Here is a 922,746-nt window from a genome sequence, read left to right as displayed (position 1 = left end):
AGTACGGCGTCACATGAATTTGTTCACACGTGGAACGTTAAAGCATACCGTCCAGACGGCCTAGTGCCATACGATTATATTGCACCTAATTATTCTGAATTACTGTGGATCTCAGAGGGTTCAACGAGCTATTTCCAAGATCAGTTATTACTTCGTGCTGAAATAATGCAACCAAAAGAGTTTTTCAAAAAGCTCGCCAAGCGTATTGAACGCCATATGCAAACACCAGGAAAAGAAGCGCAAACCGTTGCACAAGCTAGTTTCGATAGCTGGATTAATATGCGTGGTGATCATGGCCGTAACTTCTCAACGAATATTTATTCGGAAGGCTTTTTAGTATCTTGGTTATTAGACTTTAATTTATTAAAAGAAACCGACCTGAAAGCTAGTTACCGTGATGTTCACAGCGAGCTTTATAAAAAATATAAAACGCCACACGGCTTTACTAAAGCAGACGTATTAAACATTCTGAATGGCTTAACAGGTGAGTCTTATCAAGCTTGGTGGACAAAAAATGTTGAAGGCCCACTTAATATTAATTTTGAATCATTGCTTGCTCAAGCCGGTTTAAAAATGCATTACGGTAAAAAAGCGAAAGACACTGCTTACACAGGTATTAGCACTAAAAATGTAAATGGCTTTTCTACAGTGACGATGGTGAAAAAAGATTCCCCTGCGTGGAAGGCTGGGCTTACCAGTGATGATGTGATTATTGCAGTGGACGGGTTAAAGCTAGCGGGAGGAGACTTTAAAAAACGTATTAAAGATTTCAACAAGCATGAGCAAGTTAGCTTAACCTATTTTAGAAATGACGAGTTACGTAAAGCAACTATTAAGCTTGAAACAGTGAAAGACAAGCCGCTTAGCGTCGACGTGATTGAAAACCCAACGGAGCAACAAAAAGCAACGTTTAAAGCGTGGTTAGGTATCGATTACCCAGAAAAGAAAGCACAGACGAAATAACGCTATTTTCGACAGTGAAATAAAAGGGAGCATGTTAATGCTCCCTTTTTCTTTGACTTGAATCTATTTACTGCCTATTAGTGCGTACAGCCCAAGGCGGTGTTAAATGAACATTTGAACGGAAAGGATTGATATCCAACCCTCCACGACGTGTGTAGCGTGCATAGACACTTAGCTTCTCAGGTTTACAGTGCTGCATGATATCGGCATAAATTCGCTCAACGCATTGTTCATGAAACTCGTTATGCATACGAAAACTAATTAAGTATTTTAGCAAACTCTCGTGATTAATCGCTGCGCCTGTGTACTCTATAACCACTGAGCCCCAATCAGGCTGGCTGGTGATCAAGCAATTAGATTTGAGTAAATGGCTATGTACGGTCTCAGTAATCACAGAATTGTTGCTGGTAATCGCGCTTGTAGTCGCATCTGCTAGATAATCAGGCTGTAAGTCATACTGATCTATTTCAATATCCAGTTCGTCAATACACTTACCGGGTAAAACATTAAGCTTAAACGTGCTAATGTCATCTGGCTGGTGGATGGCTACTGTTACCGCACCTTCAACCAATGCACTTAAATCTTTTTCTAATATGCCTTTCACTTCATCAGCAGAATTAAAGCGGCTTTGGTTAAAGCTATTTAAATACAATTTGAATGATTTAGATTCGACAATGTTGGCTGTAGCTGCGCTATAACTAAACGTTGCTAAAGCAACTTGAGGTTTGCCCTTAACGTTTAACCAAGAGAGCTCGTAACCATGCCAAATATCGGTGCCTTGCATGTTGGAAAGATATTGGGCGGCAAGTTGGTCACGATTAAGCTTACGTGGAACTGGGTATAGTAGCGTTGGGTCATAATTCGATTTATATTCGGTGGTTTTTCCTAACGCTATATTTTGTAAGTTAGATTGGTAATGTTGGTCTGTCATAACTTGTGCTGTAACCTAAGTTTAATAAGGTTTAATATGCGCAACATTGTAGCGTAAAAATAATAGAGAATGTAAAGATGACAGTAAAAAAGGCGCTTACCGACTTTTATAACCGATACGAACAAATGTGCAAAAAAGAAATTGGTCATTGGCAGCAAGTGCAACAAGATAAAGACTGGCCGTCACCCTGCGAGATAGCGGGGACGGAAAAAGTGAATCTTATCCAATGGAAACCCGTGGAACAAACAAGTGCTAATGATTTTTCAAACATCGAATCGGCGCTTGGGTTTACTCTTCATCAGGATATAAAAGACTTTTACGGTAGTTTTTACGCTGATAACGTGAATGCAAAACATGAACGCGGTGAAATGAATTTACTAGGTGTGTGGAGCGATAAAGACGTTGAGCGTTTGCAGCAAAATGTTATCGGCCATTTAATGATGAAAGATAAACTAAAGCAGTCACTTACCGTATTTATTGGCTTAACCGATGAAGACGACTTAATTTTAAGTGTTGATAATGAAACTGGCGCGGTAGTGCTGGAATATGTTGGGAAAGAGCCACATCAAACCGTGGCAAGCTCTTTGGCAGAGTTTATTGATGACTTAGAGCCCGTATTGTAAGTTCGAGTAATTATAGAGTAATTGGAGTACTTGTGAACAACGCTATAAGGAAAAAAATTGATAAGTTACTGGTAGTTAGAGTTTGGGGGTATCACGGTATGCCCTCAGAAATAATTAGTGGACTAGACGCTTTACTAGCAGAATATAGTATTAGTGAGCTAGTATCTGAACTCGAATCTTTGTTACCAGATTATCGCAGTGCAGCAAAAGTTAAAGGGTCTTCAGGCATGGCTGCTGAACTTCAAATGATAACTGGTGTCAGGCTGATTTACCTTGAAGAAAGTCTTAAATACATTAGATCATTCTTATAAGCATAAACCCTCCGCTGCTTGCGAAGGGTTATTATTTATTTCAAATAAAGTTAATCGATTTTGGCAAGTATCATCGTCGTGGATGCTTGGCAATCACTTGCAGTCGTTTTGCTTTTATAGCGAAACCCAGCCTTCGCGAGTCGCAACCATTAATGGCTGAGTGCATGGCGTACATGCTGAATAATTTAAGGCTTGAAATTTTCATCATCTACATCCCACTGACTTATGCCGATGTGAAGAATGGAGTAACATTCGTTACACAGGTTTTTAAATAGCTCATCAATATGTAACATGACAATTCCTCTAAACAAAGGGTTGTTATTATTACTGCTTTACCGTGTTTAGGATCTTTGGATCCATTAAACACTCAATGATAGAAAAGCAAATTAAATGCCATTTTCTAACTCACTGATTTTTATAACCGCACGCCTTTAAATGAGTAAACAAAAGATAAAATGAGTGCTACTTTGGTGCAGCTGCGCACCAAGTTATAGCAATCCATCGTCTTATTTGGATGTGGTTGGTATTAGGGAATAATTAAAAGTGAGAGTTAATAGTAACTGTCACCTTTTAGTAAAAAATAAAGCATACTTTTGTCACATTCATCCGCTACCTTCTCCCGGCATTAAAAATACTGATTATCTGAGGTCGTTATGGCTGTTCGATCAGTAACACAATAAACCGCAAATAATATCGAGAGCACTTATGATTCAATGTAATTTACGTCCTAGCTTACTTGCTGTTGCTTGTAGTGTGGCATTAATGAGTTCAATACCTAGTTTGGCAAGTGATGATAATAATGTGTTTTCAGGGCGTATTACTGATTCAAGCCAGAGAGTGTATTTTGAAGGGGCAAAAGTTGAAATTGTTGAACTAAAGCGCTCAGCTGTGACTGAGCGAGATGGTTCGTTTCGCTTTGATAATTTACCAGCAGGTGATTACACCGTGATTATTCACTATGTTGGCGTGCCTGCAACAACTAAGCAAATTACAGTAACCAACGAAAAGCCAGCGATTAAAAATTACGTAATCGCTAGTACTCAATCAGATATTGAAAATCTTGTGGTTTATGGCCAGCGAGGCGGTCAGGCGGGAGCATTTAGCCGTCAGAAAAACGCATTAAATCAACTTTCTGTGGTCAGCAGTGATGCGATTGGCCAATTGCCTGATCAAAATGCCGCTGAAGCATTGCAACGCTTGCCCGGGTTATTTATTCAACGTGACCAAGGCGAAGGGCGATTTGTAGGTATTCGTGGTATTGATCCAAATTTAAATAATGTAACGATTAACGGCTTAAATGTTCCCTCGCCAGAGGCAGGTGTAAGAAGTGTTGCAATGGATGTATTGCCGAGTGAGTTAATCAGCAGTTTGGAAGTGAGCAAAACGGTAACACCCGATATGGATGCGAGTGCGGTGGGCGGTTCTATTGAAGTGAAAAGCCTTAGCGCGTTTGACCGACAAGCACAAAGTTATAGCTTTACCTCGCAAGTTTCTCATAATGTGTTGTTTGACGAGTCTAGCCCTAAATTGTCAGCAGGCTACAGCGATATATATGAATTAAATAATGGCGTTGAACTAGGCGTAGCAACCGCACTTTCATGGTTCAACCGCAAGTTTGGTTCACACAATACAGAAACGGATGGTGGCTGGTCTCATTATCAATTTGAAGACAGCATTACAGGGCAAGATGTTGAAGTATTTGGCGCAGTAGAGGTTGAACAGCGCATTTATAACATTGAACGTGAGCGTTTAGGCTTTGCCTTAAATTTTGACTTGCGCCCATCATTCGATGATAAATTTTACTTACGAACGCTATATAGCGAATTTTCTGATGATGAATACCGATTAAGAAATGAGTATAAATTTGATAAAGGGGCGATTGATAGCAGCTCGTTAAGCATTAATAACGCTAGCTTTGTAAATGCGGAGATGGATCGTGATACGAAAGACCGCTATGAAGTACAGAAAATTGTTTCAATAGTCGCAGGGGCGGAACACCAAATAGATGACTATTTGATGGAGTACAGTGTAGGGTACTCTAAAGCGAGTGAAAGTGAGCCAAACCGTATTGATGCAAGCTTTAGAGGAAAAAATTTACATGTGGGTTATCAAAATACTCGTACCTACCCCTTACTAGTCCAGTCGAATGATGCCCATTCACTTCAACAGTTTAAGCTAGACGAAATTACTCAGGAAGATAATTTAACCGAAGATGAAGAGGCGAGTATTCGTTTTGATCTCACGAAAGAGTTTATTTGGCAAAATTACAACATGCAGTGGAAAGCTGGTGCAAAGTATCGCCACCGTGAGAAATTCAATAATGCAAGTTTGACGGTATTTGATGGCAGCTTTGATCTGAATGACAGTGATGTACTTGCTTCTGCATTTGGTACCGCTAATCAAGAATATAATTTAGGTGATTTTGGCCCAGGTCTATCGCGTGAATTAATACGTCAATATATCAATAATAATAGCGCCATGTTTGACATTAATGTGCAAGAATCCAGCATTGAAAGTGCAGGCGCATCATACGACAGTAATGAGCATATTTTCGCGCTGTATGGCATGCTTTCGGCTGACATTAATCGTTGGCACTTTGTGGCAGGCGTAAGGTTTGAAGATACAGAGTTTGAAACCAATGGCAATCAAGTCGAGCTATTAGTTGATGATGTAAACGATGCTCAAAGTGTGAATATCAACCAATGGGTTGTTAAGCAAGAATATCATCACATTTTACCTAGTTTAAATATTAAGTATGACTTTTCAGATAGTTTACTAGCACGCTTTGCTTATACCGAAACCCTAGCGCGACCAAGCTTTTCTGATTCAGCTGCTTCACAGTTAATAGAAACGGAAGTAACCAGTGAGGAGGGAATTGTTGAAACAGAGCGCAAAGCGGAAGTTGGAAATCCTCAATTAGCAGCGTATGAGTCGAATAATATTGACCTATCACTTGAGTACTATCCTGAGCACATAGGCGTTATTTCAGCAGGTATTTTTTACAAAGATATTGATAACTTCATTGTCAAAAAAGAAGTGCAAGATAATGGACAATGGTCTGGCTTTAAAGAAGTGATTCAACCTGTTAATGGAGCAAACACCAGTTTAACGGGGGTGGAGCTAGCTTGGCATAAAACATTTGAATCAGGATTAATGCTGGGACTGAATGGCACGTTTGTGGATGCTGAAGATACCTTACCCAACCAGTCTGATACTGTTGCTAATATGCTATTAGGGTTTGAAAATAATACCGTGAGTTTGAGGCTAAGTGCGACGTATAAAAGTAAAAGCTTCATGTTTGAAGATAATAATGCAGGGGTGTATGAAGATTCACACACACAAATAGATTTCAGTAGTAAGTACTATTTTTCTGACACCATTCAACTCTACTTTAATGCGGTTAACGTAACGAATGAACCATACCGCGTGTTTCACGGTGCGCGCCAGTACAGTTATCAGTACGAAGAATATGGACGCGCTTTTGAATTAGGCTTTTCGATTAACTCATTATAATTAAGTGTTACTGGCAATGAAAAAAATAGAATGTTTTAACGGTAGTCGTTTCAAAATGACGGGATTAACGTGTGTCATGGTGCTCATTGCGGGTTGCAGTCAATCCATAGTACCTAATAGCTTTCAATCTCTACCTCAGGGGCAGTCTCATCTTATACATGCCACAACCATGCCTGACAGTGAGCAGTCGATATCATTTCTAGCATTTGGTGATGGTGGTTATAGTGTTGATTACCCAAAGAAAAAAGTGCTTGAAAATCCTAAAAGTAAGGAACAATTCTTAAGAAGTGAGTTGCAAGAGTGGCTTGAAGATCACCGGCCTGAAGATGAATTTGATCATGCTCCTATTCATATTTATCAAGACTCTGGCATTGCCACTGAAAAAAGCGGGGCGATACCTGTTGGTAAAGCCATGGCGCAATGGTGTAAGTCCAACCCATGCGACTTTGCAATTCAGTTAGGTGACAATATTTATCCAGATGGTGCTGATGCTGATGACGGTAAAGATGATCAAAAAAGGATGAACGATCTAATCTTATCGCCTTTATTACCGTTGTTCGAGCAAGCGCCTGAGCTAGTGGTATATTCAGCCCTTGGTAATCACGACTGGAAGTCTTCACGTAAAGGTGTGGCTAAGCAAATAGAATGGATGAACAAGCAGCCAAACTTTACAATTGGTGAGCAAGGCTATTACAGCTACACAATTGGGCAAGCTGAAAATAGCGTAGAGTTTTTTGTATTAGACACCAATATGCTGTTAGCAGGACAGCGCTACTATGAAGTACCGCTAAATCCTGATGGTAGTGAGGGAGAGTTAGCAGTCGCTATACAAAATGGCACCGCTGAGTTAGAGGATATTGAGTTGCATGAAGCCCCCGTGAGTAGGGAAGATGAAAAGCAACTAATGTGGCTAAAACAAGGGTTAGCGAGCTCAACGGCGAAGTGGAAAATAGTTTATGGCCACCATATTTTGTGGTCTATCGGGGGGACTAAATATGCTGAAGGGCATGTGCTTCGCAAACTACTTATGCCGACACTTTGTCATTATGCTGATGCTTACATTGCGGGGCATGAGCACGATTTAGAATTATTGACGGATGATTGCTCTCAAGTACATACAGATAATCAAGCGCCTCTACTTAAAAGTAATAGGCCACCTTTACCACTGATCATCAGTGGTGCCGCTTCTAAAATGCGGGGTAAGCATACGCCATTTGCTGAACAGCAAGAGAAGAAATATCCGGAATATGAACTCATTTGGTCTAAGAGTTTTGTTTGGGGCTTTGCACACATTGTGCTGCACAATCAAACCAACGAAATGCGCGTGAGCTATATTACAACGCCGCATCGACCTGATGATGCCAGTGAATATGGCTCGGTTAAGTTTGAACAAAGTTTTTCATTTAAACACAGAAGTGCATGGCAATAGCCATGCACTTGAGCCTATGAAAAATGTCTTAATACATTTACAGTTACTGAAAATCCCACGAGATATTAGAAAGTAATTTACAGTTATCACATTTAAAATCGAAAATACCATGCAGCGGTTCAGGTAATTTCCATTCGCTGTTACATGAAGGGCATAAACGGTGGTGTTCAGACTCTTTGCTTTCACCACCAACGCGATATAAATAGTAATAAACAGGGATCCCCGTTAGGCATTTAATGCGCTTGCATAAATCTTGTCCTTTACGAAATAGATCTGTATTTAAATTAGAAAGTTCATTTAATGCGGCAAACTCAACTTTGTTAGCGCCATTCATTTGTATTTGGTCGCACGCTTCCCAGTCTTCCTGCCATTTTAATAGTCGTTTATGATCACCGTTAGCAATAGGTGGAATACGATACAATGGCACAGGTGAAAAGTGCTCACCACATCGAAGCGGCGAACAGGTATGTACAAAGGTAGTGTACAAAATCATAAACTCGGGTGGCGTACAGGGATCGGTATGATCAGACTGTAATTCCACACCAATCACTTTAATTTTTGGTGCAAGCACTCCCGCAGTATTTAACCCATTGATAGTATGATTAACGATGGCGCTATTATTATCAACATGCAGCGAGTCTTGTTCTGGGCATACTACGCGCGTTACAAATACACCTTCTTGCATGGCGGTATTAAATTCACGTCCTAAAATCTGGCCATTATTACGTAAGGCATCAAAATACGCACGAATAGCCGTCTCAACCGCGTTGATGGTGGTATCTTCAAAACACTCAAAATTTAGCTCTACAACATACATCTTAGTTTTTGCCCTTCAATAACATGAGTACTTGATCTAATTTAGCCTCGAGGCTGCTGACTTGCTGTTGTAATTCAACAACAGTTTTTCTTGTGTGTGCGAGTTCAATAGCTAGTTGTTGGCTATCAGGTGTGGGCTTTTCTTCATTCTGTTGACTACTTTCAATTACATCGTCTTTCATATTGAGTAACTGTTCTGGTGGGGTTGCTTTCCATGCTTTAAGTACTTGAATGATAAAGGGTAAGGGCATAGGTTTGGATAAGCGTGTTTTAATTAGCGCCGTAGTGGGTTCGACTCCTTTCGCTTTTAATTGGTTAGCAATTGCAAAAATTTGTTGTTCTATGTTCGCCATATTAAATTGAACCTTAAGACAATAAAGTAGCCATTTACACTAAATTTTAGCTTAAAATGCTTATTAATATAAGTATTAAAAAATGCATGTTTATTTTTATTTAATTAAATCAGTCGGTTACAATTATTTCAATATTGGTCTTAACTTTGCTTTAACTCTTAGCATTACTCAAATAAGAAGTAAGATAAATATAAGGAATAACAATGAAAAAGTATCCCGCTCTATTGCTTTCACTACCACTCGTATTCTCACTTTCAGGCTGTGTTGTTGCGGTTAATGATGACTTTAGAGGCGATCATCATTCTTCTTGGGAGGAAACTCAAGAATCTAATCGTAAAGTTATTGCAGGTTTAAATGGCAATGAGTCAGTTGAACAAATTCAAGACAAATTAGGTGTTGCAGACTTTAGTGAGCTTCATGAATACCAAGGAAATACAGTAAAAGTACTTTTCTACCGTACTCACAAGCATAAATCAGACGGTAGAACGACTAAAGAAGAGTGTACACCATTAGTATTTAAAGAAGGGCGTTTAGTAGGCTGGGGAGAGAAAGCGTACAGCCGCCTATAATGATTTAGCGACAATTTCTAATTTATAACTCCCAATCCCGGACCATACCCCATTTTACGAAAGTAAATGGGGTATTTTTTATCTTTGGATTAGTTTTTCAACAAACAAACCCATTGCTTAACGCAGCATGGTGTCTAGGGTGTCTACACTTTCAGCCCAGTCTGCATCTTCCAGTTTGCTTTCACGCAAAAATGCAGCTTGAGATGGATTCCAAAAACTGGCGTCTTCAATGGCCACCCCATTAGGTAAGCGGTGGTTTTTACAAAATTCTTTGATCGAATCCGCATCGTGCTCCATTCCTAACTGTTGAAATAAGTGAGGAATATCGTGCGTAAATGTATCCATAATTAGTCACCTCGGCGGTTATTTATATTCGTTATGTAAATAGACATGAGGCCAGTTGGCTCAATCTTCAATGCTTTGTGTATATTATAGAACCTAATTTGATGCTTGTTTAAGTTTTATACAATTGCTAAGGTGGTTTTACATTAAGTGTTTCGAAGGAATGTTTATATGAGTCTGTCGGTCAATGAAAATGCGAATGAAAATAGTGATTCAAGTGCGTTGTCTAGTGATGTGTTAATGGGGTTAACACCGGCGAACGGTGAGATTAAAGCCATGTATTTGATGCCAGAAGACATGCGATTAGCGGCGTCATTGTTGTATCAGGCATATCATGACGACCCTTTGTTTATGAGTATTTTCAATGCAAATGAAATTGATTATGAAAAAAGGCTCCGTATTGCCATACGTGAAGAACTTAATACATTCTGTGCTGATCAGCAGCCTATAGTGGGGTTATTTTCAGGCGAACACTTACTTGGCGTAGCGTGTTTGATAGAGCCAGACGCAGGTTTTGGTGCAGAACGGTTTTGGCACTGGCGACTAAAAATGCTGTTGACCGCTGGCGTAGTAAGTACGCGTCAGATGATTGAAAAAGAAAAGCGAATTAAAGATGCGCTCAATTATGACAATTACCATCTGTTAGCATTCATTGCCGTTCATCCCCAGCATCAACACCATGGTTTGGGCCATTATTTAATGCGCGCGGTTGATAATGTTGTTGATCAGCATAAAGATACACAAGGAATTGGCGTACTAGTAACGATAGAAAGTAATAAGCGCTTTTTTAATGATGATATGTATCAAGAAGTAGATACATTAACGATTGGTGATGTGCAGGGCACATTAATGTTTCGTGAAAAACAGCGTTAGATAACTTAGATGTGATTGAACATAGCAGCAAATAGAAATAACAAAACTGAATGCTATTGGCTGCTATATCGATAAATCTTACATTACAGTGATTTATACGCTGGCATTTGAATATCAGCCAGTTGCTTACCAATTAAAATTATTTGTCCTTCGTATCTAGACTCTCCATCGCCACTAAACTCAAAATTGAATTCTGTTTTAAGTGTTAATGTACCGCGTTTATTTCTTGTAAACCCACGCTTAACTAATGCGATAGAGATGAATTGAACTTGACGCTGTTGGCAATGCTGCTGAGCAAAGTTTCTAGCAATTTCAGCTAATGAGCGTTGATACCAGAACGCCCAAATAATTAACAAAGCAAAAAGCAGTAAAAAAATATGTTCAAGCAGCACTGATGCTTACCTCACTGTGAAGTTACTGAATGGTAACGTAAACCTAGTTATCAAGGTGAGTACTCTTTTACTCGCCGATCTGCCGTCTTTAGGAGCGCGCAACCCCGTGTAGGTACGACTTAGCGAAAAAGTTGACCAACCATTTCTGTTAATTTTGGTGATTTGTGCTCAACGCGTAAAGCGCGCAAAAGCCACGGTCTTACTGTTGGTATTGCGACTAAGTCAGCCACTAAGCCTTGAAATATCACAAAGCCCTGTTCATTTGTTGCAAGCTGCTCTAAATAGGTAAGTGTTAATTCCTCATCAACTAATACTGACCACATTCTTCCGGCAATTACGCTTAGCACATCTATCTGATTGGCTAGTTGGCTGTTTAAAATAGCGCTCACTGCTTGTGATTTAATGCCAGATGCACTGCTGTTAGATAACATGCGCAGATAGGTAATTAAATCTTGGCTCTCATTATTAATAATGGCGGTATTAATTTTTTCAAGTAGTAGCTCAGCAAACTCGGTTGAAATGTTTGCGCTTTCTAGCATGGCTGCAAGTGGTGCTTTTACATCATAAGGGATCTCGTCAATGGCATCACGAATGATGGCTTCATTATTTTCAAAGCTTAGTCGTTGCGATATATCAGCTAAGCCTTGTAAGCCAACACCTTGCCAGTTTTCCCATCCCAGTACACCTGATAAATAATCACGTGTATGCTCGTAATATTGCGAAGCAGGTTGCTTTAACTCTACTTTTACTATGGCATTAAACAACGCGAGCTTATTCTGATTTGGCGTAAATACATACGGGTTGTTATTCAGCTCTTCGCCAGTTTGCGCTTCGTTAATAAAGTTTTTTCCCAATGACTCAAGTACCATCGTGGCAAAATGATTGCGTGCGGCTTGATTCAGTTTACTTTGCTCGTCCAATGGCATTTTTAAGAACCAAATAAAAGGAGCCTTAATTTGCTCTTTTTGCCAAAAAAGTACAGCAAAAAATGCATGCTGTTGAATTGGGTACGGATAAGGAATACTGGTATCTTCAATTGCTAAGAAATCTTTGCTCGTGATTTTCTGAACTTTTCTACCCATGTCGAAAATTCGCCAATTTGCACCAGCAGCGTTAAGTAGTTCGGAAATAGTAGAAATCGAGTCAGTCATAACATCTCTTATTAAAAATTGTGTTCGGTATTGTTAGGTTACCAGTGCTGGCAAATAGTTATGCTCTGCAAGGATATGGTTTGCTAAACATAATTGGGGCTGCATTATAAGGTGGTTTTGATTATGATCCAAATATCTACTTCTTTATCTGTGACCGACTATGAAACACCAACAAACAGCGAACTTATTAATTCAGCTTACGGAAGAACTTAACGCATTGAAATTGTGGCAATCAACGCCACCAACACAAGAGGCGTTACGCAGCCAGCAACCCTTCTGTTATGACACATTACGTTTTGAGCAATGGTTACAGTTTATTTTTATTCCGCGAATGACGATGTTAGTTGAGCAAAAGCAGCCATTACCAACAAGTATTGCGATAGCTCCTATGGCGGAAGAAACAGAGCACTTAAAGGAGTACAGTTCGCTTATTTTGATTTGTAGACAGTTTGATGAATTGTTAGGGAAATAAGATGACTGAACCTTTAATGCCAGCATCTGCAGATAGCTTAACGGAGATCTCTACGAGTAGTACAGAGCAGTTGGACATTCTTTATCAAGATGAATATTTAGTGGTGGTTGATAAACCTTCTGGGTTATTGGTGCATCGTTCCATGATTGATAAAAATGAAACGCGATTTGCTATGCAGATAGTTCGCGATCAAATTGGTCAATATGTTTATCCTGTGCACCGTTTGGATAAGCCAACTTCGGGCGTATTGGTGATGGCGCTATCATCAGAGATTGCGGCAAAGCTTTCACAGCAATTTGCTGAGCATACGGTGCAAAAGCGATACTTAGCCGTGGTGCGCGGCTTTGTTAACGGTAACGACGAAATAGATTATCCACTGGTTGAAATGCCAGATAAAATGACAGATAAGAAAGCGGCACAAGATAAGCCTGCTCAACCCGCGGTTACCCGTTACAACTGTTTGCAGCAATGTGAGCTACCAGTCGCTGTCGGCCGATATCCAAGTTCGCGTTATTCGTTGGTTGAACTGTTTCCTAAAACAGGAAGAAAACATCAACTCAGGCGACACATGAAGCATATCTTTCATCCAATCGTGGGGGATACCACGTACGGCGATGGCAAACATAATACTATGTTCCGTGAGCATTATGATTTAAGCCGCTTGCTGCTCATTGCCAAAGATATTGAATTTAATCACCCTGTAACAGGCGAGCGTGTAAAAGTGGCCGCATCCCTTGGCAGCGAGTGTGAAATGTTGTTTGAAAGGTTGGGGTGGAAGGACGTTGTTTAGACGCGCAGATAGTTAAATTTAGCCAGCACTAGGCTGGCTAAATGACAACGCTATCTATAAGTATTTACCAATTACTCTACACCACGAAGTAGCGCATTTACGCCAACTTTAGCACGCGTTTGCGCATCTACTTTTTTAACGATGATGGCGGCATAAAGACTATGAGTACCATCTTTAGACGGTAGTGAACCTGATACGACTACTGAGCCTGCTGGCACTCTGCCGTAATGAATTTGCCCTGTTTCACGGTCATATATCCGTGTGCTTTGGCTAATATAAACGCCCATTGATATTACAGAGCCTTCTTCAACAATCACGCCTTCTACAATTTCTGAACGTGCACCAATAAAGCAGTTATCTTCAATAATCGTTGGATTAGCTTGTAATGGCTCTAATACACCACCAATGCCAACACCACCCGATAAGTGAACATTTTTACCAATTTGCGCACACGAGCCAACAGTTGCCCATGTGTCTACCATGGTGCCTTCATCTACGAAAGCGCCGATGTTAGTGTACGATGGCATTAAGATAACGTTTTTAGCGATGTAAGCCCCTTTTCGTGCTACTGCTGGTGGGACAACGCGCATGCCTTCTTGTTGAAACTGTTCTGGCGTATAGTCACTAAATTTTAATGGTACTTTGTCCCAGTACTGGGTTTCTTCGCCGTTAATTTGCTTGTTTTCATTGAGTTTAAAGAACAGTAATACCGCTTTTTTTAACCACTGATGTACTACCCATTCGCCTGATATTTTTTCAGCGACACGAGCTTCACCGCTATCAAGCATGGTCATAACGTTATTTACGGCGTCGACCACTTCTTGGCTGGCAGTCTCTGCGGTAAATGAATTTCTGGTTTCAAATGCGTGTTCAATAATGTCTTTAATAGCTGACATGACTGTTCCTAATTGCTGTATTAATAATAGTTGGTTCAGATTATGTAATTTCTGATAGTTTGGAAAGGTGTGTAAGTACCGTTTCCTTTAAATGTTGCTTTTTTTCTTTAGTCAATGCTTTATCATTTTCATCTGAAAGCATGAAAATATCTTCTGCGCGTTCACCAATGGTGGTTATTTTGGCTGAATGTAATTGTAAGTTACATGCTAAAAATACTTCGCCAATTTCCGCCAGTAATCCTGGCATATCTAATGAAACAATTTCAACTAAGGTGCGGTTTTTAGCCGATGTACGAAGAAATTTAATTTTGGGTGGCACGTCAAATTGTTTTAGCTTGCGCGATAAACGATGTTTAATGTTTTTAACGGTATTTCTATTTTTTAACGCGCGCTGAATAATACTTTTTATACTATTGATGCGCGACTGGGAGGTAACGGCTTTACCATTCGGTTCTAAAATAACAAAGCTATCTAGGGCGTAGCCATCTTTCGTACGCATGATTTGTGCGTCAAAAATAGAAACTCGTTTACTTCTTAATGCGCTTACGACCGCAGCAAATAAGTCAGGCTGATCTTTGGTATAAACAAACACTAAGGTACCACCTTGGATAGGCATTTTGCTTACCCGTACCAGTGGAGTTTCTTTATCTGTATGTTTAATAATTTCACGTGTTTCCCACGATATTTTATTCGCAGGGTTCTTGGCGAAGTAATCCGCCTTTAAATTAGTCCAAACAGCATCAATATCACTTTCATCAAAACCACGCTCTAAAATGAGTGCTTTTGCATCTTGACGATTTTCTTTTGCTTTTAATCGTATGTCCATGGTGCGTTTTTCACCATGCATAAATGCAGTCGTTGTATATTGGTAAAGCTGTTTGAATAAACTGTTTTTCCAATCATTCCAAAGGTTGTCATTTGTTGCGCGAATATCGGCAACAGTTAACAGGTATAAATAGTCTAAATGTCGCTGATCTTTGACTTGATCAGCAAAGCCTTGAATAACTTCAGGATCTTGAATATCTTTGCGCTGTGCAGTAGTAGACATTAATAGGTGGTTTTGTACTAGCCATGCTATCAATTCACTGTCGGCTTCGCGCATTTTATGGCTACGACAAAACTCCATGGCATCAATGGCACCTAAGTCTGAATGATCGCCACCGCGGCCTTTTGCAATATCGTGAAAAATACCTGCTAAAAACAATAGCTCTGGTTTATTTAATTTTCGCGCAATTTCATGACATATCGGAAATTCGCTTTTAAACTCAGGAAGAAAGTAACGATATAAATACTTTACTAAACGGTGTGTGTGTTCATCCACGGTATACGCATGGAATAAGTCAAATTGCATTTGACCAACAATGTTTTTCCACAACGAAAAATAGGCAGATAAAATGCCATGTTGATGCATTAGGGTAAAAGCAGTTCCCATGCCGTTAGGGTGGCGAAATAACTTTAAAAATAAGAAGCGACATTCAGCATAATCCTGTAGGTCGCCTATCAGTCTTCGCCTCACTTGTCGCATTAAACGTAATGTGTCTGAATGAATTCCCTTAATGGAAGGATTATCGGCAATATGTAAGAACATCCATAGAATATTACCGCGCTTTAAAAAGGCACTGTCGTTAGTGACTTGTATCAAGTCGCCATAAATCATAAAGTTTTCATCAATGATTTTTTGCGTTTTGTTCTTTTTACTTTTTAATATTTCCATCTCAAAATGCTGGAGTAGCATTTTATTTAATTCTGCTGCGCGCATCATGATACGGAATAAGCGCTTCATCATGCGCTCAACAGATATTTTTCCATCGTCACCAAAGCCTAGTACTTTTGCAACTTCTGGCTGGTAATCAAATAACAAGCGGTTTTCCGCTCTACCTGCTGCCACATGAAGTGCGAAACGAATATTCCACAGGTTGTCTTGGCATTCTAATAGCTCTTGATATTCTTCTTGAGTTAAATAACCGTGCTCGATAAGTTGAGCAAAGGTGTTTACATTAAAATGCTTTTTTGCCACCCAGCCAATGGTTTGTAAATCACGTAGTCCGCCTGGGGTGGCTTTTAAGTTAGGCTCTAGGCTGTAAGCTGTGCCATGAAACTGTTCATGGCGTGTATTTTGTTCTTTTTTCTTGGCAATGAAAAAGCCTCTTGATGACCAAAAATCATCTTTGCTAATGGCATCTTTAAGTTGAGTATATTCATTTTTTGGACCACATATATGACGCATTTCCATCAAGTTTGTCGCGACTGTAACGTCTTTTTTGCCTTGATAGATGGTTTCTTTAACCGTGCGAACACTTTGCCCTACATCAAACTTAAAGTCCCATAATGTAGCTATTAACTTACCAATCTTTTCTTCGGCGCCTAAACTAGGTTCCGCGCTAGTCAGGATTAATAAATCGATATCTGAACGAGGGTGAAGTTCTGCGCGGCCATAACCACCAACAGCGGCAAGACAAAGTGTTGGTTCATTATCTAGTTCAAATATTTGCCAAAGCTTTTTAAGGAGTGTATCAACGAACTCAGAGCGGTCTTTTACTAATTCGGTTGTTGGGTATTCTTGAAAAGCATTACATAGCCAGTGATTAAATTGTGCGTTTGTTTCTTTTAGTTGGTCTATGGTGCTGTGTTGGTGAAGATCGAAAAGCAGTTGTTCTGGAATGGCCACAAAGAATCCTTACAATCTTAAATAATACCTAATTAATATAAGCAGATTAATAAAAGTTGAACGCCAGTCGGTTGTAGGTAGTTTAGGCTTAACAATTGCTAAAGCCTAAACTTACAAATCTAGGTTTTAACTGTGCGAAATAACTCTATCAATCGTGTCGTCACTACGCAAAGTTAATATTTCAACGCCATTTTCAGTTACTAATAGTGTATGCTCGAACTGTGCTGATAACGAGCGGTCTTTAGTGAGTACAGTCCAACCGTCTTTCATTAATTTACTATGCCGCTTACCCGCATTAACCATAGGCTCTATTGTTAAGCACATACCCGCTTCAAGCTTTAAGCCCTTACCCGGAGAGCCGTAGTGAACTACTTGAGGTTCTTCATGGAATTCTTTACCAATACCATGACCACAATATTCACGAACAATTGAATAGTTGTGTTTTTCTGCATGGGTTTGAATAATATGGCCAATATCGCCAAGCGTAGTACCTGGTTTAACTATGTTAATGGCTTTATATAAACACTCTTGAGTGACTTCTGTTAGGCGCTTTGCCAATATACTTGGTTCGCCAACATAAAACATACGGCTCGTGTCGCCATGGTAACCGTCTTTAATCACTGTAATATCAACGTTGATGATATCGCCTTTTTTTAACGCTTTATCGGCTGGTATGCCATGACAAATAACATGATTAACAGAGGTGCAGATAGACTTTGGAAAACCATGATAATTAAGCGGGGCAGGAATAGCTTGCTGCTCTTTAGTGATATAGTCATGACAAATTTGATCAAGCTGTTCTGTGGTAACACCTGGTTGAATGTGGGGTTCAATCATCTCTAGTACTTCGGCAGCTAATCGGCCAGCCACACGCATTTTTTCTATTTCTTCAGGTGTTTTAATAATTACGCTCATTTATTTCCTCATAACACTTGTTCAGCTGCTGCTAATGGTAACACGTTGTTTACCTGTATGTTGATAGCTAATTGCCATTACTAAAAATGAAATAGTATAAATTAATCATAAATAATAATCGTACAAAAATAGTACTGGTGCTTGAAATTAACTGCTTGAATATGATATAAAGCGCGCCGCGAATAGGTAAATCAAATTCTATTTTTGATTATCTAAATTCGCATAGTCGATAAACCGCACTTATTGCGGTGAAATTAAATTTTAATCACACATACATCGACACGTACGCCGGGGTGCTTATTTCTTCATCGTTAACGCTATTATTTTAGGGTTATAAGAAGTGAGTCGGCAGTATGGGATGTATGGAGGCATAACCCCAATTATAGAGGAATATAAAATGGCTCACGTATCTATGCGCGACATGCTTCAAGCTGGTGTTCACTTCGGTCACCAAACTCGTTACTGGAATCCTAAAATGAAACCTTTCATTTTTGGTGCTCGTAACCGTGTTCACATCATCAACCTTGAGCATACAGTTCCAATGTTCAATGATGCTTTAGACTTTGTTAAAAGCGTAGCTGCTAAGAAAGGTAAAGTATTATTTGTTGGTACTAAGCGTGCAGCATCTGAAGCGATTAAAGAAGCAGCGGTAAGCTGTGATCAGTTCTATGTTAATCACCGTTGGTTAGGTGGTATGTTGACTAACTGGAAAACAGTTCGTCAATCAATCAAGCGTTTAAAAGACCTTGAAGCACAAAGCCAAGACGGTACTTTTGAAAAGCTAACCAAAAAAGAAGCGCTTATGCGTACTCGTGAAATGGAAAAGCTTGAAAAAGGCCTTGGTGGTATTAAAAACATGGGCGGTCTTCCTGATGCAATCTTCGTGATTGGCGCAGACCACGAGCACATTGCGATTAAAGAAGCGAACAACCTAGGTATCCCAGTAATTGCTGTTGTTGATACTAACTCTGCACCAGACGGTGTTGATTATGTTGTTCCTGGTAACGATGACGCGATTCGTGCAATTCAACTTTATACTTCTGCAGTTGCAACGACAGTAAACGAAGGTCGTAACAACAACATCGAAGTTCAAGCTGAAGATGACTTTGTAGAAGCTGAATAATCAGTTTTTCAAACGTTGTAATATAACTGCATTAATTGATGTAGAAAATATGGGAGTGAAAGCTCCCTTATTCTTTAACCAAATTATACTTGAGGAAGATCACAATGGCTGTTACTGCTGCCCTAGTAAAAGAGCTACGCGAGCGCACTGGCGCTGGCATGATGGATTGTAAAAAAGCGTTAACTGAAACAAATGGTGACATTGACGCAGCAATCGAAAATATGCGTAAAAATGGTCAAGCGAAAGCTGCTAAAAAAGCTGGCAACGTTGCTGCTGAAGGTACAATCATCATCAAACAAGCTGATGGTGTTGCTGCTTTAGTTGAAGTGAACTGTCAAACAGACTTCGTTGCTAAAGACGACAATTTCCTAGCATTCGCTAATAAAGTTGCTGATGCTGCAATTGCTTCTAAAATGACTGTAGCTGACTTACAAGCACAGTTCGAAGAAGAGCGTGTACAGTTAGTAGCTAAAATTGGTGAAAACATTAATGTACGTCGTCTTCAATATGTTGAAGGTTCTTCTCTTGCTGCATACCGTCACGGTGAGCGTATTGGTGTTGTTGTTTCAGGTGAAGCTGATGCAGAAACACTTAAGCATGTAGCGATGCACGTTGCTGCTTCTCGTCCAGAGTATGTTAACCCTGAAGATGTACCAGCTGATATCGTAGAGAAAGAGCGTCAAGTTCAAATCGAAATTGCGATGAACGAAGGTAAACCAGCAGAAATCGCTGAAAAAATGGTTACTGGTCGCATGAAGAAGTTTACTGGTGAGATCTCTCTTACTGGTCAAGCATTCATCATGGAACCTAAGAAAACTGTTGGTGAAATTCTTAAAGAGAAAGGCGCATCAGTTTCTACGTTCGTACGTTTAGAAGTTGGTGAAGGCATCGAAAAGAAAGAAGAAGATTTCGCTGCTGAAGTTGCTGCACAAATCGCTGCGACTAAAGGTTAATTCTTTTTACGAAAAGAAGATGCTTGAGGCTTTGAATAGCCAATAAGATTCAATAAAATAACCGCGGTTTTTAACCTGCGGTTATTTTGTATCTCCAATACCTATTTATGTTGATTCGAGTATAAATAGGTATTGGCTTATACAATGTGTAAGCCAAGTAAACACAATCAGTCCTTCAATTACACAGAGAACATTATGAGTACAAATCCAAAACCGGCTTTTAGACGCATATTACTTAAACTTAGTGGTGAAGCATTAATGGGGGACGAAGGATTCGGTATTGATCCTAAAGTGCTAGACCGAATGGCTCAAGAAATAAAAGAGTTAATGGAGCTTGGCATTCAAGTAGGGCTAGTCATTGGCGGTGGTAACATCTTCCGCGGTGAAGGGCTAGAAAAAGCGGGTATGAACAGGGTGGTTGGTGACCATATGGGCATGCTTGCAACCGTAATGAATGGTCTAGCGATGAGAGATGCGCTTCATCGTGCATTTGTAAATGCACGTTTGATGTCTGCGGTACCATTAAATGGTGTTTGTGATAACTATAACTGGGCAGAAGCAATTAGCTTACTCAAGTCTGGCCGTGTGGTTATTTTAGCGGCAGGTACAGGCAACCCATTTTTTACTACAGACTCGGCAGCATGTTTACGCGGTATTGAGATTGAAGCTGATGCAGTATTAAAAGCGACTAAGGTTGATGGTGTGTTCTCTGCCGATCCAGTAACCAATCCGGATGCAACACTGCACCACAATATTACGTATAACAAAGTAATTGATGAAGAATTAAAGGTAATGGACTTGGCCGCATTTACGTTGGCGCGCGATCATTCATTACCAATCTGTGTATTTAATATGAACAAGCCGGGTGCACTTAAGCGCGTTGTAATGGGTGAGGAAGAAGGCACTCATATTAGCCACGCAGTTGCTGAATAATGCATTTTTTAGCGTAATTAGTAAGCGGTAACTTATTACGCTAGACGCAAAATATTAACGTATTTAAAAAGTTTAAAGACAAAAAAAGTATAGGAATCGTACTGTGATAAAAGAAATTCAAGAAGATGCGCAAAGTCGCATGGGAAAAAGCGTAGAAGCGCTAAAAAGCCAGCTATCAAAAATCCGTACAGGTCGTGCACACCCAAGCCTATTGGATGGTATAAAAGTATCTTACTATGGTGCTGATACACCATTGAATCAGGTTGCTAATGTAATCACTGAAGATTCTCGTACACTGGCTATCACTGTTTTTGATAAATCGTTAACGCCACTTGTTGAAAAAGCGATTTTAAGTTCTGATCTAGGCTTAAACCCTGCGTCAGCTGGCACAGTGATTCGTGTACCTTTACCGCCTTTAACTGAAGAACGTCGTAAAGACTTAGTTAAAATAGTTAAAGCAGAAGTTGAAAATGCACGTGTAGCGGTGCGTAATATTCGTCGTGATGCAAATGGCGATGTAAAACAGTTGCTTAAAGATAAAGAAGTGACTGAAGATGAAATGCGCCAGTCTGAAGAAGAAATTCAAAAGTTAACTGATGCTGCTATTAAGCGCATGGAAGAAGTGTTAGCTGATAAAGAAGCTGAGTTGATGGAAGTGTAACCTAGCATTGCTAGCGCGTACTTTTGGAAATTGATGAACTTACATTGAGTTCATATCGGTAACGGAAAGCATACAACGAATAAGTAAATTGCTTATTGATTTGTATGCTTTTTTTGTTTCCGTAAGAGTGATGTATATTTTTTAACTTATTCTTTAAATAACACCCCGCTGAAAAAAGGCCAGAATTACACTGTCTTAATAAAAGCGTGTGATTTTTTATTTCTCCTCATTTCCGCTAAACTCATAATTCCACGCTTGAACTTTGCCAGTTGGACTTCTCTCGGTTATACTACGCGGCGCTTTTTATAGGTGTTAGGTAGTTAAGGTGGATATTTGCTCTTAGCCTGTCTGTCCACCCAATACAGGTAATTATACTAAGGCTATTTTTATGTCGTTTGAAGAACAGGTTTTGGCACAGCAGTCGCTACCTAAACATGTTGCCATTATTATGGATGGAAATGGGCGCTGGGCTCAGCAACAAGGTAAACCACGCGTGTGGGGCCATAAAAATGGCGTTGAGTCAGTGCGCGAGTCTGTGCGTTTTTGCCATAAGTTGGGTATTCAGTCGCTAACCTTATTCGCTTTTAGTAGTGAAAACTGGCGACGTCCAGAAGAAGAAGTAAGTACTCTAATGGAGTTATTTATTTTTGTTTTGAGCAATGAAGTAAAAAAGTTACACAAAAACAATGTAAAGCTCAAAGTGGTTGGAGATAAAACCCAGTTTAGTAGTAAATTGCAGCAGAAGATTAAAGACGCTGAAGCTTTAACAGCTACGAACACAGGATTAACACTGAATATAGCGGCTAATTATGGCGGCCAGTGGGATATTGTTCAAGCTGCGCAACAAGCTGCGCAACAAGTTGCCGATGGCGTGATGTCGGTGCAGGATATTAATGAGTCTTCTTTTTCACAATTTATGAATTTATCAGACCAGCCTCAATTGGACTTGTTAATTAGAACAGGCGGTGACTACCGCATAAGCAACTTCCTATTATGGCAAGCTGCATACGCAGAATTGTATTTTACAGAAGTATTGTGGCCTGATTTTAATGAAGATGTATTTTCTGAAGCCGTTGCTACTTTTGTGTCACGTGAACGACGATTTGGTTGTACGGGTGGTCAAATAAAAGCACTGATGCAGCAAGAAAGTTAAGGAATAGCCTTTTGTTAAAACAACGAATTATTACAGCATTATTATTAGCTCCATTAGTTATTGCGGCTATTTTCTATTTGCCTCCTTTGTATTTTTCATTATTTATTGCTGTTGTCATCACGCTTGGAGCGTGGGAGTGGGGGCCATTTATGGGCTTCACAAGCAAGGTACAGCGTATCGCATTCTGTGTGCTGTTATTTGGAGTGATGGCAATAACACAATTTATGGTGCCCGCTGAAAACATTTGGGTGGGTGATAACCAACTTGCTATGCCCTACCAAGTGGGAGTGGTAACAGCCGCTGTGTGGTGGGCGCTATCGTTAGCATTTATTTTAATTTATCCTCGCGGTCAGCGTGTTTGGCGTAAAAATATTGCCGTTAAAGGTGCTTTTGGCTTGCTGACTTTGTTACCGGCATGGTTAGCAATAAATGCATTACGCCATATGAATTATGAGCAAGACGCATTTTTTGGTGCATGGATGATATGCATCGTATTAGGCATTGTTTGGGCAACCGACATTGGCGCTTACTTCTCTGGTAAGTCATTTGGAAAACACAAATTAATGCCTAATGTAAGTCCAAATAAAACAATGGAAGGCTTACTTGGCGGGGTGTTGTTTGCGGTGTTATTTGTATTAGCCATTTCTTATTATCATGATGTTTCTCATTCCCTATGGTTGGAATATGCCTTTTTTACGGCGATTATCGCGTTGGCGTCAGCGGTTGGTGACTTAAGTGAAAGTATGCTAAAGCGTGATGCTGGTATCAAAGATAGTGGTAAGTTACTACCTGGGCATGGTGGTGTGTTAGATCGCATTGATAGCTTAACAGCAGCGGCACCTGTGTTTATTGTTATCTATAGCTTTTGGGGATAACCATGCAATCACTTTGCATTTTAGGTGCAACCGGTTCAATAGGTAAAAGTACACTGGATGTTGTCCGCAAGAATCCTGATTTATATCGAGTGGAAAGTTTAACTGCCAACAGCAATATCAATGAGCTGTTGTTGCAAATTATTGAGTTTAAACCCACTCGTGTTGTTGTGGTTAATGAGAAGGCAGCAGATCAATTAAGCGTTAAATTAAAAGCACATACTGAAATAGATGCAGTTGATGTTTTGCACGGCGAACAAGCGTTATGCCAAGTGGCGCAAGACATGAATGTGGATATGGTAATGGCCGCGATTGTAGGTGCGGCAGGACTATTACCTACACTGGCCGCCGTTAGAGCGGGTAAAAAAGTGTTACTAGCTAATAAAGAGTCATTAGTCATGTCTGGTGAACTCTTTATGAATGAAGTAATTAGGCACAATGCAATCTTGCTGCCTATTGATAGTGAGCACAATGCAATTTTTCAGTGTATGCCTTTTGATGTTCAAAAAAGTGCATACCAGCATCATTTCGCCGACCAAGGCGTATCTAAAATTTTACTGACTGGCTCTGGTGGCCCTTTTTTAAATACTCCTATCTCTGACTTGTCTTGTGTGACACCTGAACAAGCTGTAGCCCATCCTAACTGGTCTATGGGACGAAAGATTTCAGTAGACTCGGCAACCATGATGAATAAAGGGCTAGAGTTTATTGAAGCTAAGTGGCTATTTAATGCAAGTGCTGAAGATATTGAAGTAGTGATCCATCCGCAAAGTGTTATTCACTCCATGGTGCAATATGTGGATGGCTCGGTGATTGCTCAAATGGGCAACCCAGATATGCGCACGCCTATTGCACATGCTATGGCCTTTCCTCAGCGAATTGACTCAGGTGTTAAGCCTCTTAACTTTTTTGAATGTAAAGATTTTACTTTTACTGAACCCGATTTTGCCCGTTATCCGTGCTTAGCACTTGCTATTGAAGCGTGTAATCAAGGGCAGGGCGCTACCACCGTGCTAAATGCAGCGAATGAAATAGCGGTAGAGGCGTTTTTAAATAACCAACTTGGTTTTACTGACATTGCTACGGTTGTTAAACACTCGATGACCGCTATCGGCTCACCCCGTGCTGAAAGTATTGATGATGTATTAGCAATTGATAATGCCGCACGCGTTGTTGCGAATGAGTGGCTGAACAGTAATAAGCGTCAAGGTTATATGAATGTTTGATTTTATTTGGAACTTAGCGTCTTTTGTTGTCGCACTTGGCTTATTAATTACTATTCATGAATATGGTCACTTTTGGGTGGCACGACGCAATGGAGTAAAAGTACTTCGCTTCTCTATTGGTTTTGGTAAGCCCATTTGGCGCAAGGTAGGGCGTACTGGGACAGAGTATGTGATTGCGTTAATTCCTCTAGGTGGTTACGTGCGTATGCTAGATCAGCGAGTTGATGATGTAGCGCCAGAAGATGAATCGGTATCCTTTAATAGTAAAAGTGTTTGGCAGAGAATGGCGATTGTTGCTGCCGGACCGTTTGCTAATTTTATATTTGCAGTTTTTGCGTTATGGCTGGTTTATTTAATTGGAATTCCAAGCGTTAAACCAGTTATTCAGAATGTTGAAGCTAACTCTATCGCTGCTGTTGCGGGTGTAGAGGGCGATCAACAAATTATTGCTGTTGATGGACAAAAAACGCCAGACTGGGGAGCAGTAAATTTAGCTTTTGTGGGCAAGATTGGTGAGCAAAGCTTAGAGTTGGAAACACGCTCAATTCATGACCAAATGACAAAAAAATATACATTAACACTTTCAAATTGGAACTTTGCGCCAGATAAGGAGTCTTCTTTATCGAGCTTAGGTATTACCCCTTATAGTGCAACAGTAACAACGATTGTTGATGGTATTTCTGATGACAGTGCTGCACAACGTGCAGGAATATTAGTTGGTGATGAAATACTGCGTATTGATGGCTTGTATATTGATACGTGGAAAGATGCAGTTCAAATTATTCAAAACAGCCCTAATAAAGCACTGATTATTGAGGTTAAGCGTAATAACGCTAATTTGTCATTAACGGTTACGCCTGATGGAAGGCAAACTAGTGATGGCTTTACTCAAGGCTTTTTGGGCGTTAGTCCCAAAGTATTACCACTGGCTGATGAATTTCGCATTAATTTGCAGTACGGCATAATTGAAAGCTTAATTAAAGGGGCTGAAAAAACATGGCAGCTAGTTGAACTAAGCTTCAATATGATTGGAAAGTTACTGGTCGGTGACGTTTCGGTTAAAAGTTTAAGTGGACCAATTTCAATAGCGCAAGGTGCTGGAGATAGCGCAGGATATGGCTTAGTATACTTTCTTAGCTTTTTAGCGTTAATCAGTGTAAATTTAGGCGTTATTAATTTATTACCGCTACCCATTTTGGATGGTGGACACTTATTTTATTATGTAATTGAACTTCTGCGTGGCAAACCTGTCTCTGAAAAGACGCAAGAAGCAGGATTTAAAATCGGTGCATTAGTATTATTTGCGTTAATGAGTATAGCTCTATTGAACGATATCTCACGCCTTGGATAACTCAGGAAGTAAAAACAAACAATGGCATTAAAGAATTTATTAATAGCTTCGACACTGGTAGGAGCAAGTATTGCTGCAACTACACCAGTTCATGCAGAAGAACGCTTTGTAGTTGATGATTTAGCAGTAAATGGTTTACAGCGAGTTACCTTAGGTGCTGCATTAACGTATATTCCATTTAGCATTGGTGATGAAGTTTCTGACTTCACTGTTTCTCAAACCGTTAAAGCCCTCTATCTGTCAGGTCACTTTGACGATATCGAAGTCTATAAAGATGGCAATAAAGTTATATTTGAAGTAACTGAACGCCCAACCATCAGCGATATTACGTTTGAAGGTAATGACGATATTAAAGATGAGCAACTTCAAGATAGTTTAAAAAATAATAATATCGTAGTCGGTGAGCCGCTAGATAAAACCCTTTTAACGGGGATAGAAAATGGCTTAATTGATTTTTTCCACGGTGTCGGTAAATATAACGCTAAAGTTGAAGCCGTAGTAACGTATCTACCACGTAATCGAGTTAGGCTTCAACTGGAGTTTGAAGAAGGCGAAGCTGCCTCTGTAAGGCAAATCAACATTGTCGGTAATGAACTTTTTTCAGATGAAGAGCTATTAAAGAATATTGAATCTCAGCAAGATTTGCCGTGGTGGAAATTCTTTTCAAGTGACCGTTATCAAAAACAAGCGCTTCAAGGTGATCTAGAAACTATTCGCAGCCATTACTTAGACCGCGGCTATTTGCGTTTCAATGTTGAATCTAATCAGGTATCGGTTAGTCCTGATAAAGAGTCTGTATATGTTACCTTTAACGTCTCTGAAGGCGAGCAGTATACCGTTAAGGGCTACGACTTTATTGGTGACTTATTAGGTAAAGAAGATTTTGTTAAAAAGTTCATCCCAATTAAAACAGATGAACTCTATAACGGTGCATTAGTAACTCATACTGAAGAGATGATTTCTAACTATTTAAGTAGCTTTGGTTACGCAAACTCTGAAGTTAGAACAATTCCAGAAATTGATGATGAGAAAAAAGAAGTCCATCTAACTATTTCGGTAAATCCAGGCAAACGCATTTATGTTAGACGCATAGATTTTGTAGGTAACGAAGCAACTGCAGATGAAGTACTACGTCGTGAAGTTAGGCAAATGGAAGGTGCTTGGTTATCTAATAATTCATTGGATTTATCTAAAAACTATCTACAACGCTTAAAGTACTTAGAAAAAATTGAATATGAAACACATCCTGTACCAGGGGAAGATGACTTGGTCGATGTTGTATTTGATGTGAAAGAACAACCTTCTGGCTCATTCCAAGCAGGTGTATCTTACGGTAGTTATAGTAAGTTAGCATTCCAAGCAGGTATTCAACATGATAACTTTTTAGGTACAGGTAACCGTGTTGGAATTAATTTAAATACCTATAGCGCAGCACAGAATATTAGTTTGTCTTATACAGACCCTTACTTTACGATGGATGGAATAAGCTTAGGTGGGAATATTTTTTATAGTAACTTTGATGCTGGTAGCGCTCAGTTAGTTAGGTATAAAAATAAATCTTATGGTATTGGTCTTACAACCAGCTTCCCTATATTTGAGTTTAATCGGTTGCAGTTTGGTGCCACCTTTAAGTCTAATGAAGTATCGCAACTGCAAGAATACGAGCAAATTAAGAACTATATAGCGCTATATTCAGATCCGAATGATCCGGATGGTGGGTTAGAATTTGACAATATAGAGCTTTTCGCAGGTTGGTCTCGTAGTACACTTAATAGAGGGCTGTTTCCTACCGCGGGTTCAAACCAAAGCTTGTCGATGGTTGTTTCAACACCAAATTCTGACAATAAGTTCTTTAAACTAAATTTTGACTCTCGCTTTTATTTCCCATTGACGAATGATCATAGTTGGTCATTATTAACTCGTTTAAAAATGGGCTATGGTAATGGTTACGGAGAAAAAAATGGTATTGAGTTAACATTACCATTTTCAGAAAACTTCCGTTTAGGTGGTAAAGAGGTTCGCGGTTTTGAAAATAATATTATAGGCCCTAGAGCGGTATATTTGTCTCCAACAGAAATTGGCGGTGGCGGAGATCCTATTAATGGAGGCGGTGTCATTGGTGTTGGCAATGACTTTGATAGCATAGGTGTATCGTTACGCTCAACGGGTGGTAACGCAATGGTTCATACTGGCTTAGAGCTTATCTTCCCAACACCTTTCTTATCTGAAGACTTTACTAATTCAGTAAGAACAAGTTTATTTGTTGATGTAGGTAACGTTTGGGATACTGAATTTGATTTAAATCGATTCAGCCACCTTTCGCAAACTGAGCAAGATAAGTTATCGGATTACTCTGACCCTGGTTTATATCGTGCTTCGGCGGGTTTATCTATTCAGTGGATATCACCGATGGGGCCGATGGCATTCAGTTTTGCTAAAACACTAAAAGAACAGACGGGTGATGAAACAGAAGTATTTAGTTTCAACATCGGAACAACATTCTAATTATAATAAATCTAATTTATACATGAAGGAGTTATACCTTGAAATCATTAGTTAAAAATACAGCAGTTGCTCTATTAGCATCATTAACGTTAGCTGGTACTGCACAAGCAGCTGATCAAAAAATCGCGACTGTGGATGTACAATCTATTTTCACTCAAATCCCTCAAGCGAAAGATATTCAAGAGACAATCAAAAACGAATTTGCTGAAAAGTTTACAGAAGTGAGCAAGCTAGAAAGTGATATCAAATTTAACTTAGAAAAGCTAAAGCGTGATGGTGCAACCATGAGCAACGCTCAACAAGAAGAGCTTAAAACTAAGATCACTAACTTACAGCAAGAATACCAAGCTAAAGGTAAGCCTCTGCAAGATGAACTACAGCGCCGTCAAGTTGAAGAGCGTAATAGATTGTTAGCGCTTATCAAGCAGGCAATTGATGCTGAAGCTCAAAACGGTAAATACGATCTTGTGCTTCACAAAAATGCGGTTGCATTTGTTAAAGGCGAAGCAGATATTTCGAGCAAAATTGTTGATCGTGTAAGTAAAATTAAGTAAAAATTTAATCAGCAGATAGGTAGGATAAATTAGTTATCTATGAAAATAACTTTATCTGAAATTGCTAAACTGTTGGGCGCTGAATTACAAGGCGACCCAACGGTTGTGATTGATAGCATAGCAACGCTACAAGCAGCAAATAAGAACCAAATAACGTTTCTCTCCAATAGTAAATATCGCAAATATCTTGATGACTCAAATGCAGCAGCTGTATTGCTTACCGAAAAAGATGTGCCTTATTGCTCAACTAACAAGCTAATTCTGGCTAACCCGTATGTTGGTTACGCTAAGCTTGCCCAGTTTTTAGATAATACACCGGATGCAGCCACAGACATTCACCCAACAGCGCAAATTTCTGACACTGCAACGATTGGTAGTGGTGTAAGTATTGGCGCTAACGCGGTTATTGAAGAAGGTGTACATTTAGCTGACGATGTTCAAATTGGAGCTGGATGCTTTATTGGTCGAAATGCTTCAATTGCCAAAAGTACCAAATTATGGGCGAACGTAACCGTTTATCACGAAGTCAGTATTGGTGAGCAATGCTTAGTACAATCTGGTGCAATAATTGGTGCGGATGGTTTTGGTTATGCGAATGATCAGGGCCAGTGGGTTAAAATACCCCAAGTTGGCAGTGTAGTCATTGGGAACCGAGTTGAAATTGGTGCTAACACCTGTATTGACCGAGGTGCGCTAGATAATACTGAAATAGCTGATGGCGTTATCATTGATAACTTATGTCAAATTGCACATAACGTTCATATTGGTGAAAACAGTGCAGTTGCAGGTATGACAGTCATTGCAGGCAGTGTTGTGATTGGCCGTAACTGTACGATTGCCGGTGCATCTGCAATTAATGGCCATATCGAAATCTGCGATGGGGTTCACATTAGTGGTATGTCTATGATTATTAAACCTATCACTGAGCCGGGCGTTTACTCTTCAGGTATACCAGCGTCTACCAATAGAGCTTGGCGCAAGAATGCGACACGTTTTGGTCAGCTTGATGAAATGCATAAACGTATTAAGCAGCTGGAAGCTGCATCTAAAGATGAAAAATAATAGGAAGTAAGCTGTGGCTAACGAACTAAACACAATAGATATTCAAGAGATTATGGCGTTGTTACCGCATCGCTATCCATTCTTACTTGTAGACAGAGTATTAGACTACAAAGAAGGTGAATATCTTCACGCTATTAAAAATGTGTCGGTAAATGAGCCGATGTTTACAGGACACTTTCCCGATAGGCCTATTTTTCCAGGCGTTCTCATTTTAGAAGCACTAGCGCAAGCCACTGGTTTATTAGGGTTTAAAACTGTGCAAGATACTTCTGATAACGAGCTATACTTATTCGCAGGTGTCGACAACGCTAGATTTAAACAACCTGTATTGCCAGGAGACACAATGCATTTGCACGTTGAGTTCTTAAAAGAACGCAGAGGCATTTGGAAGTTTAATGCAGAAGCTAAAGTAGATGGCAAAACGGTTTGCTCTGCGGAAATTATGTGTGCGAGAAGAGAGTTTAATTAGTGACAATATTTAGTGGAATTCATTCATCAGCAATTGTTGAGCAAGGTGCAAAAATTGGGCGTAACGTTGTTATTGGCCCATGGTGTTATGTTGGTAATGAAGTTGAAATCGGTGATGACACGGTTTTAGAGTCTCATGTTGTAGTGAAAGGACCCACTAAAATTGGTAAAAATAATCGTATTTTTCAATTTTCTTCAATTGGTGAAGAATGCCAAGATAAAAAATACAAAGGTGAGCGCACTGAATTGATTATTGGCGACAATAATATTTTCAGAGAATGCGTTACTATTCACCGTGGTACAGTACAAGATAGCAGTATTACAACGATTGGTAGTGATAACTTGTTTATGGCGTATGTACACATCGCGCATGACTGTATTGTTGGTGATCATAATATATTCGCAAATAACGCAACGATCGCAGGCCATGTTGAAGTAGGTGACTGGGCAATACTTGGTGGCTTTACTGGTGTGCATCAATTTTGTAAAGTTGGTTCGCACAGTTTCTGTGGGGTAGGTTCTGTAGTTGTAAAAGATGTTCCGCCTTATGTCATGGCCGCAGGGCAAAATGCAACACCTTTTGGGTTGAACTCGGAAGGGTTAAAGCGTCGAGGCTTTAGTAAAACTGCGATTACAGAAATTAAGCGTGCATACCGTACAGTCTACCGAAAAGGCTTAACGATTGACGAGGCTAAGCAAGAGCTACAAGAAAGTGCACAAGCGTATCCCGAAGTGAAAGCATTTATTGATTTTATAGCCGACTCTCCTAGAGGCATTATTCGCTAAACCATGACCACAAAAAAAATTACGATAGGAATTGTCGCCGGGGAACACTCCGGCGATATTTTAGGTGAAGGATTAATAAAAGCCCTAAAGCATCAATATCAAACAGAAATTGCAAATAGCAATGCGTTGCCAAATGAACAAGTGGAATTAGAGTTTGTTGGCATAGGTGGACCAAGGATGAATGCTCTAGGTTGCCGCTCATTGTTTGCTATGGAAGAGTTGGCGGTAATGGGTTTGGTTGAAGTGCTGTCAAGATTGCCACGTTTATTGTCAGTCAGAAAACAATTAGTAAAATATTTTACTGAAAACCCACCCGATGTGTTTATTGGTATAGATGCACCTGACTTTAATTTAGGCTTAGAGCTCAAATTAAAACAGCAGGGAATTAAGACCGTTCACTATGTGAGTCCATCTGTTTGGGCATGGCGACAAAAACGTATATTTAAAATTGCTGAAGCAACAAATTTGGTACTTGCACTATTGCCATTTGAAAAAGCATTCTACGATAAATACCAAGTGCCATGTGAGTTTGTAGGGCACACCCTTGCCGATGATATTCCTTTAATTCCAAACACATTAGCCTATCGCCATGAATTAAGCTTGCCAACAAAAGCACGCATACTTGCTGTTTTGCCGGGTAGTCGAGGTTCAGAAATCTCGATGTTAGCGTCGCCTTTTTTTGCAGCAATTGAACAGTTACAGCGTAACGATGCTGAGTTAGTGGTGGCCGTGCCTTGTGTTGATGAACATAAAAAAAGCATGGTGATGCAAATTCAACAACTAGTAGCACCATCCTTAAAGGTTCATTATTTTATTGGGCAGTCTCGAGAAGTGATGGGGGCAGCAGATGGTATCCTACTAGCTTCTGGTACAGCCACGCTTGAAGCAATGCTATTAAAGAAGCCAATGGTAGTGGCTTATAAATTTAAGTGGCTTTCTTTTCAAATTTTCAAGCGTTTAGTTAAAGCGCGCTTTTTCTCGTTGCCAAACTTGTTGGCAGATAAAGCATTAGTGCCAGAATTATTGCAAGATGAAGTGAATACCGAGCAACTTGTCTCATCAGTTAACCAGATGCTAAGTAGCGATAGCAGCGAATTAGTCACGCACTATACGCAGTTACATCAAACAATAAAGTTAGATGCGAGCAAAAAGTCTGCTGAGGCAGTTTACGCATTACTATCAAATAACTAGTCATCATACCCGTATTAGTGCTAGTGTCGTTTTATAAGAAGAAATAGATTTATGATGCCGTTTATCCGTAAACCGTATACCTTAATTGCTGGCGTTGACGAAGTGGGTCGAGGACCATTAGTTGGTGATGTTGTTACCGCTGCAGTTATTCTAGATCCGAATAATCCTATTATTGGGCTTGCTGACTCAAAAAAGATCAGTGAAAAGAAACGTGATTTACTGTACCCCGAAATAATAGAAAAAGCACTCGCTTGGTCTATTGGAAGAGCTTCTGTTGCTGAGATTGATGAGTTAAATATTTTACATGCAACTATGCTGGCGATGCAGCGAGCAGTGGCAGGGTTATCCATTAAACCTGAGTATGTGTATATTGATGGGAACCGTTGCCCCCAATTATCAGTGCCAAGTGAAGCTGTCATTAAAGGTGATAGCTTGGTCGCTGAAATAAGTGCCGCATCGATTATTGCGAAGGTTACTCGAGATAAAGAAATGGTAGAACTAGATAATCAATACCCTGATTATGGTTTTGCCAAGCATAAAGGCTATCCAACAAAAGAGCATCTAGCGCAATTAGTACAATTGGGCGCAACGCCTTTTCATCGTAAAAGCTTTAAGCCAGTTCAACAAGCACTAATCGCCACACAACAAGGGTAAAAAGTAATGCCAGATGACCCGCAATTTATTCACCTTCGTATCCATAGTGACTTTTCTATGGTGGATGGCGTCAGTAAAGTTAAGCCGATTGTTGCTAAAGTAAAAGAATGCAACATGCCTGCAATGGCTATTACTGATCAGATGAATATGTGCGGCCTGGTTAAATATTATGGTGCCGCGCACGGTTCAGGTATTAAGCCTATAATTGGTGCAGACATGTGGGTTCAGTCTGACGAGTTGGAAGGTGAGCAGTTCAGGCTAACACTTTTAGCGATGAATAATCAGGGTTATAAAAATATAACGCTGTTAATTTCTAAAGCATACGAACGCGGGCATGTTGAACATAGACCCGTTATTGATAAAGCATGGTTAGCCGAGCTAAATGAAGGGATTATCATTCTTTCAGGCGCTAAAGACGGTGATATTGGTATTGCGTTATTAAAGGGAAATAACCAACTTGCCGAACAGGTAGCTACTTTTTATCAGACTCATTTTGACAACCGCTTTTATTTGGAGTTAATCCGCACCAACCGAGCCAACGAAGAAGATTATTTACATCTTGCTGTTCAGTTTGCCGCCTATGCAAATTTACCTGTTGTAGCCACCAACGAAGTTGTTATTTTAAGCAAAGACGATTTTGAAGCACATGAAATTCGTGTGGCCATTCATGATGGGTATACGTTGGATGATCCGCGACGTCCTAAGCTTTATAGCGAAGAGCAGTACTTAAGAACCGAAGAAGAAATGTTGGCATTGTTTTCCGACATTCCCGAAGCCATTGCTAATACGGTAGAAATCGCTAAACGCTGTAATGTAACAGTGAGATTGGGCGAATACTTTTTACCTAACTTCCCAACAGGAAAATTATCAACCGAAGACTTTTTAGTTAAAGTTTCTGAGGAAGGGTTAGAAGAGCGTTTAGCGTTTTTGTTTCCAGATCCTGAAGAACGTGCAGATAAACGTGGTGAGTACGACGAACGTCTTAAAATTGAACTAGACGTAATTAACCAAATGGGTTTTCCCGGATACTTCTTAATCGTAATGGAGTTCATCCAGTGGAGTAAGGATAACGATGTTCCGGTAGGCCCTGGGCGAGGCTCAGGTGCAGGCTCATTAGTCGCTTACGCATTAAATATTACTGATTTGGATCCTCTTGAATTTGACTTACTATTCGAACGCTTTCTAAACCCTGAACGTGTATCGATGCCCGATTTTGATATCGATTTTTGCATGGATAACCGTGATAAAGTTATCGATCATGTGTCTAAATTATACGGGCGTGATGCGGTATCTCAAATAATCACATTCGGCACCATGGCGGCAAAAGCCGTTGTTCGAGATGTTGGGAGGGTACTTGGTCATCCCTATGGCTTTGTTGATCGCATTTCAAAATTGATCCCACCCACACCGGGAATGACCTTAGATAAGGCATTTGAAGAAGAGCCAGAATTACCCCACCTTTACAAACAAGACGAAGATGTGCGCGAGCTTATTGATATGTGTCGTAAGCTTGAAGGTTGTACACGTAATGCTGGTAAGCATGCAGGTGGTGTTGTTATTTCACCGACTACCATCACTGATTTCGCACCACTTTATTGTGACGATGAAGGACGACAGCCGGTTACGCAATTTGATAAAAATGATGTTGAAGAAGCAGGCTTAGTAAAATTCGACTTTTTAGGTTTACGTACACTCACTATCTTAAAGTGGGCGGTAGATATGGCCAACGAAAAGTTAGTGAAAGAAGGTAAAGCATTAATTGATATTAATGCAATTCCACTTGAAGACAGTCGCAGTTTTGACATGCTAAAACGAGCAGAAACAACAGCGGTTTTCCAGCTGGAATCAAGCGGTATGAAAAGCTTGATAAGTAAGTTATTACCTGACTGTTTTGAAGATATTATTGCACTAGTAGCACTGTTTCGACCAGGACCACTAGATTCAGGCATGGTAGATAACTTTGTTGACCGAAAACACGGTCGAGAAGAAGTCTCATATCCAGATGCCAATTATCAGCATGAATTATTAAAACCCGTCCTTGAGCCCACTTACGGCATTATTTTATACCAAGAGCAAGTAATGCAAATTGCGCAGGTATTAGCCGGTTATACACTTGGTGGTGCCGACATGTTGCGTCGTGCAATGGGTAAGAAAAAGCCCGAGGAAATGGCAAAGCAACGAACAACCTTTAAAGAAGGGGCTATCAATAACGATATTGACGGCGAACTATCAATGAAAATATTCGATTTGGTAGAGAAGTTCGCGGGTTATGGTTTTAACAAGTCACACTCGGCTGCTTATGCATTAGTTTCATTTCAAACACTATGGATGAAGTGCCATTATCCAGCTGAGTTTATGGCTGCTGTAATGTCAGCCGATATGGATAATACCGACAAAATAGTTACACTTATTGACGAATGTAACCGAATGAAATTAAAAATCATTCCGCCAGATGTAAATGCAGGGTTATATAAGTTTACCGTTAATGATAACGGTGAAATAGTATATGGTATTGGTGCCATTAAAGGTGTTGGTGAAGGCCCTGTAGAAGCCATTTTGGAAGCTAGAAAGAAGCACGGCAGTTTCAAAGACTTATTTGATTTTTGTGCGAAGGTCGACTTAAAGAAAATTAATAAGCGTGTGTTAGAAAAGCTGATTTTAGCGGGGGCGATGGATAAGCTAGGTATCTCACCTGAGCAAGGGCATCGTGCTACATTAATGGCAACAATTACTGATGCCATGCGTGCTGCCGACCAACATGCTAAAGCTGAACAAATGGGACAAAGCGATTTATTTGGTTTGCTAGCTTCTGAGTCAGAGCAAGTTGAGCAACCATTTAACGAAGTAGAAGCATGGGCCGATAAAAAATGGCTAGAAGGTGAACAAGAAACGCTAGGATTATACCTAACTGGCCACCCGATCAATGCTTATGAGCGCGAAATTCGCCATTATGCACCCGGAAGGCTAGTTGACTTAGAGCCTGGGCGAAGAGATCAGGTTGCTGTAGCGGTCGGTTTGGTCATTGGTGTGCGCGTTTTGGTAAATAAAAATAATAAAAAGTGGGCTTTAGTTACATTAGATGATAAAAGTGCACGTATCGATGTGCGTTTATTTCCTGCTGATTACGAAAAGTTTCAAGATTTGCTGCAAAAAGACAAAATCTTGGTGGTATCTGGACAGGTCAGCTTTGATAACTTTAGCGGTGGTAATACAATGACCGGCCGTGATGTAATAGACATAATAAGTGCTCGTGAAAAGTACTTAAAATCTATTAAGCTAAAGTTACATCAACAGAATTTAAATGAGCAGTTTTTATCTAAGTTGAAACTTGCATTACAGCCATTTCAACAAGGTGCAACGCCAATCCAAATTGATTATACGCGGGAAGACGCGCAAGCAGTGATCGACTTAGGAACTAAATGGCGAGTTACACCAACAGATGAACTGCTTTATGAGCTTAGGATGCTAAGCTCACAACAACTAGAATTAATATTTTAAAAAGCTGAGCGTAATTTAATGAGTTTGAACTATCTAGATTTTGAACAACCCATTGCTGATTTAGAAGCAAAAATTGAAGAATTAAAGAATGTTAATCGATCTGGTTCATTAGATCTTGGTTTAGAGCAAGAAATCAGTCAACTTAAAGAAAAAAGTGTTGAATTAACAACAAAAATCTTCTCTGATCTAGAAGCTTGGCAGGTTGCAAAAGTAGCTCGCCATCCCCTTCGTCCCTACACAAAAGATTACATTGATCGTATTTTTACAGAGTTTGATGAATTGGCAGGTGATCGCGCTTTCGCTAATGATCCAGCTATTATTGGTGGTGTTGCGCGTTTAGATGGTCAGCCAGTTATGGTTATTGGTCAGCAAAAAGGACGCGATACGGCAGAAAAAATTAAGCGCAATTTTGGTATGCCAAAACCAGAAGGGTATCGTAAAGCGTTACGCTTAATGGAAATGGCCGAGCGTTTTAAAATGCCAATTATTACTTTTATTGACACGCCTGGTGCTTATCCGGGTGTTGGCGCTGAAGAGCGCGGCCAAAGTGAAGCCATTGCACGTAATTTGAAAGTGATGTCGGCTTTAAAAGTGCCCACTATTTGTACTGTTATCGGTGAAGGCGGTTCAGGCGGTGCGTTGGCAATTGGCGTGGGTGACCGTGTTAACATGCTTCAATACAGTACATACTCTGTTATTTCTCCTGAAGGGTGCGCATCTATTTTATGGAAAAGTGCAGATAAAGCGGAATTAGCTGCTGAAGCAATGGGTATAACAGCACCACGCTTAAAAGAATTAGATCTTATTAATAGTATGATAGAGGAGCCATTAGGCGGTGCGCACAGAGATATGGATAAGATGGCACTTAACTTAAAGGCGATGATCAAAAAAGATCTTGCTGAGCTTGAAGAAATGTCGATAGACGATTTACTCGCTAGCCGCTATAAACGTATTATGTCGTTTGGTTATTGCTAAATAAGTTCTATTACTTATTTTCACTGCTAAAAATTTGTAATAACCGCCTTAGGGCGGTTTTTTATTGCTTATTATTTAATCCTATCTTCAGCGCTAGCATGACTAATAGGTATTTGCTAAAAAGGTATTTGCTAACATGCACCAGATTCACCAGCATATTGCTAATAAATTATTGTCACTTTCTCTTAGCCGGTACTCTGAAATAGTGATTGCTTACAGCGGTGGATTAGATTCAACGGTTTTATTACACGCGATAGCCCAATTACAAAAAAACCACAGCATATCAACCATTAGAGCGTTTCATGTCCACCATGGAATTAGTGAGTTTGCTGATTCATGGTTGCAGCATTGCCAAGCGTTTTCAGCTTCGCTTGATGTTAGCTTTTCGTATAAGCAAGTTAAACTAGTAAAGAAAAGTAGAACCAGCACAGAGCAACAAGCGCGTGAATTAAGATATCAAGCTATAAAAGAGACGTTAACTGGTCCCGCCATTGTGGTAACAGGACAGCATGCTGACGATCAAGTTGAAACCTTATTACTTCAACTTAAACGTGGTGCTGGGTTGAAGGGGTTATCAGGCATGCCAGAGTCGATGGCTTTTACTGAAGATGCATTATTGGTAAGACCGTTATTAGATATTTCACGGAAAGCGTTAGAAGCCTATGCACAATTTTACCAACTTTCTTGGGTAGAAGATGATAGTAATACTGACACTAACTACGATCGAAATTTTTTACGCCATAATGTACTGCCCATTTTAACTGAGCACTGGCAAGGTTTTCGTCACACCGTTACACGAAGTATGCGTCATATTGCACAAGCTGATGAATTGCTGGATGAGTATGTTCAGCAAGATTATAAGGCGGCGGTTGATGGGGCTGCGTTAAGTGTTATTAAGTTGCAGGAATACTCTGAAGTCAGGCAAAAATACGTACTTAGATACTGGTTTGCGCAACATAAACTTCAAATGCCGAGTGAGTCCATCCTGCAGCAAATAATTAAACAGTTTGTTTGTAATACTTCTGAAGTCTCTTCACAAAATACTAAACTTGGAAACGATGCGGTAGTGTCGTTTTCAGGGATACAGGTGCGCGGCTATAAAGGCTATTTATATTGTTTGCCTAAGCTGTTAGGAAAAAAAGATTACCAGTGCAACGTGGATACTTATCAAGCGTTATCAACTACGAGCAACAGTGATAACACTTGCACTGTATCTATTGATTCATCAACACTTTTACCTGCTCAATTAGGCCATATTAGTTTGTCCTTACCTGCAAACGTAAATTGTGCTGTAAAAGCACCGTACTTGTATGAACAAAAACAAAATCAACCACGTAATGATGAATGTGCGAGTAACTTTTACAATGAATTAGCACTACACTTTGTACTCAACACACTTAATGTAGCGCTACCCGGTCGTCGGTCTGAAATAATAGTCACTTTTCCTCATATATATGAAGATAAGGAATTGGTATTACCAAAAAAAATTAAAATTGCAGGACGCGAGCATGCTAAATCTTTAAAGCAAATATACAAGGAGTATAACGTTCCGCCGTGGTTACGGATGTATTTACCATGTGTATTCATTGATAACCAGCTGGCTGCTATTGCAGGTGTGTGTGTGGCTGAGGGCTATGACGCTAAGTTGTTTGACAGGGAAAGTGAATATGTTCTCGAGATAACGTGGCACAATAAATCAAGATCATGAATCGGCAGATAAGGAATAAATAATGACTAACCCTAGCGACATCACGCATCAAGATGTACTTAATTTTTGGTTTGAAGAGTTATCGGCAGAAGACTGGTTCAAAAAAAGTGACGAACTTGATCAAATCATTACGGCTAAATTTGCAACAACATTAAATAAAGCGAAAGCTGGGGAGCTGTTTGAGTGGCGTAGCACTGCAAAAGGTCGGTTGGCAGAAATCATTGTGTTAGATCAATTCTCACGCAATATTCATAGAGACACGCCGTTAGCATTCTCAGCTGACAGTTTAGCTCTTATCCTTGCGCAGGAAGCGCTATTACATGAATATGACAGGCAGCTAACTAATCAAGAAAAAGCATTTTTGTATATGCCGTTTATGCACAGTGAATCAAAAGCTATCCATAAAATTGCTGAGAAATTGTTTAATCAAGATGGTTTAGAGCATAACTATACTTTTGAATTAGAGCATAAAAAGATCATTGATAAATTTGGTCGTTATCCACACAGAAATAACATTTTAAAGCGCGAATCAACCCAGCAAGAGCTGGAATTTTTAAAACAGCACAATGGTTTTTAGTAGGTTAATGGTGTTTCCATTGTCTAAATAGGTAAACCCCCCTGAAATTTTCACAAATGGTTGAATTGCTGCTATTTTTAAAGTAACGCAATTTTAAGTGTAGAATTTGTGGATAAATCATCGCAAGAATTACTGCTTTCATTAAGTAGGCTTGTAAAAACTATGCATGACTCGGATTCGATTCATCGCATGTTAGTCAGTTTGCAAGCTGAAATTCGCTCTCAGTTACATTTCAATGATGTATGGCTTTATTTGTTTAAAGAAAGCGATCCTAACAAAATGGAGTTGATAGATTTTCGTGGTGAGCACAACGGTTCTCATGCTTTTTCTGATGAAAATAAATCTGAGAGATTTCAAGCCATTCAGACTGTCGATATAAAAGACGACAAATGGCTCGAAGAAGTATTTTCTAGTGACACTCCTGTTTTTACCGCTGACGCACGCACCGAGTCTAGGATGGATAAATCGGTAGTTGATAAGATGGGAATAGTTTCTTTGCTAAACGGACTAGTTTGCTTAGGACAAGAGCAGTTTGGTGTACTTTGCACAGGCTCGTTTGATGATGCAACGCCAATAACCTTGTCTAAAGAGCAACTATCTTACTTTTCTGTACTGACCAGTCTATTGGCCGTAAATATTAATCGTGTACAGAGTATTTATTTAACTGATGTTGACCCCTTAACCCAAATAAATAATAGAAAAGGGTTTGTAAAAGTTGCATCTAAACAACTAAAAATGGCTACTCGCGATAAGTGCAGTGTTGCTATTGTTGCCATAAATATAAAAAATTTTTCTAGTGTTAATGCTAAGTATGGCCACCACATTGGTGATCAAGTTCTAGTGCACTTTGCAGCAAAACTAAGCTCAATCATTCGGGATTCTGATGAAGCAGCGAGAGAAGCGGGGGACTGTTTTTTATTGTCATTGTATGGTGTAAGCGATGCGCTGTCGGTGCAGCACCTTATTAATAAAGTTCACTTTAATTGCAATAAAATTAACTTTGAAGGTGTTATGGTTCACTTAGAATTCGAAATAAACTTTGCCATGTTCCCCAATGATGATAAAGAACTTGAGGCACTAATCGAGCTAGCTACCAACCAAAATAACTCAAAATAACCACCTAAATACAAGCATACTTTTTTCTTTAGCTGTAATTCCATTTCAACGTTTAGACTTCCCATTCACTTTGTATTCAGCTTCATTTGTTACGCTTAAGTTATCGCTTTTAGCCGTAGGAGAATAAGCATGAGTATATACAAACATAGAAATATTACTGCAATTGCCGTGCTGGTAATGGGATTAATTGGGGTTGGGAATGTAACTGCAAAAGAGCAAGAGTCGCACATGCGAAAAGGAGCTGAAACAGCTAAGCATTCGCAACATGCTAAACACGCTCATCATGCTCATTCGCATAAAAAATATGTTCACGGTTCTGGCACTAATGCACATAAACACAAGCATCATAAAAGAAACCACCATAAAAAATATGATAGTAAAAAACACAAACATAAAAGACACATTGCAACACATGGTCATAGTTATAACTATTCAAAACACCATGTGAAAAAATATCGAGGTGGTTATAAATATCATGGCTATAACCACAGTCATATGTACCAGTATGATTATCCTTTTAGAAGTCAATATGTAAGCGAACGCCAATATACTTGGCATAAAAAGCATGCACACAAATGGCGTAAACGCCATCAGCATCATTATGGTCATTTACACTACCCACATTATGATAATCGCCACTATCCTAGCTGGGTGTATGCTTATCACAATGATTACATCATGAATCATTACCATGATCGTCATTGCCCACATTGGCATTTTAAATTGGATTGGCATGACATTGCATTCGGAGTCATTGTGCTTTCTATTTTTGATTAAGAGGGTATTGGTGGGCTAGTTTGACGGAAAAGCCTAATGGGGATTTGTGTCGCATTCATCTCAAATTCCCTTTATTATCAAGTCAAAATAATAAGAAACAATGGAAAGTTAAATGAATGCGGTTGTATTAGCTGTTTTATTAATGCTTGGGTTAAGTTTACTAAGAATTAATGTAGTAATCGCTTTAGTGTTAAGCGCAATAGTAGGTGGACTATATGGAGGTTTAAGCTTAGAAGATACAATAAAAGTATTTAGTGATGGCTTAGGAGGCGGTGCCACTATCGCGCTTAATTATGCAATGTTAGGGGCGTTTGCCGTTGCAATTTCAAAGTCTGGTATTACTGATGTTCTTGCAGCAAAAGTCATTTCAAAAATTAAATCAGATAGCACACCACATGAAATTATGTGGGTAAAAGCTGGACTATTAGCCGTAATACTCTGTGCCGCGGTCGCCTCTCAAAATGTTGTCCCAGTACACATTGCTTTTATTCCTATTCTTATTCCCCCTTTGCTGCATGTAATGGCGCAATTGCAATTAGATAGGCGATTAGTCGCGTGTGTGCTTACATTTGGATTAACTGCCACCTATATGCTGTTGCCAGTTGGGTTTGGTGGTATTTTCTTAAACGATATTTTATTTCAGAATTTAGTTGAAAACGGCGCTACAATTGAAAAAGCACAGTTGCCATTCGTAATGGCTATCCCTGTTTTTGGCATGTTCCTAGGTTTATTGGTCGCTATTTTTATTACCTATCGCAAATCACGAGAGTATTCGTTAGATAAAATTTTATCGATTGAACCTGAAACAAAAGAAATTAATGTATTTCATATTATGGTTGCTGTAGCAGCCATATTAGCTGCATTAGCAATTCAATTGTTTACCGGTTCTATAATATTGGGTTCGTTGTCAGGGCTCATTATCTTTGTGCTTTCTGGGGTAGTTAAATACAACGAAACACACGACACCTTTACAAAAGGTGTTTATATGATGGGCATGATTGGTTTTATCATGATAGCGGCATCGGGGTTTGCAGATGTCATGAAAGCGACTAATAGCATTGATAGCTTAGTGCTTGCAGTTAATAGTGTAATAGGTGACAGTAAGCTAATGGCGGCGCTATTGATGTTATTGACTGGTTTGTTAATCACCATGGGGATAGGTTCTTCGTTCTCAACAATTCCAATCATCGCATCTATTTATGTTCCTATGGCAATGAGTTTTGGCTTTACGCCATTAGCCGTTGCAGCGCTAGTAGGTACGGCTGGTGCGCTAGGAGATGCAGGTTCTCCGGCTTCTGATTCTACTTTAGGGCCAACATCGGGGTTAAATGTTGATGGCCAGCACGATCATATTTGGGACTCTGTTGTACCCACCTTTCTGCATTATAATATTCCATTAGTACTATTTGGTACGGCTGCAGCGTTAATTTTATAAGAAACTCGCTTACCGCCAAGACGCAAGTAGTAGTGCGTCTTGGCTTAAATTCATAGTGTATTTTGCAGCAAGAAATCTAAAATACACGTTTGATTTTTAATCAAAAAAAGAGGTAAAGATTTAAATTTTAACTAAGCTTATTGCTGTGGCCACATAAAAATTAAAAAGGTGATAAGCATGAATAATGGCGTTCGAACCCTCATACCTAGCCTCGTTATTGGTTTTGTGTTGACGTGCATGGTTGCTTGTAACCCACAGCAATCAAATAATCAGCAAGGTAATGAAGTAGACACTAAAGTTGAGCAGAGCAACCAAGCTGCGACAGCGCCAAAAGAGTCATCTAAAGCAACCAATAAACAGAATGATTGTCAGTTAACCGTGGGGTTTGATACGTGGGAACCCTACCAGTATGTTGATATTGATCGCGAAGTTAAGGGGCTTGATATTGAAATATTAAGGTTGGCAGCTGAAAAAATGGAGTGTGATTTGGCTTTTCATCAAGCAACTTGGGTTGAGCTTTTAGGGGAGCTTAGGTCGGGTGAAATTGATTTAGTTTTAGGCGCATCTAAAACTGCAGAGCGAGAAAACTTTGCCATCTTCTCAAGTCCTTACCGTGAAGAGTCGTTTTCGCTTTACGTTAGAAATGCAGATGATTTCAAATATCAACAGGCTGATATAAAAGAGTTTGTGGAAGCTGGGCATAAAGTTGGTTTAGTTGATCAATATTATTATGGTGATACTGTTGATGGTTTAATGGATGACGATAAACTCAGTTCATTATTTGTACCTGCAATGATGAGTGAAATAAACATCGCGCGTTTGTTAGACATGGACATTGACGGCGTGCTTGAAGATAGTTTCGTAGGTGCCTCAATTATTAGACGAAAAGGGCTAGGGCAATATATCACCAAGCACCAAATAACCATCAACACAGGCAGTGTTTATGTCATGTTTAGTAAAAAGTCAGTTAAGCCTGAAATTGTAAACGAGTTTAATAAAGCGCTGGATGAAATTAGAAATAGCGGAAAATTTGAAGAATTAACCGATCGTTATTCGATGAAACGTTAATAAAAATAAAGCTGATACAATTATGTACTAGCTTTATTCGCATGACGGATTAAGAGCTCCGCAACCTGCTGTTTTACAGCTCTTTTATCATCTTCAGCGACACCGAAGCGAATGGCAAGTTGTTGAATCTCTTCATCACTTAAATTAAATGATAAGCGCTGGCGGGTTTTATTCGACTTAACTTCAAGTTGCAGAATTTTCCGGATCATGTCTGAAGGAGTCAGCTCTTCATCAATCGCTTGTTTTTTTATCTTTTTCTGAACTTCACTACTTAAGTCGAACGCCATTTGCGTGGCTCGAATGGCCTGCTCTTGGCGTTTCCACTTGGCTTGTTTATCATTCACGCGTTGTTACCTGGGAATAGATCTACAATATCGTTAATAGGTCGCGAGATTGTTAGCGACACTTCAGTCTCACCGCCATCCCAGATTTCAATGTTTATGCTGTGGTTTTCATCTTCAGATTCAAGATGAATCACTTCACAAGGCTCACCGCTTTCATCTTGATAGCGAGGTAAGCTAAGATTACGGTAGTCTTTTTCATGGTAGTAACAAACGTAAGGCGCTTCAGATTGCTGATACGTATTAGCGAGGAAGCGTTCAAATTTTTCTGGTTTATTAGCCACTTTAATTTGAGTGAGACCATCTTCATCAAAGATACGTGCAAACTCATCTAAAGTGAAAATAGCGTCAACATCACTGCGTTGAATTTTGATAGAGAAGTTAGCAAATTCTTCACCGTCTTCACGCTCAATTTGTAGGAACGCTACGTTGCCTGATTCACTTTCAAGAACAAATTCGTATTCTGCACTGTGCTGATATTGATACGTTTGTACATCAGTAACTTTCAGTGTTTGTCCTTTAAGCCAAGAAGGGTAAGCAAAAGAATCAATAACCGTTAGCATGTCGTCAACTTTTAATTCGCTAGGATGAGTAAGCTGGCGCTCGGGCTTTTTTTTAGATTTGAAGAAGCCAAACATTTATCACCTGTTCATTAGTTTATTTATACCTAAGGTTATTACGGAGCCTATCACGTTAGGTATGTAGTCATAAAAACGAGAAAAGGAGGCTAAGCCTCCTTTATTATCATTGTGGTATTAATTTGCTTTTTTAGCTTTGATACGAGCAAGAATGTCGCTACTTTTTTGGTTTTGTGCACCAATACCGGCATCTGCAAGTTTCGCTTTTAAATCATCGCCATTTGTAGCAGCTTCAAGTTGCTTTGCCGCACCAAGTTGGTCTTGACGATCCTGTTGACGCTGTTTAATGCGTTCTAAAGATTGACGGGCATTAGTCATTGAGGAGTCGTTTGTATGTAATGTACTGTTAACTGCCATAGTGGCTTTTTGTACGCTCTCAGTCGTCTTTACCATTGTTAATTGACGCTGATTTTCTTTTATCGATTTTTCTGCTTCTTTAACCTGCTGTTTAAGCACTTCAATGTGGTTAGTAAAACCACTTAATACTTGTTCATGTTCAGCTTTTTCTGTTTCAAAATCGCCAATCTTTTCAGCAATTTCTAATGCTAAAGGCTCGTTACCTTTTTCCAGCGCTTGCTCAGCGTAAGTTTCATGCTCAGCAATGCTCTCATCAATTGCACTGATTTTGCGTTTAGTTTGCATTTCTTTTGCCATTACTTCAGTTAAGCTTTTTTTCGCTTTGTGAAGGGCGTTTTGTGCGTCAGCAATTTCTTGTTCAAATATACGGATGCCATTAGCGTCAACAATTGATTCGCCAACTTCTCTAGCACCACCACGTACCGCGGTAAATAATTTTTTTAAAATACTCATAATCTGGCTCCACTATTACTCATTTAAATAAGCGGTTACTGCTTCTAGCGCATCAATTGCATTGTCAGCTAAGGTAACCAGCTCGTGGGTTATTTCATCCAAAGAAGAACTAACAGCTAACGCACCAAAAATCGCGTATTGTGTATCGATTTTGGCAAAAGCACTTAAAGGAATTGGAACATTCAACTTTAATAAAGCTTCATTTAATTCATGGCGTAATTCTGCTTTAACTTCACTTTCGTCAAACAGGTAACTGATACACATTAATTGCTCTTCAGTGCGTGTGACAAAAATGGGTAATTCATCATTTCCCTCTACAATCACTTGCAGTACTTCTTGTTCACCAGGATTGGCAATTAAGAAAGATTCAAAGTTAGCTCCCTCAGTTTCGAAGTTTGCAAGTTTGATTGATAATTCGTTTAATTCCATCTTCTTTACCTTATTAACTTTGACATACTATGTCTGATTAAAGAATTACATGACTGACATATTATGTCAACCTGTAAAATTAATTTTTATATAACTCTGATTCTGCTTGCCACGCTTGACGGTAATAGTCGTATAGCACACCTGAGCCTAATCGATTGACTTCAATAACACTGTTGTTATCAAAAAAATTATTTGGAAAGGCAAATGCAGCCTTTAAATACGTTTGATTCAGCCAGTTATTGTTAATGGGCATTTCACTAACTTGTTCAATTCGTTTGCTTGCTGGCTGGCCTGCGCGTGTGGCGATAGTCCAGCCCCACTGGCCAAAAGATGGGATGTTTTGTTGGTACTGTTCAACATGCTTAAAACCAGCTTGTTTAACGGTTTTAGCAATGCTAATAAAAGCATTTTTGGCATGATAGGGAGAAGTAGACTGAACAACCAGTGCACCATCTGGGGCAAGTAACTGTCGAATGTGATTGTAGAAATAGTCGCTGTAAAGCTTGTTAAGATCTGGGTGGTTAGGATCTGGCAAATCAATAATGATGCTGTCAAATAGGCGGCCTTGATCAAGCATTTTTTCCACTTCCAAAAATGCATCGGCAATGATGATGTTTGCTCTAGGATCATTAAACGCGTCGCCGTTAAGTGTTGTTAACTTTGAAGAAATATACTTATGGTGTTCTTGGATTAAAGGGTGTGAAGCATTTTTCAATCCAAATAAGGATAATAACTGACCATCTAAATCAACAAGTGTTGCTTGTTGCACAGGCCACTTCAGCACATCTCTAAGTGCTAGGCCGTCACCACCGCCAATAATTAATACTTGCTCATGACGGTTGGCAGCCAGCATCGCGGGGTATACCAGCATAGTGTGGTAGATATGTTCATCGGCACTTGAAAACTGAAGCCGTCCATTTAGAAATAGGTCATTGATAGGAGCCGTTTGTGTTCTACTTAGTCGTTCAGTGAGAACTATGTGCTGATACTTAGTCGATTCGGAATATATCACTTTGTCTTTGTATAACACATTGCTTAGATCTTTCATCCAAGATGTCGCAAAAAATAAAAACAGAACAAATAAGCCGAATAACACTATGTGAGTCACAAGCAGTGATTTAGCAAATTTAACATGCTGATGGTAACGCGCTAAGAACACTAAGCCCGCGACAATATTAAAGAGTGCTGTCCAAGCCGCAGCTTGCATGATAGGTAAAGAAAGCATTATGGATACCCAAATAGCAGCTCCAATACCTGCACCAATGTAATCTGCACCATAAATAGTACCAGCATTATTTTCTAAAAATCGACCGTAAACATGTTGCCTAATTCTTGCTATAAGAGGAATTTCCATTCCAATTAGAATGCCTAATACGAAGCCAAAAACATAAGGTAAAAAGCGAGCCGCATCTTGAAGCTGTTCGAAAACATATCCATCAAGCGGGATACTTGTGGGTAAATTATAAAGATTGGAGAGTGTATGTGGCAGGGTATAAGTGAGCGCAATAATATTGGCAATAATTAAAATGCTGCTCATACCCAGAAATGCAATTAAACTTTCTAGCCATGCAAAGGCGGTAAAGGGATCTTTGAACCAACGTGCTAGAAAGGCACCAATCCCCATAGCAACAATCATGGTGCCAATCATGGCATAAATGGCGCTTTCTACAGCGCCTAATACTCTTCCCGCGTAATGCGAAAGTAAATATTCATAAATAAGGCCGCAACCAGCTAAGATTGCCATAACACTTATAAGCAGAATATCGTGGCCAAGCAAACGCAATTTGCTGGCCGCGATAGCTGGGGGCGTTGAGGTGGAGGTTGTCAAATCTTAGACACCTATAAAATATAAATTCTCGGAAAACTTAAGCGCCAAGTAAAGTCGCCATTGTTATGCCAATTGAAAATGAAACTGCTGCGGAAATGGTAGCTACGCCTATATTCTTTTGGCGATTAATTTCATCAGATATATCCGTACCAGAAAGAATCGCTTTTATCATGATTAAATGAAGCAGAATAAAAGCAGCTATGCTGATTAGGGCGGTAATTGACCAGTAAACAAGACTTGCAGTGATGTTGTCAGCGACGTAAGGGGCAATACCCGTCGCAGCAGTTAATGCTAATGCACTACCAATTAAAAAGCCTGCATAACGTATACCTACCGCAATATTATTGTCTGTAATTGCTTGTTGCAAGCAATCCCCATTGCGATTGGTTCGTCTAAATAAAAATATTCGGTACTGGCTCACTAGTAACAAGCAAAGATTACCGATAATAAAGGCGACTATTACAATAGGTAAGCCATGCCAGCCTTCAGTTAATACCCAAATTAGTGCTGAACGGATTACAATCGCTACACTGACTACATGCCCAAAGTCTACTAGTGCAGCAGTAATATTTTCCTTGATAATCTCATCGTGTAGGTTCACTTTTCTAAGTGTCACTTTATCTTGAAAAAAGTGACCAAACTTAATGAGGGCAATACCGATAAGACCATAACCGGCCATTTGTGTTGCTTCTTGTGCTAATGAATCTGCAAAGGCGCCGCTTGTAATGCCTGTTAATACGATGGCAAGCCCGGCTAAACCAGCTGCAAAACTTAATCCGAATGCAAAGTTATCTTTTTCTGTTATTTCGTCGTTAGCATGAAGGTTAGACACCCAACCTTTGATATATTTTAAGCTAACGAATAGGGCGACAATGATAATGAAATCAATTAATAATGCTTGAATCGACCAAGCCGTTAATCCAGTAATGTAATGCATGTTTAGACTCCGCTAATTATTCTTATTTGCCTCGGCTAATGCCGCGAGAAGTTCTACTTGAGCTATTGCGCACCGAGCCAGAGCTCGACTTTGAATAGTTACTCGCTTTAGAGTAACTACTACGCACAGCGGGTGGGGTGTGGCTACTGCGGCTCAATCCTGATGCACCTGTTTTAGTTTTAGCGTAAGGGCTGGTAAATTGTTTGCCTTGGCTTTTGTATGATTGGCGCGTCCTGTTTTCAATTTTATTTTGATGCTTATATTGTTTATAGCTAGTGTACCGCGAACGACCATAGTCGTTGTAATAACTATATTTACGACGCTTGCTCCACCTTCCGTACTCTATTCGATCAAAGATGTCATCAAATATACGGTACATGGCATACCACTGCCAAAAGCTAATACCACTTGAGCTAGTTTGCCATTCGCCATAATTAGGGTTGCCAACTAACTGGTTACCTATATCAGTAGCACTATTAGCTGCAGTTTCTGCTGCTTCACTGATGGCGCCAACTCGGGGCAAAGTGCCGTTAGAGAGGTCTGCTAATACATTTATAGGATCAGTTAAAGCATCAGCAAATACACTGATTTTTGCTGCACTTTTTACTAACTCAATTTGTCTAATCACTTCTTCACTTGGCATTTCAGGTGAAGGTGTTTTTAAATCGCTTAAACGTGAGAGTAGGTTTTGGTATAACGGTCCTTGCTTAGTCGCATCTTGTGTGATCACTTTTGCAATTTCACTTAATTGCGGATTTTGCTGACTCAGCGTTTTTCCATATTCAGTTAATAGCTTTGCATTATGGATTTGCTTCTTATCTAACGCATTACCTAAAGCGTTAACTTCAAGTGTTGCTTCTTCATGTAATAGTTTAATTGTTTGTTGTGTTCGCTCTTCTTTAGAGTCGCAGCCCAATAATAAGCTGAGCAAACAAAACAAACTAATCAGTTTCCAAGTTTTGATCTCTGACATTCATTGTCACCTGATTTGCAGCTGTTAATTTTTCGACATGCATTTTTACATAGCCATCTCGGATAACCAAGCGAGAAAGCTTAAATTTGCTTATAGCTTAGTAACAAAATAATAAATAATTTAGAGGGCTCGATTGTGTGGTAGAAACGAGTTCGTGCTTGCAAGGAAGGCTAATACAGGAAGCTTTTAAGAATGTAGCGATTTAAATTAGCTAACTTTCTTTACATTTATTCTTATTTTGTAACAAAGAACAATTGATAATAAGTATTATTTCTATAGTATAACGAGCAAAATTTCATCTATAAAATAACTATAAAGGAATATCTAGTATGCGTTTGAAATCGCTCACTCTTGCCTTGTCGGTGTCTTTGCTAGCTTCTTGTGGCGGAAGCTCGTCATCAGATAACTCTAATCCGCCTCCTATCACTCCAGAAAATAAAACAATCACAGGTAAAGTGATCGATGGTTATGTGCGTGGTGCAACAGTGTGGCTGGATTTTAATGGTAATGGCCAGTTTGACGAAGGCGAGCCAACGGCTGTGTCAGGTGACGCAGGTAATTACTTACTAGAGTTAACTGCAACTGAAGCTAAATGTGCTGCATACACAGCTGTATATGTAGATGTACCTGTAGGCGCTTACGATGAAGATCAAGGTGAAGTGACAGAAGCATATCAAATGTATCGTCCACCACTGTTTGCAGCGATTACTGACGATACATTACTCAATATTTCACCTTTAACTACCGTTTTATGGGAAGGCGTTAAGGCTGAGTTAGGAATAACTCCTGTAGAAAGTTGCACTGCGTTATTAAACGATCAAGAAAAGCGCGATAAAATGAAAGAGCGTTTATCTAATACTATTTATAACACTGTAAATAAGTACAATATTTCGTCTGAAAAAATATTTTCAGACTTCATTGCGGAAAATGATGCGGAAACGACACTGCTAGCTTTAGAAATTGTTAAGGGGCTTAAGCAGAGCTTTGCATATGCATCTTCACTTGAAACACAGTATCCAAATGCAACTGAAAGGCGAGTAGTTCATTATCAGGATACCCATGTTGCACTGCCAGACCCAAATGAGCATGTTTGGTTTAGAGATGTTCATATTTCGTATGGTGATGCAGGTTACTTAGGGCGAAAAGATCAAATGAATGACTCACTTACTCAAGTAATTCGTCCTATATATTATCGTGATGTTGTTGCAAAACCTTGGAATTCTGGAAGGATTGAAACTACTACAGATGTGCGTTTTATGGGAGGAGAAACAGATCAGTTTGATTGTAGTTTTTCTGAACAAGTACTTGTAAATAGCAATGGAGTAGAGTATTCAATATCTAACTCTTCAAAGAATTTACATTTAATTGATGATCATACTAACTGTCAACCTACAGAAGTTGGAAGCATAGGCTGGAGAAACTTTTCGGCTTACTATAATGAAGGTGGTAAGTCGTTCTTTACCTCAGTTTCTCAATGGCAAAGTTTAACACTACCTCACTGGATAGATCTTGCTAATAATGAAGAAGCTTTTGACACTCAAGAGTTAATCGATGAGCTTTCAGTAATGGGTTATAAATTTGATGAAGAAGTTCAGATCCCTTATAACAGCTGGTATAAGCGATATGACTTCTCTCAAGGCGATCAGTTAACACAAGTTACTAAGAATAATGAAGGCTTATGGGAAAGATTTATTCGTGCTAAAGACGGTACACATACTACAGAGTGCAGCTTTGATGGAGAAACCTGGGAAGCTTGCTTAGAAGATTAAAAAGTATTAATGCAAATTAATAGTGAATGAGCCATGGTGTTAATTTCGTCATGGCTTTTTTTATTTCTACAATTCAGAATTTAATACTTTAAATAGGTTTATAAAGAAAAGTGCTCTGCTAATATTTTCTTTGTAAATTCAGTTTTTAGATAAAAGCCTTTTGGTAGTGTTTGGATTACGGTGCCATCTTTACCAATTGCATTTGTTAAGGCTTTGGCATTTGCGCCTTTAGGGCGAAGCTGCATAACAGTACCAATTCGTGCCGTGATAGACTCCACTTCACCGGTAGCAATCATTTCCATAATTTCTTCCCAGTCTGCTTTTAAACTATTCATTTGCGCTTCAGAAGGGCTCCAGATAAAGGGCGTTGCGATTATGCGTTGTGATAAAGGAATAGTCTCATTGGCGTGTGTTTTGGTGACAATGGGTACCCATAAAATGCGCCTTAGTTTTTTATAAACATTGCTCTGATGCCACTTTAGCCCATTAACATTAATCAATGGGGTAATGCTGACGTAGGTTGTTTCTAGTGGTTTACCACTTGGAGTGATGGGTAAGGTTTTTAATTCAATACCTAATTGCGGGAAGTCTGGTTCTGGACGGGAGGCCGCACTTGCTCCAAGTGCATGTTCAAGCATTTGACCTAGCCAACCCTTGTCTTTAACTAAATTTTTTGGCGTTGCAGCATTAAATTGTTGAGCTAATTCAGCAATAGAGTGCCCTGCAATGCGATTACATCGTTCCAGTAATTCGTTTTCAGATTGTGGAGGTGTAGGCTTTTGTGAATAAGAGCTAGTCATTTATATTTGTGGTAACAATGTGCAAATTAGCAAATGAATATACGTATTCTATCATTGACAATGTTAAATCATAGGGAAATTGTTTATTCACAATTCGAGCAGTTATTACTTTTTAAACTGTGAATAAAGTTATGGTTAAAAATGATACAAGCAATGTTATCCACAAGTTTTATTTTTGCAACGCGGATTGGTATGAAGGTAAGTTATTGAATTTATTTGTCTATTTTTATTTTCTACATTTTGTGCTGTTGTATAACTAAATTAATTCGCTTTCCAGTTAAACTTTTAAACATATTTATCCACAGTCTGTGTGGATAGTCTAAGGTTGTACCTGAGTATAAAGTATTCATACAGAAAATTGTCGTTGCTCAAACTAAGCGAATATGGTTGAATCTTACCATTAAAGATTGTTTTGCTAGGATTTAACGTGATAGATGCCGAAGGCTTCAGAGCGAATGTCGGCATTGTAATCTGCAATAATCATGGACAAGTTTTTTGGGCTCGTCGGTTTGGTCAGCACTCTTGGCAGTTTCCACAAGGTGGGATAGATAAAGATGAAACGCCTGAGCAAACCATGTATCGCGAGCTTAAAGAAGAGGTGGGCTTAAATCGAGATGATGTTGAAATACTTTGCACAACCAAGCATTGGCTTCGATATAAGTTACCAAAACGCTTAATAAGAAGAGACAGCAGTCCTGTTTGTATAGGTCAAAAACAAAAGTGGTTTTTATTACGACTTACCTGTAAAGACAGTGACGTAAATTTGTTGGATACTAGCCATCCAGAGTTTGATGATTGGCGCTGGGTAAGTTATTGGTATCCTGTAAGACAAGTGGTTTCATTTAAGCGAGATGTTTACCGTAAAGTCATGAAAGAATTTGCACCGATTGCATTGCCATTTCAAAAGAAAGAAGGAAAGAGATTTAAACGATAAAGCAAATGTTGTAACACGAACAGCTTGGTAGCTAACGAGAGCGTGTGTTGCTTTAATATCTATTATGCTTACAACTTTGCGAAGAATCGTTCAGGAAGTAAATAGAGAACCTGAACTTAATACAGCATTAGAGAAAATGGTTTGCATGACTAGGCAAGCCATGGCGACTGAGTGCTGTTCAGTTTTTTTAGCTGATAATAGCCAGCAGCACTTTATGCTGATGGCCACTGATGGTTTAAGCCCGGATGCGGTTGGCCGGCTTACCGTTGGTTTTGCTGAAGGTGTTATAGGCTGGGTTGGTCAACGAGAAGAACCTATAAATCTAGCCGATGCATCCTCACATGAGCGGTTTAAAGCTGATCCCGAAGCGCACGAAGAGCAATATCGTGCGTTTTTAGGCGTGCCAATTATCCATCATAAAAAAGTGTTGGGTGTTATTACCTTACAACAATCAGAAGCGCGTGTATTTAGTGAAGATGAAGAGGCTTTTCTAGTTACATTATCTGCACAAATTGCATCTGTACTTGCTCACGTTGAAACCAAGAAACACCACTTTTCTGCCCCCAAACAATCTACTCATCAAGCAATTCATTTAAAAGCTGTGGCGGGTGCTGCTGGTGTAGCAATGGGGCAGGCCGTCATTTATTCGCCGCTGGTGGACTTTGATAGCATCTCGTTAAGTAAAATAGACAACATTGACGAAGAAATTGAGTGTTTTTATAAGGCTGTTGAATTAACTCGTAATGACTTTGAAGAAATGTCACGAAAATTGTCGGAGCACTTACCCTCTGATGCGCTGAATATTTTTGAGATATATCAGCAAATGCTTGACTCTGCCAGTATTGGGAAAGAAGTTATTGCACACATTAAAATGGGCTGGTGTGCAATGAGTGCGTTAAAAATTGTCGTGAATAAGTTTATTGATCAGTTTTCTTCAATGGAAGATGATTACATAAGGCAGCGGGCGACAGATGTGTGGGATTTAGGGTGCCAAGTACTAAAAAACCTACAAAAAAAGCATCATCATACAGAAGAGCACCTAAAAGTAGCTGAAGACGTTATCTTAATCGCAAATGAAGTGACAGCGTCAATGCTAGCCGACATCCCTCGTAAGAACTTAAAAGCCATTGTTTCTGTAAAAGGCTCAACCAATTCACATGCCGCTATTATGGCGCGTGGTATGGGGATCCCTGCTGTGCTTGGCGTAGAAGAGTTACCTTTAATGGACATTGAGGGTAAAACACTGGCAGTTGATGGCTATAACGGCTTTGTTTTAGTTTCACCACCTGACGCGGTAATCGGTGAGTATCAAAAGCTACTTGATGAAGAAGCGATGATGCAAACGCAGTTACTTGAAGAAGTACACTTACCATCAAACACTCTCGATAATGTAGCCTTCTCTCTTTTACTTAACAGTGGCTTAGGGCTTGAAGCTGAACATGGCCTTCACCTTCATGCTGCAGGTATTGGCTTGTATCGTACTGAGTTGCCTTTCATGTTGAAAGAGTACTTCCCTTCGGAAACGGAGCAAGCAACGCTGTATCGCCGCGCCTTAGAGTTGTATCCAAACGACCCTGTAACAATCCGCACCTTAGATATTGGTGGTGATAAGTCACTCCCTTATTTCCCTATCGTTGAGGATAATCCATTTCTTGGATGGCGTGGGATTAGAGTGACACTCGATCATCCAGAAATCTTTTTAGTGCAGATCAGGGCGTTGATAAAAGCAAATATAGGAAAAGGTAACCTTAAACTGATGCTACCCATGGTGGCTGATGTAGGAGAAGTAGATGAAGCTCTACGCTTCATTAAGCAAGCTTACTTTGAGGTAAATGAAGAGTATAAAGCCCAACATAACGTTAAAGACATTAACAAGCCGAGTATAGGCGTGATGTTAGAGGTGCCTGCAGCAGTCTTTCAATTACAGGAACTAGCCCAAAGAGTCGACTTCTTTTCAGTAGGCAGCAACGACTTGACCCAATATTTACTCGCGGTAGACAGAAATAATGCTCGGGTTGCATCGTTATATGACTCATTCCATCCCGCGGTGTTACGGGTGTTAGCGAAAATTGCAAACCAATCAGCGAATTTGCACACGCCTGTGAGTGTTTGTGGCGAGCTTGCAGGAGAACCTCGTGGTGCAATCTTATTACTTGCAATGGGATATCGAGACTTGAGTATGAACCCGCAAAATTTACTTAAAGTTAAATACGTCTTAAGGCACATTAGCGTTAGTACGATGACAGATATACTTGATCAATGTTTAAATGCATCTTCAGCACATAACGTTAAAGCTATTATGGATAAAGTACTACGAGCACATAAAATGTCGCACCTTATTCATGCAGGTGGTTAATACTCTATCATTTACCAGTTAATCATTTTTGTGACCTTAAAATTGATTGTATCTTTCACAGTCAGACTTGCTACAATAGCCGCCGTAAAATTTAAAGGCGATAAGTAATAATCTTTTAAAGTGTGCTCACCAACAGGGCGAGTAATGAAGGATTGTGCATAATATTCAATTACCAGTTTGACAGCTTGTAATTACTCATACTAATAAGAGATCAATACTAATGTTAGAAATGCTGTATGTTTTTCTACTGTGTGCCTGTCTTGGTGGTCTAGTAGGCGTCTTAGCAGGTTTATTAGGTATTGGTGGCGGGCTGTTGGTGGTCCCTTTTCTTATGTTTCTTTTACCTTATTTTGAGATAGCAACGCCAGAAAAAGCGGTGGTTGTTGCAATTGCCACTTCGCTAGCTACGATTATTTTTACTTCATACTCCTCTTGTTTAGCACATCATCGTAAAGATAATGTTCCTTGGGAATTTGCCCCGTGGATAATGTCTGGCGTGGCTCTCGGAGCTGCATTGGTTGGTGTGTTTGCCAGTCAGGTTAATGCAGAGTGGCTTAAAAATATTTTTGCTGTTGCGGTTGTGTTTATCGCAATTAGAATGGCAACAAGCAAAACAGTTATTCATACAGATAAAACATTGCCGCCAGGCCCTGTAATAGTATTAATAGGTACCGTGCTGGGCGGTATGAGTTCATTGGTGGGGATTGGCGGTGGTGCGCTAATTGTCCCAACGTTGAATTATTTTGGCGTAGACATTCGTCGAGCCATTGGCGCTGCTGCAGCGTGCGGGTTTGCTATTGCAATATTTGGTTCAGCTGGATTTATTTATAGTGGCTGGGAGCAAACTAACTGGCAAACAGGTTATTTGGGGTATGTATTCTTACCTGCGGTATTTGGAGTTATTATAACTTCAATGTTAACTGCACCGATCGGTGCAAGATTGGTACAAACGATGCCAATTAAGAAATTAAAACGAATTTTTGCGGTGTTACTGAGTATTATCGCGCTGAAGATGATTTTTAGTTAGGAGTTATTGTTTACATGGCGTTAGCTTTTCCACAAATAGATCCCATTATTTTTGAAATTGGTCCTCTTGCTGTTCGTTGGTACGGATTAATGTATTTGGTAGGCTTTGCAGCGGCCTTATTTTTAGCTAATAAAGCGGCTGAAAAATCCCAAAATGAATGGACCAAAGAGCAAGTCTCTGATTTATTATTTTTTGGCTTTTTGGGCGTTATTTTGGGGGGGCGTATCGGTTATGTTCTGTTTTATCAGTTTGAATATTTTCTGCAAGAACCGTTATATCTTCTCAAAGTATGGGAAGGCGGAATGTCTTTCCACGGTGGATTGTTAGGCGTCATAACCGCAATATATATTTTTGCAAGAAAAGAGAAAAAGCGATTTCTTGAAATTGGTGACTTTGTTGCGCCACTGATCCCTATTGGGTTAGGCGCTGGCCGTTTAGGCAACTTTATCAATGCTGAACTTTGGGGAAGAACAACCGACGTGCCATGGGCATTTATTTTTCCTGGGGCTGGGCCATTACCACGACATCCGTCGCAGCTTTATGAATTTTTATTAGAAGGTGTGGTGCTGTTTATAATTGTTTATCTTTTTGCTAAAAAAGACCGACCTGCAGGTACTGTGGGTGGATTGTTTTTAGTGGGATATGGTAGTTTCCGCTTCATTATTGAGTTTTTCCGAGAGCCTGATGCTCACCTAGGGTTATTTAGTGGTTGGGTGTCGATGGGACAATTATTGTCGTTACCAATGGTTATAGTTGGACTAGCACTGATAATTAATGGCTATAGAAATAGTAATAAACCTGTTTCTGTTTAAGTAAACGTCCAAGTAAGTAATTTGTAAAAAGTTAAATAAATAGTAGATGTTAGTATGAAGCAATACTTAGAGTTAATGCAGCATGTTATCGACAACGGTGACAAGAAAGAAGATCGAACTGGTACCGGCACTCGCAGTGTATTTGGTTATCAAATGCGATTTAATTTAGCCGATGGTTTTCCGTTAGTGACAACAAAAAAGTGTCATTTGCGCTCGATTATCCATGAACTGCTATGGTTCTTAAAAGGCGAAACGAATATTGCCTACTTAAATGAGAATGGCGTATCAATATGGAATGAGTGGGCAACGGATGATGGCGAGCTTGGCCCTGTTTATGGTAAGCAGTGGCGTAGCTGGGATGCCGGTGATGGAACGTCAATTGACCAAATAACCGAAGTAATTGAGCAAATTAAAGCTAACCCGGATTCAAGGCGCTTAATTGTAAGTGCGTGGAACCCGAGTGTACTGCCTGACTCATCTAAGTCTCCAAAAGAAAATGCGGCCAATGGTAAGCAGGCGCTACCTCCTTGTCATACCCTATTTCAGTTTTATGTAAGTAACAATAAGTTGTCTTGCCAGCTTTATCAGCGCAGTGCTGACATCTTTTTAGGTGTTCCATTTAATATTGCAAGCTATGCGTTGCTTACTATGATGATAGCGCAGGTATGTGATTTAGAGTTAGGCGAATTTGTTCATACTTTAGGTGATGCACATTTGTATAGTAATCACTTAGAACAGGCAAATGAGCAGTTAGGGCGCACACCGCACCCATTACCAAAAATGAAAATAAGCCCTCAAGTAAAACATATCTTAGAATTCAACTTTGATGATTTTGAGTTGATTGATTACCAATCTCATCCGCATATTAAAGCGCCAATAGCAATTTAAAGGAATAATCCATGACAATGAAAGCAGTAATCCCTGTGGCTGGACTTGGTACTAGAATGTTACCTGCCACCAAAGCAATCCCTAAAGAGATGTTACCAGTCGTTGATAAGCCGCTTATCCAGCATGTGGTTAATGAAGCCATTGCTGCAGGAATAAAAGAAATTGTGCTGGTGACTCATTCAAGTAAGAATTCAGTTGCAAACCACTTTGATAAAAGCTTTGAATTAGAAGCTACGCTAGAAAAACGCGTTAAGCGCCAACTTTTAGAAGAAGTGCAAGCGATTTGCCCGAAAGATGTGACAGTCATTAGCATCCGTCAAGGTGAAGCAAAGGGGTTAGGGCATGCAATCATGTGTGCGTATCCTATCATTCGCGACCATGCTTTTGCAGTGTTATTACCTGACGTATTGATTGACGAGTATCACAGTGACTTATCTAAAGAAAACCTTGCAGAAATGATGGCGCGCTACAACGAAGATCAGCACAGCCAAATTATGGTAGAGCAGGTGGCTCATCAAGACGTGAATAAGTTTGGTATTGTTGATATTAATGGCGATCAATTAGCGCCGGGTGACTCAACCAATATCAAGAAAGTGGTAGAAAAGCCCTCATTAGACGAAGCGCCAAGTGATTTGGCCGTTGTTGGCCGATATGTGTTAAGTGAAAAAATTTGGCCTTTGTTACAAAAAACGCCACCTGGTGCAGGTGACGAAATACAGCTAACCGATGCTATTGACATGCTATTAGAACAAGATCCGGTACAAGCGTATTATATGAAAGGAAAAAGCCATGATTGTGGTAGCAAGCTAGGCTATATGAAAGCAAACGTTGAATACGCGTTAAGACACAGCGAATTAAAAGAGGAGTTTGGTGAATACTTGTCGGAGCTGGCACAGGCCAAGCTAACACAGGTAAAAAGCTAACCACAATTAATGACTGGAAATCGTAGCATTAAGCATGCTGCGTTTCCTGCCCTTTAAAAATATAAGTTGGCACTGTTATTGCTGTTAAATTTGTATGTTGTAATTTAACGGTATTGAAAAATGAAAGTGTCATTTATTTTCCTATTACTGGCAAGTATTGCCGGGTGTTCATCGCTACCTATTTCTTTTTCGTCTTCAGAAAATGCTGAGCTGCCAAGAGAGCAATACACGCCTCGTTCAAGCAACTATTCCATTCATCACTATACTGAACAATTAGCTGAAAAGTTATTTATGTCGCTTTCAGACTTTAAACCCTATGGCAGAATCGCAGTCGGTACTTTTACACCTGTCGAAACATTGACACATTCGAACAATAAAAACAGTCCTGTACATTTGGTCGGCCTGCAATTGGAAGAAGGGCTAATGTCTTCTGCAACCCAGCGCGGATTTACGGTTATAGAATATAAAACGATGCCGATAATTAAGATGACAAAGTCGAGTGATTTAATGTTGTCAAGAAATGTGGCTGATTTGCAAGCGCAGCAGCACATTGATTACTTTCTAACAGGCACACTAACCCAACAAGAGCGAAGTATAGTCGTTAACGCTAGACTGATTAACATTGAAACGCGCGAAGTGATTGCAGCAGCAACACACTTTGTGCCTGCTAATATTTTTTGGGCTGAGGAAAAGGTAATCAGCCGCAATGGTGTAGTAAGCCGCACAGCTTACTAACGGAGGAAACATGAAGAAATTAACCCTGCTATTGCCCGCAATTATCTTATTGTCTGGGTGCAGCACCGTCGAACGTTGGATTGGAGCAGACGATTCACAACCAAAGAGAGTGATAGTGCAGGATAAGCATGATGTAGATCGATATCATGACCAAGCAAACTCTGTAAATGTGGTTGGTTTACAAAATCCTTCTACCAGCTCTGCAGCCAATGCTAAATTTCAAATGACGAATCAATTAAATATTCCTTATAAGCAAAATTACCAAGGGAATGGCGATAGAATAATGGCCATGGCAGCTTCAGGTCACAATATGCGCGCGCCATTGAATAAGAATATTAATCATTACGTTCGTGGCATTATGCATCGAATGGTGGAAAATTTGCAGTTCGTCAATGAGAAAACACCATTAGGCGTAACCAGTTTTGTGTTTCTTGATGGTGATTACCAGCATGCATCGTTACTGGGCAATCAAATATCTGAAAGCTTCATTCACGAGATCCATAAATTTGGTATACCGGTCATCGATTTTAAAACCACCAATTACATTCGGGTTACTCCTCAAGGTGACTTTATTTTTAGCCGTGATTTCTTGGAATTAGAATCTGAACTACCTATCGAGTACGTTGTGGCTGGCACACTTGTTAAATACCAAGCAGGGTATTTAGTGAATGCGCGTATTGTTGGTATTGATACCAAAGCGGTGGTTGCTTCAGCACAAGGGTTTATTCCAAGCTACGTGGCTAACGCATTATTCAGTACCAGTGCAAAAGATGGCGTGTCTTTAGTACAGTCTGAAGAGTAATACAGGGCTAATTTGGTAATTACAATTGAGGTATAAAGCTTGTGAAATTATCTAACATAATCATGCCTTTATTAAGCGTTGGCTTGTTACAGGGGTGCTTAGTGACTCCAGTAGTGGATACGCCGACTGTGTGCAAATTTGACGACGGTGAATACTATTATTGTGGTGCCACAGTAAGTAGTAGCGAAAGTACAATGGTGTCACAATCGTCAAGTACATCTAGTACGGTTACGTATGCTAGACCGCAGAACACTGCATATTACCAAGAAGGTAAAGAGTACGCTGAAATCAATCCAGATGAATATATGGTTGAAACAAACCATATGTTCTCGCCTAGCTTTCATCATAAGTATTTAAATGAATATGCAGAACAGTTGGCGATTAAACTAGTTGAGAATTTAAGAATGATGGATGCAACTTCTTCAGTTGCGGTTACCTCATTTGTTGATTTGGATCCTACTTTGAAAAATACCAATATTCTTGGTAACCAACTTGCCGAAAGCTTAATTCATGAAATTCAGCAGTTTGGAGTACTAGTTGTTGATTATAAAACGATGGGTAATATCCAGCTATCCGAGTCTGGCGACTTTGCATTTTCTCGGGTTCATCAAGAGTTAGATAATATTCAGAAAATTGACTATATATTGTCGGGTACACTGAGCTATGGTGCAAACGGTGTCATGGTTAATGCGCGAGTGGTTCACACAGAAATGAAAACGGTAATCGCCACAGCCAATAGTGTCATCCCATACTTTGTACTTTCATCACTTGGCCCTAGAGTCGTAGACTATAATCAATCAGAAGAATCAGATGAGACTCAATAACTCACTGCTTTAATTGAAATTAAGAGTTTACAATGCAAATTGTATAGGCTTAAACTAAGACCACTTTTAAGCTACGTTGGCCCCGTAGTTAAATGGATATAATAGGGACCTCCTAAGTCTTAGTTACAGGTTCGATTCCTGTCGGGGCCGCCACCAAATTAGGTTATTTGTTACTCTCAAAATTAGATACTAAGTTATCCGTGAGTGCTGTCACAGCATCAATGTCAACTTTTGCGGCTTTCCCTAACACATCGTATAAATGTTTTGGCGCTAAACCGTAACCCGGTCTTACACTCTTCACATTATCTAACGTGAATAACTCTCCCTTTTTAACTGACTTCGTTACATAAAGTGAACGACGAAACTGCAGGTTTTGCTGCTCAGCTGGTTTACATTCATATCCAGCGATGCCAAGTGCTTGCCAGCTTTGTTGTACATTTTCACATAACTGCTTTAACTCGCTTGGTTCAAGTGAAAAGGCTGCGTCAGGTCCACCGTCTTCACGTGATAGCGTAAAATGCTTTTCAACAATTGTCGCCCCTAATGCAACGGATGCCGTAGCGGCAACGGTGCCCATTGTATGATCAGAAAGTCCAACTGGCACGTTAAACGACTCAGCTAAATCTAGCAATGTTCGAAGATTGGCTTGCGAAACAGGAGTAGGGTAACCACTGATACAATGAAGTAGGGCAATCTGCTTATTGCCTGTTGAATGCGCAACAGCTAGAGCTTCAGCTATTTCTTCTTTGGTAGCCATGCCGGTAGACATAATCATTGGCTTACCTGTTTTCGCAACATATTCAATTAACGGAGTATCAATCACTTCAAACGAGGCAATTTTATAAGCAGGTGCATTTAATTCTTCTAAAAAATCAACAGCAGTAAAGTCGAATGGAGAGCTAAAAATGGTGATATTTAACTCTTTGGCTTTTTCAAATAGTGTCTTGTGCCATTCCCATGGCGTATGTGCCCATTCGTATAAGTCATGAAGGGTGTGACCTTGCCACAAACCTTCAGAAATTCGAAAATCTGGTTTATCCGACTTAAGAGTAATGGTATCAGCAGTATAGGTTTGCAGTTTAACTGCGTCAGCACCACAGGCTTTCGCTGTTTTAATTAGTTCTATCGCTCGATTTATATCTCCATTATGATTTCCCGACATTTCGGCTATTACGTAAGGAGAGTGATGACTGTCTATGATGCGGTTGTTAATTTTAAACATATTAATCTCTTATATCACCGAATTGTGGCTTTTGCTCGTTAAGTAAATGGGGGGGGGGCTTATATACCAATCTTTTTTTTCACATGTCTGGTATCCAGTACTCGCAAATATTTTTAAGGAAGCTGTATTTCGCGAGTCAATATAAGCTAATAATGTAGTAGTTAAATATCGTTCTCTGAGTAATAACAATGCTGATTTGCCCAGACCCTTGCCTTTATTGGCGGGCGAAATTGCGATTGATACTTCAGCTTTATCTAAATTGGCCTGTTCAAAATCAACTCTTACCATTCCCAATGCTTGATTGAGTTCGTCACTAAGAATATAAATTGCTCGTAGGGGATTGTGAAGTGATGCATGAAACCAAGCAATATGACTTTCTTTTGAGGGGATTTCAGTATTACGCGAAAATAGCCGTGTACTGGGGTCGCACTGCCATTGATAAAGAGTATCGCAATCATTTTGGCTGATTTTACGCAACTTAAGTAAATGTGGTGAAGGGAGCGCTTTTTTCGAGACGGCTTTAGATAACAACGCACTTGCTCTTTGACAGCCGTTACCGTCGCATAACTGTTTACTGTTATTATGCAGTTTAAGACGTATATCGGGTCGGGCGATTAAGTCATTTACAGTGTCTGTTATTTTTTTGGGGGTTATCTCGTCCCAGACTCCCAATACGATCGCAGCCTCCTTTTCTGCAAGTATATGGCCATTGTCCTGCTGGTTATCGGCGTCAATAATACAAACAGTTGGTATGCCTAACGCAGCACGTTCCCACGTCGACATGCCACATGCGCCTATAATCAAATCTTGCTTCGCCATGAGTGCTGCAATATTTGTTACATCAAGAAATAAAGCTGATTTACACTTTGTTTGCAGAAGTTGACGCTGAATAGCAGAAACAGTAGGGGAGGCTGAACTGAGCACAATCGACACACGTATATTGTGAGTAGCAGCAATATCATCCAATGCATCTAACGTAACACCGGAGAGGTTATGGCTATCCATGGCGCCAAAACTTAGCATAACGTTAGATATGGGTTTGGATGTATCAACTTTATGCGTTTTAAACGCATTAAACTGTTGATTTAATAAGGAGTATTGGGTGCCCAACATAAATTGACAGTGTGCTGGTGTTAATTTGGAATAATCACTTTTATTGCGGCTTACAGACTGATCAAGCAGACTGTCGCAGTGATGTGATCTATTTGCTAAGTCGTCTATCGTTAAAATATGTTTTACAAGCGGCTTAATAGGGCGGTACCAATCACTGTGTAAGTGATAATGATCAACTATGAGTAAAGGAATTATTTTGGCGTCTTGAGATTGAATAACTTCCAGTTGGTTTGCTGTGATTAGTCCATCGTTAATCTGTTTAAATTTCGCCGCTCGATTGTACTCATTTGAAGACAATGGATGAAGATTAAAGCCGTTTGCTTCCCAAAGTTCAGCAAGCTGAGGTGGTAATTCATATGAAATACACGCACACTGAAAGCCATGTTGCTTCAAGGATTGAGCAAGCGATAAGCAACGATAAAAATGACCTGCACCAAGTGCGCTGGAAGCGTCAAACCTAAAAATGGCATGCTGGCTGTTTATCATATTAATAAAAACCACGTAGTAACAGTTTGCCTAATAGTTCCGTTATCTAACTTTGAATACATCTTTAATTAATTCACCTTTAAAATACTTTTCAAAATTATCTTCTTGTTGCGCTTGTTGAATTACCGACAAGCTATGATGATAAGCGTTAGCTAATACTTTAATGTGCTTTTCTTTATGTGCGTAAGATAAATTATGTGTGCCTGCCATTAAGATGCCTTGCGATAGCATTTCTTGAATGAATAAGCTCTTAATTTGATTTGCACTAAAAGTTTCGTTCGCAGTGACTTGCAATAAGCTCCAGCAAGGGTAACCGCACAATGAAAAAGTGTTCGTCATATTCGTGTCAGCAATTATTTTTTGTACATTATCAAGTAATAACGAGCCAATATGATGAAGGTGTTCTGGAATGTTGTGCGTTTGCAGTTTGTTTATCGTGGCTTTGGTAGCTGCTAATGATAAAGTTTCACCTGCAAATGTGCCCGAGTAAAATATTTGCTCCATCAACGCCATGATTTCTTTTTTACCAGTAATGGCCGAAATTGGATAGCCGTTCCCCATACCTTTACCAAATGTCGCTAAGTCGGGGGTAACGCCAAACTGGGTTTGTGCCCCACCAATATTGAATCTGAAGCCTGTAATGGTTTCGTCAAACACTAATACAGCTTGATGTTTATCACATAAAGCTCTTACTTCTTCTAAAAAATTATTTTTAGGAGGAAAAAAGTTAACAGGCTCTAAAATGACAGCGGCAATTTTGTTGTGATGACGTTCAAAAATCGCTTCTAAAGAGGCGATGTCGTTGTATGAAAATGGGTGTGTTAATTCAGTTGTGGCATCTGGCACGCCTAAGTTGCGGCTTGTTGAACCAATGTACCAGTCTTGCCAGCCATGATACCCGCATACAGCAAGGTGATCTTTGCCAGTGTAAGCGCGTGAAAGCCTCACAGCTGCGGATGTGGCGTCAGTCCCGTTTTTCCCAAACCGTACCATTTCAGCGCAGGGAATAAGCGAAATAATTTGCTCGGCAACTTCGTGCTCTAAACGGTGGGGTAATGAAAATGATACTCCTGACTTTAATTGGGCAATCACGGCGTTATCAATTTCTTCGTCCTGATATCCAACAGACACCGCCAATAAGGCATTCATAAAATCTATATATTGATTCCCGTCAATGTCCCAAACTTCTGCACCTTTACCCTTATCAAGAAACAATGGTGCGACTCCAAAGGGCATCGAGTAATAACTTTTACTAAACGTTTGTGAAGCCATGGGAATGGTTTTAGCTGCGCTGTTAAAGAAGTCGATAGAATTTTGGTATCTATTGGTCATATTAGTTGTTCTCACGGTCTTCATTCAGTGACTTTTCTAGCCCTTCATTTCTCATAATATCTTGATTGATTGACTGCCAATGCGGATGTTTTTCTAGCAGCTTTAACACATCCTGATAGTTAAAATGAGGGTTAATAGGGTAGAGGGCTTCATAAATCAATGTAACAAGTTGGTAATCTTCTAACTCGTCAACGGTCCATCGATGATGTGACATATCTTTACTCGCACTTACATTGTGTAGCTTAAAGTTACCTTGGTTTCGTATATATAAAGTGACGTGTTCGCGTTCAGATTTTAACTTTGCTTCACGGTTGGCTCGTTTTAATGCATCAAAGGTAAATACTTCTACATCTAACCCGTCGGGTAATGTAGGAGGGCAACAATTTGAGGTGTAATCGCTACCGTTTTCTATGTGGTGTTGAATCACTTGATCAATTAACTCTGGGTCAATTAATGGGCAGTCACCTGTAATCCTCACTATATGATGCTCGCTATTACCTGATGACGTGCTATTTAAATCACCTAAGTACAGTTCGGCACAACCATAAAAGCGTTTTAACACGTCATTCAAATCACCACGATAACACGCAATATTTAAATGTTTACACAACTTTGCCAGCTCGTCATCACTTGCTTCAGTAGAGGTGGCAACAACTAACTGCTCAATTAGCTTAGCTTGGCTAACACGTTCAAGCTGGCGGGCAAGCATCGGCTCTCCCAGTAATGGTTTGAGTACTTTGTGTGGTAATCTTGATGATGATGTTCTGGCTTGTACAATGGCTAGAATCATAGTTCTGGTTCGCTTATATTACGTATAAATGTAAGTGCTAATTTAGAGTCCAATTTGAGGGGATGATTAACCCCTCGTCATGCTGTTTAAATTGCGATAGATCTAACTTAGTTTTTGTAACGTCAGATTTTCCGCTTGCTTTAACAATTTCTTCAAGTTGTGTGTGATTGCAACAGCCTACTATGGTGACATCAATATATTCTTGTTGTTGAAGGAATCCGATTGCTGCTTCAAGTGGCGTGATGTTGTGCGCCTTAAGCTGACTAAAGTAGGTATCTAATATCGTGTTATAGGGGGCAAAATAATTGGGCCTACTGCTATTTGGTGCCGACTCGTTGGTCATCAGTAGTAGCCCTTGTAAAAATGCGGAACGAGTGTGTATTTCAATACCCGCGCGATGTGCCGCACTCAATAAATTATTATCCAGAAAACGTTGATCAAATACATTTAGAGGTACTTGAATAATATCGATCTTAAAATGATCAAGAAGGTAGTGAAGTTGTTCGGGGTTATATAATGATACGCCTATTTTATTACATAACCCTTGTTGTTTAAGTTCTAACAACTGGTGATAAATTGCAAGACGAGCACTTGAAGGCGGTGATGTAAGGTTATGAATTGGCATTAATGCATTGGCATCATGAAGCATCACCGCATGGAGGTGGTCTTGCTGCAACCTGTCTAAGCTGGCTCTGATTTGTTCTACAAAATCTGGAGATGCGCTGGTTACAGGTGGAATTTTAGTGACAACTTTAAAATTGCTGGTGGAATGATTGGTACTCTGTAACACTTGCCCTAGTCGCTGCTCGCTGTCACCGTAAGCTATAGCTGTATCAAGCACATCAATGCCGTTGTTAGCGGCGTATTGTAATAAGTGAAGGATTTGTTCTTCACTAACTTTACCTTCAGTATTTGAAACGCCGTAATCTAAGCCAAATTGTACGGTACCTAAGCCTAATTGCATGTCTGAACCGCATTAATAACTTCTTTAATAACAATATCTTGTTGTTCTGTTGTTAACTTAGGATATAAGGGTAGGCTAATTGCTTGTGCCGCATGTGTTTCTGCGTTTGGAAACATTCCTGTTGTAAAGCCTAGCCGGGTGAAATATGGCTGAGTATGGATAGGAATGTAATGTAAATTAACCCCGATACCTGCTTGCCTTAACTGCTTAAAAATCAGCTCATGACAATGTTGTGGTACCTTAATTACAAACAAATGATAGGCACTGTAACAATCTTCAGAAACGGTTAAACAGTCAATATCGGCTTGGTTGAACGCGGTCATATAGCGTGCTGCAATGTGATTTCGACGCGTAACATATTCATCGATACGACTAATCTGAGACAGCCCCAACGCGGCTTGCAGCTCAGTCATTCGATAATTAAAGCCTAATGTGACTTGTTCATACACCCAAGGTGCTGGATTTGATGCTGCCATTATCGATTCGTCGCGAGTTACCCCATGGCTACGTAACAGCATTAACTTTTGATGCAGTTCGGGCTTGTTAGTGAGCGCCATACCACCTTCTGCTGTCGTCACAATTTTTACGGGATGAAAGCTAAATACCGTAATGTCTGAGTATTTACAGCTACCTATTTTGGTATTTTGATAGCGCCCACCAATGGCATGTGAGGCATCTTCTATAATGGCAATATTATATTGCTTAGCTAAACCGCTAATTGCGGCCATATCACAACTTTGTCCAGCAAAATGCACAGGAATAATAACTTTAGGTAAGCGATTATGTTTTGCCGCCTGTTCAAGTTTATTCGATAAGGTTTGGATACACATATTGCCTGTTGTTGAGTCAATATCAACAAAGTCGACTTCTGCGCCACAATATAAAGCGCAGTTAGCAGAGGCAACAAATGAGTTAGGGCTGGTCCACACAATGTCTTTTTCAGTTACGCCCAACGCAAGACAAGCAATGTGCAACGCCGATGTCGCACTGTTTACCGCCACCGCGTACTCAGCATCACAATATTTAGCGATGGTTGCTTCGAACTCTGGTACCCGCGCGCCTTGAGTGATTAAATCAGAGGTGAGCGCTTCCATTACGGCATCAATATCCGCTTGCGTGATATCCTGTTTACCGTAGGGGATCATGCCATTGCCTTGTTATTGAAATCAGAAATTTCATCAACAGATAAGAAGTGCGGGTTAGTATCAGAGCTATATTCAAATCCTTCTGTCACCAGTTGCGCTTCTTCTTTAATGGCATTCACCGTGTAGTCATTGCTTCGACTGCTAAAACTTATCGTAGGCGCAATAACGTAATGATCAGCATACTCAAAGGTATGATAAGACAACTCACCTGGGCACATCACTTCATGGAGCTTCTCTCCTGGTCGAATGCCGATGACCTTTTGTTTAAGATGAGGAGCCATCGCTGTCGCTAAGTCAGTGATCTTAATTGAAGGGATTTTTGGGACGAAAATTTCACCACCATACATACGTTCAAAATTCTTTAAAACGAAGTCGACGCCATCTTGTAAACTTATCCAAAAGCGAGTCATATTCTCATGAGTAATTGGAAGTTCTGTTGCGCCATTATCAATAAGGTTTTGGAAGAATGGAACGACTGACCCACGGGAGCCTACTACATTGCCGTAACGCACCACGGCAAATTGTGTGTTATGGCCGCCTGCAATATTATTGGCAGCAACAAAAATTTTATCGGACGCCAATTTAGTTGCGCCATATAAGTTTATTGGATTAGCTGCTTTATCAGTAGAAAGCGCAATTACGCGTTTAACATCATTGTTCAGAGCTGCATCTATTACATTTTCTGCACCATTAATATTGGTTTTAACACACTCCATTGGGTTATATTCAGCGGCTGGTACTTGCTTCATTGCTGCGGCATGAATAACGTAATCAACGCCTCGCATTGCTCTATTTAAGCGATCTCGATCTCTAACATCACCAATAAAATAGCGCATACAGTCTTGGTTGAACACTTGTTGCATCTCAAACTGCTTAAGCTCGTCGCGAGAAAAAATGATAATCTTTTTGGGATTGTATCGACTTAATAAGGTTTGGGTATATTTTTTACCGAATGACCCCGTTCCGCCAGTAATTAAGATGGTTTTATTGTCAAACATAAGTGCCTCTATCCAACACAGTGAGTATTACTGATCCCAGCAAAATATGTGCCTATCAATAATTAGAGTCGACTGAGTTAAGTATTGTCTTAAAAATGCATACTTTATTTCACAAATGAAAGTGTATGATGAAGGTATTAATGACCTCATTTTACTCATTCAGTAATGAAAAAAATAAGTAACTCAGTTAATTGTAATGCTTTGATAATATATCAACTTCTGTAATGGTGAAAGTTTGAAAGCGCTTTCACCACTAGCAGAAGGTTAATATGTATGAGAATTGTGCAAGTTAGCTCATTAAGCGGTAAATAACTGATATTCCTTTACCACTTTTGTATTGCTTTTATGCTTAAGGAGTTGCTGGCGTATTTCGTTTTTACGAGTCAAATACTTGACGAAAACAATGTTGAATTCTTCGTGCAGCGCTTCAAGTGTCGGCTTGTTTTCAATCAACCAATCTTGCTCGGTTGTTTCAAACAACACATGAAACAAATCTTTCTGCTCAGCAATTTTATCATTCACTTCTTCAACTGCATCTTCCGCTAACGCAGAAAGTAACTGTGCGTTAATGGCATCAATTTGTTGAACGATGTTTTCTGGCAGAGTAGGGAAAGTTGATACATTCATCATGGATTAACCGTTTACTGCTTTCTGGGTTAAAAACTCTTCCTTAACGTCGTGCGGGATAGCTTCCCAGCCTTCTTTAATATTTCGCATAATTTCAATAACTACATCTAATAGTTCAGTAGAGTTATTTAAATTAGCTTCTAATAACGTACGTTGTGCATAATCATAAAGATTGTAAAGGTTGTTAGAAACATCACCACCATCATTCATATTCAAGCTATCTTGTAATGCACCTACCAAAGTAATTGAGTCGGAAATTAATTTCCCCTTTTGCTCAGTGTCGTTACGCTCTATATGCGCTTTGGCACCTGATAACTTGCCGATGATGTTAGTTAATACAATTGTGATAAGCTCATACGGGTTAGCGTTTGCAGCCGCATTGATTTTCATTGCTTTGTATTTTTGAATTGATGCTCTAGACATAATGTTTAACTTCCTCAAACCATAATCAATATTTAAAGCAAAATTCGAGCCATATAATAACCCTATTGCTGTAAAACTAGGTGCTCGCCTCGTTAAAACCTAATGTTATTCTCAGTGAACATAAATAGTATCTGCATAAATCTGAAAATCTTTAGGCATTTTATGCAATAAAAATATAACTCTATGATCTTATAATAATTAAGTTGAATGATTTTTGTACTATTAAATATCCAAAGTAAAAAGTCTCAATGGTCCATGAATCAGTATCTATTTATTGATAAGTTACTTTCATTAACCTCTTTAAATATAGTTCTTTTCGGCATATGAAGACAGTTTTACCAAGTTAGCGGTTGGTTAAAATTTGAGCGGAAACTATACTTGTGATAAAATGCACAAGCTTTTCAGGGCTTGAGGTGAGTAATTCAATTTATTGCTATGGCTTTGGGCTGACTTTTAATGATTGAGACAGGAGCTAACAATGAAAATTGGTGGTAACAGTAATGCACCAGCATTAACGCAATTTCAGGAAAATCAGAAAAAGATTTTTCAACAATTGGCTTCTGGGCTAAGAATTAATCAAGCCAAAGATGATGCCGCAGGGTTACAAATAGCTAATAGGTTAACGTCTGAAGTTAATGGCTTGAATATGGCAATGCGTAACGCTAATGATGGCATTTCGTACGCACAAGTGGCCGAAGGGGCATTGTCGAGTGTGGGTGACGCAGTAGGGCGAATTGAGGAGCTTTCAATTCGAGCGGCTAATGGGTCATTATCTGCTTCTGATCGCAAAGCGATTCAGCAGGAAATTAGTCACTTACAAGAGCACGTTGGCGATGTTTATAAGAATACACGTTTTGGCGATCAGCAAATCTTCTCTGGTGGTTCATTATCTTTCCAAGTTGGTGCTCAAAGCGGTCAAACCGTTGACCTTGCAGTAGGTGGTGAAGGGGTTAGTGCGTTACAAAGTATTGATGTGAGTACCGCTGCTGGTGCACAAGAAGCTATTGAAATAGCACAAGCTGCCCGTGACGAAGTGAGCTCATCCAGAGCTAATTTAGGCGCATTCCAAAATCGCTTAGGCAGTACCATTAATAATTTGTCTCAAACAGCAATTAACACTGAAGAAGCAAGAAGCAGAATACAAGATACTGATTATGCGAGAGCTACGTCAGAGCTAGTTAATCAGCAAATTCAAGATCAAAGTGCGATTGCAATGCAGGCTCAAGCTAATGCAAATCAGGGGCAAATATTAGGGTTGTTAGATTTCTAATCCTCAACCTTCTCAATTTTCTTTGGGGCTAGTTGCTAGCCCCCCCCCTAAGCTCTTGGATGAGCTCATAAACGTATACAATTAACAGAGCTAGTAACATTGCTGCTACGATATACAAAATATTGATTTAAAGCAGGATATTATAGAAGTCGTATCTACCTGTGATGAGTTCGCTGATATTTCTTTCCCCTTTATACCCACTTTAAAATTTGTATGTTGTTATAGTAAGATTTATGTAAATTCGTGGCTCGTTACTTTACGAATTCAACATCCAATACATATCGATAAACCATAGCCAGTCAATAGTTAGTCAATTTTTTGAACAAACGTCAAAATACTGCCATAAATTTCTTGCTTAAATGGAATTGCGTTTTACAATTAAAAACATACTGTTAAGCACTTAGGTTGTACAATCTATGCAAAATATTCGTCGTGTAGTGATATTAGATGAAAACACAGCGAGGGCTGAAAGGCTGGCTGTCTCACTGTCTTTTATCGGCGAAAAAAATGAATGTATTTCAATTGATGAAGTTTCAACTGCGTGTGAACCAGCAAATGCTGTTACTGCGTTTGTGTTAGGCGCACTTACTTCTGGTGAGCATGCGCAGCTTATCCGTGAAAACCCTGAAGTTCCTTTTGTGGTAATAGGTGAAACGCTAAAAGAGTTAATGGAAATACCAAATGTTATTGGTATTCTAGGCGAGCCATTCAATTATGCCGTTGCAACACAGCTATTGCACGACTGCCAAGAGTATCGCCGACTTATTCCCACCCAAAAACATCGTAATGATGCTGCCAAATTCTCTGGTTTGATTGGCCATACCCCCTGTATGAAAGAGATCCGATTTTTGATTCAGCAGGTAGCTACTACCGACGCAAATGTATTGATTTTGGGGGATTCTGGAACAGGAAAAGAGGTTGTTGCGCGGAACATTCATTTATTGTCTAAACGCAGTAACGGCCCGTTTGTGCCTGTTAACTGTGGTGCAATACCGGGTGAGTTATTAGAAAGTGAATTATTCGGTCATGAAAAAGGGGCTTTTACAGGGGCTATTTCTGCGAGGAAAGGTAGGTTTGAACTAGCGCAAGGTGGCACACTCTTTTTAGACGAAATCGGTGATATGCCGCTGCAAATGCAAGTGAAGTTATTGCGTGTGCTGCAAGAGCGTATTTATGAGCGCGTAGGGGGCACAAAAGCGATCAATGCCGATGTCAGAATTTTGGCGGCAACGCATCGTAGTTTAGAGCAAATGATTGAAAGCGGGAAATTCAGAGAAGACCTTTATTACCGATTGAATGTATTCCCTATTGAAACGCCGTCGTTACAAGAGCGCGCTGACGATATCCCCATGTTAATTGATGAGCTATTAAAGCGTTTAGACTCTGAGATGACTCAGGCACTTAAGTTTACCGATCGCGCCCTAGAATCTTTAAAAATGCATCAATGGTCTGGTAACGTGCGCGAATTATCCAACTTAGTTGAGCGGATGGCGATAATGTATCCTAGCCAAGTCATTGATGTAACGGAACTACCAAGAAAATACCAGCACATAGATGTTGATGCCTATGTACCAGAATATCCAGATGAAATTGCTGAACATAATGCATTAATGGATTTATTCAGTGATGCTTCTGAAGATGAAATCGAAAATGAAAACATTAGTGATGTATCAGACGCAATAAATTTAGGGTTATTGCCACCAGAAGGTATTAACCTTAAAGAGCACCTTGCTGATTTAGAGGTTAGCTTTATCACTCAGGCGCTTGATCAACATGATTATGTGGTGGCGCGCGCAGCTGACGTACTAGGGTTGCGAAGAACAACATTAGTAGAGAAAATGAAAAAATATAATTTAGTAAAAGACGAGTAAGTAGTTTCTTACGCGTCTTTTTTGCTTAAAAAACCACCGTCAAACTCTAGTCACTTTAATTTTTACTATTTTTTTAGTGCTTAATCTTACTTCGTTTTACTCCGTAACTACCTGTTTAATTTAGTAAAACTCTACTTGGCATAAAACGTGTATTAGTCATGCTAGTTTAGATTTTTTAATGGTGTAGCGTTATGGCTTCAATACATGCTCTTAGGCAAGACTTTCAAGACCAAGAATTGTTTTCAAGTGACCTGCTAAGTAACTTAGCAATGGAATCCTACACTGGTGAATTAAATCAGTTACGTCAACAGTCCAGTTGGTTAAGCCATTTAGTAGACATTTTACCCGCCGGTGTCGTTGTGTTAGATGCAAGAGGTAGAGTAAAAGATGCTAACAAAGTAGCTCTTGAAATGTTGGGTGAGCCGCTTGAAGGTGAAAAGTGGACTGATGTGATTAAGCGTTCATTTCGTCCAAGAAGTGACGATGGGCACGAGGTTTCCCTTCATGACGGTCGTCGCGTTAAGTTGGCTATTACAGCATTAGCTCCTCAGCCGGGACAGCTCATATTAATGACTGACTTAACTGAAACGCGTATTTTACAAGAGCGTATAGCGCAAATGCAGCGCTTATCTAGTTTAGGTAAAATGGTTGCATCCCTAGCGCACCAAGTAAGAACGCCTCTTTCCGCTGCAATGCTTTATGCTGCGAATTTAGGTAATGAAAGACTAACACCTAATTCCCGTAAAACCTTTCAATGTAAGTTAACTGAGCGCTTGAATGACTTGGAGCATCAAGTTAATGACATGCTGCTGTTTGCTAAAAGTGGCAGTGAAAACCAAGTTGTAAAAGAAGTGTCTCTTCAAAACTTGCTTGCTGAAGTGCGTGCAGGCTCCGAAGCGATGGTATTGCAAAATAATGGCAAGCTTTATGTAGAGCTACCAGAGCCCGACATCCTAATTCTGGGCAATAAAGTATCCCTTGCCAGTGCAATTCAGAATCTTATTCATAATAGTATTCAGGTTATTGGTAATGGTGCAGAAATAAGTATTAGCGCATATCGTGCGGTATCAGAGAATGAAGTCGTTATTTCTGTAAGAGACAACGGGCCTGGTATTGCAGGGGATATACAAGAAAAAATATTCGAACCTTTTTACACCACTCGTAGCCAAGGAACCGGATTAGGCTTAGCGGTCGTTAAATCTGTATGTACGGCGCATCATGGTCGAGTGTCGATTAACGGTGCGTGTAATACAGGAGCTGAATTCTTATTACATATCCCAATTATTGCAGAACCGTCGAACAATTAGGGGGAAGCGCGATGACGAATAAAAGTGTTCTTGTTGTTGAAGATGATGCGGGTTTACGCGAAGCATTATTAGATACCTTAATGATTGCAGGTTATCAGTGTGAAGCAGCGTGTAGCGCTGAAGAAGCTATCTTAACCTTAAAAAAGTCGAACATTGGCATGGTGGTGAGTGATGTGCAAATGGGACAAATGTCAGGTTTGGATTTACTCAAAAGTATTAAGGTTAATTATCCTAATTTGCCTGTATTAATGATGACCGCCTACGCTTCAATCAACGATGCTGTGCAAGCAATGAAGGAAGGGGCAGTTGATTACATGGCTAAGCCATTTGCTCCTGAAGTGTTACTTAACTTAGTGAGTCGTTATGCTCCCGTTGACGAGCAGCCAGCTTATGAGCCTGTAGCCGCTGATGAAAAAAGCTTAGAGTTATTAAACTTAGCTAAACGCGTTGCAGCATCTGATGCCAGTGTTATGGTGACAGGGCCTAGTGGTTCGGGTAAAGAAGTACTTGCCAGATACATCCATGAAAACTCGGCAAGAAAAGAACAACCATACATTGCGATAAACTGTGCGGCAATTCCAGAGAATATGTTGGAATCGACCCTATTTGGCTATGAAAAAGGGGCTTTTACCGGCGCGGTGCAAGCCTGCCCGGGCAAATTTGAGCAAGCACAAGGCGGTACTATTTTACTTGATGAAATTACGGAAATGGATCTTAGCTTGCAAGCAAAATTGCTGCGTGTATTACAGGAAAAGGAAGTAGAACGGTTAGGTAGTCGAAAAACGATTAAGTTGGATGTGCGTGTTATTGCAACTAGTAATAGACAACTACGTGAAGCGGTTACAGATGGTATTTTCCGAGAAGATTTATATTATCGTTTGAATGTATTTCCGCTTAAGTGGCTTCCTTTGGCGCAACGCTCTGGTGACGTTATACCATTAGCTAAGCATTTAATTGAGCGCCATAGCGAAAAAATGGGAGAGGCTGCTCCTCAGTTATCTGAACTTGCTATGCGTAAGTTACAGCGTCACTCTTGGCCTGGCAATGTTCGAGAGCTAGATAATGTTATCCAACGCGCATTAATATTGCAGTCAAGCGGAAGCATTGACGAAACTGCAATCTTATTAGAAGAAGTGAATGCAGAGCTTATTTCTGACACCAGTTCAAGTAATGTCATTACGGGCACATCTAATTTTGATGTAAATGTTGACGTAACCTCGTTTAAAGATGGTTTACGTGAACAAGAACATCGCATTATTTTAGACACGCTAAATGAGTTTAATGGTAGTCGTAAAGATGTGGCTGAAAAGTTAGGTATGAGTCCAAGAACCTTAAGATATAAGTTAGCCAAAATGAGAGAGTCAGGAATGGAAGTCCCTGCATAACTTAGCAATTACAGCAATTGAGATACACTCTTTTGCTGTATTTTTGTGCACTTAAATCAAGTTAACCCCAACTCGGGATAAGAATTTGAAAATTTAAGGAACTAAATGCCTGCTCCACGATCAGATCTTTCGACCAAAAAAGAAAGTGACCAAAAAGGAACAGGCATGAATAAATTAGTTGAACTCTTCTGTGATGTCGATGATTTTTGCAAAGTATTTATTCCCGAATGGGAAAAGCAATTGATTGCAGACGGCACACAAAAACGTAAGCGTCGAAGTAGATTGACGATGAGTGAAGTCATGACAATTATTATTGGCTTCCACATGTCCCATTACCGAGATTTTAAAAATTATTACACTGGTCATGTCAGTCGCTTTTGTCGAGAAGAATTTCCACATTTGCTTAGTTATACACGCTTTTTAGAGCTAATGCCGCGAACAATAGTGCCAATGTGTGCGTACTTCACCTCACTTAAAGGTAAGCCTACAGGCATTGAGTTCATTGACTCCACTACTTTAACCGTTTGTCATAATATTCGAATTCCCAGACATAAAACATTTAATGGTATAGCAAGGCGAGGGAAATCGACGATGGGCTGGTTTTATGGTTTCAAACTTCACCTTATCGTTAATTATCGGGGAGAGATCGTTGCAGCCAAAGTCACCACAGGCAACGTTCATGATACTAAACCAGTCGAAGAGCTAGCTGCTGGTTTGACAGATAAATTGTACGGAGATAAAGGTTATCTCAGCAAAGCACTGGAAGCTTCGTTGTTTGAAAAAGGGGTGACATTAATTACTACCGTTCGCAAGAATATGAAAGCCAAAGCGATGTCGTTATGGGACAGAGCGATGCTATCTAAGCGATTTATTATTGAAACTATTAATGACCAATTAAAGAATATCTCCCAAATTGAACACTCCAGACATCGCAGTATGAATGGTTTTATGTTGAACTTAATGGCAGGATTAGTGGCTTACTGCCTTAAAGACAATAAGCCAAGCCTTAATTTAACTGACTCAGAGCTTAATTCTATGATCGTGGCTTAAACCGATCTGGGGTAAGTTATTCTATCTCAGCAAAACAACATCAACACCTGTAAACTTAGCTTTACTTTACCCTGAGTAAGGTATTAATTGCTAATTAGTTTACTATCTTGCAAATTTGCTTACGCTAAAATTCTGAATAGTTATTAATTTTTATAAAATAATAATTGAAATCACACTCCTCTAAACCCCTTGATATTCATGGCTTATGCTTACAAGTTAACTGTTTATTAACAAATGGTATATTGAATTTTGTATTTTTTGTTTGACTATAAATTAATCGAAATTAATATGGTGAAACAAATTGTTACTGAAATTAAAGTAATTAGTGTGTAAGTTTCAATTTACGTTAGGTGCTTGAAAGTTTACTTTTCTTCGCGTTACCCTACAAAAGTTATGTATCTCTCCAATTAATAATAAGTAGTAATAACTATGAAAATAATGCCAGAAAAAAAGAAAAATATAGATGCGTTATCTGCTAGAGAATATGAAATTATTGAGTTAATAGCGAAAGGCTTAAGCAATAAAGAAATTGCAGAGCTTTTATGCTTAAGTGTTCATACCGTAATGACACATACAAAGAACATTTTTAAGAAATTAAATGTTAAATCGCGCTATGAAGCGGCCTACGAACACCTCACAAGAACGCATTAGCGTAAATTGGTTTAGTTTACTCATCATACCCTACATCTAACTTCATCATAAATCTCTTGATTTAGGTTTCATAATTACGCTAGCAGCCTGAAGTGGTAATCACGTGTATTCATACCGCGTAACAATGCCGTGTAACAATACGCGTAATAAAACCGTGTTATAAGACCGTGTAATAAATCGATGTAACCTATTGCTCTATTTGCAGCTGTTTAAATCACGCCCTAATCCACTGCCAACACTTTTTCGACTTAAAGTAGTCCCTGTTTTAGGGATGGTAATTAAGTAACACAAAAATAAATTTTTGTTCATTTATTTGTAATATACCGGAAATTAGGTATATCCATATCAGTACCCAAATGTATATCCTAGTTCACATTAAAAACGTATAGAAAAGCGGCGAAGAATGATGAAGAAAGTTGCAATGTATTCTGGGGTAGCAGTTGCTGTTATTGCGGCTGTGTACTTTGTACAAACCAATTCTAATGCAAACTCAGGTGCTGAGTCAGTCGAGCAATCCGTTGAAAAGACAGCAACACCAGAGTCAATCGAGCCTGCCAATATTGCGGCTGATGATAAACGATTGCAGGCACTGGTTCAGCGTACACCTAATAAAGTCAATTCACCCAAAGATAAGAAAACTGAAGTGGCAGATGAACAAGAAGAGTTAGCCGATGGCCCGTCACCTTTTAGTTATTCGGAAGAGGCTGAAAAAGAACTTACCCGTCTAGGTAAGGTGCGTGAAGACCTAGAAGGTGAAGCGTTTATAGAGGTGGATCATGACGAAATCATTGCATTAAATGTTGGCGACACACTAAAAATAGAAATTCCTGAATTAGACATGTTTTATGACGTGAAAGTTGATTACGTAAGCAATGATGCATTTGGCAATAAGACGGTTGAAGCAGAATTGCCAAATTATGATGCGAGGTACAGCTCGGTGATCACGGTTGGAAAAGATGCCATTTACGCCAATATTTCTACTCCTCAGGGGCTTTACGTGATGGAAGGGAATGGCCGTTATGCATGGGTGGCAGAAACACAAGATCTTATAAAAGATGTCATTCCAGACAAAATTGGTGGTGAGTTTGATGAAGACCACGACCATACCGTTCATAAGCCTGTGAACGTGAGTGGTGATAGAAACAAATAAGTAAAGCTTGGGAGCTTGATTCTAAACACAGAGTTTTAAGTAGTACAAAAAGCAGTAAAAATAGCAAAAAGCTAAAAAAATAATAAAAACAACAAGAAAAACTAGGAAGGAAAACATTATGTTAAAGAAAATTGTAAAGCAATCAGTGCTAGGCCTCTCTGTTGCAGCTGCACTTAGTGCACCAGCTATGGCAAGAGATGTAGTTGTTGATGTTTATTACACACCGGCTGCCGAAGCGCGTAGTAATAATATTCAAACTGAAATTGCGAATATAATTGCAACATCGAACCGTAATTATCGTGATAATGACTTAGACATTAACTTAGTTCTTGCAGCGACACCATACAACATTGGTACTAACTATACTGCTAACCTTAGTGACTTAAGAAGCGTTTATAAGGCATCTAATATTCGTAACTGGCGTGACGAATTTAAAGCTGACTTTGTAGTGGTACTGGGTTCTAAAGAGTCATCTTGGCAAGGTACTACCTGTGGTATTGCGGGCGATATTTATGGCCTGAAAATATTCCCAGATCATGACAATTATGAAAGCTATGCATACAATATTACAGCGAATAACTGCGGTAATACTACGATGACATTTATGCATGAGCTTGGTCATAACATGGGCTTAGGGCATTCAGTTCGTCAAGGTGCAACTGGTGGCGTTTACTCTTGGGGTGTTGGTTACGGTGTTGATTATGAGTTCGCAACAATCATGGCATATCCGCACGAATTCAATACATCGAATCATCCGCCAATTTTCTCTGACCCAGACAGATCTTGTGGCAGCAATCCTTGTGGTGTAGCCAATGTGGCTGACTCACAACGTGCGCTTGATTTGGTAACAAATACGATTGCAAATTTCCGTTAGGTTATAAGCGACAGCATTTATACACCCTGGATATAAAGTTAAAGGCTAAAATGGGCAGATATTCTGCCCATTTTTTATGTGCAAAAAATGCGTTTATTCAATTTCCAGAAAGTCACGTAGCGCATTAAGCTTTTCTAACCCATCTTCAAATCCTAGCTGAATTAACCGTTGTGTGTATGGCTTTTCAAATAACAGATAGCTACCTAGCGATGACTCAGAATTTTCCTGAATGCCAATTGTTTTTAATAACATTTTCACTGCTAGTGGCAACTCATGAAAGTATTCACACGCTATTTGATTAAAGTTGTGGCTAGGGTTAATTAAAAAGTGATCAATCTTTTTTAACGGCGGTGACTTGTCATCCGGCAATAAACTTAACGTTTGATTTACTCGGCTTAGTCGTTCTATATCCGAATGTAATGTATCTGAAAATATGGTATCTAATAAGTGACCAGCAATGGTCGCGAAATCAGGTGGATGCGGATTTAAACCATAATATTTCGACCCGGGCGGTTGCTCTACACCAATGATAAGTATTTTATCTGCGCCTAAATGAATGGCAGGGCTGAGAGGTGAAAGTTGGTGAACCGAGCCGTCACCATAATAGTTCTGCTGTATACGTACTGATGGAAAAACGAGTGGAATAGCAGACGAAGCCATTAAGTGATTCATATTGACAGCTGACTTAATACCTATGCGTTTTTCTCGTCGCCAGTCGTGATTTTCTAACGATTGATAAAAAGAATACGAGTTACCGTCGTTATAACAAGAAGCGTTAATGGATAGCGCGGACAGGTAGCCGCCAACCAAATTTCTATCGATACGACCCAAATCTAGTATTTCAGTGAGTAAGGCCCTTAAAGGAGCATTATTGAATAGGCTGGTACTGCGTTTGTTAGCGTATTCAGCTTGAAACGAAGAAAAGAAATTATTAAGAAGATAGCGAAACGAGCTTACGCCATCGCACTTATATACTTGATTAGTCGTAAAGTTTTTCCATACCCATTCTAATTTTTTTACACCCAAACGAAAACATGAAGCGTAACAGGCGAGAGCGGTTGCATTAATTGCTCCAGCTGATGTGCCACAAATTATCTTAAATGGTACTTCTCGGTTGCGAGGTAGTGATGTCGCTAAGGCTTTCAGTACACCAATTTGGTAAGCCGCTCGAGCACCACCACCAGTTAACAACAAACCCATTTTTTTCGGGTTATTTAAGGGTTTTGACATCGTAATTCACTATCTAATTTATTTCACTGCTTACTACCTATTATTTGAAAACATAAATGATTACATAAATGCTAATTAGTTCGTTGGCAGTGAAAATAAAATAGGTTTATCATCGTTCTTATAGTTTATGTTGTAAAAAACGAACTAAGCAAGTTATTTATCAGCTCGATGCTTGATATCCCGTTTATATAAACATATTGAATATTAAAGGTTTTGTTAAATGTTAGGAGTCACCAATTAATGCAACGTCAACAAGGCAAGTCTAGTGTATTGATTTTAGGGTTAGTTATTGTGCTGGCCATTTTAGTTTATGCGTCTTGGCAACTATTTGAGAAAAAACAGCAACCTAACAACGTTGAACAAAATACAAGTAACAACTCAACTAACAACCCAAGTAATAATCAAAGTACCTTGGTGCCTAAGGTAAATGATGCATCACAGGCAGAGTCTACTGACACTGATGAGCCCTTTCACGCCGATGAGTTATCGGTTGATGAAGAAAATGGTATAGAAGCTACTGAGTATACTGAAGACGAAGAAGTAGCCGAAGGCTCTACGGAGCAGCACGAACTACCTCCGCTAGGAGAAAGTGACGAGGTTGTAATTGCTGACTTAAAAGATGCCTCCTTTTTTCAGGATGTATCGGCATTGGTGCAATCACAACATATTATACAGCGCTTAGTGGTGTTTACCGACAACTTAGTTAATGGCGATGTTATTAGAGAGTCAATGCCATTTGTTGCACCTTCGAGTCGCTTTTCAGTCATTGAAGAAGGGGAGCGAATTATTTTAGATCCAGAAAGTTTCCACCGTTACGATCCCTACGTAGCGTTGATGGAATCAATACCACCACAAGAGCTAGCTGAGTTGTATGAAAAATATCACCCATTATTAAACACTGCTTATGCAGAGATTGGTTATCCAGATAGCCCTTTTAAAGAAAAGTTAGTGAGTGCCATTGAAGAAGTGCTCGATACACCCATCATTGAAGGCGAGATAGAGTTAGTTACTCCCAAGGTGATGTATGAATTTAAGGATCCAGAACTAGAGTCACTGACACCACTTCAAAAGCAAGTTATTCGGCTTGGGCCAGACAATGCTCGTAAAATAAAAGAAATACTACAAGATTTACGTAACCACCTATTACAATAACGGAGCGGTATGATAGCGAGTGAAAATGACGCTTTATTTTCGCTCGCTGGCAGTAATAATAGAAAATAACGTTGTTTTTTGGGCATAGCAGCATTTTCCTCTTGATAATCAGAGAGCATTTAGTAATAATGCGCGCCGCTTGTATTGATTCATGTCGTTCTTGTTTAGCGAACTATGTTGAATTGAACAAGTACATTCTATGGTGACTCTATTGGTCCTCTCGCAATGATACTTTGTTAACCTGGTCAGGTCCGGAAGGAAGCAGCCACAGCAAACGACTCATGTGCCGAGATGTGGCTGATGGAGTCGCCACCCAAACTTCCTGTTCCTAATTACCTCATTTTATTAATTTAGCTTACAAAAGACTTGGTTACTTATTTATAATCGTTTTCTCAGTTTACACGTGTTTATTGAAGCTGCGTGCTTTAATAGCTAATGATTTTTATGGCTATGTTATTGAAGTGGTACGTCCACTTATTTTTAGTAAGCTACCTTTATTTAGTGGTATTTATACCGGTTAGCATGAAATATTCTAATGCATTAATTAGTTTTTCTTTTTAACTGTTAAATTTATATTCTCTGCGAATACCATATATCCAACACTTGTTTGAGTGTTTTTTGTTCAATTATTTCATTTTTATTTAACAAATGTGTGTATCAGTATATTTCATGTCCAACTTTTTAATGCCAAAAAAAGAGTTTCAAATCTTCGTGATTCAAGTAGTTTAATTCTCACGTTTGGCATTGCGCCGACAGCTGTACATTGCAGTTCAGCGGTAATAACTGTTTTAAAAATAATAAGAATCACTTCGCTAAATAAAAATAACAATAGGCGATAAGTGAACTAACTAGTTGAAGTTGGAGTTAACCAGTATATGAAAGTTTCAAAATTTGCATCATCTCTTGTTGCTGTTGCCATAGCGACAGCATTCACAGCACAAGCTGCTGACGACCGTTACATTGTTCAAGTAGAAAATAATAAAAAAGGCATTGTTAAAGCCCTTGCTAAACAGCTTGGTGCAGAAGTCAATGTAGACGCCAATGGCTTCTTTGCAGCTACATTCACTGGCAAGTCATTAAGTGAAGTCAAAGGGTTACTTAAAAACCCTCATATCAAGTTAATTGAAGAAGATATGAAGCGCTACCCTCTAAGCGTTTACAACGACGATGCTGGTAACCCAATGACACAGCAAGTGACACCTTATGCAGTATATCAATCACAAGCAAACCAGCTAACGTTTAATGCAAATGCAGGGATGAAGGTTTGCGTGATTGACTCTGGATTAGACAGCTCGAACAATGATTTTAATTGGGGAGCAATTACAGGTGATAACGACTCAGGCACAGGTAATTGGAATGAGCATGGTGGACCACATGGGACTCACGTTGCTGGTACTATAGGCGCAGCTGACAATAATGTAGGAGTTATTGGAATGGCGCCGGGCGTAGATATGCATATCATTAAAGTATTTAATGAAGCTGGTTGGGGTTATTCATCCGATTTAGCGCATGCAGCAGAAAAATGTTCGGCTGCTGGTGCTAACATCATAAATATGAGTCTAGGCGGGGGTGGTTCAAATAGTACTGAATCAAACGCTTTTCAAGCCTTTACAGATGCTGGTGGTTTAGTGCTAGCTGCAGCAGGTAATGATGGAAATAGTGTGCGTTCTTACCCTGCTGGCTACACATCTGTAATGATGGTTGGTGCAAATGATGCAGACAATAATATCGCCGACTTTTCTCAGTTCCCAAGCTGCCAATCAGGTAAAGGTAAAAATGCAGTCAATGACGAGCGAATTTGTGTAGAAGTGACAGCGGGTGGCGTGGATACATTGTCAACATATCCGGCTGGTTTAGCAACGTCAGCAAATTTATCAATTGACGGTGCTGCTATTGCCTCATCGGCAATGGAAAATGCTGGCTCAGCATCAGGTTCAACACACTATATGGGAACGGCTGAAAGCACAGATGCAGGAGCAAATGGTTCAGTTTGTGTTATCGACCGCGGCGCTATTTCATTCCACGATAAGGTCGCAAATTGTGAGGCATCTGGTGGTATCGGCGCCATTATTGTTAATAATGAAGCTGGTATGCTATATGCGACTTTAGGTGATACAAACACAACAAGCATTCCCGCAGTTGGTGCGGCTTTTGAAGACCGTGCAATGCTGTTAGCTTCAAACAGTGCAAGTATTGACATTGGCAGCAGCGACTTTGGCTTTATGAGTGGAACATCAATGGCAACTCCAGCGGTTGCGGGTTTAGCTGCCTTAGTTTGGTCAAATCATACTGGTTGTACTGGTACTGACATTCGTGATGCATTTAAAGCAACGGCTGAGGATTCGGGTGCTGCTGGAAAAGATGTGTATTTCGGCCATGGTATTGTGAAAGCAAAAGCAGCGAGTGATTACTTAACAACAAACGGTTGTTCTGGTGGTGAGCCTCCTGTAGGTGAGCTAAGTTTATCTGCAAATGGTTATAAATCGAAAGGCAAAAAGCATGTTGCTTTGTCTTGGGATGGTGCAACTACATCAAATGTAGATATTTTTAGAAACGGTTCATTAATTACATCTACAAGCAATGATGGCTCATACACAGATATAATGACGTCGAAAGGTGGCGGTTCATACACCTATCAAGTATGTGAATCTTCAAGCTCTGAATGTACTAATTCTGTGACTGTGACTTTTTAATAAGGCACATAGAATAAAAAAACTCTGATAAGTTTGGTGTAAAGCGTCATTCATTTTGAATGGCGCTTTTTTTGCTTTTAGCGATGCAATATTAATTCACCTATTACGACACATGAAATGATACTTGTTTTAAATGTGGTACTTTTAAATGTGTAATTTGGTTAACAGTTTCTTATCTTCTTCTGTTTAAAGCTACGAAGCCCTGCTTGCTCATACTACTTCAGTATCTATGAGCGCAAAGGAGCTTATAGCGATGGTGATTTATTTAATGTGCCCAATGTGATGCGTACCGAAAGGTGGTAACACCTTACAAAGACATAAGAGCAAATAAGTATTAAGCAAAGTGGTGAAGTTGAATAACAATATTCACCACTTTTCAAAGGGTTACTGATTAAGTAAGCTCAAATACAAGGGAATGATGTAAGCCTGATTTAACGGTAGGCTTCTCATTTTAATCATTAAGTTTCTATTGTATTTAGCCAGCTCAACCCAGCCTTGAAGTGAAACATTTGAAGGCGGTAAATTCCAATAATCAGCACAAAAGCTTTCCATTTTTTCTTTATCTGTTTGACTATCTAATGGGCCGTTATTGGTTTGGACATGATTGTTGATACAATATCCATTTAAGAACCAATCAAATTGCCGGATGTTTTGATTCCAAGTAACTTGGTCTAATGTATTTGCTAACAAAGCAAGATTCAAACAGCCATTACGATCACAATATAGTTCATTACTAGAGCTATTTAGCGCCAAAACAGTATCGACAGAGTGATTTAAGTCTGTAGAGTTGGTTACATGAAAAGGTTCATTAGTATTTCGCCAATAGCATGTTTCGCCCTCTGTTGTTCTACACGTTATATTTGCGGTTTCACCCGCAGTGAGCATCGTAAATGCATCCGATAATTGATAGCTGCTATTTTCATTCGCATTGTAAATATCAAAATTAGGGTAAGCAGTGCTAATCAACATGTCTTCGACAATGTTAGCTCTTGCAATAAAGTGTGGTACGTTTGATTTTTGAATAGCCATCCAACTACTTCCAAGCGTAGCAAGGTAGGCCTCATTACTCCATTTTTGCCATACTTGTTCTGCTATTAACTTTCTTACATTTTCAGCTCTGCAACGTATATTAAATGAGAAAGACGTACTGATAGTAGACAATTCGTTAATATAATCACTTGGTTTGTCAGTAGTGGCTGCAGGACAGTTCACAGTTTGAGCATGCTTTTTTAACAGCGTTTTGATTGCTTTAGAAATACCCGCAGTAGCTCGCCATTCATAGTGCCAATGGTTTGTATAGAACTCACCGTTATTATCGCTGTATGCAGGGCTGGTCCAACGATAATAAGGCTCGTTGCCGATTTTATTTTTATATCGGCATTGAGTGTATGGAGGCACTAGCTGTTTTTCTGCGAGATCACCGCAAGGCTCAAAATATGCCTCACTGGTATTAATTAAATACTCTGCTAACTGATCGGTTTGTAAGTTAGTTAAGTTGAATACGTCGCTCTGCTCATATAACTCACTGCGTGAAAATAAATTATGTATTTGAGAGTAATAGCTAGATAGGCGGTATCCTGCGTAAGGATCGGTATAATCATTATCCTCGATGGTGATACCTACTTTCAGTGGTTGACTAAGATAGGTAGAAACTGCGCTTAATAATGGTAAATCAGTTGCATTGATGATGAGTTTTTTTGTTGTTGAATTTGCGGTTGGGGAATGGCAAGAAATAGTAATCTCTTCGGATAAATAAGCGGGCATAATGCTAATTGAGTGAACATTACTTGTTTTACTAAATGTATTACTGCTATTTAGCTCACACGAAGTGTTTTCATTTTCGTTTGTTGTTAGTTCAATGGTCAGTAAACTAGGCTCTGATAATAAAATAGATGGATGACTAATTTCTGATACTGGTTGCACATCATCTGAGCTAAAAACTTCAACATCGTTATTAAACACCTTAAGTCTTTCAATGGTAGGTTGGCTATGACAAGTAATGACATTGAATTCGGCAGATGAAGTGACCGTGCCACCTTTACCCGTGCATGTAAGTTGAGTTAAACCATTCTGAACAAAGCCTGTGTCAATTTGTCTATTACCGGATAATCCAATTTGCTCCCCAGTAGCGTTGTGACAGTTTGTAGCGTTATGACTTATCCAGCTGAAAGATTGAGGTGAATTTAAACATGCTGTTTTGGGAGAAAGAGAGAGTGCTAATGTTGGTTTTTGATGAACTGTTAAATTAGCTACAACTGCATCGGAAGTACCTGCCAAACCAGTACATGTGATAGTTGTAGTTTGATTAGAGGTTCTATTGCTACCCACCCAGCTGCCACTGGTTGAGCGTGGCTGCCCGTTTACGTCACACGAAGTTGCATCTTCAGAATGCCATGTTAAGGTCGCACTTTCTCCATATGCAACCTCGGCTGGTGTCCAAGCAATACTTACGGTGGGCTTCTTTCTTACTGTCAATGTAGCGGTTTTTACTTCAGACTCTCCTGCTAAGCCTTTGCATTGCAATGATACATGTTGAGTACTAGTTCTGTTTTTACCTAGCCAGTTTCCGTTAGGTGCGCGCTCCTGCCCGTTTATTAAACAATATGTTGCATCAGTAGAGCTCCAGGACAATATTGCACTCTCACCATGTGCAACTTCGGAAGGTAGCCATTTAATATCAACTGTAGGTGGCTTTCTAACAGTGAGTTCTGCGGTTTGAGTGCTTGATGAGCCTGCGACACCAGTACATTTAAGGCTTACTGATTGGCTATTAACTCTATTTTTAGCAAGCCAGCTACCACTGGTTGCTCTGGATTGACCATTCATTAAGCATGTTGTGGCATCAGTTGAGTGCCAAGTTAGTAATGAGCTTTCTCCATGGGCTATTTCTGAAGGCTCCCACTTGATTGTTGCAGTTGGAAGTTTCCGTACTATTAATTGTGCCGTAGCGGATATGGCTGAACCGTTTACATCAAAACACTTTAAAGTGCTACTCAGGCTGTTAGTTCTATTATTTCCAACCCATGTTCCTCTTATTGCATTTGGCTTATCGTTAAGCTCACAGGTTGCGGCATTGCTTGAATTCCAAGTTAGCGTTGAGCTTTCACCGTGTTTTACTTCAGAAGGGTTCCATGAAATGGTTACGGTTAGCTCAGATGCATGTGCAGTATTTAAAGTTAAGGCGCTTACAAGAATTAACAATTTCTTTTTTATGTGTTTATTATTAGTAAGAAATAACACAGTAAATCTCCTGTGATCTGTGTAGTTAGTATTAAACGTAGGGGGTAACTTTAGTGTAACAGTAAGGTGCTAGCTGTTTGTTCCATAAAGCTTTTGCGCAGGATTAAACATAACCCAAGACGTTAGAATATATTTATCATTGGAAATAGGAATGGAGCCCTTGTGGGTATGTGTGAAGCTAGTAGGGAATATAACTAAACTCCCTGCTTCAGGTTTAACTGAGCGGTTTTGGAAGTAAAACTCTGTTCCGCCTCCTTCTTGTACATCATTAAGGTAGTACATGAAAACCAGTGTGCGGTGTAGGCTGTCTTGTTGCTTATCAACAGGGTGAGGAAAGTGTTCTGAATGCCAATGATGGTAACCACCTTGACCTTTTTTGTAATGCTGTAGATTTATATTACCTAGTCGGTATATGTGCTTAAGTAAATAAAGAATTTGATCATTAGGCATTTGTTGTACATGTTGATGGGTGATCTCAGTAACTTCTTTAGTGTTAGGATCCATGAAAGAGGCTGAAACGGCGCCAACCAACAAAAATGGGTACTTTCTTACATAGGGAATAAGACCTTTAAATGTTAGGTCCATAATAGCCGCACTTTCTTGTTGCCAATGCTCAGAAAGGTTGATCATTAAGTCGGTACTGTTCTTTTTCTTCAAGTCTATACCCTGTCCGGTGTGACCTGCGCCTTTTTCAGAAGAGTGATTAAACTTCTCGATGAGTAATTGGCAATACTGCTTATTCATCCATTCTGGATATACTTCAATAAAGTCAGTCATATTTGTTCTTATTATTAGATTTACCTATCGGTAGAGGTTATCAGATTACATCCGCAGCGGGAATATTATGTTGGATGAGGGCTGTAATAAAAATTGTTCATATACCTTATTCAAAGGATAAACTGGTCAAGTTCGACTACACTGAATTTTACATTTTTATGAAAATTTCATCTCGTGATATTCGCGCTGAGTCTGGAATTATATAAAACGCTGAATAGTAAATAATTATGAATAGTGCAGACGAACATTTAATATTTGATCAACTTCGTTTGTTTGGAGGCTATCAGGTTTATCCAAATGAAATAGGCTTTGTTGAGGTGTTAAGCTACATGGATTTAGAAATATGCCTCTCAGCTCATCCTAACTGGAAAAATATTAAAAAGCAGCCTCCATTGCTTGTATATGATTGCCCCGAGTTTTTTAACCACCCCGATTTAACGGATTATTTTTGTGAAAATTGCGATTCTGAACAACACAAAAATATGATTTGTCATGGTTTAAACGGACGTGAAGGAATAGATGATAACGGTCATAAACGACATTATCGTTTAGTTGTGTTTTCTGCTATTGATCCCTCTCAACCGATTGCCTTTGCGGCATTTGATGTAGATTTAAAAGAAGGAACCACCTCACCTGATGAGGAGTTACCTGTGAAAAATATTAATTGTCGCTGTGAGTTTTTATATGCCTACGTACTGAAGGAATATAGAAATTTAGGGGTAGGCGCTATGCTAGGGTACACCATGGGAAGCTTATTTTGGCAGCAAATATTATTTCTATTAAATCAAATAGAAGGTACAGAAAGTGCTGTTTGCCCGATGATCATGTCTGACAGCTTTACACGTGGTGGTGAAGAAATAATGAAAAACTTACTTCGTGAAGTGAAGATGTTCAGTAAAGCTGAACGTGCAGCGGGCATTATCGACCACCTAGGCAAACCACAAGTAATCGCTAATTAGGAGTTTCTCTTTTCGACCCATGCAATTTTGTTTTCAACCTTAGAAATTGCTTGTCGGCATCTACCTAAACGTTGGTGTAACGCCAATACTTCTTGTTTTAACGTGTCTGCCTCGGCACCGTTTGCGCTTTTTAGTCGTGCTTCCCGCATTTCTAGCATGTTCATTAAGCGCCGTTCATATTCATGATTCTGATTTAGCTCGGCGTAAAGTTCATGGCTTGGTTGCATAATGTGCTGAGCGGTTCTTTTAAGTTTTTGTTGATATCGTGCCTGCCGCGCTTTTTTATCAAATTGAATTTCTTTTAATTTTACTTCGTTTGATTTTACGGCCTGAACTAACGCACTGATTTGACTATCTAGCAGGTTTATATAATAAGTTAAATATTCAGACTGTCCTTTTTTGTACAACTTCTCCAAAAGCGCAAAGTTTTTGGCGGCTTCAATTGCATAATCTTGTAGCTTAGATGAACGCACTTTAAAAAGGGTTGCATCAAAGCGTATATGTTGTTCTTTAACAGAGCGGTTCTCATCGTTAAACTTATCAATGTACTCTGACTGTTCTTTAATAAGTGATAACTGATGCGCTAACTTTTGTAGCACGATGTTGAAGTTGTCAGAATGATACGATGAAAAGTGAGTGTTCATGAGCGCCTTGATAGCTTAAAGCCATGCTTGCCAAAGTAATTTTGCTGTAAGTAGCAATACTACACTAATAAATACAGGGCGAATAAACTTACTTCCCAATTTAATCGCGTAATGTGAGCCAATTAGTGCCCCCACCATTAAGCACAGTCCCATTGCTATACCCAGTGCGAAATGCACATGCCCTAAAAATATAAAGGCAGTTAATGAGCATATGTTGCTTACGAAGTTCATTGCCCTTGCCACGCCGCTACTAAGCAATAGGTTAATTTTATATAAAACGGTATTTGAGACAACCCAGAATGCCCCTGTTCCCGGGCCTGCGATTCCATCATAAAAGCCTAGTGTAACTGCCTGTGAGCATTGCTTAACTTTAAGGTTTGTGGATTGTTGTGGTAAATGTATATTGTGATCAGGTTTTACGCGGTTGAAGAGTGTATAAAGTGCTGTTGCCGCAATAACAACAGGTAACACTTTGTTAAGTAGTTCGGGAGATAAGTAATCTACCACCACAGTTCCTGCAATGGCACCAACGGCGGTGAAGACAATAGATAATCGCCAATATCTTAGGTTAAATAGTTTCTTTCTATAAAAGGTGAGGCTGGCAACAAATGAGCCGAATGTTGCAGCTAGCTTATTTGTCCCCAATGCAATATGTGCAGGTAGTCCAGCTGATAACAGCGCTGGGATTGTTAGCAGCCCGCCGCCGCCTGCAACGGCATCAATAAAACCAGCTGCAAATGCAACACTGCACAATAATATGAGTAATTCGATGGTTAACTCAATATCTAACATCAGTATTCTATTTCGCGCTTGAAAGGAGGCAGTGAATTTATTAAAGACTGGCCATATTGCTTGGTCACTAACCGCCTATCCAATACAACAACTCGGCCAGAGTCATCTTCTTGCCTTAGGAGCCTGCCACAACCTTGTACTAATTTTTTTGACGCTTCAGGTACTGAAATCGCTAAAAATGGGTTACCCCCACGTTGTTTAATATATTCATTTTGCGCCTCTTCAATTGGAGAGGTAGGAACTGCGAAAGGGATTTTTGTGATGATTAGATTTGTTAAATACTTCCCGGGCAAGTCCAGTCCTTCTGAAAAACTCTGTGTGCCAAACAATATACTTGGTGAATTACCATCACATTTTTGTTTGTGCAGTGTAAGTAAAGCGCCACGAGATGCTTCACCTTGAACAAGTAAGGAGAACCCCTTTTCACGTAATTGCTTAGCGACCTCTTTCATTTGCCAATAGGAGGCAAAGAGCACCAATGAAGCGTCTTGATCTTTTAAATAAAGTGGAACGGCCTTACCTAGCGCTTCCGTAAAGCTTGGATGAGATGGTTCAACGTTTATTTTTGGTATGACTAACTTTGCTTTATTTGGATAGTCGAACGGGCTATCAATTTTAATATATTGTGTGTTTTCTAATCCAAATAGTCCGGCCTGACGGGCATAATAATCAAACGAATTAAGTGCGGTTAGAGTTGCAGAACATAGTACTACGCCGTAGGCTTTGCTCCATAAGTGGTCTTGTAAGAAAAAGCCTACCTCAATAGGGGAGTTAGCAATGAGAAAGTCGTGTTTTGCATCTGCCGTGGCATTATCGCTAAAAGTAATTTGCTCTAACCAGCGGGCTTGTGGTGCCGACTTTTCTGATTGGGTTATACACAAGTCTCGCCATAATTTAGTAAAGCTTTCTAAGCGTTGAAGGTAAAAGCTTGACTCCGCCAACACGGGCTCAGCAATCCACGCCTTAACTAGCTGATCTTTAACCTCTTGTGTTAATGCGTCATGCAAACGATTAAGCGCTGAAAGGGCTTTGGTGGCTTCTTCTTTTAATGTTTCTATTGCGGGTAGTAAATGGGGGGGGAGTTCGCCGTTTTCGAAGCGGTGGTATTTTTCTTTAGTAAATAACTGCTGCTCATTAGAGTGTAGCCATTGCTGAATTTGCTTTAACCATTTGGCACTTTCTTCAGCACAATCAGTAAGCGATAGAGTATGCTTAATCAAGCTTTCTGAACCAACGGTAGTTGAAAAACGTTGCGCAAGCTTAGGTAATTTAGCAAGCCAATTAATACTACTTTTAACTAGCACTTGTGATGCACTAAAATCTCTTGCGACAGTAGGTAAATGATGCGCTTCATCAATAATAAAAATAGTGTTCTCAGTTTCAGGTAAAATTTTACCGCCACCTAACTCTAAATCTGCTAACAACAAGCTATGATTAGCAATAATAACGTCAACTTTATCTAAATTTTCTCTGCTTTGATGGTATGGACACATTTGATGTGCCGAAGAGCGCTTTGTGCAATGATATTTATCGCTTGCAATATGATGCCAAAAATCATCGGAGATTGGTTCATCAAGGTGATCTCTTTCACCATCCCATTTGCCCGACTGATATTGTTTAAGTAACTTTTTGTATGCGGGTTTATCTTTTTTTGAAGGGGCGCTAATAAGTAGCTGTTGAAAACTGAGCTGTTCCGCGTTATCACTGCAAATAGCTTCTAATTTTTCAACACAGACATATCGATTACGGCCTTTTAATAACTCAAAATTAAATGACAGCTTACTTTGTTCGGCGAAAAAAGGAAGATCTTTTTCAAACAATTGTTCTTGTAATGCAACCGTAGCAGTGGCAATAACTACTTGCTTATTTTTAGCTAATGCGTAAGGAATAGCGCCCAATAGATAGGCTAAACTTTTACCCGTTCCTGTTCCTGCTTCAATTACACATATTTTATTATGTTTGTGATATTCACCAGCTAGCGTTTTAGCAATTTCTGCAACTAGCTTATTTTGCCCAGGGCGAGCGCGATAATTTGTCAAATTGCTCGAAATATTTTGATGAATCCCGCGAATTTGTGTTTTTAAAAAATCTGAGAGCATATTTAAGAGTGAATATTCATAATAGAAAGCCTACTTAAACAACACTGTAATGTAGATAGGGCATAGCATCTAACTAGCAGTGGTCTATTGATGTAGGAAAAATAAAAAGTGCTGCGGATTATAGTGGGTTTATGTACAAAAGTCTTTGATTCGATTCTTGAGTAACATTTTCTTACATTATGTTAAGTTATTTTTATTAATTGTTTTGCTTTCAGTTAACTAGTGGTGTAGCGTACAAATTGTGTACAGTAAACATAGGGTTTTGTATAACCATTTTTAACGTGTGTATGTTATGCATACGAATACTAAACTGGCAGAAGTTGTACCTATTTAAGCAGTAAGGATATTGCCTCTTTTATACTAATAAAAGTAATCACATTATAGTGATCCAGGGTAAGCATCATGTTTAAAGTTAGTAAAACCTCCCGTGCTATAAAAAGCACACTCATTTTATGTTCGTTATCGATTGCGTCAACATCTGTTTTTGCTCAAGATACAAAAGCAAAAGATGAAGATATTGAACGTATCGAAATAACGGGCTCCAGTATTAAGCGTGCAGATATGGAAGGGGCACTTCCAGTTGCCACTATATCCAAAACTGAAATTTTAAATTCTGGCGCAGTTAGTGTTCCAGACCTAATTTCGCAAATTCCGGCTATGCAAGGATTTACTACCGCATCTGATTCGGTAGGTGGTGGAGGTGGTGGTATTCAAGATGCTTCGCTACGTGATCTTGGCAGTGAATATACACTTGTTTTGTTAAATGGTCGCAGAATGGCTTCTGCTGATTCAGGTGGCACAATAGACCTAAACTCGATACCTCTTGCTGCAATTGAGCGTATAGAAATACTTAAAGATGGCGCATCAGCACTTTACGGTTCAGATGCAATCGCTGGGGTAGTAAACTTCATTATGAAGAAAGACTATCAGGATACAGCTATATCAGCTCGATACGATAAACCACAAGAGTCAGGCGGCACTAGTTATAACTTCAGTGTCAGCACAGGGTTTGGTGATTTAGATACTGATGGATATAACTTTATTTTTTCTTATAGTCGCGACGATAGGGAACAGCTGAAGTCGTCAGATAGAGATTTTGCAGCGACGGGATTAGTACCTTTTACTTATCAAGATACAGATCTTATTTTCCAAAGAACCTCTGCAAATGCAATTCCTGGTAATGCATATTTAACGTTCAATAATTTAGATTCAAGAAGTTTTAACCCCTACCGTGAAGAAAATGGGCAGTGTGCAGATAAGAATGCGCCAGAAGGAACAACGTGTATTTATGACTTTACGGAAACACTAGAGATTTTCCCAGAATCAACTCGTGACAATGTTTTCACGCAAGTAGTTGCCGAGCTTAATGAAAATATGGAGGTATACTCAACCGTTTCTTGGTCGAAATTTGATATGATTTCGAGAATAGCGCCATATCCAACAGGTACGTTTAGTATTCCAATCGACTCCCAGCTCGTGCAAGAAAATATCATACCTCACCTGTCAGCTGAGGAAATTGCTGATTTAAATAAAGTAAATGTGCGCTGGAGAACTCGCCCTGGTGGTAACCGAACCGACTCTTGGGAAACGGTAGCTCGTAATATAACAACGGGGATTCGCGGTAATTTTGATGAGATAGATTACGACTTATCTTTTACTTATTCAGACAGTGAAAGAGATAACACGCGTATTACCGGTTATCCTCTAGAAGAGGAGTTGATGAGTCTACTTGAATCGGGGCAGGTAAACATTTTTGACACGCCTGAAAACCTATCGCCTGAGGCAAATCAAGCTATTGCTAACACTATGTATAGTGGACCGTGGGAAACGACGAAAACACGCTTGAAAGTACTTGAAGGTAAAGCTTCAATGCCTATTTATGAGTTAGATGCGGGAGAAGTTTATTTAGGCTTTGGGTTCGATTATCGTGAATCAGAATATGGTCGTAGCAACAGTGAAGCGAATGATGCAGAGATTATTCTATTTGAGTCAGCGTCTCCAGAGTTCGATTTATCCCGTGAAACATACGGTATGTTTGCCGAAACTGTGGTTCCTATTATTGAAGGGTTAGAGGTTACAGCCGCTGTTCGTTATGACAATATTGGTGAGATCACTGACACTAAAAGAGCTGGTGATCAAACGGTAGGTGAGGATAAAAGCGATACAACCTACAAGTTGAGCTTAGCTTATCGTCCAACAGATGCTTGGCTAATACGTGCTTCATTAGGAACTGGCTTTAAAGCTGCGACAATGAGACAAATCGCTGAACCGAGAATCGAGTTTGGTGTGACATCTTCAAGCTATGCCTGCCCGTTCTCGTCAAGTGACCCAATGGCGCAATTCTGCTTTGATGAGTTGATTCAATACGATGTATTCCGAGAAGGCTATGCCGCACTTCGTTCAGAAACATCAAAGCAACGTTCAGTAGGTTTTGTTTATTCGCCAGATACTGCATTTAGTATGAGTATTGATTGGTGGCAAGTAAATATGGAAGACCAAGTTACCAGACTTGAAGAAGGTCAGATATTTGGTGACCCTGTCACTTATCGCGATTTATTTACGACTAAAATAAACCAAGGAACAGGTGAAGAAGTACTCGCTATTATTCAAGCAGCGGTAAATATTGGTGAGTCAAATAACCAAGGTGTGGATTGGGCATTTAACTTAACTCAAGATTTTTCATTCGGTTCACTAAAATCAAGTGTTAACGGCACATATATGATTGAAAGTGAAAGCCTGCGTGTTGGTACAGATAACACTTTTGATACAAGCCTTGGCAGGTTTGGTGATAATAATGAAGTGACATTCAGAAATATTATTCAATTTAATAATACTCTGACCCATGATGACTTTTCACATAGCTTAAATATGAGCTATCGCAGTGGTTATGACGATCAATATCACGCTGGGGGCAGTACTCGAATTCGTTTAGCTGATAATATTAGCGAACGCTATGCTGGCGGTGTTCAATTATCAGTACCATCTTATATGACATTTAACTATTTAACTAAATATCACTTTGATGATCATCTTAAGCTAGGGTTTGGCATTAAAAACGTGTTTGATAAGCAACCGCCCTTGTCTTTAAGGACAGGTGGTGCAGGGCATCAGGTGGGGTATGACCCTCGTTATACTGATGTACTTGGACGTACTTTCTATTTAACAGCAGATTATTCTTTTTAATCTAGATAATCGCAGTTAAGCCTTTTCTGTTCTTACTTGTTTATAGCGCAAATGTTAAATGAGTAAGAACAGAGTTTCTTTATTAACTTTTGAGGAAAAACTTATAGATTACATTATTGAATAATTAGTCTCTCTTACTGGATTGTTATAAAAACGGATATTAGTGACAAAGATAGCGCTCATAAGTTCATTTATTTTTTAAAAAAATAACTTAGAGTGTTGACCGTTTGATTGCCATACGGTTAATATCAATGCTGATTTCTGGGGTATTACCCAATAGATGGATGTTCGAACGCCAAAAAGTTCGAAAATAAACTAATAATGAATCACAAAAAAAGTGGTCCAGGGAGAGAAAAATGTATACAAATTCAAAAGTAGCTAAGGCCATTCGTCTTGCTATGATCATGGGGGCAGCTTCAGCTACAGCGATGACTGCTAATGTATCTGCACAAGAAGCAGGTGCTGAAGAAGAAGTTGAGCGCATTCAGGTTACTGGTTCACGCATCATGCGTACCGATATGGAAGGTGCTAACCCTGTACAGGTTATTTCTCGTGAAGATATCAAAATTTCTGGTATCACAAACGTTGGTGACCTTCTTCAAGAAATTCCATCCGTTTCAGGTGCTGCTACAAACACTGCTGTTAACAACGGTGGTACAGGTGCGATTAATATTTCCCTTCGTGGTTTAGGTTCACAGTACACATTAGTACTACTTAACGGTCGTCGTATGCCAGCTTCTGGTTCAGGTGCTGATGATGCAGTTGACTTAAGCTCAATCCCGACAGCTGTAATTAAGCGCATCGAAATACTTAAAGATGGTGCTTCTGCGATTTATGGTTCTGATGCTATTGCAGGTGTTGTAAACATTGTAACTCATGACGATTTTGAAGGCGCTGAATTCAATGCAACTGTTGATCAGTCAACTCATGGCGCAGATGGTTACACTAGAACGTTAGACTTCACAGTCGGTACTTCTTCAGACAAAGGCTCTGCAACTGTTAGTGCATACTACACAGAGCAAGGTGAACAGTGGTCTGGTGATCGCGAATGGTCAATGTTTGAATTAGACCTTGACTCAGAAACCGGTGAGCTTAACAAAGGTGGTTCATCTGCTCCACCATGGGGTCGTTATAATGGTATCGACGGTGCTAATGGATGTGGTTCATTCACTCACGGTGCTGGTAGCGGTCCTGGTCAAAGTGATCCAACAGATTTCACAAACCCTACTGGTTACGAATGTTGGGATTGGGATGTAGATACATATAACTATGCGCCAGCTAACTATCATTTAACGCCTTCTGAGCGTTATGGTATTTTTGCTCAAGCAGATTATGAATTAAATGACAATGTTCGTTTCTTCACTGAAATCAGCTATACACACCGTGCTTCAGACACTTTACTTGCACCACTACCATTAGCACCACTTGCTTTCTTCGGTCAAAATGCACCTTACTCTGCTGACAACTATTACAACCAACAGTTTGGTCCTAAAGATGCGAACGGTAACACGGTAGAAATTGCTGATTGGCGTCGTCGTGTTGTTGAAACTGGTGGTCGTAAAACACAGTTCCGTTTAAATAACTCTCGTGCAGTAATGGGCTTTGATGGCGAAATTAATGATGCGCTTAGTTATGAAGTTTATTACCTTTACGGTATCAACGAAGCAAGCTTGCTACGTCAAGGTGGTGTAAACTTTGAAAAAGTAGTACAGGCTGTAGGCCCATCTTTCATGGATGACAACGGTAATGTTGTTTGTGGTACACCTGACGCTCCTATTGCTGGTTGTGTATCTTTAAACACATTCGGTATTCCTGGTACTGAAACTGAAATTACTAAAGAGATGCTAGACTTCATCTCATTTGAAGCACATGATGTGGGCGGAAACGAGCAGCAACTAATCTCTGCAAGTATCTTTGGTGATGCATTCGAAATGCCTGCTGGTACTGCTGGTTTTGCATTCGGTTTAGAGCACCGTACAGAAAAAGGCTGGGATTATCCTGATGCACTAATTGCACTAGGTATTACTTCTGGTTCTTCTCGTACTGCTACTGAAGGTGAGTACACAGTTGACGAAGCATATTTAGAAATGACTTTCCCAATTTTTGAAAGCTTTGATATAGATGCTGCTATTCGTTACTCTGACTATGATACGTTTGGTGATACAACTAACCACAAATTAGGCTTCAAATTTAGACCTCTTGAAGGCTTAATGTTCCGCGGTACTATGTCTACAGCATTCCGTGCACCATCAACATCTGATTTATTCGCCGGTAATTCTGACAACAGCCCAGAAGTTGCGGATCCATGTGCTGAGAACCCAACACAGTTCTGTTTAGCTGACGGTGTTCCAGCTGGTGGCTTCGAGCCAATTGGTGATCAGTTATCTTCAACTCGTGGTGGTAATCAAGATTTACAACCTGAAGAGTCTGATACGATTACTCTAGGTGTTGTATATAACCCAAGCTTTGCTGAAGGTTTATCACTTACTTTAGATTACTGGGATATTGAGCTAACTAACGCAATCAGTACTGTAGGTGAACAGATTATTCTTAATAACTGTGCATTTAGAGGTGTTGACTGTGACAAGATTACTCGTTTCACAAGTGGTCCATTAGCAGGTAACTCAATTGATATTGATGACCGTAATGTTAACGTAGGTGGTGTTGACTCATCTGGTTTTGACTTCAACATTCGTTACACAACTGATATCAGCTTTGGCCAATTAAAGATCAACTTAGATACTACTTACTATGATGAGTATGCTAAGACTCTTGCTGACGGTACGATTCAGTACCATGAAGGTCGTTACTTTGAAAATGCTGACGGTAACTTCCCTACATGGAAAACAAACCTTGATGTTGGTTTAGTGACTGATGATTGGTCTGCTAACTGGTCTATGCGTTACATTGACTCTGTTGAAGAGCAATTTGATCGTGTAGATGTAGGCGACACTGTATTTGAAGGTTTCAGAACTCAAGTAGACCCAACTGATGCTACTAAATTGTTAGTACTTCGTGATGTTGATTCTCAAATCATTCACGACATCAGATTTACTTACTACATGGATGAGCTTTCAGTATCATTCGGTGTAGATAACGTGTTTGATGAAGAACCTCCGTACGCAGCTACTGGTTTTAATGATAATACTGACCCACGTACTTACAACACTGTAGGCCGTCATATTTCATTAGCACTAGGTTTAAAGTTCTAATTTAGATAGTTAGCATTAACCAATTTAAACCCCATCAGTATTGATGGGGTTTTTTTGTACTCTTTCCTCTTATTCCTGCAATCAATATGCATTTACCTATTCGTTACTTGGTTACTTTCATCGCTATATATCACACTTAATTCTAGGTGTATCCCCCCAACGAGTGGTATATCGAGGTGACAAAAAATCTCTATTCATTGCCCAATATGCAGTGTTAGTTTCACTTCTGGCTTGAACAAGAAAAAGAGATACAAAAAAGGCTTCTGTAGATTAAATTTATCAATGCAGCACTCTTCTCAATTACCTGTCTTGGGGTTTTAAATTCCAATACTTTCTTAAAGCGGTTATTTAACTGGTTTGCTACGTCATCATACTTACTTTGAGAATGCTGAGTTAAACATGACATTTTGGGGAATTATAGTCTGATCAAGCTGTTAGTATTTTCGTTTAAATCTCTTTGCCAAGTGCTTTAAGGGTCACAAAAATAGACAGGCACGCCAGTTCTTTCCGTTCCTTCGGTATGTTTTGCTAATTCCATTCCTCTATTTCAAGCTAATGATGCCCTTAATTGTTTAGTATAAGCTCATTAAACTTATTGATAAGGGCCTCACTCAGTGAAAGATATAACGTCTTTTCCCTTTAGTTTTATATATGATTGTATAGCGTAACCTTCTATCAACTAAAGTGGCGATATGGTATTTTTGGAGCCGTAACTAAATCACTTTCCCAATGAATGCAGCTCCTCAGTAACTTAAAGCATGGTTGGTTATTTAAAGTCCCTCGTGTGTATATGAAAAATATATACGATATTACAATTTAGAAAGGCTTAATACACCTTATGGTGTTCTGTCGCTATAGAGCATGGAAGCTCTTTAAGAAAAGTGTCCTATTGGAGTTGGCCAGTTCATACTGAAATGATGCAGCTTTCTCAGCACAACCCTCTTATTTGGTGCATACGCGAGTAGGTCGCTTTGAGATGCGCAATGCTTCCCCAGTATTTGCTAGTTGATCTATCGCTTGATTAATTGATGCAAGATTTTTTTCCCAATTCTCACGCTTTTTACTTACTGCGAAATAGAGCGGGTTGTATTGCAGTGGAGGAGTCATGACTTTTATTTGCGAGTGTAAGCTTCTGTTTGCAGGTTCAGTACTATTTTTTAATATAAAGTCGAATACTTTTGCATCACCTACAATTAAATCGACTCGTTTGGCGGCGAGCTGTTGAGCCGATTGCAATTCATCATTAGCTAGGACTATATTAAAAAAACCTGTATCCATTAACGAGTCAAACTCTGGGGTATTTTGATAGCCTCTAACTACGCCTATCCAATTTCCTTTTAATGTTTTTAAATCGCCAGTAAATGTTTGAGAGCCAGTGGTTCTTTTTAAAAAGCTAACATTCCCGCCGGGAAAAGGCAGTGATAACGCTAGCCTATCTAACCGTTTGGCGTCAGTGAAAATATCTGAGGGAGCTGTGTCTTCAATAAAATATTCTGGGAACAAGATATCAACCTTTCCAGACTCTGCGAGTCGTACCGCTCTACTCCAAGGTAAAAACTCAACGGAGGCTCCCCAACCTAGGCTGTCAATGACGGCTAACGTATATTGAAATACCCAACCTCTATCACATAGCTTTTCGCTAATATACGGTGGCCAATCTAAGGTGGTTAAGGTAAGTTTCTTGGTGGCTCTAGGGTTTAATACGTAGCGATTTTGCTGTTTAAAGATCCGCTTTTGGATCATGTTTCCTTTGTTACGGTAGGTTAGGGTAATGTATTTGTTTTTATTAAGCAGTGAATTAAATTCGGCAGCGAAGGCGCTGTTTGGCAAAGAGGCAATACCCACAAAGGCTGTATTTACTATCATACCGCACAGGAAACTAAAGAAAGATAAGTGAGCCATCTTTTTAGTTATATTTACAATCCACATGCTACCTCCGTTAATACTTAACAATAAACCGCCTAAATAACTACACGTGTTTTATTTAAGGGGGACATTGTTGACGGCGTTCATCCGTATGTTTCCCAAATACATTTTTAGTACATAGGGATTGATTCTAGCACTATGTGTATAAAGACTTCTTGTGTTTAACATGTCAGCAGATTTTTAGTGTAATAGGCTTTAAACATAGTCAATAAACTCAATAATATTAAATCTACAGTCAGTCTTATGGTGCATTGCTTCTAATAATGAGTCAAGTTTAACTTATATAAGGTACAGGGCAAGAGCATTTTAATTTCCCCTTACAAGTAGTTCAGCTCTAAAATCATCATCTAATGCCGCCATTTTTAGCTTTCGCTTCATGCTGGCTTTTTTTGTTGTATCTGTTTTCACAATATTCAACGCCAATTTTCTAAATGCGCTCATGACTTCGGCTGCATTGCCCCGCCTAATACGTGAATCGTCTTCATGGAATGTCATATCTAGCGTCCAGTGTAAGCAGTTTTCAACGCCCCAGTGATTGCGAATTATGCCATTTAATCGCTCTGCATTTAGCCCCAATGAGCTGATGTAATAACGCGTTTCGGAAGTCATTTTATCTCCAATATGACGCTTAGACTCTACACTGACGACCGTTTGAATACTGCTCCAGTTTTCATTATCGGTTATCCAATTGTTATCAATTTCCAATTGGGTACACGTTCTTTCTTCTATTCGACCATGGCCGCTGTCAATGTGCTCATAAATACTATGAGCTGTGTTAACGAGTTTTTCTCTGTGGCACTTATGAAACCATGCTTGAACCTCTTCATTGAGTGTACTTTGATTGCCTTTTAGTGCAATGACGTAATCAGCACCTTTGGATTGAATTTTCTTTGTAATTGCGTGCTGACATCCCATGGCGTCTAACGTAACGGTTGCACCTTTTACATCAAGTAAATCCAGCAGCTTGGGGATAGCTGTTATCTCATTGGATTTATCATCTACTTTTTGTTGTCCTAGTACCAGACCATTGCCACAACTCCATGCACTGACCATATGCAACGGGTTCTTTCTGTCTTTGGTTGTGAAGCTTCTACGAGCGGTTTTTCCATCAATGGCGATAACTTCGCCATTCACTTGCTCGGCGATTTCATTTACCCAATTGATAAAGCTGGTTTGAATGGCTACAGGGTCTAAACGGCTCATTACTCGGGCTATGGTGTCATGCTTGGGAATACCATTTGCAAAGGGGAGATAACGCTTTAACCAGTCAACTTTTACATGTCCGAAATCTTCGATATCTTCCCAGCCTTCTGCGCCTGATAGCACGGCACAGATAGATAAAAATAAAATATCTATCAACTCATGCTTTTTACAACGGTCTATTCGCGGGTCTTCTATGATGGAAAAGTAAGTGATGAAGTTGTTGGTCATGCTAGGAAACCTGTAGTTATTATTTCCTGCTCTGATCATGAAAATATCATTTAGTTCAATTTATAATGATCTTGCCCTGATATAAGGTATGTAAAAGCAGTTGGTTATAGACTAAGAAGTTAAGCGTTTACGAACATTGCGAAGTACTTATACCTTATTGAGTAAGTAATAGGTGCATCCTGTTGTTATATAAAACTATAAACAAATTAGCATGCACCGGTGAATGGCTGGGTTATAAGCTACCGAGCGTAAACAACTTCTCCATCTAACAGAGTCAGCGTCACTTTGGTATTTTTAATCTGTGCTGCTGTTGAGTTGAATAAGTTTCTATCAAGCACAATTAAGTCTGCGCGTTTGCCAATTTCAATTGACCCCACAATATCATCTTGGCGCATGGCATACGCTGCGTTAATTGTATAAGCATTGATAGCTTGTTCAAGAGTGATGGCTTGTGGTGCGCGTGTAATCGCATTACTAATGCCTAAGAATGGATTGAAGTGGCTTACGTTCCAGTCACTGCTTAAGGTTAGTGTAGCGTTATGCTCTACTAGGCTTTTAATTGGTACTAAATCAGTTGAACGCTCCTCACCAATTAAATCAATGTTTTCGCTCCAATGTGCTGGGTTGGCGAAATCCCCAGCAACTTGTGCGTCAGCAATCACGTTTAACTGATTAAATCGTTCGTAATCTTGCGGATCGACAACTTCAACATGCGTGAGGCGGTGTCGCGCCTTTCCCTGTGAGGCATTTTCAATCGCATTTAACGCTTCAGTGATGCCGCGGTCGCCAATTGCATGAATATTAAAATCGAACCCTGTTGGCTCAAGTGCTTCAATGTACTTTTCCATACGTTGCTGAGTAAAGTAATTTACTCCATTGTTGTTCGGTGTGCCTAACCAGTTTTGGTGATAGGGTTCATGCATCGCTGCAGTGGTATTCACTAAGATGCCGTCCATGTAAAACTTAACTTGATTTACTTTGAGTAAGTTTGCTGAATCAGCTTGGTACAACGCCTTTATTTGGTTAATTTGCTCGGCATCGTCTTTTTCAGGATAAGCCCATAACCCTAAGCTTACGCGAAGCGTGAGTTCGTCATTATCTGCTACGCGCTGCCAAGTTTCTAAATGTCCTCGCTGCCAATAGGTTCGCGCATCGCTAATGGATGTAATGCCATGTTTATTCAGTTCTGGCATGGTGTATTCCACTAAACCTAAATAGTCTTTTTGTGCTGTGTTCGTTTGTTCGCGCATGGCAATTTCCATCACCATATTGCCTGCGTTGTCGTATAAAATGCCATTAGGGATGCCATTACTGTCTCTGCTTATCACGCCGCCGGTTGGATCGTCACTTTGTGCAGAAATACCCGCTAACTCCAGCGCTTTAGAATTTAGCCACATTGAGTGCGAAGTTTGTTCCATAATAATCACAGGGCGGTTGGGTACTGCATCGTCTAGTATGTCTCTTGGCGAGCGTTCCGCTTCTAATAGCGTCATAATGGAGTGGCCATAACCTATCAGCCACGTTGCATTTGGGTTTAGGTATGCTGCATCTGCAATTTCGTCAATATAGTTTTCAGCATTTGATTCATGTTCATTGAGGCTAAAGTGAGTGGCGTCAGAACCAGATTCTAGCGGATGAATATGTACATCGTGAATGCCTGGCATCATCATTTTACCATTAAGGTTTATCACTTCAGTGTTATTGCCAATGTATTGTTCGGCATGGCTATCATCACCCACATAAACAATTTTGCCGTTGTTAATCACCACGGCTGATGCCCACGGGGAATTTTTGTTCACTGTGTATACGTTACCGTTAGTAAACACCATAGTTGCTGCTTTTTTATCAATCAGTTCAGGTTGTTGGCCGTCGTTATCTACATCTGAACCAGTGCAACCAAACAAGCCTAACGATGCTGCTAATGTGCATGGAATTAACATTTTTATGCTCTCTTTCATCATTTGTTCCTCAACTTTGAAATGCAACATTACCAAATCGTAGGTAACCAAATGGTCACCAAGCTGATAAGCTTAAGCGTAATGGTTTGGGCAATATGCCCACATAACAGCAAAACGACATGATGTGATGATAGTATTATTTGTAGAAGATGACCGAGTTTTAGCGCTGCAAACGATCGATTTTTTAGCGTTGGAAGGAATTGAAATTGATTATGCGGATTCGGTGCAGCAAGCACTGTATTTAGGTAAGACCAATGAATACGACGCGGTTATTTTAGACATTAACTTACCTGACGGCAATGGCGTTGAACTTGCGAAAGAAATGCTAAATTTATTGCCCAATACCCCCATTATATTCTTAACAGGGCAAGATAATTTAAACGATAAACTTGCAGCGTTTTCCGCAGGCGCATTAGACTATTTAACCAAGCCGTTTGAATTAGCAGAACTAGTTATCAGATTGAAATTATTAAGCAAAAAAAAGCAATCACACACAGCGCTTTTTTGTATTGCAGACCTAACCGTTAATTTTTCAGAAAAAACAATTATTCGCGGCCAAAGAGTGATTACGTTATCGCCACAGCAATGGCGTTTATTAGCTTTGCTTGCTGATGCTAGCCCTGCATATGTATCGAAACAGAAAATTATTGAGCAAATTTGGCAGGATGCGAGTGATGTAACCAATGATATGTATAAATCTTTATTGCACAGACTAAGAAGCAACTTAACCCAAAAACACGAACCGTCTTTAATCGATATTGCTAAAAAACAAGGCGTCGCGTTGAAGGAGCCTGCTAATGTTTAGCAAAAATGTGACGAAACCGAATAAACAGAAATTAGTATCAATTTCATCGTATGTTGCATGGCGGCTTTATGCTGGTTTAAGTATTATCGCCATAGCGTGGTTTGCGCTAGCTAATATTAGTTATTACTTTGGTTTAGATGACACCACCGAGTTTTACTTGTTTCAAGATGCTGAACGCGCACATAGCTTATATCAGCAAAACTTGCCTACGGCATATTTAAATTCTGAAAATCAGAAAGTATTTTTTGATGCGTCCGACATACCTCTTTATATCCGCCAACATGCTGATTTTTCAATAAATGCTGTAAATAGCATGCAATTTTTAGATTTCCCTAGGCAGGATATTTATAGCTTAGTTTATCAGTATGATGATGCGTCACCCGTTATATATGTGCTTCATATATTTGATAAGCATGACTCAATTAACTTGATGCCGCTTTTTACATTAGTTGGTCTGTTAGCACTGGCAGCGATGTCGGTAGTTGTATTACTAGTAACTAAACGCATAAAACAACAGGCGGAGCTATTACAGTACAATATTGATAATTTAATGAATGTGCAATCTGAGCACGAGTTTATTAATTACACTCAAGATTCAGACAAGCTAAGGTTTTCCGAGTTTGCAAAGGCATCCAACGTGATAGCTACAACCTTGCGAAAAGAGCAGCAAGTGATTCAACGAGAAAAAGCGTTTTCGACGTTCTTAAGCCATGAGATACGCCAACCTTTATCGCGTATATCGACAGGATTATCTCGTTTAGATCAAATTGATGACTTACCTCTACTAAGTTTGCCGATTTTGAGTGAAATGAAGCAGGCGAGTGACGATATAAATCAGTTAAGTCATTCCATTTTACAACTTTGGCAAGCAAATGTTACTGCCAAAGAAAGCGTGAAATTATACGAAACGATAAATAGTGTGTTGAATAACGTAATGAGTAACATGCTAAGTAGGCAGTCGGCACTCAATAGTCATGCTAATCTTTCGTTGTCTTATGTGGATGATTTAAGCACTGGTCAAAGCGCTGGTCAAAGCACTGGTCAAAGCACTGGTCAAAGCACTGGCCAAAACCATACATATGCAGCTCAGCTTGTTACAACTCAACCAAAGTTAGTGGAATTATTGTTTAATTTATTGCTTAAAAACGCTGAACAATATGCCAACAGCTTCATCGAAATTAGATTAAGTGAGGCAAAACAATGCAATAACAGCATAATAGTGACGATAAGAAATGATAAATGCCCTGACGCTCAGCAGCCTACTCAACACGATAGTAGTTATGGTTTTGGTGTTGGGTTAGTGATGGCAGATAAAATTGGTGACAGTTTGGGCTGGAAAGTTACTCGTATAGCTGAGCCGCATTTATTTATTGTTACCGTGACCATACCCATGAGTGACACTACTCAACCTTTCAAGATATCTTCAACTTAAGGATATTTACCAACGAAATTTGCAAAACGATAGTGCATACACGAAACTTTATATGTATGTGCTTATGTTTCTATGAACTTATGTATCAGTGTTTCTTTCAATTAGCGCGCTCAATCGATAAGGCGAAATAATGAATAAATGGCTACTCGTTGGCATAATTACTCTCGCTTTAGCGGTATTCCTAGTGCAGTACACAGTAGTGAGCGAGCCCAAAGTGAACTTTGATGAAAGTGTAACTGATGAAGTAAATACAACGAAAAAGAATCAGCGAACTAGCACGACTAATATCAACGATCACCGTTATCCGTCTTACTCTGCGCCAGTTGTAGTTAAGAAAACGAAAATGGTTGCTAAAGTATCCCCAAAAAAAAGAAAACTTTCTAAAGCTGAATTAAAAAAGAAAATCGACCAATACAATGTAATTGATAAAGTAGAGCTAGTTGGCTGGCAAACAAATAGTGGTGTATCGCAGGCGCTGCTATTGGCCGATAGACGTAAATACACCGATGAATATGCGTCTATTTCACTGGAAGAAGGGGTCAGCATGCCTTTAGTGGGAGAGACGCTATCCTTGCCACTACCAGAAGGTGAAAGCTTACTGGCAAAAGTAGAAAAGACCTCTCTTAATGAAAGTGGTGAAAGCTCTTGGACGGGGTACAATATGCAAAATGGCCAGCGCTATCCCGTGGTTTTTACCCAAGCAGAAAACAACTCTTACGCAACCATTTCATCTCCTCGAGGTTCATATATATTGAGCGCCAGTAATAATAGTGGCGTTATTTATAAGGTGCCTACCGAAGAAGTGCTAAATACGTTTTATGAAAACGACCAGCTGGTACCCGAGCCACAACTACTTGAAAAAGTAAATGTGATCTCAGCGGCGGCTAAAACGAATGTTACAGCGATAGAATAAGCAGAGTAAAAAGGCTATTGGCAAATGAAAGCACTTTTCCCCAAAAGGTTAACAACAATGTTTAAAGCGCTAACCGCCATTTTTATAATACTGTTTGTGCAAGCTGCAAGTGCGGTAGAGCCAGAAATAAAAGCGGAACAAATTATTAGAAATGTTGCCGCAGAATATGGTGACGAGGCCGGAAAGCGCGTTGAAATATGGCGCAAAATGATTGCTTTGCATGAACAATTTACACCGTTGGAGCGGGTGAAAAAGGTAAACACCTTTTTCAATTATTTTATTAATGTAGATGATGCTGAAGTGTGGGGACAAGATGATTATTGGGCCACGCCAATAGAGTTTATTGGGCAATATGCAGGCGACAGCGAAGAGTTTAGCACCGCAAAATATTTTACCCTGCTAGAAATGGGCATTGAGGCGGATGCGTTAAAACTGGTGTTTGCTAAATCAAACAAAGCAAGTTCACAGAATAATCTACAGTTAGTGCTCGCTTATTATCCTTCACCGAATCAAATACCTTTTATTTTAGATAGCACCACCACCGCCCTAAAAAGAGCTAACGAACGGCCAGATATTGTGCCAATCCACAGTCTTGATGGAAAACAATTGTGGCAGACCCAACAAAAAACGGAAGGTAATATCAGTGATGAGCAGCAACGTGAACAAAGCTGGAAGTCGCTTGAATCACGATATAAATTAGACAAATTAGTGGACGTTGAACCCGCTACACAGCTAGATGTGTTGGTTTATTATAACCAAGCGTTAGAAGATGAATACAAAGGCAATGCGTTACCTCGTATTCGTCACTTAATGAGTGTTACTAATCAAATTTTTGCCACAAGTAATCTACCAGTAACGCTAAAAGTAGTCGGTACAAGAAAAGTTAATTACAGCAATCAAACCACGGCTTCTGAGGCGTTGAACCAAATAACGTTATTGCAAGGCGAGTTTACAGACCGAATTCAGCTGCAACTAAAATATGGCGCGGATTTAGTGGTGTTGATGCGGTCATACGAAGATAGCCAAGAAGGTTGTGCTGCATCTTGGTTAACAGGTTATCAAGACAGCACAGACTTTACCGATTATAAAGATTTTATGGTGGCCACCATTGCTGCAAATACCTGTGGCGATTACACACTGGCGCATGCTTTAGGTCACAATTTAGGTATTGCTCATTCGCGTAATCAAGATGGTAGAGGGCGTGCAACACCGTACGGGTTAGGCTACGGCGTTGAAAATGAATTTGTTACTGTGATGGCGTTCCATGGTGCTTATAACGTTGACTTTACAACAGGAAAGCTATACCAATTTTCGAATGCTGAGATGAACTGCAAAGACTTTACGTGTGGCGTGGCAGTGGGCGAAGCAGGAAGCGCGAATGCGGTAGCAGCAATGAAGATTTCGGCACCTAACATTGCCGACTTATACAAGCCAAGCGAATGCATGCTCGCAGAGCATGACAATATTAAAAATGACAATATAGAGCTGGGCTTAGCAGAGCTAACACTAGCTGAGAAACAAGCTGAGTATCGCGCTTTATTGGTTAATTCTCCCATTATGCAAACTACGCAAAACGCGAATTTATCAAAAGAAGCACGTATCAGCGCGGCAAAACAAGCTTACATGGATGCAAACAAGGCGGTTGCAGCAATATTAAGAAAGCTAGATGATGCACGAACAGCGCAATACGAAGCCTGTGATCCAAACGCTCAGAATAGCTAGGGCGTGTTGATCTTAATATAAACGCTAAATTTATAGGCTATAGTTAGTATACCTAAAGATGACGGTATTCCAGCCGTGTAACTCGTTAACCAGTAAATTCAAAACACTAAAAACATTATAATTTCAGAGGCATTATTTAACTTCTATGCGACTAATAAATAGAATTACCATTATTATCATTCTGTGCTTACTTGTTAATTTGATTGGCGTGTTATGGATTAACTATGCAACAACCAAAAGTTATTTATACAGTCAGTTAGAGTCAGACTTGCAGAACGCAGTAACGTCAGTATCTATGCGTATTGGGCCCTATTTAAACCCGCTAGATACTGAGATGATTAACGCGACAGTGAATGCCTACGGCAATAGTGGCTTTTACTTATCGGTAGAAGTGGATTTAAATGATCAGCCTAACATCGCATATACCCAACCTCTGAAAATAGATGGCGTACCCACTGCGTTTATTGAATTTGCACAATTTCCCATTGTTGAAGCATCCACCAGCTTAATGGACAACCAATGGCGGCAAGCAGGTACGCTTACCATTACAGGTAATCCTGCTTATGCATATCAACATTTATGGCAATCGATCATTAATACGATTGGCTGGTTTTTATTGTTAATAGTCTTAATTATTGCGCTTGCAGCAGTTGGCGTCGGGAAGATGTTAAAACCAGTTTATTTGGTTATTCGCCGAGTAAATCGGATCCGCAAGCATTACGTGGGGGATGAGATCCCGCTACCTAACATCAAAGAGTTTCGCTTTTTAGTGCAAGCCATCAATAACATGAGCGAACGGATCAAAACGCAATTTAATAAAGATGCCAGATTACATGAATCGTTAAAGCTGCAAGCACTGCAAGATCCTACCACCGGGTTAAGTAATCGCCATTATTTTAATAGCCATGTAACCAGTTGGTTGTCAGATAACCCTCACGGCTACTTAATGTTTATTGAAATAACAGGACTTGATCAAATTAATCAGCAATTAGGCTTCCATAAACGTGATGAAGTGGTTGTACGGTTGGGCGAGATTTTACGGGCAGTATGCAAAAATGAGCAACAGTACGTACTGTGCAGATTGTCACTTAACCAATTTGGCGTACTGGTTACCGACGCTGGCGAAGAAGACATAACCGTGCTCGCGCAAGAACTCATAAATGAGTTACATAACAGCGAAGTGGTTAACCTATTTGAAGATGATGATTTTGTAAAAGTGGCAGCCTGCGCAATCACTGAGCCATTATCACTTTCTAAAGCGCTTTCGCTGGTGGACAACGCATTGAACCAAGCTAAGCAATCGTCTGAACATTTCTTTGTTAAATCAGATAATAAAATTCCGATTTTTGAATTACCAAAAAGTGAGCTTAAGCTGTTATTAGAAAGCGCAGTAGATAACGACAAGGTAGACTTAGAGAAACAAGCAGTGAACTGCTTTGATGAAGATGCGCCAATTTATCATTTTGAAATATTTGCCAGGCTGCATGACGAAAAATTAGGCAAAATAAGTGCAGGGGCGTTTGTCTCAACACTTGAAGACAGTGGCATAGGACCAAGCTTTGACCGTAAAGTAATAGAGTTAGTTATGGCAAAGTTAAAAGCTTCGTCTAATACAAGGTATGCAATTAACCTGTCTAGCTGTGCAATTAATGATAACGGGTTTTTAACTTGGTTCGAAAAAATAATTCAAAATGACCAAGTTAAACAAAGCTTATGCTTTGAAATAACAGAAAATACAGCCATTTACTCCCATGAATCTGCATTACACCTAGCAAACGTATTGCATACACAGAAAATCCCATTTGGCGTTGATCATGTGGGTAAAAAGTTTGAGTCACTTAATTACTTACAATCGATTAAGCCGGATTATGTGAAAGTCGCGCCAATATACACCACCATGGCCGCAGTGGGAGATCACCGCGCCTACTTTACTGCATCCTTAGTGGCTGCAATCCATAATTTAAACATTCATGTCATCGCATCACATATTGAAAATAACGAACAATTAGCGCAGTTTATTCAATATCAGTTCGACGGCTACCAAGGGTTTATTAATACACCCACTTCATTTTAAGTGTATTTTTTTCGCAAACTTTTGGTGTTTTACATCCTCTAACAGTCGCGTTATAGTTTTTGTACTTGTGGCGTGCAATATTAAGTACGCCCAAAAATAATAACAATAAAGATGAAAGGAAACACAATGACTGAATCTAACGCAGGGGTATTTCAAATTACAGGCTGGAATGAAGAAGCCATCAAAGAAAGCCCAGACGGCGCAAAACAAACCTACGCAAAAATCACACAAAGCTACAGCGGCATATTTGAAGGTGATAGCGAATTGCATTATTTAATGTCGTATCAATCACCTTCTCAAGCAACGTTTGTAGGCCATGAACTATTAACCGGAACAATGAATGGTAAGTCAGGCTCTATCGTACTTCAGCACAGTGGTGTATTTGAAAACGGTAAAGCGAAAAGCGACTTTATTATTCTAAGCGGGTCGGGTAAAGGCGAGTTTATTGGGTTAGAAGGCCATGGTTCGTTTGAGTCAGGCGATAATGGCAAAGCTAATTATCACGTTAATATTAATTAATATTTTCCTGTAGTCATTTAAACGAGCACTTAGTTTTATAAGTGCTCGCTCAGCTGTATTTGCGCTGCAACACTTTACTCCCAACAATATTTGCTTAGGCAAACAACACTATGAAAACGCACTCAATCAACTTTTTCTTATTCAATCGCATCATTCCTACCTTATACAGAAATAAATAAATTATGATAATAATCAGATTCTTACCTATGTTGTTGGCATGAAGAGTAAATAAATTTTAGAAACGTCAAACTTTTTAGTTAACCACTGCGACAAAGTAAGTAAGAAAACAAACGCCGCTTTTTGAATGAATACAAAAAGCATCAAATAATCATAAATAAAACGAGCGAAACGTGTTTGCACAAACTGATGAAAAACTCATAAGCAAAGCGATTTCAGGAAATGAACGAGCGTGGTTAAAGCTAGTAAAACGATATGAAACAGCCATCTTTCATTATTGTTTGCGTATGGTAGGTAACCCCGATGACGCAACAGATCTAATGCAAGAAGTGTTTATTGGAATATGTCGCAATTTATCTTCATTTCGTGGTGACAGCAGCTTTAAAACGTGGGCGCTAAAAATTGCACATTTTAGAAGTGTGGAATATTACCGGCGCAAAAAAGAGTTTACTGATATTGATCAAATTGACGAACCTGCTGACGAGTCTGGCCGTAATATGCCCGATAAAATTTTGCATCAATGGCAAAATAATCAGCAGCTATTGCAGGCACTAAAGTGTCTGCCGTTTAATCAAAAAATTGTTATCGAGTTGAAGTTTTTTCAGCACCTAACGTGCGAACAAATTGCGCATAACTTAGGTATTTCAACAAATACAGTGAAATCAAGGCTGTATTCGGGGCTCGATAAATTAAAAGTATATTTGGAGGTGCATGATGAATTCTCACAAACAGCATGATGCAGAAACCCTTTTCAACCAATGGCTTGATGGGCAAACACTCACGGAAGATGAAAGAAATATCTTGCTAGAAGATGATGAATACGGCAAAGCTTATCAAGCAGGTAATTGGATGAATACTCAATCTGAATGTTACGACAACACACCTGTACCCAACTGGAATCGTGCCAGTACGTTTTCACACCGCCAACACAAGCCAACAGAAAGGCCATGGTGGCAAGCTAATATTTTAGCTTTATCGTCTATGACGATGTCGGCAGTGGCTATCATGCTGGTGTTATTAAATGTGCAAATCACTTCGTCAGATCAAGGTTTGTTAATTACGCTAGGTGACAATCAATCACACGTTGAAAAGCAATTAAACGATAGGCTAGAAGACTTTGCGGCCGAGCAACAAACTTCATTAGCGCGTTATATAGAATCAAGAGAACAGCTACAACAACAGCAAACCCTTCAGATGGTTAATTACCTAGTCGACACCTCGCGCAAAGAGCGCAAAGAAGAGCTTAACGACTTGGTTAGTTACATTAATGAACAAAGGTACGACGACCGACAAACATACAAACATCAAATTCAAACACTTAAGCATCAACTATATAACTCAAAACAAAAAGAAACGGCGACCCCATTTACCCAAACAAGTTTTGAGCAAGAATAACCAATTATTTGGAGCAACATGATTATGAACAACTGGATCACCACAACAATTGCAGCCGTAGTAATAGCCATAAGTACACCTGCTCAGGCTGCCAACTCAGGGTTTAAAAGCACTGAAGAGTTTGACAAGTTACGTAAAGAAATCGACATTATGTCAAACATTATTAACGCCACCGCCGAAGAGGTATACAGCAAAGAGCTTAGAATGCGCAGTGGAGACAGCCATTACCTAGCAGGGCAGGGCATTATATTTGAACTTAAAACGCGTGGTAGCCGCCATTTTCGTAAGGTATTTCATTACATAGACGACAACATGCCAGTTCCACCAATGCCGCCAGAAGACCTATTAGAAGACTTAGATCTCACTTCACTTGATATTGAAGTAAACGGGCAAAATGTAGGCAAAATAGCCGAAGAAGCCATCAAGTCGTCAGTGCATGCCTATGAAAGTGCGGTACAAGGCTTTTATGTAAGAAATGAAAAAGAACGTGAATTACGTGACGAGATCCGAGACTTAGACTCTGATATCAGAGACTTAGAACGCGATAAACGTGACTTAGAATTTGAACGTCGCCATGCTACCCATGAAAAAAAATCAAGCCTTGAAAAAGAGCTAAATAAAGTTGATAAAAAAATAGCTAAAATAAGAGAAAAGCGTAAAGAAATCGACAAACACCGCGCTAAGTTAATTGAGTCAATGAAAGAGAAAAAACAAACCTTATTGCAAGAATATAAGAGTACACAAAAGCAACTATTTTCAGCAGCAGAGCAAATGATCTCTGAAACATTGTGTAACTATGGTAATGGTTTGCGCTCGCTACCCAAAGATGAAAATGTGACGTTTGTACTCAAAGATGTATCGAAAGATCGTCATGGTGACAAGCAAGATAAAATTTATATTTTCAAAAATAGTGATATTCGTGAATGTGTTAGAGGAAAAATTGACGCAAACGAACTAGTATCTAAAGGTACGCACTATTTCTTCTAAAGAATAACGGCTTGGTGTGATGGCCATATTAAATAAGGCATCACATCAGGCTAAATAATAATATGTGGGTTAGTGTCATAAATATGTCGTAATACGACCCTAAACTTTAGATTAAAGCACCAGTTCCTTCCTAGCCTAGTTATTTATGTGCAGTCATTTATAAAAGCTTTTGCTTTAATAAGTGGTAAGTAACTAGGTTTTTTCTTTGCATTAAAATAATGCAAACATCTTGCATTTTTTGCTAATCAATACCATGTATGCTAAAAGATAAGTAAGTGGCAACAGTAACACTGTAATGAACAGACGCCGAACACATAACATCATTTTAGGTGAATAATGAGCTTTTGGAATTTTGGTAAAAACAGTAGCAAACAAAGCAGCCATCAAAAAGCGGATGCCAACAGCGACAATATTGATAATGTAAATATCAATAAAGATGGTATCGTAAGCTTAAATTTAACTAAAAAAGCAGTGCAAGAAAAAGTAAAAGCGCAGCTCGCGCAGCTTGAAAAATACGACTTGCAACTAAGAAACAATCATTAATTAAACCCATCCTAAATTTAATAGACTAAAAGGAATTTTATGGGCGCACTTGCGCTGGGTATAGTGCTGATTATTGGGTATTACTACCAAAGCAAACACCCGTACCGCCGCTTAGAGCTAGTAAGAAGCACTGGTTATCACATCTATTTTAAAGCAGGCCTTTCAGGCTTTTTATTTTTAGCCTTAGCATCATTAATTTGGGGCGTACTAGATTACGCAAACGTTCCCTCGCAAGTGCTTGAAGGTATTATCTATAAACACTCGTTAACAGCATCAGAAAAACATCAACACTGGGACTTAATTAAAGCCATTGGTATATTTATACTCATGTTTTTATTAAGCACATTACTTATAGCAATCAGCCATTTATTTAACACCAAACAAAAGTCGTTTAATCGCGTTACTAACGTAGCTCACGAACTAGAACTACTTATTATTAATGCAACCAAAGACGTAATGCCTGTAAGAATAGAATTAGATTGTGGCAAGTTATACGTAGGCATACCAGAAACGCCCAACCTTGAACACGGTGAAGTAAAATATATCACCATCTTACCTTTGCTAAGCGGCTATGTGGATGAACAAAAAAAGATAGTTTTTAACAACAACTACTATCGGCATTATCAAAACAACATCATCGACATGACCACAGAAACACACCCAGGCATTCAACTAGTAGAAGATATTGATAAAGAAATAGACGATAGCTATCCATCAATAGGTGACTTCTCGATAGTTATACCGGTAGACAGCGTTATAGTCGCAAGTCGATTTAGCATAGAGGCGTATATAAAATTTAGGCACGAAAGTGATACCCAACCCTCAGTAATTACTGGTAACCAGCAAGCTCAAGGTTAAAGTTAAGCTTTAAGGCCAAGGTAAGAATAAAACCTAGTAGCGATATACAAAAATACACAAAGTACATAAAAAAGCGCAAATGAATAGCCAATTAAGAGCTGCAATTCCTATGCGCTTTTTTAATGGGGTAAAAGCAACAACCAGTGTTACTTAACCGTAATAGTTATTTTTTTAGAATACACAGGGCGGTCGTGAGGAATATGGTGCTTATCACCCATAATTAACTGCAACGTATGCTTCCCTTTTGGTAACGTAACCGATGTTTCAGTTTGCCCACCACCAAAATGCTTAACGTTTCCGCCCATTGGTGCATCAAAGCTAGGTAACTCGCCATCAATAATTAAATGATGATGCCCCGTATGCTTTATATCAGCCCCAGCAGGCGCAACACCCATGCCTGATAGCCCAAACTTCACCGTAAACGTTTCTGATACCGTGTCACCATCTTGAGGAGTAATAAAATACACCTTAGCCTCAGCAGGCGCAGGCGACTTTTTAATATGGTTATGTTCAGAGTGCGCCATAACCGCAGTAGATGAAAGCGTTGCAGCTGCAACAAGCGCTAATGCACTTAGTTGTTTTAGCATTGTAATGTCCTCAAGATAGATTTAACGAAATAGTTGTAATAAAAAATAAATTGTATATCTTAATGTATGCATTAAAGGAACTGTATGACAGCAAGATAACTAAACCGCATTATGTAAAAAATATGTGAAACAGTCTATCGGAATTGCATCAGAGCATAATAAAAATCAAGGATGAGTAGTATGGACAACATTCTTAAATACCAATTTATTGAAGTACTTGCCCAATGGCAAGGTGGCGTGAATGCAAAGCATCTAGAAAAGCACTTTAAAATAAGTCGGCCAACCGCAGATCAAGTGTTTAAGAAGTATCAAGCCAATCACCCTAACAACTTTTATGAATTTTGTCGTAAATTAAATTTATACCCCACAAGTGATAACTTTCAGCCTCATTATACCCAAGGTGACTTAGCAGAATACGTTCGCTTTTTTGGTTCAGAACAACACATCACTTCACCAGCATCAGTAGAAGAACCCTATCTAACATTTTTACCAGCTCCCATAAGAAACGTTAATCCCAAACTTATTCGTAGCATCATCAAAGCCTGTAAAGAACAAAAAAGGCTAGATATAGGCTATTACTCCGTGACTAGCGGCATAACTGAAAGTCGTATCATTAGCCCACACACCATTGTTAACGACGGTATTCGCTGGCATGTAAGAGCATGGTGCGAACGCTCAAGTATGTTTAAAGATTTTGTGTTATCACGTTTTCATGACGACCCCGTATTTGAAGATACACCAGCAGCACACACCAAACAGCAAGACACGAATTGGAATAAAATTGTAGAGCTTGTTATTCAGCCTGATCCACGTTTACAGGCTAACCAACAGAAAGCGATTGAACTTGATTACAAAATGGAAGCGGGCAGGCTAGTGATCCCGTGTCGTGCAGCACTGATAAATTACTTAATACAACGTCTGCGTTTAGATCTTTACAAACAAAATCCCGAAGGCCAGCAAATAATTGTAGAGCCGCAGTGTTGGCAAGAGCTAGCGTCATATCGCTTGTAGCTTAATGATTACGGTTAGCGCGCCACATGCTGTAAAGAAATTTTACGTGGTTAAAAAGCCAGTATTGCTGCATAAGATAGAACCGCTACAGTAGCACATAAGATAAGTGATAAAACAAGGAATAATGAAATGGAAACAGTACTGATTATATTCTTAGGAATAATAATGCTGATACTTTTGATTGGAATTGTAGCGATAATTTCTAGTTTGTCTGTGCGAAACAAAGGGTTGGTTACACTATGCTTACTGTCAGAAGCAACAAATAAATCAGAGTTTGCCGAGCGTCAAGCTAACGACACTGTAGAAGGTGATACAGAATGAAAGATTTATCACCCTCAGATCTAAAAGCCATACTTCATTCCAAACGCGCAAACCTTTACTACCTTGAGTATTGCCGTGTTATGCAAAAGGATGGGCGCGTACTCTACTTAACAGAAGCCGAAAAAGAAAACCTCTACTACAACATACCAATAGCCAATACCACGGTTATTTTATTAGGAAATGGCACTTCAATTACTCAAGCTGCAATGCGCATGCTTTCACAAGCTGGCGTACTGGTAGGCTTTTGTGGTGGAGGCGGAACACCACTTTATATGGCAAATGAAATAGAGCACGCCATAGAGTGGATGACACCTCAAAGTGAATATCGCCCAACTGAATACTTACAAGGTTGGATGAGTTTTTGGTTTGATGATCAGCAACGACTGGCGGCAGCAAAACAGTTTCAAACAGCCAGATTAGAATATATTAAAACAGTTTGGACAAAAGATCGTGACTTAAAAGCTGATGGTTTTAACATCGAAGACAGTCTAATAGAAAAAGCATTTAGTACATTTAACAAGCGAACCACGCTAGCCTCTAAACCATCTGAATTACTCTTAACCGAAGCGCAGCTAACCAAAGTGCTATATAAATTTGCTGCGAATAATACCAGTCAAGACAACTTCAAGCGTCAACACAAAAGTACCAAGCAAAATAACATAGGCAAAGCGAACGACTTTTTAAACCATGGCAACTATTTAGCGTATGGTTTAGCAGCCACCACGCTTTGGGTATTGGGCATTCCACACGGTTTTGCCGTGATGCATGGAAAAAGCCGACGAGGAGCTTTGGTGTTCGACATTGCAGACTTAATAAAAGACGCCTTAGTACTACCATGGGCATTTATTTGCGCCAAAGAAAACGCAACCGAGCAAGAATTTAGACAACAAATACTTCAAGCATTTACCGATCACAAAGCCCTCGATTTTATGTTTAACCAAGTTAAAACAGTTGCCCTGCAAGGAAAGGCAGAAGAAGAGTGCAATACCGCAGAGGGCGAATCACAATGATGGTAACTTTTGTATCTCAATGCCAAAAGAATGCGTTACCAAAAACCAGAAGAGTCCTCGACGCATTTGCCAATAGGATAGGCGACAACACTTGGCAAACAGTTATTACCGAAGATGGCCTACTTACTGTAAAGAAAATGCTACGTCAAACAGCAAGCAAAAGCACAGCTGTGAGCTGTCATTGGATCCGTTCACGATCAAGAAGTCAATTTTTATGGGCTGTAGGGAATAAAAGTAAATTTAATCAAGAGGGTATTGTGGCAGTAAATAGCACAGAAAAAGATTTAATAAATGCAGACTATGAAAATGATTGGAAGTACATGCCATTAATAAAGTCACTAACTGCATTGGCTGCATTATTTCATGACTGGGGAAAAGCCTCAAAACTGTTTCAAGATAAACTTGCTGGAAAATCCAAACACAAGGGAGATCCCCTTAGGCATGAATGGATTTCATGTCTGCTATTTAATGCATTTGTAAAAGGCAATAAAAACATAAGTGATGATAAAGAGTGGTTGCAAAAAATTATAGAAGGTAACTTTGACGAAAATGAATTAGCACTGTCTGCCGCCAAGCAAGACTCAACACCATTGTTAAACTTGCCCAAAGCTGCATCACTTATTAGTTGGCTAATTGTATCTCACCATAGATTACCATTGCCTAAAAATACTCAGCAAGTTGAAGGGCGAACAAACAAAGACTTTTCCACTATGCTTAGAAGGGTTCTACAAACGTGGGGTTATGAAAATAAGCATGATGAAAAAGAGTACGAACGTCTTGTAATACAGTGTTTTAATTTTCCCAGAGGATTGTTGTCAGAGTCTAGCGCTTGGTTACGCAGTTTAAAGCAATGGGCAACCACATTAAGTCATAACTTACCCCTTTTAGATGAAGCAATGGCCGATGGAAGCTGGCGAGTTATCTTGCATCATGCTCGATTATCTTTGATGTTAGGCGATCACTATTATTCTTCAAAACAGAAAGCTAAAGATTGGCAAAGTGATTTAGGAGTCTATGCCAATACAGATCCTAAAACTAAAGCGCTAAAGCAACAACTAGATGAGCACTTAGTTAATGTAGCTGAGGTTGCGCTAAAGAACGTAAGATTATTGCCTGATTTTGAATCTAAACCAAATTCTGCAAAAAACATAGATGCATTAGATCGTAAAAATGACACGCCAAAAAACTTTAGATGGCAGGATAAGTCCGTATCAAAAATAAACCGCTGGAGAGAAAGTACAGAAAACAAAATAACAGGTTTTTTTGCAGTTAATATGGCGAGTACAGGCTGTGGTAAAACTATAGCAAACGCAAAAATAATGCGTGCACTATCTGATGATGCGCAAAGTTTACGTTATATTCTAGCGTTAGGTTTGCGGACGCTTACATTGCAAACAGGTGATGAGTACAGAAGCCGAATTGGGTTAACGGATGCAGAGTTTGGTGTATTAATTGGTTCAAAAGCAATTACTGAGTTACATCAAAAAGGTAAGCACAACAAAGCCACTCAAGAAAACACACTAAGCGAAGTAGGCTCAGAGTCATCAGAGTCACTATTAGATGAAGAGGTTAGTTGGAAAGGTGAGTTACCAGAAGAAGAATTAACCACAGTTTTAACTAGGGAAAAAGATAAAAAGTTACTCTACGCACCAGTGTTGGTTTGTACTATTGATCATATTATGGCTGCAACTGAAACCAAACGAGGCGGCAAGTACATACTCCCATGCTTACGCTTAATGTCTTCAGACTTAGTTATTGATGAAATCGATGACTTTACAGGAAATGACTTAATAGCGATTGGCCGTTTAATACATTTAGCAGGTATGCTTGGGCGAAAAGTCATGATCTCATCCGCAACCATCCCACCAGATCTCGCAGAAGGTTACTTTAATGCTTATCAAGAAGGTTGGAAAATATATGCATCTAGTAGAAATAAAAGTAAAGACATTGCCATTGCGTGGATTGATGAATTTTCAACCCAAATAAACACGATAGCACACTCAGAAAAAAGCATTGAAAACTTTAAGTCATCACATAATGAATTTATTGAAAATCGTGTAAAAAAGTTAATACAGGTAATTGTGAAGCGCAAGGCAAATATAGTGCCTTGTGACACACTAGCCGATACAGCAAAAAGCCAAGAGCAATATTTCTCAATCATTCAGCAAGAAATAATCAAGAAACACTACCAGCACAATACTCTAGATAGTAAAAGCAATATTAATGTGTCTTTTGGTGTTGTAAGAGTAGCGAATATCCCTCCATGCATAGCATTAACAAAATATTTATTAGAAACAAACTGGCCAAGTGATATAGAAGTTCGCTGTATGGCTTATCACAGCCAACAGGTTTTGTTATTGCGCCATGAACAAGAAAAACATTTAGACCAAGTATTAAAAAGAAAAGAGAAAGAGGGTAAAGACCCCGTCGCTTTTAGTAATGATGTTATTCGCCAGCACCTAGATATAGTTGCCAAAAGTCCACAAAAGAAAAACCTGATTTTTATCTTAGTTGCTACTCCAGTAGAAGAGGTTGGCCGTGATCATGACTTTGATTGGGCTGTAATTGAACCTTCTTCATATCGCTCAATTATTCAATTAGCAGGAAGGGTAAGAAGGCACCGAGATACATCCATTACAGAAAAGAATATTGCGCTAATGCAATACAATTTGAAAGGCTATCTGGAAAAAAGTGAACATGTTTTCAACCGCCCGGGTTATGAAAGTAAGCGAACGCCACTCGACACCCACGACTTACTTAACTTAGTTGATGAAAAGGAATTAAGTCATGCGGTAACGGCTATTCCTAGAATAAAGAAAAGTAATGATCCGAAGCCTAAATTAAAACTGGCAGATTTAGAGCACCTTGCTACAAGCATTTGGCTAACAAATTACACCAATAAAACCCCAAAAGGCTTGCAAGGATTCTTAACCGATTATTGGTGGCTAACAGCCTTGCCACAAAAATTAACACCATTTAGGCAAAGCGAGCCAAGCACAAAGTTATACCTAAAGGTGGATAAAGAGCAAAAGGTATTTCACGAAAGAGCTGATGAAAGCGGCTACTTACCAGTAGAGAATATATATGGGATTAGCCATGTAACGTTACCGAAACACATAACTGATCGGCTATGGCTATACCGAGATTATTTAGTATTAGTAAAAAATGAAGTTAGCGAAGAGTATAGCGAGCAGCAAGTGTCGGTCAGATACGGTGAAATAAACATAACAATGAGAGATAAAAATAATGAATTTGAATATAACGATAATAAATATGAATATGACGACCAGTTTGGCTTGGTAAAGGTGTAACTATGGAAACAGGTAAAACTGAACTAAGAAGAAATCTTGATAAATTAATAAAATTGAGATTGGAAATGCCCCCTAAGAAGGAAGTTAAAAATGGAAAAAGTGAGACTGATTATTTTAAAGCCCTAACCCATTTTCTTAAGAAATATCCAACAGGCTACCTTCCAAATGATAAAAAAGAATGTGATTCATCTTTGCTAATGGTTAGTACAAATTTTACTAGTGTTGTTAGCACGTATAAATATGAAAACACATTCAAATTTTATTGTGAAATAGAGCACCCTGTATTAGATGAGATAGCGAAGGATTTAAGTCTTAGCTCTACTGAAATGAGCGAGATTATGAGTCTTGCTAAGAGTTTTGAGGTGGAGAAGCTGGAGGCTTATTACCTTTTTAAAGATAATACTAAGCATGACAATTTAAATACTTTTTCTAGCGAGGGTTTAGTAGAGGTAATTGATAAAATCGCTGCGGATAGTAAACATGGAACAATTGTGACTCACCCTGCAAAAATGTCACAGCCATCGTGTAAATATCCGAGAATAAGTGTAGATGATTTTGAGTCGGCTAATGACGGCTTTATTAGGTCAGGTAATGCTGCCAGCTATTTTGATTTACATATAAATGCAAATAAATTGAAAGTATTCAAGTTTTTATCTTTAAGTGTTAATAGGTTACAAGTTATTGAGCATATAAAAAGAGGTAATGTTAAAGTTATTTCTGAAGCATTTAAGGTTGAGATTGAAAAAGCTGAGCAGTGGGTAGAGGACTTTCAACACTGCATTACTTCTCAAGTAAATAAAAGTCACCCGCTTATTAAACAGGTTTACTTTCCCGTTGCTACAGGTTACCACCAATTATCTTTACTGACCCCTGCGGGATTGGTTTTTAATCTAAAAAATAAGATCGAATGGATTAACAAGCGTTCTCCAAAAGCATATTTAGGTCGTCAGGCTCAAATAAACAACGTTAAGGTGCCATATAGTTACTCTTCGGTAATGAATTTGACTGTAACTAAACATGGAGGTGACCATCCAAAAAACATTAGTGGGCTGAACAATAAGTTTCAGAGTTATTACTTATTATTGTCGTCGCCACCTTCGTTTAAACATAGTGAAATAAGGGTGCCTAAAAAAAGTGTTTTTGGTGAAACGATAAGCCCATGGTATTGCCGAGAAATATTTTATGCAATACATAAAATCTTTCAAACACCATATGAGAGATCTCCCATTCCAAACAAGAATATGAGGAAAGGTGTATCTAACCATATTCAGAAGTATATCGATTTTATTATTAATCGTGTTTGGTCAATTAGACTACTACTTTCGGAGAGTGATATATCGATTAGTGCATCTCTGCCTAAGTATCAGCAAGTTTGGCTAGCACCAGAGCATCAGGAAGAAAGAGAAAAAACAGACGAGTGGTTAGATAAAGTAGTAAATGAAATAGCCATAAGCTTTATTAAAGGATATCAAAAAGTGCTTGGTAAACAGGCAGAAAAACTCGGCGATTCTGAGCTAGCTCATATTAAAAAAGTTGTTGGCGAAAATAAGGAAGCATTACGATGAGCCAAAAAAGGTTACTGGTATTACCGCATATAAAAGTTCACAACGCTAACGCCTTATCTAGCCCCTTTACCATTGGGTTTCCTGCTATGACAGCATGGCTAGGTTTTACACATGCTCTACAAAGAAAGTTGAACGCATCAGGTTATGAAGAGTTAGAGCTAACAAGCGTTGCTGTTATAAGCCATCATATGGATTTACAAACTTACAAAGGAAGCGACGATTTTGTTTCATCCATTGTAGGAACAGGAAACCCACTTGATAAAGATGGCACAAGATCCGCGTTTATAGAAGAAGCTCGTTGCCATTTAGATGTAACACTAGTAATTGAATACGATGAGCACGATAGCGAAATTTTTGAAGATGAAGTTGAAGCTTTCATACAATTAACGGAACAGCATTTACACACCATGAAGTTAGCTGGTGGCGATATATTAGATTTTAACCAGCCTCAGCTTCACTTTGTTGACGAGTACGAAACTGCTCAAATAAGAAAATTTACACGCTCACTCATGCCGGGTTACGCAATTATTGAACGTCGCGAATTAATGCAAGAGTCAATGCAAAATGGCAATGATGCATTAGCAGCTATGTTGGAATATTTGCAAGTTAACCATCAATGTGAACAAGACGATGATGACAATATAACTTGGACTAGTTACCGAAAAACCGCTGGTTGGATAGTGCCGATAGCAACAGGGTTTCATGGTATCAGTGAGTTAAGTGAAGCCAAAAATCAACGCGACCCAGACACCCCACACCGCTTTGCTGAAGCAATTGTAACGCTGGGCGAATTCAAGATGCCTTATCAAATAAAGTCACTCGATGACATGCTTTGGCATTACCACACTGACTTAGAAAATAATTTATACCTTTGCCAACAAAATAATAAAATTTAATTACACAGGGAGAAATAACATGGCTAAAAATGAAAACGCAGCATCAGTACTAGCATTTGAAAAAAAATTAGTACCTTCAGACGGTTATATGTATGGAACAACGTGGCAAGAGCGTGATCAGGTTTCAGCACTAAAATTAGTCGAAAAATCAGTACGTGGCACTATTTCTAACAGATTAAAACCTGCTACTCAAAAAGACCCCGCAAAGCTAAATGCAGAAGTAGAAAAAGCGAATTTACAACGAGTAGATGCTTGCTCACTAGCACCTGAACAAGACACATTAAAGCTTCATTTTACCTTAAAGGTGCTAGGAGGATTGCAGCAACCATCAGCATGTAATAATGCCAAATTTAAGCAAAGTTACAGTGCCGCTGTAAATGAATATGTAAGTAAAGAAGGGTTTAAAGAATTAGGTTTTCGCTATGCTACTAACTTAGCCAACGCTCGCTTCTTGTGGCGAAATCGTGTTGGTGCAGAGAACATAGAGGTCATTGTAAAAGCATTAAATAAAGGTGCAGAAGATGAATGGAAATTTGATGCCACTAAATTCAGCACCCGTCATTTCAACCATCAAGATAGCCAATTAACTGATCTTGGTGAGCGCATTTCAAACGCCTTGGCCAGCGACGACCAATTCTTAATGCTAGATATCACATGCTATGTGCAAGTAGGTAAAGCCCAAGAAGTTTACCCAAGTGAAGAGCTAGTGCTAGACAAAGGCAAAGGTAGCAAAAGCAAAATACTGTATTCAGTAAACGACATAGCGGCAATGCATTCACAAAAAATAGGCAATGCGCTTCGTTCCATTGATACTTGGTATCCAGAATATGAAAACCCAGAAACAACAGCAGGGGCCATCGCTATTGAGCCATATGGTGCGGTAACAAACTTAGGTAGGGCGTTTAGAACTCCCAAAGATAAGCAAGACTTTTACACATTTTTTGATAAGTGGGCAAGAGGTGCGCAACTTGAGCGTATTGAAGATGAGCATTATGTTATGGCTGTACTGGTTCGCGGTGGTGTATTCGGAGAAAGTGATAAATAGGCTTGCGTATGAAATATTACATAGACATTACTTTGCTGCCCGATCCTGAGACAGATCTCTATTTTTTGTGGCAAAAAGTATATCAACAAATCCATCTTGCCTTAGTTGAAAGCAAGCATAATGACAATGAAACATTAATTGCACTTAGCTTTCCAAAATATGTTTACTCGAAACATATTAAGCATCTAGGTAATAAATTAAGAATATTGGCAAATTTATCAGATGAGCTAGAAAAACTGGAGCTATCAACATGGTTAGAAAGGCTATCTGATTATGTACATATTACTACAGTAAGAAATGTGCCTGACGAAGTAACCGAGCATGTTTGTTTTACAAGAAAGCATATAAAAGGTGAAAAGCGCAGGCAAGACACTGTGGTGCAAAAAGCGCATTATCAATCCAAAAAATTTGGAATACCGTTTGATGAAGCGCTTCAATCAATTAAAAATAAGCATACTCTGGCTGACTCAACCCTGCCTTACATAAGAGTGGAAAGCCTATCTAACAATAAAGATAAGCCACCTGCTGAAAAAGCAACCTTTCCGCTTTTTATAGAAATGAAAAAACGAAACGTTGCAAAACAAGGAAGCTACTCATGTTATGGGTTAAGTTTTTCAAGTGAAGAAAAGCATGCAACAGTACCTTGGTTTTAATAACACACTTTATTTTGCAATAAATTACGTTGCAAAATAAAAATCCAAAAAATACCAAAAAAATAGCTCTTTAAAAAATAATAATAAAATCAATAGGCTGCAATAGCCGTTAAATTTTTGGTAAAAAAGCCAAAATAACCCCAAATGACTATTGCAGCTTACTTTTTTGATGATAATCTATTGTGAACTGTCACACAGGCAGCTTAGAAAAACTCATAACGTGCACGATTGGCGACTAAAGTGTGAACTGTCACACAGGCAGCTTAGAAAAACGCGCAATGGTTGGCGGTGCGGCTGCTGGCGTGAACTGCCACACAGGCAGCTTAGAAATTGATGCTCCACCTAACTTCCGAGCTATCCGCGTGAACTGCCACACAGGCAGCTTAGAAAGCCCAGGATGCTAGAGCGTTACGTCAACAGAAGTGAACTGCCACACAGGCAGCTTAGAAAGCTAAATTGGGCGATTGGGATTTAGAAGTTGAGTGAACTGCCACACAGGCAGCTTAGAAAGACTATTTCCAAAACCAACAAATTGATGCTTAGTGAACTGCCACACAGGCAGCTTAGAAAGCACTCGAAACTGACGACATTTGCATGCTAATGTGAACTGCCACACAGGCAGCTTAGAAAACAAACCATCATTAACAACAACATCGCTTTTAGTGAACTGCCACACAGGCAGCTTAGAAAGACCCGTTCGGATTAGAACAGGGCACAGACATGTGAACTGCCACACAGGCAGCTTAGAAAGCAATAAAAACAGTAAGATTAATTGCAAATTCGTGAACTGCCACACAGGCAGCTTAGAAAAATTCGTCTTGTTTTCGGCCTTCTTTCTTGGCGTGAACTGCCACACAGGCAGCTTAGAAATGCTCCATATCTTCATTATCAATAAGACCAGTGTGAACTGCCACACAGGCAGCTTAGAAAGCCCAGGATGCTAGAGCGTTACGTCAACAGAAGTGAACTGCCACACAGGCAGCTTAGAAAGTCTAACGTATAAATGAATTCAAGCATACGCGGTGAACTGCCACACAGGCAGCTTAGAAATGTCCAAGAGTCTACTGGTGCCTTTGCTGGCGGTGAACTGCCACACAGGCAGCTTAGAAAGATAGAAACGTAATTGCTGCACTTGTTATTGCGTGAACTGCCACACAGGCAGCTTAGAAAATTATTGAGCCGTGGTATAACCATCTTTCAGCGTGAACTGCCACACAGGCAGCTTAGAAAGCGCTACCGTCAGAATACGCCCTCAAACAACTGTGAACTGCCACACAGGCAGCTTAGAAATGTATTCTCCCATAAGTCCGACTGTTCCATATGTGAACTGCCACACAGGCAGCTTAGAAATTTAAGTGATTCTGATTACTCTGAAGCCGGAAGTGAACTGCCACACAGGCAGCTTAGAAAACTAAAATACGTAAGCTTATGCTTGAAAACCCGTGAACTGCCACACAGGCAGCTTAGAAAAATCGTTACAACACCTTTGCCACTGGTGTGCAGTGAACTGCCACACAGGCAGCTTAGAAAATAAAGCACCCTGTAATCAGGAACATTCTTTTGTGAACTGCCACACAGGCAGCTTAGAAAATCTTCACATATTATTGAGTCGGTATCACAATGTGAACTGCCACACAGGCAGCTTAGAAAAATGGGCAGGTGACATCTTTACGCAACTCCTTGTGAACTGCCACACAGGCAGCTTAGAAAATTTTTTCTAAATTGACCTTTTCTTGAGTTACGTGAACTGCCACACAGGCAGCTTAGAAACACCATCACATGTGCTTCCACACACTCAGTAGGTGAACTGCCACACAGGCAGCTTAGAAAATATCCCAATCCAGCTGGCTACCTCGTAGGCGGTGAACTGCCACACAGGCAGCTTAGAAATAGTGAACAAGTTCAGATTGAAGCTATTAAAGGTGAACTGCCACACAGGCAGCTTAGAAAAACAACGCTGTTTGTTGCGTGTTATACGCCCTGTGAACTGCCACACAGGCAGCTTAGAAAATTCGCATTCTGCATTCATGTTGTCATGCAGTGTGAACTGCCACACAGGCAGCTTAGAAAATTCGCATTCTGTATTCATTTTTCCATTGCTTGTGAACTGCCACACAGGCAGCTTAGAAAGCCAACCCGCCACTGGGTGGCTAAGCGTGAAAGTGAACTGCCACACAGGCAGCTTAGAAAAAAGTGATGACGGGTGAACAACATGCAGACAAGTGAACTGCCACACAGGCAGCTTAGAAAATGCCCAATTTGCCATAGCGCTGGTTTGACACGTGAACTGCCACACAGGCAGCTTAGAAACGCACAAAGAGCTCAAGCTTATTGAAATTACGTGTGAACTGCCACACAGGCAGCTTAGAAATTCCCTACCTTTATACTGCGCCTTCATTATTTGTGAACTGCCACACAGGCAGCTTAGAAATCTTGAAAGAACATTCCCTTCATCATCCAGATGTGAACTGCCACACAGGCAGCTTAGGTGACGAAGAACCGAAACAAAGTTTCGCAGTCTGAGGAAGTGAGGTCATGGATGACCGATGTGAGACGCTCCAAGGATGGATTAACGGCGTGGTTGGTGAATTGAATCACGTTCACTGCCACACAGGCAGCTTAGGTAACGAAGAACCGAAATACAGTTTCGCAGTCTGAGGAAATGAGGTCATGGATGGCCGATGTGAGACGTTCCAAGGATGGATTAGCGACGTGGCTGGAGAGTTAAAAGGGCATTGCTATGCTTGAAGAGCTAGCTATTTGGTAAGGAGGTATTTTGGATATTGAAATTATTTGGCGTGGGAAGTGGTTAAATATTGAAGGGTTTAATCACGCTAACAAAGTTACTCATTTTATTTATGGTGCTTTAGTGGGTGGTATAGCTATCTGTCTATTTAGCATATTTAATTTACCTGCACATAGTATTGCGATTGTTGCGTGTAGTTTGGTTGCTGTAGCTAAGGAACATTACGATATAAAGGTGAGGCATTTAACTTGGAGTAAGTGGGATGTGTTAGCGATTTTAGCGTTGCCGTTAGTTGCACTAATAACTAAGTAAATTGTTCATTAGCCTAGAATTTCAGGCACAAAAAAAGGCGTTGCAATGAACGCCTTTTTCTTAATTTGGTGGAGCTGGCGGGATTTGAACCCGCGTCCAGAAAGCCGCCGCCTTTGGTACTACATGCTTAGTCGTTCTTTAGGTTGACCAGTTAAGCGCCGAACGACAGGCTATCAACTGGCGAGTCCGATACTGTTTCGCGGTTCAGCCTCGAACAAGCTTCCCTCGCTATTCTGTTTATTGTGACCCTCAACACTCCAGCCAACAGAAAAAGCTTAGAGGTGACGGCTAGCATTAAGCTGCTAGTGCGAACGTTTCGTCGTTTGCAACTATAAGTTTGTGGTTTTTTTACGAGGCCAACCACATCCTCGACATGCACCTAAGGGTTTGTGAATCCTGTCGAATCCTAATCAGCCCCTTACAGTATTACTAACTTATGCTTTGCATAGGTTAGCTCGGGCATTCTATTGAAGTTAGACTTAAATAGCAATGGTTAGTTCGGGTATCTAGGGAATTGGTACAGCTTCTGGGACTATTTTTAAGCAAGTGGTTGAATATTCTTCAGTTTGGCAAGGCGAGCCAGCCCAATAGCGATAGGTTACTTGCTGTGAATTAACGCTAATGTGGCTCAAGTTTTGGGTTTGCCCTTCAGTATGATGCATACATACTGACATGGGGCCTTTTGTTGGCAGATGGCTGCGATGGTAAGCTAGGTGTTGCTCAATAGTTTGTGGGTTGGCTTGGGTATATTGTTTAATGCGTTGTCCTACTACACCTTCGCTACTTAGCGCCGAAGAGCTAACTATTTTTGGTAAGGGGCGGTGGTTGAGTGTTTTTCCATCCCAAATGTATTTATAGGCGTTACTTTGCAGGGCGCTGCTGTTAAGAATTAATAAATAACATGCTTGATAATCTAACCAGTTAATTGAGGCTAGCTTTTGTTCTAGTTGATTTTTTGGTGTATTTAAAATGTCTAAAACAAGTTGGCCGCGACTGATAAATTGAGCATTTTGCGGTGCATTGGTTGGTAGGTGTTGTTTGCTAATCGGTTGCTGCATGCTGGCATAGTGGTTAAGTAACCCTACAACTAACCCTTGTTCGTTTACACCTAGCCAAGTGCCGTTGCCGTCGGGATCTTTGGCGTAAATACTATTTATGTTATTGGCTGAGTCGGCGCTTGATGGGTAAACGGCGGGGGGTATGGCTTTACTGCGCGTGTTTCGTTCGTCTCGGTTAAAAAACAGTTCTAGCTGATCATCATGATAAAACCAACTCATTGTACACATAGAGCGATTCCTTAAGCGGTTTGATTGCTTTTCAAAATAACATACGAACGAGTGTAACAGTTATGGCGGTAAGTGTATAAAAAATAACAGGCAGGTATTGGGATAATAAAAAACGCGCTGGGTTAGCGCGCTTTGTGTTTCATTAGGCGTTCTTTGTCTCTTGCCCAGTCGCGGTCTTTTATGTCGGTGCGCTTATCGTGGGCTTTTTTACCTTTACCCAAATAAAACTCTACTTTTACCCAACATTTAGTCCAGTACATTGCTGTTGTTACTAATGTGAAGCCGTCACGTTCAACTGCGCCTACTAATCGGTTTAGTTCGCGTTTGTTGAGTAGCAATTTTCTGTCGCGCGTTGGGTCGCACACTACATGGGTAGAGGCACTATTAAGTGGTTGAATTTGTGCGTTAAGTAAAAACGCTTCACCATTTTTAAGGAATACGTAGGTGTCGGCAATATTAACTTTGCCTTCACGAATACTTTTTACTTCCCAACCTTGTAAGCTGATACCCGCTTCAAACTTGTCGGTAAGTGCATATTCGTGTCGCGCTTTTTTATTTAGCGCAATCGTATTACTGTTTGATTTGTTTTTTGATTTTTTCTTAGCCATAGCGGCAATATTATACGTATTGCAGATTAATTTGGTACGAGTTTTTTTAATTAATTTAGGATCAATTGTTTGTTAGACTGTGAAGGTGATAATTATGGGAAGTTTTTATGCCGCAGGTAAATAAAAGTGCGCTAGTTATGCATAGTGCAGAACAAATGTTTGATTTAGTTAATAACATTAACGCTTACCCAGAGTTTGTGCCTGACTGTGCTGATGCAAAGGTATTAGAGCAAAATGAAGAGTTTATAACAGCATCGCTAAAAATTGCGAAAGGTGGTTTAAGTAAGTGGTTTACAACTAAAAATACACTTTTACCTGAAAATAAAATTCAAATGCAATTAGTGGAAGGGCCTTTTAAGCGTTTGTCGGGCGGGTGGTCATTTGTGCCATTAGACAAAAATGCTTGCAAGGTAATACTAACGTTGGAATTTGAGTTTAAAAATCGATTAATTCAAATGGCGTTTGGTAAAGTATTTAATGAAGTGGCTAATAATATGGTGGCTGCTTTTATTAACCGCGCTAAAACCGTTTATGGTAATCAATCTTAGTGAAAAAGAATGAGCGATAGAATTAGTATTGAAGTGGCGTATGCTACGCCAGAAAAACAGTCAATTATTGATGTGAATATTGACCATGACTGTACCGTTGAACAAGCTATTTTACAGTCGGGTATTTTGGGAATGTACCCTGAAATTGATCTTAAAGAGAACAAAGTAGGGATTTGGAATAGAGCCGCTAAGCTGTCTGATCAACTACGTGAGGCTGATCGCATTGAAATATATCGACCATTAATTGCTGATCCTAAAGAGGTGAGAAAGCGTCGTGCTGAAAAAGCAAAGTTAGAGGGGCGCGCAGACAAGGTGACGGGCGGTCGAGTAAAAACAGGCTAGCTGTTAAGTAACGATAAATAAAAAAGCGGTTTATTAAACCGCTTTTCTGTATGGAGTCGTTAACTTGATGGAGTTGTTAACTTGGTCGTTCTAAAGCAACAGCTTCCCGTTATCGTGTAAATTAACTTATTGTCGTTAATAAGGTTTAGCTAACTAGCTGACTAACCATCAAGTGGTGTGTCGAAATCTTCATGTTTTTCAAAGTCACCAGAAATTTCTTTTAATGCATCGTTTTCGAAATGTATTACTAGCTCTTTACGAAATTTATTACCTTCACCAGTTTTCATCATGTACAGGTAATGCCACTTACTTTTGTCAAATGCATTTTCAGCCATTGGTGTACCTAATACATAAAGTACTTGCTCTTTGGTCATTCTAATTCGCAGTTTATCGACTTCTTTTTGCTCGATAAAATTGCCTTGTGGGATATTAATTCTATAAATCCAGTTTGAACAACCCGCTAATGATAGCGCGAAAAAAAACAGTATGACTTTTCGCAAATTCATCATAAATACTTTACCTAAGATATGGATACATCAAAAAAATGAACGAGGATAATACCCACTCTACAGCCGATGAGCAACAGCTAATCAGCTATTTGGGCATGTTGTTTCGTTCGCCTGCCTATATGACCTATCCAACGGCTAAAAGTTCTTCAGCATTTGCTAAACTGGTTTCAGAAATTGTTTCTCCGCCTAATAAACGGGCAATTTCGGTAATGCGTTCGGTTTGGCTTAGCGGCGTCATTGCTGTATGGGTATGGTTGTTTTTCACGTCTTTACGCACAAATAATTGTTGGTGCCCTTGGCTTGCTACTTGTGGTAAGTGAGTAATACACACTACTTGAGTGGACTCGCCAAGTAGTCTTAATAATTTACCAACAGACGCTGCGGTAGGGCCGCTTACACCTACGTCTACCTCATCAAAAATGAGTGTTGGGGTTGTGACTTTGGCGGCAATAATAACTTGAATGGCTAAGCTAATTCGAGAAAGCTCACCACCCGATGCCACTTTGCCTAACGGTTGTAGTGGTTGTCCTGGGTTGGTGGTTACATTAAAGTCAACCACATCTAAGCCTGCACGTTGGCCTTTTTCTTGATCAAGCTGGGTGATCACCATTTCAAACTTTCCGTTTGGCATACTAAGTTGTTGCATGCTTTTGCTAATAAGCTTGTTAAGCTTTTGCGCGTAATGTTGGCGGCTTTCGCTAAGTTGTTGGCATTGTACTAAATAGGCTTGATGCGCACTTTCTATTTGTTCGTCAAGTTCGTTTAGCCTGTCGGCATTGCCATTAATGGAGGCTAATTGCTCTGCAAGTTGTGCGTGATACTCTGGCAGCTGTTGCGGCGGAATATTGTGCTTTCGCGCTAAACTAACGGCGGCTGCCATACGTTCTTCAACGTCTTGTAATAGGCTTGGGTCTAGCTCAATATTATCGGAAAAGTGGCGTAATTCACGTGCCGCTTCTTCAACTTGAACAGATGCTTCAAATAATAAGTCGGCAATAGGTTTTAGATCGTTATCAAGGTCGCTTAATTTTGCTAGTTGCTGTGCAGCAGTATCAATAAGGTTATGTGCACTTTGTTGGTCATTGTCATAAATGGTATTTAAGCTAAGTAAACACTCGTCGAGTATTTCTTGTCCACCGCTTAGTTTTTTGTGTTGTTGCTCAATCTCTTCGTATTCATTAGGTTGTAAGTCGAACTCGTTTAACTCGCTTACCTGATACTCTAAAAGTTGGCGTTTAGCGTCGTCTTGGAGTTTTGCTTCTAGCAACTGAGAGCGTTCTTTTTTTAATTGCTGCCAATGGCTATAGGCATGGGCAGTGCTATTAAGTAATGGAGTGTGGGCCGCGTATTCGTCTAGCAAATTGCGTTGATGGTCTGACTTTAGTAACAGTTGATGAGCATGTTGCCCGTGAATAGAAACAAGTAACTGACCAAGTTGTTTTAGCTGGCTGACTGGCACGGGGCTACCATTGATATACCCCTTTGAGCGTCCTTCTTTTGAAATAACACGTCTAATAATGCATTCGTGTGTTGTGTTAGATTCGGCAGACGAGTTTGAGTCTGGTTCGGCGCATAATTCATGTTCTTTTAGCCATGTTTTAGCAACAGTTAATTGTGTGATATCAAAAATCGCACAAACTTCGGCTTTATCTGCACCTTGGCGAACCATACTTGCTTCAGCACGATCACCCAAACAAAGTGCGAGTGCGTCGATTGCGATAGATTTACCTGCGCCAGTTTCGCCGGTAATGGTGGTCATTCCGGCAGACCAGTCAACTTCTAAAGACTCTACAATGGCAAAGTTTCGAACGTTTAGAAAATTCAACATAACAAATAACTATTCAGTATTATTACCCAACCTATCTTTATTTTTGTGACCGCGGCGATTTAACATGCCATCAAGCAAGTTAGGTGTAGTATGATTTTTGATACTGTTAATTTATACAGTTATTTTGAATGGCGCAAGTGAATCGTTGAAATTTTATTAAGAAGCGTGTTGGTAATTAAGAAAAGCGCTATTTAACTTACAGCGATAAAGTTGAGATTCTGCGCACTTACACTAAGCGCGCACCCCAACCTAATTTACTGCGTAATACTTTGTAGTAGCTGTAATTTTTAGGGTGAATTAGGCGTAATGGCAAATCACATTTTTTAATAATAACTTCATCGCCGGGCATCACAGACAGTGTAACGTGGCTGTCGCAGCTTATTTGCAGGCTTTCGTCATTCTCCAGCGAAATTAACAGTTTAACTTCACTGTTAGCACTGACAACTAGTGGGCGACTACTTAAGGTGTGCGGAAACATAGGCACTAACGATAAAGTTTGTAATGACGGGTGAACGATGGGGCCGCCACCTGATAATGAATACGCGGTAGAGCCTGTTGGTGTTGCGACAATGAGACCGTCTGACCGTTGGCTATAAACAAATTCATTATCTATGTGTACTTCAAACTCAATCATGTGAGCCACTTTGTCGGCGTGAAGTACGGCTTCATTAACCGCAGTATTACTGCTTTTAATGGTTTGATGACGATGTACAGATACATCAAGCAAAAAGCGGTTTTCTTCTATATATTCACCCGCTAATACTTTTTTTAGTGGCTCTTGAAATGTGTGTGGATCTAAGTCGGTTAAAAAGCCTAAATTACCACGATTAACGCCAATTACTGCCACGTCAAAACGAGCTAATACTCTGGCAGCTCCAAGCATGTTGCCATCTCCGCCAACAACAATGGCAAGGTCACATTGCTCGCCAATTTCAACTAAATCTAAGGTAGCAATATCGTTAAGTTGAAGTTGTTGCGATGAGCGTTTTTCGATAGATACCTGATATTCCAGTTCGGTAAGAAATTGGTAAAGCTGGGTAATCGACTTTGTGGTGCCTTTGTGGTTTGGTTTGCCAATTAAAGCAATGTGTTTAAACGCAGATGTCATTATGATGTTTTAAGTGCTTGAAGATGATGATTATATTAATGGAGTATATCCATGAAATTGCAAAATGCACGGTTTTATTCAGGTTCCGTTAGCTTGCAATTGGTTAATAGTGCCCATATAAAATCGTTATCTATAAAATAGAAAAGAATGAATTAACGAATTTATGAGCGCTAAGCAAGAACGTATGCAGCTGATTATGCAGCTGCTAGTTGAGCATTATATTGAAGACGGTAACCCTGTGTCGTCGAAAAGCTTGGCCAATCAAAATGCCGTTAACTCGAGCCCTGCAACAGTAAGAAATATTATGATGGCGTTGGAGCAACAAGGTTTAATTGCTTCTCCGCATACGTCAGCAGGGCGGGTGCCTACTGCGCAAGGCTTACGTTTTTTTGTTGATCAATTACTGTCTATTAAACCAATAAACGCTGCGGTTGAGCATGAAATTAAACATGCGCTAGATGCTAGCTACTGCCCTAGTGAACTATGCCAACGTGCTAGCAAAGTGCTTGCAGAATTGTCTGACATGACAGGGTTAGTGTCGGTACCCACTCGCGATAATGTGAAATTGCGTCAAATTGAATTGATGCATTTATCTGACTTACGTATTTTATGTGTGTTGATTGAAGACGACGGCGAGATTAAAAACCGCATTATTGATGTATCTCGTCGCTTTACTTCACACGAGTTACAACTTGCTACACAGCTGCTTAATACTGCACTTGTTGGCGTGGACTTGGTGGAAGGGCGGCAGCGCCTAAGTGCAATGTTATGTTGCGTAACCAGCGGTGAAAAAGATCGTGCCAAAGAAGGCATTCACGAAATTGCGTCAAAGGTAGTGGCGGTGTCATTAACGGCATCGGATGACCTGGCACCTGAGCTTATTTATTCTCGTGGTAAAGAGCGCCTGCTGGAATTGCCAGGTACCAATAACGTGAATACGCTTCGAATGTTAATTAATTCATTACACCAAACTGGGCCAATTACCAACATGCTAGCGCGAGCTAAGGGAAATTCGGGTATTAGTTTGTTCATCGGTGAAGAGTGCGGCAGTGAGTTATTGCGTGGTTGTAGTGTAGTGGCAGCGCCATATTATCAACATAAACAAGCTATTGGCTCGGTAGGGATAATTGGTTCGGTGAGAATGAATTATCGTGCGTTAATCCCTGTGGTAGACGCTGTTGCAAGAAATTTAACCGCAGCCTTGAATCAAAATATTCCATCCCCATATTGAATGCAGTTAAGTTATATATTGCCTGTTTAAATCGCTTTGAAGCTGAGTATAATTGCAGGCAGTCGTTATTTATTTCCGGAGATGTTTGATGTCTGAAGCACAACAAGATATGCAACCAGAAGCAGAAGTTGAAAAAGAGTCAGTTGAAGGCCAAGAAGCTAACAACGATGCAGTAGAAAATGTAGCACTTGATGATGCTACCCTAAAACGTATTAACGATCTTGAACAGTCACTTGAAGCTGAAAAAGCAAAAGTAGTAGAACAGCAAGATGCCGTTATTCGTGCTAAAGCTGAAGTTGATAATATCCGCAGACGTGCTGCACAAGATGTTGAAAAAGCTAAAAAGTTTGCACTTGAAAAATTTGCCAGCGCTTTACTACCAGTAGTAGACAACATGGAACGTGCAGTTGAGTTTGCAGACCAAGAAAATGAAGCAATTAAACCTGTTATCGAAGGGGTAGAGCTAACTCGTAAGAGCTTTGCTGACGCGATTGAAAAGTTCGGCATCAAAGAAGTTAATCCACAAGGTGAAGCTTTCAACCCTGAATTGCATCAGGCAATGTCAATTCAGCCATCTGCTGACGTAGAGCCAAATACAGTGATTGCGGTTATGCAAAAAGGCTATGAATTAAACGGTCGATTAATTCGTCCAGCCATGGTGATGGTTTCTAAAGCCGCAGAGTAACGCAACGCTGATAAATATGTTGAAATGGGTAGCTTGGCTACCCATTTTTGTATCGACTTTATTATTCTGAAATTCGGTTAGTTGTGGCAGTGATGAGTTTAATGTCAGCTTTATGGCACTTTTTAGTAAAAAACTTAAAAAAAATTGCTACTCACTATTGAATTCGCTTTTGAATAACCCCACTAAAAAAGCAACTTTAGAATAAACTTTGAATTAGAGCAGTTGGAGACAATTCTCATGGGTAAAATTATTGGTATTGACCTTGGTACAACAAATTCTTGTGTATCAGTATTAGACGGCGATAAAGCTCGCGTAATTGAAAATGCTGAAGGGGATCGTACAACTCCTTCAATTATTGCTTACACAGAAGACGGCGAAACATTAGTTGGTCAGCCGGCTAAACGTCAGGCGGTAACTAACCCTCAAAATACTTTATTTGCTATTAAGCGCTTAATTGGTCGTCGCTTTGAAGACAAAGAAGTACAGCGTGATATCGACATCATGCCGTTTAAAATTGTTAAAGCTGACAATGGCGATGCATGGGTAGAAGCGAAAGGCGAAAAAATGGCGCCACCACAAGTTTCTGCTGAAGTATTGAAAAAAATGAAGAAAACAGCTGAAGATTTTCTTGGCGAAACAGTAACAGAAGCGGTTATTACTGTTCCTGCATACTTTAACGATTCACAGCGTCAAGCAACTAAAGATGCTGGTCGTATTGCTGGTCTTGATGTTAAGCGTATCATCAACGAACCAACAGCGGCTGCACTTGCTTACGGCATGGACAAGAAAAAAGGCGACAACGTTGTTGCAGTATATGACTTAGGTGGTGGTACGTTCGATATCTCAATTATTGAAATTGACGAAGTAGACGGCGAGCACACGTTTGAAGTATTAGCGACTAACGGTGACACGCACTTAGGTGGTGAAGACTTTGATAACAAAGTTATTAACTACTTAGTAGACGAATTTAAGAAAGAGCAAGGTGTTGATCTTAAGAACGACCCACTTGCTATGCAACGTGTTAAAGAAGCAGGTGAGAAAGCGAAAATTGAATTATCATCTGCGCAACAAACAGACGTAAACCTACCGTATGTGACGGCTGATGCATCTGGTCCTAAGCACATGAACATTAAACTAACGCGCGCTAAATTAGAGTCGCTAGTTGAAGACATGATTGCAGCGACACTAGAGCCAGTTAAGCAAGCGTTAGCAGATTCAGACTTATCAGTAAGTGACATTAACGATGTTATCTTAGTTGGTGGTCAAACACGTATGCCTAAAGTACAAGCGATGGTTACTGAGTTCTTCGGTAAAGAACCTCGTAAAGATGTAAACCCAGATGAAGCAGTTGCAATGGGTGCTGCAGTACAAGCTGGTGTACTTTCAGGTGATGTAACAGACGTTCTATTATTAGACGTATCTCCACTTTCTCTTGGTATTGAAACCATGGGCGGTGTGATGACGAAGGTAATCGAGAAGAACACTACGATTCCTACTAAGCAATCGCAAACGTTCTCAACAGCTGACGATAACCAAGCCGCGGTAACCATTCATGTGTTACAAGGTGAGCGTAAGCAAGCTAGCGCGAATAAGTCGTTAGGTCAGTTTAACCTTGAAGGTATTCGTCCTGCACAACGTGGTGTACCACAAATTGAAGTAACGTTTGATGTTGATGCTGACGGTATCTTACATGTATCTGCAAAAGACAAAGATACGGGTAAAGAGCAAAAAATTACAATTCAAGCTTCTTCTGGCCTTTCTGAAGATGAAATCGAAAGCATGGTTCGTGATGCAGAAGCAAATGCTGAAGAAGATAAGAAGTTTGAAGAGTTAGCACAAGCGCGCAACCAAGGTGACGCACTGGTGCATGCTACTCGTAAGCAAGTTGAAGAAGCAGGTGATGACTTACCAGCTGACGATAAAGCGAAAATTGAAACTGCAATTGGCGAATTAGAAACAGCCTTAAAAGCAGGTGATAAAGCTGAAATTGAAGCTAAATCTCAAGCATTAATGGAAGCATCACAAAAGCTAGTTGAAATGGCTCAAGCGAAAGCACAAGCAGGCCAAGCAGAAGCGGGTGCTCAACAAGCTGACGCTAACAACGCTGGCGATGATGATGTTGTTGATGCAGAGTTTGAAGAAGTTAAAGACGACAACAAGTAAACTCTTGTAAAATAATTAGCGCGGAGCAGTATGAATAGTACGCTCCGCGTTTTTTTAATTAAATTGGTTGTAAAAATAAAGATATGTCAAAACGCGATTACTACGAAATACTGGGTTTAAGCAAAGACGCTTCTGAGCGCGACATTAAAAAAGCGTACAAACGCCTTGCAATGAAACATCACCCTGATAGAAACCAGGGCGATACTGCCTCAGAAGAAGCGTTTAAAGAAGTTAAAGAAGCTTACGAAGTGCTAAGTGACGAGCAAAAACGCCAAGCATATGATCAATATGGACATGCAGCGTTTGATCAAGCTCGTGGTGGTGCAGGCGGCTTTGGTGGCGGCGGTGCAGACTTCGGTGATATTTTTGGTGATGTGTTTGGAGATATTTTTGGCGGCGGTGGCGGCGGACGCAGACAGTCTCGCGCACAACGTGGATCTGATTTACGTTACAACATGGAATTAACGCTTGAAGAAGCGGTTCGTGGTAAATCTGCTGAAATTAAAGTACCAACATGGGTTGCTTGTGAACCATGTGATGGTTCTGGTGCTAAAAAAGGCTCTAAACCATCGACCTGTGGTACTTGTCATGGTCAAGGCCAAGTTCAGATGCGTCAAGGATTCTTCGCTGTTCAGCAAGCGTGTCCAACGTGTCATGGTCGTGGTTCAGTGATTAAAGACCCATGTAACAAATGTCATGGTCAGGGCCGTGTAGAAAAAACTAAAACGCTGTCAGTTAAAATTCCAGCGGGTGTTGATACAGGTGATCGTATTCGACTTTCTGGTGAAGGTGAAGCCGGTCAACATGGTGCACCAGCCGGTGACTTATATGTTCAAGTACATGTAAAAGATCATGCTATTTTTGAACGTGACGGTAATAATCTTTATTGCGAAGTACCAACCAGCTTTACGCAAGCTGCATTGGGCGGCGAAATAGAAGTGCCAACATTAGATGGCCGTGCCAAGCTGAAGATCCCTTCTGAAACGCAAACTGGCAAAATGTTTAGAATGCGCGGTAAAGGGGTTAAGTCTGTACGCAGTGGCGTAACAGGTGACTTAATCTGTAAGGTTGTAGTAGAGACGCCAGTTAACTTAACTGAGAAGCAAAAAGACTTACTGCGCCAGTTAGACGATACGATGGGTGTTGGCGAAGAAGCGGCGAAATATCGTCCGAAAGAAAAAGGCTTTTTTGACGGCGTTAAAAAGTTTTTTGATGATTTGACGGGCTAATTAAGCGATAAGTCAATTTTATCTAGCAATTATGTGAATAATTCGTTATAAAGCCTGCTTTTAAAGTAGGCTTTTTTTATTTATATTTTGTAGGGGTTGTATATGGCTAATTGTGACGACAAACACTCACGTTTTTCTACCTATTTTATAAATTCAAAAGCGATCAGTTTAACCGCTTCAATCTTTCTCACTGTCACATCTTTAAACTGCAATGCGGCAGTTCAAAGTCGCGATATTACAGAAGATAATATTCGAACGGTAACAGAGCTAGGTGTCGCTCGGCTACAAAATGAATTTCACTCTGTAGCGGATAGACGCAAGCATTCACAGTATTTTTGTATCACTGCCCACTTATTTAATAAATTCTCCATGCCGGAAACACTGGGCCGTATTAATCAGTCTTGGTCAGAGCGGTTATTTGAATCACAAGTAGTGAACATTGCGACCACGTTACCAGACAACACCTTAGTAGCTTTTACTGGCAGCCTGTCGCAGTTATCTGGGCAAGACGAAATCGCGGGATTGTTAGCATTAGCATTGGCTGAAGCAAAGTTAGGCTATACAACGTCGCGCTTTTTAGCCCAAGATGAATTAATTCGGGCATTGTTAATAATAGATAATCGCAAAGAAGCATTACATAAAAGAGTGGAAGACGGCTTAATGCCTGCGCTTGGACTGGACTTTCTTGTTGATCAAACTGCGCCTTTAACAGCACAACAGCGAAGAAAAATTATTGAAGAAGCGTTGTTGATCATGGCAAGAACGGGATTTTACCCAAAAGCATTACTAAACGTTTTTAAGAAGCTAAATAAGGAAGAAGGTAGTACTTTTGCTAAAAGATTTCCGTCACCATCTTCGCAAATTAATTACACTCGTAAGTTCTTACCCGCTGCGATGAAACACTATAAGCAAGTAGAAAAAAATGAACGCGTACCTAGTTGTGAACGCTTATAACGTAAGCGTTCATTAGAGCCTATCTTAGCTTAACGTCTGAAAATGATAATTAAGCTAATCACTAACAGTATTAATACGTAATATGAGTTTGCTGCAACCGTTAAAGGAGACAAGTGAAAGGTTGCACCAAGCAGTAATATTTGCGCCCCGTACGGTACTACTCCCTGCGACACACATGAAAAAATATCCAGCAAGCTTGCACTACGTTTAGCAGGAATTTGTTCTTCTTCGGCAAGGCGTTTTGCAATCGCGCCAGTTACCACAATGGCAACTGTGTTATTGGCAATGCATAAATTAGTGACAAAGGCCAAGACACCTATCGCAAGCTGTTTAGCAGCACCTTTTGAGAGTGACGCAATTTTAGCTAATCCAAACTCTATTTTACTACTTATGTATGCAAGGCCTCCTTGCGTTCGAATAAACTCGCTTAAGCCTCCAATCAGCATGGATAACAAGAATATTTCTTGTACAGACGTAAAGCCTAAATACACATCGTTGGTGAAAGTATTTAAGGTGTAGTCGCTGGAGTACGCGCCTGCAATGCCCGCAAAAATAATACCTAACAGCAAGACAACAAATACGTTAACGCCTGCAAGTGCTAGCGCCAAAATTGCGAAATAGGGCAGCATGGCGAGTATTTCGAATGACTGCTTTTCAATATGTTCAATGTTCGGTGTTTGGTAGGCTAAATACAGTAAAGTAATGAATGCGGCAGGTAAGGCGAAAACGAGATTTTCTTTAAATTTATCACGCACCGTGGCGTTTTGGGTTTTGGTCGCTGCAATGGTGGTGTCTGAAATTATTGATAAGTTGTCGCCAAACATTGCTCCACTTAATACGACACCTGCAACTAACGGCATGTCAAGCTGTGCTGATTGTGCAAGTCCATAAGCAATGGGTGCGATTGCTCCTATGGTACCCATTGAAGTGCCCATTGCCGTTGCCACTGTCGCAGTAATGATAAATAAGCCCGGTAAAAGTAAGCTAACAGGGATAACGCTAATACCTGCATTCACTACGGCATCTACGCCACCCGTCGCCTTCGCTACCACTGAAAACGCGCCAGCAAACAAATAAATCATACACATGGTAATAATATTGCTGTGCCCAGCACCATGAATAAAGGTTTCGATAGATTTATTAAGGGTGTCTCGATTTAAGATAATAGCGAAAATGATAGCTGGGATGACGAGAATAGGCGCTGGTACTTGGTAAAAGGCATATTCAACACCTTGTAAGTGGAAATGTAAGCCTGTTCCCAAAAACAATGAGACAAACAGAATAAGTGGTAACAGCGATAATTTAGCCGTTTGTGTGTGAATAGTTTGCAAATGTGCCTCTTATGCATTTAACGGTACGATATATTAATGACACAAGTGCCAATAATTAGAATAACCCTAAGACGAGCTGATCTTTGGGCTAAATAGCAAAGTGCGCCATCATACACTTTGGATTTTTAAATGTATAGACGTCTAAACTATTTTGGTAATTTACAGGTTGCTTAATAACTATACACAAGAGTGATTTGTATACCCATTGAATAGGGCGAATCAATTGGTATTAACTTGTCGATATGTTAGCATCGCGTTTCTCAAATCTTCTTATTCCTCCTTACTAATTAGGAAAATTTATGTCTTTTGAAACAAATGAACAAAAAGCTTGTTATGGTATGGGCTTACAAGTTGGTATGCAATTACGCCAAAACATGTTTGATGGCTTTGATGTTGATGCTATAGCTGCAGGTATTGCCACTGCAATCAATAATGAAGAATCAAAAGTAAGCGACGAAGAAATCCAAGCTGCATTCCAAGAAATTTCTAGCAAAATTCAAGCTGAACGCGCTAAAGCGTCTGAGCACTTGAAAGTTGAAGGTGCAGAATTCTTAGCTGAAAATGCTAAAAAAGACGGTGTAACTGTGACTGAGTCAGGTCTTCAGTATGAAGTACTTACCGAAGGTACTGGTGAAAAGCCAACTGCTGAATCAACCGTTCGTACTCACTACCACGGTACATTCATTGACGGTAAAGTATTTGATTCAAGCTATGATCGCGGCCAACCAGCTGAATTCCCAGTAGGTGGAGTAATTAAAGGTTGGACTGAAGCATTACAAATGATGCCAGTAGGTTCAAAATGGCGTTTAGCGATTCCTTATGAATTAGCATACGGTGAACAAGGTTCTCAAGGCGCAATCCCGCCTTTCTCGACATTAGTTTTTGATGTTGAATTACTAGAAATTACTGGCTAGTTGACTTCGTCAGCACGCCATCGGTTTTAACACGTTTTAAAACCTATGTTTTGCAAATACTTTAAACGTGTCGTGCTGAGCAATTCATTGTTTGGCAGACACGTTTTTTTATACCTAAAATAGCGTTTTATATAAAGGATAACGCATGACAGATATAGGCATTTTTGGCGCAAATGGTCGTATGGGTAGAGCTTTAATTGAAGCGATTCAGAATGATGACAATGTTACTCTTGCCAGAGCGCTAGTGCGGGAAAGTTCGCAATGGGTTGGCATGGACGTTGGAGAAGTAATAGGAATGGGTCGACAAGGACTTGCGATTAGTGATAATCATCAGGCACTTGGTCGTGATTGTGACGTGATGATTGACTTTAGTCTTGCTGAGGGCATGTTAGCGCATTTGGCTTTATGCGTAGAGCACAAGTTACCTATGGTCATTGGCACTACTGGATTGTCTGAAGCGCAACTTTTGCAATTAGACGATGCAGCTAAATCCATTCCTATTGTTTTTGCAGCTAACTTTAGTGTTGGTGTGAATGTAATGCTAAGCCTGTTACAGCAAACAGCGAAAGTAATGGGCGATGAGGTTGATATTGAAATATGGGAAGCACACCACAGGTTTAAGCGGGACGCGCCCTCTGGCACTGCTATGAAAATGGGGCAAGTCATAGCGGACACGCTCGAAAGAGATTTAAAGCAGCATGCAATCTATGGTCGAGAAGGGGATACGGGTCCTCGTGATGCAAAGAGTATTGGTTTTGCAACTCTACGTGCTGGAGACATAGTTGGTGAACACACTGCTTTATTTGCAGATTTAGGCGAACGCCTCGAAATAACCCACAAAGCCAGTAGCCGACTTACCTTCGCGAAAGGTGCAATAAGGGCTGCGGCATGGTTAAAAGATAAACAGGCAGGACTTTATGATATGCAAAACGTACTTGGATTAGGTTAGAAAAGCACTGCTTTTACATGGTTTAAATTAAAAACAGGCTTAAGGTCTGTTTTTTTATGTTTTATTAAAAACAAATAGACGTTCGCATAAAATTAAACTAGAATGCACAGGTTTGCCTAATAGCAATTACATTCAGTAATGCTGTGTGTCGGCAACGCTCTCACAACAATATAGTGAATAGATAATATTTGGTGGATATTTTCTATTTTTGACTGTTTGGAGGTTCACTTGACCACAACCGCTTTATTGGTACTTGAAGATGGTACTGTTTTCCGCGGGACTGCTATTGGCGCTGAAGGTATTTCAGTGGGCGAAGTAGTCTTTAATACTTCAATGACAGGGTATCAGGAAATTCTAACCGACCCGTCCTATGCAGAACAAATCGTAACACTCACTTACCCCCATATTGGCAACACAGGCACTAATTTAGAAGACGAAGAAAATCCTCAAATATGGGCCAAAGGCCTAGTCATCAGAGACCTCCCCCTTCTTTCCAGTAACTTCCGTAATCAACTCGACCTCAACCAATATCTCAAACAAAAAAATATCCTAGGCATTGCCGATATTGATACTCGTAAGCTAACACGTATCTTAAGAGATAAAGGAGCACAAAACGGCTGTATTATTGCTGTTAATGCGTCAGGTGAGTTAGATGAAGCAAGTGCTTTAAGTCACGCAAAAGAGTTTGCAGGGCTTAAGGGAATGGACTTGGCAAAGGTTGTCTCTACGCAATCACAATATGACTGGAATGAAAGTTCATGGACATTAGGTGAAGGCTACAGCACGTTACAAGCTGATGACGAGAGATTTCACATCGTGGCGTATGATTTTGGTGTGAAGCGCAATATTTTACGAATGTTAGTTGACCGTGGTTGTAAAGTGACAGTTGTACCAGCGCAAACTGATGCTAAAACGGTGTTAGCGATGAACCCAGACGGTATATTTTTATCTAATGGTCCTGGCGATCCTGAGCCGTGTGATTATGCCATTTCAGCAATCACTGAGTTTCTAGAAACCGATATTCCAATTTTTGGTATTTGTTTAGGGCATCAGCTTTTAGCATTAGCAAGTGGTGCAAAAACAGTGAAAATGAAGTTCGGTCATCATGGTGGAAACCATCCTGTGCAAGACTTGGATACGAAAGTAGTGATGATTACAGCACAAAACCACGGTTTTGCTGTTGACGAAGATAGCTTGCCAAATACGTTACGCGCGACTCATAAGTCATTATTTGATGGCTCATTACAGGGTATTCATCGTACTGACAAGCCAGCCTTTAGTTTTCAGGGTCACCCTGAGGCAAGTCCTGGTCCACATGATGCCGCACCGCTATTTGATCACTTTATCGAGCTAATGCAAGCTCGCCGTTAATTGGATGAAAAGAGAGTAAGAGTCCGCTATGCCAAAACGTACAGACCTACAAAGCATTCTGATTTTAGGTGCCGGGCCGATAGTTATCGGTCAGGCGTGTGAATTTGACTACTCTGGCGTCCAAGCTTGTAAGGCGTTAAGAGAAGAGGGGTACCGAGTTATTCTTGTAAACTCTAACCCTGCCACCATTATGACCGATCCTGAAATGGCCGATGCAACTTATATTGAGCCAATACACTGGGAAGTGGTTGAGAAAATAATCGAAAAAGAAAAGCCTGATGCGGTTTTACCAACAATGGGTGGGCAAACGGCATTGAACTGTGCGCTTGATTTAGAGAAACACGGCGTATTAGAAAAGCATAATGTTGAAATGATTGGCGCGACTGCCGATGCGATTGATAAAGCGGAAGATCGTAATCGTTTTGATAAAGCCATGAAAGCGATAGGCTTAGAAACACCTCGTGCTGAAATTGCGCATACGCTAGATGAAGCGCATGATGTACTTTCACGTATCGGCTTTCCATGTATCATTCGCCCATCTTTTACTATGGGTGGTTCTGGTGGTGGTATTGCCTACAACCGTGAAGAATTTGATGAGATTTGTATTCGTGGCCTTGATTTATCTCCCACCAAAGAGTTACTCATTGACGAGTCTTTGATTGGCTGGAAAGAGTATGAAATGGAAGTGGTGCGCGATAAAAACGACAATTGTATTATTGTGTGCGCGATTGAAAACTTTGACCCTATGGGCGTTCACACAGGTGACTCTATTACTGTTGCGCCGGCTCAAACGTTAACCGACAAAGAATATCAGCTAATGCGTAATGCCTCGATGGCTGTGTTGCGCGAAATTGGTGTAGAAACGGGTGGTTCGAATGTTCAGTTTGGGGTAAACCCTGATGACGGTCGCATGGTCATTATTGAGATGAATCCAAGGGTGTCACGCTCATCTGCTCTTGCATCAAAAGCAACAGGCTTCCCAATTGCAAAAATTGCGGCGAAGCTTGCTGTTGGTTATACCCTTGATGAATTAGATAATGACATTACGGGTGGTGCTACACCTGCGTCGTTTGAGCCTACGTTAGATTACGTTGTTACTAAGCTTCCTCGATTTAACTTTGAAAAATTCTCAGGTTGTAATGACCGACTCACCACGCAAATGAAGTCTGTGGGTGAGGTGATGGCAATCGGCCGTAATCAACAAGAGTCGCTTCAAAAAGCGCTGCGTGGGCTTGAAGTTGGCGTATCAGGTTTTGAACCGATTGTTGATAAAGATGATCCAAACGCGCACGACAAAATTATCCATGAATTAAAAGAACCTGGTGCTGAACGTATTTGGTATCTTGCTGACGCATTCCGTCATGGTTTAGATTTAGAAGCAATTTTTAAGCTGACTAAAGTGGACCCGTGGTTCTTGGCACAAATTGAAGACATCATTCAGCTTGAATCAGAAATAGAAAAACGCGGCTTGTCTGGGCTTGATGAAACATTTTTACGTAGCTTAAAGCGTAAAGGTTTCGCCGATAAACGCATTGCTGATTTATTAGGTGTTGCAGAAAAAGAAGTGCGTAAGAAGCGCCACACTCTATCTATTTATCCAGTGTATAAGCGTGTAGATACATGTGCCGCAGAGTTTAGCTCAGATACTGCATATATGTATTCCAGCTATGATGAAGAGTGCGAAGCTAATCCATCTGATAAAGATAAAATAATGGTAATCGGTGGCGGTCCTAACCGTATTGGACAGGGTATTGAGTTTGACTACTGCTGTGTTCATGCAGCCCTTGCTATGCGTGAAGATGGTTACGAAACAATAATGTTAAACTGTAATCCCGAAACGGTATCTACAGATTACGATACGTCTGATCGCTTATACTTTGAACCAATTACGCTAGAAGACGTACTAGAAATAGTTCGCGTTGAAAAGCCAAAAGGTGTCATTGTGCAATATGGTGGTCAAACACCACTTAAATTAGCACGAGAGTTGGAAGCGAATGGAGTGCCAATTATTGGAACTTCACCTGACGCAATTGACCGCGCTGAAGATCGTGAACGTTTTCAGCACATGGTGCAGCGTCTTGATTTATTGCAACCTGAAAACGCGACAGTTACTTCGCTTGAAGAAGCTCTCGTTAAGTCTAAAGAAATTGGTTATCCAATGGTTGTTCGTCCTTCCTATGTACTTGGTGGACGCGCAATGGAAATTGTATACGACGAAGATGACTTAAAACGTTACATGACCGAAGCGGTGTCAGTTTCTAATGAAGCGCCAGTATTGTTAGATCGCTTCTTAGATGACGCGATTGAAATTGATGTGGATGCGGTTTGTGACGGTGAAAACGTGATCATTGGCGGTATTATGGAACACATTGAGCAAGCGGGTGTTCACTCAGGTGACTCGGCATGTTCATTACCACCACATAGCTTAAGCCAAGAAATTCAAGACAAAATGCGTGCACAAGTGAAGGCAATGGCCTTAGAGCTTGGTGTAGTTGGTTTAATGAATACCCAGTTTGCGGTAAAAGATGGCGAGATTTACCTTATTGAGGTTAATCCTCGTGCTGCCAGAACTATTCCATTTGTATCTAAAGCTACAGGTGTTGCATTAGCGAAAGTTGCAGCACGATGCATGGTTGGCAAGTCATTAGCTGAGCAAGGTGTTACTGAAGAAACGATTCCGCCTTATTATTCAGTAAAAGAAGTTGTGCTACCGTTTAATAAGTTTTTAGGCGTTGACCCGCTTCGTGGCCCTGAAATGCGCTCTACTGGTGAAGTTATGGGGGTTGGTAAAACCTTTATTGAAGCATTTGCCAAAGCGCAACTTGGTGCAAATATCGAAATACCTCGTAGTGGTAGGGCATTGCTGTCAGTAAGAGACAGTGATAAGGTGCGCGTTGTTGAACTTGCTAAACAACTTCGTGAAAACGGCTTTGAAATTGATGCTACTCGCGGTACATTTGACGTATTGAGCGAAGCAGGTATAGAAGTACGCAAAGTTAATAAAGTATTTGAGGGACGCCCTCATATACTCGATCGCATTAAAAATGGTGAATATAGCTATATTGTAAATACCACAGAGGGTCGTCAAGCGATTGAAGACTCTAAAGTATTACGTCGTGGTGCGTTACAATATAAGACTAATTACACTACAACCATTAACGCCGGCTTTGCTACATGTAAAGCACACCAAGCTGATGACAGAGGCTCGGTTGTATCGGTACAAGAATTACATAAACAGGTAGGTTAATGAGCAATCAAATTCCTATGACTTCTCACGGAGCAGATATGCTTCGTGAAGAGCTAATAGAATTGAAAACAGTTAAACGTCCTCAAATTGTTGAAGCAATTGCTGAAGCAAGAGAACACGGCGATTTAAAAGAAAATGCAGAATACCACGCGGCTCGCGAGCAGCAGGGGTTTTGTGAAGGGCGTATTCAAGAAATTGAAGCAAAATTATCAAACGCTCAAATTATAGATGTAACTAAAATGCCTAAAACAGGTAGAGTAATTTTTGGTGCAACAGTTGAGATTGTTAATATTGAAACTGATGAAGAAGTTACATACCGCATTGTAGGAGATGATGAAGCTGATATTAAAAGTAACTTGATATCGGTTAATTCACCAATTGCAAGAGGCTTAATAGGTAAGCAAGAAGGTGAAGAAGTATTAATTAATACTCCTAGCGGCGCTGTAGAGTTTGAAATCTTAAGCGTTGATTACGTTTAGTAACGTTGCCTAACCTTTTTAATAAAAAAACCTGCTAACGCAGGTTTTTTTATACTTGTAAATTCATCGCGGTTTAAATAAGCAAGGCTAACATAAATAATGTATTTACGAATTTATGCCAATGGCGTGATAACAAAAATAAATACCGATTAGCAACATCATCCCGGCCATAATAACTTCAAATTGGCGCTGATTAATTTTGTTCATAAATTGCTTTCCAAAATAAACCCCAACAAGCGCTCCTAATCCGATTGCGATACCAAGCCCACCAATACTTAAAGTAAACGCGCCGAAAATAATATAACCAATAACCTTTGTAAGCTGCATTACCAAAGAGTTGATTGACTTTGTCGCAACAATTGCCTCTTTCGATAACTGCTTTGCTGCAAGAAATGGGTTATAAACAGGCCCAGCACCACCTACGATTGCTGAAATAAAAGATACCAAACATGAAAGTGGTAAAAATGCCCAGTCGGGAATGGATAAAACGTGAGTTTTAAATTTAAACCAATATTGCAGTGCAGTGATAATGAGGAAAATGCCAATTAGCAGTTTTATATTTTCATTAGCTAGTTGAACAAAAATATAACTTCCAAGAATGGCTCCGAAAAGCGAACCAGCCACCATCCAGGCGCCAATGCGCCAATTGACATCGTTAATAAATAAAAAAGCGCGATACGGATTTGCAATAAATGAGCCTAAAGCAATGGCAGGAATAACCTGAGCAGGGGCAATAAATAATGGCAGGATGGGCAATAAAAGCATTACCGCGCCACCGGCTGCAACTGTGCCTAAGGACCAAGCAGCAATGGCGAGTAAAAAGAGTGAAAAATAAATCAAACTGTTATCCTGTTAAGGACGTAGTAGAATTATTTTCTAGGCAAAGAAACTTTATTTTCTTCTGACTGACGAAACAGTACTAAAATATGCCCAATTGTTTGTACTTTAATTGCATTGCTTTCGCGCACAATAGCATCAATAATTTGACTTTTTAGCTCTCTGTCGTCCGTTGGAATTTTAATTTTAATAAGCTCATGGTGATCTAATGCTTGATCAATCTCAGCCATTACGCCTTCAGTTAATCCGTTTGCACCTAGCAGTACAACTGGCTTTAACGTATGTGCAACGCTTTTTAAGTGTTGCTTTTGTTTGTTTGATAATTTGTCTAATTGGCTCATTGTTACAATTTTCTCGTAGACGGGTCTTGAATTGCGCGTATTCTAACGCCATTTAGACATCATTACTAACTTAAGTTTGGTTTTAAATGACAAAAAAGAAGCACACACCCAGCAGTAAACGCTGGTTGACAGAACATTTTGATGACCATTATGTACAAGAAGCAAAAAAACGAGGGCTTCGTTCTCGTGCTGTATTCAAATTGGAAGAGTTACAGCAAAAAGATAAACTTCTGAAACAAGGCATGACGGTTGTTGATCTAGGCGCTGCACCAGGTGGGTGGTCACAGTTAGCGACAGAGCTAGTAGGTATGGAAGGGCATGTTATTGCCTGTGATATTTTATCAATGGACCCGATCGCGGGCGTTGATTTTCTACAAGGTGACTTTCGCGAAGAAGCGGTATTAGATGCATTACTTGCGCGCATTGGCGGCAAAAATGTAGATGTGGTTTTATCTGATATGGCACCAAATATGAGCGGCACGGGTGGGGTTGATCAACCTCGAGCCATGTATTTAGTTGAGCTTGCACTTGATATGTGTAGTCACGTTTTGAAGAAAAATGGCAGTTTTGCTGTTAAAGTATTTCAGGGTGAAGGCTTTGATGAGTATATGAAACAAGTTAAAGAAGTGTTTAAAGTTGTTAAAACAAGAAAACCTGATTCTTCGCGTGCACGTTCAAGAGAAGTTTATATAGTAGCTACTGGATACAAGTTGTAGTAAATTACGTATTTGTTGAACATGTAATAAATTTAAAAGAACCCCCAATTTAGGAAAGAGGTTATTACCTTGAGTGATATGGCAAAAAATTTAATACTCTGGTTAGTGATAGCAGTTGTTTTGATGTCGGTGTTCCAGAGTTTTAGTCCAAGCGACTCCTCTGACAGGCAAGCGAGCTATACGAAGTTTCTGCAAGAGGTGAATCAAGGCCTCATTCGTGAAGTTAAAATTTCACGAGATGGAAAGATCACAGGAATAAAGCGCAGCGGCGAACGATTTGATACTTTTATTCCAACCCAATATGATCCTGACTTACTGAATGATTTATATAAACAGGGGGTTGAGACAACGGGCGAACCACCTGAAGAGCCAAGTATTTTAGCGTCTATCTTTATTTCATGGTTCCCAATGTTACTGCTTATTGGTGTATGGATTTTCTTCATGCGTCAAATGCAAGGCGGTGGCGGAAAAGGCGCGATGTCTTTCGGTAAGAGTAAAGCGCGCTTAATGAGTGAAGACCAAATTAAAACTACTTTTGTTGATGTGGCAGGGTGTGACGAAGCAAAAGAAGAAGTGCAAGAGCTTGTTGATTATCTTAAAGAACCTTCTAAATTCCAAAAGCTGGGCGGTAAAATTCCTAAAGGTGTACTAATGGTAGGCCCACCAGGAACAGGTAAAACGTTATTAGCGAAAGCGATTGCAGGTGAAGCAAAAGTACCTTTCTTTACAATTTCTGGTTCAGATTTTGTGGAAATGTTTGTCGGTGTAGGTGCTTCACGTGTTCGTGATATGTTCGAACAAGCGAAAAAAGCTGCACCATGTATTATTTTCATTGATGAAATAGATGCGGTAGGTCGTCAACGTGGTGCAGGTTTAGGTGGTGGTCACGATGAACGTGAGCAGACATTAAACCAAATGCTAGTTGAAATGGATGGTTTTGAAGGTAATGAGGGTATTATTGTTATTGCTGCAACTAACCGTCCTGATGTGTTAGACCCTGCGTTATTACGTCCAGGTCGTTTTGACCGTCAAGTAACCGTTGGCTTACCTGATGTACGTGGCCGTGAACAGATTTTAAAAGTGCATATGCGTAAAGTGCCATTAGGCGACGATGTTAAGGCGTCGGTAATTGCACGTGGTACACCAGGATTTTCAGGTGCTGATTTAGCCAACCTTGTTAATGAAGCTGCATTATTTGCTGCACGCTCAAACCGCCGTGTTGTTTCGATGGAAGAGTTTGATAAAGCAAAAGATAAAATTATGATGGGCGCTGAACGTAAGTCGATGGTGATGAACGAATCAGAAAAAGAAATGACTGCCTATCATGAAGCTGGACATGCCATTGTTGGCCGTATGGTTCCTGATCATGATCCTGTATACAAAGTATCAATTATTCCTCGTGGTCGCGCACTGGGTGTTACCATGTATTTACCAGAGCAAGATCGCGTCAGTCATTCAAAACAGCATTTAGAAAGTATGTTATCTAGCCTATATGGTGGTCGTATCGCTGAAGCTGTTATTTACGGTGCTGATAAAGTAACCACTGGTGCTTCTAATGATATTGAACGTGCAACTGAAATAGCGCGTAAAATGGTAACTCAGTGGGGTCTTTCAGACTCGATGGGACCAATGCTATATGCAGATGAAGAAGGCGAAGTGTTTTTAGGCCGTACAGCATCTAAGTCTAAATCAATGTCTGATGATACGGCAAAACAAATTGATGCAGAAATTAGAATGATAATCGATCGTAATTATCAGCGTGCAGAAACTATCTTGAATGAAAATATGGATATTCTTCATTCAATGAAAGATGCGTTAATGAAATATGAAACGATTGATGCGAAACAAATCGATCAATTAATGGAAAGAAAGCCTGTTTCTTCGCCGGAAGGATGGGATGATAATGACAAAGGTGCAGGTACGCCTTCAGCGCAGTCTGAAGATGAGTCTGAGCCAGGTGATTTGGATACCAATGGTAAGTCAGTTCACTAAATCTTAAATAACATTACTCTTTTAAAAGCCTCAGTGCAGTCATGCCCTGAGGCTTTCTTATATTTTATGAAGCAAATACATTTCAAAAACAAACAATTGAATTTATCCTCTCCAGTTGTGATGGGGATTTTAAATGTCACTCCAGATTCATTCTCTGATGGTGGCCAACACAATACAGTTGAGCTAGCAGTGAAACATGCAAAACGAATGCTAGAAGAAGGTGCTGAAGTTATTGATATTGGTGGTGAGTCAACTCGCCCAGGAGCACCAGCTGTTTCTCTTGAGGATGAATTAAAGCGAGTTATCCCTGTTATCGAAATACTTAAAAGAGAGTGTGACTGTATTATATCGATTGATACCAGCAAACCAGAAGTAATGAAAGCGGCGATCGATGCAGGTGCCGATATGATTAACGACGTATGCGGATTGCAGCTTGACGGTGCTAAGGAGATGGCTGCTGAATTGGCTGTGCCTGTTTGCATCATGCATATGCAAGGTACGCCCAGAACAATGCAAAAAGCGCCGCAGTATGAAGATGTCACAAGGGATATTATTCGTTTTTTTAAAGAGCGTATCTCCGCATGTTTAAAGGCAGGGATTAAACGAGAGATGTTATTATTAGATCCAGGGTTTGGTTTTGGTAAGTCCGTCTCTCATAACTATCAGTTATTAGCTACGCTGGCTAAATTTCATGAATTAGAACTACCGTTACTCATCGGACTATCAAGAAAGTCTATGATTGGGGCTGTAATTGCTCCTCAAAGTGATAGAATTAGCGGTAGTATCGCTGGTGCGGTGATTGCCGCCATGCATGGTGCACATATATTAAGAGTGCACGATGTTAAGCAAACGAAAGAAGCATTAGCTGTGGTGACTGCCACACTAAATGGAGTTAAAAGTGACTAAAAGAAAATATTTTGGCACCGATGGTGTTAGGGGCAAAGTAGGGCATTATCCGATCACGCCTGAATTTGCTTTAAAGTTAGGCTGGGCAGCTGGAAGAGTGCTGTCTGAAGCAGGAACTAAAAAAGTAATTATAGGTAAAGATACGCGTATTTCAGGCTATATGCTAGAAACCGCATTAGAGTCAGGCCTCATCGCAGCCGGTATCGATGTTCGACTATTAGGACCCATGCCAACACCCGCAGTTGCATATTTAACACGTACCTTCCGTGCTGAAGCTGGTATCGTTATTAGTGCTTCACATAATCCATTTTACGATAATGGCATTAAGTTTTTTTCTGCACATGGATTAAAGCTAGCAGATGACATTGAGCAGGCAATAGAAGCTGAAATCGACAAACCAATGACTTGTGTTGAGTCAGACAAGCTAGGCCGTGCTGTTCGCATTGAAGATGCCAGAGGTCGCTATATTGAGTATTGTAAAAGCCATTTTCCTAGCCACCTATCATTAAGTGGTTTAAAAATTGTGGTAGATTGCGCAAATGGCGCAACTTACCATATCGCACCAAATGTTTTTAGCGAATTAGGTGCCGAAGTTATTGATATCGCGGCTGAGCCAAACGGCACTAACATTAATGACGGTTGTGGTGCAACGCACACCGACTTTTTATGTAAAGCGGTAAAAGACACAGGCGCAGATTTAGGCATTGCTCTTGATGGCGATGGCGACCGACTCATGATGGTTGACCATAACGGTGAAGTGGTTGATGGTGATGAAGTCGTATTTATCATTGCAAGAGATGCGCTTAAAGCAGGTAAGCTTAAAGGTGGTGTTGTTGGCACTGTGATGAGTAACCTAGGGTTAGAAGTGGCGTTAAATAGCTTAGGCATTCCATTTTTAAGAAGTAAAGTTGGCGACCGATATGTAATGGAAATGCTACTTGATAATGGTTGGGTGATTGGCGGTGAAAGCTCGGGGCATGTACTCAATTTAGACTACAACACAACAGGTGATGGCATTATTTCAGCAATCCAAGTGCTATCGGCAATTCAAACCTCGGGAATGAGTTTAGCTGAATTACGCAAAGGCATGGTTAAATTTCCACAAACATTAATTAATGTTAAATACGCTCAAGATACCGATCCTCTAAATAGCGCATCGGTTAAAAGTGTTGTGAAAGAAGTTGAAACTGCTTTAGCTGATAAAGGCCGCGTATTACTTAGAAAATCAGGCACAGAGCCACTAATCAGAGTAATGGTAGAAGGGCAAGAAACTGATTTAGTTAAAGACAGCGCAGAGAAAATTGCACAGGCAGTTGAAAGCGTTTGTTAAAAAATCTTTCTTTAGACTTGTATAATTGGGCGATGTTAGATAATATCTCGCCCGCTTTTTAATGGAGTAATTTGATGGTCGATCGACGTTTTTTAGTTGCAGCTAACTGGAAATTAAACGGTAGCACGCAATTAGTTAATGAAATGACAGAAACTTTTAAAGAAAAAAGTTTTTCTAACGTTGATGTGGTATTTTTCCCATCCTATCCATATATAACATTATTTAATGAAAGCAATGTTAAGGTTGGCGCTCAAAATATATCGCTACATCAAAGTGGTGCATATACAGGTGAAGTGTCTGCTAACATGCTTGCTGATATAGCTTGCCAATATGTTATTTTAGGTCACTCTGAAAGACGAACAATATTTGGTGAAACTAACACTGAAATTAGTAATAAGTTTGCGTTGGCTCAACAGTGCAGCTTAATACCCATTTTATGTGTTGGTGAAACAGCAGAAGAAAATGAACGCGGAGAAACTGAAAAAGTCATTCGCGAGCAATTAAGTGCTGTTATTAATGAATGTGGTGTAGATGCATTTGCACAAGCTGTAATTGCATATGAACCTGTTTGGGCAATTGGTACTGGTAAAACAGCTACGCCTGAACAAGCACAAGCTGTACATGCATTTATTCGTGAATTTTTGGCTGAGTTATCGCCAGAAATCGCACAAGGTTTACAGATTTTATACGGTGGAAGCGTTAATGCTTCTAATAGTGAATCACTATTTAGTCAGCCAGATATTGATGGCGGATTAATTGGTGGTGCAAGTTTAAAGCCAGATGAATTTTATTTAATTTGTCAATCGGCGCAAGGAATAGAGTAGTTATGTACGAAATTTTATCCGTTTTATACTTGGTTGTTTCTATAGGGTTAGTTGGCTTAATTCTTATACAGCAAGGTAAAGGTGCCGACATGGGCGCGTCGTTTGGTGCAGGTGCATCAAACACATTATTTGGCGCGAGTGGTGCTGGCAACTTTTTAACGAAAACAACAACAGTTTTAGCAACATTATTTTTCTTGTTAAGCATGATTTTAGGTAGCTTAACATCTGGTCAAGTTAAGCAAACTGACGAGTGGGAAAATATTGATGCGCCAGCTGTAGAAACAATTAGTACTGAAGCTGCTGATGCCGATGTGCCAGCAGAAGATAGTGCGTCTGACGTACCAAATTAATCGAAAATTATAGTTTTATTGCGGATGTGGTGGAATTGGTAGACACGCCATCTTGAGGGGGTGGTGAGCTATGCTCGTGGGGGTTCAAGTCCCCCCATCCGCACCAAACTATTTTTCGAATATATTTAAAAGCTCCTATTTGGAGCTTTTTTCGTTTTTGGCCGTACCAAAGCGCTTGTTTCTTAGTTAGCTTTGTAAGTAAGCAAAACATACGATTGCAATTAATTGGTAATGTGTTTATAATTCACCCCACTGACGCGGGATGGAGCAGCCTGGTAGCTCGTCGGGCTCATAACCCGAAGGTCGTCGGTTCAAATCCGGCTCCCGCAACCAGATTTTTGGTATAGTTTAGATTAATAGTTATTGATTTAAACTATGCTTTACAATTCAGGGTTCAGATGTAACGCCCCGCTTTATACGGGGCGTTTTCGTATCTCTTTTCTGAACTTTTTACATCTGGGCCGTTATGGCCTTTTTTTATTTTTAGTGGAGGGCACTTTGGCGAAACTTGAACAGCAATTACACGAATTATTTGCTCCGAGTATTGAGGCATTAGGATTTGAGTTGTTGGGGATAGAATTCGTTAGAGCTGGAAAAAATTCAACTCTACGTATTTATATTGAAAGTGAAAATGGTATTACCGTTGATGATTGTGCAGCTGTCAGTCATCAAGTTAGCGGAATTATGGATGTAGAAGATCCTATTTCTACGGAATACTTTCTTGAAGTCTCTTCGCCAGGAGCCGATAGACCACTCTTTAATTTAGACCATTACAAAAAAGCCATTGATGAAACTATCACACTAAGATTGGTAGTTCCGCAAGATGGGCGTAGAAAATTTAAAGGGAAATTGTGTAGCGTGGAAAACGACGCAATAACAATGGAAGTTGATGGCAAAGAATATAACTTGATGATTAGCAATATTGATAAAGCTAACATCGTTCCAAATTTTTAAGTTTAATGGCAAGGAAATAGGAAACTCGAGGCACACGATATGGCAAAAGAAGTTTTATTAGTCGCTGAAGCAGTATCGAATGAAAAAGCTGTTCCTAGGGAAAAGATTTTTGAAGCACTAGAAATTGCATTGGCTACTGCAACAAAGAAAAAGCACGAAGGTGATATTGACGTTCGTGTTTCAATTGATCGTAAAACAGGTGATTACGAAACATTCCGTCGCTGGGAAGTTGTAGAAGATCGTGAAGAAGGACTAGAAAATCCTTATCGCGAAATAACGATAGAAGCGGCAAGAGTGGAAGAACCTGAAATTGAACTTGGTCAATTTGTAGAAGATGAAATCGAGTCAGTAAAGTTTGACCGAATTACTACACAAATGGCAAAGCAAGTTATCGTACAGAAAGTACGTGAAGCTGAGCGCGCTATGGTAGTGGATGCATACCAAGATCAGGTTGGTGAATTGATTACTGGTGTAGTTAAGAAAGCAAATCGTGATAGCACTATTCTTGATTTAGGTAATAACGCTGAAGCAATTATCTTCCGAGATGAAATGCTACCGCGTGAAAGCTATCGTCCAGGCGACCGTGTAAGAGGTTTATTGTACGCGGTTAAACCTGAAGCGAGAGGTTCACAATTATTTGTTAGCCGTACTCGTCCGGAAATGCTAATCGAATTATTCAGAATTGAAGTGCCTGAAATTGGCGAAGAAATGCTAGACATCATGTCAGCAGCTCGTGAACCAGGCTCACGAGCTAAAATCGCAGTTAAAAGTAACGATAAACGTATTGACCCTGTAGGCGCGTGTGTTGGTATGCGCGGTGCACGTGTTCAAGCCGTTTCTGGTGAATTAAGTGGCGAACGCATTGATATTGTACTTTATGACGATAACCCTGCGCAGTATGTAATTAACGCAATGGCTCCTGCTGAAGTAGCGTCCATTATTGTTGATGAAGATACCAATACAATGGACATTGCTATTGAAGAAGATCAACTAGCACAAGCCATTGGTCATAAAGGCCAAAATGTACGTTTAGCTAGCCAACTTACTGGTTGGGATCTAAACGTAATGACTGTAGATGAAATGAACAGTAAGCACGCTGAAGAAGCGGGTAAACTGGTTAAACTATTTACAGATAATTTAGATATTGATGAAGACTTCGCAGCAGTACTTGTAGAAGAAGGTTTCTCATCATTAGAAGAAGTTGCTTACGTACCAATGTCAGAGCTTTTAGAAGTAGACGGTATGGAAGAAGAGATTGTTGAAGAGTTACGTGAACGTGCTAAAGCAGCACTAACCACGCTTGCACTTGCAAATGAAGAATCTCTAGAGGGTGCACAACCATCAGAAGACTTACTTGCATTAGAAGGTTTAGACAGACATTTAGCTTTCGTACTGGCAAGTCGTGGTGTTGCAACGCTTGAAGACCTTGCAGAGCAAGGCGTAGACGATATCAGTGATATTGAAGAATTAACAGACGAAAAAGCCGGCGAACTAATCATGGCAGCGCGTAACATTTGCTGGTTCGGCGACGAAGATAACGAATAGGCAATCGGAGGTATTAATTAATATGGCAGAAGTAAGTGTAGAAAAACTCGCCGAAGACGTAGGCACGACGGTTGACCGACTCGTTACGCAATTTGAACAAGCTGGCATTGTTAAAAAGCCTGGTGATCAAGTTAATGAAGACGAAAAGTCTAAGCTATTAACTCACCTAAACAAAGCACACGGTGGTGAAGGTACTGAACCAAAGAAAATGACACTTCAGCGTAAAACTAAAAGTACGCTAAGTGTTGGTGGTGCTGGTAAGGGTAAAGCTGTTCAGGTTGAAGTTCGCAAAAAGCGTACTTACGTGAAAAAAAGCGTATTAGATGAAAAGCAACTTGAAGAACAAGCTGCTCAAGAAGCGCAGCGTTTAGCAGAAGAACAAGCAAAGCGTGAAGCTGAAGAAAAAGCTAAGCGCGAAGCTGAAGCAAAACGTAAAGCTGAAGAAAAAGCAAAACGTGACGCAGAAGAGAAAGCGAAGCGTGAGGCAGCAGCTAAAGATAAGCAAGAAACTCAGCCTGCTGAAGAAGTTCAAGAAGCTGACAATCTTACAGAAGAAGAAAAAGCACTAGCCGAAAAAATTCGTTTAGAGCAAGTGGAAGCGACTCGTAAAAAGACTGAAGAAGAAGCGCAACGTGCTATTGAAGAAGCTCGCCGTTTAGCAGAAGAAAATGCTAAGCGTTGGGAAGAAGAAGAAGCTAAGCGTAAATATGCTGAAGAGCACGAGAAAGAAGAAGATATTCACTTAACGACTTCTACTTACGCACGCCAAGCGGAAGATGAGCAAGATGTTCAAGAAGAAAAGCGCGCTCGTCGTAAAAAGAAAAAGAAAGGCCAAGAAGCTGAAGCAGTTAAGCCTAAAGGCAGAAAAGGTAAAATTAAAACACCTAGCAGCCTTCAGCATAGCTTCCAAAAGCCAGCTTCTCCGGTTGAGCGTGTTGTTAAGCTAAGCGAAACTATTACTGTTGCAGAGTTAGCGTCACGTATGGCAGTTAAAGCTGCTGAAGTTATCAAGACCATGATGAAAATGGGCGAAATGGTAACGATTAACCAAGTATTAGACCGTGACACAGCTGCATTAGTTTGTGAAGAGATGGGTCATAACGTTGAATTAGTGAACGAAAATGCACTAGAAGACGGCGTAATGTCAGATCGTAGCTCAACTGGTGAAGCAGTAACACGTGCTCCAGTAGTTACAGTAATGGGTCACGTTGACCACGGTAAAACATCATTACTTGATTATATCCGTGAAGCAAAAGTTGCATCTGGTGAAGCAGGTGGTATCACACAGCACATTGGTGCATATCACGTTGATACTGACAAGGGAATGATCACTTTCCTTGATACTCCAGGTCACGCCGCGTTTACATCAATGCGTGCTCGTGGTGCTAAAGCAACAGATATTGTTATCTTAGTAGTCGCAGCTGATGATGGTGTTATGCCACAAACGAAAGAAGCTGTACAACATGCTAAGGCAGCAGGTGTTCCACTGGTTGTTGCTGTAAACAAAATTGATAAAGAAGAAGCGGATCCTGATCGTGTTAAAAATGAGCTTGCTCAACATGATGTTATCCCTGAAGATTGGGGCGGTGATACGCAATTCTGTCATGTTTCAGCTAAATCTGGTGAAGGTATTGATAACTTACTAGATTCTGTGTTGCTTCAGTCTGAATTACTTGAGTTAACTGCAGTTCAAGATGCGATGGCTTCAGGTGTTGTGATTGAATCTCGTCTTGATAAAGGCCGTGGTCCAGTTGCTTCAGTACTTGTACAAGAAGGTACGTTACGCCAAGGCGATATCATCCTTTGTGGTCTTGAATACGGCCGTGTTCGTGCGATGCGAGACGAAAACGGTAAAGAGATTAAAGAAGCTGGTCCATCAATTCCTGTTGAGATTCTTGGTTTATCAGGTGTACCACAAGCGGGTGATGAAGCTACTGTTGTTAAAGACGAGAAAAAAGCACGTGAAGTTGCATTGTTTAGACAAGGTAAATTCCGTGATATTAAACTGGCTCGCCAACAGAAGTCTAAGCTAGAGAACATGTTTGCAAACATGACTGAAGGTGATGTTTCAGAAGTTAATGTTGTACTTAAATCTGATGTACAAGGTTCACTTGAAGCAATCTCTGATGCACTTGTGAAACTTTCAACAGACGAAGTTAAAGTTAAAATTGTTGGTAGCGGTGTAGGTGGAATTACTGAAACTGATGCAACATTAGCAGCTGCGTCTAACGCAATTGTTGTTGGCTTTAACGTACGTGCGGATGCTTCTGCTCGTAAAGTAATAGAATCAGAGTCTATCGATTTACGTTACTACAGCATCATTTACGACCTAATTGAAGAAGTTAAGCAAGCGATGACTGGTATGCTAGCGCCAGAATTTAAACAAGAAATCATGGGCTTAGCAGAAGTTCGTGACGTGTTTAAATCACCAAAACTAGGTGCAATTGCTGGTTGTATGGTTGTTGAAGGTTCAGTGAAACGTTCTAACCCAATTCGTGTACTACGTGACAATATTGTTATATACGAAGGTGAACTTGAATCATTACGTCGCTTTAAAGACGATGTGAGCGAAGTTCGTAACGGTATGGAATGTGGTATCGGTGTTAAGAACTACAACGATGTTAAAGTTGGCGATATGATCGAAGTATTTGAGATTATCGAAGTAAAACGTACTTTATAATTGTTACTTAAGCACTAACATATTAAAGGGGGCTAGTTTTTTGACTTGCCCCCTTAGTTATTTCTGGGTCTTTTGACCTGTATTACTTTAAAGAAAGTGAGACAGGTCAACAGATCCTTACCAGAAATCATGACGTTATCTGGTTTGAGAATAAAGATTAAATTGGAGTATTAAATGGCAAAAGAATTTTCACGTGTTGACCGTGTATCGCAACAAATTCAAAAAGAAGTTGCGCAAATATTACAACGAGAAATCAAAGATCCCCGCTTAGGAATGACAACAGTTTCTAGCGTTGATGTATCTCGTGATCTGTCGTATGCAAAAGTGTATGTGACTTTGTATGAGCAAGATCCTGAAAAAGTAAAAATATCAGTAGATATTTTAAATAAAGCAGCTGGTTTTGTGCGCTCTTTAATTGGTAAGCGCATTAAGTCTCGTATCGTACCTGATATTCGTTTTGTGTTTGACACGTCGTTAGTTGAAGGTATGCGCATTTCGAATCTAGTTGAGACAGTGGTTCAAGAAGATCAGCGCAAAAAAGAAGATAGTGGTGAGTCAGAGGCTGAATAATGGCTAGGCGTCGTAAAGGCCGTGCGATAAACGGTATTATTTTAATAGATAAACCTCAGGGAATTTCTTCAAACAATGCACTGCAAAAAGTGCGTTGGATTTTTGGCGCTCAAAAAGCGGGGCATACTGGTGCGTTGGACCCTTTAGCCACAGGTATGTTGCCTATTTGCTTAGGTGAAGCGACAAAATTTTCTCAGTTTTTACTCGATACAGATAAAGCTTACGATGTGGTTGCTAAATTTGGTGAGCGAACCACGACAAGCGACTCGGAAGGTGAGGTAGTAGAAACGCGCGATGTAACAATAACGAAAGATGACGTGCTAAGCAAAATGGAATCATTTAGAGGACCTATTAAACAGGTGCCTTCCATGTTTTCAGCGCTAAAATATCAAGGACAGCCGTTATATAAGTACGCTCGTGAAGGAATTGAAGTACCGCGTGAAGCGCGAGATATTAATATCTATGACTTTCGTTTGAACGAGTTCAATGGAGATACGGCAAGCTTTAGTGTGCATTGCAGTAAAGGAACTTACATTCGTAGCTTAATTGATGATCTTGGTGAAGCACTGGGCTGTGGTGCGCATGTTACAGTGTTACGTCGCACTAAAGTTGGGCATTATCCATACGAAAAAATGATGACCATTGAAGCACTAGAAGCATTACGTAACAAAGCAACCGATGAAGAGGTTGACTTAGGAACATACCTAGATGAGTTATTGCTTCCGATGGATGGCGCTGCATTTATGCTTGATCAAGTTGTTGTGCCAAACGAGGTGCTGACGCCATTTAGAAATGGTAATCCTGTCACTGCAACATTAACTGCAAGTACAGAATTGGTTCGTGTAAATGATGAAAGTGGTTTATTTTTGGGGGTCGCAGAATTAAAACATATGACGCTGTCACCAAAACGTCTAGTTAATTATGCAGCTGAGTAATAGGTTACTTGCATAATTTTGCTGCGCTGGTAGAATAGCGCGCTCTTTCGACCCGTATGCTGAATTAGTGATCGGCTACGGATTTAGTAAACTCATTACCATTTATGTTTAATAAATTGGTAAATATTTGGAGAATGTTATGTCACTAAGTACTGAAGCAAAAGCGAAAATTGTAGCTGAATACGCTGTAAAAGAAGGCGATACAGGTTCACCTGAAGTTCAAGTTGCACTTTTAACTGCTCAAATTAACCACTTACAAGGTCACTTTGCTGATCACAAACACGATTTCCACTCACGTCGTGGTCTTCTACGTATGGTTAGTACTCGTCGTAGTCTTTTAGATTATCTAAAAGGCAAAAACACTGAGCGTTATACTTCGCTAATCAAGCGTTTAGGTCTACGTCGTTAATTCGATAGTATACAAATTTTAAAAAGGAGGCTTATGCCTCCTTTTTTGCATCTGCACTTGGTAAAAGTGTATATAGGCTTTATACTAAGCGCGGATTTTACAAGAGAATCAATATTCAGTTGATATAAGCAACTGCTACTAAGAAATTAATGATTTTTTCGTTTGTTTTGTTGATATGTATAGGCCATACAGTCTCAACCTAATGATACAGTGCAAACTAAAAAATCTTTGATTTCACAGCTTTTCTTATATTCCTCTGTGTGTTGATAAAATTATTATTAATAAAATGAGGTATGATTGTGGAAGCAATTATCAAGTCCTTTCAATATGGACAACACACAGTAACACTAGAAACCGGTGTTATTGCTCGTCAAGCTTCAGCTGCTGTTTTAGCAAGCATTGAAGATACATCTGTATTAGTTACTGTTGTAGGTAAGAAAAACGCGGACTCTGGTCGCGACTTTTTCCCATTAACAGTAAATTATCAAGAGCGTACTTACGCTGCTGGTAAAATTCCTGGTGGTTTCTTAAAGCGTGAAGGTCGTCCTTCAGAAGAAGAAACACTAATTGCACGTCTTATTGACCGTCCAATTCGTCCACTTTTCCCTGATGGTTTCATGAATGAAGTGCAAGTAATTGCAACTGTTGTTTCTTCAAATCCAGAAATTAGCGCAGACATCGTTACTATGTTAGGTGTTTCTGCTGCACTTTCAATTTCAGGTATTCCATTCAATGGTCCTATTGGTGCTGCACGTGTTGGTTATACAAATGACAAATTTGTACTTAACCCATCTAAAACTGAATTAGAAGAAAGCCGTCTAGACCTTGTGGTTGCAGGTACTGACAACGCTGTACTTATGGTTGAGTCTGAAGCAGATATGCTTTCTGAAGATGTAATGCTAGGTGCAGTTGTTTACGGCCATGAACAAATGCAAGTTGCTATTGAAGCAATCAAAGAGTTTGCAAAAGAAGTAGCAACTCCGGTATGGGATTGGGCAGCGCCTGAAAAGAATGAGTCGTTAGCAACTCAAATTGCTGAACTTGCTGAAGCAGGCATGGGTGATGCGTATAACATTGCTGATAAAGTAGCACGTAAAGATGCAATATCAGAAGTTAAAGCTGCCGCTATTGAAAAACTGACTGAGTCACTAGCTGAAGATGAAGCACTAGATGAAAAAGAAGTTGGTGAACTATTAAGTAGTTTAGAGAAAAAAGTAGTACGTGGTCGTATTATTGAAGGTGAACCGCGTATCGATGGTCGTGATCCTGAAACAGTTCGTGCACTAAATGTATTAACTGGTTTGTTACCAAGAACTCACGGTTCTGCACTATTTACTCGTGGCGAGACGCAAGCAATTGTAACGGCTACGTTAGGTACAGAGCGTGACGGTCAAATGATTGATAGCTTAGCGGGTACTCATACAGATCGCTTCTTACTACATTATAACTTCCCTCCGTACTGTGTTGGTGAAACAGGTATGGTTGGCTCGCCAAAGCGTCGTGAAATTGGTCATGGTCGTTTAGCGAAACGTGGTGTTAAAGCGGTAATGCCTTCGCAAGAAGATTTCCCTTACACTATCCGTGTAGTATCTGAAATCACAGAATCTAACGGTTCTTCTTCAATGGCATCAGTATGTGGTACATCGTTAGCACTAATGGATGCAGGTGTTCCAATTAAAGCTTCTGTTGCTGGTATTGCAATGGGCCTTGTAAAAGAAGACGAAAAATTTGTTGTACTTTCAGACATCTTAGGTGATGAAGATCACTTAGGTGATATGGACTTTAAAGTTGCTGGTACTACTGACGGTATTACAGCACTTCAAATGGACATTAAGATTGAAGGTATCACTAAAGATATTATGCAAATTGCATTAAACCAAGCGAAAGGTGCGCGTTTGCATATCCTTAACGTGATGGATTCTGCGATTGGCGGCCACCGTGATGAGCTTTCTGAGTTTGCTCCACGTATCTATACAATGAAAATTGAACCTAAGAAAATTGCTGAAGTTATCGGTAAAGGTGGCGCTACTATCCGTCAACTTACTGAAGAAACGGGTACAACAATTGAAATTGAAGATGACGGCACGATTAAGATTGCTGCATCTGACGGTGGAAGTGCGAACGATGCTATTTCACGCATTGAAGCGTTAACTGCTGAGCTAGAAGTAGGCCGTATTTATGAAGGTAAAGTTGCACGTATCGTAGACTTTGGTGCATTTGTAAATGTATTACCTGGTAAAGATGGATTAGTACATATTTCACAAATCTCTCAAGAACGTGTGAACAATGTCACTGATCACTTATCTGAAGGCCAAATGGTTAAAGTGAAAGTGCTTGAGATTGATCGTCAAGGCCGTGTTCGTTTAAGCATTAAAGATGCTGTAGAACAAGCTGATGCTCAACCTGCTGAAGAAAAAGCTGAATAATTATTTAGCTAAATTCTGACTTTTAAAAAAGGGGCTATTTAGCCCCTTTTTGTATTCCCTTATTTATATGCTGTGTTTTGCATTGATAGGGCATTACATTTAGTTAAATAAAATCAGCCGCTCCGAAACACGCTATTTTCTTTTCACTTTTATTTTTATTCATTCGTATTCTGGCCACCCTTTGCTTCTCCGTTTGTAGCAGGCTTACTTTTGTGTTTTGTTGAGTCGTCTGGTCTATGTGATTCTTTAGCATCGGTTTGCTCGTTGGAAACGTTTTCTTTTAAGTCAGAACCATTATTTTGTTGCTGAATAGGCAGTGGTTCCTTGAAAGTGAGCGTGCGATAAGGAAACGGAATTTCAATGCCAGCTTCGTCTAAGGCTGCCTTGATTGCCCCAACCACTTCACTTTTAGATTTTCTATAGCCAAGTGGTGTCGGCGTTGCCCACCAAGCTACCTCAATGTCTATACTGCTGGCGCCAAATGCGTGTAGAAACACTTCTACAGGTTGGTCTGTTTTTACAGTTTCACAACTTTTAACGGCTTTCTCAATAACGGGAATGGCTGCATTTGCATCTTCATCGTAAGCAACACCAGTCATAATCGTAATACGACGAATGGTTTTGTTAGTAAGCACATAGACAGGGTTTTTGAATAAGAACGAATTTGGCATGACCACCAATTGTCCATCAGTCTTACGTACTTGAGACATTCTTACTGAAATATCCTCCACTTTGCCCATAATGCCTTCGCACTCGATAAAGTCGCCTTTTTCGAACGGATATTTCCACAGTAATAATATGCCAGCGAAAAAGTTCTCAAAAATTTCTTTAAATGCAAAACCAATTGCAACAGATGCGAGACCTAAACCTCCAAGTGCTTTAGCGGGTGTTAACCCCGGGAAGATAACCATAGCTGTTAACAAAAAGCCAAAGCCCCATACGGTGATTCTGGTTAGGCGTTGTAACAGTTCGCGTAATGAATTTCTCATGTCACTACGGCCTGCCATCTTATGTACAAATTTACCTATCAAAAAAGAAAATAGTGCGGTAAACATTAAAACAACAAGACCAGCAATGATATAAGGTATATGGGAAATAAAGTCGTGCAAGATACCTATCACGGTTTGTTCAAGTGTCTCGGTGGCTGACGAAAGGTCGAGTGCTTTTTCTATATCAGCCTGGGTGACTTCTTCTTCTTTTTGCTGAGCATAACTGGCTGTAGAAATAAAAAATAACAAACACGTAAACATGCGACTTAAGTTTGGCATTGCTTCACTCCTGAATTATTGTTTTAGATTAATGAGTGCCGTTGTTGTGTAAGTGTAGAATATATTTATAACTTTGAGAGACTTACCAAAAAGAATCCAAGCAGGTAGTAAGGTGTGCTCCTCATATAAAAGTTAGCAAAATTCCTTTATTACTCCTAAGCTTAATTCTGTTCGTAAATATTTTTTTATGTTCTAATAGCCTCTAAACGCTTATCAATTTTCTAAAGTTGTGAATTATGAAACTACAGCTCTGTTTGTATTTGTTTTTTTTCATTTTATGCCTATCTGGTTGCGCTAGTACGTCTTCAAAGTCAGTTGTAGTTAATAGCAAACCTTCGCTGGAACATGTGATTTTGGCTGAGCCATTATCAGTTAGCTATAAAAGTGAACTTACGTTAATTAAGTTAGGCGAAATATTACAACGCGCAGAGTTAACAGACGAACAACGTGCCAAGCTATATTATGACCGCGGAGTGATATACGACAGTATCGGTCTAAAGTCATTAGCTCGCTTAGACTTCAATCGTGCCATACGGCTTAAACCCGATCTTGCTGATGCGTATAACTTTATTGGGATCCACTTTACGCTTGCCGAAGATTTCGCTGAAGCTTATGAAGCATTCGATTCTACTTTGGAGTTACAACCAGATTTTTCATTTGCATACTTAAATCGTGGTATTTCATTATATTATGGCGGTCGCTTTAAACTAGCGGTTGATGACTTTGAAGCATTTTATGAACTTGACGAAGATGATCCATATCGTGCAGTTTGGCTTTATATTGCCGAGTATGAGGTTGATGTACTTGCTGCTAAAAATAGACTATCTTCAAGCCAAGAAAAAATTGATGAGTCGCAATGGGCTTATCAATTAACATCGCTATTTCTTGAAGAGATCACACCAGATCAATTTTTAAAAGGCCTGACAGAAGGCATCAGTACTAACCATGAGCTTGCAGATAGGCTTTGCGAAGCTTATTTTTATTTAGGCAAACTAAGCGCAATGAAAGGTGATACTGGTATTGCAGCTAATTTTTATAAATTATCATTAGCAACAAATGTATATGAGTATGTTGAGCATAAATATGCCAAGCTTGAGTTAAATAGAATGAGAGCCCAAAAAGCGAAGGAGCGTTCGACTCAAGAAAATGGTGGTAGTATTTAAACTGCTATGCAAACGACTATTTAAGTTCAGTATATTTTTAATATAGTAAAAGCTAATGTTTTTCCGATCTAACGTGTGTTGTATACGATTTTTGCTTGTTGTTTTTTTGGTGTCGTTCTTTTGTGAGAGCGCTTTGGCAGAAACAACACTTTCTGATGCCACTAATCAAACAAATCATCTTTCCTTAGTTGTTAGTGAGAAAGATCACAGTAGGCAAATAGAGACAATCAAGGTAGATAGTGTTGTAGCTAAAAAAGAGTCGAATAGCTTACTTCAACCAGCTTTTTGGGCGGATAATACACCGATTGACTCCATTCCTCCTTTTTTAACTACCCCTTCATTTGCCTTGTTAGAAAAACAACACGTACAGAGTTCAGCAAACTGTAAGATTACGCTTCAATTTATTGCGGCAACAAACGAAGATTTAGCCCACGCCAATTTATTAATAAAACAATTTAAACAACATCAGCAAGTTGGCACGTTGCCAGTATGTTTTAAACCCAGCTTGTTAGTGAAATCAAGTCAGATAGCTTGTAATAATAGACAAAAACAGCGAATACAATGCGATGCCGCAAAATTGGTAGATTTACAGATTGATAAAACGGTAAGCGTGGTGGTGGTGATTGCAGGCAAAGGCACTGCTAATTTCAATAATGGCATTATTTACCTAAACAATCAGGATGATATTCGCGTATTTATTCATGAGTTTGCACATGTGTTAGGTTTTAAAGATGAATATCCTTGGAGTAAAGAGCAGCAGCAGGAGTTGTGCGTAGGCAATTATCCTAAAGTGTTAGGCAGTAACGTAGTATGGATGCCTGAACACGTTGACTCGCGCATTAACCCGAACTTACTCACATTACCTTGGTTTAAATTTAAAAAAAATAACGACTACTACGTCACAGAAGCGTGTAACAGTGACGGCGGGTATGTGTTAAGGCCTGCAATGGATGTGAACTTTATGCGTTTTTACGAAGAAAGCATACCGCCAATGTACCTTAAAATAATGCAAGATAAGCTAGCACAAGGTATTAGTGATGTTATTCCGTACACGATTAGTATTGCGAAAGCCGTGAAAAAAACAGGCTACATTGCACCATATTTACATTGGTTAGAACGCTCAGCCGAGCTAGGTTTTAACCACGCACAATATTTATTAGCGCACGAAAAGGTTAATTTAGGTGAGTACAGTAAAGCGGTTTATTGGTTAACACAATCAGCTTCAGCGGGGTTTATTCCAGCACAGCTAAGTTTGGCGCATTTGTATATTGAAGGTCAGCAAGTAAAGCAAAACTTAGAAAAAGCATACCTTTGGTATCACAAAGCCGCACAAGCTGGCGATCCGTACGCGCAATACTTTGTGGGTAAAGCTTATGAAAACGGCTGGGGAATTGGCAAGGATTTAGAAGCTGCATTTGAATGGTATGAACAGGCGGCACTTAGACATAATGTGCTAGCAAGTTTTCACCTCGCACGATTTTATGACGAGGGTATTACGGTAGGCGTGAATAAAAAAGAAGCGCTTGAGTGGTATAAGCAAGCAAAAAAACTTGGCCACCCTTATGCTGAAGAACGATTGTTGCAGTTAGAGTATGAAATTAAATCGCAATAAAAAAGCCGGTAAATAACCGGCTTATTAGCTTAAAACTTTAATATTCGTCGTTATCAGGAAAGTTTAATTTAAGAGCTTCAATAGCATCTTCTTTTAAGTCGTTTAACCCAAGAATGCCATAACTCTCAATCATTATTTCGAGCGCTTGCTCAACATGTGGCGAATTAGGGTAATTCTCTAACACATATTTACCACGGTTAGCTGCTGCCAAATGCGCACCTCGATTGGTGTAATACTCAGCAATCATTAGTTCCCTGCGAGCTAATTTGTTTAATAAAAACGCCATACGTTTTTTTGCATCAGCTGCATACTTACTGTCAGGATATAGTTGAGTTACTTTTTGAAAGTCTTTAAATGACTCTCGAACAGTGGAAGCGTCACGGTCGGCACGGTCAATACCGAAGAATTCTTGAAACGCGTTTTCACTCGCTTCCATATTTACCACACCGCGCATATAGGTTACATAATCTAAATCAGGATGATTAGGATTCAAACGAACAAAACGATCAATGGTGGCGGTAGCTTGTGCAACGTCACCTACTTTGTAATACGCATATATCAAGTCTAGCTGAGCTTGTTTTGAAAACGGGCCAAAAGGGTAGCGAGAGTTAAGCGCAGTAAGTAATTGAATTGCTTTCGTATGTAAACCAGCTTCCAACGTTTCTTTTGCATCTTGATAAAGCGCTTGTGCAGAACGGTCTGGTATTTTTTGAATCTGTTCATCAGAACTTGAAGAGCATGCTGCTAATGCACCAGCCATGATAAGAATGGATAATTTCCTAAATTTAATCATAAATCTACTTTGGTCACTTCTATAATTATAATTAGCGCTGTATACAGTGTTGAAAAACAAGTATTATGCAGGTTTAAATTTAAACGTCGATTCATATTTAAGCGAATCGATTGTACTCCAGTCGCGACATGCATGCACTGACAAATTGTATTTATTTCTTTTGTTTTCACAATTATGGTCTTAATTAATGGCAGAACACATATCTTTATCTTCAGAAGTCTCCGAATCACAACTTGGTAAACGCTTAGACCAAGTTCTTGCAGAATTGTTCCCAGACTATTCACGCACTCGAATTAAAGAGTGGATCAAAGATAAGGCCGTTACCGTTGACGGCGTTGTTGTAGATAAGCCCCGAGAAAAAGTGATGGGTGGTGAAACCATCTGTATTGAAACCGTCATCGAAGAAGAAGTGCGCTGGGTGCCTCAGAATATCGAACTTGATATTGTTTACGAAGATGATGATATTTTAGTTATCAATAAGCCAGCAGGCTTGGTTGTACATCCTGGAGCTGGCACTCCTGATGGTACTGTGCTTAATGCGTTGCTACATAAATATCCAGACATTGCTAACGTACCACGAGCAGGAATAGTACACCGCTTGGATAAGGAAACGACCGGTTTAATGGTTATTGCGAAAACGATTCCGGCCCAAACTCATTTAGTAGCTGACTTACAAGAAAGGCTGATAACGCGTGAATATGAAGCTATTTGTAACGGCATCATGACCGCGGGCGGTACGGTAGAAAAGCCAATTGGCAGGCATCCAACAAAACGTACGCAAATGGCCATTAATGAGTTGGGTAAACCTGCTATTACTCATTATCGCGTTGCCGAGAAGTTCCGTCTTCATACTCGTTTAAGGTTAAGGCTGGAAACTGGGCGTACTCACCAAATTAGGGTGCATATGTCGCATTTAACACACCCTCTTGTTGGTGATCCGGTGTATGGTGGTAGACCAAGGCCACCAAAGAATGCGTCAGATGAGCTAAGAGAAACGCTAAAGCAGTTCAAACGTCAGGCATTACACGCGGCGATGCTAAAGTTACACCATCCTATTACTGGTGAAGAAATGGAATGGCACGCCCCAATTCCTGATGATATGGTGGCATTAACACTCGCACTGCGTGAAGACACTAAATTACATCTGGATGAGATGCTTGATTGATATCATTCAACCTAATTGGCCAGCACCTGCACAGATTAAGGCTTATGTCACTTCTCGTGCAGGCGGGCTGTCTGCTCCTCCTTATCAATCATTTAACTTAGCGCAGCACGTTGGTGATAACACCAGTCACGTAACTGCGAATAGAACACTTCTTCAAGAACAGTTAGACCTTCCGAGTAAGCCAATTTGGTTAAACCAAGTGCATGGCACTCACGTTATTCATATTTCCGAAGACTATTTAGCGACTTTTCAGGCCAATGCGCGCACACCTGAATTTGCTCCGGAGTGCGATGGAAGTCTTACGGCATTGGAAAATGTTGTATGTACCGTGCTTACCGCGGATTGCTTGCCGCTTTTATTTACGAACAAGCAGGGGACGCAAGTTGCCGCAGTGCATGCGGGGTGGCGAGGTTTAGGCGCTGGGATTATTGAACAAACGTTAGCATTATTTCACTGTGAACCTGCCGATATACTGGTATGGCTAGGGCCTGCTATTGGTGCTACAAAGTTTGAAGTAGGCCAAGATGTATATAAGTTTTTTATCGCTAAAAACCCACAAGACAGTAAAGCATTTAACATTGAAGGCAAAAAGTGGTTAGCAGACATCTACCAGCTAGCCAAACTTCGATTAAATCGTGCTGGAGTTACTGATATTTTTGGCGGAGAAGAATGCACTTTCACTGATCCTCGCTTTTTCTCTTACCGACGTGACGGTGTCACTGGCAGAATGGCTAGTTTAATTTGGATTGCTAGCTAAAAAACGTTAATACTCATCTAGTTAGTATTATATATTCCATGTTTCTGTTTGTTTTTACACGCCATTAATTGAAAAAACGTTATTAAGCACCTATTTAGAAGAAAGCAAACAGAAAAATTCTTTGAGGGTGAAGATATGCGATTAGACCGTCTTACTAGTAAATTTCAATTAGCAATATCAGATGCACAATCTTTGGCGCTGGGTCGCGATCATCAGTATATCGAGCCTGTGCATTTAATGAACGCATTGTTAGATCAAGAAGGCGGCAGCGTTCGCGTTTTACTTAATCAGGCAAATATTAATGTAACTGACTTGCGCTCTAAAATTTCGCAAGCATTGGACCGCATCGCCAAAGTAGAGGGAATTGGTGGTGATGTTCAGTTATCACCGCAAATGGTTAACCTATTCAACTTGTGTGATAAATACTCACAAAAACGGAAAGATAAATTTATTTCCAGTGAGATTTTTGTATTAGCAGCGTTAGAAGATAAAGGCGCATTGGGCGATATTCTGCGATTACTTGGTGCTGATAAAGCTAAAATTGAACAAGCAATTGAAACATTACGTGGCGGACAAAAAATCGAAGATCAAAATGCCGAGAATACTCGCCAAGCACTTGAAAAATACACCCTTGATTTAACCGCAAGAGCAGAGCAAGGGAAATTAGATCCGGTTATAGGCCGCGATGAAGAAATACGCAGAACGGTACAGGTATTACAGCGTAGAACGAAGAATAACCCAGTATTAATTGGTGAACCGGGCGTTGGTAAAACGGCTATTGTGGAAGGATTGGCACAACGTATTATTAATGGCGAAGTGCCAGAAGGCCTTAAAAATAAACGTGTGCTTTCCTTAGATATGGGAGCGCTGGTTGCTGGGGCCAAATACCGTGGTGAATTTGAAGAGCGATTAAAAGCGGTACTCAATGAGTTAGCAAAAGAAGAAGGCTCAGTCATTCTATTCATTGATGAAATTCATACCATGGTGGGGGCGGGTAAAACCGACGGCGCAATGGATGCCGGTAATATGTTAAAGCCTGCATTAGCTAGAGGAGAGCTACACTGTGTGGGAGCCACCACGCTTGACGAGTACCGAATGTACATTGAAAAAGATGCTGCATTAGAGCGTCGTTTTCAAAAAGTCCTTGTAGAAGAGCCAAATGTAGAAGACACCATTGCAATTTTACGAGGTTTAAAAGAGCGTTACGAAATTCATCATTCGGTAGATATTACTGATCCTGCTATCGTTGCTGCTGCGTCATTAAGCCACCGTTATATTAGTGATCGCCAACTACCCGACAAAGCCATTGACCTTATTGATGAAGCGGCATCAAGTATTCGTATGCAAATTGACTCTAAACCAGAGGCGCTTGACCGGTTAGAGCGACGCATCATTCAATTAAAGCTAGAAGATAACGCGCTTGATAAAGAAATCGATGAGGCTAGTAAAAAGCGTCGCGAGATTATCCGTCAAGATATGCGCGAACTTGATCAAAAGTACAATGAATTAGAAGAAGTTTGGCATGCTGAAAAAGCAGCATTGCAAGGCACGCAACACATTAAAGAAGAGCTTGAGCAAGCGCGCTTAGACTTAGATTTTGCCCGCCGTGCAGGTGATCTACAACGTATGTCAGAGTTACAGTATGGCCGTATCCCTGAGCTAGAAAAGAAATTAGATTTGGCATCGCAAGCTGAAATGCAAGACATGAGTTTGTTGCGAAATAAAGTCAGCGATAACGAAATTGCTGAAGTGTTATCACGCTGGACAGGTATTCCTGTTTCAAAAATGCTTGAAGGCGAGCGTGATAAGCTATTAAGAATGGAAGAAAATTTACACCAACGAGTGATCGGTCAAAAAGAAGCTGTAAATGCGGTTTCGAATGCGATTAGACGATCTCGTGCTGGCTTAGCAGATCCGAATAAACCGATTGGCTCGTTCTTATTTTTAGGCCCAACGGGAGTAGGTAAAACGGAATTAACTAAGGCACTAGCACATTATTTATTTGATACCGAAGAGGCGATGGTACGCATAGATATGTCGGAGTTTATGGAAAAACATTCCGTAGCGCGTTTGGTTGGAGCACCTCCGGGCTATGTAGGGTACGAAGAAGGGGGCTATCTAACGGAAGCAGTGAGAAGAAAGCCTTATTCAGTTATCTTGTTAGATGAAGTGGAAAAAGCGCATCCAGATGTATTTAATATTCTGCTACAGGTACTTGATGATGGCCGATTAACAGACGGAAAAGGGCGCACGGTAGATTTTAAAAATACGGTAATTATCATGACGTCTAACATTGGCTCAGCGCTTATCCAAGAGCATCACAGAGAGCAAAGTTATGATCAAATGAAAGATATGCTAATGGATAACTTAGCTCAGCATTTTAGGCCTGAGTTTATTAACCGCATTGACGATACCGTAGTGTTCCATCCACTCGATAACAGCCAAATTAAGTCTATTGCCTCGATTCAGTTAAAACACCTTGAGCAACGCTTAAAAGAGCAGGATTATACGCTTACTATTACAGATGCTGCGCTGGATAAATTGGCTAAAGCAGGGTTTGATCCCGTCTACGGTGCTAGGCCGTTAAAGCGTGCGGTACAACAAAATATTGAAAACACATTGGCTCAGGCTATTCTGTCTGGAAAAATTACTCCCGGGGCAACGATTAAAGTTGACGAAGTTGACGATGAGTTTAAGGTCAGCGCAAGTAAAGGCGTACAATAACGTACGCCGATAGGTTATCTGGGTAAGTGATGACTCCGCTGAGCGGAGTCATCTTATTCCGTTAATGCTGTACCACCACAAAACGTGCTCACTTGTCGTTTTGCCAGTGCACGTTGTTGCTTTACCTCTCTTGGAGAAAGTGTTTTATACTCACCGCGTTTATCTCTTATCTGTATTTCTTCATTACTGCTTAATAATTCGACGTTTAGTTTTGCACGTTGGCAAAATTGAGATGCCTTTTCAGAAAACTCTGCGGCGAGTGAGTTGCCACTGTTATCATTATTACTTGCTAAGTTAGATGACGATACAGCAGGGCTAATTCTTTCTTCTACCTCCATTTTTTTATATTCACCGCTAGCGGGCTTGGTTTGGCTAAAGTGAATCACACCTCTTTCGTCAACCCAACGATAAACAGTGGTACTGCTTGCGGATGCAAGTAGACTAGTTGTATAAACATAAACGAAGGTGCTAATAACAATGCATATAAATGTCTTTACATTTAACATAATGTCTCCAAACAGTGTTGAAAGACTTCATGACATTTACCTTTAAACCGCATGTAAAAGCCATGACGAATCAATCTTAAGCTATAATTCACTCACTAATTATAGAAGCTGCTGAAAAATTAAACGTATTTTTACGTAAACAGCTAAATCGTTTGGCTTGATTAACAGTGATGTGTGTTGAATTGGTTATTTAATACTGATGATTAAGACGAACACGTTTTAAGTCAAATAACTTAATGTGTTACAAATGTTTAGCTATACGATAGGTTTTGTGCATGCCTAAGCAAAATGTGCTATGGTTCGAGCTTCGTAAAATGCATGGATATTAAAATAAATTCAACTTTGAATGCTTAATATTCCAGAATAAATAGAATTTAATTGAGTTGTTGATAAAACTATATGACAGAACATAAAATCGCTGAAGCAGCAAAAAGAAAAGGCATTTATTTACTTCCCAACTTGTTAACTACGGCAGGGTTATTCTCGGGTTTTTATGCTGTAGTGTCATCCATGAATGGGCACTTTGAAGCGGCCGCTATTGCTATTTTTATTGCAATGATATTTGACGGATTAGATGGACGAGTCGCGCGGTTAACCAACACTCAGAGTGCTTTTGGCGCAGAATACGACTCAATGGCGGACATTGTATCATTTGGTATTGCCCCAGCATTAGTTGTTTATAACTGGGCACTGAGCGATATGGGAAAATTTGGTTGGTTAGCGTCTTTCTTATTTGTTGCTTGTGGTGCATTACGTTTAGCGCGCTTTAATACACAACTAGGTGTTGCAGATAAACGCTACTTCCAAGGTTTAGCTATTCCTTCAGCGGCATCTGTTATTGCTTCTTTAGTATGGGTGGGCGCTGATTATCAGATTAATGGCAAAGATTACGGGATTTTTGTCGGATTAATCACGATGTTCATTGCATTATTAATGGTAAGTAACTTCCGCTATAACTCATTTAAAGATGTAGACTGGCGCGGCAAAGTACCATTTTTAGCCGTACTGGTAATTGTTTTAGCGTTTGTTGTTATTGCGTATAGCCCAGCAGAGATTTTACTGGTTATTTTCTTACTTTACGCATTGTCTGGCCCAGTTATGACGGTACGTAGAGTGCGCAAATTAAAGCTTGAGCATTTTATAGGTGACAGTGATGATGCTGATTTTGATGAGCACGAGCAAGCAGCTGAAAAAGATAAAAAACAAAGCAACTCTGAGCAAACCGCTAAAGCGGATGGAGCGACCGAACAACCAAAAGCTCATGCTGATAATGAGAGCAATGATAAAAACTAGTTAATGATATAAAAAAAGCCCCAAGGGGCTTTTTTTATATTTGCTGCCTCATCCTAAATAAGGTTGTCACTTAAAGGTCACAGCTTTTTATTTAAAATGAAAAGTCAGCCGTTTCGAAGTAAATGTTCTTCTCAACCTTCACGTTATACTCTTCATCATTCAACGTTATTTTAAAAGTGTCACCTATCTTTGTTTGCTGTAAATAGTATTGAAAGTCTTCACCGCGAGTTTGTTTAGCTAGGCTAGATGTTACGAGCTTTACATGATTCTTTTGAAATGGAAAATGCATGAGGCCAGAGATTTTCAATATGTGATCACGATCGGGGCGAGCACCAATTTGGTACACCATATAACTATTCTGTTTATCACCAAAAACATAGTAATTCACACCCGAAATATCTGAGTCAATTTGAAGAGGGCGAAAGATAATCGCTTTATCTAATGTTAATTGAACATTAGGCCACTTGAGCACGCCGCCACGTTCAAAGTGCCCTTCATAAATATCTACTGTTATTGTGGTTAGCTTGGTTGTAGCGTGGCTAGCTGAAGACGCGTTGTGATGTGGAAATAATAAAGACAGGTTAAATATTTCAGGCTTTATGGTAATTAAGCCTTTGTAAGTTTTACGCCAAAGATTAATTGTTTCTGCTTCATCATTGTCCGACAGCTTAACAGGTAATATGATTTGGTAGTCATGTGGGAAATGATATAAGCCCAAATGGGAAACGTATAGCTGTTGTTCACCAAACATAACCATGCCGTGAGTACCCACTCGTGTTTGGTGCTTGTGCGATTTTATTTCAGGTATTTGGGCGTGTATTTGATTACTGCTTAAAGTGAAAAGGACGGCTAGTATAACGATTAAGCAGGCTAACTTAATGATAAGTTGTGATGGTTTTATTAATATAGAAATCATAGGTGGTATTCGCAGTGTTTATTTATGGACTTAATGTTTATGGAGAGCATGGGTTGAGTAATAGGTTTATTGGTTATCTATTTTATCTTTGATTACTTTTAAATACTCCATGCTCTTTTCATAATCAAAATCATCCAGCGCCTCTGCAAGATTACTTCTTAACGGCTCCTCAATAATGTCAGGAAGGCTATGAACGACACTAGCTATAAAACTATCGTTGATTAACTCATTGCTTTGAACTTTTTCGATAAGCAAGTCGAACTCTTCACGTTTGAAGGGCGCAGTTTTGGTTTTTTGCTGAGCTGTTTGTGAGGGCGCTTGGTCAATATAGTTTGAGAGCACATTAATCGTTTGGTCAATGATAGTATTTAACGTTGCCTCTTGGTTGGCGCTCAGTAAGGTGCCAAGCTTAATTTGGTTATTTAATTGTTCTGTAATTTGATGCAGGGCGATTAACCCCAAGTTCCCTGCAACTCCTTTTATATTGTGAAGCAGGCTATCGAGCTCTTTAATGTTTTTTTCAGCATTAAGAGTGCGTATAGTGCTGCTGCAATCAGAGTAATTCGATACGAACTTTGCGCATAACTGTTTTAATAAATTATCGTTGTTCATGGTTTGCTTTCTAGCAAAACTAATATTAAAAAGCGATTCACTGGGAGGCGTTGAGCGCTTTACAACAGTATCAGCGTGGTTTTTATTAACTCCTGCAGGCGGCGAGAAAGGGAGGACATGCTTTATTGTAATCGGTTTATTTTTAATTAGGCGTTGTAAAGTAGAGATGAGCTTGCGTTCACTAATTGGTTTGACTAAGTATTCGGTTACTCCAACAGCCATAGCTCTATTTATTTCATCTTGCTTACCTAAAACAGTAAGGGCAACGATTGGAACATCATACATTTTCAGCTCTGAGCGAATTTTTTCCGTTGCGTCATAACCGTTCATTACTGGTAACTTTAAATCCATAAGAATTAAGTCAACGTCATTATCTGCTAAATATTCGAGTGCTTGTTTGCCGTTTTCGATAATATGAAAATTAAGTTGATAACGAGACAGTATCCCTCCAGTCACTTTCTGATTAATTGCATTATCTTCAACGAGTAATATATTTATGCTTGAATGATTTAATTTCTTTTCATCACTCTCTACTGCTGCAACTGAACTTGAGCTGGGGGGGACTTCCTCTTTTCCTAAAGGGGGCTGTGTTAACGTCTGCTCTCGGGTAACTTTTTTGTTGACGAAATAAAAAATAAACACGGCCAAAAGAAACATGCATGACTCGGTTAACAAAAGTGTTACTTGCCGCTCCCTAAGTGTATTTGCAAAAGCGCTGAAATCTGTTTTCACTTCAAGTGCTAATTCTCGATTTGGAATGCTTATGGCTGCAGTCAAAATATGCTTATCAACGAGTGTGTAAATATTAGTGCTGCTTAGCTGTTGATTATCGTCAACAAGTTGATTGGTAAACTGCCATTGATAATCCATGGTCGAGGTTGGCAGAAAATAATCTGACTCTATCTCAACTACTAGCCAAGGGGCATTTTCATAAGCAAACTTGTTAATAGGTTGCCAATGAACAAAGTTTGATATTTTTACTTTATGGTTGCTCTGTTGAGCCGTGCTTGTATGAAGCCCCTCAGTGTATGCGTTATTTGCTAGTAGCGTTGAGCGTGGCCTTTTAGCGAGTTGACTGGTTGCTGGTGGACGAGGAGGAACAATACTTACCTGTAATAAGTGGTCTTGATAATAATTCTGTAGCTGCGTCTTTCCGCTTTTTGATAATGTTGGATTTAAGCCTTTAATATTGAACAGAGATGGTTGCTCAATAAACAGCGTAAGCATTTCTATTGATGCGGATGATTTCTCGGAAAATACCAGCAACCCTTGAGGTAACATTGCAGTTATATTGGCCATTTTTTCTTTTGTATACGCGTTTACACTGGCCTTGTAACCAAAGTAATTTGCTAAAACAAGAAATGCCAAGCCAGTAATAACCACAATTACATAGAGTGACAATTTATATGGCTTGTAACCAGGCAAGTTATTTACATCCTCATATTTAGTTTTATTCTTAATCAATAGATTAGCAATATCAGCCAAATAAGCACACAATTTAAATACTTATATTAAAAATAATTGCCTACAACTTTGATTGCATTTACATGCTGAACTCCAATAAACTAAAGCATAAGGTAATTAAAGGTTAGAGTTGACTATCCCGCATCTAAGGGGTTTTACTTACCTTATATAAGATATTCTATTTTATGTGATTGAAATTAAACTTAGCGCCCCAAGATACAGGTGCTACATCTTCAAGTTTTGCGTTGGAAACTAATTTGAAAACAGAATTAAAGCAAAACCTTACCTTTCTTTCTCACGCTGAAAATGTGTCTGTATTGAATGGAATTGGTCGCGGTATAGAGCGAGAGACATTACGTATTATCGACAGTGGCAGTTTGGCACAATCGCCGCACTCTTCTAAGTTAGGCTCAGCACTTACAAACAAGTATATCACTACAGATTATTCAGAATCATTACTCGAATTTATTACACCTGTAAGCTATAGCATTGATGACACGCTTGACCAATTAAAAGATATTCATAAATTTACAATAGATAATATTGGTGATGAGTACTTATGGCCTGTAAGCATGCCTTGCTTTATTTCAAATGAAGATGATATTGCGTTAGCAAATTACGGCACGTCTAACATTGGCAGAATGAAAACTACGTATCGACAAGGATTGAAAAATCGATACGGCAGTATGATGCAAGCGATTGCAGGTGTGCATTTTAATTTTTCAATGCCGGAATCATTCTGGGCTTCGCTTTATACAAAGCAGAACGAGGGCGCTAACTCTGAAGCCATTTCGTTACAAGATTTTATCTCTAAACGTTATCTGGCAGGTATCAGAAATTTTAAACGACAAGTATGGTTAATAAGCTATTTATTCGGCGCTTCTCCGGCACTTTGTAGTTCGTTTTTACAACAAGAACCTAAAAACATTAAATTCGAAAAGCTGGCTAACGGAACGATATATCTACCTTATGCGACCTCTTTAAGAATGAGTGACTTAGGTTATACCAATCATGCGCAAGCATCATTAAACGTTAGTTACAACAACATTGAAGAATATGTTAAGGGCTTACGAGCCGCGATTAATACGCCGTCTGAAGAGTATGCCAATATTGGAACCTATGAAAATGGTGTGTATAAGCAGCTTAATGCCAACGTACTTCAAATAGAAAATGAGTTTTACTCGCCTATAAGACCAAAGCGTAATGGTAAAAGTGGCGAAAAGCCAACCGATGCATTAGAAGATCGAGGCATTGAGTATATTGAGGTGAGAGCTTTAGATATTAATCCTTTTTCTGATGTTGGGATTAGTAAAGAGCAAATTCAGTTTTTAGATGTATTTTTGTTGTACTGCATATTGTTAGATAGCCCATCTATGGATGCGCAAGAGCAAGAGTATGCACAGCAAAATTTGAATAAGGTGGTTAATGAAGGCAGAAAGCCTGAGCTTTATTTAAACAGAAACGGCAAGAGTGTTTTAAAAGAAGATTGGGCGAATGAGATTTTTGAAGATTTACGCGATGTAGCCGAACTGCTAGACAATGCTTACGATACTCAAGATTATAGTGATGTAATTAGTAAGATGGCGACTTGGGTTAAGCAGCCTGAGTTAACGTTTTCAGGTCAGTTAATGAAATATCTTATCGATAATAATATTGATAATGGCTGCTATGCGCTTGATTTAGCAAAAAAATACCAAACAACATTAACATCAAATGGCTACCGTTTTTTTAGCGAAGAGCAATTACAGCAAGAGGCAACACGTTCTTTGCAAGCACAACAAGCGATTGAACAAGCCGATAGTATTTCTTTTGATACGTTCTTGCAGCAGTATTTTGCACGATAATAAATGAGGTACGCGATTGTTGAGCTAGGGCGTGTTGACCTTTCGAGGTCGAATTTTGTTCAATCTAAACGTTTTTTGATCGCGGCGTGACAAGTGTAGCTTGGTTATTCCAAGAGAGCGCGTCACAACAAAGAGCATAAAACGTTTAGATGAACCTAAAGGCAGCGCTTGTTTGTCATTTATACTGCGTTATCGCATGTGCGTGTAGAATAACTACACTTTACCTGCTCTGCCTTGTATAAATGATAAACAAACTGCTGCAAAAATAACCTCGAAAGGTCAACACGCCCTAGGATTTAACAATATTTATATTGCAGGCATGAAAAGGATCTCATTGGCTGCTTTTTGAAAAGCAAAAAAAACGCGACTCAGGCGAGTCGCGAAAATACAAAGGGTTCCAGGGATGAAAACAAATATTAAGAAAACCTTCATGTATTCAGACTAAGCCTTCTTAGAAAAGTTCAAATTATTTAAAACTTTATTAAAAAATATTTTCTTGGTAGGGTGAGCGAGTCAATTAAACGCTTTATTTAGGTTGTTATGTTCAAGCTACATTTTAAATCTCTTATTGTGTCTGCAATACTTACCTTTACACTTGTCGGGTGCTCTACCACACCACCTAAAGTTACGAGTAATCTTTGTAAGATCTTTTTCGAAAAGCGCGACTGGTATGATGCGGCTGTAGATATGAGAGAAAAGTGGGGGGTTCCAATTCAAGTCCCCATGAGCATGATGTACCAAGAAAGCTCGTTTAGAGACGATGCTCAGCCTCCTTTCGAATGGTTTTTAGGGTTTATTCCGCTGGGCCGAGCAAGTTCTGCGTACGGCTATTCTCAGGCAAAAACTATGACGTGGGCCGACTATAAAAAAGAAACTGGCAACAGCTGGGCTGATAGAGATGACTTTGATGATGCAATTGATTTTATGGGTTGGTTTATTTATAAAACACAAAAAATTAATGGCGTATCTAAGTGGGACGCATACACTCAGTACTTAAATTATCATGAAGGTTGGGGCGGTTATCGAAAGAAAACCTACCTAAAAAAGAAATGGCTAATAAAGGTTGCTAGAAAAGTAAAAGCGCGTGCATCTACCTATGGCGCTCAACTTAAAACGTGTGAGAAAGAACTAGAAAAAGGTTGGCTGTGGCGTTTGTTGTTTTAGTATTTGCTTCTAGGAAGGCTTGTTAATAAGCAGCATAGCAGGCAAGTATACATAGTATGTTAAGTATTTCCTGTGCTTAAGAATTCGTAGGTCTTAATGACTCCTAGTTTTTAATTACATCCAGTCCATACAAAGTCCATTTGCTTGGCAGTGTTTTCTGCAAGCGTTTTACTGTGTAGTTTGCTTACTAAATATAAGCTCATATCAATACCCGCAGTGATCCCCGCTGAAGTAATAACTTTGCCTTCATCTACCCACCTAACGCGTGGGATAACCTCTAAACGAGGAAACTGCTTACGCAGGGGCTCAATATCTTGCCAGTGAGTGGTTACTCTTTCGGTGGTGATGACTTTTGCTGCGGCTAGTATAAATGCACCTGTACAAACTGATGCAATAACTGAAATGTTTCTGGCTTGAGTGGCAATCCAGCTTAATATATTTAGCTTGTTCATTTCATCGTCATGTACGCCACCTGCAATAATAAGTACATCAAGTGTTGGGTGATCATCAATACTGTACTGGGGCGTTACACAGTAACCCGCTCGTGCCAAAACAGGTGCATTTGACTCACCAATTAAAAATACATTGAATGGATTGTTTTTACTAATCCTTGATGCAGTACTAAACACTTCAAAAGGTCCAGAAAAGTCTAATACTTCAGCTTGGTTATAAACATAAATACCCACATTCATATTGCACACCTACTCATCATCGGCAGAACAAATTCACTCTAATTAAGTTTACTCTAATAAGGTTGGGGAATGATGTAAAGCCGTGTTGGAACGTAACTGCTTGAGAACTAAGAGTTAAGGAGCAAGAAATAAGAGGTTCGGCTATATGAGAATTAGACTGCTCAAAATACAAGGTTCTTTTGAGCAGTCGTAACAATTAGGCGTGCGCTTTCTTTTTCTTTAACTTAGGTGAAATACGAGCGCTCTTCACTCGGTTACCCTGAACGTCGATGATTTCTATTGGATAGTCGGCTAAGCGAATACTTACTTTCGTTTGTGGTATATCTTCAAGATATTCTAAAATTAATCCGTTCAATGTCTTGGGTCCGTCAATAGGAAAATCCCAATTCATTTCTTTATTTAGATCGCGAATATTAACGCTACCATCTACCAAAAAGCTACCGTCTGGTTGAGGCTTAACCTCGTCACTTGGTGTCAGCTTCATCGTAGTGGTAAAGTCACCAACCACCTCTTCTAGAATATCTTCTAGCGTAACAAGCCCCTGAATATCACCATATTCATCAACAACAATACCTATACGCTCTTTAGACTGCTGAAATTTCAATAACTGTGTATTCAGCGAGGTGCCTTCAGGAATAATGTAAAGCTCTCGTACCGCACGTAATAAGCTGGACTTAGACAGTACATCTTTCATCAATAATCGTAATGCATCACGAGCGTGGATAATACCTACTGCATCGTCAATATTGTCACGATACAGAAGTAATCGAGTATGCTGCGCATTGGTTAACTGCTTAACAATGTATTTCCAATCATCATTCACATCGATACCGAAAATCTCATTTCTCGGTACCATAATGTCTTCTACTTTAATGGTGTCTAAATCTAATAAGCTGACTAACATATTTTGGTGACGATCAGGAATCAGTGCACCCGCTTCATTTACAACAGTACGCAGTTCTTCAGTGCTGAGATTGTGCTCATCAATTTCTTGCGGGCTCATACCTAATAGTTTCAAGAAACCATTGGTGATCCAGTTAATAACAATAACAACAGGAAATAAAAACTTAAGCAGTACAGTTAGCAGTAAAGAGCTAGGGAATGACACTTTTTCAGGATGAAGAGCGGCCAAGGTTTTAGGCGTAACTTCTGCAAAAATTAAAACAACAAGCGTTAGCGCAAAAGTAGCGATAGCTATACCGACGTCACCAAATAAACGCAAACCAATGATTGTCGCAATTGATGAGGCGGCAATATTAACTAAGTTGTTACCAATTAGTATTAAACCAATAAGGCGATCAGGTCGCTTTAGCAGTTTTGTAACGCGGATCGCGCCAGGGTGTTTTTCTTTAACAAGGTGCTTTAAGCGGTACTTGTTGATTGACATGATTCCGGTTTCTGAACCAGAAAAATACGCTGAAATAAAGATGAGTACGGCCAATACAATAAAGAGCGTACTCGTTGCTATGTCGTCCAATTACGGAATTCCTATTTTTTACAGTAATGATATTTAGTAACAAGCTGCGCGTTGAGTCAAGCGTAATAGCTTATTTCTTTGAGTTTAATAAGATAAATTGTGAATATACGGTTTATCCAATAACAACTTCCCTAATAAATCGACTACCAAAATAGGCCAACGTTAATATTGCTGCGCCAACAACTGTGCCCGTTACCGTGGAGCGACCACGCCAACCGCCAAATTTATGCCCCCAAATTACAGTAACAAATACTGCCCATGCCACTAACGATAATACCGTTTTATGCGCAATTTCTTTAGCAAACATATCATGTAAAAACCAAAAACCAGTTGCTAATGCAGTAGTAAGCAACAATGTACCCATTACAAGTAGCTTAAACTGTTGCTGCTCAACTTGCATAAGCGGTGGCAAATGGCTGTAGGCAATTCTAACATCACGAGACTTTAATTTGTGATTAATATACTGATACTGCACAGCGTACAAAGTGGCGATAACAAGTACACAATACGCTAAAAATGATAATGCGATATGCCCAATTAGCACCATGTTACCTGCTAATTGCATCACCATAATATTTTTTGGAAAGAATAAAGTGGTAAAAATGAGTAGCGAAGCAAAGCTATACACTGCTGGTAATAACAAGGTACTTCGCGCCTTTAATGAGCCTAACGTTGAGGCAATTACAATAAGCAAACAGGCTAGAGAGGCAACGTTGATTAAGCTTAAGTTTTGGCCAACATCGGTTACAACTTGATTAGCAAGTAAAATGGCATGAATACTAATAGAAGAAAATGCGCTTAAATAAACCCATTTCAGATTTGGGCCATCGGTATCAAATAATTTAAATATAACTAAGCCAGCTGAAAACAAATATAGGAGGCTAGTAATAACTGTAAAGGTAGCAGTCAATTCCATGTTCTACTCAAAAAAGTGTTTATTTTTCATCATGCAGTTTAAGTCGTGCTGCTTGAAATGCTAAATAGCCAATAAAGGCGAATACGCCAATATTAACAAGTTGCGCTCAATGCGCCAATGTAATTTACCTATCATTTTATAGTTAATTTTAACAAGGTGTTGCATTGCAATTGGTATACCTACTTGAATTGGTTATAATGTGCCACCACTTTTGCATCAACGCGAATTAATAGAAGTTTCATAGCATGTTTGAAAATTTATCTGAACGTTTAACAAAAACACTTAAAAATATCAGCGGACGCGGACGTCTAACTGAAGACAATATTAAAGAAACCCTGCGTGAAGTACGCATGGCGTTGCTTGAGGCTGACGTTGCACTGCCTGTGGTGCGAGAGTTTGTTAAAAAGGTAAAGGAACGTGCAGTAGGTGTTGAAGTAAGCAAAAGTTTAACACCCGGCCAAGTATTCGTAAAAATTGTTCAGCAAGAGCTTGAAAGTGCTATGGGTGAAGCTAACGAAGAGTTAGCATTAAACCAGCAGCCACCTGCAATTATTATGATGGCAGGTCTTCAAGGTGCTGGTAAAACAACCTCGGTGGGTAAGTTAGCTAAATTTTTAAAAGAAAGAAAAAAGAAATCAGTATTAGTTGTTAGTGCCGATATTTACCGTCCAGCAGCAATTAAACAGCTAGAAACCTTAGCAAATGATGTTGATGTAGAATTCTTCCCAAGTTCAACAGACCAAAACCCGGTTGACATTGCAAATGCTGCAATCGCTCATGCCCGTAAAAAATTCATTGACGTAGTTATGGTCGATACCGCTGGTCGATTACATGTTGATGAACAAATGATGGATGAAATTAAAGCGCTACACGCGGCGATTAATCCAATTGAAACATTATTTGTTGTTGATGCTATGACGGGGCAAGATGCAGCAAATACGGCTAAAGCCTTCAACGAAGCATTGCCACTTACTGGTGTTATTTTAACAAAAGCAGACGGTGACGCGCGAGGCGGTGCGGCACTATCTATTCGCCACATTACTGGTAAACCGATTAAATTTATTGGTATGGGTGAAAAAACCGATGCCTTAGAACCTTTCCACCCAGAACGAATTGCTTCACGTATTTTAGGCATGGGCGACGTGCTTTCTTTAATCGAGGAAGTGGAACGTAAAGTAGATAAAGACAAAGCCGCTAAAGTTGCACAAAAAGTGATGAAGGGGAAAGGCTTCACGCTAGAAGACTTTAGAGAGCAGCTAGTGCAAATGCGTTCTATGGGCGGCATGATGTCAATGTTAGAAAAGCTACCCGGCGCAGGCCAATTGCCAGATGCAGTGACTGGGCAAATGGGAGAAAAATCGTTTAACCAGATGGAAGCGATAATAAACTCGATGACAGTAAAAGAGCGTGAGCGTCCAGATCTAATTAAAGGGTCGCGTAAACGTCGTATTGCTGCTGGTTCTGGCACACAAATTCAAGATGTGAATAAGCTTTTAAAGCAGTTTACTCAAATGCAGAAGATGATGAAAAAAATGTCAGGCGGTGGCATGGCAAAAATGATGAAGCGTATGAAAGGCGCAATGCCCGGTGGTATGGGTGGCCTAGGTAACATGCTAGGTGGCGGAAAGTTTCCTAAATAATTACTAAGAAAAAGCACCACGTGTTTTGTAAATGTCCATGACATATAAAATATAATTTAAAGGCAGCAACCCCTTATCTTCATGCTGCCTTTTCCAATTCTATGATTTTTTCCTTCCTTATATACGTGAAGTAATCGCTGCTAACCGTATTTTTACTTGCTTTTTTGCCAAAAATACGTACAATTCGCGGGCTTCCAGTCTTAGCGGTTGTTAAGTAATTAATACAATTACCTCTGTCATCACTGGTTTTGGCTCGGAAGTGTGTATTAAACAAAACCTAAAATATTATATTTAGAGGATATTATGGTAACTATTCGTCTAGCACGCGGTGGTGCTAAAAAGCGCCCATTTTACCAAATCGTGGTTGCAGATAGCCGTAATTCTCGTGACGGTCGTTTCATCGAGAAAGTAGGTTTCTTCAACCCTGTAGCACAAGGTCAAGCTGAAAAGCTACGTTTAGACCTTGATCGCGTTGAGCATTGGGTGGGCCAAGGCGCATCAATGACTGATCGTGTTGCTAAATTGGTTAAAGATGCAAAAAAAGCAGCTTAATTATAAGCATGCAAAGAGGTTAGGATTAAATGACTATCAACACTGATAACAGTGGAGACAAAATTATTTTAGGCAAACTTGGTGCTCCTTATGGCATTAAAGGTTGGCTAAAAGTAACGTCCTATACCGATGATCCCGAAGGGATATTTAGCTACAACCCTTGGCTAATAAATAAAGAAGGGGCATGGCAGTCTTTAGAGATTGTTGATTGGCGTCGTCATAATAAAAGCCTTATTGTGCGATTAAGTAATGTTGAGGATAGAGATCAAGCTCAAGCAATGACTCATGTAGAAATTGCCGTAGATGCTGATGCTTTACCTGAACTTGAAGGTAATGATTTTTACTGGAAAGACTTAATTGGCATGAATGTTGTGAATGAAAAAGGTTACAACATGGGCAGCGTTATTGACTTAATGGAAACTGGCGCTAATGACGTATTAGTTGTAAAAGCTAATCGTCAAGATGCATTTGGGCAAAAAGAGCGTTTGCTTCCATTCTTAATGGATGACGTGATTAAAAACGTTGACCGTGAAGAAAAGCAAATTCTTGTTGATTGGGATCCTGGTTTTTAATCAGTGTCGGACCAACAACCAAAAAATGACTGTAAACTATGGATTGGCGCTGTAAGCTTATTTCCAGAAATGTTTTCAGCCATTACAGAGCAAGGTGTAACGGGAAGAGCGGTTCGTAACGGAACGATTGCCTTTAACTGCTGGAATCCTCGGGATTATGCGACTGATAAGTATAAAACCGTTGATGACCGACCTTACGGGGGCGGGCCTGGTATGTTAATGATGGTAGAGCCATTACGTAAAGCCATTCACGATGCAAAAATTGCTGCTGGACCAAATGCAAAAGTGATTTATATGTCTCCTCAAGGGAGAACATTAGATCAGGCAGGCGCAAGAGAGTTGGCAAAGCACCAACGATTAATTCTTGTTGCAGGCCGTTATGAAGGTATTGATGAACGCTTGATACAAAGCGAAATTGACGAAGAATGGTCAATTGGTGATTATGTATTAAGCGGTGGTGAACTACCTGCAATGACCCTAATTGATGCTGTAGCGCGATTAGTGCCAGGTGTGTTAGGACATCAGTTGTCGGCCGAGGAAGATTCGTTTTCTGATGGCTTGTTAGATTGTCCACACTACACAAGACCCGAATTATTAAATGGCGAAGGGGTGCCCTCAGTATTATTGAGTGGTAACCACGAAAAAATCAGACTATGGCGGCTGAAGCAGTCATTAGGAAGAACGTGGTTAAGGCGTCCTGAATTATTGAAAAACCTAGCTCTGACTGATGAGCAAGAAAAATTGTTGAATGAGTTCAAACAAGAGCACAAGCAACAAAACTAGGCTGTATTTTAGTTTACCTAGGTAAGAGAGATTAATATGTCAAAAGTAAGTCAAAATATCATTAAAGCAATAGAAGAAGAGCAACTAAAGCAAGACGTTCCTGCTTTCGGCGCTGGTGACACTGTTGTTGTAAAAGTAAAAGTTAAAGAAGGCGAGAAAGAGCGTCTACAGGCTTTCGAAGGTGTTGTAATCGCTAAGAAAAACCGTGGTCTTCACTCTTCTTTCACTGTACGTAAAATTTCAAACGGTGAAGGCGTTGAGCGTGTTTTCCAAACTCACAGCCCGTTAGTAGACAGCATTGACGTTAAACGTCGTGGTGATGTACGTCGCGCTAAGCTTTACTATTTACGCGAGCGTTCAGGTAAATCTGCACGTATTAAAGAAAAGCTTAACTAATACTTTTTTAGTTAGTTTTTTAAGAAAAGGTCAGCTTAGCTGGCCTTTTTTGTATCTGAAGTTTAAGTTTACTTAATCGAATTTAAATTTACTTAGCCTGAGCACTCATTTAAAAGTGCCAAAGGATACATCTGTGCACAGTGAAATATTAATAAGTTGTTTAGAGGATTACCTGTCGTTTAATTATGGTGACCATCAAGAGTTTGACGTGATTAAAGCGTTACAGCAGCCGCCATACAATATTTTTGCTGTAGATGCATTATCAGGTAGCGAGCAATTATTTAAGACCCATTTTGTGTTATACAATGCGCTATACCTGTTGGCTGACCGTTGGCGTGCAAGTGAATTTGCTACTATTGAACTGGCGCTAACAAAAATAACCGTTAAAGAATATCAAAAGGTTACTAATGATGTAGAGCAAAGTACGATGCATAAATTAATTGAAAAAAATTCAGTCAGAAGCTTTTATTTAGACTGGGAAAACTTTTCTTTAACTAAGGCTGACATTGACGATTTGTTGTCACAATTTTGGCAAAAGTTTTATCGGTACTCTAATAATCAAGAATGGTTAAGCAATACAGACTTGCACAATGCAGATTTAAACTTATTAGGGCTCAGTGTTCCTATTTCTCAACGTGACTTGAAAGCGAATTACAAAAAGCTAGCACATCAGCATCACCCAGACAAAAATGGAGATGCAGAATTGTTTAAGCAAATTCAGTCGGCTTATGTTCGAACATTAAAGCGTGTCTCTTTTTCTAATCACTTTACTTCATGATTTTCAAGTAGCTCCGTCGCATCCTCTACATTTAACGGGCGGCTAAACCAGTAGCCTTGTAATTCGTCACATTGAATGCTTTTTAAGTAATCTACGTGGGCTTGTTCTTCAACACCTTCGGCGATAAGTTGTACATCTAAGTTTTTTCCTAGATCCACAATAGTGCGAATAATGGCTTGATCAGCTTTGTTATTATGTGAATCTTTCACGAACGACTGATCTATTTTTAATTTATCGATTGGGAATTGTTTTAAATAGGCCAATGATGAATAACCAGTGCCGAAATCATCAATAGATAATTGAACGCCAATCGCTTTTAGTGCGTGAAGTTGCTCAATAACATCTTCTTCGTTATGCATAATGACACCTTCGGTAATTTCCAATTCCAAGTTGTGCGGTGGTAACTGATGCCGTTGTAAGGCATTTTTAACATGCTCAATAAAATCTGGATGCCTGAACTGCCGTGGGGAAATATTGACGGCAATCACTAATTTTGAATCGAATTGGTCGACCCATTGTGCAGCTACTTCACATGCGCGATTTAAAATCCACTCACCGAGTGAAATGATCAAGCCCGAATGCTCGGCAACGGGAATAAACTCAGCTGGCGAGATAAAGTTATTTTGATGCTGCCAACGGATCAAAGATTCAAAGCCAACGATTTTGTTATTTTTCAATGCGAGTTGTGGCTGGAAGAAAAGGGCTAACTCTTGGCTAGCGATTGCGGTTCTCAGTGAGTCGGTTAGGAAGACAGTTCGCTCGAGTTGTTGGCTAAATGAATGATCGAATACAATGCGATTGATGTGCTCAAGGGTAATTGCATGTTCAAGTGCCATTCGGCTGCGTTGTAACAACGTTGGTATCGATTCGCCGTGATCTGGGTAATAACTCACCCCCATGTCACATTCAATTAAAAAGTCCCCGTAGCGCGTTGAAATAGTGGATTCAAGGTGTTTTTCAATGCTGCTGTGAACATCGGGTGATGGATCTGTGCCTTCAAGCCAAGGTAAGTAGAAGGCAAATACTGACTCGCTTAGTTGATACGGAGCTTGTGAGCTATGTGGATGGTGAACATTACTTTGTTCGTGATTAAATATACTAGCTAAACACTTGGCAAACTGGGTTGAAACTTCACTCGCTGCTTTTAATCCGTTAGTGGATGTTAGTAAGTTGAATTGACGTATTTCGACTAAGCATAAAGAAAAGTGCTGTTCAGGTTTATCTGTTAGTTGATCGGATAAATCGAGCAGCAGTTTGTTCTTATTTTTCAAACCTGTTTCTTGAATATGAAATGCTTGGAATTGTAATTGGTTTTCGGCGACTTTACGTTCGGTAATATCTGTAATGTGTAAATCGTATTGATTGAGATCTTTTAACCAGTGAAGTTGACAAGAAAAGGTTTTAGTCATCATGATGTGTTCGAAACTAATCACATCTTCAGTTTTATTTGATTTATTTACAAAGAACTTTTCAATCATATTCAACACGCTTTTTTGTAATTCCTCATGCGACAACTTAAGCGCTTTTAGTAATGAATCTGTTGCTGGATTGAAGTAGGTAATTTGGCCAGCATCATTAATACTGATAATTGGATTTGGTGTTCGTTCGGCAAATTGTGCTAATCGATTCGCTTTTTCACTGGCAGATTGGTAAGCCAATAAATATCTGCCAACGATAAGTGCGAGTAGAAATATAATTAAGCTATAGCTGAACACAAAAAGGTTTGTGTTATTTAACTGAGTAACAACATCTTGATATTTTATTTCTACTTTGTGTGCTGTTTCATTTTCTAATGCTCCTAACATACGACTAATATTTTTGCGCGAATCAGTAATGTTGACGAGTAATTCTCTCGCGAGATCCCAGTCAGTCGCATTTGAATCCATATTAATGTGAAATTGTTTTACCAATTCCTGTAATTCAGTTTGTTCTGCCTTTATTTCTTGGTGAGGGAGTTGTCCATCCAGCAATTGAGAGAGTGTGACGGCTTGTTGTTTTATTTCTTGATTAATATTGGAAAAATTAATTGTATAAAGCTGGCTGTCTTGTGAAGCGTAGTATTCATATATGAGTCGTTCTTGTTCAGAGAGGTTGGCGCCCATCTCTCGAATTAAATTTAATGTAGGTAAATACTTATCAATAAACTGCAACGTATCACGTTTCACAGAAGTAGCATTACTGTATACCACGGAAAGTAGCCCAACCGTAAAAATGATGATGACAGCGTAAATAATTAATGCATTTCGCTTTAAAACTCTTGAGTTATTTTTTATCAATATATACCTACCTACAGCCACATAAAAACCAAAGCATCTTTTATACGCTTGGTTAAAGGCAAGTTTGTTGAGAGCAGCATCAGTGGATTTAACCAACATGATGAAAACAAATTTGGCTCACACTTAAAGATCTATACGTTTGAATAGACCTAGCAACGTTTAAAAAAATTCTACTTAACGGGAATAAAATCTTACTAAACAATTATCTACTAGTTTGGCTAAATTACCACCGAACGAATATAAGACAAAATGTTAGCTAACAACAATTTTACTGTTGAGTTTTATCCAATAACCGCGTAAATTCCATATTTGTAATTTAAAAATTACACTGTGTAAATATAAATGTACAAATGCTTATCGCTAACCATAAATTCAAGTAGGCAATACCAAATGGATCTCCCAATCAACAACCTTAACGTCGCGTCCGAACAAGTGCTCTCAACGCCAAGCAAAGTAAAAATGGCACTACCTATGTCACCTCAACATCGTCAGTTTATTCAGCAGTCTCGCAATACGATTGCCAATATCATTCATAAGAACGACCCAAGAATGCTTGTTATCAGTGGCCCATGTTCAATACATGATATTGAAGCTGCAAAAGACTATGCACTTAAACTCAAAAGTATTCAGCAGCAATACCAAGACAGCTTTTTAATTGTGATGCGTGTGTACTTCGAAAAACCAAGAACCACAGTGGGTTGGAAAGGGTTAATCAATGATCCGAATTTAGATGGTAGTTGTGATATTGAAACTGGGTTATATCAAGCAAGAGAGTTGTTGTTATGGTTAGCCGATCAAGAAATTGCGGTTGCAACTGAGGCCTTAGATCCGATTAGTCCGCAATATTTAATGGATTTAGTAAGTTGGGTAGCGGTAGGTGCAAGAACAACAGAGTCACAAACTCACCGTGAAATGGCAAGTGGCTTGTCTGCACCTGTCGGGTTTAAAAATGGTACTGATGGTAATACTGACGTGGCGATTAATGCGATGAAATCCGCATCTTCAGCACATCGTTTCATTGGTATTAATCAGTCAGGTCAAGTGAGTGTAATAAACACTGTGGGTAATAAGGATGCTCATATTATTCTACGTGGTGGCAAAACCGCGAATTATCACAGTGACGCAATTGCTTTGTGTGAAGCCGATTTATGTAAAGCTAACGTTACCCCTTCAATCATTGTTGACTGTAGTCATGCAAACTCAAACAAAGATTATACTCGTCAGCCATTGGTCGCATTAAATGTTGCAGATCAAATTGTTGCAGGCAACGATTCAATAGTTGGTCTAATGTTAGAAAGTCACTTGTGTGCTGGCAATCAGTCTATCCCTGAAGACAAAACAAAATTGCGATACGGTATTTCTATTACAGATGCTTGTATTGATTGGGATACGACAACCACGTTACTAGAAGCATTACACAAGAAATTAAAAGAGGCGCTTAATCGCAGGTGCAACAGTACTATGGAATTAGCTTCATGACCAATGAGACCGAGTTAAATAACTTAAGACATGCCATTGATGATATAGACAGTGAACTGGTTAAGTTATTAGCAACAAGAAATGCCATCACGACTAAAATAGGCGCCTTAAAAAGTCACACAGGTACGCCAATATATGTGCCTGAGCGTGAAACTGAATTAATATCTAAACGGCGCCAAGAGGCCGAGTTGTTAGGGGTATCGCCAGATTTAATTGAAGATGTACTACGTAGAATGATGCGAGAGTCATACGCCAGCCAAGTAAATGATTTTAAATGTATAAATGAATCAATTAAAAAAATAGTGGTAATTGGTGGTGGGCGTTCGTTAGGCCGAACCTTTGTATCGATGTTACTACGGTCAGGTTACCGAGTGGATGTGCTGGAAAAGAAAGATTGGCAGCAAGCTGACACCATTTTAGCTGATGCAAATTTGGTTATCGTAGCGGTACCGATCCATGTAACAGAACAAGTACTTTCAAAACTAACTAATTTACCTGAAAACTGCATTTTAGCCGATTTAACCAGCACTAAATCTAGTCCTTTGAAGAAAATGCTAGAAGTACACAAAGGGCCGGTTGTGGGATTGCACCCTATGTTTGGTGCTGACGTGACGTGCCTAGTAAAACAAATTGTGATTGTTTGTGAGGGGCGAGGCGATTGTGGCTGGTTGCTGCAACAGATTCGCACGTGGGGCGTAATGTTGCATGAAACTTCGGCGGAAGAGCACGATAAAGTGATGTCAATTATTCAATTAATGCGTCACTTTACCAGCTTTGTTTATGGTAATTACTTAAGAGAAGAAAACCCAAATTTAACCGAATTATTGGCGTGTAGTTCGCCTATTTATAGACTTGAGTTGGCAATGGTAGGGCGTCTATTCGCACAAAATGCAGAGTTATATGCTGATATTATCTTCTCGTCTCAAGGCGGGGTAAGCATGTTAAATAAGTATAAAAAACAACTCGAAAATGCACTGGGTTTTGTCGAGCGGAACGATAAACAAGGCTTTATTAATGCGTTTTATGAAACGCAGCAATGGTTTGGCGAGTATTCCAGCTTCTTTTTAAATGAGAGTAGAAATTTACTGTTAAAAGCACATGATGATAGAGCGTTTTTATAATCAAAACTGACGATTATTTTTTAGCATTAACGTATTCCGCGCCTCTAAGCATGGCTTCTATTAATTCGTTTGCAACAAATTTGGTTAATGCTTCGTTAGCACCAACTTGATGTGCTTGACCAACGCTTATTTGGCTTGAAAGTGATGTGTGTAAAATAATATAGGCTTGGCTGATGGCTGGGTTATCCCTTACCTCGAATGCTAATTCGTAACCATCAAGACCGGGCATTTCTATATCGCTGACAAGTATGTTGATTGCTCTGTTTTCTGCGGCTGCATTTGTCATTATTTCTAATGCTTCCGTACCGTTATCTGTAACAAAATAAGGAATATTGAGTCTATCTAATGCATCTGAAAGTTGTTTTCTTGCAACTAAAGAGTCGTCTACTAGTAAAATATTTAACGGTTTAATTAGTTCTCGTTGAATGTCGGTAAGAATCGCGGTAGTTACGCTAGGGTCGTCTGGAAATATTTTAGACAATAATAATTCAACATCAAGTACTTGAATTAATTTGTCTTGATAGGTTGTGACACCTGTTAAAAATGCATTCTTTCCTAAGCTTTCGCTAGGAGGCAGTATATCGCGCCAATTACATTCAATTATCTTTTCAATATTTTTAACTAAGAAGCCGATTTCCTTGCGTTGGCAGTCAGTGATAATAATGACACCTTGTTCTCGCTCTTCTTCTGTTAAGGGCGGGTAGCCTACAGCATAAGCCATATCGATAATGGGTAGGGTGTTTCCTCTTATCGTTGCTGCGCCGAGTACTTTGGGGTGTGAATTGGGGATATCGCTTAATTTAGTAAAAGGGACAATTTCTCTAACTTTAAGTGTGCCAATAGCAAACGTTTGTTGATTGGTTAAATTAAATAAAAGCATGCCTTGAGACTGACTAGCTTTGCTTTTCATTTCACACTCACCTTAGGTTATCTTTAATTATTAGGGTTAGAAGACCCCGTCTTATACGCTGAATATATTAAGAATAGTTTAATTCTAACTAAAATATAAACAAGACAACAAAAAGTATTTGTTTATAATAGAGGCGCTTGAATGATCTAAACATAGGTCAGTTGCTTTAAGCGTCTTAAATTAATAATTATAAAAATGGATGTAGTAAATGCTCATTGCGGTATTAGTTATCATTTTAATAATATTTATTACTTTGCTAACGTTAAATGTGATTGCGAAGAATAAAGAAAAACAAAAAATTGCTGAACACAAAGCGAATTTATCTCGCCAAGTTGGCGAAATACGAAGAGAATATAAAACACTATTAGTGCAATTAGTTAAGACTAATATCATTGATAGACATGACGAAGGTAAGCTTTATGCCATCGCGAATAATTACTTTGTATTCCAGCCCATCAATGAAGTTAACATCAAAAAATTTAAGCAGTGCATTGACTCTATCCTTATTGCTTTTGGGTTAACCAGTAATGTTGAATCTTTAGTTCAAGATCAAGCAACGATGGAAGTCACCAAGCCGTTATTAGTTGGATTTGCGCTAAAACTGCCTATGGGAGCACGTAACTTTACCGCTAGTTTCTACAATGAAACACTTCCTCGCTTAGTATTTGATTATTCTGATATTGTTGCCAACCGCTTACTCCGTTTTAATTCCAGCAACCCTAATGATGAATATTCACACCTTAGCCGCAGTGACGGTACGGTTGATGCGTCTCTTCCAGTAGATGAAAAAACTGAGCAAATACCAGAATTACAATTTGATGAAACTACTGGCGCTGCAGCGCCAAATACCGTAGGTAAAAAAGCGGTAACCGCTGCTAGCTCTAATTCAGTCACTAAACCAAAGCCAGTAAAAAAACGTGCGGTTTCTAGTAAAGGAACCAATACAGGTAAGGCGAGTAACGCCAATAAAGCCACTAGCGCTAAGGTGGATCCTTAGAGTAGAAAATGGCATTTAGCTACTTTCTACAACTACTTTCATTAACATGTTCAGCCCGAAATTCATTTAGCGGGCTGTTCAGTGATTTATGTTGATAGGGTGACAAACCTGCTCGATATGCTAGCGTTTAATTAGACTATAACTTAGGCTTCATTAGTTGAGGATATATTTACAGGTCTAATATTCTCACTGGGATAGCAACCTAGCACTTTAAGAAAAGGTGTTATTTGCGTAAGCTCTGAAAGAGCTACTTTCACATTTTCTGCATTAATGTTGGCTTCAACATCCACATAAAACATTTCTTCCCATGGATTACCGTTGATAGGGCGAGACTCTAATTTGCACATGTTTACATCGTGCTTTTTCAATACACTTAGTACATCAACTAAAGCACCGGGCTTTTGTTCTGTAGACATAATAAGTGTTGTTTTCGCTGGAATTTGATGCGCAACATTCACGGCCTTTCTGGCAACCACAATAAAGCGACTATGATTTTCTTTTTGATTAGCTAAGGCTTCCTCTAATACTGTTAGGCCATAACTTTTTCCTCCTTCCGCACTTCCTATAGCTGCAATGTTAGGAGCATTAAGCTTTTTGACTTGTTGAAATGCTGAGCTAGTACTGTCGCAATATTCAATATGCACATTAGGCAAGTTTCGTAAAAAGTGACTGCACTGGGCGAAAACTTGAGGGTGTCCGAAGAAAGTATCAACATTGTCTAACGTGGTGTCTGTTGCTGTTAATAAACAATGATTAATGGGATGAGTAAGCTCGCCAACAATACTTAATGTGGTATGTTGAAGAACATCGTACACTTCGTTAATACTGCCTGACGAGGTGTTTTCAATAGGCAGTATGGCGTATTCGGCTAATCCTTTTTCAACAGTTGTAATAATTTCATCAAAACTTTTGCAGCCTAGTTCCACTAATTTACCTGGGCGTCGACTAAAGTACTTTTGCATTGCAAGGTAGCTGTAAGAGCCTTGATTGCCTAAAAAAGCAACGCGATTAGTGGGAGCGCTGATATCAGGATTTTGATGGCGCTGTAGCAAGGCTTGTTGATGGAGTACAGAGTCTTCAATAATGACATGAAAAAGCTGCGTAACATAATGTGCATCGAGCCCTAACGATTTGCCGTAGCTAATTAAGTTAATTAACATTGCTTCTTCTCGTTCTAAGTCTCGTACAGCTTTTTTAGAATTTAATTTACTCTCTGCTACTAAATTAGCTATGCGGCGACGCTTAGCTAAGAGTACTAATATGTCGGAATCAATTTCGTTTATGTCATTTCTTAATGCGCTAAGGTGTTGCTCAGTATTCATCTGTTGTCCTTAAAAACAAAAAAGCCTCTCAAAATGAGAGGCTTTTAAAATTCGGGTGATTGAAAATTCAATGCATACGAATTACCCCTCTTTGCCTAAGCAAAAAAAGGTAATAAAAAATCGAAAAGTAAAAATAGATATCGTGTGCATGCTTCTACTGTAAAACTTTACTGCTTTCTGTCAAGTAATTAATGTGCTGCACGTTAATTATGTGTGGCTTTTAATGTCAGTGAGTATTGTGTTTCTGTTGGCAGAAACGGTGCTGGTATGGCTTTAACCCAATCATCGTGGCCTTTTCTATAATAAGGCGAAAGCGGGTGGCTCGACTGGCTTGTCGGCACCGTTAATATACCAAACTCTTCTTTCCCCGGCGCAACAGTCATACGTTGTGATGAGCCAAACGCCACCCCTTGAACTTTAGGCATAAAGGTATCACCACTTATTTGGCTTTGTGGCATATCTGTTAACCAACCCAATAATGGTAAGCTTTTACTCATCGGATGGCGAATATGGGTCCTGTTAACGGCTCCCCAATTCGCATTTTCTAAACTGCCATAGGTTGCGGTTAGCTTGGTGTGTACATTTAGAAGTGCATGCTCTAATAATGCAGTCCATGATTGGTATTTATTAGGTAGCCAAGATGTAGGTTGTTGATTCACAAGTAGCCAAATTGAGGGTTCTAATTGCCTTTTAAGCGGTGACAGTGTCAGCTGGTCATTATGGGCAAGTACGTGCTGTTGAATCGGTGCGAGCACTAAATTAAACACTTCATTTCTGAAGTGCTTTACAATGGTGTACCCCACGGAGTCGACAGACGCCCGTGCTTGCCAATTATGTAGATGAAGTTTTAGAGCCTCAAGATGATTATGTTTTATAAATGGCTCTGACAAAGCATGTTGCATAATCAGTGCATGCCAGCGTGCTAAAAATAGCGCGCGATCGTCTAGTTGAACTTCAAATGCTTGAAGTTCATTGAATGAATCTTGGTTAAATAGATTTTCTTTTATTTGCTTTGCTCTTGCGCCAAGCGCGTAGCCACCGTTACCAAGTTTATTGTAGTGACTGCCGCCAACGACTTTAGAATTTGCTGTCCATAAGCGCCTTTCAGGAGGATTAATCACATGAGGATATTTGTTCTCAGGTAGGTAGCCTTGCCAGCCCACATTTTTTTCTGTCCAATATTGGGGCGTTTCTGTTTCTGTTTCTGTTTCTGTTTCTGTTTCTGTTGATAGTTTAATGGGAATTGGCCCCATAATGGTCCATGCAATATTGCCTTGGGCATCACCAACCACTAAATTCTGTGCTGGCATACCTGCTGTTGCCGCTACTTCTAATGCATTATTTATAGATTGACTATTTTCAAGGTTGAGTAAATTAAAATTAATGCCTTCAACATCGTGAGCAACCCAGCGATAAGCGAGATCAGTACCGTTATGATCTTGCCCGATAATAGGTCCCCAAATGCTTGATTTAAAGGTAAAGTGTATTGGCTCGTTGCCTTTTACATTAATTACCTCTGTCATGTGCTGTATGTTTTTTATGCCGAAAGCTGTTTGATAAGTGTTATCGTCGACCCACTTTATTTTTACTAAATCGCTCCAGTCTCCATAACTATTGGTAAAGCCCCATGCAATGTGTTTGTTACTACCTACAACTATCGCTGGGGCACCCGGAAGGGTAAGCCCACTTACCCAAAGTTCGGCATTTGCATGCGGTTGACTTAAGTTACTTTTATTTTTATTTGATACAACTAACGTTGCTCTGAACCATGTATTCGGCACTGATATGTTCAAATGCATATCATTAGCCACGATGGCGGCACCGTGTGGTGTTAATTGCCCTGAAATTGCCCAATTATTTGAGCCATAAAGGTGCGGAGAATCAATATTATTTATAAAGCCAGCTTGTTCCGGCGGAGTTAGCGAGTTAATGTCAAATTTAGGAACTGAGCTTGGTGAGCTTGCTAAATAATTTGTGCTATCAATAGGGGCATCCCACTGACTCCCTTTGGGCGTTAAAAAGCGGAAAACAGATTTAGGTAATGTATCGTTTAAAATACCTAATAGTTGCTCTCGCTTACCTTCTTTATCTTGTAATTGCAGGTACATGCTGTAGATAGCCAGTAACGAGTCTTCGGCAAGCCATGGCTGTGGTGATTGTTGCAATAATAAGTACTCAAAAGGAGTGACAGTAAGCTTTAATAACCCATCATTAACGCCTTTAGCATACTGTTTCAAAATCGCTAAATGGGCGTCGTCTAAGTGTTTTAATGCGTGCTTCGCGCGTTTTCTAAACTGATGGATGCGAATGCTTTTATCATATTCAACGGCAATGCTACCAAAAATTTCAGAGATTTCTCCCGCAGCATTTCGACGAAGTAAATCCATCTGAAAAAATCGTTCTTGTGCGTGAACAAAACCCAGTGCATAGGAGGCGTCATGTCGGCTTTTAGCAGTAATAGTCACTACACCTTGTTTATCTCTTTCTACCAGTACATCGTTTGCTAACACTGGTGAAGGGATATTTCCTTCGATCATCGGTTTGCTTAGCGTAAGTGCTATAAATGTGCTCAAGGCTAATATAATGCTCAAGCTTATAATGAAGATAAGGCTGATTTTTATTTTATGCATACGTGCTTTCACATCCAATATTCGCATTCATTTTTTTAGCTGATGTTTGTAAAACGTAACGTCCCAGCATAAAAATTATGTTTTTAAAACACAACTAATCAGTACTTGGTGTTTATTTGAACACTTATTTTAGGGGAAGACTAACCTGAAAGAAGCGCACATCCTTAAAATATTCAGAGTAAACCTACAATATTGACTACACTTTGAAGATATTCTGGCCAAATATAAATTAAAAAATTGGGAGTTGTCAGTAAATGAAAAAACATTATGATAGAAGTTATAGCACTTTTTTATAAGTTCTTAATTATAAAGACGGTAATGGCAAGCATTGATTAAACAATACACAAAGGCTGATAGTGAATAAAGATGTAGTTTCATTTAAATTTGGTTTGAATTCGCTAACAGTTAGGCTTCCTATCATCATTTTTTTTACCTGTTTGTGTGTTGGCAGTATGGTGGTTTATTGGACTTATAACATACAAAAGCAGCAGCTCATTGCCCAAGAATTTGATGCACTGTCTTTTACTAATCAGCGGTATGCAAAACAAATAAATGCATTGTTTGAAGAAAAAGAGACAATTGCATTATCCGCAAATTTAATCGTGTCAGATGAGATTTTCGTAAATCCTAAAGTATCTAACTTTAATCATGCCAATATTATTAGCGGGGAGGATGGGGCTGTTCGCACCACGGATGGGTATTCTGGTGCATTTGTTCCATTCGTTAATTTTAATAATGAGGTAGAGCAGTACATCATTAAAAGTGAACATTTATGGCGAAAAATTGCACCGGTAATTACCCATTCATTTTTTAATTTTTATTTAATCACTAACGATAACTTTATTCGGATTGCCCCGGCTGACTGGGCAATAGAGCTTGAAACCGAACATCGATTTGCAGACGACATCTTTTATAGTATTGCAACGCCAGAAAATAACCCTAGCAAACAGCCGATATGGACCCCAGTATATTACGACGATATTTGGCAGAAGTGGATGACAAGTTTAATTGTGCCTATTTATAAAAAGGGAGAATTTAAAGGGGTAACAGGCAGTGATTTAATACTTGATAGTTTGTTTAATCGCTATAAGGATATAGGTGAAACCGAAAACGACAGGAATTTAATTTTATTCGACAAAAAGGGAAATATTTTACTACACCCAGATTTAGAAAAACGCATTTTAGGTCGGCAAGGAACACTTAATCAGCCAATGGACTCTAAGTTGATTGGTGGTAATGCGTTGCATCAGTTTATTGCTGAGTTTATTGAGCAAAAAGTAAATAAGCGAGTTAAAGCCTCTTTTGATAATGAACACGGCACAATCATGATTAGTTTACAGCCTTTGCGAACGGTAGACTGGTATGTTGGTGTATTTATTCCAGAGCACAAAGTGTTAGAGACCCTAGTTGAGTTTCGAAATAAGCGAATTGTGATATTTATCTTTGTTGCTATTTTATTATCCATTCTCCTTCAGCAAATTCTTTATCATCTTGGATTTAAGCGCATTAATAGGCTAGTAAATTACACTAAAAATTTTAGACGCGGCAAAGTCAGTAACCTTAGTCATATTCCTCCCGTTGCGCTTTCGAACAGTAATGATGAAATTGGAGTGTTAAGCCGTGCATTTCTTCGCATGGGAGATGATGTTAATGCGCTTATTGAAGGATTAAATAAACGTATTGCAGAGAAAGAAGAAGCAAAATCTGAAGCGAGGCGGCTGTCTAAAGCGGTGGCAAATGCGGGCAGTGGCATTTTTATAACGGATAAACACTTTAGAATTGAGTACGTGAATAAGAGCTTGCTGAATTTAACCGATAGTGAAGTGGATGACTTTGTTGGCGGGCCTGCAAGGCAGGTGATTGCGATGGATAGAGACATAACAGCCAACTTAATTGAGCATGATCTTCGTACGCGTTGCCATTGGTCGGGTGATTTATTACTTATTTCACGTAAAGACAAACCTAAGTGGGTGAGCATGTCGGTTGCGCCAATCAGAGATGAAAGGGGAGCTGTCACCAATTATGTGTACTCATTTCAAGACATCACTTTTATGAAAGAAAGCCAAAAGCAAATGGAGAAGCTGGCATATTTCGACACATTAACTGGACTCGTTAACAGAACCTACTTTAAAGCTGAACTGAAAAAAGCGATAGCAAGAGTGACACGTGGCAGCTATGCATTTTGTTTATTTTATTTCGACTTAGATGAATTTAAACGTATTAACGATACTTTAGGCCATGATGCAGGAGACCGATTGCTAGTTGAGGTGGCTAACCGACTAAAAATACGGTTACGACAAGACGACATTATTGCTCGGTTAGGCGGTGATGAATTCGCTATCTTGCTGAGTAACACTTCTAACGAACAAGATGCCGCTGAACTTGCTGATGTTGTTCAAAAGACGATTATCAAGCCTATTAAGCTTGGGGCTAATGAAGTGATTGTTAGTGCAAGTATCGGCATTACGATAGCAACCGATGGCGAGGTAGATGAAGATACTTTATTAAAGCAAGCTGACTTGGCAATGTATCAAGCTAAAGTTGATGGACGCTGCAACTTTCATTTCTTTAATGAGGCGCTTGATAAAGCGGCTAAAGAAAAGCTCATCATAGAAAATGAATTAAGGTTAGCCCTAAGCCGAAATGAATTAACACTTTATTATCAGCCACAAGTTGATGCTAGAACAAGTTCGACAGTGGGGTATGAAGCGCTGATCCGCTGGAACCACCCTGAAAAAGGCATGATATCACCGGATAGTTTTATTCCAGTGGCTGAAACAACAGGATTAATTGTGCCCTTAGGGCAGTGGGTAGTGGAAGAGGCTGCTAATTTTATACTGCGTAACTTAGCATCTAACCAAGCGGCGAAAGTGTCTATCAACTTATCTGCTAGACAATTTAAAGATGAAAGCCTAGTCCCCTTATTAATCAGTGTGATTGAACGGACCAACATTGAGCCACATCGCATTGGTTTAGAGATCACTGAAAGTATGTTAATGGGGAATATTGAAGCGGCTATTACGCAATTAAACGAGTTGAAGCAGTTAGGCTTTTCTATTTCAATTGATGATTTTGGTACTGGATACTCATCACTTAGTTACATTAAACAGCTCCCGGTCGACACCTTAAAAATAGATCGCTCGTTTATTAAAGACATACCTGAAGACAAGGATGATGAAGAGATCACTGCGGCTATTATTGCCATGGCGCAAAAATTGAATTTAGCGTTAGTTGCAGAAGGTGTTGAAACGAAAGAGCAAATAGATTTCTTATGTAAAAATAGTTGCTACGTGATGCAAGGATACTTTTACAGCAAGCCACTTACAGAAGAGCAATTAATTGCAACGTGGCATTATAAATAAAGTAGTGGAGTTATGGTTGAGTCAATGATCAACCATGTAGTTTGACAAATTTCTCAGCTAATTGATCCACCGTTTCAATATTATCTGGATCAACAATAATACAGTTAATAGGACAAACGCTGACACATGTTGGGTTATCGTAATGCCCAACACACTCTGTACACTTGTCTGGCTCAATCTCATATATCTTTTGCCCCATAGAAATGGCTTCATTGGGGCATTCTGGATCACACATATCACAATTAATGCAGCTGTCTAAAATCTTTAGTGCCATTAAAGGTTACCAGATAAGGTGGCGATTGATTTTTTACTACTCTCACTCTGTATGCTAGGTGTATCTAAATTCCGTAGCAAAATGGCAAAAGACAAATCTATATCCTCTGGCAGTGGAATATAAACGGTGTGACCAGAACCTTTTGCAACATCAGTGTCTTTGCCACTTTTATCTAACATTTTATTTAGAGTAAAACTAATATTGCCGTTTGGCGTCATTAACTCTAATTGATCGCCAACACTGAATTTATTTTTAACTTCAATTTCGACTAGACCGTTGTATTGGTTACGCTCAATAACGTCACCACAGAATTGCTGCTGATCACTTACCGAGTGGCCATAGTCATAGTTCTGATATTCTTGATGAGCATGACGTCTTAAGAAACCTTCGGTGTAGCCTCTATGCGCGAGGTTTTCTAACACTTTCATTAAACTTGCATCAAATGGCTTACCAGCAACAGCGTCATCAATTGCGCGACGATACACTTGAGCAGTTCGGGCGCAGTAATAATGGGACTTTGTTCGGCCTTCAATTTTTAATGAATGCACGCCCATTTTAGTTAAACGTTCAACATGCTGTACCGCACGAAGATCTTTCGAGTTCATTATGTAAGTGCCGTGTTCATCCTCAAATGCCGGCATTAACTCACCTGGCTTACCATCTTGTTCCAACATGAAAATGTTATCGGTTGGCTGGCCTTCACCTAGCGTAGGTATAACGTCATTAGGGGTGATTTTTTGAACAACATCACCCGTTTCATCTTCTTTCGCTTCTTTTACGTCGTAACTCCAACGGCAGGCGTTAGTGCAAGTGCCTTGATTAGGGTCGCGTTTGTTCATGTATCCTGATAATAAACAGCGGCCAGAGTAAGCCATGCATAAAGCACCATGAACAAACACTTCTAGTTCAGTTTCTGGACACAACTCACGTATTTCTTCTATTTCATTAAGTGATAATTCGCGCGATAAAATAACACGTTCAATACCTTGTTTTGCCCAAAACTTTACAGTGGCGTAATTGACGGCGTTCGCTTGTACCGACAAGTGAATTGGCATATCTGGAAAGGCTTCACGCACTAACATAATTAAGCCGGGATCTGACATGATAAGCGCGTCTGGCCCCATTTCAATTACAGGCTTAATATCTTTTAAATAAGTATTAATTTTGCCATTGTGGGGTGCGATATTACTAACCACATAAAACTTTTTATTTTGTTGATGTGCTTCTTTTATACCAATAGCGAGATTTTCTAAGTTAAATTCATTATTGCGAACACGTAAGCTATAACGAGGTTGCCCTGCGTATACGGCATCTGCACCATATGCAAAGGCATAACGCATGTTTTTAAGGCTGCCAGCAGGTGCAAGTAATTCCGGTTTAAGCCAAGCTTGTGCTTGCGTTTGTTGGATATTTTGTGTGTCTGACATAATTACCTCATGAACCTTAATCTGTTAACGCATTTGTGTTAGCTATAAATCGGACTATTGATAAATCTGTGGCATGACCGTTTAAGTTAAGCACTGAGTCTAGCTCTAAAAATAGCGGGTGCGCATTTTATAACCCTTACAGTGCAGGGTAAAGGGCTCTTTATCCTTTCATTTCTATTATGTTGATTTTGATCAAGTTATGTTTTTGAATTTTAGGTGGTTCACTCAAGCTAAAAATATAATTGTGGCTTGCATCAAGCTAGCGTATAATTCGCGCCCAGAATTTTTAGATTTCTTAATTAACTAGGTTGGTTAAGCGGTTTTTCATGTATGTATTGGAAATACGTTTAACAAACCATCAATTTTTGGAGCAGAAAAATGGCTTTACAGCGTACTTTTTCAATCATCAAACCTGACGCAGTTGCTAAAAACGTAATTGGCGCTATCTATAACCGTTTTGAAAGTGCTGGTCTTCGTATCGTAGCATCTAAAATGGTTCACCTTTCTCAAGAGCAAGCTGAAGGCTTTTACGCTGAGCACAAAGAACGTCCTTTCTTTGGCGCGTTAGTTGAGTTCATGACTTCTGGTCCAGTGATGGTTCAAGTTCTTGAAGGCGAAAATGCAGTACTTAAAAACCGTGAAATCATGGGTGCTACTAACCCTGCTGAAGCGTTAGCTGGTACTCTTCGTGCTGATTACGCTGAGTCAATTGACGAAAATGCAGTACACGGTTCAGATGCTCCTGAATCTGCTGCACGTGAAATTGCTTACTTCTTCACTGAAGAAGAGCTTTGCTCACGTACTCGTTAATCGCTAGCGATTAACGTTAAAAAAGGGGGCGAAGCCCCCTTTTTTAGTGCCAGTATTTATAGCAAATCTAACTAGGATTGGTAAAAATACAATTCAGTTGGTTATTTTTGTATAAATATTGTACAATTTGTCGCCATTTTTACCCTAGAGAGCTAATCAAGGGTAGGGTGAATAAATGTAATGCATTACTATCGTTTACAACACTAAGTGTTATTTTTTGTAAGTTGTTTGAGGAAATCCATGAGCGCCACTTCAAAGAAAATTAATCTTCTTGATCTAACTCGTTCGCAAATGCGCGAATTTTTCGAATCTATCGGAGAAAAGCCGTTCCGTGGCGATCAAGTAATGAAATGGATTTATCATTTTGGTCATGACAACTTTGACGAAATGAGCAACATTAACAAAAAGCTGAAAGAAAAGCTTCGCGCCATGTGTGAAATCAAAGCGCCTGAAATTTCTGTTAGACAAGACGCCTCCGACGGTACTAAAAAATACGCTTTACTGTTAGAAGGTGGTCAAGAAGTTGAAGCGGTTTGGATCCCTGAAAAAGATAGAGCCACACTTTGTGTCTCTTCTCAAGTAGGCTGTGCACTTGAATGTACTTTTTGCTCTACTGCTCAACAAGGCTTTAACCGTAATTTAAAAGTCTCAGAAATTATCGGCCAAGTTTGGCGCGTTGCGCGTGATATTGGGTTACATGGTGATAGTACTCGTCGCCCAGTTACAAACGTCGTAATGATGGGAATGGGTGAACCATTATTAAACTTAAATAATGTAGTCCCTGCTATGGAATTAATGATGGATGACTGGGGCTTTGGTTTATCTAAACGCCGCGTGACATTAAGCACATCGGGTGTTGTTCCAGCTCTGGATATTTTAAAAGAAAAAATTGACGTTGCCCTAGCCATTTCACTTCATGCGCCTAATAACGAGCTTAGAAACGAATTAGTTCCTATTAATAAGAAGTATGATATTGATACATTCTTAGCTGCCTGTCGTCGTTACATTGATGGTTCCAAAGCAAATAGCAGTGTAACCATTGAGTATGTGATGCTGTCTGGTATTAATGACTCAACCGATCAGGCTCACGAATTGGTGAAAGTGCTACGTGGTACGCCATCTAAAATAAATCTGATCCCGTTTAACCCTTACCCGGGTTCACCGTATGAGCGTTCTAGTAATAGCCGCATTGATCGTTTCTCTAAAGTGCTGCAGGACGCGGGACTTACGTGTATTGTAAGACGTACGCGAGGGGATGATATTGATGCTGCATGCGGACAATTAGTAGGTGATGTTATCGACCGTACTAAAAGATTAGTAAAAAAACAGATGAAAGGTGACGAGATTTCAGTGAAAATGGTGTAAGAGAAAATAATTACACAGTTTGGATTTATGTTACGTCTTGTTGTTACCACCTTATCACTTGCATTACTAAGCGGATGTGTTACTCAGACCTCGGTAAAGGGGTCTGAAAAACCGGTATTTCAAAGAAAGTTTGATCCGCAAGATGCTGCTCACACCCGTATCGCCTTAGGGTTGAATTATTTAAAAAACGGCGAGCCTTCTCAAGCTAAATACAATTTAGAAAAAGCCTTAACTTTTGCACCTAAAATGCCTGAAGTGCATATCAGCTTAGCTTACTATTATCAGATGGTGAATGAACATGGCTTAGCGATTAAGTCATATGAAAAAGCGATAGACTTAGATCCAAAAAATCCAGATACGCTAAATAATTACGGCGCTTTTTTGTGTAAAGTTGGTCAATATGAGAAAGCAGAAAAGCTTATGCTGCGTGCGATTAAAGTACCTAGCTATATTCGTGTTGCTGACACTTATGAAAACTTAGGATTATGCGCACTTGAGCATGATTTATACGATAAAGGTGAAGAATATTTAACGTTTTCCCTATCTCATAACCCATTCCGAGCTAACACTTTATTAAGTTTAGCGGCATTAGCGTATGCTAAGAGCGACTATGTTGCTGCCCGCACATATTTAGAGCGAATGGATAAAAACAATAAAATGAGTGCTCGTGGCTTGATGCTTAGGCATAAAGTAGAGCGGATCATGGGCAATGTGGATGCTGCTAAAACTTACGCTAGTATGTTAGTGAAACTATTTCCTGAGTCTTATGAAGCGCAGAGCTATATTAAAAATAGATTACACACGAGTGAGTTTGAGCGACTAAAAAATAGATACGAAGAGCATCGATTACAAGAGTTACTTAAGGCATCAACGATGCATGGTAATGCTGACCAAACGACTAATAAGAGTGAAAAGCGCGGTCAACCAAGTGCAGCTCCTAAAATTAAGATTGTAAAGAAAAAATCACCTGCGGCTTCTAGTGTAGAAATAAATACGCAGGCAACCTCTACTGTTCAAACTAGCATTGAGACAGCTCAAAATAAGCAAGGAAGTGATGAGGTTTTATCTAGACTAAGTGCTAAACCAACGATAAATAAAAGAGAAAGCCAGCAAGAAGATGCAGAACCTTTATTAGTTAATGGCTCTGTTTCTGATAGTGATACTGTTAAAGAGCAAGCTGTAAAGGATGTAACTGATGAAACGGCCAGTACTACCAGTACTAACAGTCAAGTGTTCGAACAGGTAGACGCATATGATGATCTTACTACGAACCAGATCATTGCTAGATTAAAGAAAGTTGAAGTGCCATTTCACCGTGTAGAAAAAGGCGATACCTTGTATCTTATTTCAATGAAATATAACATTCGCATGGAAAAGTTAATGGAGTGGAATGATTTAACCGAAAACGGGCCTTTGTTCGCAGACTCTAAAGTCTATCTTAAGAGCCCAAAGGTGTATCATGCTATTAAAGAGGGTGACACCCTATACGGGTTGGCGTTGAAGTATAAAGTTCGCTTAAGCAAGTTATTAAAATGGAATAAAATGAAAAAAGATGATCGTATAACGCTCGGTCAGAAAATAATAATCGTTAATCCGAGTAAATACTAATGAGTGAAGAGTTATCTGAAAATATTGAAGTTGTCACGCCAGGACAACTGTTACAAGAAGCGAGAGCAAGCAAAGGGCTGTCGCAGCAAGATGTAGCGGCTAAGCTTAATTTAAAGCCTGCAGTAATTGAAAATATTGAGTCAAACGAGTTTGAGAAATTAGGCTCACAAACCTTTGTTCGTGGATATATTAGAGCGTATGCAAAATTAGTTAATGTATCTGAAAGCGAAGTGTTTTCTGCATTTGAGCATTTCGATGTGGCTACAAAACAGTCTTCTGAAATGCAGTCATTTTCTAAACGTACTGAACGACTAAGTCATGACACAAAATTAATGTGGGTGAGCTATGTTGTTGGTTTTATTATTGTGGCCTCTTTCTTGGCTTGGTGGTGGCAAGAGCGTGACACATTGGCACTGCCGTCATTGGAAATATCGACAGGAGAGCCAGTTGGAGAAGCGGTTGAAGTAGCATTGCCAGCTGAATCATCGAACGATGCTGCTAACGCAGCAATAAACACGGATACCAGTAATAAAAAAAAAGTAGCGAGTAATGCTGAGGTACAACAAAGCAATAAAGCCGATACGTCCAATATACAAAATCCAGATGATCAGCAGACTACAGCTAAAGAAATAAGCAATACGAGTACATCTAGCGAAAGTGAAACATTAACGGCAAGTGATCTTGCTGCTGTTGCGCAAACTAGTAAAAACGCCGAAGGTGAGTGGGTGCAAGCAGAGCCGAGCAGATTAACCATGCTTTTTTCAAAGGATTGTTGGATAAATGTGGTGGACTCAACAGAAGACCGCATTGCTTACGGTACCAAAAAAGAAGGTTACGAAATGAATGTAAAAGGTATTGCACCTTTCCAAGTTACAGTATGTAGCCCGGGTGCTGTTATCATTCAGTTAGATGGTGAAGATGTTGATCTGTCTTCATTATCGCAAAATATTGCCGCAAATTTTGAAGTTCCAATAGAGTAAAATTATGTTTAGTGAATCTCCGATTCAGCGACGCAAGTCCAAACAAATAAAAGTAGGTAATGTACTTGTAGGTGGTGATGCACCTATTTCAGTTCAGTCAATGACGAATACATTAACTACCGATGTTGCTGCAACCGTAAAGCAAATTGAAGCAATTCAACAAGCGGGTGCCGATATTGTGCGCGTGTCGGTTCCTACAATGGATGCCGCAGAAGCATTTAAATTGATTAAGCAGCAAACATCTATTCCTTTAGTTGCTGATATTCATTTTGATTATCGGATAGCACTAAAAGTAGCGGAATACGGTGTTGATTGTTTAAGAATAAACCCAGGTAATATTGGTAACGAGCAACGCATTCGCTCAGTAGTCGATTGTGCCAAAGATAAAGGGATCCCAATTCGAATTGGCGTGAATGGCGGCTCTTTAGAGAAAGATATCCAAGAAAAATATCATGAACCTGTGCCTGAAGCACTGGTTGAGTCTGCAATGCGCCATGTGGATATATTGGATCGCATGAACTTTGACCAATTTAAAGTAAGTGTGAAAGCGTCGAATGTATTTTTGGCTGTCGGCTCATATCGACTTCTTGCTCAGCAAATTGAACAACCTTTACACCTTGGTATTACAGAGGCTGGTGGTTTTAGAAGCGGTGCAGTTAAGTCTGCGGTTGGCTTAGGTATGCTCTTAGCTGAAGGCATTGGTGATACGTTGCGCATTTCATTGGCCGCAGATCCAGTAGAAGAGGTTAAAGTTGGCTTTGATATTCTCAAGTCGTTAGGTATTCGTTCAAGAGGTATTAACTTTATTGCCTGCCCAAGCTGTTCAAGACAAGAGTTCGACGTAGTAAATACAATGAATGCGCTTGAAGAGCGCTTAGAAGATATCATCGACCCTATGACGGTATCGGTTATTGGCTGTGTTGTTAACGGACCAGGTGAAGCGTTAGTTTCTGATGTAGGTCTTGCAGGGGCAAAAACGAGAAGTGGGTTATACGTTAACGGTGAGCGACAAAAACTGCGTATAAATAACGATAATATTGTTGATGAATTAGAGTCTCAAGTACGTCAATATTTAAGCAACCGGATTAAAGTGACGAATCTTTAATTACCGAATGAAAAAGCGTGCGTTTTAATATGTCCTAGCATTCAATGCTTTTGAGCGTTAATCAACACCCTGTGCTTTATCAAATTAAGGTTAACGGCTATAATGCGCGCTATTTTGTCAACAATAGAAACAACTGGAAACTAAATCAGTGGTAAAACAAATTCAAGCAATTAGAGGAATGAACGATTGTCTGCCGACCCAAACGCCTGTTTGGCAAATGGCGGAATCGGTTATTCGTGAAACTGTAGCGTCCTACGGTTATTCAGAGATCCGTTTTCCAATTGTTGAAGTAACAGAACTTTTTAAACGCTCGATAGGCGAAGTTACTGATATTGTTGAAAAGGAAATGTACACATTTGAAGACCGCAATGGTGAGTCTTTAACGTTGCGTCCTGAAGGCACAGCTTGTTGTGTTCGTGCCGGAAACCAAAATGGATTGCTTTATAATCAAGAGCAACGTTTATGGTACATGGGGCCTATGTTTCGTCATGAACGTCCTCAAAAAGGGCGCTATCGTCAATTCCACCAGTTAGGTGTAGAAGCATTTGGTATTGCGGGTCCTGACATCGATGCTGAAATGATTTTAATGACCGCAAGAATGTGGAAACGTTTTGGTATTGCTGAGCATTTAACGCTAGAAATTAATAGCCTTGGCTCAAAAGAGTCTCGCGCTGCCTATCGTGATCTTCTGATTGCTTACCTAGAGCAACATAAAGAAAGTTTAGACGAAGACAGTCAGCGCAGAATGTATTCTAATCCATTACGTGTTTTGGACTCGAAGAACCCAGATGTTCAAGCCGTTCTGCAAGATGCGCCTAAGTTATCCGAACACTTAGATGAAGAGTCGAAACAACATTTTTCACAATTATGTGAACGATTAGATGAATTAGGTATCGAATACCTGGTTAATGAAAAGCTAGTGCGTGGTTTAGATTATTATAATCGTACTGTTTTTGAGTGGGTAACTAACTCGCTAGGTGCGCAAGGTACAGTATGTGCGGGTGGCCGATACGATGGTTTGGTTGAGCAGTTAGGTGGTAAAGCCACTACAGCAGTTGGTTTTGCGATGGGAATTGAACGCTTGATCTTATTGTTAGAAACATTAGAGGCGTCAAATGCTGATTTATCGCCAGCACAAGTATATGTGTGTGCGATGGGAGAGCAAGCAGCAAGTCATGCCAGTATTGTCGCAGAACAATTGAGAGACCAACTGCCGAGTGCGAAAATTATGTCACATTGTGGTGGTGGTAACTTTAAAAAGCAGATGAAGCGTGCAGATAAAAGCGGTGCTTCCTTTGCGTTAATTATTGGTGAAGATGAAATCGTTAATAAAACGGTTACTGTAAAGCACTTAAGAAAAGAACAAGAACAACAAAGCATTGCGTTAAACGCATTAGCTGACACTTTAAAAGAATGGTTGTAAGAGGAAGTCATGGAAATTTATAATTCAGAAGAGCAACAAGTTGAAGCGATTAAACGTTTTTGGAAAGAAAACGGTAATGCAATAATTTTAGGCGCAGCTATCGGTTTAGCGGGTATTTTTGGCTGGCGTCAATATTCAGCGATGCAAATTGAAAAAGCTGAAACTGCCTCTGACGGCTTCGCGCAAGTTATCGAGAAAAGTGCAGGTGATGCGGATGCGTTAGCTGATGCTAATGCATATATCGAAAAACATAAAGGCACACAGTACGCTGTTTTTGCTGCATTTATCTCGGCTAAAGAAGCGGTGGAAGCTAATAAACTTGAAGATGCAATAACACAGCTTAACTTTGCAGCTGAAAATGCAGGAAACGACAGTTTAAAAAGTATTGCGCTTACACGGTTAGCGCGTGTTCAAGCAGAGTTAGGTAACTTTGATGCAGCACTAAGTACTATTGCTAAAGTAAATACTACGGCGTTTAAAGCTCGCGCAGCAGAAATTAAAGGCGATATTTTAATTAAACAAGGTAACGTTGCCGACGCTCGCACTGCGTATCAAGCCGCCGCTGATGCTGGTGGTCTTGAAGGTAATGTAGTGCTACAGCAAAAAATCGATAACTTAGCTGCTCCAGTACAAGGATAATCTGTGATTCGTACTAGCCTTAAAGCCTTAGCCATTGCGTCAATGGCGCTGTATTTAAATGGGTGTGCAATTTTTGATGACGACGAAGATGAAGTCTCAGAAGTGGCGCCAATACCTCAATTCGAAATGCAATTTGAGCCAAAAGTTAATTGGCAAACTAGCATTGGCAGTGGTGTTAAGCACTATTTTAGCCGTTTAACCCCAGCGATTTATAAAGATACCGTGTTTGTTGCAAGCCGTGATGGGATCGTGAAAGCGTTAGATCTCGTAACGGGTGACGAAAAATGGCAACAAACACTAGGTGAGTCTGCTAGTTTTTGGGAAATAACAAGTAATAAATCGGCTCGTCTATCTGGTGGCGTCACCATCGCTTACGGCAATGTATACATTGGCTCTGAAAATGGCGAAATGTTTGCATTAAGTAGCGAAACTGGTGAGTTGCTATGGCATACCAAAGTAAAAGGTGAAGTGATTGCGCCTGTTGCTTTCGGTGAAGGACTTATCTTTGTCCATACAGCTGCAGGTAACATTATTGCGTTGCATCCTGATAATGGCGAGCAGCGTTGGATAGTTGAACAAGAGATCCCACCGTTATCATTACGTGGTTCTTCAGCACCGTTATTTAACAATGGTGGTGTGATTGTGGGCAGTGCAACTGGCAAAGTCTCTGCGGTTATCGCTAGTCAAGGTGTCACCGCTTGGGAAACGCCAATTGCCGAAGCAAAAGGCGCAACGGATTTAGCACGTTTAGTTGACGTTGATACACAACCAAAAGTAGTCGGCAATACCTTATTCAGTATTGCTTATAATGGTAACTTAGTTGCCCTTGAAATTCGCTCAGGCCGTGTAATGTGGAAGCGTGAATATGCCTCCTATGTCGACTTTACTTATGATTCATCGAATTTATATGTAACTGACAGTCAAGGTCATGTTTTTGCTATTGATGCACAAACAGGAATTGAAAAATGGAGCCAAACCGGACTATCTAATCGCGGTGTTACTGGACCTGAAGTGGTTAGCGATTATGTAGTGGTTGGTGACAATGAAGGGGTTGCCTACTTGATGGCAAAGGCGGATGGTAAGTTTGTCTCAAAAGTTGAGTTAGATGATTCAGGATTATTTGTTCCTGCAAAATCAGCAGGTAAGCAGATGATTTTATACACCAGAGATGGTGAAGTATCGGCGTTGTCAGTACCGTAACACGAGCTGCTTTTAGCGTTCGTTTTGTGGCGCCATAATATTTTCTGTGTGAAAGCGCTATTAAAAAGAGGCAATGTATATCATTGCCTCTTATGTTTTTGTAAAGTTTAATTTTTTCGTTTTTATAACGTTATTTCAAGTAGGTATTATTAGCCTGCTATTTTATTTGATTCTCGTAAATGCGGTGGTTGTCTTATACATGAATATGTTGTTTGCATAGACTAAGCTTGTAAGATACTTCACCGTTTTAAAACGCTATTTTTTGAGGTAATAAATGCTACCTGTTGTTGCACTGGTTGGCCGACCTAACGTTGGTAAATCTACATTATTTAACCGTTTAACACGGACTCGTGATGCACTTGTTGCAGACTTTCCAGGGCTAACTCGTGACCGCAAATACGGCCAAGCGAACTATGAAGGCTACGAGTTCATTTGTGTTGATACAGGTGGTATTGATGGTACTGAAGAAGGCATCGAGCAAGAAATGGCTGAACAATCGCTACTAGCGATTGAAGAAGCGGATGTCGTATTATTTTTAGTTGACGCGAGAGCCGGCTTAACCATTGCTGATGAAGCGATTGCGATGCATTTGCGTAAGCAAGAGAAAAAAGTGTTTGTTGTTTCAAATAAAACAGACGGTATCGATGGTACAGCAGCGTCTGGTGATTTTTATGCTTTAGCACTTGGTGAAGTTTATCAAATTGCTGCTGCACATGGCCGAGGCGTTGCGTCATTAATTGAGCATGCGTTAAAGCCTGTGATTGACGAAATGGCCGAGCAAGATGCTGAATTTGGTCAGGCTGTGCCAGATTATGAAGAATTAGAACATGTGCTTGAAGATGGTGAAGAGCCAGCTGAAGAAGATATTACCGACAGACCAATTAAAATGGCTATCATTGGTCGTCCAAATGTAGGTAAATCTACTTTAACGAATCGCATGTTGGGTGAAGAACGCGTTATCGTATACGATATGCCAGGCACAACCCGTGACTCTATTTATATCCCTATGACGCGTAATGATCGGGAATATGTGATCATTGATACTGCTGGGGTTAGAAAACGCAAAAAAGTAAACGAAACGGTAGAAAAATTTTCAGTGATTAAAACGTTGAAAGCGATTGAAGACGCAAACGTTGTTTTATTGGTAATTGATGCGCGAGAAGGAATTAGCGATCAAGATTTAAGCTTGCTTGGTTTCACACTCAATGCAGGTCGTTCATTAGTCATCGCGGTTAACAAATGGGATGGGCTGGAAGACTATGTAAAAGAACGTATTAAATCTGAACTTGATAGGCGTTTAGGGTTTGTTGATTTCGCCCGTATTCATTTCATATCAGCTTTACATGGCACTGGTGTTGGCCACTTATATGAGTCGGTAGAAGAGGCTTACACGTCTGCCACAAAGCGAGTTGGCACGTCTATGCTTACACGCATCATGGAAATGGCACAGGCGGATCATCAGCCGCCATTAGTTCGTGGTCGTAGAGTTAAATTAAAATACGCTCACGCTGGTGGTTATAACCCTCCAATTGTCGTTATTCATGGAAATCAGGTTAATGATTTACCAGACTCGTATAAGCGATACTTAACAAATTACTACCGAAAAGCGTTAAATGTAATGGGAACGCCGATTAAAGTTGAGTTTAGAGAAAGCGATAATCCATTTGCTGGTCGTACTAATAAATTAACCTTGTCACAAATGCGCAAACGTCAGCGCATGATGAAGTTCCATAAAAAGTCATAACGTTGCTGTTATATAACGACGTTAATTGTTAAATACAATTGCGCTGCAACCTTGATAAGTTTGTAGCGCTTTTTTTATATTTAAATTCATCTTTAAAGCGCTAGCTTAACTCTTTTACCTCACTGTAAATGACACCTTCAGAAAGTTGCGTTTTCAGCGTTTCACCTACTTTCACATCATTCGCTAGTTTGATAATTTTGCCTGATTTTGCATGACTCGTAATGCTGTAGCCTCTGCCTAATATTTTTAATGGGCTAAACGCGTCAAGCTGGCCTGCTTGTAATGCTAATGTATGCTTTTCTTTCTCAAGTTTACTGCTGATAGCATGTACTAAACGCTGATTTAATTGACTGACATTTGTGTGTTGCCGAGCAATAGCATGCTTAGGTGAGTGTTGTTCAAGGCGCTGTTGTAACTTAATTAACTGATGTTGGCGACTTGATAACAGTGATTGAATAGTGTGCTGCATTCGCATTGTTAGTTCGTCTAAGCGTTGTGATTGCTGTTGGAGTCTGCTTGCAGGGTGATTGTACGATAACTTTCCTTGCAGAAGGTGGAGTTGATACTGTTGCTGTTTAAGTGTATTTAGCATGGCATTACGTAGCTGTTTACGTTGGTAATTCAGTTGCTCAACTAACTCACTTTGGTCTGGGCTAACTAATTCTGCGGCGGCGGAAGGTGTGGCAGCACGAATATCTGCTACAAAGTCTGCAATTGTGGTGTCTATCTCATGTCCTACCGCACTGACCACTGGGAGCTGGCTTGCGTAAATTGCATGAGCTAACGCCTCATCATTGAAACACCATAAATCTTCTAATGACCCACCACCGCGACCTATTAATAATACATCTACTTCATTTCGAGTATTAGCAATATTGATGGAGTCTATCAGTTGTTTATTCGCATCAGAGCCTTGCACTGTACTGGGGTAAATAATAACTTCTAGCTGCGGCGCTCGTCGCTTTAGTACTGTTAAAATATCTTTAATTGCCGCTCCCGTTGGCGACGTAATAACACCTACTTTATGGATGTGTTTTGGTAATGACTTTTTATGAACCGCATTAAACAGTCCTTGCGCAGCTAATTTGGTTTTAAGTTGTTCAAATTGCTGCATGAGTAAGCCGTCGCCAGCAGGTTCCATTTGCTCAACAATAAACTGATAGTCACCGCGTGGCGTATACATGCTTACTCGGCCTTTTACCAATACTTGCTGGCCATTAGAGGGGATAAAACGCACGCTTCGGTTATTTCCCCTAAACATAGCTGATTTAACTTGCGCAGTATTGTCTTTTAATGAGAAATACCAGTGCCCAGATGCAGGTTGAACAAAATTAGAAATTTCGCCGATTAGCCAAATACCGTTAAATTCGTATTCAAGAATTGTTTTAACGCTGTTATTTAACCGTGAAACGGTAAAAATATCTTTTTGTAAAGCCATGCTGGTAGCCACTTGTATGCTGATAAGACCCAAATTATGTGTATGTACTTTATCATAACTTAGCGGCTAACTATGATTAGATTTTTAAATGAATAGTTTATCAAAATGAAAATAAAACTTGCTGACTACAGTAAAAGTAGATAGAATTCCGCGGCAACTTTTTACACGTTTTTTCACCCCTTAATGTGAGATGTTGCAATGTTGCGTATAGCTAAAGAAGCCCTTACTTTTGACGACGTACTTTTAGTACCAGGTCACTCTACTGTACTTCCCCATACAGCCAATTTACAAACGCGTTTAACGCAAAATATTAAGCTGAACATTCCCATGGTTTCTGCGTCTATGGACACAGTAACTGAGGCGCGTCTTGCAATCGCATTAGCGCAAGAAGGTGGTTTAGGTTTTATCCACAAAAACATGACAATTGAAGATCAAGCTGCACATGTTCGCCAAGTTAAAAAATACGAAAGTGGCGTAGTTTCAGATCCGGTAACCGTAACGCCAGATGTAACCATTGCAGATGTAGTTGCATTGGCAGAGCAGCATGGTTTTTCAGGTTTTCCTGTTGTAGACGCTGACAACCAACTCGTTGGCATTGTGACTGGTCGTGATATTCGCTTCGAATCAAATCTAAAGAAATCGATTACATCAGTGATGACGCCGAAAGATAAGTTAGTAACTGTGAACGAAAAATCAATTGGTGATAATGTGCTGGAATTGATGCACGAGCATCGAATTGAAAAAATCTTAGTGGTTGATGATGCTTTCAAACTAAAAGGCTTAATCACGGTAATGGATTACAAGAAAGCTGAGAACAAGCCAAATGCGTGTAAAGACTCTTTAGGGCGTTTGCGAGTAGGTGCTGCGGTTGGGGTAGGCGAAGGCACTGACGAGCGTATTGCTGCATTAGTAAATGCAGGTGTTGATATTCTTTTAATTGATACGTCGCATGGTCATTCTCAAGGCGTAATTGACAGAGTACGCGCAACGCGCAAGCAATACCCTGATCTTGATATCGTAGCAGGTAATGTTGCTACTGCTGAAGGTGCAAAAGCGTTGGCGGATGCTGGCGCGAATGCAGTAAAAGTTGGCATTGGCCCAGGTTCTATTTGTACAACGCGTATCGTAACAGGTTGCGGCGTTCCACAAATTACTGCTATTTCTGATGCTGTTGAAGGCCTAAAAGGAATGAATATTCCAGTAATTGCTGATGGTGGTATTCGTTTCTCAGGCGATATTGCTAAAGCATTAGTTGCCGGGGCAAGCTGTGTAATGGTTGGATCAATGCTAGCGGGTACTGAAGAGGCGCCAGGTGAAGTTGAACTGTATCAAGGCCGTTACTACAAATCATATCGTGGCATGGGGTCGTTAGGCGCAATGAATCAGTCACAAGGTTCTGCGGATCGTTATTTCCAAAGTTCGAAAAAAGCGGAAAAACTTGTACCTGAAGGTATTGAAGGGCGTGTTGCTTACAAAGGTCCTATTGCTAACATCATTCATCAACAGGTGGGGGGCTTACGCTCTGCAATGGGACTTACCGGCTCTGCAACCATTGAAGAACTAAATACGAAACCGCAATTTGTGCGAGTTACCTCTGCTGGCATGGGCGAGTCTCATGTTCACGATGTTCAAATTACGAAAGAAGCACCAAACTATCGAATGGGATAGTTTGTTTTTATAGCTAACGCTGGTTGTTACTAGACGACCAGCAACACTTCCTCGCTAGTTTAAAACTAGAATGTTGCCACTTATGAAGTTACGCACTAAGAGTTAACTTCATTAAAGAGAATTTACTGCTATGACAAAGAATATTCACGAACAACGTATTTTAATTTTGGATTTTGGTTCTCAATACACTCAGCTGATTGCGCGTCGCGTACGTGAAATAGGTGTGTATTGTGAGCTTTGGGCGTGGGACGTTACAGAAGAGCAAATTAAAGAATTTAATCCTAACGGTATTATTTTGTCTGGCGGACCAGAGTCAGTGCCTGAAGCCAATTCACCACGAGCGCCAGAATATGTATTTGAAGCCGGAGTGCCAGTTTTTGGTATTTGTTACGGTATGCAAACAATGGCACATCAATTAGGTGGCGCTGTTCAAGGTTCTGATAAGCGTGAATTTGGTTATGCACAAGTTGAATTAATTGAGCAGGCTGACTTATTCAAAAACATCGAAGATCATATTGCCGGTAATGGAAATGCATTACTAGATGTTTGGATGAGTCACGGAGACAAAGTATCTGCTATTCCTGAAGGGTTTAAAACGCTGGCTCGTACAGAGAGCTGCCCGTTTGCGGCAATGGCAAATGAAGATAAGCATTTTTATGGCGTACAGTTTCACCCAGAAGTAACTCACACTCGCCAAGGTATGCGTATGCTTGAGCACTTTGTACTTGATATATGTAAATGTGAAAAACTTTGGACTCCTGCGTCAATTATTGAAGATGCAGTGCAACGCATTAAAGAACAAGTGGGTGATGACGAAGTCATATTAGGTTTGTCTGGTGGGGTTGATTCATCCGTAACCGCAATGCTAATTCAGCGCGCAATTGGCGATAAGTTAACCTGTGTGTTCGTTGATAATGGCCTGCTACGCTTAAATGAAGCTGAGCAAGTTATTGATATGTTTGGCGATCATTTCGGTTTAAATATAATTCATATTGAAGGCGAAGAGCGCTTCTTAAGTGAGCTTAGCGGAATAGAAGACCCAGAAGCCAAGCGTAAAGTAATTGGCAAAGTGTTTGTTGAAATCTTTGATGAAGAGGCCAGTAAGCGTGTCAGTGCTAAATGGTTAGCGCAAGGTACTATTTATCCTGATGTGATTGAGTCTGCAGGCTCTGCTACGGGTAAAGCGCATGTTATAAAGTCTCACCACAATGTTGGGGGACTGCCTGAAGACATGGAACTTGGTTTGGTTGAGCCATTGCGTGAACTGTTTAAAGATGAAGTAAGAAAAATAGGTTTAGAGCTAGGCCTTCCTTATGACATGCTTTACCGCCATCCATTTCCTGGACCGGGACTTGGAGTGCGTGTATTAGGTGAAGTTAAAAAAGAGTACTGTGACTTATTAAGACGTGCAGATGCAATCTTCATTGAAGAATTACACAAAGCAGGAATGTATCACGACGTTAGTCAAGCGTTTGCAGTATTCTTACCTGTGCGCTCTGTTGGTGTAATGGGTGATGCACGAAAGTACGACTGGGTAATTTCGTTGCGCTGCGTTGAAACTATCGACTTTATGACGGCGCGTTGGTCACATTTACCATATGAACTGTTAGGACAAATCTCAAATCGTATTATTAATGAAATTGATGGGATTTCTCGTGTCGTTTACGACATTTCAGGTAAGCCACCTGCAACGATAGAGTGGGAATAGCCTGCTAAGTGAACCACTTTTAAACGAAATGTAATCATATTGGTTTCGATTGCATTTCGTTAATTACACCTAGTTTTATTTTATATGCTTGGTAATGTACGCGGCCTTGGCTATCTTTGATAGTACACAAACGCTACATAACGGTACTTTACCATGTCTTTGCTAATCAGATGCACATTGGTTTTTAGCTTGTTTATTTCTTATTTTTGCACCGCTAGCCCAATCCTTGTTACAAATCTAAGCTCAAACACCCCTCCTTCATTCTTCTATGCGGTAGATGGAACGCCTTTGACATCTAGTTCAGCTCCACTGAACTTTGTATCGCTATTAACTGCACCGTGGTCTGTTATCTTTTCAGTTACAGAAACTGCGTCAATTTTTGGTGCGGATAGTTTAAGAATATCTTACACCGCGTTTCATAACATCCCATTACACACTGGGGAGGGAAATGGCTCTGTATTTACTGGGGCATTTAACATTAATGGTGGGGATTATAAGGGGTAAGATAACTTACTGTTTGCACATACCGGTCGATTAGGTCATGGCAGGCACCAAAATAGATTTATTGCGGTGCTTAATATTACCTCGATAAATAGTGTAGGGGGTATTACAGATAACCCGCCCAACCAGCTTGCTTATCAATTCACTTTTTTAGGGAGTCACATTATATCTTCACCGCATGTGTGGCTTCTGTTTTTCATATCAGTTATCGGTCTAATTGCACACCATAAACGAGGACGGAAAAATCTATAGAATGAACAATAAATAGACGCTTGAATAAAAATGATAAATTTTTACTTTACCTAGTCTAAAGTTTCAGTATAATGCCAGCCCATGCAACAGGGGTGTAGTTCCAACTGGTAGAACAGCGGTCTCCAAAACCGATGGTTGCGGGTTCGAGTCCTGCCACCCCTGCCATTCTTATTTTTCCACTTAAGTCTCATTGTTAATTTAAATCCTTATTTAATATTATTGTGTTTTCTAATAAGCTTGTAATTTATATACCTGCATAAACCAGGATTGATTAATGGATGCTAGAAAGAGTTATTACTTATCTTTGATGGGAATTAACCAATACCAAAGACGAGATATTCCACAACCTAATATTCAGCATTTTGCAGAACCATTATCTAAGCCAGCACTTAAGTTAACGGCTGCCTGTACAAGTAACCCTGCTAGAAATATGAGTCAGCCTCTGCTGACGGTAAATGCGCTGCCGATTTCTAATAGCTTTAAAACAGATCTTTCTAGTTGCCTATTATTTTTCTCAAAAGAAAACGTAACAGAACAAGATAAAACGCAGATTGAAGATGAATTTTGCCAGCATATACAGTCAATATTAGCGAACACGCATAATCATCTTAAACCAGAGATGAAGAAGCAATTATGGCTGTCCTTGTCTAAACGTTTTGAGCATTAAATGTTGTTATTTTTTTGCAATGTTTAGCTTTGACCAGTCTTGAACGTCTACGGGATACGTTATTTTGATTCAAACCTTAATATTACCTACCACGCAGTTTAGAGCATTATCCGAAGAGGATACCGCCGCTGTGTTTCATATTGAACAACAATGTAATCCTCATCCTTGGAGTTTAGCTACTATTGCCGACACCTTGAGTGGTAAGCATGCTGAGCGAAAAATTAATACAGGAATATTTTCAGCTGAACAACTGGTTGGCTATTACGCCGTTGAAACTATTTGTGGTGAAGGCACATTGATGAATATTGGGGTGCTACCCGCAATGCAGGGTAAAGGGCTTGGTACACAGTTGATGCGGCACTTGCTTAAAAGTGCACATAATATGCGAGTACAGGAAATGTGGCTTGAAGTTAGGGCCAGTAATAAAACCGCGATTGCACTTTATGAGAGAATGCACTTTGAGCACGTGAGTGTACGCAAGGGGTATTACCCAGTTCCAAATTCACATAATAACCAGCGGGAAGATGCAGTTATTATGAAAAAGTTATTATAAAATTTATCAACTAGATGATCTGGCATTTACTCTCGTTATTGACAAGCAGCATAGCCATAAAAGCAATAAAATCTACCGCTAACACACCTAACATTCCCCCTCACTTACTGTTATAATCGCGCGCAATTTCGACGATTGAATTTAGGTAGCTAGATTAGGCATGTCAGCATTTTTAGAAGAAGTAAATAAACGACGCACGTTTGCGATTATCTCTCACCCCGATGCGGGTAAAACCACGATTACAGAAAAAGTATTATTGTTCGGACAAGCGCTGCAAAAAGCAGGCACCGTGAAGGGTAAAAAGTCTGGGCAGCATGCCAAATCTGACTGGATGGAAATGGAAAAAGAGCGTGGTATCTCTGTTACTACCTCAGTAATGCAATTTCCGTATGCTGACAAATTAGTTAACCTACTTGATACGCCTGGACACGAAGACTTCTCGGAAGACACTTATCGTACATTAACGGCGGTTGACTCGTGTTTAATGGTTATTGATGCAGCAAAAGGTGTTGAGGCCAGAACCATTAAGTTGATGGAAGTAACACGCCTTCGTACCACGCCTATCATCACTTTTATGAACAAATTAGACCGCGATATACGTGATCCACTTGAATTAATGGATGAAGTGGAAGATGTACTAAATATTGCATGTGCACCAGTAACATGGCCAATTGGCATGGGTAAAGAGTTTAAGGGTGTCTACCATATTCTACGTGATGAAGTGATTTTGTACCAGCAAAGTATGGGGCACACCATTCAAGATAGCCAAATTATTAAAGGCCTTGATAACCCTGAACTAGATAAAGCGATTCCTGATTATGCAGATCAGCTTCGTGAAGAAATGGAGTTAGTACTTGGTGCTGCTCATGAGTTCGACTTAGAACTATTTTTGGCGGGCGAATTAACACCAGTGTTCTTTGGTACTGCAATGGGTAACTTTGGTGTTGACCACATGCTAGACGGACTAGTTGACTGGGCTCCTAAGCCTCAATCTCGAGAAACGGATTTGCGTACTGTTGAAGCAGAAGAAAATAAGTTCAGTGGTTTTGTTTTCAAAATTCAGGCGAATATGGATCCTAAGCACCGCGACCGCATTGCATTTTTAAGAGTGTGCTCTGGAAAATACGAGCGAGGTATGAAAACCCGTCATGTGCGTATAGGGAAAGATGTAAAAATTGCTGATGCATTAACCTTTATGGCTGGTGATCGTGCGCATGTTGAAGAAGCCTATTCAGGTGACATAATTGGGTTACATAACCATGGCTCAATACAAATTGGAGATACGTTTACTGCTGGCGAAGATTTCAAATTTGCGGGCATCCCAAACTTTGCGCCAGAATTATTTAAACGCATTCGCCTGCGTGATCCACTAAAGCAAAAGCAATTACTTAAAGGTTTGGTGCAGTTATCTGAAGAAGGTGCGGTTCAAGTATTTAGACCGTTAGATAATAACGACCTAATTGTTGGGGCGGTAGGTGTACTGCAATTTGATGTGGTTGTACATCGCTTAAAAGCAGAATACAACGTAGATGCGTTGTACGATCATATTAATGTTCAAACTGCGCGCTGGGTACAATGTGACGACGTGAAAAAGTTTGAAGAGTTTAAACGTAAATGCAGTGCTAACCTTGCATTGGATGGTGGTGATAATCTTACCTATATTGCACCATCCATGGTTAACTTAAATTTATCAATGGAACGCTATCCTGAAGTAACTTTCGCTCACACACGTGAACACTAAACTTCAACATACATAGCCTGTAAATATAAAGTGATTGAATAAGACAGACACATGAATATTAAAAATATATTAACGGAAAAAGCAGTTGCAGCAATGGTTGCAGCAGGACTCCCAGCAGACACGAACCCGGCGCTAACACAAAGCACTCGTCCACAATTTGGTGATTATCAGATAAATGGCGCGATGGGTGCTGCCAAAAAACTGAAAACAAATCCAAGAGACATTGCACAAAAAATTATCGATAACCTCGATTTAGATGGCATTGCAGATAAATTAGAAATTGCCGGTCCTGGTTTTATCAACATTCATTTGTCGGCGCAATTTTTAGCAAATGCATTACACCGTGCAAAAGAAGATAAAAAATTAAGTGTCGCTGAGCATGCAAAGCCCGATACCGTAGTGGTTGACTATTCAGCGCCTAATCTAGCTAAAGAAATGCACGTAGGTCATTTACGTTCAAGTATTATTGGTGATGCGGTTGTACGAGCACTCGAATTCCGTGGTGACAATGTTATTCGTCAAAACCACATGGGAGATTGGGGAACGCAATTTGGCATGTTGTTAGCACATTTAAACGATAAGCTAGCAGCGAATGAAGTGGCTGAAACTGCTTTAGAAGATTTAGAAGACTTTTATCGTCAAGCCAAAGTGCGCTTTGACGATGAAGAAGGTTTTGCAGACCGCGCTCGTGAATATGTAGTTAAACTTCAAAGTGAAGATGCAGAGTGCATGAAACTGTGGCACCAATTTATTGATACTTCTATTAAGCACAGTGAAGAAATTTACCAACGTTTAGGTGTAACGTTAACTCGCGACGACATCATGGGCGAGAGTGCTTATAACCCAGACTTACCTAATGTGATTGCTGAATTAAAAGAGCAAAACATTGCGGTTGAAGATCAGGGCGCACAAGTTGTGTTTATTGATGAATTAGCAGATAAAGAAGGCAATCCTTCGGTATTTATCGTGCAAAAGTCAGGTGGTGGTTACTTATACTCAACAACCGACTTAGCTGCTATGCGTTACCGCTCATTTAAGCTTAATGCTGATCGAATTATTATCTTCACGGATGCTCGCCAATCATTACACTTTAAACAAGCAGAAATTGTAGGCCGTAAAGCTGGCTTCATCCGCCCAGAAACGACTTACGAGCATAGCCCGTTTGGTACTATGATGGGGCAAGATGGCAAGCCATTTAAAACACGCACAGGTGGTACAGTTAAGCTAAAAGACTTATTAGATGAGTCGATTGATCGTGCAGCTAAATTAGTGGCTGAACGTAGTAATGACTTTAGTGAAGCAGAGCAACAAGAAATTGCGCAAAAAGTGGGTATTGGTGCAGTTAAATACGCTGACCTGTCGAAAAACAGAACCAGCGACTACGTTTTTAACTGGGATACCATGCTTAGCTTTGAAGGTGCTACAGCCCCTTATTTACAGTATGCGTACACTCGTGTGTCTAGTATTTTTAGAAAAGCAGGTATTGAAGCCGCAAGTTTAACAGCCGACATTCAGATTGTTGAAGCGCAAGAAAAAGCACTAGCAATCAAGTTACTTCAATTTGAAGAAGTGCTTGATGTAATGATTGCAGACCGTACACCACATGTATTGTGTAGCTATTTATACGAATTAGCTAGCTTATACATGAGCTTTTATGAAGCGTGTCCAGTATTAAAAGATGGCGTAGAAGAAGCCGTAAAACAGAGCCGCTTACAGTTGTGTGACTTAGTTGCACGCAGCTTAGAAACTGGATTAAATCTACTAGGCATTGAAGTACTAGAACGCATGTAAATTTTAGTACGTTGTAATTTTTAATTCTAATTACTAATTACTAATGTGAAATACTACTAAGCCTGTTTATGTATTTGTTATTAATACAATATAAACAGGCTTTTTTATTACTCAAACTGCTACAATTGTCGTATTTGTAGCCATAAGCATAAATAAAATACTGATGATGAAATTAGACGATATAAGACGGCAATATAGTCAGCATGGGTTAGAGCGAGATATGTTGGCAGATGAGCCAGTTGTGCAGTTCGAACGTTGGTTACAAGACGCCATTGACGCAAAGCTGAGTGATCCTACTGCAATGACGATAGCCACGGTAGATGCGCAAGGTCAGCCGTCGCAGCGAATAGTATTACTAAAAAACGTAGATGAAAATGGATTCGTTTTTTATACCAATCTTGAAAGTAAGAAAGCGTCAGACTTAGCGGTAAACAATAAAATTAGCCTTCATTTTCCATGGCACTTTATTAATCGTCAGGTAATTGTATACGGCGAAGCAGAGCCGTTACCTGCTTCAACAGCATTAAAATATTTTCTTTCCCGCCCCAAAGAGAGCCAGTTAGCAGCATGGGCTTCAGCACAAAGTCGTCCAATATCGTCACGACAAGCACTATTAGAAAAGTTTACCGAGATGAAAAATCGATTTAAAGATGGCGATATTTCACTACCTAAATTTTGGGGAGGATACTTGGTCAAGCCTCATAAAATTGAATTCTGGCAGGGACGAGAAAATCGGCTGCATGATCGTTTTATCTACGCTAAGAATGACCAACAGCAATGGCAGGTACAGCGGCTAAATCCGTAATGCATACTGTAGCAAAGAGCGAGAGCTTGTTTACCCTTGTTCTTTGCTTATCCGGCAAACTAAAAACAGTCTAGTTCATGGCGTAATTCGCACAATCCGCGCAATTCACACAATTCACACAATTCGCCCAATCTGCGTAGTTGAATGGAACAATATGAAAATTAAAACAAAAATCTTGGTGCCAATAATACTCGCCAGTACTTTAGTTAGCTACTCAAAATCACCAATTGCTAACACATTCGACCCTGTTGCAGCATGGGAAGAACTTGAAAGCGTACTCAAACAGCAATATGCATACATAGATAAGCCAGATTTTAATGTGCAGCATATGTTCGATGAATTTAAGCACCGGATTAAAAGTGCAAAGAACAAAAAAGAATTTGCCGATATTAGCCAAATGTTTTTGCGCCACTTTCACGACCCGCATTTAAACTTAGGCCCTTACGATGAAAAAGATTTCAGCGTATTTCCAACAGGATCTGACATTAGAGCAACTTACCAAAACAATCGTTTTATTGTTGACGATATTAAAGCTGATTCTGCTGCGGATCTTGCTGGTATTCGTCCGGGTGCTGAAGTCGTCAGTATTGATAATTTGCCTGTAAAAAAGGCGGTTGAAAACATATTTGGTCAGGCCTTTAAACAACTAACGGTGACGCAAATTAACTATGGTGTTAACGTAAGTTTAGGTGGCTATAGAAATAAAGAACGGATAATAGAGTTAAAGCACCATGGTAAATTACAACCCTACCATTTGGCTGCAAGCTACAAATCAATCAATATGACGGCAAAAGGGCCAACCATCACCTATAAAAAGCTGAATGACCTTGGCTATATTCGATTTAATAACTCACTGGGTAATTCAAATACGGTTAGTGCCTTTAAAGAGGCAGTTACAAAGCTGTCAGAAACAAGCGCCTTGATAATAGATCTTCGCAATACGCCAAGCGGTGGAAATACAGGAGTCGCAGAACCGATATTAGGTCATTTTGTTAATGACAAGGCGGTGTATCAACTTTATCAAGTACAGGAAGGTGACGTTTTTTATAAAGATGCCAAACTTGAAAAAGCGTATGTTATGCCTACAACGCCGCATTATGCAAAGCCTTATGTTGTATTGGCTGGGCGCTGGACTGGTAGCATGGGAGAGGGGATGATTATTGGCTTTGATGCTATTGGTGCAGAAACCGTAGTTGGTGCGCCTATGGCTGATCTGTTAGGTGGTATTAAAACAGTTAAACTTAATAAAAGTGACACGTGGATTGAACTTGGCTTTGAGCGCCTTTACCACGTAAACAAAACATATCGAGAAGACTTTGAGCCACATATTCTATTAAGCCCAGCTGACAGAGACGCTAACGGAAACGATCCAGCTTTAGCTGTAGCCCAGCAGATGCTTAATGAAAAACTAAGGTAAACATTGTTAAATGCACTTTATCGACAGTCACTGCCACTTAGACTTTGCCACATTCGATGATGACAGAGTCAATGTGATTAAAAGAGCACGCGAATTAGGAATAGACAAGTTTGTTATTCCTGCCGTAAACCAACATAACTGGGATGCCGTGCTGAAATTAGCGGCCAGTGACGAAAGTATCTTTGCTGCATTAGGCTTCCACCCTTGGTTTTTAAGTGATGCGTTCGAAAAGGCACAAACGAAGGCTGATATTGTTGATGAACATATGCAGCAGCTTTTAGATAAGTTGTTGCAGAATAACGCGAATATAGTCGCTGTTGGTGAATGTGGGTTAGATAAAGTTGCAGCAAATAATGACGAGGAATATGCGTTGCAAATGCAGTTTTTTGAAGCGCAGTTAGCTTTAGCTGAGCGCTTGAATAAGCCTGTGATCATCCACCATAGAAAGTCACACCAAGACTTGATTCGATGTATAAAGCAAGCCCAGTTAGCTTGTGGAGGCGTCATTCACGCATTTTCTGGTAGCGAGCAAGATGCACAACAATACGTGAAACTTGGCTTTAAGCTTGGGGTTGGTGGCACAATTACTTATCAGCGAGCAAGCAAAACTAAGAAGGCATTCGCCTCTGTGCCATTGCAAAGTTTAATACTAGAAACAGACAGCCCGGATATGCCAGTAGCAGGCAAACAGGGCAAACGGAATGAGCCTGCTAACCTTATTCCTATTTTTAACGCGTTATGTGAAATCAGACCTGAAAAACCGGACTATATTGCTAAGCAGCTTTACGCTAACACCACTGATTTATTTAATTTACATTAAGAACGTAATGTATAACTTAAGCGCTAATTTAAGTCGCTCGACTCTTCAGCGTCGGTTTTTTGTAGCTGTCTAGATCTAACCGACAAACGACTGAATCGCGAAAAAGCCCTCGTTAATAGAAATCCCATACATCCCGCAAGTATCATCATTAACATGGTTTGCCGCATAAAGTTTTCGTGGAGCACGCTGGCTTCAAGCGTTGCGGTTTTTTCAATGTAAGTTACACGCAAAAATCCAAGCCTTTTGTCATTACTTTCAATGTCTACCACTACCGGCTTAAAGGTAAAATCTTGATAACTGTCGTCATCGTGATAGCGCTTTTTCGCGGTTATACTGTTTTCAGAACGATAGAGAATATCACCATGTTTGCCGTAGATCATAACATCTTCAATAAAGGGATTGTCAGCAAGCTTTTTCACTAAATGCACGATTGCTTTCTTATCTTCATTACTAATGAAATACGCAGCCATGTCTGCCGCTTGAGTAGCCATTGAGCGCGCAGCATTAACCGCAATATGTTGATAATTATTAATACCTTCAACTTTCGCATTTAACCATAAATTTAATAAGACAATTAAAATACAAATTGAAAACCCTAATTGCGCTAATTTACGATAAATGGATGTAGTTCTAATTGCGTTAATAATAGTTCCAAAATTAAAGAGTTAATGGGCTAAAAGTTTGCGAGTTTCTAACGTAGAATGCAATAGCTAAGTTCTATAAGTATTAACGGATTTTGATAACTTGTATAGGCCATTAGGAGTCGTCCTAATGCTTAATCGATAATAAAGAGAAGAATATTAATGAGCGCCACAGCATTTCAGGTAGATGTAACGAACACCGTAGCGTTAACAGCGTTAATGGATGAGCTTGCAGTACAGCAGCAGGCTGCATTTTTTAGCAATGAAAAATTTAGCCATACTTCCAGTAGGGGTGAAATCCCTACTGAGTATCACAAAATTTGCTTATTTGGCCGAGCATTAAATGCTGAAGAGCTACAAACGTGTTTAACGGTATGCTTATTTCCTTCTGTCACCTCTTTTTATTTTTCGTCAATTAAGCCCACTGACACGTTAGAAGCCGCATTCTGCTTTTATTTACGAGCCGATGAAAATGAAGCGACACTAAACAACATCTTTGAAAAGCTGACCAACAGCATTAATGATGTAGAAGTTATTTGCTATGCATCAGCACCGAGACTGAAAAAGCCCGGTTTATTAGTAATGGACATGGATAGCACCGCAATTGATATAGAATGTATCGATGAAATTGCTGTATTGGCGGGAGTGGGTGAACAAGTATCAAAGGTGACAGCCAGTGCAATGCGCGGAGAACTAGACTTTGCACAAAGCTTAATCCAACGAGTAGCAACGCTTAAAGGAACAGAGCAACACGTGTTACAGCAGGTATTAACTAACATGCCACTTATGGAAGGGGTGAAGTCGTTAGTCAATACTTTGAAGGCAAACGGTTGGAAAGTGGCAATCGCATCAGGTGGGTTTACTTTTTTTGCCAATGATTTAAAACACCAGTTAGGCTTAGATGCGGCGATTGCGAATGAGTTAGAAATAATAAATGGCGTTTTAACAGGAAAAGTAACGGGGCAGATTGTTGACGCAAACGTAAAGGCGCAAACAATAAAGCAACTCGCTCAGCAACATGGTATTCCACAAAGTCAAACGGTAGCAATGGGAGATGGTGCCAACGACTTAGTCATGATGAGTGCAGCACAGCTTGGCGTGGCATTTCATGCTAAACCTGCGGTGGTTGAAAAAGCAGATATTGCTTTTCATGACGGTGGGCTTGATCAACTACTCTATGTTTTGTCGTCATGATAAAACAACGCTCCTTATTTATTGATTGTTGTGATGATCATCAGCAGTCATATCAATTGCATTTAAGGCATATTGCACCCGAAGGAAAAGCTAGTTCACCTGTACTCATGGTGCATGGCGCGATAGAAAACGGCAAAATTTTTTACACCCATAAAGGTAAAGGGGTGGGCTGTTTTCTGGCAAGGCAAGGTTTTGACGTATATGTTCTTGACTTGAGGGGACGGGGGCAATCAACCCCAGCCATCTCAAGTAGCAATAAACATGGTCAATTCAATTCAATCGCGCAGCAAATTCCAATCGCCATGAATTATATCCATCAGCTGAACTCAAACCCTATACACCTAGTTGGGCACTCTTGGGGTGGCATTATGCTCACTTCTACATTAGTGCGCTATCCAGACCTGGCTAACATGGTAAGTACGAAATTGTTTTTTGGCACCAAGAGAAGTATTTCGGTAAGCCATTTAAAAAAACGTTTAATGATCGATGTGCTGTGGAATGGCGTTGCACCTTTATTAAGTAAAGTTATGGGGTATTTACCTGCAAAGCAATTACAGTTAGGTAGTGATAATGAAACGTATGACTACTTAAAAGAGTCAAGACCTTGGGTAAATGGTAAACCTTGGAAAGATGTCGTAGATGGGTTTGATTACGAGCAAGCGGCAATAGCACACCAAGACAGATTGTCTAACATTCCGGTATGGCATTTTGCTGCGGTAGATGACCATGTGCTTGGTCACCCAGTCGATGTTAAACGTTTTCAGCGTGAAGCGCAGCAAGAACATGGAAAGTATACTTTATTAGGAAAGGCGCAAGGTAATTTGGCTGATTATGATCATATAACCATGCTTACTCACCCGAAATGTGAACAAGATCATTTTCCACAGATAGCAAAATGGATGCTACAGTTATCTCATTAACGTATTTCTGCGAAAAGAAATGGGTACAAAATGAACGCATTTACAATCAATTTAAAAACACTGATAGCGTTAACCGTGGCTATTGGTATATCAATCACTGTCTACGCAAATAGCGCATTTGATAATGAAAAGATTAATGTTGAATGGAGCTTAGTGGCTGGAGAATACTTAGGGCCGAATGGTGACGCATATCGGCTTATTCCGGCAGGTAATAAATTGTATTATGTTTATAACAACGGACCGAAAAGAGTTTTAGAGCCGCTTGGTGACAATCAATTTAAACTGCAAAAAAGTCCATCTTGGTTAAAAGTAGATATTACAACTAAGCCTAAACAACTTATTTTTTACGCATCAGAAAACGCGGTTCCAGTTACCGCGTTTAATACAAACCGATTAAGGCCGTTATCTCAAGCTAGACCTAAATTCAATGCACCTTAATATTCTTACCTGTTGTTTATCGTCATTAATTTGGGAGTTTATATTTTAACCGCTATAGTTATTCTATACTTGAAAAGTAATTTTTATCAATTAATAGAGGAACATAGTAATGGCAAACGAAGGCTACCATGAACCAGTTGAAGAGCTGTCTGATGAAACGCGTGACATGCATCGCGCTATCATTTCGTTAATGGAAGAACTAGAAGCGGTTGATTGGTATAACCAACGTGTAGACGCTTGCAAAGACGACGAGTTAAAACAGATCTTAATTCATAACCGAGATGAAGAAAAAGAGCATGCCGCCATGGTGCTGGAATGGATCCGTCGTCGCGACAGTAAACTAAGTGAAGAAATGAAAGACTATTTATATACAGATAAGCCAATTGCCCATAAATAGTTAGTACTCATGATAATTGAAATAACGCATGCTTTTTTATCAAATATCTAAGGGTATTCCTACATTCACAACGTGCGTTATTACTTGCTTATTTTTACTTACCGCTATTTTTAATTAGCGTTGCTTTTAATTAGCGTTACCTTTAATGAGGGTTACTTGCCGTGGCACTTTTTAAACTTTTTCTCGCTGCCGCATGGGCAAATATCATTTCTACCTAATATTTTGCTTGGGCGTTCAAAAATTGTTCCCGAATGATATTTCCATTCGTTATTTTCAACAATAAAATCTGATAACTCATGCAACTGATGGTACTCATTACCGTAAAGATAATGAGCGATAAATTCAACTTGGCCAGTGGCATGGTTATTTAGCGCTATATCATCACTGTTAGTAATGTCGAGTTTGATGAACTCTACTTGTTTTGCCCATGCATCAATGTCATCAACAGTGTTATCAAGCTGGCTTTGCTTTGAGTAGGTTTGAAAAATATAATTGCTGTTGCACAGGGTATAGGCTGTAAACCGAGATCGCATTAATTGTTCAGGGGAGTGAGCTTTGCTTTTTCCCTCTATGATTGGGCCGCAGCAATTTTCAAATGGTTTTTCCGAGCAGCAAGGGCATAACGTCATTAGTGTAATTCTATTTAATAGTATTTAGCGTTATTTTCGATTTTATTTAGCGGTAATGCAAATAGCGTAGAGACAAATATTAATTGCCTTGAAACAAGAAGGGGAGTGACCCCTTCTTATTTTTAACATGAGTGAGCTGTTATAAAGTCATTGCGTATTTGAAGTTACTGAGTATTTAAAGCTACGTCAGGCTTGGTTGTTAGTCACCGCCAATCATATCGCCGATACCACCTAATACACTTCCTTCTCCTTGTCGGCTGCCGCCAGCTTTAGGTGCGTGTTCTAGAATTCTGTCAGCCAAACGAGAAAATGGTAAGCTTTGTACCCACACTTTCCCATGCCCGCGAAGGGTGGCCATAAATAAGCCTTCGCCACCAAAGAACATGCTTCGGAGTCCTTTAACGCGCTCAATATCGTAATCAATGCCTGCCGTGAATGCGACTAAGCACCCAGTGTCTAACCTAAGTGTTTCACCGTTAAGCTCTTTTTCAATGACTGTGCCACCAGCATGAAGGAAAGCCATGCCATCGCCTTGTAAGTGCTCTAAAATAAAACCTTCGCCGCCAAAAAATCCGCTGCCAAGTTTACGATTAAATGCGATATCTATTTTAGTGCCCAATGCTGCACATAAAAAAGAATCTTTTTGACAAGTGATTTCTTCGCCAATGGTAGCCATGTTAATTGGGACGATAGACCCCGGAAAGGGGGCGGCAAATGCAACTCGTTTCTTACCCATGCCTTGGTTGGTAAAATGAGTCATAAATAATGATTCGCCGGTGATCATACGTTTGCCAGCAGAGAACAGTTTGCTCATAAAGCCTTGGTTAACGTCTGAACCATCTCCCATTTTGGCTTCATAACTGATGCCATCTTCCATATAGTTCATAGCACCTGCTTCAGCAATAACCGTTTCAGCAGGGTCGAGCTCTATTTCTACCATTTGCATTGAATGGCCAATAATATCGTAATCAATTTCATGACAGCGCATAATAAATGTCCTTTGCTTTGTGATAATCCAATTTTAGATTATCGATATAATTAGCTAAGTGCAATTTGTAGAAAATAAATATTTGTAACTGAATATAGATAAGACACTGTTAGCGTTACATTAGGTTATAGATGTAACGCTAAATTGAAGTGATTTAACAATAAGAGGTGCAATAACGGTTAAGCTGACTCGGCTATTTCAGGCCTGAAAATCGCAGTAGGATTAATAATGAGGCTGTGGGCATTGCCTATTTTTACCATACCACGTAACATTTTCTTTGTGACTTCGTTCAGCTCGAACCCCGTATTCATTAGCTCATTAAGCGACTTTATTTCGTTATTATTAATCGTCACGCTATCTTCCACTTTATCCACCAACAAACCAATATATGGCGTTCTGCCATCTTTAGTAGTGAAAACAATAATTGGCTTATAGCTTTGTTCCACCTGCTCTTTGGCTGAGTCAAACAAGCGGTTTATTTGAGTAGCGTAGGTGGCTCTTACACGGTTAATGTCATCAAGGGCAGGTTGTATTTCTACATTTTTTTTATGATTAAGCGCAGGGGTTAATACTGCAAATAAGTTTTGAAACGGTTCTTCAAAGCGCTCTAAAATTGATTGTAAGTCTTCGTTATCAACGTCAAAGCTGTCCTTCCATTTCATAAACTCTGTTTGTTTCGGGTTAATAGCATGATTAAAGGGCAGGTCGTTTTTAATTGAGTTTTCTAGCGCGTTTAACCAATCAATATGTTCGTGTTCGAACGAACGGAATTTTTCAAATAGTGCTTCATTTGTTTCTTTAGTCGAGCAGTTATTCATAATAATTCCTAAATCGAATACCGGAGTAGGAATATCCATGAAATCTTTCACTCCCAAAAAGCTGTTATCAGGAGAAGGAATATTAGTAAGGTCGCTGTTATATCGTTCGGTTAACAGAATATCGAGAATATCAAACGCAACGTATTTATTGCCTACTTTGAAGTTTACTAAGTCCATGTTTTGCCCTAAACATTTGAATAAATTTGGTACAGCAGTCTTTAGAAGAGTATAGACGTAAACGCGTAAGTTGGAGTTTCAAGTTACAATAAAGCGCGTTTGATAAGGGCAGAATAAGAAAATGCCTTTACTCACATAAATAAGTAAAGGCAGATTGGATGTTAGTGAAGAATGCGAGCGCGAATTGTGCCTTCAATGTTTTTCAGTTCTTGCAGGGCAATTGCACTTTTCTCAGCGTCTAAATCAATAACCACATAACCAATGTGTTCACTGGTTTGAAGGTACTGCGCGGCGATGTTTATACCGTGTGCAGTAAACGCTTCATTAATTTTAGTAAGAATGCCTGGTTTATTTTCATGAATATGCAGAATGCGACTACGGCCTGCTTGTTCGGGTAACGATACTTCTGGGAAATTAACCGCAGATAAAGTGGAGCCATTATCACTATATTTAGCAAGTTTACCCGCCACCTCAATACCAATATTTTCTTGTGCTTCTTGGGTAGAGCCACCAACATGAGGTGTTAAAATTACATTATCAAACTCTCGTAAAGGCGAAATAAATTCTTCTGTATTTGATTTCGGCTCTACTGGGAATACATCAATGGCTGCGCCAGATAGGCGCTTATCGCGCAGTGCGTTAGCTAATGCGTCTATATCAATCACAGTGCCGCGCGATGCATTAATAAGAATTGCACCTTGCTTCATTAAAGCCAATTCAGCTTCACCAATCATATTCTTAGTTTGCGGCGTTTCTGGCACATGCAGAGTAATAACATCACTTTTTTTCAAAAGCTCAGTCATGGTTGACAGTTGGTTGGCATTGCCAAGTGGTAATTTAGTTTCAATGTCATAAAACAGCACGTTCATGCCAATATTTTCAGCCATAATGCCAAGCTGAGTGCCAATATGGCCATAACCAATAATACCTAACGTTTTGTTACGAGCTTCAAATGATCCCGCTGCTGACTTTTGCCACTCGCCTCGATGTGCCATTGCATTTTTTTCAGGAATGCCTCTAAACAATAATAAAATTTCGCCTAATACCAGTTCGGCTACAGAGCGGGTATTGGAAAACGGCGCATTGAATACGGGAATACCACGAATTTGCGTGGCCTCGAGATCTACTTGATTGGTGCCGATACAGAAACAACCAACCGCAACTAATTTCTCTGCGGCAGCAATCACATTTTCGGTGATTTGAGTTCTTGAGCGGATACCAAGAAAGTGAACATCTTTAATTTTTTCAATCAGTTCATCTTCAGGTAAAGAGGTTTTTATATATTCAATGTTGCTGTAACCATTGGCTTTTATTACTTCAATTGCGCTGTGATGAACGCCTTCAAGTAATAGTATTTTTATTTTTTCTTTCGCTAGAGAGATAACGCTCATTTTACTTCCTAAATAGCACAGTGAGTAGGGTTGTCATTTTTATTATGTTAACTAACGACGTTGTTAGCTGTGTATTATGTAAGCAGGTTTAGTATGAATAGCTCATACTAAGGCTGCTTTTAGTGATAATACTGCTCATTATGAGCGTGTTTGAGGCCCATTTGGTGTACCAACAATCACCACGTCTGCTCTACGGTGCGCAAACAAACCATTGCATACAACGCCAACAACGTTGTTTAATTCGGTTTCAAGGTGAAGCGTGCGATGAATCGACATATTATGCACGTCTAAAATAACATTACCGTTATCAGTGACTACGCCTTCACGGTATACTGGGTCGCCTTCAAGTTTAACGATTTGACGCGCAACATAACTGCGCGCCATTGGAATAACTTCCACAGGAAGAGGAAAGTTACCTAATACGTCAACTTCTTTGCTTTGATCAACAATACAAATAAACTTTTTAGCTACGGCGGCAACAATTTTTTCTCGTGTTAGTGCAGCTCCGCCGCCTTTTATCATTTCATTATTTGGGTTTATTTCGTCTGCACCGTCCACATAAATAGAGAGATCTGACACGCTATTTAAATCAAAAACTTCTATACCAAGGGCTTTCAATTTTTCAGTTGAAGCTTCAGAGCTTGAAACAGCGCCCGCTATTTTGTCTTTAATGGTGCCTAACGCATCGATAAAATGATTAACGGTGGAACCAGTACCTACACCAACAATGCTGTCGTCTTCTACATATTCTAATGCTGCCCAAGCTGCTGCTTTTTTCATTTCATCTTGCGTCATGTTTGCGACCTTATTTTTGATTGTTGTTTGAGTTTAGGGCATGCCCTAATTATGTATATAGCTATGTTTAAATTTGCACTCGTTTTTTCGATTATAACGAAATGTGAATATAGCGAAATGCTTAATTTAAGTAATTACTCTATTTTTAAAAATTAAATGCCGAGTCGGTGTAAGTATTTGTGAAATAGGTATATCCCAACTTTCAGTTGGAACATGATCTATTTCTTGGCAGTCGTGTGCTAAACCAATTACGTGGGTGTTTTGGCTTGTACCGTTTACCTGTGTTAATGCTGATAGCGTTCTATCATAAAATCCACCGCCCATTCCTAAACGGTTGCCTTGTTGGTCGAATGCGACCAAAGGCGTAAAAATAATATCGAAGTGATGAATAGGAAGAATATAGCGGCAATCAAGAGCAGGCTCTGCAATACCAAATCGATTGTGGGTCATTGGTGTAGTTGGAGTATATTGCTGAAAAATCAGATGACCTTTGCTAAAAGGATGGAGAATGGGTAAGTAGACGTGCTTATGTTGTTGCCATAATGCCTGAATAAGAGGGAGTGTATCTAGCTCACCATCATTAGCGGTGTAAATAGCGATATTCTTAGCAGTAGTAAACAAATCTATACAATTTACTTGCTCAACAAGCTGGTTTGCAGCTTGGATTTGCGCTTCTTTAGATAGTTGTTGTCGCCTAGCGCGAATTGATTTTCTAATATCTTGTCTAATCACGTTCAACTAATTTATCTGATTTTATTCACTAAATTCTAGCATAGGGAATACTTAGAATTAACGACTAATTTCAGCTAAATGCTTAGCTAAGTCAGTTTTGCAACATTAGTAACGCACTTCATTGCAGAGTGGTTAATCCATGCTATTTTTCTAATAAAGGTATCTACCTTGGGTGACCGTTATGAACAAGTACACTTGCAAAGGTAAAGAAGGAAGTTTTTACCAATTACATACTAACCAAACCGATCAAGGATGGACTATCGATATTACATTCGACATTGTTGATAATAATCATCTGCAAAATATCCACTTTTACAGTGAAAGTTACTTCCCATCGGAAGAAGACGCCATTAAAACAGGGCAACAGATTTACAATGAAGAAAGTAGGAAGTTGAAGTAGAAAGTTGAAGTAGGGGATAAGTTTTTAACCACTAAACTCAGTAAGAATTTGGGTAAAAATGCGATAACTTAGGGAAATACGTTATCGCATTATCCAAATTGTAACTGGCTAGATTGCACCAGCCATGAATGGTTTTACAAGTCAGACTATAAAGCTAACGCCAATTCTGTACCTTGTTTAATCGCACGTTTTGCATCTAGTTCAGAGGCAACATCAGCACCACCAATTAAGTGGCCTGAAGGGTGATTAATTTGTTCGGCTAAGGTTCTATTTGGCTCTTGGCCAGCACATATAATGACGTTATCAACGTCTAATAACTGATACTCCCCGTTCACGTTCACATGTAATCCAGCGTCATCAATTTTTAAATATTCACAACCTGCCAGCATCTGCACACCACGTTTTAATAAGCCTGCTTTATGTGCCCAACCTGAGGTTTTACCAAGGTTTGCGCCTACTTTAGTGGTTTTACGCTGTAGTAGATAAAGTTGACGGGCACTGCGGCTAAATGTTGGTTTCATACCTTCTACACCACCGCGCGCTTGCATGGTCATATCAATACCCCATTCGTTCATAAAGGTAGGAATGTGTTGGCTGGCTGACTGCCCTTCATGGGCAAGATATTCACATATATCAAAACCGATACCACCAGCGCCAATCACAGCCACTTTTTTACCTACGGTTGCGCCATTCATCACATCAATGTACGACAATACTTTTTCATGGTTAACACCTTCAATTTCAGGTGTACGAGGAGTAATACCAGTGGCGTAGATGACTTCATCAAACTCATTATCTTTAAACGTGTCGGCATTAACTGTGGTGTTCAGTTTCACGTCAATGTTATGAATTTCTAGCTGGCGTGCAAAGTAACGAAGCGTTTCGTAGAATTCTTCTTTGCCCGGTATGCGTTTAGCAATATTAAATTGTCCACCTATCTCTGATGCACTATCGAATAATGTAACACTGTGTCCGCGTTGTGCCGCGGTGACCGCGCTTGCTAAGCCAGCAGGGCCTGCACCAATTATCGCAACGCGCTTAGAGTGACTTGCTTGCGTAAGCGTTAATTCAGTTTCATGGCAAGCGTATGGGTTAACTAAGCAACTAGTTAGCTTTCCTTCAAATACATGATCTAAACAAGCTTGGTTACAGCCTATACAGGTATTAATTTCGTCACTTTTTTCTGCAAGGGCTTTGTTTACAAGGTGCGGATCTGCTAAAAACGGGCGAGCCATTGAAATCATATCTGCGTCACCTCGAGCAAGTACCTCTTCTGCTACTTCTGGCATATTAATACGGTTAGAGGTAACTAGCGGCACTGTAAGTGCTTCACGCATTTTTGCCGTTACCCAAGTGAATGCTGCACGTGGCACTTTTGTGATAATGGTCGGAATTCGCGCTTCATGCCACCCAATGCCCGTGTTGATAATGGTTGCGCCTGCTTTTTCAATTGCTGTACCAAGTGAGACAACTTCTTCGTATGAACTCCCTTGCTCAACCAAATCAAGCATAGATAAGCGGAAAATAATGATAAAGTGTTCACCAACCGCTTCACGTACTTGGTTAACAATTTCAACGGCTAATCGAGTGCGGTTCTCATACTCGCCACCCCAGCCATCGTCACGGTGGTTAGTGCGCTTAGCAATAAACTGGTTAATGAAATAACCTTCTGAACCCATAATCTCAACGCCATCGTAACCTGCTTCTTTGGCAAGCGAAGCGCTGTGTACAAAATCATTTATTTGTTGATTAATTTCTTCTTCAGAAAGTGCTTTAGGCTTTATTTGGTTAATCGGTGCTTGAATAGCTGATGGCGCGACTGCTTTAGGGTTGTATGCGTAACGTCCGGTATGAAGTATTTGCATACAAATTTTGCAGTCGTACTGGTGAACGGCGTCAGTAATTAATCTATGGTTTTCTACATCTTTAGTCGTTTGCATACACGCCGCGCCTACAAAGCCAGCGCCTTCCTCATTAGGGCTAATTCCTCCGGTTACAATTAAACCTACGCCGCCTTCTGCGCGTTGTCGGTAAAATTCAGCAATACGGGCAAAGCCATTAGGCACTTCTTCAAGTCCTAAGTGCATAGACCCCATCATGGCTCGGTTTTTTAATTGTGTAAATCCAAGATCTAACGGTTCAAACAAATGCGGATATTTAGAATGTGCTTGGCTCATAACGGTACCTAGTTGAAATTTAAATGTGATCCAGACGTTTTATTATTTTTGATGTTAATCTAGACGCTGTCTAGTTCTAAAATAACGTTGTATTTTGACACTGTCAAGATGCTTTGCTAGATTGTCGATGAATCTTAAGTTAGAAAATGTGGTAGTAAAGAAATTGTGGTAAAAGCTAAATACCATCATGGTGATTTAAATAAATCGTTGTTAGAAGCTGCAACTCAAATCATTAAAGAAAACGGTGTTGACTCACTGTCTATGCGAAAGCTAGCTGATAAGGTGGGTGTCTCGCGTACAGCGCCATATCATCACTTTAAAGATAAAAATGCTTTGCTTTGCGCTATTGCAGCGGCGGGTTTTAATAAACAAATAGCGTTGTTAAAACGGTATACAAAAACTGATGATACTGACAGCAGTGCCAGTGACAGCAATAACCAACAAAATAATAAGGCTGTGTTTGAAGAATATGTGATGGCGTATATAGAATTTGCCAACAAAAACTCTGCTACTTATGACTTAATGTTTGGTAAAGAAATTTGGAAGCTTGGTCAACCTAGTGATGCGTTGAAACATATTTCTAAACAAAGCTTTCAATCGTGGGTTCAGTGGATAGGGGACTTACAAAAAGCAAACGTACTCGCTAGTGAAGAGTCCGCTTTGCGGATGGCACAAGTCTGTTGGGCAACGTTACATGGTTTAAGTCGCTTACTTAACGATGGCGTATATGAGCAATCCCACGGGTTATCAGCAATGGCTAAAATTACCGCTAAAATGCTAACAACCGGACTTTCATCACACAATTAGAGTGATTATGTGCTGCAATTATTATTATGAGGTGCAACTTATAACCACACGAGTATAATTCGGCAGTCTTAACACCACATAAGTAAACGAGTTTTACAACTTAAGGAAACCTAATGTCAAAAGATGATAACGAGCAAATCTTATCTATTCCTCCAAGTACACTTGTGTTCAGTGAAGAGTTCGGCTGGGGAGAGACGTTTACGGGGATCACAGGAATTAACGAGCAAACAACAATAAGGTTTGCTCACGGCAGAGAATTAATAACCGCTAGAAAAATTATTGAAGAATTAATCCCTGCTGCTGAAAATCATCCAGATAAAGACAAGCAATAGCGTTGAACCAAGCCATCAACGAAAGCTAGCTGATGGCTAAGATAGATTGAAGACCGCTCCGTTTTGTTATTCCGGCTTTTCAGATATTTCTTTGATGGTGACAGAGCCTTGAGGGATGCGTTTATATTTATTTAAAAAAGAAAACACTTTAGTAGCGCCATATTGCTCGGCAAATAAAGTAATGTTTTTATCATTACATTCAACGGTATTCGCCACATAGACTCTGGTTAAGTTTAGTTTACTTATTTGGCGCATTAATTTACTTTTTTTATCTTTAGCAGCATTAACGCACAACTTCGTATCGTCGCTATTATCGGTCGGAATAAACTCATATATTGCGGCATTAGAATGCGCAGCGAATACTAGCGTAGCAGCTACAATTGCAGTATTTAAGATTTTCATAACGTATCTTCCTTTGCAGTGTGCTTTAGCACCAACTTAACTCTTTTAGTCAGTGCTCCCCAAGCGTAAGTGTGTTTGTTGATGGGTTATTAAAAGATAGTAGAAATTTATTTGGAGAAGCTTTAAACAAAGCAAGAAAGCGTATTTTTATTGTTACATTTTAATTCAAACACGTTTGGGGTTAGGCCTGAGCAAGGTATCAGTGAACAGAGCTAAAAAGAGGTGTAGTAGTGCATTGCACTAATAAAAAATGGTGTTCCCCGAGTGTGCCGCATGAAGCAGTTGCCCTTGAACCGTAGGTTCAAGGCGGAACTTACATCTAAGCCGTAGGCTTCCCGGTACATGCCAGGCTTGCACAATAGCAAAGAATATAAATCCCTGTTGTAAGTTTATCGGCTAGGGACTCGCTGCTAAATTGCAAACACCCCAGGGAACATAATACGTATTTAAATGATAACTTTTTTAAATCACACAAAGCACTTAAAAAGTTACATTTAAATATACATTATCTACGCTTCTTTCGCTTTCCTTTTGCCTTGTAATCAAAATGCTTTTTAGCTTCAGGCTTTTTAGAATCAGACTGTTTAGGTTCAGCGCTTTTATTTGTTGAGCTATTTGTGCCATTGGTTGCAACTGTGCCGGTATCAGGATTTTCAACCATAAAGCTACTTAAGTTGTTTTTGCCACTATTTTGATTAAGTCTCACAGCCTGAGCCAAGCTGTTGTTCATGTAGTGGTCTTCATCCATAAACTGCATTGAGTTGGCACTTTTATGGGATGCCTGTGGCACGCTTTGGTTATTTTTTTGCTGTTCTGTAGCGGTCGCTTCAACCGCGATAGCTTCATTTGGCTCGTTAATTGATTCACCGTCTTGAATGTTGATGTTGGTATTGATATCCGCATTCAACTGCGTGCTCGCACTTTTAACTTCAGCCAATTGTTCTTCAATGCTTTGCGTCATATGAGCCAACGCATCGAGTTTTTCAGACTTATCTGCTATTTCTACTGCTTGTTTCTCAACGGTTTGACTAAGCGAGTCATATTTAGACTGAAGTTCAAGCAGTTCATGACAAATATTAAAAGCGGTTAATACTAAGGCGTTTTCGTTTCCTTGAAGCTTAGAGTGCTTTTTAGCATCAAGCAATCTTTCTTCAAGCTTACTTGCTGTTTTAAACAGCTCATGTTCTTTGCCTTCGGGACAACGAAAGGTATATTGTTTTTCTAAAAGAGTAATAACTACTTGTTTATTTTGCATTATACCGCCTTAACTCTAAATTCCATTTAGTTGTTTACTGGCTTAACTGTAATAGAAAAGCTAAAAATTCACCTCTTTAACATGCACTTTATAAGTCCCTGAAAGTCCACCAAAAAAAGGATGCGCACTATAACGTTAGCGCCACCAGTATTCAAGAGATATTCAATGCATAAAGCAGCAAAATCATTAAATAAAAGGCGGTTGAATTTAACGTATTCATTTTTAGTGAGGGTCAATGCCATAAAAACAAGTCGTAATATAAAAATATACTGATAATTTATTTATTAACTTTTGTTTGGCGCTTTTATAATCGTTGTACTTTTAGTGATTTATAATATTAGAGTGTGTTAACTGGTATAGTGCGAAACCTAGTGATAGGATCAAACTAATGAATTTAAAAAGAGCGTAGAATCCATGTCTGATGACATTTATATCAACATAAAAAATCTTCAAAGTTTATTCGATCAGTTTGATATTTACGCCACCCCTTATGAAGTGCATGGCATTGTTACTGGCATGGTGTCGGGTGAAGTAGAAGAAACAGAGCAGGACGACGTACTTACATTATTAAGCGACTTAATTAATGATGGTCAAAATTTTGCGAAAGCATTAAAGCAACCTTTATATTCAATGTATCTGGAAACTAAAGATGGTTTATCAGATACCGATCTCCAGTTTATGCCATTACTTCCCGACGATGACGAGCCACTTTCAGACCGCATCGAAAGTTTAATTGGTTGGATTCAAGGCTTCTTAGTTGGCTTTGGCGTACGTAAAACAGATTTAAAAGATGCCTCTGATGATGTGCAAGAGGCACTTAATGACTTTGCTGAAATCACTCGAATGGATACGGATATGTCTGAAGAGGAAGAAGCAGAAGAAGCCTACTTTGAAATTGTTGAGTATGTGCGTGTATCGGCCTTACTATGCTTCACCGAATTTCATCAGCAAATGAAGTCAATAAAAGCTAAAAAACCTACCTTGCATTAATATGAGCAGTCCCATGATGTCATCAATTGCGATAACAGAATTTAAAGCGCGTCGTGAACGTGTATTAGCGCAAATGGAAGCAGGCGCGGTTGCATTGTTTCCGGCAGCCTCTGAAGTTACCCGTAGTCGTGATACTGAATTTCCTTTTCGTCAAGACAGTGACTTCCATTACTTAACAGGATTCCCTGAGCCAGACGCCATATTGGTATTGATAAAAGCAGACAACAATACTCCGAATAGCCAAAATCAGTCTATGCTATTTTGTTTGCCAAAAGATCCGGTTGCAGAAATATGGCAGGGAAGACGCTTCGGCCAAGAACAAGCCGCACAAAACTTCCTGTTCGACCAAGCCTATTCCCTTGATGAAGCTGAAAGGCAACTCATCGATATTTTAAATGGCGTTCAGCATATTTACTTTAGCCAAGGCAGTTACGCTGCATTTGATACGTTTATATTCGATTTACTGAGTAAATTACGTAGTAATCCTAAAAAAGGTTGGAAAGCGCCTCAGCAAATTACCGATGTCAGACATATCGTTCACGAAATGCGACTATTTAAATCGGACGCTGAAATAGCGGTAATGAGACAGGCCGGAGCCATCTCTTGTGAAGCACATAAACGCGCCATGCAATTTGTGCAGCCAGGCGCTACAGAGTTTCAAATTGAAGCGGAATTACATCATCACTATGCAATGAACGGAGCACGTTATCCGGCTTATGGCACTATTGCGGGTAGTGGTGACAACGCATGCATACTGCATTACACCGAAAATAACGCCGAGCTTCATGACGGCGACTTACTGTTAGTTGATTCAGGGTGCGAATTAGCAGGTTATGCCGCCGACATCACCAGAACGTATCCGGTTAATGGTCAATTTAGTAAAGAGCAAGCTGCGTTATATCAAATCGTGCTAGATGCACAATTAGCCGCGCTAGAATATACAAAGCCGGGCGGTACACTCAAGCAAGCCGCAGACGTTGTTAATCGCATTATTACGCAAGGCTTGGTGTCTTTGGGTATTTTGCAAGGCGATGTTGAAGCATTAATCGAACAAGCTCAGCATAAACGGTTTTATATGCATGGGTTAGGGCATTGGCTGGGGCTAGATGTACACGATGTTGGTGAATACAAAATTAATGATGTAGAGCGACCGTTCGAACCGGGCATGGTGTTAACCATTGAACCTGGTATCTACATTAGCCAAAGCGAAGCGGTTGACGACAAGTGGAAAGGAATTGGGATCCGTATAGAAGACAATATCCTTATTACAGAACACGGGTACGACAACCTCACTCAGGCAGTACCAAAAACTATCGCTGAAATAGAGGCCTTGATGAAAAAGGTTGATTAATATTAACAGCCTTTTATGGATTTGTTCGTACCATATAATTAACTCAGCATATTAATAAATATAAAACGGTTTAACAGTTAGCAATGAAATATGATCTCGTTATTGCAGGTGGTGGAATGGTAGGGGCGCTGCAAGCTTATGCTATTGCGCGGTCTTGTCCACAGTTGAATATAATGGTTATTGAGGCTGTTAAACCTGCCACTACCGAAACTGAGCAACGCCATCCAAGTTTTGACAACAGAGCGCTAGCGCTAGCCGACGAAACGGTAAACACTTTTAAACAACTGGATGTATGGCGCGAATTGAAAAAATACGCTCAGCCCATCGAGCATATACATATATCCGACAAAGGCCATATCGGAAAAACCTATTTATCTGCTGCCGAGTTTAATATTGATGCCCTAGGTTACGTTATCGAAGTTAATCAACTTGGACTACTATTCCCTCAATTAGCAGCAAGCCAACCAAATATTACATGGCAATGCCCAGACTCAATTGAAGCAATAGCGTCATCCCAGCAAGAGCAAGTACTTACATTAAGGTCAGGCGATGTTGTACGTACTCAATTACTTGTTGCCGCTGACGGTGCTCAGTCGAATGTACGGCAACTGCTAGGTGTGAATACCCAAGTAGAGGACTACCAGCAAACGGCTATCATCGCTAATATCGAAGTGGCGGGTGGTCATCATAATAAAGCGTATGAACGATTTACTGCGTCTGGACCTATTGCGTTATTACCGCTGACCGATAATCGATACTCATTAGTCTGGACCATTGATGCCACTACCCCAAGCGCCCATCAGTATTTGCTTGATTGCGATGAAACTACCTTTCTAGCTGAATTGCATAAGGTGTTTGGCTACCGCGCAGGACAATTAACTAAGGTAGGCAAACGAAGTGCTTATCCTCTTCAGTTAGTAAAAGCAGAGACGACAGCGGTTCATCGCACCGTGTTTTTAGGTAATGCATCGCATACGGTTCATCCTATAGCAGGACAGGGGTTCAACTTAGGCCTACGCGATATTACTACGCTAACAGAATTGGTTACTCAGGCTACACAGCATTCGGCTGAACTTGGCGACTACGCATTCATAAGATGTTACAGCCAGCAAAGACAAAAAGACATTACGCGCGTAATACAGTTAACCGATGGTCTGGTTCGCTTATTTTCCAATAGTTATAAAACGCTTGCCTTTGGTCGTACGCTAGGCTTATTCAGTATGCAAATGTTAAGTTGTTTAAAGCGTCCTATTGCGCATCAAGCGATGGGATGGAATCACACCACAGGCAGTGACGAGGATAAATTTTGATTTCAACCGATGTAATAATTGTTGGTGGCGGATGCGTAGGACTAACGTTGGCGGCTGCACTAGGTGAAAAGCAAATCAATTGTGTTGTGATAGATGCCCAACCGCTCCCGAACGATTTACCTAAACTGCCAGACACCAGAGTTAGTGCAATAAGCGCGGCAAGTGAAGCAATCTTTAAGCGCTTAGGTGTGTGGCCGCTAATTGAATCGCAACGGCTACAACCTTATCAGGGCATGAGCGTATGCGAGCAAGATAGCTTTGGGGCTATCGAATTCTCAGCACAAAGCATTCACCAGCCACGGCTCGGTCATATTATAGAAAATAACGTCATTCGCAGAGCGTTACTAACACGTTTAGCGTCACTCAACAGTGTCACCGTAATGTTTGAGCAGCAATGTAACAGTATTAATGTGGGTGAGCGTGAAGCCATGGTTGCGCTTCAAAACGGTTCGCCGATTATTGGCAAATTAATTGTAGCGGCGGATGGGGCAAATTCGTTTGTAAGAAAACAGTTTGATTTTCCGCTTACATTTTGGGACTACGATCACACCGCAATAGTTGCCACCGTTGCTACTGAATTACCGCACCAGTCGATTGCTCGGCAAATATTTTTGCCAACTGGACCATTGGCATTTTTACCACTGAATGACGCAGAATATGAGGCACAACCTGAAGCACAGTCTGAATCCCATTCAGCGCCACATCTTTGCTCTATTGTGTGGTCGACTTCGCATGAACATGCGCAAGCACTAACCGCAATGGAAGAGAGAGAATTCAACAAAGCATTAACTGCTGCGTTTAATAATCAGCTAGGATTGTGTAACGTTATTTCTGCCAGAACTGCAATTCCACTGCGCATGCGTTATAGCCAAGATTGGATTAAACCGCGTGTAGCATTAATGGGAGATGCTGCTCATACCATACACCCATTAGCTGGGTTGGGTATGAATTTAGGTTTAATGGATGCCGCTGCATTAGCGCAAACCATCATAAGCCAATTAGCCGCATCAAAAGACATTGGTGACGTAAGCGCTTTACGCAGTTACGAGCGTTGGCGAAAAGCGGAAGCGCAAACAGTTATAGCTGCAATGGAAGGGTTAAAGCGTTTATTTACCGGAACTAACCCATTGTTAAAGTTTGTTCGAAGTGTTGGGCTTTCTGCAACAGATAAGTTAACCCCCGTAAAACATCAAATTATTCAGAATGCAATGGGCTTGAAGGGCGACTTACCTGATTTAGCAAAGCCCCTTACAAGGCTGTCTCACGATAATCAGGATGTACATTAGGGCCAACAGGCCCTAGCAGTTGAACGCTTACTTCCGCTTTATTCGTCATTTTTATCATTCAGATAAGTAATGGTAATGTTGTTTAGGCGTTAATGATATTTTTAACTGGTTATACCAGTAGGAATTATTTGCTTAGCTCACTTATTAGATGTTTTGATATTAGTAAAACTAATGTGATATGGGTGTGACATCCCGATCACATAATGTATAATCCTGCACCATTATTCCTCTTTGTATCTTTTTCAAAGTGCTGAATCTCAAAAATAATAAGAGTAGTACTGAAAGAGTATTGAAAAAATAATTCTGAAGGTGTGCGATGACAAATCAAACCGTGTTACATGCTAAACATTTGGAAGCCGGCGCTAAAATGGTCGACTTTCATGGTTGGGAAATGCCAATCAACTACGGCTCTCAAATAGAAGAGCACCACGCTGTTAGGCAAGACGCAGGTATGTTTGACGTATCGCACATGACCATCGTTGATATTCAAGGCACTCAAGCCAAACCTTTCCTACGCCGTCTACTGGCAAACGATGTTGAAAAACTTAAAACAAGTGGCAAAGCGCTATACACAGGCATGCTTAATGATGACGGCGGTGTAATTGATGACTTAATCGTTTACCACTTTGATGAACAAAATTACCGTATTGTTGTTAACTCTGCCACGCGTGAAAAAGATTTAGCTTGGCTAACAAAGCAAAGTGCTGACTTTGACGTTGTCATTTCTGAGCGTTCAGACTTTGGCATGATTGCAGTGCAAGGGCCTAACGCTAAAGCAAAAGTAGCAAAGGTTTTAACTGAAGAACAGCAGCAAGCAGTTGCCGAAATGAAGCCGTTTTTTGGTGTTCAGACGGGCGACTTATTTATTGCTACCACAGGTTATACTGGCGAAGACGGTTACGAAATTATTATCCCTGAAGCCGACACCGCTAATTTCTGGCAAAAGCTATTAGATGCAGGCGTAGCACCAGCAGGTTTGGGCGCTCGTGACACTTTAAGGCTGGAAGCCGGCATGAACTTGTACGGTTTGGATATGGATGAAACCGTATCACCGTTAGCAGCTAACATGGGCTGGACAATTGCATGGCAACCGGAAGAGCGCGACTTCATTGGCCGCACTGCACTTGAACAGCAAAAAGCGCAGGGCACAGACAAACTAGTCGGCTTAGTGCTAGAAGAAAAAGGCGTACTGCGTAGCGGATTAAAAGTCATTGTAGACGGTGGCGAAGGCGTGATCACATCAGGCACATTTTCACCAACCTTGGGTCACAGCATTGCAATGGCGCGTGTGCCTGCAAGTGTGGGTGACACAGCGCAAGTTGAAATGCGTAAAAAATTGGTCACAGTAAAAGTGATTAAACCAAGTTTTGTTCGCCAAGGTAAAAAAGTATTCTAATATAGTAGTGGATAAACGTGTTTCATCTGTTTTTGCGTATTTAATTCTCATTAACTACTGAAGCAAAAAACTATCTAAACTGATAAGACCAATAATTAAAAAGCTCAACATAAATGGCTTCAACTATAGCTTCAACTATAAAAGTTAAGGAAAAAGAATAATGAGTAATATTCCTGAAGATTTAAAATATGCTACGTCACACGAATGGGTTCGTAATGAAGGCGACGGTACGTTTACAGTAGGTATTACTGAGCACGCACAAGAGTTGCTTGGTGATATGGTATTTGTTGAGCTTCCTGAAGTTGGTGATGATGTTGATGCTGGCGATGACTGTGCAGTGGCAGAGTCAGTAAAAGCAGCGTCTGATATTTATTCACCACTTAGCGGTGAAATAGTTGCAGTGAATGGCGATCTAGAAGATTCACCAGAAACGGTAAACTCAGACCCATACGGCGATGGCTGGTTATTCAAAGTTAAAGCATCGGATGACTCTGAGCTATCTAACTTACTGGATGCTGAAGGTTACCAAAACAGCATCGACGAAGACTAATTTTTAGTTGTTACTTTTTAAGCCTCGCAATAGTCGAGGCTTTATTTTTTATTGCGTGACTACTTTTTATCTCATGCCGATTTATTATGGTGTGGGAGTAATACGAAACCGCTGCGAACCGAACTTAAGCTACCAATAATTAGGCGTGTTAACCTTTCAAAGCTGAGTCATCGTGGCGCTAATGATTAATAAAATTTGTATCCTATTTGTGTAAGAGGTATCAAAACTAATGACTAATACTACAGTCAATTCACTAGAGCATCTTGAACAAAAACAAGATTTTATACAGCGCCACATAGGCCCTGATGCTGTGCAAACAGAAGCCATGTTAAATAGCATGGGGCTTAACAGTATGGATGAATTGATTTCACAAACTGTTCCAGAGTCAATCAAATTACCTCAGTCACTTAACATTGGCGACAGCCGAACAGAAGTAGACGCACTTAATTATTTAAAAAGTATCGCAAAAGAAAACAAAGTCTTTAAGTCATACATTGGTAACGGGTATCACCCAACATTAACGCCTAATGTAATTTTAAGAAACGTATTAGAAAATCCAGGTTGGTACACGGCATACACACCGTATCAGCCAGAAATTGCACAAGGTCGTTTAGAAGCGTTATTAAACTTTCAACAAATCACATTAGATTTAACCGGCATGGAGCTAGCCAGTGCGTCGTTACTAGACGAAGCCACTGCGGCGGCCGAAGCCATGGCGTTAGCTAAGCGTGTATCAAAAAACAAAAAAGCAAATACCTACTTTATTGCTGACGACGTGCACCCACAAACCATCGACGTAGTAAGAATGCGTGCAGAAATGTTTGGGTTTGACATAGTCGTTGGCAATAAAAATGAAATTGCCGACCGTGAAGATATATTTGGTGCCTTACTACAATACACATCAACTTCGGGCGAAATTAACAATATCGAACCCATTATAGCTGCAGCACAAGCCAACAAAGCCGTAGTTGCTATTGCGGCTGATATTATGAGCTTAATGTTATTAAAATCGCCGGGCTCAATGGGGGCAGATGTGGTACTAGGTTCAGCCCAGCGCTTTGGTGTACCAATGTGTTACGGTGGCCCTCATGCAGCATTTTTTGCCACGAAAGACAAACACAAACGCTCATTACCAGGTCGCATTATTGGTGTTTCAAAAGATCGCCGTGGCAATCCAGCATTACGCATGGCAATGCAAACGCGCGAGCAACATATTCGCCGCGAAAAAGCCAACTCTAACATTTGTACAGCGCAAGTATTACTCGCTAACATGGCATCGTTTTACGCGGTATACCACGGACCAGTTGGCCTTAAAACCATTGCACAGCGCATTCACCGTTTAACCGATATTTTAGCGTCAGGCTTACAAAAAAGTGGCGTGCAACTTATGCACGACACATGGTTTGATACCATTACGTTTAAAACGGATCATAAAGCCGACATCATTGCACGTGCAGAGCAGCATCAAGTGAACCTGCGCAGCGACATAGACGGTGCCATCTCTATTTCTTTAAGCGAAGCAACCACACGCCAAGACATTGCTGAGCTATTCGATATTATCTTAAACAAACAGCACGGTTTAGACGTAGAACAACTTGACGACGAAGTAATGGCAAATGGTACTAATGCCATACCAGAAGAGTTTGTAAGACAAGACGCAGTACTAACCCATGCAAACTTCAACAGCTATCACTCTGAAACAGACATGCTGCGCTATATTAAGCGTCTTGAGAATAAAGATTTAGCGTTAAATCACTCAATGATCTCGCTAGGCTCATGCACCATGAAGCTAAATGCAACCGCAGAGATGATCCCAATTACATGGCCAGAGTTTGCCAATATGCATCCTTTCTGCCCTAACGAGCAGGCAAAAGGTTATCACAAAATGATAAACGAACTGTCTGACTGGTTAATCGACATCACAGGGTATGATGCACTTTCTATGCAGCCTAATTCAGGTGCGCAAGGGGAATATGCAGGCCTAATCGCAATTCAAAAGTACCATGAAAGCCGTGGCGACTCGCACCGTAATATTTGCTTAATTCCTAGTTCTGCACACGGAACTAACCCAGCCTCAGCACAAATGGCAAGCATGAAAGTGGTCGTGGTAGAGTGCGATAAAAAAGGGAATATCGACATTGCCGACTTAACCGCAAAAGCAACCGAGCTAAAAGATCAGCTTTCGTGCTTAATGGTTACGTACCCATCTACGCATGGTGTATATGAAGAAACTATTCAGCAAATTTGTGACATCGTGCATGAAAATGGCGGCCAAGTGTATATGGACGGAGCCAACATGAATGCACAAGTGGGTATTACGTCACCGGGCTTTATTGGCTCTGACGTATCACACTTAAATCTACATAAAACATTCTGCATTCCACATGGTGGTGGTGGCCCGGGTATGGGGCCAATAGGTGTTAAATCGCACCTAGCGCCATTTTTACCAAACCACCCTGTTATGAAGCTTGAAGGCACAGGCGAAAACAACGGTGCAGTGTCAGCCGCACAATTTGGTAGCGCAGGCATACTGCCAATTTCATGGGCATACATTGCCATGATGGGCGACGACGGCCTAAAACAAGCAACGGAATACGCCATTCTTAACGCCAACTACTTAGCTAATCAACTAAGCCAACACTACCCAATTTTATACACAGGTAGAAATGGCCGCATAGCACACGAATGTATAGTTGACCTAAGACCGCTTAAAGAAGCCACAGGCATCACAGAAATGGACGTAGCAAAACGCTTAATGGACTACGGCTTCCACGCACCAACCATGTCGTTCCCAGTAGCGGGCACACTAATGATAGAGCCAACAGAAAGTGAATCTAAATTTGAAATCGACAGATTTATTGAAGCCATGGTTGCTATTCGTGGTGAAATTGCAAAAGTAGAGTCGGGCGAGTGGACACTAGACAACAATCCACTACATTTTGCACCACACACCCAGCAAGACGTACTAGATCCTGAATGGAACCGCGCATACGACAGACAATATGCTGCATTCCCAGTGGCATCCGTCGCCAACGACAAGTTCTGGCCAACCGTAAGCCGCATCGACGACGTATACGGCGACAGAAACCTAATATGCTCATGCCCAGCGGTGGAGAGCTATAGGGACGAGTAGGGTGTTGTTGTGATCATGTAATTAAGTGGGTTAACACAACTTTTCAAAAGGTGAGCATTTTGCTCACCTTTTTTGTTTTGACTATTAGATATATTATTCTTTACCTCAATGTAGTTGATTCGCGTTCATGACAAAGGTAAGAAGGAAAAATTGGTGCTAATCAGTTTGCGAGGATTTGAATGGCTAGCATTCTATATTGGTAAGATCAGACCTATGTTTGCATTCATTGGTTCTGGAAAGGCTCTATTCCTAGCTAACAATGGCAAACGCTATGTGCCGGGTAAATTGTCTGATATGGCCACACAGTATGTGAAGTTAGCATGGGTTGATCATACTGGCGCGTGTCATTTATACCGCTACAACACCGATGTTAGACAATGGTGCTGACCTTCGCCATATCCAAGAAATACTAGGCCATGCCAGTATCCTCACTACGCAACTTTACACTCATGTTAGCCGTAAGAAGTTATCTGAGGTTTATGAAGCAACTCATCCGTCTGCCGAAGGTGGTAGTGGGTTGTTTTAATCAGATAATTATCGCTTGATTTATTGTATATTATTATGCACTTAATTATTATGTAACATTAAAGTGAGTAGTAGCAAAATAACAAGGACGGGTGAGTGTGACAAAGAAAGATAAGAGAAGTGAACTGTTAAATTTTTTTCGTGAAAAAGAGAAAAATAAAACACATTTCACGTATGCAGAAGCTGCTGCTGAAACTGGATACAAATCTGACTCCATCAGCAAATTTGTTAGTGAGAACCTCAAGGGAAAGTACATATTTCAAAACAAAAGGCCCTATTGGTACAGCCAAGGGTTACTTTCCTTAAGTGATGATGATTTCTTCAGAATAACTTCTCAAAGCACACAAGCTAAGGTTCTTAGTGATGATGAAAAGCTATACCAAAAACTAATCAAAAGAAGCCTAAACGCCTTTACAGTTGCTTTGGAGGTTTATAACCGACCAAGCTTAGAAAATAGAGTTGAAGCCTTTGCTATTATGATGACTAATGCTTGGGAGCTTTTGCTTAAAGCGCAAATACTAAAGGCACAAGGGTTTGATTCACTATTTGAAGAAAATGGAAGAAGCATCCCTGTTGGACAAGCAATAGACTTTCGATATCCAAGTAAAAGTGCAGATAAGGATAATCTAAATCAACTAGTTTCATTAAGAAACGATGCAGTTCATTTACTTTTACCAGAAATACAGCCGCAATTGTCTAGGCTATTTCAAACATCAGTTTTGTTGTATCAAGAAGAGTTTGCTCATCAAGAGGGGTATGCTCCTCTTTCTGATCAAAGTGTAGGCATGTTGAGTTTAGTGATTGATGGTCCAGAACCAGATATGGCTATTTTAAAGGATGAATACGGTAAAAGAACTACTGATGAAGTAATAAAGTTTTTGAAGAAATTCACCAAACTTGAGCAAGAGCATGACTCTAATCGCTTCGCAATTAACATTGAATATAAGCTTGCCTTGACTAAAAAGCCGGGAGATGGTGACTTAACTTTTGGTGCTGGCCCAGATGGGACTCATACTGTTTTTGTGGATCGACCCAAAAACCTTAAATTAACACACCCTTTTTATGAGAAAGCTGCAATTCAAAGAATAAATGATGCGCAATCGACTCATTGTATTACTAGTTATTCGTTTAGAGCGGTAGTGAAAAAGCACAAAGTTAAGAGTAAACCGACTTTTTTCGATCATACAGATAGACCTAGATATTCAGAGTCATTTATTGATTGGTTTTTGAAGAACTTAACTCACCCCAATTGGCTAGAAAAATCATTGCCATCAAAAAGAGTGAAAAGCTAGTGATTACATTATTTTTGGGGGCAGGATTTTCTAAATGGGCATTTGATCTACCACTAGTCAACCAACTGTTTGATTTTGATATTGAACCAACAAATGAAACGGAAAATAGAAAGCTAGAATTATTGCAAAGTGACTGGAGCAAATGGAAAAACGAAAATCTCACTGCTACGGAAGAGCAATTTATCTATTGGTGTTTGCACAAGTCATCACACAGGCGTAGCAGAATTATTTGGTATGTGAATAGACGTTTAACAGAACCATTCATGACTAGAATCCAAGGTTCGTATACTTCAGCTATGTTCGATGAGCGAGTTGTTAGAGAAAATGAACAAATAATTAAGATTAAGGGTTTTATTAATTCTATCGCTAGCTTCGGATTAAGAGGAATACTAACTTGTAATTACGATACACTGGTCGAGTGTGCTTTAGGAACTAAAGGCTTTAATTATGGAGTTAAAGGAGAGCAACTATTTGGTAGAGGCTTAAATCCTCAATTTCCTTGGCAAAATGCACATGTAAATGTAACAGGTAATATACCTTTTGCTAAACTGCACGGCTCACTTTCTTGGGATTCAGATATCAAGTATACAAGTGGCAAACCCGGTAGAGCAGGCAAGGCTCTTATTGTTCCACCTGCACCAGAGAAAACACCACCACCAGAGTTAGCAAACGTATGGGCCTTAGGAGATCAAATATTATCAGATAGTAAAAGAATTATACTATTTGGTTTCGCATTTAATGCTTATGATTATGCACTTCTAAATTTTTTGAAAGAAAGTGGTGAAAATATAACACAGGTCTTGTTGATCGACCCGTATCCAAATGAAGATGCTGCTAAGAAACTTTGGCCTAAGGCAACCGTTAATACTTTAAACCCATTGAAGGACTTCAATATTAAAGAATATCTATAAGAAGCTAGTCAATGTATTAAGTGGAAGTATGTAGGATCGTAGTTCGTACATAATTTATATGTAGGCACGATACAATGATCCAGATGTATGTCGTTTCTATTCGAATCTCGTCATAGTGCAACCACTCACATACTTGAAAGCGGAGCTGGTATTCGTCAAATCCAAGTATATTTAGGCCATGCCGACATATCGAGCACAATGGTCTATACCCATGTAATCAACCCTGAGCTAGAAAGCGTATATGAGAAATCGCACCTTGCTGCAAATAGCCCTGGCTCAGGGAAAGGGTGGTCAGTTTCTTTGGGTGATCTTGGGTCGGAAATATAAAGGCCGAGCATTTTCATTTGCTTAATCGTTAAGCCATAGGCTATAGGGAAGTTGGTATCTAAGCGCGCTAAATGGCTTTCAAGTTGCTCTTTGCTATCACCTGAAATAGCAATTAAATCAACCCCTGTTTCAGCAAGTTTCTGTTTTACATCTTGTAGTTGGTTTAGGTATCGCGTACATAAAGGGCAATGTTGCCCTCTGTAAACTACTATCATTTTCCAGTCTAGGCCGTGTTCAGGCTGGGGTAAATTTTTAATATCGCCGTTTAGCAGCTTTGCTTCAATTTCAGGAAAGTCTGCCCCAGCATGCAGTTTATTCGTATACTCAGTACTCATTTTACTTCCTCTTAAAAGTGTTTGTTAATGTGCGCTTCAAAACGTTTAAAGTCGTTTTCAATATCTGCATTTTTCATGACGTCAAAGCATGCAAATGTCTCTAAAGGTTTCATGCCAAAGAACTTGAAGTTCATGTGCATTGGAAACAGTAAATCGTCAACTGATTTGCCGTTAAAGAACTCGTGTTCATCGTTAAATGCTTCTTCTGGTGCGTTGAATGTTAACGAAATCATATATTTAGTATTGGTTAATGTGCCGCCCATGCCATAGTTCTTTTTAGGTGCAGACTCATTCCGTCCGTCTCCATCACATAATGCGCCAGCCATACCAGCAGTATAGACCTCATCCATGTATTTTTTGAATGACCATGGTATTCCCATCCAGTTAACAGGGGTTTGCAAGATCACAATGTCTGCCCACTGGTGGTTTGCTAGTTCTTCTTCAACATTAATATCGTCTAACATAGTGACAATGCGTGTGCTATGTCCTTTTGCTGCTAATAAGCTTGCTGCTTTATCGACTAATGTTGCGTTAAGTTTGCCTTCAGAGAAGGGGTAATATTGGTGACCATTGATAATTAAAATATTGCTCATTGATATGTCTCCGTAGAAAGAATTTATTTTGGTTACTAATTGGTGGTATATTTTAGGTACCTTATATTGATATTCAATTAGTATACTTTTAGTAACCTAGTTTAAATGAGGCGGTCTTTTTGGAAAGTTTAATAAAAACAGATAGTAAAGGCAGGAAAAAAGTTTATAACGCCTGTATGGAACCATGCGCTATAGAAAAAGGCATGCGCCTTATTGGTGGAAAGTGGAAAGGATCAATCATTTACCATTTGAAAGATGAGCCTGTTAGGTTTAATGATTTAACGCGTATGCTGGGTGGTGCAACTAAGAAAATGGTAGACCAACGGCTGAAAGAGCTAGAAGAAGAGGGAATGGTAATAAGGAAGGTTATTAGCGATCGGCCTATTGCAGTAACTTATGAGCTAACGGATTTTGGTAAGTCGGCCTTATCTATTTTAGAGGCGCTTCGAAAATGGTCTGAGTCAAATGAAATCGAACTGAGTTCAAAATAACTGATTAACCACTTTGTTTTTTAGCGCTGCTATATTCTGCGCCAGAATAAATATCTGGCCACTAGCATTGAATTTTATTTTTTTAGCCTCACCTTCAGTACTTTATATCTTTTAACTTCGTTTTAATTCAATTAGGGCGTGTTGACCTTTCGAGTTCACTTTTGCAGCAGTTTGTTTGTCATTAAGACAAGGCAGAGCATGTAAAGTGTGGTTATTCCACACGCACATGCGATAACGCAGTATAAATGACAAACAAGCGCTGCCTTTGGGTTCATCTAAACGTTTCTTGCTCTTTGTTGTGACGCGCTCACTTGGAATAACCAAGCTACACTTGTCACGCCGCGATCAAAAAACGTTTAGATTGAACAAAATTTGACCTCAAAAGGTCAACATGCCTAACACGCCTAGTCTTACAAAGTACTTTTTAAGGGGAGAACACGTTTATGAATCATTTACCAAAAGCACTTATTTTAGCTGCATCAATTGCTGTAACAGGTTGTGCGAGTAATGCGAGCAATACGCAAAAAGGAGCAGGGATTGGTGCTGTTGTTGGTGCCGTGCTTGGAAAAGCAACGGGTGATCATGATAAAAGTCGTTACGCGTGGGGTGCGGTAGTGGGTGCAATTGCTGGTGGTGCAATTGGTAATTATATGGACAAACAAGAAGAAGAGTTTAACCGTGATTTAGCGGACTCAGGTGTAAAAGTAGTGCGTGATGGCGATGTATTAACGCTGCAAATGCCGGGCAATATTACGTTTAAGAGTAATAGTACGCAAATATCTGGTAACTTTTATCCAATTCTGAATGACGTGGCGCTTGTTTTAAACAGATATGAAAAAACCTATTTGGTGGTTGAAGGTAACACGGATAGCGTGGGCGCTGCTGAATACAATATGACCCTGTCGCAAAAGCGTGCAGACAGCATTGCTAGCTACTTACAAACACAAAATATTCATCCTAAGCGTTTAGCGACTGAAGCGAATGGTGAACATCAGCCTATTGCGTCAAACCAAACGGCAGAAGGGCGCAGCCAAAACCGCCGTGTTGAGTTAAAAATTATTCCAGTAACGGGTTAAGTTTAAATAACAACGCTGTATTAGGGCGTGATTACTTTTACTGTAAGTAATCACGCAACGTGATGTTAGATAAGTGATGTTCAATAAGTTATAAAAGTAGTAAAGAAGAATGGCTGTATTAGACATTTTAAAAGCACCAAACGAAAAACTCAGAGTGACTGCGAAAAAAGTGACGGATGTGGCGTCGGTACAATCTCTAATCGACGATATGTTAGACACTATGTATAGCACTGAAAGTGGTATTGGTTTGGCCGCCACGCAAGTTGGTAGAAGCGAAGCCATTATCATTATTGATATTTCTGATACAAGAGATAATCCGTTAATCCTTATTAACCCTGAAGTGGTTAGCGGGGAAAATATTGAAAAAGGACAGGAAGGTTGCCTCTCTGTTCCTGGGTATTATGCCGACGTCGAGCGCTTTACCAGTGTGGTTGTTAAAGGGTTAGATAGGGATGGTAACGAGGTGTTGATTGAAGACGACAGTTTTCTTGCTATTGTGATGCAGCACGAAATCGATCATTTAAAAGGTAAATTATTTATTGATTACCTTTCACCTTTGAAGCAAAAAATGGCGTTAAAAAAAGTTAAAAAAGCGGCAAGTTAAATCGCATTGAGTGATTGCACTGATGTTATAAAAATAGGCTGGAAAACCTGAGCGCTTTCCAGCCTATTTTTTATGTAGATATGTAAATTTTTAGCCAGCTTAAGCTTTTTTCACAAATTTGGCGGTTACCATCATTTCGCCAATGCCATCAACTTTGCAGTCAAGCTCGTGATCTTTTTTATCAAACACTCGTCTAACTAGTGCTTTAGTGCCAATTTTAATAACCTGCGAGCTGCCTTTAATTTTTAAATCTTTTATCACGGTTACTTTATCGCCGTCGGTAAGCAGTGCGCCATTCGCGTCTTTAACGTTAATGGTGTCGTCGTCTGCATCTGCAGGATTCCATTCATAAGCGCATTCTGGGCATATTAATTGAGACAGTTCTTGGTAAACATATTCTGATTGGCATTTGGGGCAATTTGGTAGTGTATCGCTCATTGTTTTTAGATCTTGATGATTAATAGGCGCTATTCTATCAGTCAAGCGGTTGTAATAAAATACAGGTGTTAAGCTTGGACGTACTGGCCTTTTACAGTGAGCATGCCTTTCTGTATTGGATGTCGAAAATATTCAATAATTATTGACTGCTCTCCTTTATCTTTCTGTTATCAATTAACAAGGAGATAAGAGATGAAACAACGAGCCGAATATTTTAAGCTTGCACCCGATGCGATGAACATTTTAATGACGCAAGAGACGTATTTGCGAAATAGATTTTCTGAGGCTAGCATTATTACCCTGCCAATATGGGAGTTAGTGAAACTCAGGATTTCGCAACTGAACCAGTGTGCATTTTGTGTTGATATGCATAGTAAAGAGGCGCTAAGCCGAGGTGAAACAATTGAGCGGCTTCTTGGAGTTTCAGCATGGCAAGATACGCCTTTATATTCCAAGATAGAACGAGCCGCGTTAGGTTGGGCTGAACATATCACTGCAGGTAAACCAGTGGATGACGCTACTTACGAGTCTATTGTAGATGTGCTAGGAGAGGAGGCAGTTATCGACTTAACTATTGCAATTAATGCTATAAATAGTTGGAACCGGATTGCTAAAACGTTTAAACCAGAGGTAGGTAGCTATTCACAATAATATTATTCAGCAAGGTTTTGATTTGCAGCTGTTCCATCCTGAACAGCCGCACTCTGCTTTTGTGCAGGGAGTGTGGTCGGTGACGGTTGCAGAAAGTTTGCCTAACCCTGTTGTTAAACCATTATATTCAGATGCAGGTAGCGGCGTGATATTTAATTTAAATGGCAATATCATGATGGGACAAACGCTGTTTTCTGAAGGCGTGATAATGCTGCCTGTAAGAAAACAAGCTGACGTCATCAGTTTACCACCGGGCGCTAAATTGGCAGGTATTCGATTTCATCCCGGCATAGGGTTTGGCGTGCTTGGCAAATGCTATGACCAGCCTGCGCTGTTGCAAAAAAAGGACGATACTTCTTTTGCTTTTTATTCATTATTGGAAACGTTAAGACAGCGGAATAACAATCACAGTCGCATTGCAGCATTGCGCCACTGGTTAGCGTTTAATATGAATTTTACAGATGTGATGCCCGTTGCGTTGGAAAAAGTGTTTTCAAGCATTGGACAGGAAACAAAGTTGGGACTAATTGGTCAACAGAGTAACCTGAGCCAAAGACAAATTGAAAGAGTGATTAAAACCCGCCTAGGCATGACGCCAAAACATTTTCAGCGAGTTTTAAGAATAAAGAAAACTATTCAGTTTTTACGTACGAATAAGCAGGCAGATTTGGCCGATGTAGCGGTTCAATTTGGTTTTAGCGATCAAGCGCATATGACAAGAGAATTCCGCAGTATTGCGGGCGCTACTCCTAGTCAAGTTCGCAGAGGCAGCGACTCTCATACGCCCTGATTCTCACACGCCCTAGCACCCTTGCTAACACTAGCCCTTCTTCATGAGTCATGAAGTTATTTCAGAGCTTGCTAAACAGCATTGATCACCATAATAGTTGTTTGAATAATTACAAACTTGTTTTTCTGGCTTGTTGTGTACTGAGCTGAACATAGATTTTATATTGCTAAAAAGTGTAGTCATATCGTTCTCCTAATTATAGGTGCTGTTACTTTGGAGTAAGATAATGACTGCGTTTTAACATTCAGTAAATTTGATTGTGTCGATAACATCATTCAACAAAATAGAACACTTAGCCTATCCCGAAGTAAGTTATTTACACTTTTTAGTAAGTTGTTCGGTAAAAATATTTTGTAGCAAAGTTAACTCTTTAGTTCTTACGTAATTTGGCCTAATAATAAGTGCGATGGTTCGATGTGGTCCCGGCTCGTTAAGGTGTACGGCGGTTAATTCAGATTCGTTATGAATTAACTGATCAAGCGCCATTTGCGGTACTAATGTTGTGCCTAGTTTTCCTGCTACCATTTGAATTAGCGTATGTAAGCTGGCTGAGTCAAAGTCGGTATCTTGCTTTTGGTTTTGTAGTTTACAGGCCGCTAATGCGTGGTCTTTTAAACAGTGGCCATCTTTTAATAGCATTAGCTTTTCAATTTCTAATTCTTCGCTGGTAATTTCTTGTGCTTTTTTAGGGCATTCGTCTTTATGGCATACCCAATAAAAGTCTTCCTGCCAAAAGTTAAAGCTCATTAAGCCATCAATGGGGTAAGGCAGTGCGAGTATGGCGGCGTCAATTTCGCCATTTCTTACTTTTTCAACCAGTACGTGTGACTGTTCTTCAATAATTCTTAATTTGAAGGTTGGAAACTGCTTTCTTACTTCAGGCAATACTTTTGGCAATAAATAAGGGCCGATGGTGGGAATTACGCCTATTGTCATTGGCGTGGCAAAGGGTTGTTGGTTTGACTGTGAAATTTGTAACAGCTCGTCTAGCTCTAGCTTCACTCTTTTAGCTTTGTTGAGGATGAGCTGACCGTCATTGGTGATTAGCACTTGTTTGTTATTACGTTCAAAAATAGTGACGCCCAATTGCTTTTCCAGTTCATTAATTGCGGTACTAAGGGCAGATTGCGAGACGTTGCATGCTTCAGCCGCTTTTTTAAAGTGGAGCGTTTTTTCAATGGCAAGTGCGTAGTGGAGTTGCTTTATTGAGATCATGCTATTAATCAGTTTTATTGAACGTATTTTATATTCTAATTAAAAATAGTTAATTATCTATACCTCAATAACGCTCGGCATCATCTTTCTGTTTTTTATTAGTTATAGTGAATCTTATGATTCAGTTTTTTAGAATATCAACATCAATTTAATCAAATTTACCAATAAACGTCTTACCTCTAATATACACCCATCGAAAGCAAACACGCTTTCTTACCCGTTTCACTTGAAGGTGTAGCGTTGTTGATAGCGCACTTCACCCCAATCACTGAGCTTTAAGCTTATGGGGACTGAGAAACTTATTGCCTAGCGGCATCTTCAATTGCATTGGGTATATAACACAACATTTTTTAAACAAGTGAGGAAATTAACATGGCTCAAATTGGCAAATCAATCCCAGAATTTAAAGCACAAGCATTCCACAACGGCGAGTTTGTTGAAGTAACGTCTGAGAGTGTGAAAGGTAAGTGGTCAATCTTTTTATTTTACCCAGCTGACTTTACGTTTGTATGTCCAACAGAATTAGAAGACATGGCAAACCAATATGAAGAATTACAAAAGTTAGGTGTTGAAGTATATGCAGTATCAACGGACACACACTTTTCGCACAAAGCATGGCACGACTCTTCAGACGCTATCGGAAAAATTAAATTTCCAATGCTTGGTGACCAAACTGGCACAATTACACGTGGCTTCGACGTAATGATTGAAGAAGATCATATGGCACATCGTGGTACTTTTTTAGCGGACCCTGACGGCATCATTCAAGTTGCACACATTCATGCTGGTGGTATTGGTCGTAGCGCTAAAGACATGGTTCGTAACGTAAAAGCGGCACAGTATGTACGTGAAAACGATGGCGAAGTATGTCCTGCAGCATGGGAACAAGGTGAAGCAACGTTAACACCAAGCTTAGATCTTGTAGGCAAAATCTAAGTTAACTAAGTACTTCTCTTAGTAATAGGGCGGAACCTAGCCAAACTGGTATCCGCCCATTATTCACCAGTAATCACTGTATTAGCTTTTTGACGTAAAAAAGGTAGCCCTATGTTAAGCAACGATATTTTAAATGCATTAAAAACTTACACCGAAAATATGACTAACAAGGTCTCATTAGTTTTACAGACTGGTGAGCATGATAAACGAACAGAGTTAACCACGTTTTTAACCCAAATTTGCTCGGTATCTGACAACCTTGAACTAGTTGAACGTGATGAAGGACTAAGAAATCCAATTACATTTTTCTTAGAAGTAGACGGTAACAACAACGGTATTCATTTTTCAGGTATACCCAGTGGCCATGAATTCAATTCATTAATTTTAGCGATTTTACAGTCGTCGGGTACGCAGCTAAAACTGGATAATACCTTGACGAAAATGGTACAGAAAATTCAAGAAGATTTACATTTTGAAGTGTTTATCTCATTAAGCTGTCATAACTGCCCTGATGTGGTTCAGTCATTAAATCAGTTCGCATTACTGAACGACAAAATTAGCAGTGAAATGATTGACGGTGGTTTATTTCAAGACTTAATTGAAGACCGTAACATTCAAGGTGTGCCTAGTGTTTATTTAAATGGCGAATTGTTTGCGAACGGTAAAATCGACACCGCGCAACTTGTAGATAAATTAGTGGCGCGTTTTCCCTATATTTTAGGCAGTGATGAACAAGAGCAGTTACCTCTGCAAGACGTTACGGTGATAGGCGCGGGGCCTGCAGGTGTTGCCTCGGCAATTTATGCTGCGCGAAAAGGCTTAAATGTCACTATGATTGCCGATCGAATTGGTGGTCAAGTGAAAGACACGGTAGGCATTGAAAACTTAATTTCAGTACCTAAAACAACGGGCACAGAGTTAACTGGCAATATGCAGGCTCATTTGAGTGATTACGATATTACGATTAAAGAATTTTTACGTGTCGAAAAAATAGAGAAAGATGCTAACAAAGCTGCAGCGCCAAAGAAGCTGCATTTATCGAGTGGTGAAGTAATAGAATCTAAAACGGTTATCATTGCGACAGGTGCCAAATGGCGTGAGCTAGGTGTGCCGGGCGAAAGAGAAAATATTGGCTCTGGCGTGGCATATTGCCCACACTGTGATGGTCCATTCTTCAAAGGCAAAGATGTTGCCGTAGTGGGAGGTGGTAACTCGGGTATAGAGGCTGCGCTTGATTTAGCGGGAATGGTTAATCATGTAACCGTATTTGAATTTTTATCTGAATTAAAAGCCGACAAAGTGCTGGTTGATAAAGCAGAAGCGCACGACAAAATCACGATTATTAAAAGCGCTGCAACCAAAGAAGTGATTGCAGAAAACGGTAAGGTTGTGGGTATCGCTTACGAAGATAGAAACACAGGCGAAGTAAAGCAGCAAAGTCTTTCGGGTATTTTTGTGCAAATCGGTTTAGTGCCAAACAGCGAATTTTTAAATGGCGTAGTTGAGCGCACTAAACATGGCGAAATAATTGTGGACGAACGCTGTAATACAACTGAGCCTGGTATTTTTGCCGCTGGCGATGTAACCACTGTGCCATACAAGCAAATTGTGATTGCAATGGGTGAAGGATCAAAGGCAGCATTATCAGCATTTGATCATATTATTCGTGAAAGCTAAATGCGCGATTAGCGTAAGTTTTTAAACTCAATGTACTGCTACACTGCCTATCGTTTTGGCGTTCGCTAAGAGGTAGGCAGTTAACTACTTCAATGGTGTACTTAAGCGTTTAGCTACACTAGCTTCTTAAAATATCCATACTAAATATCTTCCCTTCACTTTGTATCTAATGACTCGCCGTTCCCTGTTAGGGTGAATGCGATAACCTTGAATGAGTGGTTGAAAATTGACCATGGTTAATTTGTGCCCTATATATTATTAACGTAGCTATATTAGCGCACAGGTGCGAACAAGCTAAGTTGCTACTTGGAAGTAATTTGCAGTGTAATGATTAGGCTTCAAATAACTTACCGACAAATTGTGCAGGCATAAATTGTGAATGCATAGCAGACAGATGGATTGTCAGTTAGTTTTGAAATTGAATCAATTTATTAACTAACAATATAAGGATTTATATTATGACCGGTTTAGTGTCTATGGCGCAGCAATTTAGTGGACTACCCATTAAGTCGCTTATTGGTGCACCTTTAAAAGCATCAGCCGATGCCAATGGAATGATGGCAAGAACGCAAACACAATTTTTGTTAAGTACGTGTTTTGAAGGTGAAGATAATTCAAATCTTACACCTAAGATGATCACGTTTAATATGCAGCGAGCAGTGGTTACCGCCGATGGTGGGCAAGCCGATCCAGTAAATACCTCGTTTACAGTCCCGTTAATGACGATAATTCCACTCAACTCTTTAGCGGTTGATGATGTAACAGTGCATTTTGAAATGGAAGTGAAAAGTTCTAATTCTCACGATACTGAAACATCAGAGCAGCAAAAAACTTCTGCAAGTGCAGAAATAACAGCTAAATATAATGCAGGTTTTTTTTCTGTTGAAGTGCATGGTTCGGTTTCCAGCGAAAGTGAGTCAACATCTAAAGAAAGTCAGCATTATGAGTCGTCAAATCAGGCTAAGTATGTGATTGATGTGCATGCTGGACAGTTACCGCTGCCAAAAGGTGTGACAACAATTATTGATGCATTCACTAAAAATATTGATCCTATTATGCTTAAGCCTACAGGAAGTGATAAGTAATAACCTGCTCATTTTGTGGTGGGTTTATTGTTTGCCACGATAGTTTATTGAAGCAATGTGCAAGTGCCGTTGGTGCTTGCACCTAACTAAATATCAATAAGTAAAAAGAAGGTTAGTAATGATTAAGTTTCAAGCGCTTATGCAGGCAATTCAAGAAAGTATACACAGTGCTTCTCAGGCTGTTGAAGATGAGGGCAGAAAACATTTAGATGATTATTTTGATGAAATAGAGCACGAGGAACACGACAGTAATGGAAATAGAATAACCCACCGCCCCAAAATGGTGGCGATGGAATTTCCAAGTAGAACTCCCGACGGTATTGAAACGGTCGTTGCCAATATTCCGCTAATAACCTTATCCCCCATTAGTACGCAAAAAATTACGGAAGTGAAATTTACGGCGCATTTAGAAGTCACCACCGACGAAAATGATGAAGTGTATGTTGCTTTTCCAACGAATAAAAAAGGCGGCTTGTTTGGTAAACATAAAGATGAAACTAATGAAAATACCAAAATCGAAATTACATTAACCGGGGCAGAACCGCCCGAAGGGTTGCAGAAGGTAATAGAAGGATATGAACGTGCAATTCGAGCGCAAATACCCGGTTAGTTAGGGTCTTAATACTTAAGGAACGCCATGGAAAACGATAATGATAAGTCACCTATTGCTAGGCAGTTTAGTGGATTGCCTTTAAAGGCGTTAATAGGAGCCCCATTAAAAGCAACTGCTGATGCAAATGGAATGATGGCAAGGTCGCAAACACAGTTTGTTTTAAGTACATGCTTTAATCAATCCGATGAGGAGCCTGATATTCTTTCTCCTGTGATGGTTAAGTTCAAAATGGAAAGACAGGTTGTCGATGAAAGTGGTCAGCCAAGTGATAGTGTGGCGATGAATTTTACGGTGCCTTTAATGACGTTAATTCCCATTAATTCGTTAGCAGTTGAAAAGCTAAATGTGGCGTTTGAGATGGAGGTAAAAAGTTCGACCCAATGTAACTCGGAGTCGTCTGAAGATATAAAAAAAGCGGCAAATCAAAAAGTCGCTAATGACTATAAAGGACAACAATTTACGTCGGAGTTACACGGTACAATAGCGAGCAACTCAAGTACCAGTAGTTCAGCAAAGTACGAAGTAAGTATAGAGGCTGGACAGCTTCCGCTGCCTAAAGGGATTACGGCAATTATTGATGTATTTACCAAAGGCATTGCTCCGATGCCCACTAAGCACATTAACAAGCATTGAATAAGGAGTGTTTATGTCTTTTACTTCCACAATTAACTGTCCGGGCTGTGGTATGCCTATTATTTTTGATTCTCAGTTGTTGCTGTCAGGCTCAAGTTTTAGCTGTACAAATGAAGCATGCAATGTATCAATTTCTTTGTCACGGGAAGATCAAAATAAAGTGTCTTCAGCTTTCAACAAATTTGAATCGTTAAAACAAGAGTCTGAACGTGCGATTAAACACGCTCAAGATGAATGAGTATTTGAGGTCAACAAGCCCTAATGACATTGGTAATATTCTAACTTGTAACCTTGTTTATTTTCTTTGTAAGCGGCTTCTGCCAGTTCTTTTGCCGAACGAATAATGTTCATTAAGTCAATATCGTTATTTGGCAGCACGTTAAGCGCACCAATAGAGACATGGATATTGAGTTTATAAAGCTCGTCAGAAATGGAGTCTAAGTTGTCGTATATGCGTTGAATAATGGTATTAGTTCCATTTTCATTTAAATTAAATAGGCCTACAGCAAATTCGTTATCATGAAACCGAGATAATAAATCGGTGGCACGTAACACGCTTTTTTCTAATACTTTTGCGACAATTTGAAACCCCACTTTGCTATTTTCATCCAACGTTTTGATATGCGGATTAACAATGACGAATGACAACGCATCTTGTTCGCGCATTAATCGGTGCCACTCACGATTAAAAATTTCCATGAAATAGGCTTCGTTGTAAAGTCCGGTTAGGCTGTCTCTAAAAGCTGAATTTTGAAATGAATAAATCATAAGCATGCCGCTCAAAGTACTGGTAAAATAAGTATAGGCTAACTCACTGATATTACTAAAATTGAATATGAAAAAAATATTATCGCTCTCGCTATTAATTTTATTAGGCGGATGTGGGAAGAAAAATAACGATGACGTAAATAATTCAGCATCACACATTGAGCAAAAAACGGCTGCTGAGGCGTCTGCTTCTGCACAAATAAAGAGCGTGAAAACTGATTATTTGTCGCGCATTCATACCCATACTCGTTTTCATTCACCAGTGGCAGCTTTAAACGTTTTAAATGCTGATTTTAGTCAGCCGTCAAATTATGAGTGGCTACTGACAGATAAATACTCTGATCACTATTTAAAAAATAAACATGCGTTAAATGTGGATACGCAGGCCGTGTTAAATAGTGTTGATGTGGAGTCATTACCTGTTCAGCAAAAAACTGATTACTTATCACTTCGGTGGCGAACAGATATGGAGTTAATTTCTGAACGTTTTCCGTCTCGGTTTTTACCCATTGATGAATATTCTGGGGTCATTTCAGAGTTTGCGGCAGCGCTTAAGTTAGAGGGTGAGGAAGTATATACTTGCAATACGTTATCTAAAAAATATGCACTGGTACCGCAGTTAATTAAGCACACCATTACGCGACTTAAAGAAGGTCAATTTAACAGTATTTATTTAAGCGCTCATCAAGTAAAAAATATACTTAAGCAAGTAGCGTGGGTAACAGAACAAAATGTTGGCTGTGCGCAGTCGGATAGCATAAATAACGCATTGAATGAGTTAAACCTATTTCTTGAGCAAGAGTATTTAGCAAAAAGCAGAGCGCACGATGGGTTATGGCATTTACCTAATGGCAAATTGTGGTATCAACATAAATTAAATACGTACGCGGGTGGAGCGGTTGATATTGCGAAGTTACATCAATTTGCATTGTCGCAATTAAGTATTTTACAAAAGCCAGTGCAACAATTTAATAAAATTTCTAATCTTGGCAGCAGACCAACAGACGCGTTGGCATTGTATCGAGACTGCCACGCAATTAATGAAAACAAGCCGAAAGAAGCATCAAGTATTATTCCTGAAGAGTTAACGTGTGCTCAAACGCTTGCAGTAAAAATGTTACCTGCAATGATGTGTGTGGAACAGTTTAAACACAATGAAGAACAGCTGATGAATAGCTGTGAAATACCAGCGCTTATTACCTATCAGCGCTGGTTAGCTGCACTTGTGATTGATACAGGTATGCATCATTTGGGGTGGTCGAGTAAACAAGTGGCTTTGTTTAGTAAGCAACAAATGTTGACCGGCTCGAACACAAAGCTAACGGGTATTCGTGCATATCAATCGAGCGATATTTATGCACTACCCGCAGTAAATAGTGCACCTATCTCGACACTTTTTATGCTTAATGAATTATATGTAAAACATAAAAATAAATTTAATGAGGTACAGCTGTTTTTAGATTGGCTAAAGGAAAGCACTCCTCAGCCTATTAGTGCACTTGAAATAAAACTCACCGAATTAAAATAAAGTTAGCGGTAAGGCCAACGCTAGCCAAGGATCAGGCTAGCAATCGGTTTAGCAATTATTTCAGGCAGTACGCCAAACAGTACAAGTGCAACTGTTACAGATGTTAACCAAACGCCAGACAATAGCGATATACCACTGGGAGGGTTGGTAACAGTTTGTGTTTCAGGCGCTTCGGCGAATAAGCTGAAGATCACTCGCAAATAATAATAAAGACCAATAATACTGCCTAACACCATTGCACTGACTAACCACCAAGCCATTTGATTAATAGCAATATTTAACAAATAAAACTTACCAATAAATCCAATAGTTAGTGGCATACCCGCCATCGATAAAAATGCTAACACTAAAGCAATAGCCAGCCATGGCGAATGCCAAAATAGTCCTTGATATTGCGAGAGTGACTCAACGTCTTGCTGATGATGCATGGAAGAAAGTGCTGTCATAACACTAAAGGCGATAATGCTCGACGCTAAATATGCCAATAAGTAATAGCTCGACGCTTCAACAGTTAGGTAGCTGTTTAAGTTAATGGCCAAAATGGCTGCCACCAGCACATAGCCCATGTGCGCAATAGCAGAATATGCTAACAGCCGTTTTAAATTAGACTGTTTGAGCGCTAATAAGTTACCTATCACCATACTTAATACGGCGATGACGCTGAGTATAGAAAAAAGCACGGTTGCTGTATCTACGCTAACTATAATACGAAGCAGCGCGGCGAAAACGGCCGTTTTTGATACGGTGGCAATGTACATCGTAGCCGTGGCAGGCGCACCTTGATATACGTCGGGTGTCCACCAATGAAAGGGCACTAAAGATAATTTAAAGCCAACACCTACTAAAATTAATAGCATGCCAATGGCGACCATATAGTCACTTTGCGCTGTTAGCATTGTGGTAAGTTGTAAAGAACCTGAGCGAGCAAACAGCAGGGCTAAGCCCATAAGCATAAAAGCAGTGCCAACACCCGACATAATTAAATATTTGAATGCCGACTCCAGTGCTAGCGAACGTTGTCGGGCATAACCTAGCATTGCTAAGGCGGCGATACTAACCAGCTCAATACCCAGAAAAAATGATACGGCATGATTCGCACTCACCAATAAGCAACCGCCAAGTGAAGCCAGCAATAATAACAAATAAAACTCTTCATTTACTTCACGATGAACGCTGACTTCGTTGTTATGTTGGGGGGCGTCGGCATAGCGCTTGTGAAAAATAACAACGGAGATACTGGCAATAAGAATAAGCTGAATAAAAAAGGCAGCAAAGGTGTCCATTACAAAAATACCTGTAACAAACTTGGGAGATTGTGGCCAAACAAAGAATGTTAGCAAAGAAGTAATGAGCAATACGACGATGGTAGCTGTATAGGTAATATGATGAGAACGCTTAAACGCAATTTGTAGCATGACAAAAACAGCGGCGATCCCCAGAAAAATATGTGGAGAAAAAAGGAAGAGTTCATTAATCGTCATGTTGGCTTATCTCTTTTTTCATTAGGTTATGTTGCGTGTTTGCAATTGTTGAGGGCGTTGAGTTATTAGTTTGACTGGTGGCATTGTTGATTTGTTGTTTAGCGAGTAACAGGTTATCGTCATGCGTTTTTGATTTGTTATTTATTGCATAATGTATTTTCTGCATACTGGCTTCAGTTACATTAAAAATGATCTGAGGAAAAACGCCAAGCACAAACAATAAAATGACTAAACAGGAGAAGTAGCCCATTTCGGTTTTGCCAAGATCGGGAATAATGACATTTGGCTTTCCTTGGAATGCGCGCTGAAAAAGCTTTAATCCATAAATTGCCGAGCCGATCACGCCCAATGCAGCAATTGAGGTCGCAACAGGGTATGCACTAAAGCTACCGACCAGCGCCATAAATTCACCAACAAAGTTAGCAAGGCCGGGCAGGCCAACCGCAGCAGCCATAAAAATTAACAGCATGACCCCCATTTTTGGTGCCGAATGCCACATGCCGCCCATTGAAAATAATTCTCGGGTGTGAAGCCGATGTTGAATAGCGCCCGCCATTGAAAACAACGCCGCACTACTTACACCATGTGCCACCATGATGAAAAGGGCACCATCTAGCGCAACTTTATTAAAGCTAAATACCGCTAACAGAATAAATCCCATGTGGCTAATACTAGAATAGGCGACTAACCGTTTAAAATCGGTTTGTGCAAACGCCATCACGGCACCATAAATAATGCTTACCACTCCCATCGTGACCGCGTAGGGGGCAAAAATTTGTGCAGCCTCAGGAAATAAAGGCAGTACTAAGCGTAATAATCCATACGCACCTGTTTTTAATAGAATACCTGCAAGTAATACACTGCCCGCAGTGGGGGCTTGGGTATGCGCATCGGGCAGCCAAGTATGGAAAGGGACAGCAGGCAATTTAACGGCAAAGGCGACAAAAAAGCCTAGTAACAACCACATTTCGGTGTTGGCCGTAAGGCTTACTTGCTGTAGTTCGGTAAAGTTAAAGCTGTATTGACTTGTTTGCTGAAAATGGATGATAGCGAGCGCAATAATGGCAATTAGCATAAGTAAGCTACTTGCTTGTGTAAAAATGAAAAACTTAATGGCGGCATAGCGCCTGTTCTCATATCCCCATACTAAAATTAACGCCGTAATGGGCAGTAGCATCACTTCCCAAAAAAAGAAAAATAAGAATAAATCTGAGGCCAAAAATACCCCTACGATGCCGCTTAAACTAAACAGCAAATTAAAATAATAGAACCCCTGTTTTTCTTTAATTTGTTTACTTGAAATAAATACACACAACAGGGTGAGTAATAAAGTGAGTAAGATAAGTAGATAGCTAAGACCGTCTAACATTAAAGAGAAATGAATGTTGAACCGAGGAAACCATTGCATCGATGTTTCAAGCGGTGGACTGGTGAGTGGCTGATAACAAATAACGAGAACAAGTAACGACAGTAATGTGGTGGTGCCCGCTACCATTTTGGCAGCATGCTGGTGGTAATTATTCAGCGCCCACGCTAACGCACCGCCTAGCATGGGCAATGCAATGAGAACAATCATGGCTACTGAACTTATCTCGACGGTGTTGTTCGCTAATGTATTTACAGAATCCATAGCACCACTCCTAATAATAAAGCAAACCCACCCGCCATACTGGCAATATACCAACGCATCCGACCTGATTGAGTGAGTACGAGTAATTCATGCCACGTGATAGCAAACCAAGCGTTGAACGTATAAATTTGATCTACTATGTCGTTTTTATTTTTACTTGAAAGGAAATGAAAGGGTTTTACAAATAGGTAAGAATAAAGCCAATCGAACCCTAATCCGTTGGTAAAAAATGATTTTACGTTTGCATTGACGACGAATGGCTTATGTTCTGTTACACCAGAGGCGTTCGATTTTTTTCGTGGAAAATACATGACATAGGCGATAACAATGCCAACTAATGAAAAAGCGATGGCGGTAATGTGTAGCCAGCTAGGTGAGGTGGCGGCTTCAGGCAAGCCAAAAGTAGAGGCTAAATTAAGAGGAATAAGCCCACCAAAAACGGCCAATGCCGCTAACGGAAACAGTGGCAACTGAAAATGGCTCAGAACTGAAAAATCTTCCGGCTGCTCTTGTTCGTTGCTGGCTTCATCGTGTTCATTACCGTGCTTTTTCGCCATTTTTTCTTTTAGCGTTAGCGGCCGCTTTGGTTGACTTTCATCAACATAAGGTTGGCCAAATCCCACAATGAAAAATAACCTAAAGCTATAAATACCCGTTAGCATTGCACCAATAACGGCAAGCCACCATATTGTTGGCCCAGCTGTTTCGGCATGCCAAACTACATCTAAGATGGCTTCTTTACTAAAAAATCCAGACGTACCGGGAACTGCAGTTAATGCAATCAGTCCAACAAATAATAAGGTGCTAGTAAGTGGCAGGCGCTTTACAAGCCCGCCCATTTTATGAATGTTTTGTTCGTGATGCAGCGCCAAAATAATGCTGCCTGCAACTAAGAATAGTAGCGCCTTAAAAAACGCATGTGTCATTAAATGAAACGCTGAGCTTGCCCAACCACCAGCACCTAGCCCGACAAACATATAACCAATTTGACTCACTGTTGAATAGGCTAGAATACGCTTAATATCAGACTGCGCAATTGCGGCTAGCCCTGCAATAAGTAAGGTTAATACACCTACCCAACTCACTAGCATCATGGCAAAAGGAGACAGTTCATAAAGTGGATGCATACGAGCGATCAAATATACACCCGCCGTTACCATTGTGGCCGCATGGATTAATGCGCTAACTGGCGTTGGGCCTGCCATGGCATCAGGCAGCCATGTTTGTAGTGGCAGTTGTGCCGATTTACCCGCTGCGCCAAACAGTATTAACGCGCAAATCCAACCAAGCGTGGTATCGCCTGTTTGCCAGCGTTGATCAGCAAGTTGAATAATGTCGTTAATATTGAGTGTTTGTACTTCTTTAAATAACAACAATAAACCGATTAGTAGCGCAGTATCGCCTATACGAGTAACCACAAATGCTTTGGTTGCAGCTTTGGCGTTAGCTGGTTTCTGATACCAAAAGCCGATTAATAAGAAGCTACAAATACCAACGCCTTCCCACCCTAAATAAAGCAGCACTAAATTATTGCTCAGCACTAAAATAAGCATCGCGAATACAAACAGGTTCATATAAACAAAAAAGCGCGACAAGCTTTTATCGTTATACATATAAGCAGCGGCGTACCAGTGAATAACAAAGCCCACGCCCGTGACGATAGACGTCATCAACATTGAGAACGCATCAAGGTAAAGAGCAAAATCAATGGAGGTATTTTCTAACGGGATCCAACCACCTAAATTTAGAGTAAAGTTGGATGAAAAAGACGCGGTAAATTCTAATCCAATCAGCAAGGTTATTAACGCAGCAGTTCCAACCGAGCCAACACCTACTAAGGAAATAATAGGTTTTGTCAAATATCGACCCATTAAAGTCAGTATCAGTGCTCCCAATAGAGGCATGAGTGGTACAAGGTAAATCCAATTTAACCAAGTGTTTTCTAGCACGGTGTTATCAATCCCATTTGTGAGCATAACCTTGTACCTTTATCCTTTCATTTGTGCCAATTCATCTATATCTAAACGCGTGGAGCGTTTGTGTAGTTGAATGAGGAGGGCAAGCGCAATCCCAACTTCTGCTGCGGCTAATGTGATAATCATAATAAACATCACTTGTCCGTCGACACTTTGCCAATAGCTGCCAGCCACGATAAAAGCCAGTGCCGCACCATTAAGCATTATTTCTAATGCCATAAGCATAAACAGTACATTGCGCCTAGCGATAATACCGATTAGCCCCACTGAAAATAGTACGACTGAAAGTAATAAGCCTTGCTCGATTGGAATTGGCATCATGCTTAGCTCCTAATTGTTCGCAAATTTTTTAGTGGCTGATTTTTGCTGATTGTTATCAGCGTGTATCGCGGTCGGCGGTTGGGAAGATTGCTCTTTTTTGATGGCATTCTCTTCCATATTAGTCACCGTATTTACTTGTACCGGTTTAGCTAAGTGGTATGCGCCAACCAAGCCCGCTAATAATACAAACGAGGCAATTTCTACCGCCAAGACGTAAGGGCCAAATAACGCTATACCAACCATTTTGGCATCGATTAAATGTCGGGTAAGTGCAATATTGGTTTGAGAAGAACTGATCACATATACCAGCTCAAACAAAATGATGCTGGCTAAAATGGCTGGCCCAAACCAGCTGGCGGCATGAATTGATTGTTGCTCATGCTCAATATCTTCTTTTGTGAAGTTAAACATCATCACGGCAAACACAAATAGCACCATAATCGCCCCCGCATAAACAATGACTTCTAATGCAGCAGCAAAAGGCGCGCCCAATAAATAAAACGCAAATGCGAGTGCTAATAGCATCGTAATTAAATACAACATGGCATGAATGGCGTTGGCGCGGGTTATAACCATTACACTCGAGAAAATGGCAATGGTTGCAGTTAAGTAAAACAATATTTGGATCATGGCATTAAATCCTTAATATCGACGGGTTGCTTTTCTTGGTCTGCTTGGCCTTTGGCTTTATTGGCGATGGTGATCCCAGATTTATGATAAAAATTGTAATCGTGATATTTTCCTGGTCCGTCTATTAGTAAGTGTTCTTTTTCATACACTAAATTTGAACGGTCATATTCGCTTATTTCAACATCGGGGGTTAGCTGAATGGCATAGGTAGGACATGCTTCTTCGCACATGCCGCACAAAATACAGCGCGAGAAATTAATTCTAAAAAACTCTGCGCGCCATCGGCCATTTTCATCTTCGGTTTTTTGCAGTGCGATACAGTCAACAGGACAAGCGGCTGCACATAGATTACAGGCTACGCAGCGTTCTTCGCCATCGGGATCGCGGGTTAACACAATTCGCCCTCTGTAACGTGGCGCTAAATAAGGCTTTTTTTCGGGGTATTCTACGGTGTCAGCGTTTACAAACGTATGCTTTAGCACTAGCCACAACGTGCGGAACTGAGAAAAAAATATGTTGAAAACAAACTTAAGGTGTCTCATCTTTTCTCCTAATACTCCATGGCGATCAGCGCTGTGATCATTAAGTTAAGTAAGGCGATAGGGAGTAACACTTTCCAGCCAAACGCCATTAGCTGATCAAATCGAGGTCTAGGCAGCGCTGCACGGATTAAAATAATAAATAAAATAAGAAACACTGTTTTTAGAATAAACCACACCAGTGGCGGTAAAAACGGGCCAGACCAGCCGCCCAAAAACAGCACCACCGTGATAACAGATAACAATAGTAATGAGAGGTATTCACCTAAAAAGAACAGGGCAAACTTAATACCTGAATATTCGGTATGAAACCCTGCGGTCAATTCTGTTTCCGCCTCGGGTAAGTCGAACGGCAGGCGGTGGCTTTCAGCGATGCCTGCAATTAAAAAAATAATAAAGCCAAAAAATTGTGAGAATACGAACCAGCCGTCGCGTTGCGCTTCAACGATATCGCTTAAATTAAAACTACCAGCCAGTAACACCACACCCATTAACGAAATGCCTAAAAATACTTCATAGCTAATTGTTTGAGCGGCTGCACGCATTGCGCCTAACATGGCGTACTTATTATTTGATGCCCAGCCAGCCAAAATAACGGCGTACACTGAAAGTGAGGTCATGGCGATAAAAAAGAGTAACCCTACATTAAGATCAGAAATAACAAGCGAAGGAGAAAAAGGAATCACTGCAAAGCTCATTAACACAGTAACGGCAATGACGAGAGGTGCTATAACAAAAACGGGTTTGTCAGCAAATGAAGGGATCCAATCGTGCTTGGTAAGAATTTTTATTAAGTCGGCAACCGATTGTAAAATGCCAAATGGCCCCACACGGTTTGGTCCAAGTCGGTCTTGCCAAATACCTAACATGCGTCTTTCCACCCACACTAACATGGCGGCAGTGGGAATAAGTATGGCGAGCAAAACACCAATAAACAGTAACAGAGATAAGTCGATCATTGATTATCTCCCACATTTTTATTATCTCCAGCTTGATGAGGAGCAACCGCATTGAGCATTTTTGCTTTGAGTGCTGCATTTTCACTTCTTAAGTCGGGTTGTATCTCACCAAAAAAGTGAATCGGAATGTGTTCATCTTGTTGCTGTAATTGAGCAAGCATAACGGTTTTATCATCGGCAATGCTTTGGTTGATAGTCTGCAACTCTTTTTCAAATTCGCTGACTTGGTCAGACGTTGCCATTGTTAAAGCCGCAGGGTACTGCCAGTTTATGAGTCTGGAAAGGTTACTCGGCAGATGGGAGTAAACAGTAAGATAGTGAGGTAGAAACAGCAATGCGTGATGCGTAGGTATATGTTCACAGAATGCTAGCCGACAAGTAAAGGTGACTTCATCTTGAGAGATCGTAATATAGTGTGGGGCAGCGTCTGAAATGTATTGTTCGCACTGAGCCTTTGGTAGCCAAAGCGTTCTTGGAAGCGCGAGGCTAGCTAATTCTGGCGTGTACATACTTAACGTGTTACTGCCTATTGCACGTGATGTGGGTATTAATCGTACTTGCTCTGAGGTAGGCGTGCTGGGTTCAACAGATGGTCGCTCAGCTTGTGACGATAGCGCTTTAACTAGGCTGTTTTCTTGCCATGGCTTATTGTTTGAAGGTGAAAAAATATTAATGTGTTCGGCATCTATATCGTTCACAAACTTATGTACAGACTGATTAGAGTTCCAGCCTGCAGCCCACGTATAAGGCATTTTAATGTCTGAGGCTTGTAACTTAATAAGCTGCTCGGGCGTTAAACCTTCCATGGAAAAAGTAAAAGGTGAAGTTTTATCTTGAACAGGCTTAGGCTCTTGAACAGTTGTATTTGCTAACATGGCGGTTCGGCCGCTGGCCCGTGCAGTTTGTCTTGCTGTGCGATGTGGGTGAGAGGCATTTGAAATACCCGCTAAACGTGGAAATTCTTCTTCAATAAGTTGTTGTAATTCAGTCACATTTGAGACGTTTTGAAGGTTGGAGGTTTGCCAGCTATTTGCAATATTTACAAGCCACTTCCAGCTTTCATTAACTTGGTTTTGCGGCTGACAAACAGGATAAAATGGCTGTACGGCTCCTTGGTAATTAACTAGGTGGCCTTGCGATTCAGCAAATGTGGTTGCAGGTAATGCTAAATGGCTATGGGGAAGTAAATGAGCATTGTTGTGATCGATCAAAATGGTTGTGGGAGATTTTTCCAGTAATTGAGACGCTAAAGGTAATTCATTTAAATCGTTTTCTAGAACAATAAGTCCTGTTGGCTCTACTTTATTATCAGAGCTAATAGGAGTATTTGTTATTTGTTCTAAACACAATGTGTGCTCATCAATTAAAAGTCCGACCCCTAAACTATTGGCTTGTTCAGGAATAATACAGCTCAGTGCTTTATCACCCAACTGCTCAAGAATATGGCTTGTAGCTTTTAATAGCTCGGCGCTTTGTGAACTCCAGCCAGTAATGATTAATGGTCGCGATGCTTCTTTAAGTGCGTTAATTGCACGTTTGATAAAAGATTGATGGCTGGATGCTTGCGGCTGATTATCACCGTTAGCTTCACCAACTTCTGGATTTATGCGTTGAGCAATGGCGTTGGCTATTTGCTCGCTTTGCTCTGTAGTCGTTACTATATATGCAGCTTCTGTAGAAGCTTCAACAAGCGGTTGCTCGCCACTGCCAGTAATAAATAATGGCGTTTGGTTGTAGTGTTTAATTTGTTTGACGGCGGCATCCTGCCATGTTGGTAAATTAAGTGCTTGTGCCGCTTCTTCAGCTTTTGTGTTGAGTGCTTGTCTTACGGCTAGGTAAATACGTGGCGCGGTATTAAGAATGTCTTCCGATAGAATTAAGACTGCATCAGCCTGTTCAATTTCTTCAATAGAGGCTTGAGGGTATTGTTGGCAAATAGCCATATGCTGCACGAGTAATTGGTGTGTAACTTGAGGTAGGCCGCTGCAAAAATTCTTACTGCCTACTAGTTTTTTCAGCGCAAAATTACTTTCTAAACTCGCGCGTGATGAACCTATACCAGTATACCTGTATTGTGCGGCTTGTTTTACTTTAAGCTGTAACTGGTGATCATGCCATGTAAGAGGCTGGTTGTTTATGCTGATTGCTTGCCCTTGTACGTGAATTTGTTTTATGCGTTTTGGATGATTAACAAAGCCAAACCCAAAGCGCCCTTTGTCGCATATAAAGTAATGATTAATACTTGGGTTGTATCGATTAGTTATCCGTCGCAAAGCACCATATCGTTCGGCAATGCTGGTATTGCAGCCTACGCTACATAAGGTGCAAACAGAAGGGGCAGACTGTAAATCCCATTTTCTTGAATAGTGCTCGGTAAACGGTTTGTCGGTAAACACCCCTGTTGGGCAAACTTCGGCTAAGTTACCAGCAAATATATTGGTTAAGGCACCCTCTTGTAGCGGATTAGCCATAATCCCATCGTTATCAATAATGACTTTTTGTGTATCAACACGACCAAAATAGACATGATTTTTTGAACCAAATGCGGCTAAGTCACTCCCTCCCGCGTAATCTTGATAAAAGCGAACACAGCGATAACAAGTAATGCATCGATTCATTTCGTGTTTAATTAGTGGGCCTAAATATTGGTTATTAAAGGTGCGTTTGAAGCCTTGGTAGTTGCGTTGAGTATGACCTGTCATGACGGTCATATCTTGTAAATGGCATTCGCCGCCTTCACTGCATACAGGGCAGTCGTGTGGGTGATTGGTCATTAAACTGGCAATAACCTGCTCACGAAATTCTGACTCAGGTTTTGCGCTTAATGATACTCGCATGTTGTTTTCAACTGGCGTCATGCAAGCCACAATTAATCTGCCTTTAGTGTCTTTTACTTGTTCACCTTCATCATTTACTTTGTCGTGATATTGGGTCATGGCGCATTGACGGCAAGCACCGACAGAGCCAAGTTTGGGATGCCAACAAAAATAGGGTAAATCCATTTTCAGGGATAACACCGCTTGAAGCAGGTTTTGTCCTTCTTCAATGTTGTACTGCTTATCATCAATGGTAATGGTGATCACGCTATTGGCCTCCTGCATTTATATCTGCGCATGCGGAAGCCTGATTACCTGAAAGGCGGTTGGCTTGAATGCTTTGTAGATGTGGCTGTAAATGAGAATAAAGATGTGCTTCAGGATGCCCATTTGGGCAATAAGGGCAGCACTTTTTATCTATATGTGCGGTAAAGTCATCTTCAAAATACTTGAGGGCGCTTTGTAACGGTTCCACGGCACCGGGAGCCAGTGCGCAAAAGGTTTTACCAATCCACATAAAGTCGCACATTTTTTTCAGTTGGTCTAAATCGTCATAATGACCAAAACCCAATTCTAATCGCGTTAGTATTTCTACAGCCCAAGGCAATCCATCTCGACATGGCGTACACCAGCCACAAGATTCTTGCGCAAAAAATTGCAGCAGATTTCTTACCATTCCTACAGGGCATTGCTGATCATCCAGAACAATTAATCCCCCAGTGCCAAGGCGACTGCCAGCTTTAGAAATCGCGTTATAGGTCATTGGGGTGTCTAAGTGTTCGGGTAATAAAAAGTCGGTAGATGCGCCGCCGGGTAATAAACCTTTTAATTTGAGACCTTCTTGCATGCCGCCAGCGTGTTCATAAAGTACGTCGCGAATAGTTGGTCCCATAGGTAATTCCCATAGTCCGGGCTGTGTTACACGGCCGCAAGCGCCGTATATTTTGGTGCCCGCGTCTTCACTCTGGCTTAAGTCGATAAACCATTGTGCGCCGTGCTTTAAAATATGCGGTAAATTACACAGTGTCTCGCAATTGTTCACAATGGTAGGGCGGCCAAAAAGTCCAACAACTTGGGGGAAAGGCGGCTTGGCTCTGGGATTGGCGCGTTTGCCTTCTAATGCGTTAATCAGTGCGGTTTCTTCGCCACAAATATATCTGCCTGCGCTGGTATGAAGGTGCATATCTAAGCTGTAGTCAGTGCCTTTAATTTTTTTGCCTAGTAAACCCGCTTCATAGGCTTCTTGGATGGCGTGTTGTAGTCGCTTAGTTGCTAACGTGTACTCGCCACGCAGAAAAATAAAGGCTTTATTCGCGCCAATGGCGTAGGCGCCAATCATCAGTCCTTCAATTAATTGGTGCGGCGCGCCTTCCATAAGTAACCTGTCTTTAAATGTGCCTGGCTCCATTTCATCGGCATTACAGATGAAATATTTATTCGCTTTAGCTACAGCGTCATTAAATGGCACAAAGCTCCACTTCACGCCAGTAGGAAAGCCCGCTCCACCACGGCCTTTTAGTTGCGAATCTTTTACCAGTTGCTGTACTTCTTGTGGTGACATGGTATTAAGTGCTCGCTCAAAACCGCGATAGCCTCCTACTTGTTGATATTGCAAAATCGTTTGAGGTGCCTTTACATTAATATGTTCGGTAAGCGGCTGAGTATTAGATGAAGCAGTGGTAGATGAGTTTGCGCCATGGTTAGAGGTCATGATTTTCTCCTTGGCGCAAATTTGTGAGGATGTCGTCAAACTTTTGTGGTGTGACGTATTCCATTATTTCCCCGTTAATCATGATGGCTGGTGGTTTGTCGCAACTACCCAAACACACGTTTGTCAGTAACGTAAATTGCTCGTCAGGGGTTGTTTCGCCAAATTCAATCTTGAGTTGTTGCTTAATGTGCAGAATAAGTGCGTGGTAATCCGCTAACCAGCAAGCGATGCTATCGCATACATGAATAACGTATTTTCCGACTGGTTTGCGATAAATGTGGTTATAAAAGGTGGCGACGCTGTCGAGCTGGGCAGGTGAGATTTTGAGTAAGTCAGCAATAGCAAACAGGGTATCATCGCTTATCCAGCGACGTTGCTTTTGCACTATTTGCAAGGCATCAATTGCGGCAGCCGAGCGCAATTCATATAACGAGCACTCATGCTCTATTTCTGCTATTTCTTGCGCTGTTAAATAGTGTGCGTAACTAATATTAACCACATCAATTGTTTGGTTCATATAGTATCAGCTCCCTGTTTATTATCATTTTTTACGATTCAATCTCTCATACCACTTTGGGTTATCTATCTACATCGGCCATTACAAAGTCGATGCTGGCAATGGTGGCTATTAAGTCGGCGACCATTTGTCCTTTGGCAAGTTCTGGGATCATTTGTAAATGTGCAAATGAAGGCGTACGAATACGTGTTCGATAAGACATATTCGATTTATCGCTAATTAAAAAATAAGAATTGATACCTTTGGTTGCTTCTACTTCCACCATTCCTTCACCTTCAGGAATCACTGGTCCCCAAGTGACGCCCAGAAAATGAGGAATTAAGGTGTCGATGTCTTGCATGGTTCTATGTTTTGGCGGGGGCGTAGTCAGTGGATGGTCTGCCTTATAATCCCCTTCCGGCATGTTTAGCGCACATTGTTTGATAATACGTAAGCTCTGTCGCATTTCTTCTACGCGCACTTTGCAGCGATCGTAGCAGTCGCCATTTTGTCCTGTAGGAATATCAAACTCGAATTGATCGTATCCGCCGTATGGACGCTTTTTTCTTAAATCCCAATCAAGCCCTGTGGCGCGTAGGCCGGGACCTGTCACTCCCCATTTTATTGCTTGTTCTGTGTTGTATGCACCAATGCCAACAGTGCGGCATTTTAAGATTTCGTTTTGCATGACCATTTTTTCGTATTCATCAAGGCGAGGCGGTAAGTAATCGACATACTCTAAAATGAGTTTGTCCCAGCCTTTTGGTAAGTCTTGTGCTACGCCGCCAATACGGAACCAGCTTGGGTGCATTCTTGCTCCTGTGATGGCTTCGACAATGCCAAACAGTTTTTCCCGATCGACAAACATGTAAAAAATGGGAGACAGTGCACCTACGTCTTGTGCAAAGGTGCCGTAAAACAAAAGGTGGCTAAGAATGCGGAATATTTCGGCCATCATAATGCGAATAACTTTAACCCGTTCGGGGACTTTTATGCCTGCTAACTGTTCTACCGCCATAACATAAGGCAGGTTGTTCATTACGCCGCCGAGGTAGTCGATGCGATCGGTGTAAGGAATATAGCTATGCCAGTTTTGTCGTTCGGCCATTTTTTCTGCGCCGCGATGGTGGTAGCCAATATCAGGAATGGCATTGACAATTTCTTCTCCATCCAGTTGCAACATTACCCGAAATACACCGTGCACACTCGGGTGATTCGGACCCAGATTCAACCACATAAATTCATTTTCATTGTCAGATCTAGGTGTTAGTCCCCAGGCTTTGGGATTAAACTTTAAGGCGGCTTGTTCTTCATCTTGCACCGCGTCGGGCAAACTGAAAGGGGTCATTTCTGTTGCTCGAGCAGGATGGTCTTTGCATAAGGGGTGTCCTTGCCAAGTTGGTGGCATCATAATGCGGTGAAGGCAAGGGTGACCTTCGAACGTAATGCCAAATAAGTCCCACACTTCACGCTCATACCAATTGGCATTTGCCCAAATGTCGCTAATGGTTGGCAGTGTTTTGTTGTCGCTTTCGAGTGCGACTTTTAATCTGATATCTTTATTTCTGCCATAGCTGCGAAGTTGATAAACCATGGTGAAGTCTTTACGTGGCTGGTTAGTGCCATGTACGCGTCTGGTTTCATCTATGGCGGTAAGGTCGAACAAAAAATCAAAACCCAGCGACAGTTTGTATTTGAGTAATTGGCATAATGTTTTTAAGTCTGAACGTTCAATCCATAATGTTTCTATATTATCTGCGGTAATTTGTGGGTGAAGTAGTATTGTGGGAGCTAGCGCTTGAATTTCAGGCGAAATAGACTGTTGTTCAGGTGATATGTATGACGCACTTGCGCTATTGATCATTTCAGATTCTTTTTTAGAAATTGGCGCATTTGGTGGTGTCATTCATTTGATCCTTAATCTGTCCTTGTTAAATTTGATCTGGCGGTGTAAGTAACTGAGCCCGCATCCGCTCGGCATTTTTTATATCTCGCTGGCTGGCTGTTTTTATTACTTCAACATGGTCTTCACCTACCACCCAGCTTAGTGGTCGCTGTTCATTGCCGATTTTTTGTTGCAGTAGTAGCAGCCCTTCTAGTAGTACCTCTGGACGAGGAGGGCACCCCGGTACATACACATCAACAGGGAGAATTTTATCGACTCCTTGCACCACGCTGTAGATGTCGTACATGCCGCCAGAGTTAGCACAGCTGCCCATTGAAATAACCCATTTAGGCTCTAATAATTGGTCGTATAAACGACGTACTACAGGTGCCATTTTTCTAAATACAGTGCCAGAAATGACAATTAAGTCGGCTTCACGGGGCGTTGCTCTAATCACTTCAGCGCCAAATCGTGCAATATCGTGGCGGCTGGTAAAGCTGGTTGCCATTTCCACGTAGCAACACGACAACCCAAAGTTAAATGGCCAAATAGAATTTTTACGCCCCCAATTCACTAAGTCGTTAAGCTTAGTAAAAATCACGTTTTTCTTAATATGCTCTCGTTCTTCAGGAGAAAACGTTGCTAAACCGTCATCTGCGTTTGTAGCTTGTGTGTTTGGTTGAGCAGGGGTTAGATTCCAGTCCATTCGAATTCCTTTATGGTTTTTCAATGTTGTTAGAAGGCGTGGCTAATGACGATAGGGGGCTTTGTGGTGTTTGTTGCTGCGCTTGATGTTTGGACGCAGTGTGTGGTTGTTGAGATGCAGTAAGATAAGGTACATGTCCTTTACTGTGTCTGCGATTAACGTCGAGCGCGCCAATTTTCCATAAATAAACCAAGGCTGCTAATAATATTGCGATAAAAATGAATGCTTCGATTAATCCCAAGATCCCGGCTTCTTGAAATGCAATGACCCAGGCAAATAAGAAAACGGTTTCTAAATCGAAAATAACAAAAAAGATGGCGTATAAAAAAAAGTGATTAGAAAATTTAACACGTGCAGAGCCTAAAGACACGATGCCAGACTCGTAGGGGGTATCTGTTTCTCGGCCTTTGGTTTTTGGACCAATATAGTGCGACGCCACCATGACGCCGATTAATAAACCGGTTACGGAAATAAAATAAATTGCAATTGGCCATAGCTGGTGAAGTGATTGGTCTAACATAATGTTTCCCTAAATCAATAAACCGCTGACAACTAGCTAGTTACTGCATAAGCAAGTTAGCAACTAAACAACCCGCTCACTAATCAGTGTGTTCTTTGGCTGAGGTGGGTTGTGCTTTTATAATTATTAGTTTGATACCTGTTATAGATGAAAACGTTTCTTCTGTTGTTTTAGGTATGCGCGCATGTTTATCTACTTAATGTGTTAGTTTAAACCTTGTCTATAATTGTTGTTTCGTCAAATTCTTTTGTGCCAGTTACATGTCTAACAGTGAAGTAACATCTACTGTTAGTTTCATTTTTTCTTGAAGAATGTTTTCTTTTAAATTTTCGAAAAGTTCTTTTACTTCTGGAATATCTGCCGCTTCCATCATTTCTTCATAAAACTGTTCTAAATAGTTATCACACAAAGTCGCAACATCATGAACATGATCAACAGTTACCGTTGCGGGCGTAGAAATATTATCGAACATGTCTTGTTCATCTTCGTCATGACTATATTGAAAATAGGTTTCTAACGTATTTTCAGGCGCTTGCTCTATGTAATCCTTTATATGCTGTGCATGTTGCTGCTCATGATTACGAAGAGTTTGAATTAACATTTTTACTTTTTCGTTTTCAGCATTAGTGAGCATATCTTTATAAAGGTCGTGAACTCTGTGATGAAACTGAATATGGTGCTCTAAAACATCAGAAACGCGTTCAAAATTACTCATATTTATTAGTCTTTTATGTTTACGTTGAGTACTAAAACAAATAATAGATGCTTTTTTTGAAAATACTAAAAAGTAATCTGATAAAAATAATAATTTCAACCGCATACACACCAATATTTTGTGCTTCATTAATGGCTGAACGAGCGTAGTTAAAATCTACACTCGTTATTTTTGCTGAGATAGAGGATAATTCGCGTCTTCATTATATTAGGTGCTTAATTCATTTATGGTTAGTGTGCGTAGCGCGTTCGCAAAAGATGGCTGTTTGGCTGCTGAAATTGATGGCTTCTTACCTCGAGAACAGCAAATCTCTATGGCGAGTGCTGTTGAAGGCGTTATTGCTAACAAACAAACGTTGGTAGTAGAGGCGGGCACTGGAACGGGGAAAACATTTGCCTATTTGGTGCCTGCATTAATAAGTGATAAAAAAGTGATCGTTTCTACGGGAACGAAGAACTTGCAAGAGCAGCTTTTTCACCGCGATTTACCCACTATTAAGAAAGCGCTTAAATCGTCAAAACAGTTAGCGCTGTTAAAAGGTCGTGCCAATTATCTGTGCGAGTATCGACTTGAGCAACATTCTGCTCATGTGCCATTTCCGGATCCTGAATTGATATCCGATCTTCAAAAAGTGAAGTTGTGGTCGGCCGAAACCGAACAGGGAGATATCGGAGAGTTAACCAGTATTCCTGAGGATGCCCAAGTTTTTCCCTTTATCACCAGTACGGCAGACAACTGTTTAGGAAAAGATTGCCCTTATATTGAAGAGTGTTATTTAGTGAAGGCGCGAAAAACAGCAATGGATGCGGATGTTGTTGTTGTAAATCATCATCTATTTTTTGCAGACATGGCGCTGAAAGATACTGGTTTTGGCGAATTAATTCCTAATGCTGATGTGGTCATTTTTGATGAGGCGCACCAGATCCCAGAAATTGCGAGTGAGTATTTTGGTGAGTCACTGACCACGCGAATCATTTCTGATCTTTGCCGTGACATTGAAGTAGAGTTTAGAACAAACCTTAACGATGCACGGCAGTTAATGTTAGCTAGTGATCGATTAGCGCAAACAGCGATGGATTTTAGGTTATGTTTTCCAGCCGATCCTTCTCGAGGAAATTGGCGAGAATTAATTCATCAACATAATATCCAAACTATTATTAGCCGATTACAGTCAGATTTAGACTTTGTTTACGATGTATTAAAAATGAACTTGTCGAGAAGTGAAGTTATCGACAATTGTTTTGAGCGTGTATTACAAATTAAAACACAGCTTACAAAGCTGCTAGATACTGAAGCACTTGGTTTTTCATATTGGTATGAAACTACTAAACGAAATGTTGGATTGCATATCACGCCTTTGAGTATTGCTGAAAAGTTTGGCGGTTTTGTTACGGCATCTGACTCTACGTGGGTGTTTACCTCGGCTACTTTGTCGGTTGACAACTCTTTTTCACATTACACTTCAAACTTAGGTATTAATAGCGCCGAACGATTAATTCTTAACAGTCCTTTTAATTACCATGAACAAGCAATGCTGTGTGTGCCGCGTTATTTACCCGAGCCAAATCAGTTTCAAATGGAGCAAGCATTAATCAATTTAGCCAGAAAGGTGATTGCTGCGTCTAAAGGTCGGTGCTTTTTTCTATTTACTAGTCATCGGATGATGAATAAAATTGCAGCCGCGCTTGAAACTGAGATCAGCTTTCCAATGTTGGTACAAGGCACTACCAGTAAACGTGTATTGTTGGAGCAATTTTGCCAACTGAAAAATGCGGTTTTGTTGGCTACCGCCAGTTTTTGGGAAGGGGTTGATGTGCGCGGTGACGCTTTAAGCTGTGTAATTATCGACAAATTGCCTTTCGCTGCACCTGATGAACCATTATTACAAGCTCGGGTTGAGGATTGTCGTTTAAAAGGTGGCGAACCATTTTCTGAGGTACAAGTGCCACAAGCCGTCATTGCACTAAAGCAGGGGGTTGGCAGATTAATTAGAGATGTGACCGATAAAGGGGCGCTAATTATTTGCGACAACAGATTAGTTACACGACAATATGGACAGCAATTTATTGCAAGCTTGCCTGAAATGCAAAGAACACGGGACTTAGAAAAAGTACTCGCGTTTTTAAAACAGATTTAATATAAGAGTGAACAATGACAAATAAACTATTGGTTATAGATGCTGCTACTGAGGCCTGTTCGGTTGCATTACGTATTGGTGAAAATACTTTTACTCGTTACGAAGTATGTCCACAGCAACATAGTCAAAAGTTACTGCCTATGGTTGATAGTGTTCTTGCTGAAGCAAACGTAACCTTAAACGAGCTAGATGTGCTTGGTTTTGGTAGAGGACCGGGCAGTTTCACAGGTGTTCGCATCGGCGTAAGTGTTGCTCAAGGTCTTGCGTTCGGTGCAGACTTACCGGTTGCAGGGATCTCTAATTTACATGCCATGGCGCAAGCTGCTATTGCACGCCACCCAGAAGAAGTTGCAGATAGCGCTTATATTATTAGTGTTATTGATGCTCGCATGGGAGAGGTTTACATAGCCATATATCAAACTCAAAATGGCCTAGCACAATTGAAAGGCGAGGAGCGAGTATTAAAACCCGAGCAAGCGGCAGAGTTTATAAAGCAAGCAACACATGTTCAAGCTGGTGATGCGCCTAAGCAAAGTGATATTAAACTGGTAGGTGTTGGAAGCGGTTGGGCGCCATATGGAGAAATATTATCTCAAGATATTCATATATCCACCCTCTCAGAGGTAGAGTTTCCTAATGCAGAGTATATGTTACCGATTATTGAGCAAGAATTCGCAAATGGTAATATTGTCTCTGCCGAAGACGCTCAGCCAGTTTATGTGCGTGATACTGTTACATGGAAAAAGTTGCCGGGTAAAGAATAAACTGCATTACAGCGATTAGGTAAACAAGTTTTAGCTAGATTTCTAGGGAAGGGAATGTAAAGCATCACTTAGCCGATAAATAAGGGCTGTTAAAATAGCGTGATGCTTTTTCAACATCTACTATCTTTTCTTATACGTACTGATACTACTTGATTCGTATTTAAAGAAAATGAAATGCCAACACCCATTCAATTACCAATCCAAAAAACGGATAATGAAACAAAAAGCACAGTCAGTGTGAGTAAAGGCGCTATTATTATTGGCGCCTCCAGCGGTATTGCAAAAGCAGTTATTTCAAAATTAATCACAGGCCACGAATATAACGTCATTATTTGTATTAGCCAGTCAGATATTTCAAATTTTATTACAACCCTACAAATCAACAGTAATGTGAATAACACTGTTAAGTGTTTAATATGCGATTACTCAGACGCTGCAATGGCTAAGAGTATTCAGGAGTTAAAAGAAATAAATGTAAATTGGCAGCGCATCATAATATGTAATGGCATTCTGCATAATGTAATAACAGCAAAGGGGAGTGTGGCTCAATGCCCTGAAAAGTCACTGGAAGAGGTTGAGCGCGACGCTATGTTGGCTAACTTTGATGTAAACTCCGTGACTCCTACACTGTGGTTAAAACATCTTATTCAATTATTGAAAGGTGATTGGCCGTGCATGCTGGCAATACTTAGTGCAAGGGTTGGCAGTATAAGTGATAATCGGCTTGGCGGTTGGTACAGTTATCGAGCATCAAAAGCAGCATTAAATATGTGTATTAAAACTGCTGCGATTGAATATGCCCGCAAAGCAAGAAATGTGAAGTTGGTGGCATTTCATCCTGGCACGACTGACACTCAACTTTCCAAACCATTTCAATCCAACGTACCAAAAGATAAATTATTTACGACCAGTTATGTAGCAGAGCGACTATTAGATTTACTATCACAACTGTCTCCAGACGGAGAAGCGAGTTATCTGGATTGGAATCATCAATCTATTCATTGGTAGCAGACGACTTTAAAAGCCATCAAAATTATAAATCAACAACTTACAGGTTGTTTTGTATAACAAATAACCGAACAAACAAAAAAGATAAAAAAGTACTTGCGCTGTTTTTAAATCTCCCTATAATGCGCCTCCACACCAACGGGGAAGCAAGCAGCATTAGCCAAACCAAACGGTTTAACAAGAAGTAAATTCAAACGTTAAATCAGGTGTCAAGGTTAACCAGTTAATCGAATTTGAAAGAGCTAAGTTTTAAAAAACTCTTCAAAAAATAAATTAGATTAACTGCTTGACTTTGAAAACGGAAAGCGTAAAATGCGCATCCCGCTTCGAGCTAAACGGTAACAAGTTACCAACCAGCACCAAGCACTGTTCTTTAACAATTTGTAATCAATCATCTGTGTGAGCACTCACAATAGAGATTAGAATCTAAGAGCTTCGGCTCAATACGATACTTAAATCTCAATAGTTTTGTAGAGTGACTCAACAGTCAATATATACAGAATTCATTGAGCTGAAACTTCGGTTTCAACAAAACTTTTAATTGAAGAGTTTGATCATGGCTCAGATTGAACGCTGGCGGCAGGCCTAACACATGCAAGTCGAGCGGTAACATTTCTAGCTTGCTAGAAGATGACGAGCGGCGGACGGGTGAGTAATGCTTGGGTATATGCCTTAAGGTGGGGGACAACAGTTGGAAACGACTGCTAATACCGCATAATGTCTACGGACCAAAGTGGGGGACCTTCGGGCCTCACGCCTTAAGATTAGCCCAAGTGGGATTAGCTTGTTGGTGAGGTAATGGCTCACCAAGGCAACGATCCCTAGCTGGTCTGAGAGGATGATCAGCCACACTGGAACTGAGACACGGTCCAGACTCCTACGGGAGGCAGCAGTGGGGAATATTGGACAATGGGCGCAAGCCTGATCCAGCCATGCCGCGTGTGTGAAGAAGGCCTTCGGGTTGTAAAGCACTTTCAGCGAGGAGGAAAGGTTGTCAGTTAATAGCTGTCAGCTGTGACGTTACTCGCAGAAGAAGCACCGGCTAACTCCGTGCCAGCAGCCGCGGTAATACGGAGGGTGCGAGCGTTAATCGGAATTACTGGGCGTAAAGGGCACGCAGGCGGTTAATTAAGTCAGATGTGAAAGCCCCGGGCTCAACCCGGGAACTGCATTTGAAACTGGTTAACTAGAGTACGAGAGAGGAAAGTAGAATTTCAGGTGTAGCGGTGAAATGCGTAGAGATCTGAAGGAATACCGATGGCGAAGGCAGCTTTCTGGCTCGATACTGACGCTCATGTGCGAAAGCGTGGGGAGCAAACAGGATTAGATACCCTGGTAGTCCACGCCGTAAACGATGTCTACTAGCAGCTCGGTTCGTCAAGAACTGTTTTGCGCAGCTAACGCATTAAGTAGACCGCCTGGGGAGTACGGCCGCAAGGTTAAAACTCAAATGAATTGACGGGGGCCCGCACAAGCGGTGGAGCATGTGGTTTAATTCGATGCAACGCGAAGAACCTTACCATCCCTTGACATCCAGAGAACTTACTAGAGATAGTTTGGTGCCTTCGGGAACTCTGAGACAGGTGCTGCATGGCTGTCGTCAGCTCGTGTTGTGAGATGTTGGGTTAAGTCCCGCAACGAGCGCAACCCCTATCCTTAGTTGCTAGCAGGTAATGCTGAGAACTCTAAGGAGACTGCCGGTGATAAACCGGAGGAAGGTGGGGACGACGTCAAGTCATCATGGCCCTTACGGGATGGGCTACACACGTGCTACAATGGTAGATACAAAGGGCAGCAAGACCGCGAGGTGGAGCGAATCCCATAAAGTCTATCGTAGTCCGGATTGGAGTCTGCAACTCGACTCCATGAAGTCGGAATCGCTAGTAATCGTAGATCAGAATGCTACGGTGAATACGTTCCCGGGCCTTGTACACACCGCCCGTCACACCATGGGAGTGGGTTGCTCCAGAAGTGGTTAGCCTAACCTTCGGGAGGGCGATCACCACGGAGTGATTCATGACTGGGGTGAAGTCGTAACAAGGTAGCCCTAGGGGAACCTGGGGCTGGATCACCTCCTTACCAAAAGATTCGACGCTATTGTCGAGTGTTCACACAGATGATTAGATTACAAAATCAGAGCAAAGAACAATCCCTCCTTATCGGAATGGGTAAAATAGGCCTGTAGCTCAGCTGGTTAGAGCGCACCCCTGATAAGGGTGAGGTCGGCAGTTCAAGTCTGCCCAGGCCTACCAACTATTCTATTGAATCGCACTAATTCAAAAGTAAATGTTCTTATCAAGAATCTTTACTTTTGAGCTTCTGCTCAAAACTGCTCTTTAACAATGTGGAAAAGCTGATAATTAAATCCAGCGTATGAATAACTGAGCAACAGGCAACTGTTGATTCATACGCTAATGACGTAAATGTCACTCTATTTGGTGGTGTCGCAATTGCGATTATCAATCAATTACTCATAGAGCGTCGTTATTAATCATAACGACATTGTCCATCTTTGGACAAAACTAGCGCATACTAACACAAAGTTGGTCAAACAATTTTGGGTTGTATGGTTAAGTGACTAAGCGTACACGGTGGATGCCTAGGCAATTGGAGGCGATGAAGGACGTGTTAATCTGCGATAAGCGTGGTTAAGGTGATAAAAACCGTTATAGACCACGATTTCCGAATGGGGAAACCCACCTGCTTGCAGGTATCTTATAGTGAATACATAGCTATAAGAGGCAAACCCGGAGAACTGAAACATCTAAGTACCCGGAGGAAAAGAAATCAACCGAGATTTCGCTAGTAGCGGCGAGCGAACGCGAATTAGCCCTTAAGCAGCTTACAAGTCAGTGGAATGTGCTGGAAAGCACAGCGATACAGGGTGATAGCCCCGTACACGAAGACGAATTTGTTGTGAAATCGAGTAGGTCGGGACACGTGATATCTTGACTGAATATGGGGGGACCATCCTCCAAGGCTAAATACTCCCAATTGACCGATAGTGAACCAGTACCGTGAGGGAAAGGCGAAAAGAACCCCTGTGAGGGGAGTGAAATAGAACCTGAAACCGTGTACGTACAAGCAGTGGGAGCCGACTTGTTCGGTGACTGCGTACCTTTTGTATAATGGGTCAGCGACTTATATTTTGTAGCAAGGTTAACCGATTAGGGGAGCCGTAGGGAAACCGAGTCTTAACTGGGCGTCGAGTTGCAAGGTATAGACCCGAAACCCGGTGATCTAGCCATGGGCAGGTTGAGGGTGCAGTAACATGCACTGGAGGACCGAACCCACTAACGTTGAAAAGTTAGGGGATGACCTGTGGCTAGGAGTGAAAGGCTAATCAAACCGGGAGATAGCTGGTTCTCCCCGAAAACTATTTAGGTAGTGCCTCGAGCGGACACTTACGGGGGTAGAGCACTGTTTGGGCTAGGGGGTCATCCCGACTTACCAACCCCATGCAAACTCCGAATACCGTAAAGTGATACTCGGGAGACACACGGCGGGTGCTAACGTCCGTCGTGAAGAGGGAAACAACCCAGACCGCCAGCTAAGGTCCCAAAGTGTATGTTAAGTGGGAAACGATGTGGAAAGGCTCAGACAGCCAGGAGGTTGGCTTAGAAGCAGCCATCCTTTAAAGAAAGCGTAATAGCTCACTGGTCGAGTCGGTCTGCGCGGAAGATGTAACGGGGCTAAACATGCCACCGAAGCTGCGGATTCACCTTTTAGGTGAGTGGTAGGGGAGCGTTCTGTAAGCGGTTGAAGGTGAGTCGTAAGGCTTGCTGGACGTATCAGAAGTGCGAATGCTGACATGAGTAACGATAATGGGGGTGAAAAACCCCCACGCCGGAAGACCAAGGGTTCCTATCCCATGTTAATCAGGGTAGGGTGAGTCGACCCCTAAGGCGAGGCCGAGAGGCGTAGTCGATGGGAAACAGGTTAATATTCCTGTACTTGTTATTATTGCGACGGAGGGACGGAGAAGGCTAGGTGAGCGTGGCGTTGGTTGTCCACGTGAAAGTGAGTAGGCTGTCGGTTTAGGTAAATCCGGACTGACACTAGGCTGAGACACGAGACGACACTCTACGGAGTGGAAGTCATTGATGCCCTGCTTCCAGGAAAAGCTTCTAAGCTTCAGATAATAACGAATCGTACCCCAAACCGACACAGGTGGTCAGGTAGAGAATACTCAGGCGCTTGAGAGAACTCGGGTGAAGGAACTAGGCAAAATGGTACCGTAACTTCGGGAGAAGGTACGCCGCTGTCGGTGATTGGACTTGCTCCATAAGCTGACGGCGGTCGCAGAAAATTGGTGGCTGCAACTGTTTATTAAAAACACAGCACTGTGCTAAATCGAAAGATGACGTATACGGTGTGACACCTGCCCGGTGCCGGAAGGTTAATTGATTGGGTTAGCGTAAGCGAAGCTCATGATCGAAGCCCCGGTAAACGGCGGCCGTAACTATAACGGTCCTAAGGTAGCGAAATTCCTTGTCGGGTAAGTTCCGACCTGCACGAATGGTGTAATGATGGCCACGCTGTCTCCACCCGAGACTCAGTGAAATTGAAATCGCTGTGAAGATGCAGTGTACCCGCGGCTAGACGGAAAGACCCCGTGAACCTTTACTACAGCTTGACACTGAACATTGAGCCTACATGTGTAGGATAGGTGGGAGGCTTTGAAACCATGTCGCCAGATATGGTGGAGCCAATCTTGAAATACCACCCTTGTATGTTTGATGTTCTAACATTGCTCCATTATCTGGAGTGTGGACAGTGTCTGGTGGGTAGTTTGACTGGGGCGGTCTCCTCCCAAAGAGTAACGGAGGAGCACGAAGGTTGGCTAAGTACGGTCGGACATCGTACGGTTAGTGTAATGGTAGAAGCCAGCTTAACTGCGAGACAGACACGTCGAGCAGGTACGAAAGTAGGTCATAGTGATCCGGTGGTTCTGAATGGAAGGGCCATCGCTCAACGGATAAAAGGTACTCCGGGGATAACAGGCTGATACCGCCCAAGAGTTCATATCGACGGCGGTGTTTGGCACCTCGATGTCGGCTCATCACATCCTGGGGCTGAAGTCGGTCCCAAGGGTATGGCTGTTCGCCATTTAAAGTGGTACGCGAGCTGGGTTTAGAACGTCGTGAGACAGTTCGGTCCCTATCTGCCGTGGGCGTTGGATGATTGAGAGGGGCTGCTCCTAGTACGAGAGGACCGGAGTGGACGAACCTCTGGTGTTCGGGTTGTCACGCCAGTGGCATTGCCCGGTAGCTATGTTCGGAATCGATAACCGCTGAAAGCATCTAAGCGGGAAGCGAGCCTCGAGATGAGTCATCCCTAGAACTTTAAGTTCTCTAAAGGGTTGTTGAAGACTACAACGTTGATAGGCAAGGTGTGGAAGCGCTGTGAGGCGTTAAGCTAACTTGTACTAATTGCCCGTGAGGCTTAACCATACAACACCAAAGTTGTGTGAAGCGCTAACGAGATTGATTGATAGACATCAATTGAGTGACACTGATTTAATTATCACTGGAATTGTTATGACAATTTCCAGTATGACCTTCATTCATGGAGGCCTTGCTTTTCCAGTATTGTGGGATGAATTTATCAACTACATCCATGTAGTTGACCCTAACGGGCCGCACTAAAGTGCGTTAAATTTTGTTCCAAACAAAATTTTGCCTGGTGACAATAGCGTTGTGGAACCACCTGACTCCATTTCGAACTCAGAAGTGAAACGCAACAGCGGCGATGGTAGTGTGGGAGATCCCATGTGAGAGTAGCACATCACCAGGCTCCTTATTAAAGAAACCCGTTCACACTGTGAGCGGGTTTTTTGCTAAAGATAGTAAAAGAAGATATTAAAAATATTATTTTAACTATGTACGTTTTTTATAAGCGCATAATTAAAAAATATTTTAAAGTATTCGCCTGATGGCAATAGCGTTGTGGAACCACCTGACTCCATTTCGAACTCAGAAGTGAAACACAACAGCGGCGATGGTAGTGTGGGAGATCCCATGTGAGAGTAGCACACCGTCAGGCATTAAATTTGAAAGCCTTGCATATAGCAAGGCTTTTTTGTGTCTGATTTATTATCTGTAATAGCTAAGATGCAAGCTTTGTAGAAGAGCTAGGATAAAGGAAGAACACCTATTAACGATTCGCTTTTTCGCTTTATGAAGCTTTTCAAGTCTCCCTTATTTGCATCAACCCTTAATCAAATACGCAACGCTTAATCAAATACGACAGTTTTGTTCTGATGAATAATCACTCTATCTTGCAAGTGATTACGTAGCCCTCTCGATAATGCCGCTTTTTCACAGTCTTTTCCTTTACGCACCATGTCGTGCACACTATCACTGTGCGTAATGCGCATAACCTCTTGTTCGATAATAGGCCCAGCATCGAGCTCTGCGGTAACATAATGGCAGGTAGCACCAATTAGCTTAACGCCACGATTATACGCTTGATGATAAGGTTTAGCACCTATAAACGAGGGGAGAAAACTATGATGAATATTAATAATTCGGCCACTATAACGCGCACAAAAATCATTTGGAATTATTTGCATAAAACGGGCTAGCACAATCGTGTCGGCTTTGTATTGTTCAATCAAGCTTTCAACTTGCTCAAAAGATTGGCTTTTATCAGCTACATTAAAGTCTACGAAATGAAAAGGGATGTTGTACCATTGTGCGAACTTCTCAACTTCCTTATGGTTGGCAACCAAGCCGACGATTTCGCAATCAAGTTCATTACAGTGCCACCGATGCAGTAGATCCGCTATACAATGATCTTCTTTACTCGCTAATAACAGTACTTTTTGTTTTACTGAAGAGCAATTAAGGCTCCACTTCATATCATATTTGTCAGCCAGTGTTTTAAAGTCTGTTTGCAAGGATACTAAATCAGTGCTGATCGAGTTTGCGCATAGCTCATGACGCATAAAGAACCAGTTATTTTCTAAATCTGTATGATGACTAGCTTCAACGATTGAGGCATCTCTATCTGATAAGAATTGACTGACCACTGATACAAGGCCGACCTGATCTGGGCAAGAAATAGTTAAACGGTATGTGTTTTTCATGTCACTTTATTTTTATTTAATACGAGTTGGAATAGTAAACGTGAGTAAGTACAAGAAAGCAAGTATGTGTGTTTTCAAAAAGACATACAATAGAGTAAAAACACTAAAAATTTAAACTGGCAGAGTTTTTGCGGTGAAAAGTTGTAAAGTTAGTTTTAGATTGTGGCCTCTAACTATCGCTAGAGACCATATTTTCAAAGTAAGTATATTTGATAAGGTAATAATTCTAAAAGGTGAACTATGGATTGATAAACGCTTCTATCTGAGCGTGTATACCTTCAGCATCTAAACCCAGCTCTTGGTAAATCTCTTCCTGAGTTCCGTGCTTAATAAATACATCAGGCAAACCAATATTCAATACTTTAACAGCAAGCCCATGTTTAAGTATAAACTCGTTTACTGCACTACCAGCACCACCCATTATGGCGTTGTCTTCGACTGTAACTATTACATTATGCTTGTTAGCAAGCTGTGAAATGAGTTCTTCGTCAATTGGTTTTACAAAGCGCATATCTGCAACGGTCGCATCTAATCTATCAGCGGCTTCGAGGGAAGCACTGATAAATGTTCCAAAATTCAAGATAGCAATTTGGGTAGAGGCGTTAGTTAAACTTGACTCTTTAATAAGATTGCCTTTACCGACAGGTAAAGCTTGCATTTGAGAACTAATGCTTGCACCTGTACCCTTACCACGGGGGTAGCGAATAGCAGAAGGTTGATTTAATGTGTAGCCGGTATAAAGCATTTGGCGGCATTCATTTTCATTGGATGGACACATTATTACCATATTAGGGATGCAGCGCATAAAGCTGAGATCAAATGAGCCTTGATGGGTAGGACCATCTGCACCCACAACACCCGCTCTGTCAATAGCAAATATAACAGGCAAATTTTGTAATGCGACATCATGGATGAGCTGATCATACCCACGCTGTAGAAATGAAGAATATATTGCCACAACTGGCTTCAAACCCTCACAAGCTAAGCCTGCTGCAAGCGTGACTGCATGTTGCTCTGCGATTGCAACATCAACATATTGCTTAGGAAAAGCTTTAGAGAACTTAACCATGCCTGACCCTTCGCGCATAGCTGGTGTGATGCCGATTACCTTGTCATCTTGCTCGGCAATGTCACACAGCCAATCTCCAAATACTTGCGAGTAGGTTGGTGAAGTTGGCGCTGACTTCGGTAGTGGGATAATATCAGGGTTAAACTTAGGTACCGCATGGTAACCAATAGGATCTTTTTCTGCAGGCTCGTAACCTTTTCCTTTTTTCGTCACTATATGAAGTAACTGAGGGCCAGGTAAGCCACGCATATTTCTCAAGGTGTCGACTAGGCCATCAACATCGTGTCCGTCAATTGGACCTATATAGTTGAAACCTAATTCCTCAAAGAAAGTGCCTGGAACAACCATGCCTTTGATATGTTCTTCCATTCGGCTGGCGAGCTCTTTAATCGGTGGTAATCCGCTAAGTAACTTTTTACCGCCTTCACGCATACCAGTATAAAAGCTGCCAGATAAAATACGGGCGAAATGTTTGTTTAATGCGCCTACGTTTTCAGAAATAGACATTTCATTATCGTTTAAAATCACCAACATATTTGGGTTTATATCACCCGCGTGATTCATCGCTTCAAATGCCATGCCTGCTGTCATTGCGCCATCTCCGATGACAGCCGCCACTTTACGTGACTTTCCTTCTCGCTCTGCCGCCATTGCCATTGCAAGTGCTGCGCTGATTGATGTGCTAGAGTGACCAACACTAAACGTGTCATATTCACTTTCGTCGCGAAAAGGGAAAGGATGTAATCCATCCTTTTGACGAATAGTGTGCATTTTATCACGTCTACCAGTTAATAATTTATGCGGATAAGCTTGGTGGCCAACATCCCACACTACGCGGTCAAACGGCGTGTTATATACGTAATGAAGAGCAACCGTAAGTTCAACTGTACCTAATCCCGAGGCAAAGTGGCCACTAGTTTGGCTAACAGACTTGAGCAAATAACTTCTTAATTCGTTACATACATCTTGTAGTTGCTCTTGTGGACGAAGCCTAAGATCTTCTGGAACATTAATATGCTTAAGTAGTGAAAAGTCTTCCAGGTTTACGATTGTCATAATAGTTTAAAACTTTCTTTCAATAATGTAGTGCGCGAAATCACGCAGAATTGCGGTATTGTACGGTAAAGTTGATAAAGCGTGTAGTGCTTCATCAATTAATAAATGTGCTTTCTGTTTTGCGCCCTCTAAGCCAAGCAGTGCAGGGTAGGTCGATTTAGCTGCATTTATGTCAGAGCCTTGTGGTTTACCGAGTTCAGCAGTTGAACCAATAATATCCAAAATGTCATCCTGCACTTGAAACGCTAAACCAATATTGTTGCTATAAATCTTTAAGGCGTTAACTATTTCAGGGTTATCAATTGGGCTACACAAATAACCTAAATGAACGGCCGCAGAAATTAATGCGCCCGTTTTTAATTGGTGTATTTGTTCAAGTTTAGCTAACGATATATCGCAATCGGTCGCATTCAAGTCCATGGCTTGTCCACCGCACATACCAGCGTACCCAGCAGACTGAGCAAGAACCTGTATCATTTGTACAACTTTTTTTGAAGGAACAGCTTGATAATGCTTCGATGAAATAATGTCAAAAGAGAGACTCTGTATACTATCACCTGCCAAAATGGCGGTAGCTTCGTCAAATGCTTTATGACAGGTAGGGCGACCACGACGTAAGTCATCGTCATCCATTGAAGGCAAATCATCATGAATTAATGAATAGCAATGGATTAGCTCAATAGCGGCGGCTGGCGCATCAAGATCATTCAAAGATGCGCCCAACATTTGGCCTACTTCGTACACCAGAAATGGACGAATACGCTTACCGCCATTTGTTGAGCTATAACGCATTGCGGCTAAAAGCTGCTCGTCATTCACGTTGAGGAGCTTAAGTTGTTCACTCAACACGTTTTCGATGCGGGACTGGTAATTTTTCAACGCTTTACTTAATGGCACTTACGATGACTCGCTGCTTTCATTTTCAAAAGGTTGAAGTTGCTCATCGCCATTTTTCTCTAATAAGATGCTGACCTTTTGTTCGGCATCAGTTAATTTAGATTGGCTAGCTTGGGCAAGCTGAATACCACGCTCAAATTGTTTTAAAGACGCATCTAAGCTTAATTGATTTTGTTCCATTTGATTAACGATGTCTGATAACTCAGAAATTGCATCTTCAAATGACATGTTTTGCGGTTTTTTTGTAGCCATGAATTGTATCTCATATTGTGAGCGGCAACGTTACCTTAAGCGCGTAAAAGTATCAACGAAAATGCCGAGGAAGAACATAAAAATTTCGCTGATTATTTAAATCTGCATTTATTTTATTTGAATAAGTATTATCCTTAAGCTTAAGAAAACTAAAGGTTTGCCGATCTACTATTGTTAGTTAAGATAGTTGTATAAGAAAATATACACAATTTGCACGTAGGAGGAATTGTGGATTTAGCTACGTTAATAGGTATGCTAGGCGCCATCGGCTTTATTGTCATGGCGATGTTAATGGGTGGTGAGCTCGGCATGTTTGTCGATGTACCATCAGTGTTAATTGTGTTCGTTGGTTCATTATTTGTTGTTTTATCAAACTTTACTCTAGGCCAATTTATTGGTGCAGGTAAGGTTGCTGGTAAGGCATTTATGTTTAAAATTGAAACACCTGAAGAGCTTATCGAAAAAGCAGTAGAGTTAGCTGATGCGGCTAGGAAGGGAGGATTTTTAGCCCTTGAAGAGGCTGAAATCCCTAACGACTTTATGCAAAAAGGAGTCGACATGCTGGTCGACGGGCATGATGGAGAGGTGGTGCGTGCTACGCTTGAAAAAGATATTGGGCTAACAACCGCACGTCATGAAGCTGGAGCAGGATTCTTTAAATCGCTTGGTGACGTAGCGCCCGCAATGGGAATGATTGGTACGTTGATCGGCTTGGTGGCGATGCTATCTAATATGGACGACCCAAAAGCGATTGGCCCTGCTATGGCAGTGGCGCTATTAACCACGTTATACGGTGCGTTTTTGGCTAATGTTATCGCACTGCCGATTTCTGCAAAATTAAATGTACGTGTTGTCGAAGAAAAGTTAAACCAGCAATTGATATTAGATGCAATTTTAGGCATTCAAGATGGTCAAAACCCTAAAGTCATAGAAGGTGTTTTGAAAAACTATTTGGCCGAGTCTAAGCGCGCAACTGGCGAAGCGGAATAGCGAGGAAACGGTATGGAAGAAGAGTGCAAATGTCCCCCCGAGGGGTTACCCGCATGGATGGGGACTTTCGCGGACTTAATGTCATTGTTGATGTGCTTTTTTGTATTGCTATTAGCCATGTCTGAAATGGACGTGCTTAAATTTAAACAAATTGCAGGCTCAATGAAGTTTGCGTTTGGTGTGCAAAATAAGTTAGAAGTTAAAGACATCCCTAAGGGCACGAGCATTATTGCGCAAGAGTTTCGTCCTGGTAAACCCGATCCAACTCCCATCGAGATTATTCAACAGCAAACAGTAGAAATGACTCAGCAAATGCTTGAATTTACTGCCGGTGAAGAAGACTCTGCGGGAGGGCGACAAGAACAACGACAGGAAGAGCGTGGAGGACAGTCTCAAAGTACCGCAGAGGAAGACGCGCAAGAATCACCAAACGCCACACCACAAGAACAAGTAAATGAAATGGTTAAGAAAATTGCTCAGCAATTAGAGCAGCAGATTATTGACGGTGCGATTGAGCTGGAGTCTTTGGGTCAACAAATCATTATTCGCATTCGTGAAAACGGTTCTTTTCCATCAGGTTCTGCATTCCTACAGCCGCAATTTAAGCCAATAGTACAAAAAATTGCAACGCTGCTGAATGATGTACCAGGCGAGATCAAAGTGTCTGGTCATACTGACGATCAACAAATTTCATCAGAGTTATATTCTAATAATTGGGACTTGTCAGCCCAACGTGCGGTTACTGTCGCTACTGAAATGGAACAAGCGCCAAACTTTGATGGAGATAGGGTGGTCATTATGGCGCATGGTGACAGTCGTCCTTTGGTACCGAACGACAGCGCTGCGAACCGACGTAAAAATCGAAGAGTTGAAATATCCATTATGCAAGGTAAAGCGAAAGAAGCTGATCCTATTGATGCTACAAACTAAGAGTTGTATCGAACCACTTTTTTGAAAGGCCGCAAATGCGGCTTTTTTATTAATCTAGGCTATATTATCTAGTTATTAGCTCAGGTATAATCGCCGCAGTTTTTTGCCCCCGTTTTTAGCGAGTATTCATGAAGTTTATTGTTAAATTACACCCAGAGATTAGTATTAAAAGTAAGCCTGTAAGAAAGAGGTTTACTAAGTTACTTGAGTCCAATATTCAAATCGTACTTAGGTTAATTGATCCTGATGTAAAGGTAGTGAACCAATGGGATAAGCTTTCGGTATCAAGTGAGCTAATTGATGAAGAGTCTCGTTTAGCTTTTATTGACTCGTTAAAGCGTGTGCCCGGGATTGTACAGTTTCTTGAAGTTCAACAACGTGATTTCAAAGATTTACATGATATCTATCAGCACGTTTATGATGTTTACCATGAACAGTTAGAAGGTAAAACGTTTGCGGTTCGCTTTAAGCGCTCAGGTAAACATGACTTTACATCAAATGACGCTGAACGTTATGTGGGCGGTGGTTTAAACCAAAATATTGCCTCAGCAAAGGTGCAATTAACTAAGCCAGATATTACGGTAATGGCTGAAATAAAAGATGACAAGATCTTTGTTGTTAAAGCACTTCATAAAGCGATGGGCGGCTTTCCAATTCCTACGCAGGAAGATGTGTTATCGTTGATGTCAGGTGGTTTTGATTCAGGCGTTTCAACTTATTTAATGATCAGAAAAGGTGCCAGAACTCATTATTGTTTTTTCAATTTGGGCGGTGCCGCACATGAAATTGGTGTTAAGCAAGTTTCTTATTATTTATGGAATAAATACAGCCGAACTCATAAAGTAAAGTTTATTGCTGTCGATTTTGAACCCGTGGTAGCTGAAATTCTAGAAAATGTAGAAAACGGCCAAATGGGCGTTATTTTAAAGCGAATGATGATGCGAGCTGCTGCACAAGTTGCTGATAAATTAGGTATTCAAGCATTGGTTACAGGTGAAAGCTTAGGGCAGGTGTCTAGCCAGACACTAGCGAATTTAAACGTTATTGACCGTGTCACTGAGCAGTTGATTTTACGTCCGTTAATTCACATGGATAAGCAGGAAATTATTGATACTGCGCGTGAAATAGGGACTGAAGATTTTGCTAAAACGATGCCTGAATATTGTGGTGTTATTTCTAAAAAGCCAACAGTAAAAGCAGTACTTTCTAAAATTGAAAAAGAAGAAGCGAATTTTAACTTTGATATTTTAGATAATGTTGTTGAAAACGCTCGCATTATGGATATCAGAAAGATTGAAGAAGAAGCGCAGCAAGAAGTAAAAGAAGTGGAAATGGCTTCTGCTTTATCTTCTGATAGTGTGGTCGTTGATATTCGTTCGCCAGAAGAAGAAGATGAAAGCCCACTGGAGTTAGATCCTATTAAAGTTGTTCATATTCCATTCTATAAACTTGCGACTCAATTTGGTGACTTACCACAGGATAAGGAGTACTTCCTTTATTGTGATAGAGGTGTTATGAGCAAATTACAAGCGCTCCTTTTACATGAAAACGGTTACGCTAACGTAAAAGTTTACCGACCTTAATTTTCCAACTTTAGCCAAGCTTTTAACAATGAGAATTTAGAGCTTGGCTATTATTCATCGCTTAGATGTATTGGCTAATTAATTCTGTCGAGACAACTTTAAAACTTCATCAAGAAGGTACTGGTTGGTTGGCGTATGAATACCGTGCTTTTTTCCCATTGAAACGATATAGCCATTAATAAATGCAATTTCCGTGTTACGTTGCAGTTTAATATCTTGTCGCATTGACGATGAATTTGCAGCAGTAAGCTTTATCACCTCTTCTACAGCCGCTCTAGTCTCTTTTAGTGAAATGGTTACGCCTTCAGCGGATGCAGCCTGATACCACTCATCAATTATCGCTGATTTTATTGTTGAAAAAGATTCATGTTCAAGTTCACCATTTTTTATATCATTAATTGCTGTTAATGGATTAATGACGGCGTTAATGGCCAGCTTTCGCCATAAAATACACGCTAAATCTTCTTCAAAATGCACTGTCGGCATAGCATCGTTTAAGCAATGGGTAATTAGCTGTGCTCGACTTTTGTGATAAGAAGTTAAGTGCGCACAGCCTATAAAGGTTGTGCCTAATCCGGTATGTTGAATACAGTGGGGGGATGGCTTTAATGCGCCGTGACTGGTAGACGCGATTAACAAAGTTTGCTTGTTGGATATTAGTTTTGATATTTTTTCTACGGTACCCATGCCATTGTGGCTTAATACTATGGTTGAATTTGCGCTTAACCAAGGTTGAACTAGCATAAAGGCATTAACAGCATCGTAGGCCTTAGTCGGTATGATAAGGTTTTGTATTAAATCATCAGCGCCTTTTTTGAGTGATGGAATGGCTAAGTTTTTGATTGAAAATTCATGATGCTGGTTTTTTAAGTCGATAAACTGAAATTGGCTTCCTTCCAGAACTTTTTTTGTGAGTAGGTGAACCTTTGCGCCAGCTTGATGTAAGTGGTAAGCCCATAGATTGCCAACAGCGCCATTTCCTATAATGTGCCAACTATTGTGGTTTTTATCATCTAATTGGTAAGTCATGATGCTGTTTGGTGCTCTTTTGAGTTTTCTATGGTGTATTAGAAGGACGGATGTTTTTCCGTTGCGTAAGATAGACCAGCAATAAACCAACCGCAACACCTATCGCGTCCGCTATCAAGTCAGCCAAGCTTGCTTGTCTATATGCTGTCATCCCTTGTAAAACTTCAATCAGCGCACCATAACTAATCAATACTAAGATTGTTACTTGTTTACTAACAGCAAAGCTCTTAGCAAATAAGAACGTTAATATTGCGAACGTGCAAAGGTGGCCGATTTTATCAATATGCGGAAACAGTGCTTCTCCAGGCTCTCCTTTCATAAAAAAGGCGTAAGTCGCAATAATCAAAAAGAGTATAAAGCACCCGCGAAAAAAATTAATATTCACAAAATTACATCTATATAAATTCAAACGGCATGGATTGTAGCAAATAAGTCGTTATAATTCTTTATCTTGAAATTTTGAACTGGTTTTCATCAATTTATAGGAAATTAAATATGCCATCTTTTGATATCGTATCTGAAGTAGAAATGACAGAAGTAAAAAACGCAGTAGATAATGCTAACCGAGAACTGACAAAGCGTTTTGACTTTAAAGGTGTTCATGCAGAATTTAAATTAAAAGACGGTACTGTACAGGTAGAGTCGGAATCAGATTTTCAGGTTCAGCAAATGATTGAAATACTGCGTGCCACGGCAATGAAGCGTAATATTGACCCTACGGCATTAGAGTTAAAAGATACTGCTCATGTAGGCAAAACATTTTCACAGGAAGTTACGTTTAAACAAGGAATTGATCAAACGATTTCTAAAAAGATCGTTAAAGCCGTAAAAGACTCTAAAATAAAAGTGCAAGTTGCAATTCAGGGTGAAAAGCTACGTGTAACGGGTAAAAAAAGAGATGATTTGCAAGCAGTGATGCGTTTAGTTAAAGAAGGTGAGTTTGGTCAACCGTTTCAATTTGATAATTTTAGAGATTAGCATAAGCCCGTAGTAGCAATTTGATTAATTATTCAATGAGCTTATCTGTTGTTTTCCAGCTTATCTAGGGCCATCACTTCCATGTTGAACCAATGCTCTCGTAGCGTTTTTCAAAAATGAAAAGGCGAGACTAACTATAGTGATGGCAATAAACGTCTTATCTTTCTGGACGACACAAAATAACTTCTGCCGACTGTTCATTAATATTCACTACGCTTTGAGCTGTGGCATCTGCTACACGGTTACAATGGTTACGCGAAGGCGCTGATGCTGCAGAAAAAGAAATGGCAATAGTTGATGCTAATAATACAGTTGTAATCGTTAACTTTGTTAATGTTTTCATGTGAATTTACCTCTTACTTCAAATTCATAATTTATTTACTACGCACTTAAATGACATTAGATGTTTACTTAATTGCGTGATGCCAATATGAAAGCAGGTTGTGTGCCAAAAATAACAGCTGAATGAATAATTATTTAATTAATTGACATTGTTACTTGGGATAGCGAGTCAAACATTCTAACTTCACAGCGTTTGGGCATGTAAATAGGTTTTTAGGTAAGTGCTAATATTTTCTTTTAAGTGACAACGATCATTTTTAAAATAAAAAGCGGCAATAAATTGACAGTAATAGGCAAAGACTGTTGCTTCTTTAAACAGTGGCGAAAAAAAAAGATATGGGCTAGAATGTCGCCGCTTTTGGTCAAAGAATAGTAATATACGCGGCCGAAAAGTGCAGTAGCATCAAATAGCTACCGCAAAATAGCGTCATTGCTGAAATATAAAACAAAGCTTAATAATAAAAATAAAGTGTCAATAAGAATATTGGCCAACTTGCTTCGTAGTAGTTTAAGGAAGAACCATGCGCGTGTTATATGTTGCCTTTTTGTTCATTGTTTTCTCATCAGCCACTGCTGCCAGCCACATTCCTTATCTTCAGCGTTTATCAGTAGAGCATGGCCTGAGTCAAGGCAAGATAACTTCTATGTTACAGGATCATGAAGGCTTCTTATGGATCGGAACGCAAAATGGGCTTAACTTATATGACGGGCATGAAATACGTAAAATTAGTGGTCCGTTAAATGCTCTAGAAATTAGGCAAATAGATACACTGTATCAAGATGGGCATGATCGAATTTGGGTGGGAAGTACCCCGAATCGGAATTTTATTATCGACAAGGGCAAAGGCACAATTGAAGAAGTTGAAATCATTCACCCTCCAGATTATAACCCTTCTGATATATCATTTTTAGCAATTACTCCTCAGAAAAATGTGTTGAAGGAAGCACTTTGGATTGCCACTTCTGAAGCAATTTTTCAATCTGATGTAGTGTCAAATAAAGTACATTCATTTTTAAATCTTCGACATTTTTTAGTTGGCGGGCATATCATTAGAACTATTAAGCAAGTTGATAACGATTTGCTTGTTGGTACTTCTGCTGGACTCTTGAAGATAAACCTTCAAACTAAGCAAGTTAGAGAAATTGACTTTTTATCAGCTTTGAACCTCGCTGAAACGGAAGATGTGAATAAAACATTCCCGCTTAGAAAGAATGTGAAAGGGATACATATTACAAAACATAGCGGTATGATTCTAAGTACCGTTATGGGGCTGTATAAAATCCCGCTTGATGAAATGACAAAAGCTAACGTTCGTCATCATTACGGGAAAGACGCTGTTTCTCCGCCTGCAGCTAGAAAAGAGGTTTATGTTAATTTTCCTGCTGAACCGCCGATTAGGGTTAAAAGCAAGGTGCTTGAACCGAATCAAAATGTATGGCAAGTCATGGAGTTAAAGCCACAACACTACTTATTGGCTACAGACGACGGTTTATTTCAATTAATTAATCATGGAGAGAGTCAAAAGCTTTTCGCATATTCAGATCGCTATGGCGTGGCTACCAACAATCGTATAGCCAATATATTAAAAGATAAGTTGGGTAATATTTGGTTAGGCAGTGAAGATGATGGGATTTTTAGATGGAATACAGAAAAATCGTTATTCACAACTCACTTTATTACTTCAAATGCGCGTCAGTCATTAAGCCATAATGTTGTAACAGCAATTACAGAAAGCGCTTCTGGAAACTACTGGGTGGGTACTGTAAATGGATTCAATTTAGTAGATATAAAAACAGGAACAGTCAGCCAGTTTGAAGTTAATAAAGAGCCTCATCGTAGTGATAACTTTATACTTGATTTAGAGGAAGTGAAAAATACCCTATGGATTAAAACCTTAGAAGGAATATTTGAGTGGGATGTTGAAACAGGTAAAAAGCGATACTCTAAAATAAATGAGCATACGTTATTTAATGCAAATAATGATTTAGGCGATCTTTTCAAAATGTCCGACAATCAGCTTGGTATTGTGACTAGAAATGGTTTGTTTTTTTATGACACTCGAACACAGCGCTTGAAAAAAAGTGAGGTAAATAAATCGTTAGTTCAGTCAAATAATAAATTAATTAGCTATATAACACATGATCCTGAACGTAACGGTACAGTTTATTTATCTAAGCTAAGTCAAATAGTTAGGTACGACATTGTGCAGGACGAACTGACAGTCTTTCATCAACTACCTGAATCGGATGATGTTAGCACATTTCCTACAGATATGATTTTTACTGAAAATCATATCTGGGTTTCTTATAGTGGTTTTGGTATTTATGTGTTAGATAAGCAAACAGGTAAAGAAATAACGCAAATTACTCGTAAACATGGTTTACCAGATAATTCACCGCATAATTTGTATCACGATAAACATGGTTTTGTTTGGGTGCCAACAAACAACGGGCTTGCACGTATTAATAAAGATAACTTCCATGTGCGGGTATTTCGCATTCAAGATGGCTTAATGACCAATGAATTTAATGGTGATGCAGGAGCCGTTAGTCGCACAGGAGAATTTGCATTAGGTACTATTCGTGGAGTAGTACGCTTTCATCCAGATGATTTTGTTGAGTCGTACCTTGAAAGTGAAGATACACAGCTAAAAAGTTATATTACTCATGTTTCATTGCTTTCACGTCAACTGTTTGACACCGAGCTATTAGGGATCATCAACACACCCGTCATTGATCTTGAACATCAAGACTCCGGTTTAACCATTCAGTTTTCGGCTTTACATTTTAAAAACGCAAAAAATATAAAATACAAATATTGGGTTGATGGCCCCACTACTGTTGCACCTATCATTACGTCTAAGAGCGAGGTGGCATTACCTAAGTGGGAGCAAGGAGAATGGACCTTTTATGTTAGTGCGATAAACTATGAAACAGGAAAAGTATCTGCTCCGGCATCAATTAAATTTAACGTCAATCCGCCACCATATTTTACGGTGATGGCTTATTTAGCGTATTCCGTTATATTCATTTCACTTGTGTTATTAATAAACTGGTTAAGAAAGTCGAGAAAAAAAGCGATTAAACAAGCTAAGCAGCTTGCACTAAATGAAGCCAAACTAAAGCTAGCACTTGAAGAGCAGAAGTTGGCAGAAGAAAAACTTAGAAAATTAGCTAATTATGATCCATTAACAGGTTTACCTAATCGAGCGTTATTGATGGACAGGTTGGATCATGCAATGGCAAGAACTAATCGTAGCCAACGTTCATTTGCAGTATGTTTTATAGATCTTGACGGTTTTAAAAAGGTTAATGACGAACATGGGCATGGAATTGGTGATGGATTATTGGTGAAGGTCGCTAAACTTTTAAAGCTAGCTGTTCGAGAGCAAGATACCGTCGCTAGACTGGGAGGGGATGAGTTTGTTCTTATTCTTGAAGATATGCAGTCGCAGCATGATATTGAACGTATCGCAGGTGTGATTTTTGAAAGCATGGCGAAAATTAAAGATATTGACGGTTACCCTATTGTTATTTCACCTAGCATGGGAATTGCGATGTATCCTGAACAAGGCAAGAGCCGTTCTGAACTATTAAAGTATGCTGACACGGCAATGTATCAAGCTAAAGTGGCTGGTAAAAATGCATTTCGTTATTTTCATTTAGAAACCAGTTAAACTAGTGGGCATAGCAAATCGGGCTAAGACGAGAAAGTAGCTTTCGATTAGAATAACGATACAAAGGAAAGAAACATGAAAATATGGGTAGATGCAGACGCCTGTCCAGTTGCAATTAAAGAAATATTATTTCGGGCTGCATCAAGAAAGGCAGTCATGGTTACGTTAATTGCTAACCATAGTATGCGTGTGCCAAGCTCTCCATATATTCGATTTGTACAAGTTGAGTCTGGATTTGATAAAGCAGATGATGCAATTGTGGCTAGAGTCGGTGAGGGTGATTTAGTCATTACGAGCGACATACCCTTAGCCTCTGATGCAATTGATAAAGGAGCGCTAGCACTAAGTGTAAGAGGCGAGCTGTTTACGAAAGAGAACATTAAAGCTAGGTTAAACATTCGCGATTTTATGGATACTATGCGTTCATCTGGCGTGGAAATGGGTGGGCCACCACCACTCAGCCAAGCCGACAAACAGCAGTTTGCAAATCATCTAGACAGAATATTGGCAACTATTAAATCTTAATCTCATCACTTTCAAGGCTTATAAGTTGTATAAATGAATTATCACTTAATTAAGCGCCTTTGTTTAAGTTGTTGAATTATTTTTTCGTTACTAATACCAGAGCGTATCATGGTTTCTTCAGAAATATCGATGCCTTCGCCAACAGCGATAACGCCCCAAAGATCTTGCTCTAATACTTTTGCTTTATGGATAGCGTATTGACTCACGTATTGCAGTTCATTGGCAATATAGTCGGTATCAGGGCGACCAGTTCGAGAAATAAAAATCCTAAAGCAGAAAAATATATCCGACTCTATTGTATTTTTAATAAACTTTTCGCGGCTTGCTTTATCTTCAAAGTCACAATCATAATAAGCTAAAATTGCTTCATCAAATGTTCGCAAGTGCGGCCTAAAGCGCACATACACATCGTATGTTGCTGGTTTATCGCCACGAGACATGGCCTTTAAATCATCACTTAACCGTGTATTGATAACGTCATTTTTTTGAAATGGGTAGGTATTATATTCGTCATCAGCTGTTTTAAAACGCGATAGAATTTTATGTGCGTATGTTGGGTACTCTCCTTCACCTAACGCTTTTAACGTGTACCTTATACCTTTACGATTTATGAAAAAGGTAAGGTTAGCAAAGTTCTTTGCTCGGATGTTACGAATTGCATCTGATAAACCCGGCACCTTAGGTTCATGTTCTGCTTTAACCAGCTTTTTATGATTATGGCGAATCACTTTTTGGAAAAAGAGCTTACCGGCATGATCTTTGGTAATCACATAAGCACGTAAATTAACAATATTTCCTGCTTTACTTACCGCTACCACTTCATAAGGGATGCGCGTGAGCTTTAACTCACTGGTTATGCCTTGCATCTCCGGTAGGGCAACTAAAACCATGTCACCTTTTTTAAGTTGGGTAGGGCGATCAAGTTCTATTTGTAAGCCGTTAACAGAAAAGTCTCGGGTTGTGCCTGAAATATCACCCTCAGGTTGGTTCTGCAAAAGAATTTTCGTTTTGTATAAATATCTAAACTCTGTTCGCAAATTAATATATTGTGCATGCGTAACTTCAAAGTGAGTGTAACTTTTTAGCTTTTTATGGTGCCATCTATTTAGTTTACTCACTTGTTTTTTATCATAACTGATTGCGCCATATTGTTGCTGGCTAGCTTCAGTAGTTAGATCAGAGATAACAACAAGATATTTAGCGTCTTTTATATAAGCTTGTACCCGAGGTGAAGGTGGTTTGTTAAGACGCTTAATTTCTTCGCTAGTGGTATCAGGAAGCGACAATGGAATATGCGCATCATCAGGTGAAACCACGTGTACTTGAATGTTAAACACTCGCCAACCTTTTTTATGGGAGCCAAAGCCCAAAAATACAGGTTTTAATTCAGGCTCAGCAAGCAGCTCTAAAGCAGTGGCTGAGTAATGATGAATTTTACTATTTTGCGTATGCGTAAAACAGTACAGTGTAGTGGCAGATAAGTTACCTTTTTGGGCAAGAATATCTTCGATGCGTTGTGGCGTTAATATTTGCCTTAGAATGTTATTCTGATCTTCATTGGTAAAATAACGCAGTATATCAGTGCAATTTTCCGTACATAAAACGCTTGAAAGGGTTAACTGTTCATTTTTAGCTGTAATCACCGCAGCCATCGAAACAGTTCGAGGAAAATAGAACTGTTCGTAACCCTTAGTTAAAACCGCATTGAGTGTGTTATCTAAATTAATGCGATAACGGCGCTTGTTACCACGAATAAAGTTTTCTAAAAAAGTGTCTAGTTCTGCTTGATTAGAGGTCTCTAGCCGAGAAAGACGCACATACTGATGTTCACCGTCGGGCTCAATGCCAACAATTTTGTAATGAATATCTTCTTTTAAACTAAGCGAAAACTCTTGCTTTAAACCCACAAAGTATAAGACGACCTGTTGACCAAGCTCTACCGCGTATTTCTTTAGAATTTTCAGTTTGCAACCGGTAACAGATAAATCGACGCTTTTAGCTGAAATCGTATTTTTTTCATCAAGTTTTACGTCGATTGAAATGGTATAATTCATGCGCTCTTCAGAGCGAGAGCCGTAACTGGCAAAAACAATTTGTTGGGCGGGGTAATTACTAGAGCCTTGTCCTTTTCCTGAACTTTTGGGGCCTGCACCAGTGCTGTCGCTCTTTTGCATTACACGGAAATTATTGTCGGTATTCATGACTTCTTCATAAACACCCATGGTGTATCCGCCATAAAGCTTTAATGCACTTTCAAATGCATCAATTGCGATATCATCCATAAAATGCATACGATCATTGTGTTCGTATGTGATTACTTCTCCGTCAACTTTACCGCGTAAGTCAATAAAACGGCTGCAAGGCTGGGCTAACCGCTTAAGCTCCATCTTTACAAGTAAGGCTTTCGGTTTCGCTAATTTATTTGTCGCTTTTTTAAAGCGATTATCAAAATCGGCCAGCTTTAAGCTAGGCTTCAACTCTTCAATTAAGTCGCTATACGGTTCTAAATCAGGCGTAATCATATAAATAGTTAGTTTACCAGATGCGTTTTTATTTTTATCTAGTTAGTACTCTGTATTAAAATACAAAATTCGATAACAATACACCTTATCTATCAAATTTAATGATTTTGTTTTACAAAGCTGTATTTATTGCATTTTTAATAGCATGTTTGAAGATAAAAGCAACTTTTATGCCTGATTTAAAACAAAATTTTGACTGTAACTCATGGACTAAACATGGCAAAAACTAAAACTGCGTATGTATGCAACGATTGTGGTGCTGAATTTCCTCGTTGGCAAGGGCAGTGCACTGAGTGTGGGGCGTGGAATACCATATCTGAATTTAAAATAACCGCACCTTCGAATAGTCGTTCGGCAAGAAATGCAGGATATGCGGGAGCCGTTCAAGCGCAGGTACAAACGCTGGATAAAATTGATTTGCAAGATGTACCTCGCTTTTCTAGTGGATTTAAAGAGTTTGATCGCGTACTCGGTGGTGGCATTGTACCAGGCTCGGCAATTTTGATTGGTGGTTCACCAGGGGCGGGTAAAAGTACCCTGTTATTACAAACCATGTGCTTACTGGCTAACCAAATGAATGCCTTGTACATTACAGGTGAAGAATCACTTCAGCAAGTTGCTATGCGAGCCAAGCGACTTGGTTTGCCAACAGATAGACTACGTATGTTAGCGGAAACCAGTGTTGAAACGATTTGTTCGTTAGCGCAACAAGAAAAGCCTGGCATTATGGTTATTGATTCGATCCAAGTAATGCATGTTGCTGATGTGCAGTCAGCACCTGGAAGTGTGTCTCAAGTTCGTGAAACAGCTGCGTATTTAACGCGCTTTGCCAAGCAACATCATGTTGCCATTTTTATGGTAGGTCATGTAACTAAAGATGGCACATTAGCAGGACCAAAAGTGCTAGAGCACTGCATCGATTGTTCCATCATGCTTGAAGGTAGTACTGATAGCCGCTTTAGAACGTTACGAGGTACTAAAAATCGTTTCGGTGCAGTAAATGAGTTGGGTGTTTTTGGTATGACAGGCCATGGCCTAAAAGAAGTAAGCAACCCTTCTGCTATTTTTTTAAACCGTGCTGAAGAAATGTCATCAGGCTCCGTGGTGATGGTAATTTGGGAAGGGACGCGTCCTTTACTTGTTGAAATACAAGCGCTGGTTGATTATTCCCAACTTGCTAACCCTAGGCGTGTTGCCGTTGGGTTAGAACAAAATAGGTTAGCAATGCTATTAGCGGTGTTACATCGTCATGGTGGCTTACAAATGGGAGATCAAGATGTCTTTGTTAATGTTGTTGGCGGAGTAAAAGTAGCCGAAACCAGTGCCGATTTAGCACTACTTTTAGCACTGGTTTCAAGTTTCAAAAATCAAGCCTTAGAGCAGGATTTGGTTGTATTCGGCGAGGTTGGACTATCTGGCGAAATCCGTCCTGTACCAAGTGGACAAGAACGACTTAAAGAAGCGGTTAAACATGGTTTTAAACGCGCCATTGTACCGATTGCTAATGCGCCGAAAGAAGGCATTGAAGGTATGAAAATTATAGGCGTTAAAACACTTGCAGAGGCGCTTGAGGCTATATAGTAACGCCTTGATTTTAATGTTTCCAAATAGTTTGAATTTTGCACAATAAATCGGCCGCAATAAAAAATTTGCGGCTTTTTTATTTTCTTTAACCCCATCTTTATTTTCTACTCGTTATATTAGTGAAGGTCAATCAAGCGCTTGTCACCTTTTATCACTCAAGTTGTGCAGTGAATCTGATGCTCACATCCTTGAAAAATAATAACAGTTGTAGGTTTAGTGATGCCAAAACAGCATCAGTAAAGCCAGAATAAGGGGACAGATATGGAACATACCGCATCCGTAAATTACGCAATGCCATTTCGTGAAATAAACGCATCAAAGCCAATAAAGTTGTTAGGTTCATTAGTTATTGGCAGTGCGACAACTTTTGGTTTATTTGCATTTATGAGTTACTTGATTAGTGGGCCGCAGTCTCACGATCCGCAAGTAATAGAGTACCCAGAAGTAGAAATTTTTAATCAAGTAGAGGATACACCGGTTGATGAAAATGTAAGAAAGTTGCCGTCACCTCCGGAAATACCTGAAATGCCACCGCAAATTGAACAGTCGACAGTATCAGAAGCAACGTCGCCGAGTTTTGCGTTTGATGGTTTTGATTTAGATATAGGTACCGACTTGAAACTATCAAATGACTTAAGCGCTGGTGCTGATAATGAAGCGATGCCTATTGTTAGAATTGATCCTAAATATCCCATTGCGGCTGCTCGTGAAGGCATAGAAGGGTGGGTAGAGTTAAGCTTCACCATTTCGGGGGCAGGTACGGTTGAAAATGTAAAAGTAATAGAAGCATTACCAGATAGAATGTTTAATCGTGAGGCAATTCGTGCATTAAGAAAGTGGAAATATAAACCTAAAACGGTTGATGGTAAGTCTGTAGCATTACCTAATCAAAGAATTCGATTAGAGTTCTCTTTAAATTATTAAATAAAAAATGGTAGTAATAATTGTAAGCAAGGTTAAGGGAAAGTATTACACAAGGATGTATGCTACAAATAGCTATACAATTGAGAAATGAGTCAATGAGGAGAAATTGTATTAATCCTAAAAAAGTTCAGTATTCTCGAATAAGCATTAAGAAGTAATAAGGACGCTTATGGCAATATCGTTAGGTTTAAAACAGTGGCTCTTACCCGAGGCGTCAAATGAGCAGTTAATGGGTAAGTACTCAGAAACGGGTGAAGTAAAATGGCTTGAGCAGCTAGTTGAGCGTTGTGGCGATGATTTATTTCACTTTATTACCAGCCAGACAGATCGTGATATGGCAAAAGATATTTGCCAATTAACTTGGTTAAAAGTGATTGATAATCGTTCGATTTACAGCCAGTCAGGCTCATTCAAAGCATGGCTCTTTCAAATTTCAAGGTATTTACTAATTGATGAAATGCGCAGGCAGCGTCGTTGGCATATGGAAGAGTTAAATGAACATATTACTGAGCAGCAGGCGTTATTAAGCGTTGAAATTAACGTAAATGAGAGCAAAAGCATTCAAGCGGCATTCAACAAGGCGTTAGAAACGCTGCCATTTTTACAACGCGAAGCATTTATTTTGCAGCAAGAAGGCTTTAGTTTGCGTGATATAGCAAAAATAACCAGTGCTGAAATGGAAACGGTGAAAAGCCGTTTACGCTATGCCAAAGGTCAATTGAAAAAGCAATTAACATCATTGGATTTAAAGGAGTTGTAAGATGCAAGATAGCAAACGAAACTTGTCAATTGAGCAGTTATATCAACAACGAAAGTCATCTTATCAATTGCCAAATAGTGTAAAAAATCAAGTTAAGCAACAAGCTAAAAACCAACAAAGTAGTTGGTGGCAACGAATTAATTGGCATTTAAGCATGGCAAGTGTCTGTGCAGCTTCATTATTGGCAGTGCTGATATTGCGGGAAACACCGCCTGACGTCGTCATTGATGCAAACAAAGTTTATGTGATTAGCCACAGCCAAGATAATAACGATCATGTTACTTACTATCACCAAGTGGAGTTATATAACGACCTCTCACAGCAACCGCCTAGTGGCGATTCTCAAATCGCTTCTCATATTGAGAAACGAAACAAGGAAGTACGTGTGCTACTAGAGGCGCAACACGATCAACTTATATCACGTTTAAATACTGCAAAATATGCCCACCAAGATACTCTTAAATACAAAGGTTTGTTGAAGCAAACTAACGACGACTGGGTTATTGAAGTGTGCGATTTAGGTACGTTAAAGGTTGCAGAAGCCATTATTAAACAACTTAACTCAGATAAAAGCATATTGAATATGAGAGCCGGGCAAGCGATAGAGCTTGTGACAAATCAGCGAGGTTTTTTATTGGCAATAGCGCCTGCTTCACAGCACAACGTTGCAGCTTGTGGTGTTTCAGTGAGTTAGCATTTGTTGCTGCGGTAAAATGGATAGAAAAGGTCAGCACGTACTAGTATCTTTGGGTATACTCATTCCGTTAAATAATAAAAACGGAATAAAATTACTATGTTAAATCATGCAAAAGCAGCGCTGTTTACGCTTGCTTCGCTACTGTGCTTAACCACTAGTTATGTAACTAATGCAGAAGATAGCTATACCGATGCGAATCTGGAACAAGTTGAGTCTACTCACTTATACCTTGATCTATTTGTTAACTTTGACGAGAAAAGGTTAGAAGGTTTTGTTGAACATACGCTGGAATGGAGCGATAAAGCAAAGCCAAAACTTGTTGTTGATACAAGAGACCTAGTAATAAAAAGTACTTATGCACTACTTAACGGACAATGGCGAAGTGCTAAATTTGAGTTAGGCAAGGTGCATCCTGTTAAAGGTGCTCCGTTAACCATTTACTTGCCCGGCGCAGCTGAAAAAGTACGCATTCATTACCACTCCACGCCAAAAGCGTCTGGTTTACAATGGCTGACAAAAGCGCAAACGGCGGGGAAGCAATATCCATTTATGTTTAGCCAATCTCAAGCCATTCATGCGCGTAGCTGGATACCTGTACAAGATACACCTGCAATGCGTGTTACTTATAGCGCACGTATCGCTACGCCAAAGCCCCTATTAGCGGTAATGAGTGCTGACAATAGTGCAAACACAGAAAAAGATGGCGATTACCATTTCTCAATGCCTCAAGCCATCCCGCCTTATTTAATTGCTATTGGGGTAGGTGATTTAGAATATAAAGCCATGTCTAAGCAAACTGCAATTTATGCCGAATCATATATTTTAGATGATGCTGTGGCAGAGTTTAATGACACTCAAGAAATGATGGATCAAACAACTAATATATATGGCGATTATGCTTGGGGTCGTTATGACTTACTTGTTTTGCCACCTAGCTTTCCGTTTGGTGGAATGGAGAACCCACGTCTTTCCTTTATTACCCCTACGGTCATCGCTGGTGATAAAAGCCTTGTAAATTTAATTGCACATGAGTTAGCACATTCTTGGTCAGGTAATTTAGTAACGAATGCTACGTGGGAAGATCTTTGGCTGAACGAAGGATTTACCAGCTATGTTGAAAATAGAATTATGGAAGAAGTATTTGGTGAAGACCGCGCAGTAATGGAGCAAGCATTAGCTGCCGACAGTTTAAATGGTGATTTAGCGTCATTAGATAAAGATGATACACGTTTAAAGTTATCGCTAAACGGTCGCGATCCAGATGTTTCATTTAGTGAAATACCTTACGTAAAAGGGCAGCTATTTCTAATATACTTAGAACAGAAGTTTGGCCGTGATAAATTCGACCCATTTGTTAAACAATACTTTGATGATTATGCTTTTTTATCGTTAACTACTAAAGACTTCGTCAAGTATGTTAAAAAACATTTAACGCATAAATATCCGGGAATAGTGAGTGACGAAAAGCTACAAGAATGGATTTTTGGAACAGGTTTACCTGCTGATGCCCCTCAACCTAAGTCAGATGCCTTCAAAAAAGTTAAACAGAGCCAACATGCTTGGTTAGAAGGGAAAGCAGAATTATCCAGTTTATCTACTGAAAAGTGGACCGTTCACGAGTGGTTATATTTTATTAATGAATTGCCGAGAAATTTATCTGAAGAGCACATGCTGCAACTTGATCAATCATTTAATTTAACCAATTCAAAAAATGCTGAAATTGCATTTGCTTGGTTCAATTTAGCAATTGAAAATGGGTATCAAGCTATTAACCCGAAGTTAGATCAATACTTGTCTAGTATTGGACGTGGAAAACTTATTGTTCCTCTTTATAAGCGTTTATCCGAAGGTGAAAAAAGAGCATGGGCACACGAGGTATACAAGAAGGCAAGGCCGGGCTACCACCCATTGGCACAATCAAGAATTGATCCATTCTTCAAATAAATAATATTCCGCTTACCAAAACAGCGCTAGTATAATTTAGCGCTGTTTTTATTTGGATGACTTTCTTGGAATTACTACTCTTCGGTCATCCAGAAAAAGGTAATAGCAAGGCGTTTGTCACGCTTGTCTTTACCAAAATAACCACTGGCACTGTGAACCATATTTCCTTTAAATAAGATCAGGCGGTTAAACTGGTTTTCAATTTGGTGATCTTCATACCATGAATCAGGTGGCAAGCTGGTGGTTTTTAAAGCGTCTACAAGATTATGGTAAGGATGCTGAACTAAGTTTCCACCAGCCGCACCATTTGAATATCTCATGCGATAAAATGAAGTACCAGACTTGGGAGCAGGATTTTTGCTTAGATATAATACTGCGCCGTATTCGCATAGTTTTCGGTTATCAACATGTGGACGAGCATCCCCCTCCTCAGACCCAACTAAAATAGCAGTGTTACTATCCACCACAACATCGTTAGATTCAGCTACCCAGAGTTTAGATTTTTTGAGCTGCTGTTTTGCCCATTCTTCAACTTGGGCAAGTTCCTTTTTCTTTAATGCGTTTTTTGAACGCATGCCTGGCCATAACTCATTTGTATATGGCTTACCAAGCTTCCACTTACTTTTGTTAAAACACCTATTAGCAATTTCAATCGCTGTTTTTTGTGGAAAAAAGTCGTCACAAATCCAATAGTTAATTCCAAGCTCTGGCTTTTCGTAAGTTAAGGTTGGAGCATTATATGGAACACTAGGAAGGTCTAATTGATCTGAATATTGCGCATGCATTGTTTATGTTTTTACCTAAAATAAATAAGGTTTACTGAAGTCTACCCGTATATTACTAAATATTTAAGCAAAAAAAAGCCAGCGGGGAGCTGGCTGTCATCATAGTAGCACTGGCTGAGAGCCAGGCACATGATATAAAAAGGGATGACTAATTTATACTACCTCTACTAAGACCCCATAAAAGGTGAAAAAATTCCCTTAATTTATGTTTTATTTATTTCTAATAAAAATCAGGTGACTAGGACGTGTGTTAATCTTTATTGGTCGAATCTTGTTCAATCTAAACGTTTTTTTAAGCGCGTCACAAAAAAGAGCGAGAAACGTTTAGATGAACCCAAAGGCAGCGCTTGTCTGTCATTTATACTGCGTTATCGCACATATCCACACTTTACCTGCTCTGCCTTGTATAAATGACCTCGAAAGGCCAACACGCCCTAAAAGTAAAGTGCTTGGTCAATAGCAACGCAATATTGTTTAAAAGTGGCACATGATTAAAGAAAATCACCGCTAGTCTGAATAGACACACAAATAGATATACTATAATTTATTATCTGATAATTAAGAGGTTATTATTCTAGGGTGTGTTTACCGTTCACTAGGCCAATACACACTAATGTGAATGTTTGTATAAACAGTGCTGTTGAAAGTTCACGTTCTTTATTTTAAATATACTTTTTTAATTTTTTGAGCGAATTATAAAATTTTTTGAAAGAAATTTATTGCAGCTGGGGTCTTAAGTTACAAAAGGCAATCCATAAAAGGAAACAACATGAAAACGATTAAACAAACAAGCATCGCGGCAGCGGTTGGTGCAGTTGCAGTAAGTACAGTTGCGTTAACTTCTGTTAATGCTAATGCAAATCCATTTGAAGTAAATGAACTTGTTGCGGGTTACCAGTTAGATGCTGGTGAAGGCAAATGTGGTGAAGGTAAATGCGGCGAAGGCAAAAAAGCCAAGAAAGAAGGCAAATGTGGCGAAGGCAAGTGCGGTGAAGGTAAATGCGGCGGCGACAAAAAAGCCAAGAAAGAAGGTAAATGTGGCGAAGGCAAATGCGGTGAAGGTAAATGCGGCGGCGACAAAAAAGCCAAAAAAGAAGGTAAATGTGGCGAAGGCAAGTGCGGTGAAGGTAAATGCGGCGGCGACAAAAAAGCCAAAAAAGAAGGTAAATGTGGCGAAGGCAAGTGCGGTGAAGGTAAATGCGGCGGCGATAAAAAAGCCAAAAAAGAAGGTAAATGTGGTGAAGGCAAATGCGGTGGTGCTGCATAGTTAACAGCCTTTATCCCAAAGTATTAAGTTGTAGTGTGTTGGTTTAGTTAACTAACTCACGTAATAAAAGCCAGTTAATGTAATCGTTTAACTGGCTTTTATTTTACCTAACCTAAATGCTAGTGCGTTAAGTATTTAGGTTAGGTTTACCTGTCTTAAATGAGTAAAAGAATGTTAGAAGGTGTTTATGGATAAAGAACAGACACTTCATGGCGCTGGTCTGGGGTTACGAAGAGAAATGCTTGATGAGGTGTTGTCACATTCGCCAGATGTCGTCTCTTTTTATGAAGTGGCACCAGAAAACTGGATACCACTTGGGGGGAAGTACGCAAAGAAATTTAGACAGCTAACCGAGCAACATAGTTTTACCACTCATGGTTTAAGCTTATCGATTGGTAGCCCCGCCGCGTTAGATGTTGACTTTGTAAAACAAGTGAAAGCATTTTTAGATTTGCACAATATTAGTGTTTACAGTGAGCATTTAAGTTACTGCTCAGGTGAAGGGCACATGTATGATTTGATGCCGATACCGTTCACCGAAGATGCGGTAGCGCACGTTGTCAGCAGAGTTAAAACCGTACAAGACATAATTGAAAGGCCATTGGTACTTGAAAATGTATCTTATTATGCAGCGCCAGGACAACAGCTTTCAGAAATCGAATTTACCAATGCGGTACTTGAAGGGGCTGACTGCGAGCTATTACTCGATGTAAATAACATCTATGTCAACTCGATTAATCATGGATATGATGCTGAAACTTTTTTGGCGGCACTACCAACCCATCGAATTCGATATGGACATATAGCAGGTCATTATAATGAAGATGTTGATCTTATTGTTGATACACACGGTGCAGATGTGATCACGCCCGTTTGGCAGCTATTACAAAAAGCCTATGAAATTCATGGTGTTTTCCCTACGTTATTGGAAAGAGACTTTAATATTCCGCCACTCTCGGAGCTGGCTAAAGAAGTGAAATTAATTAAAAAGCAACAAAGTGAAGCAATGAGTAATCCGAAGGTATGTTATGGCTGAAACATCGTTTAAAGACGTTCAAGCAACATTTATGGCACACATTCGGGATCCTGAAAATATAGCGCCATTGGATGATATAGAGGATAGACGTTTAAATATTTACCGAGAGTTATTCTTCAATAATATTGAAGGGTTTGTTTCATCAGGCTTTCCGGTGCTAAAAAGTTTGTACAAAGAAGATGAGTGGTTGAGCTTGGTTAGAGCGTTTTTTATTTCTCATGATTGTAAATCGCCTTATTTTTTACATATCTCGAAAGAGTTTTTAGATTATATACTTGAGGAAAGAGCCCCAGAGAACGCTGAGTTTCCATTTATCCAAGAGCTTGCGCATTATGAGTGGATAGAGCTAGCATTAGCGACCGCAGAAGATGATGTTTCATTGCCGATTGAAGGGAATGTAGAACACACTCCATTAGCGCTATCTTCTTTGGCTTACTCATTAAGTTATCATTTCCCAGTTCATCAAATATCCATTGACTTCATCCCAACTGAACCGTTAGATGAACCTATTTACTTGGTTGTATACCGCGATGTAGGTGATGAAGTTCAGTTTTTACAAATTAATGGTATTACTGCAGTGTTACTTAGTTTTATTCAGCAGCAGCCAGGGATCCGATTTGCTGAACTTGTCACCAGAATTGATGCAATGTTTGAGCAATTAACGAAGCAGCAAATTGAAGCAGGGGCGCTGACCGTTTTACGACAGCTAGCCGACAAAAGAATTATTCGACAAAAAGCAGACGAATAAATGATCATTCAGTGCTATTTCAGCGATTAACTCGACTGCTCTGATCTTCTAATATTAAGCTTCACAATTATTAAAGCTCAGCTATAGTTATGAGTTAGATTCTGTTACAAAACAGAGCGCAATATGCATTTGTATTGTCTCAAGTGTAGTGTAATTTATAGTTGGATTTAGGCTGAAAAATCATATGCAGTCGATTTTTATGTAGTTAGCTTGAAAAGTTGTAATGCGATAATCCTGTTAAGCAGGTTATTGCGGGTACAGGTAATGTTAAGGTGAAACACATGAATCAACGTATTTTGTTGGTTGATGACAATATAAAAGTTCGTAGTAACTTGTTGTCTGAACTAACCAAGATGGACTATTTAGTTATAGAAGCCAGTGACGGCTTAGATGGATTAAAAAAAGCAAATCAATATGACGTAGATTGTTGTTTAATTGATTACAAAATGCCAATTATGGATGGAGTGATACTTTGTAAAAATCTTCGTAAACTCGCTAAATATAAACATACTCCCATTTATATAATGACCACAGAAAAAAATGAACAACTGATCAATCAAGCAAAAAAATATAATGTTCAAGTGGTCTTAGAAAAGCCTATCTCGTCAAGTTTGTTATTATCGGTTATTGGCGAAGGTCTTAACGATAAAATTGCTTAATAAGACATTGGGTAGTGTGTTTCAAGTAAATTTTCAAACAACATGACAAGGAAGTTTGCTCGCAATTTCACTTCCTAATGGTATCGGCGAGTGATCTTTGTCATAATGCGCGTTTTTACGAAATACACCACTCGAGATCCTTATCATGAGTAATGAACAACTTGAATTAATTAAAGCCAGTATTAAAGCCGTAGCTGACTATCCAAAGCCAGGTATCATGTTTAGAGACGTGACAAGTCTAATGCAAGATCCTGAAGCTTTCTCGTTAGTGATCAATCATTTTAAAGAAAAATATCAGGACCAAGGGTTTACTAAAATCATTGGAACTGAGGCGCGTGGCTTTATTTTCGGTGCACCGTTAGCATACGCAATGGGCGTTTCATTTGTGCCTGTTCGCAAGCCAGGTAAATTACCAAGAGAAACAATTGCAGAAAGCTATGCACTTGAATACGGTACAGATACACTAGAAATTCACACTGATGCACTTGAAGCAGGTGATAAAGTACTTTTAGTTGATGACCTATTAGCAACGGGTGGCACAATTGAAGCTACCGCTAAATTAGCAGAGCGACTGGGTGCAAAAGCTGAACATGCTGCATTTGTTGTATCGTTGCCAGATTTAGGTGGCGAGGCAAGACTTAAAAACTTAAATATAGATGTTCATGCGATAGTTGAGTACGAAGGCGACTAACGATGAGCTATCAGGTTTTAGCAAGAAAGTGGCGTCCTGCAAATTTTTCTGAATTAGTTGGTCAAGACCATGTAAAAATGGCGTTGACCAATGCGCTAGAACAAGAAAGATTACATCATGCTTACTTGTTCACTGGGACCAGAGGTGTTGGTAAAACAACTATAGCCCGTATTCTTGCTAAAAGCCTGAACTGTGAAAAAGGCATTACTGCAACACCTTGCGGACAATGCAATGTATGCAGTGATGTAGAGCGAGGTCGCTTTGTTGATTTAATTGAAATTGACGCGGCCTCGCGCACCAAAGTAGAAGATACCAGAGAAATTTTAGATAACGTTCAATATGCACCTACGCAGGGTAGATATAAAGTTTACCTTATTGATGAAGTGCACATGTTGTCTAAACACAGTTTTAATGCGTTACTAAAAACGTTAGAAGAGCCCCCGCAACACGTTAAGTTTTTATTGGCCACAACCGATCCTCAAAAACTCCCAATCACTATTTTATCGCGCTGTTTGCAATTTAATTTAAAGTCATTAACGCGCTCGCAAATTGCAGCACAGCTTACCTTTATTCTTGAGCAAGAAAATATTACTGCACAAGCAAGTGCACTGCAGTTATTAGCAAAAGCTGCGAAAGGAAGCATGCGAGATGCGCTGTCGTTAACCGACCAAGCAATTGCGCAATCCAATGCATCGTTAACTGATGATCAAGTTCATCAAATGTTAGGTACATTAGACGTTTCATGGGCTGTAAAATTACTACAAGCTATTTTTGAACAGCAAGTCGCGCAATTGTTTCAATACAAAAGTGATATGGAACTATTGGCGCCAGATTACGAAAGTATTCTTGATGATATTTTGAATTTGTTGCACTTAATTGCTTTAACGCAAGTACTACCTAGTGCAGCTGAACTTGAAGAAGAATACGAGGCGTTTGTTAAGCATGCAGCTGATACGGTAACGGCGGAAGATATCCAACTTTATTATCAAATTGTGCTCAATGGTAAGCGCGACTTGCCTTTTAGTGCTGACAATAAAGCTGGCTTTGAAATGGTCATGCTGCGGATTTTGTCATTCAAGCCTGTTAGTGGTGCTAGGCAGCAAGCGCAAGCTGCAACGGTGCAAACTACTCATCAAGCTGGTGGCCAATCAACAAATTATTCTGAGAAGAGCGCTCCTGAAATATCAGTGCCGCCAGTTTCTGAAGCATCGGTTGCTGAAACATCGGCTGTTGAAGCATCGGTGACAGTACAGCACACTGCCAGTGATCAAGATGAAAGTAGTCAAAACTTAGCGCAGCAGCAAGCTGAAATTATGCAGCAAGCCGAGTCAATGAAGGGGCACTCACTAGATAACGATTTATTAGGTAGCGATTCATTAGGAAACGATTCATTAGAAAAAGACTCATTCAGCAGCAATCCAACAGACGCCAACCTGTTACCTGAACAAGAAGCCCATTCTGCGGTGTCTGCACAGCCTGCGCCATTGACGGCAAACACAATTGAACACAGTGATCCACTCGCCGCCATACTAGCAACTAGAACAAATTCTAATGAACGTGCGTTTACGCAGGCGGATAGTGAAAAAAAGTTAAGTAAGCCGCCTGAGGCAACAAACAATGCTGAAGCTGCACCGCAAGCGACTGTCACGAACTATCAGCAAACGGATGAATCACCCTATTCAACTTTAGAGCAAGCTCAACAGCAAAGCCCTGTGCAAACCGCAGAGGTTGCAAATGCATCATCCATTCAGCACTCTGTTGAACAGCCTTTTGGTCAGCCTTCACGGTCTGCAGGCATTGAGCAAATTGATAATGCAAACCTTACTGGAGTTAGTCCATCAGATGAAAATAACACTGCCGTAGAAAAAAGCGCAGATGAAAATAGTAGTGAACTGGAAGCGCAAACAACGCCCGTAGCACCGCCTGAAGCTCCTCAATTAATTGCTTTATCTGAGCAGGGGTACACCGACCAAGTAAGAATCGCCTCACAAGTCGATCAGTGGGCTAATTTAGTAGATAGAACTGGTGTGACTGGGCGGGTTCGCCAAATTGCACTGCACTCTGTTTGTGAGCAAATTGATGATACATTTAAGCTTACACTCGCCAATGAGCAAAGCCACTTAGTAACTGAAAATTCGTATAATCAACTATTAGCCGCACTACAAAATACATTGCAACAAAATGTCATACTGCAAATTGAAAATACGCAAGAATTACTAAAAACCCCCTATAATATTCAAATAGAGATTGATCAATATAGGTTACGTCGCGCCAAAGAAATTATTTTTTCTGATCCTGTTGTTCAGTTTATGCAACAAGAGTTTGACGCACAGGTAAATGAAGATAGCATTAGACCGCTAAATTAGGTCTTGTAATTTAGGTTAACTGCCCATATCTTGAGGCTATTAATCGATTTATTTAGCATTATTAAAGAGAGTAAGATTATGTTTAAAGGTGGCATGGGCAACATCATGAAACAAGCCCAAAAAATGCAAGAGCAAATGCAAAAAGCCCAAGAAGATATCGCAAAACTAGAAGTAGTTGGTGAAGCGGGCGCTGGCATGGTTAAAGTAACAATGTTGGGTAATCACAATGTTCGCCGTGTTGAATTAGATGAAAGTCTAATGGAAGACGATAAAGACATGATTGAAGATCTATTAGCCGCAGCAGTTAACGACGCTGTCCGCCGTGTAGAACAAACTAATAAAGAAAAAATGGCAGAAGTAACGGGTGGCATGAATTTACCACCGGGTATGAAAATGCCATTCTAAATGCCTTTTTGAGGTATTAACTCAAGCAATTATTGAAAGCCACCCTAAGCATAAAAGGGTGGCTTTCTTTTTGTTGTGTTCAAGTGATATAAATAGCAGAAAATATTTCAAATTTCAGTTGAGTAGGTAATAAGATGAAATTTAGCCCATTAGTTTCAGAGTTAGTAGAGTCACTAAAATGTTTGCCGGGTGTAGGGCCAAAATCTGCTCAACGTATTGCTTTCCATCTTCTTGAAAGAAATCGGTTGGGCGGAGAAAAGTTAGGAAGTGCATTATTATCTGCAATGGAAAACGTTGGTCATTGTGAAAAATGCCGAACCTTTTCAGAGGAAGCGATATGTAGTATTTGCCAAAATCAGCGTCGCTTAGATAATGCGACATTATGTGTAGTAGAGTCACCTGCTGATGTTGTTGCCATAGAGCAAACAGGCCAGTTTACGGGTCGTTACTTTGTGCTTATGGGCAGGTTATCTCCGTTAGATGGCATTGGCCCTAAAGAAGTAGGGCTAGACGAGTTAGAGCATCAACTTGCCAGTGATCATATTAAAGAAGTCATCTTAGCAACAAACCCAACCGTTGAAGGTGAGGCAACCGCTCATTATATTGCTGAAATATGCGCTAAATATGATATTCAAGCCACTCGTATTGCTCATGGTGTACCTGTAGGTGGTGAATTAGAATATGTAGACGGTACTACGCTGTCACATGCATTTACTGGTAGAGCCGTCATCAATTCCAACCGAAATTAACATTACTTAGTTACAGTTAACCGTATTAAGGGACTATATATGCCAAAAGGACAAGGTAAATCTCAATCAAGTTTAGCTAGTTCAGTATCAAGTTTGTTTGCAAGTGTGCTTACCACTTATTTGTTGTTTGGGCTTGAAATAAATACCACTTATTTTGTTGGTGAAACAGATCTAGTTCTGCTGGCTGTACGGGGATTAACTTTTTCCGTCAGTTTTTATATCTTCCATAAGTTTTTCCGTTGGCTTTACTCAGCGTCACCCGACAAGAATTAGCGTGCTAACAAAGAAGAAGTTATGTAAGGTAGAAAGCCAGTTATTGTACCGTCATTTAGATCTTAATAATTTATTATACTAATAGGGATGTTCATGAATAAATCTAATAACCTTAGTAGCTTACTTGATGAGGCCGGTCAGTTTCACCCTTTATATGGTAAAGGACTTGCCACCCATTTGCCGATGGTATTAATAGCGTTAAACCGTTTAAATGCTTCGGATGCTAAATTAGCACGCACTTTTTCAAGTAGTATTCATGGGCTTGATCGTATCGGTAGTTTAGAAAATATAACGCCTGTTAAAGATATCTCCAATTACTTAGGTAGTAGCAAACAATTTAAAAGCTATCTTAGGTATTTCAAAAACGAACTAGCGTTAAAAGGAATGAACGCCGTATTAACTCAGTCATTGCCAGTTTTAATTCGTGGTCTTTCAGCGTCAGCTTTTCACTCACTTATTCGTTTAGCTTATGCCGTAGAAGCAAGTAATGAAAGTGAAGCGGCGATAGCACTCGCCTATTGGTGTGCTGAATATCAGCCCTTCGCTTTAAATGAATCATTTACGACTGAAACCTTGGAAGAGATACTTTTAAGAGTTGCTCCAATAGGTGTAAACCATGCGTTTTCGCCGGGAATAATTGTAGACAGAATGAATGAAATTGGTGAGTTGTTGAACCAGCAAAACATTGTGATCCAGCCTGAGCGCATTGATCTTGCTACGGTAAGAACGTTTGCATTAAATACCTTTTGCGCCCAAGATGACTTCACTCTTTTGCACACGGTTACGGGGTGTCACGCATTGTCTATGCTTTTGCCATATTTAGACAATGAAGAATTGGCCATACGCGAGTTATGGAAAGGAATATTGGTTGCGTATTTAAGCACAGGGCTGAGTTATGATCTGCCTGAAATAAAACCGATGAAAGAGAAAGTGGACTTTCAGCCATTAATTAATAAAGCGATATTATCAGACGACTCTCATGTCATTAAGCTCACATACACATGCTTCTGCGAATTCAAAAAACATGAAAACCCAGTTTACTATAAAGTTGCCAAAAGAGCGGTTGAGGGTAGTTAACTAAAATCACCGTGATTCTAGATTAGTTGCCTCATGTTGGCTTTTTCAGGCTCTCGAGAAAAATTTAAAGTGAATGTTGAAAATATTAAGCAAGTGCACACATTGGGTGCGAGTTCAGAGCGCTTATAAAATTTCTCAGTAAGTAGTTTGCCCCCTTTATTGTGATGCAAGGGGGCGATTACATCTTAATAGTCAGTTAATTGCTTAGGTGTCACTGAGTAAGGCAAACTTAAATCACCAGATAAAATATCGTGAACGGTATTCACCCGTAGTACAGGGCCAACGCCTGATAAATCCACATTCATTCCCGCAGTAACACTGTCAAAGTTAAATGTCGTTATATTATTTACCCTTTGAGTAGGTACAATAATCCGTAATAAATTATCTTGTGCAAACGCATGAAAGTTAGGTGAGTCGATATACATGGGCATTGGCGACGTTGGGGGCAAGTTTGCGGTATTTGCAGAAGGAACTGATAAGCCCGCCTGAGATTCTTCATCAGATACAAGAGCAACCCAGTGAGTATGATAAACCTTACCGTCATCTCCGTAATTATTGTTATTATTCTCGTCCCAAAGCGGTGTGTCGTCAAAGTCAGGATGTGTTGTCACTGCCAAGGCAAGAGTAGCACCTGAAATATTCTTAAAACCAACTTGCTCTGGTGAAAGGGTGGTTGGAAATACATAGCCCAGTACAGATGCACCGTCGACTTGCCCATTCGATGTTACCGTTTTTGTGGCGGCATTACCCTGCGTATAAATAGAAAATATTAAGCTGTCGATTTCTGCTACATAATCTACTGATGCATCATTAAGCTTTAACGTACCTTCATCACCAGCTACGGTTATATCAGGCCAATTGCTCTGAGGCATAGTTTCAGTGCCTGTAACTTCTAGTATGCTTGAAAAGCTATCATATATTCTTTCAACTTTTAGTAATGGCGCCTCACCATTCGCATCCACTTCTAAATATGCCGTTAACGCATTTGCAGTAAAACTATTACGGCGATTTATTGCATTAGCGGGCACAATGACATGTAACTTTTCTGTTTTTTCTAAAATAGTAAAACCGGGGGAGTCTAGGTACATCGGCATCGGTGAGGTTGGTGTTAATACATCTGTATCTTTTGCCTGCACAACAGCTAGCTTTTCAGTAGCAAGTTCATTTTGCTCAAGTACGACCCAGTGAGAGTGATAGAGCACGCCGTCATCGTCGTAAGCTTGGTTATTGTTTTCGTCCCAAAGCGGTGTGTCGTCAAAGTCTGGGTGGCTAGTTATAGCTAGTGCGACAGTACCTTCAACATGTTGATAGCCAATATCTGCAGGTGAAAGGTTAGTCGTGAATACATAACCAAGTACGGGGGCTCCATTTACTTGACCCGCGGGAGTAGGAACTACCGATGCTACGTTATCCATCGCTTCAATGGTAAACAAAAAAGAGTCTAATACTGGCTCGTATTTTACTGCTGCTGAACGTATTTCAAATGACGGGCTGATATAGTTATCGCCTGGCAAGCTTACAGGAGGCTGCATAACATTATTATGGCCTGTAAATGAATTTGAAGGGCTGTTATTACAAGCGCCTAATAACGCAATTAAAACGCTGGCACTGACCGCACGTATTGTAGTAACAAACATTGTTTTCTCCTTAATATTGTTTTGAGTCGAAACCATATTAATCTTATTATTTTAGGGTTGTCAAGCTTGTTCTTAGTCGATACTATTTGTTTATGAATACGATCAAGTTATACAAATCCGTTGAGCGACTTAGTGAGTTGCTTAAAGTAGGAGCAAGAAAAGCAGGAGCTGAACATGGTTTGCAACCTGTTCAGTTAGAGATTTTGCATTATCTTTCTACATGTAATAAATACTCTGACACGCCGATGGCGGTGACTGAGTATTTGGGGCAAACGAAAGGAACGGTTTCACAATCTATAAAAACATTGGTTTTAAAAGGTTTAGTTGAGAAGATTGCAGATGAGAATGATAAACGAACCACGCATTTAGCAGTGACGGCTACTGGAATAGCGCTACTTGGTGAAGTTATTCCAAGTGAGTTATTTGTAAATGCGTGTGATCAGCTCTCAGAAAGTAATAAAGAGCAGATTTCACAGGCTCTTAATACATTGCTGAAAGCAATCATTCAAACAAATAATATGAAAACGTTTGGTGTTTGCCATAGCTGTAAACACAATAGAAAGCTTGAGGACGGCAGTTATTATTGTAATTTGGTAAAAGTGCCTTTAACGTTAAATGACATATCACTAATTTGCAGAGAGCATGAAAACTAGCCATATTAAGCCGTATAACTGCTAGCGTTAATCGGCTAGTTTTGTGAGGTTATCAACGCTTGATGTATTCATCTGGCTTCAGTTTCAAGGTTGCAGGTTCGGCACTTAAATAAGTCTGGTTTAAACCTTCCTGTCATAATTAAATCGGCGCTACCTTGGCAACCCTCTCTTTCACAACTTGCTGGTGTCAGTTTGTTTACAATCCTAAAAACAGACATCCAAATTGCAACGGTAAGTATGGCACTAATAAAAAATATCATGATTGGAAATGGTATTTCATGACCGGTTAGCTCGTCTATTAACGTTTCAAAATATTCTATTAGCCTTAGTGCAAACGGTAAGGAAAGAATCATCAGCACTAATTTAACTCTACGATTTGTTCTTTGTTTTTTTAGATTTAGCATTAAGTTTATTTTTCTCGAATAAAATGATTTTTTACAAGGTAATCTAGATACCTTTCAGATTTAACATGCCTAAACTTTATGGGGGCCGACAATTCTGAAAACAAAGGTATACCGCCACCAAGCACTACTGGAATAGTCGTGATGATAAGTTTATCAATCATGTCTGCTTTTAAAAAGTGCTGAATAGTTGCGCCACCATCAATGTAAAGATTATTAAAGCCTTTTTCATTTAGCGTTTTAACGATGTTATTCGGTTCACCCTTAAGTAATGATACTTTATCTTGGTAAGCTTCAGGCACTGATGAAAGGCTATTGCTCAGTACAAAAACGGGTTTTGAGTATGGCCAATCGCAATCAAAGCTTAAAATCATTTCGAATGTGTTTCTTCCCATCACTAATGCATCTATTTCAGCCATAAATTGGCTAAAACCGAAGTCTGAACCATCAGGGTTTGGAAAGTCATGTAGCCAATCAATTTGGTTGTTTTTGTCGGCTATGTAGCCATCAAGGCTAGTGGCAATGTAAACGATGTTCGACATATAAGGCCTATACCTAATTAGCTGGTTGCTGGATGTAGAGTTGATTGTTAAACGAGTTGTAGAGCTAGTTGAATGTAAAAATGCCCTTACTAGATGAATAAGTAAGGGCATAAGTCAATTTACATGTTATTTGCTTGCAATATACTCGTCAACAAAGTCTTCAAGTACATTTAATGGTAATGCCCCGTTTTTCAAGATAACGTCGTGGAATTCACGAATATCAAACTTGTCGCCCATTTGCTTTTTCGCATTTTCACGCAGCTCTAAAATCTTCAGCATACCAATTTTATAAGCGGTTGCTTGCGAAGGCATTACAATGTGACGCTCAACCATTTTCACTGCATCTGGCTTTGGATTAGGCGTATTATTTACGTAATAATCAATGCCTTCTTCACGTGTCCATTTCATAGCGTGGATACCAGTATCAACCACTAAGCGGCACGCGCGCCATAGTTCCATTGCTAGTCTACCAAAGTCTGAGTATGGGTCTTCATATAAGCCAATTTCTTTAGGCACAAGCTCACTGTATAAGCCCCAGCCTTCAATGTATGCCGTGTAACCACCAAACTTTCTAAACTTAGGAATGCCTTCCAACTCTTGAGCAATAGCTAACTGCATATGATGTCCTGGAATACCTTCGTGGTAAGCAAGTGCTTCCATTTGATAGGTTGGCATGTCGCTCATGCGATACAGGTTGGCATAATAAATACCAGGACGGCTGCCGTCCATTGAAGGCGACTGATAAAAGGCTTTACCTGCTGACTTTTCACGGAACGCTTCTACTGCTTTAACCGTTAAATCGGCTTTTGGTTTAACAATAAAAAGTTCGTCTGAACGGGCTTTCATATTGTCAATCATCGCAGTGGCTTCACGCAAGTAACGTGCTTTACCTTCTTCGTTTTCAGGGTAGTAGAACTGTGAGTCGGTACGCATGAACTCGAAAAATGCTTGCAGGTCGCCTTTAAAGTCTACTTTTTTCATTATTTGGCGCATTTCATTATGAATACGCGCAACTTCTTTCAAGCCAATGTCATGAATTTCTTTTGCAGTTAACTCTGTTGTGGTTGTTCTTGCAAGGGCATTGTTATAGAACGCATCGCCTTCAGGAAACTTCCATGCACCGTCTTTATTGTCAGCTTTTTTCTCAATATTCTGAACACTAGCAATGAGTTTTTCGTAAGCAGGTTTAACGCTATCTACTAACGCTTTTTTGGCTTGGTTAATCAGCTCATCTTTTTTCGCTTGGTCAATTTCAAGCTTATTTACTTTGCTGCTGAAATCAGCTAGTAGTGTGCTTGCTTCACCTTTAGTAAATGGCGCACCTGTAATAATATTTTGGCTATCGCTAATAACATACGGGTAAACAAATTTTGGCGCAATAATGCCAACGTTGGCACGACGCTCTAGACCATCAATAACTTGATCAAAAAGCGTAGGGATGGCATTTAAACGGGCAATGTAGGCTTCCGCGTCTTTAACTTCTTCAATACCATGCTGGTTAATTAGCATTGATGGAATTTGTGAATGATAACCAAACATTTGATTTAGCGGGTAATCGTAATCGCGCCATTTGAAGTCAGCAATGTCATTCTTAAGCTGCTGCTTCATTAGCGTCAAGCTTACTTTTGTTTGAGCATCTAATTTAGATTCATCAATTTGATTAACTCTTTCTAAATTTTCAATCGCGATTTGGTGTTCTTTTTTCTCGTTTTCTTCTGAAAGATCGTCCCACTTATCATAGTCATCTTTAATGCCTAGGTAAGATTGATACATTGGGCTACGCATAACAGTTTCGTTAAAAAGCTGTTCGAATAACGCATTGGCTTTTTCTGACTCTGATTGCTTCACATTTTCTTTTGATGCTTTAGCTTCAGTAGCTTGGGCTGTTTGCGCTGACGTTGATGTGTTATCAACCGTCTCGTCGCCACAACCACTTAACAGTGCAGCAGATACAGCTAGTGCAGCAAGGCTTAATTTGGTAGACATGATTTACTCCATACAATCTAATAATTATTATTTTGAACACTGCAACATACTATCTGACCAAAGCCACTATATGAATTAAAAGAATGTAAGTTTTCTTATAAAAAAGCGATGTTGCAGTAAAGTTTTACATAAATAGCGCTAAAAGCGTGTTTAAATGCCAGCGGCCTTGTTGTGTTAAGGTCACTATGTTGTTGTTAACTGTGATTAACTGTTTGGTTTGAGCTTGTTCCAGTATAGAAGAAACATGGCTAGAAGGAAGGCCTGTATATTGCTCAAATTGATTAAGATCACAAGGTGAAAATAATCTAAAACGATTTAAGAAAAACTCAAATGGACGATCACTTTCTGCAATTTCTTGCTGTTCATACAAATAAGGCTTAGTTAAATCCATATAGCCTTTTGGGTGCTTAACTTTGCTCGTACGGATGATTTTATTTTGTTGCGGCAGGGTTATTTTGCCATGCGCGCCACATCCAATTCCAAGATAATCACCAAACTGCCAGTAGTTTAAATTATGCTTACACTGGTAATCTGGCTTACTGTATGCCGACACTTCATACTGCTCATAACCATTGGCGAGCAATAAAGCGTGGCCACGTTCTTGAATGTCCCATAAGGTGTCGTCTTTTGGTAACACGGGGGGCTGAGAATAAAACAGCGTATTTGGTTCTAGCGTAAGTTGATACCAAGACAAATGCGGTGGCGCTAAATCTATTGCGTGTTGCAAGTCAGATAGCGCATCATCAATAGATTGGTTTGGCAAGCCGTGCATTAAGTCAAGGTTAAAGCTGTTAAGCCCAATTTGATTCACCCACTTAGCCGCATCAATGGCTTGCTGCTTATCATGAATTCTACCTAGCGCAGACAACTTTTGTTCTTGAAAACTTTGAACTCCCAACGACATGCGAGTGATACCGGCTTGTTGAAATCCTTGAAACTTTTCTGTTTCCAATGTGCCAGGGTTAGCTTCCATGGTTATTTCAATATCTGACTCAAAAGGGATCAATGCTTGAACCCCATCAAGTAACGTTTTCATTGCTGCTTGGCTAAGTAATGAGGGCGTTCCTCCACCAATAAAAATGGAATACAGCTTTCTGTTTTGTACATATTTTAGATCTTGCTTTAAGTCATCCAAAACATGCTGAATATACGCTGATTCAGGAATGCTCTGGGTACCCTTATTTTTTAAACCATGTGAATTAAAGTCGCAATAAGGACATTTTTGAACACACCACGGAATATGGATATAAAGACTAAGCGGAGGAAGCGTTAACATAGCAGGCATTTGCTAATTACTTTCTTTAGCAAGTGCTGCTGTTTGTGCACGCAGCTTATTAAGTAATAGTTTTAGGGCTTGACCTCTGTGGCTAAGGCCATTTTTAACTTCAGGCGCTAATTCAGCAGACGTACATTGTTGGTCTTCTACCCAGAATACAGGATCATAACCAAATCCACTTAAACCACTAGGAGCTTGAGTAATTGTGCCTTCCCATGTGCCCTGACAGATTATTGGGGTTGGATCGTCGGCGTGGCGCATATAAACCAACACACATTGAAAACGTGCAGATCTGTTTTCGTTATTTTTAAGCTGTTCAAGGAGTTTTTCGATGTTATCTTGATCACTCGCATTACTGCCTGCATAACGCGCAGAGTAAATGCCAGGTGCGCCATTTAGTGCATCAACCTCGATACCAGAGTCATCTGCAATAGCGGGTAATCTAGTTATCTTCGCAGCATGACGTGCTTTAATAATGGCATTCTCAACGAAAGTAGTGCCCGTTTCTGGAACTTCAGGTACATCAAAATCACTTTGTGGAATAACGTTGATATTTAAAGAGAAAAGCATTTCGCCTAATTCTTTTACTTTACCTTTGTTGCCAGTGGCTAACACAATAGATTGCATGCTTGAGACCTTCTCGCATTAAATAATTTTTGAACTCAGCTATTTTAACTTAATTTGGATGAAATTAACGATTTTATGCGATTTAAATTGTTGCCTTGATAAACGTGATGGTGCGCAAGAGATAGCATGGGATAATCTTCAGGCGTATCGCCATAGGCATAAATTGTGTTGTATTGATGAAGAGGGAAGTGTTGTTGTATTCTTCGAGCTTTTTCTTCACCACAGCAGTCGGCGCCTAAATACTCTCCTGTATAAATTTCATCGTTCGTGTTTAAGTGTGCGGTTTCTAGCTGCGAACACAGTAGTTTTAGGTTATTGCGTTTACACCATACTTTTAGGTACACATCGAGTGAAGCAGATACAATAACTACAGTATCGTTTTGCTGTTTGTGTAGCTGCAGGCACTCGTAAATTTCTGGCCTAATAATGTGTGGAAATAAGTCATCAACATATTGTAATGCGGTTTCTTCCACAGTACTTGTTGATAGCCCTTTAAGTACGATAAAGGAGCTTTTTACGCGTGCGTGAGTGGCAGATATTAACCCTAACTTGTAGCAAAATAAAACAGGTATAACACATAGTTTTCGCCAAATGGTTTTGGCAGTATATGGACTGCTATTAAGTATGCGCTTAATAAATGTTGAGTACGTGTCAGTTGTTGTTAGCGTACCGTCGAAGTCGAATAACGCTAAGTTAGGTTTGTTCGACCTTGTCATCGTGATTTTAAATTGTCATCGAAATTTTAAAACGTTAAAAGCACTAACGTTATGAGTAGTTTATGTTTTTATAAAAATAACACGTATCTTCGTGGTTATTATTAGAGTCTACGGTGAAGTTAGGAATTGTCCCTGCGGCTATATAGCCAATTTTTTGATAGAGAATTGACGCAATGTCACCCACACGCGTATCCAATACTAATAAATACCTGTTTGAGCGTTGTGCGTATGACTCAAGCTCTATCATCAGAGCCTTAGCAACCCCTTTTCCTCTTGCGGTTGATAAAACCATCAGTTTTTCAACTTCTGCTCGGTGTCGCGCATTATCTTTAATGCAAAGACTTAATTGTACCGAACCAACCAACTGATTATCGATAATGGCAACTAATAAAATTTTATTACGTTGCTCGAGATCATTGGCAATGCTTTGCCAATATTTCATTGCGTCTTCTAAACTAAAGGGAAGGGTAAAGCCAATAGAGGCTCCTGTAGTAACACAATCAAATAATAAGTTGCTAAGTGGGGATAAGTAAAATTGAAGTTGTTTAGCGTTGCTGATTGTAATTATTTCCATTTATTCATACATCCTTTGTTACTACTATAGATAATCTAACAATATTAAATAGTTAATTAAAGTAGTATTCTCAAACAATCGTTGAAAAATAGGTTGTAGTGTTCACGCTCATATCGCTTGTTGACCTTTGGAAATAATCATAACGTCTTAGCTACGTTAGCATTAAGGGTAACACTACAAAAATGTGATGAGGTTGTCGAAAACAAGCGTCAACAAAACCTCATCGCATCATTATTTATCAGAAGACTTCAATTTAAGAACGTTTCTGTCTGACTTCTGCTTCTTTTTTGCATTAGGGTTTACATACATCTTTGAGGGTTTTGACTGTGTTTTTCTAACTTGCTCAGCTTGCTGGTTTTCATCAGTATTTTTAGCAGGTTTAGCTTTAAATTGCTGGTACGCAGATTGTGCAGCTTCATCTTCAGCTTGCTCACGAGACTTAGGCAAAGGAGATTTGCGGTATTTATGCTGAATCGCTTGTAAGAAGTTTCTTAACACCTGATCTTTGCAGTCACGATAATGTTTATGATCTGGTTTACGAAAAAACGCAGTTAATTCAGCTTTGCTCATTGAGAAATTGACTGAGGAAAGCATGGCGACAATATCTTCTGCTTTTAAATTGAGTGCAATCTTAAGTTTATTAAGAATGATATTATTCGTTAGTTTTTTTTCTACAGGACGTTGCTCACCATCTTGTTTTCCACGCTTTTCGTGTATTAAGCCAGTTAAAAAGTAAGCCAGCTGATTATCAGTGCAATTAACAAACTCAGGGTCGTCTTCTTTTTTTAGCCAACTTTTTAATTGTTGCTGAGTGACATCTCGCCCAGCAGAGGCAAATAAAGCAATCATTTTTTTGTCATTAAATTCGAAGCTAAATCGAAGGCGGCGTAATATATCGTTATTGTTCACTATGGTTCCTGAAGATAATTAGCGTAAGCTTAATTCGTTACCCATATAAATGAGGGTGTGATGAAAATTGCAGGCTGCATAATAGCAAAGTTTCAGGGTAAATGCTGTGCTCAGTTAAGTTGTCGAATTAAGTTTTGCGATAACGCGCTTCAAAACCACAAAAAATACCAAACGCAAGCAGTCCTGAACCTGTTAAACCTAACAACCATATACCGTAGGGTTGTGCTAATAATGTATCAAGCGCCTCTTTTAAGCCACCTGCATGGTTTGGATCATGCAAAATGGCAGCTTGTATAAAGAAGCCACCCACAATGCAGTACACCAAACCTCTCGCGCCAAAGCCTAATATGCCTACTTTTCGAGTGATATTTTTTTCGTGACTACTCATGTCATCAGTCACAAATTTATCCATAAAGTCGACTTTAAAGGCATGTTTACATTGTAAAAGTGCAAATATCACTATCACTCCACCAAGTGCGGCCACTAGCCACTGTCCCCAAGCTTCTTGCATTAATCTTCCTGCCATAGATTGGCTAGTACTCGAATTTTTATCATTGCTACCCAGCAACATGTTTACCGCCAATATACCGATTGAGGCATAAAGTAACCCAGAGATGAAATAGAAAGCCCGTGTAAAAATAGCTTTAGGTTTATTATTTTCTAAACCTTCTGGATTTAACAGTCCTTGTATCCAGCGCCATGATGTGTAACAAAATAAGCACGTTGCTAAAATAGTAAGAAGTAACCTTCCAAAAGGTTGGCTTAAAATTTCTTTAAATACATTCTCTTTTGACACATCCTCAGTGCTTGCCGAACCGTAGGCAGCCAGAATGGTGAATAATCCTAAAATGCTATAAACAACACACTTAGCGCCATACCCTGCTCGCGCCACGAAGGTGATCCAGCTTGCATTACTATTCAATATCGTTCGCCTTATGAAATTAAAACGTGTTGTTAAGAATGAATGAGGAAAGGTTAGTATAGCTAAGAAAGTTAGATGTCGTAGGGAAGTAGGCTAAAGGCTTATGTTTATAAAAAAAAGCACTTCAAAAATGAAGTGCTTTTTACGTTGGTTGGAAACCTAATAGACTATTTAGTTAAGGCTATTACGCTGCTTTAGAGTCAGACTTGCTGCTCTTTTTCTTGTCTTTACCAACTTGACCGCCTTTTAAGTAGTCAGACTCAAAGTCGTCTACATTAATAGAGCGTAAACGTCCTTCTTCAGCTCTGTGAAGAAGTGCAGCTTCTTTGTCGGTAATGATACCAGCAGCTAAACCTTTATCGGCTACTTCACCAAGACGGTAGAAAGGTAGCTTCTCACCAAGGCCCAGACAGATTTTGTCGAAAATTGGCTCTGACGCGATAATGTCGTCTAACGCTTGTTCTTGCATACCAATTGCGTTGTTATCTTCACGCGTTAGGTAGATATTGCGTGCTAACGCTGTACGCGCTTCAGAAGGCGTTTGCAAGAATCTAGCTACTTTGTGATCTAACGTATCAGCAGGCTTTTGCAGTGTTTTACCTAATGGGAATAACACTAATTTAAGGAACTTACCAACTAAGCGATTAGGGAAGTTTTCTGTTAGTTCATACAAGGCATCTTGTGCTTTATATAAGCTATCTTCAGCTGCCCATTGCATAAGCACCTTGTGCTCAGCTTGGCGGCCTTCATCATTAAAGCGCTTAAGTGTTGCAGATGTTAAGTAAAGTGCACTTAAAATATCGCCTAAACGTGCAGATACACGCTCTTTACGCTTAAGGTTGCCACCTAACGTTGCCATTGCAATGTCAGATGTAAATGCAAGTGCTGAACTAAAACGTGATGCTTGTTGATAATAACGTTTAGTTGAGTCGTTATAAGGCGCACCAATGAACTTAGCGTTTGTAAGCGACAACCAGAATGAACGGAAGAAGTTACTGATGCTAAATCCAATATGACCAAATAACGCACGATCAAAGGCTTTAACCGCTTCACGATCATCTTTAATTTTAGCTGCGTCTAATTCAGCTAATACATATGGATGACAACGAATAGCACCTTGACCATAAATAATCATATTTCTGGTAAGAATATTCGCACCTTCAACCGTAATAGCAACTGGCGCACCTTGGTAGCCACGAGCTAAATAGTTATTTGGGCCCATACAAATACCTTTACCGCCGTGAACGTCCATCGCGTCGATCATGGTTTCACGCATGCGCTCAGTCATGTGATATTTTACAATAGCTGAAATAACAGATGGTTTTTCACCAGCGTCTATTGCTGCTGTACCCATTGTTGTTGCTGCATCTGCAAGGTAGGCATACCCGCCAATGCGTGCGATTGGTTCTTCAATACCTTCCATTTTACCAATTGGAAGTTTGAATTGGCGACGAATGCGGCTGTATGCACCTGTTGCTAATGCCATTGCTTTAATGCCACCAGTACTGTTTGAAGGCAATGTAATTGCACGACCAACCGACAAACATTCAACTAGCATACGCCAGCCTTGACCTGCCATTTCTGTACCACCAATGATGTAATCAAGAGGCACAAAGATTTCTTCACCTTGAGTAGGACCATTTTGGAACGGTACGTTAAGCGGGAAGTGACGACGGCCAATTTTTACGCCTTTTGTGTCAGTAGGGATTAGAGCACAAGTAATGCCTAAATCTTCTTCATCACCAATTAGCTTTTCAGGGTCGTATAGTTTAAATGCAAGACCAAGTACAGTTGCTACAGGGGCAAGTGTTATATAACGCTTGTTCCATGTAAGCTTCATACCAAGTACTTCTTTACCTTCCCATTCACCTTTACATACAATACCAAAGTCAGGTATTGCGCCAGCATCTGAACCTGCTTCTGGGCTGGTTAATGCAAAACAAGGAATTTCTTTACCTTGGGCAAGGCGTGGTAAGTAATGATCTTGTTGTTCTTTGGTACCATAGTGCTGAAGTAGCTCACCAGGGCCTAAAGAGTTTGGTACACCTACAACACTTGCTGCAACGGTGCTTTTACTCGTAATTTTTTGTAATACTTGTGACTGTGCATAAGCAGAAAATTCAAGGCCACCAAACTCTTTTTTGATAATCATCGCAAAGAATTTATTGTCTTTGAGGTACTGCCAGATGTGATCAGGAAGATCCGCATGTTCATGAGTGATTTCCCACTCGTCTAGCATGCCACATAACTCTTCAACAGGGCCGTCTAGGAAAGCTTGCTCTTCAGAAGATAAACGAGGTGCTGTGTAATTGTGCATTTTCTGCCAATCTGGGTTGCCTCTAAATAAGTCGGCTTCCCACCAAGTTGTCCCAGCATCTAGTGCTTCTTGCTCTGTTTGAGACATCTCAGGCATGATTTTGCGATACATTTTAAGTAATGGCTTAGTCATGTATTGCTGACGAATATTTGTCAGGTTAAAAGGTACCATTATCGCTAAATACACTAACCAGCCAATGATGGAAACAACGTCAAATACGGTGCCTACAATCATTAAGATGGCAGTACAAATTGTAAATGTCGTTAGGTTAGAACGGTTATATGCCAAATATCCACAAATAAGGATGAAAGACAGAAACCAAATTGCTGTTATCATAATTTCTCCAGTTTTTAGAGGTCAGACCACTAGTAATAGAGTAGAATGAATTCTGTAAACTTTCAAGCTAAATAATCATTTGTACTATAGGTTTAACGAATTAAAATAAAATGTTCTTACGGGTTGCTTTTTATTTGCTCAACTTGAGTTTAAAGAACACACCTAAGTATTATTAATACGTTCAGTTAGGAAAAAAAGATGTGTGAATTGTTAGGAATGTCGGCCAATGTGCCAACAGATATTTGTTTTAGCTTTTCAGGCTTGCTTGAACGTGGTGGTAATACTGGCCCACATAAAGATGGGTGGGGAATTACCTTTTATGAAGGAAAGGGATGCCGCTCATTTAAAGATCCACTTCCTAGTTTTGAGTCTGAAATTGCAAAACTTGTGAAGTCTTATCCGATCAAAAGTTGCGCTGTAATTAGCCATATTCGGCAAGCGAATAGAGGACGAGTATGTTTAGAAAATACCCATCCCTTTACTCGAGAATTGTGGGGAAGAAGTTTTACCTATGCGCATAATGGTCAATTAACAGGTTATAAATCATTAACAACCAAACACTTCCACCCAATTGGTAACACCGACAGCGAGTTGGCTTTTTGCTGGCTATTAAGTGAAGTCAAAGAAAAGTACCCTACAAAACCTAAAAATATGAAGTCTGCATTTCGTTATATTGCAAAGCTGTGCAGTCAATTACAAGCAATGGGTGTTTTCAATATGTTACTGACTGACGGCGTGTACGTGCTAGCATATTGTTCAAATAATTTGCATTGGATAACTCGCAAAGCACCGTTCGGCAAAGCAACGTTAATCGATGCAGAAATGATGGTCGACTTTCAACAAGAAACAACCCCCAACGACATTGTTACAGTAATCGCGACACGGCCCTTAACTAACGACGAAGAGTGGCAAAAAATGAACTCAGGCGAGTCTATTTTATTTCGTCATGGAGAAGTGGTGTGACGATGATGTGAAGGGAAATGGGCATAGAATGGTTTACGGATAAGTATAGCGAAATCTAATAGCTTTAATACGCCTATACTAAGTTGGATTCTTGATAGTTGGTTATTCCCAGCAAGATGGGTAGACACAGTGTGAATATATTACAGTTAAGTGCATTGTTAAAGGAGGTTAGAGCGCACATAAAGAACATGGCTCAATTATTACTTTTTCATAAGTGCTAGTTGCCCAGAAAAAAAGAATAACTGTAAGTTTATGATATAAATCCCATTGGTCTGCATAAAAATTCAAAAAAATTAAAAAATAGCTAAACATTTTTCGTATTCCTTGGACTTATTAAATATAACAGCATCGTTGGGTGCTAATAGAATAATAATTATACGGAAGGAACGAAAACGTGGTTGCAATTGTTTCAGGTGACGCAGCAGGTCTATTTAATTCATCAATATCATCACTCGGCCAACAAGGGGCGGTAGGTCAAGCAGGCATTGGTCAAGCCAATGAACAAGTCTTTATTAATGCCATGACAGGTAACTTAATTGTTCAAGGGCGAGATGATAAATTATCAGCACTAGGTGCAGACTTTGGTGTATTACGTACATACAATAGCTTGGGTAGCATCAATGATAACAATGGTGACGATAACTGGCGTCTTGGTTTCTTAAGTTCAGTGACTGACTACACTGGTAGTTCAGTAAAGCGTGTGACGGCTGACGGCGCGGTGCAAACCTTTACTTATAACGCCATTGAGGGCGCGTACATCAGTACCGATGGTCGTGGTGCACACGACAAAATGGTACGAGATGGTGCAGACTGGGTATACACAGAAGGAACAAGTCTTGCCTCAATGCGATATGCCGCTGATGGCAAGCTTAAGAGTATTGTTGATAAAAATGGCAAAGGGCAACACTTTGTGTATGCCAATGGTCGCCTAGCAAAAGTACTGACAGATAATACGAACGGACAAACGACCACGACGTTTAATTATAATGCCGCACAGCAGCTGGAATCGATAACACTTAATAGTGATGATGCGACGACTCAGGCAGTATACAAGTATGAATATGATACACAAGGTCGCCTAGAGCATGTACGAGTTGACTTAACACCAGATAATGCAACAGACCAAAAAGAATATGTTACAAGCTACACCTACACCAGCAACACATCAGACCAATTAAAAACCTTAACGCAGTCAGATGGTACCACGCTAACCTTTCAATACTACAATAGCGGTAAAATTCATAAAGTGACTGATGGTGAGAACCATACAACGACTTACCGTTATTCTGATAATAGCTCTACTATCACTGTTGACGGTACAGAAATAAAACTAGGTTACGATGATGAAGGAAAGCTGCTTTCACGTACGGCAACTGTTAATGGACAAGAAGTTACAACAAAGTACAGCTATGACGCGAGTGATAACCTAGAGACTATTACTGACGGACTGGACAATACGGTAACGTTTGGTTATGACGCAATGGGTAATCAAATAAGTCAGCAAGACGCGCAAGGAAATCGTGTTGAGCGAAAATTTAATATTCATAACCAATTAATCATCGAAACGGTATTTGCTAAGCCAGATCCAGATGGTAATGGCGATGAAACAGCTAGTTTACCAGCATCAACTCGCTTTGTTTATAATGACAACCATCAGTTACGCTTTATGTTAACGCCAAGTGGTCAGGTGACAGAGTACCGTTATAACACGTTCGGTCAGCGTGTTTCACAGCATGTATATACCCAAGATAACTATAATACGAACGGGTTAGTGTATGAGCAAGTGCTAGCTGAGTCAGATCTTATAGAGTGGTTGGGAGAGCTTGGCTTATTTGGTGAGTATGATGTGCAGCTTATTGGGTATACCTACGATTTTAGAGGGCAATTACATACACAAACTCATTACACGGAAGTTGATGAAAGTGGTATTGGTGTTACAAGTACAGCAAGTACTAAGACCTTTACCTATGATATGTACGGTCGCTTACTTACAGAAACTACACCTGAATTACGCCAGTCAGTACTTAATTATGATGGACTTGGTCGTATAACGCAGAAGTTTGATACTGTATTGGCAAGTACAGCAATGGAGGAGAGAACGGCGTTAGAAAGTTATGTATATGACGACGCGACCCAAAAAATTACGGTAACACAAAATAATGGTTTGGTTACTACAACCAGTTACGACAAAGCAGGACGTGCAATAGAGGTATCAGCGGGCACTGCATCTGATACAGTCGCATTCAATCAAGTAGAATATATTTTTAATGCGCAGCAACAACAAGTGGCGCAACGCCACGCTAATGGTGCAGTTAGCTACACGTTATATGATAATGCAGGGCGACTAAAATACAGTGTAGACCGAGCAGGAGCAATTACTGAGTACACCTATAATGAAGCGAATCAACTTACGACTACTACAGCGTATGCCAACCTGATTACTACAAGTGGTTGGCTATCTGGTAATTCGCTAACAGAAGCTAACGGAAATATAACTGCGGTTACGGATATAGTAGCACACATAAGTGATAGTCAGCGTGACACATTGCAAGACAGAACATTGGCTAGTTATTACGATGATAGTGGACGTAAAACCTTTACCGTCGATGCAGATGGATACGCAACAGAATATCGCTATGACGGAGCGCACCGCTTAACCCATACTATTGAATATCACCGCCCTCAGGATGTAGTGGTGAATGAAAATGGCACGCCTCAAGTAGCACCAGGTGCTGATATGAGCGCGCGTGTATCACGCAATATTTATACGCCTGATGGTCAATTATGGGCCACGATAGATGGTGAAGGCTATGTTACAGAGTTTATCTACGATAAAGCAGGTCAGCAAACGGCGGTACTGGCGTATGCAAATAGAAAGCAGAATTTAACTTCTCGTAATATTATTGAGCAAAGTTGGTCAGAGTTGCAACCCAGCAGAAACTTCTCAAAAGATAGAGTGTCGCATTACCGTTATGACGGCCGTGGACAGCTAATCGCTACTGTGAACCCTGAAGGTAAACTAACACGAACTTCCTATCACAATGATGGTCAAGTTGATAAAGTTATTGAGTATGCAGAGCGTCATGTATCAATATCTATAGGTGGTAAAGTCACACTGCCGACAAATATCACTGTAAATGATCATGTTACTTCCCATACTTACAATGACCGTGGACAACTACACAGCAAAACACTTGCTCCTCAGAATATTCGTATTGACTACACCTATAATGAACAAGGTCAGTTAATCGGCACTACGACTGTTGATACTAATGATTTCGCTTCAGCACGCACCACGCTTATTAAACTTGATGAGTTGGGACGTGAGATAGGCCGACTTGACGGTGAGCGTAGTGATGGTGTGGAAAAAACCGCAACGGCGATAGCTGAGACGTTAGCGACGTTAGTAGGGCGAGACAATGTATACGACAGTCAAGGGCGTTTAGTAAGCTCATCAGATAATGAGGGGCAGATAACGTATTTTTATTACACTATGCGCGGCGAGCTGGCAGCTACGATTGATGGTTCAGGTAATACACAGCGCATAACATACAATGCGTTTGGTGAGCAAACAAGTGTGCGTAACTATGTCACACCAGTCAATGCGTTAAATACGTTATCAGGTGGTAATATAAGTGACATTGATTCGGTGCTTACATCGCTTTCCAGCACGCATGACAATGTAATAAACAACACATACACACACCGCGGGCAACTTGATATTACGACAGATAGTGCGGGTAGTTATGTAAACCGTGATTATAACGCATTTGGTGAAACAGTTACTTTAACCACCCAATTAACAGACACAACAACGCGCCTCGACACCTTTGGCTATGATAAGCGTGGTTTACATACTAGCACGTTAACAGATAAAGAAGGAGATGCGCTGACTACTGGTGTTACTTTTGATGCGTTTGGCAGAATAGAGTCTAGCACGGATCGCAATAACAATAGTACAACCTATATCTATGATGATAACGCAGGCCAAACGGTTACATCATATACGACAGCAAATGGTGTAGTGACCGAAAAAATTGAAGTGGATGTATTTGGGCGAACTGTTAGTGTTACGGATGCTTCACAACGTACTACTACAACTGAATACGATGATACAAAACGTAAAAAGTTAATAGTTAATGGTGCTGGCAACGGCACAAAGTTTATTTACAACGAACATGGCGAATTAACGGATATTATAAAAGGTGAAGTGGTTGACAACACGTTAACCAGTACTGATGAGCATATCCATTATAGTTATGATAAGAATGGCAATAAGTTAACTGAAGTTAAAGGATTTGGTAGTGAGCAAAGTATCACTACTACCTTCAAATACGATGACAATAACCGTTTAAAATCACGCATTGTAGATGAAGGTGGTATTAATTCAAATACCGATTATCTATATGACGCTAATGGTAATGTTATTAGCAAAACAGATGCTAAAGGACAGGTCACTCGCTATGCACATGATGGCTTAGGTCGTTTAGTATACCAATTGAATCCAGATAATAGTTTAGTTCAATCTCATTACGATACAGCTGGGCGCCGTGTGGCCAGTACGCGCTATATATCTAACATAAGCGATGTGTTTACAGGTGATAAAGCCACTGTTTCTATGACTATTTCTGATATAGATGCATGGAGTAAAGGAGATAAGCTTACTTCGTATAATAGCTATGATGACGCAGGGCGCTTGCGTTTTAGTATTGATGCGCAAGGTGGAGTAGTTGAAAATGTGTACAATGCTCGTGGCTTGGTAACTGAACGAATTCGTTATGCAACAACGAAGGTCTTAACAGATGAGCAAGTTACGGCATTATTAGTGGGTAACTTGAGCGATAGTGAATTAGCCGCGTTACGTCCAACGACTGATACTGATACTGATCAAATAACGGCTACGATATATGATGGTAATGGCCAAGCACTGTATAGTTTACAAAAGTTAGCTAATGGTCAGGCTTATGTAAAACAAAGTGAGTATGATGCAGCTGGACGCCTGATTAAAACACGTGCTTTTGATGGCCCTATTGAGTACAAAAATAATTATAGTTCAGAAGCAATTAAGAGCGTATTAAAAGAACTGCATAACAATACTGATAACCGTATAACGGAACTATTTTACGACAACGCAGGCCGCTTAAGGTTCACTATAGATGACCAAGGCGGTGTAATAGAGCATCGTTATAACTTAGCAGGGCAAGAAAGCGCGATGATTGCCCATGCCTCGGCATTGGCCTACGATCCTAACCTAAGTTACAGCCGTTTGGAAACCTTATACACTAATGCTACGGTTGCCGAAGCATCGCGCGAAACCTACACCTTTTACACTGCTGCTGGTCAAGTTGAAAAGATCATTGATGCTCAAGGACATATTGAGTCATGGACATACTTCGACAATGGTTTGAAGAAAAGTTACACCAATAAAAAGAATCAAACGTGGCACTATACATACGATGATGGTGGTCGTTTAACACGTGAAATTTCACCACAAGTCACGGCTTATTGGGCCGGAGTTACAGTTAACAGTGCTGAGCCGCATTTAGCTCGCCAAGTCACGGAGTTTGTGTATGACAGTACTGGAAACGTTAAATTACGTCATCAAGGATATACAACACAAGTTGACGATACTACTCAAAGTTGGTCGCAAGCTATACTCACTGGTATCCGCACAACTGAATTCAAATATGATGCTAGTGGTCGCCAGAGTGGCATTATTGAGCCTAATGCATCAAGCGCTGCGCCTGTACACTCAACAGTTACATATAATGCACTTGGTCAAGCAGTCGTTAACCTGATCACTACTCAGGATAGTGAAGGCAACGACAAGCATATCTATACTTACAAAGTTTACAACGCAGTTGGACAAGTTGCTTATGATGTTGATGCTGAAGGGTATGTAACAGGTTATCAATATGATGCTCAAGGCAATCAAACGCACTTAACTCGTTATGGACAGCGTTTAGAGACTACTAGCTTTACGCAGACAGGAGGTGAGCAAGCTGAGCCATGGTCTGCTGGTAGCGCAATAACGTTAGCGCAAATTGAAGGGCAGTTGTCACAATTAAGCAGTACTGACGTCAGAACAATTCATACTGAATACAATACATTAAATCAAAAAACCAGTGTTAAACAGCCGAGTATTACGTATTGGGAAGTCACCAGTACAGGGAGCGTGGTTGCAAAAACTGGACAGCCAGAAACCAAATATGAATATAACGCGTTTGGCGATGTGGTTGTTGAAAGTACACGTATTAATAGCCGAGAGAGTGCTGCTACCACGCATTATTATAATGATTTAGGGCAGCGCACACATACTGTTGATGCAGAAGGTTATGTTAGTAAGTGGTCTTACAATGAGTTTGGTGAAGTAGATAAATATACAGAGTATGCTCAACCCGTTACCTCGATAGATAAGCAAGTGATCCCGAATCCAGCGAAGCCGTCTGCTGCCCAAGCCCAAAACCGAACATGGGAATACCGCTATGATAATTTAGGGCGTAAGACACATGATATTCAAACAAACATCGTCTACCACACTCTAGACAATGAAGATATCGCGCAAGCAAAAAAAGTAGTTAAGCATGAAGGAAATACTGCAAAGAGTGTTATTGAGACAAAATACGATGCATTAGGCAACGTTGAGCAGCTTATTCAAAATGGGGTTGCAACGCTTACAGAATATGATGAATTAGGACGTGCTGTAGGCGTGCAACAGCAGGCAACAGTAATCGATGTTGATAAGCTTACATCAGAGTGGCAAAGTCAGAATACAGTCTTGCAATCGCAATATTACTATGATGCGTTTGGTAATGTAGTGCTGTCAATTTCGGGTACAGATGTTGACAATGATGGCCAGCTGCTTCATACCGAGAAAAATCGCATAACAAGCAATGTCTATAATAATAAAGACCAAGTTATTCGTAGTGTGGACGCTGAAGGCGCTACGACAACCTATGTTTACGATCATGCTGATAAGATAATAGAGCAAGCCGTCGGATTTGAAGTAGCAGAGCAGCAATATCATTACAAAGCACAAGTTGAAACTGAGCGCTCCGGTAGATATAGCCAACACGATGAATACAGATATCATGACTTGCCGTCATGGTTGACACTTAACAAAGACACTGGCTATTTAGAAGGTACAGCGCCCAATCAGGTTGATTTTACTGTTGTAGTTGAAGTACAGGATGAATATTTAAAAACGTTGTATCAAGAACGCTTTGCCGTGAAAGCTAACATTAATGAAGAGGTGAGCATAAGACCTGAGGGACAATGGCATTATGCCCCGCAAGATAAAACCACTGATTATGCCACTGTGCAATACCAGTATGACGACTTAGGGCAGCAAGTTGCCATCACACATTTACGTGAAGTTCAGGGTAAAGACGACAGGATTGAGCGCTTTCAAGCAATGCAATATAACGCATTTGGCGAAGTTGTTGCTAAAGGTGATCCACAAGACCCGCTATTTACTCCATCAGATCAACAACCATTACAAGAAAAGTATACTTACAACAGCGTTGGCAATCTAACGTCAGGTAATGGTGGTGATGGAGTGAAAAAAGTCTATCGTTATGACCTGCAAGGAAACCTTGTTTATCAATCGCACCCAGAGTCAGGTGCAACAGTAACCTTATACGATAAACTTGGTCGAGCTAAACAGCAGTATATGGCAACGTTTGCGGTTGATGGCGTAACGGTGAAGCCATCAATCCGTCAATCGTATGATCGCTGGGGCAACACAACGCAGTTTATTGACGCTAATAATAATACGACTAACTATGTGTATAACCACGCAAATAAATTAATTGAAGAAAAACGTCCATTAGTCAGCGTGATGAGTGAACACGGAAACGAATATGTAGTACGTCCTACATTCACTAACTTTTTTGACAAAAACGGACGTCTAATAGGGCGTTTAGATGCGAATCAAAATGATTCAAAGCAGACGAATGTTTTAAGCTATCGCCTTAATCAATATACGCAAAGTGGACAATTGGCAGCGAGCAAAGACGAAACAGACAATATAACTCGCGTAGGTTACAACGCTTTTGGAGAGCAAACAGCAAGTCAAAACGGAATTGGTTATATCACCACAAACAAGCTGAATAAACTAGGTAAAGTGATTGAGACGGGTGATATTAGAATTAATGAACAAGGACAACAGGTTTATACGTCGTTAAACCGTTATCAATATAACGAATTGGGACATAAAACCTCATACTGGGATGCAGCAGGAAACGAATATATATACCTATACAATACCTTAGGACAAATGACATATTCACGTACCCCAGGCGGAGTTGAGATGTCCTATGAATATGATAGTCGTGGTAATAGAGTTTTAGAGAGTTACGATGGTTTGGTGCTAAATAGTAATAGTGACAAGCACCGTAATGTTTGGCTGTATAACTATTTTGGACAAATCGATAACCTAAACGACTTAGGTGGCAATAAGGTCAAGCATAATTACATCAATGGTCAATTACGCACGCGTACTGTTGATTTAGGTGGTAACGGCATTAATGATCAAACAGTGACATACACCTATTATGACAATGGAATGGTGAAAAGTATTCATGATGATGACACAGGATCTATCACCAAGTTTAAGTATGATCAAACTGGAAAAACAATTGAAGAAGACCGTTATACTGAAAATGCCATCAGTGAGCAAAACCATGAAGTTACCACATTAAAATACGACAGTAATGGCCGTGTTAAACGCGTGATAGTGACTGATGCGCTGCAAGATGAAACGGTTGCAGTGATTGACTATACATACGACGCAATGGGTAACCGACGCAGCATGAACGTGGTTAATGGTTACACAGGAAATGTTACCTTAATAGGTGATGGTGCACCGATGTATAACCCTGACTTTGAAGGAGTAGCATACCCTCCAGTGTCCGTTGGAAGCAGTACCTATAGTGAAGAAATAGGGCTGGCAGAGCATATTTTTTATGATGCTGAAGGTGACGCGTTACAATACGACCTTGTCCCGTTTGTAGATCCTGCAAATCCTGACGTCAACTACCCAGTCCCTGACTGGATAGAGCTTGACTCAGCAGCATTAGCCGAGCAGCCTCCACGTATTGTGTTACGTATCAAGCCAGGTAAAACTGCTAACAGTGCTGGCACCTACACCTTTAGTATACGAGCTAGTGTCATTGATGGGCCGAGCGATCACTTTGTATTATTACCAATTAGTTTGCCAGTAATTGCTAATTTAGGGCCACGCTTTAAAGAAGGTAAAAACTTTGATGCGGTGCCTGATTTTACTATTAGTCAACCGTATGGACCGCACACGCTAGATTTGAACACATATATTGAAGATCCCGAAAAGCAAGCCTTAACGTTTAGTGCGGATTGGAGTGAGGGCTATACCGATTCAGAAAAAACTGCGTTATCAGAATGGTTTGAGTTTAAGGTAGATAAAAACGGTCGTTTAACATTAGCCACGAAAGCAGGGGCAGTTGTTCCAGAAAGTATGCTAGGCACACAACTTGATGTAACGATTAGTGCAAGCGATGGTGTTAAAAGTACGCCGTTTAATTTAGGTATTGCGGGGCCAGCCTCCACTTTTACCCTGCCAGAAGAGGGAATTAAGTTACAACAATATGATGGCTTTACGCTTGACTTAATGCAGTATTTAGACGGTATCACTGATGGCATTAGGTTTGAGGTAAAGGACAAAGAGGTTGGAAGCAGCAAGATTAGTCAATCAGGAGAGCCTAGCTTCAACTTGTTAAGTATCACAGAGGGAGCAATAGTAACCGATGTTGAGCGAGAAGTGCTTATCAATATATATCGTGATAACAATTCACAGCCAGAGCATTCGATTCCGACGACGATATTAATTGATGCGAAGCCGCAACCACCTGTATTTAGTCATGTAAAGCTATCGGGGTATGGAGACGGAGAGTTTAGCCTACCAGCGTTCACAGACCACAATGGGGATGAATTAATATATAGCATTATAGCAGAGCCAGAGGTTCAAGGGGCGGCTTTTAATATAGGGGTGTATCAACCAGAAACGAATACTTATTTAGTCTCATATACAGGAGCAGATAAACTCTCTAGGCAGGGCAAGCTATTGATCACTGCAACACAGAGTGGTAATGCTAATATGTATAGCTCACTCGAAATTGAGTATAGCAAAACATATAATCACCCGCCTGAAGCGAGTGATATTTCTCCTCAAAAAGGTATGGTCGGCGAGGAGTTTATTTTAGAACATTATTTTACAGATGTTGAATTCGATAATTTAACTGCCGAAGTAGTAGGACTTCCAAATGGTTTGGAGTACTCATTTGAACGTATATCGCTAGATGACCTCGATGATGAAAGCAGTGGTGGGACGTTTAAGCCTCCTTATGTTTTGACAATCAGTGGTTCACCGACGACTGTGGAAGTGAGTAATGTTATTGTTACAGTATCTGACTTGTATAGTCCAGTCCCCCTTGTCAAAGAATTTGAATTTGTTGTTGAGAAAAGTGACAAACCTATTGTGGTCTCATCAATTACAGTTAAAAGTGGTGAGAATGTTGCGTTATCTAGTTTAGTAACAGGAGGTAATTATTCGTCGGTTTGGGTGAAGGAAAACTCAGTATATGCAGAAGAGTATTTTTATAATGGAAGTTGGGACTCGAGACAGACGCGAGTGACAAACTGGCTTACATTGCACGATGACGACTCAATAACTGCAAACAACAGTTACGAAAGAGGTGAATTTACATTAATGGTGCAGCAAGGAAATAATGCACCGACGGAGCACAAAGTTAATATTGCGTATAATGAAAAGCCAGATGGAACAAGTGGCGGGTCAGTTTTTGTAGATAAAAATAAAACGAAGTACGGCATGAAAGTAGCGTTTAAGGATATTAATGAACTTGATACGCTAACTTATACATATAGGCTAAATAATGGGCCAGAACTAACAAAGTCACAACTTGAAAATAGTATTGATTGGCTGAGTATTAGTGAGTCAGAGAGTGTGGTTGCACCTAGTGTTGGCGGTGCAGGTCAGGGTTCGTCAAAGCTGGGTGAAGTACGATTTTCTAAAATAAGCAGTGCCCCTGTAGGTGTTTATAATTTTGCTGTATTTGCATCAGATGGTAAGAATGCGAAAGTACGTGCAAACATCGCTATTAATGTTGTTGAGCCTATAAGTGTTAAGTCATCAATTACAGTTAAAGGTGGTGAGAATGTTGCGTTATCTAGTTTAGTAACAGGAGGTAATTATTCGTCGGTTTGGGTGAAGGAAAACTCAGTATATGCAGAAGAGTATTTTTATAATGGAAGTTGGGACTCGAGACAGACGCGAGTGACAAACTGGCTTACATTGCACGATGACGACTCAATAACTGCAAACAACAGTTACGAAAGAGGTGAATTTACATTAATGGTGCAGCAAGGAAATAATGCACCGACGGAGCACAAAGTTAATATTGCGTATAATGAAAAGCCAGATGGAACAAGTGGCGGGTCAGTTTTTGTAGATAAAAATAAAACGAAGTACGGCATGAAAGTAGCGTTTAAGGATATTAATGAACTTGATACGCTAACTTATACATATAGGCTAAATAATGGGCCAGAACTAACAAAGTCACAACTTGAAAATAGTATTGATTGGCTGAGTATTAGTGAGTCAGAGAGTGTGGTTGCACCTAGTGTTGGCGGTGCAGGTCAGGGTTCGTCAAAGCTGGGTGAAGTACGATTTTCTAAAATAAGCAGTGCCCCTGTAGGTGTTTATAATTTTGCTGTATTTGCATCAGATGGTAAGAATGCGAAAGTACGTGCAAACATCGCTATTAATGTTGTTGAGCCTATAAGTGTTAAGTCATCAATTACAGTTAAAAGTGGTGAGAATGTTGCGTTATCTAGTTTAGTAACAGGAGGTAATTATTCGTCGGTTTGGGTGAAGGAAAACTCAGTATATGCAGAAGAGTATTTTTATAATGGAAGTTGGGACTCGAGACAGACGCGAGTGACAAACTGGCTTACATTGCACGATGACGACTCAATAACTGCAAACAACAGTTACGAAAGAGGTGAATTTACATTAATGGTGCAGCAAGGAAATAATGCACCGACGGAGCACAAAGTTAATATTGCGTATAATGAAAAGCCAGATGGAACAAGTGGCGGGTCAGTTTTTGTAGATAAAAATAAAACGAAGTACGGCATGAAAGTAGCGTTTAAGGATATTAATGAACTTGATACGCTAACTTATACATATAGGCTAAATAATGGGCCAGAACTAACAAAGTCACAACTTGAAAATAGTATTGATTGGCTGAGTATTAGTGAGTCAGAGAGTGTGGTTGCACCTAGTGTTGGCGGTGCAGGTCAGGGTTCGTCAAAGCTGGGTGAAGTACGATTTTCTAAAATAAGCAGTGCCCCTGTAGGTGTTTATAATTTTGCTGTATTTGCATCAGATGGTAAGAATGCGAAAGTACGTGCAAACATCGCTATTAATGTTGTTGAGCCTATAAGTGTTAAGTCATCAATTACAGTTAAAGGTGGTGAGAATGTTGCGTTATCTAGTTTAGTAACAGGAGGTAATTATTCGTCGGTTTGGGTGAAGGAAAACTCAGTATATGGCATGGTAGACTGGAGGAACAGCGAAGGAAGCTGGGATGAAAGAGAAGAGCGGGCAAACGACTGGTTTACACTACATGATGACGACTCAATCAATGTGAATAATAATTATGAGGAGGGAAGGTTCACATTAATGGTGCAGCAAGGCAATGATGCGCCAACAGAACATGAGATTACGATTAAATATAATGAAAAGCCGAACGCAATAGGTAGTGAACAAACAGTAGGCTTTTATACTGGTTATGGAATGCCGACAAAGTACTTTTTGTATACAGACATTAATCATCTTGATACCTTAACATTTACCTATACTGTGAATAATGGAGAAAAGCTAACGGAGTCTCAGTTAGAACAGAAACTCACATGGTTAAACGTTAATGAATCTTTCACTTATGATAATCCTACTAAGCCTGTAGGTAAGGCTAAAAGAAGTAAAGTAACGTTTTCTGGTGGCGGGAACGCGCAAGTTGGTGTGTACGTAATCGATATTTTTGCATCAGATGGTATAAACTCCGAAGTTATCAATACACTGACGATAAATGTGGGAAGAAAGCCAGCGCCACCGACTAATCCAGAGCCACCGACTAATCCAGAGCCACCGACTAATCCAGAGCCACCGACTAATCCAGAGCCACCGACTAATCCAGAGCCACCGACTAATCCGGAGGAACCTACTAATCCGGAGGAGCCGACTAATCCAGAGCCACCGACTAATCCAGAGCCACCGACTAATCCGGAGGAACCTACTAATCCGGAGGAGCCGACTAATCCGGAACCGCCGACGAATCCTGAACCCATCAATAATGCGCCAACAGTGAAGAAATATCCTAGTTTAGAAACTATTGCTAGTGGAGTAGAGAGAGCCATAAATCTTAGCGCGTACTTTGAAGATAATGATCCTGAAGATTATTTATCTTATGAATACTTGAGCGGTTCAAAAGGGAAGGTTTTTGGCTCTTATCTGGAGATTGTTAATAACGAAAGGTATACGAAAAAGCACCATGCATATGTAAAGGCTATTGATAGTAAAGGTAATGATTCTCCTACTCTAAGATTTGAATTTGAGCTTATAGGTTGGGATCGTGACGGTGGCCTTAATCCAAAGATGCTTTCTATGAATGCCCCTGTGACGGTTAGCGCTCGATCAGTGATAGAATCTACACCAAGCAGCATAACAAGTGCACAGCTAGCCAATACACAAGCTTCTGAAACTGTGATAACAGGTAGTTCAGGCACAGATAACTTTACCTATAAATTAGGTGATGGTGATGTAATTATTGATGATGCTGACGGTACTGATACATTAACGCTAGGAAATGGTATTACACCAGGCAATATAGCTGTTACAGCAGATAATGAAAATTTGTATATTACTTTATCAACCGGTGAAAAATTAACCTATAAAAACTGGCTTACAGGTAAAAACATTGCATTAGAGTACATAGTATTTTCTGATAATACACAGTGGACTCACCGTGATATTGGTCGTGTATTAACCATTGAGGGAACAGAAGAAAAGGATGTATGGGACTATACAGCGGCGTTTAATGAGCTTGGACATCGTGGAGGCAAAGGTGATGATGAATTAGGCGGCGGTGTATTTGACGATCGCTATTACTATAACTTAGGCGACGGCAGTGATTTGATCACAGATACAGCAGGCAATGACAGTATTATCTTTGGAGCAGGAATTACGCAAGACAACATTAACTTTACAGCGGATGATAGCCATTTATATATAAACTTGCCTGATGGTGAAACAATAGCGTTCGCTAACTGGTTTGATGGCAAGTACATCACGTTGGAAAGCATAGTGTTCAGTGATGGCACTAGCATGGATCGCCGTGATATTGGTCGTGAATTGCAACGTGTAGGAACAGATGGTAACGATATATTGGATCACAGTGGTGCATATAATGAATTAGGGTACCGAGGTGGGTTAGGCGACGATACCATTATCGGGGGGAGCTTTGCTGACCGCTATTATTATGATTTAGGTGATGGTAACGACATCATTAATGATATTAGAGACAATGACACCATCATATTTGGCACTGGAATTACAGCTGACAATATTCGTATTTATGCCAAAGGTGGTCCTGTAGGGGATATGTATATTGGCTTACCTGACGGCGCCATAATTACGATAAAAGACTGGTTTGTTGATGGTGCGACAGATATACGCATTGAAAATATCGAGTTTGCAGATGGAACTCATTGGAATCGCCATCATATTGGACAGCAGTTAGTTATTGAAGGCACTGCAGGAGATGACACATGGAGCTTTAACCAAGAAGGTATGAGTGCTTCAATGTATTTAGGGCATCGAGGAGGACTGGGTAACGATACACTCACAGGTGCGTTATACCATGACCGATACTACTACGCTAAGGGCGATGGCAACGACACTATTATTGATAGTGGGTCTGGTAATGCCATTTACTTTGACGATATCAATGCTGATGAAATAACCTACTACCGTGATGGTGATGATGCCGTGTTATTTGTTAATAGCACGAACAACATATTGCGAGTAAGTGATTGGTTTAGTGATGTTCAACATATGATGGACTTCATCCACTTTGCAGATGGCAGCCGTCACCGAGGGAGAGACTTAGCTAACTCTTTTGATGCGATGCCTAATAACTTTGCCCCATCAGCTAGACCAATTGCTGATTTGGTTAAAGCCATGAACACTCCTATTGACTATGAAGTAGGTGCGCATTTTGATGATGCAAACAACGATGCATTAACTTTAAGCGCTGCAGCGTTAATAGGAAATGACCAAACAGGATGGACGATAACAGAGCTACCTACAGGGTTAACTTTCGATGCAAGTACTGGGCGTCTAAATGGAACTGTTGCGACGCCTGGCGATTACACTATACAAATTAAAGCGTCAGATGGCATAGAGACGACTGCGCAGCAGTTTATGCTGACGGTGTTCGATCCAAATGTAGCACCTACTTATGAGGGAATGCATACTGCTACAGTCACAGCAGGTGACTTTGTGCGCATACCAGTAACCTTCGTAGATGCCAATAATGACGTATTAGATTACGATGTAAGCGCATTACCAGATTGGCTTACTCATGGCGTTAGCACACAAGAAATATACGGTTTTGCCCCGTTGAATGCACCAACGGAAAATATTGTGATTAATTTACGTGCGACAGACCCAAGTGGTGAGCAAGCCAGTGCGCAAATAACCCTAGCAGTAAATGCGTTAGCGGTAACACCTATTGAAACCGTGGCATTAACACACCAACAAACAGACTACGGTAAAGCTTTTAATTATAACGTAGCCAATGCATTTTCAGCGTTGGGGCAGGATATTGCCTATGAAGCACAAATACGCACTGCCAATGGCACATATCAACCTTTACCTGCGGAAAGTTGGCTAAGTATTAGCCATGATGGCATCATTAGTGGCACTCCTTCACAAGCAGACGTAACGGCAGGGCAGTATATTCAAATTACCGCTACAAATCCTAATGGCCAAACACAGCAAGGTGAATTTCGAATACGAGTTACTGGGCCGCAGGCCAAAGATGCAGGTGTGATAGAAGCAGTTAAAGCGGAAATGATAAGTATTGATGTAAAACAATACTTCAGTGGTTTAGGTGATGCTGCTCGCTATGGCGTAGTGATTGAACTGCCAGAGGCAAATGTTCCTGAAGAAGTTACGCCAAATGCGGCAACTAACTCGATGATGCATAGTATGGCAATGCCTTCCTCTATGTTAATGGCAGCCGCCAGTTCAAGTGATGATGCGCCAGAAATCGTCATTCCTGAATCACTAAATTGGTTACATTTTGATAGTGAAACAGGGTTATTAAGTGGAAGGCCGTCACAGGACTTTGCAGATAAGTTAAAAATTACCTTTATCGCTAAAGATGGTGATGTGGCATTGGAATCGAAAGGTGAAATTCAGATTGATGAGAAAGCCACACAAGACACCTACTGGTTTACTTATGATACTGCCAATCGCGTAGTGATTGACGGTGGCAACATGAAAGAAAATGGCACTATAGGCATAAGCCAACATGGCCAATACTTCGAGTATGACGCCGCAGGACGTGCAGATTTCATTATCAACGATAAAGGGTTTACCGCACAAGCGCTCAGCTATACCGCACAGGGTCACTTAGCAAGTATGCGCCAAACGTACTCGACTACTGCTGAGCACCAATATGGCCGTAACTTAGAAGTAGACTTGTTCGCCGAGCGTTATAATCGAAGTTGGAATGATATTGCGTGGTCGCGCCAAGTGCGTCACGAATACAATATCTTAGGCCAGAAGGCGTTAACGCTTAACTATTTTGCTCCGACATCGACGAGAACCTTGGAAGTGAGAGATGGCGACTGGAGCTATGACGTCACTTTTGACTTATCGGGCGAAGAAAAGTCAATACAGCGATTTGAGTATACGGTTGATGGTAACTTTGACAAAGTTAGCCAGAGTGGCTGGGTGCAAGCATCGTTAGAAGATGTATTAAAAGCGCAGTTCACAGCTCAAGGTACGCATCAGGTTATTGATGCCAACTTAACTGGTTTATTATCAGAGAGTACTAGTCATGGGTTAAATACATCAACTTATTTCTACGACGACGCAGGCCGTATGGACAGGATGAAATACAATAACTATAAAAGAACAGATACCAGTGACCATACAACGCCAAGCCAGTACATGCACACCTTTAGTTATACTTATACAGGTCGTCAGCAGTATTTAGAAAGTAGAGTGAGTGGGTCAAGTAACACCGAAGGATATAAACCGACAACTACTACCAGCTTCTATGACGCAAGCGGTAATCGTTATGCAATAGAAGAAAAATCAACAATAGAAGGTAGTAAAATCAGTGCGCGTTACTTTGATACATCAGCGGATGGTAAGTTAGTAAAGAAAGTATCGGGTACACAAAACAGAACACACTTAGGCGCATTGCCATCAGTACCGGTTGAAGGGCCGATTAACGGTGGTGGTACAACAAAACCAAATGGTGAAGAGACCCCAATCACCTTCCCAAATAATCCGCCAACCAACGTACCGGGATTACCGGAAGAACGGCCAACTGTAGCACATACCATTAGGTTTACAGAAAGCAAAAGTACGCATTGGGAAGGCGGTGAAAAAGAAATGCGTTCGACCACCAGTCACTATCTGCATGCAGGTGGTAATTACCTCGGTGAAATGAAAGAAAACGGCGAGGTCACAGTTAAGCAGGCACACTTTGAAGGGATATCAGCAAAAGCACCGGGTAGTGCTATGCGCCACCAAGTCACCACGGGTGAAACCTTACAAAGCATCGCGGTCGCGTACTACGGTAATCCAGACTATTGGTATATCATTGCCGATGTGAATGGTATTTCGCTAGAAGCAGGCGAGCCGTTAGTGGCAGGACAAACACTCACCATCCCAGAGCAAGCAAATAACGCCAACCGGTTTGATACCTTTACCGCGTATAATGTGGCGGAGCAGATAGGTGACACCACGCCAAGCTTACCGTTTGTGCCGCCACCGCCAGAGGCTGCGTGTAATATGGTGGCAACGATTATTGTTGTGATAGTGGCCATTGTAGTGTCAGTGGTGACATATGGTGCAGCAACACAAATGGGGATGGCCGCATGGCAAGCTGGCGCCGCGGCGGGTGCTGCGGGCAGTGTTGCTTCTCAGGGCACTGCTATTGCACTGGGTCAACAACAAGGTTTTGATTGGGGGCAAGTAGCGGTTGCCGCCTTTGCAGGTGGTGTTGGTGGTGCAGCAGCGCAAGGCATGGGAGCAGGTGGTACATCAGAGGGCATGTTTACAGTACTAGACAAAGGCAAAGCGGTATTAACACCAGTAGGGCGTGCAATCGCAGGTGCAGCAAGCAGTGTTGCCACAGCGGCAGGTAATGCTATGGTGGGTAAACCATCAGGGTTTAGTTGGGCGAATGTCGCAGCGTCAGCAGCATCGGCTGCATTTGGAGGGCGCATAGTAGGTTCAAATGGCTCAGGTAATATTGCAACAGATGTTGTTAACAATGTTGTAGGAAGTGCCGTGGGTTATGGTGTGAATCGCGCGTTTGGTGGTGACAGAAGTTGGAATGGCAAGGAAGTGCTTGCGGATGCCTTTGGCAATGCGATTGGGAACAGTATTGCCCAGTCAATTATTAAGTCACAACGTATAGCAGACCTTGAGCGTCAGGAAAAATTGGATAAAATGGGACAAGAGCTGTTCCAAAATTCAAGTGCAACTGTTAATAAGAATGTTGAAAATAGTTTGCGTATATCAAGATCAAAAGCTGCTAATCAAGTGGCTGAAAACCTAACTTCTCAAACTAATGCTATTACGCAAGGTATGGAAGACCTTCATAATACCTATAGTAATTACTCCATTGATTATGATGCAAATGTCCGTTCATCAGTTGCGGTTAGCTCGCTAGCTACGAAGAGTAATATTGCTTCTGTCACAAATGCTGCAATTAACCATGGTCAACAATTAGGTGCTGCTGAGCGTGTTCGCGGTCAACAATTCTTAAACGCTAATCTTGGTAGATATGCACAAGGCGATACAATAGCACGTATGGATATGGCGAAGTTCACTGCAGGGACAACGCAAGGTTGGCTCGTTGATATGAATGATGATGCTACTCGTTGGGCTTGGGCTAGTAACCAGACTGATGAGTTTGCTGAAGCTGTTAGAGTTGGTGCAGATTACGCAGCGGATATCGCCCTTCTCACCACGGGTGTTGGCGTAGTTGGACTTGGTGCAAAAGTTGCGTTTCAAGGCGTTAGAAATACTTTTAAAGGAGTACTAATTTCTGGCTATGGAGCTGGTTCTATTGCTTCTGGTTCGTCATATATCTACGGTGGGTATAATTTATCTGGAGCAGGTGTGAGTGTAATAGGTGATTCTATGCACGGGTTAATGAGTGATGGATCAGCCGCTTCGGTGTACGCTAATAAAGGTTGGGGGTATGCTAATCAGACAAGTGTACTATTGAGCACTGCGGTAAGACTAGTTGATCAAGGAGGGCTGGTAAGAGGTTCTGTAGCAATTAGCGCTTTCGACAAAACTATTGAAGGAAAGTATGTTTTTGGAATTTACAATGACGAAGCATCGTTTGTTCAGGGTAAACTACCAAATTTAGGTAAAGCATTTACTGCATCCATTTCTGGAGATGTTGGTTATAGTTCTAAGACATTCAAAAGTGATAACCTTAACTTTGCTGGTAGGTACGATCTAGATACGGGTGAATTTAGCCAAATTTATGAAACTGATGCACTTAAAAGTGATTTATTTAAGACTAGGTTTGGAAAATTCAAAGGTAGTGTTGGTGCTAGAACAACAAATGGGATGACTGTACCAGCAATAAATGCTGGTTGGGAATTTATGGGAATAACACTATCTGCTGAATGGCGAGGTAAGCCTTAAATGACTGAAGTAACATGCACTATGAATGTTGAAGTTTCAATAACTGTAAACAAAAAGCTATTTAGAAAAGATAGGGTATCTTTTGATACGAGCTTAAATGAAAGTTATGAAATAGGATTTAACAATGGATCTTTTTTAAAAAATGAAAATGAGTTTTTATACTCTTATCAAAAAGGTTCCATTTATCCTTATTACAAAGCTAAACCATGTAGTATTAAGACCTGTGGTGCTGTTAAAGAGTACCCTTTGATAGTAAAAATTCCTGGCTTTAGCGATATTGAAATTGATAAGCCTCAATGGAATAAATTGCGTTGGACAATTTCTATTCAAGAAAAAATAGTTGCAATTTTAATTTTGAAAACGTCAATTTGGCCGTTTAAAGAAGAGTATTTGTTACAAGTTGAAAAAGTGAACGAAACTAAGACGGATTTATTAATGTTTGTTTTATTACTCATGTACGATCGTATCAACGACTACACAGGGACTTAGACGGCCGTACGTCGGGTTAATTTGTCGGGTGGCGCTACGCTTAACCGACCTACGCTTAACGTTTATGGGGTGTAGGTTGGAAAAGCCGGAGGCGCCTTCCGACATATTGAATGACTAGGTATGTAATCACAACAATGTGAGCGGTTAATAATATCGCTCACGGCTGTTGTTGTTTACAGAGGTAATAGGGAAGAAAATGGCACTCTAGGCATAAGCCAACACGGCCAATACTTTGAGTATGACGCCGCAGGGCGTGCAGATTTCATTATCAACGATAAAGGGTTTACCGCACAAGCGCTCAGCTATACCGCACAGGGTCACTTAGCAAGTATGCGCCAAACGTACTCGACTACTGCTGAGCACCAATATGGCCGTAACTTAGAAGTAGACTTGTTCGCCGAGCGTTATAATCGAAGTTGGAATGATATTGCGTGGTCGCGCCAAGTGCGTCACGAATACAATATCTTAGGCCAGAAGGAGTTAACGCTTAACTATTTTGCTCCGACATCGACGAGAACCTTGGAAGTAAGAGATGGCGACTGGAGCTACGACGTCACTTTTGACTTATCGGGCGAAGAAAAGTCAATACAGCGATTTGAGTATACGGTTGATGGTAACTTTGACAAAGTTAGCCAGAGTGGCTGGGTGCAAGCATCGTTAGAAGATGTATTAAAAGCGCAGTTCACAGCTCAAGGTACGCATCAGGTTATTGATGCCAACTTAACTGGTTTATTATCAGAGAGTACTAGCCATGGATTAAATACATCAACTTATTTCTACGACGACGCAGGTCGTATGGAAAGGATGAAATACAATAACCATAAAAGAACAGATACCAGTGACCATACAACGCCAAGCCAGTACATGCACACCTTTAGTTATACTTATACAGGTCGTCAGCAGTATTTAGAAAGTAGAGTGAGTGGGTCAAGTAACACCGAAGGATATAAACCGACAACTACTACCAGCTTCTATGACGCAAGCGGTAATCGTTATGCAATAGAAGAAAAGTCAACAATAGAAGGTAGTAAAATCAGTGCGCGTTACTTTGATACATCAGCAGATGGTAAGTTAGTAAAGAAAGTATCGGGTACACAAAACAGAACACACTTAGGCGCATTGCCATCAGTACCGGTTGAAGGGCCGATTAACGGTGGTGGTACAACAAAACCAAATGGTGAAGAGACCCCAATCACCTTCCCAAATAATCCGCCAACCAACGTACCGGGATTACCGGAAGAACGGCCAACTGTAGCACATACCATTAGGTTTACAGAAAGCAAAAGTACGCATTGGGAAGACGGTGAAAAAGAAATGCGTTCGACCACCAGTCACTATCTGCATGCAGGTGGTAATTACCTCGGTGAAATGAAAGAAAACGGCGAGGTCACAGTTAAGCAGGCACACTTTGCAGGGATATCAGCAAAAGCACCGGGTAGTGCTATGCGCCACCAAGTCACCACGGGTGAAACCTTACAAAGCATCGCGGTCGCGTACTACGGTAATCCAGACTATTGGTATATCATTGCCGATGTGAATGGTATTTCGCTAGAAGCAGGCGAGCCGTTAGTGGCAGGACAAACACTCACCATCCCAGAGCAAGCAAATAACGCCAACCGGTTTGATACCTTTACCGCGTATAATGTGGCAGAGCAGATAGGTGATACCACGCCAAGCTTACCGTTTGTGCCGCCACCGCCAGAGGCTGCGTGTAATATGGTGGCCATGATAATTGTCATGGTTGTTACGGCCATTGCGACCGCAGGAGCAGGTTTAGCGATGGCGGGGACTGCATTGGGAGCGGGAGGCTCGTTTTCAGCGGTTGGAGCAGGGTTAGCGGCAGCAGCAGGGAGCGTAGCAGGTCAATTAACAGGAATGGCATTAGGTGTTCAGGAGGAGTTTAGTTGGGGACAAGTCGCGGTAGCTGGACTAAGTGCTGGAGTGACAAATGGTCTTGTGGGTGACTTGGGGACGGAGGCAGGCTATACAGCAAAGCTGATAGGAGAGCGAGCATTACGAGGCGCAGTGGAATATGGAACACAACACATAGCAAGTAAAATGGTAGGTGAACCATCTTCATTTAGCTGGGCTAATATGGCAGCAAGCGCCGCTAGTAGTGCAGTTATGCCTCCACCGTCTCGCTATGGAGAGCAAACAAACATCATGACAGATGTTGTTAAAAATATTGCAGGTTCAGGTGTTGCATATGCCACAAAGAAACTAGTAAATAATGAAGGTTCGTGGAATGGTAAACAGGTAGTTGCAGATGCCTTTGGCAATGCGATTGGGAATAGTATTGCAGCAGGAATGCAGCGAGAGCAAGCTAAGACCAATGAAGTAAAAGAAACGGTCGCTAAAGCTGTAGAGAATGGTGCAACACCACAGCAAGCCGTACAGCAAGTAGCTCAAAAAATAGCCTCTGAAAATGGTGGAAGCATTTCGGGTGGTACTGTCAGCATGGGTGGTAAGTCACTGGGTAATGGCACGGACTACAGCGTTACCAATGCTGAAGGCCAAACAGGTCACTTTGATTTATCGTCAGTGAGTACCGTTCAAGATGGCTATGACATGATTGGCTACCTGAGTGATCACCTCCGTGGCACTCCTAATATGGGCATGATGCTTGGCTCTGCGACAAGTCAAATAATTGGCCGTACTCAAACACACCACGATAATCAGATTAAGGCAATGCACCAACGACTAGATGCTTCTTGGGATGCAGCTGTAAGACGTGGTGAAGCTATGTACGACGCAGGTGTTAGAGCACGCCCTCAAATGGGGGTAGAGTTCAACCTAGAAGCTCACCTAGCAGCTGATAATGCTATGTGGGGAGCTGGTAAGGCTAGAGCTGCCGCGATTAGAAATGGCTGGGACTATACGAAGCAGGTAGTAAGTCATGCACTTGATCCTGATAACCTTGCAAATATTGGGTATCAAGCTCTAGATAAACATGCCGAAGGTGCGTTTTGGATTGGGGATAAAATAGTAACAGGCTTAGTTGATGCTACTACTTTAGTTACAGATCCGGGAGCAATATTCGACTTAGAAGCAAGAACTGATCAGGTAATAAAGCAAGGCTACTTACCTAAAGGCGAAAACTTATCCTATCGAATGGCAAATGAAATTTACGGTCGAGGATTAAATGACTTTATTCTTCGTGTTGATGGCAGAGTTGTAAAGCCAGTAGGGAGTGGGCTAACTATGGCAATGCCTTGGCCTGTGGATGACTTAAAAGTTTATGGTAGCGTCAGGAGTCCTGATGGAATAAAAATATTTGATGATAGCTATGACTTTATTGATGGTGCAACTGGAACGCTAGATCAGTATATTGACCCTAATAGGGATTTTATTCAAAAAGCAATTATTTACAGCAGAAATAAGCTAAATCATATTGCCTATCCACAGCACTCTCCCACAGGAAGTCCATACAAAATTCAGTTTACATATACAGATAACGATCTAATTTATGGTAGGAATAATTTTGCTCCTTGGAAGCCTGATATAGATCCATCTTATGCTCGACCTTATGCGTCATATTTGAATCAATAAGGCCAAGCAATGAAGAAGTTATTTATTATTATGTTTTTGTTTTTTACAGCCTTTTTAGTTTATGAGGAAGATCTTCGGTTTGGGCTGGGGTATGACTTTGAAGTAAATGATAGAATTACACGTCATGGCAAGGTTGTAGTAGAGCATAAAATTTTGGATACACGACTCGATAATGGATATTTGATTGGCATTAGGTTGCCAGCCCATGATATTGAGTGCCGTGGGGGATTGGTGAGAGCTTTGATAGATCAACCAACTTACTTTATTTTGAAGTTGGACGAAACCAAGGTTACTAGCTTTTTATCCAAAGAAGAATTTGAAAGTCGTATTAGCTCTTTAAATATCAAATTCGAAGATCCTCTTAAGTATGAGTTCTTCGGTAACATATTTAAAAACGCTAAAAGATTGGATAGTGATGATAAATATAGCCACTGCCTACGTGATAATAATTTAGATGGTTATCGCGTAGCTGCACTTTTTTAACTTACTTATCATGTTTAATTACGGCCGTACGTCGGATTAATTTGTCGGGTGTCGCTGCGCTTAACCGACTTACACTTGCTGTAGGTTGGAAAAGCCAGAGGCGCCTTCCGACATATTGAATGACTAGGTATGTAATCACAACAAGGTGAGCGGTTAATAATATCGCTCACGGCTGTTGTGATTGATGACGATAATAGGGGAGAAGATGGCACGATAGGTATCAGCCAACATGGCCAATACTTTGAGTATGACACAGCAGGGCGTGCCAATTTTATCATCAATGATAAAGGGTTAACGGCACAGCAACTTAGCTATACCGCAATAGGGTATTTAGATACGGTGCGCCAAACGTATTCGACTCACTCAGATGCAACGCGTGGCAGGAATACCACGGTTGCCTGTTTGCCGATACCACAGGAAAAGCTAACTAAGCTTGGAGTGGCATTAACTGGGCAAATAGCATTCGTCATGAACACGACCGAGTAGGACAAAAGTCACTGACGGTGAGTTTGTCAGTACCTAAAGAAGTCCTCAAGTTTATTTGAGCGTTACATTTTTGATTGATACAAAGATGACTTTGGCTTTAATATTCTCTGTAGTTAGCAGAATAAAATAATATGAAGAAAGAAAAGTTACCTGAAAAGTGGAGTGCTTGGTTGCAGCAAAATTTACGCCGAGGATGTTGCAATGAAGAGTTGGTTCAGATCCTATGCGGGAATGGCTTTGGTTTACAAATCATAAAGTCTGAGATGGGATGCATGTACCCAGCATACATAGATTTTAAAAAGATTTCGAATGCTGACATTGTGCATAACTCTAAGGCTGAACAAATAAAAACTGATAAAGCACAAATATATACACTTGAAAATTTTTTAATCTAGTGATGAGTGTAAACGTATTATCAAAGTAATGCAAAACACGCTTTATCCGTCTAAAGTTACAGTTTCTAATGGCGATGATAAATTTCGTACTAGTTTTACATGTGACTTGGGTGATCAACAACAGCCATTCATAGATGATTTAGATCAGCGTATTTCAGCGCAACTTGGTATTTCCGTAAATAATTCAGAAAGTATACAAGGGCAAAAGTATAATGTTGGGCAAGAATTTAAAGCTCATACTGATTATTTTGAGCCAGGCACTCTTGAGTATCAGAAGCATGCAAGCGCCATGGGACAGAGGGCATGGAGTTTTATGGTTTATCTAAATACGACAATTAAAGGTGGAGAAACATACTTTCCGAATTTAGGTGTAACAATAAAACCGAAAAAAGGAATGGCATTAATATGGAATAATTTACTTCCCGAGGGAGCGTGCAACCCTGCCACTTTACATCATGCAATGCCAGTAATTAGTGGCGATAAATATGTTGTGACTAAATGGTTTAGAACACGCTCAACTTGAGAAAGCTATTTGTAATATAACCACTGTAAATGACTTTATAAATTTACTGTTTTTTGTTCAAATACTTTCTTATGGTTTTCTTATGTGGACGTTAAAGCGCCTACAATTATAAATTATTGTGATGAGGGCTATAGCTAATAAAGTTGAAGGGATGTTACTTTTAATTCGGTAAACACTGATCTTTTTGGTTCATTTACGAATATAAACCAAATACTCAATGAAATCTCGTGCAATTGATAGTTTATAACGTGTGTAGCAGGTTATGTTGAGGACAAGTTAAGTTCCGCCCACTTTGGTATTGTGCTTCAGCTTAATTTCTATATTTCGTTCTTGGAATGATGAAATAATCAATCATGTATACACCACTATTTATTAGTAATAGTCTTCACATGTAGCCTTAATTCTTTCAAATCATTAATTATTTTTAAAATAGCGACTTATTAATTCCCAGCTATACTGTATAACGTTAGCAAAATAGTGGTTTGGGCTGCTGATGCTGATGAAAGCACTTAATAACAAAATGAGTAAGGTTTTCAGTACTATTACTTTTAATTTAGAAGAGAGACGTATCATGCAAAAATTGAAAAATAATATGCTAGTGTTTCGGCTGGTGTTAGTTTCAGCTGTGCTAATGGTTTTTTCTGGCTGCGCAACAATGGAAGGTGTAGGTAAAGATGTTGAGAGTGCAGGAGAAGAAATTCAGGAAGCCGCTCGCGATTAATCCGTTAATGCCGCTGATTAAGCGTTAATAATGCGGCCAAGGCTTTTAATAAATTGAATAAGAACAGCTAGCCTTGTTCTTTACTCTTATGTGCCAATGCTTGCGCATTGGCCTCCCAATGTTGACCGTCAAACTTCACAATTTTAATGTTAGCTGGCTTGGTATCTAAACAACGTACGTTTATATCAATACCATCTGGGTTCGATCTCGGTGTGTAGAATGGCTTTATTCCACAGACTTTACAAAATGTATGTTTTGCAATTCCGCTATTAAAGGTATAAGTGCTTAGACTTTCTCGTCCCTGTAACAAATTAAATTTTGATAAGGGAAGGATGAGGTGAAGGTATCCAGCCTTGTTGCAAATTGAACAGTTACAATCTTCAACCTCTACGGTATTTGGTGCCTCGATTTCGAATTTGACAGCCTGACAGTGACAGCTTCCTAAGAATTTCATTTTTGCCTTAACCTTAACCTTAACCTTAACTTTAACCATAAACTAACAAGTCAGAGCATAACAGCTGATTAAATATATTCAAATACGCATGCAAATAGTTAGCTATAGAGATAGAATTTAGCGACTACATTATTAGCGGTCAAAGAGGAGTACGGAATGGCTGGAACACAAGCCAATAATCCATTACATGGGGTTACATTAGAGAAAGTGGTTACCCAATTAGTTGAATATTACGGTTGGGACGGTTTAGCACAGCGTATTAATATCAACTGTTTTAAAAGTGACCCATCAATTAAATCATCGCTAAAGTTTTTGCGTAAAACACAATGGGCAAGAGACAAAGTAGAAAGTTTGTATATTGATACATTTGCTACACCTTCTCCTTGGGGAAACGCAATAAAGAGCTGAATATTGCGTTATAAGTTTGGTTAGGGTATTAATTATTCTGGGTGAGCAAGATGAGCCAGTTCACGATGTAGCATATCTTCATCACCGCTGTTTAATGCAATGAGCTTTCTTAAGTGGGTTGCGCTGTCTATATCCATCAGTTCGCACGCTAAACCTAAATGCTCATCTTCTATATGCGCTAACTTGGTATACATAGAGATATCAATATCAGAGCCTGCCAGTTTAAAAGTGAGCTGATACTTTTTGTGTTCATATTCTGACGACCAATCATCAGGTTTGGCAATGAGTGCACCTTGGAAGCATAAATCAATTAAGCTGGTATCCCAAGCTTCACTATCACCTTTTAGCTTAGCTGGCGTTGAAAAAACTACTCGTGTGAAATGTCGCTTGTTTTCCATTGTTTAACCTTATTTATTTTTATAAATGACACCTGATGTACTTATAATAGTTGGTAAAAATAAAAAAGGCAGTGATGTTCACCGCCTTTTTATTCATTACATGGTTATTTAACAATACGCTTGTATTTTATGCGGTGTGGTTCCGCTGCCGCAGCACCAAATGTTTTCTTTAACCACTCTTCATAATCTGAATAGTTACCCTCGAAGAAGTTTATTTGCCCTTCATCACGATAATCTAGAATATGCGTTGCAATTCTGTCTAAGAACCAACGGTCATGCGAAATTACCATTGCAGAACCCGGGAATTCAAGCAGTGCATTTTCAAGGGCGCGCAATGTCTCAACGTCTAAGTCATTGGTTGGCTCATCGAGAAGAATTAAGTTACCACCGGCTTTTAATAATTTAGCCAGATGAACACGGTTACGTTCACCCCCTGATAACTCACCAATGCGCTTTTGTTGATCTGTGCCTTTGAAGTTAAAACGACTTACATACGCTCGGCTAGGAATTTCAAAGTTGCCAATCGAAAGAATATCAGAGCCTTCAGAGATTTCTTGGAAAACCGTGTTGTTGTCGTCCATGCTGTCTCTAAATTGATCAACACTGGCAAGTTCAACTGTTTCGCCTAGCTCAACATTGCCTGAGTCAGGAGATTCTTGGCCAGACATCATTTTAAATAGTGTCGATTTACCTGCACCATTAGGGCCGATAATACCTACAATTGCGCCTTTTGGTACTGAAAAACTTAAATTGTCAATTAATACACGCTCACCGAATGCTTTTGAGATTTCATTAACTTCAACCACTCTATCACCTAAACGAGGCCCTGGTGGAATGAATAACTCATTGGTTTCATTGCGTTTTTGATAGTCACTATTTTGCAGCTCTTCAAAGCGAGCCATACGGGCTTTACTTTTAGCTTGGCGGCCTTTAGGGTTAGTACGTACCCACTCTAATTCTTGTTTAATTGAGCGTTGTAAGGCTTTTTCTGACTTCTCTTCTTGCTCTAAACGGGCTTCTTTTTGTTCTAACCATGAAGAGTAATTACCTTCCCATGGAATACCATGGCCTCGGTCAAGCTCTAAGATCCAGCCTGCAACATTATCTAAGAAATATCTATCGTGGGTAATGGCCACAACGGTGCCTTCGTAGTCGTGAAGGAAGCGCTCTAACCATGCTACTGACTCAGCATCTAAATGGTTTGTTGGTTCATCAAGTAGCAGCATGTCAGGCTTTTCTAATAATAAGCGACAAATCGCAACACGACGACGCTCACCACCAGATAAATGTTCTATTTTTTCTTCCCAAGCAGGCAGTCTTAGTGCGTCGGCTGCACGTTCTAGGGCATTATCTAGGTTATGACCATCTTTAGCTTGAATAATCGCTTCTAATTCACCCTGTTCTTTAGAAAGAGCGTCAAAATCGGCATTTTCATCAGCATAAGCTGCATATACTTCATCAAGGCGAGTAAGCGCATGCTTTACATCGGAAACCGCTTCTTCAACCGTTTCACGCACTGTTTTACTATTATCGAGTTTAGGTTCTTGAGGAAGGTAGCCAATTTTAATACCTGGCATAGGGCGTGCCTCACCCTCTATATCAGTATCAATTCCTGCCATAATGCGAAGAAGTGTAGACTTACCCGCGCCATTTAAACCTAATACGCCAATTTTAGCGCCAGGAAAAAATGAAAGAGAAATGTCTTTAAGAATGGTTCTCTTAGGTGGAACAACTTTGCTCACCCGAGACATAGTATAAATAAACTGAGCCATGAAAATGCTGCCTATTAGTTATTATTTGGTTAGTTGACCAGAATTCGTTAGGTTTAAAAAATCTATTATCGGTTATAAATGGAGTGTATTTCTACTTTTTCAATGGTTTTACTGGGCTTTATTATAACGTTATTGCCTCAATCTAATACTACTCAAAAAGCAAGTAAACTAAACAGTCAAATTACTGTAAATACATACTCTAATGGTGAATCGCGAGAAGGCAAGGGAAGTATTTTAGGTTAAAAAACAATCAACTTTTTTTGCTTTATATATTGAGTTTTTGCTCAAATTTTAGTTTAATACGCGCCCTGAATTTAGTTGTACGAATTTTGATAGTGTCCGTTCTGCCACGCATTCGCTAATTAAGAATAAAAATAAAGCTTTGCAGTCTACTTTGGATGAAACAAGTCTGTGCAGTTAAGTTAAATTTTTAGTTTTAGTGATTCGTTTGAGTGAGTAGTGTAGTAAATGGAAATTTGTTTTTCGATCGAGAACCTTGTTTATTTAAGAGCAGATAAACTTAACCAAGAACAAGGTTGCGGAACTGATACAACACAATTTGATAAAAATACACTACCAAAATTAGATTGGGTTGCGCCTATGCAAAGACGTAGGCTCAGCTCATTTGCCAAAATGGCATTGTTTTGTGCGCATAAGTCAGTCATGGATGAAGACGCAAATAAAACGTTAGACACCATTTTTTCTTCTCGTCATGGTGATCTTCATAAAACGTCTGCAATACTAGATGATATTGCCAATGAGCTAAGTCCGTCACCGACCGCATTTAGCTTATCTGTCCATAATGCTGTAGCAGGTTTATTTACGATTCTGACAAACAACACGAATGCGTCAAGTACCATTTCTGCTGGTAGTAACTCATTCTTTATGGCGATTGTTGACGCATATGCACGACTTAAAGCAAACAATATTAACGAAATTTTATTTGTTCACTGTGACCAAGTGCTGCCTGAGGTCTATACGGATTACGCAGACGAATTACAAATAGATCACGCGATAGCATTTAAAATGCGGTTATCACAACATTGCGATGCTTCGATAAAATTAGAAAAATTGACTGGTAAATTTAATGAATCAGTGGCATTACCAGAGCCTGACAACGGAAATTCATTACCTCAATCGTTACAGTTTTTAAATTGGTTGGAAGCTGAACAAGGTGAATTGGAAATACATACACACAAAACAACATGGAAGTTAAGTAAATGATGCAAAAGATAAATTATGTTTGGCGAGTATTCGCAACAGGACTGTGTTTTAGTGTTTTCGGGATAGGTGGTTTATTTTTGACGCTATTTGTTTTTCCGGTTCAGCGCTTGCTGTGTCGTCATGACCATGACCGAAAGGCGTTAGCGCGTAAAACCGTGCATTATTCGTTTAAATTCTTCATAGGGTTAATGCAACTAACTGGCGTATCTAACTTTATTATTGAAAGAAAAGAATATTTGCAACAACTCGATGGCCATTTAGTTATGGCAAATCATCCATCGTTAATAGATGTTGTCGTGCTGATTTCCATCATTCCTAATGCGGATTGTGTGGTTAAAGCGCACTTATTTAAGAACCCATTTATGCGTGGTGTGATCAAAAATACAGGTTATATCAGTAATGCAGATCCAGAAGGGTTGTTGGCTGACTGTAAGGCATCCCTTGAAGCTGGCAATAACTTAATTATTTTCCCTGAAGGTACAAGAACAACCCCAGGTGAAGAAATGCGTTTTCAACGTGGCGCGGCCAATATTGCCTTAAGGTGTAACGCTAAACTGACTTCTTTACTGATAAAAGTGCACCCAACAACGCTGACTAAAATGGAAAAGTGGTATCAAATTCCAGAGAAGCGTTTTGAGTTTAATTTACAAATAGCGGAAACAACACCCGCGCCAATCCAAGCTAACAGCGAGGTGTTTAGTAAGCAATCTCGAAGCTATACCCGCGAATTAGAAGCTTATTTTAACGAGGAGTTAGACAAAATATGAGCGAATTGAAGGCAGAGCTTAAGCAGTTAATTATCGAAACTCTTGATCTGGAAGATGTGACAGCGGCAGATATTGCTGATGATGAAGCATTATTCATTGACGGATTAGGGCTAGACAGTATCGACGCCCTCGAATTAGGGCTTGCCATCAAAAAAGCATATGACGTAAAAATTGATGCAAATTCAGATGAAACTAAAAAGCATTTTGAATCAGTTAATACGTTAGCCGCATTTATAGAAAACAACAAGTAGTATTTGGAAGACATCATGCAAACTAGAGACGAAATTTACAATACGTTATCAAACATATTAATTAATGACTTTGAGATCGAGTCTGAAGACTTATCGTTAGAAGCAAATCTCTATGAAGATCTTGACTTAGATAGTATTGATGCAGTTGATCTTGTTGTTAAATTGCGAGAAATAACGGGTAAGAAAATCGAACCTGAAGCCTTCAAGCAAGTAAGAACTGTGAATGATGTTGTTAACGAGTTAGAGAAGTTAGCAGCGTAGAAGTATTTACTGAAAGGTTACGTAAGTTGTTAAAAGTGTTTTTTGGTGTTTCGTTGGGTATCGCGACTTTGCTGTACCCTGTAATGGTTTTTGCGGGCATGCAATATTTTGAACCCGTATATGTTGCATTGGTGATGTTAATCATTGTGACACTGAAATTATTTAGTCAAAAAGCACTTTTGAAAAAACTACCATGGTTAAAATTAACGAGTGTGGTAGGGATAGCATGCTTGATATTTTCTATTTTTGAACAGTCTGCTAAAGGCATACTCTTTTACCCAGTGTTAATTAACTGCGCTATGCTGGCGGTATTTGGTTATTCACTTATTAAAAAGCCAACTGTAGTTGAAACGCTTGCTAGGTTGTCTGAGCCTGATTTGGATGAAAATGGGGTCAAATACACTGAAAAAGTAACAAAAGTATGGTGTTTATTTTTTAGCGTTAACGGTGGTATAGCTGCGATTACTGCGATGTATTACAGCTTAGAAGTATGGACGTTATATAATGGCTTGATTGCTTATATTGCAATGGGGCTGATGATGGGCGTTGAGTGGATAGTGCGCCAAGTTGTACGTAAGCGCAATGCAAATGCTGCAAGCGAACACGTAATTAGATCAAAACAAGGTGTAAGTGAAACTCATGGTTAATTTAGGCCAAGCACTTACCAATTTGCTTTTAGAAGATAAGCCACTATTTATTTGCGAAGATAAGCACTATACAGCTTCAACGTTTGCAAATGATATTTTTCAATATCAACAAAAAGTTAAAGACAAGATTATCCATAGTCACTTAAGCAGTCCTCTTAAAGCTTTGCTTTTTGAACCTGACTTGTACCAATTTGCTGTAAAGTTATTTGCACTTTCACATCTTAACGTGACTATTATTTTGCCGCCAAACGGGCAAGCCAAAACAATTCTAGAGTTGTCTGGGCAGGTTGACTTTTTGGTAGGTACATTTGATGAGTTATCGCACGCTGAACTGGCTTCAACGCAATATTTTGATGACTTCAATAGTAAATCTGTTACCCATCATAGACCGCTACAGCAACCGAATAGTAACTTTGCTTGGCCCGAGTCCAGCAAAATAATATTCGCCACGTCAGGATCTACAGGAACGTCAAAACTAATTGAAAAAGATTGGAGTGAGCTTAATAAAGAGCTCATTACTTTAACCAGTACTTTTTTGATGTCAAAAAGTGAAGCCGTACAAAATACGTTATTTTTAGCTACAGTTTCTCATCAACACATATACGGACTTTTATTTCGGTTACTTTGGCCTTTATCGGTAGCAGCCAAAATTGCCCCAACAATAACTTACCCTGAACACGCAATTAATTACCTGATTGATGCTGCTGAAGTTGTACTAATTTCTAGCCCTGCATTTTTAACTCGTTTAGCTCAAGATAATGTATTGCGCACTCATCAAGGCTGTTTACAGCAGATTTATTCTTCTGGTGGCCCGCTTGCAGATCCAGTTGCATTAGCGCTTTACGATCAACTTTCGATAGGGGTAACCCAAGTTTACGGTAGTACTGAAACAGGTGGGATTGCATATCGTTCGCTATCAAACGTAGCCGAAGTTGACTGGACGTTATTTAAAGGAATAGAAGTAGGTATTTCAGCTCAAAATCAGCAACTAATATTAAATTCTCCCTATATTAGCATTAACGATATGCTTTTAGAGGATAGGGGAGAAATAACAGATTCAAACCAACTGGTACTGCTTGGTCGAGCCGATAGAACGGTGAAATTAGAAGAGAAAAGAGTCAACCTCACTCAAATGGAGCGTTGGTGCAATGAGCATGATTGGGTAAAAACGACTAAAATTATTCAGTTAACAGGCAGGCGCAATATTCTTGCAGCGGTGATTGAGCTTGTAGATGATGCAACCGTTGAAAAAGAAAAAGCTGAGCCCCGTGCATTCAATAATGTATTTAAAGCACATTTATTAGATAAATTTGAAAGAGTTTGTTTGCCAAGGAAATGGCGGTATGTCTCTGAAATGCCTTACAATAGTCAAGGCAAATTACCTTATTCAGATTTGGAGAAAATGTTTGACTAAGCTAACGAAAGTTGAGCCACAGATTATTGGTAAATCACTAGAAGGTGATAACGCTCAATTAAGGTTAATGATCCCTGAAGATTTAGACTATTTTAATGGTCATTTTCCTAATGCCCCTATTTTGGCTGGCGTCGTTCAACTTGATTGGGCGGTAAAATACGGTATCGAGTCGTTAAATATGCCGGCATCAACAGTTAAAAACTTAGAAGTACTCAAGTTTCAGGTAGTTATTACGCCGGGTTTGAATGTGACGCTTTCTTTTACTCGAAAGTCAGATTTCAAATTTACTTTTAAGTATGAATCAGAAAAAGGTGTGCATGCATCAGGTCGCGTTGTACTAGAAGCATAAATATGTCGTATTGTTTTATTATCCCCAATTACAACCATGTGCACTGTATTGATCAAGTGATCAATGAGTTAGCTGAATTTAATTTTCCAATTGTGATGGTTAATGACGCAAGTTCAAACGAAGCAACGCAATTGTTTAATTCACTTGAGAATAAATATCAACGTTTGACGGTTATTCATCATAAAGAAAACCAAGGCAAAGGCGGTGCTGTTCAAACGGGTTTATTTTATGCTCATGAAAAAGGTTTTGATTATGCCATACAGGTAGATGCAGATGGCCAGCACTGCTTAGATGACATTCACCGTTTATTGAGTGAATCCAAAAAGCATCCTAATACGCTTATTAGTGGTAAGCCGGTATACGATGAAAGTGTGCCTAAGCACCGTTATTGGGCTCGTTATATCACGCATTTCTGGGTAATGGTTGAAACGCTATCACTTAAGCTTGCTGATACTATGTGCGGTTTTAGAGTCTATCCGGTAAAGCCTTGTGTTGAATTGTTTAACGATATTAATTTAGGTAAACGCATGGACTTTGATATAGAGGTTCTTGTGCGCTTATATTGGCGCGGTGTGTCTATTCGCTTTATTTCAACAAAAGTTATTTACCCTGAAAACGGCATTTCACACTTTAAAGCGCTTGAAGACAATGTTCGTATTTCTTGGATGCATACTCGCTTGTTTTTTGGCATGTTGTGGCGCTCTCCTATGTTGATCGGGCGAAATATTAAATCATGTCTGAAGTAAAGCAAAAGCAACATTGGTCTAAACTTGAAGAGCGTGGCTCTGTGATCGGTATGAAAATTTTATTTTCAATCTACCGTTTGTTAGGGCGTAAGGTGTTATGGATTTTTTTATTTCCTGTGGTGCTGTATTTACATGCTACAGGTTCATCCGCTCGTCAAGCATCGGTCACGTTTTTGTCTACCGTTAACCGCGTTCGGGGAAGTAACAAAACAGCAAGCTATTTAGATAGCTTAAAACACTTTTGTCGTTTTGCAGATTCTGCCTTTGATAAAATTGACGCATGGTTAGGGCGTATTAAGTTAACGGATATTGACTACAATAATTCTAATTTATTTTTATCGCTATTAGAAAAAAAGCAAGGTGCTGTATTTATAGGCTCTCATTTAGGTAACTTAGAAGTCTGCAGAGCATTAAGTCAAGGCCGTTATGCAACAACACTTAATGTGCTTGTGTTTACTCAGAACGCGGTAAAGTTTAATCAAATATTGGAAAGTGTTAACCCCTCGGTTTCATTAAATTTAATACAGGTTAATGATATTGGTCCTGGCTTAGCGATGACGCTGAAAGATAAAGTCGACCAAGGGGAAATAGTTGTTATCGTTGGTGATAGAACTAGTATTACAACGGGTGGAAGAGTTGTTTATGCTCCCTTTTTAGGCGAAGAAGCACCGTTCTCTCAGGGGCCTTTTATTTTAGCGTCTTTGTTAGATTGCCCGGTATATTGGTTGTTTTGTTTAAAACATAAAGGCCGTTTTAAAGTGATATTTGAGCATGTCGCCGACAAGTTGGTATTACCACGTAAAGAGCGTGCTAAAGCGTTACAAAATGTGGTGGAGCAATATGCAAGTCGATTAAGCTACTATGCTAGTCAGTATCCCTATCAGTGGTTTAATTTTTTTGATTTTTGGCACAAAGATGATCGTGTTTCAAGAAAGTAATTGGAGTAGTAAGTGAGTCAGCAAAAAACAGTTTTATTTGGTAGTCAACAGCTTACCATTGAGTCAATAGTAAGCATTGCCAAACAAAACACGCAGGTTGAATTAACCAAAGACGCCGAGTTTAAAGAGAAAATCGACTCAGCGATTAACTTTCTTGATACGTTACTAGAAGAAGACGGCGTTATATATGGTGTTACTACTGGCTACGGTGACTCAGTAACAGTTGATATTCCGTTAGAATTAGTCAAAGAGCTGCCATTACATTTAACTCGTTTTCATGGTTGTGGTCTAGGCGCTAACTTTTCTCCAATAGCGGGTCGTGCCATTTTAGCTACACGCTTAGCGTCATTGACGCAGGGGTATTCAGGCGTAAGCTGGGAATTGCTCAACTTATTAACTGACTTTATAAACAAGGATATTGTTCCTGTTATTCCTGAAGAGGGGTCGGTTGGTGCGAGCGGTGATTTAACGCCTTTGTCTTATGTTGCTGGCGCTATGGTAGGTGAGCGAGATGTTTACTATAAAGACCAAGTTAGAAGTAGTGCTGACGTAATGCAAGAGCTTGAATTAACGCCACTTACACTTCGCCCTAAGGAAGGGCTTGCGGTGATGAATGGCACGGCAGTAATGACAGCGATGGCATGTATGGCCTATGACCGTGCAGCTTATTTAGGGCAGCTTGCTAGTAGAATCACAGCGTTAACCAGTTTAGCGCTACAAGGGAATAGCCATCACTTTGATGAAATTTTATTTTCAGTAAAGCCACATAAAGGCCAACAGCAAGTTGCATCGTGGATCCGTCACGATTTGAATCACTATGAGCACCCGCGTAATGCAGATCGATTACAAGACCGATATTCTGTAAGGTGTGCACCTCATGTGATTGGTGTATTACAAGACAGCCTGCCATTCTACAGAACCACCATTGAAAATGAGCTAAATTCAGCCAATGACAATCCAATCATCGATGGTATTGGTGAGCATGTACTGCACGGTGGACACTTCTATGGTGGTCATATCGCTATGGTTATGGATAGCATGAAAACGGCTGTGGCAAATTTAGCAGATTTAGCCGACCGTCAAATAGCATCTTTGGTAGATACTCGTTATAACAATGGGTTGCCATCAAACTTGTCGAGCAGTTGTGATCAACGTCGCTATATTAATCATGGATTAAAAGCAGTACAAATAGGTGCGTCAGCTTACACGGCGGAAGCGCTCAAACATACAATGCCAGCCAGCGTGTTTTCTCGTTCAACAGAATGTCACAACCAAGACAAAGTAAGTATGGGAACCATCGCCTCTCGCGATGCGTTACGAGTGCTTGAACTCACCGAGCAAGTATTAGCCAGCACGCTGTTAGCTGCAGTACAAGGCGTAAGGATTAGAATCGCGAACAATGAGTTAGACCACGATACGTTATCAGACAATATTCAAGAAATGTACGATGATATTACGGGATATTTTGATGACTTAGTGGAAGATAGGCCGCTTGAGGGTGTACTTAGGCAAACTATTGCACATATTCAAAACAAGCGTTGGACTATTTATGAATAGTAAAAATTCCCTTTTATCGGCCAGTGCCATCATTGAGATACCGTTTCATGACTGTGATCCAATGAATATTGTGTGGCACGGTAATTACGCTAGGTATCTTGAAGTTGCTCGATGTGAATTATTACGAAAATTTCAATACGATTACTTAGATATGAATGAGTCAGGCTATTTATGGCCAATAGTTGATATGCGAATTAAGTATGTTGGCTCGGCAGTTTTTACTCAAAAAATCCGCATTGATGCTTATTTAAAGGAATATGAAACACGACTAAAAGTGGATTACATAATTAGCGACGCTGAGTCGAACAAGGTAATGACAAAAGCATATACGATTCAGGTTGCGGTTGATCAAAAAACGAAGGAAATGCTGTTTGCTAGCCCGCAAATTGTACTTGATAAAGTTCAGCGAGCAATGAATGGAGAGCCGCGTGCTGTTTAATTCGTTTCGTAACTGCTTGTTTTTAATTGTATTGTTAGTAATGAATTGCAATATTGCTGTTGCAGCATCGTTAGTGGTTGATCTTAATCAATCGCAGGCGATTTCAGCCGCACAAGCAAGTAAAAAATTGGCATTAGTGAACACGACAACAGCCAGCCGCGGAACATTTGTACAAAGCAAATATTTTCCAATTCTCAAAAAGCCCATTATTGCTTCAGGAGAGTTTTACTTAACTGATACTGCTTTTACATGGAAAACACTACAACCCGTTAAGTCAGCATTAATTTTTAAAAATAATCAATTGTGGGAACAGGTTGCAGATGGTGAACTCTCCGTTGTTAAAAATGCGGCTAACATGACGAGTATTTTACAAAATGCGATTTCAGGGAACTTTATAAAATTAACAAAGCAGTTTGAGTTTTATGAAATTAAAACACCGTTAGACACGGATGGAAAAAACACGAATGAAAAAAACACGGATGATGCTTGTGTTGTAATGCTTCCATTAATAGAGAGCTTAAAGCAAGGCATTACTCAATTTGTATTGTGTGGAAAAGGGCAAATAAACACGCTATCTTGGACCGATCCCTATAATAACCGAACAGACATACAGCTAAGTTATTTAACTCCTTCTGAAACAACCAAAATTAATGAGCAGTGATGTTAAAGGATTATCGTTTTTGGCTGGGAATTGGCCAGTTTATTGTTGTAGCGACATTATTACTATTAGCCATTGTGATCGGCAAGGTGAAATTTCAGGCGAATATTCTAGATTTATTACTTGAAACAAAATATTCAGCATTAGTTAATCACGCTGAACAGTACTTTTTTGAACAAGCTAAGTCGCGAGTTATCATATCGGTGCGAGGGGAGCAAGGCGAAAGTGCAGTCGCAGAGCTTGCTAAACACTTTAAACAAAAAGAGTGGATAGCACCCCGCACTAATGCTTTTGATCTTAATACGTTAGCGTTATTTTACGCAAACCATCAAGCCGCAGTACTTTCACCTAATTATCGTTTGTTACTCAACAATAATGACAGCTTGTTACCTTTGGTAATGCAAAAGCTGTCTCAAGCGGCTAACCCTTTTGTGGCCGCGACCTTTGATACTGATCCTAGTTTATTAACAGCCGACTTTATTGAACATAACATTTCAATGCTACCACCAATGCAGCCAGAAAGAGATTGGGTTGTAACAAACAGTGGCGACGAACAGGTATACCTGTTGTTTTTGCTTTTGCCAGCAAACGCCTCACAAATTAATAAAGCACATCAGTTTGCTACAGAAGTGCTTGATACTTTAAACATGACCAATATTAAGTTTCCTAATGCTCAGATTTTTTATTCTGGGATGACTTTTCATACGGCGGAGAATGTTACTAAAGCAAAATACGAGATGGCGGTGTTTGGCGGTATCAGCGTTACCGCTATGATATTGATTGTGCTATTGGTTTTTCGTTCTGGCTATCCTTTATTTGCGGTTATTTTTACTATCAGCAATGCTATTTTGTGTGGTTTTACAGCATTGGTTTGGAGTTTTAACAGTACACATGTGCTTAGTTTTGTATTTGGCGTAACGTTAATTGGCATTGCAATAGACTATTGTTTTCATGGCTTAACAGATTTAAAAAACCGCATTTCACCGAATCCAAATAAACATGTGCTAAATACGAACGTGCGTAACTCATTAATTATAGGTTTTTTAACAACTTCAGTTGGCTATTTAGTATTAATTGGGTCGCCTTTAGATGTAATGTCGCAAGTTGCAGTATTTGTAGTTGCAGGTTTAATAGGAGCACTAATAACAACATTATTCCTTTTACCAGCGACAATGCCATTACGTAAAAAATCAAGCGTTGAAAATAAGCCTGCTTTTCCGAATATTGTGCATGACTATGTTATACATTTTTCGACTTACGCCACCCAATTAGCCAAAAATAGGAAAATAATATTATTAGTAATGACAGTGGGACTGGCAGGCATAAACGCACTGAGTTCATTAACCTTTAATGACGATATTTCGTTACTAAGCTCGAGCAGCAGTCAGTTATTAGAGGCTGAAGTTAAACACCGTAAGTTAATGCATCAAGATCAGAGTATTCGTGTGTTCATTGAAGCATCAACCATTGAAGCGCTACTGCAAAGAGAAGAAGCATTTATTCACGATTTGAAAACAAACGCTAATAGTGCGGAAGTGTTAGGTGTAAGTCAGTGGTTACCTTCATTTAAACAGCAGAAACTAAACAGTGAGTTATTGTTAACTGCTTATCAAGCGGGAAGGTTTCAAGATGTTAATGAGGCATTAGGCGTAAACATTCATTTTGAACAGGTTAACCCTCTTTCACCTGAGACTTTTTTAAACTCGTCAGCTAAGGCGCTTATTCAAGACCGCTTATACCAACAAGATAACGGCTACGTTTCATTATTAACGATTAATCATGTTGGAGTACAGGAAGTTAAGAGTGTACTGCTTCAGCATCAGAAATATAGCTACTTACTGAACAAGTCAGAAGGGCTATCTCAAGCAATGCAGGTGTTTAGAACTCAGTTATTAGCGTGGACGCTCATTGCGAGTTTAGTGGTTCTGACCATTTTAAGTATTAAGTTTTCTTTGAAGGCGGGCGTAATTAGTGTGTTGATATTAGGCATTACGATAGTATCTGCACTTCAGGTATCTTTGTTTATTCAAGGTCATCTAAACGTATTTAACATACTAGGTATTATTTTAATTATAGCGTTAGCAATAGACTATTTAGTGTTTATACAATCTAGGCGTTTAAAGCTGTCGAATGTTGTTGCCATTACATTATCGGCCATTTCGTCAATATTAGTTTTTGGTATGTTGATATTTAGTCAGACACCTGCCGTTTTTAGTTTTGGATTGACGGTAATGTTGGGTGTAATAGGCATTTACTTACTATCGCCTTTGGCGGTTGAACAAGGCAAATAAGCCTTGGTTTTCATTGTTGGCAGTATTGGCAAGTATAATAGGGTAGTAAAAGAGCAAGGTTATGAAAAAAGAACAATATGATGTTGTAGTAATTGGTGCTGGACCTGCTGGCGCTGTTGCTGCCGCAATGTTGGTGCGTAAGGGAAGAAAAGTACTCATATTAGAAAAAATGCATTTTCCGCGCTTTTCTATTGGTGAAAGTTTATTACCACAGTGCATGGAGTTTTTACGTGAAGCGGGCTTGGAGGGTACGGTTGATCAACACGCTGCATCACTTGCCTTTCAATATAAAGACGGCGCTGCTTTTTACAAAAGTGGAGCATATACTGAGTTCGATTTCACAAAAAAATTCTCTAAAGGACGTGGCACAACGTTTCAAGTTAAGCGAGCTGATTTTGATAAATTACTAGCGGATGGCGCAGAAAAGGCAGGAGCAGAAATACGTTATGGACATCAGGTGAATGATGTTGATGTAAAAGTGCAACAACCTATACTCACCGTGGAAAATGAAGACGGAGTAGCTTATCAAGTTGAGTGTAAGTTTTTACTTGATGCGAGTGGCTTTGGTCGTGTTCTTCCTCGACTACTGGATCTAGAAACGCCTTCAAACTTCCCTATTAGGCAATCTTATTTTACGCACATTAAAGACAATATTGATGACCCAAGCTTCGATAGAAATAAAATACTTATTACCGTTCACCCAAAACATTCTGATATTTGGTATTGGTTGATACCATTTGACGATGGTACGGCAAGTGTTGGTGTGGTAGGTGAGCCAGAACAGTTTAATGACGATTACGGCTCAAACGATGAGTTATTAAACGCCTTTTTACGTCAATCACCTAATTTAGAAAAACTCCTTGCAAATGCAACACTGATAAACCCTGTACGCACAATAAAAGGCTATTCAGCCAACGTGAAGCGCTTGCAAGGTGGTAACTTTGCACTGTTAGGAAACGCAGGCGAGTTTCTTGACCCGGTGTTTTCTTCAGGGGTGACTATTGCGTTAAAATCTGCTTCGTTAATTGCGCCATTAGTAGATAAGTATTTGGACGGTGAGCAAGTAGATTTTGAAGCTGACTATTCAACGCCATTAAAAAAAGGTGTTAATTGTTTTAAGACGTTCGTGACAGCATGGTACGAAGGTGGCTTTCAAGATATTATTTTCTATCAGGATCAAGATGAAAAAATAAGAGAAATGATTTGCTCTATTTTGGCTGGGTACGCATGGGATGAAGAAAATCCTTATGTGGCACAAAGTGAAAGACGCTTTAAAGTATTGGTAGATATATGCCGTACAGAATAGCCATTGTTTTTTGCTTGATATTGATTACTGGCTGCGCGTCAAAAATACCAACTAATACGCAGTCAGTAAGTGTTGCATCGGATGTTAATTTGTCTTTATCCATGCCACAAATGTCTCAATTAACAAGCCTTAAAGAAAGCCAACAGCAGCTGATCACATTTAAAAGTAACAACCATAATAGAAGCATATTGGTAAATACTGAGTATGATCTATCAGGAATCAAGATGGTTGCAATGTCTCCACAAGGCATTCCGTTGTTTTCATTAAATTTTATAAAAGAACAACAAATACAATTACAACGCTATATACCCCTAGATGATCTTCGACCAGAGTATATAATGGCTGACTTTCAGCTTGTTCATTGGCCTGTAGAGTTACTGAACAAGCACTTAAATGGTGGCAAGATTGAAGAAAAGCACAATGGAAACGAACGAGTTATTATCCAAGACAGTAAAACAGTGATAAGAATTAAGTACAATAAGCATCACATAAATTTTGAACATCTTGAGCGTGGTTATACGTTCACGATTACACCAATTAAATGAACACGATGACTAATACCAGTAATGTTGTATTAATGTTGAAATATGAGAAATAGTCAATGGCAATAAATTTAAATGACTTAGGGATTGTTTGCGCTCTCGGTGAAGGAAAAACAGCGGTATTTGATTCATTGATCAACCACCCTGAAAAAGAATACCTGTTGCCAGACGAGCATATTGGTATTGGCGAGCAAACCTTTTATACAGGGCAGGTAAAAGTAAGCTTGCCTCAACTGAGTCATTTACCTAAACATTTACAAAGCCGCAATAATCAATTGTTGCTTAACGCATATGAGCAAATAAAAGATTCGGTTACACGCTTATCTAAAAACGTGCCTAATTCTCGTATTGCTGTTGTTATAGGTACCAGCACCTCAGGTATTTTAGAAGGAGAGCAAGCTCGCTCAGTACTGGCTAATTCACAAAAAATGCCAGACGAATATCACTATGCGACTCAAGAGATGGGCGCGCCCGCAGAGTTTATAGCTCACGTAATGCAAGCTGAAGGTCCTGTCTACAGCATTTCTACCGCATGTAGTTCTAGTGCTAAGGCACTCGTCAGCGCTAAAGCACTGATTGAAAGCGACTTAGCCGATATCGTTATCTGCGGCGGGGTTGATACATTAAGTCGCTTGCCCATAAATGGTTTTAAAGCTTTAGAGTCGACAGCAGAGGCGTATTGTAATCCGTTTTGCGAAGATCGCGATGGCATCAATATAGGTGAAGGTGCTGCACTATTTGTTATGAGCAAGCAAACGTCAGGCGTTGCACTGATCGCCGCAGGAGAAACATCAGACGCTTACCATGTTTCATCGCCTTCTCCAGAAGGGGAGGGAGCCTACGCTGCGATGGAAACAGCTCTAAATATTAGCGGTATCACTAAGAATGACATCGATTACGTTAATCTACATGGCACGGGCACAATAAAAAATGACGATATGGAAGCAAAGGCCATTTATAGGTTATTTGGTCAACGAGTTCCAGTAAGTTCAACTAAGCGATTTACTGGTCATACTCTGGGTGCTGCCGGTGCCATTGAGGCAGGGTTAACTTGGTTACTATTAAGTACTTTAAATAAAGATAATGCCATTCCTGTAAATAAGTGTGATTTATCCCGTGATAAATCGTTGTCCCCAATAAACCTAAGCCAAGGCCAGAAGCTAGATAAGCTTGTATACTGTATGACTAACTCGTTTGCTTTTGGCGGCAATAATATTAGTTTACTTCTCGGAAAAACTCAGTGAATCAATATAATATTGAACAGGTTATCTCTCATAGAGAGCCTATGATTTTAATTGATGGGATGGCGTCTTACACTCAGAAAAGTGCGGAGTGTTGGGTAGCTATTTGCCCGGAATCGCCATTTTACCAATCATCGTTATCTGGTGTACCAAGTTATATTGGAATCGAATATATGGCTCAAGCCATTGCGGCCTATGCCGGTGCAAATGCCCTTGATAACAATGAGCATGTAAAAATTGGCTTTCTGCTTGGTACTCGCAAATTTGAAACGCATACCAGTATATTCAAATTACATCAAAAATTAGTGATTAAAGTGGAAGAACTTTATCAAGAAGAGTCAGGGTTAAGTGTATTTGAATGCACGATTGAGCAAGAGCAAACCTTGCTTGCAAGCGCAAAAATAAATGTTTTTCAGCCAGAATCTCCAGAAAAATTTATAAAGGAACAGCAATGAGTAAGCGTATTTTAGTTACAGGATCTAGTCGTGGTATTGGCAAAGGGATTGCGCTTAAACTAGCAGAACAAGGCTATGATATTGCTGTGCATTGCCGTTCGGGTCTCGCGCAAGCAAAAGAAACAATTCAACAAATAGAGTCTGTTGGCCAAAAGGCGACACTTTTGCAGTTTGATGTGTGTGACAGAGAAACAGCTAAATCGCAAATTGAAAATGACATAGCAGAACACGGTGTGTATTACGGCGTTGTTTGTAATGCAGGTGTAACCCGCGACATGGCGTTTCCTGCGATGACTGGTGACGATTGGGATACAGTAGTAAAAACGGGATTAGAAGGTTTCTACAATGTTGTACACCCTGTGGTTATGCCTATGGTTCAGGCTAGAAAAGGAGGTCGCATAGTAACTATGGCATCGGTTTCTGGTTTAGCAGGAAATAGAGGGCAAGTTAACTACAGTGCTGCAAAAGCGGGAATTATTGGTGCAACTAAGGCGTTATCATTAGAGCTTGCGAAACGAAAAATAACGGTTAATTGCGTTGCTCCAGGATTGATTGAAACAGAAATGACCGATGACTTACCAATTGATGATATTTTAAAAATGGTGCCTTTGCGTAGAATGGGGTCGGTAACTGAAGTTGCTGGAACCGTTTCATTTTTGATGTCTGAAGATGCAGCATACATAACTAGGCAAGTCATTTCAGTAAATGGTGGATTAGTGTGATGAAACGGGTTGTCGTAACAGGAATGTCAGCAATTACCGCCTTAGGGGATGACTGGCAAACTTTTAGAGCCGCTTTAGAAAGTGGCAAAAATGCTGTTGTTCACATGGATAACTGGGACTACGTGGAAGGAATGAATACGCGTTTGGCTGCACCAGTAACGCATTTTGAAAAGCCTGCGCATTATAAACGAAAGAAAGTTCGCTCCATGGGGCGGGTGTCATTGATGGCAACCCGTACGACTGAACTCGCATTAGAACAAGCAGGGTTAATTGATCATCCAAGTTTAACGAATGGCAATACAGGCATATCTTTCGGTTCATCTATTGGTTCTACAGGGCCGATAATTCCATTTGGAAAAATGATGGAAACAGGCGCCATGGCAGGCGTAACCGCTACTAGCTATATCCAGATGATGGCACATACAGCACCTGTTAATGTAGGGGTTTATTTTGGCTTAAAGGGACGAACAATTACCACTAGCTCTGCTTGTACGTCTGGTTCGCAAGGAATAGGTTACGCGTACGAAGCAATAAAGTTTGGTAAACAAAAAGTGATGGTAGCTGGTGGTGCTGAAGAGCTTTGTATTTCGGAAGCCGCAGTATTTGATACGTTATATGCCACCAGCACTAAAAATGAGACACCCGAGCAAACGCCACGGCCTTTTGATAAAGACAGAGATGGACTCGTCATTGGAGAGGGGTCTTGTACTTTGATCTTGGAAGAGTTAGAGCATGCTCAAGCTCGTGGGGCAACAATTCTAGCTGAATTAGTAGGTTTTGGAACGAATGCCGACGGCGTACATGTTACTCAGCCCACCTCTGAAACGATGAGAGCCGCCTTGCAGTTGGCACTAGAAGATGCAAATTTAGATGCGAGCCAAATTGGCTACGTTAATGCTCACGGTACTGCAACGGATAAAGGCGATATAGCAGAATCTCAGGCAACCTATGACATACTAGGCACAAAACCAATTAGTTCATTGAAAAGCTATTTAGGGCATACCTTGGGTGCTTGTGGTTCTATTGAAGCGTGGGCTTGTATCAATATGATGCAAGACAACTGGTTTGCGCCAACGGCAAATTTAGAAAACGTGGATGAGGAATGTGCACCATTAGATTATATAAGTGGGGAAGGACGGCCTCTTTCAACTGATTATGTAATGAGTAATAATTTTGCGTTTGGTGGTATTAATACCTCTCTGATTTTTAAGCGTTGGTCGTCTAATCATTAAGTATGAAATGAAAGTACTATTTAACTTTTTTCAGCGTCAGTTAACAGCACTAACTATAGGACTTTTTGTTAGCTTGCTAACATTAACGCCCAATGCAGTTGCTTATCAATTAGATTTAGGGATGGGGGCATTCGCATTATCAATGCCCGATTATCTTGGATCAGATCAATCTGAAAGTTACTTATTACCCCTACCGTATTTTTATTATAAAGATGAAAATGTAAAAATTGATCGTAATGGTTTTACGGGAGAGCTTTGGCAAAGTGACAATTGGAGGTTGGACTTGTCGGCTTCTGCTGGTGTTCCAGTTAACAGTGACGATAATCAGCTTCGAAAAGGGATGCCAGATCTCGATTGGACATTTGAGGGTGGTGTTTCTTTAAAGTACTTTATCAATAATCAGAAAAACTTGAATAAGCAGCATTTTATGGCTTTATTTGCTCATAAAGTTATTGCTACTGATTTTACATATCTAGATGATGAAGGTTGGCGAGGAGGGCTAAATTGGTACCTTCAACAGCCTATTACGGTTTTAAACCAACCAAATATAAGCTGGGCGACGAGAGTAAACATCAATTTTGCTGACAAACAGTATTTGAATTACTTTTACGGTGTTACCCCGCAACAGCGACTGCCTTTCAGGCCATGTTATCAGGCTGAAGCTGGGTATGCAGGCAGCGACGTATCAACAGGATTAGTGTATAAAAATAAAAAACTATGGCTTGGCGGCTTTGTAAAGTATTACAATTTTTCTGGCTCTAAACAAATCGATAGCCCATTAATGGCTCAAAATCATAACTGGACTATTGGTATTGGTGCAATGTGGATTTTTTACTCAAAAAGGAATAATAACTATGAAGAATAAATCAGCAATTTTATTGGCTTTACTTGGTTCAATGGTAACCAGTCAAGCAATCGCTCGAGACTCAATTAATACCTATCCTGTAGAGTCATTACTCGCGTCAAGCAAAGCCAAAGAGGCTTTATTGTCAGACGTTTCACTTTATTTTGGCACACAAACATACCCAAAACCAATAGAGCAGTATGGTGAAGTGATGACAAATAAAAAGACTAATGCATTTATGAAATCTGACCGAGAAGCATGTGAGTGGGTAATGCTCTCGGCGTTAAAAGCATTGCAAGAAAGAGCAAAAAGAGAAGGAATGAATGCGGTAACTAATATTCAATCTTTCTACAAAAAAAGAGAGTTTGTTAGTGAATCAGAGTATGAATGCGGAGCGGGTAACATTATGGCGGGTGTAACGTTGAAGGGCACTTTGATAAAAGTCGACTCTTAATTGCCAGCAGAGTACTTTAACTACCTAAGGTAAATCTATTTTAGGTAGTTGAGCATGCTATTGATGAAATTTATTAATCTGCTTTCAAATTCTTGTACCTTAGAAACAATAATAGCTAATACTCAACAGGTTGTTTTGTGCAGGGTTATTAATGATACATTGCTTTTACAGCATCAAGACTGGTTGACGGAAAATGAGTTAAAGGTTTTAGATGCCCGTAAAGCTGAACTCGCTAAATCTCACTTCAGAATGAGCCGTTTCTTAATTAAAACATTTATTATGAATCAATATCACGTTTTAGACCTGAAGTGTTTAGAAGTGTTTTTTAATTCAGAGCAAAACGTACTTCAAGTTAAATGGCACCGTAAAGATTCTAAAGTACATGTATTTACTGATGTGTTCTCATTGAGTCACTCAGGAAAAATGCTAATGCTGGGTATTAACCATTGCCAGCCTGTTATTGGTGTTGATATTGAAAAGATTAATAGCAAAAGAGACGTACAAAAGATTAGCACTTCTTTTTTTCATGAACATGAATGGAGCCTAGCGTTAAATGATAGTTTCAATAATCATGGTATTAAAACAAAAGAAGATGTGTTTTATCAAAAGTGGACATTAAAAGAAGCAGTAGCGAAGGCATTAAACAAGCCATTAAGTGAGCTATTATCAAAAGATATAATCAAGTTCATTAATATTCATAACTTAAAGGCGTACAGCTGCAAATTTGTATGTAAAGACGCTAATGAGAGTTATATTTTAAGTGTGGCGATTAAGGAGCCACAAGACACGATAGAGCAGCAGGTAACACTTAGTTATTTGGCTAAATAAGCTAAATAAATCCAATACAAAACAATGTTAAGGCAGTTTTTTGTTAATAAACAAATATAGAAGTAGTCATCCATTGGTAAAGTGGTTTATTCATTTATCTATTACCCTTCCTGTTGTCTCATTTTTAATTGTTTCACTGCTTATCATTACTTTTATTTTTTGGCCACGAAATTTTGATACGTATTTTGATACGTATAACAAAGCTGAATTTCAGCAAGCCAGCCATTGGGTGATGGTATCCCACGGCTTAAATGATCTGGGCTCGGATTGGGATCGTCGGCTGACAACAATACTAAAGAATAAGTTTCCAAATGCTGCGATATTTGCATTAGATTGGCGCAGCCACGCTACTAATCCGCTTACATGCTCAATAAATGCGATGCGCATTGGTGGTGTAATAGCGCGTTTGGCTTTATCCAATACTCAACTTACGAAAATGCATTTAATAGGGCATAGTTGCGGTGCATTTGTTAATTACGGAACGTGTTTAGCGGTAAAAGCAATAAATAAAGATATCTATATTAAAACAACGTATTTAGATCCCGTTACTATTTATGGCGGAGTATTTTGGGACTATGGTGTTAAGGCGTTTGGCAGTTGTGCGGATGTCAGTGACACCTATTATGATACTAGAGACAGTGTTTACGGCAGCAATCAAGCTTTTCCATTAAGCTATTCACATGATGTGACTGCGGTAAATCAACATTATGAATATGATGCGTCGCCGCATTTGTGGCCAATTGAGTTTTACATTAAGGCGCTTGAAAATCAGTCGTTACCTTTGTACGAGATAAAACCAGAGCAACCGCAATCATTTATACTTGAAGCCATTAACCAATTACCACAAAGCACAAGCTTGGATGAAGCTCCAAAAAAGACTAATCAAACTCATTAATCGGCGCAAGTAAGATCACATCATCTTCCTGTACGTTACCTAGCAACATGTCGTCGATTGACGAGCCGATGGCGGAGTGCTGATGGCTTTGCTCGATACGGATTTTATATTGAGTTACGGTGTAGGCTGGTAACGTTTTAGATGAAGGTCCTTTACCATTGGTGCGGTGTGCCACAATAAACGTTTGTCCCGGCTCAACGCCATTTTCTTTACCTAAATTTACAACTACTTGATTGTCAATTACCTTTAAAATTTTACCCTCAAGTTGCTGGCATGCTAACTGTTCTTCAATATTGATTTGTAACTGGCTAGCTACGCGCTCAATTGCTTGACCGTAAGTGGAATGCCAAAATTTTGAGCTGTTGGTATTGATGCTTTCTTTCAGGTTAAAAGTCCAATCTGCACTTAGCGTTATTTGGTTACGATCAATGAGTTCTTTAGTAAAAGCGTCAAAAATAATGTATTCGACAGCAAAATAACGATCATATACATCATCACGCCAAAAGGTTAAGTCGCTGCTGACTTTGTCACCCATGGATACATCGGTTAAGGTGCCAAATAAAACGAATTGGCTATCACTACGTGCTGAAATTTGCTCTATTAGTGCATCATCTGCGGAAAAATATTCGCTGCGAAAGGCATCTAAATTTAGCTTTTTTTGATACCAAGGGCGAGCAACTAACTTAAAACTATCGCGTTCAATATTTTGCGTTAATTTTTTAGCAAAATCTTTTCCTAGATAATATAAGCCACCAATTTTCGCTTGTGCTTGATCTGATAAGTTAAACTGCGTAATTGCGATGCTTTTTTTAAAGTCAGAGGTTGTGCATTGATTCTGCTCTGAAGTGATATCTAATCGTATGGTAACCATCACAGAGTTGGCTGTATGCGTTTCATTAATCAGCTCGATAGACTGAACAGAGCCGCTAGACATAATTTTCATTGCGTTATTCGTCAAAACACCGTCACTGACTTCTTGAATACTATTCACTGTGGCGCCTGAAAACAACAAAGCATGTTTAACTGCGTCTTGAATTGCACGCTGTTGCGCATTGTCTTTGTCACCTCTTCTAATTTCTGCTTGTCCTACGGCTTCATACCACTCGGCAGACACGCTAGTGCTAATGAGTAGGCCTGTGGCTAATAGTAAGCCAAACAAAACGTTGTGTGTCATACTGCAATTCTCGTCATCAGTGTTTATAAGAATACTAGTCTAATATAAGCATGAATCATGCCTGCTTGAAATTAAATAATGAGTGCGGGCCTAATATTTGCGAGCTGGTATAGCTTTTGCTTTTATAAACATTATTACACTGTGCCCTAGTTATAAAGTGAAGGTTTTAATATGTTGTTATTTAAAAACAGGCTGCTGTCTATGTTTCCTACTAAAGAGCGGTTATGTAGGTGGAATGGTGCCACAGCAAAAGTATTAACGGCGGTTGTGTTAACAGTTGGCTTAAGCGGTTGTGCTCAATTTTTTGATAAACATATTGAGTGGGAATATGAAGAGCCAAAAAACTTTCCAATTATTAGAGCTGTGGGCTTCGCGCCTATAAGCCTTCAAAAAGGAGAGTCGCAACAATTAAAAGTGTTAATGGCGATTAGAGCCTCAAAATTAGATGCGTATAGAGAATTAGCTGAGCAAGTATACGGCCAGCAAATATCATCTAGTTCAAGTATGCAAAATTTAGTCAGTCGTAATGATAATCTGAAAACTAAGGTTAATGGATTGATTAAAGGGGCAAAAGTCATAAAAACTTACGCTGTGGGTGATACCTATGCCACAGAATTAGAGTTAGATATGAAACAGGTATATGAGCTTTATCGAGTTTCTAATAAAACTCGCAGAGTTAAGAAGGTTTCATTTTATTAAATGCGCGAAACGGGGAGGGGCGTTATGCTTTAATGCCTTTTCCTAATGTAGGAGACGAGCTATAGGCTGTGCCTTTTTTGCCGTAAGTTGTTGTTCCACTAGCACCAAATAGAATAGTTCTTAATTTATTGACGGCAATTTGACTTTGATTTGCAGCTAAGAAGTTAGCTTCATTTTGTGCTTTGCATTGTTCTAATAGTTCTTTAATCGTGTTAATTTTTTTATCTAACACTGGATTTTCTTTACGCTCGGCTGATAGGTTGGTTTGTGCTAACGTATTGTCAATATTAGTAATTTGTTTAAGCAGCTCTTCTTTTAATGCAACAAGATCAGTTAGTGCTTGATGATCACGTTCAGCAATTGCTGTCAGCTCTTTTTTCATCACTTCTAACAATTGCTCTAAGCAACTTTCTTGTTGAATTAATAATTCAAGCGACATTAAATTAATACCTCATACCAATATTATTTATTAAACTCTGCCTAATAAGCACAATGGCTACTAACGACCAAACAAGTCAATTTCATGACTAGCTATTTTATCGGCAAGTTTGTCAACATCAACTTGATAATGCCCTTCAGAAATAGCTTTTTTCACTTTTTGTACTTTCTGTTGATCAAACCCGCTCGAATTTTCAACTTTTTTCTGTAACTCTTTAAGCTGCTGCGCTTGCGGTGTAAGAGTAACAGCATCGCTAGTTGCTTTATTAGACTGCGTTTGTTGAACAGCGGTTTGAGTCGCCTTTTGCTCTGCATCGACCTTCTTCGATGATTGCTGATTACTTGTGTAATCAACCTTGGCGTTATTGCCTCTGTTTACTTCATTAACCATGATATTCACCACCCGTTTTTCTACCTGTCATATATATCGGCGTGACTAAAGAAAACTTTAACATAATTTCTAAAAATTTACTTGAACTTTACCTACAGAAGTTACAGTCGCTTTTATCTGTTTGTTTGAGCTAGTATTTTTAACTCTAATTAATGCACCTAAAGAACCGTCTTGCAGAGCAACACCCGATGTTTTGACGGCTAAACTACTCGATTTAGCAAGAATCGTTACGGCATCACCTTTACACACAAAACAAAGTGCTCCTAAGTCAATAATTTGATGCTGCGAAATAAATCGCTTTGCTTTAGAACCGATTAATGCAACCGGGTTATCGACAAATTTGTTGCGAACATAAGTTTTTTCTTTTGCAATGAGCTTAACGTCTGATTTAGTTATTACTTTTCCTTTAGGGATATTCATTGACGCGACAACAACATTAATTAATCGTTGGATTTTGACTTGAATATATAAGCTCCATCCTGGGATATCTGCGCACTTTACACTAACCATAGCATAACGTCTGAAAGATGAATTAGCGGGAACAGATAACTCGACAGGAGCGTTGCACTGCTTAGGTTCTATACGCGTGTCGAGTGGTACCGCAGTAAAGGAGATGAGTTGTTCATCAGAAGGTGAAATTAACTCTTTTACATAGTTTTCAGCCATTTGCTGAAGGCTAACTCGCGTTAACTTTGCATCGCTGGCATCATTAATTGCTAAACTTTCTGGCGTTGCTGCCGTTACCTTCAATACGCTTAATAGCGCTATAATAAGCAGTGTATTTTTAATAAAATTCAAATATTTCTCTCGTTTATTAAACATTTTCGCGGCGAATTTACTATGCTTTAGTTTGAAAAAAAATATAAACTGAAGCTTAACACAATACAGGTACTAAAATTGTACTTGATAAGGCGTCTAATTTATTAGTGTTTACCATCAAGCAATTTTTATACCGTATATAAATGTAGGAGCAAAACATGGCAGGGCTTTTAGATTCCGTAAACCAGCGAACTCAACTGGTTGGCCAAAACCGTTTAGAGCTACTGTTATTCAAGCTCGCAGGGCGACAACGTTTTGGCATTAATGTATTTAAAGTGCGTGAAGTACTGCAATGTCCGCCATTAACCTCACTTCCGAAACGTAATCAATATATTCGCGGTGTCGCCCATATTCGTGGTCAAACTATCTCAGTGATTGACTTAAGTATGGCTACAGGCGGCAAACCAATTGAAGACATTACTAATTGTTTTGTCATCATTGCTGAATATAACCGCTCAGTACAAGGTTTCTTAGTTAATTCAGTAGAACGAATAATTAATATTAACTGGGAATCAATTATGCCACCACCTCAAGGTACTGGCAGATATAGTTATTTAACTGCAGTTACAGAGGTAGATAAAGAGCTTGTTGAGATCCTTGATGTTGAAAAAATTCTTGATGAAATCTCTCCGATTGCAACTGAGATCAGTGAAGGTGTGATCACTGATGATGACCTGCAAAGTCATGTGGGTGAAAAAATTGTACTCATTGCAGATGACTCTGCAGTGGCGCGTAATCAAATTAAACGATCTCTTGAAACGCTAGGCTTAGATATGGAGTTGTGTAAAAACGGCAAAGAGGCCCTAGAGCGTTTAATTGAGTTAGGTGAGCAATGTGAAACGGATATTCGTGAAAAAGTAGCGTTACTGATATCTGATGTTGAAATGCCAGAGATGGATGGTTACACCTTAACGGCGGAAGTGAAAGCAAGACCTAATTTAGCACCTTTGCATGTAATACTTCATACCTCACTGAGTGGTGTTTTTAATCATGCGATGGTGGAGAAGGTTGGGGCTGACGATTTTATTGCAAAATTTAACCCAGACGAACTGGCAACGGCAGTAAATAAATGGGTGAAAGCAGACTAGCTTTTATATTGTTCACTAATTTTACGCACATATTTACAATGAATTATTTCAATGAGGCTAAGTAACAGTGCCAAATAAGACTCTTGCAGATCAAGAATATAAAATGTTCAGCGACTTTTTAGAGCAACAATGCGGTATCGTATTGGGGCAAAATAAACAGTATTTAGTAAAAAGTCGACTTGCCCCTTTAATGAGCCAGTTTGGAGTAGAAACACTCTCAGAGCTGGTTAATCGCACTTTAAAAGCGCATGAAAGGGAGTTACGGGCCACCGTTGTTGACGCAATGACAACAAATGAGACATTATGGTTCCGAGATACATACCCCTTTGATTTACTTAAAAATAGACTATTGCCAGAATTTGCTGCCGAAGGGAAAAAGTCTGTAAAAATATGGTCGGCTGCATCTTCATCTGGTCAGGAACCTTACTCAATAGCGATGACGGTTGATGAGTATAATAGTCAAAATCCTGGCACAAAATCGGTAAAAGCGAGTATTGTTGGTACAGATATTTCTAATAGCATGCTTGAGCATTGTAAAAGTGCTAAGTATGACTCACTTGCTATTGCGCGAGGGTTGTCAACTGAAAGAAAGTCAAAATACTTCCAAGACTGCGGCAATGGTTTGCTGCAAGTTAAAGACAATATTCGCCGTGCGATCACTTTTAGGCACCTAAACTTGCTTGATAATTACACGTTATTAGGTAAGTTCGATATTATTTTTTGCCGCAATGTGCTTATTTATTTCTCGCCAGAAGTAAAGTCTAGAATCATTGGTCAGTTCGCTAAATCATTGAACCCTAAGGGGTACTTATTCTTAGGTGCTTCTGAGTCAATGACTGGGCTCAGTGATGATTTTGACATGGTGCGCTGTAATCCAGGCATTATTTACCGCAAGAAAACATAAATTTTTAAAATACCTTAAAAGCTGGCGTACTGATTGCATTAATTAATCCAAACGATTTATCAAACCGATAGTTTGGAGCAGTTATGGCAATCAGTTTCGACAAAGCTTTTGGCATTCATCCCGATGCGCTTCTAGCGCGTTCACGCCGAGCAGAGCTATTATCCAGCAATATCGCTAATGCCGATACTCCTGGTTATAAAGCGAAAGATCTCGACTTTCAACAAGCCCTTGAACAAGCCAAATCCAACTATTCGACTAAGATGACTGCTACTCATCACAAGCATTTTGACTTGAAGTCATCTCATCAACCTGAAGTTAAGTACCGTGTGGCACATCAGCCAGATACAGGTGACGGCAACTCGGTTGATGTACAAATGGAACGAAACAAATTTGTTGAAAATGCAATGGAATACCAAGCTAGTTTGCGTTTTCTTAATGGCAAAATAAGTGGTTTAAAGAAAGCGCTCACTGGCGGCGGTGGCAAATAAGGTAGGAAATTATGAGTCTTTATAATGTATTTGATATAGCAGGAACAGGCATGAGCGCACAGTCTGTGCGACTAAATACCACTGCAAGTAATATGGCAAATGCGAACTCGGTTAGTAGTAGCATTGATCAAACATATCGCGCTAGACATCCGGTTTTTGCCGCTGAAATGACAAAAGCTGCCGGAGTGCATCAAGAAGGAGAATCTGTAGGAGTTAAGGTTCTCGGCATTGTTGAAAGTGATGCGCCACTGCAAAGGGAGTTTTCGCCTAATCATCCAATGGCTGACAAAGACGGCTTTATTTATAAACCGAATGTAAATGTGGTTGAAGAAATGGCTAATATGATTTCTGCAACGCGCAATTATCAAACTAATGTTCAAATTGCAGATGCTGCAAAGCAAATGCTAAGTAAAACCCTTTTGATGGGCCAACGCTAATTAACTGATAGGAGAGCATCGTGAATAGTGTATCCAATAACACCAGCAATTATGCCGATGGCTTACGATGGGAAGAAAAAAAGGTTGCTGAAGAAGAACGTAGCCAAACGCTTACTCAAGAAGATTTCTTCAAACTTTTGACAACACAACTGGCGCAGCAAGATCCGATGAAGCCAACTGATAATGATCAAATGATTGCTCAAATGACGAACTTCTCTATGGCAGAAGGTATATCAAACATGAGCGATAAATTTGATGAGTTTGTTGAGTCGTCTAATTCTAATAAAGCACTACAAGCATCAAGCTTAGTGGGTCAACGAGTTTTAATTAGCACGCCTTATGGTTTTAAGTCGGGTGGTGAAGGGTTAAAGGGTGAACTTGATGCGCCAAGCGGTGCGACAGATGTGATACTTCGTATTGAAGACAGTAAAGGTCAATTGATGAAAAGTATCCCTCTTGGTGCCCATCCCGCAGGAAAAATACCATTCGAGTGGGATGGTATTGCTGAAAATGAACAGCCAGTGCTTGATGGTATTTATAAAGTGAAGGCAACAGGGCTGGTTGCCGGAGAAAGTGTGGAGTTGCCAACACAAAACTATGCCCGAGTAAATAGCGTTACGTTAGGTTCAGGAGGACAAAATATGTCACTTAACCTAGAAGGCATGAATTCAATATCGCTAGATGATGTGCTAGCGCTATCAGACTAATAGATTTTCGCATAGGAGAGTTTCACTATGTCATTTAATATCGCACTAAGTGGCTTAAAAGCCGCCCAAAAAGATTTGGATGTAACGGCGAATAACATCGCTAACGTTAATACAATAGGTTTTAAAGAGTCTCGCGCAGAGTTTGCTGACGTATATTCAACCTCATTGTTTTCAAATGCCAAGACTCAAAATGGTGAAGGGGTGCTAACAAATGATGTTGCACAGCAATTCCATCAGGGCTCGTTGCAATTTACGTCAAATTCGTTAGATATGGCGATCACCGGGAATGGTTTCTTCCCGATGACAGACAACTTGTTATCTCGTGACTTTACATATACTCGTGCAGGTGCATTTAAGCTGAACGAGAATAACTATATTGTTGATTCGAACGGTAACTTCTTGCAAGGCTTCCCAGTTAATACTGACGGCTCTGTAAAATCCGTGAGTTTAAGTACCACTAACGCAATTGAAATTCCTGATACAGCTGGCTCGCCAAAAGCCACTGAAAACATTGATATGAGTTTCAACTTAGATAGTACTGCACTGCCAATTGACCCTTACGCGACACCTTTTGATCCGACTGACACCAATACGTTTACTGCATCTACTTCAACGGTTATCTATGACTCGTTAGGTAACAGTAGAATAGCGTCAATTTATTATGTAAAAGTCAATGATCCTGCAACAGTTCAAGCGGGTGCTCCGGGTGGCGCAGCACCATTTGCAGCAGGCTTTTATGACCCTGCTGCACCGTTAACCACACAAGGTTTAGGCGGTATGTCTGCGGCCAATCAGGCAAATGCAAATAGCTGGTTAATGTTTGCAACGGTGACTAATGATGCAGGGGAAGTGATTCCTGTGGATTTAGCGGATGATCCAGTTCTGAGCCCTCCAGGCTCACAGGGCTATACTTTCCAGTCTGCCGATAATGGAAACCCAGCATTACCTGTTCAGCAGCAGCGTGGTTTACTTCTGCAATTTGATTCATCGGGTACGCCTGTAACTGAAACCTTTCCAACGCCAACAGGTGAACCGTTAGGTGATGCGGCAGCGACACCTACACCACTACCTGCTCCGTTCAACGGTGCGCCATATTTAGGTGCTGGCGCTATTACTAATGGTGCCGAAGGAGATCAACGTTTTAATATTTCGATGACGAATCTAACGCAGTTTTCCTCGCCGTTTGAAATCACATCACTATCGCAAGATGGGCAAACAGTTGGTCGTTTAACGGGGATCTCAATAGGTACAGACGGCTTAATTGAAGCGAAATATTCAAATGGTGATTCGCAGCCTATCTCAAAAGTGGCGTTAGTGCGCTTTGCGAATGATCAAGGCTTAACACAGGTGGGTAACACTTCTTGGGTTGAAAGCCAAACGTCAGGTGAACCATTAGCAGGTGAGGCAGACTCAGGCACTTTTGGCTCTATTCGTTCGGGCACACTTGAGCAATCTAACGTAAACCTAACCGCAGAATTGGTAGACTTAATCACAGCACAACGTAACTACCAAGCAAACTCACGTGCACTAGAAGTTAACTCAACTATCACGCAAACCATTTTGCAAATTAGATAATGGTTTTGTAGTGTTTTTATACCACCCTCTAGGCTGCTTCGGCAGCCTTTTTTTATCTTCAAATCTCATTTAAACATGCTCATATAATAGACTGGCACTATCCTTGCTTTAATCAATATAAGTGTTATTTATCGTCAATAAGGTGAGTCATGGATAAGTTATTGTATGTTGCCATGTCTGGTGCGAAACAGAATTTAGTCGGTATTTCAATGAATGCCAATAATTTGGCGAATGTAAAAACCGTTGGATTTAAAGCTGACTTTGAACAAGCTAGAACCATGCAAGCGTTTGGCGAAGGGTTGCCAACTCGTGTATTTGCAATGGAAGAAAGACCAGGCTCAAGAATGCAAATGGGGGCAATACAAACAACAGACCGTGACTTAGACATTGCTGTAACGGGCAAAGGTTGGATTTCAGTTCAGGATAGCAAAGGTGAAGAGGCGTACACTAAAAGCGGTAACCTTAAAATTACGGCGAATGGTGAGCTAATTACGTCGCGAGGAAACCCGGTTATTGGAGAGGGTGGCCCGATTATTTTACCTATTCCAATTGAAAAAGTTGAAATTGGCAGTGATGGTTCTGTTGTCGTTAGGCCTCAAGGCGCCCCCGCCAATTTTTTGGAAACGGTTGACCGTATTAAGCTGATTGAAGCCGATGACAACCGCAACATGACGAAGATGAACGATGGGTTGTTCAGACCTAAAGGCGATTTAGTGGGAGATGATTGTGGCTTTTGTGACGCATCTCCAAACGTACGTATTATTAGCGGTGCACTTGAAATGAGCAATGTGAACCCTGTTGAAGAAATGGTGGCGATGATCTCTCATCATAGGCAATTTGAAATGCAAGTCAAAATGATGAGTAAAGCCGAAGAGAATGACGAACGTCACAACAACTTATTGAGAATTACCTAATAACAGTATTAATTAGCAATTGTTGAGTTGTGTTTTACTGCAACGCTTAACAACACTGATTGCTGAAACGAACACAGAGGAGAAGGATTATGCATCCGGCACTTTGGATAAGTAAAACGGGATTAGATGCCCAACAAACCGATACCTCGGTTATTTCAAATAATTTAGCGAACGCCAGTACGATAGGTTTTAAAAAGAGTCGAGCGGTATTTGAAGATTTGCTTTATCAAAACATCAATCAACCTGGTGGCCGTTCATCGGCAGATACCGAGTTACCATCTGGCTTAATGGTGGGAGCGGGAGCAAAAGTCGTTGCAACGCAAAAAACCTTTTCGCAAGGCAATATGATCACAACTGAAAACGCGATGGATTTGATGATCCAAGGACAAGGTTTTTTTGAGGTGTTGTTACCTGACGGTACGTTGTCTTATACCCGTAATGGTCAATTTACATCTGACGAAAATGGTCGAATTGTTACGCCAGGAGCTGGTTATCCGTTACAGCCAGAAATTATTATTCCTCAGGACGCACAATCAATCACAGTGTCACAAGAAGGCGAAGTGTCAGTGCGGGTGCGTGGTCAGGCTGAAAACCAAGTTATTGGCCAGATTACCATTTCTGATTTTATTAACCCAACGGGCTTAGAACCAATGGGACAAAACTTGTACTTAGAAACCGCAGTCAGCGGTGCGCCAGTACAAGGCAACCCCGGCGTTGAAGGGCTTGGTGTAATTGTTCAAGGGTCTTTAGAAACATCCAATGTAAACGTGACTGAAGAGCTCGTTAATTTGATTGAAACTCAGCGAGTTTATGAAATGAACTCGAAGGTAATTTCTGCCGTTGATCAAATGATGCAAAATTTAAATCAGCAGCTTTAATAGCCTTATTTTTACTTAGCTGCTTGCATGAAACCTATTTAGAGTGAGTTGTATTATGAAACTTTATATCACATTAATAGTTGGTTTGTTGACTACAGGATGCGTAAGTACGCAAACGACTGTAGAACGAGATGATCCTTACTTTATGCCAGTAGCACCAGAAGCACCTGTAGATAAAATAGTTGCTAACGGTTCGCTGTTTAATCCTGACACAAACAATGGCCTATATTCTGATAGAAAGGCACATCGGGTAGGTGACATTATCACGGTAGTGCTTGAAGAAAGCACGCAAGCCTCAAAAACAGCTAAAACTGAAAATAAGAAAACCACATCGGCAAGCCTAGATCCTATAGTGGGATTTGGCGGACAAAATGTGGCATTTAAAGGTGATGCAATTCAATTAGGTTTAGATTCAGACAACTCGTTCAAAGGTGATGCGAAATCTAACCAAAGCAATAGCTTAAGTGGCAACATTTCCGTTAATATTCTTCAGGTACTGCCTAATGGGAATTTAGTGATCCGAGGTGAAAAGTGGCTCACGCTTAACACAGGTGAAGAGTTCATTCGTGTTACAGGCTTAATTCGGCCGCAAGATATTACAGCGGATAACACCATTGAATCAACGCGCGTTGCTAATGCACGAATCGAATACAGTGGTAAAGGTGATATCGCAAATGCACAAACACCTGGATGGTTGGCCAGATTTTTTACCAGTACATGGTGGCCATTCTAAGATGATGAATTCTACTTTTATCATTACATTAATTTGCTCATGTTCTCGTAACCACATAATTAATGCCGCATTAGAGGTGTAAAATGAATATTTTAACAAAATTAATGCTATTAACAGCGGTGTTGCTAACTACATGCTACTCACCACTATCGAATGCGGAACGCATCAAAGATGTAGCGCAAGTACAAGGAGTTCGCTCTAACCAGTTGATTGGTTATGGTTTGGTAGTAGGTTTACCGGGCACGGGTGAGCAAAGTAAGTTTACTGAACAAAGCTTCAAAGCCATGTTGAACAATTTTGGCATTTCCTTACCCGCTGATTTAAAACCTAAAATTAAAAACGTTGCCGCTGTTGCGGTGCATGCTGAACTGCCACCATTTTTAAAACCGGGGCAAACGATTGATGTGACAGTTTCTTCGATAGGTAGTGCTGGTAGTTTACGCGGTGGAACATTATTACAAACCTTTTTAAAAGGCATAGATGGGCAAGTTTATGCGATAGCTCAAGGTAGCATGGTAGTGAGTGGCTTAGGTGCTGAAGGGGCAGATGGTTCTCGTATTTTAGTAAATACACCCACTGTAGGAAGAGTGCCAAACGGAGGCATAGTTGAACGAGCCGTTGCTAACCCATTCTCACAAGGTGATCATATTGTTTTTAACTTAAATCGCCCAGACTTTACGACGGCAAAAAGATTAGCGGAAACCATTAACACTTTAGTTGGTCCAAATACGGCTTTGCCACTTGATGCCGCCTCTGTCGAAGTTACTGCGCCACGTAATGTATCTCAACGAGTTGCTTATTTATCAGCATTAGAGAACTTAGAATTTAAACCTGCTGACAGCGCTGCAAGGATTATTGTTAATTCACGCACCGGCACAATAGTGATTGGTAAAAATGTGAAGCTTAAACCAGCAGCCATTACTCATGGTGGATTAACAGTAACGATTGCTGAGCAGCAGGTTGCGGAGCAGCCAGGAGCCTTTGCCCCTGATACCGCTGAAACGGTTGTTACCACACAGTCTATTTTAGACATTGCGCGTGATGATACGCGTGCTTTTGTATTTGATCCGGGCGCCAGTTTAGATGATTTAGTCAGAGCGATTAATGAAGTTGGCGCTGCTCCTGGCGATTTAATGGCAATATTAGAAGCGCTTAAAGAGGCAGGCGCAATTAGTGGTGAGCTTGTTGTTATTTAAGATGCACAAGCCTAATTATTGAGTCGTTCGGGTTAGTATTAAGTTGCTAGCCCAACGTGCTTTCTTGAACATCCCTTTTCATTTTTAAATTCATCATTGCGACAGTTATTATTAGTGACTTCATCCTTGTTGACAATGCTATTGTATGTGACTTAACGCTAGGATTTAAATGACAAATTCTACAGAAGCATTACTAAGTTAGCCTTCACATTAAACCTACTATTTGCTTGCCAGCTAGCTTCCCCTCTCATGGCTTAGCACTATAAATTTGTTAGTTGGCGCATATTTTGCATTTTGATGATTATGTAACCATAAATCTGTCAATAAATTTACGCGCAAACTATGAATAAACTTTCTAGCAGTCAAAATTATCATGACCTAAGTGGCTTAGATGAATTAAGAAAAGCGGCGCTTAGTGGTGATGATGATCGTGAGGCACTAAAGCAAGCGGCAAAACAATTTGAGTCGATTTTTACTCAAATGATGTTTAAAAGCATGCGCAAAGCCAATGCTGCGTTTGAAGACAGTAACAACCCGTTTAATGCAAGTAGCGTAAAATATTTTAGAGATATGCATGACCAGCAGTTAGCGCTGGAAATTTCTCAATCTGGTTCGTTAGGTTTAGCAGATATTATTGTGCAACAGCTTTCCCCAGAAAAAGGTAAATATATGCCGGGGAATGTACTTCGAAACGGCGATTTTTTGCCAAGAACTTCGACTGATGATGCAACCGAGCCTAAATCACTTCAACAAAATGCTAGTTTTTTAATTACTGACAGTAAGTCTGAAAATCAATTTGAGCGTAACTCGGAAAAGCTAAATGCAAACAACGCCAGTAATGATGTGGTGAGAAAACCGACTGAAACGACTGGCTCAGTATTCGAAACAACCGCCGAGTTTGTTGAAGGACTATGGGATAGTGCTAAAAAAGCGGCTGATAAAATAGGCTTAAATCCTGCTGTTATGCTTGCTCAAGCCGCGCTAGAAACAGGTTGGGGACGGCACGTAATCAATAAGTTAAATGGCGAAAGTTCTTTTAACTTTTTCAATATAAAAGCCAATAATAGTTGGCAAGGCGATAAAGCGCATAAAACCACATTAGAGTTTGAACAGGGCTTACCTGTTAAAAAATTTGCTGCATTTAGAGCGTACGACTCTATTGAGCAAAGTTTTGACGACTTTGTAAATCTAATTTCTTCTAAGAGTCGTTACCAAAAAGCACTCAACAACACCCAAGATGAAGTCACTTATCTAACCGAACTGCAAAGTGCAGGATACGCCACCGATCCCAATTATGCGTCAAAAATTATTGGCATCTTAAAAAGTGATACCTTCAGCAAAATGCTCAATGGCGTGGTTGGTGAATCGGCCTCTAACACAATACAGGGAGCTAAGAAATGAGTTTACTAGATATTGGCGTTTCTGGATTAAGAGTTGCTCAGCATGGATTAAGTACCACGGGTCACAATATCACAAATGTGAACACCGAAGGGTATAACAGGCAGCGCACCGAGCAAGAATCTACCATTGGTTTACCATTTGCGGGCACGTTATTAGGTAATGGCGCAAGATTAAAATCAATCACTCGCGCTTATAACGAATTTAACTATCGTGAAGTTCTCTATAACGAGTCTCAATATAACTACCATGAAACGATGCGATCTAATGCCGCAAGGATAGATGATTTATTAGCTGACTCGGATACAGGTATCACCAAAAACATTGAAGAAATGTTTGATGCGGTTAACGGCATTACTGAAGAACCGACTATTATTTCAGCTCGAAATGTAGGTATTAGTACGGCTGAATCCTTAGCAAAACGCTTTAATAATCTGCAAACGGAAATGGAGCAACAGCATTTAGGAAACATTAATGAAGAAATAGAGACGACAGTTGAAACCATTAATGAAATTACCACCAGAATTGCTGAATTAAATAACGAAATTACCGTGGCTAACAGCATTGGCGGCGAAGGCTTTCCTCCTAATGACTTATTGGATAAACGTGATTTATTAATTAAAGAATTAAGCGAAAAAATATCGGTAAATATTATCGATTTACCTGATGGTTCTATGAATATGACCATAGGCACCGGTATTACGTTAATTGCCGGAAATATTTCTGTGCCGCTGTCTGTTGTTCGCAATGAATTTGATGCATCTAAATTAGAAATTGGTGTTTCTGCAACTCCTGGCGCTAAAACTAAATCAATTATTACCCAAGAACTTAAAGGTGGCTCGTTAACAGGGTTATTTGATATACGTGATGAAGTGCTATTACCTGCCATCCGTGAAGTTGGCAAAATTGCAATCGCTTACGCTGATGCATTCAATCGACAACAGTCTATGGGGCGTGATTTTAACGGCGATATTGGTCAAAACATGTTTAAAGACGTTAATGATCCTCAAGTAGTGTTGGATCGCGTATTTAACTCTAACCAGAATAGTGTTCAAACCAATGTAGAAGTGTATATTCGGGATGCATCATCGCTCACAGGTGAAAACTACACCATGAAGTATGATGCTGGTAATATCACGATCAAAGATAGTGAAGGTAATACGGTTTCAGGCACACCTGTTGCTTTTCCGGGGGCGGGCACCCGACTATCAATTCCTGAAATTGGTATTGATATTGAGTTTCAAACTAATTTAGCGTCACCTGCAAATGACGGTGACGAATTTTTAATTCGTCCAACCTACAATGGCGCGCGTGATATTGAAAGCGTAATTACTGATCCTAAGAAAATAGCGGCGGCTGATAATTACCTTGAAACCAATGCCACGCTAAATCCAGACAATTTAAGTTTAGATTTATATGAAATTTCTAATGAGTTAAACCCTGCATTTCCAGGGCCTGTGAATGGTCCTCCATCTGCATTACCTGATCAATCAATACGTATAAATATAGATGCAGGTGCGAATACGTATGACATTACCGACCCTTTAGGCGCGTCTTTAATTGGTGGGCCTATCGCGATACCTGCTGACAAGATTCTTGAAGGGCCGGGATTACGCTTCAGAATTGATGGCGATATAACTGCAAATGCCAGTTTCACCGTGCGTCGTGCAGATAACGATGCCAATGATGACGCAAATACTAAACCGTTTGGTCCTGGTGATAATACCAATGCATTAGCCATGCTAAATCTGCAAAACACGAAAACGTTAGATGGTCAAAGTAATACGTTTTCTGAAAGCTACGCAGAACTAGTCACGTTCGTTGGTGTAGAAACCCAAACCCGCAAAATATCTACAGATTCATTCGAAACGTTACTTGAAAGTGCTACCGAACGAAATGCTGCTATTTCAGGAGTAAATCTTGATGAAGAGGCGGCTAACTTAATTAAATTTCAACAAGCGTATTCAGCCTCATCTCGCATTATTTCTACTGGTCGAGATATTTTTGAAACCTTATTACAGGCTGTTAGGTAGGTAAATCATGAGAATAGGAACAGCTAATTTTTTCGAACGAAATGTGTCGCAATTGCAAGAACGTCAGTTTGACTTAGACCGTGCTCAAGAAGAGCTCGCTTCAGGTAAGAAAGTCATTAATCCTTCGGATGATCCGGTAGCGTCAAATAGCATCATTAAATTAAAACGTGAAATTGAAACAAGTGACCGTTATTTGAAAGCACAGGATGCGGCTACCCGATTTAATAACGGTGAAGAAACGGCGCTTATTTCGATGACCAATATTTTGTGGCGTGTACAAGAGTTGATGACCCAGTCAATAAATGGTGCGCTAGATGAAGATGCAAGATTAGCTTTGCAGCTAGAGTTATCCTCTCGAATGCGCGAATTTGAAGGCTTAGCAAATGAGAAGAACGCCAATGGCGATTATATGTTCTCAGGCTTTCAAACACGCACAGAGCCTTATCAAAAAGACGGTTTTGGTTATCACCAATATCAAGGTGATGATGGGCAAAGAGATGTATTGATTGCAGCTAGCTATTTAGTAGGCGTCAATGATCCGGGATCTAATTTTATTGATAATGTTGAAGCATACTCGCCTGTATATGAGCCTGTTGGGCCTGCTGCTAGTGGGGCGCTAGTATCTACTGGGTTTGTAACGGATATCACAGAACACTCACGACCGGTTGCCCCATACGACAACTTTCAAATTCAATTTTCTGATCCTGGTACGGGGCTAGAGTGGCAAGTAGTCCAGTTTGACTCTACAGGCGTAGCAGTGCCTAACCCTGGCACAGATATAGTAGCAGGTCCTTATTCATATGCACCTGGTGATGACATTACCTTTCAAGGTATTACGGTTAAAACTGATCCACTCGCTTCGCCAGTGGCAGGTGACACTTTTAATATTCAAGAAAAAAATAATGATCAAACCACGAATATTCTTTGGATCATGCAACAAGCAGTTGATGCTTTGTCAGTCAGTGGCACTAACTACACTGCACAGGCAAATGTAGGTTCGGCAATAAATGTCACAGGTGGCAACATAGTGTCGCCTGATGATCATAATCTTGCAGATTTTGAAATATCTTTTCCTGCACCGGGTGAGATTCAAATTGATGAAGTGGATCGTTCTACGATTCCTGCCACGGTGATTAAAACACACTTACCAGCTCCACCTGCTACCAGTCAGCCTTATGATCCGCTAGGCACTGATTTAAGGTTTAACGGTATTGAGATCAGAGTTACAGGAGTGGAGATTGTTGGCGATACGCTCCGTCTTGATAGGCCTGAAAATACGCGTAGAAATGACCTTATCGGCAGCCTGATAGGCGATCTTAAAAACGGCATGACGAACATCGACAATGTGCGTTCAGATGTAGGGGCGCGGCTCAATGCTATTGCTAACGAAGACCAAGCTATTCAACGCTTTCAAGAAAATGTGAAAGAGACGCTTGCGGAATTAGAAGAGATAGATATCTACGAAGCCATAAAGAATATGGAGCTTTCTCGAACGGGTTTACAAGCCGCGCAGCAGTCATTTGCGAAAATACAAAACTTATCATTATTCGACTTTATTTAAATCACTTGGCATAAATTGTGCATTAAGTGTACTGAGATAAAATATACAGCGACATGATTTTGTCATTGAGGAGATAAATTATGGGTATGTTCATTAATACCAATGTGGCGTCCTTAAACGCGCAGCGGAATTTGAATGGTTCTACAGAAAGCTTAACAACATCGATGGAACGACTTTCATCGGGTTTACGCATTAACAGCGCAAAAGATGATGCTGCGGGTATGCAAATATCTAATAAGCTAACGTCACAAATCAACGGTTTGAACGTAGCGGTTAGAAATGCAAACGACGGTATATCGATGGCACAAACGGCAGAAGGTGCACTTCAAGAAAGTACCAATATTTTGCAACGTATGCGTGACCTTGCGGTACAAGCGGCGAATGGTACATATTCAGACGCTGACCGTAATGCACTTCAAGAAGAAATCGTTCAACTTCAAAATGAACTAGACCGAATTGCAACGACCACGACGTTTGGTGATCGTAAATTGTTGGACGGTACATTCGGCACCGAATCTTTCCAAGTCGGTGCGAATGCGTTTGAGACGATTAATGTGAGTGTGGGTTCATTCCAGACAGATGCGATAGGTAATGAAAGTTATGAGTTAATGGACTTAGACTCAAACTTTAACCTTTCTTCTCGCCAAGTTGATTACAATGACACTAGTTTAAATATATCTGTTGGTACTCAGTCGCATAGCGAATTTGACTCCAGTGTTGCAATTGGGCTTGGGCGTATGGCGATTACAAGCGCTTTGTCAGATACCGCAATTTCAGAGATTCACGTTGGTGCGTTGGGTATTCCATTAGCAGCAAATAGTGATGCTACTTTAAATATTGAAATTGAAGGCGAACTAGGTAAGTCGATTACCACACTAGAAAATAGGGATGGTAGTGCCTTTAAGGTTGAAGAAACAATTAACGCGACAACCTCTCAAACGGGTGTTAAAGCTGATGCGAGAAACGTTATTTCTTTAGATTTTTATAAAGGTGGTACGTCTGAAGCACTAAATGATGTAGGTGTATTTATCGATTCAGATTCGACAACGTCACCTGTGACAGAATTAACATTCTCATTTGAGTTACGTGGAAATAATGACGCACAAGGTGGTGTACCTGCATCAAAAGTATCATTTACCCTTACAAATACTGAAGAATTAAGTGCTGCGGTAAATGCGATAAACCAAGTAGCAAGTGAAACTGGTATATCAGCAACAATGACAGGCGATGGTCGTGTTGTGATGATCAGTGAGCAGGGCGACAATATACGTATTGAAAACTTGCAAGTATCAGGCCGAAATACTTCACAAGCAGTCATACGTGCGAATACTTACGATTATGATGGTGATGTAACAGACCGTGGTAGTGTAATTTCAGATGGTTTCTTGTTGTCTGGTAAAGTGGCATCGGCGATGTCTGATACTGCGGGTATTTATGCTGAATTCGTAGGCACAGTAAATATGAAGTCAACGGACGGCTTTAAAGTTGCTTTGCAGTCTGCTTATGATTCGGCAGGGTTACTGCAAGGTACTCATGAAAATCTAAGTCAGTTATCAAGACAAAACACGATTGATGAAATCGATATTGGTACTGCACTAGGTGCTCAAAAAGCAATTGACGTCATTGATGGCGCGATAGACTATATTGATAGCCAACGAGCAGGCTTAGGTGCAGTGCAAAACCGTCTATCATCAACAATTTCTAACTTAGAAAATGTCGTTGAGAATGCGTCAGCGTCAAGAAGTCGTATTCGTGATACAGACTTTGCGTTAGAAACAGCACGTTTAACTAAAAATCAAATTTTACAACAAGCGGGTACGTCAGTATTGGCGCAAGCTAACCAATTACCACAAGCAGCACTTTCGCTTCTTGGTGGCTAAAACGTCGCTTTCGTTTATTTTATCTCCTTTGGCACCCTCATTTCATTTATGGGGGTACCGCTTTATAAAGGGTACGCGTTACGAGCACTAGAAGAATATAGCTCTTACATTAATTAACACTCCACATTTTTGCTTACCTCGTATTGAATACCATCTGCAAATTTGTTTTTGACTCCCTTTCTATTTCCTTTTCTCTTTTTTGAATTTTTTATTCAAGTTTATCGATTAAGCGCCGTTATAACTCTTGTAGCAAATAAAATTAAATGTTGGATTAGAACTGAAAAATGCATCATTTTTTAATTTGTCGTGTAAAGCCATAGTGGCTTGTTTTAGTTGAAGGTTAAGTTGTTTTTTAACCGCATAAACTTTAGAAAAAAGTAAATTCTTAAAATTTTTTCTAAAGTTGGTTAAAAAACTGCCGTTAAATAATCATTAACGAATTAGTGTAAGAAAATTATTTCTACGAGAGGTGAGTCATTATGGCTATTACAGTAAAATCGAATCCTACATCGCTAAACGCTCAACGTAACTTGAGTAAAGCGCATAACTCGCAAACAACATCGATGGAACGTTTGTCATCTGGCTTACGTATCAATAGTGCGAAAGATGATGCTGCGGGTCTTCAAATTTCAAGCCGATTAACATCACAAATTAACGGCTTAAATGTAGCTGCACGAAATGCAAATGATGGTATTTCAATGGCACAAACCGCTGAGGGTGCACTACAAGAAAGTACAAATATCTTACAACGTATGCGTGACCTTTCGGTACAGGCTGCCAACGGTACATACTCAAACAGTGACCGTGAAGCACTACAAGAAGAAGTTGTGCAACTTAAAAATGAGCTTGACCGTATTGCTAATGCAACAACTTTTGGTGATAGAAAGCTATTAGATGGTTCATTTGGTACGGAAAGTTTCCAAGTGGGCGCGAATGCCTATGAAACAATTAATGTGAGTGTTGGCTCATTTAAAACAACTGATATGGGATCAAACTCGTACGAGCTTGTTCAGCTTGACTCTAGCTTTGATGTGAGCTCAAGACAAGTTAACTTTAACGACACAAGCTTAGATATTTCATTTGGTGCTGAAAGTGCGTCGGAGTTTGGTATAGGTGCTGCTATTGGTCTTGGTGGTATGTCAATCGTGAGTGCGATGTCTGACTCTGAAATTACTGATGTGCATATTGGTGCATTAGGTATGGCACTAGGGGCTAATAGCGATAATACGCTGAATATTGAAGTTGAAGGTGAGTTAGGTAAATCAATTACTACGCTGGAAAACCGAGATGGTAGCGCAGCAAGTGTTGCAGACTCAATTAATAATGTTGCTTCGCAAACTGGTGTCAGAGCAGATGCGCGTACAACAATTTCATTAGACTTCTATAAAGGTGGTACTGATGAAATTACCAATGATGTGGGTGTATTCATAGATTCTAACTCGACAACTTCACCAGTAACAGAATTAACGTTCTCGTTTGAATTACGTGGTCAAAATGACGCACAAAGTGATATTCCGGCATCGAAAGTATCATTTACATTAACGAACACAGAAGAGTTAAGTGCAGCGGTTAACGCGATTAACCAAGTGGCGAGTGAAACTGGTATTGCAGCATCTGTAACAGGTGACGGCCGACTTGTAATGGTTAATGAAAACGGTGATAACATCCGTATCGAAAACCTACAGGTATCAGGTCAAAATACATCGCAAGCAGTTATCCGTGCTAACACGTATAACTACGAAGGTGATGTAACTAAGCGTGATAACGTAGTTTCAGATGGCTTCTTACTTACAGGTAAAGTTGAATCTGCAATGTCTGACACGGCAGCTATATATGCCGAGTTTGGTGGCTCTGTAAACATGAAAGCGAACGAAGCATTTAAAGTTACATTGCAATCAGCGTTCGATTGTGCGGGTATTATGCAAGGTACACATGAAGCGCTATCTTCAATTTCTAACAAAGATGGTCTAGATGAAATTGATATCGGTACAGCTCAAGGTGCACAAAAAGCAATCGATGTTATCGATGGCGCATTGAAGTACATTGACAGTCAACGTGCTGGTCTAGGTGCGGTACAGAACCGTTTATCATCTACAATCTCTAACTTAGAGAACGTAGTTGAGAACGCAACAGCATCACGTGGCCGAATTCGTGACACTGACTTTGCTGCGGAAACTGCTAAACTTACTAAGTCGCAGATTCTTACTCAGGCAAGTACGTCAATCTTGGCACAGGCCAACCAGTTACCACAAGCAGCATTAAGTTTGCTTGGTTAACAAGGAAAGCGAAAAAACAATTGGCAATTAAAGGGACTCTTTGTAGGTCCCTTTTGCCGTTTAAATTGTCGGAGGCGTTATGAACATAGACACTTTAAAATTTAATGAAAATAGGGAGTTATCAACAGACCTTAATAGCTCAAAGGATGCTTCACAAGCTAAGACTTCGGTCAGTGCTCAAGAAGCTGATAAAGCTAATAAGGTAAGTGATATTAAGTCAGCGAAACAACAAGACGTTAGCCAGAGTCAATCTACTGATAAATCATTGATTGAACCTGAAAAGTTAGAAGTTGTGGCTCAACAATTGCAGGAGTTTGTGGGTAGTTTAAATAAATCTCTTAATTTTGTTGTTGATGAAGAATCTGGCAGAGACATTATTAAGGTTGTTGATAAAAATTCAGGTGAACTAATTCGCCAGATACCATCTGAAGAAGTATTACGCGTAGTTAATAACTTATCTAATGCTACAGGTAAGTTTTTAGATACGAGTATTTAACAAGCGAGGTGAACTATGGCTTCTTTATCTTCTCCCGGTGTTGGCACTGGGTTCGACGTAAGTGGAACTGTTACGCAGCTGGTTGAGGCTGAGCGTAAAGGGTTTGACGATCGTTATGAAGCTAGCCAAGTCAAATTCACCGAGCAAATTTCTGGCATTGGCAAGCTTAAGAGCGCAACTTCGGACTTAGAAGCGAATCTGTTTGATTTAAAATTGTCGACGACTTTTAGCAAGCGTAAAGTAACTTCAGATTCTACAAATTTTACTGCTACAGCAGGTTCTGCGGCCCTGCCAGCAGATTATGATGTAAGAGTGGATAGAATTGCAAAGTCACAAAAAATTACTACCCAAGCATTCGACCCATCAGTCGCTTTTGGAAAAGGCGATATTACGATTGGTTATGCGAACGGTGATAATGTCACCCTTTCAATATCTGATACTGACACCTTAGCCGAGATTCAGTCGAAAATTAATGAGGCATCAGAAACTGCTAAGTTGGGCATTACCGCTACAATGGTTACTGGTGACAATGGTACTCATTTAGTATTTAATTCTGAAAAATTTGGCGATGATAGTGTAATGCAAATAGTCATTGCTGATGATGATGGACTTAATCATGATGGTGCAGGCTTATCGCGTTTAGGCTTCTCATCTACTCAAACAACGGTGCAAACAGGCTTTACAGCTGGCGAAACGATGAACTCTAACGGTCAAATTACGTTGAACGTGGGTAGTGATAGTGCTGCGATTGCCGTGACAGCCACTGATACCATTGAAGATATGCGTGACAAGATTAATGCATCTGGCTTAGATGTAACGGCTAGTTTAGAAGATGATGGGGTTGGTGGTTTTAAATTGGTATTGGACACTGGCAAAGCCTATGGTGATCACCAAATCTCAATGACGATTGATACGGATGACGACGGTGATATTACTGACGGTAATGGTTTGTCACGTTTAGCGCATGATTATTCTCCAACTAATTATTCTGAGAACCAAGCTGCATCAAATGCACAAATCACCATTAACGGTGGTATTGCGGTGACAAGCTCATCAAATGTTTTTGCTGACGCGATAAAAGGTGTCGAAATTGTTGCAACTAAGGTTCACGATGCGGGTGAATCTGATGCAATAAAAGTAGAGCTAGACGAAGAAACAATAAAAGAAAAGCTGGTCGAGTTTGTTGAAAAATTTAACGGGGTGGTGGATGTTGTCAATGAGTTGACGGTTTCAACTGGTCAGGTTGACAGTGCAGGCCCACTTGTAGGTGATAGCACCCTTCGAACTATGATGAGTCATTTTAGAAATCGGCTAAGTGAATCTGTAGAAGTCGCTCCTCAGCAATTTCTCTCACTTTCAATGCTCGGTATTGAAACGCAAAAAGACGGTTCATTAAAGCTTGATCAAGAAAAGTTAGATAATCAAATATCGGCAAATTTTGACAAATTTGGTGAGTTGTTTGCTGGAGAAAATGGCCTAGGTAAGAGTTTACACAGTATCGTTAATGATTATGAAACCACGGAAGGTATCTTAGATACTAAAACCGACTCGATAAACAATTCAATTAAGCGTTTAGATGAAGAAAAAACATCTTTTGACCAAAAAATGATTAAGTATGAGCAGCGCTTATTACAGCAATTTAGCTCAATGGACTTACTCGTCGCTCAACTTAATTCAACGGGTGACTATCTAAAGGCCCAGTTAGATGCGCTTGCAGGTGTTAGCTCTAAAAAATAAATCAATAACCTCTTTTCTATAATATTTGACGAGTAAGCTATACTCGTCAATTCTCTCTTTGTTACCAAAACTAGAGTTATTTCTGGCGTGATTTTTGCTTTTAAAATAATTAGTGATTACTGCCAATATGAAGCGTAATTTTGCAAGAATTTTACTCAACATTTCCGTATGTCACTTTTTTGCCCTATATTTTAGGTGGAAGACTTGCATGAAAGTATTGGTTGTGTAACAAATTGATCTATATTTAAAATAATTATAACCATTGTTGATTTAAACAATGTGGGAGCTTAAATGAGTAACGAAGTAAATAAGAATATTCTAAGGAATATTCTCACTATTACCTTTCAGAAAAACCTTATTTTCTTTAAAGATCAGTTTCCTCATTTTTATGAAAAATTTAAAGATTATCGACCTGAAAAATTTGGGTTAGAGCTAGATGAAAGCGGAGCCTTGAATATTGGTGGACCCACTGGCTGGGTGTATAGCGAAGACCCCAAAGAGGTGAGTTTACAACAAGCAAAAGATTTTTTAGAGCAGCCCGTACGCAGCCTTTATCGTTTGCCTGCTTTGACCACCGAACAAGTTGATGAGCAGAACCCTTTAGGTTTTATTCATATGAACTATTTGCGTGAGGTTGCAGTATTAGGCCGAGCTCATATGATTACATCTTCAGACGGTGAGTTTGAGCATGTAGGACGTTATCCTTTTATGTCTCTTATTGGTGTGGGGCTGGGTTATCACCTTACTGAATTAATGCGAGTGAACATTGATCATCTGTACTTATATGAGCCTAATGAGGATATCTTTTTTGCATCAATGCATACATTCGATTATGAAAGTTTCGTTAGCCACTTCCAAGAAAGTGGAGGTAGCGTCACGATTCTAGTAAACCCGAATGTTGATAAATATATTGATGGTTTTTTAAAGTTATTGCATAAGTTTGGACAGTTCAAAGCTGGGATTTTACCTATATATAAGCACTATGATAGTGAAAAAACGGATGATGCATTAGGTAGATATTTTAAGAATCTTTCTTATGTATATGGGGGTTTTGGATTTACCGAAGATGAATTTATTTCGCTTAGTCATACTTCTCAAAACATTAAGGCAAAGCGTAACTATATACAGGAAGGAGCAACACTTAAATTGGGTGATGATATTCCTGTTTTTATATGTGGCGCCGGCCCATCGCTAGATAATGACATCGATTTTATAAAAGAAAATCAAGATAAAGCGATAGTTTTTTCTTGCGGCTCTTCTCTTGCTGCGTTACACAAGGCCGGTATTGTTCCTGACTATCATATTGAAATTGAGCGCACAGAGCCTGTTTACGATTGGTTGAAGCTGATAGATGATAAGGAATATCTATCAAAAATCACAATGGTCGCAATGCAAACCGTTTTTCCAAAAGCAATAGATGTATTTGGTGACAACATTATTTTTCTAAAGCCGAATGATGGGGGGACTGATCTACTAAGGGTTACGTATGGTGATGAATTAAAAATCGCACAAATATACTCTACAAATCCTACAGTAGTTAATGGTGCCTATGGCTTTAGTGATTATATCGGCTGTGGTGATACTTACTTTTTTGGTGCAGATATGGGCTATAAAGACCCGTCAAAGCATCACTCTAAAAACACAGGGTATTACTCTAAGTTTAAAGACTTGTTCGAAGATTTTGATACATCCGTAACACGTGATGCAAACTTTGGAGAGGACAAAGTTTACAGTAATCATACGTTTGATTGGGCTCGTTCAGCCATTGAGTTTAGGTTACGTAATCATCTTAGAGAAGAGAAACAGGTTTTTAACTGTTCAGATGGTGCAAAAATTAATGGAGCAGAACCTTTGCACGCTGAGGAGATTGTTTTAGAGAATGTACTGGATAAGGCTGCAATAAAAGACGAGCTGAAATCAATGTGTGTGGAAAACCCGTTCGATATTGAAAAATGGAACGAGTCGCTTGCAATACGGGGCGCATTTTCTGTGAAAATGTTTGATGACTTATTCGATAAACGTTATATGGAAGCAGACTTTGATTCCAATCAGATTATCGACATTTTGTCAGAGCAGCATAAAAAGCTCTTTAGTTATAATGGAACTAAAGAGATTTTTACTCTACGTTTGCTTAAGGGCAGTATGACTTATATGCAGACCTGTATTTTGGGGTTAATTTACTGTATTAAAACAGAGCAAGAACGACGCATTTTTATTAAAGCTGCCTTAAAAGTGTACATGGCTTATATGACTGAATTAAAAGAAATGTTTATTAATCAGTTTGGTCCTTTCAAAGAATTGCCAGAAGACGCATTTAATATTGAACGATCAACAGACGAAACAAAGTCTGATTAATTGGCGCCTCTTAATCAGGTGAACATGCACTAAGGGGAAATAATGCAAAAAGAAATATTTTTAGCATCTGAAGGAGATGCTTGGTACCAGAGAAATAAGGCTAGTTTTGAAAAGCTAGCTGATGACCAAGATCTTATTGCAGAATTTATAGCTGCTCAGGAGATTTCTCCTGAGCATGTGCTTGAAATTGGCTGTAGTGACGGACGAAGATTAAGTATTTTTAATAAAAAATTTAATACCACATGTAGCGGAATTGATGTTTCTACAGAAGCAATTAACGCGGGTAAAGTTAATTACCCTACGATTGATTTACAAGTAGGATCTGCTGATAAGCTAGCCTTTAATGATGAGCAATTCGATTTAGTAATAATTGGTTTTTGTTTGTACCTTTGTGATCGAAAAGACTTATTTCGTATTGCAGCTGAGGTCGATAGAGTGCTGAAGGATGGTGGATATGTCGTCATTCAAGATTTTCACACACCCTTTGCATATAAAAATAAATATTCACATTGCGATAATATATACAGCTATAAAATGGATTACAGCAAATTATTTAGTTGGAACCCTGCCTATACACTATTATCGTCAAATATTACTAGTCACAGTGGATTAGCTTTGAGGGTACAACCGGATGAACGTATAAGTATTAATTTGCTGTACAAAAGTATTGAAAATGCTTATCCAGATAAGCCAGCATTTTAGTTTTTATAAAAGTAAATAAGTATAAAGTTCAAATAACATTATAGGTGGAAATTTGGCTGAAAAAATCATAGTCAATGAGTTGGCAGAAAAAATAAATCCAGATATGCGATTCATCTCAAGTCATAAATGTAAAGGGAGTTCTCCTTCCAAGCCTGCATTTTTTTATCATATTCCTAGGTGTGCAGGTACCACATTCGAAATTTCAGTCAGCTCGGCTGTATTAGGTATGGAAATTGTTCTTGAAAAGGAACAGGAGAAAAAAGTAACGCTACCAAAAGTTATGCGTGTAGCTGGCATGGCACAATTAGAGAGCTTAGCGTTGCATAATCAACCATTTATTATGTATAGCGGAGTATTGCCTTACGGCTCGCACAAACTCATGGATAGAATTCCATGTGAACTGTACACCATTATTAGAGAGCCTTTTGAGCTTTTAGTGTCACGCTATATTTCAGAGTGCAAAAAGTCTAGTCAAGAAGTTAGTGAAGTCGGCTTTGTTGAATATTTTTCGCGCAGTGAAAATACAAATACTATGTGTAAACAGTTACACCCCAAAGCTTATCTATACGAATCACAGGATCATGAGTATCATGATGCGCAGGTAGTTATTGATAACTTAAAGCAAAATTTTACGGTTTACTCCACAGTAGACGATGTTATACCTATGATGGAATCGTTTTTATCGCGTTATTCATTGCCAAATGTTGTGGTAAATACACTGAAAAAGTCTGATATGACGGAGTTTAACACTGCTGTGACTGAACTTGACACTTTAAAAGGTAAAGTAAAAGCATTAAATGCAGATGATTACCTTTTATATGAGCATGTTGCTGCTGCACCAAAAATTCCTGAATTAGATAAAGTTGGCGAAGGCGTTGTGTCTGATGTGAGCTGTTTAATTTGGGACAATAGTACAGACGGTATGCCGGATATGCGTGCCCACCCAATGCAAACGCAAAAGGTTCTAGCCCATTTGTACGATGTTGCCACTCATGGCTTTAATCCGAAGCACCTTTACCAATTATCTATTGATGGGAAGTTTTAAACTAGCATATTCAAAGGTAGCTACTCAATTGCTTGGCTACCTTTATAGATGATTTAATTTAGACTTTTATCTGATCCAAATTACACTCTGCCAGTTGTTGTATTCACCAATTGTCATATTGTCTACCCCATTAGTAAAGTTTAGTAATGAATCAGCTCTCCCCCAAGTATCACCATAGGCAAAATAGTCGTAGCATAGACTGCCTGTTAAAGTAGAGTCATGTTTCATAATGCCAAGTTTCACAAAGTCGTTTTTGTGTAAACTTGTAGGACCAGGATCTTCTAAGCTATCGGTTCCATCGCAAGTACTTCTTACTTCTGTGTTTATATATATCGTATCTTTGTAAAGTTGGCCATTTCCTATAACTGTATTAACAGGAGAAGATTCTAAGTTGTAAGCTAAAGTTTGGTTGGCTACAGGGAGAGTTTGTCGAATGTCACCAATTTTTATTTCTGTTCCAGTAACAGTACCAAAAGACACATGCCATCCATTTGATAAAGCGCTAGTAGTTTGTTCGGGTGTTGGTGTGTATAAACCTAGTTCATTACGATTATTAAATATGGCAACGCGTGTCCAGCCGCCGCCATCACTTTCCATATCGCAATATGCTTCGAATTCCTCAATAGGTCCTGCAGCATCAGGGTCAAGTGTATATATCCCGCTTGGAATGCTAGAGTTATTATCTAATAATGCTTTACATGAAGTGCCAGATTCAACCTCGGGTACAGTTGGGCCTGTATATTCAGTATAGCTTCCAAAGTATTCAAGTTCATCAATTTGAACGAGGTTGGTAGAGTGACCAGTGACAGCTTTTAATCTGATATGTTTAGTAATTAGTGGCGTTGTCAACTCAAATTGACCACCTCCTTTAGTTAAAGATAATGTTTCGTGATTTGTAAAATAGAAGCCATCTGTAGAGGTTTGAATTATAACATCTTTAGGTGATCTAGCTTGATATGTAGAGCTCATTATGATGCTAAAGCCTGTTACGATAGCTAACTTCTCAAAGTCCACTTGAAGCCAAGGTTGATAATCAATATATGAAATCCATGTTCCTCTATTTAGCATAGTATCTGCATATTCGTTAACTTTAGTGCCACCGAAAACATAACCATCGAAAGCTGCTTCAGGGCTATCGTAAGAATAAGTAAGGCTTGCAGAATAGTTTGAAGCAGTTAAGTTATTAGTACCTATTAAGGCAATATTAGTGTTGCCTATAGGGAAGTTATCGTAGTATGAGGTATATCTAAGGGTCATGGGATCCCTATCATAGTGTGTAATGTCGTGTGCAAAGACAAAACTCTCAACCTCTAAAAGGTTAAGTACTTCTGGCATATGATTTGTTTCACTATCATATGATGTTTCTTCAGTCATGATTATGTGGCCGAATGTAGTATCTAGGCCAGAGCTATTAATAATTTCTGATTTCAGTCTATAAGAGATGTTACCAACTAGATGGTCAGCTATATAGCCAGCCCTTTCTGGTTGATAAATAGCTACATAACCAATAATTTCCGGAAGGTAAGTGTCACTCGTTTCTTCACCGAAAATAGTTGTTCTAAAAGAGTGACGTGTTACGCTGGAGGCTCTTGTTGCATAAGCAAAACTGTTGTTTTGCGTCTGGTTTGATAGAAAAATAGCTGGCTTGCTCGTGAATGGTTCGCTGAAGTATACGTCTAAACTCCCTTGGTTTTGATTTATGGTTCCCACCTCCCAAATACTTCCATCAGGCATAGTATAACGACCAGTTTCTAGAACTAGATATGGAATATCTTCGTAACTGTGCCCGCCGTCTAAATAAGGCCATTCCTTAAATTTTATTTCAAATGAGGTATTATCAATTTTGTTAATTGAAACTGTTCCAGGATCTTCATCTGCATATGTTGGAACACCAGCAATAATAACGGGATTAGTAAAAGAGCTAACACTAATGGTTTGGGGGTCAGAGTTAACATTTATTTTATTTAGCTCGATGGTTTGTGAATGTGCAGTTGTTGTCAATAAACATGCATAAGCGAAAGCAACATATTTTTTATTATTAAACATCATCCTCTCTTACCTCTTAAATGAAATAGCAACAGTTAATGCTTTAACTGTTGCTTAAAAGAAGTAATATTGTAGTTTGGTTTTTGTTTACTTCAAGTTAACGATAACTCTTGCCGTCTTATTAAAAGGCGATAAGGTTACGCGATTAGTTAATGCTGATATGTTTAGTATTGTTTATTTGTTACTTAACTCTAAGCTAGAAAGCCAATCAATAGCATCCTTTATCAATTGTGGGTGCTGTAAGGGCACTAAGTGATGGCCTGACTCTATGGGAATATATTGGCCTCCAGCGCTATTCACTACTTGTTTGCTCCACTCCGTACCTTCTTCCATCCATTGTGTTAAAACTTCTTCATAGTCTGGATTATCATCAATGCTTTGTTGTTCAAAGTCGCTGTCAATAACGCTCACAGGTATGCTGGTAATAAGTGGAAGATTGGCAACTAGGTTCAAGTCATCATGATAGTTGGCAATTTCTAATGCTCGGGTTTGTTGTCGGTCAACCAAAATACGTTGTTGCGATACTGCATCAAAATATGACCAGTCCATTAATGCGCTGCTTCCTTCATCAAGCAAACTTTCTACTTCAGTACGTTCGGCAATGATTTTATTTTGTGTGCGCTCAGTCCATCCACCTTCTGCTAAGTATGGCAATAGGTCGTTAAGCATTTCTCGGTAGTAAGTGACTGGAAAATCTTGGTACATTGCGATGGAGTGCGGAAGAAAGATGTCAGGGTCAATCCATAACATACCGGCTAGATTGATAGCATCATCTTGGCCGTATTTTTGTTCAAACAGGCTTGCAGTAATATTGGCACTGGAAAATGCGACTAATATCACATTATTCTCATTCAACTGTGTGAGCGTTTGATGCAGCACGTCGGTGAAGTGTGTATATGAGGTTGATTCGTTAAAAGTGCTCCACGCATTTCCTGGGCGGTCAATCGCAATAACTTTGTAGTCTTCAGCTAATATTGGCTGTAGTAATGAAAACCACGCACTGTCACTGTGATAGTTCTTGTTGGGGCCAGACAGTAAAACAATAGTTGGTTTTTCAGAACTGTCGCCCATGGTTCTGATATGTAATGTATTTTCACCTACTTTTATTAGCTCAGAGTGCTCAGGTAGCGCAGGTTGTTCGGCTGATTCAAAAAAGGATAAGATCTCATTTGATGTGTCAAATACTGAAAACTGCCACCGATGATCACCATGCAGAATAGAATACAGATTAGTTTTTACATTCCCGCTCCAGTATGCTGTTAGGCTTGTACCTTGGTTTATGTTTTTTTCTAATGGATTGGCTAGAGAACCATTTTTTTGCGCTAATAAATTAATTGCATCAGGTGATGAAATTAGTCCAAAATTTGGGTGCGCTAAGCCTTGGTAGGGCAACACATTATCTTGTTTTGCGTGCACCATCATATAGGATGTTGGCTGTTCAATATTGCATGACTCTGATAGTTGCACTGACATGGGTGAACCTACAGAAGCTAAAGCCTTAAACTTATGACTGCGATTACATAGTAAGTTTTGAATAAATAAGCCACCTTGTGAAAATCCAGCAGCGTAAATTTCACCTTCTTTTATTGAGTATTCATGACTAATGTTGTCGATTAAGTCATCAACAAAGGCTAAGTCATCAACACCTAATCGATGAGGTTTATTGCAGTTACACCCTTCGTTCCATTCAGTTTCTTTTGCATTTGGGTAAGCAACAATGTACTCGCTAGATAGCTGTTCAAAACGACTCATATTTTGCATTTCGCCGCCATTACCGCCAGAGCCATGAAAAGCAAAAAGTAATTTGTATTGATTAGTGGGTGAGTAATTATTGGGCAAACTTAAAATATAACTTCTATCTCCTAATGTTAATTCATGAGTTTCGTTACTAACATTATTGTTAGACGATGATTGATTACAGGCAGTTATCAACAGTACACTAGATATTGCTGCAATTTTTTTGACTAAGTTTGTTATTTTACAGATTGGTAGATTAAGCATAGCGCCTCCTTTTTTTTCTAGTAAATAACAAACATTTTTAGAAGCGAAGTCTGTTATGTGTTCTAATCATGATGTATACATGATTTATTTATTACTTATTAAAATACATAATAAAAACAATAGGTTGATTTGTGAGTAGTGTGGTTGTAAATAAGTGTTTAATCGATGATATTGAGTTTGATTCAGATAATTTAATGCTGAAGCGGGGAAATGAAACCCGCGTACTTGAGCCAAAAGTAAAAGCGTTACTCGACGTACTGCTAAGTGCAGAAGGCAACTTAGTTACCCGAGACCAACTTATTGAACGAGTTTGGCATGGGCGAGTTGTATCTGATAGTGCAATAAATCGAGCTGTATTATTGTTACGGCGGCATTTAGGTTTTTTTAATCAAGAAAAACAGTTTATTGAGACTCGGCAAAGAGTTGGATACCAGCTTAACGCTTCAGTCACTTTTACTTCAGCAGAACAGAATAAAGCCACTGCGGGTGAGGGTACTTCACACAAATTAGCTAATAATAACGAGCAGCCCTGTTCAGAAGCAGCACAACAAAAAGCGGCACAAGTACCTGAATTGGAAATTTGTACTCAAATAACGAATAAGCAATTTGTTGTAAGTAAAGCCGCACGTATTACTTTATTAAGTATTTTAATGATGGCCGTGCTGTTGGCGCTATTTTCACTATTGACCATGGAGCAACCGCAAAAAACGGAGTCTATTGATAAGCGCACTCGCGTTAGCTTCAGCGACATTGAATATAATATTAGTACTACTACAAATGCCGATAAGTTGCTGTTTGAAAGGTATGACGAAATAACAGGATATGCTCAGCTTTGGTTATTTAATGCGGGTAGTTCAAACAGTGAAGCGATTACTCATGAAAATGAATCAGCAACAAGCGGTAAAATTAGTCCAAATGGTGAGCAAGTCGTTTTCAAAAAAGTCACTAATGATACTTGTCGTGTAATATTGCTAGACTTGATCTCTAATGCTCGACAAACCTTATTTGATTGCCCAATGGATAACGTAACTACTTTTCAATGGCATCCTACTCAGCCATTGCTGATATACAGGCAACGGCAAAATAAAACAAAGCCTTATGCTATTTTCAGCTATCACCTTGAAACCAAACAAACTCGGCAACTTACATTACCTAACGACAATACCAATACACAGGGAGATTATGCATTTGCTATTCACCCCAATAATGAAACATTAGCGTTTGTAAGATATATAGACGCAAAGGAAGTAGAACTTAACTTAATAGATTTAAATACGCTTAGTGCTATTCACCAGCAATTACTGCCGCATAAACCTTCACACGTGCAATGGCACCCCAATGGTGAGCAAATATTAATGAGTGAAGGCGAAAAACTTCTGAGCTACGACATTAACAAACATCAACTAAGCGACTTTTTATTTGTAGGGGAGGCAATTCAGTCTTTCTCTGTAGTTAAAAATGGCGTAGACAAACTGCATTTATGGTTTAGCAATATTCATACAAATAGTCATATTCTTACGCAGAAATTTAGTGAAGATATCTCTCATGTATGGCAGCGAAGCTCGCAACTTGAACTCATGCCAAGAGTTAGCCCTGACGGAACAAAGAAAGCGTTTTTATCTAACCGCAATGGCGAGTTGCAAATTTGGATTGAGCACAATAATCAAGCTGAACCTTTAACTATTACATGGCCATTTGAATTGCACTTTGTTCGATATGAGTGGTCGTCAGATAATACCACGCTATTATTGGCCAATGACGGTGCAATGTATTTGATAGACACCCAAACTGAAACCTTAAAGGAAATAGCAGATAACAGTGCGCAGGCTTATGTAGCAAACTTTACTGATCAGATTGAAGACAAGCAACACATTATTTATAGCAGTACTAAAAGTGGGCAGTGGCAACTCTGGTCATTAGACTTAGCAAATTCGCAGCATACTCAACTTACCCAACGTGGCGGCTACAGTGGACGGATATTTAACGATAAATTAGTGTTCAGTAAATTTAATCAGCCCGGGCTCTATATTAAACCCCTTGGTGAAAAAGAAGAAGAAATGCTGATTGAAGACTTTGATATCGTTAACTGGTTAAATTGGCGCATCATTGAGAATGATGTTTTTTACTACAAACCTGAACAAGGTATTTGGCGCTACAATTTAATTAATAAGCAGGAAGATCAAGTGCTTAAGCACACGCCTAACTTTGTTCATCAGTATGACGTGAAGATGGAAAATAATAAGGCCAACGGCGATTATATTCTTTACGTACAACGTCAGCCTAGCAAGGGTGACATTATTCAATTGACATTGAATTAGATCATACCTAGTTTGTGTGGCTTACTGCCAATACAATTAGGGCTGATAAAACTCAGCCCTAATAACTAATTCGATTCAAGATTATCGATTAGTGCCAAGTTCCTTCTTGTTGTTGATCAGTATGGTTTAACCACACAGTACTATGCCCAGCTGCATCTTTTTCCGCTTTAAGAGACTGGTTGTCACGACTATTAGTAGGAACACTAAAGTGCCAGTTGTTACCTAGCATTTGGCACATTTGTTCTCCTTCATTCCAAGTGCCCGTTTGAGGTGATATTGACCAAGCTCCAGAAGATGCGTTTTCACACGCATGTAGATAGGTGTAGCCGCACTGCTGGTCGTCCCAACGGCCATTGCCCCATTGAACGGCACAATCTTGATCGCCAGCGTTATTAGGCTCTTGATTATCCCAGCTCCAGATACCTGCGGCTAAGCGACCGTCGTTAGGAGACATATCGTCAAGGTTTACAATGTTTGCGCCTTCTTTAAAAAAGCGAGTTACATCACTTGCATTGATTAGGTCGGCGCTACCACCAGTAAATACATCAGCAATACCGCCTACTGTTGTTCTGTCTTCCCAGATTCGGCCAATCTCGCCTAAACCTGTAAATGCGGTCGTTTTCCAGTTGGTATTATTAACACAGCCACCGTCACCCCACAGAATAACTTTTTTCCCTTGGGCAAGTACTTGTGCTTTTGTTAAGGTTGAAGGAATTGCGCCACAGCCGTTACTTCTGTATATCCACTGGCCAATTTTGTCATTAATTTGATCATAGGCTTTGTCATGGCGTCCGCTCATATGATCTTCTACATATAAAATAAGTACTTGGTTTTCGCTGTCGCTGCTATTTAACCAGTCTCGTACTTCGTTCAAACCTTCAGTAAAATACTTGTCATTAATGCTGCACACACCGTGGCACATTAGTAAACGCTTAGGGTATGAAAAAAGACTTTCCATTTTTGTTGTCCAATGCACGTCAATTTCTATAAAGCGTGCGCCAAGCCTCAATTGGTCATGAATGCTGTACTTTTGTTGAGGATCAAGATAGCGGCAACCCACAGAGAAATTACAACTCCGATACACTTCTGAGTTATAACTGTTATGGGTGCCTGGAATATTATTGTCGGCGATAGGGGCATCAAGATCGACTAAACGTTGTAAGGCTAATGCTTTGCCTTCCCAACTGTTTTTAAAGTCATTTACGCTGCCTGCGTGAGCTTGATTTGAAATACCAATAGAAGCTAATCCTACTGATGCGAACATGGTGGCTACTGCAATTTTTGTTATTTTTATCATGCTAATTTTATTATTTTTTTAAGCAGGTCATGATTGGGACTGCAGTAATCAGCGGCCTGAAGCTGTTTAACACCCTCCTAGTACCATCCGTGTTTTGGCAAGATATTCTGTGTATCTAAACCAATGTCCTCAATACTGCTGAGTAAAATCTATACAACATTGTTTCGTAAAGAAAGATGTATAGATGCCCGTAGTTACTAAAAGGTTAATATAGTGAAAATAAATGTAATTTATACCTGTTTCTCTTTTAGGGATAGCATTGTGGATGGCACATCTAGTTAGTTATTTAGTCAGTTAGTTAGTTAGGTAAGCTAGCTGCTGCACGCGCATCGACATGCGCTTGATAGCGCTCTTTTAATATACTCATATCATTAGGGAATTTTTTATACAAAGCCATGTAAAAAATAGACATAGTTTTGTCGTTTTTTAGTTTTTGTAAATAGTTATAAGCTTCATATGCGGAGTCAGTTCTGGAGCCTGAGCTAAGGCGCTTTAAGATTCTATTTATTTGACTAGTTAAGTTTGGCGCTAATTCACCGCCTTCTCTTTCCAGATCAATCATTAAAAGCATGACATGAACAATAGAAGGTACGCCATAGCTGGGGAACAAATCTAATGCACGGTCGATTGCTTCAATCGCTCTATGTTTGTAGGCAGTTGAATAAAACTCTTCATATAAAAACATATCGGCAATGGCAACGTGTGTCCATGTAAGGTACGAAAGCTCATAATCATGTTCATATTGAACACGCAATTTATCTAATTCTTCATATTTAAACAGGTCAAAATTTAAACCAAATAGTTCATCCAAGTATGCTTGGCTTAACGACTTGTCACCTAAAGCGAGTGCCTTGGGTAGTATCAAATTTAATTTAATTAATGCACTTTTATAATTTCTGTCTTGTCGTAATTCTTTTTTTATATCATCCAGCTTAGTTTGAAAGGCTGTAAGCTGCGCAAGGCGAATGTCATCTCGTATGGTTTGAATTTGTTTTTTGGTTTCTTGCTGAGCGGCTTCTTGCGCAATTCGATTAAAGTTCGCTTCAAACTTTGCTAATTCTTTTTCAAAGTTTGAATCCATGGTTTCATTTAGTTTTATAAATTTTTCATCAATAGTTCGAGTGGTTTGGTCGTGAATATTTTGAGTGACATTGGTAAATTGGGTAATCCCCATAAAAGATAGAATTAATATAATGACTGCCACCCAATTACGTAATGATTGTAATTTTTGATTTAATTCATGTGATACATCGCTAGATATTTTTTTTACAGTAATATTTTCAAACTCTTGCTTAGGAACGCGATAGTACGACTCTTCAATGTCTGACTTAAGTCGTTCTATCACTTCTTCAAGATGAGCAACCCTTTCTTTTTCTTCATTTTGTTCAATACTGCCTTGGCTATTGGGGTGATCGTCTTTTCGTCTATTTTGCTTGGGAGGGGTCTTTAGGGGTACATCTTCACTTGCCGTTTTTTTAGTAGGTTCGTCGTTATTCGCTTTCATGATACATTTTCCACGGCATTCGACTACGTGAACATTAGTATTAATTATAGTGCAAATATGGTGTCTACAGTTCTGCTACTTTAGGTATCACTAATTGGACTGGTTTGGGGTTTTAAATAAAATACTTTTTTGTTTGTCGGTCATTGCGTCTACTTTCTCAAACTGATCTTCAATGGCAAGCGCGCGCTTTACAGCAGCTCTAGTGCTTATAGAGTCAATCCATTGCTGTACATGAGGGTAATTATTGATGTTTATTTGCTGTCCTTCCCAATTCAACGCCCACGGAAATGCCGCCATATCTGCGATAGAATATTCATCGCACAAATAGTCTCGCCCTTTTAGCCTGTTATCTAACACACGATACAAACGTTTAGCTTCTTCAATATACCGATGTTTTGCGTAGGGAATATCTTCCGTGGCATATTCAACAAAGTGATGGTTTTGTCCTAGCATTGGCCCAAAACCGCCCATTTGCCACATTAGCCATTCAGTTACTTGAATACGTTTAAGCGGCTCAGAAGGAAAGAAATTACCTGTTTTCACCCCTAAATACATTAGGATGGCAGCAGATTCAAAAATATTAATTGGATGGCTGGCATACGCTGAATCTAAATCTACAATGGCAGGAATTTTATTATTAGGTGATATTTTTAGAAAATGTTCATTAAACTGATCACCCTCTAATATATTGATAGGTATGATTTTATAGGCAAGCCCACACTCTTCTAACATGATGGTTATTTTATGCCCATTTGGGGTGGGAAAATAATACAATTCAATCATAATAAACCACAACCCTTAACTGGTTAACTTAGGTAAAGTATAAATTAAATAATAGCTTCCATATCGGTTATCCAAAATAATAAGTATGAAAGAAGGAAATATATGTGAAAATTTTTTGGTTGGTGTTAGTGCTCAGTATGCCAATGATTCAAGCCGCAGCGGCTCAAGCAAAGCAGTCAGACTGGACGAGCCTGCCTCAGTCAGAACTAGTCTATATGCAATTAGATACAGGCTTGGTTGTTATTCATTTAAGCCAAAGTGTTGCGCCAAAACACGTTGCGCAGTTTTCCAGTTTAGTTAAAAGTAGATTTTACGATAATAGCTCGTTCTATCGTGTAATTGATGGATTTGTAGCTCAAGCGGGTAAAGCCGAAGAAAAATCGGATGTGCCTACATTGCCGCCAGAGTTTACTCGTACTATTCCAACCAAGTCAGACTTTATTTCAGTGCAATCCCCCGCATTTTTTGCTGATGAAGCAGGGTTCATTAATGCGTTTGCGGCAGGCAAAGATAATGAAACGAAAGAAGAATGGTTAATTCACTGCCCGGGGGCGCTAGCCATGGCAAGAGGCACAGCTCCGAATAGCGCAACGTCTGACTTTTATATAGTTATTGGCCAAGCACCACGCCACCTAGATAGAAATATGAGCATTTTTGGACGTGTAGTTTATGGCATGGAGCATGTTCAAAAAATTAAACGCGCCTCTTTAACGAGTGTGGTGTCACAAGGTGGGGTTATTAGTGACAAAGCAAAACAAACGAAAATTAAATGGGCTAAATTAGGTGATGAGCTGCCTAATACACAGCAATTAACACTGGCAGTACAAAATGTAGCTGCAACGCCATTCCAGCAGCGGCTTCAAGACGCAAAATCCTTAAAGCATGAATTTTATGTCTATCCGGGATCGTCGAATATAGACGTTTGTTATTACCAGCCTAAAATAAAGGTTGATAACATTTAAAACCAAGCAAAAGACTCAAGTAACTGGTTCGTTTGAAATAATTAGCATCCATACATGCGCTTTCAAATTGATGGGCTATGATTACAGAGTGCGGAAGAAATAATTGGGTACAGCCAGTTTAAGTAATAAACAGTAGGGAGTGTGCATGAATAAGCCTAAGAGTGACGTACTTGTAGTTGATGATGATAAAACAATTAGAGAGCTTATCAGTATCTCGTTAAGTGGTCAGTTTACAATTCACGAAGCGGAGACAGGCGAAAAAGCACTTGAAATGGTTAATACGCTAAACCCATTAGTTATATTGCTAGACATAAATTTAGACGGTGGTATGAATGGTAAAGAGGTGTGCGTAAAGTTAAAAGAAAATGAAAGCGAGACACATCCACCTGCTATCATCTTTATTTCCGCTGACGATAACGAAGAAACCATTTTAAAATGTTTTGAGGTTGGGGCAGATGACTTTATTGCAAAACCCTTCGATTTAGCAAAATTTGTGAAAAAGATTGAAGTGCTCTCTGTTCATCAATCGTTAGTTTGGAAATTAAAAAGCAGCGAAGACGAGCTCACCTCTCTAGTTGACACCTCATTCAAACAAGCAGCCAATTATGGCGCTGCCCTTAATTTAGTAAAATCAATGAACTTGTCTGACGATGAAGCGGAGTTAGGCAGGCTAGTATTCCAATATTTAAAAAGTAGTGGGCTAGCAAGCGCCATCATGTTCAACTCGGGCGACCAGCAAGTGTATTTCGACTCTAAAAATACGTATTGTAGTCCTATAGAACAACAGGTCTTTGAGTTAACCGCATCTAAAGGCAGACTGTTTAAATTTGGTAATCGAATGATGGTAAACGACAAGCATGTGTCGTTACTTATTAAAAACATGATGCCAGAGGAACATGCGGACTACGGCATATTTATCGACATCATAGCGGTGTTAATAGAAGCACTGGAAGCGAGGTTTGTTGGGCTAATTAACGAAAGGCGAATTAAAGCAGCGCAAGCATCGATAGTTGAACTTATTGATGATGTAAAAGTTAAAGTTGCCTACATGCAAGAATCGAAAAGAGAAATGCTAAATAAAATAGTGAGCGAAGTTAGCTTATCGTTTCACCAATTAGAGTTAACGGAAGTTCAAGAAGCATTTTTCAATGACCTGTTAGAAAAGTCCCTCACCGATAATGATGAAGACAGCAAAGTGTTTTATGACCTACGCGACAAATTACAACTGGCAGCTGAAAGCCTTCAAATAGAAGAGCGAGAAAAAATAGCAAAACCAAGCACATCAGGTTCAAGCGATGCAGGTCAAGATGTTGAATTATTTTAGCTTTTCAATAAGCTAGGGTGGCCTTAACTTACTAGCAAAGGTTTCGGGAAACTGCACCCAGAGCAATTGAAATTATAGCAATTGAAAAATACATCAAGGCGACAAGCCACTGAACCATTTGGGTTTAGATAAACTAAATGATTGCGTAAAAGCGTGCAGTCTACAATACTGCGTTTTTATGTAAAACGGGCATACAAAATAACATTATCTTAAACTTATCTAAGTACATCTCTACAGCATAATTATTGTTAATCGCCCTGAGTAGGAAAAACCGCATTAATTTTGTGTTGTTATTGCTACTGTATGAGTGTTCTTTATATCCTTAATCAGATATACAGCATAATAAGCACACCAAACGTAAGAGTTGAACGCTATTAATGAGTTTCAGAAGGGTAAAAAAGAATGGATAGCATAAGTTTTTTCGAACCTTATGGTGATATGTTGTTTTCTTTGGAGGACGTAAATGGTTTAAATAGGCGGATATGTGAAGGTGCTATAGAGGAAGCGTTAAAGCGATATTCACTATTAGTTGTATATGTTGAAAGGCCTTTTAACAATAGAGATGCTGTCCAGCTTGATTTGTCAACATTTAATAACACAGATGTACTTTTGTTTGATCAGTTTTCATGTGTATTTCATGCTGATTTGACTGAAGCGAATAAGGGAGTCCACACCATCTATAAGCTATTTGAAAACTATGAACACTTTTGTGTATTTTTCGCTGACGGCCGTACGTCGGATTAATTTGTCGGGTGGCGCTTCGCTTAACCGACCTACGTTTAACCAACCGACGCTTAACCCATGTATAAGGCTTTCTCCGCTACACTGCTATTGTGATTGATTTTTTATTTTCATTGATGAATATCACTTTGTTGTAGAATATTTTTTCTTTGCTATAGGCAACTTCATTAATAGTGCGTAAAATGCCCGCCAACGCATTCAAATACATTTTTGTTAATTCCAAACAGAGGAACGTATATGTTAACTCGTGACATGAATATTGCAGATTTTGATCCTGAATTATGGCAAGCGATGGAAGATGAGGTTACTCGTCAAGAAGAGCATATCGAGCTAATTGCATCGGAGAACTACACTAGTCCTAGGGTATTGCAAGCACAGGGCTCACAGTTAACAAACAAGTACGCTGAAGGTTATCCGCATAAACGTTACTATGGCGGGTGTGAGCATGTAGATATTGCTGAAGACTTAGCGATTGCGCGTGCAAAAGAATTATTTGGTGCGACTTACGCAAATGTGCAACCACATGCTGGTTCACAAGCGAATTCAGCGGTATTTCAAGCGTTATTAAACGCGGGTGATACGGTACTTGGAATGAGCTTGGCGCATGGAGGTCATTTAACACATGGTTCGCATGTAAACTTTTCAGGTAAGCTGTATAACGCTATCCAATATGGTCTAAGCGAAGAGACAGGCGAAATTGATTACGCTGAAGTAGAGCGTTTAGCACTTGAACATAAACCTAAAATGATTATTGCGGGTTTTTCTGCATATTCAGGTATTGTAGATTGGAAGAAATTCCGTGAAATAGCAGACAAAGTAGAGGCATACTTATTAGTTGATATGGCTCATGTTGCTGGTTTAGTTGCTGCTGGTCTTTATCCTAACCCTTTACCACATGCTCATGTTGTAACTACAACTACTCATAAGACTTTAGCTGGCCCGCGTGGCGGCTTAATTGTTTCGGCTTGTGATGATGAAGATATCTACAAAAAATTAAACAGCGCGGTATTCCCAGGTGGACAAGGCGGCCCGTTATGCCATGTAATTGCTGCTAAAGCTGTTGCGTTTAAAGAAGCATTGCAGCCAGAATTTAAAGACTACCAAGCACAAGTATTGAAAAACGCTAAAGCAATGGTAAGTGTTATGCAAGAACGTGGATATAAAATTGTATCTAATGGTACTGATAACCACTTATTCTTAGTTGACTTAATTGATAAAGATATTACTGGTAAAGATGCTGACGCTGCTCTTGGCCGTGCGTATATCACAGTGAATAAAAACTCGGTACCGAATGACCCACGCTCGCCATTTGTTACGTCTGGATTAAGACTAGGCACACCTGCAATTACACGTCGTGGCTTCAAAGAAGAACAAGCTGGTATGGTTGCAGGGTTTATTTGCGATGTAATTGATGGCTTGGTTAACCACCCTGATGATGAGTCAGTGGTTGAAGCAACTCGTGAAAAAGTAAAAGCATTATGTAGCGAGTTTCCTGTATACGCATAATTCGTAATACTATGTACAAGCATAACCATTAATATTTCGGCCGCATTAGCGGCCGTTTTTGCTTCAATTTGTAAAATAAAGTAATAAATAGAGAAACAGCGGATGCATTGCCCTTTTTGTAGTACGCACGAAACTAAAGTGATTGACTCTCGTTTGGTTGCAGATGGCCACCAAGTTAGGCGTCGTCGTGAATGTTCTGATTGTAAAGAGCGTTTTACCACCTTTGAAAGTGCTGAGCTTGTAATGCCTAAAGTGGTAAAACAAAACGGCTCGCGTGAACCATTTAATGAAGACAAGCTGCGCAATGGTATGCAAAGAGCGTTAGAAAAACGCCCAGTTGATACTGAAGCAATCGAGCTAGAGATTAATAAAATATTTGCCAAGTTAAGAGCCACTGGCGAGCGTGAAGTAGATAGTAAGTTAATTGGTCAATTCATTATGGAAGGGTTAAAAGAGCTAGATAAAGTGGCGTATGTGCGGTTTGCTTCGGTATATCGTTCATTTGAAGATGTGAAAGAGTTTGGTGAAGAAATTGCTAAGCTTGATCAGTAAAAGCTAATCAGTAAAAGCTAACCCGTAACAGAACTAGCAATATTAAATGAGCTAATATAATGCACTTTAATAAATTTGATTATGAAATGATGGTTCGTGCCATTCACCTTGCAAAGCAAGGGCAATTTACTACATCGCCCAATCCTAATGTTGGCTGCGTGATTGTAAAAAATAACCAGATAATCGGTGAGGGCGCGCACTTTTATGCGGGTGGCCCTCATGCGGAAGTTAATGCATTAAAACAAGCTATGGCGCAGGCGGAAGGTGCTACCTGTTACGTTACGCTTGAGCCATGTAGTCATTACGGCCGAACACCGCCATGCGCTAAAACATTGGTGGATGCCAAAGTAGCAAGAGTGGTGGTTGCAATGGTAGACCCTAATCCACAGGTCAGTGGTCGGGGATTGTCAATACTTACTGAGGCAGGCATAAGTGTTGATACTGGATTATTAACAGCGCAAGCGGAAGCGCTTAATCCGGGCTTTATCAAACGAATGAAAACAGGTTTACCGTTTTTAACGGCAAAATTAGCAATTAGTCTTGATGGTAAAGTGGCACTTGAAAACGGCCTTAGTAAATGGATCACAGGTCCAGAAGCCCGCAACGATGTTCAGTTACACCGTGCGCAATCGTGCGCAATTTTGTCAGGTGCTGATACTGTGCTTCAAGACGATGCTAAGTTAAACGTTCGTTGGCAAACACACCTCAAATTAAATGCTATTGATGAGCAGTTAAGAAGGCAGCCGGTTAGAATTATCATCGACAGCCAGCATCGCCTAACACCTGATTTAGCGTTATTTTCTGTATTAAGTAAAATCGTGTTGGTGCGTACTAAGCCTGATAATCAATCAACCTGTCAATCTAGTTACCAATGGCCTGAACATGTTGAAGAAGTTGAACTAGAAGCTAATTCGCAAGGAAAAGTAGATTTAACTGCGTTACTAACATGGTGTGGTGCTGCGGGGCTAAATAATGTTTGGCTTGAAGCGGGCGCTACGTTATGTGGGCAATTTATGCAGCAAAACTTAGTTGACGAGTTAATTTTATATCAAGCAACAAAGTTACTTGGCGATAAAGCCTTGGATATGCTTACACTTGCCCCCATAAGTGATATGGAAAACGTATTACACTTTTCAAAAACTGAATTAACACAAGTGGGGGATGATATGAAGTATCGCCTTATTCCTCAGTCCAAAAGATAAATTTAACACATTAAAAGGTTCACTGAATGTTTACAGGTATCATTGAAGCGGTTGGCTCGATTAACTCAATCCGTCAATATGGTGATGATTTTCGCGTAGAAGTTGCAACAGGTGAACTTGATTTAAGCGATGTTAATTTAGGCGATAGTATTGCCACAAACGGGGTGTGTTTAACCGTTGTGGCGTTTAATGAAAATACGTTTGAAGCTGATGTTTCTGTTGAAACCATTAATAAAACAGGCTTTGCACATTACAGTGCTGGACAAACTGTTAACTTAGAAAAAGCCCTTTTACCAACCACCAGACTTGGTGGCCACATTGTTAGTGGGCATGTTGATGGTGTTGCAAAAGTAGAAAAAATACAGAACTTAGGGCGGGCTGTAGAATATTGGTTGTCGGCTCCCTCCCATTTAACTAAATATATCGTTGAAAAAGGCTCCATCACTATAGATGGCATTAGCCTAACAGTGAATGATGTTGAGCAAACGCAATTTAAATTAACGATTGTGCCGCACACAGCGCAAGAAACAACAATTAGCCAATTAAAAGTGGGTAGCTTAGTTAACCTAGAAATCGATGTGATGGCTAGGTACGTTGAAAAGCTACTAACGCATAAAGAGCAGTCTTCAACAGAGCATAATAAGGATAATGTGACGATGGACTTATTATCTCGCTCTGGCTTTTTGAAATAAATTTTAAGAAAACTATTAAACATTTTACTCTACACAACTAAACGCAAATATAAGGTCTAAGATGTCACTCAATACCCCTGCAGAACTTATCGAAGATATCAAAAATGGAAAAATGGTTATCCTAATGGATGATGAAGACCGTGAGAATGAAGGTGATTTGATTATGGCGGCAGATTATGTCACGCCAGAAGCAATCAACTTTATGGCAACACATGGTCGAGGTCTTATTTGCCTTACACTGACTAAACAGCGCTGTCAGCAGTTAAATTTGCCATTAATGGTTGATGAAAATAATGCGCAATTTTCAACTAACTTTACGGTATCAATTGAAGCCGCAGAAGGGGTAACAACAGGTATTTCGGCAGCTGACCGTGCTCGCACTATTAAAGCTGCAGTGGCAAGAGATGCAAAACCCAGTGATGTTGTACAGCCAGGGCATATTTTCCCATTAAAAGCACAAGATGGTGGTGTATTAACACGCGCAGGGCATACGGAAGCTGGCTGCGATTTAGCTCGATTAGCTGGGCTTGAGCCAGCCGGTGTCATTGTAGAAATTTTAAATGATGACGGCACAATGGCGCGTCGTCCAGATTTAGAAAAATTTGCTGAAAAGCACGATATTAAAATGGGCACAATTGCCGATTTAATTGAATATCGTAACCATAACGAAACTACAATAGAAAAAGTGGCGCAGTGTAAATTGCCAACCGAGTTTGGTGATTTTGATTTAACAACGTTTAAAGACACCATTGATGGCCAAGTACATTTCGCATTGTCAAAAGGTGAAATAGAGCCTGAAAATGCGACCTTAGTGCGTGTACATTTACTAAATACATTCAGTGACTTATTATTATCAGACCGTTCAGTCAATCGTAGTTTCACACTGCAAAATGCCATGCAGCGTATTCAGAAAGATGACGGTGTGCTTGTGTTACTTGCAGAGCACGACACTACTGAAGATATTATTGCACGGGTTAAAGCGTTTGAAGCAGAAGATCAGGGCGTGGCTCAACCTCGCGCTAAGTGGTCTGGAACGTCAAGAAACGTAGGTGTTGGTTCGCAAATTTTGGCTCAACTTGGCGTTAAAAAAATGCGTTTGTTAAGTAGTCCTAAAAAATACCATGCGCTTTCAGGGTTTGGTTTAGAGTTAGTTGAATACGTTTCTGAATAAAAGAGTAGTGATGGTGATAGGCGTTATGTTAAAATGTGCGCCTTTTTGTAAGTCCGTTAAATACACCCGTATAATTAATAAGGTATCCAATGAAGGTAATTGAAGCAGGCATCAACGCTAAAGGTAAGAAATTCGCTATTGTTGTAGCACGTTTTAATAGTTTTATCGTAAATAGTTTGTTGGAAGGTGCAATTGACGAATTAAAGCGTATTGGTAGCGTTGCAGATGAAGATATTACTGTGATCCATGTACCGGGTGCTTACGAAATGCCAGTCGCAGCGCAGCGCGCGGCTAAATCAAATAAATATGATGGAATTATTGCGCTTGGTGCAGTAATTCGCGGTGGTACTCCGCATTTCGACTATGTTGCAGGTGAATGTAATAAAGGCTTAGCCCAAATCTCATTGCAATACGACATCCCAGTTACATTTGGTGTTTTAACTGTTGACTCAATTGAGCAAGCGATTGAACGCGCTGGCACAAAAATGGGTAATAAAGGTGCGGAAGCTGCATTAAGCGCACTTGAAATGGTAAATGTACTAGAACAAATTTAGTGGAGTAATGAATGAAACCTGCTGCTAGACGCAAAGCAAGATCATTGGCGGTTCAAGCCGTATATTCGTGGCAAGTTAGTGGTAATGCTATTGCTGATGTAGAGCATCAGTTATTACTTGAAACCGACACAAGTAAAGTAGATGTAGAGTATTTTAAAGATATTATTCGTGGTGTTTCTGTAAATGCCAATGAATTAGATGAATTTGTTAAGCCTCATTTAGATCGTCCATTTGACGATGTAGATCTTGTTGAAAAAGCGATTTTACGTGTGAGTGCGTATGAATTGAAATTTCGTCAAGATGTACCCTATAAAGTGGCCATTAATGAAGGTATTGAGTTAGCAAAATCGTTTGGCGCTGATGATAGCCACCGCTTTGTTAACGGTGTACTTGATAAAGCTGTTAGACGCATTAAGCGCTAAGTTAAAAATTATAGCCTGAATGAATAATTGTTATTAGTTCAATTATCAACAGGCTCGAAGGAGAGCCGACGTAAGTCGGCTTTTTTATGTATGAAAGAATTTGATGTAATTAGAACATATTTCACGAATCGTGGTGCGTCACGTAAAGACGTTGTTTTAAGAGCCGGAGATGATGCTGCTGTAGTCAAAGTAGCGGCAGGAAATCAGGTTGTTATTACGACAGATATGCTATGCGAAAATGTGCACTTTTTCTCTTCTACACCTGCTCGCGCAATTGGGCATCGTGCCGTTGCTGCAAATTTAAGTGATCTAGCAGCCATGGGCGCAACACCTGCTTGGATATCAATGGCGTTATCTATTCCTTCTGTTGACGAAGAATGGTTAAAAGAATTCTCAGACGGTGTTTTTGAAGTTGCAGAGTACTATAACGTTGAAGTGGTCGGCGGTGATACAACGCAAGGGCCACTAACGATAACCATTTGCGCAAAAGGATTAGTGCCAGATGATACGTATTTAACCCGTTGCGGAGCAAAGCCAGGCGACTGGATTTATGTCACGGGTAGTTTAGGCGATGCAGGGGTAGCGATTGAATCAATTAATGGCAAGGTAGAGATTGAGCCTAAGCACAAGAATTATTTGATGAACCGTTTTGAATACCCAACGCCTCGGGTTGCTGCAGGTGAAGCAATAAGAGGTATTGCCTCGTCTGCGATAGATGTATCTGATGGTATTACATCAGACCTGCAACATATACTAACGCGCTCTAAAGTAAGTGCTGAAATTGATGTAGAGAAGCTACCAATGTCTAAAGCATTACTAGAAACAGTTGGAGCTGAAGAAGCATTAAGATATGCTCTATCTTACGGAGATGATTACGAATTATTATTTACCGTTCCTGAAGATAAGAAAGGTGGTTTAGACATCAGCTTATCGCAATTTGGTTTAACCGCCACTTGCATAGGACAAATTAAAGGTGGCGATAGTAAACTACAGCTGACGCGTGGTGGCACCCCTTTTATTTTTAATCATTCTGGCTTTGAGCATTTTTCTCAGAAATAAGCAGGACTAATATGTCTAGAGACGCCATAAGAAATAAGTTTAACCTGTTCGATATTAATCACTTTTTAGCATTAGGCTTTGGCTCTGGCCTCTCTCGATTTGCACCAGGTACGGTGGGAACGATAGCTGCAATTCCACTTTTTTGGTTTGCAAGTGCACTTTCATTACAGTGGTATTTAGCAATAACCGCTGTAATGTGTGTTGTTGGTGTTTACATTTGTGGAAAATGTGCGTTTGACGTAGGTGTTCATGATCACCCCGCTATTGTGTGGGATGAGTTTGCAGGTTTCTTCGTAACGATGATTGCCGTACCAAGAGAGTGGCATTACATTTTAATTGGTTTTGCGTTATTCCGCTTTTTTGACATTATTAAGCCTTGGCCAATCGGCTTTTTAGATAGAAAAATGCGTGGCGGATTAGGGATCATGGTTGACGATATCCTTGCAGGTTTTTATGCCCTTGTTGTAATGCAAATAATTATTTACTACCAACTATAGTCAAAGTGCATGGGGGCCGTTCAAAGGTTGTTTAGACTCGCTTTACTGCTATTTTTATTTGCTTTTTATAAGCCGCTATTTGCATCGATTTATGATTATGATGTAAAGGAATGGAATACTTCTCATGGCTTATCCTCGCAATCGACTCGTGCTATTACCAAAGATGAATATGGCTATATTTGGGTTGGCACATTATATGGCTTAAATCGTTTCGACGGTGAGCGGTTTAAGTCATTTCAAAAGAGCCAATCAGTTCCTTTACCGAGTAATTGGGTTTCTGAGCTGTTTACTGATAACGATGGATACGTTTGGATTGGCACAAAAAATGGCTTGGCTGGTGTTGATCCTACAACGCAAGCATTCACGCAGTACGACATTACCGGTCATGTTACTGATATTTTACAAACCCCTTCTCATTCTTTATATGTCGCTGCTGAAGGCATCTATATTTTCAATGGCGGTACGTTTACCAAAGTAGACACCAATAATGCGTTAGTAAATCAATTAGCTTTGTCGCCATATGGTGTGTGGGCAGCAAGCGACTCTGATATTTTCTTATTACAAAACGGCATTATGGAAAAGTCGTTACCGCTGCCTGATTATTTAAAACATGCCATTATTCACGATTTGCTTTGGGATGGCTCAAGGTTACTGATTGCAACAGAGCGTGGTATCTACCAAATGTCGGTGAATGGCACGTTTACAGTTTTTCCGTTACCTACACTTGATAGAACAATCGTATATCGAATGATACGAGATAAGCACGATGCTTTGTGGGTTTCTGCAATGGGACAGCTATTTCATAAGGAGCCAAACAAAAATTGGCAAGTTGTACATAGTGAGCATTTGGGGCATGCCCCTTGGTTTACTGACTTGTATTTAGATGATGAAGGTGTCATGTGGTTAGCAAGTGCATCGGATGGCCTATGGCGGTCTGAAAAAGGCATTATTTCACGCCATCAGGTCAATCATTACTCAAGTGTTATCTCTAGAACATTGGCCGTTTCAAACGAAGGCTTACTTTGGGCCTCGACTCAGCAAGGGTTAGCTGTTCAAGATAAACATGGCTATTTTAACATTGTATTAGGGTATAAAATGTTAAATAGGCGCGTTGTGCACACCATTCATTTTGAGCCTGAACGCGTGGTGATGGGAACGGAAAATGGGGTCGCTATTTATCAAAATGGGAAAGTGCTAATCCCACCAAGTTTAACTGAAACGTTAGGCAAAGAGGTTCGGATTATTGAGCCAGATGAAAGCGGGTTTTGGATTGGCTCGAACCGTGGGTTAATGCGTTATCAAAATGAGACACTGTCAACACATACGCTTTCAAGCACATTGCCATCACAGCAAATTACGGCCGTGCGAGAAATTGATGAGCAATTGTGGGTAGGGACTAGCCAAGGATTAACAATTGAAGGTGATGCGCGTTTTAATGCGATTGAAGGTAATGAAAGTGTAAGCACTGCGTTTATTACCACTATTCAGCAATTGGATACGGGTGAGGTTGTTGTAGGTACGCTGGAAAATGGCATGTTCGTGCGTAACAACGATCAAGAGTGGATGCATTATGACGCTACAAATGGTTTGCCGTATGGCTCAATCATGGCAATGTATCAAGATAAGCAAAACAATCTATTATGGGTAAGTACATTAAAAGGCATCTACCGTATTGAATTTGCTCAACTCATCAAGCAAGTTGAGCATATAACCACACAGGAAATTCTTACCGAATTCGACAGGCAGTTAGGGGCAGAAGCTGGGCGATGTTGTAATGGGTTTGGCGATGGTAAAATTGTGCCATTTAACAATAGTTTGTGGTTACCTACAACGCGCGGTATTGTTGAGGTTGAACTATCTCAAAAGCAACGTATTTTACCTAAATTAAATCCACTGATTGAATCTGTAAATACTAAAGATCATTCCCAGTACATATTAACACGCACAAATATTCCTCTTGATGTTGAAGAGCGAGACATCAGAATCGCGTACACTGCAATCGACTATATTTCGGCACAAAATCACCAGTATCGCTATCGTATTTTGCCACTAAATAAAGAGTGGGTTTATGCGAATAAAAGGCGTGAAGCTATTTTTACCAACTTACCGTCAGGGCAATTTATTTTTGAGGTGCAGGCAAAAAGAAAAAGTGAAAAATGGAGTAACGCCGAAACATCTTCTTTAAGGATTAGTATAGATAATCGTTTCTCTGAAACGATATTTTATCGAATCATTATTATCCTGATGATTTTTTATGGACTATACCTATTTTTTAAAATTTTCAAACATCGTGAGCAAGTTAAAAATAAAAACCTGAAGCAATTGGTTGAAGTAAAAACCCGTGAGCTAAAAGAAATAAATACACAGTTAAATAATGCTAACTTACAGTTGCAAGAAAACAGCCAAAAAGACGAATTAAGCGGGTTGCGTAACAGGCAGTTTTTATTAGAACAATTACCGAAAGATATTGAGCATTTTCAGCGTAATCGTGAAGCGTTAATGAAAGAAGGTAAGAGTATTGCGGTACTTGTTATCGATATTGATCTATTTAAACATGTTAATGACACCCATGGCCCAGTGGCGGGTGATATGGTGTTACAGCAGTTTGCCGCACTACTTACCGCTGAAACACGTGGTTCGGACTATGTTGTTCGATGGGGTGGGGACGAATTTTTAGTCTTGTTACGTGATACGCAGGCAGAGAATGTAAAAGAGTTTGTTGGTCGTTTAAATACAAAAGTTGCTGAAGAACAATTTATGCTACCAAAAGGTGGAACGGTTAATATTACATGCTCTATTGGTTATGCATTTTATCCTTTACCAATGATCGGTGGGCAATTAGTTGACTGGGAAGTTGCACTTAACTTTGCAGATTTAGCGCTTTATAAAGTAAAAGAAGAAGGCCGTGATGGGTGGGGAATTATTGAATTTGATGAGCATTTAGACGCATTCGAATTTGAAGATAGCAAGCATTTAGAGCAGCAAACGAACGAGTTGGTCGCTAGTGGCATGATTAAATTTAATGTCCATTTAAGAGCGAAGCATGATTAGTACCAACGTCAGTAAACATATTTAACATACTCAATTTAGTCAGTATTGGTTTATAATGCCTCGAATTAGTTTTTATGCTTTTCTGCATAGCATTTAAATACACGCATCATAATTTAATCTAAATTCAGCAGGATTTAGATTCATTTAACATTTAAAGCATCGGTAGGTAGTTAATGAGAATCGCATTAGGCATTGAGTATGACGGTAATGCTTATTATGGCTGGCAAAGACAGCGCGAAGTGATAGGTGTTCAACAAGTGGTTGAGGAGGCTATTTCTAAAGTCGCAAATCATACGGTTGAAATATTTTGTGCTGGAAGAACTGATGCGGGTGTACATGCAACTAATCAGGTGGTGCACTTTGACACGACATCAATTCGCGATAATAAAGCATGGACAATGGGTGTGAATGCAAACCTGCCTGCGAATGTTGCGGTAAAGTGGGCGACAACTGTAGATGAAGATTTTCATGCGCGCTTTTCTGCCACAGCAAGGCGTTATCGCTATATCATCAGTAATACCAAGCTAAGGCCCGGTATTTTAGGCGCAGGTTTGAGCCATTACCATCAAACGTTAGATGTTGAAAAAATGCATCAAGCAGGGCAGCTTCTGTTAGGTGAGAATGACTTCACGTCCTTTCGTGCGGTTCAGTGTCAGTCAAAAACACCATTTAGAAACCTCATTCATTTAAATGTATCGCGCTTTTCTAGCTTTATTATTATTGATATTAAAGCCAACGCATTTTTACATCATATGGTAAGAAATATCACTGGTAGTTTATTGGAAATAGGGATGGGGAATAAGCCAATTAACTGGATTGCAGAGGTGCTTGCTGCTAAGGATCGTAACCAAGCGGCAGCAACAGCAAAAGCCGCTGGACTATATTTAGTTGAAGTTGATTACCCAGAAGAAATTACGCTACCTTACTCGCCAATTGGCCCATTATTTCTGCCAGATGAATAACCCATAGTCAGTTAGCGTATAAATTGAACGTAAAATGAACGAATATAGTGCTAAATTCGGATAACGTTTCATTTAACGCTAAACTACTAAGACCAGTTTTAAGTATAAATCTATTTACAGCTATGTTTTAATTAGCGGCTAAATTATTCTCTTTTCTAAGAGAATAAGCACAATAAACAACATTTTATTATATATATCTGATTTTTGATGTATGAAGCCTGTTTGAGAGACAAATATGAGCTGGATTGAAAAAATTCTACCAAAAACTAAATCATCACGACGTAGAAATATTCCCGAAGGGCTGTGGATTAAATGTCCGGGATGCGATGCAGCACTCTATAAAACCCAAGTAGATGAACACCATGGTGTTTGTCCTAAATGTGATTTCCACATGCGCCTAAGTGCACGAGATAGAATTAAGCACTTTTTAGATGCGGGCGAGCAAGTGGAGTTGGGTGAAGAGCTTGAGCCACAAGATTTATTAAAGTTTAAAGATTCAAAGCGCTACAAAGACAGAATCGCCGCAGCGCAAAAAGCAACAAATGAAAAAGATGCAATGGTAGTAATGAAGGGCTCGGTTAAAGGTGTGCCTGTTGTTGTTGCATCGTTTGAGTTTACTTTTATGGGCGGGTCGATGGCATCGGTAGTGGGTGCTCGGTTTGTAAAGGCTGTGCAAACGTGTTTAGAACATAACTTACCTCTTGTTTGTTTTTCAGCTAGTGGTGGTGCACGGATGCAGGAAGCGCTAATGTCGTTAATGCAAATGGCAAAAACAAGTGCTGCACTCGCTAAAATGTCTGAAAAAGGATTACCTTATGTGTCTGTATTAACAGATCCTACAATGGGTGGTGTATCGGCAAGCTTAGCGATGTTAGGTGACATCAATATTGGTGAGCCAAATGCACTGATTGGTTTTGCAGGCCCGCGTGTTATTGAACAAACGGTAAGAGAAAAACTCCCTGAAGGATTTCAACGTAGTGAATTCTTATTAGAACATGGCGCCATAGACATGATCATTGATCGTCGTCAAATGCGTGAGAAAATATCTGGCTTACTTGCAAAATTAATGAATTTGCCTTCTGTGTCTCAGGAGCATAGAATCGCATAATTAAATGCGAAATCATCAGTAGTGTAAATTTGTAAGTAAATGACAGAAATTAATCAAAGCCAATCATTCAATACGCTGGATGATTGGCTTTCTTATTTAGAGCGTATACACCCCAATGAAATAGAATTAGGCCTGTCACGAGTCAAGCATACAGCTAGTACTTGCGACTTACTTACTATTCCCAGCAAAATTATTTTAATTGCCGGTACAAACGGTAAAGGCACTACAGCGCGTTGTTTAGAATCCATTTTACTGGCTCATGGATATACTGTTGGTGTTTTTTCTTCGCCGCATATTCATACATATAACGAAAGAGTAAGAATTAATGGTGAAATGCTGCCCGATAATGAGCACATTTCAGCATTTCAAGGCATTGAAGATAAACGTGGCGAAACCAGCTTAACGTATTTTGAATTTGGTGCATTGGCTGCACTTTGGTTATTTAAAAAGCACGAAGTTGACTTTATATTGCTAGAAGTGGGGTTAGGTGGACGATTAGATGCAACAAATATTGTTGAGCCGGATGCAAGTGTGATCACAACGATTGGATTAGATCACACGGACTGGCTGGGAGACGATATTGAGCAAATAGGTTACGAAAAAGCAGGGGTATTTAGAGCAAATAAACCCGCAATTGTAGGTGCGCTTGCTGCGCCTAAATCGATTGTTAATTATGGTAATGACATTAATGCGCAATTGATTGAAGTGGAGCGTGATTATTCTTTTAAACTAACTTCAAGTGAAAATTGGCAGTATAACTATCACTTACAAGATGATACGAACGCGTCTGTTGAGTTTTTATCATTGCCCATGCCGAATATTCCCATTCAAAATGCCGCTACAGCCATTACGACTTTATTGTCACTTAACTTGACGTTAAATGAGCAGAAGTTAATTGAGTCAATATCCTCTCTTACAGTTGAAGGACGGATGCAACCGCTTCTTAAGCAACCTGCATTTTATGTGGATGTTGCTCATAATCCGCAATCAGCAGAATACTTAGCGACACAGTTAGATAAGATGCGAGCTAATAAAGGCAAGATCATCGCAGTTGTTGCGATGTTAAAAGATAAAGATATTGAATCGACTTTAGCGTGTTTACTCAATGTCATCGATGAATGGATTGTGGCGCCTCTGTCAGTACCACGTGGCGAAAAACAAACTCGGTTATTCGAATATTTATCAGAAAATACAGACACTAACATTCAACAAACTGCTAATCTAAAAGAAAGCTGTGAGCTTGCATTGCAAACTGCAAACAAAAACGATTTAATCATAGGGTTTGGCTCATTCTTTACTGTAGCTGAAATTATGTCTGAACTGGAGAATAGGGATATATGACACCTGAATTGCGTAATCGTTTGGTTGGTTTAATCATCATTTTTGCTTCGGGAATTATTTTTATACCCAATATCCTTGATGGTAAAAAAGAAACCTTTAAAGATGACTTTAAGACCATACCTGATAGGCCAGAGTTTAAATCTGTTGCAAAAATAAACCGTTTTCCTGAGCAAGAGTTTCAAGAAAAAATAGCACAAGTGAAAACGCCTATCGATACTGATGTGGCGCTTGATGATACATCGTCAGCAGATACGCCTGCCCAAAACACACCTGCGCAGGCACAAAAAGAAAAAACCGAATCAATTGAAATAACTAAGCCTGCCACTTCAGACTCTGCGGTTGTTAAAACTGGCGTAATTGCAAAAGCAAATACTCCTAAAGCTGAGCCAGCGCAGCCTGTTGTTTCTAAATCTAATAATGAAGCTTATGTTGTTCAACTAGGCAGCTTTAGACATAAAGCAAACGTTAAAACATTAGAAGATAAGTTACACAAAGCGGGTTACATTACTTTTACTCGGCCGATAAAAACACAGTCAGGTTGGTTAACAAAAGTATTTGTTGGCCCAGAGCTAAACGAAGTGAAGTTAACGGAAGAATTACCGCAATTAAAAGCACTTACAGGAGTGAGTGGTAAAGTGACTCGATACCAACCTGCAAAATAAACTGGTAAGAGGCGTGATGATTTTGATAGAATGCGCCTCAGTTTACTAACTGGCAATTTTTTAATGGTCTGGATAGATTTCGTCATCATTGGCATTATTGGGATCTCTACACTGGTAAGTATAGTGCGGGGATTTGTAAAAGAAGCTATATCTTTAGCAATATGGATATCTGCTTTTTTTGTCGCTAGCTATTTTTATGAAGACTTAAGCGTTTTACTCTCTAACATTGGAGAGCCTCTCCTTCGTAACGCGGTTTCAATCACTATTCTTTTTATCGCCACGCTTATTGTTGGCGGTCTTATCAATTACGTTATTGGTCAACTTGTTGAAAGAACCGGGTTGTCAGGTACTGATAGAGTGCTTGGTATTGTCTTCGGTGGCCTTCGTGGTGTGCTCATTATGAGCGCAATATTGTTTTTCCTAGATGTGTTCACTCCTGCACCCAAAGCAGCTTGGTGGCAATCATCGGTATTAATCCCAGAATTTGGTTTCATAATTGAATGGTTTTTTGATTTCTTAAAAGACCATTCAAGTTTTATACAACGAACATAAGATGGTCTAAGTGAGGAAGCATTCATGTGTGGCATTGTTGGTATTGTAGGAAAGTCGCCGGTTAATCAGGCATTATATGATGGATTAACGGTTTTACAGCACCGCGGCCAAGATGCCGCTGGGATTGTAACAATTGACCAAACTAATACCTTAAAGTTAAGAAAAGCTAACGGGTTAGTAAAAGACGTTTTTCATACAAGGCACATGAAGCGTTTACAAGGTAACGTAGGCATTGGTCATGTTCGTTATCCTACCGCAGGTAGCTCAAGTTCGTCGGAAGCTCAACCTTTTTACTCTAACTCTCCTTATGGCATCACACTCGCACATAACGGTAATCTTACAAATGCAGTTGAGTTAAAGCGACAGTTATTTGAAACCGCACGCCGTCATGTAAATACAACGTCAGATTCAGAAATTTTACTTAATATCTTGGCGCACGAGCTCACACTTAAAAGTGATGAAGTTTTATCGCCAGAAACTATTTTTGAAGCTGTTACACGCATGCACCGAAAGTTGAAAGGGGCTTATGCAGTTGTTTCTGTGATTATGAGCCACGGTATGTTGGCGTTTAGGGATCCTAATGGTATTCGCCCTTTAGTGTTTGGTAAACGTGAAACGTCGAGTGGTATTGAGTATATGGTTGCATCAGAGTCTGTAGCGTTAGACGCGAATGACTTTGAATTTGTTCGCGATGTAGCTCCCGGTGAAGCCATCTACGTGACATTGGACGGGCAATTACACACGAAGCAGTGTGCTGACCATCCTGCGTATTCTCCTTGTATTTTTGAATATGTTTACTTTGCTAGACCAGACTCAACCATCGATAAAATTTCAGTCTACGGTTCTCGCGTAAAGATGGGCGAGAAGCTTGGCGAAAAAGTCAGTAAAGAGTGGTCAAATGTAGACATTGATGTAGTAATACCTATTCCTGAGACATCATGTGATATTGCATTACAAATAGCGCAAACATTGGATTTACCATACCGCCAAGGCTTTGTTAAAAATCGCTATATTGGTAGAACGTTTATCATGCCCGGGCAAACAGAGCGTAAAAAGTCTGTTCGTCGTAAATTAAACGCAATTTCGGCTGAATTTAAAGGTAAAAATGTTCTATTAGTAGATGACTCGATTGTACGTGGTACAACATCGGGACAAATTATTGAAATGGCACGTGAAGCAGGGGCTAAGAAAGTGTATTTCGCGTCAGCGGCGCCTGAAATTCGTTTCCCTAATGTTTATGGAATTGACATGCCGTCAGCTAACGAATTAATTGCACACGGTAGAGATGTAGAGGCTATTAGCGATTTAATCGGTGCTGACGGACTTATTTTCCAGTCAATTGAAGACTTAGTTGCTGCTGTGGGGGAATGTAACCCTGAAATAAAGCGTTTCGAAACGTCGGTATTTAATGGTAATTATATTACGAATGATATTGATCAAGCGTACTTAAATCAGCTAGACGCGATACGAAATGACGCAGCCAAACACGCCAATCCTCAACCTATGGCCAATGGCTTAGAGCTTCATAACGACGAAAATTAAAATACGACGCTGATCTATTTTATTCGCGATTCTCTAAAAGCAGCAGGTTCTCTATGCTGCTTTTTTCTTTTATAGCCTGTCATTGTATCTAACTGTGTATCTAACTGTGTAACTGTACTTGTAACTGCACTTGTAGTTGCCTATGTAACTAGTTTACTTGCCTTGAGTCTGTTAAAAATAAGCGCTAACTTGTTGTTTTTTAAAAGTTTTTCTATTTTCATAGCTATTTTGAGAAATAGTTTTCTGAAAACACTAGAAAGTTCATAAAAAATTAGGCAGTCTGTAATAAATCATTGTCTAAAGTACATGAGTAAATAGCAGTTAGGAAATTTATGTTAATTCAGCGTCTCTACATTATTCTTGCCAGTATAATATTAAGCGGTTGTGCCGCCACCTATCCAGATAAAATAACCGTCTCACCTGATACACAGTTACTCGCTTACAATCAAATATCAGAAAATACACCAAAGCAGCTCGCACGATGGGGCGGGGTCATTGCGGATATAAAAAACGAAAAGAATAGAACAAGGCTGGAAGTCGCAAATTTTAAGTTGAAGTCATATGGTCGACCGATTGTAAATGATAATGTAGATGGTCGATTTTATGTATACACCGATCAATTTTTGGATCCGCTGGTATACAAAAAGGGACGTTCTGTAACGGTATTAGGAACTTATGAAGGGCTGACCGACGGAAAGATAGGAGAGTTTGAGTATAAGTTTCCTACATTAGTACAAGCTAAGGTGCATATTTGGAAGGAAATTAAAGAAGTTGAAATTGAGTATATAGACCCATGGCCATATTGGCACTATCCTTATTACCATCACAGAATGTACGGCCCAAAGTACAAAAAAATAAAAACACAACATAAGTCTAATAACGACAACAACATAAAAAATACAAAATAAAAGGGGTTGGCTTGTGAACTTAAGTAACCAAGTGTTCAATAGAAGTATATTCGCATTGCTCATTATTGGCTTATGTCAGACTTCAATTGCAGCGCAAGAAATTAATCAACTAGACGATATTTTAGCTAGCCCTATTCGCAGTGTTGATAACAAAGCGAGGGATATTTATCGTAACCCAGCTGAAACGCTGAGCTTTTTTGATATAAAACCAAATATGACAGTGATTGAGCTTTGGCCTGCTAGAGGTTGGTACACAGAAATTTTAGCCCCTTATTTGAAGCACGAAGGGCAACTAGTGTTGGCAGACTTAGCAAGCTATAACGGCACAGATAAGAAAAAAGCACATTGGTCAAAAATATCTCAACAACTGAAAACTAGAATTGATGATGATAGCGAGCATTTTGGTACTCCTAAACATGTACTTTTCGATCCACCTAAATCAGCTGACTTAGGTGAGAATTATGCTGACATGGTGCTGACATTTCGTAACATCCATAACTGGGATTCAGTGGGGGCGCTAGAAACGGTTTTCGATGCGTCTTTCAGGGCGTTAAAATCTGGCGGTATCATGGGCGTGGTAGAGCATCGAGCGGATACATTAGGCAAAAACGCCGCAGTGGCTGCGGAGGGATATACGGACCCTAATTATGTTATTGCTGTTGCTAATAAAGCAGGCTTTAAGCTGGTGGAGAGCTCAGAGATTAATGCTAACCCAAAAGATAGCAAAAACTACCCCAAAGGTGTTTATGCGTTGCCGCCTACCTTAGGCATGGGGCAAACTGACAGAGCAGAATATTTAGCGATTGGTGAAAGCGATCGAATGACTTTGAAGTTTATAAAACCGTAAACTGAACTACGAGATTGATTTTTTAGTGAAAGAAGTTTTTTATCAATTAACGCACCGAAAAATTGCGGCAATCGTATCAGGATCACCTGACAAGCCTGTTCTTTTGGCGCTGCATGGTTGGTTAGACAACGCAGGTAGTTTTGCTTTTATTCAAAATAAATTTCCTGATCATTTTTTTGTAGCGATTGACTTGCCTGGTCATGGTCATTCTGATCATAAATCGGCCGACGCCCATTATCACTTTTTGGACTGGGCAGAAGATATTTATCAATTAATTCAACATAATAACTGGCAAAATATCACTCTGATTGGTCACTCGATGGGAGGGATGATTAGCACTGTATTAGCGGCTTCATTTCCTGAGCTATTTATTAAACTGTGTAACATTGAAGCCGTGGGTGTATTGGTTACTCAACAAAGTAAAGTGCCTGAGCAAGTAAGGAAAGCGATTCTTAGTCGGCAAAAGCAAATATCTAGACAGAAAGTCACATATCCATCCGTTCAAGCTGCGATTAAAGCCAGAGTACTTCATGGCGATATTTCCGCTCAATCAGTTGAAAATATTGTAGTAAGAGGTTTGCTACAAATAAATACAGGCTATACTTGGCGAGCGGATAATCGTTTGCGTTCAGAGTCAATTATTCGATTAACAGAGCAACAAGCGGTTACTTTGGTTGAGGAAATTCAATGCCCAGTTCTTATTATCAAAGGTAGCAACGGCTATAAGATGGTGGAGCAAGGAATAGAACATTTTGGCAAGCACTATAAGTATATGACGTGTGAGGTGGTAGATGGTGGGCATCATTGTCATTTAGACTCGCCAGAGCAGACCGCCAAAGTAATTTTAGAGTTTGTGAATAAATAGTTAAAAAGCACTTGAATTAAATTGATGATTGAGCATCGCGCGTATTTGTGGGATTATTAGAGCAATAACTCAGTACCGCTTTAGCGTTTTTACGTCAAAAATGATGTGTGATTATTTTAAAAATTAGAATAAATATACGCTTGAGCATAGAAAATCTAAAAGTAAAAGGAGATTTGGGTGGAAAAAACGTGGCTTGAACATTACCCAAAAGGTGTCCCCACCGAAATAAACCCTGAGCACTATACAAGCTTGCTCGACATCATTGAGCAAAGCACCTCAACTTATCGTGATAGAGATGCCTATATTAATATGGGTAAGTCGATTACGTATGGCGAGTTAGATGAGAAAAGTAAGTGTTTCGCTGCGTATCTACAAAATGAATTAGGCTTAAAAAAAGGTGATCCTGTTGCCGTAATGATGCCAAATCTTCTGCAGTATCCAATTGCTATTTTAGGGGTACTAAGAGCAGGCTGCTCGGTTGTTAATGTAAACCCGCTTTATACACCAAGAGAGTTAGAGCACCAACTTACAGACTCAAATGCTAAAGCTATCGTAATAGTTTCTAATTTTGCTAATACTTTGGAAGAAGTGCTGGATAGAACACCAGTTAAACACGTAATTTTGACAAAAATGGGTGACAGACTTGGTTTTGTGAAAGGTGCGTTGGTCAACTTTGTGGTAAAACACGTTAAAAAGATGATTCCTGACTTCAGCTTGCCGAATGCGATTCCTTTTAACCAAACCTTAACCAAAGGTGCAAACTACACTTATACTCGCCCTGATATTTCAGGTGATGATATTGCATTCTTGCAATATACAGGTGGAACAACAGGAGTATCGAAGGGCGCGATGTTAACTCACCGAAATATGGTGGGTAATTTAGAACAAGTTAGCGCTTGGTTAGACAGCATGCTCATTAAAGGCGAAGAGTTAGTTGTTACAGCGCTACCGCTTTATCACATATTTGCGTTAACCGCTAACTGCCTCACATTCATGAAATATGGTGGTACAAACTTACTGATTACCAATCCTCGTGACATGCCTAATTTTGTGAAAGAGCTAGAGAAATATCCTTTTACTGCGTTAACGGGCGTAAATACGCTATTTAATGGGCTATTAAATACTCCTGGATTTGATGAGCTAGACTTCTCTAACTTAAAGTTTTCGTTAGGCGGCGGGATGGCTGTGCAGCGACCAGTCGCTGAACGCTGGCAAGAAGTTACAAAAACGCCTCTGTTAGAAGCGTATGGCTTAACAGAGTGTTGTCCTGCGGTAACTATCAACAGAACTACAGATACCGGCTACAACGGTAGTATTGGCATGCCAATTCCATCAACTAACATTAAGCTAATGGATGACAACGGTAATGAAGTTGCCGAAGGTGAGCCAGGTGAAATGTGGGTGTATGGACCACAGGTAATGAAAGGGTACTTAAACCGCAAAGAAGCAACCGACGAAGTGCTAAAAGATGGCTGGTTTGCTACTGGTGATGTGGCAAAATTTGAAGACGGATTGTTTTATATTGTTGACCGCAAGAAAGATATGATTATAGTATCTGGCTTCAACGTATTTCCAAATGAAATTGAAGAAGTTGTAGCCATGCACAGTGGCGTCGTTGAGGTTGCAGCTGTTGGTGTACCACATGACGTGTCAGGCGAAGTGGTAAAAGTATTCGTAACTCCAAAAGATGATTCAGTTTCCTCGGAAGATATTATTAACCACTGTCGAGAACACCTAACAGGGTATAAAGTACCAAAGTTAGTTGAGTTCAGAAGTGAGTTACCAAAAACAAACGTAGGTAAAATTTTACGCCGAGAATTGAAAGAGCAATAATTTTACGGCGTGTTGAATGCGTTAAAACATTGAAAGTCGGTACATAGTTACCGGCTTTTTTTTGCATCTAACAAATTGGGCAATACGCCCTAAACATTGTTTAGGAATAATTAATGTTAGATTTTCAGTTAATTGAAAATGTAGAGTCACTTAATGCGTTTTGCAAAAAAGCGAAACTAAAACCGGTATTAGCATTAGATACTGAGTTTGTAAGAACAAGAACGTTGTATCCTGAACTAGGGCTCATTCAGGCGTTTGATGGCGAGCAACTCGTCCTTATCGATCCCATTAAAGTTAGCGATTTGTCATCGTTTTGGCAGTTGCTAATTGAGCCTAGTATATTAAAAGTATTGCATTCATGCTCTGAGGATCTAGAAGTTATTAAGCATCAAGCCAATTTGATACCTTCACCAATGTTAGATACTCAAATTGCTGCGGCGTTTTTGGGGTATGGCGGTTCGGTAGGTTTTGCTGCCATGGTCAAAGAAGTGGTTGGTTTAGAGCTTGATAAAGGTGAATCGCGCACAGATTGGATTGCAAGACCATTGACGACTAAGCAATTGAATTACGCGGCTAATGATGCGTTCTATTTAATGCCAATTTACGAGCAGTTAGTTACAGAATTAAAAGCACGTAATTTATATCAGTATGCCCTAGATGAGTCTGCTTTGATGGGAGAAAAGCGAAATAATACAAAACCTTACGATAAGCTTTATACCGATATTAAAAATGCGTGGCAATTAAACCCTCATAGCCTTGCGGTATTGCGTGAATTGGCAGCATGGAGAAGAAAGCAGGCTGAGCGTAAAAATTTGGCGATTAATTTTATAGTTAAAGAACATAACTTATTTAATATTGCTAAACGTAAACCAAAAACAATGGCTGTACTACAAAGTATCCCGGGTATGCTGCCCAACGAAATTAAATTTCACGCAAATGCGATCCTAAAATGTGTCGCGGTAGGATGTGAAGTACCACCAGAAATGCGCCCAGAGCCTATTGAACGACTGATTGACTATCCTGACTATAAAAGCATGTTAAAACAATTACGTGAAGATATTAACGTTATAGCGAAGCGAGAGAGCATTCCAGAAGAAGTAATTGCCTCTAAGAAGCAAATCAATCAATTAATTTCTTATTTTTGGAAAGCGCAAGAAAATGAGCAAGATGCAAACAAGCCTGATTTGCTAATAGGTTGGCGAAAAGAGTTAGTTGCGCAAAAACTGCTTAAAACGCTTGGCCGAGAAGATGGCGAAGGGGAAGTAGGCCGTTAACGGTTATATCAATGATTTAGTTTGCTGCCGTATAACCTCAGAGTGTTTACGGCAGGTCACTAAAGTCTATACAACTGTAGTCTAAACAATTGTGAGGGAGGTATTCATCTCCCTCATTTACTTACTCATCTGGTAGCGTAACGTTTAGTTCAAGAACCGATAAATCATCATCTTTCTGTTCTAATTGAACGGACACTGAATCTGGGCTAATACCAGGTACATACTTGCTGATAACCTCTAAAATATCGCGTTTCATTTGAGGTAAGTAATCAGGGCCTGAACGTTGATTTCGCTCATGAGCAACAATGATTTGTAAACGCTCTTTGGCTAAAGAGGCAGTACTTTGTTTAGAAGAACGAAAATAATCTAAAAGTGACATCCTACCCTCCAAATAAACGTTTTAATATGCTCTTTTTCTCAACTGACAAAAACCTAAAGTCGATATCTTGTCCAAGTAAACGCTCAATAGCGTCTAGGTACGCTTGTCCAGCATCGCTGTCTTTGTCTAAGATAACGGGTTGTCCCGAGTTTGATGCATTTAACACAGCTTGAGACTCAGGAATTACACCTAGTAGCGGTATAGCTAAAATCTCTTTTACATCTTCTACGCCAAGCATTTCACCCTTTTCAACGCGCTCAGGGTTGTAGCGAGTTAGTAGTAAATGCTCATTAATCACTTCGCCTTTTTCGGCGCGTCTTGATTTACTCTGCAAGATACCAAGGATACGATCTGAATCACGAACAGAAGACACCTCAGGGTTTGTTACAACAATAGCTTCGTCAGCAAAATATAGCGCCATTTGAGCGCCCGCTTCAATACCAGCAGGTGAATCACATAAAATATAATCAAATTCTTCTGCTAACTCGTTAAGCACTTTTTCAACACCGTCTCGAGTTAGTGCATCTTTATCGCGGGTTTGTGATGCCGGTAAGATAAATAGATTTTCTACACGCTTGTCTTTAATCAATGCTTGCTTAAGGTTAGCTTCGCCATTAATTACGTTAACAAAGTCGTATACTACGCGGCGCTCGCAACCCATAATTAAATCTAAATTACGTAAACCAATATCAAAGTCTACAATTACTGTTTTTTTCCCCTTAAGGGCTAGACCTGTACCTATTGCAGCGCTAGAAGTTGTTTTACCAACGCCACCTTTACCTGATGTGATAACTACTATTTTAGCCATTGCCGTATCCTTTAGTCTAAATCTGAAATTGATAGCTTATCGTCTATCAATTGAATATAAACAGGCTTTTTCCAGTATTGGTCGTGTAGTGAATCACTTAGCCAATAGGTGCCCGATATTGAAACTAATTCTGCCTGTATATTGGAGCAAAAAATTCTTGCGCTTTTGTCACCTTGAGCACCAGCGATTGCTCGGCCCCTAAGTGTTCCATAAATATGTATATTGCCGTCTGCTATTACTTCTGCACCCGCACTAACAGCACCTTTTATAATTAAGTCGGTACCTTGGGCGTAAATTTGCTGTCCAGAACGCACGCTTTGCTCGACAACTTTAGCAGGTTGAAATACATTTTTTTCAACTACAACTTGTTCTACAACCGTATTTGTTTTTGCTTCGCTAGGGATGGGCTTAGACACCACTTTGTCTTTGCTGTAGGTTAATACGGCAAGTCCATTGTCTTTAGCGTCTTGCTTTTGAGCAGCAGTTCCCCCTGTAATACCAACTAGCACCATTTTTGTTGATGATACTAATTCTTTTATTGCGACAAAATCGATAGTGCTATTTTCTAATGTAGAAATATTAATAATGATGGGGGCGCGGTAAAAAAAGTTTGGTGCTTGAGCCAGTTTGTCCTCTAATGAGAGCTTTAAGCAGTCAAGATCGTAACTTTTCATATGTAAAACAGAGATAGTGAAAAGATTTCCTTTTAGCTCAAACGAAGCTTGAGACATATACTACGTAACCCCCTAATTCATGGCTTAACATGGTTGTTTTTATTATTATTTTACGAACAGATTAAAAAAACATCTACTCTCTGCAACGTTTCGTTGCATTTCTTATAAAAACTTCACCGTTGTAGGTGTGTAATTAAAGGGCTTCATGGTATAGTTTGCCATCTTTGAAGGCAAGAAAATAAAACGAGTGATTCGTGTTTTTACACGAGTATTTAGTATTTTCATATAAAGTAAAGATGCGATAGGTTAGTTATGTTGTGTGCCATTTATAAAAGTAGTGTTAAAGAAGAAACTTACCTCTACCTTCCCAAGAAAGACGATTTTTCTTCTGTCCCTGAAGCGTTACTTGACACGTTTGGAAAACCTATCTTTGTTATTATGCTCAATTTAGCAAAGAGAGAAACATTGGCTCAAGCTGATTTACCTAAGGTAAAACAAAAGCTTATTGATGACGGTTACTACCTACAAATTCCACCACCTAAAGAAAATTTATTAAAACAACACCTCGAAAATAACCAGCAACAAAAAGCAGGAAAATAACAATGTTGAAGATGTTGTCTTACGTTGTCGCTGCCATATCGTTGACTAGCCAAGTGGCCATTGCTTCAGAGCAAAAGCTATCTTTTAATGAATATGTGCAACAACTAAAAACTGAAGCGATAGAAAAAGGTTATGCTAAACCTTTAGTTGACGCTGCGTTTAAAAACGTAACTTATCGTAAGAAAGTAGTTAAAGCAGATAAAACGCAACCAGAATTTGTTCAAACGCTAGATACGTATTTGCCTAAACGAGTAAATAACTATGTAGTAAATAAAGCAAAAAAATTAGCAACTGAGAACAGAGAGTTATTAAAGCGCATATCAGACCATTATGGTGTTCAGCCACGTTTTATTGTTTCAATTTGGGCATTAGAAAGTAGTTTTGGTAAGCATCAGGGCAAAATTCCTGTGATTTCAGCACTGACTACGCTGGCTTATGATGGTCGTCGTGAAGCGTTATTTAAGAAAAACATCTATGCCGCATTAGATATTGCCACATCAGAAAAAATTAACATTCAAGACTTAAAAGGTTCTTGGGCGGGGGCGATGGGGCAAACGCAATTCATGCCAACCTCATATATGGCTTATGCGCAAGATTTTGATGGCGATGGCCGTAAAGATATTTGGCGTAGTAAAGCGGACGTGTTTGCGTCCATTGCAAATTATTTGAAAACTGAAGGTTGGGATAACTCATTAACATGGGGACGACAAGTTAAATTACCTAAAGAGTTTGATATGGCCCATGCGATTCCTCGTGGCACAAAGTCACGTAAAGATTGGCTAGAAAAATGGTCAAAGACTGAGCTGACGCTACCACAATGGAATGAGCTAGGTTTACGAAGGATGAACGGTAAGCCACTGCCAAATAGAGAAATTAAAGCTGCATTAGTATTTCCTGACGATAAAAACGGCAGAGCGTACTTAATTTATGATAACTATAAAACACTGATGCACTGGAACCGTTCATATTATTTCGCGACAACGATAGGCTATTTAGCAGATCGAATTAAAAACGGAATGCATTAGTTTTCTACTGGCTTATCTGTAGGCAGAAAAACCTATAGATAAGCTGAATAACTGCGCTTTTTCTTAAGCGGTGATCCTTACAACTTATCTTTATTTACTCATTTCAGCAATGCTTACGGAGTGTTGAATGCACGTTTATCATCATAAAAGTATTACCAATGAAGTTATTGAACTACCATCAGGGAAGGTGATCTGTATTGGACAGAATTATGTTGACCACATTGAAGAAATGAATAGTGTAACGGCTCCAGAAGCATTATTTTTTATTAAACCCACCACTTCTGTATGTTGTTTTAATTCCCCCATAAAAATACCTGTTGACCAAGGTGAATGCCACAATGAAGTTGAGATAACAGCACTTATAAGCAAGCCACTTAAGAATGCTTCCTTAGGTGAAGTTGAATCTGCAATATGGGGATTAGGTATTGGTTTGGATTTAACATTACGAGATGTACAAGCCAGATTAAAAAAATTAGGTAGACCATGGGAAGTGGCCAAGGGCTTTGACTTTTCAGCACCTTTAAGCCCTTTTGTACCATTCGAAGAGTTGAAAGTACACAATATTACACTCGACTCTATTGAGTTTGAATTACTTATCAATCAAACAGTTCGTCAAAAGTCGAATAGTAGTTTAATGATCAGGTCTATTTGCCAACAAATTAAAGAAATGAGTGAACACTTTACCTTATTGCCAGGTGATGTTGTGATGACTGGAACGCCAGCTGGTGTTGGGCCGCTGTATACTGGCGATAACGTTGTAATGAAACTGGCTAATAAATATGAATTTACTAGTCATGTTATAGCGGCAAACTAACTTCATAGATTTACATTTTAAAGATTTGATGCTCGGGTAGATTAACGCAGATTAGGTACCTAAACTCGTCAGTTTAGCATCGCATATATATACTCAATAAAGTAACGTTTTAAGTAGGTAGTAAAAATGACAAAACCTTTTTGGGAAGTAAAAAGCCTAGAAGAAATGACCGATCAAGAGTGGGAGTCACTATGTGATGGGTGTGCTAAATGTTGCCTACATAAATTTATTGAAGACGATGATGCAGAGTTGCAAACAACAACGCATATTTCAGAAAATGAAGATATGCATTTTACCAATATTGTTTGTCAGTACTTAAACACGAAATCTTGCGACTGCACCTGTTATTCCAAACGCACAAAGCTAGTGCCTGATTGCGTAAAGCTAACAAAAGATAATCTAAAAGATGTGTTTTACATGCCTCATAGTTGCGCATATAGACGATTACATGAAGGAAGAGGCTTAGCTTCTTGGCACCCATTGTTAAATGGCGGGAAAAAATCTGCAATGCACAAAGCGGGCATGTCGGTAAGAAATAAAGTCATTAAAGATAACGAAGTGTCGTTAGATGACTTTGAAGATTATATTGTGTTGTGGCCTTTGTCTGACATTGATTAAGGATGTTGGTTTAACCAACATCCTTATGCTAACGCAGTTAACGGTTTATTTTGGGCTTAACGACGTATTAAGTGGCGTTGACCCAATATTATCTTCTCTAAATTCCTTTACCCACATGTTTGTTGCCCCACATATTGCTACTGGCATCACAATTAAGTTCACAAACGGGATCATTGAAAAGAGGGTAGTGGTTATACCAAAGCCATAGCTAAGCCCTTTTCGTTGCGCAAGTTGTGATTTCATATGGTGGAAAGGCACTTTGTGATTATCAAACGAATAATCGCAATATTGTATTGCCATGTTCCACGCAATAAATAAAAACCAAATAAGCTGTCCTACCACGGGTATAAAAAACTGTAGAATAAAAAAGCCGATAGCACGTGGAATATAATAAGCCAGTTTTTGCCATTCACGACTTAATGTTCTTGGTACATCTTTGAGTATTTCAGTAAACCCTGCATCACTAATCATATGGCCTGTTAAATGTTGCTCAACCTTTTCGGCAAGTAGCCCATTAAACGGTGCTGCTATCCAGTTTGCAACCGCACTAAAAATATATGAAAACGCCATCAGAATGACAATGATAGCTAAGGGCCAAAGTAAAAAATGAATCCAACTTAACCAATCAGGAATATAGCTATCAAGCCATACAAATATTTGTTCTAACTGCAAAAATAAAAAATAAAATGCAGCTGCAAAAAGTATTAAATTGACAGATAGCGGGATAAGTACAAAACGCTTTAAGCCTTTTGTGGTAATTAAGGATAACCCCGAAATTAAATAAGACGCGCCACTTTGTTGCATAGTTTCTCTTATAAAAATTGTTAATGTGAGCAACCAGAATTCGGAATAAGCAATGCTGCTCATTGCTCCAAACTATTACCCCAAACTCTGATTAAGTAAATAAACAAAACGTTGAACATTGTGTTTGTCTACTCTGTTCTTCAAAGTACATTAATATATTACATAGCAAAATAGAGATACATTTAATCCTGAACAAAATTGTAACTTAAATACTTATTCATCATATTTTTATAATTTGATTTGCCTGAAACGTAATTTTTTACTTGAAAAAATGCTACTGCCCCCCATTTTACTTTTCAGCATATTTATTGTTTTGAGTTATTCGAAACAAGTTTAAGTTACATCAAGGTTGTTACAGGAGACGATTTATGTCTGAAGCGGCACATAAAGAAACACATGGCTTTCAAACGGAAGTAAAACAGTTATTACAATTAATGATCCACTCTTTGTACTCAAACAAAGAAATCTTTTTAAGAGAGCTTGTATCTAATGCGTCAGACGCGGCTGATAAACTTCGTTTTGAAGCATTATCAAATGGCGATCTTTATGAAAATGAATCAGATCTACACGTAAGAGTTAGCGTAAATAAAGACGCGGGCACCGTTACTATTTCAGATAATGGTATTGGTATGACACGCGACGAAGTGATTGAGCATTTAGGTACAATTGCTAAGTCGGGTACATCAGAGTTTTTCAAAAATTTATCGGGCGATCAGGCAAAAGACTCGCAACTTATCGGTCAATTTGGTGTTGGTTTTTACTCAGCGTTTATTGTGGCAGATAAAGTAACAGTAAGAACGCGTAAAGCGGGTGAAGACGCTAGTCGCGGTGTTGAATGGGAATCAATGGGGGAAGGCGATTTCTCAGTTGCGGATATTGAAAAAACTGGTCGCGGTACGGATATCATTTTACATATCCGTGAAGAAGAAAAAGAGTTTTTAGATGATTGGCGCTTACGCGGTATTGTAACCAAGTACTCTGATCACACCAGCATTCCAGTAGAAATGTTTGTTGAAGAAGTGCCTGAAAGTGAAGGCCCTGACGGCGAAAAAATTGAAGCAAAACCTGCACATTGGGAAGCAGTAAATAAAGCAACAGCGCTTTGGACACGTGAAAAGTCAGACATTTCTGAAGATGAATATAAAGAGTTCTACAAGCATGTAGGTCACGACTGGGAAGAGCCTCTGGTATGGAGCCACAACAAAGTTGAAGGTAAAACAGAATACACTAGCTTGTTATACATACCTGCACGTGCACCGTTTGACTTATGGAACCGTGATAAACAACACGGTTTGAAGCTTTACGTTCAACGCGTATTCATCATGGATGACGCAGAGCAGTTTATGCCTAGCTACCTGCGTTTCGTTAAAGGTGTGTTAGATTCAAACGATCTGCCATTGAACGTTTCTCGTGAAATTCTACAAGATAACAAAGTTACACAAGCTATTCGTAAAGGCTGTACAACGCGTGTATTAAAAACACTAGAGCGTATGGGTAAAAACGATGCTGAAAAATATCAAACATTCTGGAACGAGTTTGGTCAAGTTATTAAAGAAGGCCCAGCTGAAGACATGAGCAACAAAGAGCAAATCGCTAAATTAATGCGTTTTGCGAGTACTCATGAAGATAATGCGACTCAAAATGTTTCTTTAGAAGACTATGTTTCTCGTATGAAAGAGGGGCAAGATAAAATCTTCTATGTTGTTGCAGACAGTTTTGAAGCAGCTAAGAACAGCCCGCATTTAGAAGTTTTCCGTAAAAAAGGCATTGAAGTGTTATTAATGTCTGATCGTGTTGATGAGTGGATGATGAGCCACCTAACTGAGTTTGATGGTAAGTCATTCCAGTCTGTTACGCGTGGTGGTCTAGACCTTGGTGACTTAGAAGACGAAGAAGAGAAAAAAGCGAAAGAAGAAGTAGCTAAAGAATTTGAAGGCTTTGTCACTCGCGTTAAAGAAGCGCTTGGCGAAAAAGTGAAAGATGTTCGTGTTACAGATCGACTAACAAGCTCACCAGCATGTGTGGTAACAGATGACCACGACATGAGTTCGCAAATGATGAAGTTAATGGAGCAAGTAGGTCAAAGCGCACCGGAGCCAAAGCCTATTTTTGAAATTAACCCTGAGCATGCCATTGTTAAGCGTGTTGCAGATGAGCAAGATGAAGAACAATTTAAGCAATGGTCAGAAGTATTATTAGACCAAGCGTTATTAGCAGAGCGTGGTAGCTTAAAAGACCCAGCGTCTTTTGTGGCACGTTTAAATGGTTTAATGCTGCAATTAACTAAATAGTTAGCTATAAATTAATCAACCAAGTATAAAAAGGGGGCTAGCCCCCTTTTTTATTGCAGAAAATTTACATAGACCTTGTTATGCCTAGGTCAATATGTAAAGATTCAGCCAATTTGTTTTTACTTATTTTTCTCGAATCGTATAGGGGACATCGATATGCGCATTATTTTGCTAGGCGCACCTGGTGCAGGCAAGGGGACTCAAGCTCAATTTCTAATGCAAAAGTTTGGCATTCCACAAATTTCTACTGGTGATATGTTACGAGCTGCTATTAAAGAGGGTACTCCATTAGGCTTAGAAGCTAAGAAAGTGATGGATGCTGGTCAACTTGTTTCTGATGATATTATTATTGGTTTAGTAAAAGAGCGTGTTAAAAAGCCGGATTGTGAAAAGGGGTTCTTATTAGATGGTTTCCCAAGAACTATTCCTCAAGCTGATGCTATGAAAGAAAATGGCATTAATATTGACCATGTAATTGAATTTGATGTGCCAGACGATGTAATTGTAGAGCGTATGGGCGGACGTCGTGTTCACGCTGCATCTGGCAGGGTTTACCACACTGTTTATAATCCACCTGCTGTGGAAGGTAAAGATAATGAAACTGGCGAAGACTTGATGATTCGTGATGATGATCAAGAAGCGACAGTACGTAAACGTTTAGCTGTTTACCATGAGCAAACTAAGCCATTAGTCGCTTATTACCAGAATGAAGCGAAAAATGGTAACTGCACCTTTACTAATATGGACGGCACACAACCAGTTGAACAAGTTAGCCAAGCGTTATCTGAAATGTTTAACTAACCACTCATTGGTTGTTCAATTTTAAAATTAAATACCAGTTTTTATAACTGGTATTTTTTTATCTGAATATGACTACTTTTAAAGAGGATATTGTGTCTAAAGGTGGATTAAAAGTACTCGGTGATAATCATTCCAAAGCCATTGTTTTTCTACATAGCTCCCTTAGTTCGTCTGGTCAATGGGGCGCGCTATTAAATCAATTAAAAGATAATTATAAGTGCATATGTGTTGATTTATACGGTTATGGTAATGCGCCTGATGTCGTGGATGCTCAATCGTTTTCAATGCAAGAAGAAGTACAGCGTATACGTTCGTTTATAGAAAATGAGCACGTAACGACATTCAGTGTGATAGGACACTCCTATGGCGGTGCAGTAGGACTAGCATTAGCGCATGAACTGCACTTACAAGTTGAGCAGCTTATTTTATTCGAGCCAGTCGCGTTTAATTTATTGGATGAGTCTTCTTTAGAGTATGGTGAGGTATTGGCCTTGGTAGCCAATATGGCTAATGCTACACCTAAAGAGGCAGCGCGCTATTTTGTCGATTATTGGAATTTTTCAGGTTACTTCGATTCATTGCCAGTAAAAATTCAATTAATTTTTGAAGCGCAAGTTGGCAAGATTAAATGCGATTTTCAAGCGTTGACAGGAACACAATACACTCTTGCTGATTATGCGAGAACCTTAACAATGCCTTGCCATTTGTTACAAGGAAAGTTAAGTCGCAATTCAGCAAAACAAGTTGTAAGCACGTTAACACAACACTTAAAAAATACCTGGTTTACCGAAGTCAATGCAGGACACATGGCCCCCATAAGCCATGCGGACATGGTTAATCCCTATATTTTAGAAAGCCTATAGATCTATCTTACCTAAGCATGCTTCTCTGAATTGTGTTTTGCTTGATAGATTGATCAGTAGATTGATCAGTAGATTGATTAGTAGAGTTATATACACTACTAATCCAAGGGTTGCTGTATATAAAGCTCGGCAATGTGAAGCCGAGCTTCTATCTCAAGTGTTTAACTTTGCTTAAGTATTTCGATCATTCTTTCTGCGACTAAGGTGGATGATAAATGATTTTGGCCGGTAACTATTCGACCGTCGACTTCAACGTGTGGTGTATTTCGGTCTGAATGAATAAACTCGCCGCCCCTTTGTTCTATTGTTTCTTGAATTAAGAATGGAAACTCTTTGAAGTAAGCTTTGTTTGGGTTTTCAAAAGCGTCTGGATAACCTGATATGCGCTTGCCTGAGACTAAATATTCACCATCTTGGGTTTTCAGATTGACTATACCAGCAGTTCCGTGACAAACCGAAGATACAACTCCATTTTGTTGCTCGTAAATAGTCATTGTAATGTTTTGAATTGTTTTGTTGTTAGCGACACCATACATGGCGTTTCCACCACCCACATAATGCACCGCTCTGTAGCGTGATGGATCAATGTCTGAAGGCTTCTTTGTATGTCCAATCGCATACATAAAGTTGCTGTTATACAAATATTGCTTGTGAATGGCTTCGGAAGTATTGATGTAGGCAAGAGGAATTGCTCCGCCTTGTGGGCTAACAAAGTCGATAGTATAACCAGCCGCTTTAAAGGTATCGTATGCTTTCACTATTTCCGAAAAGCTGACCCCTGTAGGCAGATTAGAGTTACCATGAAAATGTGCATTAGACACAATAAATAGAATACGCTCGCCGTTATGATATGTTTGCTCACTGGCTGCGGTTTTACTGATCACTTTCCAGCCTGTAGCTAGCTTTTTCAATAAAAATAAATCTACATAGCGAGTCGACTTGCTAGGCAACAAAATTTCCACTTTGGCTGTGGCTATGCCTCCTTCAACGTCAATAGATAAAATCTCACCAATTCGACCGTTAAATTTGCCTTTATTTTTTGTTTTAAACCAAGATGCATACTCATTAACATCTACGGATTTTATTTTTTTGTTTTTATCTTCCAGTAATAATTTAGCTTGTTTTGAAAAAGCGTTTTTGATTTTTGACTGATCGTTAAATGAAGTGCCTTCAATATAATTTGATAATGTTTGTTCAATTTGTTGGATGTCGTGGCTTTGAGCTGACAAAGGTAAACTGAATATGCTCAAAGTGAGTGTGAGTAGTAGGGATAGTAAATAATTTTTCATAATTTTTCCTTAAGCTTAGTGTAATGCTAACCTAAGGAAAAAAAGCTTATAAAACATTAAATTATCATAATTTCGAACTACGGAATTATAATTTAGTAGTCTTGATTAAGCAGATAACTGTTGCTCTGAACGAAATCTTGCAGGCGTAGTTTGCTCAAATTTATTGAATGCAGAATAAAAGGTAGATTGAGAGTTATAACCTGATGCTTCAGCAATTACTTCTATCGTCATCGCGGGAGATGCTTTTAGCAGCTGTTTTGCCTCCTCAATTCGCCATTCATTTACATAATCATTAAATGACTTTTGCAAATTATCATTAATGAGTTGTGATAACTGAGGAACAGATATATGCATCTTTTTTGCTAATAATGGCAGAGTTAAATTTGAATTTTTATAAAGCTTTTCTTCGGACATCAACGTTGTTAAGCGTTTAATCAGCTCAGTTTGCAATGATTTATCTATTTTTTTGTTTGCGTAGGGTTTAGCTACTTTAGTCCGGTATTTTTTGGAATAGAACCATAACAGCACCGATACATACAAAATAAAGGAGAACGACAGCGCGCCAACAATGTAAGAGGTATATGAAGAAGTGAAATAAGAGAACCAAATTAACGCTGTGCCAACAAATACGTTAGTACTGAGCCACTCTTCTTTAGATAAAGGTGTTTGGTTACGTACCGATGCGAAAATTCTAGGCAATAACATGACTCCAGCAAGTAATATATAAGCTCCCCAACTTAGATTTATAACTCGGTAAAATAATCCCCACAACTCAGTATTAGATTGATATGGAAATAAGATGCCAGCGCTAATGGTCACTGCTAACAACAACCCTAAATGCCAAGTCCATTTAAATTTTAAGGTATATAATTTGCCAACATTGCTGGCTGTATAAAAGTAAAGAAAAGGGCCAATTAGAAAACAGGCTGACAAACCTAGTTGCAAAAACTGTTTGCCTATATTGGGGTCGAAATAAAACCAGATGGATTTAGAAATACGCATGCTAATCATGAAGATTAAGGCTGATAATAAGCGCTGTTGAATACTTTTGGGTTTTAAGAAAAACAAGTACGCAGCTAAAAGCAAACCATTAAATGCACCAAGCGCACTAAAAAAGAAAAGTAAGTGACCTGAAATAGTCATCAGTTATACCTTGTGTATTTGTTATTTCAATTTTTAAACGTCATTAGCAGCAAGTAGGTAACCTATTAAATTTAGGCTAGGTTAGCGTTCCCATTCTTGATATTTAAGGACAGAGCACTGCGATGTACGCGTTTTTAGCTCAATAATATAGAAAATAAATTGTAATAAAAGTCAGTTAGACATGGAGGCGATTTAAATCTAAGCCTGTAAAAATGACTTTAATGTTAGCCACTAATGTATTAATAAGGGTTATAGCGGTCAAGTTAATTGCTCAATGCTTACTGGCTTTGCCAATACCTTTTTAATTTATTGACTATAAGGCGAATTATTACGGGAAGTTTGAAGCTTTTTATAATCAACCATTTATACTTAAAAATGCGTACAACTCTTACGGTAGAGTTCATTAAGGAAAAGAATACTCGTTAGTCATCGTACTCTTAGAGTTATCCAGCGCTGTTCAAATATAAGGAGCCACTGATGGCTAATATTTCTCTCGATTCATTTATGACATATACACTTGGGATATTGGTATTTTTCGTTGGCGTAACGATTACCAAGCGAATCAAATTTTTAAGAGATTTTAATATTCCAGAGCCTGTAACAGGCGGCTTGCTGGCTTCGTTTTTAGTGTATGCGTATTTCAGTGCGACAGGCGGTGAAATTTCATTTGACCTGTCTACCAGAGATCAGCTTTTAGTATATTTCTTCACTGCTATAGGGTTAAACGCCAGAGTGACTGATTTAGCTGAGGGCGGCAAGCCATTATTGATACTTCTAGGTCTAACCTTATTATTCATTGTATTTCAAAATGTAATCGGTGTGATTAGTGCCTTAGTGCTGGGTTTGTCTTCACCTATCGGGGTTTTAGCTGGCTCGGCATCACTAATCGGTGGGCATGGTACGGTTATAGCGTGGGCACCCGATGTAGTTAATTTAGGCGTGTTAAACGCGTTAGAAATTGGCGTTGCATCTGCAACGTTGGGCTTAGTAGTGGCAAGCTTGATTGGTGGGCCAATCGCTAAGTTTCTTATCAATAAATATCAACTTTCAGGTCAAGAGGATGAAGTATCTACAGTTGGTATTGAGTTTGACAGAACGAAAACCGACAGCATTAACCATTTGGATTTTATGGTAGTAATATTGGTATTACATATCTGTATTATTATTGGTTATATGCTAAATAATTTTATTGCTGCGTTGGGGATTAAGCTACCACTGTTTGTTGCCTGTTTACTAACCGGGATCATTCTTTCTAATACAGTAGCTAAATTAATTCCCGAGCGCTATTGGCCAGCAAGAACGCCATCATTAGCAATAGTGTCAGACTATTCCCTAAGTATTTTCTTAACAATGTCGCTAATGAGCATGCAATTGTGGACCATTGCAAACCTTGCAGGGCCTTTACTAATCATTTTAACGATGCAAACAATTGGAGTGATTGCGTTTATTTTATTAGCAGTTTTTCCTTTAATGGGAAAAGGTTACCAAGCGGCAGTGATTAGTGCGGGATTTGGTGGGTTCGCATTAGGTGCGACACCTACGGCTGTAGCAAATATGACTGCGGTAACTAAAGCTAATGGCCCAGCCCCCACTGCTTTTCTCATTTTACCGTTGGTAGCAGCATTTTTTGTGGACCTTACTAATGCGTTTGTCATTCGTTTTTTCTTAAGTTTTTGAGTAAAAGAAAGTTGGTAAGTAGTAAGATTACATTGTCTGATTTGGAAATTGGGAAGGCACAAGTGACTAAACAAAGCGGAATACAGGCATAAAAATAGCCCCTTGATTGGAGGGGCTATGTTTTTGGGAGAACTAAACTAATAAATTAAGAATCAAACGAAAGTTGTTTAAGCTACTTTTTCTTCCGCTTTATTTTCTAATTTTTCATTGTTATCAAGTTTGCCTTCTAGCAATGGCTTTTGGTGGTTATTAGTTGAAATTTGAATTTTTCGCGGCTTTAATTGCTCAGGGATCTCGCGAATTAGTTCAACATGCAATAAACCATTTTCCAAATTAGCGCCTTCTACGCGAACATAGTCACCTAATTGGAATTTACGCTCGAAATTGCGTTCTGCAATACCTTGATGTAGAAAGTTTGTTTTACTTTTATTACTCGAAGACTCTTTGTTGCCTCGAATAATTAAATTATTTTCATGAGTTTCAATTTCTAGCTCATTCATAGAAAATCCAGCTACGGCAAGTGTTACGCGGTAGTTGTTTTCTTCTATCAACTCAATATTGTATGGAGGGTAGCTAGGTGACTTCTCTGCTCTTTGGGCACCTTCAAGCAATGACGCTAGGTGATCAAAACCAATAAATGAGCGGTGAAGTGGAGATAGATCGATATTACGCATTTTCATATCCTCTTTATTAAGCAATATGTATGTAGTTTCAACCTTTTTTAAAGCGATGAACTACTAAATTAATTATTAATGGAGTCGTTAGAAAGATGTTAGCTTTAACAACTTATCTACTTTCCTCCGATTCAGGCCCCTTGTTCGGCGGCCTGATTAATTAATATGGACAGGGAAAATGTTTTCAAGGGAAAGTAATGAAAAATATTTTAAATATTTTCTAATTTATTGATTATGTATAGTTTTTTATTTTTCAATTTTCTGCAATGCTTTTAATGCGGTAACATAGTCTGGATGATGAGATAGCTGCGCGACCACTTCTTTATAAGCTACGTTCCCTTCTTTGTTAATGATAAGTATCGAGCGCGCAAGTAATCCCATATCTTTAATCATAAGTCCATATTTAGCACCAAAGTCATGCCATACTGAATCAGATAAAACTTGTATTTTGTCTACTTTTTCATTTTGGCAAAACCGTTTTTGTGCGAATGGAAGATCAGCACTTATCGTAAGCATTACTACATCGTTAGGAAAATTAGCGACTTCTTCATTAAATCGTTTTGTTTGTAAAGAACAGACACCAGTATCTAGGCTTGGTACAACACTTAGGAGGATAGTTTTACCTTTAAAACTAGAAAGTTCAACGGGTGTAAAAGTACCATCTACCACTTTAAAGTTAGGTGCTTTATCACCTTCGTTTATCTGCTCACCTTGTAGAATTACATGTTTATTGCCTGCTTTGACTAACCCTTTAGTTTCGTCAATATCTTTACAATCAGCTACACTTAAAAAAGAGATAAAAGTAATCCCTAGAACGGTAGTTAAAAAAAGTGTTTTCCTTAAAATTTTCATCATTTTGCCTCTATTTTTGGATTGTAGTTGCCGAGATAGTTAAACATAGTCTAAATATTATGTGAGGAATCTTTTTTAGGATCTAATTTATTTCATACGATGTAAAGATTGGACTTCACTTTTTGCATAAAATGTCAGATAGTTAGGTTATAACCCAGTATTAAACTCATAGCGGTGAGGATGAAATTTACGCCATGTCGACACCTGTATTAATATGCGATGATTCAAACATGGCCCGCAAGCAAATGGCGCGATGCCTCCCAGAAAACTGGGACGTAGACGTAACATTTGCAGGTAATGGGCAAGAGGGGATGACAGCGCTTCGCGAAGGTAAAGGTGAGGTACTCTTCTTAGACTTGAACATGCCAGTGATGGATGGATATGAAGTATTGCAAGCCATCAAAGATGAGGGCATTAGCGTATTAGTTGTGGTTGTGTCGGGTGATATTCAACCCGAAGCCCGCGATAGGGTAATGAGTCTTGGCGCATTAGATTTTATCAAAAAGCCAATTGATAAAGAAAAGTTAGCCGAGCTACTCGAAAAGTATGGTGTTAAAAGTCAGGACGACATGAAAAAGCTAGCGCCAACCATTGAAGAGCAACTAGATCCAGATTTACGGGATGTATTCCAAGAGTTGACTAATGTTGCAATGGGGCAAGCAGGTGATTTATTAGCTCGTTTACTGAATGTATTTGTAAAGCTGCCCATTCCAAATGTAAACCTTATCGAAGTGAGTGAATTATCAATGGCGCTTCGTGCTGTTGAAGAAAATGATACAACCTCTGGCACCTGCCAAGGATTTATTGGTGGTGGCGTATCGGGTGAAGCACTACTCATTCTTAACGATTCCAGTTTTAAAGACATCGCCAAATTAATGCAATACCAAGGCGACTTAAGTGATGACGTAGAGCTTGAGTTGCTTATGGATATTTCAAACATTCTTACTGGTGCTGTACTTTCTGGCCTTGCTGTTCAATTAGATATGGGCTTTAGCCAAGGGCATCCAGTAGTGCTCGGTCAACACTGTAATGTGTCAGAATTAATTAAGGCTAATGCTGAAAGATGGAAAAAAACCTTAGCAATTGAAATAAGCTACGGTATTGAAAATTACGACATAACAGTAGATTTGTTATTAATGTTTACTGAAGATTCACTTAAAACACTTAAATATAAAGTTGAATATTTACTTGAAGATTAATTATGCCTAACGCTCAAATAGAAGTATCAGAAATTCACTGGTTGATGGAAATGTTCCAAACCGTTGATGTTGGTTTGGTGGTAATTGATCAAGAATATAAAATTCAAGTCTGGAATGGTTTTATGGAAAACCATAGTGGATTAAGGCCAAGCCAGGTACGTGAAGATGATATTTTTGAATTATTTACTGAACTGGATGAAGAGTGGTTTAGACATAAATCAGAGCCTGTATTCAAACTAAAAAATCGTGCTTTCACCATTTGGGAGCAGCGCCCCTACATATTTAAATTTAAAAACTATCGTCCTATCACAGGTAGCGCAGAATACATGTATCAGAACGCTACCTTTATCCCGCTAAGTGATGTTACAGGTGTGGTTCAGCATATCTGTATTATTATTTATGATGTGACTGACGTAGCGGTTAATAAGTTAGAACTTGAAAAAGCGAATACATTATTAGGTGAGCAAAGTAGAACCGATAGACTAACAAACCTTAATAACCGCGGTCATTGGGAAGAGTGTTTAAAAAGAGAGTTTAAGCGACTACGTCGTCGAGGTTCTAAGGGTAGCTCACTGCTTATGTTCGATATTGATCATTTTAAGAAAGTGAACGACGGCTACGGCCACTCTGCTGGTGATGCGGCCATTATCCACTGTGCAAATGTATTAAGAGCAAACTTGCGTGAAACAGACGTTGCTGGTCGTTATGGTGGGGAAGAATACGCAGTTATTCTCACAGATACGAATGCAGAGGATGCTAAAATTTTTGCAGAGCGTATTAGAAAAGCAATTGAAGAATCCGTTGTTAAATACGAAGAAAATGAAATCCGCTTTACAATCAGTCTAGGTATTGCTGAATACTCCGACTCCTTAGCAAATCACACTAAATGGATTGAAGCGTCTGATGAGGCTTTATATCAGTCTAAAGAAGGTGGCAGAAATCAGGTTAGTGTGTATCAGCACGCAAATGAATAACCCTGTTCATTTTCTAAAATAAACTATGTTCATATAGCTCAATATCAGTAAACACTTTGTTACCAATGACAGAGTGTTTCTTGTTGATTTTATAAGGTATAAATGTAAAATCCATGCGCTTAAATGTTATTTAATAATAAAACCTGTCAGGCTTAGCCTTGCTAATAAGGCAAACACAGTTTTGCAGATAACATTTTTATATTATCCATAAACTAACTTATGGATAGTTTATTTGCTTAGTAAAAGGATTATTATGTTTAAAAGAACTCTTCTTACAACACTTCTAGCTGTCACCTCTTTTTCGTCATCTGCAAATTGGGTTACGGGTGTTTCATATATCAGTTTCTCTCAAGATATAGAGGAAGTTACTGTAAGTGCTGATGATATTAACATGAGTTTGTTAGCTGCTACATTAGGTTATAAATTCTCAGTAGCTGAAAATTTTTATCTTATTCCTGAATTACGTTTGGGTACTGGTATCAGTGATGATAGCTTACGGGTACTTGGCGAAAATGTTGACTTAGAAATTGATAGTGTAAAAAGCGCAGCGTTAAAAGCGCAATACGAATTTTCAAATAATATTTATATTTTTGGCAGTTACACGCATGCATCTTTAGAATTATCTGCAACGTCTACTTCAGGGTTTAGTTCTTACTCATTTACGGAAGAAGGTAGTGATTCTGGCTTTGGTGTTGGAGCTGGATATAACTTTAGTGAAGACTTTGCTTTAGAAGTATCGCTTGAGTCTTATGATGATGATGTAGAGTTTGCTACTTTAAGCTTAAAATACACGTTTTAATTGATATAAAGCTCAGCTTAATGCTGAGCTTTATTGTAAAAGGTGCTTATGAAAAGCTTAAGCATCCCATGAAAGGCTTTCAACCAACTCTTGTTTAGTTGAGGCTAAATTCTCAGCCTTATTACCCACTATTACTATATGCTTACCATGCATTGAAACAACTTCACCATGATATTGGTTATCATTGAAGGTGTTTTGCGCTAATAACTTATCATGTTGAGGCACTACAAAAACGGTAATAGGCCCTGCTTTACCTTCTAAAATTAAATGCAAGCTTCTGATCCCTTTAAATGTACAAAAACTCGCAAACTTCATTTCGCCAATGCTTTGTAAAAATTTACCGCCATAACTTGCCAGTTTGGTATTCACTTTGGCTAAACTAACGCTGTAATCTGCATCAGCAGTGTGATCAAGTTCGTGGTAAATATGTGCAAGCGCATGATCGCCGATACCAGTCTCAGCAACACTGAAATTAATGCTATTAATGCCTAAGCCAAACGCAACTGCAACTGAAGCTGCCATGGCAAGAAAGGTATTGCGTTTTTTCTTGCTTTGTTTATGGTTCGTTAACGTTTGACGAAGAATTAATCTTTCCGCCAAATTTTCAGGCACATCGACATTTAAACTTTGCTCGATTTTTTTGTCTAAATGTTGAATGTCAGAAACAAACTGCTGTTTTTTAGGATCAGACATGATTTCTGCATTCATCTCTTCGGTAATACCTTTTGGATCTGCATATATTTGCCGACGGAATCCTAACTCATCCATTACTTTGCCCCTTTAATTCTTTATTTACTTCAAGCGCTTCTTTAAGCTGGTTTCTAGCTCTAAAGAGTCGAGTCATCACAGTGTTTTTGTTCAAAGACAGCATGTCTGCGATTTCGTCTCCAGAAAAACCTGCAACAACCTGTAACACCAGTGGTTCTCGGTACTCTTCTGGTAATTGCATAATTTGCTTTCGAATGAGCTGTTGCTCAATCTGTTCTTCCGTTGTAGCACTTATACAGTCCTCTAAGGGTTGATGCTCCATATCAACATAGTTAAACTGCTTGCGTTCAAAGCGGCGTGCATTTTCACGCCTTAAAATAGTGATCAACCAAGACTTAGCAGCCCCTTCCTCTTTTAAAGAGTCGAGCGCTTTCCAAGCGCGTAAAAACGCTTCTTGAACTAAATCCTCTGCTATTGTCGGGTCGTGACAAAGCCAATATGCATATCGATATAGCTCGGTATGATAGGCTTTGACTAACGCCTCGTATCGTTTTTGTTTATCTGCCATATTTGACAAGACCGAGGCGTTTGCATTTTTCTTTCCAAATAATGTCATTTTAGTTTTCTGGAATGGTAAGTAAAAACAGTTTAACGCTCAAAAGCAGTGTTTTCTAGTATGCAAAGTGTGGTGATTCGGCGGGAATGGGGGCATCTGGTATAGGCGTTGCGAATACATCCGTCAATATGTCTCATTCTGATAACCGAATTAAGAATGAGACATATTAGCGCTTGTTGACCTTTCGAGGTCGAATTTTGTTCAATCTAAACGCTTTTTGATCGCGGTGTGACAAATATAGCTTGGTTATTCCAAGTGAACTCGAAAGGTCAACACCCCTAACAAATATGGATTTAATAATATTAAGGGTTTAATGGTTCAAGCTGTATTGGGTGCGTAGTTTTGTGAGCAAGTGTAATGCTTTTTTCTTGTTGTAGTTGCTTTAGCAGCTTCATCATTTGTGCGCCATGCCATTCGTTTGACTCCAACTGCTTACTTGAGTACAACGCGTAGTTAAGTAAATTTAGCTGCTTCTCTAAGTCAGAAAAGAAATCACGTTGCTTACCCGTACTTGCTGTTTGCAATACTTTCTTTATATCTTCAACGCTTTGCACATTAAGTGGATGATAAACACAATTAAACCACGTTAACATTGCACGATAAAATGCGTTTGTATCGTCAGCTTTTACCGCAGATTGCATTTTATTCCAGTATGCTTTGCCGCTCGCAGGCGTTGACGGTTCAGCACCGCGTTTTTTTGGTATGTCAGCAGTGTGGTTTTGCTTGAGGTATTTTACATGAAGCAACCATGCTAAAAGAGTGAGCAGCCACAAGCCTAAGCTAAGCAGAGTTAACAGGTTAAACGAGACGTTTGGTTCAACCGAAAAGCTTGGTGTAGTCAGAGACTCAACAGAGTCAGTTACGTCACTATTTTGAGTTAAAGGTTGAGCGTCATTGGTGGCTAGCGTTTGATTTATTGCTTGGCCGGTAACAGTAATCGTTTTAGCGGGTAGGGTGGCATAGTTAATTTCTTTGGTAATCGTGTTGAACCAAGGCACAGATATTTCAGGAAGTGTGTACTCTCCAGACTGATTAGGAACAAATGCGGCTGACTCCACACGTTGAGATATGACTTTGCCATTTCTTTGCACTGATGTTGATTTGGCTTGGTCAGCATAAATTTTAATATTACCATCAGCCGTAAATGTGATTTCTGGCAGAATAGACTCGTTCACACCTACAGCGGTTAACGATACTGTGCGGGTAATCGGCTCTCCAACCTTGTACTCTGTCGCTATAGGTTGCCATTCTTCAGTAATGGTAACAAATTCACTGGGTAACCAATTTTCCGGATAGTTATCAGGAATAGGTTGAACTTCGATTTCAATATCATTACCTACGCGGCTAATAGGCTTGGTGCGGGTCATTGAGTTAAAGAATGAACGTCGGCGAGTGCTTTCCACTACCTCACCATTAAAAACCACGCCGCTAATGGTAAATGTGCCACTTTTTTGTGGTGTAATGGAATAGACTCGTTCAATCACGCGGTAGCGTTTTCCATTTACAATTTCGTTTGTTTCTTTATCTTTACCCACTTGGTTGATGGTAGCATCTGGCATAGCAGGTTCAGTAAGGCTGCCACTTTGCAAATCGGTTGCGATATACAGTTTTACTGTGTAGCTAATCATTTGCTGAACAAACACAGAGTCAATATCAACTTGGCTATCGATGAATAGTTCTTTATGTTGATTGTTAGCCTGTGCATTGGCTGCAATCACTTCTAATTCAATGGGCTGGCTGCTAATGCCATCAATCGTGAAGCTTGGTATTAGGATTTTTCCTGCCTGACGGGGTATTAGCAGGGTTGTCCATTTCGTGGTTCGTGACATGTCACCATTAATAATTTGCGTATGGCTGCTTACTGAAGTATTACCAACAATAAAGTCCTGCATTAATGGTCTGCTGTTAAAAGCTGTTGAGTCTAAGCTGTCGTCAGCTATTACCTCTAATACGATTGATTCATTCAAAATTGCGGGATTACGATCTACAGTGGCCGTTACACGCGTTGTAGCAAACACTGACTGTGAAAATGCAATCAATATAAAAATAAATACACTTAGTTTAGATGTTACCACTTTTTATCAGCTCCTCGATTAAACCCATTACGTCTGCGCTTTTGATGTTCTAGCTGCATTTTATTTCGCAGCAAAATAGCAGGATCATCATTTACTTTACGCATTAGCTGTTGAATGACTTGTTGTTGTTCTTTTTCTTCCGCAGATAACTCACTAGTCGGTTGGGCTGCGGCTGTTACAGATTCATTGTCTTTATTTTCAGCCGCTTTATCTTGCTCTTGTTGCATCATATTCTGTTGATCTGCATTTTCATTTTCGCGGGTGTCTTGTTCTTTATTTTGACTTAACGCGTCTTTGTTTTGGTCTTCAGGTTGATTTGATGATTCAGGAGAACGAGGCTGGGGACTGTCATTCTGTTGTTGATTAGCCTGCTCGTTTTCATTATTTTGAGCGTTGCTCGCATTATCTAGTTGCGACTGTTGCTCACTGTCAGATTGTTGTTCCGTGTTATTTTGTTGGTTTTGAGACTCGCTATTTTGTTTGGACTCTTGATTGCCCGCTTGCTCATTGTTTTGATTAGTGTTTTGATTAGCGTTTTTATCTGACTTATTACTCTGCTCTGACTGTTCGCCATCTTCTGAGCTATCATTACTGTCAGAGCTTTGGTTGTTATCATTATTCTGCTGCTGATTTTCCATCGCAGCTTTTATTTGCTCAATCACTTGCTTATTTTTCTTAGCTTCTTCGAAGTCGGGGTCAAGCTTCAGTGCCTCTTCATACGCATTGATGGCATCATCAAACTTATTAAGCTGCGCTAATGCATTACCTTGGTTATATAAACCCTCGGCACTATTGTCCTTTTTAAAATGCTCAAGCGCTTGCTCATAATCTCCGCTTTTATAGCTTGCTGCACCTTGCCATTTCGGGTCGTTAAACGTTTCAGCGGCTTGTTCAAATTGTTTGTTGTCGTAAAGCTGTTTAGCCTGTTGGTTCTGCGTTTGCCAAAGGTTGTCCCACCAATTTGCATACACAGGAGTGGGGCTGAGTGTGCCAATTAACAGCACAATAGCAAAGCCAGAAATAACGCCGCGTCTAAATGCATACGCTGCAAATGGTAAAATAATAAAAATGAGATATACGCCCATGTCTTGCCATTGATCGCCAAATTGATCTTCATTACTTTCTTTAGTGTCAGCATTCATTTTCTCTAGCTCAGGAATATTGGCTAATTTTTTTATGTCATTATCTGAAGACGACACTGAAACAAAATAACCGTTGGTAGAGCGTGCAAGCGCTCTAAGTTGGCTAGTATTTATTTTAGGAATTACAATGCTACCCGCGTTATCTTTTAATAGCTCACCATTTTCTAATGTGATTGGGGCACCTTCTTGCGTGCCAACACCTAAAATATTGAGTCGATGATTATATTTTTTAATAAAGCGTTGTATGTCGCTTAACTCTTGATAGTCAATGCCGTCAGTAATCAAATAAATATCACCTTGTGTATATCCGGCATTTCTAAATAGTTCATCCGCCTTGTTGAGCGCGACGATAGGGTTGCTTCCCTGTGCCGGCATTAACTCTGGTTTTAAGCTTGGAATAAGGCTAATGATATTTTTATAATCGGGCGTTAAAGGCGAGATCACAAAGGCGTCATTTGCATAAGCAATTAACCCGGCGTCACCATCAGTAAATGTGTTAATTAAGTCGATCGCTTTATAACGAGCGCGGGTAAGCCTATTTGGTGTTATATCTGTTGCTCGCATGGATAGCGACATATCCATAATTAAAAGTTTGGCAGCTTTAACCTGATAAACCGGTTGCGGTAACTTTTGCCAAGTAGGTCCTGCTAGCGCAATAGTAGCAATTAGCCAAGTAACATATAGCATCCATAGTGGGGCGTGATGTTTAGATTGACTGTTTGAATCAAGTAACACGTTTACTAAATGAGCAGGAATGATAGCCCGCCAATCTGAATGCTTTATTTTTACTTTATGCAAAAGCAGCATGATAAGCGCTAACGGAATTAATGCAAAAAGCCAGTCGGGGCGAATAAAATGAAACTGTTCCATATTTAGTTAGCTCCTTGTATTGAAGCTGTTTTATCAGGTGACTTACTTCTTTTCATTATTACATTGTTGAATAGTGCACTTAATGCCATTAATACTGAGAGTAACAAGGCTGTTGCTAAAGGCCAGTAAAATAGAGCTGTCAGCGGTCGCATTTGGATTGTATCTTTTGCGATTGGTTCTAACTCATCTAATTGTTGATATATTTGTGCCAAACCAGCGGTGTCTTTTGCTCGAAAATATTGACCACCAGTTTTACTTGCCAGTTCAGTTAATAAGTTTTCATCCAGCTCAGCTGAAGGATTTACACTACGATTGCCAAAAAAGCTTCTTACTTGCATTTCATCAGCGCCTACACCAATAGTATAAATGGTAATATCGTGTTCTTCGGCTAGAGTAAGTGCTTCTTCAGGCGTTAGATTACCTGCAGTGTTTTGCCCATCGGTAAGCAAAATTAATACTTTATTCGTTTCCTCTTTATCAGCGAAACGCTTAGTTGCTAAGCCTACGGCATCGCCAATTGCGGTTTTTTCACCTACTAAACCGATTACCGCTTCTTGTAGCATGGTTCGAACGGTTTCTCGGTCGTAAGTAAGCGGCGTTTGTAAATAGGCTGTGTCAGCAAATAAAATCAGTCCTAGTCTGTCGCCAACCCTCCTTGAAATAAAATCACCCAATACATTTTTAAGCATTGTTAAACGATTAACTTGGCTGCCATTTAAAACCATATCTTCAATATCCATACTGCCAGATAAGTCGACCGCCAACATTAAATCGCGCCCTTCGCTGGGTAGGGCAATAGGCTCGCCTAACCATTGTGGACGAGCCGCCGCCGTAATTAGCAATAACCAAATTAAGGCAGGAATAAACAACGAACGCTGTGAAGCGTTGTTCATGCTCACTGCTTGATTAGGACTATATCGCAGAGCAGGCATGTGCAACGCTGCTTTGGGTTGCTCATTCGTTGCGGGTATTAGCATTCGAACAATAAAGGGAAGTGGCAATAATATAAACGCCCAAATAAAAGCGAACTCAAACATTAACAACCTCCTGCTTTTGCGCTTTCATTACAGTAGAAGAGGGCGGTAAAGCGGTTTTAATCCATTGTTCAGCGTATTGTTTGAACGCGCTTGCTGGCGCTTTTTGAGCATTACTCTGTTGTGGTTGGTATTGCAATGTTAGCCATTCGGAATTAAATGTAAGTGGTTTACCTTTATATGAACGTGCCTGACTATCAAGAAATTGTTGCCACGACGCCCCATGTAAATGCGCGATATTTTCTCTCGGGAAATAGGCTAAACAGGCGCGTTTTAACAGCGCGTTTATTTGTTGCAGTGCCGTATCAGAAGAAATAGCAATACGGTTTAATTCAGCCAAAGCTAGTTTTTGCTGTCTATGTTTCGTTTGATGACGCTGATACAGCCAAACTGTAATCGCAATAAAAGATAGCACTAATGCCATTAATATCCACCATCCAATAGCGGGCGGAAACTGACTAATAGTTTCTGGTGTTTGAATATCGTGCAACTGCGAAAGCGCTTGTTGCATGGGATTTATATTACTGGAAGACGTTGGAGCACTCATCGATTAATCTTTCTTCTTAATTGAATCTCTAGTGGGCTTGCACTAGTAAAATGCTGTAAGCCAATTCTATGTTTCTTTAGTAATTGTTGTTGCCGAGTAAACGAGGCGGCTACTTCGTTTTCGTATGCACGCATTTGTTGTTGATTGCCTAAGTTAATCGCCACCTTTTTATCACCAGTATTAACAAGCAGTTCACCATTAAATTTACCACTTGGAAGTTGATGCTCCATCGGATCAGTAACTTCGCAAGCAATAAGGTCGCAATGCTGCTTTATTTGCGCCAAATTTTTTAAGGCATTTTCAGTTAAGTGATAGAAGTCTGAAATAACATAAACCAATGCGCCGGGTTTAGCGATGCGACGTAATCGTTGGCAAGCATCTTCAAATAAGTCAGCGTTATGGCTTTCAGGTGACCGACTTAATGCGTTAAGGCCGTGCTGATGTAATTCTATTAACCCATGAAGTAATTGCAGTACGGCTTGCGAGCGAGATTTAGGCTTAAATTCTAAATGTTGAAACTGATTAACAATTAAGCCGCCAATTTTATCACCCCGTTGTTTTGCGCTCCACGCGATGAGGGCGGTTAAATGTGCAGCTTGAACAGACTTAAGCAGTAGTTTAGAGCCAAAAAACATCGAAGAAGAGAGATCGCACAGAATAAAAACAGGGCGCTCCATCTCTTCTCTAAATAACTTGGTGTGAGTTTTTCCCGTTCGAGCCGTTACTCGCCAATCAATAGTGCGAATATCGTCGCCTGGTTGATAATGGCGCACCTCGTCAAACTCCATACCTCTACCTTTGCTTTTAGCAAGGTAGTTGCCAGCAAGTTTTGACTGAATGGCATGTTTGGGTTTTAGGTCAAGTAACTGGGTTTTACTTTGGTAGTACAGCAACTCTTTCAAGGTTAAATTAGCACCTTGGCAATGTGCAAATTGCTGCCATTGCTTTATCCACTGTTGCTGTTCTAGCTCATTATTTAATGCTTCAGTGCGAGATACATTTACTGACATAAAAACTCTCTGTAATCACACATATGCTTAATTATCGTAACACGTATTACTTTGGTCATTGTTACTCATCTTTATTGCTGAATGGGTGCAACTTTTTAATCTGTCGCCACATCAACTACGGAACAGCAACAAGCTCTAAAATGCGAGAAAGCACTGTATCTGGCGTGATACCGTCTGCTTCTGCTTCGTAAGTTAACAATAAGCGATGGCGTAGCACGTTATAAAATACTGCGTGTATATCTTCAGGCGCGACAAAATCACGACCCGACAACCATGCTTTTGCTCTGGCGCAGCGATCTAAAGAGATAGTTGCCCGTGGGCTAGCACCAAACCCAATCCATTTAGCCAAATTATCGTCGTATTTTTGTGGTTGGCGCGTAGCAATGATTAACTCAACCAAATACTCTTCTAATTGAGGTGCCAAGTGAATTTTTAACACTTCTTTTCTGGCTTCAATAATCGTTTCTTGAGAAATAGGCGTAAGTGATACTTTGTTTTCACCTATGGCTTCACCACGGGTTAGGCGTAAAATTTCAATTTCGGTTGCTGCATCTGGGTAATCAATATTCAAATGCATTAAAAAGCGATCTAATTGTGCTTCAGGCAGCGGGTAAGTGCCTTCTTGCTCAAGTGGGTTTTGCGTTGCCATTACTAGAAATAACTCGGGCAATGGATAGGTAGTTTTACCAACAGTCACTTGACGTTCAGCCATGGCTTCAAGTAAAGCAGATTGCACTTTGGCAGGCGCACGGTTAATTTCATCGGCCAAAATTAAATTATGAAACAATGGTCCTGATTGGAATTCGAATTGCCCCGTTTCTGGGCGATAAATGTCAGTACCAGTTAAGTCGGCTGGTAATAAATCGGGAGTAAACTGTATGCGGTGGAAATTTCCTTCAACACCGTAGGCAAGTGCATTAATAGCACGGGTTTTCGCAAGACCCGGAGGTCCCTCAACAAGTAAGTGACCATCGGCGAGTAAAGCAATGAGTATATTTTCGGTCAGAGCGTGCTGACCAATAACTTGAGAATCTAAATATTGTTTTAATTGTTCAAAATGCTTTGCTGTCATAAGGTTACAACTTCTCACAAAATTAATGTTTGAATCATGCACTAAATAGCGTTTTATGAGCTATAGATAAAAGTCGAGGTAATATAGTTCAATTTAATTTGAACTATAAAATTAGAAAATATTAGCTCCAATAAACGAGTAACCATTTAACGCCTATACTTATCCCAGAATATATAAGGACCGATTAGGTTAATAACAAGTGCTTAATGCTTGATTTTTACTTTATCTATTGAAAAAGCCTAATGTTTGTTTTCAAACTGTTATTTTGCAGTGTAGTGGCTTGGTTAAAATTGATATTCATCACAGGTTTGTTTTAATACCAAGGCGAAGAGATAAGGTTTATTAAATCGGATAAGTTGAATTTTTAAATTAAATAGATACAATCGATACTTAACAGGTCTGACCTCTAATATATTAAAAAGAGACGGTAAACAATGTCATCTAAAAAGATAGATTTAAAAACGGCTGGCGGTGAGCGTATTGCAGTCGTTGCAGGGTTGAGAACACCTTTTGCAAAACAAGCGACTTATTTCCACGGCGTTCCAGCTTTGGACATGGGTAAAATGGTTGTTAGCGAAATGATGATGCGCAGCGGCTTAGATCCTCAAGAAATCGACCAAGTTGTTTATGGTCAAGTTGTGCAAATGCCAGAAGCGCCAAATATTGCGCGTGAAATTGTGTTAGGTACTGGCATGAACGTTGGCACCGACGCGTACAGCGTTAGCCGTGCCTGTGCAACTAGCTTTCAAGCAGCAGCCAACGTGGTTGAATCTATCATGGCTGGCACTATAGACACTGGTATTGCTGGTGGCTCTGACTCTTCTTCAGTATTACCAATTGGTGTATCTAAAAAGTTAGGCCGCGCATTAGTCGATTTAAATAAAGCGCGCACGCTAGGGCAGCGCCTTAATATCATTAAGCGTTTAGGCTTAAAAGACATTATGCCAGTTCCTCCTGCTGTTGCAGAATACTCAACGGGGTTGAGTATGGGGCAAACCGCAGAGCAAATGGCTAAAACCCACAACATCTCTCGTAAAAGCCAAGATGAACTAGCGCATCGCTCGCATTCATTAGCAACCAAAGCGTGGGAAAGCGGCCTGATGGCTGATGAAGTAATGGTGGCTCATGCAGAACCATACAAAGATTTCCTGGAAATGGACAACAATATTAGAACGAATTCTACGGTTGAAGGTTATGCAAAGTTAAAACCTGTTTTTGATCGTAAACACGGTTCAGTAACAGCTGCAAATGCGACACCACTAACAGATGGCGCTTCTGCTGTTATTTTAATGCGTGAAGGCCGAGCAAAAGAGCTAGGTTTAACGCCACTGGGTTACATTAAGAGCTTCGCATTTTCTGCCATTGATGTGTGGGAAGACATGTTGATGGGGCCTTCTTATTCAACGCCAATCGCGTTAGCGCGCGCTGGAATGGAACTAAAAGACTTAGACTTAATTGAAATGCATGAAGCATTTGCTGCGCAAACATTGGCGAATATGAAAATGTTTGAAAGTAAAAAGTTTGCGCAAGAGAACTTAGGCCTTAGTAAAGCAATTGGTGAAATTGACATGGCTAAGTTTAACGTGAACGGCGGTTCATTAGCGTATGGACACCCATTTGCGGCAACTGGTACTCGCTTGATTACTCAAACAATAAATGAACTTCGTCGTCGCGGCGGTGGAGTTGGTCTAACTACAGCTTGTGCGGCAGGTGGCTTAGGCGCAGCAATGATTGTTGAGGTGGACTAATGGCTAACGAAAATAAAAAGGTAGAAGAAACTGTGAGTGCGTTTTCACTTGAAATAAGAGATGACAATATTGGCGTAGTAAGCATCGATGTTCCTAACGAAACGATGAACGTGCTTAAAGTAGAATTCGCTGATCAAATGGACGTTATTCTTAAATCCGTAAAGAAAAATAATAAGCTTGAAGGCTTAGTTATTATTAGCGGAAAAGATAACTCATTTGTGGCTGGTGCCGATGTAACTATGTTAGATAATTGCACAAGCGCAGAAGAAGCAGCAGAAATTGGCCGTACTGGTCAAAGAATGTTTGCCGAATTAGAAGGGTTAAAGATCCCTGTTGTTGCTGCTATTCATGGACCAGCACTTGGTGGTGGCTTAGAGCTAGCACTTGCCTGTCATAAACGTATTTGTACAGACGATAATAAAACAGTATTAGGTTTGCCTGAAGTGCAGCTAGGCTTATTGCCTGGTAGTGGCGGCACGCAGCGTTTACCTCGTCTAGTGGGCTTACAAAAAGCGCTAGACATGATGCTAACTGGTAAACAACTAAGAGCAAAACAAGCGAAAAAAGCAGGCTTAGTTGATGATGTAGTACCTCATTCAATCTTACTTGAAGCGGCAGTTAAGCTTGCTAAAAAAGGTAAGGGTGCAGAGCACACACCATCGTTAGACTTTATGGGTAAGTTGTTAGAGACAAACCCACTCGGTCGTAAAGTATTGTTTGATCAAGCAACTAAAAAGCTATTAAGCAAAACAAAAGGTAATTACCCAGCGCCAGAACGTATCGTTGAAGTTATTCAAGTAGGTGCTGAGGAAGGAATGCAAAAAGGGTTGGCATTAGAAGCTCAATACTTTGGTGAGCTATGTATGACGCCAGAGTCTAAAGCGCTACGCAGCATTTTCTTCGCAACCACTGAAATGAAAAAAGAAACCAGTGTGGATGGTGTTGAGCCAGTAAAAGTGAAAAAAGCGGGTGTATTAGGCGGTGGCTTAATGGGCGGCGGTATTTCATTTGTTACAGTAACTAAGGCTGGCGTGCCTACGCGTATTAAAGATATTAGTCATAAAGGTATTAGTGCAGCCTTTAAGTACACGTATAGCTTATTGAATAAAAAAGTTAAGCGTAAGTTTATGCGCAAATCAGAAATGCAAAAGCAAATGGCAATGCTAACAGGTGGATTAGACTACACTGCATTTAATGAAGTAGATATTGTTGTTGAAGCTGTATTTGAAGATTTATCCCTAAAACAGCAAATGGTTAAAGATGTTGAAGAAAACTGCAAAGAAACAACTGTTTTTGCAAGTAACACGTCTTCGTTACCAATTGGTCAAATTGCAGAAAAAGCTGAGCGCCCTGAAAATGTTATTGGCCTTCACTATTTCTCGCCTGTAGACAAAATGCCTTTAGTTGAAGTAATAGCACATGAAAAAACGTCAGCGCAAACCATTGCAACCACCATGGAATTTGCTAGAAAACAAGGCAAAACGCCGATTGTTGTTAAAGACTGTGCAGGCTTTTATGTAAACCGAATTTTGGCGCTATACATGAACGAAGCCGCAAACCTTTTATTAGAAGGTGAGCCAGTTGAAACGCTTGACAAAGCGCTTGTGAAATTTGGTTACCCAGTCGGCCCAATTACATTATTAGATGAAGTGGGTATTGATGTAGGTGCGAAAATCTCTCCTATCCTTGAAAAAGAATTAGGTGAGCGTTTTGAAGCGCCAACTGCATTCGACAAGCTTCAAGCTGATGATCGTAAAGGTAAGAAAAACGGTAAAGGTTTCTACATTTATGATAAAAAAGCGAAAAAAGGCAAGAAGCAAGTTGATGAGTCAGTATACTCAACTTTAGGTGTAACACCGGCTAACAAGCACAACCTTGAAGAGATTTCACAACGTTGCGTTGTTCAAATGTTAAACGAAGCGGCGCGTTGTCTTGACGAAGGCATTATTGCCAGCCCACGTGATGGTGATATTGGTGCAATTTTTGGTATTGGATTCCCTCCATTCCTTGGCGGTCCATTCAGATATATGGACAGCATGGGGATTGCAGCACTCGTTTCTCAACTTAAGTCATATCAGCAGCGCTATGGCGATCGTTTCGAGCCAGCAGAGCTACTTGTGAAAATGGCTGAAAATGGCAAAACGTTTTATTAAGCGCTAGCTAACAACCAAATAAGTATTTAAATTAAGGCAGCTTTTGAGCTGCCTTTTTTATTAACTTGCTTTAAGTTAGCACTTACATAGCAGCATAATGTTACATAAGGTGTTAAACATATTCCCATGACTGAGCAGCTAGGTGATGGATATAGTGCTAGATTTATTTAGGTAGTTATATGATTAAGCTAAGAAACTTAGAAAACACTGACCAAGAATTATTGGTGCAATATTTAAATAATGCACGAGTTACAAGGTATCTTTCATCAAGAATTCCGCAGCCCTATACGCAAGAAGATGCGCGTTGGTTTGTGAATGTTGGCAGTAAAGAAAATAGCATTGTAAAAGCAATTATTGTTGATGATGTATTTTGTGGGGTAATTGGCGCTTATACTCAGCAGCTTGAATATGCACACTCGGCTGAACTGGGCTTCTGGCTTGCTGAAAAGTACTGGGGGCGGGGAATAGCAACAAAAGCGATTATTCACTTTACAGATTTTATTTTTTCTTCAACCAAAATCACGCGATTGTATAATCCTGTGTCTGCTCCTAACAAAGCATCATTAAGAGCGATGGAGAAGGCCAGCTATTCATTAGAAGGGGTGCTTAAACAGTCGGTATGTAAGCACAAGGAACGTTTTGATGAATACCTGTATGCCAAAGTTACTGGTTAAAATGAATACGTTAATTCGGTGGTTGTACTTTATTTTTGATGTAAATACATAAGCCTAAAATGGGGCTAGGGCAATATAAAAAATAAGCAACTAGAATATGTCCGACTAAAAGCAGATAAAACAAAAAACACGCCATATAGAAGTAGAATGCCTTTTCTAGCGCCTATGGCAAAAAGCGCTACAGGCAGTACAAGCAAATAAACAAGTGTTAAAAAGATTTGAATTAAAAATATTCTGCTTGAGCCCTCACTACATGCACAAGCATTAGAGGGGAACGTTAATAAGCTTGCTGTAATAAACGCAAAAAATACTGCTTGGTTTCCTCTAGAGCCTCGGCTATTTTAGTTATCAATTACTTAGTCGCTTTTGGCTGTGTTTATCAAGCCTATTCGTGTGTTGGTAAGAAAATAAAGAGCATTGAAGTTGTACCAATTTGCCAAATGTTACGTTTAGTGTTTGAAAGCGACACTATGATTGAGCTATCAAGTTGCTGGAGATACCGAAGTTCAAAATCGATTCTAAAAGGTGCATTAGATATAGGCTTTTTTGCTTCACTAACAGAGTCTAAAGAGCAGCTAAATGAATTCGAAGCTGAAATGCTAGAGGCAGAACATGCCCATCTTAAACAATTGAATACTTTAGTTGGTAGAAAGCTACAAAAAATCGAATTTAATGATGGCTTTGTAGTGCTTGAACTATCAGGTAAAAGGTTAATAGAATGGTTTTGTCTTAGCAGTGAAAACCTGGGGTTTAGAGCGTTAGACACGTAAAGTTGAGTATGAGATTAATTTTAGTCTTATCTTTTTCTTATTTGGATGTGCAAAAGGAAGAGTTGACATATTGAATCAAGAGGGTGAGCTTCTGGGAACTTGCACTCTAATTTTGATTGGCATTGGCATTGGCATGGCGCACAGGACTCAGTTGACGATATCCTTTATATTTGCGCGAAAGATCATTTTGAAAATGGTAAAGAGATTTCTGATAGTTCAATATTCAACAATGATTATAGCTTGCCATTAATCGATGTGGACTAAAAATTAAATTGTGCATTTTTATAAATGCTCTCAACTTTTTTCATTTAAGACGCGACTTTATTTTTAGTTCAGTATAAACGGTTAGCTTTCAATTGTTGCATAGCAAGGAATTATAATGAATAAGTCGCCAGTAGCAGGTGAGGTGGCTTTGATTCTAGAAAGCATCATATACATTTCAGTCATTGTCTTTTTTTGACGCATTTTGCACCTCCCCTACTGGCGTTAGCTCTGTCGAAAGTTGCATACTTTGCGGACAATCAAGTAATTCTTTCCGTTATAAACTTAACTCCTCTTGCTTCTATATTCGGCTTAAGCTAAATCATGTGGTTATTTGATTAGGCAGTATTAATGTGAGCAAGGTGGTCAAACAGAGCAAAAACATGAACTCGCTTCGTGCATGAAGTGTTTTTGTATTGTCTTTAAAGTGAAATGATTCAAGGAAAGTCATGAGAGAAAAGTTACTTAAAATGATTGTTCTTATTGTGTTGAGCACTTCTATTTGCGTTGCTGCTAAGGAAGCAAAAACAAGTGTTCTATCTAAGAACATTAATACGTTAATAGAAGAGGAGATTGCAAGAAGCGGAACACCTTCACTTCAAGTTGCAATAGGCTATGAGTCCAAAGTCATTTATGAAAATGCGTTTGGTTTCAGTGATCTTGAAAATAAAGTTTTAGCGAGCACTGAAAGCAAATATAGAACAGCTTCTATAGCTAAGTGGTTTACTGCAACTTCTGCTATGGTACTAGTTGAAGACGGATTGCTCGATTTAGATAAGCCAATTCAAACATATTGTCCGCAATTCCCTAAGAAGAGATGGAAGATCACCACTCGACAGTTGTTAACCCATACCGCAGGCATTAGGGGATACTTAGATTTCCCAGAGCTTATAAAGAATAGCTCAGACCCAGTACAAGCAGATTTACTGAGGTATAAGTGGGTTCAAGAGCAGCTAAGTCAACATACTAGGTATGAAGGTGTCACTCAGCCGCTAGATCTTTTCAAGGATGACTTGCTTATATTTCAACCTGGAACGGATTGGTCCTACACGTCTTTCGGGTATCGAGTATTGGCGTGCGTGATGGAAGGGGCGTCAGGAAAGAAATTTCAATTGCTAATCGACGACTCAATTTTTAAAAAAGCAAATATGGGAAGTACAATTGCAGATGATGCTTGGGCAATCATTCCAAATAGAGTTTCACGGCCGTACGTCGGATTAGCTTGTCGGGTGGCGTTTTGTTTAACCAACTTACGCTTAGCACTCATGTGTTGTAGGTTGGAAAAGCCGCAGGCGCCTTCCGACTTTAAGATTACGGGCAATTACCCAATTTGATTTATGTGAATAATACTCTGATTTTAAACGCTTCACTTTAGTGGGGCGTTTTTTATGTTGTAATTTTGGGGGATTGAAGCCCGATTCCGATTGTTGTATTTGTATTAATGTCGGGTGACGCTTTGCTTACCCGACCTACGTTTAGCCGCACATTAGTGTAGCTTGAATAACCTGTAGGCATTTTTCTAACTGAATAAAATCATTTTTGAATAGTTATCAAAAAGTGAAAGTCATAAAGCTGTTTAGCTTAGTGTTATCGGCTATTATCCTGTTCAAAGGTGTTTAGTTGAATATCAAACTGTTCAACACCTTCTTTAACTTTAAGCAAACGAACCATAATATAATTTAAGCTGGGTGCAAACCATGCGATAGCTTGTTTATTTGTATTACCGTAATCGCGCATTACCTTAATGGCTTCAATTTGGCCGTAAGGTGTCGCAAGTAGCTCTTTTTCTTTTACCTCAAAGCTATATTGTTTTGGATTGCCTTTTTTATCGTAGACTAAATAGGATAACGATGTTTTGCCTGCTGCTAAGTCTCTGCTCATCTGAACGTGATAGCTCATTGAGTCGAAACAGTCTGGAGCGCAAGAAAGGGTTAAGGGAGAGTTTGATTTATTAGAGATAAGTTGATTCTTATCGTGTTTAAAGGTGAGTGAGTACTTTCTATCTGGGCCTGTGCCTTCTCGCTTCATTTTATACATGAGTGGCGTTAAGGAGTTGTTATCCACATTAAACTCTGATGATTCTTGGCGAATGTCGCTAAATATTAACCAATTTACATCACTGGTGTAGCTAAATTTATACTTATTATTATATGTAGGATCAGGTTTTAAATGATGTAAAGAGCGTTGTGCTGTGCCATGTTCGTCACCACCGCGGTAGACTTTATATTTTGCAATATAAGGTACTAACTCAGTTGCATACTTCGCCGTAGTAGCAGAAGCGTTTGTTATAGAACTAGCAATGACTAAAGCAATGGTTAACGCTCTTTTTAACATCTGAACACCTAATTCAATTATTCACTCGCATAACCTTGTTGAGGCAGCTTATTATTATCTAGTACGGCTGAATCATTTTGCATTAGCAGCCGATCTTGACAGAACCACTTTGTAACTAGCGGGTAAATACGGTGCTCTTGTTCGTGCACCCGCGCCGCTAGGTCTTCCGCAGTATCCCCATCAAAGATAGGTACCTTAGCTTGTAGTATTACAGGTCCGCCGTCAAGCTCTTCAGTGACAAAGTGTACAGAAACACCGTGCTCGCTATCTTTAGCGTCTAATGCTCGTTGGTGGGTATGTAATCCTTGGTACTTAGGTAATAATGAAGGGTGAATATTCAATAATTTGCCTTTGAATTTAGCAACAAATTCGGGCGTTAAAATACGCATAAATCCGGCTAAAATAATTAAATCAGGCTTTGTATTTTCAATAGCTTTTGCCAGCTCAGCATCGTATTGCTCACGAGTGTTATATGCTTTGTGGTCAAGAGACAGCGTTTCTATATTAGCTTGTTGTGCACGTGTTAGCCCATATGCATCAGGGCGATTAGAGATAACACACACGATTTTGCCATTAAAAAACGCATTTTGCTGAGCATCAATTAATGCTTGCAGGTTGCTACCACTGCCTGAAAGTAAAACAACTATTCGTTTGGGCGCATTACCGTGGTCGGCATGCGCATTAGTATCATTGTTTTCCATCAATTAACGCTCGTTAATGACAACTTGTTCTTCATCAGCGCTAGCAGATTGAATTTCACCAATATGCCAAGCTTTTTCGCCATTTTCAGTAAGGATAGACAGGCTTTGTTCTAACTTTTCTGCTGGAACTGCGATGATCATACCCACACCACAGTTAAAGGTGCGATACATCTCGTGTGTATCAATGTTGCCTTGCTCTTGTAGCCAGTTGAAGATTGTAGGCCACTGCCAAGACGATGCATTGATCACAGCTTTAGTATTTTCTGGCAATACGCGTGGTATGTTTTCCCAGAAACCACCACCCGTAATATGAGAAAGGGCGTGAACATCTACTTGCTGAGTTAACTCAAGTACTGATTTAACGTAAATCTTTGTTGGTGCTAATAAGTGCTCGCCTAATGTTTTACCTTCAAGTTCTTGATTAGTATCAGCATTACTTACTTCAAGCACTTTACGAATTAATGAATAACCATTTGAGTGAGGGCCTGATGAGCCTAGCGCTATAAGCTGATCGCCTGCTGCCACTTTTGAACCATCAATAACTCCTGACTTTTCAACAACGCCAACACAGAAGCCTGCCATGTCGTAATCGTCTTCTTGATACATCCCCGGCATTTCTGCCGTTTCACCACCAATTAAGGCACAGTTTGCTTGAATACAGCCTTCACCAATGCCAGAAACCACATCTGCTGCTGTATCAACATCCAGTTTTGCAGTGGCATAATAATCTAAGAAAAATAGTGGTTCGGCACCTTGTACGATTAGGTCGTTAACGCACATCGCGACTAAATCGATACCTACTGTGTCATGCTTTTTTAAATCTATTGCTAAGCGTAGCTTTGTGCCGACACCGTCGGTACCTGCTACAAGCACAGGCTCTTTGTACTTTGTTGGTAACTCGCAAAGTGCGCCAAAGCCGCCTAAGCCGCCCATTACTTCAGGACGTGTGGTTTTCTTTACCACACCTTTTATTCTTTCGACTAATGCATTACCTGCATCAATGTTAACGCCAGCGTCTTTGTAACTTAAGGTAGCTTTATTTTCGGTCACTTTAAACCTCGAGAGAATTAGAGTTGATGTACGTTTGAAGAAGGCGCTATTCTACTTGTTTAATTTTGCAAGTTAAATAGTAGGGGGGATGTTTGGGGTATGTTTTTGCAGCAGTTTACTTATATTTTATAGATGATTGCTTTAGGGCATCGCTGATTATGCGTGTTCCTGTAAAATTAATTGCACCAGCATCGAGCAACCCGGGCCAATCATTGTTTCTTTTGGGTAAACCAAAGATAAATGTCCGTGGCGCATACCACCCTTATCTAACGTTAATACTTTAAGTTCCTGCAATGAACACTTAGTGGCAATAACATGTTCTGGTAGCCAGCAAAAACCCAGCCCAGTTTTTAATATAGAAATAGCGTGTTCAAAGTTAGTGACAGTCCAACGTTTTTCAGACTTTAGCCATCCGCTTTTCTCAACGGGCTGTGTAGCCGTGTCTTTAATCACTATTTGCAGGTCTTGCGCTAGCATTTTGCTATCTATTTCAGACAAGCTTGCAAGTGGATGGTTTTTGCCGACAACAGGAACAAAGGTTACATTACATAAGGGTTCACTTAAGTAGCCTTTAGGTACGCTTGAGCTGATTACAATATCAGCTTGACCGGCGTGAATAATTTCTTCAGTACCAGTTAATACCGTGTCAATAATGGTAATGCGCGAGCCGCGACTTTCTGGGTAAAACTTAGTAAGTGCATTAAATAAATATGATTTTGGGTAAGCAAGCTCTACGGCGATAACTAACTCTGGTTCCCATCCTTGCTGTATGTTTTCAGCGAGCAATTCTAAATCGCTTATATCTTGGGTTAATATACGAGATCGTCTTAACATAACCTCGCCAGCACTGGTTAGGTAAGCTTTACGCCCTTTTACTTCCAAGAGCTGTACGTTAAGTTGTTGCTGCAATTTTGAAACGGCATGATTTAAAGAGGACTGACTTTTATTTAGCGCGTTTGCAGCTTGCGCATAGCCGCCAAAGTCGACTACAGCTTGCAGTATGCGCCACTGTTCCAACGTCGACTTTGGTCGATACATAGTCATAACTCACTTATTACAATTTAGCTATTAGCAATAATCACAGCGCGTAACGGCGCTGGATAACCTTCAATTGTTTTATTTTCATCGTTAGGATCTAAGAAATCTTCTAATGATTCATTTTCAAGCCAGTCGGTTTTGCGCTGCTCTGAGAAATCGGTTTTTTCAACACTGACTACCTTAATATTCTTAAAGCCAACTCGCTTCATCCAACCGGTAAGGGCGTCGGTACTTGGAATAAACCATACATTTCGCATCTTAGCGTAACGTTCGCCCGGTACCAGCACTTCGTTTGGGCCACCTTCTACAACAATAGTTTCTAACACCAGCTCGCCACCTGGCCTTAGTTGTTGTTTGAGCTGTTGTAAAAAGTCGATAGGTGAGCGGCGGTGATAAAGCACGCCCATTGAGAATACAGTATCAAAGGTTTTTAACTCTGGTAATTGTTCTACACCCAATGGTAGTAGGTGTACGCCATCATCTGGGTTAAAGTGTTTAATTGCATTAAATTGAGAGACAAACAGCTGTGTAGGGTCGACACCTACTACAAACTCGGCACCTGCGCCGCGCATCCGCCATAAGTGGTAGCCACTGCCACAACCAATATCGAGCACGTACCTGCCGTCTAACGGAGTAATATGTTGTTTTAAGCGATCCCATTTAAAATCTGAACGCCACTCGGTATCTACGTGAATACCATGAATGTGGTAAGGGCCTTTACGCCAAGGCATTAGTTTCTTCAATAAAGATGTAATTCGCTTTTGTTCGCCTTCAGATATATCGTTAGTAAGTCCAAATTCTACTTTGTCACTAATGTTGATCGTTGAAGGCTGTGTATTTGGTAAATTCTCTAATATGCGTTGCCACTTACCGTAATCTCCGTGAAGAGATTCTTTATACCAACTGTTTAATTGCTGAGGTAATGTTTCTAGCCAATGCGATAGTTTGTTTTTCGCAATCAGCGAATAAAAGTGATTAAAATGATTCATAAATTATTTGATTATCGCCATTGAACAGAAGTTGAAACATTGATACCAAGTGGTGAAATGACTGAAACCGATTTGTTGGAAACGTTCATAATGTACAGTGCGCGTGTCAGGCTTCATTACATTTTCAAGCGCAGAACGCTTTTGACTAATTTCTAGTTCGCTATAGCCATTAGCACGTTTAAAGTCATGATGAAGGTTGGTTAATAACCCATGACAAGTATCATCGTCTTCACGAAGCTTTTCAGAAATGATCAGCAAGCCACCTTTACGCATGCCGTCGTATATTTTTTGTAGTAGTGCCAAACGCTTTTCAGGCGAAATAAACTGTAAAGTAAAGTTCAGCACAACAATAGATGCATTTTCTATTTCTATATCGTTTATATCAGCATTGACCAGCTCAACATGAATGGGCGACTTGAAGCCTTGCAGGTGAAGTTTACAGCGCTCAAGCATCGCACTCGAATTGTCAACGGCGATGATATTGCTGTTAGACTCAGCAGGCAGTGCGCGCCTCATTGAAAGTGTTACTGCGCCTAATGAGCAGCCTAAATCATATAAATTTGAATTAGGTTGATGAAATTGCTCAGTTAATTTGCCAATAGTACTAATAATTGTTGAATATCCTGGCACTGAACGCTGGATCATATCGGGGAATACTTCTACGACGGTTTCGTCAAATGTGAAGTCTTTTAATTCAGAATGTGTTGCAGAATAAATGCTATCTTTACTCAATGTAATTACTCAAAAAGTAGATGTGGCTTCAATGTATTTTATTTTACATCATAGTGATAGCAACGTCTCCCCTAGTGCGCAATATATAACAGAGAATTAAATAGCAATTAAAATATAGTTAATGTTTGTGTATGATTGTAGAGGTTTCAATTCAATGAGAGGTAAATTGAAAAAATGAGGTTTAATTTTGCGCATAGTCTATTGTGGTCTTGGCTTTTCTATATGCTTTGCTACAGTATTGAAACCTCTGCTAATTCAGTTTCTCAAACGAATAATTCGTCGCATGAAAATACCAACAACGAGATTGTTTTTGTGGTTGGAAACGACTCCTTTCCCTATCAATATATGGACTCTCAGGGCAAAGCCGACGGCTTAATGATTGATATTTGGAAGTTATGGGCAAAAAAGAATAATCATTCAATTACATTTTTAGCTAAACCGTGGACAGAAACTTTAGATGCCATAAAAAATGAAGAAGCTGATGTTCACTCTGGTATAACAAAATTACCGTACCGTGAAGCATTCATGGAGTTTGGCGAACCCATTTTTAATATCGGCATGAGCGTGTTTATTCATAAGGATGTGGTTGGGGTAAAAACACTAGCCGACCTAGGGCCTTATAATGTTGGTATTGTGAACGGTTCTGCCCATCATGCGCGCTTTCAAAAACAGTTTCCCCACCTCTCACTAAAAGTGTATCAAAGCCGTGATGAAATGTACCAAGATGCGGTAATAGGTAATATTAAAGTGCTGACTGGTATGGAGCGTATTGCTACACGTCACCCTTTATTTGTGCAACTTTCAAAAGCATTTCCGCTATATAAAAAGCTTGAATATGATCAATTACCGCTAACATTTGCCGTAAAAAAGGGTAACAGCCAGTTGCGCAAAAAAATTGTTGAAGGGCTGAAGAATATTACGCCAATTGAAATGATTGCCATAGAGCGGAAATGGTTAGGTGTCGAGTCGGAAAAAGACACTTTGGTACTGGCATTAGCTCAAGGAAATAAGCCTTATATGGATGTGTCGGAAGAGGGTGCAGCAATTGGTTTATTAGTAGATATTTGGAAACTTTGGTCAGAAAAAACCAAACGAGATGTGCTGTTTCTGCCTGAGAGCATGTCCGGTGCTTTGAAATCGGTAGAGTCTGGTAAAGCAGACATTCATATCGGTTATCCAGAAAGTGAAAAAGTAACAACACGCATACCCAGGGCACATCACGTTTACACTGTGCTGTCTCGCTTCTTCTATCCCAAAAAAATTGGTGAAATAACAGCGCTTAATCAACTTAATGGCAAAACGATTGGTATGTATAGTACTGCACCTTATAAATTAGATTTTATTGAACAGTATCCACATATTAAAGTGCGTTATTTTACTTCTTCTGATGCAATGATTTCAGCAGCCGTGACGGGCGAAATAAGTGGTTATATTGCAGCAACTCAGGCGGCCATCGTAAAGCTACGAGATTTGAGTTTGCTCGATCAATTTAATTATTTAGATTCTGAAGAATTTGAAGCGAATATTTATGCGCTAGTCAACCCAGAGAAGCAAGCGTTAATTAGTCAAATTAAAGAAGGCTTTAGATTAATTGACAACCGGGAGCTTGTTGAAATTGAACAGCGTTGGTTAAGAGAAAATACAGGCCAGTATTTTACTAATAATCGTAAACGAATCGATTTAACCATTGCTGAAACCAACTGGATTAAAGAAAAAAAATCGATCACCGTTGGAGTGGTAGAAGACTGGCCTCCTATTGAGTTTGTCGACAATGGGATTGTAAAAGGGGTCACAGCAGATATTTTCGCCATTATCGAAAAGCAAACAGGTTTAAAAGTAAATTATAAGATTTTTGCTAATTGGGAGTCTGTACTACAAGCACTGACAGATAAAAGCATTGATATGGTAGGGAGTATTGCTAACACCCCAGAGCGAGAATCGTTTGCGAATTTTTCAATTGATTATTGGCCAACCCCTTGGTCAATAATTACCCTGATGGAAAGTGCGAAAACTAATGGTGTAGGTGATTTCAGCGGTAAAAAACTGGCGTTTATTAAAGACTACCAAGTAGTAGACAAAGTGAGAGAAAAATATCCGAACGTAAGTATAACCGTTGTAGAAGATTTAGAAGCAGGTATCAAGGAGCTGAAAAAAGGTAATGTAGATGGTGTGGTTGACACCTTAATCTCTACAGCGAGATACATACAAGATACTCGAACACCTGATTTAAAGCTTCATCTAGTGGAAGACTTACCTTCAGAGTCTGGCCATATAGGTATTAGAAACGACTGGCCTTTAGCACTAACAATCATAAATAAAGCATTGAGTACGATAACTAAAGACACAAAAAAAACGATTTTCAATAAATGGTTTGAAATTAAAATTGAGCAAGGTTTATCACAAAAAGAAGTGAAAGAAATTGCCTATAAGGTTGCCGCTGTGGTGGTTGTTTTCGTTGTTGTAGTGTTACTTTGGACTCGGAGTTTACAGCGTGAAATTAAGCGCAGAAGAATTGCTGAAGAAAAAATGAAGCACATGGCCACGCACGACAGCTTGACGGGCTTGCCTAATAGAAACCTGTTAAAAGATAGGCTTTCCACATCGTTAAAACAGCACGCGCGCCGAGAAGAAACATTGGCGGTATTGTTTGTCGATTTAGATGGCTTTAAACAAGTGAATGACTCACAGGGTCATGACGCTGGTGACGAGTTACTTATTCAAATTGCTAAACGACTAGCCCGTTGTGTGCGTAAATCTGACACGATTGCGCGCTTTGGCGGCGACGAATTTATCCTGCTACTTAATAACCTCAATCATGTTAATGAGGCTCAATTAGTTGCTGACAAGATATTAAACAGTATTGCCAAGCGCTTTAATCTGTCTAATGCTTCTGTTAAGGTCGGGGCTAGTATAGGTATTGCAGTTTACCCTATCAATGGCTTAACAAGCAGTGACTTAATCAAAAAGGCCGACGATGCAATGTATCAGGTGAAAGTACAAGGTAAAAATAACTTTGCCTTTGCTGATTGATTGGTACGGTAAACAACAGCTAAAACATCCGTGAATGGTCTACGAGTCTGAAACCACCCTTCATTACAGTTAATCTTAAAAACTAGCTGCATAGAAGGGTGACTTTGGCTATCAAATATATATAATTAGCCGTCATTTCGTAAGAGTAAGAGTCAGTATCAAGAAAGGCTCTAGCACAGATTATTTATACAGGAAAAGTAAATGCGAACCTTATATTGTGGGCACGTAAACGAAGCGCTAATAGGCGAAGAAATTGAATTATGCGGTTGGGTAAATCGTCGTCGTGATTTAGGCGGTGTTATTTTTATTGATTTGCGCGATAGAGAAGGCATTCTTCAAGTTGTTTTCGATCCTGATTTAGAAGAAGTTTTTAATACTGCCAACAGTTTGCGTAATGAATTTTGTGTACAAATTAAAGGCTTAGTGCGTGCTAGACCGGAAGGCCAAGTGAATAAAGACATGACTACAGGTGGTGTTGAAATTCTTGGTAAATCGTTAAATGTATTGAACCGTTCTGAGCCGTTACCGCTAGATTTTAATCAGAAAAATACGGAAGAGCATAGACTTAAATATCGCTACTTAGATTTACGTCGTCCTGAAATGGCTGAGCGCATTAAGTTTAGAGCAAAAGTAACCAGCGCGGTAAGAAGCTATCTTGAACAGCATGACTTTTTAGATATTGAAACTCCTATTCTTACTAAAGCCACGCCAGAAGGTGCACGCGACTATTTAGTTCCAAGCCGTACTCACAAAGGTGAGTTTTTTGCCTTACCACAGTCGCCTCAATTGTTTAAGCAGTTGCTAATGATGTCTGGTATGGATAAGTACTATCAGATAGTAAAATGTTTTAGAGATGAAGATTTGCGTGCTGATCGTCAGCCTGAATTTACTCAAATAGATATCGAAACGACCTTTATGTCTGCTGATCAAGTTATGGAAGTAACTGAAGGTATGATCAGTAAGCTATTTAAAGACTTATTAGATGTAGAGTTTCCTACGTTCCCTAAAATGACTTATGCAGAAGCAATGAAGCGTTACGGTTCAGACAAACCTGATTTACGTAACCCTCTAGAGTTAGTTGATGTAGCAGACCTTGTTAAAGATGTAGACTTTAAAGTGTTCTCAGGCCCTGCAAACGATCCTAAAGGTCGTGTTGCAGTTATTAAAGTACCTCAAGGTGCTGATAAGTTCTCGAGAAAGAATATTGATGAGTACGGTAAGTTTGTAGAAATTTACGGTGCGAAAGGGCTTGCATGGGTTAAAGTAAATGATGCAAGCGCAGGCTTAGCAGGCATGCAATCTCCAATTGCTAAATTCTTAAACGAAGAAACGGCTACTGCTTTAATTGAAAGAACAGGCGCTGAAACAGGCGATATTTTATTCTTTGGTGCAGATAAAGCGATGGTTGTTGCGGAAGCACTAGGCGCGCTACGCTTAAAAATTGGTGAAGACTTAGATTTAGTTGAAGATGGATGGCGTCCGCTTTGGGTTGTAGACTTCCCAATGTTTGAAGAGTTTGGTAACGGTTTAACACCGCTTCATCACCCGTTCACAGCACCAACAGGAATAAATGCAGAGCAATTAGAAGCTGCACCAGAATTGGCACTTTCTGATGCTTACGACATGGTTTTAAACGGTGTTGAATTAGGTGGCGGTTCGGTTCGTATACACGATCAACAAATGCAAGCTGCAGTGTTCCGCATTTTGGGCATTTCTGATGAAGAAGCAGAAGAAAAGTTTGGCTTCCTATTAGAAGCATTAAAGTTTGGTACGCCACCGCACGCTGGTTTAGCGTTTGGCTTAGATCGCTTAGTAATGCTAATGTGTGGCGCTACATCGATTCGTGATGTTATGGCGTTCCCTAAAACAACCACTGCTGCTTGTCCATTAACAAATGCGCCAAGTCCAGCAAATCCAACAGCTTTGGATGACTTAGCGATTAATGTGATTGCTCAAAAGAAGTCTGAAGAAGACGCGTAAAGCGAACCTACCTTAGGGGTATTGTGACTTGTTAGTCGCAATACCCCTTAAGTTATAACTTCTAAAGCAGTGGCACTACTGAACCCCGGGCTTAGTATTTATGCCTTATTCAATTAGTGCCATACATGCCTTGCCATACACCGCCAAGTTTGTTGAAATTTATAACTACCCAATCACACGTTTCAATTGAGGAAATTCTTATTGTCATTTTAGGTATTGATCCCGGCTCTCGCATTACAGGCTATGGCGTAATAAAGCAGGTGGGACATCGTTTTGAATATTTAGGCAGTGGCTGTATTCGTTTAACGGATGGTGAGCTGGCTGATCGATTAAACATCATCTTCAATGGCGTCAGTGAAATTATTTCTCAGTTTAAACCTCAAACATTTGCCATTGAGCAAGTATTTCTTGCCCACAATCCCGACTCTGCGTTAAAACTGGGGCAAGCCAGAGGGGCTGCGATAGTGGCCGCAACACAGCGCAACCTTCCTGTTTCAGAATATTCTGCACGACAAATAAAACAGTCTGTTGTTGGTACAGGCGCGGCAGATAAATCACAGGTTCAACACATGGTACAAGCTATTTTAAAATTACCTGCTAAACCGCAAGCTGACGCGGCTGATGCGTTAGCAGTTGCAATGTGCCATGGTAATACACAACAAAGTTTGCTTACAATGGCGGGCAAAGCAAAGAAAACGGTACGTGGGCGGTTGCGTTAAAAATTGCAACAGAGATTACCGTTTTTTCAGACTTATTCAAAAATAAAAATTAAGAGTACAGTGTAAATGATCGGAAGAATTCGAGGAATAGTGATAGAAAAGCAGGCGCCTGAAGTATTAATAGAGGCTGCAGGTGTTGGGTATGAAATACAAATGCCAATGACTAACTTCTATCAACTTCCAGACGTTGATCAAGAAGCTGTTATTTACACACACTTTGTGGTTAGAGAAGACGCTCAGCTTTTGTACGGGTTTATTAATAAAACGGAACGACATTTGTTTCGTTTACTCATAAAAGCCAACGGGGTAGGGCCAAAGTTAGGATTGGCAATTCTTTCCGGAATGTCGGCTGAACAATTCGTACAATGTGTTCAACATGACGACTCAACAGCGCTTGTGAAATTGCCAGGTATAGGCAAAAAAACAGCGGAACGACTCATTATTGAAATGCGCGACCGTATTAAAGATTGGGGCGTTGATATATCTGCAGATACCAGTAATAAGATATCTGGCACAATGCAAATAGAATCAACGTTCGTTATTAAAGACGATCCTTCAGACGATGCAATGAGTGCACTGGTATCACTTGGTTACACACAAAGCCAAGCGCAAAAGGCTGTTAAAGCTGTTTACAAAGAAAGCATGAATAGTGAAGAAACAATCAAGCTTGCGTTAAAAAGCATGCTTTAAGGTAAATAATTTATGATAGATGCTGACCGATTATTACAACCTTCTGCTGACTTTGAAGATGAGTCAATTGATCGCGCCATACGCCCTAAATCGTTAGCCGACTATAAAGGTCAAGATCATGTAAAAGAGCAAATGGCGATTTTTATTGAAGCGGCGCGCAAACGGAGTGAACCGCTTGATCATTTGCTTATATTTGGTCCACCAGGACTGGGGAAAACCACATTAGCAAATATTGTTGCGAATGAAATGGGTGTCAATATTAAAACGACGTCAGGCCCAGTATTGGAAAAAGCAGGCGACTTGGCCGCGTTACTCACAAACTTAGAACCCAATGATGTACTGTTTATAGATGAAATTCACCGCTTAAGCCCTGTTGTTGAAGAAGTGCTATACCCAGCTATGGAAGACTATCAACTAGATATTATGATTGGTGAAGGGCCAGCAGCGCGTTCTATTAAATTAGATTTGCCGCCATTTACGCTTATTGGTGCAACAACCAGAGCAGGTGCGTTAACGTCACCGCTACGCGACCGATTTGGTATCGTTCAACGCTTAGAGTTTTATAACAACCTAGATTTAGCGGATATTGTAGAGCGCTCTGCGCATTATTTAAATTTGGCATTGAATAAAGAAGGCGCATTTGAGATTGCTAAACGTTCTCGCGGCACACCTAGGATAGCGAATCGCTTGCTTCGTAGAGTAAGGGATTATGCAGAAGTTAAAGCGAATGGCAACGTTGATAAAGAAATAGCAGACAAAGCATTGGCTATGGTTGATGTAGATGAAGAGGGTTTCGACTACATGGACAAAAAGCTTTTGTTGGCCATTATTGAAAAATTTACAGGTGGTCCCGTAGGGTTAGAAAACCTTGCGGCTGCAATAGGGGAAGAAAAAGATACTATTGAAGATGTCATTGAACCGTTTTTAATTCAGCAAGGGTTTATTCAAAGAACGCCGCGCGGGAGAGTTGCCACGCAACGCGCATTTCAACACTTAGGCTTTAGCCACGACGAATAACATATTTCTGTATTAATAACAGTCAAACACTCATGCTTAGTAGGTGTGGGGGTTTTGTGCCTAAACGAGTTGCAATAAATTTTAGATAAAAAAAAACCCGTCAAATTGACGGGTTCAACAACAAGTTGAAGGAAGGAAGTTAAATCCAGGGAACTAAAGAAACTGTGGGATTAAGACAATTTCTTGGGTATTCTGCTATATCAGTTAAATCATCACTAAATAACTAAGTTTGCGCTAGCTCTGAATACGGACGCTATAATAGTGATAAACATGGTTACCTTCAAACAAGAAAAATTAGATATTCACATTAGTTTTAATAATGGTAAATATGTATTCCGTTCCTATAAGTGAGTTTTAATTGAAGATTAAATATAAATAACTCTTTATTTTTCATTTGTTTGCTATTTTTTATAAAATGCAAACACATTAGTTTAATCATTAGATCGGATTGTTAATGTGGTGCTTTATGCATGTTTATCTGCATATTTAGTTACAAGTTTTATTTTTCAATACCAAAAAATATTTATTAGACTCTATTTTATTCTTTAATTGTAAGTTAAATATGACTGAGGCATTGAAATATAAGGTTTGCGAACCTATCATTATAGAAAATAACAAGAACACTATTAAATTGGGTGGTTAATGCGCTTTAGTATCCCTATTCGTATTTATTATGAAGATACAGATGCAGGTGGCATTGTTTATTACGCTAATTATTTAAAGTTTTATGAACGTGCCAGAACAGAGTGGTTAAGGGATTTAGGCATTGAACAGGATGGCTTATTGGCGCAGAATATAGGCTTTGTTGTTAAACATGTTGAAGTAGATAACAAACTGCCTGCTAAGTTTAATGATGAAATCATCGTTTCTTGTGAAACAGAAAGTGTTAAGTCAGTATCTATAGTGTTTAAGCAACAAATTCATAATCAAGATGGACTTCTTATTAATAGTGCAAAGTTTAAAGTTGCTTGCGTCGATTTATATAAAATGAAACCCCTTGCTATTCCAAAGCAGATATTAGAGGTGTTAAAAAGTGTCAGCTGAATTATCGTTTTTAGATTTATTTATGCAAGCAAGTCTGCTTGTAAAACTTGTTATGTTAAGCTTATTGGGTGTTTCCGTTGCATCATGGGCAATGATTTTTCAGCGTAGTAAAGCGCTAAAAGAAGCTGAAGAAAACGCCAGAAAATTTGAAGATAAATTTTGGTCAGGCATCGATATTGCGAAGCTTTATAATGAAGTTTCGGCACGCACTAATTCTAATGATGGATTAGAGCACTTATTCAAATCTGGCTTTAAAGAGTTTGCGAGAAGCCGCAAAACCCAACTTAGTTTGGCCACACTTGATGGCACCCACCGTGCAATGCGAGTTGCCTTATCGAGAGAGATAGAAAAACTTGAAACACATTTACCTTTTTTGGCAACTGTAGGTTCTATTAGTCCGTATGTTGGGTTATTTGGTACGGTTTGGGGTATTATGAACTCCTTTATTGCTTTAGGCTCGGTACAACAGGCCACGCTTGCGATGGTCGCGCCAGGCATTGCAGAAGCGCTTATTGCAACTGCTATGGGGTTATTTGCAGCTATTCCAGCTGTTATTGCATATAACCGCTTCTCTCATAAAGTTGAAATTATAGAAGCTAGCTATGGCAACTTTATGGAAGAGTTCTCAAATATATTACACCGCCAAGTTACGCTTAAATCTGGTAACGAAGGCGTATAGTCATGTATCAACGTAAAAGGCGTAGGCCAGTATCAGAGATCAATGTCGTACCGTATATTGATGTAATGCTGGTATTACTGATAATTTTTATGGTGACCGCTCCACTCATAACTCAAGGAGTAAAAGTTGATCTGCCACAGGCAACCGCCGAACCACTTTCAGAAGATTCTAAACCGCCACTAATAGCATCTGTGAATGCGCAGGGTGAATACTTCTTATCAGTTGGGGATAATAAAGATCAAGTGTTACAACCAAGTGAGTTGGCGGTTTTGGTGAGAGCCAACCTTGAAGTTGAACCTGAAACTCCTGTTATTGTAAAAGGTGATAGAGCGGTACCATACGACAAAGTAGTTCAACTTATGGTGTTGCTGCAAAACGCTGGTGTTCCGTCAGTTGGTTTAATGACAGACTCTACAGAAGAATAATGTTAGTGAAAAATACGACTTACACTTTACCCTCAATTAAATCAATTGCTTTACATATTGCAATTGGTGTTCTACTTCTTGTAAGTGTTGACTTTTCAACACATGAAAAACCCAAACAAGCTAAGCAAGCGCCTGTAATAGAGGCGGTGACGATTGATCAAGCCGCACTTGAGTCTCAAATTAAAAAAGTTAAAGCACAAAAAGACGCTGCGCGAAGAAAAGAAGAACAACGGGTTAAGGATTTAGAAGAACGCGCTAAACGCGCACAACAACAGCGACAGCAACAAGAAAAGTCAATTTCTGATCTTGAAAAAGTAAAACAGAAAAAACAAGCTGAACGTAAACGCGCAGAAGAAGCAGCTGAAAAAGCGAAAAAGAAACAGCAACAAGAAAAAGCAAAAGCCGATAAGCTTGAAAAGCAAAGAAAGCAGAAAGAGTTAGAAAAACAGCGTGCCGAAAAAGAAGCTAAAGCAGCGGCTGAGAAGTTGCGTTTAGAAAAAGAAAGGGCACGTAAAGCGAAAGTTGAACGAGAGCGTAAAGAACGTGAAGCAAAAGAGCGCGCAGCGCAAGAAAAGTTAATGGCGGAGCAGCTAGCTAAAGAGCAGGCGGAACGACGTGCTGCAAGACGTAGCCAAGTAATGTCAGAGTTAGCTAAGTATCGAGCGTTAATCACGCAGCGTATACAGCAAAATCTAATCATTGATGAGTCAATGAAAGGAAAGCAGTGTCGTTTAAATATCAAACTTGCGTTTAATGGATTGGTTACACAAGTAAAAATATTAAGTGGTGATCGTATCACTTGTGATGCAGCACAACGCGCAATTTATAAAGCAGAAACTTTGCCTGTATCTAAAGATGCTGATATATATAACGAGCTAAAAGATATTAACTTAACGTTTGAACCTGAATTTTAATAATTGGTATAGGTACTTATGAAACAACTTTTTTTATTCTGTGCATTAATACTGTCTAATGTGGCAAATGCCACGTTAGAAATAGTAATTACAGAAGGCATTGATACGGCAAGACCCATCGCAATTGTGCCATTTAAATATGAAGGGAAAGGAAATGCGCCGCAGCGTATAACTGACGTAATAGCGGCTGATTTAAGAAGAAGTGGCAAGTTTAACCCTGTCTCTGAAATCAGTATGCCGCAATTCCCAGCTACAGACAGTGAAGTTGACTACTCTATGTGGGCATCTGAAGGTGTAGAGGCAATCGTAGTTGGTACTATTAAAGAATATTCATTAGATCGCTATTTAGTATCTTACGAAGTTATTGATGTGATCAGAGGCCAAATTACCGGTGGTCAGGCGCAAATGTTAAGTGGTGGTGAACTTATTCAAAGTGAAGACCATGTACTTGATAGTCGTCAAACGGTGATCTCTAGCCAGCAATTTAGACAATATGGTCATCGCATTAGTGATGTTGTATATGAAAAGCTGACGGGTGAGCGTGGCGCATTCTTAACGCGTATAGCGTACGTTATTGTACGAGATAACGATTCCTATCCTTATCAACTGGTTGTTGCAGACTATGACGGTGAAAACGAACAAGTTTTATTGCGTTCTAAAGAGCCGTTAATGTCACCTTCATGGTCGCCTGACGGCACTAAACTGGCTTATGTCACGTTCGAAAAGCGACAAGCACAAGTTATTATGCAAGACATTTATTCAGGCTCTCGTGAAGTTATTACGTCATATCCGGGAATAAATGGGGCGCCTAACTGGTCTCCTGATGGGAAGAAAATGGCGCTTGTTTTATCGAAAGACGGGAATCCAGAAATTTACGTTAAAGATCTGATTAATGGCAAATTAAGACGAATTACACGTCATCGCTCTATTGATACAGAGCCAAGTTGGTCTCCAGACGGCAAAAGATTGGTTTTTAGTTCCGAGCGGGGTGGTAAACCTCAGTTATATAGCGTAAATTTAAGTAATGGTAAAATAAAACGTTTAACTTTTGACGGAGATATGAACCTAGGTGGTGCAATTACACCTGATGGAAATCAGCTCGTTATGGTTAATCGTACGCGTGGTAATTACCACATTGCTAAAAAAGAATTTAATTCTAATGTGTTTCAAGTACTGACGAAAACACGCTTAGATGAATCACCAAGCATCGCGCCTAATGGTTCAATGATTATTTACAGTACATTACATCATGGCAAACAGGTTTTAGCATTGGTATCGATGGATGGTCGTTTTAAGGCAAGGTTGCCAGCTGCTAACGGGCAAGTTAAGTCGCCTGCATGGTCGCCATTTTTATAATAAATTCATTCATAATTTTGAGTTAAGAAAAATAAGGAAACCGAAGAATGCACCTAAACAAGATCTTTAAAGGGCTATTGGTCGCACTTCCCGTTCTTGCAATTACTGCATGTGGTTCTACAAGCTCTACGTCTGCTGGCGAAGGAGCAAGTACGAGTACTTCATCACAGCAAACTTCAACTGTTGAAAATGAGCAAAATACAACAGAAGTTGCTGTAATAGAACGTACAGCAACACCTGAAGAAGAAATGCGTAAAAAGTTTGAACAACTTCGCAGAGAGCACATTGTTTACTTTGACTTTGATAAAGCAACGGTAAGTGGCGAATTTGCTGAGTTACTTCAAGCACACGCTGACTTCTTGGTAAAGAACGACAGTGTTAAGGTGTTAATCGAAGGTCATGCAGACGAGCGTGGTACGCCAGAATACAACATTGCTTTAGGTGAGCGTCGTGCTAAAGCGGTTTCTCAGTACTTACAAAACTTAGGCGTAATGAATAGCCAAATCTCGATTGTTAGTTATGGCGAAGAGAAGCCTTTAGATAAGAGCCGTAGCGAAGCTGCATTTGCAAAAAATCGCCGTGCTGTATTAGTTTACTAATAGAATAAATATTACATATGAATAAAGTAGTATTAATTGTTGCCACTTTAATATGCGGGAGCTCCACTGTTGTGGCTGCTCCCGCTCCTGTTTCTGATGCAACGGGATCTAGCCTTGAAAAAAGACTAGAAACCATTGAGCGTATATTAACTGCTAGAAATAAAGCACAAATCCAACTTCAACAGCAAATTGACTTGATTCAAGATGAGGTTAATGAAGTTCGTGGTGTTACAGAGTTACATACGCACAAATTAGAGCAGCTATTAGAAAGGCAACGTGAACTTTATCAAGAAATTGATAAACGCGTATCTGCGGCTTATAGCCAACCGACCGTTAACTATCCTTCGCAACAAACACCTACTGTTGATAGTTCAGGCTACTCGGGGTCGATGAGCGAAAATGAAGCTTACGACCGAGCAGTGAATTTAGTTCTTAAAGATCGTAACTACGATCAAGCTATTCCTGAGTTTAAACAGTTCTTAAAAGCTTTCCCAAGTTCGGCTTATAGTCCAAATGCACATTATTGGTTAGGACAGCTTTTATTTAACAAGAATGAGTTAGCGGAAGCGAAAACACAGTTCGAACGTGTTGTTAGCGGCTACCCAGATTCTAATAAACGAAGTGATGCATTACTTAAGTTGGGTGCAGTAGCACAAAAGCTAGGAAAAAAAGCTGAAGCCAAAGCATATTTTGAAAGAGTTATCGCAGAATATCCTGAATCTACAGTTGCGGGTTTGGCTCAATCTCGCTTGAAAACATTACGATAAGTACGATTAATATACGACTTTAAGTGCTTTAGGTCGTTTATTGAACATGTAACGCTTAAATTAGTAATTAATCGCAACTTTAGGTTGCACTAAATTCTTAAATAAGTATTATATGCGCCCGCGGTGGGTCATTAGCTCAGCTGGTAGAGCAGTGGACTTTTAATCCATTGGTCGAAGGTTCAAATCCTTCATGACCCACCACCGCTATTTTTTATATTGGGTCATTAGCTCAGCTGGTAGAGCAGTGGACTTTTAATCCATTGGTCGAAGGTTCAAATCCTTCATGACCCACCACTTATTTTTAGGTGGGCAATATAAAAAGTAGAAACAACATTTGGGTCATTAGCTCAGCTGGTAGAGCAGTGGACTTTTAATCCATTGGTCGAAGGTTCAAATCCTTCATGACCCACCAATTTTTTGGTCAAATGTTGTAACGTAAATCTGTATTAAGTGGGTCATTAGCTCAGCTGGTAGAGCAGTGGACTTTTAATCCATTGGTCGAAGGTTCAAATCCTTCATGACCCACCACTTAATACAACCCTATTGGGGGTCATTAGCTCAGCTGGTAGAGCAGTGGACTTTTAATCCATTGGTCGAAGGTTCAAATCCTTCATGACCCACCATTTTATACAATCCCTTTGCGGGTCATTAGCTCAGCTGGTAGAGCAGTGGACTTTTAATCCATTGGTCGAAGGTTCAAATCCTTCATGACCCACCATTGTATTTGATAATCTCCCTCCCTTATATAACTTAGCTTTCAGCTAATTATGCGCTATAGCAAATTGCTATAAACCAATCTTCATATTTTATGGTCAAAGCATACAACTGGCGTATTAAATGGCGTATAATCCGCACCCTATTTTTTAAATTGAATGATAGTGAGATAAATGAGTCAGCTTCAAACAGTTTCAACAGACTTCGTTTTTCCTAAAAAACCAATGCCTTTGTCTGTAGAAGAAAAGGTAGCGTATAAGTCACGTATTAAAAAGTTATTGATTGAGCGTGATGCGGTATTAGTTGCCCATTATTATACGGATCCAGAAATTCAAGCACTTGCTGAAGAAACAGGTGGTTGTGTTGCCGACTCATTAGAAATGGCACGTTTTGGCAATAACCATAAGGCGAAAACATTAATTGTTGCTGGTGTAAAATTTATGGGGGAAACCGCAAAAATTTTAACACCCGAAAAAACAGTGCTTATGCCAGATTTAGAAGCTACATGCTCATTGGATTTAGGCTGCCCTGCGGACGAGTTCTCAGATTTTTGTGATCAACACCCTGATCATACCGTTGTTGTATACGCTAACACGTCAGCTGCGGTAAAAGCACGAGCTGACTGGGTTGTCACGTCGAGTGTGGCACTAGAAATTGTTGAACACTTAGACTCTGAAGATAAGAAAATTATCTGGGGACCAGATCGCCACCTAGGTGCTTATATTTCAAAACAAACGGGTGCTGAAATGCTAATGTGGCAAGGCGCTTGTATTGTGCATGATGAGTTTAAAGCAAAAGCACTCGTAGAATTAAAGCAACAACATCCTGATGCAGCTGTGTTAGTACACCCAGAGTCACCTGCTTCAGTGGTAGATCTTGCAGATGCGGTTGGCTCAACCAGTCAGCTGATCAAAGCCAGTGAAACAATGCCTAACAGTAAGTTTATTGTTGCAACTGATAAAGGCATTTTTTATAAGATGCAGCAAAAGCAACCAAATAAGACGTTTATTGAAGCCCCAACAGGCGGTAATGGTGCAACGTGTAGAAGTTGTGCGCATTGTCCTTGGATGGCTATGAACGGCTTACAAGCAATTGAAAAGTCATTACTTGATGCTGAAGGTCATGAAATTTTTGTAGATGCGGATTTAAGAGAAAAAGCACTCATTCCGTTACACAGAATGCTTAACTTTGCAGCAGAGAACAAGGTAACCGTAAAAGGTAACGCATAATATTACTACCTGTTCTTTTTAGCGCTTTTATATGAAAGTGAGTGAAAAGGCATGTTAAGGAGTAAATATTAAGCAACTAAGCTGGGTTACGCATAAAAAACTTGAAACCCAATAATTAATTACCTACTATACCTGCCGCTGTTAATGTTAATAGCGGCTCAGTTAGCGACACAGCTAATTGAATAATGCGGAGAGATGGCTGAGTGGCTGAAGGCGCACGCCTGGAAAGTGTGTTTAGGTTAATCCCTAACGAGGGTTCGAATCCCTCTCTCTCCGCCATTTTTATACTTATTTCACATCTTTATACTCATTCAGTAGCTCGCTCAGTAGCTCAATTCAAAAAACAGTAATTCAATTCAAATATAGTCGCCCATTAATCTCATTATCAATTCAAGCTTATTAATTTTCAAAGCATGCTCAGACGCAGAAAATTGGAGCTAAAGCATAAATCCTTAGCTCCAACATAGTGTACTACCTGTGTTTTAAGATATCGCTTCTTGTTTAGCGTCTTTAGTAGTGTCAACTTCTTGCGCTTCTGCTGAGTTACTTTCATGTTTTTCTTCAGAATCTAACAGCGTTGCTAGCCAATTTCCTTCATCACTGGCTTCAAGTGCAATTTTTACTATCATCGTTAGCGGCACACTTAACAGCATACCTACAGTGCCAAGTAACCAGCCCCAAAAGATTAATGATAAAAAGACGACAAGTGTAGAGAGGCCAACACCACGTCCCATATATCGAGGCTCAATCACGTTACCCATTAACGTATTAATTAAGATATAACCCAAACCAATAAAGCCTGCTTGTGCAGGACCCAATACAACCAGTGCAGTTAATACAGCTGGCACTGCCGCAAAGATAGAGCCAATATTAGGTATGTAGTTCATTAGGAAGGCGACCACCCCCCATAATAAAAAGTAATCCACGCCGAATGCCCACAGCATAATAGTGACAATGACGCCAGTAATTAGGCTGATGACGGTTTTAATTGCTAAGTAACGGTTGACTGAATGTAGGAAACGATCGATGTGTTGAAGCTTCATGGTTGGGTCGTCTAACGCAACATGAATTTTTTTAGGAATTGAGCTTGCTTCAAACAGCATAAAAATAACGGTTAGGATAATTAAAAAAAGATTAGCCATAACTCCGCCCAAACCGCTTAGCATTTTAGCGACCATAGACATGGCAATGCTTGGATCAAATAGCGACAATAACTGCTCTTTATTAATAAAAATATTAAACTCTGCCAGTTTGTTAACTATCCATGTTAATTCTTCACTTAACTTGGTTTTATAAGTCGGCATTTGCAGAGAAAAGTCATTAAATGATTGCCCAACCAAGCCTGCAATGGATAAACCGATAGTGAGTGCTAACAAGATTACAGTAAAAACGGCTAAGGATTTTGGAAGTTTAAGCCGCATTAGCCAAGACACTAATGGATTACAAATAATGGCAATAAAGACAGATAATAAAAACGGAACGATGATAGCGCTGGCTGCTTTAATCCCAGCAAGTATAATAATGAGGCAGGCACAAATAAGTAATGCCCTTAATACAGGTGATTGTTCTCTAAACATTTTCATTCCATTTTTGTTACTGCGAAGTTAGGCATTATAAATACTATAAGAACACTTTGTATAGCCATTACTTTTGGCGCTGAATTCATAGCCAGATGACAACGAATATGCGGCCACTATTCATAATGATATGGCATCAATGTTGATATCTGTTACAGTACAACATTATGGCAGTAAAGCTTTTAAGAGTGATTTAAGCTGGTAATTGGTAGGATAAATGGGGTAAATGCGTCTAAAGCAGATAAAACTTGCTGGTTTTAAGTCTTTTGTTGATCCAACAGCTATTCCTTTTCCAGATCAAATGACTGCAATTGTCGGTCCAAATGGCTGTGGAAAGTCCAATATCATTGATGCAGTACGTTGGGTATTGGGTGAAAGCTCGGCAAAAAATTTACGTGGCGATGCTATGACAGATGTTATTTTTAATGGGTCTACGCAGCGTAAGCCAGTATCACAAGCCAGTGTAGAATTGTTGTTTACTAACACCTTAGGAAAACTGGAAGGTAGTTTAGCAAATCGTAATGAAATTGCGATTAAACGACAGGTCACCAGTGAGTCAAAATCCACCTACTTTTTAAATGGCACTAAATGTAGACGGCGAGACATTACCGATATCTTCTTAGGCACAGGATTAGGGCCGCGCAGCTACGCGATAATCGAGCAAGGAATGATTTCTCGCTTGATAGAGTCTAAGCCACAAGATTTACGTGTATTTATTGAAGAAGCTGCGGGTATTTCTAAATATAAAGAACGACGCAGAGAAACCGAAAATAGAATACGACATACTCGTGATAACCTCGAACGCCTTGAAGATGTTAGAGAAGAGCTCTCTACTCAGCTAGATAAGCTTAAACGCCAAGCTGCTTCAGCAAAGCGCTACAAAGAATTAAAAGCGACAGAGCGTAAATATAAGTCTGAACTACTCGCACTAAAGTGGCAGCGTTACAACCAACAAGTGATGTTGCTTGAGCAACAATTAAAAGAAAGTGATGCAAGTATAGAGAAATGTATTGCCGACCAACGCGCTAGTGAAAAAACAGTCTTATCAATTAAAGCGCAGATTGAAGAAGTTAAAACCAAGCATGGTGAAGTGCAGCAATACTATTATCAAGTTGGTGCAGACTTAACACGTATTGAACAAAGTATTGAACATACAAAACATAAGAAGCGTTCACTTAATCAAGAAGCAATTCAGCTTAAAGAGTCGTTAGTGCAACTAACCGACTTCCAGCTTACTGAGCAAGCGCGCCATGAGGAGCTTGAAGCCCTGCTCAGTACTGCTGAGCCAGAGTTGGCCTTACATGAAGCCAGATTAGCGCAACTTCGTGAACAGTTGGAACAAACTCAAGCGCATTACGATCACAATCAACATCAATGGGAGCATGTGCTTCATAATACCTCGAAGCTCAAGCAGCAATTAACTCAGCATAACTCTGCTATCCAAACTAAACGAAATCAAATTAACCAAGTAAAAGAGCGTTTAGCAGAGCTACTTGCAGAGCAAGCCAGTTTGGATGTTGAGGCTGACTCATTAGTCATCGCGCAAAAGCTAGAAGCGCAAGAAAAAGTACATGATGATATTGAAGCATATACTCGTCTGAAAGCAGAGTTAGCGCAGCAATATACGGAATTACAAGAACAGCAGCAATTATGCGATAAAGAGCAACGCCAGCAGGAAAAGGGATTGTTAGATATTCAAGCTGAATTAAAGTTGCTTGAAGCATTTCAGCAGCAGTTTATTGAAAACTCGAATAATGAGTTATCTAATTGGTTAAACAAACAAAACCTTTCTACATCTTATTTGCTTGAGCAGATAACAGTTAAAGATGGGTGGCAAACCGCCGTTGAAGTTGCGCTAATGGGGGGCGCAACACAACAACAAGTCATTTTCGTAGATTCAAGTGAGCTGTTACTTAACGAAATGCCTGACGACTCTTATTTATTGGTGTGGCAGAACAACGCACAAGCTAATCTAAATAATAAAAGCTTAGCCTCAGTTATTGTTGACGGTTGCTACCCTAATTTCTTTAATTACATACAAATTGTTGATCAATCGGCAAGTGAGCGAGCGACTTTGCTCTCACCGGAATTTTCTAGTTGGATCACACCAGAAGGGATAATGGGAGGTGATAACTGGGTTAAGTCGGTAACCAAAGATAACCAATTAGGCTTTTTTAAACGCCAGGAAACAATAAACCAATTAAAAGAGTCGATTAAAACAAAGCAAACGTCACTAGAAAAAATTGATCAACAACTTAGCACGTTCAGCCAGCAAAATTGCATTTTGGCAGATAAGTTAGAAGATAGTACTAACAAGTTGCAGCAGGCACAGACGAGTTATGCGGGTTTAACGACAGAAGTAAACATGCTAAAGCAGCACTCGTTAAAATTAACAAATACCCATGAAAAATTAGGCCGCACAATACAAGAAAAGAATGCTGAATTAGATACACTCGCGCATAGCCTTCCAGAGCTAGAAGAGCAGAACGATGGCTTAAAGCAACAGCTATTAACAGCAGAGCAAGGGCATGAAGATATTGTGTTGAATAAAGAAAAATATTCGCAGCAACTTCAGTTGATAAATGCTCAACTACACACAGAACAAGCTGCTGTTACTCAATTAAAACTTTCAATGCAAGACTATCGCTCGCAGCTAAGTGCAAACGAGTTAGCAATTAATCGAACTAAAACGCAATTAGCGAGTCTTAACGAAAGATATACACTGATTAATGAACAACTTAACGAAAGTGAGCCGCCAATTGATGCCCTATTGGCAGAGCAGCAAGAAACGCTTTCAAAGCATTTACAAGCGGAAGAAGACGTAAAGTCTTATGCGATTAAAAGTGAGTCATTAGCACATGAAGTGTCGCATTTAGAAAAAGCGCAACATAATACATTAACGCAAGTTCAAGCTATGCGAGATAAGCAAGAAGAAACAAAGTTAAAGCGTGAAGGCGAATTAGTGCGGGCGAGTAACATACTTGAGCAAATAGATGAAATGCAACTACGTGTGAAAGACATTACTGATGCAATGGACGCCTCTGCCAATGAAGAGATATGGCAACAAAAGCTAGACAAAACCTTTGCGTCAATTAGTCGTTTAGGTGCAATAAATTTAGCGGCAATAGAAGAGTACGACGTACAAGCTGAAAGAAAAGCATATTTAGACGCACAAAATGACGACTTAACCTCTGCGTTGGAAATATTAGAAAGCGCAATAAGAAAGATAGATAAAGAGTCTCGCAGTAAATTTAAAGCTACGTTCGACGAAATTAATGACGGATTACAAGCGCTATTCCCAAAAGTATTTGGTGGCGGGGCAGCTTATTTAGCATTAACGGATAATGACTTGTTAGAGACTGGGGTGACAATTATGGCTAGGCCACCCGGCAAGAAAAACTCTACCATTCATTTACTATCGGGCGGTGAAAAAGCATTAACAGCGTTGTCTTTAGTTTTTTCAATTTTTAAATTAAATCCTGCGCCATTTTGTATGCTGGATGAAGTTGATGCACCGTTAGATGATGCGAATGTTGGGCGCTTTTGTAAATTGGTTAAAGAAATGTCAGATACAGTGCAATTTATATACATTAGCCATAATAAAGTGGCGATGGAAATGGCATCACACTTAACTGGTGTTACAATGCACGAGCCTGGCGTGTCTCGAATGGTAGCGGTAGATGTTGATGAAGCCGTAAAAATGGCAGATGCATCTTGAATTTCATAATTTGGTCGTTAATATTGAGCGGTTTACATGCTCTATGTTATACAGCGTGTATGAGCTGAAAAGATAACCGTTTTAGAATACTTAAAAGGCAAAAGGTCTTTTAATGAAGGTCTTCAGACCCCACATATAACAAGAATAAGTAAGTGCAAGAAGGCACTTAGAAAAAAGGTATTAAACATGAATATGGCTGAAGAATTAAGACTAGTACTTATTATTATTGGTGCTTTAGCAATTGGCGGACTCTTAGTTCATGGACTATGGACGGTAAGAAAGAACAATAAAGCCTCAAAATTAGATAATTCAACAATAAATGCTTATGAATCGGGTGACGAAAAGCAGAGCAATGATGCAAACGCTGAAGGGTTTGACCAATACGGTGTAGGCAAAGTTAAAGTGGTGAGTAAGGCGACTAGAGCGCCTGAAATGCCGGCAAGCGAAACACCAACAATCCATACAGGTGAGCACTCTCGTCAAGAGCCTAACTTTAATCACCAAGCCGTTGAGCCTAACATAGCTAATTCAGCAAGTTTTGAATTAAATGTAGAGCCGCGCGAGCAGTTTATTGAACCAAGCTTAAGTGTTGAGCAAGTTGATGCGCCGGTTTCTGAAAACGAGCCTTATTACTCTTCGCAGCACATGCATCAAGACACGTCACAAGATGCTTCTCATAATACAGCTCATACTATAATAACTAACAATAATGCCGATGCGTTTGAAGATAGCAAGGTAGAGACAGCCCCTGCGTTCACTGAGCAAGCTATTACTGAGCCAGTTAGCACGCAAGAGCAGTCTTTCTCGCATGATGAGAGTAGCCCAAACAGCAATGAAGAAGTTGAAGAAGAGCTCCAAGCGGAAGAAGTGTTAATCATTCATGTGGTAACACAAGACAAGATGATGCCAGGTGCTTCATTATTGCCCACGTTACTGACATTAGGTTTTAAATACTCAGATATGGGCTTATTCCATCGCCATCAAGATAATAGCGGTAACGGTCCAGTACTATTTAGCCTAGCAAATATGTACAACCCAGGTACATTTGACATAGATACGATGGAACAAGTAAGCACCCAAGGTGTAAGTTTGTTTATGACATTGCCTTGTGCGGGCGATGCCCTGCAAAATTTTAATATGATGCATAACGCGGCTAAAAAGTTAGCTGAAGATTATAACGCACAAATGTTAGATAACAGTAGAAGTGTACTTACCGTGCAAACTGTTAGACATTATGTGGAAAAGATTAGAGAGTTTGAACGCAAAAAACTCATTGCAGGTTAACCTCTTAAGCCAAGAGTCTCTCTAAACACTGATAAAATATTTAATTTGATAAACCTCTTTCGCATAAAGAGGTTTATTTTTGGAACTGGAATTATGCAAAACGACCCTCAAGCCCAAGCAGCCGCAACAATTACGTCACTCAAAAAACAGTTAAACGAGCATAACTATAATTATTATGTGTTAGATCAGCCAACGATTCCAGACGCTGAATATGATCGCTTATTCCATCAGTTGAAAGCCCTTGAGGCAGAGTATCCTTCACTTAAAACGGATGACTCACCCACACAAAAAGTTGGTGGGGCGGCGTTACGCAAATTTAGCCAAGTCACGCATGAAGTGCCTATGCTTTCACTAGATAACGCCTTTTCAGACGAAGAATTAAATGCGTTTAATAAACGTATTAAAGATAGATTAAAGCAATCTGAAACGTTGGACTTTTGTTGCGAGCCAAAACTTGATGGGTTGGCAGTTTCGCTATTATATAAAAACGGGCAATTAGTGCGTGGCGCAACAAGAGGTGATGGTGCCACTGGTGAAAACATCACTGAAAACGTTAAAACAATTAAGAATGTACCATTGAGTTTACGTGGTGAAGACTTCCCTGAAACGATAGAAATACGTGGTGAAGTTTTTATGCCATTGGATGGTTTTCATCGTTTTAACCAGTTGGCAGCAGAAAATAATGAAAAACAGTTTGTTAACCCAAGAAATGCCGCAGCAGGTAGCTTACGCCAGTTAGACTCTAAAATAACAGCCAGTAGGCCGTTAATGATGTACGCCTATTCTGTAGGGCTGGTCGAGAACGAAAAAAAACCACTGCCGGATACGCATTTCCAACGACTAATGCAATTAAAAGAATGGGGCATGCCAGTTTGCCCTGAAATTAAAGCCGTATCGGGCGTTGCAGAAATTATTGAGTACTACCAATCAATCATGCAGCGCCGCTCAACGTTAGGTTATGAAATTGACGGTGTGGTCAATAAGGTCAACCGCATTGATTTACAAAGTAAACTTGGCTTTGTAGCAAGAGCCCCGCGTTGGGCAATCGCCTATAAGTTTCCCGCACAAGAAGAGTTAACAACACTACAAGATGTAGAATTTCAAGTGGGTAGAACAGGCGCCATCACGCCTGTTGCCCGCTTACAGCCGGTATTTGTGGGCGGAGTCACAGTGAGTAATGCAACCTTACATAACCAAGACGAAATAAACCGTTTGGCGATAAAAATAGGTGATACTGTAATTATACGTCGAGCGGGTGATGTTATTCCGCAAATAGTGTCGGTAGTAGAAAGTAAGCGTGATGGGAGCGAAAAAGAGATCGCTTTTCCTGAAACTTGCCCAGTGTGCGATTCACAAGTTGAGCGAGTAGAAGGTGAGGCTGTTCTACGTTGTACAGGCGGCTTAATTTGCGCAGCGCAGCGTAAACAAGCCATTAAGCATTTTGCATCGCGCAAAGCATTTGATGTAGATGGGCTTGGCGACAAACTTGTGGAACAGTTGGTAGACGCGAACCTTATTCAAACACCCGCAGACTTATTTAAATTAACTGAAGAGCAGTTAACCAGCTTAGAGCGCATGGGGCAAAAGTCGGCAATTAATGTGCTTAATGCACTTGAAGCAGCTAAACAAACCACATTACCTCGTTTCCTATACGCTTTAGGAATTCGTGAGGTGGGTGAAGCTACAGCACAAAACTTAGCGCACCACTTTTTTACGCTAGACGCAATTAAAGCTGCATCAGTTGAGTCATTACAAGCGGTGCCAGATGTAGGCGAAATTGTTGCTAAGCATTTATTTTACTTCTTTAAAGAGCAGCACAACCTAGCGGTTATTGACGCGTTAATCGAGCAGGGCGTTAATTGGCCCGAAATCGAAAAAAAGGCAGCGTCTGAGCAACCCTTAACAGAGTTAACCTACGTCATCACTGGCACGTTATCAGCGTTATCGCGAAGCGATGCTAAAAACTACTTACAGTCATTAGGGGCAAAGGTTGCTGGCAGTGTGTCAGCCAAAACTAACTATTTGGTGGCAGGTGAAAAAGCAGGCTCTAAGTTAACTAAGGCACAAGATCTTGGTGTTGATGTATTAACAGAAGAAGAATTAATTACATTGCTTAATAATCACGGCATAACAGTGTAAACATACCAATGAATGAAGTATTAAATAGCTTATCAGCATTAATGGTTGAAATAGCCAAGTGGTTATCACCCTACATACAAGAAATAGCGTTAACAGCAGTAGCCAGCTTATTGGTTATATACGGTGATACCATCAACGGCATTATTAAAAAGCACATTCGTAATTTACATTTTGTTATGCGTACCCTGATATTTGTATTGGTATGTGCTTTTGGTTATGGCATGTTGACCGTGTTTTTAGCACCATTATTGGCTAGCCAACTAGTCCTTATACCAAAGCACATGTTGCCAGTGGTGATCTTACTGGTATTTATTTTTATAGGTATACTAGCTGAACGAAAGAAACACCTTTAACAGCGAACTAATAACCAAAAGAGCACGGCTAATGAAGTTGTACACACCAGATGATTTTGACAGCCAAGGCGCGTTAAAAGTACCAGTCGGCGTTTATTTACTACTTATTTTATTACTCAGAGCGTATGTGGTGTGGTTAGTGTCACTGACCCAGTTTAATACGCAACAAAAAGTGATTGATTGGGTTTATCCCAATCAAGAAAGCTTTTTTTTATCGCTTATCAGTGGTTTTTTTGCCTTGATTGTTTTTGTGGTGATGGTCTTAAGACGAAAAAGCAGTCCAGCGTTTTTAGGGGCAATTTGGCGTCGTGGCAAGGTGTTACTTATCACCTCTTTAACACTCGACTTGGTCGTACTAGGATATAAAGCATGGCAATCAAATTTATCTTATCAAATTGATATTGCTATATTCTTAGTAGCAAACTTATGGTGCTGGTTATACCTACTTCGTAGCAGGCAGGTAAGAGACAGTTTCAAAGACTGGCCGCAAGATGACAGTTCAAGTTAAGACAATTAACAGCTGGCGGAGTGCGTTTTTCATTATTTTAACCCGCTATTACTTGTCGTTTAACGGGATGTTATAAGCTGCTCAGGCGGTGCAGTTAATTTGGATTTATTATGGAAATCATTAGAAGTAAAGAGTTTACAGCAACACGTGCATGGGGTGCTAAAAACATCGCCAATATGAATGGAATTACAACTCGCTTGCATTGGACTGATAAGCCATACCAGTGGCACATTAACGATGGCGAAGAGGTTTTTGCTGTACTAGATGGCGTTGTTAAAATGTTTTATAAAGAAAACGGGGTCGAGCAATCTACAACTTTAAATACAGGTGATATTTTTTATGCTTCAGTTGGAACTGAACATGTCGCTCATCCAGTAGGTGCAGCAAGAATCTTAGTCGTGGAAGCAGAGGGTAGCGTATAGCACATATGAACGACTTACTCGTCAATAGGAAGGAATTACTTTAACTGATTTCTTAATGGCTCTGCCATCATTGCACAACGTCATTAACAACAGGTCTGCTGCAGTTATCGGCTATATATCACATGAAAAGGAAATTTATTTGTTAAAACTCAAATTTATAATTAGCTTGTGTGCTCTTTTATTTTCACTTCTCACCCACGCCAATTCAGATAACACAGAAATCAAAAAAGAGGTGCTAGCTTCATTTCAAAGCCTTGTTCAAGCATCTAAGGACTTGGATGCAACGCATTACTTTGAACACTTCAATACTCACAAATTTGTTGGCTTAAACAGTGATGGAACAAACTGGAACTCTATCGAAGACTTATCGCCAATAATCAATAATGGCTTCTCATCTATAAAGGAAGTCACGCTTCTCAAATTTACTAATGTGAAAATATCTGTCATAGATCAAAATACAGCCATATTAGGGCGTGTTGACCTTTCTAGGTCGAATTTTGTTCAATCTAAACGTTTTTTGATCGCGGCGTGACAAGTGTCGCTTGGTTATTCCAGGTAAGCGCGTCACAACAAAGAGCAAGAAACGTTTAGATGAACCCAAAGGCAGCGCTTGTTTGCCATTTATACTGCGTTATCGCAGTTGCGTGTGGAATAACCACACTTTACCTGCTCTGTCTTGTATAAATGACAAACAAACTGCTGCAAAAATGACCTCGAAAGGTCAACACGCCCTAGTCAATGAATATATTCAATCCATGAAGTTGCACGATGGAAGGATTGTTAATAGCGCGGGTGGTGGTGCCCAAGTTTGGTCAAAACAGAATGGGTCTTGGAAGATTGTTAGTGTTTCTGCCAGCAACAAGCCTTGAATCAGCATTTTAGGGGGACAACTAAACGCCCCCCTGATAGCTTTTACCCAAATGTTGCCCAAATTGGGGCGTGATCAGATGGTTTTTCAATACCGCGTAATTCGTAATCAATACCTACATCGTTACATTGTGCGGCAAGTGATGGGGTTGCCAAAATAACGTCTATACGTAAGCCTCGGTTGTCATCAAAGCCTTTTGAGCGGTAATCGAACCACGAAAATTTGTCGTTCACATTTGGGTGAGTTTCTCTAAACGTATCTTTAAAGCCCCAATCCATTAATGTGGCAAGCCATTGTCTCTCTTCAGGCTGAAAGCTACACTTTCCTGTTTTTAGCCAGCGCTTACGGTTTACTTCACCTATACCAATGTCTAAATCGATAGGGGATATATTAATGTCGCCCATAACAATTAGACTTTCATCGTTGGTGTGGTTGTCATTCAAGTGCTGCATTAAATCAGCATAAAACTGTCGTTTATATGGGAATTTGGTTTCATGGCTGATATTTTCCCCTTGCGGGAAGTAGCCATTTAATATTCTTACTGGTTTGCCATTATCATCTTCATAAGTCACCATAATCATACGGCGCTGCGACTCTTCCGTGTCGGTTGCAAAACCTCGCTGCACTGCTAATGGCTCTTTTTTACACAGCATGGCTACACCGTAATGTGCTTTTTGGCCATGGAAATAAACGTGATAACCCATGGCTTCCACGTCTTCTAAAGGGAACATCTCATCGTGCACTTTAATTTCTTGTAAGCCGATGACGTCGGGTTGATGTTTATCAATAACGGCTTTTAACTGGTGTAGTCGAGCACGTAGCCCGTTAATATTGAAGGAAATGACTTTCATGAATATTATTTCTAGTAATTTTGATATATATGGTTTGAGATTGTACTGCTAAATTAAGCTGATAGAGAAGCTATAATTTTACTTTTTGGTGCCAGCCGTTCGGATGATGCGGATGAATTAAATGAATGCTTTATGTTTTTCTTTTTGCGGATTGGGTTTCTTTTAACACTGAAGAAGAGTTGAATCATACTAGAGAGATAAATCACCATTGTGCAAATTATTAATGATTAACTAGTGTTAGCTTGATTGCTCGTAAAAACGATGACTATCGTTTTTACGAGCGGATTAATTGTTAATCTACTAAACCGTATTGGTCCGCTAAAATTTCGATAATCTCAGCTTTTGGATTTTCAGACAGTTGAATTTTTTCACCTGTAATTTTTTCTGCGATGTCCATATATGTTTTTGACACTTCCATCAGCACTTCTTGAGGTAACTCGTTATCTCTAGCCAGTGCTAAACGCTCATCCATGCGATTTTTGTTCAACAAAATATCTGGATCTGGGAAGTGGTTAAGTAGCATTTGGCGGAAACCTTCCTTAGAGTTTTCAACTACTTTGCCATCGCGGTAGGCTGGGCCATCCCAAATACGTGATGAATCTGGCGTGCCCACTTCATCCATGTAAATAAGTTTGTCGTTACCTTGCGCGTCTTTTACATAGCCAAATTCAAACTTAGTATCTACGAAAATTTGATCGATGCTGGCGAGTGCGTTACTAATCACATCGAAGCCTTCCTGAAGTAACTTTTCATAAAGGTTGATGTCTGATTTTTGTTTGAAGTTAAACGCTTCGTAGTTATCTTCAATATTTTGGCGCGTGATGTTTACATCATCCGCTTCTGGTACACCTGGAATACCTGTTAAAATGCCTTTTGTAGATGGAGTAATTAATAACTCTGGCAACTTGCTATCTTTTTCAAGTCCTTCAGGTAATTGTATACCACAAAAGTCACGCTCTCCTTTGGTGTACGCTCGCCACATTGAACCTGTAATGTATTGTCGGCATATTGCCTCAATCATTACGGGTTTTGCTTTTTGTACAATCCAAACAAAAGGGTGGGGAATATCAAGGATATGGCTGTCGGCTAAGCCTTGTTCACGGAATAGTTTAAACCAATGATTTGAAATGGCGTTTAACGAAGCGCCTTTGCCAGGTACGCCATTTAAACCGCCTTCGCCTTGCCAAATACAATCAAAAGCCGAAATACGGTCACTGATCACCATAATTGCCAGTGGTGAATCTTCCGACACGTCATAATTTTTTTCTTTTATTAAACGACGGCTATCGGCATCGGTTAACCAATATACAGAGCGAACTTTGCCGCTATGTACAGGTAGGTCGGTACGAATAGGAAGATTATCATTAACGGCTAACACTTTATCACTAAGACTCATTGCTATATTTCCTGTAGGGTAGTCATTATAGAGATTTGTTTGATAAGCGCGCGCAATTTTAACAGACAGATTTAGGCTAAACAATGCAAATCACTCCTAAGTACCAGTAAGTTGGTTGGACAAAACTTATGCACTTTTTTTGGCCTAGCTATTGAAAAATGTTTTTTAATAACTAAAATGACGAAGCGTCAAACTTTGACGATTAGTCATATTTTGATTAGTAGCCATAAGTAGGCAATAATGTGGCAAGTGTTTAGATTGATGAAACAAGTGGAATGAACTTCTGTAAGCGAGAAAAAAACCAAGACGAAAAATGTCTGATAGGAAAGTTAACAAGCAAACGTCAACAGACGATTGCTGATCGTGAACAGGAATTGCTCAAAATTGCTGAAGCTGTTATGGAACGCGAAGGGTTTGCTGGTTTAACAATGGATAAACTTGTTGCAGCATGCGATTACTCAAAAGGTACGGTTTACAATCACTTTAATAGCAAAGAAGATTTGCTGTGTGCACTGTGCATCAAAGGTTTGAAGCTTTCTTTGCAGTTATGCAAAAAAACATTGGCATTTGAAGGTAGTAGTCGTGAGCGCAGTTTAGCGGTTCATTATGCTTATCGGCTGCACAGTATTACTCATCCAACGCTGTTTTTTTGCATTCTTACTGCAAAAACACCTGCGGTTCGTGAAAAAGCGAGTGAACATCATTTAAAGCAGCAAGAGTTACTTGAGAAAGAAATGGCGCAGTTTTGCGAAGGTAGCTTTAAAGAAGCCGTTGAAAAGAAAGAGCTAAATATTTCTATGGGAATGGGCTTTAACAGCTATAATTTTGCTAATTGGGCAATGTCTTTTGGTAGTAATGCACTATTAATGGTGGCGAATGAAACTGAAACGCTTCGCACGTTAGATCATGATATGGCTATATTACATAACCTAAGTTTGTTGATGGATGGTATGGGATGGCGTCCTTTATCAAGCGAATGGGACTATTTGAATACTTGGCAACGTATTAAAGACGAAGTATTCGCAGAAGAGGTTGCAGCACTAAGTAGGTAGTTAGTGCTGTAAAAATTTTAACTTAAAATGACGATTCGTCATTAATGTGGGATGGAATCATGAAAAGGTTCTGGTTAGATGCAATTTTGCTTCGACCTTGGGTAACGTTGTTGCTTGGGATTATCTTCATCATGGCTGCCGGGTACGGTGGTGGTCAGCTGTATTTCCGCGGAGATTATAAAATATTTTTTGGGGAAGAAAATCCGCAGCTAATGGCATTTGAGCAAATGCAGCGCATATTTAATAAAAATGAAAATGCTAGCATTGTTATTGAACAAAAGTCTGGCAATATTTTTAATAAAGAAACCCTAACCATGATTAAAGAGATGACAGATGACGCATGGCAAACGCCACATTCATCGCGAGTCGATTCAATCGCAAATTATCAACACACATGGGCAGAAGACGACGACTTAATTGTTGAAGACTTAATTCTTGAGTCAGAGATGTTGGATGATGAAAGTATTGAGAGGGTAAAAGCGGTAGCGTTATCTGAGCCTAACCTTCTTCATAGAATGGTGTCAGAAAAAGGCCATGTGGCAGTCATCAATGTGACTGTACAATTACCTGATGCTGGTACTGCAGATGGTGCAGAAGATGCAACCAAAGCAGTAACGGATATTTCGGCTTACTTAACAGAGTTAACTGATGGTTACGCAGAAAAATATCCAGGCCATGCGTTTTATCATACCGGTATTGTCTTTATGAATAACTCCTTTGCCACCGAAGCAAAGAAGGATTCATCAACACTCGTTCCACTAATGTTTCTTGCCATTATTGTTATTTTGTGGATATTGCTACGTTCATTTACGGGAACACTATCAACCGTTATCGTCATCATCGGTACTATTGTTTCTACCATGGGAATATCAGGTTGGATGGGATATTTCCTAAGTACTGCAACGGTTAACGTACCAACCATGGTGATGACACTTGCAGTGGCAGACTGTGTGCATGTCATTTCTTCAATGCTTTATGCGCTGCGCCAAGGTAAATCCAAAGATGAAGCATTACGTTACAGTATGCAGCTAAATTTAATGCCTATCTTTATTACCAGTGCGACTACATCTATTGGCTTTTTAACCTTAAATTTTGCCAATGTACCAGTACTTGCCGATTTAGGTAATTTAACGGCTCTGGGTGTTATGCTCGCCTTTGTGTTTTCAGTTACCTTACTGCCTGCGCTATTAAAAGTATTACCAATGCGCACAAAAACACGCGTGCAAACTAAAGCAGATAACTTTGAACGCTTTGGTAATTGGGTAATTAATAATCACAAACGCTTATTGCCTATTTCAATTGTAGTGATGGTGATCACAATTAGTTTTACCTTCAATAATCAGATCAACGATATTGCGACAGAGTACTTTGATGAAAGTACAGCGTTTAGGCAGTCAACCGACTTCCAGCAGAATAACATCAGTGGTATGTCTACGGTTGATTTTGCATTGTATAGTGGTGATGCGTCTGGTCTAAATCGCCCTGCATTCTTAAAGACAGTTGACGGCTTTAGCGAATGGTTACGTACGCAACCTGAAGTAGACCACGTGAGCACCATCAGTGATACATTTAAACGATTAAATAAAAATATGCACGGTGATGATCAGACATATCATCGGTTACCTCAAGAGCAAGAATTGGCGGCGCAGTATTTACTACTGTACGAAATGTCGTTGCCTTATGGTTTAGATTTAAATAACCAGATTAATATTGATAAGTCAGCAACACGCTTAACAGTAACAATGCAGAATCAAGGAAGTAAAGAGTTTACAGAATTTGAACGCAGAGCTTTCAAGTGGTTTGAAGATAATGCACCAAGTATAAAAATGACTGCAGCAAGTCCAAATTTGATGTTTGCTCATATTGGTGAAGCAAATATGTCAAGCATGCTGAAAGGAACGTTATTCGCGCTTGTATTGATCTCTGGGCTATTAGTTTTTGCACTCCGTTCTTGGCGAATGGGAGCCATTAGCTTAATTCCAAATTTACTACCTGCTGGTATCGGCTTTGGTATCTGGGGCATTTACTCGGGGCAGATAAATATGGGCTTGTCGGTTGTATTAAGCATGGCGCTTGGGATTATTGTGGATGATACGGTTCACTTTTTAAGTAAGTATCGTTACGCTCGAGTTGAAGGTAAAACAGCTGAAGAAGGCATTAGGTATGCATTTGCAAGCGTAGGGCGCGCACTTTGGATTACTACATTAGTCCTTACCGTTGGTTTTATGATATTAGCCATGTCTGCATTTAAGCTAAACTCAGATATGGGGCTGTTAACAGCAATAATTATAGTGGCAGCACTGGTAGTTGATTTTCTATTTTTACCAGCGTTCTTAATGCTATTAGATAAAAAACAAAGTAAGCAGAGGAAAAAGAATGAAGTTTATGAAAGCGTTGCCTAGTGCTGCATTAATGGGTGCAATGGCACTGAGCACAATTACTATAGCTTTACCCAGTTATGCAGAAACCGCAGAAGAAAAGGGCTTAGCGATTGCAAAAGAGCGTAAAGCTCGAGACATTGGCTGGGGAGATTCAATTGCTGAATCTGAAATGATTCTACGTAATGCACAAGGTGACGAAACAGTACGAAAAATGCGTATTAAGTCGCTTGAAGTTGCAAATGACGGTGATAAAGCGCTGACAATATTCGACCAGCCCAGAGATGTAAAAGGAACGGCATTTTTAAGCTTTTCACACGCCTTAGAGCCTGACGAGCAATGGATGTATTTACCCGCATTAAAGCGTGTTAAGCGTATTTCTTCTCGCAATAAATCAGGCCCTTTTATGGGAAGTGAATTTGCTTTTGAAGATTTAAGCTCATTTGAAGTTGAGAAATATACCTATAAATATTTAAGAGACGAAAAAATTAACGGATTGGACACGTATGTGGTTGAAAGCGATCCTGTTGATAAATATTCAGGTTACAGCAAGATAGTTTCATGGATTGGAAAAGACCACTATCGTGCACAACGCATTGAATTTTACGATAGAAAAAATACGCTATTAAAAACGTTATCTTTTGATGATTACCAGCTTTATCTTGATAAGTATTGGCGTCCATTGAAAATGACTATGACCAATAATCAGAGTGGAAAAAGCACGGTTTATCTAACTAAAAACCTTCAGTTTAAAACGGGTTTAGACGATAAAGACTTTAATAAAGCGACGTTGAAGCGAGCAAAATGATCAAGTATACAGCTATAGCCTCGGCTGTGCTGTCAGCAACGGCATTTTCTGCCGTTGCCGATACTCAGTTTAATGGGCAAATTTCTACTGAATACCGTTATTTCTTACATGAAGGATTGTATCCGCAACAGTCTCAGAATCATGGATCAGTTGTGTTTGAACCAGAAATTTATCACAGCTGGAATAACGAAAATGACAGCATCACGTTTAAACCATTTTATCGCTGGGATGAACAGGATGATGAGCGTAGTCATGGTGATATAAGGGAGTTAATGTGGCTACATGTTGGTGAAGGTTGGGAGCTGCGCACCGGTATCGGTGCTGTGTTTTGGGGGCAAACCGAATCACAACACTTGGTGGATATTATCAATCAAACAGACGCAGTTGAAGCGATAGATGGTGAGGACAAATTAGGTCAGCCAATGATTAATCTTACCCTTGTTAAAGATTGGGGACTGCTAGATTTATTCATTTTACCTGGCTTCAGAGAGCGCACCTTTAGTGGCATGGAAGGGCGTTTTCGTATGCCTTATCCTGTTCAGCAAGATGATCCCATTTATGAGTCTGGTGCCGAACAAGAACATATCGATTTTGCGGCACGTTGGAGTCACTCTATTGGTGATTGGGAAGTGGGTCTTTCTTATTTTAACGGTACTGCTCGTGAACCGGAACTTTTGCTTCAAACTGTCAATAATGAGTTGGTTTTCACCCCTTATTATGCGCAAATGCAGCAGACAGGCGTTGACTTACTGTCGGTAGTTGATTCGTGGTTGTTTAAGTTTGAAGGTATTTATCGCGATGTTAACACTAGCTTGGTTGGCAATACCTTAACGGGTGGTGATAATTACTTTGCCATGACTGGAGGGTTTGAATACACCCGTGTTGGTGTGTTTGACAGTATTATTGATATTGGCTGGTTAATGGAATATCAGTATGACGAGCGAGGTGATAATGCGACTACAACGGGTCAAAACGATATCATGCTAGGCGCACGCTTTGTGTTTAACGACGCAGAAGGTACAGAAGTGTTAGTCGGATTTGTGCAAGATCTAGACTACAGTGACAGCCAGTCACTTTTCGTTGAAGCGTCAAGTAGAATTAGTGATAATTGGAAGTGGCGTGCAGACGCGTGGATACTATCACCTTCAAGCCCTAAAGAAGTATCTTATATGGTACGACAAGACGATTATGTGCAACTTAGTTTAGAGTTTTATTTTTAAATCGCTATCAAATAAAAAGTTAGTTGAATACTTTCATTATTCAGCTAACTTTTTACCTCTTATCTACCTTTCAATTTCTTCTATAAACAATGTTGGATTCAACCCATGTTTATTCGCTTGGTAAGAGTTAGCTATTTTGCTAGTGCCTTAACTTCTTCGTGTCGAAAGCAGCTTATCGAATGGTCATTTACCATGCCCATTGCTTGCATATGCGCGTACACGGTTGTAGACCCTAAGAACTTAAAGCCACGCTTCTTTAAGTCTTTCGCAAGAGCGTCAGAAATTTCGATTTTAGCTGGAAAATCTTCTAACGCATCAAAGGTAGTGACAATGGGTTTGTGTTCAACGAAGCCCCAAATATAGTTGCTAAATGATCCAAACTCTTTTTGAACCTCTAGAAAGCATGCTGCGTTATTGATGGCTGCTTCAATCTTTTTTCTATTTCTAACAATCCCTGCATCTTGCAAAAGTAACTCAACTTTATCTTGGTCAAAAGTTTTAACAATGTTTGGATCAAAATTAGCAAAGGCTTTGCGGTAGCCATCGCGTTTTTTAAGTATGGTGTACCAACTCAGCCCAGCTTGAGCAGACTCAAGCGTTAAAAACTCAAAAATCTTATTATCATCATAAATAGGCACGCCCCATTCTTCGTCGTGATACGCAACATAATCGGGCTTGCTGGTATCTAACCATGGGCATCGGCAAGTTGATGAAGCGTTATCTGACATAATGATCTTCCTAAGTGATAAGTGCGAAAATGAGATACTGTTAATCTTGCTAGGTTATTTTTGATCTTTTAATTTAGGTAACTTTAAACCTAATTCTCGACCTCTGTAACGTGCATAATAGGTGGCGCCAATAAACATACAGGTCGCAAAGAATATTTCGATAATATAAAGGTGGCGTTCTTCTGGTGATAACCAAATACCAGTTAAACCATGCATAAAGTAAATCATTACCACGAAGTTTGCCCACGCATAGGTGTATGGATTTCCCTTAATTAGGCCTTTTAATGGGAAAAATAATGGTAACCAGAACATGGCCAAAGACAGTGTTAGGCTAATATCTTTTGTCGGAAATAAATAGATATACCATAGAGGAATAAGTATAAATAAACCTATATAGCCTACTGCTGTTAATAATTGCAGCTTTTTTGTAATTGGGTGCATTGGCACATTGCGCATAGTTTGTAGTATTTCTGGTGATGTGTGTTGCATAATTTCTTGAAATATTCTCGATAAAAGTAATGTTGCGTAGTTACACTACGGATAATTTTTGCGCGATAGTAGCAATACGTTCACCTTGAGCTTTACATAAGCTATGTTCTTCTGGTGAAAGTGACGTTGAATTGCTTAGTCCAGATACATGGCTTGCACCATAAGGTGTACCACCACTATTGGTTGAGCTAAGTGCAGGCTCTGAATAGGGTAAACCAAGTAGCACCATACCGTGATGAATCAACGGTAAGCTTAGCGTGAGCAAAGTGACCTCATTGCCACCATGCATACTAGATGATGAAGTAAAAACACTGGCGGGTTTATCAATTAATTGCCCTTTGAGCCACTCAGTAGACGTTGTCTCCCAAAAAGCTTTCATTGGCGCGGCCATGGTGCCAAAACGTGACGGTGTACCCAAAACAATTCCGTGGCATTCATCAAGGTCTTGTTTAGTTACGTACAGGTGACCAAAGTCATTCTGTTGTTCGGAATAAACCGCACTGCTTGAAGATGACTGATTGAGTGACGGGACTGCTCTAATGTGTGCTGCTGAACCTGTAGACTCAACGCCTAATGCAATCGCATCTGCCATATTGGCAATAGAGCCCGTTCTTGAATAATAAAGTACCAGTATTTTTGTGGTCATTTTATAGTATTTCTAGCACTTGCTCAGGTGGACGTCCTAATTTTGCCTTATCGCCATTAACAACAATAGGGCGCTCAATTAGCTTAGGGTTATTGTGCATGGCGTTAATAAGCTGTGCTTCTGTTACGCTGTCATCGCCAAGATTCAGCGCTTTATATATATCTTCCTTGGTGCGCATTGCTTGACGTGCCGTTAACCCAAGTTTGGTTAATAGGGCTTTTATTTCTTCTTCACTTGGTGGTGTATCAAGATACTTGATAATTTCTGGAGTGATATTTTTATCTTCAAGCAGTTGTAATGTTTGACGACTTTTTGAACAACGAGGGTTGTGATAAATCTTAATAGTCATAGTGCGCTCTATATAGATAATTATTTTTTAAATAGGTTATTTAAAATGTTTGGCGTATTTTAAGTAAAATTTGTCGACTTAGAAAGCTATTGCCGCTTTAATTCGTTAAGCCGATGTCGCATTTGCTTAATGGTTGCTTCAATGCGTTTTATTTCTAACTCATCTTTTTTCTCATTAAGATAATTCAGCGCTATATTCAGCTGAGCAATTGCGTCTGGGTAGGCCGAGACCAATGCCAGTACATTCGCTTTGTATTCATGGTATTTTGCAAGATCTTTTGTTTCCGCATAGGTATCAGCTAATAAGCTGGTCGCGAGAAAGTGATCGGGAAAACGAATTAAAAAATACTTCAATAAACGGGCCGATAATTCTGGTTTGCCTGCTTTTAACGCCGCGCTTGCATAGTTTAATGTGATCACTTGGTTGTTCGGACGTAACTGGTATTCAGCTTCTAGCCTAGCGAGTACTTCATCATACTTTTTTTGTTGTACTAAAATATCGGTATATGTGTCTAAGAAAAATAAGTTTTTTGGGCTTTTCTCTAAGAGTTTTCTGATGATTTTCTCGGCATCTTCATTCTTTTTGGCATCTGAAAGGGCTAAGGCTAATCCGTAATAATTAACGATGTTTTCTGATGTGTTTAATTGTTGCTTAAAGTGCCTAACAGCATCGTCTGCAGACATTCCATAACGAACTAAGACTCGTGCTTTGGCAAAACCAAAGTTGGCACTTGAAGCGAAATCTTTTTTACCAAATTGCTCAGCCCTTAAACGGCTGTCTGATAAACGAGAGTCGGGTAATGGATGCGTTAACAAAAATGCAGGAGGTTTAGATACATGACGGAACTTATTTGCCATTTTAGACATAAACGAAGGTGTAGCATGAGGATCATAACCAGACTGATAAAGAATTTGCATACCAATTCGGTCGGCTTCTTTTTCATTTGAGCGAGTGAAATTAATGGATGCTTGCTGGCCTCCCGCCTGAGAAGCAGAAATAGCCGCAATACCAGCCTGAGGGTTAACTGCGGCAAGTAAAATACCGCCAATCATGCCAGCAAGTGTTAATGGCGTATTATTATTTCGGGCTTCAATACTTCGCGCTAAGTGACGTTGTGTAACGTGAGCAATTTCATGCCCTAATACTGAAGCTAATTCACTTTCAGTTTCGGTTAATTCGATTAAGCCGGTATGTATGCCAATGTGGCCGCCAAAGAATGCAAATGCATTAACAGAGCCGTCATTGACAATAAAAAATGTGAAAGGGAAGTTGACGCCATCCGAATGAGCAACTAATCGATTCCCTAATTCATTGATGTATTCAGTTAACACAGGATCATGTGTAATCGGTAATTGCGCGCGTGCTTGGCGCATAAAAAGCTTACCAAGGTTTTTTTCTTTTTCGATGGTTAGGGCGCTTACGCCACTTGCGCCTAAGTCGGGTAATTCTGTTCCGGCAGACTGTGCATTAACGAATGGTGCTTGAGAAAAAAAGGTAATACAGGCTGCAAGTGCTAAATATGTTATTTTTTTCATAGACTACTTATCTTTATTAGAAGTTTGCTGGCTACCTTGAAGTGTTGATAGTAACGCTTCATCATCATTTGCGAACTGTTGCTCTCTAAGTTGATACATTTTGTCTATTGTGACCCCAGTTACCTCTACAACGTTCACTTTATTTTTGAGGAAGTTAATAATGTCGTCTACCATTTTTTGCGCATACTGAATAAGAGCAAGGTCCGCATCGTCTCCACATTTAAAGTAGTAATCGATAAATTTATGTAATTGATTAACGCGGATAATCAGCTTCATGGAGTAGGGTTCCCAAACAGAGAACTCCATTAGGCGGTTATTTTTTACGTATTGGTCAATTTTTTTGTCTTTTGCGTATGGGTAGGCATACATTTCAAAGCCGCGTTCAGTAAAGGTTTGTTCAAGCGCAATGCGAGGTGGCGTTTCACAAACAATGTTGCCTTGATTATTAATGTGTCCGCCAAGTTTATTTATATTCCAATTGCGTTTATCCAGTATGCGTTTCACGGCATTATCAAATCCGTGTGTAAACAGTCCTTCAGATTCCGCAACAGACGATGCAACCATGTGGTAAAAGGGCGGTAGCTCACCCCATGTAATTTGTTTTTTATACCAATTAATATCTTTTAACTTGGGATCGGCGGGTAAAGACGCTCGATTGCTACTCATAAAATACATTTACCTATTCAATACGGTTCTAGCTAAAATATAACATCTTTGACTGAGGCGTGTTGATCTTTTCGGACTGTTTTTGCAGTGATTTATTAGCGAATGTGAGCATCACGTTTTATATATTTGCGCAATAACAGCATCGTGTATGTTAAACATTTACGCCAATAATGAAAATGACTTAAAAAGTTTAGAAACAATGAGATGCGGACATGAGATGTTAAATAGCTTACAATTGTTTGCCAACTAATCATTGTCACTGGATTAGGGCATGCCTTTTTAGCGTTGTGGCACATGATTACTTTTGAAAATAAATGTAATCGAATTTAACAATTAGTTTCGAATAATTAGTTATATGCAAGTAGAATTAGATGGAACCACTTTGTCTTGTCCGTTGCTATTTGTGAAGTTTAAGCAGTTAGTTAACAAAGCAAATATCGACGATACGATATTAATTAAACTGAACGACGAAGTAAGCATGCGTGACATTTTGCGCTATGCGAACAAAAATAGTTGGCAAACTGAGTCAATGAAGACCGAAAGGTATTGGCAATTAAAAATAATAGTAGGAAGCATTAATGATACACCTTCTGAAAAATTGGTATAAAGAAAAATTTTCAGACCCACATGCAGTAACACTTTTTTTTGTTATTTTAATTGTTGGATTGAGCTTTTATTTTGTAGGTGAATTAATAGTGCCTGTGCTGGTGGCTATTTCTATTGCATTTTTGCTTGAATGGCCAGTTTCAAAAGTAGCCAAATTAGGTGTTTCCAGAAGTATTGCCACGTGTTCAGTATTAGCCATATTTATAGGCGTGTTATCGACCGTAACAGTTGCGTTTTTACCATTAGTTTGGAATCAAGGTACTAACTTTTTAAAAGAAGCGCCGAAGATGCTCGAACAAGGTAAAGATTTCTTAAAATCATTACCTGAACAGTTTCCTAATTTAATTACAACCGAACAAGTGTACAGCTTGTTAGATACCCTTGATAATAGAATATTGACGTTCGGTGAAACAATTTTACAAGCTTCATTTGCTTCTCTAATTGATATTGTAGCGCTCGCGATTTATTTGGTGTTAGTGCCATTATTAGTGTTTTTTATGCTTAAAGATAAAGAAGACTTAGTGCACGGGTTTACTGGACTGCTGCCAAGAGACAGAATTTTAATTACTCAAGTTTGGCATGAAATGAACGAGCAAATCATCAACTATATTCGTGGGAAGGTGATAGAGATACTGATTATTGGTGTAACCACTTATGTTGTGTTTATATTATTTGACTTGCGATATGCAGCCTTGTTAGGTGTCCTAGTCGGTTTGTCGGTACTCATTCCTTATATTGGTGCTGCATTGGTTACCATTCCTGTTGCGATGGTGGCATTGTTTCAATTTGGTCTGTCGGCTGAATTCGGATATATCATGTTGGCCTACGGAATAATTCAGGCATTAGATGGAAACTTATTAGTGCCTATCTTATTTTCAGAAGCTGTAAACCTACATCCAGTGTACATTATTGTTGCGGTGCTGTTTTTTGGCGGCCTTTGGGGATTCTGGGGCGTGTTCTTTGCCATTCCATTAGCCTCGTTAGTTAAGGCAATACTTAACGCTTGGTCGAATAGAAGTCGTATTAACGAGCTGGAAGATGCGGCGGTAGTGAATAAGTAAATGCAAAATAAAACAGCTGGCAAGCCAGCTGTTTTATTAACTGAGTCATATTATGTTTAGTTGTAGTTGGAATTATGCATTCTCTTTTAAATAGTCAAGCACAACATCATGATGGTTTTTCGTTTTGAATTTATTAAATACATGCTTAATTTTGCCATCTTGGCCCACTAAAAAGCTTAAGCGATGAATACCATCGTATTCTTTACCCATAAACTTTTTTAAACCCCATACACCAAATTCATCTGCAACAGCGTGATCTTCATCTGACAACAAATCAAAGTTTAACTCATCTCTTTCAGTAAACTTTGTTAAGCGTTTCACCGCGTCAGGACTAATGCCGACAGCAATCGTGTTTAATTCAGACAGTTCTTTTTTAAAGTCTCTTAAATTTTGAGCTTGAACCGTACAACCTGGTGTCATCGCTTTTGGATAAAAGTACACTAATACTTGATGATTATTTATTAAGTCACTTAGGTTTACTAATTCGTCATTCTGATTTTTTAATGAAAATAAAGGTGCATTGTCACCGGCTTGAAGTGTATTCATCTCATTCCTCTTATTTTTGCACTTGTGCATCGTCAATCATACTTGGTGCATATTTCGCTATTAAAATGCCTGAGCGTAACTAAACCATTTTAATAGCAAAAAATTAAAGTGATGTAATTTTACCTGCAACGTTTAACGAATCGCATAATGCATCAAATTCATCTTCAATCGTTGATTGAGCGATATCTTCTTGTGAGTTAATTTCAATATTCGTAGTAGAAAAGCTTTCGTTTTCTGAAATGGTGTTTTGCGTATTTGACTTTAACGCCATGATGTTAATGCTATTCTCCGCAAGAAAAGCAGTTACCGCGCTCAATGTGCCAGGCTTGTCTTTTCCAGAAAACTCTATTTCATAACGAAACCCACTTTTAACCATTAACTGGCTAGAAGTACGCTTAGTTACAGTAAGTAATTCAAGTTCTACTCCTAGTGCGGGTATCATACTTTCAAGTCGACTGACTGCCGACATATCACCTGCCACAAACATAATTAGGGTAAACTCTGCCCCAAAAATTGCCATTCTGCTATCTAAAATGTTACAGCTGCATTCACTTACTAAAGAAGTAAGTTGGTTTACTATTCCTGAGCGGTCTGTTCCTACCGCAGTAATAACGAGTTGTTGATTTGTTTGAATTATCATTAGCTCAACGTAAGTTTAAAACATAAATAAAGCATTCGATTGTAGCACATCATGTTTAAAAATCACGCGGTTCAAAAGGCTAATAATTAACTGAAAAAAATAGTTAAAAGCGCTGTAAATATAATGATTTTGAATGTTTTTAACTTGTAATTTTTAATGGCGATTAGAGTGGTTTGTGTAAAAATGCCGCCAATATAACCTTCGACATCAGATGAATTGCATTTATTTGCTTTTCTTGTTTTTAAATAGTGCAGGCAGTAGTATGATCCGCCATAAAATTTAGGCAGTTCCTAATATTGAACGAGGTTCGGATTGTTTACAGGCAGCATAGTAGCATTAATTACTCCCATGAATGAGCATGGTCAAATTGACTATGAAACATTGAAGTCTCTTGTAGACTGGCATCTTGAATGTGGTACTAATGCTATTGTGGCAATGGGAACAACCGCGGAGTCGTGTACGCTAACGCAGTCAGAGCATATTAGTGTAGTAAAAACGATAGCTGAGCAGGTGGCGGGTAAAGTGCCTGTTATTGCGGGTAATGGCTTAAATAGCACCCAGCAAAGTATTGAGTTAACTCAAGCGTTAGATCAATTACCAATTGATGGCTTTTTAACGGTAACGCCTTATTACAATAAACCCACTCAAAAAGGGTTACAATTACATTTCGAAGCGATTGCAAATAGCACTGTAAAACCCATTCTTCTGTATAATGTGCCGGGAAGAACGGCATGTGATTTATTACCTGAAACAGTGGCTGCACTTTCACATATTGATAATATTGTTGGAATTAAAGAAGCAACGGGTGACAAGTCACGAGTAAGCCAGTTACAGTCATTAATAAATACACCTTTTACATTATTAAGCGGTGACGACGAAACAGCACTTGAATTCACAAAGTTAGGTGGACACGGTGTTATATCGGTTACTGCCAATGTAATGCCAGCAGAAATGGCAGCTATTTATCAATCTGCTTTAAACGGTGACTTTAGCCAAGCTGAAGCGTTAAATGAAAAACTAGAACGATTACACAACGCTTTATTTATTGAACCAAATCCAGTGCCTGTTAAATGGGCACTAAAAAAATTGAACAGAATCCCCAGCGATCAAGTGAGATTACCGTTACTCAAAATGGAATCTTCTCATCAAACTATTGTCATAGAGGCAATGGAATCTGCTCAAGTCATATAATAACAGGAGAATTTTGTGCAGCAGTACTTAAAAATCAGTGTGTTAGTAACCACATTAAGTGTACTTTATGGATGTAGCATCTTTACAACGCATGATGATGAATACGCATACACCAAGGCAGAAACAAGAGAAGGTATTAAAACTCCAGAAGGATTAGATTCGCCGATTATTCGTGAAGAGTACCAGTTACCAAAAAATCAATTTGAAGGTGAAATAGGCGAGTCGCTTGAGCTTTTAACTCCAGTTCAAATTATTCCAGTAGCAGAAGCCTCTCGTGTAGATGAAGGCGAAACTGCAGCAAAAGTTTGGATTGATAAGAAAAAAGAAATTAAAAACCTACAGAGCTTCATTTGGAATACGTTACATGAGTATTTAGAAGCTGAAAATATTGGTGTTGATAGAATACTAGAAGATCAAAAATCGCTAATTTCTGGCTGGGTATTAAAACAGGAAGAGTCAGGCTACTGGTTATGGAAGTCGCTTGACACTTCTGAAGGCAAACGCTTCGAATTTACCGTTGAGATGCTTCCACATGGTAGAACGGGTTCTGTTACCGCTAAACTACATGAGTACTTAGTGAATGATGGCGACGATTTAACCGCTGATGTGTCTGCAATTGCGCAAAAACGCGCGGAAGCAAATGCACTTAATAGCTTCTTAATTTATTTTGATTACAAATATAGAAAGCTGCAAAGTGAAGCCGCTGCTGATGGTAGCCGCGTTACATTAAATTTAGGTTTTGATAAAGACGGAAATGCCGCTTATATCTCTAAGTACAACGAAGCATCGGTATGGTCTCAAGTATTACCCGTTATTGAAGAGTTAGGCTTTACCGTTACAGACCTTAACGTTTCAAAACGTGTTTATTATGTAGACTACGAAGAACCTGAAGAGAGCTTCTGGGATAATTTGTGGGAAGACCGCGAAGATATAACGTTAAAGTTATTGCCTGCAAAATATATTATTAAGGTTGCAGCAATAGATGACGGCACTAGCATCACTATATTTGATGAAAATGAAAAGCCAGTTAATGAGCAAGTACTTGTTGATGGACATAATGCCTTTATTAAAGTCATTCGCGACCTAAATTTGGAATTATAATAAATACATAAACATAGCTAGATGGCTATATTTGCTAAGGGCTGGGAGAAGAAGTAAAGCGTTGTAATCTTTACTTCTTCTTGTTCAAAATAGTGCTTGCATAAGTTATTTATCCTCATATAATAACTTTATCAAGAGTCAGCACTGCTTTATATTTTCGCTATACGATTTACCTGCTGTGTTATTCGTTTTGGTTTTATAAATTGGCTGCGGTTCTTGAAGAAGGTTCAAAAAGAACAGATATATTTGTAATGTTATAGGAATGCACAATGTCTAACACAGTAAGCGGTACAGTTAAGTGGTTTAACGACGAAAAAGGTTTTGGTTTCATCGAGCAAGAAAACGGCCCTGACGTTTTCGTTCATTTCCGCGCTATTAACGGTACTGGTCGTAAGTCTTTAAAAGATGGTCAAAGCGTATCTTTTGAAGTGACTCAAGGTCAAAAAGGCCCTCAAGCTGAGAACGTAACTCCGCTATAAGCTAAAATTTATAATAAAAAAAAGCATTCTTATGAATGCTTTTTTTATGCCTGTGATTTAGTCACCTTAGTGATTCGATTACACTAACGGCATGATAAATCGTTAATGTGCTTCATCGTCTAAATCTAAATTGTCTTCGTATTCGTGTTCATCATCAAAGTCATCTTCGTCGTCTTGTAATACACCCCATCCATCAAGATAGCCGCGATTAGCTTCTACTAATTTTCGATATTCTTTTTCAAACTCTACAATAGACTCGTAACTTACACGCATAACTTTGGATATTTGTAATTCAATACCCTCGCTTTTTTCTTCGCCTTGAGTATAAGGGCGCGTTTCAATTTTTAAGTAGGGTTCGCCAGCTTCAAGTCGTTTCAAGAAAATTTGGGCAACTTTGTCTGCATCTTTCTCATTATGAAATACTGAAAAGAAATCAACTAAGTGATCGTCATCAAAGTTGAAATTGCTATCAGCCATTTCTTGTAATACTTCACCATTCTGATCTTGTGGAAAGTTCATACGCTTCTTACGTTAATAAAATGAATGTGCTGTATGATACCGAACCACTTTGCTGATTTGTAGTGTATTTTTAACTTATAAGGTGTGGCAATTGATTGAAGCTATGAGGTGATATAAAAAATGTGAAAGGGTGATTGTTGTTCAATCACCCATATCACTCATGAATAGTTGGTTAATTACTCGTAACTGCTTTCATGAATATCAAGCACAGCACGCCCAGAAGGGTCGATCACGCTGTTTAACTTTTCATCCCAAGCTAGCGCTTCAGGTGTGCTACACGCAACAGATTTCCCCCCAGGAACACAATGAGCTGCTGCTGTAGTAGGGAAGTGCTCTTCAAAAAGCTGACGGTAATAATATGCTTCCTTGGTTTGAGGAGTATTATGGGGAAATTTAAACTGTGCGGATGCTAGCATTTGATCACTAACTTCTTGTTCGGCAAGTTCGACTAAGTTGTCAATCCAGCTGTAACCGACACCATCTGAAAATTGCTCTTTTTGACGCCATAACACTTCGTCAGGAATGTAGCCATCAAATGCCTCACGTAAAATAGCTTTCTCAGGCTTACCATTACCACACATTTTGGCTTCGGGGTTGATGCTCATCGCTGTATCTAGGAATGCTTTATCTAAAAAGGGGACTCTTGCTTCAACGCCCCACGCAGACATCGACTTATTTGCACGTAAGCAATCAAACATATGCAAGCGATTTAATTTCCGCAACGTTTCTTCATGAAACTCCTTTGCATTAGGTGCTTTATGAAAATACAGATATCCGCCAAAAATCTCATCAGCGCCTTCACCGGATAAAACCATTTTTATGCCCATCGCTTTAATATGTCGAGCCATAAGGTACATAGGGGTTGATGCTCTAATGGTCGTTACATCATAAGTTTCAAGGTAATAAATAACATCTTTGATGGCATCTATTCCTTCTTGAACGGTGTAATGCACCTCATGATGAATAGTGCCAATGTCTTCGGCTACTTTTTTAGCATTAATTAAGTCGGGTGAGCCTGCTAAACCGACAGCAAAGGAGTGCAGTTGTGGCCACCAAGCTTTGCTCTGATCTTCGTCTTCCACTCTTTTGGCTGAAAACTTTTGGGCAATAGCTGAAATTACTGAGGAATCTAATCCTCCAGAAAGTAAAACACCATAAGGCACATCTGACATAAGATGACTTTTCACGGCTTTTTCTAACGCGTCTTTTATCAACTTTGGTGATGCAGGGTTTTGTTTTACATTTTCGTAATCCATCCAGTCTCTTTGATAATAAGCGACTATTTCTCCTACTTCACTGTCAAGATAATGGCCAGGTGGGAATTCTTGGATTTGTGTACACACTGGCGTCAATGCTTTCATTTCTGAGGCAACATAGGTGTTACCATGCTCATCATGACCATAGTAAAGCGGTATAATTCCGATGTGATCGCGTGCAACTAAATATTTATCTTTTTCCGCATCATACAGAACAAAGGCAAACATACCGTGTAGTCTATCAATGAATTTTGCTCCTTCTTGCTCGTATAGTGGCAAAATAACTTCACAGTCAGACGCTGTTTTAAATTGATAGTCGGTAGTCAGTGCTTGTTCTAAATTTTTATGATTATAAATTTCACCATTTACGGCTAATACATGATTTCGATTATTATTAATTAGTGGTTGAGCTCCGTTATTTATGTCAACGATCGCCAAGCGCTCATGAACAAGGATAGCCTTGTCATTATTCCACACACCAGACCAATCAGGGCCTCGATGTCTAAGTTTTTTGGAGAGCTCGAGCGCTTGCTTTCTAAGCGCTTTGACATCTGACTTGATGTCAAGAATTGCGAAAATTGAACACATGGTAATTTTAATCCTATTTTTGTTTTATTAATTCGAAATCACGTTCGAAATAACCTGTTGGCGACACGTTATTTCAACAAAGCGATATAAAGTAATAATCAGTCCAGTGAGGCGTTACGCACTAGATTGTGAGTAATTACTCTATTTCTGCTATTGAATCTGCCATGATTGAATAAAATTGCAAGTAAAATTTTGTGTTGATAAGCATTTGATGTGCTTTCGTTGATGCAGACTATAAATATTAAGGTTTTTTGCTTGCTGGCCGATAAATGATATGAGTAAGTCCCGAACGTAAAAAGGCTCCATAGTTATGGAGCCTTTTATTTTTTCATGAAACGAGGAATGTAATATACATGTGCTTGCTGTCCCTGACACTACTGCATATACAGGCTAATGGTGAAAAGAATGCACTTTTCTTAATTCAAAGATTGTTTCCTAACCTTATTATTATGCCTTTTTGCGCACAATAACCTCAAAGCCACATTCAGTATAAAAAATACACAGGCATGAAGCAAAATTAAATTGGAATACTTATATTACTTTTTGTGCGGATAAATAATAAGCCGTTAACTCAACATGTTAACGGCTTAGATAGGTATAAACTGAGATGGTATTAAGTTTGGAAATTATTTTTGACGGCTAAATTCGCTTCTTTCAGACCACTTTGGCCACTCTGAAGAATTTGCTACTGCGTTGCCAACATCAAAAAATAATTGAAGATCTTGAACTGCTCCTGATAAATCCCAGCTTTCACGATAATGGTCGCAAGGTTGGTGATAGCAACCACGCTGTATTAACGCCATTTTCTTACGGTATTTTGCCGTTTCTTCATCTAATGCTTCATGACCACCACCAGCATATAACGCCGGAATGCCTTTCTTAGCGAAGTTAAAGTGATCAGAGCGATAGTAGTAACCTGCAGATGGATTTTTACCTTGAGATAACGTTCTGTTTTGTTTAGCAGCAGCATGAGCTAATAAGTCATCTAGATTAGACTGTCCTTTACCAGTAACAGAAATATCCTTTGTTTTACCAAGAATATTTAAGCTGTCCATATTGATATTGGCTACTGTTTTATCTAGTGGCACAATTGGGTTATTGCTATAAAAGCGCGAGCCTAATAGACCTTGCTCTTCAGCCGTAACGGCAAGAAACGTTACAGAACGCTCAGGGCGGTTGCTCAACTTGCTATAGGCTTCCGCCATTTCCAACATGCCGCCAATACCCGTTGCGTTGTCATGTGCGCCGTTATAAATTTGATCGCCTTTTTTAGTTTCGTCTTTACCAATATGGTCCCAATGCGCAGTGTAAATTAGGTGCTCTTCAGGCTTCTTACTACCAGGAAGGGTCGCAATAAAGTTGTTACTCGTTGAGCGTTTAATTTTACTATTTACAGTTACGCTTGCAGATACACCAAGCGGTTGACTAAAGCTGCCTGCTTTTGCTTTTTCTTTGAGTTTTTCTAGGTCAAAGCCTGCTGTACTGAAAATATCTTGTGCGATTGCTTTTTTAACCCAGCCCTCAACAGCAACACGATCCATATTATTGTTTGGCGTTTCTAAACCGTATTGAGGTCCAGACCAACTATTCTCTACTACATTCCAGCCGTATGAAGCGGGTGCAGTTTCGTGAATAATTATTGCGCCAGCAGCACCTTGGCGGCTTGCTTCTTCATATTTGTAGTTCCAGCGACCGTAATAAGTCATCGCTTCACCAGTAAATAGATTTGCATCACCTGTTGCATAACCAGGGTCATTAACCAGAATTACAGCTGTTTTGCCTTTAATATTGGCGTTTTCGTAATCATTCCAGTTATATTCTGGTGCAACAATGCCGTAGCCAACAAAAACGAGTTCTGAGTTTTCGATTGCGGCTAACTCAGATACTCGGCTTGTGCCCATTACCATATCTTGCTTGTAGGTGTATTCTTTATCGCCAACTTTAAGCGTCATATTTGGGTCAGCAGTTATCTCTACCAAACTAACAGGCTGTAAAAAGCTATCGCCATTACCTGGTTTAAATCCTAACGCTTTGAATTCTTTAGTAAGATAGTCAAGAAGTATTTTCTCTCCTTTACCTGTTGGTAAGCGGCCTTCAAGTTCATCAGAACTAATAAATTTGATGTGTTCTGCCAACTCTTCAGCGGTAATTGATTGATATGCTTCGTCGTACGACTTGTCGATGCACCCTGTTAATAATAGTGTGGTAGCACTGAGGCTAGCACATGCAATTTTTTTTAATTTCATAGTTATATCTATTTATTATTTTGTTAAGCGGGGACTTTGCTGTGATTTTTGAATGGCAATGCCCTTAAATCTTCGCTAAAGATAAAAGTACAACGCATTATCACAGTCATTTACAATAGCAGGCAATGTTATATCAATTATTTGACTAAATATGAAGTTTATTGCTCCGAACTATTGGTCTACAGCGCTATTTCATCAATCTAAGCTGTTTTTAGACCTGAATGCGCTTTTTTTTCTTGATCAATATAACGACTGGCTAACGCCCAAACAACTCACTGAGTTATTACAACCTAATACAAAAACGCTAAGTGAGCATCACATTCAATTTGAGCCGCAACCCGAGGTTTGGACAGACTCTCGTTATTACGAAAAATACATTTACGAGACTGGAAATGTGCCAACACGGCCAGAAAACTGGCACGATATATTTGGCGCGTTGATTTGGTGTTTATTTCCTAATACCAAAGCGCTAATTAATAAGCTACATGTAGAGGATATTGATACGTATGGCATGAAAGCACGTACCGCTAAGCGTAATGCTATTACTTTACTGGATGAATGTGGTGTTATCTGTGCTGTATCTAGCGATCAGCATAAAGTTAAACAACATTTACAACAGCATCGGTGGCTTGAAGGGTTTTATGGTAATAAGTCAGAGTGGGGAAGCACAATCCAGCCATTTATGTTCGGGCATGCTAATTATGAAATGGGCACTAAACCATTTATTGGGCTAACAGGAAAGGTTTTGTTTGTTTCAGTAGAAGATACCTTTTGGCAACACTCCCGAAATATTCAGTATCAAATACTTGATAATCACTTAATGACATTAATTAATGAAAAAGATATTCTTGCCAGCAATAGCTCTTTCTCACCCATGCCGCTGTTAGGGATCCCTGGCTGGCATAGCGAAGTACAAGATGAACATTTTTATAAAAACACGAACTATTTTCGACCTAAAAAATCTCTTTAAGGAAGTAATATGATTGCAGTCAAAGCCTTAAAAAAAGGCTTTAAAAAATCGTCAGACAAAGAAAATAATATGGATCCAAGAATGGAAGGGGACATGTTTTGGTCTGTGAAAAACGTCAGTTTTGAATGTAATAAAGGTGAAGTGCTTGGGCTGTTGGGGCCAAATGGAGCCGGTAAAACAACAACCCTGAGAATGCTATCCACTGCACTTCAACCACATGAAGGTAGTATCGAAATTAATGGGGTAGATGTTGTATCTAAACCAATATTAGCAAGAAAAAAAATCGGCTTTTTATCAGGTTCAACAGGGCTATACGGTAAATTAACTGTTGATGAAAATATTCGATACTTTGCAAAGTTGCATGGTATGAAAAAAGAAAAAATCAATGAGCGTATTAAAGCACTTTATGACTTGCTTGAAATGCACTCATTTGCCAATAGAAAAGCAGAGCAATTATCCACTGGTATGACGCAAAAAGCATCTATTGCGCGTGCTGTTATTCATGAACCCGAAGTGGTTATTTTAGATGAACCTACAACGGGTTTAGATATTATGACGACAGAAACATTGCTTAGTTTTATTGAGTCATTGAAAGCGCTAAATATCCCTGTCATTTTCTCAACTCATCATTTAGGTGAAGTAGAGCGCCTTTGCGACAGGGTTGCTGTGATTAATGAAGGTGAAAGCTGTTTCTCAGGCACGTTAGCTGAATTTAAAGCGTTAAGTGAAAATCATGTCATCAGTGAAGCATTTATGTCTCTGATCCATGATAAGGCTCATAATATAAGTGATGAAATCAGCTCATCTGAACAAAATATCGAGATGGAAAAAGCAGTAGTAGGAGAGAATGCGTAATGTTTGAAGTATTCAAAAAAGAGTTACTTGAAATAACCAGAGACAGAAAGACGTTATTTTTTGTTATTGCATTACCAATGATAATTTTTCCAATTTTGTTCGGCCTAATGAGTTTTTTATTAGGCAAAGCACAATTAGATGCAGAGCAAAAAGTAAACACTTATGCCATTATCAGTGAAGCGAATTCTCAAGAATTTGTGGAGAAGATTTTTTACCATAAAAGCTTTAAAAAAGCAGAATTAGTGTTGGCAACAGAAGCGGAAGCTATTGAGGCTGTAAAAAGCGAAAAAGTAGATGTGGTCATCATCCTTCAGGATAATCTGTCTGAGTCTTTTGAGGCAGGAAAACAAGCTAAATGGAAAGTGATTTATAATGATTCGTCTTCAGTCAATTTTTTATACAAGAATATACAAGAAATTACGGACGAACTTTCTGAGGGCTTAAAAAATGCAAAACTAGAATCCTTAGGGATTACAGGGGAAGCAAAATTAGCACTCCTTAAGCCACTTGAGCTTGAAAAGATTGATACGGCAGACTTACGTGAAAACTTAGGCGAAAAGTTAGGTGCATTCATTCCTTATCTACTTATTCCATTATGCCTGATGGGAGCTACATATCCTGCGGTAGACTTAGGTGCAGGTGAGAAAGAGCGCGGTACATTAGAAACGTTACTTATCACACCAATTCCAAGAACTTCGTTAGTACTTGGTAAGTTTTTAACTGTATTAACTACGGCAATATTATGCGCCCTAATCACAATATTCAGTATGGGCTTTTGGGGATATGTTTTAGGTGCGGGTAGTAATGAAATCGTAACAGAGATTGTTGGTTCAATTGGTGTGTTGGAACTCTTGCTTATGTTTATTTTGCTGATCCCTGTTTCAGCAATTTTTGCGAGTATTGCGATCGCATTATCAATATACGCGAAAACATTCAAAGAGGGACAAAACTATATGGCTCCGCTTAGCTTTTTAGTTTTTGTGCCGCTAGTGGCTGCAATGATGCCTAATATGGAACTTACATTTTTAACGGCGTCTATTCCGATCACTAATATTGCACTTGCAATGAAAGAGCTATTGAAAGGAACGCTAGACTATACTTTATTCGGTATGATTTTAGCTTCAACAGTTGCTGTTGCAGGCGCACTACTTGCGTTTTGCGTGCACTGGTTCCAAAAAGAGTCAGTGCTGTTTCGCTAGAAAAATTAAGCAGCCACTACATATTGATGGTTAATAAAAAGCGCTTACCTTTTCTTTTGGCTAAGCGCTTTTTTAATTCACCAAATACTTTACTGTTATTTACGGCGCTATTTCTCTTTACTATTATCTTTTACTAATTCAGAAAGCGCTGCATCTGAGGTGGTTGTTGGTGCGATGACTAACAAACTTCCGTCATGATGTTGTTGTTTACGACGAGTTATTCGCCAAAGTGCATATAAACATATTAAAGCGGGAAATACCGATATCGTGTAAAAGTAATATTCATTACCAAAGTAGCTCATTACCATTGCCACTGTAGGAGCTCCAACTACCGCACCAGTACCACCCACTCTAACTAACGCGCTGCTAGCTCCAATCATTTGTTCGCGTTCTAAGTAATCGTTTGTATGAGCCATTCCCAATGAATATAGCGGCAGGATGCACGCCCCGAGTAATGCCATCATTAAATACAAATGCATTAAGTTTTCTGAATTTAAATTTGCTAGGTAATACATTGTTACAGACGCTAACGCAGCGAGTATTGCTATGATCACTCGTCGATCCAACTTATCTGAAATACGGCCAATAGGCCATTGAAGTAATACGCCACCTGTAACAAATGCGGCGATAAAAATCGCTATTTGATTGACGTCCATACCAAGCCGAGTGGCATAAACGGGTCCCATCCCGAAAATAGATGCATAACTACACTGTGATAAAAAAGCGATTAATATTCCTAATGGTGCTGTTTTGGTTAAAGCTGAAAATGCGACTTTTTGACCTGAACTAATCTTAGGTGCATCTGTTGCTGTCACTAACATTGGGATTAGGGCAGCACTGATAAGAATGGAGACTAACGTAAATTGCTCAAAACTTTGTGGAGATCCCACGTTTAATAAAAACTGACCGGCGCCAACACCTGTAAACATGGTCACCATGTAGATAGATAGTAATGTGCCTCTGTTCTTATTATCTGCTTTATCGTTTAGCCAGCTTTCAGCTACTACATAGATGGCTGAAAAAGCGAAACCAGAAATAAAGCGCATTAAAAACCACACAAAGTGATCAATAAATAACGCATGAATTAATATTGAGATAGAAGCGAGCGACGCAAGCGCCCCGAAGGCTCTTATATGTCCAACGCGCTTAATAACAATTGGTGCGCGAATAGAGCCAAGTAAAAATCCAAGAAAATACCCCGACATAACCCAGCCAATTGTAGCAGTAGAGAAGCCTTCATGTTCGGCTCTAATAGCAATAAGGCTACTTTGTACACCTACGCAGATGCCGACAATACACATGCCAACTAATAGCGTCCAGCAACTTACTAAAATACTTCTCATATTTATCCAAGTGTTTAAAAAAGCTCATTATGAAAGGTTTATTATATAGCAGTATCAAGTTATGAAACGTATAGAATTAAAATTGAATTTAAATAAAGTAAAAGGTTTACATATTTATTGTTTACTCTAATATATAAACATAAAAGTTTATATAAGGGTTTTTACATGAATAAGTATATGCAAGTCACTTTATTATTATTCGTTAGCTTTCTAAGTTGTGCAGGAATAGCGCTACCGTATCCTATTCTTGCTCCCATGTTTTTAAGTGAATCCTCCAGCGCGCTAAACTTATTTTTAGGGATTAGTCCTGAACTCTTATTGGGGCTGGCACTAGCGGTATATCCGCTAGGGATGCTTATAGGAAGCAGTATTCTGGGAGGGATGTCAGACCATTATGGCCGAAAAAAAGTATTAAGTTATTCACTGCTTTTCGCCAGTTTAGGTTACATGCTCACAGCATACGCAATTTGGAGTGAACATTATCCGCTGTTTATATTTGCTAGATTAGTAACCGGGTTTTGCGAAGGTAATATCGCAATAGCGAGAGCTATGGCATTAGATCTAGCAAATTATTTTGATAAAACACGCTTAATGTCATTAGTAAATGCGTCAGTATTTTCTGGTTGGTTGCTTGGTCCGCTTGCAGGTGGTTGGTTAGCTACTTACAGCAATATGACAGTGTTTAGTGTTGCAGCGATGGTTGTTGGCTTTTGTTTATTAGTTGTTGTGATATGCATTAAGGATACAACTCAGCAACGCTTCAAACCATCTACACCGTTTACGTGGGGAAAATTAAAAAAAAGCGGTTCACTATCTTTGTTAAAAACTAAATCTATTCGAAGAATATTTATTGTACAGTTTATCGTGACACTAGGCATTAATGCCTTCTATGAGTTTTATCCGGCTTGGTTAGTCAGTGAAAAGCAATTCTTGCCAATTGATATAGCTTTAATCACCGTTAGCATGAACATTTTTATGATAGTTTCTAGCTTATTTTTCGTTACGCTTATCAGTAAAAGGTTCGGGCAAGTTAAAACTATGATGCTCGCGCTTATTTCTCTATCAATAATGTTATTCATTATTCCATTAACCAACGGAAACGAAATGTATGTTTTCTTTGCGGTTACTGGCATTTTTATCGCGCTTTATAACGGCATCTTTCCTGTGTATATCACGGAAGGTGAAGAAGAGTCGCGAAATGGGGCGATGATGGGGTTATTAACATCTACATTCTGCCTTTCTAGTATGTTGATATCTATTTTCGGTAGTTTGTTACTATTCATCGATAGTGCTGCACCATTATATGTAGGGGCATTATTGTTACTTTTAGCGTCAGTGGCGCTTTTTGTACATAGTTATCCAGTATCAAAACGTCGAACGAATAAATCGGTTGCTACTCATTAATTTAAATATTCGATTTTATAGAATTATATGGTCAATTTAATTCAATTTATTTTCTATTTAATGAGTTTATAGTTATCCCATATTAAATGATTAGGAACTGAAATATGAAAACTGTTTTATTTTTAGATGCATCAATAAATGGTGAGTTAGGTAACTCAAGTAAACTAACTCAACTATTACGAACAAAAATTCAAGAAGAGATAGTAGAAGATCTCACCGTCATAAATAGAGATTTGACACAGCATCCCATTCCTCATCTTAGCCAAGCAGAAATGCGAGCCTGGATGACACCACATAGTGAGCGCACAATTGAGCAAGAAAAGCTTGCGAGTTTGTCAGATGAATTATTGAAAGAGGTAGAGCTTTCAGATTTAATCGTAGTTGGTATGCCTATGTATAATTTTGGTGTTCCATCAACATTCAAAAGTTATATTGACCGAATAGCGCGTGCCGGAAAAACGTTTAAATATACCGAGCAGGGGCCAGTAGGTTTATTAAAAAACAAAAAAGTCATTGTGATGGCTGCAAGAGGCGGAATATATCAGGGAACTGATAAAGACACGCAAACCAAATTCTTATCAGATGTTTTTGCGTTTATAGGGCTAACTGATATCGAATTTGTTTATGCTGAAGGATTGGCAATGGGGGAGAGTGTTTATAACGACGCTTTTGAGCAGGCAAAACAAAAAATAGATGAACTAGTTTTGCAAGTTGCGGTCTGAGCTTTAAGTTCAATGAAATAGATATTTATTGAATTTACATTGCTAGTGTCATCATCTTGGCCGATTTAGTATCATGCTATATCGGCCTTTTTTATGTCCTATTAAATTATTTAACCCTTTCTTATCGCTTCAAACGTTACTTATTGGAGTTCTTTCTTTTACATCGTATCGTGAGTGATGAATGCCTACAAGGCAAGCGTGTAGCTCATATACATGTGATTGCCAGTACTAAATCTGTAATATTTAAAATTTAATGTATATGTTACATAAATGTTTAATTTTGTGGGTTGGAAATAAAATAAAAAAATTAAGGGACAAATTTCGTTTGAATTATAAACAGAGCGTGATTCCTTGTGTTGACAGGAAAGTTACTTTTGTGTGATTATCCGGGGGATTATGCCGAAGTTTGGCTTAAAACATTAGCTAAGAAAAAGTGTAATACTCGTGATTGGCGAGAACATTAAACATTAAATTGGTTGGGAACTATGTCTGTTAGAATCAGAAAAAGTCTAGTTGCAACTGCACTAGTTGGTGCATTTGCACTTGTGGGAGGCAACGCCGTTGCAGATCCCCTGAACGAACTGCATAAAGCAGAAATAAAAATTCATAAAGCAGCTGCAAAATCGCAGTCTAAAATTAACGGAATATACGAGCAAACTCAGGAAATCGTTGCTGAGTATCGTGCTGTTGTTGATGAAATGGAAAACCTAAAGGTTTATAACGACCATGTAGCACGCTTAGTTGCTGATCAACAATCAGAAATTGACTCGTTAAACTCTCAAATTACTGAAATCGAAACTACGAAGAAAACAGTAATTCCTATGATGTATAAAATGATTGATACATTAGAGGAATTTGTGGAAGCTGATATTCCAATTCTTCAAGAAGAACGTGCAAGCCGCATCGAGTTACTACGTGAAACAATGTCTCGCGCTAAAGTAACCACTTCTGAAAAATACCGTCAAGTTCTTGAAGCTTACCAAATCGAAAAAGATTACGGTTCTATGCTTCGTGCATGGCAGGGTACACTAAACTACGAAGGCACAGACATCACAGTAGACTTCGTTCATTACGGTCGTGTCGCGTTTGTAGCTCAGTCTCTAGATCAAAAGAACTCTTGGGTATGGAATAATAATTCTCGTAGCTGGGAGAAATTAGATGAAGAATATAACCGTTCAGTGACACAAGCGATTAAGGTCGCTCGTAAGCAAGCTGCAGCTACACTTATTAAACTACCAATTTTAGCGGCGGAGTAATCAATAATGAAAAAGGTATTTAAAAGTATCGCTCTTGCAGCAACAATGACACTTTCTGCTGGTGTTGCATTAAATGCAAACGCAAATACAGCAACATTGGACAAATTATTAGAGCAAGTTAAAAAAGATCGTATCTCTGAAGGTAAGATCAATAAGAAGCGTGAACAAGAGTTCATGGCCGCTCGTGCAGACAAGCAAGCATTGCTTAAAAAGGCGAAAAGCGAGTTAGCTGCTGAACAAGCACGTGGCGAGCGTCTTAAAAATCAATTTGCACAAAACGAAGTAACACTTGCTAAAAAAGCAACAGAGCTTGAAAATGCAAAGGGTACTTTGGGTGAAATGTTTGGTGTTGTACGTCGTGCAGCAACTGACACTATGGGTTCAATTTCTGGCTCAATTATCAGTGCTCAATACCCTGGCCGTGATGACTTATTAGTTAAGTTAGCTGAAGCAAAAGAGCTTCCTACTACTAAAGAGCTAGAAGAGTTATGGATTGCACTACAAACAGAAATGACTGAATCAGCTAAAGTGGTATCTTTTGATACTGAAGTTGTTGGTTTAGACGGTGAAACATCTGTTCAACGTGTTACTCGTGTTGGTAACTTCAACTTAATGAATGACACTAACTACCTAATCTATAACATTGATACTAAACAGGTTCAGCCTTTAGGTCGTGAAGCAGATGGTCACTATCTTGCTGCGATCGAAAACTTCACTAGCTCTGCTTCTGGTGAAATGGCTCCATTATTCATTGATCCATCAATGGGTAACTTGTTAAGACTAAATACACAAAAAGCAACACTTGAAGATCGCTATCACGCTGGTGGTATTGTTGGTTACATCATTACTGGTGTACTTGCATTAGGTCTATTAATTGCTTTAGAGCGTTTAATTACGTTATCACTTATGGGCAGCAAAATGCGTTCTCAGCTTAAGAACACTGCTAACCCAAGCGACAATAACCCACTTGGACGTATTCTTAAGGTTTACCACAACAACAAGAACGCAGACGTTGAAAACTTAGAGTTGAAACTTGATGAAGCAATTCTTAAAGAGATCCCTAAAGTTGAACGTGGCGTTACAGTAATCAAGATTTTGGCAGCAATTGCTCCACTACTTGGTCTACTAGGTACGGTTGTTGGTATGATCGAAACGTTCCAACAAATCACATTATTCGGTACAGGTGACCCAAGAATCATGGCTGGTTCAATTTCAATGGCACTTGTTACAACTGCTCAAGGTCTAATTGCAGCACTACCATTGATTTTCGTTCACAGTATTGTTGCTGCTAAAAGCAAGTCAATTATGCATATCTTGGATGAGCAAAGTGCTGGAATCATCGCGTCTCACGCGGAGAAGGAGCAAGCATAATGTTATTCCTGATAGAAATATGGGAATCTGTCAGGGATTTTATTGCGACTGGGGGTGACGTACTTTATATCGTTGCCGCAGTATTGCTTATCATGTGGGTAATGATGATTGAGAAATACTGGTTTATAACAGGTGTATTTCCAGGCATTAAAAAAGACATTATTGCCAAGTGGGATGCACGTGAGGACACCACCTCATGGTACGCACATAAAATTCGAGAGTTTTGGATTTCCGAAGCATCTGAAAAGATAAACGAGCGCATGCTGTCAATTAAGACACTAGTTGCTATCTGTCCTCTAGTAGGATTACTAGGTACGGTAACAGGTATGATTCAAGTTTTTGAAATCATGGCTAACCAAGGTACAGGTAACCCACGCTTGATGGCTGAAGGTATATCAATGGCAACTATTCCAACTATGGCTGGAATGGTAGCGGCATTGTCGGGTGTATTTTTTAGTACACGCCTTGAAGCTAAAGCAAAACTAGCTAAAGAACATTTAGTTGATAGTCTGCCACATCATTAAAGAGAGATTATAATGGCTCGTAAACATAGACGTGAAGAAGAAGAAGCTGGCATTGACATGACGCCGATGCTTGACATCGTATTTATCATGTTGATCTTCTTTATAGTATCAACTTCGTTCTTGAAAGAAGCTGGTATAGAAGTAAACAAACCTAAGGCTGCACAAGCATCTAAAGCTAAATCTGCAAATATATTTATTGCAATCCATGAAAATGGTCAGATTTGGATGGACAAACGCATGGTTGATATTGAGCGTGTGGGTGCAAACTTAGAAAAAATGTTAGCTGAAACGCCAACAGAAGTTGTAGTTATTCAAGCTGATAAAGAAGCGAAACATGGCATTGTTGTAAAAGTCATGGACGCAATAAAAGCAGCAGGAATTGACAGGATTTCGATCGCAGCAAAGGATGATTAATATGGTCCGTTTTTTATTATCAATAATAATCGGAGCTGCGGTCACCTATGTACTGTTTGTCTTTATGGCATACTTAATTTCTGGAGGCGATAAACGCTTCCAGGAAAAAGTAGAAGACATTCGAGTAGAAATCTTGACTGCGCCTCCTAAGTCGGCGGTTCAAGAGCGTAGGCGTGTTCCACCACCACCGCCACCGCCACCTAAGCAGCCGCCTAAACCAGAGCAACCAGAGCCAGAAACTCAGGATGCCAACCCGAATGCAATGCAATTTAATATGCCTTCGGTAAATGTTGGTGGTACTAGTGCTGGTCTTTCAGGCCCTGGTGGTGCACTTGGTCGTGATGGTGATGCAACACCAATTGTTCGAATTGAGCCTAAATACCCAATTCAAGCAGCGCGTGATGGTAAAGAAGGTTGGGTTAAACTTCGCTTTACTATTAACGAGCTTGGTGGTGTAGAAGACGTTGAGGTGATTGAAGCAGAACCTAAGCGTATCTTTGACCGTGAAGCTAGACGTGCGCTGAAAAAGTGGAAATACAAGCCGAAAATTGTTGATGGCAAAGCTGAAAAGCAGCCTGGAATGACAGTACAGCTTGAATTTAAACTGAACAAAGGCTAAGAAGGAGAGACGAATGAAACAAATTTTTAAAGCGTCTGCCTTGGCTTTGGCATTGGCGACAACTGTGAATATGTCAGTTGTTTCTTATGCTCAAGCTGCTGATCAGCAAAAAATTGAAGAGCGAAAAAAGCGTAAATCTCAAGTATTAAGTCAGTCAGTTGGTCGTAAAGTTGCAAAAGCATTTGAGCTTTATTCTGCCGACCAAATTGATGAAGCAATTGCTTTATTACTTGAAGTTGATGCGAGCAAGCCATTTGATGCTGCATATATTTCTAGATTTTTAGGCAATATGTATGCAGGTCAAGAAGGTAAAGGTAAATTAGCAATTAAGCATTTGAAAAAAGCGGTTGCGCCAGATTTACTTAACTTTACTGAGCATGCTCAATCAGTTCGCTTGTTAGCTGATTTACACTCACAAGAAAAGCAGTATAAAGAAGCGATAAAAGCCTATTACGATTGGATGAACTTTACTGGCAAGGAAGATGAAAAAGTCTATATCCGAATTGCTAATGCTCATTATGAGCTTAAAGAACTTTCTAAAGTAATAGGCCCGGCTGACAAAGCGATTAAGCTGCAAACTAAGCCTAATGAAACACCTTATGTACTTAAAATGGCTTCGTTCTATGAGCGTAAAAAGTATAATGAGGCTGTAAAAGTCGTTGAAATGTTGGTTAAGCTATTTCCTGAAGACAAGCGTTGGTGGCCTCAGCTAGGTCAATTTTACTTGTTGATTGAAGATTACCAAAAAGCACTTTCAACGATGGAATTGGCTTATAAGCAGGGACACTTAGATAAAGAGTCACATATAAAAGTGTTGTCACAGTTATATGCGACAAATAGTATTCCTTATAAAGCAGCTGTTCTTCAAGAAAAATTCATGAACAACGGTGATTCTGCTTTAATCAAGCGTACTAAGCAGTCGGTGTCGACGTTAGCGAATAGCTGGCATGCTGCAAAAGAGACTAGAAAAGCTGCTCACTATTATGGTGAAGCTGCGAAGTTTGATAACGATGCTGAGCTTTATCGTAAGCAAGGTAGTTTATTAAACGAGTCTGAGCGTTATGCAGAAGCAATTCCTGTCTTCGAAAAAGCGTTGAAGCATGGCTCTAAAAAGCGCGGGCGCATATATTTAAGCATGGCAGAAGCATATTTCTACCAAGAAAAATATAAAGAAGCTCATGAAGCTATTAAGAATGCAATGAAAGATCCTTCTACTAAGCGTACAGCAAGAAGCTGGGCGTCTTATATTAAGGATACGGCTAAGCGTAAAGGTCAGTCGATTTAAATTGTTTTTCCATGAATAAAAGGCTCCGTTAGGAGCCTTTTTTGTATTTGGGGTATTTACACTGAGCTTTATATACTGCGAATGTGACTTCTTTGCCCGCGACTCTTAATGGATAACTGCTTTGTTTCTCCTTTCTTAGATACCCTTAACAGTTAAAGCTTTAATTTAAACCCTACATGGCTAGCTTCAAATCCAAGTTTTTCATAGAAGTTATGTGCTTTCGGACGGAGCTTATCGCACGTGAGTTGAACGAGACAGCACGATCTCTGCTGTGCTAACTGAATACAGTGATTTATTAATGCTTTTCCTATGTCGCTATTTCTTAATAGCTTATGAACTCTTACTCCTTCTATTTGGGCACGCCAAGCACCAACGTACGTTAAGTTAGGAATAAAAGTGAGTTGAACAACACCTAAGACGTTGTTGGGTTTACTTACGGTACATTTAGCAACCACTAATACGTTATTTTCATCCTTGGCGATGGCGTTGAATGCCTTAACATAATTCTCGTTAAGTGGGACAGATACATCTTCTCTTCGGCTTCCTAACTCATCATCACTTAGCATTAAGATAATTTGTGCTAAGTCTTCATTGGTCGCGGTGCAGAGCTGATATTCTGTATTGCTGATATTTTCGTTGTTTAATATGTGTGTGCTGATAATAAAGCCCTTAATCTGAGTTTGGTTCTTGAATGTGGCTCAGTATCAACGAGGTAACAGCTTTTTGCTAATTGTGCTATTCAATGCTGAATATATCGGTGCTGAATTAGGTTGTCATAACGATTTGCGTGAAATAAATAGAGGCACACTTAATGTGGAGTGCTTAAATTTAAATAGCGATTATGTAGGGGCTTATTAGCCAAATTAAGAGTGAAAGGCTCGTTATACTAGCATAGCGAGCCTTTATATAAATATTTACGTGGTTTGAAACTTAAAGTGAGTTGTACTAACTCTCAGCTTGTTCCAACTGTTTGATTTTATTCGATACTGCTTTAGGTGATCCCGTATTCTTTGCTAAATAAAAGTAAGCGGTAGGGATCACGTATAAAGTTAAAATTGTAGCAAAAGCGACACCACAGAATATTACTACACCAATAACCATTCTGCTTTCAGAGCCAGGGCCTGTTGCTAACATTAGGGGGACAGCACTCATTATTGTTGTAAAAGCCGTCATAATAATAGGGCGTAGTCGTTGAGATGCGGCTTGTCTTAGCGCATCTTTAAACTCATAACCTGCATCTCTAAGCTGGTTAGCAAATTCAACAATTAAAATACCATTCTTTGAGGCTAAACCTATTAACATCACGATGCCGATTTGACTGTAAATATTAATAGTCATGCCCATAAAGTATAAACCAGCCAATGCACCAACAAGCCCTAAAGGCACCGTCAGCATTATCACAAGAGGATGAACGAAGCTTTCAAATTGCGCTGCTAATACTAAAAATGTGACTAGTAATGCTAGAGCAAAAACGCCTGCCATAGCAGCACCAGTTTCACTATAGATTTGTGATTGCCCTTTGAAATCTATCGATATATTTCCTTGAATTTCTTCAGCCACAACTTTATTCAAAAAGGCGAGGGCATCACTCAGCGCGTAATTGTCTGCTAAGTTTGCTGAAATAGTGATACTTCGCATACGATTATAACGATTTAGACTTGATGCAGTGGCTTTCTCTGAAATTGATACAATGCTATCTAATGGTACTAGTTGACCGCTGGTGTCGGAGCGCAAATAAATATCGCTAATATCTTGAGGGCTACGGAATAATTCGTCTCGGCCTTCAAGAATTACATTGTATTCTTCACCACGGTCTAAAAATGTTGTTGCACGGCGTTGGCCAAGCATAGATTCAAGGGTACGGCCTACGTTGGTGTTACTTATGCCTAAGTCAGCGGCTCTTTCTTTATCAATGTTTAGAGAAAGCTGAGGCAATGTTTCTTTATAGTCATGATCAATACGAATTAATCCAGGGTTAGCTCTAGCTTTGGCGATAATAATGTCGCGCCAGTTAGCAAGCTCTTCATAAGTATTGCCTTGTATAACAAATTGAACTGGGCGACCTAAGCCTCTACCACCTATACCACTTCTCATTATGGCAAAGGCACGAATATCTGAAATGTCACTGAGCTTTTGGCTCACTTCCATCATGGCTTCTGTGGTAGGGCGTGTTCTATTTTCCCAGTCATCCATGCCTATGATAGCTATACCGCCACTTCCACCAAAACCAGGAACGCGCACGATTACTCGGTTAAATTCGCCGCTGTCAACGTAGGGCAGTAATACGTCTTCCATAAGCTCCATATTTTCTATGTTACTTTTGTAGCTTGCTCCTTGGGCGGTGTTCATTATGATAAAGAAGTTGCCTCGGTCCTCTTTAGGGGCTAACTCACTTGGTAGTAAGTTAAATAACCCGTATGCGACGGTTGCGCATAATGCCATGACGATAAACATGGTTACACCAGCATGAATATTCTTGTCTAGACTACGTTGGTAGCTATTTTCTAATTTATCAAAAGTATTATCTAACCAGTGGCCAATTTTGCTTTCTCGTTTTCTATAAACCAGAATTTTTGAGCACAACATAGGAGAGAGTGTAAGAGCAGTAATACTTGAAAAGGCGACGGCAGCAGCTACAGCGATAGCAAATTCAGTAAATAAACTGCCAATAGTACCTTGTAAGAAAACTAACGGTACAAACACAGAAATCAGCACAAGCGTTGTTGCAACGACAGCAAATCCTACTTCCCTTGCGCCCTTGTAGGCTGCTAATAGCGGTGGTTCGCCTTTCTCTATGCGCCTGTAAATGTTTTCGAGTACTACAATAGAATCGTCTACCACTAGTCCTATGGCTAGCACCATAGCGAGTAAGGTTAATAAATTAATTGAGAACCCTAATGCATAAAGCAGTGTAGAGGCTGAGATTAGCGCCACAGGCACTGTAATAGCAGGAATAAATGTAGCGCGAATATTACCTAGAAAAATATATATCACTAAAATAACCAGCGCCATAGCAATGGCGAGTGTTTGATACACTTCTTCAATGGATTTTGCTATAAAAATTGAAGAGTCATAACTGGGCTCAATAGTGGTACCTGATGGAAGGGTTAGTTTAATTTTTTCTAACTCAGCACGTGCATTTTGCACGACTTCAAGGGTGTTGGCTTTAGATTGCTTGATAATGCCAATACCTACCATGTTTTTTCCGTTACCTCTGAAGGTGGTTTCTTCGTCTTCTGAAGTGAGTTCAACATCAGCCACTTCACCTAAACGAACGAGGTAACCATTTTCACCACGTTTTATAACTAAGCGTTGGAAGTCGAATTCTGTTTTATAGCTGCGCTCCACCCTTACAGAAAAATCACGATCGATTGATTTAACATCACCTGCAGGTAATTCAACATTTTCTTTTCTTAATACTTGCTCAATGTCATTTACTGTCACGCCTCGGGCTGCCATTGCAGTGCGGTCTAACCATATTTTCATTGCATAATCACGGCCTCCACCAACTCTAACTCGGGCAATACCGTCAACAACCGAGAAGCGATCAACGATGTAGCGCTGAGCATAATCGGTTAGCTCAAGCGTGCTCATGGTTTGGCTGTTTAATACAAACCAAGCAATAACGTCTTCATCACTGTCGGCTTTAAATACCTCGGGTGGATCAGCTTGCTCGGGAAGGTTGTTTAGTGCTCTTGAAACACGTTCACGTACATCGTTAGCTGCGGCATCAATGTTTCTATCAACGTTAAATTCGATAGAAATTGAAGAACGACCGTTACGACTTTGTGAATTAATGTTCTTAATGCCTTCAATACCACTGATACGGTCTTCCAGCAATTGCGTTATTTTACTTTCTACTATTTCTGATGATGCTCCAGGGTATGAAGTATTAATGCTAACGATAGGGGGATCTATATCCGGATATTCACGTAATGGCAGCATTGAAAACGCAACAATACCAAATACAACAAGCAATAAATTAACTACGGTAGCAAAGACGGGACGCTTAACAGAAAGATCGGATAAAATCATGATTAAATTGTCCCTAGAATATTAACGTCGCTACCGTTACGTAACCGCAAACCACCTTTTGTGACAACTTTGTCACCTATGCTAACACCCGATAGGATCTCAACTAGTCCCGGTAGCCTTCGGCCAATTTCAACAGGTACTTTTTTGGCTTTATTGTCGGTATCGATGATAAAAACATATTGCTTGTCTTGTTGGGGGATAAGTGCACTTTCTTTGACAAGTATTGTTTCTTCAACGCTTTTTTCTACATTAATAGTGACGAGCATGCCCGGGCGAAGTTTGTACTCGGTATTGTTTATTTCAGCACGAACCTGTATTGAGCGAGTGATAGGGTCAACCCGAGAGTCAATGCCAGAGATAATGCCCTTAAAGCGTGTGTGTTGATAAGCTCTCGTTTCGGCTGCAATAACCTGATTGAGTTGTAAGTCAGGGATATATTTTTCCGGTAAATTAAAATCTACATGAATAATATCAATGTCATCTAATGTAGTGATGATGGTTCCAGAGGTTACATACGTGCCAGGTGACACTCGACGGAAGCCAAGTACACCATTGAAAGGTGCTGTGATGGTATTTTCTTTAAGCTTTGTTTTGGCAACACTAAGTTGTGCTTTTAATGCCTTAACTTTTGCTTCTTGTTCATCTAATAATGATTCTGACGTGGCATTATTTTTAGCCAAACCAGACAGCCGTTTTAATTGGCGTTTTGCTTCAGCAAGGTTAATTTGAAGCTCTTTCACGTTAGCTTGTTCTTCATCGCTTTTTAGTTGCACTAGAGTGTCGTCTTTTTTAATTAGCTGTCCGTCTTGAAAGTGAACAGAATCAATGTAATCTGAATTTGCAGCTTTTATTTCTACCGCTTCGTTGGCAATTGCTGTGCCTAATCCTTTGATTACATCGGTGTAGGGCGCTTTTTCGATGATGGTGATAGAAACAGGGGTTGCTTGACTTGGTCGTTGTTGGCTTTCTTGAGTATGAAAAGGTCCGAAAATATATATCGCAAGTGCGATTAATACAGATATAAGAATGAGTGCAAAAGCACTGGCGCGACCTCTATTTTTTTTTTGCATTATGAGTTCCTACTCTTGATCAACAACACGGTGCACTATGATAGTCTATTTCTACGTAATTATATGGTAGATGGTCTTAGATTTTAGGTAAGTTATCGATAAATGAAAGAAAAAAGTGGATGTCCTTATTGTAAACGTCTTCGTGCAATTGTCATTTGGGCAATATTAATGATGCTATTATATTTTGTGTATTTTAATTAACTTAGGGCAACCTAAGTAGTTGATATAGGGTTTAAGGCGTGAAATTACCGATTTATATTAGTGCAAATAGCACTAAAAATAGTATAACAACAATGCTGGTTTCTGGCGTTGCCCTTATTATATTTATTCTATATCTAAAACTAAAAAGTAGCCCATTTAACACAATAGATATTTTTATATTGCTTGCATGTTGTATTGGAATATTAATAGGGTATGTTAAAACGTTAGAGCCTGCTTATTCTATTAAGCTTGATGAGCACGATATGTCATACCAGCATCGATTTGGAACGTGGCAATTAGCTTATAATAATATTCGTCGATTGGGTATACCCCGTGTGCATCGTCAAGGAGAGTATGTTGCGCTATCGTATGTGGGAATTAATATTATTAATTATCAAAGCTTTTTACAGCAATTACACCCTAGGCTGGCTGTTAAACTTTTAATGGAACAAAAGAACCTAATTCAAACGGCATTGGTAAGTGAGTGTCCCGATGGTACTTGCCCTAGTGAATTAATATTTGATGATGAAAACTATACTACCTCGTGTGGGCATCAATATTCCGGTTTAATTGCCATGTTTGCTAATAGAATGACGCGTTTAAAATCCTTACTTGGATATGATCTTTACATACCCACAACTGCATTAGATAGAGAAGAAATGAAATTCATTCAGCTGATTACAGAAATTCGTGATGCAAATAGAGTCTAATTGGAATTTATCCTGTTTAAAGCATTGAAATTACTGGCAGCATGATATTTAATTAAACAAAGCGAATTTTAAAAAAATAAATCGGTAACATTATGAGTCTAGAAAAAAATTATTTGGTTAGTGGGCGTAATACGCTTATTCATAAAGTAAAAAAAATTGATCTTGTTCTAGTGAATGATGATGGTGATCCACCGGTTTTAGTAAGCCACAACGGCTTAACCAAATTTGATAAGCCTATCCCAAAAAACAGACGTGAAGCGAAAGAACAATATTTAGAAGTAGTACAGTTAACCACTCCTGAAATATTTGGCGACAGAAAAACGTTAGTGTTTATTCAAGCGCTAGATGGTAAAGAATATAAAATTGATTATTCCAAGGTAGGAACCCCCTTATTTATAGCTGTACATCAGGACAGTTTCCTATAGTTATGACGGAGCGATAAGCTCCGTTTTTTCCTTATCCCACCACCACTTATTCGTCATATCAAATTAATCGTGTTGATTTAGGTATATAAATTGAGAAACTAGGTTTACTTACCTTAGTATTGCTTAAAAATTTGCTGCTTGATTTTTAGCCATTTTCGCCGATAACTACGTATACTTTAATTAAACAACGAGTTAGTTTGAAAATTAATATGGCCACTGCTGTTAAGTTTTATCAGAAAGATAATGATATTGTTGCCTCTGTTACACTTCATGATATGGATGCTTCGGTAACGTCTGCTTCTATTACCAATGCATTAAAACAGTCTGACTTCAAACGTTGCCGTATTCACCAAGATGGTATTGCTACGCTTGTTGAAGCATGTAGCCATTATTTATCACAATTGCGAGAAGCCGAGCAAGAATTCAAAAGTAAGCGCTTCGAACAAGTTGTGGCCACCCAGCATGATGCCCAGCTAGAGATTATTTGTAGTGAAGATAATATGTTTGCCAAAGCACATATTATTACTGCTTATGGCGGTAAAAATATTACAGCAAAAAAAATCGTAAAGGCGGCACTAGAGAAAAAAATAGCGTTTGGGATAGATAAAGACCGTATCAAAGTTATTGCTGAGCAAGCCGCAAAGGCAAGCCCGGGAAGTAAAATTGAGCAGGTAATCGCAAAAGGTAAGCCGGTAAAAAACGGTAGAGATGCACGCATTATTTACCATGTAAAAAGTGCCGATGAGCGCGAACTTAAGCCTCAGGCTGTAAGCAAATATAGAGTAGATATGCGAGATTTGGGGACTATTGAGAGCGTAAAAGAAGGCGCTTTACTTGCGGAAAAACAGCTTATACAGCCCGGTAAACCAGGAATAACAGTACTTGGTGAAACGATAGAACCTACCGATGGTGAAGATTTTAATTTTGTAGCTGGTGAAGGGGCTGAAATATTACCTGATAATCCAAACAAAATATTTTCAACAATTGCGGGATTACCGAAAAAAATAGAAGGCGGTATAGCGGTTGATAAGATTTTTCAAATTGAAGATGTTGATGTTTCAACTGGGCATATCGAGTTTGATGGAAGCGTAATCATTAACAAAGACGTACATGAAGGAATGCGAGTTATCTCTACGGGTGACATTCATGTAATGGGATTAGTTGAGTCAGCTTATTTAGAAGCACAGGGCGATATTATAGTGAATAACGCCACAATTGGCCGTCAAGTTGAATTAAAAGGTGCCGTGGAACCCGAGTATTCTACCAAGTTAATTGCGAAAGGAAGTATTAAAATTGGGCATGGGCAATATGTCGCATTATTCGCAGGTAAAGATATTCTGGTTGAAAAACAGCTATTGCATAGTCTGGTAAAAGGCAATGTGGTAACGATAGGCCAAGGAGACAAACCTCAAGGTAAGTTAATTGGAGGGCGATTAATATTAGGTAAAAGTCTTACTGTTGGTGTGCTTGGTGCTGAATCTGGAAGTCGAATTGACATTTCACTAGATAGACACATTGATTGGCTAATTAATCAACAAGTACTTATAGATGACAAAATTGAATTTCATCAGTTAGTGATTTTAGATGTGAAAACGGCGATTAAGTACCTCAGTGAAAATTTACCACCTTCTTCAGATAAATCAGTGCTTTTAAAAGATGCAGTAGATAGCTTTGAACATCATTTTGCAACATTAAAGCAACTGGTTAGAAAGCGGAAATCTAATCTTGCCAAAATAGAAAACATTCCTAATTATTTATCCGTGACAATAAACCAAAAGTTATATCCAGGTATTCATGTGAGTTGTGCTGACGCGCGATTAAAAACTGACAACGAAACTGGCCCGTGTCGAATAGAATATCGATCAAAAGAACTGCAAATTAAACATTAACGATTATAGTTAGTTAGATACAGGTGAAAGAATTAAGGCTTTATGTGACTGATACTTTGATATGTACAACTAAATACGAGCGCTATGTCATGGTTTTAAAAGAGAGGCTCGTTACTATTTTACTGTGTTTGTTACTTGGCGGGTGCTTAGCGGGTGGTGATAATGATAATACCAATGTGAATACGCCACTAGTGTCAGTAAATGCAGGGGCAGACAAGACGGTCATTGAGTCACAATCTGTCACATTAAGTGCTGCTGCATCAGATGCAGAAGGTAGTTTTTCATGGCGACAAGTATCTGGTGATGTACTCAGTGAATTTCCTGCAACAACACAGTCAGTGACGTTTACAGCCCCTTCAGTGAAAACCGAAACAACGCTAACGTTTGAAGTTGAGTATAGTTCTGGTACTGGTATTCCTGCCAAAGATCAGATTTCGGTTATTGTTACACCGCTCAATCAGCCACCTTCTGCGTTAATAGTGATAACCAGTCATACAAATAGAAATGTAGTAGCGGGTGATGCTGTGACCCTTGACGCCAGTGGCTCTGTTGATCCTGACGAAGACGGCGTGATTGTCAGTTATGAATGGCAACAAATAGCTGGCGCTAAAAATGTAATCACAACTTCTGTACTTAACGAGCCTCAGTTATCTTTTTTGGCTCCTGTTGAAGCACAAACGGCAATTTACAGCTTTTCGGTTACGGTCATCGACGATGAAGGGGCGCAGTCAACGAATAGTATAAATCTTAATGTATTACCTAATACAACTCGTATTAGTGCCAATGCAGGGCAAGATAAAACAGTTGAAGAGTTTGATTTGGTAAGCCTTGATGCCTCTTTTAGCCAAGCTATTGATGAATTCTCTTGTTTCTGGCGGCAAACAGAAGGAGAAGCCGTCACTATAGAGTCGACAACAGAGTGCGTTACACATTTTGAAGCACCAAATGTTGACGATAGTGAAAAGCTAACGTTTGAGCTTCTAGTAAGTGATAACGACAATCGTCAAGCAACAGATAGCATAACCATTACTGTACGGAAACTGGCGCTTGGACTGATTAATGATTCGGGTGTTGTAACATGTTACAACGGGCAAACCACAATTGATTGCAATGAAGAATTAGGTAAAAAGCAAGATGGCGCGGTAGGAAGAGATGTATATGCCGACAAGTTAGATAAGGTAGGCGCAGGAACTCGCGCTTTTGACTTTATCAAGCTAGACGAAAACGGCAAAGAGGTGGTTGAAACGTCATCCGAGTATGCATGTGTGCGTGACAATGTAACAGGACTCATTTGGGAAGTTAAAGATCCTCCAACTGGCACCCCGCCGTCTACAAAGCTGCGTGCTGGTAACAATACCTACACATGGCAATACGGTGGCGATAATGGCGGGGTAGACGGCGCGCAGAGCGATCCACAAACAACTTGCCCAAGTACCGTAAATTGCGGTATTGAAAACTACCTAGCAGAAGTTAATACAACTAATTATTGTGGTGGAGCCAATTGGCGTTTAGCTACGCTGGATGAGTTAAGAGGCTTGATGGATTATTCACGTTTAGGACAACCGCATTTATTAGATGGTAATTTCTTTAGAAACATGCCACAGGCAGGCTCGTTAGGGCATTTGTATTATTGGAGTGATCAAACAAACGTCGATGGTGGCGCAAATATTACTGCTTGGGTTATTGATATGGCAACAGGGCACGATACCGCTATTAATAAATCTGATAAAGCCTACATAAGATTGGTAAGAACACCAGCCGGAGAAGCACCATGATCTCGAGAACTTCCACTGATTCAGCTTGGTTAAATGTGCTTCGCATGTGTTTTTTCTCTGTTTTGTTCATCGCTTGTAGGGGCGCACAGGCAGAGCAGCACTGTGATAGTGTGCCCGAAAATACCCCAGGTGACTCTTTTACGGTTAATACCGATGGCACTGTAACGCATAATACAACGGGCTTGATGTGGGCGCGTTGCGCGAGCGGGCAAACTTGGGATGAATCAAACCAAAGTTGCACAGGCATTGCTAATCAAGTCACTTGGGTTGCTGCACTAACACTAGCTAATACAACCACGTTTGCAGGTTATACAGACTGGCGACTGCCTAACATTAAAGAGTTAAGCTCAATTGTTGAGCGAATGTGCGTTGAGCCCTCCATCAACTTGTCACTTTTTCCGAACACGCCTTCAGAAAACTTTTGGACGTCAACAACATTAACGAATGAACCGACCAGAGCATGGAGTTTTGCTTTCTATAACGGTAAAAATAACTCGAAAGATAAGAGCGTTGACCTATTTTTGCGTTTTGTTAGGTTTGAAAAATAAGTATCTTTCATCACGCCCTGGTTAAGTTATCCCTATTATCGTGCCAAATCATCCGTTCATCTCAAATTAGCGTACTTATTCTGCAATTTGATATTTACTTAAAATGTTAAGGTCGCTTAATATGCGTGATTCCAGCTCGCATTATTCAGCGAATAATACTTTTTTGACTTTAAACAAGGCAGTTATGCAAGCAGCTTTTATTACATGCTTTTCGAAACTATCACTTTCTCTATTCATTTTATTGACTTTTTTCCCTTCAATGGCATTAGCAGGAAAGTGCGATGTTAGATTGAATTATGGATTATTAATCAATAATGATCACATTCGAGTAATGGTAAAAGATCGCACGCAATTACAAATAAATAATGACAAGCAGTTATTTATTAAAGGGGAATGGATTCACCTTAATGAAGAAGACACTGAGGTACTTAAGCAGTTTAGTTTGGGCTTACGCCGCGAAGTACCAGAAATAGTCAACATTGCAATGGAGGGAGTTGATATTGGACTTAGAGCAATTGACTATGTAGTAAAAGGGTTATCTGGTGGCCAGAGCGGAGCTGGCATAGATGAGCACTTTAAAGAAATTAAATTTAAATTAAAAAAGAAATTTAACCGCACGGGTGAGCATTTTTATATTGCACCTCAAGGATTAGATGAAGTTGCAGACTTTTTTGAAGATGAGCTTGGTGAAGAAATAAAAAATATTGTGACGCGCTCGTTAGGTTCCATCATGGTGGCAGTAGGAGAAGCGGTTAAAGCGGATAGAAACAGCCTTGAATCTAGAACAACTGATTTAAGTGAAAATATGGACAGAATCAATGACGATATTGCACGTTCATTACAAGCAAAGTCGAGGTTGCTGGAGAAGAAAGCAGAACAATTTTGTTGGCGATTAAAAGAGTTGGATAAATACGAAACCAAGCTGCAAGATCATGTGCCAAATTTAAAGTCGTTTGATATTGTCGGCGTAGAACTCGACAAAATGTATTAATGTTATCACTTAAGGGCACTCAGAATTCTGGACGTTCTCATTCTATATGGGCAGCCATTGCCACAATGTTTCTGCCTTGGTTTTGATATACCTCTAATTTATTCAAAATAGGTTGGGGGAGCTGAGCAACCTCTATTAATTTGAACCCAAGCGCGCTATAAAAGGTTACTAGCGAAGTGTAGGGAAATGTGTAGAACACTTGGCTCGTACTAACCATCAGTTCAGTTAGTAACGAATTAGCTACTCCATTTCCGCGGTATTTATCGTCCACATATACACCAACTAGTAGAGAATATTCAAAAATACGAGTAATACGCGCAGCAGCGATAACTTCATGATCATTGTTTCTTGCCACCCAAATATTGTCATTTCTTTTAGCTGTGCCTCTAGCGCCATGTTTTTTATAAAATTTATTCACTAATGTAGCCGAGAGCGGCGATAAGCATTCTATTTTGTATGATAAGGAATGATGTTTCTTCATTATTTGCTTCATATTTGTACTAAGTTACGGGTGCAATGAATATTCAGAGGGTGTTATAATAACGCCCCTTTTTATTTTGTAGTTAATGAAATATGCGCTTTCCTGGTAGTCGTAAACACAAACATTACTTTCCTGTTGATCAAAAACACCCTTTAACGAATAAGTTAACCGAAACGGTGCAGCTTAAACATCCGTACATTGTTGGGATTGATCAAACTATTGTAGATATTGAAGCAAAAGTAAGTGACGAACTACTAGAAAGGTTCAATTTAAAAAAAGGCCTTTCGCAAGTTGTAGAAACAGAAGTGGCGGAATCGCTATATGCTGAGCTTGAAAACAGTCAATTGATTACGGGTCAGCATGCTGGTGGTACGATTGGTAATACTATGCACAATTACTCGGTACTTGCTGATGATCGATCAATTCTGTATGGCGTAATGAGCGAAAATATTCGAATTGGCAGCTACGCATACCAATACTTGTGCAATACATCGTCACGAGTTGACTTGAATTATTTACAGCCGGTAGCAGGGCCAATAGGGCGTGGTTATACGCTGATTACGGATGATGGCGAGCGCACCTTCGCCATTAATGCTGGTTCAATGAACAAGCTTAAACCTAGCTTTATTGATGAGGCATTAATTAAAGAATCGTCGGCATTAGTAATAAGCGCTTACTTCACCAGAAGTGAAGAGTCAGATGGGCTAAAAGAAGCTACAATCCAAGCGGTTGAATATGCTAATCGTCACAATGTACCTGTGGTATTGACCATGGGCACGCGCTTTATGATTGATGAAAACCCAACATGGTGGCAAAATTTTGTTGCTAATCATGTTCAAGTGTTAGCAATGAATGAAGAAGAGGGAGAGGCACTTACAGGGCTATCTAATCCACTTCAAGCTGCTGATAAGGCACTGGATTGGGTGGACTTAGTATTATGCACAGCTGGCCCGTTAGGATTATATATGGCTGGCTATACTGATGAGCAGTATAAGCGTGAAACGGAAAAAGCACTTTTACCGGGAGCAATTGCAGAATTTAACCGTTATGAATACTCGCGTCCGATGCTTAAAGTAAAGTGTGTTAAGCCAATTAAGGTGTATTCACATGTTGCACCATATATGGGTGGACCAGACTCGATTAAGAACACTAATGGTGCTGGCGATGCAGCGTTATCAGCGCTATTGCATGATCTAACCGCAAACGTATATCATAGCGTTAATGTGCCAAGCTCAACTAAACATCATGCAGGTGCATTGTGTTATTCTTCTTTCTCGCAAATATGTAAATATGCAAACAGGGTGAGTTATGAGGTTTTGGCGCAACATTCGCCGAGGCTATCTAAAGGACTTCCTGAAAGAGAAGACAGTTTAGAAGAAACATATTGGGAATAATTGTTTCATAAGTATCGATAACTAAAGTTGCTTAGGGCGCTTAGGAAGTTAGCATGTGCCTTGGCAGCTGTTAGTGGTAGCAGTAGGTAGTATTTATGCGTAATAATTGTTCTTATGAGTGTGAAATCAAACACTCTGTTGTTTATGCAAAATTAATTGGTTCGTTTAACGAGCGTATCGCCAAACAATTATATAACGATGTTCAGCACAACTTATTGCCGCAATTGAAGGGGCAAGCTTTTGCCTACTTTGTAGATCTAACCGAATTTCAAGGTGCGACGCCCGAAGCGCACCTTATTAATAATCAAGTTAATCAATTATTAAACAATGCTGGTTTGGTTAACAAGGCGGTATTAGTCACTACTAATTTTCAGTTTGATGTAGCTGTTGTTATGTCGGATGCCTTGAAAGTGCAAAAAGCTTATACAAAAACCTTTATTAGCAAAGCGGAAGCTTTAGAATGGCTAGCTAGCAAAGGTTTTACAATAGACTCGTTAAACGTTGCCAGCTAGGTGTTGCCTAAAATAAGGTGCAGGGTAAATGCTCAACATTAACTTAATGCTAAGTTGAAAATCTTCCCAATATCTTCTTTTAGTTCGCCAGTAATATCGCCTAAAAAGCATACTTTTGCGTTTTCCGGAACACGCTGTAAAATCTCTTCAACTTGTTCTTTTATTGGGCCATTATCAACGTGCAACTCTTCCGCAAAATAATCTTGATTATTGCTGTTTACATTCGTCAATGCCTCAAAAGCACCTAGGCCTACTGGTGTGAATACAATTTCATTATCTTCAATAACACCGCCAGACAAACAACAAAACACACTTTTATCATCAAGTTGCGTTTTATATACGTGATATTGCACTTCACCATCGTGATCAATACCCAACATTTGTAGGATATCGTTATTGGTTTCGTCGCTTGCACTTACATTAGTGATTAGTTCTGATGAAAACGCCATGGTTCCTCCTGACAGACTTTTGACAATTTCAATTCAGATTTATTAAAGCAGATATCATGCCATTCTTAGGTAAGGCTAAGCTATATTGGTGGAAGTGAGGCAGCAATTAAACGCTATGAGGATTGATATAAAAAGAGCACACAAAATGCAGTGTGCTCGATTGTATTTATTAACTGGTTTGTTTGAATAGTTTATTTAATATACTGCTTTTAGGTTTCGGCTTGTGACAGGTTGTTGCTTCAAACCCATCTAAGCTTGGATAACTCGTTTGCTCATTTCTGTGCTTAAACTCACCTGAAGAAGGATTAAAGAAGTAGTCCTGCGCCCATAAGTCTGCATTTTCGATAGTTTGATTAATTGCGCTCACAATAGCGCGCGCTTCTTGGTCGCTTGTTGTTGGGTGCAATGAAACTCGTACCCAGCCAGGCTTTTCTGTTAAATCACCAGAATCAATCTGTTCAGTAATTTTTTTGGACATACTGGGATCTACTTGCAGCAAAATATGACCATAAGTGCCCGCGCATGAACAGCCACCGCGTGTTTGAATGCCAAAACGGTCGTTTAAAATTTTAACAATAAGGTTATGATGCATGCCCAACACATAAAATGAGACAATACATAAACGCTCTTGTGCTTTATCTTCTAGCATTAGCACCCGCTCATTTTTAGTAAGTTCACCCATAAGATATTGAGTAAGTTCATGCTCTCTGGCCGCTATTTTATCTGTTCCCATTGATTCTTTTACTTTGATTGCCAATGCAGTGCGAATACATTGTAAAAATCCGGGAGTGCCGCCGTCTTCTCGTACTTGAATATTATCGAAAAATTTATGTTCGCCCCACGGATTAGTCCAACTAACAGTGCCACCACCAGGATGATCGGGCACCTTATTCTTATATAAAGCGCGATTAAAAATCAGTACACCAGAACTAGCAGGCCCACCTAAAAACTTATGAGGTGAAAAGAAAATAGCGTCTAATTGTTGCTTTGGGTTTGCAGGATGCATGTTTATATCAACGTACGGAGCGGATGCTGCAAAATCCACAAAGCATACGCCACCATGTTCGTGCATTATTTCTGCAAGTTGATGGTAGGGCGTTTTTATACCCGTTACATTTGAACAAGCGGTAAACGACCCAATCTTAAACCTGCGATCGCTATATTGTTGTAATAATTCATCTAAATGATTAAGACAAGGCAGCCCTTTGTCATTAGCTTTCACTATCTCGAGTGTTACATCACATTCTGACCACGTAGTTTGATTGGAATGGTGCTCCATGTGAGTAATAAAAACGACCGGTTTTTCATTGTCTTCAAACGTTATCTGATCTTTCATTCGCTCTGGAATACGCAATCCCAAAATCCGCTGGAATTTATTAATAACAGCCGTCATACCTGCACCAGCACAAATTAGCACATCATTTTCACACGCATTTACGTGCTCTTTTATGGTTTGTTGCGCTTGATGATAAGTGTTGGTCATGGTGCAACCAAGAAGGTTTGTTTCTGTATGCGTATTGGCGACGTAGGGGCCAAGTTGATAACTGATAAATTCTTCTACAGGGCGGTATAACCTGCCACTTGCTGTCCAGTCAGCATAAATGATTGGACGAATTGCACCATTTAGCTCATGTGTAAGGTCAATGCCAATGATATTTTTTCGGTAAGGTGCAAAGTAGTTTTCCAATGACATAGTATAAAAACGCCTAAAAAATCAGTTAATATAATAAAAACTTATATTCCACAAAAGAATATCTAATAACTTCTGATTATAAATGGATGCAATAATATTGGAAGACATGTGAAGAAAAAATTATCCGCATTAAGTGGTAAAGAAGTGCTGTAAGCTGGCTAACGCTATTTCCCTTCCAAGCTGGCTTGACCACCTAGCTAAAAAAAACAAGTAGAATAAGCCTTCCAAATTAATGATAGTAATTGAAATATGTTTGTAGATAATTTTTATACATACACTGATAGAACCCTCAGCTTTACCAAAGAACAAGCGAGTTCGTTTGCCAAAGATATAGCGAATGACTTTAACCCTATTCACGATGTAGATGCTAAGCGCTTTTGTGTGCCGGGTGATTTACTGTTTTCTGTAACAGTGGCGCAAGGCGGGTTAAGCCAGAATATGGAATTTATTTTTGCCGGGCTGGTTGGTGGTGGCGTTAATCTTATTGTTGATGACTTTTCCGCAAAAGAGTTATCGATTAAAGATCAAAGCGATAAAACTTACCTTGTTGTAAAGCGCTCGGGTGAAATATGTAAAGATGAAGCTGCACTTAATGCCCTAATTAGAGAGTACGTCGCTTTTTCTGGCGAGAATTTTCCGCATATTTTAGTCCCGCTGATGAAACAAAAAGACGTAATGATAAATCCAGAACGTCCATTGGTTATTTATGAAAAAATGCTCATTAATTTAAACAACATGAAGTTAACGAATCCTAAGTTAACGTTGAGTAATACTGAGCTAGTCGTTGAGGGTAAACGCGGAAATGCTATTTTACAATTCACCATTACTGACACAATTGAAGGCGTTGAACAAATAGTTGGTACTGGAGAAAAGCACATGGTATTGAGTGGTTTGCGAGCATATCAACAAGAAGCAATAGATAGCATGGTTAACTTTTATAACAATAGAAAATGCCAACTAGCATAGCGTAAGTTTAGGCAAATACGCTTCACAGAACTCCGTTTTGAATATTTTAAAGTCTGAGATTGGTTTGAGTTTTATCGAGTTTGTCGCCATTAATTGAACAACTAAAGTAGACAACTAAGTATTTAATTCTATTATTATGAATAAGCACATAAAAAATAATTATTTCGCTTGAATCCGTTCATTGGACTTATTTCAAATTAGCACATTAGTAGCAATAATTGGGCTGTTGTTTCAGCTTTCTTTAGCGAAGAAAAGCCCGATTGTTAGTAAAGAATAATACTAAAGCTAAACATCATAAATTAAGAGTGAATTTCAGATGGGATTATTTGGAAACAAAGCAGAGTTAGAAGCACTTAAAGTAGAAGTTGCTGAACTTCGTAAACAGAACGAAGCTTTAGAGCGTACAATAGCGCAAAAAGATGAAGATATTGAGCTATTGTCTGAAGCTCCAGAAGTCTCTGATGATTCGTCCGAATTAATGCGATTTGAAAATCAGTATTTAAGAGACAGCCTTCATGATGTTAAATCAAGTTTAGACCGTTCGGTAGAGCGTGGCGCAGATACGCTCGATTCAACATCAACGGTACTTAATAACTTTGGTAACATCACTGATAATATCCATCGAATCGCGTCTGAATCTATGGCGCTAGAAGAGCTTGCTAAAAGCTCTGGCGCAACCGTATCTGAAATGACAGAGCGTGCCGAAGAAATAAGCTCTGTACTCACCTTAATTGAAGGCATAGCTGAACAAACTAATTTACTTGCATTAAACGCAGCCATTGAAGCTGCACGCGCAGGCGAACAAGGGCGTGGATTCGCAGTTGTTGCGGATGAAGTAAGAAGCTTAGCCACAAAAACTCAAGCAGCGATAAACGATACGCATAAATCGATTCAAGCAATGGTGGCGAATGTTAAGCAAGTAGCAAGTAATTCAGAGCAACTAATTGAAAACATCACCAACAATGCAGGGCAAATTCAATCCTTAGAGGATGAATTGTCAGGTATGAATAGCACTGTAAAGTCCTCGTTTAAAAATATAAAAGTATTAACAGATAACGACTTTATGACATCGATTAAGGTTGATCATTTGCAAATCAAAGTTGACGCTTACTTATCAGTCGGTGTTGGACAAACAGAGATGCAATATATTGATCATCATCAATGTGAATTAGGCCAGTGGTATTACAACGGTGAGGGCGGACGATTTTTTGCCAAATCCCCTAATTTTGGCAAGCTAGAGCAACCTCATCAACGCTTTCACAAAGCCACAAAAGATATACTCGATATCATTAACTCACAACAAACAGATTACAAGCAGCATGCAATGACCTCCCTCCAGCAAATGGAAAATGCCAGTAATGAAGTGTTTAATTATTTAGACAATATTTGGCGAGATAAGCATAAGTTGTAATTTTAGTACAGTGTTGCCTTTTTATTAAATGAATTTATCTAGGCTTTTATAATTAATTATGAGTCCAATTAGATAAAGTTAATAAAATATTTATTTTACTCTCGGTTTGGAGTTTTTAAAAAACCGAGAGTAAAATGATTAGCAGTTATTTATTAGCCAGTGCTGAAAGCTTAAACTTTCTAAGTATAGATACTAGCATTGCAAACATTATTAAGATATAACCAACGCCACCACCAGAACGAGCCTGTGCTTTATTAGCTTTCTCTTTGATACCGTTGTTAGTATCAGTATCAGTTTCTGTATCTTCGATTTGAACCGTAACAGTACCGTATGCGGTTCCACCCAAAATATCAGATACTTGATAATTAATGCTTGCTGTCGAAGCAGTGTCTACAGAAGTATACTCGATTTTATTATCAATTATTTTTACAGTGCCAATATCAGATGATGCCTGCTCTATTGTTAATTGAGCTCCCTCTGGATCAATATCATTTTCTAGCACATCGATAATGATTGAGCTATTAACTTGCATAGAAATGAAATCACTTTTTGCAATCGGCAACTGATTATAACTGTTAATGTTAATTAAAAAAGATTCAGCGTAAACCTTATAGTTGTGGGATTGTAGGCTAATGATTATATCTTGATAAGAGCCTACATCATTTATTGTTGGTTCTCCGTACATCTCACCAGTGCTCTCATCAAAGATAAGCCAGCTTGGCTTGTTCAATATGCTGAATCTCAACTCTTCGTCATCAGGCAACTCACCAATAATGCTAACTTTTTGTCTAAATGTATTTGACTCACCATCAGGGGTTAGATTAACTTCTAGCAGAGGAGGAACTGATATACTAAACGGAGTTGTTTTATGTTCAGAAATAATCTTAATATTTTTGTAAACTGTTTCATTGTATCCATCATTCACACCAACCGAAACATGCACGGGGTCTACATTATGGCTTGGTGATTGTCCGTAAAGCTCACCCGTGACTTTATTAAACTTCAACCACACTGGTTTATCATCACTCACTTCAAAAGTATGTGTATCTTCAGCATTTAGATCTCTAATTACAAACTTAATTGAGATTGGCTCATTAGCAGTGTATATCTTTACGGTGTCTCCATAAGAAATGCTGCTATGTATGTTATACATAATTTGAGGTGGTAAATTTCCTACGATGATTGAAAAAGGAGGTAGACATGATTCTAATTGGCCATCATTAACACAAATACTAATATCTGAATAGATACCGTTATCTTCTGTTTTAGGAGTCCCAATTAGCGTTCCTGTTTGTTTGTTGAATTCTAACCATTGAGGTTGATTGGCCACGGTAAAAGCCAAATTATCACCGTCTATATCAAAACTATTCGGCTCAAAAGTGTAGGTTTCATCAGTATTAATGAAGTGACGAGTTGGATTGTCACTCGTTATAGTTGGTACACTGTTCTCTATAGAGAGTTGCAACAACATTAATTCGTTTCCCTCATTAGGGAGCAATCCTTGAATAAATGCTATATTGTTACTATCGATATGTTCAATGCGGTAAACTTGAAAGTCATCTGAAAATTCAACTGTTTTTAACTCACTATTTAGCGAGTTGAAATATTTAAGTGATTTATTGTAACTTAGATACATCAACCCATTATGAATAACATGACGGATTTGAGTTCTGTGCGATATGTCAAACTCTATTACGTTTTCTAGAGCGGTATTCCAAGCAGTTAGAGTGCTATTGGAAGTATCTGAAATTGATACAATCATATTATTATAATTCGCAAAAATATCTTCATTATCTTCAGGTAAGTATAAGTAAGTCCATTCCCACGTCAAAAGGTTAAATACTCTACGGTTCAGCCACGACCCAACATACCCCATCATCGACTTGTAATAATCAATGATCATATTCTCACCAAATAGGGTTTCTTCACCAAACGTAGCGTATCCTGTATAAATAGGCGCGTCTATTGCCCCATATAGTTCTGATTCTTTATCTAAGTAAAGCGGGGTGATAAGGTCAGACCCTTTACTTAAACCAAAAGAAAGAGTTTCTAAGAAGGGGCGTGCAGCAGAAGTAATCGTTTTTTGTTCTAAATTTATTTGAAAATAGTCTTCTTCTACATTGGATGGGCTATATTCGTCAGAAAAGTAATAGAGCTTGTTATCATACACAACAAATATAGGGTTAATACCAACCTCCCCTGAAAATTCATCGGCCAGCCGCTTTATAGTGCCTAAAGAAGAATCAAAATACCATGGCTCTCTATTTCCGTCAGTATTTCTTATTGAAAATAAAAAGTAACCATCTATATATGCATAAGCGGATGGTTTGGCTATGGTATCTGTGTTAGTACTAGTGCGGGTAGGTGGCCACCAGCTTCCATACTCTGAATTAGTTTGTATTTTGGTTAGCATCGAAAGGTTTTCAGTTTCTTTTTCGAGTGACCAAAGTTGTTTACCATGAACTCCATCATTTGCTGTAAAAAGGTAATAGTCCTCTAATGAAAATAATAAAGTAACATCTGAACCATTAAATTCTTCTATGCTAATTTGTTGATTTATATTATAGAAACGGTGCGGCTCTCCATTTGGGTTTATGATTGTTCGTGGCTTTATATATAGATTAACAGTGCTATTATTGCTGATATTATAATCAGATAATGTTGATGTTGGTTCTAAATCTTCCCGATTATAGTGTAGCTTCAAGTCGGCTTGAATGAGGTTCTCTCTTAAGCTTACATCTTTTAAAATCTTGGAAATTTTGATGTTTGGTGAGTAATTAATGTTTAACTGAGTTTGATAATAGGTTTCAATTGTTAAAGCTGATGTTTGAAGACTAATGAAAAGTAAAAAAAGTATTCCAATCGTCGTCATTCTAGTGGGCATTAGAGTTTTCCTTACTGCGTAATGTACTTCTTTAATTAATTTGCAACATAGGTGCTACCTTTTTAATTGTAACATAAACTATAAGTGTAGTGGCATAGTTAATTTGGCCACCTACTAGGGCTGCTATCATTGCAACCATCTTACTATTGGGCGAGAGAAATATAAAAATGTGTCAATGAGGTAAAGCTTATTTCACTACAAAATGCTCACTAAAAGAGTATTATATATTTACCACTTATTGTTCAAATACTTTCTTATTGGATTTTCTATTATGTGGAAGGATAAAGCGCCTACAAATATACTTACTGCAAATAGGGTAATGGCGAGAAAGGTTGATGGATTGCCATTTTTAATTCCGTAGAAATAAAATACTTGCTGCCATAAATAGATGGAGTATGACCACATACCTAGCAGACGCAAAGCATTTATTTCAAGTGCCTTTTTTGCCAAAGCAGGTATTTTATCTAAATGATTGACAGTGAATGCTAATAAAAAAGGAGATATTAACCAGTATGCGAACCAAGGAGCATCAACTTCGTAACAAGCCATTGCGGCAAAAAAAGTAAGTAATGGTAGCCAAGAAGGTACATAGGCTGCGAAGCGGTCTCGTATCAAAAAGTACCCCGCTGAAAGCATTAAGTGACTGGCTGCAACTTCTGTTTTTAACTCATAGTTAGTCGGTGCAATGGTTGGATATTTTACATAAATAATGTGTAGGACAATACATCCCATACCTATCATGAGAATGGCAATATATTCTCGAGAACGTAATACAGAAATTAACGTTAATAAACTAAGTAGTACATAGCAATGTTCTTCAACATTAAGCGACCATAAATGACCGATAGGCAAGCCGGTTTCCCACAAACTTACATCAGTAGGAAGATAGCTTCTTAAGAAAGCTAAGGTATAAAAGTAATTATCATATTCATTAGATAAATCGAATAAGAATGCTGATAAATATATTGATGAAACAAATATAACAAATACTGGGAGGATTCTACTGATTCGCCTTTTATAGAAAGTATTTAGAGGGACTCTTTTTACAAATAATATATTTGACATCAACATACCAGATAAGACGAAAAATATATCGACACCTAATCTTCCAAATTCGCCGATTTGTGGCTGCATAAAATGACTAATTAACACAAAGAGAATAGCTAAGCCTCTCCAACCGTCTAGATAGTCAATTCTATTTAACTCTGATTTACCATGCTTTGAAGCATCTTTTAGTAAAGATTTAAGAAACAATTTACAGCCTGTTTAATTGAAAAAAGTTATGTTCGGGTCAATAGCGTCATAAATAAAGTTAATGAACACGCACAAGAATGGGGCGAAATAAACTGCCCCTGATCTGAGAGTTTTCGTACTGAGCTACTAAAAATCAAAAAGGTCGGATTCTAGCTATCATATACATTGAAAGTCAATCTCATTCGTAAAGTGTTATAAAAAAGGTGTAACTGTTCTGTCAGTATTTAACACTTTCTACTACACCATTTAACCTGAGTGGAGGACGTTCAAAATTCGCATTGTTATAGTTACCTTGGAGCTTTTACAGTTAAATGATAATCCTTTGTATGAATAAGCTTTTGATCCATATTATATATTTCTAACGTCCAAGTAGCAGACTCTTTAATATTCGCTAGTTTATAGCTAGTGCTCCAATCTCTTTTGGGTGAACCATATAGTAACGTGCTGCGATCAAATTCACGTTTGCCGTCTGGCGTTGTTTTAATCCAACGAATGGCCATAGCTGTAAAGTATTTATGTCTGTCAATGCCAGGGGTATCCACTTCAAATTTCAATCCAAATCGAGCTTTTTCATTCTCAGTCGCTGTTATATGGTGGCTAGAGTCAATTAATTGATACTCCCCTGGTGTGCCAAATCTTTCGCTTTCTTTAAAGTGGAAAAGTCCTGAACGAGTGTTTTCTAAGGTTACTTCTGTGTGGGTAATGTTAAACGACTTGATAGTAAACTGTTTGATTTTTTCTAGCTCTTCAGGAGTCAACTTTGCTTCTGCAAACACCCAGCTTAATGTTTCTTCTACACGATATTGTGCCTTACGTAAAAGGTGCTTGGAGTGCTTCTTATATTGATTCAGCTCCATCAATTCTAAGCAGCGAGATATGTTTTGATACTGGGGTGGAGCAATACAATAGAAACGAGCTAATCTTATATTATTTCTCGGAGTATCGTCGAGTGACTGAGCTTTTTTAAGATGTGTATAAGCTTTGCTCCAATCTTGGTTAACGTGCTCACCTTCCATATACATACGTCCTAATCGTGCATGTGCACCTGCATAGTCTAATTCTGCACTTTTACGATAAATAGAGATGGCTTTGTCCATGTCTTTTGTAACTTGATCTCCTCTATGGTAGTGAGCCGCAATGTTAAAGCTTGCTCTGCCATGATCATAGCTAGCAGCTTTTTGGTAGTATAAAAATGCTTGTTTTTCATCATTGTCGACCAAGTCATCAAAATGATAACCGTCTGCAATCGTAGCAAAGTCATTTGCGATCGCATGTTTTCCGTTTTCATCAAGCGTTTTTGGTTCCGGATAGGAAAGATTTAATGTGCGTATAAGGTAGTCATAAGTGATGGCAGCTTCATGCCTATCGCCTGACCATTTACTGTGTCCATGCCCTGTTTTTTGGTAAAATATTGTTTCCACGGGATGGCCCAGATTGTTTAGTATATATTTAAAGCGGTTAGAGTGTTCAAAGTCCGCAATGCGATCATCTCGACCTGCTATTAGTAAAATTGGAGCTTTTAGTTGATGAGCAATATAAACAGGAGATACATCTATCAACTTGTCTGAATTTTCACCAACAGTTTTTGCTATGAATTCTCGATATTCTTTGCCTGAGCGATAATTACTGGCATTAAACAGAAGGGGTAAGTCATATATTCCAAAGGTAGCAATTACACAGTCATATTTTGTTGGATGCTTGATAGCAAGCATTGTTGCTGAATACCCACCATAACTAGCGCCAATTGCACACATATGATCAAATTTATTGTGCTTAGTTACTTGTTCAACCGCTGTGGTTATGTCTTGCTCTATTAATTGCCCAAACTCACCAACACCGCGTTCTAGAAATGCTTTACCAAATCCAGCTGAACCTCTGAAATTAACTCGTAATACAGCGAACCCACGACTAGCAAAATACTGCACTTCTTTATTAAAGCGATCACTTTCCTGTACTCCTATTGGACCACCATGAGGCATAACTAGTAATGTTGAGTGATTAACCCCTTGTGGTAAGGTTAAGAATGCTTCAAGTTTAACATCATCGCTAGTTGTTACTTCAATACGCTCCGAAGGCGAGAAGACGTTGTCACTTAATTCTGGATATGAGTTTAATAGCCTGCGGGCATTATTTTTATTTTCATCAAATAATAAAAATTCTCCAGGCTCATCTGCTCCATTAACGTAAAGCAAGGTTTTTTTCTTATTGGCTGAAGAACCAAGGGAATATGCTTCCATATTAGGGAATGTTTTTGCCAAACGTTTTACGAAGCTTGCTTTGCCTTTGTCAAAATATGTTTTCTGATATAGTCCATGTTGGCGATAGCTAACATAATCTAGCTTTCCTTTTGAGGTGAAGCCAGCAGAAACAAGATCATAATCTGGATGTTGGTAGATAATTTCGCCAATTTTTTGAGTTTGAATATCGAACTCGCGAAGCACTATTTTATCTGTATTTTGGTTAGTAAGTATTGCTATTTTTTGTTCTGAAATGAAACCTAGTGGCTCTAAATAAAAATCAATATCTTTTAATATAAAAGCTGTTTTCCACTCACCACCTTGTATAGGGATGAATTTAACTGAGATACTACTATCATCTTTATCAAATTCAGCGGTCAGGACACGTTGAAAGTGTTGATCATAAAAATAGCTTTGAACATAGTTAGAGTCGTGTTCAATTTCTTGCGCATCACTGAAATCATCGTCAGCAAGTTTTGCAATATCAATAATGTAGAGATCATGAAATTTAGAATGTCGCCGCCTTTTTTTGGCAAACATCACTTTATTGGGTTGCTCTGGTAATGTGTCAACTAAATAGCCGTTGGTTTTAACTATCCTCATTTCAAATGTTTTTTCAGTTAATTTACCAATAATGCTTAAATTTCTATTACTTTCATCTACCACAACACTTAGAAATAATTGCGAATTATTAAGCCAGTGATAGTCTTTTAAGGTATTGTCATTACCAATAAGTACATTTGAAATAAGAGCACTGGTATCAGCATCATATATACTTAAGTAATGATCTTTTTCTCCGACACCATAGAATGACACAAGCTCACCGTTAGGTGATATTTTTAACATTCCATAATCTGGTGAAGTAAATACTTTTTCGGCTGAAATTGGCTGTGCTGCATATATACTTGCACTGATAAAGTATATAAATACAAAAATTGGTTTAAAAAACTTCATTCTTTAGTCCTTCTTTTGTGACTTTAGAAAGTTAAAGAAACGGTCTTGGCCAGGCCCACCATAAATCAATTCCCTGTTAGCTAAAATAGTAGGGAAACTACTTTCTAAAAACTCCAATGACTCAGAAGAGCGGTTGACTAATTCAACTGCAGTTATTGGATTCCAAAAGCCATGCTTAACGACTTCTAGGTGGCCGACATAGTTAATTTGACCGGATTTAACAGAGAATTGCCAATGTTCTTCATCATCTAAAAATAGCCGCCAGTAGTTATCAAGTTGAAGCTTATCTATAGTGTATTGACCCACTTCTAAATCAATTAGAATATAGTTTGTACCTTTTTTAATGTCTTGAGAGCTTAACTCTATATTTTGCGGGCCAGAAATTAGAATACTTTTAAGGTCTTGGTTTGTTTGTACGCCAATGAGTAAAAAGCCCATGTCCTCGGTTAGTGCTTTATCAGCGTCACTGTTCAATGAGGTAACTTTGGTCGCACATGCAGATAGAGCAAAAACTAAAATAAGAATAAGTTTTCTCATTAATTGTTCACTTTCTTTAATTCGTAAATACTAATTTTAACTTTTTTATGGCATTTGTGTACATAAATACGCTCGCCCATATGCTCATTTTTGCTAAGTATTAAATATTAAAGCCAGGGCAAGATCATTATAAATTGAACTAAATGATATTTTCATGATCAGAGCAGGAAATAATAACTACAGGTTTCCTAGCATGACCAACAACTTCATCACTTACTTTTCCATCATAGAAGACCCGCGAATAGACCGTTGTAAAAAGCATGAGTTGATAGATATTTTATTTTTATCTATCTGTGCCGTGCTATCAGGCGCAGAAGGCTGGGAAGATATCGAAGATTTCGGACATGTAAAAGTTGACTGGTTAAAGCGTTATCTCCCCTTTGCAAATGGTATTCCCAAGCATGACACCATAGCCCGAGTAATGAGCCGTTTAGACCCTGTAGCCATTCAAACCAGCTTTATCAATTGGGTAAATGAAATCGCCGAGCAAGTGAATGGCGAAGTTATCGCCATTGATGGAAAAACCGCTCGTAGAAGCTTCACAACCAAAGACAGAAAGAACCCGTTGCATATGGTCAGTGCATGGAGTTGTGGCAATGGTCTGGTACTAGGACAACAAAAAGTAGATGATAAATCCAATGAGATAACAGCTATCCCCAAGCTGCTGGATTTACTTGATGTAAAAGGTGCAACCGTTACGTTAGACGCCATGGGATGTCAGCACGCAATTACAAAGAAAATTCAATCCAAAGGTGCTGATTACGTCATTGCACTAAAAGGCAATCAAAGTACACTCAATGAAGAGGTTCAAGCATGGTTTCATAAGTGCCACAGAGAAAAACTCGTTAACACAGCTCATAGTATTTATGAGCACATTGACAGCGACCATGGTCGAATAGAAGAAAGAACGTGTACCCAATTTGAAATTGATAACAATTGGATAACCGATAATGAAAACTGGAGCAGTATTCAAACGGTCGTCAGTGTAGAGTCTAAGCGTCATATTGGAGATAAAATGACTTCCGAAACGCGTTATTACATCAGCTCATTGGGGCTAAATGCAGAGCGATTAAATGGCATAATTCGCAATCACTGGGGCGTTGAAAACTGCTTACACTGGACGCTAGATATGACATTCCATGAAGACGATTCACGTATTAGGCGGGGCAATGCAGCCGAAGTCATGAGCGCATTTAGAAAATTGGCGTTGAATATTGTGAAAACAGATACAACGAAAAAAGCCAGCATGAAGCGAAAGCTAAAAATGGCGGCATTAGATGATGATTTTAGAGCTGAACTACTTGTAAGGGGAAATTAAAATGCTCTTGCCCTGATATTAAAGCGTTAAGTACTGATTAATTTTCTTATAAGTAATTGAAATTTAACTGAACAGTATTGTGCTTTTGTAGACTAATTTTATAACACTTTATCTAGCTATTATTTGCACATAATAACGATAAGAAAAGCCATTAAAGTATTTTTAACTGATTTAGAATTTTGGTTAAGACAAACAAAATTGAGTCGGGTATAATCCGCGCCCTTAAAAATTGGATAGTTGTAATAAAGGATAAAAAAGATGAAATCTTTTTCTAAAAATAAAACTGTATTGGCGTTATTGTTATCAACTGCGTTTGCTTCTGGCCAAGTACATGCAGAGCAAGATAGTAGTGTTGAACACGATTTATCGGGCGAGTGGGGCTTTACTGTTACTGCGTCTGCTATTGGTATTGACTCTGAAGCTGCAGCTAAAGAAGGAATTAGTGATTCTGCGTATACCATTGGCCTAACGATGGATTACGTTAAAAATAGCTGGATCACAACATTTGGATTTGATTTAGCTGTATACGATGATGAGAATGAATTTAGTCAAGACGTTGTGGGCACTGGTTTGTACAATGATGGTGACCGTGAGACAAAATCATCATCAGCAAACGGCGCGATTTTCTCTATAGCAAGTGGTTATCAAAAACTTTATGGTGAAAACCAAGATACTGCTGTGAATATGCAGGCTGGCTTTAGCATTGTTGGGTTTTCAGAACGCTCTATTTCAACGTGTACAGATTGTCGCTCTGAAGATATTGATATCGACGGCGGAGCATTTGTGAAATTATCGGCTGTTAAAAGTGGCGAAAAGTTTAGTGTAGGTGCGTATATTCAGCAATATATTAGTGGTGACTTGGGAACTGCTGTTGGTGTACAAATCGGGTCACGATTCTAAGTGACTAAATACTTAAGCGTATTTATGAATAAGGCGGATTACTCCGCCTTATTCATTTTACCTTAACTTTTTTCTAATCTAGCAATCATGGCTTTAGCGACTGCTGCGGCTGATGCTGGGTTTTGGCCTGTGATTAGCCTATCTTGAGTGATGACGTGCTCAGTCCAAGGCTGCATTTTTGTAAACTTTTTAGCTTTTCTTGTTAGTGACTCTTCTAATAAAAATGGGATTTTATTGATGGTGTCGTAATCAATTTCTTCTTCTCGCGTAAATCCTGTTACTTCTTTATCGGCAAGAATTGATTCACCATTTGAAAGCTCTACTGGTAGCAATGCTGCTGGCCCATGACAAACAGCACCAATAGTTAAGCCTTTTTCATACAGTTGCGCGGTGATTTTTGCAGCGAGCTCATTATGAGCCAGATCGGTTAATAACCCAAAACCGCCGGGGAAATATATTGCATCATATGAATTCGTATTCATTTCAATATATATTTGAGTATTATCTAATTTTTCTTGTAAGGTCGGGTCTTGTAATAGTTTTTGAGTTATTGTGTCTTCTTCATCATCCTCACCATAAATTGGTGCTTCATTCCCCATAATAGACGCTAATTCGTAACTGTATCCTGCGTTTAGAAACTCATTTAATGCATGGGTTAATTCAGGTGCAAACGTACCATTTTTTTCGTTCGTGTCCCCTAGAGTATGTTGATTAGTCACCACTATGAGTATGTTTTTCATTGATCTTTCCTTATTTTACGAGAGTAAACGTTGATACGTAAAGTTCAGTATAGATGATCATTTAAAATGTATTGTTTATAAAATTCGTCGTTAACGTGTGATAGAAAAAATGGATTTATCCAAAATCACCTGTTGATGTTGTGGTCATGGTGTGAGCACGGTTTGATGTGATTTATTTGGCATTTTTTGCAAAATGTTGATGACTTCTGCGACTGCTTGAATGTAAGTATAAACATGGTGTTTTGTACTCCATTCTTTAATCAGTTTGGCTTACATATTAATGTAATAACGCTGTCGTTCGTGTATTTTATACTTTCAGTAGGGCATCAAGATGTTAGACTTGACGAAGTTGTGTATTTAGTTGATATACCTAACAATAATAAGTGCATTGATTACTTATGAGTTAGTAACTCGGTCTTTGGAATTACTTTGCTAATATGGGGTAGTTTAGACGGTTTCATTGGGTTACCTTCATTTTGATATTGTGCTGATGCAATTATCAGTAGCAATGTGATTTGATCAATGTTTGATGGCGTAATGGCTATTCGTTTACCTGAGATTTCAGGAAACACTTAAGGAGTGAAGCTTGTCGATGAATGATTTGAAAATAAATGTAGTGACGTTAGAGCAAGAGCACTATCCACAATTAAAAGCGCTAATGGATAGGGTATATCCAGATTTGGGAGGCGCTTGGGATCAGTCAACCATTGAGAAGTTGGTAGCAGACTTTCCGCAAGGGCAACTTGCTATAACAGATGGTGACGACCTTGTAGGTGCAGCGTTAACCGTGCGAGTAAGCTACGACAAATTTTCCATGCCACATTCGTATGATGACTTAATCTCAACCAGAAACACGATTAGAAATAATCAAAATGGAGATGCACTCTACGGATTAGATGTTTTTATACACCCAGATTATCGCGGCTATCGACTGGGCAGACGGTTGTACGATGCGCGCAAAGATGTCTGTAAAGAGCTAAATCTAAAAGGGATTTTAGCGGGCGGTAGGATAGTAAATTACCACAAGTACTCTGATGAACTAACACCGCAAGAATATATTGAACGAGTTAGAAGAAAAGAAGTATACGATCCAATACTTAGCTTTCAGTTATCGAATGATTTTGTAGTTAAGCGTTTATTAACCAAGTATTTGCCTGAAGATGAAAAATCAGAAGGCTATGCAACATTATTGGCTTGGCACAATATTTTATACACGCCAGAAGAAGAAGGGTATAACGCCACAAAAACGCAAATAAGAATTGGTGCGGTACAGTGGCAAATGCGCCGCGTAGAGTCGGTTGAAGATATGCTAAAGCAAGTAGAATACTTTGTGGATGCAATTTCGGGCTATCAAAGTGATTTTGCAGTGTTTCCAGAGTTTTTTAATGCGCCGTTAATGGGCTTAATTGATACTGTGCAAGCAACTGAAGCCATTCGCTATCTGGCCAGCTTTACCCAGCTATTTAAAGATGAAATGTCTCGTATGGCGGTGTCATATAATGTAAATATCATCACAGGCTCAATGCCGTTATTAGAGGAGGATCATTTATATAATGTGTCTTATATGTGCCACCGAAGTGGTGAAATTGAAGAGCAAAGAAAAATTCATATTACCCCGCATGAGAGAAATGACTGGGTGCTAGAAGGCGGTAACGAGCTTCGCTTATTTGATACAGATGCGGGTAAAGTGGGCATTCTAATTTGTTACGACAGCGAATTTCCTGAGTTAGGTCGACTACTTTCCTATGAAGATGTTGATGTGATTTTTGTACCGTTTTGGACCGATACTAAAAATGGCTACCTAAGAGTTCGACATTGTTCACATGCGCGAGCCATTGAAAATGAATGTTATGTGGTTATTTGTGGCAGTGTAGGTAATTTGCCAAGTGTTGATAATTTAGATGTGCAATATGCGCAATCAGCAGTGTTTTCTCCGTCTGATTTTGCTTTCTCGCATGATGCCGTTATGGCGGAAACCACGCCGAATACTGAAATGCTGATGTTTTGTGATTTAGATTTAGAAAAACTGAAACTGCTACGGAATGAGGGGTCAGTTACCAACAGAAAAGATCAGCGACCCGATTTGTACTCGTTAAAATGGAAAGGCAAACTGACCAAAGCTGACTAATACGCATGGAAATTGAGTTTTGCTGTATTACTTTTTAAACCAAAACTCAATTTCGTCTGTTTCTTCGTCAAAGAAAGCGGCATGTGGCTTGTGTGCAGGTACAAAATACCAATCCCCTACATTAAATTCATGTACTTCGTCGTCCATGATTAAATTAAGCTTTCCTTTTGTGATAACCCCATAATTATCTGTGTCGTGAGTATGCTCAGGGATTTTAGTGCCACTTGGGTAAGACGCAAATAATACGTCACACGCATTAGCTGCAAGTTTATAAGCGTCGAAACGTCCATCATATAAGGGCAAGGTTTTAATTTGCTCAGGGTAACTACCAGCCATAATGAGTCTTTTCCTATCATCCCTACAGACTGAAGAATATCTTCAATGCGGGACCAAAATTAATAATGTGCTTAAAAACTAAATGAAAATCACTTGTAAATCAATTATGATTTTTTCTATCAGTCTTTAGGCTCTGCTCGTTTGTGTTACCACTAGCAGGCCTTAACAAGCCTTTTACCTGTTTTTTAACAGGCTTATACTTGTAACTTTGGGAGTGCGGTCATGGAGCGGAACTTTTCTTTAAAAAATACATTCACTCAATGTGGATTAAATAAGCGGCTATCTAAATTATCACTAGTTGGTTTACTGGGGTTAACGCTTACAGGTCACTCTGCAATTGCTGAAGATATTCAGCGCTATCGTGTGATAACAAATAACGCAACGCAAGCGGCAAAGATATTACACTCTTTCCATCATGCGGTGGTGTCAGATACAAGTGCTAAAGCGTCAGCAACTAATATAATGCTAGAACTATCAAATGAAGAACATGACAAGCTAAAACGGCTAGGTGTAACGTTACTTCCTATTACTTTTACTCCCAAACATAATAACACTACCTTGCATCAGCAAGCTCAATCCTCAAATCATAGCAGCGATACACATGCACTGTCGGGCATACCTAACTTTTCATGTTACCCCACGGTTGAAGAAACTTACCAACAAGCGAGTGATCTTGCACAAACTTATCCTGATATTGCTAAGTGGCAGAAGATAGGAGAGTCATGGGTTAAACAAAATAGTGAAGATAACGCAGGGTATGATATCAATGTGCTTATACTTACAAAAAACAATAATAAGCCGAACAAGCCCACGCTTTTCATTCATAGTGCGATGCATGCGCGTGAATACACCACCGCAGCATTGACGCTCGAATTTGCTAAGAATTTAGCGAATGACTATGCCACTGATGCGGATGTAAATTGGCTGCTCAATGAGCATGAAGTTCATATTGTATTTATGATGAACCCAGATGGTCGTAAACAAGCGGAAACAGGTTTGTTCTGGCGTAAGAATGCTAATTCAAATTACTGTGCAAGTCAGCCAAACAGAGTAGGCGCAGATTTAAACCGCAACTTTAGTTTTTTATGGAATTCAACTGAAGGAGGTTCTAGTGGAGAAGGGTGCTCTAACACCTTTAGAGGTCCAGAGCCTGCATCAGAGCCTGAAACACAAGCCATTGAGGCATACATAAGACAGATCTTTCCAGATAGTCGAGGCCCAGCCTTAACAGATGCTGCACCAGAAGACACAGCTGGATTACATTTAGATATTCATAGTTTTGGTGGGATGGTGATTTGGCCGTGGGGGTTTGACTCTACTATTGCTCCAAATGGTGTTGCGTTACAAACACTGGGAAGAAAGCTGGCGGCATTTAATCATTATCAACCCTTTCAATCAGTAGGCTTATATCCTACTGACGGTACCGCTGATGACTTTACATATGGCGAACTTGGTGTAGCTACGTTTGCATTTGAGTTAGGCACGACTTTTTTTGAAAGCTGTGAGGTTTATGAGCAGCAGGTAAAACCAACAAACCTTGCTGCACTAAAGTATGCAGCAAAAGTCGCGGCGGCGCCTTATCTTAAACCGAAAGGGCCTGACTTATTAGATATGCGTTTAGAGGGTGCAGGTAAAATAGCCGTGCCGCCGGGTACGCAAGTTAAGTTGGTGGGATTGGCAACCGACACTCATTTCAACTATTTGGAAAATGAAACACAATTTGAGCCGACACATACTATACAGTCTGTTCAATACAGTATTAATGAATATCCCAATGCGGATGGTGCCGCTTTAACTAATATGCAGCCGGTAGATGGTGAACTGAACTCAGCTACCGAGCAGGTATTTTCAGTGATTGTTACAACTAATCTGGCAGCAGGTGATTACAACATTTACGCTCATGTTAAAGATTCACAAGGTGATGTTGGCGTGATGAGTGCGGTTAGATTAACGATTGACCCCGCAGCTCCGGCGGTCGTTAACCAAGCTCCAAATGCTGCGTACACCTATTCATGTAGTGATTTAAGTTGTGATTTTGATGCATATGAGAGTACAGATGATGATGGCATTGTAAAATATCAATGGGCCATTAATGGTCGCCATTATGAAGGTGAAAAGATTCGTTTCGATTATGCCATTACCGAAAACTATAACGTGTCGCTTACTGTTACAGATAAGTATGATATGACGAACACCGTAACAAAAGAGATTAATCTAGTTGGTAATACGCTACCCGTGGCAAGTTTTACCCACAGTTGCACGGACTTAGTGTGTGAATTTGATGCTACTAGCAGTACTGATGCTGATGGCTCAATTGTGGAGTATTTTTGGTTGATTGAAGGTCAAGTAATTGCCCAGCAAAAGTTCAGTCATACATTCTCTGCCGCAGGCACCTATCAAGTATCGCTGTCTGTTTATGACAATAGCCAAGGAGAAGGGCGATCGGCGAAATCTGTTACTGTTGGTGAACAGCCGTCAACAGACTTACCGAAGAAATCATCAGGTGGCGTACTTTGGCGCTTGCTAGGGTTATTAGGTGTAATCTCGCTGTTTAGATTAACAAACTCAAAACGCAGTCGTGTTTTACCCTTAACATCACGATAGAGTACATATTGGCGGCCAAAACTGGCCGCTTTCTTATGCTTTTATCACCGATAATACTGAAATGCCGTTTAGAGTAAATCAGTCAGAGCAATGCAATTTAGTACACTGTTTTAGCGATGCGTTTACTAAAATCAAAAATATGCTTTAACTGCGACAACAATTCCACTTCTATTTGATATTGTGCAATATTAGCGCTTGTATATTGTTTAAGTGCATTCATTTGTATAGTTTGCGCGAGCCTCAATTTTTCTTTAATACTTGGCTTTAATTTAATAATGGTGCGTGCTTGTTCTTCGTTATGCAGGTAAACCGAAGAGATGGCATCCTGAAATGCCTGACTAACTTGTTTATGCAACGAATGAATCACATTTAGAGACGCATCAGAAAAATGATGATGGTCAGCGCTTTTATTTCTACCCAGCAACACTAAGTTTGTTTCAATAATATCGCCAATGGATTCAATGGCGTTTGTCGCTTCAATTAAATTAAGTACCTGCTCAGTTTGTTTTTCAGATAGATCATTTTTACTTAACTTAGCTAAATAACTAATAATGGCCTGATGCAGTGCATCTACTTCATCATCTAAATGCTCGATAACGGACAATTTATCCACATCGTGATTAATTAATGCAGGCACAATTGCATTTAACATGTAACTGGTACGCTTTCCCATTCTTTTAATTTCTTTTTCTACTGCGGTAAGCGCCAGTGCTGGCGTATCTAATAGTATTTCCGACAAGTGTTTGGGCTGGGTGGCCTTGCCGTGTAAAACACGTTCCGCTTTATTGGGTATCAGCCGCTCAACTAGTTGTGTTATTTGCTTTGTAAAAGGAAGGAATAATAATGTGTTTGCGATATTAAAGATGGTATGCGCGTTAGCTATTTGTCTAGGCACGTGATTGTCAGATGACAAGTCATTAGAAAGCCACTGTACGGTATCAGCAAGCAGCGGAATAAAAGCTAGCCAAATTAATACCCCTCCCACATTAAATAGCACATGAACCACACTTGCCTGTATTGCTTCTTTCGGTTTACCTATAGAAGCAAGTAAAGCCGTAACACATGTACCGATGTTTGCACCTAGAATAAGCGCTATTCCTGCGGGTAAACTAATAAGCTGTTGGCTGGCCATTACAATAACAATGCCGGTGGTAGCAGATGATGACTGCACAAGTGCGGTGAATAGGGCGGAATAAAAAATAGCTAAGAGTGGGGCGTTTAATTGTTCTAAAAAGATTAATACTTCATTGGATTCTTTTAAAGGCTGCATGCCAGAAGACATGACCGACATACCATAAAAAATAAGGCCAACACCAAGAATAATCCTGCCGATACTAATCACTTTTTCTTGTTTGAAAAAAAACTGAAGAACAAACCCTATGGTGATTAAGGGCATTGCAATTTGCGACACTTTAAAAGCGATGATTTGTGCCGTGATAGTGGTACCAATATTCGCACCCATAATGATGCCAACAGACTGGCCTAAGGTCATCAGGTTAGCACTAATAAAGCCAACCACTAAAACAGTTGTGACAGAAGATGACTGTAAAACAGCCGTTACCAGTGCCCCTGTAGCGGCAGCTTTAGTTGGCGTTTTGGTTAATGAAGCAAGTAACTGCCGCATCTTATCGCCAGCCACTTTTTTCAGTGACTTTGCAAGAATATCCATGCCAAATAGAAAGAGAGCGAGTCCGCCAAGTAACTCAATAATCATCTTATGCCATGGCAATGTTGACGACCAACTATAGCCAGCAACATGTGAGTAAATAAAAAATAATGTAACAAAAACAAATAAAAGTAGGGCGGTAAGTAAAAAAATATTGGCGAACGGAAATAGTTTTATATGCTTTATTTGCATAAGCAGTTCCTTCTTACGTGATCACAATAAAGGGAATGTGATCTAAAAATGCTAAATTAAAGGAGAGAAATAATTCAGCTAACGACGATTAGTTGTTTTTTATTTAGTATAAAAAGCAAAGAGACATTTATAATTTTAGACGCTAAATAGACGTGTGGTTAATCAATTGAGCGGTTTTCTTCTAAGGCCATAAAATTAGTAATTAAAATTATGCTGGTAAGCGAATTGGTATTACTTAACATTTACGGTAAAATTCCCACCCTTTCTTAATTCACAGTAGAATTTGCTATGTCAATAAATTGGTTTCCGGGTCACATGCACAAAGCCCGTAAAGAAATCGCTGAAATCATGCCACAGGTTGATTTAATTATTGAAGTGCTTGATGCACGTATTCCTTCAACCAGCGAAAATCCGTTAGTGCCTGAATTACGTGGCGATACGCCAGTAATTAAAATTTTGAATAAAAGCGATTTAGCCGATCCAGAACAAACCAAAGCATGGCAAGCATATTTAGAGCGTGAAAAAGGGATTAAAGCAATTGCATTAACCCAAGATAATCCTGCACAAATTAAAGAGTTACTAACGTTATGCACGAGAGTTGTTCCGCACCGAAATGCGCAAGACAAGTTACTACGTGCATTAATTTGTGGTGTGCCAAATGTGGGTAAATCTACGTTAATCAATACACTTGCCGATAGAATAATTGCAAAAACAGGAAACGAAGCGGGTGTGACTAAAATGCAACAGCGTATTCGTTTGGAAAACAATATTGTGTTGCACGATACCCCTGGTTTTTTATGGCCAAAATTAGAACCAGAAGATTGTGGTTATCGTTTAGCCATCACTGGTGCAATTAAAGATACGGTTGTCGAATTTGAAGATGTTGCAATGTACGCAGCTGAATTTTTATTAGAGCACTATCCAGCACTTTTAATGAAAAGATATCAATTAGATGAGTTACCCCAATCTGAGATTGAGTTAATGGATGCTATTGCAGCGCGCAGAGGATGTTTGCGTAAAGGTGGCGTGGCAGACCTACATAAAGTGTCTGAAATTTTATTGAATGAATACCGTAGTGGTACTTTAGGTGAAATTACGCTTGAAACACCTGAAATGGTTGAGCAAGAGCTTGCTATTTTGGCAGAGCAAAAAGCCCTAAAAGCCGAGAAAGAAAAAGAGAACCCTAAAAAGAAAAAACGTCGTCGTAGATAGTTTGAGTCAATAATTAAGGTAATCAGTAAGAAAATTCAGCCGGGTGAGCATATTTAATGATAGAGAAAGGTTTTTTGCTTACTCGGCAAAGTAAAGACATAAACGGCAAAACTCAGTTAATATTCTGGCTTGTGACTGATCAAGGTCCTGTTAAAATACAAATCGACGGCGAGCGTCCAGTTTTTTTTATTGTTAACACATATGCGATACATGTGGAGCAATTATTATCTAATGCCAATATTCGCTACTCAGCGTCTTCATTACACTTAAACGATTTCAGCCATGAGCCCGTTACTGCATTTTATTTTCACTCTTTAAGCACATACTTTCGTGCGCAAGACGTCATTAAACAGGCTTCAATTGAGGTACTAGAAGGCGACATTCGGCTACAGGAACGTTTTTTAATGGAGCGCTTCATTTGTGGGTCGATGCTATTTTCTGGTGAACCATGTACCCAGTCGCAATACTTTGCGAAAGGCCTGAAACCTAACTATCACGAGTTTCGTAACCCAAAAGTTAAAGCTTACGACTACACCCCAAGTTTGTCGGTATTATCTATAGATATTGAATGTTCAATGTCGGGAACGCTCTATTCTATAGGCCTATATGGCATGATGGGCAGTGACAGCGAAACTAAGGTTCAAACCGTAATAATGGTGGGAGAGCCTCAACACGCCAGTGTGGATATTATTTGGGTAGCAAATGAACTTGAGTTATTAACTGAATTTGAACGGCAAATTCATCACATAAACCCTGATATTTTGATTGGTTGGAATGTTGTAAACTTCGACTTCAGATTACTCATTAAAAGAGCCGCACTACATAATCGCCAGTTAAAGCTGGGTCGAGATGGCAGTGCTGTTACATGGCGAGAGTCGCGAGCAGACGGTAATGTTGGCTTTGTAAATATTGCAGGCAGGGTAGTTGTAGATGGGATTGATGCGCTAAAGTCTGCGACATACCATTTCGAAAGCTTTAGTTTAGAATCTGTTGCGTCAACTTTGTTAGGCCGTGGGAAGCTAGTAGATGATGTGGAGAATATTCATAATCGCGGCGAAGCAATCACCCACGACTTTCTTCATAATAAACCCAAATTGGCTTCATACAACCTAGAAGATTGTAAATTAGTTTTTGATATATTTGAGCATACGCAAGTATTACCTTACTTAGTATTTCGTAGTCATTTAACTGGCCTACCACTTGATAAAATGGGAGGGTCGGTTGCAGCATTCACTCATCGATATTTACCCAAGCTACACCGTGCAGGATATGTTGCACCCAATTTACCTGCAGATGGCGGGTTAGCCAGCCCCGGCGGTTACGTAATGAATTCGATACCAGGTTTTTACCGCCATGTATTAGTGCTTGACTATAAAAGTCTTTACCCTTCAATTATCCGCACATTTAAGATAGATCCATTAGGGCTAATTGAAGGATTGAAGCGACCAGAAAACGCTATTGAGGGATTTCGTGGCGGTGTGTTCGATCGTGAAAAGCATTTTTTACCCGATATTATCAATGAACTATGGCAACAGCGTGATGAAGCCAAAAAGCTTAATGATGCACCCCGTTCGCAAGCAATAAAGATATTAATGAATTCATTTTATGGTGTGCTTGGCTCGGGAGGGTGCCGTTTCTACGACACTAGATTAGCTAGCTCTATTACTCTGCGAGGCCATCAAATAATGCAGCAAACAGCAAAGTGGATTGAGGCTGAAGGGTATAAAGTGATTTACGGTGATACAGATTCAACGTTTGTATTATTAGATGGCGATTATTCTGAAGAGCAAGCGGCCAGTGTAGGTAAGTCACTAGCAGATAACATAAACCGTCAGTGGGATACGACATTACAGGATGAATTTAGCGTTAATAACCATTTAGAAATTGAATTCGAATCACATTATAAGCGCTTCCTTATGCCGACTATACGTGGTTCTGAAGCCGGTAGTAAAAAGCGATACGCTGGGTTGATTGACAATGGTGAAGAAGAGAAGATTATTTTTAAAGGGCTTGAAACTGTAAGATCTGACTGGACGCCACTTGCCCGTGAATTTCAAACAACGTTATATCAAAAAGTATTTCACGACTTAGATCCTAGCGCTTACATTAATAAAATAGTGAAGCAAGTGATGGCGGGGGAATTGGATCACCTACTATTTTACCGTAAGCGATTGCGTAGAAAATTGTCTGAATATGTTAAAAACGTGCCTCCTCATGTTAAAGCTGCAAGAATGGCTGATGACATCAACTTAAAAAATAATTTATCTCAGCAGTATCAAAATAAAGGCTGGGTTAAGTACGTGATAACCTTAAACGGGCCAGAACCAGCCGAGTATGTGCAAAGTCAGATTGATTACCAGCACTATATTGATAAACAAATTAAACCCATTGCAGACGGTATTTTAGGGTTTATTGATATGAGCTTTGATGATATTAACAATGCCCAGATGGGACTTTTTTAGCGCTAGTTTTACTGACAATAGACAAGCTATTGACGCACAAAATTTCTTGAAAAGCGTTAAAACGAACCGTTCGAAGTTATGCACCTAATATTATTGATATATTTATTATTTGCAGCATTCATTATCTCGAATTTTGGTTAAATTAGTAGAATTATTATTGGCTAATATATGCACAAATATGTATAATCCGCCGCTCAAAATTTATCTGCAATTTGCAGAGTATCGCTAACAACGCAGCTGTTCGGTTGTTAAAAATTTTATAAAGTGCTTCGGTTAATGATTTTGTAAGGTAGTGTGGATGTTGTTCGTAGTTTTAGCGTTGTTGTTGTCTTCGTTGTATTTTTATGTTCAAGCTTTTAAGTCTGGATTATGTCAAAAAAAATGGGCGATAGCAGGGTTAGTATTCGGGCCAATTCTGTTGCCAATGTTTTCAATAAAAAAGCAAGTTCACTTTAGAAAGTCTGTTGGATTTGGCGCGGTATTATTGCGGGCATAACTACGGGCATAACAGCCGTTAAGTTAATTAACGGTTTCTATAGCAGGCTTTTTAGTGTGGTTGATTAACTTGATTGCAGCTGAATCACTTTCGCTTGCTTCTTCTGTGCTTTAGCATTTTGTTCAGCAAGTTTTTTTGCTTTAAGCTCGTTTTGCTTAATAACAAATGCTTCAAAATCTTTAGATGAAAGAGGCTTGCTGTAAAAATAGCCCTGAAGTACTTCGCAGTTTGCACCTTTTAAATAATTCAATTGTTTTTCACTTTCAACGCCTTCAGCCACCACATCTAAGTCAAGGTTATGAGCAATAGTAACAATGGTATTCACCATTGCTTGTCCTTGCTTGTTATCTACATCATCAATAAATGCTTTATCAATTTTTAATGTGTTAAGTGGAAATTGCTTCAAATAGGCAAGAGAAGAATAGCCGGTACCAAAGTCGTCCATTGCTAGATGAATACCGCGAGACCGAAGCTTTCTCATCATTTTGATGGCTTCGGTGGGTGAGTTCATTACTGTACCTTCAGTAATTTCTAATTCTAAGTGGCTTGAATGTAAGTTAGCTTCGTCAAGTACTTCATCTATTAGCTGGCATAAGTTTGGCTGTGAGAATTGTCGAGCCGATAAATTTACAGCAACCCTGCCATCAAATATGCCTGCGTCAATCCAACGCTTAACTTCTTGGCAAGACTTTCTAAGTACAACTTCACCAATCTCTACAATTTGCCCAGTTTCTTCTGCTACGGGTATAAAGGATGCTGGGCTAATTAAGCCGCTTTTAGGTGTAACAAAACGAACCAGTGCTTCCATGCCCATTAATTTACCAGTACGCAAGTCCATTTTTGGTTGATAGAAAACTGAAAAATAATCGTTCTTTAATCCATGACGTATTAAGTTTTCAATTTGTAAGCGCTTAACTGCTTGCTTATTCATTCGGTCGCTAAAAAAGAGGTATTTATTCCCATCTTTCTTGGCATGGTACATGGCGGTGTCTGCATTTTTTAGCAAACTTTCTGGCGACTGACCGTCTTCAGGAAATAATACAATGCCAATACTGCTGCTGATCACAAGTTCATGTGAATTTACAGGGAAAGGGCGATTAATGATTTTTAAGATGTCTTTAGCGGTAGACGTGATGGTGTGGATATCGTTTGTGTCTTCAAGTATAAGCGCAAATTCATCGCCGCCAAGGCGGTAAATGGAATCATGCTGTCGAGTTATGCTTTTTAATCGTTCTGCAATTCTACAAAGTAGATTATCACCCAGCTTATGGCCCAAAGAATCATTAATCTTTTTGAAATTGTCTAAGTCGAACACCATTAATGCATGTCGTTTATTTTTATTCACTAAGTTTTGCATATTAGTGTAAAACAAGTTGCGATTTGGTAGCCCTGTTAACTTATCGGTGGTCGAAATTCTTTTGAGTTCCGCTTCATTTGATTTTCGTGTTGAAATATCTGAAAAAACAGCAACGTAATGCAGTATTTGGTTATTATCACCCTTAATAACATCCATGGTGAGTTCTGCTTGGTACTTTTCACCGTTGGCGCGCTCTGCATCTATTTCGCCATACCAGCTTCCATGTTCGTGTAAACATTTAATCACTTTTGCAATGTATGTATTTGGATACTGTGAAAAGGCAAGCTTTTGCCCCAAAACGGCTTCACGATCTTTGCCAGTAATCCGAGTATAAGAAGGGTTTATTTCAATGATTTTTAAGCTGCGATCGTATATCACGATACCGTCTGAAATATTGTCGATACATTTTGCAAATAATGATAGGCGCTCTTGCGTTTCCTTCATTTGGCTGATGTCTTTTACCGTGCCCGTCATACGAACAGGGGAATGTCGGTTATCTGTTTCGACTACCTTGCCTCGGTCAAGCATCCAGCGCCATTCATTTTCTTCATTTTTAACACGATAGGTGACTTCAAAGAATTCTGTTTTTTCGTGTAAATGATCTTTCAGTGCTTCGGCTACGCGGTTTACGTCTTGTGGATGAATATGATTTTTATTGGGAGGAAATATGCCGCAAACATTTATCGTTGTATCCGCTTTTTTGATATTGTTAGATCGAACTAGTACGCCTTGCGCAATATTCCAATCCCACATTTGCTCACCGCTAGACCACAAAGACAGTCTTAATCTAGCTTCACTTTTTTCAATTTTTCCTTGGTACTTTCTCAGGCTAACAATACTGATATAGGCAAAGCAGAGCGCCAAACCAGAGGTAATTAATAATATGCCAATAATATAAGGGTTTTGCCACGAGATGAAGTCACTTAAAGAGCTCGCTTTTTCAGATGTTTGGGCGCTTACAAACGCAGGAAGTATCATCATAAAGATGAGTATGAGGGGATAACGCTTTTTTAACATGCTTTTATTCTTAACGTACTGCATAACGCTATATTATCAATAACTTCAACTAAAATAGGCAAAATACCAAGCTAGTAAAGTAATCTATCCCCAGTCCATAGTCAACGATTAGCTAACATCTTCAATCTCTGGTGATTCTATTTAACCATTACCGTTAACGATTAATCACAGGTAACATTTCACTGAGCTCACTTAATGTAACGGGTTGATAGTGCTTAAATGACTCAGTACCCAGTTCATCGCACGGCGAGGCTAATACAATACAATCGTTACCTTTTTGGAAAATATTTTTAGCAAATGCAGCGACTTGCTTTTGCGTTAATGCCTTTATAGCTTCAACGATTTCTTGTTTAGCATTGAAGTTTACGTCTTTATTCGTAATGGCCATCCAAAATCGTTGATTTTGCATCATTAGACTTTCATCTTTTTCCATTGCCTGTAGTTTTAAACCCTCAACAGCGTGTAGCCAGTCGTCTTCGTCAATATCAACAATCACCTTTTCAATATTTTTAAAATACGTTTCGCAAGCAGTTAATAACTGTGAGCTGGTAAAGTTAGGAGATTGAATATAAAACGCGATAGCAGGATAGCGATTCAATGGCAAATAACCAGCGCCAACCAGATATCCCACTTGTTGTTTGGTACGTAATTCTTGAAAAAAATGGGGGGACAAAATGTGATTAAGCATCATGTATTTTGCAATGGTGTCAGCATCATTATCAGGGCTTTGAAAATACACAACAAGTGCCGTATCTTGATGATCTAACGTTTGCTGGCTTATCAAGCTTCCCTTATTTTTAATCGCTAATAATGGCCGTTCTACTTCTTCACATAACTCGCACTGCTCAAATTGTTGTTTAATGGTTTTGATTAACTGCTGTGCATCAGACTCATGCCAGTTACCGTGCATAAATGCTTCAATATGAATATGGTCGAACAGTGTTCCTATAAATAAACAAAATTCGTTGAACTCAACTTCATCGATTATTTCAGCGAGTTCATGTGCACAAGGCTGGTTAGGTTGTAATGTCGAACTTAAACTATTAAATAACCGAGAAACGGGTTTGCTTTTATTACTATTTGCCCAATGCTTTTTAAGTTGATGTTTGATTTCATTAAATCGCATTTGGTTAGGTTGGTATGTCCGAATCGATGAGATCACCCGCTCAATCAATGCCGTTTGATTAAAGCTAAGACCAGAAGTGTGAATGCTTAAACCACCTTGATGAGCGTAAACATGGTAGTGCATACCAGCGAGCTCTGCAGGGTAAAGAGGCTCAATGATTGAATCAATGAACAGGTCAATCATTAAGCGCAACATGGCATTTGCTTTTAAATCTTTCACACCATTTGGGCAGTCTAGTGCAACAAACACGCTTCCCTTGGGCAATCTAAATTTAGTGTCTTGTTTAAACCAAAAGTTAAAATAGTCATGTGTATGCAGTAAATAAGGTAGCTCAGTGTCTTTTTCTATTTCCAATACTCTTGGGTTGGTTTGAATGTATGGATTTGGCTCAGGCAGTTGAAACTGTCCAGCGGGGCACCTTACGCTATCTAAATAAGTTAAATATTCTTCTGGTAAAGCTGTGACTGAATAAGGTGTGTGATACCACATAGCTTTTTTATTGCAGTCGGCATCGGGAGATATGGATATGATACGCAAGTTATCGGTAGAAAGGTATTTAAGCAGGTTTGCAACTTCATCTTCGTCAAACTCTTCCATGGCATAGTCACCATAAATGTAGTCTTGTTCAGGGTAATGTTGCATGTTCACGCTTAAATTACTCACCCAAGTAATAGGCTTGGTTTTTTCTTGGAACTCGAATGACTGCATAACCAAGGCTTTTTTGTCGTCATATAAATAGCTTGGTAGGTGGGTATTCTTCAAAAAATCGATATATTCGAAAATATGTTCAATGATTTCGTCTCTGTACGCTAAGCCTGCTTGTGTAAGATTAATGCTTATATTGAAATCTTTAAAGTTGCTACCGCTAATGCCTCCACCAGCGGATAAGCCATTAATCCAACCATGGCGCTTAAGCAAAGCCATTAACGAGTGGCTACCTTCATAGCCAATTAAATGAGAAATAAAACTTAAAGACTTGGTGCGATACATATGATCGATTGCAGGCATCGCAAAGCTAACAATTAGCTTATACATCGGTTTTTGTGGTTTTAGTTCAATCCCTAAGCGTAAATTTTCATCTAAGTATAAAGGAGCTTCAATGGGTGTTTTTTCTTTATTAGAGCCAGGAATTTGCTCAAATAGTGTTTTAATTGTGGCTTCGGTTTCTTCAATAGGGTGAGGTGTTAACACTGCAAGTGTCATTAAACCAGAGCTATAGTGCGATTGATAAAACGAAAGCAACTCATGACGTATACTTTCTTCCCTATCTTCTAGAGTTTCTGTGTTACCCACAGAAAATTTCGCAAATGGGTGAGCTGGATTGAGAGTTTCTTTGTGTACTTGGTAGATTCTGCGCCCATCATCTTTGAGCTTCATTTTATATTCAGCTTCGATTGAATGACGTTCTTTTTCGATTAATGCCTCACTAAGCAATGGGCAGATAAAAAAGTGTGCAAATCGGTCTAACGCGCCGTCGAAATGATGGTTATTTACGTCAAAAAAATAGCTGGTATGCTCTGTGCCCGTCCACGCATTGTGTGAGCCACCATGCTGGCTAACGAAGTGTGGAAACTCATTGGGATCAGGATATTTCTCAGTGCCTAAAAAAAGCATATGTTCTAGAAAGTGAGCCATACCTTGTCGATCTATCGGATCGTCAAAATGCCCAACATTGACGGTTAATGCAGCAGCAGATTTTTTGGCTGTAACGTCTTGAACAATAGTGACTTTAAGACCATTAGTAAGCGTCAGTGTTTTATATTTTTTTTCGTCATTGCTACTTGTGATCAAATAAACACCTATGATTATTTAAAATTCATTTATTAAGCGTAATATGCTTGATTTTTCGACTGAACATAACGCCAGTAATATGCTAACTATAGACGATAACCTATTAATTATTTATTGCTTTTTGAGTAATACAGGCAACTTAAGTTCAAACTTAAACATGAAATAGTGATAATAAAACTAACTTTGCAAATTGTAGTTCAAAAAAGTCCTCTTACTATTAATTTGCATTATAATTTTTAGTATATAGTGTAATTCCTTAGCGCTATAGAGGGATTTGATATAAGAAAGGCGTTCTGGTGCTAATACAAGTAATGGTAAGATACATACATGGTTTCTCGCGAAGTTAGGTGTGCGGGTATGATAGATATTTATATTATTCGACATGGTCAGGCTGAAGCGCACTGCTCAATAGATGCAGAGCGTAAGTTGACTGAACGCGGTGTTAATGAAACACGTAAAACGGCATCTTGGCTTGCAGGAAAGCTTTTAGCAAAGCAGCCTGTAACACCACTTTCTTTACTCAGTATTAATAGTCCTTACATCCGTGCCGCACAAACAGCTGAGATTATTGTAAATAGCCTTGAAGCTGAGCAGAAAGCGACTTCCATTAAGCAAATTGTTACTGACGATCTAATTCCAACGGCTAGTCCAGAATTAGCTTACGACTATATAACTGCGTTAGTTGATACCCATCAGGTAGACCATGTTATTGTGGTTAGCCACATGCCATTAGTTACCTTTTTAACAGAGTGTTTTACGTTGGGCGTAACGAGTCCGTTATTTATGACGGCAAGCTGTGCCCATGTCCGTTATGACATGGCTAACATGCGTGGTGTATTTGAAGAAATGGTATCACCAGACGATTTGTGAACCCGTGTGTAATGAGTAAGGCAGCAGTGGTAAAGAGACGTTATTGATTGAATTTGTTATCGAATGTCTTCGTTAACATCTAGCAGAACGAGCAACGCACCTTGTCCTCCCCACTCTAAAGGGGCTTGATGAAAAGCGAGTACATCGGGATGTTGCACTAGCCAATGTGGTACTTTTTGTTTAAGAATATACCCGCCTAAGCCATGAACAATACAAACACATTTCACATGTTGTTTTTTGGCTGCATAAATTAGACTAGTGATCTCCACTTTTGCATCATCTTTACGTAAACCATGTAAATCTAATATCAAGTCAGGATAAAAATCGCCACGTCTAAGTTGTTTTGCTAAATAGCTTGGCGCAGTTGGTTTAATATACTGCATCGGGCCATGTTGAGGTAATTCGGGTTCGAATTCGTCCGAAAAGTAAAAGTCAGCGTGAATGCGCTCACGTTTCGTGATGACTTGTTGCTTTTTCTGCTTGCTGCTAGTGGGTTTAGGGTGTATTTTGTCTTGCTCAATCTGGCGAGCGCCACTGAGTGTTTGTTTAAACAGGACAAGATCTTCGTTGGTCACAGAATTTTTCTTTTTCATGGCGGCAGTCTAATCAATTTAGCCGTAAAATAATAGGGTAGCATTTACTTTTTAAGCCGTATTTATAGGTTATATAAATATAGGCTTTAAATACAGCAACCCATAAAAACTCTCACGTACTTGGAGCATATTTTGGATAACCAAACTATTAATGAAGCAATTAATGATCTACATACAATAAGTGATTTTATACGTTGGTCTGTTAGTCGATTTAATGAAAGTGAGATTTATTATGGCCACGGTACAGATAATCCGTGGGATGAAGCATTGCAATTAGTAACGTTTGCATTGCATTTGCCATTTAATATAGATGATCAAGTAAAACAGTCTCGTTTAACAACGCAGGAAAAAGAAGCGGTAGTGAATATTATCGCTCGTCGAATCAACGAAAAAATTCCTGCGCCTTATATTACAAATCAAGCTAATTTTGCAGGTTTACCATTTTATGTTGATGAGCGCGTACTAGTACCACGCTCGCCGATTGCTGAGCTAATTGATACCCAGTTCTCACCGTGGTGGCCGTTCCATAAGCCAGTACAGCGCATTTTAGACTTATGTACAGGATCAGGTTGTATCGCTATCGCTTGCGCTTACGCATTTGAAGAGGCAGAAGTTGATGCCGTAGATATTAGTGAAGACGCGTTAGCAGTTGCAGAGCATAACATTCAAGAGCATCAACTGGACAATCGTGTTTATCCTATCCAGTCAGACGTTTTCGACAGCTTAGTAGGCGCTAAATACGACATTATTGTAAGTAACCCGCCGTATGTTGATGCAGAAGACATGGCGGATTTACCTGATGAATTCCATCATGAACCAGAGCTGGGCTTATCATCAGGGCATGATGGTCTAGATATTACACGAAGAATTTTAGCGCAAGCGCCTGATATGTTAAATGAAGGTGGAATATTGATTGTAGAAGTAGGCAATTCGATGGTGCATATGGAAGCTGCATTTCCTGAACTGCCCATAACTTGGATAGAGTTTGAGCATGGTGGTCATGGTGTATTCTTTATTACAGGTGAAGAATTGACTGCCTACAATGCAGCGCAGCAAGTAAAGACAAACGCTGAATTACCAAAAGAATAAGGAATAAATATGTCTGGAAATAGTATTGGCCGTTTATTTACCGTTTCTACTTTTGGTGAAAGTCACGGAGTCGCCCTTGGAGGTGTGATTGATGGTTGTCCGCCTGGATTAGTCATTTCAGAAGCAGATTTACAGCGCGATTTAGATCGCAGAAAGCCAGGACAGTCTCGTTATACTACAGCCCGCCGAGAAGCTGATGAAATTAAGATTTTATCTGGTGTCTTTGAAGGAAAGACCACAGGTACATCAATTGGGGTGTTAATAGAAAATACAGACCAACGCTCGCAAGACTATTCAAATATTAAAGATACGTTTCGTCCGGGTCATGCTGATTATACATATCAACAAAAATATGGCTTTAGAGATTACCGAGGTGGTGGCCGTTCATCAGCTAGAGAAACGGCAATTCGTGTAGCCGCTGGTGCCATTGCGAAGCAGTATTTAAAACAAGCGCACAATATAGAAATAGTCGGCTATTTGTCTCAGTTAGGGCCTATTACTGCAGAGACAATCGACTATTCACAAATTGAGCAGAACCCATTCTTTTTTCCTGATGAGAATAAGCTAACTGAATTAGATGAATATATGCGTCAGTTAAAAAAAGACGGTAACTCAATTGGCGCGAAAGTTTCAGTAGTTGCTAAAAATACTCCGGTTGGGCTGGGTGAACCCGTGTTTGACCGATTAGATGCTGAAATTGCACACTCTCTAATGAGTATAAATGCGGTTAAAGGTGTAGAAATTGGCGCTGGTTTTGATTGTATTACCCAGAAGGGCAGCGAGCATCGAGACATTATGACGCCAACAGGTTTCGAGTCGAATAATGCGGGTGGTATTCTAGGAGGAATATCTACTGGGCAAGACATAGTGGCGCATATCGCTTTAAAGCCTACATCCAGTATTAGTGTTGAAGGCGAGACGATTGATATTCATGGTCAGGCAACCAAGGTTATTACTAAAGGTCGCCATGATCCTTGTGTTGGAATTAGAGCCGTACCAATTGCGGAAGCCATGTTAGCTATTACGTTAATGGATCATTTACTAAGACATCGAGCTCAAAATATTGACGTGCGAAGCAATACACCTGATATTGCAAATATTAAATAGCCAAGCTAATGGGTTTTAGTATTGGGTGATGTTAAGGCGGTGTTTATTTGAATTTACAACCGCCTTTTTTGTTATTGCTAAAGCACTTACTTCCTAACAAATAGTTTTAACACTAGGTCGATCATTGACTTTTTGTATGGCGGAAAAACAAACTGGGTAGAAAAGAACTTCCCTTTACTGTGAATGCCACGGGCTTTGGAAAACGTTAAAAAGCCTTCATGACCATGATATTGACCCATTCCAGATGCACCAATACCGCCAGCAGGTAAATCTTCTTGTGCAAAGTGCACCAAGGTATCGTTTATTGTAACTCCACCAGAATGGGTTTGTTTAAGTAACTTTTGCTGATGCTGCTTCTCAAAACTCATAATGTACAGTGCTAATGGGCGAGGGCGCGCGCGAATATACGCAATTGCATCATCAAGATTGTCGTAAGGTAAAATCGGTAATATTGGACCAAATATTTCATCACGCATAATTTGCATATCGTCAGTACCATTTAGCACCAGCTGAAGAGGCATGCGTCTATTTTCGTAATCCTCGACAGGCTTTTCTGACATTGAAATAACATCTGCGCCTTTCTCTTTAGCTTCATTCAACCACTCCATTAATCGACTATATTGCTTGTCATTGACGATATGAGTGACGTCAGCTGTTTTATCGAAATCCGGATACAATTTAGCAAATCGTGCTTTAAGCTCGGTAACTAAGTCAGCAATCTTGTCTTTAGGGCATAAAATGTAATCTGGTGCCACACAGGTTTGACCTGCATTGACACACTTGCCAAATAAAATACGTTTAGCAGCTTCTTTTACCGGCATATCAGGCGCAATAACAGTCGGAGATTTTCCACCTAATTCAAGCGTAACAGGTGTTAAATTTTCAGCCGCTGCTTTCATTACATGTTTGCCTACGGTGGTAGAGCCCGTAAACAAGATATGATCAAAAGGAAGGGAAGAAAATTTTGCTGCCACATCGGCTTCGCCTTCGATGATTGCTACTTCGTTTTCATTAAAGCAGCGTGCAAGTATCACTTTTAATGTGGCATTTAAATGTGGAGTAAATTCAGACATTTTTATCATTACCCGATTACCCGCACCAATTGCGGTGATAAGCGGACAAAGTGATAAATAAATAGGGTAATTCCACGGTACAATAACGCCAACCACACCTAGTGGCTGATACATAATACGATTATTCCCTGGCTGGAATAACATGTGGGTTTTTCTGCTTTGTGGCTTCATCCATTTTTTTAAGTGCTTAATCGTATACTTAATGTCGCCAATGGTAGTCATCACTTCTAAAAAATAGGTTTCGTATTCTGAACGATGGCCAAAGTCTTTACTAACAGACTCAGCGAGTTGTTCTTTATATTCAAGTAACTGGTTTTTTAGCGCAGAAAGTTTGTTTATACGCTCTTCAAGCGAAGGGTAAGGATGACCATTGTATGCATCTTTTTGCTGGGAAAATATTTGCTGTAAAGTACTGCCAACACAATCTACATTAATTAAGTTATTTGGCTGGTGCGCAGAAGGTTGTGATGAAGAATGCATAATTATATTGCCTTATTATCCTATAAGTTGAGGTAAATACCGCACGCGTGTAAAGCTTACTGTAATAGTTTAAATGTGTTTTGCAATAGTTATAGGCCGTTAAAGTGAACAATGTTCACATTTGGTAAGGATAAATAGGCTGACGAACCGTGTTAAAAGACGTAAAATCGCTGCTTATTTTTTATTGGCGACACTATTTTTGTTGTATGCATCATTACTCTGACTTAATTACATTATTTGATAATACCTTTTATGAAAGCTTTAATACGCGCTTAATAAAGGGAGTCGACGAGCCCGTTTACTTACCTGCTAACAGTGAATGTTGTTATCATCAAATTGTGTTTGCACATGGTTTTTTTGCAAGTGCACTGCATGAAATTGCACATTGGTGCTTGGCGGGGGCGCAGCGCAGGTTACAAGAAGACTATGGTTACTGGTATAACGGTGATGGTAGAGACAGTGAACAGCAAGCTGCATTTGAAGCCGTTGAAATAAAACCTCAGGCAATAGAGTGGGCGCTTTCTGTGGCTGCAAATTTTAACTTTAACGTCTCTTGCGATAACTTAGATGGTGTTGAGCCAAATCGCAGTGCATTTCGTCATAAAGTGTTGCAGCAAGTAGATGAATACCTTGAGTTGGGTTTTCCGCCTCGTGCACAGCAGTTTATTAATGTGTTGGCTCGTTTTTATGGCACTGAGTTACCTCTTAATAAAAGTCATTTTGTAGCAAGTAAACGATTGGCTAATAAGGTTGAAGAGCAGGTTTATTAATAATGAATGAAACGGCAACTCGCAAATATAAGCTTGGCTTAATCATTAATCCTGTGGCTGGTGTAGGAGGCTCCGTTGGCTTGAAAGGAAGTGACGGTGAAGAAACGGTGGAAAAAGCACTTTTATTAGGCGCTAAGCCGCTAGCTAACCACCGCGCTGAAACCGCGCTGTCAGTTCTTTCATCGTTAAAACAGCAAATAGAGATTTATACCGTTAACGGCAATATGGGAGCAGAAACGGCTGAAAAGCTCGGTTTCGACACTCATATCGTATATCAAACGGCGTCGGATAAAACCACAGCCAATGACACAGAAGCCGCTGTTGCTGCTTTGTTGGCCCAAAACGTTGATCTAATTTTATTTACGGGCGGTGACGGCACCGCTAGAAATGTATGCAACGTGATGGATGAGGTGACGCCGGTGTTAGGCATTCCTGCAGGCTGTAAAATTCACTCTGGTGTTTATGCTATTACACCAAAAGCGGCTGGAAGAGTGGTGGAAATGCTTATGCAAGGTGAGTTGGTTACGCTTTCTTTAGCTGATGTGATGGACATTGATGAAGACGCTTTTCGTCAAGGTATTGTTAGAGCGCGTCGCTATGGTGAGATGCTTACAGTATCAGAATTGCAATACGTACAAGCGGTAAAGATGGGAGGCAAGGAGTCTGACGAGTTAGTGCTTGCGGATATCGCCGCGCAAGTGATTGATCAAATGGATGACGATTCTTATTATGTGGTTGGCTCAGGCTCTACAACCCAAGCCATAATGGATGAAATGGGTTTACCGAGTACCCTTCTAGGGGTAGATGTAGTGTTTCAACAAGAGCTTGTTGCAAGTGATGTAACTGCGAAACAGCTACTAGAATTTGCCCAGCAAAAGCCGACTAAGTTAATTATCACTTTGATTGGTGGGCAAGGGCATATATTTGGGCGTGGAAATCAGCAATTAAGCCCAGCGTTTATTAAATACATAGGTAAAGAAAATATTACTGTCGTTTGCACTAAATCCAAGTTAACTGGTTTAGGTGGACGAGCGCTAATTTCTGATACTGGTGACAGTGATCTTGATCACTGTTTATCGGGGTTAATTAAAGTCACCACTGGTTATAATGATATGGTTATGTATCCTGTCAGAACCGTAAATTAGTGCGTGCTGCTTATCACCTTTTAGCTTATATGCATGGACTAACGCTAAATTTATTACACGCTACGTTATACAAATATCGGCAAACTACTGAATTGCATGACATAGCTATTAAATTACTTTAAACATAGACAAGAAATAATTAAGAATATTTACATGAAATTAGAACAGTTTTTAGATAAAGCCAATCAATTCTTCGATGATATGGTGGTAAACGGTACCGACGATGAGCTTTTTGCAAGTGGCTACTTTCGAGGACACTTTGATTTGGCCTTGGCTGCGTTAGAAGTTGATAATATTGACTTTAATATTCCAGCACTCGATTCAAAAATTAATCAAAGTCTAGAGGTAGCGTTTAAAAATGGTGAGTTGGTTGAGGCCGATCAAGCATTAGTTAATAAAATGTGGGCTAATTTAAAGCAGGAAAGCTAACTTTTACAGGGTTGACATACCTAAACATCAACCCTGTAAGTAATGCTGATTAGATGAGCTTTGCGTGTTTAAACCGAATGATAAACATCAGTGCAAATACTACACTGTAGGCTGCAAACACAACAATCATCCATTGTGGCATCGAAAAGCCTAAAAATTGCCAATCGATACTGTCGCAACTACCTGTGGCTTCGAAAATAGAAGGTATCCAGTGGTGCAGTGGCATCCATGAAGGAAAATTAGGCTCAATCTCGCACGTGAAGAATGCAAATGGATTAGTATTGGTTTGCATTTCTACATGCTCAAGTGCGATAAGCGTTCCCCAAATAGCACTTACTCCCCAGCCGATAAAACCAGCTAGTCTAAATAAAATATTTTGAGGCGAGATTGCAGCAATAATAGCGGCGAACAAAACGCCAAATACAGCCGTACGTTGATAAATACACATGATGCAAGGTTCTAACCCCATGCCATATTGAAAATAGAGTGCAATTATTTCAAAGGCTAACGCAGTAACTGCTAGTATAATCCAAGGCCATCGTTGAGTAGGCCAATTACCAATATTACTCATTTCTTATTATTTACCTATTTGTTTGCTAAGGGCGTGGTTAAATTCTGTTAATTGCAATGCGCTCGTTGTCGAACCACGGCTTATAACATTATTTTAAACAGTATAATAAAACAAAACCGCGAAAAATCGCGGTTTTGTTTGTAACTTAATTTGAATTTTATTTAATGGCCTGAATTACCGCCTTTACTTGGTATTTCAGTGCTGTGTTCAATGTAATGGTTATCGTATAGGTATTGTGTACCATCAGTTAATCCATTATATGTGAAGAACAAGCCAACAATCGTTAATACAATAGTGTAAGGGAATGCCATATAAACCATTCGACCATAAGACAGCCTCAATAATGGTGCTAAAGACGATGTAAGCAAGAATAAAAATGCAGCTTGCCCGTTAGGTGTTGCAACACTTGGTAAGTTAGTACCCGTGTTGATTGCTACAGCAAGTAAGTCGAACTGATCACGTGTGATGCGTCCTTCTCTTAATGCAGTTGCTACTTCATTTATGTACACCGTTCCAACGAATACATTATCACTCACCATTGAAAGAACACCGTTAGCAGCAAAGAATAATACTAGCTGAGTTTTACCTTCAAAAGAGAGTACCCAGTTAATGACTGGAGCAAATAATTTTAAATCGATTATTACAGCAACAATAGCAAAGAACACACATAGTAAAGCGGTAAATGGTAATGCCTCTTCAAATGCTTTACCAATTTGATGTTCGTCAGTAATACCAGAAGCTGATGTAGCAAAGATAATAATTGTTAAACCGATTAGTCCTACTGTCGCAAGGTGCAAACCAAGTGCAACCATAAGCCATATAGCAATAATGCCTTGAACACCTAAGTTAACATAATCTCTACGGGTTCTTTTTTCGTCTTGGTATTGCTCATAATCACTTAAAATTTGCTTTACGGCTGCTGGCATTGTTACGCCATAAGAAAATACTTTCGTTTTCTCAAGTACAAACGTGGTAATAATACCGCAAATTACAATAGGAATGGTGATAGGTGACATACGAATGGCAAACTCTGCAAATTCCCAGCCCGCTGTTTTGGCAATCACTAGGTTTTGCGGCTCGCCTACCATGGTGCACACACCACCTAGCGCTGTACCAACTGCTGCATGCATTAGCAGGTTTCGTAAAAATGCGCGAAATTGCTCTAAGTCATCACGGTTAGGATGGGTAACAAGTTCATCATCGCCGTAGTCATGATCTACATGATAGTCTTTTCCGGACGCAACTTTATGATAAATAGAGTAAAACCCGAGCGTTACGCTGATGATTACAGCAATTACTGTTAACGCATCTAAAAATGCCGATAAAAATGCCGAGGCGGAGACAAATGCCAAAGACATAACGGTTTTTGACTTAATGCGGATCAACAATTTAGTAAATAGGTAAAGAAGCAAATCTTTCATGAAGTAAATACCAGCTACCATGAAAACAAGTAGTAATATTACGTCAAGGTTTGCGGCAATTTCATGCTCAACTTGGCCAGGTGTCGTCATGCCGATGGCCACGGCCTCAATAGCTAATAAACCTCCTGGTTGCAAAGGGTAACACTTTAACGCCATGGCTAAAGTGAAAATAAACTCTATAACTAACAACCAACCCGCAAAATATGGATTAATAGCAAATATGATAGGGTTAATAAGTAACAACACAATAATGGTTAATTTATACCATTCTGGTGAGTTGCCTAGAAAGTTCTTGTAAAAAGCGCCTAAAATAGATTGTTGCATATTAACGCTCGCTTCCTTCTTTTTATAGTATTTACTCATGACGTAGCTTGATAACAAGCCCAACATGAAATGTCTTGAGTGCCCAATTGTGCAAGTATTTACTGTAAAAATAAATACAAATTAAAATTTATGGCTTAAAAACACGAACATAGCGACTTAATTTTAGCTAAATATTCAATAAGTGGTAGTTATTGACACTACATAAATAAATATAAAATCTTGTTTCATTAAATTGCTCTGGTACAATCAGTTCTACTATAGATTTAATATATTCGTAATTTGACTACATTGACGTTCAGTTGCTGTTAATTACGAATGAAAGCGGAACGCATACATGAGTATTATAAAAGCACAAAGTCCTGCAGGCTTTGCCGAAGAGTATATTGTTGCTTCAATATGGAATGGCAAATTTGCACCAGGCTCTATTTTGCCTGCAGAAAGGGAATTATCTGAGCTTATCGGTGTAACTCGCACAACGTTGCGTGAAGTTCTACAGCGTTTGGCGCGTGATGGCTGGCTTACCATTCAACATGGCAAACCCACTAAAGTAAATAACTTCTGGGAAACGTCGGGTTTAAATATTTTAGAAACCTTGGCACGCCTTGACGAAGAGAAAATGCCAGAGTTGGTCGATCAGCTTTTATCTGCTAGAACAAATATTAGTGCTATCTATATTCGTGCTGCAATTAAAAATAATCCAGAAAAAATGATTGAAGCGCTTAAAAAATCTGAGTTAATTGAAGACGATGCAGATGCATTTGCTACGTTCGACTACCAACTAAACCATGAGTTAGCTGCTGCATCTGGCAACGCAATTTATGTATTAACCGTAAATGGATTTAAAGGGTTGTGGTCGAAGATTGCTGCTTACTATTTTACGTCTGAAGAAGCGCGTAAGCTGGCACGAGATTATTACTTAAGTTTAATTAAATTTGCTGAAACAAATAAGCACGACGAAGCGATTATTGCTGTACGTAAATACGGTATTGAAAGTGGCCGAGTTTGGATGGAAATGCGTAATAAGATGCCGTCAGATTTAATGGAATAAGTCCTTAAATAACCTTATTAAGACAGTGCATTTTAAAATAAAAAAGACTCTAAGCGAGTCTTTTTTATTTTTAGCAATTGTTTATCGGATCTTAAATCGATTTAAATATCTACGAAAAAGCGATTTTTACGCGGTAAGTAGTAATTGTCGTAATCAAGCGACACAATAACTTTTGTTGCTTTACCCACTATTTCATTTTTTGGAACAAATCCATACACCCTTGAGTCAGAACTTCTATCCCGATTATCGCCAAGTACTAAATATTGATCTTCGGGTACTGTCACCGATCCAAAGCTTGAAAACTGCACTCCAGTGTTTGTCATCGTTTGTATGTGGTGCGTTTTTTTAGGTAGTTGCTCAACCAGTGTTTGATAGTCAGTCCCTTCGCTGACCTTATCGTATTGTAAAGCTTTGCCGTTAATAATTATTTGGTTATTACGCATAGTGACAATATCGCCTGGAACGCCGATTACACGCTTAATCATCCGTGTGTCAGCAGCTTCAGATTCAAACACCACAATATCGCCTTGCTCAGGAGTTGCGTGCTCAGACAGTCTGATGTTTGTTAACGGTACACGTAAGCTATAGGCATTCTTTTCTACAAAAACGCGATCACCAATTTCAATGGTAGGGTACATGGATGCGGAGGGCACCATGTACCAGTCAGCAATTGCCGAACGTACACAAACAAAAGAAAATATGATTAGCAAAAAGCCCCAATTAGCTTTAAAAAAATCCTTTATCTTACTCATTGGTATGTTGCCTTAAAATTAACTAATAATATGTAATCTAACGTATTTTTAAGTTAAAGATAATGTAAAAATGTAAATGAATATTATTTATTTTAATAATAGCGGTTCATTGATTGGATGAAATTCAGCGTCAGAGTTGATAATCGTATCCGCCGTTAACTGAGTGACACCAAAAACATGTGTATTAACGCCATAGCGCTGGCGAATATGGTCAAGCAATAATGTAAAATCACCGTCTCCTGATAGCAGAATGACATTATCAACATCACGCGCTGCTTCCATGATATCGATAGTAATTCCCACATCCCAATCGCCTTTAGCAGAGCCGTCAGCTCGACTAATCATAGGCTTAAGTTTTACATTAAAACCAATATCTTTAAGTATCTGTTGAAAGCCCATTTGCTTTTTATCACCACGGTCTATTGCATAAGCATTAGCCGTTTCAATATTGTATTGTTCGCTTATATTTTGCCAGAACTTGCGGTAGTTAAAGTGACAACCATATTGTTGCTTAACGGTATAATAAATATTCTGAACATCTACAAAAATGGCAGCGGTTTGCATAGTAACCTATATGAACGTTTTATGAGGAGGGTGGCAAGTTAGCATTAAGTTCCGAAATCCGCTAGTAGTCGTAAGTATTTACTTTAAAATAAACGATATCCAAGTTATATGAGCAAGATAATAGACTATGTACACCAATCAGCAGTATCAAACAGCAAGAATGTCGCGCGATCCAAGATTTGATGGTGTGTTCTTTATTGCGGTTAAAACGACGGGGGTTTATTGTCGACCAATATGCCCGGCTAACGCTCCTAAAGAAGATAATGTAGAGTATTTTCAGTCTGCAATAGAAGCTTCTAAATGTGGATATCGTCCTTGTTTACGTTGTCGGCCTGACAGTGCTCCACAATCTAACCCTTGGTTAGGTACTGAAACAACGGTGAATAGAGCTATTTCAATTTTGCTCAGTGAGAATGAGCCTACCAGCATGGTCAGCTTGGCAGAGCGACTCGGTATTTCAGACCGTTATTTAAGAAAGTTATTTAACGAAAAAGTTGGTGTTACACCATTACAATTTCAAATTTATCATAACTTATTACTCGCCAAAAAATTACTTCACCAAACACAAATGCCGATAAGCGATATTGCGTTTGCGTGCGGCTTTAATAGCATCCGCCAATTTAACGCAAGTTTTAAGCAACACTTTCGGTTTCCGCCATCGCAAATCCGTAAAGCGCAGAATAAAGAGCAAGATGTTATTTCTGTGTCACTCGCATTTCGCCCACCTTATAATTGGCAAATACTCTCTGAATTTTTGCGAAAAAGAGCAATAGACAATGTAGAGGTTGTTACTGTTGATAGTTACAGTCGCACAGTGACAATCGATAACGAGAGTCACGGCTGGTTTTGCGCAACGTTCAATGAAGAACAAAATACATTTGATCTTGACATCAAAGTATCTGATCTGAAAATGCTAAAACCCATGATTGCAAATATTTCAAGGTGTCTAGACCTAAATGCAAATTTGCACATTATTGAGCCTCACCTTGTAAGGGCTGGAATTCCTGAAGAGCGATTAATTAAAGGATTGCGAGTACCGGGGATTTGGTCTTCATTCGAAGCGGGTATACGCGCAATACTAGGTCAGCAAGTCAGTGTAAAAGCCGCAAGAACATTAGTGCAGAAATTAGTGGATGCGCTAGGTGAAGATAACGTTTGTAACAGTGAGAGTGTCAATTTCCCCACGCCCAAAGCCATTGCTAGCTCAGATTTAGCTTTTTTACCAATGCCGCAAAGACGCAAAGAGACATTGATTAATTTTGCCAATTACATGCGTGATTCAGCGAATGAAAAAGGGGACTTAGGTCATTGGCTGTCATTGAAAGGTATTGGACCTTGGACGGTAGATTATGCCAAATTTCGTGGAGAGAACCATCCCGATATATGGCTTGATGGAGATTTAGGCATTAAAAAGGCAAATAATTTATTTAAAGGGAAGTTAGCGCCTGATAATGCAAGCCCTTGGCGGAGCTATTTAACTTTTCAGTTATGGCAGCATCTTTAACTATTTCAGCGCGCATTAGTTAAGTAATCAGAGTAGAAAGCAGCAGAGAAATCATAAGTTTGGAGGAAAAATGAATTTTATTTCACTACACACGCCCATTGGTGAGCTGACCATCATCGCGTCCAACCAAGGCGTCACAGAAGTTACGTTTGATTTTGAAGCGAGTAAAGTAACGGACAATTTTGTCAATAACCCAACTTCACAACGTCATTTACAGCAAGCGAAACAAGAGCTTGAAGAATACTTTACCGGCAAGAGAAAGCATTTTACCTTCACATTAGCTGCTAAAGGTACTGAATTTCAAAACAAAGTGTGGCAACAATTATCAGATATTCCATACGGTATTGTGCAAAGCTATAGCGATATAGCGCTAAAGTTGAACAACCCAAAAGGGGTGAGGGCAGTTGGAATGGCAAATGGCAAAAATCCAATCGCTATCGCCGTGCCATGCCATCGAGTAATTGGTAAAAACGGCACATTAACAGGATATGCGGGTGGCCTAAATCGTAAAGCGTGGCTGTTACAGCATGAACAAAAGCATAGGTAATGCAGCTTTAATATGTGTGTGATAGCACTAGACCTTTAGCTGCCTGATGCTAAATTTATATAGTGTTTTCAGTTTGGGTTTTAGTTTGTTCAATAAATTTTTGCATTTGAAGTTGCAGCTCACGAAATTGATCGTTAGCCAAAATAGCGACATTTAGGTGTAATGTTCTGTCTGCAATAAAATGCATGGCCATAAACCCTTCAGTAATGTACTCGACATCGTCGAATGCATCTCTAGGGTATTGATTTAATCCCGTTCCAAACTGCGAATAGGTAATAATGTGTTCATCAGTAATTTCAAGCAGGGGGCGATTCCAGCAAACAAGCAATGACAAGACATTGAGGACACCTAAAGTTAGGCAAGAAATGCCAATAAAGGCTTTATCGTTTAAAACAGCAAAAATACCTAAACTGAAAAATAATGGGATAACTGAATACCACACTAAAAAGCTTTTTCTGTTTCGTTCAAACTTAATACGAGTCATTACAAATCATCCAATGTAGTCATAATAATCGGTTTATTCTTATTAATTACCATTGTATGTTCAAATTGTGCTGACATATTTCCTGTTTCAGTCACTAATGTCCAACCATCATCAAGCGTCTGCGTATATTGTGTTTTTGTAGATAAAAATGGTTCTATTGTAATCACCATACCGTCTGTTAAACGTCGGGTATCTTTTTTATCAAAGTAATTAGGAATGAATTCTGGCGCTTCATGTAAGGAACGACCGACACCGTGACTACCAAGATCGCGAATAGTGGTAAAACCCGCTTCGGTTGCAACTTTTGTGATAGCTTTTCCAATTTGATTTATTTTCGTGCCAGCTCTGGCAACATTCATCGACTCATTTAGCGCTTTTTTTGTTGAATCTACTAACCATTGTTGTTCTTGCGAAAATGGCGGAACTAGAAAAGTATGGCCAGAATCGGCAAAATAACCATTAAGCTCAGCTGATACATCGATATTGACAATGTCGCCTTCTTTAATAACGCGATCTGATGGAATTCCGTGAGCTGCTTCTTCATTAATACTAATGCATGTATAAGCAGGAAATTGATAAACGAATTTAGGGGCTGAGCGTGCGCCGTGCTGCTCTAAAATTTTAGCGCCAATGTCATCAAGCTCTAATGTGGTAATGCCTGGTTTAACAGCTTTACCCATTTCATGGATAGCCAGTGCAACAATACGGCCTATTTTTTTTAGCCCAGTAAAATCATTTTCATTTTTGATGATCATATAAATCTTAAACTCTCAGTATTTGAAGCCGCGATTTTAATTGATCTGTGTGGTAGAAGCCAGTATGACCAACCAAGAATATATAGATAAAACGATGAAGTCCCCAACAATGTAGTTTGTAGTGATTAATAATGATTATGTGTTTTATGTAAACTATTGATAAATTATCAAAACTGAAAAAATGAGTACTTTTTAAGCATTTTTCATTAGTTTTACTTTCTCTAACTCGGAAATGTCTGTATAATTTCGCGCCTCAGTTGCATGAGGTAATGGATTTCAAATCCTAATTCGTTTGGGGAATGTATGCCCCGTAGTAGATAAATTAGCGATACTATAACGCCAGATGGTTTATTTTAAAGAATAAATAGAATCATTATGTGCTCGCAGTAATACGTTTTAATTTAAATTTGATTGATACCTTTTTACTTCTGTTTTTCAAACCAAGTGGAAAATGGCTAGTATCTTTGTTTTAGTATTTATGGGTTAGCAGTAGAAAAATGGAAGCTCTCAGACGTATTTTATTCCTACAAGGTCCTGTTGGTCCTTTTATCAAGTTATTGTCACAACATTTAATAAAAACGAAAAAGGTAATTGCGCACCAAATCACATTTAATGGTGGTGACGATTGGTTTGCAAATAAAAATATTGCCACTCCTTACACTGGTAAACCCAAAGAGTGGAACTCTTATCTATCTGCTTTTGTTGATAAGCACAATATTACAGACGTAATAGTTTTTGGTGATTGTCGTTTTTATCATCGTGAAGCGAAAAAAGTAGTAGAAAGAAAAAAGTTATCTTTTTGGGCATTCGAGGAAGGATATTTGCGACCGTCATATATCACTCTTGAAAAGGAAGGTGTAAATGGTAACTCACTTTTTGATGCAGAGGTGTTGCAATCATTTGAAGCAAATTCAAAAAGTGAAGTACAACCGCTTCAATTAAAGCATACATATATTAATATGGCGTATTGGGCGTCAGCGTATTATTTTTTCAAAAGTATTTTTTCGTTTAAATATAAGCACTATATTCATCATCGTCCATGGGAGGAAAGTGAAGAGTTATACAGCTGGATGATGTCTGGTGCAAAGAAATTAAAGTATAAAAATAACGACGCAAAACTTCTGAGTGCTGTAAAAAATGAATTGTCCGGACAGTATTTCTTAGCGCCATTGCAAGTAAGTGTAGATAGTCAAATACTGTTCCATTCTCCATTTAGATCTGTAGAGGAGTTTATTGGAGTAGTTGTAAAGTCGTTTGCGCACAACGCTAATGAAGGTGACTATTTAATATTGAAGCACCACCCTATGGATCGTGGATTTGTTAATTATACGAAGTATATTAAAAAGTTAAGTTATGCGTATGATGTCGTTGATCGAGTAATCTACTGCCATGATACACACTTACCTACACTTTTAAAAAATGCAAAGGGTACTATAACAGTTAATAGTACAGTTGGAATATCTTCATTACATCACTCAACGCCAACCAAGGTAATGGGGAAGGCGATATATGATATTAATGGTGTAACTAGTCAGAAGTCACTGGATGATTTTTGGCAATCATGTTGCAAACCATGCCCAACGACCTTTGCAAAGTTTAAAGCTTTTCTCTTGGAAAAAAGTCAAATACCGGGAAGTTTTTACCGGAACCCTAATATCACGTTACACGCAGTAACTGAAAAAATGTTCAATCAGTAAATTAATATAATAAGGATTCGATTAGCATGACTGATCTTAAACTTTCGCGCCTAGCTTTGGCGTTAACTTCGGCACTCGCGCTAAGCGCATGTGGTGGCGGTTCATCTAACACAAATGTAACGCCAGAACCAGTAACGCCGCCGGTAACACCACCTGTAACAGGCGGCGAAACAGTCAGCAAAACTCAAGTGACAGTATCAGGTTCAGTTGTTAAAGGGGTACTTGCAAATGCAAATGTGCAATTATTTGCACTTGATGATTTGGATAATGTACTTGCAGAAACTACTACAGATGAAAATGGTAATTACTCATTTGATTTTGAAACAGAGTATAAAGGTATTTTACTTGTTAAGGTTTCATCAAGTCTAGAAACATCAATGAGATGTGACTTTAGCGATTGTGGAACTACAGGTTTTGGTGACACAGTTACTAATCTACCAGGGTTAACGTTATCTACCCTTACTTATATTGATGATGCCGAAGAGGTAACTAATACAGCTCCTATTTCTGCACTTACAACACTAGCTTCTACAGTAGCAGATTCACTACTATCAAATACTCAAGCCAGCCTCTCATTAGAGGGATTTAATGCAATTCAAGCGGTTGCTTCACAGCAAGTACTAACAGGGTTAGGGTTAGAAAATGCAGTAAATGTTACAAGTTTATTTGATTTCATGCCTATAGATCTTACACGTATTTCTGATTTAACTTCTGAAGAAGCTAACAGTTTTGATTTAGCTAACCTGACACTATCTAGTTTCAACGCTTCAATCATGAGCGGAGCTTCAGACAGCGATGATGTTGCATCAGGCGTTAATCAATTAGTTAGTAATATTACCTCTTCGTTAGCAAGTTCAAATATTGAAGCACTTAACTCGAGTCTAAGCGAGCTTCGTAATGGTGTGACCTCTATTTTAAATAACCCTTTATTCGGGCAAGAATTTTTAGAGCTTCAAAATAATCTGGGTAATACTTCTGCCCCTATTTCAGCTGAGCAACTTACTTCTGGTGCTTTACACTCAGAAATAATTTCTTCTATAAATGAAAGTGTCGACACAACTAAATTAACTAATCTTAATAATGCAGCTGAATCAATCATTGGCATTATTGAAAATTCTGAAGGCGAATTATCAGAAGGTGAAATTTCTGAAATTGCATCAATAGTTAATGAAGCAACTGGCGGAGAAACTGGCGGAGAAACTGGCGGAGAAACTGGCGGAGAAACTGGCGGAGAAACTGGCGGAGAAACTGGCGGAGAAACTGGCGGAGAAACTGGCGGAGAAACTGGCGGAGAAACTGGCGGAGAAACTGGCGGAGAAACTGGCGGAGAAACTGGCGGAGAAACTGGCGGAGAAACTGGCGGAGAAACTGGCGGAGAAACTGGCGGAGAAACTGGCGGCGAAACTGGCGGAGAAACTGGCGGCGAAACTGGCGGCGAAACTGGCGGCGAAACTGGCGGCGAAACTGGCGGCGGAACTGGCGGCGGAACTAGCCCTGGTGCACCAACAGCAGCGGAAACAGCAATTAATGTAACAAATGATTTCTTTGGTGCGACAGGTATTTCAGTAGATGCGAACCGTTTAATTATTAAGGCTGCGAGTGATGCGCGTAAAGCAATTCAAGCAGCGTTGAAAACGTCACTGAATGTTGATGGTAATCAAAGCAATGGTACTGATTCAGATATTTTTACTTATGAAGTAAAAGATGCCAGCGGTAATTTAACCGGAGAGATTCTTTACGTTTACGTAACTGATGAAGCAGAGCAATCATTAAGCGGTTTGAATTTCAACGTTTCGCATAACTTTAAAGGTGTTGTGACTAACTTTGCAATCACAGACGCTAATGCAGCAAACATTATGTGTACTGCAAATGAGTCTGGCATGATGGATTCGAGCTCATGTGTTGATGAATCGTCAAACCCATTAGAAAACGGCGAGACAGCATTATCATTTACACTAGCATACGGATTCAACGGTAGCGGTAACGATGATGAGCCTGTATTAGAAAGTACATTATGGTTCAATGGATTAGCTTCAGGCGGTGTTGATGAGTCTGGAGATACTATTACAATTGGTTTTGGTAAAAACGGTGATACCTATTCTTCTGCGGAATTAGCAACGTATGCTAAACAAGTAAAAGATGCTGGCGGCGTGTTACGTGATATTACTTACCGCGATATAGATGTAAGCTTGCCAGATTCAATTATGAGCGCAAATCTACAAAATGTATCGATATACACTGGCGACTGGAACAAAAAAGCGGAAGGCTCTGCAACACTTACTATTAAGGTAAATGGTGATTATGCAAATGTTACTGACGCGCAAAATATTCTTAAGCAAGCTTCAGTTAAGTCAACTCTTAACTATTTAGCGGGTGCGTCTAATACTAATTACAACATCAACTCTACAGTGTTTATTAGTAAAGAGACTACAGAAAGCTCAACGAGAAAGCTTATTAGCAAAAATATCAACATTTTGCATACACCTAGTTCATATAACTTGCAGGTGTTTTCTAATAAAGCGTCTATGGCAGAAGAGTTAAATCAGCCAGTTTGGTGTGGTGACTGGAGTGGTTCAGCATCAATTAACGGTGCAGTACAAGGAACACTTGTTGATCTTGCTGAAACGTGTCCAACTGAAGCAAAAGATGTTAACTATGTATTGCGTATTGGCAATACAGACGTTAAACCAGCAAACCTTGCAGGTATGATGCAAGCGTTAAGTGAATACTTTGATTTACGTGATAATTAATCACTAAATTGAATACATAAGAAAAGGCCGTGAAGTCATCTTACGGCCTTTCTTTAACATGCAATCCGCAGAAATAATACCAATAAAAAGGCTGTTGCATCAGAGCGTTTTTATTTGTATTAATTTTTAGTTAAGTTTGAAGTTTATGAAGAACATTTTTTTTATCGCACTTTACATTACATCGGTGGTAAGTATGGATGTAACTGCGTCTAAATCCGAGTACACATTTTTTGTTAATGGATACTCAGATAACTACACGCCATCTGTACCTGTAGTCGATTTCTCGGGATCTTGGAAAGGGGCTAAAACATTTGAACGAGCGGATGTAGCATATACAAACAATTTGTTTCAAATAGGTGTTGCCAATTCAACGTATTCCTTTGCAGCTGTCTATCGTTACGATTATGCCTTATCTATGAATCCTGATGTTTCAGAATATCGTTTTAACAGACACAACTCGATTAAAGAAAATTTAGATCGAGATTTTATTGCTGACTTACATGAGCAGCGATTGACAACATATGGTTTTAGGCTTGGTTATACTTACGATAGACAGGCTAATTGGTCTGTAACAACTTACTTAAATGTTCTTCAATCGAATAAGTTTCAAGACAGGCTTATTTATGATGGAACAATACACGGTATTACCCAATTAGGAAATGCAAGCGCCAATTACCATTTTGATGAAGATACTTTATATAAGTTTTTAGATGTAGAAAGTGCGCCTTCTGGTTATGGCGGCTCTCTGGATATCGATTTTACATATTTCCTGACACCAGACTCAGCGTTGATAGTTAATATTAAAGATCTTTTTCACTTTATCACTTTTAAAAACTCACCTTACGCTATCGGAGAGTTTAATGTTAATCAAATGTATTATGATGAAAGTGATGTGCTACAGCAAACACCTGCTGTTAACTTTCAAACACATGAAAGTGCAGAAGGTGGCCATCAATTTACTCAGCATATGCCAACACGAGTTGCAGTAACATACGAACAACGTTTTTTTGAACATTATACTGCTAAATTAATATATAAAAGCAATGAGATATTTAATTCGATGGCCCTGATGGGAGCGTGGAATATAACTCCGGATGCTAATGTAGCCGTGAGCTACAATATTGATACTCAGGCAGTTGGGCTTCATACCGAATATCATAACTTTTATATCGATATTCTTTCTGATAATACCGATTATTCATACGCGAATAGCTTAAGCCTATTTGTTGGGCTGTCGTGGGGCTTCTAAAATGAGACTGTTTACTTTATTACTTTTTATACTAGTTGCGTTGCCTGGATGTGGTGGGAGTAGCAGTAATGATGCTGCCGAACCAGTAGTAGAAGGAAGTACGCTAGTGAATACACATTCATTAACTTTGACTATATTACCAAAATATATTTATCAGCCTGTTGAGGTAGCGATCACCGATATTAATAATGGTAGTGAATGGTTATCTAGTTTTACTGTGAATGCTGAAGATGCGATGAGCACTCATGTAATTAATGGCCTGCCTAGCGGTAATATGATTAAGGTTATTTTTAACCCTAAAAATGAGCTGATTAAATTGCGCTGCCCTTATATTAATGGGTGTTTTACAGAGAGTTTATCTAACAACTCTTTACTGCCTGTAGACTATGACTCACCGTATCAGACACGTATTAAATTGTCTGCAATTGTGCATTTAGATTCGGACAAAGCTTTAACAGTAAATGTAGTTAACGATTTAATTGCAAAAGTGTTTACAGAAAATAAGAATGAATTAAGCCCAGAGCTAAAACTTAAGCAAGCTCACACATTAGTAGCAAATACTCTAGGATTAATAGGCTATGATGGACTTGCTGCAAAAACGGTTAGAAATCGGTGGCTATCTGATGCCATCGATGCAGGTATTCTGTTTGACGATAAAGTGGCAAAATTGAATGCTACAAGTAGACTAAAGAATATTGGGGGACTCTTTAACTCTCAATTTTTTGATAACGAGTCTGTTTATCAACAACTTAACTCGACCTTATTTCAGGATGCGCTTTTATATTTACAAGAAGTTGCCATCACATATCCTTCAATCGTTGAAGATAGCATGAAAGTCGAGCTGGCTAAATTGAGAGCTTTTTTAAGTACAAAATCAATCTTTCCTGATAAGGGATACCTATCATCCCCAAATTCGTTAAGTTCGCCGCTTGATACGGCAAAGTCACAACTTCAAGACTTTAGAAGTTTATTGTATACCTTTGAAAATGATCCCGTTGCTTATGATCAAGTATCAGACTCCATTACGCAAGGCTATCAATTAGTTGAAACATTTTCTGATTCTATTTTAACTGAGCTGTTCAATGTCTTTAGCGATGTAATTAGCGAAGTACCGCTTGGAAGTAGTGATGGCAGTTATCAAGTAGGGCAATTAGAGGTTCAATATATAGATTCTCAATTAAGCTGGAAAGTATCTGGTATCTATAATCAACTAGAAATGGATGTGAGCATAAAGTTAGAGCGATTTTCTAACGATCCAATTACGGGAACTTCATTAACAGCAAAAATTAACGGTAATATTTTAAGTGGTGATGTTGCTACTCAGTTAAACAACACTAATTTTAACGTACAACTTAATCCTGCTGAAGATCTTTTTGGTACTGCTGATGGAACAGGCTTCATTAAGATCTTAGGTCACACTGAAATCGCTGACTTACAAAGTAAGTATGCTGGTGAGGTTAATGTACGTATAGATACTTTATCATTGGGAAGCGGAAGTACTTTTCAAGTATTAGAATCAGCTTATGTAAATGGCGATTTTTCAAGTAATGGGCAGGACCATAAGCTGGCTTTTGCGCTTGTTCATCCCAACATTTATGCTGAAAATAGCGACACTCTACTTTCTAATTCTTTGCAAATTGCTACTACTTACTCTGCTTCTGTGTATGGTTTAGGCGAGCCTGTGTTAACCTTCTATGCAAATCTTGATGACATCAAAGAGGGGCTTTCTACGTCTAAACTTGACTTGATTATTTATTTTGAAGGTCGGCTCTTACAACTGCTATTTTCAGGGAAGCCTACAAAGTTTAGTTATAGCGGCCTAAATCAAGATGGAGTTTCTTGGAATTTAAACTTTGCTAGAAATAATACAAATGGTGAGTTTTTGGTTAATGGTATACAAGTTGGTGAACCAAGAATGTTAAAGAATATTGCTGGCATCTTGTTTATAGATGGCAACTTTATTTCGGTCTTTTAGGTAAGACGAAGTGTTGATGTGTGTACACCTAATACACGGAATGAAACGGTAAAGCTGTTCAATAAATGCTTTATGTTTTTTTATTATTGAATCGTAACAATACACAAAGAAGTAACAATGGAATCTTTAAATAATTTTGCTCAATTTTCTGCTGCAACATCAATGTTATCTAATACAGTTGATCCAATTGAGGATTATAGTGTTTTATTAGCTAAACAGGCTATTGTGGATCAAAGTGTCCAAATTAGAGCGTTAGCTGAGCAAGTAGATAGCGATTTTGAAGCGGCTGCACACTGCATACATGAATCGAGAGGCCACCTGATTATCTGTGGAATGGGTAAGTCAGGACATATTGGTAAAAAACTAGCCGCTACTTTAGCGTCAACAGGCACGCCGTCATTCTTTGTTCACCCAGGAGAGGCATTTCATGGCGACTTAGGAATGATTACACCTGATAGTGTAGTTCTTCTTATTTCAAATAGCGGTGAAACAGATGAAGTATTAAAGTTGATACCGTCCTTAAAACACTTTGGTGTTAAGATAATTGCACTAACAGGTAATAAAAATAGCACATTATCTGTTAATGCTGATTTTACAATAAATGCTAAAGTGGATCGCGAGATATGCCCTAATAATCTTGCGCCAACCTCCTCAACAACAGCTGCACTAGTTATGGGTGACGCCTTAGCTGTTGCGCTTATTCATTTACGTAAATTTCAGCCTACAGACTTTGCCATGTTCCACCCTGGAGGTAGTTTAGGTCGTCGATTATTAACCAAAGTTAGTGATGTGATGATGAGTGATAATCTGCCTATTGTGTCACCACAAACTACGATTGAAGAAGCAATCTTAGTGATGACAAACTCTAAAATTGGCTTAGCAATTGTATTGGATGAAGAAAAATTATATGGCGTTGTAACAGATGGTGATTTGCGCCGTGCATTAAGTCAAAAACTCGATATAACATCATCTTTAGTGACTGAAATCATGTCAGAGCAGCCTATTACGATTATAGAGTCTGCCAAAGTGACTGACGCAGAAGAACTAATGCGAGAAAAACATATAAAACATTTATTAGTTACCAATGCTACAGAAAGTGTCGTTGGTGTAATGGAGTTTTATCAGTAAATGTCGCTAGTGGTACGCAGGTCGCCATTTAAAATAATGTGCGACTCTATACATGCTTTGCTGTTTCGTGAGATGAAGACTCGCTTTGGTCCAGGTAATTTTGGTTACTTATGGGCTTTGGCTGAGCCCATTGCGCAAGTAGCAGTGTTTGCAGTGATATTTACACTAATTGGCAGAACATCTATTGCAGATGTGCCAATTGCACTATTCCTAATTACGGGAATTTTGCCATATAGTTTTTTTGCAAAAGCGCTACCACAATTATCGGCTGCATTAGATGCGAACAAAGCATTATTAGCATATCGTCAGGTTACTGCAATAGATCCTGTTCTCGCGAGATTATTAATAGAAACAGTCACGTTTATTTTGGTGTATATCATTATTACTCTAGCAATGGCTTGGTTAGGGTTTTCTGTCATTCCTGATGATCCATTCCTACTGATTGTAGCTAGTGGTTTATTAGTTTGCTTAACACTAGGGCTGGGACTAATTGTTTCGACTATAGCGAGCTATTTAGCTTCAACATCAAAAATCCTCTCAATGCTGATGAAGCCGATGTTTTTTATTTCTGGCATCTTTTATAGCGCTACTATGGTACCGGAGTCATATTGGTATTTATTTAGTTGGAATCCGATTTTTCATGTTTTGGAGTTAAGTAGAGATGCATACTTCGCGAGTTACGAGACACCTGTAGGAAGTTTCGGATATTTAGCGATGCTTTCATTATGTGTCTTAAGTGCCGGTTTAGCATTGTTTCATTTGAATCGAGCGAGATTTATTACTTCATGATTCAGCTTAAAAATTTAAGTAAGTATTATCGTACCAAGCAAGGCCGACATTACGTTTTAAAAGATATTAACCTTACTATCCCAACAAATGTAAGCATAGGTGTTTTAGGTCCAAATGGTGCGGGTAAGTCGACACTAATCCGAATGTTGGGTGGGGCTGATATCCCTAATAAGGGCAGTATTTCTTCTAACAAGAACATCTCTTGGCCACTTGGTTTACAAGGTGGTTTACAAGGCTCTATGACTGCAAGAGAAAATGTAAGGTTTGTGGCGCGAATACACGGTTACGCTAATACGGGACCGATCGAGCAAAAAGTCAGTGACTTTGCCGAAATTGGTAAGTTTTTTGATGAACCAGTTAAACACTTTTCAAGTGGGATGCGTTCACGAGTTGCTTTTGGCTTAACAATGGCCTTTGACTCTGATTTTGATGTGTTATTAATTGACGAGCTAACTGCAGTAGGTGACGCAAATTTCAAACAGAAATGTGAAGACTTATTAATAGAAAAGTATAAAAAAACAAAAGTCATTATGGTTAACCATAGTTTGACTGAACTTCGAAAACACTGTGAAGCTGGCTTGTTGATTAAAGACCAAGATTTACTTTTTTTCAGTGAACTTGAAACTGCTATTGAAGAATATGAAAGCTATTATGTTAGACATTAATAAACCGAAATTAAAACGGAAATTAAATAAATTAAAGCGTGATCCTGCAAGGTTTGTTTTTGACTCAAAAGCTTATCTAAATGCGCGTCGTTCAGCTTATTACACATGGGCTAAACTTGGCTCGTTTGCGATAGTGGTCTTAGCTGCGATTTTAGTGATTATATATTATTTAGGAGTGGCATCACCTAGATATGTCAGTGTATCCCAATTTGTTGTTAAGCAAGGAAATTCTACTGATGTACCTGTGTTTGGACTTGCTTCACTTGGTAGTGCTTCGCCTTCAACGCGTGATGCATTAATCGTGAAAGAGTATATTCAATCTCGTGATATGGCACTTCAGCTAGATAAAGCACTGGCATTGAAGCGTCATTATGAAGATACTAAATACGATATAATTAGCCGCTTAGAACGCGATAGTTCTACAGAAGCATATTTAGATTTCTATAAAAAGCATATCAACATTAAATATGATGAAATGTCTGAAATCATCTCGGTTGAAGTTCAAACGTTTAATGCAGAGTACTCGTTACACGTGGCTGAAACGATTTTAAAAATCAGTGAGCAATTTATTAATAAGCTTGGGCAAAATATGGTCGAGGATCAGCTAAGGTTTGCTCAAGAAGAAGTACAGCGTGCTTATCAAGAATTTAAAAAGACACAGGCTGATGTTGTTAAATTTCAAGATGAAAATAATATTTTTAGCCCCGAACAACATAGCTCAGCGCTGGTTGGTGCTATTAATGAATTAGAATCAAAAATAATTGCGGCAGAAACTGAGCTTAAATCTTTAATGGCTTACATGCAGTCAGATTCATCAGCCGTTAAGTCAAAAAATATAGAGCTAAACTCATTAAATAAACAACTGGAAATACAAAAAGCACGACTGACTAGCCATGATCAGTCTTCATTAAATAAAATTCATGTTGATTATCAAGATTTAACACTAAACGCAAAGTTAGCTTCTGATTTATACCAAACTTCTCTTGTGAGTTTAGAGAAAATTAGAACGGAAGCATTCAGAAAACTAAAGCACTTTTTGATAATTGAGAATCCTGCTTTAGCCGAAGAAGACAAATACCCACGTCGACTTTACAACATTATTACGTTTTTGACCCTATTACTTGCTGTTTATGGAATAGCTCGTTTTGCTCATGCTGTTATTAAGGAGCACAGCTAATGTTAAGACAACTTTTTGGTTATATTTTATTTTGTATTTTTAGTGCGCAAACGCTTGCGAGCTTAAATATTCAGCCCAATGCTAGCGCTGAAACGAAAGAGTCAATACAGGACTCTTCCGTTAATAAATTTTATGGTAGCTGGTTATTTAATGGGGGCTTCAAACAAGCATCTTTTGCAGCAGTAAACCCGAACTATAAAATAGCTCAAGGTGATAAATTGTTAGTTCAAGTGTGGGGAGGCTTTAAATATCAATCTGAAGTAGTGGTAGACCCGCAAGGTAATATTATTATTCCTGAAGTTGGCCCAATAAAGCTGCAAGGTGTGACCAATACTGAACTAAACAAAGTATTTCTGAAAAGCATTAATCGTGTTTATAAAAAGAATGTTGAGAGTTACATCACGTTATTATCAACTCAAAAAGTTAAAGTGTTTCTTTCTGGTTTAGTTAAGCAGCCAGGCCTTTATGAAGGGCAAAGTGGCGACAGTATCTTAAGGTTTATTGACCAAGCTGGCGGCGTACGTACCGATATTGGTAGTCTACGCCAAATAGCAGTGAAGAGACATAATAAAACAATTCAAGCTATCGATCTGTATGATTTTATACAGAAAGGTGAAATGCCCTACCTACAACTGCAAGACGGTGACGTTATTTTTGTTGGGGTAAGACAAGGCACCGTGGCTATTGAAGGGGAAGTTGGTTTTGAAGGGAGCTATGAAGTAAAGCAATCGAATACACTTCTGAAGCCTATTTTACAATCAGTTGCACCTAAACAGTCTGCAACTCATGTCACGATTATTTCATCAAGTGACATAGCCGATAGTAAAGAAATAAATGTAAAGCAATTTAGCATTAACGAATTAGATGGCGTAACAGTAGCGCCAGATTCTTTAATTAAAGTAACCTCTCAGATGCGCCAATCTCAGCTATCAATCGAGTTAATTGGAGAACATCACTCTTCAACAGAACTAGTGATGCCTGTTGGTTCTAGGTTAATCGATGTAATTAATCAAGTTGAATTTACTCCGTTATCAAACCGTCAAGCAATCCAACTGTTTAGGCCCTCTGTTGCTGTTCGTCAAAAAGAAATGCTTAACTCGTCATTAAATGCTCTTGAACAAAGTGTGCTAACTGCTCGCAGTGAAACAAATGAAGCTGCGCAACTTCGTAAAAATGAAGCTGAAACAATTCTTATGTGGATTGAAAAAGCGCGTAAAGTTGAAACAAAAGGGCAGGTGCTATTAACCGATAACGCAGACTTATCAAGCATTTATCTTCAACAGGGAGACCGAATTGTTATACCTGCAAAACGAAACCTAGTAATGGTGCACGGTGAAGTGCTATTTCCAACAGCTGTAGCTTATCAGAATAATATGGATGCATCAGAGTTCATTAATCATGCAGGTGAAGCTTCTGGAGATATTGATGATATGAATATCTTACTTATGAAGCAAAATGGTGCACTTATAAACATTAATGAGCAACTCAATAATGAAATGTTAATTGAAGCGGGTGATGAAATATTTGTATTGGCAAAGCCAGATGAAAAGTCGTTCCAGTTAACAAAAGATATTTCGCAAGTTATATATCAAATTGCTGCATCAGCAGCGGTGATTTTGGCATTATGAATTTTTTAATAAATGCGCGTTCAACAGAAGTGTATATACAAGCAAGTAGCAACAAAGGACATATAGGGTAGCACATGGAGCAGTAGTTTTATAAATGAAGTTGTCGTCAACTAATGGCGAAGAGATTAGTTCATTAGTTTGAACTAGCAAATAATTTGCAGCAAAAAATTACAAATTAAATTTACAATTGGTTACATATGAAAATCCTTTACTATCTAGAGTCACTTGTTGAACAGCAAAACCCATTTTTTCGCGCCGGAGCATTAAAAAATACAATAAACCGCCAGGCTCAAAACTTATTAAAGTTTGGTCATGAGATTACAGTATTTACATCTAAGCATGTTTATGAAGAGTGTATAAATCAAGGAGTTGAATTTTCGGGATTGAACATAATTAAAGTAGATCTTCCTGAAATCTTGAGTGTTTATCGTAATGCAGAGCATTCTGCAAAGATAAATTATGAATGCCATGATAAGCAGAAGCTGAATGATCTGGCTTCTTTTTACGAAAACAAGCTGAATGGTTTTGTCCCTGAGTTAATAATCTCGTGGGAGTCACCTAACAATGTAATTAAAAACTTATTTTCTGACGTTCCTTGTTTGCATATGATGCCTGGCTTTTTTTCGAGAGTACCACTACCTGAGTTAACGCTACTCGACCCTTGTGGCTTTTTTAAAGATTCAGCTATGAGCATTTTTAAGGATGATATTCAAAATTATCAGGCTACAGCGAAAGAATTGAAGCTGGTAAAAGGTATAAGAGAGACCTATTTTGAGGGATATTTATCTTCGTACACCCCTTTCACGCGTCAATCTCTTGACCCTGAGAACAAATTTAGAAAGTTATTACTGCTTCCGTTACAAGTTTCAGGCTATTTTTCTTTCGATTTTCATACAGCACACCGAAATCAAATGGATTTTTTGATAAGTGTATTAGCTCAAGTGCCAGATGACGTGGGTGTCGTAGTAACCCAGTATGTTACTAGGCATACGAAAGATACCCCTATTAATAGTGATACAGTTGCATTTCTGAAAAGTAATTTTAGTAATTTCATATATGAACCCGTATTTGATTCCTTAGATGGCGTATCACAATACCTTTTACCATTAGTTGACGGTGTTATCTCTACTTCTTCAAGTATTGCATTTCAGGCTGCATTTATGCAGCTTCCAGTATATATGTATGGTAATAGCCATATTGAGGTTGTATCTGAGAGCTTTCAAACTCTGGTTGATTCAGACTTTGTGTTGAGTAAAAGAGATCAAGATCACGTACTTGCATTTATTCTATCTCGACTGATGCCGCTCACAATTAATACCTTGTATACAGGTGATTGGTTGCACAACTTTATTACGAGTTATTGCGTAAATTATTCTGACTTCTTGGCTACCAAAACACAAAGTTCAAATAAGATCTTCGAGCAGTTAGTCGCCAATCCAATCCATGCTGATTTTGATAAGTATTTAGTTGAATTTATTGAAGCAGCAAAGCCTCACGTAGCTATACGAAAATTAGTTGAAACGGGCTGTGAAAATACAAAGGCAATTGTAAAAAATAAAGAAGAGTGGTTTAAGCAAATCTCTAATCCTCATGTGAAAACAGTTTCATTTGATATTTTTGATACACTTCTTGTTAGACCCTTCGCAAAACCTGTAGATTTGTTTAGGTACATCGAGGATGAAGTTTGCGAACTTACTAACGGGATTGTGAATGAATTTACGCTAGTACGAGTAAAAGCAGAGCAAAACCTCAAGAAAAAGCTCCGAGAATATAACGAACAAGCTCTTGAAGAGGGTATCAATGAAGAAGATTTAACGTACGAGATTACAATTGACGAGATCTATCAAGAATTGGCAAATCTTGCACATTTAACTGACTTGTCGTTAATAAATGCTATCAAGAGTGTCGAAATTGAGGCGGAAGTTCAATTATTGTATCCAAGACCTTCTGGTATGGAACTATTTCGAATGGCAAAATCATTAGGTAAACAGGTGATTATCACTTCGGACATGTATCTTAGCCATAAGACGATTGAAAGAATTTTAGCTAAAAATAATATTCATGGGTATCAAGCGCTATTTGTTTCTTCAGAAATTGGATTAAAAAAGCATGAAGGTCATTTATATACATATTTAATGGATAAATTAGGTATATCCAATCCAAAAACTATCCTTCATATTGGTGATAATGTACACGGTGACATTAAAGCTGCAAGAGATAAAGAAATTAGAGCGTTACATACACCTAGAACTTTAGATTTATTTTATAAGAATAAACCTGCTAATAACTTGTTTTTTAAGAACAGAAATAAGGCATCTTTATCTGAATCTATAACTGTGGGTATGTGTGCTAATCGCATCTACGATGACCCGAAGTTCCCTTATTGGGGAGATACTTTTTATCATGGAAGTGTGTTCAACTTGGGGTATTTAGGCCTTGGATGTATGTTCTTTTCGTACACAAAATGGATTATTGAGCAAGCAATAGAAGATGGAATAACTGATTTATACTTCTTAGCGAGAGATGGAGAAATAATAAAAAAAGTCTATGATGAACTGTCTCCATATTACGAGAACGCGCCTAAATCACATTATTTGCTAGCATCACGAAGAAGTGCCAGGGTTGCTTCAATAAGAAATCAACAAGATTTGAGTGTTGTGGCTCGTTCAGCATTTTACAGCGGCACATTGCTATCATTTTTTGAAAATAAGTTAGGCTATAACCCTGAGCTGATACCTGAAGAGCTTCTGGAACTTCATGGGTTTAAAGAGCTTGGCTTGAATACCATAATTAATACTAATGAGCTCAAAGATAATTTATATAATTTAACAATGGCGCTGTCAGCTCAGATTGTTGATAGTGCAATGAGCGAAGGTGAGCTACTTCTTCAATATTTTGAAGATAAAGGTCTAAATGATTTAAATAAGAATGTTGCTGTAGTTGATATTGGGTATGCTGGCACAATGCAAGATGCCATGATCAAACTTCTTAATCGAGATATTGGGGGTTATTACTTAATGACCTTTGAGAGCGCATTAAAGTTAAAGAAGAAAGGCCAAATCATAAAAGCATTTGCTGGGGACTTTGTAAATCCTGCCCATTCTTTACATCCTATTTGTAGGTTAGGTCTGGCATTTGAAGTCGTCTTCTCAAATATAGATGGTTCATTTATTAAAATGGTTAAGAGTGGCCAATCTTATATGCCTGTATTTGAATCAACTGAAGGCGAGGACGTTAAGCGAGAGTTTATCCCTAAAATGCAATCAGGGATTGTTGCATTCGCTAAGGATGTTATGGATAAATTTGGCTCGTCTATTGAGGGGGTTTATTTTGATAACAGCTCATGTTTTTCTGTATGGTCGAATACTTTGACAAAACCAAGCGGCAGGGATACAGAATTATTTGAAGGAGTAACTTTTGACGATAACTTTGCGGGAGCAGGCTGGAGATACATGATACCTCCAAGACAAAATGGCCCATTATCAGATAAACTATTAAAGCAAACAGTTTGGCGTGCCGGAACAGAAGTTTTCTTTAGAATTCCATATGTTAAAAATCATAAGAATAAGCCAATTAATAATCCATTGGTGAAAGAAAATAAAGTGACTTTAGTTAAGGAACCAAACAAACTTCCTGGCAAAACAATGTCTTTAGTTATGAGGGCCGTGCTAAGGAATGAAAACAAATTAAGGAAGTTTAATAGAGATCCAGATGCATTTTTTTCTGATAGTAAAAATAAGACTTTTAGAAAGTTAGGTAAGTTTTATATTAAGCAATTTAATTAAGCTTCTTTCATCTCGGTAGCTTTCATAAGCTATCGAGATGAGTAATTTATAATTCGGATTATTTTTACAGAAGATAATAAATCAAAAAGTTTTCTAGATATCAAATTATTAAAATGCGTTTTTCATTGTTCGAAAAGCTTTAGTTATTACAATTAAATAATCTATTCTTGTCAGACTTAACTTAACATTCCAAGATTGCGCAACGCGTGCAAACAGGTGGTGAGCAGATTTTGCGTGAATTAAATTACGATAATATTGATTAAATCGTTTAATGAAATGCAGAGTCCATATCATGTTAAATAGTTTGCCCTGCGAATAGAGCCCCTATTTTTCGCGTGAAGGAGCTTAATTTGCTTGGTGTTGGGCAGGATAATCGCATTTTGCACTAATCCTGATAGATATTTTAAATAGTAAATAGCAGAGAACACATATGGCTATGTTCACTTGTTCAAAGGGTTTGTTAAATAGAAAGCGTATTGCAGTAGCCTGTCTTGAACAAGATCTAATGCTACACACGGCTTCATCTGAGGTTATGGAAGGTGATGTATTTGTAGGTTGGGGAAATAAGAAAACGGCGAAAATAACTAAATTACACGCACAGAAAGAAGGATGCGCCTTCTTACATTTAGAGGATGGCTTTATTGGTTACATAGGGCATCCTGAGAAGAAAGGTTTTCAGGTTTCATTGGTACGTGATGATTTTGGTATTTACTATGATGCACGAAGCGAATGTCGTTTAGAGTTATTGATAAAGCGTTCTCACAGTGATGCAGAGTTAAAACGCGCTGAGAAAATAGTACAGCAAGTAAAGCAGCATGGTATTACAAAGTACAATATATACCAGAATAATAAACTACCTTTATCTTTAGCAAAAAAAATAGATTCAATAAAAGCAGAAAAAATTCTCATAATTGATCAGGTTGCAGGGGATCTAGGTATCGAAGGAGCTGAGGCCACAGAGAATGACTTTTACGAAATGCTGTCTCAGGCAAGGTTAAACCACCCCAGTGCTCAGCTGTTAATAAGAACACATCCGGATACCCGCTTTGGCAAAAAAAAGGGCGTTTTATCTAAAGCGCTAAAAAAACTTCCGAAAAATTGCACTCTAATAAGTGAAGGGTGTCACCCTCATGCCTTAATAAATGAGGCAGATGTTGTATATACGGTTTCTTCTCAAATGGGCTTTGAAGCATTAATTTTAGGTAAACCAGTTTATTGCTTTGGAATGCCTTTTTATGCAGGATGGGGACTGACAACCGATGTTAAGAAAAACACGCGTAGAAAAAAAGCAGATTTATTGTCACTAGTAGCTGCTTCGCTAATTGATTACCCACTTTACTTTAATCCAGTAAGTGGAAAACGTTGCGAGATTGAAGATGTTATTGCGCTTATTGCTAAGCAGAAAAACACTAACGTATTGATAAAAAACTTGTATTTGGTTGGTTTTTCATCTTGGAAAAAAGCATTTATGACACGCTTTTGTGCCAATAGGGCGGAAAAGCTAATTTTTAAGAAAAAGCTACCACAGTCAGTATCTCCTAATGATCGAATTGCTGTTTGGGGAATGAAATATCCTGATCTTGAAAGCTGCATTCGCGTTGAAGATGGCTTTATTCGCTCATCAGGTTTAGGTTCTAATTTATGCCCTCCTTCTTCCTTATCTCTAGATGAAAATGGGATTTATTTTAATAGTCAGAAGCCAAGCGATCTAGAAGAGTTAATTCAAAGCATAAGTTTAACTGAACAACAGTGTGCTCGTGCTAAGGCATTGCTTTTTAGAATTAGAACATCAGGCGTAAGTAAATATAATGTTGGTTTAACAGCTAACTTTTGCCGACCCATTACATCAAATAAAGTCATTTTAGTTGTAGGACAAGTTGATGGAGATGCCTCAATTCAGTTTGGAAGTCCTCGTATTAAAAGTAACGAAGAGTTACTATTTGCAGTAAGGAAAGCGGAGCCTGATGCATTCATTATTTACAAACCCCATCCAGACGTAGTTTCAGGAAATCGTAATGGGAGCTTATCTGAAAAGTGCTTATCATCGTGTACTAATCTAATTGAATTTAATGTCTCTTTATATCAAATTTTTCCTCATATCGATGAAATTCATACAATGACCTCCTTAAGTGGATTTGAGGCATTAATTTTTGGCGTGGAGGTTCATACATGGGGGCAGCCATTTTATGCAGGTTGGGGGCTTACAAAAGATCATGTGCCAATTAATCGAAGAGAAAGTAATAAATCTCTTGAGGAGCTAGCTTACTGCTCACTTATTGAATACCCCAATTATATCGATTGGGACACGGGATTGAATGTAGAAGTAGAAGATTTAATAGATAAGTTAGCTAGCCAAGCAAGTAAAGAAATAGAAAGATTATCCCGAATTCAGCGTTGGCAGCTAAAGTCTAAATTGTTACTTAATACTCTGTTACTTAGGTTTAAGTATTAAAATGTTGATAAATAATAGCTTCTTTATTATTTCTATCTATATAAATCATACGCATTTTTGCGGGCGACATGCCTAGTATTTTAAGTTTTTTAGCAAGTGTATGTTCGTGTTTCATTAATTTAAACATGTGCTTCCAATAATAAAGCGTAATGGTGATAGGGTTTATCTTTGACATTTGAGTACGTACAGCTTGTTGTTCTTCTTTACCTGCTATGCCGTATTTACATGGGTTAGATAGTTTTTCAGCTGAGAAGGTGCCAAATAACCGATCCCAAATGATTAACACGCCACCAAAATTTTTATCGATATATTCTGGGTTAATGGCGTGATGTACACGATGATGGGAAGGTGTATTAAAAACAAAATTAAACCATGTTCGAGTTTCTGTATTAGCAGCTAGCTCTGTGTGCACAAAAAACTGATAACCTAAATTTAGGGCGACTATCATAAAGATTAATGTGGGTGGGTAGCCTAGAAGTGCTAAGGGCAACCAAAACATCCACATTCCGACCATAGGATAAATAAAGCTTTGTCTGAAGGCTGTTGAAAAATTCATGATTGTTGAACTGTGATGAACGATGTGCGCAGACCAAAGCCAATTAATTTTGTGAGAACAGCGGTGGAACCAATAATAAAGGAAGTCTTGAAAAACAAATCCCATCACCACCGTAAAAACAGTTAATTCTATATTTAGGAGCCTGTATTGATATATCCAAGCAAATATTGGCAATACGAGTAACACCGCGATGGCGTCAGCAAATTGATGCATTGCAGCTAATAACACATTGTTAATTGAATCGATTACATTGTAATTTTTAGGCAGCTTTTTATATTCAATAATAATGCATGCAAAGAAAATAGGGCTTAATGCGAGTAAGATAGCTTCTATAGGAATACTGGTAAGATTAAAATTATCCATCACTTTCTCCTACTTGTACCAACAGCTTGTTCTTGTTGGTGAATGTTCTCATGTTGATTTAGCCAAGCAGTTAAGCGTTTGAATGCTTTTTTAATCATATCGTTAAGTATTAACTTAAGCAGGAATGAAGGAAACCAGCGTGGTGCTTTGCAGCGTATGGTGTAATTAACTTTGCAACCTGAATTATTTTCAGTAAATACGATATCGCCTTGATGATCTGAAATAAGACACTCGCCAATAATACAGTAACGAATAAGGTTAGCCTGTACGGCCAAGACTTTTTCATTGAAAGTGAGCAGGGGAGTAGACACCTTTCTGATCAATCCTTCATGTTGCGCTTGAAGTGTTGATAGGTTGCTAGCATGTGGCTGTTTATTGTTAACGCTGGGTGCTGAAACAATGGAAAATTTAGCATCAAAAAACCTATCTAGTTGTTCATGCTCTAGGAATAGCGCCATTATGTGTTCTTTTGCTATGGGAAAACGATGTGAACGACTCACTTCAACCATTTTATTTTCTCATGTTGAGGTTGTGTGTAAGCTATAAGGTAATTTATTACCTGAAAATCTGCTTGTGTCATGGCGACATTAATTTGTCTTTACACGACAAAATAATCATTTATTATTTTATTATCTTTCTCCTATATTTGTTCAAATTCATGTTTCAGCAGCAAAGTGCCACAACCTCATACCTCTATTTTGTCAGTGTTTTTCATTACGTTTTTACTCAATATAGTGATTTTCAGTCATGGAGCGAGAAGCAAAAAGAAGATTGGACAAATGAGATAACAGCGCAAATACATTTACCCACATTTACCGCGCTACCAAAGACTGAGCGTATTAATCTTGATGCGTACAGCAAGTTATTGTCTGTACTCGCAACGGAGTTACATGATCCGCTGTTTGGATTTCATCTAGGAAAAGCGATACGCATAGCAGATTTTGGTATTTTAGGTTACTTAATTGAGTCGAGTGACAATCTAACAACGGCACTCAATGCGCTTTTAAAATATGATGCACTGGTTGCAAATATTGGTGAAATAAAGCTAAGCGAACTCGATGATGACATGGTGCTTACATGGCTACCATACTCGCCGAGTAATGAGCATGTTATTTTAAGAAATATGACAGCATGGGTGGCGTCTGTGCGGCAGCTATTAGGTCAGGTAGTGACGCCAACACGGTTAACCTTAACTTTTTCGTTGGATACCGAGCATAAGGCAATATTATCAAAATGGTTTGGCTGTGAAGTAGATATTAATTCATCTCACAATAGCCTTGTGTTCCCAGCATCTTATTTAGCGTATCGTTTTGATAAGAATAATCCCGACTTGCACAATTTATTGCAACATGAATCCGATAAGCAGCTAAAGCAGCTTGTGCATAAACAGCAGGCTAAATCAGAGCTGCTACATGAAAGAGTATGTGCAATATTGGCCATGAGTGATGAACTCGCTAATTGTACGTTACTACATGTAGCCGAGCATCTATCAATAACTCCAAGAACGCTACAACGGCATTTACGAGTATTAAATACTAATTTTAAAGTGCTATTAGATAAAGAGCGCAAAGCACGCTTTCCACGGCTAATTCATCAGTTTAGCCTGTCAGAGGTTGCGTTAAGTTTAGGTTTTAACGAGCAAAGTTCTTTAAGCCGAGCCTGTAGAAGGTGGTTTAATTGCTCTCCGCGAGAATTTAAATCTAAATCTGAATAAGAGAAGTAGAAGATTACGATCACGCTAAGCAGATTGTAGTGTGACCGTAAGAAATCTAGCTAGAATATCACTCCGATTAATGATTCATCTGCTCAGGAAATGAGGAGTTTTTGCAATATTCTAAAATAACAGCCACTTTGTTCGGTGTTATTTTTTTCAAACGACTAACTGCACCAACAATTTTGTCTTGTACGTCGTAAGGCATGTGCATACTTTCCATGTACATTTGTGCGTCCAGCAACTGATTGGAACTCAGTAGATCATTTAGCGTATCTACTTGATTTTGCATCAACGCGTTCATGTGAAACCTCTAAAGTAGGAAGTACGGTTTATACAACTTAGCAATAATATTTTAGTGGTTATATATCACTAATATCGCGCTAATTTGTTGCCCCTTGTTTTACTGCTCTATTTAAGTTTGACACAAAATAAAAGTCTTGTTAGATTTTAATGTTATTTAAATGTTGATATGTGGTTTTATTTGTGATAATGACTTGAAGCGCTAGAGTTGCTTAAACTGTTTTTTGATTTCATAGCCTTCATCAGTGACGATTGCCTCAAGTGTTTTTATACGGTCTTCTTGTTGTTGAATTTGCGTACTCAATTGATTTATTTGATGTTTAACGTTAGATATTTCACTTTCGTTACCTTGTTTGTACTTCAACTTACTTTTATACAAATCTTTAATCAAATAGTAACCTACACAAATTAATACAATAGAAATAATCAATACTTCGCGTGCCATAATCCCTTCCTTCACTTAGCCCTATTAGAGCGTACTTTAACCAATATAATTTATTATAGTTAATTATTAATGCGGTGTGTGTGGCGGTAAAACAAGTGCGAATAGTGATTAGTTTAGGCTGAGATAAAGAGTTGTAAGCTAATTTCAGATGTATAAAGGATGTTGTTCATTGATATTAGGGTAGGAACAACACCCTTAATTTGATTAAATCAATAACGAAGAGGTTATGATTCGTACTGGATTGGATCTTTCGCGTTATTTAACTTGAATGCTTCTAGGCGCTCTTGGCAAGCACCGCATTTGCCACACGCTTTTTCACGGCCGTTATAACAAGTCCATGTTTTACTGTAATCTAAATTCATTTTGATGCCGTCGGTTAAAATATCAATCTTAGATACGTTGAGGTAAGGGCTTACAATTTCAATTTCTTCATAGTTCGCAATTTTGCAAACATCATTCATTTTCTTAACGAATTCAGGCCTACAGTCAGGGTAAATCGCATGGTCGCCAGAATGCGCGCCATAAAAAACCTTGCTCGCTTTGATAGATACGGCGTAACCTACCGCGAGTGATAGCAAAATCATATTACGGTTAGGTACGATGGTTGTCTTCATCGACTCTTCTTCATAATGCCCTTCAGGTACATCAATCTCGTCGGTAAGCGCTGAGCCTGCAATAATTTGGTTAATAGCTGAAATATCAATAACTTTGTGATTAATTTTGTTTTCTTCGCACACGGTTGCGGCACATTCGAGCTCTTTCACATGTTTTTGGCCATAGTCGAATGATAAGGCATAAACTTCGTGACCTTCGTTTAAGGCTTTATTAAGAACGGTAAATGAATCCATCCCACCAGAATAAATTACAACAACTTTTTGCGGCATAAAAATGTATCTCTTGTATAATGCGAGGTTTGCATGAATGAGTGTAGCGTGATAATCGGGGCTGAGCTAGGATCTGTTGTTCTTTAACGTAACGGGTCACGTTCTATACTTAAAACATGTAATGACAGTCAGCTAATGATTATCTAAATTATTATATCAAAGCCGACCATTTTAACGCTGTATCAGAAAAAAGTATAGGTGAGTAAGGTTGTATAAAATAAACGAGATCTTTGAAACCATCCAAGGTGAGGCAAGCTACACAGGTACGCCTTCTTTATTTGTGAGATTACAAGGCTGCCCGGTTGGGTGCGCGTGGTGTGACACAAAACATACATGGGATGTGAATACAGAGTTTAAAGTAAACCTTACTGAAACTATGGAAAAATCAGCGGACTCAGAATGGTGGGCTGATGCAACGGCAGAAGATATTCTTGAACAATTCAAGCTTAAGAATTATACCGCAAAACATGTTGTTATTACGGGCGGTGAACCTTGTATGTACGACTTGAACCCGCTGTGTGAACTGCTTCATCAACATGGTTATACGACTCAAATAGAAACAAGCGGCACCTTTGAGGTTAAAGCGCCAGCCCAAACATGGGTAACAGTATCTCCTAAAATAAATATGAAAGGCGGTTATGAGATGCTTAAATCTGCAATGAAACGCGCAGATGAAATTAAACATCCAATTGCAATGGAAAAGCACGTAGAAGAGCTAGCTGACCTACTAGAGGTGTGCTTCACAGCAGAAGAGTTGAAAAGTAAGTTAATTTACTTACAGCCCATCAGTCAGAAGGCAAAAGCAACTAAGTTAGCAATTGAAACCTGTACACTACGAAACTGGCGTTTGTCTGTACAGTTACATAAATATTTGGGTATAAATTAATTTGATGAGTACATGAGTGCTCACAATCTTTGGGTTGTATTCAAAACAAGGCACGATAATAAGAATAAAAAAGGTAAACAATGGAAGAGCAGGTATCAGACTTCATTCATCGATACGCAGTTGCTTTTAGTCAATATAACGTAGGACAAATTATGGAGATGTTTTCTGTACCTTCGTTAATAATGACTAGTGGGGCAAATGTATCAATACATGACCAACAAACTTTACAAGAAAATACCGAATTTTTGCTTAGGCAATATAAAGATATTGGCATGGCATCAGTGTCGCCGACGATCACTCATCAGCTTACACTGGCTAATAAGCTGAGGTTTGTGTCAGTAAACTGGGTGTTTGAAAGTGTTGAGCAAAGTATTATTTTCAAATGCAAAACCTCATACACATTACAACAAGTTGATAAACAACTGAAAATTGCTGCTGTAATTTTGGATGATGAATTAGAGGCATATCATAAAGCCTCTCAACAACTTAGCTTAGCCTGTTAAGGTTGTATGGAGAATAAAAAATAATGAAAAGTTACAAAGGAAGTTGCTTGTGTAAGCAAGTTAAGTTTGAGCTAACGGGTGAGATTTCTAGCATTATTCATTGCCATTGCTCTAAGTGCCGCAAATCGAGCGGTACTGCCTATGCGACGAATGGCTTTATTAACCGTTCTGACTTAACCATCACTGAAGGGAAACAGCTTATTTCATTTTATGAAATGAGCCCGGGTAAAAAGCGTCATTTTTGCCAAGTTTGTGCGTCACCACTGTATAGTTCGAATGCTTCCGACACTAATCGATTACGTTTAAGATTAGGGGCGTTAGATACTGCAATATCTGAAAGACCTATTTCCCATAATTTTGTTTCGTCAAAGGCTGATTGGGATACAGTTGAGTCTAGCCTGCCTTGCTATGACGCACACGAGCCTAGCCGATAGGCTGTGTTAAATACTTTTTATAAAAAGCTCCGCCGCCGAAAAATACAATACGCGAGTGCAGTTTCTCAGCGGCTTTATTTGACTTAACGTTTAAACTTCGCAGGTGTCTGCCGTACCAGATGTATCTAATGAAAATTCTTCGCTGAGTACAGCTAATGCCTGCTCTGTAGAGAGCGGCCTTGAAAAGTAAAAGCCTTGTGCGTAATTACATTCAAGCTCGATTAAATAAGCTAAGTGCTGTTTATTCTCAATACCTTCTGCAACGGTTTCAATGCCTAATGTTTTAGATAAACTTACAATGGAGTCAATGATTGCATTACTTTGGCTATCGCCAATTTGCCATACAAAACTGCGATCTATTTTTAACTTTTGCACTGGAAGTTGATGTAAATATTTTAACGATGAATAGCCTGTGCCAAAGTCATCAAGTGAAATATCAATATTCATTTCATTCAGCCTATGGCATACCGACATGGCAGCGTCTATGTCATCCATTAAAACACTTTCAGTTAATTCAAACTCAATCGCTTGTGGTTCAACTTGATGCTGTTTCAGCGCATTTGAGATAAAGCCGATTAAATCATAATTCTGTAAATGCTTAGCCGATAAGTTTATAGAAACAGTGCAACTTGGCGCGAGCTTTTGCCACTTTTTTAATTCAGTCAACGCTTTATGAATCAATTGCTCGGTCAGTGGTATTATTAAACCAAGCTCTTCGGTCACGGGAATAAAATCTACCGGCGATACAAGAGTACCGTCAGCTTTAATCCATCTTGCAAGTGCTTCGAATCCTTTTATTTTACCTGTTTTCATATCAACCTGAGGTTGGTACATAAGGCTAAATTCATCGCGCTCTATTGCGTCGCGCACTTCATTTTCCAACGCTAACTTTTTATGAGCATTGGTATTCATGGCTGTTTCAAAGAATTGGAAGTTATTTCTGCCTTCGGTTTTAGCATGATACATAGCCACATCGGCATGTTTTAATAATTCGTTGATGTTATCGCCATCATCAGGGTAAATGGCAATACCAATGCTTGGAGATACCGAAATAGGGTGCTGAGAAATCATTCTTAACTTAGCCATTTCATCAATTATCTGCTGTGCAACACGGCTAATTGCTCCTGGCTCTTTGACTTCTTCTAAAACGAGTACAAATTCATCACCGCCAAGTCGGGCAACTGTGTCATCACGTCTTACCGCAGCCGACAACATTCTAGATACGTTAATGAGTAACTCATCACCTACGTCATGGCCTAACGTATCGTTTATTTGCTTAAACCTATCTAAATCTAGGAAAAATACGGCGAACTTGGAATTAGTTCTGATTGCATGTGTGATTGCATGTGCAACCCTATCTAACATGAGTGCTCTATTTGGTAAGCCTGTAAGCGGATCATAGTTGGCTAAACGTTTTAGTTTTTGCTCAGCAATTTTTTGCTCGCTAATATCTGTAATAGCAAATACATACTGCGTATTATTTCGCTCATCGGTAAAAGAGGTCGCATTTATCAATACAGGCAGGCTCAATCGGTGACGCCTTACGAGTACACCTTCACCTTCCCAATGCCCTTTATCGTGAAGTGCGCCAGTGATGTGCGCTAGGAAATTAGTTTTTCCTTCTGTGCTATGAATAAAGGTAGGTGATTGATTAATAATTTGATCGTGAGTGAAGCCTGTTGTCACGAAAAAGGCATTATTTGCAGCGATAACATTTAAAATCTTATTGGTAATAATCACCACATCACGTGTACTTTGGAATGCCTCACTAAACAGCGCTACTTTATCTTTGTCATCTTTTACTTCTGTGATATCTGTATATGTGCCAGTTACACGTTGAGCATCACCCGCTGAGCCTTCTTGCGATACTCGTGCTAAATCTCTATACCAAACCCAATTGTCGTGTTCGCCCTTCATTCGGTAGGTTAGGTCAAATACATCTGATTCACCACTGATGAATGTATTCCAGTTTTGTAAGAATAACGCCTGATCTTCAGGGTGAATAAAGGACAGCTTATAATTGAAAGGAACTTGTTCCTGTTTACTCTGAGAACTCACTCTAGGTTCAAACATTAGATTTTCATTGGCTTGCCAATCCCACAAGCCACTGTCACTCCCACTGAGAGCAAGTTGAAGGCGCTCCTCACTTCTTTTTAACACTTTATGCGCTTTAATAAGCTCTATTTGGCGCTTACGCTTTTGGCGATATACCAAGAAAATAGCGATAGATGCAATGGTGAAATATATGAGTAATGCCCACCATGACAAGAAGGGTGATGGATGCACTACTAGGAACAACTTTGTCGGAGGGGATTCCTTACCCGTTTCATAGTCAATAACACTTACATTAAAAGTTGTATTACCCGGTGACAGTTTTGGTAAGAACAATTCACTGGTTGAGACGACTGTGGGCGGCGTTTCAGTGTCCCCTTCAAGCCAATATTTATACTTCATTTTTTTGGGATAAGAATAACTTAAAGCCGAGAATTGGAGCTTTAATCCATAATCGTCATGGCGTATTTCTATGGTTTGTCCGCCTTGCCCACCAAATGAGGGACCTAAATCTCTTGATAGTAAAGAAATATTAGTTATATTTGTTTTTAGATTACTGTCTGTATTGCTTTTTAATAGGTCGGAAGGTGATACCTTAACCAACCCTTTAATACTGCCAAGTAACAGAGTACCGTTTTTAGTTTTTGTACTAGCTCCTCCATTAAACTCACTGGTCATTAATCCGTCTTTTGTACCGTAAGTTCTAACTTGGTAACTAGACGGATTAATTCTAATTAAGCCTGTATTGGATGTAGCCCAAATATACCCATTATCATCTACAAAAAGTTGATGTATGGAGTTATCAGGCAAGCCATTTAAACTCGTAATATGATTAAGTTCTTTACCCGTTTTATTATCAATAACGTAGACACCAAAGCCGCTGTAAGCAATCCATGTTTTAGTGCCGTCATTGACAGTATCTGTGGCAGTGGTGCGAGGCTTATCGGAAGGAGGTAGCTCATGTAGCGAGCTACGCGCACCGGTTTGTAAATCATACTTTATTACTTTGTCTACCATTGACACTAAAATTGTGTTTTCATCGTTATGATCTCGACCCACAGTTTTGACTAACATGTCGGTAATTTTTTCGCTTGGCGTGTCAGACTCTTTAGTTGTTATTTTGCCTGTATTGGTATCGAAGAATAGGATGTTGCCATCATTCAATATGAGCATGGTGTGTTCATCGACAAACTCAAGATCGTTCGCAACCTCTTGAAAAACGTCTTTTGCATTTTCAGGTATTAATAGCAGTTCTTCTTGTAACGTTTCAGTATTAAATCGCTTAATACCACCACCCGTAATCGCCCATACAGTATTACCTTGTATTTCTAAATCGATAACGGTTGAGTTACTAAAGCGTTCTTTTTTGTTTGGGTTCACCAGAAGTTGAGTTATTTTTCCTGTGCGAGTATTAATATGATTTAATCCGTTATCGGTGCCCACCCAGTAATTACCGTGTTGATCTTCCCGGCTAGCCCAAACCGTATTTTCACTTAATGAATAGTTTGGAATGCCCGACTGATAATAGAATGTAAAATGTCCTTCGTCAGGTTTTAACTTAAATACACCGTCATTCCTACTAGCTAGCCATATATTCCCTTCTTTATCCTTAATCATTGACTGAATATCGTCATCCGCTATTTGATAGACAGTTTCTGAAAGGCGGACAATATGTTCTAACTCTTGATTTTTATGTAATTTGTATAAGCCATCGTTCGTTGCTAACCAATAATGTTCTGATTCTTCAATTAATTTCCATATATTTAATTCAGGCACCAGTTCTTTTGCAAGGATACTTATAGAAGGAGTTGTAGACTGTGAGTTTACATTTGTAAGTAGCTGCTCGATAGCAACTTGATATAAACCAGCAACAGTGCCTAATAACAATGTACGATTGTCGGAAAGATAAAACCCCTTAACGTTTAAACTGTCTTCTGATGGCGGTGCTTTATCTTTAGTGAGTAAGGATAAGTAGTCGATATGAACGACTTCTTTGGTTGCAATAGAAACACGGTAAAGGCCATTACTGGTAGCGACAAATAAATAATCATCAATCTGGATGATTTTTCTAATAATATTGTTGTCGTTTAATATACTTTGGAATTCTGTAAAAAATTCAACACTATGCTGTGTAGCATTATAATAAAAGATAGCGGTAAGAGTCGCTAACCATAAGTCATCGCCTTTAGCGGGTTTAATATCACCAAAAGAAGAGTCCCAAATATCATAATCTGTAGGGAAAGGAGGATCAATTTCCTCTATCTCACCAGTTTGTTTATCGATGATAAAGTTACGATTTGGCGTTGAGCCTACCCAAATCCTATTTTTATTATCTTGATATAAACTGCTGATGCTTTGGATTTGCAGTATATTTTCAGGCCCGCTAACAAGCTGAATTCGATATCCATCAAATAGATTTAATCCTTGCTGAGTGCCTAACCATAAAAATCCCTCGTGATCCTGCAACATACTTTGGACTTCGCCTTGGCTTAGCCCTTCGTCAAGCGAGAGTTGTTCTAGTTTAACTGTTTCTTTTGCATGAATATTCAATACTACACAAAATAAAACAATTCCGAATAAATAACGCAAACCTTCACCTCTAAACAGGCTTAATTATTTAAGCTTCATAATTTTTGAGCGCTTATACTACATTAGAATAAAATCAAGTGCTACGTATTCATATTTTTAAAGGTGTTAACTAATTGGAGCACTTATTTACATATAGAAGCTTAACAATTAATAACTATAGACATTATGAAATATAGTTCATGAATGACAAGATGAGTGGGGGCATAGCATTTATATTTTTGGTTTGGCAATTCAGAGAAATAAATATTCAAATAATCTGTGTAAATATTAGGTAAAAGAAAAAATAAAGGAGTAAGAAGAAAGGAGAGGAGAAGGCTTTTTAAATTAATAAAACGCACAAAAAAGCCAGCAACGTGTGCTGGCTTGATTATTTTAGTGAATTACTTATATGTTCGCCATTTTAGCTTTACCTGTATGACGCTAACAATTTAGTAAAACTCATTGACTATGCTGGCTTATGAGGCTCCGATGATGCCTTATACTCCGCATGCATGGTACCTGCTTGTTTTGAAGCAATAGCAATATCTGCACGCTCACTGATTTCCATGGCACCAATCACTTCTTCAGTATTATTAGATGCAATTGAATGTGCTTTGGTCATTGGCGCATTGATACTGTGCTTATATCTATTACCCACACTTAATGTTGGCATAACAGATTTTTTGGCTGCCATGTCATCATTGTTTGTTAGATCAAGCTCGCTTTCTACTTCAACTTTAGCTTTTTCCTCAGTGCTGTCAGCATTTGCAGATATGGCATGTGCTTCTGCTTTTTGCTTGCTACTTTCTTTCTCTTGAGAGTCCACTAAAGTATTGTTCGCTTCGCTTTTAACAGTGGCATCTGTATCAGCAGCTACATTCGCATCTGTAAGTGATGTGTCCGAAGCTGCTTCAACACTTTCAGCCAAGTCAGCTTTAGACGTCACCGGCTGTTTACTGTCAGCCTGCTTATTACTATTAACGTCTTCAGTGGATGTCTGTTTTTCTGCCTTTGGTTTTGCATCAGCTGCAATTACATCATTTTTACTTACTGGCATATCAGCTTCATGAATAATTTGAGCAGAAGAAGATTTCGCATCAGTTGCATTTGTCGATGTATCGGTGGCAACTTGATGTTCGTTTAGGGCTTCTTGCGGCTCTTCAGATGAAGGCTTAGTGTCAGTAACAGATGTTTGCTTAGCCTCTTCAGCCGCACTATTTATATTGTCAAAGTTAAAATCACCCTCTGAATCATTATTACGCTTACGTTTTTGGCCTGCTGCTCTTAAATGACGAGGTGAGCGGCGGCTGCGTGTGCGACCTTCTTTTTTGTTTTCTGCAGTATCACTTACTTCATCAGTATGCTTTTCTGCATTTTTAAGCTCAGTGCTTTTTACCTCAACATTTTCGGCTTGCACATCGGCGTGCTTATTTGCTGTGTCAAAAGCTTTATCAGTAGCATTGCTCTGCTCTTGCTTTTTAGCTTGAGTTTCGCGCTTATGCTCTTTTTTAGCTTCTTGTTTGTTAGCCGCTTTTTTCTTCGGAGTTTGTTGAGCTATATCGCTTGCAGTATTGTCAACAGCATTGTTATTTGAAGCTAGCTCTTCAGGTTGTTCAGATACACGCACTTTCTTGCGCATATTTCTGCGTTGTCTGCGTTCTGCAACTTTTTGCTCTTTAGACTTATGATCTTTCTGCCTATTATCTTGAGACTTATTTCTATTCGTTTGATTTGAATGTGCGTCTCGTTGCGAATCGCGTTGATTATTTTGTTTACGATTATCGTTACGGCCATCTCTGTCATTCTGCTTACGAGCCTGAGCGGGACGTTTACGCTTATTTCTATCTTGATTAGGCCTTTGTTGCTTAGTTTTGGCAACAGGTTTAACTTCTTCTTCAGTGGCAAACAACGACTTTAACCAGCCTGTTACCTTAGTAAAAATTGAGTCTTCTTGTGTTGCCTTTTCTTTCGCCTTAGCAGGTGCTGGCGCAGGCGCTTTTGGTGTAACTACACCACTTAACACTGGCTGCTCTTTTTTTACTTCTTCTGTACGAATTTCAATTTTTTCTTGCGCTGGCTTAGCGACAAGGTTGTAACTAACGTCTTCAACCGTTTCATCTTTACGAATTCGGGTAACTTCGTAGTTAGGCGTATCAAGGTGTTGATTAGGAATAATCGTAACGGCAACATTGTGTCGATTCTCAATACGAGTTACACCAGAGCGCTTTTCATTTAATAGGTAGGTAGCTACAGACACTGGTACTTGTGCTTGAACGCTAGTTGTATGCTCTTTAATCGCTTCTTCTTCCATTAAACGAAGAATAGATAATGCGATAGACTCTGTGCCACGAACAGTGCCTTGTCCGTTACAACGAGGGCATGAATGCTGGCTTGCATCACCTAATGAAGGGCGAAGTCGTTGACGTGACATTTCTAATAAACCGAAACGAGAAATTTTGCCAATTTGCACTCTGGCGCGATCTTGCCTTACAGCATCTTTCAGTCTATTTTCCACTTCGCGTTGGTTGCGAATTGGCGTCATGTCAATAAAGTCGATAACAATTAAGCCGCCTAAATCACGTAGTCGCAATTGGCGTGCAATTTCATCAGCCGCTTCTAAATTAGTATTTAGCGCGGTTTCTTCAATGTCGCCGCCTTTAGTCGCTTTTGAAGAGTTAATATCAATCGATGTTAATGCTTCAGTAGGATCAATCACGATTGAACCGCCAGAAGGAAGGCGAACTTCGCGCTGGAATGCTGACTCTATTTGACTCTCAATTTGGTAGTGAGTAAATAACGGCACATCACCTTGATAAGTTTTAATACGATTAACGAAATCAGGTCGGAATCGTTCGATATTCGCACGCGCTTCTTCGAAAATTTTAGGGTTATCTATTAAAATTTCACCAATATCACGGCGCAAGTAATCGCGAATTGCTCTAAAGATAACGTTACTTTCTTGGTGGATAAGGAAAGGCGCCGGACCACGGTCTGCTGCTTCCTGAATGGCTTCCCAATGCTGCAACAGTGCTTTTAAGTCGTAAGCAAGCTCTTCATAAGATTTACCAACACCAGCAGTGCGTACAATTAGCCCCATGCCTTTAGGCAGGTCCAGTTGGCTTAGTGCAGCTTTTAGCTCAGTTCTTTCATCACCTTCAATACGACGAGAAATACCACCGGCTCTTGGGTTGTTTGGCATCAGCACTAAGTAACTACCAGCTAGGCTAATAAATGTTGTTAATGCTGCACCTTTTTGACCGCGCTCTTCTTTATCTACTTGAACAAGTACTTCTTGTCCTTCGTGAATAACATCTTTGATATTAGGGCGGCCGTCAAATGTATAACCTTCAGGAAAGTATACTTTTGCGATTTCTTTTAATGGAAGGAAACCATGACGCTCTGCTCCGTAATCAACGAAAGCAGCTTCAAGGCTAGGTTCAACGCGGGTAATTTTACCTTTGTATATATTGGCTTTTTTTTGTTCGTGACCAGGGCTTTCGATATCTAAATCGTAAAGGCGCTGACCGTCAACCAATGCAACACGCAATTCTTCAATTTGTGTCGCGTTAATTAACATACGCTTCATTATTTGTGACTCTTTACAGTATAAGCCACAACGACATTATGTGCTGCCTAGTTTTGCCAGATACCCTTTCAAAACATGTGCAGTCTCGCGACTGGGCAATAAAGGTGCTAATTGTTATGCATTAAAACGGTTTCGCTTTAATTTCTGGGTGTTCTATTCTGTTCTAATTCGTTATGGCTAAGTTATTTTTTTTGCTCTGTTTGGTACTGGTGAAAATGCCTTATTACTATTGAAAACTTATTACACACGTTTTCTCAAATTAAGATGCGTATTGAACCCGAAACAAATAAAAGATTGGAAAAATGATTTTTATCAGTATGATCATTCTCTCGGGTTTTTGCTACACTCTCACTCTTACGTATTTGCAGAGCACCATATTAATTACCTGTTTTTCAGGCTTAAAAAACGGGGAGTATTATCCCACTAATATAACTTTTTAAGCAACTAAAATTATTGTCCTAATTTACGAAAATTGCCAATGTCAAACAAAAAAGAAATTTCAGAAGATAAATCTACACAAAATAAAGTTCAATTTATTGATATAGAAGAAGATTATGCGGGCCAAAGAATAGATAACTATCTGAGAACATTTCTTAAAGGTGTGCCCAAAAGTAAAATTTATCGCATTATTCGTAAAGGTGAAGTTCGAGTTAATAAAAAACGGGTAAAGCCAGAGTACAAATTGCAATCAGGTGATGTAGTTAGAATACCGCCTGTTACTGTGTCTGAGTCACAAGATACTGCCCCTTCAAAAAATTTATCGATGGTATCTTCGTTGGAGTCACATATTTTATACGAAGATAAAGCCCTAATTGTATTAAATAAACCATCTGGAATGGCGGTACATGGTGGTAGTGGACTAAGTTTTGGGGTTATTGAGGCGCTAAGGTCGTTAAGGCCAGAGGCTAAACATTTAGAGTTAGTTCATAGACTAGATAGAGATACATCTGGCTGCTTAATGATTGCAAAAAAACGTTCGGTATTGAAACACTTACATGAACAGTTAAGAAGTAAAAAGGTACAGAAAAATTATTTAGCGCTCGTTCGAGGTGTTTGGCCTAAGTCAATAAAAGTAGTCACTGAGCCACTTCGTAAAAATACACTGAAATCAGGCGAACGAATCGTTATCGTTGACCATAAAGAGGGTAAAGCCTCTGAAACGCGTTTTAGAATTGAAAAACAATTTAAAGAAGCAACATTAATTGACGCCTTTCCTGTTACTGGCCGCACACATCAAATTCGAGTACACACTGCATGTGTGAATCATGCCATAGCATGTGATGACAAATATGGTGATGAGAATTTTGCGAAGCGAATGAATGCAATTGGCCTAAAACGTTTATTTTTACATGCTCATCAACTGCGATTTATCCATCCTGTCTCTGAAACTACTATGTCGGTAGAAGCGCCACTCGATGCGCAGCTAAAAAATGCACTAGAGAAATTATCTCAAGAGTAAACTGGAATCCTTGTTAACAAGGTTTAATTAAGCAGCTTTGTTTTGTTAAGAGTAAATGTAATGAAGTATAAATTGGTTATTTTTGATTGGGATGGCACTGTGATGGATTCGGTTGGACGAATTGTGTCATCAATGCAAAATGCTGCGCGTATAATTAATTGTGATGTACCCAGTGATCATGACGTTAAATCAATTATCGGTCTAAGCCTAGAAAAAGCGGTAGCGATATTATTCCCTCAACAAAGCGTTGAGCAGCATCAATCACTTATATTGCATTATCGTAAACAATATAAAGAAGATAATAGTGTGCCTACACCGTATTTTTCTGGTGTGGCGCATGTATTGAGTACGTTTAAACAGCAAGATGTATTACTTGCTGTTGCTACAGGGAAAGGGAGGCAAGGATTGGAGCGAGTTTGGGGTGACTACAAGGAGTACTTTTCTATTTCTCGATGTTCAGATGACGCTCAATCAAAGCCTCATCCTGAAATGATTGAGCAAATCTTAACAGCGCTAAATATTGAAAAAAGTGAAGCGGTGATGGTAGGTGACAGTATTCACGACTTGGCCATGGCTAACAGCGCTGGCGTGGATAGCATAGGAGTAACCTATGGTGTTCATAGTGAGCAAGAGCTTCAAGTATATAATCCAATTGCGGTGATTGATTCATTTGAAGAAATATTAACGGTGACTAAGTATTAGTATTCGTCTGGCTTATTGAGCAAGACGTTAAAGTCAAACTGCTGCAAAATATGATTCAAACGTATTAAAGGTAAGCCAATAAGTGCGTTTGGATCATCGCCTATCAGTTTTTCGAATAACGAAATACCCAGTCCTTCACACATAAAACTACCAGCACAATGGTAGGGTTTTTCTTTTAAAAGGTAATTGTTTATTTCACCTTCTAAAAGTGTTCTAAACTTTACCGTAAAAGGCTCCACTTCCGTAATTTTTTGTTGCGTAATACAGTTGATTACGGTTATTGCTGTTAGAAACGTAACTTGCTGTCCACTGAACATAGTTAGTTGTTTCACCGCTTTTTCATGGGTGTAGGGTTTTCCAATCGCATTATCGTTGAAAACAGCAATTTGATCTGAGCCAATAACCAATGTTGCTTCTTGTTGGTGACGCAGGGCAACATTTCTGGCTTTTTCAATAGACATGCGTTTTACAAAATGTTGTGCAGATTCATTAGGTTGCCCAATTTCCTCAACGTCAGGCTGTTCAGTTTTAAATTTAATTGCAAATTTTTCTAATAAAGCCTTACGATATGGTGAAGTAGAAGCTAAAATGATGGCCGGTTGCATAGCGTTTACTCTTATAATGATGAGATTGTTGTTATTTAGGTGGTAAATAGTAACGCATTTAAACTAAACCGTGGGTAGAACATGACTGGAGATCTAAAAAACAATGAAAATTACAAGATTTTCTTTGACTCTTCTGCTAGCGATCTATAAACTGCGCGCCTTATGCAAAAAGTAAATATTCCAACCACTATAGATCCGGTTCGGGCTGCTCAAAAACGATTGTCTTACGACGGTATCGTGCCTGTGCAGGAACTTAGCCGCTTAAGCGAATTATTCGTTGAGGCGGATGGTGATATTAAGGTAAAAGTTAATTGCAATATTGATGAACAAGGTCTTGTAGTTATTTCTGGCGAAGCGAGTTATAGCGGCAATGTTTTGTGTCAACGTTGTAATGAAAAAATGAAGCAGGATTTGGCAACAAACTTCTTTTATACGCCTTTAACCCAGCGTACTGAAGAAGAACAGATCCCAGAAGAATACGAGACATTTGCTCTTGATGACGCTGGTGAGATGATGCTAAGACAGGTGATTGAAGATGAGTTAATCATTGCCTTGCCAATTGTTCCTATGCACGACCCTGAGTCATGTGCATACCAAGGAACAATGAGCTGGGGTAAATTACCTGAAGCAGCGGAAAAACCAAATCCATTTGATGTATTAAAAGAACTTAAGCGAAAATAATTTAGGAGAAGGGTAAATGGCGGTACAAAAGAATCGTAAAACTCGTTCTAAGCGCGGCATGCGTCGTTCACACGATGCTATTAGTGGTCCAACTCTTTCTATCGATCCAACGTCTGGTGAAACGCATCGTCGTCACCACGTTACTGCGGATGGCTACTACAAAGGTCGTAAAGTACTAGCTCTTTAAGGCGGTAACTTTGTGCAGAACAATCTAACGATTTCGTTAGATATAATGGGGGGCGATTACGGCCCCCGTTCTACTATTCCTGCAGCTGTTGATGCTGTAAATATCTATTCTGAACTCACACTTATTCTTTGCGGTAATTCGCAACTTATCCAAACTGAGCTTAATAAGCTCGATGCTTTATCTCATCCTCGACTTCTGATTGAACATGCTGAACAAGTAGTTAATATGGATGAAAAGCCCGCATTTGCATTACGTTCAAAAACAGACTCATCCATGCGCGTTGCACTCAATTTAGTTGAACAGGGCAGGGCACAAGCTTGCGTTAGCTCAGGTAACACAGGTGCGTTATTTGCGATGGCATATTATGTCTTAAAAACGCTTTCAGGTGTAAAACGTCCTGCCTTAATAACGTCATTACCTACCACAACCAAAAAACCTGTTTATTTATTAGATTTAGGTGCAAATATTAGTTGTTGTTCAGAGACGCTTTTTCAATTTGCCTTTATGGGTTCAACCATGGTTGAGCACGTAGAAGATATTGAGCAACCACGTGTTGCATTACTTAATATTGGTGAAGAAGAAATAAAGGGCAACGATAAAATAAAAGCGACTGCTAAAATGCTAAGCAATGCAGAGCACATAAATTACGTTGGTTACATTGAAGGTAGTGATATATTTTCAGGTAAAGCGGATGTCGTTGTGTGTGAAGGCTTTGTCGGCAATGTAGCACTAAAAACCTGTGAAGGTATCTCTAACCTAATTATTACCAAAATAAAAAGAGCAATGCAGAAGTCTGTAGCAAGCAGAATATTAGCCTTTGTTCTCTTACCAGCGTTAAAAAAACTCTATAAAAGGGTGAACCCCGACCAGTATAACGGCGCAAGTTTGATAGGATTGCGCGGCATCGTAATTAAAAGCCACGGAAACGCGTCTCGAAGTGCATTTTTAAGTGCAATAGATGAGGCTGTACGTGAAGTGAAAAGACAAATTCCTGAAAAAATTAGCAACAAATTGGAACATGCTTTAATTACAGAAAAGTAGATATTTACTTTTTTAAGTAGTAGAGACTTTTTTTGCATAAAAATACAACTGTTAAACTGGCTTATACCTTGTTTTTATTTCTTTAGGCTTAATATCAAACAGAAGTCGCATTATATGTTTTTATCTAAGTCGTTATATTTAATAGACTTAGTTAAACGTCGAAAACTAAAAAATAAAAACAATTTCCAGTTGAGCTATTTAAGGTAAACAAATGAATCATTCCGCAATAATATTTCCAGGGCAAGGCTCACAAAGTGTGGGTATGTTGAAAGAACTACATGATGAGTACCAAGTTGTTCGTGATACCTTTACTGAAGCGTCTGACGTGTTAAATTACGATCTATGGCAATTAGTGAACAATGGCCCTGAAACAGAATTAAATGAAACACATCGAACGCAGCCTGCATTATTGACAGCAAGTACCGCTATTTGGCGGGTATTTGCGTCACTTACCGACAAGCGTCCTGCTTACCTAGCTGGGCACTCCTTAGGTGAATATTCTGCACTTGTGAATGCAGGTGTACTTAATTTTGCTGATGCAGTGCAACTTGTTGAGCAGCGTGGCAAATTTATGCAGCAAGCTGTACCAGCTGGTACTGGCAGTATGGCCGCTATCATTGGCTTGGATGATGATGCAATTAAACTTGCATGTGAAGAAGCCGCTCAAGGCGATGTTGTATCACCGGTGAACTATAACTCGCCAGGGCAGGTAGTTATTGCAGGTAATAAAGCAGCGGTAGAACGTGCTGGTGAAGCTTGTAAAGACGCAGGCGCAAAAAAAGTAATGCCCCTTAGTGTCAGCGTTCCTTCGCATTGTGCGCTAATGAAACCTGCGGCTGAGCAATTAGCTGAGATCCTTTCGTCAATTTCTATCAAACAATCTAATTTGCAAGTTATTAATAATGTTGATGTTTCAATAGAAAGCAATGAAGAACAAATAAAAGATGCGCTTGTTCGTCAATTATTCATGCCAGTTCGCTGGACTGAAGTAGTGCAATTTATGGCGAATAATGGCGTTACTGAACTATATGAATTTGGCCCTGGAAAAGTATTAACAGGGCTTACTAAGCGAATCGATCGATCGATTTCAGCTAAAGCTGTCAATGATATCGCATCCATCAATGCGTTAATTGGAGAATAATTATAATGAGCTTTATGAGTTTGGAAGGTAAAGTTGCACTAGTAACAGGAGCTAGCCGTGGTATTGGCAAAGCAGTAGCTGAAAAGTTAGTCAGCTTAGGTGCCACTGTAATTGGTACCGCAACATCAGAAAATGGCGCGGCAGCAATCAGTGATTATTTGGCAGATAATGGGAAAGGTTATGTGCTAAATGTTACTCAAGATGCTTCTATTGCAGCATTATTTGAAGCGATAAAAGAGCATCATGGGCAAATAGATATCTTGGTAAACAATGCTGGGATCACTCGCGACAATTTAATGATGCGTATGAAAGATGAAGAGTGGTCTGATATTTTAGATACTAACTTGTCATCGGTGTTTAAGCTAAGTAAAGCTGTTCTTCGTGGTATGATGAAGAAGCGCAACGGGCGAATTATTAATATTGGTTCGGTTGTCGCAACAATGGGGAATGCAGGGCAGGCTAATTACGCAGCTGCAAAAGCGGGTGTGATTGGCTTTTCAAAGTCACTAGGTCGTGAAGTTGCTTCTCGTGGTATTACTGTGAATGTAATAGCACCGGGATTTATCGATACTGATATGACAAAAGAGTTAAACGACGAGCAACGCGAAGCGATATTCTCGCAAGTGCCTGCTAACAGGTTAGGACAACCAGAAGAAATTGCGTCTACGGTAGCGTTTCTAGCGTCTGACGAAGCTGCATACATTACAGGTGAAACTATTCACGTGAATGGCGGCATGTATATGGTTTAATTTGCAGTTAAAGTTGCAAATAAGTTAAAACTAGTTCATAAATAACAGCGAAGTGTATTGATCAGGAGAGTTATCAGGTTTGACCACTAGCAAATTCATGCGCCTAAACTTGAAACCTCAAATTTGAAAGAATACACTACCCGCAAAATTCATAAAAGTGCGCGATTGCGTAGAGAAAAAGGAAAAAAAAATGAGCAATATCGAAGAACGTGTATCAAAAATCATTATTGAACAACTTGGCGTAAAAGAAGAAGAAGTAAAGTCAGAAGCTTCATTTGTTGATGATTTAGGTGCAGACTCTTTAGATACAGTTGAATTAGTAATGGCTCTAGAAGAAGAGTTTGATACTGAGATCCCTGATGAAGAAGCAGAGAAAATCACTACTGTTCAATCTGCTGTAGATTATATCAAAGCTCACGCTGAGTAATTCTATTTCAAGAATTTTGTAAGACAGGCAGCCTAGGCTGCCTTTCTTTTTCCTCTTTATTTTTTAGTTACCCCATATTTGGAGGAAGATGTGACTAAACGCCGAGTTGTTGTAACGGGAATGGGCCTTTTAACCCCTTTGGGTAATTCTGTAGATGCTACCTGGAACGCCTTAGTAAAAGGTGAAAGTGGGATCACTGATATTACGCACTTTGATGTATCTGAATACAACACAAAATTTGCAGGCCAAGTAAAAGACTTTAATGTCGAAGAGTACATGGCAAAAAAAGATGCAAAGAAAATGGATTTGTTTATCCAATATGGAGTAGCTGCTGGTGTTCAAGCAATCAAAGACTCTGGCCTAGAAATTACTGAAGCAAATGCACCTAGAATTGGCGCTGCAATAGGTTCAGGCATTGGTGGCTTAGGATTAATTGAAGAAAACCACGCTAAATTATTATCAAGCTCACCTCGTAAGTTATCTCCTTTTTTTGTTCCATCTACCATCATTAACATGATAGCGGGTCATCTTTCTATTATGTTCGGCTTGAAAGGCCCTAATATCTCAATCGTAACTGCGTGCACTTCGGGTGTTCATAATATCGGACATGCAGCAAGAATGATTGCGTATGGTGATGCCGATGCGATGGTGGCAGGAGGAGCAGAAAAGGCGTCTACTTGTTTGGGTATGGGCGGGTTTTCTGCTGCACGTGCGCTATCAACACGTAATGATGATCCACAATCGGCTAGCCGTCCTTGGGATAAAGACAGAGATGGATTTGTTTTAGGTGATGGTGCAGGCGTTATGGTGCTAGAAGAATATGAACACGCCAAAGCTCGCGGAGCAAAAATATACGCCGAATTAGCAGGCTTTGGGATGAGCGGTGATGCTTTTCATATGACGTCGCCTCCTGCTGATGGTGAAGGAGCCGCAACTGCGATGGAGAATGCCATTAAAGATGCGAACGTTGCCAAGGATAAAGTTGGCTATATCAACGCACATGGCACTTCAACTATGGCTGGTGATTTAGCTGAAACTGCAGCTGTAAAGCGAGTGTTTGGCGATCATGCTAAGGCGTTAGCTGTGAGTTCATCGAAATCCATGACAGGACATCTATTAGGTGCTGCAGGTGCTGTGGAGTCTATATTTACTACGTTAATGTTAAACCACTCCGTTATTACACCAACGATTAATTTAGATAACCCAGATGAAGGCTGTGATTTAGACTATGTCCCGCATGAAGCGCGTGATGCTAAATTAGAGTATGCACTATGTAATTCATTTGGTTTTGGTGGAACTAACGGCTCTATTTTATTCAAAAAGATATAAACATACTTTAAGTTTGATGCGTTCTTTGCGTATCTTACCGTTGAATAATTAGGTAATATTTAAGGTAGAACCTTATACAAGGCCTGATACTGATACATGAGCAGTGTAATTAGTATCAGGCTTTTTTGCATTCGTACTATACCTTCATAGTTAGCGCACTGAATATAATTGGAAGTGAAGATGGAAAAGTGGTGTGAAGATAATACTATTTCAACAACTAACCGCGCCTATCATTTTGGTGACGGCTGTTTTACCACGCTAGCTGTTAGGAACGGAAAGCCTGAACTATGGTCATATCATCTTCAGCGCTTGCAGCACGACTGTGGCAAGCTGCATATTTTATTTAATTTCTTTGAGCCCTTATCTGAACGGGTACGACAACTGAGTAAGGAAATACAGTTTGGTGGGCTAAAAATAATTATTAGTCGGGGAGAGGGCGGCAGAGGCTATTCAGTTAATGCTGTATCCGAACCCATTGTTACTATACACCCATTCGAGATCCCTTCGCATTATTCTGTTTGGCAGCAATCTGGCATAGCCTTGTCGGTTGTTGAATTAACATTGGGTCATGCACCAAGCTTAGCAGGCATTAAGCACTTAAATAGATTAGAACAAGTTTTAATTAAACAAGAGATTGAAAATAAAGGTGATTTTGATGGTGTTGTAAGTGATGTTTATGGCAATATCGTAGAAACAAGCATTGCAAATATTTTTTGGCTTAAAAAAAATCAGTGGTATACACCCGCTTTAACATTTGCCGGGGTAAATGGCGTAATGAAACAATTTATTTGTGACAATATTCCAGCACTCCATGATGTAAAAGAAGTGCTAGAGCCAATAACCACTTTGAGCGATGCTGATGCTGTATTTATTTCTAATTCATTAATGGCTGTAACACCGATCACTGAAATCGGTAGTTATTCATTTAATAAAGAATTAGTACTTCCCATTATTTCTCAGGTTAATGAGTACTTAAGTGATCAAACAGCTTAAATTTTTATTGTTTCTAGTCATAATTTCCATCTTCATGGTAGGAAGTTATACATTTCTTTATTTTCCAAAGCAAACACTGAGTCAATCTGGTTTATTTGAAATAAAGCAAGGTGAAAGCTTTAATCAAGTTTGTCGAAACTTAGTTAAACATCAGCACATATCAGCATGTGGGCCTTTAAAGTGGTATACCAAAATCCATAAAGATCTTCGAAAAATAAAGTTTGGGGTATATAAACTCGAACAAAGCGACACTGTGTTGCAATTACTTACAAAGCTTTCATCAGGTAAGCAATTTATGTTTGCTGTCACATTAGTAGAAGGCAAGACATTAAGGGAATGGTTAGCAACCTTAAAAGATGTACCTCAACTTAAGCATGACTTGCAGGGGCTGAGCTATCAAGGCATTGCTAATAAATTAAATATTGAGAGAGACAATCCTGAAGGGCTTTTTCTTCCTGAAACGTATCGTTTCTCAAAAGGCACTTCTGAAAGTGCAATATTAGAGTTGGCACACAATAGCCTTAACCTTAAGTTGGAAGAATTATGGCAGCGTCGTGCTGAGGACTTACCTTTAACGGATAAATACCAAGCGCTAATACTTGCTTCCATCATTGAAAAAGAAACAGCAGTAGCGAACGAACGCCCCGATATTTCAGCTGTATTTATTAATCGACTCAGAATGAAGATGCGCTTACAAACTGATCCTACCGTTATTTACGGTATTGGAGAAACTTTCAACGGTAATATCACAAAGGCTGATCTTAGGCGTAAAACACCTTACAATACATACCGTATAAAAGGGCTGCCTCCAACTCCAATAGCAATGCCAAGTGAAGCTTCTATTGAAGCTGCGTTAAACCCCTCTAGTGCAGACTATATATATTTTGTAAGCATGGGAAACGGCAAGCACTTTTTTTCTAAAACATTAGCAGAACACAACAAAGCTGTTCGCAAATATCAACTGAGAAACGAAAATTAATGTATTCAGGTAAGTTTATTGTAGTGGAAGGGCTCGAAGGAGCTGGTAAATCAAGCGCTATTAAAGTTATTGAGTCTTTCCTTACTCGTAATGGTAAGCCATTTATTAATACGAGAGAGCCTGGCGGAACGCCGCTTGCAGAAAAATTAAGAGAGTTAGTGATACAAACTTCTGAAGAGTTTTTAACCTCAGAAGCTGAGTTGATGATGATGTATGCAAGCAGAGTACAACTAATTCATAATGTGATTAAGCCACATTTAGAAAAAGGCACTTGGGTAATTGGAGATAGGCATGATCTGTCTTCGCAGGCCTATCAAGGTGGTGGTCGTCAATTATCTACACAATTACTGCAAACCTTGCGTGCAGCGGTTCTAGGTGATTTTAGACCAGACCTAACGTTATATATGGATATAGAACCAAGTATCGGGTTGAGCCGTGCGCGTGGAAGAGGTGAGTTAGACAGAATTGAACAAGAAGACGTGTCATTTTTTGAACGAACTCGTGCCCGTTACTTAGAAATTGCCAAGCAAGACGACTCAATTATTACAATCAATGCTGAACATGATATGAGTACAGTACACCAAAACATTCTTAACCAACTCGAGCAGTGGTTTGAACATAAATGCTAGCACCATGGCTGTTATCTTTCGCAGAACAAGTATTTGAAAACAGAAAAAATGGGCGGCTTCATCATGCGTTGCTATTTTATGGCACCAAAGGTGTTGGCAAAGCACCGCTTAGCCAGCAGATATCAGCACAATTGTTATGCAGCGCAGATTTATATTTAACACCTTGTGGCAATTGCCAGTCGTGTACATTATTTTCGGCAGGTAACCATCCAGATTTACTGATTATTGATGGTGCTGAAAAGTCTATTGGTGTAGATGAAGTACGCGCGATTACAGAGTTCATTAATAAAACATCCCAACTAAAAAACAACAAAGTAGTGCGCATAATTAATGCCGAAAAGATGAGTGAGTCAGCTGCAAATGCCTTACTCAAAAACCTTGAAGAGCCGTCTGCAAAAGTTTATTTAATTTTAACGTCTTCAGATATTAGCCAGCTATCAGCAACAATAACGAGTCGGTGTACCAAACATCGAATTAATATTACTGACAAAGCAAATGCAATTGAGTGGATAAAAAGCCAAGTAAATACAGCCAATTACAATGTAACTGAATTGCTGGCGCTAAGTGGCGATGCACCTTATAAAGTAATAGATTGGGCAGAGCAGGGACGAATTGAACTTATTTATCAGATCATTGAGCATATTAAACATTGGTTGAATGGATCAGAAAGCAATGAAAAGCTCCTAACGTTGCTCGCTCAGTTGCCGGATGGCGTTACCATTCTAATGAACCAATTATCGTTATACTTTTATCAACGTTTGACTGAACAGCATAATCAAACACAAGAGTTAGCGAATGAATCGTGTTATTTTGAATCATTTAGCAGTATTATAGAGCAATGTTTACAGTTTGTTAGAAACGAGCAGCATGCAGTTGGCTTGAATCATAATATGCAGTTGCGGTCCTTGCTTTATAAAATAGAAAGAACGTTATGTCGGGAGTAGAAGTTGGAAGAGATCCCAGTTGATTTTCAAGATTTGAAAGAACTTTACCGATGCTACATGCCATATTTAAAAAATGGCGGCATTTTTATCAAAACACTTAATAATTACTCAATGGGTCAATCTATTGCACTAGATGTGATGCTGCCAGACGCGTTAGAGTCAGAGCGTGTGTCAGGCAAAGTAGCTTGGATCACGCCTAACGGGGCGCAAAATTCGACTCCAGCTGGTGTAGGAATTGGTTTTATCGATGATAAAAATAATGTGAGGGATAAAATTGAAAAGCTGCTTGGCGGCATGCTTAATTCAGACGATCCTACCTATACTATGTAAATAACCCTCGGAAAAATATTGTGTTTATAGATTCTCATTGTCACCTAGATCGTCTTGATTATGATGATTTAGGTACTGATATTGCTGGCGTTATTGAAAATGCCGAACAAGCTGGTGTGTCACATTTTTTGTGTGTATCAGTAACGTTAGATGCTTTCCCTACGATGCTGGAAAAAATCTTACCTTATAAAAATGTATTTGCCTCTTGCGGTGTACACCCATTGGATCATAAAGAAGCATTCAACAGTGAAGAGCTCATCTCGCTTGCACAACACGACAAAGTAGTTGCAGTTGGCGAAACAGGGTTGGATTATTTTTATGCCAAGGAAACACAAAAAATCCAACAAGAAGCATTTGTGCAGCATATTGACGTCGCAAATAAGTTGAATAAGCCTTTAATTATCCATACCCGTGATGCGAGAGCTGATACCATTGCGATGATGCGTGAGCACCAAGCAGATAAATGTGGGGGTGTATTACACTGTTTTACAGAAAGCTGGGACATGGCAAAAGCTGCGTTAGACTTAGGTTTTTATATCTCTATTTCAGGTATTGCCACCTTTAGAAATGCAGCTGAATTAAGAGATGTGGTAAAAAAGATCCCGCTGGATAGGCTGTTAATAGAAACAGACTCGCCGTATTTAGCGCCCGTTCCTCATAGAGGTAAGCAAAACCAGCCTGCATATGTAAAACATGTATGTGAGTTTTTGGCTGATCATTTGAATATTGACTCGCGTGAGTTGGCGAAACAGACTTCAGATAACTTCTTTTCGCTGTTTCCTCTAGCACAGCGATAATGCTATTGGCAGAGCGTAACATGCTTACGCTCTGACTCATTTTTTAACTCTCACCTCTAAAATTTAAGCCTGCTATTCAGATATTTTTACAAACAATCTTTGCTTATTATCAATAATTTCAGTCTAATAGCGTCATGATTTTCTATGAATGAGAGACTGTAGTGGCTAACTCTCCCATTATATGTGGACCTTTTTTAAGACATTGCTCAATTGAATTTATTACGGTTTGGTTTGTAAGTCGTGTAAAGGCAGCTTATGTTCTTGAGTTAATTGATGAGCAAGACGATACTTTTAGTGATCATCAAGAATTTAATAGCATTTCTTTAGGTGAAGAGTTGCATATATGCAACATAAAAATGCATGTACCTAAACCGCTACACAATACGCCTGAATCTAAAACAAGGCAGTTCCATTACCAACTTTATTTACAACAAAATGAGCAATTAGAGTTAATTGATTTTTCGCAGCTTGCTTTTGATAATGACAACCAAGCATTACCTCGGGTAATGGTAAGCAAAAATGTACAGTTGTTATTACATGGCTCTTGTCGTAAACCTCATCATCCTAGTAAAGATACATTTGCTGCCATTGATAACGAGTGCAATGAACGGATTGGAAAAGCACAACGACTCCCTGACTATTTAATAATGTCAGGCGATCAAGTATATGGTGATGATGTAGCAGGGCCCATGCTTGTAGCAATTCATGCCTTGATTAAAAAACTTAAGTTTTATTCGGAAGCGTTACCAGAATCTGCTGAAGTAAGTTTAGATATGTTACTTGATAACCAATATCTGTACGGTAGACACTCGCTATTACCTCATTATGATTTTAAGAAATGGGCGTTCTTTAAAAAGTCTGAGCCTATCATTTCTTCCTTATATCGCCAAAATCATTTAATTACGTTGTCAGAATTTATTGCTTTGTACTTACTCACATGGTCTTCAGCATGCTGGGAATTAATATGGGATGATGTGTGTGATAAGGCGAAAGCGTTACCCAAAAGCTCACAATCACGATATAAATACGAGCTATCCATTATTGAGTCGTTTAAAAATGGCTTAGCCAGTGCACAAAGGGTAATGGCAAACGTCCCCTCAGTAATGATGTTTGACGATCACGATATTACCGATGACTGGAACCTCTCAGCGCAGTGGGAAAGTAGGGTATACGGGCACGCGCTAACTCGACAAGCAATAGCAAACGGATTAGCAGCCTACGCACTGTTTCAAGACTGGGGAAATCAAATTGATCAATTTAACCAAGATTGGTTAGTGCACTTTAAGGCACTCGAAAAGAAAAAAACGCTTACGTTAGCCGAAACATCTGATTTGCTGCTTGATTATGACAAGTGGCACTTTGAATTAAATACTCATCCTACAATTATAATGCTTGATACGCGTACCCATCGCTGGCGTTCAGAAGGGGCACTCAATAACCCATCCGGCTTAATGGATTGGGAAAGTTTATGTGAGTTAGAAGAGCAAATTACCAGCGAAGCTAAGTCAGTGATTATTGTGTCTCCTGCTCCCATACTTGGCGTTAAACTTATTGAAGTTATTCAAAAAGTATTTGCGATGGTAGGTAAAGAGCTGTTAGTGGACGTAGAGAATTGGATGGCTCATCCGGGAACCGCTAAAAAAATATTAAGCATGATGCTTAATACAAAATCACCCGATGAAATTATCGTATTGTCTGGCGACGTACATTATTCATTTTGTTTTTCTGCCAATGAACGATTAAAAAAAGATAACGGAAAAATTTGGCAATTAACGGCAAGTGGCATTAAGAATGAATTCCCAGCTGGCTTATTAAAGGTACTGGACAAGCTGAATCGCTTTTTATATGCAAGAAAGAGCTTTTTCAATTTATTTACCCGTCGAAGAAAGTTAGCAATTAAGCATCATAAAAGTACAGATAAAACTCATAGTAGGCTTTTTGGTACGGCGAATATTGGAATGATACACCTTCATCCAAATGGCACTTTGGCTAACTATACGTTGTTGCAGAATACAGGCGAAAAAACCAGGTTTATATTAGGAAAATAAGTTGAAACAACAGTGTTTTAGCAAATAAAAAGCGCCCAGAACGAATCCTCATTGTTCTGGGCTTAGGGGAATGGCTCATTGTTGAGCCGTGCGCTAACTTTTCTTTCAGCACCTAATATTTAGGGTGAAAACTAGTTAAAGTTTAGCCCACATTTAGAATATTGGTAATTTTTCATTAAAAAATATAAGTCTTATAAATCATAAGGTTACTATGCTTATACAAAATTACTAAGAATTTATTCACAGGTTTATACGTTTTTATGCGCATAAAATATTCTAGCGACCTTGGTATTTATCGACTCACCAGTAAATGATACTGAGATATAAATTATACGAAGATAAAGAGAAGCTTTGCGAAAAGTAAGGCTAGCAACGGAGTAGGGGTTACTATTGATGTGAATGGTAAGGTTATGGGAGAGATGTTTTTAACAGAATCTCATGCCAGTAGGCACTAGCATGAGATTAAAGTATTACACCAAAGTTATTTCAGGTGTTACTTATGGCCTTCAGCGATAATTTCTTTAGCCATTTCATCGGCAACTTCATGTGTAGAAATTTGCTCGTTATCAGAACGCTTAAAAATCTTTAAAAGCGTGTCGTAAATGCCATTTACTTTTGCAGTAGATTTGTCTGCACAGTAACCTTCAGGATCTTGTTCGAATGATACATTGATAATGCCACCCGCATTGATTACGTAATCTGGTGCGTACAAGATACCGTTTTGACGTAGTACTTCACCATGACGAGGTTCAGCAAGTTGGTTGTTTGCACAGCCTGCTACTACTTTCGCTTTTAATTGAGGGATAGTTTCGTCATTGATAGTTGCGCCTAATGCACATGGTGCGTAAATATCTACATCTTGAGCGTATATTTCATCTAAGCCAACTGCAGTTGCGCCAAACTCTGTTATTGCTTTATCAATTGCCGCTTGATTAATATCAGTAACAACTAATTTGGCACCTTCTTTGTGCAAATGCTCGCACAGGTATAAACCAACGCTACCCAGTCCTTGTACAGACACTTTAATGCCTTCAAGCGAATCAGAGCCAAATTTGTGTTTAGCTGCTGCTTTAAGGCCAAGATAAGTACCTAGCGCGGTGAAAGGAGCAGGGTTACCACTTTGACCTTCCAAACCAAACACATAGTCGGTCTCTTGGTTGACGATCATAATATCGCCAGTGGTGATGTTTACATCTTCTGCAGAGTAGTACTTACCGCTAAGAGATTGTAAAAATTGTCCGAACTTGCGGAATAACGCGTCTGACTTGATCGTTTTAGCATCACCAATAATGACTGATTTACCGCCGCCAAATGGTAAGCCTGCGATAGCGTTTTTATACGTCATGCCTTTAGATAAGCGAAGTACATCAACTAGTGCATCATCTTCGTTTGCATAGTTCCACAGTCTACAACCACCAACTGCTGGACCTAAGTTAGTATTATGAATTGCTATGATCGCCTTAAGGCCAGTTTCTTCATCAGAACAGTAAACAACTTGCTCGTGATTGTCGAAATCCACTTTATTAAAAACAGCCACTAATATTTCTCCGAATAAAATGAGGTGATGACAAGTATGTAGCGTATTTCATTATTGTTTAAATCTAACGCTAGATAGTCAAAACACGCCTGATTTTTAGCGCGGGCACTTTAGCACTTCAACTAAAGTATCTCCATCTTTTTCACGAAAAAGTTACTGGTCTTACCACGATTGTAAGATAGCACTTGCGATTTTGAACTCGACAGAATACATTTAGTCATCGATTTAAAGGTACATTATTAAGAGTAGTAAAAATGACAGAATTGAAGGATCAACAAACACAATCTCAAGCGCAAGATGTAGAGCAAAAAAGACAAGAGTGGTTACGCACACATTATCAAAAGGCAAATCAGTACCTTGCATCTAAAGGCGAAATCCCTGAAAGCGTGAAGTTGGCTGAAAGCCGCTATTTAGTGCCTTTTTTAGCTATCTGGAAAATTGCAGATAAAAAGAAGAGAGAGCATTGGGTACTATCTGGTGATTTGCCTACAGACCACATGGACGCGAAGAATGCACCAGATGCAAGAGAAGCATTAAGGTGTTTTGCGTTGAACTGGCAAATGAAAGCACAGCAAATTCTTAATACGGGTACAAAAGACGAAACCCAGCTTAAATACGCTAATATTTTAATTAGCCGTGCTGAAAGTATGTATGAGATGGTTGAAAAGAAAGAGTTGTGGCAACAACAAGCAAACGCTTAATGAATTTGCCTACAATACTTTACTGACACCTTATTAATAGGGCATATCAAGCGTTGCCTTGGTATGCCAGCTTCCATATAAACACTACCCGATGTACGAAAACCTTGCTGTATATAATTCTTTACATCGTCAAGTTCACAATTAACAGAAACCTGTTTGACACCAATTTTTTTAGCAATATCCATCAGCTTCTTTAATACAACTTCAGCAGCATCAGAATCGCGATGAGAGAGTACCACCGCGATCCGGCTAATTTCACCTTTTGGGCTTATTCTACCTGTTGCAATTGGTTTACCACTATCTTCAGTTAACAGCACATGCTCTGAAAGGGTATCGTCGTTATCAAATTCAATGGTCTTAGGAATTCGATACTCACAAACAAATACTTTTTCTCTAACTTCACACAACTGATCATGAGCTTGTTCCCAATTTACATGCTGTATTTTAAAAGTCATGTGCTTAACCTGCGTTCTATAGTGTTTAAACGGTTGCCTGTATATTGGTTACTCCACAAAAAACCATAAGCCTTCATTTAAAAGTGTAGTTAACAGTTCAACGTTTTCCAATTCATTTAATGAACTATTTATCATTTGCGTTGTCACTAGCTCGTTATCAGTTAACGCTTGAATTAAAGGCAGCTGATGTTTATCACATCTAAATAGGAATGATTGCACCGCAAGTACAACTTCATCGTTATCTAGGTAATAACTTATTCTAACACCGCCTGTACGTTTTATGGCAATATCTTGCTGCGCTAGTAGTTGTTGCACTTCATCTGCTTCGTATGCTGGTTCAGGTCTTTCAATGTCAAAATCATATTTTGGCTCAGTAATAAACTTAGCAAACCATTGTTTAAAGAAAGTTGGATCTTCCATGCTTTCCATCATTAAGGCTTGGACTTTTTTGAATACATCATTATCGATATTACCTGGTGATTCAGACACCGTTAACTCTGGATCTTGATAGCGCGTGAGGCCTTTCTCTTGGTCAATTATCAAGTCAACAAAGCTGCTAAGCATATCTTCTTGGTTTGGTGCTCTGAAGCCGATTGAGTAATTCATGCTAGGGATAATTGCGTAGCCTTCGTGCGGACACCCTGGCGGAATATATAAAATGTCACCAGGCTCTAAAATGGCATCGATAACAGGCTCAAACGACCCGACCTGAAGTAAGTCTTGATGAGGTGTATGTTGCTGCATTGCATGGTTTTGTGCACCCACTTTCCAGTGGCGTTTACCTTCACCTTGAACAATAAAAACATCGTATTGATCTAAGTGCGGGCCAACCCCGCCTTTAGGTGTGGAAAAGCTCACCATTAAATCATCAATTCGCCAATTAGGAATAAAACGGAATGGCTCCAATAATTGGGCAGCATGTTCATGCCATTGATCTACCGCTTGCACTAACAAGGTCCAATGCGTGTTGCCATATTGCTCAAAAGTTTCAAATGGCCCATGCTCAACATCCCACTTTGCTTCATTTTTTACGATTCGCGACTCTATAAACTCTTCAGCGGCTAGGCCAGCAAGTTCATCTGGAGAAATAGGATCGTCAAAGTCTTTAAACCCAGACTTAATCAGTAGCGGCTTTTTTTGCCAGTATTCAGATAAAAACTGTTGTGGCGTTAGTGAGTCAAAGCTTAAGTGGTACATAAAAAACACCTGAAAAATAATGTTGATACTTAGGGCAGGCCCTAGTGTAAAATGAGAAACAAAAAAAGGCGAAAGAATTTCTTTCGCCTTAATAAACTACATGTAGAAGCTACTATACTAGTCTAATTGTTCTACTAATTCGATAGCATTGCCAATGTAATTAGCAGGGGTTAATTGTTTTAACGCTTGTTTGGCGTGGTCAGGCATATCTAGGCCGTCAACAAATTCAGCCATAATCGCTTGATTAACACGTTTGCCACGAGTTAGTTCTTTTAGTTTTTCGTACGGCTTTTCAATACCAAAACGGCGCATAACAGTTTGGATTGGCTCTGCTAATAGCTCCCAGTTTTGATCAAGCTCATTTAATAAGCTTTCTTCATTTACCTGTAGCTTGCTGATCCCTTTAAGCGTCGCCTGATAAGCCACTGTTGAGTGCGCTACACCCACACCTAAGTTTCTAAGTACAGTAGAATCAGTTAAGTCGCGCTGCCATCTTGAAATAGGCAGTTTTGTTGCAAGGTGTGCAAAAATCGCATTTGCTAAACCTAAATTACCTTCTGAGTTTTCAAAGTCGATTGGATTTACTTTATGCGGCATCGTTGAAGAGCCGATTTCACCAGCAACCGTTTTTTGTTTGAAATGACCAAGTGCGATATAGCCCCAGATATCGCGATCAAAATCAATTAAGATTGTATTAAAGCGTGCTATGGCATCAAATAGTTCAGCAATATAGTCGTGCGGCTCAATTTGAGTGGTGTACGCATTCCAGCTTAGGCCTAAGCTGGTAACAAACTCTTCTGAATGCTGGTGCCAGTTATGCTCAGGATAAGCAGACAGATGAGCGTTGTAGTTGCCTACTGCACCGTTAATTTTACCAAGTATATCTACGCTGGCAATTTGGCTCCGCTGTTGCTTTAAGCGCGTATACACATTTGCCATTTCTTTACCCAACGTGGTGGGAGACGCTGGCTGGCCATGAGTTCTTGCCATCATTGGAACTGCTTTATGTTCTAACGCTAATGCTTTAATTTCAGCTAAAATTTTGTCGCAATACGGTAAAATCACCGACTCTCTTGCTTCCTTCAGCATTAGGCCGTGCGATAAATTGTTAATGTCTTCTGATGTGCAAGCAAAATGAATAAATTCATTAATCGCATTTAATTCATCGTGGTTGCTTACTTTTTCTTTCAAAAAGTATTCAACTGCTTTTACATCATGATTAGTCGTGCGTTCAATCTCTTTACAACGTGCGGCATCGGCTTCGCTAAAGTTTTCAACAATACTGTTTAATAGAGAGTTAGCGTCATCGCTAAAGGCAGGAACTTCTTTAATAGCAGGTGTGGCAGCAAGTTTTTGTAACCATCTTACTTCTACGGTTACGCGGTATTTGGTTAAACCAAATTCGCTAAATATGGAGCGTAATTCTATTGATTTACTGCCATAACGGCCATCAATCGGAGATATTGCAGTTAAAGCTGAAAGTTCCATGTGTTCTCCTGTATTGAGAGATATGCTTATTTTATAGGGTTAATTTAACTGATTTAGAATTTGTTTCCGCGAAAATAAAATGTGTCGGCGCTTACCGCCTAGTTGTCGCCAAAGTACTGCGGCACGAATGCCTGCTAGCAACAGTGCACGAATTTTATTTTGGTTATGCTTTTGCTGTAACAGAATGGGCTTACCGACCACCTGAATGCGTGCGCCTAAGGGACTAACTTGCTGTGAATAGATATCTGCTAGTGACGCCACGATATTATCATCAGTAATACTAAAGTGAGTAAGTTGACGTTCTACTTGGCTAAGTTTGTCGGCTAACGATTGTAGCGCATTTTTGTTTTTACTCAGCTTGCGCTCAAGTGCCAGTAAACCAACGATATATCTTGTAATTTCAATATCTTTTTGTTTACTGTTGCCAAGTTGCTCTCGAATCAGGTCGTAGCCTTTTTGTAATAAATATTTATTAGGATAAACATCAGCCGGTTTTTCTGGCGTTAATGCTAAAATGCTATTTAGCATCAATGAAAGGCTGTCATCGTCTATTTCGCCAGTGCGGGCTACTTGTTGCACCGATGAAGCGGCAAAGCAAACTGCCGCTAAGGCCATTAACCTATCGTTATTTTGTTGCGCCATAACTAGTGAATAACCTCATTAATTATTCCACCACCCAAACAAAATTCACCGTCATAGAACACGGCCGATTGTCCAGGCGTTACAGAGGATTGAGGCTCATCAAACAAGACGCGTACACAGCCGTCAGTACCCACAACCATAGTGCATGGAATATCTTCTTGACGATAACGTGTTTTTACGGTGCATTTTACTGTGCCAGAAGGACCTGTGCGATCTACCCAATGTAACTGTTCTGCCACTAAGCCATTAGAGAATAGGCGAGGGTGTTTACGGCCTTGCGCTACAATTAAAATATTATTGATAAGATCTTTTTCAACAACATACCAAGGTTCTTCACTAGCATTCGCTAGTCCACCAATTTGTAAGCCTTTACGTTGGCCAATGGTGTGATACATTAGTCCTTCGTGCTTACCAATGACTTCCCCGTCAACATTCTGAATGTCACCAGGCTGTGCAGGTAAATATTGCTGCAAAAAGTCTTTAAATTTGCGCTCGCCAATGAAACAAATGCCCGTGCTGTCTTTTTTGTCGTGTGTGATTAAGCCTTGTTCTTCGGCGATTTTGCGTACTTCTGGTTTTTCTAAACCGCCAACAGGAAACAGGGTTTGTGCAATGTGTTCTTCACCAATGGTATATAAAAAATAACTTTGGTCTTTGTTGTTGTCTAAACCGCGTACCATTTTCCAATGGCCATCAACTTCTTTGCGCTGAACATAGTGACCAGTCGCAATATAATCGGCCCCCAAGGCTTCAGCAGCAAATTCTAAAAACGCTTTAAACTTAATTTCCTTGTTACACATAATATCAGGATTCGGTGTGCGTCCTGCTTTATATTCAGCAAGAAAATATTCAAATACATTATCCCAATACTCGGCTGCAAAATTAACCGTATGAAGTTCAATGCCAAGCTTTTCACATACCGCTTCAGCATCTTTTAGATCTTCAGCAGCAGCGCAGTATTCATCTGTATCGTCTTCTTCCCAATTCTTCATAAACAAGCCTTCTACTTGGTAGCCTTGCTGTTGAAGTAGGTATGCAGAAACGGATGAGTCGACACCACCAGACATGCCGACAATTACTTTTATTTGACTATTATCTTTCATAAAGGATAAATATCTTACTTAAGCCATCGTTTATTGCTATTTACATTACTTGCACCCAATTGATTGAGTAAAAGTAGCAAATGCATAAACGTGAATGGTTACATGGAAATTTAGGGCGCGGATTATATCACGATGATATAAGTCGCTTAAGCTTTTTATTCATGACATAGATGATTTTGACATTTCAACGCAAGCTATATGTGTAAAGTTAATTAAATCTATGGATTGCAGTTAACGGCAACTTTTGTCCTGCTAAGTAATCGTCTATGCATTTTACAACTAGTGGGCTGCGTAAGGGTTTGGCCGATAGCTCTGAGTAGGTTAGCCAATGCGTATTGATTATGTCGCTATCACTTGGACCAAAGCCAGAAGGTTTAAATGCGGGCTCAAAAATAAAACAAAAGCGTAAATAGGTTGTGTTGTTACTTGGCGCTGTGTATTGATACACGCCTAATAAGTAGTCCGGTTGCAGTAAGTAACCTGTTTCTTCTTTTAACTCTCTTGAAACGGCGTCAAGGAGCGATTCGTTATGTTCTAAATGCCCAGCGGGTTGATTAAATACAATATCGCCAGTTTGCTTGTCTTTTTCTTCAACCAATAAATATTTATCTTCAAATTTTACAATTGCTGCAACCGTTGCATTTGGTTTAAACATGCAGGTATCTTCCTAAAAATTAATACACTTTGAATTCGCCATTCGCTATACCATTAAGGGTATATTGACCAATACTATAGCGTATGAGTCGCAGTGTGGGGTGACCGATATGTGCGGTCATGCGTCTAACTTGCCTGTTACGTCCTTCGGTTATTTTAATTGAGAGCCAGGTGGTGGGAATATTTTTTCGTTCACGGATAGGAGGGTTTCGTGGCCATACTATTTCAGGCTCATCAATAATGTTTACTTTAGCCGGCAGCGTTAGCCCATCTTTTAATTCAACACCACTGCGTAGTGCACCTAGGGCATCATCAGTTGGTATGCCTTCTACTTGAACCCAATATTCTTTTTCCGTTTTTTGGCTGGGGTTAGCTAATTTATGTTGAAGCTTGCCGTTATTAGTCAGTAATAGTAAACCTTCACTGTCTTTGTCTAAGCGGCCTGCCGCGTAAACGTTAGGAATATCAATGTAGTCAGCTAATGTGGCGCGTTTCGCATCGTCCGTAAATTGGCTTAATACGTCAAATGGCTTATTAAATAAGACGAGAATTTGCTTTTTAGGTTGCTGGGCTTGAGCAGGCTTCTTGTTGTGAAAAGATCGTTTAGCGTGAGATTTCCCTTCTTTATCAGTTGCTTTATATGTGCTCTTTCGTTGGCGTGATGTCACGAATTGTTTCCCATTTATATAAACCTAATCTTTTAGTCGAGTATTTTAAAGCGTAATGAATTTAGTTACTATGTCGCGCTGATAATAAATTTGGGTTTTATACTGCTATTACACAAACGCTATTACATTAACGGCGAATGTGGTTCGTACTGATTAAACCCAAGCCAAAGCAAACATGCCTAAATATTTTTCTGGGTAATATTGTAACTAAGTTAGGAAAACATATGTCAACTGATACTTCGAAGATCATTTATACCATCACTGATGAAGCGCCTGCGTTGGCGACTCATTCGTTCCTTCCTATTGTAAAAGCATATACATCGCCATGCGGTATTGACGTGGAAACGCGTGATATCTCGTTAGCTGGCCGTATTATTGCGAGCTTTCCTAAGTATTTAGAAAAAGAACAACGCATTAGTGATGATTTAGCTGAGTTAGGTGAATTAGCAAAAACACCTGAAGCGAATATCATTAAATTACCTAACATCAGTGCTTCTATTCCTCAATTAATTGCTACGATTAAAGAGCTTCAAGCAAAAGGTTACAACTTACCTAATTACCCTGAAGAGCCGCAAAACGAAGCGGAAGAATCAATTAAGCGTACGTACGACAAAATTAAAGGTAGTGCAGTAAACCCTGTATTACGTGAAGGTAACTCAGACCGCCGTGCACCAGTACCAGTAAAACAATATGCACGTAAGAATCCGCATTCTATGGGCGCATGGGCGAGTGACTCAAAGTCACACGTTGCGAGTATGTCTGAAGGTGATTTCTACGGTAGTGAACAATCTCACACTGTGGCAGAAGAAACGCAAGTTTCAATTGAATTTACAAACACGGCTGGTGCAACAAAAGTGTTAAAAGAGCACCTTAACCTGCAAAAAGGTGAAATTGTTGATGCATCAGTAATGAGCAAGTCAAAACTTGTGAGCTTTTTAGAAGCGCAAGTTGAAGATGCGAAAAAACAAGATGTGTTATTTTCATTACATATGAAAGCAACAATGATGAAAGTGTCGGATCCTATTATTTTCGGTCACGCTGTTAAGGTGTTCTATAAAGATGTATTTGAAAAACACGCAGCCGTTTTTGAACAACTAGGTGTAGATACTAATAACGGTATTGGTGATGTGTACAGCAAGCTTGACCGTTTACCAGAAGATAAAAAAGCAGAGATTGAAGCTGATTTAGCCGCGGTATACGACGCTCGTCCAGCAATGGCAATGGTGGATTCAGATAAAGGTATTACTAATTTACATGTACCTAGTGACATCATCATTGATGCTTCAATGCCTGCAATGATTAGAACATCTGGTCAAATGTGGGGTCCAGATGGAAAACAAAAAGATACTAAAGCAGTAATTCCAGACCGCTGTTATTCAGGCGTATACCAAGCAACGATCGATTTTTGTAAGAAAAACGGTGCGTTTGATCCTGCAACGATGGGTACAGTACCCAATGTTGGTTTAATGGCGCAAAAAGCAGAAGAGTACGGTTCACACGATAAAACGTTTGAAATGCCTGAAGCGGGCACTATTAAAGTGATCAATGCTAATGGCGACGTATTACTTCAGCACGATGTTGAGCAAGGTGATATTTGGAGAATGTGTCAGGTTAAAGACGCGCCAATTCAAGACTGGGTGAAACTAGCTGTTAATCGTGCTCGTGCGACAGGCGCACCAGCTGTATTCTGGTTAGACGAAAACCGTGCTCATGATGCTCAACTCATTGCTAAAGTTAATGAATACTTACCAACACATGATACAGATGGTTTAGATATTCGTATTATGGCACCTGTTCAAGCGACTGAATTTTCATTAGCGCGTATGAAAGAAGGCCAAGATACGATATCGGTAACGGGTAACGTACTTCGTGACTATTTAACAGATTTATTCCCAATTCTTGAGTTGGGCACAAGTGCTAAAATGCTATCTATTGTTCCACTAATGAATGGCGGTGGTTTGTTTGAGACTGGTGCTGGTGGCTCTGCGCCGAAGCATGTTCAACAGTTTGAAAAAGAAAACCACTTACGTTGGGATTCATTAGGTGAGTTTTTAGCGTTAGCTGCGTCTTTAGAGCATTACAGCAATGTAACAGGTAATGGTAAAGCTAAAATCTTAGCTGACACGCTTGACCAAGCAACGGCTAAGTTCTTAGAAAACAATAAGTCGCCTTCTCGTAAAGTAAAAGAGCTTGATAACCGTGGTAGCCATTTCTACCTAGCAATGTATTGGGCACAAGCACTTGCTGAGCAAGAGCAAGATTTAGACTTAAAAATGAACTTCTATAGTGTTGCTAAAGCATTCGCTAAAAACGAAGAGAAGATTGTTGATGAGTTAAATTCTGCGCAAGGTATTGCAATGGATATTGGTGGTTACTACAAGCCAGACAATGCACTAGCAGATGCTGCGATGCGTCCTAGTCAAACATTGAACTTTATCTTATCAATTCTACTTTAAGAATAAATTTCCTATCGTTAAGGCTAAGCATATGCTTAGCCTTTTTATATAACAGTCTCTTCTTCAATTTCACTACTGTCTTATCTTTTCTTGCAGTGCATGTTGATATAGCCACTATAGCTAACATGAATATAGCAAGCCAAAATATCTGTGTTACTTTTAAGTAAAGCAATTTCCCAGCTTCGTGATCTATCTATTTAGACGTGTTGTTAAGTGGCTAATTTAAGCAGCTATACCAACGAAAATTGGGTACGCCTCAAAAAAACGGTATAGCTATACGTAATTTTGCTACTTGGTTGTTTCAGCTCGCTAAAATCCACACTAAAGGAGAATTAACGATGACAAGTAAAGTTACCATTCCTGAAAATGGACAAGCCATTACCTACGAAAACGGCAAACTGAACGTGCCAAACAATCCAATTATTCCTTATATTGAAGGGGATGGAATTGGTATTGATGTAACCCCACCAATGATAAAAGTCGTCAATGCCGCCGTTGAAAAAGCTTATGGCCAAAGCAAAAAGCTTGAATGGATGGAAGTGTATGCTGGTGAAAAAGCCACTCAACACTATAACTCTGACACTTGGCTACCAGACGAAACAGTAGAACTTTTCAAAAAATACAAAGTAGGTATTAAAGGGCCTCTTACCACGCCAGTTGGTGGTGGTATTCGCTCGCTTAACGTTGCATTACGCCAAATTTTAGATCTTTACGTTTGCCAACGTCCAGTGCAATGGTTCACTGGTGTACCGAGTCCCGTTAAAAAGCCATGCGAAGTTGATATGGTGATTTTCAGGGAAAACTCTGAAGATATTTATGCTGGTATTGAGTTTCAAGCGGGCACGGATGACGCTGAAAAAGTGATTAACTTCCTAAAAGAAGAAATGGGCATTAATAAAATCCGTTTTTCTGAAAATTGTGGAATCGGGGTGAAGCCAGTATCAGAAGAAGGAACAAAAAGGTTAGTAAGAAAAGCGATTCAATATGCCATAGACAATAACCGTGAGTCGGTTACCTTTGTTCATAAAGGTAATATTATGAAATACACCGAAGGCGCGTTTAAAGACTGGGGATATCAGCTTGCTCGCGAAGAGTTTGGTGCTGACTTGCTTGATGGTGGGCCATGGTGCTCAATAACCAATCCTAAAACTGGTCAAGAAATTATTATTAAAGATGTGATTGCAGACGCTATGTTGCAACAAGTGCTACTTAGGCCCGCTGAATACAGTGTTATTGCTACATTAAACCTAAATGGTGATTATTTGTCAGATGCGCTTGCCGCTCAGGTCGGTGGGATTGGCATTGCACCAGGTGCTAATTTAAATGATGAAGTAGCAATATTTGAAGCGACGCATGGCACAGCACCTAAATACGCAGGGCAAAACAAAGTAAATCCGGGGTCAGTAATACTGTCGGCTGAAATGATGCTTCGCCATATAGGCTGGACAGAAGCAGCTGACTTAGTACTAAACGGAATGTCGGGCGCGATTAGTGCAAAGACGGTAACTTATGACTTTGAGCGTTTAATGGAAGGCGCTAAATTAGTCACCTGTTCGCAGTTTGGCGACGAAATAATAAAACATATGAACTAATCTTTATTAATGCACGATGGAGAAATAGCAAAGAATATTTCTCCATCGTTACTTTAATGGCTTAATAAGCCTTAAACAATGGAGATTAAAATGTCAGTAAAAGCAAAAGTATTATTAGTTGGTTGGGAGCCTGATGCAGTGGATTATAGTAAGTGGCCGGGTTTAACACCTCAAAAATTAAGAGCCGCGTTAGAAGGCGATAAAGATAAAATGAACGCGATGGGGTATGAAGCAAAGCTAGGGTTGATCACTGGTGAAGACGCGGCGACTGATGATTTGTCAGGCTTTTTATCAGAGAATGATTATGACTGTGTTTTAATTGGTGCGGGGGTACGCACCATTGACGAATATCTTTTGCTTTTTGAAAAGCTGATAAATACGATTCACAGTCAAGCTCCAAACGCTAAAATTTGCTTTAATACAGGCCCTTTTGATTCTGTCGACGCAGTACAAAGGTGGGTTTAGTTAATGACTAGGGTAGTGACTACAGTTGTTTTTTAACCCTGAAAGCCTTATTTTTGTATCGCTGCCCATTTTTATATCAAACGGTATATTAATCTAATAGCGAAGAAACTTGTGCTGAAGGAGGAATAATTCATGGAAAACACGTTAATTGCATTGGGGCTGCTGCAAGTAAGAGAGCTAGGCAGGTCAATGAGTCAATCAAGAACACTTTGCCTAGTGGTGTTATTTGGCATTCTGCTTTTCGGCGGGTTGATATTGTTTTTGATGTACATGGCAGGTTTACAAAAGTAATTTTAAGCCTGATGAACCTAGTATAAAAAGAGCAGACGCTTCATTTTCTTTTTTGTTTAAATTAAAAAAATCGTGTCGATTATTGGGCATTTCTCAATTGTGAGGGATATAAAATATCCTGCAGCAACAAATAATCTTTAAAGGCCAGTGCACCTTTATCCCTAACATAAAATAATTTCATTTTTATTAAAAAATACTTCTGATTAAATATCATTCAATTTTAATACATTAGAAGAAGTCAATTAAAATAGTACATTTTTTGATTTGATCTTGGTGAATACTCAATCTATTTAATATATGGGGCTTAGTAAAAGCCTCTAAGAATAACAAAATAATCTGAGGAAAATGCCTATGAAAAGACAAAAACGTGATCGTTCTGAAAGAGCACATTCTCAAGGATATAAAGCTGGACTCAGTGGTAAGCACAAAGATGCATGCCCATACCAAAACTTAGAAACGCGGATGAATTGGCTAGGAGGTTGGCGAGAAGCTAACCAAGATCGAAGTTTGGGGTTATTCAAATAACTAAATAAAAAAGTGACAAAGATTTGTTGGAGGAAGCCCCTTATTTCAAGGGGCTTTTAACGTTTTTCTAGGTCGAAACCTTTTAGCTTAGAACTGGCTAGTATCTTGGAAAAGGCCAACCTTTAAATCTTTAGCTACATAAATTTCTTTGCCGTCAACTTCTACACTACCGTCGGCTAAACCCATAAATAGTTTGCGCTTAATAACACGTTTAAAGTTGATTTTATAAGTCACTTTCTTTGCAGTAGGTAGTATTTGACCAGTAAATTTAACTTCACCTACACCTAATGCTCTGCCTTTGCCAGGCCCGCCACTCCAACCAAGAAAAAAACCAACGAGTTGCCACATAGCGTCTAAACCCAAGCAGCCTGGCATAACCGGATCTTCTTTAAAGTGGCAGTCAAAAAACCACAAATCTGGATGAATATCTAATTCAGCAATTACATAGCCTTTGCCAAATTCACCACCTTCTTCAGAAATTTCAACAATGCGATCCATCATTAGCATATTATCTGATGGTAGGCGGCTGTTACCTGGTCCAAATAGTTCACCATTACCACAAGCGATTAAGTCTTCTTTTTCGTAACTGCTTTTTTGTTCCATATTATTGGTCTCGAGGTCTCGTCTAAAATTTTAGTGGGCATAATTTAGCGTACACGTGTACGCCAAACAACTCCGAACAGTGAATTTTTTTATTAATTTTAGTTGTTAACAATATTCAGCTGTTCATAACTTAATTAGATTGTGCCTATTACTTGACTGTTTGAATAGTTTCTTGTTTAGTTTATTAAAATAATAAAAAAAAGAATAAATGTTATGGCACTAACACCTGCACAAAAACAAAAACGTTATCGTGATAAACAAAAAGGGGCGGGCAAAAAAGAGATTAGGGCGTACTTGTCGCCTGACGCGATTACCTGCTATGAAGATGTGCGTGAGCTCAGTGGTTGGGATGACTCCACGTTAGTCAGTAATGCAATTCGATTAATGTATGCGGCTAAGGCCTGCGGACAGGTTCAGTTACTTAATAATTGGTTAACTGAGCATAAAAAATAGCGGTTTAGCACGGTACACGGGTGGGTTTTGTGCGATGAGTGCAATATAATGTCGACATTAACGATTGTTTATTAATTTAGGTCACTTACTTTATGATTTTGTTTGTTGAAGATTTAACTGTCATCGATTTTTCTTATTTATGCCAGCAACGCGGTATGTTAGGTGAAAGTTGGATTGTTGATATTGAACTTGAAGGTGGCTTAGACGAGCAAAACATGGTGCTCGATTTTGGTAAAGTAAAAAAACAAATTAAAAATGTGATTGATGATACGGTTGATCATAAGCTCGCAATTCCTACTCAGTATGCTGGCTTTGAGCTGATAAATAACGGCCAAATGCAACAAGTTTATTTTGAATCACAAAAACATGGCATGATTGGACTAAGCTGTCCAAAAGATGCTTACGCGCTAATTGATGTGCCTGTTATTTCTAAAGACACCATCATTGATTACTTAAAAACTGTGCTTGAGCCTATTCTCCCTAGTAACGTGAAAAAGCTAACGCTTAACCTGCGTGAAGAAGTGATTAACGGATTTCATTATCAGTACAGCCATGGTTTAAAGAAACACGATGGTAATTGCCAGCGTATTGCGCATGGTCATCGTTCAAAAATTATGATTTTTGAAAATAGCTTGTTGTCTCCACGACTTAATAAATATTGGGCTAACCGTTGGGAAGATATTTATTTAGGTTCAGAAGAAGATTTGGTGGCAGAAAGTGAAAGTGCTTTAGATTTAGCTAAGTTTAGCAACACTGTGCATTGCTTTAAATATAATGCCATGCAAGGTGAATTTGAGTTAGTTATTGCAAAAGAGCACTGCGAAATTACTGACTGCGATACTACTGTTGAGTGTTTAGCACAATACATAGCAAACGACCTAAAACAACAAGATCCTGAAAGTGATTATAAAGTTAGGGCTTTTGAAGGGGTAGGTAAAGGTGCGATTGCTTATGCTTAATCAGCCTTTAATCCATCGTGCATTATGGCTAAGTATAATACTTAGCCTTTTTACATTTTTGATTAAACCCGTATTTGCTATTGAGTTATCGTTATCCGGAGATTACACCCAAGGGGGATTAATCATTGGCAAAACCGACGAAGGTAATACCGTTACATTTAATGGGCAACAATTGCAAATGTCTGCTAAAGGTGATTTTATTTTTGGCTTTGGTCGTGACGATAAGCTAGAGCATGTATTGGAAATTACGAACAGCGATAAAAAATCAGTTAAACATATGATTAATATTGCTAAGCGTGATTATAAAATTCAACGTATCGAAGGGGTTGCAAAAAAATACGTTAGCCCTCCACCAGAAGTACTTAGCAGAATTAAGCAAGACAATATTCAAATAGCCAATGCAAGAGCGGTGAGATCTGACCGGCTTGATTTTTTATCACCCATGTTAAAGCCTGTTAAAGGGCCTATCTCTGGTGTTTATGGAAGCCAGCGGTATTTTAATGGTGAACCTAAGCGCCCGCATTATGGATTAGATATAGCAGCTAAAACGGGCACACCAGTTGCGGCACCATTAGCTGGAAAAGTAACGTTAGCACATGCTGATATGTATTATTCTGGTGGCACTATTATTATCGACCATGGCTTAGGACTAACGTCAACCTACATACACCTGAGTGCGGTTGATGTAATGGAAAACCAAGAAATAAAGCAAGGGCAGGTTATTGGCAAAGTGGGTGCCACAGGCCGTGTTACAGGCCCGCATTTAGATTGGCGTTTTAACTGGTTAGATAAACGGCTCGACCCTGCATTATTAATGAATTAGGCCACCAAACGAAAATATTGCTAGGCCATTGTGGGATAATCGACATAACCTTCAGGGCCAGCGGTATAAATAGTGTTTTCATTTAATACATTTAACGGTGCGCTTGTTTTAAAGCGTGCCACCAAATCTGGGTTTGCAATAAATGGCCTACCGAATGATATTGCATCTACTCCACCTTCTATTATTGACTTATTCGCTTCAGAATAGTCATAACCCATATTTGAAATAAGGTTGCCTGAATAGTGCTCTAGCGCCGCGGTTAATATATCTGCCGTTTCAAGTGATAAAAAATCGCTTCGCATTAAGTGTAAATAAGCCAGATTGTATTTGCTTAGCTTTTTAGCGAGCCAAACCGTTAATGCTAGTGGGTCACTGTCATGCATACTATTGAAGCTATTGCTCGGTGATAAACGAATACCGACTTTGTCACTACCCCATATCGAGATAACTTTATCTAAAATGTTGGTTACGATGCGCGCCCTGTTTTCAATACTTCCACCATATAAATCGTTGCGTTTATTACTGCCATCTCTTAAGAAGGTGTCAAGCAGATAGCCGTTCGCCGCATGAACTTCCACGCCGTCGAACCCTGCGAGTTTTGCATTAATTGCTGCTTGTTCAAAACTAGACTCTACCTCCAAAATCTCTTCAACAGTGAGTGCTCGTGGGGTCGTGTACTCTTGTTCACCAAACGGTGTTCTGGCTTTCTCATTGGTAATTGGGATTGCACTAGGTGCGACGGGAGCTTTTCCATCGTTAAGTAAGGGATGGCATGTTCTGCCACCGTGCCATAATTGCATAACAATTTTGCCACCTTCTTTATGAACAGCATCAGTGATTTTTCTCCAACCTACGATTTGTTCATCTGAGTAAATACCCGGTTCATTGATGAATGCAGAGTGGCCTTGTTGTACCATTGTCGCTTCTGTGATGATCAACCCAGCTGTCGCTCTTTGCTGATAATACGTCTGCATTAAATTATTTGGTAGATGTTTGTCGTCCGCTCGCGAACGGGCTAATGGCGCCATAATTATGCGGTTATTAAGCGAAATACCTCCTAAATTGATAGGTGAAAAAAGAGGCTGTTTTTCGTTAGTTCTAGTGAGGGATGACATAGCTTTTCCTGCAGTGTGGGTTGAACAGACTTCAATTATTTATGGATAACGTTGAATGATTGAATAACGCTGAAAAAATGGAGAGTGAGACTCTCCATGATTTGCAGGTGTAAACGCTTGTCCTACCAAGGCTGGCTTTCTTCCATGTGGTAAAAACCACCTGTTGACGCACCTTCATCAAGCAGAGCTAATTGAACAATGGTTTTTGCGCCATCTTCAACAACCATAGGTGCATGCTCAGTACCTAAGTCTGTTTTTACCCAACCCGGATGTGCACTGTTAACTTTAATATTAGTGCCTGCTAATGCTTGGCTAAGCGTAATCGTAAATAAGTTAAGTGCAGCTTTTGAAGCATTGTATGCAAACGGTTTCACAGGTGCCCAATCAGAGTTAGTGTCGGCATTTACTGCTAATGAGCCAAGTATGCTGCTCACATTAACGATGCGGCCTTGTTCGCTCTTTTTAATAAGTGGCAGTAATTTTTGAGTTAAGGCAATTTGACCAAATAAATTTACGTCAAATGTTGTTTTAAGCTCATCCAAAGAAACGCTTTCACTGTTGTTTTGCACCCAGTCACCTTCAATAACAATGCCTGCATTATTAACAAGAATGTCTAAGTGGCCGTATTTAGTTGCAATATAGTCTGCTACAGCATCAATATCTTGTTGATTTGTAATATCAAGCTTTACTAAATCTTCAGGTGCATTTTCACCTTTCCAATTAGCAATAATGCCATTTAGTTGGCTAGTGTCGCGTCCGGCAAGGATAACTTTAATACCTTGAGCAGATAATTGTTTAGCTGTTTCAAGACCTAAACCGCGATTTGAACCAGTAATTAAAGCGATAGATTGTGTTGACATAGTTATTCTCCTGAATATTGAGTTGTCGAAAAAACAAGGTCATTCTATTATGTCTATAAATGCAAACAATTAGGCTTATGGAAAATGTATGTTCGTGAATTTGAAACAATAGATATGCGTACACTGCTAATATTCGTGACAGTGTGTGACACACTCAATATTACTAAAAGCGCGGAATCTATGGGGTTACCGAAGTCCACAGTCAGTAAAGAAATTTCAAAACTTGAAGCACATTTGAATGCGCAACTACTTGAGCGGTCAACAAGAAAAATTACAGTAACAGAGTCAGGTGACGTAGCTTGTGCGAAGGCACGGCAGTTGCTTAGTGACTTTAAAGCCCTCAAAGATGATATTCATATTATGGAAGATCAGGTTCAGGGTACTTTGCGCATTTCGGCTCCACCCGCGCTAGGTGAGTTTATTTCTAAGTCAGTTATTCCTCAGTTCTTAGCGCAATTTCCTAGGGTCACCATTGCATTAAAGCTGTCGTATTCATTTGAAGACTTGTTTAATGAAGGTATTGATCTGGCATTTCGTGTAGGACAAATAAGGGATGATAGATTAATCGCTCGTCAGTTAGGTGAGTCAACCAGAGTGTTAGTTGCGAGTCCCGAGTATATTTCAAATCATGCCAGCATTTTGGATCCAAATGATCTAATACACCATAACTGTATTCGTTTTCAATATAATCACTCAGATACCGAATGGAGCTTTGTGAGTACTGAAGATATGAGAGTAGTAAGCGTGAACGGCAACTTTTTTTGCGCGAATGTTCAAGCACTGAAGCAAGCTGCTATTCAGGCTGTTGGGATTGCACAGTTACCCATTAATAATATTCAAGATGAATTGAATAGCGGGAGTTTAGTACGCATTTTGCCAAGTTGGCATGTTCCGCCAATGGCAATTAATGCGGTTTATCGACTAGGGTTGAACAAACCTAAAAAGCTTCAGGCTTTTTTGGATTATTTATTTAGTAATCAAGCGCTGTTTGAGCTAGGGGTTTAAGAACGAGACGTTTACTATTTGAAGAATAATAAAAAAGCCCAGTATGATTATTTAATACCGGGCTATAAACTTAATTACACTGATTTATAAACACGCAGTTAGTAAGACCAATTAGAGGTTACACCTGAGTAAGTAGAATAGGCGTGAACCCCAACATGCCATGTACCTGCGGCTGGGTTGTTAATGGTACAGGTTTCTTCATTGCCACTTTTCCATGGGCGACAAACATAAGTACCAGACGACGTGGTAGGTGCAGAAGAACGGTTTAAGTATAAATCTGCGTCACCGCTACCGCCAGTAATGGTTACTTCAAGCTTGCTTGACCCTGCTGGAACATCAATAGTATATCGGCTCCAATTGTTCTGACTTGCCGAAAGGTTAGTTTCGCTGCCAGAACTGCCAGACGATCCTTCTGTATAAGCACCTGTTAAGCTAACACCACTAAATGTAGAGTAAGCGTTAAGTAACACATAGTATGTGCCATTTTGTGCCGAAGAAAATGAACAGCTTTCAGAGTTGCCATTTGTCCATGAACGACAGTCGTAATTAGAGGTGGTAGGTTGTGAGCCAAATTTAACATACATGTCCATATCGCCAGAGCCACCAGAAGAGTTAAATTGCACACTGGTTGCTGTAGACGGTACATCTAGCTCATACTTTATTGTGCTACCTTTGCTTGCTGAAAGGTTATTAACAGGAACGCCGTTTTCAAGCTTATTTCCAACAACAACGCCGCCTCTAAAAGCTGCCATTTCTGCTGCTGTATTGTTTAGTACGCGAGTGTTGTCGCTGCTTGACGCTGTACCTGTCGCTCTGCCTTGATGCGTTCTATTAGGATTTGACCAAAATAATTGGCGAGTACAACCAGAACTACAGTTATATGCCATTACCGTACGCCACTGCTGATTAGGGTCTTGGTAGCCATGACCATAGGCAAAAGGAGATGACGTAGGATCGTTTGCTGGGTCGTGACGCGCACCTTGAAGGTGGCCTAATTCGTGACCAAACGAGTAGTAACCAGTTGCACAGTCGTAATCCACAATTGCAAAGGCGCTGCTTGCGTTTGCGTAAATAGCATCAGCTTGACCGCAATAACCATTTACGTCGTTTACTAACACCACCATGTCAGCGCCGTATTGATCGCGCAGTGAGTGCACTTCATCCATGTAACCATCACTGGTGCCTGCTAAGCGGCTAAGATCGGTTGCTGAATTGCTTGCTTCGCTATAGTTCACTTGATATGAATGTACTAGTGCTACACTAGCATTAACACCGCTGGTAGAATAACCATTGTTTGTTTCGGTAATCGCTAAGTCAATTAATGCGTTAATGCCGCCTGACTGACTTGCAGCTGATGAGGTGTAAGCCACTAATACGTTAATAACAGGGTTTGCTTGTGTAGAAACATCGGGTAGGTTTTTACTTAGTGGACGACTGTCAGGATCTACATAACCGTCATGGTGATCTTGCGGCATTTTAGATTCGTTAATTTCTTCTACACGATGAATGTTATTTTCTGTAGGGCGAATACGGTAAAGTTTTCCATCGTAACGTACAGTACCCGTAATTTTCCCGTTGTTTTCAACTAAAATTGCCGAGTTCTGTTGGCGTTTAAGCACATCAGATATTCTGCTACCTAAAGAAGCATTCTCTAAAGCAGTGCCTTGCCAAATAAATGAACCAGACTTACTTTTACTCGTTTTTGTTTTAGTGAACTTAATTTTAAGCTTTTGGTTAAGCTGAATGTCTAGTGCTGCTGTGGATGAATCCAGCGCACCTTTATTCAAATTAAAATTACTAACGGATTCAATAAAGTCTTTTTTTATAAGACTATTCTTTAATTGTGCACTTGATGCTTCACCTGCAAATAGGTCTGTTGCTGCATGAGCAGGCAAACCTAATGCAAGTAATGCAGCACTTAAAAGACTAAGTTTTACTTTTTTCATTTTTATTTTCCTTCCAAAAAATCAAAGAAATACACACCACGTATATTGTGGAGTAGGTATTAACGTTTGATTGTTGTTTTAAAAATGAGTAATGCTCTATTTGTATTCAACTTTCGTTAGCTTTTTTATATTTTCGAAAGCATTTAATTATTTTTAAGCATTACTTATGTAGTTGCTTGTTATAAGAAAAAATAACAAGCTTTATAAACATAAACCCTATATTGAAAAAAGGTTAGAAAATAGATGAAAAAAATATGACAACAGCTAGGGCGTGTTGACCTTTCGAGGTCATTTTTGCAGCAGTTTGTTTGTCATTTATACAAGACAGAGCAGGTAAAGTGTGGTTATTCCACACGCAACTGCGATAACGCAGTATAAATGGCAAACAAGCGCTGCCTTTGGGTTCATCTAAACGTTTCTTGCTCTTTGTTGTGACGCGCTTACTTGGAATAACCAAGCGACACTTGTCACGCCGCGATCAAAAAACGTTTAGATTGAACAAAATTCGACCTAGAAAGGTCAACACGCCCTAGTATAGGTACAATTTTACTATGTTATTTATGCCGTTAATTTTAAATTAAAATAAGAAAGTATTACTCAGCTAATGAACAGCTTCTTTTCGTCATATAAAAGTTTGGTATAAATTAAATTTGTTATTAAGGATATATCTTCATGAAAATACTCACTTCTACTTTATTGTTAGTAGCAGGATTAGTTTTACCTTTGAACGCATTAGCGACAGATGAGCATCAGTATGACTCCCATACAGAGCAATATATTCAATCAGTTTATTGGCTATCTAAGCAGGGTGAGGGCGCTGTCGTTTATGCTAGGCATCAGGGCGCTACAACACTTAAACAAAAAATCGATAATGCCATTTTACTAGGGCGGTCTGTAAATCCGGCCAAAGCTGAATACGACCATTCAGACGAGCTTTTACTTATGATGCCAAGTTTAAATACTAAGCTGCATGTTTATTTGGTTGGTGATGGTATTATTTTTAATAAGAAAAAATACGTGATGGCTTCTTCAGATATTCAGAAGCTTAGAAAAATGAATCACTATAGAGTTGAGAAAGGGGATAGTATCTCTTCAAAACAGTTGTTATTAGCAAAGCAGCGTTTTGGCTTACCTCAGTAAAAGTATTCGTTTTAATAATGAGCGATATAAAAAACTCCGCATTAAAGCGGAGTTTTTTGAATGTTACTTATGTAAGTGTTGAAGCGAACTATATTTCGTAAGGTTCTATTTTATAGCCTAGTGCTTCTAATTTAGGTTTAAGTGTTTTAGCGTCACCAACAACAACCATAAACATAGAGTCAATATTTAAGTGCTTCTTAGCAAGCGCGTTAATTTCTTCTTTAGTGATTGTGTCTACTATTTCAGAGCGCTGCTTCACAAAGTCAGGCTTTAAGTCATATTCAAGAATTTGTGCTAAGAAGCCAAGCTTTGCTCTAGGTGTTTCATATTCAAGCGCATCACTTTGATTAATGGCATTGCGCATGAAGGCAAGCTCTTCATCAGTAATCCCTTCGCTTTGGTAGCGTGTTATTTCGTCAATAAATTCAATCAGTGATTTATCCGTCACATCAGCACGCACTTCAGCGGAAGCGATGTAAGCACCTTCATACTGATCGCCAGTAAAGTATGAACGAGCACCATAGGTGTACCCTTTATCTTCACGCAAATTTAAGTTAATGCGACTGTTAAATGCACCACCTAATGCAAAGTTCATTAACCCAGCTTTAAAGTATTCACCAGCAATGTCTTTAGTTAAGCTGCGTTTACCTATGCGGATAGCAGATTGTGCGGCATTATCTTTGTTAACTAAGTAGATTACTTTTGTTGGCTGAGTTTGTTCAGACAACGTTACCGTTAGCTCTGGGCCTTTACCTGCCCATTTAGTAAACGGCGTTAAGCTAGCCAGCAGTTCTTCTTTATTTAAATTAGAAACAGTAATAAGTTGCCCGTTGGTAGGTTTAAAATGCGTTTTGTAAAACTTAACAACATCTTCTACTTTGATATTAGCAACCGACGCTTCAGTACCAGACGAAGGAAGACCTTTTAAGGCACCTTTTTGAAGTAGTTGATTAAACGCGGTGCGCGCCAAATAACCAGCATCTTTTTTACCGTTTTTGATGCCTTCAATCGTGTTGTTTTTAACACGAGCAAAGTCCATTGGTAAAAAAGCAGGCTTCATTAGCTTTTCATTCACTAACATCAAAGTTTGCGTTAGGTTTTTTGAAAGCGCATTAACAGAAACGTTAATGTATTTTCCAGATGCATAAACCGATACACGACTACCTAACAGCTGTAGTGCTTTAGACATGTCTTCAGCTGAGCGCTCGGTAGTAGACTCATTTAGCATTGCGGCCAAAATGCTTGATAAACCTCTAAGTTCCTGTGTTTCGTACAAGTGCCCAGCAGGGATCTTGAAAAGTAGTGAAGTTGTTGGTGTTTCTAAGCTTTGCGTGCCTAGTACGGTAATGCCGTTCGCTAACTCATCTCTCCACATTTTTGGTACATCAACAGGCTTATTAGCTTTAGCAATTGGCATTTTACTGCGGTCGAAATTATCTTGTGCTGTTCTAACTTGTAAGCTTTCAGCTGTGGTTGCTTCTGATTCAGGAATATTGCGCGCAGGTGGCGTAAAGTTATCTTTTTTCGCAACAGCGGCTAACTGACCTTTTGGCACCACACTCATGATTACAGCATGTTTATCTTTAATGTAAGTGTTGTACACGCGCATGATGTCTGCTTTGGTCACGTTGGCATAACGCTTAATATCTTCTTCAATATAGTTAGGGTTTCCAGTGAAAGTTTGATTAGCAGCAAGCTGGCTAACTTTTCCACTTACACTCTGCAGGCCAAAGATAAAGTTAGCCTCCATTTTTGCTTTTGCTTTATTAAGGTCGTCGTCTTTTACACCACGAGACTCAAATTCTACTAAGGTGTCACGTATCACTTTTTCAATATCAGCTAACGACTTCCCGCTTGCAGGGTGTGGCAGGGCATATAAATCAAATGTACATGCTAACTCGGCACAAGGGTGGCTAACTGAAGCTTGCACAGCTAACTGATTCTTCACCAAATTTTTATAAAGTAAAGATGTTTTACCGCCACCTAAAATTTCGGCAAGGGTATCTAGTGGGGCTTCATCTTCATGACGAACGTAAACGGTAGGCATCGACATATATAGTAATGGCAGATGAACATTATCTTCCATTGAAATATAACGGTCGTTATCGAGTGTTACTAGTGGTTTGTCGGCATTGTTAACGTCTGGCCCTGTAGGAATAGAACCAAAGTATTTTTTAACTAATGCTAATGCCTCTTCTTCTGCAAAGTCGCCACCAATGGTAAGGGTAGCATTGTTTGGACCATACCAACGTAAGAAAAATGCTTTTAAATCATTTACATTAACGCGATTTAAATCTTCCATAAAACCAATAACTGGCCAGCTATATGGATGGTTTTCTGGGTAAAGTGCCATGCTCACACGTTCGTTTAAACGGCCGTATGGGCGGTTATCAACACGTTGACCACGTTCATTTTTTACCGTTTCGCGTTGTACTTCAAATTTTTCTTGAGTAACCGAGTCTAGCAAAAAGCCCATTCTGTCGGCTTCTAACCATAATACTTTTTCAAGTTGGTTTGCCGGTACGGTTTGATAGTAATTTGTACGGTCGGTATTGGTTGTGCCGTTCAGGCTACCGCCAGCTTCAGTCACAATTTTGAAGTGCTGTTCATCAGCAACATTATCTGAGCCTTGAAACATCATATGTTCAAAAAAGTGAGCAAATCCCGAGTTACCAATTTTTTCACGTGCAGAACCAACATGATAGGTGATGTCTACATGCACTAATGGATCGGAGGTGTCTTGGTGAAGAATAACGGTTAATCCATTCTCTAGTTCATACTTTTTATATGGAATGGTTGTTTTACCAGCTTCAGCTTTTACTTCTTCAATAAAAGTAACACCTTCAAGCGCGTTTTGTTGTTCTACTTTTTTAGATTGCGTTTCTTTAACTGTATCACTAGGTTGGCTACACGCCGCTAGTAACATGACCAGTAGTGAAGGGACGATTTTTTTCAAAATTGCTTCCTTTGATTTAGCTATAAAGTTGTATTCTTAATGCGAATTACATGAATATATAAGTGGTTTATTTTATTCAACCACGCAACTTGCACTACTTCAGTAAAATATTCAAGTACCTTGATAGTTAAGTGTTAACAATACGTATTAATTAAGCTACTGATGTATAAAGTTTAACCCTTGAACTCTGATTGTGGGATTAATCGAAAAATTTATGCTTAAATAAGAATTAAGTACATAGTATTAAAGCTAAGCTGGATTTGTTCTAGGCCAGTTGAATAGGCGTTTAGTGTTATTGTATGACGTATGGGATATTTTCATCACGAAGCGCAGTAATCCGTGTGCTAGTGTAACAAGTAGTATTAATGAATTAAGTCATGGCGAATAAGCAACACTCTTCAAGAATAAAATCTTATCGAACAGATCGTTTGTCTGAAATTCCAACGATGGCAAGTGCTATCTCTAAAAAAATCTCTTTATTTAAAGAGCAGCATCGAAATCTGGTTGAAGAGTCTCAGTCGTTTTTTGAAAACTATAAAGATGATAGAAAGCAGCTGTACAAGTTAAAAAAACGTATGGCGACTTATAATGAACACATTAATACCATTGAAGAATATAAAAAGAAAAATGGAAAGCTGCCAAAAGTAAAAGGGCAAGAGTCTACAGAAAAATTTTTACGTACTTTGTATAACAGTCACGATAAAGATAAAAAAGAATATAAAGAAACGATGCAGCGACTAAATGCTGAGCGTATTCATCGTTATGAAGGCTTGGATCACCTTGTAGACAATATGCTGGATTTATTAGACAGCAATAAAATATTTAGTCAGTTTTTAGGCACGATCGCACTTTCAACCCCGTTACCCGATGAAAAAGTACGTTGTGTGCGTAATGAAAAATTTAAGCCGATTTATATTGCAGCGTTAACCGTTGGATTATTTGATCAGATTCGCTGTAAAGTTGATTTTAACGTTGAATATTTAAATAGGCACTTATCTGAAATTTTCAACAATGACACGATTAAGCTAGGCTTACACGACCCAGCAATGCCAGCTGAAGTTAAAATTGCGTACCGTGAAGAGATTTTAAAGCCGCTTGCGAATGCTGCGCTTATTCAACACATAGGAAGCTATTCGCCGGAAGCGGAAGCAATTTTTGATGATGACAGATATCGTCAATTAACGTTGCATGAGCGCGAGCAATTAATTGAAGTTTTACATGCCAAATCTATGGATTACATGAAATACGCAATTGGCATACCGCCTAAGCGTTTTGATAATAAGGATGATAAACAGGCCTATATGGATTATGAGTCTGGAAAAATGCAATTTACCTTGTCCATTCTTAATAGTCTTTCTCAGCAGCAAAATGAGCTAGGCGATGTTTTGCGCATTCCTATGGTGTACTCGTCGTTTATGGTTTCTACCAAGCCGGACTTCGATTATGAAGAAATTTATGACGCGTATAACATTATTGCTAAAGGCGCTAAGCAACAACGATATCGACAAGATTATGCAGAACTCTTTTTAAATATGGTTGGGCGCTTTCCACTGGGAAGTGGCATATTTTTTATTTCGCAAGAGTCTGGCGTTATCGAACGTGGCATAGTGTCTTCTTTGTATCCGGAAGATGCAGATTCAGCAATTTGTAAGCAGATCACTAAAAATCAAATACAATCGTTAAGCCAAACGGAAGTGGTGGTGGATAAAAAAACCAATATTTACTTCAAAGAAGCAAGAAATCTGTCTGAATACGAGCCAGAGTACTTTAAGCAACGGTTTGAAGATGAATACACATGGAATGCGAATGCATTGTGGGAAGTGCAAGTACCAGCATTAACGTTTTGGAAAAAAGACGGGACGATAAAGTTTAATTCGTTAGAAGAACAAGAAGAGAGTTAATCCATGCTTTGGGCAGGAAAAGCCAACAAGCTTTAGTAGTGTTATAGTTGGAAAAGTGTTCAATTCTACCGTTTATGTACATAAAGTAATCGAACAAACTGAATTACTAAAAAAAATCACTTTTAACCGTTGACAGTTTTGCAGAAAACTTTAATAATGCGCCCCGTTGAAACGCAGCAGGGAACGAAAGTTACCTAAAGCTTAAAACAAAGTTTCAAAGTAGGGCGCCAATCTCTACTATAAAAAAAATTACTCGTTGCCCGGGTGGTGGAATTGGTAGACACAAGGGATTTAAAATCCCTCGTCTGTAAGGACGTGCCGGTTCAAGTCCGGCCCCGGGCACCATCTTAACGAGTAAACTGCTTGTAACACAACCAGATGTTACTTATGAAGCGTGTATAGCTCAGCTGGTAGAGCGCAACCTTGCCAAGGTTGAGGTCATGAGTTCGAACCTCATTACACGCTCCAAATTTCCTTTCCTTTATTATTTTATTCATAATATCTAAATTCTATTTTTATCTATTTAAATCACACAGTTTTATTTTGTCCTGTATTTTTTAATACCAATTAAATCGGTCTGACTTAACTGGTATCAATGTAGTGCCACAGTACTATATAGTTATTAGATGTCCGATTACTTAATATTAATACTTGTGTCGCTCTAAGCCTGTCATTCCTAAGATCTTTGCGGTGATCTCTTCAACAGATAAGTGTGTTGAATTGATATATTGAATTTTCTCTTTTTTATACAGCATTTCTACTTCTCTAAGTTCAATTCTACATTGTCTAATACTGGCATATCGGCTGTTCGCACGGCGCTCATGTCGGATAGCGGCAAGTCGTTCTGGGTTGATGGTCAGCCCAAAAAGTTTAGACTTATTTTCTTTTAGCACTTTAGGTAATTTAAGACTGTCCATGTCTTCGGCAATAAAGGGGTAATTTGCTGCTTTAATGCCATATTGCATTGCTAAATATAAGCTTGTTGGGGTTTTACCCGTTCTGCTGACACCAACTAAAATAATATCGGCCTCATCAAAGTGTGTGAGATTTTGCCCGTCATCATTTGCCATGGTGTAATTTATGGCTTCAATTCGGTTGTCGTAGGTTTTTTCATGAATACTGTGAGTTCTATGCGCTTTCGGCTTAGGCTCAATTTTTAACTCTGCCGCCATGGGTTCTGCAAAATGGTTTAAAAAGTCAAAACAGGCTCCTTCGCTCTCTCTAATAACCGTTGTTAGCTCCGGATCGACAAACGTATAAAAAACTAAAGGTCGTTCGCCTGTTGTTTTATAACGATCATTAATTTTCTCCTGAACACGGGTTGCAGCTTCCGTAGTTTCTACGAATGGAATGGTTATTGGCTCAAATTCGATAGGAAAAAGAGAAAGAAGGGCGTTGCCAAACACCTCTGATGTGATTGCAGTACCGTCGGAAATAAAATAAGCTGTTCTCACTAAAAACCTCGTAATGTTGTAATAAATTTACATAAAAAATTAGTGTTTTACCTTAATTTTTATAAAGTGTATGATTGCGCCGCTTTTTTGAAAAGCAATTTGTAACATTACAAATCGACAATTACAATTTGGAGAGCAAAGCCGTGCAAGAATACGTACTCTGGTATCAAGACTTAGGCATGGGAGATGTGAATCGCGTTGGTGGAAAAAACGCATCACTTGGTGAAATGATCTCAAACTTAGCAAACGCAGGCGTGGAAGTGCCGGGCGGATTTGCTACCACCTCTCACGCATTTAATGAATTTCTAGAGCAAAGTGGTTTGAATGAAAAAATTCACACCATTCTTGATACACTAGACGTCGACGATGTACAAAAACTTGCAGCAGCAGGTAAAGATATTCGTCAATGGATTATTGATACTCCTTTCCAGCCTGAACTAGATTCAGCAATCAGAACCGCCTACAGTGAATTACATGGCGATGCTTCTCAAGACATCTCTTTTGCCGTTCGTTCATCTGCTACCGCTGAAGACATGCCAGATGCTTCTTTTGCCGGACAACAAGAAACATTCTTGAATGTGCGTGGCATTGACGCAGTAATGGAAGCAGTAAAGCACGTATTTGCTTCACTATTTAACGACCGCGCTATTTCTTACCGTGTACACCAAGGTTACGATCACCGTGGTGTGGCATTATCTGCTGGTATTCAGCGTATGGTTCGTTCAGATTTAACCTCTTCAGGTGTTATGTTCTCTATTGATACCGAATCAGGATTTGAAGATGTTGTATTTATAACCTCTTCTTATGGCCTTGGTGAAATGGTCGTACAAGGTGCTGTTAACCCTGATGAGTTTTATGTGCATAAGCCTACGTTGGCAGCTAATAAGCCGTCTGTTGTGCGCAAAACATTAGGCAGCAAAGCAATCAAGATGATTTACTCTGACGATACGTCGCACGGTAAACAAGTTGAAATTATTGATTGTGATAGTACCGATTCGAATAAGTTTTCAATTACCAATGAAGAAGTTGAAGCACTTGCCAAGCAAGCTGTCATTATTGAGCAGCACTATGGCCGTCCAATGGATATTGAGTGGGCTAAAGATGGTGTTGATGGCAAGCTTTATATCGTTCAAGCCCGTCCTGAAACCGTGCGTAGTAATGAAGACTCCAACACGATGGAGCGTTTTCAGCTAAATGAACAGTCTTCAAAAATTATAGAAGGCCGTGCGATAGGGCATAAAATTGGTAGCGGAGTCGCTAAAGTACTCGCATCGATTGAAGATATGGACCAAGTGAAGCCAGGCGATGTATTAGTAACAGACATGACAGATCCTGACTGGGAACCTATCATGAAACGCGCGTCTGCAATTGTTACCAATCGTGGTGGTCGTACATGCCATGCTGCTATTATTGCGCGTGAGCTAGGTATTCCTGCGATTGTTGGCTGTGGTGATGCAACATCTAAAATTGCTGACGGTAGCAAAGTAACGGTATCGTGTGCAGAAGGTGATACAGGTTATGTTTATGAAGGTGAGCTTGCCTACGAAGTGATTTCTTCACGTGTAGATGAGATGCCAGAACTACCAATGAAGATAATGATGAACGTGGGTAACCCAGACAGAGCATTCGACTTTGCGCGTTTGCCGCATGCTGGTGTTGGTTTGGCGCGTTTAGAATTTATTATTAACCGTATGATTGGCGTGCATCCTAAGGCGTTAATCAACTATGACGCACAATCGGCTGACGTAAAAGCGGAAATAGACGAAATGATGGCGGGCTACGAGTCGCCAACAGAATTCTATGTGGCGAAATTGACTGAAGGTATTGCAACGCTGGGTTGTGCATTTGCGCCAGAAAAAGTGATTGTGCGTATGTCTGACTTTAAGTCAAACGAGTACGCAAATTTAGTAGGCGGCGAAGCTTACGAGCCTGAAGAAGAAAACCCAATGATTGGTTTCCGTGGTGCTTCACGTTATATTTCTGAAGACTTCAGAGATTGTTTTGCTATGGAATGTGAAGCAATTAAGCGTGTTAGAAATAACATGGGCATGACCAATATTGAAATTATGATTCCATTTGTTCGCACAGTAGGTGAAGCACGCCAAGTAATTGAATTACTTGAAGAGCAAGGCTTAAAGCGTGGTGAAAATGGTTTACGTATTATTATGATGTGTGAATTACCTTCAAACGCGTTACTTGCAGATGAGTTTTTAGAGTACTTTGACGGTTTCTCAATTGGGTCAAACGACTTAACTCAGCTAACGTTAGGTTTAGATAGAGATTCAGGCTTAATCGCCCACTTATTTGATGAGCGTGATCCTGCCATTAAAAAGCTGCTATCTATGGCTATTAAAACAGCGAAAGAAAAAGGCAAATATGTAGGTATTTGTGGTCAGGGTCCTAGCGACCATGAAGACTTTGCTGCATGGTTAGTGGAGCAGGGGATTGATACGGTTTCATTAAACCCAGATACCGTGTTAGAAACGTGGTTATATCTTGGTAAAAAATATCAAGCTTAACTATAGCGTTTGCTTATAGCACTTAAGCGTCGCGTATAACCGTAGCGCTTAACTATTCATTTTAAATAAAGGCTGTTCAAATATGAGCAGCCTTTTTACGTTGAGCTGCTATAATTCGCAGCTAATATGCCAATAAGAGTAAAAATTATGTCGTCATCTCCAAATATAGCCACTATGTCTGCGCAAGAGCGTTTTAATCATTTAGTTAATGTGTTCATTGAAACTAAAACCATCTGGATTTTAAAAGATGAGGTGGGCGCAGTAATGATGGTTGCTCAGGAAGAGGATTGCATTCCTGTGTGGAGCAATAAAGTAGATGCGCAAAATTGGGCGAAAGAAGAGTGGGAAGGGTGTGAGCCTATGTCTATATCTTTAGCGGACTGGGAAACAAAATGGACTGATGGCATGGCAGAAGATGAGCTAATGTTAGTTATTTGCCCAGACGATAAAGAGGAAGGATTGGTAATCTCGCCGTTTGAGCTAGAAGAAGCGCTAAATAAAAAGCGCTAATGGCTATTCAATACGTTGTTTTGAAATAAGTCTTTAATGTTGCAGCACGATCAAATGCGTGCTGCAAAGCTCCATAAGCCGATGTGCAATTTAAGCGTTTGAATCTACATGAGTGTTATTTAATATCTCAGTAATTATCGCTTTAATGCCATTGCCGCGCGAAGGGCTTAAGTGTTTCAATAATCCGGTATTTTCAAAAAAAGCAGTATGATCTGTGTTACCGATTTCGGTGCTTGTTTTGCCATTAAATAACGCCAAAATAATATAAATTAAACCACGAACAATTTTAGCATCTGAATCTACTATAAAAGTATGTGTGCCGTTGTTATGTTGGTGATACAGCCAAACGTTGCTTTCACAGCCTTTTACTTTAGCGTCTTCACGTTTGAATTCTTCTGGTAAGCGTGGAAGTAATTTTCCAAGAAGCATAATTTCACGATAGCGGCTTTCCCAAGATGTCGCTTGATTCAAACGTTCTAACACTTCATTAGCATCAAAGCCTTGATAGCCAGATGTTGGTATCGCTAAATTATTTGTTTCTGGCATTATCCTAAAAACTCCTTCACTTCTTTTAACGCTTGAATAAAACGATCAACATCTTCAATTGTGTTATATAAACTAAACGATGCCCTTACAGTGCCGTTAACTCCCATATATGCCATTAATGGCATAGCACAATGATGACCAGTGCGCAGTGCGATGCCTTTTTGATCCATAAGCACGCCAATATCTGAATGATGTTCGTCAGTTACATTAAATGAAATAACACCTACGTTATGTTTGGTATCGCCGTATATTTCAATACCTGCAAGCTGCTGTAATTGTGCGAGTGCGTAACGATAAATATGGTCTTCGTGGTTAATAATATCTTGGCGATTAAACTGTGTCAGAAACTTAAGCGCCTGCGATAATCCAATAACTCCCGCAATATTTGGCGTGCCAGCTTCAAATTTGAACGGTATTTCGTTAAAGCGCGTGCCACTAAAGGAAACATGCTCTATCATTTCGCCACCTGCTTGATAAGGAGGCATCGCACTTAGTAAAGCAGCTTTACCATAAAGAACGCCTGTACCCGTTGGGGCATAAAGCTTATGGCCTGAAAACACGTAAAAATCACAGTCCAGTGCTTGTACGTCTACAGGAACATGAGCAACAGCTTGTGCGCCATCAATTAATACGGTGGCGTTTACTGATTTCGCTAATTCAATAATTTCTTTAACGGGCTGAATGTTACCCAATACATTAGAAACATGACTTACAGCAACCAACTTGGGTTTTAAGGCGAGTAATTGTTTGTATTCTTCTAAATCAAATATTTGTTGTTGAGTTAAACCAACGACCTTTATGATTGCGCCAGTTTTTTCTGCCACTAATTGCCACGGCACAATATTAGCGTGGTGCTCTAATTGACTAAGGATTATTACGTCGCCTTCACTCAAGTTGGTCATTCCCCAACTTTGCGCCACTAAGTTTATGGCTTCGGTTGTGCCTTTCGTCCAAATAATTTCTTTACTGCTATTTGCATTAATAAAGTGTGCCACGGTTTCTCGGGCTGTTTCAAACTGCGCTGTTGCTAAGTCACTAAGGTGATGAGCACCACGGTGAACGTTTGCATTATTGTGTTCATAGTAGTGTTTAACAGCATCAACTACACATTGTGGCTTTTGTGTTGTGGCAGCGTTATCTAAATACACTAAGGGCTGTTCGTTGATGCGTTGATCAAGAATAGAAAAAGAGTTTGCTATGGTTTCAGGAGTAAAGGTATTCAAAGTTTATCTAGGCAACAATAAAATGGGCGTGAATAATCCAATTTTTTTAATGACGAAGCAAGTAAATTTGTATAAATTTTAGCGTAGCAGAATCAAAACGTATACCCAAAGCAATTGAAAAGGCAGCTAGGCGACAAGTAATCGACTCCTCAAGCGCTTAGACAAACTAAGTGATGAGTGTGAAAGCGTCGTCAATAACGCTGTATCTTCAGTTAGAGTGGGTATATAAAAATCTGAATAAAAAATAATTATAAAGGATTAACATGCGACCTCTTGAACAAGAATATCCCGTTAAGCAGTCTACTCATCCCACCTATTTTACGCACAATACTTACCTTGAAGAATACCAACAATCAATTGATAACAGCGATGCATTCTGGCTTAAAAAAGCCAATGAATTATTGACGTGGTATAAAGCACCTACCGAAGGGCAAGATGTTGACTACACCAAGGCGCACATTAATTGGTTTGCAGATGGTGAGCTAAATGTGTCGGTTAATTGTATCGATAGACACTTACCTGAAAAAGCGAATCAAACGGCCATGCTATTTGAAGGTGATGAACCCAACGACTCTTATCCTGTTACCTATCAAGCACTTTACGATAACGTGAATAAGTTCGCGAATGTATTAAAGCAACGAGGCGTAAAAAAAGGGGATAGAGTTTGTATTTACATGCCCATGATCCCTGAAGTGGGTTACGCCATGCTCGCTTGTGCACGTATAGGCGCGGTGCACTCCGTTGTGTTTGGCGGCTTTTCACCTGAGTCACTTAAGTCACGCATTTTAGACTCTGATTGCCAAGTGGTGATTACCGCGGATGAAGGAGTAAGAGGGGCGAAAGTCATTCCTTTAAAAGCGAATACAGATAAAGCAGTAGCGTCTTGCCCTAATGTTCATTCTGTGATCGTTGTTAAACGTACGGCTGGAAAGATTGATTGGCACGCACAGCGAGATTGCTGGTATCACGAGCTAATGGAAAGTGCTGCGGAATATTGTGAACCCGAGGTGATGAACGCTGAAGATCCATTATTTATATTATATACATCTGGCTCAACAGGTAAGCCAAAAGGCGTTTTGCATACTTCTGGTGGTTATTTGCTTTATGCATCAATCACTCATAAATACGTTTTTGACTATCAAGACGGTGAAGTGTACTGGTGCACAGCTGACGCTGGCTGGATAACAGGTCATTCATATATCTTTTACGGGCCATTGGCTAATGGGGCTACCACCTTGGTATTTGAAGGTGTACCAACGTATCCAGACGCTTCACGGTTTTGGCAAGTTATTGAAAAGCATAATGTAAATATATTTTACACCGCACCGACTGCTATTCGTGCACTAATGAGTCTTGGCGACGAGGCCGTACAAAAGCATGACCGTTCATCATTACGTTTACTAGGCACAGTGGGTGAACCTATCAACCCAGAGGCATGGCATTGGTATTACGAAGTGGTTGGAGATGGCCAGTGCCAAATTGTAGATACATGGTGGCAAACTGAAACTGGCGGCGTATTAATTACGCCATTACCCGGTGCAACCACTTTAAAGCCAGGTTCGGCAACACGTCCATTTTTTGGTATACAGCCTGCCCTTGTTGATAATGATGGAAACGAAATCGAAGGCGAGGGAGCTGGAAACCTAGTCATGAAACAATCATGGCCCGGACAAATGCGCGGCGTTTATGGCGATCACAAACGGTTTTATGACACTTATTTCTCACAGTTTAAAGGTTATTACACCACGGGTGATGGTGCAAAGCGCGACAAAGATGGTTATTACTGGATAACAGGCCGTGTTGATGATGTGCTCAACGTTAGTGGTCATCGGCTGGGTACAGCGGAAATTGAAAGTGCATTAGTATTACATCCCGCCGTTGCTGAAGCGGCTGTGGTTGGCTTTCCGCATGATGTAAAAGGAGAAGGGGTTTATGCCTATGTCACACTAATGGCAAGTGTTCCAGCTACAAGTGAGCTTGAACAAGAACTCACTCAATTTGTAGCAAAAGAAATAGGCGCGTTTGCTAAACCTGAAAAACTACAGTTTGCCTCGGCATTACCTAAAACGCGTTCAGGTAAAATAATGCGCCGTATTTTAAGAAAAATCGCGCAAGATGAACTAGAAAACTTAGGCGACACCAGTACACTGGCAGATCCAAGCGTCGTAGAGCAGCTTATTGCGGGTAAGCAGTGATTGATATGCATCTGAGGTAATTCTTTTATAACAAATTGCTAGTATTAACATCAAAGGGTTGTGGCTTGGTTAGTAAGGTTATTTTCCAAGCCCTTTTTGAATTTTTAACGGATTAAGAGTGTAGTTTTTTGAGTATTTCAATTACGCACAAATTTCTAAGAGTAACTAAGCCTTATTTGATTGGAGCAGGTGTAGATACATCATTATTCAGCGTAGAATTTGATGGCACAATTATTAAGCTCCTTTTGGAAGAGCGGGTTGTTTTTCATTCAGATGGAATAAACACTTTATATTTATGTGGCGAAAAGATGAAAATTGAGCGTCATACTGACGCAATGAATATAAGCCGCGTTTATTATAAGAATGAGCTATTTGTAGAATTTGATGAATATTATCGCTATAAAGGAAGCGCCTTTGGTGAAGAGTGCTTTCTAGTAAAACATAAAGATGCAACGTTTAAAGTGGTACGAAACCCATTCCGAATATTCTTACCTTTAAAGGTTACTTGTAAAGGTTTACCTTCTTTGCCCTTAACAACAACTTTTTCGCTTATGTGTCTTGTTTGGCAGTGGCATGAGTTTGATTTTCATTCTTAACTCCATAAAAATCATTAGCAGAGGTAGCGTTGATAGGCATAAAAAAATATGCGTAAAAATTTATGCTTATACATTGATATCATGCAGTCTCTACGGCCGTACGTCGGATTAATTTGTCGGGTGGCGCTTCGCTTAACCGACTTACGCGTTTTAAATTTGAATTACCTTCACTGTATGAGTGTTTGGGTGGAGTCTATTTATTGGTTTGGAGATAAGGAAATAATGGCATTTATAAAGTATTATCCACAAAGAACAACTGGTATAAAACATGAGCTGTATTTGGAGTCTGATATTCGACTTGATTACACAGTGATGATTCCAGAGTCAGGAACTCAGTTGGATGTTTATGAAAATGAAAAGTTAGTTGCTCAAATTGACGGAAATTGTATAAAAATTCAAAATCAACAAGTTCCAGAAAAAAAGTATGGAGTCTTTAATTGGGCTTGGGAATTCAAGCATCCACAGAAGATTGAGATTAGACCAGAGAATGATAATTTTTATTCAGATGGAGACGTGATTGGATTTGTATCTACTAAAGAGGCTTCAACAGGTATTCTAGATTTAATTTTTAATTTCAGAAATTCAGTTAGTGAAGAAGGGATTGTCAAATTAAATTATCAAGACCATAAACTGAATACTTTAATTGCGTTGTGCTTGTTGCTTGTTAAAGTTAGTAGAAGATTTCATACAATCTGAAATCAAATGATAACGGCCATACCTCGGATTGATTTGTCGGGTGGCGCTGCGCTTAACCGACCTACGCTTAACGTTTATGTAGTGTAGGTTGGAAAAGCCGAGGGCTCCTTCTAGCATGGTGTATGGTTTAATGTGTAGTGGTCAACTAAAACGCATTTAGGGGCAGCCAAAAGGTTGTTGATTGATAAATTCATTAGCTCTGCTCCTTTGGGCTTCCTTTTCTGCGAACTCTCACACATATCTGACGCGAAAATAACCAGTTTTCAATTGATATTTGTATAAAAATCAAACACACTGGACGTTGACTTCTTTTGATACCAAAAAATGAGCCTTGAAGAGCTTAATTGTGCGCAAAAATAATGTTGGGCGTACATTGCTATACAAATCATTCAACGTATTAGGACCATTCAATTTATAAGGGAATTGCAAGTGCGCATTTTTATTTTTTTATGTACGGTTTACGCAGTATGTTTTTCAAATAATAGTTTTTCAGACGAAACTCATGATGTCTATCAGGCTAAGGGAGATTTAGGGGCTCCCTCAATTGCTCATTTTGTAGTGCCATCTAAATATTTAGATGGAAATAAAGAAATTATTGTTTCATTGCCACATTCATATGTAGAAGCTAAGGATAGGCAAAAATTCCCGGTTGTGTTTGTTATGGATGCAGAGTTGATGTTTAACGCTATCGCTAGTCAGATTCACTTTCTTGGTTTGAATAGCCAAATGCCTGAAGCAATAGTAGTTGGGATCCCAAATGAGAGTGGAAAAAGACGTGACTTGTCTCCAGCAATTTTGAATTCGAATGGTAAACCCTATGGGTTTGGCGGAAATCAAGACAAGTATCTTAATTTTATTAAAGATGAAGTGTCTCAACTTATTTATAGTCAATTTTCAGCTGCTGAATTTAAGATATTAGTGGGATTGTCTCCCACAGGGCAGTTTGCTCTTCATAGTCTTTGGAAAGAACCTGGATTGTTTAATGCGCATATTGCTATAAACACCGCAAACTTTAAGGCGTTGGGTTATGGTGAGCACACCGTATTTGACAAAATTATTAACACTGTTAATAGCAACAAAGAATTGGGTGGGCACCTGTATATATCAATGCCGAAAAATGGCGGAGGCAGAAACCCTAAAATACTTGAAGGTTATGATTATTTAAGGAAAGAGTTAGCTCAATCAGATAATAAGCAGTTTAAGTTTAAACAAGAGTTAATTGATTATAACAGCTACGCAGCGGTTATACCTTCAGTAATGTCTGCATTTAATTTTATATTTCCGCCAAACTCATGGGATCCAAATTACGGCAACTTCTTTAGCGAAACGCCGGGTGAAACGTTAAAAAATCTAAAAACTTACTACAGTAATTTAAGCAATGAATACGGATTTGAAGCGTTTCCAAAAGGAGAGCGGTACTACAATAGAAATAGAATAAAAAGAATTGGTTACATGCTTTTAGCGAAAGGCAGAATTGACGAGGCTGTTACCCTATTTCAATACTGGGTTTCGTTATACCCAAATGCCGCCAATGCATATGACAGCCTTGCGGATGCTTATCAAAAGCTTGGTGACGGTGCTAAAGAAGAGTTTGCTAGAAATAAAGCAAAAGAAATTGCAAAAAGTAACAAGGACTTTAGAGCTAATCTTTTTTGAGTTAGCTGCATTTTCGCAAGATATAGCCTTGTTAAAAGCAACCTTAACGGCTAGCTCACACTAAGTATAGAAGCGCGCACAGCGTGTTATCGCAGACTGAACGAAATTTGGTAAGCGCAAATTCAGATAATATGTGGATTAGCATAAATAGTATGGTAGATACCAATATCAGAGAGGGTTACAATGTGACTACTCGTCACTCACTTTGCAATAAACTTTATTCCTGAATATGAGCAAGTCTAATAAAACACTAAATACATTTAATAAACTTAAACGGCTACCTTTTGGGAAAAAGATTTTCTCGTATGTTGTTAGCAAAGTTGCTCCCTATTTTTCTACCATTAACCCTCATATAACCACACTAACCCCTAATTATTGTGAGTGCTTGATTAAAAAGCAAAAGAAAGTATTTAACCACATACAAACGGTGCATGTTATAGCGATTTGTAATGGTTTAGAGATGGCTATGGGGGTGATGGCGGAAGCCTCAATTCCTCCAAGTCTTCGCTGGATCCCTAAAGGAATGTCGGTTGATTATACCGCTAAAGCTGGCAGTGATATTCGCTGCGTAGCAAGTGTATCAGCGGAAGACTGGAAACCAGGAGACATGCTAGTAAATGTTACTGCTTATGATGAAAACAGCATAGTAGTAGTTAAAGGCCATATTAAACTATGGATTTCTGAGAAGCCGATAAAAGAAACAGAATAAGGCTCAGAATACTGTTAGCTACTTAAGTTTTGTATTTATGGCTGTACCTTTAATTAGTTGATTCACGACTGTACATTGGATTATTTTTTAGGGTGGCGCTGTGCTTAACCGACTTACACTTTCCGTGGGTTAGAAAAGCCGTAAGCGCCTTCCGATATATTTATGGCTTAATAAATTCTATGTGAGGGTATAGCTAGCGAAAAGCAGTTACTATCATCGCGTCATTTTCTTCACAAACACCACCACGAATAAGGCGAGGGTGAAGCTGCCAGTAAAAGCTTCTACGGCGGCGATAATTCGGGAGGGACCGACGGGCGTTAAATCGCCGTAGCCTAATGTGGTGAAGGTGACGACGCTGAAATATAAGGCTGAGAAAAAGTCGGATACATTTGTGATGAAGTTACTGTTTATATCTAGTTGAATAATGGTGTCGCCGTATTTAATACCAAATAAAAAATATAAACAGGCGCAGATAAAAATGAGGCTGAGTGAAAACTTGATCACATTTAAAGGTTGTTCGCCGTAGCCGCAAAATAAGTCAACAAACTTTGAGAATAGCCGCTTACTTGTGTAGTGCGGATATTGATAGCGTCGCATGGTTAGTTCTTTGTGGATATATTTTCCGCCTAAACTAAATAAGCCTTGATGTTCTGCTGCTCGGCGAAGATCGCGGTAAATTTCTTCAGACTGTTCGAAATGATCAACGGCCTTTTCAATATCTCGATCTTTTAACGCTTGCTTGGCGACGGCTTCTTGCAGTAATTCATCTCCAATCTCTAAATTATCTATTTTAGAACCGATTAACTTAGTGCCTAACAAGTTAGTGTTTTTTAATTTGCAGCAGTGCAGGTTGGCGTCTCGTAAGTCGGCTTTCATTAGTGAGCCGTTTTCTAGCTTCATATTGAAAAGGTGTGCGCCGCGCATGTTGGCACGATAGAAGTCTGAATAGGATAGGTCGTAGCCATAAGCGTCTGTGCAACCGCGCTTTACCAAGTTTACATTTTCTAAATTAACTCGCTTTAATTTTAATCCATGCAATGACGCACCAGATTCTGCAAGCTTTTCGAGTTTTTCTTTTACATCTAGTCCTTGTTTGTCAAAGTTTGGGTCGTGCCAAAAGCAGTAGCCTGCACCTAGGTCTACTTCTTGACAGTTGGGGCCTGCCGGAGATTGATATTTGCACTTTTCCCTTTCTGACATGTTAAGACGTATCCAAAAAAGTTGTTTTAACCTAATTGAAATATAAAAGAATTTCTTATTTTGTCAAAATTGAAACTACACTTATTGGTTATATTGAGTCTGAATTTTTTGTTGCAAAATTAGGTCATTTTATATTTTACGATGAGGTAAGGGGAGAAGTATGGGGTTGTTAGTAAACGGCAAGTGGCAGGATAAGTGGTATGACACCAAGGAGAGCGGGGGAAAATTTGTTAGAGAAGACTCGCAGTTTAGACAAACTATTGTGCCTGCAAATGAGGTTAACAATAAAGATGAAGATTTTATTGCAGAAGCAAACAGGTACCACCTTTATGTATCGCTTGCATGCCCTTGGGCACATCGCACGTTGATTTTTAGAAAATTAAAAGGGCTTGAGAATATTATTGATGTGTCGGTGGTATCACCCGATATGCTGGAAAACGGCTGGGAATTTTCAGTTGAAAATAATCTGCCCGATCATCTTTTTCACTCCGATTATTTATACCAAGTGTATTTAAAGGCGGACAGTCAGTACTCTGGTCGCGTAACCGTGCCCATTTTGTGGGATAAAAAAACGGGGACGATAGTGTCTAATGAATCTGCTGACATTATCCGTATGTTTAATACTGCATTTAACGATGTTACGAACAATACTGTAGATTTTTACCCTGCACCAATAAAACAAGAAATAGATGAAATTAACGAGTTTGTGTATCACAACATTAATAATGGTGTGTACAAATGTGGCTTTGCAACTACGCAAGCTGCTTATGAAGAGGCATTTGATAAGTTGTTTTCAGCCTTAGATAAGGTGGAGGAAATGTTATCTAGCCATACTTATTTAGTGGAATCGACTTTAACAGAAGCCGACTGGCGATTGTTCACAACGTTAATTCGATTTGACGCCGTTTATGTTGGGCATTTTAAATGTAATAAGCAGCGCATTCAGGATTATCATCACATTTTTGAATATATGAAACGGCTTTATCAAACGCCAGGGATTAAAGAAACTGTTAATTTTGAGCACATTAAGCGGCACTATTACTATAGCCATAAAACGATTAATCCAACTCAAATAGTACCTAAAGGTCCGAGTTTTTCATTAGATGTAATGTTATAAACAGTATTACGAATACAAATAGCGAATGGTGAGTACCCATTACAAAACAATAAGCTATGTAACATTACCAGCTTAAAAAATAGTTTAAGATTAAAAATTGTACAACGGCTAAAAAGTGTGTAATCTAAATCTTGTTAGCAGGGATGCTAGCTAATTTTTGTCTTAACACAGTATTGATTAAGGTGAATTAGCTTCCTTCCCAGTTACATGTACCACAATGATCAACGATGATTTGCTAAATGCCAATTAGGAATACGAGTAATATTGTGCTCGTTGTTTGTAGCAGTGTGGCTAACCAGTAAATGTTGTCTCTGTTGAACTATTAAAAACAATAATAATCGGTGGAGAAAAAGCTGATGAAAATAGAACATAGTAACAACAGCCTTAGTAGTTTACGGAAGTCTGCGGTGAGTGTTGCCGTTGCAATGTTGGTAATGTCGAATGGCGTTGCTAATGCAGCAGGTGCAAATAAGCTTGTGGCAACCGGCACTGGAGTGACTGTTGTTAAACAAGTTTCTGCAGCAAGTGATAAAAAAGTTAAATCTAAAATTGAACAAGAAGAACAAATTTATATCGTTCGATTTAAAGAGCCTGCGTTAGCCCAATATACAGGTGGCATTAAGGGTATTGCGGCAACAAGCAATGCAATAACAGGCAAAACGAAACTAAATACTCGCAGTACGGCAAGCAAACAGTACAAAAACTTTTTAAAATCTCAACAAAAATCACACACAAAATCATTTGAAAATGCGTTAGGTCGAAACATTAAAGTAACGCATACCTACCAAAATGTATTTAATGGTATGGCCATTTCATTAACCAATGAAGAAGCCAAAGTTTTAGCAAAAAATAGCAATGTAGTTAGCATTGAAAGAGAAACTCACGAAATTCCATTAACTGATGTGGGGCCTGCATGGATGGGCGCTGAATCATTGTGGGAGTTTTTCGATTTTAATAGCAAGGAAATGGGCGGCACTAAAGGTGAAGGTGCAGTAGTTGCTATTTTAGATACAGGCATTAATCATGATCACCCGTCTTTTGCTGATGTGGGACATGATGGCTATGACCATTCAAACCCGTTAGGTGAAGGTAATTACATTCCTGGCAGTTACTGTGACACGGTAAATCCTGACTTCTGTAACGATAAGCTGATTGGCGCATGGGATATGGTGCAGTCTGGTGAAGATCCATCGTCACCAGAAGATAATGACGGTCACGGAAGTCATACGGCGGGTACGGTTGCTGGTAATGTGATTGACCCTGCAACGCTGAATGCGCCTACCACGTCGTTAAGTCGTAAGATTTCTGGTGTGGCACCACATGCAAACATTATCGCGTATGATGTATGTATTGATAGCTGCCCGGGTTCTGCGTTAATTGCAGCGGTAGAGCAGGTTGTTGAAGATGCAGCAGCGTTACCAAATGGTATTCAAGCACTTAACTATTCAATTTCAGGTGGTAACGACCCGTATAATTCATCGGTTGAATTAGCATTCTTAAACGTTACTGCGGCGGGTATATACGTAGCGGCTTCTGCTGGTAATGCTGGCCCGGGAGCGTCAACAACTGGCCATAACAGCCCATGGGTAAGTACTACGGCAGCAATGACTCATCCTAGAGGCATTATTAATACGTTAGGCGATATGGAAAGCGACGGTGCATCCTTAGGTAACTTAGTAGGCGCAGGCTTTACTACAGGTTATGGCCCGGCTTCCATTGTTTATGCGGGTGACTTTCCAACTAATAACGGCTCGCAAAACGATACCATTCCAGAGCAATGTTTAGATCCGTTCCCTGCTGGCCATTTCTCAGGTCAAATTGTGGTGTGTGACCGTGGTTCAATTGCGCGTACAGCGAAAGGGCAGCACGTACTTGCAGGCGGCGCTGGCGGATATGTGTTAGCGAATGCTGAAGCAAACGGTGAGTCAACATCAAGCGATGGTCACTTTTTACCAGGCGTACATTTAGGTTATACCGATGGCCAAACGCTGAAGAATTGGATTGCGAGCAACACTAATACTACCGCGACGATTCTGGGGTCAGAAGTAACAGAGCTGGACTCGAATGCAGATATTACAGCAGGATTTAGCTCAAGAGGGCCAAACCTTGCCATTGATATTCTTAAGCCAGATATTGCGGCACCGGGTGTAGACATCATGGCTGCTGTAAACAGCGGCGGTAATATTGATGCGCCGGAATTCGGGTTGTTATCAGGTACATCCATGTCTAGCCCGCACAATGCTGGAGCAGGTGCATTAATTAGCATGCTGACTGATTGGACACCATACGAAATTAAGTCAGTACTGATGATGACGGCAAAAAACACCATGCTTCGCAAAGATGACGGTGTAACGGCTACCGATCATTTTGATGTAGGCGCAGGGCGTATTCAGTTAGAAAAAGTACTAGATGCGGCATTGGTACTAAGCGAAACACCTGAAAACTTCTTAGCGGCTAATCCTGAAACGGGTGGTGATCCTAAAACATTGAACATTGCCAGTATGCAAAATAGCGAATGTGTCGGCACGTGTTCTTGGACGCGTACAGTGACTAATAAGTCTGACCGCCGTGGCACTTGGTTACTAAGTGGTGACAGTGACACCATGTCTATGAAAGTGGAGCCTAGAGTACTGCGTGTAAATGCTGGTGAAAGTAAAACAGTGACGGTTACTGTTGACACAACAACAGCGGCAGACGGTTGGAACTTTGGTGATTTAAACATGCGTGTTGTAGGCAGAAGTGACTCTAACCTGCATATGCCTGTTGTTGCTAAGCGTGCAACCAGCACAAGTGACATTTTATCTAAAACTGTTGATAAAGCGCATGCAGTTAAAGGTGATACGCTAAATTATGAAATTAAAGTAGCGAACACTAATATTGATGACGTCATTTCAATCATGGATATGCTGCCAGAAGATATCAGTTATGTTGATAACTCTTTAGTAACTTCAATTGAAGGTGGCACTGAAGTTAATCCAGCAGAGATGGACGACAATACGCTTTCGTGGAGTGTTCAATTAGAAAAAGGCAGCATTAGCCTTTCTCCTGCGGCAGCACCTTTTGGGTTTTTACCGTTAGCGAGTATTGGTGTTGAGCCATTCGAATGTCCTGCGTCAAGCTGTGACGAAGGTGCACACATTTTGAATGTACCTGCGTTTGACTTCAATGGTGAAACGTATACGCAAGTTATCTGGTCAATTAATGGTACGCTTGAAGTGGGTTCGGCTAGTGGTTCAGCTGCACCGTACTTAAATAAAGCGCTTCCAGATGAATCTACACCTAACAACCTAATTGCACCGTTCTGGACTGATTTAGATCTCAGTAATGGCGGCAGCTGGTATGTGGCGTCGGGCTTATCTGATGGCGTGCGTAACTTTACTGTATACGAGTGGTCAAACGCACCGCTATATGGTGAACCAGAATCAGCTTATTCATTCCAAATATGGGTTCAAGAAGGCACAGCGAATATCTGGATGGTTTATGACAACTTAACAGAATTACCTGCGGCACTTACTGTAGGTGTTGAAAATGACTCTGGCACCCAAGGAACTAGCTATTACTATAATGGTGAAGGTACAGCTCCGGTTCAAGGTGCTAGCTTAGGTATCGACAGTAGTGTTGGCGGAACAGCTACGCTGCAATTCCAAGCGGTACTAGATAAATGTAAATTAAGCACAGGTAAGAAAGTAGTGAATAAAGCAACGATGGAATATGGTAATAGTAGCGACAAGGCTATTGCAGTAACCACGTGTGACAATAAATAAAGTTAAGTAACTGTTTGAAAATATTATTAAAAGATAATATTCTAAATCGGTACTAACCTTACCAGTTTAAGTCTGCTGCTTATGTTTATCGTACATAGTACGGTGGGCATAAGTAGCAGATTTTTATTTTTCATCTTTTACGCTTTGACGAAATTTAATGTAGACAAGTGCCAGTATAATGCCTGCAATGGCACCATATAAATGTGCGTCTGTACCTACACTAACACCAATTAAATCTGCGACTTCTTCGCTGGCTCCCCAAATTTGCTCGTAACTAACTTTAAGTATGGTGCCAATAAGTAATAACCAACCGGTTCTTTCATGCTTTAAAATATCTAGCACCGCACCTAATGTAATCAACCCGTGTAATACACCCGACAACCCAACATACCAACGAATGTCTGCGGCGAAAAAATAAATACCAATAGCGACACTTAAGCTTAAGACAACAAAAACGATGAAAAAGTAACGTAACGAATAATACTGGCTATGTAATAGCCCGATAACGGCCAGTCCGGCACCATTCATAAGTAGGTGATTAGTATTAGAGTGCACTAAATTTGCAGTGAGAAAACGCCACCATTCATATTGCTTAATATCCACGCGGTCGTATTCTAGGTAAGCTTTTAATGGCTCAGATAACAAGTGTAGAACAATCATCATAACGAGTAGGGCAATAAACGGTGTTAATGGGTGGCGAGTTAAATTATTCACTTGTATCTCAGTTTCATTTGTTTAAGCGGCATTGTTTGCTTTTTGTTAAAAATAATCAATGCTTGTAGGGCACTGAGCTTTAATTTAAATCTTTTTGATATCAAGAGTTTTAAACTTTTTCTGTGCGTGTTTAAATGGAAATGTTTACTAACAATAAAATCCGATTAGTTTAATTTAGGTAGCCTGTTGTGTTAAAACAGATAAATTCAAATTCTCCAAGTTTATTAATCACTTCAATTTTTTGCTTGGCTTTCTTTTCGTCAGCAATCTGTTCATTTTCAGTAACGGCTGAGGAAAATCAAAAACAAAAAAATAGTCCTCATATTCATTCACCGCAAATTGAAGAACGCGAGCCCGAGGCTGCCAGCGGCTTTACCAAAAAGAAATCGGCATTAGGTAAAGAATTTATGGTGTCGGCTGCAAACCCTTATGCAGTGAAAGCCGGTTACAACATTATTAAACAAGGTGGTAGTGCGATTGACGCTGCCATTGCCATTCAACTTACGCTTACGTTAGTAGAGCCACAATCGTCAGGCATTGGTGGTGGCGCCTTTATCTTGCACTGGGATAATAAACTAAAAAAATTGACAAGTGTTGATGCCAGAGAGGTTGCCCCGCAAAAAGCGACACCTGACATGTTCATGACTGAATCAGGTAAGCCTCAACGTTGGATTGATGCGTTAGTTGGTGGGAAATCTGTAGGAGTGCCCGGTGTGCTTCGTGGTTTAGCGTTAGCTCATAAGAAACATGGTAAGTTAGCGTGGAATAAGCTTTTTCAATCTAGCATTAAATTAGCGGAAGAAGGTTTTATAGTGTCACCTCGTTTAGAAAAGTTGGTGGCAATGCAATATAACCCGGGCATGACACAACTTACAGAAACTAAAAATTACTTTTATCCTAATGGAAAAGGAATAAAAGCAGGTCAAAGGCTAACGAATAAACCATTAGCACAGTTATACAAAAAAATTGCCAATCAAGGTGTTATGGCTTTTTATCGCGGAGATAATGCAAAGGCGCTGGTAAAAGCGGTTCAACAAAGCCCTGTTAATGCAGGAACATTGGCACTGGCAGATTTAGCAGACTACAAAGCGAAAGAGCGTGAGCCTGTATGTGCGCCTTATAAAACCTATAAAGTTTGTGGCATGGGGCCGCCAAGTTCAGGTGGTGTTGCTGTGTTGCAAATTTTGCGCATGTTAGAGCCTTATAAACTTCATCAATACTCTCCAAATGATCCAAATGCAGTTCATTTATTTACGCAAGCTTCGCGTTTAGCATTTGCCGATCGTGCCAGATATATAGCAGACAGTGACTTTGTAAACGTGCCAACGCTTGCACTATTGGGTAAAAATTATCTGAAAAAGCGTTCCGCATTAATTTCGCTAGAGCAAGATATGGGCAAGGCGAATGCTGGCCAGCCGACTAAGAACATCGCGCTAGCAGACGATGACGCGATTGAAATGCCGTCAACCAGCCATATTTCTATTGTTGATACAGAAGGGCATGCAGTATCAATGACTACCAGTATTGAAATGGCATTCGGATCTGCGCTTATGGTTAATGGTTATTTGCTTAATAACCAATTAACAGACTTTTCTTTGTCACCATCAAAAGACGGAAAGTTAGTGGCTAATCGTGTTGAAGCTGGAAAGCGACCGCGCAGTTCAATGTCGCCAGTAATGGTGTTCGATGCGCAAAACAATCTTAAGCTTGTGATTGGTTCGCCCGGCGGCAGTCGTATTATTAATTATGTTGCGCAAACTATTGTTGCATATGTAGATTGGGGATTAGATATTCAATCGGCTATTAATTTAGGCCATGTTACCAATCGTAATAAGGTCACCACGCTGGAAAAAGGCAAAGACATTGCTTCATTAGAACCAGTTTTAACTGCAAAAGGCCATAAAGTTGTCGTTAGAGATTTAAACAGTGGCCTGCATGCGATTGCAATTGAAAATAATAAATTAATTGGCGCTGCTGATCCTCGCAGAGAAGGCGTTGCCCTAGGGAAATAAAATGACTGAAAAATTAATTACAACAACACGAGAAAATGGTGTTTTCACCATTACCATGAATCGCTTTGAAAAAAAGAATGCGTTATCACTTGAGATGTACCGCCAACTCATTCATGCCTATCAAACGTTTGAAGAAGATGACAGCTTGTTGGTTGCGGTAGTAAAAGGTAATCACGAATGTTTTAGTGCTGGAAATGACTTAAAAGACTTTCTAGCAGGTGGTGATTTAAATAAGTCTCACCCAACGATTGCTTTTATTTATCAAATGACCCGCATGACTAAGCCAATTATTGCAGCGGTTGCTGGCCCTGCGGTAGGTATAGGCACAACCATGCTTTTACATTGTGACTTAGTATATGCAGCAGAAAATGCGATTTTCCAATTACCGTTTTGCCAATTAGGATTATGCCCTGAAGCAGGTTCTAGTTACTTACTGTCACAACTTGCAGGTCATCAAAAAGCGTTTGAATTACTCGTTTTAGGTGAGCGCTTTGACGCACAAACTGCAAAAGAAATTGGTTTAGTTGCAAATGTAATGCACGTTGATAATGTGATTGAAGCTGCTGAGAACAGAGCAAAACAAATTGTAGCACTGCCTACAGACGCAGTTAAGCGCACTAAAATGCTATTAAACCGTGGCAAATATGAAAAGCTCCAACAAGTGCTAGACGATGAAGTGGCACATTTTTCTGATTTATTACAATCAGATGATTGCCAAACGATTTTAAATAAATTCTTCACTAAAAAATAAATGTGATGGGTTAATTGCGTATTGCAGAGCTCGGCTTTAGATCAATATAAGCAATAACATAACCATACTCTTTGTCGGTAAGCTTATTTTGGTTGTGTAAACTTTTTGCAAGTTTATATGACCATTGCTTATTGTCTGGTGGGTTAGGAATACGGGTATCTAAGTGTAGTAAGCGTTCATCTAACACCGTATACCCTTTGTTAGCCGCTTTTTTAGCGCAATAACTTAGCACATATTCAACGGCGTGCTTGTCTACACTGGGTTGCCAAGTATATTCGGTTTCACATGCTATTCTTTTTTCGCCTTTTGCATTCAAATATTCTAAATGGCCTGTAGTACAGCCATTCAATAATAAAATTAAAAATACAATTTTAAAAAGCGTTGTAGGCACGTGTGTTACTCCATGTGTGTATGTTATTTACGCATTATTTATATGGGTCATTAATGATTTTGCTTACAAACCATTGGTTTTTTGTCTTTGTTAGGTAAACGGTTCTTACGTCATCCACTTTGTTACCATGAATATGGCCTGAAAGCATAAACGATATTTCCGCTTTAGTACCAAACTCATTCCGCAAGCCGCTATCACTTTTGTTAATTGAAATTTCAACTTTATCTAGCGGTAAATTCAGCAGATTACGTTGTACTGCTCGGGTAGAGCCATAGTTTTTAATAATGCGTGAAAGTTTGTCTGTGCTAGCGGCCGCAGCGGCATCAAGATTATCATCAACATAAATCGAACTAAAAAATGAGGTGGCAACGTGCTCCGGACTGGCAGCTTCTTCATTTCCAGTGCTGGTATCACTGCATGCTATTAGCAGATAACTGAGTAAGAATATAAGAAATACTTTAGTATATTGAGTCATTATATTGCCTCGCCAAATAAAATAGACTGCAAAGTTAGGCTAGCTGATTTAAAAGAAATATCCGATATACCAGCGAGTTAAGTAACGGCTAGCTTTAGTGTGATAGCTTTTTTAAGAACTGTAAAGTTTAGGAAGGGAATAATTTAAGTTTGATGGAGTATTAGGGGCTGTTGAACTAAATCAAAGCTGTTATTGATTGAAACAAAAAACGCATAAACATCTTTGTTTATGCGTTTAAAACGTTTAACAATGTTTCAAAATAACGTGGATTACTGCACTAAATCTTGTTCAGTGAATTCATCTGCAAATAATGGGCTGCTTAAATAGCGCTCTGCCGAGCTTGGTAAAACAACCACAATATTCTTATCAGCAAATTCTGGCATGTCTGCAATACGATTTGCCGCCACAACCGCAGCACCAGAAGAAATACCAGCTAAGATGCCTTCTTCTTTCATTAAGCGGTGCGCCATTGCCATTGCATCGTCGTTGCTTACTTGTTCAACCTTATCAATCATTTCTAAATCAAGGTTGCCAGGAATAAAACCTGCACCAATACCTTGAATCTTATGAGGACCCGGCTTTAATTCTTCGCCAGCAAGTTTTTGACTAATTACAGGTGAGTCAGTTGGTTCAACAGCTACAGACGTTATTTGTTTGCCTTGCTCAAGTTTGATGTAACGACTAACACCTGTAATCGTGCCACCTGTACCAACACCAGCAACGAAGACATCAATGTTGCCATCCATATCTTTCCAAATTTCTGGACCGGTTGTTTCGAAGTGAATTTGCGGGTTTGCAGGGTTACTGAATTGTTGTAGTAATACATACTTTTCAGGATCAGATTCTTTAATCTCGTCCGCTTTTTCAATAGCGCCTTTCATGCCTTTAGCGCCATCAGTAAGTACTAAATTAGCACCTAGCGCTGTAAGCAACTTGCGGCGCTCTAAGCTCATTGTATTCGGCATAGTTAGCGTTAATGAGTAACCACGTGACGCAGCCACAAACGCTAATGCGATACCTGTATTACCAGAAGTTGGCTCTATAATTTCTTTCCCTTCAGTCAAAAGCCCTTTTTTCTCAGCGTCCCAGATCATATTCGCGCCAATACGACACTTAACACTAAAGCTAGGGTTGCGAGCTTCAACTTTTGCAAAAACATTACCTTTAGACACGCGGTTAAGTTTTACAAGCGGGGTTTGACCAATTGACATTGAATTGTCATTAAAAATATTTGCCATGATATTTTCCTAAATTCTGAAATAATGTAGGCTACGCGATTGGTGGTACGACCATTGAACATTAAAGACATGTTATGCGCAGTGGTATAGCGTTAAACTTATACTCAATACGACAAATAACGAACCACACAATCAAATTATTAACTGTAGCTTACCGTTATACTTAAAAATTAGAAGTACAGTTTTGCTATAACATATATGAATCTTATTTAAAGATGCCCCTTTTATTAATAAGGAAAACCTATGCAGTTTACAGGCACACAAAATTACATAGCATCAGATGATTTAAAACTCGCTGTTAATGCTGCCATTACTTTACAAAAACCGTTATTAATCAAAGGTGAGCCGGGTACTGGAAAAACGCAATTAGCACAAGAGCTAGCCGCAGCATTAGATACCAAATTGATACAATGGCATATCAAGTCGACCACTAAAGCACAACAAGGTTTATATGAGTATGATGCCGTATCACGCTTGCGCGACAGCCAACTAGGTGATGAGCGTGTTCATGATATTAGCAACTACATTGTTAAAGGTAAGTTGTGGGAAGCATTTGAACAGGAAAAACCGCCAGTACTGTTAATCGATGAAATTGATAAGGCGGATATCGAATTTCCAAATGACTTGTTACAAGAGCTCGATAAAATGGAGTTCTACGTGTATGAAACACAACAAACTGTTAAAGCAGTGCAACGTCCTATTGTGATTATTACGTCTAACAACGAAAAAGAATTACCCGATGCATTTTTGAGACGCTGTTTCTTCCATTACATTCGCTTTCCAAGCAAAGACGAAATGCAGCAAATTATTGAAGTTCATCACCCTCATGTTAAGCAAAACTTACTAACAGAAGCCATGGAAGTATTTTTTGAGTTGCGTGATGTTTCAGGCATTAAGAAAAAGCCGTCTACGTCAGAACTAATTGATTGGTTAAAACTATTAATGTCTGACGACATAAGCAAAGAGCAATTATTGAATAAGCAATCAGCAAAGGGGTCAGCTGTTATACCATTATTTGGAGCCTTACTGAAAAATGAACAAGACGTTCAATTGCTTGAAAAACTAGCATTTATGAGCCGCCGTGGACGCTAGAAGCTATGCTTATCGACTTTTTTATTACAGTAAAAAAACACAACGTACCTTGTTCGTTGCGCGAATTATTGGATCTTATAAACGCCATTAAGCAAGGTGTGGTATTTGCAGATATCGAAGCGTTTTACACACTCGCAAAACTCACCTTAGTGAAAGACGAAATTTATTACGATAAATTTGACGCAGCCTGTGCAGAATACTTTGACGGTATTGAAAGTATGGAGATTTTTCCTGAATCCTTTCCTGAAGATTGGTTACGTAAAGAATTTGAAAAACACCTAACAGAAGAAGAAAAACAGCAACTTGAAGCATTAGGTGGTCTTGACGAGTTAATGAAAACCCTTCAAGAGCGTTTAAAAGAGCAACATGAACGCCATGCTGGCGGTAATAAATGGATAGGCACCGGCGGAACGTCTCCATTCGGTGCGTACGGTTATAACCCAGAAGGAATAAGAATTGGTCAGGACGGCAGCAGAAATCGCCGAGCCGTAAAAGTGTGGGACAAACGCGAATTTAAGAATTTTGACCAAGACAGAGAGTTAGGTACACGGAACACCAAATTAGCGCTTAAAAAGCTGCGTAAATTTGCACGCGTAGGAGCCAGTGAAAAACTAGACATGAACGAAACTATCAGCGCCACTGCAAAAAACGCGGGGTTTTTAGACGTTCACATGGAACAAGAGCGCCACAACGCAGTAAAAGTGCTGATGTTTTTTGATGTGGGCGGCTCGATGGACGATCATATTCATGCCTGCGAAGAACTCTTTTCAGCAGCGCATACCGAATTTAAGCACATGGAGTTTTTTTACTTTCATAACTGTTTATATGAGCGCGTATGGCAAGACAACCAACGTAGATACCACGAAACCATTGATGTTGACGAGGTGATTAGAACTTACGGCAGAGATTACAAGGTTATTTTCGTTGGCGACGCAACCATGGGGCCTTACGAAATTATGTATCAAGGCGGCAGTGTAGAGCACTGGAACGATAAACCCGGCGTTGTGTGGATGAACAAAGTACTCAACCACTTTGATAAAGCCGTTTGGCTAAATCCGCAGCCTCAACAGTGGTGGGGATATCACCAATCAATACAAATAATGAACGAGATAATGAAGAACGGTATGTACCCATTAACCATAGATGGCATAGGGCAGGCAATAAAGTCGTTGAGTTGATGATGTCCCGATCGAATTTTTGTTTATAGATATCGTATTGCTGACCATTACAACTGCTGTTAATTATTGGAGGTAATTACGGCGTTGGAATGCTAATTATGAAGCATCGCCTAAATCTAGTAGAAAGTTAATAAGTCAATTATGTCAGTTACCTGTGAAAAGTGCGGGGTCGTACATATCGAAATTATCGCCGACGCTTTCGCGTTCCATAGCTCGACGGTAGAACCTTATATTTTTGTAATTTATCGTAAAATGCCGTATATCTTTCAGTTATTTTTGTGAAAGCTAAGGAAACTTCCGTTAACGGCTAAAGAAACCTATGAAAATAAATGCAGAACTTGTTTTAGAACTCAAAACAAAAAATATTGATCGCAAGAAGGGCGGACTATGGTTTCTGGTTTAAATTTGAGAGTCATTCAGCGCTATGAGTAAAATTCGGCTCCAGGAAGAAAAGCAAACTAAAACTTACCTTCGGTTAGATGATAAGATTGCACGAAAGTTTTCCGCTTCTCATATGAGTAATACAAAGTGGGTAAGACTGCTTAAAAATGTGGCATCTTTTGATGATAGCTATGAGTTGACTAACTTAGTTGAAAAGCTTATGGACATCGCCAAATTTCCGATCTCTAAAACTTCGACAGGATATAGAGTCAATGGATACTCGTAGTTATAATAAGCCAATTATGGCACTAGCTTTCAGCTAACCTACGATTAATTGGAGATCTGCACTTTTAGGGAGTTATTATGTCTATTGAAAGCCAAAGCGATGTCGTTATGGGACAGAGCGATGCTATCTAAGCGATTTATTATTGAAACTATTCATGACCAATTGAAGAATATTTCCCAAATTGAACACTCCAGACATCGCAGTATGAATGGTTTTATGTTGAATTTAATGGCAGGTTTAGTGGCTTACTGCCTTAAAGACAGTAAACCAAGCCTTAATTTAACTGACTCAGAGCTTAATTCTATGATCGCGGCTTAAACAGAACTGGGGTTAAGAAGCCACTTACACAGATTTTTTTACACTCTTATTAATGGGTAATCTGGCGCTGAATTCACTTCCTTTTCCGACCACACTTTTTACTGAAATATCACCGCCATGAGCTCGTGCAATCTGGCGGCACAAATACAGTCCTAATCCGACACCTTTATTTGAGCGGTGAATGATATGGCTGCCTTGCGTAAAAGGTTCAAAGATCTTTTCAAGATGCTCCGCTTCGATGCCTGCACCGAAATCGCGAACAGTGATTTCCACGTTCTGATTTTCCTCAAAACATTGAATGATAACCGGAGCTTCAGAACCGCTGTGTTTCAAAGCATTATCAATAAGATTCTTGACCAAAAACTTAAAGCGGCCCAAGTCAATTTGTACAGCGATTTCTGGAATGTGGTCTTTCACCCGAACCGGTGTTTCTTTGAAATAAGAATGCAAAATCGTATTGATCACATTGGGCAAAAAGTATGTGTCGATATTGAGCAAGGTTTCTGCGTTTTTAAGGCGTTCGCTTTCCAGTAGTTGCTCTACAATCTCATCCATTTTATCGACTTCATGGCCTAACTTTCTTGTGACTTCACCCTGTTCCAGTAACGCCAGTAACACCTTTATTCTAGCCATAGGAGAGCGCAACTCGTGACTAACTGAAAGTAACAACTCTGTTTTGGCAGAGAACAATTGTTCGAGACTTTCGGCCATTTTATTAAGTCCCCTTGTGAGTTTTCCAAGGTCGTTGTTTGGGTGTGATGCAATTCGATATTTCAGGTTTCCATGACTGATCTCAGTTGCACTGTTTATGGCACTGTTAATAGCTGATAGCTGCCCATTCAATAACCAGTAGCTCAGTAACAATACGACAAGTACAGCAAACCATGGCCAATAAATAATCCAATCGGGAAACACTATTAGATTGGCGATTTTTGATGTTACGGTAATGGTATAGCCGTCAAACTCCGTTGATAGAAAGTATCTGGAATCTAACTTTTTGAAATACAATTCACCAATACCAATGGCATCCTTTGTCAATTTCTCAGGTGAAGGTAAAGGGCTGCCCGTTAGCCATTTCTCAGTTCCATAGGTTATTTGAATCTCCACCCGGTTCTTTTTAGCTTCTGTAGTAAGAGCTTCAATATCAACGGGTTCTTTGACGAGCTCCTGCATCATGACTAGCAACGCTGCTTTTCTGTCAGAAACGATCTCCACCGCTTCTTGTTCAGAGATGGCAAAACTGCCTAAAATGATGAACCCCACTAGCAAAATTGTGGTGATGGTGAATAGTAGGAAAAAACGAGCGTATAAATTTAGATGTGTAATTATCATAAAGGTGTCGCAATAAAGGTGTAACCAACACCCCTTATGGTTTTAATAAATCTTGGAGAGGAGACTGAGTCATTGAGCTTTTGACGAAGTCTGCTCAGTAAAATATCCACTGAGCGCCCAAACAAATCCACTTCTACACCTTTCACCACACCGATAATTTGTTCACGATTGAATACTTTTCCGGGATTAGAAGCTAGCGCCTTTAACAAGTGGAACTCCATGCCCGATAAATGCACATTTTCACCATCCACTTTAACTATCTGTTGCGCGCTAAAGATAGCTAAACCGGCAAAAAACAAGACTCCCTGTTGTTCTGTTGAGCTTTGTTCCTGACTAAAACTGCGTCGCAATAACGCTTGCACTCTCGCAAGGAGTTCCGCAGGTTCAAATGGCTTAGGCAAATAATCGTCCACTCCAAGTTCAAAGCCATGTACTTTATCTTCGAGTCGCCCTCTGGCCGTTAACATAATGATAGGCAAAGTATAGGCTTGCCGAATTTGCTTGCACAATGTGAAGCCGTCAATACCTGGCATCATCACGTCTAACAGTACTAGTTTTGGAGACTCCAGCCCAATCAACTCATATCCTTGTTGTGGCTCATTTGCACAAATCAAGTCAAAGTGATGCTGCTGAAAAAACAGGGATAAATTTTCGGTAAGACTGCTATCATCGTCAATTATTAATAGTTTGGTCATCGTTCATTTTACTCTTTAGTTCAGTACCATACTGGGTCAAGCTAGGTCAAACCACAAACCCCCAAATGAGATTGTTACACTATGTTACCCTAAAGGCTTTCATAGTTAAGTAAGATCATTCTACTACATTTTGAGGAATGAACTTATGCAAACAATATTTGTACAAGGGAATCTGAACCCGACACACTCTGCCAGAATTATTGCCATAATGATGCTGTTGCAGATGGTTCTGGGGTTACTTCTAAATTTCTATTTTCTGAAACCTATTTTGGCCTACAACGGCGAAACCCTTGTTAGTGACCTCACTAGCATACTGGGGGGCGCAACGCTAGTTGCTTTAATGATCAGTACCATGAATTTGGCGTTTGGCTTATTAATACCAAAAAAGTCTATCAACCAGCACACCACACTGTTTATTACAATTGTTGTATTCGCCACTATTGGTATTACATTGTGCGCTTATGAATATGCAAAACTGTCTGAGTACGTCACTTATCTGGCCACCATTAATGTACCCAACAATGATATATCTGCGGAGACGTCAACCTTAGTGAGAACTATCCTGACTAGCGGAAGAAATGAAGCGCATTTTTTCTCCATTTTTATCTCCAGCTTCAGCTTATTGCTCTTCTACCTACTGCTGTTGCGCAATCAACTGCTCCCTGTTCTACTTTGCGGATTTGCGCTATTTTCTGTGATATTGCAACTGATCGCCGTTGCACATACGTTTTTCGAAGCGTCAATTCCTAACATTATTCAACTTCCTTTAGCCATAACTCAGATTATTGTTCCTTTTTATCTTTTGATTTGGGGCTTTAAAAAGCCATTGTATGAAGCGTCCACAGAAAACAAAACAGCACAATAACCACAGGAGCGGTACCTTATGATTTTCATCGCAATTCTTATTCATATCACGGCAGGTGTTGTTGTGTTATTGACAGGCTTCACTGCAATCCTGGCAAAAAAAGGCAACGCATTCCATAGGCAATTGGGCAATGTTTATGTTTTATCTATGCTAACTCTAGGCATCAGCGGCACAATCATTGCGGTAGTACGATATGTACCAATTTCAATCATGAACGGCTTGGTCCTTTGCTATTTTGTACTTTCGGCCATCAATGTCATTCGACAGCCAGATAATCAGATCAACCTTGCCGACCGGTTTCTGTTTGGCTTCGCTACACTACTGTTTCTGGGGCTCTTCGGGTTTGCATACCAAACAACGCTGATGCCTGATGGCAAACTGGGCGGGTTTGGTACAACGGCTTATGTGATATTTGGCAGTGTATTGGCTTTTTGCAGTGTCGCAGATTATCGCTATATCAAGCTCGGAGGATTGCAAGGCAAGGACAAATTGATACGTCATCTTTGGCGAATGTTTTTCCCTCTTTTTATGTCAACAGCCGCTTTTTTTCTGGGGCAGGCCATGCATATTCCCGAAGCAATAAGAACCATTGAGTTTTTACTTGCACCGGTTGTCTTTGTCATTTTGATTACCTTTTATTGGGTTTTCAATACTGCTTTAACCAATAAGAAAGGCAAGAACCCTACACACTCGACGGATTACTGAGTATCGATAATAATCGCACGAAGCGCGCGATCTATGATCATTCATTAAAGGCTATTTTTAATAGCTCAAGAAAGTCAACGTGCTCGCCCACTTTCAGTGGTTTTACGATAAAGTCAGGTTTTACATCTTCTACCACCTTTGCCAATCTTCGTAATGGCTCGTTTACATGCTCATACCCAAGTGACCATGTGCCGTAGCCCCAGGGAATAAACACGCGACACCCAAGATCTTGAGCAGCACGTATCGCATCTTCGGGAGATAGGTGCATTTTTCTTGCGGGCCCAGGGTAGGCTACAATTGGCATTAAGCAAACATCTATATCACCGATGTATTGTGCAATGTCCTGAAAAATTGGGCTGTAGCCTGTATCACCCGCAAAATAGATACGTGTGGTTCCATCATCAAATAGCCAACTCCCCCACAGGCTTTCATCATAATCAGAGAAACTGCGGTTTGAAGTGTGGTTTGCCGGTAAAAAATGGATAGTCGTATCATTGTGGCGGGTTTGAGTGAACCAATCCATTTCAGTAATGGAGCCTATATTAAAATTTGCATCATCTGCATTATCTAGCGGTAAATAAAGTCGAGTACCTTCACTAAATCCACTCAAAGTTGAGCTACTCAAGTGGTCATAGTGATTGTGAGAAATTACCACTCCGCTGACAAATGGCAACTGTGCACTTTTAATTGGAGCTGCGCCTAGTCTTTTAAGTGAATCGTCTAACTTGCTACCAAGCCAGCCGAAACCATCAAATTCCTCAAATACAGGATCAGTTACAAGAGCATCATTATTGCCCAATTGAATCAAAAAGCTAGCATGTCCTAACCACGTGACTCGGTTAATGTTTTTGGCTTCTATGTCTACATCGCGAAAAAGCATATCGTTGTACCTAAAACCTTCAGTTTTATTAATTCCTGAATAAGCGAATCCGAGTAATGATTTTTCTACCGCTTTCACTTCTTCCGGTTTTAAGAAGTTCATTCTATCGTAACGGTTGTGTGGTCCTTTACCTTGATAATTGGCAGGGTATATATTCCTATACCTTGAGTCAGCCTTGTTGTATCGAACGTTATCGATTTGTGTTATATCTGGCTGACAGCCGCAAATAAAAATTGTGGCGATCATAATAGCCATAGGACTTTTACTCGTTTTCATAAATAATAATACCTAATAAGTAGTAAAAATAGGGCTTGAACGATTGTGATAGGCTTAACAATCTCTTCTTATTACAAGGAGGATTAACAAAATAAACCTGAAGAGAGTAGAGGTTTTTTCAATTGTAACTTTCCTTAAACCTTCAAGCTTTCAGGGCCAGCTGTTTGCCAGCCCTTAAAGTCGGATATTACCCCTTCTCACAAATTGCATAGCCTGGTGGACAGCGCTTTGGTTCAAAGTTTTGCGTCCAAGATTCTAACTCATCAATAGAAATCAGGCGCAAGCTGCGAAAGTCAATCAAGTGTTCTACCCGAATATCGAGTTTTTTTATTGCATCATGGAATACCACCATATCTTTGAAGATGCGAGGCTTGCCTGTTTTTAAGTTAGTCTCATAGTGTTCATCTGCAATGACGAGTTTTTCTGACTCAAGATAACTGACCAAATAATGCTGAGAGTGAGCAGTAGCGATATCAAATAGCTTTAGGTCGGCTATTGTAAGAGGCTTTCTATCGGAGACTAGCGTCAGCTTCTCCTTTGCCAAGGGGCTGCTTAATGAGTCGATAACCAATTGCTGATGCGCTTCCGATACGACTAGAGTCGCGCCCATTTCCACAGCATTATTTAAACCTCTTAAATTGCCGCCATGATGATGAGTGACTACATAAAATTTTATTGCCTTTTCAGATCCAGTAAGTTCCTTGAACTGCTTATAGTTGGCCTGCAAGTGCTTTGCGCTACCTATAGCGATTAGATAGTCTTTATTCTCAATAAAAACCGTACGATCTCGTCCTTTTCCAGCTTGATAAACGCCATTAGCTACCATTTTAGCCGTAATTTTGTTTGTGTAGAACTCTTCTCCCCATGGTACAAAGTGTTCATAATGCTTGAACTCATTGTCTAAATCAGGGAGCATTTCAATATCTCGTTTAATCGAAACTAAATTTAGCTCACCATCAACGAGCAAATTCATATCTCGAGCGTAAGTAACCCCTTTTGACTGTTGATGATTAGAAAACACATACACCATTTGTCTGCCACTTGCGTGTAATCTAATTAACTTGCGGATTACACCAGCTTGTTTATCTATGTAGTATGTCAGTGTCCAGCCATGGTCGTTTTCGATGTTGAGCTTCTGGTGCACTCTACCTCGATAGGTTTCTTTGCCGGAAAAAGTGGCTCCTTGGCGATTCTCATTTAGCGATTTTGCATAAAGAGTGTCACTAGAGGATTCGGCGTAAAAACCACCAAAACTATCGAACTTAGCCCAGTTATGTACAGCGTATTTGCCATGCAAGATATCATAGGCTATTGCTTTATCTTCACTCACAATCCACTTCTCCAAATCTATTGTGGTGCGAGGAACGCGATAGGTCAGTAGGCTTTTACGTTTATTTTTAAAATCTATCGTTAATTCTTCATTAATACGCCATATTTCATGGATGTTGGGTACTTCGCTCTCCCCACGCCAAGGGCCTTTGTTGTAATCTATGATTTTGATACTGTTTGCTTGAGTTAGTTTTGTTCCGCCGTAAGCCTTTATCACTTTATCGACAATGTGATTCACATCGTTGGTATCAGCATACATTGGCTCACTAAATATAATTGAAAAAAATAGAAAACTTAATGCTTTAAATCTTGGGGTTAATAACACCTTATATATTTCCTTTATTTAGTTCGGAGCCCCAATAAGGAGCGTGAATTTTTTAATGTTTTTTTGATTAAATACTTTAAAAATGGTAGGTGTCGTAAAGCGCTACAGTTGCTGGCAAAGTGCGAACCTACGACCATTATTTTCAGGCTGAGAATACAATTTTATTTCTGTCTAGATCTCTTATATAGGCTGAATATTTTGGGCCGCGTACTCCCGGTTCTCCTTCGCAGCTGCCACCCAATTTAATAGCCTGTTCGTATAGTCGATTAACTTCTTCTTCAGAGCCCACGTTTATGCCAAACATAGTGCCGTTTCCATTGGTTGCAGGTAGACCATCAAATGGTATTGCTATAGCAAAAGCGAAACTCTCACATTGCCAATAGTTCATTCTGTCGGTTTTAAACGCCTGGGTGAGAGCTGTGCCTTCAAACAAAGCATCGTAGAATTCAATTGCCTGCTGCATGTTATTAGTACCAAGAACACAATAATCCAATTTCATTTTGTAATGACCTTAATTGTTGTTTAGATGAAAAAAATTATCTTGAAATTTGATGTTTGATATCAAGCATATATGTATAAAAATGATGTAAGGGTGTTTTAACCATTTGGCCTTTACATATGCATTTCTACTTAATGACCTCAAAATGTCGCTGTGAAGAACCAAATAGTTAGAGGTTAGCCAATAAATTCGCATCTTCGATAATTATCAGCTTTCCCAGCTAATTGTATTTTAGAGCTGAGCGTACTTGTTAAATTTATAAAGCACAATCAAGGGGTAAGCATTGTTACCTTATGTTACATTGCGAAAAGAGTTTTGGTTTACATTTAACTTCTGTGTTTTTAAATAGATTTAAATAGAGGCGTTATGAAACTTAAATATTTAATTGGTTTAACTTTTATAATCCCATTGTTGGGGCTGTTTTTCGTAATTTCATTTGCAACTGATTTATCCAGCTTTATTGTATCAACTACTAATTTTATTTGTTTGGCAGTTCTTTTTATCACTGTCTTAGATGTTTTATTTATGGCTTTTAAACATAGTAAAGTTAACCATAATGGCAGCTAATCTTTACTGGTTTGATTTGAAATCTGGCTTGAGTCAGCACGATATTATTCTCGGAGAATAATTGATTTATACAATGACATTAAGTGGGGTTGCCAGCAGTTGGTTAGGTTTTGTTCAGCTTAACTTTGTAGTGGCATTACAAACGCTTGTGAGTATCTAAGTCAATGAAAAGTATGTTATGTTTAGCCATGCCAGCCTATCTTTTTAGTTAATCAAGCACGAGTTATAGCGCTGGCTCTTAGCTAACCCACGATAATGCCGAGGCTAGGCTGTGTGGGGTTCAAAATATCGGAGCCAAGGAAAGTGTAATGGATGTAGTAAAAGTCTCTAAGAGTAATTATCAAGAACTGATCGAAATATGGGAGGCTTCAGTGCGAGCAACTCATGATTTCCTTCCCGAAGAAAATATTTCTGAACTTAAGCCACTTATTTTGCAGCAATACTTTGATGCAGTTGAGCTTAGTGCTGTTAAGCGCAGCGGTGAAATACAAGGGTTTATAGGTGTAGCAGACTCAAATATTGAGATGCTATTTGTAAAGCCTGAGTATTTTGGTATTGGTATCGGGCGGAAGCTTATAAAGTATGCATTAAATAATTTAGGTGCATTTAAAGTGGATGTAAACGAGCAGAATCCTAATGCTATTAGGTTTTACGAAAAAATGGATTTTAAACAAGTTGGACGCTCAGCGTTGGACGGCCAAGGTAATCCATTCCCACTAATACATATGATGTATAACGGATCACAAACGGGTTAAATTGATTTTTAACGCAGGCTTTGGTTCCGTTTTGCTACACCATTTAGTCCGTTTTAGCTGACTACTTAAAGTAGAATTAGCTTTTATATAGGAGATACATAATGAGCGAACAAATTTTACCGGATAATTTACCCGTTCCTGAAGATGATGGTGCATGTGATCACCTTGAAGGTATGCTTTTCCCGCCAATATCGCTTGAATCAACCAATGGACCTATTATGTTGGCAGGGCTACCTAAAACAACGGTAGTTTATATTTACCCTCGTTCATCTGCGGATTCAGTTGATCCTGAGGGATGGGATGCTATTCCTGGGGCGAGGGGATGTTCTCCACAAGGTTGTGCGTTTCGAGATCATCAATCTGAGCTTTCTGCTCTTGGGGCCAACGTATTCGGGCTTTCTACCCAAGATGTTCCATATTTGCAAAATGAAGTGGCTAGACTTCACCTACCTTTTCCGCTTATTGGTGATAGTGACCTTAGATTAAAAGAGACATTGAATCTTCCACTGTTAGAAATGAAGTTGAACGGTGTTAGTTTCTATAAACGAATTACGTTAATCATTAGGGAAGAGCGCATTGTTAAAGTGTTTTATCCGGTTTTTCCGCCTGATAAAAATGCTGAAAGCGTAATTGCATGGCTAAAAGAGAATTGATTTAGCGTCAATATATTATATAAAGCATTAAACGGTACATGTTTTTGGGCATATGCAGTTGACCATTACATGTAGTGACTTTTAGTACGTCGTAAATTTAAGGGGGCTTACAGAGTATTATATGGTAAAAATACGATGTGTTGCCTCCTGTAAGCTCAATGGGTATCAAGCTGCTCGAGACAATTGCTCACAGCTTGCTAAATTATGCTTTGCTACGACATCGTAATAAGCTTTTGCCAGCCTATAAAGAGTTAATATAAATAGAAAAAGGAATTAAACAGTGGGAATTAGTTCAACACAACTGAGTTATTTTGTAATTGGATTAGGGATATTTATGGCGGCTATTAGCTTTTATTTAGGCCGTAGAAAAACTGAAACACCTATTCTTGTGTCGGTAATAGGCTTTTTTACTGCAATTATTCCACCTATCGCGTTTATCTATTTGCTTATATTGCTTTTTAAGCGCGACTTACCAAAGACACAAAGCAATGGTTAGGTAATTTACGTAAAAAATTACGCAATCATCCATATGTTCAATCGCTGAATTATGCGTGCTGATTGTTATTTCAGTCTATGTGTTTGTGCTATTTACTGAGAACACTATGTTCAACAGAACTGGCTCGTTAAATAGGTTAATGCCTAAAAGTTTAAAAGCGCACAGGGAGTTAAATGTTGTTTAGTAGCCTGTCATCTCTACAAAGCCTTCACCTTGATGACTTCCACTAAACTGTACCATTCCTTCGAAATATGCGATACCAAAACGCATAATCTGCTGGGGATTAACAACGCTGATATCCACATTAATTTTATGATTGGGAAGGATGATAGAGAATTGTTGAGGGTAGGCGTGCGTTGTTGATTTATTATGGGTTGAATGCATTGTTTTAATATGAATGTCGCTCGTCTCTAGTACTTCTATCTTTCCATTACTATGCATAATTGAGCCATAAATATAATCGCTAATGTTTGATCGTAAACGATAAACCATCAGCGCTTTATTTTCGCTTAAACGCAAAGAAAACCAGTTCCAGCCTTGCTGATCTTCGGCAAGTAACCGTGACCCCCATTCACGATCAAACCAGGCTTTGCCTGTAACAATGCGCTCTTCTCCTTTCCATTCTATATGTCCAGTTACGTTTATGAATGGTTGGGAATAATAATAGCTAGCAATGTTTTCAACTGCGTGCTTTTTATTAAAACCATTGACCCCTTGAAGAAAATAAAAAGGCCTATCAGGATTAAGCTCTGTTCGAGTATTGGTGTTAAGTGATAATGATGCGCTCCATTTGGTATTGGAAGGCGTGGCATCAGACCCAAAGGATAAATTTGCTGGTAAGAATTGTTGGCTAGATTGCCATACCCAATCATCAATTTGAGCATAAAAAGAGGTGGATGAAGTATGGCTATTTTTCTTCGTGTTATTACTAATCACGACGTTGCCCAACTCTTTTCTTCCTAGCCGAAATGCGGATGAATGAGTGAATTTATCGGCCATGGCAGCATGTGCAAAATATAAATGGTGTTCACCAATGGCGGTTCTAAATAATGTCCATTGTAATGCCATCGCTTCTCCGTTTTTTGTTTTCAAATTCGCATTTAGGTACCACCATTCATGGTGGTATTGAAGCTTGGGGAAATGTGCTTCAGGAAATATAATTGGCTCGTTAGCGGATGGCAGCGTGAAGCGGTTATCGGGTTTTTCTTTAAGCCGAAATAATTGATCTTCTTTATTTGAATATTGATTGCCTACTTGTTCGCTACACGCTGCGGATAGTAATAGTGTGGTGAATAAAACGTATGTTAAAAAATGGCTAAGCGTGAAATTTACGTATGGTTTATTGCTGTTTGTTATCATCATCGTAGCTTTTTATGAAATGAGTATAATGGAATGAAAAGAGCGGGAATGACTAGAATGATGCCTATGCTGCTACTTGATAACATAGTCATTAAAAGTGTTCCTACATCATTTACTAATGGCATAGACCAGCCGAAAGAGGCGGGCAACACTTTGCTCACAAGCACCTCAGCTATAACCGTGGCTACAGGCCAACTTAATAGTACGGTACCAATCAGTAAAAGCATCCACTGAACGAACATGTGGCTAAACACGTTACGTTTACTATAGCCTAAGCGATATAAGGCGAGTAAATCAGGTTTTCTTGCTAGCTCTAAGCTTGTAACAGACAAAAATAAACCAAAGCATGCGATGCCTAGCAATACAGCGGAAGTGGCTTGCGTTAAGATAAACGTTTGATCAAATACCTCTAATGCTAACTTTTTAAGTTCACTAGACTGAAGAATACTCTCACTAATTAACCGGATATTTGGCTGGATATTTGACTGGGTATTTGACGGATTGTTAAGTGCATTATTAATGCGTTGCTGTAAGGCTAATGAAGTTATGGACTCTGATGCTTTTAAATAAATACCGTAGCTGGTTCCTCGCCAATTTATTTGGTGATGGTTAGTTTTAACTAAATAAGCGGAATGGCCGAGGTAGCCATACTGAAAATAAACACCTTTTACCTCGCACTCAATGGTTTGCTGGGCTTGGCTTAAAAAAATACGATAGATTTTTGGCTTTGATAGTTCAATGGCGTTACTTAATGCGAATTGTTCGTTAATAAAGCAAATTGGGATGTTGTTATTATTTTTGTCTAACTGAGCTTGTACGAACTCGGCTTCTACTTTTAATGCTTTAAAGCTAAGGGCATTAAATTGGTTAATAGACTTCATTCTTGCAATGCGTAATTGGGTATTTTTATAAGTAAACCAAGCATGCTGATATAAAATGACTTCTTCGATAAAGGCTTGTTGTTTAAGCCAAGCTTCAAGCCTATTTTCATCCAAACTCGAAGGTTGGGGGATGGAGCGGCTGCTTTGGTTTTTTGGTACGCTAATAATAAAGTCTTGAGACAGTTGCTGATCCAAATAGTCAACAAAAGCGGTATTAAAACTTTTCACCATAAGCCCAGCTGAAATGCTTGCAGTGAGTGCAAGGTAAAATGCAGCTAGTGGGACATATCGTCGATAGATTTGATTTTGCGCGTCTTTTATTAAATAGCCAATTTTAAAATTATTCCATGAGCTATTTAAGTGATTAAAAATAAGTAGTAAAGAATGAAAAGCCGTTATTAAAGCCAATAGAAATATTGGCAAAAAGGCGATGCTCGCAAGCAACAAAAAGCCATATTTCATCATTATCAAAAGCCAGTTTGATAACTGTACTTCTGAAGAAAAGCCGTGTGATAAGAATGATTCAGACCAAGATAAAGGCATAAGCCAATGTAGAAAAAGAAAAAACAGGGTTATAAGAACCAATCGACCTATAAACAACACGTTTGCACTGCGTTGACTTTTCATTGGTATGGACTTTAGCTGTGGCCGATTAATTAAACGTAATTGATGAAACAAAGCGGTAATGACCGCGCTGCTAGACAATAGAAATGCCCACAACAAATAGCGCCAATGCCACTCAAAATGTCCGGTAAGATGTAAATCGTAAATTTGAGATAAAGTGACACCTACAATGGGAAGACTAAATATAACAATTGCGGCAGCAAGTAAAATGCCCAATCCACACGCAAAGACAACAATAAAAGCACATTCAATCAATAGCGCGATACGAATTGTCACCAGCGGTACACCCAACAACCTAAGCTGATTAATTAATTGGTGGCGGTATTGCCATGCTTGCTGCCCAGCCTGATAGGCAATAAACAGGCTGACTAAAAAACCTAGCAATGCTAATGCCGTTAAATTTAAATGCAATGCATTTGCAAAACCTTTCTTTTCTTCCAGCTTCCAAGGTTCGTATAGCATTAAGTGGGAGGGAAGTTGATTTGCTAGCGTTTGTTTTCTTTCAGCCGACATGGCAGTAACAGTAAAATAGCTAAATGCATTGATAGGCTTAAAAAGCTGCCAAGCTAATGAAAAGTCGATTATAGCCATATCATGTTTTCTTAAATTCGCGTCGGTAATAATGCGGTAGGGGAGTTTTTCTCCACTTTTGAGTTGTAGGTAAGAGGTTTGCTGGTGTTCGATTGAGAGCTGCTGAGCGAGAGTTTGTGTAATTGATGCCATGTTTACGTTAAACACGTCTGGGTACAGAATACTTAATGCGAGCAGGTCGGTTGCATAAATGGCAAGCACGGTGTCGTTGTTTAATATCGTATTGACTTCTAGTACAGGAGAAACTTCTATAAAGCCTAACTGTCTTATTAATCTAAAGTCCTGCTTGGTTGCCTTCAATCCTTCTTTCGGGTAAATGTAAAAAGCAAAAGGAGGGCTCAGTAAATCGCTTGCTGACGCATATTGCTGCTTACTAGCATCATTTAACATCAGAATACTTATTAAGGTGCTGGTGGCGATAGCTAAACTAATAATAAAACTAAGATGAAGTAAAGGCTTTGTTGTGTACTCAGCATAATAAGCTCGTATAACCAAATTTATAATGCGATAAAAAGCCCGTGCATTCATTAGCTACTCGGTTGTTGTATAAGCATCATTGGGCGTTGGAGAACTTACGACACTTATTCCGTTACTATCAAGGTGGTATATGCGGTCTGCTTCTTGTGCGACTTTGTAGCTGTGCGAAACAATGATTAGAGTAGCAGCGTATTGTTTACATAAAGAGATTAATAGCTTAACGACCCTTTGGCTGTTTTTGTCGTCTAGGTTTCCGGTTGGCTCGTCTGCGAGTAATAGTTGCGGCTTTGCACTTAATGTTCTTGCAATCGCTACTCGTTGCATTTCACCACCGGATAACTCATCAGGCCGCTTTTTCAGTAATTGGCCAATACCTAACTGCTCGGCGAGCTCATTACACAAAGAGGCATTATATCTATCTGCTAACTTAGCGCTAAATGAAATGTTTTCCTCAACATTCAGCCCCGATAGCAAATTATAATTCTGAAAGATGATACCTAAATTTTCACGGCGTATTTGACTTAGCTGATCCTCATTCGCTTTTTCAAGTGCCACATCGGTTAAACAAATGCTTCCTTTCTGAATGGGCTCAAGTCCTGCAATTAAGTTGAGTAATGTGGTTTTTCCACAACCACTATCACCCATTAGTGAAATACATTCTCCCCGATTCACGCGCAAATTTAATTGGGAGAAAAGTTCTCGTGGCTGATCACCATCAACAACAGTATGACCAAGATCCTGAATGGTTAAGATCAAATTAGCTCCACAGTTGCTAAATCATTATTTAAATATATAAAACAGTATAAGCAAAAATAGGTAACTGCTATTGGCTTGAACAAATTTATTTTAGATGAGCGTGATAAAGTGTGAGTGAGGCGCTGTAAAATGAGTGCTTTATTTTCCGTCAATCCATCGTTTAACCACAATAGCTGTTTTTTCAGGATTTTGTTGTACTAATAATCGGACTAAATTGGTTACAGATTGCTTTTCATCAGCTAATAACTGGGTTGTTTTTTTAATTTGAGTAATTTTCTGTTTCCGGCTGGTCATGCTAAATCTCCCGTTATTGGTTGCTTTACGTTATAAAAAATATAGGTATGTTTAAAAATAAATATTTATTAATTTATCCTACACTTATGAAAGAAAATACAAACAAACACGTTCTTATATAAAAATTTGTACTATTTCTAATTCGGGACGACACCGTATGCTCAAAAGCTTAAGCCAAAAATATGATTCTGCAATTCACTCTGTATCAGCTCTTGAAGGTATTGCTCCGCTATTAATGCGACTTTACCTTGCTCCTATTATGATTCAAGCAGGTTGGAATAAATTAAGTAACTTTTCAGATACGGCAGCGTGGTTTGGTAATGCAGAGTGGGGCTTAGGTTTGCCTATGCCAGAATTAATGGCAGGTCTAGCTGCAACAACCGAATTTGTGGGCGGTTTTCTTATACTTATCGGCCTATTTACCCGACTGATTTCTATTCCATTAATGTTTACAATGTTAGTTGCAGCAGTAACCGTGCACCTAAAACACGGCTGGTTGGCCATAGCCGATGCATCAAGTTGGTTGGCAGACGGCACTATTTTTTACAATAAAAATATTATGGAAGCACCAGAAAAAGTGGAAGCGGCAAAATCCTTATTACAAGAGCATGGTAATTATGAGTGGCTTACTTCAAGTGGTAATTTTGTGATTTTAAATAACGGCATCGAGTTCGCAGCGACTTATTTTATTATGTTTTTAGCCTTATTTTTTTACGGTGGCGGAAAATTCACCAGTGTTGACTATTTTATGAAAAAACAAATAAAAAAATAAACACATTAACCACCTAATTTTCATCTCGAGATCTGTTAATCTATCGCCAAATAGATAATTTAGCAGGTCTCTTTTTTATGACAAATCATCCTACACTTTCAACCATGTCTGCACATGAACTTTTAACAAATCGTAAATCTTGCGCACGTTTAACGACGCCAGCACCTTCCAAAGCACAAATGAATATTATTCAAACGGCAGCGTTACGCGTACCTGATCACGCAGCGTTAAAACCATGGCAGTTTGTTATTTTTGAAGGTGATGAAGCACTCTCTGCGCTTGGCAAAATTTATGCGGATGCTGCATTAAAAACGGATCCGGAAGTTGAACCTGCCCAAATTGAGCGCGCAAAACAATTACCGCACCGAGCACCTATGGTTATTCTTTGTATAGCGAAATATGCAGAACATCCAAAGGTACCGCATTTTGAACAAATTATTTCAGCAGGGTGTACTGTAATGGCCATGCAACAAGCTGCATTTTCAATGGGGTTAGGTGCAATGTGGCGTACAGGCAGTTATGCAGAAAATCGCCACGTACACGATGCATTCAACTTAACCGAACAGGATCAAATAGTAGGCTTTTTATACTTAGGCACCCCCGTACACTCAGTACCAGACCGAACCGTGCCAGATTTTGAAGATTATTTTTCTTATTGGAAGAATTGTTAACTTAATTCGGTTTGATAAACTGCTCTTTATGCTTGTTCCATGCTTTTACCTCTAAAGAAAGGCAGCATCAAATTAGAAGTGGGCAGGTAAAAGTTTGTCCTAATATTTGCAGGTTTGGGTGCTTTTTTACACGGTAACTTACCTGCTGTATTAAGAACCGAAAGCTGTGTTCTTAACGAATAGCTATTAGTGAGTATAAATAGCTATTAGTGAGAATAAATAATACAAAGCCATCAACTACAGTTGAATAATTGATGGCTAAAACTGAGTTCACACTCATTACAGATGCTCAAATACAGCCAGCGTTGTTATCTTCTGCTAGTAAGTCTCAGTAATCCAAACAGACCAGCTGTAAAAATAAATACTGTGCTTGGTTCTGGTACTTTAAAGCTACTCGTACCGCCACTTGTACCAGAAAATTCCCAGCTAAGTAAGTCATGATTTGCGTTTGCACCACCTGTTGCAGATGTAAAGCCAGCATAAACCTGACTGGTGCCAAGAATTGATGGTAAGTCAGCTTGATAAGAGATTGCGGCTACCGTAGGTAAAATATCACTATCATTAAAATATACGTCTAACATGTCTGTGCTATTGTCGTAGTTTACCCATGCATACCACACTGTATCAGGTGAATCTAAGTTGCCCAGCCCAAGATCGTTAGTAGTTATAATTTTTTCTGAAACTACACTGCCATTAAAGTTGATCCCAATGTGTGAATCGCTAAAGTTATCAATAGGGCCATTGCTGTGGTTATCAAATTCTAAACCAAAACTATTGTTTAAACCTGAATAACCAATTCCGCCCCCACCAGAGCCAGCTTGGTTGCTGGTACTTTGTAGTGCGAAAACGATACCGTCGGCACCTCCACCATTTTGGCCATTAAAATTAAAAGAAAACTCAGTGGAAAAAGACCCTGCGTTTAGATCAATAAGTTGTGTAGAGAATACACTGCCTTTTTGACTATTTTGATTATTAGTTAATCTTAATTTGTTGTCGTGAATATGGGCATTGCCATTTAACGTCAAACCATCTATTGAGCTAAAGTCATCAAAAGTGATGACGGTGGCTTGTGCCGTACCTGCAATAAATAGTAATGCTGATGACGCAAACTTCGCTAACTTCATATTTCCTCTTTCGAACGTCTGAATGAATTGAAGAGGGAGAATAGCAAAGCATAGATTATGAAAACAAGCGTTTAAATTTTACGCTTTGAAATAAGCGTATGAGAAGTATATAAAATATTAGGCAAGCTTCTTTCTTAATTATTAAAAAAGACTATCAATAAAACTTTTTGGTCTGTATTCTTCGTTTTATGTTACCTTGCGCAACCACTTTGTTAATGATTGTTTTTATTTGAGTTAATAATGGTTTTTTTATGAAACTGATATTTAGTATTGAATCTAGAAGGCTTCACATTCAGTCGTCTTCATTCTCGTTTACAATACCAGCTACAAGTGGAAAGGGTATTTGTCAAAATAATGCTTCCAAATCTTGCCTAAAAGCTTCATGGGTTGGGTCAATTCCTTTAGGATTTTATTCAATCAGATCGTCTGATTTAAGTGACCCGAATATCGCTGGTGATTTGTATAGGAATTTTCGTCACGGTGACTGGGGGGATTGGCGAGTGAAGTTGACTCCTCGAAGCAGCACTAAAACTTTTGGTCGTTCTGGATTTTTTTTGCACGGAGGAAAAATCAAGGGGTCAGCAGGATGTATTGATATTGGAGGTGGAGTCACAGGCTCTAAGGAAACAGATTTAGTCAGAAAAATGCTGCTAGCTTCTGGCTCTGTAATACTTGAGGTTAGAGCATGAATAATTTTCAGAGGCTTTTTCTTCATTTTCTTTTTATACTTGCGTTAGCTGGCATTATGGTATTTGTGAATGAAATTGGAGGGAATCTTAATTATGGATTTTTATTCGTGTCAGGAATAAGCTTAGCCGGCTTCTATGCGCTGAGGCTAACTAACTTATTAATGATTTTTGGCTGCTGGCTAACTATATTTTCCTTGGACTACTACTTTACTATAAGGCTATTGCTATCGGCCAAAGGTTACGAAAGCTACTTATTTACAATCACTAATAGTGTAATGTTGACATTGTTTGCAGCTGTAGGTATTTGTTCGGCAAGCTTAATTAAATTGGTTAGAAAAAAGTGGTTGAATAACTAGTCGCATTGTACCTATAATCTGATGCAATGCGACTAGTTTATATAAGCAATAGGGTATTTAGTTGCTTATCGCTTGTCTGTAGTTCAATTGTCTTGGGAATTATTATAACGCTTCGATGTAATCAAGCACACTTTCAATATCAACTAACGTTTTATCGCCACTTCTACGGTTTTTGTGCTCAACTTGTTGGTTATCTAGGTTACGCTCACCGATTACGATTGTGTGTGGAATGCCAACTAACTCCATGTCATTGAACATGACGCCTGGGCGTTCTTTACGATCATCAAACAGTACATCAACGCCAGCAGCGACTAAGTCTTCATATAGCTTTTCTGCTACTTCTTGAATACGATGAGATTTATGCATATTCATTGGTACAATAGCTACTTTGAACGGAGCAATTGCTTCTGGCCATTTAATACCAAACTTGTCATGGTTCTGTTCAATTGCAGCGGCAACAATGCGCGATACACCAATACCGTAGCAACCCATAGTGAGTAAACGATTTTTACCGTTCTCATCCAGTACGCCCACTTTCATTGCTTCTGAGTATTTAGTTCCAAGTTGGAAAATATGTCCAACTTCAATACCGCGCTTAATGTTTACAGTGCCGTTACCACAAGGTGAAGGGTCGCCTTCAACAATGTTACGGATATCTACAACTTTGTAGTCTGTAACATCGCGATCCCAATTTACACCTGTTAAGTGTGTATCGTTTTTATTTGCACCACATACAAAGTCAGCCAAGTGAGCAGCAGCGCGATCAACATAAGTTTTAATTGATGAGTTTACTGGACCAATTGACCCTGCATTTGCACCTGTGGTTTTAAGAATATCTTCGTCTGAAGCCATTTCTAACGGAGTTTGCACACCAGCTAGTTTTTCTGCTTTTACATCGTTAAGCTCATGGTCGCCTCGAATTACTAATGCGATAACAGGGCGGGCTTCATTTTCTTCTGCTTCGCCATACACCATGAGTGTTTTCACGATGTTAGTACTATCAACTGATAAATGTTGAGCAACTTCATCAATGGTTTTTACATTAGGCGTGGCTACTTCTGCTAATTCTGCACTTGGGGCAGGGCGCTCGCCTACTGGAGCAAGGCACTCAGCTTTTTCGATATTAGCTGCGTAATCGCTATCAGAGCTAAATACAATAGCGTCTTCACCAGATTCAGCCAGTACGTGGAATTCATGTGAAAGACTACCACCAATAGAGCCTGTGTCTGCTAATACAGGGCGGAAGTCTAACCCTAAGCGTTCGAAAATATTGCAATAGGCTTGGTGCATTTTTGCGTATGTTTTTTCTAAACATTCATCCGTTAAATGAAATGAATACGCGTCTTTCATGGTGAATTCGCGTGCACGCATTACGCCAAAACGAGGGCGTACTTCGTCACGGAATTTTGTTTGAACTTGGAATAAGTTCATAGGCAACTGTTTATAGCTGCTGACTTCTTTTCTTACTAATTCAGAAATGATTTCTTCGTGTGTTGGGCCAAGCGCGAACGGACGTTGATGACGATCGTTTATTCTTAATAGCTCAGGTCCAAACTGTTCCCAACGGCCTGATTCTTCCCATAAGTCTGCTGGCTGTACTACTGGCATTAATACTTCTATAGCACCCGCTTTTGTCATTTCTTCGCGTACAATATTCTCAACTTTGCGTAATACTTTTAAGCCACTGGGTAACCATGTGTATAAACCTGCCGCAAGTTTACGAATCATACCTGCACGCAACATTAATTGGTGGCTTATAACTTCTGCATCAGAAGGTGTTTCTTTCAGTGTTGATAATAAATATTGACTAGTACGCATTATACTTGTTCCGCATTTCCATTTTATATTTAGGATTATCTGGAAGATTCCAGAGCGTTAAATTTTTAGCGGGCTATTCTATCAATGCCCGTTGTGATACTAAAGCGCTAATTTACGAGATACAACAATATCTAATACTTGTTGTTCATTCGTCATACCACCGATAGTTAAAAATGTCTCATTGTGATGAATTAACCCGCGGTGGTCCATGGTTCTAATTGAACGGTTGGTAACATATCGCCAGCTTTGGGTTTGTAAATTAAACAACCAAAAGGCATTGCTTGGTTGAGAGGGTGAACCGTTATAGCCAATACCATTATAGTTGTAGGGGTTAGTTGAACCACCGGTAAAAACAATATATTGATTTTTGCCAATTTCAGCGCCAGTTGCAGCCATTCTATATCTTGCTTTACCCGTTGGATGTGACATTAATCGCCAATCTATTTTAGTTGGATTGGTGTTATCAATAATGCCCATTCTACATTGAAGCGCAGCGCTAAACGTTCTGCGTTTAAACTTTTCTGGTACTACTTTTACACCGTCACATACCACCATTTTATTACCTACAATACCACCCGCATGACCAAATACCGGTTCGGCTAAGTAAGGCGAGGCCTGTGCCCACGTATTAGTATGTGTATCAAACAGTTGTACCAGATTTACGTTACCGTCATTGTGCCAGCCACTAATTAAGTAGATGTAACGGTCTTGATAAGGTAATGCAATACTATCGTCTACGGGAACGGGCATGTTTGCTAACTGGGTATATGTGTCAGTTTCTATATCGTATTGGTAAACGTCGGGTGTGGATATTTCACTATGGTCTTTCGCAACGGTATATCCACCAAATATATAGGCTTTGTCGTTAATGGATGTTGCTATACTGGCCAGCCTTCCTTTTATATTTAAACTGCTTGGGACAGGTGTTTTTTCTTGCCATGTTGGCTCCCCAATTTTTAATGCCCACACTTTATTGTGCACATCTTTATACGTTTTATTTTTCCCCAAGCCCATAAAGCTAATTAAATAACTGCCATTTTTGGTCGTCACTTTTGTTACAGCGTTATTTGAGACGGGCTCAGGCATTGATGGCCAAGCAATTTCATCCACATTTTTAGCAAACGAGTTTTGATTAATAAGACTCGTTATTAGCATCAAAAAACAAACAATAATTAATTTATTTATATTTAATAATTTCAGTAACATGATTATGGTTTGCCTCGACTGTCCACTTAACGTTAAATTCATACAAATCTACACCATAAGTTTGCTCGGTGGGCTTATTTTTTTTATAAGCCGGGCGTGGATCTTGTTTTAGTAGTTTTTCAATAAAGGTTTTAAGCACAGGATATTGGGCAATATTTTGTTCGCAGGCCTGAGTGGCTTGTTCCGAAAATGAAACGGTCATTCCTGTTTCTGGTCTTGTGTCAGCAAACCCACCGCTGGCTTCTACAATAGCATCGGAGTATGGAATATAGGGTTTAATGTCTATGATTGGTGTGTTATCTAACAAATCTACGCCGCCAATTTCTAAACTTAGTTTGCCTTTTGACGCATGAACGTCAATTAACTCAACCGCTGACATACCAATACCATTTGGACGAAATGAAGCCCGAGTGGCGAATACACCTTTACGTTCGTTTCCGCCAAGGCGAGGGGGTCTAACCATGTGTGACCAGCCTTTTTCGGTATTCTCATGAAAAATAAACATTAACCATAAATGACTGAACTCTTCAATTCCTCGTAAGGCGTCTCGGTTAATAAAAGGAGGAATAAATTCTAATACGGCTCTGGCTTCATTGATTAGCCTAGGTTGACGAGGGATTGAAAACTTTTGCTTATATGGAGAACGAATGTATCCAATGGGACTTATATTGTATTGCTGTTCCAAACTATTGAGCCTATATAATGTAGTAAAAATTAACTAATGAACAAAAATAGCGTAGTAAAAAGCATTTTAAATAGGAAGTTTATAAAATCCTACTAGTATTTGTATTAGATAACTGTATGGGTGGTTAAAATGCAACCAATCAACATGGATTGGATTATTGCTAAATAAATAAGACATTTAACGAGTAAAAGGTATTGAATTTATCTTAAAGATTCTTATATTTTTGCTCAAAATGACATTAGCGCGATTAAATGTGTAGTTTAATGGCACTTTTGTAGAGTCAAACAATCTAAGCCAAGTAAATAATAAAAACTAGATAGGTCTGATTTTAGAAGGAAAAGAAAAGTCATGATCAAAATAGATCAATTAACAAAGTACTTTGACGAATATTGCGCGGTCAAAGACCTTTCTTTTACGGTTAACGAAGGTGAAGTGATAGGGTTTTTAGGACCTAACGGTGCTGGAAAATCGACTACCATGAAAATGTTAACAGGATTTCTTGAAGCCAGCAGTGGAACGATAGAAATTTGTGGACTTAATATTGAACATCATAGCCTGCAAGTTAAACAACTAATAGGTTACTTGCCTGAGGGCGCGCCAGCATACGGTGATATGACACCGGCGCAGTTTTTAAACTTTATTGCAGATGTGAGGGGGTTAACTGGCGCGTTTAAAGCTGAGCGAATTAAAAAAGTCATCGCTGATGTTGAATTGCAGTCAGTATTACATAGGCCAATTGAAAACTTATCAAAAGGTTTCAAACGAAGAGTGGGTTTAGCGCAGGCAATTATTCACGACCCAAAAGTCTTAATTTTAGATGAACCGACAGACGGTTTAGATCCTAATCAAAAGCATCATGTGCGAAAGCTAATTCAAAACTTATCTAAAGATAAAATAGTGATTGTTTCAACCCACATACTTGAGGAAGTCACTGCGGTGTGTAATAGAGCCGTGATTATTGCCAGTGGTCAAAAGTTGTTTGACGGTACGCCAGAAGCATTGAGAAACCTTTCAAAATACCAGCATGCAGTGACTGTAGAGCTAGCCCACTTAAATCAAGATGTTGATTCCGTGCTTGCATTAGAGGGTGTTGAAAGTATTGAGCTGAACGGAGATAAATTAACAATATTTCCAGAAAAGGGTGCTGTTATTTTTCATCGTGTATTTGAGTTTATTCAAACAAATAATTGGCGAATTGAAACTATTTATGCAGAAAAAGGACGGCTGGATGATGTATTTAGAGATCTCACAGTAGACAAAAATCAGTTAGAAGAGGTGAGCTAAGATGTCGGTGAATATGACTCAAATTTTATGTAAGCGTGAGTTCGCTTCGTTTTTTGCTACGCCAGTAGCTTATGTGTTTATTGCCATCTTTTTAATAATGAGTGGCGTGTTCACATTTTACATGGGGAACTTTTATGAGCGAGGACAAGCTGACTTGTTACCGTTTTTTAATTTTCATCCTTGGTTATATCTATTTCTAGTTCCTGCAATGGCAATGCGAGCTTGGTCGGAAGAGCGCAAAAGTGGCACCATTGAATTATTGATGACATTGCCAGTGACAACCATGCAAGCAATGCTAGCTAAATTTTTGGCTGGATGGGCGATTCTTGGGCTGTCACTTGTGATGACATTTCCATTGTGGTTGACCGTGAACTATCTCGGCCATCCAGACAATGGTGTTATTTTAGCGGCGTACATTGGAAGTTGGTTAATGTCTGGGGCTTTGTTAGCAATAGGTATCTGTATGTCAGCGTTATCCAAAAGCCAAGTAGTCGCATTTATATTAGCAGTAGTAGTGAGCTTTCTTTTTGTGCTGGCTGGCACTGATATAGTACTTGAAGCGTTTAAAGGTTGGTTACCCAGTGTGCTGTTAGATACATTAGCGTCACTCAGCTTTTTAACCCATTTTGATAATATGGCGAAGGGAGTGATAGGACTAAAAGACGTTGGCTATTTTGCAATTCTAATTACCGCGTGGTTATACGCAGGTTTATTAATTATTGAACAACGAAAAGCAGATTAAAGCAGTAAGGGAATAGATTAATGAAAAATAAAATTTCCAACTCGTTAGCATTGTTCGTTATTTTTATTTTATTTTTAGCCGCAGTGTTAGTTAATAACGTACTGTTTGATAAAGCTAAAATAGATTTAACCGAAGATAATATTTATTCAATCAGCGAGGGCACAAAATCCTTATTAGGCGAGTTAAACGAGCCAATCAACTTATATTTTTTCTTTTCAGATAAAGCGTCAGAAGGCATTCCACAACTGCGTAACTATGCGGCCAGAGTAAAAGCGTTGTTGGAAGAATATCAACGCCATAGTGACGGTAACATTAGTATTAAAATTATCGATCCTGAGCCATTTTCTGAAGCAGAAGACAGAGCAGCTGAATTTGGATTGACGGCAGCTAATATTGGAGGACTTGGCGACAATTTATATTTTGGTTTAGGGGCGACAAACTCATTAGACGATCAAGAAATTATCGGTTTTTTTGACCCTCAACAAGAAGCGTTTCTTGAATATGAAATATCTAAGTTGATACATAAACTTAGCAATCCTGAACCCATTAAAGTAAGTATAATTTCGAGCCTTAATATTGAAGGTGGCCAGAACCCAATGACTGGCGGAATGGAACCGCCATGGGCTATTTATCAACAACTGGATCAACTGTATCAAACCGAGATTTTAGCTAATGATACAACTGTTATTCCGAAGTCTACCAACGTATTAATGTTGGTCCATCCAAAACAACTAAGTGAAGAATTGCTTTATGCGATTGATCAATATGTGCTTTCGGGTGGAAAAGTGGTGGCTTATTTAGATCCTCATGCTGAATCCGATATGGCAAATGGGATGGGGATGGCCAATAGCTCTGATATGAAGAAGCTGCTAGACGCATGGGGAATTGCATTTGACCCTTCAAAAGTAATACTTGACGCTGCAAAGGGGTTGGAAATTAGAATGCCAAGTGGTGGTGTAGGGCGTCACTTAGGTTTTATTGGTTTGCACCGTGAAAATATTGACGAAGAAGACGTTGTAACGGCGGGATTAGAATCGATTAACGGCGCATCGTTTGGTGTGCTATCTAAATTAAATAATGCAACAGCTCAATTTACAACGTTGTTAAGTAGCTCTAATTACGCAAGTACGTTTGATGCCAGCCTATATGCTATGCAAAGCCGTAATCCAGAACAGCTATTGAAAGCATTTAGCGCCCAAAATAGCGAATTTACGTTAGCAGCAAGAATAGAGGGAACAATAAACAGCGCATTTGATGCCGTTCCTGAAGGAATAGATAAAGCGGGGCATCTCACTGCTACAAAAAACGCACAAATTATTGTGGTGGCAGATACGGATATTTTGACAGATAGGTTTTGGGTAAATACACAGAACTTTTTTGGTTCAATGGTGCTCCAGCCCTTTGCAAACAACGGTGATTTTGCAACTAATCTCATTGAAAGCTTGGGTGGTACAAGTAGTCTTATTAGTGTGCGTGGACGAGGGCGTTACGCTCGCCCCTTTGATGTAGTTGAACAGTTAACGATAGAGGCTGAAGCAAAGTTCAGAGCAAAAGAGCAGGAACTAGAAGAAAGGCTAGCGAATGCAGAAAGACAGTTAAATGAACTTCAAGCACAACAAGCCGATGCTGGCATGCTTACATTAAGTGCGGAACAAGAAGCAGCAATCAACCAATTTATGGAAGAAAAGCTATCAATTCGCAAAGAATTAAGGGAAGTTCGCCATCAATTAGACAAAGATATCGAAAACTTGGGCAGTGTTTTAAAGTTTTTAAATATTGCTGTGGCGCCTTTGGTACTCATTTTATTGTTGGTTTTCATCGCTAGAAAAGCGCTAAGAAGACAATCAGCTCATCCTACAGAGTCTAAATAAGGAGACTGTAATGGGTTTCAATACATTTTTTAAGTTAATAATTTTAGCGCTATTGCTGGGAGCTTTAGGGCTGTTTCTGTCCATGCAGGATCAAGGAACATCACACTTTGAAGCTGAATATTTGGCCGCTGAAGTGGGAGTGTTGGGCGCTGAGCTAAGTGAAATTGAGCTAAGAAAAAATGATGAGTTAATAGTTAACGCTAAAAATCATAATGGTAATTGGCTCATCACTAATTTGAATGGCTACCCTGCTGATAGAGCAAAATTGTCAGCGTTTATAGGTCAGATTAAATCAGCAAAAAAAGTTGAAGCTAAAACAAGCGATCCTCAAAAACATAAATACTTAGGGCTAGCAAGTGTAGCGGATGATACCGAAAGTGCGGAAGGGGAAAATGGTACAGTGAACGATTTTCAGCCAACTCAAGTCAATTTAGTTAAGAGTGATACCCGTCAGAATAACCCTATGTTCTCAATTATTCTTGGAAACAAAGCTAAAGGAGGCAATGGCCAATATGCAAGGATACAAGACGATAATCAAACTTGGCTGATTGATCGGCAAATTACCACACCTACCCACGCTGAAGATTGGATTGTAAAAGCCCTTTTTACTTTTGAGCATGAACAAATTAAGCAAATTACGAGCATTCAATCCGAGTCCAATTCAAGCGTAATAAAGCCTAATGAGTTGACGGTTAGCAAGCAAAATGAAGCAGATAGTAATTTTGTGATGAACGATATGCCCGAAGGCCGAGTGCTTCAATACGAAGGGATACTCAATGCGTTAGCTAGAAGTATTGCAGAGCTGAGCATTGAAAGTGTCTTCCCTAAATTGAATAAGCAGAATGACGAACGTAATGCTCAGGCGACGGCCGTTAACTTAGATAGCTTAGAACCAGCAACACAGATAAATATAGAGCTATATAGTGGAAGGGAAGTATTACTTCTTTTATATAAAGGAATAGTTAACGAGTCCGATGGCATCGATAATGAACGTTATTTTGTTGCGGTTGAAGATAGCGATGAAGAAAGCAAATTAGCAAATTGGTATTATGAAATTAATAAGTTTACTTACGACCAATTAAACAAATCTTCGGAAGACTTTCTTGCTCCCGTCAATCAGAGTGAAACAGGCGATACAGCTGTTGAAGCGGCTGGTTAATAGAAACAGTCACGTATTTTACGCTTAGGCATATTGATGCGGGCTTAATGTAGGATCATCACAACAGCTCGCATTAATGTTACCTCTCATTAATGTTATTTAGGCTAGCGATTGCAGAGGCAGTTACACAGATTTCGTGACAGCCTCTATCTATTTCAAGCGAACAATTGCTAACTGGCTCCCCAATGTTATTAATCAATTATTGTATTTAGAAAGGAAAACGCCTGAAACAGATAGGGTTGCATCAGTATTAGAGGGATTTACTGTAAATAAAATTATACGATAATTGATTTTTCTATAAAAATTATCTAGTTATGTACACAAGAAAAGAGGCTTTTTTAAATTTGAAATTGAAGCTTTTCTAATGCAACTCACAAACAATGGGTATCTTAATGTATAGAATCCTTTCCATTTAGTATAAAAGTTAAAATATAAATTTCCCCTTTTTAGGTAAAACTATTTACTTCTTTTTGCCTTTTTATGATGCCAATAGGCATAAATCAAATTGTTACAAAACATGTATTATAAAATTTATGACGCAAACGGATGTCATAAGAATGACTATTACTGAATAAACTAGAAGAATATTGGGCACTGGTATAGATGTATGATTAGTCAGGATTTTTCTGGTTGAATAAGAATAATAAGATATAGATAGGGGATTAATTAGGGAAAATTTACGGAGCTGTAAAACACAAAGAACCTTCACAAGGAAGGTTCTAAATAAGTGTTTTCGCTCGGTTACAAAGCAGCTGGGCTACTTTTTAGGCTCTTCATGCTCACCATCAGATCTGATATTTGTTGCATGAAGACCCTTAGGACCTTCCTGCAAATCAAACTCTACTTCTTGCCCGGCCTTAAGGGTTTTGTATCCGTCCATTTCAATAGTTGAAAAATGTGCGAATATATCTTCGTCCCTGCCATCTTCTTTAATAAAACCAAAACCTTTTGCATTATTAAACCACTTAACTTTTCCGGTTGCCATACACCAACTTCCTTCTACACATGTAAAAAATGTTAACTTACTTTCGATGTTAACATGATGTTATCACACTAAATTAAAAATATTAACCTTACTTTTTTAACTGTAGATAAATTAGGCAGAGAGTCAAGCTTTTTTCCTTTGGAGGTAGTAATTTTATGTGTCTTTAATGTATATATAGAAATTGTTAATTTCGTATAGCTAGGTCTATATTTTAATAAAGCAGGAAATATTAAATTTTGGCTACAAAAGAAAGTACGATTGAGTCGGTAAAGCAAGAACTTAAACCGCCTCCAATGTATAAAGTAATATTAAATAATGATGACTACACACCAATGGACTTTGTAGTCGAAGTATTAACGCGTTTTTTTAATATGGATTTTGAGAAGGCCAATCAGATCATGTTGACGATTCATTATGAAGGAAAAGCAGTATGTGGTGTTTTCTCATCTGATATTGCTGAAACTAAAGTTGCGCAAGTAAATAAATATTCTCGAGACCACCAACATCCTTTGCTATGTTCGATGGAGCAAGCGTAAAAAGAATGTTTGGCTCTTATAAAAGGTCTAAGTTAGGAGTCTGCGATGTTAAACAAAGATTTAGAAGTCACACTTAATTCAGCGTTTCGTAATGCCAGAGAGCTTCGTCATGAGTTTATGACTGTAGAGCACTTGTTACTCGCATTAATTGATAATCCTAGTGCATCTACTGCACTCTCATCTTGTGGAGCTGACCTAGAGCAGTTGCGTGAAGAAGTAACGGCATATATTAAAGATACCACGCCAGTCATTCCTAATGATGACGCGGATAGAGAAACACAGCCAACACTTGGATTTCAGCGTGTACTACAGCGCGCTGTGTTTCATGTGCAATCGTCGGGACAGTCAGAAGTTAACGGTGCTAACGTGCTTGTCGCGATTTTTAGCGAACAAGAAGCACATGCAGTGTATCTGTTGAAAAAGCTAGATATTACACGATTGGACGTTGTTAATTTTATTTCACACGGTATATCGAAAATAGAATTCAATGAAAACCAAGACTCGGTTGATCAAAGCCAAACCGTCGATCAACAAGCAGAAGAGTCAGCCACGTTAAAAGGGTTTACAACGAATTTAAATGAACAAGCAGAGCTTGGTTTTATTGACCCGCTAGTGGGCAGAGATAAAGAAGTAGAGCGCACTGTACAAGTATTATGTAGAAGGAAGAAAAACAATCCACTGCTGGTTGGTGAGGCAGGTGTAGGTAAAACTGCTATTGCTGAGGGGTTGGCTTTTAAAATAATTAATGGCGACGTGCCAGACGTCATTGCGAACGCAACCATATATTCGCTAGATATGGGCGCATTGTTAGCAGGAACAAAATACCGCGGCGACTTTGAGAAACGTTTTAAATCTTTATTAAAAGAACTAGAACAAGAAGATGATGCGATCATGTTTATTGATGAAATTCATACCATCATTGGAGCAGGTGCAGCGTCGGGTGGTGTTATGGACGCCTCAAATTTGATTAAACCGCTATTATCAAGTGGACGATTACGCTGTATTGGTTCGACAACTTATCAAGAATTTAAAACGATTTTTGAAAAAGATCATGCTTTGGTGCGCCGATTCCAAAAAATTGATGTAGTTGAGCCATCTGTGGATGACACTACAAAAATTTTATTAGGGTTGAAAGAGAAGTACGAAAGCCACCATAATATTCGTTATACCAATAAAGCGATGCGAGCAGCCGCTGAACTTTCTGCTAAATATATCAACGAGCGTCATTTACCCGATAAGGCCATTGATGTAATTGATGAGGCTGGTGCAAGCCAGCGTTTAATGCCGCAAAGCCGCCGGAAGAAAACAATTAACGTAAGTGATATTGAGCAAATCATTTCTAAAATTGCTCGTATACCTGAGAAGTCCGTGTCAGCCTCTGACAAAGACGTTCTCAAAAACATGGACCGTAACCTTAAGTTAGTAGTATTTGGTCAAGACCCTGCGATTGAGGTGCTTACATCGGCAATTAGACTATCTCGTTCAGGTTTAGGGAGTGAAGGTAAACCGATTGGCTCATTTTTGTTTGCAGGACCAACTGGTGTAGGTAAAACAGAAGTGACTAAGCAGTTAGCGACGGTACTGGGACTTGAGCTTACTCGTTTTGATATGTCTGAATATATGGAACGCCATGCGGTCAGCCGTTTAATTGGTGCGCCTCCGGGCTATGTAGGCTATGAGCAAGGCGGTTTGCTTACTGATGCCGTGATTAAAAACCCTCATAGTGTGGTGCTGTTAGATGAAATTGAAAAAGCACATACTGATATCTTTAATATTCTGCTTCAAGTAATGGATCACGGTACGTTAACTGATAATAATGGTCGCAAAGCTGATTTTAGAAACGTAATTTTAGTGATGACCACAAATGCGGGTGTATTTGAAACAACGAAATCGTCTATTGGGTTTAAGCAGCAAGACCATAGTTATGATGCAATGGATGAAATTAACAAGACATTTTCTCCAGAATTTAGAAACCGCTTAGATAATATTATTTGGTTTAATCACCTTGATACCGAAATTATATTGCAAGTAGTAGATAAATTTATTGTAGAGCTGCAAGCACAGCTAGACAGCAAAGGTGTCTCTATGGAGCTGACTGAAGAAGCTAAGCAATGGCTGGCAGATAAAGGATATGACAAGGCGATGGGTGCAAGACCTATGTCTCGCTTGATTCAAGACAAATTGAAGAAGCCACTCGCTAATGAAGTGTTGTTCGGTAAATTAGCTACTGGTGGTAACGTTAAGATTGTTGTGGATAAAGATGAGATTAGCTTTGAATATGACGATGAAAAAGAGCTAGTTTCGTAGGGAGTAAATAAAGCCCTTCAGATACAAAAAACGCCCAGTTTAGCTGGGCGTTTTAGTAATGATTTATAGACAATTAACGGATTTAATTAACGGGCACGGAAAACAATGCGGCCTTTTGATAAATCGTAAGGTGTTAACTCTACAGTTACCTTATCACCCGTTAAAATTCGAATATAGTTCTTACGCATTTTACCTGAAATATGCGCAGTAACGACATGTCCGTTTTCTAATTCAACACGGAACATAGTATTTGGCAAGGTTTCCAAAATGGTTCCCTGCATTTCAATGACATCTTCTTTTGCCATTAATCGTATAACCTCATTTGTTAGCAAGATAAAAAGCAGCGCAGATTGTGCACAATTACGCCTTATATGTAAAGGTAAGTATAAACATTTATTCACAAATCGATGAATTAATGAGCAAACGGCATGGTTTGAGGGAAAATCAGAAGATTTTTACCACAACAATATGCGTTACAAAGCTACTCAAGCTGAATAAATAATTAGCTGAGTGTTGCTTAATATCGCCATTACTTAGTAAATATCTGCCAAGCATTACCAATAAATTGCTCGTTTGTTTTGAACTTATGCTTATAGTTCATGTTGTCACAATCATCTATTTGGTAACCAAGGTAGACGTGATTTTTACCGTTTAATTTCGCAACTTCCACTTGCTGCAAAATTAATAGGGTGCCGATAGAAAAATGTTCATAATCAGGATCAAAAAATGTATACACAGCAGAAAGTGCGTTAGGTAATAAATCGGTAACAGCCACTGCAATTAGTTTTTTGTCGTCATATAGCTCAATAAAAATAGACTGCAACCAATCACATGCAACAAAACTTTGGTATTGACTGTGGTTGGCAGGATACATACTGCCACCTTCATGCCGAGTATTGATGTACTTTTCGTAAAGCGGGTAGTAGGTTTTTCGTGGTTTGTGCGCTACTTTAAAACTGAAATCTTTAGCCTTTTTTAAAACGCGTTTTTGGTTTTTACTTGGACTGAATTGGTCAACGATAACGCGCAACGAGTGGCATTCGTGACAGTCAGAGCAATGAGGGCGGTATACTTGGTTACCGCTACGTCTAAACCCAAGCTCTAATAATTTATCAAAGTGGTTTGGATTAAGTTGAGTATCATCAATAACAACTAATAGCTGTTCAAACTGGTCGTCTAAATAACTACATACAAATGGTTTTGTTAGCGCGAGTCGGAGGTGTTTATAATCACTCATCATAAGTGGTCTAACTTAATGGTTAGCTGAGCAGGCGACTGTAACGTTAAGTGTTTATCTCGCACTTGCTCTAGTCGATATATAAAATCAGAACGAGACACTTCCTTGCTGCCCAATGTTGCTAAATGGCTTGTTTGCATTTGGCAGTCTATCATGGTGGCTCCAATTGATTGCAGCCATTGAACCAGCGCAACATAGGCAACTTTTGATGCGTTAGACATCAGGCTAAACATGGATTCGCCACAAAAACACCCGCCAATAAGTACGCCATATAAACCGCCCACAAGCATATTATTTTGCCAAATCTCAATGCTGTGTGCTTTGCCGTTTTGATGCAGCTGCGTATACGCGTTAATCATGTCTTGAGTGATCCACGTTTCATCTTGAGTGTCTCGCGGAGCGGCGCAGGCATGAATAACATCTTCAAAACAATGGTTTAAAGTAATTGTAAAAGGGGTTTTTCGAATGAGTTTTTTTAAACTACGACTTACGTGTAGTTCAGACAAGTCAAGAATAGCTCTAGGGTTTGGGCTCCACCACATGATAGGTTCGCCATCAGAGAACCAAGGAAAAATGCCGTAGTAGTAGGCGGTCATTAGCCGGTGTGGATTAAGATCTCCACCCACAGCAAGTAACCCATTTGGTTCAGCAAGCGCGTATTCCGGAGAAGGGAATAAATGCTTATCTGTAGGTAATTGATAAACGCATAACTCAGACAATCAACACCTCTAAAAACAAATGCCCCTGATGAATAGCTTAGGGGCATAATTCGTTTAAACTAACTTTAAGTATAACGATGGATACGCGATATAAAAAATTATTTAACGCAAATGGGCTATTTAACTAAGCCATCCATGTATCGCTCTGCGTCTAAAGCAGCCATACAGCCAGTGCCAGCTGAAGTTACTGCTTGGCGATAGATATGATCAGATACATCACCTGCTGCAAATACACCTTCTACACTAGTTGCAGTTGCATTACCTTGCAGACCGCTATTTACAATAATATAGCCATCTTTCATTTCTAATTGACCGTCGAAGATATCAGTATTCGGTTTATGGCCAATAGCAATGAATACACCCGCAACATCTAAGCTTGATATTTCATCTGACTGTGAATCTTTAAGCTTTATGCCCGTCACACCCATTTCATCGCCTACAACTTCATCTAAATTCTTATTTAGGTGAAGAACAATGTTACCGCTCTCAACTTTTTCCATCAGGCGGTTGGTTAGAATCTTTTCACTACGGAATGTTTCTCTGCGGTGTACTAAGTGAACTTCAGATGCAATGTTAGATAAGTACAGCGCTTCTTCAACGGCTGTGTTTCCGCCACCGACAACTGCAACTTTTTGATTGCGATAGAAGAACCCGTCACATGTTGCACACGCCGATACGCCACGACCCATAAATGCTTGCTCTGATTCCAAACCTAAGTATTTGGCTGATGCACCAGTACAAATAATTAACGCGTCACAAGTATATTTACCCGCATCGCCTTCAAGCGTATATGGCTTAGTTTTAAAATCCACAGTATGAATATGATCAAAGATGATTTCTGTATCAAATTTTTCTGCGTGCTCTTTCATGCGATCCATCAACGCAGGACCGGTTAAGTCATTTGCGTCGCCCGGCCAGTTTTCTACTTCAGTCGTTGTGGTTAATTGACCACCTTGCTGCATACCTGTTAACAGAACAGGCTTTAAATTAGCGCGCGCTGCGTACACAGCAGCAGTATAACCAGCAGGTCCAGAACCTAAAATTAATAATGGGATATGTCTTACGTCGCTCATGCGGTACTCCGAATATTTTTATGATAACTGAAAATATTTATCGTTATTAATAGTTTCATAAAAATGTCTGTTTTAGAGAAAATAACAAAGAAGTTATTGTATTGATTATTTTACTGAATATATATAGACAAGATTTAATTTAGCAAGCGCTATGTGTAAAGAAAAAAATACCGCTCTAAATAGAACGGTATTTTTTAGTAGCATTCTACTGCTTTAATTACAGTAAAAATAATGAAAGAGTAAACTGAAGATTAAGCTTGTAATGCTACTTCAGGCGCTACGTATTCATAACCTAATGCGTCAGAAACAGCTTGGTAGGTTACCTTGCCTTCATGTACGTTTAGACCATTTAACAAATGAGGGTTTTCTAGCATTGCTTGTTTAGGTCCTTTATTGGCTAAAGCAAGACCAAAAGGAAGTGTTGCATTATTTAATGCCATGGTAGATGTGCGAGCAACACCTCCTGGCATGTTAGCTACGCAGTAATGTACAACACCATCAACAACATAGGTAGGTTCTTGGTGAGTGGTCGCTTTTGATGTTTCAAAACATCCACCTTGGTCAATCGCAACATCTACTACTACAGCACCATCTTTCATATTTTTAAGATGTTCGCGTGTAAGCAACTTCGGCGCTGCTGCACCTGGAATAAGTACTGCGCCTATTACTAAGTCAGCCTGCTTTGAATATTGTTCGATGGCATCAACCGTTGAATATACTGTTTTCACTGTGCCGCCAAAAATATCATCTAATTCGCGCAAGCGTGGAATAGAGCGATCTAAAATTGTTACATCTGCACCCATACCGCGAGCCATTTTGGCAGCTTGCGTACCAACTACACCACCGCCGATAACAAGTACTTCAGCAGGAGCTACGCCAGGTACGCCACCAAGTAATGTACCGCTACCACCTTGCGCTTTTTCAAGGTGATGCGCACCAGCTTGAATAGACATTCGTCCAGCAACTTCACTCATAGGAGCAAGTAACGGAAGTCCACCGCGTGCATCAGTGACGGTTTCGTATGCAATACATGTTGCGCCAGAAGCAATAAGTAGTTCTGTTTGCACTGGATCTGGAGCCAAATGAAGGTAAGTGTAAAGTGTTTGACCCTTGCGAAGCATTTTACATTCGTTAGGTTGTGGTTCTTTTACCTTAACAATCATGTCTGCGCGAGCAAAAATTTCTTCTGGTGAAGCAATCATTTGTGCACCAGCTGAAATATATTGATCGTCAGAAAAGCCAATCGAGGTGCCAGCATTCGTTTGAACGATTACATCGTGGCCGTGAGCAATAAACTCTTTAACAGCTGCAGGCGTTAAACCAACACGATATTCATGATTTTTTATTTCTTTAGGTACACCAATTAACATCTTTTAGCCCTATCATTTTACTTGGCAATAAAAAACGCTAGTATATATACAAATAAATAGTTTTATTCACTTTAATAATCTAACTTTAAAGTGAATATTGTCGCTAATTAATAATAAGCAATATAAATCACTATTATGGCAAGTAAAGACGTCAGACCACTAGATCGAATTGATTTAAACATACTCAAAGAGTTGCAGAACGACGGCCGTTTAGCGAACGTTGAATTAGCAAAACGAGTTGGACTAAGTGCCACGCCTTGCCTAGAGCGTGTTAAGAAGCTTGAAAAAGAAGGTTTTATTAAAGGCTATACCGCAATTATCGATCCGCTAAAAATGGCCGGAGCCTTACTAGTATTTATAGAGATAACCTTAACGAAAACATCACCCGATGTATTTGAAGATTTTGCTAAAGCGGTGCAGGCGCTAGATGAAATACAAGAATGTCATTTGGTGTCGGGTAATTTTGATTTCTTATTAAAAACCCGCGTGGCAGATATGTCGGCATACCGAGCGCTATTAGGTGATACAGTTTTAACATTACCCTCAGTGAGTGGCAGCCGATCTTATGTAGTCATGGAAGAAGTAAAGCAATCTAATCGTGTTGCAATTAAACAAGGTTAGGGCGTGTTGACCTTTCGAGGTCATTTTTGCAGCTGCTTGTTTGTCATTTATACAAGGCAGAGCATGTAAAGTGTGGTTATTCTTGATAACTGCTCTTGTGTTATTCTAATGATGCCTACATCCATGTAGGCGCACACGCGCATGCGATATAAACGATAACGTAGTATAAATGACAAACAAGCGATGCCTTTGGGTTCATCTAAACGTTTCATGCTTTTTGTGGTGACGCGCTCACTTGGAATAATCAAGCTACACTTGTCACGCCGCGATCAAAAAATGTTTAGATTGAACAAAATTTGACCTGAAAAGGTCAGCACGCCCTAACACCCATAGTGATTGTAGCGACTTTTTTTGTTATTTTAGGGCCAATAAGTTGGTGCAGGTGTATTGTGTGCCACAGATAATATTTTTGTGTAGAGGATTACCATTTGAATTCAACAGAAAAGAATGAATCGACTTCCCTTAGCGGCTTACAGCGAGTTTTAGAAGCTGGCCTGATCATCACTTCGATTTTTTCTATTTTTATCTTAGTTGCTTTAGTGACATTTGATCCTGCCGATCCCGGTTGGTCTCAAACCGGCGCAACACACAAAATTGCTAATGCAGGTGGGGCTGCAGGTGCTTGGTTAGCAGATGCTTTGTTATTTACGTTTGGCTGGATAGCATTTCTTCTTCCCGTGGCAACTGCGTTTTTAGGTTGGTTGCTATTTAAACGATTTCATGACTTAGCCAGAATCGATTATTTAACACTCGGCCTAAAATTAATCGGCGTGATTCTTACTTTTGCCGGAGCGTCTGCAATTTGCAGCATTAACTTTAACGATATTTATTACTTTTCGTCCGGTGGGGTAGTGGGGGATATTATTAGTAGCGCGATGCTGCCTAATTTTAATTTTGTAGGTACAACACTCTTACTTTTATGCTTTTTAATGACTGGCTTGACGTTAACCACAGGAATTTCTTGGCTGGCCGTCGTTGATAAACTTGGTATGTTTGTGTCAAAAGCCGCAATTGCGCTTTATCAGTTACCTGCAACCCTTAAAGCACGAAAAGAGCAGCAAAGTGCAGATGAATTAGATGATCCATTATTTACAAAGCCAAAGCTTACAAAACCACAAGTTGACACTCCTCAAAGTGAGGGAAATACAACTCTTTCAAATAATGAGTCAGCATCAAAACAACAGGTTGATTTGAAAAACATCACCCTTGATAAAGAGAAATCTGAGTTTGTCGACTTTGACGATATTTTAGATCAGTCAATGTCGTTTACAGCGGTTGATGACGAGATATCGGACGACGATATTCGCTCAGCATTAACTGGTTTACAAGACACACAAAAACATAGTGCTACCGTTTCAGCAGAAACAACGATTGTTGATGAAAGTGGTTTTGATAGTTCATTCTTAGACGATGATTTACCCATTCCAAATAGCGGTAATTCAGGCGGAGATAATGCAACTGCAGGTCAGGCTAATAATGGTAGCGGAATAAGTGCGTCAACGCCTACAGCGAATGCACAAACTGAAATGGCACCGCTCCCTTCAATCGATTTACTTGATAGACCTGATAAACAAGAAAATCCAATTAGTCAGGAAGAGCTTGATCAAGTATCACGCTTGGTTGAATTGAAACTACTTGATTTTAACATTGAAGCTAAAGTAGCAGGCGTTTACCCAGGCCCTGTAATTACACGTTTTGAGCTTGATTTAGCGCCGGGAATAAAAGTAAGCAAGATTACGGCTTTATCAAAAGACTTAGCGCGCTCACTGTCAGCAATGAGTGTGCGTGTGGTTGAAGTAATACCAGGCAAAACGTACATTGGGCTTGAGTTGCCAAATAAACACAGAGAAATTGTTCGATTATCAGAGGTGATAGCCTGCAAAAACTTTGTTCAGTCTGCTTCTCCATTAACCATGGTGCTGGGTAAAGATATATCGGGGAAACCCGTGATTGTTGATTTAGCGAAAATGCCACACTTATTAGTTGCAGGTACTACAGGCTCAGGTAAGTCGGTGGGTGTAAATACCATGATATTAAGCTTGCTCTATAAATCTGGCCCTGAAGATGTTCGCTTAATTATGATTGACCCTAAAATGCTTGAATTGTCGGTATATGAAGGTATTCCTCACCTGTTAACGGAAGTGATAACCGACATGAAAGAGGCTGCAAATGGTTTGCGTTGGTGTGTTGGAGAAATGGAGCGCCGTTATAAATTAATGTCAGCGTTAGGCGTTAGAAATCTAAAAGGGTTTAATGCAAAAGTATCTGAAGCCAAAGCAAACGGTAGCCCAATCATTGATCCCTTATGGAAGCCAACCGACAGCTTGTCAGAAGAACCACCATTTTTAGATAAATTACCTGCAATTGTAGTTATCATCGATGAATTTGCTGACATGATGATGATCGTGGGTAAAAAAGTAGAAGAGCTTATTGCTCGTATCGCGCAAAAAGCACGTGCGGCAGGTATTCATTTAGTGTTAGCAACACAGCGACCGTCAGTGGACGTGATTACGGGATTAATAAAAGCAAATATTCCAACTCGTATGGCGTTCCAAGTGTCTTCAAAAATAGACTCCAGAACTATTCTAGATCAGCAAGGTGCTGAAAACTTGCTTGGACAGGGTGATATGTTGTATTTGCCACCAGGGTCGGGCGTGCCTACACGTGTGCATGGCGCGTTTGTTGATGATCATGAGGTTCATGCTGTAGTGAGTGATTGGAAGAAGCGTGGTGAACCAAATTACCTAGACGAAATCTTAAATGGTGAACCGACGGAAGAAACGTTACTGCCGGGCGAATCTTTAGAAGGTGAGGATAGCGAAACAGACGAATTTTATGATCAAGCTGTTGCCTTTGTAACTGAATCAAGAAGAGCGTCAGTGTCTGGTGTTCAACGCAAATTTAGAATCGGATATAACCGTGCTGCGCGCATTGTAGAGCAAATGCAAATGCAAGGTGTAGTCAGTGCACCAGGGCATAACGGTAACCGAGAAGTGCTTGCCCCGGCACCAGTGAAAGTAGATTAGTGAGTGTTAATTTAACATCACCGACGAAAAGAATAGTTGATAGGAAATTTAATGAATAAACGTTTGAAAATAATATTTAGTTTAGCGGGCTTGTTCAGTGTATTTGGCAATAATGGACTGGTATTCGCACATGAAAACAGTGAACATCAATCAACTACTCAACACGTAGAGTCGAGTAAAGAAAAAGTGGCAGGCTTCAAAAGCGTGTTATCTAAATTCCAGCACTTTTCGGCCGACTTTACTCAAACAGTGATTGATACAGAGGGTAAAACTGTCATGAGTGGGCATGGCAAAGTAAAAATAAAACAACCGAATAGGTTGCGATGGCATGCAATTGAGCCCGATGAGAATATATTGGTTTCTGATGGGAAGACATTGTATTTGCATAATGTGTTTCTAGAGCAAGTGAGTTTGTATCACACCAAAGATGCAATTAACTCGACGCCATTCGTATTATTGTCTGATCCTGACTCCCAGTATTGGACAGATTACAACATTGTAAGTACTGATAGCGGTTACCGCATCGTTGCAAAAAGTGAAAGCGCGCAAGTTAAAACATTATCTATTCTTCTTAATAAAGAGAAAATTAAAGGCTTTGAAGTCGAAGATGGTACTGGCCAATTGAGTAAGTTTCACTTTAACAACGTGAATACCACGGATGAAATTGCTGATAATGCATTTACATTTGATATGCCAGAAGATGTTGATATTGATGATCAACGAACTGCGTTAGTTAATCAATGATCTTTGTATGAGCATTTGACATTGAATTTAGATTTAGACTTTTCAAGCAATCAGTTTAAGCCACTTGCTGCTGCACTGCGTCCTTCTACTTTGGAGGAGTACAGCGGGCAAAAACATATTCTAGGTGAAGGAACCCCATTACACACAGCGATTAAAGCGGGGCACGCACATAGCCTGATTTTGTGGGGGCCTCCTGGAACAGGAAAAACCACCTTAGCTGAATTAATTGCTAAATATAGCAACGCTGAAATTGAGCGGCTGTCTGCTGTAACATCTGGTGTTAAAGAGATTAGAGAAGCCATTGCGAAAGCGCAAACAAATCAGCAAATGCTAAACAGGCAAACCGTTTTATTTGTTGATGAAGTGCATCGATTTAATAAAAGCCAACAAGATGGCTTTTTACCTTATATTGAAGACGGCACCATTATTTTTATTGGCGCAACAACCGAAAACCCTTCTTTTGAGCTTAATAGCGCTGTTTTATCTCGCGCTCGTGTATACGTATTAAAAAGTTTAACGCCAGAAGATCTTCAACCAGTACTAGTGCGTGCTTTTGATTTTTTAAAACAAAACAGAGCTACGCAAGTGCAAATGAGTAATGATGACCAAGTGTTGTTGTGTGAACTTGCACAAGGAGACGCTAGGCGTTTATTAAATTTATTAGAATTAGCTGTAGATTTAGCCCAGAGAACCGATAATAAGGTGCTCATTGATAAAGCGGTATTGCAACAAGTGGCACCTGCGAACATCGCCCAGTACGACAAGAATGGCGATAAATTTTACGATTTAATTTCTGCTTTTCACAAATCAGTGCGTGGCTCCTCACCCGATGCGGCTTTATATTGGTATGCCAGAATTTTAGCAGGAGGCGGAGATCCGCTATATGTTGCAAGACGTTTACTGGCGATAGCCACTGAAGATATTGGCAATGCCGACCCTAGAGCAATGACGATTGGTTTAAATGCGTGGGATATTTATCATAGAGTGGGTGCAAAAGAAGGCGAGCGCGCTATCGCACAAGCTGCCATTTATATGGCAAGTGCAGCGAAAAGTAACGCGGTGTATATGGCGTTTAGTCAAGCAAAGCAAGATGCGCAAAAGCACAATTATGAAGTGCCCAACCATTTACGCAATGCCCCTACAAAATTAATGTCTGAATTAGGTTTTGGAGCAGAATATCGTTATGCGCATGACGAAGTGAACGCGTTTGCAGCAGGCGAAAATTATTTTCCTCCGGAAATTTCTAACACTCAATATTACTATCCAAGTGATCGTGGCCTAGAGAAGCAAATAAAAGAAAAGTTAGCGTACTTGACGTCATTAAATCTGCAGAGCACAAAACAGCGATATGATTAAAACCTACCTATTTGTTGCCATTGGTGGTGCGGTTGGAGCCTCTTTACGCTTCTTTTTATCCAATTTAGTTTTAAATTGGCTCGGAAAGGGATTCCCTTTTGGCACTTTGCTCGTTAATATTCTCGGTTCATTTGTAATGGGCTTAATTTTCAGCCTCATTCAACATGAAATTGTAACCATAGTGCCATGGCGAACTTTGCTTGGCATCGGCTTTTTAGGAGCGTTAACAACGTTTTCCACCTTTTCATTAGACACTTTGTTGTTACTTCAGCAAGGTGATTGGTTTAAAGCCGGACTCAATATTGTGTTGAATGTCGTCATTTGTATTTTTGTTGCATGGATAGGCATGCAGAGCGTAACTTTCATTAAAGGCTAGAATAAAAATGTTAGATCCTAAGTATCTTCGTAACGAACTTGAAGAAACTGCTAAAAAGTTAGCAAACCGCGGCTTCGAATTAGATGTTAAAACATTAGTTGAATTAGAAGACAAGCGTAAATCGCTACAAGTAAAAACAGAAAGTCTACAGAACGAAAGAAATACTCGCTCCAAATCCATCGGTAAAGCAAAAGCAAGCGGTGAAGATATTCAGCCATTACTCGCTGAAGTTGGAAAGCTTGGTGATGAATTAGATGCAGCAAAACATGAGTTAGCAGAGTTATTAGATCAGATTAACGCAATTTCGTTAAGCATTCCAAACATGCCAGATGAGTCTGTACCAGTTGGTAAAGATGAAGATGAGAACGTAGAAATTTTAACGTGGGGTGAGCCGCGTACGTTCGACTTTGAAATTAAAGATCATGTTGATGTTGGTGAAGGTTTAAATAAAGAATTAGACTTCGAAACCGGCGTTAAATTAAGCGGCGCACGTTTTACTGTGATGAAGGGGCAAGTTGCAAAAATGCACCGCGCATTAGCGCAATTCATGCTTGACCTTCATACAGAAGAACATGGTTATACAGAAGCGTATGTACCATATTTGGTTAATTCTGAATCGCTACTTGGAACAGGGCAACTGCCTAAATTCGGTGAAGATTTATTCCATACTCAGCCTTTATCTGAAGGTAACCAAAATAAGTTATCATTAATTCCTACCGCTGAAGTGCCACTTACAAACTTTGCGCGTGATGTGATTTTTGATGAGAAAGAGCTACCTGTTAAATTAACGGCACATACACCTTGCTTTAGAAGTGAAGCGGGCTCATACGGCCGTGATACACGTGGTTTAATCCGTCAGCACCAATTTGATAAAGTAGAGTTAGTAAACTTAGTTAAACCAGAAGATGCTATGCAAGCGCTGGAAGATTTAACTCAAAGTGCAGAAAAAGTACTACAGTTATTAGAGTTACCTTACAGAAAAGTTATTTTGTGTACAGGTGATATGGGCTTTGGCGCAACTAAAACCTACGATTTAGAAGTGTGGTTACCAGCGCAAGATACTTATCGTGAAATTTCTTCTTGTAGTAATATGGGCGACTTCCAAGCACGTAGAATGCAGGCACGTTTTAAACGACAAGGCAGCAAAAAACCAGAGTTATTGCATACTCTTAACGGCTCAGGTTTAGCGGTAGGCAGAACATTAGTTGCTATTTTAGAAAACTACCAGCAAGCCGATGGTTCAGTTGAAGTTCCAGAAGCATTACGATCCTATATGGGTGGAATTACCCATATAGGCAAGTAACTTTATTAATAAACTAGTAAAGGGCGTGAATCTAACTGAGTAGAATAGATTCACGCTTTTAGTTTGAGGAGTGATAATGGCCAAGAAAAAAGATACGGATGCTAAAAAAGAGCAAGACGGAATAAAAGTAGCTCCCAAAACTAAAGATAATCCAGTTCATTCAGGCTTACGCACTTTATATTGGCTGTTAATTATCGCAATTTTTTCAGTTGTGTTATATATCGGCTTTGAAGCGTTTAAAGTGATATACGAAGGTACGAAAAATACTTAGCCGTTCTGTATTGTTCAATTTTAACAATACGGCGCTAATGATGCTGGTAAACATATGTCCTTCCGTTCTCTAGAGTGTAGATACCACTACCACTACCACTACCAGTACAAACTATCTACTTTAATCATGGGTAACCACTTGTGACATTTTTCAGCTTGCTAGCTCATTTATGTTTGTAGCGAAATAAGTTTCCAACCAATTGCATCCAGCTAAAGTAAATTAACAAACTTTTTTAGGTTTAGTAGTGAATTTTAATATGCGTGTTATGCATTAAAAGTTGTTAAATGAACCGAAATAAATAAAAAGCCACCTGTTTAGACCACCAAACGTAATTTTTTTAGTATACTTTCGCGCACGCCGTTTAATTTCATATTAAATGTCGTGAAAGTGCGTTAATTATAAAAATGAGAGTTGTGAGAGACATGCAAAAATTAAAAACACTAATTCATAGCGTATCTGCGGTATTGTTATTAGGTGCTAGTATACAAACCAGCACAGCGGCGACTGACGGTGGGTATTTTTCTGGCGATAAACAGGATTGTGAAATTTGGCGTGAAGTAGCCCCTTATAACTGGGCTAATACAACGCGTCGTACTAAATCGATGATTTTTTACTGTAACCGTGGTGCATACACTGTAACAAGCGTGAAGTTGAAAATAACTCGATTAAGCGATAACACAGTTGTGTTTAAAGAGAGAAGAAAACAAAATCTAACTGCTGGTTATGGCCATGGTTTTTATCCTGACTTAGGTGCAGACAACGGTAAAGAGTACAAAATGGAATTGGATTACACGTTTGTTAAACTTAAACATGGTAAGCCAGTTTGGAATAACAAAAAGACTAAGACGTGTACTAGAAAATTTACTCCAACAAACTCGAATTCAACTTATGGCGAAGTATTCTGGTCTATTAAGAGTGCAGGTACAACGCATAACAACAATGGCTGCCAAGGCGTTCGTTTTGACATTCATTAATTAATGTTTGGTATAGCTGATAGTATTACTATTAGCTATGCCTCTTGATAATAATTTTTCTACTTCTTGAACCCCCTTAAATCTACATGAGTAATAAGTTGTCTTTTAACTCCAGAATTTTTTATTTTTTATCTGGCTTCTTGATTGCCTTTATTTTGATAAACGGGCACTCACTTTTATTTAACCAAGTTGCTGAACATTCTCAGGTTGTTGCTGTGGTTGAGAAAGCTAAAATGGATTCTTTTAGTGATGCTCAAACGGATAAAGTGAATGCGGTAAAACATCAAAGCTCCTTGAGTACTATACCGAGGTCAAAATTACCTTCTAAGCAGCATAAGCAAGAGCCGATAAAAAAGTATGAAGAAGAACAAGTACATTCCGATAACGCTGAAAGCCATGAGGCGTTGTTAGCACTCGCTGAATATCTTGGAATTGAACAACCAGAGCTTAGTGGTTATCAAAATGAGGAGATTTCATTGATAATTGAGCAACATCTTACTACGCAATTATATAATGCCCAAGGTGACGTTTATGCTCAATTTGATGACATTGAAAGATATCTTGAAGAGAACACTTCGGCTATTTCACCTCAATTCTTTAAAGAAGTACTTGATATTGCAAGTCAACGTGATGAAATGAGCCACAGCTATGCGGTGTACACTATTGGTAAAGCAATAGAGAATTTTGAGGGTGATCAACAGCATATTAATGAATCGATTAATTATATTTCACAGGCAAAACATAGCAGCAGTGAATTAGTGAGGCTTACTGTATTACAATCCTTAAGTGTAGTAATTAACGATGTAGAAAAACTGCAAAAAGAGCTTAGTTATTTTGACAATGATAACTCTGAACTGGTCCAAGCAAAGTTAAAACTATTGCGTTTTGAGATGGACTTTATTGAGAGGAACAATTAGTTATATTGTTGTTTTTGAACACAACAACTTATTATGCCGTCTTGTTACATGATAATTGATTCCTTAACTTTTTGCTTTTTAGTTAATTCCTTTGAACAGGAACTATTCAAAAGCATCAAAATACACTTAATTTCATCTGTTTCTTTAATTACTTGACGATACGCATTAATTGGGCAGGTATCGCATTTTTAGATAAGTAATAAAAAGGAGAATATAACAGAGATTATATTCTCCAAACAATGAGCGATTTTTAGTATTTTAGCAGGGCTTAATAACTTTTGTCGCAATTTGCCTACTGCTTTTGAACAATAACTGAGTGCGATAGCTTAGTTTTAGCAGCAATACATAACTAAGTGGTACCAAAAATAGGCTTGTTAGAGTAGAAAAAAGCAGCCCGCCAATGATTGCAATGGCTAAAGGTGCATAAGCAGGGCCTTCACCACCCATTTGAGCAGAGCCCATTGCTAAAGGCACCATACCAAGAATAGTGGTAGAAACGGTCATTAATATTGGCCTAATGCGGCTGTTACAAGCGTCTAAAATGGCTTGTTTCATTTCCATACCTTGGTTTATAAATTGATTTATCCTGTCAATTAGCACTAGCCCATTATTTACTACAATCCCCATCAAAATGAGTATACCAATCATTCCCATTACAGACATTGGTGTGCCAGTAATTAGGAACGCCCAAAATACGCCTACAATTGAAAAGATGAGTGATGTAATGACCGCGGTAGGAAGAATTAGAGATTCGAATAAAGCAGCCATAACAATATAAATCATTGCTACTGCAAGAAGCATATTCGTATACATTACTGCTTGCGCTTCATCTTGTCTTTTAAAGCTACCATCTAGTGACCAGCTATAGCCGTGGGGTAGGGTCACCTGACTCATTAACTGCTCCAGAGCGTCACGAGCTTGTTCAATAGTAAAGTCTTCTCTAAGATTAGCCCCAATATCTAACCCAGTTTGCCTATCCATTCGTCTAATTTCATTTAGTTTTGGCACGATGTTAAACGTAGCGACTTTATCTAAAGTAATGACTGCGCCATTCTCTTTTAAGATAGGAATTTGTTTAAGAGTAGCTAAGGACTCTTTTACGGTTTTATCAAAGTTCAGCTTAACTCTAATTTCACCCATATCTGGATCGCGATAGGTGCGTAAATTCATTCCCCGTAAAGACATAGAAACTAATTGCGCAATCTCTTGCGTTGAGCGGTTAATGCGATGTGCAGCTGTACGATCAATAGTCACTTGAAGTTCTTTCTGATCGCTTGTCATATCGGTTCTCACATCTTCAAACCCATTTAAAGATTCGATTGATGGCACAAGGTTGTCAGCAATTTCCAGTAATACGTTGGTCGAATTTCCTGTTAGGGTCAGCCTAACGCCACCACCGTTTGAATTTCCCCATCCAAATTGAGGCTCAGCTCTAACTAGGGTAGGCCAATTAGCTTTTATTCTATCTTTAATCTCAGAAATACTAATATCTAGGTCTTTCTTAAGGTTAAGTGTCGACATACCAAAGTCGGGGCGGAAGTAGCTATAAACTGAATCAATATAAAACTCGTCTTGATTAGCGTATAAGTAGGTTTCCATGACTGAAATTGTTTTTTCTACTTCTTCAAGGGTGTAATTGCCATTAATGTTGTAGCTGAGGAAGAGCCTATCATTTGAGCCTGAAGCTTCTTCATCACCAGAGACTAAACTCATTGGAATAGCGATGGAAAACAGCATTGCAAACGCGATAGCGAGTGTTTTTTTCTGGTTATTTAGCACCCAATCTAACGACTTGTAATAGCCAGTATTTAAACGAGTATGTTTAGGTTCTTTAACTTTTATATTTGAAGGGGCAAACTTACTAAGTAATAGCGGGATTAATGTTTGTGCAATAATTAATGAAGCGAGCAGCGAGATACAAATTGCAATTGCCATGTGTTCTAAAAATATGGTTACATCAATTTTTTTACCAATAATGTTTGGTAAAAATACAATTGCGGTTGTGAGTGTGCCGCTTATAACAGCAAGACTTACATTATTTACGCCTTTTTTAGTGGCTATAACAGGATCAGAGGTATTAGTTCGCTCTTGCATTATGCTTTCAGTAATAACAACCGCATTATCAACTAGCATACCAATAGCTAGCATTAATCCCATTAACGAAAGTAAGTTTAAGCTATAGCCTAATAAATACATTGCGCCTAGGGTAATAAATATTGCGACTGGCACTGAGAGTACAACGATTAATGTGGTGGTTATATTTCGCAGAAATAAATACAACACAACAATTGATAAAAGCGCACCAATTAACCCAGCATCGATTAGGTTGGATAGTGATGTTGTTACACCGTCCGCGGTATTTTGCATTAGAAATAAATTGATGCCATTGAACTGAGGACTTTTACCAGCCTCGTCAATTACATCAATGACGTTTTGTGCAACAGACACAAGATTTGCACTAGACTCTTTAAAAATTTCTAAACCAACTGCATAAGTTTGATCTAAATGCCTGCCTTCTTCTAATTCAGGAAGTTGTAGACTAACTGTTGCAATATCTTTTAAGCGAACACCTTGCGCGACGATAATATCTTCAACTTCTTCAATACTCTGAAACTGTCCGACAGGTTTTACCTGAACCTTTCTATTGCTTTCATAAATGTGTCCCGCATTCATTGAAAAATTATACTCAGCCATTTTGGCAGCAAGGTCAGCTGTATTTATGTTATGGCTAGATACTTTTTCTGGGTTAAGCTCAATGGATATTTCGCGCTTATGAACGCCATACATTGTTACCCGTGAAACACCGGCTACGCGTTCGATAGGGCGTCTTAAGTTGCGCTCTAATAAGTCATAGGCAAGTGATAAGTCGCGATCACTGGATATACGTAACTGCAAAATTGGCATATCACTGGTGTTAAATTGAAATACTAAAACGCGCTCCACATCGTCAGGAAGTAAATGCCTGATGGCATCTACTTTTTCACGTGCTTCGATGCTTTTGGCGTTGATATTTTCATCCCAAGCAAACTCTAACCCTATTTCTGCACCGTTTTCTCTTGAGAACGAACGTAAACGCTTAATCCCGCTAATTGTGGCAAGTGCTTCCTCTACTGGCCGTGTGATCAGGCGTTCTACTTCAGCTGGAGTAGAGTTAGCGTACGGCACATTAATAAATAGCTCTGGAATATCAACGCCTGGCCACATTTCAAGTGGTAAAAGTTTGCTCGACACTAATCCGAGTAAGAGGGTTGATAAAAACACCATTGTTACGGTGATTGGTTTTCTTAAAGAAAAAGCGGCAAAAATACTACCAATAGATTCGTTTTCGCCACTCGCTTTATGTAATCCCTTATTGCTCATTAGCGGTTTCCTTGAATGTTTTTCTGTCGAATACGCTGTAAATTACAGGAATAAATACAAGCGTTAGTACAGTTGCGAAAAGTAAACCGAATATCACGGTGATGGCCATTGGTGCTCTCATCTCGCCACCTTCACCTAAGCTGATTGCTAATGGCAGTAGGCCTAGAACAGTTGTTAAAGTTGTCATGAGAATAGGGCGGAAGCGTGTTTCGGCAGCCATCTGAATAGCGCTTATTTTTTCCATACCGGAGGCTCTTAATTGGTTTATACGGTCGACCAATACAATCGCGTTATTAACAACAATACCAGTCAGCATAATTAAGCCGATGAAGACAATGACGCTCAAGTTAGTGCCAGTTAAAAATAAACCGAGTATTGAGCCCGCTGTCGCTAAAGGCACAGTAAACAAGATAAGTAATGGGTGTAGTAACGATTCAAATTGAGACGCCATCACGATATAAACCATAAATACAGCAAGTAATAATGCAAATTGCAGTGATTTAAATGAGTTCTCCATTTCTTCACTTTGCCCTGAGATTTTAGCGGTAAGTGAAAGGGGGGCAGGAAGGTTATTAAGCACTTCTTGGGCAACTATCATTGCATCTTTAAGATCTCCACCATTCAAGTTCGCGGTAACCAATGCCACTCTTTCTTGACTGATACGAGTTATTTCGCTTGGACCGACTGACATTTCAATGTCAGCAACTGCGCTTAACGGAATTGGCTGATTACTGCTTGGGTTAACAATTAAGTTCTTTATGTCTTGAACAGAATTACGTTCCTGTTCATCGATGCGCACCAAAATATCAATCTTTCGGTCATTCACGTTAAATTTACTAGACGATGTACCGTGAATTTTACCTGCAATATGCTTGGCAATTGCGGGCGCAGACAATCCCAGTTGTGAAATTCTTTCATGATCAAAGTGAATTTTTATTTCAGGTTGACCTGTGCGTAATGACATTTCGATATCTGTAAATTGCTGAGTTTTATTCAGCGCTTCCGAAATAGCTGTAGAATATTGTTTCAAGGCGTTTAAGTTATAGCCTCTTACTTCAATTTCTAATGGTGTTTTGAAACTGAATAATTCAGGTTTAGAAAATTGGCTTTGTACGCCTGCCATGTTTGCAAGACGAGCACGAATATGCGCCATAACTTCATTTTCATTTTGGCCTGTAGAACCGTCTTTCATGACAACATTCAAACGCCCCCAGTTATCACCACCTTGAGCAGGAGATGCGTTCATTAAGCTTCCTGTACCTGCTATTGAGAATGTTTTACTTACTAACTCGTGTGACTCGGTGTGCTTAGCTAAATTTTGTAATAAGTTATCTGTTTGATCCAAATGACTGCCAGGTGGTAGCGTGATCTCAACGATAAATTCGCCTTGTGACATACGTGGAATTAATTCCATGCCCACTTTATAGAGTGTGGAAAAGCTTAATGCAGTCACGATTAAGATTAAACTTGCTGCTATAGTGCGATGGTTTAATGAAGTACGTAGCAATGCTCGATAACGGCCTGCTAGAGCATTATAGAACTTGTCAAAAGCCCATAAAACGGGAGCAAGTAGTTTTGAAAGGATGTGACTTATTCCTCGATAAAGTGCAGTCACAACAACAATCAATGAGCCGGGTATATACTTAAAAATAAGATTAAATATTAATTTAAAAGGCAATAATAAAAAGTGTAAGGCTTTACGCACTCCGGTTTTTTTCTGTACTGGCTTCTCAACGGGCTTAATATAATCATCTACTACCGCAAGCTGTTCTCTTGCTTTTTTCGCAGAGAGCATAGGAATAACGGTTAGTGCAACAATAAGTGATGAAAGTAGAGAGAAAGTAACGGTTAAAGCTTGGTCACTAAATAGCTGTCCTGCAATACCCTCAACAAACACTAAAGGAAAGAACACGGCCATTGTTGTAAGTGTTGATGCTAGAATAGCGCCACTCACTTCTTTAGTGCCATCCACTGCGTTAGTTAAGCTTTCACCTGACTCTTCTTTTTTCCTCGCAATGTTTTCTAATACAACGATAGAGTTATCAACTAATAAACCAACAGCGAGGGCGATTCCACCTAAGCTCATGATGTTTAGCGAGATATCGTTACCATACATCAAATTAAAAGTAGCGATAACTGACACTGGAATAGAGATTGAAATGATGATGGTTGACCATACGTTTCTTAAAAAGAAATATAAAATAACCATTGCTAGTGCACCACCCATAATGGCAGCCGATTTTACTTCGCTAATTGCACCCGCAATGAATGTTGACTGGTCATATACTTCAATTAGCTGATGGCTATCAGGTAATGTACCTTGTAACTCATTAATACGGACTTTTACAGCATTAGCAACTGCAACCGTATTGGCGTCCCCTTCTTTATAAATGGCTATTTCAATGGCTTCAGCGCCGTTAATGCGTGTGATGGAGTCGCGCTCTTTAAATCTGTCGTGTACAGTTGCGATATCAGCAAGGCGAATGTTTTTTCCATCTTGGTGCGCGATAAAAACGTTTTCAATATCAGCAACCGTTTGAAACTGATTAATTGTTCTTACTAGGTATTCTTGATTTTCGCTTTTAACTTTACCACCTGATTGGTTTAGATTTTCTTCAGTTAAACGCTGGTTAATAGTTGCTAAAGAAATACCTAATTGGCTGGCTTTATGTTGATCAACTAAAACGTGTATTTGTTGTTCTAAGCCACCACCAAGTTTGACTGATGCAACCCCAATAACAGATTCAAGTTTGCGTTTAATCTCTTCTTCAGCAAACGTTCTTAATGTTTTTAGATCTGTGCTGCTGTTTTCCCCTAGCTGAAGTCCGAATCGCATAATAGGATCAAGTGAAGGGTTGAAGCGAAGTAAGAGTGGCTTTTTCACATCAAGGGGAAGCTGCATTACATCAAGCTTTTCACGTACTTCTAAACTCGCAAGGTCCATTTCCGTGCCCCATTCAAATTCTAGTACTACATCAGAACGTCCCGCTTTTGAAATAGACTGAACTTGACGAACGCCTTTTACTACACCAATTGTTTCCTCGATGGGTTTAGAGACTAACTGTTCTAATTCACGTGGTGCAGCACCTTCATAATCTGTTCTGATGGTGAGAGTAGGGTATGACAATTCAGGTAATAAATTCACTGAAAGTCTTGATAGTGATACAAGACCGAATAGGATGATCGCGGCGGTGAACATCCAAACGGTTACAGGGCGTTTTACTGCAATTTCTACTACTTTCATGGCAATAGTCCCTTATTAAAGTGTAGATACAATTTGTACTTTAGCTTGGTCTTTCAAGTTGTTATGGCCTGCTGTAACCACTTGTTGGCCTGTTGCAACACCGTTAATAACTTCGTAATAGCCACCTTCTTGGTAACCTATTTCTAGAATTTTCTTAGATACTTTGTTTTCTTCTACTATATACACGGTATGCTGATTATCCATTTCAATAACGGCAGTGCGTGGGATCCTTACTACGTTGGTATGCGTGTCATAGTTAATATCCACTTTTGCGAACATACCTGCTTTTAACGTGTGCTGAGGATTAGGGACTTTAAGTGTTACTTTGAATGTACCTGTTTGTGCATCGATAACTGGGCTTATACGCTCAATATACGCTTTTTGTGGTTGGCTGATTGCAGATAACTTTAACGTAGCATTTAGTTTAGGTTTTACAAATTGTAGTTGTTGCTCAGGAAGATGAATAATACCTTGAAGTTCGTCTAGGTTAACAATATGAAAAAGGCTATTTTCTTGGTATTGATTAATTAAATTACCTACCTTTGCATGACGCTTTGCAATAAATCCAGAGATAGGTGCTTTAATGCTGGTTTCTTCAACATCTAATTTAGCTATATTCAACTGAACTTTGGCCGCTTCTAATTGCCATTTTAATTGAGTGTATTGATCTGCGCTTACGTACTTTTTGCCGTGCACTTTTTCAATTCTGTTTAGTTCACTCTTAACTCTGTTATATTCAGCTTTTGCTTTTTGTAATTGTAATTCAAAACGGTTTGAATCTAGTTGAGCAATGATTTGTCCCTTTTCAACATAATCTGCTTCTTCAACAAAAATCTTTTCAACAATGCCTGAGACTTTACTAGTAACTTCGGTTTCTTCTTTGGCTTCAAGAATGGCTGTAGTTTGGTAGGTAGAACTGATATCGCCAGAATCAATAGTAGAGACTTCAATAGGAATACTAATTTCTTCTTTTTCTGGTTTAGTTTCTGCTGATGCAGTTGCTTCATCACAGCCTGTTAGGAGTATGCTGGAAAAAGCCACAGAAGAAATAAGAAAAAGCGACTTATGCGATGGTAAGTTTATGTTAAGCATGAGGTTATTCCATTAATTATAATTTTACTACATGGAGCAGGTGTTGTGCCAAGAGTGATAATGTATAGTAAATATATTAAATAACAATAAGTTATAACACTTTATTACAATTTACAGCATTCCATTTTATTGTTAATTGCACTAATTAAGTGTCGTTTTGACTAAATTATGAGGCTAAATGTACAGCGCTAGATTTACAAAGGGATTTGACAATTATTGATGTGAAGATAGATGAAGGAATTTTTTAAAAGTGACGCAATAAAAAAGGCAGCGGAGCTGCCTTTTAAAATTAACAAGATAAATACTTATTTGCGTTTTGCAATATCAACATAATCTCTAGACGTTTCACCAGTGTACAATTGGCGTGGACGACCAATTTTATGGCCTGCTTGACTAAGCATCTCATCCCAATGAGATATCCAACCTACAGTGCGGCTCATTGCAAAAATTACCGTGAACATGCTAGTTGGGATACCGATTGCTTTAAGGATAATACCCGAATAAAAATCTACATTTGGATATAGTTTTTTCTCAACAAAGTATTGATCTTCCAAGGCAATCTTTTCAAGCTCCATCGCTACATCTAGTAATGGATCTTTGATATTTAACTCTTTTAACACAGCATGACATGTTTCACGCATTACATTTGCGCGTGGGTCAAAGTTTTTGTATACGCGATGACCAAAGCCCATTAAACGGAATGGGTCAGCTTTATCTTTCGCTTTAGTAATGAATTCAGGAATACGATCAACTGAACCAATTTCCTCAAGCATGTTCAAGCAAGCTTCATTTGCGCCGCCGTGTGCTGGTCCCCATAAAGATGCAATACCTGCAGAGATACATGCATAAGGGTTAGCGCCAGAAGAGCCCGCTAATCTAACTGTAGAAGTAGATGCGTTTTGCTCATGGTCAGCATGAAGCATGAAAATCTTATCCATTGCTTTAGCAATAACTGGGCTTACTTTGTAGTTTTCTGCTGGTACAGAGAACATCATGTGTAAGAAGTTTGCAGAATAAGATAAGTCGTTACGTGGGTATACAAACGGTTGACCGATGCTGTACTTATATGCCATCGCTGCGATAGTAGGAAGTTTTGCGATTAGGCGATAAGCACTACGGTGACGTTGTGCAGGGTCATTAATATCTAAATCATCATGATAAAATGACGACATTGCACCAACAACACCACACAGCATTGCCATTGGATGTGCATCTACCAAGAAACCTTGGAAGAAGTGGGCAATTTTCTCGTGAACCATTGTATGGTTAGTAATAGTAGTAGTGAATTCTGCCATTTCATTTTCAGAAGGCAGCTCACCGTTTAGTAACAAGTAGCATAATTCTAAGTAGCTAGAATTATCTGCAAGCTGTTCTATAGGGTAGCCACGGTGTAATAACTCACCCTTGCCACCGTCAATGAATGTGATTTTTGACTCACATGACGCGGTCGCTAAAAAACCAGGGTCATAAGTAAAATATCCGCTAGCACCCAAGGTTCTTACGTCAATTACACTATTACCCGCAGTACCGTTAAGTATTGGCAACTCAAATGGCTCTTGACCATCAATCGTTATGGTCACCTTTTTGTCGGCCATACAGTTTTCTCCTTCATGTTCTGTCGAAAATTTAGTTTTATTAATATCAAACCGAATTATTTTAACTTATAAACGCCAGTAAAAGTCAATTTAAATGCAAAAATGATCCATATCTATTCTCAAATGCGTAATTATTGAGCGTTTGAATGAAAGCAAGCCTCTAAATTTAAACAAAAATTGTATTATTAATCCCGCGTATATATACTGTGAGGGGTTTAATACCAATTTAGTTATAAGAGAGTTTTCTTCAAGTAACCTGAATAAATTGGTTACAATTAAAACTTTCCGACTTAGGTGCTACTCATTAATAGAGTAGTTGATAATAACTATAAATAAAATAGCTCATTTAATGAGCTGATGGGCAAGCGACCGTGAAAAAACAGAGACCTGTCAACCTCGATCTAACAACCATTGATTTCCCTGCGTCCGCAAAGGCATCAATATTACATCGCATATCTGGCGTAGCCATGTTTTTCGCACTTATTTTTGTAGTGTGGGCTTGGGCTGAGTCTTTATCTTCTCCTGAAGGTTTTGATTATGTAAAAGAACTTCTAACTTCTTTCCTAGCTAAATTCATAGCGTGGGGCACTCTAATTGCTTTGAGTTATCACCTTCTTGGTGGCATTAGACATATCTTTATGGATATGGGGCATTTCGAAGAATTAGAGTCTGGCAGCAACAGTGCAAAACTAATTTTCGTAGTTTGGGTGCTAGTTGCAATCGCTTTAGCATATTGGATATTTGTTTAATACAGCAGGAGAATAACTATGCTTTTAAATCAAGCATCACTTAAAAGAAATGGTGTGCAAGATTTTGTGTCGTTACGTGCAACAGCTGTTGTATTAACGTTATATACAATTTTTATTGTCGGCTTCTTCCTTACAACTCCTACTGTAACGTACGAGAATTGGAGCGGATTGTTTTCGAATATTTTAGTAAAGGCCTTCACGTTATTGGCTTTGGCTTCTATTATGATACACGCCCGTATTGGACTATGGCAGGTATTAACTGATTATGTAGAATCTGCAGCGTTACGTAATGTTTTAAGCTTCCTAGTAAGCGTGGTTGCGTTTGGCTTTGTCGCTGTAGGCTTATTTGTTTTGTGGGGTGTGTAAGTGAAAATTACAGTACGTGAATTTGATGCCGTTGTAATTGGTGCAGGTGGTGCGGGTATGCGCGCTGCTTTGCAAATTTCTGAATCTGGCAAGTCTTGTGCACTTTTATCTAAAGTGTTTCCAACGCGTTCTCATACGGTTTCTGCTCAAGGCGGAATTACTGTAGCTTTAGGTAATGCCCATGAAGATAACTGGGAATGGCACATGTTTGATACCGTTAAAGGGTCAGACTACATTGGTGACCAAGACGCTATTGAATATATGTGTCAAACCGGCCCTGAAGCAATTATTGAATTAGAAAATATGGGCCTGCCTTTCTCTCGTACCGACGAAGGAAAGGTTTATCAGCGTCCATTTGGTGGCCAATCAAAAGAATTTGGTGGCGAGCAAGCTGCTCGTACCGCTGCAGCGGCCGACCGTACAGGTCATGCGTTGTTACATTTGTTGTATCAACAAAATGTAAAAAATAAAACAAAGGTTTTCAGTGAGTGGTATGCACTAGACTTGGTTAAGAACCAACAAGGTGAAATTACAGGTTGTACAGCAATCGACATTGAAACGGGTGAGCTAGTTTACTTCAAATCTAAAGCAACTGTACTTGCAACTGGTGGCGCTGGTCGTATATTTGCATCAACAACAAACGCCCACATTAATACGGGTGACGGTGTTGGTATGGCACTTCGCGCAGGTGTTCAAGTTCAAGACATGGAAATGTGGCAGTTCCATCCAACAGGTATTGCGGGTGCTGGTACACTAGTCACAGAAGGTTGTCGTGGTGAAGGTGGTTATCTTCTTAATAAAGATGGTGAGCGCTTTATGGAGCGTTATGCGCCAAACGCAAAAGACCTAGCTAGCCGTGATGTTGTTGCTCGCTCAATGATGACAGAAATCAGAGAAGGCAGAGGTTGTGAAGGTCCTTGGGGTCCTCACTTGAAATTGAAGCTAGATCACCTTGGTGAAGAAGTTTTAGAATCACGCTTGCCGGGTATTTGTGAACTTTCTCGAACGTTTGCTCATGTTGACCCAGTTAAGGAACCAATTCCAGTTATTCCAACTTGTCACTATATGATGGGTGGTATTCCAACTAATGTTGATGGCCAAGCGTTAACTGTTGATGCCAATGGCAATCAAAAGGTAGTGCCTGGATTATTCGCATGTGGTGAAATTGCATGTGTATCTGTGCACGGTGCAAACCGCTTAGGCGGTAACTCGTTACTTGACTTAGTGGTATTCGGCCGTGCTACTGGCCTGCATTTAGGTGAAGCCCTAGAACAGTCAGGTGCATCGCATAATTCTTCACAGTCAGACATTGATGAAGCGATGTCTCGATTTAATCGTTGGGAATCTTCTAAGCCTGGTCAAGGTGAGAATCCATTCGAGATCAGAAAAGAATTACAACAATGTATGCAGCTAAACTTCTCTGTATTCCGTGAAGGCGAAGCGATGGCTCAAGGGTTAAGCGAATTAAAAGAAATTCGTGAACGTTTGAAGCATGCTCGTTTAGATGATAAGAGTAGTGATTTCAATACACAACGTATTGAGTGCTTAGAATTAGATAACTTAATGGAAACTGCATACAGTACAGCAGTATCTGCTAACTATCGTACAGAAAGTCGTGGTGCACATAGCCGCTTTGACTTCCCAGATCGTGATGATGACCAATGGTTATGTCACTCTATTTATAGTCCTAGTGATGAATCTATGATGAAGCGCGATGTAAACATGAGCCCAGTTACTCGTGATGCATTCCCACCTAAAGCACGTACATATTAAGAGGAGCAGACGTAATGGCAACGATTAAATTTTCAATTTATCGCTACAACCCAGATGTGGACAATGCGCCTCGAATGCAAGATTATTCTTTAGAGATTGAAGGTGGTCGCGACATCATGGTACTTGATGCGCTACTTCAACTTAAAGAGCAAGATCCATCATTAGCTTTCAGACGTTCGTGTCGTGAAGGTGTTTGTGGCTCTGATGGTGTAAACATGAACGGTAAAAATGGCCTAGCATGTATTACTCCTCTTTCAGCGTTAGGAAAGGGTACTATTGTCATTAGACCACTACCGGGTTTACCTGTAATTCGTGACCTAGTTGTTGATATGACGCAATTCTTCACTCAGTACGAGAAAGTTAAGCCGTTCTTAATCAATGAAGACACGCAGCCTCCAGCTCGTGAATACACGCAAACTCCTGAAGAGCGTGCAAAACTTGACGGATTATATGAATGTATATTGTGTGCATGTTGCTCAACATCATGCCCTTCATTCTGGTGGAATCCTGATAAGTTTATTGGTCCAGCTGGTCTATTGCATGCGTACAGATTTTTAGCAGACAGCCGCGATACCGCTACTGAACAACGTTTAAATGACTTAGATGATGCATTTAGCGTATTCCGTTGTCACGGTATCATGAACTGTGTAAACGTATGTCCTAAAGGCTTGAACCCAACTAAAGCTATTGGTCATATCAAATCAATGTTATTAAACCGCTCGGTTTAATATATAGTTCTTTAGCCCAGTGAAAATAGCTGGGCTTTTGAGTTTTTGTTTAATAATAATCAGCGCTTAAAAAGGGCGACATTAATGCACGAAGGCACAATGAAGGAGTGGTTCAAATCTTCTCAGATGAGCGGCGGTAGCATGGCTTATGTAGAAGATGTCTACGAATCCTATCTCGAAGATCCTACTAGCGTTTCAGAAGAATGGCGTGAACTGTTTGACAATTTACCAAAGGTCGATGGAGTTGACGTTGAACGAAAACATTCTGAGATACGCGATCAATTTAAAGAGTTAGCAAAGAACAAATATAAGCAGGCTATTACGGTCGCTACCTCAAGTGCAGCTGACACCAAACAAGTAAAAGTTTTACAATTAATAAATGCCTTTCGTTTTCGCGGTCACCAAAACGCGAAACTTGATCCGCTTGGATTATGGCAAAGAACTAAAGTTCGCGATCTTGAATTAGAATATCATGATCTAACTCGCGAAGATTTAGAAAAAGAATTCAATGTTGGTTCTTATGCCGCAGGTAAAGAATCAATGAAGCTGAAAGACTTATTCCAGTCTTTACAGCAAACATATTGTGGTTCTATTGGTGCAGAATATATGCACATTACTTCTACAGAAGAAAAAAGATGGTTACAGCAACGCCTTGAAGGTGTTTCTTATAAAAATAGTTTATCGTCTGAAGACAAGACTAGGTTATTAAAAGGCTTGATTGCTGCTGATGGTCTTGAAAAATATTTAGGTGCTAAGTTTCCAGGTGCGAAACGCTTCTCGTTAGAAGGTGGTGACGCATTAGTGCCTATGCTTAAAGAAATTATTTCGCGTTCTGGTGAACAAGGCCAAAAAGAAGTTGTTATTGGCATGGCACACCGTGGCCGCTTAAACGTATTGGTTAACGTTCTAGGTAAAAATCCATCAGAACTGTTCGACGAGTTTTCTGGCAAATATGATGAATCGTTAGGCTCTGGTGATGTTAAATACCACCAAGGCTTTTCTTCTGACTTTGCTACCAAAGGTGGTAATGTTCACTTAGCATTAGCTTTTAACCCATCTCATTTAGAAATAGTTAACCCAGTAGTTATGGGATCAGTAAAAGCCCGTCTTGATAGACGTGGCTGTGATTCAGGTTCAAAAGCACTTCCTATCACTATTCATGGCGACTCAGCGATTGCGGGCCAAGGTGTAGTACAAGAAACCTTTAATATGTCTCAAACACGAGCATACAAGGTTGGTGGAACAGTTAGAATTGTTGTTAACAATCAGGTAGGCTTTACTACTTCGAACCCTTTAGATACCCGTTCAACAGAATATTGTACTGACATCGCAAAAATGGTTCAGGCGCCAATCTTCCATGTAAATTCGGACGACCCTGAAGCCGTTGCGTTCATTGCTCAATTAGCGGTTGATTATCGAAACACATTTAAACGTGACGTAGTAATTGATTTAGTGTGTTACAGACGTTGGGGTCATAACGAAGCGGATGAGCCAAACGCAACTCAACCATTAATGTATCAAACCATTAAAAAGCACCCAGTGCCACGTCAGCTTTACGCTGACAAATTAGTTGCCGAAAATGCACTAGACAATGGCAAAATCAAGTCATTAATCGATGATTATCGTGCAAAATTAGATCATGGTGACTGCGTTGTTGAAGAATGGCGCCCAATGGAAGAGCACTCTGTTGATTGGTCTCCATATATTGGCCACGATTGGGACATAGAGTACGACGGTTCTATTAGTGTTGAAAAACTGAAGCAACTTGGTGAGAGTATTTCTTCATATCCAGAAAGTCAAAAGCTACAATCTCGTGTTAAGAAAATATATGATGATCGTAGTAAAATGGCTAATGGTGAAAAGCAGCTTGATTGGGGATTTGCAGAAAACTTAGCATACGCATCTTTGGTTGCAGAGAATCATGACATTCGTATTACAGGCCAAGATAGTGGCCGTGGTACTTTCTTCCACCGTCATGCTGTTTTGCACAATCAAGAAGATGGTAGCGCTTATGTTCCGTTACAACATATTCAAGAAGAACAAGGTAAGTTTGAAGTATATGACTCTGTTCTTTCAGAAGAGGCTGTGCTTGCCTTCGAATATGGTTACGCAACTGCTGAACCTACGTCACTGGTAATTTGGGAAGCTCAGTTTGGCGATTTTGCAAATGGTGCTCAAGTAGTATTTGACCAATTCTTAAGCTCTGGTGAACAAAAGTGGGGGCGTTTATGTGGCTTAACAATGCTACTTCCTCACGGTTATGAAGGACAAGGTCCTGAGCATTCATCAGCTCGTTTAGAGCGCTTTTTACAGCTGTGTGCTGATCACAATATGCAAGTATGTGTGCCTTCTACACCAGCCCAAGTGTTCAATATGATTCGTCGCCAAATGCTAAGACCAATGCGCCGTCCATTGATCGTGATGTCACCTAAGTCTTTACTTAGGCATCCATTAGCTACTTCATCTATGCAAGACCTGTCGCTAGGTAAGTACCATAATATTATTGATGAAATAGATGATATTGATGCGAAAGATGTTGAGCGCGTTGTATTCTGTAGCGGTAAAGTTTATTACGAGCTATTAGAAAATCGTCGTAAAAAAGAATTAAATAATGTTGCTATTGTTCGTGTTGAACAACTATATCCTTTCCCTCATAAAGAGATGGATGAAGTTGTAAGCAAGTACAGCCATGTTAAAGACTTTGTGTGGTGCCAAGAAGAACCACAAAACCAAGGTGCTTGGTATTGTAGCCAACATAATTTTGTAGCAGCAATCCCTGAAGGGGCAAAACTAACATATGCGGGCCGTCGTGCATCTGCAGCTCCTGCTGTTGGTTACACATCGATCCATGTTAAAGAACAACAAGCGTTAATTGATGACGCATTAATTATTAATTCGAACGTATAAAAAGGATAGAGCGAGCAATGACAACTGAAATCAAGGTTCCAGTTCTTCCAGAGTCGGTAGCAGATGCGTCTGTAGCAACTTGGCACGTAAGCGTAGGTGACAAGGTAAGCCGAGATCAAAATTTGGTAGATATTGAGACAGATAAAGTAGTACTTGAAGTAGTATCACCGGAAGAAGGTGTGATTACTGAAATTCTTGAAGATGAAGGTGCTACAGTTTTGGCAGAGCAAGTAATTGCTAAAATTGGTGCTGCTGATTCAGCGCAAGCTGACTCAAGCAAGTCTACTGAAGCGGCTAAGCCTGCTGAAACTAAATCATCAGGTGGCGAGAAAGTTGAAATTAAAGTTCCTGTATTGCCTGAATCTGTTGCAGATGCAACGATAGCAACTTGGCACGTTCAAGCTGGTCAATCGGTATCACGTGACGAAAATTTAGTTGATATTGAAACAGATAAAGTGGTACTAGAAGTTGTTGCTCAAGCTGACGGCGTGGTTGCAGAAATCAAGCATGAAGAAGGTGATACGGTTCTAGCTGAACAAGTTATCGGTATTCTAGAAGCAGGTGCTTCAGCGGGCGCAGCTTCAAGTGAAGCACCTAAAGAAGAAGCATCAAGTGGTAGCGACTCGAATGATGCGTTAAGCCCTTCAGTTAGAAGAATGATTGCTGAAAAAGGCCTAGACGCATCTAAAATTACTGGCACAGGTAAAGGTGGTCGAGTAACTAAAGAAGACGTGGATAACTTCATCAAATCATCTGCTAAAGCACCAGCTCAAACGTCTGCGCCTGCTAAAGCAGCGCCTACAGAGCTTGGCGGTGACAGAACGCAAAAGCGTGAGCCGATGACTCGTCTTCGTAAGCGAATTGCTGAGCGTTTATTAGAAGCAACAAATTCAACAGCAATGTTGACTACGTTTAACGAAATCAACATGAAGCCTATCATGGACATTCGTAAGCAATACAAAGATGTTTTTGAAGAACGCCATGGTATTCGCTTAGGCTTTATGTCTTTTTATGTAAAAGCGGTTGTTGAAGCACTAAAACGCTTCCCAGCAGTAAATGCATGTATTGACGGTGATGATATTGTTTATCATAACTACTTTGATGTAAGTATTGCTGTTTCAACACCTCGTGGTTTAGTAACACCAGTATTACGCGATTGCGACAAGATGAGCCTTGCTGATATTGAAGCGAAAATTCGCGAGTTAGCACTTAAAGGTCGTGACGGTAAATTAACTGTTGATGAAATGACAGGTGGTAACTTCACTATTACTAATGGTGGCGTATTTGGTTCGTTGTTATCAACACCAATTATCAACCCTCCACAATCTGCAATTTTAGGTATGCATAAAATTCAAGACAGACCTGTTGCAGTAAATGGAAAAGTTGAAATTTTACCAATGATGTACTTAGCGCTTTCTTACGATCACAGAATTATTGATGGTAAAGAGTCAGTAGGCTACTTGGTAACAGTAAAAGAATTTTTAGAAGATCCAACAAGATTACTATTAGACGTTTAATTGTTGGTTTTTCGAAATGTAAGCTACAGCTAGAACTGTAGCTTTTTCGTTGGTGCTATAAGTATTAAGCACCCATTGGTTTAGCTGCATGTTTTTAAGCGTGCGGCTTTTTAAATTTAATAAAACGGATAGAGCATCATGAATTTGCACGAGTATCAGGCAAAACAATTGTTTGCTGAGTATGGCTTACCGGTTTCTGAAGGTTTTGCATGTGAAACTCCTCAAGAAGCCGCTGAAGCCGCTAGTAAAATTGGCGGTAATGAGTGGGTTGTTAAGTGTCAAGTACACGCAGGCGGCCGTGGTAAAGCAGGCGGTGTTAAACTTGTTAAGAGCAAAGACGAAATTAAAGATTTTGCTCAAAAATGGCTTGGTAAAAACTTAGTTACATTCCAAACTGACGAGAATGGGCAACCTATCCATAAGATTCTAGTAGAATCTTGCACGGACATTGAAAAAGAATTGTACTTAAGTGCAGTAATGGACCGTGGTACAAGACGTATCGTTTTCATGGCATCTACTGAAGGTGGTATGGATATTGAAGCTGTAGCTGAAGAGACGCCTGAATTAATTCACAAATGTGAAATCGATCCTATGGTAGGCGCTCAAGCTGCTCAAGGTCGTAACATCGCATTTAAACTAGGCCTTACAGGTGTTCAAATTAAACAGTTTACTAATATCTTTGTTGGTATGGCTAAATTGTTTGAAGACTACGATTGCGCAATCGTAGAAGTAAACCCATTAGTTATTAAGACTGACGGTAACCTTCACTGTTTAGATGCAAAAATTGTTATCGACAGCAATGCAATGTATCGTCAACCTAAGCTTCGTGAAATGCACGATCCATCTCAAGAAGATGCTCGTGAAGCACATGCAGCACAGTGGGAGCTTAACTATGTTGCTCTTGAAGGTAACATTGGTTGTATGGTTAACGGTGCTGGTCTTGCGATGGGTACTATGGACATTGTTAAGCTACACGGCGGCAAGCCAGCTAACTTCTTAGATGTTGGTGGCGGTGCAACTAAAGAGCGTGTTACTGAAGCGTTCAAAATTATCCTTTCTGACTCAGCTGTTAGCGCAGTACTAGTTAATATTTTCGGTGGTATCGTACGTTGTGACATGATCGCTGAAGGTATTATTGGTGCAGTTGAAGAAGTAGGCGTAAATGTACCAGTAGTTGTACGTTTAGAAGGTAATAACGCTGAGTTAGGTTCTAAGAAACTGGAAGAATGTGAATTAAACATTATTGCAGCTGAATCATTAACTGACGCTGCTCAAAAAGTAGTAGCTGCAGCGGAGGGCAAATAATGAGCGTTTTAATTAATAAAGATACTAAAGTTATCTGTCAAGGTTTCACTGGTGGTCAGGGTACTTTCCACTCAGAGCAAGCACTTGAATACGGTACAAAAATGGTTGGTGGTGTTAGCCCAGGTAAAGGTGGTCAAACGCATTTAGGTCTTCCTGTTTTTAATACTGTTGAAGAAGCAGTTAAAGAAACTGGCGCTACAGCAACTGTAATTTATGTACCTGCACCTTTCTGTAAAGATGCAATCATTGAAGCTGCAGACGCTGGTTTGGAGCTTATTGTTTGTATTACTGAAGGTATTCCTACGTTAGATATGCTTTATGTTAAAGAGTATATCGATCGTAAAGGCGTTCGCATGATTGGTCCAAATTGCCCAGGTGTAATTACTCCAGGTGAATGTAAAATTGGTATCATGCCAGGTCACATTCATAAGCCAGGTAAAGTAGGTATTGTTTCACGCTCTGGTACATTAACGTACGAAGCAGTTAAGCAAACTACAGACGCTGGTTTTGGCCAGTCTACTTGTGTAGGTATTGGTGGTGACCCAATTCCTGGCTCTAACTTCATCGACATTTTAGAAATGTTTGAAAAAGATCCTCAAACTGAAGCAATCGTGATGATTGGTGAAATTGGTGGTTCTGCTGAAGAAGAAGCGGCTGCTTACATTAAAGAAAATGTATCTAAGCCTGTGGTTTCTTACATTGCAGGTGTAACTGCTCCTCCAGGTAAGCGCATGGGTCACGCTGGTGCAATTATCGCAGGTGGTAAAGGTACTGCTGATGAGAAGTTTGCTGCATTAGAAGACGCGGGTGTTAAAACAGTTCGCTCTCTTGCTGATATCGGCAAAGCACTTAAAGAAAAAACAGGTTGGTAATATCCCTGTTTTCTAATCAACATTTTTAATGTGATTATTTAGTAAAGCCAGTCATCTTTTTGACTGGCTTTTTAATTTTTTAAACACTCGCCTTATTCAATTTTACAATGCTATAATTCCAATCTTTTTTATTGATAAGACTCGTTAAAAGGTTGATAAATTCATGGCTGATGTAGAGAATCGCCCGTCTAATTTTATTAGACAAATCATTGATACCGATCTTAAAGATGGAAAGCATACTGCTATCCATACTCGTTTCCCGCCAGAACCTAATGGTTATTTGCATATAGGTCATGCCAAATCAATTTGTTTAAACTTTGGTATCGCACAAGACTATAACGGTCAATGTAATTTGCGTTTTGATGATACTAATCCAGAAAAAGAAGATATCAACTATGTAAAGTCTATCCAAGACGATGTTAAGTGGTTGGGCTTTGAGTGGTCAGGTGATATTTGCTATTCATCGAGTTACTTTGATCAATTACATAAATATGCTGTTGAACTTATTGAGAAAGGCTTGGCGTATGTAGACTTTTCTTCGCAAGAAGCTATGCGAGAAATGCGTGGCACATTAACAGAGCCTGGTCAAAACAGCCCGTATAGAGATACAAGTGTAGAAGAGAATTTATCGCTATTCGCTAAAATGACTAATGGTGAGTTCAAAGAAGGTGAGTGTTGTTTAAGAGCAAAAATTGACATGTCCTCGCCGTTCATGTGCATGCGCGATCCAGTAATTTACCGTATTCGTTTCGCTCACCATCATCAAACAGGTGATAAGTGGTGTGTATATCCTATGTATGACTTTACGCACTGTATTTCTGATGCGTTAGAAGGTATTACACACTCTTTATGTACGTTGGAGTTCCAAGATAATAGACGCTTATACGATTGGGTATTAGAAAATATTACTATTGATTGTGTTCCTAGACAGTATGAATTCTCTCGCTTAAATCTTGAATATACTCTGATGAGTAAGCGTAAGCTTGCGGCATTAGTTACAGAAAACTTAGTGTCAGGTTGGGATGATCCGCGTATGCCTACGATCGCCGGCTTGAAACGCAGAGGCTATACTCCTCAATCGATTCGTGAGTTTTGTAAACGCATTGGTGTAACCAAGCAAGATAACATGGTTGAAATGGGCATGTTAGAAGCTTGTATCCGTGAAGACCTAAATGATAATGCGCCTCGTGCAATGGCTGTTGTTGATCCAGTTAAAATTGTGATTGAAAATTACGCCGAAGGTGAGGGCGAAGTACTTACAGTTAAAAATCATCCAAGTGATGAAACTATGGGCACACGCGAAGTGCCATTTACTCGTGAAATCTTTATTGAAAAAGAAGATTTCCGTGAAGAAGCGAATAAAAAATACAAGCGTTTGGTATTAGGCAAAGAAGTTCGATTACGCGGTGCTTATGTTATTAAAGCTGAGCGTGTTGAAAAAGACGAAAATGGTGAAGTAAGCACAATTTATTGCTCATACGATGCCGACACTTTAGGCAAAAATCCTGCCGATGGACGTAAAGTAAAAGGCGTTATCCACTGGGTTTCAGCTAGCAAAGGGCTTCCAGTAGAAATACGCTTGTACGATCGATTATTCAATGTGCCTAATCCAGCAGCGGCTGAAGATTTCCATAGTGTAATCAACCCTGAATCACTCGTTAAAGTGCAAGGTGTGGTAGAGCCATCGTTAGCAAATGCAAAACCTGAACAAGGTTTTCAATTTGAGCGACTTGGTTATTTCTGTTTAGATAATGTAGATGCCACTGCTGAACACTTAGTATTTAATAGAACAGTAGGATTGCGAGATACGTGGTCTGATTAATTACGTTTCATTTAAACAAGGAGTCTAATAGGCTCTTTGTTTACTGAAGTAAGCAGAAAAGTAAGCGTAAAAAAGCCAGTTAATATTTTTATATTAACTGGCTTTACATTATTAGGTACATGGTTGTAATTCAAAGCCGTATTACAAAAAATTGCGTAAACCGTTACACGAATTGTTAGGCGGCTAGCCACATATTATAGCTACTGACTGTTTGCGTATTCTTCACACGCCTCTTCGTCTTTACACTCACCGTACAAATATAAACTGTGGTTTGTTAATTTCAAACCATGTGCTTCAGCAATATCTAGTTGACGTTGCTCAATTACATCATCTTCAAATTCGATAACTTTTCCACAATTTAAACATACTAAGTGATCGTGATGGGTTTTTCCCGTTAACTCAAAAACCGATTTCCCGCTTTCGAAGTGGTGGCGAGATAAAATGCCGGCATCGTCAAATTGGTTAAGTACGCGATAAACAGTAGCCAATCCAATTTCTTCGCCATTGTCTAATAAGATTTTATAAACATCTTCGGCACTGATATGTTGGTGCTCAGGATCTTTCAAAATCTCAAGAATTTTTAATCGGGGCAAAGTGACTTTTAAGCCTGCTTTTTTTAGTTCTTGGTTAGTTTCTGCCATTGCTATCTTTTTTTATTAATCAGTCTAGAAGAGATTATAACAACATCTGTTTAAATTTAAATGAGATTTAAAATTATAAAAGCAGATATACGTACATCAATTATAATTTATACAGTTGAACACAAAAGGCGCTGAGCAATTGTCTGAAAATACACCTGATAATGCACACTTACTGATTGTAGAAGACGACCCAGTCGCTCGTTCTATTTTGGAGCAGTTGTGCAAACAAAATAAATACGATTACGTGTCTGCAATAGACGGTGATGAAGCAGTAGACATTGCCAGAAAGCAGTCTTTTGACTTAATGATCACCGACATCAATATGCCTAATTTAGATGGTATCAGTTGCGTGAGACAGGTAAGGGCAATGAAGAAACACAGAAGTGTTCCTGTAATTGCATTAACTGGCCTAGACGATTTTTTCATAGAAGATGAATGTAGTCGTGTTGGGGTTAATAAAATAGTGAGTAAGCCAGTTAATCCAAACGAGATACTTGCATCAATTAAAGAGTTATTAATTTAAACCTCAGCGAGGTCACTTATTGTGTGTTGGAGTCATTGAGTTAAGTAACTTTTCTAACACTTGGCTTAGTTGTTCTAACTCTCTCAAATTCAGGCTACTTTGGCAAGCAAGCATTTTTGGAATATCTTCTGCTTTAGCTTTAAGTTGCTTCCCTTGGTTAGTTAGTTTTATGACGACGACTCTTTCATCCTCTTTTAATCGCTCGCGTGTAATTAACGCATTAGCCTCTAGCCTTTTGAGCAAAGGAGTTAATGTGCCAGTATCAAGTAGCAACTGCTTTCCAATCTGCTTTATGGCAATTGGTGAGTCAGCTTCCCATAATACTAGCATCACTAAATATTGCGGATATGTTAAATTCAACGGCGCTAATAATGGTCGATACAGTCGTGTTACTTCTTTTGAGCATGCATACAGCTTGAAGCATAATTGGTTAGATAGCTTTAAATTATCAGTCATAAGGTAGTTAACTAAGCTTGACCCGAAAATAGGATAATAATTGAATAAAACCCATCAAGGATGGGTTATGGTAACAGTTTAACAATATCTTGTTCTATGTCGTTTGGCTTTGTAGTAGGTGCATAGCGTTCGACCACTTCACCATTTGTATTAACCAAAAACTTCGTGAAATTCCACTTAATTGAGCGGCTTCCTAGGATGCCTTTTTTCTCATTTTTTAAAAACTGATAGACAGGGTGTGCGTCATCGCCATTTACTTCAACTTTTGAAAAAAGTGGGAATGAGATATTAAAAGTTAAATCGCAAAATTGTTGAATGTCATTATCATTGCCAGGTTCTTGCTTACCAAATTGATCACATGGAAACGCAAGAATTTCTAGCCCTTTATCTTTATATTGCGCATAAAGTGCTTGTAACTCTTTATATTGCGGAGTGAAACCACATTTGCTGGCGGTGTTTACGATTAGTAGTACTTTATCTTTAAATTGATCGAACGATATCGTTTCACCATTGTTAAGTTTGGCGGAATGTGTGTAAAGGTTACTCATATCTTGCTCTCTTGTTGAGTGAATTATATATTGTTTAAAACTATATTGTGCACAATATAATGTGTGAGTATTAATTAGTCAATAATTAAGGTGTTTTATTTGGGTTAAAGAAAAAGGTAAAGGGGTATAAGCATTAACGTAGAAGTAGCCGTGCAAAAATATAGTGTTTAGAGCACAAATAAAAAGTGAAAAATTAAAATACTTGTTCGTCGTCACTATCTACATACAGTTCTAATTTACGTCTAACTTCATCAATGTGTAACTTTAACCGAATTGGGTTGCAGCAGGCAGAGCAATCCTCGAAATAATCCTGATCACCTTGTGACGAATCAATGGTTACATGAATATGGTGTCCACAGTGTGGACACTCTATGGTTTGTGATTTTAACTCCAACATATCACACTCCCTAAGCTTTGTTTGAGCCTCCTAAGCTACGTCCTCCGTCAACAGCTATAACTTGCCCTGTAATGTATGAGGCATCATCGACTAAAAATTTTATGGTATTGGCTATTTCTTCTGTTGTTCCCAGTCTATCTAATGCTATTTGATTAATAATGGTTGCTTTGTCGTCTTCAGACAAGGCTTGCTCTGGCCATAATATGGCACCCGGTGCAATACCATTGACCCTAATTGTAGGCGCTAATTCTATTGCTAGCGACTTTGTCATCATCTTTAATCCTGCCTTGGCCATACAATAGATGCTGTGCTCTTTTAATGGCTTGTCGGCATGAATATCTATCATATTGATTACACAACCGTTGTACTTTGATAGTAGAGGTGAAAGGTACTTTGTAAGAAAAAAGGGGGCTTTTAAATTTGTTGCCATTAAATCATCCCATTGCTCCAATGTAGACGACTCAACGGGAGTTGGGTAAAAAGAAGAGGCATTATTGATTAAAACGTCAAGTCGACCATGTTGTTCTTTTATTGCATTTGCGAGTTGCTCAAGTGCCGCATCATTTACTAAATTAGCTTGCAAGTAAGATGCTGAGTCGGCTCTTATAGTATTCAGTTCGTGGCATAATTGCTCTGCATTTGAAACAGAAGTATTGCAATGAATAATAATATTATAACCAGCATTGTGAAGCGTTTTTGCAGTTTGCTTACCAAGACGTTTTGCGCTACCAGTAATAAAAGCCGTTTTTACTGTCATATTTTTACTTGATCCTAATAAATAGTGCTGGGAGTGACTTAAGGCGAGTTATCTATTGTTCGCAGAGATTATTAAAGAAGCATTGTTCAGACTTAATCTGCTTAAATATAAGACTGCCTAAGCATTTAAAATTGATAATACGTGGATTGTAGTGAAATAGCTTAAAAAGTCTAACAAAGGATTTTAGTAATCATTGCTTTTGCTTGTTGAATATAGTGGCCTTTAAACATAAGCGCATGATTTAAGATATGGTAAAGATTGTATATCTCTTTACGTGTTTGATAGCCATCTGAAAGTGGCAAAATTTCATTATAAGTTGCATAAAACTCATCGGGTAAACGCCCAAATAGCTCCGTCATTGCAATATCTACCTCTCTGTCACCAAAATAACAAGCAGGATCGAATATTACCGGGTTACCATCACAAAAAGAAAGGTTTCCACGCCATAAGTCACCATGTAACAAGGATGGAGTAGGCTGGTGCGACGCCAACTTATTTTTAATAAAACTAGTGATTTCGTTGATATCTAGTAAATGGATGTTTTGTTCTTCTAGTAACTGTAATTGCCAGCCAATGCGTTGTTCAGCAAAAAATGAGCACCACTTCTTCTTCCAACAGTTTGGCTGCGGAGTATGACCAATAAAGTTATCATCATCCCAGCCGAACATTTCTTGTTCAACACTTTGATGGCATGCTGCCAGTTGACTGGCTAATAGTGACCAATTACATTTTTTTTCATTAAACGGTAAAAACTCAGTCACTAAATATGCATTATTAAGTGTTGAACCAGTTAGTATTACTTCTGGCACTTTTACTGAGCGGGTTGCGGTTAGCTTCTCAAGAGAGAATGCCTCGGCATTAAAATTATCTAAATAATGTTTTTCGTTAATTTTAATAAAAAAAGTGTGTCGTTCGTCATTAATTTTATAAGCAAGATTAACGTCACCACCACTCAACTGATGCTTTTCTGAAATGATAAATGTTGTGTTGATGTGTTCTGAAATTTGTTGAGCGATGGTATTCCACATAAACCTTACTCACTTTATGGCGTTTTAATCTAACTGATCTGTCCTTACGATAGTGAAATTAATCAACAAGGCTTAATAAAATATAAAAATAATACCCAAGAAACTTAGCAAAGTACCTACGAGCGCGCTTGATGAAACTTTCTTTCCCTGCATAAATAATAGCAGTAAAACAAATATAGGTGAGGTTGCAATTAAAGTTTGTGCTGTTGCAGGGTGAGCAAACTTTAGCGCAATTTGCTGTAACCACAGCGCTAAAAACGTGCCAATAAAAATAGCTATGAACAGTAATTTTAATGATTTGGCCGTTAGCTTAGAAAGTGCGCTGATTATCTTAAGTTGTTTATGATTAGTGATCATTAAGATTATACATACAGCAAATGTTCCCGCGGTTAATCGAATAATTGCGCCCCATAGACCACTGATATTAGTTTCAGCCAATGCATAATGTGAAAGCACCACTCCAGTTGCTTGGCAAAAAGACGCAAGCAACCCAAAGCTGATGCCTTTATAGTCTAGGCGGGTAAGAGAAGACGTAGTGTTTGTTAATAGAGGTGTCATCTCGGTGCTTGTATCACTCGTCGTTGAGGATTTTGTAACAACCCAAGTAACACCAACAATAGTTAAAAATACACCAAGCCATTGCGTTAATAGCAAGTGCTTCTGTAAGAACAACATGGCGATTATTCCGGTAATGGGTGGAGCAAGCGACTCTAGCAGTAGTGTTTTTTGTGGCCCTATTCGTCGTAAGCTAGCAAAGTATGCAGTGTCACCCACAGCGATACCAAGTACACCACTAAACATTAAAATATAAATATGGTTAGTTTGGAACTCAACGGGGGCATCTTGCAACATTAATACAGCTATCAACATCAGGCCAATAGAGAGCAGGCCTTTGATTAGATTCAACTGCAACGAGCTTAGTTGATGGCTAAATTGACCATAAATTAACGTTGCGATTGCCCACACGCATGCAGCTAATAAGCTGCTTATTTCACCAATATAAGACATGAGTAATGCTATTCGTGGGTAACGTCGGAAATGTAGGGAAGGGGCGTTTGATAGTTAGCAGATTTAACTTGCTCAGTTAAGTTTACAAAAGTGTTATAAATTGAGATTAAAGCAAACCGATTTACCAACCAAAGGGGAACATTTCCTGCAGGATCAGCAAACCCAACATAGCGAATAATAACTTGTCCATTCTCAGCAGGTACAATAGACCATTTAGCCGTTACATGCTTCATGCGTACATATCCTTGTTCCTGTGCAATACGGTTGCCCCAATCGTCGACGTGTATAATGACCACTTTAGACTCTTTATCTTGTTCGATAATTGAGTGGGTTACCATATCGCGCTCACTTACAGGCCAAATGGCGTTAAACTTAGTGTGGACAATGTTCTCAAATTTCACTGCTTTGTCATTATTGTTGATGAGGTTGCCCTGCAACACCGTGACAGACTGCACATTATCAATCCACCGTGTTGCATTACTTACATCGTTAAGCAAATTAACAAAGGCAGAGAGTGATGCATTGGTTCGCGTTTCTGCTTTAACTTTATATAGGCTTTTATTTTTCTCACTTGGTTGATACCAAACGGTAATGCTTTCTGTTTCTTTATATAAGGACCAGCCACTTGCAGTTTCAGCCAATGAATTGGGTGATTTACACAGTATTAATAGTAATAGAGCGGATTGGAAAAACGCGTTGGAGATTTTTTTATACATACAGAGACAAATCCAGAGAAAAATCGGCTTCGTTAGGTTGATATGGAAAACTAATTAAAATATAGTCTGCCCTTTGCAAAGCATGCGCACAAGATGTATTTAGCGCATTTAAAAAATATATTAGTAGTGGTCAAACAGTTAGGTCACATTTTTAAGCCTTCGTATTTAATGTCCATTACTATTTCATAACAAAGCGCGTTTTAAATACGCGCTTTTCAATACAAAATAACTACAAGTGACACTTGGTAGGTGCCACCACTGTTTAAAGGAAAAATCATGCCTGTAATTACTCTTCCTGATGGTAGTCAACGCTCATTCGAGAATGCTGTATCCGTAATGGATGTGGCCAATGATATTGGTCCTGGTCTTGCTAAAGCAACCATCGCTGGCCGCGTTAACGGCGAGTTGGTTGATGCTTGTGAATTAATCGAAACGGATGCAACCTTAGCGATCATTACTGCAAAAGATGATGATGGAATAGAAATTATTCGCCATTCATGTGCGCATTTATTAGGCCATGCTATTAAGCAATTATGGCCAAATGTAAAAATGGCAATTGGTCCAGTTATCGACAATGGCTTTTATTACGACGTTGACTTAGACAAGTCGCTTTCTCAGGAAGACATTGATGCGCTAGAAAAGCGCATGATGCAACTCGCTAAAACAAATTATGATGTTGTTAAGAAAGTGGTTAGCTGGCAGGAAGCAAGAGATACATTTGAAGGGCGTGGCGAAACATATAAGATGGAAATCTTAGATGAAAACATCGCACAAGATGATCGTCCAGGCTTATATCACCATGAAGAATACATTGATATGTGTCGTGGCCCGCATGTACCTAACATGAAATTCTGCCAAAACTTTAAATTAATGAAAGTAGCTGGTGCGTACTGGCGTGGCAATTCAGATAATAAGATGTTGCAGCGTATTTATGGCACTGCATGGGCAGATAAAAAGCAACTTAAAGCGTATTTAAAGCGTTTAGAAGAAGCTGAGAAACGTGATCACCGTAAAATTGGTAAAGCGTTAGATCTTTTCCATTGGCAAGAAGAAGCGCCAGGAATGGTATTTTGGCATAACGATGGTTGGTCAATTTACACTGAACTAGAAAAGTTCGTTCGTGAAAAACTGGCCGACTATGATTATGATGAAGTAAAAGGTCCATTGATGATGGATCGTTCATTATGGGAAAAGTCGGGTCATTGGGACAAATACGCTGATAACATGTTCACTACTAATTCTGAGCATCGTGAATATGCGATTAAGCCAATGAACTGTCCCGGTCATGTTCAGATTTTCAATCAAGGGTTAAAGTCTTACCGTGATTTACCGTTACGTATGGCTGAATTTGGTTGTTGTCATCGTAATGAGCCATCGGGTGCTCTACACGGTTTAATGCGTGTACGTGGTTTCACTCAAGACGATGCGCACATTTTCTGCACTGAAGAACAAATTCTAGAAGAAGTTAACGCCTGTATTAATATGGTATTCGAAACATACAAAACATTTGGTTTCGAAAATGTGGCTATTAAGTTATCTACAAGACCAGAGCAACGCGTAGGTTCTGATGAAATTTGGGATAAAGCAGAAAAAGCACTTGAAGATGCATTAAAGAGTAATGAGCTTGATTTTGACTTCCAACCTGGTGAAGGTGCATTCTACGGTCCTAAAATTGAATTTACACTTTATGACTGTTTAGGGCGTGCATGGCAGTGTGGAACAATCCAAGTAGACTTCTCAATGCCTGGTCGTTTAGGTGCAACTTATGTTGCTGAAGACAACGAACGTAAAACGCCAGTTATGATCCATCGTGCAATTTTAGGTTCACTTGAGCGTTTCATTGGAATTTTGATTGAAGAGTATGCTGGTCAATTACCAACTTGGTTGTCCCCAAAACAGGCTGTAATTATGAATATTACCGACAATCAGTCGGAATATGTGACAAAAATAGCAAAAACTTTAAAAGAAAATGGATTTAGAGTCATAACGGACTTGAGAAATGAGAAGATAGGCTTTAAAATCCGCGAGCACACTTTAAAACGCATTCCTTATTTACTCGTTGTGGGTGATAAAGAAGTTGAATCTGGCGAAGTTGCAGTTAGAACTCGTTCAGGTGAAGACTTAGGAAAAATGAAAATTAGCGATTTTGTTGAAAAGCTTTCAGAAGAAGTAAAGCATCGCAAAATTTAGCCGATACGTTTTAAGGCCGGGAGTGAAGGGCACTCCCTTAAAAAATTATAATTTTCGTGGAGGAACACACCATTAGAGGCGGAAGAAAACCAATCCAAAAGGAATCTTTACATCGTTTAAATGAAGAAATTACCGATGTTAAAGAAGTTCGATTGAACGGGGCAGAAGGCGAAGCATTAGGTATTGTTTCAATTTCAGAAGCACAAGCACAAGCTGATCAAGCTGGATTAGACTTAGTAGAAATTAGTCCAACTGCAAACCCACCTGTTTGCCGCATCATGGACTATGGAAAGTTCATCTACGAGAAAAGTAAAGCTCAGAAAGAGCAAAAAAAGAAGCAAAAGCAGATTCAGGTTAAAGAAATTAAATTCAGACCTGGAACTGATGTAGGCGACTACCAGGTAAAACTGCGCAACCTGCGTCGCTTCATTGAAGGGGGTGACAAGGTCAAAGTAACACTACGTTTCCGTGGTCGTGAAATGGCTCACCAAGACTTAGGCATTGAGCTTTTAAATCGCATTAAAGGCGATATGGAAGACATTGCTGTAGTTGAGGCATTCCCAAATAGAGTAGAGGGCCGCCAAATGATAATGGTGCTAGCCCCTAACAAGAAGTAGCTTTGGCTTTAAAAGTAATAATCTAACTTTAGTTATATTATTCGCCAAGTTGCTAAGTATTAACGTTCCAATGCGGAGTTAGGTCAATGCCTAAAATCAAAAGCCACAGTGGCGCTGCAAAGCGCTTCAAGAAAACTGCTTCAGGCGGTTTTAAACGTAAACAGTCTCATCTTCGTCACATTTTGACAAAGAAGAGCTCTAAGCGTAAACGTCACCTGCGTAACAAAGAAATGGTTCACGCATCTGACACAGCATTAATCGATCGTATGCTACCGTACGCCTAAGAGGAGACTGAAACATGGCAAGAGTAAAACGTGGTGTTATCGCGCGCGCGCGTCACAAAAAAGTTTTAAAGCAAGCTAAAGGTTACTACGGTGCTCGTTCACGTGTTTATCGCGTAGCGTTCCAAGCAGTAACTAAAGCGGGTCAATACGCATACCGCGACCGTCGTCAACGTAAGCGTCAATTCCGTCAACTTTGGATTGCACGTATCAATGCAGCAGCTCGTCAAAATGGTCTATCTTATAGCCGTTTCATTGACGGCCTTAAAAAAGCTTCTGTAGAAATCGATCGTAAAATTCTTGCGGATATTGCTGTACATGATAAAACAGCTTTCTCTGCATTAGTTAATAAAGCAAATGAAGGTTTATCAGCTTAATTGTTGATGCTTTAATTGCAGCAAAGCCGATTTTATATCGGCTTTTTTTATGCCCACAATTCAGTAATTGCTTATAACAGTTTACAAATATCTTCTTGATAATCTCTCTTCTTAAATAAAGCCTTCTCGGCATTTATTAATCTGCTTAAACAAAAGCTGACTTTTCAATAATTTACTTTAAAGAAACTGGAAAAGTTTGCAAATCCCACATAAAGTTTAATGTGATGTATCAAATATAAATTTTGATGGCGTACTATATAAATAATTCTAATGCTAATAAATAGTGTTCGGGCTAGATTTGATCGGCAAATAAGCCATTGTTCTGCTATGGTTATTGTGTAGCACGAATGGACTGCTGCTGCCGTAAGCTATCAGAATTTTTATTGCACATATTGCAGGTTTATAACGATAGCTTAGTATTCAGTGTGCATATAGCGTTGTAGATTTTCGATAAGAGTTAATGAGATAAAGTAAGAATAATTAAGGATAAAGTTAACTTGAACATAAACCTACTTGCCATTAGCACTGCTGCGGATGGCGTGCATGAGATGCAAAGTATACTGTCGGACGTTGACGCGAACCTAGTATATGCAAACTCTGTCAACAACGGCGTTGAGGTATTGGTTAACGACGAAATACATGCCGTAATAATTAGTTATTCAGCGCCAGATGATCAGGGTAAAAAAGTGGCGAAAGCCTTATGTGAAAGCGTTGAAAATTGTCCGCCATTCTTATTTATCACCGAATCTGGAACTTGTATTGAAGAGCTAGAAAAAGCATGTAATGAGTTTGGTGCAGTTGATTTTATTGAAAAGCCATTTCAAGCCGTGTTGTTAAGTGCAAAATTAAAAGTGCTGACTACCTTAGCTGAGCAGAAAGAGCAGCTTAGAGCGCTTGCCACCACTGACTCACTTACTAAAATTAAAAACCGTTTGGCCTTTCAAGACAGTCTTGTTTATAACATGGCACTAGCAACTCGACAAAAGCGGAAATTGGCGCTGCTAGCTTTAGATTTAGATGAATTTAAAAAAGTAAACGATAGTTTAGGGCATGCAGCAGGTGACGAGTTACTTTGTACATTTGCAAAAAAAATACAAAAGTCGATACGTGGTTCAGATATTGCGGCACGGGTAGGCGGAGATGAATTTGTCGTATTACTAACTAACATTCGAACCGAAGAAGATGCAGAGCACGTAGCAAATAAAATATTAAAAGAGTGTGAGAAACCGTTCTGTTATAACGACGTTAGCCTCACTATTAAAACTAGCATTGGTATAGCTCTATTTCCCAATCATGCAGAAACACCTGAAGAATTTAGCAAAGTTGCAGATGATGCCTTATACAAAGCTAAATCTAATGGGCGTGATCAGATTGTTACTTATGTGGAAGGTGAACTAGAGAAGCCCAGTATTAAAGAGCTTCACGAAATAATAGTGCCTTATATTCAGCCAATTCTGTATAAAGATCAAAGCCAGTACATTGGCTGTGAAGTATTTGTTCGGTTTAAAGAGAATGAATATTTTGTAAAAACAGACACTGCCTTGGCGCACTTTAGAAAAATTGGCAAGCCAAGGCTGTTTGAAAATATATTATTTGAAAAAGTCTTGCTAGAGCTAGATAGGCTAGCGGTAAAATTTGATGGGACAAATAACTTTAAACTATTCTTCAAAATTAGCATCCAAGACCTGCTCGACAACCAGCTAGTTGAAGACATAATAAATGTGCACAATTCATTAAAAAGTCGCAATATGCAATTAGTTATCGACTTTGATGACTGGCAACTATTAACTGCAAAACCCATTTTTATGGACAGTTTTAATTTGCTGTCAGATCAAGGAATAAAGGTGTGTTTAGGAAATGTTGGAGAGTTATACATTCCTAATGGATTACTCGCGATGGTAGATATATCCTTAATTAAAATTTCGTATCACTTATGCTCCATGGTAACAACCAACCATTACGCAAGAGCCATCATTCAAAATTTAGTACAGCTTGCGCAAGCGTTAGATTGCAAAGCTGTTGCGGCTGGCGTGTCGAACAGCGCCGAGTTAGTTGAATTAAAAAAGCTAGGTTGTAATTATTTTCAAGGAAAACTGTGGGAGCACGATATTTCAGGTGAATCATGGAATCAAATTATAGATAAGGCAAATATGGTGCATCGTACTTAATTTTGTTTTTTAAATTTTAATAGTCTGTGTGAATTTCATGTTCGATTAGTGATAATTATGAAAAATCGTCAGAAATTTGGTTAGTATTTACTTCTATTTTTAGTGTATAATTTTTGGCCGTTTTTGTAGAGCCATTAAGAAGTAGTAAATATGGATTCTTTTTCACCAATCAGGCGTATTAAATTTACGACAAAGAAAGACTTAGAAGATAACTACCTTTCAAAGGGTATTCCAGTCATTGTAGAAGGCGCTTTAGAAAACTGGGCTGCACGGACTAAATGGAGCCCTAACTATTTTAAAAATCAATATAGTGATATCGAATTTAATGCGGAAGTTAATCTGAGAGAGGACGTTCCTGTAGAGCAGTACGCAAGTGATGTTCTACGTAAAATGACAATAGCTCAATTTATTGATCATCTTCAGAATAAAAGCAGAACCAGCCCTTGCTATATATCAAATAAGTCTGTAAATAGATTTCCAAATGTAGCGGATGATATTGATTTTGAGTCACTAGTTAGCAAAAAAAGTGGACAATATAACCAATACATATGGCTTGGTTCGGAGAAAACCAAATCCTCGTTACATTTTGACTTTTTTGATAACATTATGTGTCAAATATACGGTAGAAAAAAAGTTTATCTGGTAAACCCTAAGGATTCAAAGTCAGTTTATCAATACCATGATACTATTCAAAAAAGTAAGATAGATATAGAAAATATTGATTTTAATTTGTACCCAAAAATGAAGCGTGTAAACGTTACTACTGCAATACTTAAGCCTGGGGAGATAATATTTGTTCCTAAGTTATGGTGGCATACGTTTGTTGCTTTAGATATATCAATTTCGATTAATTTATTTTACGGTCATAGAGCGACAATTAAGCAACAAATCCCAACCTTATATTCGGCTGGTACGAAAGCGTGGGGCTGCTTCGCAAAAGATTTCATTTACCATGGCCTATTAAAAAAGCCTCAAACTACTAGATTATATACGCAAGAGTCTTTTGGAACTTGGTACTATAAGCAAGTTGAAAGCTTTTTAACAAATAGAATAGCGAACCGTTAAATACAGAATATTAGTGAAGAGAGCATTTATATAACTTTAAGTTTAATAAGTTTAGATGCTCTACCTTCACTTGCAGAGCTTTGAGTGATTTTTATAACTTAATCGTCCTCAATTACCGACTAAAATATTTTTGCGTACCGTGCGCTTCAATTGCATTTTCAATGCGCCTTAATGCAAGGGTGTAGGCGGATTCACGCAAACTGAAGTCATTTTCTTCTGCAATTTCCCATACTTGATTAAAGGCCTCGACCATGCGTTTTTTTAAACGCTCATGGACTTCTTCTTCAGACCAGCTGATGCCATTGCGATTTTGCACCCACTCAAAGTAACTAACGGTCACGCCACCTGCATTTGAAAGTACGTCAGGTACGACGGTGATACCTTTTTCTTTTAGTTTATCATCAACGTCAGACACAACAGGGCCGTTGGCGATTTCTACAATATGCTTTGCTTGAATGTCGTCAATATTGTCTGAATTGATAACACCGTCCATCGCTGCTGGGATCAGTATGTCTACGGGTAGGCATATTAATTCTTCGTTGCTTAGTCGGTCGTGCTCCACTTGTTCGCATACCGAATGTTCACAGTATACAGCTTTTACTTTGTCGCTTTCTTGCTTAGCGTGATAGATGCTATCTACGTCGAAACCTTTGTCGCTATATATAGCGCCTTTGGAATCGGAGATTGCGACAATCTTGTATCCATCTTTTTGTAGTAGTTTCACTACATTGTATCCACCGTTACCAAAGCCTTGTACTGCAACTGTTTTATCTTCTGGGTTCCAACCATTTTTCTTTTCTAGCTCCTTAATGCACAAGTAAGCGCCGCGGCCAGTTGCATCGCCTCTGCCGACGCTGCCACCTAAGCTAAGTGGTTTTCCTGTAATAACGTCTGGCGTTTTCATACGTTTAATCGCTTCAAACTCATCCATCATCCACCCCATAATACGTTCGTTGGTGTATACATCGGGTGCTGGTATATCTACATTTGGGCCAATAAAGTCAGCCATGGCACGAATAAAGGAACGAGACAGGCGTTCTACCTCCATAGGTGACAGTTTTTTTGGGTTAACCGTTACGCCACCTTTGCCACCGCCAAAGGGTAAATCGACTACGGCACATTTTATGGTCATCCACAGCGCTAACGCTTCGACTTCTTGTTGGTTGACATCTGGATGGAAGCGCACGCCGCCTTTGGTAGGGCCTAAAATGTCGTTATAGCGACATCGATAAGCAGTAAAATATTCTCTTGAACCATTATCCATGCGTACGCACAGAGATGCGGTCAGCGTAGATTTTGGGTACATCAAAGTGCTGACAACTTCTTCATTAATATCAGCCAGCTTTCCAATTTTTTCTAAACGATTTAATGCATCTTGATAAGTATTATTTGGCATAGTTTCCTGTAACTCCGATAAGTACAACTTAATAAGCTAAGCATATAAATAAATTTTTTCTAATAAAATTAATGATTTTTGTCGTTTTTAACGAACGAGGTGGCAAAGCAAGTAGGTGACTATGTGAGGGAAGGAATAAAAGGCAAGCACACTTTTATAGCGATCTTGCCTTATAAGACGGCGTTATTTTATGTTGAAGTATTGCTTTAATTCACTGACAGTGGGTTGTGCTCTAAAGGCAAGTTCATCATCAATGAAAATATTAGGGGAGTGGCGAATGTGATGCTGAAGAGCCAACTCCGGATTATCTTCAATATATTCAACATGATAATTAATACCCACCTGTTGGAACTCTTTTTCAAGGTTTGGTACACAAAAATCAGTTTTGGTAACAAATAATCTAACGTTCATAAACGTTACTCCATTTACTCTGAGCTTCCAGACTCTTCCAAGATTATAGTTGATAACGAAAATAATGCAGAAACAAAAAATAAAAGATAATTGAGTCGTGATTTTGGCAAAAATCTGTATGCTTTTTTATACGTTTTATTGAAGGTAAGAGCGCGTTAACGCTAGCGTTGGTAATAGTTGGCGTTATTATTTAAATATCACTTGCATAATAAATGCCCTGCCTGTAGTCTGCGCACTTTTTACATTTAAAGATAGGTAAATAAGTTTGATTTCTACCGCAAATATTACAATGCAGTTTGGCGCAAAGCCTCTTTTTGAGAACATCTCTGTTAAATTTGGTGATGGTAATCGCTACGGTTTAATTGGTGCCAATGGATGTGGTAAGTCAACCTTTATGAAAATCCTAAGCGGCGAGCTAGAGCCGTCTGCTGGAAATGTAAGTACAGATCCAAACGAAAGAGTCGCAAAATTAAACCAGGATCAATTTGCGTACGAAGAATACTCAGTGGTTGATACTGTGATTATGGGTCATGCCGAACTATGGGCTGTAAAAGAAGAGCGTGATCGTATTTACTCTTTACCTGAAATGAGTGAAGAAGATGGTATGCGTGTGGCTGATCTTGAAACCCAGTTTGCTGAAATGGACGGTTATTCTGCTGAAGCGAAAGCAGGCGAGTTATTACTTGGTGTAGGTATTCCGCAAGAGCAACATTACGGGCTGATGAGTGAAGTTGCTCCCGGTTGGAAATTACGTGTGCTTCTTGCTCAAGTATTATTTGCTGATCCAGATATTATGCTATTAGACGAACCAACCAACAACTTGGATATTCACACTATCAGTTGGTTAGAAGAAGTGCTTAACGAGCGTAATTGTACAATGATCATTATTTCGCATGACAGACACTTCCTAAACAGTGTATGTACGCATATGGCAGACTTAGATTATGGTGAGTTACGTTTATATCCGGGTAACTATGACGAATATATGTTTGCTGCAACTCAAGCGCGTGAGCGCTTATTAGCGGATAACGCTAAGAAAAAAGCACAGATTTCTGAATTGCAATCGTTCGTTTCGCGATTCTCTGCAAATGCTTCTAAAGCTAAACAGGCTACATCACGCGCACGTCAAATTGATAAAATACAGCTGGAAGAAGTGAAAGCGTCAAGTCGCCAAAATCCATTTATTCGATTTGTTCAAGAAAAGCAATTATTTAGAAACGCCATTGAAATTGAAGGCTTAACGCAAGGGTTTGATACAAACTTAATTGAAGACTTTAATATTATTTTAGAAGTAGGCGAAAAAGTAGCGATTATTGGTGAGAATGGTGTTGGTAAAACAACCTTACTTAATACACTAGCATCAAAAATAGCTCCAAAATCGGGTGAATTTAGGTGGTCTGAAAATGCCAATATTGGCTACTATGCTCAAGATCATGCTGACGATTTCGCTGAAGAAATGAATTTATTTGAGTGGATGGAACAATGGAAGCATGAAGGTGATGACGAGCAGGCTGTTCGCGGTTACTTAGGTCGCTTATTATTTTCTCAAAACGATATTAATAAATCGGTAAAAGTGATTTCTGGTGGTGAGCAGGGCAGAATGCTATTAGGTAAGTTAATGATGCATAAACCTAACATCCTGTTAATGGATGAACCCACCAACCACATGGACATGGAGTCAATTGAATCGCTTAATTTGGCACTTGAACAATATGAAGGCACATTGTTATTTGTGAGTCATGACAGACAGTTTGTTTCATCATTAGCAACGCGAGTGCTAGAAATAAAAGATGGCAAAGTTATTGATTTTCAAGGTACTTATGAAGAATATCTGAAGTCACAAGGGCTTGAAGGCTAATAACACTCCCACATTTTTATTCGTCAAATATTCAAATCACTCCTCGGCATAAGTCGAGGAGTTCCTTTTACAGAAACTAAAACGTTTATTTTTCTTTACAAAAAGCTACACTTACTCTTATGTAATCGAGTATCATTACGCCGATAATGATAACCATAAATAACATGAAGAGGTCGCTACATGCGATTAGAGATATTTTGTGAAGATCGCATAGGAATTGCGTTAGATGTGCTAAACATTTTAGTGAAGCATGAAATCGATTTGAAGGGAATTGAAGTTGATCCCCTCACAAATAAGATGTTTGTTTCTTTTCCGCAAATCGAATTCGAAAAATTCCAAATTATCATGCCTGAAATTCGTAAAATTGAAGGTGTGAAAGACGTTAAGACTACCTCGTTTATGCCCAGCGAGCGTGAACATAATGAGTTAGCAGCCCTGCTGACAACGTTGCCAGACGGTATTATCTCAATTGATGTTAAAGGCAATGTATTAATTGCTAATAACTCTGCATTAAATGAATTAAATACGAATTTGGACTCTCTTCAAGAAGAAAATATAAATCATACCCTTAAAGGCTTTAATTTTGTTAAGTGGCTTGAGCAAGATGAAGTATTAGCACAAACCAACCGATTGCAAGCGAATAACGAAAACTATATTGCCGATATCTTACCTATTTATATTAATGATGATGAAGACAGTAAAATTTTGGCTGGCGCAGTTATTACACTGAAATCTGAAAGCCGTTTAGGTCAACAGGTCACCGTATTTAGGCGGCACGAACAAGAAAGTTTTAATAATATTGTCGCGGTGAGTACGCAAATGCGACGCATCGTACGTGAAGCGAAGAAAATGTCGTTACTTGATGCGCCAGTATTACTAATGGGCGAAACCGGCACAGGTAAAGAAATAGTGGCGCGTGCTTGCCACAACGCGAGTGAAAGAAAAGACGCACCATTTTTAACGCTCAGTTGTGCTTCGTTGCCCGATAATGTAGCGGAATCGGAGTTATTTGGTTATGGCATGGGCGCGTATGAAAATGCAGTACAGGGTAAGCGTGGCATTTTAGAGCAAGCTGATGGTGGAACGGTATTTCTAGACGAAGTAGGTGAAATGTCTTCAGAATTACAAACAAAGTTTCTGCGATTTTTACAAGACGGTAGCTTTAGGCGTGTAGGTGAAGAAAACGAAGTTAACGTAAATGTCCGGGTTATTTGTACCACTCAAAAAGATTTGCCAGGTATGGTACAAGAGGGCGCTTTTAGAGAAGATCTGTTCTACCGCTTAAATGTACTTACAATTGAAATAGCGCCGCTACGAGAACGTAAGCAAGATATTTTGCCATTATGCCAAGCCTTTATTCAAAAATACTCTCGTCAATTAGGGCGTTCAACGCCATCACTGGATGAAGCTTGCCAGCAGTTTGTTCAACAATATCCATGGCCGGGTAACGTTAGGCAGTTAGAGAATGCCTTGTATCGCGCAGTTACATTGCTAGAAGGTGACTATTTAACAAAAGAGCACCTGCAATTACCTTCTTACAACAGTAACTTTGGTTATCTGGATCAAGACTTTGATGGCACGCTAGAAGAAGCGGTTAAGCGTTTTGAAGCAACAGTATTACGTAAACTGTATCCTGCGTATCCAAGTTCTCGACAGTTAGCTAAAAAGTTGGGGCTGAGTCATACCGCAGTTGCTAACAAATTACGTGATTACGGAATAAATCGTAAGACTGTAAAGGTTTAATTACGCGATGTGCTAATTAGTTTCCTCATGATGGCCTAAAAACAATCGATTTAGGCCACTTTCCTTCCTTGATTCGTTCAAAAAGTACCACTGTACTTATATCTTTACATAATATCTTAAAAACCCTAATAGATTGATTTCTTTAATGGACTAGTCAGGCGTTAAATTGCACTACAAAATGTCATAAAAACAATAACGATAAATTTGTAGTTTTTACTTTGGAGAACAAAGCACATGTTAGATAGTTATAATCCTTTGGGGACTGATGGGTTTGAGTTTGTTGAATATACAGCGGCAGATGAAGCAGGTATTCAAGCATTAAAAGATTTATTCTTGGGTTTAGGTTTTGCTGAAGTAGCAAAGCATAAAAGCAAACAAGTGTGGTTATTCAAACAAGGTGACATTAATTTTATCGTTAATGCCCAGCCAAACTCTCAAGCAGAAGAGTTTGCACGTATTCATGGCCCAAGTGTATGCGGCATGGCATTTCGTGTTAACAATGCTGTTAAAGCGCTTGAACATGCTATTGAAAATGGTGCGAAGGAATTCCAAGGCAACTTAGGATACATGGAGTTAAAAATTCCTGCGGTTTACGGAATTGGGGAAAGCACGCTGTATTTTGTTGACCGTTACAAAGATAAGAACATTTACGACATTGATTTCAATTTCTACGAAAATTGGGAAGATATCGTTGCCAAGCAAAGCGTAGGTTTAGATGTGCTAGATCACCTAACGCACAACGTTAAGCAAGGTAACATGGATTTATGGGCAGGTTTCTACGAGCGCATTGGTAATTTCCAAGAAATTCGTTATTTCGATATTAAAGGTAAACAAACTGGCCTAGTGTCACGTGCAATGACATCTCCTTGTGGCAAGGTTAAGATCCCAATTAACGAATCATCTGACGATAAATCGCAAATTGCAGAGTACTTAGAAGAGTATAACGGTGAAGGCATTCAGCATATTGCGTTAACAACTGACGATATTTATGAAACAGTACGTACGCTACGCAGCCGTGGCATGGACTTTATGCCTACGCCAGATACTTATTATGAGCGTATAGATGGTCGTGTACCGGGTCATGATGAAGATGTTGAGAAATTAAAAGAGCTACGTATTCTAATCGACGGTCTACCAGCTAAAGATGGCGTGTTATTGCAAATCTTCACGCAAACTGTAATTGGCCCAGTATTCTTTGAAATTATTCAGCGTAAAGGTAACGAAGGCTTCGGTGAAGGTAACTTCCAAGCATTATTCGAGTCTATCGAAGAAGACCAGATCCGTCGTGGTGTATTGAAAGGAGATCCAGTGGATGCGTAAGTGGATATCGTTTCCTCACTCAGAGGGAACAACATCTAAGCAAGCGCATGCAGATTTTCCTGAAGATGGAATTTATGAAAGAGAAGTAGGGCGCGAAGGATTTTTCGGCCCTGCATCGCACTTTCATCACCAACATGCGCCAACTGGATGGTCAAACTGGGAAGGCGATTTAAAGCCGCGCTGCTTCGATTTAAACAAATTATCAACTGCGGCCCCTGAGTCGCCGTGGCAAGTGCCAATGATTTTAGAAAATGCGCAATGTAAAATGCGTATTTGGCACTGTAACGAAACAATGAAATACCTTGTGCGTAATGCTGATGGTGATGATTTGCTTTTTGTTCATGAAGGCGAAGCAGAGTTATTTACTGACTATGGCCACATGCACATAGTCAAAGGTGATTATGTTGTTATCCCGCGAAATACTAACTGGCGCTTAGAGCTTGAAGCGCCCGTTTTCCTGTTAATGATAGAAGCAACAAATAGTGCATATCAATTACCGGAAAAGGGCTTAGTGGGCAATCATGCTATTTTTGATCCTGCATGTTTAGATGTACCAAAAATAAATGACTCATTTAAAGCCCAATACTCAGAAAACGAGTGGTCGGTACATGTAAAGCGCCACAGTAAAACGTCTGTAATTACCTATCCGTTCAACCCACTTGATGCAATTGGCTGGCATGGTGACTTGTCGGTTGTACGCATCAACTGGCGTGATATTCGCCCTTTAATGAGTCATCGCTATCACTTACCGCCATCTGCGCATACTACATTTGTTGCAAATGGCTTTGTGGTATGTACGTTTGTTCCTCGACCAATTGAGAGCGATCCTGGTGCGTTAAAAGTGCCTTTTTATCATAATAACGATGATTATGATGAAGTGCTTTTCTACCATGAAGGTGACTTTTTCAGCAGGGATAATATTGACCGTGGCATGATCACTTTCCACCCTGCAGGCTTTACTCACGGTCCACATCCAAAAGCCTTCCAAGCTGGATTGGAATATAAAAAGAAATTTACTGATGAAGTGGCTGTAATGATAGACACTCGTAATGAGTTGTTTGTAGGGGATGCCGCGCATCAAGTAGAAAATCCAGAATATGTATATAGTTGGAAAGCAGAAAAGTAAGATGAGTGATACACTCGTTACTGACAAAGCGATTCTAATAAAATGAATATAATTCAAGGGTAAATAATGAAATTAGCTACACTAAAAAATGATACCCGCGACGGCCAATTAGTCGTTGTTAGCAAAGATTTATCAAAATGTATTACCGTAGCAGAGCTTGCAATGACGATGCAGCAGCTACTTGATAACTGGGACGAGCTTAGCCCTAAGTTAGAAGAAATTTATACAGGACTAAACGCAGGTCAATTGGACGGTGAAATGCCGTTTGAACAAAGCCACTGTGAATCTCCTTTGCCGCGTGCATACCAATGGGCAGACGGTAGTGCTTATGTAAACCACGTTGAATTAGTCCGTAAAGCAAGAAATGCAGAAATGCCACCAAGCTTTTGGACTGATCCATTAATGTACCAAGGTGGCTCTGATGACTTCATTGGTCCACAAGAAGATATTTTTGCTATCTCTGAATCGCATGGTATCGACTTTGAAGGTGAAGTTGCTGTAATTACGGGCGATGTACCTATGGCTGCAAGTCCTGAAGAAGCGGGCAAGCAAATACGTTTGGTTATGTTAGTTAATGACGTATCTTTACGTGGATTGATTCCAGAAGAATTAGCGAAAGGTTTTGGCTTTTTCCAATCTAAACCTTCGTCAGCATTCTCTCCGGTTGCAGTTACGCCAAATGAGTTAGGCGGACATTGGGACGGCGGAAAAGTTAATTTACCATTGTTGTCATACTTAAATGGCGAACCATTTGGTAAGCCAAATGCGGGTGTTGATATGACATTCGAATTCCCAGAGCTTGTAGCGCATGCCGCAAAAACACGTGCATTAGGTGCTGGTGCAGTAATTGGTTCGGGCACAGTTTCGAATAAACAAGGTACTGAGCACGGCACGTCTATCCAAGAAGGTGGAGTAGGTTACTCTTGTATTGCAGAAGTACGAATGATTGAAACGATTCGTGACGGTAAACCTGCAACTTCATTTATGAGCTTTGGTGACAATATTCGTATCGAAATGCTTGATGATGAAGGTAACAATATTTTTGGTACTATTCACCAAAGGGTTGTTGAATATAAGAAGTAAAGTGCGTTAGTACTTTTAATGAAGATATTTAAACCCGCAATGGCGGGTTTTTTTCTAGCTGTAATAAAAAATAATATGGAATGAGCTATGAAATTATATGGTTACTGGCGTTCTTCAGCCGCTTATCGTGTTCGTATTGCGTTAAACCTTAAAAACATTCAATGCGAATTGATTTCTGTACATTTGGTAAAGAATGGCGGTGAGCAACACGCCGAAGAATATAAAGCGTTAAACCCTCATGAATTAGTCCCTACCTTAATTGATAGCGATATAGTACTTAATCAGTCGTTAGCAATTTTAGAATATCTTGAAGAGAAGCACTCTGAAACGCCGTTGCTACCAAGCAATTTACAAGATAAGGCAGCCGTCAGAGCACTAGCGTACGATATTGCTTGTGAAGTTCATCCACTAAATAACTTACGAGTATTGCAATATTTGTCTGGTCAGTTAGCAGTTACCGATGAACAAAAAACGCAGTGGTATCATCACTGGATAAAAATAGGCTTTGATGGGTTAGAAAAGAAATTAAGTAAGACTGCTGGGAAATATTGCTTTGGCGATACCGTTACGATAGCTGATCTATGCTTAATTCCACAAGTTTATAATGCGCATCGTTTTAACGTAGATATGTCTAGTTATCCGATAATTAATCGCATTGTTGAAAACTGTAATTCGTTAGATGCTTTTATTGCAGCATTACCTGAAAACCAAGCTGATGCAAATTAAGCTGATTAGTATTAAAAAAGCCATATCGAAATGATATGGCTTTTGTTTAATCTAAATTTTATTAAGCAACGATAGTCGTTACTTAATATTTATTAGAAGTTATAAATGGCTCTTACATAGTAGAAGCCACCGTTAATACCAATTGGTGATGTTACAGGGTACTCTGCACCAGCCACTTCAGTATCCCAAAGCGTATTTTTGTCTGGGCGCTCATCAAATAAATTCTTAGCACCAACTACAAATGTCATGCTTTCGTTGAACTGATAACCAAGTTCAGCATCGAACGTTACTTCAGAGCTTACATGATCAATATCTAACGCTGAATCTAAGTGATCTTCATAAATGCTACCTGCATATGCAACGCGGCCAAGTAGTCTCCAGTCACCATTCATATGATTCGCAGTTAGGCTATAACGTACAGGTGGTAAGTTATTTTCTAGCATACGAATGCGTTCAGCAGAGATATTATTTGATGCTTCGTCTACTTCCGTTTGAGTCCAGTTATAAGCGAACGAGAACTTAGTATCGCCACCGAACATGTCCATAGAATAGTTAGCAACTAAATCAACACCTTGTGTTGTTGTATCAAAGTCGTTTGTGAAGAAGCTAACTTCAGTGAAGCTTGATGCATCGCTAACACCTTGTGCAAGTAACGCGTCGATGTCTGCTTGAGTAAGTTTAATACCTGATGTAGTACTAATACGATCTGTTACTTCGATATTGAAGTAATCGACAGTAAAGAATAAACCGTTATCAAACTCACCAACTAAACCAATGCTGTAGCTTTCAGACTCTTCAGGCGTTAACTGTGAACCACCTTTTTGTACAGAAATAGGATCTGTAGGAGGCAGCGTTGCACGATCAATTAGTTTTCCATCTGTACCGAATGCAGTTGTTACATTTCGAACATTACTTTGACCGATTGTTGGTGCTTTAAAGCCTGTGCTATACGCACCGCGTAATGCTAATGATTCAGTCATCTGGAAGCGAGACGCGATTTTACCTTTAGTGGTATTACCAAAGTCTGAGAAATCTTCATAACGTAACGCAAAGTTAATCATGAAGTCATCAGTAATGTGTGTTTCAACATCACCGTACAGTGCGATGTTATGACGACTTGTTTTTCCTTGGCTTTTAGCAGACAAACCCGGGAAACCATTTGAGCCAATACCAAAACCTTGTGAAGCTAGTGGACCAATTGTCCATGACGCCGGATCACCTGCAACGCTTTCAAAAGATTCGTTACGATATTCAAAACCACCTGCAAGGTTAATACCTTGAATAGATTGAGTTTCAATTAACTTAGAAAAGTCTGCATTGAACGTTTTTTCTAACTGGATATATTTGCCCGGTTTGAATGAAGTAGGGCTGTCTGGTCCCATCGATGGGTTGATGGTATTGCTGATAGCGTAATCAATTTCATTACGACCTACACCGAAGCTGAAGTCGTAGAAAATATCACCTTCAAGCTCGCCTTTTGTACCAAAATAGATGGATGCATCGGTAACAACACCACCAAACTTTGGTGTAAAACCACCCGGGAACATTTCATTAAATGCGAAGCAGTTAGGATTATTGGCAACTTCGGTAATGTAACGAGGATTGTCTAGTACATTTGCACCAACGCGAATATCGGTAGGGCAATTTCCAGACATATCGCCTGTTAAATCGCCAACTAGTAGCAATTGATGACCTTCACCATCATCAATTACACCATCGCCATTCATATCTGCAGCTTCAATACCGCCATCGTTCACACCACCACGGTTATGTGGGTTACGATAGTAGAAACCACCTTCAACATCACGTTCAGCGTAGTTACCAAACATGTATGCTTCTTTGCCGTTACCTAAATCAAGGCCAAAGTTTGCAAAAAACTTAAAGTCTTCTTTTATTTCAGGGCTACCCCAAATTTGCGCTGGATTAGCTACAAATGTGTTACCTGCGGCAATTAAGGCAGCTGCATCGTCACGTTGTACACTACGGCTTGTTGGATCAGCTTCTTTATACTCAAAGCTGAAGTTAGCAAAGCCGCTGCTAGACATTGGTAAACCAACGTTACCGGCTACCTGCCAAGTGTCGCCATCGCCTTCATAGTAAGAGCCATAACGCGCTTCAAGCATGCCGCCTTCAGTGTCGTCTTTTAGTCTAAAGTTCATTACACCCGCAATCGCATCTGAACCATATTGGGCTGCGGCACCGTCACGAAGTACTTCAACTTGTTTAATTGCACTGGCAGGAATGACAGAAATGTCAGGGCCTTGTGCACCATCAGACAAACCACCACCTAAAAAGGTGATAACCGCTGAGCGGTGACGACGCTTACCATTGACTAAAATTAAAGTGTGATCTGAAGCCATTCCACGTAAGTTAGCAGGACGCACAAGCGTTGATGCATCATTAATAGGCTGATCATTTACATTAAATGAAGGGACCACATTTTGTAACATGGAAACCATGTCTGTAGAACCTTGGTTTGCAAATTCTTCGCTTGAAATTACATCTACTGGAACGGGTGAATCACCTACAGATCTCGGAGCTGCACGAGAACCTAGAACAACAATCTGCTCGACATCTTCTTCTGCTGCTTTTTTAGCGTCTTCTGAATCCTGAGCAAGGGCAAGTGATGAGTGCGATCCTGCAATTATTGCAGAACCAAGTAGCGCATACTTTATGCCGGCGCAAACACGGCTATATTTTGTTTTCATTTTTCTTCCCTAGACAACCTGTTATTTTATTTTTTGCTTGTCGAACATAACATTGCGTAAAATGTTCAGGAATAAAACTAACGCTAAATTATGGATCTGTCTACCCCAAAATGCCCCCTAACGCAAATAAAGTATAAATTTAGGTAAAACCAACGTTTATAAGGGCTGTAACCAATGTCTTACGAAGAAATTAGAAGTGATTAAATATAATTCAACATCTGTATTAAATTGATACAGATGAATGCTTTTTTGTACTGAAGTGCAAGATAGAATAAATATTAATAATTAATTCTTTAAAGATAGCTAAAAAGGATAAACGCAAAAATACCGCTCTTATGTGATAAATGTGTTTTTTATGGAAGTTTTTGGGCTACTTAATTATTTAAACCAATATCAGCGGCCATGCCATCAACGGTTATCTTTTTAATGCCATCATCAGAGAACTGAAAATTAATTTGAGCAATTTTATTGGTTAAGAAAAATTTTTGATCGTCTAATTTCAGAGCATAATTGCCCATTTTTGCTATTCCTTTAGGCGTTTTATATAGCTCTATTTTGTGTTTTCCTAACGTCCATTTAAACGTACTAAAATATCCTTTATTGAATTCTTGCACCCAAATATGTTCACTCTTATGCAGAATTAAGCCAATTGAGTATTTTGCGGGAACTTGAGAGGTGCTAAATTCGTTTTTACCTACTTTAAATTTCCCTTTGCTTTTGTTAAACGCAAAGCCGAAATCAATAGGCTTTGTGGTGCCAGTTGGGAAAGTGATTTCACCACTGCCTTTAATATTAAAGTCGGCAACGGCAGGTAAAGTAAACAGCATAATAAATACAATAAAATATTTCTTCATAGTTGAGCTATTCCTGTTTACTTAAATTGACTGAGGTTAAATTAACAGATAGTAAAAGTGAGGATGTAATGCTGAACTTATGAAATAAGCAACAAACCATCCTCTTAACATGAAACTAAGGTTAAAAATAAGTCCTTTAAATATAGTGTAGATTATTTTATGCCTTTGTAACGTTTACATGTAATTTTAACTTCTGACCAGGCTGCAAATACTGCTTAGTGTTTATATTGTTCCATTTAACAATGTCATTCACTTTCACATTAAATTTATTCGCAATTCGTGCTAATGAGTCGCCGCGTCTTACTTTATATGAAATTGTGCGCATGATGGCTTTTTCGGCCTGATGCTTGCTATCTTGTTTCTTCCAAATAACGAGCTTTTGTCCAAGCGACAAAGTGTCGGTTGGCGCCATGCCATTCCACTTAGCTAATGAGCGTAAGTTAACTTTATACTCGCGGCTTATGTCCCATAAAGTATCACCACTTTTTACCGCATGCTCAATTTTGTATGAGCCTGAGCCACGAGATTTAGATTGTGTTGAGGCTAAGCGTTTTTGTGATGATAGGCTGTAATCGTCAAGATCTTTAGCCGCTACAGGAATTAATAAATGATCACCCTTGCGAATTATATTATTTTTGATGCCATTAATCTTTCGGATGATGCTAGGCGTAGTATGAAAACGTTGTGCAATTACCCCTAAACTGTCTCCACCTTTTACTTTATAACGCGTCCAATTTAAACGTTTTTCAGCTGGGGTATTAGGTAGCTTTTCTTTGAAAACTTTTGCATTTTCAATCGGTAATAAAAAACGATGTGGTCCTTCAGGATCGGTAGCCCATTGGTTATAACCGGAATTTAAGCCATATAATTCACCTACTTCCATGTTAGCCATTTCTGCTGCCAGAGCTAAGTCTATTTGACTGCCTACATCGATAATCTCTAAGTAAGGCTTATTAGGAATTGACTTCCAAACAATACCAAACTCTTCATCTCGTTTTAACAGGTCAGCAAGGGCGAGTAATTTCGGAACATACGCAATGGTTTCTTTAGGTAAATCGAGTGACCAAAAATCTGTGGGTAAGTGGCGTTTTTTATTACGCTTGATTGCTCGAAGAACACGACCTTCACCCGAGTTGTAAGCAGCAATCGCATTCAACCAATCGCCTTCTAGGGTTTTATGTAAAAAAGATAAATAGTCTAGTGCTGCTATGGTTGCTGCGTATGCATCGCGACGCCCGTCATACCACCAATTTTGCTTTAAACCGAAACGTTTGCCGGTTTCAGGAACAAACTGCCACATACCAGAAGCTCTTCCATGCGAATAGGCGAATGGGTCAAAGGCACTTTCAACAATTGGTAATAAAGCTAGCTCTATAGGCATGTTTCGCTTTTCAATTTCTTCAACAATCATGAAAAGAAAAGGTCTTGCACGTTTAGAAATACGATCAAGATAACTTTGGTGTTTGTTATACCAGTTGCGTTGTGTAACAACTTGCCTATTTTGTGGCACATTAAGCGACAGTTGAAATTGAATGCGCTTCCATAAATCATCGAATGCTTCAGGGGATTCGGCGTCGTCAATTTCAATATTTTTGTCATGTAATAGTGCATCTATTGTAAGTGCATTGATTACGTCTGAAGTTGTCGCAATACTGTTGTCGTGCATCACTTTATTAGCAGGTGCGACAACTGTGTATGATTTGTCATCTTGTGGTTTTGATGATGTTTCAAGCGCGTCATTATCATGAAGATTAAATAAGCTGGTTGACTCGCAACCAGAGAACATAAAAGTCGATGAAAATAATAATGACGTTAATAATAAACGGTTAGCGTTCATAAATTTTCCGTTTTTAATACAATTAACAGGTTAAGTATCTATACAGTTTGTTATTTTTATATCGTACGTGCGCAGCAAGGCATGAGAAAAATATCACCGTATTGATTTTTATTCGGCCGCGAATTATTACACATTTTAGTCTGTTTAACAGGGGGAAGATGATTAAAAATTATCCTTCCACTTTCGTGTGGCGGCAAAAACAGCTATTTCAGAGTTCAGCTCATGCCCAGTGTGTTGCTCACAGTGTTCTTTAATGCTTGATATAGCCGATCTTAAAAAAGGGTTAATTTCTTTTTCTAACTTAATATTTGAAGGTAATGTAGGCACTTCTTTGTTTCGTAATTCAACCACTTGGTCACGATAATCACTTAATGCAGCGTTATTAGGCTCAACAGCAAGAGCAAACATTAAATTAGCTTTGGTGTATTCGTGGGTGCAATAAACTTTTGTGGAATCTGGTAATTGAGTCAGCTTCGTTAAAGAATGGTGCATCTGTTCTGGAGTACCTTCGAAGAGGCGGCCGCACCCCCCTGAAAATAAAGTATCGCCACAAAATAAATTTGTAGAATCAAAATAGGCGATGTGATCAAGGGTGTGGCCAGGCACTTCAAGGATTTTAAACGATGCCTCAATACTTTTTATTTCAATCTCATCATGCTCTTTTAAACGATGAGTTAAACCATCAATGCTAGGGTTGTACGGCCCATAAACGGTAATGCCGGGATAAGCAGTCAGAAGCGCTTCAATTCCATCGGTGTGATCCCAGTGATGATGCGTAACTAAAATGGCTGTTAGGGTTAATTGCTCTTCTTGTAAAAATTGCAGCACAGGTTTTGCATCACCTGGGTCAACAACAACTGCATTATTGTTATTAATTAAACACCAAATATAGTTGTCAGAAAATGCAGCGATTGGAATTACTTGATACATTGGTGGTCACCCTATAACCTTTAAATTATTAAAAAGTATATCTTTAGCGTGTAGTGAATGAAACCAGCTCTGAGTTATTTAGAAAAAATCCATAATTTTTCTGTTCCAATTGATTGGCAGGAATTTCCGCATGGTGAAGAAATTGCTACTCAAATAGAAGAGCGACTTAAGCCTTGGCTGCCAAGAATGTTTGGCTATCATTTAATTAAATTGGGTGGTTTAAGCTGCCAGTTAGACACAAGTGAGTGTCCTATAAAACATCAAGTTGGGTTATCTGAAACTGATTTAAAGGCAGGCGTAATTTGTGAAATTGATGATTTACCTTTAGCTGAGCATAGCGTTGACGCCGCTTTACTTGCGCAATGCATTGAATATTACCCAGATCCACACCATATTTTAAGAGAAGTGCATAGAGTACTTTTACCTGGTGGTTACATCATTATTACTGCATTTAATCCTTTTAGCTTAAGTGGCGCAGTAAAGTGGCTGCCATATTATAAAAATAAGTTACCGTGGTCTGGGCGTTATTTTTCAGCAGGACGTGTGAAAGATTGGTTAAATTTATTGGGATTTGAAGTATTAAGTGATGAGCGCTTTATCTATTCTACACTGTCGCGTCATTCTTCTTTATCGCAGCACAAAGCGTGGCGTCGTTTTTGTGAAAAATATATGGGACCTTTGGGCTCGGTCTATATGATAGTGGCAAGAAAGCGTGTGTTGCCGCTAACCCCAATTAAGCCAAGGTGGAAAGTAAAGCCGCAGTTTAACCCTGCTGTAAAAGGCGCAACTTTCCATCACTCTCCACGAGGAGTGAAAAGAGGTAATTTAATAAAGTAATTTCCTTGCTCGTCTTGTGGTGGTAGCTTTCCTGCATTGATATTTAGTTGAATTGCGATGGTTTGTAGCTCTGGCACAGCCAGCGTGCTATCTCGCTTTTCTCTTTTTTCAATAAATTCATCTTCAGTGGTACACGCATTAACATGTATATTCGAGCGTTTTTGCTGATGAACCGTTGTTTTGTATGCTAGTTCACGGTTGTTAGGTTGGTAGTCATGGCAAACCCAAATTGTGGTGTTATCGGGTAATGAATAGATGTTTTGAATGGAATGATATAACGTAGCAGCACTGCCCGCGGGAAAGTCACACCTTGCGGTACCTGCGTCAGGCATAAACAGTGTGTCACCCACAAATAAGTTATCTTCAATAAGATAACTAACGCTATCGCTAGTATGACCGGGAGAGTTTACGACCTTGATGAAAATATTTCCAAGCTTAAGCGATTGCCCATGCGTAAGCAGTGCATCAAACTGACTACCATCGGCATTAAACCAGTCATCTAAATTAAACTTAGTTTTAAATATTTGCTGAACTTCTTTTATCCCTTCACCAATTGCCACCTTTCCGCCAAGTTTGCTTTTTATATATTGAGCAGAGCTAATATGATCAGCATGGGCATGAGTTTCAAGCAGCCAAACTAACGTGAGGTTGTTGGCTTTTATGTGATGAATAAGTGCGTTACTAAAGTCGGTGCTTAGGTGCCCTGAAGGAGCGTCAAAATCGTAACAGGGATCAATGATGGCGGTTGCTAAAGTATCTGTACACGTGACGATATAGCTGAGTGTCGCGCTTTGCGGGTGATAAAAGCTATTAACATGTACCGCCATGATTATCCTTAACTAATTTCATCTAACGTTAATGAAAAACTAGGTATAAATACATCAATAAAGTAATTTACTTCGGGTGAGTCGTAATTTCTTAAGATGTTCTCTAACCGTTTTTTAGCCACTTCAAATTCATGATTGCCCGCGGTTAATTCTTCAAGTGTTTTTATGTATGCACATAATGTATCTGCTGCTTTAACAATCAGCTTTTCTTCTTTGCTAAATGTTTCGTCGTCAATTAAGTCGACGAAATCGTTTTTTAATTCTTCTGGTAACATTTGAAGTAAGCGTTGCTCAGCCGCTTTCTCTATTTTCTTATATTCTTTGGCTATTTCAGCATTGTAATATTTTACTGGGGTCGGCAAGTCGCCTGTAATCACTTCAGACACATCGTGATAGAGCCCGAGTGTAGAAATGCGATCAGGGTTTACATTACCGTTAAATAGCCGATTGCTAATTAACGCCAATGCATGAGCGACAGTTGCCACCTGATGACTATGTTCTTGTACATTTTCGTCAATCACATTTCGCATTAACGGCCAACGCTTAATTAAGCGAAGGCGGCTAAGGTGAGCAAAAAAATGGCTTTGTTTCATGTTCAATTATCTGTGTTGTTCTATTGTGAATAGTTAGCTAAGAAAGATTCTAGTGCATCTAGGGCTTGAGTGAGCTCGTCTAGGCGCGGCAAGAAAACTAACCTAAAATGATCTGGTTGATGCCAATTAAATCCTTTTCCGTGTACAAGTAATATTTTTTTGTCACGCAATAGATCTAAAATAAATTGTTCATCGTCTTTAATATTAAACTTTTTAGTATCTATTTTTGGAAATAGATACATTGCGCCTTTTGGTCTTACACAACTTAATCCGTCTATCGCATTAATTCTGTTATAGGCGTAATCCATTTGCTCGTATAATCTTCCGCCTTCAACAACCAGCTCATTGATACTTTGATAGCCGCCAAGTGCAGTTTGTATCGCATGCTGACACGGCACATTCGCACAGAGTCGCATTGAGGCCAACATGTCGATGCCATCAATATAATCTTGCGCAAGGTAACGCGGACCCGAAATTGCCATCCAGCCAGCTCTAAACCCTGCAATTCGGTAATTTTTTGATAATCCGCTAAAGGTAAGCACTAATACATCATCACACAAGGTGGCAGTAGTGGTATGCGTTGCCTTATCAAATAAAACTTTGTCGTATATTTCATCACTAAAGATGATTAAATTATGTTCCCGGGCAAGTGCAATAATTTCTTCTAATAATTCGTCTGAATATACCGCACCAGTAGGATTATTTGGGTTAATAATGACGATAGCTTTAGTATGTTTGGTTATTTTCTTTTTAATATCGTCGATATCTGGAAACCAATCAGCTTGTTCGTCACACACATAATGGACAGCTTTACCTCCAGATAAATTGACCGCGGCGGTCCATAGCGGATAATCAGGAGATGGAATAAGCACTTCATCATTGTTATCTAATAATGCCTGTAAAGACATAACGATAAGCTCACTCACACCATTACCAATATAAATATCATCTACTTCAAGCGAGTTAAGCCCTTTCTGTTGGTAGTACTGCATTACTGCAACTCTAGCAGAGTAGATACCTGCGGCATCACAATAACCTTGTGAAGATGCTAGGTTATGAATCACATCTTTAACAATATGATCAGGGGCTTCGAACCCAAACGGGGCAGGGTTGCCAATGTTCAGCTTAAGTACTTTATGGCCTTCATCTTCAAGGCGTTTAGCTTCTTTTAAAACAGGTCCGCGAATGTCATAACATACATCATTTAGCTTTCGGGATTTTGTGATTTTTTTCATAATACTTATCGTTTCTCATTCGGTCATAGGTGTGTGCGAAGACCGATAACAGCAGGTTTTATCGTTTATTATTTAGTAATGTGACAAATTTTGTTAAGATTGCGCGCTTATTGCCCAAGCCTTATACCCATTTTGATAATTGGTACGTATAAGTCTTTTGAAATAGCAAAATTAGCATTATCTGAAGAGTAACCTAGTATTAATGGTATTGAAACTATACCAACGACAATAATTACTAAAATTATACTTAGAAAAACTTTTGAAGATGCGCTGCTGATAAATTTATACATTTAAAAAGGATTCCAAAATTGAAGCAAGTTGAGTCTTTATTTAAGAGGTTGATAAGAGTATTAATGTTTGTAGTTGTGTTATCGGCATTTATGTTTCCGTTTATCGAGATTAAAGAAGGTGCATTAGCATTTAAATCTCATGTGCCTTATCCGTACATTGAACAAGTGGAAATCCCAAAGCCATTAAATATTAAAACGTTGCCAAATTTTGCAACGATAAGAGACGTGAAAGAGAAAAAACGAGCGTTTTTTAACTTTCTAAAGCCTATGGTAAAAAGACAAAACCTAATTACTAAAGATACCCGCCAAAAGTTAAAAATACTCAAATACAAACTATCTAGTGGTGTTCAATTGCGCCAATTTGAAATTGATAAATTTTACGAAATTGCTAAAACATATAAAGTTAAAAAACCAAAACCTACTTTAGAATATGTTGAACAGCTTCTTCGCCGAGTTGATGTTATTCCACAAGAAATTGTACTCATGCAGGCAGCAAATGAAAGCGCGTGGGGCACATCAAGATTTGCCAAACAAGGCTTGAATCTATTTGGGCAATGGTGTTACCGACCAGGCTGCGGCATTGTGCCAACAGGCAGACCAGATGATAAAACCTACGAAGTCGCAAAATACAATACTATTGACGAAAGTGTTAGACGCTATTTTATAAATCTAAACACAAATATGGCCTATAAAGGCTTAAGAGATAAACGTGCTGAGTTAAGAGCGGCAAACGAAAAACTTAAAGCAACAGAGCTTGTTAAAGGATTAACGTCTTATTCTTCACGCGGTAATGCGTACGTAGAAGAAATTACACAAATGATAAGAACAAATAAGTCGTATTTAGTAAACTAGTCCTCAGTTTAAATATTACTGCGTCATCGCACTACTATATGCGATGACACAATGTAATATTGTCAATGTATACAACAATCACTTAAAGAAAATCATCCAATAAAGAATCAAAAGAAATCACCATGTTTAAACTTACAATGATAACCACACTAATGTGTGCCAGTTTTATTGGTACTGCCGCCGAAATGAGCTTATCTTATGATGGATTTTATGACAGGTTAAAAACGGTTAATAAAACCGAGTATAACGATGTAACCATGGGTTTTTACCTGTTAAACAAAGAAACCAAGCAACGTTGTAAGATTAAATCTGGAAATATATACACAGAAAAAACAACTTCGCCTTTAATGTTTGAAAATGGTGAATTATTCCCTCCATTTAATAAAGACTTAGATTCAAACAAAGGCGTAGTGGTTGTAGATACGGAAGAACCTTATGGAAAATGTGTATTACAAATGCAGATTAAGTCAGACATCAATACTGCAACAAAGGATGAGAATAAGGATGAGAATAAGGATGAAAATGTAACGGTTGATAAAGCCCGTTTATTAAACATTTATGAGCAGCAAGATGAACTGCTAGATGACTTAGCCGGCATGATGTCTTTTTTAATGCCTAATATGTCAGGCGTTACGCTAGTGTTTGATGATGCGATCACCACTACAAATTTAGCTAAGCTTGAAAACAATACTTTCATATGCAAAGAGAATCGTTGTTCAATTTTAATAGACGATATTAAGAAGCTTCCCCAAACACAGACATTTGCGGATGTTAGCTATGTGGTTCCGTATATTAAGAAGTAATTAGGTTCAGCTTTACAAAACGGATAGATTGTTTTTAATCCTTTTTTACTTATTAAAAATAGCAATAAATTTAATAAGGTAAAAATACGTTTTTATTTTAAATGACTGTGGGCACTTCATGCTGTAAGCGCAGCCTGAGGAAGTGGGCAAGAGATACTCGATACGGGCCGCTTTAATACAAAGGGCCCGGTCTATTGATTGAGAAAGTCTATCTAGCACAACTCTATTGTTTTAATAACATCACTAGATTCCAGTGTATTCGTTTGGGAAGATACTTCATCTAAACCAACAGGCACTTTTGGGATGTCTGGTGCGTCAAATGCGACGTCGCCGCCTTCTTTATCTTCAGTGCTTAGTGTTTTAAAGTCGAATAATGACGTGTCAGCTAAGTGCGACGGTACAATGTTTTGCATTGCTTTATACATTGTCTCGATACGACCCGGGAATTGTTTGTCCCAGTCGTTTAGCATTTGTTTTATAACTTTTCGCTGTAAATTTTCTTGCGAGCCACATAGGTTACACGGAATGATCGGAAAACCTTTTAATTGTGAAAATGTGGCGATGTCTTTTTCTTTACAATAAGCCAAAGGACGAATAACCACGTGCTCGTTATTGTCGCTTTTTAACTTTGGCGGCATTGATTTCATTTTTCCGCCGTAGAACATGTTTAAAAATAAGGTTTCGAGCATGTCATCGCGATGATGGCCAAGTGCTATTTTTGTTGCACCTATTTTTTTAGCAGTCGTATAAAGAATTCCTCTACGCAAACGAGAACATAGTGAACAAGTGGTTTTGCCAGGCTCAATCTTATCGACAACAATGGAATAGGTGTCTTCTTCAATAATTTGATAATCAACGCCAATACTATCTAGGTATTCAGGGAGGACGTGCTCAGGAAATCCGGGTTGCTTTTGATCTAAATTAACGGCAACTATATCAAACGAAATAGGGGCGCTTGCTTGTAAATTACGCAATATTTCAAGCATGGTGTAGCTGTCTTTACCACCTGAAAGGCAAACCATAACTTTGTCGCCTTCTTCAATCATGTTGAAGTCTGCAATTGCTTGGCCTACATTGCGGCGCAACCGCTTTTGTAGTTTGTTAAAGTTATACTGTTCTTTGGCTTGTTTAGCATGTGACATCTAGGTAACCACCACTAGTTAGATCATCGTTTAAAAGGCGGCATATTATATAGTTTGATCTGATGATTAGCAAAATGAAAGGGAGTGTGTGCAGCACCTATACAGGGCAAGATCATTATAAATTGAACTAAATGATAGTTTCATGATCAGAGCGGGAAATAATAACTACAGGTTTCCTAGCATGACCAACAACTTCATCACTTACTTTTCCATCATAGAAGACCCGCGAATAGACCGTTGTAAAAAGCATGAGTTGATAGATATTTTATTTTTATCTATCTGTGCCGTGCTATCAGGCGCAGAAGGCTGGGAAGATATCGAAGATTTCGGACATGTAAAAATTGACTGGTTAAAGCGTTATCTCCCCTTTGCAAATGGTATTCCCAAGCATGACACCATAGCCCGAGTAATGAGCCGTTTAGACCCTGTAGCCATTCAAACCAGCTTTATCAATTGGGTAAATGAAATCGCCGAGCAAGTGGATGGCGAAGTTATCGCCATTGATGGAAAAGCCGCTCGTAGAAGCTTCACAACCAAAGACAGAAAGAACCCGTTGCATATGGTCAGTGCATGGAGTTGTGGCAATGGTCTGGTACTAGGACAACAAAAAGTAGATGATAAATCCAATGAGATAACAGCCATCCCCAAGCTGCTGGATTTACTTGATGTAAAAGGTGCAACCGTTACGTTAGACGCCATGGGATGTCAGCACGCAATTACAAAGAAAATTCAATCCAAAGGTGCTGATTACGTCATTGCACTAAAAGGCAATCAAAGTACACTCAATGAAGAGGTTCAAGCATGGTTTCATAAGTGCCACAGAGAAAAACTCGCTAACACAGCTCATAGTATTTATGAGCACATTGACAGCGGCCATGGTCGAATAGAAGAAAGAACGTGTACCCAATTGGAAATTGATAACATTGGATAACCAATTGATAATGAAAACTGGAGCAGTATTCAAACGGTTCAGTGTAGAATCTAAGCGTCATATTGGAGATAAAATGACTTCCGAAACGCGTTATTACATCAGCTCATTAGGACTAAATGCAGAACGATTAAATGGCATAATTCGCAATCACTGGGGCGTTGAAAACTGCTTACACTGGACGCTAGATATGACATTCCATGAAGACGATTCACGTATTAGGCGGGGCAATGCAGCTGAAGTCATGAATGCATTTAGAAAATTGGCGTTGAATATTGTGAAAACAGATACAACGAAAAAAGCCAGCATGAAACGAAAGCTAAAAATGGCGGCATTAGATGATGATTTTAGAGCCGAGTTACTTCTGAGGGGAAATTAAAATGCTCTTGCCCTGAGCACCTATATGAATAGGTGCTTGATTTAAGGAATATTACAGAATAAATTTTGTATTAAGTATTGTAGCCCACGGGTTTTAGCGCTAATACATCGCAGTGTAAGCTATCAATCACGTGCTCAGCGGTATTACCGATTAATGCTGCTGATAATCCCGTCCTACCAATCGTACCCATAACGACTAGCTCCGCATCTATTTGTTTTGATACATGAGGTATTACATCCTCGGGTAAACCTTCTACAACATGAGTATTTTCAATAGGGATGTTGTTGAGTGTCGCGAGCTTTTCTACCGCGCTAATATGATGGTGTTTCATTGATGCGTTATATTCTTGAGGATCGAATTCGGGAATTTCAATTGCAATATTTACGGGTGTTCCTGGGTATGAATTTACGAGATGCACTTTGGCGCCGATGATATCTGCCAAATGCTGTGCTTCTTCAATAATTTTACTGTTAAGTGATTGATGCGCATCTTCTTCAGAGCCAGCATTAACTGCCGCTAGAATATTACCGTTTGCTGGCCATGCGTGCTCTTTTACTAATAATACTGGGCAAGGACACTTACGTAGAATATTCCAATCAGTAGGTGTGAAAATAACCGACTTTAATGTGTCGTGCTGATGGGTGCCTTTAACGACGAGGTTATAACCATGTTCTTTTACTTGTTCAATAATGGCTTCGTAAGGTCGGTTATGCCATACCACTTTAATATCTATTTCGCTGGGATCGACGGAAAGGGTAGAAAAAAGTTCATGTATCCACTCTTCACGGTCGGTGATCACTGCTTGTCGCATTGACTCTCTTTCATCAGAAGAGAGCATAGTAGTCATTTCATACGAAAAATCGTAAATAGACAGGAATACGGTTAGTTTGCACGGGTGCTTTTGTGAAAATTCTATTGCTCTTAGTAGGGCTTTTTGTTCCTCTGATGTGGGATCGAGTACCACAAGAAGATTGCTTAATTTTTCCATTACTTACCTCCGACAAAAAACTACATTTACTTATAATCATGTTAACAAGTGTAGTTAATCATAGAGCGTTTGATAAATAAAATATTGTGTTAGATCAAACTATTTAAGCGAACATTAAATTCAACTGCGCCAGCGGAGTGGCACAGCGTTAAACGTTGCTAAATCTCACAATGTGGGGATATGCCCGAAATGGCGGTAAGTTGTTCGTAGTTTATGATGCTAATTAATTTACCATCAACAGTAATCACATTCGATTTTTGTAATTTACTTAGCAGCCTGCTAATTGTTTCTACCGTTAAGCCTAAATAGTTACCTATTTCAGAGCGTGTCATGGTTAGTCTAAATTGTTTATCAGAAAATCCTCGGGCTGCAAAACGTTTAGATAAATTGGTTAAGAAAGCTGCTAATCGTTCTTCTGCTGTTTTTTTATTAAGTAACATTAATAGAGTTTGGTCGTTTTGAATTTCACCACTCATTAAGCGCATAATTTGCTGCCTAAGCTTTACCATATCGCCTGATAGTTTACTTAAAATTTCGTAAGGGATTTCGCACACCATAGATGTTTCTAGGGCTTCTGCGAAGCTTTGGTGCTTATTTTCAGCTATGGCATCGAAACCAATAATATCGCCAGGTAAGTGGAATGCGGTAATTTGTTCGTCGCCACTTACAGTATTGATATACGACTTAAACGAACCAGAGCGAATAGCATAAATTGACTTCATGGGCTCACCGGCTGCAAATATATACTGACCTTTTTGATAAGGCTTTTTGCGTTCAATAATGTCATCTAACTTGGTTAGTTCGTCGTCCGACAACGAAAAAGGTAAGCATAATTCGCTAATACTACAGTTTTGGCAATTTACGCTTATTTTTTTCGCTTTTGCATGAGAGGTGTTAGATTCCATATAGCCGTCCTACTAAAAATACATACTTGTTGGCAGAGTTTTGGGCGAATAGCTTGAGTAAAATAAACAAAGCGATATTGTTAACATCTATAGACTCAAAACAGCGGCAAGATTAAAGCAGAAGTTGATTTACATCAAGTAAAATAAGGGCGGTGCCCCACATAATTAAAATAACGCCCGCTATACTTCTATAAAGCGGTTTAGCAAGTAATTGATTTAGTTGACCACTGAAATAGCCTAAACCTAAAACCGCGGGTAATGTACCTAAACCAAAACCAAGCATAATAGTTGCGCCACCGTAACTTGAACCCGTTGTTAACGACCAAGTGAGCGTGCTGTATACCAGTCCACAAGGTAACCATCCCCAAATTGCACCATACAAAAAAGCACGCGGATAACTTTTTACAGGCACCACATACTTATTTAGCTTTTTTATAATGCGCCACAAGGGTTTACCTGCTTTTTCTAACATAAGTAAGCCAGACCACCACTTAGCGATGTATAACCCTACTAAGATAAGAAATAAGCTAGATAAAAAGCGCAGGTGTATTACAGCGTTGTCTGAAAATGTAAGTATTGATGCGCTAAAAGCACCAACAATTGTGCCAGCAACAATATAACTGATGATCCTGCCGAAGTTATAAAGTAAAAGGTAAGGGGTGGGGTGTTTACCAGCGGGAATCGCAAAACTTAGCGCATTAACAACGCCACCACACATGCCAACACAATGCGCACCACCCAATAAACCAATAACAAAGGCGCTGATAAAAAGTTGAATAAAGTCTGTCATTTAGCTTTTATGGTTGGTGTCAATTTTATTGGTAGTGTCATTTTTATTATTGGCAATGATTGTAACGTTGTGATCCGTATTTTCTTGATTAGTTTTTTTTACGTCGTCATCAAATAAAATAGAGTAGCCTTGCTTATCTAAGTCATTAAACTGGTTAGACTTTACTGCCCAACGAAAAATAAATATGGCGACAACTACAAAAATGATTGCGATTGGAATTAATAAATATATTACGCTCATACTTTTGCTAGCCTTAGTGAGTTTATTACAACGATAAGAGAGCTACCCGACATGCCGATAACAGCTAACCAAGGCGGTAAATTACCAGAGATAGCAATTGGTAGTATGACTAAATTGTAACCTAATGCCCACGCTAAATTTTGTTTTATTACACGATAGGTAAAGTGGGTTTTCTTAATTAGCTGGCTTAAGCCGCTAAGATCATTTTTAGTTAAAATAACATCGGCAGTTGATTTAGCAATATCTGCACCGCTATTCATTGCAATAGATAAGTGACTAGCGTTAAACACAGGACTGTCGTTTATCCCATCGCCAATCATACCTACAATAGCACCTTGCTGGGTAAGCTGCTCTATCTCGTGTACTTTATCGACAGGGGTGCAGCCTTTTTTAATCGTATTAATGTGAAGTGTGTTTGCTACTTGTTCAGCAGCCATACTGTTATCACCTGTTAAAACTAACGGTTCGATATGTTGTTCACTAAGTTGCGCGATGGTTTGGGGAGCATTTTCTCGAAGTATATCAGTGAACTTAAAATAAGCGATTGGCTGGTCGTTAATGGTTAGTACAGATTGAAAGTCTTCATACGCAGTACTTTTATGTTTGCCGAAATACAGCGTGTCTGCATTATGGTTACCAGTGATACCATAACCTGCAACGACCGCAATATTTGTTACCTCTGTTTTATCAATATGTGCAAAGGCTTTTGCAATTGGGTGTTCGGAGTAGGCCTCTAAACCTGCGGCTAAACTTAATACCGCTGTTTTACTGTATTTTGGTTCAATGCATTCGACATGCTCAATGGCAAACTCACCTTGTGTTAATGTGCCCGTTTTATCAAAAGCAAAGTGAGTTAATTTTCTAACCGTTTCAAATACATGATCTTTTTTTATGATGATGCCAGAGCGGGTTAATGATGCAATTGCCCCAGTAAGCGCTGTTGGGGTCGCTAAACTTAATGCACAAGGACAGGTCGCCACTAAAACGGAAATGGTAATCCAAAAAGCATGCGGATTATCGTTATGCGTCCAATAAAAATAGGTCAGTGTCGCAATCGTAAGCAAAATTAGTGTAAACCATTGTGCTACGAGGTCGGTTAGCTTTGAAACGGAAGGGCGACTGAGTAATGTTTTATCTTGTAAGGCAATGATTGAATTGATGCGGTTGTTTTCAAAGCGCTGTAAAACCTTAGCTGTGATTACACCGTCATGATTAACGGTACCTGCAAACACAGTGTCCTTTTCTTGCTTAGTAACAGGTGCATGTTCCCCGGTCATCATTGCTTCATTGACTGATGTAATGCCGGTAATAATTTCAGCATCAGCAGGAATGATTTCACCTGCTTTAACTAATATAACGTCGTTAATATTAAGTTTTTTTGCGGGAATATTAGTTGTTTGATTGTTTTGCAATAACCTAGCGTTAATAGGGATGTATTTTAACAAGTTTACCGAAAACTCTGTCGCTCTCATTCTTGCTCTGAATTCTAGGTATTTACCTAGTAAAAGTAAGAAGGTGAACATACAAATGGATTCAAAATACACTTCGCCTGTGTTATTAACGGTTGCCACAGCTGAGGCAGTATACGCGCCATAAATTGCAATGCTAACAGGCACTTCCATATTTAGAGACTTGCGTTTTAATGCATTAAACGCTTGATGAAGAAAGGGAAAAGCTGAATAAAAAATAACAGGGGTTGACAGTATTAAGCTTATCCATTGCAAGTAATCTTGGTGAGATTGCTCAATTCCTTCGAACACCCCAAAATACAATGCAAATGCAAGCATCATCACTTGCATTGTCATTATGCCAGCAACACCTAAACGCACAATATAGTTTTTGTTTTCTTGATTGCGCTTTTGCTCTTCGTCGTCTGGGTTGAATGGCAACGCTTGGTAACCGATACGGTGTATGTTTTTTAAAATATCACTTAGTGATAACTGGCGCGTATCCCACGTTACACTTGCGCGTAAACTTGTAGAATTCACATTAACTTGAGTCACACCGTTTAGTTTATTTAAATCTCGCTCAATTAACCAAGCGCATGCTGCACAGGTCATCCCTTCAATCGATAATACAACTGATTTAAGATGCGTTTCCTTTGAATGGTCTAAATCAACTAAAAAATCTTGTTGAAAGTCATTATCATCAAAGGTATCTAACAAACTATTTAAGTCGTCAGACAATCCTTCTGCCTTTAATGCACTGTCGGTGCGAAAGGTGTAGTAATCTTCCAGCCCGTTTTCTAGGATTTCGTTCGTTACTGCTTCACAGCCATAGCAGCATACGGGTTGTAATTCTTCTTTAAATCGAATGAAGACATTAAATTCATTAGGAACGTCTTCATTACAATGGAAACACTTGCTACTCATTATTTTGGCTCAAATACGATAGTGTCTTTTCTTGGTAAAGCAACGCGTTGTCGTAATTTCCAAACATCATCATGCGGAGATAGGGTTACATCCCAAGCACCCGTAATGGGCTGCTCTAATTGATGGCGATATGTGCCATGTGCATCAGACGTGAGTAGTAATGAAAAATCTTTATTAGCTAGAGTAGGGTGATAGAAAGCAACTTTTAGTGCTGAAATCGGTTGTCTTGGAACTTTAGTAAAGTTAACGGCTAGCTCCGAGTCTGAAATTGCAAGTGCCATCGAAATACCCATCTTTTCAGCTTGATGGTATTTGCTTAAATCGAGGTTAATCGCTTTGCCCTTTTTGTAATATTCATCAACCACCATTTCAGGTGACTTATCAAGCGCAATGAATAACGTAATGATACCGGCAACAACTGCTGTGAGCGGTAAGATAATGATAAACCATGGCCAAAATTGCTTATACCAAATGGGAGACTTGTTCATACAACCTAATGTTCCTAACGGGGAAGAAATGCTAAGGGTGAATTTTAAAGAGTTAGTGCAGATATATCTATCAAAAAAGCCCCAAAAATGGGGCTTTTTATATTATTTACACATTTTAAACTGTAAATTAATTTTCTTTGCTTTCTGGGTTAGACAAGCGGTAAACATAAGCAGTAAGAATATGTACTTTATCTTCACCTAAAATGTCTTTCCATGCAGGCATTACACCATTACGGCCATTTTCAAGCGTTGCTTCAATTGCGCCTGCTGAGCCACCATATAACCAAATATTATCAGTTAAGTCTGGTGCACCCATTGGTAGATTATTAGCGAGGCTTCCTTTACCGTCCATACCATGACATGCAGCACACATCGCAAACTTTGCTTTACCAGCAGCGGCATCTTTGTCATTAACTTTACGGCCACTTAAACTTAGTACATAAGCGGTCATATGTTTAACGCCATCTTCGCCTAATGCAGCACCCCACGGTGGCATTGCCGCTTTACGACCATACAATAATGTTTCTTTGATCTGAGCAGGTGTTCCACCGTATAACCAGTCTTTATCCGTTAAGTCTGGGAAGCCAGTTTGGCCACGCGCATCAGAACCATGACACTGCGAGCAGTTTTGAATAAACAAGCGTTGACCCACTTTAAGCGCATCAGTGTCGTAAGCCAAATCCAAAATATCACGTTTTGCAAATTGTTCGAAAACCGGGCCAAAACGCTCTTCAGCTTTAACATTTTCAACGTCTAACTGAACATATTTACCTTCAGCGCGGTTCGTTTCAACTGCTTGTGCAGACTCTGCAAGTGACTTGATGCCTTGGTTTGAAGACGTCCATTTAAATAAGCCTTCCCATGTACCCATGCCCGGCATGAATATCAAGTAGATAGCACTCCAAATGAACACAACGAAGAACATGTAAGTCCACCATTTAGGTAGCGGGTTATTAAGTTCTTCAATGCCATCAAAGGTGTGGCCCATTGATTCGCCTTCTTCAACATGTGTGTAGTTTTTCAAATTCCACACTAGTAGTCCAAAACAGACGACTAAACATGCCAACGTTAAAACAATTATCCATCCACTCCAAAAACTAGTCATTTTCTGACTCCTGTTTATCTTTCGCTACTGCCTTTTTGTGCTTATCCTCGTCGTCAAACACGAGATTGGCAGCTTCATCGAACTCATTTTTTCTTCTTTTGCTATAAGCCCAAACAGCAATAGCGATAAAAAGTACCAATAAAACCAGCGTAAAAACGCCTCTGAAAGTTCCGTAATCCATAATTACTTAAGGTGTGTACCTAGTTGTTGTAAATATGCAATTAACGCTTCCATTTCAGTTTTACCTGCAACTGCTGCTTTCGCATTGGCAATATCTTCTTGCGAATACAGAGGAATATAATTACCAGCTTCGTCTTTATGTGTACGACCTTCAGTTAGTCGATTAAATACTTCAAACTTTTTAGCAGTTAGCTCGCCATCTAATACATTTTCAGCTAACCAAGGGAAAGCAGGCATATTAGATTCAGGTACTACAGAGCGTGGATCGTATAAGTGTGCATAATGCCAATCGTCAGAATAACGCTGGCCAACACGTGCCAAATCAGGGCCAGTACGTTTAGAGCCCCAAAGGAAAGGGTGCTCCCAAACATGCTCACCAGCAACAGAGTAGTGACCATAGCGCTCTACTTCTGCACGGAATGGACGGATCATTTGGCTGTGACAGTTATTACAACCTTCGCGGATATAGATATCGCGACCTTCCATTTCAAGGGCTGTTAATGGCTTAAGACCATCGATTGGCTCGTTAGTATCTTTTTGGAACATAAGTGGTGTGATTTCCACTAATGTTCCAAAGCTAATCGCAATCACAGTAAAGATTGCGATCAAACCAGCATTTTTTTCAATTATTTCGTGATGATTTTTCATTACTTACTCCTTACGCTGGTTGTAATTCGGCTTTCAATGTGCCCTTTTCAGAGGCAATTGTGCGGAACATATTGTAAGCCATAAGCAGCATACCTGTAACGATGAAGCAACCACCTAAGAAACGTACAAAGTAGAACGGGTACGATGCTTGTAAACTTTCAACAAAGCTGTACGTTAATGTGCCATCGCTGTTTACAGCACGCCACATTAGGCCTTGCATTACACCTGAAATCCACATTGCAACGATGTATAAAACTACGCCAACAGTGTGTAACCAGAAGTGTGTGTTAATAAGTTTGTGGCTATACATACGGCCTTGACCAAATAAAGGTGGAATAAGGTGATAAACAGCACCAATTGAAATCATTGCTACCCAACCTAGTGCACCAGAGTGCACATGGCCTACGGTCCAATCAGTGTAATGAGAAAGTGCATTTACTGATTTGATTGCCATCATTGGGCCTTCAAATGTAGACATGCCGTAGAAAGAAAGAGAAACAATTAAGAAACGTAGAATAGGGTCGTGGCGTAATTTACCCCAAGCACCAGAAAGAGTCATGATACCGTTGATCATGCCGCCCCAGCTTGGTAAGAATAAGATTACTGACATCACCATACCTAATGACTGCGTCCAGTCTGGTAACGCTGTGTAGTGCAAGTGGTGAGGACCAGCCCAGATGTAAAGAGACGTTAGTGCCCAGAAGTGAACCACTGATAAGCGGTATGAATAAACAGGACGACCCGCTTGCTTTGGTACAAAGTAGTACATCATACCTAAGAAACCAGCTGTTAAAAGGAACCCAACTGCGTTATGGCCATACCACCACTGTATCATTGCATCTACTGCACCTGAATACATGGAGTAAGACTTAGTTAATGAAACAGGAATCGCCATGCTGTTTACAATATGAAGTACAGCAACGGTAATAATGAAGCCGCCATAGAACCAGTTTGCTACATATATGTGGCTAACTTTACGGATCATCATAGTCCCGAAAAAGTTAACTAAATATGCAACCCATACGACAGCGATTAAGATATCAATTGGCCACTCAAGCTCTGCATATTCTTTACTTGACGTTAAGCCCATTGGTAGCGTTATTGCTGCAGCAACAATGACTGCTTGCCATCCCCAAAACGTAAATGAAGATAAGAAGTTGGAGAATAGTCGCACCTGACAAGTTCGTTGCACTACATAGTATGAAGTAGCAAATAATGCACTTGTACCAAATGCAAAAATAACTGCATTTGTGTGTAAAGGTCGTAGTCTAGAATAGGTTAGCCAAGGTGTATTGAAGTTAAGCTCTGGCCAAAATAGCTGAGCTGCAATTAATACACCAATTGACATTCCCACGATACCCCAGATTACTGTCATGACAGTAAACTGACGAACAACTGTATAGTTGTAATTACTTTCTGTTGTTGCTGATTGGCTCATGTTACGTTCCGCTGCAATATAGATTGCGTTAGTCATTCCCATTTACTTATTCTTATTATTTAAAGGTGCACCTAAGTAACGTTTTAGTGTTAAGCATGATGGCTTAACAAAGTGACGACTTGATGATCTGATGCATCTTTAATTAGCTTGAATGATAAATGGCCCTACAAAGTTTTAATTTGGTTTTACGCTTGCACTTGTAAAACACAGAATTAGCCTATATTTTGGGCGTGGATAATAATGTTTTTGCCATAAAAAAGATAGCGATAACCTTTAAAAATATAAGTATATTCAACTAAGTGGTCATATTCCGTACAGCTCATGGTGGTTTGCAAAAATTTATTCACGTACAATGCGTTTTTTATTTTTGCACCCGTCGCTATCCATGCTTACAAAACTAAAAAGTAGTCCCAGCCTGAAACTTGTTTTATCACTTATATTTTTGAGTTTAGTTGTCGCTATTAGCCATTACTATCAACAAATTAAGTACAAGAGTAGACCAAATATAAGTAAAGAGGTATGTGATATAGGTCAAACAAACTGTTTTTTACCCCCGAATTCTTTACTTTCTATCTTTCCTACCTACATTCCTGTGGAAGAAGAATTGACTATCGCGTTTAAATCTAAAGAAATAATTTCAGCAAAAGGCAAGATAGAAGGTGCCAGCATGTATATGGGACATATTCCCTTAGTGTTTGATACTAATGAAGAGACCGGCTTAGTTGAGGCTAAAACGTTTTTAGGTGCATGCAGTGACCCTGATATGCGTTGGCAGATTTCAATTGAATATCAAACGGTATCGGGCAAAACGGTGCAATGGTCCAGTCAATTTAAATCATCTCCACTGTAATCTCACTTTTTAACACCATTCTTTAACGCCACTCTGTAACACGGTGCTGTAATTGGATTCTATTTAACAGGATAAATTTAAAATTTGAATAATCATTATTATTAAACTATACCTTAGATGAAGGATGTAATTTGATGCTAATGATTAGCAATAACACTACCTCGTATTATTTCACCTCGTTAATTTGTCTTGGCACTGAAGAGCGTTTATTTCTAATTATCAGTGTACTTTCTGTTACATCGTCATTTTAGCAACGTTAACCTTGCGTCTTCCGTGGCGAGTGACTTACCGCTTTAACAAAGTACCAGCCGTATGGAAACGTAAATTACTGTAGGTGACAAAATGGAATTTAAACAAAGGCTAGTAAATGATAAGGCGCACTGTGCAATTTTAAACCCTATCTTGCTAGGGGTGATTGTGGCGTTGTCTGGTTGTGGCGATAACAACAACACCAGTAAAAGTGCAACTACAAATAAAACCAACCAAAGTACTTTAAAATGTAGTACTACCAAAGAAATAGCGTCTGCAATAAAGCAATTAAAAGCGGATCATAACGATCAGAACTCTCGATTTCTTGGCTCACCTACAACTATTAACGCCATTGTGTGTCGAGGCGGTAGTGTCGAAAAAAGCCAGTCTAATCCTTGGGTAGACTGGGGGCACTATTATGCAACAGGCGACTTATCCAGCACTTATGAAGGCCGAGATAAGTCTCCTGATCTGTTCTCAATAAGACTAGAAAAAGATGCGACAACCAATTTAGATAAATTAATGTCGCATAATTTTAAAGGCGTAACCGGCGCATTACTTGATTTAGAAGTACAGCGCATGGAGCTAATTAACCTTAACTTATTTGATAATTACACCTACGAAACTTATGTAAAAGGGCAAGGAAAAACATTAGGCAGAAATATTAAAAAGTGGCCGGAAATGCAGTTTAGCGGCATTCAACTTCAAAAATACAGTGATGACATTGTTTTAGAAAATGGCGAGCAAACCTGTGGAATAAACCTGATTACTCACCGCACAACGGAAGGGATATGTAATGATTTGTATAATCCTAAAATGGGTTCAACAAACACCTTATTTGCTCGTAATGTAAATTTTGATGCGACTTATCCTGACTTGTCGCAATCAGAAATGGTGAAAAACCGCCATGGTAACCGCCTTGCATCCATACTCCATCCAAATCCACAAATTATTAGTTACGAATTATTTAATCGTGATGCAATGGTTGGCGCGACTAAGAATGAACAATGTAACTCAGGCTATGGCGTTATTTTAGAACCAAGCAAAAACGGTAAACCGCCTACCTATTCCTCTGATGCCAATTGTAGTTATGCCAAAGCGCCATTTTTTAATGTGATTGCTGCATTTTGGATCCAGTTTATGACACACGACTGGTTTGCGCACTTAAAAGAAGGACACAACGAGAAAGGCACAAAGCGTGATGCAGGATGCAGCGACAATGTATCTAAGGAAACAGGCTGTAGCCCAAAATTTGCGCCTGAACGCGTGCTAATAGAAGATGATTCAGGTGAAAAAACATTTTCTCATAACAAAAGGCAATATATTGCACGCTCTGCAAAAACCACCAGCAATTTGAATTCAGCTTGGTGGGATGCCTCACAAATTTATGGCTTTGATGACACATCATTTAATCGTGTTATTCGAAGCACGCAAAACTCAGACGGTGCAAAGTTAAAGTTGGTAGCAAGAAATAACTTTAATGCTTCAACCAATCAGTCAGTGCTAACTGCTGAAGGTTACTTACCTGCCATTGATTCATGCAAAGATTGTAAATTTCCTCCGCATTGGAGAGGGCAAGAGTCAGCAGCATTTCCTGATAACTGGAACATAGGATTAAGCTTTCTACATAATCTGTTTGTACGAGAACATAACAGTTTTGTTGATGCCTTCAGGCTGATGCAAAAACTGAATGGCAATAAAGATTCTGGGATCGTTAATAAAAACGATATTAGCAAAACCAAAACCTATGCCGAGATAACAGATGACGAGTTATTTGAAATCGCACGTTTGGTGGTGTCGGCAGAAATTGCAAAAATACATACTATCGAGTGGACGACACAATTACTTTATAACGAACCGCTTTATCGTGGAATGAACTCTAATTGGTACGGCTTATTCAATGTCATCGAGAAAGAATCTGACAAAAAGCTGCTTAATAAAGTCATAGGTAAAAAAGAGTCATTTACTACCTTATTATCGAATAGGGTAGGTAATTTAGAGCGAATAACAAAAGCAAATGAACTGTATTCTGCTTTAGTGTCGGCGGTTGGTATTTTTGGCATTGGCAATGATATGGAGTTCAATAAAGATGGATTGATGCGCCCTAAAGGTAAGTGGAGCATCGACAATATTGAACACGTTAATGGTGGTGTAAATCATTTTGGTTCACCGTTTAACTTTCCTGAAGAATTTGTTTCGGTGTATCGACTACATCCACTCGTACCAGACTTAATAGACTTTAGAGGAGACTTAACCAACTTAAATCAAATTACACAAAAAATCCCTGTAGTAAATACCATTCGCGGACAGGCGACACAAGAAATGCATCGCGGTATTGAACAGTGGGGAGCGAGTATGGGTAGGCAGCGATTAGGTATTTTGGCATTGAATAATCACCCTCGCTTTTTGCAAAACCTCGCTATGCCACATTTGGGCAAAGATGCCACGCTAGATATTGTGGCATTAGACATCCTTCGCGACCGGGAACGTGGTATTCCAAAGTTTAATGAATTGCGTAGGCAAATTGGTTTAAAGTCCTTAACTTCATTTGATGACTTTATTAATGAAGATGCTACAGGGGATGATTTAACGCAGCAGCAAACCGTGGTTAAAAAGCTTAGAAAGCTTTATGGAACGCATACCTGCGACAAATCTAAAATAATTACTAATGTACAAACTAACCGCGCTATTTATGCCAAAGCACATTATCAAGCAGCATTTGGTGATCAAGGAAAGAATGATTTTATTGATGATTGCTTAGGTCATGCAGATGGAACAGAAGTCGATAATATTGAAGATTTAGACTTAGTGGTGGGATGGTTGGCTGAGAGTACTCGGCCACATGGTTTTGCTATTTCTGAAACGCAATTTCATATTTTTATTATTAATGCGTCACGCCGATTATTTAGTGATCGCTTTTTTACCTCAAGCTTTAGGCCTGAATTTTACTCTCACTTTGGTATTGATTGGGTAAATAATAACGGCCCCTTAGATAAAACGTTAAATAATCATTTAACAAATACACTAGGTTGGAATGAGTGCGGTGCGCCATTTAGCATCGAAAAATTAGGTCGAAAAATTGCCTGTATGGAGCCTGTAACAAGCAATGGCCATTTAGTTGAAGTATCGCCAATGAAGCGTATTTTAATGCGTAACATTCCAGCATTACGAGATGAATTAATTCCAGTTATTAATGCGTTTGACCCGTGGAATAGAGACAGAGGCTTGTATTACTCACTTGAGTGGACACCTCGAAAAGGAGCTGAAAATGATCCTGCATTTAATGAATAAGCCTCTTATTCCAAAAGTAATTTATATTGTGGCGGCATATTATGTTAGAGCACAAAGCTAAAACGGTGAAGACCATGAGCCAACAATCACCCAAAATGCTATACCGTATTATTGGCATGTGCTTTGTTGCCGCATTAATTGTATTTGTATTTAACTATTTTCTTATTAATGCATTTGCAAACGAAAATAGTAATGAACTTACACAGCAGCAACAACAAGTTGCTAATGAAATGGTTACGTTGATTAAAGAAATAAGCCTGACAAGGGCAAAGCATTACGGACATGTAAAGCGCTTTAATCAAGTTAAAACATTGGGCTGTGTGCAAGCAAAATTTATCGTGGAAGAGGATATTGCGCCGCAGCTAAAGTTAGGACTATTTAGTACAGAAAAAACGTATCCGGCGTATATACGTTTTGCCAGCGCTAGTAAGATGGATGACACCAAAAAAGACTTGCGTGGTATGTCGATTAAAGTAATGAATACCGAACATCCTGTTATTTGGGGAACATTCGGTGAGCAAGACTTTATTTTAAATAATGCTCCTAGCTTATTTGTAAAAAATTCTGAAGAGTTTTTAGATTTTATCCGAGCTATCAATGATGACAAATTGTGGTGGTTTTTTGTAAACCCATTTAATAGCCACTTCAGGTCATTGTGGGCCATACTCCAAGCAAGAGATCATCATTCTAGCCCGTTAGATATTCGCTACTGGAGTGCCACTCCCTATCAGTTGGGGAGTGGCGCTGAAAACGCCGTAAAATACACGGCCAAACCTTGCTCAAATTATTCCAGTGAGTTACCAGATGAGCTTTATAACGGTTATTTACACGATGCGATGAAATCTCATTTATCTAACCAGTCAGCATGTTTTGAATTTATGGTGCAATCAAGAATTCCGAATGAAAACATGCCAATTGATAATGCCGCAGTTGTCTGGAGCGAGGAAAGTGCTCCCTTTGTTAAAGTGGCAACCATATTAATTGAACCGCAAATTTTTCATCAGGCCAATCAAATAAAACACTGTGAGGACATTGCTTTTAACCCTTGGCAATCAATGGCAGAACACAAACCTTTAGGAGAAATGAATAAAGTAAGAAAAGAGGTATATAAGCAATTAGCAGCATTCAGGCAAATGCAAAATCATGGAACGAATTCGTTTGTTAAAAAAGGTGGAAAAAATTATGAGTGAAGGAATATTACAACCTACCATTGAAAAGTGGCTTAATCTAAGCAGGGAAGAATTAGACGATATATATCGCTCGGCACCTGCTGGGGCAATACCTAAAGGTGAAATGAAAGGAACCGCAATAGTAGCAGGTTCAGACAATGCGAAACGCTTCGCTCAATTTGCAAGAATGTTTGCATGGCAGGGCAAAGTGTTTGATCTTTTTCCACCCGATTATGAAAAAGGCATTTTGATTAATAAAATTTCTCCGTTTAGCCTTACCTTTATTGTAGCGAAAGTATACCGCGATAAAAGCTGGATGGATGAGAAAGACACCATCGTAATTGACTATGGTCAAACCTCTTTTGTAGCAAAAAAGATCAGAGACGAAATACGCGAGGTAGAAAAAGGCGTTTACCTTGGCAAGGTGTGGTGGGGCAAAAAACGGATACTCGACTTTGCTTTATGCTAAGTGCGTTTCGTTTAAGCTAACACAAGTAAATGATAATGTTTAAGTGATGCCGATATGAACTTTTACCGCTATAAAGCAGCAACGCGGCCGTCTCATCAACGTGGCATCAGCACACTTTTAACACTTTGCTTAATGATTGTACTTACTCAAATTATATTGATTACTTATTTGTTGTTTCGCTTTCTGCCAGATGAACCTGTGACTTACAACACCATTGAATCACATTTTAAATATGGCTCTTTGGGCGGTGAGCGTAATTTGGGTATTCCATATTGGTTATGGCGTGCGATGCCAACGCTTTGTGAAAATAAGCTGCCAAATAAAAAGTCGACTGACATCGGGTTTGAATCGTTAGGGATGATATACGAGGGAGACAATACTTTACCCGTAGGTGTGTCATCTCGTCGGCATTTAGGGTTAGATCGCGTTTTTTTAAATTGTGCAGTGTGTCATACCAGTACATATCAAATTAAGCCAAGTGACGAAGCCTTAGTCGTTAATAACCTTAAAAGTGGTAATAGGCATTTGGTGTTAGGCATGCCAGCAAATCGCTTTGATATTATGGGGTTTCAACAGTTTTTCTTTCAATGTGTAAACGACGCTAAATTCAAAGCTAAAGAGCTAATTCCTCTTGTCCAACGCTTAGGAGCAAATTTAGATATTATTGACCAATATTTTACTTATCCACTCGCTATTTGGTTAACTCAAGAAAGACTTAAGTTAGTGGAACAAAGGCTCAGCTTAATTTACCAACAACCCGAATATGGGCCGGGTAGAGTAGACACCTTTAATTCGGCAAAAGCGGTCTTTAATTGGGATTGGCAGCGGGCAAATACATCAGAATTAATTGGCATTACCGATTTCCCTTCTATTTGGCTGCAAGGACCGCGAAAAAGCCGTGATGATGGTAAGCCAATGGATCTGCATTGGGATGGAAATAATAACACAGTTGAAGAACGCAACTTAAGTGCCGCCTTCGGTGCTGGTGGTATCCCTCCTTATACTGATCATCAAGCATTGGGTAAAATTGAAGATTGGTTATTAACACTTGAACCACCCACTTTCCCCTTTGTGGTTGACATAGGTAAAGCCAATAAAGGAAAAAAAATATATCAGAATTATTGTGCAAGTTGCCACGGCAAAAGTGGTAGAGACTTTACAGGCGAACGCGTAGGGCATGTAGAACCCATCGAAAGTATCGATACAGACAGGTGGCGGCTCGACTCATATACCCAAAAATTAGCACTTAATCAGTCAATGCTTTATGCTGGCGACGAACGTTATCGCTTTAAAAACTTTAAAAAAACACATGGCTACGCGAATGCTCCGCTAGACGGAATATGGCTACGAGCACCGTATTTACACAACGGTTCAGTGCCAACATTGTGGGCATTGCTTCAACCCGCCACAAAAAGACCCGTAACTTTTTATCGCGGCAACGACATGTATGATCCTAAACACGTTGGCTTTATTGCCAACCAAGCAAACAATGGCGAAGAAGAATTCTTTCTTTATGACACAACAGTAGATGGAAATAGCAACCAAGGCCATGAAGGCAAGCAGTATGGCACTGATTTATCTAACAGTGAAAAATACGAGCTTATTGAGTATTTGAAAACGTTTTAACACTAGCTCTAACGGTTAGATATTGAGTCAGGCGTGATAAGCACGCGGAGAATCGATATGAAAATGTTAAATAAACACCATAACACTCACGGTAAGTCGTTAATCACAGTTTTGCTACTGCTTGCGTTGATTGCAACCTTTGCCTATTTTGGTTGGTATAAGTTTTTTAGAGAAGAACCCCAAGAAGCGTGGGTTACCGCCACCCCTGAAATGCGTTTTAAGTATGGCTCCATTGGGGGCGAGCATGAAGCGGGTATACCATATTGGATATTCATGGTGTTACCAAAAATGTTTCCTGAATATTTACCTGGGAATGGCGGCTATGCATCGTTGGGTGTACCTTGGGAGGAAGGGTTTGAGTTACCTGTAGGCTTTACCAAAAAAACCATTGGTTTCCCCAGAGTCGGCAATAATTGCGCTGTGTGTCACACCGCTGTATATAAAAAAACACCCAACGGAAAACGCCACTTTGTACCTGCAGGGCCTTCTCATACCGCTAACATAGAAGGTTTCTTCACCTTTGTGGTTGACTGTGCCAAAGACCCACGCTTTAACCCCGATAATATTCTTGAAGAAATAGCCATGATTCATGATTTGTCTTTTATCGACAAGTTATTGTATCGCTTTATTATTATTCCATTCACAAAGAAGCGCTTATTAGAACGTGAAAGCCAGTTTGCATGGGTGTACCGCGAAGATTTTCCTGACTGGGGAAGAGGCCGCGACGACGCAATGAATTTAACCAAGTACTTTATGATAGGTGAAGAAATGGATGACTCTTATGGACCATCTGACATGCCGTCGATTTGGAATCTACAAAAGTATGAACCTGAATACATGACAATGAACTGGGATGGCGCTACACATGATGCTTACTCCGTTATTATGGACTCAGCACTTGGTTTATTGGGTGCAGAACCCCATGACAGCGAAGACTTTGTTGGGCAAGTTGCATGGCTACAACATTATTTAGGCTCTACACCCGCACCACAATTTCCATTTAGTATTGATGAAAAAGAAGCGGAGCATGGCAAATTGGTATTTAATCAACATTGCGCCGCCTGCCATGAAAGTGAAAGAACAGGAACGCCTTACCCCTTAAATGAAATTGGCACCAGCGATGAACGATTAAACACTTGGGGTAAACAATATGCTGTTGCCGCCAATAATGTTGTGAATGAAATGGGTTTAAAAAGAAAAGGGTTAGTAGAAGCCGACCTTATTGGTTATGTGGCACAACATCTAGATGGCATTTGGTTGCGCGCACCGTATTTGCATAATGGTTCAGTGCCTACTTTGTATGACTTGTTACAGCCCGCTTCTGAACGCCCGAGTTTGTTTTATCGTGGCTACATATTGTACGACGAGAATAAATTAGGATTCGTTTCACAAGGTACTGAAGCAAAAAACGAAGGAACAGCCTACGACACAGAAGAGAGAGGCAATAGTAATCAAGGTCATGAGTTTGGTGTAGCATTATCAGCCAGTGACAAACAAGCGTTACTTGAGTATCTAAAAACGCTTTAAAATTAGCTTGTTAAGTTTGGGTTATTTGTTAAGTTATAGGTACGTATAATACAAGTATAAGTACCTGATGCCTAAACTGTTTAAAGATTCAAAATATTTGACCTCTCAAGGGTACTTGCCTGCATTAGCAGGCTTTCCACATGCAGATAAAGTTACTCATGCAATTTATGGCACAGCAATATTTTTTATAACCCTTTATTGTGCAAACTGGTACGGATTTAATGGTATTCGCTTGGGGCTAGCTGTAACGTTTATTATAGCTGGTGCAAAAGAGGCGGTGGACGAGTTTATTCGGGGTGAGAAATGGGATATATACGACATTATTGCAACGGTGTTCCCTGCGTTGCTAATTGCCTTATACCTTGAATTTGGTCAATAAAATTCGCGCAAACAATCAATTTATAAGAAAAATAAGAGACGCTATATGATAAGTGCCATTGCACCATATTGGGCTGAGTTTCTAACCATTGTAGTACTTCATTTACTTGCAGTAGCAAGCCCAGGCCCCGACTTTGCGGTAGTACTTAATCATTCACTATTACATGGCCGCCGAGTGGCTTATGTAACCAGTATTGGTGTCGCTCTTGGGATTCTGGTGCATGTTACTTACAGCTTAGTGGGAATTGGAATTGTCCTGCAAACTACGCCGTGGTTACTTCAAATGATTCAAGTTATTGGCGCACTATATCTTGGTTATTTAGGCTTTCTTTCATTAAAAGCAGCACTTAAAGAAAGAGCTGTGGAAAATCCTTCTTTGGAACAAATACAAACCCATTCAAGTGCAGAAAGTACTAAACAGCACAACCCGAAATATAACTACACAGCGCATGGTAACCCTAAACAAGAATTCCCGCTGAAAAAAGCATTTATGGTGGGGTTTTTAACGAATGGCTTGAACCCAAAAGCTACACTATTTTTTGTGTCGTTATTTTCTATTGTGGTGTCGGTGGAAACCACAACAGGTATAAAAGCATTTTACGGTATATACATGGCGATAGCGACCGGGTTGTGGTTTTGTGGCTTGTCATACTTTTTAGGCAGTGTAAAAGTAAGAGAGTGGGTGCAGCGAAATAGTTATATTGTGAATGGTGTTTTTGGCGTGTTGTTATTAGCAATTGCTATAAAACTCGTACTTTTTGAGTTTTAATCCTATAGTTCTAAGATATGATGCATTTTTAAAAGGGCAAAATTATGCGTATCTTCGATAATAAATATCTTAAACATATAGGCTTTGATCATGGGCGACAAGGCAATACTGTTTAATACGCATATTGACGTTGCAAATTTAGACAAGCACAGATATGACTCTTTGCACTTTACAGTGGCTCTCAATCATGCTGAAACACTGGAGCATTTAGTGATGAGAGTGCTGGCCTTTAGTCTTGTTCCGGATGGTATACCGCATTTTACTAAACATCCAAATAGCACAGACACTCCCGATATTTACACTGAAAGCTATGAAGCAAACTACGGCTTCTGGATTAATATTGGTATGCCAGAAATTAAGCAACTTAAACGGGCATCAAAGTCTGCCGAGCATGTCATTATTTTTATGCTTAAAGACAGAAAGTGGCTTGAAGATAATCAATTGCAGCTCATTGGATTATCAAATTTGACCATTATTTCTTTATCCAGAGAGTTTATTTCAGAACTTAGTTATTCACTGGACCGATCCATTCACTGGTCTGTGGTGCTAGATGGTAAAAAGCTAAGTGTGAGCGATCAGCATCAATTTTACAGCACCGAAATTGATGATTTTCATAGTGTGGAAGAGGAGGAATTACTTCACTGAGTGTCACTCAAAATAAATAACGCTGTTCTTTAGCGGTAAGAGTTTGAGTTATAGTCACTTTAGCACTAATATAATTTTTCTAAAAATTAACGTGAGTGCCCATTATTTCGTCGTTCACAGAATAAATTAAGTACATTTCAAGATCCAAATAGCAACACCCCGTAATGAATAAGTCAAGAATATCGAGTTAATATTGGAGTCATATTATGATTAAAAGCGGCATGAGATTAATTGAAGAAGCGAAACAAAACATCACAGAAGTGAATGTGCAAAAAGTAGCTGACGAAATTAGCCAAGAACAAGATATTATCATTATTGATGTAAGAGAAAGTGCAGAATACAGCCAAGGACACCTTCCAGACGCGATCAATTTTCCAAGAGGGGTACTTGAAGTAAAACTTCATACTCATCCAGACTTCAAAGATGAAGAATCACCATTAGACGAAATGAACAAAAAATCCATCTACTTATACTGCCAATCTGGTGGGCGCTCTGCACTAGCAACAGAGTCATTACTTAGAATGGGCTTTAATCACGTTTACTCCATGGCTGGTGGCTTTGACGCATGGAAAAAAGCAAGCCAGAAGATACAGAATTGATTATAGGGCGTATCTGTTAAATTATGGCTTAATGGCCTTCCTCCAATTTGGTAGGGGGCTTAATAAATGCGTTGCTAGCAGTGCGAATTGATCTGCTTCAACGCCTCTAGCAGTTTTTTATCTAGCAATAATTTATCGGTAAGATAGCCTTTTTGGAGTTTTTTATTAGCAAAAATCAAGCTATCTCTACTTGAGTTAATTACCATAAATCCATTTTGCCCTTTAGCACCAGCGTTCATTTCTCTGGTGATATAAAGGTTTTCACCTTCGATCACTTCTTCATAATGGTATACACCAGAAGGTAAACCGCCTAACTCTGCACTTTTCCAAAATTTATTCTCTATTGCATCTGCAAGCCATGATGCTGCATTGATAGGTAATTCAAATTGAAAAACCTGATATCCGGGAATATGCTCCCCAAGTTCATCAGCTTCACATACATATAAAAATGCTAAATAGTCGTCTGTTCGAACCAAATAGAAATCATTATGTTCATAGCCATTATCAGGCTCGTGAAATAATACTTTTTGATACTGTGTTAGATTAAATGGATTTATTAGCATCTTATGTCCAAACTTGGCCGGGAAAAAGGGCCGTAAACATTGTTTATGAAGAAAATAAGTTATTAGCGCGGAACTTAGAACGCAAACTAATGTAAGCTGTTTGTGTGTCAATTGGTCACCGTATAAGTTTACCAGCGTCAATAGAGTGGATGTTGAAATTAACACCCAAACTCAGGCTACCCGAAACGACTAGGGCAGCAGACCAGTTGGTATGTAAAGCTCAAAAAGCAGCGCTTAAGTGCTCTCCTCTTGGTTTAAAATCACTTTGCAATTAGCGTTATTTTGCTTGAAGGCTTGTATGCACTGTTTAATATCATTTCTCTTATCTTTTACTGTCAACACTTCTAACTTAGCTTGTTTAAAAATATTAAGAAGTTTATTTGAGGTAAGAGCTACATTAAACAGTATTAAATGAGTTAATGACTTTAACTCAGAGCTGTTAATCATTTCTTCCATTAACTCATCAGTTAATGCGTTTCCCGAGAGATGTAGCCTCTGATTGGTAAATTTTTTAGTTAGAAGTTCAAGATTTATCTCTGGTAATAAGAGGTGGTTCGAAATATCCTCTTTTAAAGCGCTAATATCCCCCTTGGCAGTAACGCGAGAAGTAAAGTCATTTTCATCACATTCTAATCCAAACTTGTATTTTCCTACGTGAGTAAGGCTCGCTAAAGCTAATGAGTTGTTTTTTCGCCATTCGACTTCATTTGCTCTGGTTAAGTCATTAAATCCTATATGCTCAATTTCGCCAGATTTAAACCATGATATGGTAGAAACTTGAATACCATTAACATATTCATGCTTCCCAATAAGAGTATCATCATCAAAATCATAGGCTAAGCCGTTGTAGGGGTCCCCTCTAAAATTAAGTGGCTCACCGCTATAGCTATCGCTAGCGGTTAATGAACCGTAGTCAACAACCATTTCATTAGCGCTATAAACCCTGCGTAAATCCTGTTCTTCAGGCTGGCTGTTAACGTACAAGCCTTGGTAGTAACGATTTACTTCCACCTCATTTTCATTTAATAATGCGTAGCTAATTCCTGTAAATAACTCTCCTCGGAAATATTTTTTTTCGTCGAGTGTTTTTAGTGCACTATTTTTTACTTTTAACATCAATATTTTAGCCAAGTGGAAATTCTTAATTATGAATTCAATATTAAATAAGCCTGTTCAAAGTTGTATGTGAGTTAACTTGAATAACTCATTAACTAAATAATAACTTCACTATTGAGTGCAATTTTGCAATTTGGAAAGTTAGATTTTATCATTTGGAGGCTATTTTTAGTTTCTGCTCTTTCATCATATACTTGAATATTATTTAAGTTTTTATGATTAAAGAGTTTTGGTAAATTTGTTAGAGCGATTTCAGTGTCAAACAAAGTTAATTCTGATAAGCCTGTAAAATTTGAAGGGCTAAAAAAGTGTTTAAGCAATTGCTCAGTCATGCTGCTACCAGACAAGTTTAATCTATGGTAACTATCTCTTTTTTTGATAATCTCTAGCTTTAAGGGAGAAATAACTTGATTAGTAGTTAAATCATCTAAGAGCAGGTCAAAGTTATCTTCAGCATTAATAGAAGTCACCTGATCATTCTCATTACACTCAAGTGTAAGCATATACTTGCCAGCGCAGCTTAGTTCAGCTAAAACTAATGAGCCGTTCTTTCTCCACTCAACTTCATTGGTTCTTAGTTTATCGCTAAATGAGATATGCTCAATTTCGCCAGATTTAAACCATGAAATTGTAGAAACTTGTATACCATTAACATATTCATGTTTTCCAGTAAGAATATCATCTTCAAAATCATAGGCTAAGCCGTTATAGGGATCCCCTCTAAAATTAAGTGGCTCACCGCTATAGCTATCGCTAGCGGTTAAAGTATCGTAGTCAACAACCACTTCATTAGCGCTATTAACTCTGCGTAAATCTTGTTCTTCAGGCTGGCTATTAACGTACAAACCTTGGTAGTAACGATTTACCTCTACTTTATTACTTAGTAATTTGTAGCTAATTCCCGTGAATAACTCTTCTCGGAAATACTTTTTTTCGTCGAGTGTTTTTAGTGCGCTTTCTTTTACTCTTAGCATTAATATTTTCGTCCTGTGATTACATTTATTGGTGGCCTTAATATCCCACCGCAGTTACTACATGCTTTAAACGGCTCGCCGTTACTTCCCACCTTCGAGATTTTGAATGTGGCAACATCAATATCTTTTAAGTTTGCATTTTTAACTTGGTTAAATATATCATTTACCGCCTGAACTTCTGCATGAAGGCCAGGGATTCCTGCAAATGTTTCAAATGTCTTTTCACCACTACTACCTACGTGTTTACTAATGAGCTCTTTTGTTCGTGGGTGTAGTTGCTGTCCACTATCTATATATAACCGCTCGACACGTCTAATATAAAGATTAAAATCTACTATTCTATATGATTGATCATCTAGCTGCTCTATACCTTTAAAGTTATTAACACTACCTCGTAGATTTGTAAATGCACGTTGCGTGATAGTAACGCCGTTCACTTGAGCTCTAGATATTGCAGCTAAACGGCTCATTTCTTTTTTTGAATAGCCTAAAGAAATAATGTCTATCGCATCTTGCTCAACTTGAGCTATTAACTTCTGGTGGTGTGGAGGTAAACTTGCCGAGTTATTGTCGTCTCTATCAGTATCACTTTTATTTCCAGTTTCTAACTCTGTATTTATATTCTGTTTAGTATCTTTTACTGGATTATCAGTATTTCCGTTACTGGTAAGGTTTAACCTTTTTAACTTAATCGCCTCAGCTAACTTTGCCAGTGCTGTACCTGCATGTGCAAAGTAGCGTGACTTTGCAACGGCTGAAATGGCAACGCCTGCACCGTAGGTGGCAAGGGCAAGTATAATTTCTAGCGCTAACTTACCAGCCATTTTTATTTTTTCTACGCTGCTGTGCGCATCAAAATAATCGTAAGGGAATTGCGTTAAGATGATTCTGGACTCTTCATCTTGCGCTATCATACATAAGGTTTTAAATGCCTTACTAAGGGTATCAAATGATTGCTCAGCACTTTTTGCTAATTGATTAAACTCTTTACGTAAGCCGTTAACATCACCGCGTGCCACATAACCTAATAACCGCCATGCTGCAGCACCTATATCATAAACCGTATCTACTCCTAACTCGACCAGCTCAGCAATCCCTGTAACAATCGTTTCGCCTTGCTCATATAGCCCTGTTAAGAATGCACCTGAATAAATAAGCCCTTGGTATAAATAATTCTCCTGCTCTAACACTTCTTCTTGAATTTTTGCCTGAGCGCGGATTTCTTCAACCATGGCGCTGAGATTTGTGCGCAGCTCTTGTCTTAGTGTCTCTATATCGCTATCACTTGCCCCTGAATATTCAACAGCAAAGTTACCGGGTGGCACGTTTTCAATGGTCGCAATACCATTGGTTAATGTACCGTTGTAACGTTTTTGATTTGCATGTGTAACCACATAATTAATATCTTCTACTGGCATGCCATCGGAATAAAAGTAATTTAGTGTAATGCTTTTATCTGCTAACACGGCTAGCCCATCATCATCTATATCAAAGCTTGTAATCGCAGGGAGGTTAGGGGGTGACACCGTACTCGGTGCACTGGCCATCTCTGGTCCACTAATTTGATAATCCACAGTTCCATCAAACACAATACTTTGGCTGTTTAAAGTCAGCATATCGGTACCGATGAGGCTAACGTTGCCTTGGCTGTCGAGCTTAATTTCTCCGCCTTGGTTGTGCAGGCGAATGTCACCTTGGCCTGTGCCTTTAATGGTGATATTGCCATCCACCTGTAACACAGTGCTGCCTTGCGGTACGCTGAGGTTAATAGCGCCGTTGGGGGTGTTGATGGCAATATCGCTGTTAGCATGGGCATTCACACTGCGACCACTTAACCAGCTGATATCGGCGTTGGCGGTGTGGGTTTGGCTGCCGGTGTGCGTGTCTAACGTGGTGGCGGCTTGATAATGCATACTGTCTTTGGCGGTGGTTTGGCTAACCTTGCCAGTAACATCAATGCATTGATTGCCGTGTACCACATAACGTACATCGGCCTCTTCTGCGTGCAGGCATAAATCGGTGCCTGCATATAAATTCACACTGCCAAACCGACTCACCCATTCCAACATGGGTTGAGTACTGCCATTTAACACAATGTGCTGCGCACTTTGCTCTGGGGTTACCCCTAAGGTGTGTAATAAAATTTGCGGGGCGGTGGGGCTGTCATCAAATAATAGTTGATGGCCTGCACTGCTGGTCAGTCGGTTATGGTGTGGCGTGGCTGAAGTCACCACGGAGGGTTGGGCTTCGTTCATGCAAAACCCGACAATATAACTCTGATTGGGGTCGTTGTTCATGCAGCCAACCAGTACTTGGCTGTCGTTGACTAAAGGAAAATGCCAGCCTGTGGCGTGTGGTTGATTGGCACAGGCATACATGGCGAGCTTTTTGAGTGGTCGCCCACCTTGGCCAACTGCACGTGCTGTATCATCAAATGCTAACCGCGTTATATAGTCACCCTGAGCGGTTAATTGGGCATACTGACTGGGTGACTCAACACGCGCCGAAAATAACATAGGTTTATCAGTAGGACGTGGCATGGTTGATTTATACGGCGTACTACGGGGAATACAGGTAACCGTACAACTGTGCTTACTTAAGCCGTCTTGGCGTGATTCATCAGCAGGTTGTTGACTGGTGTGCGACACCTTAATACATAAGTAATCGCCACTGGCATTTAAGCGTGAGCGGTCATCAAGGGTAAAGCTACATCCGGCAAAGATATCTGGCACATTACCGGTGAGTGTCAATGTGGTGGCTAAGGCTTGTTGAGCGAGGCTTTGATGGGTCGCGAATGATGCGGCGGCTGATACCGTTTCAGCGACTGGCTCATAATGGGCAAGGTGCTTACCTTGGCCTGCCCGAGCGGCATTAGCACGCGCAGCCGCGGTGTCGTTATTAGGATGACTGCCATGACGCAGTGGCGGGTGCGACAACGTAGTGGTGGTCACTCGATTGGCGGTATAGCGGCATCGTTCTTCGATACTGTTAAAGCCAACAAACGGCAGGCGTGCTCGGCCTTGTGTTTGGCTACTGGTATTAGTACCAGTATTGGTATTGGCATCCCCATGATGCTCAGAGCTTTTATCAAGCTGTAACCCCGCACGGTCAAACCCATACGAAGAATACACGGCAATGGCCGTACGAGATAAATACGGGCTACGTAAATTGCCATCACTGATGACCAGTATTTCTTGCTGATGCTGAGTTTCAAACCAATACAATAAGCCGTATTGCGCCACAATGCGCTGAAACAACTGATAGTTTGATTCCATGGCCTGCACAAACTGCGGACAACCGGGAAGCGATTGAGACAAGCGCCAATCAATTTGGCTAGGATGATAACCCGCTTCACTGGCTAAACAGGTTAACAAGGTAGCAACATCGGTATCAACAAACACCCGACTGTGCTCAGTGCCTTGGAGTGCTTCTAAGCGAGAGGTTAAGGTAATAGCAAAACGACGATAAGGAACAGGCACGTGGTGGGTGCTGCTATTAGACAGCATAAAACGGCCACGTGCTTCCACTTCGCACACCGTGCCCGCTAACATGCGAGAGTGGCCGTCTGGGGCAATAAACTCCAGCACCACGCTTTGGCCTAATATAGAAAAACAATCAACCGTTTGAGGGACTTCTATCCAAACACAATAACGAAATGCACCGTTTAACTGCTCTTCTCCTGTCACATGCATCACCGACAAACGCGAATCTAAACAATGCAACGCAATGCGCGTACGTGACAGGTCCTTTGTCATGGGGAATACCTCTGTAAACAACGATTGAAGACAAGTAAATATGGGGTGCGAATGTTACGGAAATTAATTTACATTGCAACATGTATTTCACAAAAATATTGACTAAAATTGTTGCTGCTTATTTTGAAACACATCCAACCTTTGATTCTGTTATCGTTTTTGTCATTTTTATACGTTAATCTTCTGAATGCTTACTTGTTTAGTTTGTGCTAATCACATAGAGTATGCAAAAAAATTATATATATATATCTAAACGAAATAAGGTTTAACTTAATGAAGAATTGGCTTCTCAATGTAAGCTTGACTAAAGCTAAGTGGGTTTATACAGCTTTAATAGTGTTTACATTGCTCGCGTTAATCCAAATTCCCTCAATTAAAATTGATACCGATCCCGAAAACATGCTGCCAGATGATAATGCAGCACGCCAGTTTCATAATCACGTAAAGTCAGAGTTTTCAATGCATGACATGATTGTTGTTGGGGCTGTGAATGAAAAAGAGGGTATATACAACGTACATTCCTTAACGCAATTACATCAGGTCACCGAGTTTATAAAGTCGATTGAGGGCGTCGTCGAACGAGATATTCTTACATTGTCTACGGTAGACAATATAAAACAAGAAGGGCCGGGCGCGATTCGATTTGAATGGCTAATGAAAAAGATTCCAAAAACGAATGAACAAGCAAATGATATCCAACAAGCTGTTTCGCGGTTACCTCTGCTCAACAATACGTTGGTAAGTGATAACGGCAAAGCCGCGGCTATTTATGTGCCGATCATTGATAAAAATGAAAGTTACCGTATTTCAGAACAAATCCAAGCATTTATTAATACTAATAGTGACAGCGAAAGCGCATTAAACTGGCATGTTACGGGCTTACCAGTAGCGGAAGATCAATTTGGCTATGAAATGTTTGTACAAATGGGGATCTCAGCGCCGTTAGCTGGATTGATGATATTTGTGTTGCTGTGGGTATTTTTTAGAAACTTCGCATTTATTAGTGCGCCTATGATTGTGGCAATGGCCACTGTACTTATCACTATGGGAGCACTCATTGGCTGCGGCTTTACCGTCCATATTATGTCGTCGATGATTGCGATATTCTTAATGCCTATCGCAGTGGTAGATTCAGTACATATTATGTCTGAGTTTGCTGATAGATATAAACAAGGTAGCGATGTAAATAAAACGATTAAAGAAGTAATGTCGCATCTATCTACACCAATGCTATATACCTCAATTACTTCTTCAGCGGGTTTCTTTTCACTGATGTTAACACCAATACCACCTGTTCAAATATTTGGTGCATTTATAGGGTGTGGAATTTTACTCGCTTATTTAATTACTATCGTATTTATTCCAACTTACTTATCTCGTATGAGTTCAGAGAATTTATTAAAACTTCAAAAAAGGCATGATACGGCAAAGCAAAAAGATGGAGCGTCGGGTAGTGCTTTAGTAAAAGTGATCAAAGTACTAGGTAATAACGCTGTTAAACACACAAAAGCCAAGCTCATAGTATTTGCAGGGCTGTTTATTATTTCAATTTTTGGAATAAGCCAAATTCAAATCAATGACAATCCAGTTAGGTGGTTTAAACAAGATCATCCTATTCGTCAGGCTGATAAGATACTTAACGAACATTTTTCGGGAACTTATGATGCATTTTTAGTGTTGTCGTCCACTCATAATTACTACAGTGAGGTTTCGGATTACATTGATAGAATTATTAGCAGCAGTACAAGCGAAAATGAGTTAAACACAATAAATTGGTTAAAGAGCTATCAGATTAAATTTAACGACTTAGCTAATAAACCTGGAGACACGGCACTACTCAATCAATTTATTATGGCTATTGATGATAAGCTGTTTGAGGTTGATGGAGACATTGCTCAAAAGCTTGAAACATTATTGAGCCAGTTAGATAGGTTGCAAGCGAAGACGAAAGTATTTATACAGCCAAACGTATTAAATTACTTAGCAGATTTAGATTCCCATATAGCAAGTGCTGATTCAGTTGGAAAAGTAAATTCGTTAGATGCGATTATCAAAACAGTGAACCGCGATCTACACTCAGGCAAAGATCAAGATTATGTTTCACCATCAACAGCTAATGCAGTTGCACAAACATTATTACAGTATCAAAGCTCACACCGCCCTCATGATCTTTCTCATTTTGTAACACCTGATTACACAGCCACATTACTTTGGTTGCAGCTGAAAAGTGGCGATAATCAAAGTATGACTGAGATAATACAGCTTGTTGATAAATATGTTGCCGAAAATCCACTGCCACAAGGCATTAATATGGAATGGGCGGGTAAAGCATACTTAAATGTAGTGTGGCAAGAAGCGATGGTCGCGGGCATGGCAGACAGCTTAATCAGCGCCTTTGTAGTCGTATTCATTATGATGGTAGTGTTGTTTAGATCGTTATTTTACGGTGTACTCGCCATGATCCCATTAACGTTTACGATTACATTAATTTACGGCGTTATTGGCTGGATTGGTAAGGATTACGATATGCCCATAGCTGTTTTGTCTGCACTAACGCTTGGCTTATCGGTGGATTTTGCCATTCACTTTTTAGAGCGATTTCGGGCTTATTATCGTCAATATAAAGATATTGGAGTAGCGTTGCAGTACATGTTTGAAGAACCCGCCAGTGCTATTTCACGAAATGCAATTGTTATTGCAATTGGATTTACGCCTTTGCTTTTTGCACCGCTTGTACCGTATATAACCGTGGGGATCTTTTTAGCGTGCATCATGGCGATTTCAGCATTGGTTACATTGATTATGTTGCCCGCTATTTTAATTTATTTTCAAAAAAAACGTTCACTAAAGCGACAACAAGTCTATGCCAATATGTAAAGGGTTATGCACTATGAGTCTGTTATTAAAATTAGGTAAGTATTCAATATTACTTTTACTGTCATGTTTTGTTAATGCTAAAAGCGAGCAGATGGATGTAGGTACAATTATTAAAAAAGCTGAATTAGCTGCTTATTACGCCGGTAATGATGGGCGTACAGCAGCCAGAATGATGATTGTGGATAGCAACGGCAGAAAGCAAATGCGTCAGTTCATTATTTTAAGAAAAGATCGGGAAGAGGGTGGCGCGCAAGATATGCTAGTGTTCTTTTCCCGACCAGCTGATGTAAAAGGCACTGTATTTCGTGTTGTAAAACATAATGAAGGGGAAGATGATAGATGGCTATATTTACCTGATCTTGATTTAGTAAAACGCATTTCTGCTGGTGATAAGCGAACTTCCTTTGTAGGCGCACACTTTTATTATGAAGATGTTTCTGGCAGGGGCATTGAAAAAGACATCTTTGCGCTCGAAACAGAAACAGATGAGCAGTATGTTATTACTGCAATGCCGAAAAAACCTGAAGAGGTAGAATTTAAGTCATACAAAGTTTGGATAGATAAACAAACATTCTTGCCAGTAAAGATTGAATATACCAACAATAAAGAGATGGTATATCGACGAGTTGAAGCAGTAAAAGTGCAAAATATAGCGGGTTACCCAACCGTTACTGAATCTAAAGTGTCAGATTTACAAAATGGTGGATACACATTGATGCAGTTCAGGTTTACTACATACAATCTTGGCCTGCCAGACGACATTTTCAGTGAGCGCAGCTTACGAACACCTCCACATAAATGGCTGTCTGTTTCTAAATGATCAAGCTTATTCATACTAATATGTTCTGTGTTTTCTGCGCACTGCTATGTACGGTAGAGGTTAACGCGCAGTTAGATATTAATAATGGTGAACGGGTATCTAATGATTTCAAGCAAACTAATGAGTCATTAGCTAATAATACTCAAGATGAGTGGAACCAAAACGAGTGGGAGCATGATGACTGGGCGGATGACTGGCAGGCTACAGAGCCATCTACCACACAATTTCTTGCATTAGGTTATGGGAAAAGAATCAATACCGACTCAACCAGAACAGAACAAGACACATTGAATGAGATAAGAGCAGGCTTGGCGTGGCAACATATTAATACTGCGCTGTTCAATGGTGTGACATTTAATGCAAAGGTCGAAGGGCTATATAATGGTATAGAAAAGCAATTCCAGCTTGATATTCGAGAGCTAAATGCATCATTAAAATTAACAAGTAGTATTGACTTATCTGTTGGTAGGCAAGTTCTAACTTGGGGAACAGGTGATTATGTATTTTTAAATGACTTGTTCAAAAAAGATTGGCAATCATTTTTTAATGGCAGGGATGATAAATATTTAAAGGCTGCTAACAACGCAATAAAAGCCTCTTTTTATTCCAGCTGGGGTAACATTAATGCGGTTTGGCTACCGCGTTATGAAAGCGATCAGGGTATTAATGGTGATTACTTTTCATATTATTCGCCATTTGCAGCTACCAACACAAACATGCATATATTTATTGAAGAACCTGATAAGCCAGAATGGGCGATAAGATATTATAAGAATATAAATCGAGTAGATTTTGCACTTTATGGATATTCAGGTTTTGCAAAATTGCCCACTTACCTTCAAGTTGTGCATAGCCTATCCGCCAAAAATGCTGAGCTAACAGGTTATGTTCATCCTCTCAATACTTATGGTGCTAGTGCGGTTCTTTCTTTAGGTAGCGGAATTATAAAAGCAGAGTTTGCTTACCATAACTATATGCGCGATACACTTGGTTTAGAAAAATCACATCTAAGTGATATGTCATTGCCTCATGATCAATTTCGTTGGTTAGTGGGTTATACCTTTGAGCCCGTTGCAAGCGTTAACTTAGGGTTTCAACTGTATCAAGAACATAACTATGCTACTTACTCTAATTCAGGTGAAGTACATGAGCCAGAATTCAATAGAACGTGGCTAACAACTATGTTGAACAAAGCGGCGCTGCAAGATCGTTTGAAGCTTTCATTAACTAATTTTTACTCGCTGTCTGATAAAGACCACTACACAAGGTTGTCTGGCGAGTACCGTGTTAGCGACAGTCTACAAATTACAATCGGCGCAAATATTTTTGGTGGGCAGGAAAAAAATACATTCTTTCATCAGTTTAAAAAGGGAAGTAATGTTTACGGTCGTATTCATGTTTATTTTTGATTGGTTTTAACCAATATTTTATTCATACACATTTTATTGCAAATTCATTGAGTTAAACACACCTTATAAGGCTGTGCTTTACGTAAAAATCTGTCACACTTTTATTAAGTTGTAATTAATTGGAGCAATAAAGTGTTCAATAGTAAAAAAATTAAAACGTTAAGTTTACCAAGTCTATTATTTGTTGGCACCATGGGCATGCTTCCCAATGTTGCTCTAGCGGATGGGTTATCAGATTTATACAGCGCACTAGAAAAGCTTAAAGGTACAGACTCAATTTCAGCGCAGCTAGAATACAAATATACAGAAACAGAAAGAGGCAAGCCTGATGTTATCACCAATGGTTACGTTCAACTCAATCTGCTTGATAATGAAAATGGCCTGAATATTACGCTTAGTAATGAAGTGTTAGATAGAGTAGACGAAGAGTCTATTTTAAGGGTTGAGCAAGAAGATGCTAAAACCCCAACTTTAAATGCGATAAATGATTTAAGAGCAATAAAGCTACGTAACATGTTGTCTTCAGCTAGTTTATTGCTACGTACAATAAAAAAATACGAATTCGTAAAGGAAGAAAATGTTGAGCTAAATAACGCTATTGTACGTAAGCTGAGTTTCACGATGCCTTTAGATGTTGTTATTAAAGACAAGAAAGTAAGAAGTCATGTGAACGACTTTGAAGGTAGTTACGAAGTATTTATCAACGAAAACGGTATCCCAATTGAAAGTCATTTTAATGTTCGCGGAGACGGAAGTGCTTTTATCTTTTTTAATGTGGACATTACTGAAAAGCAAGTAGCGAAGTATCAAGTGATAAAAGAAAGATTAGTTATTGTACAAAGCGAGAACGCTCAATCTTTAGACTCAACTTGGAGTGATATTGAAACAGTAAGCACTCAAATAATTACCCCATCAGAAACATTGCTTACTAAAACGGATACACCGTAATAAAGCCTAAATGCGATGGAACACCACTAACTCAAGATAGATGGTAATGTGTACTTTTGCTTGTGTAGATATAATTCAAGAAGATAACCTGAGCATTAGATCTGAATGATTATTTATATCTCTCTAATCTAATGTTTGTGTTTAAAGCATAAGGAATACAGTATTGTTTAATTGGCATCGCTTTATTGAAGATCGAAATCGTTTTTTTTGGATTCTGCATACATCAGGTTGGGCTGGGTTTGCATTAATCCATTACATTGGCTCAATTATGCACGATCTTCGTAGTGCATATATTTTCGTTATTTTATTAAATGCTTATGCTGGTTGGCTGTTAACTCTCCCATTACGATATTTATATCGTAAAATTTGGAATCACTCACCATGGAAGTTAATGTCTGTTACTTTACTTGCCTCATATAGCATGTCGATTGTGTGGACCATGGTTAAAAACCTCAATTATTGGGAAGTATACAAACATGGCTATCGCCCTGAAGAATGGATTTACTACTTTAAATACACCACGGGTTCTTTCTACATTATTCTTTGCTGGAGCGGCTTATACTTTGGCATAAAGTATTATCAAATGTTACAGCGTGAAAAAGAAAAAGCATTGAAAGCAACAACGATGGCGCATGAAGCACAGCTAAAAATGCTGCGCTATCAACTCAATCCTCATTTTTTATTTAATACGCTGAATGCAATATCCACATTGGTACTAGTAAAAGATAATGATACAGCGAATAAGATGGTGACTCGGTTAAGTGAATTTTTAAGATATTCACTGCATAAAGATCCCATTAAAAAAGTCCCATTAAAGCAAGAGATACAAGCATTAAAATTATACTTGGAAATTGAAAAAGTTCGTTTTGAAGATCGGCTAACATTTACTGTAGAGGTAGATAAAGAAGCGGAAAGAGCATTGGTTCCAAGCATGATTTTACAGCCACTTATCGAAAATTCGATTAAATACGCAATTGCGGTTACAGAACAGGGAGGTGAAATAAAAGTGAAAGCCTCAACGTTTGGTAAAGATGTATTAATTGAAGTGAGTGATAACGGCCCTGGAACAAAAATTGAGAATGGCAAACTTGCTAAAGAAGGTGGTGTAGGGCTGGAAAATATTGTTGAGCGCTTACATGCGCTATATGAGTCAAATTTTTCATTTAACCTGTCGCATAATTTACCGCAAGGTTTAGTAATAAATATTCGAATTCCACTTGAACAATAGGCCGTAGTGAATGACAAACGACAAAAAAATTAGAACAATTATCGTTGATGATGAGCCGCTGGCGAGAAAAGGCCTAGCAATACGTTTAGGCGATTACGCTGAAATTGAGATCGTTGCGCAATGTGCTAATGGCGAAGAGGCAGTAAAGCAAATTAAAGCGCTTGGTCCAGAATTAGTATTGCTCGATATTCAAATGCCACTTTTGAACGGTTTTCAGGTCATTCAAGCACTTGAGAAAGATAATATCCCACTCCCTGCTGTCGTGTTTGTTACTGCATTTGATCAGTATGCAATTCAAGCGTTTGAAATTCATGCGTTAGACTACTTATTAAAGCCTGTTGATGATTGCAGGCTTGCTGCAACAATTGAAAAGGTTAAATCTTATCGCGCAACGCAAAAAGATCAGCAAGATAAACTTAAGCTTGCAGCATTGGTTGCCAAATATGTAGGTGATGACTGTGAAGAAGTATTACGAAGTTTAGCGGCAGGAGAAGAAATTGGTAAAGGTAAGTACGCTACCAATTTAGTAATAAAAGAAGCGGGCGAAATTAGCCGAATAAAAGTAGATGAAATAGACTGGATTGATGCCGCAGGGGATTATATGTGTGTGCATGTAAACGACGGGCAAACACATATACTTCGTAAAACGATGAAAGAACTTGAAGCTGAATTGAACCCTAACACCTTTATTCGTGTACACCGTTCGGCTATTGTTAACGCGGGCTGTATAGTAAAGCTTTCTAGCCATATTAGTGGTGAATACTACGTCATTCTGAAAAATGGACAGTCATTAAAAGTAAGTAGGAGCTATAAAGACAAGGTAAAAAACTTTATAAGTCGTTAATCAGCGTAGAATAAGACTAAAAGGTCATCTAGGGCTATAAATATTTAAAAAAAGCAGTAGTATGTGTTCAAACCGACTATTATATAGCTATAAGTCAACATTGTTATATTAATTGTAACTCACTGTTTTTATATAAAGTATTTATGAACTCAATACCCGATAATAAAAAATTACAAATCATCTACCGTGTTGAGCCTGGCTGCTTGGGGCCTGAGGGCATGAAACATGTGGAAGGATTTTGCCAATATGCTGAAACTGAATTCAGTTCAATTAACAGTGACATCATAAATTGGAAAATTGTTCCGCGTTTCGATAAGGCTTTGCCTGAACTCCAATATTCTATTTTAGGAAAAACCCTTAGCGAGCAAAAAACGACGGCGTATTTGTCGCTATTTGACAAAGAGTTAGCACCGTTAGAAGACTTAGCTCATGAGGAGCTTGCATTAATGATTGAAAAATATTTCGATCGATAGCTTTCATAGACCAAAGTGAGTAATAGACGGAGATATTCTTTACTCGGTTTATAAGGAATTAATCTGTATAATCGCGCCTCTACAGAAAGAAGGCGCACTATGAAACACATTTCTTACTTGTTTACTCTCATTATCATGGTTATTTTTAGCCCGTTAGCCATAGATATCTTTTTACCAGCTTTGCCAATTATTGCCGAAGAAATGAATGCGTCCTTACTGGATATGCAGTGGCTGGTAACCAGTTTTATTTTAAGTATGGGGCTAGGGCAGTTAATAAGTGGCCCTTTAGCAGATCGTCACGGTCGTAAGCCGGTCGCTATCGTTGGTATTTTGGTTTACGTTATCGCCTCATATTTATGCGCAATTGCTATTAACACTGAAATGCTATTGTTAAGTCGTTTACTTCATGGCTTTGGTGCTTGCGCAATTGTTGTTGCCGCCTTTGCATGTGTAAGAGACAAGTTTAATGCAGAACAAAGTGGGGCGATGTATAGCTATTTAAATAGCGCAATTTGTTGTATTCCTGCATTAGCACCTATTCTAGGAAGTTGGTTAACGCAAGAGTTCGGCTGGCGATCAAATTTTTATTTTATGGTCGGTTATGCGTTAATTGCAGGCATAGTCATTAGTATTACATTAAAAGAAACGCGACCAAGTCATACTATTATTCCTAAAAAAATCATCAGCCTGCGTGCTTACATGCCAATCATTAAACACCCTGTTTTTATGTTCAATGCGAGTGTAGTAATGATCTCGATGGCAATCATTATCGCTTATGTTAGTAGCTCACCAGCATGGTTAATGGTTAATTTAGGGCTAACGCAATCAGACTTCGTATTTTGGTTTAGTTTAAATGCAGTATTTAATATTGTTGCTTGTATGCTCGCGCCTAAATTAATAGAGCGATTTGGCGCAAGAAAGACTATTGGAGCAGGTATGTTATCAATGATTATTGGTGGTGCCGCGCTACTCGTTTTTTCTGGGAGCCACACTGCAATAGGCTTTATGGGACCAATCATTATGAGCTCGCTTGGCTTCGCATTAATTATGGGGGCGTGTGCGGGGCAGGCGCTAGCACCTTTCGGAGACAAAGCGGGCACAGCATCTGCGCTATTAGGTTTTTTCCAAATGAGTGGCGCTGCTGTACTAGTTGGAATAGTTCAGGTTCTTCCACTTAACGAAGCTGAACAAGTAGCACTATTAATGTTAGCGCTACTGCCACTGTTTATTTTATGGAAGTTGCCTGCGGTTAAACAGCGTATTACAATTCCAACCTAAGTAGTTAATTATTAATAATATATAGGCTCTATGATGGATTATTTAGCGGTAAATAAACAAACGTGGGATGAGCGTACAAAAATTCACGTTACTTCAGACTTTTATGACGTGGAAGGATTTATTTCAGGTAAAAGCTCGCTGAACGAGATTGAACTAACACTTATCGGTGACGTAAATGCTAAGTCTTTACTTCATTTACAGTGTCACTTCGGTTTAGATACCTTGTCATGGGCTCGTTTAGGAGCTAAGACAACGGGTGTAGACTTATCATCTGAAGCAATTGATAAAGCCACCAGCTTGGCATCAGACTTAAAGTTAGATGCCAACTTTGTATGTTCTGATGTTTTTCAATTCAATATGTCAGGTGACGCTAAGTACGACATTGTTTATACATCTTATGGGGTGTTATGCTGGTTACCAGATTTAACACGATGGGCTGAAACAATAAGTCGTTCACTTAAACAAGGTGGCAAATTTTATTTAGTGGAATTTCATCCAGTAATGGATTTGTTATCTGGTTACTCGTACTTTTCAAAAGACACGCCAGATATTGAAGAAGAGGCAACTTACACTGAAAATAGTGGTGACGAAGCGTTACCCATTGTTACATGGACACATACCATAAGCGAAGTTGTTAATGCATTGGTAAACGCGGGCATAGATATTGAGGCTGTTGATGAATACCCGTACAGTCCCTATGAATGTTATGAGGGGCTAGTGCAAGCTGAAAATGACATGTTTAAATTTATGCATAAAGGGCAGCTTGTACCGCTGACTTATTCTATTAAAGGCGTAAAGCGGTAAAAATCACACAGTAACATTTGCAATAGCCAATATTGCAAATGTTACTGTGTGATAGTAATCGAGTTTAATTCAGCAGACTTGAAAGGTCTGAATTTGCAGCGATAACTTCCTTACTTCCATTTCTAAAAAGATAAGCCTCTTTCGTACCAAGTAATTGTAATTTATCATTTTTTCTTAGTAACGCGGAACCTTCTTGGATCCCAATGATAGGAGTTTGATTTACCTGCATAAACTCTTCAAGGCGCATTTCGCGTGTTTCGCCGTTATGTCCGGGGGCTTGATAATCTGTGTAATGCGGATTAATTTGAAACGGCATCAACTGTAATGCATCGAACGACTTTGGCTCAATTATTGGCATATCGTTGGTCGTTTTGATACTTAATCCGGCAATGTTTGAGCCTGCACTCCAACCTATATATTTACAGCCGTTTTGCACTGCCTCTTGAAACGGATTGATTAGACCTTCTTGATAAAGTTCATGTAATAAATGAAATGTATTACCGCCACCTACTAATACAGCTTTAGCGTTTTTAATCGCATTTTTTTTATCTGTAAGAGTATGAATACTCGTTAACTTAATATTTAGTGGAGAAAGGGCATCGGCTACTTTTTTCGCGTAATCATCATAGCTAATAGTAACGCCTGCATAAGGAATAAATAAAATATCAGTAATGTCTTCAATACATTGTGAAATCATTGGCAGTGCATGCGTTAAATAACCAGTGTCACCTTCTCTTGATGCGCTTATTAATAAAGCATTAATCATTTTTATGTCCTAATCTATCTTTAACATCATCTACACAGTGTTTTTGTTCGTATAGATAGTAAATAATTTTTACAATTTACACGAAATCGCGCTATTGATATATAGCGACAAAGCCATATAACGTTATTAGATTAATTACTTGAGGTATACATAAACAATGAAACGCATCGTTTTATTTTTAGCTACAAACTTAGCAGTGATCGTTGTACTGAGTATCGTTATGTCATTGCTAGGCGTGAATACACAAACGACGGGTGGATTACTTGTGTTCGCTGCGATTTTTGGATTTGGCGGCGCATTTATTTCACTTATGATATCCAAATGGATGGCGAAAAAGTCGGTTGGCGCCATTGTAATCAATCAACCGTCGAGTGCTGACGAACAATGGTTAGTTGGTACCGTTGCACGACAAGCAAATGCTGCGGGCATAAAAATGCCAGAAGTTGCCGTATATCGTTCAGAAGATATGAACGCATTTGCGACAGGGCCAAGTAAAAATAACTCATTAGTTGCTGTTAGTACTGGTTTGTTAAACTCAATGAGTAAGGATGAAGTTGAAGCAGTATTAGCGCACGAGGTTTCGCATGTTGCAAATGGTGACATGGTAACGTTAACCCTCATCCAAGGTGTTGTGAATACATTCGTTATCTTTTTGGCTAGGCTTGTAGCAGGGGTAATCAATAACTTCGTCAGTTCAAATGATGAAGGTGAAGGGTTAGGTACTTTCGCTTACATGGGAGTCGTGATTGTACTTGAAATTATTTTTGGTATTTTAGCTAGTATCATCGTTATGTGGTTCTCTAGAAAGCGTGAATATGCTGCTGATGCAGGTGCAGCTCGTTTAGTTGGAGCTAACAAGATGGTTGCAGCATTAGAACGCCTTAAATATGGCAAAGAAAGCCAACTTGAAGGTAGTATGATGGCCTTTGGTATTGCCCCTAAAAAAGCATTCAGTGAGCTATTTTTATCACACCCACCGCTTGATAAGCGTATAGCTGCACTAAGATCGCATTAAACTCTCTCTTGTTTTAGGTGTTGGCCACAGGTCAACACCTTTTAGCGAAAAATCACTTCTTCATTTCAGTCTTTTTTTGTTGCCGCTTTAATACCTGAATTAGCCTTTTAACGCGACGTTGTGTACTAGCAGTTAAACGTACGTTTTTGTATAGAATGGAATTTATTATCCCTTTTAGCTCTAAGACTTGAGGTTTAGTGCAGGGATGAGCCAGTTCAACCGCTGCTAATAATTGATTAGGAGTAATGTTTAATTGGCTAACTAATAAGTCGGGAAATATTTTGCGAATATCTTCAATCCAAAGTTGCACAGGGCTTTGTTGACGGTTTGCAAAGAAAAAGCGAGAAAAAATAAAGCCAACAATAAGAACAACCGTTAATCCAATACCTACAAATATTGCACGTGCGATACTGCCTTTGTTATTGAATAACATTTCTAATAAATTATTCTGTGATTTAGCGTCAAAGCTTAAAATCCAACGAGACCAATAAAAGTCGACATTATTCATTGATATACGCAACCAATTTATGAAAGCGTATTGTCGATAATTAATAAGAGAAAATGAGTTACTAGCAATACTTGAAGATTCAGACGGCAATGCGTTTTGTAAGCTATTCAATATTCGCTCGGGCGCAACCATAGATGTTGGATCATAGCGTGTCCAACCTTTGCCGCGTATCCATATTTCTGCCCATGCATGTGCGTCAAACTGATAAACACTATAGTAATTTTGTGTTTGATTATATTCACCACCTAAATATCCAGTGACTAATCGTGACGGAATACCCGCCAATCTCATCATAAAAGTAAAGGCACTGGCGTAATGAGCACAGAAACCTGCCTTGGTTTCGAACATAAAGCCATCAATTTGATTGTTACCATAGGATACTAAAAGCGGTGGCTTTAGTGTGTACGCAAATGGCTTTTGCGAAAATAAATTCATTACGTGTTGTGCAAACTGTTCAGTATCTGGAGACTGTAGTCTTAATTCTTTAGTAAGCTCTCTTGTTTTAGGGTTAATAAATTTGGGCAAGGTTAGGTTTGCATGAACCTCTTCTGGTGTTAGCGAAAACTTATCAGGATGCTCATCAAATTGTTTAACATAGTACTGTATTTTTTGGGTAACTAATTCTTTATGCTCAACAGTACGTGAAGGCAAAGACAATATACTTGAATGCCTTGTGTACCCGCCATCGATTACCGGTAAAAATTTAGTAAAACTAGGCTCATAAGTGATTACATAATCTGCGTCTTCATTTGCAAAAGCAGGCATATTAATTAAAGATTGATTAGTTCTGAATGGCGCGATAGACCATCGTTTACCGTCATACCGTTCATGTATCATGGTGCGCCAATACAGATCTTGCGGTAAAGGAGATTGTTTAAGAAATTGTGCACGAAAAGCAAGTTTGCCTGAGCGTGTTAGTTCCGCAATACTGCCCATTTCTACTGTATCAGAAAGGCCTGTACTGGCATGTTGTTGATTCGGTAATTTCCATAGAGGAGCTAAGCGCGGGAAGCCTACAAATAGCAGGGCAGCAATAGGAAGGCCTAGTAACACTAGCTTCATAATTAGGGAGCTAGCTTCTTTAATGGTTAGCGCACGGCTGTTAATGCTTGCTAGCAAGATAAAATTACAAAACAACAGGGTAGCAATAACAATAAAATAGCCTATAGACTGATTAAATAAAAAACCAGTCGCAAGCAAAAACACATTTAATACTAAAACGATATTATGATCTTTACGCTGAGTAGCGCCTACAAACTTAAGCGTAGTAGCAACAAACAAAAGATTAACCATACTTGCCAGCATGCCTTTCTCGATGGCCTCAACAGCAATGAGAGCGGTTACGCTAAGGGCAAGTACGTTTTGTAGCCACTTTTGTAAAGGGTGATATAGTTGGTTTTCTTTATTACTGTTAATAGCCTTTGCTAACCAAGCTTGGCTTTGCCAAGTTAGCAGCAATAATACAACTGCAATTACCCACAGATATAAAGATGAAAATAGTGATAGCGTTATCAGAGCGAGCAGGGTAGCTATTTGAATGGGTAAGTGCTTAAAAATATGATGAATGTTGGCAGAACTATAGTCGCTAGTGCTGTTAGTTAGAAGCGGATTGCCTTTATTTGTTAGCATAATGCCAATGCCTCTAAACAATTCTGAGTGTGTTGTTGCCCTTTGTTCTGCTCAATTATTTGTTTCGGTAATTTGAGGCCAAACTCTACGTTTCCTTGCTGGGTAACCAAGTAACACAGTTGGCTTAGCCGTGCTTCTTTATCACCACTCATGGCGTTGTAATCTAACCAATGCTTTACACTAACCTGTTGTTCGAAAGTTTTAGAAACCCAACGATCATTGTATTTTGCTACATGTTTCCAACTTATGATATTGGGTGAATCTCCCTTTTGGTAATCGCGGATGCTCTCAAAATCTGTTTTTCCATGGAGAGAATGTTTGCTTTCATTCGTTGGCAAAGATGACCGCGTATTTAACGCTTCAACAGCATTTTTCGGACTAGGATAAATGATTAAATGAATGTCTAAGTCAACGTAGCTCCAGCAGGTAAATAAGTTGCACGGGAAGTTTGAGTAAACTTTAATTCTGGGTTGTTTATGTTTTCCTCGTGGCAAATGAGCAGTTGGAATTTGAACAACACAAGGATCCGTTAATTTATCTAGTGATACACTCGGTTGATTTTCAATTTTAAAGTGCAAACTGAATGCATTTTTTGACGTTTGTTGATTATCTTGCCCAAGTTTAATATGAATAAAACTGTTTGAGCCTGCATAAAATCGTTCTTGTTTGTGTTGTGAAAGTACGAGATCTTTTAAATTAAAGTAGGCGAATATCATTGCACTGATAAATAGCGATACCGAAATATAGCAAATTAATAAGATGAGGTTATTTTGATAATTTGTACCTGTTAAGAAAAGAATAAAGCATAGCACTAAAAAGCCTATTCCCATTTTACTAGGTAAAATAAAGATAGATCGGTTACTTAATTGAACACTTTTGGCTGTTGGAATGCGTTTACTAAGCCATTTATCACGATAATATTTATATGTTTTTGTATTTATCATTACTACAACGCCTTAACGTTTTTTAATAAACGTTATACACGAACAGGCACTGACTCGATCAGATACTTGCTATAGTTCGAATGTTGAGTAAATAGCTCAGTTTCAGCGCGCATTCTATGCTCACACACTGGGCCAAGCACTGTTTGAACATCGTCGTGCGTTACGTAATCTCTTCCATCTATTACCGCCCATGCTTTAGCACTGATAACTAAACTTTTACTTGCACGAGGAGATAAAGGGTTAGGTATTTCTGCTGAAGTACGCGATAACGTTACTAAATCAAGAATATAGTTAAGTACCACGTCACTTACCATAACCTCTTCAACTTGAGATTGTATTGCAGACAATTGTTCAGGTGATAGCACGGTTTCAATAATGCTTAACGGATTAATTGCACCTTTTAACATTGCAAGTTCAGCAGTGCGAGCAGGGTAATCAAGAGAGATGGTCATTAAAAACCTATCTAGCTGCGACTCTGGTAAAGGAAAAGTGCCTGATTGATGCAAGGGGTTTTGCGTAGCTATAACAAAAAATGGCGATGGTAATTGATGGGTTTGTCCATCAATAGAAACTTGCTTCTCTTCCATTGCTTCTAATAACGCGCTTTGCGTTTTAGGGCTCGCGCGGTTGATTTCATCACATAATAAAACTTGATTAAATACAGGGCCTTGGTGAAAGTCGAAGCTTTGTGTTTTTTGATTAAATGTAGATACTCCTATAATATCTGCGGGCAATAAGTCACTAGTAAACTGTGCGCGCTGGTAACTTAATCCAAGGCTATCTGCTAAGGCATGAGACAATGTGGTTTTACCCATTCCTGGTAAATCTTCAATAAGTAGGTGACCTTTCGCTAATAAACAAGCCAGTGCGAGCTTAACTTGATGTTCTTTACCTAATACGACTTTATTGATTTGCGTAATAACATTTCCAAGTAATGTATGCATGTATATACCTAGCTGAGACAGTTGAAAAAAACGCTATCATAACATAAGTAAATATAACAATTACTTATGAGTGGACATAGATTCTAACCGTTCAATTACATTCAATATTTTTTGTTCAGAAAGCGGTTTCACCAGAAAGCCTTTCGCACCCAGTTCCCATGCCTCTTTTACATTTTCTACAGAGTTATGGGCAGAGCACATAATCACATTTACCGAATACTGTTTTTTAGCAGCTTCAGCGTGAATGGTTTGTAATAGCGTGATGCCATTACTGTCTGGCAATTCTATATCTAAGAAAATCCAGTCGAATGGCTGGCTACAGAGTATTTGCATTGCTTCTTTAGCAGTTGAAGCGGTGTGTATATTAGTGTACCCGACAGAGCGCAATACGGTAGACAGAAATTCGGTAACGTCTGGTGTGTCTTCAATAATTAACAAGGGAGCTTCATGTTGATTAAACACGGTAAAGCCTTAATTTGATAGACAAGAATAACGTTGTAAGGAAGTAAGAGAGTGAAAGATTACACATGTGGGTGTAATTCATCTGCTTTAGCCTCACATTGTAAAAAAAACTCATAATTATTTGCACGAGCCGACTCAACTTTTTTCTGAGCTGGTTGAAAGCCGCAACGTGCTGAGCATATTAACCACGCTAAGCCAGTTTCTCTATTTTTTTCAACGCCTTCCCCCATAAAATAGGCTCGACCTAAGGCGCCCATGGCTTGAGCGTTACCTTGATTTGCAGCAGACTCGTATAAGGTAACAGCTTTCACAAATTCACTTGCTTCTCGTGCGGTCTTCGCTTGCAATAGAATTTCTTTAATTGATAGTGGTTCACTGGATATTTGGTGTAAACTGTTAGTATGAGTGTTGGATTCTGCTGTTGCATGTTCAACATGATTGTTATTGACAGGTATACTGGGCTCTGATTGTTCTAATGATACGCTGTGTATCTCACTAGATGTGTTGATGCCGTTTTCTAGTGAGGCATTTTCCGGTGAAATATCTTTAATCACACCAGCTAATTCAGCGTCATTTAATTTATCTTTAAGCGCTAAGATAATTGCATCGTAACGGGCATTTAGCTTATCGATAGTTTGGGATTGATTCATTATTTGATGCTGATAGAATTCGACCTGATTTTGCAGTAACTCAATCTTAGAATGATGAGATTGAGATAAGGCTTCAACATTATTTTGATGACTAGCCTCTAATGCCTTAAGAGTTTTGTCGTGTGTGTAAGAAAAGCGCTCAGTTTGTTCTTGCTGATACTTTTCAAATCGACCAAACAACTTATTAAAGCTGGCGTCGTAGCTGTCCTTTAGTCCTTCGAACCACGAGAACAGGTGCATGGGTACTTTAGGTTTATCGGGTCTATGTTGTGCCATGGTCTTTTTTAATTTTTATGTCTATATTTTAGCAATCAACTCTACTATTAAAGATAACATGTAAATAGGTAAATGAAACTATGAACAAGCCGAAAGTTCTATTTGTATGCATGGGAAACATTTGTCGTTCTCCAACAGCGCATGCAGTGTTTAGAAAATTAACTCGTGAACACAAAATAGATGTAGAAGTTGACTCAGCAGGAACAGAGGGGTATCACAAGGGAGCGCGCCCAGATGGACGTTCTGTTCAAGTTGGAATTGCACGAGGCTATACATTTGAAAAAATCAAATCAAGACCCGTTGAAAAGCGAGATTTAGATTACTTTGATTATATCTTAGCGATGGATCAATTTAACATTAAAGAATTACACAAAATTGCTTCTGAAGAGCACAAAGATAAGATTAAGCTTTTTCTGAATTTTTCAAATGAGTATGAAGAATTAGAAGTGCCAGATCCTTATTATGGTGGTGAAAAAGGGTTTGAGCGTGTGCTCGATTTAATTGAATCTGCAAGCAAAGGATTACTTGAGGAGCTGCAAAAGCAAGTAACACATTAAGGTTGTTATAGAAAAGAGCGAATAAATATAGCTTTTTTAATGCTTATGGTATTAAAGTCGTTGCAATGCGTGTAAATAAATTTTAGTGTCGACTTCTTATGTCATTTAATTATAGGAAAGTTAACACGTGAAACACTGGAGTCCTTTAAGTTGGAGAGATTATCCGATATTGCAGCAACCAAAATATCAAGACGAATCGGCATTACACCAAGTTGAAGAACAATTAACATCTTTTCCTCCTCTAGTGTTTGCTGAAGAAACGAGAGATTTATTTAAGCTACTAGGGGATGTTGCCAACGGCAACGCCTTTTTGTTGCAAGGAGGCGATTGTGCAGAAAGTTTTAATGATTTTTCAGCGACCAATATTCGAGATACATTCAAAGTTTTAATGCAAATGGCGGTGGTGCTAACATTTGGTGGCAAACAGCCCATCGTTAAAGTTGCACGCATGGCGGGACAGTTTGCCAAACCTCGTTCGGCGGACTTTGAAACGATTAATGGTATTGCATTACCAAGCTACCGTGGCGACATTGTTAATGCAATTGATTTTACCGCAGAAGCTAGAGAACCGCAGCCAGAACGCCTATTAAAAGCTTATCATCATGCCGCTGCAACCCTTAACTTGCTACGTGCCTTTGCGCAAGGTGGTTTGGCAGATTTGCATCAAGTTAACCGCTGGAATATGAGCTTTGTAGCCGCCAACCCATTAAAAGATCGTTATCAAATGCTTGCTTCAAAAATTGAAGAAGCACTTAAATTTATGGAAGTGTGTGGCATCACTTCTGAAAACTCACCAATGATCAAAGAAACACAGCTATTTACCTCGCATGAAGCATTGCTATTAAATTATGAACAAGCCTTAACGCGACGTGACCATTTAACTGGTGACTGGTACGACTGTTCAGCGCATATGTTGTGGATAGGAGAGCGAACAAGACAACTTGATCATGCCCACATCGAGTTTTTCAGAGGTATTAAAAATCCAATTGGGGTGAAAGTAGGGCCGACAATGGAGCCAGATGAGTTGATAAAACTCATTGATGCGCTTAACCCTGAAAATGAAGCGGGTAGGCTTACATTAATAACCCGTATGGGAGCTGACTTACTGGAACAAAATTTGCCTAAATTAGTACGTAAAGTGCAGGCTGAAGGTCGTAAAGTCGTTTGGAGCAGCGATCCAATGCATGGCAACACTGTGAAAGCGAGTAGTGGCTATAAAACACGTAACTTTGAAAGTATTCTAAGAGAAATCCGCCAATTTTTTGCTGTTCATAAAGCAGAAGGTAGTCATGCGGGTGGTATTCATTTAGAGATGACAGGCCAACACGTTACTGAATGTACTGGTGGTGCTTATGGATTATCTGATGAAGATTTGAGTACGCGCTATCGCACACAGTGCGATCCGCGCTTAAATGCCGATCAAGTGCTTGAAATGGCCTTCTTATTAGCTGACTCTATGAAAGACGCAGTTAAGGTGTAAATAATAAGAATAGGCTTAGTAATCGCACGAAAGCTAAGCCTAATTTTCTATGATTCAACTTTGTAGGACTTTAACATGCCAACAAAATATTTAATGCGATTTCCAGATGTTACAAGCAGTAGTGAAATTCAGTCACTGGCTCACTCAATAAGCGATGCGACGGGAATTGATAATAATATCTTGCTTGGTTTATTAAAATCGAATAAACCTCTATCGTTTAAAAATAGCGATAAAGCGTTAGCAGTTAAAAGAACATTGAGTGCTCAAGGTATCGACAGTGTGTTATCTAAAAAAACAGTAACAGCGACTAGTCAAACTACAAAACCTAACGGCACATCTGGCAGTGCAGCGCTTAATGATATAAGTGTGCTAAAAGAAGTATTATCATCGCAAAATGATTTTATTACAGAGCGCATTGGTGAAATATACGAAGAGATTCAGGTACTAAACGATAAAGTTGAACATTTAATCAGTTTGCAAAAAGACGGGAGTGTTGCGCTAGATCCTGATGAGACAAATGATTTAGAAATGGTAGATGATTTTTCAGATTTCGATATTGAAATTGAAGAAGAGCCAGAAAGCCATTCTATATTTTCGAACTGGGTGAACTATGTGCTTATTATTGCAATTGTTGCGATAACAGCATTATTGATTATTTACTATGATGAGTTATCTCAATTATCACTCTAGGCTCACTTGGAATAACTAAGCTACACCTGTCACGCTGCGATCAAAAAACGTTTAGATTGAACAAAATCCGACCTCGAAAGGTCACACGCCCTAGTCATAATGTCAATTTATTGAAGTAGTATTAACCATGCTGAAAAGAAAAAAACTCAATCAACTGCTTTCGCTCCCGTTTGTATTACTCTCTTTTTTATTAATAAGTTGTAGTCAACCCAAGATATCTACCCAATCAGATAATTCTTTTATAAAGATACAAAATAATCTTGATGAAAGCGTTCCTAAACTAATGCAGCAGTATCATGTGCCGGGTGTGGCAATTGCAATAGTTGATGCACATGGCGTGAAGTTAGCTTTAAATTACGGATACACGGATAACACCAAGTTATCACCTGTAACAGAAGCGACCATATTTGAAGCTGCGTCACTAGGAAAGCCAATATTCGCTCATGCAGTATTACAAGAGCACTCTTCCCACCTTGATAAGCCGCTTGTAAGCTATCTAAATAACCCTATTGTAGCTGGAGAGTTAGGACAATCGATAACCATACGCCATTTACTTAGTCACACTTCGGGCTTGGCATATTCTGAACATGAACAAAAGCGATATGTCGCTTATGAACCAGGCTCTCAGTGGCAATACTCGGGTCTTGGTTATTCTGTAATGCAACAAGCCGTAGAGCAATTATCTGGCACACCTTTGGAAGATGCAGAAGATAAAGTGCTTAGTGTTAATCTTGGGATGGAAGATACCTCCTACTTACCACCGCGTAAACCATCTAACATGTTAGCTAAAGGGCACGATCGCAGGGGTAATATGTTGAAAACCACGCCATGGCGCAATGCAAATGCAGGTTCTTCTTTACATACTAATACTAAAGATTATGGACGTTTTCTAAGTCGGATGCTTGCTAATTTTCAGTCAGAAAATATAACCAAAGTATTTGAAGTTATGACCGTACCTCATATTGAAGTGGATACAAATATCGATTTGCATTGGGGGCTAGGGTGGGCTGTGGCATATAATGATAGCAAGCATCTGTTTTTACATTGGGGTTCAAATCCTGGATATAAATCGCTAGCTATAGGTTCGGCAAAGCAAGATCTCGCCATGGTTGTATTAACAAATAGTGATAACGGCTTGGAACTCGCAGGAAAGTTAGTTCCCATCGTATTTGAAAAAACTTACCCATTTCTTCAATTTTATATGCTTCACCCAGATGACTAATGGTTATTTATCATTGCTAAGATGAACAACCTTCAAAGACATACGCGAAACTGATGTCGGCAGCGCTTTGAATAATAACGATGCCGATATCTTTCATTTACTTACTGGGTTGAACGTATACCGTCGCTTTCAATGGTAATACGCTCTTCTTTATATAAGCGTCCTATCGCTTGCTTAAAGTTCTTTTTGCTCATTCTAAAAATCTTATTAATCAATTCAGGTGAGCTTTTATCATTTAATGCCATAAAACCGCCTTCTTTTGTTAAGCGGTCAAAAATTTGCTCAGCAAGCGGATCTATTCGTGCGTATCCTGGTTTTGTTAAACATAAATCAATTTTATTATCATCACGTTGTTGTTTAATAAAGCCTTTCATTTTTTGGCTTGGAAAAATAGGACTAAAAATTTCGTTGTTAAACAAAGTGCCTAAATGTTTACCATTGATTGCAGCGTTATATCCAAAGTCTGACTTATCAAGTATCAATAGCTCAACTTCTTGCCCAGTTTTATAATTTGCATCTACGTTTGATAAATGCCTTCTGACTCTAGATGTAGCAACAATTCTGCCACTTGCTTTATCTAAATAAAGATAGACAAGGTAGGTATGGTCGGGTTGCATTTTTGGACGTTGTTCAGCGAATGGTACTAATAAGTCTTTCGGTAAACCCCAGTCTAAAAACGCACCTACGTTGGTAACAGCTTTAACGTTTAACATTGCAATTTCACCAACTTGTGCAATTGGCTTTTCAAGTGTTGCTACAGGTTGGTCGCTATTATCTAGATAGATAAATACATCGATATGCATATCGACTGCTAAATTATCAATCGCGTTCTGGTCTGGAAGCTCTGAAAACTCGATGGGTAAATAACCGAAATTTTCACCATCAACAAAAAAGTGATCATCCTTTATGTCTATGATCACCAGTGAATTTGTTTTTCCTAAGTTGGCCATTTATTTACCTAAAATATCATTATATATGTAAAGCGTTTTGTGCTTTTCAATATGTGTTTAAAGTTTGTGTGTAAAGGTTATTGTTTCTTTTTCCGCATTGGCGTAAAGCCTTCATCTTGCGCAAAGTCAGGCAAAACAACCTTCTTAGGCTTTCTTGGCACCTTTGTTTTGTTTTGCTGATGAGACTTTTTATCAGCTACCTTTTTCTTGCTAGCCTCTTTGGCTTTGGTTGGCTTGTTTGGTTGACGCTTGCTAGGTTTTGGTCCTGCAAACGTTGCAGCTAATCCTTCTACAGTTGAGAATGAATCGCTGATATTTAAATAGCTTTTAACACGTGTATAACTTTGCCAATCTTTAGGGCCAACGAATGAGATAGCAAAACCACTGAAGCCTGCACGACCTGTTCGGCCTATTCGATGAACATACTCTTCTGCGTGTTTTGGCATATCAAAGTTAATTACATGGCTTACATTTAATAAATCTAATCCACGAGACGCAACATCGGTGGTAATTAATACTTCAAATTGCCCACGGCTAAAGTTGTCCATCATTTCAAGCCGCTTACTTTGCGGAAGATCACCACTTAAGCCTTCAGCTTTTATATTCTCTTTTTGTAATGTTACAGCTAGACGGTCAGTGTCTTTTCTTGTTGCTGTAAACACAATAATTTGCTTTGTATCATCTTGATTGACGAAATATTTTAGTAACGACTCTTTGTGCTCAACATGATCAGCTAAATAGAAAGATTGAGAAATATCAGAATGTTGTTCTGTTTCAGAGCCAACAGTTATGCGTTGTGGCGAATTTAAGATACTTTTAGAAAGCAGGTTTATATCTGCATGCTCAAGGGTGGCAGAAAACATTAATGTTTGACGCTGGCGGTGATCAGCTGCGCCATTGATGGCGTTTAATGCATCAGTAAATCCAAGGTCTAGCATTCGGTCTGCTTCATCAAGAATTAATAGCTCTAAACCATTCAGATAAAATGAACGTTTTTCTAAATGATCTGCCAGTCTTCCCGGTGTAGCAACAATAACTTGTGGATCTTTACGTAATGCTTTTACTTGGTCGTTGTAATTATCACCACCCAATACTTTTGCCGTTTTTATCATGGTACCAGCAACTAGCATTTTTAATTGAGCGTATACCTGATTAGCCAGTTCTCGAGTGGGTGTTAACACAAGCACTCTTGGATCTCGTTTGCTTAATGCTTTTTTGGTCAAGACACGTTGAATTGCAGGTAGTAAAAACGCAAGCGTTTTGCCTGAACCTGTTTTTGAAGACGCCATTACGTCACGGCCTGCATTCGCATGTGGAATTGCTTGTAACTGTATTGGAGTAGGTGCTTCAAAACCTTGGTGTTGTAATGCGGTTTGAAGCTGCTTGTGTAGTGTGAGTTGTTCGAACGACAAAAAAGAAATGCCTCTGTAAAAATACTTAGGCATATTATACGTGGATAATGAGAATGATGTGATGTTATTTTTAAATTAAATAGCTAAGATTTGTTTATAATCACTAGAATATCAGCCAAAAATAGATTTAAGCTAACACAATTAAAATTTATAACTAATTCCCACCCATAATTGGCGTAATTTTTTTGCTCCATCAGCATATTTAATTGCTTTTTTATTAAATGAGCTGCGACCACTGATGATTAAATTAAAGTCTTTGTTTATTTTGTAATAAATATTCCCACCAATTAACCATAAACCTTTATATGTCTTTTCATTTTCTTCTACGGTTGAATAATTATCGAAAATTGGTGGTTCGGTAGAGGCTGAAATGTAGCTGCCACTCATACTAAACGCCCAATCATCTAGCCCACCATATAATGATATTTTAGAGCGAGTGATTTGATTGTCGTTAATATTTACCTGATTCGTTGAAACAGTGAATGGCAAATTACTCACATCGGTTAAAAAGTAATTATGCGCTTTGCTGTTATTGTGTATTGGCTCAGAAGCTGGCTCCAGTTCAAGATGATAAATATCGAACAATGTTGCATCTGGCTGTAACAGAGAGTTACTTGCTAAATGGAAGCTGTCATGTTGAATACCTTCAAGCTCGTGCACCCTGTTTATATCTATGGCTGGAGGGGTGATATGCTGAGTGTAATTATTAAACGCTAATTTAACACTTGAAGCACTGGCATCAAGATAGTTTGAGCCGCCTGCTTTTGCTTTACCAAAACAGGGTAGGGCAAAAAGCAAAGACGCTGCAATAGCTGGGGTCTTAGACTTTCGTAATGTCTTCAGTAAATACTTCATTTAGTTACCTCTCACTTGTTCCTAAACGATTCATAGCGTTAAAACTGCCCAAAGGTGCTTCTAGCATATATTCTTTGCTATCTATTTTAGACTATGCAGGCAGTTGAAGTTGTTATCATCATTCGTTTAGCTTGACGGAGTTAAAACGACTCGCTCCTAAGTGGTGAATATAAATTAGCCTTTATTGACTATTTATGCACCATGTTTTTTATATTAATTTCTTCTTAATACTTTATAAGTCTTGTTGTATAAAATATAAGCAACATTAACTATCTGATTTAATTTTCAAATTTATTCATCCATAAACAGAAAGATAATGTGAAGGGCTGCTTGAAATGAGTCGAGCACTTAGTCTTTACAAAACATGTTAAAAATCTAGATGCTTATTCGAGCATCATCGGATTAAAGTTTTGTTATATATGTTTTCAAAAATTAACCAAATTAAAAATTAGTACATTTCACGATAAATATTCATAACTTTATATTTTTATTCTATTAATTTTTTTACAGAGTAAGTAATAGCTATATTTTTGTAGAAATATTGTTAATTTGTATTTGACATGATTTTCAAAATGCATATCATGCTCTAAAAAAGTTAACAGCATGTTCTATGATGCTGCTGTTTTGCATTTATTTCGTAATGAAAGGGAAGCTGTAATAAGAAATGGAAATAGCACTTATGTCAGAAAGTGAAGAATCAAGCAGTACCTCATTCACTGAATGTGAGTCTTCAACAAATAACGAAAAGAATTATAAAAGACAATTAATCAACTCTCTGTGGACGCAAACCCGTTTAGTTGCATCAGTACTTGATCAAGTAGGTATTCCTTACCACAGAGTATTACATGCAACTTCACTTGATATGTTTTTACGTTTAATTAATACAGATATTGCTGTGTGTTACAACTCTAGCGACCTATCAAGTGAGCATGTTGAACAGCTTAACCAAGATCTTCTTCGTATTTATTCGTCAATAATTTCATCAATGGACAAAATCGTCACTCATTCTGTAGAAGAAGAAAAAAAGTTAAAAAATGAAGCGTCATTAAAAGAGCGCTTATTGTTTTCAACACCAAGTTTACATACCTCTGCTCAGCTGCGATTTAATCGAGTTATTGGGCCTGTATTAGAACAAAAATTACTGAATAAAGTAGATACATAACCACCCCACAAATATGGAAGTAACTAAAATGAAATTTTTGAAGATAATCTCAATCGCAATGTTTGCAATATTGATGACTGCGTGTACCTCAACACAGGTTAAATTAGAGGTGGCTGCAACGGATAACTTGAATATGAACCGTTTTGATGAAGCCCTTCCAGTGGTGCTTCGTGTATATCAACTATCCGATATACAAAGTTTTAAAACGGCAACTTTTGAAGAGCTTTGGAAATCAGACAAGTCAGTACTCGCAAATAGCTTAATTACTGTTGAAGAAAGAACAGTCAATCCATCTGAAAAATTAACGATTAAATTTGAGCAAGCTGAAACAGCAAAGTACGTAGGGGTATTTGCGTTATTCAGAGACCGTTCTGATGACAATTGGCGAGTATTCCATGATTTGAACTCTGGCACGTTAAAGCTATCTACTTCACTTGAAGTGTTATTAACAAGCAACTCTGTAAAGCTGCCAAATGTTAAAGAAGTCGATTAGCCATGAGTTTTATAGAGTCAAGAAAACCAGTATGGGCCGAAGGGGTGTTGCTAGGACAGCAACATTTTCAGGTTTATGACAGTTATAACGAACAGCAGCATGCAAAGCGGCAATCGTACTTTCAGTCATTTGCTTATGGCTTTGAATCAATTAGTTTAGATATGCCTGCCTTGTCGCGAGGCATTGTTAACGTATTAAATACCGCGTTTGTACTAAAAAACGGTAGGTTAATTGAATATTCACGTCAACAAACTAATGAACTAAAACTTGAAATTCCTAGTGATAGAACTTCCGTTACGATTTTTATCGGTATTGCTTCTAATAACTCGGTTGGGGAAATAGAGGGATACGGAAATAACGGACAACTTACAGCTTATAAAGCAGAGTACATTGAGGTTGCTGACCTGCACGACCCTTCGCGCAGTAGAGAAGTGTTAGTATCAAACCCCAATTTAGTATTACTAACAGATCAAGATCAAAAGTCGTACTTTGACACATTGCCATTAGTACGATTAATTCGAGGCGATGACGGCGATTTTGTTATCGACGACGCTTTTATTCCTCCTTTATTAAATATTAATAGCTCTAAATATTTGCAGCAGCTACTCAATCGAACATGCAATTTGGTTAACGCTAAAGCTAATGTGCTGTTAAACAGAAGGCAGAGCTTTGGCTCAGTCACAGACTTTGGTCCAAACGAATTAAATAGCTTTTTACTACTAAGTAGCTTGTTACCGGGAGCTAAACAGCTCGAGCACATAAAGTCTCTTGCTTTAGTACATCCAGAGCGTTTGTACTGTGAATTGCTGAACTTATTAAGCCGAATTTCTATATTTGAGCACAGTGAGCTTATGTCGAATATTCCGCAGTATCAGCATGATAACTTGTCGGATGTATTTGCTAGCTTTGATCTGATTTTCAATCAAATGCTTGAAGGTGTTGTGCCTAAACGTATGTCTGGCCTTAAGTTAGAGCGTCTTTCAGACTCGATATACCAGGTACAAACCATTGATTCGAGCATGTTTGAAAGAAATGATTTCTATCTTGCGGTATTTATTGAGTCGTCAGACAGTAAATGGATAGAAACCTTTCCAGAGCAAGTAAAAATTGGCTCAGCCGAGAATCTTGAGTTGATAGTGTCATCAGCTCTGAACGGGGTTCAACTGACGCACTGTCAAAGACCGCCAAATAAACTAGCTGTAAAAAGTGGATATGAGTACTTCAGAATAGAGTCGTATGGCGACTTTTGGCATCAAATAGTGGAAGAGCAGAGCATGGGCGTGTTTATTCCATTTAGTATGCAGAGTGCAAGTATTGAGCTAGTCACCGTAGATAAGCATTAGTCCTTAAATTTAAATTAAATACTGAACGTCAAAAGGGCATTCATGGATTCTTCAGATAAAAAACAAGATTTATTAGCGTGTATAGGACCAGTACTACACGCTTTATTGCCGCTCAAACTAAACCATGCAGTAGAACAGTTGGATATGGGCTATCGAGATAAAATCATCGACTGCTTCGATCAATTCGAAAAAAACTGTTATGAACACCAAATTACAACCTCACAGATGCAAGAAGCAAAGTTTGCGCTTACAGCAACGTGTGATGAATTAGTTATGAGTTCAGGTGCAAATTTCAGAATGGACTGGATGGCAAGACCGCTGCAATTAGAGTTTTATGGTAATAACCGTGCTGGTGAAGAATTTTTTGAACGTTTAGACAAATTACGTGTGGGCGGTGAAAGTAGATTAGCGGTATTAGAGGTTTACTATGTCTGTTTACAGTTAGGCTTTGAAGGTACTTATAAACTTAAAGGCATCGAGCAATTAAAAGCACTAATTGTGGACGTTCGTGCACAACTTGAAGATGCCAACGGTGCTCCTTCATTAGTTCTTTCTGAAGATGGCGTGCCTAGCGAAGGTTTTGTTATGAAAGTTGGACGAAATTTACCTTATTGGGTGATATTCAGCATTGGTCTTAGCATCATTATGTTTCTCTTTATGGGTTTCCATTTTGTCATTACAAAAGATGCAAAAGAAAGTAATCAATACATGGATAAGCAAATTGAAGTGCTATCACAACTTGATCACGTTGGCGCAGTAAAGGAGAGCAAGTAAATGCAACGTCGTATGAATACAAGTGGGTTAGTTCACTTTTTATTAGGCCTTGTTTCTTCACGAGCAACTGGTCAATTTATCGGGTTCATTGCAGTTCTTAGCATTGTTTGGTTTGCTGGCCAAATAGTAGGGCTTCATACAGTCAATCAAAAATTAATCGCAATGGCTGCCGTATTTGGCGCTTTTATTTTGTACCTTGTAGCGAGATGGTTCTGGACAAAGCGTTCGGGCGATCGATTAGTGGCAGAGTTAGCAGGGCATAATGCAAGTTCTCAAGCTGAAATCGACGAAATTCAAACTAAAATGCAAGATGTGCTGCAATCACTTAAAACATCGCATTTAGGAGCTGGATACCGTGGTAACGCCGCGTTATATGCACTACCGTGGTATATGATAATTGGCCCTTCAGCAACAGGGAAAAGTACATTATTTGCTAACTCTGGCTTGCATTTTCCTTACTCAAATTCGAATGAACTACATATCCAAGGTTTCGGTGGAACACGAAACTGTGACTGGTGGTTTTCAGATCAGGCCGTGCTTATAGACACTGCCGGCAGGTACACAACGGAATCTGCTGATAATAAAGAGTGGCTATCATTCTTAGGTTTATTGAAAAAATATCGTCCAAAACTTCCTATTAACGGCATTATGGTGTCAATCAGTGTTGCTGATGTCTTAACGAGTGACAGCGAAGATATTAGACAACATGTCAAAGTTATTAGAGAGCGTATACAAGAACTCATTGATCACCTTGGAGTTATCTTTCCAGTTTATGTGGTGTTTACTAAAAGTGATTTGATTAGCGGTTTTGAACCCTTCTTTGCAGACTTGTCTGAGAAAGAACGTGATCAGGTTTGGGGTACATACCTGCTAGATGACAGTGAAGATCAGAGCCAAGATCCTGCTGAACTGTTCGAGCTGCGAATGGAAGACTTATACGATAGACTTTGTGAGCAGCGACTAGGAAAAATGGCGCGTGAAAGAAATATTCATCGTAAGTCATTAATTTTCGACTTTCCAAATCAATTTAAGTCGGCTTCTACTAAATTAACAGAATTTGTTAATTTACTCTTCAAACAAAATCCATATCAAGAAGTGCCTTGGTTTTCAGGTATTTACTTTACATCTGGCACACAGGAAGGTACGCCAGTAGAGAGAATAGTTTCGGGTGTTCAAGAGCAGTTTTGCTCGGTTGAACTAGAGCAGAAGCAAGAAACCATTACCAAAAGCTACTTCATCAATAGTGTATTTAATGATGTGCTATTTAAGTTACAAGATTTAACTCGTGGCAATCGACGCCAAAGAAAAATTCAAAGATGGCTTAAAGGTTTAGCCGTATCAGCAACATTAGCCTCAATTGCTGGAACAACAGCGCTATTAATGACATCACTGACCAGTAACCAAGTATTAATAAGTGACGGTGAAAGTAGGGTAGAAGCATTAGTAGAAGCGCGTTTAAATAGCAGCAGTACCGCCGATACACTTGAGCAAACGATAGCACTATTTGAACATTATCAAGTATTAGAGCAGTACGAAGACGACTTACCATGGCATTTTATATTTGGTATTTATGAAGGTGATGAAACATTAGATAAGATGCGTGAACTGACACTTCATCAAATAGAAAAAATATTATCTGCGCCAATTGAAAATATGGTACTTAATCAGTTAGCGGATATGAGCAATAAGTGGTCGATAGCGTCAGACATGGAAGCACGTAATGCTCTACGTTCAGAATACTACAATACGTTGAAGCTTCACTTGATGTTAGCGAAACACCCAGAAAAACTAGATAAAGAGTTTGCGCAATCTGAAATTGTTTCTCGCTGGATGCACTCGCTACGCATTGACAAAAATGACGAGTCTACAAAAGAGCTTCAAGTAAAACTCAACAAAATGGTATCAATGTTCTTAAATGAGCTAGGCACAGATATTGAGAAACCGGGTGCCATCGCATTCTGGGAGCTAGCAGAAGATAGCGTATCAGTTGCCAGACTGTCTTTAGATACTCAGCCTGAACCAGATCCGCTTTATCAGCAAATTATTTCAAGTAAAAGTGCTAAACAGCGAGCGCTATCGCTTTCAAGATTACTTAGCCCTGCAAACCGTAAACTACTTGAAAGTAGCCGTACTGTTCCTTACGCGTATACCAAAAAAGGCTGGGAAGATTACGTTTACCCAGAAATTCAACGTGTTGTAACACTTGCAAGTTCAGGTGACTGGATCATGGGAACAGCGAATGAGCACGGTGAAAACTTAGTTGATAAAGCTAAAGCAGATGCATTAGCAAGGGCAATAAGAGCGCTTTATTTTAAAGATTATGCAAATACTTGGTTAGATTTTTTAAACGGAATTAAATCTAGAAAGTTTAATGGACTAGCTGATGCCAGTGTTTCATTGGCGCGATTGTCATCATTAGAGGGACCATTCTCTGAGCTGATGACAAAGGTGAATGACAATATCGTATTACGAGATACACCGAAAAAAGCCAAAGAAGTTGCCCAGCACGCTGAAAAAGCAGCCAAAGCAGCTGAAAAATTAACTAAAAAAGTTAATTTAGAAGTGGCAGAAACCCTAATCAAGCGTGTGCCAGAGTTAGAAAACCGCTTAGCAGATTTACGCCGCTTTACGCATATTTCAGATAAAGGGCAGAATTCTGATTTTCTACAGCAATATATAAGAACCTTAAGTACAGTTCATTCTGATCTTAAAACACTAGCTGGCAGTAATGAGCCAGACGCTCAAGCAATGGAGTTTGCTCAAGCACTACTGTTGGGTGAAGACAGCCAGAATTCGTTGCAATCATCTTGGATTATCGTTGAAAGCCAGTTGCGTGCACTAGAGCCTATGACTAAGAAAGCCTTAGAAGGCCTGTTTAAAAGTCCACTTGAGTCTAGTTTCAAGGCAATTGCTGATGTTGCAAAAAGACAGTTAAATGAAGAGTGGAATAACCAAGTTTATAGTCTGTATGCGCAGGGCATACAAGGCAAATTCCCGTTCCAGCGCAGTGGTGCGGATGCTGCAATTGCAGATGTAGCAGAGCTGCTTAATCGTCGTTCAGGCTTATTATGGAATTTTGTTGAAATACAGCTAAAGCCCTTTTTGAAAATTAGAAAAGGTCGTTGGGAAGAGCGCACTTGGAATGGCATGGGTATTGGTTTTAGCAAAGACATGTTATCTGGTTTAGATAAAGCGCAGCGTGTTTCTCGCTCATTATTCCCAAAAGATGGCGAAAACACCGAATTTAAATTTCAAGCACTTCCTATTGCTCAACGCGGTGTCCGCGAAACCTATATTGGTTTTAGTGAACAGAGCTACCGTTATCGAAATGAACCCGAAGAATGGCGCCGTTTTACATGGCCAGGTAAAGGTTCAGCTGAAGTGGCAAGAGTATACGGTATAGATAGTGCTGGTCGCCGGGTAAGTGTAGAGCGATCAGGCCCATGGGCGCTATTAAGGCTACTAAATGATGCTTCTATTAAGTGGCAAAAAGGCACTGAATATAGCGCAGAATGGCAGTTTAAAGCTGAAAACAAAGACCGACGTGTTCCTTTAACGGTTAAGTTTAATCTTAAATCTGGACGTAACAGTGGCATCTTCAGTCGTAGTACAATGACGACATTTAAGCTTCCGCAAAGCTTGTTTGATGACACTGTACAGGTAGCCACACTTGATGCCGATAATCGTCAGTAATTGGGGGAGCAATGTTTAGTTTATTTAAGAATAAAAAACAATCTCAACCGGCTATCGTAAGACGAGACGAACATGGTTATGTTGGTAAAACTCGTTTACGTCCTGACTTTTTGAAGAAGAACATAAATTCGCGGGAAAGCGTAGCACTTGATCACTGGATTCAAGAGGGTTTTGCAAATGCCAATCGACAAATAAAAATTGCCAGTAATCCAGCAAGTAATGGTGAAACAAGTTTATTTTATATGGCGGGTGGCGAATCAGAATCGTCTTTAGTAGGCGTGATTAAGCCGAGTTTAGATAGTAGTGGCCGTTATTACCCCTTTGTGAGTTTTGTGCATTGTGGTCAAGATGTTATAAAGCTGCATCCTTCAATGCTGTTTATGAATAACACTCAGAGTATTGAGTCACTAATTGGTGTTACTAGTTCGTTGCATGAAGCAGATTCTACCGAAAAGATGGACGCCGTTGCGGATCATTTAAAACCAATAGTAGAACAGTTTAAACAATCTCCGAATATCAATGAGCAAGTAAACCGATTCCGACAAATACCAATGTCAGTGCTATGGCAGGCAATTGGATACGATGACGTAAATGATCGCGCTCAACTTATTCATGAGTCATCAGCTATTTTACAGTCTATGGCTAACAGAGGGTGTTTACGTTCGCAGTTCGGCTTGCGTTTTCCAATGCCGCATTTTACCCATGAAAACGCTATTTTAGGCGCATTCTGGCTACATTTAGTAACAATGATTGTTGCTGATCATAATTGGCGACCATGGTTTTTTTATCATTTCAACGAGCAGTCGCAGCAAACGAGTATGACAATTTTTGCTCGTCCAGTACCTGCTTCCTGTTTTGAAAGTATTTGGCATATAAATACAAGTACCAAAAGTGTTGTTGATTTAACCTCACTAACGTTGAATACAGAATGCAGCGAGAAAGCAATGTCTTTGGCTAAAATGGACAATGTGAGTATGTATGATGCACTAAGGCGTTGGTGCAAAGCATGAGTATATATACATACAATAATTGGGACGAGTGGTTATCCGACCTCGCTAAACCGCTAGAGTCATTACCTTGTGGTGAAGACTTGAAATATGAAGAAGACTTTAAATACTTAAAATCTAGCTTTTCGAGCTTAGCCGATGTGGATTATAAGAAAGTATTTACGGTAGGTACGGATTTACTGTCTAAAAAGTCAAAGGATATCCGAATAGTTGGTTACGTAATGTCTGCTTCTTCAAGTGAGTTTGGAGTAGCAGGTGTTGCGAATGGTCTTGCACTTTTCAATCAATTACTTCGCGCACACCAAGAGGATATTCATCCAACAAGTGCTAAAGCAAGAAAGTCAGTTCATACATGGTTATTAGGACAGCAGTCGCGCTTAGTCGCAATGCTCGAACAACAAGGCAGTTACGAGCGTGACGATTTAACGACTTTAAAAGAAGCACTTGTAAAGTATGGCACCGAATCAGTTGGTTTGTTAGATGAAAATGGTGGTCCGCTATCTGAAGTGGGGCAATGGGTTGATAAAAAGCTTAAAAGCATGCCCGCACCTGTGGTTAAAGAAGAAGTTAAAAATAATACACCTGATTCACCAGCACACAGTAAACAAGAACAGAATACACAAGCACATAACACATCAGCGGAAGCGCAGCCTAGCGCGTCATTACAACAAGTTGCAGTTAGTAAAACGTTAGACTCTGATGCTGCTTACTTTGAACAATTAAGATCTTTGTTAACTTATGATAAAGATCAGAACAATTTTGCACGTGCTATTAGTTTGAGTCGAGCCGCTCGTTGGGGGGATGTCAAAATTCCACCAAATGAAAATGGCAAAACTCGGATACCTGCTCCTCGGTCTGCTGCGTTTACGCCCATTAAAAATGCATTATCAAATAATGACTACAAAGAAGCATTATTAAAAAGCGAAGCCTTATTTTTAGAAGGTGCGATGCATTTAAATCTTGATCTACAGCTGTTTGTTTATAAAGCATTAAAAGGCCTCCAAGATATTCAATTACAAAAACAGCATGAGCTTTTGCTCTTTTCGTTAGTTGAACGTTTTTCAGACTTAACCAAGTTATGTTATGACGATGGTTCAGCACTGTGTTCAGCAGCTACAAAAGATTATATCGAAGGTATAAAAACAAGTTATCAAGCAGGTCATTCTCAGCAGCAAGAAGACGATATTTTCAGTCAAACTGCGGAATTAGCACAAGCAGAGCTTGATAAAGGGCAATTAGAAAAAGCATTACAAATAATAGCAACAATGCCAGTGTTGGATGATTTCGAAAAAGCGCGAAAATCATTGCTACAAGCGCAGTTTTGCATTAAAGCAGAAAATTATATTTTTGCCAAACCAATATTGGAACAATTATTAACAACTGTTAATAAAAACGAAATTAATAAATGGCAAAAAGATTTTGTTATGTTAGTATGGCGGGCATCGGTTCAGTGCTTCGATGCTTTATCAGAAACTGTGAACGATGATTTTTACAAGCGCTCGCAAAACATTAAGGAGCTGATGATTGTGACTCAGCCCGAATTAGCATTGAGTTGGTTATAGAAATCATTCCATTAACCCAGAGTTAATATAATGATTTAGTTGTCGGAAATTCTAATTTAAAAGGGAAGAACATGTCAGACACATTTCAAAAAGAAATTCCAAGAGCACGCGTAAATATATCGTTGGAGCTGGAAACAAATGGCGCATCTAAGAAAAATGAACTGCCTTTAAAGATGTTGCTTGTTGGCGATTATTCAAATGGCCAGAACGAAGCTGACTTCACAGAGCGCGAGCGCGTAGCAATTGATAAAAATAATGTAAGCCAAGTACTTAAAGATATGGCTCCAAAAGCTAAGTTTATGGTCGATGATAAAATAAATGGAGAAGGGGCAATTGGTGTAAACCTTACCTTTGATTCTTTCGATTCATTTGACCCAGAGCATGTTGCTGCTCAAGTGCCTGAGCTTAATAAAATGATGGCAATGCGTAACTTGTTGCGTGACCTCAAGTCAAACCTACTTGATAACTCTTCACTAAGAAAAGAATTAGAGCGTGTACTTCAAAACAAGCCAGAGCTTGATGAGCTAAAAGCAAAACTTGATGAAATCGCTCCGTTACTATCTGAAAGTAACGCTGATAAATAAGGAAGTTAATCAATGACAATGCAAGAAAACTTAAACGTTGCCGCAACAGTTGAAGAAGAATTAACTAAAAGCACATACGAAAATATTTGTGGTTTAGTAGATATCGCTCCGGTAGACGACCAAATAAAGTTAGATAACTTTAGAGATGCAAATAATTTAGCTGAAACAAGAGCTGATGAGCGCTTAACCGCAGCTTTAAATGTATTTTTAGATATGGCTCGTGATAGCAATGTATCACGCATCGATAAAGGCTTATTAGATAACTATGTTTCGAAGATTGATAACATTATCTCTGAGCAATTAGATCAAATTTTACATCACCCAGAGTTCCAGAAAGTGGAATCTGCATGGCGCTCAGTAAGATATCTCATTGATCGTTATCCGGCAAATGCCAACGTAAAAATTGAGCTACTTGATGTTGATAAAGAAACATTAAGGGATGACTTCGAAGAGTCACCTGATACAACTCAGTCAGCTATGTATAAACATGTTTATACGGCAGAGTTTGACACTCCAGGTGGTGAGCCAATTTCAACAATTGTCTCTAACTTTGAATTTGACTGTTCAGCACCAGATATAAATCTATTACAAGAAATTTCTCGTGTATCTGCTGCAGCGCACTGCCCATTCTTAGCGAGTGCAGGCCCACGCTTTTTCTTGAAAGACTCGCTTGAAGAAGTATCTAAGATTCAAGATTTGTCTTCTTACATGGAACGAGCTGAGTTCTTACGCTGGAAAAACTTTAGAGAATCAGAAGATTCACGTTATATCGGACTAACTTTCCCGCGCTATCTACAACGTTTACCTTATGGTGAAAATAACCCTATCCGTAACTTCAACTATGAAGAAGATGTTTCTGGAGAAAGCCATAATAAATATTTATGGGGCAATGCGTCTTTCCCATTCGCTGCAAATATTATTAATAGCTTCCATAAAAATGGTTGGGCAGTAAATATTCGAGGTCCTCAATCGGGCGGTAAAGTAGAAAGCTTACCATTGCATTCATTTGAAGCGGGTAAGGGCTTAGAGACTAAAATACCTACTGAAGTGCTGATCTCTGAAACAAAAGAATTAGAATTTGCAACGCAAGGCTTTATTCCACTAAGTTATTATAAAAACTCTGACTTTGCCTGTTTCTTCTCTGCAAACAGTACACAAAAACCTCAAGAGTTTGATACCCCTGAAGCAACAGCGAATGCGCGTATTAACTCTCGCTTACCATATATCTTTTTAGTATCGAGAATTGCGCATTATTTGAAGGTTTTACAACGTGAGAATATTGGTTCAAGTAAACCTCGTCACGAGTTAGAACAACAACTTAATGATTGGCTTGGTTCGTTAGTTACTAAGATGACAAACCCGGATGAAGAGCTGATTGCTACACACCCGCTAAAAGAAGCAAAAGTGGTGGTATCAGAAATTCCGGGGAACCCTGGTTATTATCGTGTTAATACGTTCGTTGTACCGCATTTCCAAGTGGAAGGTATTGACGTAAGACTTGCACTTGTTGGTCAAATGCCGGGTGAGAAGTAATCTTCTAGCTTGAAAGAATTTGTAGAAGGATGGTGGCACCCATCCTTCTACAAGCACCCCATTGGCATAAAGCGGATCGCGTTTTGTGGGGCACTCTAAATACTAACTGTATTGTTGAGTGAATGCCATTAAATAGGAAACTGTAATTAAAAATAAGGAGAATGTAATAATGGCAATTCCTGCGTATATGTGGCTTAAAGATGATCAAGCAAACGACATCAAAGGCTCTGTAACAGTGGCTGAGCGTGAAGGTTCAATTGAGATTTTGCACTTTGATCACGAGTTACGTATCCCAACTGACAATGACACAGGTGAACTAACAGGTACTCGTAAGCACGAACCTTTTGTTATCACTAAGTCAGTTGATGCAGCAACACCGTACCTTTATAAAGCTTGTGCTAACGGTCAAACGTTAAAGCAGCTTGAACTTAAATGGTATCGTATTGATGACACTGGTACTGAAAAAGAGTACTTCTGTCACAAACTTGAAGATGTGAAAATCACTTCAATTACTCCAACAATGCATAACGTTAAAGATTTAGACAAGGAGCGTTACCCGCACCTTGAAACTGTGTCTATCCGTTACAAGCGCATTACTTGGACGTACCTTGATGGAAACATTGAGTTCTCTGATTCTTGGACTGAAGGTCGTTAAGATCTAAGTTTAAAGGTCAACTGTATAGTGCCAATAATATTGGCACTATTTATGGCTTAACAGAGGAATCGATATGGCTTTATTCGATATGTTAGCGTCTAGCTCTAAGCAATCCTTCGAAAATACCCAGGCTTCAGAAGAAATCAATAGTGTTTGTAATCATATTAATGAACTGTTGAATTCGCGCCGAGGTGTATTAAAACATTTGCCAGATTATGGCTTGCCAGATGTTCAGAATATCTATGAAGGCTTACCTTACTCGCAACAAGACTTAGCCGCAGAAGTAAAGCAACTCATAGAGAAATATGAAACACGAATAATTAATGTAACTGTAACTCCAGTTGAAATTAGTCAGTCAGACTATGTGGTTAAGTTAGAGATTTATGCTCAGTTATACAGTGGGCTAGACATTACACTTGATACAAAATTTGCCACTGGCGGTAAAGCAATAGTAAGCAACTATTCATCATAGCAACGCGCAAATTTTTACGCTTATATATTGTTGGAATTTTATAGCTTTAAGGATCTTCTTTTATCATGCAGCAGTATTTTGATGCACAGATGCGTCTTTTAACCCAAGCAGGAAAGCAATTTGCTGAGCACTACCCAGAGCATGCTGGGCAACTAAACATAGATTCATTAAAAGAACGTGATCCTCATGTTGAGCGCTTGCTTGAAGGTGTTGCTTATTTAACTGCGCATATTCAAAAGAATTTAGATAGCACCTTACCTGAAGTCTCAGAACAAGTATTAAGACAACTTTGCCCTTCAATGTTGAATTTTTATCCTTCAACAGCGACCCTAAAGTTTTACCCAAAGTCTTCGTTACAAGAATCTATAGTAGTGCCAAAAGGTAAAGAGATTTCTTCTTCTGGTGATAAAAGTGATGAGGATAATGAGAGCGATAAAGCAAGTTCTAGCAAAGAATCTAAGGTTGTATGTGCTTTCACCACTACCAGCAATACCGTTGTTGTTCCACTTGAAATTGATAAAGTCACTTATCAAGATGCATTCAACGCCTCAGAAATAAGAATTTCCTTTAAATGGTTAGTGCACGGAGATAGGTCTAAGTTTGATCTCTCAACCATTCGTTTATTTTTGCAAGGGGATACGCCGCTAACCAGCAGCTTGTTCCACTTTTTAACAACGGGCGTAGAACATATAAAAGTAGACTTCGGGCAAGGGTATTCGGAATTTAATACTTATCTTAAGAACAAGAGTTGTGAATTAGAGTTTTTAGAGAACACCGGAGCAATCTTACCTAACTCTAGTCAGAGTCATCCTGGTTACGCGTTACTACTTGATTACTTTAATGCTCGAGAGCGTTTTGACTTCTTAAAACTAACTGGTTTAGACAATATTGAATTTCCTGAAAATGCTGAAAAGTTTGAATTGGTTTTTAAGTCTCAAGTTAAAATGCCACCCGGACATCAGCTGAATAGTAAAAATATTCAACTTAATTGTGTCCCCATCGTTAACTTATATAAAGCAGATGCAGAACCTATTAGACTTGAAGCTAATCGCACAGACTATTTGGTTGTCGCAAATCGAAATAGTATTGATTCCATTTTTGTCTATTCAGTCAATAAAGTCACGGGTATTGATAAACAAACTGCAACTAGCAACGATTACATACCCCGCTATAAAAGTGTTTTTGGTGATGATCTTCGGTTATTTACGGTTAATATTAAAGATATTGGCGCTCAAGTACCTTCACAATATATCCAAGTTCCTTTTGAGCAGAGTGCAAATGATGAAAGTTTATCTGTTCAGATTCATGCTTCTAACGCGGGGTGGCCACGACATGTATTGCGTGAAGGTGACTTAAAAAATGCAGGTGAAAACTTATCTAACTCGCTGACCGTGGGCAATATATCTCGGCCTTCATCATTTAAAGAAGCTCCTACACCCAATATGCAGTGGAAGTTTATTAGCCTTTTAAACCTAAAATTTGCTTCGTTATGTAACGCTGATGACTTAAAGCGAATTTTAGCATTATTTGACTGGTCTGATAGAACAGAGAACCGCCGCCGTATTGAGTCAATTCAACATATAAGCACACACGCAATCAATCAAATTAAGCGTGGTGTGTTTATTTCTGGCGTAGAAATAAAGCTGGTTATAGACGAAAGTAAATTTGTGTGTAAGTCAGACATTTATCACTTTTGTACATTACTGCACCAGTTTTTTGTTATGTACGCGCCAATCAATCAAAGTGTACAAACCAAGGTTGAGTGTATTCCTAGTTATAACGAATTTGTATGGCAAATTGAGCCAGGCAAAGGTAATCAGTTGTAGGGGGAGTGATGCAGCCAAATTGGGAAAAGCTACCAGATAGTATTGAACAACTTATCCAAGCACCGTGGAAGTTTAGTTTTTATAAAGCAATAAGCTTATTAGAGTCACACTGGGCAGAAAAAGGTGAGTTGGCAGCTGGGTTAAGCTCGCGTGTACTTATTACCAATTATGAAGGACTGGGTTTTCCTGCATCAGATTTAAGGCAGTGTGAGTTATTGTCGGGTAAGCGAGGAGTAATAAAATTAGCGACCAGTTACCTTGGCTTGTATGGCGTAGATTCGCCAATGCCACACTATTTACTTGAATTAACTCAGCAAGATGAAAAAGAAGCACAGCGTACTCGTGCGTTTCTGGACTTGTTCAACCACTCTCTTTATTGCTTACTTTATCAAACTTGGAAAAAGTCTCAGTTAAATTTAAAAGGGCTAGGCTCCAATCAGTTCGATCAATTATTAAATGTAATTTTAGCTGAATCAAAACAAAGAAAGGTTAGTAGCGGCGTAGCAAGTTTAAAACAAGTAAGCGCAGCAGGCCTTCAAGAGCTACTTAGACAAGAACTCGCAATCAACGAAGTGTGGGTGCTTGATAATCAGCCGAATTGGATAACGATAGATACCGCCTCTCAGTTAGGTGATGAATCAAGTATGGTGCTTGGTAACTCAATTATTTTAGGTAATAGAGCACTGGTGTCTGGTGGACAAGTCACATTAAAAATAGGGCCTTTAACGCCTGAACAGGCAAACGACCTAGAGCCAGGTAGCCCAGGCGGAGCAAACTTATGCCGACTGATGCAAAGCCAACTTTCTGCAGATGTGCCTTGGCACTGTTCTATAAAAATTAATCAACCTGCACGCCCCGCACAATATATGGGTGATCCGATGATTATGCTCGGTTACACCAGTTTTTTAGGCGATGCAAAATCAACAATTGAAACTAAATCTTTTACTCAGTCACAATACGCAACGTTGGCTGCTTAAATAAATAGGAAAGTATGATGGATGTACATGGAATCAAACAACTTATTGATAAATTAAACGGTCATAGTGCTACAGCATTAGAGGCAGCGGCTAGCTTTGCATCAAGCAGAAGCCACTATGAAGTATTGCCTGAGCATTTATTGATTAAGTTAATGGAAGAAGGGGCTAATGGTGACCTTGAGCGAATCTTCCATTTTTTTGAAGTGAATCAAGACGCAGTTTGGCAGCTCATTTTACAACATCTAAATACTCAACCTGCGGGTAGCAAGTCTAAACCTGTATTTTCAAGACGCTTATATGATTGGTTAGAAAAAACATGGTTAGCCGCAAATTTATATTACGATGGCGACTGGATAACAGGTGTTGCGTTAGTCGACACATTGATTGACTTGGCGGCACTTAGCCCTGTACTCGGATTGTCAGAATTATTAAGCAAAATTGATCAGCGCTTTTTGCGTGAAAACCAAGAAAAAATTTGCAAAGGTTCTTGTGAGCGATTTAGCAACGCAAAAGAGTCGTCGGCCAATCAATTGTCCTCAACACATGCTAATCATCAGCAATCACAAGGCAGTGCTCTTGCAGACTTCTGTGAAGACTTAACAGAAAAAGCGGCGCAGGGAAAAATCGATCCTGTGCTTGGCAGGAACGATGAAATAAGAATGATGGTGGATGTACTTTGCCGTCGCAGAAAAAACAACCCAATTTTAGTTGGTGAGCCGGGTGTAGGTAAAACCGCTGTTGTTGAAGGCATGGCTCAACGCATTATTGACGGACAAGTGCCTGAAGAGTTAAAGCAAGTAAAACTATTAACTCTAGATTTAGGGCTGTTACAAGCGGGCGCTGGTGTTAAAGGTGAATTTGAACGTCGATTAAAGCAAGTTATTGATGAAGTAAAAGAGTCTGCAACACCAATCATTATGTTTATTGATGAAGCGCATACGTTAATAGGCGCAGGCGGTGATGCAGGCATGAGCGATGCTGCTAACCTCTTAAAGCCAGCATTAGCAAGAGGTGAATTACGCACTGTTGCTGCTACCACATGGTCTGAATATAAGCAGTATTTTGAGCGTGATGCAGCGCTTGAACGTCGCTTCCAATTAGTTAAAGTTGACGAGCCAACTCAGCAAGCCGCTAAGCTGATGTTGTCAGGTTTAAAAGACAAATACCAGTCGCATCATAATATTCAAATTACTGATGACGCCATTGAAGCGGCTGTCACACTTTCAGCACGTTATATCACAGGTAGACAGCTTCCAGATAAAGCCATTGATGTACTCGATACAGCCGCTGCTAGAGTGCGAATGTCTGGTGCGACAGAACCAGCATTAATTGAAACGGAAGTAGAGCGACTAGCTTACCTCCAGCGCAGAATTGATAACCTAAAAACGGAGCAAAGCCAAGGCTTAGCGGTTGACCAAGCTTTGATTATTCAGATTGAATCTGAGCAAGCAACATGCATTGAAAACTTAAATGAAATGCAAGGCCTGCGCCAGCAACAAATTGATTTATTGGCACGGATTAATAACGTAAAAACAGAACACTCTAGCCAAGATATGAGTGAACTATTGCTTGAGCTACGCAGCCAACTTAAAGCTGTTAACGTTGATGGCAATGGCTTGTTTTCTGAAGTTAATGCTGACTCTGTATCAGAAATTATCGCCGAATGGACAGGCGTGCCAGTTGGATCAATGGTTAAAGATGAAGTAAATACTTTAATTACATTAGAAAGCAGCTTATCTAACAGTGTTATAGGCCAAGATGCTGGCTTACAGCGTATGGCGCAATCACTGCGAGTTGCAAAAGCTGGGGTGAGCCCAACAGATGGTCCTTTAGGCGTATTCTTACTAGTTGGCCCTTCAGGTGTAGGTAAAACAGAAACTGCAAGAGCATTAGCTGAAAATCTATTCGGTGGTGAAAAGTTCCTAACTACAATCAACATGAGCGAATATCAAGAGGCGCACACCGTTTCGCAATTAAAAGGCTCTCCTCCGGGCTATGTGGGTTATGGACAAGGAGGTGTATTAACAGAAGCAGTACGTCAACGCCCATATTCTGTTGTGTTACTTGACGAAGTAGAGAAAGCTCACGCAGATGTAATGAACATGTTCTATCAAGTGTTTGAGCGCGGGTTTATGCGAGATGGTGAAGGCCGCGAGATTGACTTTAGAAATACCGTGATCTTAATGACTTCTAATTTAGGTGCCGACACGTTAATGCGCCATTGCCAACCTGAAGATGGCTTTGAAGACGCCGAAAGCCTACTTGCTGAAGCAAAAAAATCCGTTGAAGAAAATAGTCTTGAAACTGAAGAAACGCCAACAGCTCTTGAAGATCAAACAGAGCAGGAAATTAATGATGAAGATGTATTTATCAAGCCCTCAATCACCGAATTAACCGACATTATTAAGCCCGATTTACTACGTTACTTTGCGCCTGCGTTACTTGCCAGAATGCAAGTAATACCATTCTATCCATTAGATAATGACGCGCTAAGTAACATTGTTGCGTTGAAGCTAGAGACAGTAGCGGCAAGAATTGTGGAAAACCACAATATGCAGTTTAGGGTGGATAAAGATGTTATTGCACACTTAACAAATCAGTGTGCATTGTCTGACTCAGGTGCACGTATGGTTACAGCCATTATCGAACAGCAAATTTTACCTGGTATTGCACGCTCAATACTAGAGTTTATTGCTCAAGATGACATGCCTGACATTCTTACTTTATCACTGGGTGAAGACGGTAACATTGACGCTATTTTTGCAGATAACCAACCTGTAGCATAAGGATATAAAAAATGACCCCAGATGACTTTTTATCAACCATAAAGGCGAATGAAAGCCAATTTAGTTTATTAATGAGCGGCGTTAATGATGACGACATATCAGTAAGTGATTTCGAGTTTGAGAAGGATAGTCTATGCGAGGACTATTGCTTAACAATTAATATTACTTGCCAACACCCGATTGATAAAAAGTCATTGATAGGTAATACAACCAAATTATCTATAGTTTGGGGGACTCAGGACCAAACGATTTCAGGTGTAGTCTCTGATATTATTTCTCGCGGTGAAAATAGTGAGGGCAATCAGTATTTAGTGACAATTAACTCTATATTACGCCCGTTACAACATACGTTGAATAATCGTGTATACACAAATATGACAGTGGATAAAGTTATATCAAGTGTACTAGAAAAGTCTGGCTTTAACATGGCTCAATTAGACATGCAGGCAACAGGGCCAGAGTTAGAAATGATTGTTCAATATGAGGAGTCAGATTACGATTTTATTTCTAGATTAATGCGTAAATTTGGCTTTGTGTATAGCGTTATAGAAGTTGATGGCAACGCAAAATTAATTGTGTGTAATGAAATAGCTGAGCTGACTTCACAAACCAAGAAAGTCACATTGTCTTATCAAGCCTCAACTGGCACTGTTCGTTTAAGTGAATCTGTGTTTGGCATTTGTTGTAACGTAAAGATGTTGGCAGAGTCATTTGCTGTGTCTGATTATAATTATGAACAAAATGCGGTTATTAATACACAAACGCAAAACACATCGAGCATTAATGGCTTTGGTCATTCTTCACATTATGGAGAAAATGTAAAAAGCAATAGTGAAGCCGACGCAATTGCAAAGACAATGCAAGCTGCCGAAGACAGCATTAGGCGTTCATTAATTGTTGATACAGATTGTCGTGCGCTTAGAGCGGGCACCATTTTAACGATTAAAGACCATGATGAATATTCAGGCGATTACTTGGTCATTTCAGTATCACACAGGGGCTCCCAACGTGGTGGTGTAAATTATGGAACCGGCGTGGGCGACTTAAATTATAAAAACCAATGTATAGTGGTTCCTGCCGACACTAATTACAAAGCAAAATTATTACCCAATAAGCGTGTTTTCACTACGTTTAATGCCACTATTGAAGAAGAAATAGATGACTTAGGGCGTTACGTTATAAATCTGCCATTTAATTTTGATGGTGAAGGAAATCCTAGCAAGCCAGTTCGCTTAATGCAGCCTTATGGTGGCGCAGGGCATGGTATGCACTTCCCACTAAGCAAGGGAACAGAGGTTGTAATTGCAGGTGAAAATGGTGACTTAGATCGTCCCATTATTTTAGGCGCGCTTTATAACCAACAATCGCAAAGCCCAGTTAATAGCAACAATCCAACCGAAAATAAATTAGTCACCAAAGCTGGCCACACGTTTGTAATGGACGACAAGTTAGGTGAAGAAAAAATTTCGTTATATACCAAAGATAAAAAGAATTTACTGCAATTAGATGCAACTTCTGGCGCACATCAAACCTTAATGCAATCAAAAGAAGGTGAGGTGAAAATTCAAGCCAAGAAACAAATTAGCATGACTGCAGAAGGTAATCATGAAGTTGTTGCTGGCGGCCACATGTCTACTAGAGTCGAAGGCTCAATAAAAATTCAATCGCGTGAAGACAGCATAGAGCTTAAGTCGGCGAAAGACATTGCATTTACGGCTGAGAGCAATATTCGCCAACAAGCAGTTGAAGGTAACTTTGAAGTGCAATCTGCGCAGAAATTTACCGTACAAGCTGAGCAAGATACAAATATCCACTCGAAAACAGGCAATTTAACATTACAGGCCGATAAGGGAGATCTTGCATTAACATCAGGTAGTAATGTCACATTACAAAGTACCGGCAACGGAAGCATTCAGCTTTTACAAGGTAGCGGTTCTGTTGAAATTGATAAAGGTGGCAACTTGAATGTAGATGCCAGCACAATAACGCTTTCAGCTGGCAATATCGTCATTAAAGGTAATGCGGTTACCAACAACTAATTAATTCTCAAGAACAGATATTATTATGAACAATACCATTACCAAACTTACACAGCATACTATTCCTGAAATGGCCGAAGTTGTCAGTATTGACCAGAAGGGTAGGATACTTGCCGTACGCTGGTTAGAACTGTATGAAATTATTGGCGTTGTAGCGCAAGCAAAACACATAAGTAAAGCGGAAGTGGGCGATCATGTGTTAGTTCAAAATACGAAACAAGGCGTGATTGTCACTTGTTTGTTAGCAACACAAAGTGAGCCTCCAGCTGCAAATATTAAAGACAATGACGGGCATATCCAAATTACAGCCGCCAAAAGTGTCACTATTTCCACCAAAAAGGGGTCAATAGAAGTCAATCAAGATGGACAAATTTATTTGGATGCAAAATTGATTACAGCAGACAGTGAAAATGATTTAACGTTGTCGGGTTGGCCAGTTCGCCTTAATTAGTCATCTTGTGTTAAGTGGTAAGCATTCCTCATGTTTGAAACAGTAAGCAAAGTAGCAATCCATCAACAGCAATTTAAACTGCTGCTTAAGCGAAGAGCTAAACTTGTAAAGCAACCTATATTCGATGCAAAGTTGCAGCATAAAATTGAGCATAAGTTATTAGTACATGCTTATACAATTGCGTTCTCTGATGAGGCAAGCCAGCTTGCAAATGTAGCGAGTCAAGGAAGTGAATTAGGTATATTTGTTCATTTTTATAAACTATTGTCGGCAGAAAAAACTAGTGGCACTGATAATGAACTCACATTTGTGAATGAGTTGATTGCGTTATATGAAAGTGATCCTGAACAGTTTGAAGTAATGGTGCTGTTATTTGGTTTATTAATCTCGCACTTCACAAATGCAAAAGGCCATGCAGCACAAAGTAATAATGTATGTGACCAACCTTCAAATATTAAGCAATGGGGCATAGATACTGCTGAGCAATTAAAAGCCATTCAGTATTCACAGAGTGAGCGTTACAACTTACTTCAGCAAATATCGCTGAAATGGGATGAGAGCGCTTTAAAAGGTTACCGCCAAAAACTGCTAAATCAACCTGTAAAGGTCGCATTGCCTTTAGCGGGGTTGCTCACTAGCCAGCAGCAAATTCCTCCAACAGAGTTAATTAAACATTACGAGCATGTTTCTCATGAAATCGCACTTGCTGGCTTTATTCTTGGCTTTCAGCGTAAAGATAAAACTGCACCGATGGCTTTATTTAACCGCTTCTCAAATACGGAAGATCCACATCAAAAAGCACAGCTGTTAAGCCTAGCTGGGTTAACACATGATCCTAAGTGGGTAGAACCATGTCTGCTTTTTTGTCAAGCACACCCCGAGTTTACATTAGATGTATTAATTAGCTTCCATGCCAAAGTTTTTTTACCCTTAATTATTCAGCTCATGCAAATACCTAATACTGCGCAAGCTAGTTACCAAGCTTGGCTGTATATTACGGATCGCCCATTAACCATGGAGGCCGCCATCCGAATTGCAGGTGAAAAAACAAATACGTTACGTATGCCACAAGAACAACAAGACAACATGCCTTTGTTACCCAATAAACATCAGGCAGAGTTGTATCGTCAACAATTTATGGAACAACAAGGTGAGCTATTAATTAAAGGTCATTCGCTTGGTTACCATTCTATTCAGGACGAATTAAAAAGCTTTCGAGGAATCGCGATACAACGCGCTCTGTTATTAAATCATGAGGGGCTAGCAGGTTTAGCGAAAACACATTTCAGTAACACTGTTGTATTTAGCCAAGTACTTACTGCAAACCAATATACTCATGTTTTTCATGATACAACAATCAACGGAGTAGGGAATGCTTCATAACTTCACAAATTGGGAAAGTAATACATGTGAAAACTGGAATCAAACCAGCGAGAAAGTGATTACTGTTGTCGTAAAGCAAAGCTTTGAATTTGATGAACAGGGGAATGTTTTTCCCTGCGAATCATCAGAGCCTATCGTGCAGTTTGATGACTTTTCAGGCGAACCAACCTCTTCATCATTAGTATGTGCAAATGAAATGGTTGCGTTTAAACAGGGCTTCGAACTGTATGGTAACTTTGTTGCTTATCCGCCGAAAGATACACCTGCTAAAGTAATAGAAGTAAAGGTCGCATTGATTCAAACTAGCGATCAAGGACAAAAAGAATTAATAAATAAAGTATTGCGCGTTACAGGAAAACGGGTGTGGAAAAAAGGGTTTTTAGGCGCTGTTGCCAGCGATCCTGAGCCGATTACTCAGCAAGTAATTAATTACGAGTCCACTTATGGCGGCACTGTAATTGATGAGCGAAACCCTGAAAAACCACCAAAACTATTTGAACTCAATCCAGCGGGTAGGGGATATAAGCTGAAAAGTCGCCACGCAAAAGGCGTTGAGTTACCACGCGTTGAATATCCGAACGACTTTCAAAAACACCCTGATAAAACCATATCTCCAGCAGGTTATGGGCCCATCCCTCTTTTTTGGGAGCCTAGGTTGTCGTTACAACCAGAGATTGATGAAGCAGCACTAATGAAAGGGGAATATCCTTTTTCTGCTTTACAACCAGAAAATTTATTCAATTATGCACCGCAAGATCAACAAATAAAGAATACGTTTTGTGAAGGGTGCTCGCTTGTATTACGTGGCTTTTTGCCTAATCAGGAATATCAGTCTGAAATCGAATTAAAGCTACCGTTTCTACCTCCTTCGTTAGTATTGGGTTGTGACGATCATTTTTCTTACCTAGATATGGTTTGCGATACCCTGGTGATAGATATCGAATCACAGCGGTTTGATTTAATTTGGCGATATTCTCAGCCGATATCGAAAATTGGCAAGAGCGACGCTTTTTATATACAACCCCCAGAAAAACTAAAGCAGCAATTAGCTAAGCTCGCACAAAATAACACGGCAAATAATACGGCAGAGGGTAAGGTTAAATGATAAATGTATCATGCATCGCAACAGTGAACGCGGCTGGTTGCAATTTACCTGCTTTTTACGGTGCAGTAGAAACAAATATGCTATTCGCAACACCTGCTAGTAGCGCAGTTAAAATTGACGACTCATTAATTAGTTCCTACTTAAGTGTAGAAATTGAAGCACTAACAAACCTAGACCGTAGCTCTCGATTATTAATGCTGTTGGAAGAAGGAATTACGCGTGCTAGTAAATATTGCAACGCGCACCACATTGCAATAGCTAAAATATTAATTGTTAGTCCATTACCAATAGTAAAGACAGAAGAAGATAAAGCAGAAGAAGTTGAAGCTAGCGCCAATTCAGTCAATTCAAATGTCATTACAGATCTTGTATCAACAGCATTTGATAGTGAAACTATTTCAAGCAGCGCTTCTCAATGCATTACTTACACCGACACCCTACCTGCTCTTGACACATTAGAAGATGGCACATTAATCATTGCATTAGACAGCCAAGTTTTAATTGAACAAGCCAGTGAACTAAATAATCACACTATGTTACAAGTAGCAGAAGGGCCTGTAGGTGCGATCGTGGGCGAAGGTTTAGCCGCGTTTTTAATATCAACTGAGCCACTAAACGTTCGTGAAGTGACAAAAAAAACACGCCAAAATAAGCCTACTGCGAATTCAGTCAAAACACTTAAAGCTGATAGTGCATTACAAAGTATTCCATCAGTTGAAATTGCTATTCATCAACAAAATGGTGCAAACGAATTATCGCAGCTTATTAAGCAAGCTGATTTGAAACTTGGGGATCTTGTTATTCATGCTGGTGCTACGTCAGAAATATGGACTAAACAGTGGTATCAAATAACGCAATCGCTTTATCACAAGAATAATCATGACAGCAATCAAGCTGAAATAAAGGAACATAACGTTACACACGCTGAGTTAATTGAACATGATATGTGCTCAGTAGTTGGTTATTTAGGTTGTGCAACTTTGCCAAGCGCATTCGCACTGGCAACGGCATTTTTAACACAACCGATTAATCATGTACCACGTGTGTTTGTAGTGCATTATCAGCTAGCAGCAAATACATCTTATTTTAATCCAACGTTATACACTGTAAGACGGAATTAATTGTTATGCCACAATACATTAACGCCATTGAAGGCAATGAAACGAACTCTATTCAATACGATATTGACGCGAAAACAGCCGACTTGCGAAAAGAAGGCAATACTGCTTGGCGCCACAACAATATCGCTTTGATGCCAAACAATATAATGGCAAAACAAAATGGCTCAATCGGCAGTGTTGCAGGAATAGCTGTTTTTCCTGATAAATCATCTAGCCAAAACGCATTTAAAGCAGAGTTACAAAGGCCAAAGCATCAATCTAAAACAGTAGGCGAAATGATCAATCTGTTTATTGCTGACTATATTGTTGAGCCTCCACAGTGGGACGCAGAAAATAATAAACCCATACTGCCATGGATAGAGCAACAGTCTGGTTTAGATATGCAAAGCTATGTTAGTAGTATTAATGTTGATGATTTTATTAGTTTGGTTGAATCCCACATAGGCTGGCAAGCGGGCACTGAAAAGCAAATTGTTAAAGACCCAGATGCACCTAATCCAACAGTAGCGAAAGTGTCGGGTAATAACGTATTAATTAACGGGCGCACAGCAGTACATAAAGATAGCGGCGGCGTACTTTCTACGGTAGATGTATGTTTAACCCAAATTGGTAATTCAGTGGTGCCCATTCCGTACCCCAATGTAGCAATGTCGAGCGATGCAGATGCCACCGCCAGCTCAGTGCTAATTAATGGAAACCCTGCCTGCCATGTAAAAAGCAACTTCAAGAAAAGTACAGGCGATCAGCCCGGAAACAAAAAAGGGGTTGCCAGCGGTACCATTAAAGAAAAAGCCGAATTTTTAATGGGATCGTTCAATGTGCTAATTGAAGGTAACCCAGCCGTTCGTCAAGGTGACTTAATGGTGTCGAATAACAAAAACACACCTCCGTCTGGTTTAGTACAGCCTCCGGGGCCGCCGCCACAGGGGCTGTCTATTTCTCCAAGAGATGAGAAAACGCATGAAGCAGACCCTGCTCAATCGGTTTTTTCGGTTAATGCAAAAAGCGGAAACTTACTCGTAGGCCAAGGGCGGTTTAAAGTTAAAGCGGGTTCAACAACCAAGCGTCAACTATTAGATAAAGGCGTTGAATAGTATGGAAAATAGACTTTTTGCCCCAATAATTCCTGACGAAAATATGCCATGCAAGCTAGAGTTAGAGCTACCAACGTTAACTGGCAATGCCTTGTGTATACCGTTTGGCTTTTCTGAAACACAACTTCAGTCAAAACCTAAACCTGAAGATCAAGTTCCAAATTTTGTAGCTGTTATTCCCAAGGTATTTAAAGAACCAACGCTAGACAAGAATAAAGCAGGTTATCCTGAATTTGTAGCAATGAGGGCAGATCAAGATGCCCTTTTAGCAACCGAAGCTATTGGTTATTACTATATTTTCATTGATGGCTTTTTATGGCGCGAAATTGCAGCGCTGCCAAACGGTGACTTAAGTGAAGTTGATTTGGCAGAATATCACGATAAAGACGTTCGTCCATTCAGCTCGTTAGCCGCTAAAGAAATTGTTTTCCCTAGCAGAAGTATTGGCTTACTCAATGAAAATAAAACCCTTACTAACCCAATTATTGAAATCGCTTTCTCACGCATTCAGTGGTCTTGGGAGTATGTTATTGCATTAGGCGGAATGTATCAAAAGGATGAACGTTTTAACTTATCGCCCGCGTTAAGCCGATGCGATGACGCTGGATTAGCGACACAACTTCGCCAAAAACGAATGCAAACAATTGATCTGTCTTCAGCGCCAGATTATGAAAATATTGAAAACATGGGTGTGGTTAATGGTGAAGCATGTGTTTATGTACATGATTTATTGGGTATAGCGCAAGACATTGCTACCGATGCTGCCGCAGCACTGGCCATGCTAAAACAAAATCAAAATGCATTAGAGTCAGACGGGTACTACAAATCTGCGATTTTAGCGCACCGATATTACTTTGATGAAGAACTTCATGAAATGGAGCGTTATCATGAAATTAGAGTTGGAATAAGAGAACGCTATAAAAACAGAGACGGGCAAAGCAAAGATCTAAGAGATATTGCTGAAGATTTATGCAGGTATAAATTAGAAAAATATCTTATTGGCGAAGAGCCAGAAGCAGTTTGCGACATACTCGAAGCATATACAAAAGCTAGAGCTACCCTGATCAACATATTTAAACAAGAAGTGGTTAGTGATAACGCGATTACGCCATTTAGTGATTGTTGTAGCCAACAAAACGTACAACCGCCACCAGCATGGGAAGTTGCAACGGTAGATTTTACCAGTCTATCGCTCTTAAACTACACACATGCATTTGAGTTACTTTATAATATGTTGAATATGCACTTGTTGCCCATGGCAGCAACGCCAGTGTATTTACCAGCGATAACTAATAAAGAAAAGCGCGATAACATTACAGCATCAATAAAAGCTGTGATTGCTGATGGTCAGGCAATTATTTCATCGTTAATGAAAAATAAAAAAAGTTGGGTATACACACAATTAATGGCGCCAGAGGGGCTTTATGGTGAAGATGGATCAAAAAATGAACCCGACAAGTCTAAATTATTAACGTCTATAGGCGCATACTCCCCAGAAAAGCTAGATGATAAAAAAGTGTCTCAAGCTGCGATGGAGTCAGAGTATTTTCCTGATCCTATTTTTCCATATTTACATACCTCAGATACAATTAAGCGAGGCATTAATGAATTACTCAATTACTACACACGGGTATTCAAAAATGCGGTAGATAGTGCTGAACAAGTTAAACCTACGATACTATTTCAATTTTTTGCTACAGCGAAGAGTTACTTGCCAGACATGATGGAAGGTAGTCGTATAGGTACGATTGGTCAAGTAGATAAAGATCATGTACTAATAAATTACAGTGTAACCGAGCATTCTTTCAGAGGGTTAATTAAAACAAAAGAAGCAAACAAAGCCGTTATTAACTCGATTAAAAATATTAGAGAAGGCAAGTCCATTAACAAAGGCCATGTTGTTACGCTTTATCACCATATATGGAAAAACAATCCGTCGGTTGCATTTAGTAAAGCCCCCTCAGCCTATGATGCAATATTGCCGCAAACACGTGCAGAAATTGAAAGCATTCTACATGAATTGGCAGACCGAAATATTCTGTATGATGACGTTTATGTGAAAAAAATCCCTGGCATTATTGTTCCTAGGAATAAAATTCCACAAAGTGAAGCCAAAACACTGGGTAATGTGTTTTATGATGATGGTGTTGAGCGAGCACTCAGAGTAACTGATCTAAAAAGCCTCGTGCATACTTCACAGTATGCTATATCATCAATTTTTGCGGGCATTGCGGCTATTAATGCGATTTACACCTATGCGATATATGAACAGAGTTTTGGTGGCAAGTCTGGTGGTTATCAAACTTTTAAGCACTTAGCTACGTTAGGCTCAGTAATCGCAGCAACAGGTGAGTTATGGGATTTATATGCACAAAAAGGGGAAGCGCACCCGTTAACCAAAGCAAGGGCAACTGAGATAGCAAAAACATTTCGCAGAAGAAAAAACACTGCAAAATTCACCATACTTCGTAGCTTCTCAGGGGGTGTAGGTGCAGTTACGGGCGGGCTGCAAATAGTTGATGGATTATCACTTGCGAGTAAGCATGATAAGGATGCAGCCATAGCATCCATTATTGCCGGCGGCTTAAGTATTAGCTCGGCAATTTACAGTGCTATTTACCTTTCGGCAGGACCAATTGGTTGGGCTTTATTTTTAGGCGCAATTAGCATGTCGATTATTGCGACCATGCTAACTGACACACAAGGTGAGCTATGGGCAAAACACAGCCCCTTTGCAAAAGATGAGCCCAACAATAATAACCTAACCAATAACTTAAAAAAGTCTGATACCTTATACAAATACTTATGCTCTTTACTGTTTAGCCCTAGTGTTTCATTAACCTGCGTTAAAGGCTCATACTTTATTGCCGAAGTTAGCTTACCGCACTTTCAAAAAGGGGTGTCGTCAATTTCTGTGCGCATTACTTACGATACTTGGGACACAGCAACTAACATATACAAAGCCGGCCAACCAATAATAACGCATTATGAAAGGGAGGTAGTGTTAGCCAATGCAAAAAAAGACTATACCCCTGTTTATAATGAACATAACCAGCTTACTGCTGCACAGTTTCATTTTGAAATTAACACGCCAAAAACGTTTTTGCTTGACAATGTGCAAGTAACGCCCACTTATGTTCATAACAACGAATTAACTTTACCTATAGATTACACACTATATGACTAGCACAACACGTAAACTAAAAATGGCCGACTTAAAGTCGTATGAAAAAGCGCGTTTATTTTGCCCAGCCCCCAAACAAACATTTTTTAACCGTTTTTTTGAAGCGGTAATAGACGACTCTTTTAGATACCAGTTCACAGGGTTATGTATTACACCAAGTTTATTTGGCGCTTTGAAAGATACGACGACAGACGGTCATTTATTACAGAAACTAACACCGTATGACAAGCAACCAGAGCGTTATATGATTTTAGGGTGCGGCCAAAATGCATGGCGTATGCTTTACTTGGGGGTTCCATTTTTAGGAGGTATAGGTACAATTTGTTCAATTATAATTATCGTCTCTTGGTTTTTTTTCTGGCAAAACGACCCCTTTCCATGGGAGTTACCCAGTCTTACTCTGAGTTGGAATATTATCTGGATGAACCTTATTCCTATTCTTTCGCTACTTGAGCGCCCTCAATTTATGTTTTTTGACCGTGTAAACCAAGTAGTAGGTATGACCAAAAGGGTGGCAAATTCTGAGTGTAAAAGCAGAGACGAATATGGCAACCCTATTTTTGATTGGGATGATATTCGTTGTGACATAGACAGAAAAATGACCACCCCCACCGCTGTTGCCTTTATGCCAGAAATTTACCATCGTGAACGTCAAAAATATCAGTGGTTTAAATCAATCGGCGTGGTGCACGAGTCAAGCGGTAGCGTAACACCAAGCGTACGGTTCTGGGAGAGCTACGTGCGTTTTATGGATAAAACGAAACCACTGCCAGACGTGCCAGAATTTGAAGCTTGCCGCCATTTATGTCCCGTTACCGCAGAGTTTGATAAACAAAATCAGCGACCTGAACGCTACTGGCGGGACATGGGATTTGATCAGCAAATGCAAATTGAAGAAGAATTAGATGAAGAGTGCAGTAAGTTTGATTTACTGGCCGAGCCTCCAAAAGAAGATATTACTAGACCGTGGGAGCGTTGGCCAATAGATGATGCACTAAAAGACAGAATGACCTTTAAAGAGAAGTGCAGGCGTATCATGTATCAACTTTGTGTTGGTGTTCGCTAAGTTAGTAAGCTATGAATAGTATTAACCCAACTCGAAAAATGGCCGACTTAGAGTCGTATGAAAAAGCGCGTTTATTTTGCCCAGCCCCCAAACAAACATTTTTTAATCGTTTTTTTGAAGCAGTAATTGATAACACCTTTAGATATCGGTTTACAGGACTGTGCATTACACCGAGAGTATTTGGCACTCTAAGAGATGCCACTACAGATGATTACTTACTGCAAAAGCTTACACCATACGAACAGCAGCCAGAACGCTACATGGTATTAAAGTGCGGCCAAAATGCATGGCGCATGTTGTATTTTGGCCCTCCATTTGTGTGGGGGGGGAGCTACATTTTTGACTATTCTCTTTACATTGTATTGGCTTCCCTTTGGAAAGGAGCCTTTTCCTTGGTGGCTGCCCATTTCAACCATGATTTGGAATATTGCTTGGATGAACCTAATTCCTATTTTTTCGCTACTTGAACGCCCGCAATTTATGTTCTTTGATCGTGTAAACCAAGTGGTAGGTATGACCAAGAGGGTGGCAAATGCCGAATGTAATGACAGAGACGAATATGGCAACCCTATTTTTGATTGGGATGATATTCGTTGCGACATAGACAGAAAAATGACTACGCCCACCGCTGTTGCTTTTATGCCAGAAATTTATCACCGTGAGCGACAAAAATATAAGTGGTTTAAATCAATCGGCGTAGTACACGAATCAAGCGGTAGCGTAACACCAAGCGTACGATTTTGGGAGCGCTACGTGCGTTTTATGGATAAAACTAAGCCATTGCCTGACGTGCCAGAGTTTGAAGTATGCCGCCATTTATGTCCCGTTACCGCAGAGTTTGATAAACAAAATCAGCGACCTGAACGCTACTGGCGCGACATGGGGTTTGATCAACAAATGCAGATTGAAGAAGAACTAGATGATGAATGCAGTACATTTGACTTACTGGCAGAGCCACCTAAAGAAGACATTACAAGACCGTGGGAACGCTGGACTATTGATGACGCACTAAAAGACAGAATGACGTTTAAAGAAAAGTGCAGGCGTATCATGTATCAGCTTTGTTTTGGTGTGCGCTAAGTTAATTAATAAGTGATGAGTAACATTAATCGAACACGTGAAATATTTGACCTAATTGCCCAGATAAGATTTTTTGAGAATATCTAACATAGCAAATACAGTGAGCTTGATATGACAACCATTAGATTTATTGCATTTGTGGGAATTATACTCCTGCCATTTTTCATCTACATGTTCTATAACTTTAAGTGGAAAACCACTCAAGTGCTTAGTAGCCATGTTAGAAAACTGCTGAATAAGCAGGATGGCCCTTTTAAACTTCTCATTAGTGTTCATAACCGAAATTTTGTTGATGTTAGCTTGCAAGGTCAGTTAGAGCATTATAAAAATATGCACTTCTGCACTATTCAACTATCTTTGTACGATATAACACATCCAACTAAAACCTTACCTATATGCGGTTACTCTTGTAACAAGCGCCAAGAAGGCGGAATACAATTCAGCACAAAGAAAAGCTACTTACTTTCAAATGTAATTGATAAATTAGACGCTACGAAAGGTTTAAACGTTTTTAGGTTTGAAAAAATTGATATCGTTCCACCTGAAAGTGGCATGCGAAAGGTGCTGTTTGTTGTAGAACTCACATTTAGAAATAAAGCTCAACATGTTAAGCACCGTGCACACATAGCAACCACACAGATTATTAATTTAAAGTATCGCTATTATCAAAGAGATGGGCTATTAAGTCAGCTCGGTGATTTTGGCAGCGAAATAGATATTAACTTTATAAAAGGGAGCATAAGATAAGTATGTCGCAATTAGAGACTTATGAGCTTTTAATTTATGCCTTTCTTTTTACTAATGTCCTCTACTGTGTGTTGTATTTTCTGAAAATAAAAAATTATATTTATGGCCAAAGCCCAGAGTTCAGGTCAAATTATATACCGCTAAGAATGCGCACTATTATCGATGAAGGGATGTGTAAAGTACTATTTAAAGGTAATTTAAAGTTTGTGAGTGATGAGTATGAAATAAAAGTTACAGTAGACGACACTTCATCAGCAGCAAAATCTTCTATCTTACCAACTAGCTCAGCAGCCAGTTTAAAAAACAATGATAGGTTTTGCTATGAGTTTTCATTATCGAGCCCAGAATCCATAGGTGGGGAGATTTCCTACGAAACTTGGACAAACGTTGCATCCTTCCCTTTTAATGAGCTGATGCAAACCAAGGATAATCTAAGCGTACTGACATTTAATGTTCTGTTTCTAGCTAAAAATCAAAGAGTAGCAAGAAGAAAAAAAAGGCTGAAGATATTTGAATTAAATTATGAAATAGCAACTGATTGGAAAAAGTTTATATCACTTTAGGGTATTTTAGTTTCATTAGATGAGTTGTGTAAGAGTAAAATTGAAGTGGTAAGTCAAGCGAAAGACACAGCAGTATTATGGCAGGCTGTAGGAGTATGTAATGGAATATGATGAATTGTTACAGAGAAATGCTGATAGAGGCTTGTGCTACCGATATATGCCAGAAAACCCTATACCTAAAAAGACACGGTTTAACAGGTTCTTTCAAATACAGCCACTATTTCATGATTTTTTTAAAAGGGAGCAAATTAATGCTGGTAGCAATGGCATTAATATTTCTAACTTTATTTTAGCCAAGTCGTCTTTTAAAAATAGATACATGGAATGGGCAGCGTTGAAGAACACAGCCAGATTTCTGGTGATAGACCACGAGGATGTTAAAGATATAGCTCGCTTAAAAGTATTTGCTACTATTGGTGACCTTCTATTTTTACTTCTTCACTTTGTTGGTGGTATTGGCACAATAATGTGGGTTTCCCTGTTGTTAATGTCATTAGGTGACTCAGAGCAGTTATTACAAAGCTTCATTATTTTTTTAGTCACTATTAGTTGGAATTTTTGTTGGATTAATGTGCATACTTGGTATCAGGTTCTTAAGAAACCAAATTGCATGTATTTTGATAGAAAAAACCAAACGGTTTCTATGCATGGTTTAACAAAATATATTGATAAGTATGAAAGATATAGTGATGTAACTTGTGATGAGTTTGGCAATGTTTGTTTTAAATGGGAGGATGTAGTTTGCACATATAGCAAAGTTACTTTCCATCGTCGACGAGCAAACTCAGTTACAGAAACCTATATCCCGACTATACGGCACAAATCATTTGGTGAATTCCCTGAATTTAGCCTTCGTTATTACTCAGAGTTTTACTCATCTACAGGTACGTTTTGCGCATTATTTTGGGAGCGCATCATACGCTTTATGGATATATCTAAACCTTTGCCTGAATCTCCCGAGTTTGAAGTTTACCGTCATACATGCCCTGTAACAGCAGAGCACGATATTTTGAATAATCGTCCTCTAAATTACTGGCATCGCATAAGTAGAAAGAGCCAAGCTGCGATGGAAAAGATTATCGCCAATGAGCTTTATATATTCGACTTCAGTAAAAAAAATGTACAAACAGAGATTGATAAGCCATGGATAGACATACCAGTTGAAAAAGCGGCTTCTGATAAACCCACAGGCTATCAAAGTAGCAAGTTAATTTTAAGACAGCTTACTTTGGGGTATTGAGGAAAGGCTTACAAATGGAAGTAGTAGTATTTTTTGCAGTGTTCATATGGTTGCTTTTTGCATATTGGTGGTCTACTTCAAATATTCAAGCGGTTGGATACAGCAAGAAGCTTGCAGAAAGTATGTCAAAAAATGATTTTTTTGTAACTACAGAAGTTGATTCTAACAGCATTAAGCTATTCGTATACGGTGACTTTGATAAAGTAGAAGGTGAAATCCGCTACCTAGTAACCGTGAGTGCTGAAGATGTTACTTGTGAACTTGAGTCAAGCAACATGCTTGGCGTACATCATCACATGAGACTGCAAGATAAATTACCTTTTTTTATTAAAGCAGTATGTTCGGCGACATCATTACAGCAAAGCGCAGCTACATTAAAAGACTTTAAATTACTTGAAATAAATCAAAGTGATATGATTCCGCCATTAGGCGGATGTCGTGAGGTGTTGTTTGTGGTGAATTTATATTTGTCTGAAGGCGAGCTAACCATAGAAAGCCATGATTCAAGCGAGAAATTAACAGGATGTGGTAGAGCCATTGTTCATTACGAACACTCTGGTTATAAGCACAATAGGAAAGTCATAGTAAAAAACCATCTTGGCGATGACATTGAGTTAGAAATAAGCAACTAGATGATGAATTAAAGGAAGTTTTGTGGAGTATGGATATAGCACTTTTTATAGCCGTTATTGGTTGCCTACTTCTAATTGTTAAAATGATACTTTCTTATGAGAGCGTTGACGATTACATATCCATTGGTACATATGGAATGAAATACGAGCCTGTAAAAATGAGAGTTCGACGTGTTTCAGTGCATGAATATAAACTAGAGCTTTTAGGTGGTTTTTCTGTAAGCTCGGGTGGTTATATGATAAAGCTAGACCTGTACGATATGACAGACTGTAAAGTTATTAAAAATGCTACTAACAGTTATAAACAACACAAAAAAAGGAAGAAAATCCCTGAATTTGAAAGCCAGTTTATTATAAATGACAATTCCATTCATCATGACGTTTTTTATTTTAAAATGTGGACGCCTGTTCATACTTTCAGTCTTTCTAGTGTAGAGCTATGTAATAGTGAGGAGAATAAACGGCTGCTTTTAAAAGCCACATTTAATCAAAAAATTATTCTTAATGCTCAAGGTGTTAGTAAAAATAAGAAAAAATCCAAGAGGAATAAAAATAACAATAAACGTAAAGAGATAGTGCGTGCTAATTATGTATTAGAGCATAGTTTTTTATATGAATCTAAACCAACCAATAAGGCGGCATAATCTCACTGGTTTGCAGACATTTAGTTATTAGGGGAGGATTATGATTGTCTCAAACAAAAAGCAAATGTTTGCAATGGGTGATTAGGTGCGTGATCAACAATACTGAGTTTCAAGTGAAACGAGTTTGAAAACTATTTTCTCTAATAAATCATTTACTAAGCTTGCCAATTCTAGTTTTTTCTTTTTGCTGTTAGCGTAATAAATTGTCGTAACCTACACTTTAAAATACACCGACATAAGGAAAGTATTATGCAGTATGGCCGTCAGTTTTTCTTGCTTAGCGTGATAGTTACCATTAATGGTGTTTGGTCTTTGTCAGTTTATGCTGAGGAAAATAAAACACTTTTTACTATTAGCCCTGTTTGGCATAGTCACTATGTTTCAGAGGGACGTGATAACTTGCCTGATAGTCGGTTTCAGTCTTTGCATGCGCTTGGAAAGTGGAATGACCTTGCTGCAGGTGTTTGGTATGGCAATGGTATGGGCAATCCGTACCGTGAAGTAAACGTTTATTTAGAGCATGGTTTCTCTTATTCTTCATTTGAGGGTTATATAGGTTATAACCATATAAAATTGCATGATACTGATGAATCGGATAATGAAATTTATGCGGGTTTAACAGTGTCTCCTACCTCGAGTATTAATTTAGCATTAGATTACACCTACTCAACAGAAGCGGATGGCGGCTTTGCAGAATTACGTGTGGATACTGAAAAGGTATTAGCTGATGGCCAAGTATTAATTACCCCTTATATTGCTGAAGGGTTTGATTTTGGTTATGCGTCTGAGTCTTATGACGGCGTGAATAATTTAAAAGCCGGTGTGGAAATGGTGTTCAAAGTTAATCCCAATGTAGAATTTATTGGCTCTATTAATCATTCAAAAGCGCATAAAGATGTTGAAAGAGAAGAGCATGATGATCAGTCTTGGATTACATTTGGCCTATCTTTAAGCTTTTAACTATTGGTTTCATTATCAGTTTTCAATAGTTACTTAGTCACTCCAACTATGCGTTAATTTCAACGACGTTGTTTCATTTTTCGTTAAGTTAAATACCTCTCTTATATTTGCCTAATGGTATTTTAACTGTTCTGTAAACGATTCTTTGATCTAAAACTGTGCTTCACTGGTTAAATATTGTGCAATCTCAGGTAATTGCACTATTCTTAAATTCAGATAGATGACCCCCTTTAAATATGAAAATGATTTGCGAAGATTTATCACGATAAACCTAACGTAAAATGATGGGATCATTGCCTATATCAAATTAACCAACTCATTGATTTTAAAGGTATGAAATATGGGTGTTATTTCAACTAAGATAAACGACGACACAGTAAAAAATGCGCCACCGTCTATTCATCGCATCTCTGATATTGAAATTCAAGGGTTTCATGTCAGATTAGGAAAATGGAAAGCGAATAGACAAAGGGAGGGCGATTATTATTTACATTGCTCGTCAGATATCGTTAATGGTGCAGAACGAAATATAAAGATAAGCCCAATTGATGCCATTTCTGCAGACGAAGCAAGAAGCTTAGCAAAATCCCTCATTAGCCAACTTACAAAAAACAGCGTAGATAAAAATAACCATTCAAATGGCCAAATCGAGCCAAACTTTATTCAAGATAAACCTGCTGAAGACAATGATCCTATTGTTTATATTACGCAAGCTAATCAATTGATTAAGCGCTATATAGACCATCTATCTGGCATTAAATCTAAGGATGCTAGCGATACTATTCGCACGTTGATTATTGATATTATTCCTAAATTAAAAGGGGTGTCTATAGCAGAGCTTAATGCTAGTTTTCTTTTAGAACGATGTATTGACCCCATAGTAACCAGAGACTGTAAACAACATGCAGGTGTCGTTTTTTTAGTGTTAAAACAGATGTTAGATTTTTCTGTGAATGAGGGGGTATTGTCGTTTAATCCCTTAAACAGAATTAGACGAGAAGACATTACGGGAATAACGTCTCCGGATAAACGCTATTTGAATGCGCAAGAGTTAGATACTGTGTTCTCTACGTTAAAGAAATTAAAGGTTACTCCGCAAGTGACCACGGCGTTGGAAATTTTATTACTAACGGGCTTACGCTTAAATCAGCTGTGTGCAAGTAAGTGGCAACATGTAAATCAAAAAAGCGGTATTTGGATTTTTCCTAATCAAACAATTAGCTTTTTAAATGTAAATAGCGATGATCATTACGTATGTTTGAATGAAGCTATTATTCAACGATTAAACACATTGAAAGCATTAGCACAAAATATTGATAGCCCATTTATTCTGCCGTCGTTAACGACAAAAAAATCTGATCCTCGTTCAATATCAATTGATAAACGCAGCGTGACACGCAGTATCGCTAGAAATCTAGATAATTTTGGTATTGATAAATTTACGCCTAATGACTTTAGAGAAACCATGAAGGTGCATTTAATTGGCATGGGCGTAAATGCTATTTTGATAGAACAAATGCTAGACAGAAAATTGCCTGTAAATTTACGAGGCTATTGTGGCATTGCCGACAAGCAAGCAAGGCTAGACGCACAAAATTTATGGGCTGATTACTTAACTAAAGTTATCGGTGCTTGGCAATAACAGCATGTAGCTAGGGTAATACGCTAATTGGTTTAGTAAGTTGTTTGTTGTAACCGTACATCGCATCGAAGTTGGGTATGTTGTTTTCCCATATGGGTTTATCTTTTCCGATGTATTCTTTTACTGCATCAAAAAATAGCCGTGTTCTTACCGGTAAATCTCTGTGCGGATACACTGCGTATAGCCCACTGTATTCTTTTAAGTGAACATGCGTAAGGATTGGCTTTAGTTGTCCACTTTTCACTTCGTCCGCAACAATAAAGGCAGGTGCAGTGAAAAATGTGGTGCCAGACAAGGTTTTCATCATTAGTACTTCAGCATCGTTCGCACGATACACGCTTTTTATTGCTTGTTGTGCAAGGATCCCGCTTTTATTAATGTAATCAATTGACTCAACACGTAGTGCACTGCTTGAATAACTGGCGGCGGGTAGGGCGCCCAGCTCTTCAATGGTTGTTGGCTCTCCGTACGTATCAAGATATTCTGGCGAGGCTAAAATAAGCAAGCGATTGCGCGCAATTTTCCTGGCAATAAGTGATGAATCTTTTGGTTCACCCACTCTAAAAGCCACATCCACCCCTTCAGCAACAATGTCTACTAGTCTATCTTCCAACAACAACTCTATTTCTACCTGAGGAAAGCGTTTTTGAAAATCGTTGATAACAGGCTGAATATAGCGCTTGCCAATGATGGTAGATGAAGCAATTTTCAATAGCCCCTTTGGCTCTAAGTGATAATTCTCAGCTACTCGAAATGTATCGTTAAGCAATGCTCTTAGCGCTTTAGCCTGTTTAACCATTTCCGCCCCCGCGGCTGTAATAGAAAACGATCGGGTTGTGCGGTTTAGTAATCGCACACCTAGTTCGTCTTCAAGTCGTGTTATTTGTTTTGATATGACAGAGCGGTCTATGTGGCGTAACGACGCAGCTTTAGCAAATGAGCCTTGTTCAACTACTTCCAAAAACATGATTAATCGGCTGGTTGTATCCAAAATATTTCCTAGAGATGGCTTACTAAAAGTGTAGTTGATTTTTTAATTGGTGCCATTTTGGCATTAATGAATTTATAAATCGATGCTTTTTTATCGGTTAATTGTCTCCTAAGATCTATTCATATTTTTACAAGGAGAGCGAACATGACTAAGCCGCTTATTACATCATTATTAAACGTAGCAGTTACCTTTGCTGCTATTACAGTACTCGTTGCGTGTAGCGAAGCACCAACAGATACACCAAAAGCTCAAGCACCTCTGCAACCTGTGGATGTTGCATCAGTTTCATTTCAGCCTGTTCAAAACTGGCATACTTACACTTCAAGGCTAGAGTCACCCCAAGACGTTCAATTAAAGCCTAGGGTGTCTGGAGTGATAGAGTCAATCGAATTTAAAGAAGGCGATGTAGTTAACGAAGGCGATTTACTGGTTAAGTTAGATGCTCGTCAATTTAAGGCTCACGTAGATACCTTAAAAGCACAGATTAAAAGCGCCGAAGCGGCCTTAGCGCAAGCAACCAGTGAAGCACAACGTGCAACGCGGTTAAAGGCCAGAAATGCGATATCAGCAGAACAAACAGAATCGCGTGCATCAACCGCTCAGCAGAAAGAAGCGCAATTAACCGCATTAAAAGCACAATTGAAAGCTGCTCAACTTGATCTTGAGTTTACCGAAATTCGATCGCCAATTAACGGTGTTATTTCTCGTGCAGAAATCACCAAAGGCAATAACGTGACTGCGGGACAAAGTGTTTTAACTTCAATTGTGTCAAACGAAGCAATGTATGCCTATTTTGACATCGATGAGCGCACTTGGAATCAATCATTCAGCGACATTACCAACAACACTAAACAGCCTGTGGTGATGCAATTAACAGGTAACGATGCCTTCTCTCATCAAGGCTACATCGACTTTATTGATAATGTGATTAATGAAAATACAGGCACTTTGCGAGTACGTGCAGTATTTAATAATAAGCCTGACTCTCAACAGCGTGCGTTACGTTCAGGCGCATTTGCACGTATTAAGGTTGCAACAAATAAAGTGAAACAGTTAATTGTTGTGCCAGATCGCGCCATTGGTACAGATTTGAAAAACAGATTTGTGCTTACGGTAAGTAAAGACAATGTATTGCAATACAAACTTGTTGAGCTTGGCGAGCGTTATGGCCATTTGCGTGCGATTAATAAAGGATTAAATGAAGGTGACATTATTGCCGTAAATGGTCCTGCACGGGTTGGCCCAGGTATGCCAATAGCGCCTAACAAAGTTGATATTGATTACACAAACGTTGCTTTTACGCTTGAACAGCAGCTATCTAATATGCCGCGTTTGGCTGCGAAAGATTAAGTTGCCATTAATCAGGTTCATAAGGAATTAAGATGAAATTTTCCCACTTTTTTATTGAGCGGCCAATTTTTGCAGCTGTACTGTCGCTCATCATATTTATTGGCGGCAGTATTTCACTGTTTCAATTGCCCGTAAGTGAATACCCGGAAGTTGTTCCGCCGACGGTGGTTGTTACCGCAACCTATCCGGGCGCCAACCCAAAGGTCATAGCAGAAACGGTGGCAACGCCATTAGAGCAAGAGATTAACGGCACAGAAAACATGTTGTATATGTCTTCTCAAGCGACGAGTGATGGAAGAATGACGTTAACCGTTACTTTCTCGCTTGGTACAGACTTAGATCGTGCCCAAGTACAAGTACAAAATAGAGTGAACAGTGCGTTACCGCGTTTACCGCAAGAAGTGCAACGATTAGGTGTGGTTGCAGAAAAGGCGTCACCAGACTTAGCAATGGTCGTTCACTTATATTCGCCAGAAAAAACACATGATACGGCTTATCTTTCAAACTATGCAGATTTATACGTTAAAGACCAGATTGCACGCCTAAGTGGTGTAGGAGACGTACAACTATTTGGTGGCGGTAAATACTCTATGCGTGTGTGGTTAAACCCCGATGCGTTAGCAGCCCGTGACTTAACCGCAATGGATGTGGTAACCGCACTGCGCCAGCAAAACCAACAAGTTGCAGCGGGTAGTTTAGGTGCACAACCTTCACCTAATTCAAACCAATTTCAAATATTGCTAAACGTTAAAGGCCGTTTATCTACTATAGAAGAATTTGAACGTGTAGTGATCAAAGTTGGTGATAATGGTGCTGTAATCCGTTTAAATGAAGTTGCCCGCCTTGAACTTGGTCAAAATAACTACTCGTTACGTGCGATGCTAGACGGACAGCCCGCTTTGGCAATGCCAATCTTCCAGCGCCCAGGTTCAAATGCAATTGAGTTGTCTGACCAAGTGCGTGAGACCATGGCTCGCTTATCTGAGTCGTTTCCTGAAGGAGTGAAGTACGATATTGTTTATGACCCTACCGTATTTGTTCGCGGATCAATTGATGCAGTAATTACTACATTACTGGAAGCAATTGCGCTGGTTGTTATTGTGGTTGTGTTGTTTCTTCAAACATGGCGCGCCTCAATTATTCCATTAATTGCGGTGCCTGTGTCGCTAGTTGGCACATTTGCTGTGATGCAGTGGATAGGTGTGTCAATTAATACGCTGTCATTATTTGGCCTTGTTTTAGCTATCGGTATTGTTGTAGATGATGCAATTGTAGTTGTTGAAAACGTAGAGCGGAATATTGAACGTGGGCTTACACCACTTGAGGCGACGCGTGTAGCAATGAACGAAGTAACAGGGCCAATTATTGCGATAGCATTGGTACTGTGTGCCGTATTTATTCCTACCGCTTTTATTACAGGATTATCGGGCCAGTTTTATAAGCAATTTGCTTTAACGATTACGATATCAACCATTATCTCGGCAATTAACTCGTTAACATTATCGCCTGCATTATCAGCGCTACTACTGAAGTCTCATAGTGACAAGCCTGATCGGTTAACTCGTTTACTCAATGCTTTATTTGGTGGTTGGTTATTTAAGCCGTTTAATCGATTATTTGATAAAAGCGCGAAAGGCTACGAGCGCGTCGTTAAAAAGCTTGTGCGCATGAGTTTAGTGGTGGGCGTTATTTATCTAGTCTTAGTTAGCTCAACGGTTAAATTATTTGAAACCGTTCCGGGCGGATTTATTCCAGCTCAAGACAAACAGTACCTGATTGCAATTGCGCAATTACCTGACGCGGCAAGTTTAGACAGAACAGAAGCAGTTATTAAAGAAATGGAGAAAATCGCACTGTCTGTGCCAGGTGTTAAGCACTCTGTTTCTTTCCCAGGTTTGTCAGTTAA

The 922,746-nt window shown here is 39.4% G+C and carries 792 protein-coding genes, 14 tRNA genes, 4 rRNA genes, 3 other RNA genes, 5 pseudogenes and 1 CRISPR repeat array (2 of these 819 cut by a window edge); of the genes and pseudogenes, 540 read left to right on the top strand and 278 right to left on the bottom strand.

The window, feature by feature from the left end:
- Positions 1-963, top strand: partial view of a M61 family metallopeptidase gene (locus HUU81_RS12775; RefSeq protein ID WP_199612060.1) — the 3' portion only. 813 nt of this gene lie to the left of the window's left edge; the window shows 963 of its 1,776 coding nt (coding positions 814-1,776); its start codon lies beyond the left edge, outside the window; its stop codon occupies positions 961-963.
- Between the two features lie 67 nt (positions 964-1,030).
- On the opposite strand, the gene queF is transcribed toward HUU81_RS12775, so the two are convergent.
- On the bottom strand, positions 1,031-1,894 hold the full coding sequence (gene queF, locus HUU81_RS12770) for an NADPH-dependent 7-cyano-7-deazaguanine reductase QueF (RefSeq protein WP_199609311.1): 864 nt from the start codon (positions 1,892-1,894) through the stop codon (positions 1,031-1,033).
- 77 nt (positions 1,895-1,971) lie between these two features.
- Between queF and syd the strand changes: the two genes are divergently transcribed.
- From syd to HUU81_RS12750, 4 genes are all read left to right on the top strand, one after another.
- Positions 1,972-2,517, top strand: a complete 546-nt coding sequence (syd, locus tag HUU81_RS12765; RefSeq protein ID WP_199609310.1) for a SecY-interacting protein — start codon at positions 1,972-1,974, stop codon at positions 2,515-2,517.
- Positions 2,518-2,549: 32 nt separating this feature from the next.
- Positions 2,550-2,828 (top strand): hypothetical protein, encoded by a 279-nt coding sequence (locus HUU81_RS12760; protein WP_199609309.1) that lies wholly within the window; start codon positions 2,550-2,552, stop codon positions 2,826-2,828.
- Between the two features lie 705 nt (positions 2,829-3,533).
- Positions 3,534-6,341, top strand: a complete 2,808-nt coding sequence (locus tag HUU81_RS12755) for a TonB-dependent receptor (protein ID WP_199609308.1) — start codon at positions 3,534-3,536, stop codon at positions 6,339-6,341.
- A 169-nt stretch (positions 6,342-6,510) separates the two neighbouring features.
- On the top strand, positions 6,511-7,770 hold the full coding sequence (locus HUU81_RS12750) for a metallophosphoesterase (protein WP_233520626.1): 1,260 nt from the start codon (positions 6,511-6,513) through the stop codon (positions 7,768-7,770).
- A gap of 43 nt (positions 7,771-7,813) precedes the next feature.
- Here the strand turns inward: HUU81_RS12750 and HUU81_RS12745 are convergent, their stop codons facing one another.
- Together HUU81_RS12745 and HUU81_RS12740 are read right to left on the bottom strand one after the other, a co-directional pair.
- Positions 7,814-8,587, bottom strand: coding sequence for a Zn-ribbon-containing protein (locus HUU81_RS12745; protein WP_199609307.1), 774 nt, complete (start codon positions 8,585-8,587; stop codon positions 7,814-7,816).
- 1 nt (position 8,588) lies between these two features.
- Positions 8,589-8,939: a hypothetical protein gene (locus tag HUU81_RS12740; RefSeq protein ID WP_199609306.1), complete on the bottom strand. Its 351-nt coding sequence runs from the start codon at positions 8,937-8,939 to the stop codon at positions 8,589-8,591.
- 203 nt (positions 8,940-9,142) lie between these two features.
- On the opposite strand from HUU81_RS12740, the gene HUU81_RS12735 reads away from it, so the two are divergent.
- Positions 9,143-9,508: a DUF3192 domain-containing protein gene (locus HUU81_RS12735; protein ID WP_199609305.1), complete on the top strand. Its 366-nt coding sequence runs from the start codon at positions 9,143-9,145 to the stop codon at positions 9,506-9,508.
- Between the two features lie 117 nt (positions 9,509-9,625).
- Here the strand turns inward: HUU81_RS12735 and HUU81_RS12730 are convergent, their stop codons facing one another.
- Positions 9,626-9,853, bottom strand: coding sequence for a DUF2789 domain-containing protein (locus HUU81_RS12730; protein WP_199609304.1), 228 nt, complete (start codon positions 9,851-9,853; stop codon positions 9,626-9,628).
- 237 nt (positions 9,854-10,090) lie between these two features.
- On the opposite strand from HUU81_RS12730, the gene HUU81_RS12725 reads away from it, so the two are divergent.
- On the top strand, positions 10,091-10,723 hold the full coding sequence (locus HUU81_RS12725; protein WP_199612058.1) for a GNAT family N-acetyltransferase: 633 nt from the start codon (positions 10,091-10,093) through the stop codon (positions 10,721-10,723).
- A gap of 83 nt (positions 10,724-10,806) precedes the next feature.
- Here the strand turns inward: HUU81_RS12725 and HUU81_RS12720 are convergent, their stop codons facing one another.
- Together HUU81_RS12720 and HUU81_RS12715 are read right to left on the bottom strand one after the other, a co-directional pair.
- A complete protein-coding gene (locus HUU81_RS12720; protein WP_199609303.1) occupies positions 10,807-11,115 on the bottom strand; it encodes a DUF3301 domain-containing protein in 309 nt (102 codons plus the stop codon).
- Positions 11,116-11,234: 119 nt separating this feature from the next.
- Entirely contained in the window at positions 11,235-12,266 is a 1,032-nt protein-coding gene (locus HUU81_RS12715) for a DUF3549 family protein (protein ID WP_199609302.1), read from the bottom strand.
- Between the two features lie 160 nt (positions 12,267-12,426).
- Between HUU81_RS12715 and HUU81_RS12710 the strand changes: the two genes are divergently transcribed.
- Complete coding sequence (locus tag HUU81_RS12710; protein ID WP_199609301.1) at positions 12,427-12,738, top strand: YqcC family protein; 312 nt, start codon at positions 12,427-12,429, stop codon at positions 12,736-12,738.
- Positions 12,739-12,754: 16 nt separating this feature from the next.
- Positions 12,755-13,528: a tRNA pseudouridine(65) synthase TruC gene (gene truC, locus HUU81_RS12705; RefSeq protein WP_199612057.1), complete on the top strand. Its 774-nt coding sequence runs from the start codon at positions 12,755-12,757 to the stop codon at positions 13,526-13,528.
- 71 nt (positions 13,529-13,599) lie between these two features.
- On the opposite strand, the gene dapD is transcribed toward truC, so the two are convergent.
- From dapD to map (HUU81_RS12690), 3 genes are all read right to left on the bottom strand, one after another.
- Complete coding sequence (gene dapD / locus HUU81_RS12700) at positions 13,600-14,424, bottom strand: 2,3,4,5-tetrahydropyridine-2,6-dicarboxylate N-succinyltransferase (protein ID WP_199609300.1); 825 nt, start codon at positions 14,422-14,424, stop codon at positions 13,600-13,602.
- A gap of 40 nt (positions 14,425-14,464) precedes the next feature.
- Positions 14,465-17,092 carry a [protein-PII] uridylyltransferase gene (gene glnD / locus HUU81_RS12695; protein WP_199609299.1) on the bottom strand — a complete coding sequence of 876 codons (2,628 nt, stop codon included), beginning with the start codon at positions 17,090-17,092 and terminating at the stop codon, positions 14,465-14,467.
- A gap of 126 nt (positions 17,093-17,218) precedes the next feature.
- Entirely contained in the window at positions 17,219-18,007 is a 789-nt protein-coding gene (gene map, locus HUU81_RS12690) for a type I methionyl aminopeptidase (protein WP_199609298.1), read from the bottom strand.
- 397 nt (positions 18,008-18,404) lie between these two features.
- On the opposite strand from map (HUU81_RS12690), the gene rpsB reads away from it, so the two are divergent.
- The 23 genes from rpsB (at position 18,405) to HUU81_RS12575 (ending at position 44,653) form a co-directional block, all read left to right on the top strand.
- Positions 18,405-19,130 carry a 30S ribosomal protein S2 gene (gene rpsB, locus HUU81_RS12685; RefSeq protein WP_199609297.1) on the top strand — a complete coding sequence of 242 codons (726 nt, stop codon included), beginning with the start codon at positions 18,405-18,407 and terminating at the stop codon, positions 19,128-19,130.
- Between the two features lie 104 nt (positions 19,131-19,234).
- Complete coding sequence (gene tsf / locus HUU81_RS12680; protein WP_199609296.1) at positions 19,235-20,083, top strand: translation elongation factor Ts; 849 nt, start codon at positions 19,235-19,237, stop codon at positions 20,081-20,083.
- Positions 20,084-20,278: 195 nt separating this feature from the next.
- Positions 20,279-21,016 (top strand): UMP kinase, encoded by a 738-nt coding sequence (gene pyrH, locus HUU81_RS12675; RefSeq protein ID WP_199609295.1) that lies wholly within the window; start codon positions 20,279-20,281, stop codon positions 21,014-21,016.
- Positions 21,017-21,119: 103 nt separating this feature from the next.
- Positions 21,120-21,677 carry a ribosome recycling factor gene (frr, locus tag HUU81_RS12670; RefSeq protein WP_199609294.1) on the top strand — a complete coding sequence of 186 codons (558 nt, stop codon included), beginning with the start codon at positions 21,120-21,122 and terminating at the stop codon, positions 21,675-21,677.
- Positions 21,678-22,065: 388 nt separating this feature from the next.
- Positions 22,066-22,830, top strand: a complete 765-nt coding sequence (gene uppS, locus HUU81_RS12665; RefSeq protein WP_199609293.1) for a polyprenyl diphosphate synthase — start codon at positions 22,066-22,068, stop codon at positions 22,828-22,830.
- Between the two features lie 11 nt (positions 22,831-22,841).
- On the top strand, positions 22,842-23,705 hold the full coding sequence (locus HUU81_RS12660) for a phosphatidate cytidylyltransferase (RefSeq protein WP_199609292.1): 864 nt from the start codon (positions 22,842-22,844) through the stop codon (positions 23,703-23,705).
- A gap of 2 nt (positions 23,706-23,707) precedes the next feature.
- A complete protein-coding gene (gene ispC, locus HUU81_RS12655; protein WP_199609291.1) occupies positions 23,708-24,928 on the top strand; it encodes a 1-deoxy-D-xylulose-5-phosphate reductoisomerase in 1,221 nt (406 codons plus the stop codon).
- Complete coding sequence (gene rseP, locus HUU81_RS12650) at positions 24,921-26,279, top strand: sigma E protease regulator RseP (RefSeq protein ID WP_199609290.1); 1,359 nt, start codon at positions 24,921-24,923, stop codon at positions 26,277-26,279. The genes ispC and rseP overlap by 8 nt, the downstream gene beginning before the upstream one ends.
- Positions 26,280-26,300: 21 nt before the next feature.
- Positions 26,301-28,784: an outer membrane protein assembly factor BamA gene (bamA, locus tag HUU81_RS12645; RefSeq protein ID WP_199609289.1), complete on the top strand. Its 2,484-nt coding sequence runs from the start codon at positions 26,301-26,303 to the stop codon at positions 28,782-28,784.
- 38 nt (positions 28,785-28,822) lie between these two features.
- Entirely contained in the window at positions 28,823-29,338 is a 516-nt protein-coding gene (locus tag HUU81_RS12640; RefSeq protein WP_199609288.1) for an OmpH family outer membrane protein, read from the top strand.
- A gap of 39 nt (positions 29,339-29,377) precedes the next feature.
- Positions 29,378-30,400: a UDP-3-O-(3-hydroxymyristoyl)glucosamine N-acyltransferase gene (gene lpxD / locus HUU81_RS12635; protein WP_199609287.1), complete on the top strand. Its 1,023-nt coding sequence runs from the start codon at positions 29,378-29,380 to the stop codon at positions 30,398-30,400.
- A 13-nt stretch (positions 30,401-30,413) separates the two neighbouring features.
- Complete coding sequence (gene fabZ / locus HUU81_RS12630; RefSeq protein ID WP_199609286.1) at positions 30,414-30,869, top strand: 3-hydroxyacyl-ACP dehydratase FabZ; 456 nt, start codon at positions 30,414-30,416, stop codon at positions 30,867-30,869.
- Entirely contained in the window at positions 30,869-31,654 is a 786-nt protein-coding gene (lpxA, locus tag HUU81_RS12625; protein WP_233520498.1) for an acyl-ACP--UDP-N-acetylglucosamine O-acyltransferase, read from the top strand. The genes fabZ and lpxA overlap by 1 nt, the downstream gene beginning before the upstream one ends.
- A gap of 3 nt (positions 31,655-31,657) precedes the next feature.
- The gene (gene lpxB / locus HUU81_RS12620; protein ID WP_199609285.1) at positions 31,658-32,845 is read left to right on the top strand and encodes a lipid-A-disaccharide synthase; all 1,188 of its coding nucleotides are present in this window, start codon (positions 31,658-31,660) and stop codon (positions 32,843-32,845) included.
- Positions 32,846-32,896: 51 nt separating this feature from the next.
- Positions 32,897-33,499 carry a ribonuclease HII gene (gene rnhB / locus HUU81_RS12615; protein WP_407644825.1) on the top strand — a complete coding sequence of 201 codons (603 nt, stop codon included), beginning with the start codon at positions 32,897-32,899 and terminating at the stop codon, positions 33,497-33,499.
- A 6-nt stretch (positions 33,500-33,505) separates the two neighbouring features.
- A complete protein-coding gene (dnaE, locus tag HUU81_RS12610; protein ID WP_199609284.1) occupies positions 33,506-36,997 on the top strand; it encodes a DNA polymerase III subunit alpha in 3,492 nt (1,163 codons plus the stop codon).
- A gap of 18 nt (positions 36,998-37,015) precedes the next feature.
- Positions 37,016-37,972 carry an acetyl-CoA carboxylase carboxyl transferase subunit alpha gene (accA, locus tag HUU81_RS12605; protein WP_199609283.1) on the top strand — a complete coding sequence of 319 codons (957 nt, stop codon included), beginning with the start codon at positions 37,016-37,018 and terminating at the stop codon, positions 37,970-37,972.
- A 136-nt stretch (positions 37,973-38,108) separates the two neighbouring features.
- Entirely contained in the window at positions 38,109-39,680 is a 1,572-nt protein-coding gene (gene tilS, locus HUU81_RS12600) for a tRNA lysidine(34) synthetase TilS (RefSeq protein WP_199609282.1), read from the top strand.
- A gap of 22 nt (positions 39,681-39,702) precedes the next feature.
- Positions 39,703-40,257 carry a DUF924 family protein gene (locus tag HUU81_RS12595; RefSeq protein WP_199609281.1) on the top strand — a complete coding sequence of 185 codons (555 nt, stop codon included), beginning with the start codon at positions 39,703-39,705 and terminating at the stop codon, positions 40,255-40,257.
- 108 nt (positions 40,258-40,365) lie between these two features.
- On the top strand, positions 40,366-41,373 hold the full coding sequence (locus HUU81_RS12590; RefSeq protein WP_199609280.1) for a GGDEF domain-containing protein: 1,008 nt from the start codon (positions 40,366-40,368) through the stop codon (positions 41,371-41,373).
- Positions 41,374-41,502: 129 nt separating this feature from the next.
- Positions 41,503-42,150 carry a hypothetical protein gene (locus tag HUU81_RS12585; protein ID WP_199609279.1) on the top strand — a complete coding sequence of 216 codons (648 nt, stop codon included), beginning with the start codon at positions 41,503-41,505 and terminating at the stop codon, positions 42,148-42,150.
- Between the two features lie 112 nt (positions 42,151-42,262).
- Positions 42,263-43,585 (top strand): Na+/H+ antiporter family protein, encoded by a 1,323-nt coding sequence (locus tag HUU81_RS12580; protein WP_199609278.1) that lies wholly within the window; start codon positions 42,263-42,265, stop codon positions 43,583-43,585.
- A 177-nt stretch (positions 43,586-43,762) separates the two neighbouring features.
- The gene (locus HUU81_RS12575) at positions 43,763-44,653 is read left to right on the top strand and encodes a substrate-binding periplasmic protein (protein ID WP_199609277.1); all 891 of its coding nucleotides are present in this window, start codon (positions 43,763-43,765) and stop codon (positions 44,651-44,653) included.
- A 20-nt stretch (positions 44,654-44,673) separates the two neighbouring features.
- Here HUU81_RS12575 and HUU81_RS12570 read toward each other — a convergent pair whose 3' ends face one another.
- The 7 genes from HUU81_RS12570 to HUU81_RS12540 form a co-directional block, all read right to left on the bottom strand.
- Entirely contained in the window at positions 44,674-44,940 is a 267-nt protein-coding gene (locus tag HUU81_RS12570; protein ID WP_407644851.1) for a hypothetical protein, read from the bottom strand.
- A gap of 53 nt (positions 44,941-44,993) precedes the next feature.
- A complete protein-coding gene (locus HUU81_RS12565) occupies positions 44,994-45,632 on the bottom strand; it encodes a hypothetical protein (RefSeq protein ID WP_199609275.1) in 639 nt (212 codons plus the stop codon).
- 117 nt (positions 45,633-45,749) lie between these two features.
- Positions 45,750-46,442 carry a PspA/IM30 family protein gene (locus HUU81_RS12560; RefSeq protein ID WP_199609274.1) on the bottom strand — a complete coding sequence of 231 codons (693 nt, stop codon included), beginning with the start codon at positions 46,440-46,442 and terminating at the stop codon, positions 45,750-45,752.
- A gap of 15 nt (positions 46,443-46,457) precedes the next feature.
- Complete coding sequence (locus HUU81_RS12555; RefSeq protein WP_199609273.1) at positions 46,458-46,871, bottom strand: YjfI family protein; 414 nt, start codon at positions 46,869-46,871, stop codon at positions 46,458-46,460.
- A gap of 79 nt (positions 46,872-46,950) precedes the next feature.
- Positions 46,951-48,615: a polyamine aminopropyltransferase gene (locus tag HUU81_RS12550; protein ID WP_233520625.1), complete on the bottom strand. Its 1,665-nt coding sequence runs from the start codon at positions 48,613-48,615 to the stop codon at positions 46,951-46,953.
- A 121-nt stretch (positions 48,616-48,736) separates the two neighbouring features.
- Positions 48,737-49,636, bottom strand: a complete 900-nt coding sequence (locus HUU81_RS12545) for a DUF350 domain-containing protein (protein WP_199609272.1) — start codon at positions 49,634-49,636, stop codon at positions 48,737-48,739.
- Positions 49,637-49,658: 22 nt separating this feature from the next.
- Positions 49,659-50,609: a CHAD domain-containing protein gene (locus HUU81_RS12540; protein ID WP_199609271.1), complete on the bottom strand. Its 951-nt coding sequence runs from the start codon at positions 50,607-50,609 to the stop codon at positions 49,659-49,661.
- A gap of 329 nt (positions 50,610-50,938) precedes the next feature.
- On the opposite strand from HUU81_RS12540, the gene HUU81_RS12535 reads away from it, so the two are divergent.
- Positions 50,939-52,378: a hypothetical protein gene (locus HUU81_RS12535; protein ID WP_199609270.1), complete on the top strand. Its 1,440-nt coding sequence runs from the start codon at positions 50,939-50,941 to the stop codon at positions 52,376-52,378.
- 98 nt (positions 52,379-52,476) lie between these two features.
- On the opposite strand, the gene mutH is transcribed toward HUU81_RS12535, so the two are convergent.
- On the bottom strand, positions 52,477-53,178 hold the full coding sequence (mutH, locus tag HUU81_RS12530; protein WP_199609269.1) for a DNA mismatch repair endonuclease MutH: 702 nt from the start codon (positions 53,176-53,178) through the stop codon (positions 52,477-52,479).
- A gap of 427 nt (positions 53,179-53,605) precedes the next feature.
- On the opposite strand from mutH, the gene rppH reads away from it, so the two are divergent.
- The 10 genes from rppH to HUU81_RS12480 all read left to right on the top strand — a co-directional run bounded on the left by rppH (position 53,606) and on the right by HUU81_RS12480 (position 62,632).
- Complete coding sequence (gene rppH, locus HUU81_RS12525; protein ID WP_199609268.1) at positions 53,606-54,112, top strand: RNA pyrophosphohydrolase; 507 nt, start codon at positions 53,606-53,608, stop codon at positions 54,110-54,112.
- A gap of 64 nt (positions 54,113-54,176) precedes the next feature.
- Positions 54,177-56,468: a phosphoenolpyruvate--protein phosphotransferase gene (ptsP, locus tag HUU81_RS12520; RefSeq protein ID WP_199609267.1), complete on the top strand. Its 2,292-nt coding sequence runs from the start codon at positions 54,177-54,179 to the stop codon at positions 56,466-56,468.
- A gap of 220 nt (positions 56,469-56,688) precedes the next feature.
- Positions 56,689-57,495, top strand: a complete 807-nt coding sequence (locus tag HUU81_RS12515) for a sulfite exporter TauE/SafE family protein (RefSeq protein WP_199609266.1) — start codon at positions 56,689-56,691, stop codon at positions 57,493-57,495.
- A 14-nt stretch (positions 57,496-57,509) separates the two neighbouring features.
- Positions 57,510-58,307: a prolipoprotein diacylglyceryl transferase gene (gene lgt / locus HUU81_RS12510; RefSeq protein ID WP_199609265.1), complete on the top strand. Its 798-nt coding sequence runs from the start codon at positions 57,510-57,512 to the stop codon at positions 58,305-58,307.
- Positions 58,308-58,361: 54 nt separating this feature from the next.
- Positions 58,362-59,195: a thymidylate synthase gene (locus HUU81_RS12505; RefSeq protein WP_199609264.1), complete on the top strand. Its 834-nt coding sequence runs from the start codon at positions 58,362-58,364 to the stop codon at positions 59,193-59,195.
- A 17-nt stretch (positions 59,196-59,212) separates the two neighbouring features.
- On the top strand, positions 59,213-60,118 hold the full coding sequence (gene galU, locus HUU81_RS12500) for a UTP--glucose-1-phosphate uridylyltransferase GalU (RefSeq protein WP_325071799.1): 906 nt from the start codon (positions 59,213-59,215) through the stop codon (positions 60,116-60,118).
- A gap of 120 nt (positions 60,119-60,238) precedes the next feature.
- Entirely contained in the window at positions 60,239-60,853 is a 615-nt protein-coding gene (locus HUU81_RS12495; protein ID WP_199609262.1) for a FlgO family outer membrane protein, read from the top strand.
- Positions 60,854-60,863: 10 nt separating this feature from the next.
- Positions 60,864-61,655 carry a FlgO family outer membrane protein gene (locus tag HUU81_RS12490; RefSeq protein WP_233520497.1) on the top strand — a complete coding sequence of 264 codons (792 nt, stop codon included), beginning with the start codon at positions 60,864-60,866 and terminating at the stop codon, positions 61,653-61,655.
- Between the two features lie 41 nt (positions 61,656-61,696).
- Entirely contained in the window at positions 61,697-62,479 is a 783-nt protein-coding gene (locus tag HUU81_RS12485; RefSeq protein WP_199609261.1) for a FlgO family outer membrane protein, read from the top strand.
- Positions 62,480-62,557: 78 nt separating this feature from the next.
- A tRNA-Arg gene (locus tag HUU81_RS12480) sits at positions 62,558-62,632 on the top strand.
- 10 nt (positions 62,633-62,642) lie between these two features.
- On the opposite strand, the gene pseI is transcribed toward HUU81_RS12480, so the two are convergent.
- The 9 genes from pseI to fliS all read right to left on the bottom strand — a co-directional run bounded on the left by pseI (position 62,643) and on the right by fliS (position 71,579).
- Complete coding sequence (gene pseI / locus HUU81_RS12475) at positions 62,643-63,701, bottom strand: pseudaminic acid synthase (RefSeq protein ID WP_199609260.1); 1,059 nt, start codon at positions 63,699-63,701, stop codon at positions 62,643-62,645.
- A gap of 9 nt (positions 63,702-63,710) precedes the next feature.
- Complete coding sequence (gene pseG, locus HUU81_RS12470) at positions 63,711-65,300, bottom strand: UDP-2,4-diacetamido-2,4,6-trideoxy-beta-L-altropyranose hydrolase (RefSeq protein WP_199609259.1); 1,590 nt, start codon at positions 65,298-65,300, stop codon at positions 63,711-63,713.
- A gap of 42 nt (positions 65,301-65,342) precedes the next feature.
- Entirely contained in the window at positions 65,343-66,632 is a 1,290-nt protein-coding gene (locus tag HUU81_RS12465) for an aminotransferase class III-fold pyridoxal phosphate-dependent enzyme (protein ID WP_199609258.1), read from the bottom strand.
- A 1-nt stretch (position 66,633) separates the two neighbouring features.
- Entirely contained in the window at positions 66,634-67,422 is a 789-nt protein-coding gene (locus tag HUU81_RS12460; protein WP_199609257.1) for a cytidylyltransferase domain-containing protein, read from the bottom strand.
- A 37-nt stretch (positions 67,423-67,459) separates the two neighbouring features.
- Entirely contained in the window at positions 67,460-68,386 is a 927-nt protein-coding gene (locus tag HUU81_RS12455) for an aldo/keto reductase (protein WP_199609256.1), read from the bottom strand.
- Positions 68,377-69,531, bottom strand: a complete 1,155-nt coding sequence (gene pseC / locus HUU81_RS12450; protein WP_199609255.1) for a UDP-4-amino-4,6-dideoxy-N-acetyl-beta-L-altrosamine transaminase — start codon at positions 69,529-69,531, stop codon at positions 68,377-68,379. The genes HUU81_RS12455 and pseC overlap by 10 nt, the downstream gene beginning before the upstream one ends.
- Positions 69,528-70,529, bottom strand: a complete 1,002-nt coding sequence (pseB, locus tag HUU81_RS12445) for a UDP-N-acetylglucosamine 4,6-dehydratase (inverting) (protein ID WP_199609254.1) — start codon at positions 70,527-70,529, stop codon at positions 69,528-69,530. Before pseB ends, pseC begins: the two co-directional genes overlap by 4 nt.
- Before the next feature lie 297 nt (positions 70,530-70,826).
- Positions 70,827-71,159: a hypothetical protein gene (locus tag HUU81_RS12440; RefSeq protein ID WP_199609253.1), complete on the bottom strand. Its 333-nt coding sequence runs from the start codon at positions 71,157-71,159 to the stop codon at positions 70,827-70,829.
- Between the two features lie 3 nt (positions 71,160-71,162).
- Positions 71,163-71,579: a flagellar export chaperone FliS gene (gene fliS / locus HUU81_RS12435; protein WP_199609252.1), complete on the bottom strand. Its 417-nt coding sequence runs from the start codon at positions 71,577-71,579 to the stop codon at positions 71,163-71,165.
- A 478-nt stretch (positions 71,580-72,057) separates the two neighbouring features.
- Between fliS and HUU81_RS12430 the strand changes: the two genes are divergently transcribed.
- The 8 genes from HUU81_RS12430 (at position 72,058) to HUU81_RS12395 (ending at position 81,137) form a co-directional block, all read left to right on the top strand.
- On the top strand, positions 72,058-72,849 hold the full coding sequence (locus HUU81_RS12430; RefSeq protein WP_199609251.1) for a flagellin N-terminal helical domain-containing protein: 792 nt from the start codon (positions 72,058-72,060) through the stop codon (positions 72,847-72,849).
- 416 nt (positions 72,850-73,265) lie between these two features.
- Positions 73,266-74,720, top strand: coding sequence for a sigma-54 dependent transcriptional regulator (locus tag HUU81_RS12425; RefSeq protein ID WP_199609250.1), 1,455 nt, complete (start codon positions 73,266-73,268; stop codon positions 74,718-74,720).
- A gap of 191 nt (positions 74,721-74,911) precedes the next feature.
- A complete protein-coding gene (locus tag HUU81_RS12420; RefSeq protein ID WP_233520496.1) occupies positions 74,912-76,027 on the top strand; it encodes a sensor histidine kinase in 1,116 nt (371 codons plus the stop codon).
- Positions 76,028-76,038: 11 nt separating this feature from the next.
- Entirely contained in the window at positions 76,039-77,412 is a 1,374-nt protein-coding gene (locus tag HUU81_RS12415) for a sigma-54-dependent transcriptional regulator (protein WP_199609249.1), read from the top strand.
- Between the two features lie 165 nt (positions 77,413-77,577).
- On the top strand, positions 77,578-78,462 hold the full coding sequence (locus tag HUU81_RS12410; RefSeq protein WP_199610025.1) for an IS982 family transposase: 885 nt from the start codon (positions 77,578-77,580) through the stop codon (positions 78,460-78,462).
- A 429-nt stretch (positions 78,463-78,891) separates the two neighbouring features.
- Complete coding sequence (locus HUU81_RS12405; protein ID WP_199609248.1) at positions 78,892-79,113, top strand: response regulator transcription factor; 222 nt, start codon at positions 78,892-78,894, stop codon at positions 79,111-79,113.
- A 403-nt stretch (positions 79,114-79,516) separates the two neighbouring features.
- Positions 79,517-80,263: a hypothetical protein gene (locus HUU81_RS12400; protein ID WP_199609247.1), complete on the top strand. Its 747-nt coding sequence runs from the start codon at positions 79,517-79,519 to the stop codon at positions 80,261-80,263.
- Positions 80,264-80,381: 118 nt separating this feature from the next.
- A complete protein-coding gene (locus HUU81_RS12395; RefSeq protein WP_199609246.1) occupies positions 80,382-81,137 on the top strand; it encodes a zinc-dependent metalloprotease family protein in 756 nt (251 codons plus the stop codon).
- A gap of 93 nt (positions 81,138-81,230) precedes the next feature.
- Here HUU81_RS12395 and HUU81_RS12390 read toward each other — a convergent pair whose 3' ends face one another.
- Positions 81,231-82,367 carry a patatin-like phospholipase family protein gene (locus HUU81_RS12390; RefSeq protein WP_199609245.1) on the bottom strand — a complete coding sequence of 379 codons (1,137 nt, stop codon included), beginning with the start codon at positions 82,365-82,367 and terminating at the stop codon, positions 81,231-81,233.
- A gap of 240 nt (positions 82,368-82,607) precedes the next feature.
- On the opposite strand from HUU81_RS12390, the gene HUU81_RS12385 reads away from it, so the two are divergent.
- From HUU81_RS12385 to HUU81_RS12375, 3 genes are all read left to right on the top strand, one after another.
- Complete coding sequence (locus HUU81_RS12385; protein WP_199609244.1) at positions 82,608-83,519, top strand: DUF3014 domain-containing protein; 912 nt, start codon at positions 82,608-82,610, stop codon at positions 83,517-83,519.
- 209 nt (positions 83,520-83,728) lie between these two features.
- Positions 83,729-83,825: signal recognition particle sRNA small type (ffs, locus tag HUU81_RS12380), an RNA gene on the top strand.
- A gap of 569 nt (positions 83,826-84,394) precedes the next feature.
- Positions 84,395-86,212, top strand: a complete 1,818-nt coding sequence (locus HUU81_RS12375; RefSeq protein WP_199609243.1) for a S8 family serine peptidase — start codon at positions 84,395-84,397, stop codon at positions 86,210-86,212.
- A gap of 384 nt (positions 86,213-86,596) precedes the next feature.
- Here the strand turns inward: HUU81_RS12375 and HUU81_RS12370 are convergent, their stop codons facing one another.
- Together HUU81_RS12370 and HUU81_RS12365 are read right to left on the bottom strand one after the other, a co-directional pair.
- Positions 86,597-89,452: a hypothetical protein gene (locus HUU81_RS12370; protein WP_199609242.1), complete on the bottom strand. Its 2,856-nt coding sequence runs from the start codon at positions 89,450-89,452 to the stop codon at positions 86,597-86,599.
- Between the two features lie 69 nt (positions 89,453-89,521).
- Positions 89,522-90,229, bottom strand: a complete 708-nt coding sequence (locus HUU81_RS12365; protein ID WP_199609241.1) for a 2OG-Fe(II) oxygenase — start codon at positions 90,227-90,229, stop codon at positions 89,522-89,524.
- Between the two features lie 227 nt (positions 90,230-90,456).
- Here HUU81_RS12365 and HUU81_RS12360 point away from each other — a divergent pair, with 227 nt between their 5' ends.
- Positions 90,457-91,188, top strand: a complete 732-nt coding sequence (locus HUU81_RS12360; RefSeq protein ID WP_199609240.1) for a hypothetical protein — start codon at positions 90,457-90,459, stop codon at positions 91,186-91,188.
- Here HUU81_RS12360 and HUU81_RS12355 read toward each other — a convergent pair.
- Genes HUU81_RS12355 through dinG form a run of 3 tightly spaced genes read right to left on the bottom strand, consistent with a single transcriptional unit; the run spans position 91,185 to position 94,723 of the window.
- A complete protein-coding gene (locus HUU81_RS12355) occupies positions 91,185-91,832 on the bottom strand; it encodes a primosomal replication protein (RefSeq protein ID WP_199609239.1) in 648 nt (215 codons plus the stop codon). The two genes, HUU81_RS12360 and HUU81_RS12355, sit on opposite strands and share 4 nt — an antisense overlap.
- Positions 91,833-91,847: 15 nt before the next feature.
- Positions 91,848-92,624 carry a TSUP family transporter gene (locus tag HUU81_RS12350; protein WP_199609238.1) on the bottom strand — a complete coding sequence of 259 codons (777 nt, stop codon included), beginning with the start codon at positions 92,622-92,624 and terminating at the stop codon, positions 91,848-91,850.
- Positions 92,624-94,723: an ATP-dependent DNA helicase DinG gene (gene dinG / locus HUU81_RS12345; RefSeq protein ID WP_199609237.1), complete on the bottom strand. Its 2,100-nt coding sequence runs from the start codon at positions 94,721-94,723 to the stop codon at positions 92,624-92,626. The genes HUU81_RS12350 and dinG overlap by 1 nt, the downstream gene beginning before the upstream one ends.
- 402 nt (positions 94,724-95,125) lie before the next feature.
- On the opposite strand from dinG, the gene HUU81_RS12340 reads away from it, so the two are divergent.
- Both HUU81_RS12340 and HUU81_RS12335 read left to right on the top strand, forming a co-directional pair.
- Positions 95,126-97,906 (top strand): TonB-dependent receptor, encoded by a 2,781-nt coding sequence (locus HUU81_RS12340; RefSeq protein ID WP_199609236.1) that lies wholly within the window; start codon positions 95,126-95,128, stop codon positions 97,904-97,906.
- Between the two features lie 356 nt (positions 97,907-98,262).
- The gene (locus tag HUU81_RS12335; protein WP_199609235.1) at positions 98,263-101,118 is read left to right on the top strand and encodes a TonB-dependent receptor plug domain-containing protein; all 2,856 of its coding nucleotides are present in this window, start codon (positions 98,263-98,265) and stop codon (positions 101,116-101,118) included.
- Between the two features lie 123 nt (positions 101,119-101,241).
- On the opposite strand, the pseudogene HUU81_RS12330 reads toward HUU81_RS12335, so the two are convergent.
- The 5 genes and pseudogenes from HUU81_RS12330 to HUU81_RS12315 all read right to left on the bottom strand — a co-directional run.
- Positions 101,242-101,334: pseudogene (locus HUU81_RS12330) on the bottom strand (DUF4113 domain-containing protein); the annotation flags it as partial.
- Between the two features lie 4 nt (positions 101,335-101,338).
- Positions 101,339-101,862 (bottom strand): annotated as a pseudogene (locus HUU81_RS17460) (IS30 family transposase); the annotation flags it as partial.
- A 198-nt stretch (positions 101,863-102,060) separates the two neighbouring features.
- Positions 102,061-102,984 (bottom strand): substrate-binding periplasmic protein, encoded by a 924-nt coding sequence (locus HUU81_RS12325; RefSeq protein ID WP_199609234.1) that lies wholly within the window; start codon positions 102,982-102,984, stop codon positions 102,061-102,063.
- Positions 102,985-103,350: 366 nt separating this feature from the next.
- A complete protein-coding gene (locus HUU81_RS12320) occupies positions 103,351-104,475 on the bottom strand; it encodes an ISAs1 family transposase (RefSeq protein WP_199609233.1) in 1,125 nt (374 codons plus the stop codon).
- Between the two features lie 239 nt (positions 104,476-104,714).
- Positions 104,715-106,436: an amidohydrolase gene (locus HUU81_RS12315; protein ID WP_233520495.1), complete on the bottom strand. Its 1,722-nt coding sequence runs from the start codon at positions 106,434-106,436 to the stop codon at positions 104,715-104,717.
- A gap of 124 nt (positions 106,437-106,560) precedes the next feature.
- Between HUU81_RS12315 and HUU81_RS12310 the strand changes: the two genes are divergently transcribed.
- From HUU81_RS12310 to HUU81_RS12260, 11 genes are all read left to right on the top strand, one after another.
- A complete protein-coding gene (locus tag HUU81_RS12310) occupies positions 106,561-107,238 on the top strand; it encodes a response regulator transcription factor (protein WP_199612050.1) in 678 nt (225 codons plus the stop codon).
- The gene (locus HUU81_RS12305; RefSeq protein ID WP_199609232.1) at positions 107,231-108,670 is read left to right on the top strand and encodes a HAMP domain-containing histidine kinase; all 1,440 of its coding nucleotides are present in this window, start codon (positions 107,231-107,233) and stop codon (positions 108,668-108,670) included. Before HUU81_RS12310 ends, HUU81_RS12305 begins: the two co-directional genes overlap by 8 nt.
- Before the next feature lie 130 nt (positions 108,671-108,800).
- Positions 108,801-109,583 (top strand): hypothetical protein, encoded by a 783-nt coding sequence (locus tag HUU81_RS12300; RefSeq protein ID WP_199609231.1) that lies wholly within the window; start codon positions 108,801-108,803, stop codon positions 109,581-109,583.
- A 57-nt stretch (positions 109,584-109,640) separates the two neighbouring features.
- Positions 109,641-111,305: a reprolysin-like metallopeptidase gene (locus HUU81_RS12295; RefSeq protein WP_199609230.1), complete on the top strand. Its 1,665-nt coding sequence runs from the start codon at positions 109,641-109,643 to the stop codon at positions 111,303-111,305.
- A 145-nt stretch (positions 111,306-111,450) separates the two neighbouring features.
- The gene (locus HUU81_RS12290; RefSeq protein ID WP_199609229.1) at positions 111,451-113,379 is read left to right on the top strand and encodes a bifunctional diguanylate cyclase/phosphodiesterase; all 1,929 of its coding nucleotides are present in this window, start codon (positions 111,451-111,453) and stop codon (positions 113,377-113,379) included.
- A 126-nt stretch (positions 113,380-113,505) separates the two neighbouring features.
- Complete coding sequence (locus HUU81_RS12285; RefSeq protein WP_199609228.1) at positions 113,506-113,898, top strand: DUF3224 domain-containing protein; 393 nt, start codon at positions 113,506-113,508, stop codon at positions 113,896-113,898.
- Between the two features lie 350 nt (positions 113,899-114,248).
- A complete protein-coding gene (locus tag HUU81_RS12280) occupies positions 114,249-114,812 on the top strand; it encodes an RNA polymerase sigma factor (RefSeq protein ID WP_199609227.1) in 564 nt (187 codons plus the stop codon).
- On the top strand, positions 114,787-115,470 hold the full coding sequence (locus HUU81_RS12275; RefSeq protein WP_199609226.1) for a hypothetical protein: 684 nt from the start codon (positions 114,787-114,789) through the stop codon (positions 115,468-115,470). The genes HUU81_RS12280 and HUU81_RS12275 overlap by 26 nt, the downstream gene beginning before the upstream one ends.
- Before the next feature lie 24 nt (positions 115,471-115,494).
- The gene (locus HUU81_RS12270; RefSeq protein WP_199609225.1) at positions 115,495-116,457 is read left to right on the top strand and encodes a coiled-coil domain-containing protein; all 963 of its coding nucleotides are present in this window, start codon (positions 115,495-115,497) and stop codon (positions 116,455-116,457) included.
- A 336-nt stretch (positions 116,458-116,793) separates the two neighbouring features.
- Positions 116,794-117,000, top strand: a complete 207-nt coding sequence (locus tag HUU81_RS12265) for a hypothetical protein (RefSeq protein WP_199609224.1) — start codon at positions 116,794-116,796, stop codon at positions 116,998-117,000.
- A gap of 39 nt (positions 117,001-117,039) precedes the next feature.
- Positions 117,040-117,858, top strand: a complete 819-nt coding sequence (locus HUU81_RS12260; protein WP_199609223.1) for a hypothetical protein — start codon at positions 117,040-117,042, stop codon at positions 117,856-117,858.
- A gap of 146 nt (positions 117,859-118,004) precedes the next feature.
- Here HUU81_RS12260 and HUU81_RS12255 read toward each other — a convergent pair whose 3' ends face one another.
- Positions 118,005-118,445, bottom strand: a complete 441-nt coding sequence (locus tag HUU81_RS12255) for a DUF4399 domain-containing protein (RefSeq protein ID WP_199609222.1) — start codon at positions 118,443-118,445, stop codon at positions 118,005-118,007.
- 180 nt (positions 118,446-118,625) lie between these two features.
- On the opposite strand from HUU81_RS12255, the gene HUU81_RS12250 reads away from it, so the two are divergent.
- From HUU81_RS12250 to HUU81_RS12210, 10 genes are all read left to right on the top strand, one after another.
- Positions 118,626-119,456, top strand: coding sequence for a WYL domain-containing protein (locus HUU81_RS12250; RefSeq protein ID WP_199609221.1), 831 nt, complete (start codon positions 118,626-118,628; stop codon positions 119,454-119,456).
- Positions 119,457-119,621: 165 nt separating this feature from the next.
- Positions 119,622-119,777: a hypothetical protein gene (locus HUU81_RS12245; protein WP_199609220.1), complete on the top strand. Its 156-nt coding sequence runs from the start codon at positions 119,622-119,624 to the stop codon at positions 119,775-119,777.
- Positions 119,774-120,787 carry a type I-F CRISPR-associated endonuclease Cas1f gene (cas1f, locus tag HUU81_RS12240; protein WP_199609219.1) on the top strand — a complete coding sequence of 338 codons (1,014 nt, stop codon included), beginning with the start codon at positions 119,774-119,776 and terminating at the stop codon, positions 120,785-120,787. Before HUU81_RS12245 ends, cas1f begins: the two co-directional genes overlap by 4 nt.
- Entirely contained in the window at positions 120,784-124,098 is a 3,315-nt protein-coding gene (gene cas3f, locus HUU81_RS12235; protein WP_199609218.1) for a type I-F CRISPR-associated helicase Cas3f, read from the top strand. Before cas1f ends, cas3f begins: the two co-directional genes overlap by 4 nt.
- Before the next feature lie 2 nt (positions 124,099-124,100).
- On the top strand, positions 124,101-125,663 hold the full coding sequence (locus HUU81_RS12230) for a type I-F CRISPR-associated protein Csy1 (RefSeq protein ID WP_199609217.1): 1,563 nt from the start codon (positions 124,101-124,103) through the stop codon (positions 125,661-125,663).
- The gene (csy2, locus tag HUU81_RS12225) at positions 125,660-126,559 is read left to right on the top strand and encodes a type I-F CRISPR-associated protein Csy2 (RefSeq protein ID WP_199609216.1); all 900 of its coding nucleotides are present in this window, start codon (positions 125,660-125,662) and stop codon (positions 126,557-126,559) included. Before HUU81_RS12230 ends, csy2 begins: the two co-directional genes overlap by 4 nt.
- Positions 126,560-126,578: 19 nt before the next feature.
- On the top strand, positions 126,579-127,604 hold the full coding sequence (gene csy3 / locus HUU81_RS12220; protein WP_199609215.1) for a type I-F CRISPR-associated protein Csy3: 1,026 nt from the start codon (positions 126,579-126,581) through the stop codon (positions 127,602-127,604).
- Positions 127,605-127,612: 8 nt separating this feature from the next.
- Complete coding sequence (gene cas6f, locus HUU81_RS12215) at positions 127,613-128,257, top strand: type I-F CRISPR-associated endoribonuclease Cas6/Csy4 (protein WP_199609214.1); 645 nt, start codon at positions 127,613-127,615, stop codon at positions 128,255-128,257.
- A gap of 182 nt (positions 128,258-128,439) precedes the next feature.
- A CRISPR array of direct repeats spans positions 128,440-130,748; the repeat unit is 28 nt; unit sequence GTGAACTGCCACACAGGCAGCTTAGAAA.
- Between the two features lie 44 nt (positions 130,749-130,792).
- Positions 130,793-130,915, top strand: coding sequence for a hypothetical protein (locus HUU81_RS17530; protein WP_267983415.1), 123 nt, complete (start codon positions 130,793-130,795; stop codon positions 130,913-130,915).
- Between the two features lie 118 nt (positions 130,916-131,033).
- Positions 131,034-131,315, top strand: coding sequence for a hypothetical protein (locus HUU81_RS12210; RefSeq protein WP_199609213.1), 282 nt, complete (start codon positions 131,034-131,036; stop codon positions 131,313-131,315).
- Between the two features lie 66 nt (positions 131,316-131,381).
- Here HUU81_RS12210 and ssrA read toward each other — a convergent pair.
- The 3 genes from ssrA to smpB form a co-directional block, all read right to left on the bottom strand.
- Positions 131,382-131,733, bottom strand: a transfer-messenger RNA (tmRNA) gene (ssrA, locus tag HUU81_RS12205).
- Positions 131,734-131,821: 88 nt separating this feature from the next.
- Entirely contained in the window at positions 131,822-132,601 is a 780-nt protein-coding gene (locus HUU81_RS12200; RefSeq protein ID WP_199609212.1) for an NRDE family protein, read from the bottom strand.
- 122 nt (positions 132,602-132,723) lie between these two features.
- Complete coding sequence (gene smpB, locus HUU81_RS12195; RefSeq protein WP_199609211.1) at positions 132,724-133,209, bottom strand: SsrA-binding protein SmpB; 486 nt, start codon at positions 133,207-133,209, stop codon at positions 132,724-132,726.
- A 107-nt stretch (positions 133,210-133,316) separates the two neighbouring features.
- Here smpB and HUU81_RS12190 point away from each other — a divergent pair, with 107 nt between their 5' ends.
- Positions 133,317-133,757 (top strand): type II toxin-antitoxin system RatA family toxin, encoded by a 441-nt coding sequence (locus HUU81_RS12190; RefSeq protein WP_199609210.1) that lies wholly within the window; start codon positions 133,317-133,319, stop codon positions 133,755-133,757.
- A gap of 9 nt (positions 133,758-133,766) precedes the next feature.
- Positions 133,767-134,099 carry an RnfH family protein gene (locus tag HUU81_RS12185; protein ID WP_199609209.1) on the top strand — a complete coding sequence of 111 codons (333 nt, stop codon included), beginning with the start codon at positions 133,767-133,769 and terminating at the stop codon, positions 134,097-134,099.
- Positions 134,100-134,260: 161 nt separating this feature from the next.
- Here the strand turns inward: HUU81_RS12185 and HUU81_RS12180 are convergent, their stop codons facing one another.
- The 3 genes from HUU81_RS12180 to nadK all read right to left on the bottom strand — a co-directional run bounded on the left by HUU81_RS12180 (position 134,261) and on the right by nadK (position 137,544).
- Positions 134,261-134,605, bottom strand: coding sequence for an outer membrane protein assembly factor BamE (locus HUU81_RS12180; RefSeq protein WP_199612049.1), 345 nt, complete (start codon positions 134,603-134,605; stop codon positions 134,261-134,263).
- Between the two features lie 127 nt (positions 134,606-134,732).
- A complete protein-coding gene (gene recN, locus HUU81_RS12175) occupies positions 134,733-136,436 on the bottom strand; it encodes a DNA repair protein RecN (protein ID WP_199609208.1) in 1,704 nt (567 codons plus the stop codon).
- Between the two features lie 226 nt (positions 136,437-136,662).
- Positions 136,663-137,544 (bottom strand): NAD(+) kinase, encoded by an 882-nt coding sequence (gene nadK / locus HUU81_RS12170; RefSeq protein WP_199609207.1) that lies wholly within the window; start codon positions 137,542-137,544, stop codon positions 136,663-136,665.
- 163 nt (positions 137,545-137,707) lie between these two features.
- Between nadK and hrcA the strand changes: the two genes are divergently transcribed.
- The 5 genes from hrcA (at position 137,708) to HUU81_RS12145 (ending at position 143,806) form a co-directional block, all read left to right on the top strand.
- Complete coding sequence (gene hrcA / locus HUU81_RS12165) at positions 137,708-138,775, top strand: heat-inducible transcriptional repressor HrcA (RefSeq protein WP_199609206.1); 1,068 nt, start codon at positions 137,708-137,710, stop codon at positions 138,773-138,775.
- An 88-nt stretch (positions 138,776-138,863) separates the two neighbouring features.
- Complete coding sequence (gene grpE / locus HUU81_RS12160) at positions 138,864-139,460, top strand: nucleotide exchange factor GrpE (protein ID WP_199609205.1); 597 nt, start codon at positions 138,864-138,866, stop codon at positions 139,458-139,460.
- Between the two features lie 237 nt (positions 139,461-139,697).
- Positions 139,698-141,623, top strand: a complete 1,926-nt coding sequence (gene dnaK, locus HUU81_RS12155; protein WP_199609204.1) for a molecular chaperone DnaK — start codon at positions 139,698-139,700, stop codon at positions 141,621-141,623.
- Between the two features lie 83 nt (positions 141,624-141,706).
- On the top strand, positions 141,707-142,852 hold the full coding sequence (gene dnaJ, locus HUU81_RS12150; RefSeq protein WP_199609203.1) for a molecular chaperone DnaJ: 1,146 nt from the start codon (positions 141,707-141,709) through the stop codon (positions 142,850-142,852).
- A 102-nt stretch (positions 142,853-142,954) separates the two neighbouring features.
- Positions 142,955-143,806: a hypothetical protein gene (locus HUU81_RS12145; protein WP_199609202.1), complete on the top strand. Its 852-nt coding sequence runs from the start codon at positions 142,955-142,957 to the stop codon at positions 143,804-143,806.
- A 29-nt stretch (positions 143,807-143,835) separates the two neighbouring features.
- On the opposite strand, the gene HUU81_RS12140 is transcribed toward HUU81_RS12145, so the two are convergent.
- Positions 143,836-145,137, bottom strand: a complete 1,302-nt coding sequence (locus HUU81_RS12140) for a Na+/H+ antiporter NhaC family protein (RefSeq protein ID WP_199609201.1) — start codon at positions 145,135-145,137, stop codon at positions 143,836-143,838.
- Between the two features lie 299 nt (positions 145,138-145,436).
- Between HUU81_RS12140 and HUU81_RS12135 the strand changes: the two genes are divergently transcribed.
- The 5 genes from HUU81_RS12135 to greA all read left to right on the top strand — a co-directional run bounded on the left by HUU81_RS12135 (position 145,437) and on the right by greA (position 152,097).
- On the top strand, positions 145,437-146,051 hold the full coding sequence (locus tag HUU81_RS12135) for an FKBP-type peptidyl-prolyl cis-trans isomerase (RefSeq protein WP_199609200.1): 615 nt from the start codon (positions 145,437-145,439) through the stop codon (positions 146,049-146,051).
- 145 nt (positions 146,052-146,196) lie between these two features.
- Positions 146,197-147,000 (top strand): 4-hydroxy-tetrahydrodipicolinate reductase, encoded by an 804-nt coding sequence (gene dapB, locus HUU81_RS12130; RefSeq protein ID WP_199609199.1) that lies wholly within the window; start codon positions 146,197-146,199, stop codon positions 146,998-147,000.
- A gap of 228 nt (positions 147,001-147,228) precedes the next feature.
- Positions 147,229-148,371 carry a glutamine-hydrolyzing carbamoyl-phosphate synthase small subunit gene (carA, locus tag HUU81_RS12125; protein WP_199609198.1) on the top strand — a complete coding sequence of 381 codons (1,143 nt, stop codon included), beginning with the start codon at positions 147,229-147,231 and terminating at the stop codon, positions 148,369-148,371.
- Between the two features lie 28 nt (positions 148,372-148,399).
- The gene (gene carB / locus HUU81_RS12120; RefSeq protein ID WP_199609197.1) at positions 148,400-151,618 is read left to right on the top strand and encodes a carbamoyl-phosphate synthase large subunit; all 3,219 of its coding nucleotides are present in this window, start codon (positions 148,400-148,402) and stop codon (positions 151,616-151,618) included.
- Positions 151,618-152,097: a transcription elongation factor GreA gene (greA, locus tag HUU81_RS12115; RefSeq protein ID WP_199609196.1), complete on the top strand. Its 480-nt coding sequence runs from the start codon at positions 151,618-151,620 to the stop codon at positions 152,095-152,097. The genes carB and greA overlap by 1 nt, the downstream gene beginning before the upstream one ends.
- A gap of 105 nt (positions 152,098-152,202) precedes the next feature.
- Here greA and HUU81_RS12110 read toward each other — a convergent pair whose 3' ends face one another.
- Together HUU81_RS12110 and yhbY are read right to left on the bottom strand one after the other, a co-directional pair.
- Positions 152,203-152,937 carry a sulfite exporter TauE/SafE family protein gene (locus HUU81_RS12110; RefSeq protein ID WP_199609195.1) on the bottom strand — a complete coding sequence of 245 codons (735 nt, stop codon included), beginning with the start codon at positions 152,935-152,937 and terminating at the stop codon, positions 152,203-152,205.
- A 29-nt stretch (positions 152,938-152,966) separates the two neighbouring features.
- On the bottom strand, positions 152,967-153,275 hold the full coding sequence (gene yhbY / locus HUU81_RS12105) for a ribosome assembly RNA-binding protein YhbY (RefSeq protein WP_199609194.1): 309 nt from the start codon (positions 153,273-153,275) through the stop codon (positions 152,967-152,969).
- Positions 153,276-153,361: 86 nt separating this feature from the next.
- On the opposite strand from yhbY, the gene rlmE reads away from it, so the two are divergent.
- From rlmE to pnp, 15 genes are all read left to right on the top strand, one after another.
- The gene (gene rlmE / locus HUU81_RS12100; protein WP_199609193.1) at positions 153,362-153,991 is read left to right on the top strand and encodes a 23S rRNA (uridine(2552)-2'-O)-methyltransferase RlmE; all 630 of its coding nucleotides are present in this window, start codon (positions 153,362-153,364) and stop codon (positions 153,989-153,991) included.
- A 69-nt stretch (positions 153,992-154,060) separates the two neighbouring features.
- Positions 154,061-155,983 carry an ATP-dependent zinc metalloprotease FtsH gene (gene ftsH / locus HUU81_RS12095; RefSeq protein WP_199609192.1) on the top strand — a complete coding sequence of 641 codons (1,923 nt, stop codon included), beginning with the start codon at positions 154,061-154,063 and terminating at the stop codon, positions 155,981-155,983.
- A 66-nt stretch (positions 155,984-156,049) separates the two neighbouring features.
- The gene (folP, locus tag HUU81_RS12090) at positions 156,050-156,889 is read left to right on the top strand and encodes a dihydropteroate synthase (RefSeq protein WP_199609191.1); all 840 of its coding nucleotides are present in this window, start codon (positions 156,050-156,052) and stop codon (positions 156,887-156,889) included.
- A complete protein-coding gene (gene glmM, locus HUU81_RS12085; RefSeq protein WP_199609190.1) occupies positions 156,882-158,219 on the top strand; it encodes a phosphoglucosamine mutase in 1,338 nt (445 codons plus the stop codon). Before folP ends, glmM begins: the two co-directional genes overlap by 8 nt.
- Before the next feature lie 74 nt (positions 158,220-158,293).
- Positions 158,294-159,043 (top strand): triose-phosphate isomerase, encoded by a 750-nt coding sequence (gene tpiA / locus HUU81_RS12080; protein WP_199609189.1) that lies wholly within the window; start codon positions 158,294-158,296, stop codon positions 159,041-159,043.
- Between the two features lie 2 nt (positions 159,044-159,045).
- Positions 159,046-159,393: a preprotein translocase subunit SecG gene (secG, locus tag HUU81_RS12075; protein ID WP_199609188.1), complete on the top strand. Its 348-nt coding sequence runs from the start codon at positions 159,046-159,048 to the stop codon at positions 159,391-159,393.
- Between the two features lie 20 nt (positions 159,394-159,413).
- Positions 159,414-159,499, top strand: a tRNA-Leu gene (locus HUU81_RS12070).
- A 150-nt stretch (positions 159,500-159,649) separates the two neighbouring features.
- Positions 159,650-159,726 (top strand) — tRNA-Met (locus HUU81_RS12065).
- Positions 159,727-159,891: 165 nt separating this feature from the next.
- A complete protein-coding gene (gene rimP / locus HUU81_RS12060) occupies positions 159,892-160,347 on the top strand; it encodes a ribosome maturation factor RimP (RefSeq protein ID WP_199609187.1) in 456 nt (151 codons plus the stop codon).
- Positions 160,348-160,386: 39 nt separating this feature from the next.
- A complete protein-coding gene (nusA, locus tag HUU81_RS12055) occupies positions 160,387-161,892 on the top strand; it encodes a transcription termination factor NusA (RefSeq protein ID WP_199609186.1) in 1,506 nt (501 codons plus the stop codon).
- Positions 161,893-161,914: 22 nt separating this feature from the next.
- Complete coding sequence (gene infB / locus HUU81_RS12050) at positions 161,915-164,572, top strand: translation initiation factor IF-2 (RefSeq protein WP_199609185.1); 2,658 nt, start codon at positions 161,915-161,917, stop codon at positions 164,570-164,572.
- A 174-nt stretch (positions 164,573-164,746) separates the two neighbouring features.
- Entirely contained in the window at positions 164,747-165,142 is a 396-nt protein-coding gene (rbfA, locus tag HUU81_RS12045) for a 30S ribosome-binding factor RbfA (RefSeq protein WP_199609184.1), read from the top strand.
- Entirely contained in the window at positions 165,142-166,077 is a 936-nt protein-coding gene (gene truB / locus HUU81_RS12040; RefSeq protein WP_199609183.1) for a tRNA pseudouridine(55) synthase TruB, read from the top strand. The genes rbfA and truB overlap by 1 nt, the downstream gene beginning before the upstream one ends.
- A 139-nt stretch (positions 166,078-166,216) precedes the next feature.
- The gene (gene rpsO / locus HUU81_RS12035) at positions 166,217-166,486 is read left to right on the top strand and encodes a 30S ribosomal protein S15 (protein ID WP_199609182.1); all 270 of its coding nucleotides are present in this window, start codon (positions 166,217-166,219) and stop codon (positions 166,484-166,486) included.
- Positions 166,487-166,785: 299 nt separating this feature from the next.
- A complete protein-coding gene (gene pnp, locus HUU81_RS12030; protein WP_199609181.1) occupies positions 166,786-168,912 on the top strand; it encodes a polyribonucleotide nucleotidyltransferase in 2,127 nt (708 codons plus the stop codon).
- A gap of 155 nt (positions 168,913-169,067) precedes the next feature.
- Here the strand turns inward: pnp and HUU81_RS12025 are convergent, their stop codons facing one another.
- The gene (locus HUU81_RS12025; RefSeq protein ID WP_233520494.1) at positions 169,068-170,180 is read right to left on the bottom strand and encodes a mechanosensitive ion channel family protein; all 1,113 of its coding nucleotides are present in this window, start codon (positions 170,178-170,180) and stop codon (positions 169,068-169,070) included.
- A 236-nt stretch (positions 170,181-170,416) separates the two neighbouring features.
- Here HUU81_RS12025 and nlpI point away from each other — a divergent pair, with 236 nt between their 5' ends.
- The gene (gene nlpI / locus HUU81_RS12020) at positions 170,417-171,343 is read left to right on the top strand and encodes a lipoprotein NlpI (protein WP_199609180.1); all 927 of its coding nucleotides are present in this window, start codon (positions 170,417-170,419) and stop codon (positions 171,341-171,343) included.
- Positions 171,344-171,476: 133 nt separating this feature from the next.
- Positions 171,477-172,955 (top strand): tetratricopeptide repeat protein, encoded by a 1,479-nt coding sequence (locus HUU81_RS12015; protein WP_199609179.1) that lies wholly within the window; start codon positions 171,477-171,479, stop codon positions 172,953-172,955.
- Between the two features lie 37 nt (positions 172,956-172,992).
- Here the strand turns inward: HUU81_RS12015 and HUU81_RS12010 are convergent, their stop codons facing one another.
- Entirely contained in the window at positions 172,993-173,748 is a 756-nt protein-coding gene (locus HUU81_RS12010) for an outer membrane protein assembly factor BamD (protein WP_199609178.1), read from the bottom strand.
- A gap of 187 nt (positions 173,749-173,935) precedes the next feature.
- Between HUU81_RS12010 and rluD the strand changes: the two genes are divergently transcribed.
- From rluD to clpB, 3 genes are all read left to right on the top strand, one after another.
- On the top strand, positions 173,936-174,913 hold the full coding sequence (gene rluD / locus HUU81_RS12005; RefSeq protein WP_199609177.1) for a 23S rRNA pseudouridine(1911/1915/1917) synthase RluD: 978 nt from the start codon (positions 173,936-173,938) through the stop codon (positions 174,911-174,913).
- Entirely contained in the window at positions 174,897-175,670 is a 774-nt protein-coding gene (pgeF, locus tag HUU81_RS12000; RefSeq protein WP_199609176.1) for a peptidoglycan editing factor PgeF, read from the top strand. The genes rluD and pgeF overlap by 17 nt, the downstream gene beginning before the upstream one ends.
- A 135-nt stretch (positions 175,671-175,805) precedes the next feature.
- Positions 175,806-178,394, top strand: coding sequence for an ATP-dependent chaperone ClpB (clpB, locus tag HUU81_RS11995; RefSeq protein ID WP_199609175.1), 2,589 nt, complete (start codon positions 175,806-175,808; stop codon positions 178,392-178,394).
- A 53-nt stretch (positions 178,395-178,447) separates the two neighbouring features.
- Here clpB and HUU81_RS11990 read toward each other — a convergent pair whose 3' ends face one another.
- Complete coding sequence (locus tag HUU81_RS11990) at positions 178,448-178,900, bottom strand: DUF4124 domain-containing protein (protein ID WP_199609174.1); 453 nt, start codon at positions 178,898-178,900, stop codon at positions 178,448-178,450.
- A 399-nt stretch (positions 178,901-179,299) separates the two neighbouring features.
- On the opposite strand from HUU81_RS11990, the gene pssA reads away from it, so the two are divergent.
- Complete coding sequence (gene pssA / locus HUU81_RS11985; protein ID WP_199609173.1) at positions 179,300-180,193, top strand: CDP-diacylglycerol--serine O-phosphatidyltransferase; 894 nt, start codon at positions 179,300-179,302, stop codon at positions 180,191-180,193.
- A gap of 91 nt (positions 180,194-180,284) precedes the next feature.
- Here pssA and HUU81_RS11980 read toward each other — a convergent pair whose 3' ends face one another.
- Both HUU81_RS11980 and HUU81_RS11975 read right to left on the bottom strand, forming a co-directional pair.
- A complete protein-coding gene (locus HUU81_RS11980; RefSeq protein ID WP_199609172.1) occupies positions 180,285-180,950 on the bottom strand; it encodes a hypothetical protein in 666 nt (221 codons plus the stop codon).
- 225 nt (positions 180,951-181,175) lie between these two features.
- Entirely contained in the window at positions 181,176-183,146 is a 1,971-nt protein-coding gene (locus HUU81_RS11975; protein WP_199609171.1) for a response regulator, read from the bottom strand.
- A gap of 296 nt (positions 183,147-183,442) precedes the next feature.
- Here HUU81_RS11975 and gshA point away from each other — a divergent pair, with 296 nt between their 5' ends.
- Complete coding sequence (gene gshA / locus HUU81_RS11970) at positions 183,443-185,029, top strand: glutamate--cysteine ligase (protein ID WP_199609170.1); 1,587 nt, start codon at positions 183,443-183,445, stop codon at positions 185,027-185,029.
- Positions 185,030-185,569: 540 nt separating this feature from the next.
- A complete protein-coding gene (locus HUU81_RS11965; protein WP_199609169.1) occupies positions 185,570-186,193 on the top strand; it encodes a transglycosylase SLT domain-containing protein in 624 nt (207 codons plus the stop codon).
- 110 nt (positions 186,194-186,303) lie between these two features.
- Here the strand turns inward: HUU81_RS11965 and HUU81_RS11960 are convergent, their stop codons facing one another.
- The 3 genes from HUU81_RS11960 to HUU81_RS11950 form a co-directional block, all read right to left on the bottom strand.
- Positions 186,304-186,885: a DJ-1/PfpI family protein gene (locus tag HUU81_RS11960; RefSeq protein WP_199609168.1), complete on the bottom strand. Its 582-nt coding sequence runs from the start codon at positions 186,883-186,885 to the stop codon at positions 186,304-186,306.
- 196 nt (positions 186,886-187,081) lie between these two features.
- The gene (locus tag HUU81_RS11955) at positions 187,082-188,362 is read right to left on the bottom strand and encodes an HlyC/CorC family transporter (protein ID WP_199609167.1); all 1,281 of its coding nucleotides are present in this window, start codon (positions 188,360-188,362) and stop codon (positions 187,082-187,084) included.
- 112 nt (positions 188,363-188,474) lie between these two features.
- Positions 188,475-189,278: a cytochrome C assembly family protein gene (locus HUU81_RS11950; RefSeq protein WP_199609166.1), complete on the bottom strand. Its 804-nt coding sequence runs from the start codon at positions 189,276-189,278 to the stop codon at positions 188,475-188,477.
- 245 nt (positions 189,279-189,523) lie between these two features.
- Here HUU81_RS11950 and ffh point away from each other — a divergent pair, with 245 nt between their 5' ends.
- The 6 genes from ffh to HUU81_RS11920 all read left to right on the top strand — a co-directional run bounded on the left by ffh (position 189,524) and on the right by HUU81_RS11920 (position 193,999).
- Positions 189,524-190,918, top strand: a complete 1,395-nt coding sequence (gene ffh, locus HUU81_RS11945) for a signal recognition particle protein (protein WP_199609165.1) — start codon at positions 189,524-189,526, stop codon at positions 190,916-190,918.
- Between the two features lie 303 nt (positions 190,919-191,221).
- Positions 191,222-191,470 (top strand): 30S ribosomal protein S16, encoded by a 249-nt coding sequence (gene rpsP / locus HUU81_RS11940; protein WP_199609164.1) that lies wholly within the window; start codon positions 191,222-191,224, stop codon positions 191,468-191,470.
- A gap of 29 nt (positions 191,471-191,499) precedes the next feature.
- Positions 191,500-192,042 (top strand): ribosome maturation factor RimM, encoded by a 543-nt coding sequence (gene rimM / locus HUU81_RS11935; RefSeq protein WP_199609163.1) that lies wholly within the window; start codon positions 191,500-191,502, stop codon positions 192,040-192,042.
- Positions 192,043-192,045: 3 nt separating this feature from the next.
- On the top strand, positions 192,046-192,825 hold the full coding sequence (gene trmD / locus HUU81_RS11930) for a tRNA (guanosine(37)-N1)-methyltransferase TrmD (RefSeq protein ID WP_199609162.1): 780 nt from the start codon (positions 192,046-192,048) through the stop codon (positions 192,823-192,825).
- Between the two features lie 36 nt (positions 192,826-192,861).
- Positions 192,862-193,221, top strand: coding sequence for a 50S ribosomal protein L19 (gene rplS, locus HUU81_RS11925; RefSeq protein WP_199609161.1), 360 nt, complete (start codon positions 192,862-192,864; stop codon positions 193,219-193,221).
- A 133-nt stretch (positions 193,222-193,354) separates the two neighbouring features.
- A complete protein-coding gene (locus HUU81_RS11920; RefSeq protein WP_199609160.1) occupies positions 193,355-193,999 on the top strand; it encodes a DNA-J related domain-containing protein in 645 nt (214 codons plus the stop codon).
- Here HUU81_RS11920 and HUU81_RS11915 read toward each other — a convergent pair.
- Positions 193,984-196,275, bottom strand: a complete 2,292-nt coding sequence (locus tag HUU81_RS11915; protein ID WP_199609159.1) for a sensor domain-containing protein — start codon at positions 196,273-196,275, stop codon at positions 193,984-193,986. The genes HUU81_RS11920 and HUU81_RS11915 overlap by 16 nt on opposite strands.
- Positions 196,276-196,665: 390 nt before the next feature.
- Here HUU81_RS11915 and HUU81_RS11910 point away from each other — a divergent pair, with 390 nt between their 5' ends.
- Entirely contained in the window at positions 196,666-197,754 is a 1,089-nt protein-coding gene (locus tag HUU81_RS11910; RefSeq protein WP_199609158.1) for a 3-deoxy-7-phosphoheptulonate synthase, read from the top strand.
- Positions 197,751-198,875, top strand: a complete 1,125-nt coding sequence (tyrA, locus tag HUU81_RS11905; protein ID WP_199609157.1) for a bifunctional chorismate mutase/prephenate dehydrogenase — start codon at positions 197,751-197,753, stop codon at positions 198,873-198,875. The genes HUU81_RS11910 and tyrA overlap by 4 nt, the downstream gene beginning before the upstream one ends.
- Positions 198,876-198,888: 13 nt before the next feature.
- Here the strand turns inward: tyrA and HUU81_RS11900 are convergent, their stop codons facing one another.
- Positions 198,889-199,785 (bottom strand): chemotaxis protein, encoded by an 897-nt coding sequence (locus tag HUU81_RS11900; protein ID WP_199609156.1) that lies wholly within the window; start codon positions 199,783-199,785, stop codon positions 198,889-198,891.
- A 208-nt stretch (positions 199,786-199,993) separates the two neighbouring features.
- On the opposite strand from HUU81_RS11900, the gene HUU81_RS11895 reads away from it, so the two are divergent.
- On the top strand, positions 199,994-200,782 hold the full coding sequence (locus HUU81_RS11895; protein WP_199609155.1) for a hypothetical protein: 789 nt from the start codon (positions 199,994-199,996) through the stop codon (positions 200,780-200,782).
- A gap of 143 nt (positions 200,783-200,925) precedes the next feature.
- Here HUU81_RS11895 and pheA read toward each other — a convergent pair whose 3' ends face one another.
- Together pheA and HUU81_RS11885 are read right to left on the bottom strand one after the other, a co-directional pair.
- On the bottom strand, positions 200,926-202,104 hold the full coding sequence (gene pheA / locus HUU81_RS11890) for a prephenate dehydratase (protein WP_199609154.1): 1,179 nt from the start codon (positions 202,102-202,104) through the stop codon (positions 200,926-200,928).
- Between the two features lie 203 nt (positions 202,105-202,307).
- Positions 202,308-204,641 (bottom strand): penicillin acylase family protein, encoded by a 2,334-nt coding sequence (locus tag HUU81_RS11885; RefSeq protein WP_199609153.1) that lies wholly within the window; start codon positions 204,639-204,641, stop codon positions 202,308-202,310.
- A 449-nt stretch (positions 204,642-205,090) separates the two neighbouring features.
- On the opposite strand from HUU81_RS11885, the gene HUU81_RS11880 reads away from it, so the two are divergent.
- Positions 205,091-208,096, top strand: coding sequence for a bifunctional diguanylate cyclase/phosphodiesterase (locus HUU81_RS11880; protein WP_233520493.1), 3,006 nt, complete (start codon positions 205,091-205,093; stop codon positions 208,094-208,096).
- Between the two features lie 28 nt (positions 208,097-208,124).
- On the opposite strand, the gene HUU81_RS11875 is transcribed toward HUU81_RS11880, so the two are convergent.
- Positions 208,125-208,370, bottom strand: a complete 246-nt coding sequence (locus tag HUU81_RS11875; RefSeq protein WP_199609152.1) for a YfhL family 4Fe-4S dicluster ferredoxin — start codon at positions 208,368-208,370, stop codon at positions 208,125-208,127.
- Positions 208,370-209,797: a prephenate-dependent tRNA uridine(34) hydroxylase TrhP gene (gene trhP / locus HUU81_RS11870; protein WP_199609151.1), complete on the bottom strand. Its 1,428-nt coding sequence runs from the start codon at positions 209,795-209,797 to the stop codon at positions 208,370-208,372. The genes HUU81_RS11875 and trhP overlap by 1 nt, the downstream gene beginning before the upstream one ends.
- Before the next feature lie 378 nt (positions 209,798-210,175).
- On the opposite strand from trhP, the gene ndk reads away from it, so the two are divergent.
- The 9 genes from ndk to der all read left to right on the top strand — a co-directional run bounded on the left by ndk (position 210,176) and on the right by der (position 220,671).
- Positions 210,176-210,607, top strand: a complete 432-nt coding sequence (gene ndk, locus HUU81_RS11865; RefSeq protein ID WP_199609150.1) for a nucleoside-diphosphate kinase — start codon at positions 210,176-210,178, stop codon at positions 210,605-210,607.
- 240 nt (positions 210,608-210,847) lie between these two features.
- Positions 210,848-211,972: a bifunctional tRNA (adenosine(37)-C2)-methyltransferase TrmG/ribosomal RNA large subunit methyltransferase RlmN gene (locus HUU81_RS11860; protein ID WP_199609149.1), complete on the top strand. Its 1,125-nt coding sequence runs from the start codon at positions 210,848-210,850 to the stop codon at positions 211,970-211,972.
- Positions 211,973-211,999: 27 nt separating this feature from the next.
- Positions 212,000-213,580 (top strand): type IV pilus biogenesis/stability protein PilW, encoded by a 1,581-nt coding sequence (gene pilW, locus HUU81_RS11855; RefSeq protein WP_199609148.1) that lies wholly within the window; start codon positions 212,000-212,002, stop codon positions 213,578-213,580.
- Positions 213,580-214,560, top strand: coding sequence for a RodZ domain-containing protein (locus HUU81_RS11850; protein WP_199609147.1), 981 nt, complete (start codon positions 213,580-213,582; stop codon positions 214,558-214,560). The genes pilW and HUU81_RS11850 overlap by 1 nt, the downstream gene beginning before the upstream one ends.
- Positions 214,561-214,564: 4 nt before the next feature.
- Entirely contained in the window at positions 214,565-215,665 is a 1,101-nt protein-coding gene (ispG, locus tag HUU81_RS11845; protein ID WP_199609146.1) for a flavodoxin-dependent (E)-4-hydroxy-3-methylbut-2-enyl-diphosphate synthase, read from the top strand.
- 148 nt (positions 215,666-215,813) lie between these two features.
- A complete protein-coding gene (gene hisS, locus HUU81_RS11840) occupies positions 215,814-217,088 on the top strand; it encodes a histidine--tRNA ligase (protein WP_199609145.1) in 1,275 nt (424 codons plus the stop codon).
- A gap of 9 nt (positions 217,089-217,097) precedes the next feature.
- Positions 217,098-217,727 (top strand): YfgM family protein, encoded by a 630-nt coding sequence (locus HUU81_RS11835; RefSeq protein ID WP_199609144.1) that lies wholly within the window; start codon positions 217,098-217,100, stop codon positions 217,725-217,727.
- Between the two features lie 3 nt (positions 217,728-217,730).
- Positions 217,731-218,927, top strand: coding sequence for an outer membrane protein assembly factor BamB (gene bamB, locus HUU81_RS11830; RefSeq protein ID WP_267983414.1), 1,197 nt, complete (start codon positions 217,731-217,733; stop codon positions 218,925-218,927).
- Positions 218,928-219,201: 274 nt separating this feature from the next.
- Complete coding sequence (gene der / locus HUU81_RS11825; protein ID WP_199609143.1) at positions 219,202-220,671, top strand: ribosome biogenesis GTPase Der; 1,470 nt, start codon at positions 219,202-219,204, stop codon at positions 220,669-220,671.
- A 100-nt stretch (positions 220,672-220,771) separates the two neighbouring features.
- Here der and xseA read toward each other — a convergent pair whose 3' ends face one another.
- Positions 220,772-222,109, bottom strand: coding sequence for an exodeoxyribonuclease VII large subunit (gene xseA, locus HUU81_RS11820; protein WP_199609142.1), 1,338 nt, complete (start codon positions 222,107-222,109; stop codon positions 220,772-220,774).
- Between the two features lie 198 nt (positions 222,110-222,307).
- Between xseA and guaB the strand changes: the two genes are divergently transcribed.
- The 11 genes from guaB to HUU81_RS11765 all read left to right on the top strand — a co-directional run bounded on the left by guaB (position 222,308) and on the right by HUU81_RS11765 (position 234,032).
- A complete protein-coding gene (gene guaB / locus HUU81_RS11815; RefSeq protein ID WP_199609141.1) occupies positions 222,308-223,777 on the top strand; it encodes an IMP dehydrogenase in 1,470 nt (489 codons plus the stop codon).
- A gap of 130 nt (positions 223,778-223,907) precedes the next feature.
- Positions 223,908-225,485, top strand: a complete 1,578-nt coding sequence (gene guaA, locus HUU81_RS11810) for a glutamine-hydrolyzing GMP synthase (RefSeq protein ID WP_199609140.1) — start codon at positions 223,908-223,910, stop codon at positions 225,483-225,485.
- Between the two features lie 288 nt (positions 225,486-225,773).
- Positions 225,774-225,989 carry a hypothetical protein gene (locus tag HUU81_RS11805; RefSeq protein WP_199609139.1) on the top strand — a complete coding sequence of 72 codons (216 nt, stop codon included), beginning with the start codon at positions 225,774-225,776 and terminating at the stop codon, positions 225,987-225,989.
- Positions 225,990-226,326: 337 nt separating this feature from the next.
- Positions 226,327-226,403 (top strand) — tRNA-Trp (locus tag HUU81_RS11800).
- A gap of 109 nt (positions 226,404-226,512) precedes the next feature.
- The gene (locus tag HUU81_RS11795) at positions 226,513-226,905 is read left to right on the top strand and encodes a hypothetical protein (RefSeq protein ID WP_199609138.1); all 393 of its coding nucleotides are present in this window, start codon (positions 226,513-226,515) and stop codon (positions 226,903-226,905) included.
- 64 nt (positions 226,906-226,969) lie between these two features.
- A complete protein-coding gene (gene rimI / locus HUU81_RS11790) occupies positions 226,970-227,458 on the top strand; it encodes a ribosomal protein S18-alanine N-acetyltransferase (protein ID WP_199609137.1) in 489 nt (162 codons plus the stop codon).
- A gap of 160 nt (positions 227,459-227,618) precedes the next feature.
- A complete protein-coding gene (gene prfC, locus HUU81_RS11785; protein WP_199609136.1) occupies positions 227,619-229,199 on the top strand; it encodes a peptide chain release factor 3 in 1,581 nt (526 codons plus the stop codon).
- Between the two features lie 51 nt (positions 229,200-229,250).
- Positions 229,251-230,990 (top strand): arginine--tRNA ligase, encoded by a 1,740-nt coding sequence (gene argS, locus HUU81_RS11780; protein ID WP_199609135.1) that lies wholly within the window; start codon positions 229,251-229,253, stop codon positions 230,988-230,990.
- A gap of 166 nt (positions 230,991-231,156) precedes the next feature.
- Positions 231,157-231,795 (top strand): pyridoxamine 5'-phosphate oxidase, encoded by a 639-nt coding sequence (gene pdxH, locus HUU81_RS11775; RefSeq protein ID WP_199612045.1) that lies wholly within the window; start codon positions 231,157-231,159, stop codon positions 231,793-231,795.
- Positions 231,796-231,949: 154 nt separating this feature from the next.
- The gene (locus tag HUU81_RS11770; RefSeq protein WP_199609134.1) at positions 231,950-233,212 is read left to right on the top strand and encodes a S41 family peptidase; all 1,263 of its coding nucleotides are present in this window, start codon (positions 231,950-231,952) and stop codon (positions 233,210-233,212) included.
- A 10-nt stretch (positions 233,213-233,222) separates the two neighbouring features.
- Positions 233,223-234,032: a TatD family hydrolase gene (locus HUU81_RS11765; RefSeq protein ID WP_199609133.1), complete on the top strand. Its 810-nt coding sequence runs from the start codon at positions 233,223-233,225 to the stop codon at positions 234,030-234,032.
- A 23-nt stretch (positions 234,033-234,055) separates the two neighbouring features.
- Here HUU81_RS11765 and HUU81_RS11760 read toward each other — a convergent pair whose 3' ends face one another.
- On the bottom strand, positions 234,056-234,613 hold the full coding sequence (locus HUU81_RS11760; RefSeq protein WP_267983427.1) for an AhpA/YtjB family protein: 558 nt from the start codon (positions 234,611-234,613) through the stop codon (positions 234,056-234,058).
- Between the two features lie 222 nt (positions 234,614-234,835).
- Between HUU81_RS11760 and serB the strand changes: the two genes are divergently transcribed.
- From serB to HUU81_RS11740, 4 genes are all read left to right on the top strand, one after another.
- Positions 234,836-235,867, top strand: a complete 1,032-nt coding sequence (gene serB, locus HUU81_RS11755) for a phosphoserine phosphatase SerB (protein WP_233520492.1) — start codon at positions 234,836-234,838, stop codon at positions 235,865-235,867.
- Positions 235,864-236,787, top strand: coding sequence for an alpha/beta fold hydrolase (locus HUU81_RS11750; RefSeq protein WP_233520491.1), 924 nt, complete (start codon positions 235,864-235,866; stop codon positions 236,785-236,787). The genes serB and HUU81_RS11750 overlap by 4 nt, the downstream gene beginning before the upstream one ends.
- Positions 236,788-236,817: 30 nt before the next feature.
- A complete protein-coding gene (locus tag HUU81_RS11745; RefSeq protein ID WP_199609132.1) occupies positions 236,818-237,225 on the top strand; it encodes a hypothetical protein in 408 nt (135 codons plus the stop codon).
- A gap of 109 nt (positions 237,226-237,334) precedes the next feature.
- A complete protein-coding gene (locus tag HUU81_RS11740) occupies positions 237,335-237,622 on the top strand; it encodes an encapsulin-associated ferritin-like protein (RefSeq protein WP_199609131.1) in 288 nt (95 codons plus the stop codon).
- 152 nt (positions 237,623-237,774) lie between these two features.
- On the opposite strand, the gene HUU81_RS11735 is transcribed toward HUU81_RS11740, so the two are convergent.
- The 6 genes from HUU81_RS11735 to HUU81_RS11710 all read right to left on the bottom strand — a co-directional run bounded on the left by HUU81_RS11735 (position 237,775) and on the right by HUU81_RS11710 (position 243,152).
- Positions 237,775-238,251, bottom strand: a complete 477-nt coding sequence (locus tag HUU81_RS11735; RefSeq protein WP_199612041.1) for a YchJ family protein — start codon at positions 238,249-238,251, stop codon at positions 237,775-237,777.
- Between the two features lie 199 nt (positions 238,252-238,450).
- The gene (locus HUU81_RS11730; RefSeq protein WP_199609130.1) at positions 238,451-239,239 is read right to left on the bottom strand and encodes a TIGR00266 family protein; all 789 of its coding nucleotides are present in this window, start codon (positions 239,237-239,239) and stop codon (positions 238,451-238,453) included.
- A gap of 179 nt (positions 239,240-239,418) precedes the next feature.
- Entirely contained in the window at positions 239,419-240,234 is an 816-nt protein-coding gene (locus HUU81_RS11725; protein ID WP_199609129.1) for a chemotaxis protein, read from the bottom strand.
- A 161-nt stretch (positions 240,235-240,395) separates the two neighbouring features.
- A complete protein-coding gene (serA, locus tag HUU81_RS11720) occupies positions 240,396-241,625 on the bottom strand; it encodes a phosphoglycerate dehydrogenase (RefSeq protein ID WP_199609128.1) in 1,230 nt (409 codons plus the stop codon).
- 138 nt (positions 241,626-241,763) lie between these two features.
- The gene (gene rpiA / locus HUU81_RS11715) at positions 241,764-242,420 is read right to left on the bottom strand and encodes a ribose-5-phosphate isomerase RpiA (RefSeq protein ID WP_199609127.1); all 657 of its coding nucleotides are present in this window, start codon (positions 242,418-242,420) and stop codon (positions 241,764-241,766) included.
- Between the two features lie 126 nt (positions 242,421-242,546).
- On the bottom strand, positions 242,547-243,152 hold the full coding sequence (locus HUU81_RS11710) for a 5-formyltetrahydrofolate cyclo-ligase (RefSeq protein WP_199609126.1): 606 nt from the start codon (positions 243,150-243,152) through the stop codon (positions 242,547-242,549).
- A gap of 181 nt (positions 243,153-243,333) precedes the next feature.
- Here HUU81_RS11710 and HUU81_RS11705 point away from each other — a divergent pair, with 181 nt between their 5' ends.
- Positions 243,334-243,552 carry a hypothetical protein gene (locus HUU81_RS11705; RefSeq protein ID WP_199609125.1) on the top strand — a complete coding sequence of 73 codons (219 nt, stop codon included), beginning with the start codon at positions 243,334-243,336 and terminating at the stop codon, positions 243,550-243,552.
- A 146-nt stretch (positions 243,553-243,698) separates the two neighbouring features.
- Here HUU81_RS11705 and HUU81_RS11700 read toward each other — a convergent pair whose 3' ends face one another.
- Positions 243,699-245,729: an oxidoreductase gene (locus tag HUU81_RS11700; RefSeq protein WP_199609124.1), complete on the bottom strand. Its 2,031-nt coding sequence runs from the start codon at positions 245,727-245,729 to the stop codon at positions 243,699-243,701.
- A gap of 165 nt (positions 245,730-245,894) precedes the next feature.
- Between HUU81_RS11700 and HUU81_RS11695 the strand changes: the two genes are divergently transcribed.
- Positions 245,895-246,536 carry a TetR/AcrR family transcriptional regulator gene (locus HUU81_RS11695; protein ID WP_199609123.1) on the top strand — a complete coding sequence of 214 codons (642 nt, stop codon included), beginning with the start codon at positions 245,895-245,897 and terminating at the stop codon, positions 246,534-246,536.
- Between the two features lie 113 nt (positions 246,537-246,649).
- Entirely contained in the window at positions 246,650-246,868 is a 219-nt protein-coding gene (locus HUU81_RS11690; RefSeq protein WP_199609122.1) for a hypothetical protein, read from the top strand.
- Between the two features lie 66 nt (positions 246,869-246,934).
- On the opposite strand, the gene HUU81_RS11685 is transcribed toward HUU81_RS11690, so the two are convergent.
- The 3 genes from HUU81_RS11685 to HUU81_RS11675 all read right to left on the bottom strand — a co-directional run bounded on the left by HUU81_RS11685 (position 246,935) and on the right by HUU81_RS11675 (position 248,525).
- Complete coding sequence (locus HUU81_RS11685) at positions 246,935-247,270, bottom strand: DUF3718 domain-containing protein (RefSeq protein WP_199609121.1); 336 nt, start codon at positions 247,268-247,270, stop codon at positions 246,935-246,937.
- Positions 247,271-247,523: 253 nt separating this feature from the next.
- A non-coding RNA gene (gene ssrS, locus HUU81_RS11680) (6S RNA) lies at positions 247,524-247,706 on the bottom strand.
- Between the two features lie 69 nt (positions 247,707-247,775).
- Positions 247,776-248,525: a cell division protein ZapA gene (locus HUU81_RS11675; RefSeq protein WP_199609120.1), complete on the bottom strand. Its 750-nt coding sequence runs from the start codon at positions 248,523-248,525 to the stop codon at positions 247,776-247,778.
- Between the two features lie 414 nt (positions 248,526-248,939).
- Here HUU81_RS11675 and HUU81_RS11670 point away from each other — a divergent pair, with 414 nt between their 5' ends.
- The 12 genes and pseudogenes from HUU81_RS11670 to HUU81_RS17455 form a co-directional block, all read left to right on the top strand.
- On the top strand, positions 248,940-249,515 hold the full coding sequence (locus tag HUU81_RS11670; protein ID WP_199609119.1) for a UPF0149 family protein: 576 nt from the start codon (positions 248,940-248,942) through the stop codon (positions 249,513-249,515).
- Positions 249,516-249,531: 16 nt separating this feature from the next.
- Positions 249,532-250,866 (top strand): Xaa-Pro aminopeptidase, encoded by a 1,335-nt coding sequence (gene pepP / locus HUU81_RS11665; protein ID WP_233520620.1) that lies wholly within the window; start codon positions 249,532-249,534, stop codon positions 250,864-250,866.
- 83 nt (positions 250,867-250,949) lie between these two features.
- Positions 250,950-252,176: a 2-octaprenyl-6-methoxyphenyl hydroxylase gene (gene ubiH, locus HUU81_RS11660; RefSeq protein ID WP_199609117.1), complete on the top strand. Its 1,227-nt coding sequence runs from the start codon at positions 250,950-250,952 to the stop codon at positions 252,174-252,176.
- Positions 252,173-253,462 (top strand): FAD-dependent monooxygenase, encoded by a 1,290-nt coding sequence (locus HUU81_RS11655; RefSeq protein WP_199609116.1) that lies wholly within the window; start codon positions 252,173-252,175, stop codon positions 253,460-253,462. Before ubiH ends, HUU81_RS11655 begins: the two co-directional genes overlap by 4 nt.
- Positions 253,463-253,778: 316 nt before the next feature.
- Entirely contained in the window at positions 253,779-254,858 is a 1,080-nt protein-coding gene (gene gcvT / locus HUU81_RS11650; RefSeq protein ID WP_199609115.1) for a glycine cleavage system aminomethyltransferase GcvT, read from the top strand.
- Between the two features lie 160 nt (positions 254,859-255,018).
- Positions 255,019-255,408: a glycine cleavage system protein GcvH gene (gene gcvH, locus HUU81_RS11645; protein WP_199609114.1), complete on the top strand. Its 390-nt coding sequence runs from the start codon at positions 255,019-255,021 to the stop codon at positions 255,406-255,408.
- A 229-nt stretch (positions 255,409-255,637) separates the two neighbouring features.
- Entirely contained in the window at positions 255,638-258,541 is a 2,904-nt protein-coding gene (gcvP, locus tag HUU81_RS11640) for an aminomethyl-transferring glycine dehydrogenase (protein WP_199609113.1), read from the top strand.
- Between the two features lie 153 nt (positions 258,542-258,694).
- Positions 258,695-258,928: a hypothetical protein gene (locus tag HUU81_RS11635; protein ID WP_199609112.1), complete on the top strand. Its 234-nt coding sequence runs from the start codon at positions 258,695-258,697 to the stop codon at positions 258,926-258,928.
- Positions 258,909-259,067, top strand: coding sequence for a tyrosine-type recombinase/integrase (locus tag HUU81_RS17580; RefSeq protein WP_199609111.1), 159 nt, complete (start codon positions 258,909-258,911; stop codon positions 259,065-259,067). The genes HUU81_RS11635 and HUU81_RS17580 overlap by 20 nt, the downstream gene beginning before the upstream one ends.
- 97 nt (positions 259,068-259,164) lie before the next feature.
- Complete coding sequence (locus tag HUU81_RS11625; RefSeq protein ID WP_199609110.1) at positions 259,165-260,358, top strand: DUF3644 domain-containing protein; 1,194 nt, start codon at positions 259,165-259,167, stop codon at positions 260,356-260,358.
- On the top strand, positions 260,358-261,269 hold the full coding sequence (locus tag HUU81_RS11620; RefSeq protein WP_199609109.1) for a hypothetical protein: 912 nt from the start codon (positions 260,358-260,360) through the stop codon (positions 261,267-261,269). Before HUU81_RS11625 ends, HUU81_RS11620 begins: the two co-directional genes overlap by 1 nt.
- A gap of 87 nt (positions 261,270-261,356) precedes the next feature.
- A pseudogene (locus HUU81_RS17455) lies at positions 261,357-261,434 on the top strand (hypothetical protein); the annotation flags it as partial.
- A 38-nt stretch (positions 261,435-261,472) separates the two neighbouring features.
- On the opposite strand, the gene HUU81_RS11615 reads toward HUU81_RS17455, so the two are convergent.
- Entirely contained in the window at positions 261,473-261,931 is a 459-nt protein-coding gene (locus HUU81_RS11615; RefSeq protein ID WP_199609108.1) for a redoxin domain-containing protein, read from the bottom strand.
- A gap of 11 nt (positions 261,932-261,942) precedes the next feature.
- Positions 261,943-262,524, bottom strand: coding sequence for an NAD(P)H-dependent oxidoreductase (locus HUU81_RS11610; RefSeq protein ID WP_199609107.1), 582 nt, complete (start codon positions 262,522-262,524; stop codon positions 261,943-261,945).
- A gap of 119 nt (positions 262,525-262,643) precedes the next feature.
- On the opposite strand from HUU81_RS11610, the gene HUU81_RS11605 reads away from it, so the two are divergent.
- The 3 genes from HUU81_RS11605 (at position 262,644) to def (ending at position 264,695) form a co-directional block, all read left to right on the top strand.
- On the top strand, positions 262,644-263,015 hold the full coding sequence (locus HUU81_RS11605) for a winged helix-turn-helix transcriptional regulator (RefSeq protein ID WP_199609106.1): 372 nt from the start codon (positions 262,644-262,646) through the stop codon (positions 263,013-263,015).
- Positions 263,016-263,458: 443 nt separating this feature from the next.
- On the top strand, positions 263,459-264,091 hold the full coding sequence (locus HUU81_RS11600; RefSeq protein WP_199609105.1) for an OmpA family protein: 633 nt from the start codon (positions 263,459-263,461) through the stop codon (positions 264,089-264,091).
- Positions 264,092-264,200: 109 nt separating this feature from the next.
- Positions 264,201-264,695 carry a peptide deformylase gene (gene def / locus HUU81_RS11595; protein ID WP_199609104.1) on the top strand — a complete coding sequence of 165 codons (495 nt, stop codon included), beginning with the start codon at positions 264,201-264,203 and terminating at the stop codon, positions 264,693-264,695.
- A gap of 99 nt (positions 264,696-264,794) precedes the next feature.
- Here def and HUU81_RS11590 read toward each other — a convergent pair whose 3' ends face one another.
- A complete protein-coding gene (locus HUU81_RS11590) occupies positions 264,795-265,133 on the bottom strand; it encodes a zinc ribbon domain-containing protein YjdM (protein ID WP_199609103.1) in 339 nt (112 codons plus the stop codon).
- Between the two features lie 192 nt (positions 265,134-265,325).
- Between HUU81_RS11590 and HUU81_RS11585 the strand changes: the two genes are divergently transcribed.
- Both HUU81_RS11585 and HUU81_RS11580 read left to right on the top strand, forming a co-directional pair.
- Entirely contained in the window at positions 265,326-265,784 is a 459-nt protein-coding gene (locus HUU81_RS11585) for a carboxymuconolactone decarboxylase family protein (protein WP_199609102.1), read from the top strand.
- Positions 265,785-265,806: 22 nt separating this feature from the next.
- The gene (locus tag HUU81_RS11580; RefSeq protein WP_233520490.1) at positions 265,807-266,574 is read left to right on the top strand and encodes a helix-turn-helix domain-containing protein; all 768 of its coding nucleotides are present in this window, start codon (positions 265,807-265,809) and stop codon (positions 266,572-266,574) included.
- Between the two features lie 312 nt (positions 266,575-266,886).
- Here the strand turns inward: HUU81_RS11580 and HUU81_RS11575 are convergent, their stop codons facing one another.
- Positions 266,887-267,789, bottom strand: coding sequence for a hydrogen peroxide-inducible genes activator (locus HUU81_RS11575; protein WP_199609101.1), 903 nt, complete (start codon positions 267,787-267,789; stop codon positions 266,887-266,889).
- Between the two features lie 372 nt (positions 267,790-268,161).
- Between HUU81_RS11575 and ahpC the strand changes: the two genes are divergently transcribed.
- The 6 genes from ahpC (at position 268,162) to HUU81_RS11545 (ending at position 272,971) form a co-directional block, all read left to right on the top strand.
- A complete protein-coding gene (gene ahpC / locus HUU81_RS11570; RefSeq protein ID WP_199609100.1) occupies positions 268,162-268,725 on the top strand; it encodes an alkyl hydroperoxide reductase subunit C in 564 nt (187 codons plus the stop codon).
- Between the two features lie 111 nt (positions 268,726-268,836).
- Positions 268,837-270,402, top strand: coding sequence for an alkyl hydroperoxide reductase subunit F (gene ahpF, locus HUU81_RS11565; RefSeq protein WP_199609099.1), 1,566 nt, complete (start codon positions 268,837-268,839; stop codon positions 270,400-270,402).
- A gap of 458 nt (positions 270,403-270,860) precedes the next feature.
- On the top strand, positions 270,861-271,487 hold the full coding sequence (locus tag HUU81_RS11560) for a DUF2589 domain-containing protein (RefSeq protein ID WP_199609098.1): 627 nt from the start codon (positions 270,861-270,863) through the stop codon (positions 271,485-271,487).
- A 118-nt stretch (positions 271,488-271,605) separates the two neighbouring features.
- Positions 271,606-272,097, top strand: coding sequence for a DUF2589 domain-containing protein (locus tag HUU81_RS11555; protein ID WP_199609097.1), 492 nt, complete (start codon positions 271,606-271,608; stop codon positions 272,095-272,097).
- Positions 272,098-272,124: 27 nt separating this feature from the next.
- On the top strand, positions 272,125-272,733 hold the full coding sequence (locus HUU81_RS11550) for a DUF2589 domain-containing protein (RefSeq protein ID WP_199609096.1): 609 nt from the start codon (positions 272,125-272,127) through the stop codon (positions 272,731-272,733).
- Between the two features lie 13 nt (positions 272,734-272,746).
- Positions 272,747-272,971, top strand: coding sequence for a hypothetical protein (locus HUU81_RS11545; RefSeq protein ID WP_199609095.1), 225 nt, complete (start codon positions 272,747-272,749; stop codon positions 272,969-272,971).
- Between the two features lie 20 nt (positions 272,972-272,991).
- Here the strand turns inward: HUU81_RS11545 and HUU81_RS11540 are convergent, their stop codons facing one another.
- Positions 272,992-273,432, bottom strand: a complete 441-nt coding sequence (locus tag HUU81_RS11540; RefSeq protein ID WP_233520489.1) for a diguanylate cyclase domain-containing protein — start codon at positions 273,430-273,432, stop codon at positions 272,992-272,994.
- Positions 273,433-273,568: 136 nt separating this feature from the next.
- Here HUU81_RS11540 and HUU81_RS11535 point away from each other — a divergent pair, with 136 nt between their 5' ends.
- Positions 273,569-275,029, top strand: a complete 1,461-nt coding sequence (locus HUU81_RS11535; RefSeq protein WP_199609093.1) for a DUF885 family protein — start codon at positions 273,569-273,571, stop codon at positions 275,027-275,029.
- 20 nt (positions 275,030-275,049) lie between these two features.
- Here the strand turns inward: HUU81_RS11535 and HUU81_RS11530 are convergent, their stop codons facing one another.
- From HUU81_RS11530 to HUU81_RS11465, 14 genes are all read right to left on the bottom strand, one after another.
- Positions 275,050-276,510 carry an NADH-quinone oxidoreductase subunit N gene (locus HUU81_RS11530; protein ID WP_199609092.1) on the bottom strand — a complete coding sequence of 487 codons (1,461 nt, stop codon included), beginning with the start codon at positions 276,508-276,510 and terminating at the stop codon, positions 275,050-275,052.
- The gene (locus HUU81_RS11525; RefSeq protein WP_199609091.1) at positions 276,500-278,140 is read right to left on the bottom strand and encodes a complex I subunit 4 family protein; all 1,641 of its coding nucleotides are present in this window, start codon (positions 278,138-278,140) and stop codon (positions 276,500-276,502) included. Before HUU81_RS11525 ends, HUU81_RS11530 begins: the two co-directional genes overlap by 11 nt.
- A complete protein-coding gene (gene nuoL / locus HUU81_RS11520; RefSeq protein WP_199609090.1) occupies positions 278,128-280,116 on the bottom strand; it encodes an NADH-quinone oxidoreductase subunit L in 1,989 nt (662 codons plus the stop codon). The genes HUU81_RS11525 and nuoL overlap by 13 nt, the downstream gene beginning before the upstream one ends.
- 12 nt (positions 280,117-280,128) lie before the next feature.
- Positions 280,129-280,437: an NADH-quinone oxidoreductase subunit NuoK gene (nuoK, locus tag HUU81_RS11515; protein ID WP_199609089.1), complete on the bottom strand. Its 309-nt coding sequence runs from the start codon at positions 280,435-280,437 to the stop codon at positions 280,129-280,131.
- A gap of 9 nt (positions 280,438-280,446) precedes the next feature.
- A complete protein-coding gene (gene nuoJ / locus HUU81_RS11510; RefSeq protein ID WP_233520488.1) occupies positions 280,447-281,067 on the bottom strand; it encodes an NADH-quinone oxidoreductase subunit J in 621 nt (206 codons plus the stop codon).
- On the bottom strand, positions 281,064-281,609 hold the full coding sequence (gene nuoI / locus HUU81_RS11505; RefSeq protein ID WP_199609088.1) for an NADH-quinone oxidoreductase subunit NuoI: 546 nt from the start codon (positions 281,607-281,609) through the stop codon (positions 281,064-281,066). The genes nuoJ and nuoI overlap by 4 nt, the downstream gene beginning before the upstream one ends.
- 8 nt (positions 281,610-281,617) lie before the next feature.
- Positions 281,618-282,565 carry an NADH-quinone oxidoreductase subunit NuoH gene (nuoH, locus tag HUU81_RS11500; RefSeq protein ID WP_199609087.1) on the bottom strand — a complete coding sequence of 316 codons (948 nt, stop codon included), beginning with the start codon at positions 282,563-282,565 and terminating at the stop codon, positions 281,618-281,620.
- Positions 282,562-285,648 carry an NADH-quinone oxidoreductase subunit NuoG gene (gene nuoG / locus HUU81_RS11495; protein ID WP_199609086.1) on the bottom strand — a complete coding sequence of 1,029 codons (3,087 nt, stop codon included), beginning with the start codon at positions 285,646-285,648 and terminating at the stop codon, positions 282,562-282,564. Before nuoG ends, nuoH begins: the two co-directional genes overlap by 4 nt.
- Before the next feature lies 1 nt (position 285,649).
- A complete protein-coding gene (gene nuoF, locus HUU81_RS11490) occupies positions 285,650-287,092 on the bottom strand; it encodes an NADH-quinone oxidoreductase subunit NuoF (protein WP_199609085.1) in 1,443 nt (480 codons plus the stop codon).
- Entirely contained in the window at positions 287,082-287,609 is a 528-nt protein-coding gene (nuoE, locus tag HUU81_RS11485; protein ID WP_199609084.1) for an NADH-quinone oxidoreductase subunit NuoE, read from the bottom strand. The genes nuoF and nuoE overlap by 11 nt, the downstream gene beginning before the upstream one ends.
- Positions 287,610-287,670: 61 nt before the next feature.
- Positions 287,671-289,494, bottom strand: coding sequence for an NADH-quinone oxidoreductase subunit C/D (gene nuoC, locus HUU81_RS11480; RefSeq protein ID WP_233520487.1), 1,824 nt, complete (start codon positions 289,492-289,494; stop codon positions 287,671-287,673).
- A 25-nt stretch (positions 289,495-289,519) separates the two neighbouring features.
- Positions 289,520-290,179, bottom strand: coding sequence for a NuoB/complex I 20 kDa subunit family protein (locus HUU81_RS11475; protein WP_199609083.1), 660 nt, complete (start codon positions 290,177-290,179; stop codon positions 289,520-289,522).
- Positions 290,180-290,189: 10 nt separating this feature from the next.
- Positions 290,190-290,699: an NADH-quinone oxidoreductase subunit A gene (ndhC, locus tag HUU81_RS11470; protein WP_199609082.1), complete on the bottom strand. Its 510-nt coding sequence runs from the start codon at positions 290,697-290,699 to the stop codon at positions 290,190-290,192.
- A 256-nt stretch (positions 290,700-290,955) separates the two neighbouring features.
- Positions 290,956-291,414, bottom strand: a complete 459-nt coding sequence (locus HUU81_RS11465) for a ferritin family protein (RefSeq protein WP_199609081.1) — start codon at positions 291,412-291,414, stop codon at positions 290,956-290,958.
- 226 nt (positions 291,415-291,640) lie between these two features.
- Here HUU81_RS11465 and HUU81_RS11460 point away from each other — a divergent pair, with 226 nt between their 5' ends.
- From HUU81_RS11460 to rrf (HUU81_RS11425), 8 genes are all read left to right on the top strand, one after another.
- The gene (locus HUU81_RS11460) at positions 291,641-293,551 is read left to right on the top strand and encodes an ATP-dependent DNA helicase (protein ID WP_199609080.1); all 1,911 of its coding nucleotides are present in this window, start codon (positions 291,641-291,643) and stop codon (positions 293,549-293,551) included.
- A 14-nt stretch (positions 293,552-293,565) separates the two neighbouring features.
- Positions 293,566-294,315 (top strand): tRNA (adenosine(37)-N6)-threonylcarbamoyltransferase complex dimerization subunit type 1 TsaB, encoded by a 750-nt coding sequence (gene tsaB, locus HUU81_RS11455; protein ID WP_199609079.1) that lies wholly within the window; start codon positions 293,566-293,568, stop codon positions 294,313-294,315.
- Positions 294,316-294,489: 174 nt separating this feature from the next.
- On the top strand, positions 294,490-295,323 hold the full coding sequence (locus tag HUU81_RS11450; protein ID WP_199609078.1) for an SDR family NAD(P)-dependent oxidoreductase: 834 nt from the start codon (positions 294,490-294,492) through the stop codon (positions 295,321-295,323).
- A gap of 538 nt (positions 295,324-295,861) precedes the next feature.
- A 16S ribosomal RNA gene (locus HUU81_RS11445) occupies positions 295,862-297,402 on the top strand.
- Positions 297,403-297,498: 96 nt separating this feature from the next.
- Positions 297,499-297,575, top strand: a tRNA-Ile gene (locus HUU81_RS11440).
- 316 nt (positions 297,576-297,891) lie between these two features.
- Positions 297,892-300,776 (top strand): 23S ribosomal RNA (locus HUU81_RS11435).
- Between the two features lie 228 nt (positions 300,777-301,004).
- Positions 301,005-301,119 (top strand): 5S ribosomal RNA (gene rrf, locus HUU81_RS11430).
- 134 nt (positions 301,120-301,253) lie between these two features.
- Positions 301,254-301,368, top strand: a 5S ribosomal RNA gene (gene rrf / locus HUU81_RS11425).
- The 16S, 23S and 5S rRNA genes sit together here with 1 tRNA gene alongside, the layout of an rRNA operon.
- A 190-nt stretch (positions 301,369-301,558) precedes the next feature.
- On the opposite strand, the gene purU is transcribed toward rrf (HUU81_RS11425), so the two are convergent.
- The 4 genes from purU to HUU81_RS11405 form a co-directional block, all read right to left on the bottom strand.
- Positions 301,559-302,413: a formyltetrahydrofolate deformylase gene (purU, locus tag HUU81_RS11420; protein ID WP_199609077.1), complete on the bottom strand. Its 855-nt coding sequence runs from the start codon at positions 302,411-302,413 to the stop codon at positions 301,559-301,561.
- Between the two features lie 238 nt (positions 302,414-302,651).
- Positions 302,652-304,538 (bottom strand): 1-deoxy-D-xylulose-5-phosphate synthase, encoded by a 1,887-nt coding sequence (gene dxs / locus HUU81_RS11415; protein WP_199609076.1) that lies wholly within the window; start codon positions 304,536-304,538, stop codon positions 302,652-302,654.
- A 6-nt stretch (positions 304,539-304,544) separates the two neighbouring features.
- Complete coding sequence (gene ispA / locus HUU81_RS11410) at positions 304,545-305,435, bottom strand: (2E,6E)-farnesyl diphosphate synthase (RefSeq protein ID WP_199609075.1); 891 nt, start codon at positions 305,433-305,435, stop codon at positions 304,545-304,547.
- Positions 305,436-305,687, bottom strand: coding sequence for an exodeoxyribonuclease VII small subunit (locus HUU81_RS11405; RefSeq protein WP_199609074.1), 252 nt, complete (start codon positions 305,685-305,687; stop codon positions 305,436-305,438). It abuts the gene before it with no gap.
- Positions 305,688-305,915: 228 nt separating this feature from the next.
- Here HUU81_RS11405 and pomA point away from each other — a divergent pair, with 228 nt between their 5' ends.
- From pomA to thiI, 3 genes are all read left to right on the top strand, one after another.
- Positions 305,916-306,677, top strand: coding sequence for a flagellar motor protein PomA (gene pomA / locus HUU81_RS11400; protein ID WP_199609073.1), 762 nt, complete (start codon positions 305,916-305,918; stop codon positions 306,675-306,677).
- 12 nt (positions 306,678-306,689) lie between these two features.
- On the top strand, positions 306,690-307,607 hold the full coding sequence (locus tag HUU81_RS11395) for a flagellar motor protein MotB (protein WP_199609072.1): 918 nt from the start codon (positions 306,690-306,692) through the stop codon (positions 307,605-307,607).
- A gap of 128 nt (positions 307,608-307,735) precedes the next feature.
- Positions 307,736-309,190, top strand: a complete 1,455-nt coding sequence (thiI, locus tag HUU81_RS11390) for a tRNA uracil 4-sulfurtransferase ThiI (RefSeq protein WP_199609071.1) — start codon at positions 307,736-307,738, stop codon at positions 309,188-309,190.
- A gap of 78 nt (positions 309,191-309,268) precedes the next feature.
- On the opposite strand, the gene HUU81_RS11385 is transcribed toward thiI, so the two are convergent.
- Together HUU81_RS11385 and HUU81_RS11380 are read right to left on the bottom strand one after the other, a co-directional pair.
- Complete coding sequence (locus HUU81_RS11385; RefSeq protein WP_199609070.1) at positions 309,269-310,219, bottom strand: ketopantoate reductase family protein; 951 nt, start codon at positions 310,217-310,219, stop codon at positions 309,269-309,271.
- Positions 310,220-310,247: 28 nt separating this feature from the next.
- Positions 310,248-310,538: a VanZ family protein gene (locus HUU81_RS11380; RefSeq protein ID WP_199609069.1), complete on the bottom strand. Its 291-nt coding sequence runs from the start codon at positions 310,536-310,538 to the stop codon at positions 310,248-310,250.
- A gap of 176 nt (positions 310,539-310,714) precedes the next feature.
- Here HUU81_RS11380 and HUU81_RS11375 point away from each other — a divergent pair, with 176 nt between their 5' ends.
- On the top strand, positions 310,715-311,197 hold the full coding sequence (locus tag HUU81_RS11375; RefSeq protein ID WP_199609068.1) for a YajQ family cyclic di-GMP-binding protein: 483 nt from the start codon (positions 310,715-310,717) through the stop codon (positions 311,195-311,197).
- A 157-nt stretch (positions 311,198-311,354) separates the two neighbouring features.
- Here HUU81_RS11375 and HUU81_RS11370 read toward each other — a convergent pair whose 3' ends face one another.
- Complete coding sequence (locus tag HUU81_RS11370) at positions 311,355-311,540, bottom strand: hypothetical protein (RefSeq protein ID WP_199609067.1); 186 nt, start codon at positions 311,538-311,540, stop codon at positions 311,355-311,357.
- A 520-nt stretch (positions 311,541-312,060) separates the two neighbouring features.
- Between HUU81_RS11370 and HUU81_RS11365 the strand changes: the two genes are divergently transcribed.
- Both HUU81_RS11365 and HUU81_RS11360 read left to right on the top strand, forming a co-directional pair.
- Positions 312,061-315,216: a diguanylate cyclase domain-containing protein gene (locus HUU81_RS11365; protein WP_199609066.1), complete on the top strand. Its 3,156-nt coding sequence runs from the start codon at positions 312,061-312,063 to the stop codon at positions 315,214-315,216.
- A 75-nt stretch (positions 315,217-315,291) separates the two neighbouring features.
- Entirely contained in the window at positions 315,292-315,741 is a 450-nt protein-coding gene (locus HUU81_RS11360; protein ID WP_199609065.1) for a YaiI/YqxD family protein, read from the top strand.
- A gap of 41 nt (positions 315,742-315,782) precedes the next feature.
- On the opposite strand, the gene HUU81_RS11355 is transcribed toward HUU81_RS11360, so the two are convergent.
- A complete protein-coding gene (locus HUU81_RS11355; RefSeq protein ID WP_199609064.1) occupies positions 315,783-318,263 on the bottom strand; it encodes a PilZ domain-containing protein in 2,481 nt (826 codons plus the stop codon).
- A gap of 216 nt (positions 318,264-318,479) precedes the next feature.
- On the opposite strand from HUU81_RS11355, the gene radA reads away from it, so the two are divergent.
- The 5 genes from radA (at position 318,480) to HUU81_RS11330 (ending at position 324,172) form a co-directional block, all read left to right on the top strand.
- Positions 318,480-319,844, top strand: coding sequence for a DNA repair protein RadA (gene radA / locus HUU81_RS11350; RefSeq protein ID WP_199609063.1), 1,365 nt, complete (start codon positions 318,480-318,482; stop codon positions 319,842-319,844).
- Positions 319,845-320,108: 264 nt separating this feature from the next.
- Complete coding sequence (locus HUU81_RS11345; protein WP_233520486.1) at positions 320,109-320,771, top strand: energy transducer TonB; 663 nt, start codon at positions 320,109-320,111, stop codon at positions 320,769-320,771.
- Between the two features lie 169 nt (positions 320,772-320,940).
- A complete protein-coding gene (locus tag HUU81_RS11340; protein WP_233520485.1) occupies positions 320,941-321,531 on the top strand; it encodes a sigma-70 family RNA polymerase sigma factor in 591 nt (196 codons plus the stop codon).
- 1 nt (position 321,532) lies between these two features.
- Positions 321,533-322,225 (top strand): hypothetical protein, encoded by a 693-nt coding sequence (locus HUU81_RS11335; RefSeq protein ID WP_199609062.1) that lies wholly within the window; start codon positions 321,533-321,535, stop codon positions 322,223-322,225.
- 99 nt (positions 322,226-322,324) lie between these two features.
- Positions 322,325-324,172: a M1 family metallopeptidase gene (locus HUU81_RS11330; protein ID WP_199609061.1), complete on the top strand. Its 1,848-nt coding sequence runs from the start codon at positions 322,325-322,327 to the stop codon at positions 324,170-324,172.
- 74 nt (positions 324,173-324,246) lie between these two features.
- Here HUU81_RS11330 and HUU81_RS11325 read toward each other — a convergent pair whose 3' ends face one another.
- Positions 324,247-324,957, bottom strand: coding sequence for a DUF6445 family protein (locus HUU81_RS11325; RefSeq protein WP_199609060.1), 711 nt, complete (start codon positions 324,955-324,957; stop codon positions 324,247-324,249).
- 769 nt (positions 324,958-325,726) lie between these two features.
- Here HUU81_RS11325 and HUU81_RS11320 point away from each other — a divergent pair.
- From HUU81_RS11320 to HUU81_RS11275, 10 genes are all read left to right on the top strand, one after another.
- Positions 325,727-326,224: an HvfA family oxazolone/thioamide-modified RiPP metallophore gene (locus HUU81_RS11320; RefSeq protein ID WP_199609059.1), complete on the top strand. Its 498-nt coding sequence runs from the start codon at positions 325,727-325,729 to the stop codon at positions 326,222-326,224.
- A 187-nt stretch (positions 326,225-326,411) separates the two neighbouring features.
- Positions 326,412-327,260 carry an HvfB family MNIO-type RiPP peptide maturase gene (locus HUU81_RS11315; RefSeq protein ID WP_199609058.1) on the top strand — a complete coding sequence of 283 codons (849 nt, stop codon included), beginning with the start codon at positions 326,412-326,414 and terminating at the stop codon, positions 327,258-327,260.
- Complete coding sequence (locus tag HUU81_RS11310; RefSeq protein ID WP_199609057.1) at positions 327,253-328,008, top strand: HvfC family RiPP maturation protein; 756 nt, start codon at positions 327,253-327,255, stop codon at positions 328,006-328,008. The genes HUU81_RS11315 and HUU81_RS11310 overlap by 8 nt, the downstream gene beginning before the upstream one ends.
- Positions 328,009-328,289: 281 nt before the next feature.
- Positions 328,290-328,667 carry a response regulator gene (locus HUU81_RS11305; protein ID WP_199609056.1) on the top strand — a complete coding sequence of 126 codons (378 nt, stop codon included), beginning with the start codon at positions 328,290-328,292 and terminating at the stop codon, positions 328,665-328,667.
- A 145-nt stretch (positions 328,668-328,812) separates the two neighbouring features.
- Positions 328,813-329,358 carry an adenine phosphoribosyltransferase gene (gene apt / locus HUU81_RS11300; RefSeq protein WP_199609055.1) on the top strand — a complete coding sequence of 182 codons (546 nt, stop codon included), beginning with the start codon at positions 328,813-328,815 and terminating at the stop codon, positions 329,356-329,358.
- A gap of 2 nt (positions 329,359-329,360) precedes the next feature.
- Positions 329,361-331,724, top strand: coding sequence for a DNA polymerase III subunit gamma/tau (gene dnaX, locus HUU81_RS11295; RefSeq protein ID WP_199609054.1), 2,364 nt, complete (start codon positions 329,361-329,363; stop codon positions 331,722-331,724).
- A 78-nt stretch (positions 331,725-331,802) separates the two neighbouring features.
- The gene (locus HUU81_RS11290) at positions 331,803-332,129 is read left to right on the top strand and encodes a YbaB/EbfC family nucleoid-associated protein (RefSeq protein ID WP_199609053.1); all 327 of its coding nucleotides are present in this window, start codon (positions 331,803-331,805) and stop codon (positions 332,127-332,129) included.
- 134 nt (positions 332,130-332,263) lie between these two features.
- On the top strand, positions 332,264-332,878 hold the full coding sequence (gene recR, locus HUU81_RS11285) for a recombination mediator RecR (protein ID WP_199609052.1): 615 nt from the start codon (positions 332,264-332,266) through the stop codon (positions 332,876-332,878).
- Between the two features lie 39 nt (positions 332,879-332,917).
- Complete coding sequence (locus HUU81_RS11280; RefSeq protein WP_199609051.1) at positions 332,918-333,151, top strand: hypothetical protein; 234 nt, start codon at positions 332,918-332,920, stop codon at positions 333,149-333,151.
- 93 nt (positions 333,152-333,244) lie between these two features.
- Positions 333,245-334,228, top strand: a complete 984-nt coding sequence (locus HUU81_RS11275) for a questin oxidase family protein (protein WP_199609050.1) — start codon at positions 333,245-333,247, stop codon at positions 334,226-334,228.
- A 185-nt stretch (positions 334,229-334,413) separates the two neighbouring features.
- On the opposite strand, the gene HUU81_RS11270 is transcribed toward HUU81_RS11275, so the two are convergent.
- A complete protein-coding gene (locus HUU81_RS11270; RefSeq protein WP_199609049.1) occupies positions 334,414-335,865 on the bottom strand; it encodes a hypothetical protein in 1,452 nt (483 codons plus the stop codon).
- 92 nt (positions 335,866-335,957) lie between these two features.
- Here HUU81_RS11270 and HUU81_RS11265 point away from each other — a divergent pair, with 92 nt between their 5' ends.
- Positions 335,958-336,518 (top strand): MarR family winged helix-turn-helix transcriptional regulator, encoded by a 561-nt coding sequence (locus HUU81_RS11265; RefSeq protein WP_199609048.1) that lies wholly within the window; start codon positions 335,958-335,960, stop codon positions 336,516-336,518.
- Between the two features lie 68 nt (positions 336,519-336,586).
- Here HUU81_RS11265 and HUU81_RS11260 read toward each other — a convergent pair whose 3' ends face one another.
- From HUU81_RS11260 to fadE, 10 genes are all read right to left on the bottom strand, one after another.
- Positions 336,587-336,922: a hypothetical protein gene (locus HUU81_RS11260; protein WP_199609047.1), complete on the bottom strand. Its 336-nt coding sequence runs from the start codon at positions 336,920-336,922 to the stop codon at positions 336,587-336,589.
- 5 nt (positions 336,923-336,927) lie between these two features.
- On the bottom strand, positions 336,928-337,461 hold the full coding sequence (locus HUU81_RS11255) for a dihydrofolate reductase family protein (protein ID WP_199609046.1): 534 nt from the start codon (positions 337,459-337,461) through the stop codon (positions 336,928-336,930).
- Positions 337,462-337,587: 126 nt separating this feature from the next.
- Positions 337,588-339,447 (bottom strand): DUF885 domain-containing protein, encoded by a 1,860-nt coding sequence (locus tag HUU81_RS11250; protein WP_199609045.1) that lies wholly within the window; start codon positions 339,445-339,447, stop codon positions 337,588-337,590.
- A gap of 124 nt (positions 339,448-339,571) precedes the next feature.
- The gene (hemW, locus tag HUU81_RS11245; protein WP_199609044.1) at positions 339,572-340,732 is read right to left on the bottom strand and encodes a radical SAM family heme chaperone HemW; all 1,161 of its coding nucleotides are present in this window, start codon (positions 340,730-340,732) and stop codon (positions 339,572-339,574) included.
- A 3-nt stretch (positions 340,733-340,735) separates the two neighbouring features.
- On the bottom strand, positions 340,736-341,350 hold the full coding sequence (locus HUU81_RS11240; protein WP_199609043.1) for an XTP/dITP diphosphatase: 615 nt from the start codon (positions 341,348-341,350) through the stop codon (positions 340,736-340,738).
- Positions 341,351-341,394: 44 nt separating this feature from the next.
- A complete protein-coding gene (locus tag HUU81_RS11235) occupies positions 341,395-342,066 on the bottom strand; it encodes an HAD-IB family hydrolase (protein ID WP_199609042.1) in 672 nt (223 codons plus the stop codon).
- A 49-nt stretch (positions 342,067-342,115) separates the two neighbouring features.
- The gene (locus HUU81_RS11230; protein WP_199609041.1) at positions 342,116-342,640 is read right to left on the bottom strand and encodes a GNAT family N-acetyltransferase; all 525 of its coding nucleotides are present in this window, start codon (positions 342,638-342,640) and stop codon (positions 342,116-342,118) included.
- Positions 342,641-342,871: 231 nt separating this feature from the next.
- A complete protein-coding gene (locus tag HUU81_RS11225) occupies positions 342,872-343,549 on the bottom strand; it encodes a YehS family protein (protein WP_199609040.1) in 678 nt (225 codons plus the stop codon).
- 127 nt (positions 343,550-343,676) lie between these two features.
- On the bottom strand, positions 343,677-344,471 hold the full coding sequence (locus HUU81_RS11220; RefSeq protein WP_199609039.1) for a DUF1206 domain-containing protein: 795 nt from the start codon (positions 344,469-344,471) through the stop codon (positions 343,677-343,679).
- Between the two features lie 184 nt (positions 344,472-344,655).
- Positions 344,656-347,124 (bottom strand): acyl-CoA dehydrogenase FadE, encoded by a 2,469-nt coding sequence (gene fadE / locus HUU81_RS11215; RefSeq protein ID WP_199609038.1) that lies wholly within the window; start codon positions 347,122-347,124, stop codon positions 344,656-344,658.
- Between the two features lie 198 nt (positions 347,125-347,322).
- Between fadE and HUU81_RS11210 the strand changes: the two genes are divergently transcribed.
- The 9 genes from HUU81_RS11210 (at position 347,323) to HUU81_RS11170 (ending at position 374,759) form a co-directional block, all read left to right on the top strand.
- The gene (locus HUU81_RS11210; RefSeq protein ID WP_199609037.1) at positions 347,323-348,087 is read left to right on the top strand and encodes a class II glutamine amidotransferase; all 765 of its coding nucleotides are present in this window, start codon (positions 347,323-347,325) and stop codon (positions 348,085-348,087) included.
- A gap of 394 nt (positions 348,088-348,481) precedes the next feature.
- Positions 348,482-368,113, top strand: a complete 19,632-nt coding sequence (locus tag HUU81_RS11205) for a putative Ig domain-containing protein (RefSeq protein WP_199609036.1) — start codon at positions 348,482-348,484, stop codon at positions 368,111-368,113.
- On the top strand, positions 368,114-368,602 hold the full coding sequence (locus HUU81_RS11200; RefSeq protein ID WP_199609035.1) for a hypothetical protein: 489 nt from the start codon (positions 368,114-368,116) through the stop codon (positions 368,600-368,602).
- Positions 368,603-368,932: 330 nt separating this feature from the next.
- Positions 368,933-372,151 (top strand): LysM peptidoglycan-binding domain-containing protein, encoded by a 3,219-nt coding sequence (locus tag HUU81_RS11195; protein ID WP_199609034.1) that lies wholly within the window; start codon positions 368,933-368,935, stop codon positions 372,149-372,151.
- Between the two features lie 9 nt (positions 372,152-372,160).
- Entirely contained in the window at positions 372,161-372,634 is a 474-nt protein-coding gene (locus HUU81_RS11190; protein WP_199609033.1) for a hypothetical protein, read from the top strand.
- A 177-nt stretch (positions 372,635-372,811) separates the two neighbouring features.
- Positions 372,812-373,120: a hypothetical protein gene (locus tag HUU81_RS11185; protein ID WP_199609032.1), complete on the top strand. Its 309-nt coding sequence runs from the start codon at positions 372,812-372,814 to the stop codon at positions 373,118-373,120.
- Positions 373,121-373,251: 131 nt separating this feature from the next.
- The gene (locus HUU81_RS11180; protein WP_199609031.1) at positions 373,252-373,515 is read left to right on the top strand and encodes a hypothetical protein; all 264 of its coding nucleotides are present in this window, start codon (positions 373,252-373,254) and stop codon (positions 373,513-373,515) included.
- A 28-nt stretch (positions 373,516-373,543) separates the two neighbouring features.
- Positions 373,544-374,038, top strand: a complete 495-nt coding sequence (locus tag HUU81_RS11175; RefSeq protein WP_199609030.1) for a prolyl hydroxylase family protein — start codon at positions 373,544-373,546, stop codon at positions 374,036-374,038.
- 571 nt (positions 374,039-374,609) lie between these two features.
- Entirely contained in the window at positions 374,610-374,759 is a 150-nt protein-coding gene (locus HUU81_RS11170) for an entericidin A/B family lipoprotein (protein WP_199609029.1), read from the top strand.
- 67 nt (positions 374,760-374,826) lie between these two features.
- On the opposite strand, the gene HUU81_RS11165 is transcribed toward HUU81_RS11170, so the two are convergent.
- Positions 374,827-375,213, bottom strand: coding sequence for a GFA family protein (locus HUU81_RS11165; protein WP_199609028.1), 387 nt, complete (start codon positions 375,211-375,213; stop codon positions 374,827-374,829).
- Between the two features lie 156 nt (positions 375,214-375,369).
- On the opposite strand from HUU81_RS11165, the gene HUU81_RS11160 reads away from it, so the two are divergent.
- Positions 375,370-375,621, top strand: a complete 252-nt coding sequence (locus HUU81_RS11160; protein WP_199609027.1) for a VF530 family protein — start codon at positions 375,370-375,372, stop codon at positions 375,619-375,621.
- A gap of 32 nt (positions 375,622-375,653) precedes the next feature.
- Here HUU81_RS11160 and HUU81_RS11155 read toward each other — a convergent pair whose 3' ends face one another.
- Both HUU81_RS11155 and ettA read right to left on the bottom strand, forming a co-directional pair.
- Complete coding sequence (locus HUU81_RS11155; RefSeq protein ID WP_199609026.1) at positions 375,654-376,019, bottom strand: PilZ domain-containing protein; 366 nt, start codon at positions 376,017-376,019, stop codon at positions 375,654-375,656.
- A gap of 104 nt (positions 376,020-376,123) precedes the next feature.
- Positions 376,124-377,791: an energy-dependent translational throttle protein EttA gene (gene ettA / locus HUU81_RS11150; RefSeq protein WP_199609025.1), complete on the bottom strand. Its 1,668-nt coding sequence runs from the start codon at positions 377,789-377,791 to the stop codon at positions 376,124-376,126.
- Positions 377,792-378,259: 468 nt separating this feature from the next.
- On the opposite strand from ettA, the gene HUU81_RS11145 reads away from it, so the two are divergent.
- The 23 genes from HUU81_RS11145 to HUU81_RS11035 all read left to right on the top strand — a co-directional run bounded on the left by HUU81_RS11145 (position 378,260) and on the right by HUU81_RS11035 (position 397,852).
- Entirely contained in the window at positions 378,260-379,015 is a 756-nt protein-coding gene (locus HUU81_RS11145; RefSeq protein ID WP_199609024.1) for a beta-ketoacyl synthase chain length factor, read from the top strand.
- Positions 379,012-379,782 carry a lysophospholipid acyltransferase family protein gene (locus tag HUU81_RS11140; protein WP_199609023.1) on the top strand — a complete coding sequence of 257 codons (771 nt, stop codon included), beginning with the start codon at positions 379,012-379,014 and terminating at the stop codon, positions 379,780-379,782. The genes HUU81_RS11145 and HUU81_RS11140 overlap by 4 nt, the downstream gene beginning before the upstream one ends.
- Positions 379,779-380,033, top strand: coding sequence for a phosphopantetheine-binding protein (locus HUU81_RS11135; RefSeq protein ID WP_199609022.1), 255 nt, complete (start codon positions 379,779-379,781; stop codon positions 380,031-380,033). Before HUU81_RS11140 ends, HUU81_RS11135 begins: the two co-directional genes overlap by 4 nt.
- 15 nt (positions 380,034-380,048) lie before the next feature.
- Complete coding sequence (locus tag HUU81_RS11130) at positions 380,049-380,294, top strand: acyl carrier protein (RefSeq protein WP_199609021.1); 246 nt, start codon at positions 380,049-380,051, stop codon at positions 380,292-380,294.
- 35 nt (positions 380,295-380,329) lie between these two features.
- A complete protein-coding gene (locus HUU81_RS11125) occupies positions 380,330-380,941 on the top strand; it encodes a COG4648 family protein (RefSeq protein ID WP_233520619.1) in 612 nt (203 codons plus the stop codon).
- Positions 380,934-382,355: an AMP-binding protein gene (locus HUU81_RS11120; RefSeq protein WP_199609019.1), complete on the top strand. Its 1,422-nt coding sequence runs from the start codon at positions 380,934-380,936 to the stop codon at positions 382,353-382,355. Before HUU81_RS11125 ends, HUU81_RS11120 begins: the two co-directional genes overlap by 8 nt.
- A complete protein-coding gene (locus tag HUU81_RS11115; protein ID WP_233520484.1) occupies positions 382,348-382,704 on the top strand; it encodes an ApeI family dehydratase in 357 nt (118 codons plus the stop codon). The genes HUU81_RS11120 and HUU81_RS11115 overlap by 8 nt, the downstream gene beginning before the upstream one ends.
- A gap of 2 nt (positions 382,705-382,706) precedes the next feature.
- Entirely contained in the window at positions 382,707-383,450 is a 744-nt protein-coding gene (locus HUU81_RS11110; protein WP_199609018.1) for a glycosyltransferase family 2 protein, read from the top strand.
- Positions 383,438-384,388: an LpxL/LpxP family acyltransferase gene (locus tag HUU81_RS11105; RefSeq protein ID WP_199609017.1), complete on the top strand. Its 951-nt coding sequence runs from the start codon at positions 383,438-383,440 to the stop codon at positions 384,386-384,388. The genes HUU81_RS11110 and HUU81_RS11105 overlap by 13 nt, the downstream gene beginning before the upstream one ends.
- Before the next feature lie 12 nt (positions 384,389-384,400).
- Complete coding sequence (locus HUU81_RS11100) at positions 384,401-385,945, top strand: HAL/PAL/TAL family ammonia-lyase (RefSeq protein ID WP_199609016.1); 1,545 nt, start codon at positions 384,401-384,403, stop codon at positions 385,943-385,945.
- On the top strand, positions 385,938-386,384 hold the full coding sequence (locus HUU81_RS11095) for an acyl-CoA thioesterase (protein ID WP_199609015.1): 447 nt from the start codon (positions 385,938-385,940) through the stop codon (positions 386,382-386,384). The genes HUU81_RS11100 and HUU81_RS11095 overlap by 8 nt, the downstream gene beginning before the upstream one ends.
- 40 nt (positions 386,385-386,424) lie before the next feature.
- Positions 386,425-387,045: a LolA family protein gene (locus tag HUU81_RS11090; RefSeq protein WP_199609014.1), complete on the top strand. Its 621-nt coding sequence runs from the start codon at positions 386,425-386,427 to the stop codon at positions 387,043-387,045.
- On the top strand, positions 387,045-389,333 hold the full coding sequence (locus HUU81_RS11085; protein WP_199609013.1) for an MMPL family transporter: 2,289 nt from the start codon (positions 387,045-387,047) through the stop codon (positions 389,331-389,333). Before HUU81_RS11090 ends, HUU81_RS11085 begins: the two co-directional genes overlap by 1 nt.
- Before the next feature lie 61 nt (positions 389,334-389,394).
- A complete protein-coding gene (locus tag HUU81_RS11080; protein WP_199609012.1) occupies positions 389,395-390,639 on the top strand; it encodes an NAD(P)/FAD-dependent oxidoreductase in 1,245 nt (414 codons plus the stop codon).
- Positions 390,624-391,184, top strand: coding sequence for a DUF3261 domain-containing protein (locus HUU81_RS11075; RefSeq protein WP_199609011.1), 561 nt, complete (start codon positions 390,624-390,626; stop codon positions 391,182-391,184). Before HUU81_RS11080 ends, HUU81_RS11075 begins: the two co-directional genes overlap by 16 nt.
- A 56-nt stretch (positions 391,185-391,240) precedes the next feature.
- A complete protein-coding gene (locus tag HUU81_RS11070; protein WP_199609010.1) occupies positions 391,241-392,425 on the top strand; it encodes a beta-ketoacyl-ACP synthase in 1,185 nt (394 codons plus the stop codon).
- A complete protein-coding gene (locus HUU81_RS11065; protein ID WP_199609009.1) occupies positions 392,422-392,877 on the top strand; it encodes an ApeP family dehydratase in 456 nt (151 codons plus the stop codon). The genes HUU81_RS11070 and HUU81_RS11065 overlap by 4 nt, the downstream gene beginning before the upstream one ends.
- Positions 392,874-393,599 carry a 3-oxoacyl-ACP reductase FabG gene (gene fabG / locus HUU81_RS11060; RefSeq protein ID WP_199609008.1) on the top strand — a complete coding sequence of 242 codons (726 nt, stop codon included), beginning with the start codon at positions 392,874-392,876 and terminating at the stop codon, positions 393,597-393,599. The genes HUU81_RS11065 and fabG (HUU81_RS11060) overlap by 4 nt, the downstream gene beginning before the upstream one ends.
- A complete protein-coding gene (locus HUU81_RS11055) occupies positions 393,599-394,831 on the top strand; it encodes a beta-ketoacyl-ACP synthase (RefSeq protein ID WP_199612034.1) in 1,233 nt (410 codons plus the stop codon). Before fabG (HUU81_RS11060) ends, HUU81_RS11055 begins: the two co-directional genes overlap by 1 nt.
- Before the next feature lie 7 nt (positions 394,832-394,838).
- Positions 394,839-395,696: a MipA/OmpV family protein gene (locus HUU81_RS11050; protein WP_199609007.1), complete on the top strand. Its 858-nt coding sequence runs from the start codon at positions 394,839-394,841 to the stop codon at positions 395,694-395,696.
- A complete protein-coding gene (locus tag HUU81_RS11045) occupies positions 395,686-396,129 on the top strand; it encodes an excinuclease ABC subunit A (protein WP_199609006.1) in 444 nt (147 codons plus the stop codon). Before HUU81_RS11050 ends, HUU81_RS11045 begins: the two co-directional genes overlap by 11 nt.
- A gap of 63 nt (positions 396,130-396,192) precedes the next feature.
- Complete coding sequence (locus HUU81_RS11040) at positions 396,193-396,957, top strand: 4'-phosphopantetheinyl transferase family protein (RefSeq protein ID WP_199609005.1); 765 nt, start codon at positions 396,193-396,195, stop codon at positions 396,955-396,957.
- A gap of 40 nt (positions 396,958-396,997) precedes the next feature.
- Positions 396,998-397,852 (top strand): hypothetical protein, encoded by an 855-nt coding sequence (locus HUU81_RS11035; protein ID WP_199609004.1) that lies wholly within the window; start codon positions 396,998-397,000, stop codon positions 397,850-397,852.
- Here the strand turns inward: HUU81_RS11035 and HUU81_RS11030 are convergent.
- Positions 397,836-399,026 (bottom strand): flagellar assembly protein T N-terminal domain-containing protein, encoded by a 1,191-nt coding sequence (locus tag HUU81_RS11030; RefSeq protein WP_199609003.1) that lies wholly within the window; start codon positions 399,024-399,026, stop codon positions 397,836-397,838. The genes HUU81_RS11035 and HUU81_RS11030 overlap by 17 nt on opposite strands.
- Before the next feature lie 201 nt (positions 399,027-399,227).
- On the opposite strand from HUU81_RS11030, the gene HUU81_RS11025 reads away from it, so the two are divergent.
- Positions 399,228-399,725, top strand: a complete 498-nt coding sequence (locus tag HUU81_RS11025) for an LPP20 family lipoprotein (protein WP_199612033.1) — start codon at positions 399,228-399,230, stop codon at positions 399,723-399,725.
- 22 nt (positions 399,726-399,747) lie between these two features.
- On the opposite strand, the gene HUU81_RS11020 is transcribed toward HUU81_RS11025, so the two are convergent.
- The 3 genes from HUU81_RS11020 to flgA form a co-directional block, all read right to left on the bottom strand.
- Positions 399,748-400,164, bottom strand: a complete 417-nt coding sequence (locus tag HUU81_RS11020) for a flagella synthesis protein FlgN (protein WP_199609002.1) — start codon at positions 400,162-400,164, stop codon at positions 399,748-399,750.
- A gap of 60 nt (positions 400,165-400,224) precedes the next feature.
- Positions 400,225-400,554, bottom strand: a complete 330-nt coding sequence (flgM, locus tag HUU81_RS11015; RefSeq protein ID WP_199609001.1) for a flagellar biosynthesis anti-sigma factor FlgM — start codon at positions 400,552-400,554, stop codon at positions 400,225-400,227.
- Positions 400,555-400,623: 69 nt separating this feature from the next.
- Complete coding sequence (flgA, locus tag HUU81_RS11010) at positions 400,624-401,352, bottom strand: flagellar basal body P-ring formation chaperone FlgA (RefSeq protein ID WP_199609000.1); 729 nt, start codon at positions 401,350-401,352, stop codon at positions 400,624-400,626.
- 179 nt (positions 401,353-401,531) lie between these two features.
- Between flgA and HUU81_RS11005 the strand changes: the two genes are divergently transcribed.
- From HUU81_RS11005 to HUU81_RS10910, 20 genes are all read left to right on the top strand, one after another.
- Complete coding sequence (locus HUU81_RS11005) at positions 401,532-402,461, top strand: chemotaxis protein (RefSeq protein WP_199608999.1); 930 nt, start codon at positions 401,532-401,534, stop codon at positions 402,459-402,461.
- Between the two features lie 67 nt (positions 402,462-402,528).
- Positions 402,529-403,365 carry a CheR family methyltransferase gene (locus HUU81_RS11000; protein WP_407644824.1) on the top strand — a complete coding sequence of 279 codons (837 nt, stop codon included), beginning with the start codon at positions 402,529-402,531 and terminating at the stop codon, positions 403,363-403,365.
- An 83-nt stretch (positions 403,366-403,448) separates the two neighbouring features.
- Entirely contained in the window at positions 403,449-403,853 is a 405-nt protein-coding gene (gene flgB, locus HUU81_RS10995) for a flagellar basal body rod protein FlgB (RefSeq protein ID WP_199608998.1), read from the top strand.
- Between the two features lie 11 nt (positions 403,854-403,864).
- The gene (gene flgC, locus HUU81_RS10990; RefSeq protein WP_199608997.1) at positions 403,865-404,290 is read left to right on the top strand and encodes a flagellar basal body rod protein FlgC; all 426 of its coding nucleotides are present in this window, start codon (positions 403,865-403,867) and stop codon (positions 404,288-404,290) included.
- 20 nt (positions 404,291-404,310) lie between these two features.
- Positions 404,311-404,997: a flagellar hook assembly protein FlgD gene (locus HUU81_RS10985; protein ID WP_199608996.1), complete on the top strand. Its 687-nt coding sequence runs from the start codon at positions 404,311-404,313 to the stop codon at positions 404,995-404,997.
- A 27-nt stretch (positions 404,998-405,024) separates the two neighbouring features.
- The gene (flgE, locus tag HUU81_RS10980; protein ID WP_199608995.1) at positions 405,025-406,572 is read left to right on the top strand and encodes a flagellar hook protein FlgE; all 1,548 of its coding nucleotides are present in this window, start codon (positions 405,025-405,027) and stop codon (positions 406,570-406,572) included.
- A gap of 149 nt (positions 406,573-406,721) precedes the next feature.
- Positions 406,722-407,486 (top strand): flagellar basal body rod protein FlgF, encoded by a 765-nt coding sequence (locus HUU81_RS10975; protein ID WP_199608994.1) that lies wholly within the window; start codon positions 406,722-406,724, stop codon positions 407,484-407,486.
- A gap of 89 nt (positions 407,487-407,575) precedes the next feature.
- Positions 407,576-408,364, top strand: a complete 789-nt coding sequence (gene flgG, locus HUU81_RS10970) for a flagellar basal-body rod protein FlgG (RefSeq protein ID WP_199608993.1) — start codon at positions 407,576-407,578, stop codon at positions 408,362-408,364.
- A 55-nt stretch (positions 408,365-408,419) separates the two neighbouring features.
- Positions 408,420-409,097, top strand: coding sequence for a flagellar basal body L-ring protein FlgH (gene flgH, locus HUU81_RS10965; protein ID WP_199608992.1), 678 nt, complete (start codon positions 408,420-408,422; stop codon positions 409,095-409,097).
- A 104-nt stretch (positions 409,098-409,201) separates the two neighbouring features.
- Entirely contained in the window at positions 409,202-410,293 is a 1,092-nt protein-coding gene (locus tag HUU81_RS10960; protein ID WP_233520618.1) for a flagellar basal body P-ring protein FlgI, read from the top strand.
- Positions 410,294-410,635: 342 nt separating this feature from the next.
- Positions 410,636-411,694, top strand: a complete 1,059-nt coding sequence (gene flgJ / locus HUU81_RS10955; RefSeq protein WP_199608990.1) for a flagellar assembly peptidoglycan hydrolase FlgJ — start codon at positions 410,636-410,638, stop codon at positions 411,692-411,694.
- Entirely contained in the window at positions 411,691-413,724 is a 2,034-nt protein-coding gene (gene flgK, locus HUU81_RS10950; RefSeq protein WP_199608989.1) for a flagellar hook-associated protein FlgK, read from the top strand. The genes flgJ and flgK overlap by 4 nt, the downstream gene beginning before the upstream one ends.
- A 7-nt stretch (positions 413,725-413,731) precedes the next feature.
- Positions 413,732-415,285: a flagellar hook-associated protein FlgL gene (flgL, locus tag HUU81_RS10945; protein WP_199608988.1), complete on the top strand. Its 1,554-nt coding sequence runs from the start codon at positions 413,732-413,734 to the stop codon at positions 415,283-415,285.
- An 80-nt stretch (positions 415,286-415,365) separates the two neighbouring features.
- Entirely contained in the window at positions 415,366-417,165 is a 1,800-nt protein-coding gene (locus tag HUU81_RS17575; protein WP_199608987.1) for a flagellin, read from the top strand.
- Positions 417,166-417,644: 479 nt separating this feature from the next.
- A complete protein-coding gene (locus HUU81_RS17570) occupies positions 417,645-419,441 on the top strand; it encodes a flagellin N-terminal helical domain-containing protein (RefSeq protein ID WP_199608986.1) in 1,797 nt (598 codons plus the stop codon).
- A gap of 79 nt (positions 419,442-419,520) precedes the next feature.
- Positions 419,521-419,937 carry a flagellar protein FlaG gene (locus HUU81_RS10930; RefSeq protein ID WP_199608985.1) on the top strand — a complete coding sequence of 139 codons (417 nt, stop codon included), beginning with the start codon at positions 419,521-419,523 and terminating at the stop codon, positions 419,935-419,937.
- A 15-nt stretch (positions 419,938-419,952) separates the two neighbouring features.
- Positions 419,953-421,674 (top strand): flagellar filament capping protein FliD, encoded by a 1,722-nt coding sequence (fliD, locus tag HUU81_RS10925; protein WP_199608984.1) that lies wholly within the window; start codon positions 419,953-419,955, stop codon positions 421,672-421,674.
- 291 nt (positions 421,675-421,965) lie between these two features.
- The gene (locus tag HUU81_RS10920) at positions 421,966-424,029 is read left to right on the top strand and encodes a motility associated factor glycosyltransferase family protein (RefSeq protein WP_199608983.1); all 2,064 of its coding nucleotides are present in this window, start codon (positions 421,966-421,968) and stop codon (positions 424,027-424,029) included.
- 42 nt (positions 424,030-424,071) lie between these two features.
- On the top strand, positions 424,072-424,731 hold the full coding sequence (locus HUU81_RS10915; RefSeq protein WP_199608982.1) for a class I SAM-dependent methyltransferase: 660 nt from the start codon (positions 424,072-424,074) through the stop codon (positions 424,729-424,731).
- A 52-nt stretch (positions 424,732-424,783) separates the two neighbouring features.
- Positions 424,784-425,776 carry a hypothetical protein gene (locus HUU81_RS10910; protein ID WP_199608981.1) on the top strand — a complete coding sequence of 331 codons (993 nt, stop codon included), beginning with the start codon at positions 424,784-424,786 and terminating at the stop codon, positions 425,774-425,776.
- A 66-nt stretch (positions 425,777-425,842) separates the two neighbouring features.
- On the opposite strand, the gene HUU81_RS10905 is transcribed toward HUU81_RS10910, so the two are convergent.
- Together HUU81_RS10905 and HUU81_RS10900 are read right to left on the bottom strand one after the other, a co-directional pair.
- The gene (locus HUU81_RS10905; protein WP_199608980.1) at positions 425,843-427,825 is read right to left on the bottom strand and encodes a fibrinogen-like YCDxxxxGGGW domain-containing protein; all 1,983 of its coding nucleotides are present in this window, start codon (positions 427,823-427,825) and stop codon (positions 425,843-425,845) included.
- A 171-nt stretch (positions 427,826-427,996) separates the two neighbouring features.
- Positions 427,997-429,823, bottom strand: coding sequence for an alpha/beta hydrolase (locus HUU81_RS10900; protein WP_199608979.1), 1,827 nt, complete (start codon positions 429,821-429,823; stop codon positions 427,997-427,999).
- A gap of 131 nt (positions 429,824-429,954) precedes the next feature.
- Here HUU81_RS10900 and HUU81_RS10895 point away from each other — a divergent pair, with 131 nt between their 5' ends.
- Positions 429,955-432,141, top strand: a complete 2,187-nt coding sequence (locus HUU81_RS10895) for a winged helix-turn-helix domain-containing protein (RefSeq protein ID WP_199608978.1) — start codon at positions 429,955-429,957, stop codon at positions 432,139-432,141.
- Between the two features lie 88 nt (positions 432,142-432,229).
- On the opposite strand, the gene HUU81_RS10890 is transcribed toward HUU81_RS10895, so the two are convergent.
- From HUU81_RS10890 to HUU81_RS10880, 3 genes are all read right to left on the bottom strand, one after another.
- Positions 432,230-433,438 carry a phosphatidylinositol-specific phospholipase C domain-containing protein gene (locus HUU81_RS10890; protein ID WP_199608977.1) on the bottom strand — a complete coding sequence of 403 codons (1,209 nt, stop codon included), beginning with the start codon at positions 433,436-433,438 and terminating at the stop codon, positions 432,230-432,232.
- 298 nt (positions 433,439-433,736) lie between these two features.
- Positions 433,737-434,942: a hypothetical protein gene (locus HUU81_RS10885; RefSeq protein ID WP_199608976.1), complete on the bottom strand. Its 1,206-nt coding sequence runs from the start codon at positions 434,940-434,942 to the stop codon at positions 433,737-433,739.
- Positions 434,943-435,032: 90 nt separating this feature from the next.
- Positions 435,033-435,725: a glutathione binding-like protein gene (locus HUU81_RS10880; RefSeq protein ID WP_199608975.1), complete on the bottom strand. Its 693-nt coding sequence runs from the start codon at positions 435,723-435,725 to the stop codon at positions 435,033-435,035.
- 104 nt (positions 435,726-435,829) lie between these two features.
- Between HUU81_RS10880 and HUU81_RS10875 the strand changes: the two genes are divergently transcribed.
- From HUU81_RS10875 to rnd, 24 genes are all read left to right on the top strand, one after another.
- Positions 435,830-436,687 carry a peptidylprolyl isomerase gene (locus HUU81_RS10875; protein WP_199608974.1) on the top strand — a complete coding sequence of 286 codons (858 nt, stop codon included), beginning with the start codon at positions 435,830-435,832 and terminating at the stop codon, positions 436,685-436,687.
- 145 nt (positions 436,688-436,832) lie between these two features.
- Positions 436,833-438,011 carry a response regulator gene (locus HUU81_RS10870; protein ID WP_199608973.1) on the top strand — a complete coding sequence of 393 codons (1,179 nt, stop codon included), beginning with the start codon at positions 436,833-436,835 and terminating at the stop codon, positions 438,009-438,011.
- Between the two features lie 402 nt (positions 438,012-438,413).
- The gene (locus HUU81_RS10865; RefSeq protein WP_199608972.1) at positions 438,414-438,755 is read left to right on the top strand and encodes a hypothetical protein; all 342 of its coding nucleotides are present in this window, start codon (positions 438,414-438,416) and stop codon (positions 438,753-438,755) included.
- Positions 438,756-438,989: 234 nt separating this feature from the next.
- Positions 438,990-440,258, top strand: coding sequence for a serine hydroxymethyltransferase (glyA, locus tag HUU81_RS10860; protein WP_199608971.1), 1,269 nt, complete (start codon positions 438,990-438,992; stop codon positions 440,256-440,258).
- A 102-nt stretch (positions 440,259-440,360) separates the two neighbouring features.
- The gene (gene nrdR / locus HUU81_RS10855; RefSeq protein ID WP_199608970.1) at positions 440,361-440,810 is read left to right on the top strand and encodes a transcriptional regulator NrdR; all 450 of its coding nucleotides are present in this window, start codon (positions 440,361-440,363) and stop codon (positions 440,808-440,810) included.
- 59 nt (positions 440,811-440,869) lie between these two features.
- A complete protein-coding gene (gene ribD, locus HUU81_RS10850) occupies positions 440,870-442,012 on the top strand; it encodes a bifunctional diaminohydroxyphosphoribosylaminopyrimidine deaminase/5-amino-6-(5-phosphoribosylamino)uracil reductase RibD (RefSeq protein ID WP_199608969.1) in 1,143 nt (380 codons plus the stop codon).
- A gap of 26 nt (positions 442,013-442,038) precedes the next feature.
- Entirely contained in the window at positions 442,039-442,704 is a 666-nt protein-coding gene (locus tag HUU81_RS10845; protein ID WP_199608968.1) for a riboflavin synthase, read from the top strand.
- Between the two features lie 61 nt (positions 442,705-442,765).
- Positions 442,766-443,875, top strand: a complete 1,110-nt coding sequence (gene ribBA / locus HUU81_RS10840) for a bifunctional 3,4-dihydroxy-2-butanone-4-phosphate synthase/GTP cyclohydrolase II (protein ID WP_199608967.1) — start codon at positions 442,766-442,768, stop codon at positions 443,873-443,875.
- Positions 443,876-443,964: 89 nt separating this feature from the next.
- Complete coding sequence (gene ribH / locus HUU81_RS10835) at positions 443,965-444,429, top strand: 6,7-dimethyl-8-ribityllumazine synthase (RefSeq protein WP_199608966.1); 465 nt, start codon at positions 443,965-443,967, stop codon at positions 444,427-444,429.
- 11 nt (positions 444,430-444,440) lie between these two features.
- Positions 444,441-444,851 carry a transcription antitermination factor NusB gene (nusB, locus tag HUU81_RS10830; RefSeq protein WP_199608965.1) on the top strand — a complete coding sequence of 137 codons (411 nt, stop codon included), beginning with the start codon at positions 444,441-444,443 and terminating at the stop codon, positions 444,849-444,851.
- Positions 444,852-444,941: 90 nt separating this feature from the next.
- Positions 444,942-445,910, top strand: a complete 969-nt coding sequence (gene thiL / locus HUU81_RS10825; RefSeq protein WP_199608964.1) for a thiamine-phosphate kinase — start codon at positions 444,942-444,944, stop codon at positions 445,908-445,910.
- 11 nt (positions 445,911-445,921) lie between these two features.
- Positions 445,922-446,407 (top strand): phosphatidylglycerophosphatase A family protein, encoded by a 486-nt coding sequence (locus tag HUU81_RS10820; protein WP_199608963.1) that lies wholly within the window; start codon positions 445,922-445,924, stop codon positions 446,405-446,407.
- A gap of 27 nt (positions 446,408-446,434) precedes the next feature.
- Positions 446,435-449,458: a ligand-binding sensor domain-containing protein gene (locus HUU81_RS10815; protein WP_199608962.1), complete on the top strand. Its 3,024-nt coding sequence runs from the start codon at positions 446,435-446,437 to the stop codon at positions 449,456-449,458.
- Positions 449,459-449,631: 173 nt separating this feature from the next.
- Positions 449,632-450,420 (top strand): tRNA pseudouridine(38-40) synthase TruA, encoded by a 789-nt coding sequence (truA, locus tag HUU81_RS10810; RefSeq protein WP_199608961.1) that lies wholly within the window; start codon positions 449,632-449,634, stop codon positions 450,418-450,420.
- A gap of 235 nt (positions 450,421-450,655) precedes the next feature.
- Positions 450,656-451,528, top strand: a complete 873-nt coding sequence (gene accD / locus HUU81_RS10805) for an acetyl-CoA carboxylase, carboxyltransferase subunit beta (protein WP_199608960.1) — start codon at positions 450,656-450,658, stop codon at positions 451,526-451,528.
- A 39-nt stretch (positions 451,529-451,567) separates the two neighbouring features.
- Positions 451,568-452,869: a bifunctional tetrahydrofolate synthase/dihydrofolate synthase gene (gene folC, locus HUU81_RS10800; RefSeq protein WP_199608959.1), complete on the top strand. Its 1,302-nt coding sequence runs from the start codon at positions 451,568-451,570 to the stop codon at positions 452,867-452,869.
- Complete coding sequence (locus tag HUU81_RS10795; protein WP_199608958.1) at positions 452,866-453,531, top strand: SPOR domain-containing protein; 666 nt, start codon at positions 452,866-452,868, stop codon at positions 453,529-453,531. The genes folC and HUU81_RS10795 overlap by 4 nt, the downstream gene beginning before the upstream one ends.
- A gap of 63 nt (positions 453,532-453,594) precedes the next feature.
- Positions 453,595-454,083, top strand: a complete 489-nt coding sequence (locus HUU81_RS10790; protein ID WP_199608957.1) for a CvpA family protein — start codon at positions 453,595-453,597, stop codon at positions 454,081-454,083.
- Between the two features lie 24 nt (positions 454,084-454,107).
- A complete protein-coding gene (gene purF, locus HUU81_RS10785; RefSeq protein WP_199608956.1) occupies positions 454,108-455,625 on the top strand; it encodes an amidophosphoribosyltransferase in 1,518 nt (505 codons plus the stop codon).
- Positions 455,626-455,957: 332 nt separating this feature from the next.
- Positions 455,958-456,533, top strand: coding sequence for a Slp family lipoprotein (locus HUU81_RS10780; protein WP_199608955.1), 576 nt, complete (start codon positions 455,958-455,960; stop codon positions 456,531-456,533).
- 13 nt (positions 456,534-456,546) lie between these two features.
- Positions 456,547-457,380: a class I SAM-dependent methyltransferase gene (locus HUU81_RS10775; RefSeq protein ID WP_233520482.1), complete on the top strand. Its 834-nt coding sequence runs from the start codon at positions 456,547-456,549 to the stop codon at positions 457,378-457,380.
- 25 nt (positions 457,381-457,405) lie between these two features.
- Positions 457,406-458,245, top strand: coding sequence for an alpha/beta fold hydrolase (locus tag HUU81_RS10770; protein ID WP_199608954.1), 840 nt, complete (start codon positions 457,406-457,408; stop codon positions 458,243-458,245).
- A gap of 177 nt (positions 458,246-458,422) precedes the next feature.
- Positions 458,423-460,078: a long-chain-fatty-acid--CoA ligase FadD gene (gene fadD / locus HUU81_RS10765; protein WP_199608953.1), complete on the top strand. Its 1,656-nt coding sequence runs from the start codon at positions 458,423-458,425 to the stop codon at positions 460,076-460,078.
- 113 nt (positions 460,079-460,191) lie between these two features.
- Positions 460,192-461,352: a ribonuclease D gene (gene rnd, locus HUU81_RS10760; RefSeq protein WP_199608952.1), complete on the top strand. Its 1,161-nt coding sequence runs from the start codon at positions 460,192-460,194 to the stop codon at positions 461,350-461,352.
- Between the two features lie 121 nt (positions 461,353-461,473).
- Here rnd and minE read toward each other — a convergent pair whose 3' ends face one another.
- Genes minE through minC form a run of 3 tightly spaced genes read right to left on the bottom strand, consistent with a single transcriptional unit; the run spans position 461,474 to position 463,270 of the window.
- Positions 461,474-461,731 (bottom strand): cell division topological specificity factor MinE, encoded by a 258-nt coding sequence (gene minE / locus HUU81_RS10755; RefSeq protein ID WP_199608951.1) that lies wholly within the window; start codon positions 461,729-461,731, stop codon positions 461,474-461,476.
- A 1-nt stretch (position 461,732) separates the two neighbouring features.
- Positions 461,733-462,539: a septum site-determining protein MinD gene (gene minD, locus HUU81_RS10750; protein WP_199608950.1), complete on the bottom strand. Its 807-nt coding sequence runs from the start codon at positions 462,537-462,539 to the stop codon at positions 461,733-461,735.
- Positions 462,540-462,550: 11 nt separating this feature from the next.
- On the bottom strand, positions 462,551-463,270 hold the full coding sequence (gene minC, locus HUU81_RS10745) for a septum site-determining protein MinC (protein WP_199608949.1): 720 nt from the start codon (positions 463,268-463,270) through the stop codon (positions 462,551-462,553).
- A 255-nt stretch (positions 463,271-463,525) separates the two neighbouring features.
- Between minC and HUU81_RS10740 the strand changes: the two genes are divergently transcribed.
- From HUU81_RS10740 to HUU81_RS10725, 4 genes are all read left to right on the top strand, one after another.
- Positions 463,526-463,813 carry a YcgL domain-containing protein gene (locus HUU81_RS10740; RefSeq protein ID WP_199608948.1) on the top strand — a complete coding sequence of 96 codons (288 nt, stop codon included), beginning with the start codon at positions 463,526-463,528 and terminating at the stop codon, positions 463,811-463,813.
- A 2-nt stretch (positions 463,814-463,815) separates the two neighbouring features.
- Positions 463,816-464,838, top strand: coding sequence for a lytic murein transglycosylase (locus HUU81_RS10735; protein ID WP_199608947.1), 1,023 nt, complete (start codon positions 463,816-463,818; stop codon positions 464,836-464,838).
- Positions 464,839-464,965: 127 nt separating this feature from the next.
- A complete protein-coding gene (locus HUU81_RS10730; RefSeq protein ID WP_199608946.1) occupies positions 464,966-465,652 on the top strand; it encodes a fumarylacetoacetate hydrolase family protein in 687 nt (228 codons plus the stop codon).
- Positions 465,653-465,778: 126 nt separating this feature from the next.
- Positions 465,779-466,270: a YcgN family cysteine cluster protein gene (locus HUU81_RS10725; RefSeq protein ID WP_199608945.1), complete on the top strand. Its 492-nt coding sequence runs from the start codon at positions 465,779-465,781 to the stop codon at positions 466,268-466,270.
- A gap of 45 nt (positions 466,271-466,315) precedes the next feature.
- Here the strand turns inward: HUU81_RS10725 and cysZ are convergent, their stop codons facing one another.
- A complete protein-coding gene (gene cysZ / locus HUU81_RS10720; protein WP_199608944.1) occupies positions 466,316-467,074 on the bottom strand; it encodes a sulfate transporter CysZ in 759 nt (252 codons plus the stop codon).
- 368 nt (positions 467,075-467,442) lie between these two features.
- Here cysZ and htpG point away from each other — a divergent pair, with 368 nt between their 5' ends.
- The 3 genes from htpG (at position 467,443) to HUU81_RS10705 (ending at position 471,029) form a co-directional block, all read left to right on the top strand.
- Complete coding sequence (htpG, locus tag HUU81_RS10715; RefSeq protein ID WP_199608943.1) at positions 467,443-469,365, top strand: molecular chaperone HtpG; 1,923 nt, start codon at positions 467,443-467,445, stop codon at positions 469,363-469,365.
- Between the two features lie 156 nt (positions 469,366-469,521).
- Positions 469,522-470,166 carry an adenylate kinase gene (gene adk, locus HUU81_RS10710; RefSeq protein ID WP_199608942.1) on the top strand — a complete coding sequence of 215 codons (645 nt, stop codon included), beginning with the start codon at positions 469,522-469,524 and terminating at the stop codon, positions 470,164-470,166.
- Between the two features lie 92 nt (positions 470,167-470,258).
- The gene (locus HUU81_RS10705; RefSeq protein WP_199608941.1) at positions 470,259-471,029 is read left to right on the top strand and encodes an alpha/beta fold hydrolase; all 771 of its coding nucleotides are present in this window, start codon (positions 470,259-470,261) and stop codon (positions 471,027-471,029) included.
- Between the two features lie 161 nt (positions 471,030-471,190).
- On the opposite strand, the gene HUU81_RS10700 is transcribed toward HUU81_RS10705, so the two are convergent.
- Positions 471,191-472,318 (bottom strand): nuclear transport factor 2 family protein, encoded by a 1,128-nt coding sequence (locus HUU81_RS10700; protein WP_199608940.1) that lies wholly within the window; start codon positions 472,316-472,318, stop codon positions 471,191-471,193.
- A gap of 105 nt (positions 472,319-472,423) precedes the next feature.
- Positions 472,424-473,461: a helix-turn-helix domain-containing protein gene (locus HUU81_RS10695; protein ID WP_199608939.1), complete on the bottom strand. Its 1,038-nt coding sequence runs from the start codon at positions 473,459-473,461 to the stop codon at positions 472,424-472,426.
- Positions 473,462-473,938: 477 nt separating this feature from the next.
- Between HUU81_RS10695 and gltS the strand changes: the two genes are divergently transcribed.
- Positions 473,939-475,138, top strand: a complete 1,200-nt coding sequence (gene gltS, locus HUU81_RS10690) for a sodium/glutamate symporter (protein WP_199608938.1) — start codon at positions 473,939-473,941, stop codon at positions 475,136-475,138.
- 167 nt (positions 475,139-475,305) lie between these two features.
- Here gltS and HUU81_RS10685 read toward each other — a convergent pair whose 3' ends face one another.
- Together HUU81_RS10685 and tpx are read right to left on the bottom strand one after the other, a co-directional pair.
- Positions 475,306-475,812: an Hsp20 family protein gene (locus tag HUU81_RS10685; RefSeq protein ID WP_199608937.1), complete on the bottom strand. Its 507-nt coding sequence runs from the start codon at positions 475,810-475,812 to the stop codon at positions 475,306-475,308.
- A 246-nt stretch (positions 475,813-476,058) separates the two neighbouring features.
- Entirely contained in the window at positions 476,059-476,667 is a 609-nt protein-coding gene (gene tpx, locus HUU81_RS10680; RefSeq protein WP_233520481.1) for a thiol peroxidase, read from the bottom strand.
- A 191-nt stretch (positions 476,668-476,858) separates the two neighbouring features.
- Here tpx and HUU81_RS10675 point away from each other — a divergent pair, with 191 nt between their 5' ends.
- The 3 genes from HUU81_RS10675 to HUU81_RS10665 all read left to right on the top strand — a co-directional run bounded on the left by HUU81_RS10675 (position 476,859) and on the right by HUU81_RS10665 (position 479,636).
- The gene (locus HUU81_RS10675; protein WP_199608936.1) at positions 476,859-477,863 is read left to right on the top strand and encodes a response regulator; all 1,005 of its coding nucleotides are present in this window, start codon (positions 476,859-476,861) and stop codon (positions 477,861-477,863) included.
- A gap of 2 nt (positions 477,864-477,865) precedes the next feature.
- Complete coding sequence (locus HUU81_RS10670) at positions 477,866-478,837, top strand: sensor domain-containing diguanylate cyclase (protein ID WP_199608935.1); 972 nt, start codon at positions 477,866-477,868, stop codon at positions 478,835-478,837.
- A 253-nt stretch (positions 478,838-479,090) separates the two neighbouring features.
- Complete coding sequence (locus tag HUU81_RS10665) at positions 479,091-479,636, top strand: outer membrane beta-barrel protein (RefSeq protein ID WP_199608934.1); 546 nt, start codon at positions 479,091-479,093, stop codon at positions 479,634-479,636.
- A 57-nt stretch (positions 479,637-479,693) separates the two neighbouring features.
- Here the strand turns inward: HUU81_RS10665 and HUU81_RS10660 are convergent, their stop codons facing one another.
- The 8 genes from HUU81_RS10660 to HUU81_RS10625 all read right to left on the bottom strand — a co-directional run bounded on the left by HUU81_RS10660 (position 479,694) and on the right by HUU81_RS10625 (position 488,710).
- Positions 479,694-480,404, bottom strand: a complete 711-nt coding sequence (locus tag HUU81_RS10660; RefSeq protein WP_199608933.1) for a DUF3379 family protein — start codon at positions 480,402-480,404, stop codon at positions 479,694-479,696.
- Positions 480,397-480,960, bottom strand: a complete 564-nt coding sequence (locus HUU81_RS10655) for a sigma-70 family RNA polymerase sigma factor (RefSeq protein WP_199608932.1) — start codon at positions 480,958-480,960, stop codon at positions 480,397-480,399. The genes HUU81_RS10660 and HUU81_RS10655 overlap by 8 nt, the downstream gene beginning before the upstream one ends.
- Before the next feature lie 302 nt (positions 480,961-481,262).
- Entirely contained in the window at positions 481,263-483,035 is a 1,773-nt protein-coding gene (locus HUU81_RS10650) for a BatD family protein (RefSeq protein WP_199608931.1), read from the bottom strand.
- Positions 483,029-485,047, bottom strand: a complete 2,019-nt coding sequence (locus HUU81_RS10645; RefSeq protein ID WP_199608930.1) for a tetratricopeptide repeat protein — start codon at positions 485,045-485,047, stop codon at positions 483,029-483,031. The genes HUU81_RS10650 and HUU81_RS10645 overlap by 7 nt, the downstream gene beginning before the upstream one ends.
- Before the next feature lie 2 nt (positions 485,048-485,049).
- On the bottom strand, positions 485,050-486,084 hold the full coding sequence (locus tag HUU81_RS10640) for a vWA domain-containing protein (RefSeq protein ID WP_199608929.1): 1,035 nt from the start codon (positions 486,082-486,084) through the stop codon (positions 485,050-485,052).
- Positions 486,077-486,628: a DUF4381 domain-containing protein gene (locus tag HUU81_RS10635; protein ID WP_199608928.1), complete on the bottom strand. Its 552-nt coding sequence runs from the start codon at positions 486,626-486,628 to the stop codon at positions 486,077-486,079. The genes HUU81_RS10640 and HUU81_RS10635 overlap by 8 nt, the downstream gene beginning before the upstream one ends.
- The gene (locus tag HUU81_RS10630; protein WP_199608927.1) at positions 486,625-487,638 is read right to left on the bottom strand and encodes a DUF58 domain-containing protein; all 1,014 of its coding nucleotides are present in this window, start codon (positions 487,636-487,638) and stop codon (positions 486,625-486,627) included. The genes HUU81_RS10635 and HUU81_RS10630 overlap by 4 nt, the downstream gene beginning before the upstream one ends.
- Positions 487,639-487,753: 115 nt before the next feature.
- Complete coding sequence (locus HUU81_RS10625) at positions 487,754-488,710, bottom strand: AAA family ATPase (protein WP_199608926.1); 957 nt, start codon at positions 488,708-488,710, stop codon at positions 487,754-487,756.
- A 434-nt stretch (positions 488,711-489,144) separates the two neighbouring features.
- On the opposite strand from HUU81_RS10625, the gene fadI reads away from it, so the two are divergent.
- The 6 genes from fadI (at position 489,145) to HUU81_RS10595 (ending at position 495,650) form a co-directional block, all read left to right on the top strand.
- Positions 489,145-490,458 (top strand): acetyl-CoA C-acyltransferase FadI, encoded by a 1,314-nt coding sequence (fadI, locus tag HUU81_RS10620; protein WP_199608925.1) that lies wholly within the window; start codon positions 489,145-489,147, stop codon positions 490,456-490,458.
- The gene (gene fadJ / locus HUU81_RS10615; RefSeq protein WP_199608924.1) at positions 490,458-492,611 is read left to right on the top strand and encodes a fatty acid oxidation complex subunit alpha FadJ; all 2,154 of its coding nucleotides are present in this window, start codon (positions 490,458-490,460) and stop codon (positions 492,609-492,611) included. Before fadI ends, fadJ begins: the two co-directional genes overlap by 1 nt.
- A 179-nt stretch (positions 492,612-492,790) precedes the next feature.
- Positions 492,791-493,285 (top strand): GNAT family N-acetyltransferase, encoded by a 495-nt coding sequence (locus HUU81_RS10610; RefSeq protein WP_199608923.1) that lies wholly within the window; start codon positions 492,791-492,793, stop codon positions 493,283-493,285.
- A gap of 314 nt (positions 493,286-493,599) precedes the next feature.
- Positions 493,600-494,055 (top strand): hypothetical protein, encoded by a 456-nt coding sequence (locus HUU81_RS10605; RefSeq protein WP_199608922.1) that lies wholly within the window; start codon positions 493,600-493,602, stop codon positions 494,053-494,055.
- Between the two features lie 99 nt (positions 494,056-494,154).
- Positions 494,155-494,319 carry a hypothetical protein gene (locus HUU81_RS10600; protein ID WP_199608921.1) on the top strand — a complete coding sequence of 55 codons (165 nt, stop codon included), beginning with the start codon at positions 494,155-494,157 and terminating at the stop codon, positions 494,317-494,319.
- A 446-nt stretch (positions 494,320-494,765) separates the two neighbouring features.
- Entirely contained in the window at positions 494,766-495,650 is an 885-nt protein-coding gene (locus HUU81_RS10595) for a serine hydrolase domain-containing protein (protein ID WP_199608920.1), read from the top strand.
- A 253-nt stretch (positions 495,651-495,903) separates the two neighbouring features.
- On the opposite strand, the gene HUU81_RS10590 is transcribed toward HUU81_RS10595, so the two are convergent.
- The 6 genes from HUU81_RS10590 to cmoA all read right to left on the bottom strand — a co-directional run bounded on the left by HUU81_RS10590 (position 495,904) and on the right by cmoA (position 501,160).
- On the bottom strand, positions 495,904-496,650 hold the full coding sequence (locus HUU81_RS10590) for a DUF3108 domain-containing protein (protein WP_199608919.1): 747 nt from the start codon (positions 496,648-496,650) through the stop codon (positions 495,904-495,906).
- Between the two features lie 17 nt (positions 496,651-496,667).
- Positions 496,668-497,351: a phosphoribosylglycinamide formyltransferase gene (purN, locus tag HUU81_RS10585; protein ID WP_199608918.1), complete on the bottom strand. Its 684-nt coding sequence runs from the start codon at positions 497,349-497,351 to the stop codon at positions 496,668-496,670.
- Between the two features lie 3 nt (positions 497,352-497,354).
- Entirely contained in the window at positions 497,355-498,401 is a 1,047-nt protein-coding gene (purM, locus tag HUU81_RS10580; protein ID WP_199608917.1) for a phosphoribosylformylglycinamidine cyclo-ligase, read from the bottom strand.
- Between the two features lie 156 nt (positions 498,402-498,557).
- The gene (locus HUU81_RS10575; protein WP_199612029.1) at positions 498,558-499,439 is read right to left on the bottom strand and encodes a LysR family transcriptional regulator; all 882 of its coding nucleotides are present in this window, start codon (positions 499,437-499,439) and stop codon (positions 498,558-498,560) included.
- A gap of 23 nt (positions 499,440-499,462) precedes the next feature.
- Entirely contained in the window at positions 499,463-500,428 is a 966-nt protein-coding gene (cmoB, locus tag HUU81_RS10570) for a tRNA 5-methoxyuridine(34)/uridine 5-oxyacetic acid(34) synthase CmoB (RefSeq protein WP_199608916.1), read from the bottom strand.
- Positions 500,429-500,431: 3 nt separating this feature from the next.
- The gene (gene cmoA / locus HUU81_RS10565) at positions 500,432-501,160 is read right to left on the bottom strand and encodes a carboxy-S-adenosyl-L-methionine synthase CmoA (RefSeq protein WP_407644823.1); all 729 of its coding nucleotides are present in this window, start codon (positions 501,158-501,160) and stop codon (positions 500,432-500,434) included.
- Between the two features lie 174 nt (positions 501,161-501,334).
- Here cmoA and HUU81_RS10560 point away from each other — a divergent pair, with 174 nt between their 5' ends.
- From HUU81_RS10560 to HUU81_RS10465, 20 genes are all read left to right on the top strand, one after another.
- Positions 501,335-504,190 (top strand): transporter substrate-binding domain-containing diguanylate cyclase, encoded by a 2,856-nt coding sequence (locus tag HUU81_RS10560; RefSeq protein ID WP_199608915.1) that lies wholly within the window; start codon positions 501,335-501,337, stop codon positions 504,188-504,190.
- 201 nt (positions 504,191-504,391) lie between these two features.
- The gene (gene aspS / locus HUU81_RS10555; protein ID WP_199608914.1) at positions 504,392-506,170 is read left to right on the top strand and encodes an aspartate--tRNA ligase; all 1,779 of its coding nucleotides are present in this window, start codon (positions 504,392-504,394) and stop codon (positions 506,168-506,170) included.
- 125 nt (positions 506,171-506,295) lie between these two features.
- The gene (ruvC, locus tag HUU81_RS10550; RefSeq protein ID WP_199608913.1) at positions 506,296-506,889 is read left to right on the top strand and encodes a crossover junction endodeoxyribonuclease RuvC; all 594 of its coding nucleotides are present in this window, start codon (positions 506,296-506,298) and stop codon (positions 506,887-506,889) included.
- A gap of 66 nt (positions 506,890-506,955) precedes the next feature.
- Positions 506,956-507,579, top strand: coding sequence for a Holliday junction branch migration protein RuvA (gene ruvA, locus HUU81_RS10545; RefSeq protein ID WP_199608912.1), 624 nt, complete (start codon positions 506,956-506,958; stop codon positions 507,577-507,579).
- Positions 507,580-507,591: 12 nt separating this feature from the next.
- Positions 507,592-508,596, top strand: coding sequence for a Holliday junction branch migration DNA helicase RuvB (gene ruvB, locus HUU81_RS10540; protein ID WP_199608911.1), 1,005 nt, complete (start codon positions 507,592-507,594; stop codon positions 508,594-508,596).
- A 642-nt stretch (positions 508,597-509,238) separates the two neighbouring features.
- Complete coding sequence (gene ybgC, locus HUU81_RS10535) at positions 509,239-509,640, top strand: tol-pal system-associated acyl-CoA thioesterase (RefSeq protein WP_199608910.1); 402 nt, start codon at positions 509,239-509,241, stop codon at positions 509,638-509,640.
- Positions 509,630-510,319 (top strand): protein TolQ, encoded by a 690-nt coding sequence (tolQ, locus tag HUU81_RS10530; protein WP_199608909.1) that lies wholly within the window; start codon positions 509,630-509,632, stop codon positions 510,317-510,319. The genes ybgC and tolQ overlap by 11 nt, the downstream gene beginning before the upstream one ends.
- Before the next feature lie 2 nt (positions 510,320-510,321).
- Positions 510,322-510,744 carry a protein TolR gene (gene tolR, locus HUU81_RS10525; protein WP_199608908.1) on the top strand — a complete coding sequence of 141 codons (423 nt, stop codon included), beginning with the start codon at positions 510,322-510,324 and terminating at the stop codon, positions 510,742-510,744.
- Positions 510,745-510,749: 5 nt separating this feature from the next.
- A complete protein-coding gene (gene tolA, locus HUU81_RS10520) occupies positions 510,750-511,658 on the top strand; it encodes a cell envelope integrity protein TolA (RefSeq protein ID WP_233520480.1) in 909 nt (302 codons plus the stop codon).
- A gap of 18 nt (positions 511,659-511,676) precedes the next feature.
- Entirely contained in the window at positions 511,677-513,014 is a 1,338-nt protein-coding gene (gene tolB, locus HUU81_RS10515) for a Tol-Pal system beta propeller repeat protein TolB (RefSeq protein ID WP_199608906.1), read from the top strand.
- 47 nt (positions 513,015-513,061) lie between these two features.
- Entirely contained in the window at positions 513,062-513,613 is a 552-nt protein-coding gene (gene pal, locus HUU81_RS10510) for a peptidoglycan-associated lipoprotein Pal (RefSeq protein ID WP_199608905.1), read from the top strand.
- 71 nt (positions 513,614-513,684) lie between these two features.
- A complete protein-coding gene (ybgF, locus tag HUU81_RS10505) occupies positions 513,685-514,380 on the top strand; it encodes a tol-pal system protein YbgF (protein ID WP_325071729.1) in 696 nt (231 codons plus the stop codon).
- Between the two features lie 125 nt (positions 514,381-514,505).
- Positions 514,506-514,581, top strand: a tRNA-Lys gene (locus HUU81_RS10500).
- A 17-nt stretch (positions 514,582-514,598) separates the two neighbouring features.
- Positions 514,599-514,674: transfer RNA gene (locus HUU81_RS10495), tRNA-Lys, on the top strand.
- Positions 514,675-514,716: 42 nt separating this feature from the next.
- Positions 514,717-514,792, top strand: a tRNA-Lys gene (locus tag HUU81_RS10490).
- 40 nt (positions 514,793-514,832) lie between these two features.
- Positions 514,833-514,908: transfer RNA gene (locus HUU81_RS10485), tRNA-Lys, on the top strand.
- Positions 514,909-514,927: 19 nt separating this feature from the next.
- A tRNA-Lys gene (locus tag HUU81_RS10480) sits at positions 514,928-515,003 on the top strand.
- A gap of 19 nt (positions 515,004-515,022) precedes the next feature.
- Positions 515,023-515,098 (top strand) — tRNA-Lys (locus tag HUU81_RS10475).
- Positions 515,099-515,267: 169 nt separating this feature from the next.
- Positions 515,268-516,323: a quinolinate synthase NadA gene (gene nadA / locus HUU81_RS10470; RefSeq protein WP_199608903.1), complete on the top strand. Its 1,056-nt coding sequence runs from the start codon at positions 515,268-515,270 to the stop codon at positions 516,321-516,323.
- A gap of 189 nt (positions 516,324-516,512) precedes the next feature.
- Positions 516,513-516,602: transfer RNA gene (locus tag HUU81_RS10465), tRNA-Ser, on the top strand.
- A 203-nt stretch (positions 516,603-516,805) separates the two neighbouring features.
- On the opposite strand, the gene HUU81_RS10460 is transcribed toward HUU81_RS10465, so the two are convergent.
- Positions 516,806-517,900: an AI-2E family transporter gene (locus tag HUU81_RS10460; protein ID WP_199608902.1), complete on the bottom strand. Its 1,095-nt coding sequence runs from the start codon at positions 517,898-517,900 to the stop codon at positions 516,806-516,808.
- A 226-nt stretch (positions 517,901-518,126) separates the two neighbouring features.
- Between HUU81_RS10460 and smc the strand changes: the two genes are divergently transcribed.
- The 8 genes from smc to HUU81_RS10420 all read left to right on the top strand — a co-directional run bounded on the left by smc (position 518,127) and on the right by HUU81_RS10420 (position 527,193).
- A complete protein-coding gene (gene smc / locus HUU81_RS10455) occupies positions 518,127-521,618 on the top strand; it encodes a chromosome segregation protein SMC (RefSeq protein ID WP_199608901.1) in 3,492 nt (1,163 codons plus the stop codon).
- Positions 521,619-521,804: 186 nt separating this feature from the next.
- A complete protein-coding gene (gene zipA, locus HUU81_RS10450; RefSeq protein ID WP_199608900.1) occupies positions 521,805-522,902 on the top strand; it encodes a cell division protein ZipA in 1,098 nt (365 codons plus the stop codon).
- A 93-nt stretch (positions 522,903-522,995) separates the two neighbouring features.
- A complete protein-coding gene (gene ligA, locus HUU81_RS10445; protein WP_199608899.1) occupies positions 522,996-525,041 on the top strand; it encodes an NAD-dependent DNA ligase LigA in 2,046 nt (681 codons plus the stop codon).
- 8 nt (positions 525,042-525,049) lie between these two features.
- Entirely contained in the window at positions 525,050-525,394 is a 345-nt protein-coding gene (locus HUU81_RS10440; protein WP_233520479.1) for a DUF3392 domain-containing protein, read from the top strand.
- 31 nt (positions 525,395-525,425) lie between these two features.
- Complete coding sequence (locus HUU81_RS10435; RefSeq protein WP_199608898.1) at positions 525,426-525,902, top strand: DUF2919 domain-containing protein; 477 nt, start codon at positions 525,426-525,428, stop codon at positions 525,900-525,902.
- Between the two features lie 110 nt (positions 525,903-526,012).
- Positions 526,013-526,324 carry a cupin domain-containing protein gene (locus HUU81_RS10430; protein ID WP_199608897.1) on the top strand — a complete coding sequence of 104 codons (312 nt, stop codon included), beginning with the start codon at positions 526,013-526,015 and terminating at the stop codon, positions 526,322-526,324.
- Between the two features lie 139 nt (positions 526,325-526,463).
- Positions 526,464-526,856, top strand: a complete 393-nt coding sequence (locus HUU81_RS10425; protein ID WP_199608896.1) for a hypothetical protein — start codon at positions 526,464-526,466, stop codon at positions 526,854-526,856.
- A gap of 82 nt (positions 526,857-526,938) precedes the next feature.
- Positions 526,939-527,193: a hypothetical protein gene (locus HUU81_RS10420; protein ID WP_199608895.1), complete on the top strand. Its 255-nt coding sequence runs from the start codon at positions 526,939-526,941 to the stop codon at positions 527,191-527,193.
- Between the two features lie 43 nt (positions 527,194-527,236).
- Here HUU81_RS10420 and xthA read toward each other — a convergent pair whose 3' ends face one another.
- Both xthA and HUU81_RS10410 read right to left on the bottom strand, forming a co-directional pair.
- The gene (xthA, locus tag HUU81_RS10415; RefSeq protein WP_199608894.1) at positions 527,237-528,043 is read right to left on the bottom strand and encodes an exodeoxyribonuclease III; all 807 of its coding nucleotides are present in this window, start codon (positions 528,041-528,043) and stop codon (positions 527,237-527,239) included.
- Between the two features lie 292 nt (positions 528,044-528,335).
- Positions 528,336-529,439 carry a phosphoribosylaminoimidazolesuccinocarboxamide synthase gene (locus tag HUU81_RS10410; RefSeq protein WP_199608893.1) on the bottom strand — a complete coding sequence of 368 codons (1,104 nt, stop codon included), beginning with the start codon at positions 529,437-529,439 and terminating at the stop codon, positions 528,336-528,338.
- A 275-nt stretch (positions 529,440-529,714) separates the two neighbouring features.
- On the opposite strand from HUU81_RS10410, the gene HUU81_RS10405 reads away from it, so the two are divergent.
- The 4 genes from HUU81_RS10405 to HUU81_RS10390 are packed head-to-tail and all read left to right on the top strand — an operon-like array spanning position 529,715 to position 534,897.
- Positions 529,715-530,491, top strand: a complete 777-nt coding sequence (locus HUU81_RS10405; RefSeq protein ID WP_199608892.1) for a TetR/AcrR family transcriptional regulator — start codon at positions 529,715-529,717, stop codon at positions 530,489-530,491.
- 59 nt (positions 530,492-530,550) lie between these two features.
- Positions 530,551-532,893, top strand: a complete 2,343-nt coding sequence (locus HUU81_RS10400) for an efflux RND transporter permease subunit (protein WP_199608891.1) — start codon at positions 530,551-530,553, stop codon at positions 532,891-532,893.
- Complete coding sequence (locus HUU81_RS10395) at positions 532,877-533,677, top strand: outer membrane lipoprotein-sorting protein (protein WP_199612026.1); 801 nt, start codon at positions 532,877-532,879, stop codon at positions 533,675-533,677. Before HUU81_RS10400 ends, HUU81_RS10395 begins: the two co-directional genes overlap by 17 nt.
- Positions 533,674-534,897, top strand: coding sequence for a hypothetical protein (locus tag HUU81_RS10390; protein WP_199608890.1), 1,224 nt, complete (start codon positions 533,674-533,676; stop codon positions 534,895-534,897). The genes HUU81_RS10395 and HUU81_RS10390 overlap by 4 nt, the downstream gene beginning before the upstream one ends.
- A 131-nt stretch (positions 534,898-535,028) precedes the next feature.
- On the opposite strand, the gene HUU81_RS10385 is transcribed toward HUU81_RS10390, so the two are convergent.
- The 6 genes from HUU81_RS10385 to HUU81_RS10360 all read right to left on the bottom strand — a co-directional run bounded on the left by HUU81_RS10385 (position 535,029) and on the right by HUU81_RS10360 (position 539,310).
- Entirely contained in the window at positions 535,029-535,625 is a 597-nt protein-coding gene (locus tag HUU81_RS10385) for a DNA-3-methyladenine glycosylase I (protein ID WP_199608889.1), read from the bottom strand.
- A 54-nt stretch (positions 535,626-535,679) separates the two neighbouring features.
- Entirely contained in the window at positions 535,680-536,114 is a 435-nt protein-coding gene (locus HUU81_RS10380) for a DUF2069 domain-containing protein (RefSeq protein WP_233520478.1), read from the bottom strand.
- A gap of 40 nt (positions 536,115-536,154) precedes the next feature.
- On the bottom strand, positions 536,155-536,760 hold the full coding sequence (wrbA, locus tag HUU81_RS10375; RefSeq protein ID WP_199608888.1) for an NAD(P)H:quinone oxidoreductase: 606 nt from the start codon (positions 536,758-536,760) through the stop codon (positions 536,155-536,157).
- Between the two features lies 1 nt (position 536,761).
- A complete protein-coding gene (gene arsC / locus HUU81_RS10370) occupies positions 536,762-537,109 on the bottom strand; it encodes an arsenate reductase (glutaredoxin) (RefSeq protein WP_199608887.1) in 348 nt (115 codons plus the stop codon).
- 86 nt (positions 537,110-537,195) lie between these two features.
- Positions 537,196-538,644, bottom strand: a complete 1,449-nt coding sequence (gene bepA / locus HUU81_RS10365) for a beta-barrel assembly-enhancing protease (protein WP_199608886.1) — start codon at positions 538,642-538,644, stop codon at positions 537,196-537,198.
- A gap of 3 nt (positions 538,645-538,647) precedes the next feature.
- Positions 538,648-539,310, bottom strand: a complete 663-nt coding sequence (locus HUU81_RS10360; RefSeq protein ID WP_199608885.1) for a hypothetical protein — start codon at positions 539,308-539,310, stop codon at positions 538,648-538,650.
- Between the two features lie 355 nt (positions 539,311-539,665).
- Between HUU81_RS10360 and HUU81_RS10355 the strand changes: the two genes are divergently transcribed.
- Positions 539,666-539,917, top strand: coding sequence for a sulfurtransferase TusA family protein (locus HUU81_RS10355; protein WP_199608884.1), 252 nt, complete (start codon positions 539,666-539,668; stop codon positions 539,915-539,917).
- Positions 539,889-540,977 (top strand): AI-2E family transporter, encoded by a 1,089-nt coding sequence (locus HUU81_RS10350; RefSeq protein WP_199608883.1) that lies wholly within the window; start codon positions 539,889-539,891, stop codon positions 540,975-540,977. Before HUU81_RS10355 ends, HUU81_RS10350 begins: the two co-directional genes overlap by 29 nt.
- A gap of 72 nt (positions 540,978-541,049) precedes the next feature.
- Here HUU81_RS10350 and bcp read toward each other — a convergent pair whose 3' ends face one another.
- Both bcp and HUU81_RS10340 read right to left on the bottom strand, forming a co-directional pair.
- On the bottom strand, positions 541,050-541,523 hold the full coding sequence (gene bcp / locus HUU81_RS10345; RefSeq protein WP_199608882.1) for a thioredoxin-dependent thiol peroxidase: 474 nt from the start codon (positions 541,521-541,523) through the stop codon (positions 541,050-541,052).
- 103 nt (positions 541,524-541,626) lie between these two features.
- On the bottom strand, positions 541,627-542,163 hold the full coding sequence (locus tag HUU81_RS10340; protein ID WP_199608881.1) for a glycine cleavage system protein R: 537 nt from the start codon (positions 542,161-542,163) through the stop codon (positions 541,627-541,629).
- 312 nt (positions 542,164-542,475) lie between these two features.
- Between HUU81_RS10340 and dapA the strand changes: the two genes are divergently transcribed.
- From dapA to HUU81_RS10325, 3 genes are all read left to right on the top strand, one after another.
- The gene (gene dapA / locus HUU81_RS10335; RefSeq protein WP_199608880.1) at positions 542,476-543,354 is read left to right on the top strand and encodes a 4-hydroxy-tetrahydrodipicolinate synthase; all 879 of its coding nucleotides are present in this window, start codon (positions 542,476-542,478) and stop codon (positions 543,352-543,354) included.
- Positions 543,355-543,369: 15 nt separating this feature from the next.
- Positions 543,370-544,455, top strand: coding sequence for an outer membrane protein assembly factor BamC (gene bamC, locus HUU81_RS10330; RefSeq protein ID WP_199608879.1), 1,086 nt, complete (start codon positions 543,370-543,372; stop codon positions 544,453-544,455).
- 269 nt (positions 544,456-544,724) lie between these two features.
- Positions 544,725-544,934 carry a cold-shock protein gene (locus tag HUU81_RS10325; protein ID WP_199608878.1) on the top strand — a complete coding sequence of 70 codons (210 nt, stop codon included), beginning with the start codon at positions 544,725-544,727 and terminating at the stop codon, positions 544,932-544,934.
- 102 nt (positions 544,935-545,036) lie between these two features.
- On the opposite strand, the gene HUU81_RS10320 is transcribed toward HUU81_RS10325, so the two are convergent.
- The 3 genes from HUU81_RS10320 to HUU81_RS10310 all read right to left on the bottom strand — a co-directional run bounded on the left by HUU81_RS10320 (position 545,037) and on the right by HUU81_RS10310 (position 549,543).
- Positions 545,037-545,453 (bottom strand): ribonuclease E inhibitor RraB, encoded by a 417-nt coding sequence (locus HUU81_RS10320; protein ID WP_199608877.1) that lies wholly within the window; start codon positions 545,451-545,453, stop codon positions 545,037-545,039.
- 176 nt (positions 545,454-545,629) lie between these two features.
- Complete coding sequence (gene asnB / locus HUU81_RS10315; protein ID WP_199608876.1) at positions 545,630-547,297, bottom strand: asparagine synthase B; 1,668 nt, start codon at positions 547,295-547,297, stop codon at positions 545,630-545,632.
- 626 nt (positions 547,298-547,923) lie between these two features.
- Positions 547,924-549,543 (bottom strand): M28 family metallopeptidase, encoded by a 1,620-nt coding sequence (locus tag HUU81_RS10310; RefSeq protein WP_199608875.1) that lies wholly within the window; start codon positions 549,541-549,543, stop codon positions 547,924-547,926.
- 151 nt (positions 549,544-549,694) lie between these two features.
- Here HUU81_RS10310 and HUU81_RS10305 point away from each other — a divergent pair, with 151 nt between their 5' ends.
- Genes HUU81_RS10305 through HUU81_RS10295 form a run of 3 tightly spaced genes read left to right on the top strand, consistent with a single transcriptional unit; the run spans position 549,695 to position 552,567 of the window.
- Entirely contained in the window at positions 549,695-550,513 is an 819-nt protein-coding gene (locus HUU81_RS10305; protein WP_199608874.1) for a DUF3025 domain-containing protein, read from the top strand.
- A 9-nt stretch (positions 550,514-550,522) separates the two neighbouring features.
- On the top strand, positions 550,523-551,368 hold the full coding sequence (locus HUU81_RS10300; protein ID WP_199608873.1) for an ABC transporter ATP-binding protein: 846 nt from the start codon (positions 550,523-550,525) through the stop codon (positions 551,366-551,368).
- Entirely contained in the window at positions 551,368-552,567 is a 1,200-nt protein-coding gene (locus HUU81_RS10295) for an ABC transporter permease (protein ID WP_199608872.1), read from the top strand. The genes HUU81_RS10300 and HUU81_RS10295 overlap by 1 nt, the downstream gene beginning before the upstream one ends.
- A gap of 107 nt (positions 552,568-552,674) precedes the next feature.
- Here the strand turns inward: HUU81_RS10295 and HUU81_RS10290 are convergent, their stop codons facing one another.
- Positions 552,675-553,910 (bottom strand): MFS transporter, encoded by a 1,236-nt coding sequence (locus HUU81_RS10290; protein WP_199608871.1) that lies wholly within the window; start codon positions 553,908-553,910, stop codon positions 552,675-552,677.
- A 165-nt stretch (positions 553,911-554,075) separates the two neighbouring features.
- Between HUU81_RS10290 and HUU81_RS10285 the strand changes: the two genes are divergently transcribed.
- The 8 genes from HUU81_RS10285 (at position 554,076) to HUU81_RS10250 (ending at position 561,505) form a co-directional block, all read left to right on the top strand.
- A complete protein-coding gene (locus HUU81_RS10285; RefSeq protein ID WP_199608870.1) occupies positions 554,076-555,314 on the top strand; it encodes an MFS transporter in 1,239 nt (412 codons plus the stop codon).
- A 104-nt stretch (positions 555,315-555,418) separates the two neighbouring features.
- A complete protein-coding gene (locus HUU81_RS10280) occupies positions 555,419-556,036 on the top strand; it encodes an FMN-dependent NADH-azoreductase (protein ID WP_199608869.1) in 618 nt (205 codons plus the stop codon).
- Positions 556,037-556,521: 485 nt separating this feature from the next.
- Positions 556,522-557,292, top strand: coding sequence for a DUF3450 domain-containing protein (locus HUU81_RS10275; RefSeq protein WP_199608868.1), 771 nt, complete (start codon positions 556,522-556,524; stop codon positions 557,290-557,292).
- A 6-nt stretch (positions 557,293-557,298) separates the two neighbouring features.
- Positions 557,299-558,663: a MotA/TolQ/ExbB proton channel family protein gene (locus tag HUU81_RS10270; protein WP_199608867.1), complete on the top strand. Its 1,365-nt coding sequence runs from the start codon at positions 557,299-557,301 to the stop codon at positions 558,661-558,663.
- Positions 558,663-559,187 carry a MotA/TolQ/ExbB proton channel family protein gene (locus tag HUU81_RS10265; protein WP_199608866.1) on the top strand — a complete coding sequence of 175 codons (525 nt, stop codon included), beginning with the start codon at positions 558,663-558,665 and terminating at the stop codon, positions 559,185-559,187. Before HUU81_RS10270 ends, HUU81_RS10265 begins: the two co-directional genes overlap by 1 nt.
- A gap of 12 nt (positions 559,188-559,199) precedes the next feature.
- On the top strand, positions 559,200-559,601 hold the full coding sequence (locus HUU81_RS10260) for an ExbD/TolR family protein (protein WP_199608865.1): 402 nt from the start codon (positions 559,200-559,202) through the stop codon (positions 559,599-559,601).
- Between the two features lies 1 nt (position 559,602).
- Positions 559,603-560,220, top strand: coding sequence for an energy transducer TonB (locus HUU81_RS10255; protein ID WP_199608864.1), 618 nt, complete (start codon positions 559,603-559,605; stop codon positions 560,218-560,220).
- Between the two features lie 13 nt (positions 560,221-560,233).
- Positions 560,234-561,505 carry a tetratricopeptide repeat protein gene (locus HUU81_RS10250; RefSeq protein WP_199608863.1) on the top strand — a complete coding sequence of 424 codons (1,272 nt, stop codon included), beginning with the start codon at positions 560,234-560,236 and terminating at the stop codon, positions 561,503-561,505.
- A 152-nt stretch (positions 561,506-561,657) separates the two neighbouring features.
- Here the strand turns inward: HUU81_RS10250 and HUU81_RS10245 are convergent, their stop codons facing one another.
- The 3 genes from HUU81_RS10245 to HUU81_RS10235 form a co-directional block, all read right to left on the bottom strand.
- Positions 561,658-562,071 carry a GNAT family N-acetyltransferase gene (locus tag HUU81_RS10245; protein WP_199608862.1) on the bottom strand — a complete coding sequence of 138 codons (414 nt, stop codon included), beginning with the start codon at positions 562,069-562,071 and terminating at the stop codon, positions 561,658-561,660.
- A gap of 379 nt (positions 562,072-562,450) precedes the next feature.
- The gene (locus tag HUU81_RS10240; RefSeq protein ID WP_199608861.1) at positions 562,451-565,540 is read right to left on the bottom strand and encodes an efflux RND transporter permease subunit; all 3,090 of its coding nucleotides are present in this window, start codon (positions 565,538-565,540) and stop codon (positions 562,451-562,453) included.
- A gap of 2 nt (positions 565,541-565,542) precedes the next feature.
- Positions 565,543-566,610 carry an efflux RND transporter periplasmic adaptor subunit gene (locus HUU81_RS10235; RefSeq protein ID WP_199608860.1) on the bottom strand — a complete coding sequence of 356 codons (1,068 nt, stop codon included), beginning with the start codon at positions 566,608-566,610 and terminating at the stop codon, positions 565,543-565,545.
- 239 nt (positions 566,611-566,849) lie between these two features.
- On the opposite strand from HUU81_RS10235, the gene HUU81_RS10230 reads away from it, so the two are divergent.
- From HUU81_RS10230 to HUU81_RS10205, 6 genes are all read left to right on the top strand, one after another.
- Positions 566,850-567,521 carry a DUF2982 domain-containing protein gene (locus HUU81_RS10230; protein ID WP_199608859.1) on the top strand — a complete coding sequence of 224 codons (672 nt, stop codon included), beginning with the start codon at positions 566,850-566,852 and terminating at the stop codon, positions 567,519-567,521.
- Positions 567,522-567,613: 92 nt separating this feature from the next.
- Complete coding sequence (locus HUU81_RS10225; RefSeq protein ID WP_199608858.1) at positions 567,614-567,946, top strand: hypothetical protein; 333 nt, start codon at positions 567,614-567,616, stop codon at positions 567,944-567,946.
- A gap of 197 nt (positions 567,947-568,143) precedes the next feature.
- Positions 568,144-569,835, top strand: coding sequence for a DUF342 domain-containing protein (locus HUU81_RS10220; protein ID WP_199608857.1), 1,692 nt, complete (start codon positions 568,144-568,146; stop codon positions 569,833-569,835).
- A gap of 89 nt (positions 569,836-569,924) precedes the next feature.
- Complete coding sequence (locus tag HUU81_RS10215) at positions 569,925-571,610, top strand: Lcl C-terminal domain-containing protein (protein WP_199608856.1); 1,686 nt, start codon at positions 569,925-569,927, stop codon at positions 571,608-571,610.
- On the top strand, positions 571,607-572,158 hold the full coding sequence (locus HUU81_RS10210) for an Lcl C-terminal domain-containing protein (protein WP_199608855.1): 552 nt from the start codon (positions 571,607-571,609) through the stop codon (positions 572,156-572,158). Before HUU81_RS10215 ends, HUU81_RS10210 begins: the two co-directional genes overlap by 4 nt.
- Positions 572,159-572,342: 184 nt before the next feature.
- Complete coding sequence (locus HUU81_RS10205; protein WP_199608854.1) at positions 572,343-573,149, top strand: DUF2884 family protein; 807 nt, start codon at positions 572,343-572,345, stop codon at positions 573,147-573,149.
- A gap of 37 nt (positions 573,150-573,186) precedes the next feature.
- On the opposite strand, the gene HUU81_RS10200 is transcribed toward HUU81_RS10205, so the two are convergent.
- Positions 573,187-573,567 (bottom strand): GNAT family N-acetyltransferase, encoded by a 381-nt coding sequence (locus HUU81_RS10200; RefSeq protein WP_199608853.1) that lies wholly within the window; start codon positions 573,565-573,567, stop codon positions 573,187-573,189.
- Between the two features lie 155 nt (positions 573,568-573,722).
- Here HUU81_RS10200 and HUU81_RS10195 point away from each other — a divergent pair, with 155 nt between their 5' ends.
- Both HUU81_RS10195 and HUU81_RS10190 read left to right on the top strand, forming a co-directional pair.
- Positions 573,723-575,024: an inosine/guanosine kinase gene (locus tag HUU81_RS10195; protein WP_199608852.1), complete on the top strand. Its 1,302-nt coding sequence runs from the start codon at positions 573,723-573,725 to the stop codon at positions 575,022-575,024.
- Positions 575,025-575,119: 95 nt separating this feature from the next.
- Entirely contained in the window at positions 575,120-575,536 is a 417-nt protein-coding gene (locus tag HUU81_RS10190; protein WP_199608851.1) for a hypothetical protein, read from the top strand.
- A 38-nt stretch (positions 575,537-575,574) separates the two neighbouring features.
- On the opposite strand, the gene HUU81_RS10185 is transcribed toward HUU81_RS10190, so the two are convergent.
- Together HUU81_RS10185 and HUU81_RS10180 are read right to left on the bottom strand one after the other, a co-directional pair.
- Positions 575,575-575,985, bottom strand: coding sequence for a hypothetical protein (locus tag HUU81_RS10185; protein WP_199608850.1), 411 nt, complete (start codon positions 575,983-575,985; stop codon positions 575,575-575,577).
- A 169-nt stretch (positions 575,986-576,154) separates the two neighbouring features.
- A complete protein-coding gene (locus HUU81_RS10180) occupies positions 576,155-577,678 on the bottom strand; it encodes an aminotransferase class V-fold PLP-dependent enzyme (protein WP_199608849.1) in 1,524 nt (507 codons plus the stop codon).
- A gap of 249 nt (positions 577,679-577,927) precedes the next feature.
- Between HUU81_RS10180 and HUU81_RS10175 the strand changes: the two genes are divergently transcribed.
- Positions 577,928-578,644: a DUF3581 family protein gene (locus HUU81_RS10175; protein ID WP_199608848.1), complete on the top strand. Its 717-nt coding sequence runs from the start codon at positions 577,928-577,930 to the stop codon at positions 578,642-578,644.
- 316 nt (positions 578,645-578,960) lie between these two features.
- Positions 578,961-580,055 carry a methyl-accepting chemotaxis protein gene (locus HUU81_RS10170; RefSeq protein WP_199608847.1) on the top strand — a complete coding sequence of 365 codons (1,095 nt, stop codon included), beginning with the start codon at positions 578,961-578,963 and terminating at the stop codon, positions 580,053-580,055.
- Positions 580,056-580,200: 145 nt separating this feature from the next.
- Here HUU81_RS10170 and HUU81_RS10165 read toward each other — a convergent pair whose 3' ends face one another.
- The 4 genes from HUU81_RS10165 to HUU81_RS10150 all read right to left on the bottom strand — a co-directional run bounded on the left by HUU81_RS10165 (position 580,201) and on the right by HUU81_RS10150 (position 587,921).
- On the bottom strand, positions 580,201-582,939 hold the full coding sequence (locus HUU81_RS10165; protein WP_199608846.1) for a putative Ig domain-containing protein: 2,739 nt from the start codon (positions 582,937-582,939) through the stop codon (positions 580,201-580,203).
- A 228-nt stretch (positions 582,940-583,167) separates the two neighbouring features.
- The gene (locus HUU81_RS10160; RefSeq protein WP_199608845.1) at positions 583,168-584,193 is read right to left on the bottom strand and encodes an acyltransferase family protein; all 1,026 of its coding nucleotides are present in this window, start codon (positions 584,191-584,193) and stop codon (positions 583,168-583,170) included.
- A 287-nt stretch (positions 584,194-584,480) separates the two neighbouring features.
- Entirely contained in the window at positions 584,481-587,384 is a 2,904-nt protein-coding gene (locus HUU81_RS10155; protein WP_199608844.1) for a prolyl oligopeptidase family serine peptidase, read from the bottom strand.
- A gap of 3 nt (positions 587,385-587,387) precedes the next feature.
- Positions 587,388-587,921, bottom strand: a complete 534-nt coding sequence (locus HUU81_RS10150; RefSeq protein WP_199608843.1) for a hypothetical protein — start codon at positions 587,919-587,921, stop codon at positions 587,388-587,390.
- Between the two features lie 193 nt (positions 587,922-588,114).
- Between HUU81_RS10150 and HUU81_RS10145 the strand changes: the two genes are divergently transcribed.
- Together HUU81_RS10145 and HUU81_RS10140 are read left to right on the top strand one after the other, a co-directional pair.
- Entirely contained in the window at positions 588,115-589,239 is a 1,125-nt protein-coding gene (locus HUU81_RS10145) for an ISAs1 family transposase (protein ID WP_199608842.1), read from the top strand.
- A 258-nt stretch (positions 589,240-589,497) separates the two neighbouring features.
- Positions 589,498-590,139 (top strand): hypothetical protein, encoded by a 642-nt coding sequence (locus HUU81_RS10140; protein WP_199608841.1) that lies wholly within the window; start codon positions 589,498-589,500, stop codon positions 590,137-590,139.
- 62 nt (positions 590,140-590,201) lie between these two features.
- Here the strand turns inward: HUU81_RS10140 and HUU81_RS10135 are convergent, their stop codons facing one another.
- Positions 590,202-590,879 (bottom strand): type 1 glutamine amidotransferase domain-containing protein, encoded by a 678-nt coding sequence (locus HUU81_RS10135; protein WP_199608840.1) that lies wholly within the window; start codon positions 590,877-590,879, stop codon positions 590,202-590,204.
- Positions 590,880-591,465: 586 nt separating this feature from the next.
- On the opposite strand from HUU81_RS10135, the gene HUU81_RS10130 reads away from it, so the two are divergent.
- Entirely contained in the window at positions 591,466-593,007 is a 1,542-nt protein-coding gene (locus tag HUU81_RS10130) for a nitrilase-related carbon-nitrogen hydrolase (RefSeq protein WP_199608839.1), read from the top strand.
- A 27-nt stretch (positions 593,008-593,034) separates the two neighbouring features.
- On the opposite strand, the gene HUU81_RS10125 is transcribed toward HUU81_RS10130, so the two are convergent.
- Complete coding sequence (locus tag HUU81_RS10125) at positions 593,035-593,343, bottom strand: cupin domain-containing protein (protein ID WP_199608838.1); 309 nt, start codon at positions 593,341-593,343, stop codon at positions 593,035-593,037.
- 222 nt (positions 593,344-593,565) lie between these two features.
- On the opposite strand from HUU81_RS10125, the gene HUU81_RS10120 reads away from it, so the two are divergent.
- A complete protein-coding gene (locus tag HUU81_RS10120) occupies positions 593,566-595,947 on the top strand; it encodes a M14 family zinc carboxypeptidase (RefSeq protein ID WP_199608837.1) in 2,382 nt (793 codons plus the stop codon).
- A gap of 97 nt (positions 595,948-596,044) precedes the next feature.
- On the opposite strand, the gene HUU81_RS10115 is transcribed toward HUU81_RS10120, so the two are convergent.
- Positions 596,045-597,805, bottom strand: coding sequence for a Na/Pi cotransporter family protein (locus tag HUU81_RS10115; RefSeq protein ID WP_199608836.1), 1,761 nt, complete (start codon positions 597,803-597,805; stop codon positions 596,045-596,047).
- Between the two features lie 288 nt (positions 597,806-598,093).
- Between HUU81_RS10115 and ylqF the strand changes: the two genes are divergently transcribed.
- From ylqF to HUU81_RS10100, 3 genes are all read left to right on the top strand, one after another.
- Entirely contained in the window at positions 598,094-599,017 is a 924-nt protein-coding gene (gene ylqF, locus HUU81_RS10110; RefSeq protein WP_199608835.1) for a ribosome biogenesis GTPase YlqF, read from the top strand.
- A gap of 56 nt (positions 599,018-599,073) precedes the next feature.
- Complete coding sequence (locus HUU81_RS10105; RefSeq protein ID WP_199608834.1) at positions 599,074-601,479, top strand: DNA polymerase II; 2,406 nt, start codon at positions 599,074-599,076, stop codon at positions 601,477-601,479.
- Between the two features lie 298 nt (positions 601,480-601,777).
- A complete protein-coding gene (locus HUU81_RS10100) occupies positions 601,778-601,975 on the top strand; it encodes a hypothetical protein (protein WP_199608833.1) in 198 nt (65 codons plus the stop codon).
- Positions 601,976-602,039: 64 nt separating this feature from the next.
- On the opposite strand, the gene HUU81_RS10095 is transcribed toward HUU81_RS10100, so the two are convergent.
- Positions 602,040-604,349 carry a putative bifunctional diguanylate cyclase/phosphodiesterase gene (locus HUU81_RS10095; RefSeq protein WP_233520476.1) on the bottom strand — a complete coding sequence of 770 codons (2,310 nt, stop codon included), beginning with the start codon at positions 604,347-604,349 and terminating at the stop codon, positions 602,040-602,042.
- A gap of 154 nt (positions 604,350-604,503) precedes the next feature.
- Positions 604,504-607,266: an insulinase family protein gene (locus HUU81_RS10090; RefSeq protein ID WP_199608832.1), complete on the bottom strand. Its 2,763-nt coding sequence runs from the start codon at positions 607,264-607,266 to the stop codon at positions 604,504-604,506.
- Positions 607,267-607,623: 357 nt separating this feature from the next.
- Here HUU81_RS10090 and sixA point away from each other — a divergent pair, with 357 nt between their 5' ends.
- Positions 607,624-608,136 carry a phosphohistidine phosphatase SixA gene (gene sixA / locus HUU81_RS10085; protein ID WP_199608831.1) on the top strand — a complete coding sequence of 171 codons (513 nt, stop codon included), beginning with the start codon at positions 607,624-607,626 and terminating at the stop codon, positions 608,134-608,136.
- A gap of 56 nt (positions 608,137-608,192) precedes the next feature.
- Here the strand turns inward: sixA and smrB are convergent, their stop codons facing one another.
- On the bottom strand, positions 608,193-608,729 hold the full coding sequence (gene smrB, locus HUU81_RS10080; protein ID WP_199608830.1) for an endonuclease SmrB: 537 nt from the start codon (positions 608,727-608,729) through the stop codon (positions 608,193-608,195).
- 132 nt (positions 608,730-608,861) lie between these two features.
- Between smrB and prmB the strand changes: the two genes are divergently transcribed.
- Entirely contained in the window at positions 608,862-609,818 is a 957-nt protein-coding gene (gene prmB / locus HUU81_RS10075) for a 50S ribosomal protein L3 N(5)-glutamine methyltransferase (protein ID WP_199608829.1), read from the top strand.
- A gap of 9 nt (positions 609,819-609,827) precedes the next feature.
- Positions 609,828-610,925 (top strand): chorismate synthase, encoded by a 1,098-nt coding sequence (gene aroC, locus HUU81_RS10070; protein WP_199608828.1) that lies wholly within the window; start codon positions 609,828-609,830, stop codon positions 610,923-610,925.
- An 86-nt stretch (positions 610,926-611,011) separates the two neighbouring features.
- Here aroC and HUU81_RS10065 read toward each other — a convergent pair whose 3' ends face one another.
- A complete protein-coding gene (locus HUU81_RS10065; RefSeq protein WP_199608827.1) occupies positions 611,012-612,478 on the bottom strand; it encodes a coniferyl aldehyde dehydrogenase in 1,467 nt (488 codons plus the stop codon).
- A gap of 206 nt (positions 612,479-612,684) precedes the next feature.
- On the opposite strand from HUU81_RS10065, the gene HUU81_RS10060 reads away from it, so the two are divergent.
- From HUU81_RS10060 to HUU81_RS10050, 3 genes are all read left to right on the top strand, one after another.
- Positions 612,685-613,248: an elongation factor P hydroxylase gene (locus tag HUU81_RS10060; protein ID WP_199612023.1), complete on the top strand. Its 564-nt coding sequence runs from the start codon at positions 612,685-612,687 to the stop codon at positions 613,246-613,248.
- Between the two features lie 2 nt (positions 613,249-613,250).
- Positions 613,251-614,393, top strand: coding sequence for an ATP-NAD kinase family protein (locus HUU81_RS10055; protein ID WP_199608826.1), 1,143 nt, complete (start codon positions 613,251-613,253; stop codon positions 614,391-614,393).
- Between the two features lie 153 nt (positions 614,394-614,546).
- A complete protein-coding gene (locus tag HUU81_RS10050; protein ID WP_199608825.1) occupies positions 614,547-614,822 on the top strand; it encodes a YfcL family protein in 276 nt (91 codons plus the stop codon).
- Between the two features lie 49 nt (positions 614,823-614,871).
- Here the strand turns inward: HUU81_RS10050 and dsbB are convergent, their stop codons facing one another.
- Together dsbB and nhaB are read right to left on the bottom strand one after the other, a co-directional pair.
- Positions 614,872-615,393, bottom strand: coding sequence for a disulfide bond formation protein DsbB (dsbB, locus tag HUU81_RS10045; RefSeq protein ID WP_199608824.1), 522 nt, complete (start codon positions 615,391-615,393; stop codon positions 614,872-614,874).
- A gap of 161 nt (positions 615,394-615,554) precedes the next feature.
- Positions 615,555-617,138: a sodium/proton antiporter NhaB gene (nhaB, locus tag HUU81_RS10040; protein ID WP_199608823.1), complete on the bottom strand. Its 1,584-nt coding sequence runs from the start codon at positions 617,136-617,138 to the stop codon at positions 615,555-615,557.
- A gap of 334 nt (positions 617,139-617,472) precedes the next feature.
- On the opposite strand from nhaB, the gene fadR reads away from it, so the two are divergent.
- Positions 617,473-618,186: a fatty acid metabolism transcriptional regulator FadR gene (gene fadR / locus HUU81_RS10035; protein WP_199608822.1), complete on the top strand. Its 714-nt coding sequence runs from the start codon at positions 617,473-617,475 to the stop codon at positions 618,184-618,186.
- A 101-nt stretch (positions 618,187-618,287) separates the two neighbouring features.
- Here fadR and lepB read toward each other — a convergent pair whose 3' ends face one another.
- Both lepB and HUU81_RS10025 read right to left on the bottom strand, forming a co-directional pair.
- On the bottom strand, positions 618,288-618,938 hold the full coding sequence (gene lepB / locus HUU81_RS10030) for a signal peptidase I (protein ID WP_199608821.1): 651 nt from the start codon (positions 618,936-618,938) through the stop codon (positions 618,288-618,290).
- Between the two features lie 87 nt (positions 618,939-619,025).
- Positions 619,026-619,502, bottom strand: coding sequence for a LabA-like NYN domain-containing protein (locus HUU81_RS10025; protein ID WP_199608820.1), 477 nt, complete (start codon positions 619,500-619,502; stop codon positions 619,026-619,028).
- Positions 619,503-619,629: 127 nt separating this feature from the next.
- Here HUU81_RS10025 and HUU81_RS10020 point away from each other — a divergent pair, with 127 nt between their 5' ends.
- Both HUU81_RS10020 and HUU81_RS10015 read left to right on the top strand, forming a co-directional pair.
- Positions 619,630-621,006, top strand: a complete 1,377-nt coding sequence (locus tag HUU81_RS10020; protein ID WP_199608819.1) for a DNA-3-methyladenine glycosylase 2 family protein — start codon at positions 619,630-619,632, stop codon at positions 621,004-621,006.
- Positions 621,007-621,076: 70 nt separating this feature from the next.
- Positions 621,077-621,553: a methylated-DNA--[protein]-cysteine S-methyltransferase gene (locus HUU81_RS10015; protein ID WP_199608818.1), complete on the top strand. Its 477-nt coding sequence runs from the start codon at positions 621,077-621,079 to the stop codon at positions 621,551-621,553.
- Positions 621,554-621,608: 55 nt separating this feature from the next.
- On the opposite strand, the gene HUU81_RS10010 is transcribed toward HUU81_RS10015, so the two are convergent.
- Entirely contained in the window at positions 621,609-622,037 is a 429-nt protein-coding gene (locus HUU81_RS10010; protein ID WP_199608817.1) for a hypothetical protein, read from the bottom strand.
- Positions 622,037-622,792: a type I methionyl aminopeptidase gene (gene map / locus HUU81_RS10005; RefSeq protein ID WP_199608816.1), complete on the bottom strand. Its 756-nt coding sequence runs from the start codon at positions 622,790-622,792 to the stop codon at positions 622,037-622,039. Before map (HUU81_RS10005) ends, HUU81_RS10010 begins: the two co-directional genes overlap by 1 nt.
- A 497-nt stretch (positions 622,793-623,289) precedes the next feature.
- Here map (HUU81_RS10005) and HUU81_RS10000 point away from each other — a divergent pair, with 497 nt between their 5' ends.
- From HUU81_RS10000 to HUU81_RS09950, 11 genes are all read left to right on the top strand, one after another.
- On the top strand, positions 623,290-624,489 hold the full coding sequence (locus HUU81_RS10000; protein ID WP_199608815.1) for a capsule biosynthesis protein: 1,200 nt from the start codon (positions 623,290-623,292) through the stop codon (positions 624,487-624,489).
- Positions 624,490-624,515: 26 nt separating this feature from the next.
- Positions 624,516-627,239, top strand: coding sequence for a transthyretin-like family protein (locus HUU81_RS09995; RefSeq protein ID WP_199608814.1), 2,724 nt, complete (start codon positions 624,516-624,518; stop codon positions 627,237-627,239).
- 145 nt (positions 627,240-627,384) lie between these two features.
- Positions 627,385-628,488, top strand: a complete 1,104-nt coding sequence (locus HUU81_RS09990) for a hypothetical protein (protein ID WP_199608813.1) — start codon at positions 627,385-627,387, stop codon at positions 628,486-628,488.
- 1 nt (position 628,489) lies between these two features.
- Positions 628,490-630,463 (top strand): hypothetical protein, encoded by a 1,974-nt coding sequence (locus HUU81_RS09985; protein ID WP_199608812.1) that lies wholly within the window; start codon positions 628,490-628,492, stop codon positions 630,461-630,463.
- Positions 630,464-630,580: 117 nt separating this feature from the next.
- Complete coding sequence (locus HUU81_RS09980) at positions 630,581-631,591, top strand: KpsF/GutQ family sugar-phosphate isomerase (RefSeq protein ID WP_233520475.1); 1,011 nt, start codon at positions 630,581-630,583, stop codon at positions 631,589-631,591.
- The gene (locus HUU81_RS09975) at positions 631,592-632,380 is read left to right on the top strand and encodes an ABC transporter permease (RefSeq protein ID WP_199608811.1); all 789 of its coding nucleotides are present in this window, start codon (positions 631,592-631,594) and stop codon (positions 632,378-632,380) included. It abuts the gene before it with no gap.
- Entirely contained in the window at positions 632,377-633,045 is a 669-nt protein-coding gene (locus tag HUU81_RS09970; protein WP_199608810.1) for an ABC transporter ATP-binding protein, read from the top strand. Before HUU81_RS09975 ends, HUU81_RS09970 begins: the two co-directional genes overlap by 4 nt.
- A complete protein-coding gene (locus tag HUU81_RS09965) occupies positions 633,032-634,222 on the top strand; it encodes a lipopolysaccharide biosynthesis protein (RefSeq protein WP_233520474.1) in 1,191 nt (396 codons plus the stop codon). Before HUU81_RS09970 ends, HUU81_RS09965 begins: the two co-directional genes overlap by 14 nt.
- Positions 634,222-635,850: a polysaccharide biosynthesis/export family protein gene (locus HUU81_RS09960; RefSeq protein ID WP_199608809.1), complete on the top strand. Its 1,629-nt coding sequence runs from the start codon at positions 634,222-634,224 to the stop codon at positions 635,848-635,850. Before HUU81_RS09965 ends, HUU81_RS09960 begins: the two co-directional genes overlap by 1 nt.
- A gap of 197 nt (positions 635,851-636,047) precedes the next feature.
- Positions 636,048-639,635: an HAD family hydrolase gene (locus tag HUU81_RS09955; RefSeq protein ID WP_199608808.1), complete on the top strand. Its 3,588-nt coding sequence runs from the start codon at positions 636,048-636,050 to the stop codon at positions 639,633-639,635.
- A gap of 430 nt (positions 639,636-640,065) precedes the next feature.
- Positions 640,066-642,087 carry a capsular polysaccharide biosynthesis protein gene (locus HUU81_RS09950; RefSeq protein ID WP_199608807.1) on the top strand — a complete coding sequence of 674 codons (2,022 nt, stop codon included), beginning with the start codon at positions 640,066-640,068 and terminating at the stop codon, positions 642,085-642,087.
- Here HUU81_RS09950 and HUU81_RS09945 read toward each other — a convergent pair.
- Together HUU81_RS09945 and HUU81_RS09940 are read right to left on the bottom strand one after the other, a co-directional pair.
- Entirely contained in the window at positions 642,077-642,982 is a 906-nt protein-coding gene (locus HUU81_RS09945) for a sterol desaturase family protein (protein WP_199612020.1), read from the bottom strand. The genes HUU81_RS09950 and HUU81_RS09945 overlap by 11 nt on opposite strands.
- 23 nt (positions 642,983-643,005) lie before the next feature.
- Positions 643,006-643,515 (bottom strand): hypothetical protein, encoded by a 510-nt coding sequence (locus HUU81_RS09940; protein ID WP_199608806.1) that lies wholly within the window; start codon positions 643,513-643,515, stop codon positions 643,006-643,008.
- 149 nt (positions 643,516-643,664) lie between these two features.
- Here HUU81_RS09940 and HUU81_RS09935 point away from each other — a divergent pair, with 149 nt between their 5' ends.
- Positions 643,665-644,720 carry an AraC family transcriptional regulator gene (locus HUU81_RS09935; RefSeq protein WP_199608805.1) on the top strand — a complete coding sequence of 352 codons (1,056 nt, stop codon included), beginning with the start codon at positions 643,665-643,667 and terminating at the stop codon, positions 644,718-644,720.
- 76 nt (positions 644,721-644,796) lie between these two features.
- On the opposite strand, the gene HUU81_RS09930 is transcribed toward HUU81_RS09935, so the two are convergent.
- The 3 genes from HUU81_RS09930 to queC all read right to left on the bottom strand — a co-directional run bounded on the left by HUU81_RS09930 (position 644,797) and on the right by queC (position 646,349).
- Positions 644,797-645,021 (bottom strand): hypothetical protein, encoded by a 225-nt coding sequence (locus HUU81_RS09930; RefSeq protein ID WP_199608804.1) that lies wholly within the window; start codon positions 645,019-645,021, stop codon positions 644,797-644,799.
- Positions 645,022-645,222: 201 nt separating this feature from the next.
- On the bottom strand, positions 645,223-645,465 hold the full coding sequence (locus HUU81_RS09925) for a hypothetical protein (protein ID WP_199608803.1): 243 nt from the start codon (positions 645,463-645,465) through the stop codon (positions 645,223-645,225).
- Between the two features lie 224 nt (positions 645,466-645,689).
- Positions 645,690-646,349: a 7-cyano-7-deazaguanine synthase QueC gene (gene queC, locus HUU81_RS09920; RefSeq protein WP_199608802.1), complete on the bottom strand. Its 660-nt coding sequence runs from the start codon at positions 646,347-646,349 to the stop codon at positions 645,690-645,692.
- 208 nt (positions 646,350-646,557) lie between these two features.
- Between queC and queE the strand changes: the two genes are divergently transcribed.
- The 3 genes from queE to HUU81_RS09905 all read left to right on the top strand — a co-directional run bounded on the left by queE (position 646,558) and on the right by HUU81_RS09905 (position 648,172).
- Positions 646,558-647,235: a 7-carboxy-7-deazaguanine synthase QueE gene (gene queE / locus HUU81_RS09915; protein ID WP_199608801.1), complete on the top strand. Its 678-nt coding sequence runs from the start codon at positions 646,558-646,560 to the stop codon at positions 647,233-647,235.
- An 80-nt stretch (positions 647,236-647,315) separates the two neighbouring features.
- Positions 647,316-647,738 (top strand): hypothetical protein, encoded by a 423-nt coding sequence (locus HUU81_RS09910; protein WP_199608800.1) that lies wholly within the window; start codon positions 647,316-647,318, stop codon positions 647,736-647,738.
- A 23-nt stretch (positions 647,739-647,761) separates the two neighbouring features.
- Positions 647,762-648,172, top strand: a complete 411-nt coding sequence (locus tag HUU81_RS09905) for a GFA family protein (RefSeq protein ID WP_199608799.1) — start codon at positions 647,762-647,764, stop codon at positions 648,170-648,172.
- Positions 648,173-648,262: 90 nt separating this feature from the next.
- On the opposite strand, the gene HUU81_RS09900 is transcribed toward HUU81_RS09905, so the two are convergent.
- Positions 648,263-652,813, bottom strand: coding sequence for an EAL domain-containing protein (locus HUU81_RS09900; protein WP_199608798.1), 4,551 nt, complete (start codon positions 652,811-652,813; stop codon positions 648,263-648,265).
- 445 nt (positions 652,814-653,258) lie between these two features.
- Complete coding sequence (gene rne, locus HUU81_RS09895; RefSeq protein ID WP_199608797.1) at positions 653,259-656,378, bottom strand: ribonuclease E; 3,120 nt, start codon at positions 656,376-656,378, stop codon at positions 653,259-653,261.
- A 478-nt stretch (positions 656,379-656,856) separates the two neighbouring features.
- Here rne and rluC point away from each other — a divergent pair, with 478 nt between their 5' ends.
- Both rluC and HUU81_RS09885 read left to right on the top strand, forming a co-directional pair.
- The gene (rluC, locus tag HUU81_RS09890) at positions 656,857-657,837 is read left to right on the top strand and encodes a 23S rRNA pseudouridine(955/2504/2580) synthase RluC (protein WP_199608796.1); all 981 of its coding nucleotides are present in this window, start codon (positions 656,857-656,859) and stop codon (positions 657,835-657,837) included.
- A 60-nt stretch (positions 657,838-657,897) separates the two neighbouring features.
- Positions 657,898-658,539 carry an HAD-IA family hydrolase gene (locus HUU81_RS09885; RefSeq protein WP_199608795.1) on the top strand — a complete coding sequence of 214 codons (642 nt, stop codon included), beginning with the start codon at positions 657,898-657,900 and terminating at the stop codon, positions 658,537-658,539.
- Here HUU81_RS09885 and HUU81_RS09880 read toward each other — a convergent pair.
- On the bottom strand, positions 658,536-659,144 hold the full coding sequence (locus HUU81_RS09880) for a Maf family protein (RefSeq protein WP_199608794.1): 609 nt from the start codon (positions 659,142-659,144) through the stop codon (positions 658,536-658,538). The two genes, HUU81_RS09885 and HUU81_RS09880, sit on opposite strands and share 4 nt — an antisense overlap.
- A 162-nt stretch (positions 659,145-659,306) precedes the next feature.
- On the opposite strand from HUU81_RS09880, the gene yceD reads away from it, so the two are divergent.
- The 14 genes from yceD to HUU81_RS09810 all read left to right on the top strand — a co-directional run bounded on the left by yceD (position 659,307) and on the right by HUU81_RS09810 (position 671,419).
- Positions 659,307-659,825: a 23S rRNA accumulation protein YceD gene (yceD, locus tag HUU81_RS09875; protein WP_199608793.1), complete on the top strand. Its 519-nt coding sequence runs from the start codon at positions 659,307-659,309 to the stop codon at positions 659,823-659,825.
- 16 nt (positions 659,826-659,841) lie between these two features.
- Positions 659,842-660,012, top strand: a complete 171-nt coding sequence (gene rpmF / locus HUU81_RS09870) for a 50S ribosomal protein L32 (protein WP_199608792.1) — start codon at positions 659,842-659,844, stop codon at positions 660,010-660,012.
- Between the two features lie 12 nt (positions 660,013-660,024).
- Positions 660,025-661,053, top strand: a complete 1,029-nt coding sequence (plsX, locus tag HUU81_RS09865; protein WP_199608791.1) for a phosphate acyltransferase PlsX — start codon at positions 660,025-660,027, stop codon at positions 661,051-661,053.
- A 211-nt stretch (positions 661,054-661,264) separates the two neighbouring features.
- Positions 661,265-662,194 carry an ACP S-malonyltransferase gene (gene fabD, locus HUU81_RS09860; RefSeq protein WP_199608790.1) on the top strand — a complete coding sequence of 310 codons (930 nt, stop codon included), beginning with the start codon at positions 661,265-661,267 and terminating at the stop codon, positions 662,192-662,194.
- A gap of 14 nt (positions 662,195-662,208) precedes the next feature.
- Positions 662,209-662,943 carry a 3-oxoacyl-ACP reductase FabG gene (gene fabG, locus HUU81_RS09855; protein WP_199612019.1) on the top strand — a complete coding sequence of 245 codons (735 nt, stop codon included), beginning with the start codon at positions 662,209-662,211 and terminating at the stop codon, positions 662,941-662,943.
- 190 nt (positions 662,944-663,133) lie between these two features.
- Complete coding sequence (gene acpP / locus HUU81_RS09850; protein WP_199608789.1) at positions 663,134-663,370, top strand: acyl carrier protein; 237 nt, start codon at positions 663,134-663,136, stop codon at positions 663,368-663,370.
- 90 nt (positions 663,371-663,460) lie between these two features.
- Positions 663,461-664,699: a beta-ketoacyl-ACP synthase II gene (gene fabF, locus HUU81_RS09845; RefSeq protein WP_199608788.1), complete on the top strand. Its 1,239-nt coding sequence runs from the start codon at positions 663,461-663,463 to the stop codon at positions 664,697-664,699.
- 180 nt (positions 664,700-664,879) lie between these two features.
- Complete coding sequence (gene pabC / locus HUU81_RS09840; protein ID WP_199608787.1) at positions 664,880-665,692, top strand: aminodeoxychorismate lyase; 813 nt, start codon at positions 664,880-664,882, stop codon at positions 665,690-665,692.
- The gene (gene mltG, locus HUU81_RS09835) at positions 665,676-666,671 is read left to right on the top strand and encodes an endolytic transglycosylase MltG (RefSeq protein WP_199608786.1); all 996 of its coding nucleotides are present in this window, start codon (positions 665,676-665,678) and stop codon (positions 666,669-666,671) included. Before pabC ends, mltG begins: the two co-directional genes overlap by 17 nt.
- On the top strand, positions 666,671-667,300 hold the full coding sequence (gene tmk / locus HUU81_RS09830; RefSeq protein WP_199608785.1) for a dTMP kinase: 630 nt from the start codon (positions 666,671-666,673) through the stop codon (positions 667,298-667,300). The genes mltG and tmk overlap by 1 nt, the downstream gene beginning before the upstream one ends.
- Positions 667,294-668,244, top strand: coding sequence for a DNA polymerase III subunit delta' (gene holB, locus HUU81_RS09825; protein WP_199608784.1), 951 nt, complete (start codon positions 667,294-667,296; stop codon positions 668,242-668,244). Before tmk ends, holB begins: the two co-directional genes overlap by 7 nt.
- Positions 668,245-668,247: 3 nt before the next feature.
- Entirely contained in the window at positions 668,248-668,574 is a 327-nt protein-coding gene (locus tag HUU81_RS09820) for a PilZ domain-containing protein (RefSeq protein WP_199608783.1), read from the top strand.
- 20 nt (positions 668,575-668,594) lie between these two features.
- Positions 668,595-669,371 carry a TatD family hydrolase gene (locus tag HUU81_RS09815; protein WP_199608782.1) on the top strand — a complete coding sequence of 259 codons (777 nt, stop codon included), beginning with the start codon at positions 668,595-668,597 and terminating at the stop codon, positions 669,369-669,371.
- Between the two features lie 161 nt (positions 669,372-669,532).
- Positions 669,533-671,419, top strand: coding sequence for an alkaline phosphatase D family protein (locus HUU81_RS09810; RefSeq protein WP_199608781.1), 1,887 nt, complete (start codon positions 669,533-669,535; stop codon positions 671,417-671,419).
- A 493-nt stretch (positions 671,420-671,912) separates the two neighbouring features.
- On the opposite strand, the gene HUU81_RS09805 is transcribed toward HUU81_RS09810, so the two are convergent.
- A complete protein-coding gene (locus tag HUU81_RS09805; RefSeq protein ID WP_199608780.1) occupies positions 671,913-672,956 on the bottom strand; it encodes a Leu/Phe/Val dehydrogenase in 1,044 nt (347 codons plus the stop codon).
- Positions 672,957-673,210: 254 nt separating this feature from the next.
- Here HUU81_RS09805 and HUU81_RS09800 point away from each other — a divergent pair, with 254 nt between their 5' ends.
- Positions 673,211-673,657: a DUF4826 family protein gene (locus HUU81_RS09800; RefSeq protein ID WP_199608779.1), complete on the top strand. Its 447-nt coding sequence runs from the start codon at positions 673,211-673,213 to the stop codon at positions 673,655-673,657.
- Here HUU81_RS09800 and HUU81_RS09795 read toward each other — a convergent pair.
- The 7 genes from HUU81_RS09795 to HUU81_RS09765 all read right to left on the bottom strand — a co-directional run bounded on the left by HUU81_RS09795 (position 673,654) and on the right by HUU81_RS09765 (position 679,864).
- Complete coding sequence (locus HUU81_RS09795; protein ID WP_199608778.1) at positions 673,654-674,112, bottom strand: GNAT family N-acetyltransferase; 459 nt, start codon at positions 674,110-674,112, stop codon at positions 673,654-673,656. The two genes, HUU81_RS09800 and HUU81_RS09795, sit on opposite strands and share 4 nt — an antisense overlap.
- Positions 674,113-674,160: 48 nt before the next feature.
- Positions 674,161-675,309: a cupin domain-containing protein gene (locus HUU81_RS09790; protein ID WP_199608777.1), complete on the bottom strand. Its 1,149-nt coding sequence runs from the start codon at positions 675,307-675,309 to the stop codon at positions 674,161-674,163.
- A 117-nt stretch (positions 675,310-675,426) separates the two neighbouring features.
- Positions 675,427-676,797, bottom strand: a complete 1,371-nt coding sequence (gene purB / locus HUU81_RS09785) for an adenylosuccinate lyase (RefSeq protein WP_199608776.1) — start codon at positions 676,795-676,797, stop codon at positions 675,427-675,429.
- A 39-nt stretch (positions 676,798-676,836) separates the two neighbouring features.
- A complete protein-coding gene (gene hflD / locus HUU81_RS09780; protein WP_199608775.1) occupies positions 676,837-677,439 on the bottom strand; it encodes a high frequency lysogenization protein HflD in 603 nt (200 codons plus the stop codon).
- 2 nt (positions 677,440-677,441) lie between these two features.
- On the bottom strand, positions 677,442-678,542 hold the full coding sequence (gene mnmA / locus HUU81_RS09775) for a tRNA 2-thiouridine(34) synthase MnmA (RefSeq protein ID WP_199608774.1): 1,101 nt from the start codon (positions 678,540-678,542) through the stop codon (positions 677,442-677,444).
- 208 nt (positions 678,543-678,750) lie between these two features.
- A complete protein-coding gene (locus tag HUU81_RS09770) occupies positions 678,751-679,197 on the bottom strand; it encodes an NUDIX hydrolase (RefSeq protein WP_199608773.1) in 447 nt (148 codons plus the stop codon).
- Positions 679,198-679,216: 19 nt separating this feature from the next.
- A complete protein-coding gene (locus HUU81_RS09765) occupies positions 679,217-679,864 on the bottom strand; it encodes an rRNA large subunit pseudouridine synthase E (RefSeq protein ID WP_199608772.1) in 648 nt (215 codons plus the stop codon).
- Positions 679,865-680,088: 224 nt separating this feature from the next.
- Here HUU81_RS09765 and HUU81_RS09760 point away from each other — a divergent pair, with 224 nt between their 5' ends.
- The 5 genes from HUU81_RS09760 to rmf all read left to right on the top strand — a co-directional run bounded on the left by HUU81_RS09760 (position 680,089) and on the right by rmf (position 685,193).
- Positions 680,089-682,320, top strand: a complete 2,232-nt coding sequence (locus HUU81_RS09760) for an NADP-dependent isocitrate dehydrogenase (protein WP_199608771.1) — start codon at positions 680,089-680,091, stop codon at positions 682,318-682,320.
- Between the two features lie 338 nt (positions 682,321-682,658).
- Positions 682,659-683,912, top strand: a complete 1,254-nt coding sequence (gene icd / locus HUU81_RS09755) for an NADP-dependent isocitrate dehydrogenase (RefSeq protein ID WP_199608770.1) — start codon at positions 682,659-682,661, stop codon at positions 683,910-683,912.
- Positions 683,913-684,002: 90 nt separating this feature from the next.
- On the top strand, positions 684,003-684,377 hold the full coding sequence (locus HUU81_RS09750; protein ID WP_199608769.1) for a hypothetical protein: 375 nt from the start codon (positions 684,003-684,005) through the stop codon (positions 684,375-684,377).
- 132 nt (positions 684,378-684,509) lie between these two features.
- Complete coding sequence (locus HUU81_RS09745) at positions 684,510-684,668, top strand: hypothetical protein (RefSeq protein ID WP_199608768.1); 159 nt, start codon at positions 684,510-684,512, stop codon at positions 684,666-684,668.
- A gap of 351 nt (positions 684,669-685,019) precedes the next feature.
- Positions 685,020-685,193: a ribosome modulation factor gene (gene rmf, locus HUU81_RS09740; protein WP_199608767.1), complete on the top strand. Its 174-nt coding sequence runs from the start codon at positions 685,020-685,022 to the stop codon at positions 685,191-685,193.
- An 87-nt stretch (positions 685,194-685,280) separates the two neighbouring features.
- Here the strand turns inward: rmf and fabA are convergent, their stop codons facing one another.
- Positions 685,281-685,796 carry a bifunctional 3-hydroxydecanoyl-ACP dehydratase/trans-2-decenoyl-ACP isomerase gene (gene fabA, locus HUU81_RS09735; protein WP_199608766.1) on the bottom strand — a complete coding sequence of 172 codons (516 nt, stop codon included), beginning with the start codon at positions 685,794-685,796 and terminating at the stop codon, positions 685,281-685,283.
- A 213-nt stretch (positions 685,797-686,009) separates the two neighbouring features.
- Here fabA and HUU81_RS09730 point away from each other — a divergent pair, with 213 nt between their 5' ends.
- From HUU81_RS09730 to HUU81_RS09720, 3 genes are all read left to right on the top strand, one after another.
- Positions 686,010-686,249 (top strand): hypothetical protein, encoded by a 240-nt coding sequence (locus HUU81_RS09730; RefSeq protein WP_199608765.1) that lies wholly within the window; start codon positions 686,010-686,012, stop codon positions 686,247-686,249.
- 92 nt (positions 686,250-686,341) lie between these two features.
- Positions 686,342-687,208 (top strand): 6-pyruvoyl trahydropterin synthase family protein, encoded by an 867-nt coding sequence (locus tag HUU81_RS09725; protein ID WP_199608764.1) that lies wholly within the window; start codon positions 686,342-686,344, stop codon positions 687,206-687,208.
- The gene (locus HUU81_RS09720) at positions 687,201-688,031 is read left to right on the top strand and encodes a M23 family metallopeptidase (protein ID WP_199608763.1); all 831 of its coding nucleotides are present in this window, start codon (positions 687,201-687,203) and stop codon (positions 688,029-688,031) included. The genes HUU81_RS09725 and HUU81_RS09720 overlap by 8 nt, the downstream gene beginning before the upstream one ends.
- Positions 688,032-688,051: 20 nt before the next feature.
- Here the strand turns inward: HUU81_RS09720 and HUU81_RS09715 are convergent, their stop codons facing one another.
- Entirely contained in the window at positions 688,052-689,146 is a 1,095-nt protein-coding gene (locus tag HUU81_RS09715; protein ID WP_199608762.1) for an alkene reductase, read from the bottom strand.
- A 122-nt stretch (positions 689,147-689,268) separates the two neighbouring features.
- Positions 689,269-690,006: an SDR family oxidoreductase gene (locus HUU81_RS09710; RefSeq protein WP_199608761.1), complete on the bottom strand. Its 738-nt coding sequence runs from the start codon at positions 690,004-690,006 to the stop codon at positions 689,269-689,271.
- A gap of 84 nt (positions 690,007-690,090) precedes the next feature.
- On the opposite strand from HUU81_RS09710, the gene HUU81_RS09705 reads away from it, so the two are divergent.
- Entirely contained in the window at positions 690,091-691,011 is a 921-nt protein-coding gene (locus HUU81_RS09705; protein WP_199608760.1) for a LysR family transcriptional regulator, read from the top strand.
- Positions 691,012-691,109: 98 nt separating this feature from the next.
- Here the strand turns inward: HUU81_RS09705 and HUU81_RS09700 are convergent, their stop codons facing one another.
- Positions 691,110-692,957, bottom strand: a complete 1,848-nt coding sequence (locus HUU81_RS09700) for a pre-peptidase C-terminal domain-containing protein (RefSeq protein ID WP_199608759.1) — start codon at positions 692,955-692,957, stop codon at positions 691,110-691,112.
- Between the two features lie 672 nt (positions 692,958-693,629).
- Here HUU81_RS09700 and HUU81_RS09695 point away from each other — a divergent pair.
- Entirely contained in the window at positions 693,630-694,097 is a 468-nt protein-coding gene (locus tag HUU81_RS09695; protein WP_199608758.1) for a hypothetical protein, read from the top strand.
- An 88-nt stretch (positions 694,098-694,185) separates the two neighbouring features.
- Here the strand turns inward: HUU81_RS09695 and HUU81_RS09690 are convergent, their stop codons facing one another.
- Positions 694,186-697,023, bottom strand: a complete 2,838-nt coding sequence (locus HUU81_RS09690) for a M16 family metallopeptidase (protein ID WP_199612018.1) — start codon at positions 697,021-697,023, stop codon at positions 694,186-694,188.
- Between the two features lie 407 nt (positions 697,024-697,430).
- Here HUU81_RS09690 and HUU81_RS09685 point away from each other — a divergent pair, with 407 nt between their 5' ends.
- From HUU81_RS09685 to HUU81_RS09675, 3 genes are all read left to right on the top strand, one after another.
- On the top strand, positions 697,431-698,954 hold the full coding sequence (locus tag HUU81_RS09685; protein ID WP_199608757.1) for a V-type ATP synthase subunit I domain-containing protein: 1,524 nt from the start codon (positions 697,431-697,433) through the stop codon (positions 698,952-698,954).
- Positions 698,955-699,212: 258 nt separating this feature from the next.
- A tRNA-Leu gene (locus HUU81_RS09680) sits at positions 699,213-699,299 on the top strand.
- Positions 699,300-699,346: 47 nt separating this feature from the next.
- A tRNA-Gly gene (locus HUU81_RS09675) sits at positions 699,347-699,422 on the top strand.
- A 176-nt stretch (positions 699,423-699,598) separates the two neighbouring features.
- Here the strand turns inward: HUU81_RS09675 and ppsR are convergent.
- Positions 699,599-700,408, bottom strand: coding sequence for a posphoenolpyruvate synthetase regulatory kinase/phosphorylase PpsR (gene ppsR / locus HUU81_RS09670; RefSeq protein WP_199608756.1), 810 nt, complete (start codon positions 700,406-700,408; stop codon positions 699,599-699,601).
- Positions 700,409-700,551: 143 nt separating this feature from the next.
- Here ppsR and ppsA point away from each other — a divergent pair, with 143 nt between their 5' ends.
- Positions 700,552-702,927 carry a phosphoenolpyruvate synthase gene (ppsA, locus tag HUU81_RS09665; protein WP_199612017.1) on the top strand — a complete coding sequence of 792 codons (2,376 nt, stop codon included), beginning with the start codon at positions 700,552-700,554 and terminating at the stop codon, positions 702,925-702,927.
- A gap of 147 nt (positions 702,928-703,074) precedes the next feature.
- Complete coding sequence (locus HUU81_RS09660) at positions 703,075-703,437, top strand: DUF2750 domain-containing protein (protein WP_199608755.1); 363 nt, start codon at positions 703,075-703,077, stop codon at positions 703,435-703,437.
- Positions 703,438-703,527: 90 nt separating this feature from the next.
- Here the strand turns inward: HUU81_RS09660 and HUU81_RS09655 are convergent, their stop codons facing one another.
- Together HUU81_RS09655 and HUU81_RS09650 are read right to left on the bottom strand one after the other, a co-directional pair.
- Positions 703,528-703,983 carry a SufE family protein gene (locus tag HUU81_RS09655; RefSeq protein WP_199608754.1) on the bottom strand — a complete coding sequence of 152 codons (456 nt, stop codon included), beginning with the start codon at positions 703,981-703,983 and terminating at the stop codon, positions 703,528-703,530.
- Entirely contained in the window at positions 703,983-705,206 is a 1,224-nt protein-coding gene (locus tag HUU81_RS09650) for a cysteine desulfurase (protein ID WP_199608753.1), read from the bottom strand. Before HUU81_RS09650 ends, HUU81_RS09655 begins: the two co-directional genes overlap by 1 nt.
- A gap of 263 nt (positions 705,207-705,469) precedes the next feature.
- On the opposite strand from HUU81_RS09650, the gene acs reads away from it, so the two are divergent.
- The 5 genes from acs (at position 705,470) to HUU81_RS09625 (ending at position 711,058) form a co-directional block, all read left to right on the top strand.
- Positions 705,470-707,401 carry an acetate--CoA ligase gene (gene acs / locus HUU81_RS09645; RefSeq protein ID WP_199608752.1) on the top strand — a complete coding sequence of 644 codons (1,932 nt, stop codon included), beginning with the start codon at positions 705,470-705,472 and terminating at the stop codon, positions 707,399-707,401.
- Positions 707,402-707,529: 128 nt separating this feature from the next.
- Complete coding sequence (locus HUU81_RS09640; protein WP_199608751.1) at positions 707,530-707,997, top strand: hypothetical protein; 468 nt, start codon at positions 707,530-707,532, stop codon at positions 707,995-707,997.
- 222 nt (positions 707,998-708,219) lie between these two features.
- Positions 708,220-708,693: a hypothetical protein gene (locus tag HUU81_RS09635; RefSeq protein ID WP_199608750.1), complete on the top strand. Its 474-nt coding sequence runs from the start codon at positions 708,220-708,222 to the stop codon at positions 708,691-708,693.
- A 429-nt stretch (positions 708,694-709,122) separates the two neighbouring features.
- Positions 709,123-710,349, top strand: a complete 1,227-nt coding sequence (locus tag HUU81_RS09630; RefSeq protein ID WP_199608749.1) for an alpha/beta hydrolase-fold protein — start codon at positions 709,123-709,125, stop codon at positions 710,347-710,349.
- A 229-nt stretch (positions 710,350-710,578) separates the two neighbouring features.
- Positions 710,579-711,058: a hotdog fold domain-containing protein gene (locus tag HUU81_RS09625; RefSeq protein WP_199608748.1), complete on the top strand. Its 480-nt coding sequence runs from the start codon at positions 710,579-710,581 to the stop codon at positions 711,056-711,058.
- A 213-nt stretch (positions 711,059-711,271) separates the two neighbouring features.
- Here HUU81_RS09625 and HUU81_RS09620 read toward each other — a convergent pair whose 3' ends face one another.
- Positions 711,272-712,258: an ion channel gene (locus HUU81_RS09620; RefSeq protein ID WP_199608747.1), complete on the bottom strand. Its 987-nt coding sequence runs from the start codon at positions 712,256-712,258 to the stop codon at positions 711,272-711,274.
- A gap of 160 nt (positions 712,259-712,418) precedes the next feature.
- Here HUU81_RS09620 and HUU81_RS09615 point away from each other — a divergent pair, with 160 nt between their 5' ends.
- Both HUU81_RS09615 and HUU81_RS09610 read left to right on the top strand, forming a co-directional pair.
- Positions 712,419-713,375 carry a glutathione S-transferase family protein gene (locus HUU81_RS09615; RefSeq protein ID WP_199608746.1) on the top strand — a complete coding sequence of 319 codons (957 nt, stop codon included), beginning with the start codon at positions 712,419-712,421 and terminating at the stop codon, positions 713,373-713,375.
- A gap of 356 nt (positions 713,376-713,731) precedes the next feature.
- Positions 713,732-717,139, top strand: coding sequence for a S8 family serine peptidase (locus HUU81_RS09610; protein ID WP_199608745.1), 3,408 nt, complete (start codon positions 713,732-713,734; stop codon positions 717,137-717,139).
- Positions 717,140-717,262: 123 nt separating this feature from the next.
- Here the strand turns inward: HUU81_RS09610 and rrtA are convergent, their stop codons facing one another.
- Complete coding sequence (rrtA, locus tag HUU81_RS09605; protein ID WP_199608744.1) at positions 717,263-717,853, bottom strand: rhombosortase; 591 nt, start codon at positions 717,851-717,853, stop codon at positions 717,263-717,265.
- A 323-nt stretch (positions 717,854-718,176) separates the two neighbouring features.
- Here rrtA and ggt point away from each other — a divergent pair, with 323 nt between their 5' ends.
- Complete coding sequence (gene ggt / locus HUU81_RS09600; RefSeq protein ID WP_233520616.1) at positions 718,177-719,865, top strand: gamma-glutamyltransferase; 1,689 nt, start codon at positions 718,177-718,179, stop codon at positions 719,863-719,865.
- A 1-nt stretch (position 719,866) separates the two neighbouring features.
- Positions 719,867-720,616 (top strand): enoyl-CoA hydratase, encoded by a 750-nt coding sequence (locus HUU81_RS09595; RefSeq protein WP_199608743.1) that lies wholly within the window; start codon positions 719,867-719,869, stop codon positions 720,614-720,616.
- A 10-nt stretch (positions 720,617-720,626) separates the two neighbouring features.
- On the opposite strand, the gene HUU81_RS09590 is transcribed toward HUU81_RS09595, so the two are convergent.
- The 3 genes from HUU81_RS09590 to cysK all read right to left on the bottom strand — a co-directional run bounded on the left by HUU81_RS09590 (position 720,627) and on the right by cysK (position 722,720).
- Positions 720,627-721,007, bottom strand: a complete 381-nt coding sequence (locus HUU81_RS09590) for a hypothetical protein (protein ID WP_199608742.1) — start codon at positions 721,005-721,007, stop codon at positions 720,627-720,629.
- Between the two features lie 34 nt (positions 721,008-721,041).
- On the bottom strand, positions 721,042-721,482 hold the full coding sequence (locus HUU81_RS09585; protein WP_199608741.1) for a hypothetical protein: 441 nt from the start codon (positions 721,480-721,482) through the stop codon (positions 721,042-721,044).
- A gap of 269 nt (positions 721,483-721,751) precedes the next feature.
- Positions 721,752-722,720, bottom strand: a complete 969-nt coding sequence (cysK, locus tag HUU81_RS09580; RefSeq protein ID WP_199608740.1) for a cysteine synthase A — start codon at positions 722,718-722,720, stop codon at positions 721,752-721,754.
- Between the two features lie 243 nt (positions 722,721-722,963).
- On the opposite strand from cysK, the gene HUU81_RS09575 reads away from it, so the two are divergent.
- The 3 genes and pseudogenes from HUU81_RS09575 to HUU81_RS09565 form a co-directional block, all read left to right on the top strand.
- Positions 722,964-723,812 carry an AAA family ATPase gene (locus HUU81_RS09575; protein ID WP_199608739.1) on the top strand — a complete coding sequence of 283 codons (849 nt, stop codon included), beginning with the start codon at positions 722,964-722,966 and terminating at the stop codon, positions 723,810-723,812.
- Between the two features lie 5 nt (positions 723,813-723,817).
- Positions 723,818-724,990: a vWA domain-containing protein gene (locus tag HUU81_RS09570; RefSeq protein WP_199608738.1), complete on the top strand. Its 1,173-nt coding sequence runs from the start codon at positions 723,818-723,820 to the stop codon at positions 724,988-724,990.
- Positions 724,991-725,741: 751 nt separating this feature from the next.
- Positions 725,742-725,975 (top strand): annotated as a pseudogene (locus tag HUU81_RS09565) (transposase); the annotation flags it as partial.
- Between the two features lie 24 nt (positions 725,976-725,999).
- On the opposite strand, the gene HUU81_RS09560 reads toward HUU81_RS09565, so the two are convergent.
- Both HUU81_RS09560 and HUU81_RS09555 read right to left on the bottom strand, forming a co-directional pair.
- Entirely contained in the window at positions 726,000-727,307 is a 1,308-nt protein-coding gene (locus tag HUU81_RS09560; protein WP_199608737.1) for a HAMP domain-containing sensor histidine kinase, read from the bottom strand.
- On the bottom strand, positions 727,304-728,002 hold the full coding sequence (locus HUU81_RS09555; RefSeq protein WP_199608736.1) for a response regulator transcription factor: 699 nt from the start codon (positions 728,000-728,002) through the stop codon (positions 727,304-727,306). Before HUU81_RS09555 ends, HUU81_RS09560 begins: the two co-directional genes overlap by 4 nt.
- A gap of 145 nt (positions 728,003-728,147) precedes the next feature.
- On the opposite strand from HUU81_RS09555, the gene HUU81_RS09550 reads away from it, so the two are divergent.
- Together HUU81_RS09550 and HUU81_RS09545 are read left to right on the top strand one after the other, a co-directional pair.
- Entirely contained in the window at positions 728,148-728,867 is a 720-nt protein-coding gene (locus HUU81_RS09550; RefSeq protein ID WP_199608735.1) for a hypothetical protein, read from the top strand.
- 18 nt (positions 728,868-728,885) lie between these two features.
- Positions 728,886-729,572 carry a DUF2306 domain-containing protein gene (locus HUU81_RS09545; protein WP_199608734.1) on the top strand — a complete coding sequence of 229 codons (687 nt, stop codon included), beginning with the start codon at positions 728,886-728,888 and terminating at the stop codon, positions 729,570-729,572.
- Positions 729,573-729,609: 37 nt separating this feature from the next.
- Here the strand turns inward: HUU81_RS09545 and HUU81_RS09540 are convergent, their stop codons facing one another.
- From HUU81_RS09540 to HUU81_RS09530, 3 genes are all read right to left on the bottom strand, one after another.
- Entirely contained in the window at positions 729,610-730,728 is a 1,119-nt protein-coding gene (locus tag HUU81_RS09540) for an MBL fold metallo-hydrolase (RefSeq protein ID WP_199608733.1), read from the bottom strand.
- Between the two features lie 187 nt (positions 730,729-730,915).
- Positions 730,916-732,382: a hypothetical protein gene (locus HUU81_RS09535; RefSeq protein WP_199608732.1), complete on the bottom strand. Its 1,467-nt coding sequence runs from the start codon at positions 732,380-732,382 to the stop codon at positions 730,916-730,918.
- Positions 732,383-732,524: 142 nt separating this feature from the next.
- On the bottom strand, positions 732,525-732,881 hold the full coding sequence (locus HUU81_RS09530) for a VOC family protein (RefSeq protein ID WP_199608731.1): 357 nt from the start codon (positions 732,879-732,881) through the stop codon (positions 732,525-732,527).
- Positions 732,882-733,756: 875 nt separating this feature from the next.
- Here HUU81_RS09530 and HUU81_RS09525 point away from each other — a divergent pair.
- From HUU81_RS09525 to HUU81_RS09515, 3 genes are all read left to right on the top strand, one after another.
- Positions 733,757-734,203 (top strand): GNAT family N-acetyltransferase, encoded by a 447-nt coding sequence (locus HUU81_RS09525; protein WP_199608730.1) that lies wholly within the window; start codon positions 733,757-733,759, stop codon positions 734,201-734,203.
- Positions 734,204-734,304: 101 nt separating this feature from the next.
- Positions 734,305-734,856, top strand: coding sequence for a peroxiredoxin (locus tag HUU81_RS09520; protein ID WP_199608729.1), 552 nt, complete (start codon positions 734,305-734,307; stop codon positions 734,854-734,856).
- A gap of 280 nt (positions 734,857-735,136) precedes the next feature.
- On the top strand, positions 735,137-735,352 hold the full coding sequence (locus tag HUU81_RS09515; protein WP_199612134.1) for a hypothetical protein: 216 nt from the start codon (positions 735,137-735,139) through the stop codon (positions 735,350-735,352).
- 180 nt (positions 735,353-735,532) lie between these two features.
- On the opposite strand, the gene HUU81_RS09510 is transcribed toward HUU81_RS09515, so the two are convergent.
- From HUU81_RS09510 to HUU81_RS09495, 4 genes are all read right to left on the bottom strand, one after another.
- A complete protein-coding gene (locus HUU81_RS09510) occupies positions 735,533-736,714 on the bottom strand; it encodes a lipocalin family protein (RefSeq protein WP_233520471.1) in 1,182 nt (393 codons plus the stop codon).
- Positions 736,711-739,197 (bottom strand): ABC transporter permease, encoded by a 2,487-nt coding sequence (locus tag HUU81_RS09505; RefSeq protein ID WP_199608728.1) that lies wholly within the window; start codon positions 739,195-739,197, stop codon positions 736,711-736,713. Before HUU81_RS09505 ends, HUU81_RS09510 begins: the two co-directional genes overlap by 4 nt.
- Before the next feature lie 141 nt (positions 739,198-739,338).
- Positions 739,339-740,040, bottom strand: coding sequence for an ABC transporter ATP-binding protein (locus HUU81_RS09500; protein ID WP_199608727.1), 702 nt, complete (start codon positions 740,038-740,040; stop codon positions 739,339-739,341).
- Positions 740,041-740,178: 138 nt separating this feature from the next.
- Complete coding sequence (locus HUU81_RS09495) at positions 740,179-740,334, bottom strand: hypothetical protein (protein ID WP_199608725.1); 156 nt, start codon at positions 740,332-740,334, stop codon at positions 740,179-740,181.
- 157 nt (positions 740,335-740,491) lie between these two features.
- On the opposite strand from HUU81_RS09495, the gene HUU81_RS09490 reads away from it, so the two are divergent.
- Both HUU81_RS09490 and HUU81_RS09485 read left to right on the top strand, forming a co-directional pair.
- Positions 740,492-741,106, top strand: coding sequence for an HvfX family Cu-binding RiPP maturation protein (locus HUU81_RS09490; protein ID WP_199608724.1), 615 nt, complete (start codon positions 740,492-740,494; stop codon positions 741,104-741,106).
- Between the two features lie 104 nt (positions 741,107-741,210).
- Positions 741,211-741,777: an NAD(P)H nitroreductase gene (locus HUU81_RS09485; protein ID WP_199612014.1), complete on the top strand. Its 567-nt coding sequence runs from the start codon at positions 741,211-741,213 to the stop codon at positions 741,775-741,777.
- Between the two features lie 308 nt (positions 741,778-742,085).
- Here the strand turns inward: HUU81_RS09485 and HUU81_RS09480 are convergent, their stop codons facing one another.
- On the bottom strand, positions 742,086-742,901 hold the full coding sequence (locus tag HUU81_RS09480; RefSeq protein ID WP_199612013.1) for a lectin-like domain-containing protein: 816 nt from the start codon (positions 742,899-742,901) through the stop codon (positions 742,086-742,088).
- Positions 742,902-743,152: 251 nt separating this feature from the next.
- On the opposite strand from HUU81_RS09480, the gene HUU81_RS09475 reads away from it, so the two are divergent.
- Positions 743,153-743,590 carry a tlde1 domain-containing protein gene (locus tag HUU81_RS09475; RefSeq protein ID WP_199608723.1) on the top strand — a complete coding sequence of 146 codons (438 nt, stop codon included), beginning with the start codon at positions 743,153-743,155 and terminating at the stop codon, positions 743,588-743,590.
- Between the two features lie 458 nt (positions 743,591-744,048).
- On the opposite strand, the gene HUU81_RS09470 is transcribed toward HUU81_RS09475, so the two are convergent.
- The 3 genes from HUU81_RS09470 to tsaA form a co-directional block, all read right to left on the bottom strand.
- On the bottom strand, positions 744,049-745,764 hold the full coding sequence (locus tag HUU81_RS09470) for a proline--tRNA ligase (RefSeq protein WP_199608722.1): 1,716 nt from the start codon (positions 745,762-745,764) through the stop codon (positions 744,049-744,051).
- Between the two features lie 99 nt (positions 745,765-745,863).
- Entirely contained in the window at positions 745,864-746,850 is a 987-nt protein-coding gene (locus HUU81_RS09465) for a Kelch repeat-containing protein (RefSeq protein WP_233520615.1), read from the bottom strand.
- A gap of 91 nt (positions 746,851-746,941) precedes the next feature.
- Complete coding sequence (tsaA, locus tag HUU81_RS09460) at positions 746,942-747,655, bottom strand: tRNA (N6-threonylcarbamoyladenosine(37)-N6)-methyltransferase TrmO (protein WP_199608721.1); 714 nt, start codon at positions 747,653-747,655, stop codon at positions 746,942-746,944.
- Positions 747,656-748,003: 348 nt separating this feature from the next.
- Between tsaA and HUU81_RS09455 the strand changes: the two genes are divergently transcribed.
- Genes HUU81_RS09455 through HUU81_RS09440 form a run of 4 tightly spaced genes read left to right on the top strand, consistent with a single transcriptional unit; the run spans position 748,004 to position 752,711 of the window.
- Entirely contained in the window at positions 748,004-748,939 is a 936-nt protein-coding gene (locus HUU81_RS09455) for an ABC transporter ATP-binding protein (protein WP_199608719.1), read from the top strand.
- Between the two features lies 1 nt (position 748,940).
- Positions 748,941-749,681 (top strand): ABC transporter permease subunit, encoded by a 741-nt coding sequence (locus HUU81_RS09450; RefSeq protein WP_233520470.1) that lies wholly within the window; start codon positions 748,941-748,943, stop codon positions 749,679-749,681.
- A 20-nt stretch (positions 749,682-749,701) separates the two neighbouring features.
- The gene (locus tag HUU81_RS09445) at positions 749,702-751,552 is read left to right on the top strand and encodes a Gldg family protein (protein ID WP_199608718.1); all 1,851 of its coding nucleotides are present in this window, start codon (positions 749,702-749,704) and stop codon (positions 751,550-751,552) included.
- Between the two features lie 10 nt (positions 751,553-751,562).
- A complete protein-coding gene (locus HUU81_RS09440; protein ID WP_199608716.1) occupies positions 751,563-752,711 on the top strand; it encodes a DUF4340 domain-containing protein in 1,149 nt (382 codons plus the stop codon).
- A gap of 757 nt (positions 752,712-753,468) precedes the next feature.
- Here the strand turns inward: HUU81_RS09440 and cspD are convergent.
- Positions 753,469-753,696: a cold shock domain-containing protein CspD gene (cspD, locus tag HUU81_RS09435; RefSeq protein WP_199608714.1), complete on the bottom strand. Its 228-nt coding sequence runs from the start codon at positions 753,694-753,696 to the stop codon at positions 753,469-753,471.
- A gap of 236 nt (positions 753,697-753,932) precedes the next feature.
- On the opposite strand from cspD, the gene clpS reads away from it, so the two are divergent.
- Together clpS and clpA are read left to right on the top strand one after the other, a co-directional pair.
- Positions 753,933-754,232 carry an ATP-dependent Clp protease adapter ClpS gene (clpS, locus tag HUU81_RS09430; protein ID WP_233520469.1) on the top strand — a complete coding sequence of 100 codons (300 nt, stop codon included), beginning with the start codon at positions 753,933-753,935 and terminating at the stop codon, positions 754,230-754,232.
- A gap of 45 nt (positions 754,233-754,277) precedes the next feature.
- A complete protein-coding gene (gene clpA / locus HUU81_RS09425) occupies positions 754,278-756,539 on the top strand; it encodes an ATP-dependent Clp protease ATP-binding subunit ClpA (RefSeq protein WP_199608712.1) in 2,262 nt (753 codons plus the stop codon).
- Positions 756,540-756,625: 86 nt separating this feature from the next.
- On the opposite strand, the gene infA is transcribed toward clpA, so the two are convergent.
- From infA to ald, 5 genes are all read right to left on the bottom strand, one after another.
- Positions 756,626-756,844, bottom strand: a complete 219-nt coding sequence (infA, locus tag HUU81_RS09420; RefSeq protein WP_199608710.1) for a translation initiation factor IF-1 — start codon at positions 756,842-756,844, stop codon at positions 756,626-756,628.
- Between the two features lie 224 nt (positions 756,845-757,068).
- Entirely contained in the window at positions 757,069-757,776 is a 708-nt protein-coding gene (locus tag HUU81_RS09415; RefSeq protein ID WP_199612009.1) for an arginyltransferase, read from the bottom strand.
- Entirely contained in the window at positions 757,776-758,495 is a 720-nt protein-coding gene (aat, locus tag HUU81_RS09410) for a leucyl/phenylalanyl-tRNA--protein transferase (RefSeq protein WP_199608708.1), read from the bottom strand. The genes HUU81_RS09415 and aat overlap by 1 nt, the downstream gene beginning before the upstream one ends.
- 116 nt (positions 758,496-758,611) lie before the next feature.
- Positions 758,612-759,568, bottom strand: coding sequence for a thioredoxin-disulfide reductase (gene trxB, locus HUU81_RS09405; protein ID WP_199608706.1), 957 nt, complete (start codon positions 759,566-759,568; stop codon positions 758,612-758,614).
- Between the two features lie 251 nt (positions 759,569-759,819).
- Positions 759,820-760,938 carry an alanine dehydrogenase gene (ald, locus tag HUU81_RS09400; RefSeq protein ID WP_199608704.1) on the bottom strand — a complete coding sequence of 373 codons (1,119 nt, stop codon included), beginning with the start codon at positions 760,936-760,938 and terminating at the stop codon, positions 759,820-759,822.
- A gap of 135 nt (positions 760,939-761,073) precedes the next feature.
- Here ald and lrp point away from each other — a divergent pair, with 135 nt between their 5' ends.
- From lrp to HUU81_RS09355, 9 genes are all read left to right on the top strand, one after another.
- Entirely contained in the window at positions 761,074-761,559 is a 486-nt protein-coding gene (gene lrp / locus HUU81_RS09395; protein ID WP_199608702.1) for a leucine-responsive transcriptional regulator Lrp, read from the top strand.
- A gap of 428 nt (positions 761,560-761,987) precedes the next feature.
- Positions 761,988-764,585, top strand: a complete 2,598-nt coding sequence (locus HUU81_RS09390) for a DNA translocase FtsK (RefSeq protein WP_199608697.1) — start codon at positions 761,988-761,990, stop codon at positions 764,583-764,585.
- Between the two features lie 51 nt (positions 764,586-764,636).
- The gene (gene lolA / locus HUU81_RS09385; protein ID WP_199608691.1) at positions 764,637-765,329 is read left to right on the top strand and encodes an outer membrane lipoprotein chaperone LolA; all 693 of its coding nucleotides are present in this window, start codon (positions 764,637-764,639) and stop codon (positions 765,327-765,329) included.
- Positions 765,330-765,350: 21 nt separating this feature from the next.
- Positions 765,351-766,685, top strand: a complete 1,335-nt coding sequence (locus HUU81_RS09380) for a replication-associated recombination protein A (RefSeq protein ID WP_199608689.1) — start codon at positions 765,351-765,353, stop codon at positions 766,683-766,685.
- Positions 766,678-767,061, top strand: coding sequence for a fluoride efflux transporter CrcB (gene crcB, locus HUU81_RS09375; protein WP_199608687.1), 384 nt, complete (start codon positions 766,678-766,680; stop codon positions 767,059-767,061). Before HUU81_RS09380 ends, crcB begins: the two co-directional genes overlap by 8 nt.
- A 7-nt stretch (positions 767,062-767,068) precedes the next feature.
- On the top strand, positions 767,069-768,364 hold the full coding sequence (gene serS / locus HUU81_RS09370) for a serine--tRNA ligase (RefSeq protein ID WP_199608685.1): 1,296 nt from the start codon (positions 767,069-767,071) through the stop codon (positions 768,362-768,364).
- Positions 768,365-768,440: 76 nt separating this feature from the next.
- The gene (locus HUU81_RS09365) at positions 768,441-768,635 is read left to right on the top strand and encodes a hypothetical protein (protein ID WP_199608684.1); all 195 of its coding nucleotides are present in this window, start codon (positions 768,441-768,443) and stop codon (positions 768,633-768,635) included.
- Between the two features lie 422 nt (positions 768,636-769,057).
- On the top strand, positions 769,058-769,609 hold the full coding sequence (locus HUU81_RS09360; RefSeq protein ID WP_199608682.1) for a hypothetical protein: 552 nt from the start codon (positions 769,058-769,060) through the stop codon (positions 769,607-769,609).
- Between the two features lie 215 nt (positions 769,610-769,824).
- On the top strand, positions 769,825-770,526 hold the full coding sequence (locus HUU81_RS09355) for a hypothetical protein (RefSeq protein WP_199608680.1): 702 nt from the start codon (positions 769,825-769,827) through the stop codon (positions 770,524-770,526).
- Positions 770,527-770,784: 258 nt separating this feature from the next.
- On the opposite strand, the gene HUU81_RS09350 is transcribed toward HUU81_RS09355, so the two are convergent.
- The 4 genes from HUU81_RS09350 to HUU81_RS09335 all read right to left on the bottom strand — a co-directional run bounded on the left by HUU81_RS09350 (position 770,785) and on the right by HUU81_RS09335 (position 779,817).
- Complete coding sequence (locus tag HUU81_RS09350; protein ID WP_199608679.1) at positions 770,785-773,886, bottom strand: efflux RND transporter permease subunit; 3,102 nt, start codon at positions 773,884-773,886, stop codon at positions 770,785-770,787.
- On the bottom strand, positions 773,876-777,130 hold the full coding sequence (locus tag HUU81_RS09345; protein ID WP_199608677.1) for an efflux RND transporter permease subunit: 3,255 nt from the start codon (positions 777,128-777,130) through the stop codon (positions 773,876-773,878). Before HUU81_RS09345 ends, HUU81_RS09350 begins: the two co-directional genes overlap by 11 nt.
- A gap of 15 nt (positions 777,131-777,145) precedes the next feature.
- Complete coding sequence (locus HUU81_RS09340; RefSeq protein WP_199608675.1) at positions 777,146-778,222, bottom strand: efflux RND transporter periplasmic adaptor subunit; 1,077 nt, start codon at positions 778,220-778,222, stop codon at positions 777,146-777,148.
- Between the two features lie 305 nt (positions 778,223-778,527).
- Entirely contained in the window at positions 778,528-779,817 is a 1,290-nt protein-coding gene (locus tag HUU81_RS09335; protein ID WP_199608673.1) for a citrate synthase, read from the bottom strand.
- Between the two features lie 371 nt (positions 779,818-780,188).
- On the opposite strand from HUU81_RS09335, the gene sdhC reads away from it, so the two are divergent.
- The 9 genes from sdhC (at position 780,189) to glnS (ending at position 791,856) form a co-directional block, all read left to right on the top strand.
- A complete protein-coding gene (gene sdhC, locus HUU81_RS09330; protein ID WP_199608669.1) occupies positions 780,189-780,566 on the top strand; it encodes a succinate dehydrogenase, cytochrome b556 subunit in 378 nt (125 codons plus the stop codon).
- Positions 780,567-780,584: 18 nt separating this feature from the next.
- Entirely contained in the window at positions 780,585-780,932 is a 348-nt protein-coding gene (gene sdhD / locus HUU81_RS09325) for a succinate dehydrogenase, hydrophobic membrane anchor protein (RefSeq protein ID WP_199608668.1), read from the top strand.
- Positions 780,933-782,705 (top strand): succinate dehydrogenase flavoprotein subunit, encoded by a 1,773-nt coding sequence (gene sdhA / locus HUU81_RS09320; protein WP_199608667.1) that lies wholly within the window; start codon positions 780,933-780,935, stop codon positions 782,703-782,705.
- A gap of 14 nt (positions 782,706-782,719) precedes the next feature.
- Positions 782,720-783,433 carry a succinate dehydrogenase iron-sulfur subunit gene (locus HUU81_RS09315; RefSeq protein ID WP_199608666.1) on the top strand — a complete coding sequence of 238 codons (714 nt, stop codon included), beginning with the start codon at positions 782,720-782,722 and terminating at the stop codon, positions 783,431-783,433.
- Positions 783,434-783,517: 84 nt separating this feature from the next.
- Complete coding sequence (sucA, locus tag HUU81_RS09310) at positions 783,518-786,340, top strand: 2-oxoglutarate dehydrogenase E1 component (protein WP_199608664.1); 2,823 nt, start codon at positions 783,518-783,520, stop codon at positions 786,338-786,340.
- Positions 786,341-786,357: 17 nt separating this feature from the next.
- The gene (gene odhB, locus HUU81_RS09305) at positions 786,358-787,857 is read left to right on the top strand and encodes a 2-oxoglutarate dehydrogenase complex dihydrolipoyllysine-residue succinyltransferase (RefSeq protein WP_199608663.1); all 1,500 of its coding nucleotides are present in this window, start codon (positions 786,358-786,360) and stop codon (positions 787,855-787,857) included.
- 138 nt (positions 787,858-787,995) lie between these two features.
- Positions 787,996-789,162 (top strand): ADP-forming succinate--CoA ligase subunit beta, encoded by a 1,167-nt coding sequence (gene sucC, locus HUU81_RS09300; RefSeq protein ID WP_199608662.1) that lies wholly within the window; start codon positions 787,996-787,998, stop codon positions 789,160-789,162.
- A complete protein-coding gene (sucD, locus tag HUU81_RS09295) occupies positions 789,162-790,034 on the top strand; it encodes a succinate--CoA ligase subunit alpha (protein WP_199608660.1) in 873 nt (290 codons plus the stop codon). The genes sucC and sucD overlap by 1 nt, the downstream gene beginning before the upstream one ends.
- A 163-nt stretch (positions 790,035-790,197) precedes the next feature.
- Positions 790,198-791,856: a glutamine--tRNA ligase gene (gene glnS, locus HUU81_RS09290; RefSeq protein WP_199608658.1), complete on the top strand. Its 1,659-nt coding sequence runs from the start codon at positions 790,198-790,200 to the stop codon at positions 791,854-791,856.
- A gap of 200 nt (positions 791,857-792,056) precedes the next feature.
- Here the strand turns inward: glnS and fur are convergent, their stop codons facing one another.
- The gene (gene fur, locus HUU81_RS09285) at positions 792,057-792,497 is read right to left on the bottom strand and encodes a ferric iron uptake transcriptional regulator (protein ID WP_199608657.1); all 441 of its coding nucleotides are present in this window, start codon (positions 792,495-792,497) and stop codon (positions 792,057-792,059) included.
- Between the two features lie 139 nt (positions 792,498-792,636).
- Between fur and HUU81_RS09280 the strand changes: the two genes are divergently transcribed.
- Positions 792,637-793,020: a response regulator gene (locus tag HUU81_RS09280; RefSeq protein ID WP_199608656.1), complete on the top strand. Its 384-nt coding sequence runs from the start codon at positions 792,637-792,639 to the stop codon at positions 793,018-793,020.
- 12 nt (positions 793,021-793,032) lie between these two features.
- Here the strand turns inward: HUU81_RS09280 and HUU81_RS09275 are convergent, their stop codons facing one another.
- From HUU81_RS09275 to HUU81_RS09245, 7 genes are all read right to left on the bottom strand, one after another.
- Positions 793,033-793,476, bottom strand: a complete 444-nt coding sequence (locus tag HUU81_RS09275) for a MarR family winged helix-turn-helix transcriptional regulator (protein ID WP_199608655.1) — start codon at positions 793,474-793,476, stop codon at positions 793,033-793,035.
- A 65-nt stretch (positions 793,477-793,541) separates the two neighbouring features.
- On the bottom strand, positions 793,542-794,024 hold the full coding sequence (locus HUU81_RS09270; RefSeq protein ID WP_199608654.1) for a glutathione peroxidase: 483 nt from the start codon (positions 794,022-794,024) through the stop codon (positions 793,542-793,544).
- A 193-nt stretch (positions 794,025-794,217) separates the two neighbouring features.
- Positions 794,218-794,421: a CPXCG motif-containing cysteine-rich protein gene (locus HUU81_RS09265; protein WP_199608653.1), complete on the bottom strand. Its 204-nt coding sequence runs from the start codon at positions 794,419-794,421 to the stop codon at positions 794,218-794,220.
- Positions 794,422-794,431: 10 nt separating this feature from the next.
- The gene (locus HUU81_RS09260; RefSeq protein WP_199608652.1) at positions 794,432-795,178 is read right to left on the bottom strand and encodes a pteridine reductase; all 747 of its coding nucleotides are present in this window, start codon (positions 795,176-795,178) and stop codon (positions 794,432-794,434) included.
- Between the two features lie 170 nt (positions 795,179-795,348).
- Positions 795,349-796,206 (bottom strand): fructosamine kinase family protein, encoded by an 858-nt coding sequence (locus HUU81_RS09255; protein ID WP_199608651.1) that lies wholly within the window; start codon positions 796,204-796,206, stop codon positions 795,349-795,351.
- A gap of 72 nt (positions 796,207-796,278) precedes the next feature.
- A complete protein-coding gene (locus HUU81_RS09250) occupies positions 796,279-797,214 on the bottom strand; it encodes a DMT family transporter (protein WP_199608650.1) in 936 nt (311 codons plus the stop codon).
- 8 nt (positions 797,215-797,222) lie between these two features.
- Positions 797,223-797,930 carry an START domain-containing protein gene (locus tag HUU81_RS09245; RefSeq protein ID WP_199608649.1) on the bottom strand — a complete coding sequence of 236 codons (708 nt, stop codon included), beginning with the start codon at positions 797,928-797,930 and terminating at the stop codon, positions 797,223-797,225.
- 276 nt (positions 797,931-798,206) lie between these two features.
- Here HUU81_RS09245 and thrS point away from each other — a divergent pair, with 276 nt between their 5' ends.
- The 6 genes from thrS (at position 798,207) to HUU81_RS09215 (ending at position 804,628) form a co-directional block, all read left to right on the top strand.
- Positions 798,207-800,120, top strand: coding sequence for a threonine--tRNA ligase (thrS, locus tag HUU81_RS09240; RefSeq protein ID WP_199608648.1), 1,914 nt, complete (start codon positions 798,207-798,209; stop codon positions 800,118-800,120).
- A 56-nt stretch (positions 800,121-800,176) separates the two neighbouring features.
- Positions 800,177-800,737, top strand: a complete 561-nt coding sequence (gene infC / locus HUU81_RS09235; RefSeq protein ID WP_199608647.1) for a translation initiation factor IF-3 — start codon at positions 800,177-800,179, stop codon at positions 800,735-800,737.
- An 86-nt stretch (positions 800,738-800,823) separates the two neighbouring features.
- A complete protein-coding gene (rpmI, locus tag HUU81_RS09230; protein ID WP_199608646.1) occupies positions 800,824-801,021 on the top strand; it encodes a 50S ribosomal protein L35 in 198 nt (65 codons plus the stop codon).
- Positions 801,022-801,035: 14 nt separating this feature from the next.
- Positions 801,036-801,395, top strand: coding sequence for a 50S ribosomal protein L20 (rplT, locus tag HUU81_RS09225; protein ID WP_199608645.1), 360 nt, complete (start codon positions 801,036-801,038; stop codon positions 801,393-801,395).
- A gap of 497 nt (positions 801,396-801,892) precedes the next feature.
- Positions 801,893-803,563 carry a two-component system response regulator gene (locus HUU81_RS09220; RefSeq protein WP_199608644.1) on the top strand — a complete coding sequence of 557 codons (1,671 nt, stop codon included), beginning with the start codon at positions 801,893-801,895 and terminating at the stop codon, positions 803,561-803,563.
- Positions 803,564-803,713: 150 nt separating this feature from the next.
- A complete protein-coding gene (locus HUU81_RS09215) occupies positions 803,714-804,628 on the top strand; it encodes a cupin-like domain-containing protein (RefSeq protein WP_199608643.1) in 915 nt (304 codons plus the stop codon).
- 112 nt (positions 804,629-804,740) lie between these two features.
- Here the strand turns inward: HUU81_RS09215 and HUU81_RS09210 are convergent, their stop codons facing one another.
- Together HUU81_RS09210 and HUU81_RS09205 are read right to left on the bottom strand one after the other, a co-directional pair.
- Complete coding sequence (locus HUU81_RS09210) at positions 804,741-806,024, bottom strand: Glu/Leu/Phe/Val family dehydrogenase (protein ID WP_199608642.1); 1,284 nt, start codon at positions 806,022-806,024, stop codon at positions 804,741-804,743.
- 183 nt (positions 806,025-806,207) lie between these two features.
- On the bottom strand, positions 806,208-806,435 hold the full coding sequence (locus HUU81_RS09205) for a thioredoxin family protein (RefSeq protein ID WP_199608641.1): 228 nt from the start codon (positions 806,433-806,435) through the stop codon (positions 806,208-806,210).
- Between the two features lie 265 nt (positions 806,436-806,700).
- Between HUU81_RS09205 and HUU81_RS09200 the strand changes: the two genes are divergently transcribed.
- The 6 genes from HUU81_RS09200 (at position 806,701) to maiA (ending at position 814,291) form a co-directional block, all read left to right on the top strand.
- Positions 806,701-808,293 carry an ABC-F family ATPase gene (locus HUU81_RS09200; RefSeq protein WP_199608640.1) on the top strand — a complete coding sequence of 531 codons (1,593 nt, stop codon included), beginning with the start codon at positions 806,701-806,703 and terminating at the stop codon, positions 808,291-808,293.
- A gap of 180 nt (positions 808,294-808,473) precedes the next feature.
- On the top strand, positions 808,474-810,036 hold the full coding sequence (gene tyrR / locus HUU81_RS09195) for a transcriptional regulator TyrR (protein ID WP_199608639.1): 1,563 nt from the start codon (positions 808,474-808,476) through the stop codon (positions 810,034-810,036).
- 234 nt (positions 810,037-810,270) lie between these two features.
- A complete protein-coding gene (gene hppD / locus HUU81_RS09190) occupies positions 810,271-811,356 on the top strand; it encodes a 4-hydroxyphenylpyruvate dioxygenase (RefSeq protein ID WP_199608638.1) in 1,086 nt (361 codons plus the stop codon).
- Positions 811,349-812,482 (top strand): homogentisate 1,2-dioxygenase, encoded by a 1,134-nt coding sequence (locus HUU81_RS09185; protein WP_199608637.1) that lies wholly within the window; start codon positions 811,349-811,351, stop codon positions 812,480-812,482. The genes hppD and HUU81_RS09185 overlap by 8 nt, the downstream gene beginning before the upstream one ends.
- A 66-nt stretch (positions 812,483-812,548) precedes the next feature.
- A complete protein-coding gene (locus HUU81_RS09180; protein ID WP_199608636.1) occupies positions 812,549-813,565 on the top strand; it encodes a fumarylacetoacetate hydrolase family protein in 1,017 nt (338 codons plus the stop codon).
- Between the two features lie 87 nt (positions 813,566-813,652).
- A complete protein-coding gene (maiA, locus tag HUU81_RS09175; protein ID WP_199608635.1) occupies positions 813,653-814,291 on the top strand; it encodes a maleylacetoacetate isomerase in 639 nt (212 codons plus the stop codon).
- A gap of 92 nt (positions 814,292-814,383) precedes the next feature.
- Here the strand turns inward: maiA and HUU81_RS09170 are convergent, their stop codons facing one another.
- The 4 genes from HUU81_RS09170 to gloB all read right to left on the bottom strand — a co-directional run bounded on the left by HUU81_RS09170 (position 814,384) and on the right by gloB (position 820,620).
- Complete coding sequence (locus tag HUU81_RS09170; protein ID WP_199608634.1) at positions 814,384-816,999, bottom strand: TonB-dependent receptor plug domain-containing protein; 2,616 nt, start codon at positions 816,997-816,999, stop codon at positions 814,384-814,386.
- Positions 817,000-817,373: 374 nt separating this feature from the next.
- Positions 817,374-817,853: a hypothetical protein gene (locus HUU81_RS09165; protein ID WP_199608633.1), complete on the bottom strand. Its 480-nt coding sequence runs from the start codon at positions 817,851-817,853 to the stop codon at positions 817,374-817,376.
- 157 nt (positions 817,854-818,010) lie between these two features.
- Positions 818,011-819,690 carry a lytic transglycosylase gene (locus HUU81_RS09160; RefSeq protein ID WP_407644822.1) on the bottom strand — a complete coding sequence of 560 codons (1,680 nt, stop codon included), beginning with the start codon at positions 819,688-819,690 and terminating at the stop codon, positions 818,011-818,013.
- A 162-nt stretch (positions 819,691-819,852) separates the two neighbouring features.
- Positions 819,853-820,620, bottom strand: coding sequence for a hydroxyacylglutathione hydrolase (gene gloB / locus HUU81_RS09155; RefSeq protein WP_199608632.1), 768 nt, complete (start codon positions 820,618-820,620; stop codon positions 819,853-819,855).
- Positions 820,621-820,677: 57 nt separating this feature from the next.
- Between gloB and HUU81_RS09150 the strand changes: the two genes are divergently transcribed.
- Complete coding sequence (locus tag HUU81_RS09150; protein ID WP_199608631.1) at positions 820,678-821,457, top strand: class I SAM-dependent methyltransferase; 780 nt, start codon at positions 820,678-820,680, stop codon at positions 821,455-821,457.
- Here the strand turns inward: HUU81_RS09150 and HUU81_RS09145 are convergent.
- Genes HUU81_RS09145 through HUU81_RS09135 form a run of 3 tightly spaced genes read right to left on the bottom strand, consistent with a single transcriptional unit; the run spans position 821,415 to position 824,112 of the window.
- Positions 821,415-822,284: an MBL fold metallo-hydrolase gene (locus HUU81_RS09145; protein WP_199608630.1), complete on the bottom strand. Its 870-nt coding sequence runs from the start codon at positions 822,282-822,284 to the stop codon at positions 821,415-821,417. The genes HUU81_RS09150 and HUU81_RS09145 overlap by 43 nt on opposite strands.
- An 8-nt stretch (positions 822,285-822,292) precedes the next feature.
- Entirely contained in the window at positions 822,293-822,877 is a 585-nt protein-coding gene (gene yfbR / locus HUU81_RS09140) for a 5'-deoxynucleotidase (protein ID WP_199608629.1), read from the bottom strand.
- 20 nt (positions 822,878-822,897) lie between these two features.
- Entirely contained in the window at positions 822,898-824,112 is a 1,215-nt protein-coding gene (locus HUU81_RS09135) for a pyridoxal phosphate-dependent aminotransferase (protein ID WP_199608628.1), read from the bottom strand.
- 353 nt (positions 824,113-824,465) lie between these two features.
- Between HUU81_RS09135 and HUU81_RS09130 the strand changes: the two genes are divergently transcribed.
- Together HUU81_RS09130 and HUU81_RS09125 are read left to right on the top strand one after the other, a co-directional pair.
- Positions 824,466-825,254 (top strand): glucosaminidase domain-containing protein, encoded by a 789-nt coding sequence (locus tag HUU81_RS09130; protein ID WP_199608627.1) that lies wholly within the window; start codon positions 824,466-824,468, stop codon positions 825,252-825,254.
- A 122-nt stretch (positions 825,255-825,376) separates the two neighbouring features.
- On the top strand, positions 825,377-826,057 hold the full coding sequence (locus tag HUU81_RS09125; RefSeq protein WP_199608626.1) for a DUF2987 domain-containing protein: 681 nt from the start codon (positions 825,377-825,379) through the stop codon (positions 826,055-826,057).
- Positions 826,058-826,269: 212 nt separating this feature from the next.
- Here the strand turns inward: HUU81_RS09125 and ttcA are convergent, their stop codons facing one another.
- On the bottom strand, positions 826,270-827,199 hold the full coding sequence (ttcA, locus tag HUU81_RS09120; RefSeq protein ID WP_199608625.1) for a tRNA 2-thiocytidine(32) synthetase TtcA: 930 nt from the start codon (positions 827,197-827,199) through the stop codon (positions 826,270-826,272).
- A gap of 181 nt (positions 827,200-827,380) precedes the next feature.
- Here ttcA and HUU81_RS09115 point away from each other — a divergent pair.
- A pseudogene (locus tag HUU81_RS09115) lies at positions 827,381-828,506 on the top strand (ISAs1 family transposase).
- A 70-nt stretch (positions 828,507-828,576) separates the two neighbouring features.
- Here the strand turns inward: HUU81_RS09115 and uspE are convergent.
- From uspE to ccoN, 10 genes are all read right to left on the bottom strand, one after another.
- Entirely contained in the window at positions 828,577-829,494 is a 918-nt protein-coding gene (gene uspE, locus HUU81_RS09110; RefSeq protein ID WP_199608624.1) for a universal stress protein UspE, read from the bottom strand.
- Between the two features lie 158 nt (positions 829,495-829,652).
- Positions 829,653-830,399, bottom strand: a complete 747-nt coding sequence (gene fnr / locus HUU81_RS09105) for a fumarate/nitrate reduction transcriptional regulator Fnr (RefSeq protein ID WP_199608623.1) — start codon at positions 830,397-830,399, stop codon at positions 829,653-829,655.
- A gap of 112 nt (positions 830,400-830,511) precedes the next feature.
- Entirely contained in the window at positions 830,512-831,189 is a 678-nt protein-coding gene (locus tag HUU81_RS09100) for a sulfite exporter TauE/SafE family protein (protein WP_199608622.1), read from the bottom strand.
- Positions 831,190-831,429, bottom strand: a complete 240-nt coding sequence (gene ccoS / locus HUU81_RS09095; protein ID WP_199608621.1) for a cbb3-type cytochrome oxidase assembly protein CcoS — start codon at positions 831,427-831,429, stop codon at positions 831,190-831,192.
- Positions 831,426-833,801 carry a heavy metal translocating P-type ATPase gene (locus HUU81_RS09090; RefSeq protein WP_199608620.1) on the bottom strand — a complete coding sequence of 792 codons (2,376 nt, stop codon included), beginning with the start codon at positions 833,799-833,801 and terminating at the stop codon, positions 831,426-831,428. The genes ccoS and HUU81_RS09090 overlap by 4 nt, the downstream gene beginning before the upstream one ends.
- Positions 833,801-834,289, bottom strand: a complete 489-nt coding sequence (locus HUU81_RS09085) for a FixH family protein (protein ID WP_199608619.1) — start codon at positions 834,287-834,289, stop codon at positions 833,801-833,803. The genes HUU81_RS09090 and HUU81_RS09085 overlap by 1 nt, the downstream gene beginning before the upstream one ends.
- Before the next feature lie 127 nt (positions 834,290-834,416).
- Positions 834,417-835,394 (bottom strand): cytochrome-c oxidase, cbb3-type subunit III, encoded by a 978-nt coding sequence (gene ccoP / locus HUU81_RS09080; RefSeq protein WP_199608618.1) that lies wholly within the window; start codon positions 835,392-835,394, stop codon positions 834,417-834,419.
- The gene (locus HUU81_RS09075) at positions 835,387-835,575 is read right to left on the bottom strand and encodes a cbb3-type cytochrome oxidase subunit 3 (protein ID WP_199608617.1); all 189 of its coding nucleotides are present in this window, start codon (positions 835,573-835,575) and stop codon (positions 835,387-835,389) included. Before HUU81_RS09075 ends, ccoP begins: the two co-directional genes overlap by 8 nt.
- 2 nt (positions 835,576-835,577) lie before the next feature.
- Complete coding sequence (gene ccoO / locus HUU81_RS09070; protein ID WP_199608616.1) at positions 835,578-836,222, bottom strand: cytochrome-c oxidase, cbb3-type subunit II; 645 nt, start codon at positions 836,220-836,222, stop codon at positions 835,578-835,580.
- Positions 836,223-836,232: 10 nt separating this feature from the next.
- Positions 836,233-837,660: a cytochrome-c oxidase, cbb3-type subunit I gene (gene ccoN / locus HUU81_RS09065; protein ID WP_199612007.1), complete on the bottom strand. Its 1,428-nt coding sequence runs from the start codon at positions 837,658-837,660 to the stop codon at positions 836,233-836,235.
- A 604-nt stretch (positions 837,661-838,264) separates the two neighbouring features.
- Here ccoN and HUU81_RS09060 point away from each other — a divergent pair.
- From HUU81_RS09060 to HUU81_RS09015, 10 genes are all read left to right on the top strand, one after another.
- Positions 838,265-838,510, top strand: coding sequence for a hypothetical protein (locus tag HUU81_RS09060; RefSeq protein ID WP_199608615.1), 246 nt, complete (start codon positions 838,265-838,267; stop codon positions 838,508-838,510).
- A 342-nt stretch (positions 838,511-838,852) separates the two neighbouring features.
- On the top strand, positions 838,853-842,050 hold the full coding sequence (locus HUU81_RS09055) for a peroxidase family protein (RefSeq protein WP_199608614.1): 3,198 nt from the start codon (positions 838,853-838,855) through the stop codon (positions 842,048-842,050).
- Positions 842,051-842,091: 41 nt separating this feature from the next.
- Positions 842,092-843,240 carry a catalase gene (locus tag HUU81_RS09050; protein ID WP_199608613.1) on the top strand — a complete coding sequence of 383 codons (1,149 nt, stop codon included), beginning with the start codon at positions 842,092-842,094 and terminating at the stop codon, positions 843,238-843,240.
- Positions 843,233-843,688 carry a hypothetical protein gene (locus HUU81_RS09045; RefSeq protein WP_199608612.1) on the top strand — a complete coding sequence of 152 codons (456 nt, stop codon included), beginning with the start codon at positions 843,233-843,235 and terminating at the stop codon, positions 843,686-843,688. The genes HUU81_RS09050 and HUU81_RS09045 overlap by 8 nt, the downstream gene beginning before the upstream one ends.
- Positions 843,689-843,742: 54 nt before the next feature.
- Positions 843,743-845,314: a c-type cytochrome gene (locus HUU81_RS09040; RefSeq protein ID WP_199608611.1), complete on the top strand. Its 1,572-nt coding sequence runs from the start codon at positions 843,743-843,745 to the stop codon at positions 845,312-845,314.
- A gap of 57 nt (positions 845,315-845,371) precedes the next feature.
- A complete protein-coding gene (locus tag HUU81_RS09035) occupies positions 845,372-846,841 on the top strand; it encodes a c-type cytochrome (RefSeq protein WP_199608610.1) in 1,470 nt (489 codons plus the stop codon).
- A gap of 67 nt (positions 846,842-846,908) precedes the next feature.
- Complete coding sequence (locus HUU81_RS09030; RefSeq protein ID WP_199608609.1) at positions 846,909-847,220, top strand: hypothetical protein; 312 nt, start codon at positions 846,909-846,911, stop codon at positions 847,218-847,220.
- Between the two features lie 45 nt (positions 847,221-847,265).
- Positions 847,266-847,988 (top strand): LysE family translocator, encoded by a 723-nt coding sequence (locus HUU81_RS09025; RefSeq protein WP_199608608.1) that lies wholly within the window; start codon positions 847,266-847,268, stop codon positions 847,986-847,988.
- A gap of 90 nt (positions 847,989-848,078) precedes the next feature.
- Positions 848,079-848,633, top strand: a complete 555-nt coding sequence (locus HUU81_RS09020) for a YaeQ family protein (protein ID WP_199608607.1) — start codon at positions 848,079-848,081, stop codon at positions 848,631-848,633.
- Positions 848,634-848,839: 206 nt separating this feature from the next.
- Complete coding sequence (locus HUU81_RS09015) at positions 848,840-849,232, top strand: rhodanese-like domain-containing protein (protein WP_233520468.1); 393 nt, start codon at positions 848,840-848,842, stop codon at positions 849,230-849,232.
- A 74-nt stretch (positions 849,233-849,306) separates the two neighbouring features.
- Here the strand turns inward: HUU81_RS09015 and HUU81_RS09010 are convergent, their stop codons facing one another.
- Positions 849,307-849,795: a hypothetical protein gene (locus HUU81_RS09010; RefSeq protein ID WP_199608606.1), complete on the bottom strand. Its 489-nt coding sequence runs from the start codon at positions 849,793-849,795 to the stop codon at positions 849,307-849,309.
- A gap of 149 nt (positions 849,796-849,944) precedes the next feature.
- Between HUU81_RS09010 and HUU81_RS17620 the strand changes: the two genes are divergently transcribed.
- Complete coding sequence (locus HUU81_RS17620; RefSeq protein ID WP_407644850.1) at positions 849,945-850,070, top strand: hypothetical protein; 126 nt, start codon at positions 849,945-849,947, stop codon at positions 850,068-850,070.
- Here the strand turns inward: HUU81_RS17620 and HUU81_RS09000 are convergent.
- The 3 genes from HUU81_RS09000 to HUU81_RS08990 all read right to left on the bottom strand — a co-directional run bounded on the left by HUU81_RS09000 (position 850,030) and on the right by HUU81_RS08990 (position 855,640).
- The gene (locus HUU81_RS09000; RefSeq protein WP_199608604.1) at positions 850,030-850,926 is read right to left on the bottom strand and encodes a hypothetical protein; all 897 of its coding nucleotides are present in this window, start codon (positions 850,924-850,926) and stop codon (positions 850,030-850,032) included. The genes HUU81_RS17620 and HUU81_RS09000 overlap by 41 nt on opposite strands.
- 80 nt (positions 850,927-851,006) lie before the next feature.
- Positions 851,007-851,885, bottom strand: a complete 879-nt coding sequence (locus HUU81_RS08995; protein ID WP_199608603.1) for a hypothetical protein — start codon at positions 851,883-851,885, stop codon at positions 851,007-851,009.
- Positions 851,885-855,640, bottom strand: coding sequence for a contractile injection system protein, VgrG/Pvc8 family (locus HUU81_RS08990; protein WP_199608602.1), 3,756 nt, complete (start codon positions 855,638-855,640; stop codon positions 851,885-851,887). The genes HUU81_RS08995 and HUU81_RS08990 overlap by 1 nt, the downstream gene beginning before the upstream one ends.
- A gap of 273 nt (positions 855,641-855,913) precedes the next feature.
- Here HUU81_RS08990 and HUU81_RS08985 point away from each other — a divergent pair, with 273 nt between their 5' ends.
- From HUU81_RS08985 to HUU81_RS08945, 9 genes are all read left to right on the top strand, one after another.
- Positions 855,914-858,517, top strand: coding sequence for an efflux RND transporter permease subunit (locus HUU81_RS08985; protein ID WP_199608601.1), 2,604 nt, complete (start codon positions 855,914-855,916; stop codon positions 858,515-858,517).
- A gap of 13 nt (positions 858,518-858,530) precedes the next feature.
- On the top strand, positions 858,531-859,337 hold the full coding sequence (locus HUU81_RS08980) for an outer membrane lipoprotein-sorting protein (RefSeq protein WP_199608600.1): 807 nt from the start codon (positions 858,531-858,533) through the stop codon (positions 859,335-859,337).
- A complete protein-coding gene (locus tag HUU81_RS08975) occupies positions 859,334-860,746 on the top strand; it encodes a hypothetical protein (RefSeq protein WP_199608599.1) in 1,413 nt (470 codons plus the stop codon). Before HUU81_RS08980 ends, HUU81_RS08975 begins: the two co-directional genes overlap by 4 nt.
- A gap of 132 nt (positions 860,747-860,878) precedes the next feature.
- Complete coding sequence (locus HUU81_RS08970; protein WP_199608598.1) at positions 860,879-861,694, top strand: hypothetical protein; 816 nt, start codon at positions 860,879-860,881, stop codon at positions 861,692-861,694.
- Between the two features lie 163 nt (positions 861,695-861,857).
- A complete protein-coding gene (locus HUU81_RS08965) occupies positions 861,858-862,922 on the top strand; it encodes a sensor histidine kinase (protein WP_233520467.1) in 1,065 nt (354 codons plus the stop codon).
- Between the two features lie 10 nt (positions 862,923-862,932).
- Positions 862,933-863,766 (top strand): LytR/AlgR family response regulator transcription factor, encoded by an 834-nt coding sequence (locus tag HUU81_RS08960; protein ID WP_199608597.1) that lies wholly within the window; start codon positions 862,933-862,935, stop codon positions 863,764-863,766.
- A gap of 143 nt (positions 863,767-863,909) precedes the next feature.
- On the top strand, positions 863,910-864,239 hold the full coding sequence (locus tag HUU81_RS08955; protein WP_199608596.1) for a hypothetical protein: 330 nt from the start codon (positions 863,910-863,912) through the stop codon (positions 864,237-864,239).
- A gap of 99 nt (positions 864,240-864,338) precedes the next feature.
- Entirely contained in the window at positions 864,339-865,517 is a 1,179-nt protein-coding gene (locus tag HUU81_RS08950) for a multidrug effflux MFS transporter (RefSeq protein WP_199608595.1), read from the top strand.
- Between the two features lie 33 nt (positions 865,518-865,550).
- Entirely contained in the window at positions 865,551-866,321 is a 771-nt protein-coding gene (locus tag HUU81_RS08945) for a class I SAM-dependent methyltransferase (protein WP_199612004.1), read from the top strand.
- Between the two features lie 64 nt (positions 866,322-866,385).
- Here the strand turns inward: HUU81_RS08945 and pepE are convergent, their stop codons facing one another.
- Entirely contained in the window at positions 866,386-867,087 is a 702-nt protein-coding gene (gene pepE / locus HUU81_RS08940) for a dipeptidase PepE (protein WP_199608594.1), read from the bottom strand.
- 157 nt (positions 867,088-867,244) lie between these two features.
- On the opposite strand from pepE, the gene htpX reads away from it, so the two are divergent.
- Entirely contained in the window at positions 867,245-868,102 is an 858-nt protein-coding gene (htpX, locus tag HUU81_RS08935) for a protease HtpX (protein WP_199608593.1), read from the top strand.
- 52 nt (positions 868,103-868,154) lie between these two features.
- On the opposite strand, the gene HUU81_RS08930 is transcribed toward htpX, so the two are convergent.
- The 5 genes from HUU81_RS08930 to HUU81_RS08910 are packed head-to-tail and all read right to left on the bottom strand — an operon-like array spanning position 868,155 to position 873,515.
- Positions 868,155-870,239 (bottom strand): transglutaminase family protein, encoded by a 2,085-nt coding sequence (locus HUU81_RS08930; RefSeq protein WP_199608592.1) that lies wholly within the window; start codon positions 870,237-870,239, stop codon positions 868,155-868,157.
- Complete coding sequence (locus HUU81_RS08925; protein WP_199608591.1) at positions 870,233-871,183, bottom strand: DUF58 domain-containing protein; 951 nt, start codon at positions 871,181-871,183, stop codon at positions 870,233-870,235. Before HUU81_RS08925 ends, HUU81_RS08930 begins: the two co-directional genes overlap by 7 nt.
- Positions 871,184-871,215: 32 nt before the next feature.
- Positions 871,216-872,127: an AAA family ATPase gene (locus HUU81_RS08920; protein ID WP_199608590.1), complete on the bottom strand. Its 912-nt coding sequence runs from the start codon at positions 872,125-872,127 to the stop codon at positions 871,216-871,218.
- 60 nt (positions 872,128-872,187) lie between these two features.
- The gene (locus HUU81_RS08915) at positions 872,188-872,589 is read right to left on the bottom strand and encodes a response regulator (protein WP_199608589.1); all 402 of its coding nucleotides are present in this window, start codon (positions 872,587-872,589) and stop codon (positions 872,188-872,190) included.
- Positions 872,590-872,648: 59 nt separating this feature from the next.
- On the bottom strand, positions 872,649-873,515 hold the full coding sequence (locus HUU81_RS08910) for a tetratricopeptide repeat protein (RefSeq protein ID WP_199608588.1): 867 nt from the start codon (positions 873,513-873,515) through the stop codon (positions 872,649-872,651).
- Positions 873,516-873,595: 80 nt separating this feature from the next.
- On the opposite strand from HUU81_RS08910, the gene HUU81_RS08905 reads away from it, so the two are divergent.
- The 4 genes from HUU81_RS08905 to HUU81_RS08890 all read left to right on the top strand — a co-directional run bounded on the left by HUU81_RS08905 (position 873,596) and on the right by HUU81_RS08890 (position 877,464).
- The gene (locus HUU81_RS08905) at positions 873,596-874,072 is read left to right on the top strand and encodes a low molecular weight protein-tyrosine-phosphatase (RefSeq protein ID WP_199608587.1); all 477 of its coding nucleotides are present in this window, start codon (positions 873,596-873,598) and stop codon (positions 874,070-874,072) included.
- A gap of 127 nt (positions 874,073-874,199) precedes the next feature.
- Positions 874,200-875,552, top strand: a complete 1,353-nt coding sequence (locus tag HUU81_RS08900; protein WP_199608586.1) for a class II 3-deoxy-7-phosphoheptulonate synthase — start codon at positions 874,200-874,202, stop codon at positions 875,550-875,552.
- Positions 875,553-875,627: 75 nt separating this feature from the next.
- Positions 875,628-876,242 carry a hypothetical protein gene (locus HUU81_RS08895; protein ID WP_199608585.1) on the top strand — a complete coding sequence of 205 codons (615 nt, stop codon included), beginning with the start codon at positions 875,628-875,630 and terminating at the stop codon, positions 876,240-876,242.
- A 127-nt stretch (positions 876,243-876,369) separates the two neighbouring features.
- On the top strand, positions 876,370-877,464 hold the full coding sequence (locus HUU81_RS08890; RefSeq protein ID WP_267983412.1) for a serine hydrolase domain-containing protein: 1,095 nt from the start codon (positions 876,370-876,372) through the stop codon (positions 877,462-877,464).
- A gap of 101 nt (positions 877,465-877,565) precedes the next feature.
- On the opposite strand, the gene HUU81_RS08885 is transcribed toward HUU81_RS08890, so the two are convergent.
- The 3 genes from HUU81_RS08885 to HUU81_RS08875 form a co-directional block, all read right to left on the bottom strand.
- Complete coding sequence (locus tag HUU81_RS08885) at positions 877,566-878,414, bottom strand: CvfB family protein (protein WP_199608583.1); 849 nt, start codon at positions 878,412-878,414, stop codon at positions 877,566-877,568.
- 77 nt (positions 878,415-878,491) lie between these two features.
- Positions 878,492-879,826 carry a DEAD/DEAH box helicase gene (locus HUU81_RS08880; RefSeq protein ID WP_233520466.1) on the bottom strand — a complete coding sequence of 445 codons (1,335 nt, stop codon included), beginning with the start codon at positions 879,824-879,826 and terminating at the stop codon, positions 878,492-878,494.
- Between the two features lie 141 nt (positions 879,827-879,967).
- Positions 879,968-880,681 carry a hypothetical protein gene (locus HUU81_RS08875; RefSeq protein ID WP_199608581.1) on the bottom strand — a complete coding sequence of 238 codons (714 nt, stop codon included), beginning with the start codon at positions 880,679-880,681 and terminating at the stop codon, positions 879,968-879,970.
- A gap of 679 nt (positions 880,682-881,360) precedes the next feature.
- Here HUU81_RS08875 and HUU81_RS08870 point away from each other — a divergent pair.
- The 31 genes from HUU81_RS08870 (at position 881,361) to HUU81_RS08720 (ending at position 918,499) form a co-directional block, all read left to right on the top strand.
- The gene (locus HUU81_RS08870) at positions 881,361-881,843 is read left to right on the top strand and encodes a hypothetical protein (protein WP_199608580.1); all 483 of its coding nucleotides are present in this window, start codon (positions 881,361-881,363) and stop codon (positions 881,841-881,843) included.
- A 28-nt stretch (positions 881,844-881,871) separates the two neighbouring features.
- Positions 881,872-882,336 (top strand): type VI secretion system lipoprotein TssJ, encoded by a 465-nt coding sequence (tssJ, locus tag HUU81_RS08865; protein WP_199608579.1) that lies wholly within the window; start codon positions 881,872-881,874, stop codon positions 882,334-882,336.
- A gap of 2 nt (positions 882,337-882,338) precedes the next feature.
- Positions 882,339-883,679, top strand: a complete 1,341-nt coding sequence (gene tssK, locus HUU81_RS08860; RefSeq protein WP_199608578.1) for a type VI secretion system baseplate subunit TssK — start codon at positions 882,339-882,341, stop codon at positions 883,677-883,679.
- A gap of 42 nt (positions 883,680-883,721) precedes the next feature.
- On the top strand, positions 883,722-884,453 hold the full coding sequence (gene icmH, locus HUU81_RS08855; protein WP_199608577.1) for a type IVB secretion system protein IcmH/DotU: 732 nt from the start codon (positions 883,722-883,724) through the stop codon (positions 884,451-884,453).
- Complete coding sequence (tssM, locus tag HUU81_RS08850) at positions 884,454-888,146, top strand: type VI secretion system membrane subunit TssM (protein ID WP_199608576.1); 3,693 nt, start codon at positions 884,454-884,456, stop codon at positions 888,144-888,146.
- 11 nt (positions 888,147-888,157) lie between these two features.
- A complete protein-coding gene (gene tagF, locus HUU81_RS08845; RefSeq protein WP_199608575.1) occupies positions 888,158-889,156 on the top strand; it encodes a type VI secretion system-associated protein TagF in 999 nt (332 codons plus the stop codon).
- Positions 889,153-890,715 (top strand): TssA family type VI secretion system protein, encoded by a 1,563-nt coding sequence (locus tag HUU81_RS08840; RefSeq protein WP_199608574.1) that lies wholly within the window; start codon positions 889,153-889,155, stop codon positions 890,713-890,715. Before tagF ends, HUU81_RS08840 begins: the two co-directional genes overlap by 4 nt.
- Positions 890,716-890,786: 71 nt before the next feature.
- Positions 890,787-891,299 (top strand): type VI secretion system contractile sheath small subunit, encoded by a 513-nt coding sequence (gene tssB, locus HUU81_RS08835; RefSeq protein ID WP_199608573.1) that lies wholly within the window; start codon positions 890,787-890,789, stop codon positions 891,297-891,299.
- A 12-nt stretch (positions 891,300-891,311) separates the two neighbouring features.
- Positions 891,312-892,832: a type VI secretion system contractile sheath large subunit gene (gene tssC / locus HUU81_RS08830; RefSeq protein ID WP_199608572.1), complete on the top strand. Its 1,521-nt coding sequence runs from the start codon at positions 891,312-891,314 to the stop codon at positions 892,830-892,832.
- A gap of 169 nt (positions 892,833-893,001) precedes the next feature.
- Positions 893,002-893,487: an Hcp family type VI secretion system effector gene (locus HUU81_RS08825; RefSeq protein ID WP_199608571.1), complete on the top strand. Its 486-nt coding sequence runs from the start codon at positions 893,002-893,004 to the stop codon at positions 893,485-893,487.
- 73 nt (positions 893,488-893,560) lie between these two features.
- Positions 893,561-893,959 (top strand): type VI secretion system baseplate subunit TssE, encoded by a 399-nt coding sequence (gene tssE / locus HUU81_RS08820; RefSeq protein ID WP_199608570.1) that lies wholly within the window; start codon positions 893,561-893,563, stop codon positions 893,957-893,959.
- Positions 893,960-894,024: 65 nt separating this feature from the next.
- Positions 894,025-895,785 carry a type VI secretion system baseplate subunit TssF gene (tssF, locus tag HUU81_RS08815; protein ID WP_199608569.1) on the top strand — a complete coding sequence of 587 codons (1,761 nt, stop codon included), beginning with the start codon at positions 894,025-894,027 and terminating at the stop codon, positions 895,783-895,785.
- 8 nt (positions 895,786-895,793) lie between these two features.
- The gene (gene tssG, locus HUU81_RS08810; protein ID WP_199611917.1) at positions 895,794-896,762 is read left to right on the top strand and encodes a type VI secretion system baseplate subunit TssG; all 969 of its coding nucleotides are present in this window, start codon (positions 895,794-895,796) and stop codon (positions 896,760-896,762) included.
- 17 nt (positions 896,763-896,779) lie between these two features.
- A complete protein-coding gene (gene tssH / locus HUU81_RS08805; protein WP_199612003.1) occupies positions 896,780-899,548 on the top strand; it encodes a type VI secretion system ATPase TssH in 2,769 nt (922 codons plus the stop codon).
- A gap of 11 nt (positions 899,549-899,559) precedes the next feature.
- A complete protein-coding gene (locus HUU81_RS08800; protein WP_199611916.1) occupies positions 899,560-901,587 on the top strand; it encodes a type VI secretion system Vgr family protein in 2,028 nt (675 codons plus the stop codon).
- Positions 901,588-901,612: 25 nt separating this feature from the next.
- The gene (locus tag HUU81_RS08795; RefSeq protein ID WP_199611915.1) at positions 901,613-902,038 is read left to right on the top strand and encodes a hypothetical protein; all 426 of its coding nucleotides are present in this window, start codon (positions 901,613-901,615) and stop codon (positions 902,036-902,038) included.
- 30 nt (positions 902,039-902,068) lie between these two features.
- Positions 902,069-903,421 (top strand): hypothetical protein, encoded by a 1,353-nt coding sequence (locus HUU81_RS08790; RefSeq protein ID WP_199611914.1) that lies wholly within the window; start codon positions 902,069-902,071, stop codon positions 903,419-903,421.
- A complete protein-coding gene (locus tag HUU81_RS08785; RefSeq protein ID WP_199611913.1) occupies positions 903,411-904,526 on the top strand; it encodes a DUF2169 family type VI secretion system accessory protein in 1,116 nt (371 codons plus the stop codon). Before HUU81_RS08790 ends, HUU81_RS08785 begins: the two co-directional genes overlap by 11 nt.
- Entirely contained in the window at positions 904,523-905,647 is a 1,125-nt protein-coding gene (locus tag HUU81_RS08780; RefSeq protein WP_199611912.1) for a hypothetical protein, read from the top strand. The genes HUU81_RS08785 and HUU81_RS08780 overlap by 4 nt, the downstream gene beginning before the upstream one ends.
- Before the next feature lie 5 nt (positions 905,648-905,652).
- The gene (locus HUU81_RS08775; RefSeq protein ID WP_199611911.1) at positions 905,653-906,741 is read left to right on the top strand and encodes a DUF4150 domain-containing protein; all 1,089 of its coding nucleotides are present in this window, start codon (positions 905,653-905,655) and stop codon (positions 906,739-906,741) included.
- Position 906,742: 1 nt separating this feature from the next.
- The gene (locus HUU81_RS08770; RefSeq protein WP_199611910.1) at positions 906,743-909,928 is read left to right on the top strand and encodes a hypothetical protein; all 3,186 of its coding nucleotides are present in this window, start codon (positions 906,743-906,745) and stop codon (positions 909,926-909,928) included.
- Entirely contained in the window at positions 909,921-910,991 is a 1,071-nt protein-coding gene (locus tag HUU81_RS08765; RefSeq protein WP_199611909.1) for a hypothetical protein, read from the top strand. Before HUU81_RS08770 ends, HUU81_RS08765 begins: the two co-directional genes overlap by 8 nt.
- A gap of 11 nt (positions 910,992-911,002) precedes the next feature.
- Complete coding sequence (locus tag HUU81_RS08760; RefSeq protein WP_199611908.1) at positions 911,003-911,458, top strand: hypothetical protein; 456 nt, start codon at positions 911,003-911,005, stop codon at positions 911,456-911,458.
- Positions 911,427-912,071, top strand: coding sequence for a hypothetical protein (locus HUU81_RS08755; RefSeq protein WP_199611907.1), 645 nt, complete (start codon positions 911,427-911,429; stop codon positions 912,069-912,071). Before HUU81_RS08760 ends, HUU81_RS08755 begins: the two co-directional genes overlap by 32 nt.
- A 111-nt stretch (positions 912,072-912,182) precedes the next feature.
- Positions 912,183-912,818, top strand: a complete 636-nt coding sequence (locus HUU81_RS08750) for a hypothetical protein (protein ID WP_199611906.1) — start codon at positions 912,183-912,185, stop codon at positions 912,816-912,818.
- Positions 912,819-912,820: 2 nt separating this feature from the next.
- Positions 912,821-913,381, top strand: a complete 561-nt coding sequence (locus tag HUU81_RS08745; RefSeq protein ID WP_199611905.1) for a hypothetical protein — start codon at positions 912,821-912,823, stop codon at positions 913,379-913,381.
- Positions 913,382-913,481: 100 nt separating this feature from the next.
- Positions 913,482-914,621, top strand: coding sequence for a hypothetical protein (locus HUU81_RS08740; RefSeq protein WP_199611904.1), 1,140 nt, complete (start codon positions 913,482-913,484; stop codon positions 914,619-914,621).
- A gap of 14 nt (positions 914,622-914,635) precedes the next feature.
- A complete protein-coding gene (locus HUU81_RS08735; RefSeq protein ID WP_199611903.1) occupies positions 914,636-915,253 on the top strand; it encodes a hypothetical protein in 618 nt (205 codons plus the stop codon).
- Between the two features lie 29 nt (positions 915,254-915,282).
- A complete protein-coding gene (locus tag HUU81_RS08730; protein WP_199611902.1) occupies positions 915,283-915,897 on the top strand; it encodes a hypothetical protein in 615 nt (204 codons plus the stop codon).
- 249 nt (positions 915,898-916,146) lie between these two features.
- Positions 916,147-916,857 carry a hypothetical protein gene (locus HUU81_RS08725; RefSeq protein ID WP_199611901.1) on the top strand — a complete coding sequence of 237 codons (711 nt, stop codon included), beginning with the start codon at positions 916,147-916,149 and terminating at the stop codon, positions 916,855-916,857.
- A 340-nt stretch (positions 916,858-917,197) separates the two neighbouring features.
- Positions 917,198-918,499: a tyrosine-type recombinase/integrase gene (locus tag HUU81_RS08720; RefSeq protein WP_199611900.1), complete on the top strand. Its 1,302-nt coding sequence runs from the start codon at positions 917,198-917,200 to the stop codon at positions 918,497-918,499.
- A gap of 10 nt (positions 918,500-918,509) precedes the next feature.
- Here HUU81_RS08720 and HUU81_RS08715 read toward each other — a convergent pair whose 3' ends face one another.
- Positions 918,510-919,490, bottom strand: a complete 981-nt coding sequence (locus HUU81_RS08715) for a LysR family transcriptional regulator (RefSeq protein WP_199611899.1) — start codon at positions 919,488-919,490, stop codon at positions 918,510-918,512.
- 144 nt (positions 919,491-919,634) lie between these two features.
- On the opposite strand from HUU81_RS08715, the gene HUU81_RS08710 reads away from it, so the two are divergent.
- Both HUU81_RS08710 and HUU81_RS08705 read left to right on the top strand, forming a co-directional pair.
- Positions 919,635-920,840, top strand: a complete 1,206-nt coding sequence (locus HUU81_RS08710) for an efflux RND transporter periplasmic adaptor subunit (protein WP_199611898.1) — start codon at positions 919,635-919,637, stop codon at positions 920,838-920,840.
- A gap of 32 nt (positions 920,841-920,872) precedes the next feature.
- On the top strand, positions 920,873-922,746 hold the 5' portion of the coding sequence (locus tag HUU81_RS08705; protein ID WP_199611897.1) for an efflux RND transporter permease subunit. It continues 1,345 nt past the right edge of the window; 1,874 of the gene's 3,219 nt are visible here — the first part of the coding sequence; its start codon is at positions 920,873-920,875; the stop codon falls past the right edge of the window.

It is taken from the genome of Flocculibacter collagenilyticus (genome assembly GCF_016469335.1).
In the GTDB taxonomy this organism is placed as follows: Bacteria; Pseudomonadota; Gammaproteobacteria; order Enterobacterales; family Alteromonadaceae; genus Flocculibacter; species Flocculibacter collagenilyticus.
Note: the sequence above shows the minus strand (reverse complement) of the source record. Positions and strands in the feature narration are given on the sequence as shown.

Bases quoted from the DNA above. Each gene is read 5' to 3' on its own strand.
- queF (WP_199609311.1), bottom strand. From the start codon at position 1,894: ATGACAGACCAACATTACCAATCTAACTTACAAAATATAGCGTTAGGA.
- syd (WP_199609310.1), top strand. From the start codon at position 1,972: ATGACAGTAAAAAAGGCGCTTACCGACTTTTATAACCGATACGAACAA.
- HUU81_RS12755 (WP_199609308.1), top strand. From the start codon at position 3,534: ATGATTCAATGTAATTTACGTCCTAGCTTACTTGCTGTTGCTTGTAGT.
- HUU81_RS12750 (WP_233520626.1), top strand. From the start codon at position 6,511: ATGCCTGACAGTGAGCAGTCGATATCATTTCTAGCATTTGGTGATGGT.
- HUU81_RS12745 (WP_199609307.1), bottom strand. From the start codon at position 8,587: ATGTATGTTGTAGAGCTAAATTTTGAGTGTTTTGAAGATACCACCATC.
- HUU81_RS12740 (WP_199609306.1), bottom strand. From the start codon at position 8,939: ATGGCGAACATAGAACAACAAATTTTTGCAATTGCTAACCAATTAAAA.
- HUU81_RS12735 (WP_199609305.1), top strand. From the start codon at position 9,143: ATGAAAAAGTATCCCGCTCTATTGCTTTCACTACCACTCGTATTCTCA.
- HUU81_RS12730 (WP_199609304.1), bottom strand. From the start codon at position 9,853: ATGGATACATTTACGCACGATATTCCTCACTTATTTCAACAGTTAGGA.
- HUU81_RS12725 (WP_199612058.1), top strand. From the start codon at position 10,091: ATGGGGTTAACACCGGCGAACGGTGAGATTAAAGCCATGTATTTGATG.
- HUU81_RS12715 (WP_199609302.1), bottom strand. From the start codon at position 12,266: ATGACTGACTCGATTTCTACTATTTCCGAACTACTTAACGCTGCTGGT.
- HUU81_RS12710 (WP_199609301.1), top strand. From the start codon at position 12,427: ATGAAACACCAACAAACAGCGAACTTATTAATTCAGCTTACGGAAGAA.
- truC (WP_199612057.1), top strand. From the start codon at position 12,755: ATGCCAGCATCTGCAGATAGCTTAACGGAGATCTCTACGAGTAGTACA.
- dapD (WP_199609300.1), bottom strand. From the start codon at position 14,424: ATGTCAGCTATTAAAGACATTATTGAACACGCATTTGAAACCAGAAAT.
- map (WP_199609298.1), bottom strand. From the start codon at position 18,007: ATGAGCGTAATTATTAAAACACCTGAAGAAATAGAAAAAATGCGTGTG.
- rpsB (WP_199609297.1), top strand. From the start codon at position 18,405: ATGGCTCACGTATCTATGCGCGACATGCTTCAAGCTGGTGTTCACTTC.
- tsf (WP_199609296.1), top strand. From the start codon at position 19,235: ATGGCTGTTACTGCTGCCCTAGTAAAAGAGCTACGCGAGCGCACTGGC.
- pyrH (WP_199609295.1), top strand. From the start codon at position 20,279: ATGAGTACAAATCCAAAACCGGCTTTTAGACGCATATTACTTAAACTT.
- uppS (WP_199609293.1), top strand. From the start codon at position 22,066: ATGTCGTTTGAAGAACAGGTTTTGGCACAGCAGTCGCTACCTAAACAT.
- ispC (WP_199609291.1), top strand. From the start codon at position 23,708: ATGCAATCACTTTGCATTTTAGGTGCAACCGGTTCAATAGGTAAAAGT.
- rseP (WP_199609290.1), top strand. From the start codon at position 24,921: ATGTTTGATTTTATTTGGAACTTAGCGTCTTTTGTTGTCGCACTTGGC.
- bamA (WP_199609289.1), top strand. From the start codon at position 26,301: ATGGCATTAAAGAATTTATTAATAGCTTCGACACTGGTAGGAGCAAGT.
- lpxD (WP_199609287.1), top strand. From the start codon at position 29,378: ATGAAAATAACTTTATCTGAAATTGCTAAACTGTTGGGCGCTGAATTA.
- lpxB (WP_199609285.1), top strand. From the start codon at position 31,658: ATGACCACAAAAAAAATTACGATAGGAATTGTCGCCGGGGAACACTCC.
- rnhB (WP_407644825.1), top strand. From the start codon at position 32,897: ATGATGCCGTTTATCCGTAAACCGTATACCTTAATTGCTGGCGTTGAC.
- dnaE (WP_199609284.1), top strand. From the start codon at position 33,506: ATGCCAGATGACCCGCAATTTATTCACCTTCGTATCCATAGTGACTTT.
- accA (WP_199609283.1), top strand. From the start codon at position 37,016: ATGAGTTTGAACTATCTAGATTTTGAACAACCCATTGCTGATTTAGAA.
- tilS (WP_199609282.1), top strand. From the start codon at position 38,109: ATGCACCAGATTCACCAGCATATTGCTAATAAATTATTGTCACTTTCT.
- HUU81_RS12595 (WP_199609281.1), top strand. From the start codon at position 39,703: ATGACTAACCCTAGCGACATCACGCATCAAGATGTACTTAATTTTTGG.
- HUU81_RS12585 (WP_199609279.1), top strand. From the start codon at position 41,503: ATGAGTATATACAAACATAGAAATATTACTGCAATTGCCGTGCTGGTA.
- HUU81_RS12580 (WP_199609278.1), top strand. From the start codon at position 42,263: ATGAATGCGGTTGTATTAGCTGTTTTATTAATGCTTGGGTTAAGTTTA.
- HUU81_RS12575 (WP_199609277.1), top strand. From the start codon at position 43,763: ATGAATAATGGCGTTCGAACCCTCATACCTAGCCTCGTTATTGGTTTT.
- HUU81_RS12570 (WP_407644851.1), bottom strand. From the start codon at position 44,940: ATGGCGTTCGACTTAAGTAGTGAAGTTCAGAAAAAGATAAAAAAACAA.
- HUU81_RS12565 (WP_199609275.1), bottom strand. From the start codon at position 45,632: ATGTTTGGCTTCTTCAAATCTAAAAAAAAGCCCGAGCGCCAGCTTACT.
- HUU81_RS12560 (WP_199609274.1), bottom strand. From the start codon at position 46,442: ATGAGTATTTTAAAAAAATTATTTACCGCGGTACGTGGTGGTGCTAGA.
- HUU81_RS12555 (WP_199609273.1), bottom strand. From the start codon at position 46,871: ATGGAATTAAACGAATTATCAATCAAACTTGCAAACTTCGAAACTGAG.
- HUU81_RS12550 (WP_233520625.1), bottom strand. From the start codon at position 48,615: ATGGCAATCTTAGCTGGTTGCGGCCTTATTTATGAATATTTACTTTCG.
- HUU81_RS12545 (WP_199609272.1), bottom strand. From the start codon at position 49,636: ATGCATTACATTACTGGATTAACGGCTTGGTCGATTCAAGCATTATTA.
- HUU81_RS12540 (WP_199609271.1), bottom strand. From the start codon at position 50,609: ATGTCAGAGATCAAAACTTGGAAACTGATTAGTTTGTTTTGTTTGCTC.
- HUU81_RS12535 (WP_199609270.1), top strand. From the start codon at position 50,939: ATGCGTTTGAAATCGCTCACTCTTGCCTTGTCGGTGTCTTTGCTAGCT.
- mutH (WP_199609269.1), bottom strand. From the start codon at position 53,178: ATGACTAGCTCTTATTCACAAAAGCCTACACCTCCACAATCTGAAAAC.
- ptsP (WP_199609267.1), top strand. From the start codon at position 54,177: ATGCTTACAACTTTGCGAAGAATCGTTCAGGAAGTAAATAGAGAACCT.
- HUU81_RS12515 (WP_199609266.1), top strand. From the start codon at position 56,689: ATGTTAGAAATGCTGTATGTTTTTCTACTGTGTGCCTGTCTTGGTGGT.
- lgt (WP_199609265.1), top strand. From the start codon at position 57,510: ATGGCGTTAGCTTTTCCACAAATAGATCCCATTATTTTTGAAATTGGT.
- HUU81_RS12505 (WP_199609264.1), top strand. From the start codon at position 58,362: ATGAAGCAATACTTAGAGTTAATGCAGCATGTTATCGACAACGGTGAC.
- galU (WP_325071799.1), top strand. From the start codon at position 59,213: ATGAAAGCAGTAATCCCTGTGGCTGGACTTGGTACTAGAATGTTACCT.
- HUU81_RS12495 (WP_199609262.1), top strand. From the start codon at position 60,239: ATGAAAGTGTCATTTATTTTCCTATTACTGGCAAGTATTGCCGGGTGT.
- HUU81_RS12490 (WP_233520497.1), top strand. From the start codon at position 60,864: ATGAAGAAATTAACCCTGCTATTGCCCGCAATTATCTTATTGTCTGGG.
- pseI (WP_199609260.1), bottom strand. From the start codon at position 63,701: ATGTTTAAAATTAACAACCGCATCATAGACAGTCATCACTCTCCTTAC.
- pseG (WP_199609259.1), bottom strand. From the start codon at position 65,300: ATGATAAACAGCCAGCATGCCATTTTTAGGTTTGACGCTTCCAGCGCA.
- HUU81_RS12465 (WP_199609258.1), bottom strand. From the start codon at position 66,632: ATGACCAATAGATACCAAAATTCTATCGACTTCTTTAACAGCGCAGCT.
- HUU81_RS12460 (WP_199609257.1), bottom strand. From the start codon at position 67,422: ATGATTCTAGCCATTGTACAAGCCAGAACATCATCATCAAGATTACCA.
- HUU81_RS12455 (WP_199609256.1), bottom strand. From the start codon at position 68,386: ATGCAATTAGGCTTAGGTACCGTACAATTTGGCTTAGATTACGGCGTT.
- pseC (WP_199609255.1), bottom strand. From the start codon at position 69,531: ATGATCCCCTACGGTAAACAGGATATCACGCAAGCGGATATTGATGCC.
- pseB (WP_199609254.1), bottom strand. From the start codon at position 70,529: ATGTTTGACAATAAAACCATCTTAATTACTGGCGGAACGGGGTCATTC.
- HUU81_RS12440 (WP_199609253.1), bottom strand. From the start codon at position 71,159: ATGATGAATGTATCAACTTTCCCTACTCTGCCAGAAAACATCGTTCAA.
- fliS (WP_199609252.1), bottom strand. From the start codon at position 71,579: ATGTCTAGAGCATCAATTCAAAAATACAAAGCAATGAAAATCAATGCG.
- HUU81_RS12430 (WP_199609251.1), top strand. From the start codon at position 72,058: ATGAAAATTGGTGGTAACAGTAATGCACCAGCATTAACGCAATTTCAG.
- HUU81_RS12425 (WP_199609250.1), top strand. From the start codon at position 73,266: ATGCAAAATATTCGTCGTGTAGTGATATTAGATGAAAACACAGCGAGG.
- HUU81_RS12420 (WP_233520496.1), top strand. From the start codon at position 74,912: ATGGCTTCAATACATGCTCTTAGGCAAGACTTTCAAGACCAAGAATTG.
- HUU81_RS12415 (WP_199609249.1), top strand. From the start codon at position 76,039: ATGACGAATAAAAGTGTTCTTGTTGTTGAAGATGATGCGGGTTTACGC.
- HUU81_RS12410 (WP_199610025.1), top strand. From the start codon at position 77,578: ATGAATAAATTAGTTGAACTCTTCTGTGATGTCGATGATTTTTGCAAA.
- HUU81_RS12405 (WP_199609248.1), top strand. From the start codon at position 78,892: ATGAAAATAATGCCAGAAAAAAAGAAAAATATAGATGCGTTATCTGCT.
- HUU81_RS12400 (WP_199609247.1), top strand. From the start codon at position 79,517: ATGATGAAGAAAGTTGCAATGTATTCTGGGGTAGCAGTTGCTGTTATT.
- HUU81_RS12395 (WP_199609246.1), top strand. From the start codon at position 80,382: ATGTTAAAGAAAATTGTAAAGCAATCAGTGCTAGGCCTCTCTGTTGCA.
- HUU81_RS12390 (WP_199609245.1), bottom strand. From the start codon at position 82,367: ATGTCAAAACCCTTAAATAACCCGAAAAAAATGGGTTTGTTGTTAACT.
- HUU81_RS12385 (WP_199609244.1), top strand. From the start codon at position 82,608: ATGCAACGTCAACAAGGCAAGTCTAGTGTATTGATTTTAGGGTTAGTT.
- HUU81_RS12375 (WP_199609243.1), top strand. From the start codon at position 84,395: ATGAAAGTTTCAAAATTTGCATCATCTCTTGTTGCTGTTGCCATAGCG.
- HUU81_RS12365 (WP_199609241.1), bottom strand. From the start codon at position 90,229: ATGACTGACTTTATTGAAGTATATCCAGAATGGATGAATAAGCAGTAT.
- HUU81_RS12360 (WP_199609240.1), top strand. From the start codon at position 90,457: ATGAATAGTGCAGACGAACATTTAATATTTGATCAACTTCGTTTGTTT.
- HUU81_RS12355 (WP_199609239.1), bottom strand. From the start codon at position 91,832: ATGAACACTCACTTTTCATCGTATCATTCTGACAACTTCAACATCGTG.
- HUU81_RS12350 (WP_199609238.1), bottom strand. From the start codon at position 92,624: ATGTTAGATATTGAGTTAACCATCGAATTACTCATATTATTGTGCAGT.
- dinG (WP_199609237.1), bottom strand. From the start codon at position 94,723: ATGCTCTCAGATTTTTTAAAAACACAAATTCGCGGGATTCATCAAAAT.
- HUU81_RS12340 (WP_199609236.1), top strand. From the start codon at position 95,126: ATGTTTAAAGTTAGTAAAACCTCCCGTGCTATAAAAAGCACACTCATT.
- HUU81_RS12335 (WP_199609235.1), top strand. From the start codon at position 98,263: ATGTATACAAATTCAAAAGTAGCTAAGGCCATTCGTCTTGCTATGATC.
- HUU81_RS12325 (WP_199609234.1), bottom strand. From the start codon at position 102,984: ATGATAGTAAATACAGCCTTTGTGGGTATTGCCTCTTTGCCAAACAGC.
- HUU81_RS12320 (WP_199609233.1), bottom strand. From the start codon at position 104,475: ATGACCAACAACTTCATCACTTACTTTTCCATCATAGAAGACCCGCGA.
- HUU81_RS12315 (WP_233520495.1), bottom strand. From the start codon at position 106,436: ATGATGAAAGAGAGCATAAAAATGTTAATTCCATGCACATTAGCAGCA.
- HUU81_RS12310 (WP_199612050.1), top strand. From the start codon at position 106,561: ATGATAGTATTATTTGTAGAAGATGACCGAGTTTTAGCGCTGCAAACG.
- HUU81_RS12305 (WP_199609232.1), top strand. From the start codon at position 107,231: ATGTTTAGCAAAAATGTGACGAAACCGAATAAACAGAAATTAGTATCA.
- HUU81_RS12300 (WP_199609231.1), top strand. From the start codon at position 108,801: ATGAATAAATGGCTACTCGTTGGCATAATTACTCTCGCTTTAGCGGTA.
- HUU81_RS12295 (WP_199609230.1), top strand. From the start codon at position 109,641: ATGTTTAAAGCGCTAACCGCCATTTTTATAATACTGTTTGTGCAAGCT.
- HUU81_RS12290 (WP_199609229.1), top strand. From the start codon at position 111,451: ATGCGACTAATAAATAGAATTACCATTATTATCATTCTGTGCTTACTT.
- HUU81_RS12285 (WP_199609228.1), top strand. From the start codon at position 113,506: ATGACTGAATCTAACGCAGGGGTATTTCAAATTACAGGCTGGAATGAA.
- HUU81_RS12275 (WP_199609226.1), top strand. From the start codon at position 114,787: ATGATGAATTCTCACAAACAGCATGATGCAGAAACCCTTTTCAACCAA.
- HUU81_RS12270 (WP_199609225.1), top strand. From the start codon at position 115,495: ATGAACAACTGGATCACCACAACAATTGCAGCCGTAGTAATAGCCATA.
- HUU81_RS12265 (WP_199609224.1), top strand. From the start codon at position 116,794: ATGAGCTTTTGGAATTTTGGTAAAAACAGTAGCAAACAAAGCAGCCAT.
- HUU81_RS12260 (WP_199609223.1), top strand. From the start codon at position 117,040: ATGGGCGCACTTGCGCTGGGTATAGTGCTGATTATTGGGTATTACTAC.
- HUU81_RS12255 (WP_199609222.1), bottom strand. From the start codon at position 118,445: ATGCTAAAACAACTAAGTGCATTAGCGCTTGTTGCAGCTGCAACGCTT.
- HUU81_RS12250 (WP_199609221.1), top strand. From the start codon at position 118,626: ATGGACAACATTCTTAAATACCAATTTATTGAAGTACTTGCCCAATGG.
- HUU81_RS12245 (WP_199609220.1), top strand. From the start codon at position 119,622: ATGCTGATACTTTTGATTGGAATTGTAGCGATAATTTCTAGTTTGTCT.
- cas1f (WP_199609219.1), top strand. From the start codon at position 119,774: ATGAAAGATTTATCACCCTCAGATCTAAAAGCCATACTTCATTCCAAA.
- cas3f (WP_199609218.1), top strand. From the start codon at position 120,784: ATGATGGTAACTTTTGTATCTCAATGCCAAAAGAATGCGTTACCAAAA.
- HUU81_RS12230 (WP_199609217.1), top strand. From the start codon at position 124,101: ATGGAAACAGGTAAAACTGAACTAAGAAGAAATCTTGATAAATTAATA.
- csy2 (WP_199609216.1), top strand. From the start codon at position 125,660: ATGAGCCAAAAAAGGTTACTGGTATTACCGCATATAAAAGTTCACAAC.
- csy3 (WP_199609215.1), top strand. From the start codon at position 126,579: ATGGCTAAAAATGAAAACGCAGCATCAGTACTAGCATTTGAAAAAAAA.
- cas6f (WP_199609214.1), top strand. From the start codon at position 127,613: ATGAAATATTACATAGACATTACTTTGCTGCCCGATCCTGAGACAGAT.
- HUU81_RS17530 (WP_267983415.1), top strand. From the start codon at position 130,793: ATGGATGACCGATGTGAGACGCTCCAAGGATGGATTAACGGCGTGGTT.
- HUU81_RS12200 (WP_199609212.1), bottom strand. From the start codon at position 132,601: ATGTGTACAATGAGTTGGTTTTATCATGATGATCAGCTAGAACTGTTT.
- smpB (WP_199609211.1), bottom strand. From the start codon at position 133,209: ATGGCTAAGAAAAAATCAAAAAACAAATCAAACAGTAATACGATTGCG.
- HUU81_RS12190 (WP_199609210.1), top strand. From the start codon at position 133,317: ATGCCGCAGGTAAATAAAAGTGCGCTAGTTATGCATAGTGCAGAACAA.
- HUU81_RS12185 (WP_199609209.1), top strand. From the start codon at position 133,767: ATGAGCGATAGAATTAGTATTGAAGTGGCGTATGCTACGCCAGAAAAA.
- HUU81_RS12180 (WP_199612049.1), bottom strand. From the start codon at position 134,605: ATGAATTTGCGAAAAGTCATACTGTTTTTTTTCGCGCTATCATTAGCG.
- recN (WP_199609208.1), bottom strand. From the start codon at position 136,436: ATGTTGAATTTTCTAAACGTTCGAAACTTTGCCATTGTAGAGTCTTTA.
- nadK (WP_199609207.1), bottom strand. From the start codon at position 137,544: ATGACATCTGCGTTTAAACACATTGCTTTAATTGGCAAACCAAACCAC.
- hrcA (WP_199609206.1), top strand. From the start codon at position 137,708: ATGAGCGCTAAGCAAGAACGTATGCAGCTGATTATGCAGCTGCTAGTT.
- grpE (WP_199609205.1), top strand. From the start codon at position 138,864: ATGTCTGAAGCACAACAAGATATGCAACCAGAAGCAGAAGTTGAAAAA.
- dnaK (WP_199609204.1), top strand. From the start codon at position 139,698: ATGGGTAAAATTATTGGTATTGACCTTGGTACAACAAATTCTTGTGTA.
- dnaJ (WP_199609203.1), top strand. From the start codon at position 141,707: ATGTCAAAACGCGATTACTACGAAATACTGGGTTTAAGCAAAGACGCT.
- HUU81_RS12145 (WP_199609202.1), top strand. From the start codon at position 142,955: ATGGCTAATTGTGACGACAAACACTCACGTTTTTCTACCTATTTTATA.
- HUU81_RS12135 (WP_199609200.1), top strand. From the start codon at position 145,437: ATGTCTTTTGAAACAAATGAACAAAAAGCTTGTTATGGTATGGGCTTA.
- dapB (WP_199609199.1), top strand. From the start codon at position 146,197: ATGACAGATATAGGCATTTTTGGCGCAAATGGTCGTATGGGTAGAGCT.
- carB (WP_199609197.1), top strand. From the start codon at position 148,400: ATGCCAAAACGTACAGACCTACAAAGCATTCTGATTTTAGGTGCCGGG.
- greA (WP_199609196.1), top strand. From the start codon at position 151,618: ATGAGCAATCAAATTCCTATGACTTCTCACGGAGCAGATATGCTTCGT.
- yhbY (WP_199609194.1), bottom strand. From the start codon at position 153,275: ATGAGCCAATTAGACAAATTATCAAACAAACAAAAGCAACACTTAAAA.
- rlmE (WP_199609193.1), top strand. From the start codon at position 153,362: ATGACAAAAAAGAAGCACACACCCAGCAGTAAACGCTGGTTGACAGAA.
- folP (WP_199609191.1), top strand. From the start codon at position 156,050: ATGAAGCAAATACATTTCAAAAACAAACAATTGAATTTATCCTCTCCA.
- tpiA (WP_199609189.1), top strand. From the start codon at position 158,294: ATGGTCGATCGACGTTTTTTAGTTGCAGCTAACTGGAAATTAAACGGT.
- secG (WP_199609188.1), top strand. From the start codon at position 159,046: ATGTACGAAATTTTATCCGTTTTATACTTGGTTGTTTCTATAGGGTTA.
- nusA (WP_199609186.1), top strand. From the start codon at position 160,387: ATGGCAAAAGAAGTTTTATTAGTCGCTGAAGCAGTATCGAATGAAAAA.
- infB (WP_199609185.1), top strand. From the start codon at position 161,915: ATGGCAGAAGTAAGTGTAGAAAAACTCGCCGAAGACGTAGGCACGACG.
- rbfA (WP_199609184.1), top strand. From the start codon at position 164,747: ATGGCAAAAGAATTTTCACGTGTTGACCGTGTATCGCAACAAATTCAA.
- truB (WP_199609183.1), top strand. From the start codon at position 165,142: ATGGCTAGGCGTCGTAAAGGCCGTGCGATAAACGGTATTATTTTAATA.
- rpsO (WP_199609182.1), top strand. From the start codon at position 166,217: ATGTCACTAAGTACTGAAGCAAAAGCGAAAATTGTAGCTGAATACGCT.
- HUU81_RS12025 (WP_233520494.1), bottom strand. From the start codon at position 170,180: ATGCCAAACTTAAGTCGCATGTTTACGTGTTTGTTATTTTTTATTTCT.
- nlpI (WP_199609180.1), top strand. From the start codon at position 170,417: ATGAAACTACAGCTCTGTTTGTATTTGTTTTTTTTCATTTTATGCCTA.
- HUU81_RS12010 (WP_199609178.1), bottom strand. From the start codon at position 173,748: ATGATTAAATTTAGGAAATTATCCATTCTTATCATGGCTGGTGCATTA.
- rluD (WP_199609177.1), top strand. From the start codon at position 173,936: ATGGCAGAACACATATCTTTATCTTCAGAAGTCTCCGAATCACAACTT.
- pgeF (WP_199609176.1), top strand. From the start codon at position 174,897: ATGAGATGCTTGATTGATATCATTCAACCTAATTGGCCAGCACCTGCA.
- clpB (WP_199609175.1), top strand. From the start codon at position 175,806: ATGCGATTAGACCGTCTTACTAGTAAATTTCAATTAGCAATATCAGAT.
- HUU81_RS11990 (WP_199609174.1), bottom strand. From the start codon at position 178,900: ATGTTAAATGTAAAGACATTTATATGCATTGTTATTAGCACCTTCGTT.
- pssA (WP_199609173.1), top strand. From the start codon at position 179,300: ATGACAGAACATAAAATCGCTGAAGCAGCAAAAAGAAAAGGCATTTAT.
- HUU81_RS11980 (WP_199609172.1), bottom strand. From the start codon at position 180,950: ATGGTTATGTTTGGTGAACAACAGCTATACGTTTCCCATTTGGGCTTA.
- HUU81_RS11965 (WP_199609169.1), top strand. From the start codon at position 185,570: ATGTTCAAGCTACATTTTAAATCTCTTATTGTGTCTGCAATACTTACC.
- HUU81_RS11960 (WP_199609168.1), bottom strand. From the start codon at position 186,885: ATGAATGTGGGTATTTATGTTTATAACCAAGCTGAAGTATTAGACTTT.
- HUU81_RS11950 (WP_199609166.1), bottom strand. From the start codon at position 189,278: ATGGAATTGACTGCTACCTTTACAGTTATTACTAGCCTCCTATATTTG.
- ffh (WP_199609165.1), top strand. From the start codon at position 189,524: ATGTTTGAAAATTTATCTGAACGTTTAACAAAAACACTTAAAAATATC.
- rpsP (WP_199609164.1), top strand. From the start codon at position 191,222: ATGGTAACTATTCGTCTAGCACGCGGTGGTGCTAAAAAGCGCCCATTT.
- rimM (WP_199609163.1), top strand. From the start codon at position 191,500: ATGACTATCAACACTGATAACAGTGGAGACAAAATTATTTTAGGCAAA.
- rplS (WP_199609161.1), top strand. From the start codon at position 192,862: ATGTCAAAAGTAAGTCAAAATATCATTAAAGCAATAGAAGAAGAGCAA.
- HUU81_RS11910 (WP_199609158.1), top strand. From the start codon at position 196,666: ATGGATCTCCCAATCAACAACCTTAACGTCGCGTCCGAACAAGTGCTC.
- tyrA (WP_199609157.1), top strand. From the start codon at position 197,751: ATGACCAATGAGACCGAGTTAAATAACTTAAGACATGCCATTGATGAT.
- HUU81_RS11900 (WP_199609156.1), bottom strand. From the start codon at position 199,785: ATGAAAAGCAAAGCTAGTCAGTCTCAAGGCATGCTTTTATTTAATTTA.
- HUU81_RS11895 (WP_199609155.1), top strand. From the start codon at position 199,994: ATGCTCATTGCGGTATTAGTTATCATTTTAATAATATTTATTACTTTG.
- pheA (WP_199609154.1), bottom strand. From the start codon at position 202,104: ATGAATACTGAGCAACACCTTAGCGCATTAAGAAATGACATAAACGAA.
- HUU81_RS11885 (WP_199609153.1), bottom strand. From the start codon at position 204,641: ATGATCGAAGGAAATATCCCTTCACCAGTGTTAGCAAACGATGTACTG.
- HUU81_RS11875 (WP_199609152.1), bottom strand. From the start codon at position 208,370: ATGGCACTAAAGATTTTAGACAGCTGCATTAATTGTGATATGTGTGAT.
- trhP (WP_199609151.1), bottom strand. From the start codon at position 209,797: ATGTCAGACACACAAAATATCCAACAAACGCAAGCACAAGCTTGGCTT.
- ndk (WP_199609150.1), top strand. From the start codon at position 210,176: ATGGCTTTACAGCGTACTTTTTCAATCATCAAACCTGACGCAGTTGCT.
- HUU81_RS11860 (WP_199609149.1), top strand. From the start codon at position 210,848: ATGAGCGCCACTTCAAAGAAAATTAATCTTCTTGATCTAACTCGTTCG.
- pilW (WP_199609148.1), top strand. From the start codon at position 212,000: ATGTTACGTCTTGTTGTTACCACCTTATCACTTGCATTACTAAGCGGA.
- HUU81_RS11850 (WP_199609147.1), top strand. From the start codon at position 213,580: ATGAGTGAAGAGTTATCTGAAAATATTGAAGTTGTCACGCCAGGACAA.
- ispG (WP_199609146.1), top strand. From the start codon at position 214,565: ATGTTTAGTGAATCTCCGATTCAGCGACGCAAGTCCAAACAAATAAAA.
- HUU81_RS11835 (WP_199609144.1), top strand. From the start codon at position 217,098: ATGGAAATTTATAATTCAGAAGAGCAACAAGTTGAAGCGATTAAACGT.
- der (WP_199609143.1), top strand. From the start codon at position 219,202: ATGCTACCTGTTGTTGCACTGGTTGGCCGACCTAACGTTGGTAAATCT.
- xseA (WP_199609142.1), bottom strand. From the start codon at position 222,109: ATGGCTTTACAAAAAGATATTTTTACCGTTTCACGGTTAAATAACAGC.
- guaB (WP_199609141.1), top strand. From the start codon at position 222,308: ATGTTGCGTATAGCTAAAGAAGCCCTTACTTTTGACGACGTACTTTTA.
- guaA (WP_199609140.1), top strand. From the start codon at position 223,908: ATGACAAAGAATATTCACGAACAACGTATTTTAATTTTGGATTTTGGT.
- HUU81_RS11795 (WP_199609138.1), top strand. From the start codon at position 226,513: ATGGATGCTAGAAAGAGTTATTACTTATCTTTGATGGGAATTAACCAA.
- prfC (WP_199609136.1), top strand. From the start codon at position 227,619: ATGTCAGCATTTTTAGAAGAAGTAAATAAACGACGCACGTTTGCGATT.
- argS (WP_199609135.1), top strand. From the start codon at position 229,251: ATGAATATTAAAAATATATTAACGGAAAAAGCAGTTGCAGCAATGGTT.
- pdxH (WP_199612045.1), top strand. From the start codon at position 231,157: ATGAAATTAGACGATATAAGACGGCAATATAGTCAGCATGGGTTAGAG.
- HUU81_RS11770 (WP_199609134.1), top strand. From the start codon at position 231,950: ATGAAAATTAAAACAAAAATCTTGGTGCCAATAATACTCGCCAGTACT.
- HUU81_RS11765 (WP_199609133.1), top strand. From the start codon at position 233,223: ATGCACTTTATCGACAGTCACTGCCACTTAGACTTTGCCACATTCGAT.
- serB (WP_233520492.1), top strand. From the start codon at position 234,836: ATGAGCGCCACAGCATTTCAGGTAGATGTAACGAACACCGTAGCGTTA.
- HUU81_RS11750 (WP_233520491.1), top strand. From the start codon at position 235,864: ATGATAAAACAACGCTCCTTATTTATTGATTGTTGTGATGATCATCAG.
- HUU81_RS11745 (WP_199609132.1), top strand. From the start codon at position 236,818: ATGAACGCATTTACAATCAATTTAAAAACACTGATAGCGTTAACCGTG.
- HUU81_RS11740 (WP_199609131.1), top strand. From the start codon at position 237,335: ATGGCAAACGAAGGCTACCATGAACCAGTTGAAGAGCTGTCTGATGAA.
- HUU81_RS11735 (WP_199612041.1), bottom strand. From the start codon at position 238,251: ATGACGTTATGCCCTTGCTGCTCGGAAAAACCATTTGAAAATTGCTGC.
- HUU81_RS11730 (WP_199609130.1), bottom strand. From the start codon at position 239,239: ATGCGCTGTCATGAAATTGATTACGATATTATTGGCCATTCAATGCAA.
- HUU81_RS11725 (WP_199609129.1), bottom strand. From the start codon at position 240,234: ATGGACTTAGTAAACTTCAAAGTAGGCAATAAATACGTTGCGTTTGAT.
- serA (WP_199609128.1), bottom strand. From the start codon at position 241,625: ATGAGCGTTATCTCTCTAGCGAAAGAAAAAATAAAAATACTATTACTT.
- rpiA (WP_199609127.1), bottom strand. From the start codon at position 242,420: ATGACGCAAGATGAAATGAAAAAAGCAGCAGCTTGGGCAGCATTAGAA.
- HUU81_RS11705 (WP_199609125.1), top strand. From the start codon at position 243,334: ATGAACAAGTACACTTGCAAAGGTAAAGAAGGAAGTTTTTACCAATTA.
- HUU81_RS11700 (WP_199609124.1), bottom strand. From the start codon at position 245,729: ATGAGCCAAGCACATTCTAAATATCCGCATTTGTTTGAACCGTTAGAT.
- HUU81_RS11690 (WP_199609122.1), top strand. From the start codon at position 246,650: ATGTCAAAAGATGATAACGAGCAAATCTTATCTATTCCTCCAAGTACA.
- HUU81_RS11685 (WP_199609121.1), bottom strand. From the start codon at position 247,270: ATGAAAATCTTAAATACTGCAATTGTAGCTGCTACGCTAGTATTCGCT.
- HUU81_RS11675 (WP_199609120.1), bottom strand. From the start codon at position 248,525: ATGCAAAATAAACAAGTAGTTATTACTCTTTTAGAAAAACAATATACC.
- HUU81_RS11670 (WP_199609119.1), top strand. From the start codon at position 248,940: ATGTCTGATGACATTTATATCAACATAAAAAATCTTCAAAGTTTATTC.
- pepP (WP_233520620.1), top strand. From the start codon at position 249,532: ATGTCATCAATTGCGATAACAGAATTTAAAGCGCGTCGTGAACGTGTA.
- ubiH (WP_199609117.1), top strand. From the start codon at position 250,950: ATGAAATATGATCTCGTTATTGCAGGTGGTGGAATGGTAGGGGCGCTG.
- gcvT (WP_199609115.1), top strand. From the start codon at position 253,779: ATGACAAATCAAACCGTGTTACATGCTAAACATTTGGAAGCCGGCGCT.
- gcvH (WP_199609114.1), top strand. From the start codon at position 255,019: ATGAGTAATATTCCTGAAGATTTAAAATATGCTACGTCACACGAATGG.
- gcvP (WP_199609113.1), top strand. From the start codon at position 255,638: ATGACTAATACTACAGTCAATTCACTAGAGCATCTTGAACAAAAACAA.
- HUU81_RS17580 (WP_199609111.1), top strand. From the start codon at position 258,909: ATGTTAGACAATGGTGCTGACCTTCGCCATATCCAAGAAATACTAGGC.
- HUU81_RS11615 (WP_199609108.1), bottom strand. From the start codon at position 261,931: ATGAGTACTGAGTATACGAATAAACTGCATGCTGGGGCAGACTTTCCT.
- HUU81_RS11610 (WP_199609107.1), bottom strand. From the start codon at position 262,524: ATGAGCAATATTTTAATTATCAATGGTCACCAATATTACCCCTTCTCT.
- HUU81_RS11600 (WP_199609105.1), top strand. From the start codon at position 263,459: ATGAATCATTTACCAAAAGCACTTATTTTAGCTGCATCAATTGCTGTA.
- def (WP_199609104.1), top strand. From the start codon at position 264,201: ATGGCTGTATTAGACATTTTAAAAGCACCAAACGAAAAACTCAGAGTG.
- HUU81_RS11590 (WP_199609103.1), bottom strand. From the start codon at position 265,133: ATGAGCGATACACTACCAAATTGCCCCAAATGCCAATCAGAATATGTT.
- HUU81_RS11585 (WP_199609102.1), top strand. From the start codon at position 265,326: ATGAAACAACGAGCCGAATATTTTAAGCTTGCACCCGATGCGATGAAC.
- HUU81_RS11575 (WP_199609101.1), bottom strand. From the start codon at position 267,789: ATGATCTCAATAAAGCAACTCCACTACGCACTTGCCATTGAAAAAACG.
- ahpC (WP_199609100.1), top strand. From the start codon at position 268,162: ATGGCTCAAATTGGCAAATCAATCCCAGAATTTAAAGCACAAGCATTC.
- ahpF (WP_199609099.1), top strand. From the start codon at position 268,837: ATGTTAAGCAACGATATTTTAAATGCATTAAAAACTTACACCGAAAAT.
- HUU81_RS11560 (WP_199609098.1), top strand. From the start codon at position 270,861: ATGACCGGTTTAGTGTCTATGGCGCAGCAATTTAGTGGACTACCCATT.
- HUU81_RS11555 (WP_199609097.1), top strand. From the start codon at position 271,606: ATGATTAAGTTTCAAGCGCTTATGCAGGCAATTCAAGAAAGTATACAC.
- HUU81_RS11550 (WP_199609096.1), top strand. From the start codon at position 272,125: ATGGAAAACGATAATGATAAGTCACCTATTGCTAGGCAGTTTAGTGGA.
- HUU81_RS11545 (WP_199609095.1), top strand. From the start codon at position 272,747: ATGTCTTTTACTTCCACAATTAACTGTCCGGGCTGTGGTATGCCTATT.
- HUU81_RS11540 (WP_233520489.1), bottom strand. From the start codon at position 273,432: ATGGAAATTTTTAATCGTGAGTGGCACCGATTAATGCGCGAACAAGAT.
- HUU81_RS11535 (WP_199609093.1), top strand. From the start codon at position 273,569: ATGAAAAAAATATTATCGCTCTCGCTATTAATTTTATTAGGCGGATGT.
- HUU81_RS11530 (WP_199609092.1), bottom strand. From the start codon at position 276,510: ATGACGATTAATGAACTCTTCCTTTTTTCTCCACATATTTTTCTGGGG.
- HUU81_RS11525 (WP_199609091.1), bottom strand. From the start codon at position 278,140: ATGGATTCTGTAAATACATTAGCGAACAACACCGTCGAGATAAGTTCA.
- nuoL (WP_199609090.1), bottom strand. From the start codon at position 280,116: ATGCTCACAAATGGGATTGATAACACCGTGCTAGAAAACACTTGGTTA.
- nuoK (WP_199609089.1), bottom strand. From the start codon at position 280,437: ATGATGCCAATTCCAATCGAGCAAGGCTTATTACTTTCAGTCGTACTA.
- nuoJ (WP_233520488.1), bottom strand. From the start codon at position 281,067: ATGATCCAAATATTGTTTTACTTAACTGCAACCATTGCCATTTTCTCG.
- nuoI (WP_199609088.1), bottom strand. From the start codon at position 281,609: ATGAGACACCTTAAGTTTGTTTTCAACATATTTTTTTCTCAGTTCCGC.
- nuoH (WP_199609087.1), bottom strand. From the start codon at position 282,565: ATGATCGACTTATCTCTGTTACTGTTTATTGGTGTTTTGCTCGCCATA.
- nuoF (WP_199609085.1), bottom strand. From the start codon at position 287,092: ATGACCTCTAACCATGGCGCAAACTCATCTACCACTGCTTCATCTAAT.
- nuoE (WP_199609084.1), bottom strand. From the start codon at position 287,609: ATGAACCAAACAATTGATGTGGTTAATATTAGTTACGCACACTATTTA.
- nuoC (WP_233520487.1), bottom strand. From the start codon at position 289,494: ATGACACCACCAAATGCGCCAATTTCTAAAAAAGAATCTGAAATGATC.
- HUU81_RS11475 (WP_199609083.1), bottom strand. From the start codon at position 290,179: ATGGACTGGAATCTAACCCCTGCTCAACCAAACACACAAGCTACAAAC.
- ndhC (WP_199609082.1), bottom strand. From the start codon at position 290,699: ATGTTAGACCAATCACTTCACCAGCTATGGCCAATTGCAATTTATTTT.
- HUU81_RS11465 (WP_199609081.1), bottom strand. From the start codon at position 291,414: ATGAGTAATTTTGAACGCGTTTCTGATGTTTTAGAGCACCATATTCAG.
- HUU81_RS11460 (WP_199609080.1), top strand. From the start codon at position 291,641: ATGGTTAGTGTGCGTAGCGCGTTCGCAAAAGATGGCTGTTTGGCTGCT.
- tsaB (WP_199609079.1), top strand. From the start codon at position 293,566: ATGACAAATAAACTATTGGTTATAGATGCTGCTACTGAGGCCTGTTCG.
- HUU81_RS11450 (WP_199609078.1), top strand. From the start codon at position 294,490: ATGCCAACACCCATTCAATTACCAATCCAAAAAACGGATAATGAAACA.
- purU (WP_199609077.1), bottom strand. From the start codon at position 302,413: ATGAAAAACACATACCGTTTAACTATTTCTTGCCCAGATCAGGTCGGC.
- dxs (WP_199609076.1), bottom strand. From the start codon at position 304,538: ATGACAATCGTAAACCTGGAAGACTTTTCACTACTTAAGCATATTAAT.
- HUU81_RS11405 (WP_199609074.1), bottom strand. From the start codon at position 305,687: ATGGCTACAAAAAAACCGCAAAACATGTCATTTGAAGATGCAATTTCT.
- HUU81_RS11395 (WP_199609072.1), top strand. From the start codon at position 306,690: ATGGAAGAAGAGTGCAAATGTCCCCCCGAGGGGTTACCCGCATGGATG.
- thiI (WP_199609071.1), top strand. From the start codon at position 307,736: ATGAAGTTTATTGTTAAATTACACCCAGAGATTAGTATTAAAAGTAAG.
- HUU81_RS11385 (WP_199609070.1), bottom strand. From the start codon at position 310,219: ATGACTTACCAATTAGATGATAAAAACCACAATAGTTGGCACATTATA.
- HUU81_RS11380 (WP_199609069.1), bottom strand. From the start codon at position 310,538: ATGAAAGGAGAGCCTGGAGAAGCACTGTTTCCGCATATTGATAAAATC.
- HUU81_RS11375 (WP_199609068.1), top strand. From the start codon at position 310,715: ATGCCATCTTTTGATATCGTATCTGAAGTAGAAATGACAGAAGTAAAA.
- HUU81_RS11370 (WP_199609067.1), bottom strand. From the start codon at position 311,540: ATGAAAACATTAACAAAGTTAACGATTACAACTGTATTATTAGCATCA.
- HUU81_RS11365 (WP_199609066.1), top strand. From the start codon at position 312,061: ATGCGCGTGTTATATGTTGCCTTTTTGTTCATTGTTTTCTCATCAGCC.
- HUU81_RS11360 (WP_199609065.1), top strand. From the start codon at position 315,292: ATGAAAATATGGGTAGATGCAGACGCCTGTCCAGTTGCAATTAAAGAA.
- HUU81_RS11355 (WP_199609064.1), bottom strand. From the start codon at position 318,263: ATGATTACGCCTGATTTAGAACCGTATAGCGACTTAATTGAAGAGTTG.
- radA (WP_199609063.1), top strand. From the start codon at position 318,480: ATGGCAAAAACTAAAACTGCGTATGTATGCAACGATTGTGGTGCTGAA.
- HUU81_RS11345 (WP_233520486.1), top strand. From the start codon at position 320,109: ATGGAACATACCGCATCCGTAAATTACGCAATGCCATTTCGTGAAATA.
- HUU81_RS11340 (WP_233520485.1), top strand. From the start codon at position 320,941: ATGGCAATATCGTTAGGTTTAAAACAGTGGCTCTTACCCGAGGCGTCA.
- HUU81_RS11335 (WP_199609062.1), top strand. From the start codon at position 321,533: ATGCAAGATAGCAAACGAAACTTGTCAATTGAGCAGTTATATCAACAA.
- HUU81_RS11330 (WP_199609061.1), top strand. From the start codon at position 322,325: ATGTTAAATCATGCAAAAGCAGCGCTGTTTACGCTTGCTTCGCTACTG.
- HUU81_RS11325 (WP_199609060.1), bottom strand. From the start codon at position 324,957: ATGCATGCGCAATATTCAGATCAATTAGACCTTCCTAGTGTTCCATAT.
- HUU81_RS11320 (WP_199609059.1), top strand. From the start codon at position 325,727: ATGAAAACGATTAAACAAACAAGCATCGCGGCAGCGGTTGGTGCAGTT.
- HUU81_RS11315 (WP_199609058.1), top strand. From the start codon at position 326,412: ATGGATAAAGAACAGACACTTCATGGCGCTGGTCTGGGGTTACGAAGA.
- HUU81_RS11310 (WP_199609057.1), top strand. From the start codon at position 327,253: ATGGCTGAAACATCGTTTAAAGACGTTCAAGCAACATTTATGGCACAC.
- HUU81_RS11305 (WP_199609056.1), top strand. From the start codon at position 328,290: ATGAATCAACGTATTTTGTTGGTTGATGACAATATAAAAGTTCGTAGT.
- apt (WP_199609055.1), top strand. From the start codon at position 328,813: ATGAGTAATGAACAACTTGAATTAATTAAAGCCAGTATTAAAGCCGTA.
- dnaX (WP_199609054.1), top strand. From the start codon at position 329,361: ATGAGCTATCAGGTTTTAGCAAGAAAGTGGCGTCCTGCAAATTTTTCT.
- HUU81_RS11290 (WP_199609053.1), top strand. From the start codon at position 331,803: ATGTTTAAAGGTGGCATGGGCAACATCATGAAACAAGCCCAAAAAATG.
- recR (WP_199609052.1), top strand. From the start codon at position 332,264: ATGAAATTTAGCCCATTAGTTTCAGAGTTAGTAGAGTCACTAAAATGT.
- HUU81_RS11280 (WP_199609051.1), top strand. From the start codon at position 332,918: ATGCCAAAAGGACAAGGTAAATCTCAATCAAGTTTAGCTAGTTCAGTA.
- HUU81_RS11275 (WP_199609050.1), top strand. From the start codon at position 333,245: ATGAATAAATCTAATAACCTTAGTAGCTTACTTGATGAGGCCGGTCAG.
- HUU81_RS11270 (WP_199609049.1), bottom strand. From the start codon at position 335,865: ATGTTTGTTACTACAATACGTGCGGTCAGTGCCAGCGTTTTAATTGCG.
- HUU81_RS11265 (WP_199609048.1), top strand. From the start codon at position 335,958: ATGAATACGATCAAGTTATACAAATCCGTTGAGCGACTTAGTGAGTTG.
- HUU81_RS11260 (WP_199609047.1), bottom strand. From the start codon at position 336,922: ATGCTAAATCTAAAAAAACAAAGAACAAATCGTAGAGTTAAATTAGTG.
- HUU81_RS11255 (WP_199609046.1), bottom strand. From the start codon at position 337,461: ATGTCGAACATCGTTTACATTGCCACTAGCCTTGATGGCTACATAGCC.
- HUU81_RS11250 (WP_199609045.1), bottom strand. From the start codon at position 339,447: ATGTCTACCAAATTAAGCCTTGCTGCACTAGCTGTATCTGCTGCACTG.
- hemW (WP_199609044.1), bottom strand. From the start codon at position 340,732: ATGCCTGCTATGTTAACGCTTCCTCCGCTTAGTCTTTATATCCATATT.
- HUU81_RS11240 (WP_199609043.1), bottom strand. From the start codon at position 341,350: ATGCAATCTATTGTGTTAGCCACTGGCAACAAAGGTAAAGTAAAAGAA.
- HUU81_RS11235 (WP_199609042.1), bottom strand. From the start codon at position 342,066: ATGACAAGGTCGAACAAACCTAACTTAGCGTTATTCGACTTCGACGGT.
- HUU81_RS11230 (WP_199609041.1), bottom strand. From the start codon at position 342,640: ATGGAAATAATTACAATCAGCAACGCTAAACAACTTCAATTTTACTTA.
- fadE (WP_199609038.1), bottom strand. From the start codon at position 347,124: ATGATAACAGCAATTTGGTTTCTGTCTTTCATCCTTATTTGTGGATAT.
- HUU81_RS11210 (WP_199609037.1), top strand. From the start codon at position 347,323: ATGTGTGAATTGTTAGGAATGTCGGCCAATGTGCCAACAGATATTTGT.
- HUU81_RS11200 (WP_199609035.1), top strand. From the start codon at position 368,114: ATGACTGAAGTAACATGCACTATGAATGTTGAAGTTTCAATAACTGTA.
- HUU81_RS11195 (WP_199609034.1), top strand. From the start codon at position 368,933: ATGCGCCAAACGTACTCGACTACTGCTGAGCACCAATATGGCCGTAAC.
- HUU81_RS11190 (WP_199609033.1), top strand. From the start codon at position 372,161: ATGAAGAAGTTATTTATTATTATGTTTTTGTTTTTTACAGCCTTTTTA.
- HUU81_RS11180 (WP_199609031.1), top strand. From the start codon at position 373,252: ATGAAGAAAGAAAAGTTACCTGAAAAGTGGAGTGCTTGGTTGCAGCAA.
- HUU81_RS11175 (WP_199609030.1), top strand. From the start codon at position 373,544: ATGCAAAACACGCTTTATCCGTCTAAAGTTACAGTTTCTAATGGCGAT.
- HUU81_RS11170 (WP_199609029.1), top strand. From the start codon at position 374,610: ATGCAAAAATTGAAAAATAATATGCTAGTGTTTCGGCTGGTGTTAGTT.
- HUU81_RS11165 (WP_199609028.1), bottom strand. From the start codon at position 375,213: ATGAAATTCTTAGGAAGCTGTCACTGTCAGGCTGTCAAATTCGAAATC.
- HUU81_RS11160 (WP_199609027.1), top strand. From the start codon at position 375,370: ATGGCTGGAACACAAGCCAATAATCCATTACATGGGGTTACATTAGAG.
- HUU81_RS11155 (WP_199609026.1), bottom strand. From the start codon at position 376,019: ATGGAAAACAAGCGACATTTCACACGAGTAGTTTTTTCAACGCCAGCT.
- ettA (WP_199609025.1), bottom strand. From the start codon at position 377,791: ATGGCTCAGTTTATTTATACTATGTCTCGGGTGAGCAAAGTTGTTCCA.
- HUU81_RS11145 (WP_199609024.1), top strand. From the start codon at position 378,260: ATGGAAATTTGTTTTTCGATCGAGAACCTTGTTTATTTAAGAGCAGAT.
- HUU81_RS11140 (WP_199609023.1), top strand. From the start codon at position 379,012: ATGATGCAAAAGATAAATTATGTTTGGCGAGTATTCGCAACAGGACTG.
- HUU81_RS11135 (WP_199609022.1), top strand. From the start codon at position 379,779: ATGAGCGAATTGAAGGCAGAGCTTAAGCAGTTAATTATCGAAACTCTT.
- HUU81_RS11130 (WP_199609021.1), top strand. From the start codon at position 380,049: ATGCAAACTAGAGACGAAATTTACAATACGTTATCAAACATATTAATT.
- HUU81_RS11120 (WP_199609019.1), top strand. From the start codon at position 380,934: ATGGTTAATTTAGGCCAAGCACTTACCAATTTGCTTTTAGAAGATAAG.
- HUU81_RS11110 (WP_199609018.1), top strand. From the start codon at position 382,707: ATGTCGTATTGTTTTATTATCCCCAATTACAACCATGTGCACTGTATT.
- HUU81_RS11105 (WP_199609017.1), top strand. From the start codon at position 383,438: ATGTCTGAAGTAAAGCAAAAGCAACATTGGTCTAAACTTGAAGAGCGT.
- HUU81_RS11095 (WP_199609015.1), top strand. From the start codon at position 385,938: ATGAATAGTAAAAATTCCCTTTTATCGGCCAGTGCCATCATTGAGATA.
- HUU81_RS11090 (WP_199609014.1), top strand. From the start codon at position 386,425: ATGAATTGCAATATTGCTGTTGCAGCATCGTTAGTGGTTGATCTTAAT.
- HUU81_RS11085 (WP_199609013.1), top strand. From the start codon at position 387,045: ATGTTAAAGGATTATCGTTTTTGGCTGGGAATTGGCCAGTTTATTGTT.
- HUU81_RS11080 (WP_199609012.1), top strand. From the start codon at position 389,395: ATGAAAAAAGAACAATATGATGTTGTAGTAATTGGTGCTGGACCTGCT.
- HUU81_RS11075 (WP_199609011.1), top strand. From the start codon at position 390,624: ATGCCGTACAGAATAGCCATTGTTTTTTGCTTGATATTGATTACTGGC.
- HUU81_RS11070 (WP_199609010.1), top strand. From the start codon at position 391,241: ATGGCAATAAATTTAAATGACTTAGGGATTGTTTGCGCTCTCGGTGAA.
- fabG (WP_199609008.1), top strand. From the start codon at position 392,874: ATGAGTAAGCGTATTTTAGTTACAGGATCTAGTCGTGGTATTGGCAAA.
- HUU81_RS11055 (WP_199612034.1), top strand. From the start codon at position 393,599: ATGAAACGGGTTGTCGTAACAGGAATGTCAGCAATTACCGCCTTAGGG.
- HUU81_RS11050 (WP_199609007.1), top strand. From the start codon at position 394,839: ATGAAAGTACTATTTAACTTTTTTCAGCGTCAGTTAACAGCACTAACT.
- HUU81_RS11045 (WP_199609006.1), top strand. From the start codon at position 395,686: ATGAAGAATAAATCAGCAATTTTATTGGCTTTACTTGGTTCAATGGTA.
- HUU81_RS11040 (WP_199609005.1), top strand. From the start codon at position 396,193: ATGAAATTTATTAATCTGCTTTCAAATTCTTGTACCTTAGAAACAATA.
- HUU81_RS11030 (WP_199609003.1), bottom strand. From the start codon at position 399,026: ATGACACACAACGTTTTGTTTGGCTTACTATTAGCCACAGGCCTACTC.
- HUU81_RS11025 (WP_199612033.1), top strand. From the start codon at position 399,228: ATGTTTCCTACTAAAGAGCGGTTATGTAGGTGGAATGGTGCCACAGCA.
- HUU81_RS11020 (WP_199609002.1), bottom strand. From the start codon at position 400,164: ATGTCGCTTGAATTATTAATTCAACAAGAAAGTTGCTTAGAGCAATTG.
- flgM (WP_199609001.1), bottom strand. From the start codon at position 400,554: ATGGTTAATGAAGTAAACAGAGGCAATAACGCCAAGGTTGATTACACA.
- HUU81_RS11005 (WP_199608999.1), top strand. From the start codon at position 401,532: ATGGCAGGGCTTTTAGATTCCGTAAACCAGCGAACTCAACTGGTTGGC.
- flgB (WP_199608998.1), top strand. From the start codon at position 403,449: ATGGCAATCAGTTTCGACAAAGCTTTTGGCATTCATCCCGATGCGCTT.
- flgC (WP_199608997.1), top strand. From the start codon at position 403,865: ATGAGTCTTTATAATGTATTTGATATAGCAGGAACAGGCATGAGCGCA.
- flgE (WP_199608995.1), top strand. From the start codon at position 405,025: ATGTCATTTAATATCGCACTAAGTGGCTTAAAAGCCGCCCAAAAAGAT.
- HUU81_RS10975 (WP_199608994.1), top strand. From the start codon at position 406,722: ATGGATAAGTTATTGTATGTTGCCATGTCTGGTGCGAAACAGAATTTA.
- flgG (WP_199608993.1), top strand. From the start codon at position 407,576: ATGCATCCGGCACTTTGGATAAGTAAAACGGGATTAGATGCCCAACAA.
- flgH (WP_199608992.1), top strand. From the start codon at position 408,420: ATGAAACTTTATATCACATTAATAGTTGGTTTGTTGACTACAGGATGC.
- HUU81_RS10960 (WP_233520618.1), top strand. From the start codon at position 409,202: ATGCTATTAACAGCGGTGTTGCTAACTACATGCTACTCACCACTATCG.
- flgJ (WP_199608990.1), top strand. From the start codon at position 410,636: ATGAATAAACTTTCTAGCAGTCAAAATTATCATGACCTAAGTGGCTTA.
- flgK (WP_199608989.1), top strand. From the start codon at position 411,691: ATGAGTTTACTAGATATTGGCGTTTCTGGATTAAGAGTTGCTCAGCAT.
- flgL (WP_199608988.1), top strand. From the start codon at position 413,732: ATGAGAATAGGAACAGCTAATTTTTTCGAACGAAATGTGTCGCAATTG.
- HUU81_RS17575 (WP_199608987.1), top strand. From the start codon at position 415,366: ATGGGTATGTTCATTAATACCAATGTGGCGTCCTTAAACGCGCAGCGG.
- HUU81_RS17570 (WP_199608986.1), top strand. From the start codon at position 417,645: ATGGCTATTACAGTAAAATCGAATCCTACATCGCTAAACGCTCAACGT.
- HUU81_RS10930 (WP_199608985.1), top strand. From the start codon at position 419,521: ATGAACATAGACACTTTAAAATTTAATGAAAATAGGGAGTTATCAACA.
- fliD (WP_199608984.1), top strand. From the start codon at position 419,953: ATGGCTTCTTTATCTTCTCCCGGTGTTGGCACTGGGTTCGACGTAAGT.
- HUU81_RS10920 (WP_199608983.1), top strand. From the start codon at position 421,966: ATGAGTAACGAAGTAAATAAGAATATTCTAAGGAATATTCTCACTATT.
- HUU81_RS10915 (WP_199608982.1), top strand. From the start codon at position 424,072: ATGCAAAAAGAAATATTTTTAGCATCTGAAGGAGATGCTTGGTACCAG.
- HUU81_RS10905 (WP_199608980.1), bottom strand. From the start codon at position 427,825: ATGATGTTTAATAATAAAAAATATGTTGCTTTCGCTTATGCATGTTTA.
- HUU81_RS10900 (WP_199608979.1), bottom strand. From the start codon at position 429,823: ATGCTTAATCTACCAATCTGTAAAATAACAAACTTAGTCAAAAAAATT.
- HUU81_RS10890 (WP_199608977.1), bottom strand. From the start codon at position 433,438: ATGATAAAAATAACAAAAATTGCAGTAGCCACCATGTTCGCATCAGTA.
- HUU81_RS10885 (WP_199608976.1), bottom strand. From the start codon at position 434,942: ATGAAAGCGAATAACGACGAACCTACTAAAAAAACGGCAAGTGAAGAT.
- HUU81_RS10880 (WP_199608975.1), bottom strand. From the start codon at position 435,725: ATGATTGAATTGTATTATTTTCCCACCCCAAATGGGCATAAAATAACC.
- HUU81_RS10870 (WP_199608973.1), top strand. From the start codon at position 436,833: ATGAATAAGCCTAAGAGTGACGTACTTGTAGTTGATGATGATAAAACA.
- HUU81_RS10865 (WP_199608972.1), top strand. From the start codon at position 438,414: ATGGATAGCATAAGTTTTTTCGAACCTTATGGTGATATGTTGTTTTCT.
- glyA (WP_199608971.1), top strand. From the start codon at position 438,990: ATGTTAACTCGTGACATGAATATTGCAGATTTTGATCCTGAATTATGG.
- nrdR (WP_199608970.1), top strand. From the start codon at position 440,361: ATGCATTGCCCTTTTTGTAGTACGCACGAAACTAAAGTGATTGACTCT.
- ribD (WP_199608969.1), top strand. From the start codon at position 440,870: ATGCACTTTAATAAATTTGATTATGAAATGATGGTTCGTGCCATTCAC.
- HUU81_RS10845 (WP_199608968.1), top strand. From the start codon at position 442,039: ATGTTTACAGGTATCATTGAAGCGGTTGGCTCGATTAACTCAATCCGT.
- ribBA (WP_199608967.1), top strand. From the start codon at position 442,766: ATGTCACTCAATACCCCTGCAGAACTTATCGAAGATATCAAAAATGGA.
- ribH (WP_199608966.1), top strand. From the start codon at position 443,965: ATGAAGGTAATTGAAGCAGGCATCAACGCTAAAGGTAAGAAATTCGCT.
- nusB (WP_199608965.1), top strand. From the start codon at position 444,441: ATGAAACCTGCTGCTAGACGCAAAGCAAGATCATTGGCGGTTCAAGCC.
- thiL (WP_199608964.1), top strand. From the start codon at position 444,942: ATGAAAGAATTTGATGTAATTAGAACATATTTCACGAATCGTGGTGCG.
- HUU81_RS10820 (WP_199608963.1), top strand. From the start codon at position 445,922: ATGTCTAGAGACGCCATAAGAAATAAGTTTAACCTGTTCGATATTAAT.
- truA (WP_199608961.1), top strand. From the start codon at position 449,632: ATGAGAATCGCATTAGGCATTGAGTATGACGGTAATGCTTATTATGGC.
- accD (WP_199608960.1), top strand. From the start codon at position 450,656: ATGAGCTGGATTGAAAAAATTCTACCAAAAACTAAATCATCACGACGT.
- folC (WP_199608959.1), top strand. From the start codon at position 451,568: ATGACAGAAATTAATCAAAGCCAATCATTCAATACGCTGGATGATTGG.
- HUU81_RS10795 (WP_199608958.1), top strand. From the start codon at position 452,866: ATGACACCTGAATTGCGTAATCGTTTGGTTGGTTTAATCATCATTTTT.
- HUU81_RS10790 (WP_199608957.1), top strand. From the start codon at position 453,595: ATGGTCTGGATAGATTTCGTCATCATTGGCATTATTGGGATCTCTACA.
- purF (WP_199608956.1), top strand. From the start codon at position 454,108: ATGTGTGGCATTGTTGGTATTGTAGGAAAGTCGCCGGTTAATCAGGCA.
- HUU81_RS10780 (WP_199608955.1), top strand. From the start codon at position 455,958: ATGTTAATTCAGCGTCTCTACATTATTCTTGCCAGTATAATATTAAGC.
- rnd (WP_199608952.1), top strand. From the start codon at position 460,192: ATGTTAGATTTTCAGTTAATTGAAAATGTAGAGTCACTTAATGCGTTT.
- minE (WP_199608951.1), bottom strand. From the start codon at position 461,731: ATGTCACTTTTAGATTATTTTCGTTCTTCTAAACAAAGTACTGCCTCT.
- minD (WP_199608950.1), bottom strand. From the start codon at position 462,539: ATGGCTAAAATAGTAGTTATCACATCAGGTAAAGGTGGCGTTGGTAAA.
- minC (WP_199608949.1), bottom strand. From the start codon at position 463,270: ATGTCTCAAGCTTCGTTTGAGCTAAAAGGAAATCTTTTCACTATCTCT.
- HUU81_RS10740 (WP_199608948.1), top strand. From the start codon at position 463,526: ATGTTGTGTGCCATTTATAAAAGTAGTGTTAAAGAAGAAACTTACCTC.
- HUU81_RS10735 (WP_199608947.1), top strand. From the start codon at position 463,816: ATGTTGAAGATGTTGTCTTACGTTGTCGCTGCCATATCGTTGACTAGC.
- HUU81_RS10730 (WP_199608946.1), top strand. From the start codon at position 464,966: ATGCACGTTTATCATCATAAAAGTATTACCAATGAAGTTATTGAACTA.
- HUU81_RS10725 (WP_199608945.1), top strand. From the start codon at position 465,779: ATGACAAAACCTTTTTGGGAAGTAAAAAGCCTAGAAGAAATGACCGAT.
- cysZ (WP_199608944.1), bottom strand. From the start codon at position 467,074: ATGCAACAAAGTGGCGCGTCTTATTTAATTTCGGGGTTATCCTTAATT.
- htpG (WP_199608943.1), top strand. From the start codon at position 467,443: ATGTCTGAAGCGGCACATAAAGAAACACATGGCTTTCAAACGGAAGTA.
- adk (WP_199608942.1), top strand. From the start codon at position 469,522: ATGCGCATTATTTTGCTAGGCGCACCTGGTGCAGGCAAGGGGACTCAA.
- HUU81_RS10700 (WP_199608940.1), bottom strand. From the start codon at position 472,318: ATGAAAAATTATTTACTATCCCTACTACTCACACTCACTTTGAGCATA.
- HUU81_RS10695 (WP_199608939.1), bottom strand. From the start codon at position 473,461: ATGACTATTTCAGGTCACTTACTTTTCTTTTTTAGTGCGCTTGGTGCA.
- gltS (WP_199608938.1), top strand. From the start codon at position 473,939: ATGGCTAATATTTCTCTCGATTCATTTATGACATATACACTTGGGATA.
- HUU81_RS10685 (WP_199608937.1), bottom strand. From the start codon at position 475,812: ATGCGTAATATCGATCTATCTCCACTTCACCGCTCATTTATTGGTTTT.
- tpx (WP_233520481.1), bottom strand. From the start codon at position 476,667: ATGATGAAAATTTTAAGGAAAACACTTTTTTTAACTACCGTTCTAGGG.
- HUU81_RS10675 (WP_199608936.1), top strand. From the start codon at position 476,859: ATGTCGACACCTGTATTAATATGCGATGATTCAAACATGGCCCGCAAG.
- HUU81_RS10670 (WP_199608935.1), top strand. From the start codon at position 477,866: ATGCCTAACGCTCAAATAGAAGTATCAGAAATTCACTGGTTGATGGAA.
- HUU81_RS10665 (WP_199608934.1), top strand. From the start codon at position 479,091: ATGTTTAAAAGAACTCTTCTTACAACACTTCTAGCTGTCACCTCTTTT.
- HUU81_RS10660 (WP_199608933.1), bottom strand. From the start codon at position 480,404: ATGGATGAGTTAGGATTCCGTCGGCAAATATATGCAGATCCAAAAGGT.
- HUU81_RS10655 (WP_199608932.1), bottom strand. From the start codon at position 480,960: ATGACATTATTTGGAAAGAAAAATGCAAACGCCTCGGTCTTGTCAAAT.
- HUU81_RS10645 (WP_199608930.1), bottom strand. From the start codon at position 485,047: ATGGAACAGTTTCATTTTATTCGCCCCGACTGGCTTTTTGCATTAATT.
- HUU81_RS10640 (WP_199608929.1), bottom strand. From the start codon at position 486,084: ATGTTTGAGTTCGCTTTTATTTGGGCGTTTATATTATTGCCACTTCCC.
- HUU81_RS10635 (WP_199608928.1), bottom strand. From the start codon at position 486,628: ATGAGTGCTCCAACGTCTTCCAGTAATATAAATCCCATGCAACAAGCG.
- HUU81_RS10630 (WP_199608927.1), bottom strand. From the start codon at position 487,638: ATGTCAGTAAATGTATCTCGCACTGAAGCATTAAATAATGAGCTAGAA.
- HUU81_RS10625 (WP_199608926.1), bottom strand. From the start codon at position 488,710: ATGACAGCAAAGCATTTTGAACAATTAAAACAATATTTAGATTCTCAA.
- fadI (WP_199608925.1), top strand. From the start codon at position 489,145: ATGTCATCTAAAAAGATAGATTTAAAAACGGCTGGCGGTGAGCGTATT.
- fadJ (WP_199608924.1), top strand. From the start codon at position 490,458: ATGGCTAACGAAAATAAAAAGGTAGAAGAAACTGTGAGTGCGTTTTCA.
- HUU81_RS10610 (WP_199608923.1), top strand. From the start codon at position 492,791: ATGATTAAGCTAAGAAACTTAGAAAACACTGACCAAGAATTATTGGTG.
- HUU81_RS10595 (WP_199608920.1), top strand. From the start codon at position 494,766: ATGAGAGAAAAGTTACTTAAAATGATTGTTCTTATTGTGTTGAGCACT.
- HUU81_RS10590 (WP_199608919.1), bottom strand. From the start codon at position 496,650: ATGTTAAAAAGAGCGTTAACCATTGCTTTAGTCATTGCTAGTTCTATA.
- purN (WP_199608918.1), bottom strand. From the start codon at position 497,351: ATGGAAAACAATGATACTAATGCGCATGCCGACCACGGTAATGCGCCC.
- HUU81_RS10575 (WP_199612029.1), bottom strand. From the start codon at position 499,439: ATGTATCGACCAAAGTCGACGTTGGAACAGTGGCGCATACTGCAAGCT.
- cmoB (WP_199608916.1), bottom strand. From the start codon at position 500,428: ATGAATCATTTTAATCACTTTTATTCGCTGATTGCGAAAAACAAACTA.
- HUU81_RS10560 (WP_199608915.1), top strand. From the start codon at position 501,335: ATGAGGTTTAATTTTGCGCATAGTCTATTGTGGTCTTGGCTTTTCTAT.
- aspS (WP_199608914.1), top strand. From the start codon at position 504,392: ATGCGAACCTTATATTGTGGGCACGTAAACGAAGCGCTAATAGGCGAA.
- ruvC (WP_199608913.1), top strand. From the start codon at position 506,296: ATGCCTTGCCATACACCGCCAAGTTTGTTGAAATTTATAACTACCCAA.
- ruvA (WP_199608912.1), top strand. From the start codon at position 506,956: ATGATCGGAAGAATTCGAGGAATAGTGATAGAAAAGCAGGCGCCTGAA.
- ruvB (WP_199608911.1), top strand. From the start codon at position 507,592: ATGATAGATGCTGACCGATTATTACAACCTTCTGCTGACTTTGAAGAT.
- ybgC (WP_199608910.1), top strand. From the start codon at position 509,239: ATGCGCTTTAGTATCCCTATTCGTATTTATTATGAAGATACAGATGCA.
- tolR (WP_199608908.1), top strand. From the start codon at position 510,322: ATGTATCAACGTAAAAGGCGTAGGCCAGTATCAGAGATCAATGTCGTA.
- tolB (WP_199608906.1), top strand. From the start codon at position 511,677: ATGAAACAACTTTTTTTATTCTGTGCATTAATACTGTCTAATGTGGCA.
- pal (WP_199608905.1), top strand. From the start codon at position 513,062: ATGCACCTAAACAAGATCTTTAAAGGGCTATTGGTCGCACTTCCCGTT.
- nadA (WP_199608903.1), top strand. From the start codon at position 515,268: ATGAGTCAGCTTCAAACAGTTTCAACAGACTTCGTTTTTCCTAAAAAA.
- HUU81_RS10460 (WP_199608902.1), bottom strand. From the start codon at position 517,900: ATGTTTAGAGAACAATCACCTGTATTAAGGGCATTACTTATTTGTGCC.
- smc (WP_199608901.1), top strand. From the start codon at position 518,127: ATGCGTCTAAAGCAGATAAAACTTGCTGGTTTTAAGTCTTTTGTTGAT.
- zipA (WP_199608900.1), top strand. From the start codon at position 521,805: ATGAATATGGCTGAAGAATTAAGACTAGTACTTATTATTATTGGTGCT.
- ligA (WP_199608899.1), top strand. From the start codon at position 522,996: ATGCAAAACGACCCTCAAGCCCAAGCAGCCGCAACAATTACGTCACTC.
- HUU81_RS10440 (WP_233520479.1), top strand. From the start codon at position 525,050: ATGAATGAAGTATTAAATAGCTTATCAGCATTAATGGTTGAAATAGCC.
- HUU81_RS10435 (WP_199608898.1), top strand. From the start codon at position 525,426: ATGAAGTTGTACACACCAGATGATTTTGACAGCCAAGGCGCGTTAAAA.
- HUU81_RS10430 (WP_199608897.1), top strand. From the start codon at position 526,013: ATGGAAATCATTAGAAGTAAAGAGTTTACAGCAACACGTGCATGGGGT.
- xthA (WP_199608894.1), bottom strand. From the start codon at position 528,043: ATGAAAGTCATTTCCTTCAATATTAACGGGCTACGTGCTCGACTACAC.
- HUU81_RS10410 (WP_199608893.1), bottom strand. From the start codon at position 529,439: ATGAGTCTTAGTGATAAAGTGTTAGCCGTTAATGATAATCTTCCTATT.
- HUU81_RS10405 (WP_199608892.1), top strand. From the start codon at position 529,715: ATGAACTTCTGTAAGCGAGAAAAAAACCAAGACGAAAAATGTCTGATA.
- HUU81_RS10400 (WP_199608891.1), top strand. From the start codon at position 530,551: ATGAAAAGGTTCTGGTTAGATGCAATTTTGCTTCGACCTTGGGTAACG.
- HUU81_RS10395 (WP_199612026.1), top strand. From the start codon at position 532,877: ATGAAAGCGTTGCCTAGTGCTGCATTAATGGGTGCAATGGCACTGAGC.
- HUU81_RS10390 (WP_199608890.1), top strand. From the start codon at position 533,674: ATGATCAAGTATACAGCTATAGCCTCGGCTGTGCTGTCAGCAACGGCA.
- HUU81_RS10385 (WP_199608889.1), bottom strand. From the start codon at position 535,625: ATGTCAGATAACGCTTCATCAACTTGCCGATGCCCATGGTTAGATACC.
- HUU81_RS10380 (WP_233520478.1), bottom strand. From the start codon at position 536,114: ATGCAACACACATCACCAGAAATACTACAAACTATGCGCAATGTGCCA.
- wrbA (WP_199608888.1), bottom strand. From the start codon at position 536,760: ATGACCACAAAAATACTGGTACTTTATTATTCAAGAACGGGCTCTATT.
- arsC (WP_199608887.1), bottom strand. From the start codon at position 537,109: ATGACTATTAAGATTTATCACAACCCTCGTTGTTCAAAAAGTCGTCAA.
- bepA (WP_199608886.1), bottom strand. From the start codon at position 538,644: ATGAAAAAAATAACATATTTAGCACTTGCAGCCTGTATTACCTTTTTT.
- HUU81_RS10360 (WP_199608885.1), bottom strand. From the start codon at position 539,310: ATGAGTAGCAATCGAGCGTCTTTACCCGCCGATCCCAAGTTAAAAGAT.
- HUU81_RS10355 (WP_199608884.1), top strand. From the start codon at position 539,666: ATGCAAGTAGAATTAGATGGAACCACTTTGTCTTGTCCGTTGCTATTT.
- HUU81_RS10350 (WP_199608883.1), top strand. From the start codon at position 539,889: ATGATACACCTTCTGAAAAATTGGTATAAAGAAAAATTTTCAGACCCA.
- bcp (WP_199608882.1), bottom strand. From the start codon at position 541,523: ATGAATACACTTCAAGCCGGTGACAATGCACCTTTATTTTCATTAAAA.
- HUU81_RS10340 (WP_199608881.1), bottom strand. From the start codon at position 542,163: ATGATAATTCAAACAAATCAACAACTCGTTATTACTGCGGTAGGAACA.
- HUU81_RS10325 (WP_199608878.1), top strand. From the start codon at position 544,725: ATGTCTAACACAGTAAGCGGTACAGTTAAGTGGTTTAACGACGAAAAA.
- HUU81_RS10320 (WP_199608877.1), bottom strand. From the start codon at position 545,453: ATGAACTTTCCACAAGATCAGAATGGTGAAGTATTACAAGAAATGGCT.
- asnB (WP_199608876.1), bottom strand. From the start codon at position 547,297: ATGTGTTCAATTTTCGCAATTCTTGACATCAAGTCAGATGTCAAAGCG.
- HUU81_RS10310 (WP_199608875.1), bottom strand. From the start codon at position 549,543: ATGAAATTAAAAAAAATTGCATGTGCTAGCCTCAGTGCTACCACACTA.
- HUU81_RS10305 (WP_199608874.1), top strand. From the start codon at position 549,695: ATGAAGTTTATTGCTCCGAACTATTGGTCTACAGCGCTATTTCATCAA.
- HUU81_RS10300 (WP_199608873.1), top strand. From the start codon at position 550,523: ATGATTGCAGTCAAAGCCTTAAAAAAAGGCTTTAAAAAATCGTCAGAC.
- HUU81_RS10295 (WP_199608872.1), top strand. From the start codon at position 551,368: ATGTTTGAAGTATTCAAAAAAGAGTTACTTGAAATAACCAGAGACAGA.
- HUU81_RS10290 (WP_199608871.1), bottom strand. From the start codon at position 553,910: ATGAGAAGTATTTTAGTAAGTTGCTGGACGCTATTAGTTGGCATGTGT.
- HUU81_RS10285 (WP_199608870.1), top strand. From the start codon at position 554,076: ATGAATAAGTATATGCAAGTCACTTTATTATTATTCGTTAGCTTTCTA.
- HUU81_RS10280 (WP_199608869.1), top strand. From the start codon at position 555,419: ATGAAAACTGTTTTATTTTTAGATGCATCAATAAATGGTGAGTTAGGT.
- HUU81_RS10275 (WP_199608868.1), top strand. From the start codon at position 556,522: ATGTCTGTTAGAATCAGAAAAAGTCTAGTTGCAACTGCACTAGTTGGT.
- HUU81_RS10270 (WP_199608867.1), top strand. From the start codon at position 557,299: ATGAAAAAGGTATTTAAAAGTATCGCTCTTGCAGCAACAATGACACTT.
- HUU81_RS10265 (WP_199608866.1), top strand. From the start codon at position 558,663: ATGTTATTCCTGATAGAAATATGGGAATCTGTCAGGGATTTTATTGCG.
- HUU81_RS10260 (WP_199608865.1), top strand. From the start codon at position 559,200: ATGGCTCGTAAACATAGACGTGAAGAAGAAGAAGCTGGCATTGACATG.
- HUU81_RS10255 (WP_199608864.1), top strand. From the start codon at position 559,603: ATGGTCCGTTTTTTATTATCAATAATAATCGGAGCTGCGGTCACCTAT.
- HUU81_RS10250 (WP_199608863.1), top strand. From the start codon at position 560,234: ATGAAACAAATTTTTAAAGCGTCTGCCTTGGCTTTGGCATTGGCGACA.
- HUU81_RS10245 (WP_199608862.1), bottom strand. From the start codon at position 562,071: ATGCTAAGTGATGATGAGTTAGGAAGCCGAAGAGAAGATGTATCTGTC.
- HUU81_RS10240 (WP_199608861.1), bottom strand. From the start codon at position 565,540: ATGATTTTATCCGATCTTTCTGTTAAGCGTCCCGTCTTTGCTACCGTA.
- HUU81_RS10235 (WP_199608860.1), bottom strand. From the start codon at position 566,610: ATGCAAAAAAAAAATAGAGGTCGCGCCAGTGCTTTTGCACTCATTCTT.
- HUU81_RS10225 (WP_199608858.1), top strand. From the start codon at position 567,614: ATGAGTCTAGAAAAAAATTATTTGGTTAGTGGGCGTAATACGCTTATT.
- HUU81_RS10215 (WP_199608856.1), top strand. From the start codon at position 569,925: ATGGTTTTAAAAGAGAGGCTCGTTACTATTTTACTGTGTTTGTTACTT.
- HUU81_RS10210 (WP_199608855.1), top strand. From the start codon at position 571,607: ATGATCTCGAGAACTTCCACTGATTCAGCTTGGTTAAATGTGCTTCGC.
- HUU81_RS10205 (WP_199608854.1), top strand. From the start codon at position 572,343: ATGCAAGCAGCTTTTATTACATGCTTTTCGAAACTATCACTTTCTCTA.
- HUU81_RS10195 (WP_199608852.1), top strand. From the start codon at position 573,723: ATGCGCTTTCCTGGTAGTCGTAAACACAAACATTACTTTCCTGTTGAT.
- HUU81_RS10190 (WP_199608851.1), top strand. From the start codon at position 575,120: ATGCGTAATAATTGTTCTTATGAGTGTGAAATCAAACACTCTGTTGTT.
- HUU81_RS10185 (WP_199608850.1), bottom strand. From the start codon at position 575,985: ATGGCGTTTTCATCAGAACTAATCACTAATGTAAGTGCAAGCGACGAA.
- HUU81_RS10180 (WP_199608849.1), bottom strand. From the start codon at position 577,678: ATGTCATTGGAAAACTACTTTGCACCTTACCGAAAAAATATCATTGGC.
- HUU81_RS10175 (WP_199608848.1), top strand. From the start codon at position 577,928: ATGTTTGTAGATAATTTTTATACATACACTGATAGAACCCTCAGCTTT.
- HUU81_RS10170 (WP_199608847.1), top strand. From the start codon at position 578,961: ATGGGATTATTTGGAAACAAAGCAGAGTTAGAAGCACTTAAAGTAGAA.
- HUU81_RS10165 (WP_199608846.1), bottom strand. From the start codon at position 582,939: ATGCCCACTAGAATGACGACGATTGGAATACTTTTTTTACTTTTCATT.
- HUU81_RS10155 (WP_199608844.1), bottom strand. From the start codon at position 587,384: ATGAAGTTTTTTAAACCAATTTTTGTATTTATATACTTTATCAGTGCA.
- HUU81_RS10150 (WP_199608843.1), bottom strand. From the start codon at position 587,921: ATGAGAAAACTTATTCTTATTTTAGTTTTTGCTCTATCTGCATGTGCG.
- HUU81_RS10145 (WP_199608842.1), top strand. From the start codon at position 588,115: ATGACCAACAACTTCATCACTTACTTTTCCATCATAGAAGACCCGCGA.
- HUU81_RS10140 (WP_199608841.1), top strand. From the start codon at position 589,498: ATGAAATCTTTTTCTAAAAATAAAACTGTATTGGCGTTATTGTTATCA.
- HUU81_RS10135 (WP_199608840.1), bottom strand. From the start codon at position 590,879: ATGAAAAACATACTCATAGTGGTGACTAATCAACATACTCTAGGGGAC.
- HUU81_RS10125 (WP_199608838.1), bottom strand. From the start codon at position 593,343: ATGGCTGGTAGTTACCCTGAGCAAATTAAAACCTTGCCCTTATATGAT.
- HUU81_RS10120 (WP_199608837.1), top strand. From the start codon at position 593,566: ATGGAGCGGAACTTTTCTTTAAAAAATACATTCACTCAATGTGGATTA.
- HUU81_RS10115 (WP_199608836.1), bottom strand. From the start codon at position 597,805: ATGCAAATAAAGCATATAAAACTATTTCCGTTCGCCAATATTTTTTTA.
- ylqF (WP_199608835.1), top strand. From the start codon at position 598,094: ATGTCAATAAATTGGTTTCCGGGTCACATGCACAAAGCCCGTAAAGAA.
- HUU81_RS10105 (WP_199608834.1), top strand. From the start codon at position 599,074: ATGATAGAGAAAGGTTTTTTGCTTACTCGGCAAAGTAAAGACATAAAC.
- HUU81_RS10100 (WP_199608833.1), top strand. From the start codon at position 601,778: ATGTTGTTCGTAGTTTTAGCGTTGTTGTTGTCTTCGTTGTATTTTTAT.
- HUU81_RS10095 (WP_233520476.1), bottom strand. From the start codon at position 604,349: ATGTTAAAAAAGCGTTATCCCCTCATACTCATCTTTATGATGATACTT.
- sixA (WP_199608831.1), top strand. From the start codon at position 607,624: ATGATAGATATTTATATTATTCGACATGGTCAGGCTGAAGCGCACTGC.
- smrB (WP_199608830.1), bottom strand. From the start codon at position 608,729: ATGAAAAAGAAAAATTCTGTGACCAACGAAGATCTTGTCCTGTTTAAA.
- aroC (WP_199608828.1), top strand. From the start codon at position 609,828: ATGTCTGGAAATAGTATTGGCCGTTTATTTACCGTTTCTACTTTTGGT.
- HUU81_RS10065 (WP_199608827.1), bottom strand. From the start codon at position 612,478: ATGCATTCTTCATCACAACCTTCTGCGCACCAGCCAAATAACTTAATT.
- HUU81_RS10060 (WP_199612023.1), top strand. From the start codon at position 612,685: ATGCATCATTACTCTGACTTAATTACATTATTTGATAATACCTTTTAT.
- HUU81_RS10055 (WP_199608826.1), top strand. From the start codon at position 613,251: ATGAATGAAACGGCAACTCGCAAATATAAGCTTGGCTTAATCATTAAT.
- HUU81_RS10050 (WP_199608825.1), top strand. From the start codon at position 614,547: ATGAAATTAGAACAGTTTTTAGATAAAGCCAATCAATTCTTCGATGAT.
- dsbB (WP_199608824.1), bottom strand. From the start codon at position 615,393: ATGAGTAATATTGGTAATTGGCCTACTCAACGATGGCCTTGGATTATA.
- nhaB (WP_199608823.1), bottom strand. From the start codon at position 617,138: ATGCAACAATCTATTTTAGGCGCTTTTTACAAGAACTTTCTAGGCAAC.
- fadR (WP_199608822.1), top strand. From the start codon at position 617,473: ATGAGTATTATAAAAGCACAAAGTCCTGCAGGCTTTGCCGAAGAGTAT.
- lepB (WP_199608821.1), bottom strand. From the start codon at position 618,938: ATGAGTAAGATAAAGGATTTTTTTAAAGCTAATTGGGGCTTTTTGCTA.
- HUU81_RS10025 (WP_199608820.1), bottom strand. From the start codon at position 619,502: ATGCAAACCGCTGCCATTTTTGTAGATGTTCAGAATATTTATTATACC.
- HUU81_RS10020 (WP_199608819.1), top strand. From the start codon at position 619,630: ATGTACACCAATCAGCAGTATCAAACAGCAAGAATGTCGCGCGATCCA.
- HUU81_RS10015 (WP_199608818.1), top strand. From the start codon at position 621,077: ATGAATTTTATTTCACTACACACGCCCATTGGTGAGCTGACCATCATC.
- HUU81_RS10010 (WP_199608817.1), bottom strand. From the start codon at position 622,037: ATGACTCGTATTAAGTTTGAACGAAACAGAAAAAGCTTTTTAGTGTGG.
- map (WP_199608816.1), bottom strand. From the start codon at position 622,792: ATGATCATCAAAAATGAAAATGATTTTACTGGGCTAAAAAAAATAGGC.
- HUU81_RS10000 (WP_199608815.1), top strand. From the start codon at position 623,290: ATGGAAGCTCTCAGACGTATTTTATTCCTACAAGGTCCTGTTGGTCCT.
- HUU81_RS09995 (WP_199608814.1), top strand. From the start codon at position 624,516: ATGACTGATCTTAAACTTTCGCGCCTAGCTTTGGCGTTAACTTCGGCA.
- HUU81_RS09990 (WP_199608813.1), top strand. From the start codon at position 627,385: ATGAAGAACATTTTTTTTATCGCACTTTACATTACATCGGTGGTAAGT.
- HUU81_RS09985 (WP_199608812.1), top strand. From the start codon at position 628,490: ATGAGACTGTTTACTTTATTACTTTTTATACTAGTTGCGTTGCCTGGA.
- HUU81_RS09980 (WP_233520475.1), top strand. From the start codon at position 630,581: ATGGAATCTTTAAATAATTTTGCTCAATTTTCTGCTGCAACATCAATG.
- HUU81_RS09975 (WP_199608811.1), top strand. From the start codon at position 631,592: ATGTCGCTAGTGGTACGCAGGTCGCCATTTAAAATAATGTGCGACTCT.
- HUU81_RS09970 (WP_199608810.1), top strand. From the start codon at position 632,377: ATGATTCAGCTTAAAAATTTAAGTAAGTATTATCGTACCAAGCAAGGC.
- HUU81_RS09965 (WP_233520474.1), top strand. From the start codon at position 633,032: ATGTTAGACATTAATAAACCGAAATTAAAACGGAAATTAAATAAATTA.
- HUU81_RS09960 (WP_199608809.1), top strand. From the start codon at position 634,222: ATGTTAAGACAACTTTTTGGTTATATTTTATTTTGTATTTTTAGTGCG.
- HUU81_RS09955 (WP_199608808.1), top strand. From the start codon at position 636,048: ATGAAAATCCTTTACTATCTAGAGTCACTTGTTGAACAGCAAAACCCA.
- HUU81_RS09950 (WP_199608807.1), top strand. From the start codon at position 640,066: ATGGCTATGTTCACTTGTTCAAAGGGTTTGTTAAATAGAAAGCGTATT.
- HUU81_RS09940 (WP_199608806.1), bottom strand. From the start codon at position 643,515: ATGGTTGAAGTGAGTCGTTCACATCGTTTTCCCATAGCAAAAGAACAC.
- HUU81_RS09935 (WP_199608805.1), top strand. From the start codon at position 643,665: ATGTTTCAGCAGCAAAGTGCCACAACCTCATACCTCTATTTTGTCAGT.
- HUU81_RS09930 (WP_199608804.1), bottom strand. From the start codon at position 645,021: ATGAACGCGTTGATGCAAAATCAAGTAGATACGCTAAATGATCTACTG.
- HUU81_RS09925 (WP_199608803.1), bottom strand. From the start codon at position 645,465: ATGGCACGCGAAGTATTGATTATTTCTATTGTATTAATTTGTGTAGGT.
- queC (WP_199608802.1), bottom strand. From the start codon at position 646,349: ATGCCGCAAAAAGTTGTTGTAATTTATTCTGGTGGGATGGATTCATTT.
- HUU81_RS09910 (WP_199608800.1), top strand. From the start codon at position 647,316: ATGGAAGAGCAGGTATCAGACTTCATTCATCGATACGCAGTTGCTTTT.
- HUU81_RS09905 (WP_199608799.1), top strand. From the start codon at position 647,762: ATGAAAAGTTACAAAGGAAGTTGCTTGTGTAAGCAAGTTAAGTTTGAG.
- rne (WP_199608797.1), bottom strand. From the start codon at position 656,378: ATGAAGCGTATGTTAATTAACGCGACACAAATTGAAGAATTGCGTGTT.
- rluC (WP_199608796.1), top strand. From the start codon at position 656,857: ATGTCAAACAAAAAAGAAATTTCAGAAGATAAATCTACACAAAATAAA.
- HUU81_RS09885 (WP_199608795.1), top strand. From the start codon at position 657,898: ATGAAGTATAAATTGGTTATTTTTGATTGGGATGGCACTGTGATGGAT.
- HUU81_RS09880 (WP_199608794.1), bottom strand. From the start codon at position 659,144: ATGCAACCGGCCATCATTTTAGCTTCTACTTCACCATATCGTAAGGCT.
- yceD (WP_199608793.1), top strand. From the start codon at position 659,307: ATGCAAAAAGTAAATATTCCAACCACTATAGATCCGGTTCGGGCTGCT.
- rpmF (WP_199608792.1), top strand. From the start codon at position 659,842: ATGGCGGTACAAAAGAATCGTAAAACTCGTTCTAAGCGCGGCATGCGT.
- fabD (WP_199608790.1), top strand. From the start codon at position 661,265: ATGAATCATTCCGCAATAATATTTCCAGGGCAAGGCTCACAAAGTGTG.
- fabG (WP_199612019.1), top strand. From the start codon at position 662,209: ATGAGTTTGGAAGGTAAAGTTGCACTAGTAACAGGAGCTAGCCGTGGT.
- acpP (WP_199608789.1), top strand. From the start codon at position 663,134: ATGAGCAATATCGAAGAACGTGTATCAAAAATCATTATTGAACAACTT.
- pabC (WP_199608787.1), top strand. From the start codon at position 664,880: ATGGAAAAGTGGTGTGAAGATAATACTATTTCAACAACTAACCGCGCC.
- tmk (WP_199608785.1), top strand. From the start codon at position 666,671: ATGTATTCAGGTAAGTTTATTGTAGTGGAAGGGCTCGAAGGAGCTGGT.
- holB (WP_199608784.1), top strand. From the start codon at position 667,294: ATGCTAGCACCATGGCTGTTATCTTTCGCAGAACAAGTATTTGAAAAC.
- HUU81_RS09800 (WP_199608779.1), top strand. From the start codon at position 673,211: ATGACAGAATTGAAGGATCAACAAACACAATCTCAAGCGCAAGATGTA.
- HUU81_RS09795 (WP_199608778.1), bottom strand. From the start codon at position 674,112: ATGACTTTTAAAATACAGCATGTAAATTGGGAACAAGCTCATGATCAG.
- HUU81_RS09790 (WP_199608777.1), bottom strand. From the start codon at position 675,309: ATGTACCACTTAAGCTTTGACTCACTAACGCCACAACAGTTTTTATCT.
- purB (WP_199608776.1), bottom strand. From the start codon at position 676,797: ATGGAACTTTCAGCTTTAACTGCAATATCTCCGATTGATGGCCGTTAT.
- hflD (WP_199608775.1), bottom strand. From the start codon at position 677,439: ATGGCGCAACAAAATAACGATAGGTTAATGGCCTTAGCGGCAGTTTGC.
- mnmA (WP_199608774.1), bottom strand. From the start codon at position 678,542: ATGAAAGATAATAGTCAAATAAAAGTAATTGTCGGCATGTCTGGTGGT.
- HUU81_RS09770 (WP_199608773.1), bottom strand. From the start codon at position 679,197: ATGTTTAAACCAAATGCAACGGTTGCAGCAATTGTAAAATTTGAAGAT.
- HUU81_RS09760 (WP_199608771.1), top strand. From the start codon at position 680,089: ATGTCAACTGATACTTCGAAGATCATTTATACCATCACTGATGAAGCG.
- icd (WP_199608770.1), top strand. From the start codon at position 682,659: ATGACAAGTAAAGTTACCATTCCTGAAAATGGACAAGCCATTACCTAC.
- HUU81_RS09750 (WP_199608769.1), top strand. From the start codon at position 684,003: ATGTCAGTAAAAGCAAAAGTATTATTAGTTGGTTGGGAGCCTGATGCA.
- HUU81_RS09745 (WP_199608768.1), top strand. From the start codon at position 684,510: ATGGAAAACACGTTAATTGCATTGGGGCTGCTGCAAGTAAGAGAGCTA.
- rmf (WP_199608767.1), top strand. From the start codon at position 685,020: ATGAAAAGACAAAAACGTGATCGTTCTGAAAGAGCACATTCTCAAGGA.
- fabA (WP_199608766.1), bottom strand. From the start codon at position 685,796: ATGGAACAAAAAAGCAGTTACGAAAAAGAAGACTTAATCGCTTGTGGT.
- HUU81_RS09730 (WP_199608765.1), top strand. From the start codon at position 686,010: ATGGCACTAACACCTGCACAAAAACAAAAACGTTATCGTGATAAACAA.
- HUU81_RS09725 (WP_199608764.1), top strand. From the start codon at position 686,342: ATGATTTTGTTTGTTGAAGATTTAACTGTCATCGATTTTTCTTATTTA.
- HUU81_RS09720 (WP_199608763.1), top strand. From the start codon at position 687,201: ATGCTTAATCAGCCTTTAATCCATCGTGCATTATGGCTAAGTATAATA.
- HUU81_RS09715 (WP_199608762.1), bottom strand. From the start codon at position 689,146: ATGTCATCCCTCACTAGAACTAACGAAAAACAGCCTCTTTTTTCACCT.
- HUU81_RS09710 (WP_199608761.1), bottom strand. From the start codon at position 690,006: ATGTCAACACAATCTATCGCTTTAATTACTGGTTCAAATCGCGGTTTA.
- HUU81_RS09705 (WP_199608760.1), top strand. From the start codon at position 690,091: ATGTATGTTCGTGAATTTGAAACAATAGATATGCGTACACTGCTAATA.
- HUU81_RS09700 (WP_199608759.1), bottom strand. From the start codon at position 692,957: ATGAAAAAAGTAAAACTTAGTCTTTTAAGTGCTGCATTACTTGCATTA.
- HUU81_RS09695 (WP_199608758.1), top strand. From the start codon at position 693,630: ATGAAAATACTCACTTCTACTTTATTGTTAGTAGCAGGATTAGTTTTA.
- HUU81_RS09690 (WP_199612018.1), bottom strand. From the start codon at position 697,023: ATGTTACTAGCGGCGTGTAGCCAACCTAGTGATACAGTTAAAGAAACG.
- HUU81_RS09685 (WP_199608757.1), top strand. From the start codon at position 697,431: ATGGCGAATAAGCAACACTCTTCAAGAATAAAATCTTATCGAACAGAT.
- HUU81_RS09660 (WP_199608755.1), top strand. From the start codon at position 703,075: ATGTCGTCATCTCCAAATATAGCCACTATGTCTGCGCAAGAGCGTTTT.
- HUU81_RS09655 (WP_199608754.1), bottom strand. From the start codon at position 703,983: ATGCCAGAAACAAATAATTTAGCGATACCAACATCTGGCTATCAAGGC.
- acs (WP_199608752.1), top strand. From the start codon at position 705,470: ATGCGACCTCTTGAACAAGAATATCCCGTTAAGCAGTCTACTCATCCC.
- HUU81_RS09635 (WP_199608750.1), top strand. From the start codon at position 708,220: ATGGCATTTATAAAGTATTATCCACAAAGAACAACTGGTATAAAACAT.
- HUU81_RS09625 (WP_199608748.1), top strand. From the start codon at position 710,579: ATGAGCAAGTCTAATAAAACACTAAATACATTTAATAAACTTAAACGG.
- HUU81_RS09620 (WP_199608747.1), bottom strand. From the start codon at position 712,258: ATGTCAGAAAGGGAAAAGTGCAAATATCAATCTCCGGCAGGCCCCAAC.
- HUU81_RS09615 (WP_199608746.1), top strand. From the start codon at position 712,419: ATGGGGTTGTTAGTAAACGGCAAGTGGCAGGATAAGTGGTATGACACC.
- HUU81_RS09610 (WP_199608745.1), top strand. From the start codon at position 713,732: ATGAAAATAGAACATAGTAACAACAGCCTTAGTAGTTTACGGAAGTCT.
- HUU81_RS09595 (WP_199608743.1), top strand. From the start codon at position 719,867: ATGACTGAAAAATTAATTACAACAACACGAGAAAATGGTGTTTTCACC.
- HUU81_RS09585 (WP_199608741.1), bottom strand. From the start codon at position 721,482: ATGACTCAATATACTAAAGTATTTCTTATATTCTTACTCAGTTATCTG.
- cysK (WP_199608740.1), bottom strand. From the start codon at position 722,720: ATGGCAAATATTTTTAATGACAATTCAATGTCAATTGGTCAAACCCCG.
- HUU81_RS09575 (WP_199608739.1), top strand. From the start codon at position 722,964: ATGCAGTTTACAGGCACACAAAATTACATAGCATCAGATGATTTAAAA.
- HUU81_RS09570 (WP_199608738.1), top strand. From the start codon at position 723,818: ATGCTTATCGACTTTTTTATTACAGTAAAAAAACACAACGTACCTTGT.
- HUU81_RS09560 (WP_199608737.1), bottom strand. From the start codon at position 727,307: ATGATAATTACACATCTAAATTTATACGCTCGTTTTTTCCTACTATTC.
- HUU81_RS09555 (WP_199608736.1), bottom strand. From the start codon at position 728,002: ATGACCAAACTATTAATAATTGACGATGATAGCAGTCTTACCGAAAAT.
- HUU81_RS09550 (WP_199608735.1), top strand. From the start codon at position 728,148: ATGCAAACAATATTTGTACAAGGGAATCTGAACCCGACACACTCTGCC.
- HUU81_RS09545 (WP_199608734.1), top strand. From the start codon at position 728,886: ATGATTTTCATCGCAATTCTTATTCATATCACGGCAGGTGTTGTTGTG.
- HUU81_RS09540 (WP_199608733.1), bottom strand. From the start codon at position 730,728: ATGAAAACGAGTAAAAGTCCTATGGCTATTATGATCGCCACAATTTTT.
- HUU81_RS09530 (WP_199608731.1), bottom strand. From the start codon at position 732,881: ATGAAATTGGATTATTGTGTTCTTGGTACTAATAACATGCAGCAGGCA.
- HUU81_RS09525 (WP_199608730.1), top strand. From the start codon at position 733,757: ATGGATGTAGTAAAAGTCTCTAAGAGTAATTATCAAGAACTGATCGAA.
- HUU81_RS09520 (WP_199608729.1), top strand. From the start codon at position 734,305: ATGAGCGAACAAATTTTACCGGATAATTTACCCGTTCCTGAAGATGAT.
- HUU81_RS09510 (WP_233520471.1), bottom strand. From the start codon at position 736,714: ATGATGATAACAAACAGCAATAAACCATACGTAAATTTCACGCTTAGC.
- HUU81_RS09505 (WP_199608728.1), bottom strand. From the start codon at position 739,197: ATGTTAAATGATGCTAGTAAGCAGCAATATGCGTCAGCAAGCGATTTA.
- HUU81_RS09495 (WP_199608725.1), bottom strand. From the start codon at position 740,334: ATGACCAGCCGGAAACAGAAAATTACTCAAATTAAAAAAACAACCCAG.
- HUU81_RS09490 (WP_199608724.1), top strand. From the start codon at position 740,492: ATGCTCAAAAGCTTAAGCCAAAAATATGATTCTGCAATTCACTCTGTA.
- HUU81_RS09485 (WP_199612014.1), top strand. From the start codon at position 741,211: ATGTCTGCACATGAACTTTTAACAAATCGTAAATCTTGCGCACGTTTA.
- HUU81_RS09480 (WP_199612013.1), bottom strand. From the start codon at position 742,901: ATGAAGTTAGCGAAGTTTGCGTCATCAGCATTACTATTTATTGCAGGT.
- HUU81_RS09475 (WP_199608723.1), top strand. From the start codon at position 743,153: ATGAAACTGATATTTAGTATTGAATCTAGAAGGCTTCACATTCAGTCG.
- HUU81_RS09470 (WP_199608722.1), bottom strand. From the start codon at position 745,764: ATGCGTACTAGTCAATATTTATTATCAACACTGAAAGAAACACCTTCT.
- HUU81_RS09465 (WP_233520615.1), bottom strand. From the start codon at position 746,850: ATGCCTGAGCCCGTCTCAAATAACGCTGTAACAAAAGTGACGACCAAA.
- HUU81_RS09455 (WP_199608719.1), top strand. From the start codon at position 748,004: ATGATCAAAATAGATCAATTAACAAAGTACTTTGACGAATATTGCGCG.
- HUU81_RS09450 (WP_233520470.1), top strand. From the start codon at position 748,941: ATGTCGGTGAATATGACTCAAATTTTATGTAAGCGTGAGTTCGCTTCG.
- HUU81_RS09445 (WP_199608718.1), top strand. From the start codon at position 749,702: ATGAAAAATAAAATTTCCAACTCGTTAGCATTGTTCGTTATTTTTATT.
- HUU81_RS09440 (WP_199608716.1), top strand. From the start codon at position 751,563: ATGGGTTTCAATACATTTTTTAAGTTAATAATTTTAGCGCTATTGCTG.
- cspD (WP_199608714.1), bottom strand. From the start codon at position 753,696: ATGGCAACCGGAAAAGTTAAGTGGTTTAATAATGCAAAAGGTTTTGGT.
- clpA (WP_199608712.1), top strand. From the start codon at position 754,278: ATGTTAAACAAAGATTTAGAAGTCACACTTAATTCAGCGTTTCGTAAT.
- infA (WP_199608710.1), bottom strand. From the start codon at position 756,844: ATGGCAAAAGAAGATGTCATTGAAATGCAGGGAACCATTTTGGAAACC.
- HUU81_RS09415 (WP_199612009.1), bottom strand. From the start codon at position 757,776: ATGAGTGATTATAAACACCTCCGACTCGCGCTAACAAAACCATTTGTA.
- trxB (WP_199608706.1), bottom strand. From the start codon at position 759,568: ATGAGCGACGTAAGACATATCCCATTATTAATTTTAGGTTCTGGACCT.
- ald (WP_199608704.1), bottom strand. From the start codon at position 760,938: ATGTTAATTGGTGTACCTAAAGAAATAAAAAATCATGAATATCGTGTT.
- lrp (WP_199608702.1), top strand. From the start codon at position 761,074: ATGGCAAGTAAAGACGTCAGACCACTAGATCGAATTGATTTAAACATA.
- lolA (WP_199608691.1), top strand. From the start codon at position 764,637: ATGAATAAACGTTTGAAAATAATATTTAGTTTAGCGGGCTTGTTCAGT.
- crcB (WP_199608687.1), top strand. From the start codon at position 766,678: ATGATTAAAACCTACCTATTTGTTGCCATTGGTGGTGCGGTTGGAGCC.
- serS (WP_199608685.1), top strand. From the start codon at position 767,069: ATGTTAGATCCTAAGTATCTTCGTAACGAACTTGAAGAAACTGCTAAA.
- HUU81_RS09365 (WP_199608684.1), top strand. From the start codon at position 768,441: ATGGCCAAGAAAAAAGATACGGATGCTAAAAAAGAGCAAGACGGAATA.
- HUU81_RS09360 (WP_199608682.1), top strand. From the start codon at position 769,058: ATGCAAAAATTAAAAACACTAATTCATAGCGTATCTGCGGTATTGTTA.
- HUU81_RS09350 (WP_199608679.1), bottom strand. From the start codon at position 773,886: ATGAGCAATAAGGGATTACATAAAGCGAGTGGCGAAAACGAATCTATT.
- HUU81_RS09345 (WP_199608677.1), bottom strand. From the start codon at position 777,130: ATGAAAGTAGTAGAAATTGCAGTAAAACGCCCTGTAACCGTTTGGATG.
- HUU81_RS09340 (WP_199608675.1), bottom strand. From the start codon at position 778,222: ATGCTTAACATAAACTTACCATCGCATAAGTCGCTTTTTCTTATTTCT.
- HUU81_RS09335 (WP_199608673.1), bottom strand. From the start codon at position 779,817: ATGGCCGACAAAAAGGTGACCATAACGATTGATGGTCAAGAGCCATTT.
- sdhD (WP_199608668.1), top strand. From the start codon at position 780,585: ATGCTTTTAAATCAAGCATCACTTAAAAGAAATGGTGTGCAAGATTTT.
- HUU81_RS09315 (WP_199608666.1), top strand. From the start codon at position 782,720: ATGGCAACGATTAAATTTTCAATTTATCGCTACAACCCAGATGTGGAC.
- sucA (WP_199608664.1), top strand. From the start codon at position 783,518: ATGCACGAAGGCACAATGAAGGAGTGGTTCAAATCTTCTCAGATGAGC.
- odhB (WP_199608663.1), top strand. From the start codon at position 786,358: ATGACAACTGAAATCAAGGTTCCAGTTCTTCCAGAGTCGGTAGCAGAT.
- sucC (WP_199608662.1), top strand. From the start codon at position 787,996: ATGAATTTGCACGAGTATCAGGCAAAACAATTGTTTGCTGAGTATGGC.
- sucD (WP_199608660.1), top strand. From the start codon at position 789,162: ATGAGCGTTTTAATTAATAAAGATACTAAAGTTATCTGTCAAGGTTTC.
- glnS (WP_199608658.1), top strand. From the start codon at position 790,198: ATGGCTGATGTAGAGAATCGCCCGTCTAATTTTATTAGACAAATCATT.
- fur (WP_199608657.1), bottom strand. From the start codon at position 792,497: ATGGCAGAAACTAACCAAGAACTAAAAAAAGCAGGCTTAAAAGTCACT.
- HUU81_RS09275 (WP_199608655.1), bottom strand. From the start codon at position 793,476: ATGACTGATAATTTAAAGCTATCTAACCAATTATGCTTCAAGCTGTAT.
- HUU81_RS09270 (WP_199608654.1), bottom strand. From the start codon at position 794,024: ATGAGTAACCTTTACACACATTCCGCCAAACTTAACAATGGTGAAACG.
- HUU81_RS09265 (WP_199608653.1), bottom strand. From the start codon at position 794,421: ATGTTGGAGTTAAAATCACAAACCATAGAGTGTCCACACTGTGGACAC.
- HUU81_RS09260 (WP_199608652.1), bottom strand. From the start codon at position 795,178: ATGACAGTAAAAACGGCTTTTATTACTGGTAGCGCAAAACGTCTTGGT.
- HUU81_RS09255 (WP_199608651.1), bottom strand. From the start codon at position 796,206: ATGTGGAATACCATCGCTCAACAAATTTCAGAACACATCAACACAACA.
- HUU81_RS09250 (WP_199608650.1), bottom strand. From the start codon at position 797,214: ATGTCTTATATTGGTGAAATAAGCAGCTTATTAGCTGCATGCGTGTGG.
- HUU81_RS09245 (WP_199608649.1), bottom strand. From the start codon at position 797,930: ATGTATAAAAAAATCTCCAACGCGTTTTTCCAATCCGCTCTATTACTA.
- thrS (WP_199608648.1), top strand. From the start codon at position 798,207: ATGCCTGTAATTACTCTTCCTGATGGTAGTCAACGCTCATTCGAGAAT.
- rpmI (WP_199608646.1), top strand. From the start codon at position 800,824: ATGCCTAAAATCAAAAGCCACAGTGGCGCTGCAAAGCGCTTCAAGAAA.
- rplT (WP_199608645.1), top strand. From the start codon at position 801,036: ATGGCAAGAGTAAAACGTGGTGTTATCGCGCGCGCGCGTCACAAAAAA.
- HUU81_RS09215 (WP_199608643.1), top strand. From the start codon at position 803,714: ATGGATTCTTTTTCACCAATCAGGCGTATTAAATTTACGACAAAGAAA.
- HUU81_RS09210 (WP_199608642.1), bottom strand. From the start codon at position 806,024: ATGCCAAATAATACTTATCAAGATGCATTAAATCGTTTAGAAAAAATT.
- HUU81_RS09205 (WP_199608641.1), bottom strand. From the start codon at position 806,435: ATGAACGTTAGATTATTTGTTACCAAAACTGATTTTTGTGTACCAAAC.
- tyrR (WP_199608639.1), top strand. From the start codon at position 808,474: ATGCGATTAGAGATATTTTGTGAAGATCGCATAGGAATTGCGTTAGAT.
- hppD (WP_199608638.1), top strand. From the start codon at position 810,271: ATGTTAGATAGTTATAATCCTTTGGGGACTGATGGGTTTGAGTTTGTT.
- HUU81_RS09185 (WP_199608637.1), top strand. From the start codon at position 811,349: ATGCGTAAGTGGATATCGTTTCCTCACTCAGAGGGAACAACATCTAAG.
- HUU81_RS09180 (WP_199608636.1), top strand. From the start codon at position 812,549: ATGAAATTAGCTACACTAAAAAATGATACCCGCGACGGCCAATTAGTC.
- maiA (WP_199608635.1), top strand. From the start codon at position 813,653: ATGAAATTATATGGTTACTGGCGTTCTTCAGCCGCTTATCGTGTTCGT.
- HUU81_RS09170 (WP_199608634.1), bottom strand. From the start codon at position 816,999: ATGAAAACAAAATATAGCCGTGTTTGCGCCGGCATAAAGTATGCGCTA.
- HUU81_RS09165 (WP_199608633.1), bottom strand. From the start codon at position 817,853: ATGAAGAAATATTTTATTGTATTTATTATGCTGTTTACTTTACCTGCC.
- HUU81_RS09160 (WP_407644822.1), bottom strand. From the start codon at position 819,690: ATGAACGCTAACCGTTTATTATTAACGTCATTATTATTTTCATCGACT.
- gloB (WP_199608632.1), bottom strand. From the start codon at position 820,620: ATGTATCAAGTAATTCCAATCGCTGCATTTTCTGACAACTATATTTGG.
- HUU81_RS09150 (WP_199608631.1), top strand. From the start codon at position 820,678: ATGAAACCAGCTCTGAGTTATTTAGAAAAAATCCATAATTTTTCTGTT.
- HUU81_RS09145 (WP_199608630.1), bottom strand. From the start codon at position 822,284: ATGGCGGTACATGTTAATAGCTTTTATCACCCGCAAAGCGCGACACTC.
- yfbR (WP_199608629.1), bottom strand. From the start codon at position 822,877: ATGAAACAAAGCCATTTTTTTGCTCACCTTAGCCGCCTTCGCTTAATT.
- HUU81_RS09135 (WP_199608628.1), bottom strand. From the start codon at position 824,112: ATGAAAAAAATCACAAAATCCCGAAAGCTAAATGATGTATGTTATGAC.
- HUU81_RS09130 (WP_199608627.1), top strand. From the start codon at position 824,466: ATGTTTGTAGTTGTGTTATCGGCATTTATGTTTCCGTTTATCGAGATT.
- HUU81_RS09125 (WP_199608626.1), top strand. From the start codon at position 825,377: ATGTTTAAACTTACAATGATAACCACACTAATGTGTGCCAGTTTTATT.
- ttcA (WP_199608625.1), bottom strand. From the start codon at position 827,199: ATGTCACATGCTAAACAAGCCAAAGAACAGTATAACTTTAACAAACTA.
- uspE (WP_199608624.1), bottom strand. From the start codon at position 829,494: ATGGAAAAATTAAGCAATCTTCTTGTGGTACTCGATCCCACATCAGAG.
- fnr (WP_199608623.1), bottom strand. From the start codon at position 830,399: ATGGAATCTAACACCTCTCATGCAAAAGCGAAAAAAATAAGCGTAAAT.
- HUU81_RS09100 (WP_199608622.1), bottom strand. From the start codon at position 831,189: ATGACAGACTTTATTCAACTTTTTATCAGCGCCTTTGTTATTGGTTTA.
- ccoS (WP_199608621.1), bottom strand. From the start codon at position 831,429: ATGAGCGTAATATATTTATTAATTCCAATCGCAATCATTTTTGTAGTT.
- HUU81_RS09090 (WP_199608620.1), bottom strand. From the start codon at position 833,801: ATGAGTAGCAAGTGTTTCCATTGTAATGAAGACGTTCCTAATGAATTT.
- HUU81_RS09085 (WP_199608619.1), bottom strand. From the start codon at position 834,289: ATGAACAAGTCTCCCATTTGGTATAAGCAATTTTGGCCATGGTTTATC.
- ccoP (WP_199608618.1), bottom strand. From the start codon at position 835,394: ATGACTAGTTTTTGGAGTGGATGGATAATTGTTTTAACGTTGGCATGT.
- HUU81_RS09075 (WP_199608617.1), bottom strand. From the start codon at position 835,575: ATGGATTACGGAACTTTCAGAGGCGTTTTTACGCTGGTTTTATTGGTA.
- ccoO (WP_199608616.1), bottom strand. From the start codon at position 836,222: ATGAAAAATCATCACGAAATAATTGAAAAAAATGCTGGTTTGATCGCA.
- ccoN (WP_199612007.1), bottom strand. From the start codon at position 837,660: ATGAGCCAATCAGCAACAACAGAAAGTAATTACAACTATACAGTTGTT.
- HUU81_RS09055 (WP_199608614.1), top strand. From the start codon at position 838,853: ATGGAATTTAAACAAAGGCTAGTAAATGATAAGGCGCACTGTGCAATT.
- HUU81_RS09050 (WP_199608613.1), top strand. From the start codon at position 842,092: ATGTTAGAGCACAAAGCTAAAACGGTGAAGACCATGAGCCAACAATCA.
- HUU81_RS09045 (WP_199608612.1), top strand. From the start codon at position 843,233: ATGAGTGAAGGAATATTACAACCTACCATTGAAAAGTGGCTTAATCTA.
- HUU81_RS09040 (WP_199608611.1), top strand. From the start codon at position 843,743: ATGAACTTTTACCGCTATAAAGCAGCAACGCGGCCGTCTCATCAACGT.
- HUU81_RS09035 (WP_199608610.1), top strand. From the start codon at position 845,372: ATGAAAATGTTAAATAAACACCATAACACTCACGGTAAGTCGTTAATC.
- HUU81_RS09030 (WP_199608609.1), top strand. From the start codon at position 846,909: ATGCCTAAACTGTTTAAAGATTCAAAATATTTGACCTCTCAAGGGTAC.
- HUU81_RS09025 (WP_199608608.1), top strand. From the start codon at position 847,266: ATGATAAGTGCCATTGCACCATATTGGGCTGAGTTTCTAACCATTGTA.
- HUU81_RS09020 (WP_199608607.1), top strand. From the start codon at position 848,079: ATGGGCGACAAGGCAATACTGTTTAATACGCATATTGACGTTGCAAAT.
- HUU81_RS09015 (WP_233520468.1), top strand. From the start codon at position 848,840: ATGATTAAAAGCGGCATGAGATTAATTGAAGAAGCGAAACAAAACATC.
- HUU81_RS09010 (WP_199608606.1), bottom strand. From the start codon at position 849,795: ATGCTAATAAATCCATTTAATCTAACACAGTATCAAAAAGTATTATTT.
- HUU81_RS17620 (WP_407644850.1), top strand. From the start codon at position 849,945: ATGTTGAAATTAACACCCAAACTCAGGCTACCCGAAACGACTAGGGCA.
- HUU81_RS08995 (WP_199608603.1), bottom strand. From the start codon at position 851,885: ATGCTAAGAGTAAAAGAAAGCGCACTAAAAACACTCGACGAAAAAAAG.
- HUU81_RS08990 (WP_199608602.1), bottom strand. From the start codon at position 855,640: ATGACAAAGGACCTGTCACGTACGCGCATTGCGTTGCATTGTTTAGAT.
- HUU81_RS08985 (WP_199608601.1), top strand. From the start codon at position 855,914: ATGAAGAATTGGCTTCTCAATGTAAGCTTGACTAAAGCTAAGTGGGTT.
- HUU81_RS08980 (WP_199608600.1), top strand. From the start codon at position 858,531: ATGAGTCTGTTATTAAAATTAGGTAAGTATTCAATATTACTTTTACTG.
- HUU81_RS08975 (WP_199608599.1), top strand. From the start codon at position 859,334: ATGATCAAGCTTATTCATACTAATATGTTCTGTGTTTTCTGCGCACTG.
- HUU81_RS08960 (WP_199608597.1), top strand. From the start codon at position 862,933: ATGACAAACGACAAAAAAATTAGAACAATTATCGTTGATGATGAGCCG.
- HUU81_RS08955 (WP_199608596.1), top strand. From the start codon at position 863,910: ATGAACTCAATACCCGATAATAAAAAATTACAAATCATCTACCGTGTT.
- HUU81_RS08950 (WP_199608595.1), top strand. From the start codon at position 864,339: ATGAAACACATTTCTTACTTGTTTACTCTCATTATCATGGTTATTTTT.
- HUU81_RS08945 (WP_199612004.1), top strand. From the start codon at position 865,551: ATGGATTATTTAGCGGTAAATAAACAAACGTGGGATGAGCGTACAAAA.
- pepE (WP_199608594.1), bottom strand. From the start codon at position 867,087: ATGATTAATGCTTTATTAATAAGCGCATCAAGAGAAGGTGACACTGGT.
- htpX (WP_199608593.1), top strand. From the start codon at position 867,245: ATGAAACGCATCGTTTTATTTTTAGCTACAAACTTAGCAGTGATCGTT.
- HUU81_RS08930 (WP_199608592.1), bottom strand. From the start codon at position 870,239: ATGCTAACAAATAAAGGCAATCCGCTTCTAACTAACAGCACTAGCGAC.
- HUU81_RS08925 (WP_199608591.1), bottom strand. From the start codon at position 871,183: ATGATAAATACAAAAACATATAAATATTATCGTGATAAATGGCTTAGT.
- HUU81_RS08920 (WP_199608590.1), bottom strand. From the start codon at position 872,127: ATGCATACATTACTTGGAAATGTTATTACGCAAATCAATAAAGTCGTA.
- HUU81_RS08910 (WP_199608588.1), bottom strand. From the start codon at position 873,515: ATGGCACAACATAGACCCGATAAACCTAAAGTACCCATGCACCTGTTC.
- HUU81_RS08905 (WP_199608587.1), top strand. From the start codon at position 873,596: ATGAACAAGCCGAAAGTTCTATTTGTATGCATGGGAAACATTTGTCGT.
- HUU81_RS08895 (WP_199608585.1), top strand. From the start codon at position 875,628: ATGCCAACAAAATATTTAATGCGATTTCCAGATGTTACAAGCAGTAGT.
- HUU81_RS08890 (WP_267983412.1), top strand. From the start codon at position 876,370: ATGCTGAAAAGAAAAAAACTCAATCAACTGCTTTCGCTCCCGTTTGTA.
- HUU81_RS08885 (WP_199608583.1), bottom strand. From the start codon at position 878,414: ATGGCCAACTTAGGAAAAACAAATTCACTGGTGATCATAGACATAAAG.
- HUU81_RS08875 (WP_199608581.1), bottom strand. From the start codon at position 880,681: ATGAAGTATTTACTGAAGACATTACGAAAGTCTAAGACCCCAGCTATT.
- HUU81_RS08870 (WP_199608580.1), top strand. From the start codon at position 881,361: ATGTCAGAAAGTGAAGAATCAAGCAGTACCTCATTCACTGAATGTGAG.
- tssJ (WP_199608579.1), top strand. From the start codon at position 881,872: ATGAAATTTTTGAAGATAATCTCAATCGCAATGTTTGCAATATTGATG.
- tssK (WP_199608578.1), top strand. From the start codon at position 882,339: ATGAGTTTTATAGAGTCAAGAAAACCAGTATGGGCCGAAGGGGTGTTG.
- icmH (WP_199608577.1), top strand. From the start codon at position 883,722: ATGGATTCTTCAGATAAAAAACAAGATTTATTAGCGTGTATAGGACCA.
- tssM (WP_199608576.1), top strand. From the start codon at position 884,454: ATGCAACGTCGTATGAATACAAGTGGGTTAGTTCACTTTTTATTAGGC.
- tagF (WP_199608575.1), top strand. From the start codon at position 888,158: ATGTTTAGTTTATTTAAGAATAAAAAACAATCTCAACCGGCTATCGTA.
- HUU81_RS08840 (WP_199608574.1), top strand. From the start codon at position 889,153: ATGAGTATATATACATACAATAATTGGGACGAGTGGTTATCCGACCTC.
- tssB (WP_199608573.1), top strand. From the start codon at position 890,787: ATGTCAGACACATTTCAAAAAGAAATTCCAAGAGCACGCGTAAATATA.
- tssC (WP_199608572.1), top strand. From the start codon at position 891,312: ATGACAATGCAAGAAAACTTAAACGTTGCCGCAACAGTTGAAGAAGAA.
- HUU81_RS08825 (WP_199608571.1), top strand. From the start codon at position 893,002: ATGGCAATTCCTGCGTATATGTGGCTTAAAGATGATCAAGCAAACGAC.
- tssE (WP_199608570.1), top strand. From the start codon at position 893,561: ATGGCTTTATTCGATATGTTAGCGTCTAGCTCTAAGCAATCCTTCGAA.
- tssF (WP_199608569.1), top strand. From the start codon at position 894,025: ATGCAGCAGTATTTTGATGCACAGATGCGTCTTTTAACCCAAGCAGGA.
- tssG (WP_199611917.1), top strand. From the start codon at position 895,794: ATGCAGCCAAATTGGGAAAAGCTACCAGATAGTATTGAACAACTTATC.
- tssH (WP_199612003.1), top strand. From the start codon at position 896,780: ATGGATGTACATGGAATCAAACAACTTATTGATAAATTAAACGGTCAT.
- HUU81_RS08800 (WP_199611916.1), top strand. From the start codon at position 899,560: ATGACCCCAGATGACTTTTTATCAACCATAAAGGCGAATGAAAGCCAA.
- HUU81_RS08795 (WP_199611915.1), top strand. From the start codon at position 901,613: ATGAACAATACCATTACCAAACTTACACAGCATACTATTCCTGAAATG.
- HUU81_RS08790 (WP_199611914.1), top strand. From the start codon at position 902,069: ATGTTTGAAACAGTAAGCAAAGTAGCAATCCATCAACAGCAATTTAAA.
- HUU81_RS08785 (WP_199611913.1), top strand. From the start codon at position 903,411: ATGCTTCATAACTTCACAAATTGGGAAAGTAATACATGTGAAAACTGG.
- HUU81_RS08780 (WP_199611912.1), top strand. From the start codon at position 904,523: ATGATAAATGTATCATGCATCGCAACAGTGAACGCGGCTGGTTGCAAT.
- HUU81_RS08775 (WP_199611911.1), top strand. From the start codon at position 905,653: ATGCCACAATACATTAACGCCATTGAAGGCAATGAAACGAACTCTATT.
- HUU81_RS08770 (WP_199611910.1), top strand. From the start codon at position 906,743: ATGGAAAATAGACTTTTTGCCCCAATAATTCCTGACGAAAATATGCCA.
- HUU81_RS08765 (WP_199611909.1), top strand. From the start codon at position 909,921: ATGACTAGCACAACACGTAAACTAAAAATGGCCGACTTAAAGTCGTAT.
- HUU81_RS08760 (WP_199611908.1), top strand. From the start codon at position 911,003: ATGAATAGTATTAACCCAACTCGAAAAATGGCCGACTTAGAGTCGTAT.
- HUU81_RS08755 (WP_199611907.1), top strand. From the start codon at position 911,427: ATGAACCTAATTCCTATTTTTTCGCTACTTGAACGCCCGCAATTTATG.
- HUU81_RS08750 (WP_199611906.1), top strand. From the start codon at position 912,183: ATGACAACCATTAGATTTATTGCATTTGTGGGAATTATACTCCTGCCA.
- HUU81_RS08745 (WP_199611905.1), top strand. From the start codon at position 912,821: ATGTCGCAATTAGAGACTTATGAGCTTTTAATTTATGCCTTTCTTTTT.
- HUU81_RS08740 (WP_199611904.1), top strand. From the start codon at position 913,482: ATGGAATATGATGAATTGTTACAGAGAAATGCTGATAGAGGCTTGTGC.
- HUU81_RS08735 (WP_199611903.1), top strand. From the start codon at position 914,636: ATGGAAGTAGTAGTATTTTTTGCAGTGTTCATATGGTTGCTTTTTGCA.
- HUU81_RS08730 (WP_199611902.1), top strand. From the start codon at position 915,283: ATGGATATAGCACTTTTTATAGCCGTTATTGGTTGCCTACTTCTAATT.
- HUU81_RS08725 (WP_199611901.1), top strand. From the start codon at position 916,147: ATGCAGTATGGCCGTCAGTTTTTCTTGCTTAGCGTGATAGTTACCATT.
- HUU81_RS08720 (WP_199611900.1), top strand. From the start codon at position 917,198: ATGGGTGTTATTTCAACTAAGATAAACGACGACACAGTAAAAAATGCG.
- HUU81_RS08710 (WP_199611898.1), top strand. From the start codon at position 919,635: ATGACTAAGCCGCTTATTACATCATTATTAAACGTAGCAGTTACCTTT.